Origin of the sequence: Cyanobacterium sp. IPPAS B-1200 (assembly GCF_001747005.2) — a bacterium.
In the GTDB taxonomy this organism is placed as follows: domain Bacteria; phylum Cyanobacteriota; class Cyanobacteriia; order Cyanobacteriales; family Cyanobacteriaceae; genus Cyanobacterium.
Map to the genome: position 1 here is coordinate 692,058 of NZ_CP182899.1, position 922,746 is coordinate 1,614,803.

The following is a 922,746-nucleotide window of genomic DNA, read 5'->3' on the forward strand; positions in this document are numbered from 1 at the left end:
GCCACCCATGCTAAATTTCAACCTGGAGATCCTGCTGACTCTTTCATTCAATTGTCCGATCGCCCCTTAACCCTTACAGACATCAGAGATTTAAATTGGCATAGCCCCCCCGTATCCCTTTTAACCCTAAGTGCCTGTGAGACAGCCATGGGGGATGCCGAGGCTGAATTGGGTTTTGGAGGTTTAGCAGTACAATCTGGGGTGCGATCGGCATTAGGTAGTTACTGGCAGGTAAGTGATGCAGGTACTTTAGCCCTCATGAGTGAATTTTATCAACATCTCAAATCCTATGAAACTAAAACCGATTTGTTACTCAAATCCGATGCCCTAAGAGATACCCAGGTATCTATGATTAATCGTCAAGTATATATAGCTGATGGACAACTCCGAAGCACCAGAGGTAACTTATCTCTACCATCTATATCCACACAATTCGGTGACGAAGACTTATCCCATCCCTTTTATTGGGCTCCTTTTACCATTATCGGTAGTCCTTGGTAATGAATCCTAATCAATCATTTACCTGCTGAGTAATGATAAACTTTTGAATTTTAGAGCGATAAATTTGGGAGTATTTATCAGCCCATTCCTTGCTATCACTATTAGTGTAAATATGAACCAAAGACTCCCCCGCATCAGGAAGAATCAACACCCAATTATCAGAATGAGGTTCAATAATTTTCACCCCATCAATCAACTCCAATGCTTCAGGAGATTCTGTTTCGACCAAATAACGCATTAGCGCTCCCTTAGTTTTGAGAGGGCAACGAAGGGACTGGGATTTGTGACACACCTTTGGTAATTCCGTTCTTACCTGAGTCAAAGAGCGCTCTTGCACCGTCAACATTTCAATGAGTTTGGCAATGGAAAACATCGCATCAAAACCTGGATGAAGATGGGGAAAAATAAAGCCCATATCTCCGCTACCCCCCAATACCACATTAGAATTATTTTGAGTTGCTTCCATGAGAGCAGTGGGATTTACTTTGGTACGAATCACCCTACCATCATGGCGCCTGGCAATTTGTTCTACCGCACTAGATGTATTTACAGGTACTACCACCGTCCCCCTGGGGTTAGCGGTGAGGATAGTATTAACCATCAGGGCGGTTAACTCCTCCCCCCGAATTTGTAAACCTGATTCATCCACCAAAATAAATAATTCCCCATTAGCAGAAACCTGTACCCCAAAATTAGCCTTGAGGGCTTCCACCACATGACCTAATTGCACCAATAAAACTTCCCTTTCTTCGGTAGAAATTGCCCTTTGTCGCAAACTCGCATTTAATACCACCGCATCACAACTAAATTTACCTAATATCTGAGGTAATATCGCCCCTGAGACGGAATAAACATAGTCAATCACAATTTTGGTATTGCTAGTGTGAATAGCTTCTACATCCAACTGTGTCTCGAAGGTTTTGCGGTAGGTTTCAATAATTTGGGAAGGGTAAGACATATCGCCAATGTCAATACTATGGACTCTTCTTAAGTCTTCTTTGAAATAAGCCCCTTCAATTTTTTTTTCTTTGGGTTTGGGAATGTTAATACCTTTTTCATCAAAAAATTCAATTAACATATCCTCATGGCGCTCTGGGTGTAGGCGCACATGGACTCCCCCTTGCACTCCCAATTTGGGTGTCATGGTACGGGAGATGGGAATGGCGGTAGATTCTAGGTTTTGAATGTCAATGCCCACAGACATCAATCCTGCAATCAGAGAGCGACTTACCATCCTTGATACGCTCCTTTGATCCCTTGATACTACCACCGATGAGCCATGTTTAAGGGTTGAACCGTAGGCCGCCCCCAGTTTGACCGCAAATTCTGGGGTAATGTCGATGTTGGCAAGCCCTGTGACTCCCCTTTGACTGAATAGGTTACGGTGGGCTATATTTCCCCATATCAGGTTGATATTGAGGGTTGCCCCTGATTCGATTCTTTTTTGGGGCCAAATTCTGACTCCAATATTGATTTGGGATTCTTCGCCAATGTTGCACAATGCACCCACTACCACCCCTTCAGCGATTTGCACTCGTCTATCCATTCTGGTACCCCTTGCCACCACACAGGCGGAAAGGGAACATTCATCGCCGATGGTGACACCGTTACCGATGATGGGGCGGTTCAATTCTACGTCGTTGCCGATGGTGACGTTATCACCGATTACTGTACTTCCTTCTATTCTGGTACGGGCGCCGATACGGCAGTTGTTACCGATGAGGACGGGGGCTTCGATGATGGCGGTGGGATCGATATAAGTATTTTCTCCCATCCATATACCATACTCGATTTCACGGTAGGCAAAGTCCACTAATACTTTTTTGTCGATCGCATCGTACTGGGATTCACGATAGGCTTCTAGGTGTCCTACATCGCACCAATAACCTTCGGCTACGTATCCATACATGGGGGCGCCGATTTCGAGGAGAAGGGGAAATAAGTCTTGGGAAAAGTCTGATTCTTCGTTTTTGGGGAGATATTTTAAAACTTCTGGTTCGAGGATATAGGTGCCTGTATTGACGGTGTCGGAGAATATTTCACTACTAGAGGGTTTTTCGAGAAATCTTTGAATTCTGTCTTCTTTGTCGGTGATGACTACGCCAAATTCGATGGGATTGGGCACACGGGTTAATACCAGGGTGGCTTTTGATTGTTTTTCACGGTGAAAGGCGATCGCCTTTTGGAGGTCAAAATCTGTGATACTATCTCCGCTAATGACCAAAAATGTCTCTTGTAATAATTCTTCTAAATTTTTCACACATCCAGCGGTGCCAAGGGGTTGCTCTTCTTCCACCGCATAGGTCATTTCTACCCCAAATTCGCTACCATCTTGAAAATAATCTCGCATCACATCAGGAAGATAATGAAGGGTGGCAATCACTTCGGTGATGCTGTTACGCTTAAGTAAATTAAGGATATGCTCGGCAATGGGGCGGTTTAACACTGGTACCATGGGCTTAGGTAAATCACAGGTTAAAGGACGCAATCGAGTGCCTGAGCCTCCCGCCATTAAAACCGCTCGCATAAATTCTCCCTTCTATTTTGTCAAAATGGTATAGTTAGTTTTTAGCCTAACATTTATTAATCCACAATGAACAATTCCATTAACTAATAAGTTAACTTTAATTTATTTTTAATAATAATCACTAATTCAATTTTTTATGAGTAAAACAAAAGCAATTAAAACAAAGTACAAGAAACAATGGGAAAAATCTTTGGATGAGTACATCATGGCCGTGAGTTGGTCTATAAATGGTGACTTGGCGATCGCCTCTGCCCGAGGAGAGGTAATGATAAAAAGGGCAAAAAATGACCCTGTAGAAACCCTTTTGGATGCTTCCCAAACCAATGAACACCCCGTGGGTTGTGTGGCTTTTTCTCCCCAAGGAGAATTACTCGCCGTAGGTACTCTGGATGGAAAATTAAGGGTGTGGCAAGTAAATCCTGAAATAAATTTGGTGGAAATGTTTGAGTTTCCCAAACAGTGGATTGAGAACGTACATTGGCATCCTTCCCAACCTATCCTCGCCTTTAGTTTTGGTCATTATGTTCAAGTATGGGATGCACAAAACCATCAAATAATAGCTACTTTACCTTTTCCTGATTCTTCGGTATTAGATTTACAATGGCATCCTACGGGGGAATATTTGGCCATGGCAGGAAATGGCGGCATTCATATTTGGACGGCTTCTGATTGGGATGAAGATCCTTTCATTGCCGAAATGCAGGGGGCTTGTAGTAAAATTGGTTGGTCTGGGGATGGTAATTATTTGGCTGGAAATTGTTTTGATAATAGTGTTTGGATATGGTGTTGGGAAAATCTGGAAACTTGGCATTTATCAGGATTTGGGGGCAAAATTCGTAATATTACTTGGTCTACTTCCTCAGCCGATTTTGCTCCTTTATTAGCTATTTCTTGTTTTAATGGTGTCATTTTGTGGAAAAAAGCCGAGGATGATAATGATGGTTGGGCTTCTTTACCTTTACAAGCCCATGATGGCATTATCGAGAGTTTAATGTTTCACCCCCAAGATTTTTCCTTTGTTTCGGCGGATGATGAGGGAGTGTTATTCTTTTGGAATGAAAATAGAAGCATACAACAAAGATTTATCATAGAAAATGACGGTTTTAGTGCGATCGCATGGCACCCCGACGGTACAAAACTTGTGGCAGGAAGTCGCCATGGTAAAGTTATCATTTGGCAACAGCAAAAAGAGAAAAAAGGTAAAGGTTTCGCCTAATTAACCATGAGGGATAAGGTGATGAGGAGATAAAATAAACTGAAGTTTAATTATTACACCTAACCCCTAATACCTAGTTAGTAAATATGTATTGCTAACCAGATACAATTAGGGGATGTTTTGATTACTTGGTGGGGGGTTTGGGCTGCAATGAAAAGATAATCTCCAGCCTTTAAATTGATGAAATCATCTCTGATTTTTAATTGGGTTTCCCCTTCAATCAGGATTATCCATTCATGGTGATCTTGATTATATATCTTATGGTAAGGGCGATCGCTACTTACAATCCTCTCTATCACCACATTTTCACACCGTAACAACTCAGAAAAATCTTCCCCATCCACCAAAAAAGGGAGATTATCAAACAAATTTTGAACTTTCGCCATCATAAGCTATCAACCATTATTCCCAACCTCTGAGATAATAGCAAAAATTCCCCCCCCAAAACTTAAACAATGTCATCTTTTAAAAACATCATCCTTGCCATAACCATCCTCATATTCACCTCCGTATTATTCGCCTCCTCCCTCACCTACCAACCAACTCAAGGAAAAAACAACCAATTTTATCAATACAAAGCCCTCCATAACAAAGACGGCATCGGAAAATTTTACCTTGGCAGAGAAATCGCCAAAGTGATGGGGCATCAAGAATTTTTATGGTTAGAGCGCCCCAACAGAGAAAATCAAGAAAAACCCAGCGCCGTCATCTCTGCCCTCCATCTTCAGCCTACCGATAACATTGCCGACATTGGCGCAGGCTCCGGATATTTTAGCTTTCGTCTCGCCCAACAAGTACCCCAAGGCAAAGTTTTCGCCGTAGATGTGCAACCCGAAATGTTAGACATCATCGAATTTTTTAGTCAAGAAAACCCTCAATTGCCAGTGCAACCCGTATTAGGCACAGAAAAATCCCCCAACCTAAAAAAAGAATCCATTAATTTTGCCCTCATGGTAGATGCTTACCACGAATTTACCTACCCTAGAGAAATGATGGAAGGAATTGTAAAAGCCCTCAAGCCCAAGGGTAGAGTTGTATTAGTAGAATATAGAAAAGAAAATCCCTTGATACTTATCAAAGGAGTCCATAAAATGACAGAAAGACAAGTAAAAAAAGAAATGGAAGCCATAGGCTTATCATGGGTAATAACAGAGGAATTTTTACCCCAACAACATTACCTTGTTTTTGAAAAACCCGTTAACTAAAAATCTTCTCCTTTCCATTCAATTGCCAAATACTAATCACCAAAACAGAAGCAACTATCAACCACAGACAAGAAGGGAAAATAAGCCAACCCGCCAAAGGCAAAATTTGCCCATAGACATAAGCAAGAATAAAAGATGATAACAGTGGACCAATTATTACCACGGGTACAGCTAAACCATATCTACCTTCTACCGTAAAAATAGTATTCCAAGTATCTCCTAAAGCCAAATGAATAGTGAAAACTATCAGAGGTAAAGCAAGGAAATTTTGGTTTAACTCTTGCCACACTAGATAAGAAGAAACAACCCTTAAAACTCCTATACTTATCCACACCACAGGAAAAACAAAGGCAGGAGGCGCCCACTTTGGACGTATGACTTGATCATATTGTTTTCGGGAACGAGTATTATCTAAAGGAGAAAAAAGACGAGATCTGATAGTGAAGAAAATCCAGAATAAACTAACAATAATAGTATTAATTTTATCATCAAGATTATACTGAATTAGTTGTTTAAAGCCTAAGTTAATTAACCACAAAGTTAAGGTCATAAAACCAATTTGGGCTAAAGTTCCAAGTACATAAACAAATAAATTCTGTCCATTTAATGGATTATATTCTTGCTTCTTCTCAATGTCTTGTCCTTCTTTGACACCCATTACAGTATCAATAGTATTTAAAATCTTGTTATTAGATGATGTATCTGGATTATTAGTCATAGTTTGTTATCAGAAGAATATAGTTATTAAAAGTTTGGGTTAAATTGTAGAAACCATGAGGATAATAATTAATAAGATATTTACTCCTACTATTAGTTATCAATGCTAAACTGCTTAAATATATCCTTTAAAAGATTGGCAGAGTGTTGTAACATTTCTTTCTCGTGGGGGCTAAGGGCTAAGTTGACCGTTTGTAAAATGCCTTTTTCATTAATAACCCGAGGAATACTCAAGCAAATATCATCAATACCATACATTTCTCTCATTAAACCACTGACCGTTAAAATACGTTCTTGAGAATTAACGATCGCCTTTACAATATCAGTAGTAGCTAAACCAATAGCATAGGAAGTACTACCCTTACGACGGATAATTTCATAGGCAGCATTTTTCACATCATCATAAATTTTGGCTAAAAACTCTTGTTCATCATTACCCAAGTTTTCCCAACCATTAGGCACAATTTTCACCCCTCCTACATTAGCCATACTCCACAAAGGAACTTCACTGTCGCCATGTTCACCGATTATATAAGCATGGACACTACGAGCATCTATGCCCATTTTTTTAGCTAATAAAGAGCGAAAACGAGCGGTATCTAATACAGTACCAGAGCCAATCACCCTTGAGCTAGGAAAACCCGTAATTTTAAGAGTGGCATGGGTCATAATATCCACAGGATTACTCACTACCAAAATAATCGAATCAGGGCAGTATTTCACCACATCAGCGAGAATATTTTTATAAATAGCAATATTGCGCTCAACCAAACTCAAGCGACTCTCTCCTTGTTTTTGGGCAACCCCTGCAGTAATAATGACGATGTCTGCATCTCTACCTTCATGGGCAACCGTACCCGATTTTAAGTCCGTGGGAGAAATAAAGGGCATTCCGTGGGATAAATCCATGATTTCCCCTTCCAATTTTTCCGTGGCAATGTCCTGTAATACCAACTCGTCAAAGCAGTCTTGAATTAATAAGGAATAGGCACAGGCTAAACCCACTTGCCCCAAACCGATAATAACTCCTTTGCGGGGGCGAATAAACGAAGATTCTTGGGCGCTGGGATTAGGAATTAAAATTTTATCAAACATATCAGAAATAATTGAGAATGAATAATTAATGATAGATAATAAAAGTTAAATTAATATTATCTGACCTATTCTCTCTTATACGACTAATAGCGTTCCCTTAACTTTAACCTCTTATTTTGTACCTTGGGAGGAGGAAAATCGGCTCCATCAAAAATAGGAATAGTAAAATGAAACTTGCTACCCTGATTTTTCCCTGAAGATTCTGCCCAAATTTTTCCACCCCAATTATTAACAATTTGACGACAAATAGCCAAGCCCAATCCTGTACCTCCTGCCGAGCGTCTTAGGGCGCCTTCTTCCTGGTAAAAACGATCAAATACTTGATTAAGGCGATCGGGTTCAATACCTCTACCATTATCGGATATAGTAACCTCTAAGTTAGCAAGATCTTTCTCTTTGACGCTAATACGAATATGTCCGTTACCATTGGAAAATTTACAAGCATTATCCAGCAATTTGCTTAATACTTCCACTAACCACTCTCCATCTACTTGCACGAGGGGAATTTGTTGAGGTACTAAATTTTCAATACTAGGAATAATGGATTGATCTTGTCGAGAGCGAATATGGGAGATGGACAACTCTACGCATTCCTCTAGGGACAAAGGTTCTGGGTTCCATTCTACTCTGCCGCTTTCTAGTTGAGAAAGGGTTAAAAAGTCCTGTACCAGTTTACGCATTCTCTCGGCATCTTGAAGGGCAGTGCTAAGCATAATTTGCTTTAATTCCTCTGGCATATCTGGCTCATTAGCAAGGCTCTCAAGGCAGATTTGGATAGTGGATAGGGGAGTACGCAATTCATGACCAGTAATGGCTACAAGGTTGGAACGGGTGCGATCGAGCGCCTCTAGCTGTTCATTGAGGTCTTCTAAATTAGTATAGGATTCAGCTTGAATAAGGGCAACGGCCACCTGCGTTGCGATCGCATTTACCAAAGCAATATCCTCTGGTTTCCAATTAATAGGTTTATCATCACAATGATGTAACTCCATCACCCCCAAAAGACGACCCTGATACAAAATTGGTACAATCAACCAAGAAATAATAGAGCAACTACTAATTAAATTCTTTAAAACCTTTGTTTTACCCTGAGTACGAGGATCCAACTCCACATCATCAATACTAATGGACTCCCGTAAATTTAACACCTCCCGAAACAAAGGATTTTGCTTCAAAGGCCAAGTTTGCCCCTTAATAGACTTTATCCCATCGCTCAAAAACTCATGGTTAATTTCCGCATTATAATCACTCTCCTGACAACGATAAATCAAACAACGACATACCCCTAAACCTTCTCCCAACTTATCCACCGCCATCTGCAAAATCTCCTCTGGATTCAACGAGCGACGAATGGCATCCGTAACAGAATTTAAAAGTCTTTCCTTTTTCTCCTTGGTACTCAAAAAATTGTTTGCCTTGATTAACTTATACTGCCCCGACTGTAAATAAGTAATCAACCGCTGTACAAAAGGATCTGGATTTATAATCGGAGAACTAATTTGCCCCTCTGTGGGGAAAAAATCTACCCCAGTGGATGACATTTTATCCTTACGACAATAACGCTCTTTTGCCTTCTCCACCTTTTCTTGTAACTCAGGACGATAATTGGCAATTCTATCCAAAAGTATCGATGCAGCGGCTAAGGTAACATCAGAATCAAAAGTCCAGATTCCCTCAAAACGACGACTATTATCCATAGACATCTCCGCCGCCTCTGTTTTGGGTAAATGGGTTTTCTCCCGACAAATTAAACAGCTTGTGTAGTTTTCCCCAATTACCACCAAGTGCCATTCTTTGGTTAGGGCATCATCTTCATCAAAAGCTATTTTTTCGTAAACATCCGTGGTATTGGAAAAATCTGTTTCTGGGGCGGCTAAAACATAAACATGGGGCGAAATTTTGCCGATGCGACGATAACGGTGAGCTTCTTGGCGATAAAATCTTTCCTTCTGAAAACTAGCTATAATCAAGGCTTCTTCTGTATTTGCCAAAACTTGATCTTCCATAGCGTGAGATAGTGCTGTTAAGGAAGATTTGAAATAGATTTGAGTTCGCCACGTGGGAAAAACTTGTAGTAAATCTGTGACAACAGAATTAGGGTTGCTCATTGAATCTGTTTAATTTTTGGTCAGCTTTGATTTCTGGTTCGGAAATAACAATAGAAAAGCCGTCATGAATTACGGGTCATCATTACCTAAAAATTTTGGTAAATCTCTCTATCCACTTGAGGTGACAATTAATGGCACTAGATTCTATCCTACTATTACTTGGTGATGGGTTGTTATTGCTTTGTGACTAATTTATGTTAAGTTTTTTTACGAAAAAACCCTGTAGTCAAATTTCATGAAAGGTTTATGTTTGTTCAAAGTATGAAAATAAAGAGGTTAAATATTTTTTTTAGATGCAATGGTTCAGTTTTAATAGTATCTTATGGCAAGTAACATTATCCTTGATTAGCCTTTTTCTTCCTTTACTTTCATTGTTGTAATTACTATTTTATTTCTTGATATTTTATTTTTTTAACATCAATAAAAGACTTTTCATGGGTCTTACTATCTCTCTAAATTTGACGCTCTGTCAAACTTTGCGTATTTTTACTTAACTATACTGAATCTTTGTTAAGGGTGTTTAAAGATACTAAAAAGTTCCCATAAAATTTGCTATTAATTGTAGATATAAAAATCAAAAAAAAGGGTATAATGTTGAACATCTTACTATAAAACATAAAATAACAATTTTAAATTAATCATCAGCGTAATTATTGTTTCCTACTACATTAAAAGCTATGAAAATCAAAACTGGTATTGTTAAAAAACTATTGAGAAGCCAGTCTCTACAGCAAGGTTATACACTGCCAGAGATATTGGTAGCGATAGGTATGGCTTCTATCTTGGGGGCTGTGGCTATAGGTAGCAACCCTTTTGGGCAAACTTCTAAATTAAATGATGCAGGGTATCAGTTAGAAGGTATTTTGCAACAAACTCGCACAAGGGCGATCGCCACTACCTCTGCCATCAGAATAGAACCAGATCCCGACAACCCTAGTACGGCTCTAAAAATAGAATCCGCTACCACCAAAGGATGCGAAGCCATCAGCGCCCTATCGGCGGCGGTAGAGAGTGATGAAACACAAATACCAGTGGTTTCCACAAGAGGTTTTAGTGTGGGGGATAAACTCAAAATTGGTAGTGATGACACCGATAATCAGGTAATTGCCATCGATGATAACTCATCATTGCTTACCCTTGGACAAGCCATTGGCTCTACCCAACCTGAAGATGCAGTGGTGGAATTAGCACAAAACTGGGCGCCCGATGGGGCATTATTGACGGAGGATTTAACCTTTAATGAACCCATGGAAATTGCCTCTAATGTGAGTAATAATGAATGGCGCTTGTGTTTTGATAGTCGAGGTTTTGCTCGTCTTTTTGATGCCCAAGGGGTGGTAGATCAAGATTTAAAACTCACCATTTCCGATACCAGTAATGATGAAGAATTAGATCTTCTTGTGTTGAAGGGCGGTGCAATCACAAAGCCCGAAACCGATGAATTATAAAGGTAAACCATTATGAGTGACTCCTCTATCTAAGAAAAATAGAGTTTTTATATAAAAAAATATTGCTAATTTGTAAGCGCAAAATTAATCCACCCAAGTAAACCAAATCAGATGAATAGATTGCACCATGACAAAAACCTAAAAAAGATTAAATCTGAGGGAGGTTTTACTCTCCTAGAAGCCACGGTATCGATGTTTTTATTATCTTTTGCTATACTTCTCAATTTTCCTTTATTGGTGGTACTACAAAACGAAAATACGACTTCAAAAGTCAGGCTTGGGGCAACGTCCTTGGCTCGGGATTTATTAGATGAAGTTAGGTCGAGAAGGGCGATCGCCCCTGTTGATGGGCAACTACAAACGGGGCTAGATAAACTGGGCTATGAATATGATGCCACCACCTACATTTGTACCACAGAGCCTGATATTGATGAAGATTTTAACGTCACAGGATGTAGCACTAGCGACAACAACACTGATCTTAGACACATTGTAATACAGATAAAAAGAAATGGACAAACAGAACCAATACACACCGTTCAAACAGCCTTTACCCGTGTTATTCCGCCACCTGCTGCGAACTAGTAATTCGGAAAGAGGCATTAGTATTATTGAAATGTTGGCTTCCATTGCCATTTCAGGGTTGGTGGTGGGAGTAGCGTTTTCTGGCTTCGATGTATATCGCCAAAGTTTTGTGCGAGATCAATCCCGTAGTTCTGTTAATCAATCCTTGACAGGAGTTTCTTCCCTCATTGGTCCAGATATTTTACAAATAGGTCAGGGTTTAACGGATGATCCCAACTTTGAAGCGGTAAGCGTTGTTCAAACGAATATACCCGGAACCGATGATAAATCTTCAGTCATAACCATCACAAAAGCTCTTGTTTCAGCATCACTACCTATTTGTGCTGATATTGATGCAGGAACAACAGATGATATTACAGTAATGGATACCACTGATCCAGACTTGGGAGGATGTAGTTTTGTGGATAATTTACCAAGAAATACCCCCGATGGGTGGCCCGATATATTAAAAATATTTCGAGATAACAGGGTTAAGAGTGGTGGCTCTGCAAGGGCTTATATCTACGATGGCTCGGAAAATTATGAGATCTTCGACTATACGGATGAAACCTACGATTCCTCCAAGGCTTTTATGGAAACTGATACCCACACTTGGCAACATGACTACAGCAAAAATGGTACTGGTAGAATTCATATTGTTGAACAGCGCACCTACTTCTTACATCGTAAAGATGGGGAAGACACTGGAGCTCTTAAATTAATAGTTGATCCTCCTCAAGAGATTGTTGATGGTGATTTAAGTAATGTTGATGATTATGACACTCTGACTTTAGCTGAAAATATCGCTAATTTTGAAGTGGTAGTTAGTCTTATTGAGGATGTGACTGAAGATGCAACTTATGAATGTAGGGTAATTCCCCCTGGGGATGATGAATGTTTACCCGATGAAGTGTCATACTCCTGGGCAAATATTCAATACATTGAAATGATAACTACCCTTGCTCCAGAAGAGGAAGAGCTGAGACGTAGTGGTTTGACAGAGGAGGATTTAGTTTTGACGGAAAGATTTTTCCCTCGAAATGTCTTTAGTTTTTAATTTTTGTTGTTATTTTATCTTTATCTAAAATTATGAATAGTAATCATCGCCCTTTTTCTATCCTTTATTTTTTACTCAAACTAAAAACTGTAAAAAATTCCACTGATGCTGGTTATGTGCTAGTTATTGCCGTAGGGACAATTGTTGCCTTAACAGGTTTATTGGCTGTTTATGGACGTTCTAACCGTATCCAAAATGTTTCCACCGACAGCACGGTGGATAGTAGTAGTGGTTTTTTTGCCGCAGAAGCAGCCCTCAATAAAAGGGCTCAGGACATAAGACAAATATTTCTCAACCGTCAAGTACCTTCTGGCACTTCCCCCCAAGACTTAGATGACTGTATTAGTTTAGATGAGAATTTGGAGGATGAGAATGATCATTTTGAGTGTAAAAAAATTACTTTATCTGCCAGCGCGGAAAATAGAACTCCCTATATTGGTGTAACTTATGCTGTTGAAGGACCACAAACTCAGGGGATTGTACCAAGGGGCGATCGCTTCCAAAACCTCACCATGAGCGAAAGTCTTTACTCACTTTATGCTTTAGGATTAAAAGAAAATGCTCCAGCCAACGAAGCCTCCGCAATCCTGCAAATGGACGTAAGGGCAAGGGAAATTCCCATGTTTCAGTTTGCCGCTTTCTATAAAAACGATCTGGAAATTTTACCCGGTCCTACTATGAACCTAAATGGGCCCATCCACACCGATGGCAGTTTATATTTAGGAGGAGATAATAGTTTAAATATCAATGGTCAAGTCACCGTAGCAGGGCAATTATTTAGCAAACGTAAAAATAATAATTCCACCTATAATAATGGAAAAGTAAGAATTAGAAATGCTGCTAATAACGATTGGATTGACTTAATAAAAGCAGGTACAGGCTCAACCTCAGCGACTCGAAATCCCATGGATCCCGTTAAAATTGCCAGTGCATACGGTACACAAGTTCAGGTTGGCACAGATCCCATTTCTATTCCTACTCCTGATATTTTGGATAGTAGAGGAGAATACTACGAGAAAGCAGATATTCGCATCAGGTTTAAACCCGAAAAGACGGGTAACAACATGAATTATCTCAAAAAAATTCCCTTTGAAGTTACCGCCCAAAATGGAGGAAAAATTAACCAAGGAATTGTAAATCTTAATGAAGCAAAATATCAGCGCCGCTTACAAAGTTTAAGACAACCTGTAATGGTAGGAGAAGAATTAGCTAATGTGACCAATGAATTTCGGGTTTGTACTCCAAAACAATTAACGGGGAATTTAGAGGATTGGTGGAAAGATGATTTAACAACAGCTCAAAAAAATAACTTTAGAAAAGAAGCCCAAAAATATCTGTTAGAGCAAATCCATGAACCATCTCAAAATGCCCCCATTCCTTTTTCTCATTTAACTGAACCTTTAGAAGATAGTCCAAAACCTACTAACCTATACAATAATTTTGCTACCAATATTTCTAGTTTAAATAGTGTTCTAAATAGTATTTTTACAAACCCTGCTACTCGTACACAGGCTCTTAATAATTTAAAAAAAATGAGTCCCCAAGAGATTGCGGGATTACCTGAATATGATACTACTACTAACACTCCCATTCCTAATACTGCTCGTTGTTTTATTCCAGCGCCCATAATAGAAGTCGGTAGAGACTCTGACAGCCATAAATCAAGGTTTTTATTTTTTAACAACCGAGAAGATCGCCATATGAGACTGTTACAGTTAAACCTCCAAAGTATGGTGATATGGAATAAAGACGGAGTGTTTATGGATATTGGTGATAGCCTCAAATCTACTGATGATTTTTTATTCGCAAAAGCCGGTGCTGATAGTGATGCCCCTGCTGGTTCATTCCAAAGATTAGGTTATGCTGCCGCAGATGACACCGATGGCGGTATGGTAATCCATGCTATGGTCGGTGATGGTCTTGATAACAATGGTAATCCTATTTCATATCCTGAAGCCTATGGTGATAAAAGTCCTTATGGTTTTGCAGTAGTCGAAGCAGAACAATTAATAGGTTTAGCCAGAACTGAGAATATAGAAGATCCCACTGGGTTAACCATTGCCACTGATCAAGCAATCTATCCCCAAGGAAACTATAATGTTATGTATAAACAAAGGAAAAATAACCTTGATGGTCCACTAACTCTAATTAGGCCAAATGAGCCAATCGGAAGTGAATACAGAATTGTTAATTATCAACCTGCAGGAATTCTAGCGGATTCTTTTAATCCACTATCAAAGGAGTGTTTCTTTGAAGGAGAAGCCATAAATCGTCGTAAAGGTATCAATTGTAATAAAATCGAATTTGATGACGGATCAGCAAAACATAATGCAGGGGGTGAAGAACGTCCTCAGGGTACTACCATATTTAATGCCGCCGTGTTAGGAGGAACAGATATAACTAACGCTTTTGGAAGTGGATATAATGGTGGTTTAGAAAACTATCCTCGCTTTTTAGAGAATTGGTCAGGAAGGACATGGCAGTATGGTGGTTCTTTTGTTAGTATTGCCAGACCTTTGCGAGTAAGTGGTAAATGGGGTCAAGATGGGGTTTACAGCGCACCGAATAGAGATTGGGATTATGACCAAAATTTTAATGATCCTCGTAATCTTCCTCCCCTTACGCCTAATTTTGTTTATCTCAAACAGGATTCTTTCTTCCGTAGCTTCGATCAATAATAATTTATGTTTGGCAAGGGGTTTAAACCCCTTGTTAGGGTAAATTCTGCTAATAGAGAATAAAAGATTATTCTTTGTCTTTTGATTCGGGGGGGCGAGTGGTTTTCCCTTCCATGTTCACGTAGGGGAAAAATTGTATTTTTTCTGGCTCTTTTGTTTTTTTCATTCCCTCTGTAGGTAAATTTACCTCTACTTCCTTACTTTGGGGTAGGGGATTATTGGGGCTGGTTTTTCTGGGGTTTGTATTGGGTAGTTTGAGGTTATGGGAGGGAGAATTGACGGCAAATATTTTGTCTAACTCCTCTCTGACTACTTCTACTAAACTGGGATGGAATTCTAATACTTGTCTGATTTCGTTGGCATCACTCAAAAAACCATGGATTTTTTGCTTTGCTTCGGTGAGAAATTTTTTTTGTTCTAATAATTCCTGTTGTTTTTTCTGTAAGTCTTTGACGCGCTGGGATAAATCCCCTTCTATTTTTTCAAAAATATTTACATATTCCATGGGTTAATTTTCCTAATATATATTTTGACAATTCTAAACCAAATTTAATGAAAATCTATTAATGGTCAGCTGTTTAGAGAAATGATAACCGAGAAGCTAAAGAGATAACCCCAAAACCAAGTAAAATGGCACCGCTGAGGGGATTTATCCACTGGGTAATTATTCGTAAACTAAGTAATTTTTTGAGGGTGCCTGTAAATGTACCAGCTAAAATGAGGGGGGATACATAGCCTATGGCATAACTCAATAGAAAAATAGTGCCTAATAAAATATTTTGAGTGTTGGCAATGTAAGCCAGAAGGGTAATTAGAACAGGGGTACTACAGGGAGAGGCTACTAAACCAAAAGTAAATCCCAGAAGGTATGAGCGTAAACTATCGGGAAAGTTGTCTTTTATCCAGTCGGTGTTACCCCAATTAGGGAGTTTTAGAGGGATAATCTCCAGTAGGTTTAAGCCCATTATAATGGCGATCGCACTTACCAAGATCGGTAAACCAATACCAATTTGTCCATAAATCTTGCCAAAAACTGCCGCCCCTACTCCCAAAACCGCCAGAGTAGTAGCCAAACCAAAAGCAAAATAAATTGATTGGAAAAAACTAGACCATTTACCCCGAGACTCATAACCACCAATATAAGCCACAGTCAAAGGCAACATCGACAACATACAAGGAGTAAGACTGGTTAACAACCCCGTCAACAAAATAATACCTACACTAAAAACCGTCAGATGACTTAGTTGCGAATTAACCAACTCATTGGCAAACTGTTGTAAATAATATAGTTTTTCCGAAATTAACTCAAAATTCATAAAGTTAATAAAAATGTGTGGGGTGGGCAATGCCCACCTTCGTTAATTGATAATAAGAAAATAATTCAGCAAAGCCTAATTATTTCTGAGTCATGCCAAATTGACGGTCATAAACTTCATCTTCCTTACCTGCAATAATCTTTAAATCAGAGCGAGGATAAGCCACACAAAGCAAAGCATAACCCTCTGCCTGTAACTCAGGGGAAACCCCCATCCCCTCTCCTTGTTCAACCTCTCCACTAATAATTTTAGCCGCACAGGTGGTACAAACTCCCGCGTTACAAGAATTGGGTAAAGGTATATTTTCCCTTTCGGCTACCGTTAAAATAACTTCATCTTCCGCTACTTTAAAAGTATAAGTTTCACCTTCATTGGTGACTTCTACATTATAAATATTACTCATAAAAACTTATTATTAAAATAATCAACAAATAACTATTGTAACCCGATTACCCCCTCTAAATCAGCACCAGAAAAATTCGCTCCAGTGGTATTTGCACCCGTTAGAATAGCATCTTCCAAATCTGCTTGAGTGAAGTTGGCATTTTGCAAATTAGCATTATTTAAAATAGCATTATCCAAGTCAGCTACTGTCAAATTAGCACCGCTCAAATTTGCCCCTGTTAAGTTAGCATCTTCTAAATCAGCGCCTGTTAAATCTGCATCCGTTAAATCGACTTCCGTCAAAATTGCTTCATCTAAATCCGCCCGAATTAAAATAGCATTGCGCAGGGTAGCCCCACTCAAATCCGCTTCTTCTAATTTTGCCCCTGTTAAATTAGCATTTTCTAAATTAACGTTACGAAGATCAAGTTTTTCTAAATCTACTCCCTCAAGGTTACAGCCGACACATTCTCTAGTGCTTAATAATTGGGAAAGTGCATTTTCATCCCGACTAACATTCAGTTGCTCACGGGATTCTGGGGAAAGCTGACTATTTTCTGTCAATGGTTGCTCCATGGAATCAGGCTCAGATGATTGTCCTATATTAATAGTAGGGCTACAACCCAAGAAAGTGCCTGACATAATCAACAGAAAAATATTACGAAAAATTCCTTTGGGGTGTTTGAGGGTTGATGATATTTTGTATCCCATATGATTTATTAAAATATGGCAAATTTTCCTATCTAACCTAACTTTTATTAATGATTTTTGACAAATTATTGCTAAAGTGGGTTCATGAAATGCCGCTGTGCGATCATGAAATGGTAGGGTACGCCTAATCGCACCTTAAATTATGAAAAAAATATGATAACTTTGATGTTAAAATAATTTACTGGATCAAGATTATCTAAAATAATGTCAGTAGAACTAGAACAAGAAGTAAAAGAGATAGAAGCCCTCGCCGAGAAAAAAAATATTCAAAAGTGGAGTTTTTGGAAAGTTTTTAGCTCTACTTTTTTAACTATCTTATTTGCTGAAATGGGAGATAAAACCCAGTTGGCTACCTTACTATTATCGGCCCAATCCTCATCTCCTTGGATTGTTTTTATTGGTGCCGCATTAGCACTAATCGCCACGAGTTTAGTAGGAGTTTTATTGGGTTACTGGCTATCGAAAAGACTAACACCAAAAATTCTCGATTTATCCCTTTCTCTATTACTGTTATTGGTAGCAGGATCATTAATTATGGATGTTCTTAGTTATTAACTGACGTTACGCACTCATTTATAAGTTAAGTTTTATCTGTAAATCTTAACAAGGGGCTTAAGCCCCTTGCCCAACTCCTAGCCCCTTGCCCAACTCCTAGCCCCCTAACCAGTACGTGTACAAACACGATATGAACATCCAACGTTTTTACCATCTTAAACTAATTATATTTTTGCGTAACATCAGTTATTAATCTCTTTTTCCTTGTTCATCACCGCTTGGCGAAACCCCAAAACAACTAAAATATTAGATAAAGTAAGAAAAAACTCTGCCCCCCCATGTAACCAATCAACATTTGCTAATGAGGTATCGTAGTGAATTTTGGCGTAAAGCCCTGCAGGAATGGTAATGAAAACAAATATTAATAACACATAAAATCCTCTCAAAGCTAACTTCGGGGCTTTTCCTGATTTAGTCAAAAACCACAAGAAACCAAGATAGGGAAACAAAGAGATGGCAAATAAATTTTCGATACTCATAAATAAATATAATTAAGATGTGGTGAAAAAAATCCTGTGCTAAAAGCCGAGAGTAAAAAGAATTAATCCTAACTGAATTCAAGTCTAATTGTCTATTGTCCATCGTCCATTGTCAATTATCTAAAAGGTTTATGGCAGAAAAACTAGAAAATTTAATAAAACAACTACGCCCAGGGCAAGATATTCTAGGGCGTTGGCAAAAAGGAGAAATGGCGGTTTCTGCGGTGCCGGGCGCTGGAAAATCTCATAGTTTAGCGGTAGCGGCAGCGGCTACCATTGCAAGGGAAAAACTTAATCTGCGTCGTCAATTAATCATTGTCACCTATACTCGCTCTGCTACAGCTAGTATTAAACAAAAAGTGGAACAAAATTTGCATTATCTAGGGTTGCCTCCCGTGGGTTTTTCGGTACAAACTATTCACAGTTTAGCTCTAAATATTGCTAGTCGATACCCTGAGTTATCAGGACTCAATTTAAATCATAGTAACCTAGTTTCTTTTAATCGTAACCATCGTTTAATTAAAAGTACGGTTAATCAATGGATTCAGGAAAATCCTAGTCTTTATCAAACTTTGGTGGAGGGAAGACAGGGTTTTGATGGGGAGGAGTCGGAAAGGATGCGCCGAGAAGGGATTATCCGTGGTGAATTATTGCCCAAATTTGCTACCAATATTATAGGAGAAGCAAAAAGTTCTGGTAAAAGTCCTCACAGTCTTGCCCATTATATTGATTATACCCGTGATGAATACCAAATAATGGCGATCGCCTCTGGACTTTATAAAATATATCAACAATTGATGATTGAAAATAACTTCATCGACTATGATGATATGGTACTAGGGGCGCTGAAAGTTTTACAGAATGACGATGCCAGAAAAGTATGGCAACAGCAAACCCATGCCGTCTTTGAAGACGAAGCCCAAGATTCTAGCCCCCTACAAGTAGAATTATTAGAAATCCTTGCCAAAGATGACCAAAACCCACACCTAGAGCCTAATTTAGTCAGAGTAGGAGATCCCAACCAAGCGATTAACTCCACATTCACATCTGCTGACCCTGTTTATTTTAACTGGTTTTGTGACCTTTGTTCCCAAAAAAATAGCCTTGCTACCATTGCCCAAGCAGGAAGAAGCACCCAAATTATTATTGACGGGGCAAATCAAACTCTGGACTTTATCAACCAAAAATCCATTGATAAAACTCTTAAATTTCAAGACAAAAACCCGAATTATACTCACTCCATAGAGCTACCATTTCGGGAACAATATATTCAACCCGTAACAAAGAAAATAAATCAAACAAATGTTAATCCAGTCCCTTTTGGTAAAGGATTAGAATTATGTAAATTTGATAATATTTATCAAACAGTCAAAGCCCTAGGGAAAAAAATTGAAGTGCTTTTTGCCACTGAAGAAGCCAGAAAAAATCAAAATCTAGCTATTTTAGTGAGGGAAAAAAGTCAAGGTAAATTTATAGAATCTCACCTTGAATATTTAGAAGACAATTTTGGTATAAATGTGAATTTTATTGACGGTAAAAATAACATTTCCGAATTACCCAAAGAAGTTTTAAAATTATTACAATTTATTGATCGTCCCCATTCTCCAGAATATTTTAAAAATGTCCTTGAAATACTGCAAAAAAGACAATTAATAAATATAGCAATATCATCAATTAACATTGACTACCCAGAACGATTTTTGTATCCCACCGAACTAGAAAAACAAGATAATCCAAACTTAGAAAACACAAGAAAAATTATTCTAAATTTACTCACCGCAAAAATAGAATTAGTCCATTATCAACTAATTACTTATCTTGCCATGATCCTTAACTACAATCAAAGAGAATTAGCTACAACCCATAAACTTAGCGAAAAAATTGATAAAGAAACAGTGGGACGCAGTTCCTTAAAAACTATTATTAGTAGCCTTCAAGAATTAATAAATTCTGAAAAATTCGAGGCAGTAGAAACTTTTACGGATGAAGATAATTCTGAAAATATTTATAAAAAATGTGGGCAAGTGACTATTATGACGATGCACAAGTCCAAGGGATTAGACTGGGATTATGTCTTTTTACCATTCATAAATGACAATATTATTCCAGGTAGTTCTTATGTGCCAAAAAATATTCAATTTTTAGGAAATTTTGATTTATCGGAAGTAGCAAAAGGTCAATTAAGATATTTAATTCATCAGGAAAAATTGAGTAATAAAATAACTAAATATTTATCCATTGATGAAGCATGGATAGAAGCACAAAAACTGAAGGAGTATGAAGAATATCGTCTTTTATATGTTGCCATGACAAGAGCCAAACAATTATTATGGATGTCAGCGGAGAAAAAAGCTCCCTTCTCTTGGTCTTTTTTCCAAGATAATAATGATATAGCCAGTTTAAGTGATTCTAATCCTTGTCCTGTTTTTAATCTTTTATATAAAGTGTAATTAGATGCTAATTGAGACTATGCCTACAGTGAGGAAATAGATGATTCCTAATAGAGATTTTTACACTTTTTGACCACAATTAGAACAATTTTGGCTAGTATTACAAGAGTGTATTAATACAGTTGCTTTTCCGTATCTATAACCCAAAAGATTCTAGCCATTGTCTAAAAAAAGTCTATTCACTATCGCTAATTGAATTAGCTAGTTTTCGAGTTTTGACCAAGTCAAGTTATTTTTGGGATAACCGCTTAACCTCTTGCCCCCCTAACAAAGCTTCTGCTTCCGCCAGAAAATGGGGAATATCCTCACCATGGGGGCTTTTTTGTAAACAAGAAGTTAAATCCAAATCCTGTAACTTATCTGCTTTTTGCCCAGGAAACCAATGCCCCCCATTACCCAAAAGGTTATAACGCATTTTGCCGTACTCCACCATATCATAAGCAAGAGCGAGATTACGTAACCATAAAATTGTAGATATATTAATATTCCCAGGGGTTTCCTTATAACTAGGCAAACCTCGGCGCCATGTCTTTAACCACTTTTCCCCTAAAACTTTTTTCGCCTCATTTTCTAATCTTTCAATGATGGAAGGTAACAACTCCCCTGCTTTTTCTAATAAAGGTAAAGTCTTGAGATGCTCATCAAAATCCTCTGGTTTTGCTGCCCCTAAACTAAGGGTATGTACTTGGGGATGAGAAAGACAAAATAAATTATTAAATACTATGGGGCTAAGGGGCTGACACAATTCTACTAATTTGGGGGAGGGTTGATATAGTAAACCACCTTTATTGGAAGGACTAATAATAAATACTCCCATATCGAGTTTATTAGCTTCTACGATGGCTGGCCAATTTTCTTGATTAATCCAATACCAGTGTAAATTTACATAGTCAAACTCATTAGTTTTGATAGTATCGATAATTACTGAGGTATCCCCATGGGTAGAAAATCCCACATACTTTACCTTACCTTCTGCCTGTAGTTTTCGCACCTCGTCAAGGCATCCCCCTTTTTTAATACTCATTTCTAGCAATTCGGGAGTATTAATTCCATGGATACCTAATAAATCTACATAGTCTAGTTGGAGATATGCCAAGGATTTATCAAAATTTTCCCTAAACTTACGGCTATCGCTATGGGGAGAAACTTTGGTTTGAATTATTAATTCTTCTCTGGGAAATTGGGGCAAAATACGCCCTAACTGCATTTCTGATGAGCCATAACCCCTTGCGGTTTCGATATGATTTATCCCAAGGGCTATACTGCGTTTAATAACCGCTTCTAAGTTATCTTGATTGTCTTGGGGTATGTCTTTGAAAGGTACATCTTGCCACTTGTATTGGTAGCGCATTCCTCCGCAGGAGAATACGGGCATTTGTAATTCTGTTCTACCAAATCTACGGTATAGCATAGAGAAAAGCTCGGTTAATGGATAGTCTTCTTAACATAACTTTACCATATTTCTCAGAACCCATGGACTTTTGAGAAAGCACTTAGTTATTGGGCTACTTTAAGTTACTCAACTGAATGATGGCTTTTTGTAGGGCATTTAAAGGATTTTCCCCTCTTTTTAAACCTAATTCTAAATCGAGGAGGATGGGAAGGGATGATTGCAGTTTGTGGGCCGAAATATTACTAACTTCTTTTCTGAGAAAATAAATTCTTTTGGGGTTACTAACATCGGCTTGGGTGGCGATTTTTTTTTCGTCTTTTTCCCCTGATTCGATGACCGTTTTTACCATTGCCCAAGTGCGAAATTGTCCTACTAGGGTAGCAACTATTCTGAGGGCTGGTTCATTTAAATTAATCAATTCTTGGGTTAATTGGAGGGCTTTGCCTGTGTCTTGTTTCAGAATTGCTTGGGCTAGTTGGAGACTGTTTTGGTTACTGACGTTGACAAGGGCAAAAACAGTTTCTTGGGTGATGGGTTGGGGGTTATCTCCTTGATAGAGGGCGAGTTTGTCTAATTCTTGCCACAATAGGCGAGTGTCGTTACCTACACAGGTGGCTAGGGTTTTAATGGCGGAGGGGCTTAGTTTAATATTTTTTTCTTGGGCTGTTTCTTCTACTCTTTTGATGAGAGTATCGGTTTGCCAGATGGGGATAAGAGAAAATTCTTTTATCTGAGTATATTTATTGATTAATTTGGTGCTTTTGATGCGGGCATCGGGTTTTTTGCGACTGGTGAGGAGTAGGTGACTGTTTTCTGGTATCTGTGGCAGGGTGTTTTTGAGTAATGAGAGTAATTCATCGCTACAGCTTTGGCATATGGTTGTATTATTTAGCCATACAAAGCGATCGCCATTACCGAAGGGAGGAGTCATCACTTCCATCAAGGCTTGTCTGATATTGTCTTCTTTGTCACCATTTATTTGTTCATAGTTAAACTGTACCCAGTTTGGATCTATTTTATCTTCTTTTATAAGGGCGATCGCCCGATTCAAGGCAAAATCATCTTCGCCCCAATAATAATAAATTGGCATGGAAAAAGTTAAGGTTAGGAGAAATCGAGAATATAAATAACTAATAGACTATCCCACACGACAGATGATGTGGTATGGACTTGTCAAAAACTAACGTAGTAGTAAATTTTTAAAATCTTTTACTATTATGTCTTACAAATTTAGTGACAGACTTTATGTCCTGTTTTAGAGGGGAGAAAGTTTCTCTGGAAATGGTTTCCAGAGATTGTAAGTAAACTGAGTCAATCTTATTCATTATCCTTAATTTCGGATATTAATTGCCGCATTTGCATCTCTGGCATCAACGAGATAAGACTTAGTTTTGGTGAACTGTCTTCCTAAATAACGTGGGCACAAAGTCTTAACGGTTCTTATTTTTTATGATCTCGCATTAGTTTCACAAACTGCTCAAAAAGATAGTCAGCATCGTGGGGGCCAGGACTGGCTTCGGGGTGGTACTGTACCGAGAAGAAAGGTAAAGTTTTATGTTTCAAACCTGCTACGGTGCGATCGTTTAAATTGAGGTGAGTAATTTCTATATCAGCGCCCAAAGATTCCTCGGTAACGGCAAATCCATGGTTTTGGCTAGTGATTTCTACTTTCTGACTCAATCCTGCGGGTTGATTTAAACCACGATGACCAAATTTTAATTTGAAGGTTTCTGCCCCCAAAGAAAGCCCAAGGATTTGATGCCCCATACAGATACCAAAGGTAGGTTTTTGAGCTTCGAGTAAAGTCTTAGCAGTGGCAATACCTTCGGCAACGGCGGATGGATCTCCTGGACCATTGGACAAGAAGATACCATCGGGATTATATTTTAAAATATCCTCTGGGCTTGTATTGGCAGGAACTACGATTACCTTACACCCGTAACTAGCTAGACGACGCAGAATATTACGTTTTACGCCAAAATCCACCGCCACAACGGTGAATACTTCCCCATCACTTAAATTGGTACGGTGACTAAATTCCCATTCCTTATCTGTGGCTTCTGCCCATTCATAAACTTCTTTGGTAGAAATCTCTTTAACGAGGTTTAAACCAGCCATGGAGGGTACGCTTTGCAGTTCCATTAATAGTTCATCAGGCTCTAGGATTTCTGTGGAGATAGCCCCATTCATCGCCCCAGAGGAACGTAAACGACGGGTTAAGTCACGGGTATCGATGCCGTAAATACCAATTACCTTATGACGAGTTAGATAGTCCTGCAAAGACTCCGTAGAGCGCCAATTACTAGGACGTTTACTGATGTTACGGGCGATCGCACCTTTGACATGGGGTTTATAGGATTCTTCATCCTCTGGATTAACTCCCGTATTACCCAACTCAGGATAAGTAAAACTAACAATTTGTCCAGAGTAACTAGGATCTGTTAATACTTCCTGATAACCAGTCATACCCGTATTAAACACCACTTCCCCAAAGGTAGTTCCCTTTGCTCCAAAAGAATAGCCTGTGTAGGATGTGCCGTCAGCTAAAACTAAAATCGCTTTTGTGGTTTGTAAGATAGACATAAGGAAAGACTTATTTTTGAATATATTTTTTCTCCCAAAAGGGAGACAACTAATTATGACCCAAGAAATATAATATAGTCATGGTTAAAATATTGAAATTATTTAGGTCATTGATGAAAAAGTTATCTCAAATTGATCACTATTAACAGCAAAAATCAGCTATTCTTGACAAACTAGCCATTGATAGGTCAAATTATTAAAGGCAGTGAATTAGAGTAAGTTTTACAAAATACCTAGGGTTGGCATTATGAGTCCCAGAAAACTATCTGAAGGCGATCGCACAGAGATATTAGATTTATATCGTAGCACAGATGCAACATCATCCACCCTTGCAGATCGCTATGGAGTAAGTAATTCTACTGTCAGCCGTTTCCTAAAAATGAGTCTTTCTCAAGAAGAATATGACTCCCTCATTCAACAAAAACGCCTTGCCCGTAGCAACTCCAAAAAGAAAAAAACTCAATCTCAATCTGAGCCATCAGAAAAACCAACCCCCAAAAAATCTAAACCCTCTATCACAGAAGAATTAGAACAAACAGAAGAAAATAAACCCCCAGAAATCTCTATCCCCGTAGCCGAAAATCCTCCCACCGAAACAGTAGAAGAATCAGAAGACATCGAGGAAAATTCACCTCACGAAACCCCTACCCCTGTGGTAAAAAATTCAGCCACCGAAACAGTAGAAGAATCAGAAGACACCGAGGAAAATTCACCTCAAGAAACCCCTACCCCTGTGGCAGAAAATTCCCCTGCCGAAAAAGTCGAAAGACCAATTTTAAAAAGTAAAAAAGTCATTGATACTACCCCCCCAGAACCTGAAAACGAAGACATTGACGACGACGAGGAAGAGGAAAATCAGAAAAACTTAGAATCTGTTAACACCGTCAAAGAAATGTTTGGGGAAGAAATCGTTGAAGATGAAGACGATGACGAAGATGATGATGATGATTTTGATGACGAAGATGATAACAAAGAAATACAAATCGACATTCAAGAATTGATTGTAAGACCTCTTTCCCAAGCTAAATTTAATCGTAACTGTTATTTAGCCATCGATCGCACCGCCGAACTTATGACACGTCCTCTCAAAGATTTTGCCGAACTTGGAAACATCCCCCAAGAGGAAAGTAATCAAAAAACCCTACCCATTTTTGAAAATCATCGAGTAGCCAAAAGATTTTGCGATCGCCGTGGCAAAGTAATCAAACTACCCGATACCAGAATCATTGAAAAAACAGCATCCTGTCTCAAATCCAAAGGTATCACCAGAGTATTAATGAATGGAAAAGTATTTAACCTTAACGGAGATACCTAACAAATATCCATAAAATCATAGACAATATGACCCTTTACAGGATCATTATTAATAACCACATAACCCTTTTCCGACATTATCTGTAAACCCCTTTCCACCTGCTCAAAAGTTAAACCCGTATCAACCACCGCCCTAGTCACTGACAATCTACCATTATGATTACTAGCCGTCTGCGCTAACTTAACCATAATCTCCTCATTAGATAGAGGTTTATTCTTGTCCTGCAATGGTTTTTGTAGATTAACCTCCATCACGGGAGGATGTGTCGAAGGAGTATAAATTTGATTAGGTGCATGAAACCCTCCCGCCAAATATTTTTCTTCAGGACTCATCCCTAATCTTCTTTGCATTTTCCAATTATGCTCCTCCACCATATCAGACATCAAAAAAAGATCTAATATTTGTCCGATGCCAAAAACCCCAAAAGTACATAGCCAAAATAGTCCACTGACGTACTTTTTATTATAAATACGATGTATTCCAGCAAAACCAGCTAACCAAAATAACCAAAATAGATAACTGGTGGGAACATTATTCATCAATCTGCCTCCGAAAAAAATACCGCAATAAAATATTTCTACCCTTCCATTGTGACTTGTCTTTTTCTTTTTTGTGCCGTCATGCAACAAAAAGCAATCCCAAAACCATGCACTGCAGTTAATTTAACTAAAATTTTGACCGAATTTTTTCGATAAAAAAAGCCCCCCACCCAAAAGGAAGAGGGACAGTTACGAACAAGAATTAAGAATAAAAAGACTTACCCTTGACTCATGCCCATAATTTCATAACCAGCATCCACATAGATAACCTGCCCAGTAATACCACTGGATAAATCACTACAAAGGAAAGCGGCCGCATTACCTACCTCCGTTTGAGTAACCGTGCGCTTGAGGGGGGCAGTGGCTTCTACATGGTGAATCATATCGAGGATACCCCCTACCGCAGAAGATGCAAGGGTACGAATAGGCCCGGCGGAAATAGCATTAACTCTCACATTTTGGGAACCTAATTCGGCAGCTAAATAACGCACACTCATTTCTAGGGCAGATTTGGCAATACCCATCACGTTGTAATTAGGGATTACTTTTACACCACCAAGATAGGTAAGGGTAACAATACTTGCCCCATCGGTTAATAATGGCTTGGCAGCTTGGGCAAGACTGGTTAGGGAGTAAGCACTAATATCAAGGGCAGTTTTAAAACCATCACGGGAAGTGTTGCTAAAATCACCCGTTAAGTCATCTTTTTGGGCGAAGGCTAAACAGTGAATGAGAATGTCAATTTTGCCCCATTTCTCTTTGATTGCGTTAAAAGTTTCTTCAATTTGAGCGTCGTCTTGGACATTACAAGGTAAGAAAACACTGGGATTAAGGGGTTCTACTAATTCTCCTACTTTTTTTTGAAAACGTCCTTTTTCATCAGGTAAGTAGGTAACGCCGATGTTTGCCCCTGCTTTGTGTAATTGTTGAGCAATACCCCATGCAATGGAGCGATTGTTGGCAATACCTGTAATGAGGGCGTTTTTTCCTGTTAAATCTAACATAATTAATAAATTTTATTGGTTGAAATAAAAGACAATGGTCTGTTAAAGCGATTAAACGATAAAATGGTTATCTAGTTTACACTTAAGCTATTTTCTTATAGAAAGCGTCATTTGCACGATCAATTATTAAATATTAACTACTGTCTATGCAACCAATACCTACTCAAGAGCAACCCCTCGCCTCGGTATTTCGTCAAATAGGAGGGGGAATGTACACCCCTGTGATGGAAAAGTTTGAACGGGGTAAAACTATTTTTTTTCCTGGAGATCCTGCGGAAAGGGTCTATTTTTTAGTTAAGGGGGCGGTGAAGTTATCTCGTCTCTATGAGGCTGGAGAGGAGATTACTGTGGCTCTTTTGAGGGAAAATAGTGTTTTTGGGGTTTTATCTTTGATTACGGGGCAAAAGAGCGATCGCTTTTACCATGCTGTAGCTTTTACCCCTGTGGAATTATTATCCGCTCCCATTGAGCATTTCCAACGTTCTTTAAAGGAAAATCCTGAGTTATCTCGTCTGATGTTGCAGGGTTTGTCTTCCCGTATTTTGCAAACAGAAATGATGATTGAAACCCTTGCCCACCGTGATATGGCTTCCCGTTTGGTCAGTTTTCTTTTGATTCTCTGTCGTGATTTTGGTATTCCTAGCCTAAATGGTATTACTATTGATCTTAAATTGTCCCATCAGGCGATCGCAGAGGCGATCGGTTCAACCCGTGTAACCGTTACCAGACTATTAGGAGAACTCCGCCAAGATGGCATGATTTCCATTACCAAGAAGAAAATCACCGTCCATAACCCCGTTGCCCTCAGCCAACAATTCGCCTAAAGGAATGTTACAAAAAACGACTTAAATCAAACTCTTGGGTAGGATTTGTATTGTGTCTTTCTTTATTCAAAAGCAGCAAAAGTCTTTCCTGATAATCGATCGCCCCTGTTAACTGTTCTTGTAAATAAGATAAACCGCCATTGGCATATTGTTCAAAAATATTTATCTTATCCTCATGCCCCCCATTCTCCGAAAATACATCTAAATTACCCATGGCGGTGATTGCCAAAACATTAATTAATAAATCATAACCACGGGACATGAAAACATCATAACTAATAGGGGAAGGCTCTTGGGCTATATGTTCAAGGGGTGAACGATAATCATATTTTTTACCCACCGCCGCAGCAAATGCCACAATATCAGCATAGGTTTCAAATATCCCCTCTGGGTTATCACTATTTAAAATTAAACTCTGCACGAAAGATGCTTTATTTTGGTCAATCCTAATCCTACTAGCCATATTTTTATTAATCAAAAATGGATAATTACTTGATAATTAAACTTTAATTTATCCAACATTGTTTGTACCAAAGATTTTAAATAACTGATGTTACGCAAAAATATAATTAATCATTTTGAGGTAGTAAAAGCGTTGGATGTTCACCCTATGTTCATACACGTGTTGGGGCAGGGGCTAGGAGTTGGGCAAGGGGCTTAAGCCCCTTGTTAAAATTTACAGATAAAACCTAACTTATAAATGAGTGCGTAACGTCAGTTAAATAATATGATTTCTGTGTTGATTTTAGCAGGGGGAAAAAGCTCCCGTATGGGCTTCGATAAGGCTTTAATAACTATTGATGGACAATATTTGTTGACTAAAACTTACGAAATCGCTACAGAATTAAGTGATCAAGTATTTATAATTACCTCCTCAGAACATCCATATCAGTCTATTTTTCCGAATACTACTAAATTTATCATTGAATCTTACCCCTACCAAGGGCCTTTAATCGCTTTTTGCCATGGATTATCTTTCATCAAAACTGAATGGGTTTTACTATTACCCTGTGATTTAATTTACCTTCATAGTCAAGAAATAAAATCATGGTTAAAACTATTATCCACAGTATCACCCGAAACAATTGCTTTGTTACCGCCCCATGAAAAAGGGTGGGAGTGTTTATGTGGTTTTTACCGCCATAGTTGTCTTCCATCCTTAAAAAAATCAATTAATGAGGGAAATAAGTCCTTTCAGGGATGGTTAAAACAGGAAAAAGTAAGCCCCCTTAAGGTAAAAGATAAGAGGGTTTTATATAATTGCAACAGTCCAGAAGATTTAGCGAAATGGGCCGAGGACTCTTCTTTCGGTAATGGTTTGGGTTGACTGATTTTCCCCAAAGGTGCGGGTAATTTCTAGTTCAATTTGGATAGAAGTGTCGGCCTGTAGGTGACGAGGATCAATATCTAATTCACCAATATTAACAATAAATCGGTTATTCTGATAATTAACAAATTGTGCTGGTATTTCTCCTTCGTAGCGCAGGGTATAATCGCTTCTTTGTCTCAGATTTATATTACGAGAAGATGAAGATGTGCTATACCTAATTTTAAAGCTGGTGTTCATGATGTCAGAAATTTGGGCTTGGTCAACTATTTCCATTTGTACTCCTAAACCCAATCCTGAAATACCTTCACTTGCTAATCTGGTGGTTTCACTAGCTCGGATGGCATTGAAAACAAATACTTCTGTGACTTGATTTTTTGGTACTACATTGGTTTGTAACCAGATGTCATCGGGAAAATTTATGTTGACAGTACGATCATCTTGTAAATTTAAGGTTACAGTGCGATCGCCAAAATCCTCAAAAGGTTGGGGGGCATTCCAAATCATTACCACGGAATTTTCTACCCTTTCTACCAATTCCAAATATTGATCAGCAATTATAGAACCAGAAGCAAATAAATTTCCTGCCCCTGTACGATTTTCCCAAATGTTTTTTGATAAACTAAAACCTCTATCCTTCAATTCTGCCATGGTTACAGAAGCACTGAGACGATCAGGAGGTAAAGGGGTACTACTATTAATTAAGGTCAAACTACCCTGATTTCCAGTCCTTCCAGCCCTCCCAGAGCGACCATTCTGCCCCGTATCACCATTGGTACAACGAAATTCTTGAGTTCCACAGCTATAACTAGGAGTCCCTGGAGTACCTGTACAACTTTCCACCGTCCAAAATGATTGACTACACTGGCAACCATCCCCCCCACGGCCACCGTCTCCGCCGTCTCCTCCTTGCCCGGGGGAAGCATTTACCGAAATCTGTCTCAAATCTTCTCGATTGGTAGCATAAATAGTGAGATTTCCACCGTTACCGCCATCGCCACCATTACCGCCATCTCCACCATCACCGCCCCTAGCACCCTGTAGGTTTTGACTGGGGTTATTAGGTTGGCTTTCGCATAATGCCCTAGTGCCATTGGTGCCAATTTGCCCTGTGGTGCCGTTTTGTCCTGCCAAATTAAGGTTTAGAGGTGAGCCGTCGGCAAAAATAGTAATGCTCTCGCTGTTTCTACCGTTTGAGCCATCAGCCCCTGTTACGCCGTTATTGCCACGGTTGCCGAAATTACTAGCCTGATTTGCGATCGCCCTTAAACCACAGAAACTATCTTTAACCATAGGAGAGACAATTTCAGGCAAAAACAAAAAAGCGACAGTGAGAGAAGTTTTAGTTAACCAACCCATGATGAATAATTGATAATTAGTGAATATGAAAAAAATTGACAGGAATAGAAAAGCTAAATCAAAATATGAAAAAAATATATTTCCTTGGGTGTTTCTGAGATTAAATCATACTCCAATAAACTTACATCCATTCATAATTTACTGTTCCTAGCCTTACTTTTCAATTTTTTATTTTTAATTATCCATCGAATAACTTGCTATATTAAGTAATGTTAAGTAGTAAATCATCAACTAAAAAATATTTTATGGATACTTTAACAGCTATTAGAGAAAGAAGATCAATCAAAAAGTATGATCCTAGTCATAAAATGACTGACTCTGAAATCAATACCCTAATGGAACAGGCTTTGCTTTCTCCTACCTCCTTTAATATGCAAAATTGGCGTTTTGTAGTTGTTAAAGATCAAGAAATTAAGGACAAATTAAAAGCTGTTTCTTTTAATCAAGCTCAAGTCAGTGATGCTTCCATTGTGGTTGTCATTTGCGGAGATTTAAAGGCTTCTGAAAAAAATCCTCAGAGATATTGGCGTAATACCCCTGAAGCCGTACAAAACCAGATTGTGCCTATGATTGGTGGTTTTTATAATGATAAACCTCAGTTACAAAGAGATGAGGTGATGCGTTCTTCTGGAATGGCTGGACAAAATATCATGTTGGCAGCGAAGGCAATGGGTTATGATACCTGTCCTATGATTGGTTTTGACCCTACGAAGGTGGCAGAAATTATTAACCTACCCGAAGATTATATTCTTTCTTTTATGATTGTGGTTGGAAAGGCTACTCAAGGGGCAAATCCTCGTGCTGGACAGTTAGATTTCTCTGAAGTAGTTAGTTTTGATAGTTTCTAATTGATTTATCTGTGAGAGACTTATCGGCAAGGGGTTTTAATGATTTCCTACTCCACACTGCCATATTTTGCGATCGCCCTCAGGGAGGGATTAACCGAATTTTGTAACCATGCCCACATTTGATCCCCTTGGGAAAAATGCCACCACTCCCCAGGATGACGGAGAAAACCGCCCTCCTCCATGGCTTGTAAAAGTATTTGTCGATGGCGGTGATACCCTTGTTCAAGGGAGTTTGAACTATGTTGATAATGATTAGGGTGCGATCGCCCCGACAACTCATCAATTTCTCCTCCCATATCAACCTCTTGCCCCTTTTCATCCAATAAAGTTAAATCTACCGCAGCCCCCGTACTATGGGGAGGAGGAGTGAGAGGATTATGGCTAGGTATCGCCCAAATTTTATATACCTCCTCATAAACTTCTTTTTCTTGGGTAGAATTTAACTGATGTTGGTTTAAACCCTTCATGTCGCAAACCTGTTTAAAAGTGTAATCCACCATAAACTGTTGTACTAATATGGGGCGATAAGCATCAAAAATTTTTAATCGCCATTGGGGCTTCAACCGTTGTAATTTTTCTTGGGCAACAATTAAACCATCAACAACACTTTGACGTAAATAATAGGGAGACTTGCCCCCATAATCAGCTCCTAATTTTTGGTAAGGTGGAGGACTTTCCACCAGAAATAAATCTTCAGGAATGGCGATTAATGCCTCTCCACACTCTTGAATCGCTATTTTTTGATAAGGTTTTTCCATCGTTTAAGTATTAGGAGTTAGGGTTCAGATATTAAATCATAAAAACTCATTATCAATTATCCATTCTCAATTATCAATTATCTTAACTGTGCAGTTTTAAGATTAAGATCTAAAGTGCGATCGCCCCTAACCACAGAAAAACGGATATTTTTATCAACCCCAGTTTTTTCCACCAAATTTTGCAGCTCTGCCGCATCACCGATGGGGCTATTATTCACTTTTACCACCACATCTCCCCGACGAATTCCCGCTTCCGATGCAGGGGTATTAGACAATACCTGCACCACCAAAATCCCCTCTACTTCAGGAATCATAAAAGCAGAATTAGGATTCTCATTGTTTTCCCGCGCCAAATCAGGGGTAACATTGACCATCTGAATACCCACATAGGGATGAGGTACTTCTCCACCCATGGCAAGGGTATTTTGAATTTCCTTCGCTTTGTTGATGGGGATGGCAAAACCAATTCCCATGGCATCGGCACGAATAGCGGTATTAATGCCGATTACTTCCCCTTGAGCATTCAACAAAGGGCCTCCTGAGTTACCAGGATTGATGGCTGCATCGGTTTGTAAAAAGTCGATTCTTTTATCAGAAATACCCACCTCCGAAGAAGAGCGATGAAGGGTGCTAATAATACCTAGAGTTACTGTATTGTCTAAGCCTACGGGGTTGCCAACGGCGATCGCCCAGTCCCCCACCTTTACCGCTCCAGAATCTCCCAACACCGCGGCGGGTAAAAGTTCTCCCTGAGAATCCACCTTTAACACCGCCAAATCAGTAATTTGATCCGTCCCTGTCACCTCCCCAGAAAACTTGCGCCCATCTTTAAGAGTAATAGTCACCTTATCCGCATCACTGACCACATGAGCATTAGTCAAAATAATACCTGAACTATCGACAATAAATCCTGAACCTTGCCCCGCCACTTTTCTTTCTTGGGGCATTCTTCCTGACAAACCATTACCAAAAAACGGGCTTAACATGGGATCATCCATAAAAGGAGCAAAACCAAAACCACCACTAACCACCTTTTCCGTATCGATGCGCACCACCGCATCTCCCGTTTTTTCTACCGCCTGAGCCACAAAGCTATCGGCGCTGATGTCTGTGGGCAAAGCCATAGAAGGAGAAACAAACAATCCCCAACTTACTATCAGGGATAAAGCTAGGGTAGAAATTAATTTTTTGAGTGAAGAAACAATAGCCATAAAATTAGAAAATATGTAAAGATTTGATACTTTTCTTATCAATCTAGGTGTAGAAATAAGATAATAGTCTCGCTGTTTATGATTCCTATTGTATAGCTAGAAATAGTTTTCCTAGGGAAAGTTATTTGTAGTGTTTTCCCGAAATCTGTTTTTTAAGTCTATTTTTTGGGATAATTTAGCAGATCCCTTGGAAATCGCACTCAGGTTTTGTGACACAGCACCCACAGGGTAAACTTAACCCGAGGGAAAGTATGAAATAATTAGTCTTAATGATGTTGACGAGCCAGTCAGGATCAAGATTAAAATAAAATATAACTCTTTAATAGTTAAAAATTAAAATATTTGTTGGGAGAAAAAAATGTTACTCGATGCCGTAACTAGCTTAATAAAAAACTATGATGTATCAGGGCGTTATCTTGATAGAGATGCCATTGATTCTTTAAAATCTTACTTTCAATCTGGCACTGCTAGAATTCAAATCGCCAATGTTATTAATGCCAACTCCCCTGAGTTAGTTTTAAATGCGGGAAAACAACTATTTGAAGAAGTACCCGAACTTATTCGCGCTGGGGGCAATGCTTATACCACCCGCCGTTATTCGGCTTGTTTACGGGATATGGACTACTACTTACGTTATGTCAGTTATGCCCTCATTGCAGGGGATACCAGTGTATTGGACGAACGTGTATTGCAAGGGTTAAGAGAAACTTATAACTCCCTCGGTGTACCCATTGGTCCTACCGTCAGAGGTATTCAAATCATGAAAGACATGATCAAAGACATGGCTTTTGCTTCTGGCATTGAAGATACTTCTTTGATTGATGCACCTTTTGATCATCTTAGCCGAGAGTTAAGTGAAGTCTCTATCTAATTAGGTGTTAGGTATTAGGTGTTAGGTTTTTCGATGTTTGCTAATGATTGTATCGCCTCCAAAGATTGTGTTAGATTAAAGGTTAAGATCAAAAGCAATCGAAGATGAGCAAAGTATTTTCCAGAATCGCTATCTCTACAGGGTTTTTAGTCGCTGGTATTTCTTTCGGCTTATGGGGAGGCAGACAATTTAACTACTCTTCTCAGGATTATATTAATCCTTCTGTTTCTTCGGAAAATTATTCGATTCCCCTCAGTGACTCTCCAGATAGGGAGCAGGATATAGAGAATCATCGTAATTTTAATTTTATTGCGGCAGCGGTAGAAAAGGTAGGTCCTGCGGTGGTGAGAATTAATGCGTCTCGACAGGTGAGTCAAAATCCATCTCTCGAAGACTTTTTTGGCTCTATGCCAAGCTCTCCGAGGGAGGACAGTGGCACTGGTTCGGGTTTTATTATCCAAGAGGATGGTTTAATTATTACCAATGCCCATGTGATTGAAAATTCTGATGTGGTAACGGTTTCTTTGCGGGATGGTCGATTTTTTGAGGGGGAAGTGTTGGGCATTGACACCATGACGGATGTGGCGGTGATAAAAATTAATGCTTCTGATTTGCCTGTGGTAAAGTTGGGTAGAAGTCAAGATTTAATTACGGGGGAATGGGCGATCGCCATTGGCAACCCCCTAGGACTAGATAACACTGTCACAGCAGGTATTATAAGCGCTACAGGGCGATCGAGCAACGAAGTAGGAGTACCAGATAAAAGAGTTCGTTTCATCCAAACCGATGCCGCCATCAACCCAGGCAACTCAGGGGGACCACTATTAAACATAGAGGGAGAAGTTATCGGTATCAACACAGCCATCAAAGCCAATGCCCAAGGGTTAGGTTTTGCCATCCCCATTGAAACGGCTTCTCGCATTTCTCAACAATTAGCCACCAAAGGAAAAGCAGAACATCCCTACCTAGGGATTCAGATGGTGACACTTAACCCCTACACCTTCAATAATTATGATTTTTCCATTCCTGACATTTATCAAGATAAACAAGGGGTATTAATTTTAAGGGTAATGCCTAACTCCCCCGCGCAACAGGCTGGATTTAAAACAGGAGATTTAATTATCCAAATTCGAGAGCAACCAATCGTCAAAACTACCGATGTTCAAGAACAGGTAGAACAAACTAACATTGGAGAAACCCTTCCTATCACTGTTAACAGAGAAAATGAGACTTTGATAGTACAAGTTATTCCCACAGAATTTCCTCGGTAACTATTAATCATTACTCACCAGAGTTTACATTGAAACCTTCAAATCAGAAAGATTTTAACCGACAATTTAGCCCCTATTTGACTAACTTACTTTTTTATCGAATATTAACCATATTGCCCCTTATGGCTTTAAAATTTACTCTTTACCCACGGGGATCATTTTTATTATTTTTTGACTCTAAAATAAATAGTTATACTTCCCATGAAATATATTCTAATGTCTCGGGCTATTGATTACTTAAGTATTTTTTAATTTTTTGATGGCTAGAGGATCTTATCCATTTTGAAGGTGATTTAACCCTTATTACTTTATTTTGGATAAGCTAGAAATAATATTGATCAGTTTATTTTCCAATTTTGTCTATCAGTATTATCCATTAATGTCAATTTTCTTAATAAAAATTATGATTTTGTAGTTTACAACACCAAAATATAAAAAAAATCTAAAAAGAATCTTATTTTAATAGTCAAAAACGAGTTTTATTAGCTACATTAGGATTTAGACATTTATCCGCTGCCCATTACATGAATTTAGTATTAACCATAACAAAACAAGTAAAAAAAAGATGATTTATTAAATTATGTCCCTAGGCAGGATAAAAAGTGCGTTAAAAAGAGGAGTAACAACATGAACCAATTTACCAGTCCCCTCACTAAGGAAAATGATAAAATCAAAGCCGAAATTGATGGAGAATTAGACGAGGTGATTGCTCAATATTCTGAAGAGACAGAGCAAAACGGAAAAAAGGTAAGGAGTAATCGCAGTAAATCAGAAGACTCCGTCGGGGCATTTTTTAAAGAAATGGCTCGTTACCCTTTGTTAACGGCAACCGAAGAAGTAGAACTCGCCCAGGCTGTCAAGTTTTTAACAGAGTGTGAAGAAAAACAACAAAAATTACATCATCAATTACAAAAAACCCCCAGCAAAATGGAATTAGCCCGTGCCATGGGCTTAGAAACAGAGCGTCAATTGGACAATCGTCTTTATAAGGGCAGGGTTGCCAAACGTAAAATGATTCGTTCTAATTTACGCTTGGTGGTATCTATTGCCAAACGTTATCTAAATAGGGGTGTGCCTTTTTTAGATTTGATTCAGGAAGGGGCTATTGGTTTAAATCGGGCGGCGGAAAAATTTGACCCAGACAAGGGTTATAAGTTTTCTACTTATGCTTATTGGTGGATTCGTCAAGCAATTACTAGAACAATCGCCAATGATTCTCGTACTATCAGACTACCGATTCACATTGTTGAGAAGTTAAATAAACTTAAAAAGGCTCAACGGGAATTAAAACAAAGTTTGCAACGGAATCCGACGGAGATTGAGTTGGCGGAGGAAATGGGTATCAATGAACAGGGGTTGCATCAGTTATTGCAGTTGAAACGTCAATCTTTGTCTCTTAATCATCGTGTGGGTAAGGGGGAGGATACCGAGTTACTCGAATTATTGGAAGACACCAATTTATTGTTGCCTGAAGAGAAGATGAATGAGGCGATGATGAATCAGGAAATTGTCTCTGTGTTGGATGATGTTTTGAGTGGCAGGGAAAAGGAAGTTATAATTCTTCGTTATGGTTTGTCTCATTCTAAGCCTCATACCTTAGAGGAAGTGGGACAAATGTTTGATTTATCGAGGGAAAGGGTCCGTCAAATTCAAACTAAAGCGATGCGTAAGTTAAGAAGACCACAGGTTGCGAGAAGATTAAAGGGTTGGTTAACTTAATTTTTTTTAAGAATATTTGATGATAAAATCAGGGGTCTATGTTATTTAGATTTCCCTGATTTTTTTTTATAAATATTTTTTCTGTTAACAAATTAAAACACAGGTTTGATTTCAGATTCTATATAATTTAGTACAATTGAAGTGTTATCAGCTAAGTGCGATCGATTCCTCGTCCATTGCCATAAAATATTATGACTCAAAGCCCTGTTTCTTCTTCTGGAAAAAAATTAGAAAAGTTAAGTACCGCCCTCGTAAGTCCAGATTATTTTAGTCCTTTCGGAAATAAGTTAATTCAATCTGGATATATTGACAAAGACCAACTTAAAAATGCTTTGGTAGAGGTGAGAAATAGTAAACAGCCTCTGGTGAAAGTGCTTGAGAGTATGACTCATAAGGCATTGTCACCTGATTTGGTTAGACAATACAAAAAACACCATCTTTTTGAGTTAAAAATACTTTATGGGGTTGATTCTGTTGATCCTGATGCGGATGAAATTTCTTCGGATCAGATGACGGAATTGATTGACTCGGTCATTAATATCAAGGTATGTCGTCGTCATAAGTTGTTGCCTGTGCGCCGTATCAATACAGAAGATCCCCCTGTGTTGGTGATTGCCATGGTAGATCCTGACAACTTGGCAGCTTTGGATGAGGTGCGCAAGTTAATTCGTCTTAAGGGATTGGATTTACAAAGGATTGTGATTACGGAGGAGGATTACGATCGCCTCATACAAATATACTATAAGGAAGAAAGCGAAAAACGACAAAAGGAAGAGGCTCTACAGGCAAAGAAAGCCCAAGAAAAATTAGCTAATGTTGATGATGTCATTGATGATTTAAACTATGACAGTTTAGAGGAAGGAAAGGACGAGAGTAATGATGCTGATTTAAGTTCTAATGATGCTAATCAAGCTCCCATCATCAAGCTAGTTAATAAGGTGATGATTAAAGCTCTCCAGGAGAGCGTTTCTGACATTCACATCGAGCCTCAAGAGGAGCTTTTGAGGGTAAGAATGCGTAAGGATGGGGTATTGCAAGAGTTTTTCCGTTTGCCCCGTCACATCACCACAGCAGTGGTGGCAAGGTTCAAAATTATGGCGGAGTTAGACATTGCCGAGCGTCGTTTGCCCCAAGATGGAAAGATCCGTAGGGTATATCAAGGGCGTAATGTGGATTTCAGGGTAAATACTCTTCCTAGCCGTTATGGAGAAAAGGTCTGTTTACGGATTTTGGATAACTCGGCAACTCAGTTGGGGTTAGACTTCTTGATTAGTGATGAGGAAACCCTGTTGAGGGTTCGAGAAATTGCTAGTCGTCCTTTTGGCTTGATTTTGGTAACAGGGCCTACGGGTTCGGGTAAATCTACTACTCTTTATTCTGTTTTGGCAGAAAGAAATAAGCCGGGGGTAAATATTAATACCGCTGAAGATCCCATTGAATATGCGTTACCTGGTATTACTCAGGTGCAGGTAATTCGGGAAAAGGGCATGAACTTTGCTTCCATTTTACGGGCGTTTATGCGTCAAGATCCTGACATTATTCTGGTGGGTGAGACGAGGGACGTGGAAACTGCTAAAACGGCTATTGAGGCGGCCTTGACAGGACACCTTGTTTTAACTACTTTACACACCAATGATGCGGCAGGGGCGATCGCCCGTCTTGATGAAATGGGAGTTGAACCTTTCATGATTTCTGGAGCCCTATTAGGAGTTCTAGCCCAAAGATTGATGCGTCGGGTATGTACCCAATGTAGGGAAGAATATGCCCCTGACAAGGAAGAATTATCTCGTTTTGGTTTAACAGCCTCTGGGGAACAATCTGTAACCTTCTACAAAGCTAGAACTTTGACGGGAGACACTCTCCAAGAAGCGGTGAACAATGGTACTGTCTGTAGTAAATGTGGTGGTTCAGGATATAAAGGAAGGGTTGGGGTATATGAATTTATGGTCATTACCGAAACTCTACAAAAACTAATCAATAAAGGGGCTACCACGGATTTAATTAAAGAAACTGCGGTGGAAGAAGGTATGACTACCATTTTGGCCTACAGTCTTAATTTAGTAAGACAAGGACATACCACCCTAGAGGAAGTAGAAAGGGTTACATTTACTGATTCTGGGTTAGAGTCTGAGTTAAAATCGAAGCGGAAAAGTTCTCTTACCTGTCAAACTTGTGGAGCGGAATTGCAACAGGAGTGGATGGATTGTCCTTACTGCATGACTCCTCGTTTTAGTGATTAGGAATATTTAACAATGAATAATTGAGTTATTGATTATTTATTGTTAACTTTTGTTGAAAATCGGGTTATTTTGTAGCAAATTATACAGAATTTATTTAAAATGCTAAGTGTAAGGAAAAAATCTGTAGAGATTAAAGGAGAGTGCTATGAATACCAAACAACAATCCAGAGCTTTAATGATGCGTCACCAAAAGATGATGAGAAACCGTCAACAATCCATGTTGGGTAGAGTAGCGGCAGAGATTGGTATGGATGTTAGTAATACTGAGTATTACGACACGGTCAAAAATGCTCCTTTGTCTAGTTTTGCTAGTAATTACGATCGCAGTAATAGTTCTCTAAGTTAGTGTTTTTGAGGAGAGAAAATATGTTTAATTAACGGTCTTCCATTATTTGGGGGGCTTTTTTTTATGAAAAATCGATTATTTCCCCATTACAATGGCTGTTTTGGTTACTATTTCCTTAAGGCAAAAATTAATTATTCATTAAGGTTATGACTGAAGCAGAAAATAAAGATTATACAAAAGTTGATTTAGAGCGAGAGGATAAAGGCTCAAAAGCCCGTCAAATGTTGGGCATGAAAGGAGCTAGTCAGGCAAAAAATATTTGGCAGATAAGATTGCAGTTGATGAAGCCCATTACTTGGATTCCTCTTATTTGGGGAGTTGTTTGTGGGGCCGCTTCTTCGGGGGGATATGTGTGGAGTGTGGAACATTTCTTGATTGCCCTTGCTTGTATGTTTATGTCTGGTCCGATGTTGACGGGTTATACCCAGACTATTAATGATTTTTATGATCGAGACATTGACGCTATCAATGAGCCTTATCGTCCTATTCCTTCAGGGGCTATTACCATTCCCCAAGTGGTTACTCAAATTATCGTTTTATTAATAGGGGGAATTGCGATCGCCTATGGTTTGGATGTTTGGGCTGGTCATGATTTTCCTGTACTAACTTGTTTGGCTATAGGAGGCTCGTTTGTATCTTATATTTATTCGGCTCCTCCTCTGAAGTTAAAACAAAATGGCTGGTTAGGTAACTATGCCCTCGGCTCTAGTTATATCGCCCTTCCTTGGTGGGCTGGTCATGCTTTATTTGGGCAGTTAAATTGGACTATTGTGGTTTTAACTCTCATTTATAGCATGGCAGGATTAGGTATTGCCGTGGTTAATGACTTTAAGAGTGTAGAGGGCGATCGCACTTTAGGCTTAAAATCATTACCCGTGATGTTTGGTATTACTACCGCCGCTTGGATATGCGTAATTATGATTGATGTGTTTCAAGCAGGAATGGGATTATATCTAGTAAGCATCCATAAAAACCTTTATGCAGCTATCCTCTTTCTTCTTATCATTCCTCAAATTACCTTTCAAGATATGTACTTCTTGCGAAATCCTCTTGAAAATGATGTCAAATACCAAGCCAGTGCGCAACCCTTCCTCGTCTTAGGAATGCTAGTATTAGGACTTGCCATCGGTAACTCATAATTCATCGAAAAAGGTTAGGCGTTATCAGGGATTAAGTTGAAATACTTGGTTAAACTCCCCTCGCCTTTTGGGAGAGGGGTTGGGGGTGAGGGGCAATCAATTTTGATACCTATTTGGAATCACCCTACCCAGGATTGAAGGATTTAGGGAGTAACTCATAACTGCTCTAAATACTGATAAGCAGAGTAAGCCATAGTTACCACCCCCGTAAAAATAGCAGACTCATCCAACACAAAACGGGGGTGATGCAAAGGATAATTATGTTGTCCTTCTTTTCCTACCCCCAAGCGAAACATAGCACCCGGGGCGTGTTCCAAATAAACCGCAAAATCTTCCGCCCCCAAAGAAGGCTCAGGAATAGACATAACTTTATCCTCCCCAAAAGCTTCTAGGGCAGACTTTTCAAGAATTTTGGTTAAATCAGGGTCATTTTGTACACTGGGCAAACAATACTTATAATTAACCTCCGCTTTTGCCCCATACATCTCACAAACTCCCTTAACTATATTAGTAATCCATTGGGGTAAACCCTCCCTTAATTGGGGATTGAGCGATCGCACCGTACCCACCATTTTTACCTGATCAGCGATAATATTAGCAGCCCTACCCCCCTGAATCTGTCCGATAGTCAAAACCAAAGGATCAAGGGGATTTTGAGTGCGACTAATAGCCTGTTGTAGAGTAGTAATCACCTGCGCCGCAATCCAAATGGCATCAATAGCCTGATGAGGACGCGCCCCATGACCGGCCTCCCCCTGAATCGTAATCTCAATATCATCCATGGCAGAAGTCAGCGCCCCGTATCTAACCCCAATTACTTGGGCAGGAATAGATGGAAACACATGAACCCCAAAAATGGCATCAATGCCCTTCATCGCCCCATCTTCCACCATCATAGAAGCTCCCTGAGCAATTTCTTCGGCAGGTTGGAACAAAAAACGAACTTTCCCTTTCATTTCATCTTTAAGACGAGATAAAATCATCGCCGTACCTAAACCCACCGTAGTATGTAAATCATGCCCACAGGCGTGCATAATTCCCGCATTGCGAGAAGCATATTCCAACTGACTCATTTCATGGATAGGTAAAGCATCCATATCCGTGCGAATAGCAAGATAACCACGGGATTTTTCCTTCCCCTCCAACTCCCCAATTACTCCCGTTTTTCCCACCCCCTCCTTTACTTTCAAACCACAGGAAGACAATACCCCTGCCACATAGGCCGCTGTTTGATATTCCCTGCCACTCAACTCAGGATGGGCGTGAAAATGGCGCCGAATTTCAATTAATCTTGGGCTGATTTCCGTAGCTATTTTTTTGATCTCTGATAACATTGCACTCTTATAAACTCAGCTATTTAGATACATATATCCTACTTTGATCTTTCAAAAATTTTCTTTTTATTGGTTATAGCGCAATAAACCCCAGAAATTGCGATCGCCTGGAAACCGAGCATAAACAATTACTTCTCCCCGAGAAACTGCTACATTACCAGTGAAGAGGTTGCCATAACGGGTTAAAGTAGTCCAATTGTTAGAGGACTGATCAAAAACTCTGACATCGGTGGCATTATCAACCCTTAATTTAAAATAGTTATTTTGATTAGGATTTAATTGACCATTAAAAGGTGATTCTAGGTAGCCATTATTTTCAGAAAAATGAGTAAATATAAAGGGAAATTGTTGATTAATTTGATTATTGGCAACAATATCATAACCTACAATAAAAGGAAAATTATTATCGTCATTTTGCTCTTTTCCAAAAATCTTTAGTTGGTAATTATCTCTATGGGGAAATGAGACTTTTATATTAATAAATTCTCCTTGTCTTTGCACAAATGTATGTTGTCCTTCTACTTCTTGCTCATTCTGTTGTAAAGATGCGATCGCAACTAAATTTCGAGGAGCTTTTAAAATAATATCAACTATATTATTAGTTATAATTTTTTTATTTGTATGACTAATTAATTCAAAATTACCTGTAAAAAATTGATGAGAAATTGTAGGCAAATTATCAAACTTATCCCTAGTGTAAGGTTGATCTAATAACTGCCATTTATTATTTTCAGGAAAGTGAGTATAAATAAAATTAGCAGGATTAATTGAGAAATAAAAATCATTAAAATTCTTCTCAAAACGATTTTCATTAATAGTTCCAGCACCCCAAGTGGAATCTAACAAAAACCATTTTCCCTCAATTTGCACTCCATTCCAAGCATGATTGACATTATTATCATTACCAACAGCATAATCTACACCCTTTGCATAACCAATAATAATAACTGATTTTAAACCCATATTTTTAGCTAACTGTTGATACAAGTTAGCATAACCAGAGCAGATAGTTTGACGGGTATTTAAAACTGTTTTAACACTAACATCTGGATAAATGTTGTAGTTCATAAAAGTATTTAAAGACACTACATCATAAGCAATATTATGGGTAATCCAAGTATAAATTATCCTTGCTTTTTCCTCCTCTGTAGTGGCATATTGACTCAAAAGATTAGCTAATTCTGAGGTAGAATTCCCTGAATATTCAACCTGTAAAGCCTTGGCATCTATTTCCGCAAAACGATTTTTATCAAGACTGTTTACATCCCCCTTAACCACGGGGCCATTAAACTCTGTAATAAATTCTTGGGTTAATGATTTTAAAGATGTGATTCTAAAATTGAAACTATTAATAAAACTAACTATATTTTCATAGGTTAATTTATCTTCAAAGTGCGATCGCCACTGAGGATTTCCATAGTGATTAAAAAGAAGAAAACCCACCAGAGTTAAAAATAGAAAAAAACGATTCTTTTTCTTTCGCTTTTGTTGTCTTATCCTTTGTTTTTTACGAACAGCATTATGCTTACTTCTCATGAAAACCTCAACAATAAAAAAAATAAACTCAGCGAATACGAGGCTCAAAAAACTCAGTTAAGCCCTCTCCTAATAAAGATAACCCCGTTACCATAGTCGTCATTGCCAATCCAGGGAATAAAGTAGTCCACCAAATACCTGTAGATAAACCATCCAGAGCCAATCTTAAGTCATAGCCCCATTCTGGCACATTCTCGGGTAATCCTAACCCCAAAAAACCTAATCCCCCCAAAATTAAAATGGCATCCGCCGCATTAAGAGTAAACAAAACAGGAACACTTTGTACCACATTAAAAAATAAATGTTTCGTCAAAATTCTTTGGGGTGTTGCCCCCATGGCTTGGGCAGCTTCGATAAACAACTCTGTTTTTACACTGGTAGTGTGGTTGCGCACCACCCGATAATATTGTGGAATGTAGGAGATGGATAAAGCAATAGCGGCATTAAAAATTCCTCTGCCCACCACAAAAGCAAGGGTAACAGATAACAACAAACCAGGCAGAGTATAAATAGTATCCATTAAAAATAGTAAAAGTTTATCTAATTTTCCTCCAAAATAACCACTTACTAATCCTAATGGCACTCCAATTACTAAACTTAATCCTGTGGCTAAAGTTACTACTTTAAAAGCTGCCTGAGTACCAAAAATTGTCCTTGAAAATACATCATATCCTTGTCCTGTTGTTCCCCACCAATGCTCATTATTGGGTGGCTGATGTATGGGATTAATTAAAGATTCAAGGGGATTCTGAATTATATTTTGCCCTTGTAAAAATGAAGCACTTAAGGCAAGGATAATAAAAAATAAGGTGATCAATATTCCACACAGAAGAAGAATATTATTGATGCTTAGGAATAGAAATATATTTTTTTTTCTGTTGTTAAAAATCATTTGATTGCATTATGATTATCTAGTTTTACCTTAAACAGTTTTTACCAATCTTTTTTATAAAATTAGGTTTTTCCAATTTATTTAGTTATAGCAATTATCATGGTTACGGGCTACAAAATGATCCCCCTAAATCCCCCGCAAATTCGGGGGACTTGAAAATTATAAATGTATCTCATAATTATAAAAAATGCTATATTTTAATTTTATGGTGAAATACTGTTAAATTTTTTGATTATTTTAAAATATTTTACCTCTTAAATGACATTCTAATATTGAATCAAACAATTATATTTTTTAAAACTACAGTTATGATTTCTTTTATTTAATCATTAATCAGATGGCGAATATAGAGAATCTATAAATATTAATCTAATAAGAAGTAAGTTGATATAATTAAATCTATTTAAGTAAAAGGTTTAAACCCTTTTTTTTGTGGGAGACTTAGTAGAATAAAAGTCATAACTAATTTCGACACCCTACTTATGATGATAAATATTATGAAGTTAAATAAACATAATATATTAAATTATAAAAATAATTAATTAATGTAAAAATTTTAACTATGGATAGAAGATTTATCGTTATTATATATTCATAAAGAAAGAAAAAATATGCTTATCTATTATAAAATATGTTCAAAAAAATTAAAGCTATTTTAACCACAGATATATTTAGCTCTGAAGATAATAGTCCCTCTGATTCTCCCCATAAGCAAAATGTTCCGGAAAGTGCTGTAATATTACACAATCAACTGTTTTCTGAACTTAAAATTTTGACTTCCATTGCCAAAACTTTGGATAGTGATTATTTAAACCAGTCCGATTTTAAATTTTTTCTCGACATTAGAGCGTCTTTTGCAAAAAATACTGGTCAGTACGAGGGATTAGAAAATAGTGCAGAATTACTACGAGTTGCGATCGCAGCTCAGTCCATATTTCTAAAAATTGAGCAAACAGAATTACGTTATCGTAGCTCAAAACAACAGGAATATTACGACTATGTATTAACAATATTAACAGAAATATTTGAAAAAAAAGAGACAGAAGAAGAAAAAGAAAGCGGTATTTTAACTGCCCAGAAAAATCTCTACCTAAACAACTATATTCTTGCGCAGAATTTAAAGAAAAACTAGAAACAAAACGAGAGGAAATTAACGCCACAATCAAAAGTGAAGAAGGAAAAATAGCTATTAATGATTATGCTGAATCCGTCAAACAACTGGCTACTGAGCAAGACTTAGGGCTACGATTATTATACTTATTCAAAAGAACAGATATTAAAGATTTAAGTATTCTAAAAGTATTGTCTGATATGGTAAATTACTTACAATCAAAAGACTTAAGAAAAACCAATGCTGTTATCGACTTAGTCAGGAAAAACCAAGAGATTTTCCTCCAAGTAACTCGCATTATTGGTTTACCAAAAAGCAAAGAAACCTTAGAAAATTATGCTATCATCTTACAATATTTAGCATTAAGTAAAAAGCATGAAAAAAACTCAGGTCAATATTTTCGTTTAATAGAAGTTATGGGGCAATGGGCAAATTTATATAATATGATTGAGGATAATCGAGCTCAATATTCTGCCAAGGAATATAATCTCCCCCCAGAGTATCTAAAAGAAATTCCAGGCATTGATATTTATGTAAAACATGAAGATATGATCAATATTTTTAGTAATAAATCTTAATTTTGCTAATAATAAATACTAATTTTTTTTGTGATACAAATCAGTTAAATACAATAGCTGTTAATTGTTTGTACAATTTCCTGTTGTCGGCTAAATAAATTAATAAGTTGCTGTTGATAAAATATGCCTTTTTCTTGGTCTTTTTTTTCATAGGCATCAACAAAATTTTTGGTATTATCAGCATACTCTTGATATACCTGAGACAACCGCAAAGCATATTCTCTTAAATTATCATCCTCAAAAGATTGATTAGTAATTGTCTGACTGGTTAACTCAAAAGTTTGAGCCGTATCAAGTATCATGTCTAAATTATTGTCCTCTAAATCATTCATTTTTTCCTCTATGGGGGAAATAGAGTTAGTCAATTGACGGCAACTTGATATTCTTTCGTTGGTGCAACCAGCTAAAAATGAATAGAAAAAAATACTGATTAAGACATTGGTTAAAAGGCTAATTTTCACGATTATTTATACCTGTAATAAAATGAGCTAAAGATATTTTTTGCTCTATATCACTACATATGCTATCAATATTACTAATGTTTTTGTTAAGTTCAACAACTTCATAAAATAATCCTTGAGACTCAGCAACAGTTATTAAACTAGCAATTGACCAATAGTCTTTGGGTTTTATTTGTAATGATTTTTGATAGTTAATTTTAGCTAAATCTAATTGATTTAATTTTTGGCGACATTGCCCACAACGATAATAACACCAATAATCATTCGGTCTAATTTTGAGGGCTTGTTGAAAAAAGTCCAAGGCTTTGAGATATTTTTTTTGATAGAAATAGGCTTTTCCTAAGCGATAAGTAGCCCAATAGTCGGAAGGATTATTTTTTAGGGCAACCAGTAAAAAAGGAATTGCTTCTTTGTGATGTCCTATTTTTTCTTGCAATATATAACTAGCACTATACCAAGCCCAATAATTATCTTTTTCGATAGCACAGGCTTCCTGAAAACTTTTTATGGCTTGATTGTATCTCCCCAATTCCTCCAATACTTTACCGTGGTAATACCAAGAAAAATAATCATTGGGATAGTATTCCAACGCCTTCTCATAACAGAATAACGCATCAAGTAAGTTATTGTGCGATCGCAATATATTACCCTGATTGTACCAACCCTGATAATTATCAGGACGACATTCCAAGGTGCGATAAAGACTATTTTGTTCAACCATAACCCATAGGAATAAAATTAAAACACCTTACTACTTTTAGTTTACCCTAGTATAGAAATAATTATTACCAAGAAAAAATGTCCGTCAGTAAAAAAGTTGTTTTTTGTGCCTCAGATTTAGAAGAAAAATATTATCGTGGTATCGGTTTTTATGCCCAATCAGTGATCAAAACAACCAAAAAATTAGGCTATGATAACTATCTTTTAACTAGTGCAAAAAATAATCAAATCAATAACTTACAACAACTAAATATTTTAAGAAACTTTGATGATCCCACCGAACCATCCCTCCAAAGAATAATATTAGATTATATCTCCACATCTATCGGCAAAAAAAAGTCAAAACAAGTCAATCAAGTAGCTTCTAGTTACTATAACAACAATAAACTAAATTATCTATCTGCCGTAGATGGATATGTCAATCAAACCTCTATTTATAAAACTATTAATCTACACGCAGTTTTATCTGATACTCCCTTCAAAATTGACACAAAACAAGCCGACATACTTTTTACCACCGCGCCTTCCCCAGCCAAAAATAACTATAAAAATGGCTTAACCATTCAAACCGTCCACGATTTAATTCCCCTTGTCACCCTATATCATCCCCCAGCCAGTCGCTTTAGCTCCCTTTTTTACAAAAACTTATTAGGTGCACTGAAATATTCTGATTTAGTCCTTACCATTTCTGAATTTTCTAAACAAGAAATATTAAAAACTTTTCCTAACCCCAACTATGAAGATAAAATCAAAGTAATTTATCAGCCCATACCCATTGATGATACAGATAAACAAATTGCTAAAAATGAAATATTTAATGAAGGTATTTTAAGTAAATATAAGCTAGAAAAAAATAACTACATACTATATGTTGGAGCATTAGAAATGAGAAAAAATATTGACCTTCTCATTGATGCTTATAGTGCCATAAAAGATAAAATAAAAATGCCCCTGATTTTAGTCGGTTCACCAGGTTACGGTAGTGAAGTTTTTATTGATAAAATAGACATTAATCCAGATACGAAAAATGTTCGCATAACTAAGCGTAATTACGCCTCTATTAGACACATTGGGTATGTCAACGACCTAGAAAAATTAATATTATTGCGTAATGCTAATTGTTTTGTATTTCCTTCCTTGTATGAAGGGTTTGGCTTACCATCCCTCGAAGCCATGGCCATGGGCTGCCCTGTATTAACCTCCAAAATCTCTGCTATTCCCGAAGCCTGTCAAGATGCTGCTTTATATGTGAATCCTAATAGTATTCCTGAAATTGCAGAAGGTATCTTAGAGATGGTTAATAATAATACCTTACGAGAGGAATTAATTACCAATGGAGAAAAACTAAGTAGTAAATACACTTTTGATAATTATCAATCGCAAATTTCCGACATACTATCTAAACTTTAGAAAAAAAGCAATCATCCCCAGAGGGTGATTGCCAATAATTCAATGGAAATTTTTATTAACGGGTAGGCAAAACTCCAAGGGTGACATTAAGATTTACTTCTTCTGTATTACGTCTTAATCTCAATGCTAAATCATTACCTACACGACTAGAAGCTACCGCTTTTTGTACTGTTTCTGCATCTCTCACGCTATCTTGTCCAATGTTTGTGATAATGTCTCCTGGTTGTAATCCAGCCCTCGCACCCGGGGAGTTGGGGGCTACCTGCACCACTAATACTCCTTCGTCATCAGGGGCCACAGTAAATCCTTGACTTTCAATTCTCTGGCGATTTTGAGGGGTAATAGAAACCATGGAAATACCGATATAAGGATGATCTACTCTACCATCTGCAATTAGTTGTTCGGCAATTTCCGCCGCTCGGTTGACAGGAATTGCAAAACCTAAACCCTGAGCATTACGAATAATAGCGGTGTTGATGGCTATGACTTCCCCTTGGGCGTTGAGTAAGGGGCCTCCTGAGTTCCCAGGGTTTATGGCTGCATCAGTTTGGATGAAGTCAAGGCGTTTGTCTCCTACCCCGATTTGAGCGCTCGATCGCCCCGTAGCACTTATAATACCCGTAGTAACAGTATTATCTAATCCTAAAGGGTTTCCAATGGCGATCGCCCATTCTCCAATAATTAAATCATCGGAATTACCTAATCTCGCCACAGGCAAATTATCCGCTTCCACCTGAATTACGGCCAAATCCGTCAGAGCGTCACTACCCAATACCTTACCTTGTAAAACTCGACCATCTTTAAGGTTAACCGAAACCTCCGAAGCCCCTTCCACCACGTGGGCATTAGTCAAAATTTTACCATCCGCACTGATTATAAAACCAGAGCCAGTTCCTTCCCTAGTCTCCTCTTGAGGCATCTCAGGAATTTGATCCCCGAAAAAACGACGGAAAAAAGGATCATTAAAAACAGGAGGCACCCTAGTGCTGACAGTACGAGAAGCATTAATCCTAACTACTGCCGGCCCCACATCTTGTACCACCTCCGCCACAAAATTAACATTGCCATTACGATTCATTTCTGGAATTCTAGCAATGGATGAAAAAGCATCACTATCACTATTTTCCTCCGTAGAAGTGAAAGAAGGAGTGAAAGCAGACATTTCCGAAATATTTGTTAAAGAGCTTACCCCGATGCCAATACCTAAGCCCACTACCAGCAAAGAAGTACCCGCCGTTAATTTAGAAAATAAAGACTTTTTACTCATAATATATATTCCTATTACTTACTCTTATTAATAATTATAGATTTTTAAAAATATTGTTTGGGGGAGTCAGCTTAAAGTGCGAAGGAGATAAAGAGGAAAACCTTTTTAAGCTGACTAAATCTAATATAAATATTCTCTATGACTTTCCTGTGAACCTGAGATGAATTTTTGATGAACTTTGTTCCTGAAAATAATTCACCAACAATTCTAATAACAAAAAAATTCAATCAATTAACAGTATTCCCATAATACGAGAGTATCTACCTAGAGAAAAAATGTATTGATATACTTAAACGCACAATCTTGTTTCATTACCAATAAAGACCTGAAACCATCAAATGCCTAAAAGATATTAATATGTACAGTAACAAATTATTTGACATGATAACAGATTAGTGTCATCTAAAACTAAGACTCTTCAAATCTTTGCATATCAAGTATTATAACTTATATTTCTCCTAAATCAGGTTTAACAGTCTTTCAAATTAAGTTAACAAATTAAGTGTCGCTTTCCTTAAATATAACAAATTATATGTCGCCTTCCAATTAGGCGATTTTTTTTGTTTGAAAAGTGGTCATTAACAAATTAGATGTCATACAATAAGTATTAATCTACTATGTATTAATAAAATATTTATGTAGGAATTATGGCGATGGATGAACAATTTTCCGATGTGCCAGAATTAATAACTCAACTCTCTCCCGAAGAACAGAAAATCGCTGATGTCATTGAAGACTTACTTCAACCGTGCGATCGTAAAACCTATGGGGAAAAATTAAAACGAGCCTCGATTCGATTGAATAAGTCGGTTCGCACTATCCAAAGATATGTTAAACAATGGGAAAAAGATGGTTTATACCAAATCCTAAACTAAAAGTAAACTAATAACTACTATCAACCCCAGTGATTTCGAGTAAATAGACATACTATCTAAACAGGATTTGGTATTACATGGCATGACCCAAAATAGTCGGGCAGATAAAGGATCTTCTCGAATTGATAAGCAATTACAGGAATTTATTACCCACCTTCCGCATAGTTCAAGAAAAAGCAAGAATACTACAAAAAAAGTGATAAAAAAGATGAAGTGGAATAGAGTAAATTAGTTTTAATAGAGTAATGATAAGTCTAGGAAAATGTATGAATCAATAAACATTGAAATAGAAAATATTGATCATTTAGGTATAATAGCTGGAATAGTAGACGAGGTAGGCATTGTAGAGATTGTAAACCAAAAACTACCATCCTATCCGATTAGACTCCACATCATTTCATGTGGATGGGAAATATGAGAATGAAGAAGAAGAAAATAGAAAAACCATCAAAATATGTCATGGGTATTCAAGAGATAATCGTCCAGATTTAAAACAATGTGTATTAAATTTAATAGTATCAGGGGACGGAGAAATACCATTATGGATGAAATCAGGACAGGGAAATCAAAGTGATAAAAAAGAATTTGTCAAGATAGTAAAAGAGTATAAGAAAAGTATAGAAACAGAGAGTATAACAGTATGTGATAGTGCCTTATATAGTCAAGAGAATATCCAATTACTAGGGGAAATGAAATGGATAACAAGAGTGCCATTAACAGTAAAAAAAGGGAGAGAATTAGTAGAAAACGAAGAAATATTATGGACAGAGATAGAAAATGAGCAAGAACAAGAATTGAAAGAAAGAGGTTATGAATGGAAAGTAATCAAGGAAAACTATGGGGGAATAAACCAGAGATGGTTAGTAGTAGAAAATAAAAAAAGAAAAGAAAGCGATCTAAAAAAAATAAAAAAAGCAATTCCCCTAGAAAAAGAGGAAGTAGAAAAAGAGAAAAAGAAAATATCTAGAAAATTGTGGTGCGATAACAAAGAATGTGAACGAGAAATAAAGAAAAAGAATAAAAGGTTTAAATATTATGAGTTAGAGATAGAAGACATTAGAAAGCAAGAGAAAGGAAAATATGAAGTAAGTGTAGTGGTAAGAGAGAAGGAAGAAGAAATAGAAAAAAAGAAAAATCAAGCAGGAAGATTTATCTTAGCAACCAATGTAATGGAGGAAGAAAGATTAAAACCATGGGAAATACTATGGGAATATAAACAACAACAAAAAGTAGAAAGAGGATTTAGATTTTTAAAGAATCCCTTATTTTTTACCGAGAGTTTTTATGTAAAAAAGGTGGAGAGGTTGGAAGGGATATTATGGTTAATGTCCTTGAGCTTATTGATATATAACCTAGCTCAAAGAGAAATGAGAAAAGAATTAAAAAGAAGAAAAGTAGGATTGAGAAACCAATTAGGAAAAAGAACAGAAAAAGTAACAATGAGATGGATATTCCAATGCTTTCAAGGAATCTATCTGGCAAAAATAAATGAAGAAGAAAGAATCGTAAATATGAATAAAGATAGAGAAGAAATATTAGAATATTTACCAGCAAAATGTCGTGAATATTATCAATAAAAAACCTTGATAGTTAGGAAAACATCAACAAAAATAAGAGCCATTACAACATAAAATAAAAAAATTGATGGCATAGGTTTGTGGTGGGAAAATATAGAAATAGTCCAAGAGTAAAATAGCAGAGAAAAAGACATTAAAGATAATTTTTACTCAAACCATTACAAATAGCTCATCTTCTTTATGTCGTTTTATTTGTGACAAAATGAAGTGCGGAAAGTCAGTAAAAATGAAACAATCTTTGAAGATTATCTTCCACTTTATCAAAAGAAAAACTTAACAATTAATGATATTAAATTATTAAATGATGCTTGGTTTATGTTTGTAAACTCTAAATTAGATCAAGAAATTTTTAAAACAGATTTATATAAATATTTAGGAATTGATCCTATTAGCTATCAAGATTTAGTATTAGAATCTATCAGTGATTTTTACACAAAACTTGAACAAGGACAAGAAATAAAAACAAAAGAAATTGGAGATTTTGGCGAAGGTTTAGTTTTAGGACATGAAAAAATGAGGATTAAATTAGGAAATAGGGAAGATTTACTTCATTTAATACAAAAAATACCGACACAATTTGCAGTTGGATATGATATTCAATCGGTAGAACTTGACGAAACAAAAAGATACATAGAAGTTAAAACAACAATTAGTAATAAAAAAATTAATTTTTTCAGCTTTCATCTAACACCAAATGAATGGAGTACGGCAGAATCTTTAAATGATCGATATTTTGTTTATAGACTTGCTATTTCTAAAATAAATCGAGAATTACATTTAATTCAAGATCCTGTTGGATTATACAAATCAAACAAAATAAAGATGACACCCAAAGATGGTGTGGATATAAAATTTACGGAACAATATTCTCGAAAGGAGGAATTATTATTATGGACAGATTAAAAATATTATCGCTTTTTAGTGGTTGTGGAGGAATGGATTTAGGGATACTAGGTAATTTTAAATATTTAAACAAAACTTATAATCAATTACCAACTGAAATTGTTTATGCCGTTGACAATGATTCTTATGCCGTTGAAATTTATAATGCCAATTTTAGCCATAATTGCCTTGTTGCGGATATTAAAAATATCAATGAAAAAGATTTACCCGACCACGATATTTTAGTAGGAGGATTTCCTTGTCAATCATTCTCTGTGGTTGCTCAAAATCCCCCTAGATTAGGTATTAAAGATGAAAAAGGTCAATTATTTTTTGAAATTTGTAGAATTTTAAAAGAGAAACAACCTAGATTTTTTATAGCTGAAAATGTTAAAGGAATTTTATCCGCTAATAAAAAAAGAGCTTTTCCTTTGATTATCCAAGAATTTCAAAAAGTTGGTTATCATGTAACTTATCAAGTATTGAATGCCTCCGATTACGGTGTACCGCAAAAGAGGGAAAGAGTTTTTATTATCGGATTTAAAAAATTTGAAGATTGTTTTAAATTTCAATTTCCTCAACGGACAACAACGAATGAAAAAATTCCCCTAAAGTTAGTTTTAGAAGATGAAATAGAAGATAAATATTTTTTTAGTCAAAAAGCAATTGAGGGAATGCTGAAGGCAAAAAAAATCATGAATAAAGGAAGAGTTCAAAATATAAATCAACCGTGTAATACTATAAGTTCGCATTTAGCTAAAGTAAGTTTGAATAGCACAGATCCAGTTTTAAAACAAGATGATTCTTATAGACGTTTTACCCCCAGAGAAGCAGCTAGAATACAGTCATTTCCAAATGATTTTATCTTAAATGTTGTTTCAGAAAATCGTCAATATAAGGCTATAGGAAATGCAGTACCACCAGTCCTGATGTGGCATATTTCAGGACAAATAATTAACTTAGTAATAGAAGAAGAAAAACAAAAATACTCTCTTGAGTGTGCTTAAAATGAAATTTATTAACTGCAATTAATCTAAGAATATTAACAGTGATTAATTTTGATTTCTAAAATTTCATGAATTTGATCAATCCATAGGGGAATAATCCCTCTGCCCTTTTCCAGAAGGGCGATCGCCCCTTCCCGCTCATAAGGCAGTAAATTAACAGTACCATCACTAGCAACAACCATAAAACGTTTTTTAAAGCCGATATTGGTAAAATCAGGCTCTCTTGTCCTCAAATCAGCGAGGATTTTTTGTACCATCTCCAGATTTAGCCCCACAGAAAGGAGATACACCATTACCGATACCTCCACCAACCCCACAAAAGAATAGTAGATTGTCTTTCCTGTACCCGAAGCACCAATCAAAGGCATAACAACCTCCTTATCCCTCCAATATTGCAATTGTCGGAGAGAACAGCCCGTAATCCTTGATATATCTTTGCTACTAAAAAATACTTCCTGTTTCATAGCAACAATTATAAAATGATTTGTTATTATACAAATATGTTTTATTAAACATTGTTGTTAATACTATGAGCCTAATTACTATTCAATGTCGTTTGGTTGCTTCTGCTGATACCCGTCAATTTCTTTGGATGTTGATGAGTCAGAAAAACACTCCTTTAATCAATGAAATCTTCATGAGAATAGCAGAACATCCTGATTTTTCCGTGTGGAAAGAAAAGGGAAAACTGCCCAAAAATTTTCTTGCTCAACAAATTGCTGAACTAAAGGAGGATAAACGTTTTCAAGGGCAACCATGTCGTTTTTATGCCTCTGTCCATAAGATGATTGAGTATGTTTATGAGTCTTGGTTTACAATACAAGATAAAAATAAATTCAGACTTCAAGGACATACTCGCTGGTTAGAAATGTTGAAACCTGATACCGAAATTCTCCAGTGTTTTGATGGTTCGTTGGAAAAGTTACAAAATCAAGCCAGAAAGATTCTTGATGAGATTGATAGCACTCTTCCTCACAAGCGTATTATTGATCAGTTATTTAAGGAGTATGAAAGAATTAACGATCCTCGGATTCAAGGGGCGATCGTTTATCTAATTAAAAATGGTGCTAGTATCCCAGATAATAAAGTAGAAACCGAAAAGAAATACAAGAAACTCAAAAGGAAAGTAGAGATTCAGGTTAATAAGTTAAAAGAACAAATAGAGATTTCTGTTCCCACTGGCAGAGAACTAAATGATCAAAAGTGGTTAGACACTCTCATTCTGGCTTCTACTACCATGCCCCTTAATCAAGCTCAGTGCGATCATTGGTTTTCTGTCCTCCAACAAAATTCTCCTTGTGTTCCCTATCCCATTATTTATCAAACAAATGAAGATTTAAGATGGAGTATAAACGATAAAAATCGCCTATGTGTTCAATTTAGTGGTTTAGGGGGTCATCTTTTCACAATCTATTGTGATTCTCGTCAACTTAGTTATTTTAGACGTTTTTATGAAGACCAAGGGTTAAAGAAAAGTCACAAGGATAAGTTTTCTAGTGCGTTATTTACCTTAAGGTCTATCCTACTCTTATGGAAAGAGGATAAGACAAATAAAACTAAAGGTGAGCCATGGCAGATAAATAGATTATACCTTCACTGTACCCTAGAAACCGATTGTTGGACTGTTGAAGGTACACAAGTAGTTGCTCAAAGAAAGCAAAAGGAAGTTTTAAATATTATTGACGGGATGAAAGAAAAAGATGACTTGAGAGATACTCAAAAAAAATTTATCCAAAGCAAACAAACGAGTCTTGCCCGACTTAATAATATTTTTCCTCGTCCTAGCAAACCTATTTATCAAGCTAATCCAGACCTCTATTTGGGAGTAGCAATGGGTTTACAAGAACCTGTTACCATTGCTTTAGTGGATGTTAGTCAAGAAAAAGTTATTTTATATCGCAACATCAAACAATTGTTAGGTGATAATTATCATCTACTTAGGAAGAGAAGAAATGAAAAACAGAAATTGAGCCACCAAAACCATAAGGCAAAGAAAAGAGCTAATTTTCAACAAAAAGGAGAGTCTAATTTAGGGGAATACGTTGATCGTCTCATTGCTAAATCTATTCTCAAAATAGCTCAAGAGTATAAAGTTTCAACTATTATTGTTCCTCGGTTAAAGCAAATGCGATCTATTACTGAAGCAGAAGTACAAGCTAGGGCAGAGGAAAAAATACCTGAGTATAAAGAGGGACAAAGAAAATATGCCAAGGATTATCGTGTGCAAGTACATCAATGGAGCTATGGTCGATTAATTGATAATATCAAAGGGAATTCTTCTAAATTGGGCATCGTGGTAGAAGAAGGCACACAACCCAAGCAAGGAACATTTACGGATAAAGCATTACAGTTAGCCTTGAGTAGCTCAAAAACTAATCATAAAGCCAATCCCACAAAGATAAATTCCTGAGCTACAATGAAGGAAATCGTGCCGTAGATCAAGTTATTGTTAACCTCTGTTTTGCGAAAATGAGGGGTAGTTTACTTAATAATAAGTTTACTTTCTGTCCCTGATAACTACTCAGTCTGATGCTGCGCAATGAATAAAGTGCGGAAACAAGGGGCACTCCCAGCAATAAGACTATGGGTTTACCAATGTAGTGGTTATCAAATCACCTCTGATCAAGGAGGAATACCCGTTTGAGCGTTAGTTAAAATGTACGAGTTACACAAACTCTGATTTTAGCCTTACGCAATCGCTGAGAGCTTTATACATTAAAGAATTTAGCGTTTTAATGAGAATATGAATGCTATTAAAAATCAAAATTTTAGTAGTTTTAAGGGAGGTTTACGCAAACTGCTTTTACAAGCCTTGTTATATAAAGGTTTGAATTGGGGGCAGTTGAAATCGTGAAATACCTTCTTGAGGGATTGAAAGTCAGCTATTTTTGACTATTATTATGTTGATTGGGGTTGAAATCGTGAGACACCTTCTACAGGGCTTATAATATTTATAGTGCCGTAGTTCAAGTTTTAGTTACCTCTGCTCTACGAAAGTTTGGAGTAGTTTACTTTTAATTAAAAGTTTGCTTTCTGCTCCTGTTAACTGATTGTCCCGATGCTGTCTATCTTTGGATAGAGAAAATAAGAGCACTCTCAGCAATAAGGATGCAGGTGTCCTGTTACAGGGGTTAGCGAATCACTTCCGAGCAAGGAAGAGTTCTTTTAGAGAATTGAAAGCAAGTCTCTCCACACCAAATAACACGACATTAAATTGTTATCAGGTCATTTAATTTGTTAAGACGACACTAATTTGTTACTGTGCAACAAGGTAGTTACTAACTTCGTAACTACTTATTTGTTCCTCATATGGGGGTGGAGAGACTTGAACTCTCACGACCGACAAAGGTCAACGGATTTTAAGTCCGCAGCGTCTACCATTCCGCCACACCCCCTCAACCAGTTGAGGTTGTTTTGTGAATCGCTCACAGATAACCATTATAGCAACCCTTTTTAAAAAAAGCAAGGGTAACTTGCAACAATATTGATATGGTGTTTATCAATCCTCCATAAGCCATTCACAAGGAATAATAGAAGAGTGGATATAATAAGGATTATCAAGTTTTGAAAGGTTGTACGGATAAACTTAGTTGATATTGCCTTGGGTAATCAGGAGTTATGGCGAAAAATTATTTTGTACTCAGTAATTATCGAGATTTAGATAAAGTCTATAACGATGTAATGTTGTGGTTTAAGGGTAAACAATACCTTGTGGAGGGGGTTTTAAAAAATGGTGTTTATATTGTCCAAGCAAAAAAGAGTGACACGATTCGTACTATTTTAGGAACTAATATCGCTTTTAAGGTAAAAATTTACCTTTCCCAAGATAGTGGAGGAGAGTTTATCATTGAAACTTCTAGGGGAAAATGGATTCAAAATATAGCAGGGGCTAGTTTTGGGGCTATTTTTACGGGGGGATTGACTTATTTAACGGGCATTGCTGGCGCTAGTTGGACTTTTGTTTTGGAAAATGAATTGATTAGTTATCTTGAGGGTAGTTGTCAGTTAAACAGGGTGCAACCAGTGGCGAAGAAAAATCAAGATTCGGAGGTGTGGTATTCAGATAAATCTACTAGCCCTTTTGATTATAAAACTCCTGAGCAAAAAGAGGTGATTAGTAACCTAGAAGCAGAAATAAGAAAGTTAGAGGATGCTTTTGCCAATGATATATTGACGGAAGGGGAATTTAATAAGAAAAAATCTATCTTGGAGAAGCAAATTGATGATTATGAAGTTAATTTTATTATCGAATATAAGGTAAAACAATTACAAGAGGCTTTTGCCCAAGGGATTTTGAGTCAAGAGGAGTATTCCTGCAAATTGGAGCAGTTAGAGGCACAAACAAGGGATCAAATTTTGCAAGAAAAGTATGCTGAGCGCAATCGGATAAAAATCATTAAGTTAAAAGAAGCCTTAAATAGTGGGATTCTTACTCAGGCAGAATATGAACAAAAAATTGCTTCTCTTTAAAAGGTTATGAAGGTTATTATTTATACTCTTGTATTTCTGATTATTTCTGTTATTTTATTAGAGTTATTTTTAAGAATAAAATGGGGTTTTGGTAATCCTTTAATTTATATTGCAGATCCAGAAATTGGTTATTTACTCGCACCAAATCAGCTTACTAAACGTAATGGTCATTTGATTTATATTAATAATTATTCTATGCGTTCTGGTAATATTAACCAAGACAAGGAAAAGAATACTTTTCGTATTATGTTATTAGGAGATTCTATTGTTAACGGTGGTTGGTGGACTGCTCAAGAAAATACCCTTTCTAATTTATTAGAACAAGCAATAAGTCTAAATAAATCGAATGATAATAAGATAGAAGTTTTAAATGTTTCTGCGAATTCCTGGGGCTCTCGTAATGAATTAGCTTATCTCGAAAAATATGGTACTTTTTCTAGTGATGTTTTAATTTTGGTTCTAAACACTGATGATTTATTTAGTTTTGCACCCTCTAGTATTCAAGTAGGAAAAGCCCTTAATTATCCAGATAAAAAGCCATTACTCGCCCTAGAAGAGTTTTTAAAAAAAGTTTTACCTTTACCCATTCATCCAGACTTGATAAATATTCCTAAAGAAAAAGGTGATGTGGTTGGCTTAAATTTAAATGCTGTTAAAAATATTTGTGAAATAGCAACAAAAAATGATATGGATTTTTTTCTGGCACTAACTCCCCTTAAAAGAGAAGTTTTACCACCTTTTTCTAAAGACTATGAAGTAAAAGCAAGGGAAAGATTAAATAATTTTGTCGAGGAATTAAATATTAAATATACTGATTTTTTACCTCTATTCCAAGATTATTCTAACCCTGAAAATCTCTATCATGATCATATCCACCTTAGTCATGAAGGAAATCAGTTATTGGTAAACTATTGGCAAGAAAATATTTCTGTGGATAATAAATAAAAATCCCCTCAAAAAAGAGGGGAAAAGTAAACTAAAAATATGGTAGTTATTATTCCTAGATTTATTCAGAAACAGAATTTTTAATAATCTTCAATCAGATAGTTAATAATAATTTTTAGGAATTAATGGTTAACTCTTGTTTATTGACTATTGATTTTTCTTTGTCTATGATGGTATTAACTTTTTCAGTCACTTGCTCACTTACAGCAGAATCAAGGAAGGTTAGTCTAAATCGACGGGATAAAATATCTTCTGATTTTTGTGCCATTTCATAACGATAAACGTAGGCAACCTCGGCGGTGATAAAGGGATATTGGGGGGCTAATCTTTCGATGCCATATTCTTCAATAATGGTTTGAATGGCGATCGCCCTTGAACCATAATAATTAATTAGATGATGTCTAATCGCTTCATCTTCAATGGTTGCGGACAATTTTTGATCCAAATCATCAAAATCATAATTTTCACCTCCTGCCACGGGAATTAACTCAGAAGAATGACCAGAAAAACCACTAGGGGAGGATAATTGTTTAATAACTTGGTTGATAGTATCTGCCGCCATTTTGCGGAAAGTAGTCCATTTTCCCCCTGTAATGGTGATTAAACCACTTTTAGATTTAAGGATAGTATGATCTCGGGAAATTTTAGCGGTAGAATTTGCCGTATGGTTAGGAGAAACTAGCGGGCGTAATCCACTCCATGCAGACAATACATCCTCACGGGAAATCGTTTCGGTTAGGTAACGGTTGGCATATGCCATCAAGTATGCAATTTCTTCTTCCGTTGCCACGGGATTATCCGTTACTTGGGCTTCTTCGTCGGTAGTACCAATGAGGGTAAACTGACGCCAAGGCACAATGAAAATAACTCTACCATCATCGGTTTTAGGAATCAATAAAGCACCATCTCCGGGGGCGTAGGCTTTATCGACAACAATGTGTACTCCAGAGCTTACTTTGAGTATTTTTTCAACTTCTGGTTGGTCTAAATGTCTGATACTATCACTATAAGGGCCTGTGGCATTTACCACAACCTCTGCTTTGATAGGGAATGTTTCACCACTTAGGCTATCTCTTACTACTGCCCCTCTACATTTATCATTTTCTTTGATAATTTCAATGACTTCGAGGTAATTTGCGATCGCACATCCTTGCTCAATGGCTTTCATGGCTACTTCTACATTAAGCCTAGCATCATCAAACTGCCCATCATAATACATCACACTGGCAATCATACCTTCAGTGTAGAGGGAAGGAAATAACTCCAAAGTATCCTTAAGACTCAATAGGCGACTGCGCCCCAAACTTTGTTTCCCCGATAACAAATCATACATTAACAACCCTGTGAAAAAATAGGGAATCTGCCAAAATTGATACAAAGGAATTATCAAAGGTAAAGGCTTGGCTAAATGGGGGGCAATTTCAATGACATTTTTTCTTTCTGATAGGGCATCCCTTACCAAATTAAACTGCTCAACGTCCAAACGCTTAAAAGCCTGTTCTAAATATCTTACCCCACCATGCAATAATTTTGTACTACGACTACTGGTACCCGATGCAAAGTCAAATCGCTCTACTAGAGCCACTTTTAACCCTCTCTTATTTGCCTCTAATGCCGAGCCTGTGCCTGTAGCACCTCCTCCGATTATTAAACAGTCAAATTCTTCATTTTTCAGTTTTTCTAATTGTTTTTGCCTTTCAATTAGCTGTGTGGTCATCAAATTAATCCTTGAAACTTCCCTTTCAGTATAGCTGATCCCTTTTTGGGCAGAATCATAAATTATGAATTACTAATGAAATATCTGGGGCTGATAACAAATTTTGTTTCTTTTCATTTTTCCCTTATCTTGCTTTCAACTTGCTAAATGATTTAGGATTAAGATAATTGTTGATTTATTAATTAATGATTTATTTATTCTCAATTTTGTTTTTATTACCTTTGTGAATTATGCGAAAATTATCTATTTTTATAGTTACACTAATTACTATTATTTCTTTTAATTTATTTTATATTCCAAGGGCGATCGCCCAAATAAACTTAACAGAAATTAATCAAAATATTAATGAACCTAGTAAACTTTTTGAGATTAATTGTGCAGGGTGTCATCTTAATGGAGGTAACATCATTCGTAGAGGCAAAAACTTAAAATTAAAAGCCCTTCAAAAAAATGGTTATGATACCACTGAATCCATAGCAACTATAATTACTAATGGCAAAAATAATATGTCGGCTTATGGCGATCGCCTTTCTAATCAACAAATAAATGACCTTTCCAACTATGTTCTAAATCAAGCGAAAAATAACTGGAAATAAAAATATTTTGTTTATTTTAATAATCTATATCTAACACATTTATGATGAACAAATTTTAAAATTATTAAAAAATTAAAACTATCAGGCAACTAAAAAAAACAAAAATTGTTTATAGCACATTGTTACTTATTTTCTTCTTAAATAACAACACAAGTACACCATAGAGGTTATACTAATTTAGTTATATAAACCATGCAAACCATGTTATTAGGACCCAGCATTATTACAGTATTTGCTCTTTTAGTTTATTTTGTCACCATTATTAACGTTGGTAGAGCCAGATTTAAATACAACGTCATGCCCCCTGCCACTAGCGGAGACGAAAATTTTGAAAGAGTCTTGAGAGTACAAGAAAATACCCTCGAACAACTTATCTTCTTTTTACCCCTCCTCTGGATTTTTTCTTACTTTGTCAGTGAGATGTGGGGCATGATACTAGGAGGTACTTGGGTTGTGGGTAGAATTCTTTATGCCTGGGGTTATGCCAAAGAAGCTAAAAAAAGAGCCCCTGGATTCGCCATTAGCACCCTCAGCGGTTTAGCTTTACTCGGTGTATCCTTGGTTAAACTAGTGTTGATGGCTTACGAAGCATATTTATAATTGATTTATCATCGGTTGGGTGGAGGTAACGAAGCCCAACAAATCTCGTAAAATATCATATTTGTTCTTAAAAACTCTATTGTTGAGCATAGAGAAAATTAAGGACTTTTTTTATTGTGGGATGCTCCCTTTCATGATATGCTTATAATATAATGGAAATCTGTGCATTTTTAAAGATAAATAGTCATATTCCCATTATGCTATGAACAATTATATAGTCCCTCAAAATAAGTACAAAGTCAAGAAGAAAAAGAATTTTTGTTACAAATATTATTAATAATCTGATTTTGACCTAGTAATAGCATCGGCAACCCTAGTAATATCGTACATTGGTGCAACATCATGAACCCTCAAAATATCAGCTCCTTGACTGATAGCATGAGAGCAAGTCGCCCCTGTACCCCATACCCTTTTTGCAGGATCATTTTCATTTAATATTTTACCGATAAAACTTTTGCGAGAAGTGCCAATAAGCATGGGAAAACCAAGATTTTTTAACCTTTTAATATTATTTAGAATGTCGATATTTTGCTGATAATTTTTAGCGAAACCAATCCCAGGATCAATGATAATATTAGATTTAGTAATGCCTTTTTGGACACATTGGGCAATTCTATCAAGGAAAAATTCCTCAATTTCTCCGATTAAATCTTGATAATCCGTCATGGTTTGCATGGTTTGAGGATTACCCCGAATGTGCATCAAAATAATCGGCACTTGTAAACGAGCCACAGTATCTAACATATCAGGATCGAATGTTGCCCCTGATATATCATTAATTATATCAGCTCCAGAGGCGATCGCCCTTTGTGCCACCTCTGCCCTTGTGGTATCAATAGAAATAGGAATATCTGTCTTTTCACGAATAGCTTTGATAACGGGAATAACTCGATTTAACTCCTCCTCCAAAGTCACCTCCAGCGCCCCTGGGCGAGTAGATTGCCCCCCAATGTCAATTATATCTGCCCCATCTTTTACCATGACAAGGGCTTGATTTACAGCTTTTTGTAGTTCGTTATATTCACCGCCATCACTAAAACTATCGGGGGTAACATTGAGGATACCCATGATGTAGGTGCGCTGATTCCAGTTAAAATTGTAATCTCTTATTTGCATTGTTTGATTTTTCACAAAGTAGGGCGATGCACTGCCCACCGTTAAAAAAGTTAGTTTTTTTTCCTCTAAATCCCCCAAAATTGGGGGACTTTAATCATAACTGTTTATCAAAACATTAAGTAGATGGGCGAAATTAATTATAGCTCTTATTTTATTAAGACTCTTATGAACAAGGGGTTTAAAGCCCTTGCCTAAATCGATTTAATTATGCCCACTTACTTACACAATCTATCAAATAAATAATTATCAATTCTCCACTATTCCCGCCCAGCTGCCATGCAAACCGTAGGGGATATGCTGCTTGAGGTGTAAAGTTGCCACAGGTTGCGAAATATCTTTGCCGTCAAATATAACTAAATCCGAGCGATGATTTTCAGAGTCATAAATTAGATCAAGTATCCAAGCATCATCTTCACTGGTAGCATTACTTTTTGGCACAAAAACAGGCTCACCAGCAAAACCTTTAGGGGCAAAAGAATATAATTGTTCTTCATTGGTATGTAAATCAAATTTCAATAAACCCTGTAAAGGTGCATTTCTATCAGAGTCATGGGTTGCCCCAATAAACATATAACGATAGTCTCGCCCTACATTTTCAGGGTTGATAAAGGGAAATTCTACACAACGAGTATTGAGTAATTCTTTTTCTACTTTTTGGCTATTTAAATCTAGGGTAAAACGGAATAATTGCCCGGGTGCAAGTTCATCAAAATCTACCTCTTTATAACTTTTATCTGGGTTAATTTGACTTAATTTTGCATAGCATACTGAGTCAATAATTAAAGTTTTTTCATCTTTTTCAAAGGCATTACTATGATGAAAAATAAACCCTGCATTTGTTTCTAAGGTGATAACATCTTTATGGGGGGCATGGCGAGGAATTAAAATAATTTTAGTGGTTTCATTCTCTTTAAAATCTAAACATTCCCCAGCGCCTTTCATCCCAAATACAAAGGGTAAAGGATTATAACTAGTGGGATTTTGGAAGAAAATAATATAGTTGGGAGTAATTAAAAAATCATGGATGAAACAAAATCCGGGGGTAATATGGCTATATTTTTGTAATATTTTCCCTTCTTCGTCAAATTCATACACGTTAATAGTGCTAGATAAACCAGGTTTTATACCAAAGTTAATTAAGGAAGGTTTACCATTATTGAATGGTGAATGAGGATCTATTCTAGGATGGGCAGAAAATACATCACCATCTTTTAATATACCATCTAAGTTATCTATTTTTTTTGTTTCTAAGGTTTCTGGATCTAAACTATGGGGCAGTGCAGCTTCCCACAATGCTAATAATTTTTCCCCTAATTTTACAACATTAGTATTAGCAATATTTTTTACTCTAATATCAAATATATTTCCTAAAATTCCTCCCGGCTTTTGGCTACCAAATACCCCTCGATAAAGCATTTTTTGAGCTTTTTTTTCTTCCAAATATTCTTTGGTTTTTACATAGCTATTACGAAAATAACAGCCCTCATCGGTAAATTTAAACGAGCAAATCATGCCATCTCCATCGAAAGGATGGTTTAAGGGAGTGCCATATACTTCTAATAATCCAGGGCCATTACGATATAGTGTACCTTTTAAGTCAGCAGGTATTTCTCCTTCTATGTCTTCTATCCAGTATTCTTTTTCGTGGGGCTGAGATTCATAACCTTTACGCCAGTCTTCTAAACTATAGGATTTATTTTCTACTGGTTTATTTTCTATTTGTACCATGGGATGTTTTGTTAAAATTGCTTAATATTTATTCATATTTCTTTAGACAATTATAACAACATCATTTTGAGGAATTGATAATTGAGAATGAATAATGGATAATAGCGAGGTTTAGAAGTCCTCTCCCATCACAATTTTAGGTGTTGTTGATTTTGGGCATAAAATATTGTTGAATCACAGCAAATATATAATACTAAAACTATTATTACCATTGCCTATTCCCGAACTAAACTAAAAATCATACCTTAATTCACTAACACCCAATTTTATTTACGGCGATAGAAGGGTTTTTTAACTACTTTGGCAGGGTAAAGTTTACCTCTGATTTCTATATCCACAGTTTGCCCGATTTTAGTTAATTCTATGGGTAAATAGCCAAGGGCGATCGCACTGTTGAGGGTAGGAGAAAGAGTCCCGCTAGTAACTTCACCGATGGTACTATTATTATGTTTAATAGGATAACCATGACGGGCAATATATCTTCCCTCCATTTGCAAAGCAACTAATTTTTTAGTCAAGCCCTCTTGTTTTTGCTTTACTAATACTTCACGCCCCATAAAATCATCCTCACGGTTAAGATTAACTAACCAAACCAATCCAGCCTCCAGGGGAGTAGTAGTTTCATCTATTTCTTGTCCATACAAACTCATGGCAGCTTCTAATCGAAGGGTATCCCTTGCCCCCAAACCGCAGGGGGTTACTCCTTGGGCTAAGTGCGATCGCCACATATCCTGTGCTACATTAGGAGTAGTCATCACCTCAAAACCATCCTCCCCAGTGTAGCCCGTCCGAGCCACAAAAACCTTTTGCCCCGCAAAACTGGTGGTTAAATGCTCAAAAGCCTGTGAATGACTTAAATCGACACCCAAAAAAGATTGTAAATACTCCTCAGCCTTATATCCTTGAATAGCAATTAAAGCCAAATCTTGAGTCTTATCCAATAACTCAACGCCCTTATGTGCTAAATTTTTATTTAACCAAGCCCAATCCTTCTCACAAGTAGAAGCATTAACAATTAATATCCCCGATTCCAACCCATCATCATTGCTACCCTGATAATAAAAAATAATATCGTCAATAATCCCAGCATTCTCATTCAACAATACCGAATATTGAGCCTTACCTTTTGTCATAGTTGACAAATCCGTTGGCACAAGAAACTGTAAACAAGCCCGTAAATTTTTTCCCCGTAAATAAAACTTACCCATGTGGGAAATATCAAACATTCCAGCATCTTCCCTAACCGCCTGATGCTCTTTTTTTAACCCCTCATACTGCACCGCCATTTCCCATCCAGCAAAATCAGTAAATTTGGCTTTAGCATCCACCGACAAAGAATATAAAGGAGTACGTAATAATTCAGGCTTCATAAATAAAAAAATAGGAAAATATATCTATATATTCTCAATTGTCCTAGAGCAATTGTCAATTTTCTAGCAATATCTCCCCATTAGTTACCTTCGTTTGTAACTCACGCCAAAGCCTTATTTTTTCCCTCGTCACCATGCCATCGCTATAAATGGCATTTCTAATTAAATTACTATCTTGACGACTAAGTCGTCTATCAGCAAGGGCATTATCAATCATAGTTTTTATCTTATCGATGTTATCTGTCATTGCAAAGCAAACTAATTTTTATCAACCATAAAGATAACACTAGCCACAAAAAAAATATCAATTAATTGCTTATGGGGAAAGTGACAACATCCCTGAAAATATTGTTAATTACGAATGGTTTAAGGCATAATCGGAAAATTGCAATATTTTTATGTTGAAAAACTAAATGATAATTAATAGACTTTTTAAACAAACTAAAGTTTTTCGTTACCCGCTGATTGTTGGCTCATTAACTGCTATGGTGTTGGGCTGTGGACAACAGCCCATTGCAAATGAAGGGCAGGTAGAATTTTGGACAATGCAACTTCAGCCTAAATTTACTCCTTATTTTGAAGGGATAAATGAAAGTTTCGAGGCAGCAAATGAAGAGGCAAGTATTCTTTGGGTAGACGTGCCTTGGGATGCCATGGAAAGCCGAATTTTAACGGCGGTTTCGGCTAATAATGCCCCTGATGTAGTTAATCTTAATCCTGATTTTGCTTCTCAGTTGGCTTCCCGTAATGCTTGGTTAAATTTGGCGGAGGAAATTCCCGAGGAGGTTAGAGGAGAATATTTATCCAAAATTTGGGAAGCAAATCAAATTGAAATTTGCCCTACGGAAAATGATTGTACTACTTCTACTTTTGGCATTCCTTGGTATTTAACCACTACGGTGTCGGTATATAACAAGGATTTACTGCAACAGGCAGGGGTGGAAAATCCCCCTACAAATTTTGAGGAGTTAGCCCAAGTTGCCCAAAGGGTGAAGGATGAAACGGGTAAGTATGCCTTTTTTGTTACTTTTGTGCCGACGGATTCTAATGAGGTGTTAAATTCTTTGGTGCAGATGGGGGTAACTTTGTTGGATGGGGAAGGTAAGGCGGCGTTTAATACTCCTGAAGGGGAAAGGGCTTTTTCTTATTGGGTTGAGATGTATCAAAGGGGTTTATTACCCCCAGAAGTATTTACTCAGGGGCATCGTCATGGGGTGGAGTTGTACCAAGCTGGGGAGTCGGCAATTCTTGGCACGGGGGCGGAATTTTTGAATACCATTGCTACTAATGCACCGACAATTTATGAGCAGTCGGCGGTTGCCCCTCAAATTACGGGGGAAACGGGTAAGCGTAGTGTTTCTGTCATGAATTTGGTAATTCCTCGTAGTAGTCGTAATCCTGAGAAGGCGATTAATTATGCTTTGTATGTTACTAACAGTGAGAATCAACTTAATTTTGCTCAGGAGGCTAATGTATTACCTTCTCATACAAGTGCGATTGCCTCTTACATCGAAAATTTAGAGCAAGAATCGGAGCAAAACACCCTTTTTGAAGCGAGAAAAATTAGTGCCATGCAATTAGAATCAGCGGAGGTTTTAATTCCCCCATCTCCTAATATTAATCAACTCAAAAGAATCGTCTATGAGAATTTACAATCAGCTATGTTGGGAGAAAAAACAGTACAACAAGCCCTAAATGATGCCCAAGCAGAATGGGATAGTATGTGAATGTTGGGGTAATTAACCTGAATTCGAGTGAAGCAGATTGAAGTAAAAGCCATGCTTAATAAAGAGTAGGTGGGTTTATGTCACTATACAATCAATCGAAAAAAAATTGGCTAATGAGCCATGACTAGACTATTCTATTTGTGGAATATTTTTCAGTTGACCGTTGACACCTTTAATAATAAATCTCTTACAAAAAAATAGGCGTAAAAAGCCATGTCTGAAGCTAGGAGATATAAGCCGAGCGCGTGACCAACGCCCAATTATCAATTATCATATTAATTAGGAGTAAAGTATTTGAGCGATGAACATAAGGGAAAATATTATTATCGGTGGCGGTATCATTGGCTTGGCGATCGCCATTGAGCTAAGATTAAGAAATAAACAAGTTACCATCCTCAGTCGTAACTTTAAAAAGGCAGCTACCCACGCCGCAGCGGGAATGTTAGCCCCTAGGGCAGAAAAATTAACGGGGGTAATGTTAGATTTATCCCTACAATCTCTTGCCCTTTATCCCCAGTGGATTGAGAAATTATCACACCTTGGGGCAGAAGATGTAGATTATAATCCCTGTGGTATCATCGCCCCTGTATATGAAAACCCCAAAGAAATCAATAGTAAAGGGGGATTATGGTTAGACAAGAAAAATTTAGCCCACTATCAGCCCGACTTGGGAGAAGATGTGGTAGGCGGTTGGTGGTATCCCGAAGAAGGACAAGTGGATCCTCGTCGTCTCGGCAATGTATTATTAAATATCGCTCAATCCTTGGGTGTAGAAATATTGGAAGGGATAAGTGCGATCGCATTTAGTCGCAGTCAAGGTAAAATCAAAGATGTCATCACCCAATCAGGTACATTTACTGCCCATAACTATATCCTAGCAGGAGGCTCATGGTCTGGAAAACTGCAACCTCTTCCTGTGCGCCCCATCAAAGGGCAAATGCTCAGTTTAAAAATGCCCTCCGATAAACCCCTAGAAAGGGTAATTTTTGGCGATAATACCTACCTTGTGCCAAAACAAGACGGACGTTTAATTGTCGGCGCCACCGTAGAGGATATTGGCTGGGTAAAAGGCACTACAGCCCAAGGAGTGAACACCCTCCTCAACAACGCCATCAGACTTTATCCCCCCCTTGCCCAATGGAAATTAAAAGAAATTTGGTACGGCTATCGCCCCGGCACCTCCGATGAAATGCCTATCCTTGGTTATGGAGATGCCCAAAACCTTATTCTTGCCACGGGACATCATCGCAACGGCATTTTACTCGCCCCCATCACCGCCAAAATAATTAGTAACCTAGTTGAAGGCAAAACTGATTCCTTTTTACCATCCTTCAGTTACCAGCGCTTTAACCCTTCGGAAAATCCCCCTTTACCTCCCCTCGTGAAAAACACCAACAAAAATCAAATTATGAATTATCCTACTCCCAATCAAAGTAACGGTAATGGCTACCATGCCTATAGCAGTCAAATAGATGATGATGGTTTAGTTATTGCGGGGCGTAAATTTAACTCTCGTTTGATGACAGGCACTGGGAAATATCCCAGCATAGAATCTATGCAACAAAGCGTCATCGCCAGTGGTTGCGAAATCGTCACCGTAGCTGTGAGGAGGGTACAAAATAACGCCCCAGGCCATGAAGGATTAGCCGAAGCCCTCGACTGGTCAAAAATTTGGATGTTGCCTAATACCGCTGGTTGTACCAACGCTGAGGAAGCAATTCGGGTTGCCCGTCTAGGTAGGGAAATGGCGAAACTGCTAGGGCAGGAGGATAATAATTTTGTGAAGTTAGAAGTTATTCCTGATAGTAAATATTTACTACCTGATCCCATCGGTACTTTACAGGCTGCCGAACAGTTGGTAAAAGAAGGGTTTGCGGTGTTGCCCTATGTCAACGCAGATCCTATACTCTGTAAGCGTTTGGAGGAGGTGGGTTGTGCCACGGTAATGCCCCTCGGTTCTCCCATTGGTTCGGGTCAGGGTATCCAAAATGTTGCTAATATTAAGATTATCATTGAGCAATCCAAAGTACCTGTGGTCATTGATGCGGGTATTGGTAGCCCTTCAGAAGCAGCCTATGGTATGGAATTGGGAGCTGATGCTTTACTGGTTAACAGTGCGATCGCCCTTGCCCAAAATCCTGTTATTATGGCTCAATCCATGGGATTGGCAACCCAAGCAGGAAGACTGGCCTATAAAGCTGGAAGAATCCCTATCAAAAATTATGCCAGTGCCAGTTCACCTTTAACGGGAGTTGTTACCAAGTAATTGAGGGAATGGGGAATAGGCAATGGTTTTGATTTAATACATTAACCAGAAAAAGAAACCTATTGAGCATTTTATTGATAAAAAAACCCTCTTTCTCCCCTTGTCAAGGGGAGATGCCAAAGGCACAGGGGTTTGAAGTTAGAGGGGATCAAATTCTGAATTTTAACCCTTCAACTTTTTATTAAGAATTTGGTTCGCCAATTTAGGCTCTGCCCGTCCACCCGTTTTCTTCATCAGTTGACCAACAAAAAAGCCTTGTAACTTGGTTTTTCCAGCTCTAAACTGTTCTAACTTATCAGGATTTTCCGCCAATACCTCATCGATAATTTTAGCCAACTCATCGGGATCTGAAATACTAACTAATCCTTTACTCTCGACAATCTGTTTTGGAGAACCACCTTTTTCCAACAAATCAGGTAAAATTTCCTTAGCAATTTTACCGCTAATAGTACCATTTTCAATGAGGGTGATTAACTCTGCCAACATTTCAGGCTTGAGGGCAATTTTAGTAATATCCAAGTCTAAATTGCTGTTGAGATAGGCGGCAATGTCTTGGGTTATCCAGTTAGCTGCACCCTTGGCACTAGCGCCCCCAGATACCACCGCTTCAAAATAAATAGCCACATCTCTATCGTCACACAATACCCTAGCATCGTAGGCGGATAAAGCATATTCGCTTTCGTAACGAGTGCGTTTTTGGGCGGGAAGTTCGGGTAATGTTTTTTGAAACTCCTCTAATTGGGCATCGGTAATTTCGAGGGGGGGTAAATCTGGCTCAGGGAAATAACGGTAATCGCTAGAGCCTTCTTTTATCCTCATGCTGATGGTGCGCTGACTTCCTTCTTCCCATAGTCGGGTTTCTTGGAGGATAGGTTCACCGTTTTCGACGGCTTCGATTTGTCTTTCAATTTCGTATTCAATGGCTTTTTGAATGGCACTAAAGGAGTTCATATTTTTGATTTCTACCTTTACACCAAATTCTTTTTGCCCCTCTGGACGCACAGAAATGTTAACATCACAACGTAATGAGCCTTCCTGCATATTACCGTCACCAATGCCCAAATAACGAACGATACGACGCAATTCCTGTACATATTCCGAGGCTTCTTGCCCACTGCGTAAATCGGGTTCGGATACAATTTCGAGCAGGGGAACACCCGTACGATTAAAGTCTACCAGAGAATGGGTCGAGCCTGAGAGGCGATCGCTCCCAGCGTGTACCAATTTACCTGCATCTTCTTCCATGTGTAGGCGAGTGATACCAATGGTTTTGCGGGTAGCTTCCTTGGTTTTAGGATCTACCAATTCAATTTCTAACTTACCATGTTCGACGATGGGAAGGTCAAACTGAGAAATTTGGTAATTTTTGGGTAAATCGGGATAAAAATATTGTTTACGATCAAATTTACTATAACGGGCAATTTGTCCTTGTAGGGCTAAACCCATCTTCACCGCCGAAGCCAAAACCTCTTCATTTAACACAGGCAAAACCCCGGGATGTCCGAGGCACACAGGGCAAACGTTGGTATTGGGGGGGCTGTCAAATTCCGTCGAACAACTACAAAAAATTTTGCTCTTAGTATTAAGTTGACAATGGGTTTCTAAACCGATAATCGCTTCATATTTCGTTTTAGTAGCTGTTGCACTCATATATATTTAATAACTAATAATTCTCTCTTGATTGCTTTATTTTATCCTTTTTGGGTCGATACAGATAATTAGGCGGTGCAGAAAAAGTGAAGTCGTGATGGTGAATTGATAATTGATAATTGATAAGTAGGTTGGCAAAACTAATTTTAGCTCTTACTTTACTAAGACTCTTATAAACAAGAGGGGCAAGGGGCTTAAGCCCCTTGTTATTCTTCTATCTCCAAACCATTGCCTATTGGTTATTCCCCACTGCTCATTTTCTATTGCAGGAAAAGAAGAACGATGAGAAAATATATAGTGTGACGATTCCCAAGAAATTTTAATAATGTCAGATTTAAAAACCCAATTACAAGAACAAATTGCCGAAATTGACTGGAAAGATTTAATTCCCCATGCCCAAAGAGATGTCATTATCGTTGTTCATGATAATTTAGATTTAATTGAAGTGGCAAATGCGATCGCCCTTAACGACACTAAAACCATCGAAAACTTAATTAGTGAACAATTGATACAAAAACCTAACACCGAACAACTAAGCCAATGGAATAGTCAACCCACCACCCAATTTCAAACCGTTATCGTACAACCCTTCGTCTTAATTAAAAATTGTCAATAATTAGCGTGTTTTGAAAAAGCACTTCGGTTAAAGTAGAGAATAAGGCGACAAAGAAATGAAGTGATTAAATTTTTATTATCAATAATCCACTGACGTTACGCACTCATTTATAAGTTAAGTTTTAAGTTTTAACAAGGGGCTTAAGCCCCTTGCCCAACTCCTAGCCCCTTGCCCAACTCCTAGCCCCTAGCTCAGCACGTGTACAAACACAATATGAACATCCAACGTCTTTACCATCTTAAATTAATTATATTTTTGCGTAATATCAGTTATCCATTATTAATTATCCATTAATCTACCCTTGTTTCAAACCACCAGAAGACGTTTAGCCCTTTATTACACCATTGTCACCGCCGTATTATTAATAATCTTTGCCATGGGAATTTACGGCTACGTCTATAAAACCCTCATTGATAGAATTGATGATACCCTCAAGCACGTAATGGAAATTGTCGAGCCTTCCCTTGTCATTGATGATGTGAGTTGGGGGGAAGGAAAATATAAATTAAACGTCAATGCCAGTTTTCGCCAACATCCTGATACTACCAACAAAGTAGAAGATGATCACATCGACTTAGAATGGTTTAGCCCCAACGGAGAGTTATTATGGCAAACATTAGAACAGCCATTACCCATACCCCTTTCCTTCCACTCTGGGGGAAAAACTATCCGCATTTCCTCCGATTACCTCTTACGACAAATTACCAAAAGAATCGAAGTAGGGCGTTATGTGTTGGGTTATCTGCGGGTAAGCCATCCCCTTTTTGATGTCATTAAACCCATTCGACAACTCATCACCGATTTAATTATCGGAGTAACCTTGATGATAGCTTCGGTGGCTGCCATTGGTTGGTTTTTATCAGGTATTGCTATTCAACCTGTGAAGGAATCTTATCAAAGTTTAAAACAATTTACTGCCGATGCGTCCCATGAGTTGAGAAATCCCATTGCCACCATCAAAACTAATATTCAAACTCTCTTAGCTTATCCTGAAATAGAACCAGAGCAAAATAAAAAACAGTTGGAAATAGTTGATCGTTTGACGGAAAGATTATCTAATTTAGTTAATGATTTATTGTTTCTAGCTCGTAGTGATAGTGGTATCATTAACCCTACTTTTCAATCTATTCCTTTAGATTCTTTGTTGTTAGAAGTAGTAGAGGAACAAATACTAATTGCTCAAGAAAAATCTATTAACTTATCATTAGAAATAATAGATAATATTTCAGAGTTAAACCTAAAAGAAACTGATAATATTGAAGATTTATTTACTATAGAAGGGGATTGGGGACAGTTGAGCCGTCTTTTTACCAATTTAATTAGTAATGCAATTATTCATGGATTTAAAACTAATGACAATCAAAAATCTACTATTCAAGTGATACTAAAAGTATGTAAAAAAAATAGTAAATTATCTTATAAAATACAAATAAAAGATAATGGAATGGGCATAGAAAAAGAAAATATCCCTCTTCTTTTTGACCGATTTTATCGGGGTGATTCTGCTCGTAGTTATCGGGATAATAATAATTCTAATACAGGGTTAGGACTTGCGATCGCCCGTGCCATTGTGGAAAGTCATCACGGTAATATCAAAGTAGAAAGTAACGCAGGTGAAGGAACTAATTTTATGGTTACTTTACCAAAAAAAATAGGGACGTAGTATTTTACGCCCCCAAGAATGTTAACCCATAATTTTAGGAACTCGGAAAAAGTCATCATCCCGAGAAGGTGCATTTTCCAATAAACTTTCCCTATCTTCGTAGGTAGTTTGGGCGTCAGAGCGCATAATATTGCTAACATCGATCGCCCTTGTAGTGGGTTCTACTTCACTGGTATCTAACTCACTTAACTGGTCAAAATATTCGAGGATGGCATTTAACTGAGTGCCAAATTCCTGCTCCTCTTGTTCACTAATATCTAAACGGGCTAAATTAGCAACCTTTTTTACTTCTTCTTGACTAATACTCATAAAAAATAACTAATAAAAAACAATAAAAATCCCCCCTAATCATAACAGGGAACAGGAAATTTAATTATTATACTTCGTTCCAATGTCAGCCTAATTTTAGACTAAATTTAAAATTAGGCTGACATATACTGTTATTAAGGAGAGTTCAAATAATAACTTGTACAAAAAGAGCAATTTGGATTTATTAAATCCCCCAATTCTGGGGGACTCATATTACTCACAGTAAAATTTATTGACATCTCAACGAGAACGAATTCCACAAAATGCTTCCACACCACCAACTACTCCTCCCCCAGTACCTCCTGAGACAGCAGTTGCACTTGCACCAATCGCAGTCCGAACGCTGGGAGGTAAATTTGTGTAATTTTGACAAGCCCTCAAAATATTTCTTGCCACACGATCAGAAACAGATCTTCCCCTACGCTCAGTGAATTCTAATTGCATACTATGAACATATTTAGCAATATCTGGGCTGATATATTGTGTATTACTTTTAAACCTGATTGATTGACACGTAGGATCGGTAGTCGAACAGGCCGTCGGAATGTCAAAATGTTCAGAGACAAATAATTCTCTACCTACTCGATCCAAACCCACAACAGTTACTGTAGGTCTGGAAGCCCTAGTAATATGTCTTGATCTTGATCTTCCTTCTATATATAGTCGTCCGCCACGATTTAGAGTAACAGTAGCCCCACCAGTCGCTCTTGTCGATAAAGTGACACTCCGTTCCGCTCTCACAGTAGGTGCTGTTTCTGGTTGCATATAGTTTATGGGGTCTGGAGTAGGACTGGGATTTGGGTTAGGAGTTGGTGTGGGAGATTCGTCATTACAAGTCAAACCTTGAGTAAATTGGGTCGCTCCAGAACGAATATTCACCTCTGTCATCTGATATGTTCTCCCTCCAATATTTACAGGATGATCTCCACTCCAAACTCGACCAGAGTTATCTGTTGCTTCTGCATAATAGTAAAAAATTCTATTGTTGGTTACTACGCCCCGTAAACTAGTAGGACCTTCTTGTGGGTCAAAATTATACCAAGAAGCTGTTTCCCAGTCTCCTGTATTATTTCGAAATCGAACCGCTAAACGAATAGGGGTTGATTGACATCTATTAATAAATAGAAGTCTTATATTTCTTGCTTGGGCTATGGTGATAGAATTTGTCGGGGTCTGATTACTTTGAGATAAAGCAGTTGGTACTGTAACGAAAAAGAGACTCAATCCCAAAGATGTTGTGAGTAAACTTAAGGGCAGTGTAAAGCGTTTTTTCATGATAAATCACCTCCAAGTATACCCCTCGCTTAACAGTTCAATCTTTGAGTTTTCATTCAACCTCTGTAAAAGATGTTTCAGCTAATAAATATTTATTCAAAAAAAAAGTAATTTCTTGTTGAAAAATATATTTTTTACTGTTTTTATGCAAGTAGCATACTTTATTTTATTTTCTTATGTTCATAAATATATTGTAGCAATACTAGATAAAGTAGTACTATTAATAAATGTAAATAAATATTTATTAATATTGCTTTTTTTTATTTAATAGCTAATGTTTGAGAACAATATGAGAATCTCACTTAATAGTTTGAGCCTCAATTTTATAAAATATGCTTTCTAAATCTTTAGTTAGACAATTTTCTATTAACTAACCTAGACAAGATAATGACTCTGCTTAATTTGTAGTGTATAAAATAAATTAATATTGATTTATTTTACTTAATAAATATTTCCGATATTAAAAACATATATTCTTGAGACAACAGATCAATATGAAAATAAACAAATAGAGCTTCAGCCGATTAAGAAAATAAAAGTAACGGGGTATAAAGAGCCGTAAGAGCTAAAGTTTTGCTAATTTTACTATTATTCTTCATTGTTTTTCCTCTTCAATTACACTATCTAATTCTAACTATATCGCTTAAATAGAAAATAATATCAAGTGCAAACAATCTATTACACTAAAATACAGTTATGATTCTTAATCTGAAAACAAAGAATTAACAATGGACAATTAAACCTTTCATTATCCATTATCAATTCTCCATTATCAATTATTAAAAGAATACATCCATTTCAGATCTACCAGTGGTTTTGAGCCAGTTTTGAGCCTCTAAATAGCTATTCGGAGAGAGTCTAATGGCTTGTTTCCAATACTCAGCCGCTTTATCGAAGAAATCTTCCGCCTCATCTTCCCTTCCTTCTTGTTTGCATTTGTCTCCCTGAAAGTGGTACAACACCGCAATATTATTAAGGGCAGAAGGTTTACGGGGATTAAGTTCCAAACATTGATCATAATACCCTAGGGCTTCCTCTAGTTTACCGTTACTAGCATGGATTAAACCCATATTATATAGGATTTCGCTGCGATCGCTCGGATCATCCTCTAATCTCAATGCTTCCTCATAGTTTTCAAGGGCTTCGGCATATTCCCCATCGGCTTGGGCAGACATACCATCACGGTAATATACAAAGGCTTCCTTTGCTCTAGCATTAATAGGTAAAACTTTTAAGATAATATCCGCCATGACGGTAAAAGTTTTATCGATAAAATTATCATTTCTCTGAGATCTAGCCATATATTTAATTTATTAAAAATAAAAGATTTTCCTTGATCCTAATACAACAATTAATTATCTTGTGTTTAATTTTATTGCACAATTCCCTTACAAAATTAAGGCATTGGGTTTCAGGCGTAAACTAACGAATAGTAAATCAGGTGTTGCTTATTTTGTTTGAGTATGCAACATCATTAAAATACAGCAAATATACAATACTAGAATTATGATTACTATTGCCCATTGCCTATTCCCTATTGCCTTAATTATCAATTACTTCCAGTTTGCCCAATCTTGGGGCTTGAGGAAGACATCATATAACTCCGCTTCAGGGGTATTCGCTTCAGGGGTGTAACCATATTCCCAGCGCACCAAAGGAGGTAAAGACATCAAAATAGACTCCGTGCGGCCGTTGGTTTGTAAACCAAAAATAGTTCCCCTGTCATACACCAAATTAAACTCTACATACCGTCCACGACGATATAACTGGAAGTTTCTTTGGCGATCGCCATAATCCATATGACGACGTTTTTCGGCAATAGGCACATAAGCAGGTAAAAAAGTGCTACCGCAATCTTGCACAAAAGCAAAAATTTCCTCCCAACTCCGTTGCTTTTGAGGAGGTAACTGATTACTATATTGTGCCGCCGCCTTATCAGGGTGAGGGCCACGATAAATAGGATCATTTCCATCCTGATAATCAAAGAAAAGTCCACCCACTCCACGGGTTTCATCACGGTGTTTTAAATAAAAATACTCATCACACCAACGCTTAAACACATTGTAATATTCTGGATGGTGCTTATCACAAGTATTTTTAAAAGTAGTATGAAAATGTTTTGCATCCTCAGCGAAAGGATAATAAGGGGTTAAATCAGCACCGCCTCCAAACCACCATACAGGCCCCGCCTCAAAATAGCGATAATTTAAATGTACCGTAGGAATATAAGGATTTTTGGGGTGCAATACCATAGAAGTACCCGTGGCATAAAAACGATGTCCCTCAGCTTCAGGACGTTGTTTGAGAATACTAGGGGGAAGATTATCACCCCAAACCTCAGAAAAATTAACTCCCCCTTGCTCAAAGACATCTCCATCAGTCATTACACGAGATCTACCACCGCCACCTTCCTCTCTTTGCCAACTCTCTTCCTTAAATTTTCCCTTACCATCGAGAGCTTCTAAACCTTGGCAAATCTCATCTTGGATAGACTGCATAAACTGACTTACCCTAGTTTTTGCATCTTCAGGAGGAAAAGAAGTAGAATTGATGGGGTTAGTATTTTCTTTGGTCGCCGTATTCATAAAAATTTTTTTTAAAATTGCTAAAAATAACTTACAATCTATCAATCTAAACTGTAAGGGGTCTCTGAACTCGAAAATTTTGCAGTTCTTAATATTATGCAATAAAAAAACGCCTTCAGGGATAATTGGTCAACGCTAACCCTCAATAGTCTATTCCCGAAAGTGAATAAATTATCGGTCAATCATCAATTATCAATTGCTTACCACCATGACTTTTAAATTTTCCTTTAAACTACTTCTTGCAGATGGCGAAAAACTCTTATGCCAATGCTCTCTCTACAAAACTTACCGAGTAACAACAAGCATTCCTGTGGACGTAGTTTGGCATCGTTTGATTAATTTAGCAGATATGTCTTGGCATCCCCTATTTGTCAAAACAAGATTACCCAAAGGGTTGATACCAAAACCAGGGTTAATTTTTGGGGTAGTTACCCGTCTTACTCCCATTCCTATCAGGGTTTTTGTGGAGAATGTACGCCCCAAGGAATTTTTGAGTATTCGTTTATTAGCTATACCTGGTATCGAACAAAGAATTACTTATCAAATGGAATCAACTCTACGGGGCAGTTATATTGCCTATTCCATCACCCTTAAAGGGTGGCTTTCTCCCGTGATTTGGTGGTTTATTAAGCCCTATTCTGCTAGAGTTGCCTCGGAGTTAGTTAATGCAGCAGCTAAGTCTTTGCCTTAAAAAAACTTTGTCTTTCAAAAATTATTCTTGTCTGATTTCTCCATCACAACGGGAGTTGTTGAAAGAAAATCCCCGCTTATCCACAACGGGGGGTATTAATTAATTATTTCTCTGTACGGGAAGAATGACCAAACCATGATCTTTTTTCCTGCTCAACAGTGTATTTTTCTTGTAAAAGTTGAGTAACATCATTGATATTTCCTTCAGGTAATACCCAACCATTGTCAATATCGGGAAAATCTAATTGACAATTTTCGCATTTTTTATCAGAATAAAAGCGAATGGGACACCAAAAGGATTCGACATTACGCAACATTTCACTACCTAATGACCATACCCCCGTCATCCAATCACAATACAAACACCAAATCAAATCGTAGCCGATTAATCCTTCAAATTTTTGGCGAGAAACATTAACCCATTCTTTTGTTTCATATTTAGGTAACTTTACTAACCATGTCAAAGGCGGATACACAACAATTTCAGCAAGACGAACAAACCAAAATAGTGGAATAGCTAGGGCTGTAATCCATACGGCTAAATGATTACGCCATTTGCCTACCATGTGGCTTAATGTTCCGTGAATATTACTTTCGGGTCTTGTATGCAAAGATTCATGAAGTAGAATCCAAATCCAAAGACTGGTAAATTCGGCTAATAAGGAAATCCCTACCCCTTGCCAACGGGCTGTAAGTGAACCGATGAGGATAGGAACTAGCATAAAATATGATAGTGCTAAATCTATACCGGGAGCGTAGCAAAGTTTATCGGAAATTTCTTTTCCTATTACCCCTAACCGCGGCAATAAATACAACATAGATATGCCTAGCAGTAGAAAAATAACTAGGAAAAGGTATAGTTTTATTAACATTTATTTTTATTAATTAAGAGTGTAATAGTTTTCAGTATAAAGACAAAAAATAAGTATTAGTGTATATCAATAAGTTTTATGACATGGTGTTGGATAAGTAGTACTGTATCCCTTTATTTCTTATATTTTTACCGATCGCCCTTACACCCACATTTTGTTTTAGAACTAATTCCCCCTTGCATAATCTCAGAAAGTTTGTTATACTCGTAAGAGTGATGACGCGGGATAGAGCAGTCAGGTAGCTCGTCGGGCTCATAACCCGAAGGTCGGTGGTTCAAATCCGCCTCCCGCCATAAGATAAAGATTAAGGGGCTAGTAAGTTTTTACCTAGTCTCTTTTTCTTATATATTTCTGCCACTTCGGGCATCCATTGCTCAAAGTGATATAGCAATAGGGTTGCTAAGTCTCTAATCTCTGATTGAGCATCTTTGGGTAATCGTAGGTCACAAAAATGTAGTAAGCTACGAGCATTAAAGGACACTACAAAGTGTTGACGGATATTTTGGGTTAATATATCCCTTGCGTGTTCTGGGGCGTAACCATCATTATTGATTTTTTCGGCATAATAGGCGATCGCACTTTGAGTAAAAGCAATATCCTTATTACGAGTATCCTGAGAATAAAAATATTTATTCCCCTCTCGGTCAAAATAATGACCAATGGCACGAAAATAGAATAAGCTCTCAATTTCTTGGGCAATGACATCAAAATCAGCAGATTGGGCTTCTAACTCCTCAATTTTCTGGGCTAAATGTAAAATTCTTTGGCTGGTATAACGTTGAGATTGACAATCAAAACTTACCCCCACTCGATGGGTACGCGCCTGTACCATTACAGAATGGGGAAAATTGATCACATTAAAAGTAATACTAGGATGCTCAATGATGCCCCAGTGCATTTTATTTACACAATTACGGACAATTCTGCGTCCTAATTCCGCCTCAGAATAACTAGCTAACTTTTCATATTCCTCTGCCACAAAACTTTCGCTATAATCTTGGTGCATTGCCAAATAACAAAGCAAATTGGGGCGATCGCTTTTTCCCAAAACTGTCACCGCAAAACGAGGGTCTAATAACTGTAAATTATCGGTCATCTCCATCTCCTTGTAAAGTTTGATTTTCTTTTCTTTTAAGTAGTTTAGAAATATTAGCTTCCATCACTTCTTCAGGGTTTAACCCCAATTCATCACATAATCTTGCCCAATACCAAAGGACATCACCTAATTCCTTAGTTAATTTTTCTTGAGCCTTTTCCATGGGAAAATCCTTTCTAATATACTTTTTTACCACCCCACTAACTTCCCCAGCCTCCGAAGCTAATCCCAAGGTTAAATACTCCAAAAAAGTATCAGGAGGATAGATAGCCGTTTGTTTTGTTAACTCAACATATTCGTTTATATTCATAGAAAAAATTATCTCAACTTAATAAAATAAATACTCATTGTTTTTTCAGACACCACAATTCTGCACAACATTTAATCGGAAATATTTTACAGAATTAACCAAATCCTTTAATGACAAAGAATAAAAGAGATTGATTAATAAAATGGTCACACAAAAAGACAACAGACAAGTAAAGAAGTATCTCATTGTCCATTGCCTATTGTCAATTCTTAACTTTCCGCTAACGGCGAGGAAATCGACGACGTTGCAAAAACTCAGGAATATCCAACCCTGCTAGAGGATTAGTTTCCGACTCCGAATCCACGGGCTTTTCTTCCTCATCCTCATCTTTATTAGAAGAAGCTAGGGGAATACTAGGAGTAGGGGGAGAAATAATATTCTGTAAAGAATCATCAGAGACATTTTCTGCGGAAAATCCCGTGGCAATTACCGTTATGCGAATTTCTCCTTGCATACTCTCATCTATTACAGCCCCAAAAATAATATTAGCATTGGGATCAACAATATCGTAGATGGTTTCAGCCACCGTATTAACTTCATGGAGGGTTAAATCATTACCCCCAGTGATATTTAAAACGACTCCTTTTGCCCCCTGAATAGAAGACTCGATGAGAGGAGAAGAAATAGCCGCCACCGCACTTTCCTTTGCCCGAGATTTTCCAGAGCCAATGCCAATGCCCATTAAAGCCGAACCTGCATCCGCCATAACCGCCCTCACGTCGGCAAAGTCAACGTTAACTAAACCAGGAATAGTGATGATGTCGGAGATGCCTTGTACCCCTTGACGGAGAATATCATCGGCAATGCGGAAGGATTCTTGTAAAGGAGTCTCGGAGGGGATAACCGATAGGAGTTTGTTGTTAGGAATAACAATGAGGGTATCTACCCGACTTTGCAGCGCAGCGATGCCATCATCGGCTTGGGTAGTGCGTCTTCTGCCTTCAAAGGTGAAGGGGCGAGTAACTACGCCAACAGTTAGACAACCCATTTCTTTTGCTACTTCGGCAACGATGGGGGCTGCCCCTGTGCCTGTGCCTCCGCCCATACCTGCGGTAATGAACACAAGATCAGTATTTTCAAGGGCTTTGGCTATTTCTTCCCGAGATTCTTCGGCGGCTTTTTGTCCGATGGAAGGATTACCCCCAGCACCTAATCCTCGGGTGAGTTTTTGTCCGATTTGGAGGCAATAGGTAGCCATGGATTCGGTAAGGGCTTGGGCATCGGTGTTAATTTGCCAAAATTCTACCCCTGAGACGTTGCTTTGAATCATGCGGTTAACGGCATTACAACCACCACCACCGACACCAATCACTTTTATTTGAGCCACATTACTAGGTACTATTTGACGTGAATTCATATTAGTTTCAACGGGGGGAGTTTGAGCCTTGGGTTTTTGAGTTTTGGGGGGGGAGTTATTATTTTGATTCTTTTTGATTCCTGATGACTCGATTAGATATTTGGCAAGGTTGAGATCTGATTCATTCATTTTTATTTTAGGCTTATTTTACTTTGGTGTTAAGAATAAATACTATTTTTTTTAGTAAAAATAAAGGTTACATAAATATTTCAATTTTTAGGTACTAATAGCTTTACCTATGCTCACAAAAATTATAACTTAACCTATGGTATTTATCTTTTGGTGTGATATGTGTGGACAATTTTACTTTTGGGCAAAAAAGTTTACTAATTCTTGTAATTTGTCCCAAGCACTGCCACTTTTAATAATATTTCTGGCTTTTTCAATGGCTGTGGTGTAATCCCCTAGAGGGGTAATTTCTCCTACTTGTAGGGCTAGAGAAGCGTTTAAGACTACAGCATCGGTTTGGGCTTGGGTGCCTTTTCCTTGTAATACTTGGGTTAAAATGCGGGCGTTTTCTAGCACATCTCCTCCTTTTAAATCGGCGAGGGTGGCAGAGGTTAAACCTAATTCTTGGGGATTGATGGTGGTTTTATTTACTGTGGCATTATCAATAACTGTCATGTCGGTAATGTCTCCTAGCCCTGCTTCGTCTAGCTTTTCTCTGCCGTGAAGGGCGATCGCACGTTTCACCCCCAAACTATGAAGAGCCTGTGCCATGGGGTCAATAAATTCGGGAGCATATACCCCAATAATTTGCCCTGTAGGACGCAAAGGATTAACTAGAGGGCCTAATAAATTGAAAATTGTTCTGATTTTTAATTCCCGACGAATAGGGCCCACAGCCTTCATGGCAGGATGCCACCCGGGGGCAAACAAAAAAGTTACTCCTACCTCATCCAATGCCTGTTTATACTCTTCAATATCTCCATTTAACTTGACTCCTAGATGCTCCAAAACATCCGCTGAGCCTACCTTACTAGATGCCGAGCGATTACCATGTTTTGCTACCTTCACCCCTGCCGCTGCTGCCACAAAAGCCACTGCTGTAGAAATATTAAAAGTAGAAGAGCCATCCCCCCCTGTGCCACAGGTATCGATAACGGGTACAGAATGACTAATCAAATCTGATTGTAATGATTGAGATTGCAACACCTGAGCCATCCCTGCCAATTCAGCCCCCGAGACTCCCTTGGCTTGTATTGCCGCCAAAATGGCTCCTGAGAGTGCTGGACTAATTTCTTCTTTTAACCATCCTTCCATCAGGGTTGATGCTTGACTTTGACTCAAGGATTCTTGGGCGAGAAGTTGCTGTAATAATAAAGTCCAGTCTGTCATTTTAATTGATCGGGTAATTGCAATATTGGCTAAATTTTATCACCGACATTACACACTATCAACTTTTTATAAAAATTTTTGGCAAGGGTGTTAGGTATTTGGTATCAAGGGAGGCAAGGGGCTTAAGCCCCTTGTTAAGAAATTAAGAAACTACAAACAATTTATTTAGCTTAATTTCTCGTATTCACTTCCTTGATAGTTTGATAAAGGCTGGTCGTATTTTAAACCGGCAACCTAAAACCTAACACTGATTTACCCATTAATTTAAAGGCGGGTGTTACCATCTATCAAAGAATTCATCCCCTCAAGGGTAGATACAATACTACTAGGATCCATAAACATTACTTTACTACTTTCACTACTACCAATAACCTTACCCGTTTCTAAATATTGTTGGGTGAGTAAAAACTGGAGTGCTTTTTGAGCTAGAGTGTCTCCCCGTAACTGATTGACCACAATTTGCAAAGCCTCGGCGGTGGCTTGGGCTTGGAGGATTTGCTGTTGTTTTTCGGCTTCTGCTTCCAAAATAGCTGCTTTTTTCATGGCTTCGGCTTCTAGCAGTTTAGCTTCTGCCCTACCTTGGGCGGAGTTGATGGCGGAGTCTCTTTCTCCTTCGGAGGTAAGTATGGAAGCTCTTTTTTTCCTTTCTGCGGTCATTTGTTGTTCCATGGACTGTTGTACAGCCACAGAAGGAGTAATATCTTTTAGTTCTACCCGTAATACTTTAACACCCCAAGGGTCGGTGGCGATGTCTAGTTCTCGTAAAAGAATATTGTTAATTTCGGTTCTGGCAACGAAGGTTTCATCTAGTTCTAATTTACCTATTTCTGAGCGAATTTGGGTTAAAACTAGGTTTTGCATGGCGGACTGGAGATTTTCGATTTTGTAATAGGCTTTTTCCATATCCACGATACGCCAATACACCACAGCATCAACACTGATAGAAACGTTATCTTTGGTGATGCAGGATTGGGGTGGTACGTCTAATATTTTGTCTCTGATGGTATCTTTATAGACTACTTTATCGAGGAAGGGGACGACGAAGTTGAGTCCGGGGGACAATTTTTTGTTATAGCTTCCTAAGCGTTCGACTAAATATTCGTTTTTTTCGTTCACAATTTTGACACTACCGAAAATGGCTGAACCTGCTAAGGCTACGATAAAAAATAGTTGTTCCATGGGTCTTTATTTTTGATAGTTATTTTTATTTTAAAGATAAGTCTTTATTACTAAATAGTATTAGTTAGTAAGGTATTTTTTTGTTAAAAAGAAGTTAAGACTTCTGTATTTTTTTTGTGTTTTTATTAGGGTTAAAGTTTTCTGGGTAGTACGGATAGGGTGTTGCCATGACGACTAACTATATACACTTTTTCATCGGGATTTAGTTCGATGGTTTCGTCTGCACATACCGCCTGCCATGAATTTCCTTCATACATGACTCTTCCCATTTGCCCTGGGGCGATCGCAGTTATGGTCACCCCTTCATCGTCTTCTAATAATAAAAGTTCATTTTTTTTAGGAGAAAAATATTTTTTAGCCAAAAAGATTAAAGTGAAAGAGAGAATCATCCAAATGACAATTAGAGCATTATTGTAAGGAAATATAAGGGAAATACCTGCTACAATAAAAGCACTTAAACCCATCATAAATTCTACAAATGCGGTGGGAAATATAAGCTCCATCAAACAAAATAGTGAGCCTACGATAAGCCATAATAGTACGGGTGATGACATAGAAAACTATTTATGATTACTTAATTTTATAAACTGAAATTTAAAAAAGTAAACGTTAGCTATGGTGCATATAATTTATTTTTTTATGGTTATTTTTATTATATTATAAACTTTTTTGTTATTTTTGATGATGACGATCAGGTTCTATCTAAACTGAAAAAATGTTGTACTAAAGTGTTTTGTTTCTCTAAAAGTAAATCAAAATCCGTCATCATATTCCTAAGACCATGGGCTAAATAGTTTACTTGTTATCTCTATGATAATATGCAAAATTTATCTGAACAAAATTCAGAAGAAAGAGCCATATCATTATTACTAGATCTTTAACAAACTTAATATTATGTTAAAAATCTGACAAAAAAGATAGATCACTAATAAATATTCTTATAATATAAAGAACTAAAAATAGAGAGAAAAAGAAAGTTAGACTTAATATTTTCTTTATATTTGCACCAATCAACACCGACAATTTAGGAAGCAATTATGACCGTAAATAATATACCAAAAAAACAGGGATTATATGATCCACAAAATGAACATGATGCCTGTGGTGTAGGCTTTGTAGTGCATAAATACGGGAAAAAATCTCACGACACAATACAACAAGCATTAACCATTTTAATCAACTTAGACCATCGGGGAGGCTGTGGTGCCGAACCGAATACAGGAGATGGTGCAGGGATATTAATGCAATTACCCGATGGCTTCATGCGTCACGAAGCCGAAAAATTAGGTATTACCCTACCCCCCACAGGGGAATATGCCGTAGGGATGATGTTTACTTCTCCCGACGAAGAAAAAAGATTAAAAGCCAGAGCCATATTTGAACAAGTAGTGGCAGAAGAAGGGCAAAAGGTATTGGGTTGGCGAAATGTACCCACAGACAATTCTGATTTAGGCAAAAGTGCTTTAATAAATGAGCCTTTTGTACAACAAGTATTTATCGCTAAGAACCCTGAACTGAATGATAATCTTGATTTTGAGCGCAAATTATTTGTGATTAGGAAGCGATCGCACAATGCCATCAAAGCTCCTCAAATAGATGAACATTGGTATCCTGCCACCATCTCCAGCCGTACCATCGTCTATAAAGGTATGCTCAAGCCCGTGCAGGTAGGCAAATATTACCTCGACTTAAATAACCCTGCCCTAGAAACCGCCCTCGCCCTCGTCCATTCCAGATTTAGCACCAACACCTTCCCCAGTTGGGAAAGGGCGCACCCTTACCGCTACATCACCCATAACGGGGAAATTAACACCCTCAAAGGTAATACCAACTGGATGCGCGCCCGACAAGCCCTCTTTGAGTCCGAATTATTTGGGGAAGACATGGAAAAAATCCAACCTATTATCAACATCGATGGTAGCGACTCCCTAATTTTTGATAACGCCCTCGAAATGTTGGTGTTAAGTGGTCGTAGCCTTCCCCATGCCGTCATGATGATGATTCCCGAACCTTGGACGGGGCATGAGTCCATGAGTCCTGAGAAAAAAGCCTTTTATCAATACCACTCCTGTTTAATGGAGCCTTGGGATGGCCCTGCCTCCATCGCCTTCACTGACGGTAAACAAATCGGAGCTATACTCGATCGCAACGGCTTACGTCCCTCAAGATATATCGTCACCAAAGACGGTTTAGTGATCATGGCATCGGAAGCTGGAGTATTACCCATTGAGCCAGAAAGGGTAGAATCCAAAGGAAGATTACAACCCGGGCAGATGTTTTTGGTGGATATGGAAGCAGGGCGCATCGTAGCGGATGAAGAAGTAAAAAGGGCGATCGTCACCGCAAAACCCTATCAACAATGGCTCGACAAAAACCTCTATACCCTCGACCAAATCTCCCCCCTTCCTAAGGGGGGCTTAAGGGGGGTTAAACCTTCAGAGGATGATGACAATCTCATACCTCTCCAACAAACCTTTGGCTATACCTTTGAAGACTTGCGGATGCTCATTGCCCCCATGGCAACCAACGGCGTAGAGGCGATCGGGGCTATGGGTATTGATACCCCCCTAGCGGTGTTGAGTGATAAACCCAAACTGTTGTACGACTACTTTAAACAACTTTTTGCCCAAGTTACCAACCCCCCTATCGACTCCATCAGAGAAGCCATTATCACCTCCGCCGAAACCACCATCGGCAGGGAAGGAAACTTGCTCAACCCTCAACCCGAAAGCTGTCACCTCATCGCCCTGAAAACTCCTGTTATCACTAACGAGGAATTAGCTAAACTCAAAAGTCTTACTCCTACCGAGGGGGAATCTCACCAATTTAAAGCCCATACCCTCTCAATCCTGTTTGACCCCAAAGATGGCGAAAAAGGTATGGAAAAAGCCTTAGAGGCGATTTTTGCTGAAGCAGATGAAGCGATCAAAGAAGGATGCACCCATATTATTTTGAGTGATAGGGGAGTAGATAAAAATAATGCCCCTATCCCTGCCCTCTTGGCGGTGTCAGGATTACACCATCATCTGATTCGCAACGGTACCCGTACCCTAGTGGGTTTAATTCTCGAATCTGGTGAACCGAAGGAAGTCCATCACTTTGCCCTCCTTCTCGGCTATGGTTGCGGCGCGATTAATCCTTACCTCGCCTATGAAACCATCAACCAGATGATCGAAGAAAAACTAATCACAGAGGTTGACTACGACACCGCCGTATATAACTACATCAAATGTGTCACCAAGGGAGTTATCAAAATTGCTTCTAAAATTGGTATTTCCACTATCCAAAGTTACCGAGGGGCACAAATTTTTGAATCTGTGGGTTTAAATGATACTGTCATCGATAAATATTTCTCCCGTACAGCTTCCCGTTTACAAGGGGTAGGTTTAGATGTAATCGCCGAGGAAACCACCATGCGCCATAACCACGGTTTCCCCCAAAGACAGGTAAATGGACATACCCTCGATGTGGGGGGAGAATATCAATGGCGTAAGGATGGAGAAGCCCATCTTTTCAATCCCCAAACCATTCATACTTTGCAACAGGCAGTCAGGGAAGGAGATTATCAACTATTTAAAGCCTATTCCCAAATGATTAATGATCATGGCAAACACTACTTCCGTTTACGGGATTTATTGGAGTTTAAACCACAAGAATCCATCCCCATCGAAGAAGTTGAGCCCATTGAGAATATCATGAGACGCTTTAAGACAGGGGCGATGAGTTATGGTTCTATTTCTAAAGAAACTCACGAATCCTTGGCGATCGCCATGAACCGAATTGGTGGAAAATCCAACACAGGGGAAGGAGGGGAAGACCCCGAGCGCTACACTTGGACAAATGAACAGGGAGACTCAAAAAATAGTGCCATTAAACAGGTAGCCAGTGGACGCTTTGGGGTAAATAGCCTTTACCTTTCCCAAGCCAAAGAAATCCAAATCAAAATGGCCCAGGGTGCAAAACCGGGAGAAGGAGGGCAGTTACCTGGTAAGAAGGTTTATCCTTGGATTGCTAAGGTGCGCTATTCCACCCCGGGAGTAGGTTTAATTTCTCCTCCCCCTCACCATGACATCTACTCTATCGAGGATTTAGCTGAGTTAATCCATGACTTGAAAAATGCCAATCGCAACGCTCGTATTAACGTTAAATTAGTCTCAGAAGTGGGAGTCGGTACTATCGCCTCTGGGGTGGCTAAAGCGAAGGCTGATGTGGTTCTCGTTTCTGGTTATGATGGTGGTACAGGGGCATCTCCCAAAACTTCTATCAAACACGCTGGATTACCTTGGGAATTAGGTTTGGCGGAAACCCATCAAACCTTGCTATTAAATAATCTCCGTAGTCGTATTGTGGTGGAAACTGACGGACAGATGAAGACAGGAAGGGATGTTATCGTTGCCGCCCTCCTCGGTGCCGAGGAATATGGTTTTTCCACCGCCCCCCTAGTCAGTCTTGGTTGCATTATGATGCGTGTGTGTCATCTCAACACCTGCCCTGTGGGAGTTGCTACCCAAAACCCCGAACTCCGTGCTAAATTTACAGGAGATCCAGCCTATACCGTGAATTTCATGAAGTTTATTGCCCAAGAAATGCGGGAAATTATGGCAGAATTGGGTTTCCGTACTATTGATGAAATGGTAGGACGTACGGATGTTTTAGAGCCGAGAAAAGCCGTTGACCATTGGAAGGCAAAGGGTATCGATATATCTCCTATTCTCTATCAGCCAAAAACAGATCCTAGTATGTCTCGTTACTGTACTATCAAGCAGGATCATGATTTGGATAAATCCCTTGATATGACTACTTTATTGGATATATGCAAACCAGCCATTGAAAAAGGAGAAAAAGTTAAGGCGACTTTACCTATTAAAAATACTAACCGTGTGGTAGGAACCATTTTAGGTAACGAAATCACTAAAAACCATTGGCATGGCTTACCCGAAGATACCGTAAATTTACATTTTGTCGGTAGTGCAGGGCAAAGTTTTGGGGCATTTGTACCCCAGGGCGTTACCCTTGAATTGGAAGGAGATGCCAATGACTATATCGGTAAAGGCTTAAGCGGTGGTAAAATCATCGTTTATCCTGACAAAAAAGCCACCTTCAAAGCAGAGGAAAATATCATCGTTGGTAATGTTGCCTTTTATGGTGCTACCAGTGGAGAAGCCTATATTTCTGGGGTTGCAGGAGAGCGTTTTTGTGTTCGTAACTCCGGGGTAAGCACCGTTGTAGAGGGTATTGGCGATCATGGTTGTGAATACATGACTGGTGGTAAAGTGGTTATCATCGGGGCAACAGGACGTAATTTTGCTGCTGGTATGAGTGGCGGTGTTGCCTATATTCTTGATGAAAAAGGAGATTTTGCTACCCGTTGTAATACGGAAATGGTAGGTTTAGAAACCCTCGATGATGCTTCGGAGATTGCGGAGTTGAAACAGTTAATTACTAATCATCAACAGCTTACTAATAGTAAAAAAGCGGAAAAAGTCCTCGCTAATTGGCAGGAAAATATCGGTAAATTTGTGAAGGTAATGCCCCGTGATTATAAACGGGTTTTAGAGGCTCTAAAAGAGGCTATTGATTCAGGTTTGAGCGGTGATGATGCTCTCAATGCAGCATTTGAAGCTAATTCCCAAGATGTTGCCAGAGTAGGAGGTAGTTAATATTCTGATGAAAATTTAGTCTATTTACAGTGGGTTTATTAACCTACTGTTTAGGCTTTAATTATCCTTTGTCTTGGTGGGCATTGCCCACCATAACCTAAATAATGTGCGTTCGAGTGAGTTAACAAAGCCCTGCAAATAAAGCTTTTCCATCAATAAAACCGAGTCCATCATCACTAGCCCTTTCAGGGTGGGGCATCATTCCTAAAACGTTACCTTTTTTGTTGGTAATACCTGCAATGTTATTACATGAGCCGTTGGGGTTGGATTCTCCGTTAATTTCTCCTTTCTGGTTAGAGTAGCGGAATAAGATTTGATTATTCTCTTCTAATTCCTTGAGGGTATCTTCATCGGCGTAATAATTTCCTTCACCGTGGGCAATGGGTAAACAAATGACTTCTTCTGATGAATAATTTTTTGTCCAGATAGAGTTATTATGTTCTACTTTGACAGGAACTTGATCACAAATAAAATGTAAATCTCGGTTACGAATCAGCGCCCCCGGGAGTAGTCCAGCCTCTGTGAGTACCTGAAAACCGTTGCAAATACCTAATACTAACTTTCCTGCTTCGGCGTGTTTAATGATACTATTCATGATAGGGGAAAAACGGGCGATCGCACCACAGCGCAAATAATCACCATAACTAAACCCCCCAGGCACAACAATGATGTCAAGATCATCAATATCAGTGTCTTGGTGCCACACAAAACGGGTAGGCTGATTCAAAACCCCCTCCGTTACCATGGCTACATCGCGATCGCAATTTGAACCAGGAAAAACAACAATACCAAACTTCATAACCTAAGCCTCCACAGGATTTAACTCAAAACGATAATTTTCAATGACAGGATTACTCAAAAGTTTGTCACACATTTCATGTAAATCCGCCTCGGCCTTTTCCTGACTCTGTGCCGTCACATTCAACTCAATATATTTACCAATGCGCACCCCCTCAACTCCTTCATAGCCCAACTGGTGCAAACCTGACTCCACAGCAGTTCCAGCCGTATCAAGCACAGAAGCCCTTAAAGTTACATACACACGCACAGAATACTTTTTCATAACCAATCAATTAATATAAAAATAAAAATAACTTAACTCAAAGTCCCTTTTTTCCCATCTCAAGAAAACATCCCCACAAGCAAGAGATTTCAGAAGATTTAGGGCAAGGTGAACACCTAAAACCTTCTCAATTGTCCATGGTCAATTGTCCATTGTCAACTATCAATGTCCCTACGCCCTTCCAAAGCCCTAGCCAATGTCACCTCATCCGCATATTCCAAATCACCCCCCATGGGCAAACCAAACGCAATGCGAGTAACCCGAGTAAAAGGCTTTAACAACTGAGCAATATAAAGAGTCGTCGTTTCCCCCTCCACACTAGGATTAATAGCCAAAATCACCTCCTCCGTCTTCTCTCGGCTTACCCTTTCCACCAATGCCGTAATATTAAGCTGCTCTGGCCCTATGCCATCCATGGGCGAAATAACACCCCCCAAAACATGATATTTTCCTTGATATTCCCTAGTCTTCTCTAGGGCAATAACATCCTTAGAATCCCCCACCACACATATAATCGTCTCATCACGATTAGGATTACTACAAATATTACAAATAGGCTCAGCCGAAAGATGAAAACAACGCTGACAGAAACCAACCCTTCTTTTTGCATCCACAATGGCTTGAGCCAAATTTTCTGCATCTTTATCAGGACGTTTTAAGATATGTAAAGCCAATCTTTGAGCGCTTTTAGGGCCCACACCAGGTAACTTTTGTAACTGTTCAATTAAACGAGCAAGGGGCGGGGTATAAATAGTGATTTATCTCCGTAACGAAAATCCACTCTAGTTTATCCTAGATTTTATCCCAATGCACCCTTTCTCAGATTACATCTAAGGCAGGAAATTTAAAACTTGAGATAAGATTAAAGATAAAATTGGAGGTCAAACCATGAGTCAAAAATTGGAAGCCGAGAAAATTATTCGTACCCATGTACTTTGGGCTATGGGAGGAGGTTTAATACCTATACCTTTAGTCGATTTTGCCGCCGTTACCGCCATTCAACTAGAAATGTTGCAACAATTAGCGAATCTCTATGGAGTTAGTTACTCTCAAAACATAGGTAAAACCTTTGTTTCTGCCCTCAGTGGTACTACTTTAGCCAGTTTAGGTTCAAGTTTTATTAAGGCGATTCCAGGTATTGGTAGTATCATTGGCGGTGCTTCTATGTCTGTGACTTCTGGGGCTTCTACCTATGCGGTGGGACAGGTTGCTGTTAATATTTTCTCTGAGTCAGGCTCATTATTAAATTTTGACCTCGAAAACGCTAAAAAGGCTTATGAGTCAGCATACAATCGAGGAAAGTCTTATGTTTCTGATTTGGAAGAAAAGAATAAGGATGAGGCGTTAAATATTTTTGAATCTTTGGAAAAGCTAGGAAAGTTAAAAGAACAAGGTATTTTGTCTGAAGAAGAATTTAATAAAAAAAAGCAAGAATTATTAGATAGACTGTAAGTATTATTGTTATTTGTGTTTTTAAATAGCTAGATAATATAGTTAATTTTTAAATAAAATCTGTTTTCAATATTTGATAATAATAGTTTATTTTTTATCGTAAATGTTTACATCATACTATTTCTAAAATGAAAATATTTTGTACAATATTCATCCGAACATCAAATATGTTGTAATTTTTATCACAAAGTAAGTTACTTACCATATAAAGATGATGTTAAGATCGGGTAAGCAATAATAATTATTAATCATCCCATGAGTAAGAAAAAAACTTTAAAAGAATATCAACAGGAAGAAGAAAAGCTGAGAGAAATTTTAGTTTTGTTAGAACAGTTATTCAAAAGAGAAGAAGCCAGTGCTAAAGCCATTATTGGTTGTCTCTATGACATAGCAACCCTTAATTTAATAAATAAATACTGTCCTTTGTGGGGCATTAACTCTACTTTAAAATATATTAGTCGTTTTCCTCGTCCTGTGGCAAAACATCTGGGCTGTAAATTATATTTACAACCAAAATGCCCTCAGTTGATTACAGATTGGCTTTATACTTTGGTGGAGTTTCCTGAGTCTAAAGGGAAAGAAGTGGAAATTGTGGAAGATTTGGCTTTACCTGCACAGACACAAATTAAGTCTTTACGAGGAAGGGTAAGGGTTTTAACAGGAGCGTTAGTTGCTTCTTTTGCTGTTTTTATTGGTGGCTTTAGTTGGATTGCTTATAATTTACAGGTTACTCCAGCGGAGTTGTTAACTACTACCCAAACACGTTTAAAAAACTGAATAGAAGGTTAGCTTTATTTTATTCAAGTGTAGTTTTTTGACTATGAAATAATACCAGATTCTTTGTTTTATATTCTTGTTATTATAATTCTTGAAATTTTATTGAATAAATATTTTAAGTTTTTTTAAAGCTATATTTTCATCTAAATTACTAGGGGCGATCGCCCCTAAATGTCTTATTTCTCTAAACCAAAATTAATTAAAACCTCGCCAATATAAGCGGTATTTGGTAAACTTAAAACGGTACTAATTACCTTGGCGACATCTTCGGGCTGAGTCATCATTTGAGGATCAAGATTAACTTCTTTTACCATATCTGTATTGACAAAACTAGGACAAATGGCCGTTACTCGAATACCATCATCCCACCCCACATTGCGCATACTCTGACTAAGGGCAAGAAAAGCAAACTTACTGGCGGAATACCCTGCCAAAGTGCCTTTTACCCTTTTTCCCGACATGGACACCAGATTAATGATTCTTCCTTCTCCTGATTGTTTTAGATAGGGAAAAGCCGCCCTAGTAAGTCGCCAAGGGGCTTTAACATTAATTTCCCAAAGACTATCTAACTCTTCCTCGTTGTCATCCTCAAACTGTACTTTTTTCAAAATTCCTGCACAGTTAATTACCCCATCAATGCGTCCAAACTTATCAACGGTAGCTTTTACCCAATCCAGAGGAGATTGTTTCTCGGTAGCTTCGTAGGGATGAATTAGCACCCTTTCATGGTTGACAAAAACACTATTATCCAAATTAGCGGGATTTCTCACCCCAAGACTGAGGCAATAATTTTCCTTTATTAATTGTTCAGCAACTTTTAAACCGATACCTCTACTTGCACCACTAATTAAAATTACTTTCATGGCATTCTTTATTACTATTCTACCGCGGGAGGCTCTAGGGGCAACTCAGGCTCTAATTCGATATTTTCTTCTCTTGGGGGAATAGGCTCAAGATTTGGATCACTAATTTCGTTAGGTACAGGAATGAGGAAAAGGGCGATCGCACTCAGGGCAAACCCAGCTAAACCAAGCACTGCGGGGGTTGACTGCTCTACCAAAGAAACCTCCATCTGACGATAACGACGAGACACAGGGGAAAGACTATCATTCAAATGAGGTAAAGTCGAACTATCCGCCAAAAACTGATCCAAAGTTTCCAATAAATCAAATAACTGTACCGTGCTTAACTCAATCTCCAATTGATTTTCCGTATCCTCTTTTTTTTCCTGCCATACCAAAACATGACGATTTTTTTGAGGAATTTTACGCAAATAAATATAATCATTTTCATCATCCGCTGTCCAAGAATGAGTTAACCCACTCAACAACTCCTGTCCATAAGCACTAACTGCGCGAAGCAAATTAGCCACAAAAGTAACCCCCCCACTCAACACCGTAGGATTACCCAAAATTTGACACTTAGCTTCAGTTAAAACCGTCATTATGGGGACACCATTAGACAGATTACTACTATCATCACTAAAACCATGTAAAGAGAATGTGCAGTTAGGGGAATTGTATTGACGTTGGATGGGGATACTCATGGATAACTATCAAAATGATCAGCTTATAATTATAGCACTGGCTGTTAACCGCCAATATTATCTCCGAAAATTGTTCCCTCTATCAAAGCCTGTGCCAAAGTAGTTTTAGTCAAATTTGCCTTCATTAAATTTGCTCCTGTCAAATCAGCACCAATTAGATTCGCCAAGGCTAAACTCGCTGACTGAAGATTAGAAAACCTTAAGTTTGCCCCCTCCAGATAAGCACCACTCAAATCAGCACCATTCAACTTCGCATAACTAATATTAGCCTCACTCAAATCCACATCCGTCAAATCAGCACCCCGAAGATTAACATATTTAAAATCTGCACTACTGAGTTTTAAACCACTCAAATTTGCCCCTGTCAAATCTCCCCCGGCAAAATCAACCAAGGGATTTAAACCTGCTATCTGCGCCAAATCGTAAAAATCGTCCTTCGGAGTTTGATAAATAATCTGCAAAATCTCTTTCAACTCCTCCAATAAATCTTCTTCTTTTTCCTGATTTATCTGGGATGGTGCTATTTCATCAGAGCTAAAAATAGTTTCACTGACACAAGGTTTTAAATTAGTTTGCCAAATAAATTTAGCTAATTTTCTTTCTAAAACAGCGTGTTTGTTGGGGGTAATATCGTGGCGCCATAAACCCTCTATTTCTGTTAAATAAACATGGGCTAGTTTACTTTTTAAAGTCGTTGTTAATTTATAAGGGGATTCCTTAATTTCAACAGTACCCAAGATAACATTGTCTAAATGTCCTTCCAAAAATTTACTCTGTATTAAATGCCTAATTTCCCAATAAGGCAAACGAGACAAGGGATTATCAATTTTTTTTATTAAAGGAGATTTTATATCCTTCGCTTCTACTAGACGGATATTTTCTAAATTTAAATGTAGTCTAACCACCCTCAGAGCAAATTTAACGTTACCATGAAAAATTTTTTTTTCTTGGGGGGTAAACTCAAGATTGAGACAAATTTGGAACTGATTGGCAGTACCTGTCACAGGGATAAGTTGTAATTTCATGGATAAACAATCACAATATTGACTGTGAGAATTTAAAATTTGATACTCTGCCATGGGTCTCAATCTACTTGCTACTATTTAAACTCACTTTTTAGAATATCACTTCTATGAGTTAAACTCTTGAGAGTTATAAAATTTAACATTGTTTCTCAAAAATCACAGATAAATTATTACTCGGCATTTCGATAATTTCTTTTAAATTTAACTGATTTTTTTTTTGCCACTTCGGCAACGGTTTCTAGGTTTCTCACTCCCCATGCAGGGTTTCTATTTTGCAAAGATTGATCAAATTGTTGGTTACTAGGGGCTGTGTGTTGATTTTGGCGTTTATAGGGGCCATACAGGTACAATTTATCCCCGTTATTTAATATTTCTTTTGCTCCTTCCATTAGCCCTAAACAGGCATCCCATGGGGCAATGTGAATCATGTTAATACAGGCGATCGCCCTTATGTCTTCTTCTTTCAAAGGTTCATACCATCGAGGTTTTGTCACATCGATAATCAAAGGGTGTTGAATATTTTTTTGGTTTGATTCTTCTTTCCATGCACAAATACTGGCGATCGCACCTTCACTAATATCCGAAGGAATCCAAGTACATTGAAGAAAATGAGGAGCAAAATAAACACAATGTTCCCCCGTACCACTAGAAATTTCTAAAATACTACCATCTTGGGGAAAAACTTCCCTTAAAACCTCTAAAATCGGCTCTCTATTTCTAAGAGTAGCAGGAGCATATTGTTTCATGAAAAAACTTGATATATAAATAAAGTGCAAAGTGGGCAATGCCCACCATCATCAATCAACCCTAGTTTCCATCCACCGTTAAAACATCCCTTCTCAGATAAGGACGCAAAACTTCAGGTACAACCACCGAACCATCAGCCCGTTGATAATTCTCCAACACCGCCGCCATAGTACGCCCTACAGCCAAACCAGAACCGTTGAGAGTGTGGACATAACCAGTACCCTTAACCCCCTTCTCCTTAAAGCGAATATCAGCCCGTCTAGCTTGAAAATCTCCACAATTAGAGCAACTAGAAATCTCACGATAAGTATTAGCCGAAGGCAACCAAACCTCCAAATCGTAACACTTATTCGCACTAAAACCCAAATCTCCCGTACAAAGTTCTACCACCCGATAAGGTAACTCCAAAGCCTGTAAAATAGCCTCCGCATCCCCTACCATCTTTTGATGCTCATCTTCGCTAGTTTCAGGGCGCACCACCTTAATTAACTCCACCTTATTAAACTGGTGTAAACGAATCAACCCCTTCACATCCCTACCATAACTACCCGCCTCCCGACGAAAACAAGGAGTATAAGCACAATGATGAATCGGTAAACTATCACTATCGAGGATTTCTTGGCGATAAAAATTAGTAACAGGCACCTCCGCCGTAGGAGTCAACCACAAATTTTCTCCCTCACACTTAAAACTCTCCTCCGCAAACTTAGGCAACTGTCCAGTGCCTTGCAAAGAATCAGTATTAATCAACACAGGGGGCATCACTTCCAAATATCCCGCCTCAATTTGACGGTCTAACATAAAATTAATTAAAGCCCTTTCTAAAGCCGCACCCATACCCATTAGAGCTACAAAACGACTTTGGGCAACCTTTACCGCCCTTTCCGAATTGATAATCCCTAACTTCTCCCCAATCACATCATGGGATAACGCTTTATCAGTAGATACTCTATTTTTAAACTCATCTCCCCATCGTCTTACCTCAACATTTTCCTCCTCACTAGCACCAACAGGGGTAGTTTCACTAGGAAGATTAGGTAATTCTAACAATCTACCCTCAATTTCGGCCTTTAATTCTCTCTCTTGGGGTTCTAAATCCGCCAATTTTGCCTTAACTTCATTACCTTCCTGCTTCAGATTGGCAATTTCTTCTCCTTTTGGATTCGCACCATCACGGATTTTTTGACCAATTAATTTACCAATTTCATTACTTCTAGCTTGTAATTCCGTACGCACTGATTGAATATCTCTTTGTTTGTTATCCAATTCAAGAAGGGAATTTAAATCATAGTCAGAATTTCTTGTTTTTAGTTGTTGTAAAATTTGCTCAGGGTTTTCCCTAATTTTTTTTAAATCTAACATTATTATTTACAATCAAATAGTTATTTAAAATAATTAATTGGCACTTTAAAATAGCTTGAAAAATTAAACTCAGTTTTTTAGCAACCTAGTATTTCTTCCCACAAACTCTTTATAAAAGATCAAAAATTGCTACCGATTAACAAGGGGTTTAAACCCCTTGCCTGATTATCAATAATTGTGTGTTCACAAATTGTTTAAGATTGCTATATTAAGAAGAATTAAATGAAATTTAAAACAATAAACTTTTTATACACTCTAAAAGCTGATGACATTAAGGTAAATTTACTCAAAAAAACCTTAATTAGCCTCTTCTTTTTGTTCAGTTTTTTCCATGTTAATTCTTTTCTTTTTACTAGCTTCGATAGTCTCCGCAATTACAATCAACATTTGATTGATTTTATCTAAATTACTACGATATAAGTCAACATCTTTTTTCAACTTCTCCACTGGTAATTTTAGCTTTTCGGCATAGGGTGCGATTAATTTAGCCAATTTTTCTTCATCTTTGGCTATTTCAGAATCAAGTTTATTAATGATGGTATAGAAACCAATGCCAAATAAACGACTATATTTAAAATCTTCTCGCTCGGTGATAGACTTTAAAGAATTAACGATATTCTCATCCAAACCATTTTCAGAAACAGGATTTAATAACCAGTTAATTAAATCTTCTGCGGATTTACCTTCGATAAAGTTTAAAAAGGTTTCCGATTGATAGCGATAGTCGTCTGGATTTGCCTCAACAGCTTTACATAGAGCATTAAAAATAGAGCTTTTGTCCTCTTCAGGCTTATAACCAGTCATAAACTGATCAAAACTTTCGGATACTCCTACGCAGTATATAGGATCTTGTTTAAAGTTTACATGAACAGAAAGCAAGTGCATTTCTACCATCAACTCTTGGACTACTTGACGATAAATAGAGTTAATGGGGCGAGTATGGTAATGATAAAACGCTCTTCTGGTGTCTGAAACTGTACGAATTTTATCCACGAATTTATAATAACTAAGTTAATATTTTGTTAACAATAGTTAATTATCTCATCAAATTGGACGAGTGAAGCCCCTAATCATCGATTAATTATAAATGCTGAATCGTACATTTTCTCTGTAGAATCTTGTTATCATAGGACAATTCTTGAAGTTTTATCATCGTCAAATGAGTAATTGGTTAGAGCATAGTGTACAAATCGAAGTAAACGCCCCCATTGATTTAGTTTGGAAGTTATGGTCAGACCTTGAAAAGATGCCTTCTTGGATGAAATGGATTGAGTCTGTGGCTATTCTTCCTGAAAATCAGGATTTATCTCGCTGGAAGTTGGCTAGTGGTGGCTTTGAGTTTAGTTGGTTGTCTCGTATTGTTAACCTCGAAAAAAATCAAATTATTCAGTGGGAATCGGTGGATGGTTTACCCAATCGGGGTGCTGTCCGTTTTTATGATCGCCATGAGTCTAGTATTGTACGTTTAAGCATAGCTTATTCTATTCCTGGAGTTCTCGGTCAGCTAATGGATAATCTTTTCTTGGGTAGGATAGTAGAATCTACTATTCAGGCGGACTTGGAAAGGTTTAAAGTTTATATTGAAAATTTGTGATGTTTTCACAACGTAGGGTATGAAAAGGCGTGATTAAAAAATCTAACTAAATTGTTGTTTTGTTGGTTTATGTTTAATTCTTGATAAGAAAAACTAGAAAATGTTATATAGTTTTATTATTTAAAGTAAATTTAATTGTTGTAAAAAAATAAAAGTTCATTATCTCTCATAAAGTCATATTGTCTTCTAGTACAAAATGATATTAAATTTAACTATTATCTATTTTGCAATAATTGTTATCTTAGTTACAGTCTAAACACTTTACTATAGTAAATCATCATTATAAAACCACCATGACACAATACGACCAGCCCATTAATAATAATTTAAAACCAAGACAAAATGAGCAGATAGAGCCTACCATTGATGACATGACCTATCCTGTTAATGAGGCAATCATCAATCTGGATAATTTACTATATCAAAAAATAAATATCCCTTTTACTCGTAAAGTCATCATCGATGAAAAGGAATTGTCTCAACAACTCGATCAAATCAGAAGAAGTCTTCCTGATTGTATTCAAGATTCTATCGAAATTATCGATGAAAGAGACTATATTATCAATGAAGCCCAAGACTATGCGACAAAGTTAGTGGATAACGCCAAAAGGGAAGCGGCTCAAAGATTAGATGAGTCTTTGTTGGTACAACAGGAACAATTTCAGGCGAATCAGCTTAAGAGAAAGATATATCAAGAGTGTGAAGATAAACGTCGTCAGACGGAAAAAGACATTGAAAAAATGCTTGAAAATGCGGAAATACAAGCTCGAAAAATTTTAGAAAGGGCTATTATGGAGGCAGAAAAAGTTCAAACTCAAGCGGATGATTTTGTCGATCAACAATTGTATAGTTTGGAAAAAGAATTAACAAAAGTATTGCAAACTGTTATTACTTTAAGTAACTACAGACAAGGGGAAGTTCAAGCTCAACAAAATGGTCAAGGAAATACTAAGAGTACTAAAACTAAAGCCCCTTTGACTGAGAAAAAAGCATCTTAATAATCATATTTTCCTAGGGCAATTACTGCATTTTGTCCTCCAAAACCGAAACTAAAACACAGAGAATTTGTGAGGGTATAGTTTTCGGTTTTTTTTACCCAATTAAGGTCATATTCTGGCTCTTTTTCTTGATAGTTAATGGGTAGTTTTTGGTGATAAATAGATAATAATGTTAGGATAGAGGCGATCGCACTGCTTCCTCCTAAAGTATGACCGATAGAAGCCTTCGTATGACTTATTTTTGGGCGATGGGTAAATAACTTTTCAATAAAAAGGGCTTCCCGATGATCATTTAATTTTGTTGCTGTGCCATGGGTTTGAATATGATCAATATCATCCAGACTTAAGTTACTATGGGCAAGACATTGTTTGATGGCATAGATAGCCGAGTTTGCGGACTCCTCTGGGGCTGTTATTCCCTCAGCATCACAACTCATGCCCCATCCCTTGATTTCACCGTAAATGGTCGCCCTTCGCTTCAGGGCAGATTCTTCGCTTTCTAAGACTACCATGGCACCTCCTTCCCCTAATACCATACCTTCTCGCTCTTGAGAAAAAGGATAACAAGCATTTTTAGCAAGGGCTTTCATCTTTTCAAAACCCACCATGGTTAAGGGGGTTATGGGTGCTTCCACTGCCCCTGCCATAACTTGCTTACAATAGCCCTGTTTAACAAGTTCGTAACCCTGTGCGATCGCCCCTATCCCCGTAGCACAAGCCCCCATGGGAGCGAACACAGGGGCAAATGAGCCAACATATTGAGCGGTGAGGGTAGAAGGCTGAGAAGGGAAAGTATCTAACCAGTTTTGAGGGGATGATTGATTTTCTAACCATTGACGGGCAAAAGTTTCCCAACTACCCTGACAACCACGACTCGAACCCACTACCACCCCCATATCAACGAGGGGAGGAGATAGTTTTGCTGATGCTAAAGTTTCTTTGATAACCTTTAAAGTTATCTCTTGGATGGTGCTAGGATGCTGATTTATTAATCCCAGAGGATACTTTGGCAAAAAATCAAAAGGTTGAGATAATCTAATACCCGATAACCCCTTGCTCATTTTATCCCAAGTTGCTTCGGTATTCCCCAGACAAGAAACTAAACCAACACCACTAACAACAACCTTCATTTACACAACCTAAAGTTTGTAGTTAACCAAGAGAACAATAATGGATAAAGTGGATAACAAGTTATTTTATTTTTTCCTACAAAACAATTCATTATCAATTATCAACTATTAATTCTCCATTACTATTCCTATCGCTGTAGATTTTCAATACCGCTGATAACTTCAACAGACTCGATGCGATCGCCCTGAGCAATACTTTCAACTACATCCATACCATTAGTAACCCTACCAAACACGGCATAACTACCATCAAGGAAAGGTAAATCAGCTAGGGTGAAATAAAACTGAGAGGAAGCAGAATCAGGCATCTGAGAACGTGCCATGGCGATCGTACCATATTCATGACGCAACTGGGGAGTCATATCCGTCGTCTGACTATAGATAATATCAGGGGGGGTTGCACCCTCCGCAGAATCATCATACTGAGGTCTAATTTCGAGGGGGATATAACGCTGGGCATTGGTATCAGGATCCGTATAACCCCCAGTACCTAAAGCACTAGCAGGAAAATTAGGATCTTTTCCTTGAGGATCTCCCCCTTGTGCTACGAAAGGTTGCGGATCAGTTACAACTCTATGAAAAACTAGACCATCATAAACCCCTTTATCTACTAAATCGAGAAAATTACCAGCGGTAACAGGTGCATTGTCGCCATCTAATTCGATGGTGATAGACTGCCCTTTAACCTTCATTTCAACGATCGCCTTTCCTTCTAATCTTGGTAAACTCATTATAGTATCATTTATATCGGTGGACTCGTTTTCGGCTACATCAGCAACAGGATTTTCAACCTCTTCGTTACTACTACCACCTGTTACGGCGGTGTCTGATGTGGCTTGACATCCTGTTAGGGTAATTAAACTTACTAAGCAGATGGTCAAAAAAATACGCCAGTGATTATTATTGGTCACTAAGTTCATATGTATTTATACTTTGTTATTATTAGTTGATCTTAAACTATTGTCAAGAAAACTATAACTAATTAAGCATTGAAAATTGAGAATGGATAATAGGAAAATTAACTGCTAATCATAAATTAATGTCGCTATTCCCCATTGCCCATTGCTCCAAATTAACCGTTAATTCCTTGTCCGAAGAATTTAGGAGGTTGTGTTATGGTGTAAACCTCTGTTTCATTTTTAATAGCCTGACGGATATATCCAGGGGTTTGTAACATGCCTAACAAGCTGATACCATCAAAAGAGCGAAAATCGTTGGTGGTTTTTTGTTCGAGGAGACGGTCAATTTTTTCAGGGTTGGGCATGGTGTCGAAACTTTGCTCAGATGCGATCGCAAAGCCCCAAGCAGAGCCATAGGTACAGGTAGGAGTAAAATAAGAGTGAACATTACTAAACACAGCTTTGAGGGTATTTACCAACCGTCCATGGATGTGTAAATTGGCAGGGGCAACAGGTCCAGCCTGAATTACCACAATACCATTATCCCGTAAACATCCTTTTAACTGAGCAAAATATTCCTGGGTAAAAAGTTGAAAAGAAGGGCCTTCCTCAATAGGATCAGAAAGATCAGAAATAATTACATCCCACTGAGCCTCACTATTATCCAACACATTAAAAGCATCCCCAATAACCAATTCTAAACGAGGATCATCAAAAGAACCTTGGTGCATTTCGGGTAAATGTTCCTTACAAGCCTCTACCACATCTCCATCAATGTCCACCATCATCGCTTTTTTTACCCCAGTCCAGCGAAATACTTCTCTGGTGGTAGCTCCTTCACCACCTCCAAGAATTAAGACATTTTCGGGATTAGGGTGAGCTATCATGGCAGGATGTACCAACGCTTCATGGTATAAAAACTCATCCCCAGTGCAAGATTGCCATTTACCATCTAATACCAAGGCTTTACCATAAACACCGCTTTCGACGATGGACATATCTTGATAGGGAGTTTTTTTGTGGGCTAAGATGTTGGTGATCCCATGAACATATATATCGTAAGGGGTTATATATTCACTAATCCAAATGTCTGCGTTTACCTGAGATCCTGCCATAATTTGATTATTTTTCTGTTACTGTTGTTACCGTTCGCATCGAAATCGACTAATCTTATATATTAACCTAAAAAAACTTTTAGAGCTATTTTATTAATGACTATTCAGAATAAAATAGGTAATTTCCAACCTTGTACGGACGTAGCCCACTACGTCCTCTACCACCCAAAAACCCCAATTACTGCGATAATAAGGCTTCCACAAACTCAAAACTAGAAAAAGGACGTAAATCTTCCATACCTTCCCCTGCACCGATAAAGCGGATAGGGAGGTTTAATTGTTGGGAAACTGCGATCGCCACTCCCCCTTTTGCAGTACCATCGAGCTTAGTTAAAACCACCCCTGTTAAATCTGCTGCTTCCGAGAATACTTGAGCTTGACGAAGTCCATTTTGCCCTAAGGTAGCATCCAATACCAAGAGAGATTCCACATGGGCATTAACGGCTTTTTTGTCAATAATACGGCGAATTTTAGATAATTCCTCCATTAAATTCTTTTTATTTTGCAGTCTTCCAGCGGTATCTACTAATAATAAATCAGCATTACGGGCGATCGCCGCACTGATGCCATCAAATACCACCGCCGCAGGGTCAGTATTTTTGCCAGGGTTAGCAATGACGGGGGTATCAGTCCTTTCTCCCCATACCTTCACCTGTTCCACAGCTGCCGCCCTAAAGGTATCCGCCGCGGCAATTACACAGCTATATCCCGAAGTTTTGGCAAGGTGAGATAGTTTGCCTATGGTGGTAGTTTTCCCTGCCCCATTTACCCCTGTAAGTAGCCATATATTTAACTTACCCTCTTGGGGTTCAAAGGATTTATCCTCCGCATTTTCCAAGGGTTTGTCTAACAGAGTTTGTAAAATTTGTTTCAAATAGGCGATCGCCTCTTCGGGGGGTAAAGCCTCCTCTCGCAACTTTGCCTGTAAAGTAGAGATAATATAATCCGTCGCCTCCACACCCACATCAGCACTTAATAATAACGCCTCAATTTCTATCACCGCATCATCATTGAGGGGGCCTTGCCCTACCACAGATTTTAATTGATTGATTAGGTTTCGTCTGGTTTTTCCTAACCCCTGCCTCAATTTTTTGAGCCATTCAAACTCCTCTGCACTCACATCATCAGCACTTCTACCCTGAGAAGCCAACACCTGTGCTGACCACATAAAGTCCTCGTCCAACTCCTCCTCTGTAGTATCAATAGCAGTCTCTTTGAGGGTTTCGAGGCGATCGGATTTTTGCATCCAAGCAGGAACATTTTCTTCCATGACAGAAGACTCTTCCTCTGTATCTGTAGTAGTTTCCGCCTCTATTTCCGAGGCAGTTTCTTCCTCCGCCACTACAGGAGTATCATTTTCCGCCACTGCTGAAGACTCTTCCTCAGACTTGGACTCAGCTTCTTTTTCAACCCCAGCCTTTTGTTTTTGAATATTATTAAAAGCAGTTTTTGCCCATTCCAAATATTGCTCATCAGGGGCATCAACCTTCTCTTCTTCCTTCTCCTCAACCGCCTCATCCTGAGTTTCAGGAGTTGGGGTGACATCCTGTTTTACTTGCTCTTGACTATTATCTTTATTGCGACGAAACCAATTAAACATATAAAATATAAGTGCTATTTTAAACTTAATCTTTTACTCTATCTTAATATTTGTAACTCCCTATGTCTAATTTACCCTACCTCAGAATCGGTACAGCCGTAATTGTTGATGATGAAGGGTTGATTCTCATTGACAAAAGAAGAAATAAAGGCAGTATGGCTAATAAATGGGAATTTCCAGGGGGCAAGTTTGAGGAGGGAGAAAATGCCCAAGAATGTATTGTCAGGGAAATCAAGGAGGAGTTGGGTATTGATATTGAGGTGGGAAAACATTTGATAAATGTTAAACATGATTATCCTCATCTTTCCCTTACTCTTATGGTTTATTATGCCCGTATTATTTCAGGAAAACCTCAAACCATTGAATGTGCAGAGATTCGATGGGTAAAACCTGAAGAGTTAGATAATTTTGATTTTCCCGATGCCAATTATCAAATTATTGAAAAAATAAAAGCTGATAGGGGTTTAACAGTAAGGTAGTCTTTGGTGGGCAATACCCACCCCACGGCAATTATTTTTGTTAGGTTTCATTTTTTAACCGAACTAACCTACCCACAAATTAAGGGTATGTTGAGTAGTAAGAGTTTGGGCATACTGTTAAAAAACTATTCCCTTATTACCTATTCCCCATCCCTATGAAAATGTTTTATGGGGCGTACCTTAATAGTTATGGACAATAGAGGGTATCACGGGTATTTCTACCAGTAACGGGATTTGTGCCAGAAGCCACTTCACACAGTATTTCTTCCACATCAGGGCGTAAAAGTACATCGGTAAAATCTGCCCCTTCAATGTTAGCTTTTTCAAATTTGGTATTAGTGGCAAATGCTCCTTCTAATACAGCATTATGTAAGTTTGCCCTCGTCACTCGTGCAGAGTCTAGGACGGCATTGGTTAGGTTTGCCCCTTCTAGGTTGGCGGAGTCAAGGTTGGCACCAAAAAAACTTACATTGGATAGGTTTGCATTGGTGAAATCGCTACTGCGGAGGTTTGTTTTGTTAAAAGTTGAGCCGCTTAAGTCTTGTCCTGAAAAGTCTGATTCTACGAGGTGGGCTTTGGTGTAGTCTAATGCTGCTTCTACAGGATTTATGACACTCAGAAAAAGAATTATTAATGAAAGGGCTAGTTTTATTAGTTTGGATACCATAGGATGATCAATTTTTAGTTAAATTTAGGATGATTATTTTTTCATTGTATCTTTAACTGTTCTTTTGATTTTTCAATTGGGGGAATAAGTCTTGGGGTTTACCTCTTTTTACTACTCGTCCTTTTTCTAGCAAAAAGTAACCGTCGGCGTATGCCAATTCCTCGAGGCGGTGAGTTACCCATAGGGCGGTAATCCCTCTTTGTTTAACGATTTTTTGCACGAGGGCAACCAATTCTATCTGGGTATCTGGATCTAATAATGCGGTAGGTTCATCTAATAATAATACTTTACAGTGACGGGCGATCGCCCCTGCAATGGCAATTCTCTGCTTTTGTCCCCCAGATAGGGCATAAATGGGCCGTCTTTCTAAATCAAGAAGATTAACCGCCATCAAAGCCTCTTTAACCCTTACTTTCACTTCTGGTAAGGTCAACTTCTCTTCTACCAAACCAAAGGCAATATCCGCCGCCACCGTGGGCATTACCAATTGATGATCGGGATTTTGAAACACAAACCCCAAGGGGTTGTCGATGTCAATGATGCCCTCGTCAGGGGATAAAATACTACCAATGAGTCTGAGTAGAGTGGATTTGCCACAACCATTATCCCCCAACAACATCCAAAACTCCCCCTCTGGCACAGCTAAATCACAGCCATTCAACACAGGGGTTTGAGAATTCCAGCCAAAATGAAGCTGTTTTACACTAATACCAAAAGAAGGACTATTCAAAATTAATATTAAAAACGATAACCATACAACCTAACACTATCCACCTTACATTACTTTTCTTGTAAAGCGGCAAAGAATCCAGGTACTTTTGAGCCAGTATTGGCACCATCTCTTTGGGAGATAATCACTCCCGTAATTTGATCGCTCAAGATAGCCATTTTTTTATCTTCTTGCTTATCACAGGTTAACTCAATGATTTCGGGGGTAGAGCTTTTAATTTTTGTCAAAATGTCTTGATAAAGAGCCTGAGCTTCTGTTTCGTCCTTTTTTTGCACCGATATGGGCATGGGAATGTATCTGACAAGTAAATCAATGGTAAACATAGATGATAACTATTTAATCCTTATTTTTAACTTATTTTAACGCACACAGGGCCTTCTTTCATTTAATAAGGGCGATCGCCCTTACTGTTAATTTTTCCTTAAGAAAACTCTCATTTTTTTATAATTTCTTAATAATAAACTTGTCAAAGACGGGGTTTTTCATGTATGATGGTTATACAAAGAAACGTTAAGAAAAGTAAAGTTTTCTGAGAGGGTAGTTAAAGAAACCCTTGGAAAGAAAGCATATATACTTCGTTTTAGAAATTATAAACATTCGGAGATCACTTTATGACAATTGCAGTTGGACGCGCGCCGGCGCAGAGAGGCTGGTTTGAAGCCCTCGACGACTGGCTCAAAAGAGATAGATTTGTATTCGTAGGTTGGTCTGGTATCCTCCTATTCCCTTGTGCTTATATGGCATTAGGCGGTTGGTTAACTGGTACTACCTTCGTAACCTCTTGGTACACCCACGGTTTAGCTAGTTCCTACTTAGAAGGTGCTAACTTCTTGACCGTTGCTGTATCTAGTCCTGCAGACGCTTTTGGTCATTCTATCCTATTCTTATGGGGTCCTGAAGCTCAAGGTGACTTCACCCGCTGGTGTCAAATCGGTGGTTTATGGTCTTTCGTAGCATTACACGGAGCTTTCGGTTTAATCGGCTTCATGTTACGTCAGTTTGAAATTGCTCGTCTGGTTGGTATTCGTCCTTACAATGCGATCGCATTTTCTGGTCCTATCGCCGTATTCGTCAGCGTATTTTTAATGTATCCCCTAGGACAGTCTAGCTGGTTCTTTGCTCCTTCTTTCGGAGTAGCTGGAATCTTCCGCTTTATCTTGTTCTTACAAGGATTCCACAACTGGACTCTAAACCCCTTCCACATGATGGGCGTAGCTGGTATTCTTGGTGGTGCGCTACTTTGTGCCATTCACGGTGCAACCGTAGAAAACACCTTATTCCAAGATGGTGAGCAAGCAAACACCTTCCGTGCATTTGAACCTACCCAAGCAGAAGAAACCTATTCCATGGTTACTGCTAACCGTTACTGGTCTCAAATCTTTGGTATTGCTTTCTCCAACAAACGTTGGTTACACTTCTTCATGTTGTTTGTACCTGTAACTGGTCTATGGATGAGTTCCATCGGTATCGTAGGTTTAGCATTCAACCTTCGTGCTTATGACTTCGTATCTCAGGAATTGAGAGCAGCTGAAGACCCTGAATTTGAAACCTTCTACACCAAAAACATTCTTTTAAATGAAGGTTTACGTGCATGGATGGCTCCTCAGGATCAACCTCACCAAAGATTTGAATTCCCTGAAGAAGTATTACCTCGTGGTAACGCTCTCTAAGGATAGATTGATAATCGTCTAAATTCAAGTAAGTCTCCTTCGGGGGGCTTACTTTTTTTTCTGTTTAATTACGATAAATATTGGCAATGGGCTTAAGCTCATTGTTAGCACGATTAGTTTACTTTGCTGTACAAATTCAGTATTAAACTTTAACTATATTTACCGCACAGGCTTTCAATTCTGGTTGTTTGGATACAGGACAGGCTATGGGATGACTAAGACTATTGGCTTCGGTATTTTCCCCCCACAAAAAGCCCCAGTGCATAGGTACAAAAAGAGTACGAGGGGCGATCGCCCTTGTCACCAAAGCCTTAAAAATTCCCTTACCCCGTAGAGAAGTAATCGCCACCATATCCCCCGACTCGATGCCATATTTACCAGCATCCTTGGGGTGAATCTCCAACAAAGGTTCAGGGTGCATCTTATTAATTTTGGCAATTCTACCCGTCCTCGTCATGGTGTGCCAATGTCCATAAAGTCTGCCGATGGTTAAAACAAAAGGATAATCAGGGTTGGGAGGCTCTGCCAATCCTCTACTATGCACCGCAATAAACTGTGCTTTTTGGTTGGGAGTGTGAAACTTTAAATCAGTGTAAAGCCTTCTGCCATATTTCTCATCAGGATTTGTACCTTCAGGGAAAGGCCATTGGATGGGGGCTTGTTTTAATAAATCATGGCTTAACCCCGACATATCACAGGGGCGATTTTTAGTTAAAGACACAAATTCATCATATACCTGAGCCGAATTTTCAAAAGTAAAATACTGCTCAAAACCTAACCTTTTTCCCACCTCTGCAAAAATTTCCCAGTCCGCTTTTGCTTTCCCCACAGATTCAGTAAATGCAGGACAATAGGTAACTACTCGCTCGGAATTAGTCATCGTTCCCGTTTTTTCACTCCATTGCCCCGCAGGAAGCACTAAATGTGCATAATAAGCGGTTTCTGTGGGAAAATAGGCATCTTGATATACCGTAAAGGGAGAATTGAGCAGGGCTTTTTTTGTCCTTTCCAAATCGGGCATACTCACCACAGGATTAGTGGCTGCCACCCAATAAAATTGCACCTCCCCAGTTTCTAAACCCATGATGGCTTCCCATGCCGTTTTACCGATTTGGGGAGAAATAGAATTTTCAGGAAGATTCCATAATTGTTCTACCTCTGCTCGATGCTGAGGATTATTCACAAGACGATAACCAGGGAGAATATGGGCTAAACCTCCCGCCTCTCTGCCTCCCATGGCGTTGGGTTGCCCTGTGAGAGAAAAGGGACCACATCCTTCTTTCCCAAGGGTGCCTGTCATGAGATGGAGGTTGATGAGGGTGCGAATTTTGGCAGTACCTTCGGAGGATTGATTTAAACCCATAGACCACATAGAGATAACCCGATTTGACTGCGCCCAGTAGGTAGCAGCGGTGATTAAATCTGCTTCGGCAATGCCACAGATATGGGCAACTTTTTCGGGGGGATAGTCTTTGATAATTTCTTGATAGTCGGCAAAATTATCGGTATGTTGGGCGATAAAGTCGGGATCAATTTTGCCCCATTTTTCTAGTAAATAAGCAATACCGTTAAAAAGATCAATATCGGTGCCAGGTTGGATAGCTAAATGGAGATCAGCAGCTTGGCCGGTAGCTGTGGCACGGGGGTCAATTACTACCATTTTTACATGGTCATTTTTCTTGTGATATGCCCTTAAGCGGTTAAATACGATGGGATGACAGTCTGCGGTGTTGGTTCCAACCAAAAAGGCACAGTCGGTGTTTTCTAAGTCAGCATAGTTACAGGGAGGGCCATCAGCACCGAAACTGCCTACATATCCTGAGACGGCGGAAGACATACAGAGACGGGAATTGGCATCAAAGTTGTTTGTGCCTAGGCATCCTTTAAAGAGTTTTTGGGCGATATAATAATCCTCGGTTTGAAATTGCCCTGAGCCATACATACAGATACCATCAACACCAATGGTATCTCTTACTTTGTTGATTTGAGTGACGATTTTTTCAAAGGCTTCTTCCCACGATATGCGTTGAAATTCTTGGTCTAGGCTTTCTCGCCATAAGGGATATTCTAAACGACTTTTTTTGATGGCTTCTCCCACCGTAGCCCCTTTGACACATACTTTTCCTAGGCTGGAGGGGTGAGTGCGATCGCCCATAACTTTACCAACTGTTTCACCATCAGTAGAGGTTATTACTTCTAAACCACAACCAACTCCACAATAAGGACAAACTGTCTTTACTTTCTCACTCATAATCTGACAATGGCAAAGGGACACCCATCTTATATCACCATCATCCTGTCATTTCTTTTGGTACTTAAAAGTATTATTTGATACTTTTTGTCATAAAGTATGTTTTTTTAGTATTTTTACTATACGATTAGTACATTAACTGTACTGCTTTTAGATGGGAAAATTAAGAGATGGGGAGACAAGGGAATAATTAAATTTTTATTATCAATTATCAATTATCAATTATCAATTCCTTTCCTAACTACTGACTGGACGTAATGCCCCTTTCTTCTAGTTGACGGATAAAGTAATCTTCGAGGGAGTCGCGCACAAGATTTATACTGACTAACTCCCCTTGGGTGGTGGCAAGGTGGTTAATAAATTCTTGGGGGTTGCCTTTTAATTCGCCCCGAAAAATATGATTTTCTTGGGTTATATTAGTTAACCAGTCTTCCATGTCCTTTATTTCACCATTTCTGATGGTGGCGTGGTAGGTTTCTTGGGTGCCTAAAATATCGTCCAAAGAGCCTATATTTAATAATTCTCCCCTAGCAAGGATGGCAATGCGATCGCAAATTTTCTCTACATCTGCCAACACATGGGAGTTAAAAAAGATGGTTTTTCCTTGCTCTTTGAGGGATAATATAATTTGTCTTACCTGATAACGTCCCATGGGATCTAATCCAGACATAGGTTCATCAAAAAAGACTATTTCGGGATCATTTATGAGAGCCTGTGCCATGCCTACCCTTTGCATCATCCCTTTAGAATATTGCCTCAGTTGCTTTTTCTGGGCGGTTTGTTTGGCTAAACCTACTAAATCGAGAAGTTCTAAAATACGTTTATTTTGTTCATGTTTAGGAATTTGAAATAAAGAAGCGATAAAGTGCAAAAATTCCCAAGCGGTTAAAAAATCATAGTAATAAGCGTTTTCTGGTAAATACCCTAATCTTTGTTTAACACTATTATCCCCTAGGGGCTTTCCTAGTAACTTTGCCCGGCCAGAAGTGGGTTTAACAATACCCAGAAGGGTTTTAAGAAGGGTGGTTTTTCCTGCACCGTTAGGCCCTAGTAAACCGAAGGTTTCCCCTTTATAAACTTGCAGGGTACAATTTTTGAGGGAGGGTACTTTTTTATTGAGCCAAAATCCTGTAAGGTAAATTTTTGATAGTTCGTAGGTTTCAACCACTACGGTTTTATCGGTGGTTATATCTTCGGTGATGGAATTTGTGGTGGTGGTCATTTTCTGTATGGCAGTTATCAGTTTAAGATGAGAATAGATAAACAGAAACTTGTCAGTAATTATTATAACTCTAAATATTATTTAATATGACTCAAATTCCTCAATCCCTCGAAAGTGCGATCGCACAGGCTCACACCGCCACCCTAACGGCATTAGAAAGCGGTTTTAACCGTCTTCAGGTAGAATTAATTATCCCTGAAATAGCCCTCAAAGGGCAGGAGTTAGCTTTTGCATTTGCCCAGTTATTTAGCGATTATGGGGCCGGTTTAAAGGTATTTTTCCCCGATACTGGGGCAGCGGCATTAGCAAAAAGAGAATGGGGAGAAACAGCTTTTCAGGTGTCGGATTTGGGTAGTAGCAGAAGCCCCGTGGAAAATAAAGTTAGTGACACGGACGAGTTTTATTTAGTCATTTCCCCTTCAGCGGTAGAAGTGGCACAGGTAGAAAAACTATGCAATCTTGCGGGCGATCGCCCTGTAATCCTTATCATCCCTCAATTAGAAGATATTTCTGTGGTCGGAATTGGTTATGCAGCCCGACAACTAAGGGAAAGATTTTTAAGTACCCTCGAATCAAGTTACTATTATCGCCCCCTTGACGAAGCCGTGGTAATCAGAACTTTTCCTGGATTATGGCAGGTATGGAGAGAATTAGAAGGCAATCAATTTGAACTAATTACCGAAGTACCCCAAAAACCCCTAGGAGAAGCATTAGATAGGATTTTAATGGGGAATCAAGAGGAAGAAGAAACCAGTGTTAAATCCGCCTCTTTAGGATTATTTGCCACCATGAAGAATTTTCTCAAAGCATTAAATAACTAATCTTTTAATGAGATAATCATTGATTACACACCTTGAGATATTTCTTTGTTGTTATTGTTTGACCATCGAAACTTACAATTTTACTATTTTATCTATCAGCATTTTTTATCCTTACCATATATAAAAGTCTATCAAAACGTATTAAACTATAAAATACAAACTATAACCACCATTGATTAAACTGTGTTAGAAGCATTCATCTTAATAACAATTCTCTGCGGTTTCTTTGGCACGATTTTCAAAAAAAATTTAGTCATGAAAATTATGTCCATGGACGTTATGAGTACGGGGGTAGTAGCCTATTACGTCTGGGTAGCATCACGAACGGGAGTTTTTACCCCTATTCTAGTAGGGCAGATAGATAACGATACCATAGAATACGCTGATCCTGTACCCCTAGCAGTAATTTTAACCGCCATTGTAATCGGCTTTTCTATCCAAGCCTTAATGTTAGTGGGAGTAATGAAATTAGGCAAAAATAACCCCACTTTAGAAAGTAGTGAAATAGAAAAAAATAACACCCCATGACCAATTTAACTATTATTGCAATTTTTCTTCCTTTATTCTCTGGTTTTTTAATTTATCTCATTCCCAAAATAGATAGATTATTTTGTCTGTTAACCGTTTCTATATCAGCTATTTACTCAATCTATATTATTCTTAATAATGTCAATTTATCCATCCAATTACTGGATAACTTTGGCGTAAAATTATTAGTTAATAATTTAAGTGGTTACTTTATTTTAACCAATGCCCTTGTTACGGGGGCTGTAATTCTTTATTGTTGGCAAACCGAGAAAAAAACATTTTTTTATACCCAAGCTATTATCCTTCACGGTAGTATGAATGCCGTTTTTGTTAGTGCTGATTTTCTCAGTGTTTATGTAGCCTTAGAGGTGGTTGGAATATCCGCTTTTCTATTAGTATCATATCCTCGTACGGATCGTAGTATCTGGGTAGGATTGCGCTACCTTTTTACTAGCAATATTGCCATGTTGTTTTACCTCATGGGAACCATTTTAGTATATAAAAGTAATCAGTCTTTTGCCTTTGAAGGATTGATAAATAGCACCCCAGAAGCCATTGCTTTGATTTTTCTTGGTTTACTAACCAAAGGGGGAATTTTTATATCAGGTTTGTGGTTGCCCCTTACCCATGCAGAGTCTGAAAGCCCCGTATCAGCTATTTTGTCAGGGGTGGTAGTGAAAGCGGGAATTTTTCCTTTATTACGCTGTGCCGTGATAATGGAAGACTTTAATAACTTTATCCATATTGTTGGTATTGCAACGGCATTTTTTGGTATTTTTTATGCTTTCTTTTCCCAAGACACCAAAAGAATCCTCGCCTCTAGTACAGTATCGCAATTAGGATGGATTTTAGTTGCACCACAGGTTGGAGGTTATTACGCCCTTGCCCATGGATTGGCGAAGGCAAATTTATTTATGGTAAGTGGAGTTTTGCCTAGTCGTAATATTCAGGAGTTACAAAATAGAGCCATAAGTACGAGATTATGGTTAACTTTGGTGGTGGGTAGTTTATCTATTTGTGGATTTCCCCTCTTTTATGGTTTTTGTGCCAAAACCCTAGCCCTCAAGAGTCTATCTTCTACGGAGGAGTTATTGATGAATATTAGTGCGGTGGGTACTGCGATGATTTATGCTAAGTTTATTTTCCTGCCTAGTGATGGCATTGACAGGGTTAAATCAAATTTGTGGTGGGGGGTAATACCTTTAATGGGGGCTATTTTTGTGGCTAATTTCTTATATCTTCCTGCTTATACTCCCCTCAATATTCTAAAGGCTTTGGGGCTAAATGCGATCGGTTTTGCACTCCATCTTTTTCTCTTTAGAAAAATGGTTTTTACTTTATCCCGATATTTTGAAGAAGTAGAACAAATTATAGGGATGATGATTTTAATGTTAGTTGTATTATTTTGGATGGTAGTATCATGGTCTTCAGTATCCTTTTTCGCTTAGTACTTTGGTTTTTATTAACTGCTGATTTTGGGATTGCCAATGTCATCATCGGCATATTAGTGGCGATGCTTTTGCCACCTTATAATGTTTTTAGTAAGAGAACATCAAGCACTTCTAAGGAAAAAATAAAAGAGTTATTAACAGTTTTCAAACATATTATTATTGCAATTCCTCAAGCCTATAAAGAATCCATCGATCTAATTTTACATCCCCACCGTCATGAGGAAATTGTGAGGGAAGCAGTAGAGCCTAATCGCTCAAAATTGCTTATTTTCCTTGATACTTATGTGATTACTTTTACTCCCAAAGCGGTGGTAGTTAAATATAATCATCGAGGATGGTATGAGGTACATTATGTAAGAAGAAAAGCGGTGGAGAAAACGATTAATAATGGATAATTCATAGGGGATAATCGCTTTGCTTTATATTTTTTTTATCTAACTCTTATTCTGATACTATCACTTTGATTACATGACTTAATTATCTTTTTCAATATGTTATGAATAAATCTCTTTTGTCTATTCAAAATTTAAAAATTGCGTATAAAAGTAATCGTCAAAATGATGAAAAGGATATCAATTGGGCTGTAAATAATGTTTCTTTTGATTTGGAAAAGGGGGAGATTTTGGCATTGGTGGGGGAGTCGGGCTGTGGTAAGTCCACCATTGGCAAGGCGATTATGGGCTTATTACCTGCCCAGACAAAAATTAGGGGAGATATTTTTTTCCAAGGAGAATCGATTATTTCCTATAACTACCAACAGATGCGCAGGTTTCGAGGAGAAGCAGTAGGGCTGGTATTTCAAGATCCCATGACAAGATTAGATCCTTTGATGACTATTGGGGAACATTGTCGGGAAACTCTCAAAGCCCATCGTCCTGATTTATGTTATGAGGAAATAAAGGAAAGGGTTATAAATACTCTGGAGTTAGTTAAGATACCTGAAAAGCGTGTTAGTCAGTATCCCCATGAGTTTAGCGGCGGTATGCGTCAACGAGTGGCGATCGCCCTTACTCTTGTACTACAACCGAAATTAATCATAGCTGATGAACCAACAACCAGCCTTGACGTTACCATTTCTAACCAAATTTTAAGAGAGTTAACAACCCTTTGTAAAGAACAAGAAATGGGTTTGATTTTGATTTCCCATGACTTAAATATGGTAGGAAAATATGGCGATCACATTGGGGTAATGTACCAAGGAGAAATGGTAGAAACTGGCACAGTAAAAGATGTTATGGGAAAACCTAGCCATGATTATAGTAAAATTTTATTAAATTCCGCTCTACATAATCAAGAAAAAAAAGAGTCTAATTTAGAAATAGAAAAAAGAAAAAAAATATCTATTTTAAAATTAAAAAACCTAGAAAAACACTATAGTTTAGAAGTAAATTTTCTTGAGCAATTATTAGGAAAAAAAACAGAAATAATTAAAGCTGTTGATAATATTAATTTTGAACTATATGAAGGGGAAATTTTTGGTTTAGTAGGAGAGTCAGGATGTGGCAAAAGCACCCTTTCCCGGACAATTTTACAATTAATTAAACCTACGTCGGGGCAGGTCATTTTTCAAGAAAAAGACATTAGTATATTGTCCCCCCAATCAATGCTTAATGTGCGTAGGGAAATCCAGATGATTTTTCAAGATCCCCTCGCCTGTTTAAACCCTCTCATACCCATCGGTAAGGCGATCGCAGAGCCTCTTATTATCCACAAATTGGGCAACAAAACAGAAATCAGGTCAAAAGTGATCCAAATGTTAAATAAAGTGGGGCTATGCCCTCCAAATGATTATTTAGATCGTTATCCCAAAGAACTTTCAGGGGGTCAACAACAGCGAGTGGCGATCGCACGGGCATTAATTACCAATCCTAAATTAGTGATTTGTGATGAGCCTGTGAGTATGCTTGATGCGACAGTACAAGCCCAAGTGCTTCAATTGATGTTGGCATTAAAAGAAGAATTTAAACTCACCTATCTTTTTATTACCCATGATTTGAGTGTGGCGCGGTATATGTGCGATCGTATTGCAGTAATGAATCAAGGGAAAATAGTTGAGTTAGCCATCACCGAGGAAATTTTCACTAATCCTCAACATTCCTACACTGCACAATTAATTAACAGTTAAATTAAATAAAAATACGGCGTTGGTGAATGAGGGTATGAGAAAAAGGGGAAAAAGTGAAGTGAAAAAATATGAAATGTCCAGAATGTGCTTCCAAGGGTATCAATAAAAATGGAAAACAAAATCATATTTGTGTTGATTGTCGCAGACAATTTATTAGTAAAACACACATGACCAGAGTAGAGGGAGAAAATACGAGATTAAGATATTGTCTTGCCCGACTAGATCAAAAACCTTATGTTATTCAAAACCCATGGAGATGTTCAAGTGTTCTGTTTCACTATTGATTCACCATCTCAAATTTTATTTCAAATTTAAAGATGTACTAATTCCTTTTAGTCTTTTTCATACCTAGAATCAGCAACGCCAAATATTATTATAATGTCCAAAATTTTTTATTCTGCTGGTTCAATGGTACTGGTTAAACCACGACTTTTAAGGCTCTCACAGTAAAATTCTGCGTGTTCTAAGGCACAGGTTGTAACTAAACCAACTCCAGTTTGATGGGTTTCCATCATCACACTAACTGCTTGAGGCTCACTAAGGGAGACTGTTTCCATTAATGCCTGAACTACATATTCCATGGTGTTGTAGCTGTCATTATGTAGTAATACTTTGTAACCCGGATCATGTCTGCGTTTCGTGTTAGACTTCGTATCTGGTTTATTGATAACCTGAGTGGACATTAAAAAACCTCCTAACTTTTTGTATTTTTATATAGATGATGTATTTTATTGGGAGCTGGTCTTTTATTTCACAGTTAGCCCTAGGATATATATTATCAAAAAAAATTAGGTATAGAGTTTTTTGGTGTGGTCAAATCCTATTGGAGATGGAGTTTTTTACTCGGTTTCTTAAAAAATTTAATGGGTTTGGTTTATGAAAATACTTTAATGTGACTTTTTTTGATCAAAAATCACTCCTGAGAGGCCATAGCAGAGAAGTTGTCAACTCCGTTAAAATAAAAGGGTTAATCTTAATGTTTCTTCACAAAAATTGATGATGATTGCTCAACAAGAATATGCTCAACGCCGTGAACTTTTGATGTCGAAGATGGGAAAGGGGGTGGCTATTTTTCGTAGTGCGCCTATGGCGGTAATGCATAATGATGTGGAATATGTTTATCGTCAGGATAGTGATTTTTTCTATTTGACGGGGTTTAATGAGTCGGAGGCAGTGGCTATTCTTGCGCCTAACCATGATGAGCATCGTTTTATTTTGTTTGTACAGCCAAAGGATTTGGCGAAGGAAATTTGGACGGGTTATCGTGCTGGGGTGGATGGGGCAAAGGAGCATTACGGGGCTGATGCGGTTTTTCCCATTGAGGAATTGGATGAGAAGTTGTCAGAATATTTGATTACGGGCGATCGCATTTACTACCATTTAGGACGAGATTCTGCTTTTAATGAAAAGGTAATTAACCAGTGGCAGAAGTTAGTGGGTAAATATCCCCGTATGGGTTATGGGCCAAGGGCGATCGAGGATTCTAACTATATTTTGCATCCCCTAAGGATGGTAAAAAGTTCTACGGAAATCGAGATGCTACGCAAAGCCACGGCCATATCAGCCAAAGCCCACATTAAGGCACAAGAATTTGCCGTGCCCGGCCGTTATGAATATGAAGTTCAGGCGGAAATTGAGCATATTTTTAGATCTCTTGGTTGTGAAGGCCCTGCTTATCCTTCCATTGTTGCTTCTGGGGCTAATGCCTGTGTCTTACACTACATCGAAAATAACCGCCGTATGGAAGAAGGAGACTTATTGCTTATTGATGCTGGGGCTAGTTTTGGTTACTATAACGGTGATATTACCCGTACTTTCCCCATTTCGGGAGAATTTTCCCCCGAACAAAAAGCCATCTATGATTTAGTACTAGAAGCACAATTAAAGGCGATCGCACAGGTACAACCAGGAAACACCTACAATCAATACCATGACATAGCCGTGGAAGTTTTAGTAGAAGGATTAAAAGAACTAAAACTACTACAAGGAGACACCGAAGAAATTATTAAAGAGAAAAAATATCAACCCTTCTATATGCACCGCACAGGGCATTGGTTAGGCTTAGATGTCCATGATGTCGGCAACTATAAACAAGACCAAGAAAATTGGCAAACCCTCCAAGTAGGAAACGTTCTCACCGTTGAACCCGGTATTTATATCTCTCCCTATATTACTCCCGCCGAAGGACAACCCGAAATACCAGACCATTGGAAAGGCATTGGGGTAAGAATAGAAGACGATGTGCTTCTCACCAAAACAGGTAACGAAATTTTAACCTCCGCCGTAGGAAAATAATCCCAACTTTTTTGATAAATTAATAACCATTTAAGCATAACGAGGGGTTCAAACCCCTTGCAAAAATCGAAAAAACTAATACAAAAAAATATTGAAAAAAATAAAAAAATAAATTATCGTTTAGAATCCCTAAAAACAAAAAGCATTATCCCCTAAAATAACCTCTTATTAATATTTATTGCTCTAAAAAAAGATCAACATTTTAAGCAATTTATGATTACTTGGTATAAAAAGTTACAAAAAGAAATCAAAAGTAAATTTAGGATAATACCTTTGAGAAGGATATTTCATCGAAAACTATTAGGAGAATTTATTAATGGCTAAAACTGCCCAAGAAGTCTTACAGATGATCAAGGATAACGGGATCAAAATGATTGATCTCAAATTTATTGACTTACCCGGCACATGGCAACATTGTACATTTTACTACGATCAAATAGACGAAACCGCTTTTACCGAAGGTGTACCCTTTGACGGTTCTAGTATTCGTGGCTGGAAAGCCATTAATGACTCCGATATGGCCATGGTACCTGATCCCAACACCGCATGGATCGATCCTTTTTACAAAGAGCCAACCCTCAGCATGATTTGCCGTATCAAAGAGCCTCGCACGGGAGAATGGTACTCCAGAGATCCCCGTAGCATCGCTTACAAAGCCTTAGATTACCTCGCTTCCACTGGTCTTGGTGATACCGCCTATTTTGGTCCTGAAGCCGAATTTTTCCTCTTTGATGACGTTAGATTTGATCAAACCGAAAACAAAGCCTACTATTATGTAGATAGCGTTGAAGGGCGCTGGAACTCTGGTAGAGAAGAAGAAGGGGGTAACTTAGGTTACAAACCAGGTTACAAACAAGGATACTTCCCCGTGGCTCCCACCGACACCATGCAAGACATTCGCACAGAAATGCTATTAACCATGGCTGAGTGTGGTGTACCCATCGAAAAACATCATCATGAGGTAGCTACTGGAGGACAAAATGAACTAGGTTTCAAATTCGGTACTTTGGTAGAAGCGGCAGATGACTTGATGACTTACAAATATGTCATTAAAAACGTAGCCAAAAAATACGGTATGAGTGCCACTTTCATGCCCAAACCTTTATTTAACGATAATGGCTCTGGGATGCACACCCACCAATCTATCTGGAATGAAGGTAAGCCTTTATTTGCTGGGGATAAATATGCGGGTTTGAGTGATATGGCTTTATACTACATCGGTGGTATTCTTAAACATGCACCCGCCCTCCTTGCCTTTACCAACCCCAGCACCAACTCCTATAAGCGTCTTGTACCTGGTTTTGAAGCTCCTGTAAACTTGGCTTATTCTCAGGGTAATCGCTCTGCTTCTGTGCGTATTCCTTTGTGTGGAGATAATCCCAAAGCTAAGCGTTTAGAATTCCGTTGCCCTGATGCCACTTGTAATCCTTACCTTGCTTTTGCGGCCATGCTTTGTGCTGGTATTGATGGTATTAAAAATAAAATTCACCCCGGTGAGCCTTTGGATGTGGATATTTATGACTTATCCCCCGAAGAGTTGAGCAAAATTCCTTCTACTCCTGCATCTTTGGAAGGTGCTTTGGAAGCCTTAGAAAAAGACCATGATTTCTTAATTGATAGTGGTGTATTTTCCATGGAATTTATCGAAAACTGGATTGAGTATAAGTTAGATACTGAGGTTAACCCCTTACGTCTGCGTCCTCATCCCTATGAGTTTGCTTTATATTATGATGTATAAAATTCTTTTGGAAATTTAGGTTTTAAGGGGCGTAATGCAATGTTGCGTCCCTTTTTTTTGCGACTTTTCATCGTTTCACTTTTTCATCAAAACCTAGGGAATAACGATAATAAACTCTCTAATAGTGTTCAAAATCCGTTAAATTAGAAAAAAGAGCATAACAAAACTTAAAACTATGACATCATCTTCTATCGCTGTTAGAGAATTACCATTGTTTCCTCTACCTGAAGTGGTTTTATTCCCGGGGCGCCCATTACCTCTACATATTTTTGAATTTCGTTATCGTATGATGATGAATACCATCTTAGAGTACGATCGCCGTTTTGGCGTACTAATGATTGATCCTACTAGCGGAGAAATTGCTAATATTGGTTGTTGTGCGGAGATTATCCATTTTGAGCGCTTACCAGATGATCGCATGAAAGTCCTTACTTTAGGGCAACAACGGTTTAGAGTATTGGAATATGTGAGAGAAAAACCCTATCGAGTCGGTTTGGTGGAATGGATTGATGATAAACCAACCCAAGAAAGTTTGCAGGGTAAGGCTGATGAGGTGAAAACTTTATTAACGGATGTGGTTACTCTTTCAGCAAAATTAACAGACCAAAAAATTGAGTTGCCCGAAAATCTACCCACTACCCCCATGGAGTTATCCTACTGGGTGGCTAGTAATTTGTATGGCGTAGCAGTGGAGCAACAGGTATTATTAGAAATGCAGGATACTGCCGAGCGTTTACAACGGGAAGCGGATATTTTGGTCACCACAAGAGGGAATTTAGCCGCGCGAACTGCCTTAAAAGATGCTTTTAATTAATTAAATATCTCAATAAAAAATGTTATTTATAAAACTTTGTGCATAGAAAAATTTGACTTTGCGAAGGAAAAAACTACGATAAAATTACTAAAATTGATTTTCTTTTATTTTATTAATAGCTTTAAATTCCTGCAAAGTCAAAAGATAAAATAGCTTATTATGCTTCGTTTTTTCCTGTTTGAATATATAAAATTAAGAGAAAAACAGTAGGCACAAGCACAAATAGTAGAGTGGCAACAAAACCTAAATCGTTAACTTGCATTTTTTTATTTCTCAGATATTAAACTAACGGTAACTAGAATATCATAATTTAGCTTTTTAGATTTAATCAACCGTTACTATATATGGGTTGTAATTGTTAAGAAATATTACGAATTTAGTAAAGAGGCGATCGCCCTTTGATACTGTAAGTCAACATCGGTACCAATTTCAAAATAGTTAATAGGCTCTTGAGAAACAGCCACATCGGGGGAAATGCCCAATTTATTAATATCCTTATGTTTCGGGGTTTCATACTTAGCCACAGTCACCGCTAATCCAGCCCCGTCTGGAAGTTCAAATAAAGATTGAATCAAACCCTTTCCATAGGTTTTTTCTCCCACGAGGGTAGCCCTACCATTATCCTGCAATGCCCCCGCCAAAATCTCACTGGCACTAGCCGTACCTTGGTTAACTAATACCACCAAAGGGGCTTTGGTAATAGGCTCTCCCAGCGCATCATAACTGCCCATAGTACCCTGTCTGTTTACAGTATAGACAATGGTGCTAGGCTCCAACCATAGACGAGCGATTTCTACCCCTGCCTGTAGTAAACCCCCCGGGTTGTTGCGTAAATCTAAAATATAACCCTGAACATTTTGTTGCTCAAACTGTGCGATCGCATGGGCTAAATCCTTAGTAGCACTACCACTGAACTGATTTAACCGTAGATAACCCACAGGAAAATCGGGGTTAGAATCATCCAAACGACTAATAACAGAACTCAACGAAAGGCGATCGCGCTTTAAATGATATACATTAATAGTATCCTTATCTTGGGGCTTAATTTCCAAAGTCACCTTCGTACCAACCTTGCCCCGAATGCGACTAGCCGCCTCATCCAACGAAAGAGTATCAGCCCTTACCCCGTCAATACTAACAACCTCATCCTTGGGGTGAATACCCGCATCCTCCGCAGGAGAATTAGGCAAAGGAGAAACCACCTCAATATGTTTAGTTTCAGGGTTGATGCTGATTTGTAAACCCACCCCCGAAAGTTCCCCAGAAGTAGTGATTTGTAAATCATGATAGCGCTCAGGGGGCAACAAACGAGTATAAGGATCATCCAAAGTTGCCAACATTTCCCGAATTGCCCCATAGGTTTCCTCACGACTGCCCAAAGGTTTTCTTAAAATTTTTTGGCGTAAAGTCCACCAATTTTGACCATTAAAAGAATTATCCACATAGGCTTCATTTACCAACCGCCAACATTGAAGTACCAATTTTTCTTCCTCGCTAAAGGCATAGGCATTAGGCACTCCCACAATTCCCGAAAATAAAATATAAAAAATAACTAAGCAACAAAGAACAAATTTTTTCATGGTAAATATTAACAGTACAAAAGGGAGAAAATAGAATGATTTTATCTTTTAAAACCAAGGCAATTAATGGCTAATGAGTCATGATATAGCGTTTTTTATAATTATGAGATGATACATTTATGATTTTCAAGTCCCCCGAATTTGCGGGGGATTTAGGGGGATCATTTTGTACCCCGTAACCATGATAATTGCTATAAATAGATAAAGTAAACTTAACCGAAAACTTGTATCAACGTCTAATAACCAATACCTGCAATTTATTTATTTACCGTCAGAATTTCTACCCCTTCCTTTGTTACCGCAATGGTATGCTCAAACTGGGCTGATAATTTACGATCTTTTGTTACCGCCGTCCAATTATCATCTAATATATCCGATTCCCATGTACCTTCATTAATCATAGGTTCAATGGTAAATACCATCCCGGGGCGAATCTTTTTCCCAGTACCTTTTTTACCATAATGGGGTACTTGGGGTGCCGTATGAAAAACTCTACCTATACCATGGCCTACAAAATTACGCACCACCGAAAAACCACAACTTTCGGCATATTCCTGAATAGCCGCCCCAATATCACCAATTCTGCCATTAGGTTTAACCGCATTAATACCACGGTACAAACATTCCTCCGTCACTTCTACTAATTTTTTGGTACTAGAGGAAGGATTACCCACAAAAAAAGTTTTGGAAGTATCCCCATGATAACCGTCTAATTTGGGAGTTACATCAATATTGATAATATCTCCATCTTTCAAGATATGGCTTTTACTAGGGATACCATGACAAATTACCTCATTAACACTGGTACAAATAGATGCAGGAAAAGGAGGATTACCATAGTTTAAAGGTGCGCTGACTGCCCCCTTGGCTTTTGTCCATCTTTCCGCCTCTTCGTTAATGTCATAGGTGCTAACCCCTGGTTTAACCATGGTGCCTAAATGTTCTAATAATTGCGCCGCTAATTTTCCTGCTTGACGCATTTTTTCAATTTCCCTAGAGGATAAAAGCACTATATTTTCGTTACCCATTTAATTTATCTCTTTCTAATTGTAAATAAAACTTAACTATATTCTTATTTTACCGAAGAGTTTGATTTTTCAGGAAAGAGGATAATTAATGACGGTGTGATTTAAAAACGGTTTCGTCGGGGTAATTGAGAATTAAGAATAATAATGTCTTACTATCTTAGTGTTATGTTTGCGATTTTATACTTTTAACAGCGTTGTTGCCAAAGAAGGTGTTATTTTCAAGTATTTTTTGTATCTTTCTAAACCCTTTTTCTTTATAACTCTCATTTTATTTAGGGCAACCTATTTTATATTCAAAATATGATTACTATTCTCTACGTCAACTGAAAATTATACCTAACCTCAGTTTATTTCAATGTGTAATATATAGTGTCCTAAGTTAAGGTTATTCGTCCATAATTCATAGTCAATTCTGAGGGATTCTGGAATGTTGCCGCCAATGGTGGTTAAGTTACGGGTATAGTTACGCAAATATATTTTTTGATTATGGAGTTTTTCTTCTTTGGTATTTAACCAATATCTACTAACTCCATAAACGCCTTTTTCCCAAAAGTGTCTGTAGTTTAGTTGGCTTTGATGTTGTTGAGTCATGATTACTCTGTAGGGGGAAATTTCGAGCCAAATTAGGTTTTTGTGATTGGTTTTGGAGGGAATTGATTGTTGATTGTCTCCTGTGTGTTTTTCTACACCATGAAAGTCAACGTTTTTGAGGACTAAATGACAGGTATCTTCTTGGCGTTGATAGATGGTGGCAATGGTGGTAAGTTGTGCCAATAGATTAAGATTAGTGGATAAATAGGAGATGGAGACGGGGCGATGCTGGGTTAACATGGGGTTTGTTGGTTAATGATTCAATTTTTAGCATAAGCTAATTTTTGGCAGTTTGAAGTTGTTTTGAAAAAAAAGATTATTTTCACCCTTGCTTTTTTTTTAGTCACTAGCTATAATAAATAAATGTGAAGAGCAATCCTCGATAGCTCAGTGGTAGAGCGGTCGGCTGTTAACCGATTGGTCGTAGGTTCGAATCCTACTCGGGGAGTTAATAATCAAACCTAAAAGCAAGGGAATACATCTCTTGTCTTTATTGTTTCTACTATCTATTTTACCAAGAATAGACAAAATCCTACGGATTTATTAGTAGGAGAGTTCAAATAGTGGTGTTATCAAAATTGTATATCTAAGAGAGAAATCACAGTTAGATTTAGTAAGGCTTGGGTATTAAAACACCATGGAAGTTTATAATAATCGAAAATTGATTGTTGTAGGTTTTTTTATGATAGTTGTTGGTTTGATGAGTGGTACTTCGGTGGATGGCATCGATGCGGTGGTGGTAGAGATAGAAGGTGAGGGTTTAGATTTGGATGTCCGTTTATTAGCAGGGCAAACTTTCCCTTATCCTGATGATTTACGCTCTCAAATTTTGTCGGTGTGTGAGGGTGCTAGTATTTCCATGGAGGAGTTAGCACGGTTAGACGGCGCGATCGCCTCTTGTTTTGCTGATGCTACTATAAATGTTATCCCAGAAAGTGTGAAAGTTGAGCTTATTGGCTCTCACGGGCAAACAGTATTTCATCAACCCGCCCATAATCATCATCTCGGTTATAGCCTCCAATTAGGTAGAGGAGATTTGATTGCCCATCTCACCAACATAAAAACCGTCAACAATTTTCGTCAAGCAGACATCGCCATGGGAGGCCATGGGGCACCCTTAGTATCTAAAATTGATTTGTGTCTTTTTTCTCACCCCAAACATCATCGCTGTTTACAAAATATTGGGGGTATCGGCAACGTTACCTATCTTCCGCCCACCCATCAACCCCAATGGCAAGATTTCATTATGGGTTGGGATACAGGACCTGGAAATGCTTTAATTGATTTGGCCGTACAAAAGTTTACGAATAATCAAAAAACCTATGATTTTAATGGGGAATGGAGTCGGCAGGGTAAGCCTTGTATGCCCCTAGTTAAAACATGGTTAAAACAAGATTTCTTTGGGCAAAAACCACCAAAATCCACTGGCAGGGAATTATTTGGACATCTTTATCTGGAAAAATGTTGCCATGATGCCCAGTCTTTTGAATTGTCAGAGACTGATTTTTTAGCCACCCTCACGGAGTTAACTGCCGCTTCCATTGCCTATAACTATGAGAAATTTTTACCCCAGTTACCCCATGATTTGATTTTAGGGGGGGGAGGTAGTAGCAACAGTTATTTAAAAGAAAGACTACAGGCAAATTTACCCACAGTTAACCTTTTAACCACTGATGACTTTAACGTTAGCACAGAGTTTAAAGAGGCGATCGCCTTTGCCATCCTAGCCTATTGGCGAGTCAACTCCTTTGCCGGAAACTTACCCGTAGTAACAGGGGCGAAGAAAGAAACCCTTCTCGGAGAGATTCATCACCCCCATTAACAAAACCTAGTCATCCCACGTTTCTACCACTAGAATATCACTAACAGGATCCTGCATAGAAAAACCATAGGAAACTAACTCTGACTTGAAAAATGACCATTTATCACCAAATAAAAGAGCAATCTTGCCGATACTATCATCAGGCTTGATAATCTGAGAATTAACCAATGACACGACTTTTTGTTGCAACTTCACCATGGGATGAATTACTTGCTTCTGGGACATAAAATTCCTAATACTTTACTAATACGATAAAAGTGATTTGATTGTTGAGTAATCTATCGAACCAAAGAAAACTATATATTTTGCTTAGAGAGTAATTTTTAGCCTTCCTACTCCATTATTAGCATATTTCAATCCAATCGGCAACCAAAAAGAATTTTCTTAAATCGATAATTCCTGTAACTGTATCGATTATTACAATATTTTCTTAGATGTTTAAAAGTAAAGATATAACGAGAGATTAGGCATAAAATAAACTAAAAAAAAGTAAACTTATACCTAATCATCATAGTAATAGATCTCGTTTTTACCTGAAGTAAATGCCATAAAAATTTATTAGCTAGATAGTGATTTTTTTTGACATTATCAGGAGAGATTTCTTAGACAATGTTACAAGAAAAGTTTAACCGACAGCCTGTAAATCAGAAACAAGACTTTCGCTGATAGCATCAGTCAATTGTTCATGAATTGGTTGTTCAAAACCCCTGTCGATTTCTCGCATGGTGGCTTTTTTGGCTTCGAGCGCAACTTGTAACACTTTCATAGCTTCCTTTGGTTGCCCAGCACCACAGAAAAATAAATCTGCGGCAAAGTAACCATGTTCTGGCCATGTATGAATAGCAATATGAGATTCCGCGAGGGTAACGGTAGCTGTTACACCATGGGGACTAAATTGGTGTACACACATATCAATCAATGTCGCTTTACCAGCACTGATGGCATCTAATAATGCTTGACGGATTCTTTCAGGACTATTTAAAAGATCCGCCGGTGCTTCCCAAGCGTCTACCACTAAATGTGTACCCACTTTATTCATTCTTGTCAACTCACTCTATACTCTCTTTGATAATTTGCATTGGCAAGAGTTTTAGTTTCTGACACTACAGCATCAACCGCCACCCTTCTATGAAGAAGAAGATTTAGGAAAATATTGGTAATTGGTAAAATCCTTTTTTTAAATTTTCCTGACTGGGAATCCTGACTAGATTCCTCGGGAGGTAACGATCGCAATTTTGAAGTGCTTAAAAAACTAACTAATCTCACGTAAGATACAATATTATATAAAAATGTCTAATTTGTCAAGAAATTTTACCTATTTTTCTTTGTGTCTAGCTTGAATATCAGAAATAGTAAAAATACTCTCAAATTGTAATCCTTGAGACTGATAAAATTCGGCGCCCCCAGCTTGACGGTCCACTAAAGATATAATTTTATCAACTTTGTACCCAGCATCGGTGAGTCTTTCTACCGCTAACATAGCCGATTTTCCCGTAGTGACAACATCTTCTAGGACGGTAACGATCGCCCCTTGTGGTAAACTAGGACCTTCGATATAGGCTTTAGTACCATGGCCCTTTGCTTCTTTGCGGATAATCAAGGCTGGAATAGGGTTATTTTCGTAGGCGGAAACCACACTTACTGCACTCACCATGGGATCAGCCCCAAGGGTAAGCCCTGCCACCGCTTGAGCATCATCAGCAAGCATTTCATGGATTAATTTACCCACCGCTAAAGCCCCTTGCGCCCTAAGAGTAACTTGTTTACCGTTTAAATAAAAATTACTTTTTTGTCCAGAGGATAGGGTAAAATCTCCCTCTTGATAGGCATACTCCACAAACATATCCAGTAACTGTTGTTTGAGAGATAAGCTGTTGTTTTCCATAATATTAAAGATATTTAATTCTAGTTTTCGTTACAATTAGAGCAAACATGATTTTAGCAAACAATTAATTATGTTCCCAAAAATTTCTCGTTTTGTCACCATCGCAGCGTTAACCACTCTTACCTGCGTTCTTAATCCCCCTTCTGATGCTAGGGCATCGGATGTCGAATTGATGGCTCAAAGTAGGTATAACTCCCCAGAAGTAGTTGAGCCTGAGGTTACTCTTACATTTCCTGAATTAGTAGAAAAAACTTTTCATTATCACAGTGGAGATTTCTTTGAAAAGTCCTCTATCAGTGGATTTCTCGATTCTATGTTAGGTTTAAGGGGTAGTCTTGAAGGTTCTTATCCCGAAAATAGCATTGCTAGGGATGGTTTTCTCTTGAATGTTATTATGAGCGATTATTTCAAACAACTTCAAGAAGGCTCTCCTCGGGTACGTACGAGGGACATGGATAGTCCTTTCAGAGACTCCCTGAGAACCAATCCCGACTATCTAATCCCTTAAGGGGAAAAATCCAGGGTACAGGAGTTGAACCTGTCTAGGGCGAATTATGAGTTCGCTGCCTCAACCGCTCGGCCAACCCTGGTCACTTTTACCATTATAAAAGATATTAGTACCCTTTTGTCAAATTTTAAAGGTTATTTTTTTGTGTCAAGATAAGTCGATTCCTCTATAATTGTCCATGGACAGATAATATTTTTAACTATATATTAGTGAGTGAATAAAGGATAAAGTAGAGTTAAAATGCCATGGCTTGTTGGATTTTATTATTAGTGAGTTATTTTTTTTAGGATATTTTTAAAGTTATTAAATATTGTTATAATCGTTGACTATGAATACAGGTGTAATTACTTTTTTGTTTGTTATTTTTGGTAGTATTTCCGCAGGAGTAGCCACAGGGGCGATCGCCCATTATTTGGGTAATGAATCCTTAGCAGGAATCTCGTCACCCCAAGAAAATCCTACGACACAGTACATTGATCGCAAAAATAATGATCCAGATCAAGAGTTTTCTTTGATAAATGAACAAGAACTTTTAAAAGAAATTAACGACATCAAACAAAGACATAAAAATTCTCGAAGATAATTAATAAAATTTTATTTTAAAAGATAGTAAATGAATAATGATTCTGATAAAAACATAGAAAAACCTTGGTGGAATCGTCCGTTATGGGGCGATCGTACCATGGTAGAAAAACTAGAATCAATCATCCATAAAGATCAAGAAAAAATCCCTGATGAGGTGATAAAACATCACGAACAAGTGATGTCAGAACTAAAAATTTTAACTCCCATTGGTAGAGCTTTAGATAACCCTAAATTTATTGAGCCAGAATTCGTTACCTTCTTCAATATTACCAATCTATTTGCCCAAGAAATAGGAGAATATAAAGGACTAAGAAACTATGTCGCCCTTTTCAGAGTCGCTATAGAAGCACAAAGTACCTTCCTAAAAATTGAGCAAATCGAACTTTCCCACCGCAGTAGCAAACAACAAGAGCTTTATCAATTTGTTTTAAATAAATTAGAACAAAAAATAAACGCCGAGGAATTTATCGAAGCATTAAATGCAGAAAAAGAATTAATTTTGACAGGGATAAAAACAGAAGAAGGAAAATTTGCAGTTAATTCCTACGTCGAAACATTAACCGCTGCCGCCCGTCAAGATGAACTAGCCCTAAAATTATTATACCTATTTAAAAAGTATAATTTAGAGGATTTCTCCTTACTAAAAACAGTATCTGACATGATAGATTACCTCCTAACAAAAAATCTACAAAACTTTGAGGAAATAGTTTCATTTGTCAAAATTAACGGAGAAAAATTTATCAAACTCAGTAATATCATTGAAATTCCTGCTGAAAATACCAATGATGAAGATTTTGCCAGAATGTTTCAATACATCGCCCTAAAAAGGAAATATCAAGATCTCTACGTTCAATTTCAAAGACTACTCGAACTATTAACCCTGTGGAATAGCTTTTATGAAACTGCAAAAGACATTAGAAGCCATTATCCCCTTACAGAATTTGATCATCCTGCCGAATTTGAAAAGCCGATTCCGGGAGAAGACCTATACTTTAGGTATAAAAATATTATCAATCAGCTAAAAAAGTAAAGCAAAAATGACCGTAAAAGTTAAATTTTTACCAGATAACGTGATTGCAGAAGCCCAAGTAGGAGAGCCGATACTAGAGGTTGCATCTCGTGCGGGGGTATTCATCCCCACAGGGTGTTTAATGGGTTCTTGTCACGCCTGTGAGGTGGAAATAGGAACCGATGAAGGACAAGAAGATGTGATTTGTGCTTGTATCAGTGCTGTACCCTCTGGAAAAAAAGAGTTAACAATTAATGTATACTCTGATCCTGTTTGGTAAAAGTTTGATTTAGATTATTTATTTATGCCTAAAATTGTTTTAGTCCATCCCCAAATTCCTCCCAATACAGGTAATATTGCCAGAACTTGTGCCGGTACTGCCACAGAGCTTCATTTAGTTGGTCCATTGGGGTTTGAAATTAGCGATCGCTACTTAAAACGAGCCGGGCTAGATTATTGGCCCCATGTTAAATTGTCTTACCATAATGACATCGAAGAATTCTTAGGGGTTGCCAAACAACGGGGAGGGCGCTTAATTGGTTACAGTGTACGGGGAAAAAAAGACTATTTAGATTGTGAATATTTAGAACATGATTGGTTATTATTTGGTAGCGAAACCAACGGATTACCCCCAGAACTTCTGGCACAATGTGATTTGACCAGTTTTATTTCCATGGAGGAAGGCACCGTGCGCAGTTTAAATTTATCGGTTAGTGTTGCGGTTGTTTTATTTGAAACCCGTCGCCAATTACGAAAATTGTGAACCAAAAACCTATTTTCACAGTCACAAATAGACAAGACTAATTAAACCAAAATATCATCATCAATTTTTTTTGACAGTTTTTTGATCTTTTCGATCACAAAGTGTACATTTACTGATAGATTGAGTTAGTATTTAACTTTAAAATATCTTAACAATTTCTTAAGATTTAATGACTTTGATGATGACTTAACAGTAATTTCACTGATTTCTGTTTGTAGTTTTCTGTCTATTATTTTGATTAGTATTAAGTAACAGGAACGAAATAATGAATTTTCAATATACATCTAAGGATATTTATAAAGGAGCATTGGCGATCGCCCTAGGAATTATTGCAATACCAGAATCAGCATCCGCAGTAGTTATCAATGAAACCGCCATTAATAGCCCTACTCTTTTAATCAGTAACTCAGAGCAACTAGCTTCCTTAAGCCCAGATAAAGAAGAAATACAAAATACCGAAGTATTTAACCCAACCCCAGAAGGACTACAGAGACAAAAACTAGACATTGCCAGTAACCGTAGATTGAAACAACTACTTAGTGCCAATGAACAACCTGAATTGTCCGCTGTATTTGAACTAAATAATAACCAAGAAGCACAAAATATCACCAACCCCCAACAAATCAGTAACTATCAGGGCAACACACAACAAAACACCCCTAGATTAAACCTGACTCAAAATCAAGAAACAACCATCGCCCAATCATCTCCAGAAGGCATTCCCATTGCAGTAGAAAATGTTAGCCCCGAATCGACATCTGGGATTCCGATTCCAGTAATAGTTCCTGCATCGGAAAATACACCACAAAACATCTCCCAGAATCAACCCGTTTTGATTCCCACACAAATAGACTTCACCATCAACGATAATAACTCCTCTTCGAGCTTTGAAGTCAATGGTCAAGCAACCCTTACAGAAAACGCCTCTAATCTTCCAGAAGACTTTACCCAAAAATATGAGCCTGAATATAGAGAAACTGCGGTTGTACCCATTCAAGTACAGAGCTTTACCAGCAATAATCAACCTACCCTCATTACCGATCAAGAAACACTTAATTTCAATACTAGAGAATTTAGCAATAATGATCCTACCCAAGTAACACCCCCAACGGAAGTCGCATCAATTCCCGTTCGTATTCAGGTGGACTCCTATAACCCAGCAAATATGCCCCCCGCAGGAGATATTAATTCTCCCGATATTCCTCCTCAACTCAACTCCCCCGAACAATTTTTACCCGAAACCCAAAGACCTTTTAATGGCTATATGTGGCCAGCAAAGGGAGTATTTACCTCTGGATATGGCCCTCGTTGGGGTAGAATGCACCGAGGGATAGATATTGCAGGACCAGTGGGTACTCCTATCGTTGCCTCCGCAGATGGAGAAGTGATTACCTCTGGTTGGAATTCAGGAGGTTATGGCAACTGGGTACGTATTCGGCACGCTGATGGCTCAATCACTCTTTATGCCCACCACAGCCGTAACCATGTTCGTGCAGGACAAAGGGTAAGACAGGGGCAGTTAATTGCCGACATGGGTAGTACTGGATTTAGTACAGGACCTCACCTTCACTTTGAAATTCACCGTGGAGGACGAGCTGTTAATCCCATGGGGCATTTAGCTAGAAGATAATTTGAGTTTAAAAAATAATTATTTGTTAAATCTCAATGAAAGAGATGTTCAAAACAGAGGTGATATAAGTCATCTGGTTGTAAATCTACTTACAAAAATCCCCCCTTGTAGTTAATTGTTGAACTTGGGGGGCATTAGTTTTTAGCTTAATTTTCTGCGTCGCTTTGTTTTTTATCAGCTTTACCGAAAATTTGGCGTAAAGCCCCTGCCTTTAGGCATGGGGATATAAGCCGACAAATAATAAAAACATCCGAAGGATTCCACAAAAACCAACAAAGTAGTATATAATAATCTTATGGTATATAAAGCTCCATAAAATAGATGTTAGTTATTGAAACTAAATTATACGGCAACTCATCTCAATACCAAAAAATAGAAGAAATGATTCGTACAGCTAGTTTTGTGCGTAATTCCTGTATTCGCTATTGGATGGATAATCAAAAGGTTGGGCAGTATGATTTATCAAGACTCTGTAAAGAATTAGCTCAGGAGTTTGAATGGGCAAAAAAGCTCAATTCGATGGCTCGTCAAGCTAGTAGCGAAAGGGCTTGGGTTTCGATAAAACGATTTTATGATAACTGCAAGAATCCATCAGTTAAGAAAAAGGGTTTTCCTAAGTTTAAAAAAGGAAGGTCGGTCGAGTACAAGACTTCTGGGTGGCAACTGTCGGAAGACAGAAAATCTATTAATTTTCGTGATGGTTTTAAGGCAGGGTGGTTTAAGATGCGGGGTGGCTTAGATCTGAACTATTATCAACTCACTCAAATTAAACGGGTAAGAGTTATTCGCAGGGCAGACGGCTACTATGCACAATTCTGTATTGACCAAGAACGAATTGAAGATATTAAGCCCAGTGGTAATGCTATCGGTTTAGATGTTGGTTTATCTCATTTTTATACTAATTCAAACGGTAATAAGATTGATAATCCTAGATATTTAAGAAAGTCCGAGAAGCAACTAAAAAGACTTCAAAGACAACTGAGCAAAAAGAAAAAAGGGAGTAACACTCGTAAGAAAGCTAGTAACAAGTTAGGTAGAAAACATTTAAAAGTATCAAGGCAACGTAAAGACTGGCTCATAAAATTAGCTCGGTGCGTAGTTAAATCTAACGATTTGATAGCCTATGAAAAATTAACTGTTAAAAATATGGTTAAAAACCATTGTTTAGCTAAAAGTATTAATGATGCCAGTTGGGGAACGTTTTTTGATTGGTTAGAATACTACGGCAAGGTAATGGGCAAGGTTGTGTATGCTGTAAGCCCACAATACACTAGCCAAGAATGTCCTAATTGTCAGACTGTGGTTAAGAAAACTTTGTCTCAAAGAACTCATGTTTGTCAATGTGGTTGTATTCTGGATAGGGATGAAGCGGCGGCAATCAATATTTTAGCTAAAGCATTGAGAGAATTAAGTAGGGATGGGCAGTCCCCAACTTCCAGTCTTGAACTGGTAAACGCTAATGGACACATCAACCTCTGTCAGTTAAGCGAGAGCTTGTCTGATAAGTTGGGTGGTTGAATTTAGAATCCCCCGAATTTATTCGTGGGGAGTGTCAATGTAGATACTTTGTTAACTATGCTTTAATTATCTATCTTTAATTGATAGTTGCGAGAAGCTAAACGGGCTTTTCCCGATGATGCCCATTGCTCTAGGAATTCGATTTGTTCTCGGGCAGTACGGGCTAGGGGTATAATTTGACTAGCTGCCATGAGAATGTCATCGGTGATAAAGTCTCGATTTTGACTAAAGCCGAGGTGCATAGCTTCTATGATGGTTTGTTCGATTTCTGCCCCAGAAAATTCGGGGGTTTCGTAGGCAAGTCTTTTCATGTCAAATTTTTCGAGGTTGTGGGGGCGTAGTCGGTTGAGATGCACCGCAAAAATGGCTTCCCTTTCGTCTTGGCTAGGTAAACCCACAAAGAATATTTCGTCAAACCTTCCTTTTCTTAAAACTTCTGCTGGTAAATTTTGAATATTATTGGCTGTAGCCACCACAAAAACAGGGCTTTTTTTCTCCGCTAACCAAGTGATAAATGTGCCGAATACTCGGCTGGTGGTGCCCGAGTCGCCCCTACCGTCGGCACCTGAAAATCCTTTATCAATTTCATCAATCCAGAGAATACAGGGGGAAAGGGCTTCGGCTAGGTTAATCATTTGTCGGGTGCGCGATTCTGATTCCCCTACCAAACCGCCGAAAAGTCTGCCTACGTCTAGCCTGAGGAGGGGTAAATGCCAGTGATGCGCGATCGCCTTTGCCGTGAGAGATTTTCCTGTGCCTTGAATACCAACAAGTAGAAGTCCCCGAGGATAGGGCAATCCGTAAGCCCTGGCGGATTCGGAAAATGAACCTCCCCTCCTAAGTAACCATTCTTTGAGGTTATCTAAACCACCGATGTCCGATATTTGTTCTTGGGCAGGGTAGTAGTCGAGGATTTGGGTTTGACGTATGGTCTGTTTTTTCTCCTGTAGGATTAGTTCTACGTCTTCGGCTTCTAATTTGCCATTTTGGGCGATCGCCCTTGTCAACACCCTTCTGATGCGTTCTAGGGATAGTCCTTGGGCTGCCCTAACTAATTCAGTTAAAAGTTCATCATCCAACGATTGCCCTACCATCAATTGTTCAATTTCTTTTTTGATTTCCGTAGCTTGGGGTAAAGGAAAATCAACCACCGTAAAAACTTCTCTTAATTCGGCAGGGAGGTTGACTTCCGAGGCAATGATAACAATATTTTTTGGTTGGGCTTTGAGTTTTTTGGCAAGGTTACGCAGTTTACGAGAGATGGAAATATCTTCTAAAAATCTTTGAAAATCTCGCAGGATAAATACTCCCCCTGTGTTAGGGGGCAATTTCTCCAAAAATTCGAGGGCTTGGAGAGGATTACGTTTGCCAAAATTGGTATTATTAGGATTATCTTGATAACCGTCCACAAAATCCCAGATATAAGTATGACGATTGCCCATGGTTTCGGTAATAGATGCGATCGCCTTTTCCACCCTTTCCTCTTCACTGCTAGAGACATAAATAAGGGGATAACAGGCTCTTAATAATAAGGAAAATTCTCGGTTAAATTCTTTCATTCCAGATTTTGACCAATGTTGGATTAAATATTTTTCGCACTCTTACTAATTTATCATGACAGAATTATAAATATTATTCATCACCACCTATGACCAAAAAACAATCTATTCTTTATCAACCCTTATTATTAAGAATATTCCATAACTTTCAAGCCATATTTACTATCTTAGCGATGGTGACTGCGTTTTGGACATACAACACCTACGATGGCCGATGGGGAAAAATCAACTTTCTTCCTGATTGGAATGCCATCGAGGGTATCCATGGAACTTTTGGTTTATGGAGTTTATTATTATTCCCTGTTTTTACTGTTTATGTTATTCATCGTGGAAAAACCAAATTAATTCAAAAAAATACCCCTAGTCAACTAAAGTTATTTAATAAACCCATTTGGTGGTATTCTCTCCATAGAATCGTTAATACGTTAAGTCTTTTTAGCTTAGTATTTGCGGTTTTTAGTGGCAAAATGATGGATGAAAAATGGCTACCAGAAGGAGAATTAAATCATATTTGGTACTATTTACATTTGATTTCTTTATTAGTGATAACTTTAACCCTCGCTCTACATTTATTAATGAGTGTAAAAATAGGCGGTTATCCTCTACTTTTATCTATGATTAATTTACAGATAAGGGATAAAGATAGTTGGCGATTATGGAAGGAGAATATTATTAATAATTCCTCTCAATATAAAGAAATAATTATCAAAGAATGGGCAAAGCTATCCCCCCATTTTAAGTTTTTAGAAATGGTAATTTTATTATCTATTCTTGGGGCTTGGTTATTTTCTTTTATTAAATAAATTATTGTCAAATTAAAAATTGTACCTCATGTTAAAATGAAGACCATCATCTTGAATATTATCAGTGCGATCGCCCAAATTTATCAACGGGGGTGCATAATCAAAACGAAAATAAATATTTTGTTTTGGTTGCCAAATCAAGCCCATACCAAGGGATGCAAGGAAATTTTGCGAAGGTAAAAAATTAGGATTACTCGAAACATTCCACACCGCCCCCATATCAAAAAAAGGCACTAACTGTAATACTGATTCCTGTGCCTCATTGCGTGAAACGGTTATTCTATCTTCAATGGAAAAACGAAAACCATTATCTCCCGATCTCGCATTTTGCCGATAACCCCGTAAAGATTGACCCCCACCAATGCTAAACTGTTCCGAGGGTAAAAGGGCATCCCCCGTTAACTGTACATCCCCTTGAATAATCAAAAAATGATCTCGCCCCAATAGTTGCACCCTCTGCACCTGCCCATTCCAAGCAAAAAAGTAACCGTCAGGATTATTCGGCGCTTGGCTGATGGTAACATCAAATAAGCCCATACCAAGCCTAAATTGCGATCGCACCGCCCACGCCCCAAACTGCTCTCTTTTAACATAGTCTTGCCCAAAAGTCAATACATTCGTCCGAGAAATACCATTTTCATCCGGCCCAATGCCAAAAGGGGTAGGCCCTTGAAAAGTGAAAGTTTGCCCCGTGCGATAACTCATCCCCAAAGAAAGGGCAAATTCTGCCAACGGAGTGCGCATCAAAGGTTGACGATAACTCACCTCATAAAACTCACTACTACCACTAATATCCAACACCTCAAACGGGCCACTAACAATGCGATTTCTTTGTAAACTAACCGTTGTATCCAGAGTGCCATTGATGGGATTAAGGGGCGCTGAATAGGTAAAACTCAGATCATAAGTACTCAAAAAATCCTCAAAACGAGGACGAAACGACACCGAAAAAGTATCCCCAAAACCAAACACATTCCCATGGCGTAAATCAATATCTCCCTGCACATCTCCCACCCTTGGGGGAGAATAATTATTAATAGCCACCGAGCCAGAAAAAGGATTCGCCTCCGTCACCCGCACACTGAGAATGCTTTGCCCAACGCCCTCTCCACTCCTTAAACTAGCTTCAACATTATCGATTAAAGGGTCAGATTTTAATAACTTCAATTGGTCTTCTAATTTATCAGAATTAAAAGGCGTTTCAGTACCAAGGGCAATTCTATCCAAAACGTAACCTTCTAACCTGTCTCCTCCCTCAATTTCTACAGCTTGAATTTCCCCTTCTATTACCCTAATTATGGCTACCCCATCACTATCTATATTTGCCACAAAAGCCCTTGTCGTCAGATAAGCATCATTGAGATATAACTGAGTAATATCAGCACTGATTTTTTCTAAATCTTGGTTCGTAAATTCTTGACCATCATAGGAGGTAATAATTTGAGCAATTTCTGCCCCAAAAATAGAATTACCCTCAACCCTGATACTTATCGCCACCCCTTGATCATTTTCTGACTGAGATAACAAAAAAACTTCTTGATTTAATTCCTCAGAAATTTGATTATTTTCTATTCCTTCCAAAGCAAAAACCCACGGACTTAAACCGAAATTATTTAAGCCTAAATACCCACATAAACAAGAAACAATAAAAACCAGTTTAGAATCACCCATAAAATTTGACCAAAAGGATATTTATAGACAGAATTAATTTTAACTAGATTTTATTTTATCGATTAATCTTTTCTGCAATTCGTGCTTGTTTAGAATCTTTACCAAAAAAGAAAAAACCCAATCCTAGCCAGACAATCAATAATAGAGAAGTCAATAAAAGAATGGATAAAGAGCCAAACTCATTAATTAAAATAGGGGCTGCCGCAGTAAATAAACCTCCTCCGACAATGGGTTCAAAAAATAATTGTTTATAGGCAAAACTTTCAAAAGCACCAGATTTATTATCAGGATCAACCATTCTTAAAAGTAAAATTCCCGTAGCTGTAACTCCCATAGATTGACCAAAATCACAGATACCACGCTCAAACCAATAGGAAGGAATGATTTTAGGGGCAATTACTACAAAAGCAAAAATATTCCAAATTATACCAACAATTCCTAGTAATAAAAAAGGGATGATATTGGCTCCCAAAACCTGTAAAGAAATAGAAGCAAGAGCCGTCCCCACCACTATATCAAGGGCTAAACCTGCCAAATTATTCATTAAACGACGATTTATTAATTCCTTCAGACCTATTTTTTCTAAGGTAATTTGAACTATAATACCTCCAATTAAAGCCATGGGAAAAAGGGGAATATAATTCATCAAAGTTAATCCTGTGGCTCCCCATGTCATCGATTCAATGAGTTTTAATCCTTCTAAAATTAACCAACCAATAGCAATAGCTAAACCGACAAAACCAAAGTTTAAGGAAAGAGGATCAATTAATAAATTTTTATAGAGTTGAATTCTTTTTAATTTTATTTTTTCTTCTTTTTCTTTTATTTCTGAGGCAGATAAACCCTCATAGGTAGAAAATTTTTGACCTTCTTTTTTAAAGGTTTTGATATGTCCTTTTTTTCTGCCCCAACTAGCTAATAATGTTCCTGTGATAATCCCTGAAACGATACCCACGGTGGCTAATCCGAGAGCTAAATCTCCCCCTTCAGGAAAATTTAAATCAATAAAAGTTTGTTCCATTCCTGCGGCGGTGCCATGCCCTCCTTCAAAGGCGATTTCGATGAGACTGCCCACAAGGGGATTCATATCAAATACAGGTACAAGGATTAGAAGGGTGAGTAAAATTCCCACCACATATTGCCCCCATGCCAAAGTTTGCCCAAAGATTACTTGGGGGGCTGCTTTTTTCCAAATTTGTTTGGGATTGGGTATGGATTCCCCTAGGAAAAGGGCGGCAAAGACAACGTTGATAAATACCCCTGGGGATTGTTGCCAAACGGTGCGTATGGGCTGACTAAATAAACCCCCTGCAAAAAGGGCATTTTCTCCTCCTAGGTTGGTTATTATGGCACCCAAGACTTCTTGCCCTAGCAACAAGACTAAAAAACCTGCCACCACTGATTCGGGAAGGTATAGTTGTTGAATCCAACGGGCTTTTTGTTTTATCAGTCTAGCTACTAATATGAAGATTGATAAAATTACGAAGGCGAAAAGTGCGTCTCTTAAGCTAAACATAGTTTGATAAGTAAGTAATGGGTAATGGATGATGGATAATTAGTGGTTAATTTTCCATGGGTAAGTCTTTCCAGTCTTCATATGGTCTTTCTACGGAAAATAAGAAACTTTTGGAAAGAAGAAAAACCCCTTCTGACGGGGAAGCCGATTCGGGAAATTTTATTAGGCCATATATTTGGCTATCGTCAAAGTTACTACCTCCAATGTTTATTTCATAGGTTTCTTCGTTGTCTAAGGTTATGATGATTTTAGCTCTAGGAGTTTCTAAACCATATTCTGATAAGGATACTTCACCCATGGGAATTTCTAACTGTCGGGTGGCTTGGGGAAAAAGATTTAATAAAAATGAAATGGAGGCATCGTTGGCTTTAACCGATTCTGGCTCGATCATTTGCCATGGTTGCACTTCTGCTTGGGTTTTTTCAAAAACTAAGGTTTGAGTATCTTCTAGGCTCTGTGGGGGGTCGATGGTGATGGTTTTTATTTGCTCTGTGTCAAAGGGGAAAAGGCGATCGCCAAGTGCCGCTGTGCGATCGCCCTGTGGTACTAAATTTTCGTTGTCATTGTTTGTTACATTAGATTGAGGGCGAATTTCTACAAGATAAATAATGGAGGCAAGGCTAACAGCAAATATACTTAGTAATATGGTACTGCGGTTAAATTTCATATGGACTCATTCAATGGATGATTATTTAATTAATTTTCAACTAATTTATTTTAGTGGTTAAGTAGATTGGATAAATTGATTATAGGTTTTATTTTATTCAAATCTTTTTTAACAAGAAATGTAAGAATATTTATTAAGGTCAATCCATAGGACTAACTTTTTTATCTTTTTCTCCCAATAATCTGCCCTTATGTATATTTATATATAATTAATATTTTCTCTTTTTATTATGGTTAATAAAGTTGTTTTTTTTACTATTTGGATTTTATTTATAGGTTACGGATTTTTATTTGCCCCTCCTGATAATCCTGAGACTATGGATTTAATCATTAATCTTTCTAAGGGGAGTTGGGATGGTATCAACCCCTATATTATCAGCTTGTTTAATCTCATGGGAATCTTACCGATGATTTATGCTTGTTTACTTTTGGTTGATGGTAGGGGGCAAAAATTGATGGCGACTCCTTTTATGGTGGGTAGTTTTTTCCTCGGGGCGTTTTCCCTTTTACCTTATTTTGCTTTGCGGCAATCTAATACTACTTTTGTGGGGGAAAAAACGATATTTATTAAAATTGTCGAAAGTAAGTTAACGGCGATCGCCCTTATAATTGCTACTACTATATTAGTGGTATCTGGAATAAAAGATGGTAATTGGGGAAACTTTGTTTATCAATGGCAAAATAGTAAATTTATCCATGTGATGAGCCTTGATTTTTGTGCTTTATGCTTACTTTTCCCTGTACTTATTAAAGATGATTTGGCAAGACGTAATATTAATAATCCCGTGCTAAGGGTGATCGCCTTTATACCTTTATTTGGTACTTTGATATATATGATATTACGCCCCTCTTTATCCACTGATGAAACTCCTAATAATTCTCAAGTCTTAGCATCATAAATCTATTTATTTAACAAGGGGCTTAAGCCCCTTGCCTGAAACTTTTACCTCTTGCCTGAAACTTTTACCCCTTGCCTCAGACTTTTACCTCTTGCCTAACATAGATTATATTTCTATAAATTTTCTCTACAAAAAAATAACTTTATTTAATCATGATTATCAATTAAAAAACATGGATTTATTTTCCTCCGAAAAACTACTTTTTACCCCGACTTCCAAAAATAATAATCCCATCTCCCTTATCTACGCCTTTCCCAATGAGTATACCGTAGGAATTACCAGCCTAGGTTATCAATTAATTTGGGCAAATTTTAGTACCCGTGAAGATGTAGAAGTTACTCGTTTATTTACTGATATAGAAGAAAAATTACCCCGTCATCCCGAAATAGTAGGCTTCTCCTTTTCTTGGGAATTAGACTATGTACATATCCTTGATTTATTAGAACAATTACAAATTCCTATTTATGCCAAAGATAGAACAGAAAACCATCCTTTAGTATTTGGAGGAGGCCCTGTTTTGACCGCTAATCCCGAACCATTTGCCGAATTTTTTGACGTTATCTTATTAGGAGATGGAGAAAATTTAATTGATAATTTTATTGATAGTTTCCAAGAAATTAGAAACGGTGATAGACAAGAAAAATTAATCCATTTAGCCCAAACCCCCGGTATTTATTGCCCTAATTTATACCATGTGCAATATGAAGATATAACGGGAAAAATTAAATCTATTACCCCCATTAATGAGCGCATTCCTGCGGTGGTGGAAAAACAAACCTATCGAGGAAATGTCTTATCGGCTTCTACCGTTGTCACGGAAAAGGCGGCATGGGAAAATATTTTTATGGTGGAAGTGGTGCGCAGTTGCCCCGAAATGTGTCGTTTTTGTCTGGCAAGTTATCTTACTTTACCATTTCGTACCGCTAGTTTAGAAGGTTCGTTAATTCCTGCTATTGAAAAGGGTTTAAAATATACTAACCGCTTGGGATTATTGGGGGCATCGGTGACGCAACATCCCGAGTTTGAGGAGTTGTTAAACTATATCATGCAACCAAAATATGATGATGTACGCCTCAGTATTGCTTCCGTGCGTACTAATACGGTAACGGAAAAATTAGCCCAAACCCTTACCAAAAGGGATACCAAGTCTATTACCATCGCCATTGAAAGTGGTTCGGCAAAAATTCGCCAAATGATTAATAAAAAGTTGGAAAATGAGGAAATTATCCAAGCGTCTATCAATGCGGAAAAGGGTGGTTTAAGGGCGATTAAGTTTTATGGCATGGTGGGTTTACCCCAAGAGGATAATAGTGATTTGGATGCCACTGTTGAGATGATGAGGGCGGTTAAAAAGGCTTCGCCCCGACTAAAAACTACTCTCGGTTGCAGTACTTTTGTGCCAAAAGCCCATACTCCCTTCCAGTGGTTTGGGGTAAATAAGCAGTCGAAAAAGCGTTTACAGTATTTACAAAAAAATCTGGCAAAAGCAGGGGTAGATTTTCGCCCAGAGAGTTATAATTGGTCTGTAATTCAAGGGTTAATGTCTAGGGGCGATCGCCGCTTAACTAAACTGTTATTATTAACTCGTATTTATGGGGATACTCTGGGTAGTTATAAACGCGCATTTAAGGAATTAAAAGGGCAACTGCCTAGTTTAGATTATTATGTTCATGATAATTGGGAGTTAGAGCAGGTTTTGCCCTGGAGTCACCTCAAAACGGCTTTACCTGATGAGACTCTGGTTAAACATCTACAAATGTCTTTACCCAATGGGATAAGCTGATAGAAAGGTCAACACAAGCAAAACAAAATAAATTAAAATCTCATTAACTATCATCATCCCCAGTAAGAAAAAAAAGTCTAATTGAGTATTTTATTGTCACATTTCGTGGTTATACTTGCTACTCAATTAAACTTTTTGACTGAGTAAATAAATTTGAGGATGTTTATGGGAACAGTTACAATGAGACTATCTTATTTTCGTTTTTTCACTTTTGCTGTTCTTGAATTATGAGCCATATTCACTGCATCAATCCTCAATGTAATGCTACTAATTCGGTGGATGAAAGTATCTGTCAGGAATGCAATACTCCTACGACTCGGCGTTATCTATGGGTGATGGATGGGGAGGCTCAATGTTTCGAGATTCAGACTCTTATTGACGATCGCTTTTATGTGATTAATGATAAGGTTGTTTTAGATACTAAACCTCAAAAAATTCCTACTTTTGGGGATGATATTCCCTCAGAAATAATTCCCTATCAACGTTTATTTACCCAAAAATTGCACCTACCTCAAGTATATAGTGCGATCGCAAATACTTGGTTATTAGAACATCAAAGCACCCCCATAAATGATTCTGGTGAGTTAATTTATCCTCACATTTTCCCCACCCTTAGCAGTAGTTGGGCAGAGGCTTCCCCCCTCAGACAATTAAATTGGCTATGGCAAATAGGACAACTTTGGTATTATCTCAAAAAACAAAAAGTCTTATCTAGTTTCTTGGCCCAAGATAATCTGAGGGTTGATGGTGGCATTATCAAAATAATGGAATTAAGCCCCGACAATCACAATAAACCTAGCTTACAAGACTTGGGCAATTTATTAGAACCCTTAATAAAAAATAGCCAAGAAATAATTCAAGAAGTTTTAACAAATATTATCCTCAGCTTACAGCAGAAACTCATTACCAGTACAGGAGAACTAATTAAAATATTAGATCAAGCCCTGTTTATACTAGGGGAAGAATACTATCAAAGAAAATATCATATTCTGACCACCACAGATCCAGGCAAGAAAAGAGGTAATAATGAAGACGCTTGTTATCCTAGCCCCCTAGAATTAAAAGAAAACGTTTCAGGAATCAATACTTTGACCATTATTTGTGATGGACTAGGGGGGCAAAAAGGCGGGGAAATAGCCTCTAACCTGGCTATAACTACCCTAGAGCAAGAATTAACTCAAATTTATCAAAAACAACTAAAAGATACCCTTTATAGCAAAAATTGGACACCTTTAATTGACAAAGAAAAAATCCTCTCTGCCTTGTCCGAAGCCAATGACCAAATTACAGAGATTAATAATGCGCAAGGAAGTAAAGATCGAGATAGAATGGGTACTACGGTAGTTTTAACCCTAGCCTTAGATCATGAAATATACTTTGGTCATGTGGGAGATTCACGGATTTACCTCATCACTTCTCAGGGCTGTCATCAATTAACAGTGGATGATGATTTGGCATCGAGGGAGGTGCGTTTAGGTTATAGTTTTTATCGAGAAATGACCAGTAATCCCCAAGCGGGGGCTTTAATTCAGGCTTTGGGTACAGATTATGCTAAAAATATTCGTCCTCACATTAAACGAATTATTCCTGATGAGGATTGCGTTTTGTTATTATGTTCTGATGGTTTATCTGATTTTGAAAGGGTTGAACAATATTGGCGTCAGGAGGTTTTACCGATTTTAGGGGAAGAAGTTTCTCTTTCTGAAAGTATTGCCCATTTGTTGGATATTGCTTTAACTAAAAATGGTCATGATAATGTCACCATTGGTTTAGTCCATTGTCAGATTTTGAGAGTAGATGCACAAAAACAGAGGGGATTATCTTGGGCAACTTTAAGAGAGGTTTTGCCTGATTTACCCCAGCCTGATTTGTCGGCGGTGACGGTGATGAAAAAGAATGATTTTTTTGAGCGTTATAAGTATAGCATTGCTTTTTTATTGGTGGTTGTAGGCATTATTTTAGGGATATTGTATCAATCAAAGTCTTCGGATAGTCCTTCTAATCCTTCTTCTCTGGATTTACCATACCATGGCTTATCAGCTTGATTTACTCCGTAGAGAGTTAAAAAATATTTGGGGTTATGATGATTTTCGCTACCCTCAATCACAGGTAATGGAGTCTCTTTTGGCAAAAAAAGATTGTCTGGTGGTGATGCCTACGGGGGGTGGTAAGTCTATTTGTTTCCAGTTACCTGCTTTACTTCAGGATGGTTTAACTTTGGTGGTTTCTCCTCTCATCGCTTTGATGGAAAATCAGGTTAGAGAGTTGAAGGGTAAAGGGTTGGCGGCAGATTTTTTACATGGTGAAATGGCTAGGGGCGATCGCACTGGGGTAATATATAGATTAGAAAAGCAACAATTAAAGTTATTATACCTTTCCCCTGAAACCCTCCTTAGCCCCCCTATATGGCAAATTATTAGTCATCCCGACTTGGTTATCAATAGCCTGATTATCGATGAAGCCCATTGTTTGGTGCAGTGGGGCAAAACTTTTCGCCCTAGCTATACCCGTTTAGGCAGCATTCGCCCTAGTTTACTTTCAGTAAAGCATAATCACCCCCTAATGGCGATCGCCTGTTTTACTGCCACCGCCGACTTACCTACCCAAAAAATTATTACCGACACCCTAGGTTTAATCAATCCCCAAAAATTTATCCTTAGCCCCTACCGTCAAAATCTACAACTGAAAGTAAAACAAATTTGGACACCCAAAGCAAGGAAACAAGAATTAATTAAATTTTTAGATAGTAAAAAAAACCACAGTGGTTTAGTCTATATTAGAACTAGAAAAGAAGCCGAAAATATTTCCCATTATCTTCACCAAAAAGGTTACAATAATTATTCCTACCATGGTGGTTTACCTAGCAACCTAAGAAGAAAAATAGAACAAGATTGGTTAGAAGAAAAAGTAAAATTTGTGGTTTGTACCAATGCTTTCGGGATGGGTATTAACAAAGCAAATTTACGATGGATAATTCATTATCAAGTACCTCTATTATTGTCCGATTATCTTCAAGAAATAGGAAGAGGAGGACGAGATGGAAAACCTAGCCAAGCCCTAAGTATTATCAGCGAATTTACAGGATTATTTGATCCTACTGACAAAAAAACACGGGCTTTTTTCCTTGCCCAAACTTTAAAATATTACCAAGAAACAGAAGTATTAATAACAAAACTATCTAATAAATCTCACCATTCAATAACTGACAAAAATTAATTATATTTAGGCATATTAACCACAGCAAAACAATTAAAATGGTTAAATCCTTTTGAGTATAAACTATGTTTAAATAAGCCTGAAAAGGTAATAAAAAAGATGATTGATTATGAAAAACAGTTAATGATGCAAATGAAAGATTATTTAACCACTAAGCATTGTCGCTGGGCTTTTTTATTGGGAGTCTTTAATAATAATTTGAGTACTTCTTTTCGTTGTGGTGTCTGTGACAATTGCACCAAAAGGTAATTAAGAATTAAGAATAATGAGGTTGTACTATTTTTAAGTTTGTCTTATTAATAGTGGCTTTACTTGACAAGCATTTTGACTTTATCATCAAAACTTATTTAATACTTCTTTCAATTCATCTAAATGAAGAGGCTTAGTAAGATAATCATTCATTCCTGCTTGAAGACAAATATTTTTATCCCCTTCCATGGCATTAGCTGTCATGGCGATAATATGGGGCTGATGGGTGTTATTTTCCCTAATCCAACGAGTTGCCTCTAAACCATTCATTTCTGGCATTTGTATATCCATAAAGATAATATCATAATTTACTTTTTTAATTGCTTCAATTACCTCTAAACCATTAGCAACCATATCACATTGATAGCCTATTTTTTTTAAGCTCAACATGGCGACTTTTTGATTAACTTTATTATCTTCAGCCAACAAAATTTTGTATTTTTTTGATTGATTTAAACCTTGGTTATCTAAGTTGTTATTTATAACATCTTTTGGGTTACTAGACATCGGTAAAACAACGGTAAAGAAAAAAGTTGAGCCGACATTTTCTTGACTTTCAAACCACATTTCCCCGTCCATCATTTCTGCTAGTCTTTTACTGATAACTAATCCTAGCCCTGTACCACCATAATGGCGACTAATGGAATTATCTACCTGAGAAAAGGGTTTAAATAATTTATTTTGTCTATTTTTAGGAATACCAATACCTGTATCTTTTATGGTAAATTTGAGAATACATTTTGTTTCATTAACTGTGTGACTGGTAATGTTAATTGTTACAGTACCTTGTTTGGTAAATTTAATGGCATTGCTAATTAAATTTAATAGAATTTGTCGAAGTCTAGTAACGTCTCCTCTAAAATATTCGCTTTTTAAAGGTTCTTTTTTATATATTAATTTTATATTTTTAGCATGGGCTTGAAATTTCATTAAATCGATGATGCTGTTAACTGATTCTAGTAGATTAAATGGCTCATTTTCTAACTCTAATTTACCTGACTCTATTTTGGAAAAATCTAAAATATCATTGATGATAATTAATAAACTTTCTCCGCTATGACGAATAGTTTTAATAAAGTCTTCTTGTTGAGGATTTAAGGGAGTATCAGCCAACAAATTTGTCATGCCAATTACTCCATTCATGGGAGTGCGAATTTCGTGACTCATCATGGCTAAAAATTCACTTTTGGCACGGTTAGCCGAATCTGCTTCTTTTCTTGCCTGTGACAACTCATGATTTTTAAATGCTAGTTGATTTAGTCGTCTTTTCTCTTGTTTTAAAAGGTTAGATTGTGCGATCGCAATTCCTAACTGTGCCGCCACGGATTCAATCAAATCAAGCTCTTCAGCCGTCCATTCATGGAAAGAATCACAGTGATGAAGGATGATTACCCCATTAATTTTGCCCTGATAAAAAGTACCAATAGTTAAAATTGACTTGAGAAGAATACTGCGACAATAACCGATTATCGGTTGAAAAGAATCATCCTGATAAACATTACTAGAGGCGATCGCCCCTTCTTGGTATAAAATTTTATTAAGATGGACATTCCCTTGAATTGGCACAGGAAAAGACATGATAGAAGGATAATCCCCCGCAGAATATTCCGCCCGTAAAGGCATAGAAAAGAAAGGCTGAAACAAACAATCATGAATCAAACAACGATTCACCTCAAAAGCCATACCAATCTCCTGCGCTGCCGTCGCAAAAATATCATCAGGATTAAGAGTGCGCCTAATCTTATCCGTAATATTGCCCAACAACAAACTCTTATCCAACTCATCCTTCAATTGTTTTTCAGCCCTTTCCCTTTCCGTAATATCCGAAATAATCGCCACAAATACCCTATCATTACCCTCATCCACTAACTGTAAATGTACCTCTACAGGATACAAACTACCATCTTGACGACGATGAATCGTCTTAAACACCACAATATTTTGCTCACCCGTCAACAAAGGATTAACCACTTCCAAAAAACTATCCTTAGTATATTCAGGCTTAACATCTATCGGAGTCATACCTTGTAACTCCTCTAAACTATAACCAATATTATTTAAAGCCCCCTGATTCACATACTCAAACAAAAAAGTATCCGCACGAAAAACATAAATTTCATTCAAACTCACCTCCAAATAATGGGCTAACTTCCTTCTTTCCGCCTCCAAAGCCCTCTTTTGAGTTACATCCCGTAAGATAACCGTAGAAATAGTATCCTCCTGAGTAACCAAACGAGAAATAGAAGCCTCCAAAGGAAACTCCTCACCCCCTTTTCTCTTGCCCATGACAAAATCCTTATCATCATTATCACCACTCATACGACAACAAGAATTTACTTGCCCTGCCCCATCAAAATTTTCCACATGGTGACGATGAGAAGCCACAAACCTATCAGGCAATAAAATATCTAAAGGCTTACCCAAAACCTCCTCAAGAGTATAACCAAAAATCTGACTTGCCCCTTGATTAAACATAATAATTTTTTGCTCATGATTAATAGAGATAATGCCATCTTGGGCAACATTCAAAATACCCGCCAAAGTTGACTTCGTTTTTTCCAACTCCATTTGTATCTCATTAGATTTAATCAACTCTTCATGGTACTCTTGATTAAGATTCGTTAACTCCAAAGTACGCATAGCCACCTTTTTTTCCAATTCCACACTATTTTGTTTCACCTGATTTAACAAACTTGCCTGTTGAATGCCAATAGACAACTGAATCGCTAACTTATCTAAAAACTCAATTTCCTCTGACTTCCAAAGGCGAATATCCTCACAACTATGGGCAATCAACAACCCCCACAAACATTGGTTTACCTCCAAACCAATTACCAAATTACCCCGAATACCAAAACTCGCCAACAAATCCACATGACATTCAGTTAAATCACTGTCATAAATATCCTCAATGGCAACCGTAGGAAAAACATTTTTGGAATTTAACCACAACTCCTCAAAACAAGCATCACGAATTATTCTTCCCTTCAAAGAATATTTTGAATCAATAATCGACTCAATCAAAAAAGGATTTTCCCAATTTTCAGATACCCTGAGAATAACTACCCTTTCCACCGACAATAAATTTCTTACCTCATCCACCGCCCTTTGTAAAATTTCCTTCAAATCCAAAGATGAGCGAATTCGCAACGATATATCTAGTAATAACTTCTCTCTTTTCTCCGCTTCTTTCAAACTTTCCTGTTGTTGTCTAACAACCTGTTTTAATAACTCAGTATTCTTATTTTCTAATAATTCAACTTGTTTCTCTAATACAGTTATAACATCTTGTAATTCACGAGGATCAATTCCTTCTAATACACTACTCTGAGTGATAATCCCTTGAAGATAACCCTCATTATCCACCACTACTAAACGGCGAAAACCTTTTTTTTCCATCAACTTATGGGCATCCCAAAGAGAAGAATTTCCATTAATCACCTTCAGAGGTTTTGTCATAACCTGCTGCGCCTCCAACTCCTCCATATTCAAACGAAGGGCTTGATACCTAACAATGTCTTTTTCTGTAATAATCCCACAGGGTTTAACCTGATTATTTTCTCCTTCCTCAACTACCACCACGCAACTAATGGAATTATTTGCCATTAACTGTACTAAATCCGTCAATTTTTGCCATGGAAAAGCATAAATGATATTACGCCTCATTACTTCTTCTACATGACGATGCTTCAAAAGATCAAGGGGTTGTAAAGTTGCCCTAATGGTTTCTGGGGTGACAATACCCACTACCCTTGATTGTTTATCTACTAAAGGTAAATGTCTAATTTTATGAGTTTTTAAAATATCTACTAACTCTAAAACACTGCCAATTTTTTCCTCCTCAAAAGTAATTACATCCCTCGTCATTATTTGTGCAGCCACCATATTTTCTAGGGAAGAATTTTGAGCCGAAAGTTTAACAATATCTCTCTCTGTAATTAATCCTACTAAACGCTCATTATTGACAACTAAAGCACAACTAAAATGCCTATTTCCACGGGCATATTTAGAAGTAGTATCTTCCTTTAAATTATCTGGTTTTACTTGACTTAGTTGTTCAACAACATCTAATAAACTGGCATCTAGTTTTACCGTTACATAGTTGTTACTTAAGACTTTGTGCTTCATGAGTTGAGGACTTTTATCCGTGGACATTCGTTATTGATTGATAAGGAAAAATGAATGATTAAGAAGAAACTTTATGGGTTAATTTTTTTTGATAGTTAGTAACTATAATAGTTTTAGACTGACATTAGATTATAGTAAGTAAATAAATATTTAAATTAATTATTATGACTACAGGAATTTGGATTTTAGGAGATCAATTAAATAAAAATAATTCTGCTTTATTAAGTTGTTTAGATATTAAAAAAGATACTCCGATTATTTTAGTAGAATCCTTCAATTTAGGCTCTTTAAATACCTATCATTGCCAAAAATTAGTGTTAATTTGGTCTGCAATGCGTCATTTTGCCGAAGAGTTGAAAAAAAACGGTTGGCCAGTAACCTACGCCATTAGTGATAACTTTCAGCAATCTCTCATCGATTGGATAACAACCCATCAAATTACAGAATTAAGATTAATGAGTCCCAGTGACGATCGCACTGTACCTTTTAATAACACTATTGTTTCATCTAATAACCATGATAGATCTTTTTTTAGCTTCCTCAGCGAAGAAAATATAAATTGTCATATCAAACTTTTTCCCAATAGTAACTTTTTATGGCAAAAAGAAGAATTTAACCAGTGGGCAAAAGGAAGAAAAAAATTAATCTTAGAAGACTTTTATAGAGAAAGTCGCAAAAAATTTAATATTTTATTGACCGAAGAAAATAAACCCATCGGTGGAAAATGGAACTTAGATAAAGAAAATCGTCAACCACCAAAAAAGAATCTTCAAACTCCCCCTAGTTTATTTTTTGAACCAGATAAAATAACCTTAGATGTTATCGAAAAAGTTAGGAAAATTAAAGAGAAAACCTATGGTAAACTTGATAACTTTACTTGGGCAGTAACAAGAGAAGATGCTCTCAAAGTATTAGAACATTTTATAAATCATAGATTAAATTTGTTTGGAACATATCAAGATGCCATGGTTACAGGAGAAGAATTTATGTGGCATAGTTTAATTTCTCCCTATGTAAATATTGGCTTATTACAACCATTAGAAGTAATTAAAGCAGTAGAAAATGCCTATCATAAAGGAGATTATCCCCTTAATTCTGTAGAAGGATTTATCAGACAAATACTTGGATGGCGAGAATATATGTATGGACTATATCACCACGTAGATGATGATTATTTTACTAGCAATTGGTTTGATCATCAAAACCCTGTCCCCGATTTTTTTTGGGATAGCCAAAAAGCTGATATGAATTGTTTACATCAAGTGTTACAACAGACGGAAAACACTGGTTATGCCCACCATATTCAACGATTAATGATTTTGAGTAATTATGGTTTGGTGTCAGGAATTTCCCCCCAAGAGTTGAAAAGCTGGTTTCATACTGCCTTCATTGATGCCTATGATTGGGTAATGCAAACCAATGTTTTGGGTATGGGGCAATTTGCTGATGGGGGTATCTTAGCATCAAAGCCCTACGCTTCTTCGGCTAATTACATCAATAAAATGAGTGATTATTGCAAGGGATGTCGTTATAAACCCAAGGAAAAATTAACGGAAGATGCTTGTCCTTTTAATTATTTATATTGGGATTTTTTAGCTAGGCATGAAGAAAAATTACGCACCCAAGGCAGGATGAATTTAGTGTTAAAACATTTGGAAAAAATGTCAGCAAAAGACTTAGAAAAAATTAGATTTTTAGCAAAAAAAAGAATGGTAAATAATTGATAGTTAAGGTAGGCTGGGGTTAAGCAGATTAAGGTACAAGCCAGTCGAAATGAACAGAAGGATTTTCTAGTACATGACAATAAGCAATTAATTCACAAAGAAGATTAGTACAAAAATTAACTGGTGAATGATGACGAGAGTGTTCTATTAAATTAGATATAGGACAATATAGTAATTTAAATTTGTTGTTAGTTTTAGCTTACTATTTGTTCTTTTTCTTATCCTGAAATTAGGTTAAATAACTTTATTTAACCTGATTTACATAGTGAAGGGCGGTGGGATAAGCAAATTTAATTCCAGCCTCTGCAAATGCGAATTTAATAGCAAGATTGACCTCGTGTTGAGCTTGACGATATATCTTTAATTCATTATTGCTATGGACAAAATAAATAACTTCATAATCTAAGCTAAAATCTCCAAACTCAGAGAAATAAGCAATATCAAAAGTAATATTTTCTAAAGGAATTAGGGCTTGTTCAATGATGGTAGGAATTTTAGGTAAAAGACTATTATCAGTTTCATAAATTATGCCCAATTTTATTTTCGCCTGGCGACTTTGCATTCTTTTATAGTTTCTAAGACGAGAGTTAGTCAAGTCGGTATTTGCCAAAACTAACTCCTCCCCCGTTAGGGCTTTTATCCTTGTGGTTTTAATACCAATATGTTGTACATATCCTGTAAATTCATCTACTGAAACAAGGTCCGATATTTCAAAAGGACGATCAAATAAAATAGCGAAATAACTGAACAAATCTTGTAATATGCCTTGGGATGCAAGGGCGATCGCAACACCACCAATCCCAAGTCCTGCAACAATTGCACCAATATCAAATCCAAGATTACTAACTATAAATATTCCCGCTAAAGTCCAGATAACTACTCGAATAGCAGGAAAAAGAGCATCAATATTTTTCTCAACAATAGAATTAGAATAATGATATTTTTTGCTATAAAATTTAATAACAACTCTAGATAAATCAACTAAAAATCGTGACGTACAAAAAGTAATAGCAATACTTAAAAAAGTTCTAGCAAGTCCCAAGATTGTTTCATTTATTTGTATTTCCTTAAAAGTTAGATAACAAATAATAAAATAACCGATGGGTATGATATGTTTATTAACAATTTCAATAATCTGATCATCAAGATCAGTTTCCGTTTTGCGAGTAAATTTTCTAAGCTGTCTAAGTAATAAATTTTTACCAACTTTAAGAATAAAATAACTAATTCCTAAAATAACAATAACAATTGCAATATCAGTTAGTAAACTTCGTAAATTAGGAGAAATGTTAAATAACTCATTTAAAGTAAAATCCATGAAATAATTAATAAATTAAAAATAAGTGAAATAATTAATAGTTATACTGGTAATTTATAAGTATAGTGATTATTTTTAGTCAACTTTAACCCCGTAACTATGGGAAAAGATGATATAACCATTCTTTAACAATTTTTTTTGTAATTTTATAGGTAAAAATTGTTCACAAAAATATTAGTTGTTAAGTTCCCTCTTACCATTAGTATTGCAAATAATACGATAACATGGGAAAAGTAAAAAAAAGATTGATTAAATTTAATGTATGTTTTCTTGGTTATTTAAGGTAGTCAATATCACTCTGGTTTTGCTGATAAGTGTAACTTTTTTGGGAGGCTGTGCAAGAAATGACATGGCAGAGGCTAGAATGCCAGAATCTCAAATAACTCAGGCGATATTAAGTGATCCTAAAACATTTAACGCCGTTTTGTCTCAAGAGTCTCCTAATATTTTTGGTTTAACCTACGATGGATTGGTGGAAGAAAATCCCATGACAGGGGAAATTCAACCTGCATTGGCGGAGTCTTGGACATTTTCGGATGATCAATTAAATATTACTTTTACTCTCAAAGAGAATTTAAAATGGTCTGATGGAGAGCCTTTAACCGTAGATGATGTGGTATTCAGCTATAATCAACTATACCTTAATGAGGAAATTCCTAGTAATGCAAGGGATAGTTTGAGAGTGGGAGAAAGTCGTGCTTTGCCCACGGTGACAAAGGTAAATGATAGACAAGTTAGATTTACCATTAATGAACCTTTTGCACCTTTTTTAGAAAGTACAGGTTTAGCTATTTTACCTAAACATATTTTAGAAGAAAAAGTAATAGAAAAAGACAGAGATGGAAACCCTTTATTTCTTTCTTTTTGGGGTGTGGATACTCCGCCTGATCAATTAATAGTAAATGGTCGTTATAAATTAAAAAGTTATTCTACTTCTCAGCGAGTTATTTTTACTAAAAATCCCTATTATTGGCAAACAGATGAGCAGGGCAATTCCCTCCCTTATATTGAAGATGTGGTGTGGGAAATTGTGGAATCAACGGACACTTCTTTGTTACAATTTCGCTCTGGCAGTTTAGATTCCATTGGGGTTTCTCCTGAATATTTTTCCCTGCTTAAACGGGAGGAAGAAAGGGGGGATTTTACCATCTACAATGGTGGGGCTGCCTATGGTACTACTTTTATGGCTTTTAATCTCAATCAAGGTATGAGGGATGGTAATCCGTTGGTAACGTCTTATAAATCCAAGTGGTTTAATAATGTGGAGTTTAGAAGGGCGATCGCCCATAGCATTGATCGTGATAGAATGATCAATAATATATACAGAGGATTAGGAGAAAAACAAAACTCCCCTATTTCCGTACAATCACCATTTTATGACCCTACCGTCGAAGGCTACGAATACAACACCGAATTAGCCAAAGAAATTTTAACAAAAGAAGGATTTAAATACGATGATAACGGCAACCTTTTCGATGCCGAAAACCACCCCGTCAGATTTACCCTTCTTACCAACGCAGGAAACCGCATCAGAGAATCCCTAGGCTCTCAAATCAAACAAGACTTAGAAAAAATTGGTATCACCGTTGACTTTACCCCCATCGCCTTTAACGTATTAGTCGATAAACTCAGTAACTCCCTCGATTGGGAAGCCCATATTATTGGCTTTACTGGGGGAAACGAACCAAATGGGGGCATCAACCTTTGGAATCCCGACGGAAACTTACACTTGTTTAACCAAAAACCCCAAGCAGGGAGAGAAGACATTGAAGGACGAGTAGTTGCCGACTGGGAAGAAGAAATCGGCAATTTATATGTGCAAGGGGCGAGGGAATTAGATTTTGACCGTAGAAAAGAAATTTATGACCAAACCCAACAACTAGCCATGGAATATTTACCCCTCATCTATTTAGTGAATCCCTATTCCCTATCCGCCGTCAGAAATCGTATTCAAGGAGTAGAATATTCTCCCCTTGGTGGTGCTTTTTGGAACATTGAAGAATTAACCATTGCTGATGAGTAGAAATAGATATACCAGTTATTTTTCTTTTACTAATTGACCTTTGATTGATGTATCGCCAAGCTGTACAGATTAAAAAATAAGCTATTTCTTATATTTTTATTCAATCATTATATGAAGTTCAATTTATTAAAAATTAGTAGTTATCAGTGTAATAAATAGTGCTTCATCATATGAAGAAATGCAACAAATTAAGAATAAATATCACAAAAACATGAAAAAAAAAACATCATCCAAGATAATCAGAATTAGTTAATTTATCAAAAATGAAGAGTACAATGAGCCACTCTCTTTGATAAAAAATATAGGAGCTTTGCCTTATGAATATCATGAAAGTCTTTTCCCAGTCACACCCCAAAAATACAGAGCATCAACAAGCATCTGTGGTGAAAGCGACCAATGGAAAAGAAAACAAAAATAACTCCCAAGAACATTCCCGCTCTACATTTTTATCCCGTATTGCTGATAACCTGAAAGACAACATTCTTGATTTACGCTAAAACTTGGGGAAAAAATTAAAAGGGTGAACCAAAGCTCACCCCCAATACCCCAAAATTAAGGAACAATCATTGAACCAATACCATCGTCAGTAAAAATTTCCAACAATAAAGCATGGGGAATTCTACCATCAATGATATGAGCAGCTTTCACCCCTTGAGCAAGAGAGCGCACACAACAATTCACCTTGGGAATCATTCCCCCAGATACCACCCCTTCATCAATTAAATCTCTGGCATCCTGAATTGATAACTTATAAAGTAAAGTAGAAGGGTCATGATAATCCCTCAAAACTCCAGGAGTATCCGTTAACAAAATTAATTTTTCAGCCCCCAAAGCCGCTGCAATTTCCCCCGCTACAGTATCAGCATTAATATTATGGGCTTGTCCATCAATATCCGCCGCCACACTAGAAATAACAGGCACATAGCCACTTTTTACCAAGGAATCAACTAACGAACTATCAACATTGGTAACTTCCCCCACAAAACCTACTTTTTCACGATTGACAGAACGTGCTTGAATTAAATTACCATCTTTTCCACATATACCAACTGCCTTGCCTCCAGCATTATTGATGAGGGTAACTAACTCCTTGTTTACCCTACCCACCAACACCATTTCCACTACATCCATGGTTTGTGCATCGGTAACTCTCAAACCATCCTTAAATTGAGGTTCGATGCCCAATTTTGTTAACCAAATATTAATTTCCGGGCCTCCTCCATGGACTACCACAGGATTTAAACCCACTGAAGCAAGGAAAACAATATCTCTGATAACTCCTTCTTTTAGAGAACCATCTTTCATGGCAGCACCACCATATTTCACAACAATAGTACGTCCTGCAAATTTTTGGATGTAGGGTAGTGCTTCGCTTAAAACTCTAACTCTGGTTGCTTCTGACTCTTTGTAATATTCGCTTTCCCTGTTCTCTACCATTTTGATGTTTGATTATATTTTGACATGATGAGTATTTACTTTAATAACAAGATACTATCAAAATTGTTCATACAAAACAATTGAGTCGGGTTTCCCCAGAAGGTTGTCTTAAGAATGGACAATTAACTATTTATTTTCTTTCTGATTCAAAGTAAGTAGGCATAATTAAATCGATTTAGGCAAGGGATTTAAACCCCTTGTTCATAAGAGTCTTAATAAAATAAGAGCTATAATTAATTTCGCCAACCTACTTAAGTTTTTATGACCCTAAAAAATACCTAAAATTTTTCACCTTTAAATAAGGTTGTTTTGTTAATATATTTAAATATGATAACAAGCATTTATAGTTATAAACAAAATGAGAGTTGTTAATGATTATGATTTAGATAATGATGTAAAAATGCCTTTTTTGAGAGAACTTTTATCTCCAAAACGGGTTAAAGAACATCTTTCTAAACATTTACCTAATATAATTTCCAATTATCAGTTAGCAGAAATAAAAGTTATTCGTTATAAACCTGAAAAACGTTGCTTAATTGAGTTCACCTTTGATGGCAAAAATTCTTTAGCTTTAATAGGAAAAATACGAGCAAAGGGTACTGATTTTAAAAGTTATAACGTGCAGAAACAGCTATGGAAAAATGGTTTTAATGATGATTGTTTAGATAAAATTTCTGTACCTGAGCCAATAGCAATTATCCCGGAGTGGCAAATGTGGTTACAGAGAAAGGTATCGGGAGAAGTTTTAAGAGATTTATTTACCCCGAATATTGATTTAAATATAGTAAAAAAAATTGCCCATGTTGCCCATAAGCTACATTGTGCAAATATTCCCACTTTTCGTTCCCATGTTATTGCAGATGAATTGGCGATTCTTCATCAAAAATTACCTTTAATTTTAAGAGATTTTCCTGAGTGGGAATGTCGAGTTGCATATATTTTAAATACCTGTGATAAACTCGGTCAACATATTCAAGAGGATGATAGTTTGTGTGGTATCCACCGAGATTTTTATTTTGATCAAATTATTGTCAATAAAGATCATTTTTATTTATTAGATTTAGATTTATATTGTCTAGGTAATCCTGCTCTTGATATAGGTAATTTTATGGGACATATTACAGAATATAGCTTGAGAAAATATGGTGATTTTAGCGTTTTAAAAGGTCAAGAAAAAACTGTAGAAAATGAGTTTATTAAATTGGTAGGAGAGAACAAAAGACAAGCTGTTACAATTTATACCATTTTGACGCTCATAAGACATATATATCTTAGTACCCAGTTTGTTGATCGTCATTGTACTACTCCTTTTTTGTTGGATTATTGTGAGACTCAATTAACTATGTTTGAGAAAAAATATTCAATTTGCTCATAAATATATAGTTTTCATAAAGTATCCGTAATAACAACTAATTTGTGGGGAACAAAGTTAAATACTTTTAGCGTCTTAAACAAATGTTAACCATATTTCGTTACATCATTATCTATGAATAGTAATATTAGTGTCACATCTTTGAGTGATCGGGCAATTTGTAACAAAGAGAAATCCATGGGTAAGAGATGGCGGATAGTGCTTTATTCTCACGATACGATGGGCTTGGGGCATAAGAGGCGTAATATGCTGATTGCTCAAAACTTAGGTATCTCTCTAAAAAATGTTGATATATTACTAATTACGGGTACGAATAAAAGTAATGAGGTTGAAACGGTTGAGGGAATTGATTGTGTGACTCTCCCTGCTTTATATAAGAATAGTGAGGGGGGTTACGAGGCTAGGCGTTGGCAGATGTCTATTGGTGAAATTGTTAAGATGCGATCGCACATTATTTTAGCGACTATTCAAAGTTTTAAACCAGATATATTAATAGTTGACAACGTGCCGAAGGGTGCCATGGGAGAATTAAAACCAACGTTAAAATATCTCAAAAAAGAAACCAAAACTTTCCGCATTCTTGGCTTAAGAGATATATTAGATGATCCAAAAACTGTTGAGGAAGAATGGAAAAAAGCGAAGAATGAAAAAATAATTCGTAACTATTATAATGAGGTTTGGATTTACGGAGATCCTAATATTTATGATGCAGTCAAAGAGTATAAATTTTCAGCAGATATTCTTGATAAGTTTCGTTATACAGGGTATTTAGACCAACGCACAAGATTAGAGTTTACATCAAATAAATCAACTTTTAATCTCAATAATAAATCCTTGGCTTTGTGCATGGTGGGAGGAGGACAAGACGGGGCTAATTTAGCGCTTACTTTTGCTGAAACAACTTTACCAAAAGATGTTCAAGGAATAATTATCACAGGCCCATTTATGCCCTCAGAGGTTCAAAAAAAATTATTTGATTTTGCAAAAACTAGGTCTAATTTATGGGTGTGGAAATATGTGAAAGAGCCTACTTTACTCTTGAAAGAGGCAAAATGGGTAATTTCTATGGGTGGTTACAATAGTACCAGCGAGATTTTATCTTTTGAAAAAAGAGCATTAATCATACCTAGAGTAAATCCCCGGCAAGAACAATTAATTCGCATTCAAAGATTAGAAGAATTAGGATTAGTGGATATGTTACACCCTGATAAGTTAACTCCAGAATCATTAACTCAATGGTTACAAACAGAAAAAATATTTCCCCAAGTGCATAAAAATATTGACTTTCAAGGATTAAAAAAAATTCCTCAATACTTAGGTTATATTTGTGATCAAATAGAGAATAATAATTTTTCTGATAAGAAAATATTGGTCAATATTTAATTATTTTTATAATATTTATTTTTATAATATTTATTCATAAAAAATATATTTATAATAACTTTTTATTACTTTTTTATTTAGTTACTATTACAAAAAAATGAATCAATGTACATCTATAAAAAATCCTCTGAAAGTGGGATATGTCCTCAAGCGTTATCCTCGCTATTCTGAAACTTTTGTGGTTTCAGAAATTCTTGCCCATGAGGCGGCGGGATTAGAAATACAAATTTTTGCCCTTCATCCTCCCCTAGATGGACATTTTCAAGATATTATTGCTAAGGTGCGATCGCCCGTTACTTATTTATTTTCCCATGATCTCAGGGGAAGTACCTTATGGGATGTATTTGACAAAGCAAGTTATGTTATTCCCAATTTTTGGCAGAAACTAGAATTTGCCCAAGGAGAAGACGTACACAGACTACATAAAGCCATTCAACTAGCCTGTATTGCCCGAGAACAAAACTTCACCCACTTACACGCCCACTTTGCCACCTCCGCCACCGTTGTCGCTAGACTAGCCAGTCATTTTGCCGAAATTCCCTACACCTTTACCACCCATGCCAAAGATATTTTTCATGAAAGCGTAGTGCCAACGGAATATGCAAGTAAATTAACCGATGCGGCGGCGGCCGTCACCATCAGTAAGTATAATCTCGATTATCTTCAGCAAACTTATGGTGCGATCGCCCAAAAAGTGCAACTTATTTATAACGGCTTGGACTTACAAAGATATGAGTTTGCATCCCCCCAACATCGTCCTGCGAAAATTGTAGCAGTGGGGCGACTGGTGGAAAAAAAGGGCTTTGCAGTGTTAATTGATGCCTGTCAAATTTTGAGAGAGCGTGGTATTACCTTCACCTGTGAAATCGCAGGGGCAGGAGAGGAAGAACTTAATTTGCGTCAACAGATTGAAAAATTAGGATTACAAGAGCAGGTAAAGTTACTGGGTATTCGCCCCCAAGGGGAAGTAACCAAATTGATGCAGTCGGCATCGTTGATGGCTGCCCCCTGTGTAGTGGGAGGAGACAGTAACAAAGATGGTTTGCCCACGGTTTTATTAGAAGCCATGGCATTGGGTACTCCTTGCATTTCTACCAATTTAACGGGGATTCCAGAGGTGTTAAGGCACCAAGAAACAGGATTAATGGTGGCACAAAACGATCCTGTGGCTTTGGCAGAGGCGATCGCCCAACTGCTAGAAAATGCCGATTTGCGAGTAAAACTGGCAACCCAAGCCAGACAACTCATGGAACAAAAATTTGATATTCATCGTAACGCAGCTAAATTGCGAACAGTATTTAATAACGCTACATCGAAGAAAGAAATAAAAGTTTAGGAGGAAAAAAATGCGAATTGCCTATATATGCACAGATCCGGGGATTCCCGTATTTGGTTATAAAGGATGTTCCATCCATGTCCAAGAAGTTATCCGTAGCCTTATGCAACAGGGCCATGAAGTGGAATTGTTTGCTGTGCGTTGGGGGGGAGAAGCTCCTACGGATTTGGCATCTGTACCACAACATAAACTGCCCAAAGCCCCCAAGGGGGATGATCTTGCTTGGCGAGAGCAAGTATTGTTAGCCCACAACCGAGATTTGTTAAAAACTTTGGAAAAGGCTGGTAAATTTGATCTTGTTTATGAACGTTATGCCCTATGGAGTTTTGCCGCCATGGAATATGCTCAGGCTCAAGGCATCCCGGGGATACTGGAAGTAAATGCACCATTGATTGAGGAACAAGCAACCCACAGGGGTTTAATTGATCGGCACAAAGCAGAAGTGGTGACTCAGTTGGTATTCAAGAAAGCAACGGTATTAATCGCTGTGTCTCAAGGGGTAGCGGATTATCTTCTGAGTTATCCCCAGACTCAGGACAAAGTCCATATTGTGCCTAATGGTGTCAACCCTGATCGTTTTCCTCTCCATCAGCCGCCCACTTTACCTAGTGAAAAATTTACCGTTGGCTTTGTGGGTAGTATGAAACCTTGGCATGGTTTACCCATACTGGTGGATGCTTTTACTCAATTACACCATGGTTATCCTGATTCTCGCTTGTTAATTGTCGGAGATGGCCCGGTGCGATCGCCCTTAGAAGCGCATTTTATGGATCATGCCATGGAAGATGTGGTAAAGTTTACAGGCAAAATCCCCCCATCTCAAATACCTGGATACCTTGCCTCCATGGATGTGGCGGTAGCCCCCTATCCTGCAGAACAAAATTTTTATTTTTCCCCCCTCAAAGTATATGAATATATGGCGGCGGGGTTGCCCGTGGTAGCCAGTGCCATTGGGCAAATTGAATCAGTAATCGAAGATGACTTTAATGGTCTATTGTATGAGCCTGGAAATGGTCAGCAGTTAACCCATTGCTTAGATTTATTACGGCAACAGCCTGAATTGCGCCATCAATTGGGCAAAAATGCGAGGGCGACTATAGTGCGATCGCACACATGGGAACAAGCTGTTCACAAAATTGTGAGCCTTGCAACCACCTATGATCATTGGGAGGTAATAGCCTAATGCCTCGTCCACAAAAATTAAAAGAAACCATACCCAGTCTATGGCGAATATTCCGTCGCTTTTATCCCTATATCCGCAAACAACAAAAACTGGTGATTATGTCCATGACGGCACTATTTTTTGAAATCGGGTTGCGATTATTAGAACCCTTGCCCCTTAAATTCGTTTTTGATGAAATTTTTGCAGAGCAAACCAGCGGAACATTAAATAATTTTCCCTACGTTGAAACCCTTGATACTCGTATCTTACTGATGGCATCGGCGATCGCCCTATTTCTCATTACAGCTTTAAGAGGTTTAGCCGCCTATTGGAATACGGTGGGGTTTGCCTTGGTGGGTAATCGTGTATTAACGGAAGTTCGTAGTGTCCTTTATTGTCATCTACAAACCCTGTCCCTATCCTTTCATAACAGTTCCCGTGGTGGAGATTTAACTTTACGGGTAATCAGTGATGTGGGTTTACTCCAAGAAATAACCGTTACCGCCCTACTACCTTTGTTGGCAAACTGTTTTATTGTAATCGGCATGGTGGGCATAATGTTCTGGCTTAATATTCAATTAGCCCTGCTTACCTTAGCAATGATTCCCCTATTTTGGTTTGTAACTATTCGTCTGAGTAGTCGAATTCGCAAAGTTTCTAAACAACAACGTCGCCGAGAAGGGGCAATGGCATCTACAACCGCTGAATCCATGAATGCTATCAAAATTGTTCAAGCCCTATCATTGGAAGATCAATTTGCTTCCGTCTTTACAGGGCAGAATAAAAAAAATCTTAAGGATGGAGTAAAAGCCAAACGCCTAGCAGCAAATTTGGAACGCACAGTAGATGTCTTAATTGGTCTTGGTACGTCTTTGGTATTATGGCGTGGAGCGGAATTGGTCTTGAATAACGCCTTGACTCCGGGGGATTTATTAATTTTTCTCTCTTATCTTAAAAATGCCTTTAAACCTGTGCGCGATTTCGCTAAATATACAGGACGACTGGCAAAAGCATCAGCGGCGGGCGATCGCATCATAGATTTACTTGATCAAACTCCTGAAGTATATGATCTTCCTGATGCCATGGTAGCTCATCCTTTTGAGGGAATAGTGCAATTTAAGGATGTGGGTTTTGAGTACGATTCTGGACACCCTGCGTTACAAAATATTGATTTTGCCGTACAGCCTGGGCAAAAAGTGGCGATCGTTGGACATTCTGGCAGTGGTAAATCTACCCTTGCTAACTTGATGTTAAGACTTTATGACCCCAGCCAAGGAAGTATTATCATTGACGGTCAAGATATTCGCAGTTATACCCTCCAATCCCTTCGGGCGCAAATTAGTGTTGTTTTACAAGATAGCGTTTTGTTTGCGGCCAGTGTTTGGGATAACATCGCCTATGGTTGCCCTAACAGTACAGAAGTAGAGGCGATCGCAGCGGCAAAATTAGCCAACGCCCATGATTTTATTCTTAACTTACCCCAAGGCTATGACACTGTATTAGGTGAGCGAGGAGTAACCCTTTCTGGGGGACAAAGACAACGCATTGCGATCGCCCGAGCAGCCATTCGTCAAGCACCGATTTTGATATTAGATGAACCCACCACAGGATTGGATAAAGGAAATGAACAAGAAGTCTTAGACGCCCTGCAGAAACTAGCTCAAGGATGCACAACCTTCTTGATTGTCCACGATTTAGAATTGGCTGTCCGTGCAGATTTGGTTCTGTACATGGAAAAAGGACAGTTATTAGAAAGGGGAACCCATGACCAGTTAATGAAACTCAATGGTCGCTATGCAACCCTCTACGGTTTACAAGCAAAGGAAAGTCACCAACTTCAGGGAGGTACTTATTGATGCTATTACCTGCTGATGATTATTTAATTCGCCGTGATGTGGATCTAGTGGGATTAGGTTTACTGTTAGATACCGATGCCTTGGCAACCACCCTGGTGGCTCAATTTCCCCATTTGGATTTGAGTCAAGTAAAAAAAACTTACATTCGTTATAAACCTGCTACCAGTTGTATTGTCAGTTATGAATTGACCATTGCTCAAAAAACTGTATTGGGCTATGCCAAAGCGGTTACTAGCCAAGATAAGCTGGAAAAATATGCTCAACGCCCCGGAGTCATCCAAGATTGTGGCATCGGGCGCACTGTATTCAAACCAGAAAGCGTTATTTTTTCTCTTTTGCCTAATGATAGTTCCCTGAAACGACTACCGAAATTATTCGATGTGCGATCTCGTGAGCAAACATTACAACAACTTTTACTCGACCATGATGATTTATCCTCACTCACCTTAAAAACCCTGCGATATAAGCCTGAACGTCGCTACGTTGCCCAACTTTCAACACAAACAAAACCCCAAGCTATCGTCAAAGCCTACACCCATAAGGAGTATCCCCAAGCCAAAATCAACGCCCATGCTTTTAAGTCCATGGCACCATTACAAATCTTGCCAAAACTAGGACACTCTAATGGCGATCGCCTTTTAGCCTTTCCTTGGATTATGGGGTTAACTTTAGCTGATTTGATTACCATTGCCCCTGATAATACCGAAAAATTTATCTTAACGGGAACGGCGCTAGGGTTACTACACCAACAAGATCCCAAGAATCTAAAACCCTTATCTCGTGGTGATGAAGCCAAAAATTTACTGCTCCTTGCTTCTGATTTAACATGGCTTTGTCCTCAGTGGAAACATCGTATTCAAAATATAGCTGTGGAACTTTCTACCGCTCTATTAAATACACCTATGATCCATCGTCCCATTCACGGTGACTTTAATGGGGAACAGGTTTTATTTAGTAATAGTAATGACATCACTTTTATGGACTTCGATTGTGCTGTGCGTGGTGATCCAGCCATGGATTTAGGTTCATTCATTGCTAAGTTAATCCGAGATGAGTTACGGGGAGTCTTATCCGCCAAACAATGGGAAAAACTGGCCATGGCTCTGGTTGCTGGATACCGCACCACTGCCCCTGAACCAATTTCAGACGAACATATTCAACTTTATATCGCCGTGGGATTATTTCGATTAGTGGCTGAACCATTTCGTCATTGTGAATTTAACTGGTTAGAAAAGATTGACACCATACTTTGTCGCATTGAGCAATTTATAACTACTTTTAAGCCATCATGATTATTAGAAAAATAAGTTTAGGGATCTGTACAATAGCAACTTTGTATTGTGATCCAGCGATCGCCCATAGCCAAACCACCCCATGGGTAGAGTATTCCCAAAACCAAATTAGTCCATCGGTGGCTCAACTATCTGATATTCATCCTGATGATTGGGCTTTTCAGGCATTACAATCCTTAGCCAATGAATATGAATGTATCATAGGATACCCCGATGGCAGTTATAAGGGCGATCGCCCTCTAAGTCGTTATGAATTTGCAGCGGCTTTATCTGCCTGTACAGTTCGGCTCAATGAACATTTCATAAGGGATAATATTAACTCCGATGACTGGGCTACATTGCAACGACTTCAAAAGGACTTTGCCACCGAATTAGCAACTATCAACCAACAGGTAGATGATTTAGAAGCCCGAACAGCTACTCTCACAGCCCAGCAGTTTTCCCCCACCACAAAATTTGAAGGAGAAGTAATTTTTGCTCTGGCGGGAGTAGGTGGTAATAGTAGAGTAGATGACCGTGATAAATCCATTGATAACAACATTATTTTTGGGGAACGAGTTCGACTGGAATTGAACACTAGCTTTAACGGCTCAGATCGCCTAAGGATACGTTTACAATCTCGTGATATTCCTGAGTTTGAAGATGCCACGGGAACTCAAATGGCAAACCTCGGATTTGATGGTACCACGGAAGGAAATATCGAACTTGATCGCCTAGACTACGAAACTCACATTGGTGAACGAGCCTCCGTTGTCCTCAGTCTTGTGGGAGGAGGTTTAGGGGATTATGCCTCTACGGTTAATCCCTTATTTAGTGGTAGCGGAGATGGAGCCATTTCTCTATTTGCCCGTGAGAATCCCATTCGCCGACAAGGTAGCGTTCCGGGTATCGGACTGACCTATGAACTCACCGACGACATTCTACTAGAACTGGGATATATCGCCAGAGGGGCAACAGATCCCGAGGTGGGCATTACCCAAAGTCCATACGCTGCCATCGCTCAAGCAACCATTGAGCCTACGGATTTTGCTCAACTGAGTTTGACCTACGTGCGATCGTTTAATGGTATGGATACAGGCACTAGCAGCGCTTTGGCAAGTGATCCCTTTGATGATGATTCTGATGCCATAATTGCCAATTCCTTTGGTGCAGAAGCCTCGGTAAATGTTAGCCCTAACTTTACCATCGGCGGACGAGTGGGATATATTCAGGCGATCGCCAAAGATTTGAAAGACGATCCCCAAGCTGATCTATTCACTTGGGCTGTGCTACTGGGCTGGAAGGATTTAGCAGGAGAAGGCAATTTATTGGGAGTCGTTGCTGGTCAACCCTTACGGGTAACGCAAAATCAATATGGCGATCGTGAATCTGATGCCACATTACACTTAGAAACTTTTTATCGTTGGCAGATTAACGACAACATTGCCATTACCCCCGGATTTCTTTTATTACTTCATCCAGAAAATAATGCGAGTAATGATCCTATATACGTGGGAACTATTCGCACGACCTTAAGTTTTTAAAATCCCTCAATATTCACCGCAAAAATATCAATTAATAGACTTTTCTTCTTCCTTTAACGGAGGTTTTTGATTAACAAAAGGTTGATTTGGATTAATTAAATCAATATGAATAATATCTTCTCGGCGAATTTGTTGAGTAATAGAAGTAATTTTGCCCAGTTTTTCAAACTGCTGGGGTAGCCTTGAAGTATAGGGTCCTAGGTGAACTTTTCCTAAATCCGTCGTTAGAATTATGTTATTAGGATTTTGCCAATCTATCTCCGTTATAGGTATGGGGGAAACTGCTAACAAACGATATAACTCCTCCCAATAAGATAAATATAACCCTTGATTACCAAATATTTTGAGAGAAGGAATTTTTTCGGGATATTGCTCCAAATTTTCATACATATCCTTTTCCATAAAGACACCATCAGCACTGATAAATCCTAGGTGACTGATGGCAACTTGCCCATTTTCATTGTCTTCTGGCCCGTAAGCCATTGCAACGGGAGGATTTTCTTCTACGGTGATAGTTAGACTGGGGGGAGCTATCTTTTTAGTAATAGTTATATTTTTGAGGGGTGTTTTTTCCCCTAATTCGTCAGCCAGATACTGCCCTGAGAGGGTTAAGATGGGCTGGGGATATTGAACAGGAATTAAGCTACGAATTTCTTTGTCTGATAATAATTCATTACCTTCAATATTAATTTGTTCGCCACTTCTAAGTACCCAACTAGGATGGGTAATAACCCAAAAAACCCCCGTGGTAACACCTACAGCCACAAAAAAGCGACAGACCGCAATACGATTACGCCTTGCTCTCTCCTTTCGTAATTTGTCACGGTGTTGAACAACTTGGGACGGAGGTACGGGGTTTCGGGTAGTTACCATATACTTAAGCAGACTCTGGAGTTGGTAAGGATGATGGATGTAATAATAACTCAGCTGTACTCCGTTTTTCAACCATTTCTTTGGTAATTAAACATTTACTTAAGTCTTTGCGCGAGGGTACCTCATACATTACATCTAACATAATTTCTTCTACTATACCTCGCAAGGCTCTCGCCCCTGTTTTTCGGCGGTGGGCTTCTTGGGAAATGGCTTTGATGGCTTCGGGTTCAAATTCGAGAATAACATCATCCATGCCCAAAAGTTTTTGATATTGTTTAACAAGGGCGTTACGGGGTTGGGTGAGAATAGCCATAAGGGCTTCTTCGTTGAGGGAGTCTAGCACGGCTACTACGGGTAAACGTCCTGCAAATTCGGGAATTAAGCCAAATTTTACTAAGTCGTCAGTTTGCATTTGTCGCGCAGCGTTGGCAACTTTTTCTTCTTTGGTTTGATTTTCGTTGGGGATTTCAAAACCAAGGATTTTTTGTTGATGGTTTTGTTCTATGATTTTGTCTAAACCGCTAAATGCTCCACCGCAGATAAAAAGGATGTTACTGGTATCGATGGTGATACAGTCTTGGTAGGGGTGTTTTCTACCGCCTTGGGGGGGAACATTGGCGACGGTGCCTTCTAACATTTTGAGGAGGGCTTGTTGTACTCCTTCCCCTGATACGTCCCTTGTGATGGAGGGATTTTCACTTTTACGGGCTATTTTATCAATCTCGTCGATGTAAATAATACCTCTTTGGGCTTGATCAATATCTAAGTCTGCTACTTGCAGAAGTCTGAGCAAAATATTTTCTACGTCTTCCCCGACATAACCTGCTTCAGTAAGGGTGGTGGCATCGGCGATCGCAAAGGGTACATCCAAGACTTTCGCTAGGGTTTGAGCTAATAAAGTTTTACCAGATCCTGTGGGACCGACTAATAAAATATTTGACTTTTGTAACTCAATACTATCTTCTTCGGGAGTATTTTGATTGTTATTTTCCTTAACGCTCAACCGTTTATAATGGTTATATACGGCCACGGAAAGAATTTTTTTTGCTTCATCCTGCCCGATTACGTACTCATCTAGCTCGGCTTTTATTTCTTTGGGCTTGGGAAGGTCTTCGAGAGAAAGGGGAGTTAGGGCATTAGACTGTTTACCTGCGGGAACTGGTTTTCCTTTTAGGGCTGGTTTGCCTGGCGGTGGCGGTGCCGACATCAACTCTTCATCCAAGATTTCATTACATAGTTCTACGCATTCATCACAAATATAGACCCCTGGCCCTGCAATTAGTTTGCGTACTTGCTCTTGGGATTTCCCACAAAAAGAACATTTCAAATGGGAGTCGTATTTAGACATAAAACTGCTTTTTTTTACTATTTTAACAATGGACTTCTGAGAAAAATATTTAGGAATGGAAGACTATCAAGTGTTATGTGGGAAGACGGAAAAGGCAACATCCTCCATAGAGGATGGGTTACCGTGGTTTTTTTAGAAAGCTTCGGATAAATCAATATCTTTACGATTTAGAGGTAATTCCACTCCTTCCCGTCGGATAATATCATCAATGATGCCGTATTCTTTGGCTTCGGTGGAAGACATATAAAAGTCTCTTTCGGTGTCTTCGCTAATACGGTCAAAGGGTTGTCCTGTGTGATGGGTAATAATTTCGTTTAATCTTTTTTTGATGTACAAAATCTCTTTGGCCTGAATTTCGATGTCACTGGCTTGGCCTTGAGCGCCCCCTAGGGGTTGGTGAATCATAATGCGGGAGTTGGGTAAACCTAGTCTTTTTCCTTTTGCGCCTCCTGCCAGTAGGAAAGCTCCCATACTAGCGGCGATACCGTAGCAGATGGTGGATACATCTGGCTCTATTTGTTGCATGGTGTCGTAGATGGCAAAACCTGAATAAACGGAGCCTCCGGGGGAGTTGATGTAGATGTAAATATCTTTGGTGGGATCTTCTGCTTCGAGGTAGAGGAGTTGGGCGACGACAGAATCGGCTACTTTGTCATCAATGGCTGTGCCAAGGAAAATAATTCTCTCCCTCAGAAGACGGGAATAAACGTCAAATACTTTTTCCCCCATGCCAGAGGATTCTACCACCATCGGCACGGTGGCGTTGTTGACGATATTTTCGGTTCTGGTAGCGTTGATATGGTGAGGGTGACTACTGTTAATGTTGAGTTTGGGAGATTGCGATTCTAGCATAGCTTGATGACAGTTCCTGTGAAAGCTCTTTTATACGACTTACACCTTAATATTATACTACTTTATGGCTTATTTCGACCTTATGGGGGGTAGAAGTTGGGGTAGGGAAAACCTACCCTTGGGGGTTAAATAATTTGGTCAACGATCGCACTTAAACCGACAGAATTAGAGGCTTTGAATAGGATGCGATCGCCCTTGGTCATTATTTGTTTTACTCGGTTGAGTAGAGCATCATGGTTATCAAAAATTTCGGTGGGAATCCCCTTTGCCCCAGAGGCAATGGTTTCGGTGGCGGGCTCATCGGCTAAAATTAACACCATATCCAACCCCAATTGCTCGGCTTTTTCTCCCACCTGATGATGGAGGGCTGGGGAATATTCCCCTAATTCTTTCATGGTACCAAGAACAGCAATTTTACGCTCTCCTGGGGTATCTTGTAATAGTTCGAGCGAGGCGAGCATGGACTCAAAACCAGCGTTGTAGGTTTCATCGAGAATGACAATGTCGTTATCAAGGTGGTAACGTTTGGCTCTTCCCTTGGGCATTTCTACCTCAATTCCTGCTTTGAGGGGTTCTAAATCCAACTCAAGGACGTGGGCAAGGGCGATCGCCCCTAGATAGTTAAGGGCATTGTGGCGACCCTGCAAAGGGAGAGGGTAGATTTCGCCGTTCACCTCAATTTTGTCATCATCGATAATTTGACCCTGAAAATCTCCATTTTCCAAGCCATAGGAGACGGTTTTTCCCTGCCATACCATCCCCGCTGTTTCCATCAACAGTTCGTTATCCGCATTTAAAATGGCAACCCCATCCGGGTTCATATTTGCCAAAAGTTCACACTTTGCTCTGGCGATGGCTTCCCGAGAGCCTAATCTGCCGATATGGGCAGTACCCACGTTAGTAATTAAGCCGATGGTGGGGTTAACAATATCCGTGAGCAAAGCGATTTCCCCTTCTCCTCTCATGGCCATTTCAATTACGGCGAAATCATCCTCTTTTGTTATTTCTAAAAGGGTCTTAGGAACACCAATTTCATTATTATAATTAGCTCTTGTTTTTAATACTTTTCCCTGAGTATTTAATACCGCACTTATCAATTCTTTTGTGGTAGTTTTACCCACCGAACCTGTTACACCAATAATAGGAATATTTAATTGTTCTCGCCACCAATGGGCTATTTTTTGATAGGCTTCTAAACTGTCTTTAACTCTAAAAATTGGGACGTTTAATTCTTCTTCACCTAAGTGATTTTCCTCTATGATAAGGGCGATCGCTCCTTGAGCCACTGCTTGAGTCAGAAAATCATGACCATCAAAAGTTTCCCCTCGCAAAGCCACAAAAATTTCTCCCGTGCCTAAACTTCTAGTATCAGTGCTTATGCCCCTACATTGTTGTGTTAAGATCGAGCCATTATCCCCTTCACAAACTGAATCAGTAATTTCACCGATAGTAGCAATATTTAAAGAAAAATTCATAAAAAAAATCTAGTAAAATTCAGTATTTTAACTGATACATAGGATAACCTTTTGGGGTAAAAAATGGGTAATTTAACAGAGATAAAAAATAATATTAACGTTTAAAATAGATACATAATTAGATAAATATCCCACCCACAACATACCATGAACTGCCGTGAATATCCCAAAATTGTCAAAAAACAAACAATTTAATAATGGTGGCGGAGAACAATACCTTTTTGATCACTTATTATACTGCGTCAAAACCGAAACCCCTGAACAAGTAATCGAAAGATTCAATAGACTATTCATTCAGGCTCAAGGTTATGATGATCAAAAAGTGTGGGAATGTTTAGCTAATATCATCGGCAATCCCAAATCTTCAGAACAATTTCCCTTAACTCTAAACCGTTGTTGTCATATTCTCGTTAACCGTTGGCAGTTGTCTCCCCAAACCCAAGGCTACATAGTAGATTTAATTAACTGCTTTAAATATGTTCCCCGAAGCCTTCACCGTGGCTATGTACGCAGTTTTACCGAACAGTTGCGCGGATGCGTAAGACAATTTATAGATAGCGATTATTATACTCAGTTAAAACGTCTCGCCAGTGTTATCGGTGAGGGTAAAATTAGGAAAGAAGAGAAAAAAGAAGAAATCCTCGGCAATCTCATCAATCGTTACCCCTACCTTTATGATCATTGTTTACTCGGGGTTGGTAGTAGTATAGAACAACAAGAAACCGTATATAAAGTTAAACATGAATTAGAAAAAAAATTTGATACTAATCTTTCCCGTTTTGTTACCTATCAATTGAGAGTAGCCCAGAAAAGGGAAAATGGAGAACCCATAGATTCTCGTATTATTACCCCTGTGGAGAATCCTACCTTACTAAGTAAAAGAGATTTAGGTCGTAGTTTAAAGGAATATGTCGGGGTAGCCGAAAATGGTTATTCTTATAAGGAATTATCCCGTAGTTTTGTTGCCCATACCGAGGGGGTGCGCAACTATCAGATATTTAAGGATAATCTTTATGAATACATTAGCCAGTCCATTGATGGGAAATATGGCAAAAATAGTTTTAATAAAAGACTTTATGAACAATTTCAAGGATTATACCCTGAGTATAATAATAAAAGACCTGATGAATTTCTAAAAACTCGCACCTATAGTCAGATTTTTAATTATTTAATTGTGGAAAGTCCTCAAAATCCTAATCATTTAGTATTTATGGATATGATTAGCAATATGGGAACAACAAAAACTATTGGTGTCTTTTTGAAATTGGTTTTAACTTGCACTAGATTGAAGCCTTATTTAGAGAAAAGATTTTCGATTCTTTTTAATCACTATGAGTCTTTTTCTAAGGATGGGGCAATGTGGTTGGTAAGGAGTTTGGAAAAGGTTAATGTTGGTTTTAGTGTTAATTTTAGCAATGTTGTTGATATGTCTTTCCTTAAACGCCTTTATTTACCCAGTAGATGAGGCAATAGTTATTCATTCGCAAAATTTTCTTAAAGATTAAAGTACTGGTTGAAAAGGGTTGAAGAATATTCAACCCCCATGGTTTAATAATTATCTTAGTCTGCCTGAGCGTAAAATACTGATTACTAACCATAAACCGAGTAAACTGGCTACGGCAAATAATATATTACTCAATAGCATCAATTGAGCAGTACCTGCCCCTGTGGAAATAATAGCCGCCCCCACAATCAGCGCCCCTACCACGATGCTAAAAGATAGGCGGTTAGCAGAATCATCAAGGCTACGACGTACATTGTCCAATTCCCTAATTTGCAGGTTAAATTGTAGGGTTTCTGAACTTAGTCTATCTAAGATTACATCTAGTTGACGGGGCGATCGCAATCCCACCGATTTTAAATCTAAAACCGTACGAAATACCGTTTGCAAAGGAGTTTCCCCCAACAACTGACGACGAAGTAAATCGATAGTCAAAGGTTTAATTTCATCCAAAAGATTAATTTGTGGATTAAATTGACGAGCAACCCCTTCTAAATTAGCCAAACTTTTTGCATACAAGCCCATATTACCAGGTAGCTTAACCTTATTATCTCTACTTACCTGTAAAATCTCATAAAAAACCTCACTAAAATTAATCTGAGAAAGACTTAAATTATAATATTTTCTCAACATAATATTATAGTCATTTTCTAGCCTAGCAATATTAGTTTTTAGAGAAATATTTTCTGATAATTCTAAAGTTAATTGGGCACATTTTTGGGCATCAATATCAACCACAGCCAATAACATTTCCGTTAATAATTGTTGAGTACGAGGATCTAGTCTTCCTATCATACCGCAGTCAATGAGGGCAAGACGACCATCATCAAGATAAAAAATATTACCAGGATGGGGATCAGCATGAAAGAATCCATCTATATATATTTGTTGGAAAAAAGCCCTAAATAAAACAGTGCTTAACTCAGTCCTAATATTATCATCGGGTTTCTCTTCAAAGGTAGGAATATCAGCCTCTAAAATAGGAGTGCCATCTAACCATTCCATTACCAAAACTTTTTTGGTTGTGTAATCCCAAAAAATTTGAGGAACTACTATTTTTTTTGGGTCAAACCACTTACTTTTAGCTAAATTTTCCCTTAATTTATCAGTAAAAGTTGCCTCTTTTCTAAAATCTAATTCTGCTAAAACAGCATTAGTAAATTCCTCAGCCAATGTCACCACATCATAATCATTGCCAAAATCACTAAGGGCAACCAAATCCGCAATACCCTTAATAATATTAATATCCTGATTAACAATTCTCTCAATGTTCGGACGTTGTACCTTGATAGCCACTTCAACCCCCGATATTAGGGTAGCACGATGTACTTGGGCAATAGAACCTGCAGCAATGGGTTCACGATTAAGAGTAGAAAAAATCTTATCTAAAGGTTGATTATACTGCTCCTCTAAACTTTGTTCTACCTCCCTCCATGATACGGGGGGTACATTGGCTTGTAATGCCGTTAAAGCCTCGATATACTTGGGAGGTAACAAATCAGGACGAGTGCTTAATAACTGACCAAACTTGACGTAAAAAGGGCCTAACTGAACCAAAATACGACTCAAAACTTCTGGGGTAGGCAGTTGGGGTTTATCTGATTTCCCCCCCGTCAAAATGCCCCGCATATAATCCCAGCCATTACCTAAGACAATTTCTATTATTTCTCGTTGGCGGGAACTTGTTTTTGTTTTTGTAATGGATGACATAAATTTGTTATGAAAATAATGGCTCTTTGTTTTCCATTAATATAACAACTATTTAGTGAATAAAATGTCAACTTGTTATTCTGTTTTACTGCCCCATAGTTTTATTAGAAAAAATAAACAGACCAAAAAATAACCAGTGGTAAACATTCCGTTAAGATACATTAAACGAATAGAAAATAAATCATTGGTCAATACACTTCCTAACCATAAACTACTATAAATAGTTAGCCAACCTAATCCTAATCGAAGAGAAACACGACTAATTTTCTTTGTTTTAAATTGATTTTCTGATTTAGAAAGGACGCTAATGAGGGCAAAAAAAATGCCAACTATGGGCATTAAATATAATGACAACCAAAATTTATTTAAATTTTCTTGGCGGTAATTGTCTTTCATTATTTAGAGTGAATAGTTATCAATATTATTGTCTATTTTACTTTTTGCTTTTTTGGTTGTTTGAATAATTAACTAATCTGCCATTATATTAAGTTTTGATTGTATTGTATTTGACAATTTATATAGAAGTAATAGAGAATGGGAGGATAGTCAATACCACTTGTGAGCGTAAAAAAAATTAAGTATTAATGACAAAATTATTAGAGTTTACCGAGTCCGATAATAGATTATCTAACCGTTTCATTGAATTAGACCCTGAAGGATATTTTATCATTTCCATAGACAGAGAGAAGGAATTAATTTGTGCAGAGCATTATAGTAATGCTATTAATGATCAAGGTTTGGCGGTTGATCCAGACACGGGGGAAGTGATAGCCTGTAAGGGGGCAAAACCTCGTCAAGCGGTAACTTTATTTACGGGTAAAACTGCTAAGGAAATTTGTATTAAACTTTTTGAGGAAATTAGCGAACCTCCTGTTAGTATGTTTGATCATGCCGCCTATTTGGGTAGGGAGTTTGTGAGGGCGGAGATTGCCCTGAAGACTGGAGAGGATTATATTCAAGACTAGGGAAATGATTTAGCCACCTAAATCCCCACCCCTCTGCCTTCAGCATCTCCCTGTGGGAGAGCAGAAAAGGACTGTAAGTGACAAAAAAGGGTTTAACCCCCTTGCCTCAAAATTAATAAATATCAATTATTCTTGTGAGTAAGATAAAAATTGCGGGGGAAGAAGTTGCCCCATGTCAGGTGAAGCAGATACAAATTCCTGTGGCGAAGTTAGCTACTCAAACGATGATGTCTTTGCCGGTGACGGTGATTAATGGTAAGGAAGATGGGGCAAAACTGTGGTTGAGTGCGGCGATTCATGGGGATGAGATTAATGGGGTGGAAATTATCCGTCGGGTGGTTTCGTTAATCAATCCTCAAAGGTTGAAGGGTTGTGTGGTTGCAGTACCTATTGTTAATGTGTTTGGTTTTATTGAACAATCACGGTATTTGCCTGATAGAAGGGATTTGAATCGCTCTTTTCCAGGCTCGGAATCTGGCTCACTAGCTTCTCGTTTGGCGGAACTTTTTATGCGGGAAATTGTGGCGAATTGTACCCATGGTATTGATTTACATACGGCGGCGATTCATCGTATTAATTTACCCCAAATTCGGGCTAACCTAGAAGATGAGGAAACTAGACAATGTGCGATCGCCTTTAACACCCCTGTAATGATTCATGCTACCACGAGAGACGGTTCTTTGCGTCAGGCGGCTAGTAAAAAAGGCATTCCTATCCTCTTGTATGAAGGGGGAGAAGCCCTCCGATTTGATGGTAAATCCATTGATATGGGAGTCAGAGGTATCTTGCGGGTAATGAATTACTTGAATATGTACAACATTTATAACCATGACCTCGAAAAAAAATCTATCATAGTCCACAAATCAAAATGGATAAGGGCATCTAGTAGCGGAATCTATCTTTTAGAAACCGAATTGGGTGCAGAAGTACAAAAAAAACAGGTTTTAGGTAAAATCACTGACCCCTTTGGTAACAAAAGCGTTGCCATCAAAGCCCCATTTAACGGTATAGTAATTGGTCATGTACAAAATCCCCTTGTCAATCAAGGTGATGCTATCATTCACTTGGCTTCTTATTAAAATCTGTTATAAATAACAAGGGGCTTAAGCCCCTTGCCTGAAACCCGAAGCCCCTTGCCTGAAACCCGAAGCCCCTTGTCTGAAGCCCGAAGCCCCTTGTCTGAAGCCCGAAGCCCCTTGCCTGAAGCCCAAAGCATTATGGGCCTTCCCCATTTTCCGCCTAAATTGTAAATTATATTTAAATTCAGCATCTTAAAAAATGAAATCGATATTAGTATATGGAATTCCCAACTGTGGTACTTGCAAAAAAGCCATGCAGTGGTTGAAAGACAATGACATCAACTACGAATTTATCAACACCAAAGAAAATGCCCCTAGCAAAGAAATGATTGCTGATTGGGTAAAATCCTTGGGTACTAAATCCATGCGTAACACCTCGGGAATGTCTTACCGTGCTTTGGGAGAGGAGAAAAAAACATGGAGCGATGAACAATGGATCGATGCTTTTTCTGGGGATGCTATGCTATTAAAAAGACCTTTGTTTGTGAAAGATGGGGAGGCAGTTTTAGTGGGATTTCGTGCTAACGATACTGTCAAGCGAGAAAAATTATCATGGACATCAACCTAGAAGAATGTTATCAAGTTTTAGAAGTAGATGATTCGGCGGAAGTAGAGGACATAGAAAAGGCTTATTTCCGCATAGTAGGGGAGTGTTTAAAGCGGGGGGAGAAAGAAAGGATTGAAACCGTCAAAAATGCTTATCAACTACTAATAAATCACCGTAAAAGTCAACAGGAAGAAGAATCGGCTCAGGGGCAGAGGTCTTATGAGCAGGAAGTTACGAACAATGTCGCTAGGGCTTTACGGGGAATGTCTTTGATGATAAAAGTGGAGGCTTTTGTTGATCATCTTGAGATAAAAATTAGGGGTAGTAAGCCCCGTCAAAAAGCAACTATTCTCAATCTTATCTATCAATCTCTCAAGTTGTCAGATATTCTCCAACATACCCTCGTTAAAGTGGTGGCGCAAAAAACTGTTAAAACTCATTTTTGGCAAGAAGATATTAATTTTACTCCTAATAGAAACAATCAAGTTTATTCTAACGATTACCTCCTTTTACAAGAAGCAGAAAAAACTTTAAATACTTATGTATTACCCATAGCAGGGGCGATCGCACTGGCTTTTAGTTTTGCCGAAGTGCTAACATGGTTTATCGGCATGTGGGTACATGAATTTGGTCATGCTACCATAGCTTGGTTTTCAGGGTATAGAGCCATGATTACCTTCGGGGCAACTATTACCACCCTCGAAAAATCAAACTTTGTTTACTTTGGTATTCTTTTCCTATTAGGATTAACCTTCTACACAGGCTGGAAAGAAAAGAAAAACTCCCCCATGATTGTCGCCGTTATCTTGATAATTTTACAATTTATCTTCACATGGATAGTAAGCTACTCCGATTATGTAACCCTCATGGCATTCGGTGGCATTGGAGGAGAATTCTACCTTAGTACCCTCTTGATTATTGCCTTTTATTGGCGTTTACCTGAGAAATTTTACTGGGATTTTTGGCGTTTCGGCTCCGTTGCGATAGGTGCCATAACCTTCTTTAGTAGCTTCACCAAATGGCATAACATCAAAGTCGGTAGAGATAATATCCCATGGGGTACATTGTGGGGCGGGAGGGGTGATTCGGGAGGAGACTTAAATATTTTGAACGATTACTCTGGATGGAGTGCCAATCAAATTATCGGTACTTATGTTAGTTTGAGTAATATTTGTCTTATGGTTATCATTGGCTTTTATCTGTTCCATCTGTTCAAAAGTCGCCCTGAATTATGGGTAAAAATACGCCAATTATTTCGATAAAACTATCAATCATCACCACTCCACTGTTTTATCAAAACATACTGTAGATTGATTTAGCCTTTTTTTACCAAAAAGTCGGCATAAAGCCCCTATGTTCAGTTATGGGGATATAATACTGAATCCGTAGAGAAAAGTATGCTAATAAAACGAACAATGGGCTTAAGCCCATTGCCAAAGACAATAAATAAAATTACAGTTTATAAATCGGACTTAGTATGATTAATCTTTCGCCATGTGCCATCAGATTCCCACCCACGAAAATAAGTGTAAACACTCTGCCACTTTGAAAAATCATGAGGCATCGCTCTCCATTTTCTTCCGTTAGTAACAAAATAAAAGATCCCATTTAGAACTTCTCCGATGTCCAAACTACGATTTCTCCCACCAGTTTTAGCCCGAGGAATTAAAGGTTCTAAAATTTTCCACTGGTCATCAGTGAGGTCAGTATCGTATGATAATCTTGTCATGTTTTTCATTCAGTTATTAACCAAAATATTCTACGTCAAGACTTTTCAAACAGGTTCTAAAGGTGAAAATAAAGTTTATATTATGCGGATAAAAAAGCGATATTTTTTTCTATCTATTTTCCTTGCCATTTTTATTAGTGCTTGTAATTTATTTACCACTGCAACCATTAATAATAACTCCATAAATCTTACTGTTTCTGCCGCATCAAGTCTAAATGAAGCATTTACTGAAATTGGTTTTTTATGGGAAAAAGAAACGGGAAATAAAATTTTATTTAACTTTGGTTCAACGGGAAAATTAGCCCAACAAATTGAGCAGGGAGCTCCTGTGGATTTATTTGCGGCGGCGAATAAGTCATACATAGAGGATTTGGACAGAATGGGGTTGATTGTTTCAGAAACCAAAGCCCTGTACGGGCAGGGAAGGATTACTCTTTGGACTAGGGATGATAGTCCTTTAAATCCTCAAGATATTCGGGAGTTGACTAGGTCAGAATATGGTAGAGTGGCGATCGCAAATCCAGACCACGCCCCCTATGGTATCGCTGCTAGAGAAGCGCTGGAATCGGTAGGTATTTGGCAGGAAATGAAGCCAAAATTGATGTTAGGAGAAAATATTAGTCAAACGAAACAGTATGCGGAAACGGGCAATGTAGATGTGGCCATTGTGGCTTTATCTTTGAGTCTTAATCATCCAGGGAAATGGGAATTAATTCCCGATAATTTACATCAACCCATTGATCAAATGTTGGCGGTAATCAAAAGCAGTAACCATCAAACCGAAGCACGGCATTTTGCAGAATATATTAATGGTATAAAAGGACGAGAATTGATGAAAAAATATGGTTTTGTTTTACCCCAAGAAATGATTGATTAATGAACTTATCCCCTTATATTCTTTCTTTACAGGTTACTGCCCTTGCTACGGTGTTATTGGTTATGTTCGGATTACCATTGGCAATTTTTTTGGCGAAAGTTCGTTTCCCTGGGCAGATAATTATTTCTACTATCCTTAATTTACCCCTTGTGTTGCCCCCTAGCGTGGTGGGTTTTTATCTCCTTTTGGCTTTTGGTAGGGGTGGTTTTATCAAGGAATGGTTGGGCATTGATATTTTATTTACTTGGCAAATAGGGGCGATCGCCAGTACTATAGTTGCGTTACCTATCATTGTGGAAGCATCAAGGGCGGCCATTATCAACGTTAACCACGAACTAGAAGCCGTCGCCCGAACCCTAGGAGATTCAGAAATCGAAGTACTATGGAAAATTACTCTCCCCTTAGCCAAACGGGGAATTTTAGCAGGGTTTATATTAGCCGTAGCCAGAGCATTAGGAGAATTTGGAGCTACTCTGATGGTAGCAGGGAATATACCTGAAAGGACTCAAACTCTACCCCTAGCCATTTATGATGCCGTACAAAACCAACAATATGATAAGGCTAATTTTATGGTAGTCGTCATGACGATTTGGGCATTTTTTCTTTTATTATGGGTTCGCCATTTGGAAGACCAATTTTAATGAAGTCATCTTTTTCTTAGACATTATGAGATGCCATACTTTAACTGTTATTTGTTTAAGTAATGATTGATCTCTCATAGCAAATAGTAAAAAAGAGCCAAAGATATAAAAGTACCCTTCAACCTATTCAGTTAAAGGGGGAATTAGTTATGTTAAAAGATGATTTAGCCAATATTTGTTGACTCTTTGTCCATAGATTTAGAAAGTTTTAGTTTACGTTTGAAAGTTACCCCCACACCAAAAATTCCTAGCAGAAGGAGATTTATGGTTGAGGAAGGTTCGGAAGTCCTTGCAACACCTTCTCCATCACCCCCCAATTCAAAACGCAAATTAACCTCTGATGCAGGAATTATATCAGTAAAGTCATAATCAATATCAAGATTTAGTAACGAGAGTGGAATTGAGGTATTACATTCTTTCCCGACTGTCGGGAAAAAATTAAAAACTCCAGAAAATCTTCCTGAAGCATTAAAAGTCTTGACAAGACCATTTTCACACGCCAAGTCTAATAATCCTGGATTACTAATTGCTTGATCTGTAAGATCAATTTTAAATAAACCATTATTTAGAAAGTTAATATTAAGGTTATCATCGACGCTGGGAGATTCGTTGCCAGAGACTGCTGGATCAGGACTACCTGAAAATCCCCACTCAACACTTGATCCCAAACCATCAAATTCAGCTGAAATGTCCAAAAGACTACCTTCAAGTATTATTTCGTTTGTATTGGGGTCTATAATTGTGTAAGCTATAGGATCTCTTAATCTCGGAGTGCTGGCAAAAGCTGAACCTTGCCCAGAAACATAGTCCCAAAATAAAGGTTGCCAAAAAATTTGTCCATTGGGATTAATTCCTAATTGACCAGCTGTTAACGCAGCTCCACTCCTTGCTCTAGCAAACCCCCCGGGAGGAGAAACGGCAAAGGCATATCCTGTGGCTGAGGTTTGACCTGTTAAAACATTTTCCACTATTGAACCAGTTGCCATTGAACTTGATTGAGCTATTGCCCCATTACAATTAGCACTAGCATTTCCCTGAACTGTAACGGATGGAAATGTGATAGCTGAATCAAAATAATCGTCAAATTTAAAAGGATTAACACATCGAGCATCTCCAAATGCAACAGCACCCAATAAGTTAACATTAGTATTACTTCCAAAATTAATCCTAAAATTGTGTGCAACAGAATAACTGCTATAACCAAAAGCTGTCTGTGCTGAAGCTGAGTTAGTTTGAATGACTATTGTTGTCAGAACTGTAGCTGTTCCTATAATAGTTGTTAAGGTCTTTTTTTTCATGTTTTTTATTTGAATTTTATCCAGAGTATAAGTACCCCATAATTAATTTTCAAGACCTAAAAAGCCTTATAAAACTATGTAAAACAGTGTCAAGAAATGTAACAAAAATCTCAAATAAAATAAGTAAACTGTAAATCTTTTTCTGTCTTATAATGTTGGATAAAAGCCCTATAAATACTCATTCTATGTTTGCCTTATGAGTACTTTTGATGTTCAATGCTTGATATTTAATATAGATGAGCTTATATTCTCTAATACAGGAGAACATTTAGATGACCTTCAATGTCAGATATTAGAAGGAGTTATCAATCATAAAAAGTATCGAGAAATTGGGAAGACACATCATCACTCTGAAAAGTATGTAAGGGATATAGCAGGTAAGTTATGGCAAACTTTATCAGTGATTATCGGAGAAAAAGTTAGTAAATCAAATTTCCAATCAAGTTTTGAAAGATATTACTACCAAAATTTTTCTAACCCCATAAATGTAAAAAATATTATATCTATTAATAATAATTTTTGTGAAGAAAAATTGGAAAATAAGACCATATTATCTTCCCTAGAGAAAGAAATTAAGCAAGAAATTGCAATGGAATTAATGAAAGAAGGGCTAAACATTGAACAGATTGCTAAAATTTTAAAACTTCCCTTAGATTTAGTTCAAAAGTGGCTTAAAAAATTAGATTATTAATACAATGTATCTGCTTCATTATTCTCCACCCACCACCGTCACGACTTCACTTTTCCAGCAATCCCTAATTACAAATGACACTTTCGGTAAACATTTATAAACCCCTAGCTAGTTACCCATTAAATATTAATTTCCAACTAGAAGAAGGAATATTGGGGATATTAGGTGCTTCTGGTTCAGGTAAAACTATGACTCTACGTTGCATTGCAGGGATGGAAACTCCCCAAAAAGGGAAAATTGTCCTCAATGGAAAAGTTTTGTTTGATTCTAGTCAAAAAATTAATCTTCCTATTTCTGCTCGTCGGGTAGGAATGGTATTTCAAAATTATGCTCTATTTCCCCATTTAACCGTAGCGGAAAATATTACCTACGGTATCAGAAAATTACCATGTCCTCAACGGGATTATCTTTTAAATGAATATATCAGTAAATTTCGGCTTTTTGGCTTAGAAAATCGTTATCCTCAACAGTTATCGGGAGGACAACAGCAACGAGTTGCCCTTGCAAGAGCTTTGGCGGTGAAGCCACAGATTTTATTGTTAGATGAGCCTTTCTCTGCCCTTGACAGCTATTTAAGACAACAATTACAGGAACAACTATTGGAAATTCTCAATAATTATGGGGGCATCACTCTTTTTATTACCCACAATTTAGAGGAAGTTTACGCCATTTGTGAGCATTTATTAGTGATTTACCAAGGAAAGACGTGCTGCGAAGCAGATCCCTTCGGGATCGCCCTTAATGATAAAAAATCGATTTTTGATCGTCCTTCTCATGTTCAGGTAGCCCAATTAACAGGATGTAAAAATATATCTAAGGCAAGGATGATTTCTCCTGATGAAATAGAGGCAATAGATTGGCAATGTCGATTAAAAGTATCTGCACCCATACCTTCTTCATTTACCCATGTGGGCATCAGAGGACATCATTTAAAAATAGTTAGTGATGGTTGCGGTGAAAATATTTTCCCTTGTTGGTTAATCAAAAGTCAGGAAACCCCAGAAAAAATGATTCTTTTTCTCCATTTACATACTCCGCCCATGGATGATACTTATGATGTACAGATAGAAGTTTCTCAGGATAAATGGTTAACTTTGAAAAATAGTTCCTTTCCTTGGCACGTCAAGTTTAATCCCATGCAGTTGTTTTTAATGTCTGATTAAAATTTATAAATCTTCCAACACTGGGGGATTTAGGGGCAATCTCCTATTCTGGTTGGGAAAAAATAGCAAATACAGAAGTATAACCATGGACAAAGGTTGAACCGCCCACAGGGCCAATTTCACCGTTGCAGAAGAATCCTGATACGGGAATATCTACAAAGTAATCTAATAGTAATTCCGAGTCAAAATTAGGCTCTCCGTACAATCCTTCTCCCCTACCCATACAAGAAAACATCAGCGCACCTACCGCAGGGAGTTCGTCTTTGAGGTCACAATAATTATCAAGGAGGGTTTCTAAGTCTTCCGCTGAGGCGTTACCATCACGGAGATGAAAACGTATCCTTTGCCCTGCCCTGATGCGATCGCCCACTGCGATCGCACCGTGTTTAGGATCAACCCCCATCAAATTACGAATCAAAAAATCCCCATGATTTAATTCCAACTTAAACTCATCCCTTGCAATACCTATAAATAGGGAGTGTTGAGCCAATTCTTGATCCTCCGTATCCAAATCATTAACCAACTCTCGCAAAAAATTGAGAGGAGAATCCGTATTACCCTGATTATCAGTCAACTCTAAAATAATATTTCTTTCTCCCTTCGTCACCTGATAAATCTTACCGATAGAGCGACATCCTTGAGCCACAATGGACTCCACCACAATCTTACCACTCATAGCCAGACCAATAGTTCCTTGAGTCGCAAAACACCCTTCTGGCTCATCAGGAGTACGATAAAATAAACCACTAGCTACCCCCATAGTGCTAGAACTAGCCAAACCCCCGACTTTAATAGCGCCAGGATAAGCATAATCTAACCCTTCGATTAACTCATTCGTCGCTCCCGAAAAAGGATCAGACAATAAAATAAAATTGGGTTTTTCTTCGGGAGGCACTCCCACCATGTTCCACCACTCTTGGGGCGGACTATCAGAGTCTGGCAAATCATCAGGAAGAATGTGGAATAAATTCAAATCCACATCAGGTAAACAAGCCACAGTCAAACTAAGGGCGGGGCTAGACTCCACCTCCGCAGGTTGCTCCTCATCTTCCATACCCACAATACCTCCACCACCGCAACCAATGAGATAACCAATGGGAAATTTATCTAACAATAAAGGCAATAACCTTGCATAATCACTGGCAAAAGCAGAGGAAATAAATAAAATGCCCAAATCTGGATTGCCAGTCAAACGTTCCTGTAATTTTTCCACCACCTCATCGACTGCTTTTTCTAAAGATGATTGAACAGAAAGGGCATTAATCCACTGAATTTTTTGTGACATAGGCATTTTAAAATGGATGGAATCTAGTCCATTAATATTTGTCTAACTGTCTTATACAACAGCATCAACCTCTAATTATTAACTTTTGCTCGCCTCTTGTCAATTATTTTCATGCCCTTGCTTTTCGTACAAACAAAAACCCCTCACCCTTAGGGAGAGAGGTTAGGACTAAAGGGAAAGTGAAGTTCGATTATTGTATATCACTAACACGATGAATATTAAGTACATCACTAATATTTTTGATTTTTTGTATCACACTGCCTAATTGTTCCGAATCTTTCACATCGAGGGTAAGAAAAATAGAAGCAGGGTTGCCAAGGTCAGTTTTTACAGAAGCATTACTAACATTAATATGGTAGTCACTTAATCTACCGAGAATATCTCGTAAAACACCTACCCTATCGATGGTTTTAACGATTAAATCCACAGGATATGTCAAAGCACGGTTAGATTTTGGTTGACTATTCCATTTTACAGGAATAAAGCGATCGCCTTTAACATTTGCCAAATTAGGACAATCATGATGATGAATCGAAATAGCCCGTTGATGGGTAATCACCCCCACAATAGACTCTCCAGGCACAGGGCGACAACACCCCGCAATATGATATTCTAAACCCTCAATCCCCGCAATAGGATATTTAGTAGCATCAATTTCTTTATAATGCTTATGGTTAATCTGGGCAGAAGTTAAGAGAGTCTCCTCCTCAAGGCTAGTGGGCTTACTAACCGATTGCTCCTTATTTTCTTCCCGCAAACGGTTGATTACCTGAGTAGAAGTAATCTCCCCATAACCCAAAGCCACCAACAAATCATCTACCTTGTGAAAATTACACTTTTGGGCAACCTTCATCATGGTGTCAGACTTAATCAAAGATTCCAAACCATTCTTACCCAACTCTTTTTCCAATAAATCCCTACCCCTCGCAATATTTTCATCACGGTGAGATAACTTATACCATTGACGGATGCGGTTACGGGCAGTAGGAGTTTTAACAAAATTAAGCCAATCAAGACTAGGATGGGCATTATTTGCCGTAATAATTTCTACAATATCCCCATTTTCCAAAATACGATCCATAGGCAGCCAACGACCATTTATCTTTGCCCCCTTCATATGGTTTCCCACTTCTGAGTGAATACGATAGGCAAAATCCACCGCCGTAGAGCCACGATTAAGAGAAATTAAAGCCCCTTGGGGAGTAAATACATACACATCATCATCAAAAAGATTTTCCTTAAGGTTATCAACATACTCCTCCGCATCCTTCAAATCCTTTTGCCAGTCCAAAAGTTGCCTTAACCAAGTAAACTTTTGTTCATCATTAGACAAATTAGTATTCTGAGAATTACCCGCTTCCTTATATTTCCAATGGGCAGCAATCCCATATTCAGCGATATGGTGCATTTCCATGGTGCGGATTTGAACTTCGAGGGGGCGCCCATTTAAACTAACTACGGTGGTATGCAAAGATTGATAAAGGTTAGGTTTCGGTAAGCCGATATAGTCCTTAAACCTACCTGGAATGGGGCGGAAAGCATCATGCACCACCGCAAGGGCTTGATAACATTCTTGTTTGGTGTTAACGATAATACGCAGGGCGGCAATGTCAAAAATTTGGTCAAATTCTTTTTGTTGTCTCTGCATCTTTTCATAGATGCCATAGAGATGTTTAGGGCGCCCTTTTACTTCGATGGGATTAATATTAGACTCTTTTAACCCTTCATTGACAATGTCGATAACTTGATTGATTCTTGTTTCTCTATCGCTTCTTCTCTCAGAAATTAGATTACGAATATTTTGATAATCTTCTGCGTGTAGGTATTTAAAACTTAAGTCTTCTAATTCCCATTTAAACTGCCACATTCCCAGACGATTGGCTAGGGGGGCAAAAATTTCTTTGGTTTCCGTGGCGATTAATTTTTGCTTGTCTGAGGCTAAAAAGTCTAGGGTGCGCATATTGTGCAGTCTATCGGCAAGTTTCACCACAATTACTCTTATATCTTGCGCCATGGCCAGAAACATTCGACGAAAATTCTCGGCCTGTCTTTCGGTTTTGTTGGAAAAGTTAAATTTTGATAGTTTGGTGACAGCTTCTACTAATTGTCTAACACTATGACCAAATAATTCTTCTATGTCGTCAGGGGTAATGTCTTCGTTATCTTCTACTACATCATGGAGAAAACCAGCGGCTATCATCTCTGCGTCTCCGCCCAATTCTCTTAATAATTCGGCAACGGCGATGGGATGGATGATATAAGCCTCCCCTGATTTGCGATACTGCCCTTCGTGGAGTTTGTAGGCATATTCAAAGGCTTTACAAATAAGGTTATTGTGGGGATCATTTTGATCCCCGATCATACATTGGTTTAGCCATTCTGGAAGATGGATTTTTTTTTCTTTATCTTTACTAGGAGTTGCGACAGTCATAGGGTTATATTTTTGGGGTAGTGGTTAAAATATTCCAATTTTTCCCTAATTTTTTTCATTAAATTTAACTCTATAGCCTCTTGATGAGGGAGTTTGTTTTAATGATGTTTGAAATAAGGGAAGATAGATAGTATGTTTTTTAGTTTTAGAAAAACAATGGAGATTTACTTAAATTAAGTAATGTTGATGGTAATGTTTTACTCTACGGGAAACCTTGAGATTGTTTATGTTTTTGACTTTCTCGGTTGCCGAAAAGAGACTTTAATCTAAGTATAATCAAAAACGCTTAATTATATGATTGTAACGCAATATAAAAACAATGTTATCTAAATCACATTTTTCTATGGTGAAGAATTGGGTATTTTTACTTAAAGATTTTCAAAGTCAATGGCTTTTACAAGAAATAAACAATTATTATCAAACTCCTATATGGCAAAAAATTAATGAGTTTTTACACTCACAAATTATGGGGCTTTCTGATGATGATTTTCCCCCAGATAATATTTCTCTATGGCAGTCTTGGCAAACGGAAAGTTATCGTTTTATTCGTCTTCTAAACACGGAGTTGTTATTTTTTGCATCGGCCAAACAACCCCAAACTAAACACCTTAAAGCTAATAGTATCAATGAAAAGTTACAAGGTGCGATCGCCCTTAGCGAACATTTGTTAAATAAGGCAATGGGCAATGGGCAATAGGCAATGGTATAAAGTTGTTTAACTGTCAATTATCCATTAACGTAAAGCCAACATCGCCTGAAAAAGTCAACAAACACAAGAGTTAAATCCGTATTCGCAAACCATCTCAGGCGATGAATGTTTATTATTTCAACCTTGATTTAACAAGGATTTTTGTTAAAGACTCGTTATCATTTCAAAGCTAAAAATTAGCTGAGAGCGTTGATAGCGTAGTCGAGGTAGGAGTTAGCTTCTACAGCAGGATCTCCACTTAAACCGTGGTTAGCTTTGATATATTTTAAAGCCTCGATGTACCAGCTAGGAGATAACTCGAAGCTACGGTTGATTTCATCGATACCAGCGATTAAATACTCATCCATAGGACCAGTTCCACCAGCTACTAAACAGTAGGTAACCATACGTAGGTAGTAACCGATGTCACGAGAACATTTTGCTTTACCTTCAGAGGTAGAAGCGTAGTTAGCACCAGGGGTAGAAGTGGTGTAAGGGAATTTGCTGTAAACAGCGTTAGCAGCGCCATCAACTAAACGTTGAGCGTTTTCAGTTAAAGACTTAGCCGCAGTTAAACTAGCGGTAGCTTGACGGAAACGACCGAAAGCGGTTTGGATTTCGGTGCTGCTGAGGAAACGACCTTGAGAATCTGCTGCGGATACTGCTTCAGTTAAAGGGGTTTTCATTGTCTAATATTCTCCTTAAATTTTTGTATGTGTTAACGAAATGATTTTTTAACTTTTTGGTAGCTATTTAATTACGCTACTGCAGCAGCAGCACGGTCAAAATAGGTAGCAACTTCAGCCATTAATTGGCTACAATCACCAAGGGTGATATTGTTGGTGTCGTTAGCAATTGCTAAAGCAGCGTCTTTCATTTTTTGTACGCCAACAGCAACGGAAGATCCAGGAGTACCTAATGCTAGGTAGGTTTCACGAAGTCCATTTAAACAACGATCTTCTAATACGGAAGCGTCACCAGAGAAAATAGCGTAGGTAACGTAACGTAAGATGATTTCCATGTCACGAAGACAAGCTGCCATACGACGGCTGGTGTAAGCGTTTCCACCAGGAGCGATTAGTTGAGGCTGTTCAGCAAATAAGGAACGAGCTGCGTTGGTAACGATAGCAGAAGCGTTGCTGGTGATACGGTTAACGGTATCCATACGCTTGTTGCTTTCGGCAACCATTTGGCTTAGAGCATCGATTTGAGAGGTAGATAGGAACTCTCCACGAGCGTCAGCTTGAGAAACAACCCTTGTGAATGCGTCGTACATTTTAAGTTAATCTCCTAAATTGAATTAGTTTTGTTAGTGTTTGTTTTATTAAATTTGATTTAACTTTTTTTTTCGTTAAACCTTGGGAGTAAACCCTTGCAAATTAGTTTCCTACATTATGAGCTTAAAACCAAGTTTTTGTTAAGCATTTGTAAAGAAACTTAATTTTTTTACATTTGTTTTTTGTCAATGGGTCTTTTTTTACTTCCCGAATACTGTTATACATCTTTCCCGGTCTTTTTAACGTTACGTCATGTTAATTTTTCCCTCTAACTTCTTTACATTTGTTAATACTAAAATGGGTAAATATTAATAAACCTAGGAATGTACAACTATTAACAAGTCCTTTAATTGATAATTAAGAATGGATGATGGATAATGACAATGAATCAACATTTTCTCGTTGATAAATGTAGAACTAGAATTTATCTTTATTTTATTAACTATTTATTAATTTAACTCTTATGAAACCTCGTCCTAGAAAGAAGCAAGAATCATTTTCTCCAAAAAATTCCTATGGGGATCAAAAAATTCCTCGTAAAAGGGATGATGCCCCTCGTTTAAAGCCCCAAAAAAGTGATGATATGGTTTCAGAAACAGAAGAAAGTCATCAGGATTTGATTTATGGGTGTTATCCTGTATTAGAAGTTTTAAAGGGCGATCGCACCTTAAACCGTATCTATGTAACGGGTAAAATTGCCCATGACAGAAGGTTTGAAGACCTAATCCAAGAAGCAAAAAGTAACGGCGCTGTCATCGATATAGTTGACTCCAAAAGAATCAGTCAAGTAACCAACTTTGCCAACCATCAGGGCATTGCCGTTACCGTTGCCCCTTACGAATATGTAGAATTAGAGCAATTAATTTCCCAAGCAAAAGCCCAAACCCAAAACCCTCTAATCATTATAGCTGATGGGATCAGTGATCCCCATAACCTTGGAGCCATAATTCGTACAGGGGAAGCCCTCGGAATGCAAGGATTAATTATTCCCCAAAGAAGAGCCGCGGGGGTAAACTCCACCGTCATGAAAGTAGCAGCGGGAGCATTAGAACATTTCCCCGTCACCAGAGTAATCAACCTTAACCAAGCCATTTCCCAACTACAAGAAGCAGGATTTTGGATTTATGGCACCGTAGCCGAAAGCGGTAACTATTTACACAATACAAAATTGCAAGGGGCGGTAGGTTTGGTTATAGGTTCTGAGGATAAGGGATTAAGTCAATCCGTGGCTAAATCTTGCGACTTTTTAGTATCTATTCCCATGACAGGGAAAACCCCTAGTTTAAATGCTTCTGTGGCAACGGCTATCTGTCTATATGAAGTGTGTCGTCAAAAATTAGTCCGTGAGGCTAAATAACTGGGTAAATGCCCCCCTTGTCAATCCCAAAATCAAGGACTAAAGTTAAGTAAGAGGGAAAGATTATTTCTCATGCGCTTCAAAAACTTTTGGTTAGCAAGATATAAATAAGATTAAACTTAGACAAATACCACTATCGAGGTGTCATTTATGAAGGAACTTTTAATTCAAATTCTCAACTTTTTGGGATTGGCTTGTTGGATGAAACTAACTACGGAAAATCCTAGGTGTACCTATTATTTTGGACCGTTTTTGACGAAAAAAGAAGCTAGGGAAAACCAACAGGGTTATATTGATGATTTACTGGAAGAAGGGGCAAAGGAAATTAAAATTTCCATGAAAAGATTTAAACCCACAGAATTAACTATTTTTGAAGAGTTAGGGGAATTTAATGAGCCTTCTCAAAGGGTTAAGGTTTCAGGCCAACCTTCTTTAAACTTGTAATTATTATTCATTTATTCTCTATCTTGGGGTATAATCTTATAGCCTTCGGTCACTATCACAAGATTTTACCCCAGTAAAAAATGCCCATTAGACAACAACCCAGAAGAACCGCCAGAGTTTTGGCACTGCTTAGTTTAGCTCAATTCCGTGGCAATGCGGAAAAGATAGAGCAGTTAGAAATTAATGATTTATTGTTAGGGGCAATCCGTAGTTTGACCACAGAGGTAGAAAATGCTTTGGAAACTGCTTCTGATGAGTTGAATCGCAGTAATGAACAGATTTTTAAGAGTGAAACTCGCACCACTAATGTGGGTAGTGCCAAGGAAATGTTAAAAGATGCGATCGCCTTTACCCAAAAAGCTATTAACCGTCTTGGTACTGTGTTAGAGTTACCTGAATTTGTCCAACTTTCTCAACAGGCACAAGTGAGGGAATATGCTATCGAGTTAATTACCACTGTTAATCGTCGTCAGGGGGAAATTAACCAAATGTTGGACGATGTAATGATTGATTGGAAACTTAATCGTTTGTCTCTAATTGACGGTAATATTTTGCGCATTGCGGTTGCGGAAATGGCTTTTTTACAAATTGAGCCAAAGGTGGCTATTAATGAGGCGGTGGAAATGGCAAAAACCTATTCTGATGATGATGGTTTCCGTTTTATTAATGGCGTTTTAAGAAAAATTAGTGATCAACTTACGAAGTAGGTGTTGGGTGGTAGAATTTAAAACTTTTACTATTTAGCAACAATTCCAGACCATTGGATATTTTTTTCGTGGGTGCGACGGTAGGAAAAAAACCGCTCAGGGTTTTGATAGGTGCAATAAGGGGCGATCGCAATTTGTTCTTTTTCGATACCCTTTTGTTGTATTTGAGTATTTATTACTTGGGTTACGTTTAACCTTACCTTACCTTCTTCATTGTCCTCTAAAATAACTTTGTTGAGGGAGTTGTAACCTTGGGTCAAAATTTCTTGGTCTGTGCCTTCAAAAATGGTTGATAATACCTGTAATGCCACAGGAATATCCACTTGATACACTTCTCCATGAATAGCCGGCCCTAGGGCAAAGAGTAAGTCTTCTTTTTTTGAGCCTAACTGGTCGAAAAGTGCGATCGCATCAGGGACGATTTCTGAAGCAGTGCCACGCCACCCAGAATGAATGGCACATACTTTTCCTAAAGTGCGATCGGCCATCAAAACTGGGGTACAATCAGCACTAGCCACCCATACCGACTCTAGGGGTTTTTCCGTAATAATGCCATCTCCCTGAGAATAGATAACATTACCCTTCTCATCCTTCCTCACTTCTACCGCCGAGGTGGAAAAAATAATATTAGTGTGAATTTGTTTGAGACGAAAAGCCTTTGCCGAATCATCCAGATATTGGCTCAAAACCTTGGGTGGTTGCCCTGCAAAATCCACTGAAAAAAAACCATGACACCAATCTTTTAACAATTCACAGGTCAAAAATTCTCCTTGGGAAGTAGATTTCCATTGCCACGGAGAAGCATGAGATGATGAATAGGTCATGGTGGGATGATTTTTGATAATAATCAATAAAAATAAATTTCTTATATTTTAATCAAATTTCTCACTATTTAACCAAAATTATTTTACTAATTATAATCCTCGAAAAAATATTAATTCAATTCCTTGGCAATAATAGAGTTTCTACCATTTTCTTTGGCTAAATAAAGGGCCTTATCAGCTAGTGCAATTAAATCTGAAGATGAATGATTTTGAGTGGGAATTGTGGTTGTAATACCCATACTTAATGTTATTTGATTACTTACATCAGAATATTCGTGTTTTAATTCTAAACTTTTGATATTTTCTTGGATTAACTTCCCCATTGCGATCGCATCTTGGGTGCAAGTATAGGGTAAAATAATAATAAATTCCTCCCCTCCAAATCGTGCCACTAATTCCCCTGGGCGTTTCACTCACCACAGCACTAAGAGAATGGGCAATTTTTCTCAAGCACTTATCCCCCTGTAGATGCCCATAACCGTCATTATAAGCCTTAAAAAAATCCACATCCGCCATAATAACGGATAAATGATTTTCCTGTCTCAGATGTCTTTGCCACTCATTTTTTGGAGAACTATTAATTTGTTTCCACAGGTATCTTTCCATCAAATCAAAGTCTTCATAGTTGAGGATTCCTAAGTCACGGTTGTCCAGATTTCGTAGATTAATGTTTAAGGGTTGGGATAAATAATTATTTAGTTGTTGTGATATTTTACTGTTTATTTCTATGGGTATTTGTAGGGCAATTTCTTCCACAGCTTTACTACTATTCTGGAAGGAAACATAACCCACTAAGCTAACGCTAATAACAAGGGGAGCAACGAAAAGAACAATGATTTTAAAGCGCAGAGAGGTGAATGGTTGCATAAGAGATGAAGAAGTAAAAAATATTTATTATGTAGTTGGTTTAAATGAAAATACTTAATAAAAATAATTGCTATGTAAAACTATTTACCCAGTGATGAGGAGGTAAAATAAGCAGAAAAAATGAATTAAAGTTTAATAGAGTTGTTGCGAAATAGGTTTTTTGAAAGATTCAGTCCTAATTTAACAAGGGTTTCAGATACGCAGATATTTAATTCGCAACAAGTCTAATGGTTTATTATCCATTATCCATTATCCATCATCCAGAGGTGCAGATATAAGTAAAATAGAGAGATTGAAACTCTCGTTAAATATAAAAAATTATGAGTCAATTTGATTATGATTTAGTTATTATTGGTGCTGGTGTGGGTGGCCATGGTGCTGCTTTACACGCCGTTAAGATGGGTTTAAAGACTGCCATCATCGAAGCGGCTGATATGGGTGGTACTTGTGTTAACCGTGGTTGTATTCCTTCTAAGGCTCTTTTGGCAGCTTCTGGCAAGGTTCGGGAATTGGCTGATACTTCCCATCTACAGGAAATGGGTGTAAGTGTTGGTGATATTACTTTTGACCGCAGTGCGATCGCCCATCATGCCAATGATTTAGTAAGTAAAATTAGGGGAGACTTAACCAATAGTTTAAAAAGATTAAAGGTTGAAACCATCAGAGGTTGGGGAAAAGTGGTTGCCCCCCAAAAGATAGCGGTAGAAACTGAATCAGGGGAAAAAACCATTACCGCCAAAGAAATTATGCTCTGCCCAGGCTCAGTGCCTTTTGTGCCAAGGGGTGTAGAGATTGATGGTAAAACTGTATATACCAGCGATGATGCCGTAAGATTGGAGTCTTTGCCCCAATGGATAGCGGTGATTGGTAGTGGTTATATCGGCTTAGAATTTGCTGATGTTTATACTGCCCTTGGCTCAGAAATTACCATGATTGAAGCCATGGATAACTTAATGCCCACTTTTGACCCCGATATTGCTAAAATCGCCCAAAAGGTATTAATCAGCAGTCGTGACATTGAAACCTATACGGGTGTATTCGCCACCAAGGTAATCCCTGGTACCCCTGTAATGATTGAGTTAACCGATGCGAAAACCAAGGAAGTGGTGGAAGTGTTGGAAGTGGATGCCTGTTTGGTAGCCACGGGGCGCATTCCTGCCACCAAAAATCTGGGCTTAGAAAACTTAGGCATCGAAACTGAAAGAGGTTTTGTCCCTGTCAATGACAAAATGCAAGTGTTAAAAGATGGTGAGGTAGTACCCCATCTCTGGGCAGTGGGTGATGCTAATGGCAAAATGATGTTAGCCCATGCGGCTTCTGGGCAAGGAATTGTAGCGGTAGAGAATATGTGTGGCAATGAAAAAACCATCGATTATCGTAGTATTCCGGCCGCTGCTTTTACCCATCCTGAAATTAGCTATGTGGGGCTTAATGAGCCTCAAGCCAAGGAGTTGGGCAAAAATGAAGGTTTTGAAGTGGGAACGGCTAAAACTTACTTTAAGGCGAATTCTAAGGCGTTAGCGGAGAAAGAAACTGATGGTATCGCCAAGGTTATTTACCGTAAGGATACAGGAGAGTTGTTAGGGGTACATATTATTGGTATCCATGCTTCTGATTTGATTCAAGAGGCGGCAAATGCGATCGCATCTCGTCAATCAGTCCACGAATTAGCTTTTAATGTTCATGCCCATCCTACCCTTTCTGAAGTGCTTGATGAGGCTTACAAACGAGCTAGTTAAGCATATCATCTCGGGTTTTTGAACCATACTTGCATTTATCGTTTATTGGCAATGGGCCCCGAGCCCATTGTTCGTTTTATTAGTATATTTTTTTACGGATCTTGTACTATGTAATTCCCTAAACAAATCCCCCAAATTATGGGGGACTTTTATTACAAGTAATTATTTCGAGTGTTGTATTTGATAAAAATTTATTATGAATTATACATTCTCAATTATCAATTACTCTTCTGCCTACATTCTTTCGATAATCTTTTGAACAATTTGCACCCCAGTAAACGCCTGCCAAGCAAAAATACCTAACATGGTCATATTTAAACCCACATGGGATAAACGAGCGACACTATTACCTTTTTGCATGTAAGGTACCAAAGAAGCAGAAGTAGTCACCATGGCCATCATACCTAAACCAGCGAGAAGGTGAGGCCCTACAAACAATTTACCACTGTTAATATAAGTAACAGCCATACCGCCCACAGTACCGAAAACGATTAAAGCCATAAACAAAGAGCCTACTTTGTGATGACGGTTGATAAAATTACCTTTGATTAATTCTTTTCTTTCTTCCTTGTCTGCCTGACGAAGACGCTTTACCTTAATACCTAAATAAAGGGAATAAATTGCCGTACCGAATAACACCCACATTAAAACGGGATGGGCAAACTGTGACCATACTTTAACTGATTCCATTTGTTTTCCTCAATCGATCTAAAAACTAATTATAAAACTTAATATAAGTTAACATAAAAGTAGCAAATCCCGTAAATGCACAGAGTACCGAGATTATGTCACAATCAAAAGGAGATAGTTTAAGCTCAAAGTGAGAAAAAAGAATATGAATTCACCTATTCAAGCAGTACAAGCACCCTACCGAGGTGATGCTTCCTATCGTACACCACCCCCGGACTTACCTTCATTATTGTTGAAGGAGAGAATTGTTTATTTGGGTTTACCCCTTGTTTCTCCTGATGAATATAAGGATCAAATTGGTCTTGACGTGACAGAATTAATCATTGCTCAATTGTTATTTTTACAATTTGATGATCCCGATAAACCTATTTATCTATATATCAATTCCACTGGGACATCTTGGTATGGTGGCGATTCCATTGGTTTTGAAACCGAGGCTTTTGCTATTTGTGACACCATGAGCTACATTAAACCCCCTGTGCATACCATTTGCTTAGGTCAAGCCATGGGTACGGCAGCGATGATTTTGGCTTCTGGCACAAAAGGATGTCGGGCGAGTTTACCTAATGCAACCATCATCTTACACCAATCTCGTCAAGGGGCGCAAGGACAAGCTACGGATATTCAAATTAGAGCCAGAGAAGTTATTACCAATAAAAGGGTAATGATGAATATTTTGGCTGATAAAACTGGGCAACCAGTGGAAAAAGTAGAAAAAGATACCGATCGCATGTTCTACATGAATCCTCAACAGGCAAAGGAATATGGATTAATCGATCGCGTCTTAGAAAGTAGCAAAGACTTACCATCCCCCGCCCTAACTACTATTTAACCCTTAAAATAAGGGGCGATCGCCCATATATCTACTCGCCAGAGCGCCCCTAACCAAACCAAAATAAATTAAAATAACCATAAGAATAAGAGGAAAAAAGATGCCCATTGGAGTACCAAGAGTTCCCTATCAAATGCCCGGTCAAGCCTACAGCGACTGGGTTAATATATACGATCGCCTTTATCGTGAGCGTATCATCTTCCTTGGTAGAGGCGTAAACGATAGTTTAGCAAACCAAATCATTGCCGTCATGTTGTATCTCGACTCAGAAGACAACAACAAACCCATCTACCTGTATATCAACTCCCCTGGAGGGTCTGTCACCGCAGGAATGGCAATTTATGATACCATGCAACATATCAAATCAGAAGTTGTCACCATCTGTGTTGGTTTAGCCGCCTCCATGGGAGCATTCCTACTCGCCTCTGGTGCCAAAGGTAAAAGACTCGCCCTACCCCACTCCCGAATCATGATTCACCAACCCCTAGGAGGCATTCAAGGGCGCCGTCAAGCCACCGACATCGAAATTGAAGCCAAAGAAATTATACGCATCAAAAACGATCTTAACCGCATCATGGCATTCCATACAGGTCAAACTATCGAAAAAATTGAAAAAGATACCGATAGAGATTACTTCATGTCTGCCCACGAAGCCAAAGAGTATGGTCTAATCGATAAAGTTATTGAAGATAGAGTATAGTCTATAGTACACCTGTACATTGACAAATCCTTAACCTATCCTTTACACTAATCATTGTGTGGGGAGAAAATAAGAAAGAGGATCGAGACGAAACAAGGTAAGTCGCCGATTCTCTCTCTTTTTTTTTTACCAAAGAAAACCCCCAAAAACATTTGGAGGAGTTGCTTAAACCATTACTGATTTTTTATTAATTAGTAGTTTGAGAAGTAAACATCTCTTTTAATTTACTTAGCTCATCAGCCCAACGAGGATCAGGTTGTGCAGAATCCGCCACAGAGAAAGACTTGCTACCAGATTTTGAAGAAGTTTTACGACCTTTTTTCGCCTTTTTCGCCCCAGTACGCTTACTAGGTTTTTCAGTTACTTTTGCAACCTCAGCACTAGATTCCACTTCCCCTGCATCACCTTCAGAACCTTCTTTTTCATTTTTGTTACGAGGTAAAGCCTTCTCAATGAATAAAGTAAAATCATTACCTTCTTCATCTTTGAAAGGTTCGCCGTTATAAATCAAAGTTTGGTCATTATACTTTGTAATGAATTCATCGGCCGCTTCATCACTGGGTACAGTTACAAAACCAAACCCACGACATTCATTTTTTTTACGTTCCTTAATAAGTTTAGTAGTGAAGGGAGGTTCAAACTCACTAAACATTTTTTCCAAACTTTCTTTTTCTAATTCTGCTTTGGGTAATTTTACATAAAGACGTACAGACATTTTATATCCTCCAAAGATTAAATATTTACTAAAATTTTCTAACTATATAATTATCACCCCAGAATAACCCACACTCAGACAACAAAAAAGTTAGTATGCTAAAATCAGCCACTAACTGCTTCTTATCAATTTCTATTTTATTATCGGCTCTGTGTGCCTTTACAACCATTTCTTGCTTTAATACCAAGGTTAAATTGAAGAATTTTGAGGAAGTTTTGAACTCGAGTAAGGACGATCTGAAGTTTGACTATTTTTTGTTAATTTAAAATTACCATTACAACTATAATAGTACCAGATTGTTGACACTCCCCACGAATAAATTCAGGGGATTCTAATTTCAACCACCCAACTTATCAGCCAAACTATCGCTTAGCTGACAGAGGTTGATGTGTCCATTTGCGTTTACCAGTTCAAGACTAGAAGTTAGGGGCTGCCCATCCCTACTTAATTCTCTCAATGCTCTAGCTAATACCAAATCCTACATTAAAAGTAGACTAATAACTATCATTAACCTCAATGATTTCAAGTAAATAGATATACTATCTAAATAGGATTTTGTATGAGGTCAGTATCGTATGATAATCTTGTCATGTTTTTCATTCAGTTATTAACCAAAATATTCCACATCAAGACTTTTCAAACAGGTTCTTAGATATTTTTTAAAACCTTTAAAAGAACTTGAGCTTTTAGCTTTATCTCCTCAAATTCTTGATCTTTATCAGAAAGGGCAGTGATTGCACCCCCTACACCAATGGTAGTTTTATCTTTCGTCACGATGGCAGTACGAATGACAATATTGAGATCCAGAGTACCATTAAAGCTCAAAAAGCCGACACTACCTGAATAAATACCCCTCGCTTCCGTTTCCAGTTGATCAATTATTTTGAGGGTACGTTTTTTTGGGGCTCCTGTCATGGAACCCCCGGGGAATATATATCTCAAGCAATCCAGGGTAGTAATTCCTTGTTTGAGTTTACCCCTAACGGTGGATACCATTTGATGGACACTGCTATAACTTTCGATCGCCATTAACTTTGGTACAGATACACTACCGATCTCGCAAATTTTGCCCAAATCATTGCGTAATAAGTCAACTATCATCAAATTTTCGGCTTTTTCTTTTTCACTGAGACTCAATTGCTGTCGTAGTTGCTCATCTTCTTCTTTTGTAATGCCCCTTCTCACCGTGCCTTTTATAGGTTTGGACTCTAGCCAACCTTGTTTGTCAAGGTGTAAAAATCGCTCTGGAGATGAACAGATAATGGTGGCATCTTCCCATTGAATAAAGGCACTATAAGGGGCTGGGTTTTCTTTTCGCAAACGGCAATAGTATTCTAAAGGGTTATCAATGGGAGGTAAATTTATTTGATTTGTTAAACATATTTCATAACTTTCTCCTTGTTTAATTTTCTCGAAACAAATATCGATATTATCAAGATATTGTTGTTTATTTCTAGTTAAATAAATTTCTTTTTTATACTCTATTTTTTCTTTATTTAAAGTTTGCTTAGATACTTTTAATAGCTTTATTTCTATTTTTTTAAACCATTTTTGTGCTTCACTATCTTCTCCTTTTTTACCTATATATAATAAATAAATTTCTTTTTTTTGATGGTCAAAAGCTAAAGTGCGATCGCCCTTAATCAAATAACAATCAGGTAGAGAGGAAGTATACTTATTCTCATATCCTGATAACTGCTTCAATTCATAACCAAAATAGCCTACTAAACCACCACAAAAATTAAAAGGTAAATTGTCATCATCACAGTAATATTTCTTTAATAAACCATCTAAATACTCATAAAAATCTACATTATTTAATATTTCTTGATTACCTTTTTTGTTGATAAATATTTGATTATTGTTAACGTTATACTTGATAGTAAAACTTTTATCTCCTTGAGTATCTCCCATAAAAGAAAAACGAGATAAACCTTCAGCAATCATGCTACTATCAAGCCAAAAAGTATTATGTGATAAGCTGTAAAGATTTTTAAAAACTAATTCTGGGTCTTGCCAATTAGTAATCTTATGATAGTAAATTTTATATATATAGCGTTTTTCGTCTTTTTTAAAATATTTTTGTTGTGATTCTATAAAATATTTAATACTTCTTTTTTTATGATAATCAATAGTTATTTTTTTGAAATTATTTAATAACTTATAGCCATATTGAGAACAGATTGATTCAGGATGAAATTGAACACCCCAAAAAGGTTTATATTTATGGCGAATTGCCATGATTAAATTATCATCAGTATGGGCGATCGCCTCTAAATCATTACCTAAACTATCAATGATCAAAGAATGATAACGTACCACCTCAAAACCAGAAGGAATACTCTCAAAAAGAAGATCATTATCATGATAAATTTTGCTCATTCTCCCGTGCATCGGTATGGGAGCTTTACTAATAGTTGAACCGTAATAATAGCCTAGTCCCTGATGTCCTAAACAAATTCCTAAAATAGGAATATTTGCCTTTGTTAAAACTTCTGCACATACCCCAAAATCTTGTTTTTTAGAAGGATTACCAGGCCCGGGAGAAATAACGATATTATCAAATTTTTCCGCCTTAATTCGTTCCCAAGACCATTGATTGTTAGTAATAACAGTGGGAGATACTTGATTAACTTGGGCTAATAATTGATAGATATTGTGGGTAAAAGAATCGAAATTATCAATTATTAAACTTCTCATTAAAATACAACAGACAGAATATATCTAAATTTCTCTTAAAATTGTAACCTGTATTTATCAGGGGTTGTTACATTTAGCGATGATTTTTAGTGTAGCCAAGGAATCAAGAATCTCAAATACTTTATCAATAATTCATAATTGATCACAAATGCCATTTGCCTATTAAACACCAAGGAACAGTAAAATATAAAGTAAAAAGAACAGCAACTATCTGTATAAATTGATGCAAACTATAGAACAACCGATCGCCCCTAGTGCGGAAGATAAACTATTTGATACCACCATTCACCGTCGCCAAACCCGTGCCGTAAAAGTGGGTGATGTCACCATCGGCGGAAACAATCCCGTGGTTGTACAATCAATGATTAACGAAGACACTTTGGACATAGATGGCTCAGTGGCTGGAATTCGTCGTCTTCATGAGATTGGTTGCGAAATTGTAAGGGTGACAGTGCCTAGTATGGCCCATGCCAGAGCCTTAGCAGAAATTAAGCAAAAATTAGCCCAAACTTATCAACCCGTGCCTTTAGTGGCCGATGTCCATCACAATGGCATGAAAATTGCCCTCGAAGTGGCCAAACACGTTGACAAAGTTAGGATTAACCCCGGTTTATATGTGTTTGAAAAGCCTAAGGGCGATCGCACCGAATACACCGAAACAGAATTTGCAGAAATCGGAGAAAAAATCAAAGAAACTCTCGAACCCTTAGTTATTTCCCTACGGGATCAAGGAAAAGCTATGCGTATTGGTGTAAACCATGGTTCATTAGCCGAAAGAATGCTTTTTACCTATGGGGATACCCCAGAAGGTATGGTAGAATCAGCCCTCGAATTTATCAAAATTTGCGAATCCCTCGATTTTAAAAACTTAGTCATCTCCCTCAAAGCCTCCAGAGTTCCTGTAATGCTTTGTGCTTATCGCTTAATGGTCAAAAAAATGGATGAACTAGGCATGGATTATCCACTCCATCTTGGCGTTACCGAAGCAGGAGACGGCGAATATGGCAGAATTAAATCTACCGCAGGGATTGGAACTCTACTAGCAGACGGCATCGGCGACACCATCAGAGTATCCCTCACCGAAGCCCCAGAAAAAGAAATCCCAGTGTGCTACAGCATCCTCCAAGCCCTTGGATTACGCAAAACCATGGTGGAATATGTTGCCTGTCCCTCTTGCGGTAGAACTTTGTTTAACCTAGAAGAAGTATTGCACAAAGTCAGAGAAGCCACCAAACACCTCACAGGATTAGACATTGCGGTAATGGGTTGTATCGTGAACGGGCCAGGGGAAATGGCCGATGCAGATTATGGCTATGTGGGCAGACAACCCGGTTTTATCTCCCTTTACCGTGGACGGGAAGAAATCAGAAAAGTACCCGAAGCCGAAGGGGTTGAACAACTTATTCAGCTTATTAAAGATGATGGCAGATGGGTTGATCCTTAAATATTACAGGGTGGGCATTGCCCACCAGTTAAAATATGATTTAATTTTCCAAAAGATAAATGACCAAAAATAAAAATCTGATCTTCCATTGTTTTCGTCTCTAAAAAAACCATAAAACCCCCATATATTAACAAAAGTTTACAATAAAGGGCAAAATAAGAACCTATTTTAAGGGAAAATAAGTAACGTATAATCTTTTAAATCCCAAGAAAATACAGAAAAAAAATATTAGTTTGCCAATTATGAAAAGATTTTTTTTAATAATTCTAGCTGGGATGTTTTTAATGTGGCAGTCTTTCACTGGCACTGCAAATGCACTCAGTTTAAGCGAAGAACTTCGCACTGTTCCTTTAAATGATCAAGGGGATTTAATCACCCTTAGTAACCAAGAAGCTCAATTAGGTTCTCAATTATTTGTAGCTAGTTGTACTCAGTGTCATATTCAAGGTAAAACCAAAACTAACCCTAACGTAGGTCTTAGTATTGAAGCACTTTCCAATGCAATTCCTGCAAGGGACAATGTTTTAGCTTTGGTTGACTACATGAAATATCCCACTACTTATGACGGTGAAGATGATCTTTCTTTATTACACATGAACACTGACAGATCCGATATTTGGTCTGAAATGAGAAATTATACTGATGATGACCTAGAGGCGATCGCAGGTTACATCTTAATTCAAACTCAAGCTGATCCCAAATGGGGTAAACGTTCCTTAATCGAACCGTAATCCTTAAGCTAGTTTGTTAGGCTTTCTAGGGGCTAATGTATAGCCCCCTTTTTTTGACAAAAAAAATCCCCTCGCCCATGGGGAGAGGGGTTTGAAGAAAAACTAATTATTTTTTCAACCAGCTAAACATAGCACGTAAATCCTTACCAACTTCCTCAATAGGCTGTTCGGCTTCTTGACGACGCATCGCAGTAAATCCAGGTTTACCAGCCTGATTTTCTAAAACGAACTCACGAGCAAACTGTCCAGATTGAATTTCACTAAGAATTTTCTTCATCTCCGCACGGGTTGCATCAGTAACAACACGAGGGCCACGGGTATAATCTCCGTACTCAGCAGTATTAGAAATACTACTACGCATAGAAGCCAAACCACCTTCAACAATCAAGTCAACAATTAACTTAACTTCGTGTAAGCACTCAAAATAAGCAATTTCAGGTTGATAACCAGCAGAAACCAAAGTTTCAAAACCAGCCTTAATCAACTCAGACAAACCGCCACATAATACAGCCTGTTCACCGAATAAATCAGTTTCAGTTTCCTCTCTAAAGCTAGTTTCTAAAATACCAGCACGGGTACCACCCACACCCTTAGCATAAGCCATGGCTAAATCACGGGCTTTTCCACTAGCATCCTGATATACCGCAAATAAAGCAGGTACACCCTGACCTTGTTCATAGGTCCGTCTTACAAGGTGTCCAGGTCCTTTGGGGGCAATCATTACCACATCCACATCCGCAGGAGGTACTATTTGACCAAAGTGGATATTAAAACCATGGGCAAAAGAAAGAATATTACCAGCACTCAAGTTAGGAGCGATCTCGGTTTCGTAGATGGTGCGCTGAACCTCATCAGGTAAAAGAATCATGATCCAGTCAGCCATAGAAGAAGCCTCAGCAACGCTATAAACCTTTAAGCCTTCCGCTTCTGCCTTGGCAGTGGATTTACTACCTTCATACAAACCAACAATGACATTAACACCACTTTCCTTTAAATTAAGAGCGTGGGCATGACCCTGAGAACCATAACCGATAATAGCAACGGTTTTATTAGTAAATAAATCTAAGTTGGCATCATTATCATAGTACATTTGAGCCATTATATAATTACCTCAATATAAAATTTTCAATTTAGTAAGCAATCTTATATCATAGCCTATTAATTGCTACTTGGTAATTACAGTTTGATGAAAAAGTGCTTAGGTTGAGAGAGGGGATCAAGAATAGTTTTCAATGGTTGAAACCTAACACCTAATCCCTGACACCTAACACCTTATATTTAATATTCCTCCTCATATTCAGGCATTTTTTGCTTTTGGGGAATATTCACTTTTTGAGGACGATATTCATCTTCATCATCCCAAACATCTTCCTCCATCAAATCAGCATTGTAACTATCCACCTCACGGGTCGCAGACTCATAACGAGGAGAGGCTTGTCTTTCAAGGGTATCTTCTCCCCAGTTATCCCCTTCATACTCCTCCTCTTCATATAAAGGAGCAGAACGTTGACGACGGGCAGGGGGAGCCACAGGACGGACTTCTTCCCATTCATCTTCTTCCCAATTATCTCTGGCGATGACAGGAGGTTGAGTTTTAATCGGTGGTGCCACGGGACGAACAGGCATTCCCGTAGGTAACTGATTTTCTGGGGGAGTAGTAGGAGCATAGTACATATCATCATCATCCTTTTCCCAAGGAGGACGACCAATGCCCAAACGTTCTAAAACGCCTACGGTAATTTGAGTTATGCGTTCTTCTGCTCCCTCGAAAACAATTATTCGATTAGGTCCACTACTAACGATTTCATCCACAGATATTTCATAGGTGCTAATTAATTGGTCTGGGATTTGAGGATAACCCAAAGTAGCAATGGTTAGGGAATCAACTTCTCCTGTTTCTTGGTTAAACTGAAAGTCTCTAACCTTTCCTAGAGGTTCACCAGTTTCTGTAACTACTTCACAATTAATTAATGCACTATAAAGTTCTATATTAATATCTTCGATCGCATCTTCACTTTCGACTAAAACCACATCTCCTGTTTGGGAAACACTATCAATATACATATACTTGGGAATGCCCGATAGTGCCAACATATTATCTCGCAAACCAAAAGCGACCACTTCTCGGCGATCAACATCCACCAATACTTCTTTAATTACTCCTAGCCTTTTACCAGTGCTTCGAGTAATTACCTGTGTATTTAAAAACTCATTGCGTAAACGACTTTGTTCACTTGCCATAATAATTTATATATAAAATACGAACTAAATTTATCTAATAACCCTTGTCCACTGCTAGTGCTATGATAATAACTCAAAATCAATAAAAATAGCAGAAAACAAAAGATAAGAGAAACCCAAGGCAGGTTTAGCTATAAATAATTAACCCTTGCGCCTCAAGTTACTTTATCTTCTATCTTAAGAGATTTTAATTAGCTTCTGATTCGACCACCTTTTCTGGTTCATCCTTAAACACAGCCTTAAGTAAAGGAGGAGCAACAAATGTCGTGGCAATTACCATCACAATGATAGCCGCTTCCGTGGCAGGGGATAAAGCACCACTAGCTGAACCTACCCCAGCAAATACTAAACCAACCTCTCCTCGGGGTATCATACCCACCCCAATGGCAAGTTTATTAATCTCAGGTTTGCCCCAGATGGTGAAACCAGTAATTACTTTACCAACGATCGCCACTACAATAAGGAATGAAGCAATAATTAAACCTTCACGATTACTAGGAATAGCAGGGTTCAACACCCCTAAATCAGTTCTTGCCCCCACACACACAAAGAAAATAGGTACAAATAAATCCGCCACGGGAATAATCTGCTCTTCTAATTCCTTTCTTTTCTCCGTTTCAGCTAAAACTAATCCTGCGGCAAAAGCACCCAAAATACCTTCTAACTGAATAATATTTGCTACATAAGCTAGTAAAAAAGCAAAAATGATACCTGTAATTAAAACTTGTCCTCTGGTCTTCATTTGATTAACCAAACTCACCAAAAAAGGAGAGATTAATCGACCAATTAAAATAGTACCAATCAAAAAAGTACCAGCACTAACAATAAGAATCAGAATTTGACTAACTTCCACTTCTCCTGTTTTAACTAAGCTACCCACTACTGCTAAAACAATAATTCCTAAAATATCATCCAATACCGCCGCCCCGATGATAATTTGTCCTTCCGTAGAACTTAATTTACCTAATTCAGCCAATACCTTGGCAGTAATCCCGATACTTGTAGCCGTGAGAGCCGCCCCTGCAAATACAGAAGGAATTACGGGTAAACCAAAGAGAAAGACTAAACCTGCAGTTCCCATCACAAAGGGAGCTACAACCCCCACCACCGCCACAATGGCTGCAGAAGGACCTACCCTGATTAATTCTTTTAAATCTGATTCTAAACCAATTTCAAATAAAAGAATGATTACCCCCAATTCCGCTAGGACAGAGATAACCTCACTCATGCTCTCGAATACTAATTCTGTTCCCCCAGGGCTCAGATTAGCAGTAGATTGGAGCAGTTGAATGATAAGGGAGTCGGTGGCTTCCATTCCTCCTTCGGGAAATACGAGGAATTTGAGGGCAGAAACCCCAATGACTACACCGCCTACTAATTCACCTAATACGGAAGGAAGGTTAATTCTGGAACAAAGTTCTCCCCCTAATTTACTGGCAAAATAGATGATAACTAAACTAAGTAAAACTCCTGCTAAAACCAAGGATGGTTCTGCTGTTTCTGTTTCTGTTGCAAAAATAGGATAAAACCAAGACATAAATTTTTATACTTTCACCCACAAAAATCTGTACTTCATATCTCCCTTAGATTATCACACGGAGTTTCTGTTTATTGTTCATTACAGTTGTTTGGAATTTCTAATGTATGATATATGCTCAGGTTTTTAATGTGATTTTTATAAATTAAATGTATGATTAATTATTATCTTTATTAAATATTGCTATGAAATATTTTACTCTGCTGATTAGTTGGGTGCTATTGATTTTGCCTCTCGATGCGGTCAGGGCTGAAAGTACCACTATCGATGCTGGAGATGTGGGTTATTTGATGGGTGGTTATATGTGTAAGTCTTTGCTGACTACGGGAAGTATGAATGACCCTGATATTTTGGATGAGTTTGCCCAAGAAGCCACAGAAAAATATAGCGATGAAGAATCAGAGCAGTTTTTATCCTTAATGACTGATTTAATATTGACAGAAAACATAGGAGATGATCCAGCTAGTTTGGAACTGATGAGGGGGGCTTTTGATCACATCATTAATGATGATGATTGTTTTAGGGCATTTCTCAATGAATCTCAGGGGATGGGGTCTGATTCTGAATTTACTGATTAATGAGCGTTAATTGAATATCTTATCTATTTCTTGAGCCATATCAAAGTCTTTTTGGGTAATGCCTCCTTCGTCATGGCTAGTTAGGTTGATGGTGACTTTGTTGTAGGATATTGATATATCTGGGTGGTGTCCTGCGGATTCAGCTGGGCTAACTAATTTATTGACAAAGTCGATCGCCTTTATGAAGTCCTCAAATTTAAAGGTTTTAACGAGTTTTTTGCCCTCGATAGTCCATGATTTTATGCTTTCTAATTTCTGATTAATCTGTTGTTGATCTAATAGCATATTATTTATTTTTATTTGTTGTTTGATCTCGATGTTAGCTTATTTCTTGGGTCTTTTTTTTCGGTAATCCCAACAAGATCATTTGTCATGGGGTGAAGGGGGATGTGCTAGGGGGCGATGATGTAATATCATAATTAAACAAAAAAAATTAGGTATTACATTGGCTATGACTACTCATTTTATTACGGCGGAAGTTGATTTAAAAGAAAATCCTTTGAAGTTTAAAAAGGATGTGGAGGCAAGGTTAAATGAAGAGGGTGAGCCTTTACGTTGGGCTGTGACTGATGTGGATAAGGATAATGAAAAGGCTCGTGTTGAGGCCATTGTGACTAAGTAATTGGTTTATATTTTTTTTGGGACATAGTAGTACTGTGTCCCTCTTTTTTTGACTATTTTCTTTTTATCAAAATGCTTTACAAAAAACCTTATTGTGCGGTGTTAATTGTACCGACGGGCGTAGGTGCTTCTATCGGTGGCTATGCAGGGGATGCTTTGCCTGTGGCGAGGGCTATGGGGCAGGTGTGCGATCGCCTCGTAACCCATCCCAATGTGATGAATGGGGCAAGTTTATATTGGTCAGGGGATAATATTGATTATGTGGAAGGTTATGCCCTCGATAAGTTTGCGGGGGGAGCATGGGGTTTAAAATCCGTCCATCAAAACAGAATTGGGGTGATTTTAGATCAAGCCATAGAGCCTGAATTACGCCATCGTCACCTTCAAGCGGTGGATGCGCTTCGAGCCACGGTGGGCATAAATGTGAGGGATTATATTGTCACGGATGCACCTTTGGATGTGGAATTGAGGGTGGCGGATAGTGGGGCAAGTTGGGGTACTATTGGTAATCCTGATAGTCTTTTGAGGGCAGGGGAAAAGTTGATTAGTCAGGGTATAAATGCGATCGCTGTTGTGGCCAGATTTGCTGATGACAGTGATTCCCAAGCCCTTACCGATTATCGTCATGGTAGTGGGGTAGATGCGCTCGCTGGGGCCGAAGCTGTAATTTCCCATTTATTGGTGAGGGAGTTCCAAATTCCTTGTGCCCACGCCCCTGCTTTGTCTCCTTTACCTTTGGATATAGATATTTCCCCTCGCGCAGCGGCCGAAGAATTGGGATATACATTTTTGCCCTGTGTGTTGGTGGGTTTAAATAAAGCCCCCCAGTTTACCCAAGAAAAAAATAGTCCTAGTTTATGGGCTGAGGATATAGACGCTTTGATAATTCCCCATCATGCCTGTGGGGGTAGTGCGACTCTAAGTTTTGCCCATTCCCATACCCAAATAATTGTGGTAGAAGATAACGAAACCATTATTAAAGTACCTCCTGAACCCCTTAGTATCAAGCCTATTCGGGTCAAATCATACCTAGAGGCGATCGGGGTAATGGTAGCCCATAAAGCAGGAATAAATTTCTCAAGTTTAACCTCCGAAACCCCTAAAACAAGAGAGAATTAATTATCCATTATTATCCTGCAGGGGGTAGATAGTCATTGAATTTTTCTTGATCAAAATGGTAAACAGTACGAATAGGATAAGGAATAACAATATCTTGATTATCAAACGCCTGTTTAATGCTTGTGACAACTTTAGTTTGGATGCGACGAACATCCGCTTGGCGAGAATGGGTCCAATACCTTACCACCAAATCAATAGAACTATCATTAAATGCCACCAAATCAATCTCTGGGGTTGGTTCATGCACCACCCCTTCAATGGTGAGAATAATTTTCTCTAGGATAGCTTTGGCTTGGGGTAAAGAAGTATTGTAATCTACTCCCACCATGAAATCAGTACGTCTGTAGGGAAAAGCAGTCCTAACTTTGATAGCACTGGTAAAAACTGTAGAATTGGGAATGAGAATTTTCTCACCCTGATAAGTTTTTATTTCTGTGGTACGAATATTAATGTTTTCAACAGTTCCTTCATAGTCATCCACTTGAATTTGATCTTGAATAACAAAAGGCTCTTCTAGTAATATTAAAATTCCTGCTAAAAAGTTTTTAAATATGTCTTGAAAAGCAAAACCAATAGCCACAGAACCAAGTCCAAGGGTAGCAATAATGTCTCCTAAACTAAGTCCTGGAAAAGCGACAATAGATGCAATTAGTATCCCTACAATCCAAGTAAGAATATAAGTTGATTTTAGAAAAAGTAGTTGTAGGGAATGACTTTTAACAGTTTTTTCAACAATTTTTTTTGCTACTTTGTGGGAGAATTCGGCTCCATATCTAGTTAGGGCTATAATTATTAAGGCGCTGATGAGAGCGGGAAAAATTTTTACCCCATTGCCAATCAGCTCGTTAATACTATTTTGTATAGTGTTAATAATTTCAGTCATTATCTCTCGTAATTTTAACTACAGTTAGTTTAGCATTAAATTTTATTTTTACTAAATTTACTTATAATTATTATATTTTAGAATAAATTTCACATATTTATAACATTATTTAAACTAGCTCAACTAATTAATATTAAGCATTTATTGTTGCGCATTTTAATTGGTTTAATGATGTTTTTATTTTTGTTGAATATGGGTTAATTTATTTATGTGGGATGATGGGTTATTAACGATCTCATATTATTTGCAATGGTCAATTGATAATATAATAATTCGGTGGTAAAGTAAGCAAACAAAAAATATCATGAAGATAGGTATTCCTAAGGAAATTAAAGATCAAGAGTTTCGTGTGGGTTTAACCCCAGCGAGTGTCAAAATTTTATCTGCCCAAAATCATGAAATTTTTGTGGAAAAAGGTGCCGGTTTGGGTTCGGGGTTTACTGATGAGGATTATGAATTAGCAGGGGCGACTATTACCGACCATGAAACGACTTGGAATCAAGAAATGGTGGTAAAAGTTAAAGAGCCTTTACCGCAAGAATATTCATATATTAAACAAGGACAAATTTTATTTACCTATCTTCACTTAGCAGCCGATCGCACTTTAACCGAATCCCTGATCAAAAGCGGGGTAACGGCGATCGCCTATGAAACCGTACAACTACCCGATGGCAGACTTCCCCTGCTCACCCCCATGAGTATCATTGCAGGACGTTTGTCCGTACAAATCGGGGCTAGATACCTTGAAAAACAACAAGGGGGCAAAGGCATCTTACTAGGAGGAATCCCGGGAGTTGCCCAAGGAAATATCGTTATTCTAGGGGGCGGTATTGTTGGCACAGAAGCAGCCAAAATTGCTGTAGGTATGGGAGCCAAAGTAACCATTTTAGACGTGAATATCGACCGCCTAGCCTACCTAGAAAACATTTTTGGTTCACGGGTAGAACTACTTTACAGCAACTCAGAAACCATTGCCAAAAGCGTAATAAAAGCCGACTTACTCATCGGTGCAGTATTAATCACAGGCAAAAAAGCCCCTATCCTAGTACCCAGAGAATTGGTTAAAAAAATGTCCCTCGGTTCAGTTATTATCGATGTAGCAGTGGATCAAGGGGGTTGCATCGAAACATTACACACCACCTCCCACAGCAAACCTAGTTACATAGAAGAAGGAGTAATCCATCTTGGCATCCCCAACCTACCCGGTGCCGTACCTCGCACCGCTACCCAAGCCCTCAATAACAACACTCTATCCTATGTTATGAAACTTGCTAATCAGGGCATTGGAGCATTAAAACAAGATCCTACCCTAGCTCAGGGGTTAAACGTCCATTATAATCGCCTAGTTCATCCCGCCGTGCAACAAGTTTTCCCTGATTTACCCCAATAAGATTAAGTGCCATGGGATAACAAACTTTCAATTTTTTCTATTACCTTTTCTTCATTTACGGGCTTCCCTAAAAATCCAGAAGCCCCCACTAACTTACTCCTTACCCTGTCCACCATACCATCATTGCTAGTTAGGATAATGACGGGGGTATTTTTCAATTGAGATACTCGACGAATCTGAGAGCAAATTTCATAACCATTAATAATGGGCATTATCAAGTCCAAAAAAATTAAATCAGGTTTATTGGTGATAATTTCAGGTAAAGCCTTCAAAGGGTTTTGAATAGACATAAATTGATAGCCTGATTTTGTGACAATATGCTTCATAATTTCACATATTTGGATACTATCATCCACACAGATAATTAACTTTTGTCTAGTGGGTTTGGTAATTTTATAATTGTTATTATTACTAACTCCAATTAAGGGTACATTCAAGGAACTATCACTAACATTTACTAGCTCAATAATACCTCTTTCAAAGTAAGGTTTTAACCAGGTAGTAACTTTGACAATGTTTAATTTTAATTTATCGGCAACTTCTTTTAAAGTTAATTTTCCATTAAAAAGTGAGACTAATTTAGTATAAGTAGGAGTATTGAAATTTTTTCTAAGAATAGCTGGATTTTTTATGATAGGGGCAGTATTGGGGGACCAAGGGGTTAATTTCTCTTTTTGCCATATTAACCATAGGTTTTCTGCTTCTGTTAATACTTCCTGAAAGTTGAATAAATTAAGAGAACTTTTTAACCCTGATTCTTCTGAAAACCCATTTTCTGCTATTATAAAATCGTATAATAATTTTTGCCTTACTTCTGCATATAATATATCAAATAAAATTTCATTAATTCTTATTTTGATGATTAATAATGCCTGTTCCTTGTTGATCAAAAAACGCTTTAATAAATTAACGATAATCTGATAATTCCAACACTCAAAATCCTTCGCCTTTTCTAAATCAATTAAACTTAAGTCTAATTGGGGACAATATTTATGAATTAACCTTTGCCATGAGCGATAAGGATGATAACCTCCATCAGCCCATACAATTCTACCAAGACATAGGTATAGTCGCCAAGTTTTGCCTTGACTTTCGATTATATCTATTCTACCTGTAAACTTTTTTTCGTTGGCAGATTCAAGTTTCTGTCTTAGCGTCATTACTCTTGTTTTTTTGGATCATCTACTCTTATTATCTATTATGAGCATATTTTTTGACGCATAATCTTAAGTGTCTCTTTATTTTATTGTTTCTTCATATCTATATTTTTCCTTATGGGGTAGTGGGTATAGCTAGTTAAAATATTTTGGAGTTGGCGAGAAATAAGATAGTATATAGCACTTATATCTGATAAATATTTCAAAAGAATTTTAAATCCCTTGTGATTAAATAAAATCTTTTTTTATCAAAATTGTTATATTTCAGGAAAAAAATCCAATAAAAATAATCATCATAAAACTTGACCAAATTAAGTTAATTACCATATGAAACATTGTAACTGTAGTTTAGACTAAGAAAAAATTGTAAGAGAATAAGTAAGCTAACAAAGATTAGCTCAAAAACGCTATAAATGAATTTAATAATGGCTTAAAAGTTATTTTTTTGGTCTTTTTTTAGTCTTAGATAAACGCTTTTTAACCGTAGGATAAACTTTAGCTTTGTTTCTTTTTCGACCTTTAGGCCAGCCATGGGATTTTCCCCGACTTTTAGGAGAAAGGGTAGGACTTCCAATGTCCATCAATAATGAAGTCATAGACAGAGCCACTCTTCCGGGGGTTAAATTCTGTTGAGGTTTTTGCCATGGCAGATGATATTCTTTGACTAAATCCTTGGATAACCATAACTGCCAAGTAATATTGACAATTAAATTGCTCCACCTTTGACAACTCTCAGGGGTGCGAAAATGGGGTAACGTCCAATGTAATCTTTGCTTGGCGAAACGATACCAGTGGTCCACACCAAATCGTCGGCTGTATTGAATCCAAATATTGGAAGAAGATAAAAATTGCTCTCCCACCCAGATTAACCACAGTGGGCGATGTAAAGCACCAGTTTTTTTCTGCTTCAATCGTTCAATTTTAAACAGGGTTAGCTTTTGTGAAGGGGCATTGTAGAAATGAAGTTCTTTCCATTTACTCATCCGTATTGTTCCTAGGGATGAGTCTTCCATTTCTAATATTTCATGGGCATGGGGAAAATGGTCACATTGATTTAATTTCAACTTTGCCCCATGTTTTTTCGGTCTGCCTCTACCGCTATAGGCTGGAGGATTACCATAAAGACATAGATTAGAACGTACTCTAATCAACTTACTGATTTCAATATCTGCGGTTTGCTTAATAAATTTGCCATTGCCATACTCACAATCCAACACCACCAATTTCGGTTTATTTTCTGGCAATTTTCTACACACTTGCCTTAGTTGCCATGTTGCTTTACCCAGAGGATTTTCAAAGGATGTGATTCTTTCATGTCTTAAAGGTAATGCCCAACTTCCTTTCTCATTCAATGGTGGTAACCAAGCGATGGTGCTATATCCTTGTCCTATGACCGATGAATTGATGGATGACGAAGAATATTGATAACCTCTATCTTTCATGGTGGGACTATCTTCAAACTTCCACTGAGTATGATCTATACCTAGTAATGTATATTCTAAGGTGTCTATTTCTTGAATATATCGTTTCATCAATTTGTTGCTGTTCGGACGACAATCTTTTATGGCTTCATAGGTACTACACCATTGCCGATGGAAAAAAGGTGATAAAGAAAAATCTGCCAAACTACGAGCATTTTCCGTGGTCATAACACTATCCATCAATTGAAAAGTGGCATCTTTACCTTTGACTAACATTTCATAGGTGTCATGACGGAAATTTTCCAGTCTGCTATATTTGTTCATAGAGAGAAGATTTTATTTTTGCTTATTTATATTTTCTCTCTATTTTTCTTTTATGTCTTGTCCTTCTTTGCTCCACTTTCCATTTAGTCTAAACTACAGTTGTAAAACTACAATGGGGCTTAATGTTCAAAATATGATTAGATTACCATTGTCTATTTGGTATCAAAAGTAAAACAACTAAATTGAACAAAAATAAGTTTTATACCCCTTGTCGTGATGTGTTTGTGTTATGAATCTACTTCAAGCATAACACCACGGGTATAGTTACGGGTTTCTGATTGCTCTGGGCTAAGGAAGATTTTTTCTACAGAATTTTGTTCGAGTACAAAACCGACTCTTTGCCCCAGTTGATTGTCTCTTACGTCAAGGTAAATCACGTCATCGCATACCCTAGCTATTTGTTTGAGGTCATGGGCGCTCATGATGATGGTATAGTCATCTTTTAGCTCATATATCAAGTTTTCTATTTCTAAGGTAGAAATGGGGTCTAATGCTGAACATGGTTCATCTAATAATATCACTTCTGGTTGAAGGGCGATCGCCCTTGCAATACATAATCGTTGCTTTTGCCCTCCCGATAATAGCATGGCATTTTTACGGAGATTGTTTTTCACTTCTTGCCATAATCCCACCCGTTTGAGGGAATCCTCGACAATTTCATCAAGATTTTGACGGAAACCATTGACTTTTAACCCCATGGCAATATTTTCATAAATGGAAGTAGGAAAAGGGGTAGGGCGTTGAAATACCATGCCAATACGGCGTCTAAGCTGAATGGGTTGAATTTGGGAGGTATAAATATTTTGATTCCGAAAATAAACTTTACCCTCAACCCGAATACCTTCCATTAAGTCATTAAGACGATTAAAACATCTTAATAACATACTTTTTCCAGAGCCTGAGCGACCAATAATGCCTGTTACTTTGTTTTCAGCAATTTCTAAATTCACCCCTAATAATAAAGGTATATTTTCATGATAGACAGATAAGTTTTGGACGGTGATAATACTGTTTAAATTTTCCATAAATCCTCTCTTTTGCTATTAATTTAATTAAGATATTAATTACGTTGAATATTGTTAAAATACTCTCGAATAAGTACCGAGAACAAGTTTAAAACAATCAAAATTACTACTAAAACAATGGTGGCTGCAGCGGCTAACTGTTGCACCTCGGCACTAGGATTTTGTAACCAGTTAAAAATTTGTACTGGTAAGGTTGTATAACTACTCTGTAATCCTTCCCAAGATAAGGGGGGTAAAAAACGCACGGAAGCGGCAACCCCAACTCCAATGAGGGCAGCTGTTTCGGCTAATGCTCTGGTTTGAGAAAGGATTACTCCTGTTAAAATTCCGGGGAGGGCAGAAGGAAGAATAAGTTTCCTTAATACCTGTTGTTTGGACATTCCTAGGGCATAACCCCCACTTCTTAGGCGTTTACTACTGCTTTTTATGGCACTACGACTGGCAATGATGAGGGTGGGTAAACTCATTACCGTTAACACCAACGCCCCTGATAGAATGGTGGGGCCTCCTGTGATGGGGCGCATCCAGCGCACAAAAATCTCTAAACCCAATAAGCCATAAAGAATGGAGGGAATGGAGGCAAGGTTGGCGATGCTGATTTCGAGAATGTTATCAATGCGTTTATTTTTACGATATTCTTCTAGGTAAATGGCACTGCCTACCCCCAAGGGAATTACCATCACTAGGGATAAGATAAACAGCCAGAGGCTACCTACTAGGGCGGATAATATTCCTGAGTCTTCCGCACGGCGGGATGCAAAGCTAGTTAAAAATGCCCAGTTGATTTTTTCTAACCCTGTCTGAGATAAATTCCATAAAAAGATGGTGATAAAAACAATACCAAAACTTGCTCCTAAAAATGCCAAAATGGTAAAAATGCGATCGCACCATAGCCGAACATTGGAAATGGGTGCATCTAAATCGGGGTTAACAATGGGTTGCCTTTTTTTACTTTTTTCACTATTGGCAGAAGGATAAAAAGAAGGAATAGAATTTACATCGACGTTGGCATTTGTCAATTCTTCTTGAGCTAATTTAGTAACACTTTTACTAAAAGAAAATAGTTGCTTTTCTGATTTATTTTGTAGCCAATAACTAATGCTATTGAGACTAAAAGTAATTACAAATAAAAGGAAACCTAATGTAAAAATAGTTTTGAATAAAAGTGATTCAAATTGAACCGAACCTAAACTTACTTTAATAATAAATGAAGTAATTGTTTCTATAGATTCTAAGGGATTTAGCGTTAAATTTGGTCTTTGCCCAGATGCGATCGCAACTATCATTGTCTCACCCAGTGCTACAGAAGTCGCCAAAGTAAAAGAAGAAAGAATGGCAGGATAAGCCAAAGGTAACAACACCTTATAAATCATTTCCAAACGAGTGAAACCGAGGGCATAGGCAGAATTGCGTAAATCATCAGAAATTATACTCAAAGCATCTTCGGTGAGAGACGAAATAATCGGAATAATCAAAATCCCCACGCAAATTCCCGCACTCAACGCATTAAAACCCCCCATATTAGGAAACAGAGTATTTCTTAACAAAGGAGTGAGAAAAAGCAACGCAAAATAACCATAAACAACCCCAGGAATACCCCCCAAAGATTCCATCGCTATTTTTAGAAACCTTTTCATATTTTTAGGGGCATACTCCGACAGATAAACAGCACCCAAAATGCCGATGGGAATAGCCACTAACAAAGCAATAACAGTCACCAAAAAAGTTCCTGCAAGTAAAACAATTATGCCAAATTGGGGATTGGAGAAATTAGGAGTCCACTCGGTGCTAGTTAAAAATTCAAAAATAGATACTTCCCTAAAAAACTCCCAAGTTTCAAAAAGAAAAATACCCACAATACCAAAGGTAATCAAAATGGGAATGAAACCCAAAATAGTGATAATAAATTCTGAAATAATACTAGGAAAATTATCAACACTAAAACTTTTTTTATAATCAACTTGTTTAATCATGTTTCCCCTTTTCTATTAAATTTTCGAGAGAGCTTAAAGCTGATTGAGTACCGAGGGAATCACGCTCTAGTTTTTTAACTACAGTTTTATTTTTTTCAGAAATTTTTAGCAAAAATTTGATTTCTGGCTTTAACTGTTGTGCCATACTATTAATAGTAGTATTTGCCTCAGTTATTTGATTTCCTAAAGCCGCAATTTCATCTGCAATGATATTAAAAGAGCTAGAACGACTATTATCAGCAGGTAAACTAGCTGAAATAATGGCAACTTGATGAGATAAATTATCTACTTTTTTACTAATTCTTTCAATTAAGAAAGTACTTTTATCGATACCCTTAAATTTTTCTCGAAAACTATCACAAATCTGAGCAACTTCTGAAGTAAACTCAATAATTGATTTGATACTATTCTCAAGGGAATTAAAAGTAGTTTTACCCTTTTTAGAAAGTAACGAACCTAATTCATTAAAACTCTGATTGAGAAGATTTATCTCTTTACTTTGTTTGGATAACTCCTCCTTTTGTAACTCTAATTTTTGAGTTTGAGTTTTTAAGAGACTATTACTGGTTTTTAGATTAACTTGTTGTTCTTCTAACTGTTGAGAATATTCCTTCACCTTCTCCTTTTCTCGTTCTATTTTTTGAGCATAACGCCTCAAATCTTTTTCTTGAGAAACTAACGTTTCATTAATACTAGAAAACATCTGGGCTTGAGCTAAAATCAAAGAACTTAATTCCAACATTCCCACTTCATTACCATTTTCTGTCACCACAATAGGACTATAAATTTGTTTCGGAGGGCGAGTTAATGCCTTTTGTACGGCCTCATTTATTTCCGTAGAAATATCTATTTTTAAAGATTGATAATCATAGTTGTTTAGAAATAATTTAATGGGGCGCTTAGCATAGATGTCTCTAGCATATTCCCGACTCATGATTTCAAAAAACTTTTGTCTGGGTATAACCCCTAAAATTTCTCTACCCTCTACTACAAAAAATCCTGAAAGAGTAGGATTTGCTAAAAGATGATTCTCAACTAGATTAGTTAAAACGTTTACCTCAACTCGATAATTATCAAGGGGTAACTCGGCTAGAATATTTTTCCTCTCCACAGTATTCGATTTAGGGGGCATATCATTTAGCAGAATTGCTCATTTATTTACATAGGTTTATTGTAAAAAATAAACTACTTTTTTTCAACTTTATTTGTCTTAATCTTTTCTTAACTTAATAACCATAAAAAACCGTTATTCAGTATTTTTACGGAGATAATATAGCTATGATCTTAACCTTCTGTTAATTTATTATGAATGATTTTATGTTTTATTAGAAAGGGGAATTATTAGTTAAATATATATTGACAAATATACAGAATATTATGATTATTAATAACAGTAATAGTTTATTAAGAAGTGGTTTGACCGTCTCTTTAATCTTTGCCGCTGGATTAGCTGGATGTGCCAACGACTCTTCGGTGAGTGGTAGTAGTGGTTTAACGGGTGACATTGCCATTGATGGTTCATCAACGGTTTATCCTATTACCGAGATAGTCAGTGAGGAGTTTGAGGGAGATAATCCTAATGTGCGTATTGCTATCGGTATTTCTGGCAGCGGGGGAGGATTGAGTAAATTTTGCGCAGGAGAAACGGATATTTCTAACGCTTCACGGCCTATCAAAGCAGAAGAAATAGAACAATGTAATCAAAATGGGGTGGAATTTATCGAATTACCCGTTGCCTTTGATGCCCTCTCGGTGGTGGTTAATAAAGAAAATGACTGGGCTGTTTGTCTTACTGCTGATGAATTGCAGACTATATGGAGTCCTGAGTCTCAGGGGGTGATTAATAATTGGAGTCAAGTGAGGGAAGGATTTCCCGATGTACCTTTGAGTTTATATGCTCCTGGTACTGATTCTGGTACTTTTGATTATTTCACTGAAGCTGTCAACGGTGAGGAAGGTTTGAGTAGGGGAGATATTACGGCGACGGAAGATGATAATGTCATTGTGCAAGGGGTGACTAGTGATGTCGGTGGCATCGGTTATTTTGGTTTATCTTACCTAGACGAAAATTTAGATCAACTTAGGGCAGTAGCATTGGATAATGAAGATTCTAATGATGGTGGAGATGGTTGTATTGAGCCTAGTGTTGCCAATGTGGAGGCAGGTATTTATCAACCCCTCGCTCGTCCTCTATTTATTTATGTTAAAACAACTTCCCTTGAACGTCCAGAGGTAAAGGCTTTTGTTGATTTTTACTTAACCCAAGAAAATTCTGAATTAGTTAGGGAAGCGGGACAAATTGAATTATCCGCTTCGGTTTATGATAGGGCAAAAAGTAGATTGCAGAACATGACTACTGGTTCTGTTTTTGAAAAGATTTCTACCATTGGAGTTAAGTTGGATGAGGTACTTTAATTGTTGATACATTTTTTTTCAGAGGATAATAGGCGATCGCCCTTTAACCATTAAAAAATCGTAAAATTCCATATTGGGTAGGTTTTTCCTACCCATAAAACTACTAATTTGGGGACTTATCACGATTTAACTTGAGCATCAGCACACCGAGGGGAGGTAAACATAAATCGAGGGAATGGGGATAATCATGGAAAAACCATTCATCGGTCCATTTTCCGCCTAAATTACCCATATTACTACCGCCATAATCCTTAGAATCACTGTTAAAAATTTCGCTATAAAATCCAGCTTCTGGCACTCCCACACGATAATGGCTATGGGGTTGGGGAGTAAAGTTACAAACCACAAGGATAAAATCAGCAGAATCCTTGGCACGACGAATAAAAGAAACCACACTATGGCGACTATCACTACAATCAATCCACTGGAAACCTTCTTCTTCAAAATCCCTTTCATAAAGTGCGGGTTCAGCCTTATAAATAGCGTTAAGGTTACTAAAAAAACCTTTCAATTGTCCATGGGATTGATAATTGAGGAGGTGCCATTCTAAATCCTTCCAGACATTCCATTCCGTCCATTGCCCAAACTCCATGCTCATAAACATGGTTTTCTTGCCGGGGTGTGCAAACATATAAGTAAACAAACTACGGATGTTAGCAAACTTTTGCCACTCGTCTCCTGGTACCTTACCTATGATATTGCTCTTACCGTGGACAATTTCATCATGGGATAGGGCCAACATATAGTTTTCTGTGTGGTGATACCACATACTGAAGGTGATGCTATTTTGATGAAATTGGCGGAACCAAGGATCCATGGCGAAATAGTCGAGCATATCGTGCATCCAGCCCATGTTCCACTTCATATTGAAGCCCAAACCGCCCATGTAGGGGGGACGGGATACCATAGCCCAAGAGGTTGATTCTTCGGCAATGGAAAGGATACCTGGGAAGTAGTTAAAAATAGTTCCGTTGACCTGTCGTAAAAATTCCACGGCTTCGATGTTTTCCCTACCGCCATAATCATTGGCTACCCATTCACCATTTTCTCGGTCATAGTCGAGGTATAGCATGGAGGCAACCGCATCAACTCTGATTCCGTCAATGTGGTATTTATCAAACCAAAATAAGGCGTTAGCAACGAGGAAGTTACGTACTTCGTTTCGTCCGTAGTCAAATACTAATGTACCCCAGCCTTTATGTTCTCCTTTTCGAGGATCTCCATGTTCAAATAAATGGGTACCATCGAAAAATGCAAGTCCATGACCATCTTTGGGGAAATGTCCAGGTACCCAATCGACAATTACGCCGATGCCGTTGAGGTGACATTGATCGATAAAATACATCAAGTCTTCGGGAGAGCCATAACGGGAGGTGGGGGCGTAGTATCCTGTTACTTGATAACCCCATGAGCCATCGAAGGGATGTTCGGCAATGGGTAGTAATTCGATGTGGGTGTATCCTAATTGTTTGATATAGGGGATGAGGCTTTCGGCTAATTCGTAGTAGGTGAGGAAACGGGCATCGGGTTTGGCATCGGAGGCGGTGACAACTTCGGTTTGTTTGCCGTAGTTTTTGGGAAGTTGTTCTCTGGAGGTGTGTAACCATGAGCCGATATGAAGTTCATAAACGGAGATGGGTTGGGTGAGGGGGTCTGTATTACGGCGCTTTTCGAGCCAGTCTTGGTCATTCCATTGGTAGGAGTCTAAGTCGGCAACGATGGAGGCGGTTTTTGGTCTTACTTCTTGGGCAAAGCCGAAGGGGTCTGATTTTTCGTAAATATGTCCTTCCCAGTTTTTGATTTCGTATTTGTAGTGGGTGCCGAAGTCTAATTCGGGGATAAATAGCTCCCAGACGATATTATTAATTTTACGCATTTGATGTTCTCTACCGTCCCAACTGTTGAAGTCTCCGAGGATGGAAACGTTACGGGCATTGGGTGCCCACACGGCGAAGTAAACACCTTTTACGCCATTTTGTTCCATGACGTGGGCGCCTAGTTTTTCGTAGATGCGATGGTGGTTTCCTTCTTGGAATAGGTATAAGTCGTAGTCGGTGATGGTGCTAGATTTGAATTGATAGGGATCATAGACTACTTTTTCTTGATCTCCTTGTTTAATTTTTAGTTGGTAGTTGTTTAGTTCGTGGGCTTCTATTTCACATTCAAAAAAGTTGGGGTGATGGTGCGATCGCATCTTATACTCTTCCCTAAGCTCTGGGGCGATAACATAGGCTTCGGATGCCTTAGGTAAATAAGCCCTTATCACATAGGTTTTTTTATCTTCCTCCTCGGAAAGAAGGTGAATACCCAATATTTCAAAGGGATCATTATGTAGATTATGAACTATTTGTTCTACTTGCTGACTGGTAATATTGCTAGGCATTTAATCTTATTCAGTTAAAGGGTTTTTTTATATGTTGTCATCATGATACCTAGTTTTTCTGGATTGATTCGATTAAATGAGGGAAATCATTGAGAGTTTGCTCTAATAAATCAATTTCAAAGGAGTTTACTTGTTCTTGTAAATGGTGGCTATAGTCCCATAGAGGCTGATAATTATACTTTTTGGCTTCTTTGGTCAAATTTTGGGCAAATTCCCTGATATAAGCGGTTATTTTGGTCTTCTGGGCTTTTTCCCATAGGGGTAGGTAGTTGTTAATCAGGGTGTTGACCATTTCTGCCCGTTGTCCATGGTCTAGGTTCGGTAGATTTTTGATTTTCGGTTTGGGAATGGCAAAATAGGTACTTTTGAGGGATTTATTTTCATGGAATAATTTTTTGAGAATTTCCACAATATTGCTACGGATAAGGGGTTTAGGGAGTAACGTAAATATTGAGGATGCAATTTCTTTTATACTTTCTGCGTGGGGTGATGCGGTGACGATAATAATGGGAATATTTTCGGTACTAGGGTTATTTTTCAAAAATTTCACCACTTCAATACCATCTAACACAGGCATTTTTAGATCTAAGAGTATTAGTTGAGGTTTATATCGCAGGGTATTGGCGATCGCCTCTTGACCATCCCTTGCAAAAATAAGATGATGGAGAGTACCATGAAAAAATCCTTTAATCAACTCCAAATTAGAAGCCACATCATCCGCCACCAAAATAGTTAAAGGCTCAAACTGTTCCAAATTATCATCAGGAAAAGACACACAAGGAAAAGGAGACACCAGAGCACAACTCACCAAAGGAAAAGTAGCCGTAAAAATACTACCAATGCCCACCGTACTAGACACCTCCATTTTGCCATCAAGCATATTAACCAGCTTTTTGGTAATCGTCAGCCCCAATCCCGTGCCACCATATTTACGATTATTTTGCCCATTTTGTTGAGTAAAAGACTCAAACACCCTCTCTATATCTTCCTCTGGGATACCAATGCCACTATCTTCAATGGAAATATAAAAACCACAATTTCTTAACCCTACCTCAAACCCCTCCCCGTTATAACAACCCGCCGAAACCTTCACAAAACCTTGCTCAGTGAACTTAATAGCATTACCAATTAAATTAAACAAAATCTGTCTTAATCTAATGGGTTCAAATATAATTCCCGTGGGAAAATCTTCCTTAATATCTAAGATTAAATCAAGGTTTTTTATCTCCGATTGATACTTAAAAATATTAATCATTTCTTGTAACAAACTTCTAACATTTAAAGCCTCATAATCCACCTGCATTTTTCCTGCTTCAATTTTGGACAAATCTAAAATATCATTAATTAAAGCGAGTAAAGTTTGCCCACTACTAGAAATAGAATCAAGATAACTCTTTGCTACCTTGTCATCCACAAAATCTTTTAACAAATCAGAAAAACCTAAAATAGCATTCATCGGAGTTCTAATTTCATGGCTAATATTAGCTAAAAATTCACTTTTTGTAAGGTTCGCAATTTCCGCTTCTTCCTTAGCTATTTTTAACTGTGCCGAAGTTTTTTGCACCTCTAAAAAAAGCTCCGCTTGTTCAATAGCAATGCCCAATTGAGTAGCAATTTGTCTTAACAAATTAACCTGTCTTGATACCCAAAAAAAAGACTCACAATGATAAGCCGCCAATAATCCCCATAATCTATCACGGGAAAAAATCGGCACTATACACATCGCCTCCGCTTCAAATTCTTGATACAATTCTCGATGACAGCGGGAAAAATTTGCTTGAGAAATATTATTGATAGTTGTTGTTTCTCCCTGACGATAACGCCCTCCATGGTTTTCTTGTAAGTAGCTGTCATCCCATGTGCGAAGACTATTTTGCTCTACTAAGGATATTAGATTATCTTTTTTACTTTCTGCAATAAATTCCCCTCCCCAATCTTCTTTAAAACCATAGACAGAAACTCGATCGCACTTTAAAATATTTCTAACTTCATCACAGGTAGTATTACAAATTACCTCAAAATTAAGACTATCTCGCATCTTAGTCATTATGGAATTTACCGCCTTTTGAAACAAGGCATTTTCCCGCAGGGCCATTTCCCGTTGTTTATCAATGGTAATATCCGAAATCACCCCATTCCACACCACATAATCGGATTCCACCACGGAAGGAATACAATGTATTTTGAGATATTTTTGTTTACCCTTGGGGGTAATAATCGAAAAACTATAGTTTAAATCTCGTAAATATTGACGGGATAAGTAAATAATTTGCCATAAATCATTCCGTTGTTGAGAGTCTATTAGGTTAAATAAATTTTGGGCATCATCCGTAATTGTTTCTGGGCTTAATCCTAATATTTCTTGACTAACATCACTAACAAAGGAAAAGTAATAATTATTGTCTTTATCCATGACAAATTGGAAAATTATATCAGGAGTTAATGCCGTTATTTCCCTTAAAGCCTGATTTTTAATTACTTCGGTAAATGGAGGATTTTTTTTGTGTTCAATTTTCTTATCTGTATTCATTTTTTATGATTTACATATAATCTTTTATTTCTATTTCTCCTGTTTTATCCATGGTTAAGGAGTAATTATTATCAAATAAAATTAAGTTTTTAAAAAAGTTGTAACGAAAAATATTCTATCTTACAATGATTAGTAATCTATTTTTGTTGATAGATTTTTTTGTGGTTTTGTATTTGTTTTAAAATCAATTTTTTTTGTTACTTTTGTCAGAGAATTACACTTTTTTATTATTTATTATGACAATTATAATACCTCTGATTCCTAAAAAATATTTTGTTAAAAAACATTAATTATCATGAAGTTTTATTTATTTTTCTCAGATATAATCTCCATGATATTTCTTTGCACAAATTTCACGTAAGTCTCTCTCGGTGGTAAAATATACGGTGTACTCTCATGCTGGTTTAATGGCGATCGCAAATTCAGTTCCCCCAGAAGTCTTAGAACAAGTTGCAGAATATTTTAATATATTAAGTAATCCCATGCGTTTGCAGATACTAAACCTACTGGGAGAGGAAGAAAAATGTGTTCAAGAATTGGTGGAAATCACTAAAACCAGTCAAGCTAACGTTTCAAAACATTTAAAAATTATGCTTCAAGGGGGTATTATCAATCGTCGCCCCGAAGGCACATCAGCTTATTACTACATCGAAGATTCCCTTATTTTTGAACTATCCCATCTTGTTTGTAACCACCTTGCCGAGAAAATGGAAAAACAAGCCCTCAAATTCCGTAATATTACCCTAGCTCAACAGAAAAAAAATTAAGAAATTGCCGATTTTCAAGCCTTTTTTTGTGGACGGCAGCGGGATTATATGTTATTATTTAGATAATGGGAGGCTTTGAAAAAATAAATATAAACGGTCAGATTCCTATTATATAAAACACATTTCTATCATCGCCCAATAAAAGATAAAAGTCAATAAAAAAGGCGATTTTTTTAACAAATTGTAATAAAAAAGCAATAATCATTAATCCGAAAAAACTTCGCCATGGGGCATAATAGCATCTGTGAGGATTGCACTATCTAAAATCGCCCCTGTCAAATCAGCATCTCGAAGATTTGCACCCACCAAAATAGCCCCTGTCAAATCGGCATAACTCAAGTCTGCCCCTTGTAAACTGGCATTACTCAAATCTGTAACTAAATTGCTGTGGTTATAATTTCTTTTGCCTAGGTGCGCTCGACATAACTTTGCCCCGTCTAAATTAGCACCATATAAAAGGGCTTGGGATAAAAGACTATAACTTAAATCTGCATTACTCAAATTTGCATTACTTAAATTAGTTCGATAATCAGAAGAAATGCGAAAATCTGCATATATAGCCATAACATTACTCAAATTTGCCCGTTGAAAATCAACGCCGCTAACGATGGCTTTTAAAAAATTTGCCCCTTCTAGGTTACTTTCCATAAAATGGGCATTACTCAAATCAGCATCCCGAAAACGGGCTTCTTTTAAATTACCCTGATTAAAATTTGTCCCCCACAAAATAGCTTCACTCAAATTTGCATGGCTAAAGTTACTCTGGCTAAAGTCTGTTTGCCCTAATCTTGATTGTCGTAAATCACCATGGGAAAAATTACTTCCTGAAAGGTTAGCCTTAATAATTTCTGCATCGATGAGATTGATGTGGGAAAAATCTCTTTCTCCTTGACTATATTTATTAAAAATTCTTTCTATGGATAAATTCATTATTTAGTAATGATTACAGTAAAATAGGGAGGGTTTAAAGGTACTGAGGGGATGGCTTGACAATATTAGTATAACTTGAAAAGGTTGTGAAGAAATTTTGAGAGTATCTAGTTTTGAGGTAGTTTAACAGGTGAATGGGAAGACGAGACAGGTTGAGTTAAGACTGGCAAAAATTCCTTATATTGGTTTTATAGCGGTGCATTATTGGTTTGTAATAGTTCATAATACAACTAAGTGCGATCGTTGGGAAATATGGCAAAATAGGAATAGAGGTGGTGAAAACTGGGGACATTTACATCAAAATTTGATGGGGGCATATAATGGAGTGGGTAATGGTGAGAGTTGTCGAGAATATACGTGGCATGGAAAAACCGCTGAAAAATTAATTAGGGTAATTGAAGAGAGTAAAGATAATTACCCCTATTGTTATGTTTACCGCTATTTTCCAGGCCCTAATAGTAACACTTATGTGGCATGGGTGTTGGATAAAGCTGAGGTTGATTATTCTTTGGGTAGAAAAGGCATCGGCAAAAGATATTGTGAATTACGATGATAGGTAGTTATTTAACCAAACTATTTTTAGATTGCTAGGTAGGGTTGCTTAATGATGCTAAGAAACACTATCAAACATTGTTACTATTGTCCATTCCTAATTCCCCACCTAAACTACAAATCATTTTTAAATTGAGCAATATCCAGAGGTTAATTATTACAACGTTTAGGTTTCTTATGATCAAAAATGATTCATTATATAAGTAGTGATGTTGGAGATGTCGTCGGGATGAATAATTCAGAAAACTTGGGTAAAGAAAAAAGTCTTATCTTAATTGTGGATGATTTGAAAGCAAATTTAAAGTTATTGACTTATATTTTAGAAGCAAAGGGTTATCAAACCAGTTTTGCCATCAGTGGTAGGGATGCCTTGGAAAGATTAACAGTTTTGACTCCTGATTTAATTCTGTTAGATTTAATGATGCCTGATTTGAATGGTTTGGAGGTTTGCCAGAGGGTGAAGTCTAATCCTGATTATCGGGATATTCCCATTATATTTTTAACCGCTAGTCAAGAGGAACATCATTTGATTGAGGCTTTTGAGTTGGGGGCAGATGACTATGTGACAAAGCCTTTTCGGAAGCCTGAGTTGTTGCGTCGGGTGAATACCCAGATTACCATTAGAAAACAACAGCAGAAAATTTTGACTCTTCAAAAGCAGTTGGAGGATATGAAGTCGGCGGTTTGTGCCTAATATCAATGGAGTTGTTATTTAGTTTTTGTTCTTGTCTATAATTAAGTGAATTTGATTGGATAAAGAAAAGAATATTTATGGGTTATTTTGATGCTTTGGTTGAGCGTTTTTCCGAGGATAAGGAGTTAGAAAAGGCTTTTGGGAAACATATCCACTGGGGTTATTGGGAAAATCCTTCCTCGGCGGATGGTAGTTTGGAAGATTTTGCGGTGGCTGCAAATAATTTATCTCGGTTGGTGATTGACACTGCGGGGGTTAAGAATGGAGATAAAATTTTGGATGCTGGATGCGGTTTTGGAGGCACTATCAGTCTTTTAAATGATAGTTTTGATAATTTGCAGTTGCGAGGGGTAAATATTGATGGGGTGCAGGTGAAAAGGGCTTCTGAGGTGATTCAGCCGAGGGGAAATAATGACATTGAGTTTATAGAAGCTAATGCTTGTAATTTACCTAATTTTAACTCTTTGTTTGACGTTGCGATCGCCCTTGAGTGTATTTTTGCCTTTCCGAGTCGAGAAAAATTCTTTGAGGGGGTAAAAAGAAACATCAAAAAGGATGGTCAATTAATAGTGGTGGACTTCATCATTAACCCCACGATTATCCAAACTTGGACTTGGTTTGAAAAAAATATCCTAAGTCGTTTAATTACTGATACCTATGGCTCAAAGGCAACTAGCGAAGTCGCTTTTATTGATGTAAAAACCTATAGAGAAATTGCTGAAAAAACAGGATTTACCCTAGATAAAGTGGTTGATATTAACAAAAACGTACAACCAACTTATCCGGCAATTAACAAAATTATCATTGATGATTTTAATGATTTATTAACAGCAAAAGGACTAGAAATTTTTAGTTTATTTAATCTAATTAGCTATCAAATATTAGTTTTTAAGCCCACTGAATAGTAAAGAAAAAAAGGCTTTATAATCATAACAAAGATATGATAAAGTGTGAACAATTGATTATTAGTTATCCATGGTCAATTGTTGACACCTAACACCTAATACCTAACACCTAATTAGTTTCTGGTGAGCCACTTTTGACCATTCAAACGCTGTAAAGTGTATAAAACCAAAAGGTCTAAATTTACTCGGCGCTCGTCAATCATGAATGATTCAAGGGTGCTAGGCTGTTCACTATCAATGGTACAAGTAAATGCTTTTTGTCCCTTTATATCCTCATCAATAAAGTAAATAGCAAAGGTGCGATTAGACCATTTTCCTTGTAACTGCCAACAATCAGGATTACTTTCTAAACCCAAAACAGGAATTTTTTCCTTTTTGAGGGCTAACTCAATCTCATCAATACCCTTACTAGCAAAAGCATCCTTGAGAGAGGGAGTGAAATGTTGCTCCATAAACTCAGTAAAAGGTTTATCTTCAATGGCGGGGGGTTTTTCCTTTTTTTTAGCGGGGGGTTTTTTCTCGGCGGTATTTACTTTTTCTGGAGTAGAATTTGCCTTATTTTCTTCTGTCATGGATTTATGTTAAATAGCTACAGTTAATAATAAGTATAGTATAGGGCGATCGGCACAAAAAGTTGGGGTAACACCCCACAGATAATTTTCCCGTCGCCAAAATACTAATTAACCGTCACAATCCAAGTACCCACATATAAGCGAATAGGCACTTGCCCCGCTGATAGAGTTTGTCCATGAAAATAAAAAGTACCACCAAAACGGGGATTATAAACATTGGACATGACAATTTCGAGATCTCTAGTTTCCAAAAAAGGCTCTTCTAAGACAATTTCGATAAAACTACTTTCTTTATCCCAAATAACCTCTTGTAAAGGAAGGGCTTGATTATTCAAACGAACTTCAATGGCATCCGTATCAAACTTACCAGTAAAGGATTCGGGGTAGGTGACATATAATCTGGAAACTCCATCGGTTAATCTATCCCCTGGCATTGTCAGACGATACCTTTCCCAATTTCCTGCTCTATTACCAAAATCAAAATTACGTCTTAAGAGATTTTCTCTCTCGATGCCGCTAAACAAGACTAAACCCTGTCCTTGAGCCATTACCATATAAGGTATTCCTAGCAAAAAGGAGGTCGATATTGCTAGGGCGGCCATCAAACGCTTAGTAGTTAATTTAAAAGGTTTCATATATGGTGTAAATTTCTAATTCCATTAATTAATAAAAATCATCTTTACTGTAACAAACTATGTCCTATGACGACAGTATGGGGATAAATAGTTCCATTTTTAATGATAAACTTGACCGTCGGGCATAATAGCCCCTTCAAAGTTAACATTAAGGATGTTGGCACTACTTAAATCAGCCCCAATCAAATTGGCATTAGTCATATCGGACGAGCTTAAATTGGTACGGGCAAAAAATACTTCCATTAGGGAGGCGTTGCGTAAAATTGCTCCATAAAGGTTAGAGCGACTAAAATCAGCCCGATTCATCCTTGCAAAAGTCATGTTTGCCTGAACTAAATTAGTACGAATAAATTTGGCTTCTGGCATGGAGGCACTATCCATGTTAACCATGGTTAATTCAGCATCCGTCATATTTGCCCTTTCCATTTTGGCGTTGGATAAATTAGCGCCGATAAATTTCGCTCCAATACATTGAGCATCGGTTAAAAAAGCTCCGTTAAGGTTAGCTTCTGTGAGGGTTGCCCCTGTTAAATCTGCTCCCCGTAGGTTGGCATCTCGCAAATTAGCACCGATTAAACTTGCTCCTTTGAGGTTTGCCCCTTTTAAGTCTGAGCCTCTTAAGTCTGCTTTATCTAGGTTTGCACCGATAAGATTTACTCCATTACTTCTTTTTTCTTGTCGCAGATTAGCGCCTCGCAAACAAGCCCCCTTGAGGTTGGCGTTATTTAAGTCGGCGTTTCTGAAGTCTGCTTCGATGAGGTTGGCATCGAGGAGGTTGGCAAGGGTTAGTTGACTATTTCTAAAGTCTGCTTTTTGGAGGATGGCGCCATGGAATTCGGCACGGTGAAGGTTTGCTCCTACAAAGTTGGCTTGGTTGAGGTTTGCCCCACTAAAGTTAGTTTCCACTAGGTTGGCATTATGGAAGTTAGCACGGCTGAGATAGCTGAAGGTGAAGTTGGATTTTTGTAGATTGGCGTTTTCGAGGATGATGCCGATTAAGTCGGCGCCTGTTAAGTCAATTCCTGCTAAAAGGGAGTTGGAAAAGTTTATTTCCCCTGATGAAAAGCGGTCAATAAATTCGTTTATTTCCATATAAGTGTTTGAGGGTTTGATTATTGATTTTATCTGATTTGAGGTGGGGTTATTCTTTGATGATGGGTAGTTGGGTAAGGGGTACGGTGAGGGTTACGGTGGATCCTAGGTCTTCTCCCATGCTATAGAATGATATTTTCCCTCCCATGGTTTCGATGAGTTTTTTGGAGATGGCTAGTCCTAATCCTGTACCTCCGTAGGCTTTTGTCCTGGATCCATCTACTTGGTAAAATTTATCGAATAGGTCGTCTTGTTTTTCAAGGGATACGCCTATGCCTGTATCTTCTACGGTAATTTTAACGAATCCGGGTAGTTTTTGCTCTCGAAATTGGATGGGTTTGGAAATGATTTCGGCGTTGATGGATATGTCTCCTTGGTGGGTAAATTTGAGGGAGTTTCCCACTAGGTTAAACAAAATTTGTAGTAGTCTTTGGTCATCGGAGTAGATAAGAATGGGATCGTAAGTTGGGGGAAGGTTTATATTGAAGTTGAGGTTTTTTTTGAGGGCTTGGGGTTGGGCAAATTTAGCTACTTCTTGACATATTTTATTTAGAGAGATGGGTTCAAATTTGAATTCAATTTTATTGGCTTCTATTTTGGCAATGTCGAGGATGTCGTTGATGAGGTTGAGCAGGTGAAGGGCTGAGTTGTAGGCTTGGGTAATAAATTCTTTTTCTTCTTCTTTGTCGTCGGCCATGTCGTCGAGGACTAATTGTAAAAATCCTAACATACCATTGAGGGGAGTTCTTAGTTCGTGGCTGGTACTGGCTAAAAATTCACTTTTTAGTCTTGATGCTTCTTTGGCTTCTTTACTGGCTTGTTCTAATTTTTTGTATATGGTGGCATGGGCGATCGCCGTTCCCACTTGTTCTGCTAATTCTTGGATTAATTCTAATTCCCCTTTACTCCAATGCCTGGGGCGATCGCACTGATGTAATACTAAAATACTATTTAATTCTTTTTGATAAAAGGTACCAACCACAAGGGTAGATTGACACTGAAAATGATTGTAATTGAGGTCATGATAAACACAGGGTTTTTGAGAAGTTAGAGCATCCTGTAAACAACCGTATTGATCAATGGTAAAGGTATAACCTAGCAGGGGGGTAAAGGGGGGAATGCAATATTCTGCTTTTACCACTACGCTATCTTGTTGAGTAGAGGGCAAAAGTAATAAACAACGAGAAACTTGGAGAGACTCCCCTATACTATCAACGGTTTGCTTCCAGATTGTATCTAAATCAAGGGTACTACGAATATTTCGAGCAATATGGGTCAAAACCCGCTGAAAAGGATCAGGATTTGGGGGTAAAGAAGAAGGGGAAGTGAGGGGCAATTCCTCAGACTGTAAGTGATGCCCCATTACTAGTACCTGCTCTACTTCTTGATCTGATTTAATGATAGGACTGATGATTAAATCAAAGGGAAAAATGTTGCCTTTATAACTCAACACGTACTGACAGTGTTCAGGAATACGTCTTGCCATTACCCTTTTGACCCTTTCTAAATAAGGATTAAGAGGTACAGGAGATAAAAAATCGAGGGGAGGATTATTTTCTGGTTTCTCGTAACCGAGTAATGGTTGTTTTTCAGGTTGCCAAAAAAAAGAAACATACTTGCCTTCCCTATCCTGAATAAAGACTAATTCAGCCCCCAATGTCGATAGGTCTTGGCAATTATATTCAATTTTCTCCACTATCATCCTTGGTGATGCCATCAATTTTACATAAAAAATGATTGATTCTCTCCCTAGTAAATAATGGAGGCAAAACTATTTACCTGACGATTATTAATAGTTTCGCTTTATTGATTTATAAATTAATTTAATCAATATATATATACTTACATCAGAGAGATTCATTTCATCATATCAGAGAAATCATTTAAGTGATTACATTTATTTTTTTGATGCAATTAAAACAAATTAATCATTCCATTCTCCCCGAGGAGGTACGGGGGGATTACGTCTGAGACTACGGGTTAGGTCATCATCTTGTCTTCTTTCTCCTTTCAACCACTCTTTGAGAGCCGTTTCCACTATTTTGCTAGGATCGTTACTTAGATGTTTAATTTTTTCTACTAATTCTGAGTCGATATGAAGGGAAAGTTCTATTTTTTCAGAACTACGGGAACTAGACAATATTTCGTTATTCATGGGTAGTAATAGTTTATAAAAAAAGTTTACATATTTATTATATTGTGAACCAATTTTTTCTTTTTGTTTAAATTGGTTAAAAGGTGTTGTCGGATACTTCAGCTTCTAGGGCTAATTTTCCTAGGGTAACTAGCTTGTTTTGTAGATTATTTTACCCTTACTCATCAATCAAGTATAGCATATCCTCTCCATGGACAATGTACGGTTGCAGTCAAAGCAAAGGGTAAGAGAAAACTTTATTATCGACTCTCTATCATTGCATACCTAACCCTTATGAAGATTGGTTTTATTGAAGAGAAGAAAAAAGATAAGGATTATAATAGAATTTAGTTTAATGAAATATTTTTTTAATTATGGTTGCGAGTACAAATAATTCTAATATTCCTGTCACGGTGTTAACAGGTTATCTGGGGGCTGGAAAAACTACTTTACTCAATCGTATCCTCACCCATGAGCATGGGAAAAAGGTAGCGGTAATTGTCAATGAATATGGAGAGGTGGGCATCGATAATCAATTGGTGATTGATGCTGATGAAGAAATTTTCGAGATGAATAATGGTTGCATTTGTTGCACGGTGCGCGGGGATTTAATTCGTATCATCGGTAATTTGATGAAGCGTCGTCACAAGTTTGATCATATTGTCATTGAAACTACGGGTTTGGCTGATCCTGCTCCTGTGATACAAACGTTCTTTGTGGATGAGGATATGCAAGATAAGTTGTTACTTGATGCGGTGGTAACGGTAATTGATGCTAAACATATCCAACAACATTGGGATGCCCATGAGGCGGAGGAACAAATTGCTTTTGCTGATATAATTTTGCTTAATAAGACTGATCTAGTTTCCCCCGAAGAGTTGGAGCAGTTGGAGGCTAAAATCAAGGGTATGAATAGGATTGCTAAAATTTATCATACTCAAAATAGTGCGATCGCAATGGATAATATTTTAGGGGTAAAGGCTTTTGATTTAAAAAATGCTCTGGAAATTGACCCCGAATTTTTGGGAGAGGAAGCCCACGAACATGATGATTCGGTTTATTCTATTGCTATTGTGGAAGATAAGCCCATTGACACCAACAAGTTACAAGAGTGGATAGGGGAAGTGCTACGCACCCAAGGGATTGATATATTTCGTATGAAGGGTATTATCAATGGTCAGGGTATGGATGAGCGTTTAGTGTTTCAGGGGGTACATATGATTTTTGATGGTACCATTGATCGCCCTTGGAAGCCAGAGGAAAAACGCCGTAGTCAGTTGGTATTTATTGGGCGTAATCTGGATGAGGAAAAATTAAGAAAAGGTTTTCAAGGCTGTATTGCTTAGGATAGGGAATTATTTTGAATAATAAACAATTAATAATTTATGAATCTTATTGCCACCAAAGATATTAGTTTTGAAAGTGCGATCGCCCTTACCCAAGAATTTATCAATCAACTACCTACCTTAGAAGAAGATAAACAAGAGGAAATAGTCACCTCCTTAGTGCAATCTGTCAATGGTAGTAGGGGCTTTTTTGTTACTTATCTTACCCACGAAAACCAATTAGTAGATAATCCATCTAACGGTGTTATTAAAGGACTAAAATCTGCCCCAGAAATAGTGAGTGAATTATTAGTAAAAAACATTGCTATGTCAACAGCCATGAAAATTACCCATATGCGTAATAATGATTCAGAAATGGCAGAAAGTTCTCAAAAAGTGACCCAAAGAACAAAAAAAATAGTAGAACTTTGTCAACTTGAGCAAGTAAAAAACAAACTTTCTCACATGAAAAATACCATTATTGATAAAGAAGGAGAATATCAAGAATTTCTTTTACGTTGGGGTTATGACGATGAACAAAAACAAGCTATCCTAGAATCTGTGCAAGGATAAAAACTTGAAAAAAAGTAATCTTCAGCTAAATTTAACTGTTGACGAAAATCAGTCTATTACTCGACAATATTACTAAAACAATTTATTTAAACGAAACGAAATTTATGACAACTTATTATTACATTGCGGCCAGTGAAAAATTTTTAACCAGTGACAACGAAAACCTCCATGAGGTTTTAGACGAAAGACACAGATTTTATAAAGAACAAAATAAAGAGATTGATTTCTGGTTTATCAAACAACCTGCTTTCTTAGAAGCCCCTGAATTAGCACAGGTGAAAGCTAAATGTCCTCAACCTTCCGCTGCCGTGGTTTCTTTGGACAAAGAATGGATTACTTTTCTTAAATTACGTTTAGAGTATGTCCTTTCTGGAGAATTTGAAGCGCCTTCCGATTCTATTCCTCAGCCTACCGCTTCTTTGGTAGCTAGTAATTAGTAGAAAGAAGATATAGCAATTCTCATGGTTACGGAGTACAAGTTGATCCCCCTAAATCCCCCGCAAATTCGGGGGACTTGAGAGTAATAAATGTATTTCATAATTATAAAAAACGCTATATTAACTTTTTCTCAACTTTAATTGTCAATTTTTTTGCCCTCTCCTACAGGAGAGGGTTTTTTTGCTATTCTTAGTCTAGATAGCCCATTAAAAGGAATACATCATCAATTTCATTGGAGGCGACAGGACGATTACCCATAACATTATATTGTTCGCTAATTTGTAAAGTCCCTGCGGTAATTGGTCTTGAACCTGATAATACTAGAGTATTTCTAACATTCAGATGAGATTTGGTAATAGGACGTGTAGAGCCAACAGATTGATAAGTGCTTACCACTTCTAGGCTACTGGGTTTAATAGGTCTATTGTAATGAAATAAAGCGGTTGCTTTATTGGCTACTTCTAAGGCCGAAGTTTCTTGATTTTCTTCTTGGTTATGGTCTTGGTTTTCCCAATTATCGCTCATGGCTTATGCTCCTTTTTTAAATTTTTTTTCTACTATGCCTGAGTTGTAGGCTTTGATCTAATGAATTTAGGTCTGAAAATTAGATTTTCAACGAGTACGTTTATTATACTCCGATGGGGATCATTGACAATTGAGGTTAATTTTGCCTAATTTTAGTTTTTGGGATTTTTTTTCATTTTTCTATAATAAATCTTTCATAATCTTTTCATTATTTGCTATAATGGCACAAAAGATAAATTAAAGTAATGTAGATAATGAGTAACCTAAATCCTGTTTCGGTGGAAAATCTCACCATTAGTTATCGTCAAGTGGAAGCTCTACGAAATATCAATTTGACGATCGCCCCAAGCAGGGTGACAGGAATAATAGGGCCTAACGGAGCGGGAAAAAGTACCTTAATAAAGGGGATGTTGGGGTTAATTTCGGCTCAATTTGGTCGGGTGTCATGGGGGGATAAATCCTTGGCACAACAACGGGATAGGGTCGCCTATGTGCCTCAGAGAAGCCAAATTGATTGGACTTATCCAGCTACGGTGTGGGATGTGGTGATGATGGGCAGGGTAAAGAAAACGGGGTGGTTTCGTCCTTTTTCTCGCGTTAGTCGGGTTAAGGCTCAAAGTTGTCTTGAGAGAGTGGGCATGGGGGATTTGTGCGATCGCCCCATAGGGCAATTATCAGGGGGGCAACAACAAAGGGTATTTTTAGCCCGTTCTTTGGCGCAGGAAGCTGATATATTTTTCTTTGATGAGCCTTTTGTGGGAGTTGATCAAAAAACTGAAGCAATCATTTTCGATATTTTTCGGGAGTTAGCTGATAGTAATAAAATTGTGATGGTGGTTAACCACGACTTGGGGGAATCTATTAATAATTTTGACGATCTAATTTTGCTTAATAAAAGTTTAATTGCCTTTGGTGCAAGGGAGAAGGTTTTACGAGAAGAAAATCTTTCCTTTGCCTATGGTGGTGGGGTTTCTTTCTATGGGCACAGGGCCGCTTAAATAATGAAGAATTGATAATTGAGAATGGATAATTAATATTGATTAAATTTTGATTTGATTCCCTCTTATCTCCAAAGTAAACAGAAAAAATATTTATATTATCAATTGACAATCATAAACCATTGCCTATTCCTCGTTCCCTAACCTTAGTTTTAAATGGATTTTTTAATTGAGCCTTTACAATACGGTTTTATGCAACGCTCGTTAATCGTAGCGATTGTCATCGGCATCATTTGTGCCGTGGTGGGTACATATCTGATGGTGCAAAGGTTAGCAATGTTGGGTGATGCCATTAGTCATTCTGTTTTACCCGGATTGGCGATCGCCTTTATTTTTGATTGGAATATTTTTACAGGGGCTTTTATCGCAGGATTATTAAGCACAATATTAATAAATGTGATCAGAAATAACTCTCAAATCAAGGAAGATGCTGCCATGGGTATTGTTTTTTCAGCCTTTTTTGCCTTGGGAATTACCCTCATTACCATTGTGCAGAAGGATAATAAAATTGACCTCAATCATTTTCTTTTTGGCAATATTTTAAGTGTTAGTTTCGTGGAAGTTAGGGATACCATTGCGATCGCCCTTTTTATCCTTTTTATAGTAATTATGTTCTATAAAGAGCTATTGTTTTATACCTTCGACAAACTGGGAGCAGAATCAGTAGGTTTACCCGTGTATTGGCTTGATTTTAGCCTCATGATACTTATAGGCTTAACCATAGTCGCCAGTTTAAAAGCTGTGGGAGTTATCCTCGTTTTATCTTTGCTTATCACCCCTTCAGCCACCGCTTATTTATTGGTAAAAAGACTCCATGAAGTGATGTTGGTGGGAGTATTTTTTGGCGTAATTTCTAGTATTAGCGGAATGTATATTAGTTTTTATTACAATTTGCCCTCCGGACCTGCCATCGTTTTGGTAGCAACTTTTTTCTTCTTTTTATCCTTTTTATTTAGTCCTTCCCAAGGATTACTTACTAATTTTATAAAGTTAAAAATGATTAATAAATAAACTATATTATTAATAAAATAAAGCATATTATAAAAAGTAGTAACAAAAGTAAAATAAATGTCCCTTAAGTATGATTTGGGAGCAGAGCAAGATAAAAACACTTAACAAAAAAAGTTTTAAAACACCTTAATATTTTGTTATAATTCAGATCCATATACGCCATTATCAAAATATAATTTTTCAATCTATGGTAGCAACCGTACCGAATACTAATAATCAAAGAATGCCCCTAACACCGATTTTTAATCCAGGGGGTGACGACAGAATTGAGAATCGTAGTGTCTGGTTTGGTAATACCACCAACCTAATGCAACTCAACGATGTACGCTATTCTTGGGCTATTGGCTTGTATCAACAAATGAGGGAAAACTTTTGGATTCGTGCGACTCGTTTAGGGTAGGAACTAAAGTACATCAAGCACTCAGCTACTATGTACAATAGCTAAACCCTAACTTGGTTCGGAGTTTACAAAATGGACTGAAATTGCCTAATGTAAACAAAACTTTACAAAACATAATACGGATTACCGTACAAAGAAAGTAGAGATAACCGTACCTTGATAACTTATATTTCATGAAGGTTAAAGTCCTTCCCTCCCAGTCTCGGAGTGAAAGCCCTTCCCTCATTTTTACAAGCTAGTAATTTGCAAGGATGAAGCAGGGATGTAATTCTAAAGTAGTTTAGGCAAAAACAAAACGGAATTAAGTGGCAGGTAACTATGAACAGCGAAAGCAAATTATCATGACAACTGTCGTCAAAGTTGACTAGCGAAAAAGCCTGAAACGCTAGGGTCAAAATAAGACCAAAGGAATATACGTGATAAAGAATGTGTCCTCTTTATCGAGACTCAAACAAAATCCTCGGCAGAGAGATAGGTTCTAAGGTTACAGTCAATGAAATATAGGAACGAGTGAAACTTATGACGGCTCTTCTTTTCTAAGAAGTAGTAACTAGCGTAAGCCCCATAAGTGAAGGATTGAGTTTCAAGCTAATGCTTTGGTGTAATGCCAAAGATATGCCAAAAGACTCACTTGAGAATAGTCTATAAATTCACAAAAAGCAATCAATATGACAAGTATGGAGATCACATCAAAGTTTGAATGGAGTTCAATCGACTGGCATAAAGCCCAGTCGGTAATCTCGAAGTTGCAACGTAGAATTTATAGAGCATCTCAGAATGGAAATTTGGTACTAGCCAGAAAACTCCAGAAGATACTTACTAAATCAATGTCAGCGAAATTAGTAGCTGTTAGGAAAGTCACACAAGATAATCAAGGGAAAAGCACATCAGGAGTGGATGGAGTCAAATCCATTAAACCTAAGCAAAGACTAGAACTCGCCAAAAACTTAGAAATAAATACAAAAGCAGATAAAATTCGCAGAGTATATATTCCGAAGAAAAATGGAGAAAAAAGAGGACTAGGCATCCCAACAATTAGTGACAGAGCCAAACAAGCATTAATGAAAATGGCATTAGAACCAGAATGGGAAGCTAGATTTGAACCCAACTCATACGGATTTAGACCCCAAAGAAGTGCATGGGATGCCGTTGAAGCAATAAAAAAAACCATCATATACAAACCCAAATATGTATTAGATGCGGACATCGAAAAATGCTTCGACAAAATTAGCCATAATAAACTAATCAACAAGGCAACCCAAATTTCAAAATTCCAGAAACAAATAAAAGCATGGCTAAAAAGCGGAATACTGGACAACGGGTTAGAAATAAACCCAAAAGAAGGAACACCACAAGGAGGAGTTATATCCCCTCTTTTAGCCAATATTGCTCTACATGGTATGGAAGAAGAAATAAATAAACACTTCCCACAAACCAAAGAAAGATACATAAAAATGTCCAAACAAAAATATGGATATAAGGTATCAGCCCCTACACTCATAAGATATGCCGATGACTTCGTAATATTATGCGAAGACATTAACATCATCATAAAATGTAAGGAGATTATAGAAAATTGGTTAAAAGACTGGGGATTAAATCTAAAGGAATCCAAAACCAAAATAGTTCACACTAAAGAGGAAGCATTTGGAAATAATGCGGGATTTGATTTCCTAGGATTTAACATTCGACAGTATGAAAAGGGTAAAAAGCACACGAATACTTTTTCTAATGGAAATATAACAAAAAGATTGGAGTACAAAACACTAATCAAACCTTCCAAAGAAAGTATAAAAAGGCATTACAAAAATCTAGCTGATTTAATTACTAAAGGTAACGGAATAAAACAGGAATACCTAATCAATTCTCTACAAAAGAGAATAACAGGGTGGTGTAATTATTACAAATACTGTAATTCCAAAGAAACTTTTACCAAATTAAATCATTTGGTGTGGAAAAGACTTCTCCGATGGGGAGTCAGAAGACACCAAACCAAGGGGACAAACTGGGTAGTAAACAAATACTGGAAAACTATTAATGGTAGAAAATGGGAATTTACTGACGGTAATATTCTCCTAAAAACCCATGACAAGTTTAAATCTGGTGAAAGGTTCATCAAAATAAAAGGGAACAAAAGCCCGTATGACGGAGATGAACAATATTGGAATAAAAGAACCTCCAAGTTGAAATATACCAGTAATACATTAAACCAAAAGCTGTATAAACAACAAAAAGGACTATGTGGTATCTGTCACAGCCTAATTAATAATGAGGATTTAGCAGATATACATCATATTATTTCAATAAAAGATGGTGGTACAGATGAACTAAAGAACTACACTTTAGCTCACAAACACTGTCACCAAAAACTACATGGAGATGTCGCATAAGTAATAGTGCAGCTATTTTCGAGAGGAGCGGTATGAGATGAAAGTCTCACGTACCGTTCTGAAGCCGAGTTTATATTGTGAAATATAGGCTTAGGTTAACCCCAAAAACTTGACATTACCCAAGACGTTACCGATTATTGGAATTTAACCCCAGAAGAAAGACGTGCATTTGAAGGTATTTTATCTTATTTAACCTTCCTCGATTCTGTACAAACTTGTAATATTCCTCATCTAAAAAGTTCCATTACAGCCCCAGAAATTAGCCTTTGTATGGCAGAACAAATTTCTCAGGAAGGAATGCATAATCATGCTTATCAATACATGATTGAAACTATTATTCCTAGTGATAAAAGAGATCAAGTTTATGATTTTTGGCGCACTGACAAAGTGCTTTCTGCCCGTTGTGAATTTATCGCTGGTTATTACCAAAAATATATTGATAATCCCACTAAAGAGAATTATTTTATTGCTCTTTTAAGTGATTATTTATTAGAGGGTTTATATTTCTATAACGGTTTTATTTTCTTCTACAATTTAGCCGCTAGAATGTTAATGCCCGGTTCTGCGGATATTTTCAAAATGATCAACCGTGATGAGTTGAGCCATGTTCGATTATACCAAAGACTGATCCCCGAAGCGATGAAAAGTTTTGATTATTCTTTCGATCAAATTTATGAAATGTTTGATACTGCTGTAAAGCATGAATGTCGTTGGACTAATCACATTGTGGGTAATAATATTTTAGGTATTACTGAGTCTAGCACTGAACGTTATACCAAATATCTTGCTAATATTAGGTTAAGGGCGATCGGTTTAGAGCCTCTTTACACCGATGCGAAATATGCTAAGAGTCCTTATACTCATTTAGAGAAATTTTCTGATACCAAAAAAGAAGGTAGCACCAAAGCAAACTTTTTTGAAGCTAGTGTCACCAGTTACATGATGTCTTCTGGGGTGACAGGCTGGGATGAAATTTAATTTTTGTCCTCAAAGCTAACAAAAAGATATAAGCGAATTTCCCCTTCATTTTATTGAGTAAGTTGAGGGGAAATTTTTGTAGTTTAATTTTTATATATCTTAGTTCAATATTGGTTATGATAAAAGCAGAGCATGAGCATAAATCAATTTAATTAAATTTTTGATGAGTCCCACTGTTTTTAAAGAAGATGGCTATCGCTTCTTTTCCCGTGAGGAAGCTAGAATGCACGTTCATGTTTACTCTGGAGAAGGAGAGGCTACATTTTGGCTTGAACCACAAATTGAATTAGCCCGTAATCACAATTTATCTCGAAAACACCTTAAAGCAATAGAAACGATTATTGAGGAACGACAAAATGAACTTAGAAATGCTTGGACAAAACATTTCTCGGGCTGAAGTGACTAATATTTCTTCCCATGGAATATGGATTCTTGCAAACAATGAGGAAATGTTTCTTTCTTACCAAGATTTTCCTTGGTTTGAGGATGTTCCTGTTAAACAAATTTTAAATATACAAGAACCTTTTCCCAATCATTTTTATTGGCCAGATTTAGATGTGGATTTAAGTAAAGATATTATCAAAAATCCTCAAAGATTCCCTCTTCAGGCTAAATGATGAGTGGGCTTTACGTCACAGATTTTTTGAAGGTTACCCTTAATATAATGTTATTGAGACTATTAACACTACATTAATTTTTAAAGAAGATATTAGAATGATTAAATAACTAATAAATAATTAATTCCCAGAGAATAACTAATAATTGATGCTCATAACCGATGAAACTCTGCTTCAGTATAAAAGATGTAAGCGCAAAGCGTTTCTTAATTTTCATTGTCAAAGGGATGAAAAACCACAGGTAAAGGATTTTGTTAAGAAATTAAAGCAGGAAAGAATTATCCACACAAAACAGGTTATCGAGCATTATAATTGGACGGTGCATTATCCATCATTATCAAACGATTCCCTTGTGGAGTCAACTTTAGATTTGATGAGGAGAGGGGTTGACTGTATCTATGATGGACAACTGAATTATACCAATGAAGATGGAAGTCTTGTTTTTGAAACTAATCCGACTTTATTGATAAAACAAAATATTGCTTCGGCTTTGGGAGATTGGAGTTATTTGTCGGTTAATACTCATTTGGGCAAGAGTCATAAACCAGAATATAAGTTAATTGCGGCATTTCAGGGGTTTATCTTAGCTCAAAATCAAGGTTTAATGCCTAATTCGGCAGATTTTGTGGTGAGGAATTTTCGCAGATATACCATTAATCTAGGGATTTGGTTACCCAAAGTGCAAGAAGCTATTGAGGATTGTCAACGGTTGTTTGGGGCGGAGGATGCCCCAGAAGTGTTTATTTCTCGTCAAAAATGCGGTTTGTGTGAGTGGTATGGTGATTGTCATGGCATAGCGGTGCAAGAAAATCATTTATCTTTAATACCGGGGATTACTCCTCGTAAATATGAGCTTTTGAGGCAGAAGGGGGCGGGGGATTTTGAGGGATTAGTTAGTTTATCTTTACCAGAATTGAACCAAATTCTGAATTATGATGGGGCAGAAGTTCTTTTTAAGCAGGTTCAATCTTTAAGGTTAAATCGTCCTATCCTTAAGGGAGATGTGATCAATTCTATTCCTAGTAGTAGTATTGAGCTTTATTTTGACATAGAAGCTGAACCTGATCGGCAGGTGGATTATTTGTTGGGTATTTTTTTAGTTGATAATGATAATAATACTGAGAAATATTATAGTTTTTTGGCTGAAAATTTAGAACAGGAAAAAGAGGCTTGGTTAAATTTTTTGGAGTTTGTCAATGGTTATCCTGATAGTTTTATTTATCATTTTTCGGGGTATGAGGTGGAAACTATTAAAAGACTTGCTAATGTTTATAAAAGTCCTAATAAGTTGATTCAGCCTTTGTTAAAAAGATTGGTTGATGTTCATAAATTAGTTACTCAAAATTATCTTTTTCCTGTAGAAAGTTATTCTTTAAAGTCTTTGGGTAAATGGTTAGATTTTCAGTGGCGTATTCCCCCTAATCATGATTTTAAAAGCGTGGGTGGCGATCAGTGTGTAGCATGGTATGACAAATGGTTATTAGAGGGCGATCGCACTTATTTAGACTATATATTAATGTATAATGAAGATGATTGTCGGGCAACTTTTGCTGTCAAAAAATATCTTACTTCTTTAAGTTTATTATCTTCGGAAATAGATATTTAATTGGAATATATTTAACCTTTTTTTACTAAGATAAACTAATTAATCATCCTGACGATTATTTTTTAGAAAATATGGAATGTCAATAACTCCCCTTTTATCACTATTTTTATTATTATCTTTTTTAGAGGGCGTTATTTTTGATAATAAATCTATATTCTTTTTTACAAGATTATCCTGATTATCTTTAGATTCTTGGGGAATATTTTCGGGTTGACTCTGTTTTATTTCAGTAGGTTGTGAAGTAGAAGTATCAGCATTGGATGGTTTTTCCTCTTCTATTTTTTTGCCCTCTGGTTTTTGAGCAGCCTTTTCTTCGCTGTGATTGGTAACATTATCATCATGATGTTGTGGTGTTTTTTCCTGAGTTTCGAGGGCGTCAGATGATTTACTAGCTAATTTTTTAGCATTATCCAACAGAGGAATATTGACAAAATTCGGCACAGGGGCGATCGCAAAGTTAGACAATTGAGTTATGGTAGGATTATCAGCATTACCTTTAGGATTACGAACCTCAGACCAAGATTTGATGGTACTTTTTTCCGCATTCTTTACTGGGGGCTTATCCGTAGAAGAAGATTGTAAATACTTATCCAAAGCCGCCTTATACTCTAAAGTTGACCTTTGTTGCCTTTGCAATCTGGCATTTAACTCCTGATTTTCCTTTTCTTTTTCCCTGACTTGATATTGTAATTGATTGTAATTTTCTTGTAAAAACGAACAATCCCTTTCCAAGCGTCCCCTTTGGGTTTGAGAATCCTTTAAATCTTGAGCTAACTTTTCAATTAATAACTGTTGATTTTTGATTCTGCCAGTGTCATCTTCTAGCTTACGATAAAGTTTATTAATAGTCTCTTTATGGGCATCTAAATCTTGATTTTGTTCATTGATAATCGTATCCTTTGCCTTAATTTCTTTCTGATAACCAATCAAGGATTTTTCTAAATTAGTCGCCTTTTCCTTCAACTTCTCATACTTTTCCCTTACCTTACAAGCGATGGCATACCAATCCAGATTACGGAGTTTTTCGGGTAAATTTTGAGGAGTATTCATAATAACTAAATTTTGGGTAATAAAGAAGCAAATTAAGAAGGATAAATAATTGTAAATTTTATTTTACCTTAGCAGTGATTAATCCATGAAACTTGACTGACCAAAGAAAAAATGATAAGGTTTACTAATCATAGCCATATTATAAGCAGGAAACAATGAACTTAAACTCGAATATCCCCCATCCTTCTGCCAAAGAAGATGTAAGTGATTATGTTGCCCATTTACAGCTACACATGAGTCTTCAATCTCGTAATCTTCTCCCCAGTATGAATAAAATTAAAGATAACAATCATAATTTTGTCTATGAAAGTCAGGCAACCATTGAGAAATTTACTTCCCGTGAGTTAGGGTAATTTGCTTCTCAATTTTTTTGCCCATAAATATTTACCATACAAAAGGATTTATCCCCTTGTTGGAAATAAAAAAGCCGTCTCCGAATTAGGGGCGGTTTTTTGTAGGGAAAAGAGACTCCGATTACCGTTTCTATAGAATGAACTAGAATAAGAAGATAGATATAAACAAAAGACATCACAATGAGCCTAACCGCAGTTAAACCTAGCCTCACCAAGACACCCACCATTACTACATTATCTAATGGGTTGACCATTATTGCCGAACAAATGCCCGTAGAAGCCGTTAATTTTAATGTATGGTTTAATGTTGGTTCAGCGGTAGAAAGTAATCAAATTAATGGAATGGCTCACTTTTTAGAACATATGATCTTTAAAGGAAGTCAAAGGTTGCTTTGTGGGGAGTTTGAGAGAGTGGTGGAGGCTAGAGGTGCTGTGACAAATGCGGCCACAAGTCATGAATATACTCATTTTTATGTTACTTCTTCTCCCCAAGATTTTGCAGATTTAGCCCCTTTACAGCTAGATTTGGTTTTAAATTGTAGTTTACCTGAGTCGGAGTTTACCAGAGAGAAGTTAGTTGTTTTAGAGGAAATTCGCAGGGCTAACGATAATCCTCGCCGTTTGGCTTTTGAAAAGGCCATGAAGATTTGTTTTCCCCATTTGCCCTATTCTCGCCCCATTTTAGGCACAGAGGAAATTATTGAGCCTTTGACAAGGCAACAAATGTATGATTTTCACCGCTGTTGGTATCAACCAGCATCCATGACGGTTAATGCGGTGGGGAATCTACCTGTGGAGGATTTAACAGCCATTGTAGCTGAAGCTATGGGGGATTTTGCACTGGGGCAACAGACTTTTAAACCTCAGATTATCCCTGAGTCGCCTTTTACTGACATTGTGAGGGAGGAGTATGGGGATTCTGCCCTACAACAGTCGAGGATGATTATGATGTGGCGTGTGCCTGGGTTAATGAGTTTTCATGATACCCTTGCTTTGGATGTTTTGGCGATGATTTTGGGGCAGGGTAAGTTATCTCGTTTATTCCGTAGTCTCAGGGAGGATAAAAGGTTGGTGAAGGGTATTGGGGCTAGTAATATGAATCATCAGGTGCAGGGAGTTTTTTATATTGCGAGTCAGTTGGATAAGAATAATTTGGATGAGGTGGAGGGAGAGATTCTTAATAATATCAAGGATATTCAGGATAATGGGGTGTCTGAGGTGGAGTTGAAAAGGGTTTGTAATCTGGTGGCGAATCAGTTTATTTTTCATAGTGAAAAACCGAGCGATCGTGCCAATCTTTATGGTTATTATTATTCTCAGTTAGGTAGTTTAGATCTAGCTTTTAGTTATACAGACAATCTACGCTCTTTGACGGTGGATGATATTCAACAAGCCGCCAGAAAATATCTCCATGTTGATGCCTATGGCATTGTTCGGGCAATGAATGAGTAATGGGAGACAAGGTGATAGGGTGATTAATCTTTATTATCCATTGCTTAATTGCTCTAAAGACACAAAAACTGCTATCTTAACGAAAGAAAATAATCAAAAAGAAAAAAGGCACGACTAAACAATGATTTACCAACGGGTTTTACTGAAGTTAAGCGGTGAAGCATTAATGGGTAATTTGGGTTATGGAATTGATCCTAAAGTAGTTGCCGATATTGCTGAAGACATTGCGCAGGTTGTAAAAGAAAATGTAGAGGTTGCCATAGTCGTTGGTGGAGGTAATATTTTTAGGGGTGTAAAAGCATCCGCCGCGGGAATGGATAGGGCAACCGCTGACTATGTCGGTATGATTGCCACTGTAATGAATGCTATGACATTACAAGATGCTTTAGAAAGAATGGATGTTCCGACTAGAGTTCAAACTGCGATCGCCATGCAAGAAGTAGCCGAACCTTATATTCGCAGACGTGCCATTCGTCACCTAGAAGTAGGGAGAGTTGTTATATTCGGTGCAGGTTCAGGAAATCCTTTTTTTACCACTGACACTACGGCCGCATTACGGGCAGCAGAAATTGACGCTCAAGTGATTTTTAAAGCCACTAAAGTAGATGGTGTCTATGATAGCGATCCTGTTACCAATCCTGATGCTCGTCTTTATAAAAGTTTAAACTATAACCATGTTTTAACCCAAGATTTGAGGGTTATGGACGGAACTGCGATCGCCCTTTGCAAAGAAAATAATATCCCCATTGTGGTATTCAACCTTGCCGAACGTGGTAATATCATTCGAGCAATAAAAGGTGAACCCATAGGTACAATTATAGGAGGTTCTTATGACGTTAATTGATGATCTAAAAGCTAATATGCAAAAAAGTGTCGAGAGGACACAACAAGACTTTAATACCATTCGCACAGGTAGGGCAAACGCCAGTTTACTCGACAAAATCATGATCGACTACTATGGTGCTGATACTCCCCTAAAAACTTTGGCAGGTATTAGCACCCCCGATGCTACCACTATCTTAATCCAACCTTTTGACCGTGGCAGTATGAGTCAAATTGAAAAAGCCATTTCCCTCTCCGACATCGGTTTAACCCCTAATAATGATGGGCAAGTAATCCGTCTCAATATTCCCCCTCTCACCGCCGAGCGCCGCCAGGAATTTGTTAAACTAGCGGGGAAATATGCGGAAGATGGTAAGGTTTCTGTGCGTAATCACCGTCGTGATGCCATTGATAAGGTTAGAAAACAGGAAAAAAATAGTGATATTTCTGAGGATGAATCCCGTGATTTACAAGATGAAATTCAAAAGGTAACGGATTTGTTTACTACCAAAATTGATGAACTTTTAGTCGTTAAAGAGAAGGAATTAACTAGTATTTAAACTAGATTTTACAGAATATGTTCGGTTGGGGCAAGGGGGTGAAACCCCTTGTTAATAAGAGTTTTTTCCCCCAAGGGTACAAAAGTTCGTTATTGAGATAAAAAAGGCTAAGAAAATTTTATGATCAATATTGCTATTTTGGGGACGGGACGTTGGGGAAGTCATTTTGTTAAAATTTTTCTTAATCATAGTGATGTTAATTTAAAAGCAGTTTGTGATAGTAGCCAAGAAAGATTAAATTTTGTTCAAGAAAAATATCAAATTCCTCAAACAGTTAAGTTATTAACTAATTGGCAGGAAGTAAGTAATATAAAAGAGTTAGATGCAGTTATAATAACTACTCCAGCCACTTCTCATTATAATTTAATTAAGTATTTTTTAAATAGTAACTATCATATATTAGCAGAAAAACCCCTCACTATTAACTCTAATAATGCTAAAGAATTAACAGATTTAGCTAATAAGAATAACCTAATTTTATTTGTTGATCATACTTATTTATTTAACCCTTTAATTGAACAATTAAATCATAAAATTCAAAAGGGAGATATAGGAGATTTAAAATATGGCTATGCTTCTCGCACCCATGCCGATGCTATCCGAGGGGATGTTAATGTTATTTGGGATTTAGCCATCCATGATATTTCCATTTTTAACTATATTTTGGGGGAAAAACCTTTTCAAGTTAGGGCGGAAGGACAAAATTTTCTCTCTCATAAATTGATAGATGTGGCGTGGTTAAAGTTATTTTATCCTAGTGGCTTTGTGGCAACGATTCATGTTAGTTGGTTAAATGCTGATAAACAAAGAAAGTTAACCATGGTGGGAGAAAAGGGTAGTTTAGTTTTTGATGAGATGATGTCTTCTTCTCCTTTAACTCTTTGTCGGGCAAATATCCATCAAGATGTGTCGCCTATGATGGTTGATGGTTATGACACAGAGAATATCGATTTTACCCCTTTTAATACTTTACAGCTAATGGGCGATCGCTTCCTATCCGCCATCAAAACCAATCATCAACCGAGAATATCCACGGGAGAATTTGCCACCGAATTAATCCAAATTCTCGAAGCCCTAGATATATCCTTAGAAAATAATAGTGCCATGGTTTCCGTTAACTATGGATAAAATGAAAGACGACTCCCACCCTAAGAAAGTATCTCAAAAAAATGGCAAAAGGTGATCAGTTATATGTATGGCGTAAATTTGCTAATCTTGACGGCGTATATCAACACCATGGTATCGACACAGGAGACGGCAACATTATCCATTATCGTAAACCTAGTGAGATAGTAGAAACAACAACTTTTGACACCTTCAGTAAAGGTAATCGGGTTTATATCCGTCAATATCCTCGGGGCTTTTCCTTTATTCCTGATATTGTCATAGAAAGGGCTTTTAGTCGTCTTGGGGAAAAAAAATATAATTTATTGTTTAATAATTGTGAACATTTTGCCACTTGGTGCAAAACAGGAATAAATGAAAGTAAACAAGTACAAGACTTTATTCCTACTATTAATAAGCTAAATACTTTTAATCTTTTTGATCCCCTTAAAACAGCTTTTAAAGATGTTAGTAATAATAATACCGAAAATATTATTGATAGTGCTTTAAATGATATTCGAGTGGCTTGGGATAGGGTACAACCTGAATATAAAGAAGCCCTCAAAGAAGTTGATATATGGCAAAAAGTTGCCTATAAAGCCCTACAAAATAACCGTGAAGATTTAGCAAGGGAGGCTTTGATTAGAAAGAAAACAAATCAAAGTAAAGTTAATGAATTACAAAGGGAACTAGAAAAATTAGCTACCATGACAGAAGGACTAATTCAGAGTAAAAAATAACCAAAAGTTTTAAATGTTAGGGAGTAGGGGTTACGGGGAGATTAACTTTAATGCTTACCTTTCTGCCTCCATTGTTTCCTTTCCTTGTCAAAACCTCTAAATTAAGTTAAACTTGTGTATGATGGCAAAAACTTGCCTAACGAGATGTAGCGCAGCTTGGTAGCGCGCCTGCTTTGGGAGCAGGATGCCGCAGGTTCAAATCCTGTCATCTCGATATATGCTCAAAAAAAAAGGGGGTATTCCCCCCAAGGTAGATTAAAACTCCAAATACCAGAATTCCTCTTTTAATTCCCTCTCCATGAGATTTTCAACGGCTTCCACGGGGGATACTTTACCTTTTAAGAGTAAATACACTTGATAGGAAATCGGTACGGGGATTTTTTCTTTGTGAGCTAATTTTATCAATACATTGGCGGTGTTAACTCCTTCCGCTGTGCCTTCTAAATTCTCTAAAATGTCTTCTAAAGCCTTTCCTTGGGATAAGCCCATGCCCACTTGATAGTTACGGGATAAGGGGCTGTCACAGGTAGCTAGTAAATCTCCTAACCCTGATAAACCGAAAAATGTTTCCACCGATGCACCTAGATGAGTACCTACCCTAATCATTTCTGGTAATGCTCTAGTTAAAAGGGCGGCTTTTGCGTTTGTACCTAAGTTTAACCCATCACACACCCCCGATGCGATCGCCATTACATTTTTTAATGTTCCGCCCAATTCTGTACCAATGGGGTCATTATTAACATATACCCTAAAAATGTCCGAAGCAAACATACTTTGCACCAACTCCGCCGCTTCCGTATCATTACTTGCCAATACCGTGGCTGCAGGTAAACCTTTTTTAATTTCCTTAGAAAGATTAGGCCCTGATAATACTATTACAGCATGGTTAGGAAAAGTCTCCTGCCAAATTTGAGAAGGAGTAAGGGTAGTCTCAAAATCTAAACCCTTAGTAGCAGTAACAATAATAGCCTTATCTTTTAAACCAATTTCCTTAAGTTGTTGACTAACCGCCACAACCCCCTTCATGGAAATAGCAGAAATAATTACATCCGCATCCTTTACCACTTCTTCTAAAGATTTTTCAGCCCGACGACTCCACACCTCACATTCAAATCCCGCACGGTTAAGCAAAAAACATAAACTTGTACCCCATGCCCCTGCACCAATAATAATTGTTTTAAGATTTTCAGTAGTCATAATAATTTAATCCTGTTATTTTCATAGGATGAATAATTTCATCACAAACTAATTTTAAAGGTAGATGGATAAAATAAATGTTATGGAAGATGACTTTTTATTAGTTACCCCATCAACAACTAAAAATTCAAACAACAATGTCCAATATTTATTTTATAATAATATTCTTAATACTTATTCTTTTTTGTGCATTTATTTTAGCCTTTAAAGTAAATAAAAAAAGAAAATTAATTTATTCATCACCTATCAATCAGGAGTGGATTAGTTTCCTTGAAAATAACGTTTATTTATATAAAAAACTTCCTGAACAATATAAACCACAATTACATAATTATATTAAAATATTTATTGCTGAAAAAGAATTTATAGGCAAAGAAGGCATCGAAGTTACTGAACAAATGAAACTAATGATTGCCTCCCAAGCCTGTTTATTATTACTTGATAATAATCCTAACTTTTTACATCCAAACAAAAGTAATTATTTTCCCTATTTAAAATTTATTTATATTTATCCTGACAGAATAGAAAATAAACTTAATAAAAATGCCCCCGAAAGTAGTTTATTATTAGGTCAATCGTCAGTAGGTTATAAATCAGGAAAAGATGGTAATATTCTTTTTTCTTGGTTAGATGTCAAACTAGAATCACAATCTCATAATACAGAAAGTAATGTAGTTTTACATGAATTTAGCCATCAATTAGACCAAGAATTTGGCAATGCGACAGGTACTCCAAAACTAAAAAATTTAGAAGCTACTTTAATTTGGCAAAATATCTTTAAAATAGAGTATCAAAAATTATGTTTATCCATCGAAAAACAAGAATATACTATTATTGATAAATATGGTGCAACTAACCCCGTAGAATTTTTTGCAGTGGCTACGGAAGCCTTTTTTCTTAAAGGAAAATTAATAGCAGTGAATCACCCTTTATTATATGAACAATTGAGGCAATATTATCAAGTAGATCCTGCTTTATGGTAAACTAAATCTTATTTTAATAATTGAGTAATTATGACAGTTAATAAAAAATAAGTAAAAATAAATATTTTTTAAATTGGAAAAATAAGTCAATTACTTGTATTTGTTTAAACAAAATATATTTTTGGTTATGTATATTTTAAAAATTGATAATTTTCTAAAAAAGATATTAGTTATAGCGTTTTTTATAATTATGAGATACATTTATTATTCTTAAGTCCCCCTTATTAAGGGGGATTTAGGGGGATCATCTTGTACTCCGTAACCATGATAATTGCTATATATCATTTATGACAGCGCACCTTAATTAAAAACAAAGATTAAAAAAATTATTAAACATCAAAAAGTTTTTCATGGGTTAAAGCTAATGTTTCTAACTCTTTTCTTTTTTCTAAGGATAGACTAGGAGGATGATTATAAATGGTCAATAAATCATTAAAAATTTGTTCAGGGTTATCAGGAAAAGACTTTAACTCATATCCCTTTATATCTAATTCTTGCATAAGTTGAGATACTTTAGGATCATAGGATAAAGCAAAACAATTACAACCCTCAGAAGCACCCATAATTAAACTGTGTAGTCTCATGCCGATGAGCATTTTTATTTGTTTAAAAATACCTTTTAATTGTCGAGGATTTTCGATGATGATTACCTGACAATTATCTTTGAGTTGTTCTTCTATTTTTTGACATAATGATAGGTCTTGTTTTATTTGAAAAGGAATTAAAATAACGTTAGCTTTAGTTGCTTTTTGTAGTTGTTTTATGGAATCTATTAATAATTGTAATTTTTGATCAGTTAATGTAGAATGTTGACGAACATTAACAGCAATTAAAGGAGCTTTTAAAATATTAATATTAATAGTTTTTTCACTAGATAAAGCCCAAACAGGATCAGGGGCAATAAAATAAGATAAATTCCAGTTATCAAGGATTTTTGCTGAACCTTTATCCCTAACACTAATCCCCTGACAACCCGTTAATACTTGTTTAGTAATCCATTGAGTCAAAGGGAAATTAAGAGGCCCTATCCCTTGGGCATAGGCGATGGTAGTTAAGCCTTTTAACTGTGCTAATTTCATTAAACTAGCATAAAAAAGGGGGCTTTTAATACTGGTGACATCCTGCATTAAACTACCGCCTCCCCAAATAAAATAATCTTGTTTTCCTAAGCTAATAATTTGTTTGGCAATGTCAAGACGAGAATAGCTTTTTATTCCATAATTTTTGGTTGTTAAAGTTGGATTTCCTGATAAAACAATAGGTTCAATATCTTTAGGTAATCTCTCTATTAAAGATAATAATAATGCTTCATCTCCCGCATTTCCCTGTCCATAATAGCCACAAATTATTGCTTTTTTCATTCTTTTTTATTCATTGATAATTACAGTGCGATCGCCTATAATTGTACCTTGATAAATTAAATCTTCATGTAAATTAGTATTGAGAGTTATTTTAATCTCATTTTCACCCTTTGGCAAATCAGAAATATGATACCAATTGCCATAAATACGGGTAATTTTTTCCCCATTAATATATAAATGTCCATGACCTTGATTTATACTACTCTCTTGGTTTACCTCTTGGGGAGCAAAATCAAAATTTTCAGTGACAATTTTTAAATTCCATCCCTCTTTATTATCTTTTATAGCTTCAATATTAACGGCGGGAACCAAATTATGACTAGAAACATCAATGGCTTGATGATGATGACCCATTTGATTGTTATGATGATTATGCTCTTGATTACTATGGGCAAAAGCATTTTCAAGACTAAAACTAGAGGAAGAAATAAAAACGCAACTAAGAGCTAACAAAGACAAATTTATTCGAGATTTCATAAATAATTATGACATGATAAATGATAACCCTTCTATTATTGAATAAAAGCTAAAAATAAAGCAAGTTTTACCACTGGTCAAAGTTACATTTAAAATAAATTTTATTTCTCACAAAAAAAGTTACTATGTTTCGTCTTGCCCTACCTTCAGATATTCAAGCCTTAAAAAGTATCTACCAAAAATCAGTAACAGAATTAGCCCCTAGCCTATATACCAAAGAACAAGTAATTGCATGGTCATCATTTCCTGATGATACCGTAAAATTTACACAATTTATCCTTAAGCCTGATACCTATATCTTAGAAAATAATCAAGAAATAGTAGGCTTTTGTGGACTAGAAAAAAATGGACATATTGCTTCCCTTTATATTCATCCTGCCCACACTCGTCAAGGATATGGCACTAATTTATTAAATTATGTCTTAAATCGAGGTATCCAAGAAAATATTAGTCGATTTTATAGTGAAGCTAGTTTTTTTTCTCAACCACTATTTAAGCGTTGCGGCTTCAAGGTATTAGAAATGGAGACGGTTAAATATGGGGTAGTTTCTTTTGAAAGGTATAAAATGGAGAAAAGAATTACGAGGGAAAAAAATGAGCAGTAATCAGGAGATGAAAGCGTTTATTGCTGAATTAAAAAATCAGTTTAAAATCATAGGATTATTTTTAGTAATTTTTTGGGCGGTGGAAATTATTAATCAATCCTTTTTCGCTAACAATCTTAATTATTTGGGCATCATGCCAAGGAGTGTGGTGGGTTTGAGAGGAATTATATTTGCCCCTTTTCTCCATGTTGATTTTCCTCACCTACTAGCCAACACAGTGCCTTTTGCCATATTGGGTTGGTTTGTGATGTTACAAAATACAAAAGATTTTTATGTAGTTACTCTCATTGCGAGTTTATTTAGTGGGGTGGGAGTATGGTTATTTGCTCAACCTAACTCTATTACCATGGGTGCTAGTGGGGTGATTTTTGGTTATTTGGGATTTTTATTGGCTAGGGGTTATTTTCAAAAAAATGCTCCTTCTATTGCTCTTTCTCTCACGGTAATATTTTTGTATGGTGGTATGATTTGGGGCATTTTGCCAGCTAATCCTAGTGTGTCATGGTTAGGTCATTTATTTGGCTTTTTAGGTGGAATTTATGCGGCTAAATTTATCTCCTCAAAATAAGAAGTATTATGCCGACAAAAACTTTATCTCAAAGGAATTGTTATCTTTAATAAGTAATACTAATTTGAGATTTTTTTTAATAACCAATTAACTGTTGGGCATTATATTATGTATATTATGATGGAATAAAGTATTACTACTAAATTATCATAAATATTATCAATACTGCTCATTTTCTATGATCTATTTTCTTATTAAACTGAAATTATATTTTAGTCATTTTGTGTAGCATTCCTTAGATAAAATACTTTGAAGTTAAAACAATTTTTAATATTAATTAACATAAAATTCAGTATTTTTAGGGATAGATTCATCTTGGAATTAAGGCAAAATTATAAATAATGGTAAAGAATAATATTGAGATTATTGAATAATAAGGTACATTTTCCATTGTGATGGATATGTAATAATTATTAGCAATCAATGTGGCTTATCTATTTTTTCAGTGTTGTTCATGAAAGATAATCAATCACCAAATTCAAAAGATATGGAAACAATCATCCTCAATCAACCTATGGGTTTTAGCACCAAATTTCGTGGGATAATGGATTTGTACGGCGATCAAAAAACCGTGACAGATTATCTAAACAATCATCAAGGGTGGTTTGTCCGTTGTGCATCACCCATGAAAGTAGAGCCTTTTTGTGATAATGGTTACACTCTGACGGTGGGGCGTTATGGGGCTTTTGGTTATGAGGTTGAGCCTCAGATGAGTGTTATTTTAGAGCCTCCCATGGCCGGACACTATACCATGTATTCTGTTACTAATCCTGAGTTGAGTAGCGATGGTTATGAGGTTGATTATTACTCGGTGATGGACATAGAAACTATTTTCCCGAAAGATATTGATATATATCAAAAGTCTAGTGACTTTGACTCCCTCCCCAATGAGATTACTCGCATTAATTGGCAGTTGGATTTACGGGTTAGGGTTAATTTTCCTAAATTTATTTATAAAGTTCCTACAAGTATAATACAAAGTACGGGCGATCGCCTTTTAGGACAGATAGTCAAACAAGTATCACCCAGACTAAGTTTTAAAGTACAAAAAGACTTCCACAGTTGTTTCGATTTACCAATACCTCCTAAAAAATCCCGTACTTGCGAGATAGTCAAACAAAAAAACCAAAATCAATACGCCGCCTAAGACTGAGTGGCACCAGAAGTTAAAAACACCTCCCCATTAGTCAAACGCTTAGCCACATCTAATAATTCATCCTCAATGTAGGGCTTAGTGAAATAAGCCCTAGCCCCTAAATCAGCCGCAATACTACGGTGTTTTTCAGCGCCCCTAGATGTCACCATCGCCACAGGTAATTTAGATAAAACATCATCCTGCTGCATTCTCGCCAACAACTCCAAGCCATTCATACGGGGCATTTCGATGTCACAAAGAACTATTTCACAAGGTAAACCCCCCGAGAGTTTTTCCCAAGCATCCTGTCCATCCCTTGCCACCTCAACCTCATAACCTGCCTTCTTGAAGGACAAAGACAACATCTCCCTCACTACCACAGAATCATCCACAATCAACACCATAGGAGCAGAATTTGTTTTTCTTTTCGATGCCCCAAAAGTAGATTTGTCATCCTCTGGCTGAATATCCGTCATCCTTGCCGTAGAAACCCTTGTGCTACCCTCCAATAAAACTTCCCCATTCATCATTCTTTGGGCAGAATCAATCAACTCTTTATCTACACAAGGCTTAATCAAATATGCACAAGCTCCTAACTCTGCTGCAATTTTCTGATGTTTTTGTGAACCACGGGAAGATAAAATTGCCATGGGAATATGGGATAAATCCTCATCCTCTTGTAAATGCTGTAACAACTCCAAACCATTCATACGGGGCATTTCAATGTCACAGAAAATTAAATTACAGGGCAACCCAGAGCGCAATTTCTGCCACGCCTCTTGTCCATCCCTCGCTTGTTCAACTCGATAACCCTCTTTCGAGAAAGTAATAGATAACATCTCCCTCACGGTAATAGAATCATCCACAATTAGCACCAAAGGAGAGATATTCACCTGAGATTCAGACATTGCTTGTCTTTCTGCCATGGTGGCACTGGGGAACATTTGAGACTTAACTTGATTACTCAAACTACCCTCAGCAATCTTAATTAACTCAATAACATCTGCCACAGGCATAATGGTGCCATCACTGCGCACCGTAGCCCCAGCAATGCCCTTGGGTTTGGGTAAAGGTCCAGAAATTTGTTTAATTACAATTTCCTCCTCTGGTAAGATTTGGTCAACTTCCACCGCCAAAATATCATTACCACCCCGAAGAATAATAACTGAAACGCTATTTTCATCGCTATTCACCGAGTTATACATAAAACTACGGCTCATCTGACGGTTATATTGTAAAAGCTGATTGAGAGAGCGCAGAGGAATTCTCGTATTATTCCAATTAATGTAAGAATTACCATGTCTGTCTTGATCTATATCCTGACGGGGTAATGTCTGGGTGTCTTCAATACCGTCAATGGGGAAAGCAATGCGAACATTGTTGTTAAGACAACAAAGAGCTTTACCGATGGTAAGAGTAAGGGGTAAGCGCATAGTAAAAGTAGTACCCCTACCAGGAATAGAATCAATACTTACAGAGCCACGAATTTCATTTAACTTATTACGAACAATATCTAAACCAACTCCCCTTCCTGCATGGCTATCCGCTTTTTCCTTGGTAGTAAATCCTGCATTAAAAAGAAAATCGTAGATTTCTTGATCTTTAAGATTATTAGCCTCCTCTGGGGTGATGAGATTTTTTTGGATAGCTTTTTGTTTCACTTTATGGGCATCAATACCGCCCCCATCATCAGACACAGAAATAACCGTTTGTGGCCCTTGTAAAAAGGCTCTTACGGTAATGGTACCCATGGCATCTTTGCCGTTAGCCACTCTTTCTTCTGGTTGCTCAATACCGTGAGTTACGGAGTTTTTAGCGATTTGTAATAGGGGATCCCATAAATGTTCGAGAATCATCTTGTCAATTAATACTTCTCTACCCTCTACCTTTAACTGCACCTGTTTATCATAACCTTGGGCAATTTTACGAATGGGCAGGGGAAGGCGATCGGCATTTTGAGCAAAAGGCACCATGCGGGATTTATTAATTTGCTCTTGAAGTTGATCGGTAATATCTCGTATGTTTTTCCCTAGTTGATCTGTTTCATCCACCAAAAATTGAATGTCAGAGGTTGATTCCCGAATCCTAACCACTAGCTCGATCATTTCTTGGGCTAAAAGGTGAAACTCACTAAAACGATCTAATTCGAGGTCATCTAGTTCTATTTCAGGCATAAAGGAATTACCATTTCCCTTAGAGCCATTGTTAGGAGAAGGAGTATTATTGAAGGTGTTGTTCTGCTGATTTTGATTATTTCGGGCAATATTTCCTCGCTCTAATTGTTCTCTAACAGTGGATTGATTGCGCTTACGACTACTAATTAAAGAACCTTGTAAAAGGCTTTTTTCGTACATATCTTGAGTTCTATCTCCCACTTCGCTCAAGTCTTGGGCATGGGAAAGGAGATTTTCTAAAAACTGTCGTAGTTTTTCCTGGTCTTCTTCTAAGCGATTACGACGAATTACCATCTCCCCAATGAGGTTATTAAGATTATCCAGTTGTTTGACAGGTACTCTCATACTCTGTTCAAAGGTTGGTTGTTTCTGGGCAGTGGGGGCGGGAGTAGAGGTTTTTTTCCATTTTTGAGCCGAGGAGGGTTTTTCTGCTTCGGCAAGGAGGCGATCTAGATCACTTAATTCTTGTTCCAGGTCATTTTCAGGGGAAGATAAATCTAATCCTTCATTAATGACATTTTCTAGTTGTTGCCAGTTAACTTGTGGTGTGGATCTGTGACCTCTATTAATGGTTTTTTCTAATTCTTCAAAGGTTTCGTAATAGTGATGATTTACCGTCGGGAATCCGATGTCTAGGGTTGATAGTTCTTCGGTAAGGAGGAGATTTTCTTGGGTGATGGTTTGTTCTAGCTCTTCAAATTGATCGTAGATGATCAATGTATGGTTAGTAATAATGGTATCAGGACTAAGTTCTTCGGGGGTTGAGGATTTTTCGGAGCTAAATTGGGCTATTTCATCCCGTGCATTTTCAATAATAACTGTGCTGCGAGGATTTGAGGCTTCATGGTGGATGGTTAGACTGTCTGAGCCAAAGTCGATCGCACTTTTGACTTCAAATAAATCTTCGAGACTATCGGAAATATCCTCTTCTGATGATTCTGCGCCAGGACTTTCTTCTTCTAAAAAGTCCCAATCATCTTCAATGACTTCTGATTCTGAGTCTTCTAATAATTCTATATCGTCAAAAAGTTCTTCAATAGGATCTTCATCCTCTTCACCGATATTGGTTGATAGGGAAGCAAAAAAATCATTCTCGCTGGTGGCACGTTCATCTACGATGCCTGTATTCGTACTACCGAGAAAATTATTAATAGTTTCTTCATCATCGGTATCAATAAAAACATCATCATCTTCATAGTTAATGTCGTTATCTTCAAGAATAGAAGATATTTCGTCTTGGTCTAATGATAGGTCGTCTTCTTGGTTGGTTTCTTCACTGCCTGTATTGGTGAAAAGTGTTTCTCGCCAAAGATCTCTTTCTAGGGTATTTTTTATGTCTTGTGGTGTTACTACGGGGGGGATAATTTCTTCTTCTGTATCAAGACTGGTGGCGGCGTAGATAGTCTCTACGTCCATAAATCGGGTACGGGCTGAGGGGGCTAGGGCAAGAAGTTGATCGCTGACAGTGATGGCATTGACATCCCCTTGGAGTAGTTGTTCTGATGCCTGTTTGATTTCTTTGATAATTAATTTGGTGGTGCTATGGTAATCGTGGTGTGGCTTGGCGATCGCCCCTTGGGCGGTTTCCATAATAGCTACCCAGCCAAAAAGATTTTGTTTTTTACCTTCTAGGGAAAGAGCTTCACAATGTTTTTGGATGCCATGTCTATGATCAGGCGAATCCCCCTGTTTCAATAACTTCAACATTGCTCCTAAACGAAACAAGGTTTGTTTGTATAATTCTTGAGCTTGACTAGAGGAACTCATAATAACATCCTGACCAATTTATTACAAAGAAAACCTAACGAAAAATGGGACGCAGAAAAGACAACGAAAATAATCCCATAACACCCTTTTAGTATAGCCTAACAAATTGCCCCTGAAAAATTTAAATAGGAACAAAATCTTCTCGGAAAAGTTAATCTTTGAGAGAAAGACTTCGTCTCAAATATCATGGAATGGGTAGTTATTTTTATTTAAAAAACCAATTTGTCTCCTACCATCCCAGTGGGGGCAACCTTAAAAGAGGCAAATGTGACCAAAAATCATATTATTCTAGGGTACTTCACAAACCGCAGCACCGTGCGATCGCACCGATTTCCTCCATTACAGGGGTTAAAAACATCAGAAACAATTGACAATGGACAATGGACAATGGACAATTAAATGGATTTTCGGTGCAAAAAATTAACTCTTAGAAAAAATAACTATTTATAATGACTAATCAATATTCTATAACTCTATTACCTGGTGACGGTATTGGCCCTGAAATTATGGATGTTACCGTAAAGGTATTGGAAGCCATAGGAAAGCAATGTGATATTAATTTTAGTTTTGAAACTGCTTTAATTGGTGGGGCGGCCATTGATGCGACGGGAGTACCCTTACCCCCTGAAACCGTGGAAACTTGTCGTAAAAGTGATTCTGTTCTATTGGCAGCCATTGGGGGTTATAAGTGGGATAATCTTGCCCGTGAGTTGCGGCCTGAGACAGGCTTGTTGGGTATTCGATCGGCTTTAGGATTATTTGCCAATTTACGCCCTGCCACTATCCTTCCTCAATTAATTGATGCTTCTAGCCTAAAAAAAGAAGTGGTGGAAGGGGTTGATATTATGGTGGTTAGGGAGTTGACAGGGGGCATTTATTTTGGTCAACCCAAGGGCATCTTTACCTCAGAAACTGGGGAACAAAGGGGCGTAAATACCATGGCTTATACGGTATCGGAAATTGATCGCATTGCCAAGGTTGCTTTTGAAACTGCCCAAAAACGCCAAAAAAGGCTCTGCTCGGTGGATAAGGCTAATGTGTTGGATGTATCTCAATTATGGCGCGATCGCCTCATAAAAATGTCTGCGGATTATCCTGATGTGGAATTAACCCATATGTACGTGGATAATGCCGCCATGCAGTTGGTGCGCAACCCTAAACAGTTTGATACCATCGTCACGGGCAATCTGTTTGGTGATATTCTTTCCGATGCCGCTGCCATGCTGACAGGTAGTATTGGTATGTTACCCTCTGCTAGTTTAGGGGCAAATCGCCCAGGATTATTTGAACCCGTCCACGGCTCAGCCCCTGACATTGCAGGGCAGGATAAAGCGAATCCTCTGGCACAGGTACTAAGTGCGGCGATGATGTTGCGTTATGGTTTGAATGAACCCGAGGCGGCCACCAAGATTGAGGACGCTGTATTAAAGGTATTAGATTTAGGCTACCGCACTGGGGATATTATGTCTGAGGGTGCAAAAGCTGTGGGTTGTCAGGAAATGGGCAAGGTTTTATTACAAGTTTTGGAAGATAGTTAATTTTAACGTCCAACCCCTCTGCCTTCGGCATCTCCCCTCAAGAAGGGGAGGAAGGGGATTTTTTTTCGACATTAATCAGTTACTATTACCATTCCCTATTCCCCTCGATGATAGTAAAATATGATATGCACCGCACTCCTATAAGCATCAGTGAATTTACCTCAGTTTAACGATATTTGGCAAGAAACTACCAATTGGCAACCAAGTCCTGATCAGCAATTACTATTTGACGAGTTATATAATAAAATTATTGAGACTAATAAGTATCTTAATTTGACTCGTATTACTACCCCAGAAGAGTTTTGGGAAAAAAATCTTTGGGATTCTTTAGCTCCTTTAATGGGTTACGATTTAAATAACAAAAAAATAATTGATATTGGTACAGGAGGCGGTTTTCCCGGTATTCCTGGGGCGATCGCCTTTAACCGTGGTCAATTTACTTTGATGGATTCCACCACAAAAAAAATTAATTTTATTGCTCAATTAGCCCAAGATTTAAACATAACAAATATTACGACTTTAGTAGATAGAGCGGAAACTATAGGACAAGAGAAAGCCTATAGAAAACAGTTTGATTTTGCTTTAATCAGAGCCGTTGCGGAAACGTCAGTATGTTTAGAATATACTTTACCTTTATTAAAAAAGAATGGTACGGCAATTTTATATCGAGGTAATTGGACTCAAGAGGAAGAAGAAAAAAGTAAAAAAATAGCACATTTATTAGGAGGAAATATAGAAAAAATTGTTAATCAAAATACTCCTCTTAATAATAATATTCGTCATTGCATTTATGTTAAAAAAATAGGTAATACTCCGAAACAATATCCTCGAGAAGTAGGTAAACCAGTTAAACAACCTTTATAAAAAGATATGATACTAAATCCGATTTGTAAGGTTTACTATTATCCACCGTGTAACAAAAGATAATAATTTTTTATCTTTTATAGGCAAAAAAAAGCCCCTCTCCCATAGGAGAAGGGTTGAATGAGGGTTAAAATTAATTACCCTAAAGCATTGGCACCAGATACCACCTCAAGAATTTGTTGAGTAATGGAAGCCTGACGAGCTTTGTTGTAAGAAAGAGTCAAAGATTTCATCAAATCACTAGCGTTTTGACTAGCGTTATTCATTGCTGTCATCCGAGCGGCCAATTCACTGGCTGCGGATTCTTGTAATGCTTTGAGCAACTGATTATTGATGTATAAAGGTAAAAGAGAGTCTAAAATTTGAACAGGATCTTGTTCAAAAATCATATCCTGAGGAAAGTCAACTTTAGGAGAACTAACCGCTTCCCTTTCTACTTGAAATGAACCATCACGGACAATGAGACGGAAAATTTCATCATCCTGAACTTCTAACCCCTGAGGAGTAAGAGGTAATAGGGTTTGAATAACGGGTTTAGAACTGATTAAGGAAACAAACTTAGTATAAATCAATTCTACCCTATCAACGGTATCCGAGAAGAATAGAGAAAGTAATTCATCGGCAATTTTGCCTGATTCCTCAGCAGTAGGAATCTGCTCTAAACCAGTATATTTGGCAGAAATAGGTTCATTACGACGTTGGAAGTATTGAATTGCTTTTCTACCAACGATCACAAAGGTATATTTTAAACCTTGTTCTTTTAGTTCCGCTGCTCTTTGTTCAGCTTTTTTGATGATACTAGAATTATAGCTTCCGCATAGACCCCGATCGCCCGTAATCACTAACAAAGCAACGGTGTTAACATCTCTTTGTTTGAGTAAAGGTAAATCAGTTTCTTCCATGCGTAAACGGCTTTGTAAACCGTATAAAACTTGAGCGAGGGCATCAGCAAAAGGACGAGTGGCAGTTACCTGCTCTTGGGCCCGTCTTACCTTAGCCGCCGCTACTAGACGCATTGCTTCAGTAATTTTTTTAGTATTTTTTACCGAGTCGATGCGATCGCGAATCGCTTTTAAGTTGGACATGGTGTTAATTGATAATGGATAATGGATAATTGATAATTAAAAATTACCAATAAACAATCGACAAAAAATGTACTGCTCAGGGTGCAGTAGGGTGGGCAATGCCCACCGCCATTATTTCAATTAAGCAGAGAAAGCCTGTTTTGCTTCGGTGATAGCTTCTTTTAAGAGAGCTTCGGCTTCATCGGTTAATTTTTTCTCAGAGTTGATAATTTCGACGAATTTTGGCTTGCTATTTTTGATGTACTGTCTGAGGCTGACAACAAATTCGGTCACTTTATCTACAGCTACATCATCTAACAAACCATTAATACCGCTATAAACCTGAGCAACTTGTTCCCATACTGCTAAAGGAGAGTTTTCAGACTGTTTTAGTAACTGACGTAAACGTTGACCTTTGGCAAGTTGAGCTTGGGTAGCTGCATCTAAGTCAGAAGCAAACTGAGAGAATGCTTCTAGTTCAGCAAACTGAGCTAGTTCTAATTTTAATTTACCAGCAACCTGTTTCATGGCTTTGGTTTGAGCCGCAGAACCTACACGGGATACGGAGATACCTGCGTTAATGGCAGGGCGGAAACCAGCGTTAAACAAGTCGGAGGATAAGAAGATTTGACCGTCAGTAATGGAAATTACGTTGGTAGGAATATAAGCGGATACGTCCCCTGCTTGGGTTTCGATGATGGGTAAAGCAGTCATGCTTCCGCCACCTAGTTCATCGTTTAACTTAGCAGCTCTTTCTAATAAACGAGAGTGGAGATAGAATACGTCTCCGGGGTACGCTTCCCGTCCGGGGGGACGACGTAGTAACAAGGACATTTGACGGTAAGCCTGAGCTTGTTTGGTCAAGTCATCGTAGATGATAAGGGTAGCTTTACCTTTATACATGAAGTATTCGGCGATCGCAGCTCCCGTGTAGGGTGCGAGATACTGTAAGGTGGCAGGATCGTTGGCATTAGCTGCTACCACTACGGTATAGTCTAAAGCACCTTTTTTCTTGAGGGTATCTACCACGTTAGCAACGGTAGAAGCCTTTTGACCTACAGCTACATACACGCAGATTACGTCTTCTTCTTTTTGGTTAATGATGGTATCAACGGCGATCGCAGTTTTACCAGTTTGACGGTCACCAATGATAAGTTCACGCTGTCCACGACCTACAGGAATCATCGCATCAATAGCGGTAATCCCAGTTTGCATAGGCTCACATACAGACTTACGATCCACAATCCCGGGGGCTGCAGACTCAATCAAGCGAGTTTCGGTGGTTTCAAGATCGCCTTTACCATCAATAGGACGAGCCAAAGCATCTAAAACCCTACCGACTAAAGCATCACCCACGGGAATTTGAGCAATTTTACCAGTAGCTTTTACATTACTACCTTCTTGGATGTCTAAACCATCACCCATCAATACCACCCCAACGTTATCCTGTTCAAGGTTAAGGGCGATACCCACGGTACCATCTTCAAACTCTACCAACTCACCCGCCATGACTTTATCCAAGCCATATACACGAGCAATACCATCCCCTACCTGTAAAACAGTACCAACATTGGAAACTTGAACCTGTTCATCATAGGATTCAATCTGTTGGCGAATAATATTAGCAATTTCGTCTGGTCTAATGTTGATCATATCTTTTTCTTAGAGCTACTTATATGTAACAAATCAATTGTCAGTTATTAATTTTATTTTGATTATGGCTAGGGCATACTAGAAATATGCTCATAACAATTCTTACCACCAAGATAACTTAGTTAGAACCAAGCATCCCTAATGTGATACGGCGTAATTGTCCTCGTAAACTAGCATCATAAACCTGAGAGCCAACTTTGATAATTACACCACCGATAATGTCAGGATCAATCTTTGTTTCCAACTCCACGGCATTAGCACCAGTGAGAGCCTTAACTTTGACTTCCAACTTTTCTGCTTCACCGTCATACAATCTCACAGCGGAAGTGATTTCAGCGAGGACAGTATTGTTCAGTTTGCGTAGAATTTCTAAATATTTGGCTAGAACACCTTCAATGAAGCTAATTCTACCTTTGTCAACTAACAATAATAAAAAATTGAGCAAGAAAGGATTTATCTGCTCACCAGCGATATTTTTAATAACAGATTTTTTTTGCTCTGCCTTAATCATGGGACTAGCAAAGAGGGCTTTTAATTCTGCAGACTCTTTGAGCAATGTTGCTAAAGAGCGTACATCTTCACCGATTTCCTCGGTAACCTTTTTTTCTTTGGCTAGGGACATCAAGGCCTCGGCATAAGGTTCTACTACTTCAGCGGTAATAGCACTTTGCATTTTTAACCTCCTAATTGCTCAACGGCACGACTAATGATTTTTCCTTGAACTTCATCAGTCAGGGTATTTTTTAACTGCTGCTCTGCTTTCTCAAGGGCGAGTACAGCAATGGTTCTTTTTAATTCATTCACTACTTTAGCTCTTTCGGAGTCTAGCTCTTGTACTGCTGTAGCTTTCATTCTTTCTATATCTTTTTGTCCTTGAGCCAAAATTTCTTCTCTAACTTTAGCAGCGGTGCCTTGAGCATCAGAGATAATTTTTTTCGCTCTTTCTTGAGCTTCGTTTAAGTTTTTCTGTCCTTCGGCTAGAGCTTTGGCGGCATCAGCAGCTTTTTGTTCTGCTTCTTGAATTTCTTGGGCAATTTTATTACGTCTTTGTTCGAGTAAATTGCCGACAAATTTACCACCATATACTACTAATAAACCAATTACGATAATTAAGTTAATTAGGTTAGAGCCTAGAATGTCTGAACTTAAACCAAATCCGCCCTCTGTTGATTCAGTGGCTAGATAGAATAAAGTAAACATAATTATTTTTTGTTTAAACTAGGCGTGTTTATTTTATGTTTTTTTGAGGGGGAGAGAATGAGACAAATCTCTTCTCCATGCCCTGATTATGGAGCTACTTAAGCAAATTCTGGTCCTAAAACCTTATCCAAGATTTGTTGGGTGAGGGCTTGAACTTCTTGCTCTAAAGCTGTCATGGCTTCTTTTCTTTCCACTTCAATTTGCTCTGATGCCTTCTGACGCTCGGCAATGACTTCTTGCTGAGTTTGTTGGCTTTGTTCAGAGACTATCTTTTGAGCTTCAGTTTGAGCCTCCGCAATAATTTCTTGGGATTGTTTACGGACTTCCTTTAATTCTTGTTCATATTGTTGAACAAGGGCCAAGGATTTTTGTTTTTGCTCTTTGGCACTGTTTAATTGACCTTGAACATATCCTGCTCTTTCGTCAATTGCTTTTCCTAAAGGTTTATAAAATAGGGCATTTAATATTGTTGCTAAGAGTAAAAACTGGACTGCCATGAGGGGCAGGGTAGCGTCAATATCAAATAAACCCCCTTCTGCGGTTTCCGCCGCAAATAAAATCCATTGTGTCATCATCATTTGACTTTGGGGCAGAATTTACTGGTTCTTTTCCTCAATATGCAATTATCCTTAAAAGTATTACTGCAATTGATATTTTTTGGTTCTTAGGTGTTTAGGCATTCGCTCACACTGAGAGATACCTAAAACCTAAAACCTATTTTTTCCTTTACTTTATTTTTTTAATTTAGAGTAATCTAAATTACTTAAGCGAAAGGATTAGCGAATAATAATACTAATGCTACAACTAGACCGTAGATGGTTAGTGCTTCCATGAATGCTAAACTTAGAAGTAAAGTTCCACGGATTTTGCCTTCTGCTTCAGGCTGACGAGCAATACCTTCTACGGCTTGTCCTGCGGCGTTACCTTGACCTAATCCAGGTCCAATAGCTGCTAAACCTACGGCTAAGGCTGCTGCGATTACTGATGCTGCTTCTACGCTCATAATTTTTCCTTTTTTTCTTTAATTAAATTAGTACAACAAGAATTTTTAGTTTTTCGTGTGGGGAATGGATTTTATAAATCTGTTCCCTATGTTAGTTAATCACACAATGGCAATTTATTTAAGCCCAAAATGTATTTAACTATATTTTGGTTTTTTATGCTAGTGAGTTGGAGGTTTATTTTCCTAAACTCTTAGTCATGTTCTTCGCCATGAACTTCGAGGGCTTCTCCGATGTAGGAACCTGCGAGGGTGGCAAAGATAAGGGCTTGGATAGCGCTGGTAAACAGCCCCAATACCATCAAGGGTAAGGGTACAATGAGGGGTACGAGTAGGACTAATACACCTACTGCCAATTCATCCGCTAGGATGTTCCCGAAAAGACGGAAACTGAGGGATAAAGGACGGGTGAAGTCTTCGATCGCCCTAAAGGGTACCATGATGGGGGAGGGTTGGGCATAGTCAGCGAAATAACCTAAACCTTTTTTGCTAATCCCCGCATAGAAGTATGCAAGGGAGGTTAGAAGGGCAAAGGCGACGGTGGTGTTGATGTCCACGGTGGGCGCTGACAATTCCCCTTCGGGTATTTCGATTAATTTCCAAGGAATCAAGGCACCAGACCAGTTGGATACGAAAATGAATAAAAATAGAGTACCGATGAAGGGAACCCATGGACGATATTCTTTTTCGCCAATTTGATCTTTGGTGAGATTGCGTAAAAAATCGAGGACGTATTCCATAAAGTTTTGGAATCCGCTCGGTATTCGTTGAACGTTTCTGGTAGCGGCGATGGAGGCGATTAGTAGAACACCGATGACGAACCAAGATACCATAAATACTTGTCCGTGGACTTTGTATTTACCGATTTCCCAGTAAAAGTGTTCTCCTACTTCGATGGCCGCTAGTAGCTGATTATTTAGATTGATTATATTTGTAAGTTCCATTAAGCAAGATTTTCCCTGATTGTAGGAATCTCAGACAATTTACCATAAAATTAACCCTTTACTCTGATTTATTTTTGCCACTGAGTAAACTACTGGGCAAAACGGTAAGCAGAATAGAGGCTTTATAAGTCATGAAACCTAAAAAAATAGGTATCACTTCTAGTTGTTGCCTTTGGGTGGCGATGATCATTAGTCCAGCGAAGAGTGCTAGACGGGTTGAGCCGATGCTTCGTTTGCCGTTGCCTACCTTTTCTACTTCTCTGGCTAACAGGTTGATATAGACTAAGCCCACACAAGTTCCCAATAAGTAGTTTAGTCCTGTACTCAGGGAGTAGAACACCCACACGAGGGCGAAGCAGGATAAGCCGATAATGAGAGTAGCGATGAGAATATTATATTTTAGTCGATAATATTCGGCCATGTAGTCGTCTTTTTTTTCTTCTTCTGGTGGTGTTTCTCTTTGGCTGATAAGAGTTTCCAGATTTTCTGTGTTAGCGGAAGTTTCTGAGGTAGTCACTAGGGGCGATCGCATTTGCTTGTGTGTACCGTAGTTATAGCTGTTTTACAACTTACTAAAACCAATGCTAATTCTATCATGGAAAGTAAAGCAATAAACAATTAACAATGCACCATAGACAGTTCAATTTTTATTAATTTATTCTATGTCCTCACTATTTTCCACCTTTTCACCCATCCACCACTGAAACCCAATCCAAAAAGCGATTCCATGCCCACCAAATATCATCATCTTCGTTGAGTTTTTGCCCTTTTTTTGAATTTATGTAGCCCACATGACCTCCATACTGGGTCAACATCAAGTCTAAATAGCGATTATTCCTAACCTCCTGTTGTAAATCAGGGATGATGGTGGGGCAAAACATTGGATCATCTTCCGCATACATGATGAGGGTAGGTTTACTTATTTTTGAGAGGATGCGAAAAGGGCTACTGGCATAGTAATAATCCGCAACGGTTTTATAACCAAGGGTGGGAATGACCAAATATTCATCCACGGTGCGAATGCTATGGATAGAGGACAAAATTTCTAAATCTATCTCCTGGGGATGATATTGATGGAGATTGATGATTAATTCTTTGAGATTTTCAGTGATGGCTTTGTCCAAATATTTTTTGATAGGGTGATTCTCCAGGAAATTTAAAGACTTTTGGGCATCGAGACTAGGACAAATTACCCCACAACCGCCAATGTCTTCCTCGGTTAAACCTGAATCTTTGATTGTCTTGGATAGGGATGAGCCATAAAATATCGCCCATAGTGCCAGTTGCCCTCCCAGAGAATATCCTGTAAACCAAAATTTACCAGGGAAGTTTTCTTTTTTGGCTTGAGCAGCGATGGTTAAAAAGTCTGAGCCTTCAAAGATGCCGTCGGAAGGACGGGCGGGGGATAGGGGTAAACTCTTGCCATGCGCCCTCCAGTCAAAGAGAATGAGGGCATACCCTTGATGATAGGCTTTTCGGGCAAAGACTTCTAAATACCATTGGTTTTCTAGGTTTCCTGTAATGCCATAGGTGGCGATGATTGTGCCTTTAGCTTTGGGAGGGATTGTTGTTAGGGCATAAAGGGGTGTTTTATCGATGCCGTAGTATATGTTTTCTTGGTATGGTACAGGGGCTAGATTTATATTTTGTTGCCATTTTTGGTTCATTATTTTGGCAATATAAAGGGTTTGAATTAGTCCATTTTTTAGATATAAAGGTGGTCGATAGTCATGATTTTTTTTACTCATTTATAACTATGAAGATATTATTTATTTTGTATATTGAAATACTTTTGAAATTTTGTTTGTTAATAATAAAACGTTATTAATAATTTTTGATCGTCTCTGTAGCTATTTATTCTTGATTATATCTATTATAGACTTTTCACTATTTACCTATCTTTGCAAAGTTTTACGGGTTTGGTTGTTGCTTGGCTATCTTCATTTGATTTTTATTAAATCAATTTATCAAAGATTATTTGTAAGGGCGATCGCTCTTAGACAGAAAATAAACCCAAGAAGAAAAAATAGGGTAGGATAAAATAGTATCTTTCTATCTCTTCGATAATTCCTAAATACTATGATAGATCCTCAAGCACCTCCCGAATTATACTTAAGAGAAAATACGCAAAAAAATCAAATATTGTCAGATTACCAAAAATTAATTCTTGATAATATTATTGATGGAGTAGTTTTATTTAAAGACCACCGCTACATATACGTCAATCCAGCATATGCAGAAACTTCAGGCTATGCAGAAAATGAGCTACTAGGAAAAAAGTGGCAAGACTTTTACTCCCCCGAAGAAGCAAAAAACATAGAAATAGTAGTCAATTCCCTTTCCACAGAGAATAGATATTGGCGAGGGGAACAACTTTCCTATCACAAAAATGGAAATGAAATTTGGAAACAAGTTTCTCTCTCACTCATCGAAGACGGAATTTTAATCGGAATTTGTCGAGATATTAGCGAAAACAAAAAAAATCAAACTATGCTCAAAGCCCAAGAATCGGCCATGAGAGCTTTATATACGGTGACAGCTTCATCCCATCTAACCTTTGAAGAAAAATTGGAAGGCATTTTCAACCTTGGCAGAAAATTCTTTAACCTTGAAATGGGCGTATTAACCCAAGGAGAAAAGAAATCTACTAAAATTGTCAAATTTCAGGGGGAAAAAAGAAACGGTGACATAGTGCAATTGCCCCCATATATGAGTCAAGAACAATCATTATGCTTTATCTGCTTACAACATCAAGAGCCTTTAGTAATAGAATCATTAGCTAATTCTTCTTATAAAAATCATCCAGGGCATACCTTTTGGAATATACAAAGCTACATTGGTTCGAGAATAGAAGTATGTGGTAAAACCTATGGCACCCTATGTTTTTTCTCCTTTGATGAACAATCAAACCATAGGATAACGGAAAATTCTCAACAAATATTAAAACTGATGGCCCAATGGATAGGTTATGAAATTGAGCGCCAAGAGTCTCAGAGACTATTAGAAGAAAAATTTCAACAGGAAGTTTTATTAAAAACCATTGTACAGTCCATTCGTCAAACCATTGACTATGAGGAATTATTTCAACGAGCGGCTAAAACTATCGGGGAGGCTCTTAAACTAGATCGTTGTCACCTGTTCACCTACGACCATAGTAAAAATCCTCCCATTACTCCCCTAGGAGAATATCTTAGTGAGGGAATTTCATCCATGGCTGATGCCAACATCACCCCTGAAAATGTTCGTAATATTCACCTAGAAAAGATATTAGAAAAAGATAAAGCCGTTGTCACCAATGATGTTTTTAACGATCCACTCCTAGACGATATGCGATATTTATGTATCGAAGTTAGTCTCAAATCCATGATGGCAGTGCGTACATCTTATTTAGGACAAGCCAATGGTATTATTTGTTTACACACCTGTAAGGATTACAGATATTGGAGTAAGTCAGAAATAGAATTAATTGAAAACGTTGCCTCTCAGTTCGGTATTGCGATCGCACAGGCGAAACTATTACAACAAGAAAAAGAACAAAAAGAGCAACTAGAACTAAAAAACAAAGCCCTAGAAGAAGCCCGAAAAGAAGCAGAAACCGCCAACCGAGCAAAAAGTGCTTTCCTTGCCACCATGAGCCATGAAATTCGTACTCCCATGAATGGCATTATGGGCATGGCAGATTTATTGACATACACTCCCCTCAATCCAGTACAAAAAGATTATGTGAATACCATCAATAAAAGTGGTAGTTTGCTACTAACAATTATTAATGATATTTTAGATTTAGCTAAAATAGAAGCGGATAAAATTGAACTAGAAAATAACCCCTTTAATCTTCATCAATGCATTGAAGAAGTATTAAAATTAATGAGGGGTAATGCACTTAATAAACAAATTAAACTTAGTTACCCAAAAAATGATTTGATGCCTTCCCATTTTATGGGAGATTCTAATAGAATAAAACAAATAATTCTCAACCTAGTTAGTAATGGTATTAAATTTACCCCCGAAGGAGAAGTCCAAGTAACCACAGAAGCACGTCTTTGTCCTGATGGTTTCCATGTCATTCAAATTGCCATCAAAGACACAGGCATCGGCATCGCCGAAGAACACTGTGAGATGCTTTTCAAGCCCTTTTCCCAAGTAGATGGCACTAATACCCGTAAATATGGTGGCACAGGATTGGGATTAGTCATTAGTCAAAAATTAGCCCATTTAATGGGAGGTAAAATCACCTTTAAAACAGAATTAAACCAAGGCTCTATATTTTATCTTACGATCAAACTCCTAGCCTTATCTTCTGAAGAAATCAGCACATCAAACCTGCTTAATCAAGATAAAAATGAAGAAAAACAAACTATTAAAATATCTTCCCTACCTATCAAAATTTTATTAGTAGAAGATACTCCTGTTAACTATAAAGTAGCCCGTTTAATGTTTCAAAAATTAGGCTATTTAGGAGATAAATTAAACATCGTCTATGATGGTTTACAAGCCCTAGAAGCGGTGAGAGAAAATCCATACGACATAGTCTTCATGGACTTACAAATGCCCAATCTGGACGGCTTAAATGCCACTACGAAAATAAGGGCGTTGGGGAATCAAATCAAACAACCATGGATAGTTGCCATGACAGCTTCCGCCCTAGCAGAAGATCGAGAAAAATGTTTTAATGTAGGGATGAATGATTTTGTAAGTAAGCCCATTCGCTCTGGTGATGTGCAACAGGCACTACAAAGATTTGCTAATAGTTTAATATTGTAAAAATCCCTATGAACATTATTATTTTATCCATGATTGCTGCTCTTATAATTCCCATGTATCAATCATGGCGTGATGAAAATGTGTGGCAAAAAATGTTGGCAGTGGCTAGTATTTCCACTAAAACTGCTCTACTGATTCTCGTAATTGCTGTTTTTCGGGATGATTGGATGATGGGGGTTGTGGGTGTCATCATTTTAACCGTAGGTAATGCTGGTTTGATGTTACTTGCCCATTTACTCAAAAGAATGGGAGAAATTTAACCATCTTTTTTTCCAATGGCTAGTATATTCCAAATCTGATGATAGTTGTTCTTTTTCCCTACGTTCAATAATATCGATCGCATTATCTGTTAAGCTAGGATCTCGATAAGGAATAGAAGCACGGGTTTGGAGATGCTCTAATTCTTTTAAAGACAAAGGTTGTAATGGTATATTATTTTTTGTGGCAAGGGTGCCGGGCGCTCGTTTTCCCATGGCATAATTTCTGCCGATGTTTAAACCCACAGAAATCATAGCTTTTCTAACTGCCGCTGAGCAAGAATAAGTGGCTAAAATACCATCATTTTCTAAACATTGAGCTACTAATTCAAAAAATTGTACTGTCCACAATTGAGGACATTTGGGCGGTGAAAAGGGATCAAAAAAAATGGCATCAGCTTTGAAGTTACTTCGTAATAATGTTATTATAGTTTGCCTTGCATCACCTATTAATAGTTCTATATTTAAGTTGTCTTTCTTTAATTTCTGTGTATTAGCAATTATGTTTAAATCTTTTGTGATATTTGGAGAGTAAAAGGATAAAAGATTATTTTTAATAGCTTGTTGAGGGACATTTATGTCTATTTCTAAGGCAATAATTTCAAGAGAACAATCATATATATTTTGTCCATAAACTTCTAATAATGAAGCAGTGTTATAACCTAAGCCATAGCAAAGATCGATCACTTTTAGATGATTTTTTGTGGTTAGTTTTTCCTTAATGTTACACCCTTTAATATAGGTTATTTCTGATTCTTGTTTAGCTCCATATTTACTATGAAATGTTTCGTTAAATTGTTTAGAATAAAAGGTATGTGAACCGTCTTCAGTTAATCTTTTTTCTAAGTCTTCCATAAATAATTAAGGTATGACACAAATTAGTTTAAGTAGGTTGGCGAAATTAATTATAGCTCTTATTTTCTTAGACTCTTATGAACAAGGGGTTTAAACCCCTTGCCTAAATCGATTTAATTATGCCTACTTACTTAGTAGGAGAGTTATTAGGTGTTTTCTATTTAAATTCAATTTTCATAATAGATAAATCATCAGCAAAATAATCACTATTATTATGTGATTTTGCGTGACTTAAAATGTCGTCTAAATCTGACTTTTGTTCTAAAATAGTGATAAAATCATCAATACCCCACATTTGTTGATCTGGCCCTACAATTTCGTAAATACCATCGCTAAAAATATATAGAGTGGATGGAGATTCTATTTCATAACTACTATTATCATAGTTTACGTTGGGAAACATACCAATGGGAAGTCCGGGGGTTTTTAATTTCAATATTTTTGACTGATGGGAGTTGTCTCGGTAAACGTATATACCAGGGGGATGCCCTGCACTAGAAAAGGTTAATTTATTAGTATAAAGGTTATATATCCCATACCAAATAGTTAAATATTTATCATTTTTATTGGTCATTTGAAAGAAGTTATTCAGACTGAATAAAACTTGATTAGGTTCTTTATAATTAACTTTTCCTAGATTACCATAACGCAATAAATTAAAGGTAGAAATAGAGGGTAGGGCAGCACCTAAACCATGACCAGAAACATCTAATAAATAAAAAACTAAATTTTCTTCATCTAAAAAGAAATAGTCAAAAATATCGCCCCCCAGTTGACGGGAGGGAATAAAACGAAAATCAATGTCTATTTTTTCATGGTGCAAACACTCGGGTAACACTACGCTTACGTAGTCGGCTGCTTCTGATAATTCTGTTTCTAATTGGTGTTTTTGCTTTTCTAAAAGTTTTTTTTGTTTTTCTAAAAGTTGCTTTTGCTTCTGTAAGTCTTGGCTGAGTTGATGTAGTCTTAATCCTGCTCTTACTCTGGCTTTCAACTCTTGTAAGTCGATGGGTTTACAGATAAAGTCATCGGCGCCTGCATCCAATCCTTGTACTCTATCGTCCACGGATATTTTAGAGGTGATGAGTATAAAAAAGGTGGTGGCAAGGGCTGGATTTTGTTTTACTTGCCGACAAACATCTAAACCTCCCATGCGAGGCATTAGCCAATCGGATATGATGAGGGCGGGTTTAATTTTTTCAGCTAATTCTAAGCCTGTTATTCCATCGGAGGCGATGCTGACTTCATAACCGCTTTTTTTTAAAGTTCGGGTGAGGAGAATTTGAATTGTTCGATCATCGTCTATGATGAGAATGTGAGCCATTGTGGGATGTTTTACATAATTTTTGTGTAATCTTGATCTTTAGTGACTGAGTCTAAAAACCAAATTTTCTGGTAGATAATCAATAGGATAACCAATTGTTAATTATTAAGAGTAGCGTATATGCTTGTTGATGGATTATGGTTAATCTTGGTTGATCTAAACATTTTTTTATGAGAAAGTACAAGTTATATTTTTTGTTTGCAGGTATCTTTTTTCTATCTGCTGGTATTATTATTAGTTTTTTGTCAGAAACCGCTTCTGTGCTGGGGTTTGTTTTGGCATTGGTAGGGGGTTTGGCATTGGGAGGAGTTTTAATATTTTCTCTCTACCAAAATCAAGGTTTTTGGGGAATGCGCTCGACGGAGGCTGGTACTAATGCTTTGATTTCTACGGGGGCTGTTATATTAATTTTAGCGGTAATTAACTATCTTGGAATTAATTATTCTTGGAGGGTTGATTTGACTGAAAATCAACTTTTTACTTTGTCTCCTCAGTCTCGAGAGTTGGTGAGTAATTTGGATGAGCCTTTGAAGGTATATGTTTTTGATAGTCCTGCTAATCCTAACGATCGCACTTTATTGGAAGATTATCAACGTAATAATAGTTTATTTGAGTATGAATTTGTTAATCCACAGGTAAGATTTAGTTTAGCCCAAGAATTTGGGGTACAAAGACAGGGGGATGTCTATATTGAGAAGGGAGGGCAACGGCAGTTGGTACAGACGGTTTCCCCTAATAGTCGTCTAACGGAAATTGCTCTTACAAATGCGATCGCCATTATTCAACGCACAGAGCAACCCATGGTGTATATTTTACAGGGTCATGGAGAACCCACCCTAGAGGAGGGAGAAAATAGTTTTTCTCAGGCAGTGGCAAGTTTAACGGAAAAGGGTTATGGAGTGCAAGGTTTAAACCTTACCAGTACCCCCCTCGTGCCTCCTAATGCTGATGTGTTGATGGTGAGTAGTGGTACAAGGGAACTATTGGAAGGGGAAGTAAGGGCGATCGAAAGATTTGTCAACAATGGTGGTAGTCTATTAGTCATGTATGATGCCCAAAGCCCGTCAAGTTTAAATCGCTTATTTGCCCAATGGGGAGTAGTCCTCCATGATGGCTTAATCGTAGATGGCTCAGGCACTGGAGACGTATTTGGTTTAGGACCTTCCGTCACCTTCGTGGTAGATTATGGAAATCATCCCATTACCCGCAACTTTGACAACGGTATCAGCATTTTCCCCTTTGCCAGAGCAATTTTAACCACAGAAGAAGAAAATATTACCCCTACCCCCCTCCTACTCACCAACCCCCAAACATGGGCAGAAAATGATTTAACCCAAGATACCATTGAATTTAACCCAGAAGAGGACTTACCCGGCCCCTTAAATGTAGGTGTTGCCCTATTAAGGGAAAATCCTGAAGCCCCATCACAAGGTGACATCCAACCCCCCGATGAAACAATCATCGAAGAAAAAACTCCCGAAGAAGAAAATCCAACCCCCCCCGAAGATTTATCCCAAGGAGATTTACCCCAACCACCTACCATTAACGAGCCAAATCCTGTGCCGATTCAGGAAAATAACATCCCAGAATTACCTCCAGAAACAAGAATGGTAGTGATGGGAAACTCTACTTTTGCCACCAACGGCTGGTTTTCTCAACAGCTAAATAGTGATGTATGGTTTAACTCCATCGCTTGGCTATCTGGTGCTGATGACTCAGCCCTCTCCATTAGCCCTAAATTACCGAGTAATCGACGCTTAAATATCGAAAGTTTCCATGTTATTTTAACTAGTTGGTTAGCCCTGCTAATTATCCCGGGGCTAGGTTTTGCTACAGCCATCTTTATTTGGTGGAAAAGAAGCCGTTAAGACTAGGCAATGGTGCTGTTAGGCGATTTATTTGTGTCTAACAGCATTTTTAAATTTTCTTGAATTGCCTGTTGTAATTTATCACAGTAAATTTCTTTGCTTTGCTTATAATCTTGGGGAGTATCAAGAAAAATAATACTATCTACTTCACGCAGGGTAAACATTTGAAAGAGAATCTCACCAATGCTAATTTCTTGGGCAACTATTTCTAGTTTATCAATGTCACTGTCGGCAAATTGCACTGCATCCTCTACGGTAGGGAAAGCATAGACTACTTTTTTTTCTATATCCGGGTTATCCTGCTTACCCAACACTGTTAATACTAAATTATTTTCTAGGGTTTGTCTGAGATAGTATTTTTTATGGCTTAATTGTTGGGCATATACCTTTAAAACTGGTACAACGCCATATTGCATGATGGGGGCAGGTACACCATATTTTGGAGCTTGATTAATTAAATTGTCAAATTGCTGGTCTAAATTCATGATTTTGATTGGTTTTTCTTTCCCATTCTTATTATACTGACATCTTTTGATCAATCGGAGAAATACAATATCATTCTTCGAAAGCCATTAAAATCAGCACATTATCAAAAATCAAAGAGCATAATATTAATTATGCCAAAGCAAAATAAATAAACTGCGATATAATTTAAGCTAATTTAAAGATTATTGCAGAATAAGACTATTTTTGACTTGTTATTAAATAAAATTCCTAATTATCCCATTTTACCAAGAGTGGGTATTTTTATCCTCGCCTTGTCACTTCTCTGGTTTCCCTTTGCCGCCCCAGTCTATCTCACTCTACAAAACCAAGATGCAAATTTAACAACCATAATTACTATGGCAATGTTATTTATTGCTTTTTTAATATTAGTCAAAGTTTGGGGTAAATATGTATATAAAAATAATCATATCTTTCGCTCCTATGGCTTAGTAAACAGCCGTAGAAATTTTTTAAATTTAGTTGTTGGGTTTTCCATCAGTTTTGCCATCACATGGTCATTATTTGGCATACAAGCATTATTTGGCTGGGTTACTTTCAACCCTCCCACAACCAACATAGTGTATTTATTAATAGAGGGCTTTCTTAGTGCTCTTTTTATCAGTTTTGCCGAAGAATTATTTTTTCGAGGCTGGTTATTATCAGAATTAGAAAAAGATTTTTCTGCCCCTAGCACCACAGCCATAAATGGATTTATATTTGCCCTGCTACACTTCATCAAACCCTTAGACGAAGTAATCCGTACCATTATCACTTTTCCTGCATTATTTGTATTGGGTTTCTCCTTGGTGTGGGCAAAACGGAAACATAAAAACCTCTTGGGTATCTGTATTGGTTTCCATGGAGGATTTGTATGGGGTTATTATGTACTTAATGTGGGAGAAATGCTCACTTATACTGATGTTGTACCCCAATGGATTACTGGTATAAATCAAAATCCCATCGCTGGTTTAATGGGGTTAGGATTTTTAACTGTTTTTGCCTTGTTTAATATGCCAAAACAAAAGCGAGTGGAAAAACATAATGAATAGTTTAATGTTAATTAAATTAACCACAGCCATGATACTTGGGGCGCTTCTTGGCTTGGAAAGGGAGTTACGCCAAAAGCCAGGAGGAGTGAAAACTAATGGTTTAGTTTCTTTGGCTTCTTGTGCTTTTGTTTTAATTGTAGAGGAAGTTGACCCTACAGAAAAAGCAAGGGTAATTACAGGAATTATTCAAGGAGTAGGATTTATTGGTGGTGGTTTAATTCTGAAGGGGGGAAATAACGCTAAAGGATTAACTGGGGCTGCGGAAATATGGATTTCATCAGGGGTTGGTTTGGCTTGTGGAGTTGGTTTATGGCGTTTAGCTATCACAATATTGTTATTGTGTTTAATCTTGTTGAAAATTATGAAAATGTCTTTTCGTAAGTTAAATAATCATAACTAGAAGCTATTCAAAAAGTTATTTACTGAGAAAGGTATTGGTATTTGGAATCGAACAACAAATTAAAATCTTTATGATTGACTAATGGAATTATCCTTTGTACCCAAACAGATCTTTTTTCATACTAATTCCGCTATTATCTAGGTAATAGTGTGCATAATTAAATATCCATGGCAACTTGGAAAAAAGGAAAAAAACTACATAATGGGCAATATGTCATCGAATCCATGTCCTTGAGGGGGGGGCTAGGAATTACCTATAAAGCCATGGATATGGCTAGGGGAAAAACTGTTGCCCTAAAAGCTACCCAAAGGGTATGGCAAAATGTAGAGCAGGGAATACAATTAGAAAAACAGCTTATAAAACAGGCTATTAAAATAGCTCGTTGTAATCATCCTTCTTTGGTGAGAGTATATCCAGAAGTGTTTCAGGAAGATGACTTGGTTTATATGGTGATGGAATATGTTGAAGGAGACGATTTGGCTTCTTCTATAGATCGTTATGGTAAATTAAGTGAAAATGATGCTCTTAGGTTAATTACGAAAGTTGCGTCTGGGGTTAATTTACTCCATCAAAATAGAGTTTTACATCAGCGCATTAAGCCCCAAAATATTATCCTTGATAAAGTTTCTCAGGAGCCTATTTTTGTAGATTATGGTTTGGCCATTAAGTTATTCGCTTTTGAGGGGGATAAAATTAAGAATGCCATGACGGATGCTTTTGCCCCTCCTGAGTTGAGCTTGGAAAATGCCAAAATTGGTGCTTATACTGATATATATTCCCTTGCTGCTATTTTATATGTGTTGGTGACGGGGCAACTTCCCACTCCTTCACAATTTCGTCAGTATAAGGATTTGATTCCACCTCAACAATTATCTCCTAATCTTAGCGATCGCACCAATGACGCTATATTAAAGGGTATGAGTGTTAATCCAGAACAACGTCCCAAGTTTATTAGAGACTGGTTTAACTTTTTCGCCCTCGAAAAATTAACAGAAAATAGGCCCCCAGTGTCATCGCCAGAGCAAAAAAAAGAAGATAATAGCGATGATGCCACTACAAGCCCCACCAACTCAGAAATTAGTATTTCTTTATCCCCAGAAGAAGATTTTATCATCGGAGATGATCAAGTAGTTCCCCTGAAGGGTAATAATACCTTAGTGGAAAATACATTAATCCCCGATAGCCCGAATATAGAGACTTTCGAGTTTGATTCAGTAACTATTCAAGAAAAGAAAAAACTATTTGGATTAGTAGGGGGTATTGATAAACAAGTACTTACTAAGAAAAATAAATTTTTTGTAGAATATTTGGGAGAAGGGGTAAACTTAGAAATGATTTTTATACCTGCAGGAACTTTCTTGATGGGTTCACCCAACACCGACTCAGAAAAGGAAAAAGACGAAACCCCTTCTTATCGGGTCAATATTTTCCCTTTTTATATGAGTAAATATCCCATCACTCAGACTCAATGGCGTTTTGTAAGTTCTCTTCCTAAAGTACAGCGTTTTTTGAAAGATAGTCCTTCAGGTTTTCGGGGCGATAATCTACCGGTGGAAAAAATTTCGTGGTATGATGCCCAAGAATTTTGTTTACGGTTAAAAGAGTACACAAAGCGAAGTTATCGTTTACCCACAGAGGCAGAATGGGAATATGCTTGTCGGGGAGGCAGTCATTCTATATTTTCTTTTGGTGATATTATTAATCCTCAGTTTGCTAATTATGACAATCGCAAAAACGTTAAGGCAAACAGTAATAGTGACGATAAATTTGACCGCAAAACTACCCCAGTAGATAGTTTTTCCCCCAATGGCTTCGGTTTGTATGATTGTCATGGTAATGTATGGGAATGGTGTGAAGATCATTACACCCCCAATTATGCCAATAAAGCCAAGGATGGATCAGCTTTTCGTTCTCAACTTAGCACTACTCCTAGGGTGGTGAGGGGTGGCTCATGGTCATTGGCGAGTAATTATTGTCGCTGTGCCAAACGTAGTAGTTATGTGGCGGATTCTACTTATAATTTTATCGGTTTTCGGGTGGCTTGTATCTTAGATGGTTAAGTTATGGTGGGTTGGTTTTTTGTCTTTATTAATGACTTTGCTTTTGTCTGGGCAGGGGTTAACCATTCCTTGGGCAGTTATCGAAAACAGAGGACGTTTGTTGGTAGGTATTACGGAATATGATCATCGTCCCCTTTCTTTTCGGGATAATGAGGATAATTTACAGGGGTTAGAAATTGACATAATCCACCGTTTAGCCCAAGAGTTGTTGGGGAATGAGTCGGCGGTGGAGTTTATTCCTTTGGCTAATAACGATCGCCTCAGGGCGGTAATTGATGGTAAAGTGGATTTGGCGATCGCCTCTATAACTGTCACTCGCTCTCGGTTGCGGGTTGTGGACTTTAGCCACAGTTATTATCTTTCTGGTACTGCCCTAGTTAGTTTACAAGATTCCTCCATATCTAATAATGATACCATTGCAGTTTTAGAGGGTTCCAGTGCGATCGTTCTCCTCAAACAAAATTTACCCTCCGTACAATTACAAGGAGTAACCTCTTATCAAGAAGGATTATCATTAGTCGCGGAAGGAAAAGTAACGGCATTTGCCGGGGATATAACCCTACTAACAGGATGGACACAGGAAAACCCCCAATATAGTTTATTACCCCAAGTATATGGAGCTTATCCCTTGGCGATCGCCCTTCCTAAAGGCTTACAACATCAGGAATTAAGAGATAAAATTAATCAAATAATGGCTAACCTTGCCCGACAAGGATGGTTACAAGAAAGGATTGAATATTGGGGACTGCGCTAAGGATTTTGTTTAGTTTTATAGAATAAAGTCACGATCTTTTTTAACGATAGTTGCAACTAAATATCAATTAAGCTATACTACTTTATAGTAGTTATTTAGATAAGTTTGCAGTAAATAAAGCAGTCCAAAAGGTTGTTGGCAATTACCACAAACTTGCTTGGCTTTATGGGTGATGGATGAATCACTCATCAAGCTCTAATAGCGAAGGTGAAAATTGTTCTTAATGTGTTAAATTGTTTCCTCAATTTATTTAGGGGCTTCCCTCAGAAAGAAGTCCCTTTTTTTTTCAAAAATTTAAATAATTGCCGTAGTTTTTCTTTTTCCTTTCTCTTTTAGAGGAGGAATTTTTTTTAGGTAAATAAACCCTAATTAACTTGAGTTCGGGATAAAGTTTGATGGATGACAGGCAATGGGCAATAGGCAATGGGCAAAAGAAGGTAATCATTAACCTTCAACCAGAAGCCCGAAACCTAACCATACTTTCAACTATTATGAAGAACTGAGATTAATTATCAACATTAAACCTTGGACTTCTTTCCCCTTGGGGAATAATAAAATTGCTATCTTGATCAAAATTTTCAAAAATATTTGAGCTATCGGGAGGAATAAACATCTCCGCCTCCTCCCTCGTAATCCTTCTCACAGGTACAATATAAAAAACCAACTCAAAATCTCTATTCATCTTAGAGCTAATATAATCCCTTACTAAACTTACCTGTCGGGAAGTGATTTCCTTATCTGTTTGCATCGTTACATTAATCAGAGGAGGATTTTGTGTCCAAATAATTCCCACCTTCACCGCTTCCACATCTTGCCCCACGGTAATAGTTTCATTGGCTAACTGACGGTTAATTTCCTTTTCTATTTCTTGTTGTTGAATCAACTGAAAAAAACTAGCACCCAAAGGAATGAGTAAAAAAGCCGTTGTCACACTAGCCCACCCAAGGGCTTTAGTCGCTTTGGTGTAGCCAGAGAGGATAAAAGCTACCATACAAGCGAGGGTAATGCCCAGTAGGTTTGTGACATAGAGCAAAAAAGCTCCTGTGGCGTAGGCATATAACCCCCCCGCAAGGGAGATTCCCACCACACACAGAGGAGGCATGAGAGCAACGGCGATCGCTGTTCCCGCGAGGGTTTCACTAATTCCCGATCGCACTTTACCAAAGCCACTAATCAATCCAGCACTAATGGCGATACCCAAATCAATGAGAGTGGGCTCAGTTCGAGCCACAATTTCTGAACCCACATCAGGCAAAGCCACCACCACAGCTATAAACCAAGATAGTAGCAAAGAAAGTATGGTCGCCCCTACCAAAGAGAGAATAGACTTCTCAAATAATTTATAATCCCCCTCACAGGCAGAAAAAGCCAAACCCCGCAAAGGTAACATGAGAGGGGCAACAATCATCGCCCCAATAATTACCGCTGTACTGTTACTCAGTAATCCAAAGGACGCAATGAGACAAGAAGCAACGGTGGATAAAAGATAGTCAACCCCCCAGCGAGAATCGCTAGTCAACTCTTGATGTAATTTAGCGATGCGGGTAGCGGAAACGTGGGGCAGAATGCGATTTACTGAAAACTTGAGCCAACGCCAAATGGTTCTTATTTTTTTACGGTTAAACCATTCCACTAGGAAATTTTGTACCTGTTGCCGAAGGTTAGATTGATTCATCTTTTAGAAAGTATTGGTAAAAAAAGATTATAGCTGCAGGGTTGTTTTGGCGGCCATTTGAGTTTTTTTCTTCTCAGACTCCGATAACTGTTGCCCTGTTTGTAAACGGGTAGCGCTGGTTTGTAGTACAGTTGCACCACTTTGATCCCCTAGTTGCAGGGCAGTTTTAGCAGCATTTTGTAGCAGGGTAGCGGCGCCTTTATTGTCTCCCTGTTCGATTTTTTCTTGGGCTAGGCGAGTTTGGCGATATTTGGCAAGGGTAAGTAAGGATTTTTGTATTTCTTCATCATTTTGGGGTTGATACTGGGCTTGGACTTGAATGTTAACGGGTATTTCGTCGGAGGTGAGGGTTTGCCCTTTTATATCGTCATATTGTACCTTAATCTTGGCGATCGCCTGAGTACCTAGGGATAATTTACCGAGATAGAGATTAGTTAAAATAATGCGTTCATTGGTCATTAAATCCCCTAAACGGACGGTATATTTATTAGTGTAATCATCCTCCCTTTGAGGATCTAATTCCACGGTTTCTGGGGCTACCTGAGCCATGGGTTTTAACTCCGCCATGCGTACATCTTCCCCTAACTCCATAATCAAGAAAGCATTGGTTAAGCCCACGGATTCCATGCGGGTGAGTAACTTTTGAAACTCTTCTTTTGCCTGTTCAGCAAATTCGATATGGGTTAAAGTACCATTGGCACAATCACTAATGCCCTCCAATATCTTTTGATTCCAGTTGTTACCAAAACCCATGGCATTGAGGGTAATGTTATATTCCGAAGACATTTTGGCAAGTTTCAGACATTTTTCATTGCTGCCATGCTCATTTTCCCCATCGGTAAGGAGTAAAATTTGCGACACACGATTTTCTTTACCAAGGTTAATTTGTTGGATACCTAGTTTCATACCCTCATCAATGGCGGTGCCTCCATCGGCGCGTAGTTGGTTGATTTGGGTTTTGATGGTTTCTAAATCTGAAATAGGTTGACTGTTGACAACTACCGTTGCTTCATGGTTGAAACCCACTACCGAAACTCGGTCTTCTTGATTCAATTTCTCGATAAGGGCGATCGCCGCTTGTTTTACGTTTTCTAACGGTTTACCCACCATAGAGCCACTATGATCCAAAATAATACATAGATTAATAGGTAAACGATTTAACGAGGAATCTTTTACAGCTTGAACACTGATTTCCAACTGTCTTTGGGTACTGGTGTTTTCTGCAGAAAGATTGGTGTCATTTAGTCTGGCTTTTAGTAAAGGTTTCATAAGTAATTGGGATAATTTTAAAAATTGTCAGTATCATTTTTATTATTACCGAGATTTTTAAATTTGATAGTAAAAGTTAATCTGATTTTAATTAATATTTAATAAACTAATGAAAAAAAGTATAATTATTTTAGACGATTTAGAAGAACAAATAGGTTTTTTTCGAGAATTAATCTCTGAATCAAATCATTCCCTTGTAGATGTGGATAATGAGTCGGACTTGCTGGATTTTGTTCAGCTACAAGCCCCTGATCTAATCTTGATTAGTAGTACCATAAAAGACCTAAATTGTTATTTGATTTGCAAAAAAATTAAACTTTTAGAAAAAGGTAAAAACCTCCCCATAATTATTATCAATCGAGATGACCGTTATTTTAACGTGGAGCAAAACTTCGATGCAGGGGCAGATGACTATATCAATTATCCTTTCATAGAAAGAGAAGTAATTCATCGTCTCAATCAACAGCTACTTATTAAGGATTTAAAAGATAATTTACGGGAAACAACAAACCAATTACATAAAATTATTCCCCATTATCAACGGTTACAAGAATTGGTAGAAAAACATAATTTAACATTAAATCATCATAGTAATGAAGGAAGATTAAACATAATTCCTAATCGTAAGTATTTTGAAGAAATGTTACAAAAAGAATGGTTAAGGGCTTCTCGCCAAAGGACTTCTTTTTCTGATACAGAGGGAACGAATATATCTATCATTTTGGCAAAAATTAATGATTTTCAATCCTACGAAGAAAACCACGAAAAGGAAATTGTTGATAGTTGTCTGCGGATTATTACCGAGGATGTAAAAGAGACAGCCAAACGGGCGGGAGATGTGATAGCAGAATTTGACAAAGATACTTTTGCGGTGTTATTGCCCAGCACTGATTACGTAGGTGTTCAAAAGGTGGCTCAGGTAATAGGAGAGCATATCATGACGTTGCAAATTCCCCATCATTTTTCTGCTGTCAGCGAGTTTATTACTTTTAGTTTTGGACTGGCAACGGGTATTCCTACCCAAGCAATCCATTCTAGTAGTTTAGTGGATGTGGCTCAAGATTGTTTACAAAAGGCGATCGCCTCTAGGGAAGCGAATGCCATGGTAATAGACCAATTTTAAAAGCAAAAAAAGCCTTTTTTTAATGACCTGAGAATAGATTGTTAAATCATTACTCAATTTACGACTCTTTTAAAGTATTTACATAAGACTAAAAAGTATGATGTAATTTTTTATTTATCAGCTAACAAAGGAGAAAAATCTTTTACTATGGGGTTATTCTCTCTTTTTTATCAGTTATTAACCCTTGTTTCCCTGACAAGGTCATTTACTATTTGTTAAAATCTTTAGACAGAGATTTGCATTCATAATATTCCTTAAAACTAGACAATAGTAAACTTAAATATGGTTAAAAGTACGTAAACTTTATCAAAAAAATACATGGGTATTTTAAGTATATTCACTGTTATTAATTTGCTGTTTTTTGGGTAAAATAAAGCCATAGGTAAAAATATATTTACGTATTAGTTTTATTCTGCTCGGTAAAGTGTACAAGAAGCCATAAATCAACCATAGACCATCATACAGGCATCAGTACAGAAGGTTTAACTAATATTCAAAAAATTATCAAAATTAAACTCACTGTTAGTAAAGGGAATGGGTGAATACTATGTTACACAATAATAAAAATTTAAAACAAGATAGCTTTGGAGCAAACTTTAAGTTTAAACTCCTCTCCGTGTTGCAAAACGGCTCCCAAAAAGGCTCTACCCTTGCCGTGGGTGTTGGTCTTGGTGCTTTGATGATTGCAGGAACAACCTTGGCGATCGCCACTTCTAGCCAGAACAAAACTAATGTGATAGCTCAAGAGCAAACCGCACAAGCTGTTGCTCAAGCAGAAGCAGGAATAGCTACAGTTCAAGCAATGCTGGTAGAGAATCCAACTCTAGCACTTTTTAGTAAAGAAGATTGGGAAGATTTAGCCACAGGGCAGACTACCATAGATCAACTAAATCAAAGATTAGCAGAAAGATTTGCATCTGATAGTAACACAGCAAAAAACATAGGTCGTTACAATCTCATTGTTAGTGATGTATCTGTATGGGACTTAGATACCAACGGCAATAGTGTAATGGCAAAACTACCCAATAGTTTTTTAATAGCTGGACCTCCTGCAGGTAAAGGAAATAACAAAGATAAAGAAGAACCTTCCAATAACAACACTCAACAACCTTCTGAATCCAGTACAACAGGGGCTTCTTGTACCCCCTTAGGACAGAATAATACAGACACTGAAAATTCTATTCCACAACTAACAAAATATGATCTATCAATAATTAAAGCATTGATTTCTGTGCCGAATTCAGAGTCTGAAGAAGGTGTTGAGTCCGAGCAATCAAATGAAAAACAAAAACAATTTGAACTAATTAGTTATCAGTTTGATGATAACAAAGAAACTGGAACCTTAACTGTTGAAGGAAAATCAAAAGGCTCTAAAGCTAGAATACAAGTTAAGTTTGCCGTCATACCACCAACACCCGGACAAGTAAATCTTGGAGGATTTCCCTCAAGCGAACTTCCTGACGCACCCGGCCTTTGGGCTCAAAACTTTAGCGTTAGCGGAGGTGGTAATCAAACTATTAACTCAGATATTCTCGACTCTTCTGATTGTGTTAATGGTGTTCCTTGGACTAAACCCCCAAGCGGAGCATTTAAGCATAATGGAGATCACGTAGAATTTAATAAACTTTTTCCGACCTTACCATTAGCATTAAATAACCAAGATGAATTTGATATTCCTGATAGTTTAGATACTATCACAAGTGGAAAATGTACTCTAAATCCTACAGGTTCATCCTCCTATGAATATACTGGTGGTTGTGGTTCCTCTATTTCCGTAGATGTAGGTGGTAATAAAACTGTGATTATTTATTCTGATGTAGCAGTTCCTACAATTCAAGCAACGGGAATGAATGATAATCCAGGCAGGGTAATTGTTTACAGTAATAATGGTTTAAATTTCGGTGGAAGTGCTGCTTTATCCAATGCTGATCAATGGAAACATATTCAATACTATGTTGCTTCTGGGGATGTTGTAACAAGAGGTAATTTAACTTCCTCTGGTTTTATTTTCGCCCCCAGATCTGAATTTAGAATTAACGGCGGTGGCAACGGAACTCATACAGGACCTATTTGGGCTGAAACCATTAACGTTCGTGGTGGCGGTAATAGTACGATGAATCCTTCTTTAGTTGCCGAAAACTTTGAATATTTAGAACTTTTCAAAACAGACCCAACTTCTGTTCGTATCGGCTCTATTCAAGGATATGAAAGGATAGAAGCATCCAATAACTAAATTTAATTTCATTAATCGTCCTTCGGGGCGATTTTTTTTCAATTTACTACTTTTATAATGTTGTTAAATAATCAAGGGGTATTGTCGCAGTAAATATAAAAATCTAATGCGAAGTATATTCTTTGTGTGCTGATGAAATAGCAGAGTACATTCATTTTTAAAAGCTCTACTATGTTGGTTAAAGTTCCCTGAACGACAAGGAAAAATATATAGTTATTTAAGGGGGTTTTGAGACAGTTTCACCAGCTAAAACCGCTGTTTTATAAGTCTTTTATAATTTGGTAGTGTTTCATTTTCATTTGGAGTAACTATAACCCTCTTTTGTCAGTCTCCGATAATCTTTGAAATTGCTAAACTCTAAAAGTCTTTCTCTATATGCGATCTCACGATTATTTGTTACTTTAAAATAAAAGATGACTCAAAATTGAGAAAAGTAAATTGTAGTATATGTAATCTTTTGATTATAAGGAGTTATGAAATTAATTAATAGTAAGAAAAAATGGAAAGTGACAAAAGAGGGATAACCTGTGAAAATTCAAATAGATACTTATACCAAATCCTGCTTAGATAGTATACTTATTTAGAAGGAAACATTGAGCCAGTGATAGTTAGTTAACTTTCTAATTTCTTCTTGCATTTCTTTTCTGAGAAAATTACAGCGTTGAACAAGAATTTCTTCGATTTCTTCTATACTTTCAAAATATTGGTTAACTAAAGGTTCATCTACTAAACTCCATAATCTTTCGGCTGGTTGTAGTTCTGGAGAATATGGTGGTAAATATTCTATTTCAATTCCTTGGGGCACTTTTGATGATTTACTCCGATGCCAACCAGCATTATCTTCTACCAACAAGACTTTTTTATTGTCCACCAGAGCATCCTTGGCAAATGCTTCATAGACTAAATTTAACCATTGTGTACTTACTCTCGGTATCAAATACCATAATGTTTCTCCCGTTTTTGGCTTGACAAAACCGTAAATATATAACCACTCATAACGATGATTGACTATTGCAGTTGGTCTTTCTCCTATTTTTCCCCATACTTTCTTTACAATCGGCTTTAATCCGATTCTATGTTCATCAAAAAACCACACATCTACTTCTTCTCCACTATGCTTGGCTTCAAAAGCTTTTACTTTCTCTCTAAAATTGTGCTTAAATTCTTGTTGTTCCTGGATATCTCCTTTTCTATGTTTTGATCTCGGACTCTGCCAAGAGTACCTGCACTTTTTTAGATAGTCCCACCCCCTTTGATTCCACACTTTTTCTCTTCCTGTTTCTTTTTCTATCCAACGAGCCACTTTTGGCCCTGTCCAAAGTCCCCCATCTTCTGGTTTCGATTCTAATTCTGACTTTAATTTTTGCAATTGCTGGTCTGTTAATAGGCTTTTTTCCAACATTATATTTTTTTCTTGTTTTACGACCATTTAATATTCCTTGTTCTCCCTGATTGTTATACTTTTTAATTATTTGTTTGGCGTAAATATAACTTATTCCTACTGCTAAGGCACTATTTTTTACGCTCCATCCACAAGATATTTTCCACAATAAGTGCCATCGTCTTGATTCCACATTATCTTTATTGGAAAAATATTTTTCTTTTAATTCTTCTCTACTCAAATAATCTGCTAAATATACTTTTCTTGCCATTGATTCTATCTAACATTATTTTTATTATTAATAGTATATTCTATTTCTCGGATTTAGTATAACATTATCATTGATTATGCTTTGATACCAAATCCTAAACTAAAAGTAAACTAATAAATACTATCAACCCCAGTGATTTCGAGTAAATAGACATACTATCTAAACAGGATTTGGTATGATACGTCAGCCATTTTATGATGATGTGGCTCGTTAGTTCAATTCATTGAAAGATAAACTCTTAACCTTGTAATTCATGGCAAGGCGGGTAGTGATATGATCTCCATATGGGATTTGCTGTAAAGGGGCGATTATGAAGTGGTGAAGTGCGATTTTTGAGTGTTATGGTGCGATCGCCCTTACAATTTCAAATAGTCAAGTACCCCTTATTAAGGGGAATTTAGGGGGATCAAACCCGATGTTTCGCTCTATAACGAGGAATTTAAGGGAAGCAAACCTTATAAACGATTTATATCACTATTAGAACCAATTACCACCATGGATAAACCCTTTTGTAAAACAAACTGAGGAGGAGGATTTATCACAAACTTATCATCATTACCCACCGCCAACACATTTAAACCAAAGCGACTACGAATTTTGATCTCCGCTAAGGTTTTACCATCAAACTCCTCAGGAATAGATACCTCCACAATACTATTATCAGGATCCAACTCAAAACGATCTAAAATACCTGGTTTCGTCAAAGTATAGGCCAACTCACATCCTGCCTCATGCTCAGGATATACTACCAAATCAGCCCCAACTTTTTTTAATAACTTCCCATGGGTACTAGAAGAAGCCTTGGCAACCACATATTTAACACCCCCCTCCTTCACATTAAGGGTGGTAATAATACTTTCCTCCAAATAATTACCGATCGCCACTATCACCGTATCTAGTTCAAAAATACCAGCTTCCCGTAATGCACTTACTTCCGTACAGTCAAGCTGAAGGGCGCTCGAAGTGATTTTATCCGTGAGGGCTTGAGCCACTAGCTTTTCATCCACATCCGTACCCAAAACCTCATGACCCATATTATAAAGGGTTTCACACACCGCCCTACCAAACCTACCTAAACCAATCACTGCAAACTGCCGACTCTCCTTCCGTAAATTGCTTAAAAACTTTAAAGAGCTAATATCAAGACTAAAAATGCCCTTGGAGCGATCGCCTTTATTACTGGAATTAGGTTGATTTGATGTCATAGTACTACTAACCGATTAAAAGATTCTCCTCTGGATAATGAATACGAGTGGGACGAGGATCTCCCAAAATAGCTGACATAAACAATAATACTCCAACTCGCCCAATATACATTGTTAAAATAATTAGAATTTGTGCGAGTCCTGACAAATCAGCAGTAATTCCCGTAGAAAGTCCCACCGTGGCAAACGCTGAAACCACTTCAAAGAAAATATTGATAAAGTTAAAATCAGGATGAATAAAAGAAATGCTAAAAGTGATCACCAACACAGTGATAGTAGAGCCAAAAACCACCGCCATGGCCTTTAGAGTAAGAGATGAAGGAACTTCTCTTTCATAGGCAATTACATCTTGTTTTCCTTGTAAAACCGTTTTGGTACTTTCAAAAAGAATCCGTAGAGTAGTTGTTTTTATTCCTCCCGCTGTACCACTAGGACTACCCCCCACAAACATAAAACCAATGGTCAAAAATAAACTAGCAATGGTCATTGCCCCCAAATCAATGGAGTTAAATCCAGCGGTACGAGTAGTAACCGACTGAAACCACGCCAAAAGAATCTTGTCATTCAGAGAAAAATCAGTTAATAGATTATTGTATTCAGTAATGAAAAAGAAAATAGTGCCAGAAATCAGTAAAAAAATAGTGGTACTAATAACGATTCTAAAGTTAAGAGAAAATCTATATTCTCTTTTACTTGATACATTTATTGTTTCCCTTAACCATAAATAAAATTCAATAATTACCTGATAACCAATACCACCAAAAATAATTAAAAAACAGATAATAGCATTTAAAGGAATAGATGTTTGGTATTGAGTTAAACTATCCTCAAATAAACTAAATCCCGCATTATTCCACGCACTGATACTATGAAAAATAGCTAACCAAAGACTTTCCCTATTTCCATAGTCTTGCTGAAATACAAAAAATAAAGTTAAACTTCCCAATGTTTCTAAGGCAATGGTAGTGGCAAATACAGAGGTTAAAAGATTTTTGCTACCGTGGAGAAAAGGACGATCAAAAGATTCTTTGATAGCTAGTTTTTCTCTAAAATCAAATTTCCTACCTATTAATAAGATTAAAAAAGTAGTGGTTGTCATATAACCCAATCCACCAATTTGGATTAAACAGAGAATAAATAATTCTCCCCAAAAAGTATAATAACTGCCCGTATCCACCACAATTAAACCCGTTACACATACCGCAGAAGTAGAAGTAAAAAGAGCAGTGGTAAAGTTTCCCCATCCCGGTTCAACGGTGGAAAAAGGTAATAATAATAATATTGTACCAACGGAAATAACTGCTAAAAATCCAAGGCAAATAGTACGAGCAATGGTCATCAGTTTTTAATTCTCATATTAGGGTTACGGGAATATCAATAATCAACTTCAGTACTATGACAAAAGTTGAACTGTTTTAATTTACCGTAATTATCCATTATTCATTCTCAATTATCAATTAATTCGTCTTGGTATTTCGTAGCTCAGAAAATCATAAGCAAGAATAGTCTCGGGGAAAATAGCCTGAGCCTCCTTAAGTAAATCATTTAACTGAAGGGTATTACCAGGGGCATAGCGGGGGCTAAAGTGAGTCATGATAAGTTTTTTGACCTGAGCAGCAAGAGCCACTTGGGCTGCCATGGTGGTGGTGGAGTGCATTCTTTCAAAGGCCATTTGTGCGTCTTGGTGGGCAAAGGTGGCTTCATGAATTAGTACGTCCGCATCTTCGCTAAGGGCGATCGCACTTTCACAAAAAACAGTATCAGTACAATAAACAAATTTACGCCCAATTTCCGTCGGCCCACACAATTGAGAACCATTGATAGTGCGTCCATCCTCTAGGGTAATGGTTTCACCCTTTTTCAACTTTCCATAAATAGGACCACTGGGAATCCCCATTTTTTTTGCCTTGTCCACATCAAACTTACCAGCCTTATCCTTTTCACTGATGCGATAACCAAAAGCCGTTACACGATGTTTTAACATCTCGGTACTAACTATATATTCATCATCCTCGTAGATAACCCCAGGAGAAACCGTTTTAAAATGAACACCATAGGGAAAATAAGTTTGAGAATACTTCATACAAGCCTTTAAATAGGCATCTAACCCAGGAGGCCCATAAACTTCCACATTTTCTGCATGGGCACCCAACCCACAACTAGCGAGTAAGCCCATCAAACCAAAAATATGATCTCCGTGCATATGGGTAACGAAGATTTTTTTAAGTTGGGAGGTTTTTAATTCACTGCGCAAAATTTGGTGTTGAGTACCTTCTCCGCAATCAAATAACCAAATTTCCCCCCGCTGAGTTAACCTAAGTGCCACACTAGATACATTTCTTGATCGGGTGGGTACTCCTGAGCTAGTACCTAAAAAAGTTACTTCCACAACTATCTATATTATTGATACTTTGTAATTAATCCTAGTTTACCACTCCACCATGGACAATTTATTTTACAAAAATAGACAAGAAAGGATTAAGCACCGATAATAAATTTATTTTCCATCACTATTTACCATGCAAACTAACTCTAAATTTACTAATTCTCTTACCAATCCCACTGGTGTTACCTTACTTATTCTCTTAGTTGTGGGTTTAAGTGCGATCGCCCTTAGCTTTTTAAACATCAATCAAATCAATCCTTTTCTATCTTCTTTTATCATCACAGGTGCTTTGGGTTATGTAATAGTACCTCAACTGCAAAGAATTAAGGCCAGTCAAGTAATTCAAGAAGACGGCCCTTCCACCCACCTCAAAAAAGCTGGAACTCCCACCATGGGAGGAATTTTCTTCATTCCCACCGCCATCATTGTCGGTTTAATTTTTACCAACTTTTCTAATAACGCTATCGCCGTCGCCCTCGTTACCTTCGCCTATGCCTTTATTGGTTGGGTAGATGATTGGCAAATTTTACGAAAAAAAACCAACCTCGGTTTAACTGCCAAGCAAAAGTTAGCACTACAAATTCTATTCGCCGTTATCTTTTGTATTTGGATGGCTCAAACTCAGCCCCCAGAAATTACTAACGTTGTCCTCCCCTTTAATATTATTCTCCCCCTTGGCTTTTTCTTCTGGTTTCTAGCTTCCTTTGTTATCGTTGCCGAAAGTAATGCCACCAACTTAACCGATGGGGTTGACGGTTTAGCAGGGGGAACCAGTGCGATCGCTTTTCTCGGTATAGGTATATTAATAAGTAACACTCACCCAGACTTACTCATTTTTTCCCTCGCCATCAGTGGTGCTTGTCTAGGATTTGTCCTCCACAACCGCAACAAAGCCTCTGTCTTTATGGGTGATACAGGTTCCCTAGCTCTCGGTGCTAGTCTAAGTGCGATCGGTATTTTAAGCCAAAATCTTTGGGCATTATTCATAATCAGTCTGCTTTTCTTCCTCGAATCCATCTCCGTCATAGCCCAAGTCGCCTACTACAAAGCCACCAAAGACGAAAACGGCAAAGGAAAAAGACTACTAAAAATGGCTCCCATCCACCATCACCTCGAACTCAGTGGCTGGACAGAAACCCAAATCGTCGGCATCTTTTATCTAATTAATACCATTCTTATTCTAATCACCATCTATTTATATTAATGGTATAAGGGGTGGGCAATGCCCACCATGAAAGTGTATGGAGAAAGATAAAAAACCTAACATCATCATCTAAAACCCTAAGAAAGTAGGTTGCATAGAAAAGCACAACCCCACATACAAAAAAAGATTAGGAAGCGAAAGCCTTATTCTGTAGTGATTGTGACAGAAGTGAGAAAAAAGATTGAGAAAAAAGTTGCCATTTTAGAAAAGGTTAGTTATATTAGTATATGTGCGATTGAGAGCAATACACTCTCCTGACACACCACGAACCTCGAAAATTCAATAGTTTGAAAGCCATTTTTCAAGTAATACATACATCCTTGTCAAAATAACTTTATTTAAAAAAACAAAAGTCTTAAATTTCGGTTTAAGCATTGCCAAGAAAGAGCAAGTAAAACTACTTCAAATTAAAAGGATTAAGTCATCTTAGGGTGATAGAAACTTTACAATGGAGAGTTTGATCCTGGCTCAGGATGAACGCTGGCGGTATGCCTAACACATGCAAGTCGAACGGTCACCTTAGGGTGATAGTGGCGGACGGGTGAGTAACACGTGAGAATCTGCCCTTAGGTCGGGGACAACAGTTGGAAACGACTGCTAATACCGGATGAGCTGAAAAGTAAAAGATTTATCGCCTAGGGAAGAGCTCGCGGCTGATTAGCTAGTTGGTGGGGTAAAAGCCTACCAAGGCAACGATCAGTAGCTGGTCTGAGAGGATGAGCAGCCACACTGGGACTGAGACACGGCCCAGACTCCTACGGGAGGCAGCAGTGGGGAATTTTCCGCAATGGGCGAAAGCCTGACGGAGCAATACCGCGTGAGGGAGGAAGGCTCTTGGGTTGTAAACCTCAAAACTTAGGGAAGAAGAAAGTGACGGTACCTAATATAAGCATCGGCTAACTCCGTGCCAGCAGCCGCGGTAATACGGAGGATGCAAGCGTTATCCGGAATCATTGGGCGTAAAGAGTCCGTAGGTGGCACTTCAAGTCCGCATTTAAAGACCGAGGCTCAACCTCGGGTAGGGTGTGGAAACTGAAGAGCTAGAGTACAGGAGGGGTAGAGGGAATTCCTAGTGTAGCGGTGAAATGCGTAGAGATTAGGAAGAACACCAGTGGCGAAGGCGCTCTACTGGACATGTACTGACACTGAGGGACGAAAGCTAGGGTAGCGAAAGGGATTAGATACCCCTGTAGTCTTAGCGGTAAACGATGGATACTAAGTGTAGCGGGTATAAACTCCTGCTGTGCTGAAGCAAACGCGTTAAGTATCCCGCCTGGGGAGTACGCACGCAAGTGTGAAACTCAAAGGAATTGACGGGGACCCGCACAAGCGGTGGAGTATGTGGTTTAATTCGATGCAACGCGAAGAACCTTACCAAGACTTGACATCCGATGAATTTTTCTGAAAGGAAAGAGTGCCTTAGGGAACATCGTGACAGGTGGTGCATGGCTGTCGTCAGCTCGTGTCGTGAGATGTTGGGTTAAGTCCCGCAACGAGCGCAACCCTCGTCCTTAGTTGCCAGCATTAAGTTGGGGACTCTAGGGAGACCGCCGGGGAGAACTCGGAGGAAGGTGGGGATGACGTCAAGTCAGCATGCCCCTTACGTCTTGGGCTACACACGTACTACAATGGTTAGGACAAAGGGATGCGAAACCGCAAGGTGAAGCGAAACCCATCAAACCTAGCCCCAGTTCAGATCGTCGGCTGAAACTCGCCGGCGTGAAGGAGGAATCGCTAGTAATCGCAGGTCAGCATACTGCGGTGAATCCGTTCCCGGGTCTTGTACACACCGCCCGTCACACCATGGAAGTTGGTAACATCCGAAGTCGTTACTCCAACCCTTTTGGGGGGAGGACGCCGAAGGTGGGACTAGTGACTGGGGTGAAGTCGTAACAAGGTAGCCGTACCGGAAGGTGTGGCTGGATCACCTCCTTATAAGGGAGACCACATATAGTGGTCAGCAAGGAATGTGATGGAAAATGGTATTTCAAACTAGAGATTGGGTTCATGGGCTATTAGCTCAGGTGGTTAGAGCGCACCCCTGATAAGGGTGAGGTCCCTGGTTCAAGTCCAGGATGGCCCATAGGTGGGGGTATAGCTCAGTTGGTAGAGCGCCTGCTTTGCAAGCAGGATGTCAGCGGTTCGAGTCCGCTTATCTCCAGTGAGAAAACTTAGCACTGTTTTAGCGAACAAATGCTGAGGAAAAAGTCTCAGTAAGAACCTTGAAAACTGCATAGAAAAAAAAGTAAGTAGGAAGTCTGTATTAAACAGATAATTAGGTCAAGCAATCAAGGGCTAATGGTGGATACCTAGGCACACGAAGGCGAAGAAGGACGTAGCAACCTGCGAAAAGTCTCGGGGAGTTGGAAGCAAACATTGAGCCGAGAATGTCCGAATGGGGCAACCCTAAAAACACATCTTTTAGGAGATGATGAGCGAACCCGGTGAACTGAAACATCTTAGTAGCCGGAGGAAGAGAAAACAAAAGTGATTCCCTTAGTAGCGGCGAGCGAAACGGGAGAAGCCTAAACCAGTGTTTACGAATACTGGGGTAGTGGGACATCGATATCAAGAGTGGATGTTAGACGAACTAGCTGAAAACTAGACCGAAGAAGGTGAAAGTCCTGTAGTCGAAAACAGAAGTAATTGTAGGTGAATCCCGAGTAGCACGGTATAAGAGAAATCCCGTGTGAATCAGCCACGACCACGTGGTAAGGCTAAATACAAAGTGTGACCGATAGTGAAAAGTACCGCGAGGGAAAGGTGAAAAGAACCCCGGGAGGGGAGTGAAATAGAACATGAAACCATTAGCTTACAAGCAATGGGAGTCCGATAGAACGGATGACCGTGTGCCTGTTGAAGAATGAGCCGGCGACTTACAGGCAGTGGCAGGTTAAGACGGAAAGTCGAAGCCAAAGAGAAATCGAGTCTGAAAAGGGCGCTAGTCACTGTTTGTAGACCCGAACCCGGGTGATCTAACCATGTCCAGGATGAAACCCCCGTAACAGGTGGTGGAGGTCCGAACCGACCAATGTTGAAAAATTGGCGGATGAGGTGTGGTTAGGGGTGAAATGCCAATCGAACCCGGAGCTAGCTGGTTCTCCCCGAAATGTGTTGAGGCGCAGCGGTGTGGAATGTCATGGGGGGTAAAGCACTGTTTCGTTGCGGGCTGCGAGAGCGGTACCAAGATGAGACAAACTCAGAATACCCATGATTGTAGCACTAGTAAGACGGTGGGGGATAAGCTTCATCGTCGAAAGGGAAACAGCCCAGACCATCAGCTAAGGTCCCCAAGTAAAGACTAAGTGATAAAGGAGGTGGGAGTGCAAAGACAACCAGGAGGTTTGCCTAGAAGCAGCCATCCTTGAAAGAGTGCGTAATAGCTCACTGGTCAAGCGCTCCTGCGCCGAAAATGAACGGGGCTAAGTCTTTCACCGAAGCTATGGACTCATATTGAGTGGTAGGGGAGCGTTCTCTATTGGGAGAAGCATTAGCGGCAAGCAGATGTGGACGATAGAGAAGTGAGAATGTCGGCTTAAGTAGCGAAAATTGAAGTGAGAATCTTCAACCCCGAAAGCATAAGGGTTTCTCCAGAAGGTTCGTCCGTGGAGAGTTAGCCCGGACCTAAGGCGAAGCGAATAGCGTAGTCGATGGCAAGCAGGTAAATATTCCTGCGTGGTTTTACAGGAGCTATTAAAGGGACCCATGAAAGATAAACTCATCCTAAGTGGATTGGAAGCAACCTCGGTTGCGAGAGTGTAAGGATAGTGGCAAGAAAAGCTTTAATAGTGTTGAATGTAGAATCCCGGTACCCGAAACCGACACAGGTATGCAAGTAGAGAATACTAAGGGGAGCGAGTTAACTCTCTCTAAGGAACTCGGCAAAATGACCCCGTAACTTCGGGAGAAGGGGTGCCACCGAGAGGTGGTTGCAGTGAAAAGGCCCAGGCGACTGTTTAGCAAAAACATAGGTCTCTGCAAACTCGAAAGAGGAGGTATAGGGGCTGACGCCTGCCCAGTGCCGGAAGGTTAAAGAAGTTGGTCAGTCTTAGGATGAAGCTAGCGACTGAAGCCCCGGTGAACGGCGGCCGTAACTATAACGGTCCTAAGGTAGCGAAATTCCTTGTCGGGTAAGTTCCGACCCGCACGAAAGGCGTAACGATCTGGGCGCTGTCTCGGAGAGAGGCTCGGCGAAATAGGATTGTCTGTGAAGATACGGACTACCTGCACTTGGACAGAAAGACCCTATGAAGCTTTACTATAGCTTGGAATTGTGTTCGGGCCTGCTGTGCGCAGGATAGGTGGGAGACGATGAGATTATCCTTGTGGGGATAATAGAGTCAATGGTGAGATACCACTCTCAGAAGGCTAGAATTCTAACTCTTAAATGAGGACAGTTTCAGGTGGGTAGTTTGACTGGGGCGGTCGCCTCCAAAAAGGTAACGGAGGCGTACAAAGGTTACCTCAGACTGGTTGGAAATCAGTCGAAGAGTGCAAAGGCAGAAGGTAGCTTGACTGCGAGACATACAGGTCGAGCAGGGTGGAAACACGGTCTTAGTGATCCGACGGTGCTGAGTGGAAGGGCCGTCGCTCAACGGATAAAAGTTACTCTAGGGATAACAGGCTGATCTCCCCCAAGAGTTCACATCGACGGGGAGGTTTGGCACCTCGATGTCGGCTCATCGCAACCTGGGGCGGAAGTACGTCCCAAGGGTTGGGCTGTTCGCCCATTAAAGCGGTACGTGAGCTGGGTTCAGAACGTCGTGAGACAGTTCGGTCCATATCCGGTGCAGGCGTGAGAATATTGAGAGGAGCCTTCCTTAGTACGAGAGGACCGGGAAGGACGTACCGCTGGTGTACCAGTTATTGTGCCAACAGTAAACGCTGGGTAGCCATGTACGGAGTGGATAACCGCTGAAAGCATCTAAGTGGGAAGCCCACCTCAAGATGAGTATTCTGGTGTAAGGTCACGGGAAGAACACCCGTTAATAGGCACAAGGTGGAAGTGCAGTAATGTATGGAGCCGAAGTGTACTAACAGACCGTCAGCTTGACCTATTCCAAACTTACTTATAATTATCTATGCAGTCTTGAGGGTTTTTAACCTCATAATCTTGGCAGGTGTATCTAGCGTTGTGGAACCACTACGACTCCATCCCGAACTCGTGGGTGAAACACAGCAGCAGCGACGATACTACGGGGGTAGCCCCTTGGGACAATAGTTCTATGCCTGCCTTAATAATCACAAAAAAACCGCCCCCATCACATGGCGGCTTTTTTTTATATCTCAAATTTATAGCCTACTCCTCTGACAGTAAGAATAAGGTTAGGATTGTTGCAGTCTTTTTCTATTTTTTTACGAATTTGTCCGATGTGAACATCGACAACTCGGTTATCTCCGATGGGGTTGTTATCCCATACATGAGTTACCAAATCTTCTCTACGCCATACTTTTCCGGGATTATTAGCAAGGAAATATAGTAAATCAAATTCAAGGGTGGTGAGGTTGATTAATTGTTGGTTAACTTTTACTTCTCTGGTTTCGGGGTTAATACTCAAGTTATCAATCGCAATTACATTTTCATGGGATGATTTAACTATTCTCTGTCTTTTTAAAATAGCTTGTACCCTAAATTCTAATTCTTCTAAATCAAAGGGCTTAGTTATGTAATCATCAGCACCTGTAATAAAACCTTTTTTTTTATCTTCCAAATCAGTGCGACTCGTTAACATAAGGACAAAAACATCACTGCTATTTTGCATTTCGGTGCATAAGTTATACCCTAAAGTATCTGGTAAATTAATATCTAGTATTACTAAATCAGGTTTAAATTCACCAAAAATTTCTATTGCAGTTTTGCCATCATTGGCATATTGAACAACATAGTCCTTTTTTTGTAGAAAACGACTAACTAGATTACCGATATTGACATCATCATCAACAATCAAAATTTTTGGACAAGTAACACTCATTTTATATAGTGATTATAGTTAGCTACGGAAAAAGATCTTATTTTTTTGCTTGGCAAATTATAAAAAATAAAAGTTTTATCTAAGAATGATTTTATTAAATTGTACCGTATATTCACTGAATATAAAGTTTCAACAGATAATCTTAACTTAAAGCTAAAATGGAATTCATTTAAATTTTGTTAGAAAAAGCTCAATAAAAATCATTGAGTTATTTTTATGATAATTTTTATGAAAACAGAAATGTAAAAATTCAAACTTCAAGTGATTTCAAGAATGTAAACAGAATATAAGTACAGACTTTTGAAAAAGCAACAAGGAAAAAGGATTAAAAGAATATGCGTAAAATACTCTAGCAGAGAGTATTTGATTGATATGGAGGACCCACAAAAACAGCCATTTTTATTAATCAATTACGGTTAACCGACATAAAACCGAATGTCAACTGGTTGTTACAAAAATTCATATTGTGTTATAGTTATTAGTATAAGCACAAAACAAGAAATTATAACTTTTATGGATAGTCGCACTAATACATACGTAACAGAAGATCAAGGTCGTTTAAATAACTATGCCGTTGAACCCAAAATGTACGTTGATTCTAGCCAACAATTTGGCTTCAATAAATATGCTGAGAAATTAAACGGTCGCTTAGCGATGATTGGTTTTATTTCCTTAATCGGTTTTGAACTATTAACTGGTCAAGGTTTGATTGGTTGGTTAACCAATCTATAGAGGTAATTCCTCTTGACCATAGCTTTCTAGTAAGTCGCAATCATACACAATATTTAAACACTACATTAACGAGAATATGAGGAGCTTGAGAGATGCTCCTTATTTTTTTTAGTTATGGCGATGGTTGTTATCAGAGGGAATCCTCGTACCTGTCCATTGTAGTTTTTCTCTGATAGTTTTGTAAAAAGAGTGAGATTCTCGCAAGATGATAAAGTTAGCGAAACACTCTGCCATGGTAACAGATATCCATTGCCCGGGCCAAATGGTGGTACTTAGGGCGCCATCCATCCACAATTTATTATTCAATTCATAGTCTCCTAATGTCCAGACATTAACCACTGACCCTGCGGGTAATACGAGAGGGCGACTCGAAAGACTTAGAGGGCAAATGGGGGTAACGGCGATCGCACTCATGGCAGGATGAATGATAGGCCCCATAGCTGAAACCGTGTAACAAGTAGAACCTGTAGGAGTAGAAATAATCAAACCATCACCATGGTACTGATCTACTACTTCCCCATCAATTTCCATTTCTAACAGAGAAGTGGGCATTCTATCCAAACAAGCAGGTTTAATACACATTTCATTAAGACAATAAAAATCATCACTCACTGCCTCTTGTTGTCCCCGATTCAACTCAAAAACCCGTGCCTTTAGCATCATTCTTCTTTCCACCGCATACAAATCTTTGGATAACCTATCCCAGATATGCTCAGTATCTTTAAACAAAGAAAAAGGCTCTGTTAAAAAGCCTAGATGCCCTCCTACATTTACCGCCAACATCGGGATGCCTTCTGGGGCGAGGTGTCTTGCTGCCGCTAAAACTGTACCATCTCCCCCTAAAATAATCCCCAAATCAATTTTTCCTGTAGCAGAAGCCAAAAAAACAGGATAGGGATTATCTTTTACTCCACTAGGGCCAAGTAAAACCTTACAACCTTTTGCTTCTAAATCCTGAGAGCATCTTTCAGCCCATTTTTTACTATCTTTATCCCCTGCCTTATACGCAATGATTACCTGTTGTAACTGCACAATTTTTGATTGATCTATTTTTTTTCATTGTACTGATATATGTGAAGAATAAAAATTCTAGTTGGTGACAAATTTTACAATTCATGGAAAGCCAATATCTTGTTAAAGTTTAATTATTGAGAATATATTGTTTAAATTTTTACTCTGGTGATCCAAGACATAGAATAGAAAAAGGACATAAAAGTTAAAGTAATGATGAATACCGAGATAAATAATCCTGTACTATGCCTCAATGGTTGTACTAAAGAAGATATTATTAACTATCTTGATTGGGGATGGTGTCGAGAAGATATTTTATTTAAAAGTATCTTAAACCGTGATACCTATTATCTTAATCCTGATCCCCTTCGTAATCCTCTTATTTTTTATCTCGGACATTCCGCCGTATTTTTTATCAACAAATTAATAATGGTGGGGTTGCTACAAAAAAGGATAAATCCCGATTATGAAAGACTTTTTGAGATGGGAGTTGATCCAGAATTCCCCGATGAGTTACAAAAAACCCTTAATAATATTCGTCAACAATCCTTAGAAGATGTATGGATGTATCGCAACGAAGTTTATCAAACAGTTATCAAAGTAATTAATAACACTCCTTTATCTTTACCTATTGAGATGGATAGCCCATGGTGGGCGATTGTGATGGGTATTGAACATCAAAGAATTCACATTGAAACCTCATCGATGTTGATTAGGCAGTTGCCTCCGCATTTATTACAAAAGCCTGATGACTGGAATTACGCCCCTTCTTTGGGTAAACCTCCTCAAAATGAAATGATTGCAGTAGATGGAGATAAGGTCATTTTAGGTAAAAAAGATGATGACTTTTTGTATGGTTGGGATGTGGATTTTGGTAGTAGGGAGGAGGTAGTTGATAGTTTTTTGGTTAGTAAATATATGATTACTAATCATGAGTTTTTAGATTTTGTGAATGAGGGGGGTTATGAAAATAAAGAATTTTGGGATGAGGAAAGTTGGGAATGGCTACAAGGGGAAAATCGTACTTATCCTAAATTTTGGGTTAGGGATGGAGAAGGTTATCAATATCGGGCAATGTTTGACCAATTTGACTTGCCCTTGGATTATCCTGTGGAGGTTAACCACTATGAGGCGATCGCATTTTGCCGTTATTTAGGTCAAAAAAAAGGTAAAAAATATGGCTTAATGAGTGAATCCCAATGGCATTTAGCATCTAAAGGCAACAATGATATAGATAACTACAACCTCAATCTCCATTATCAATCCCCTACCCCCGTGGGTAGCATCAAAACCGCCCACAGTGATGCAGGAATCTATGACTTAAGGGGTAACCTCTGGGAATGGTTAGGAGATAAATTTACGCCTCTATCTGGATTTAAACCCCATTTTCTCTATCAAGATTATTCCCAACCCTTTTTTGATAATCGCCATTATCTGTTGGTGGGTGGTGCATGGATTACCAACGGCACAGAAGCCGCACCTTATTACCGTAACTGGTTTCGCCCCCATTTTTATCAACACGCAGGATTTAGAGTTGTTGAAAAGTAAAGGTTTATTAGTGCCATGGGAAAAATAAAATTAAAGTAAGGGTTTCTTACTTCCTTGTTATAATTAAAGTCATTTATTATTATCAAGAGGTAAATAATGTTAGCTAAATTAACCAGTAAGAATCAGCTTACTTTACCAAAAAGCATTACAAAAGAAGTGGGAGAAGTGGAATATTTTGATGTCAAATTAGAAAATGGATTGATAGTATTAACCCCTGTAAAAATTCAACGGGCAGATGCTGTGAGAGCAAAATTGGCTGAATTAGAGATTTCTGAGGAGGATATTATTGAGGCGGTAGCATGGGCAAGAAAGGCTTAAGAGTGGTAATTGACACTAATTTCGTATTATCAGCGTTGGTGTTTGGAGGGAAGGTGGCTTCCCTGAGGTATGCTTGGCAAACTGGGGCGTTAATTCCTTTAATTTCCAAGGTAACCGCAACGGAGTTAATACGAGTTTTAGCTTATCCTAAGTTTAATTTGACTGCTGTTGAACAAGAGGACTTACTAAGAGACTATCTACCCTATAGCCAGACGGTAACTATGCCTTATCAATTACCCACTATTCCTAATTGTCGAGATACTTTTGATGAGCCTTTTTTGTTACTCGCTAAGGTAAGCAAAGCAGATTATTTAGTGACAGGGGATAAAGATTTGTTGTCTCTGAAGGAGGATTTTTGTTGTCCAATAATCACCAGAGACTATCTTTTTAATCTTCTTGAGAAGGTTTGAGGAAAAGGGAGAATTTCAATAAAATCTATTATCCATTACTAACTACTCCCCCCCCGAAAATTAAGGGGATTTTGATCTCGACGATGGCGAGCGGGTAAGGGTTCTGGTTGTATTTCACTATCTAAACTGGCGGTATATTCTAGGGCCTGTCGTAATCTTTTTCCTGCATAGATGGACATATCCCGAGGCACATTTATCCTATCGAGTAAATATCTTAATCCAAGGGCAGATTTGGCAGGAGGTTTACAATCTTCCCCTGTCATCATTTGGGTTAAGGCACAGCGCAAGGCTTGGTCAAATAATTGATTATCTGCGGGATTAACTTCAATAATATTTTGACGATGTTTTAAGACTCGGTGGAGGGCTTCTTGGCGGGAATTTTCTGGCTCAGGGTAAGCTACATCGGGTAAGAAAAACCAATCTCCTCGATCTACTTTTTCTTGATTTTGTAAGGTTTGGGATTCACCGTTACTATAACATCCTCCCATTTGGGGAGGTAAGTCGTGGGCATGGGTATGAAAATCGCTTTGGGTACCTCTATAGGTGGGGCGGGTTTCCATGGCATCAAACCAAGCAGAGAGTTGGGGATTTTCTTCCCGTAATGAATAGCCTTTGTAGTAGTAGAGACTGGCATTCATTCTCTCTACATAGGGGGTAAAAATTACATCGGCGGTGCTAAAGTCTTCGAGAAAGTAAGGGCTGGAGGTTTGGGCGATCGCCTTTTCAACTTTTTGTACTACTTGGATAAATTGTTTACGATTATTGGCTTCTTGTTGGGGGAGAATGGTGGGATAACATAGCCATGTACACCATGCCCTAAATAATAGCCTTTCTAATTTACGCATGGGCAGTACGTTTTTATCTTCCATGCCGAACTTTAGTACCCCAAAGGCTTGTTCGAGGGCGATTAAGATGTCATCACTTTCGGTGATAATTTTGCCATCTAATTCGAGGGCTGGAAGCATTCCCGAGGGTACTTTTTGTTTATACCATGATTCTTTTTGACCATAGCAAAACATGGTTACTTTTTTGATGCGGTAGGGGATTTGTTTTTCTTCTAACCACAGCCATATTTTTTGACAATAGGGACACCAAGCATGATTATCTCGATAAAGAGTTACTCTGACTTCTTCTTCTGGTTGGTTAAAAAGTCGAAGGGTGCTTTGGGAGTTAGTTTGTCCATTTACTCTATCGATGTGATAATCTGTTAGTTTTTCTAGTTCTTGCCAAGGTAAAGGTGCGATCGCCATTAGTCTTTTATAAGGTTTTATTTTATTTTGTCCTTACTTACATTTTAAGGCATTACTGAATGGAGAATTGACTTTTGGTTTCCGTAGGCAAAGAAGCATCATCATAATATTTTGGCAGGGAAAAAATACAAAAGTGTTCACGATGAACTATTTAATAATTACATAATCATTATCCTGAGAGATTATCCTTAAAATAAAAGACTATGAGTGGAAATCAATCAAGGGTTCAAGCCATTTATCAAATCACCAACAGAGAGATAAAACCGTTCAACAGCCCCAAAAGATTGGAAGAAATGTGGGCAAAGGATGTGTTTACCCTCAGTAAAATGCAAGAATGCCTACCCAAAGACGTATTTAAATCCCTACAAAAAACTATCCAAACAGGAGAACCCCTCGACCTCTCCATTGCTGATGTAGTGGCTACCGCCATGAGAGATTGGGCAATTTCCAAAAGAGCTTTATACTACGCCCACGTATTCTACCCCCTTACCAACTCCACGGCAGAAAAACATGACGGCTTCGTCTCTGTACAGGGCGATGGCTCCGTCATTTCTGAATTTGCAGGAAAAGTATTAGTAAAAGGAGAACCTGACGGCTCATCCTTCCCCAACGGTGGCATTCGTACCACCTTTGAAGCTAGGGGATATACCGCTTGGGATGTGACTAGCCCCGCCTACGTGATGGAAACTGATAACGGTGTCACCCTTTGTATTCCCACCGTATTCGTTTCTTGGACAGGGGAAGCCCTCGATAAAAAAACTCCTCTCCTTCGCTCCAATGCCGCCCTCAACAAATCTGCCCGTCGAGTGTTGGAATTATTGGGACACAAAGACATTGCTCCTATCAACTCCAGTTGTGGTGCAGAGCAAGAATACTTCTTGGTTGATTCCAATTTCGCCCATAGTCGCCCCGATTTACTTTTGGCAGGTAGAACCTTATTTGGTAAACCATCGGCCAAAGGACAAGAATTTGATGATCACTATTTTGGTGCTATTCCTGAGCGGGTACAAGTCTTTATGCAGGACGTGGAAGAGTCTATGTACCGTCTCGGCATCCCTGCCAAAACTCGCCATAATGAGGTAGCCCCCGGACAGTTTGAATTAGCACCCTTCTTTGAAAGTGCTAACGTAGCAACAGACCATCAACAATTAACCATGACCATTTTAAGAAAAATGGCGAAAAAACATGGTTTTGTCTGTCTTCTCCATGAGAAACCCTTTGCAGGGATTAACGGTTCTGGAAAGCACGTAAACTGGTCTGTAGGTAATGCAACCCAAGGTAATTTATTAGATCCGGGTGATACTCCCCACAGTAATGCTCAATTCCTTCTTTTCTGTGGTGCTATTATCCGAGGAGTTCACAAGTTTGGGCCTTTGATGCGTGCGGTAGTTGCCACTGCTAGTAATGATCATCGCCTTGGTGCTAATGAGGCTCCCCCTGCTATCATGTCCGTATATCTTGGCTCTCAATTAGAGGATGTGTATGAGCAAATTCGTAAAGGGGAAATTACTGGTTCTCAACTGGCTCAAACGATGAATATCGGTATTGACACTTTACCCGTTATTCCTAAAGATCCGGGCGATCGCAATAGAACCTCTCCTTTTGCCTTTACTGGTAACCGTTTCGAGTTCCGTGCGGTGGGTTCTAGTCAATCGGTAGCAGGTCCTTTGGTGGCGATGAATACCATCTTAGCTGACTCTTTACAATGGATTGCCGAAAAATTAGAAGCTGAGTTAAAACAAGGTACTGACCTTAATGATGCTATCCAAAAAGTTCTTCAAGAAATCATGGAAAAACATGGTGCTGTGGTCTTTGGTGGCAACGGTTATTCTGAGGAATGGCATAAAATGGCTGTGGAGGAAAGAGGTTTAGCGAACCTACGTACCACTGCTGATGCTTTACCTAGCCTTAAATACAAGGAAGTAGAAGAACTATTTGACAAAATGGGAGTGCTTTCCCCTGTGGAGTTAGAAAGTCGTTTTGAGGTGTACGCCGAGCAGTATATTCTCTCCCTTGAGGTGGAAGCTAAGTTAGTGGTTAGCATGGCGAAAACGACCATTTATCCTGCTGCTATTAATTATCTATCTAAACTTACCAGTACCATGGCTAGTTTAAATAATATCGGTATAAAACTCGATACCTGTGCGATCGAAAAAATCGCTACTTTGGTTAATCAATTGATCGCAGAAGTGGAAAAACTTAGTGAAGCCCTTCATAAAGAAGACTTTGCAGATACAGAAGCTCATATGAAATATTTTGCTCAAACCATTCTTCCCATAATGAATGAAGTACGCAAATATGCTGATGCCCTTGAGGGTGAAGTTGATGATGAGTTATGGCCTTTACCTACTTATCAGGAAATGTTGTTCATTAAGTAAGTAAACCTACATTGTAGAGGACGTAGCATACTACGTCCGCACAGGTGCTGAGTAAATTAAGATTCACCTGCTTTGTGATCAACCACTTATGAAAACATCATAAATAAGCAAAAAAAGGGTGTACATATACACCCTTAAAAAATTATATTTTTTCGCTAGTGATTAACCGACAAACTCCTTCACAGGTTCACATACACCAGCAGGAGCAGTACCTTTGAGGTGAGCTAACATAGTATCAGCGTCAGACACTTCAAAAGGATCAGCAGGACAATTATCTTCGTAACCAGGTTCCACAAAGATTTTCTCGATCTTACAATCGTTAACAAGCATAGAATAGCGCCAAGATCTTAGACCGAATCCGAGGTTAGATTTATCGACTAACATACCCATTTTACGGGTAAATTCTGCATTACCATCGGGTAATAAGAATACATTTTTAGCACCGATTTCTCTGCCCCATTTGAACATTACGAAAGCATCATTTACAGAGACACAGATTACTTCATCAACTCCTTGGGCTTTAAATTCTTCATATAACTCTTCGTAGCGAGGAAGGTGATTAGAAGAACAGGTAGGGGTGAATGCTCCAGGTAAGGAGAAAATAACTACTTTTTTGCCACCAAAAATCTCTTCGGTGGTTTTGTCTTCCCAACGGTAAGGATTAGGTCCTTCTACAGACTCATCACGGACACGGGTTTTGAATACTACACTAGGTACTTTTTCTATAACGGCCATATTTTACCTCTTCTATAAATGATTAATAAAACTTTACGTTTTTTAAAATAACGTTTGAAGCTGTTTTTTATTTGCTTCTATCTCAGAATAACTCTTATTTAAGAATTTGTCAACAACAATAATTATTCATTTTTGTTAAGGTATAGTTAAGACTAGTTCATTAATGGTTGAAAATTAATTATTAATGGGACTAGAGTTTTGTAATATTTGGACTGAGATTACTTTCACTTTGTCATGGCAAAAAAAGCAGATGAGATTATCAATGTACTAAAGGCAAAAGGCTTGAGGGTAACACCCCAACGCTATGCTGTGTATGCAAATCTATTGAGTAGAAATGATCATCCCACGGCAGAAAATATCTTAACGGATTTGAATAAAGATGCCCCGACTTTGTCTCAGGCGACTATCTATTTATCGTTACAAACCCTGCGAGATGTGGGTTTAATTCGTGAGGTGTTGTTGCAGGAGGGGGTGTGTCGATATGATGCCAATGTTTCTCCCCATCATCATTTTCGCTGTAATTGTTGTGGAAAAATTGAAGATATTCCTTGGGAAACTTTTTCTAATCTTTCCGTTGATAAGTTGCGCTCGGGATTAAAAGTTGATCATTATGAGGTGATTGTACAGGGGGAATGTAATTCCTGTTGTGAAACTTAAATACTTGCTTTGGGGTTTGTTTTTGGGCTACGGTTGAAATAATTTTATTTTGTGGACGTGGTTAAATGAATTCTGAAGTAAGTTCTGCTTTACAGGTTTTGAAAGAATATAGTGGTATTGAGACTAAAATTCCCGCTTCTGAGGAGAAAAAAGTTGAGTTACAAAAGTCTCTTTTGTTGATAGTGGCTAAGGCGGATTATTTTAATTTGGGTGTTTGTGCATCTAGTTATGACGAGGGCTTTTCTGCCTTGAATAGTTATTTAAGAGCTTTTGATTATGTATTGGATTTAAGTCGGGATAAGGTTGATAGTGATGTACCGATTTATATTAAGTTTAATGGGGAAAGGTTATCGAAGATGGTTTCTGATTATTCGGGAGATTATCGTGGAGTGTTGATAACTATTTTTTGTGATACTGATGAGTCTATTTTAGGGACTTACGGACATTTACCTTTGTCTTTGTTTGATTAGTTTTTATTTGGCGTTGGGTTTTATGGTTTAACCCAACCTAATTTTTTATTTTTCGAGGGGGATGGCTTCTACTTCTACGGTTTCTCCTTGATTGTCGTCGTTTTGGACGTTATCTTTGTCTAGTTTTCTCTTTTTCATGGCGCCGAGGAGTAGTTGAGATATTTCGGATAACATGATTGTTACGATGACAAAGTCGTCAATTTGTCCTGCGATGGGTATGATGTCGGGAGAAATATCGATGGGGCTGATGAGATAGACTAATGTGCCTAGAATTACCCAGAGGCGGTATTGGGGATTCCGGATGCCGTTGGTGTACCAAGTGTATAGGGAGCGAAGGTTGAATTTCATGATGTTTGGAAAGTGTTGCTATATTCTTATTTTATTATGGTTGATGGTTTTTTATATGTAGGTTTTCCGTACTTTTTTAGGTAGTGGTGATAAATAGGTTGTGCGGAATGGTGAAGACAGAAGATAATCATTATTAGTTGTTAACACCATTGCCTATTCTTTACCTCAAGTAAAATTTTTTTTAATTAAAGCCTCTAGTTATAAATTGGTGGTGATGGCTTGGACGGGGCAGGTGGGAATACATTGCTCACAGACGATGCAGGTTTGTTGGCGAAATTGTAGTTTATAGCTACTGGGGTTGAGGGTGAGGGATTCGGTGGGGCATACTCCTGTACATAGTCCGCAATGGACGCAGGTTTCTTCGTCGATGATGATTTCTCCTGTGGCGGATGAAACTTTTATTTCTTGGGATTTCATCCAGTCGATGGCGATTTCTAGTTGATCGATATCTCCTAGTAATTCTACAACTAATTTTCCTACTTGGTTGGGGGCTACTTGGGCACGGATAATGTTGGCGGCGATGTTAAATTCTTTGGCGAGGCGATAGGTGACGGGAATTTGTACCATGGTGCGAGGAAAGGTGAGGGTTACTCGTTTTTTCATAGGTTTGAGGGATAATAGGTTTAGAGATAACTATTTATAGTGTAGGGAATTATATTTATGTCTGAAGGTACTTCTTCTAATTTTGGAGTAAATCGACTCAGAAATTTTGTGATTGGGATAGTGGCGATCGCCCTTAGTCTTACTTTGGTGTTAGGATTACAAACAAGTGTTAATTCGGAGTCTTTGGAAGCACAGGCACAGGGGGCTACTCCTCTGGAGGTAGCTCTTAATAATGGTAAGCCGACTCTGATGGAATTTTATGCTAATTGGTGTACTAGCTGTCAAGCTATGGCTGGGGATATGGCTACTTTGAAGCAGGAGTATGGTAATGATGTTAATTTTGTGATGCTCAATGTGGATAATACTAAGTGGCTTCCTGAGGTTTTGAATTATCAGGTGGATGGTATTCCCCATTTTGTTTTCCTTAATGAAGGGGGAAGTGCGATCGCATCTGCCATTGGCGAACAACCTTTATCAATTTTTGAGCAAAATTTAACGGCTTTAGTGAGTAATAATCCTCTCCCTTATGCCAACTCTCAGGGAGTCACTTCTCAAATAGAAACTTCTAATCCTGTGGTTGATGGTAATCAAGATAATCCCCGTGATCATAGCAATTAATTATTTTGTTTTTACTGTCTTTTTTGCGATAAACAATTATCAGTAAACTTGTTTTAAATATAAGTTTTTATACTTAGCTTAATGTCTTAATATTTTTCTTTTAAAAACTTGAGAAAAACCCCTAAAAAACTTGTCATTTAACTTTGACTATGTTATAATAAGGGTATATCAAACATAGCCACCTTTTCTTGACCCTTTGCGGTCGGGGAGGGGTGGCTTGTGCTTTTTTTCCTAGTAAAATTGAGATAACATCAAGTGTTGTTTTGTAAGGGGATAAAAGTAAATAGTTATCATTAAATCAATTTAAGATTAGGGAAGGGGTTTAAACTTCTTATCAATAAAAGTCTTCATCACATCAAAGCTATAATTAATTTTGCCAACTTACTTAACTGAATAACTGTATGAATAATTGGTTAGAAACCAAATCACAGATAAAGACTTTTTGTAGTCAAAATAATTACGAACAATTAAAAATATATTTAGAGTCTTTGTTGGATGTTGATAGTTCTAATCCTTTACTTTTAGCTTATGCTGGGGTTGGTTATATGTTAGTTGGTGAGGGAGAAAAGGCGATCGCCCTTTGGTTAGATTGTTTTCTGATGGCAGAGGAAGAAGAATTGGAAAACATTGCCGAAAGTTTAGCGGAATTGGCTGATTTATATTTTCAAACCCATCAATATTATCAAGCATCTCTCATTTATCAACAGGTATTAGAATTTAATGCTTTTCATTGTCAAAGCTATCTTAATTTAGGTTACTGTTTATTATTTTCTGGTAATTTCGATGATGCTATGGAGGTATGGAAAAATGGTTTAGCTATTAACTCTTCATGGGCAGAATTATCTCTCAATATTGCCAAAGAATATCAATATATTAGAGAATATCATCAAGCTATTAATTACTATTTAGAAGCTCTTAATTTTTATCCTAATAATAGTCACATTTACTATAATTTAGGTCTTTGTTATGCAAGAATTAATGAAGTTGATACAGCTATTGATTATCATCATAAATGTTTAAAACTTAATTCTAATTTGCTTTCCGTTTATGGTGAGTTAGGTTATCTTTATTTACTAAAAGGTGACATAAAAAAAGTTAAGGAATATTGGCAGGTTTTACTTAATCTTAATTTTAATATATTTACAAGTTATCTTAATTGGAGTGATGGTAATAATAGTAAAAATATCTCTTTAAATAAGCAATTAATTTCTAGCTTATTAGAAGATAATAATTTGCTCGAATTAGAAGTAAATATTGCTAACTTACTTTTTGAACAAAAACAATATAGTCTTGCTCTTAAGTATTATCAACTTGTGATAGATTTTTTATTACTACTAAAAACAGAAACAAAATTAAGTATCAATAAAGCAAAGGTTAATCTTTACAACACTTTTAAAAATATAATTATTTGTTTAAAGGATAAAAACTTAGATGATGACATAGAAAGATACTTAAATATATTATCTAGTCTTGACCCAATAAATGCAAAAAAAATAATAAAAGAATTAGAATCAATGTGGACTGTAAATAATTTACAGAAAATTAGTTTTAAGAAAAATAGTGTCAATAATTATTATGAGACAGCCCAAGAATGGGTAGTAAAAATAAATCAAATAGAAAATTATCAATTAATTTACGATAATAATAAGCTGGAATTAAATCCCCCCAAAAGTCTTGATAATATAATCCATCCTAGTTTTTACTTTCCCTCTGATTTTCCCCTACCCCCTAGCTTTGTAACTACCGTTAAAAAAGGTAAATTTTGGCTACGGCAAGACGAGGGTAGTAGTGCCATCATTACCCATGACAATTATTTACTTGGGGATATTTCCCCCGAATCTCCTGCCCTTAGCCCCAATCATCCCGATAAACATCCAAGTTATCATTCCCTTTTAAAAGGTTCTTCTCTCCCTCCTGTAACGATGATAAAAGGCAGAGTGGTTGTTTTGGCTGGTTTATTAAACAATATCTATTTTCATTGGTTATTTGATATTCTACCCCGCATTCATTTACTAGAAAAAGCCTCTATTGATTGGGATGATATTGATTCTGTAGTGGTGGATAATCGTTGTCAATTTCAACGGGAAACCCTTGATATATTTGGTATTCCTGCTTCTAAAATACTTCCTCTTTCCTTTCCTACTCACATTGAGGCAGATGAGTTAATTGTACCTTCTTTTCCCAGTGCGATCGCGTGGATGCCCCCGTGGAGTTGTGAATATTTACGCATAAAAATGATGGGGGATAATCTCAATAAAAAAACACCCCATAAAAGAATTTATATTAGTAGAGCAAAATCTAGTAATAGAAGGTTAATTAATGAAGCAGAAATAATTACTATATTGCAACAATATAACTTTGAAATAGTTAATTTAGAATTACTTTCTGTCAGGCAACAAGCCGAGTTACTAAATCAAGCAGAGGTTGTTATTTCTCCCCACGGCAGTGGTTTAAGTAATCTAGTTTTTTGTCAACCAAATACAAAGGTAATTGAGATGTTTTCCCCTAATTATGTTTACCCTTGTTATTGGTTGGTTAGTAATATTTTAAAATTAGAATATCACTATATTTTAGGGGAAATTTTTGGTAGCAAAAGCGTTGATAATTTTCTATACCCTGATAGTCGCTTTGAAGATATTTACATTAATTCAGATAATTTAAAACTATTATTAAATAATATTTAAGCAAAAGTTTTAATGCGATGGGGCTTAATAAATACAACCTGATCTTTTTTAAGATTTAAAGAGATAAATTGTTGCCTAGTTACGTGGGCAATAATGGGTAAATTATTTTCCAAAGATAACTCTATTTGCACCTCAGCCCCTAAGTGAGTGATTCTTTTAATGGTGGTTTTCGTACTTTCTTTATCATCATCCGTCAATAAAATATCAACCTCATGGGGGCGCACAAACACTTCAGGATGAGAAGAGTATTCATCATGATTAACATTAACAAAAAGAGGAGTATGGCTGGGTAAAATATTCACCTCCCCGATAAATTTCATCACAAAAGGTGAGGCTGGATAATCATAAATTTCCGCAGGAGTGCCGATTTGTTCGATAACTCCATGATTCATTACCACAATTTCATCAGCTACTTCCATGGCTTCTTCTTGGTCATGGGTGACAAATACACTGGTAATATGGACTTCATCGTGTAATCTTCTTAACCATGCTCTCAAATCCTTCCTCACCTTGGCATCTAATGCCCCAAAAGGCTCGTCCAGTAATAATACCTGCGGTTGCACAGCTAAAGCACGGGCAAGGGCGACTCTTTGTCTTTGCCCCCCTGATAACTGGGATGGATAGCGATCGCCCAAACCCTCTAATTGAATCAAATCAAGCAATTCAGCCACTTTATGTTTAACTTGATTTTTAGGTGTTTTACGAATGCGTAAACCAAAGGCAATATTTTCTCGGATGGTGAGATGTTTAAAAAGGGCATAATGTTGGAACACAAAACCAATATTACGTTTACGAATATCAAGGTTAGTGGTATCTTTACCATTGATAATTACCTGACCATTATCAGGATTTTCTAACCCTGCAATTACCCTCAAAAGAGTTGACTTTCCAGAACCAGACGGGCCTAATAAGGCGACTAAAGTATTAGGTTTTACCTCTAAATTAATATCTTTTAGAGCTTGGAAATCACCGAATTTTTTATTGACTTGATTGATAATAATACTCATTTTTTTGTTTTATATATAGGGTGTGATGAAAAGTGTTTTAGTTAAGTTTGGGAATGGGGAATGGTTTTTTAATCCATTACTTAAGAATTTTTAAGATTCATTATTCCCCCTGAAATTTCGGGAAGCTAGGGCAGGGATGATTCAAAGTAGAGATACAAAAATGCCTAACTTTTTTAACAAGGGGCTTAAGCCCCTTGCCTCCTCCTCGCCTTAACTAGGAAATTGTAGAATGAATCACCTCTGGAGGGGCTAGGGGGGATCAAATCTTGGTGAAATGTTCCAAAATTTCTTTAGCGATAAGAGTAACCACCGCCAACAATACCAACACCACCGAAGCCGCAAAAGCCGATTGACTTTGATAATTGCTATAAGCCAGTTCCACAAAAATCGGTAAGGATGCCGTTTTACCGATAATGTTGCCAGAAACAACGGCGATCGCACCATATTCCCCCATAGCCCTAGCATTAGTCAGCAAAACCCCATAGAGTAAACCCCAACGAATACTAGGAAGAGTCACCCGCCAAAAAATCTGTAAATCATTCGCCCCTAGGCTTCTCGCCGCATCCTCCTGCTCACTACCAATCTCCTCCAATACAGGAATTACCTCCCTTGCCACAAAAGGCATGGTCACAAAAATCGTCGCCAACACCATCCCCGGTAAAGCAAAAACAATCCTCACATCAAGATATTCCACCAACCAATTTAACCAACCATTACGCCCATACAAAAGTACCATCATTAATCCAGCCACCACAGGAGAAATAGAAAAAGGTAAATCAACGATACTCATCAAAAACGCCTTACCCCGAAAATTATTCCTCGCAATCACCCACGCCGCACACAAACCAAACACAGTATTTAAAGGCACACTAACAACTGATAAAAGAACAGTTAACCATACCGCCTGAATAAATTCCCGTTGTTGTATCGCCTCCAAAAAAGTTGGAATACCCTCTTTAAAAGCCTCATAAAACACCGAGATAGCAGGAATTAGTAAAATTAGTGCTAAATAAACAAATACAATCAAAATTGACCAATTCTTACCCGTATTCCACCTTCTAATTGTCTGCATAACGTTTGCCCCACTGCTGTAACAGATTAATAATTAATAACAAAACCAAAGAAATAAATAGTAATACTGTGCCGATAACCGTTGCCCCCACGTAGTCGTACTGTTCGAGTTTTTGAAGTACCAGTACAGGGGGAATTAAATCCCGAAAAGGGATGTTAGAAGCAATAATTACAATGGTTCCATAAGAGCCTACAGCCCTCGAAAACCCCAACGCCACCCCCGCGGAAATAGCAGGAAGCAAAGGGGGTAAAATTACAAGGCGAAAAGTTTGCCAATCCGTTGCTCCCAATGACCAGGCAGCCTCTTCAATTTCCGCCCCCATTTCTTGTAATACGGGCTGTAAACTTCTCACCACAAAGGGTAAGGCAATAAACAACATTGCCACAAATACCCCCAAAGGTGAAAAAGTAATCTGAATGCCGAAAGGAGTAAAAAACTGACCAATCCAACCATCCTCGCTATATACCGTTGCCAAGACTAAACCCGCCACTGTGGTAGGTAAAGCAAAGGGTACATCGATGGTGGCATCAATGATTTTTTTGCCCCAAAAGTCGTAACGCACCAATACCCAAGCGGTTAAAGTACCCATAACAGCATTAATCAAAGAGGCGATCAAGGCAGTGGTAAAAGTAAAAATATAGGATGCCACAGCAACCTCCGCCGTTGCCTCTTGCCAAAAGTTTTTCCATCCTAAACTGGCAGATTCTGCCACTAAAGCCGCCATGGGAATGATTAAAATGACCGTAAGAAAAATAATAGTCACTGCCCACGGGATGGAAAATCGACGAAAGATATTTTGAACTATTGCCTTATAGTCAGGAGGTCTTTTTTTTAATTGATTAGAAGAAGAAATCATAATTTCATGGGATATAAATGAGCAATTTACTATATCAAAATTGCGATAAAACTATTGATTGATATGCAATAAACCTAATACCTAACACTTCTCTCAACCGAAACATTTGTTGAGCCTCAATATGGTTAATGGGTGATTTCCCACTCTCCCAAACCCCAAGAATCTTTCACAATTTCTTGACCATTGCCCGTTTGACTCCACACTTCTATACCTAAATCGGATAAATAATTTAAAGCCTGTTGGATAGAATCCTTTTCCCCCGACAAAACAAGATTAAACCAACCATCTTTATCGGCATACTCCCCCAACATGGCAGAGGTGATGTTGACTTCTAAATTATGCTTAGAAGCTAGATCAACAATAATGGGCTTATCGTGATGATGGGGAGGAATGTGAATAGAAATCTTGATAGATTTTTTCTCGCTAATATCTTTTGTTGTCATAATCAATCCTCAATAGGTGTGATGAAATTTTCAATTAATTATCTTCCTGAAATAGCTTGATCAAAAATTGCTCCGTCATCAAAGAAATCTGGTTGTGCTTGAGGCCAACCACCAAAGTCTTCGATGGTAAATAGATTTTCTATTACGGGGAATCTATCGCTAAATTCGGCAAAAACTTCTTGGTTAACAGGACGAAAACCTGCTTCGGCAAAAGCTCTTTGGGCTTCAACGGTATAGAGAAATTCTACAAAGGCTTCAGCGACTTCCCTTGTACCTCTCCTATCTACATATTCATCAACTACTGCGATGGGCCCTTCGATGGAAATGTTGTAATCTGTGGGGATAACGTAGGGTTGTACTCTACCCTGAGACTCTGCCAACAATAACTCATTTTCATAGTTCATCAACACATCCCCTTGATTTCTGCTGTAGAAAACATCGGAGGCTTCTCTAGCATCTCGGGGAAGGGTGGCAACACTACTATAAACTTGACCAACAAATTCTTTTGCTTGTTCTACGGTGCCTCCAGCCTCCACAACGCTACCCCACAGGGCAAGAAAATTCCAACGAGCGCCCCCAGAGGTTTTGGGATTAGCGGTAATGACACTAATATCTGGATCTGCCAAATCTTGCCAGTTTTCAACTGTTTCTCCTCCTTCTCTACCGACAAGGGCAACTACAGAGCGGGTAATAATGCCATTTTGTCCAGATACGTTGTCTTCCCAACCTGGTTCAATTAATCCAGCTTCTTGGATGGCATAGTGATCAGAAGATAAAGCGAGAGCGACTATGTCAGCTTCTAAACCATCTATAACTGCTCTGGCTTGGGAGCCTGAACCACCATAACTTTGGTCGATGGTTACTTTTTGTCCTGTTTCTTGTTCCCAATACTCAACAAATTGAGGCACGATTTTTTCGTAGGCGGACTGGGTTACGGCATAGCTGACTAAGGTTAAGGTTACTTCTTGCTGACTTTGTTCTGCCCCTGTGGCGTTTTCTGTGGTGGTGTTGGGGGAGGCACAACTGGCGATTACTCCGCTAATGGTTAATCCTACTAAAAATTTCCCGAATAATCTTCTTTGTAATTTCATCGCTCATGTTTTGCAAATTTTGTTAGGTACTATCATAATAGATTCTCAAATAAATTTCAATACATTTTAAAAATAAATTTATTGTAAAAAGAAATGATGTTTTTGAGAAACGGTAAAGACAATATAGATAATGGCGGCACCAAAAAGAGTAATTGCACCGCTGAACAAAATAATGATTCTATCGGCGGGTTGGTAGGTATCCTCTTCTATGTAGCGGCGTACGGAAAAGTATTGAATAGTAGAAATTAAGACGGTAATTAAACCCACACTGGCAAAAAGTAGCCCCATTTTCCAACTAATACCAAGGCGAGGAACTTCTGGAGGCTGGAAGGTTGGCAGACGTAAAATAACTACTCCGAAACCCATTAGCCCTACGGCAGTTCGCATCCAAGCCAGATATGTTCGTTCATTAGCTAAATGATCTCTGATGCGCGAGGGATTTAATTTTGATTGTTTTTTCTCTGGCAATCTGTTCATTTTTTTTACGTATTTTTGGTTTGTGACTGATAATTGTAATAGAAATCATATACAATTCATTTACAATATTTTTTTTGTGGGGAGATTTTCAGTTGACAAATGTAGAATTAATTTCTTTAATCATTATTTTTTTCTTTACTAGCGTCATTGGAGTGGTGACGGGCAGTAATTCTCTGATAACTGTACCTGCTATGTTGGAGTTTGATATTGAACCCGCAAGGGCGATCGCAACGAATATGTTTGCCTTAATATTTATGAGTATCGGCGGTACTATCCCTTTCTTAAAAAGTGATGTTTTAAAACGCCCAGACTTACCCCTGCTGTCAGTTTTAACCGTTGCCGGCTCAATTTTGGGGGCTTTACTCGTAATTATCATTCCCTCTGATACCATGCCCTTACTCATCTCCATTTTTATGATTGCCGTTACCGTTTTCTCTGTTATTAACAAAAATAAAGGCATCGAAAAAATAGAAAAACCTAGCCCCACAGCTTTAAAAATCGGCTACGGTTTAACCTTTGGTTTAGGTATCTATGGTGGTTTTTTTAGTGGCGGTTATGTAACTACCTTAACGGCTAGTTTTATCGGCTTTTTTAATATGACATTTATAGAAGCTGTTGCCATAACAAAGGTTTTGAATATCTTTTCCTCCATCATCGCTACCTTAATTTTTATGACTCAGGGATTAGTTGATTATCAATTAGGGATAATTTTGGGCATAACTATGTTTGTTGGAGCCGTTATTGGCGCTAAAGTCGTTACAAAAATGAGTAATTTATGGTTGCGGAGAATTTTTTTGGTGGTAGTAATCTTTTTGGCAGTGCGTAATTTATTGCAGTGGATAAATTAAATTTGCAAAAGGAGAAAACTGCATTTTATTTTGACATTAATTAAAATTCAACCCTGAATAGTCCGTAACTGTGGGACAATATAGTTAGAAGATTAAATCAACTTATCGGGCAACAATGGCAAGGAAAAATTCTAGTGAATCAAACATCATTACTTTTTTAATCAACGACTCCTATTTGTTTAAAGGGTTAGATGAAAAAGAATTAACCTCCTTTTTGCCCCCTGACAGTCTCACTAGGGAAAAATTATTTTCTAATCGCCCTGTGTTTACGGCATTTTCCCCTGATGAAGATTTAGATGGTCTTTACATAGTTTTGGAGGGTGGCCCTATAATACTACGTAGTAATCCCCTCGATCGCATTTTATCCATTACTTATAGTGGTGGGTGTTTTGGGATGCGTAGTTTACCCTTTAGTTACGGTTTGGCTAGTAAAAGTTTTCCCAGTCTAGTGGAGGCTTATAAAACCACCTATGTAACCAAAATTCCCCTTGATGCCCTTAAACAAATTTATGATCATTTTGAAATAGTGGGCGATCGCTATGCTAAACTTTTTGAATTAAGGGAAAAATTTACTTATCATCTCCTCAACTGTAGTAGTTATCCTCCCCAAGCAGTGGCATCGTTATTACGGGCGCTAATCTATCAGGAAAGAGAATTGGAAAATCAACCCAATGAGAAAGATATTTATGTCCTTGACTTGGCAGTGGAGGTGATAGCCAAAGCCTGTCAACTAAACCAGCGCACCGTAGAACAAGTTTTGAAAGGAATGCAGAAAGAAGGATTGATTAAGTTAGATAAAAATAACAGCACCTCTGATGATGTGATACACATTTTAGAACCAGAAGAATTAAAAGAAGTTTATAGTGCTACCAGAGATAAAGTTTCTTGGTGGCCTTTAAAATAGCAGAGAGGTAAAGCAAAGTTAATGTTTGTAAGCAAGGATTTAAAACCCCTTGTTATAGTCATTTAACATAAAAATAAATAATAAAAAAAAGGGTTATACGGGGTAATATATACCTCTACAAAACTATTGTAAATAAGTATAACTTCTCAAATTGTGATCATAATTTTTGAGTAATAATTGTGATTGTTCAATGGTTAATTTATTCTCCATTAAAGCCGACTCAGTCAGACGACGTAATCTTTCCTGTAGCTCATCAGCTTTATATTCTACATATTCCAAAACATTGGCAACATTATCCCCTTTTACAATATATTGTAGCTGATAATTATCATCTTCATTGGCTAGATGAACTACATTTATATCCCCAAAAAGGTTGTGTAAATTACCCATGATTTCTTGATATGAACCTACCAAAAACATTCCTAAATAATAGGGTTTATAATGAGGATTATCTTGGTTATTGTTACTATTTTCTAGCTTATGCAATTCTAAACTTTTTTTAACATCTAATAAGTCAATAAACTTATCTATTTTGCCATCACTATCACAGGTTAAATCTGCTAAAATTGCTTTTTCCGTCGGTTTTTCATCGAGACGGTGGATAGGCATAACGGGAAAAAGTTGGTCAATTGCCCAAGCATCGGGCGCTGATTGGAAGACAGAAAGATTGATATAGTAGGTAGAAATCATCAAATCAGCTAATTCCTCTAAGTCATCACTGACATAACTTTGGCGTTTCATGATGTCATAGATTCTGTGACCACAAGCCCAGTATATTTGTTCTGCTCTGGCTCTTTGGGTAAGGGTAAGATAACCAAAGTTGAATAGGCTGATGACTTCGTCTTTGAATTGCACCGCATCATGGTACATTTCCTGATAGTTTTCTTCGTCAATGGATTCGTAGGTTTCCCACAGATTACGGATGAGGAGATGTTCTTTTTCTTTGACGGGTTCGGGTAATTTATAAGGGGGAGTGTTGCTGTTTACTACATTAAAGATTAACACGGAATGGTGAGAGGCGATCGCCCTTCCACTTTCACTTACCAAAATAGGAGGATGAATATTAGCCTCATCACAACAGTCTTTTATCCCTGCCACGATGTCGTTGGCGTAGTTTTGCATATTATAGTTTTTGGAGGCATAAAAGTTGGTTTTTGAGCCATCATAGTCCACTGCCAAACCTCCCCCTACGTCTAAATATTTCATTCCTGCACCCATTTCACACAGTTGTACATAAATTTGCCCTGCTTCCCTGATAGCGTCTTTGATGACGGCAATGGAGGAAATTTGTGAGCCGATATGGAAATGAAGTAGTTTAAGGCAGTGTAATAAGTCTTTGTCTTTGAGGGTTTTATATACTGTTAAAATTTCAGGAATTGTTAAGCCAAATTTGGCTTTTTCCCCCGTGGAGTTGCCCCAATGTCCACTACCTTTGGTTTTTAATTTTGCTCTTACCCCAATTTGTGGTTTTAGATTTAATTTTTCGCTAATTTCAAGGGTGATAAAAAGCTCTTTTATTTGTTCTACAACGATAATTAAATTGTGTCCTAATTGTTGAGCTAAAAGGGCAGTTTCTAAATATTCTTTGTCTTTATAACCATTACAAATTAATAAGGTTTCCCCTGTTTTATCAATATCAAGGGTAGCTAAAGCAATCATTAATTCTGGTTTTGAGCCTACTTCTAAACCAAAATGATAGGGTTTTCCATAATCAACAAGGGCTTCTACTAATTGCTTATGTTGGTTACATTTAACGGGATATACACCCCGATATATATTAGGATAATTGTAACGGGCGATCGCCTCATCCATACATTGATGTAATCGGGCTAATCTATCTGCTAAAATGTCAGAAAAGCGGATCAATAGGGGTAAATTAATATCTCTTTTTTTGAGATTTTCTACTAACTCAAATAAATCTAATTTTTTCTCGTCTCCTCGGGGGGATACTGTAACATTACCAGCTTCGTTGATGCCAAAATAAGGATGTCCCCATCCTTCTATATGATATAGCTCAGAGCTATGGGCGATCGACCAATTTTCTGTCATTCTTGATATTTTTTTTGTGCAAAAAGCCTATTATCTTAATTTTCAATTGTCCATGGTTAATTGTCAATTTTTCTTGATTTATTACTGCGCAACTGCCCACAGGCGGCATCCGCTTCCAAACCACGGGAATAACGGACACTAACAGCGATTTTGTGTTGCTCTAGTATCTGGGTAAATTCCTTAATTCTTTCGGGGCTAGGGCGCTGATAATCGGCTTCGGAAATAGGGTTATAGGGAATCAGATTCACATGGGTTTGAAACCCTCTTATTTGCCTTGCTAATTCGTGGGCGTTTTCGGGTAAGTCGTTGACTCCTGAGAGTAATATATATTCAAAGGTTACCCTTCTTCCCGTGGTGTTTACATATTCCTTACAATCGGCTAACAGTTGACTGAGGGGATAATGGACAGCACCGGGGATTAAACTTTCCCTTAGTTTTTGGTTGGAAGCGTGGAGACTGACGGCGAAGGTAATTTGCAGTTTATGCTCGGCTAATTCCAAAATTTTGCGGGGTAAACCCACGGTGGAAACCGTCAAGTTACGAGCGCCTATGCCCACATCTTGATTAATAGATTCAATGGCTTTTATCACTTCAGGGAGGTTTAATAATGGCTCACCCATGCCCATAAACACCACATTAGACACCCTTTGCCCAAAGTCTTCTTGGACGGTTAAAATTTGATCGATGATTTCATGGGCTTTAAGGTTGCGGGTAAATCCTTCTTTTCCTGTGGCACAAAAATCACAGGCCATCACACACCCTACCTGAGAGGATACACAGACGGTGAGGCGTTTAGCGGTGGGAATACCTACGGCTTCGATGATTAAGCCATCTTTGAGTTTTAAAAGGTATTTTCTCGTACCGTCAGGAGCTGTATTGTAATAGTCAATGTGCGATCGCCCGATGTCGTGATTTTGATTTTCCTCGCGCCATTGTTTAGGAAAAACAGTAATATCTAAAAGTGACCTTGCCCCTTTTTGGTATAACCACTGATACAATTGTTTTCCACGATAGGATGGTTGTCCCTGTTGTTGTACCCAATCCGTAAGTTCAGGTAAAGATTTTCCCAATAAAACTTCTGTCATCACTTCTGACTATTTAATAACAATCTAAATAATTAGCATTTACCCACCCAGTACGATTATTCACCGCACTATTAGGCCCATTAACTACAGTCACTAAATACCAAGGGCTATTACCCCTGATGTATTGAACCGTATTACCATTGTTTAAACCGGCAAAGGATTCTCCTCCGGGGGAATGTCTTACGGCTAGTTGCCCTGTTCTAATATTAGTAACATAACATAGTCCAGCCCTCACTCCAGATCCCGTGTGGGTATTTTCAAAGCTGATTTGACTACGGTGGATGTAACCTGTTCTACCACAAGCATCTGTTACATACCAACCATTATTTTGCCCATAAATATTGATGGTTCGGACATTTCTGACGCTACAGATAATTCTACCATTCGGGGTGGCTCTAACGTTGGAGGGAGGATCATATACTACAGCTTGGCTATTCTGGGCTACGGCGGGAGCGTTAGGTTTAATGGCATTGGGTAACAACAAACCTGCTAGGGCGGTGGTTGATATTAATGCAGTTTTGATGGTTGCTGAGAGAATTTTATTCATGACCAAAATGTCTCCTGATACGATGGATGGAATATGATGTTTTTTCTACTTATCACCACGGCTAGAAATATATTTTTGGGTCATTTTATTTTGTCAAAAGGGTGTCAAAACTTTTACTAATCATCTTGTCTAAAATGTAGCTTTTCTTTCTTAATGGTGATTGAGATGGTCAATATTTAAATTTTTGCCCCAAAAAACTTTCATTGTAATAATAAATAAAAAGCACAAAATATGTAGTATTCTATTTGTTGAATAAAAACTAACTATACTACTTTTATTAGTATAACATTTGTTCGTTGATAATACTTTGTTATTACAGTATTTTCATAAAAATTTAATTATTTTAACCATAATATTAGTATTCCCATTAATTAAACCTTTACTTAAGAAAATAACAGGATTAAATTGCTTTGATGTTGATTCTCAATCCATGGTAGCGATAAGATAGGAGATGTTCTGTTATCTTAGATAGTCTGCCATAGATAAGATTATCTTTTCAATTTATTGTTATTATTTTTAGAAATTTATGAGTAAAGTAATCGAAATTCAAGATTCTCAGTTTAATGATGAAGTGGTTAAGGCTGATGAGACGGTTTTAGCCTATTTTTGGGCATCTTGGTGTGGTCCTTGTCAGTTGGTTTCTCCCTCCGTCAGTTGGGTGGCTGAAAACTATAGCGATCGCCTTAAGGTGGTAAAATTAGAAGTAGATGCTAGTCCTGATAGTGTAGCAACCTGTAAAGTTGAGGGTGTCCCTGCCCTGAGGATTTTTAAAGAGGGTAATATTGTTAGCTCTTATGAAGGGGCTATTGGTAAGCAGAAGTTACAGGAATTTGTGGACTCTGCAGTCTAATTTTTGTTGATAATCTGTCGCTAACATTTGGAAATATTTAGACAAGGGGTTTAAACCCCTTGTTAGGGTAAAGGTACATAGATAAAGTAACCTAATTTAAATCTTGAAATCATCACAAAATAATGGAATTAGCTAAGAGGATTAAACCATTAAACAGCAATGTTTTTGCTGACATGGATAGGGCGAAAACAGAAGCCATAAAAAATGAAAAAAAATTAATTGATTTGTCTCTTGGTTCGGCGGATTTACCCACTCCTAAACATATCTTAAAGGCGATCGCCTCTTCTCTCGATAATGGTGCTAACCATGGTTATTTATTACACCGAGGAACCCTAGAATTTAGGCAGGTAATAGCCCAATGGTATGAGCAAAGATTTGGGGTAAAAGTGAATGCAGACAACGAAGTGTTACCCCTCATTGGCTCCCAAGAAGGCACAGCCCACTTACCTCTAACGGTATTAAATGAAGGAGATTATGCCCTTGTACTAGATCCTGGTTATCCTTCCCATGCAGGGGGAGTGTATTTGGCTGGAGGGCATATTTATCCCATGCCCCTTTTAGCAGAAAATGATTTTTTACCTCAATTTGATGAGATTCCCGATGATATTTTATCCCGCTCAAAAATGATGATTTTGAGTTATCCTCACAACCCCACAAGTGCGATCGCCCCTAAAAGTTTTTTTGAAAAAGCCGTTAATTTTTGTAAGCAAAATAATCTAGTTTTAGTCCATGATTTTCCCTATTTAGACATTTATTTTGATGATAAAATTCCTCCTTCAATCTTAGAATGTGACCCAGAAAAACAAATTTCTATTGAATTTTTTACCTTTTCAAAATCCTATAATATGGGAGGATTTAGAATTGGTTTTGCCATTGGTAACAGTGAACTAATTACCGCCCTAAGACAAGTAAAATCTGTGGTGGATTTTAACCAATATAAAGGCATCCTCGAAGGCGCCATGGTAGCCCTCACATCATCCCAAGAATGTGTCCAAGAAACTGTTGATATTTACCGCCAGAGGAGAGACTTTCTTGTCAAAGCCCTCCATAAAATTGGTTGGGAAGTAAATAGCCCCAGTGCAACCCTTTATCTGTGGGCAAAATTACCCTCTCTTTACGAAAAAGATTCCATTAAGTTTTGTGTTGATTTAGTGCAACAAACAGGGGTTGCCCTTTCCCCCGGGGCGGGATTTGGGAAGCAAGGGGAAGGTTATGTAAGGTTTGCCCTCGTGCAATCTTTAGAGGTTTTACAAGAAGCGGTGGATAGAATCGGAGTTTTCCTTCACACCATGGACAAAAGCAAATTATTGTGAGATCATGGAGGGAGAATAATTTAAAAATTCGTCTCAATATCACGGGGCGATAATATTGATTTAATACATTTATAACAAAAAACTGGAGAAAGTAAAAATGGACTGGAGAATTGTTGTTGTATTGTTACCTCTAGGAATTGCTGCTGGTTGGGCTGTTTTTAATATTGGTGCTGTGGCTATTAGTCAGTTACAAACTATACTTGCTAAACGTAATGAGCAAGGCTAAGTAGATAATTGAGAGTGGATAATTGAGAATGGATAGTGAAATTTAGTTTTCAGTTTATTCTTAGTTGTCCATATAATTTTTAAACTGTCAATAAATTATTGAAATTAAAAAAGTTTAAAACTGACAAGGGTTATGGGACAAATTTATGACCATTGATAAATATCGCCATTCCCTGTTGCCTATTCCCTATTCCCCTTTTTGTTTGTGAAAAATATAATTCAACAAGATACCATAGTGGCGATCGCCTCGGCGGTAGTACCAAATCAAGGTAGTATTGGTATAGTAAGATTGAGCGGTGTTAGTGCCTTAGACATTGCCCAAAAAATATTTAACCCCCAAGGGAAACCAAAATGGCAATCCCATCAAGTCATTTATGGTTACATAAAAAACCCCATTACCGATAAATTAGTGGACGAAGCATTATTAATTTATATGCAGTCTCCTCGCTCGTTTACTCGGGAAGACGTGATAGAGTTTCATTGTCATGGGGGCATTATCCCCGTGCAACAAGTATTAGAATTATGTTTAGAATATGGGGCAAGGTTAGCCAATGCGGGGGAGTTTAGTTTACGGGCTTTTCTCAATGGTAGAATTGACTTAACCCAAGCCGAAAGTATTGCCGAAATGGTGGGGGCAAAATCTGCCCATGCTTCCCAAGTTGCCCTCGCAGGATTGCAAGGAAAACTCGCCCAACCCATTCGAGATATGCGTCACAATCTTCTCGATATTTTGGCGGAGGTGGAGGCAAGAATTGATTTTGAGGACGATTTACCCCCCCTAGATGAAGGGCAAATTATTAAGGATGTAGAGCAAAATTTAACGAAGATAAAACATATTTTAGCCACCAAAGACCAAGGGGAATTGTTACGTAGTGGTTTAAAGGTTGCCATTGTCGGGCGCCCCAATGTGGGTAAGTCTAGTTTGTTAAATGCTTGGAGTAAGAGCGATCGCGCCATAGTCACCGACCTACCCGGAACCACTAGGGATGTGGTAGAATCTCAGCTAGTGGTAAATGGTATCCCTATCCAAGTATTAGACACCGCAGGGATTCGGGAAACAGAAGACACTGTGGAAAAAATCGGCGTAATGCGCTCTATCAAAGCCGTAAATCAAGCTGACTTGGTACTTTTTACCATCTCCGCCGAAACGGGCTGGGTAGCCGAAGATGAGGAAATCTATCAACAAATAAAACACCTCAATCTCATCCTGATAGTTAATAAAACGGACATCACCATCGAAAACTTACAATATCCTCCCGAAATAAAACAGATAGTCAAAACCGCCGCCACTATCAATCAAGGCATTACTGACTTAGAAAACGCCATCATCAATTCTGTAGAAACAGGAAACACCCAAGCCCAAGATTTAGACATCGCCATCAACCAAAGACAAGCGGCAGCCCTCACCCGTGCAAAAATTGCCCTCTCTCAGGTAGAAGAAACCATCAATAATCAACTACCCCTCGATTTTTGGACTATTGATTTACGCATCGCCATCCAAGCCCTAGGAGAGATTACTGGGCAAGAGGTTACGGAGTCCGTTTTAGACAGAATTTTTAGCCGTTTTTGTATCGGAAAATAAGTAGGGTTGGATAATTAGGAATTAAGAATAATGAGGTTTATTCAGCCTACCCCAGCTACTTAAACCCATTACCTAGCAACCAACACCTATTAAGTTTTGATCACATTATTTTGATCTTCAGTTATGTTAGGTTAAGATTAGGTTAAGGATAGATTAATCCAAAATTAACCTTAAAAGATAGTAAGAAGGTAAAGTCAATTATGAAAAATCTTTCCAAAACTTCTCAAAGTGATTTTCTTTGTCCAAAAACTCCATACCATGGACAAGACTATTTGCAAGGATTTCTTTTTAATAATAACTTGCAAGAATTTACCCACCGAGTAGGGTACATCTCGGCATTACATAGCAATGGTAAACTATCATCTCAACAAGCCTATCGGTATATTGAGCAACTTTGGGAAAAAGTAGAGCTTTCATCCCCAAAGCCCCGACGCTCATCAAAATAGGTGTAATTGCAACCGTTTTCTTTCCAGTAATCTCTTAAGTCATGGTGAGGGGTATGAAGACTTGCTTTGGCTTGATAAAGGATTACTTTGCGATGGTTGCCAATTAATATTCTTTTGCTAGAGTCAACGGTAATGAGTGTGCCTCCTAATACCCTGATGAAGGTTTCAAATCTTTCTATCATGGAGTATTCGACTGTTTCCAGAATAAAAAAACTTCCGCTACAAATCAGATGTTTACTTTTTATCCATGTTTGTAGTTTGCGGATTGCGGTGGATTGACTAATTTTTTTATCCTTATTCGAGACTCTCATTATGATATGTTCAGTTTTTAAATGCTGGGTTGCTAAAATTAACTGGAAAAAAAGCAGGATAATCAATAATCAATAATTATTTATCATCAATTATCAATTATCCTTAAGTTACACAAGGTTAGTTTATAGGGGTGATAGATGCGATCGCGGCACCTTGTTTATGAATTCTTTGATACAATTCAGATAACTGACTATAAGAAACCATGTGAACTTTGTTGGGACGAGAGAATTTAGGAATCCGATTAAAGGTTTTAGCACGGTAGCCAGTCACTTCTACACGGAAAATTCTGCCGTCTTCATCGGCACCCACTCCTTGGCGAGTAGCTGAATCAAGGGGAGTATCTTGGTATGCCCAACCAGCGCCTGCGGCACCCCCAGAAGGAGGAATCACAGAGATGGGGGTTTGGGTTAAAACACTTTTGTGAATGATAGGGGAGGTTAAATTAGTACCATAATCACTACTTGCTACCCCACGATTCATGGCAAAACTGTGGGTAAATTCTACCATGGTACGACTATTGTCGGTTTTGTAGCCACGGAAGTAAGGCACGATGTCATCTCCAAAAGCCTCGGAATATTCTGGACTATCGATATAAGCATCAATATCTGCCTCATACCCATAGTTATCGAGAATATCGCTATGGAATCTCATTTCATCTTGGTTTTCAGGGGTGCGCCCTAAAAGATGTTTGAAGTTTAACTCCGTAAAACGATAGCGGGGGCAGGTTTCGAAGAAACGACGACGATAAGCGTCTGAATTGGCGATCGCCCGTACTAAGTCTCTGACAGTCAATTGGCGATTGCGAAAACGAGACTCGGCATTCACCACTCGCTCACTTTTCATCACATAAGAATTGCCTAAAACCTGACGATAAACGGCATTAATAATTTGTTTAGTGCGCTCATCAGAATCATTAGGCTTTCTTTCTATAATGTTGTCTTCTTCGTAAAAACTTAAGCCTAAGTTAGCACTTCTTTCTAAAGACATTTATCTTTCTCCTGTGTGTGTGGATTAATATGTTTTTAAGTTTTGTTACAAAACTTTACATCTTAGCCACAAGTATCTGTTTAATTAGTTGTTTACTAATCAAAAAAAGACCTTGTAAATGGGTAGATAATAAAAGGTTGTAAGCCTCTATATATAAGGGTAATGGTTGATTTTACCATTCTATATTTTGGCGAATAAAGGTGTTTTTGCTATATGTTCAGTTTTACAAACTGACAAGTCATTTATACAATGAATTGATTCTTTTTATTATCAAGAATTGTAAATAACTTTACAAAAAAAAATCGATTTTTGGTGGTTATCCTCGATACTTTTGGCAAAACTTAACATTCCCTTAGTATTTCTTTACAAAAACTGAGGAATAGAGAGCCATGATGATAATAATTGAGAGTCAAAGTTGTTGATAACTAACTAGGGTGCGCTGAATCATCGTAGATGGTAAAACCTCATTATTCTCAATTTTCAATTCTCAATTACCCTAACCCCTTGGCTAAAAAAGAAGTAGCATCCTTTGCATTCATCGGTTTACCAAAGTAGTAACCCTGCATCGTGGTGCAATTCAAATCAACTAAAAGTTTTAGTTGCCCGGGAGTTTCGATGCCTTCGGCAACCACTTGCAAATTCATTCCCTTACCGAGGGTGACAACCGCAGAAATGATGGCCAAATCTTCTTGTTTATTTTTTAATTCTCGGACAAAACTTTGGTCAATTTTTATTTTAGAAAAAGGAAATTTTTTTAAATATCCTAAAGAAGAATAACCCGTGCCAAAATCGTCCATAGCCACGATAATACCTAATCCATTTAATTGAGTTAGTATAGTTTTCGCTAAATCAGGATTTTGGATAATACTACTTTCTGTGATTTCTACCTCTAAAAATCTAGCAGATAAATTATTTTTTTTGAGGATTGTAGCAATGGTATAAACTAGATCTTGTTGCTGAAATTGTCGAGCTGAAATATTAACAGCAATTTTAAGGTCAGAGTATCCTAAATCATGCCATTTTCGATTTTGCTGACAGGCTTTTTCCATTACCCATTCTCCAATAGGACAAATTAACCCTGTTTGTTCAGCAATGGGTATAAAATTATTAGGGGCAACCCTACCAAGGAGAGGATGATTCCAGCGAATTAGCGCTTCCATGCCCACAATTTTTTTCTTGACAATGTCTATCTGGGGTTGATAATACAATTCAAATTCTTGATTATGGAGAGCGTCATATAAGTAACTTTCTATTTGTAACAACTCGGTGTGTTGTTGATTCATGAAAGGTTGGTAGTATTGATAGCCATTACCTCCTAATTCTTTGGTGCGATAGAGGGCTATATCGGCATTTTTTAATAGGGTATCAGGGTTGTCTCCATCTTGGGGATAAACAGAAATACCAATGCTGAGACTGGCATAAAGTTGAAACTCTAAAATCTGGAAGGGTGTTTTCAGGCTGTCTAAGACTCTTTGGGCTACCCTTGCTACTTCTGCATTAGTTTCTATGTTGGTGATGAGGATTGTAAATTCATCTCCTCCCCATCGGGCAATGGTATCTACGTTTCTCAGACATTTTTGTAATCTTTCGGCTACGTTTTGTAAAAATTGATCTCCAATTTGATGTCCTAGGGTATCATTTATATTCTTGAAACGGTCTAAATCAATAAATAATATCGCTATTTTTTGTTCATAAGTACGGGCATTGGCGATCGCCCTGTATAATTGATCATTAAAGAAATTACGATTGCCCAATCTCGTCAATAAATCATGGGATGCCTGATAACGCAACATCTCTTCAGATATTTTTCTTTCAGTAATATCCCTCACTGCATAACAGATAATCTCTTTGGCACTATAAAAAATCATACTAATGTTGACTTCCACAGGAATCAAATTACCGTCTTGACAACGGTGGAGAGACTCCTGCACCAAATCCAATCGATTATGGTAAATTTTATCGATAATACTATCGGTAACATCCTTGTCAACGGCAATCAAATCATAAATCTTAAGGTTTAAAATTTCTTCACTGAGATAACCCGTTAAACTACAATAGGCACTATTTGCTTCTAAAATCTCCTTTGTGATAGGATCAACTAAAATAATCCCTTCTGATATTTGTCTTACCACCGCCCGATATTTCTCTTCACTTTCCTGTAGAGCTTTTTCTACCTGATTATGATTGGTAAAATCAAATATGTGGCTAACAATATTGTCATTATCACTTACATAAGCTGATTGAGTATATCCATGATTATCATAGTTTACTTCACGAATTAAAATATCTTCTTGAGTTTTGGTGACTTCTTCTAAAAGATTAGTTAAAAAAGGATTATCTTCTGGATTGAGTAAAAGACTGGGAAAAAACTCTTGAAAAAAGCCGTTTGTTTTAGTAATCATTCCCTCCAAATCTATTTCAATAATGGAATGGGATAATCTTTCTTTTTCGTTATGAATTAACTTCAATACTTCCTTGATTAAATATAGTCTTTCTTTTTTAAAATTAGTGGGGGTAGATTCATAATCATTGTCTGTTATTAGGGTATCTTGAGAAGTGATTTCATCGTCATCATCATCATCCTGAGAAGTAGTTACTAAAGGTTGTGTTTCATCCTCATCTTGATTATCATCTAAGTTTATTAATTTATAGGATAGTAGTACTTTTTGCCCCCCAATAGATACTGTATCTCCCGATTGCAATTCATGGGATAAACATTTTTTTCCGTTTATGTATAAACCATTGGCACTTCTGTTTCCCTTCAAGTCTCCGTCAATAATCCAGAATACTTTTTTATCTTTACTTTCCTTGTATTTTACGGGTAATATGGTGCAGTGATACCGAGAAATAGTAGAGTCATGAATTACGATAGCATTGCTAGAATGACGACCAATAGAGTAAACTTCATTTTTTAGAATGATTGATTTTTGTTGATTGTTATATTCTATGGTTACTAGATGTTGAGAGTCTTTACTTAGGGCAATCATAATAAATCTATCGGGGAAGGTTTAGTGGTTGTTTAAACATAAACGATTCGTTAACATGACAAAAAATAATTAAAAATATATTAAATTAATCTTGATGAGATTAACTGACATTAAATACAGTTTAATTGATATTTTGTTTAATAATTTTAGGGTTGTTTTTGATTTAATAATAAAAGGAATATAATTTTATTTTATTTAACTTTTACAAGACAAAATACGATAACTCAAAGATTATTTACAATGCCATAGAAAATGGGGAATGCGTAAAACCTTTGAGGGGGGTTTCTTTTTCTCTGTCACTGAGATTTTTTCCTTGTAATAATATCCCAAAACCTCCTAAACCTTGAGGATTTATTAATTCGTGGAGTTGATTGCGCCGTTGCCACAATTCTGATAATAATATTTTATCATTGGATAACCCATAAAGGCGATCGCCCAGTCCTAACCCCATTAAAAATAATGCCTGTTGGGTAAAGCCTATCTTATCTAAACCAAAAATTTCCCCTACTTTTTCTAGGGCAGTAAAGTTAACATGGCTAGTAATATCTTGACATCCCACGTTGACATAAGGATTATGATGATGGCGATGTTGATAATAACATTTCAAAGTACCCTCATATCTTTGGGGATGATAATATTTGTGGGCATCATAACCATAATCCACCGTTAAAATATAGCCTCGTTGCAGTTTATGGTTAATTTTTTCTAAAATTTCCAGAGATAACAAATTAACTTCTGTTTGATAGTTATTGGGGTAACTATCCTCCGTCAAATCAACCTGATTCATCGTTAAATATTCTTCAATCTTATTACTAGAAAAATTATCATATATTTCCTCTAGTTTCCCATCATTAACAGTTACAAAAATTTCCTTCAACTCATCCCCATGTTTAACGATACGATGAATAGGCAAAGCGTCCATCAATTCATTACTAATAAAACAACCAACAATAGATTCTGATTCAATTTCTTGCCATTTTTTCCACAATACAGGATATTTTTCTGGGTTAATAATTTGTTGTTGTTTTTCTTTCAAGCTATTTGATTTTTCAATAATGAGATATTGAATATTTTGATAAAAACTATTATTTTCTTTTTGTAGATAATCCAAAATAATTTTGCCTAATATCCCTTCTCCTGCACCCATTTCTACCAGTGTAAATGGTTTTGGTTGTCCTAAAACTTGCCAAAACTCCTCTAGTTGTCTAGCTAATAATTCTCCAAAATCCGCAGAAATAGAAGGGGAAGTAAAAAAGTCTCCGTCGGTGCCAATGGCGATCGCCTTTGAGCTATAATAACCATATTGCTTGTCATACAGACACATATTCATATATTCAGCAAAAGTTATTTGTTTGTGTGGGGAAGTATTAATCTGAGCGATAATTTTGTCAAGCAACAAAGAATTATGGGAGTTTTGCAACATAAAACATAGAAACACGGAAGAGTCAACGAAAAACAAGAAAACGTTACTTAACTTACATTCATTGTAAAGATAATTTTACCAAAAAAACCATCATAATTTATTAAATTAATAAGGACTTTATATTTCACCCTAATCTTCAATCGTCCATGGTACATTATCCATGGTTAAACCTTTTACTTCCCATGACACGGAAAATTAAAAACAAGAAAAAAACTTTAAAAATTTATTTCTTTCTTTCCTCTATAACAACCATTTCCCTAATAGGATATTTTTATGTAGAGTCAAAACTGATTGCACAAAATACCGCAGAAGAATTACAACAGGCAAAGATAAAAAAAATAGCTGAATCCGTAACCGTTACCATCTCTCCAGTTAATACTAATATGAATATTGGAGGCTCAGGAGTATTAATAAATCAAGAAAATGATAGCTATTATGTAATTACCAATAACCATGTCGTCGAAGATATAACCATCCCCTACCAAATCAAGACTAATCAGGGCAACACTTATTCCGCACAAATCATCGCCCAAAATAATGAAAATTCTATGGTGGATGATTTAGCCCTACTCAAATTTTCCTCCGCCATCAAGTATCAACCAGTCACCCTGAGTGAAGATGAAGATATTACTAACAATCAATTAATCATTGCCAGTGGATTTCCCTTTAATGAAAAAGGAATTCAATCACCGCAAATAAAACATACCATCGGCACCATAAAAATTATCCTCAATCAACCCCTAAAAGGAGGTTATCAATTTGGTTATACCAATGAGATAAATAATGGCATGAGTGGGGGGGCAATTTTAAATAGTAACGGTGAATTGATAGGCATCAATGGTTTGGGAAAATATCCCGCCATTGGCAATCCCTATATTTATCAAAACGGTGTAGAAATTACTAATATTGCATGGGAAACTATGAGCGAAATGAGTTGGGGTATTCCTATTAAATCTATCAAACTATTCTTCTCTCAAACAAATTAATTTTAATAAGTAAGTCGGCATAATTAACAAGGGGCTTAAGCCCTTGCCCCTACCTTGTGTATTTCAGAGGCTGTAACTTATTATCTCTCTAGCTAATGCCATATAGCTTGATAATTAAAAAGGGAATTAAAAAAGTAAAACAAACCGTTAAAGGTAAACCCACTCGGGTATAATCGAGAAACTTGTAACCTCCAGGGGCGTAAACCATAGTATTAGTTTGATAACCAATGGGGGCAAGATAACTATTAGAAGCCGCAAAGGTTACCGCATACATAAAAGCAAGGGGATTTAAACCTACAATTTCGGCAACCTTAACCGCAATGGGAATCATCAACACCACAGAAGCATTATTGGATAAAACTTCCGTTAGTAAACAAGTAGCCAGATAAAACAATACCAAAATCCAATAACCAGGTAAACTACCCCCAATATTTAATAAATTATCTGCTAACCATTCATTGGTGCCAGAATTATCCATGGCAATACCCAGAGGAATTAAACCTGCCAAAAGAAAAATAATATCCCAACGCACTGCCCCATAAATTTCCCCCGGCTTCAGACAACCAGTGATAACCATTAATACTACCCCCGTTAAACTGGTAACGAGAATAGGTGCTAAGTTTAACCCGGCGATCGCAATTACCCCTACAATAATAGTAAGGGCAATACTAGCCTTATCAGTGCGTAAACCTTCCCTATCTTTTTCCTCCAAAACCAATAACTCCCTAGTGGTTTGTAAGCCGATAAAACTTTCCTTGGGCGCTTGCACTAATAATAAATCACCAAATTTGAGAGGAGTTTTCCCCAATCTTTCCCTAATTAATTCTTGCCCTCTTCTGATAGCCAAAACAGTGCCATTATAACGTTGTCTAAATCTTAAATCCTTTAAAGTAGTACCAATCAAACGAGAATTTGAAAGTATTAAAACTTCAGCAATTTTTTCCTCTTGAATAGAGTCATCATCCTCTAATTTATTAGAGCTAAATTTAAAATCAGCTAAAATTTCTACTCCTCTTTCATCCTTAATATTAAGTAAATTAGTACGACTACTTCTTACCAGTAAAATATCGCCCACCGACAAAACTTTATCCGCCAAAGGAGGGGCAAAATGAGTGTCATTACGGATAATTTCTAACACATCTAAATCAAACTTTCTTTGAATTTGACTACCCCGTAAAGTCTGCCCAATCAAACTAGAATTAGGAGGAATAATCATCTCACTTACATATTCTTTGATTTCATAATCATCACTCAAAGATTCTCCTCCAGGGGGTTTTCGAGCGGGTAAAATTCTAGGGGCAAAAATACTCAAATAAGTTAAACCGATAAAAAACACGGGTAAACCTAATTTTGTAAACTGAAAAATAGTAAATTCAGGATACCCCAATTGTACGGCTACCCCACTGGCTAAAATATTAGTAGAAGTACCAATTAAAGTAATTAATCCTCCTAAAATAGTAGCAAAAGAAAGAGGTATTAATAGTTTTGAAATAGATACTTTTGTTTGTTTACTCCACTGTTCAATTATCGGTAAAAATATCGCAACTACTGCAGTATTATTAATAAAAGCACTAATGGAGCCTACTATGCCACCCATGACAAAAATCTGTCGAGAAGGATGATTTCCTCCCCATTTTATTAACCAATCTCTGACAATATTTAAAATCCCTGTCCTAGTAATTCCTGCACTCAAAATAAACATTGCCATCACCGTAATGGTAGCAGAATTACCAAATCCTGATATTCCTTCATCGGGAGATACTAAGCCGAATAACATTAAAACAATGGCAACGGAAAGGGCTGTTAAGTCCACGGGCAACCACTCACAAATAAATGCTGTAAGGGTTAAAATCAAAATACTAATGGTTAGGAATATCGGTGATATTTCGGGCATTTTATTATTTATTTTTTGTAGGTAATTAGCTATTAAGAATTGAGTTAAAGCGTTTAATAGTGTCTATGAAAGTTTTTTAAGTATTTCATATTAGTAATAATTTAAATTAGTTATCATATATTATTTATAGCAATTATCATGGTTACGGCGTACAAAATAATCCCCCTAAATCCCCCGCAAATTCGGGGGACTTGAAAATCATAAATGTATCTCATAATTATAAAAAACGCTATACTATAACCAATTAGTTGAAATATTCACAAAAAAAGAATTTATGTTATGAGAAAATGTCTTTAAAAAACTTAATTCTTTCCTCTTTTGATTCTGGTCCAAAATTCCATAAACTTTCATAAAAAAAGAAGGAAACCCCCCCATAATTTTCTGCACGGGTACTATTTATTTGTTGTTTTATCATCTCCAATGGCACCTGTCGCCCTTTTAAACCGCTCAAAAGTGCGATCGCACTGGGGATATTATTTTTAGCATTTTGGATGTCTTCTTGGAGAATTTCTCGATTAAAAGCAATCATATTATCCCGATATACCTGCAATAACAACTCATCAATCAAGCCCATTTTTTCCCATGTTGCCCAATCTAATAAATATTGTTCGAGGGAAAACTCTTGGGGATTAGGAGAAATAGACAAAATAATGTCAGGTTTAATCGCCTTAATTTGGCTATGGAGAGTTGTTAAGTATTCCGTTATCTTATCCGCACGCCACTGTATCCATTCAGCATTCAAGGCATTGGGAGGGGGCAACTTGCCATTATGCTCTTGACGGTATAATCTGACGGTATAAGGATCATAACCCAATTCCGAAGGATAGCCAAAATGATCATCAAATTGGATGCCATCAATGTCATAGTTGCGGACAATTTCCAACACTAAATCACTGATAAACCCTTGTACTTCAGGATGGAGAGGATTTAACCACACCCTCTCATGGACACCCCCTTCTAACCATATCTCCGTTTTGTCAATGCGTCGGGTAATCCAATGGGGATGTTTTTGGGCAAGAATAGAGTCGGCAGGTGCCATAAAACCAAATTCAAACCAAGGAATTACCCGTAGTTTCTTCTCATGTCCTTCGGTTATAATTTCCTGTAATACATCCCTATGCTGTAAGCCCTCCGTAGGATCTAATTTTACCCCTGTGGCTTGTTGGTTTACCTCGCTAGGATAGAGGGTGTAGCCCCAATTCCACACGGTGGGATAAACACTGTTAAAGTTGGCATCCGCCAAAAGTGCGATCGCACCTTGGGTATTTTCCGCACTAAATAAAACATCACTATCGATATTAGTTAACCAAACCCCCCGAATTTCATCCTCGGAGATAGACTGAGAATAAACCCCCAAAGGCATTATCACAGATAACCACAACGCACATAAAAACAAGAAAACTGACTTTAGCTTCATAAAAAATACATACTCATTAAGTCAGGGAAACAATCAATAATTCACTTATTTTTACCATTCCCCATTATCCACTCCCAATTTTTAGATAGCATTCACATTGGCTAAAGTTTCAGAGACAACAGAATTTTCATAATGTGCCGAAGCATTAACAGGATAAAAAGGTTGATGGAGACTAATTAAATTAGCAAGGGTTTTTTTCAACTGAGTGCGAGGCACAATGGCATCCACAAAACCATGCTTTAATAAATATTCAGAAGTTTGGAAATCATCAGGTAACTTCTCTCGTAAAGTTTGTTCAATTACCCTTCTTCCAGCAAAACCAATAGTAGCGCCAGGCTCTGCCAAAATCAAATCCCCTAACATGGCAAAACTTGCGGTAACTCCCCCCGTAGTAGGATGGCTGAGAATGGGGATATATAATAATTTCTTTTGTTTATGACGCTCTAGCGCCCCAGAGATTTTCGCCATTTGCATCAAACTTAACATACCCTCTTGCATCCTCGCACCCCCAGAAGCACAAACGATGATTACGGGTAAACCGTTGGCGGTGGCATATTCAATCAAGCGGGTTAATCTTTCCCCTACCACAGAACCCATACTGCCCCCCATGAAGCGAAAATCCATCACCCCTAGGGTAAAGGGTAAACCGTCAATTAAGCCCTTTCCTGTCTGCACAGCATCGCTTAGATTAACCTTTTGTTGTAGTTCCTTGATGCGATCGGCGTATGCTTTGCGATCGACAAAATTTAAAGGGTCAGTAGGTTGTAAATGATGATTCAAAGGTTCCCAAGTATTAGGATCAACCAATTGCTCGATCCTTTCATTACTATTAACCATCATATGATGACCACATTCAGAGCATACCATATTATTGCCCTGTAGATCCTTCGTATAACTTAAAACACCACAACTAGGGCATTTTGTCCATAAACCATCCGCAATCTCTCTTTCCTGCTGGGGTTTTATCTCAGGTTCGGATTTTCTCAAATTATCAAACCAATCGAATAATGACATTTAACAACAAATAATAACAATATATAATAATATAACTCACACTGGAATCATAAAAAAACAAGCCCCAGACACCAACTCTCTCTCATCAACTATAGGCAGGGAATAAGCAATAAGCTATGATCAGAGAATAAGAACAACAACTTTATTCTATTCCACAACACATATGACCATAGTAGAACAAAACAATCAATCTGTATCGGCATTAGATGCCCCCAAAAGAGGCTTACCCGTCACCATCATTACGGGATTTTTGGGGAGTGGAAAAACAACCTTATTAAATTATATTTTAGAAAATCAACAGGGTGTAAAAACTGCTGTTTTAGTCAATGAATTTGGCGAAATTGGCATTGATAATGACTTGATTGTTTCTAGTGATGAAACCATGATCGAGTTAAGTAATGGTTGTATTTGTTGCAATATTAATAATGATTTAGTGGATGCAGTTTATAAAGTTTTAGAAAAGGACGAAAAAATTGATTATTTAGTGGTAGAAACCACAGGAATTGCTGATCCTTTACCCGTTGCCATGACTTTTTTAGGCACAGAATTAAGGGAAATGACAAGGTTAGATTCTATTATTACTTTAATTGATTGTGCTAACTTTAGCCTTGATTTATTTAACAGTGAAGCTGCTTATAGTCAAATTGCCTACGGTGACATTATCATTCTCAATAAAACCGATTTAGTTTCCCCTGATGCGGTAGATAACCTCGAAAATCGACTCAAGGAAATGAAAACTGATGCTAGAATGATGCGCACCACTAACTCAAAAGTGCCTTTACCTTTAATATTGAGTGTTGGTTTGTTCGAGTCTGACAAATATTTTGACACAGAGGAAGAAAAAGGGCATAATCATGATCATCATGACCATGATCACGAACATCACCATCACGATCATGATCACGAGCATCATCACCATGATCATTATTCCCATCACTTAGATAATGATGGCTTTACCTCTGTTTCTTTTGTAAGTGAAAAACCCTTTTATATTCGCAAATTACAATATTTCCTTGATAATCAATTATCTGCCAATGTTTTCCGTGCTAAAGGCATATTATGGTTTCATGAAAGCGCAGATCGTCATATTTTTCACCTTAGCGGTAAAAGATTTACCATTGAGGATGACACATGGAAAGAAGGACAACAAAAAGGTAGTAAGCTCGTTTTTATTGGTCAGGATTTAGATCATGATTTAATTAAACAACAGTTAGAAAACTGTCTGATTAGTGATTAAATCAATGGATTTATAATCGTACTTCATCCTAATCTGTAAAACTTAGAAGGTATATGGTGTATGCAAGGGGTTTAAACCCCTTGTTAAGAATTTAGTTATTGATGAGGATAAGCCATTTTATTTAAATCAATACAATTATCAAACTCCTCTGCACTCAAGTAGCCGAGTTTTAAAGTAGCTTCTTTGAGGGTTAAATTATCATGGTGGGCAAGGTGAGCAATTTCTGAGGCTTTGTCGTAGCCAATGACGGGGCTAAGGGATGTTACTAGCATCAAAGATTGATTAACTAACTCATTAATTCTTTCCCGATTGGGTTGCATATCCTTAACGGTAAAATCAGTAAAGTTGTTGCAACTGTCGGACAAAATTTTGATGGACTGAATGATGTTATAAATCATCATGGGTTTATATACATTCATATCGAGATAACCACTAGCCCCTGCAAAACTAACAGCGGTGTCATAACCCATCACCTGCACTGCCACCATAGCCAAGGCTTCGCACTGGGTGGGGTTTACCTTACCAGGCATTATAGATGAACCTGGTTCGTTGGCGGGTAACTCTAGCTCGTTTAATCCTGCCCTTGGGCCACAAGCAAGAAGACGTATATCATTGGCGATTTTGTAAAGGGAACAAGCAAGGGTTTTGAGGGTACTACTTAACATCACCATAGCATCGTGGGAACCCATAACGGTAAATTTGTTGGGGGCGGTAATGAAGGGTAAGCCTGTTTGTTGGGCGATGTAGTGGGCAGATTTTTCGGCGAAGCCTTTGGGGGCGTTAATTCCTGTGCCTAGGGCGGTGCCTCCGAGGGCTAGTTGATAGATTTCGGGTAGGATGTTGTTAAGGCGTTGTAGGTTATCATCTAGCATTCCTACATACCCTGAAAATTCTTGTCCTAGGCTTAATGGTACAGCGTCTTGGAGGTGGGTTCTACCTATTTTGATAATGTCTTGCCATGCTTGGGCTTTTTGGTGGAGGGCATCCCTTAATTTGGTTACTTTGGGGATTAAGCGGCTATTAATGGCGATCGCACTGGCGATGTGCATGGCAGTGGGAAAGGTATCATTAGAAGACTGGGACATATTAACATCATCGTTGGGATGGATAGGTTTTTTTGACCCCGATTCGCCCCCCACCATTTGAATAGCACGGTTAGCGATAACCTCATTCACATTCATATTTGATTGAGTGCCACTGCCCGTCATCCATACATACAAAGGAAAATGATCATTCCATTTCCCTGCCAAAATTTCTTCACAGGCGATCGCAATTAAATCCGCTTTTTCTTTATCTAAACAACCCAAATCACGGTTAGCTGAGGCAGAGGCTTTTTTTAAGATAGCAAAAGCCTGAATCACTTCCATGGGCATCATATCTTCCCCTATAGAAAAATGGTGCAACGAGCGTTGAGTTTGAGCACCCCAGAGGCGATCGCCCTTCACCTGTACTTCACCCATACTATCTTTTTCAACCCGAAAATTATTACTTGCCTCTGCCATCGTTTTTTAATTGATAATTGATAATTTTCTCAAATAAGTGTAACCATTCCCCATTGCCTATTCCCCATTCCCCACCAACATCGACAATTATGTTTAAACTCAATAACGCCGATTAGATTGTAACCAAGAAGATAAAGGCTCATCATGAATATCTAACCGTAAAACTCCAGCCACAAAACCCCCCACAAAAGCCACAGGTTGCTTAGAGGCTTCCTCACAAACAAAAAATAACTCTTGCAAAAACATAAGATACCCCAAAAATACAAACATCACTCGATATAATTAATTTAAACACATTCCCAGCCAACCACTGTGAAAAAATCATCCATGAATGTAAGCAACCCCTCACAAATTCCCGTCACCAACGACAAAAATTTACCAGGATTTGACTACAAAAACCCCCCATCCCAAGAATTAATCGATCAATGCGTCCATTGTGGCTTCTGCCTTTCCACCTGCCCCAGTTATCGCATCATCGGCAAAGAAATGGACTCCCCGAGGGGCAGAATTTATCTCATGGATGCCATCAACAAGGGGGAAGCCAGTTTAAATGAAGCCACCGCCCAACATTTTGACAGTTGCTTAGGTTGCCTTGCCTGTGTAAGTACCTGCCCATCAGGGGTACAGTATGATCAACTCATTGCCAAAACTCGCCCCCAAGTGGAAAGAAATCAACCCCGCAACCCATGGGAAAAATTTCTGCGTTTCATCATCTTTAACCTTTTCCCCTACCCCAAAAGACTAGGCTTTTTCTTACCCCTATTGTGGCTTTACCAAGTATCAGGATTACAAACCCTCGTCAGGAAAATTAAACTCCTCAAACCCTTTCCCCGCATCGAGGCGATGGAATCTATTTTGCCAAAAATCAACCTAAAAACCATTAATAAAAAATATCCCTATGTCATCCCCAGTCAAACAGAAAAAAAATATCGGGTAGGAGTTATCTTAGGCTGTGTGCAACGACTCTTTTTCGACTCCGTTAATGAAGCCACGGTGAGGGTTTTAACCGCCAATGGCTGTGAGGTAGTTATTCCCCCATCTCAGGGATGTTGCTCTGCCCTTCCAGCGCACCAAGGCCAAGAAAATCAAGCCCAAGCCTTTGCCCGTCAAATGATTGATAGTTTTTCCGATACCGATGTGGACTACATCATTATCAATGCCGCAGGTTGCGGACATACCCTCAAGGAATATGCCCATATCTTAGCTGATGACCCTGAGTATTTACCTAAAGCCCAAGAATTTGTTAGTAAGGTTCGGGATGTGCAGGAGTTCCTCGCAGACATTGATTTTATCGCCCCTCTCGCCCCCATTACGGAGGATAAATTCACCCTCGTATATCAGGATGCCTGTCACCTGTTACATGGTCAAAAAATTAGTTTACAGCCCCGTAAATTACTTAATTTGATCCCTAATATTGAGCTAAAAGAACCCCTAGACGCTGCGCTATGTTGTGGTAGTGCTGGTGTTTATAATATGTTACAGCCTGAGGTTGCAGACGAATTAGGAGAACAAAAAGTGCGCAATTTGCTTGATACGGGGGCAAGGGCGATCGCATCTCCTAACCCTGGTTGTGCTTTACAAATTACTAAACATTTGGCGAAACAAGGGCATAATATCTCTGTTTTTCATCCCATGGAATTGTTAGATAAGTCTATTCGAGGAGAGAAGGTGATGTAATGATCAGCATTAGTGATTATAACTTTTTTGGCAGTACTTAATTGAGGATGAATTACAGCTGCATTATTCAAATAACTTAGTATTTCAAATATTATCTCCATTGCCCATTGCCCATTGCCTATTGCCCATTATTAACGACCATGTACTTCACACGCCGCATAATATTGAGGACAAAGGTATTGGGAGGCATAACATTTCAATTGTTCTGGGGTTAAATTCATTAATATGTCTGGATATTGAAGGGCTAATTTAGCATCTTTTAAAACATGATAATAGCCGTATAATCCTGCTAATTGTTCGGGGGTTTCGGTGGAAAATATATAGTCATGAATTAAAGATTTTTTACAGTTTGCTAGTTCTTTATCTTCCATCGATTTAGTTTGTAAATTATAAATTTCTTGGCGAATAATTTCCTCTACTTTATTGAGATTTTGGGGGTATAAATAAGCAGAAATAGTAAACAAACTAGAGTCTTTTTGTAAGGAAAAATCACAGCTAATATCTAATACTAATTGTTTTTCTTCCCTCAGTTGTCGAACTAAGCGGGATGTTCTACCCCCTGATAAAATCATCGAAATTAGATCAAGGGCGATCGCCCCTTCAAGGTTATCAATACCAGGGCCACTCCAACCCATAATTAATCGAGACTGCTCAAGACGGGGAAAAAATAACTGTTTACGGCGAATATCCACCATGGGCGGCTCACTATCAAAGGTCACTGGAGGGCATTCCGAGCGCACCCCAAAATTACCAAAAGAATCTTCGATAAGGGCGATCGCATCTTTTTCTCGAATATCCCCCACCAACACCACCGACATCCGCTCAGGCTGATAATGGGTTTTATGAAAACAACGCATCTGATTAGGAGTATTTTCTAACAATAAACCCTCCTCCCCCAACACAGAACGACCATAGGGATGACTAGGATAAATCAAATTAGAAAGACATTGAAAAGCCAACCAATCATAATCATCATTACTCGCCCTCAACTCCTCCAACACCACATCCCTTTCCAAATAAAACTCCTCATCAGGAATCTGAGCCTGTAACAAAATCTCTCCCAAATAAGGTAAAGTCGCCCCCACATACTGACTCGCCGTCACCAAAAAGAAATGAGCATAATCATAACTCGTGGCCGCATTAGCAAAACCCCCATTATTCTCCACCACAAAATCAAACTCCCCCGGCAATACATTCAAAGAACCCTTAAAAATCATATGCTCCAAAAAATGAGCCATCCCAAACCAACCCACAGGCTCCTTTGTTACCCCCGCATCTACCCAGACATCCGCCACCACCACCGAACTATGGGGCATATCCTGATGAACCACCCTCAAACCATTAGACAAAGGAATGATATTCACAGGACTATTATTGATTAACTTTAGGGAGTTTGAGTTACTACTTGCAGATAAAACCATGGATGAAGAATTACGTATCTTTATCCCATATTAGCCTTAAGCATCCCTTAACCATCACAATTATCCATAAATCATTACATGACTAATCAATACGGTTAACATTTCCCGCCTTAACCCATGCCTCCTGCCCAGTAGTCACAACCCTTACCCTTTCCCAGTTATTATCATCACTCCTGCCCAAAATAATCAACTCCTGATTATAAGCAACACCCCCAACCCGCTCAGCCGTTTCCATAGGCTCTCCCCTTAAAATTAACCCCGTATTCCAAGTTACCGTGGCACGATAAGCCCCTGCAGGTAAATCATCCTCCTCTTCTTCCTCCTCCGGCTCAGGTTCTGGCTCAGGTTCAGGTTCGGGTTCTGGCTCTGGCTCTTGGGTAATAGTTGCATCATCTTCAGGAGGTTGTTGGCTTTCAAAAGACTCCAGAGGATTATTCGGCTCTCCCGATACCCTTGTCAAAAAATAATAAGCACCTCCGGCAAGTCCTCCACCAAACAAAACCATGCCGATAATAAAGCCCAGAATAAATTGAAAACAGCCCGATATGTTCATAGTAAATTACAAGGTTGGTATGCCAGAATTTGTAGGAATAATTATAACAACCCACGGCTATCAATGGTAATCAATACCAACCCATGGCAAAAGTTATAACCTCAATAACTCTCAACATTTAAGCTCCACAAATTTTGGTAAAATTTAATACAAGCCTAAAAATATCGAGATAAAACTACTTTATAATGTAGTGAAAACTTGACATAGTAAGCAATTTAAGACAAACTTTAGATTACTTTAATAACATCAGGAGTATATTAAAGATATGAGAAATACCAAGGTTGTAAAAACTTTTGCTAAAAATGCTGCCGTTGAAGAGCGTCGCTTTTTGTTTGAAGTTTCTGGGATTTCCCAACAGGGAGATAACAACTTAGAATATGCCATTCGTAAGAGTGGAAATTCTTTTTTAGCAGTTCCCTATTCTCGTATGAATCAGGAAATGAACCGTATCAACCGTCTAGGCGGTAAGATTGTCAATATCTCCCCTATTGGTGTAGTTGCTCCTGTGGCAGGAAATACTGACCCTCAAGAAGCACACCAAGAAACTGATGATTAATAAAGAAGCAAAATCAGCGTAAGGAGTTTAGCAATCGCAATCAATGAAAAAATTTAATACAGTAAAAACCTTTTCCAATAATTCTGTCATCGAAGAACGTCGTTTCCTCTTTGAAGTTGTTGGAATTTCTCAACAAGGAAGTAATAATTTAGACTATCCTATTCGTCAGAGTGGAACAAGTTTTATTACAGTTCCCTATTCTCGGATGAATCAGGAGATGAATCGGATTAATCGCCTTGGAGGGAAAATTGTTAACATTACCCCCATCGGTATTAATACCCCTGTTCAAGCTCAAGGTCTAAGTTCAAGTTCTGAAAAAACTACGAACAATAAACCCATGACTCAAGCTCAAGAAAAAAAAGAAAAAAAAGAGGTAAAAGTACCCGTCAATATATATCGTCCTAAAAATCCTTTTGTGGGCAAGTGTATTGAAAATTACGAACTTGTTGCCGAAGGCGGTAGTGGTACTGTACGCCATTTAACTTTTGATCTTTCTGATGGTGATTTACATTATTTGGAAGGTCAAAGTATTGGTATCATTCCCCCCGGAGAAGATGAAAGAGGAAAACCCCATAAGTTACGCCTTTATTCCATTGCTTCGACTCGTCACGGTGACAAGTTAGACGACAAAACAGTTTCTTTATGTGTTCGTCAATTAGAATATCAAAACGAAGAGGGAGAAACCGTACAAGGTGTATGTTCTACCTATCTTTGTAACCTAGAAGAAAACGCTGACGTAGCTATTACTGGCCCTGTAGGTAAAGAGATGCTCTTACCTGATGATGAAGATGCAACCATCGTTATGTTAGCTACTGGTACTGGTATTGCTCCTTTCCGTGCGTTTTTATGGCGTATGTTCAAAGAAAGAGAGTTAAACCCTGATTATCAGTTTAAAGGTTTAGCTTGGTTAGTTTTCGGCATTCCTTACACTCAAAACATTCTTTATAAAGAAGAGTTGGAGAAAATGGCCAAGGAATATTCTGATAATTTCCGTTTAACCTATGCCATCAGCCGTGAGCAAAAAACCGATGACGGTGGAAAAATGTATGTTCAAAGCCGTGTAAGCGAGTATGCTGACGAGTTATTTGAATTAATCCAAAAACCTAATACCCATGTTTATATGTGTGGTTTGAAAGGTATGGAGCCTCCTATTTCTGATACCTTTACCGCTGAGGCGGAGAAAAGAGGTATGAATTGGGATGAGATGCGCAAACAGATGAAAAAAGAACATCGTTGGCACGTTGAGGTTTATTAGGTGGTAAAGGACGTATCATACTACGTCCTTATAGGTGTTAGGTTATGGGTGACAGTGGTTTAAGGGCTTCTGTTACCTTTTTTATTGTTTATGGAGGATTTATAGTTATGATTATTTTACCTGGTTCTGTGGTTAAGGTGAATAGCCCTGATGATATTTACCATGATTTTCAAGGTTTGGTGCAAAGGGTTTCTGATGGTAAAGCGGCGGTTTTATTTGAGGGGGGTAATTGGGATAAGTTAATTACTTTTAGGTTATCTGAGTTAGATATTTTTGACCCCAAGGCTAGTAAGTAATATTATTTTGGTGGCAAGGGACTAGAAATTATTTATTTTGCTGGCAAGGGGTTTAAACCCCTTGTTTTAAATTGTTTTTAGGGAGTAGGTGGAATTATTTTTAGGTTAGCCTTTTAACAAATTGAGCAAATTTATCTAATCCTTTATTGATAGATGTCATGTCGGTGGCGTAGGAAAAACGAATACATCTATCTTCACCGAAGGCTATACCGGGGATGGTGGCAACGTTTTCTTCTTGGAGCAGTTTTTTGCAAAAGTCGAGGGAGGTTAATCCTGTGGCGCTAATATCGACAAATAGATAAAATGCTCCTTGGGGCATGGGGGCGCTGATGTGGGAAATACTAGCAATGGCTTGGGACATGGTTTTTCTTCTTTGGGTGAAGGCTTCTAACATGGTAGCTACACAGTCTTGGGATGAGTTTAAGGCGGCGATCGCCCCATATTGAGCAAAGGTACACACGTTCGATGTACTATGGCCCTGAACTTTTACCATGGCTTTAATAATTTCGGTGGGGGCGGCTACATAACCAACCCGCCATCCTGTCATGGAATAGGCTTTGGCAAACCCATTACTGGTGATGGTACGTTTAAATATTTCTTCATTCACTGCCCCAATGCTTAGATGGGTTGCACCATCATAAAGAATTTTCTCATAAATTTCATCGGACACCACCAAAATATCATGGTCGATAATTATTTGAGCAATGGTCTTGATTTCTTCTGGGCTATACACTGCCCCTGTGGGGTTAGAAGGGCTGTTGAGGACAAATAACTTAGTTTTTGGGGTAATAGCTTGTTTTAACTGATCTGGGGTGATTTTGTAATTATTTTCAGCGGTGGTAGGAACAATAACGGGTTTTCCCCCTGCCAGAGTGACCATTTCGGGATAGCTCAACCAATAGGGGGCAGGAATAATAACCTCGTCTCCTGCTTCAATTAATACCATCATTAGGTTGTATAAGGAGTGTTTGCCTCCGTTGGTGACGATAATGTTTTCTGGTTGATAATTTAGATTATTGTCTTTTTGGAGTTTATGGGCGATCGCCTCTCGTAACGCCAACTCACCAACCGCCGCTCCATACTTCGTTTTGCCCTCATCCAGAGCCTTTTTTGCTGCCTCCTTAATGTGCGCTGGAGTATCAAAATCAGGTTCCCCCGCACTAAAACTACAAACATCCAAACCCTGAGCTTTCATCGCCTTAGCTTCCGCCGTGATTGTTAAAGTAATAGAGGGATTAACCTGAGCAATTCTTTGAGCTAATTTAATCATCTTTTATTATAAAAATTTATCTTTTCACCATTTTAAATATTAAATAGTGTGCAGGGGTTAAAAAAATAACAAACTTCAGCTTTGTTACAAAACGTAAATAATATCAATAATTAAGGTGCGCTGGAAAACTGGATTTAGGAAACAGGTATCCACACAGAAATTGAACCAGCAGGGCAAGGAAAATCAGCCCAACCATCATCATCCGTAGTAACTCGCTCCTCGATATGTTCTGTCACATCCATATATTCACGGTTAGCCTGTCCAATTTCCATCCGTTTAAAACCCTCCTCCCCATTGGTTAACACCACCGCAACGCCGCCTTGATTTTCCTGATTACCTACCCTAGTCCAACCCAACGTATTAGGATGGTCAAAATAATCATACTGTTCTCCATGGGCGTATTTTTGCCGTACCCACAAAAATTTATCAATTAACCATTTATGACTATCTAACCAAATCTCATATTCTTCCCCATCATCCCCATTATCCTTATAATTTGCTCCATAGTAATCTCCATAGAAAATGCACGGATAACCCTGACTTCGGAGTAAAATGAGCGCGTAAGCATGGGGCTTAAACCAGCCTTCCACCACCGATTCTAAAGCCTGTAGGGGTTGAGAGTCATGGTTATCTACGATAGTAACCGCCAAAGTAGGCTCATTTTGCACCAAGGAATTATCAAAAATTTTCCTTAAATCATAATCACTGCCCTGCTTACTAGCCGCTGCAAAATTGTAATGTAAAGGTGCATCAAATAAAGCCACATTACCACCAGTCATGGTAATAAAATGATGTAATGCTTCCACTTCATAGGACCAATATTCCCCCACGGCAAATAAATTCTGCTCAGTGTATTCCCGTAAATGATTTAACCACTCTGCAAAAAACTCCGCCTCAACGTGTTTTACCGCATCAAAACGAAAACCATCAACTCCAGTGGTATCCATGTACCATTTTCCCCACTGTTTAATATAATCCCTCGCTTCTTGGGAACTAAAATCAACATTGCAACCCATCAAATAATCATAATTACCATACTCTAAATCAACTCCTTGGTTAAAAGATTTACCCTCAAAGACATAAATGGCATCTCCTTCTTCTTCGTAGGCATTATAATCCACCGAATCAAAATACCACCAATGTAATTCAGTATCAGAATATTTTCCGTTGCGCCCAGCAAAGGTAAAATGAGTCCATGCTTGAATGTTTCTTTGCTCTCCCATGGCTTCATAACGATTTTGGGGATTATAAGGGATTGCGTTTACTTCCTCGGCTTTGTCAGCCCCTAGACGGTGATTGAACACCATATCTGCATAAATATGAATACCTGCAGATTGAGCTTTTTTGATGGCATTAAGATATTCTTCCCTTGTGCCATATTTTGTTCTGATAGAACCTTTTTGGTCAAATTCTCCTAAATCGTATAAATCATAGATTCCATAACCCACGTCGTAACCTCCTGCAACTCCTTTGTAGGCAGGGGGTAGCCATAGGGCTGTAATACCTACGTCTGCTAATTCTTGAGCTTTTTCGGCTACTTCTTTCCACAAATTTCCATCAGGCTCTGTGTACCAGTGGAAATATTGCATCATTACGCCATTAGTTTCACTCATAATTTTTTTTATCTTAAAGATAGGTTTCTACATTATGAGTTAATTTTTTTTATTTTGTGTGTATTTTTTATTAAGAAAAAATTAGATGTTGTTATTATGCTCTGCCAAAATTCTTTCTACCTTAGCTTCTTCTAGTTTAGAGATTATTCTGGTGGATTCATGAATGTCTCTTTGGGTTTTTGTCAGACTAACGGTGGAACCTACGGAAAATAAAAGTCCCATGCCCATGAAGGCTTTTATCCAAGAATCCACGGGCATATAAAAAATTCCCACAGAGGTTACACCTACGGAAATTATAAATGATAACCATGTTTGAATTACCCAAGCAGAACTATGGCTTTGTGTTACTTGTTCTTTCATTTTTTACCTTATTTCTTTATGATTAATGAAATTTTTTTTATTTTAGAAAAAGGTTATTTAATTTTTTTTTATGGTGTGACAGTATTTAAATTGTCTTAGGTTATAACTCTTGAAAAACGCAAAAAATTAGTTTTATCGAGCTTTATCAAAGGATATTGGCGATCGCCCCTAAGTATTTCATCTAAAAAAATCAATTGTTACCACAACAGGTATCAATGCCCAAACTCTTGAGAATTAAATCACTGACAGCATTGGCGATCGCAAATTCACTGTAAAAACTTTTTTGAAAATCAAAAGACTGCATCTCTGTAACAATAGCAATTACCAAAGAACCTAAATCATTTTCCCCCTCAAGGCGATGACGAATAAAAATCTGAGAAGCACGATAAGCAATAGTTTCATTAATAGTCTCAGGCAAAAATTCCTCATTTAACCATTGATGAAGATTATGCCGTAACCAATTGGCTTCTACTTCAACATTTTCGATAGGGGGTAAAACAATGGGAGGAATAGGTTGAGACATGATTAAATATTACAATAGATAAGTTGTCTTAATAATGATTATATAAATATTTTCCATCCTATGATAGATATTAGCTCCATTATTCAAGGCTATGCCCATGGTAATTTTTTGATGGCTGATGATTACGATAATTTGGGGTGGTATTCTAGCAATGAACGCACCCTAATCCCCCTAGATGAACGCTTTCGCTATCCAAAGTCCCTCAAACGAGTTTTAAACCAAAATAAGTTTTCCGTGGCCATAAATAAGGATTTCAAGGGAGTATGTCTAGGATGTGCTAATCGAGAAACTACTTGGATTTCTAAGGATTTAATGGAAATATATCTTAAACTCAATCACGCTGGGTGGGCGCACAGTTTCGAGACTTGGCAGGGGGATAAACTGGCTGGGGGAATCCTTGGCATCGTTATCAAAGGGGCTTTTATTGGGGAATCGATGTTTTTTAACATTCCCGATGCTTCTAAGGTGGCCATGGTTAAATTAGTGGAGCATTTACGTTCTCGTCATTTTGTTTTATTTGATGCCCAAATGCAGAATCCTCACCTTGCCCGATTTGGTTCTTATATTATCGAAAATCACGAGTATATTAGGTTATTAAATCAGGCTTTAGATCGTCCTTGTCAATTTGATTAAACCAAATTTTAAGTATTCAATTTTAAATTTAGCACCACTAAAATATGATTAATTTCTCTTTTCAATTCAGGTAAATTTTCTTCTACAACAATCCAAACTTCTTCTAAATCTACCCTCAAATAGTCATGAATTAAAATATCCCTCAAACCCGCAATTTGTTTCCCTGGTACTTGATTATATTTAATTCTTAATTCGGAAGATAATCTTTTGGTGGCTTCTCCTATGATTTCTAAATTACGAATAACTGCATCCTGCATCATTTTATTATCGTAAAAATCTTGTTTACCTTGACTCGTATATTGTTCAATATTTTCTATACATTCTTTTATGTTGTTGAGGTAGAGCAAGTCTTTATTCATAAAAAAATAGCTTCTTCTAAAACTTGATTTTTAATAGTTTCATGGAGGTTATTCGGTTTCACTACATCCACTTTTATTCTTAAATAGTCTTCTAATTCTTGCTTTAATGCAATCCTATTTAAGAGGCTTTTTCCTTTTTCTATATCCATTAATAGGTCTAAATCGCTTTTTGCCGTGGCTTCACCTCTAGCATAAGAGCCAAAAATTCTGACATTATACCCTCCATACTTAGCACAAATAGCTAGGATTTTCTGCTTTTTTTTAACTTCTAATATTTGTTCTAACTTACTCATTGATATGTTAAGGGTAGATTATTTTTTTAGTTAGTCTTCAAAGACTAATTAATATGGTGGGCAATGCCCACCCTACGGGGTTATTTAATGGCTTGTTTTAATTCTGCACAAAAATCAGCGATCGCCTTTAAACCCTCTTCAGGCTCTTGGTTTGCCAATCGTTTCACAAAAGCACTACCCACAATCACCCCATCAGCACCCCATTCCCTTATCTGGGTAGCCTGAGAAGGTTCAGAAATACCAAAACCAACCCCAATGGGTTTATCCGTAGCACTATTTAACTGGGCAATTAAATCTTTTACCCTCGTTTGAATTTCGTTTCTCATGCCCGTAACCCCCGTCACACTGACAAGATAGATAAATCCTTGGGACTTAAGGGCGATCGCCTTTATCCTTTCCATGGGGCTTGTGGGGGCTACCAATAGAGTCACTTCAATACCATTCGCCTGGGCTAACTGCAAGAAACTTTCTGCTTCCTCTAGGGGTAAATCAGGCACTACCAAACCCTTAACTCCCGCTTCGGCAATCTGACTTAAAAAATTTCCTGCCCCACGATAAAAAATAGGATTGTAATAGGTAAACAAAATAATGGGCGTAGATACCTTCGTTACCACCCTTTTGACCAATTCCAACACCTGATCCAAATTAACCCCTTTTTGCAACGCACGGGTAGCCGCAGCTTGAATAACAGGGCCATCAGCCAAAGGGTCAGAATAAGGCACTCCCAACTCAATCATATCAGCTCCATTTTCCGCCAAAAGGGCGATCGCCTTTTCCGTAGTAGCCAAATCAGGATCACCCGCCGTAATAAAAGGAATTAAAGCACATTCACCCCGTTGCTTGAGGTTTGCAAAACATTGAGAAACAGAACTCATTTAAACTATTAATATAAAAATTTTCTTAGCATTAAAATCATACATTAAGCTGAGTTGCCTATGGATATTTATTGCTTGTCACTCATCAACTTTTCAATCTCTTCAGGAGTCATCTTTTCTAGCTGTTTAGCAAAAAAAGCATCGTCATAATCCTTTACCTGCTTATGATAGGTCATATCATTGGTAAACACTCGAATCACATAAGTTGATACCCAACCAATTAAACCCAACACCAAAATCACCTGACTCCAGATACCAGCATCCGCCGCATCCAAACCCAGTACCTTAAAAGCAACATAGATGATACCCCCAGTCAAAAAGAATCCAAGGGCGATTAAAATAGCATCAATCCTTCTCATAGTAATAAAAAATTTTAGTTAATTTAACTCTCGACGACGGGGACGGAAATTAAGGAAAGGACTAAATAACAACATTCCGGGGAAAGAGAAGAACACAAGAAAATACATAAATGCTCTCTCAAAAGAACTAGCTACATACCAGCGTTTATTAAGATAAAAATAAACCCCCGCAGGAAGAATCAACAAGTATAAGCCACTTAGACTAAGATATAAAGCTGCTGTGATAATTGTTTCTAGGTCAATGTTTTCAATACTTAACAGATTTTCCATCACTAAATTTAGATACTAGATAAAATTACTTACCGTGTGCTACGGCTCACCTCATTATAAAACAAACAGACCATAACATAACTCAATTGACAATTAACAATGGACAATGGACAATTAAAGTTAATATGAAAAAAAGTTAACAAACTAGGAGATAAAAATGATTGAACCCTTATTATTAGGCATCGTAATCGGACTAATTCCCGTCACTTTAATGGGATTATTTTTTGCTGCATATCGTCAATACAAACGTACCAATGAAATTGGGGTTGAATAATTAGGCAAAGGGTTTTAAGTGTTAGGTTTCAGACAATTAAAAAATAATTTGGCATAGGTGCAAAGATTGTGTCACAATCACCCTAGTCAATAAAGAAAGCACATCTAGTCTGAATCACTATGCGAATTTTATTTGTGGCAGCGGAAGCGTCACCCATAGCTAAGGTTGGGGGTATGGGGGATGTTGTGGGAGCATTACCCAAGATACTAAGAAAATTAGGTCATGATGTCAGGATAATTATGCCTTATTATGGCTTTTTACCTGATAAGGTTGATATTCCCATTGAGCCTGTGTGGTGGGGCGATGCCATGTTTCAAAAGTTCGCTGTATATGAAACCCTTTTGCCTGAAACCGATGTCCCTCTCTACTTATTTGGACATCCTTGTTTTTCTGGCCGTAATGTTTATGGTGGTGATGATGAATATTGGCGTTTTACTTTCTTTGCCAACGGCGCCGCAGAGTTTGCTTGGAATTATTGGAAACCTCAAATTATCCATTGTCATGATTGGCATACGGGGATGATACCTGTGTGGATGAGTAATTCCCCAGACATTAGCACTGTTTTCACTATTCATAATTTAGCTTATCAGGGCCCTGGTCGTGAGATGTTGGAAAAAATTACATGGTGTCCTTGGCATATGCAGGGGGATAATGCCATGGCAGCGGGATTACAGTTTGCGGATGTGGTAAATACGGTTTCTCCTACCTATGCGGCACAAATTAAGACTCCTGAGTACGGGGAAAATCTCCATGGTTTGTTGTCTTGGATTAGTGGTAAGACAAGGGGAATTATTAATGGTATTGATACGGAAAAATATAACCCTGCCACAGATAGATTAATTGCTCAAAACTTTACCCCTGAAACTATCGAAAAACGTCGTTTAAATAAGGTTAGGTTACAAGAAGAATCGGGGTTAGAAATTAATCGTAATGCTTTTCTAATTGGTATGGTTACTCGTTTGGTAGAGCAAAAGGGTATTGATCTTGTTTTACAAACTTTAGAGCGATTTTTGGCTTATACTGATGCTCAGTTAATTATACTGGGTACGGGCGATCGCTTTTACGAAACCCAATTATGGGAAATTTCTGCCCGTTATCGAGGGAGAATTTCGGTACAGTTACTCCACAACGAAACTATCTCCCGTCGGGTATATAGTGGCATCGATGCCTTTTTGATGCCTTCTCGTTTTGAGCCTTGCGGTATCAGTCAGATGTTGGCAATGCGCTATGGTGCCATTCCTATTGTGCGTAAAACAGGGGGCTTAGTGGACACTGTGCCATTTTTCAAACCCACCGAAAATGAGGGGTTAGGGTACTGTTTCGATCGTTATGAGCCTCTGGATTTATATACTTGTATGATTAGGGCTTATGAAGGTTTCCGCTTCAAGGATGCTTGGCAGAAGTTACAGGTTAGGGCTATGAGTCAAGACTTTAGCTGGTATCGCTCCTCGGAAGATTATATTAAAATGTATCGTGAGGTTATCGGTGAAGCCCCTGAGTTGACGGCTAAGGAACAAAAAATTATTGCTCAAAAAGTAAAGTAATTTTTCTTCATCCCCAAGGGGTTAAAACCCCTTGCCTTACCAAATAATTTCATTCTTTATTCTCAATTACTTTCCCATGGCTCTTGTTTCCCAATCTGATTTAGTACAAAGTGTGATCGCCCATTATGTGGTCAGTTTTCCTACGGATACGGTGCCAGCTTTGGCAGTTGCCCCCCATCGGGCAGAGTTAATTTTTGAACTTAAGCAACGCTCGCAAGAAAAACCCCTCATCTTAATGACAGGGGAAATTGAAGATATATGGGAATATGTGCAGGGTAGCCATGGAGAGTTGAAAATTTGGCAAAAAATGGCTCAGAAATATCTCCCTGGGGCGCTGACGATGGTTTTACCAGCCTCGGTGAAAGTGCCTTCTACCATGAATCCCCTTAACCCCACCAGTATTGGGGTAAGAGTGCCAAATCATGCCATTGCCAGGGATATTTTACGGCAAACAGGGCCTTTAGCTACCACCAGTGCCAATTTATCAGGGGAAGATGCTTTAACGGATATGAGTGCGATCGCCCTTAAATTCCCATCTGTAGCAGTATTAGATCATCAAAATAATATCACTGAAGCAGTCCCCTCTACTGTTATCAAATGGACAGGAAAAGACTGGCAAATTTTGCGCCAAGGAAAGATAGTAATTAATAATTAATAATTTAACTTCTGGCTTATCCCTTATAAAATAAAGACTTGATGAAAAAATGGGGTAATACCATCATCCTCTTCCAGCGCCAAGGCTCTTGATAAAGACGATATAACCACTCTAAATTATTATCACAGAAAAACTTCGGCGCCCTTTCCTTTACTCCTCCCCAAATATCAAAACTACCACCCACCCCAATCCAAACTGCATTAGGGGCAAGATAACGATGTTTGGCAATCCATTCCTCCTGACGGGGTACCCCTAAACCCACTAAAATCAATTTTGGTTGTACTTCCTTAATTTTTTCATACCATGCTGATAAATCTGCACCCTTTAAAAAACCGTGGTTATTGATGATATGTATATTTGGCACCATAGCCCGAAACTTTTTTACCGCCTCATCAGTAACCCCTGGAGAAGCACCATAAAAACAGATAGGACAGTCTTTTACTTGTTGCCCCAACCGTTTTACCAAAGATTCTGCCAACTCAATTCCCGCTACCCTTTCTTGTTTTTGTCCTCTTTGTTTTAAATATAGAACAACTCCAGAGCCGTCAGGTACCACCAAATCAGCATTTTGAATGTGTTGTTTTAGATCATCATTTTTCTGTGCCATCATTGCCATTTCCGAATTCATGGTGACAACATGGGTTCCTATATTATTATAAATGCGATCGCACAGCCATCCCTCATAATCATCACTCAAATGAATCGGTAAATCAAAAACAGAAAAAGTTTTCATCACATTAAAAAAAATAGATAACCAAACCCAAAAATATTATCGCAAAATTAGACCCTAGAAGATAAAGATCAATAAATATTTTTTTCACATCACGCAAAGCAAAATAACCTAAGTAAAAATTTTAGTTAACGGTAGTACAAGAATAAGAGGTTAAGATGAAATCGTAAATTCCAATAGTAAATAGATTATGACCTCGACTCAAACCGAAATAAATATTCCAGAACATAGCCTAGACAGAGACTGTACTACCCTATCCCGCCATGTATTACAACAACTACAAAGTTTTTCCCCCGATGCCCAAGATTTAAGCTCTATCATGAATCGCATCGCCCTAGCAGGAAAACTCATTGCCCGTCGCCTCAGTCGTGCAGGATTAATGACAGGGGCGCTAGGTTTAACAGGAGACACCAACGTACAAGGCGAATCCGTCAAAAAAATGGACATCTACGCCAACGAAGTATTCATTTCCGTCTTCAAGCAAAGTGGTTTAGTGTGTCGTCTTGCCTCCGAAGAAATGGAAAAACCCTATTACATCCCCGAAAACTGTCCTGTAGGACGATACACACTATTATATGACCCCATCGACGGTTCTTCTAACGTTGATATAAACTTAAATGTGGGTTCAATTTTTGCCATTCGTCAACAACAAGGGGAAGACTTGGACGGAGAAGCCAAAGACTTATTAACCGATGGCTCAAAACAAATTGCCGCAGGTTATATTCTCTATGGTCCTGCCACCGTATTAGTATATACCATGGGTAAAGGAGTTCATTCCTTTTTCCTCGATCCTAGTTTAGGGGAATTTATCCTTGCCCAAGAAAATATCCAAATGCCCGACCATGGTTCAGTATATAGTGCCAACGAAGGTAACTTTTGGCAATGGGAAGACCAAATTAGGGACTATATTCGTTATGTTCACCGCCATGAAGGGTACACAGGGCGCTACAGTGGTGCTTTAGTGGGTGATCTTCACCGCATATTGATGCAAGGGGGAGTTTTCCTCTATCCAGGTAGCGTGGACAATCCCGATGGTAAACTAAGACTATTATATGAAACTGCCCCCCTAGCAATGATTATGGAACAAGCCGGGGGCAAGGGTTCTACGGGACAACAAAGAATTATGGATTATATTCCTTCTAAATTACACCAGCGTACCCCAGCCATTTTAGGCAGTAAAAAAGATGTGGATTTGGTGTTATCTTTTATCAACGATAAAGGTGATAAATAGTTTATTTTGTGCTGTTTTTTCAAAATTAAGTAGAACAATAATATTTTGCTCAAGTTTGTTTACTCATAAAAGAATGTAAGGACATTTTTGTTCAATTTATTAAACCTAATACCCTTAGCCGTGTAATTTATTACACGGTGAGTCAATGACCAAAACTAATAATATTATGATCTCAATTATGTTAAACAGAAAAAATCAAGATTAAAATAAACGAATAAAAAATTTATTTAATCAAAAGTTATCCTACGATGACCAATAGTATCGCTCTAATAGCCCATGACAACAAAAAAAATGATTTAGTTAGTTTTGTTCAACAACATAGAGATTTTTTTTCTCGCTATCATCTCATTGCCACAGGCACTACGGGAGAAAGAATTGAACAAGAAACTCAGTTACAGGTAGAAAAAATGGCATCAGGGGCGCTCGGCGGAGATGTACAAATTTCTGCAAAAATAGTGGAAGATGACATTGGCGCCGTTATCTTTTTAATTGATCCACTTTATGCCCAACCCCATGAGCCAGATATAAAGGCACTCTTACGAATTTGCGAAGTTTATAATGTTCCCCTTGCCACTAATTTAGCGACAGCTAAAGCCATTATTCAATCTCTTAATAAAGTAAGGGTTGGTCACCTAATTTTTAATCCCGTGGCGGGGCAAGGCAACTCAGAGCAAGAATTGGATCAAATCAAAAATTTATTACAGTCTGAAGTACATCTAAATATTACTTTTACTAAAGCTGATATTAGTGTTACAAAGCAAACCAAAGAAATAGTCAAAAAAATAAAAGAGCAAATTGAAATGGACGATCATTTTATCATTGCTTCTGGGGGTGATGGTACTGTTTCTGAGGTGGCAGCGGCTATGATTGATACGGGAATTCCTTTGGGGATAATCCCCCGAGGTACCGCTAACGCTTTTTGTGGGGCCCTTGGTATTCCTTCGGATATTGTGGGGGCTTGTAATATTATCTGTCGGGGGGTGTCTCAGGTGGTTGATACTGCTTTATGTAATGATATTCCTATGCTGTTGTTGGCGGGGGTTGGTTTTGAGGCGGAAACTGTGGCTAAAGCAGATCGAGAAATGAAAAACCGTTTAGGGGTAATGGCATATATTTTTGCAGGTATTCAACAGGCAAAAGAGCAAAAGTTATTTGAAGCGGAGATAGAAATTGATGGGGAGGTTAACACCATTGAAGCTAGTGCTATTACCATAGCGAATGCTGCCCCTCCCACTTCTGTGTTGGCACAGGGGGCTGGGGATGTTGATTTTAGTGATGGGTTATTGGATATTACTATTGCTAGTAATCAAAGTGCTTTACAGGGCATTGGAGTAATCACCAGTTTATTTGCTTCTGGATTGGTAAAAAATCCTAGTAATAATGATAATGTGGCTCATTTTCGAGCAAAAAGTATTAAGGTAAAAACTGAACCTGAGCAAAGGGTGGTAGTTGATGGGGAGATTGTTGGTGGTACTCCCATTGAGATAAGGTGTGTCCCCAATAGTTTAAATTTACTGGTACCTATCGAAAATCCTTAGTTTCCAATTGATTACAGTTTTGATAATGGGGGTGTGGTGGGCGATCGCCCACTATACTATTAAGAAGATACGATGGCTTGATCTAATAAATCCTGACACTCTTCTACGGATTTTCGTTGGCGCATAAATTCAACTAATTCTAAATAAGCCTCTGAGTGGGTTTCAATCATCGTTGTTGCTTGTAAAATTGCTAATCTTTTACGCATTTCTAAGTTTGAATTAGTCAGGGTAATAGGAGCATGAATTTCTGTAAATTTTACTAAGTCTTCTTGTCCTCCTTCACTATTTTTATATTTGAATTTTTCGGCCGCAATTCCTCCCATTAAAACCACCCCAAAACGATCAATCATCAAATTAAATTCTCTTATATCTTTAGTTTTATCTTCTAAAAAATTAGTTTCAAAAATAACTCCTCCAGTTCCCCCACTTCTTTTTTTTAAGGTTTCCCATGCCGTTAGGGTATAGTCTTTTATGGGAATATTGAATAGGTGAGCGGTTAAAAAATGCCCCGCTTCATGATAGATTACTCGCTCTTTTTGTTCAGCAGAAGCAAAGATATTAATTAATAGATTAACTCCTTTATTTTGCCAATTTAAGGTATCAACAGTAATCAAACTTAAAATGATAAATGTTCCCCCTGCGGGGATATAAGGAGAGATATTTAAAAGAGGTCCTAATAAAACCGATAATGTTATGGTAAAAATGCTAATTGCTAATATATTTAGTCCTGTTTGTTGCATAGAAAATAAAAAACTCTATTTATTATTAGTTTAACAGTATTATCAACAATTTTTAAATCACTATAATATTTTAAAATTATATAAAGGTTTATGGGGATTAGAATGTTATAATAGTATGATAATTATTCTATTTTTTATAGAAATTTCTTTAATTAAAATTTAAGAATAAAATTAACTTTATCTTTGTTTTAAATAAAACATTAATGCTTTCTTCAAATATTAATCAATCGGCAAAAAAGTTAACTGAACAATCCTCTATCGAGCTTTTTAATAAAATTAAATTTGTTAACTTACCTTCTAATTTATCTACCCAAAAAATTGCTAGTAGTTACGCCACCGAAGGAGAAAGTGATACTCCCATGGTATTACTTCATGGCTTTGATAGTTCTTTGCTCGAATATCGTCGTCTTTTTCCCCTTTTGACAGACAAATATCAAGTGTGGGCATTAGATTTGTTTGGTTTTGGATTTAGCGATCGCACCGTAGAACAATCTTTTTCCCCTGAAGGCATTAAAACACATCTATACAATTTTTGGTCAAAAATGATCAACAAACCGATGATTTTGGTGGGGGCTTCCATGGGAGGGGCTACTGCTATCGATTTTTGCCTGACTTACCCCGAAGCGGTGGATAAATTAATTCTTCTTGATAGTGGTGGCTTGACTAAAAAACCGATTATGAGCAAATTTTTGTTTCCTCCCCTTGGTTTTTTGGCTACGGAATTTTTGCGTAATTTGAAAGTGAGACAGAGTATTAGTGAAACGGCCTATTGCGATCGCACCTATGCCAACCCCGATGCCCTCATTTGTGCCGCCCTGCATCTAGAATGTGAAAATTGGAATAAAGCATTAATATCCTTCACCAAAAGCGGTGGATATGGCTCCTTTGCCTCTAATCTTCCTGACATAAAAGCTGAAACCCTAGTAATTTGGGGAAAAAATGACAAAATTTTGGGAACCAAACCAGCCCATAAATTTGCCCAGATGATCCCCCATAGTAAACTTATCTGGATAGATAACTGTGGTCATGTCCCCCACCTAGAAAAAGCAGCCATCACAGCCCAACATATTTTAGACTTTCTGGAATGATCCTAATTACTGATGCGATTGAGCAAAAATAAAGAAGTAGCAATACCAGCAAAATGAGCGCCAATGGTATTTGTATTAGCTTGAATAATTAACATATCAAGGGAATTAACAAATTGCTCAGGATTAGGACCAATTAATTGAGGAGCGAGAGTTAATAACTTTGCCAAGCTAATGCCGACCAAAGCCTGTGCTCCCACGATAGCAAACATCATCCCCACCAAATTTAAAACCAATCCTACCCGAATTAAATTTAACGTATCCGACTTTTTCGGACGCATGGCAGGATCTTTATTTTCCACCCTTTTACCGATTTTCCCGTAACGATAGGCAATAACAAGGGCTGCCGTTAACAACACAAGAGCCACAAAGGCAGAAAAAACGCCAAACTGCTCAGCTTGTAAAGAGCGATCGCCCTGAAAAATAGCAGGAGTCGCAAACAAAAGAGTTACCGTAGAAATAACACCAAATACTAACTGAGTCCAAAAACCCCAAAAACCCCATCTTTTGAGGTTAGTTGACACTTTCTGAACCACAGGGGGCAAAGGTTCGCTTAATTGACTGTTTCTGGTCATACTTTCACAGGGGATAAAAAAACTGGTGGAGAATATTTTTGCTTGGGGAAAATTTTAACAATCATATCTAGTATAACTTACACCATAGGATCATTTTTTCATCAAAACCCCGAATATTATTCAGAAAATGACATTACTTAATCATGGCATGAAATATAATTGAGTAGCCGTTAACTACCACACACCAAAATATTATGACTGTTCTCTGTTCTCCGTTCCCCGTTCCCTAATTAATGATAAACTTGTCAGGTTGAGTACAAGTTGCATATAGTAACCGAATATACTTATCATTGTTAGAGCGAATCTATAGAGAATAACAACATTAATTTTTATGAAAATTACTCAGGAAAAACTTCCTGCTAGTCAAATCGGTTTAGAAATCGAAATCCCAGCAGAAACCTCCAAAAAAACCTATGAGAAAGTAATTACACAAATTGCCAGAACTACCAATATCCCCGGTTTCCGTCAAGGGAAAGTTCCCCGTCCTATATTGTTACAACGTTTAGGTCACGATAGAATTAAGGCGGCGGTATTGGAGGAGTTAATTCAGGATAGCCTAAAAACAGCCATTGAACAAGAGTCCATCGAGTCTTTGGGTAACTATTCTTTACGCTCTGAATTTGAGGAGTTAGTTAATAATTATCAACCTGGAAATGCCTTTGTATTCAAAGCCGCCGTTGATGTTCCCCCCGAGGTTACTTTAGGTCAATATCAGGGCTTAAAGGTTCAAGCAGAAGAAATAAAGTATGATCCTGAAGCGGTTAATGGTCTAATTGAGGAGCAAAGACAGCGTTTAGCTACCCTTGTACCTGTGGAAGACAGAGCGGCTCAAATGGGCGACACTGCCATCGTTGATTTTGAAGGTCGTAAACCTGCTGAAAATGAAGGGGAAGAAGGTGAATTGATTGAAGGGACTAAGGCTGAGGAGTTCCAAGTTGAGTTAGCCGAAGGCAAGTTTATCCCCGGTTTTGTAGAAGGCATCGTGGGAATGAATATTGATGAGAGCAAAAAACTTGATCTAACTTTCCCTGAAGATTATCCTCAAAAAGAATTGGCTAATCAACCTGTAATTTTTTCCATTACTCTCAAGGATTTGAAGGAGAAGGAATTACCTGAAGTGGATGACGAGTTTGTGAAAGAGGTTAGCGAATTTGAAACCGTTGCCGAGTTACGGGAATCTTTGGAAAAGCAGTATCAGGAAAAGGCTGAAAATGATACTAAGCTAAATATTCAAGGGGCTTTGGTGGATGAGCTTTTAAAACACACTACCATCGAAATTCCTGAGACAATGATGGAGGAGGAAGTACAAAACCTCTTGATGCAAACTGCTAACGAAATTCAGCGTATGGGGGTTGATGTTAATCAATTCTTTACCAGAGAAATGGTGGGTAAAATGCGTGAAACTGCCCGTCCTGAAGCGAGTAAGAATCTTCATACTAATCTCATCATTGAAAAGATTGCGGAGCAAGAATCTATTACTCTGACTGAGGAAGAAATTAGCGAGAAAATCGCTGAGGTTACTAAAGAGATGAACCCCAGTGAAATTGACCAAAACAAGTTACAGAAGTTTGTGAAAAATGATCTTTTATCCGACAAGGTTTTGACTTTTTTACAGGAAAAAAATGAGGTTGAGTTAGTGCCTGAAGGTAGTTTGACTCCCGAGGAAGCGGAAGCAACCTCAGAAGGTGAAGTTGAGCAAGTGAGCGCTGAATAATTCTCTAAGATTATTTTTCGTTTTTACCCCAAACCCTTTTTATATGAGGGGGAGGGGCATCTTTTTTATTAAAATTGTTATTGTTGTTTTATTAGGTTAAGGTTATGGCTGAAGACAAAAAAGAAATGATGTATGGGGAAAGGGCGATCGCCGAGGGATCCTTGATTACATTTCCCAATCCTCGTCCTGGTAGGGTTTACAACGTCAGCGTGACGTTACCAGAGTTTACTTGTAAATGTCCTTTTTCTGGTTATCCAGATTTTGCCACTATTTACATTAACTATTCCCCCGATCAAAAAGTGGTGGAATTAAAAGCGATTAAACTTTATATTAACAACTATCGCGATCGCTACATATCCCACGAGGAATGTATTAACCAAATTTTAGATGATTTTGTAGAAGCCTGTGAACCCCTTTATATGTCCGTTAAAGGTGACTTTTACCCCAGAGGTAATGTCCATACAGTCATTGAAGTAGAACACAAAAAAAACCCCCAATAACCCCAAAAGCGATGGCAAAAATAGAGTTACCTCACAGTGAAATATATTACTATCCCGACTTTTTTGACTCTGCCACCAGTGATGTTTTATTTACTGAATTACATAGAGAAATTGAGTGGCGACAGGATAATATTACAGTGTACGGGAAAACTCATTTACAGCCTCGCCTAACGGCTTGGTATGCCGACGAAGGCTTAACCTATACCTATTCTAATCTCACCATGTATCCCCATCCTTGGATTGATTGTTTGGCGCAGATAAAGGATAAGATAGAATCTTTGTTGAATGTAAAATTTAACAGTGTCTTACTCAATTATTATCGCCATGGCAAAGATAGTATGGGATGGCACAGTGATAATGAACCAGAATTAGGACAAAATCCCCTCATCGCTTCGGTTAGCCTTGGGGGAGAAAGACGTTTTATGTTGAAGACAAGAGACAAAAAAAATCCCATTAAATCAGAAATATCCCTTACCCATGGCAGTTTGTTGGTAATGGCAGGAGAAACTCAACATTATTGGCTACATCAAATCCCTAAAACATCCAAGTCCGTTAAACCAAGAATTAACCTCACTTTTCGACTAATTAACCAAGAATTACAGTGAGTCCGATAAATGGAAGTTGTGACAGTGGATAAGAGACAAAGGGAAATAATCACCCCAATTTTTACTTTTTGCGATAAAAACGCTTAATAGATTCAATAATAGCCGTCACAGCCTGTAAATTTTCGTCTTGCTCTAACCCTTCAATGGGTGAGTTTGCCACATATTGTAATTTTTTTGCGATTACTTCTATATTTTTATCGTAATGCTCAAACATTCTAATAAGAAGATCATCAAAACTACAAGTTCTCACAATAGACCAATGTTGTTCTAGGGTATCAATATCATATACTGCATAGAATAAAAGAATCTTAGCACGGAGAGGATTAGTATATTGCATTATTTCCTGTTTAAGTTCAAATAGATTTTCTATTTTTAGCCAAGGAATAATCTGCCCTTCTGGCACACTGCTAGGGGTTACATCTCTTTTTACCTCTTCTGTCGGTTGCGATATTTCTTGGGGTTGTGATGGAGTAGAGGTTTGGGACTTTTCTGTTTCCTGAGTTGGTTTCTTCGATTGTGCTTTAATTAGCTGGGTTTCTTCGTCTCCAGAATTAGTATCTTTATCTATATCTCTCACTTCGTAGGGGTATAAATGATTAAAGTTATCCATGATGGTATCGGCGATGAATGTATAAAAATTCTGGCGATTGATGCTTGATACCACCATATCAAGGGCTTTTTTTAGTCTTTTACTACTGGGATAAAGTTCTTTTATTTCACGGATTAAGTCTCTCATGTCATACATATCGATGACATTTATATCTGCTTCCCAGTATTGCTTACACACAGCAAAAATTACTTTTTTCATTCTTGCTGATTCTTCATGATTTTGAATCGCTTCTGTAATGGCCTCGACTATTTCTGTGTCGGAAGTCTCATTTTCTTCGATATAGTCTTCTTCAACGGGAATAATTTGGTATAAATCAGACATACGTCTCAAAACATAAGTGGCAATTTTTTTATAAATAGTTTTGCGATTTAATGTTTCTACCGCATGATGAAGTAGGGCTTTAAGATCTTCTAAGGTGGGGTTTGTTTGATGTAAATTTTCTAATAAATCAAAAAAGGAATAGTCATTGATGACGTTGGTGTCGGTTTCCCAGTATCTTTGACTAACATAAAATACTAACTTTTTTGCCCTGAGTGCTTCCTTAGAGTTGCTTAAATCTTGTGCTATACTTTCAATTATATCTGACGATAAGACCATTTAATTTCGTCGGGAATGATTTGTTCTTTTTCTTGAAATTATAACTGATTCATACACTCCATCGATTTATTCCCTAAACCATTTGTGATGGCATTAGCCAAAAATAGAGATCATGGGGAGTAAAAGACTACGGATTGGCTATTTCTCGCAAAACTATGGAAATAGTAATGATGAAATTTCAAAAAAATTTAAACAATCATTTTTAATATTTTGTACCTTGAGAAAAAATCATTTGCGCAAATGAGAGGGCAATTCAATGTGAGGAAGAATTAACCGTAATTCATCATAGGAAATTAAACCAAAGTTCATGATGGTGGGTAAGGGTAAGTGACAATCGATTAAAGTTGTCCTGATGCGCTCTTTGGATTCACCACCATTAATGATTAAAGCTACGTCATTACCAAATAATTGCTCGGCAACCTTGGCATTATTTGCCCTATAATCTCCCCCTAAACTGGCTGTACCTGCAACGATGGGAAATGGAGATTGATTGACTAATTGATAGATGAAATCATCAGGACAGGAAACAAAGATGGTGTTATGCCCTGCGGTGACGGTATCGGATAGGTTGTTACGATGGGGAATGATGATACTGATAGGAAGGGGAAATTGATTAACTAAGACTTGAGCATCATTGTCTAAAAGGGCATAGTCGGGGAGTTTTTGTTGGTGGGATAATAATGTTAAGGGTTTACGGGGATTCCATTTTTTGAGTTCATGAATTTTGTTACAGGCATTGGAGTTTAAACCGTTGGCTAGAAGGAGATAAACCATATCGGTGTGTAAAATTACTATTTGCCCTTTGTCTAGGTAATCAATAATTTTTGGAATAATATTAATGGATTTAGGCTGAATTTTGCTCATGGGATAATTGCTCAATATTTCTGTTAAATATTATACATTATGCTATTTTTACATTATGCTGTTTACGCATAGACAATATTCATTAAGGCCATAGAACAAAAGTTATTTTCCCGTTAAAAAAGTAAGAATGCTGGTGGCGGTGTCCAGAGGGCAATTTCAAATAAATCCCTTGCCCCTGTCATGGCTTGTCCTAAAAATAAAAGTAGGGCGATACAATTAACGATGATGTGAATGTTGCGCCATTTATGAGTTTTATCTTTGTATATTTCGTTAATGATGGCAATGGAAAATATCATTAATAGGGTGACGGTGACTCCGTAGTAGTAGTGGGAGATATACCATTCATTGCCTCTACGAAATACACCGTCTTGGCAACCAAGGATAACTACTGCCATACCGCTAAGGGTGGCAAATGTTCCTCGCCATAGTTTGGTTTTGGCAATATAAAGTAATATATAAGTGGCGATCGCCCCTAAAAACATTAAAATAATAAAACTAAACTGAAAAAAATCTGTTTCCCAAAGTCTATTCTCAATAATATTTTTAGCCATAATAGGACGAAACAAACCCACAAGACTAACGATTACCACGGCGGTAGAGAGTTTTTTCCCTATGTCCACATGGCTTTTTCCCACTGAGGGTGGAATAAAACTTTTATCCCCTGCCTTGATGGCAAGTCGCCTTTGGCGGGTATCCCAAGCAAAATAGGATACTATACCGATGAGAGGAAACACACCTATAACCGCTAAAATGGGATGTACGATAATGGAAAATTGCTCGGCATTCATGATAATAACTAGGTAGTGCAACAAAAAATAATTTATTGGGGACGGTGGTAGCTATTAGCAGTTAGGCATTAGGTTAAAATGCCATTAATTAAAAACTTGCACCACACACAAAATTATGGAAACTGATATAAGGCTATAGTAACCCATAATATTTTAGTCTCCTCCCATGGCTAATTAGTTCACAATGGCTGAATCTAATGATGAATTTCTTTGCCACCGATGAAACATTAATTGACTATCAAACATACTAGATGAACATTTCCCCTGCCCTTGCTCAAAAACTAGCTACGCCCTTAAAAATTGGTTCTATGGAGGTTAACAGCCGTGTGTTACAGTCTCCTTTGTCGGGGGTGACTGATTTGGTGTTCCGTCGTTTGGTGAGGCGTTATGCCCCCGAATCCATGACCTATACAGAGATGGTGAATGCGACGGAATTGAGTCATATGAAGGAGTTACCTCGCCTAATGGAAATTGACCCTGATGAGCAACCTATTAGTATTCAGTTATTCGATTGTCGTCCCGATTTTATGGCTCAGGCAGCCGTTAAGGCGGTGCAGGAGGGGGCGCAAACGGTGGATATAAATATGGGTTGCCCTGTGAATAAGATTACTAAAAGAGGGGGCGGTTCAAGATTATTGAGGGAGCCAGAAGTGGCGATCGCACTGGTACGGGAAGTAAAAGGGGCGGTGGATGTACCCGTAACGGTTAAAACCCGCTTGGGATGGAATGATCAAGAAATTAATATTATCGAATTTGCTCAAAAAATGGAGGAGGCTGGGGCAGATATGATTACCATTCATGGACGCACCAGAGAGCAAGGTTACACGGGCAATGCAAGATGGGAGTTTATCGCCCAGGTGAAGAAAAAGTTAACTATTCCCGTCATTGCCAATGGAGATATATTTTCCCTCGAAGATGCCCTCCGTTGTCTGGAAATGACTCAGGCAGATGGGGTGATGTGTTCCCGTGGTACTTTGGGTTATCCTTTTTTGGTGGGGGAAATTGACCATTTTTTGAAAACAGGAATTAACCCCGTTTATCCTACCATCAGGCAAAGGTTGGAATGCGCCAAGGAGCATTTACAGGGCTTATGGGAATATAAGGGCTATAAAGGCATTTTGCAATCCCGTAAACATCTGGCTTGGTATTGTAAGGGTTTTGAGGGGGCTTCAGAATTGAGGGATAAATGTTCTCGCATTGAATCGGTGACGGAAGGTTTTGATTTGTTAGATGGTGCGATCGCCCTAATACCGTGATAGGGAGTCATCCACATACACCGCATAGGCATCTATACCTCCAGAGACATTTTTGACATTTTGGAACCCTTGATGAACCAACCACTGGCACATCTGAGCGGATCTGATACCGTGGTGACACATGACGATGGTTTCTTTTTCTGGGTCTAATTCCGTCATAATTTTAGATGACCATTGCTCATATTCACTGAGGGGCAAAATGATAAAATGGGGTAAAGAGGCGATCGCTACTTCTTGCAACTCTCTCACATCAAGTAATTGCACCATGTCAGGACTATCAGCCAAAATAAAAGCCAAATCCTGTACCGTTAGGCTAGACATCTGATTCATTATCAATACTATCCAATATGTGATTATTGAAAAACTTAAGTTGAATTCCTCCCATGATTAACAACTAGGAGGAATCATCCTTTTATGATGAAGGGCGTAAATTACGGTTCAAAACCCATTACCCTTGCAACCTCTTGTAAATCCGCCTTGATGCCACCTTTGATACCACCTTCACTATTAGTCATAGCACTATCAGGATCCTTCAAACCGTTTCCAGTCAAAACACATACCACCGTACCATTATCAGGCACCTGATCCTTTAACTTCAACACCCCAGCCACAGAAGCAGCGCTCGCAGGTTCACAGAAAATACCTTCTTCCCTGCCCAAAATTTTGTAAGCCTCCAAGATTTCGCGATCTGTAACAGCATTAAACTCCCCATTAGAAGCCTCCCGCACAGACAAAGCCTTATCCCAGTTTGCAGGGTTACCGATGCGGATAGCGGTAGCAATGGTATCAGGTTTCATAATTTGATGTCCGTGGATTAAAGGAGCCGAACCTGCCGCCTGAAAGCCCATCATGCGAGGAAGACTATTACATCTACCTTCCCCTTGATACTGACAAAAACCCATCCAATAAGCGGTAATATTCCCTGCATTACCCACAGGAATACATACCCAATCAGGGGCATAACCCAAAGTATCTACTACCTCAAAAGCAGCAGTTTTTTGTCCTTCTAAACGATAAGGATTAAGGGAATTAACCAAAGTAACGGGGTAGTTATCAGCAATTTCTCTTACAATGGTCAAAGCATCATCAAAATTACCATCAATGGCAAGAACTTCCGCTCCATAAATCAAAGCCTGAGCCAATTTTCCTAGGGCTACATAGCCATCAGGGACAATTACAAAAGCTCTCAAACCAGCTCTCGTGGCATAAGCCGCCGCCGCTGCTGATGTGTTTCCCGTACTAGCACAAATTACAGCCTTTGCCCCTGCCTCCTTGGCTTTGGTAATGGCCATAGTCATTCCCCTATCTTTAAAAGAGCCTGTCGGGTTCAAACCATCATACTTGACAAATACTTTGACGTTGCGCCCAATTAAATTAGAAATGTAGGGAACAGGAATTAAAGGAGTGTTTCCTTCTCTAAGGGTGACAACTGGGGTGGTTTCCGTCACGGGCAAGTAGGCTCGATACTCTTCAATCAAACCTCTCCATCCGCTTCTAGGTAAACTATTAAGTGTGTTTGGGGAAATTTTCGTCGCTACCACAGGTGTTAATTTTGAATAGATGACTGTCGCAATTATAACATATAGTGTTACTCACTGGTAGGGCTGGTTTATGGTCAATTTTCTTTTGGGGGTAGGTTATGGTGATAGTGGTAGAAAATGTCTAACTAAGTCTAAAATTGTCTAAAATTTATTTATCAACAAGTTGCCCATAACCTTTTCTTAAAAAATAGATTTATCACTCTTTTTATATAGCAGTTGTTCTTTTGTAATGAAAATAAAGTATATTCTAAAACCGAAAAATATAACCCAACATTTCGACACATTTCAATGTATTGTATTTATTTTTGCTGTTATATTTTTTCTAATTCTTTCGGGGCTGGTAGTAAGCGATAGATTAAGTTCCGCGGATGTATATTTCCAAAACTTCCTTCAAGATAGTTTACCTAGTTGGTTTGAATATATTGCCAGATTTTTTTATTTTGTAGGTGAGGCAGAAGTTGCTGTTTTTGTAGTTGTATTTAGTTTGATTTTTTTGGTGCGGAAAAGGTTATGGATTGAAGCTCAAGTGATGGCTTTATCTTCTTTATCTATTCTATTATTAGTCGATAAAGTATTTAAACCATTATTTGCTATTCCTCGCCCTATAAATCGTATGGTTGACCATGTTAACGGTTATAGTTATCCTAGTGGTCATGGTTCGGGAAATTTAATTTTATATCTACTCATTGCTTATTTTGTTTCCCAATATTTTCCCCGCCGAAGGGTTGCTTTATTTAGCTTTGTTGTTATTTTTATGATTTTGATGGGCATCAGTAGTGTTTATTTGGGTGTACATTGGATGACGGACTTTTTGGCTTCTTACTCTGTTGGTTATATTATTTTTAGTATTTCTATACTATTGTACAAAAGTTCTAAGTAGCTTTGAGGATGAGTAAGGGGGATTTTGGTTAAGATTAAGAAATGTAACAATCTTTGAGTAATCAATGGAAGCACAAAAAAATCCTCGTCCTAATTTTTTCAATCCCATAGTATATGTTGCCCCTTTTTTTTTGTGGGGTACGGCAATGGTTGCTATGAAGGGTACTATATTGGAAACTACTCCGATATTTTTGGGGGCATTAAGAATTTTTCCTGCGGGTATTTTGGTTTTAATATTCGTGAGTCGGGGAAAAAGTTTACAACCCCAATCATGGAAAGCATGGGGCTGGATTGTATTGTTTGCTTTGGTGGATGGCGCTATGTTTCAGGGTTTTTTGGCGGAGGGATTGTTGCGCACGGGGGCTGGCTTAGGCTCGGTTATGATTGATTCTCAGCCTTTGGCGGTGGCTATTTTATGCCGTTGGTTATTTAAGGATATGATTGGTTTTTGGGGTTGGTTAGGGTTAGGTGTGGGGATTATCGGCATTAGTTTAATTGGTTTGCCTGATGAGTGGATTGTTAATTTGTTTCAGGGTAATTGGGGGGAGTTTTATTTTAGTTGGGAAGGGCTTTTTGATAATGGGGAGTGGTTGATGCTGTTGGCTTCTTTGTCTATGGCGTTGGGTACTGTTATGATTCCCTATATCTCCCGTCATGTGGATACGGTGTTGGCTACGGGATGGCACATGATTATTGGGGGTTTGATGTTATTTTGTCTTAGTGGGGTGACGGAGACTAATCAGTGGGTAAATATTAGTTTGTCTGGTTGGTTGTCTATTGCTTATGCAACTATTTTTGGCAGTGCGATCGCCTATGGTGTATTCTTTTATTTAGCATCGAAGGGCAATATTACCAGTTTAAGTGCGCTGACTTTTTTAACCCCTGTATTTGCCCTTAGTTTTGGTAATTTGGTATTAGGTGAACAACTTTCTTCGTTGCAATGGGGGGGAGTGTGTCTCACTTTAGTCAGTATTTATTTGATTAATCAGCGCAAAATGATTAATAATAAATGGCAAAATTTTAAGCTCAATTTTCCTTGGTTGAATATTCGAGAAAAGATAAATTAATGAGGTAGTGCTGAAAAAGTCTTTAGATTTAGTGTAGGTGTCAGGTAAAAATTTTCATATTTTGATATTTATACAAAAATACTTGACAAAAAAAAATATATTCGCCATAATAATATATGTGCTGATTGCGGGTATAGCTCAGTGGTAGAGCGTCACCTTGCCAAGGTGAATGTCGCGCGTTCGAATCGCGTTACCCGCTTGAACGATTAATGAAACTTAAAAGCCGAGATCACTCTTGGCTTTTTTTGCTTCTATACGTAATGTATCATCATCCATGGTTTGCCAGTCTGGCTCTCCTACCTCTGCATAAAACTGTTGATCATAGGCTCTAGTCCTTACTACTACGGGCATAGGCACCGCATGACCTAAAACTAACGCCTGTTGTTTGGAGTCTAATTTTGCTAATACCGAGCGCAACCCACTTGCTCCCGAAACCCCTGTAAAGATAGCATCTATGTCTTTCTCGTCGTTCAATAAACAAGTAATCCTCGTACCTACTTGGGACATCACTTCATTATCTATACCAGAAGGACGTTGATCGACAACTAACAGGGTTACAAAGTATTTTCTCATCTCACGGGCGATGGTGCCAAAAATCGTTTGATGGACAATTTTAGAATCCAAAAAGCGGTGTGCCTCCTCAATGGTAATCACCAAAGGACGAGGCTTATCCATGGTATTTTTAGTTTGCAAGAAAGTTTCTGCCTTTTTTACATACGCGCGGTGAATGCGACGGGTAATCATATTCGTCACCAACATATAAGAAAGCATACTACCCTGAGAGCCAAATTCCACTACCACGTGTTTTCCACCGTCAAGAAGGGCAAGAATTTCATTAATATAATTGTGAGGACATACAGACTTCATATACTTCAGGCTTTCTAGCCTTTTTAACTTCCGTTGCAAAGCCATAATTGAGCCTTTATGCCCCTGCTTCTCATTACAGAAAATTTCTATATCCTCATTAGTCATATTAATGAGTTTATAAATCCAATCTCTGCCCAACTCTCCAGCCAAGATATTGGCATTGTCCAAACTCGCCTCCGACAAACCCAACTCCCGACTAATTAACCGTAAATCCTCAATCTCGATTTGGTCATAACTTAAAAATAAATCCCTCGAATTGGGTACCCCTCGGCGTTTGGTAGATTTTGGATCCAAAGTATAAATTTCTACTTCCTTGGGAAACAATTGCCGTAAGCCCTTGACCATGTTTAACTGTTTACCCTCACTCACCGCTTCCCAGCCATATTCCGAGTGCATATCAAACATTAAATTAACAGCCGCCTGTTTGCGGATAATGCCCGAAATAAGAAGCCTTGTTAAAAAAGATTTACCTGTACCTGATTTACCAAAAATACCATTGCTACGTTCTACAAAACGGTCTAAATCGAGACAGATAGGCACCTCCATATCTAGGGGTTTACCGATCGCAAAGTTCTTCTTATAGGGATCATCTTCCCAACCAAATACCGAGCGAAAATCCTGCTCCGTGGATTCATATACCTGACTAAAATGGCTAGGAATAGTTTTAACGGGCAGTAATTTTAATTTACTTTCAAATTCTCCAAAGGCATTTTTGAGGGTGACAGTATTCGGGCTATCTTCTTCTATGCTGTTATCAATGCTCAACATGAGCATGGGGGCGATTTCAATAGTGCCGTAGGTGTCGCTCCCTGCCAATACTTCGCGCCAAAAATCATCTTCAGGATCGGGGGGATGGGTAAAAATTCTGGGGGTGGATGTGCCGAGGGAAACGTCGGTGAGGAGACAGAAAAATTTTGACCTGCTTCCCTGTACTACTAAAAATTTACCTACTCGCATCTCTTCTACGGATATATCAGGATGTAAGCGCACTTCTAATCCTTCGCTTAATGATCCTTCAATAACTGATCCTAAAGGTTGATTCAACTGTCAAATTCTCCCAAAAGTCAATCTTATCCACTATATTAGCTTGTTATTGGTAAATCTGATCTTATTTTGGCTTAACGGTTTTTATCTCCCAAAGAAGCGCAAATTCATAATTATTAGGAAGAAATCATCAACAAGTCCAAGCCCTGCTCAAAAATTTGGTCAATGGGTAACATTTTATGGTCAGAAGTCATCATTTTATGATCCTTTGTCGCTTTGATAGTGGCACCGTTTTCCAACTCATACTCAAAAACCTCTTGCTCTCCTCTATCATGCCACTGGGCGATCGCCTGAGTATATACAAAACCATTTTGATCTACACTATAAACGGAACATTGGATATGCTCCTCCACAATTTTGCCAATGGGTAAAACCCCATATTCCACCGTCAAAATCTCCGTATCATAACTCAAACAATACTCCGCAAACTTAACCATCTGGTCAAATAAACTCTCCGCAATATCCTTCGAGACACCATTTTTCATGGAACCATCAATAAACTTTTCTTGGTGTTTTGCCATTTCCGATGCCTTTTTCTTACCCATCGCCCGACGCAACAAATCTGCCTCCCCAAGAGAATAACCAGCCAAATCCTGAGCCATTTTCATAATTTGCTCTTGATATACCAACACCGCATAGGTTTCTTTCAAAATGGGCTGTAATAGCTCATGCTCATAGGTAATCGCTTCTCTACCATGCTTACGATTAATGAAAATAGGGATTAAACCAGCATCAAGGGGGCCCGGGCGATAAAGTGCCAAAATAGAAGAAATATCCTCAATACCAGACGGTTTTAAATCCCTCACAATTTGTTTCATGCCATCGGATTCGAGCTGAAATATTCCTTGTAAATCGCCCCTTTCCAAAAGATTATGGGTAAGGGCGACATCTTTGGGTAACTTTTTACTCGTACCCTTTTCCAAAATTTGTAAAGCCTTCCTTTCCCCCAAGGGTAAGTCATCTACATCTATGTCAATATTACGATTGAGCTTAATTAGTTCCGCTGTTTTTTGGATTGTGGTTAGGTTTCTCAGACCCAAAAAGTCCATTTTTAACAGTCCCAAAGACTCCAAATCCTCCATGAAATATTGAGTAATTACTGAGCCTTCGTTGTTTTTTTGCAAAGGTACAATTTCGTCTAAAGGTTCACTGGAAATCACTACCCCCGCTGCATGGACACCAAACGTTTTATTCATGCCCTCGATGCGCATGGCCATGTCTAACCATTTTTTTACCCGTGGCTCGTTATCATACCTTTCCTTAAATTCGGGGGTGGGAGTATCATCGGATACCATTACCTTTAATTTCGCTGGTTTTCCACGGGATACGGGAATCATTTTTGCCATTTCATCGGCTTCGGCGTAGGGGACATCCAAAACCCTTGCTACGTCCTTTAAAACAGCCTTGGAGGTCATTCTGTTGAAGGTGATAATTTGGGCAACTTTATCTTCTCCATATTTGGCGGTAACATAGCGAATCATTTGATCCCTTCTATCAATGCAAAAGTCGGTATCAATATCAGGCATGGATTTACGTTCGGGGTTCAAAAAACGCTCGAATAATAGTCCATGGTGAACAGGGTCAATGTTAGTAATACCAAGGGCGTAGGCCACTAATGAACCAGCGGCGGAACCGCGCCCCGGGCCCACAGGAATGTCATTATCTCTGGCATATTTGATATAGTCCCACACTACGAGGAAATAGGTACAAAAACCCATGGTTTCCATCATGCGCAATTCATATTCCAGTCTTTCTTTGTAAATAGGGCTGATTTCGCTTTTTTGCCGACAGTTGAATCTATCCATCAATCCATCCCAGGTGACGGCTTCGAGGTAGCTTTCGGGGGTGTGTCCGCTAGGGATGTCAAAGTTGGGGATTCTTGGCTCTCCGAGGACGTTGTAGGGTTTTATTTTATCAGCTATTTCGAGGGTATTGGCGATCGCCCTTTCTACAATTTCAGGTTCAAGATGATCCCTAAATAGCAGTTTCATTTCTGCTTCTGATTTGAGGTATTCTGTGCCTGAATAACGGAGTCTTTTTACTTCGTCGATGCTTTTCTTGGTGTTGATGCAAAGGAGGGCATCGTGGGCTTCTACGTCATAGCAGGAGAGAAAGTGGGAGTCGTTGGTGGCGATGATTTTGATGTCTAATTCTTGACTAATTTTCGCCAATTCTACGTTAACAATACGGTCTTCTTTTGAGCCGTGATCTTGTATTTCGAGGTAAAAGTCATCTTTGAATACTCTTTTGTACCATTTGGCTACGTCTCTGGCTCGTTTATAGTCTCCTTTGAGAATAGCTTGGGGCATTTCCCCCCCTAAACAGGCGCTGGTGACGATTAAGCCTTCGTGGTATTGCTCTAATAATTCTTTGTTAACACAGGGGCGGGAAAATATGCCTTTACCCTGCATTCCCTGTAGGTGAGAGATGGTGGTAAGTTTGACGAGGTTTTTGTATCCTTGTTTGTCTTTAGCGAGGACGATTTGATGAAATTTTTTGATGCCTTTGTGGTATTGGGTAATGTCGTCGTTGATGACGTACATTTCGTTACCAATGATAGGTTTGATGGGTTTATTGAGGCAGTTTTTGATCAGTTGAATGGCACCATACATGACTCCGTGATCGGTAATGGCGATCGCAGGCATCTCTAATTCTACTGCTTTTTCTACGAGGGAAGGAATCTGGGATGCACCATCTAGTAAGCTATAGTCGGTGTGTATGTGTAAGCCAACAAAGGACATTTCAGTAATTAAGAATGAAGAATTGAGAATTAAAGGAATTGAGAACAGTTTTTAGTGTAGCATTGCTTAATTATTTACGGCAGTTGTTTTTCTCTCTGCCTAATATTTCCCCACTTTTCACTTTTAAAACTTTTCTTTTTGGAAAAAGGGGTACTTAGGCTTTGATAACAAAATGTTTTGAGAGTGCAGTTTCACTGTCAATTATTTTTTCTGGAGAGAGATGTTGATGTCTAGTTGACTGGTGTTGGGGTTATTACTAGAGCTAGTAATGGCAATTCCTTTGAGAGCATTAATAATTGGTTGGCTCTCAGGGGGGGCATTTTCAAAAAAATCGGGGGCAAATTCATTGAGAATATTAACCGTTTTTTCTATGTCAAAAAAGACGTAACCAAAGTTATCTTGGGGGAGAGTTTGGGTGGTGAGGGTAAAATTTTCATTGCTTTGTAATGATGTATTACTATTAGTAATAGTATCAATATTTTCCTCTTGACTTAAGTTTACAAATAAGAGGTTATCTTCTAGCCAACCGTAAGATAATAGTTGTCCTTCTATGGTAGTCCATTTAGTAGATGAAACACCATTATTTTCCTCTTTTTCTATCCGTATAAATTGATCTGAACCTGTTAATCTTTCTATTTGGTTGAGGGTGTTTTCTGCTAAAGTGCGATCGCCCGTTTCCATCAAAAATAGACCTTTCATGCCAGTATCAGCAAAGGAATTATTTTCATCAACGGATAAGCCAAAGGCAAATTCTCCGTCTAACCAAGCAAAAATATCGTCCTGTAAATTGAGATTTAAGGCATTTCCAGTAAAAGATTCTAGTAACACAATAAACTGATCTAATTCAGGTATTAATTGACGATTTACCTCTACTTGTTCCCAAATAGTTTTTAAAGCTACACCATCTATCATAAAAATAACATCATCAGAAATTTTATTGATTAATTTATGGGTAGTAGTACTACTAATTTCTGAATATAAAGGATTTGATAAATTAACAATAGTACTAAGATTAATACCATGATCTTGAATATCAAAAGTAGTCACCGCAGTTTCAATCATGGGAATTTCTGCTGTATCGGGTAAATCAAAAGATTCTGTAATAATATCGCCGATGAAATAATTGTAATCAGTAATATATGTCTGAAATAAGGGATTTTTTTGATTCAGTTTTTCCCTAGTTGTCTCATGGGCTTCTTTCACCGAAACAATAGAATCAGCCCCCCGATAAGTATCTATAAATTGTTCTATCACCGTTTGGGCATCACCCATGACGGCTTGATTATCAAAGAAACTAAACCACACACCTTCAGGGTTTTCGGTGGAAGTAACTTGATAAACTGTAATATTTTGATATTCACTTTCTATTACTTCGGTGTCAGGATTATCTTTAATTTTGTTTAAAAAATTCCTTGCTTTTAATTTATTTTTTACCCCGGCAATTACTCCAACATTAGGTTCAGAAGTATCATCAATATTAGGAAGAAAAGCCATCATCAAATTTCCTAACCAAGGCTCAATATCTTCTTGGTAATTAACCTCAATATTTTCCGAGCCTAATTCATTTTGCCATTGTTGCCAATTTTCTTCAACGGATTCCCTTGCTCCAAAAGTGTCAAATTGTTCTAATTCTTGCCAGTCATTTATATCTGTGGAAATAAAACCAGTGGCAACGGCATCGGCGGGAATGATTTGTGAGCCTTGTAAGGGGGTTAATTCTTCTCCTAATAATAATCTACGACCAAAATAGTATCCTAATCCTGCGGCTACTATCACTATTAGGGAAACCCCAAAACAACCAATTCCTAGTTTATTTTTTTTCTGTGCGCTCATTACTTTTAGCCCATTTTATTAATGATTTTATCAAGGTTTTTTAGATACAGACCTAAAAACTTAGAATAGTTTTACATTTGTCCATCACCTACGACGATTTGTTTGAGGGTGGTAAAGGTTTCTAGGCTGATTAATCCTCGGCGATGCCCTTTTTGATTGGATACCCCCAAAAATACTGAGTTGCTTCCCTGTAAATAGCGATAAAAACGGGGGGATGAGTTGATATACACTAGGGCGCTATCGGCTTCCATGGCAAAGGTGCGCCCTTCTTGATAGGAATCCGTAACTAGACAGTTGGCATGACCACTGCTATATTCGTTGATATGGGCGATCGCACTTTGTAGATCATCTGTACGCCTAAAGGCGATGGTTTTAGTCAAAAAAGGTTCATGCCATGAAGACTCTTTGGCGGGAATTAGATAATCAGGAAACTCCTCCACTAAGGCATCATCCCCTTTTAAAACAAAGTCATTTTCCTGAAGATAGTTAAATAAACGAGTAATAGAAGTGGACTTTTGTTGACTATTAATCAAAACCTTTTCGATGGCATTCACAGGATCTGGTAAACTACCATGACTATCCACAATAACAGATTTAACTATATCAAGATCACTAGATAGAGACCAGTATAAATAACAATTACCCATGGCAGACTTCAACACTGGTGCCGTTGCCATTTCCGTTACCTGTTGAATTAAACTAGGGCGCCCGTAAGGAATAATTAAATTTAAATATTGATCCTGAGTGATCAAATCTTGGATAGAATAACCTTGTTCGGAGGGTAAAAATTCAATGCAACTAGGGGGAAAATCTGCTTCCTCTAGGGCTACTTGCAGTATTTGGGAAATAATGGTGTTAGTATTACTCGATTCACTACCGCCCCTCAAAATTAAACTGTTACCCGTTTTGATGGTTAATCCTGCGGCGATAATAGCCAAATCTGGTAAAGCCTCATATACCATGGCAATTACCCCAAGGGGCATCAACTGGGAATAATTTTGACAATAGGTTACTTGGTAGGGGGCATTGATTACTTTTTGAAAAGGATCAGGTAATTCTGCTAAAGTTTTTAATATCTCTACGGCTGCTTCTAGTCTTTGGGGTGTTAATTTTAGCCAATCCAAAATTAAATCTGGCACAGACATTTCCCGACTAATTTCTAAATCCAGGGTGTTTGCCTGAAGAATATCATCAAAACAATCTTCTAGTTTACTTGCCATTAATGATACCGCTAAGGAACGCTCTATCCCTTTTATTTTACTCATTTCGAGAAATGCTTGATGGGCTTTTTTTACCCTTTTATCGATGGATTCTGTCATAGAATTTGCGGTTATAACCTGAACAATTTTAATATCTGTATGGCAACAGAAGAATTATCAATACAGAAGAGATAATCATAATACTTCCCACTAGCCAAGGAATAGGACTCACTAATGAAAAGACTAATAATATGGAAATCATACCAATGGTAAACCATAGCAGGAAAAATAAGTAGTTTTTTGAAATTTCCTGACGGTGTAATACCCATTTTTTGCCATTCCAAGACCATTTTTTTTTGTATGGTGATAGATTAACCACAGGTTTTAAATACTGATGTTCTTCATCGGTGACAAATATTTGTTGACATTTGTGACAACCCAAGGCTTCGGTTAGGGTGATTGGTTGTAGTCTTCCCTCTTGACGACAAGGGCAGGGATATTCACATTTTAGGTCTATTGGCTGATCTTTAAACACTCAAGCCCCTCTTTGTTTTTGCTCTTTATTTATTTTTTTTGTTTATTTTAATTCAGAATTTGGTCTGATGATTTACTTCGACAACAAGACACTATAATATCTATTTTAAAAGTAATTTTTTAAGAGCGATCGCCCATGACTGATTTTTTTCAATTTGAAGCAGATTTTGTAGAGTCTTTACGTTGTATTCCCCTCGTCGTAAGACTAAAATTAGACACCTGCGGAGTAAAATTAAAACTTAATCATTGGCATCAATTTACGTTAGAAGAAAGAGAAATATTAGTTAAAAAACCTTGTGTAACTTCCCTTGAAGCTGAAGATTATGCTACTTTTTTGCAAGAATTAGTACATAAACAAACGGGAAAATATGCAAAGACTTTAGAAATTGAGTCTAATCCATCATGGCAGCAAAAAGAGAAAATACCACTACAAATCATTGAAAAAGCCCAAGAATTTGATATTAAATTAAGTATTAATCAATGGCAAAATTTAACAGATTTACAAAGATTTGCTCTAATTAAATTAAGTCGCCCCAGCCACGAAAATAATAACTTTCTCCCCGCCCTCAAGGAATTTGATTTAATTTAGGTTTATGAGAAGACGAAAAAAGTCCACTCCCCATTGCCTATTGCCTATTGCCTATTCCCCATTCCCCACCCCGACTAACAATATATTCATCAAACTGAGGTACAATAGTAAGATTGCAGACAAAATGAAACTCGTTTATGGTAGAAAAAAAACCAATTAAAGTTATAAGTGATAATCGTCAAGCCAGATACCTATATGAGATTTTAGATACCTATGAGGCAGGGATTCAGCTAGGCGGCACAGAAGTAAAATCCGTTAGGGCTGGAAAGGTGAATTTGAGAGATGGATATTGTTTGATTCGTAATGGGGAAGCATGGTTGATGAATGTTCACATTGCCCCCCACCAAACCGCAGGGCAGTATTTTAACCATGAGCCGAAGCGCGATCGCAAATTACTTTTACACAAAAAAGAAATCAGTAAATTAATCGGCTTATTAGAGCAAAAAGGATTAAGTTTAGTTCCCCTAAAAATGTACATCAAAGGGGATTGGATTAAAATTAATCTTGGTTTAGGTAAAGGTAAGAAACTTCACGACAAACGGGAAACCATTAAACGCCGTGACGATGAGCGACAAATGGCGAGAGTAATGAAACAGTATTAAAAATTGACAATTGACAATGGACAATTGACAATGAATTATACTTAAAGCGTTACTTTGAGTCATAAATAATGAGTTAATTTCTTAATCCAAAAGACTAACTATTCATTATCAATTATCAATTATCAATTATCAATTATTAATTATCAATTACTATCCATGGCTTCCATTTCCCAATTACACAAACAGCTTATCAATAAAGAACGTTCAGCGGTAGAAATTACCCAAGAATATCTCCATACCATCGAAAAATTAGAACCCCAAATTAAAAGCTATCTTCATATCACCAAGGATTTAGCCCTAGAGAGCGCCCAAAAAGTGGATCAAAAAATTGCTAGGGGAGAGGAAATTGGAACCCTTGAAGGTATCCCCATCGCCGTTAAAGATAATATGTCCACTAAAGGGATTCCTACCACCTGCGGTTCAAAAATTCTCGAAGGTTTTATCCCTAGCTATGAATCCACCGTTACCCAAAAACTCCATGACCAAGGGGCGGTAATTTTAGGTAAAACTAACTTAGATGAGTTTGCCATGGGAAGTTCTACAGAAAACTCTGGTTATCAAGTAACCGCTAACCCTTGGGATACCACCCGAGTGCCAGGGGGGTCTTCTGGAGGCTCTGCGGCGGCCGTGGCTGCCGATGAATGTGTGGTTTCCTTGGGATCTGATACTGGGGGTTCTATCCGTCAACCTGCCTCACTGTGTGGGGTTGTGGGCTTGAAGCCTACCTATGGTTTAGTGTCTCGTTTTGGTTTAGTGGCCTATGCTTCCTCCCTTGATCAAATTGGACCTTTTGCCCACACCGTGGAGGATGCAGCTGTTTTGTTAAAGGCGATCGCCGGTTACGACTCCAAAGACTCCACTAGCTTAAAAGTCGAAATCCCTGACTATACAACATCCTTTACCACCGACTTAAAAGGCTTGAAAGTGGGCATCATCCGGGAAACCTTTGGAGATGGATTAGATGGAGTAGTGGCAGAAGCCGTTAACCAAGGTATCAAAGAATTAGAAAAACTAGGCGCCCAAGTAAAAGAAATTTCCTGCCCTCGTTTCCGCTATGGTTTGCCCGTTTACTACATCATCGCCCCCAGTGAAGCCTCCGCCAACCTTGCCCGTTACGATGCAGTAAAATATGGTATCAGAAGCCAAGCGGATAACCTTATGGATATGTACACCCAAACCAGAGCGCAAGGCTTTGGTAAGGAAGTAAAACGCCGTATTATGTTAGGTACTTATGCTTTATCCGCAGGTTACTATGACGCTTATTACCTCAAAGCGCAAAAAGTGAGAACTTTAATTAAACAAGACTTTGACAACGCTTTTGCTGATGTGGATGTATTAATTTCCCCTACCTCCCCCACCACTGCCTTTAAAGCAGGGGAAAAAACCGATGATCCCCTTACCATGTATTTATCGGATTTAATGACTATCCCTGTTAACCTTGCTGGTTTACCCGGTATGAGTATCCCTTGCGGTTTTGATGGTCAAAATTTACCCATCGGAATGCAGTTAATTGGTAACGTCTTACGGGAAGACATTTTGTTTAAAGTGGGTTATGCCTTCCAACAAGCCACCGACTGGCACACCAAATCCCCAAATTTGGGTTAATTTCCCCTAAATCCCCCTATTTTGGGGGACTTGGAAAACATAAATTTAATCATAAATTCTGTATTCAGGGTAATCCACTATTGCCCATTGCCCGTTGCCTATTGCCCATGAGTCAGTTGACCCTTAAACGCCAATTAGGTTATGGTAAAAAGAAAAATATTAATATAAAAAATAGATATAAAATGGACGGATTAACCTTTTTCCAAAATAGTGCTGGTAAATGGCGATCGCAACGTACCACCCATCACTTACCCTTCCGCCGTGCCGAAAGTGGTGGCTCAGAAATTAGGGTTGAAAGCCTCGACAAAAATAACCCTAAAATCAAAGAAATATGCGAAATGCACAAATTTGATCCTGAAAACTCCGTAGGAGGTTCCTATGTTGCTTGGGATGGCTCTATGGCGTGGGATAAAGAAAATGAAAGCCACAAAGGAGAGACTGTTTTTGCCCTCATTCCTGAGCCTAATAACCCCCGTGAAGGAAAACTATTAAGAGAAAGAGGCTACGCCGAAATAGTACCTGTGGCAGGGGAATATTACCTTGATCATGATGATGCTCTCGTTTTAACCACCGAATATGAAACCATGACAATCCATGAGCGTTTTTGGTTTGTTAGCGATGATGTTCGTTTGCGCACCAGCACAGTGCAAAGATTTGGAGGTTTTAACACCGCTACTTTTTGTATCGAAGTAAGGGAAAAATCTGAAGACGAAAAAACCACTCAACCTAATCTTGATTCCTTATTAGACTCCCCCGCCATCACTGGTTGGTAATACTAAAAAAAAGAGTTTTATTCCCCCCTTATTAAGGCAGTAGGGGGGATCAAATGTTTACAATTCCCTAAAAAACTATATAAAAAAAGACTGTTTCTATTATTAATAAAATATTTTAAAAAATGAGTAATTCCACAGATGTAAAAGCCCTTGCTAAATTAATGGCAGGTGATTTTAGCAATGAACAACAAGCATTAGATAATCCTCCCTTCTTTGCTCACATTCGGGTATGTATGCGCCCTTTACCCCATTTCCTTTTTGGAGAAGTAAGTTTTTTCCTCGAACAAGCCTACGATTTTTTACTCTCTCAACCCTATCGCTTAAGGGTATTTACCATTACAGTAGTAGGTGATCATCTTGAGTTGGAACATTATAAACTCAAAGAAGAAAAAGAATTTTATGGAGCTTCTCGTAACCCCGAAAAACTGAAAGGATTAACCCTTGACCATCTGGATAAAATGGATGGTTGTGATATGATTGCTCACTGGACAGGAACCCATTTTAAAGGTCACGTCAAACCGGGTAAGGCTTGTATTGTGGAACGCAAGGGCAAAAAATCTTATCTTGATAATAGCTTTGAAATCGATGAAAATAAGCTAATCAGTTTTGACCGTGGTAGAGACTTAGAAACTGATGAGTTGTTATGGGGTTCGGTGGCAGGGCCATTTCATTTTAGCCCAACCCAACGCTTTACCGATGAACTATAATCTCCAAAATATTCTCAACTCTCATCTCCAGTATCATTAGAAAACCTAATGCCTAAGAGCTAATACATAACACCTGCCTTATAGTTCGGAAACCCGTACAATAAAACCCATTGCTATGGTACGCCGATTTCGGTTAAATTAGCACTCGTAAGGTGAGAGTGCTAAAAGCATTTTCTCCGAGCGATTAAAAAAATTAACTATAGAGAAATAAGGAGAAAACCATAGATGGCTGCAATTACCATTAATGTATCAACTGTTAAGCCTTTGGGCGATCGCGTTTTCGTCAAAGTAAGTGAAGCTGAAGAAAAAACTGCTGGTGGTATCTACTTACCTGACAATGCCAAAGAAAAACCCCAAATTGGTGAAGTTGTCACCGTGGGTGATGGCAAAGTAAATGACCAAGGTACTCGTACCGCTGTGGAAGTAAAAGTAGGTGATAAAGTGCTTTATTCCAAATATGCAGGTACCGACATCAAACTTGGTAACGATGACTATGTCTTACTCTCCGAAAAAGACATCCTCGCTGTAGTTTCCTAATTTTATATTGAAACCCCTGAAGGTAGCTCAAATTTATTGAGCAAATAAAAACCTTTCAACTCATCAAATTATTTCAACTTTTACAGTAAATAAGAAAAAAATAACTATGTCCAAGTCTATCATTTATAACGAAGAAGCTCGTCGCGCCCTAGAGCGTGGTATTGATTTATTAGCTGAAGCCGTTGCCGTTACCTTAGGGCCTAAAGGTCGTAACGTTGTACTAGAAAAGAAATTTGGTGCTCCTCAAATCGTTAACGATGGTGTAACCATTGCCAAGGAAATCGAATTAGAAGACCACATTGAAAATACTGGGGTTGCTTTGATTCGTCAAGCGGCTTCTAAAACCAATGATGTAGCTGGTGACGGTACTACTACCGCTACTGTACTCGCCCACGCCATTGTTAAAGAGGGTTTACGCAACGTAGCTGCCGGTGCAAACCCCATCGCCCTCAAGCGTGGTATCGACAAAGCTACTGACCATTTAGTTGCCAAAATCGCTTCCCATGCTAGAAAAATCGAAGACAGCAAGGCGATCGCCCAAGTAGGTGCTATCTCTGCGGGTAATGATACCGAAGTAGGTGAAATGATTGCCCAAGCCATGGATAAAGTAGGTAAAGAAGGCGTTATCTCCCTCGAAGAAGGTAAATCCATGGAAACTGAACTCGAAATTACCGAAGGTATGCGTTTCGAGAAAGGTTATATCTCCCCTTACTTCGTAACCGATGCCGAGCGCATGGAAGCTGTATTTGAAGAGCCTTTCATCCTCATCACCGATAAGAAAATCACCTTAGTCCAAGACTTAGTTCCCGTTTTAGAACAAGTTGCCCGTCAAGGTAAACCTTTAATCATCATTGCTGAGGACATCGAGAAAGAAGCCCTCGCCACCTTAGTGGTTAACCGCATCCGTGGTGTGTTAAACGTTGCAGCAGTTAAAGCTCCTGGTTTTGGCGATCGCCGTAAGCAAATGCTTGAAGATCTCGCCATCCTAACTGGTGGAAAAATGATCAGTGAAGACGCAGGATTAAAATTAGACACTACCACCGTAGATCAACTTGGTACTGCCCGTCGTATGACCATCACCAAAGATACTACCACCATCGTTGCTGAAGGTAACGAAAAAGAAGTTAAAACCCGTTGTGATCAAATTCGTCGTCAAATCGAAGAATCTGATTCTTCCTACGACAAAGAAAAATTACAAGAGCGCCTCGCAAAATTAAGCGGTGGTGTAGCGGTAATCAAAGTAGGTGCGGCTACCGAAACCGAAATGAAAGATCGTAAGCTACGCTTAGAAGATGCCATCAACGCCACCAAAGCGGCGGTAGAAGAAGGTATCGTCCCTGGTGGTGGTACTACCCTCGCTCACCTCGCCCCTGGATTGGAAGAGTGGGCAAAAGCTAACTTAACCGCTGAACAGTTAACTGGTGCTTTAATCGTTGCCCGTGCCTTAACCGCACCCCTAAAACGTATCGCTGAAAATGCTGGTCAAAATGGCGCTGTAGTAGCTGAAAGAGTTAAGGAAAAAGACTTTAACACTGGTTATGATGCTGCTAACAATGAGTATGTTGATATGTTTGATGCAGGTATTGTTGACCCTGCCAAAGTAACTCGCTCTGGTATTCAAAACGCCGCTTCCATCGCTGGAATGGTATTAACCACCGAGTGTATCATCGTTGACAAACCTGAAAAAGATAAAGGTGCTGCCCCTGCTGGTGGCGGAGATTTCGACTACTAAGTTGAAACTTTATAAATAACTTTGGGGTGGGCAATATGTCCACCCTTTTTTTTGTTAAAATTAATCCTCATCTCCAATCTTTTTCAAATGCTATGGCTTCTATTCCCACTGAAATTAGTAATCGAGTTCAACAGTTAAAAGTTAAATTGCAAGAGGCAAGTTATGCTTATTATGTGTTGGATAATCCTATTATGGAAGATTCAGTTTATGATCAACTTTATCGGGAATTACAAACCCTAGAAATAGATTATCCCCAATTAATTACTATAGATAGTCCCACTCAAAGAATAGGAGATAAATTAGATGGTCAGTTTAATTCTGTTAAGCATAATATTCCTCTTTATAGTTTGGATAATGCTTTTAACTTCGAGGAGTTAAAACAGTGGGAAAATAGATGGCAAAAACAGTTATCTAAAACCGTTGATTTTGATTATATTTGTGAGCTAAAAATAGATGGCAGTGCGATCGCCCTTACCTACGAGAATGGAATATTAACAAGGGGTTTAACAAGGGGTGACGGTATTACGGGGGAAGACATTACCCATAATTTGCGCACCATTCGCTCTATTCCCCTCAAGCTAAATTTAGATAATCCACCCCCCATATTAGAAGTAAGGGGAGAAGCCCTATTACCCCTCAAAGAATTTGAAAGAATTAATCAACAAAGGGCAAAAAACCAAGAAAATTTATTTGCTAATCCTCGCAACGCCACCGCAGGAACATTAAGGCAATTAGACCCTAATATTGTTAGTCAAAGAAAACTACAATTTTTTGCCTATAACTTACACATAAATAGCGAAAATATTTCTATTAATAGTCAAAAAGAGTCGCTAGATTTTTTACAACAAAATGGCTTTTTAGTCAATCCTAACCATCAAATTTGTAAATCCTTAGAAGACGTAATTAATTATTGTAATTACTGGGAAAATAATCGCCAACAATTACCCTACATGACCGATGGTATTGTTATCAAAATAAACTCCCTAACCCTTCAAAGTCAACTCGGTTTTACTCAAAAATTCCCCCGATGGGCGATCGCCCTTAAATACCCTGCCGATGAAACCCCCACCATCGTCGAAAAAATCACCGTCAACGTAGGACGTACTGGGGCAGTGACTCCCATGGCAATCATGAAACCCGTGCTATTGGCAGGAACAACCGTTCAAAGAGCCACTTTACATAACTACGACTTTTTGCAACAATTAGACATTAGAGTGGGAGATACCGTAGTAATTCGCAAAGCAGGGGAAATAATCCCCGAAGTCGTCAGAGTTATCCCCGAATTACGCCCCGAAAATACTCAACCCTTCGAGTTTCCCACCCATTGCCCCGAATGTGGCTCAGAATTAGTACGGCCCGAAAACGAAGCCGTTACCCGTTGTGTAAATAATTCCTGCCCTGCCATTTTGCGGGGTAGCCTAATCCATTGGGCATCCCGTGGCGCCATGGATATTAGGGGGCTAGGAGAAAAAGTAGTGGCTTTGTTAATGGAACATAAATTAATTAAATCCATTGCTGATATATACGAATTAAAAGCCTTTGAAATTGCCGAATTAGAACGCATGGGGGAAAAGTCGGCTCAAAACTTAATTACTGCCATTGAAGGGAGCAAAAAACAACCTTTTGCCAAAGTTTTATACGGTTTAGGAATTCGTTATGTGGGAGCAGTAAATGCTCAAATTTTAGCGGATAATTTTCAAGATATAGACAGTTTAGCCAATGCCAGTATTATGGATTTGGAAGCAATCAATGGCATAGGAAAAGAAATTGCTAATTCCGTGGTGGAATGGTTTAGTATTGAGCAAAATAAACAACTAATTAATCTTTTAAAAAGTCATAGTCTTACCTTACAAAATGATAATACTCAAAAAGATGACCAACAATTAATACTAGAAGGCAAAATCTTTGTAGTTACAGGAACATTAAATCAATTAACCAGAAATGAAGCTAAAGATTTAATTCAAAAATATGGAGGAAAAGTAACAGGCTCGGTAAGTAGTAAAACAGACTATTTATTGGCAGGAGAAAAAGCAGGTTCAAAGTTAACTAAAGCTCAAGAATTAGGCATTAAAATTATTTCTGAATCAGAATTATTAACCATGATTAATTAAGATAAATATTAAATATTTAGGAGTTCAAAATGATAGTTATAAATATAAATACAAGCTCTTCTCTTGTCAAATGAGACCAGGAAAATTATACGATCTATATGCTATTGAAAAAGTTAATTTTTTCCCAACCACTTCCATAAGAAGTGTTTTTCTCCCTTTGCCCTAATCTTTTTTACTTCTTGGGCAAAATAATATTTTTCCTTGTCTGATAATCCCCCTCTAATGATATAGGCACTATGCCAGAGCAAAACAGAGGTTAAAAAACCAATGGAAAAAGTAACCGCCAAAGTGCCAAGGGGGTTAAATTCCATTCCCGCCCTTACCGCTGACCATGTACAATGTTCTTGACAAAGGGAAAAAGTTTCTCTAAACTGCCACAAGCCCCAAGGCATAACGGTTAACCATGATAAAAGCACCAGTAGCCATCGGCCATATATTCTGCTCAGGTGCAATCTTTCAATGTCATCGTCTTCAATTATAGATTCTTCTTGATTTTCGTTCATTTTCCTTTGGTTAACAAATCTTGGTTAAAACTTAAACTATTCATTACCTTCCATTAACTTTCATACCCTAGCATAGGTAGTAATTCGATGTATCCTAGCAAACATTGGCTATCACAACTTATGTTAATTACTTCTCCCTCCAAACATCATTTAAGCACTAAAATTCAATCTAGTGAAAGAAGATTACATTTTTATGGCAAGGGTGAAGAAATCCCCCTTTTAGAACAAGGAATTTGGAGCATTAGTAGTGGTTTTGTACAATTAGTTGGGGTGAATAATCAGGGGGATGAAACTTGGCTAGGATGGGCTTCTCAGGGTCATTTTTTTGGTTTATGGTTAACTTCTTTAGATTCTTTTAAAGCAAGGGCTTTGTCCGATGTATATTTGCAGTGGTATAACTTGCAAGAAATTGAAAAATCACCCCAAATTGCCCAGACTGTCTTGGCCCAAACAGTAGTCAGAGTTAAGCAAACTGAACAGTTATTGGCGATCGCAGGATTAAAGAGAGTTGAAGAGAAACTGATTGAGTTATTACGTTTGCTATCTAACTGTATCGGTGAAAATCTTAACGATGATTATACCCGTTTAACAGTGCGTTTTACTCATCAAAATTTAGCCAGTGCGATCGGGACTACACGGGTAACAGTAACCCGTTTATTAGGAGATTTGCAAAAAGATGGTTTAATTTCCTTTGACAAAAGTCGTCATATTATTGTTAAAAAATAATGCTCTATGGTTTATTCCCCATTCCTCCATCTAAATCATCAAATCGAAATTGAGTTTGATTATAGACGAGGTTAAAAAAGTTTTTGATAGTAGGAATTTCTAACCTATCCCGAGTAGTAACCAAAACCACGTCTCTGGTGAGGGGTAAGCCCGAATTTAGGGCGATGGACACCACCTCTAGGGTAGGATCTAACACGGCCTCTTGGAGAGCAGATTGGGGCAACAGGGCTATTAAATTGCCCTGACGAATCACCCCCCGAAAAGCGTCTAGGGTGTTTAATTCCATGGCAACACTTAACTCAAAACCATGACTAGCGAATAAATCTTGGACAATGCGCTGCATTCCGTAGCCGTCTTTGAAAATGACTTGGGGAAAACTTACTAAGTCTTTGATGGTCAGAGTTTTGTAGGAGGCAAGGGGATGATCTTTTGCTACTAAAACCTGTATCACTTCTTCATATAGAGGTCTTACAAACATTTCCCCCGTGGCAGTCAAATATTTGTTATTCATGACCACTGCAACGTCCACAAGTCCGTCTCGTAAAACTTTTAAGGCGCGATCGCTCCCTAAAGCTGTTACCCTTAATTGTACTTGGGGAAACGTACTACAAAATTGTTGCAAAATAGGGGGCAAAAAATAGGCACACACCGAGTGAATCGCCGCCACACATAGCTCTGGTTGTTCCCCCTGCAAAAGTTCCTTCATTTTTTCCTCAACCTTTTCCCACTCCTGACAGATGCGCCTTGCGTGGGGTAATAATCGCTCTCCTCCCACCGTTAACTTTGCCTGGGCGTGACGATGAAATAAAGAAGTGCCTAAATGAGCTTCTAAGGCTTGAACTTGACGGCTTACCGTGGACTGGGTAACACCACACTTTTTGGCTGCTTGTCCAAAACTCCCTGTATCATTCACCGCTAAAAATGCCTTAATTTGCTCAATTCTCATTAATTTACCAATCCTCTACCTCGGGTGTTACATCCATTAATACCGTACGATTAGATAACCTTTTCAATCTGTAACAATTCATACTATATTTATGGAATATCTCTGGGTTTGAAAAACCGAGATTAATGAAGGTATAATTCACAACTTCCCAGAAAAGGTGATAATTAACCTACCACGACTTTTAAGTAACTATTATGTATTGAAATCTTAGTGATTTTACTATAGCATTACCTAGGAGTAGTTTTTCCTCTTGTTTTGATGGTTTACGGTTGGTCAAAAAAACTCTATTTTTTATCAAAAAATTATCAATAAAATTTAATATCTAACTTTTAGAATTTATATCATGGCACAGCGTTATGTAAGGGTTAAAACCAAAAAAGGACAAACATATTATGGCAAATTACAACTTGACCGTAGTGTGTTAGTTTTAGATGCTCCACCATGGCTAGATGGCGGTGAAACGGATTTGGTTTTGGAAGTGGACGAATATCTCTTACTTGCGCCCTGTGCGCCTTCTAAGATTATTGCTGTGGGTAAAAATTACGCTTCCCATGCAGCAGAAATGGGTTCAGAAGTACCCAAAGAGCCTCTTATTTTCTTGAAACCTCCTTCTTCTATCATTGCCCACGAACAAACTATTTATTATCCCAAACAGTCTCAAAGGGTTGATTTTGAAGGAGAATTGGCGGTTATAATAGGCGATCGCACTAAAAACTGCACCCTAGAAGAAGCTACAACCAAAATATGGGGCTACACCATTGCCAACGACGTTACCGCCAGAGATTTACAAAAAAAAGATGGACAATGGACAAGGGCGAAAGGATTTGATACATTTTGCCCCCTAGGCCCTTGGATTGTCAGAGAATTAACCTCAGGAGCAAAACTCGAAACCATCATCAACGAAGAAGAAAAACCAAAACAATCTGCATTACTAGAAGACATGGTATTTTCTCCCGCCGAAATAGTCGCCTATGTCTCCCAAATTATGACCCTTTTACCTGGGGATGTCATATTGACAGGTACTCCTGAAGGTATCGCCCCCATGCAGATAGGAGACACCGTTAGCATAGAAATTGAAAGCATTGGGGTATTAACTAACACCATTGAAGCCATACCCGACTAAAAAGGCACTTGAGAATAAGCCGCTTCAGAAATACCGGGTAATTCTGCATATTTACCAGTGGCAGATTGATAAATACTATAGCCACAGGCGGCTAAAGTACCCAAGAAAATAACGTTATAGAGGGTTTCAATAAATAATCCTCCTATGCCCCCAGCGAGTAGGCCAATAATTAGATTTACTAAGATTAACAAAATATCAATTAAAATCGCCTGCATGGCATTGTATCGAAGGAAATGGCTAAACTTAGAATTCCTAATGACAAAAGAAAATAAAGCGATAAAAATAATAAAACGAGCAAAAGGAATGATGCTATAAAGATAAATGAGAGGGATTAACGGGATAGTTATTAATTGCAGAATGGGAAATTGATTGAACAAAAACCCCCCAAATTCTAAAACATAATAAAGGGGTATGAGATAGACTAAAGAAGCAAATAGTCTATCCTTCCAATCATTTGAGCCTAGGCGAGTCATAAAGTTAATAGTTTATTTTGTTATTTCACTTATTCGATATTAACAAGATGAAACCCCATCTGACACTGATATACTATGGGTTGATTTTGCCCTACCTTGCCCAAACATTGCCCACAGCCAAGTTTACCCTTTTGCCAACGGGGTGTCCCTCCATGATTCGCCATCAGGCAACCGTTACAAACTTTTTCGGTGGATAATAGTTGTTCATTTTGGAGAATTACTAACATTGTCTAGCCCTCCCTTACGCTTAACTCCCATAGCTCTATTTTACTCTTTTGCCCAGAAAAACTGTATTATCGGATGCTTTACTTAACAATTAATGTGGTTTGATGGAAAAATTTGTTAGGTGTCAGGTAAGAGAAGGTATTAGGCTTAAATATTTGTACATTAAAAGTTTTATTATCAATTCTCCATTATCAATTCTCCTCCTGCCCTAGCCAATTTATGGTAATTTTAGGGTAGGACATTAACCGTGAAAATAATCACGATACTCCCTGTAAGATTCTCTATGTCGAATGTTAACGATTTTGTTTCTAGTATTATTCCCATTGCCCCAGAAAATTTTAAATCTGGTTTCATAGCAATTATCGGGCGCCCTAATGTGGGCAAGTCCACTTTGATGAATCAATTGATTGGACAAAAGGTTGCTATTACTTCCCCCGTTGCCCAAACCACTCGTAATCGTTTGCGGGGTATTTTAACCACCGATGAGGCTCAAATTATTTTTGTTGATACTCCGGGGATTCATAAGCCACACCATGAGTTAGGGCGAGTTTTGGTACAAAATGCTACTTCTGCTATTAATAATGTGGATGTGGTTTTGTTTGTGGTAGATTGTGCGCAAAGGGCTGGTGGGGGCGATCGCTTCATAGCCGATTTATTGCATGATAGTTCTACCCCTGTAATTCTGGGTTTAAATAAGGCAGATTTACAAAGGGGTAATAGTGAAGAAATTGACGCTAGTTATCAAGAAATTTGTGAGGAAAATTGGCAACAAGTTAAGTTTTCAGCGACCAATGGTACAGGGTTAGAAAATTTACAGGAAAAGTTAATTAATAATCTTGATTTAGGCCCTTATTATTATCCCCCAGATTTAGTAACGGATCAGCCAGAAAGATTTATCATGGGAGAGTTAATTCGGGAACAAATTTTGTTATTAACAAGGGAAGAAGTTCCCCATTCTGTGGCTGTTACCATCGAAAAAATGGTAGAAACTCCTAAAATAACTAAAATATATGCTGCCATTAGTGTAGAAAGAAAGTCCCAAAAAGGCATCATAATTGGCGACAAAGGTAGTATGTTGAAGGAGATTGGTACTGCTTCCCGTCAACAAATGCAAAAAATATTGAGCGGAAAAGTATATTTAGAATTGTTTGTAAAAGTTGAACCAAAATGGAGACAATCACGGTTAAGATTAGCTGAATTTGGTTATCAAGTCGATAAAAATTAATGGATAATTGATAATCCTCTTTTGTAATATTTTTATACCTTTATTTAACAAAGTTTTATATCTTTTTAATAATTAATATTTTATTTATTCTATTTTTTTATAATGTTAAATCTTATTACACACCCTGAGCCAAATGTAATTTTTTTATTAGCTTTATTACATTGTTTTATCGGTTTGTCAGCGGGAATTGTTGCTGATACTAAGGGTTATTCCTTTGCTCTTTGGTTGTTGATAGGTGCGATCGCAGGTACTTTTGGACTAATCGCTTCCCTACGACTCAAACCCTTGACAAAAGAGAGTTAGAGCAAAATCAAACAACAAAAAACTCTCTTGATTCCATCATCCGAACAGGAATATCCCCCATGGCATTTTTAAATCGAAAGGCAGTCAACTCCAAATCTTCGGGGGGAATAGCCTTCCATAACTCCCTAGAAGCCCAACGAATCACAAAAATAATCTCATTTCCATTATCTGGACTCATCCAAACCTGCTTATCAATAAATCCCTCATATTTTTCTAAGGCATCAGTCCAAATTAATCTATCTTGCTCCAAAAAAAAGTTGTGATACTCAGAACAAACCTCAAACTTTAACCATTCAATAACCATCCCTTAAGTCCTAATAATAAATAATATGGAGAGTTTCAATAATACGATTAAAACACCTATATAATTATAAGATTGACTAAAATTTATTGATCCAAATTATGCCTGATTTTTTACCCATCGCCTATTTTGAAGGTAACTTCGTACCCTTTAAAGAAGCTAATATTTCCATTGCTACCCACGCCCTACACTACGGTACAGGAGCTTTTGGTGGTTTAAGAGGTACCATTAACCCTCAAAATCCCAAACAAGTGCTATTATTTCGCTTGGATCGTCACTGTAAAAGATTAAGCAATAGTGCCAAGTATCTTCACTACGATTTACCCGCCACCAAAATTTATGATGTCATCAAAGATTTTGTAAGTAAAAACGCTCCTACCAACCCTTTTTATATTCGTCCTTTTGTTTACACCTCCGATTTAGGAGTTGCCCCTAGATTACATAACATTGAAAAAAACTTTTTTGTCTATGGTTTAGAAATGGGTGATTATTTATCCCCCGATGGTATTAGTTGCCGCATTAGCTCTTGGTATCGCCAAGAAGACCGTAGTTTACCCCTCAGAGGTAAGATTAGTGGTGCTTACATTACTTCGGCCCTAGCCAAGACTGAGGCGGTGGATTCTGGCTTTGATGAAGCAATTTTGATGAACTCTCAGGGCAAGGTATGCGAAGCTACGGGAATGAATATTTTTATGGTGAGAAATGGTAAGTTAATTACTCCTAGTTTTGATCAAGATATTCTTGAGGGTATTACCCGAGATAGTGTCATTACCATCGCCAAAAATTTGGGCATGGAAGTTGAGCAAAGGGAAATCGATAAGACTGAATTATTCATTGCTGATGAGTTATTTTTATGTGGTACAGCCGCCAAGGTGACTCCTGTTAAGAGAGTGGAAAATTATCATCTAGCCCAAGAAAGACCTATTACAACTAAAATCAAAGAAACTTTGACTGCTATTACTGAAAATAGGGATTCTAATTATCAAGATTGGATTACTACTATTGATCTTTAGGGAATAATTTATTATTAGTTATTACTATATTTTAAGTTTTTATGATGTGATGTAAACAAACCCCACTGGTTAAAATTGGTGGGGCTTATGACGAAAAATATAATGGAATTTTTAATTAGTACCTTTACAATTTTTACTGCGTTGATGTCGTCGGGAGGGTTTATCATTGATAGTGCATTTACCAATGCCATCAAACAAAATTCTGAGTCGGTGGAGGAAATTGAGGTAAGGGTTGAAAATGTTCCTACCCATAACATTGTTAAGGGAGAAGTTGATAGTATTAAATTAGCTGTGCGAGGTTGGGGTTTAAGGGAAAATTTTCGCCTTGATGTATTTGAATTGGAAACTGATCCTCTCAAGTTTGATTTTAGTCGTATTCGGGAAATTAATAGGGAAACTTGGCGCGAAATTGTTCAGAGTGATATTAATGTAGGTATTCGTACCGTTATGACAGAGGATGATCTCAATGCTATAGTGCGATCGCCCCGAGCCTTGGAAATAATATCCTCATCCATCCCCCCATCCTCCCCTGAAGGCTTTGAATTAGAAGATGTGAGCCTTGACTTACGACCCAATCAAAGAATCAGGCTAAACACCATTGCTAGATCTCAAACTCCTGGAGTAAGAGTAGATTTTAGTATAGAGTTTGGCATAGAATTAATTGGGGGACAACGGTTAAAAATTGTTGAACCTCAAGGAACATTTAACGGTCGTCCCATATCACAGGAACTATTACAAGGCTTTACCCAAAACCTTAATATGCGCTTAGATCTTAATGCTTTGCAACGCTTCGGGGTGATTGCAAGACTACTACAATTAGACATAGCAGATGAAAATATAGGTATGAGTGCATTAATTCATGTTCCTAATCGTTAAAATTAGTTCAACAATAACTATTTAATACTTATTTTTTATAATTATGGCAGACAATAATCCTAATCCTTTCTCCTCCCTCAGAAATACAATCATTACAGGTGGTGTAGTTTTAGTCTTAGGAACTGTGGGAGCGCTGATTGCTTACAACTCCGTCAATAGACAAATAACCCAAATTCCTGACAATCCCGATATTATTGAACCAGGGGATCCTGTTGATCCTGAGCAACCCGTTCAAACCGAAGGGCAAAGAGTAAATCTTTATTGGTTAAACGAAAACCTTGAAATCACCCCTCGCACCACAGATTTACCCAAGGCAGAAACTCAAGAGGAAGTATTAACCAATGCCTTTAATATGCTCTTACAAGGCTCTCAAACCGAAGATTTTAGTGCTATTCCCGAAGAAACTCAGTTACTCGATTTAGAAGTAAGAGAGGATGGAGTTCATGTTAATTTATCCTTTGACTACACCACTGGAGGCGGTAGTGCTTCTATGATAGGACGTTTAGGGCAAGTGATTTATACAGCCAGTAGCCTAGAGCCGAATACCCCTGTATGGCTTAGTGTTGATGGGGAACCTTTAGAACTTTTGGGGGGGGAAGGTTTGGAGGTACAGCAACCTATGACGAGAGATTTATATCAAGAACAGTATCAATTTTAATTAAAGTTTGCCAAAAAAAGTGTTTTTATGGGGCGAGAAATAATTTTTTTCGTTTTATCCAGGGCACCTTATTTCACTATACTTTTTTTGATCAAATAGCCTAAATAAAAACTGGTAAGGGCAGTAATCGTAATATCCCAAAACTGAGGCAACATCAAAGAGTATCTCTGGGCGATCGCCCCTAGCACAATAAAAATCCCCAAAAACACCGCATATCTATCTTTTTCTTTCATAATATCAAAAGCTAAAAGTAGGGTGGGCATTGCCCACCGAGCAATTATTGTAACCAAATCATAGTTATTGAAAATTGCTTCATTTCCTTCTCAAACAACTACAATTTTTTCTAAACTACCCCTTAGAAGCCAAAACAGCCTCCGCCGCCTGTCTTCCCGAAATAGTAGCTCCCTCCATACTATCAATATAATCCTGTTGAGTATAACTACCCGCAAGGAAAAAATTATCAATAGGAGTCTTTTGGGCAGGGCGATAGGCATCCATCCCAGGAGCCTCACGATACAAAGATTGAGCCAACTTCACCACACTATACCAAGTCATATTCAAATTCTTAGAAGAAGGAAATAACTTATGTACCTGATCTAGTACATGGTGAGCAATCTTTTCATTATTTTCCTTAATAAAAGGATCTCCCGGAGTTAAAACCAACTGTAACAAAGAGCCTTCCCCTTCCCGATAAAAATTTCCAGGACTAGATAAAGCCAAATCAGAAAAACAAGAGAAATCTGCATCAGCAGTATAAAGTAAATTATCAATGCCTTCCGCCTTCTCCAACTGAGTGCGTTTTTGTGGGTCATTTAATTCCGTTACCCAACCATCAAAACGCAATTGCACCGTAGCCACAGGCACCGCATCCAGCTTATAAATATTATCAAACTCAGACCACTTGCGCCACCCTTGGGGCAACAACCTTTGAATCCCTGGAATATCACAAGCGCACACATATCTATCGGCCGTTATCAACTCCTCTGTTTCACCATCAGCAATTAATAACCCCGTAACCTGAGCCTTTCCATTTTCCTCGTACTGAATTTCCCTTACCCGTCGGCGAGTATGAATTTTTACCCCTTTTTCTTCCAAATAATTAACGATAGGGCCATGTAAATATTCGTGGGGAGAGCCTTCCAACATTCTCAATACAGAAGCCTCAGTTTTGGCCGCAAAAAATTGAAAAATAGTTAACATACAACGGGCAGAAATATTTTCTGTATCAATAAAACCCAAAGCATAAGCGATGGGATTCCACATTTTATCCAAACTGCCCTGATTGCCCCCATGGCTTCTAAACCAATCAGCAAAACTCACCTTATCTAACTTACGAATATCTCGCATAGCACCTTCAAAATCCACCAACCCTCTAACGATGGGGCTAGTACCAAGGGCCAAAGAATTGGCAATTTTATCCACCGCTGAAAGCTGAGACGTAGTAAAAAATGCCTTTAAACCATTGAAAGGAGCGCCTGTGATAAAGCGAAAATCAAGCTCTCCTACCCTACCACCCTCATTAATAAAAGTGTGAGTGTGTTGTTTTAAACGTAAATTATCGATCGCCCCTACCTTTTCCATCAAGGCAAAAAGATTATAGTAACAACCAAAAAAGACGTGCAACCCCATTTCAATGTGATTACCATCCTTATCAACCCAACTACCAACCTTCCCCCCCACAAAAGGACGAGATTCAAAAATTTCTACTTCACAACCAGCATCAACTAAATCAATGGCTGTGGCTAATCCTGCTAATCCAGCACCGACGATGGCAACTCGCATTCTTTTTTATCATACTCTTAACTTTTCTTTACATATTATAAACAATAAAAGTCCCCTTTATAATGTCGCCCTTTCCAACCATCGACACAATTATGGTGGGGGTTAACAATGTTGAACCCCTTATCAACCTTAAAATTAAATCTCCATCTTAATTATTAAAGAGGCTTTGCTGATAGGATACAGCCTGATGTAAAAACTTCTCGTTTACCAAAACCCTAAAGGTATCCAAATTTTCTTGCCAAGAATTAATTTTGCTCATCAAAACCTTTGATTTATTCTCCGCCCCTTGAATACTATCAAACTTATAAGTAAAATTCCCCGCAAAAAGGATCGCAGGCATTGCTGTATTATTAGACTGTTGTAACCTAGCAGGGTTAATGTTGACCGCCAAGCTATATCCTTGCAAATTATAAAATAAATTTAAAGCCGCTTGAGGTTCGACACCTTCAAATTGTGACCAACTGCCCCGTTTTAAAAATTCTTCATTAATCAATTTTTTCCCTGCGGTTTCATCTCCAGATAAAGGAGCGATAATTTTCGGAGAAATACTTAAACCCTGATACTCGGCACTAGATAACTTTTCGATATATTTAGTAGCTACCTTAGCAAAATTTAAGTCTTTCATCTTTTTGTTACCCAAACCCTCAATAAAATTAATTATCCCTGGTTGAGCAATGATTTTTAAACCATTTTTATACATAATCTGAGTGCCATTGGGGCTGACCATAGGTTTTTGAGCCACTTCCCAATTCGAGGGAATAATGCCCCCCATTTGCAAAAACTCAGCACTTACCATGGTGGGGTTAAAATTTTTGATAGCAATTCCGAGGGTTACTTCTTCAATTTGTTGAGGAATTTTGACGGATACAGGATTATTAAATTGACCTTGTAAATTCATAATGTTAAATATTTAGAATAATCTTTTGTTCTACTCTAAGACTATCTCAATTTAAGGTTATATACTTTTTTGAGGGTCATGAAGAATAAAGAACACTCTTTGGTGTTTTTTGTATCTTTACGGGATAAAGTCTAATCTTAATTAACCTATGGGAAATCTTTAATTCTTCCCTAGTTTGAACTATAATGTCACAGCGATACTGTTATAAAAAGTGTATATAAAATGACAAAAATCGCATGGGTATTTCCAGGGCAAGGCTCACAGGCTCAGGGCATGGGTTTATCTTTGAAAGAGACAGAAATAGGTCAGCAAAAGTTTGCACAGGCTCAAGAAATCCTTGGTTGGTCAGTGTTGGAGGTATGTGAGGCTGGAGATGAGAGACTTTCTCAAACTATTTATACTCAGCCTTGTTTATACACTGTGGAGTGTATTTTGGTTGATTTACAAAAGCAGGAGGGAAAACAGCCTGATTTAGTAGCAGGACATAGTTTAGGGGAATATGTGGCTCTTTATGCGGCGGGGGTTTATGATTTTGCCGAGGGGTTAAAGTTAGTGAAGCGTCGTGCTGAGTTGATGAGTACCGCAGAGGGTGGGAAAATGGTGGCATTGATGAAGTTTGATCGTGAGGTGTTGGAAAGTGCGATCGCCTCTAACCCTGATGTGGTCATTGCCAATGATAATAGTGAAGGACAAGTGGTAATTTCAGGAAAACCAGAAGCCATTGATGAGGTTTTAGAAAAAGTACAAGCAAAAAAAGCTGTGGAGTTAAACGTTTCGGGAGCATTTCATTCTCCTTTCATGGCATCGGCGGCTACAGAATTTACTAAAGTATTAGACACCATCACCTTTAGAGATGCCGCAACCCCCATTATGTCTAATGTGGATCCCCTTCCTAGTACATCCGCCCTAGAAATAAAACAAAGACTAATTCAACAAATGACGGGGGGAGTGCGCTGGCGAGAAATTATGTTAGATTTTGCCAACCATGGCATCACCGAAGTGGTGGAAGTAGGACCAGGTAAAGTTCTCACAGGGTTAATCAAACGTACCAATAAGACCATTGGTTTAAATAATATATCGGGATAAGTATCGGTTAAGTGTTAGGTACAAATAGGGTCTGCTGAATAAATCAAAAACTGAAAATATGGGGAGTTTGTGCATATCACAACGGTCAAAACATACACAAAAATTGCCATTATTCATTCTCCGTTATCCATTAAACACCAAATACCGAACCCACCATAAAACTATTTTTTGTTTCCATTGATTATTCATCAACTCTCAAGCTACCATAGAGATAAATCATTATAATTACTAATCCGTTTACCCCTTATAACCCTTTGTCTTCTCGTCTATATATTTGTATTTTTGCCCCAGATACCTCTATCAGTCAGTCATTAATCACATGGCTGAAAGATGAAGGTGTAAAAGAATCGAGCGATCGCCATTATCTGCATATCATAGAATCAAACACAGAATTTCAACACTTTATTATTGAAAATAAAGAAAAAATTGACTGTCTGATCATACTCTACAACAGCACTAGCCAAGAAATTATCACCAACCTTTATGACGAAGGATTAATTTTACCCACCGTAATCATCGAAACCCCCGACTACCCCATCAACCAAGGACAATACCAAGCCGACTTAACCCAAGAAAATCCTCCCGAAGAAAACCCATCCATCATTTACCATGTCGGGGAAATCAAAATTAAACCAGAACAAATCAAAAATATCACCACCCATGTAGATAAAGCTATCACCCAATTTCTCTATCTAGCCCCTAGTTGCTCTGTCTCAGAAAAAGAAAAAACTATTCCTCCCCAAAACGAAGAAAGACAAAACTTTTTGCTCCTACAACAAAGAAGATTAGCTTCAAAATTAAAAGAAAGACTAGGATATTTAGGAGTATATTATAATAGAAATCCAGACTATTTTTATCGTAACTTATCCCTAGAAGAACGCCAAGAATATCTTGGACAATTAGCTGCACAATATAGAGAAGTGATAATACTCTATTTTGGAGAAGAAAACGAAGTAAATCAACTGATAGATCAATTTGTTAATCAATGTTTTTTTGCTGATTTATCCGTATCACAAATTCTCGAAATTCATATGGAATTAATGGATGAATTCGCACAACAACTGAAGCTAGAAGGACGCAACGAAGAAATATTACTAGATTATCGTTTAGCCCTCATTGACATAATTGCTCACCTTTGCGAGATGTATCGTCGTTCAATTCCTAGGGAGGATTTACCCTTTGAAGTCTTGTTTCCAGCTGATTAAAATAGTAAAATAAAGTTTAGTTAAAAGCTATAAAAAATAATTATATGAGTCCCCTAAGAAAAACCTATGTCCTGAAATTATATGTAGCAGGAAATACCCCAAACTCCGTAAGAGCATTAAAAACTTTAAAGACCATTTTAGAAGAAGAATTTAAAGGGGTTTATGCCCTCAAAGTAATTGACGTTCTTAAAAATCCTCAACTAGCAGAAGAAGACAAAATCTTGGCCACTCCTACCCTTTCCAAAGTTTTACCGCCCCCCGTGCGAAAAATTATCGGCGATCTTTCCGACCGAGAAAAAGTCCTCATTGGTTTGGACTTACTCTATGAAGAAATCAAAGACCGAGAATAGGTTATGATCTCCCATAATTAGATAAATAATAACTTTAAATAACAAATTTTTTTTAATATTTTTTTTAAATCGACTCAATATCAACAATGTCTAAAGATTTTATTAGTAAGGAAAGGAAAGAAGAATTAAGGGCAAAAGGTGTCAAAAAAAGACGCACCATGATCGAAGGTTTTGACGAGATCAGTCATGGTGGTTTACCCGTTGCCAGAACAACCCTTGTCAGTGGTACATCTGGTACAGGAAAAACCCTCTTAGCTATTCAATTTCTTTACAACGGTATCAAACACTTTGACTGCCCTGGTTTATTTGTCACCTTTGAAGAATCCCCCAATGACATTATCCAAAACGCCTATAGTTTTGGTTGGGATTTACAAACCCTTATTGATCAAGGAAAACTTTTTATTTTAGACGCTTCCCCAGATCCCGAAGGACAAGAAGTGGTAGGAAATTTTGACTTATCAGCCCTCATTGAAAGAATCCAATATGCGGTTAATAAATACAAAGCTAAATTAGTATCTATCGATTCTGTCACCGCCGTTTTTCAGCAGTATGACGCAGCGTCAGTGGTACGCCGTGAGATTTTTCGCTTAGTGGCAAGATTAAAACACCTTGAAGTTACATCTATTATGACCACCGAAAGGATCGAAGAATATGGTCCTGTGGCACGGTTTGGGGTAGAAGAATTTGTGTCGGATAATGTAGTTATTGCCCGTAATGTATTGGAAGGGGAAAGAAGAAGGCGTACCATTGAAATCCTGAAGTTACGCGGTACTACTCACATGAAGGGAGAATATCCTTTTACCATTACAGGGGATGGTATCAATATCTTTCCTTTGGGTGCGATGCAACTTACCCAGCGCTCGTCTAATGCCCGTAGTTCGTCTGGTATCAAAACCCTCGATGAGATGTGCGGGGGTGGATTCTTCAAAGATTCTATTATCCTCGCCACAGGGGCAACGGGTACGGGTAAAACTCTGTTAGTTAGTAAGTTTTTGGAAGAAGGTTGTCGTCAGGGAGAAAGGGCAATTTTGTTTGCGTATGAGGAGTCTAGGGCGCAGTTGTCCCGTAATGCTTCTTCTTGGGGTATTGATTTTGAAGATATGGAGCGTAAGGGCTTGTTGAAACTGTTATGTTCTTATCCTGAGTCCGCTGGTTTAGAAGATCATTTACAGATGATCAAGTCAGAGATTGCGGAGTTTAAACCTAGTCGCATTGCCATTGATTCTTTGTCGGCTTTGGCTAGGGGAGTTACTAATAATGCTTTTCGTCAATTTGTCATTGGGGTGACGGGATATGCGAAACAGGAGGAGATTACTGGTTTCTTTACTAATACCACGGATCAGTTTATGGGAGCGCACTCTATCACTGAATCCCACATTTCTACTATTACGGATACGATTTTAATGTTGCAGTATGTAGAAATTAGGGGGGAAATGTCTAGGGCGATTAATGTGTTCAAGATGCGCGGTTCTTGGCATGATAAGGGTATTAGGGAATATAGCATCAGTAAGGAAGGTCCTAATATTAAGGATTCGTTCCGCAATTATGAAAGGATTATCAGTGGTTCCCCTAGTCGCATTAGTGTGGATGAGAAAAGTGAGTTATCCCGCATTGTTAAAGGGGTAAGGGATAAAACTCAAGATACTCTGTAATGGTAAAAAGCATTCTCCTTGATGGTATGGCGGTTTTTAAGTTTTTGTAATCATGGCAATAATTAACTTTTGTTACGAAAATTTAAGTTATCATGGGGGGTGATGAGTCTTTATCGTGAAATTTAAGGAATGGAAGAAAAACTGCCCACCCACAGAATGGAGATTACTGACGATCTCGATAAACTTTTACACATTTTACCGTTAAATATCCAAAGTGCGATCGCCTCTCATCCCCAGAAAAAAAACCTGATTGAAATAGTTTTAGACTTAGGCAGAAAACCAGAAGCAAGATTTATCGATCATACCTGCTACCTAAGCGAAGACGTAGTGAGTCGGGAAGACTTGGAGCATTGTATTCCCAGAGTCGGACACTTCAGCGCCGACAACCGAGCAGGTATAGAAGGAACATTGCACCGCATTAGCGCCATCCGTAACCGCCAAGACAAAATTATTGGCTTAACCTGTCGTATTGGTAGGGCCGTATTCGGCACTATCTTAATGATCAGAGAATTGGTGGAAAGTGGGCAATCCATTCTTTTATTAGGTCGTCCGGGGGTAGGTAAAACCACAGCGCTGAGGGAAATCGCCAGAGTTTTGGCCGATGAACTAGAAAAAAGAGTGGTCATCATTGACACCTCCAACGAAATTGCAGGGGATGGGGATATACCTCACCCCGCCATCGGTAGGGCAAGGAGAATGCAGGTAGCCCACCCCGAATTGCAACATCAGGTGATGATTGAGGCGGTGGAAAACCATATGCCAGAGGTAATTATCATTGATGAAATTGGTACAGAATTAGAGGCGCTCGCCGCCCGTACTATCGCCGAGAGGGGGGTTCAATTGGTGGGTACTGCCCACGGTAACTACTTAGAAAATTTAATCAAAAACCCCACCCTTTCTGATCTAATTGGGGGTATTCAATCCGTTACCCTAGGGGATGATGAAGCCCGTCGTCGTGGTTCTCAGAAAACGGTCTTAGAAAGAAAAGCCCCCCCTACTTTCGAGATTGCCGTGGAGATGTGGGAGCGCCAAAAATGGGTCGTCCATGAGGAAGTGGCTCAGACGGTGGACAATATTTTGCGCGGTAGGCAGATTATTCCTCAGTTACGGCAGGTGGATGATGCAGGGCAGGTTTCCATTACCAGAGATCCTAATTTGGCTCCTAGTAACAGCGAAATTTCTAAGGTATCCGAACCTCAGTGGGAAACTATGATGAATAGCCCCCCTAAGCCTTCGGGGTTGAGGGCATCGGGAAAAATGTACCCTCTCAAAACTGAAACTCCTGCTCAGGTGGAATTTAACCAGTTGTTGGATAAGTCTTGGTATCAGGCGGATGAGGTGAATAAAATTCGTACTCCGGGCCCTAATGGGGAGGATTGGCCAGTTTATCTTTATCCTTACGGTGTGGGCCGATCGCAATTAGAACAGGTCATAAACGTTCTTAAAATGCCCATTTCCCTTACCAAAGACCTCGATTCTGCCGATGCAGTGTTAGCTTTGCGATCGCAAGTTAAGCACCACGGTAAACTGCTTCAGTTAGCTAAAAATAGCGAAGTCCCCATCTATAGCATCAAATCCAACAGTATCCCCCAAATAACCAGAGCCTTGCGCAAACTGGTTCATATGGACAGCCCAGATACTCCAGAATCCGCTGATTTGCGTCTTTTTACCAAAGCAGGAAATGATGATGAAATAGAAGCCCTAGAAGAAGCTAGACTCGCCGTCGAGCAGATTGTTATCCCCCAAGGGCAACCCGTGGAGTTATTACCACGAAATGCCAAGGTGCGCAAAATGCAACATGAGCTTATCGAACATTATCGCTTACGCTCCGATAGTTTTGGCAATGAGCCCAATCGTCGCCTCAGAATTTATCCAGCTTAGGGGATAGGGAATATTACAAAAAAAAGGGGGTTGTACCCCCTTAATCTTTATCTATTTAAAGCTCTTTAAAACTGCCTATAATACCTAGGAATTGAGTTGACGGCGTAATTCTTCCAAATCATCATCTACGGCACTACTAGAAGCCCCAGAAGCCACATGACTATCTTGGGGTTGACCTTCAGGAAGAGCCGCCGTGGGCTCAGAACCCCCAGACATTTCTAATCTCATTTGAGCTAACTCATCATCCACATCAGAACCACCCTCCAGGGCTGCCCAGCGAGATTCTTCCCCAGCCCCTGCCAATTCCCCAGCAGACTCAGAAACCGCTTCCATTTGTAATACCTTGTCTTCCATGCGCTCGAAAGCTGCACTAGCAGAGCTAGTATTAATATTGCTGATGGTGCTTTGTAATTGTTGATTTGCCTTGGCCGCACTGTAACGGGCTTTAAGCATATCTTTTTTAGTTTTTGCCTCGGAAATTTTGCTTTCCAAGGTAACGAGGTTTCTTCTTAACCCGTCTACCTGAGTGCTTTGAGAATCCAACTGAGTTTTGAGGGTGGTTGCTACATCGGCAAAGGACTTTTTACGCACAAGGGCTTCTCTGGCTAAACCTTCATCCCCTTTACTAAGAGCTAATTGAGCGCGTTGTTGCCATTTATTTGCTTCCGCTTGATTTTTTTGGTACTGTTGTTCTGTCCTTTTCTGAGATGCGATCGCCTGTGCCACTGCCTGACGCATTTTGATCAAGTCTTCGCTCATTTCCCGAATGCTTTGTTCCAGGACTTTTTCAGGATCTTCGGCTTTATCGATTAGATCATTGACATTGGCTTTTACAACTCTTCCAAGGCGCTCAAATATTCCCATAATCTCTTTAACCTTTTACTATACTGGTGAACTTTTGAATAACTGTAACTTAATCTATCTTATCTTTAATAATATAGTAGCCTTAAGGAAAGTTGTAGCAAAAAAGTAAAACAACATTAATATCCTATAATAATAGTAAAGGCTCTAACCCTTATTAATCAAATCAAAAATAAAATTTCTTTACTTTCCACCATGGAAATTCCTCAGAAATTTTGAGACTAAAAATGCAAAAACGGGAAATGCTGAATGATTGTAAGCTATTGTGTGAATCCTTCCTGTCCTGAACCTGAGAATCATCCCAACCTCAAACAGTGTCGGGCTTGTGGTAGTGATTTAATCTTACATAATCGTTATCGTGCCTTAAGGAAAATCGGTAAGGGTGGTTTTGGTTCGACTTTTTTAGGAATGGATTTACGTTTGCCTGGTAATCCTTATTGTGTCATTAAACAACTGCGTCCTAATGCTGAAGATCCTGATACTTTTAGTATGGCATTAGATTTATTTGAAAGGGAAGCAAAAACTTTAGGAAAAATAGATCATCCTCAAATCCCTCGCCTTCTTGATTATTTTGAAGATCAAAAAAAGTTTTATCTCGTCCAAACCTTAGCCAAAGGTATTACTTTACAAAAAGAAGTACAAAAGTATGGAGTATTGAGCGAAAACGCCACCAAACGCTTTTTAGTGGAGATGCTACCCATACTAAAATATATCCACTCCATCAAGATGATTCACCGAGACATAAAACCTGCTAATATCATCCGTAGGGAACAGGATAAAAAGTTGGTTCTCATCGATTTTGGTGCAGTAAAAGACCAAGTCAACACCCAACTGGCCGCCAGTAATTATGGTCAAACAGCCTTTACTCAGTTTGCAGTAGGTACTATGGGTTTTGCCCCCCCCGAACAACTTGCCATGCGCCCTGTATATTCTAGCGATATTTATGCCTTGGGTTCTACTTGTTTATATTTACTCACAGGTAAAGCCCCCAAGGATTTATTGTGTGATGAGGTAACGGGGGAGTTATTGTGGGAGCAGGAAGTGAAGGTAAGTCCCAACTTTGCCAAAATCCTCGGTAAAATGTTGGAGGTAGATTTGCGAAACCGCTACCGAATGGTAGATGAAGTGATTAATGATTTGGATATGATGCCCTATGATATAGAGTTGCAACAGGGTTTAATCTCCAGTCCTAAAAAGGTTGAATCAAAACCCAAGGAGGCGCAAGAGTCAGAGGATAATGTAGATAGTGAAAATCGTTCTAGTACCAGTGCATCTCGCTTGGCGGAAGCTATTAGGGCGAGAAAAGCTCGTCAGGGTAAATCTAAGTCTTTATCACCCACTAAAATTACCCCTGAAACCTTGTTAAGTTCCTATGCCATGGGCCGTGATGATTTTAGTAATCAATGTTTTAATAGTTTTAATTTGAGTGGTGCTAATCTGCCTCGGGTAAATTTTAATCATGGTAAGTTCATCAAGACGAATTTTGAGGATGCTAATTTGGAGAGTGCTAATTTTTACCATGCTGATTTTAGTCGGGCAAGATTAGGCAGGGCAAATTTAACCAAGGCTCATCTTCTGAAAGCGGAGTTACAGTATGCGGATTTGCGCAATGCTGATTTGACGGGGGCTAATTTGGACGGGGCGAATCTTTATAAGGCGAATTTGTGTGGTGCTAATTTGACGGATGCCCATGTGGATGAGTTTCAGTTGCAGGAGGCTGAGACTAATTGGGCAACAATTTTTCCTGATGGTAAGAAGCGTTTGTGGTAGAAATAAGATATGTTTTTTTTTGATGGTCAATTGATTGAAGGGGATTCGATTTGTTTGCCTGTAAATGACCCTGGTTTTTTGTATGGGGCAACGATTTTTACTACTTTGAGGGTTTATAACCAGTCTTTGGAACATCCTTTAACGAATTGGGAGGCTCATTGCGATCGCACTTATAACAGCATAAAAACTTTTGGTTGGGTAATGCCAGACTGGCAGAGAATTGAAGAGGAAGCTCAATATTTAACAAATCATTATCCTGTGTTGCGGGTTACCGTTTTTCCTGATGGAAAAGAGTTAATTTTAGGAAGGCAATTACCTGCTGATTTAGAGCAAAAACAACGGTCAGGAATTGCAGGTAAAATAATAATAAACAATCAAAATATACGCTCTTTACCGTTACATAAAACAGGAAATTATTTAACTCCTTTCTTATGTTTAAATCAAGCCAAAAAAGACGGTTTTCAAGAAGCTATTTTGACCGATAAAAATGGTAGTTGGTTAGAAACTAGCACAGGTAATCTGTGGGCTTATGCCGATGAATGCTGGTTTACACCGTTGTTATCCGAGGGAATATTACCCGGTATTGCTAGAAATGTAATTATAAAAAATGCTAATTTTTCTATTAAACAAAATGTTTGGACAGCAGATTTTATTCCGCAAATAGAGGCGATCGCCCATAGTAACAGCGTGATAGAAATTATGCCTTTTCACACTATTAGCACCCAAGAAAAAATCTTAAACTTTGACCCCTTACACCCAGCCATTCAAATATTAAAAAATATATTTGCTGATTTTTACATTGATAATTAATAGCGAAAAAAAGTATTAACTATCCATCCTAAAGCATCGATGATTATTAACGTGGCTTATTCGTCATTCTCTTTTTTTAGTTGCCTCATTTTATAACCAACAAATTCCCTAAACTTCAATAAATTAAAAGAATGTCCCAACTTCAGAGGCAACAAAGAAATGCCCTCTAGGCTAGACTGCACCCAACCATCACCCCAACACCACTCCTGATAACCATCAATACCCCCACTCAAGAGGAAGCGGATACAATTATTCTCAATACACTGCACCTCATGGTTAACCTCTACCAAACCAATATAGGCTTTAAACTTAGCCCCCGTAGTCAACTTAGAAGACAACTTTTTATCTAATTGAAAAGGGAAAAACCACTTACTAACGTTATCCACCTCTAAAATAGATTCACGAAGAATATTCTCCTCGGCTTCAACCTCAATCCGTAATTGACTACTTTGGAACTTCCCTAACATAAGAATTACTCAGCAATAACAAGGTCATCTTCTATATTGACATATTTTTCAGGATGAAACACTTACTCAATTTACCATAACTACTTTATTCCTATGGAAACTTAAAATATTTCATTCTTTGGCTATCCCAAAATTAAAAACCTAAAAAAAAATTAAATTTCCCTTGACAATATATGGGTGGGATTCGCTATAATTGTTTATGTGCCCAAGCGATGGGATGTCGCCAAGCGGTAAGGCAGCGGGTTTTGGTCTCGCCATTCCTAGGTTCGAATCCTAGCATCCCAGCTCAATGATAAAGCAAGGTCAATTTTCCGACCTTGTTTTTTTTGCTTTTATGATAAACCATTTTGCTGATACCCTCGAAAATTTTATCTCTCCTGAGTCACTGAATGGGGATAATAAAGTTACTTATTGGTATGAAGGATATTGTCCAAAAACTAATCAACTTCTTAGATTACCTCGTACAACACTAGCGGAAAAAGTTGCTTGTCTGTTGATGGATTACCTAAGACAAGATGGCAGTTTTGATGAGGAGGGGAAAATGTATGGAATATTGTTGTGTGAAGATACCAAGGGGCAGTTAAAGGTTATCAAGGCTTTTTCTGGGTTGTGGAAGGGAAGGGATAATGTGGAGGGATGGGTAAATCAGATTCCGGGGCGTAAAAAGTTTGCTATGGCGGAAAAGATTACTCTCAGGGAGTTGGATAGGATAAAAAATCAAATTATTGCGTTAAAGACTTTAGGGGTAAGAGAAGAATATAGTAATTTACTAGATAAACATAGTCATGATTATCAGGTTTTAAAAAACACTCATCGCCAAAGGAAAAGATTAAGGGATGAGAAAAGGATATATTATCAAGAAAATTTGCAAGGAGATTTATTAAATGAGGGCTTGAAAAGTTTAGCCCAAGAGAGTAGAAAGGATGACTGGGAAAGGAGAAGTTTTAAAAAAGAATGGCAAGATAAATTATCGTCTTTTAAGCAACAAGTAGAGAATGCTGATAGACAAATTCAAGAGTTAAAAAAAGAACGTAAAAGTCTTTCTCGTCAATTACAAAGTCAAATGCAAGGAGCTTATTCTTTGACTAATTTTGCGGGAGAAACTTTTAGTTTGTCGGAGTTAGTAAATAAGTCTTTTATTCCTACTGGTACGGGGGATTGTTGCTCTCCGAAGTTGCTACATTATGCGGCGGTTAATAATCTTCAACCTTTGGCAATGGCTGAGTTTTGGTGGGGAATTTCTTCTCCTAATGGGGAAAGAGTATCAGGAAAATTTTATCCTGCTTGTGTGGAACGTTGTCAGCCTATTATGGGTTTTTTGCTGTCGGGTTTACAGAATAATGCTGTTAAAAATAATGACTATCAAATTGAAGTTGTTTATGAAGATAGTTATTTTTTAGTGGTTAATAAACCTAGTGGTTTGTTGTCGGTGCCTGGAAGGGGAAGTGATAATTTTGATAGTGTGGAATCTCGTTTAAGAGTTAATAATAAAGATAATATTTTTTTTAAGGCAGTTCATCGTTTGGATCAAGATACTTCTGGTATATTAGTTATTGCTAAAAGTGCGGATGTTCATCGTAATTTATCTAGTCAGTTTGCGAGTAGGCAGGTGAGTAAGGTATATGAGGCGGTGTTGGAGGGAGTGATAACAGAAAGTGAGGGCAAGATTGATTTACCTTTATGGGCTAATCCTGATAATCGCCCTCTACAGGAGGTTAATTCTGCTTTTGGGAAGGATGCTTTGACTATTTTTCGGGTAATGGCTTGTGATGGTATTACTACTAGGGTGGAGTTTTTTCCTGTGACGGGGCGCACTCATCAGTTACGGGTACATTCTTTGATGGGTTTGGGTTTTCCCATTAAGGGCGATCGCCTTTACGGCTTTATAGGGGATAATAGAGATAGACTCCATCTCCATGCCCGTGAGATTAGCTTTTATCATCCCCATAGTGAAGAAAAAGTATCTTTTACAATTCCTTGTCCTTTTTAGGACTAAAAAGAGTTTTAAGGGCAAACTAAAGATTATTCTTTGATAGTGACAGTAAACCTCTTTAAAAAAACCATTGCCCATTCCCTAATATGAGATTTTTAACGTATCGAATTAGTAAACACAAAAAACCCCTATTCATCTATCTACCAGGCATGGATGGCAGCGGCAAACTATTGGAAACTCAAAGGGATTTATTCCGAAATTTTGAGGTGCGTTGTCTCGATTTTACCCACGATAGGGCGTCAAACTGGCAAGAGTTAATTAAGCCTCTAATGTTGTTATTAGAGAAGGAAGTTGATAAAAATAATTATCCCCAGATATATCTTTGCGGAGAGTCTTTTGGGGCTTGTATCGCTTTGAAGTTGATGGAGATGATTCCTGATTTTTTCGATAAAGTAATTCTGATTAATTCTGCATCTAGTTTTTATCGTCGTAGTTGGTTAAATGTTGGCACTTATATCACTTCTTTGATGCCTAATAATATTTATAATGGCGCTACTTTCATTTTGTTTCCTTTTTTGGTGAAAATAAGTGCGATCGCACATTCTCAACGGGTAGCCCTCCTTGAAACCCTGCAATCCATACATCCCCTCACCGTATCCAATCGCATCAAACTTCTTAATCAATTTCGTCTCAACCTGCACAAAATTAAACAGTTTTCCCAACCAGTATTAATCATCGCCTCAGAAGAAGATAATCTTTTGCCCTCCGTAGAAGAAGCCCAACGATTACAACAATTTTTTAGTCAAAGTTTTGTGAACATTTTGCCCTATAGTGGTCACTGTTGTCTATTAGAAAAAGAGATAAATTTACTTACAATTATGTATAAATACTCATTTTTGAATTGATAAGAATAGATGTAAAGTTTTGTAAAAACCCATAGCATTGGAGGAAAAAGGTTGTTATATTATATATATAGAAGGAAAAAGATCCTTCTCCCGTCAGACTAAACAACGATAGAAACCCATTGAAAAAGTGAGGTAACTTAACTGAATAAGATACGTTGTATTATCCGTCTTTCGAGTGCCGAAACAGCTTTTCGTTTTCTGTTTCATTTTTCCTAAAGTGCTACAAATGAGAGCAAGGGAACTGGATCAATTAATAAATTGAATAGTAGATTGGTTTTCAGTGCAACTCTATTAAATATCAATGTAGGTAAGGAAAACAATTAAATCAAAATAGTGAACACAAGGAGGTTAAACAAGCTGTTAACGGTTAGTTTCATTCTCAAAGGTCAAAAAAAAGTAGCAGTGGTCATTACCTCCGCTCTAATTTCCTAAAATGTGCAGACTCAGGAAGCAAAGGAACTATTGATATATAATTATCTCAGTGGTGTAACTTCGAGTATTATCAACAAGCATAGGAAGTGATTGAGCGAGTAAAATTCGGACCACTGTTATTTTTTTGTATATTATTATGATTAAAGTTTCTGGAAAAGTTGAATATCGAGCCATTGCTGTTGGTGCATGGGCTTTAGTGACAAAAGAGGGCAAAACCTACGAATTATATAACCCTCCCCAAGATTTGAAGCAGGATGGCATTACCATCGAGGTAGAAGGAGTCATTCGAGATGATGTGATGACTATTTCTATGATAGGTAAAATACTTGAGGTGCGATCGTTTGAGATAAAGTCGTAGTTTTTTTCTTGTGAAAATACCAAGCAACAGACACGAAGAAAGAGTAGGGATTAAGAATTTTTGGCATTGCTTAATAATGACCTAGAATATTATCATCCCATATCCCCATAAACTAGCTTTTTCATTAAATCAGATTACGTTTGAGGCAAGACATCCGTTAAACCATAACCATCTTTTCCTGTTTCCCCAGAATTCTCCGCCACAAAACTGTAATAGTCTTGTACCAGCTGAGACATCAATCTTTGTTTAATACGCATTAAAACGCCCCTTAATAAACCATTCCCTGTGCTTCTTAGTAATGATTGGGGGGTTAACCATAATGGAGGGGGTAAATCTACCTTTACTTGTAAATCTACCTTACCTGTTAGGTAAACATTTCCATCCACTTCTTCAGGGGTTAGATTTCCTTTTAGGTATAAAGAAAAACGACGGTTAATATATTCGATGCCTTTTATCTCGCAGGATTCGGAATTTACATAGACACGTCCAGAAGCCCCAGCCCACACTTTTAACACTACTATGGGTTGAAAATGATAAATGTCTAAAAAATTGAGAGGGTGCATTCTCAACTTATAGCAATCATTGGCTAAGGGAGTCATTAATTTTTCATCGGCAATGGCTTTAACAAGTCGTTGCGGTTGCCTTAGATAATGCTGAATAGGAGTCGATTTTTGCTCTACTTTTAACCTAACTCCCTCTGTTGCCTCAAAACAAATATTCATATTGTTAAACAATGATTGATGTCCTTTTCTAATCTTACTTTACATTTCTTCATATTCATGTTCGGTATTCCCTCATCCTACATTTAATCTGTACTTTTTTAGTATCCTTTCTTAGAAGTTTGTAATATTAGTTGAGGTTTCAGGGATGATTTAACCATCCCTTTTTAGATAACGACTGATGATTTGTTATTCTCCCCAAATTTCATTTAAGCGCCGATCGCGCCCGCACCGACTACGATAAAATTTGTAGAGAAGGGTACTAGTCTGGTAATAATTTTGGTGATAATCTTCCGCAGGATAAAACTCACTGGCAGGATTTATTTCGGTATAGATATTAGTATCTAATTCTTGGGCAACCTTTTCCTTCGAAGTCTGGGCAAGGGCTTTTTGTTGCTCATCATGGTAAAACACCGCACTACGATATTGGTTACCGACATCGCAAAACTGTTTATTTCTGACGGTGGGGTCAATGTTATGCCAAAATACATCCAATAGTTGCTCATAACTGACCTTGTCGGCATTATATTCTATTTCCACGGATTCGGCGTGTCCTGTCCTACCTGCGCTAACTTGTTTGTAGTTGGGGTTAGCAACATTCCCTCCCGTATAACCAGAAGTGGTGGAGATAACTCCGTCGAGTTCGTCAAAAGGCTCTTCCATGCACCAAAAACATCCCCCTGCAAAAGTTGCTTTGGCAATGTTGTCGGCTTGGGCTATGGGGGCTAGGGTAAACCAGCAGAGGAGAATGATTAATAATAGCTTTTTCATCAAAAAATTAAGTTTCAGGTACAAAATTAAGGGCTAAACCGTTGTTACAGTAACGTTTGCCAGTGGGTGCAGGGCCGTCATTAAACACATGACCTTGGTGTCCGCCACATCTTCGGCAATGGTACTCGGTACGGGGTATGATTAGTTTAAAGTCTGTTTTTGTTTCAACGTTAAGGGCGATCGTATCATAAAAACTAGGCCAACCAGTACCACTATCATATTTCATACTAGACTTGAATAGGGGTAAATCACATCCAGCACAAACAAAAGTACCTTCACGTTTTTCATCATTTAACTCACTAGAAAAAGGTCTTTCTGTACCTTCTTCCCTTAATATATGATATTGGTCAGGGGTTAATTTTTCTTGCCATTGAGCATCAGAAAGGGCAATTTTATCTTTACCATCACTCTCTGATTTTGGTTGAGGTTTTATTAATGCCATCAAGAATGTGGGGGCAAAACTTGCCTGGAAAATTGCACCTATGCTTAAACCAAAAAATGTTTTACGATTCATAACAAGTAAATATTTAATAATAGCCCAGTGTATGAAACTTATTGTTACATATAACCATAATATTTTGTTAAAATATTAATGTAAAGTCTAATTTTAAATTATATTTAAAGCATAAATACAATTATTTTTCTTTTATTAACTAATTCTAAATAAAAATAATGTGTAGATGATTTTACTCTGTAAAATTCGTTTTTTTTAAAAGGTTTTTAGAATATTGTAGAGCAAATATTTTTATTTAATAATCGGGGATTACAGTGACGATAAATAGACAATATTAGTCAAAACTTATATTCAATGCTCGACACCCCGATAACCCAACACCTAAACTTCCTAATACCTTTTTTATGCTCCCTCTCTGAGTTTATCTAAGACGCTACGATCTTCTAAGGTAGAGGTATCCCCTGCAATCTCTTGTCCAGAAGCAAGACTACGTAAAAGGCGACGCATGATTTTACCAGATCTGGTTTTGGGCATTCCCTCAGTAAATCTGATTTCTGCAGGACGGGCGATCGCCCCTATCTCTTGTACTACGTGGGCTTTCAGCTGATTAGCCAAATCATCACTAGGTTCAAAATCCCCTTCAAGGGTAACAAAAGCGCATATATCCTCACCCTTCACCTCATCAGGTTTACCAACCACCGCAGCCTCAGCTACTGCAGGATGGGACACCAGGGCAGATTCTACCTCCATAGTACCAAGACGATGACCAGAAACATTGATTACATCATCCACACGACCCATTACCCAAAAATAGCCATCTTCATCCCTTCTCGCACCATCACCTGCAAAATAGAGGTAATTACCATCTTTGGGGGGAATATGCTCCCAGTAGGTATTGCGGAAGCGATCTGGATCACCATATACCGTCCTCATCATTCCGGGCCAAGGGTGTTTTACCACTAGATAACCCCCCTCATTATCACCCACGGGATTACCTTCTAAATCCACAATATCCGCCATAATGCCAGGGAAAGGATGGGTAGCCGAACCCGGTTTGGTAGGAGTCGCCCCTGGTAAAGCCGTAATCATCACTCCCCCTGTTTCCGTTTGCCACCAAGTATCCACGATAGGACATTTTTCCTTACCGATTACCTTGTGATACCACATCCATGCTTCAGGGTTAATAGGTTCGCCTACAGTGCCAAGAAGACGGAGAGAAGACAAGTCACGGGCATTGGGATGGTGTTCCCCCATTTTAATAAAGGCACGGATGGCGGTGGGGGCAGTATAAAAGATATTTACCCCATATTTTTCCACCACATCCCAGAAGCAGCCAAGATTAGAAGGTCGTGGCACTCCCTCATACATTACCGTAGTGGCACCATTGGAAAGAGGCCCATAAACGATGTAACTATGCCCCGTAATCCAACCCACATCAGCGGTACACCAGTAAACATCATCCTCCTTGAGGTCAAAAATCCATTTGCTGGTAATGTGGGCATAGAGGTTATATCCCCCCGTGGTGTGGACGACTCCCTTGGGTTTGCCCGTGCTACCACTGGTATAGAGAACAAATAACATATCTTCACTGTCCATGGGTTCGGCGGGACAATGGGCGCTAACCCCTGCCTGTAAGTCATGCCACCAATGATCTCTTCCTGCTTCCATATGGACTTTTTCTTTGGTGCGTTGTACTACCAAAACGTTATCCACACTGGGTGCTTTGTTGTCTTCGAGGGCTAAATCAACCTGTTCCTTGAGGGCGATCGCCTTGTCTTTGCGGAAACCACCATCAGCAGTGATAACCAGTTTTGCCTCGGCGGCGTTGAGTCTATCTCGTAGGGCTTCGGCACTAAATCCCCCAAATACGACGCTATGGACTGCCCCAATTCTGGCACAGGCCAACATTGCGATCGCACTTTCAGGAATCATAGGCATATAAATCCCGATGCGATCGCCCTTTTTTACTCCTAACTGCTTCATCACATTGGCCATCTGGCACACTTCACGATGCAACTGAGCATAGGTAAGGGTGCGACTATCCCCCGGTTCTCCTTCCCATATAATAGCCGCCTTATTGCGTCTCCAAGTAATCAGATGACGATCTAAACAGTTATGGGAAATATTAATTTTGCCATTAACAAACCATTTCGCAAAAGGAGGGTTACTCCAATCCAACACCTCGTCCCATTTTTCAAACCATTCCAACTCCGACTCTGCCAACTCACCCCAAAATTGCGTAGGATTTTCTGAGGCTTTTTGATATAATTCCTGATATTTTTCCCAACTATCGATAGTTGCCTTACTAGCAAACTCCGCAGAGGGTTTAAAAGTTCTTTTTTCCTTTAGGATTGATTCTATAGTAGGTTGTGACATAGATAATATGATCTTAAAAAATAGTCTCAACCCTTTACTCTACGATATTTATAGGTTTTTAATTATTAAATTTTGTTGATCAACGAACTGCCTTAAAACTTGTACGTTTATTTCTAAAAGATAGCGAATGGGCGATCATATTTGTATTTTTAGTTTTCTTGAGTGTCTATTTCTGACAAAACAGACAAGTATTTCAACTTACCAAATGATGAAAATAACCATAAATTATTAGAAAAAAAACAAACACTATAAAGACTTTAAAAAACGGTTGGTATTTTGCTATTATAAATATCTTAAGTATTATTACGTAGTATTTATATAGCATTTATACTTTAATTATAAAGTACCTAGTGGTACTCAAAAGTACTAGTTTATATTGTCTTAGTTCCTTCGCAGGAAAGAAAAGTATGTACTTAAATACCCATAAATTTGGCAAGTTATTGTAACCAAAAATACTTGACAAATAAAAATTAGTAAATTATATTTAGTGAGTCAAGTACTATAAGGTATTCTCAGTATTTATTACTTTAAAAATAAAGTAATAAAATGCCGAATTTAATATAGTTGACCGTGTAAGCTATGGGTATAAAATATAATCTCTCGACACTATACAATGAACAAAATTATAATTAGACAAACAACGAAAAACTCTTTTTGTTTTCTATTGGGTGTATGCTTAATCTTATTGCCTAGTCAGAAGTCCTTTGCCGCCAGACTTGATGTTAAGTCCATTACCACAGGCCCTCTCATCGATAATCCTAATACTACAGTTAATGACATAACCTATCTAAATCAAAGCCTACCTATTGTATCCGTCAATGATGGTACCGATGATTGGAGGGTGGGAGTTAACACTTTTGGTGCCGAACTTAGGGTAAGGAGAAGCGGTGTCACTACAGGTACTAATAGAGGTATTCCAGGTGCTAGTATAACTTGGTCGGAGAGACTAGTTGGAGATCCAGACACCACGGTTAGAGGTTCTCTACCCACCTCCACAGAAGCTACTCTCGGAGGTAATAACCTTTTTGAAGGAACCGATAACACTTTTTCTAACAATGCAAACACCAATGCGACAGATATTGAACGTCTTGATTTCATCGTTGAAGCTGGAATTGCAGCCCTTAGTAGTCGTGCCGTAATTGTGGCTGAGAGAGGAAGTAACAATGTTCACGATGGCTTTAAGATTGCTGCTATCACGAGCTTAGGGCAAGGCATAGACAGTCCTCTAACTTGGACATTTGGTACTCTCGTATCAGTAGGTGGAAGTACTTGGGGAAAGACAGAGTTAAGAACCTCTTCTCAGACTCCTGCTGGTGCTAGTGATAATCCTTATACAGTCCTCAATAATCAGGGTACTGCAAATTTTACCGACACAGCAACCCCCGATAATCAGAATTTTGGTGCTGTGCTCATCACCCTTGACGAGTTGGTTAGTCCTAATACTACTATTTTTGGTTACTCCCTTTTTGGGTTTGATGTTAAAGCAAACACTAGCGGTAACGCCGTGGCAGATTGGAAAAATGATTCGTTTTACCCCACTAACACCGAATCTTCTGGACAAAACCTAAATGGAGGAATAGATTTAGTTGCTCTTAATGCGGGGATAGCCAGAAATAACACTACAGAGAAGGAAATTCCTGAAAATACTTCGGTTTTACCTATCATTGCCATTGGTTTACTGGGGCTAAAAGGAAAAAGTCTGTTGAAAGATAGAAAATAAAAATATTACTTATTCGATCAAGGCAGTTTAACTTTTTTTAAGCGCTCTTAATTGTTCATTATTCATCATTCCCCTTGGCTAAAAGGGCAACCCCATAACAGGCTTCCGTGTGCGGAGATTTTGCTACAGGCACATTTAACTTTAATTCCCTTATCTGTCGCCATGGTTCATTTATCGCACCTCCCCCAGCGGTATATACTTTAGTGAGAGGATTTGCTCCTAGTTGTTGTAATAATTGATAACCTTGTTGTTCAATATCCGCAATCCCTTCTAAAATTCCCTGTAAAAAAAGAAGAGGATTATCAGGTTTTGGTTCTAATTTTGGGCTTAATTCAGGATTATTAATAGGAAAACGATCGCCCTTATTTATTAAGGGATAATACTGGTAATTAAGTAAGGTATTAGGATCAATTTTTTGACTTAACTGTATCAAATCATCAGAAGAAAAGAAATGTTTTAAAACCGCCCCCCCAGTATTAGAAGCGCCCCCAGTTAACCACAAATTACCCAAGCGATGGCTATAAATCCCATAACGATTATCATCAATTTTAGTATCACTAAGGAGTTTTAACACAAGAGTTGAACCAAGGGAAGTTACCCCCTGCCCCGTGGTTTTTACACCACTAGCCAAAAAAGCGGCGATACTGTCTGTGGTACCTGTTTTAATGACACATTGAGGATTGATATTAAATTTTTTACTGAGGTTTTCCATAATGGGGACAACAATTTCCCCTGGGGCTTTTACAGTGGGTAAAAGATGGGAAAAAGGTTTATTTTTTAACCATGAAGGATAAGTTAATTTTTCTACGTCATAGCCTAATTTAAGGGCGTTGTGATAATCACTTATACCTAATTTGCCATGTAATAAAAAACCGAGATAGTCAGCTTGATGGAGAAAATAATGGGCTTGACTGAAAATGGGTTGTTGATAGCACCAATAAAGTTTAGCAAGGCTAGAAGTGGCGCTAAGGGTAAGATGATTTTCGGGTACAAACTCTTGAAGTTGGGGGAGGATGCTTTTTCCTCGACTGTCTTTATACCAAAGGGGATTGGTGAGGGGTTTTCCTTTTTCGTCACACAATAAAACGGTGCTGGATGTGCCTGAAACTGCGATCGCCCTTAAATTTTGTTTTATATTGAGGGGTAGTTGAGAAAAAACCTCTTCAAAAATTTCTTGCCACTGGGAAAAATGGTCATAGTTTTGGCATGGTACCTTGATAATATCACTACATTGATAATTTTGATCAAGGGCGATCGCCCTTACCCCCGAAGTACCAAAATCAAAACCTAAATAAAAATTTTCCACCATAACCTTCCCCTCTTACCTGTTGTCGTAACCGTTATTGTCCATGGTCAATTACTCTCTGTGTTAGAATAGGCATTATTCTTGACCTGCAATGGCTACTCCCAATATATAAGAATATAACCCTGTTATGACTGTAACTCAAGTAAGTGCGATCGATTCCAACATAAGAAAAGACTTTCCCATTCTTCACCAAGAAATCAACGGAAATCCCCTAGTTTACTTTGACAACGCCGCCACCTCCCAGAAACCCAGCGCTGTTATCAATGCCCTCAGAAACTACTACGAGTTAAACAACGCCAACGTCCATCGGGGCGCCCATAGCCTCAGCGGTAGAGCAACCGATGACTATGAAGGGGCAAGGGATAAAGTAGCAAAATTTATTAACGCCCGTAGCCGTAACGAAATCGTCTATACTCGCAACGCCAGTGAAGCCATTAACATCGTTGCCTATACATGGGGCTTAACCAACCTCAAAAAAGATGACGAAATCATCTTAAGTGTAATGGAACATCATAGTAACATAGTTCCTTGGCAAATTATCGCCCAAAAAACAGGGGCAAAAATTCGTTTTGTTGAACTTACTGACACCGAAGAATTTAACCTCCAACAATACAAAACCTTCCTTAACGAAAAGACAAAATTAGTATCCATTGTCCATGTTTCTAATACCCTAGGTTGCATTAACCCCGTAGAAGAAATCATTGATTTAGCCCATAAACAAGGGGCAAAGGTTTTAATCGATGCCTGTCAGAGTCTTCCTCATCTCCCCATGGATGTCCAAGCCATGGATTGTGATTGGTTAGTGGGCTCAGGACATAAAATGTGTGCTACCACAGGCATAGGATTTTTATATGGTAAAGAAGAATTATTATTAGAAATGCCTCCTTTTCTGGGGGGAGGAGAGATGATAGGAGAAGTATATCTTGACCATTTTACCTGCGGTGATTTACCCCACAAATTTGAAGCAGGTACCCCCGCCATCGGTGAAGCCATTGCCCTCGGTGCGGCGGTGGATTATTTAACTAACATTGGCATGGACAAAATACACCAATATGAAGAGGAATTAACCGCTTATTTGTTTGAAAAATTAAACAAAATTCCTAACCTTAAAATTTACGGAAATCAACCCACCCCAGAGGGTAAAGGAAGGGCTTGTTTAGCGGCTTTTAATGTTCAGGGTATCCATGCTAGTGATTTAGCTACACTCCTTGATAATGAAGGGGTTGCCATTCGCTCTGGGCATCATTGCACCCAACCTTTACACCGTTATTTAGAAATTTCTGGTAGTGCGAGGGCTAGTCTTTATTTTTACAATACTTTTGAGGAAATAGATGTGTTTATTAAAGCCCTTCAAGAAACCATTGATTTTTTTACACAAATGATGTAAGGAAATAATTGATAATGGAGAATGGATAATTGATAATACAATTTTTTAATGGATAATACAGCTTTAATTTCTCAGTTTAGGGTGATTAACTTTATTGTTTTAATTTTGTAAAGATTGATAGGTAAAAACTCAATTCAAATAGTATTATTCACTTTATTTAGAAGGGATTTGGTTGGGCAAAAAACCCAACCGAGAAATTTTAACGGGATGGTTACTTACCCATGGCGCTATCTTCATCCTCTACCCAAAGGGAAAAGTCCATGTCTTCATCTTCTTCCATCGTAGAAGATTCTTGAACATCATTATTTTGAGTTAATTCTGGAGAGTCTTCGAGGGCTTCCATGGTTTTATTTTCGGGGTTAAAATCAGCTTGAGTGTAATCATTTTGGGTACCATTATTGGTATTTAATAAGCCTTTTATTTGCCCTAATAAACTGCCTAATTTTCCTTCATCCATGAGGGTATTTATCAAGGATAAACCACTGGTGGAAAACAATAATTTATTGATGTCATTTCCGTTGCTTTGCCCATTGCCGTTACTATTGGCACCGGGGAAGGAATAGATACGGGCATCTCCTAAAATGCCAGGTTGAGGGGCGATCGCCTTTAACAATTCGGGCAATTGGGGGGCTATTTCGGGGAAAATGAATTTTATGATCTCAGCTGTGCGGTTTGCGTCACTGAGACTATTTTCTGCGTTTATAAGAGCCTTTTTACCCTCCGCTTCAGCTATCAATTTATACTTTTGAGCATCTGCTAGGGTACGGATAGATTCGGCTTCCAATTCTGCTGCCTGACGGGCAATTTCCGCTTGACGACGACGACGGAAAACATCAATTTCCACCACGTTTTGATCGGTAATACGTTTTTCTGCCGCTTCCCTTTCTGCCACAATTAAGGACAATTGTTTTTGTCTTTCAGCGTTTTCTACCTCTCGGGCAGTTTTTACCCCTTCTTCTGCTTCTGCCCGTTGGGCTTCGGCGGCAAATCTTTCTTTTTCCTTATGGGCGATGGCAATGGAGGCTTGTTGTTGGGCAATTTGGGACTCTTGCTCTGCTTCAGCAATAGCAATTTGAGCGAATAACCTGGTGGCTTCTACGGTGCGCTGACGGTCAATTTGAGCCACTTCCGCCTCTTGCTCTTGCAAAGTCTGAGCTACACGGAACTTTTTATTTTGCTCCTCTAGGGTAATATTAGCTTGGATTTGGCTTTGTTGTACCGCCAACTGTTGCTTAATTCTTTCCTCTTCAATGGCCTGTTGTTGTAAAATTTTATTACGCTCAACCTTTGCTTGTTCTTGATCCCGTGATTCTTGAACTTCCCTCTCCCGTTGGGCTTTGAGAAATTCAATCTCCTTCATCTTGGTTAATTTCGCCTCCTCCTTCTCCTTGCCGATAGATAAACTTTGTTTCTCCGCTGCCAATTCCTGTTGCTCGATGGCTACCCTTGTATCTAACTCAATTTCGCTCTTTTCCCGACTCATTTCCAATTCCACATCCAATTTTTGCTTAATGGATTTTTGAATGGTTTCGGTACGTAACCTTACCCCTTGAGCATCAAAATAGTTATTTTCATCATAGGTATCGCTTTCCTCAATTTCCGAGATGGCAATGTTATTGAGGGTTAAACCCACCTTCCGTAAATCCTGCTGAATCAGGTTTAAAACCTCCTCCGCAAAACCGAGTTTATCCGAGTCAATTTCGGCAATACTTTTCTTTTTCGCCGCCGCCCGAATGGCATCATCTGCCCGTTTTTCGAGGGCATCTTTTATATCAATTTCCGAGATTTTACCCTGTTTTGATAATCGTTGGGCTGCCGTCAACACCGAATCCTTATCCGCACTAATGCACACATAGAAAGTAACCCGCATATTTGCCCGTAAATAGTCTCGGGTGCGCACTGCCAAGTTACCCTGTCTCACCACATCAATGGAAATCTCCCGCAATGGTACTCTGGTTAACTCGTGGAAACCGGGGATAACCATACAACCACCATTGAGGATAACTTTTTTATCCTTGGTGAAAATGCCCCCCGTGCGCACAAAGGCTTCATTGTTGGGGGTGATGGTATAAACTCTGGTGTAACCCCAAATGGCAATTACACCCAAGACGACTAAAGCTGCAATTAAGCCCCCAAAAAAGGTAATATTTCCTATGTTTAATTGTCCCATGACAGGGTTACTATTAATAGGTATTGTGGCAGTGGTTTCGTTCAAATTTCTCTGCTGAATTGGTAGAGATTGAGTGTTATTTTCTAATTGATCGACATTAATGGTGGGTAATTGTTGGATAAAATTAAGCCAAAAGTTGTTCATCTTTTTTTCCTCTTTTGTTATTAAATAAAATACGATTAATTATTACTTGCATTAAGCCATTTATCTTCGTCGGAGGTATCTTTGGCGATCGCAATGTAGCAATGTTGTTGACGGTCAATAATTAAAATTTCTTGTCCTCGATGGGGAATAACTTTCGCCCAGTCAGGGAGGGCAACTTCAATGGTGACAAGGTTTCGGGCGTTATCTAATACATCGGCTTGGGCTACCTTTCCATCCACGAGATAAGGTAATTTGATAGAGGTTACATTGCCCGTACAACCAATTAAACGCTCTCCGTCGATTTCTTCTCCAAAATTGGCGAAAATTTTACCGATGGGGTTGGATAAAATGCGCCCTATCCAGAGGCTACAAGCTAAGGATACCAAAAAGATGATAAGGGCGATCGCCCCTTGAGGTATTTCCCCTATCACCCCACCAATCATCACATTGAGAAACCAACCAATCACCCCCCAACTACAAAAATCAATGGCAAGGAGAATTAATAAAGGACTTTTGCCAACCCCAAACCACGACAAAAATAAGAGAAAATTACCCTCAAAACTCTCATCAGCCTCCATGTCTGCATCAAAATTACTTTCCGCATCGGCATCGGCATCCATATCGAAATCAGCGTCAGCATCCACATCAAAATCCGCATCAGTGTCAATATCTTGGTCATCACCTCCCCCAGAAACAATCACCAGCAAAAACAAAAATACCCCAATTCCTAAAAATATCCAATAGGTAAGATTATTGATGTCAAATAGCAACATTGAGCCTGATTCCTTCTTATGAGCAAATAAAAACTGGTTTTTCAGGTAATAAGAAATATTTTTATTACACCTATCAGCATAACTCCAAACCTCACAAAGGTTATCAACGTTAACTTTTTCGTAACAAAAACCTGTAACCCAAGGACTAATTAGTAAAAATAATCTAGAAGTTTTCAGACATTCTATCGACACAATAAAACCTTATAACCATCCATCCCCAAAAACCTAACCCTCAAATCCTTTCTATCTTCTGGAAAAGCCTATTATGCAATAAACCTATTTAAAGAATGTAATAAATACATTAGTTTTCAAAATTTAGTAGTAAAACTGACAAAATAAAAAGGATGTGATTGATACTCTATGGTCACGACTAAATAAAAAATATATATAAATGGAGTAACCATGACGGTGACGACAGAAAAAAAAATAAAACTAAATAAAATAGAAAAAGTAAAAGCCGCCAAACATGGCCTAGATGTCAAACAAGAAATCGAACATTTTGCCCAGATTGGCTGGGAAGCCCTTAGCGAAGATGATTTAATTGTCCGACTGAAATGGTTAGGAATCTTTTTTCGCCCTGTAACCCCCGGCAAATTTATGTTGCGCCTGAGAATACCCAACGGCATTTTAAATAGTCAACAATTAACCACCCTTGCTCAAATCATTCAACGATACGGAGATGATGGCAGCGCAGACATTACCACCCGTCAAAATCTTCAACTCAGGGGCGTACTACTCGAAGACATCCCCACTATTTTTAGTCAGCTGGAGGCGGTGGGCTTAACTTCTATCCAATCAGGGATGGATAATGTACGTAACCTTACGGGTTCTCCTACCGCTGGAATTGATCCCCATGAGTTGTATGATACTAGGGAGGTTAACTATAAGTTACAGGCGATGATTACCAATAATGGACAAGGTAATTATGATTTAAGTAACCTACCCCGTAAGTTTAACATTGCCGTGGAAGGGGCGAAGGATAACTCTATCCATGCGGAAATTAATGATGTGGCTTTTATTCCAGCTTATAAGGAGGGGGAATTGGGTTTTAATGTGTTAATTGGGGGTTATTTGTCTGCCCAAAGGTGTGCTGAGGCGATTCCGATGGATGTGTGGGTAAAGGCGGATGATGATGAAATTGTGGAACTTTGTCGGGCTATTTTGACGGTATATACGGTTAATGGTTTGGATGAAAGGTTAAGGGAAAACCGTGGTAAAGCCCGTTTAATGTGGTTGATTGATAGATGGACGATGAATCGTTTTCGTATTGAGGTAGAGAAGGAGTTGGGTAAATCTTTGGAATTTGCTGCCCCTACCGATGAGATTACCATGGAAAAACGGGATCATTTGGGGGTACATCCTCAAAAACAGAAGGGGTATAATTATATAGGTATTCATATTCCCGTGGGGCGCTTAGATGCGGAAGGGATGTTTGAAATTGCCCGTCTGGCGGATGTTTATGGTAATGGAGAAATTCGGGCCACGGTAGAACAAAATTTTATTATCCCCTATGTGGCGGATGATAAGGTAGAAGCGTTTTTGAGTGAGCCTATTTTACAGCGTTATCCTCTTAATCCTAGCACGTTGGTGCGATCGCTCATATCCTGTACCGGGGCAAGATATTGTAATTTTGCCTTGGTAGAAACTAAAGCAAGGGGCTTAAAACTGGCTCAGGAATTGGATGAGGAGTTAAATATCCCCCAAAGGGTGCGTATTCACTGGACAGGTTGCCCTAACTCCTGCGGACAAGCCCAAGCGGGAGATATTGGCTTGATGGGTACAAAAGCGAAAAAAGATGGCTCTGTGGTGGAAGGGGTTAATCTTTTCCTTGGTGGTAAGGTTGGTAAGGATGCGAAGTTAGGGGAGTTATCACAAAAAAGTATTGCCTGTGATGATCTTAAACCTATTCTCAAGGATTTGTTAATCAATCAATTTGGCGCAACGGTTAAATAAGGAATTAGGTGTTAGGGGGATGAGGAGATAAAAAACTAATGATCGTTCATTATCTATTATTTTTCGTTTCTTTCCTTGCATATCTATGATAAAAGGCTGGTTTCCCAGCCTTTTATGGTGAATATTAAGCTGAAAGTAGTTCGAGACTGTCTTCTTGGGAGTCAGGGTTTTGGTCAATTTTTTCACTCTGACTTGCTTCTTCATTATCCCCTGTTGTTTCTTGCTGAATGGATAAAGTGCCACAGGGAATGGTGTCTGATAAAATGGAACTTGCCATCATCCCCGAATGAATTTCTAGTAAGGCTTCAGGTAGTGCTTCAAATATAAGTCTTTGTCCTGGAAATACAACTCTTTCAAAATACCAATTTGCTACGTTTGTAATTCTTGCTACTTGAATTTGACTGGTAGCATTGACATAGCAACACATCATTTTATTACTATCATCGTTGGGAATTGCATCTAATATCTGAGCCATAATAATTATGATATTTTGTATTTATATTTATCTTTACGTCTTCTAAGTTAACACTCCTTGATCCCAACTAGCTGTAAAGATAATTACCAATTTGATTAAATTTATTATTTTTCTTAGACATAAAAAATTGTTAAAAAAATATTAAGTGTTTTTTCTTATTAAAAAATAGATTTAATTTTGAGAAAAAAGAACTAAGTTTCCTTGTAAATGGATAAAATGTTGATTGGAAGAAGTAATAGTTAATTTTTATCAATCATTGATAAAGATGGTTTGCAGATCTCACGGAGTATGCAAAAATAATATGGTTGCCTCTTAAGGGATTAGATTTTTTTAATTCTGGTCTTGTTAAATGAGGTTTTTTTGCTCTTATCTAAGGCTTGTTAGCTAAAACACACTAAAAGAGTTAATTTATTCAAATCATTATATCTAAATTATGAACGTAGGCGATCGCATTAAGGTAACTGAATCAGTAATTGTATATCATCACCCTGAGCATAAAAAGACTGCTTTTGATATTAAGGGCATGGAAGGAGAGTTAATAGAAATTGTAACAGAATGGCAGGGAAGACCTGTAAGCGCTAATTTCCCTTATTTAGTTAAATTTAGCAAAAAGTTTAAGGCTCATTTTCGGGAAGATGAGATTTCTAAAATTGATAGTTAAAGTTTAGGTTTTGCCCCTCAATCCCCCGATTTTGGGCAGGGGTGATTCATTCTACAATTTTCCCATAAGGGCAGGAAACAGGAAACGGGGAATAAAGAGCAGTTTTCGATGGTTTATTATTGCAAATTGATCATCTAAACATTTTTAACTACTTTTTAATCTTGAAGTTTACAAAACGCAGTATTATTTTACTGGCAAAGATTTAAATGTTTTGCTATTCCTACGTTGAATCACTCCTGCCAATTTTGGAGGACTTTGTTTTAGACAATAGAGCGAATTTGTTTAACCAGACTTTCAATTTCTGATTCGAGGGTGAAGTAATGTACACAAGCCCTAACACAGGAAGGATAAGCAAGGGTGCGTAGATAATATCCTTTTGATTCTAAGCTAGACACTAATTGACTAGGGTTTTCGGTGTAGAAGGAAACTAACCCTGATTGGGGAGGGGTATTTTTTAAGCATTTTATTCCTTCTATTTTGTTTAATTCTTCCCAGAGGTAGGCACTTAGTTGGCAAATTCTTTGGTAACGTTTTTCTGGGTTACCCCATGTTTGGTGAAGGGCGATCGCCCTTGTCAATCCAGTATATAATGGGTATGCTGAGGTGGCCACTTCGTATCTACTACCATCTTGGGCAAAGGGTAATCCAGATTTACTAAAATCAAGGCTACGCCAACCAATGAAGGTGGGATGGAGAGGAGTTTCTAAATTTTCCTTGACGTATAAAAAACCTACCCCCGTGGGACCACACAACCATTTATGCCCTGTGCATCCATAAAAATCAACTTCTGTATCAGGAAGATTGAGGGGAATTAACCCAGCGGATTGGGCGCCATCCACCAGAATTTGAATAGATTTATCACTGGGATATTGATGACATACTTGGCTGATTTCTTTGAGGGGTAATACCTGCCCTGTATTCCACAAAACATGGCTAATGACAACTAGGCGAGTTTGGGGGGTGAGGTGATTTTTTATGACTTCAACGGGATTTCCTTGGTTTAGGGTATCCACAATGGGAAAAGTAGTAACTTTGACACCAAATCTTCTTTTAATTTCATTAATACTAGCAATGATTCCGGGGTGTTCGGCATCGCTGAGTAATATTTCATCGTCGGGCTTCCACTCGATGCCCCAAAGGGCGATATTGCAACTATCGGTGACGTTTTCACTCAGGGTAATAGTTTCTATTTTACTATTCGTTTCAAGGGCGATCGCACTTTTGGTATTAGCAACATTTTCGTTAATCCAACTATTTATTTGTAACCCAAAAGGCCCTACTTTTTCTACATATCTATAAGTATCAATAATAGTTTCTAATACAGAATTGGCAAGTATTCCTTGACCACCAAAATTAAAATATTGTTTATCTTCTAAGCCTTTAAAATCTTTTCTTAATTCTTTAATGTCCATAAAATTAGGGGTTGAACATTGTCCAACCCTTTGAGAGTTTAATTGTCAATTTTCCATTGTACATTGTCAATTTTAGAAGCCCTAATCATTCTCCCATTCTTCGGCCCCTAAAAGATCACAAATGCGATCGCGCAATAGAAAATCTCGCTGTTCGAGATTTTTTTCAACTCCCATCCATTCCCTAGGAGGAATAAATTGAGCTAGGCTATAGATTGGTTGATGACGACTTAGTACACCTTTTTCAACTAAGGCTCGAATTTCATCTCTGATAAAATCGAAGGTATATCCATAGGAGGATACGTTGGGAAACATTTGAATACTCATAATAATATAATTACTGATGTTTAAGTTGCTACTAAAAAGTAATAACTTTCTGTTAAATTCTATACTTTTCGTCTTAAAAGTCGCAACTCTTTCCTCCTTTTTATTCTATTAATGGAAATACTTTTATTTGAGTGTTATAATTGTTAACTATTTTTCTTATAATTCTTTTTTATGGATTTATTGCGATCGCTCCCTATTGGCCTATATGTAGAAAAACCCTTTTCTTGGCTTCATCGATTAGATTCGAGGGTAAAATTAGGATGGTTAATGAGTTTAATTTTATCTCCCCTATTAGCTAATGGGCCATGGCGTATTTTTTTAGTAGTTTTTCTATTATTAATAACTTGGTTATCGTTCATTCCTTGGAGAGTACAAAAAAAACAAATTACATGGTTATTATTAATAGGAATACTAAGTTTTATTTTAACGGCGATCGCCCCTGATGGACTAAGTCTTACTTATCAACCACGCCTACCAGAAAGCGAAATTACCATTAATCAACCCACAGATTACCAATACATATTATACAGTTTTGGGAATGTAAATATTACGAGAAGATCCTTTGATTTAGCCATTAGAGTAAGTACCTTATTTTTTACCTTAATTTATAGTAGTAACCTGTTTTTATTAACCACTGCCCCTGAAGAAATCACCGCAGGAATTGAAGATTTATTATCTCCCTTAAACCGCTTTAAATTCCCCGTTACCGAGATGATTTTAACCCTTACTCTTTCCCTTCGTTTTATTCCTTTAGTATTAGAAGAAATCCAAAATTTAATTAGATCCATTAGAACCAGAGCTATAAAATGGCGTAAATTAGGCATTAAAAAAAGTATTCAAATTTGGGTAATTGTCATGGAAAAATTACTAGAAAATATCTTATTAAGAGCCGAACAAATTGCGATCGCCATGGAAGCAAGAGGTTTTACAACTCCGCAAACCCATCAAGTAAAATGGCACGAATCGAGAATAAAAACCAATGACATTGTAGCTCTGTTTTTCTTAGTTATTTTTTGGGTATTTCGGATAACAGTTGGGCAAATGGCAATTTAAGTAATTTTCCTCAAATTAAGTAAGTGGGCATAATTAAATCGATTTAGGCAAGAGGTTTAAACTCCTTGTTCATAAGAGTCTTAATAAAATAAGAGCTATAATTAATTTCGCCAACCTACTTAACTATATTTATCATCAAAAATTATTAGGTTTTAAATAAAAAATTAATAGTAAATAACAAAAAATATTCTCATTTATTATTGATCTCTTATTTTAACCTTGGAGCATAAATTATTAGGAAAATAGATTTTAAAAAATACTCGAACTTGTCATTTCTAATTTATACTATAATCATATAAAATAATTCTAATATTTTGTGTTTTTACAGCGACTGAAAGAAGATAAAAACTCTAATTTGTTTTCCATTGGCATCAACTTAATGACGCTAATACTCTACGTTGCGGGTATTAATGCCAGTCACACATTTACCACCCTTCATTCAGAAGTTGCTTCACTGTGGTTTCCCTCCGCCATTACTTTACCCTTAGTGTTGAAATATGGTATTCAAGTTTTTCCAGGTATAACTCTAGCTTCTATTATTGGCCTTACCCCTTCCCTCCAAAGGATTAGCCCCCATTTATCCTTTATCGGTTTTGCTTTTATCCAAATCAGTTGTGCCTCAGCAAACTGTTTTCAACCCATGATTGCTAAATATGTCATTCAAAGGTTTGCCAAAAGCAAAGATATTTTTATCAACATTCAATCTGTATGTATTTTTATTGGGGCGGCTATATTTTCTCCGATTATTTCAGCTTTTATGGGAGTTTCAGCCTTACTGAGTTTGAATGTTATTAATACAGAAGAATACTTTTATTCCTTAGTCACTTGGTGGTTGGGTAGCGCCTTAGCCCATCTAATTTTTTCTCCCACTATTATGCAATGGAAGAGAAAAGATTTTATTTCTCAAGGTGCCAGTGTTGGGGAAGTTGTCATTATTGCTTTGACTGTTTTAATCATTTGTAGTTTTACTTTTATTTTGATTTACCCAGTGGAATATTTGCTTTTTCCTCCTCTCATCTGGGCTGTTTTTAGACTTAAGCGTTTTCAGGCTAGTTTATTGGTAAGTATTATTGCTTTGATTGCCATTGTATCTACCAGTTTAGGATACGGAACTTTTGCCAAAGATTCGGTTAATTTATCTTTAATTTTATTACAGTCATTTACTGCAGTAATTTCGGTTATAACTCTCATTCTTTCTGCTGTTTTAGCAGAGAAACAAATCACTAAAAATCAATTATATGAAACCTTAGAACATTTAGAAGAAAAGGTTTTAGAACGAACTAAAGAGCTAGAAAACATACAAGTTGATTTACAAAATGCCAACAAAGTTCTTGAAAAAATGGCATATATTGACAGTCTTACTCAAGTAGCTAATAGAGGTTGTTTTGATAAAATTTTAGAACAACAATGGGATTCTTTAATGAGGCAAAAAGAATGTTTATCTTTATTGTTATTGGATGTGGATTATTTTAAAAAATATAATGATTTTTATGGTCATCCCCTTGGGGATGAATGTTTAATCACCATTGCTCAGTGTTTACAGTCTGTCGTGCGTAATTCTTCTGATACAGTTGCTCGATATGGTGGAGAAGAATTTGTCATTATATTACCCTATACCAACCTTGAACAAGCCACAGTGGTTGCTGAAAAAATCCAAAGTGCGATCGCACTTTTAGCCATTCCCCATGAGGTTTCAAAGGTATCGAAACATATCACTTTCAGCATTGGTATTGCCACCACCATTCCCAACTATAACCATATCCCCGATGACTTAATAAAAAAAGCGGATCAGGCTTTATACTTAGCAAAACAGCAAGGTAGAAACAGATTGAAAACTTTTGATGAAAACTGTTAAAAAAAACTAAATTTAGTTTATACGTACTATATTTTTGACAGTATGAAATTTGGAACTGGGTTAAAATAATAAATAGCCATAGCAACAAAACCGTTTTACAAATATCATGAAAAGTCATTCCCCCAGTACAACTCACTCAAAAAATGAACTAATCCCCTGCTCACCCCATGAAGTGGATAATCACGTGTGTGAAGTGTTTGAGGGAAAAATTTTAAGCCATGAAAAATCCCAGAAAATGGCTGACTTTTTCGGGTTATTAGGAGATGCTAATCGTCTCAGAATTTTGTCCGTATTAGCCCAAGAAGAATTATGTGTTTGCGACTTAGCTAATATGTTGCAGATGAGTGAATCGGCAGTTTCTCATCAATTAAGAACTTTAAAATCAATACGTCTAGTTGCTTACCAAAAAAGAGGCAGAAGAGTGTACTATCGTCTTTTAGATCACCACGTTTTTGAATTATATCGTGCCGTAGCAGAACATTTAGACGAGATTGATTAAAAACTAAATAGTTGAAACCCTACCCAAAATCAGAGATTATGGTGTAGGATAACTTTGCTTAGAATTAATTGCTTAGGGAGAGGGCAGGATTTATGACGGCACTTTTAACCTGAGGTTTGATAGTACGAAGACTGGGGAAAAGAAAATGATTTTCCTCCACATACTGGGCGCCAAACAAACCCTTTTCTGCCCAAAAATAACGATCTGTTGTATGCTCGTTTCTTTTTACCACTAATAAGGCAGGAGGGGTGATACCATTAGCCCGAATATGTTTTCTGGCGGCTGTTACGGGTTTGTCTTCGCCACTTTCAATATGATAATGGGGTACTAACTCTAATATTTTTCTTCCCTCAAGACGGCGACGGCTTTTGCGCTTTCTCTTTCTAGCCAAGTTTATTTCCTCCTTGTTATTTTTGTATCAAATGTCTTACAGGTCACATTTGATTGCATGGAGTGATTATATAATTTTTATCCGAATCTGTCAATGGGTAAAGTTATTTTGTCAACTACCCTTTTCCCCAAGGGCGATCGCACTTTCAAACCACAAAAATAGAATAATATAAAGTCATCATTTCAAGACATAGTGAGCATTATAGACATCAAAGGGGAAACGTGATGGAGGTATAATAATATTTTGGTTAAAAGTCAAAAAGAAAGCAAAAATTGACCAACCAAATTTATTTTGAGCCTAGAGAGTATAAAGAATTTTTATGAGTGACAATATCCGTATTTTAATGTGCGCTCCAGACCATTATGACGTTGACTATGTGATTAACCCTTGGATGGAAGGAAACATTCACAAATCCAGTCAAGAAAAAGCCGTTGAGCAATGGCAAAACCTCCACAATATTATTAAAGAATATGCCATTGTTGACCTAGTAAAACCTGAGAAAGGTGTACCTGACATGGTATTCACTGCCAACGCTGGATTAGTATTAGGAGACAACGTTGTTCTCAGTCGCTTTTTTCACCCAGAAAGACAAGGAGAAGAACCCTTTTTTAAAGCATGGTTTGAGCAAAACGGCTTTACCGTCCATGAATTGCCCCAAGATTTACCCTTTGAAGGAGCAGGAGATGCCCTGTTTGACAGAGAAGGACGCTGGTTATGGGCTGGTTATGGTTTTCGTTCAGAGTTAGATTCTCACCCCTACATAGCCCGATGGTTAGACACCGAAGTTTTATCCCTCAGATTAATTGACAATCGCTTTTATCATCTCGATACCTGTTTTTGTCCCTTAGCCGATGGCTACTTACTTTACTACCCCGATGCCTTTGATAGTTACTCCAATCGCTTGATCGAAATGCGAGTACCAGAGGAAAAGCGTATCGTAGTAGAAGAACCTGATGCGGTTACTTTTGCTTGTAATACTGTTAATATTAATGACGTGGTCATCATGAATAATATTAGCAAAGACCTTGAGCAACGCATCACAGCAAAAGGTTTTAAAGTTCGTCAAACTTCCCTCACCGAGTTTCTCAAAGCAGGGGGTGCAGCCAAATGTTTAACCCTAAGAGTAACAGAGCCTATTTTAGAGGATGTTCACGCTAGTAACTATGTCGAAAGTCGAGTTATTAAAATGGAAGGACATCTACTCGATACAGGTATGATGAATCGTGCCTTAGATTTAATCGTGTATGAAGGCGGTAGTTTCAAGGTTCTTAATTTTAATTTAGGTGTAGAACGTCAAAGTCCTTCTTGTGCGGAGGTGCGTATTTCGGCACCCTCTAAGGATGTCATGGAAGATATTATCAGTCAGTTGATTGATTTGGGGGCAGTGTCAACTCCCGAAAAAGAGTCTGATGTGACTTTGGCAACTGTGGTTAAAGCAGGGGTTTCCCCCGATGATTTCTATGTAACGACTATCTATCCTACAGAAGTACGCCTCAATGGAAATTGGATTAGGGTAACTGATCAAAGAATGGACGGTGCGATCGCCCTTAGGGAAAAAAATGGTACTTTTACAGCAACCTGTAAACTATTGCGTGATTTAGAAGTAGGAGAGCAAGTGGTAGTGGGAGTAGATGGTATTCGTACCATTAGAGCTACCCAATCCCGTGAGCAACGTAACAAACCCCAAGAATTTAGCTTTATGAGTGGTGGGGTATCTAGTGAGCGCCGAGTAGAGCTATTAGTCGAGCAAATTGCTTGGGAAATGCGCCATATTAGAGATCAAGGGGGTAAAGTTACTGTGGTAGCTGGTCCTGTGGTCATTCACACAGGCGGTGCAGAGCATCTTTCCAAATTGATTAGAGATGGTTATGTTCAATGTCTGTTGGGGGGAAATGCGATCGCCGTTCACGACATGGAACAAGCTATGATGGGAACTTCTTTAGGGGTTGATATGTACAAAGGTGTACCCGTAAGCGGAGGACACCGCCACCACCTCAAAGTTATCAACATGGTACGCCGTGCAGGGAGCATTGCCAATGCCGTAGAGCAAGGATTGGTAACAAGGGGAGTCATGTATCAGTGTGTTAAAAATAACGTCCCCTTCTGCCTAGCGGGTTCAATCCGTGATGATGGGCCTTTACCTGATACCGAAATGGACTTAATCAAAGCTCAAACCGAATATTCCCGTCTGGTACAGGGTTCAAACATGATTTTGATGCTCTCTACCATGCTACATTCCATCGGAGTAGGTAATATGACCGCTGCAGGGGTAAAAATGGTCTGTGTGGACATTAACCCTGCTGTAGTAACCAAACTGAGCGATCGAGGTTCTGTGGAATCTGTGGGCATTGTCACCGATGTAGGTTTATTCCTCAGTCTTTTAGTTCAACAGTTAGACAAACTAACTAATCGTTATGAACTAGCAGAAACTGTTTAAACAACACAGGGTGGGCATTGCCCACCTTTATAAAAAAAAGTCAAAATTCATCATAGGTTTTCTTTATCAACGCCACAGATACTGTACAACCATTAGACTAATACTAATAATAACCACCGCATAACAGCTTAACCAATGAAGAAAATTAATTTTATTTGTAGAATTTTTGTGGTTAATTTTTGCTCCATAGCCTCTTAAAATCATCGCTTGATATACTAATTTGGAGTCTTCATAACTTCTGATTAATAAATTGGCGATTAAGTTAGCAATTATTTTTAAGTTTCTACGGTTAAATTTTTTACTATTAAATCCCTTTAGTTGTAATGCCCTTTCCATGGTTAAAAGGCGATCGCCCATTTGCTCCAGATAGCGATAAGTCAACAACATCATATCGTTAATGATGGGAGATATACCAAGGGATTGAAAAGTTTTTAAAGTAGTAGTAAAAGGTGCGCTGCCAAATAGGATTAAACTAATAGTAAGAATACAAAAAAAACGAACTACAATTAAAATTACCGTTAAAATTCCCTCTAGTTTTAAACTGAGGAAACCCCAATTAAATATAATAGTTTCCCCTGCCAAAAAAGGCAATATAATTACAACTCCTAAAATAAATATCCCTGGATAACGTAACCTAGAAACAAGGAAATGTAAAGGTAAGTTAGATAAGCAGAAAAAAATAGAAGTAATAATAATTAAAATAGGCAGTAAAAATAAACTTTCCGTAAAAGCGAACGCAAAAATTAAGCTCATCAGAGCGATAAACTTAGGCTTTTGTTCCCAACTATGAATAGGAGAATTTAAACTGGCATATTTATCTAAAAATAATTTCATTAATTATTAATTATTTCTGGCTTAACCTTTTCAAAAAAAGTAATAATCATCACAGTAAGAATCGCTTCCACAATAGATTGAATACCATAAGTAATAAGAGATGTAAAAATTGCGGCTCTTTCTAAATCAATGTCTAAATCAGGGGAGATAGTGCTAAGAATTACCCCTATAAATAACAAAGCCGAAAGAAATATACCTAAACCACCACAAAGAAAAATTAAGAAATTTTTACCCCTTACCGATTGAAAAATATTAATTTCTTTTAAATTCCATAAATAATAACTAATCAAAGCAGGAAAACCCATAATAACCGCATTGATTCCCAAGGTAGATAACCCCCCATGCTGGAAAAATACAGCTTGAAAAAATAAACCAATTAAAATACCAATAAACGAAAAATAACCTAACACAATACCCATTAGTCCATTTAAAATCAAGTGAATATTAAAAGGAGGTATAGGAATATGAATCAAAGATGAAACAAAAAAAGCCGCCGTTAATAAAGATGCTTTAGGTATTTGCTCTTGATAGTTATCAATTTTGTTAATTTGTTTGAGAGAAAACCATGTTAATCCCCCCGTTATGGCATAGCCAGAGATAGATACAGCGGGAGGTAATAAACCGTCGGGAATGTGCATTGCAACTGAATAATTAGTATCGTTAAATTGTTATGTTTTAGGACGAGAGAAAAATAATGCTGTACCAACAAATCCCCATACTCCAGATACTGCCATTAATAATCTTTGGGCTGTATTGGGGGATGATTGTCCTTGGTTTTGACGAGAATTTTGGCTTGAGTTAGTATTTCCATTGCTATTTATAGAGGTATCTCCAGACATCATTGTTTGGCTAGTAGATTCCATAGGAATGTTAATAATACTACCATGACCCGCAGTTGTTACCCTTACTGTCCAATTTCCTGCAATATTTTCATCAGGGGTAAAAGAAAAATTACCATTTTCGTCTGCTACTCCTCGTAAATAAGGCTTATCAGTATTGTTGGGGGCGTGTACAATTACTTGGGCATTGCTCATGGGTTCTCCTGTATCATATTGTGCGACAACAGAAATGGTTTTTAATTTTTCATATTCTACAACTACTCCATGGGCAAAGGTTTTTAAGGGGGTAGTTGTCATACAGAGAATCAAAGCAGAACTAAACCATAATAGTTTTTTTAACATTAGAGAATGCAGAGGAATAATATGCCATTCCTATGGTTTAACATTATCTTTATTTTTTCAATACCCCTGTAGGGCATATGAAAGAATGGTATTGCTTAATAATTGAATGACGCTAGAAATCGAGATATTCAAATATAATCACCATTACCTGCTCCCTGTTCCCTATTCCCTGCTTAAAATAGATAATATTGATCTATAAAATAAATTATTAATTATGTCTGCATTAAAAATAGGCGATCGCATTCCTAACTTTACCTTACCCTCTGCTAGTGGTGAAAACGTTAATATAGAAGACTTTATCGGTAACAAATCCCTCGTTATTTATTTCTATCCCAAAGACGATACCCCCGGATGTACTGCAGAATCCTGTGCCTTTAGAGACAGCTACGAAGTATTTACCGATGCAGGGGCGGAAGTAATCGGCATTAGTGGAGATAGCCCCCAATCTCACCAACAATTTGCCAAGAAATATGACCTTCCTTTCATCTTACTCAGTGATCAAGGAAACAAAGTAAGGAAATTATTTGGAGTACCTTCAACCCTATTTATTCTTCCTGGTAGAGTTACCTACGTCATCGACAAAGAAGGTATCGTCAAACATATTTTTGACTCCATGCTAGACTTCAAAGCTCACGTTGACGAAGCCATAAAAACCATCAAATCCATGTAACAGTAAACAAGGGGTTTAAACCCCTTGCCAAAAAACCTTGTCAATACTTGATATGTTACCCACCTAACACCTAACCCCACATCTATTGAGCCTTAATATTATCAATTACTTCCCGTAAATGGTCAGGACTAGCATGGTAAACCTCATTGCAAAAATGACAAGTAGCCTCAGCGCCGCCATCGGTGACAATCATATCCTCTAACTCATCCACCCCCAACATTCTTAAAGCCCCTAACATACGGTCAAAAGAGCAACTACAATCAAACCTAACCATTTGTACTTCGGGGAAAATATGTAAACCAAAATCTCCCAACAAATCATTAAAAATATCAGTCAAACCTTTACCCTGTCTAAGTAGAGGAGTAAAACCTTTTAATTGCCCTACTCGCTCTTCCAAAGTAGCAATTAAATCCTCATCATGGGAAGCCTTGGGTAATACCTGCAATAACATTCCCCCAGAAGCCGTTACTCCATCTTTGCCCACAAATACGCCCACCAGTAAAGCCGAGGCGGTTTGCTCAGAATTGACTAAATAACTGGCGATGTCTTCCCCTACTTCCCCAGATACAAGCTCAACGGTACTAGAATAGGGATAACCATACCCCACGTCTTTGATTACATACAAAAAACCTTCATTACCTACCGCCTTGCCAACATCTAATTTTCCCATGGCATTGGGGGGTAATTCTACTGAAGGATTAGCCACATAACCTCTCACTGTGCCATCCATCCCTGCATCAACTAAAATGCCTCCTAGAGGGCCATTTCCCTTGATTTTTATATTAACCCTTGAGCCTTCTTGTTTCATACTAGAAGCCAGTAACAACCCTGAAGACATTGCCCTTCCTAGGGCTGCGGTGGCAACATAGGAAAGGTTGTGTCTATCTTTGGCTACTTGCACACTTTTGGTGGTGATTACTCCTACTGCACGAATACCACCATCGGCGGCGGTTGCTCTAATTAATTGATCTGCCATTTGTTTACATTTCTCAACATTTACTCATTTTATTATCGATTATTGACGGGAAAATCGCCAAAAAGATTAAGCTGAAAATAGTTCAAAAATTAGCAGTTGGTTTATTTTTTGATAAAAGTATATTAGTAATCATCTTTTTTTTTAATTTATTTCGTTTTATTTTAGCAGTTATTATTTTTATTGAAATACTATATCAAAACTTTTTTTAGTTTATGTAATCAAAGTGTTAATAACTTATTATAAAAGCATATTTTAATCAAATTACGTCAATTATGCTACCAAAGCTATCGTTATCTTGTTATAAATAAATAAGCTATGATGGCTATTTTGAATCTATTTTTTTGTTTTTTATTAATTTTTAAATCGTTAAAATGAGTGATAATCAGAGCAATTTAGAGTCTTTAAGTCGTATTCAAATTTTAGTTTTTATGGGGGTAACGGCGGTTATTTTTCTTTTAATCGCCCAAATTTGGCATCGGGCAGGATCGATCGCCCTTATCCCTGTACAATTCACTGTATCAGCTATAATCACGGGGATATTGTTAGGAATAGGAGTTTTGTTAGCCAGTGCGGTGTTGAGCAAATTTTGGACTCCCTACCGTGTCAGTGCAGAAAAATATATGAATCTGATTGTATCTCCTCTCATTATCCCTGATTTGATTTGGGTAGGTTTGTTACCAGGGTTGAGTGAAGAATTATTATTTAGGGGAGTGATGATTCCAGCCTTTGGTTATGGTTATGGTGCGATCGCCATTTCGAGTATTCTTTTCGGTGTTTTGCACCTCAGCGATGCCCAAAACTGGCATTATGTCCTTTGGGCGACTATCATTGGCTCTATTTTCGGATATAGCGCCTATGCCACCGATAATCTTTTAGTACCCATCATAGCCCATATCTTAGTTAATTTTAGCTCTAGTTTAATCTGGAAATTGAACCAAAATCGACAGTTACAATAAAGAATAGAATAACAATCATAAATTGAGAATGCAACTACATCAATCCACCTGGCAAGAAGTCGAAACATATTTATCTCACTCTAAAGGTATTATCATCCCCATCGGCTCCACCGAGCAACACGGGCCCACAGGATTAATAGGCACCGATGCCATTTGTGCGGAAAAAATAGCTGATGGAGTAAGCAAAGAAACCTCCGCCATGGTAGCGCCCACCATCAATGTAGGCATGGCATTACACCATACCGCCTTCCCCGGCACCATTAGCCTACGCCCTAGCACTCTTATTTTATACGTCAAAGACTATCTAACATCCCTTGCAAGGGCAGGATTTCAGCGTTTCTTTTTTATAAATGGCCATGGGGGTAATATTGCCACCCTAAAAGCAACTTTTTCTGAGTGTTACGATCATTTTGCCACCCTCGGTATTCCAGACCATGAAAATATCAAATGTACCGTGGCTAATTGGTTCATGGTTCGGAATGTGTATATGTTAGCAAAAGAATTGTATGGCGATCAAGAAGGCTCTCACGCTACCCCCTCAGAAGTTGCCCTAACTCAGTTTGTTTACCCCGATATGATAAAGACAGCCCCCCTAGAAAAAGACGTGGCAAAAGGGCATCCTATTTATGGAGCGAGTAATTTTCGCAGGTGCTACCCTGATGGTAGAATGGGATCAAATCCTAGTTTAGCAACACCAGAACATGGTCAAAGATTTTATGAGTTAGCGGTTAAAAGTTTAAATCAAAGTTATCTCGAATTTATTAGTTAAACAGGTTTGGGTAGGTTAATTTTTTAGATTTAAGTATAAATGAAATCATATTTGGCGGCGGCAGTTTGCATGACAAGCACTCCTGATGTGGAGGCAAATCTCAATCAGGCGGAAGAGTTAATCGAGTTGGCAGTTAATCAGGGGGCGAAGTTGATTGGCTTGCCTGAAAATTTCTCTTTTTTAGGTAGAGATGAGGAAAAAATTGCCCAAGTGGAAACTATTGCCACCAAAAGCGAAAAGTTTTTGATTCGTATGGCCCAGCGTTTTCAGGTTACTATCCTTGGGGGTGGTTTTCCTACTCCCCTTGAGGGCGATCGCACTAAGGCGTATAATACAGCTATGCTAGTGGATGCTAACGGTACGGCATTGGGCTGTTATCACAAGACACACCTATTCGATGTCAATGTACCTGATGGTAATAATTATCAAGAATCAAAAACCGTCATGGCAGGGGATGATTTACCCCCCGTATGTGGCACTGAAGACTTAGGAAAAATAGGGCTTTCTATCTGTTATGATGTGCGTTTTCCTGAGGTGTTTCGTCACCTTTCCCGTCAAGGGGCAGAAGTTATGTTTATTCCTGCGGCCTTTACTGCCTATACTGGAAAAGACCATTGGCAGGTATTATTACAAGCAAGGGCCATCGAAAATACTTGTTATGTGGTAGCCCCAGCCCAAACAGGAAATCATTATGCCCGTCGTTGTAGCCATGGTCATGCGGTAATAGTAGATCCTTGGGGTAGTATAATCGCTAGTACAGGCTCTCAAATTGGGGTTGCCATCGGTGAGATTAATCCTCAGCGTTTACAACAGGTGCGTTTACAGATGCCTAGTTTACAACATCGGGTTTTTAGTTAATCTCAGTATGTTATAACCTTTTTTGGAATATCTCATATTTATGGTGAGTGTGACTTAACCTTACCTTTTTACAAGGGTTTTAAACCCCTTGTTTTGAATTTTTGACAGCAACCTTACCATGTCCGTAAAAATTTTAGAAGGAATTAATCTAGGACAAAAAATAAATACCCGTTGGCTATGGCGTAATCTTTCTTTTTCCCTCCATGCTGGGGAAAGTTTGGGATTAGTGGGGGCAACGGGTACTGGTAAAAGTGTACTATTAAGGGCGATCGCCCATTTAAATTTGCCATTAGAGGGAGAAATAATTTATCAAAATAAAAGTCTTTCATCGTGGCATATACCTTCCTATCGTTCTCAGGTGATATATTTGCATCAACGTTCAGTGATGTTTGAAGGCACGGTGGAAGATAATTTAAAATTAGTTTATGGTTTAGGTATTCATAAACAACATAGTTATGATGTTACGAAAATTGATCATCTTTTGGATTTATTCGAGCGCCCTTCTTCCTTTTTAGGACAATCTGCTTCTAATTTATCGGGGGGTGAAACTCAAATAGTAGCTTTAATTAGAGCATTACAATTAGAACCAACTGTATTACTTTTAGATGAATGTAGCGCTTCCTTAGATGGCAAAAGTACCAATCAAGTAGAACAGGCGATCGCCCTTTGGCGACGAGAAAATCCGCAACGGGCTTGTATCTGGACGAGTCATGATAATAATCAAATTACCCGTGTGACAGAAAAACAGTTGATAATTGAGAATGGAAAATAACTATATAATCCTAAATTATTTTCAGTTAGGGGGGGCAGTCTTACTAATCCTCATCAACATAATTCTATCCCTTTGGCTAAGGCTAGGGTTAGAAAAATCCCTGCTTACCGCATCGGTACGTATGGTAATACAATTACTACTCGTGGGGTATGTGTTGGAATGGTTGTTTAACCTATCGAATCCTTGGGTTGTAATGGCGATCGCACTTTTAATGGCAGGAATAGCAGGGGTTTCCGCCGTCAACCGCACCTCCCGAAGGTTTCCCAGTGTTTATTGGCGCAGTTTAATTTCCGTCTTAGTATCCTCATTTTTGATTACTAATTTATCCGTAGCAGGGATTATCAGAGTTGAACCATGGTACGATCCTCAATATCTCATTCCCTTGCTTGGCATGATATTAGGAAATACCCTCACAGGCATATCCCTTGGTTTAGATAGATTTATGGATAACCTAGTAAAAAATCGTCACCATGTGGAAACCCTTTTATCCTTGGGGGCAACCCGTTGGGAAGCCACTCACCAAGAAGTAACCTCCGCCATTGCCACAGGGATGATTCCCATTATTAATTCCATGATGGTGATGGGAGTAGTCAGTTTACCAGGTATGATGACAGGTCAAATTTTAGCAGGGGCAAGTCCTCTTAGTGCCGTTCGTTATCAAATTGTCATAACCTTTGCGATCGCCTCTGCTAGTGCATTAGGTACATTAGGAGTAGTATTATTAACATGGATAGCCCTTACCACCCCCAACCATCAACTAAAAATAGAGATTATCAATAATCACCGCAAAAAATAAAATTAACTACTTTCCAAGCCAATTTTTCTCGATTAACAACTCCGCAATTTGCACCGCATTAAGGGCAGCCCCTTTACGAATTTGGTCACCACATAACCATAACTCAATATTATTAGAGCTAGATATATCTTGACGGATTCTGCCCACCAACACATCATCCTTACCCGTAGCATCTATGGGCATAGGAAAATAATTATTTGCCCAATCATCCACCACCGTTACCCCCTCAGCCTCACTGATAGCCTTTTTAGCTTTATCCACCGCAAAAGGTTGTTCAAATTCTAAGTTAATAGCCTCCGAGTGCGCTCGTAAAACAGGTACACGAATACAAGTAGCACTAATGCGAATATCCTTATCTCCAAAAATCTTTCTGGTTTCATTAACCATCTTCATCTCCTCCTCACAGTAGTGATTGTCGAGGATAGGGGAATTGTGGGGAAATAAATTAAAAGCGAGAGGATAGGGTAATATTTCAGGTTTAGGAGTATCACCATCAAGAATCGCTTGGGCTTGGGTTTTTACCTCTTCCATCGCCCTTGCCCCTGCCCCACTAGCAGACTGATAAGTAGAAACAATGATGCGTTTAATGGGTTGCATTAGATGTAAAGGATAAATAGCAACCCCCATCAAAATAGTTGTACAGTTAGGGTTTGCAATAATTCCTTGATGTTTTTGGGCATCATGGGGATTAATTTCGGGTACTACCAAAGGCACATTGTCATCCATACGAAAAGCGCTGGAATTATCGATCATCACCGCCCCCGCATCAACGATCGCCCTTACCCATTTTTTAGAAGTAGAACCACCCGCAGAAGCCAAGACAATATCCACGTCATCAAAGGAATTTTCCGTCACCTCTTCTATGGTTAAAGATTGATCTTTAAATTGAATAGTTTTTCCCGCAGAACGACTAGAAGCAAGGAGTTTCAACCCAGATAAAGGGAAATTACGCTCAATTAATAGATTGATAATTTCTGTTCCCACTGCCCCTGTGGCTCCTAAAATGGCGACTCGAATATTGTTAGACAACTATTTTTCCTCCTTGATGATGATAATTTTTTGTTCTTGACCAAAAAAAGTATGTTATTTTTAATAATATTACAGTTATGGTGGATAGTTATGTCTAAATTTTCTTAGTTATTAGCTAAATAATCTGAAAAATTATTAGGGTGCGCTCTCATAAATGTTAATCCCTAAGAGTTAAGGTACATTGCAAATATCAAAAAATATACGACGTTGCTTAATCATGGTATGAAATATTATTAAATTGCAATAAACATTCAACATCTAAAATATTGTTACTATTGCCCATTCCCTGTTCCCCACCTTCACAACTTCACTTTTAGCACACCCTAGTTACAAAGAATCAATAATAGTAAAAATTTCTCGCTCAAAAGTCACTTGGGCGCGATTAGTTTTCCCCCCAATGAAAGTAGAATCATCTTTTTCCAACACCCACACCTGAGAGAAAGAAACATAACTCATTACTACTCCCACCATCAAAAGAGCAAAACCAAAGTAAACTATAGGTACTCCAGGATCAGCTTTTATTTGTAAACCCGTAGAGCCAATTAAGTCCAACACCTTCAGATTAACGCCGTTTACCTCCACAGGCATCCCTGGGCGAGTCGCCCCCACCAGTTGCCCTGACATATCATAAATAAACATAGTACCCTGTAAGTCTTTGGTAATCAGAGATACTCCATTGCTCATATCAGGGCTAGTAGGTATCCATGTACCCCAGATGCGTCCTGTGCCTTTGGTGTCTAATTCTGCCATGGGTAGTTGAAAAATAGGGCTATTATTTAATTGTACTTTTACTCCCGAAATGCCCCAACTGGTTTGATAAAAAGTAACTCCCTTATACCTTAAAGGCTCATTAACAAAGATAGTTTTTTTGTCTAATTCTTTGCCTTCTTTATCTACAATAGAAAGATCAGAATAAAATTGATCTACTGCTCCTTGGGGGGTATAATCAATCCTAAAATCATTTACTTTTACTGAAAAATCTTGAGGTTTTTTAAGATTAGTCAATGCCCCTGCTTCGATAAAATTTTTGATGGTAAAGGTTTGTCCTTCGGCGATCATTTCTTGGGCAAAAAATCCTGTAAATGCGCCCCAAATTGCCCCGAGTAAAATAAATATCATACCTACATGAACTATGATAGGACCTACTCTACCGATAATTCCTTTTTGGGCATATAAACTATTACTATCTTGATTAATTTTATATCCTTTTTTGGTTAAACTTTCTTTGATTTCTGTTAAGCCATTAACTGATAATTCCGCACTCAGAGTTAGTTTATTAAATTCCCTTGGTTGACGATAATATTTCCAAATTTTAGCAGCCTTTAACGCTGGTAACTGACGGCGAAAGGTACAGGCAATAAGGCTAGTTCCAAAAAGTACCAAGATAGACACATACCACCATGTCGTATAAACATGATCAAAACCTAAATTGAGTAATAATTTCCATGTAAAAAAGCCCCATAATGCAGGATTTTCTGGGTAGTTTTCTTGATAGTAAGATAAGCCTTGATTTTGCTCGATGACGGTACCACTAATGCTAAAAAGTGCGATCGCCAATAACAGTATAATAGCTAATCTTAGGTCAGCCACTACCGCTAGGAGTTTACGGGAAAATTTACCAATTTGACTACTAAGGGATAAGGACGAAGAAATGCTCATAAATCAATAGCTTCAAGACTCTCTTAAACATCTAGGATACCACGGGAAGCCATTGCTTTGGGTGAAAACTCTGTGGGTAAATTTAACAAAATGATGAACAAACAAATACAGACCCTACTATAATCAGATTAGCTAAAAAAATGACATTATTAAGTATTAGTAAAAAAAATATGCCTTTATTAACTACAGGAAAAACATTTATTCGTGATTTAGAAAAAACAGGGGCATTAGCGGTGTATGCTCCCCTAGAAGGTGGTTTTGAAGGACGTTATCAAAGAAGATTACGCACCAATGGCTATAATACCATGAACTTTTCTGCCCGAGGATTAGGAGATTTAAGTGCATATTTAATGGGTGTCCATGGGGTACGTCCTGCCCATTTAGGCAAGAAAAACATCGGGCAAGAAGGCTCTGTAGGGCCTACTTATTTTGTACCACCCATGGCGCTGTCTCAGGTAGAAAATTTACCACCCAAGTCCAAGGGTTTGGTTTTATGGATTATTGAAGGGTTTGTTTTATCCCGTCAGGAGAAAGAATATTTAGCGAATTTGAGTAAAATAGAGCCTAAAATTAAAGTAATTTTGGAATTAGGAGGAGAGCGTTATTTCCGTTGGCAGCCTCTTTCTGATGTCATTTCCACTGTTGCTTAATCTTTTTTTCAGATAGAGGCAAGGGGTTTAAACCCCTTGTTAGATAGATAGAGTTTGACCACAAAATGTAGTCGTGAAGGTGTGCCAAAGGCAATAATTAATTGTTGAGACTATTCCCCATTCCCCGCCCTAACCACAGCACTTTTTCACCATAGTCTAATTGCTTATATGTTCAAGATATGGCAAAATCAACACAAAGAGAAAAGATTAATAAATAAGTGCGATCGCACCTAGCAAAGAGAAGAAATCAATGACTGGCATAGACATTAACTTACCCCCAAAGTATGAAGCCCAACAAACAGAAGCAAAATGGCAAAAATATTGGGAAGAAAATGAAACCTTCAAAGCAAATCCAGAAAAAAAAGGCGAACCCTATGCCATAGTGATTCCCCCTCCCAACGTCACAGGGAGATTACACATGGGCCATGCTTTTAACACCTCATTGATTGACACTCTCATCCGTTACCACCGCATGAAGGGCAAAAATACCCTTTGTTTGCCTGGTACCGATCATGCTAGTATTGCGGTACAGACTATTATTGAAAAACAACTCAAAGCCAAAGGTAAAACCAGAGACGATTTAGGCAGAGAGAAATTTTTACAGATGGCATGGGCATGGCGAGAGAAATCTGGCGGTGCTATTTATAATCAACTCAAAAGAATGGGTTTGTCTGCCGATTGGAGTCGTCAAAGATTTACCCTTGATGAAAAACTCTGTGATTCTGTTAAAACTGCCTTTGTAAAACTCTACGAAGAAGGCTTGATTTACCGTGGTAAATACATGGTGAATTGGTGTCCAGAATCCCAGTCAGCAGTATCAGATTTAGAGGTGGAAAATAAAGAGGTTAATGGTAGTCTTTGGCATTTCCGTTACCCCCTCACCGATGGCAGTGGTTTTGTGGAAGTAGCTACCACTCGCCCCGAAACCATGTTAGGAGATACGGCTGTTGCGGTTAACCCTAACGATGAGCGCTACCAAGACATTATCGGTAAAACCCTTACCCTGCCCCTTGTGGGGCGAGAAATCCCCATCATTGCCGATGAATATGTAGATCCCACCTTTGGCACGGGATGTGTTAAAGTGACACCAGCCCATGACCCTAATGATTTTGCCATGGGAAAACGTCATGATCTCCCTTTCATAAATATTCTTAACAAAGATGGTTCCATTAATGAAAATGGGGGAGAATATCAGGGGCAAGATAGATTTGTGGCTAGAAAAAATGTCGTTAAGGCTATGGATGAGGCAGATTGTTTAGTAAAAGTGGAAGCCTATAGTCATAGTGTACCCTATAGTGATCGCGGTAAAGTACCCGTTGAGCCGTTGTTATCTACTCAATGGTATGTAAAAATTAAACCCCTTGCCCAAGATGCCCTCAAGGAATTAGATGATGATAAATCTCCCTTCTTTGTACCTGAAAGGTGGGAAAAGGTATATCGTGATTGGTTAGTAAAAATTGAGGATTGGTGTATCTCCCGTCAGCTGTGGTGGGGGCATCAAATTCCTGCTTGGTATGTGGTGAGTGAAAGTAATGGGGAAATTAGTGATGATACTCCCTTTGTCGTTGCCCATAACGAGGATGAAGCCCAACTAAAGGCGATCGCCCTTTACGGGGAAGATGTTAAAATAATTCAAGATCCCGACGTACTCGATACATGGTTTTCCTCGGGATTATGGCCATTTTCAACCATGGGTTGGCCCGAAGAAACCCCCGATTTAGCCACCTATTACCCCAACGCTACCATGGTGACAGGGTTTGATATTATCTTCTTCTGGGTAGCCCGTATGACGATGATGTCAAAACACTTTACTGGGGAAATTCCTTTTAAAGATGTCTATATCCATGGTTTAGTAAGGGATGAAAACGGCAAAAAAATGTCCAAATCCGCCAACAATGGCATCGATCCTTTATTATTAAGTGATAGATATGGCACCGATGCCCTCCGTTATACCCTCATCCGTGAAGTGGCAGGGGCTGGGCAAGACATCAGCTTACAATATAACCGTGATACTGACGAATCAGAATCAGTGGAAGCATCCCGCAATTTTGCCAACAAACTTTGGAATGCAGCCCGATTTGTCTTAATGAATTTGGATGGTAAAACCCCTCAAGACTTGGGTTATCCTTCCCTAACTCAACTAGAAATGAGTGACAGATGGATTCTCTCTCGTTTTAATCAAGTAATTAAACAAACTGACGAATATTTAGACAATTACGGTTTAGGGGAAGCGGCTAAGGGATTATATGAATTTATTTGGGGTGATTTTTGTGACTGGTATATTGAGTTAGTTAAAACTCGCCTCAGACAAGATGCTGATTCTCCTTCCCGTATAGTTGCCCAACAAACCCTCGGCTATGTGCTAGAAGGTATATTGAAATTATTACATCCTTTCATGCCCCATATTACCGAAGAAATTTGGCATACTCTCACCCAAACCGAAGAAGGTAGTCTCGCCTTACAGTCTTACCCTGTGGTAGATGAGTTATTAAATCTATCCTCTGTGGTAGTGGTAAATAGCGATACAGAAGAATTGATTATTGATTTGAGTGATTCTAGTCATTTTTCTACCGATAATCCTACCATCGTCAAAGTAGGTAACCAGTTAATTAATTTATTAGACCAATTACCAGAGCAATTTAGTTCTATCATAAAAAGGTATAAGCAACCCCTGACTCTGTTGTTAGTTATCTTTTTAACTTTGGTAGTTTTACAGTTAGTGGTTTCCGTTTCCAATGCTATCTACGAGTTTCCCCTTCTTGCCCCTGTGTTGAGGTTAGTGGGTTTAAGTTATTCTGGTTGGTTTATCTATCGTAACTTGGTGTTTGTGGAAACCAGAAAGGATACTTTTAGACGTTTGAATGCTTTAAAACAAGAGATTTTTGGCTCTAAAAATGTTGCTGCTTCTTTGCAACAACCTAATCAAGAAAAATCCATTGCCCCTGTTGCTATGAATAGTCTCATTTCTGAAGATTTAGAAACAAGTTTTACTTTACTTTTTGAAACCATCCGCGCCATTCGCAATTTACGGGCAGAGGCAGAAATCAAACCAGGCGCACAAGTTTCTGTGATTCTTCAATCGGATAGTGAGGAGGAAAGAAAGATTTTGGAAAATACTCGCCCCTACATTGAGGGTTTAGCTAAGGTGGAAAATCTCTCTATTATAGATAGTTTAACCCAAGAAGTGCCAAAGGCGATCGCCTCGGTGGTTGGTACAATCCAAGTCTTGATTCCCCTAGAAGGAGTAATTGATGTAGATAAATTAACCGCCAAATTAACTAAAAAAATGAGTAAAATCGAAGGGGAGGTTAAATCCCTAGAGGGGCGTTTAAACAATCCTAAATTTACTCAAAAAGCCCCCCCTGAAATTATCAAAAATGCCCAAGATAATCTGGATGAGGCTAAAACTCAATTACAAATTTTACAAAATAGACTAGCTTTACTTCAGTAATTTTAGTTTTTTGAGCTAACATTTTAGGGGCTGAGGATAAAAAGAAGTAGCAAAATTTATGGTAATAGTCCTAATTTTGATTATTGATTTTCTATGATAAAAAACCTTTGTTTATAATTTATTGATGTCAATTTATTAATCGGGTGTTACTGATAAAGTGGAGTAATAAAAATGGAAAATGGGAATTAGTAATAGGCAATAGTTTTTTAGAGTTGAAATACCCTAATATATTATGTTCAGTTTTACTTAATATTTTTATACAAAAAAACATTATGTCTTGTGTTTTTTTGATATTGATAATATGCCCAAATCTTCTATATTTTTACACTCTATTTTATTAAGTAAATCCTAATTACTGATTCTGACTTTCTATATATTTAAGCATCTATTTTAAAATAATTTTATCCTCTTTATTTCACTCCTGAAAATTACTCTTTTTATTCAAAATGTTGTACTTAGCTCAAGTAGTCGAAAATAATATCTCTCAAAAGTTAGAACTACATCTCTTGGCGAAGGAAGAGTCTAGCAATCAATGGTTTTTTTGTAATGAAGAATATGCTTTAATTCCTGATGATAATAAGTTGTGCAAATGGCTATTATTGCTGGTGGAAATAAATGAAAAAGGAGAAATAGTTCGTTATCGCCATGCAAAGGATTGGGTATTAAATATAATCAGAGACTTTATAAATAATGGAGGGGGAAAAAGCTCAGATTTTTTATTAGAAGAGCAGGTAAGAATTGAAAAATGGCGACAAGAATTAACTTTAGAAAGTCAAGATTTGACTCGTCTAAAATTAGAGATGGAAACCCGTCGAGAAGAATTGCAACAATTAGAGCATAATTTAAGTTTGGAAAGGAAAAAATTAAATGACTAAATGTTTATCCCCCCTTCTCAAACAAAAAGAAAGAGGGGATGGAGAATTATTTATATAATTCGGTAGATAAACGGAAAGCAAGAATAGCAGGTACTAAAGCAATTGCTAAAGCTACAAAAACTTGGGTATCGGAAATAGCCATAAAAAAACTCCTTTTGTACAATAAAAATTGATAAAATTAAGCTAAATTATTATTTAATTTGCCCTAATATAGGCACGGTGGCACATTTTCGTAATAATTTGCAACAAAATAATGACTAAATTAGACTGGCGGGAAAGGGCGATCGCCCGTAAAATAGAACAAAATCCTTATTATCGTTTCCAAAATCTGTCTGAAATTAGAGTAGGGGCAAAATTAGGCATTTCCATAGACGTAAATCAAGCTAGTGTGGATGATTGGTTAAGACTGCCGGGCATCTCTATCACCCAAGCCCGTACCCTTGTAGAAATGAATAATTCGGGCATCCAAATCCTTTGTATGGAAGATTTGGCGGCAGCCCTAGGTATTTCGGTGACGAAGATAGCTTTTTGGCAACCTGTGTTAAATTTTTCCTATTATGATCAAAATAGCTTCCATGCACCCCCCAAAATAAATCCCAATACTGCCACCCTAGAGCAACTAGAAGCCATCCCAAACCTTAATTACAATATGGCTCTCAATATCATCGAAAACCGAGAGCTAGGGGGCAAATATCGCAATCTTCCCCACCTACAACAAAGATTATCTTTAGCCCCCGACTTTGTTTATCATTTAATGTATTATTTTCAATTTGATTAATGGGGGAATAGGCAAAGGGCAAGAGATTGTTGTTAACGTCTATTTTTGAAAATATTGCCAAAGGGATGAACTACCAATTATTGCCCCAAAGAGGATAGAAGCAGATAAACATCCAGCAATAATACAAACTATCAAACCCAAAAGACAAATAAAACCGTCATCCTCCTGTAATCCAAAAGCAGTAATAAAAATACCCACCGCAGGGGCGGTATTGGTGCCAGGAATCGGAATCATCATAGAAATTGCCATAAGGGCGATCGCACTTCCTAGTACAATTTTACCTATTTTTGTATTACAGATAGAAGTCAAACGGGGCTTGGTAATAGTTTCCAGACGTTTTAACCAAGGTAAACCCTTTTGTACAAATTGCTTTGCCTTAGAAGTTTTCATTTTGCCTTTTTTGACTCTATCAGGCAACCAAGGTATTTGATAACCCACCATAAACTGTATTGCCAACAAAAAAATTACCACCCCAAAAGGAATAGAATAGCCCGGGGCAGGAATAGGCAAAGCAGAAGGTAAAGACAAAATTACTAATAGAAAGCCAAAAATGCGATCGCCCGCCAAAAGAAGAATATCATCAAAACAAACAATCTCCTCCCTTTCCTCAAGCAAAAAATAACGCTCTAACTCAACTGATAACTTTGCCATACATTTTTATCACCCACCAAAAAAATTAAATAACTTCAATTCTTGGAGTGCCATCCACCCCAATCCAAGCCAAATGCTTAATACCTTCATCCTCAGCATAAAGCCTAATTTGCTTTGCTGAGCGATATTGTAACTCCAATTCTACCCTGACAGTGGTTTCACCATTACGTAATTTTTGAGCATAATCAAAAGCCATTTTAGCCGCCCCAACATTTTCAGGAATCACCAGCCAATCACTAGGGGGAGTCGTCTTCGGTAAATCAGCCCCCAACAACAAACAACTATGTAAATCCTCAATATTAAAAGAAAAACCAATACCTGGATAATTTTGCTTCTGAGGATGGTATAAACCCAATAATTGGTCATATCTACCCCCCTGCCCCAACACACGGGGTTGACTCTCACTAAAGCCCACCACCTCAAACACTATACCCGTATAGTAATCAAAGGTTTGTACCAAACTTAAATCCAGCACAATGGGCAAAGGTTTACCATAACTATGATTTACCAACTCCAACAAACCCTTAAGATGCTCAACAGCCTTCTTTGTATCTTCATCAATATCAAGGGTACTAACTTGACTTAAAACCTGCTCAGGATTTCCTCTCAACTCGAACAACTGTAAAGCCTTAACTTTCAAATCCTCATCTAATTCTAAATTAGAAAGGGCAATACGATCCAAATTAGCTAAACAATTAAGAATATCTCCCCGCACAGAAGACGGAAATTGACTTAAAAGCCCCTTAGTTAAACCCGCATCCCCTAACAACAACTGCCATTGCCCAATACCTAATTTTTCCAGACAATTAGCCACCAGTAAAAGGGTTTCGGCATCAGCCAAAAGCCCATCAGTAAAAAGTAACTCTACTCCAGCTTGATAAAATTCTAACTGCTTACCATGATGCCCCTCCGCACTATTACGAAACACATTGGCACGATAACAAAGTCTTTGCACTGTGTCACCCTGCATTCTCGTCACTGCCGCCCGGGCAATGGATGCGGTTAATTCTGGGCGTAGGGCAAGATTACCTTGACCAATATTTTGTAAAGGTATAACCGTAGAAGGCTTGATTGCACCTCCTGCCATTAGGGTATCTAACCATTGAATAGTAGAAGTGACAATTCTTTTATAACCCCAATTTTGGAATACTTCTTGAAGACAATCATTAATCCAACTTTTTTGGGCAACCTCTAGGGGTAGTAAATCTCTAGCGCCTGCAGGGGCTTGGTGAAGCATAGTCTGATTTTCGTTTTATTACTTGACAAGGGCAAATTCACCGTTTATCCTACCACAAACGAATACCAAAAACCGTCGGTCCTTCTTTTTTACCATCTTTTGTATCTTTACCTTTACTTGTTCTGCCTTTCGTCGTTTTACCTTTTTGGGATTTTTCTTCTAAAAATTCTTTTTTAATTTCTTTAACTATGGGTTCGTTAGGATTAAGGGAAAATGCCTTATTGTAGTGGATTTTGCCATAGGTTTTATTTCCTTGTTTATAATAATAAAAAGAGATTAAACCATGAACTTTACTATTAGCATTATCAATTTTTAGGGCTTCACGAAGATCTAAAACAGCTTGTTCCAGATTACCAATTTTAGCCGCTTCCTCTGCATTGTATATCAATCTATCTAATCTGTTGACAGTGGGTTCAGATTGGGCATTAACTTCCGTTTCATTTTGTGATTGAGTGGTACCCCTCACCATAGTTTCTTCTTCTGGTTGTTGGGTTATAATGGCTTCGCTGGTTTGAATTTGACTAGAATTTGCTGAACTGCGGGAAACGTTTTGGCGACGTTGGGTTTCATTTTGGGACATCAGATAAACCATGTTCAATTCACTAACAAGTGCTATCTTTGTCATAACAGTGTTGATGTCTTGATATTGATCAACTGCTATTTTTTGCACTAATTCATGATATAGTTTATCCCTATTTTTTTCCTCTTGATAGAGGGTTTTGGCAATTTCTGTACTAATAGTAATGTCATTAGTTTGAGAGGCAAGTCTTCTACTCATCTCAGCAAAAACTAATTGGCATTCTTTCCTTAGCTTATCCTTATAAAGATTTTCATAGGCTGGATTGACTAATCTTGAGAGAATTTGACTTGCTTTTTCTTTTCCTTCAGGGGTATCGGCTTTACAGGTATCGGGATGTAGTTGATAGGCAATTTTGAGATACCGTAAGCGAATCTCTTTGGGAGTAGCATCAATGGGTACACCTAAAATGGAGTAGTAGTCTTTTACTTCGTATTTGAATAGTCCATACTTGACATTGATGTTCATCATATAATTGTGCTGTTTTATGGGTTGCCTATATTTGAATTATATATAAGTATTTACTGTTTATTTTGTGCTTAATTATATTCTGTCGTAGTTTTATTTTGCTAGGGTAAATTTACTAGGAGTTTGTTTAGTTTTCCCCCTGAGCAAAATATAATAGAATGTAAGACTGAAATTATTTGTAATATGCCCGATGTAAATGTTTAACAACTCTTTGATTATAGCAGGTGCGATCGCGCTTATATCCATTTTAGTAGTGGAAATAGTGCGAGATATATATCATTTTCTTGCCCATGTATGGCAACCCTTGTATCGTCTTCATGGTTGGCACCATCGTATTTTTAAACCTGATTTATCGGTAAAAAGTGAAGAAATCTATCGTCAAGCCAACTGGTACAATGATTTACCAGAATCCCTCGTTATGCTTTTTTTTGGGGTGATTTTTGCCCAACTAATTATCATTAATGGTTTAATTACTGACAATTATCAATGGTTGGTATGGACAGGGTGTATTTATACTATAACCTATAGTTTAGGGGCGATCACACGGGGTTTGGGCATACCTTACGCCGATGCCATTACCGATGTTACCCACCGTCAAGGGGAATTTCAAAGTTTACCAGGTAACCTATTCGTAAATCGTACCTACCATTGGCGCCACCATTTCGATGATCAAGATGCTTATTTTTGTGGCACACTCACCTTAGTAGATAGAATTATGGGCACTGCACTTTCACTTAAAGGCAAAAAAATTGCCGTCACGGGGGCTAGTGGTACTCTTGGGGAGGCTTTGATGACTCAATTACATCAAAAAGGGGCAAAGGTAACCGCCCTCACCTCCAAACCTCAAGAATTATCTATCATGATAGAGAATCAAACTATCCCCGTTAATACCGTTACTTGGGCAGTGGATAAAGAAGAAGAGTTAAAAGAACTTTTCCAGAAAATTGATATACTCATTATTAACCATGGTATCAATGTTCATGGTGATAAAAGCCCCAGTGCGATCGCCACTTCCTACCAAGTTAATGCCTTTTCAGGTATTAAAATGATGGAATTATTCCTTGAAACAGTCCAAACCAATCGCCAAAAAGCCACCAAAGAAATCTGGGTAAACACCTCCGAAGCCGAAGTCAATCCAGCCTTTAGCCCCCTCTACGAATTAAGTAAACGCACCATGGGCGACATCGTCACCCTAAGACGCACCAACGCCCCCTGCGTCATCAGAAAGCTAATTTTAGGCCCCTTTAAAAGTAACCTTAATCCCATAGGTGTAATGTCTGCCCCTTGGGTAGCCAAGCAAATTGTTAGCCTTGCCCAAAGAGACTTCCGAGACATCATCGTCACCATCAACCCCATCACCTATATTTTCTTCCCCATCAAAGAATTTACTCAAACCATTTACTTCAAACTATTTACCAAATAATTAATCATGGGCATCGACTACTTACCATCCCTACGGGAAAATTACCTCAAAGGAGGATTACTAGAAAAAGACATTCTCCCCAATCCCTTCCAGCAATTTCATATCTGGCTAGAAGAAGCCATCAACGCTCAACAAAAAGAGCCTAACGCCATGACTCTTGCTACCATCAACCAAGATGGAAAACCCAGCGCCAGAATAGTCTTACTCAAAAATCTCGATGAGCGTGGTTTTGTATTTTTCACCAACTATGACAGCCAAAAAGGGCAAGATTTAACCGCCAACCCTTCTGCCTCTCTCGTTTTTTGGTGGGGAGAATTGGAAAGACAAGTAAGGGTAGAAGGTGACGTAGAAAAAATTACCCCTGCCGAATCCGATGAATACTTTAACGTGCGCCCCCAAGGCTCAAAACTAGGCGCATGGGCATCTCCCCAAAGTCAAGTAATTCCCAATCGTGACGTATTAGACAACAACCTAAAAAACCTCGAGGAAGAATACCAAGAAAAAACCGTGTCACGCCCAAGCCATTGGGGAGGATTTCGAGTTATTCCCCATAAAATTGAATTTTGGCAGGGTAGAGCTAACCGTTTACACGATCGCCTCTGCTATACTTTTAGGGATAACCAGTGGATTATTGAGCGTTTAGCACCTTAAATAATTAATAATGGACAATTGAGAATGGATAATAATTTCAATTTGTAGTTAATTAGTTTTGATTAGTAACAATGGGCTTAAGCCCATTGCCCAAAATTTGAACCCGTTGCTCAAAATTAAGAAATATTGCGAGGGGAGTTTAATAACCTAAAAGAAGAGGTGATAATGAAACAGAGAACAATTAACCATTATCATATTTGCCATCATGCTTCGCTATGCTTATTTTCCAGGTTGTGTTGCCCAAGGGGCTTGTCGAGAATTAGACACCTCCACCAAAGCTATCAGTGAGGCTTTAGGAATAGAATTAATAGAATTAAAAAAGGCTTCTTGTTGTGGCTCTGGTACTTTTAAAGAAGACTCTCAACTATTAGAAGATTCCGTTAATGCCCGTAATATTGCCTTAGCAGAATCTCTTAATTTACCCATGCTTACTCACTGTAGCACCTGTCAGGGGGTAATTGGTCATGTGGATGAAAGGTTAAAGGATGCCAAGGAAAATAACCCCGCTTATTTTGAGGAAGTAAATGGCTTTTTGGCAAAGGAAAATTGTTCGCCCTATCAAGGTACTACAGAAGTAAAACATATTCTTTGGGCTTTGATTAGTGATTATGGTTTAGAGGCTTTACAGGAAAAAGTTACTAAATCTTTGAAGGGTTTAAAGTGCGCTGCTTTTTATGGTTGTTATCTGTTGAGGGTACAAAAAAATCTCCCTTTTGATAATCCTTTTAATCCTCAATCTATGGAGAATGTGTTTCGTACTTTGGGGGCGACTCCTGTTTATTATGATGGTAGGATAAAATGTTGTGGTTGGCCTCTTTCTAGTTATGCCACGGAAAAATCTTTTAAGATGGCAGGAAATAACCTACTCGATGCCATGGATAAGGGCGCTGATTGTATTGTTACTCCTTGCCCCCTGTGCCATCTCAATTTGGACTCTCGACAGCCTGAAGTAGCTAAAGTGGTAGGACAAAAGTTAGATATTCCTGTTTTACATTTACCTCAATTAATTGGTTTAGCCTTGGGTATTCCTCCTAAAAAATTAGGGCTTAATAATCATGTTGTTTCTACTAAAAAAGTATTGGAAATTATTAATACTTAATTTACAGTTTCCATTGGGGAATTGCTTAATTATGGTATGAACTATTGATAAATATCCAATATTATTATTAATATTGCCCATTCTCTATTCCCCATCTAAACTAAAAATCATATCTAAATTTAGCAATACCAAAAAGTATTTTATTTAAAAATAAGGCTGTTTATTTTTCTGCATATTATATTGTAAAAACAAAAGTATCATAATACCAATAAAAACACTTGCTGAAGAGAATAACCAAAAATTGTGCGCATAATTTTCTCCTTTATCTAAGACAAAACCCCCTAGAGGTGGCCCAATTAAATTGCCAATGGCCCAACATTGAGAATTAATAGCAAAATAAATTCCTCGTAATGAGGGGGGGGCTAATTTGACTATAAATCCAGAGGCAGGAGGATTATAAGTAGCAAGGGCGATCGCACTTACTAATACTGCTAAAATAGCGGTTAAAAAGGCATACTGTGTCAAGTTTCCAGCCAACCAGATTAGAATAAAACCTACAGCCCAAAAAAGAAAAGATAAAATTAACCCCTGAATGTGGGTAAGACGGTTAAGAATTTTGACAATAGGTAATTGAAACAACGCCGCAAAAGCGATATGAAGACTAAATAAACCACTGATACGAGTAATGGAAAAATCATCAGGGTTAACCGCAAAATTGGTTAAATAAAGGGGTAAAGTGGATTGCAACTGCATGATGTAGGTAGTAAATATAACATTTACCACACAAAAAATCCAAAGATTGTAATCCTTTAACGTTTTTCTCCATCCCTGCCAAAAAGATTGGGCTATTCTTTCTTTTTCCCCTGATTCTTTTATAGCCCAAAAAATTACCCCATAAAACACCACAAAAGAAATACCATCAATGATAAATAACAGTCGATAACTACCCGTTAAGGCAATTAAAGCCCCGCCAATAGCCACCCCAAAACCTAAACCCACACTATCTCCTAAGCGATTGAGAGCAAAAGCAAAATTTCTTTGGTCTGAAGTCGTCAAATCCGCTATCATGGCTTCAGCAGGAGGCCAATAAAAACCAATACCCAAGCCCATTAACAAATTACCAATTAACAAGGACGGATAGTCGGAAGTAGAAGCCAGAAAAACATCAGCAAAAGCAGAGATTAAAGCTGATAGTAATAGGGTTTTTTTCCTTCCCCAAGTGGGGGAGTCACTCCAACTCCCCCCCAAAAAACGTCCTATAATCCCTGATACGGAAGCACTACCCAGGGCAACACCCACTGATGTAGGAGAAAATCCCAATTGATTAACAAAGAAAAGGGGAGCATAAAAAAGAGTAAAACCTGTGCCAAATTGTAATAACGTCCTACCCCCTGCGAGTATCCATACTTGTCTGTCTAGGGGAGTTTTATTTGTCATTAGAATTTTTGAAAATATTGTGTGCGGAGGTTTTGTCCGTATTATAGGGCACTCCGCTATCTTTGATTCCCTATTGCTAACTAAATCACTTTTTTATCAAACCCTAATTAGTAATTTTCAAGACGGCCATAAAAGCCTCTTGAGGCACATCTACCGTACCAAGAGATTTCATGCGCTTCTTACCTTTTGCTTGTTTTTGGAGGAGTTTTTTCTTACGACTAATATCACCGCCATAACATTTTGCTAAAACGTCTTTTCTAAGGGCTGGAATATGTTCACTAGCAATAACTTTTGCACCGATCGCCGCTTGAATAGGCACTTTAAATTGATGGCGAGGAATCAATTCTTTGAGTTTTTCTGTCAAAGCTCGTCCAACCTGATAGGCTTTATCTCTATGGACAATCATGGCTAAAGCATCTACTGGCTCTTTATTTACCATAATATCTAAGCGAATTAAGTTATTTTCTCGATAACCAATTAACTGATATTCCATACTAGCGTAACCACGAGAGCGGGATTTTAATTGGTCAAAGAAGTCCGTTACCACTTCAGCCAAGGGTAATTCATAAATTAAATTAGTACGGTTGAGGGTAAAGTATTTCATATCGATGAATACTCCCCTTCGGGTTTGACACAAGTCCATCAAAGTACCCACATAGGTTTCAGGGGTAATCATTTCAATTTTGATGTAGGGTTCTTCTATTTTTTGCCTTTTTTGAGGATCTGGCAATAAACTAGGATTATCAACCTTGATTATTTCCCCGTCGTTAGTGGTAACACGATAAATTACCGAAGGGGCTGTGGTAATTAAGTCTAAATTATATTCCCTTTCTAATCTTTCTTGGACGATTTCCATGTGTAGTAGTCCGAGGAAACCGCAACGGAAACCAAACCCCATGGCGCTAGACGTTTCAGGCTCATAGGAAAGGGAAGCATCGTTCAATTTTAGTTTTTCGAGGGCATCTTTGAGATCAGAATATTGATCCGCATCGATGGGGAAAAGCCCACAGAATACCATAGGTTTGGCTTCGGTGTAGCCTGGTAATGGCTCTTTGGCGGGGTTGTTGACGAGGGTGATGGTATCCCCTACCCTTGCATCTTCTACGGCTTTGATGGAGGCGGCAAGATAGCCCACTTCCCCTGCATGGAGTTCATCCACGGGAATTTGGTTGGGAGATAAAATACCAATGTCATCTAAATCATACTGTTTTCCTGATGCCATCAATAAGATGCGATCGTTCTTTTTGAGAGAGCCATCGGTGACACGGAAATACACGATTACCCCCCGATAAGGGTCATAATAACTATCAAAAATTAACGCTCGAAAAGGCTTATGTACGGTGTCAGCTGGAGGGGGAACACGATCAATGATAGCCTGTAAAATATCATTAACACCAATGCCATTCTTTGCGGAAGCATGAATAATATTGGTACAGTCTAAACCGACTACTTCTTCTATCTCTTCAATGACTCGCTCAGGCTCTGCTCCTGGCAAATCAATTTTATTTAATACTGGAATAATTTCTAAATTATTCTCTAGGGCTAAATATACGTTGGCGAGGGTTTGAGCCTCTACCCCTTGGGAAGCATCCACCACCAACAAAGCCCCTTCACAGGCCGCCAGCGAGCGAGAAACTTCGTAGGAAAAGTCCACATGGCCAGGGGTATCAATTAAGTTTAAAACATATTCTTCGCCGTCCTTGCCTTTGTAGTTCATACGGGCGGCTTGGAGTTTGATGGTAATGCCTCTTTCCCTTTCTAAATCCATGTTATCGAGAAATTGCTCTTTCATCTCCCGATCTCCTACCGTGTCGGTAGTTTGTAACATGCGGTCTGCCAATGTTGATTTACCATGGTCAATATGGGCAATGATGGAAAAGTTGCGCAGTCGTTTTACGGGAGCATCTGTCATAGCTATTATTTCTTTCGATGTTTGTTTTAGAAGGATTTGGTTTTAATATTTCTTCATTTATTTTAATATCATTTTGCTCAGACTGGTTGAGGAATTAAGAATTAGGCTCATCCCACTAAATTATTCGTCTAGTAATTCAGTTAAAATGTTAACCAACTCTGGTATATCTTTTTTCAGGGTTTGCCACAATATTTTTTTGTTGATGTCAAAATATGCGTGAACTAAACGGTTACGCATACTTATCATTGCCGTCCACGATATTTCAGGATGATTAATTTGATATTCTTTGGAGACTTTCCCCGCTGCTTCTCCCACAATTTCAATGGCTTTTACTAAGGCGAAAACCAATAAATCATATCTAAATCTGAGTTTGTTTTTCCCTCGATAAAGGAAGTTGCTTTAAGACTTGCATCTAACATATGCCTTAATCTGATGCGATCATTTTTTGCTAACATACTGCACTAATGCTAAATCCAGAACTTCTTGGCGAAAATATTTACTCAAATCTTCGGCGGTTCGTAAATCCACTGGACGCTTTAATATTGACGATAACTCTAATTCCATTTTGGCGAGGGAAATTAAACCAGGGATATATTTTGGATCAAATTCAACCAATACATCTATATCACTCTCTTTATTAAAATCCGCTGTGAGAATTGAACCGAATAAAGAGAGTTTTTGTATGTGATATTTTTGACAAAAGTCATCGATCGCACTTTGGGAAATAATTTGATTAATTCGCTTAGTATGGGTATCAGTGTTCATCTTAGAATCATTGACCATTTACAACTAATTCTATTATCCCTTAACGGCAATACATTCAATTTCTACTAAAACATCCTTGGGAAGACGAGCTACTTCTACACAGGCACGGGCGGGGGGATTTTCAGGGAAATATTGAGCATAAATTTCGTTCATGGGAACAAAATTATTTAAGTCACTGAGGAAAACACTGGTTTTAACTACCGCGGAAAAGTCAACCCCGGCTTCTTTTAAAATGGCTGCTAAATTTGCCATTACCTGTGTGGTTTGGGCTTGTATATCTCCGTCTCCTACTATTTCACCTTGGGCATTGAGGGGAATTTGCCCGGCTACAAAGATTAATTCTCCTGTAACTGCGATCGCCTGATTATAAGGGCCCACTGGGGCAGGGGCTTTATCCGTATAAATAACTTTTTTGCTGGTCATGGTATGGAAATAAAATGAGCAAAAGTAATTATACCAGTTATTGAGGGGTTATTAACTTCTGTGTGGGACTGATTGGGTTTTGGGTTAAATTTTTCTCACTTGAGTTTAGACTAAATCTAATTTTAAACGCTGAAACCCTTATATGACGTATATTTTATATTTTTTACATTAAACGGATAAGAATAGTCAAAATTCTTGCTATATAAGGATCATAGCTTCTTACAGTTCAAATTAGTCTAAAGTACAGTTCTCAATTACTTAGATGAAAAACAATTATTGTTTACATCTTTACAATCAAAAACCATTGCCCATTGCCCATTCCCTTGAGATACCTAACACTTTTACCACTAACCCCAGAAAGTAAAATAATAATATATTATTAGTACGCTAAACCCATACTACGGGTAGTTTCAGCACCTAAGTAAACACGGATGCTAAGAAAGTCCGTAGGACAAGCGGTTTCACAACGTTTACAACCAACACAATCCTCAGTACGAGGGGAGGATGCAATTTGTCCTGCTTTACAACCATCCCAAGGTACCATTTCTAGTACATCGAGGGGACAAGCACGAACACATTGGGTACAGCCAATACAGGTATCGTAAATTTTTACACTATGAGACATAAAAAAAGATGCTCCTTACCGAGTTTTGTTTTTTATTAATGATTTCTCAATTTCAGCTTTACTTTATCGCAGTATAGGCTCTAGGCTACCTTTTCTGATATATAACTTTAAACTCTGTAACAATTTTTATTTTTTCTTTTCATTATTCTCCATTCAGGCTACTATGATCTTTGGCGAAGCATACGCCACAAATTCCCCATCTATCTAATTCTCCAGAGGGTGTAGGGCTATGACAACTAGGGCAGTGGGGTAAGGAGTGCGATCGCACTTTAATCTTATCCAACCACTGTTGTAGGGCTTGTTGGGGAGTAATGGGAAAAGATTCTTCGGGGGTTTGGGTATCAATACCCAGAATAGTCGGATTAACTAAGTTTGTTTCTTCTTCGGGTTCAACTAAACTTTTTTGATACCATTTAGCGGTGGTAAACCGTATATCCTTCACAGACTCATTTAAACGACGATTAATTTTCTTTAGTAAAGTATATCTTTGGAGAGATAAATTTTGAGCATAGGCACTACTCGAAGTTGATACCCATAAAATGTCGTCTTTAAGGGCGATCGGTTTAGTATGTTGTGCTACCCTATGATTAACCACAGTAAACCAACACTTTACCAATAGCTGGTATCTTCTTTGGGTTTCCCACTGAGGTTGAGCTAAAATGGCATCTAATAACTTATCAATTGATTCAAAAGTCATGAGTTTATGAGTGAGAAAGAAACATCCATACATCCCCTTGTTCAACTTACCTTAAAAAACATCGATTTCGATCTAAGTTTTGAACTTCAGCAATTTGAAGAATCCCAAAAGCAGCCAGTGGAATCTTTGGCGGTAATGGAATCATCCCCCATACCTCGTGACTTACCAAAACAACCCATCGATTATCATTTTGTTTCTTCCCCCCCAGAAGAGGATGATGATAATATTCCCGTTGCCTCCCGTATCATTACCGATAAATATAGTCTCAAGGAGATTCTTTTTACCCCTTGGGCAATATTTGGCTTAATTATTTTTATCGCCACCAACGCCCTAATTTTTATCACTTGGGATTTAAATTCTTCTCAAAGACAACTAGCAGAAAATAATAATTCTGTGGCACAAGAGTTAGAAAATAATGAGACTATCGAAGAAAGTTTATCGGCAAATAACGGTGAAGAAATATCACCTCCTGCCACACCAGAGGAAGAAGTTAGCTTTGAGTTACCTTCCCCCCCTAATTTACCTTCTCCCTTACCCACAGATAATGGGGCAAATGTTGATAATAATAATCAAGGTGATAATAGTAATCTTTATCCTGATTTAAAAACCGCCCTCCTCAGTGAAGCGGTGATGTATTTAGCCCAAACAGATAGTCAAAATCCGCCGACAGTTAACCCAGAGCAAGGTAATGTGGTTAATAGTGCTAATTCTCCCCAATATCATCTGATTACTGATTATAGAAGTGCTGAACATTTTGCTAAAGTGCGGGAAATGATTCCTAGTGCTGTGGTAACAAATATCAATCAGGAGATAAAAATTCAGTTAGGGGTTTTTAGCGATAATACGGAGGCACAGCAACAGGCACAACGGTTGCAACAAAATCAGCAGTTGCCTGTAAGTGTTATTGCTACTAGATAATTGAGGATAAATAAAGGAAATATTAACTATGCAGATTAGTGAAAAAATTACAATTCAAGTTACTCCCCAAATAGCAAAAGCCTATCAGTCAGCCACCGAAAAAGAAAAGCAGCATTTAAGTGCAATCGCTTCTCTATTTTTTGATGAAGATGTAAAAGAGGACATTGACTTTTTTGGTAAGATAATGGATGAAATTAGTGATAGGGCTATTTCTCGGGGCTTAACTCCTGAAATTTTGGCAGAGATTCTTAATGACTAACCTACCGAAATATGTATTGGATACAAACGTTATAGTCAGTGCCTTATTGTTTAAAAACAGTCCGCCACGTCAACTATTAGACAGAGTAAGAAAATCAGGAATAATTTTAATGTCTGAAGAGATTTGGGCGGAAGTGGAAGAGGTTTTAAATAGACCAAAATTTAAGAAATATATTACTTCAGGTGAAAAAAAGTTATTTTTAATTGAATTATTTAATATTGTTGACTTTATCAAAGTTACTGAAAAAATTACAGCGTGTAGAGATGCCAAGGATAACAAGTTTTTGGAATTAGCAGTCAGTGGTTTAGCTACTGCAATTATTAGTGGGGATAATGACTTGCTCATATTACATCCCTTTCAAGGTATTTCTATTCTTAGTGTAAAAACATTTTTGGAATCAAACTATTTGACTGAATAGTTAATGTCAATAAAGAATATTTTTCTTTTCTACTTTGTCTTAAAATACTTGAACAATTCAAAAATAAATTAGTGAAGGTTAAATAATAGAATTAAGCTAATATATTTACCCCAGAAAAGAATAAATATAAAGTATTCATTTTGTTTATTAATAAGTATAAATGCTGTAAAAAAACAAATAAAATAAGAAGTTAAAATAGAAAATAAAGAGCTATGCCAATGGTTAAATTGGAGAAGATAAAATATGGCAATACCTAAAGTAATAAAGCTCAAGATACAAAAGAAATAACCCCAAGATTTTGGGTAGGGTATCCATGGAGGTTGTCTGACAATTTCCCCTAATACATATCCTGAGGCGATCGCCATGGGAATGTATAATGAAACTAGACTAATATAATTGTGAGATGGATTTAAAAATAAAGTTATAACAAAAGATAAAAAAAACCAAATTAAGCATAATTTTCCCCAACTATAGTTTTTATTTTTGAGAGCAGAAATAAAACCAAAACAACCAATTACAATCCAAGAAGAAAATTTACTCAACACATTAACAATCGAATATTGAGAGTAATATAATGTGTCCAAAGTAGGTAACTCCATGTCCATTAACGGGTAATTATCTTCCCTAGTGTGTAGATATTCCCCCCCATACCACAACATCGCTGGTATGATGCCCAAAATTATTCCTAACCAAAAATAACCAGAGTTTAATAAACGTGGAGTATCCCACCATAAAAAAATAAGTGCGATCGCACCTAATAATATCGCAATATCCCACCCCAAAGCAAGAGAAATTAAAGAAAGACTAATACCCACCCCCAAAGCCCAACGTAAATCCCGACGAGAGATGAGAATAGATAGAAAGAAAAAAATCTCACAAGATAACCTTACCCCATCAAACATTGCCAAACGACCATAAAAAATGACAGGAGTAGTCGTAAGATAAACCAAAGCCGCAAACAAAGCATAGAAGCGGATAGGAAACAACTCCCTACCCAAACAATAAAGCAGAGGCACAGATAACGCCGTTAAAGTCGCCCCCACAATACGAGTAGCAAATTCATTGAAACCCCACACATCATAAGCAACCGCCGTCAAAATGTGCATTAAAGGAGGTTTTGTACCATAAAAACTCTCTGTATAATGGGGAAATAACCAATTTAAATTATTAGAAAAAGACTGATAAATTTCCGTTGTTATCTCTGCAAAAAAATATTCTCTGCCATCATAAAACGGTAAATTACCAAGGTTAACGGTACATAAAAAAAAAGCTCCTAAAAATAAAAAAGAAATTATTACTAACTCTTGTTTATAGTAAATAGAGCCGAACTTGTAGCGAAATATTCCGCCTAAAAACATCGAAAAATATAATTATAATTACTATTAATAAAATTATAGAATAATTAAAAACAAGTTCTTTGTCTTTAACAAAATATTCTTAATACTCTCTAGCCTAACACAAATTCAAATATTATTTCATTTCAACATTTATACATCAACCAATAAAACAAGGGGTTTAACCCCCTTGCCTTTAAAATTTTCATAGTTATTCTGCTACTAATTAATTATAAATTATTACTAAAAATTTACAAAAAAACAAAAGTTTCAGTTATAGCAAAAAAACCTTAAATTATTCATTATCAATTATTAAATCTACATTCTTTCTAATACAGAAATTCCTAACAAAGATAAACCTAATTTAATTACCTTAGCAGTCAAATCAGCCAAAATTAGACGAGATAACTTAATCTCATCCTCAGCTTGTAAAATAGGACATTGGTCATAAAATTGATTGAACTTTTGACTCAATTCAAACAAATATAAACAAAGTCGATTCGGCAATAAATCTCGCTCAACTTCCTTAATAATAAAATCTAACTGTAAAAGATGTTTTGCTAAAACTAATTCACTTTCTTCTTTAATAATCAAAGATTTATTAATTTCCAGATTTTCTAAATCAATATTACCTTTACGACTAATTCCCTGTACTCTCACATAAGCATACAAAAGATAAGGGGCGGTATTACCCTGTAAAGCCAACATCTTATCAAAGCTAAATTTGTAATCAGTGGTGCGATTTTGACTTAAATCAGCATATTTTACAGCACTTAAGCCAACTACTTTACTAACATGATTAATAAAGGTTTCATCCTCATTTCTTTCCTCATTTTCAAGGCGATTTTCTAAATCTTTTTTAGCTCGATTAATGGCTTCATCTAACAAATCTTTTAATCTAATAGTTTCCCCAGATCTGGTCTTGATTTTTTTACCATCTTCTGCTAAAACTAACCCAAAAGGAACATGGATTAATTCAACATTTTCGGGAATAAAATTAGCTTTTTTAGCTACTTGGAAAACTTGGGTAAAATGATTACTTTGTCCTGCATCGGTTACATAAACAATTTTAGTGGCTTTATCTTCTTCGATGCGGTATTTTAGACAAGCTAAATCAGTGGTTGCATAGTTGTAACCGCCATCAGATTTTTGTACAATTAGCGGTAAAGGATCACCTTGTTTATTAACAAAATTATCAAGGAAAACGCACTTAGCCCCTTGATCTTCTACTAATAAATTTTCTTCTTCTAGGGCATTAATAACTTCAGGTAAAAAGGGATTATAAAAAGATTCTCCTCTTTCGGTTAATTCTATGTCTAAAAGATTATAAATAACTTCAAATTCTTTTCTTGATTGTTCACACAAAAGTTGCCATGCTTTGATGCTTTCAGGATCTTTACTTTGTAATTTTACTACCTCTTGACGGGCTTCTTCTTTAAATTCAGAATCTTGGTCAAATTTTAATTTTGCCTGTTTATATAAAGTGACTAAATCACCAATATCAACGGCATTGGCGGTGGTTAATACTTCAGGTTTTTCTTGTCGCAGAAAAGCAATTAACATCCCAAATTGGGTACCCCAATCACCTACATGGTTTAGTCTTAGGACATCATGCCCTCTAAATTCTAAAATTCGGGCGATGCTATCACCAATAATTGTTGAGCGTAAATGCCCCACGTGCATTTCTTTGGCGATGTTGGGGCTAGAAAAGTCGATGATGGTTTTTCCCTGAGACTCAATTTTGCTTACCCCTAAACGCTCATCCTGATAGGCTGAGGTGATTTGTTGGGCAATATATTCGGGTTTGATGGTGATGTTGATAAATCCGGGGCCTGCGATTTGCAAAGGTTGACAAAATTCGTCTAAGTTTATATTATCAACGATACGCTGGGCGATCGCCCTTGGATTATCTTTCAACTCTTTGGCAAGGGGAAGAGCCACATTACACTGATAATCCCCAAATCGAGGATTAGTAGCAGGCAACACTAAAGGCTCGATAAGGGTAACATCATCCCCAAAGGTTTGTTTAAGAGTAGTGGCAAAAATTTGTCTAAGGTTATCAATCATCGGAAATAAAAATAATTTATATTGGAGCAGATTCAATGGCTAGTGCATTGTTAATTGTTAATGGTCGATGGTCAATTGTCAATTCTCAACCTAGCCCCAAAATAAAAGCCCTAAAATTTAGTTTCCAGCCCTAAACTCGTCGTGGCCAGAAGGATTACGGGTTTGGGTAATAAACTCTTTACTTAGACAGGCTTCCAAAAACTTGATTTTGTAAAGATACCAAAAGCGACTGGGTTTCCATACCGACTGCTGTACATCACGACAAAACAAGGGTTGATTAAGATATTGCCACAAAGCAACGCTCATATTTTTAAAACGGTACACCATATAAACCTCCGTTAGACAACAGTTAGGGAAATATTTACACAAGACCAAAATAACTAATTAACTTTTGACGGCAGATAGATAATTAAACATTACTTTCACCCCATGGGTTACTCTTAATTCAACCGTTACCCTCAATATTTATCGTACTCAAAATATTTTGTCTGGTTACGATTGTCTTCAAAAAAATTAACTCATTATCAATAGTCAAAAAAATAGCCTTCTAGCTTACTTATTAATTTGACCCAATTTTCTTGACTTTCGTTCACTTAGAAAATAAGAGTGAAATCAAGCTAGAAGATGTAAGAAAGAGCTAGAGGGCGATCAAGCCTAAATATGACCTATGAAAATTGTAGTAATAGTTGACAAATAGGTTAATTTTTGCAAACACTATTGACTTCTCGTAATGTCTATAGTAATACTTCCACTAAAATCGGGGATAGGGGGCGCTGGTTTTCGTAATCTTACTCTAACTTTGGTCACTAAATCGATTTTTAAAACATCTTCGGCAATTACATCCGCTAATTTTTCTACCAAGGCAAATTTAGCAGTTTTGATAATATGTTTAACCATGGTAATAGCCTGACGATAATCAACGGTTTTTTCGATGTCATCACTTTTTGCTGATGGCTCTAAATCTAACCACATGGTTAAATCTACCTCAAACCACTGTCCTAAAGTTCTTTCCTCTTGGAATAATCCCGTGTAACCATAGGCACAAATGCCATTTACTTCGATGGAGTCCATTATTTTTTATCTTACTCAATTCAATTTTCTGTTATCCATGATACAAGTTAAGTAAAAAGAGTGAGCCACGCCAATTAAAAATAGGCTTCATTCTCAATTCTTAAACTACCTCATTGCCATGGTAATAATGCCCTGCTGCCCCAACAAAACTTCCCGCAGAAGGGTAATAATACCTAACCAAACAATGGGGGTAATATCAATACCACCGAGGGGAGGAATAACCTTACGAGTGGGAACTAAAAAAGGCTCTGTGGGTATATAGGCGATTTTGTAGGGAAATTTACTAACATCGATGTTGGGATACCATGTCATGACGATGCGAAATATAAACAAAAGGGTCATGACCAATAATAATATACCTAAAACAATTGTACTAATTATTGCTAAATTCATGAGTTAAGATACTTTATGTTTGCTTAAATTCATATCTATTGTAAGGTAAAATGGATAAGACCATATTTTAGAAAATACACAGTATAAAAAGTTTATGACTCCTTCTTTATCTAATTTTCTCTGGAGCTTGTTATGGGGTGGTGCAATTGTTGTAATCCCTGCAACTGTTGGTTTAATCCTCGTTAGCCAAGCTGACAAAATTCGCCGTTAACTAAGGCTATGGGGGGTTGAGTTTCAACCCCTCTTTTGGTAAAGAGTTAGTTTTTTATGGCAGGTTAAAAAATATTTTGGGCGGTTTATTTTTTAACTGATGTTACGCAAAAATATAATTAGTTTGAGATGGTAAAAACGTTGGATGTTCATATTGTGTTTGTACACGTGCTGGGTAGGGGGCTAGGAGTTGGGCAAGGGCTAGGAGTTGGGCAAGGGCTAGGAGTTGGGCAAGGGCTAGGAGTTGGGCAAGGGGCTTAAGCCCCTTGTTAAAACTTACAGATAAAACTTAACTTATAAATGAGTGCGTAACGTCAGTTTTTAATATAAATTGGAAGTTATTTAATCTGATGGGTGAATCTGGTTAAGATAGGAAAAAGATAGCAAAGCAATTTTTTAGTGATGGTTAATTTTATTTTTACATCCCCGAATATTTTGGGAATGGTCAATTTTGGTCTTAATTCTGCGAGTATCTTAGGAATATTCTTAGCAGTGGCGGGTGGTGGCTTGTATTTGATGCGATCGCTCCGTCCCGAAATTTCGAGGGATCATGATATTTTCTTCGCCGCTGTGGGTTTGTTGTGTGGCGGTATTTTGTTGTGGCACGGATGGCGTTTAGATCCTATCCTTCAGTTTAGCCAATTATTGTTGGCGGGTTCGGCGGTATTTTTTGCCATCGAGACAATTCGCCTTCGGGGGGCTACCAATGACCAAGCAAAGCGTACTGGTTCCTATGTAGAGGAAGATCGCCCCGTGAGCCGAGTATATCGGGCAGAGTTGGATCAGTATGATTCCTATGGGGAAGAAGAGGAGGAAAGAGAAGTTATTCCCCGTCGTCGCCTGGAAGGTAGCGCCGATAGAACTCCTAGTCGTCGCAGTAGTTATGTAGAAGAGCCTCCTCGCACTCGTAAACCCCGTCGTAGTAGTCCTGATGGGGGAAATATGCCCCGCTCCCGTCGTCCTTCTGCTCCCCCTAGTAGAGGTTATGAGGCGGATTGGGATGAAGCACCAGATCATTGGGATGATAATCCTCCCCGTCGCAGTACAAGGGGTTCTAGGGGCGATCGCCCTGCGCCCTCCACTCGCACAGAATCAAGTGGTCGTCCCACCAGAAGACCTCCTTCCCGTCGCCCTCGCTCTCCCGAGGACATGGTGGCATCCATGGGCAGTGAATATGTAGATTATCAACCCATTGATGATGATAATAATGACTATGGCAATGCACCAGACAATGATTCTCGTCCCCCAGTCAACAATCGCCCTTCTGGCTCCCCTGAGTTTGACTATTAACTAATAATTGCGTTTTGATTAGTCCTTTGAAACTAATTTCTATCTCTCTATTGCTAGGCTCTGCTTTGATTTTGGTGGGTTGCGGCTCTAATAATGTATCCGTTACCTCCAACGCCCTCAACAGTCGTTATAACGATGAACAACCTGCCATTAGTGGGGATGGTCGTTGGTTGACCATGGTATCTAACCGTTATGGTCGTAGGGAAATACTTTTGTTTGATTTACAACAAGGCTCCCTCGTTGATTTACCAGGATTAAATAGGGAAGGTGCGATCGCCGATAGCCCTAGTATTAGTCGTACAGGTCGTTATCTTGTATATCTTTCCAGCATTCAAGGACGACCAGACATTTTTTTATATGACCGCGCCACCCGTCAAAACAAACTAATGACCCAAGGTTATCGCAGTTGGTTAAGAAACCCCCGTATTAGTCCAGATGGTCGTTACATCATCTTTGAAACCGCCAAACGAGGACAATGGGATATAGAAGTTATTGACTTAGGCCCCACCATCGAATTAGACCAACCCGATGGCTTAATTCGTCCCCCTGATACTAAGTCCGATTTATAAACTGTAATTTTATTTATTATCTTTGGCAATGGGCTTAAGCCCATTGTTCGTTGTATTAGCATACTTTTCTCTACGGATTCCATATGATTAGGCTCATTTTTACTTTTACCACCCAATAAAATACCCTCCCAAAAAATGGAAGGGTGATAGTGTTTTAGTTCGTTTGATAACGAGTAAATTAACCGTTAATAATAGGTGCAGATACAGGCTCAGCACTAGCTAAATCTAAGGGGAAGTTATGAACATTGCGTTCGTGCATTACTTCAATACCAATGTTGGCACGGTTAATCACATCAGCCCAAGTGTTGATGGCTTCTCCCTCACTGTTAAGGATAGAGTGGTTAAAATTAAAACCATTGAGGTTGAAGGCAAAACAGGATACGGCAAGGGCGGCGAACCAGATGCCCACCACAGGCCAAGCACCTAAGAGGAAATGTAAAGCACGACTGTTATTGAAAGAAGCGTATTGGAATATTAGGCGACCAAAATAACCATGGGCAGCTACGATATTATAGGTTTCTTCTTCTTGTCCGAATTTATAACCTAAACTTTGAGATTCGGTTTCGGTGGTTTCCCGAATTAAAGAAGATGTAACCAAAGAACCGTGCATGGCGGAGAATAAAGCCCCTCCAAATACACCAGCCACACCTATCATATGGAAAGGGTGCATTAGTACATTATGTTCGGCTTGAAGAACAAACATAAAGTTAAAAGTACCGCTAATACCGAGGGGTAAACCATCGGAAAAGGAACCCTGTCCAATGGAGTAAATTAATAGAACGGCTGTAGCGGCGGACACAGGAGCACTGTAGGCAACGCAAATCCAAGGACGCATACCAAGGCGGTAAGATAATTCCCACTGTCTGCCCATATAGCAAAAGATACCTATGAGGAAATGGAAAATGATTAATTGGTAAGGGCCTCCGTTATATAACCATTCATCGAGGGTGGCTGCTTCCCAAATGGGATAGAAGTGTAGGCCGATGGCATTGGAACTGGGTACAACGGCGGCAGTAATTATATTATTACCATAAAGTAATGCACCCGATACAGGCTCTCGAATTCCATCAATATCCACGGGGGGAGCGGCGATGAAGGCAATGATAAAACAGATGGTTGCTGTTAATAATGTAGGGATCATCAATACTCCAAACCAGCCTATGTATAAGCGGTTGTTGGTAGAGGTGATCCACTGACAAAACTGTTCCCAGCTTGAAACTTTCTCTTGCTGTAGTATTGTTGTCATGGTTTTTATAATTTCATTCTTTGTGGACTTCATAGCTTTTTTATTGCTATATTCTTATATTACTTTATAGCGATATAACTGTCAAGGATGATAATGATAATTTTTTCTTATGAAAAATTGATGATGTGAAAGCCAAAATACAGATAAGAACAAAGAATGATGATAATATGACAAAGGCGATCAGTTCATGATCTATTAGGTAAGGAGTTTGGGTGATACCGAACCCTGGGGCGATCGCCCTTAGTACAATTAAGATTATTTATATATTTAGTATGGCAAAAGTTCTAGTATCAGATTCTGTCGATGAGGCAGGTATTAAAATTCTCACTCAAGTTGCCCAAGTTGACATCAAAACAGGATTATCTGAAGACGAATTAGTGGCCATCATTCCCCAATATGATGCTTTAATGATTCGCTCAGGCACGAAGGTGACAGAAAAAGTAATCCAAGCCGCCGATAACCTTAAAATTATTGGTAGAGCGGGGGTTGGGGTTGATAACGTCCATGTACCATCAGCCACCCGTAAAGGGATTGTGGTGGTAAACTCCCCCGAAGGAAATACCATCGCAGCGGCTGAACACGCTTTGGCCATGATGTTGTCTCTCTCCCGTCACATTCCCGATGCTAATCAGTCGGTAAAAGAAGGAAAATGGGATCGTAAAAGCTATATCGGTTCTGAGGTTTACAAAAAAACCCTTGGGGTCGTAGGTTTAGGAAAAATCGGCTCCCATGTAGCAAAAGTGGGTAAAGCCATGGGTATGAAAATTTTAGCCTATGATCCTTTCATTTCCCAAGAAAGAGCTAATCAATTGGGTTGTACCCTAGTAGATTTAGATATTCTTTTCAGCGAATCCGATTATATTACCCTCCACATTCCCAAAACTAAAGAAACAGCTAATCTCATCAACGCTGAATCCCTTTCCAAAATGAAGCCCCACGCCAGAATTATCAACTGTGCTAGGGGTGGTATCATCGATGAAGATGCTCTCTATGAAACCCTCAAAGAAGGGAAAATTGGCGGTGCAGCCCTTGATGTGTTTGCCTCTGAGCCTTTAGGGGAATCAAAATTAAGGGAATTGGGTAGTAATATGATCTTAACCCCTCACCTTGGCGCATCCACCGCTGAAGCTCAAGTAAACGTTGCCATTGATGTAGCCGAGCAAATTAGAGATGTATTACTCGGACTTCCTGCCCGTAGTGCGGTAAACATCCCCGGATTAAGCCCCGATGTGATGGAAAAATTACGTCCTTATATGCGTTTAGCTGAAACCCTCGGTAATTTAGTGGGGCAGTTAGCGGGCGATCGCGTGGAGAGCTTAAATGTTAAACTACAAGGAGACTTAGCTGATAATAGCAGTCAACCTTTAGTAACAGCCTCTCTCAAAGGTTTGTTATCCAAAGCCCTCCGAGAAAGAGTTAACTACGTTAACGCCGCCATCGAAGCCAAAGAAAGAGGCATCCACCTCATCGAAACCAGAGACGCAACCATCAAGGATTACAGTAACTCTATCTACCTCGAAGCCGTTGGCACCAAAGGCACCCATGCGGTTACAGGCGCATTATTAAACGATGGAGAAATTCGCATCACCAGCATTAATGGTTTTCCTGTGAATGTTCCCCCTAATAGCTATATGCTTTTTACCCTCCACCGTGATGTACCCGGTATTATTGGTAAAATTGGCTCTTTGTTGGGTAACTTCAACGTTAACATTGCCAGTATGCAAGTAGGACGCAAAATCGTCCGTGGTGATGCTGTGATGGTACTTAGTATTGATGATCCTTTACCTGAAGGTGTTTTACCTGAAATCCTCAAGGTAAGCGGTGTTACCGATGCTTATACCGTAAGTTTATAGATCATTGTCATCATTCAAAGCAAGGGGTTTAAACCCCTTGTTAAAAAATATGGTTTTTATTTGATCACTTTCAAATATGTGGAAAACTGTTTAACACTAATAACTAATATATGAATTCTTCTTGGTGGGAAATTAAAATAAGAAATGTGCCTGATTTAGAGGATACTATTTTCTGGCATCTACAGGAGTTTGGTTGTAAGGGTTCGGCTCTGATTCAGGATGATGGTATCTGGTATATTAAGGGATATATGCCTAAGATCGATGTTAATGAGGCTCAGTTAGATATTTTAAGTAATACCATTAGGAATGATTTTGATGGTCAAGAATTTGATTTTTCCTATGAATCCATGGATGATCAAGATTGGAGTAGTAGTTGGAAAGACCATTGGCAACCCATGGAAATCGGCCAGAAAATGGTTGTCTATCCCGCTTGGATTGATGTCCCCCCTGAGTGCGATCGCCACGTAATCCGCCTAGATCCTGGCTCTGCCTTTGGCACAGGGGTTCATCCCACTACACAATTATGTATGGAAGCCTTAGAAAGACAATTAGAGAATAAAAATCAGCCTCTTACCATGGCAGATATTGGTTGTGGTACAGGAATTTTGTCCTTAACTGCTCGTTTATTAGGTGTGGAAAAAATAATCGCTACAGATATTGATTCCCTTGCGGTGAGGGCTACTCACGAAAATATGGAATTTAATAATATTGATAATATTGAAGTTTTCCAAGGTAGTATTGATAAAGTCAAAGAAGTAAACTCAGAGAAATTTGACGGTATTGTGTGTAATATTCTCGCCGAAATTATTAAAACTATGATTTCTGATATGGGAACGATTATTAAACCCCAAGGATGGGTAATTTTGAGTGGTATTTTAGTTACCCAAGCCGAGGATGTAAAACAAATTTTGCAGAATAATAGTTGGCATATTACAGCTTATAATTCTAAAGAAAATTGGTGTTCCATTGAAGCTCAAAAAATTTAACAAAATCAATCAATGAACTCTCTGAGAATTAACAGGAGTTATTCAACTTAGGTATTAAAATTGACTCTCCATAACCTCACCCTCTCTCACAAAAGAAAAAGCAAGAGGAGAATTACCTACTATTTATTATTAATCCATAATCTTTGCCAAGCCTAAATATTTAACTCCCTCTGGGGATACATCAAAACGACAGGGTAAAATTTTCACCCCTTTCTCCCTCGCCTCATCAAACAATGCCCCGTATTTGGGATCAAACTCTCTGCCGGGGGCAAACAAATCACAATCACTGCGATTGATAAAATAAAGCATCACAGGGATAGCTTCATCAGAAAGGGCGATTAACTCTCTTAGATGTTTCTGTCCTCTGGTGGTTTCTGTGTCGGGAAATAGAGCAAGATTGTTATGGGTAAGAGTCGTATTTTTAACCTCCAGATAAATAGGTTTTTGGTTTTCATCCCCTTTCAAAACAAAGTCAATACGACTTTTGTTATCCTGCCCAAATTTAACCTCGCTTTTTACGGTGTCATACTTTCCTGCTAATTCAGGAATTAAATTATTTTCGAGGGCAATTTTAATAATTTTGTTGGGCAACCCTGTATTAATTCCTACCCAAACTTTCTGTTTTTCTCCTAACTCAATCATTTCCCAACTATGAGCCAATTTCCTCTTGGGATTATCGCTATGGGATACCTGTACCCTTCTTCCTGCCTCACATACTCCAATCATTGGCCCTGTGTTGGCACAATGGGCGGTGATAACTTCCCCTGAGTCTAGTTGAATGTTAGCTAAAAATCTTTTGTATCGTTTTAGGAGTATTCCTGAGGTTAGGGGAGGGTATTGATATAAGTAGGAGTTATTCACAGAAATTTTTGTTTAATGATCAAGAAAATATTAATTTACTATAATTGTCTATGGTCTATTCTTAATGGTTTAGGGTTCGTTAATCATATCCAATAAGGATTGACCCAGAGTAATATCGAGGGCTTCTTCATCCGCATTAACGGGTAAATCAATCAAAGGCTCGTTGAGGGCAATCATTAAACTTTCATTTTCCCCTGTTGGTTGTTCTGCCATTTGCCAAATGGGGTTACGATTTCCTGTGAATAATCCGCCGATGGTGGCTAAAAGGGTAACGGCGATCGCACTTCCCCCTATTACTAAACGTTTTTTATGTTTCTCTTCTTTGTCTAACTGAGCAAAGACACCATTACATACTTGACTAGGAGTATATTGAGGCTGAGGGATGGGTAAACTATTAATTTCTTGTCTGAGGGCGAGTAAACGACGATAAAGCCCTTGTGCTTCGGGGTCTTGGGCTAATAATTCTTGAACTTCTTTTCTTTGTGTAGGAGTTACCTCCCCATCTAAATAGGCGCTGAGGAGTTCAAAAGTACATTTATCGATGGGGTAAGAATGATTAGACATAATATTTACAGTATATAAGTTTGAGGAGTTCGGATAAAATTAATTTTGATTCTCTAAATATGGTTTTAACAAAAGTTGTAATCTATTTCTAGCCCTTGCTATTCTTGATTTTACCGTTCCTAAAGAAACTTTGGTAATATCGGCGATTTCTTCATAGCTTAGACCTTGAATTTCTCTAAGAATGATGGTTACTCGGAATGTTTCGGGTAAATCGGCGATCGCACTATTCAACAAATCATAAAATTCAACAGTACTTAAATTATCTTCAGGTAGAGGAACATCAGAGGGAATCTCCCACTTTAAATCATCATCATCCCCGCGAGTAATAGAAGCATCCAAAGACAATGGGGGAGCATGGCGTTTTCTTTTGCGTAACTGATCATAAAACAAATTAGTAGTAATTCTGCTCAACCAGCCCTTAAACTTCTGGGGTTCGTTTAAACGATTAATATTTTTATAAACCCGAATCCATACCTCCTGAGCCAAATCCGCCCGATCATGCCAATCAGGGGCTAAATTATAGAGGATTTTATCAACATAGGGTTGATAGCGGTTAAGGAGTTCTGAAAACGCTACCCGGTCAGGTTTATTGCCCTCTTGGCAACGCAATATTAGGTCTGTGTTTGAGAGTTGGTCGATTTTCACTCTTTGTTTTGATAAAGCAATTGATAAACTAGACCATGATAACGAAATAGAAGATACCATAACTTATTTTGTACCCATGTTAATGCTAAGTGCTTCTAAATAACAAGACTACACAATGGGTTTTTATGTTCCAGACAAATTAGGTGTTAGGTGGTAGGGGTTAGATTTTGGAGAGATAAAAGTTTCATTATTAATTATCAATTACTCTCCTACTCGTTCATCAAACCCTATTCAATCTTATAAATCGGCAAAACCACGTTTTTTCTTTTTCTTCTTGGGTTTACCGCCCCCTTTACCACGAGAGCCAGCCATGGGAGCATTTCCCCCCAAAAGTCCTCCTAAACCGCCCATCCCGGGCATTCCTCCCATACCGGGCATACTTGGCATTCCGCCCCCCGTGGTCATTTGTTGCATCATCGATCGCATCCTAGTAAAATCACTGATGAGACGAGAAACTTCTTTTTCCTGATGACCAGAGCCTTTGGCGATACGACGACGACGGTTAGGGGATTTTGCCAAAATTTCGGGGTTTTCCCTTTCGTCCTTGGTCATAGAGTTAATAATAGACTCAGTGATTTTTAATTGGGCTTCCCCTTGCTCTATGGCCCCAGCACCGATTTTATTCATGCCAGGAATAAGTTTCATTACCCCCGCAAAAGAACCCATATTTTTGAGCAGACGCATTTGTTTGAGGAAGTCGTTAAAATCAAATTTCGCCTCCATCATTTTGCGTTGCATTTTTTCCACATCGCCGATGTCAAGCTCCTCTTGGGCTTTTTCTACTAAGCTGACAATGTCACCCATATTGAGAATACGGGATGCCATGCGATCGGGATAAAAAGGTTCTAGGGCTTCTACTTTTTCCCCAACCCCAATAAACTTAATAGGTTGCCCCGAAATCGTTCTCACAGAAAGAGCAGCACCTCCTCGGCTATCCCCATCCATTTTGGTAAGAATCGCCCCTGTAATGCCGATTTCTTCATGGAAAGTTCTGGTTAAATTAGCAGCCTCTTGCCCCGTCATGGCATCCACCACCAAGAGGGTTTCATGGGGATTAACGGTAGATTTGATTTGGGATAATTCCCCCATCATGTCTTTATCAATTTGTAATCGCCCAGCGGTATCTATGATCACCGTATCGATACCTTGTTCTTGGGCTTGGGCTACTCCCTGACGGGCAATTTCGATGGGGTTAGCGTCGCTTCCAAGCTGGAATACAGGAATCTTTATCTGCTCCCCTAGGGTAATCAACTGATCGATCGCCGCGGGGCGATATACGTCCGTAGCTACCATTAAGCAGGAGCGTTTTTGTTTTTGTAAATAAAGGGCGAGTTTGGCGGTGGCGGTGGTTTTACCTGTACCCTGTAACCCCGCCATAAGAATAACTGTGGGGGCTTTGTCGGCTTTGGCAAGGGGAACATTACTTTCTCCCATCACCTTAACCAATTCATCGTAAACAATTTTGACGAATTGCTGTTGGGGGTTAACTCCTGAAATTACTTCGGCACCGAGGGCATTTTTTTCTACCTCTGCCACAAAACTTTTGACGACCTGAAAATTAACGTCTGCTTCTAGTAATGCTCTTCTAACTTCTTGTAGTGCGTCTTGGATATTTGACTGCGAGATTTTTCCTTGACCACGCAATTTTTTCCATGTATCTTCTAAACGCTCTGCTAGTGCATCAAACATAATTGAATTTATTAATAGTGATTAATATTTCGAGAGAAAGTTATGAATTAACTATTATAACAATTTCGGTCTCAAGTTTCTGCGGAGTCCTTAGCTTTCATTGTTCAATCACTGAATTAGGGCCAAGGGGTTAAAACCCCTTGTTGAAATATATGTCTCAAAACTTAATTCATGCCTTGGAGAAACATGGGGATAAATTTATCCATAAAGTCTTGGGGGCTTCTTTTCCATGCTCTTTGGGCTAAATCAATGCGGGTGAGTTGCAATTGAGGATCAAATAATGTTTGGGGTAATTTTTCCATCAGGTAGGTGGTTTGTTCCCAAACGGTCATGGTTTTGGTAATCTCAAGGAGGTTATTTAAACGGCGTAATTCTGCCCCTGCCAAAACGTCCATACCACACTCATAGGCAGCGTGTTCGATGGCGATATATTTACGCTTGGCTTGTTCTACTTTGGCTCTTTTTTCGGGGCTTTGGGCGGCAATTTTCGCTAACCAACGATTTCCCCATCTTACATGACCTGCTTCTTCGGGAAAAATCTTTTCTATGGTGGTTCTTATTTTGATGTTTTCCTCGGTTTGGGGGGCTTGTTTGAGGGCATGGATATGGGCGGAGAAAAATTCACATCCTCTTTTTTCAGTGACATTGATAGCTGCGATCGCATCTATGATCCCATCTTCAATATTATTAGGTTCGTCAATTAACCGCTCAAATTCATTGATGTAGGACATTCCGGGGGGAGTGTCGATGTCGGCATCCAATTCTACTAATAAATCCGTTAACCAATAGGCGTGACGGGCTTCGTCGGCGACATGGTGAGATAAATCCTGTACTAATTCTTTTGGTTTCCCGTTGAGGCTTTCGATGAGGTTGGTTAAGTCTTTACAGCTTCTTTGTTCGTTGTAACGGTAACGATTGAGGGTAATAAGGTGAATTTGGCGATCGCCCACAACCCTTGTAAGAATGTCTCGGGCAGACATTTTATTGCGCAATTTACGAGGATAAGCTACGGTCATATTTTTTTATGATTTCAGATTGAAGTATATGTATCCTCATTGTATCTTTTTCATTTAGGTATTAGGTGTTGCTTTAGGTATCAATGCAATTAGTTTTTATTTCCCCATCTCTATTATTTAAATTGATTCGATGGCTTGTCTTTCTTGGGGGGTTAATTCCCTGATTTGTCCGACATCTAAGTTATCGATGGTAAGCTGAATTTGAGAGTTAATGGCGATCGCCTTTCGTACTAACCTAAGAGTAGGATGGTTAATGGAAGCTGTCATTTTCCTTACTTGACGATTTCTGCCCTCGGTAAGGGTTAATTCTATCCAACTGGTGGGGATATTTTTTCGGTAACGAATGGGGGGATTTCTGGGGGGTAATTTTGGTTCATTTTCTAGTTTAAGGGCGATCGCTTTTTTTGTTTTTTTGCCTTTAATTATTACCCCATTTTCTAGCTGTTTTAAAGAGTCTGAAGAAGGGATATTTTCCACCTGTACCCAATAAATTCGGGGATGGGCAAAGGAAGGATCACAAAGACTATGTTTTACCCTCGGATTATCAGTTAATAATAACAATCCTTCACTATCTAAATCCAGTCTTCCCACGGAATAAATATCGGGTATATCAATATACTTTTTTAGGGTTTCTCGCTCAGAAGCGTGGGGGCTATCATCGGTGAATTGACAAAGAACGTTATAGGGTTTATAAAATAAGATATAGGTGTATTTTTTCATTTTCAATAATCTATAAAAACTGTTTGATAATTTCTAAAGTTTCTTTTCCTGTTTTATCCCAACTGAATTTTTTTACCCTTTTTAATCCCTCAGTTATTAAGTGCGATCGCACATTATCCTTAACAATTTCATTCATCGCTTCTGCAATGTCATCCACATCATAAGGATTAACTAATAAAGCCCCATCTCCAGCCACTTCAGGTAAAGAAGAAACATTAGAAGTAATCACAGGAGTACCACAAGCCATCGCCTCTAGTACAGGAAAACCAAACCCTTCCCAAAGAGTAGGAAAAACTAAAGCCTCTGCATGATTTAATACTTTAACCAATTCTTGGTCATCAAGATAATTTAAAAACTTTACCCGTTCAAAAACTCCTAAATCACGGGCTAATTGTTTAAGTAAAGGAGTATAACGTTTATCTTCTCCTCCCACTAACCATAATTGATAATTTTTATTATTTTTAAACTTAGCAAAAGCAGAAAGAATATTAACTAAATTTTTATGAGGATCATGTCTTCCTAGATAAATGAAATAAGGTTTTTTATTAATATCTTTTGCATCATCAATTACTTTAAATTTATTAGAGTTATAGCCTAAATAAATAGGAGTAATTTTTTTCGCAGAAATACCATAATAATTAATTATGTCGTTAGCTGTACTTTCCGAATTACAAATAATATGAGTAGCTTGTTCACATACTTGGGGTACATAATAACGAAAATAAGCACTTAGAGCCGATTTTTTTTGAGGAAATCTGAGGGGAATTAAATCATGTACCATTACCACCTTAGAAAGTTTTGGCTTAAATAAGGGCAACTCAGGCACAGGGGAAAATAATAAATTTCCGTCTAATTTTCCATATATTTTAGGCAATTTAAACTGAGTCCATAATAACCTTAAAAAATGTCCTTTACTTCCATAGTCTGGACTAAATTTATCAGAAATATTATAATTATATTCAGCACTATTAATTAAATTGTTGTTTGCTAGACTAATATAATTAAAATCTTTTAAATAAGGAAAAATGTGATTAATATAATTACTAATTCCCGTTGGTTTTTCGATCAGCATCGAAAAATTTAAAATTAATTTAGATTGATTATTTCTCACTCAATAAAAAGTATATAAAAACGTGTTTTTCAACATAAAAATAACATAATACTAAATCCGATTTATAAAATTTATTACTGCCTACCATTGACACTATAAATATTTATAAAAGGTTTTTATTCTTAAATTAAAATAATTATCAATTATCCATTCTCAATTATCAATTACTTATTGTACTCCCACAGAACGACCACCAGAGCCAAAAACGAGAATATTATTTTGGGCAAAAGGCTCCCAACCTACCTGAAACCCATTACTAAGGGCTTTTTCCCTAGCTGCCCGAAAAGTAGAGAAACTGTCAGGGCGAACTATAAAAGCCACATATTGCTCATTGGGATTAAGGGTTTGTAGAATCTGGGCAAATTGTGAATTTTCTGCCCCTATTTGCTGATTTTCTTCCCCTTGGGCGTTGGAAATGGGTTCATATCGTAACGAAGCATCAGCGGTGAAACTGACTCTATATTGACCATTATCTACGGAAAAGTTTTGAACACGACGAGCAATATTGCTGGTACAGCTGTTATAAATATTGATTTCATTGAGATAGGTTTGATAAGCAAATTGACTACGACTACGAGGAGGCTCAGGAATACTACAAGTAGGTAAACTAGAGTATATATCCTCAATTTGTGTCTCAATTTCTGGATCACTAATATAAAATAATTGGTTGTTTCTTAGTTCAAAAAAAACACCTTTTTTATCAGTTTCTGCCCTTAAAGGAGTTTTAATTATTCTATCGGCTTCTACGGTTAATAAGCTAACAAATAAACCAATAAACATGAGGACTCCTACGGTATTCGTTAATACGTCTAAAAAGGAGTCTAAATTTTGACCAGGATGATTTTTTTTCCTAATAGTACGTTGTCTAGGCATAATATTTATTTAGGTTAATTTATTCTGCAAATTTTAGGGTTAAACCTTCGTCAATGGGTTCGTAACCTATGTCAATATTTCGAGCTTCTATTAAGTCTCTAACTTCATAAAATGTTTCTAGTCCAGTAGGTCTTAAAATCACGATAACATATTCATTATTACGGTTATTTTCTACCTCTTCAATGAGAGTTAGTAGGGGAGAATTACTACGACTTAATCGATTTCTAGGGACAAATTCTTCACTAGGATGAAGAATAATACCATCTTCTCTACATTCTATGTAGCGGGGAGTCTTTGCACTGTTTTGTCCTTCTTCCGTTTGTCCAATGATGGTTACCTCAGAACTACTTTCTATGCTTTCGGTGCTAATAACAATTATCAATAAAATTAATGTTCCAATGGTACAAGCAAGGACGGATAGAAAGGGAAACAACTCCATTTCTATTTTGTTAGCACGGGATCTTCTACGCATAGTTAATTGTATAATATTTATTCGTCAATTTGTTCTATGAGGCGAACTATTCTTGGCTTACTTAAGTCTTTTATGACGGGTTGTAGGAGGGTAATTTGTTCTTTTATCATGGCTAAAGAATCTTCCATTTTACTAGCATTTTCTAGGGCTTTTACTATACCTGTAAAACTATCTTCTAAGGTTGATAATTTGGCAATTTGTTCGCTAGATTGTTGGAGAGAGCCAATTTTTTCGTCTAAGATTGAACCTATATTTTCTAGTCTAAGGGCGATCGCACTTACTTGATTATCTAAGGTATCTTGACTAAGCTGATTTTGTTCTTTTATTAGTTCAACCATACCCTTTATATCATTAACTAAATTAGCATTAAAACTATGTTGTTCTTGATAGGATTGGATAATTTTTTCCCTGTCAGTGAGAATAATACGATTAACCTCTTTTATGCCCTCTACCAATTCCGATTCTTGGGTTTGAATTTGGTTAAACTGATGGAGAAATTCTTTAAGTAAATTTTGAGCCGCTTCCCTTGCATATACTTCCGCTGGTTGAATCAATTCCTCGGAGGTAGGCAACGATTCTTTAATGGCTTGGTGGATAGTTTTGTTGATACTATCGTTATCAAAGGAAGAAGAGGGTAATTCCTTCTCGGAGAATCGGGGCAAAAGTCTGTCATTGATAAATATATCTATCTGTAACAGCAACTGTGATTCCATTCTTTCAATTAAAACAAGGGGAATCATTACCACCACACTCAACAATAAAGCCAGTAAAGTAGTATCAAAAGCCACCGCCAAACCACCCGTTACCGTGCCGATACCTTCCCGAATTTGGTCAACTTCTGAGGCACTATCGAGGAAACCAGAAAAGCCATTTACCGCCTGACTAATACCCAATACTGTACCCACAAAACCGAGTAGAGGTATAGCCCAAACCAAAATACGAGGAAAGGTGTAGGATGATTCCGAAGCACTGAGATAGAAGGAGGAATCGTCAAGGGCTAATTCACCCGATGCTTTTCTACTACCTGAATGAATATAAGCACTTAAGACTCTGGACAATCTATTATCAACCACATTCCCTGATTCTGAAAAGTATTCGCACATTTGCCTAACTTTTACTGACTGATGATTTTCGAGGGGAATATGAATGGGAATGTCTAATTTTCTAAGGCTTTTTAATTCTGCTCTAATTTTAAAAAACTTATCGAGACTGCTAGTAATAACAAAACAGGAGAGAAATACTACTAAATATTGAGTTATGCCCCTATCTATTAACAATATTCCCAAATAGGTATCCCTAAAAGGTAATAGTAACGTATATATAGCAATGGTCAAGAGACTAGAAAATAATAATACTAGGGGTAAATTAATATCTAATTCTTGACGATTGTTAGTAATTGAATTGGGCATTTGTAAGCAGATAATGGTTTGTAAAATTATAGCTTACGAGATTTAAATTTTGAATGATGAATTATCTTAACTTATGATTGTAAATACAACTCACCGACTCTTTCAATGCTCATCCTTGATGATACTTCAATGTTAAGGGGCGATCGCCCTTGATTGTTAAAATGTTCCGCCGCTGCACAACCAATCATCGCCGCATTATCGGTGCAATACTTGAGGGGTGGGAAATATACCGTCAAATTATTTTCTTGACAAGCCGATTGCAGACAATCCCTTAACCCACTATTGGCAGCCACTCCACCCCCCACGGCAATGGTATCCAAGCCCAAATCTAAACAAGCCCTCACCGCCCTTTTCGTCAAAGCCTTGGCAACGGTAACCTGAAAACTCGCACACAAATCAGCGATGGGCAAATTTTCTTCCCCCATGTCCTCCTTCAACTTGGTGACTAAACGCAAAACCGCCGTTTTTAGCCCACTAAAACTCGAATCGTAGGGGTGAAAACCTTGGTTATTAGGTAAAGAAACTCGCCCTTCTGGCAACTTGAAGGCGTGGGAATTTCCTTCTCTTGCTAGTTTATCAATGACAGGCCCCCCAGGGTAGCCCAAATTTAACAGCCTTGCCACCTTATCAAAAGCCTCCCCCGCCGCATCGTCACGGGTTGAGCCGATATTTTCATAGTTACCGCAACCTTTGACATGGATAAGGCTAGTATGTCCCCCTGAAACTAATAGACAGAGGAAAGGGGGTTTTAAATGGGGTTGAGCAAGGTAAGAGGCAAAAACATGACCTTCGAGGTGATGAACCCCCAAAAAGGGTTTGTTATGTACCATAGCGAGAGTTTTTCCTGCCATTACCCCCACCATCAACGAACCCACTAACCCAGGGGTTACCGTAGAGGCGATCGCATCTATACCATCCCACCCTAAACCCGAATCCTCCAAAGCTTTGGTAATGCAAGGATTGACCATTTCCATATGTTGCCGAGATGCCAATTCTGGTACTACTCCCCCATAGGTTTCGTGTAATTTTATCTGAGATGCCACCACATTACTTAGTACAGTGCGATCGCGCACCACTGCCACACCGGTATCATCACAACTACTTTCAATGGCCAGAATAGTTCCCATAATTAAATTAATTTGTTAAGAATAATAAACTTTCCTGTTATTACTGTACTGCATTTCCCCAATCGCTGTAAGATCGCATTTGAAGTAAATTTTTTAGCTTCATTTTTTGTAACAATAATTTGTTGTTTCGTAACAAAAGGAAACAATTTTATGGGTAAAATATTCAGTCTCGTATTAGCATTTACACTTTCACTAACCGTATGGGGCAACTTCAGCGCTCCCGCTCATGCAGATTTATCTCACCTTACTCCCTGTAGTGAATCTGCCGCTTATCAAGCAAAAGCCAAAAACTTCCGTAATACCACCAATGACCCCCAATCTGGTCAAAAACGTGCAGCAAGATACGCCGAAGCCCTCTGTGGCCCCGAAGGCTATCCTCGCTTAGTGGTAGATGGCAGATTAGACCATGCTGGTGACTTTATCATCCCTGGCTTACTCTTTCTCTATATAGCAGGTTGGATTGGTTGGGTAGGTCGTGCCTATCTTATCGCCGTTAGAGGAGAAAAAGATGCCGAAATGAAAGAAATTATCATCGATGTACCCCTAGCAATCAACAAAATGTTATTAGGCTTTAGCTGGCCTCTTCAAGCATTAGGGGAACTAAAATCTGGAGCATTAACCGCTAAAGATTCTGAAATTTCTGTTTCACCTCGCTAATATTCATTGATTTTTAATTATTTTTTTGGGAGATTTTTTTGATGAAAGGTTTACCTACTTTTTTATCTACAGCACCCGTTTTAATTACCGCATTGTTGGTATTTACTGCTGGTCTATTAATTGAATTTAACCGCTTTTTTCCAGACCTTTTATTCCATCCTATGGGATAGTATTTATAAAAAAAAAGATTAACATCTTTAGGGTATAGCCTCCCATTTTTTCGGGGCTATGCCCTTTTTATTAACCCAGATGTATTACGCTACGCTACAGAAAAAAAATCAAAAAAGGGGTTTGAACAATACAGTCTTTACGATATGATTAGGGTCATTACAAAAATTTATTGTACTTAATTAAAATACCAGAGGAAATAAAAACAGTGGTTAGAGTAGCTATTAATGGTTTTGGAAGAATCGGACGTAACTTCTTACGTTGTCTATTAACCAGAGAAAACAGCGATTTAGAATTAGTCGGTATCAACGATACTTCCGATCCCCATACTAACGCGCATCTTCTAAAATATGACTCCATGTTAGGAAGATTAGATGCAGACATTCAAGCCGATGAAAATTCCCTAATTGTTAACGGCAAAACTATTAAATGTGTTTCAGATCGTAATCCTTTAAATTTACCTTGGGCTGACTGGGGTGTTGACCTTGTAGTTGAATCTACTGGGGTATTTGTCACCGAAGAAGGTGCATCAAAGCACATCCAAGCGGGAGCTAAAAAAGTATTAATCACCGCTCCTGGTAAAGGTGGAAACATTGGTACTTTCGTAATGGGTGTTAACCACGAAGATTATGACCATGATAAATATAATATCGTTAGTAACGCCAGTTGTACCACCAACTGTTTAGCTCCTGTTGCTAAAGTATTACACGAAAACTTTGGTATCATCAAAGGTACCATGACCACCACCCACAGTTACACTGGGGATCAGCGTTTACTAGATGCTAGTCATAGAGACTTAAGACGCGCTCGTGCGGCGGCCATCAATATCGTACCCACCAGCACAGGAGCAGCTAAAGCTGTAGCCCTTGTATTACCTGATCTTAAAGGTAAATTGAATGGTATCGCCCTTAGAGTTCCTACCCCTAACGTTTCCATTGTTGATTTAGTGGTACAAGTAGAAAAAAGCACCATTGCAGAGCAAGTAAATGATGTTGTTAAAGAAGCCTCTGAAGGCTCTTTAAAAGGAATTTTGGGTTACAACGAATTGCCTTTAGTGTCCTGTGATTACCGTGGTAGCGATGTATCTTCTATTGTAGATGCTAGTTTAACCATGGTAATGGCTGGAGATATGGTAAAAGTTGTTGCTTGGTATGATAATGAATGGGGTTATTCTCAAAGGGTTGTGGATTTAGCTGAGTTAGTAGCTAATAAGTGGAAGTAGATAAGTAAGTAGGCATAATTAAATCGATTTAGGCAAGGGGTTTAAACCCCTTGTTCATAAGAGTCTTAATAAAATAAGAACTATAATTAATTTCGCCAACCTACTTAAATATCTAAGTTTTTTATTTGTATTAGTATTAATTTCCCAGTCTGATATTTAATAGGGGAAGGATGTGTTTCTATACGTTCTTCCTTTTTTATTTTCAATTCTTTATTTTCTATTAAAAGTTACTAAACTAAGTGAGAAATATTTTAGTTAAAATAGTATTGCATATTAAAATCTCTAGTAAGGTAATATTGCCATGGTGCAGACTTTAGAGAAACGAAGAAAAAGATGGTTGTCGAAACCCATCGGCGAAAAATTGGAAGAGGCGGGGTTAATTTCAAAATATCAAATTGAGGTTGCTCTTATAGATCAGGTGTCCTACATTGAGAGTAAATTTGGAGAAATTTTAGCTCTCAGGGGATGGTTGAAGCAACAAACCATCGATTTTTTTGTTAAGGATTTACCCGATTTAATCAACAACCCCCAAAAAATTCGTATTGGTAATTATTTTAAGGCGGCGGGTTTGTTGGATGATGGGCAAGTGCAGGAAATTTTGGACGAACAGACAAACTCAGAGATAAAGTTTGGCTACATTGCTGTTTTAAAAGGTTATGTGAAACAGGAAACTTTAGATTTTTTCTTGCGACACTTTGTCTATGATGGATTTGAAAGAAAAACGATTCATCAAAGTAAGGAAACTTTTATTCAATATGATACGAATATAAGTGTTAATAGTGATTTTGATTTAGATTCTCTTTGGGATTAATATTGTTTAATTTGAGGGATGAATTTGATCTGGTTGCCCCATGGTTTAAAATAATTCTGATACCTTGTAGAGATAAAGAAAACCATTGTCGAAAGAAAGATTAGATACGTTGTTAACCAGTCAGGGATTGTGTAATTCCCGTGCTTTGGCACAAAAGTTGATTCGGGCAGGAAAGGTTAGGGTTAAGGGGCAAATCGTTGATAAGCCTGGCACTTTGATAAGTATTGATAGCCCCATTGAGGTAAAATCTGAGCCTCCTTTTGTGTCGAGGGGTGGAGAAAAGTTGGTTAAGGCTTTGGAATATTTTGCCATTGATGTGGACGATAGAATTTGTCTTGATGGGGGTATTTCTACGGGGGGTTTTACGGATTGTCTGTTTCAAAGGGGGGCGAAAAAGGTTTATGGCATTGATGTAGGTTATGGGCAGGTGGCTTGGAAAATAAGGCAGGATGAGCGTTTGGTGTTGAGGGAGAGGACAAATTTTCGCTATCTAACCTATGATGATTTGTACCAAGATGGTGAGCCTCCTAATTTGGGGGTGATGGATTTATCTTTTATTTCTTTGACTAAGGTTTTGCCGACTCTTTGGGAGTTGTTGGTTAATCCGAAGGAGGTGGTTTTGTTGGTGAAGCCTCAGTTTGAGGTGGGTAAGGGCAAGGTTGGGAAAAAAGGGGTGGTGAGGGATTATCGTTTGCAATCAGAGGCGATCGCCTCTATCCTTAATTGTGCTATAAATATAGGATGGAAGTATAAGGGTTTAATAGCTTCTCCTATCCAAGGACCAGCGGGAAATGTAGAATATTTATTATGGTTGGGAGTATCTGGGGAGGATTTGATGCCCTCACAGAAAGATTTAGATGAGATAACTCAAAAAGCCATGGATAAATAAGTTAGTGATTATGTATTTAATGAAACCTTTACCATAGGACTATTTCTACCTAAAGTCTAACTCCTAATACCAAAGCCTTAATTAATAACTGTTTCCTTGGAAATGTCTTTGCTACTGATGGGTTTGGCAGAAACATTTTTGCCATGACTAGCACTAGAATCATCATCATCAGAACCTAACTGAATTAATATTTTAGGCCCTGAACTAGCTAAACGGATAATCATTCCGTCTTTTACTAAAACTTTATTAATTTTTCTTCCATTTACAAATGTTCCATTAGAGCCTAGGCTAACTAAAGCCCAGTCATCATTACGAGGACGAATTTCCAGATGGTGACGGGAAACCACGGCACTGTATAGTACGACATCATTATCATTCGCCCTGCCGATTCTTATCACCTTATGGGGTTCAAAATTCCATTTTTGGACAGGGGTAGATTTGAGGGGGTGCAAAAGAGTTAAGGTAATCACCAACATTCCATCTGGATAGATATTTTGTATAGTTATAAGTCAATAACAACTATTTTAACAAGTTTATTTTAGCTGAAAAATGGTCTTTTGTCTGAATTTTGCCTAACACTTAACCTTAAGAATGGCTAACTATAGCAATCCTGCGTTGGATAAGCCGAGAATAAATCCTGCTCCTAGTATATGTCCTAAACTAGCGGTGGCTAGTAATTCGGGTACTCCAAAATTTTTCCAAATTGCTGGTTTGGCTAAGGGTAAATCAGGTCCTGCCCCTGCTTTTTGGATGGCGAAACGTCCGATAAAAATTGCCACGAGATTAGCAGAAATCATTATCAAAGCTACTTGATAATTCCATTCTACGGTTTGAGGTACTTGGGCTATTAAATTAGAAAAGGCAATTAAATTCATTTTTATGATAAATTTGTTATGTTAACTATTTTGGTTATTTTACTCTTTCCAATAGTTTTTTGCTGATTTACTTAACTTTAATTAATCTTTTTTTATTAACTTTTACTATTTATATTATTCACCAGAATCATGCGCATAAAAATCTGTGGTTTAACTAATGTTGAGGAGGCAAGGGCGATCGCATCTATGGGAGTTGATACCATTGGTTTTATATGTGTCCAAGAATCTCCCCGTTATATCTCTCCTTCTAGTATAAGGGCGATCGTTGAAAAACTTCCTCCTCAAGTTAGCACCATCGGCGTATTTGTCAATGCCCCTCTTTCAGAAATAATTAAAATAGTTGAGGACGCAAAACTAACAGGGGTACAACTCCATGGAGAAGAAGATACTGCTTTCTGTCAGCAATTACGAGAAAAATTACCAGATATTGAAATAATCAAAGCCATTAGATACAAAAATCCTCAATCTCAACAGGAAGCGGAGGAGTACATCCCCGTAGTTGATACCCTATTAATAGACACCTATCAAAAGGGAATCCATGGCGGCACGGGAAAAACTTTTAACTGGCAAGAATTACGAGATTATAGGCCCTCTCGCCCTTGGCTAGTGGCGGGGGGAGTTAGCCCTGATAATGTTATCACAGCTTTTAATACTCTTCAATGTGATGGAATAGATCTTTCTAGTAAAGTTGAAATTAGTCCAGGTAAAAAAGATTTAGAAAAAATAAGACAACTAATTGTTAGTTTAGAGTCCATTAAAAATAAATTACCTAATTAATTAGTTTTTACTATTTAACAAAGACTTTAATAGTTATTATTAAAAACATAAGTAGGTTGACGAAATTAATTATAGCTCTTATTTTATTAAGACTCTTTATGAACAAGGGGTTTAAACCCCTTGCCTAAATGGATTTAATTATGCCTACTTATCAAAAGTTACATTATCATAAATAATTGAGTTTTTTATAGATTACAATAAATATATTTAATAAAAAATAATGATTAATACTGTTAACAAAAAAGAAGTTAAAAAAACATTAAATAATAATTTATTATACGAATATCCCATTGTCGAAACCTTCCATTCTGTCCAAGGAGAAGGCTTTTTTGCGGGAGTTAACGCCTTTTTTATTCGCTTAGCTGGTTGCGATGTGTTTTGCCCTTGGTGTGATCAAAAAGAAACTTGGTCAATGAAAAAATATCCCTTATATACAGTAGAAAAAATAGTTAGAGAAGTTGAACAAATTAACACTAATACTATTATTATTACTGGTGGAGAACCTTTATTACATGACTTAAACCCTTTGACCATAGAGTTAAAAAAAACAGGTAAAAATATTCACTTAGAAACATCAGGAGCTCACCCTTTTTCGGGAGTTTTTGATTGGGTAACATTTTCCCCTAAACCTTACAAAATACCCCATGAAACTATTTATAATAACGCTAGTGAATTAAAAGTAGTAGTCGCCGAAGAAAAAGATTTTATGTGGGCTTTATCTGAAGGAGAAAAGGTTTCTTCCCATACTATTAAATATTTACAACCAGAATGGAATAGCCCCCATACTCAGGAGTTAATTTTTAATTATATAAAAGACAATCCTTCATGGCGTTTAAGTTTACAAACTCATAAATATTTAGGAGTCAGATAAAATTATTTGAGCGATTTTTTAGTGGACAAAATCATGATGCGATAGGAATAAATAAGGAAAAAGTAGTGCCATTTAGTTGTTGATTTTTTATCCAAAAAGAAGGACTAAAAATTTCTATGTCAACGGACATTTTATCGCATAATTCTTTGACAATGGCTAATCCTAAACCTGTGCCATCAATATCACCTTCTTCCTGTACTCCTCGATAATGACGTTCAAATATATGTTTTTGGTCTTCTGGGGGGATACCATAGCCAGTATCGCTAATTTCTACGACTATTTTTTCTCCTTCGGGAGTAGATTTTTGTTTGACTATTTCTAGGCAAATTTTACCGCCTTCGGGGGTATATTTAACAGCATTATCTAATAAATTATTCAATACTTCGGTTAGGGCTTTGGGGTTACTAGAAATGAGGGGTAAATCATCATCAATATCACTCATAAAAGTAATATTTTTATCTTGGGCGATGGAATCAATTCCCATAATTAGAGGTTTAATTAATTGTTTTAAATCTACTTTTTCTAACTTTTGAATATTCTCAGTTAAAAAGAAGCTAGTTGATTGACCTTGTTCTAAGCTAAGGTTAGAAGTATTACTAACAACTTTCCAATCTTCGCTAAAATCTTGGATAAGGTCCCGAAGGCGATCGCCCTCTCGCACAATGCCTTGGGCTATGGTATAATTTTGATCATCCCCCTTCAGACGTTTAATCAATAACTTGCCAAAAGTACGAATAGCCGTCAAAGGATTACGTAATTGATGGAAAAAATCATCAAGATGATCATTTTGTAACTTCTGTAGCTGTTGATAACGCTTTAATTGTTGTTCAGAAATTTGTTGTTTTTGATCCAAAAGTCTTGCAAAAGTAATTGTATGTGCCACTTCTTGTACTTGCAAAACCTCCTGTTTACGCCAAGGTTTTGTACTCCGATTAGTAGCTAGTAAACCTACCATACAATCATTATGTATCAAAGGTAAAAGTAACTGATAAGGAGAAGCAGACTCAGGAATATAATTAATAATTTTATTTAAATTAGTATCCCTTTCCTCCATCAAATTAAATTCAAAATCTGCCCCCTCTTCCGACTCAGGTAATAATAATAAATTACCATTATTATCTCCGCTAGAAAAAGGATAAACTATGACAGGAATCAACTTTGGCTCATCACCTTTAACCCTTTCCGTCAAATAAATAGCACTTTCTTGTACCGCTAAATTTTGAGCCAACAAAATCAGCTGAGATTGACATAAACTAATAAACTCTTTGCTGACAAAAACCTCTTCATATTCAGCCATAATTATTTAATCATATAAAATCTAAAATCCCTAACAAAATTATCAATAAAACCTTTAACCTACAGAAATACTACATTAACCAAAAAACTCTAAAAAATTAATAAATAATTAAAAATGAATAATCGATTAAAAAAAACATTTTCCATTTTTACCACCTGATTCTTATTTTATAAACCCTTCACCTTATGATGATTAATGACTACTTCCCCATAAATAACATCTTAACCTGATTAGGGGTTGATCACAGAATCTAAACTAAACCATAATTATAATTAAAAGCCAAAAATATCCTCGCCTTTTCCCCCTCTCCTATCTACCATGAATTTTTTTTACTCCACCATCAAAAAATATGACTTTAACCCCCTTCATGTGCCATGGTGGAAACAAGTTGTCGTGGCGATTAGTTATTTTATTACAGCCCTAATATCTATTTCTTTTACCACGTACCCTAACACAGGCTCAACCCCCATCTGGATACCAGGGGGAATTGCCGTTGGGTTAATCTTTATTTGGGGATACTCTCTCTGGTTAGGCGTTTTTCTTGGAATATTAATAACTCAAATCATTATCTTTCAAGGATGGGAAAATTTCGGTAGTTTTACCCTTGTTATGCTAATCACCGTAGTGACATCACTGGGCAAAATACTAGCCAGTCTATGTAGTGAATCCCAAAATAACAATATTTTTCCTCAATCTGATAATCGCTATTTTCTTCATAGTGTTAAAAATACCGCTCAATTTATCCTTTTTGGTTGTTTTATTAGTCATTTACCCATCGCAATTATTTGCGCTTGTTTAGTGTGTGGATTTGGCAGGGCGCCATGGAATTTATTTATAGAAATTGCGGTTACATGGTGGTTAAGTGATAGTTTTGGGATTTTGATTTTTACCCCTTTAATTGTGGCATGGCAAAAACAAGTTTTTAATTTTATAAAGTGTATTAAGAAACAATGGTTAAATACACTTGTTACTGTATTTTTAGTTTTTATTATTAATCAATCGATTATTAACACTTCTTACGATACACAGTTTTTATATATTCCCTTGGTGGTATGGGTAGTATTTAAGTTTGAAGAATTGGGTGCAAGTTTAATTGTGTTAGTTATTACCATTAATTTAATGTTAGCCACCATCGCACAAACTACTTCTTTTGCTATGGAATCGACGAGGGATTCTCTACTTTTATTACAGTCTTTTATTGCTTGTATTTCTATGACAACCTTGCTTTTAGGAGCAGTTTTAAGCGAAAATAATTATCGTAAGCAAGAATTAATAAAATTAAATAAAGATTTATCCGCAAAAAATAAATTATTAGAAGAATTAAATCGTCAGAAAGATTTACAAAGTGAAGCAAAGGAGAAAATATTAACAGAATATAATAGGTTACTTCAAAAACAGTTGTCTTTAGTTAAAGCGAAAGAAAAAGCTGAAAATTTAACTAAACGGAAAAGCCTGTTTTTTGCAAGTCTGAGCAATGATTTTCTTAACCCTATTAATGCTTTAGTAAAGATAATAGAAAGTTTAGCTAACACTCAATTAAATGATCAACAAAGGGAATATACTGAAATAATTCAGCAGACAATCTCAACGCTATTAAAAGCTGTTAATGATATTTTTAATTTTTCTTCCATTGAAATTGGGGATTTTGAGTTACAAGAGAAGAAATTGAGTATCAAAGACATTCTTGAATCTATTAATATTTTATTCTCGAAACAGAATCAAGAAAAGGAGGTTAATATTTCCTATTCTATTCAGAAAGAATTACCCAATTTTATCGGAGATGCTTCTCGTATTCGTCAAGTATTATTTAATATTTTAGGAAGCTCTTTTTATAATCAAAATAGTTCTGTTTTCATTTATGTAAAGGAAGCAAATTTATTAAATAAAAATAAAGGTTTAGATAATAGCAAAACACTTTTACTTTTTACTATTAAAAGCACTATACATGATCAAAATGAAGTGAGAGAAGATGGGGAAGCGATACAATATGATGGTGAAGTGGCGCTATGCGATGGTGAAACGGCGCTATGCGATCGCACTGAAAATGATAAGATAATAGATACTTATGATATTTTTAATACATTTGAAACCACCACAGAATTTCCAGAAAATAATAGAGAATTAGAGCTATTTATTGCCCAAAAACTAATTAACGCCATGGGAGGTACTATCTGGATAGAAAATGACGGTAAAATAAAAGGAAATCCCCCGGCACAATGGAGTTTGCCATCCCCATCATCCCCAACCTCAATTATTTACTTTACTCTACAACTATGCCCTATATCTAGTGAAGAAAATAAATCAACATCTTCCCATATTTTCAAAGAATTATCCCCATTAAACATTTTGATAGCAGAAGATAATCGTATTAATCAGAAAATAATGCTTTATCATCTAAAACAACTAGGATATGAAGGGGAATTTGTAGCCGATGGTGCAGCACTTTTAGAACAAGTAAAACAAAAAAAATATGATATTATTTTTATAGATATAAAAATGCCTATTATGGATGGTATTCAAGCCACTAAAATTTTAAGAAAAAACTACAATAAAGCTCACTATATAATTGCTATTAACCACTTGATTGAAAACAAAAAAGAAGAGTTTATTTCTCTAGGTTTTGATGACGGCATTAATAAACCCATTCAACTGGAAGAATTAAAAGTGGTTTTACAAAAAATATTGTTGATACATAATCTGTAAAATTTCTATGGACTTAATCCAAACAAAACAACATATCCAATGAATTATTAATTACACCAAATTCTTCTTAAGATAATATACCTATTCGTTAGCTTGAAATAGAGATGATTAGTTTATTGATCCACAATTATGAACTGTTCCCCACCATAATTAGTACGTTATCAAAGATCTACTATTAGTATATTTTTAATTAACTTCCAAATCGTATTATTCCCAAATCAAAAACCCCTGTTTCATTTGCTGGAATTGTAAACTCCGTACTTAAACGAGGATTGGTAAATAAATTGAGGCGATAACTTCCTGGAGTTAAACCCATGAGGGCAAAACGCCCCACCTGATTGGTAAATAAGGTTAAAGGTTCAAAATCAGGATTAGAAAGGGAAATCACTTCCCCTGCTTGAAGGGCAATGGGATTTCCTTCCCCATCTTGTAAAGTACCCCTGACAAACACAGTAGCATCAGTACCCACCACAATAACGCTACCACTTCTGTAGGTAGGGTAAAGGGTAAAAGCTGATTCGCCCAAATCAAAACCGAGGGGTAAATCAAGGGCATCAATGCGAATATTGCTCAGAGAATAGGAACTTAAAGTTGGCACCACCGCCGGCCCAAAAATTCCCGCCTCGGCAATGTGTCCCCTTGTGCTAGGGTTAACCACAATAGATTGATTAGAAAAATTATCATTACGGGCAATGATAACAAAACTATCAGTCACAGGACGAGTCCAACCAACGCGCCCCCCTGCAAAAACAAAAGCAGTATCAAAGTTAAGATTACTTCTTTGTTGGCTTTGATTATAATCATGGGCAAAATTGAGACTACCAAAAAAGGTACGATAATCCAAGCCCAAACGAGAGCCAAAACTGCGGGGCTGGGGATTAAGATTGAGGGTGAGATTACTATTGATACTGTTAAAAGTATTGGGATTACGGCGATTCCACCTTACTTCCGTGGTGCCTTCTCCTTCGGTGGTTAGGGTATTTCTAGCACTGATAGACTGGTTTCTACCGCTTTGTAATAGGTTTATTCTCAACTGAGTATCATCTTCTCCCGACTGTTGACGACGATGGCTAAGGCTAACGTTTAAAGACATATTACTACTTAATCTGGTATTAAGGGCGATCGCCCCTCGATAACCATCAGGATTGTCTAAACTTCCGATTTGATAACCGACATTGAAATTAACACCTAAATTATCGGTTAATCTTTGTCCATAATTAACACCTAAATTCCACGCCACCATATTAACAGAATCACTAAAAACATTGTCAGGGTTACCAATGCTCAAGTTACCAAACCGCTGAAAAAAAGGCCCTTGATATTCCACATTAAAACCAAAATTAGGAGCCCTACGCCCTGCCGTGGTGAGGGGTAAATATTGATACCTGAGACGAAAGCTATGGTCAACCCCCACAGGATTGTTACTCAGTGCCATATCCCAGCCAAAATTTCCCAAATTGGTTGCCAAAACCCCCTCCGAGCCGAATAATTGTTGTACATTCGCCCCCTGAAAATAAGCTCCTAGGGTAAGGTTAGGGGCAATACCTTGGCGATAAAAGCCCGTGGCAATGGGGCGAGACATATCATAATTTCGGGTACCTTCTTCACTAAAAGATGGTACACCCACTCCCACCCCAAATTGACTTAAACCCACAGCCAGTAAGTCAGAGGCGAGGGGGGCAGAAAAAGAAAGGTTACGCACCTGTCCCACATCATCAGTAATTTGCAGGGTAATATTATTGTGTCCTGTATTGAGGGCGAAATTACGAATATCTTGGGTTCCTGCGGGGAGTTGTAGGGTTTGTCGCAATAAGCCGTTAACAAATATTTCCACCGTGGAGGGGCGATCGAGGAAAAATTCAAATTGTCCTGTGGGTACGGTGACAAGGTATGGTTGCAAAGAAAAATTACGTACCATGGCGATGCCTCCCATGGGGACAAAACTTTGATAACCCCTTGTGAAGCTGAATAAATCTCCCATGACGTAACGGATACCGTTGTTGGGGTCATCCCTTACTAGGCGAATATCAGATCTGATAAAAGAGGGGGTTGCCCCTTCGCTATAGGTGCCACTGCCTTCTAGTACCCAGCCTCGATAATTGATTGCTCCATCTATGCCCAAGCCAAAGGCTTCTCGTCCGAGGTTACCACTACCACTCCAAAGGTAGGATTGTCTGCCCCTGAGATTCACAAAACCGCTTAGAGAAGCTGGTCTGATGGCATTTTCTGCCCCTGGGGGCAAATTTTGGTTTCCTGAGCCGTAAACAATGGTTCTACGTAAATTGGGCGGAATTTGTAGTCTTAGCTGTAACTGTTGCCCATCAAAAAATCCATCAATGCCTGTGGATTGGATGCCGTTGATGGTAAGGTTACCACTATCGCCCACCAATTGTTCTAGGGCTTCTTGGACATCGGGGCGTACATATTCTCTGATGCGGCTGAGTAGGGTGGTAGCAACTATTTCCAGATTATCTTCATCTCCTAGGGCGACAAAAACAACTATTTCCCCTTGGGGTTGATCGTTGATGAATAGTGGTACAATAATTCTTTGTAGTCCTGTAGGTCTAGGTCTATTAAATATTCTCTCAAATAGCTCGTCGGTATTTTGGTTGAGGTCGTTGGGGCGATCGCCATTAATTTCTGTTTCTTGAACTAAAAAAATATCTACGGGAGTAGTGGCAATGTAATGGGGTTGGGGGTTTACAAACATCAATTTTCAAAGACCTATTTTCAAGCTAAAATCGAGCTATTCTGTCGGGGATGGTTTGGTCATGAAATTACTGTTTAAGTATATTACTTTTTCTCTAGGGTCGTTATCGATTTTCGCCTTAATGATGTTAACTTCTGTTAAGCCCGTTCGGGGAGAAGTTGATATGGTCCCAGAGGTTTTATTTGAGCAGGGAGTTAATCTAGGAGAATCGGGAAACTATCAATCTGCCATCGAGGTTTTTTCCCAAGTTATCATTCTTTCTCCTTTTGTGCCAGAGCCTTATTATAATCGTGGTTTATCCTTTGAGCGTCTCAATCAATTTCAAAGGGCGATCGCAGATTACAACCAAACTTTACAATTAGATCCTGACTATATTCCTGCCTATCTCAACCGAGGCAACCTTTTCAGTCTTCAAGATGACCACCAACGGGCGATCGATGACTTTAACCGAGCCATCAATCTTGATCCTAATTATTTCCGTGCTTATTATAATCGTGCCAATAGTTACTTTTATATCGGTGAATATCAAAAGGCGATCGCCGATTACAACCAAACCCTCATCCTCAATCCCCATTACTACGACGCTATCTACAATCGAGGACTAACCCATTATCAAATGGGCAACCTAGACTCCGCCCAAAAAGACCTCTTTCAAGCCGCCAGAGCATATCTAAACCAAAACGATAAAGACAGCTACCTAGAAGCCCTAGAAAGAATCCAAGAACTAGAATTATCTACCAACACCACAAGTCACATTCCCTCCTTATTAAGAGGGGCTAGGGGGGATCAAACCCTACAATGAAAAACCATACCAAACTCTCCAAACAACAAAATTCCCCCTTAATAAAGGGGGACTAGGGGAGATCATCTTCTATCAAAAAATACTGTATCAACCCTATCATTGAAGAAAAAAATCGAGAGAGGATCTAAAAATATATCCATCTCCCGAAAAGTCTCAAAGGGAGGCAAAATTATAATCGTGGTATGAGTGTTTGCTTCTACCACGGGAGGTTCACGCATAGTTTGCGCATAACCTTCGGTGGCATTAGGTTTAAGCTCAATTCTTCGTGGCGAAGATGACACTAAGTTCTTCTCAACATTAGTCGCTCCAACCTCAACGCAACTAAATACACTAAAAACCAACACAAATCCCCACTTGATTAATAAACTCATAACGAGCCTCCTATCATATCAAGGTATTTTCCCAAGCCCATGACAGCCTCAAAAAACCATGATTAATTAGCTTCCAAAGTAGCCACCAACTCCCCAACAGGTAAACCATCAGGCAAAGGCAAAATGAATTGACGTTTACTGCCAGCCAACACAAAAGCCCCTTTATCATCTTTAATTTCAGTACCTGCAACGGTGATACTATTTTCAGGATTAGTTGGTGAAGAAATAGCCAGACTTAAATTATTAAATAACCCTCGTCTGTTGCCCTGATTTTCAAAAGTAACTGCCAATTGCTCTTTACCATCCGCCCCTGTTTGACGGGTAATGCTATCCACCACAATATTCGCACTAGCTCCATCAGGAGTCACATAAATTAGGGGGATATAGGTAACAGTAACATTTAAATTGACCACAATACCTGTAGGATTAGAGTTTTCTACCTGCCGTAAATTGATAGGTAACTGCTCAAAAACCGCCTTATAAATCAATTCGTGGTCAGGTTCAGGATCTCCTAACCATGTCACCCTCACTGCTTGCCGTTGTCCGGGGTTGATAATCATTTGAGGGGGATAAACCAAGAAATCTTCTTCCTCTTCCTCCTGAGTCTCGGTACCATCAAGGGCAACACCCCATTTCATCATCTTTACCTGTACCGCCACAGGCTCAGTGCCAGTGCTGGTAACATAAAAATTTCTCATAATACCCCTACCAGAAGGGCGTAACTCTACAGATGAGGGGGTTAGTTGAAAGTTAGATCCAGCCCAAGTGCGGGGAATATTGACTAGATTTGCACTAACCATAAAGGCTAATAAAATAGCCCATTTATTTTTTATTTTTAGCATTTATTTGCCTCCCTTTTTGTCTTGTGAGGCAGAAAGGATTTTGTTGATTTCACTTTCTACCTAGAGATTAAATTATGTAATTATAATTTTCGATTTTGAACTTTTAAGGAGTTACAGGGGTTACAAGTTTTAAAGTTATAGTGTCCGTGTAATTCTGTGCAATTACTTTTATGTCCGCATTGGCATCAAGTTCAATTTCTAGAGGTGTAATTACATTATCAATAGGAACACCATCAACAGTACCACTATCTAGGGTTGTCGGTGTGGTTGAGTTGGGTGTTTGGTATGCACCTACTCCAAGTCTTACTTGATAAGGAATGCTCACAGTAGTATTTGTTACTCCTAGCAACGATCCATTATTAGTACTTGCTGCTGTAATTGACCATGCGCCATCCACATTATTGGTGTAGTTCACATCTGCAATTTTTAGATGCTGTACTTTCGCACCAAAGTCAAAATCAAAGTTTTCTAGTCCCCCTCCACTAATTGTAAGCACTACTTTTTGGTTTGCTGTTCCAGTTACCCCTAAGCTATCACTAGGACTTATTTCATCTGCGGCAAAAACAGCAGCAGGGGCGATCGCACTTACACCAAATACCAAGCTAGAAATCAAACCTAAACGGCTAAAGCTCTTAATACTCATAATTTTATCTCCGTCCAATGACTTGTTAAGTGTGTTTGTAGGGCATCGCTTGTCAGTCACTAGAGTTATTTTTTTGTTTGTACTTCTATGTTATCTATTTTACCAATCAATAGCCTGCGTTTAAACACTCATCTTTCGTCAAAAACAAATAAGCTATTTTCTATGTATTTTCTGCATATAAGTCCAGTGTTAATACTTACTTTATTACTTTTCTGCATAAATAACTTCAGTGTATATATTTTTTACACATAGCTATGTAACAATCAACAGACTTTGATGAAAAAGCATTTTAGTGGGAGTAGGTGTTGAGTATTGGACACTATTAGAGATTTAGTCAAACCCTAAAAATAAAGCCCCCCGATAAAAAATAAATGCCATCCCCCAAGCATAAGCAAGAGAAAAAATAAGGGAAAATATAGTAAACCCCCATGACTTCGACTCAGCCTTTACCGTGGCGACGGTAGTTAAACAAGGAGTATAAAGTAAACAAAAAACACAAAAACTAATGGCGCTACTAGGGGCAATAGTTAGAGCAAACTGAGCAGTTAACGCCGATGTACCCATACCGTAGATAGTAGCAAAAGAACCCACCACAATCTCCTTAGCAATAAACCCAAAAATCAAAGACAAAGTCAAAAAAGGATTGATGCCGATGGGTTCCATTATTGGTGCTAAAAATACCCCCAACTGTCCGCCCCAAGTATCCAAACCCGTTGCATTTTCAGGGAAATAAGTTAAAAACCACACCGCCACACAACCGATGATAATAAAATTTGTCGCACGGCGTAAAAACTCTTTTACCTCTCCCCATCCTCTCAATAAAACTTGTTTTGCAGTGGGTAATCTGTAGGGAGGTAACTCAATGACAAAAGGTTCTTTACTTTTAAATTGTTCCGTTTTACTAAAGATAAAAGCCACCAAAAAACTAGCAACAAAACTAAGAATATAAAGAAAAAATAAGACAAAAGGACCTAAATTGATTGGAAAAATTGCCCCAATTATAAAGACAAAAACTGCTAACCTTGCCGAACATAAAGCAAAAGGAATAATTAACATGGATAACATCCGCATAGGGCGAGAGCGAATAATTCTCGTACCCATCAAAGCAGGTACATTACACCCAAATCCCATCATTTGCATCACAAACGCCCTACCATCAAGCCCCATTTTTGCCATGAAAGCGTCCATCAAATAAGCCGAGCGAGATAAATAACCACTATCCTCCACCGCCGCCATCACAAAAAAGAAAATCACGATTAAAGGTACAAAAGAAGCTACCGTTGCCACCCCTAACCACACTCCATTGAGAAGAAAACTTTGGATAATATCGGGGAATGGGAAGATAATAGGCTCGATAATTTGTTCACTCATCCAAGTAGTAGCCATGTCGATGACATCTTGGGATGGTAAACCTACATACCAAATCAGGAAAAATACCCCCAACATAGAGGCAAAAAAGATAGGAATGCCAAAAATAGGGTGGAGTAAAATATTGTCTAGGGTTTCGGTAAAGGTTTTAACTTCCTCCGAGGGCATTCTTACTGCTTCTTGGAAAATATCTATTTTTTCTTGACTATTGATAGGATTATTTTTGAAAAAATCACTAATATTTTCTAATTGAAAAGATTCTTGTTTATCTAGGATTGTATTATTTATCTCGTCTAAAACTTGGTTAATTCCTTTGTTATATTTCGCACTGATTAAAAAAACAGAAAGTTCTAACTTTTTAGCCAGTTTTTCCTGATCAATTTCAATACCATAACGCTTTGCTTCGTCTGCCATGTTTAACACCACCATACAGGGCAAACCAAGGGCTTTGAGTTGCAAAATAAGGTTTAATTGTCGATCTATCTGGGAAGCGTTAATAATCAACAATACTAAATCAATGGGAAAATCCGTTAAAAACCTTTGCACAATGGATTCATCTTCAGAGAAACCCTCTAAGTCATAGATACCAGGTAAATCGACAATTTCCACCGTTTGCCCTTGAATATCTATCTCTGCTTGTAACAAATCAACGGTAATACCTGGCCAGTTGCCCACATAGGCATTCATCCCCGTAAGACGATTAAAAAAAGTGGATTTACCAGTGTTGGGTTGTCCGATGAGGATAATTCTTTTTTGGGCATTACCAGAAACAGTTTTTATGGCGGAGTGACAGGTTTGCATAGGTGTTTTTTTATCAAGGGTTTAAATGTTGGAGTTGAGTAACCACCCTTATTAAAGGGGGCAGGGGGCATCATGTTATTTTAACCATGATTAAATCTGCTTCTATTCTACGAATAGCGATAACTGTAGTGATTCCCACTTGTACCTGTAATGGCCCTTTAAACCAAAATTTGCGTAATATTTTAACGGACGTACCCGCCACCAAACCCATGGCTTGAAGTCTATTTACGAGCAATTTACCGTGATTTCCTGTAACGATATGATCAACGATCGCCCTTTGCTGGTAATTTAGAGAGGATAAAGGAACAAGATTCATAGAGAAGGAATAGGGATAAAAAAAGAGAGATGGAAAACCACCCCTCTATATTATTCTACAAATTACTTAAACTTGGGTTACCATTTCTTGTAAGGTAAGAACTTACCACACATAACCACCTGGACGCGATCGCCCTTAGGATCTTCAACTTTTTCCACATCAAGAGTAAAATCGATCGCACTCATGATACCATCCCCAAATTTTTCATGGATTACCTCCTTCATAGGCATCCCATACACCTGCATGATTTCATAAAAACGATAAATCAGAGGATCAGAAGGAATCACAGGATCTAAAGAACCCTTGAGAGGGGGAACAGTCAACTCCTCCGCCAACTCCACAGGTAAACCCAAAGCCTCCACCAACTTTTTAGCCTCAGCCTCATCGGCGCTCGCCTGACGATAAATCACCGACGCAATCCAAACCTCATCTCGTCCCAAAAGTTTTTCTAACTCAGTAAAACTAACGCCTTTTGCCTTTTTAGCCGCCAATAATTTTTCAGTAATAGGTGCAGTCATTTTATTTTCTCCTTATTTGTTGATTTGTAAATAAATTGTTTTATTCGTACTCCCCCCTTATTAAGGGGGGCTGGGGGGGATCTAACCCCTAATATTTGCGGTGAGGAGGGAAATCTAACCCCTTTCCCAAAGGAACTTACGATCCGATTCACCAATAACAAGATCATTGATACTAGCAAATCGATATTGCATTAAGCCATTTTCCGCAAATTCCCACATCTCATTACCATAGGCACGATACCACTGGTTAGATTGATCATGCCATTCATACTCAAACCGCACCCCAATGCGATCGCCCGTAAAAGCCCATAACTCCTTGCGTAAACGATAATCCAACTCCTTCGCCCATTTACGGTACAAAAAAGCCTTAATCTCCTCCCTACCAGACACAAACTCATCACGATTACGCCATTGAGAATCAACAGTGTAAGCCAAAACAACCTTTTCAGGATCCCTCGTATTCCAAGCATCCTCAGCCATCTTGACCTTTTGCTTCGCTGTTTCTAGGGTAAAAGGAGGAAAAGGGGGTTTCGATTCCGTTGACATGATTATCTTTATATATTTGTTCAAATGATTTTCGTTTACACCCCTCACTTTCTGGGAGAGGGGGAGGGGGTGATAACAAGACTAACCCACCGCCCTTGCTTCCTCCACAGCACGGGTTTCTCTGTATAAATGTTCCTCCATAGCCACCTTCAAATCATGGTAGGCAGGATGATCTTCCACCTCAAAACGATTACGGGGACGGGGAAAAGGCACATCCAACACCTGAGCAATACCCGCAGCGGGCCCCTTAGTCATCATGATAATTTTGTCCGATAGTAACAAAGCCTCATCAATACTGTGAGTAATCATTACTACCGTTTTACGATGTTCTTCCCAAATTCTCTCGATTTCTTCCTGCAAAAAACCACGGGTAAGAGCATCTAATGCCCCAAAAGGTTCATCCATCAACAAAATCTCAGGATTAATCGCCAAAGCTCTAGCAATCCCTACCCTTTGCCTCATACCTCCCGATAGCTCATGGGGATGTTTTTTCGCTGCCCCCTCAAGGCTTACCAACTGCAAATGCTCCTTAACAATTCTCTTCAAATTAATCGCAGACATCTTCGGGTAAACCGTCTCCAGAGCAAAGCGGATATTTTCTTCCACCGTCATCCACGGCATGAGGGCATAATTTTGGAATACCATACCACGGTCAGGTCCTGGCCCCTCGATGGGTTCTTTGTTCATCATTACCGAGCCTGTGGTGGCAGAAGTCAAACCCGCGATAATACTCAAAAGGGTTGACTTACCACAACCCGAAGGGCCAATAATACTAACAAAAGTATTATATTCAATATCGAGATTGATATTTTCTAGGGCGACAAAGGTTTTTTTCTTGGTGCCAAATAGTCCTGTTTTGGTAGAGAATACCTTGGATACTCCCCTTAAACATAATTGGACGCTTTCTGGTGCTTCAAGACAAGTTAAATATTCTGGTTGAGTTGATACAGTCATTATTATTGTTTACCGAAAGAAACGAGTTTTTCAAGGAAAATAAAAATTTGGTCAAGGATTAAACCCACGAAGCCGATAATGATAATGGCAACGATAATGTTGGGTAAATAGAGATTATTCCATTCACTCCAGATAAAGTAACCTAAGCCAGTACCTAAGAGCATTTCCGCTGCTACGATTACTAGCCAAGAAATACCCATACTGATTCTTAATCCCGAAATAATATTAGGTAAAGCAGCAGGAATAATCACTTTAAAAATAGTTCGCCAACGGGAAGCCCCCAAAGTTCTAGCCACATCAAGATAATCGGAGTTAACGTTAGTTACTCCAAAGGCTGTATTTACAAGGGTGGGCCAAATACTACTGATTAAGATAATAAAGATACCTGTTTTTTCGGAATCTCGGAATAGATATAAACCCAAAGGCAACCAAGCCAAAGGAGATACAGGTTTTAGTAACTGTACATAAGGATTAAAGGCTTTAGCAGCAATTTTGGAAATACCAATTAAAATACCCAAAGGTACAGCAATAATAGAAGCCATGGTATAACCGATCGCAACTCGTCGTAAACTGGTCAATAAGTTCCAACCAATACCCATATCATTAGGGCCATTGTTAAAAAAAGGATTGGTAATCCACCACCATAACTCTTTTAGGGTTAAAGAAGCCGTGGGCATTCCTTGGGAAAAAAGCTCCATATTTGCTCCAATTTCCCACAATGAGAGAAAAATTCCGAGGGAAATCATAAATATCCCCAGCGCCCTTATATTCTCACTTTCCAATAATTGTTTAAATTTATTTTCTTGGACTATAGTCATTTTTTTACAAATTTTGTTGTATTTCTCGTCAAACCAAAAGGAAAAATCTGAATTAGTTTTACTCCCCCCTTATTAAGGGGGGCTAGGGGGGTTCAACTCCTAGAATCCATACTCATCAATTTGAGCCTGTATGTATTCCTCTGGATTTTGAGGATCAAATTCATCAAAGGCAAGGGTTTCATTGCGGTAAATATCATCAGGGGGAGTTTGTCCCAACTCTTCCGCCAATTCCCTCGCCAAATCGGTCAAAAATACATCTTGTCCAATTTGATCATAGTTACCATCAGCTACCAATTCAGCGGCTTTACCATCCCCAGAAATATCCCAACGAACTAACTGAGAAGTGATCCAATTAGCGAAACTCTGCCAAGGATAGGGATCGAAGTCGATGCGATCGGGTATATTAAAAGTATTGCCCAAACCATCCTCAAAGTTGCCTGTCAATACCGCTTCGACCACTTCTACGGGTTGATTGAGGAAGGCTCTACCAGAGATTGCTTCAGCAATTTGTACTCTATTTTCCTGTACCCTAGCGTAGTCTGTGGCTTCGATAATGGCTTTGTTTAAAGCTCGGAAGGTATTAGGATTATCACTGATCCAAGTGTCACTAGCGGCAAAAGCACAACAGGGATGACCATCCCAAATATCCTTGGTAAGTTTATAGATAAACCCAGCCCCTTCAAAGACGGCTCTTTGGTTAAAAGGATCAGGCATCAAAAAGCCATCAATATCCCCTGCCACCAACTGAGCAATACTGTCTGGGGGTGGTACAGGGCGAATGGTAACATCGGTATCAGGATTAATCCCCCCCGTAGCTAGATAATATCTAAGTAATAGGTTGTGCATGGAGTAGGGGAAGGGTACACCCAATACAAATCCCCTAAAGTCTGCTGGCCCATTGACATTGCCTCTATGTTTTTCGGCGATGGTGATGGCTTGACCATTAATATTTTCAATACTGGCTAGTTTTACTCCGAAGGTTGCCGAACCTAATCCCAAAGTCATAGCGATGGGCATGGGGGCTAACATATGATAGGCATCTAGTTCCCCTGCGATCGCAGAGTCCCTTACCGCACCCCAACTAGGCATTTTTACAACCTGAGTATTTAGACCATATTTTTCATAGAAGCCTAAAGGCTCAGACATAATGATAGGGGTAGCACAGGTAATGGGAATAAAACCCACTTTCAAATCAGTTTTCTCCAAGCCTGACACATCCACAGGAGGTGCATCAGGATCAACCGCTGTATCCCCACCACCATTCCCACAAGCATTTACAAGGGTGACAAGGGCGGCACCAATAGCCACATTTTGTAAAAATTTACGACGACTTACTTCGCCATTACGAATGGCATCTCCGAAAAACTGTCCAGCCTTGGGCCCAAAAGCCGCTGAGAAGGCATTATCTAAACCTCCAGCTTGTTTTGCCAATTCCAAAATCAATTTTTCACGCTTGGGGCTACCTTTCCCCGCCATTTTCAAAAATAACTCTTTTCTTAATTCTGCTGAACTAAGAGCATCTGCAATATCAAACGTTTGGGGTTTGTATACCCCCATCTTCGTCAAGTCACTAATCATGTCCAAAGGGTCACTGGGCATACTTTCCATAAATTGCCAATGATCTTGACTGGCATGGAATTTACCACATTTGATACAAAGATTTTCTACTCCTCTCCATTCGTCTCGCTGAGATAAAACCGTCTTTGTTAATCCCATGTCTTTTTGTATGAATATATGAACTGAATATGTGCATTAAACGGTTTTTTATTTGACGTCACTGTATTCTTTGATACCTTTATCCCCTTTTTTTACACAATTAATTGCAATTAAAGGATAATTTATACGCAATATTAAAATAAACAAATATGTTTATTCCCTACTAAATCTTGGGCAAGGGGTCAACATTCCCTTGTTATAATGTATGTCTATGTGTCTGTTTTTTATAGTTCAATGACCACCAATAACTTATCTTTTATTCGCCCAGATTTATTGAGTCTTAAGGCTTATCACCCTACACCCGTTGATGAGAGCCAAAATTTAGTTCGTTTAGATGCCAATGAAAGTCCTTTAAATTTGCCGTCAGAAATTAAAGCAAAGTTAGCTTCTATTTATGATCAAAAAGTAACGACGAATCGTTACCCTGATGGAGGTCATTTTAAACTTAAAAAATTGATTGCTGAATATGTGAATGAGTCAGCAAATTTGGCAGGGGAGATTAAAACCAGTCATGTATCGGTGGGAAATGGCTCGGATGAAATTATCCGCTCTATTTTAATCGCTACTTGTTTGAATGGACGGGGTTCTATTTTGGTGGCAAATCCTACTTTTTCTATGTATGCTATTTTGGCAGAAACTCTGGGGATTCCTGTGGTAGCGGTTAACCGTCATGAATCAGATTTTAGTATTAATTTAACGGAAGCTAATGAGGCGATTAATAATCCAACCTCTGCTCCTGTCAAGGTGGTTTTTGTGGTACATCCCAATTCACCGACGGCAAACTGTTTAACTCAGGGCGAGATTGATTGGTTGAAGGGTTTACCTAATGATATTTTGGTGGTTATTGATGAGGCTTATTATGAGTTTGCTGGGCAAACTTTAGTGTCAGAAATTCTTGCCCATGATAATTGGATAATTACTCGTACTTTCTCTAAGGCTTTTCGCTTAGCGGCTCATCGGGTGGGATATGCGATCGCCCCTAGTCCTATTATTGAAGTATTAGAAAAAATCAGATTACCTTACAATCTCCCTACCTTCGCTCAACTCGCGGCTGAAGTTGCGATAGAAAATAGAGATTTAATCTTACCTTCTGTTAAACAGATAATGAGAGAAAAAGAGAGGGTTTATCAACAGTTGAAAACTAACGAAAAATTAAAAGTGTGGCATAGTGACTCAAATTTTATATACTTAAGGTCAAATATTAACCCCTCCTCAGAAAATCATAATCATATTATGAGCCAGTTAAAAGCAAAAAATATTTTAATTAGACATACGGGCGGAGGATTAAGAATTTCCATTGGTACCGAAGAAGAAAACGATCAATTATTATCTGCAATAAACGGAATAAGTATGTAGAAATAATTTACTCTCCTTATGCTTCAAAAGTTAACATTAAGTCTCTAGGGGTAGATAACTGTTTTATAAGGTGCAAAAGTCTCTATTAATTGAAATTCTAAATGAATTGTATATAAATTATGCCGAAATGCTAAAATCGAATTTTAGCCCCATGGTTGAGCGATGAGTAAGTGCTTTAATCCTGACTGCCTAACGGAAAATTATCCTAAGGATGATACTTGTAAAAATTGCGGATCTAAATTATTACTTAAAAATCGTTATCGTGCCGTCAGAATTATTGGGGAAGGGGGATTTGGTCGAACCTTTTATGGTATTGATGACCAGAAAACAGCGGGATCTAGGTGTATAATTAAGCAGTTTTTGCCCCAAGCCCAAGGCACGAGTAATAAGAAAAAGGCAAAGACTCTTTTTGCCCAAGAAGCAAGGCAATTAGAAAAATTAGGCACTCATCCACAGATACCGAAGTTTTTTGATTACTTTACCCAAGATGGTCGTCAATATCTATTACAAGAGTTTGTTGATGGAGATAATCTAGCTCAGGAGTTGGCTTTGGAGGGGGTTTTTGATGAGGGAAAAATCCGAGATTTATTACTTAATCTTTTACCTGTATTAAAGTTTGTCCATGAAAATAAAGTTATTCACCGAGATATAAAACCAGAAAATATTATCCGTCGTCGCAGTGATAATCAGTTATTTTTGGTGGATTTTGGAGCGTCAAAGGTGGTGCAAAATGTTGATTTGGCGATAACAAGTACGGTAATTGGTTCTGCTCAATATTCGGCACCAGAACAAACCTTCGGTAAGACAAATTACTATAGTGATTTGTACAGTTTGGGGGTGACTTGTCTTCATTTGATGACTGGGGTTGAACCTTTTGATTTGTTTGATACGAGGGAAGGGGAGTGGATATGGCGAGATTATTTACTTAATAACCCCATTCAAAATGATTTGGCGAGGGTGTTGAATAAGTTGGTAGAAGGAGCTAGTAATAAACGTTATCAATGGGTGGATGAGGTATTGGATGCTTTGAAACAAAAAGAGGCTGAAACGTTAATTTCTCTGGAGGCTAAATCATCGGCTAATTTATATTTTGAACGGGGTAATCATTATTTGGAGTTGCAGGATTATAAAAATGCGCTAGATTGTTTTGAGAATGTGATACGCATTGATCCTAACTATGGTTTTGCTTATCAAAGAAGGGATTTTACTTCGATGCAGTTGGCTAAAATAAGTCGTAAAAATAATTTATCTTTGAGGGTACAAAAAATGTTGCAGTTATCTCCTTTGGTGGTTTCTGGGGCGATCGCCTTTTATGCTTTTTTACCAACTTCTGGGGGGGTGGTTGATTATATCAATCCCATGGAAGCTGAGTCGGTGGAAGTTCCTTCCTCTAATTCCTCGGTAGGTTTAGAACCTTCACGATATTATGAGTTGGGCAATAGAGCTTATGATGAGCAACGTTACAATGTGGCTATTATTCATTATAATTCGGCTCTTCGAGGAGATCCCAATTTTGTGGATGCTTATAATAACCGTGGTATTTCCCATCATGCCTTGGGAGAATATCAAGAGGCGATCGCCGATTATGAACGTATTATGGAATTAGATCCTAGTTACATGAGGGCTTACTACAATCGTGGTAATGCTTATAAATCCCTAGGAGAAGATCAAAAAGCGATCGCCAACTATCTTCAAGCCATAGAGTTAGATCCCACCTATACCAATGCCCATTACAATTTAGGCAATATTTACCGAGAGATAGGAGAAGCACAAAAGGCGATCGCCCAATACGATAAAGTCATTGAAATTGATCCTAACTACAAAAATGCTTACTACAATCGAGGTATTGCTAACTATAGCTTAGAGAATCATGAACAAGCCATAAAAGATAATACCGAAACTTTACGCATTGATAACACCGATACCAACGCTCTGATTAATAGAGGAAATTCCCACTTCGCCCTCGCCAATTATCCCCAAGCTATGGCAGACTACAACAGAGCCATAGAATTAAAACCAGATTATCAAATTGCCTACTATAACCGAGGTAACGTTTATCGAGTTTTAGAAAATTATGATTTAGCTATCCAAGACTATCAAAAATCTATCGAATTAAATCCTAATCATCTCGACTCCTATAATAATATGGCTTTGTCCTACGAAAAAATGGGTAATATTGATAGAGCAATAGAAGAGTATCAAAAAGCGATCGCCATTAACCCCAACTATCAACTAGCCATAGACAATCTCAACCGCTTACAAAACAACAACCCTTAAAATTCTTAGCCCTTGTTTCTCCCCTTGATGAGGGGAGATGTCCATCAGCACAAAATTTCAGAGATATTCAGACTGCTACTTACCCACATACTGCACACGATAAATAACATCATTTGCCTCCTCCGTAAATAACAAACTACCGTCATCCAAAACCAAAACTCCCACAGGGCGCCCCCACGTCGAAGGATTTGAGGAATCCGTTAAAAATCCCGTCAAGAAATCTTCATAGTAGCCCCTAGGCTCATTATTCTCATCAAAAGGAATAAATGCCAATTTATATCCCGTTGCCTCCCTGCGATTCCAAGAACCCCGAAAAGCCACAAAAGCCCCATTTTGATATTTCTCAGGAAAAGTATCTCCATCATAAAACGCCATTCCCAATGCCGCAGAATGAGATTGAATTAACACCTCTGGCATAATCGTACGACTCACTAAGTCTGGATTAATGCTTTCTCCACTGTTATCAGTATGACGAGGATCTAATAATTCGGGAGTAAAATAACTATAGGGCCAACCATAAAAACCCCCCTCCTGCACACTGGTAAAATAATCAGGTACTAAATTATCTCCCAAACCATCCCTCTCATTAACCGTAGTATATAAACGATTAGTCAAAGGGTGAAAATCTAACCCCACAGGATTTCGTAAACCAGAAGCAAAGGTTTCTTGATTATCACCATCAAAATCCATCGTTTGAATAGAAGCCCTCGGCAACTCCTCCACATCATTATTAGAACGAGAGCCAATGGAAACATATAATTTATCTTCCGTGGGAGATACCATCACATTTCTTGTCCAATGTTGGTTATAACCACCCCCTGGCAAAAGGGCTATTAATTCTCCTTGTCCTTCTAACTGATTTTGCCCATTAGTATAACCGTAACGTCTAACTCCATTATGATTTCCTAGAAAAAAATAATCATCAGTAAAAGCCATACCAAAAGGAATATCTAAACCATTACCCGAATCGGCAAATACAGATTTTTGATCCGCCACTCCATCATTATTAGTATCCTGTAAGCGAGTAATGCGATTATCCCTTGTTTCTGTTACCAAAACATCCCCTTCTGGGGTTAAATGCAACCAACGAGGATTATTTATGCCTTCCGCATAAACGTTCACCTCAAAACCTTCTGGCACATTAAAAACACGCTCCGAGGGAATGGGTAAAATTTTAGCCGGTGCAGAGACACTGTTTGTTTCAAAAGGCTCTGGTAATTTTTCTATATCAATGATTATGGGTTCAGGATTGAAGTTGTTGGTAGAAAGTACAGGAATATCATTAGTGTTATTGCTATTATTCGAGGACTGTAAGGCAACTTGTTCTCCTTCTTCAAGGTTACAAGCTCCTAGGGTAAGTAAAATTAAAGGTAACAAGTATTTTAGTTTCATCATGAATAAAAATATCTCAACTTTTACCCACGATAACTTATCGCCATTTCGCAACGTGTAACCACAAGCCTACAAAAGTAATTCCTAACCTTAATGGATCTTGGTAGTATTTTTTTTAGGATTGAGGAGGATTTGCTTGGAAAACTTGACCATTTTGATTATTGCCATTCATTAATGGTGATGGCTCACTATCAGGTAGAGAAACAGAAAAGTTTTCTAAATAAAATTTAACCTGATTTTGAATTTCCTTATTAAGCCAATTATTGAATAACTCCTCCATCAACCTTCTCGCTATGTTCATATCTAATTGAGCTGGAATATATCTTTCTAGCCTCAAAATAACCACCCATTCACCAATTCTTACGGGAGCTAAAACTTTCCCTTGTTGGGCAGTCATCAAAAGTTGGGCAATTTGGGGATGGGGTGTCGTTAATTCTACTGGGCCAACTATCCCTCCAGTCTCTGCTTCACTCCCTTGGGAAAACTCCTTGGCAAGGACTGCAAAATCCTGTCCGTCATCTTGGATTCTGAAAAATAACTCTTGGGCTTGTCCTACATTTTTAGTTCTAATGAGAGAATATATAACCTTATCTAATTCTCTTTTCCTTCTTAGGTAATAGGATTCTAATTGAGGTGCAAAAGTTTTTTCTTTGAACTTATCTAATTTTATACCCCTTAAAATTCTTTTTTCTAATTGTTCAAAAGTTAGATAGTTTCTTTCTAGCCATACTTTTAATTGTTGCTTATCGTTAGGAGGAATTTTCATTTGGTTAAAAAACTGTTGATAAGCCATGTTTTTTTCCTCTGGGGTACATTCAATATCGGCGATCGCACTGTCTAAAATAATCTCAGTGGCTAAAGGAATAATAATTTGTTTCTGAGCCAAAATAGAAAATACATTTTCTTCAGTTACTTTGTAATCACCAATTTCGATATAAGAACCCATAACCATTTTTAAAACTAATTTACCCTTATCAATACTACAATAACTTGACCTTTTCTCTTGATGGGTTATCATCGCAAAATTTTAGGGTCAAAAAATCAGCACAATTCCTTAACCTAAAGTTAATAATTGTAATTTCTTAACCTAAAATTAATATAGGTTCGATTATCCACACCACGAAATGACAAAAACTCTCACCATTGATAATGGGGAAATTTTCGCTCTTTGCAGTTTATTTTTATTGGCGTTAATATTTTCTTTTATCTTTGACTATCTCCATTTTCCCGTAGCTTGGTTTTTAGTACCCTTATTAGTAGCCATTATTTTTTCCATTGTCAAAGGCAAAATAGAATCGTTTCCCCATTCTGTGGGAGTCGTAGGGCAAGGAATGATTGCGGTGGTAACGGCGAGTCATTTTTCCTTAGATAGTTTAATCAACGCCCAAAACTATTTATTTCCGCTCTTAGGAGCAATTTTTATCACAGGAATATTTAGTTTATTAAACGGCTTTTTACTGTGCAAAATCGCCAAAATAGATCCTTGCTCTAGCTTTTTGGGTTCAATTCCAGGGGCAGGCTCAAGTTTGGTGGCCATGAGTGAAGAAATGGGAGCAGATGCGATCGCCGTTACCGTATTACAATATGTCAGGATTCTATTAGTATCGTTGATAGTACCCAATATTGTCGCCTTTTACTTTTCTACCCCGATTTTAGCTACCCCCATCGTAGAATCATGCAACCCCGAACTTTGTTTTACCCCTACCAATAATTTACTTATCACCGCCGACTTACCAACCTCCCTTCTAACCGCTATTCTCAAAACCCTACTAATTATTGGCACCGTCACCATCGCCATTCAAGTCGGCAAACTTATCAAACTGCCATCCAACCTTTTTCTTGCTCCCTTTTTTAGTTGTCTCCTCCTATTTTGGTTTATCCCCACCACCATTCCCCCCACAATATTTAGTATCGGCTTATTTTTCCTTGGCTTATCTACGGGGGTAAAATTTGACCTAAAAATAATCAACAAACTACTAAAAGCAGTGTTAGTTGAGACAGTGTTAGTAATTTTATTAATTATAATCTGTTTTCTTATTGGTTACGAATTCCATCAAATCACGGGACTAGACTTGATGAGTTGCTTATTAGGCACTACCCCAGGGGGTTTGAATACCATGACAGCCACTGCCCTAGAGTTAGGAGGAGATTCGGGGATGGTTTTGACTATGCAAATGATTCGGATGTTTTTTATTCTTACTCTTTCCCCTTTCTTTGCGGGAACTATTTTACAAATGGATTACCCCCACCATGAAGGTAATTGATACTAAATCATAGCTCTTATTCTATTAAGACTCTTATGAACAAGGGGTTTAAACCCCTTGCCTAAATCGATTTAATTATGCCCACTTACTTAATTGTTTATTGTCAATTGTTACATGGTGAACAATACTAAACTTTACTAATAATCCGATTTGGTACGATACAACCTTTGTTAATTTTGGTTGAACGGCGATGAACTTAAGTTAAATTTTGAGTATAAGAAGAAATTTAATACTAAAATAATCGATGAAATACTTTTTTTTAACAGAAGGTTGGAGTTATAATCGAGTGTGGCAAACTGGAGGTTTATGGGATGCTATCACTTGGCGTCGCCCTCCCCATATTAGTTGTCTAAGAATTGGTATCGAAGAAAATGGAGAGGTTTTGTGGCTTTATGAAGTGGAGGATGCTGTTTTGATGATTGAAGTCAAACCTTCTACTCCTGCTGCTAAAAAAAATAGTAGTGTTGGTCAAGTGGTGTTAAAAAGATTAATTGATTCTACTCAGGTAATTGATGCCCTTGTAGGTGCCAAAAAAGTTGTCAATGAAAATAGTTAAGGTGCGCTGAGAAACCTGTTTCGTAAAGGTTAGGAATGGGGAATGGACAATTATTGTTTTGATTATCCATTCTCAATTATTATTTATTTTTTATTACCAGGAATAGGGCCTCTGCGGGATGAGTCGGTGCTAGAAGTAACCATAAAATCATAGAGGGTTTTGATTTTTTCATTAACTGCTATGGATGATAATTTTTCTAGGGCATGGGCAAGGGTTAATCCTGAGCGATACAGAATGCGATAAGCCTCTTTTAGTTCTTTAATTTCTTCTGGAGTGAAATTATTTCTCTTGAGGGCGACACTATTTAAGGCTCTCACCCTTGAGGGATTTCCTTCTACTAACATAAATGGTGGTACGTCCCTTTCAATGCGACTCATACCCCCCAACATTGCCATGGTGCCGATGTGGACAAACTGATGGACTCCTAACATACCACCAATTACGGCCTTAGAATCAACCTGTACATGACCAGCTAAACTGACGGAGTTGGCAATGACAACCCTATCTTTGATGATGCAATTATGGGCAACATGAACGTAAGCCATCAATAAATTATCGTTACCGATTATGGTGTATTCTCCTTCGGCGGTGGCTCGGTTTAGGGTAACAAATTCACGGATTAAGTTGCGATCGCCTATTTTTAACCCTGTCTTCGCTCCTTTATACTTCAAATCTTGGGGATCTAAACCAATGGCGGCCCCTGGGTAAATTTTATTGTCAGCACCAATTTCCGTATCACCTTGGATAACGACATTAGCACCGATAATGGTATTTGCTCCAATTTTTACCCCCGCCCCAATCACGGCATTAGGTTCAACGGTGACGGTAGAATCTAATTCTGCCTTTTTATCAATAATCGCTGTAGGATGTATCACGGTTATTTAAAATTGTATTAACGATTAAATTAGTCGAGCAAAGAAAATAACATTTCAGCCCTCACGGCTAGTTGTCCATCAACCAAACCTTGCCCTTGCATTTTAGCAATACGATTACGTTTGAAAGATAATAGTTCCACGGTCATAATTAATTGATCTCCTGGTACTACGGGGCGACGAAAACGTACTTTATCAATGCCCCCAAAGGCGAAAAATTTGCCTTTCATTCCGGGTAACAGGGTAAGAATGACTCCCCCCACCTGAGCCATGGCTTCTATTTGTAATACTCCTGGCATTAGGGGTTTACTGGGTATATGTCCGGGAAAGTAGGGTTCATTGATGGTCACATTTTTTAGACCTACGGCTTTTTCACCCGGTACATAGTCTATGATGCGATCGACTAGCGCAAAGGGATAACGGTGGGGTAATAGCTCTTGGATTTCTTCAACGGTGAAGGTTGTTTGTATTTCTTGTGCTGGATTGGTTTCTGGGGTAGCGGTATTTTCCATCAACTTTTTTTGTCTATTTTCATCAACAATACTTTTTTATCAGGGATGTATCCTAATAAACCCACATAAGAATATCACGATTTTGTCTTTAATTAACAGGTGTTGTGTTCTATGGGGAAAGATTTTGGATTAGGATGGTTTTTCGGTTAATTTACTTCTTGTTTACCAAAGATAATATCTTCTAACTGGGCGATCGCACTTTCTAACTGATCATTAACAATTTTATAATCAAATTCATCTTGGGCAGCAATTTCTTCTTTTGCCCGTGCCAAACGCTTTTTAATGGCTTCCTCGGCATCGTTACCTCTACCCCGTAATCTCCTTTCTAACTCTTCTTCTGAGGGGGGTAAAATGAAGATTAATTGGGACTGCGCAAAATTTTCTTTTACCTGTCTTGCCCCTAATAGCTCGATTTCAAGGATGACGGTTTTACCTTGATTAATCTGTTCTAGGACGGCTTGTTTGGGAGTACCATAATAATTTCCTGCATACTGCGCCCATTCGAGTAAGTTTTCCTCCTCAATCATGGATTCAAATTGAGCCGTGGTCAAAAAATAGTAATCTTTGCCATCTACTTCCCCCGTACGAGGTTGGCGAGTGGTGGCTGAAATAGACACAAATAGCTGTGAATGGGCGCTTAGGAGCGATCGCACCAAGGTTCCCTTACCTACCCCACTAGGCCCTGTAATTACAAATAATTTTCCCTGATTTTTTGACATAAATAAAAATAACTAAGAATTTAGAATTTAAAATTTGTTTTACTGATTTTTGATTGACTATGAGAATTTTTTTGTTCTTTGTCACCCGATTTAAAACAAAAATTCATTTTATATGAATAACCTACCTTGAGGAAATAAACTTGCAGATTTAATCAACATCCTAGTACAATTAAAGGTTGCTGACTAAATTTTAGAATAATTATATATAGGAGATAAACTTATGGCTCGTGTATGTCAATTGACAGGAAGAAGAGCAAACAACGGCTTCTCAATTTCCCACTCCCACCGTCGTACCAAAAGATTACAACACGTTAACTTACAAGACAAAAGAATTTGGTGGGCAGAAGGCGAGAGCTTTGTAAAACTACGTCTTTCTACCAAGGCAATCAAAACCTTAGACACCAAAAGTGTTGGTCAAATGGCTAGGGAAGCAGGAATCGATCTTAATAAGTATAAATGTTCCTAGTTCTTCTTGTTCCTAAGAGTTGAACTATGGTTGGTAAGTGTTGTTTTATTCGGCAAAATTGCGATCGACACTGCCAAAAAATACTGGTTCAACTCTTATTCCTACCACCTCAGAAGGACGAATCACCATATATTCTCCCTGAATGTTTTTGATGGGTACGTTAATAAAATCCTGTGAAGCTGATTTGGGTACTAACTCTCCACTGTACCACTTCTGAAAATCTTGTATGGTGTTAAACTTTACTTCTTCCCTGTGTCCGCTACTGAGCAATAGATGAACACTATATTCGTCGGGTTTTCTTGCCATAATCTAGCCTTCCTGAATAAATTTGAGGTGAACTACACCTGATAATAATATTTTCTTTCCATCCCTCATTTTCAAGGCTTAGGCAGTAATTGTCAATTAGTTTTTATCTTGTTAGGGTAAAAGGTAATAACCATGGCTGAATTTTAAATATCTGACGTTATGTACTCATTTATAAGTTAAGTTTTATCTGTAAATTTTAACAAGGGGCTTAAGCCCCTTGCCAACTCCTAGCCCTTTGCCAACTCCTAGCCCCATTCCCTATTTCCTTTTCCAGCCATAATTAGATTGTCTATGGACGGGAAATAGCATTGTGTCTTATAATGAAAGATGCTGTTTTTTTTACAAAAGATTACAAGGAGGAAAAATTGAGTAAGCATACTTTAAACGGAACTAGACGTAAACAAAAAAGAACTTCAGGTTTTCGTGCCCGTATGAGAACCAAAGATGGACGTAAAGTGATTCAAGCACGTCGTAGTAAAGGAAGACAAAGATTAGCTGTATAAGACAATTGATTCTTTTTTTACCCGTCCAATTTATTTATCCTCTAAATTCAAGTGGGATTATCGTCACGACATCGACTTAAAAAGCGGTCGGATTTTCAAACTGTTTATCAGCATGGTATTCGCCGCTATAGTCGTCATCTGATTATTCGGGCTTTGCCCATCATGGTTTCAGACTCATTGGTATGTCCTATTTCTACAAAGCTAGGGATTTCCATTAGTCGTAAAGTTAGTAAAAAAGCCGTAGTGCGCAACCGCATCAAAAGACAGATAAAATCTGCTTTCAGGTCTTTACTTCCCGAGATTTCTTCTAACTGGCTAATCGTGATTACAGTTAAATCTGATGCCAGAGAATGCAATTATGAGCATTTTTTGAGAGAATTGAAAGAGTTACTAATTAAAACAGATATTATCTATGGGAATTAAAGAGGAAGTTTATTATGAAGGTGGCCCCCATGTAGGGGATCTGGTTTTTAATGTGTTATTGGCTTTTACGGTCATTTGTTTACCTTTGACTGTGGGAGCGATCGCCCGGGCTATATGGTTACGTTATCGTATTACTGACCGTCGTATTTCTGTTACTGGGGGATGGCAAGGGCGCGATCGCACCGATATTATTTATTCTGAAGTGATCAAAGTAGTAAAAATCCCTAGAGGTTTAGGTCTTTGGGGTGATATTGTCGTAACTATTAAAGATGGAAGTCGTTTAGAATTACGGGCTATGCCTGATTTCAGAAACGTTTCTGATTATATCGCTCAAAAAGCGGCCGATAAAACTGGTAGATCCTTAGAGGCGATCGCACCTTAGATAATTGAAAATGGATAATTGAGAATGGATAATATTATTCTTTATTTATGGGATGACTTACCGATGCGACGCAAAAGTTTAGATTAATTTTAATAATCAATTATTAACCATCAATTATCCATTAAATTTGTCAATGGTTCATCGTACACTGTAAATTATTAGCATATAGTAAGGAAATAAAATAAAAATGGATTTTGGTATAGGTTTTATATCAACAAACATCATGTTGCCAATCCTAGATTTTTTCTACGGGATTGTGCCAAGCTATGGTTTTGGAATCATCGCTCTTACCCTTGTGGTACGTTTAGGAGTATATCCCCTCAGTGCAGGACAAATCCGCAACATGAGAAAAATGCGCATCACCCAACCCTTGATGAAGCAAAAACAAGACGAAGTTAGAAAAAAATATAAAGATAATCCCCAAAAACAACAGGAAGAAATGGGGAAAATTATGCAAGAGTTTGGTAACCCCCTCGCTGGATGTTTACCTCTTTTGTTACAAATGCCCATCCTATTTGCCCTTTTTGCCACCCTCAGAGGATCACCTTTTGCCAATATCAACTACAATGTCGATGTGCAGATTTTTCCCCAAGAGCAAGTAGAGCGCATTGTACCCCAGTATTATAGCACCAAAGCCCAAAACGTTTTTGTCAGTGATGGAGTACATAACAAAATTGCCGCTATCATTCCCACGGGTAATAAATTAGTAGTGGGTGAAACCGAGAAAGTAGAATTTCAAACCCCCGAAGGTAAATCTCTCCAAGAATTACTAACTCAATATCCTAACGGTGAAGACATTTCACCCCATTGGGAAGTTACCAAAGGACAAGAAAGAGTTTCTATCGATGAAAATGGAAATATTACAGCCCTAGCCACAGGAGATGCCACCATTCAGGTAAGTTTACCAGGTATCGCTGCGGACAAGGGCTTTTTGTTCATTGAAGCCTTGGGACGCATTGGAGTTACGGGAGAGGACGGAAAAATCCACTGGGATATTTTGGGAATGATTATCTTTTTTGGGGTGAGTATTTACCTCAACCAAGAGTTGTCTGGTGCAGCGCAGCCTAACACTGGAAATGATCAACAAAAAAATATTAACAAGATTACTCCCGTTATTTTCTCTGGGATGTTTTTATTCTTCCCTCTTCCTGCGGGGGTATTGATGTATATTGTTTTGGCTAACGTATTTCAAACGATCCAAACTTTGATTTTGATGCGTGAACCTTTGCCAGAGAATATTCAAAAAATTCTCGATGATCAAATTAAGGCAACCAAAGGCAGGGAAGCAATTCCTTTTGAGAAAAAAAGTAAAAAGAAAGAGAAAACTTCAGGTTAAATAATACAGATTATGGATGAACAAGTCCAACGGGGCAAACAGTGGTTAGAAACTCTACTCAAGTTAATGAATATTCCTGCGGATGTGCAATTGGGTAGGGTGGAAGAAAATGACAAACAGGGGGTTTCCTGTTGGTTAACTATTGATGAGGCTAATCTTGATCAAAGTCAGATTAATGCTTTAATTGGCAAGAAAGGGGATACTATCGATGCGGTTCAATATTTGGCTAATTCTTTATTAAATATTGGTTTGGGTGATTCTGCTCCTTGTTTTTTTACTGTGGAGTTGAATGGTTATCGCATTCGTCGTCAAGCGGAATTAGTGGCGATCGCCCAAAGTGCAGCCGCTAGAGTCAGGGACACTGGCATTCCAGAGGAAATTAAATATTTATCCTCCGTAGAAAGGCGACAAATCCACAGTATCCTCGAATCTTCTGATGATTTAACCACCGAAAGTCAGGGAAATGAACCCGAACGGCGATTAATTGTCAAATTACGTTAGATTGTTTTAAGACGGGCTTTTTGCCCGTTTTTTTATTGATCAAAAATAAAAGTTTTTAGAGGGCGAACTTTTTTGATAGTTTCAAAATCCTTATCATTGTGGATTAAAATTAGGTCATGACGAAGAGCTAATTGAGCAATACAACAGTCAATAATACTTCTTACGGTGAGTCCTTTTCGTCTTAATTCATAAAAAATTCGAGCGGAATGAACAAAGTTATCCGGATTTTCCAAAATATAGTCTTGTTGACAAAGATAAAGTTTTAATAGTTGCCATTCTTGTTCGTTTTTTGCTCCCTGTAATAATTCTATTTGCGTAAAATGGGTTAAAAAAATCGCCTCATCTTGGATATGATTTTCTAATTTCGTCTTTAATATATTACTTTTATCTCTAAAAATATTTACTAATGTAGAAGTATCAATTAAATACATTTTTATCTAAATTCTTTATAGTTATAATCCTCCGCAAAATCAATTTTTCCACTAAGATCTAATAAATTTAACTTTTTTTTATTCCGAATTAATTCCTTTAAAGCCAAATTCACTAACTCTTTTTTTGTTCTAACATTGGTTAAACTAAACGCTTCTTCAATTAATTTATCATCGAGATCAATGTTTGTTCTCATGGTTTTTATAGATTATGTGTAATTATATGTGTATTATACACTGTTTATTACACTAACAAACCATAAAATAAAGTGACAATAGCTCTTTAACTGTAAAGAATTAACCCAAATCTGCTAAATTAATGATTGATGAATCAATGACGGTTAAAAGGATGGAAAGAATATATATTCCCCAATTGCTAAAAATGCCCCAGCAAATGGATAGGTTCACCTTCAAGGAAAATATCAAGGGTTTTCAAACCTTAACCCCTATCAAGGGTACTTTTGCTATACATCATCGGGGAGGTTTTTTAGAGGTAGAGTTGACCGCTGATACTATTTTGACCCTAAAGTGCGATCGCTGCCTAAAAACCTTTAACCATCGCCTCGAAGTAGATACATCAGAAATTATCTGGCTCAGTGATCAATTTGAAGATCCCGATAACTTACCCCTAGAAAGGGAAATATCAGGAGATGATTTATGTGAAAGTCTGCCCCCAGATGGCTATTTTGAGGTGCAAGAATGGGTTTATGAGCAACTATCCTTAGCTTTACCCCTAAGACAAGTCTGTAACAACGAAGATTGTGAACCCCCAACCATTGATGAGAGTGCCACCATTACCGATAGTCGCTGGGCCGCCCTTACTGCTCTTAAGTCATTAGGTCAATAAAATAGTCTATGGGAGTAGGTTAGCTGGAGGTCTAAAATCCACCATTAATCAAAATTGTAGTTAGAGGTTGTTTTATTGATGATACAAAACATTGTTCAACTACCATCAGCATTTAATTTTTAAAATAGGCTTACCTATTCCCTATTTTCCTTCTTGTCATAAGACTTTTTGGCAACATCTTATAATGAAAGTAGTTATTTTAATTTACCAGCGCACTGAGCCTTATATATAAAAAATAGAAATGTTAAATAATAATTCCCGTAAAAGAAAAAAATCTAATCGAGTCCTTACCCTAATCATTAGTAGTCTTTTGTGGGGGCAAACCCTCGTCACAGGGGCAGGAGTTGCTGTGGCACAAAATCGAGAGGAAAATCAACAGTTTAGTTATAGTGAACTACTCACAAGAATTGATGCAGGAGAGGTTGAGAGAATCCAAATAGATCCAGAAACCAATGTGGCAAGGGTGTTTTTAGCAGGGGGAGAGGAAGATAACCCTGAAATTGTTTATTTATTCAATGATAATCGTGAGTTAATTAGTCTTATTAGAGATAAAGATATTGATTTTGCCGTGCAATCTTCAGGTGCTTCTGCTTCGGCGGTTATCGGCAGTGTGCAGTTGGCATTATTGTTATTTTTAATCATTGGTTTATTCGTCTTGATTCGGAAATCTGCTAATTCTGCGGCGGGAGCCATGAGTTTTGGTAAGTCCAAGGCAAAATTTCAGATGGAATCCGAGACAGGGGTACAGTTTCAGGATGTGGCTGGGGTCGAAGAAGCTAAAGAAGAATTACAAGAGGTGGTAACTTTTCTTAAAACTCCTGATAAATTTACGGCTATTGGGGCAAGGATTCCGAGGGGTTTATTATTGGTAGGGCCTCCCGGGACGGGTAAAACTTTGTTGGCAAAGGCGATCGCAGGGGAGGCAGAAGTTCCATTTTTTAGCATTTCTGGCTCAGAATTTGTGGAGATGTTTGTGGGAGTTGGGGCTTCACGGGTAAGAGATTTATTCCGTAAAGCCAAGGAAAATGCTCCTTGTTTGGTATTTATCGATGAAATTGATGCGGTGGGCCGACAGCGTGGTAGTGGCATTGGTGGAGGGAATGATGAACGGGAGCAAACCCTTAATCAATTGTTGACGGAAATGGATGGTTTTGAGGGCAATTCAGGGATTATCGTTATCGCTGCTACTAACCGCCCTGATGTCCTTGATAGCGCTTTGTTGCGTCCAGGACGTTTTGATCGTCAGGTAATTGTGGATTATCCTGATTTAGAAGGACGTTTAGGTATTTTAGATGTCCACGCCGCTGATAAGAAAGTTAATGAAGAAGTGGATTTAAAGGCGATCGCCCAGCGCACCCCCGGATTTTCTGGGGCAGATCTTGCGAACCTGCTCAATGAAGCGGCCATCCTTACCGCCCGTAAACGAAAAGACTCCATTACCATGGCAGAAGTAGATCAAGCCATCGACCGAGTTATCGCAGGGATGGAAGGCACTCCCCTCGTGGATAGCAAAAGTAAACGATTAATCGCTTACCATGAAGTAGGACACGCCGTAGTCGCCACCCTCACTCCCGGCCATGATCCCGTAGAAAAAATCACCCTCATTCCCCGAGGACAAGCCCGAGGCTTAACTTGGTTTACTCCCGATGAAGAGCAGGGCTTGGTATCCCGTAGTCAATTATTTGCTCGTATTACAGGTTTATTGGGGGGTAGAGCTGCCGAAGAAATGATCTTTGGGGAAGATGAAGTAACCACAGGAGCGAGTAATGATATTGAACGTGTCACCAGTTTAGCCCGTCAAATTGTCACTAAATTTGGGATGTCCGATTTAGGACCCATTGCCCTTGAAGGGGATGAACAACCCGTTTTCCTCGGCAATGACTCCATGAGTCGTACGGAATATTCTCAGGACATAGCCCAAAAAATTGACTTACAAATTAGAGCGATTGTGAATCAGTGTCATGAAAATGCTAAAACCATTATTAATGAATATCGCCCCGCCATTGATTATTTAGTAGATCTTTTGATTGAGAATGAAACCCTTGACCGTCAAACCTTTGAAAAGGCTTTAGGGGTTCACGGGAAATAATTAACTTTCCAATCCTGACAATATGAGTTAGATTTGAGATCAATAATAAATATAAATAATATCTAACCCCATATAAAATGAAAGCTCTTTTAGTTTATCCAATTTTTCCGCCAACTTTTTGGTCTTACGAGAAAATCTTAGAATTAGTTAATCGCAAGGTTTTATTGCCTCCTTTGGGCTTAGTGACCGTGGCAGGCATACTACCTCAAGAATGGGAATTTAAGCTGGTAGATCGCAATATTAGAGCGGTTACAGAAGAAGAGTGGGCATGGGCTGATGTGGTCATCATGTCAGCGATGATTGTTCAAAAAGAGGATTTAATTGACCAAATTAAGGAAGCAAAAAGTCGGGGTAAATTAGTGGCGGTAGGGGGGCCTTATCCTACCTCCGTCCCCCATGAGCTAGAGGAAGCGGGAGCAGACTTTTTTGTTTTGGATGAAGGGGAAATCACTTTACCGATGTTTGTAGAGGCGATCGAGAGGGGAGAAACCTCTGGGGTATTCCGTACCACAGAAAAACCTGATGTGTCTTATACCCCGATTCCTCGTTTCGATTTGTTGGAATTGGATGCCTATGATTCCATGTCGGTGCAATTTTCGAGGGGTTGTCCTTTCCAGTGTGAATTTTGCGATATTATCGTTCTTTATGGTCGTAAGCCACGGACAAAAACCCCTGAGCAGTTATTAAAAGAGTTGGACTATCTCTATGAGTTGGGCTGGCGCCGCAGTGTGTTTATGGTGGATGATAATTTCATCGGCAATAAGCGTAATGTGAAGTTGTTGTTAAAAGCTCTCAAGGAATGGCAACAGGAGCATCAATATCCTTTCCGCTTCAATACGGAGGCTTCTGTGGATTTAGCTGATGATACTGAATTGATGGAGTTGATGGTGGACTGTTATTTTGATGCGGTATTCTTAGGCATTGAAACTCCCGATGAGGATAGTTTGGCTATGACTAAGAAGTTTCAAAATACCCGTAGTTCATTGACTGATGCGGTAGATAAAATTATTCGCACTGGATTACGTCCTATGGCTGGTTTTATTATTGGTTTTGATGGGGAAGAAAAGGGTGCGGGCGATCGCATTGTGCGCTTTGCTGAGCAAGTCGGCATTCCCACCACCACCTTCGCCATGTTACAAGCATTACCCAACACAGCTTTATGGCATCGTTTGGAGAAAGAAGGACGCTTAGGGGCAGGAAAATATGGCAACATTAACCAGACTACCCTAATGAATTTTGTACCCACTCGCCCCGTAGAGGACATTGCCAATGAATATGTAGATGCTTTTTGGCGACTTTATGATCCCCATGCTTACTTAGATAGGACTTATCGTTGTTTCCTCAAGTTAGGCGCCCCCAAAGCTCATCCCCCTGCTAAACTACCTAGCCTCGTCGATCTAAAGGCTTTGGCGATCGTCATATGGCGCCAAGGAATAAAAAGAGATACCCGTTGGAAGTTTTGGCACCATCTCTTTAGCATTATCAAAAATAACCCAGGAGTATGGGAACATTATCTAACTCTGTGCGCTCACAATGAGCATTTCTTGGAATATAGAGAAATCGTGAAAAATGATATTAATGTCCAGTTAGAAGAATATTTAGGTAATTATCCTTCCTCTGATGATGTTGTCAATGATAAAGAACAATTGGTAGCCTAATTAAATATAAAAAAAGTGTTCCGAAGCCTTATTAGAGCTAAAGAACACTTTATTCCATTACCATAAAACAAATCTAGGCTTGAAGAGCTAATTCTACTACCTTTTTAAATGCGTCCATATCTTGAACCGCTAAAAGAGCTAACATTTTACGGTTAAGAGAGATATTAGCTTTATCTAATTTATAAATTAATTGACTGTAGCTAATACCGTTCATTCTAGCCGCTGCATTTACACGGGTAATCCACAGACGACGAAAATCTCTTTTTTTCTTACGACGGTCACGATAAGCATTACGTAACGCTTTCATAACCTGTTGATTAGCAATACGGAATAGCTTAGAGTGAGAACCTCTATAACCTTTTGCTAGTTTTAAAATTTTATTACGTCTTTTACGGGCGACGTTACCTCTTTTAACTCTACTCATTTTTTTACAATTAAATTAATATTACAAAGTTTAATGGGGAGAAATTTGTTCCTACTTAGTACCGTAAGGAAGCATTAAACGTACTTCTTTTTCATCACTTTCATGAACTAAAGCCATGTTGCTAAGACGACGACGTTTTTGCTCTGCACTTTTATGTTCTAGTAAGTGATTTTTGTTTGCTTTACGGCGCATGATTTTTTTCCCGCTTCCAGTAATGCGAAAACGTTTAGCAGCGGATTTTTTAGTTTTTACTTTAGGCATAGTTTTTTCTAAATTAGCACAATTTACTATTATACGATTTTTTGTGGTCATCCTGAAAAGATGCACCCTAATTAACAGAAAAAAGTTATTTTTTCCAAAATTATAGTTTTACTTCGATGTCAACTCCAGCAGGTAAATCTAATTTCATCAAAGCATCAATGGTTTTTGAAGAGGGTTGATAAATATCGATAACACGACGGTGAGTACGGGTTTCAAAGTGTTCTCTGGAATCTTTGTCAACGTGGGGAGATCTGAGTACACAGTAGATTTTACGTTTTGTGGGGAGAGGAATAGGACCTACTGGTTGAGCATTGGTACGATTAGCAGTCTCAACAATTTTTGTACAAGAAGTATCAAGTAAGCGACGGTCAAATGCTTTTAAGCGAATACGAATTTTTTGTTGTTGTAAGGTTGCCATGATTTTTATTATTTTACTGGGATTAATTTTTCAAGGTACTAATTAATTGAGGATTGATAATTAAGAGTTGATAATGTACAAAAGTTTTTATCAGTCCGAATTATCTCGTTAGTAGGGATAAAATTAGGGCGTACAGAGAACTTAATCTGAGTAACGCCCCAATCATTATTTAATTCTTCCTACTTTAAAATTTTGGCTACAGCACCCGCACCGATGGTACGACCACCTTCACGAATAGCAAAACGCATTCCTTGTTCGATCGCAATGGGGTTGATTAAATCAACGGTCATTTTGATGCGATCGCCAGGCATTACCATTTCAGCAGCACTACCATCATCGGCGGTGAAGTCACTGATGGTTCCGGTTACGTCGGTAGTACGAACGTAGAACTGAGGACGGTATCCAGGGAAGAAAGGAGTATGACGACCACCTTCTTCTTTCTTGAGTACATAAACCTCAGCTTCAAAAGTGGTGTGAGGAGTGATAGAAGAGGGTTTAGCCAATACCATACCACGCTCAATATCTTCTTTTTGAACACCACGAAGTAATAAACCTACGTTGTCTCCAGCCATACCTTCGTCCAAAGTTTTTTGGAACATTTCCACACCAGTTACAGTGGTGTTGCGAGTGTCACGAATACCTACTAATTCTACGGTTTCGCCAACTTTAACTCTACCACGTTCGATACGACCAGTTGCAACGGTACCACGACCAGTGATGGAGAATACGTCTTCTACAGCCATCAAGAAAGGCTTGTCAACGTCACGCTCAGGGGTGGGGATGTAGTTATCTACTTCATCCATGAGAGTCCAGATTTTGTCAGTCCACTCATTTTCGCCTTTTTGAGTTTTAGCGTTAGAAGTCATCTGTTCTACAGCTTTTAAAGCAGAACCAGAAACGATGGGAATATTGTCACCATCAAAACCGTATTCGCTTAAAAGTTCACGAACTTCTAACTCAACCAATTCCAATAACTCTTCATCATCTACTTGGTCTTGTTTGTTTAAGAACACAGCAAGGTTAGGTACACCAACCTGTCTAGCCAAGAGGATATGCTCACGAGTTTGAGGCATAGGGCCATCAGCTGCAGATACAACCAAGATAGCTCCGTCCATTTGAGCCGCACCAGTGATCATGTTTTTTACATAGTCAGCGTGTCCAGGGCAGTCAACGTGAGCGTAGTGACGACTAGGAGTTTCGTATTCAACGTGAGCGGTGTTAATGGTGATACCCCGTGCTTTTTCTTCAGGGGCTGCGTCGATTTCATCGTATTTACGAGCTTTTGCCTGACCAGCAGCAGAGAGAGTTAGGGTAATAGCTGCAGTGAGGGTAGTTTTACCATGGTCAACGTGACCGATGGTGCCGATGTTAACGTGAGGTTTATTTCTTTCAAATTTTTCCCGTGCCATTTTCTTTGTCTTTTCCTAATTTAATTAATAAATTTATACGTATCCTGTATTTTTGGTAATAATACCTTTAGCTACATTTTCGGGAACTTCAGAGTATTTACTGAATTCCATGCTAAATATACCACGTCCTTGGGTCTTAGAACGAATATCTGTGGCATAACCGAACATAGTTTCTAGGGGAACTTTTGCTGACACCTTAGCAAGGGAGCTTTCTGTTTCCATTCCTTCGATAATGCCTCGACGAGAATTGAGATCTCCGATAATGTCACCAACATAATTGTCGGGTACTTCCACCTCAACCTTCATCGTGGGTTCTAGTAAGACTGGTTGTGCTTTCTTCACTGCATCTCTAATTGCGATGGACCCAGCAATTTTAAACGCCATTTCGGAAGAATCCACGTCATGGTAAGAACCATCAATCAAAGCGACTTTTACATCGATGAGGGGATAACCAGCTATGATACCAGATTCACAGGCCTCTTTGATACCCTGTTGCACAGAAGGAATGTACTCTTTAGGAATCGCACCCCCAGTAATCTTGGAGACAAATTCAAAACCACTTCCTTCCTCTCCTGGCTCAATTTCGATCACCACATGACCATATTGCCCTTTACCACCACTCTGACGAATAAATTTACCCTCTGTTTGCACGGCTTTACGGATTGTTTCTCTGTAGGCTACTTGAGGTTGTCCCACGTTAGCTCCCACTTTAAATTCCCGTAACATCCGATCCACCAGAATTTCTAAATGTAACTCTCCCATTCCTGCGATTACCGTTTGGTTAGTTTCGGGATTGATACTAACTTTGAAGGTGGGATCTTCGTCAGAAAGAGATTGCAAGGCTTTGGACAATTTATCCATATCTTGCTGAGTTTTTGGTTCTACCGCCACTGAGATTACAGGCTCAGGCACATAGAGAGATTCGAGAATAATCGACTCACTATCATCACATAGTGTATCACCTGTGGTGGTATTTTTCAAGCCGATCGCCGCGCCTAGATCTCCTGCCCTTAGTTCTTCTACCTCTATCCTGTCGTTGGATTTGAGAATAATTAACCTAGAAATACGCTCTTTGGTGTCCTTAGTAGAATTGTAAATATAGCTACCTTTTGTCAAAACCCCAGAGTATATCCTGAGAAAAGTTAATCGACCAAAAGGGTCAGAGGCTACTTTAAAAGCAAGGGCGGAGAAAGGTTCCTCATCTCCTGCGTGACGTTCTCCTTCTTCCCCACTGGGCAAAATCCCTTTAATGGCAGGGACTTCGTTGGGGGCAGGAAGGTAATCTACCACAGCATCTAATAACAGCTGGACTCCTTTATTTTTGAAGGCAGAACCACAGAGCATGGGCATTAAGGTACCTTTGATAGTACCTTGGCGAATTGCTTGTTTTATTTCGGCTTCGCTGATCTCTTCTTCTGCTAGGTATTTTTCTAGTAAGGCTTCGTTTGACTCGGCGATCGCCTCTATGAGATAACCTCGGTATTCTTCGGCTAACTCTTTGACCTCATCGGGAACATCAATTTCCTTGATTTGTTGACCCAAATCATCTTCATAAATTTTGGCTTTCATTCTGACCAAATCTACGATGCCCGAAAATCTATCTTCACTGCCAATGGGAATTTGAATAGGAATAGCAGGAGCTTGAAGTCTATCTTTTACCTGTTCATAAACACGGAAAAAATTAGCCCCTGTGCGATCCATCTTATTCACAAAAGCAATACGAGGCACATGATAACGATTTGCTTGGCGCCAAACGGTTTCCGACTGAGGTTGAACCCCACCCACAGAACAAAATACCGCAATTACCCCATCTAGTACCCGCATAGAGCGCTCTACTTCGATGGTAAAATCCACGTGACCAGGAGTATCAATGATATTGATATGATGTCCTTGCCAATCGGTACTAATGGCCGCAGCGGTGATGGTGATTCCTCTTTCCCGTTCTTGTTCCATCCAGTCGGTAACAGCGTTACCATCGTGGACTTCTCCTATTTTATGAACGATACCAGAGTAGAATAAAATTCTCTCTGTTGTGGTAGTCTTTCCCGCATCAATATGGGCAGCTATGCCTATATTGCGAATCTTTTCTAGGGGAATGGAACGGGTCACAGTTACCTCCTGCTGTCGAAATCTTTACTAGAATTTTGAGCTTAAATAAAAACTATTTACAATTTTACACTTTTCTTAACATAACTTTTTATTTTTTGACAATAAAGCTAGTTATGGGGTTAAAAATAGCGAATAAATTGTGCTTAGTATCTGTAGTGAGCAAATGCTTTGTTTGCTTCTGCCATTTTGTGGGTTTCTTCTCTTTTCTTGATAGCTCCCCCAGTTTCGTTGGCAGCATCCATGATCTCGTTAGCAAGTTTCATGGACATAGTTCTACCGCTTCTCTTACGGGAGAATTGAATCAACCAACGGAGGGCAAGACTACTACCACGGGAAGGTCTTACTTCCATGGGTACTTGGTAGGTTGCACCACCAACTCTTCTAGCCTTAACTTCCACGAGGGGAGTTAGGTTTTTGATGGCTTGTTCAAAAGTTTCCATGGGTTCAGCACCAGTTCTTTCACCGATGATTGCCATGGCATCATATAAAATGCTGGCAGCTAAGGATTTTTTGCCATCTTTCATGATGCGACGAATAGTCATGCTGACTAAACGACTGTTATATACTGCATCTGGTGGAACTTCCACCACTTTAGCTTTACTTCTACGAGACATTTTCTATATCCTAAAATTTATTTACTTCATTTATGCTTTAGGACGTTTTGCTCCATATTTAGAGCGTCCTTGTTTTCTGTCCTTTACACCAGTAGCATCTAGTGTTCCTCTAACGATGTGGTATCTTACACCAGGTAAATCTTTTACCCTTCCGCCTCTGATTAATACTACAGAGTGTTCTTGAAGGTTATGACCAATACCAGGAATATAAGCTGTAACTTCAAACCCAGATGTTAAACGAACCCTTGCTACCTTTCTGAGGGCAGAGTTAGGTTTTTTGGGGGTGGTGGTATATACCCTTGTACAAACACCACGACGCTGAGGACATTCTTTTAATGCTGGAGATTTTGTCTTTTTCTGGATGGAGGATCTTTCACTCCGGATTAATTGTTGAATAGTTGGCATGAGGTATGCTTTTTATACACTATTTTATGTATATATAAATATAGTTCGCCCTAGGATAATTTCTAGTGACAATCTCTGATCATACCCCACTTTTTCTTCTTTTGTCAATTCTGGTCAATTTCTGATTAATTACGGTAGCCATTAACGATAAATGAGACTCTTTGGGCTATATTGGTGGAATGATCCGCCATTCTCTCTAAGTAACGAATGACAAGGATTAGAAGCACTATTGGTTCAACTATGCCTGGGACGTTTTCTTGGTAGGCTAATTTGGCGTAAAGGTTATCGTAAGCGTCGTCAATGGTATCGTCGAGAAATTTAATTTTTTCTCCAGCTTCAGCGTCTAATTCAGTAAGAGCAACTATGCTTTTGGCTAACATTAGTTGAGCGTGTTGGGACATGGTGGCGATTTCTTTCATGCAGGGATGTGGAGAGTAGAGAATGAGTTTTTGGGATATTTCTCCTAAGTCTTGGGCATAATCACCGATGCGCTCTAAGTCTCTTACTAATTGCATGAAGGCACTAAGGATACGCAAATTTTTGGGGGAGGGGCTTTGGCTGGTTAGAATATTGGAGCAGTCTAGTTCGATTTGGCGATAATATTTATCTATTTCTTGGTCTTGGATGATAATTTTTTGAACGGCTTCTAAGTCTTGTTCAAATAAGGCTCGATGGCTATAGCGAAATGATTCTTCTACTAATGCTCCCATTCTGAGGACATCTTGGGCTACTTGACTGGTTTTTTTTTGTAGCCTGATGTTGTCTCCTACTTTGATTTGTTCTGATAATGCTATTTGTTGTTGTAATGATACCACTTTCTCTATGCTCCAATATTTCAAGCCCTATTACCATTAATAGCAGCAAAAAGTTAAAGTGATATTAAGGTTATATGTTTATTTTATTTTAAGGGCGATCGCACTGGCACTCAAAAAAGCACCTTCGACCTTACCAGATAAACACCAATCACCACAAACCCCTAATCCTGTCTCGACATCATAATAATATCCCTCTTGACTAGGCTGTTGAGGTAGAGCATAACGCCACAGATGCAAGGAAAAATAATGGAAAGGAGAAAACTTGAAATCAAAAACCTTCTCCGTTTGTGTCAACAAATCTTGACTAATTTTTTCTCGGTCATCATTCACATGATCCATAGCATAGGTAAAATTGGACTGAATCACTATCGCACCACCATCCCCTCGATTAGGCTTCGTATCATTGGCACTTACCCAACCCAACACAGGATGGCTAAACTTTACCCCCTCGAAAGGTAAATTGACTTTCTTTTCAGGAATAACCATCAAAGTAAAACAAGGAAGCATCTTTATCTTGGCAATGTCTGGCTTAAAAGTACAATCATCAGGTAACAAATTCGCCGTTTGACTAGGAGGGGCAGTAATAACCACCGCATCATAATCTCCGTAACGGTGATTATGGTCATCTAGCAATGTCCAAGAATCATTATCTTTTGTGAGAGAGACTATTCTAGTTTCTAGCTTAACGGTGGTATCACCACTCAAATACTTACAAAGTCGATTCATTGCCTCATTAGGCACATATCTAACTTTTGAGGACTTATCTTCATGGAATATACCATTTTCCCAAGAAGCAAATTTCCCCTGCCAAGGTTGCATTACTTCCCCGTAGATACTTATAAAATCTTGAAATTCATTGTTACTAAGACCAAAATATTGGGTACCATGGTCAATATAACCCCAGTCGGTACGACGGCTCGACATTCTACCTCCTACACCACGTCCTTTATCAAATACTTGAACATCTACCCCTTTTTCTTGAAGTTTTGTGGCTAGGGTTAAACCTGATATTCCCGCACCGATGATGGCTATTTTGTTGGTCATAGTTTTAAGTTAGGAGTAAACAATTTATGTCTGTTACTTAATTCTACAATCTCCATTGGTTCTAATAAACCTTTTGCGTACCTAATTTTTGTTCTTATTTTTGCTTTTTTCTATGGTTGTTTATGGATATTTATGTTATTATCTAAATAATGGGAGGTTCTGGATTTTTTTTGAGTAAACAGTCAGATTTCTATTATTTTAAAGATACTTATTATCATCCCCTGTTAATAGCCAAAAGTCAAGAAAAAGACAGTTGTTTTAACAATTGTTAACAGAAAAAAAAGTTAGAAAATAATTAGCAAAAAATAGAAAAGAAGAGAGATAAGTTGCTTAGTAATTGTGGTACTGATTAGAGCAAAAGAAAGTACTATGTGAAGTAATGCGAATAAAGTCAAATAAATATTACAAATATCTCAGAATTTGGGCTTTGTAAATGATAATAAAGATATAGGAATGAGAGAAAAATTAAAACTTGACTCTTAATCCTGATTTTGAACTTAGGAGGAATCGTCCTATGAATATTTTTCAAATACTAGAAGCAATTAGCAACTATTTAACAGAAGGTTTTGCGATGATTTTTAGTGCTGAGAAAGATGAACTGCCAGAGATAGGAGTCCAACCTTTTGAATGTATGCCTTATGCACAGCAGAAGTAAATATCGGTTTAATTGAAAGGGGTTTTAACCCCTAATTTTTTTATTTTTTTTCGACGAAAAAGATGGGTCGCAAATTAGGATCAACTTTGTAGGTATTATCTTTCATAACTCTTCTGGAAGATTTAGGGTCAAAGGTTGTGGAAAAATTTTCTTCTAGTCTTTGAACTCTGGGGGATACTTTATTAATTTCTTCTTGGATTTGGCTAATTTGAGATTGCTGAATGTCGTTGTAGGGTAAAAGATTTTTGACGCTAGTAACGGAGAAAGCGACAATACCTAAATTAAAACCTATTTTTAATATATTTTCTAGGCTACGGTTAAGACAATATTGTTTGAGTCTTTTTTTTTCTTCTTTTTTTTGTCTTTCTAAGAAGACGGTATCGATGTTGTTGTGAGGATATTTATTTTTTTTAAATGGTTTAATGTTGTTCATAGGGATAATACTTTAAATGATGTTTTAATTTTTAATTTTAGTGTTGATTTTTAAAAATGGTCGTTGATTAATGAAAAAAATTTAAGATAAGATGGGATTAGACAAAAAGTAATTATCTATGAGGTGATTGGTAATTTTGTTGGTCTAATTTTTTTAAAGAGAAATGGCAGAAAGGTTTTAGGTTGTATTTGTCTTAATAGTTATGATGATTTTGAGGGTTTAGGATTTTTATGGTTAACTGTTAAGCTAATATCTAATGACCATCACTATTGTTAAATTAACTACTTTATTCGAGGTTGGTGAGAATGTTGTAATTTTTGAGAGTTGCTTTTTGTCTCTCACTTTGAAGTTTTTTTGTTCTCAATATATTTAATTTAAAAAGATAATACTATGAATACATCTACATTACCAAAATCTAGTTTAAAGATTCGAGGGGTACAATATCGAGATTTAGGGGCGATCGCCTCTTTGCTCCAAGAAAGATTATCATTAGAAAATAACTATCGTTTTGCTTCTCTTTTAGAACAGGTACAAAAGTACCAAAGCTGTTACGGTTTATTGCAGATGGCAAAAATGTTGCCCTCTAGTTGGAATCGAGATTTTTATGTGTATGTAGCGGAAAAAGATGGACAGATTCAAGGGTTAATTCAAGTTGCCCCTTTTAACCAAAATCGCAGTACATGGAAAGTTGAGCTAGTAATAATCAATTACAACACTTCATTGAGTCATTTATTAATCGGTAATTGTAGCATTGGCTCTCAATTATTACGTTACTGTTTTGAGAAAATTTGGGAAGCTAGAACATGGATACTAGAAGTAAATATAAATGAAAAAAGTACCCTCGGATTGTATCGAGAAAATGGTTTTCAACCCCTAGCCCAAATTACTAATTGGGAGTGTAATGCCGAGATTTTAGCAAAATTAGCGGAAAAAGAACCTAGTTTACCTAATCTTTTACCTGTAAGTAATGCGGATTCTCGTTTACTGTATCAGTTAGATTGTGTTTCCTTGCCTCCTACTATTCGGCAGGTTTTTGATTTGCATTTAGAGGATTTTAAAACGGGCTTTTTTACTTATGTATCGAAGACGATTAAGTCTTTTTGGAGTCAGGAAGAAACCATCAGGGCTTATGTATTTGAGCCTCAGAGAAAGGCTGCCATTGGCTATTTTAAGCTCATTGTGTCTCAAAATGGTGCGAAACCCCATGAAGCAGATTTAACGGTGCATCCTGCTTATACATGGTTATATCCGAAACTTTTAACTCAGATGGCGGCGGTTATCCAGAAGTTTCCTCCTCAGTCTTTGTTACTTTCTTCTGGGGATTATCAACCAGAAAGGGAGGAGTATTTAGAAAAAATTGGGGCGCAACGGATGGAGCAAAATTTGCTCATGTCTCGCTCGGTTTGGCACAAGTTAAGGGAGGCAAAGCCTTTGGAATCGTTAAATTTACAGGAAGTTTTGCAGGGGTTGAAGCCTTCTCGTCCTGCTATTCCTACCCATTGGCAACCTTCCCCCATTGAAAATCCTATTTATCCTTCTTCTCCTTTACATCATCAAAATGATGAGCAAAAAAAGGGGGAAAAGTAAGGGTAATTATACGCTATCGTCTTTTTCTGTGTAACTCATTACACGACTAATAATTTATCGATAAGCTGAATTGTTACTTTGATTTACGGATTGAATGTGATAAGAGGTTTAAGGATATTAAAAACATAAAAAATGGTCAATAATCACCATTATCAATCCTTTATCATCCATTAACACCATGAATCCAGTTTTTCGGCAACCGCTAATTAGTTTTAGTGCTATTTTCCCAGTTTAGTTTGTAGTTTAGCCAAAAATTCCAAAAGGTGGTAAGGGCGATCGCACTTAAATTGGCAATGTAGGGGTTAGGAAAGATAAAGTTAACAATAAGATTAAGAATAACAACGTTAATAAATAACCCTACTAAACAGATAAGATTAAATTTAAGGAATCGTTTGAGGGTGTGAAGTTTCCCTTGCCTAAATTGGGAAAAGTCTTTGAATGTCCAACGGTCATTCCAGATAAAATTATTAATGATGGCGAATTCAGCCGCAATAATTTTGCTGAGGGTTAGGTTCCATTGCAGGGTGCTAGGGTCACTGAGGAGATATAATATGGTCATATCTACAAATACCCCCGTAAAGCCCACCATACCAAAGCGAATAAAACGACTAAATGGCCATAAAGCGAGTCTCAATCGCAATAAGTGATGGATGTAGTCTCGGTATTGTTTCCAAGTAACTTTGCTTTGCCCTTCGATTCTTTCTTGGAAGACATAACCCACTTCGGCAATATTACGAAAATATCCTCTGGCTACTACTTCTATTAAAATTTTATAGCCCACAGGAGCTAAGGTACAATGGGCGATCGCCTTTCTTTGTAGTACAAAATAACCACTCATGGGGTCAGATATTCTGCCGATGGTATTGGGTAAAATCAATAAGCCCATAATTTGAGCCCCCCTAGACAAACAACGGCGTAAAAAACTCCAATCACTCACTCCACCATTGCTAGTGTGACGACTTGCCACCGCTAAATCAGCCCCATCACAGATACGCCCCAAAAGTTCTAATAAAATATCGGGTGGGTGTTGTAAATCCGCATCTATTACCCCCAAAATTTCTCCCCTTGCCCCTTGCCATCCCCTGATTACCGCCGTAGATAACGAGCGCTCGTTTTGCCGACGCATTACCCGCAATGGAGGATAATCCTTGGTTAATTTTAATGCTTTTTCCCAAGTGCGATCGGGGCTGTCATCATCCACTATAATCAATTCATAATGGGAAGGAATGACACCATCAAGGATATGACAAATTTTACTAACAATTTCCTCGATATTATTCGCTTCTTGATAGGTAGGTAACACAAGGGAAAACCATACCTCATAGGTAGAAGTCGAAGCGATATGATAAAGTTTTTCCGTCAAAGATAAATAACCATGGGGCGCTGATTCTAAAGAATCAACTTTTAACAAACCTGATGGCACAGGCAATAATTTACTATTATCTCTTAACAAGTTTTGCTCATGGGGCAAAGGACTATTCATCATTATTAATCAATAAATCATAAATTATTTTGCTTTTTTTGGATCTTTTTCCATTAATATTACTGGGCAGTTATGAAAAGGTTGAATTAAATTCATTTTTGCTTTAATGGGATCAAAATTATCTGGTAATGTAGTAAAAATATCATAACAGCTATTTGTTAAATCAGCATTTGTTAGATTAGCTTTTTCTAAAAATGCTCCTGATAAATCAGCATTTATCAAACTGCTTTCCGTTAAATCAGCTTTGGTGAAATTAACTTTATAAAAATTGCCATAGTTTAAATTTGCCTTGGTTAAATTACTATTTTCAAAATTAGTAAAAGATAGATTTAAATTACTTAATTGTGCCTCTTGTAAGTCAGCATTTTCTAATATATCCGTTACCCTTGTATTGTTGTTGAAAGTGAGCAAATGATTATCCTCTAAGAACATTATGATATAACGTTTTCTTTCCCCATCAAGTTCCTTGAGAGCTGCTTGAGTGTTTGCCCGAAGAAGATTATAGTTTTGTTGTAATTTCCAGAGGGGATAGTTTAGAGTTAATTCTGTGGTCTGAGTAAGGTAATTATTAAGAATATTTTGACGGTAACTTTCTAATTGTAAATTTAAATTGGCATTACTATCTTGAATCTGTAAAGGACGATATAAGAATTGTTCACTAAATATATTAGAGATAGTTAAAAATCCAATAACTAAAGTAGTTGCTGAAGTAATTAAAGAACCAATAATCGGTCCAATAGCTATTTCAGGGATGTGAACAGAAGTAGTAATGGCCTCTGCGATCGCATTTACAAATGAAGATAAAGTTTTTTGAAAACGTTTAAAAATTTTGGGAAAAACTGAAGATTTTTTATCAGAATTTGACATGAATAAATATCAAAAATAAAAAGAGCAATTTATTAATATTTTTAGCTATTCAGATAATAACAAACAAACCGAACCAAACAAAACCGATAATACCCTCAAAATATTGAATGAGAATAATAAAAAATAAATTAACCTGTTCATCACAAAAATTTATTTTTTTTTCATAAAACATTTTAAGTCTATTTTATCATTTTAACCATGCTTATATTGCATACAGGTTCATTATTGGTATTAACCAATACAAAACCCCCCTCAAAAGAATAGCTAAACTTTAATCGTCTTTCTTAACCAATTCTTAATACTTGTTGTGAGGTTTAAATGTCCAAAAAATCGGCTTGTTTTTCATTAAAGAGTGTAGCAAATTACAAATTAATGATTGCTCTTACCACCCTAATAAGCGCTAGCCCAGCCCAAGCACAAATTAATGTCATGGATATTGACAACCAAGAATCCATGGGGCAAGTTACCTCCGTAAACCAACTAAGCGACGTATCTCCCACTGATTGGGCTTATGAAGCCTTAAGAAGCCTAGTAGAGCGCTATGGCTGTATTGTCGGTTATCCCGATCGCACATTTAGGGGAAATAGAGCGTTAAGCCGTTATGAATTTGCGGCGGGTTTAAATGTCTGTATGCAATCCATCGAACGCCTAATCGGCACAGGAGGAGTAGGAGAAGAAGATATTACAGCCCTCAGAAGACTAATTGCTGAATTTGAAACCGAACTCGCCACCCTCGGCGCCAGAGTTGATAACCTAGAGGGTAGAGTCGGCTTTTTAGAGGAGAATCAATTTTCTACCACCACAAAACTAGCTGGAGAAGTGGCTTTCACCCTCGCTGACGCCTTTGGAGGAGATGTTACGAACCCCCTCACAGGAGTCAGGGAAGACTTTAACGCCCAAGCCACCCTTACTTCCAGAGTAAGGCTACAAATGTCCACCAGTTTTACTGGTAACGATGTTTTATTCACTCGTCTAACCGCAGGTAATCTGGGTAACTCCTTTGGTAGTCAAACCTTTACCGATGAAGGGCGATTTGCCTATGATGGACAAGCAGACAATAATGTAACCTTAGATCGTCTTCACTATTACTTTTCCCTCACTCCCAAAACAAGGGTATTTACCATGGCTAGTTTAGGAGGACACCATTTTTATGCTGATACCTTCAACTCTGGACTAGAGTCTGGAGGCGGCGCTGGTGGTGCTTTATCCAGATTTGGGGAAAGAAACCCTATCTATCGTCTAGGTTTAGGGGGACAAGGTATCGGATTAAGACAACAATTAGGGGATAGTTTTGAACTTTCTGCTGGTTACTTGGCAAGGGGTGGCAATAATCCGGCTGACGGCAGAGGTTTATTCAATGGTAACTATTCTGCCATGGGGCAATTAGTCTTTAAACCCAGTGACAAATTTAAACTCGGCTTTACCTACATTAACGGTTATGACCCTAATGGTGCAGGTTCAGCGTTTAACTTTGGTGGTACAGGTACTAGATTTGGTAATTTACAAGGATTAGGATTAAACGGAATCCCCGTCTCTAGTAACTCCTATGGTGTTCAAGGTCAATTGGATATTAGCCCCAAATTTAGCCTTCGTGCTTGGGGGGGTTATACCAATGCTCGTTTAATCGACACGGGAAGTGCAGAAATTTGGAACTATGCCGCCGCTCTTGTATTTCCTGACTTGGGCAAGGAAGGCAGTCTCGGAGCTATTATTGTGGGTGCTGAACCCTATTTAACAGGATTGACTCTTGGGGGGGTTGATCAAACTTTTACCAAGGATACTCCTTTACATGTGGAGGTTTCCTATAAGTACCCCATCAATAATCGTATTAGTCTCACCCCCGGATTAATTGTGTTAACCGCACCTAATCAGGATAGTGGTGCTAATGACCCTATTTATATTGGTACTCTTAGAACTACTTTTAGTTTCTAATTATTAAAGGTAACGACAAGTTATTATGGGCAAGGGGTTTAAATCCCTTGCTTTTTTATTAATCAATTAACGCACGGCGTTTCTGCTCAAATTCGTATTCCGAGATTAACCCCTCTTGGCGCAAGGTTTCCAACTCTCTGATGGCTGATACTACATCCACGGTGTTTTGTGCCACCAAAGATTTTTGCTGTAAATTTGCCGTCTGCACGTCACCGTTGTTAGAATTGAAAGAGAGTATATCCTGAGACTGCAACAAGTACAACACTACATCCACCGCACAGGCGATTTTTACCAAAGAAGGGTTATTCCAGCCCAAGGCAAGATATAGTACCCCCCAAATGGGTTGTCCTAAATAAAATTTGTGTAAACCACCAAAAGGGGCGATCGTACCAAGGAAAGCAAGAATAATACTGATAACCTTTTTCTTGGAAAAATTATTAGTAGAATCGGTGGAAAATTGCATAATAACGGTGTAATACGGAAATCCGTATTCAAAAACTTATGTATCTAATCATATAATTAAACTTAGCAGACCGCAGAACTTTATTCACCATAACTGATACAGTATTGCACTTGAGAGGAAGAAAGATGAGTTTTTTTGATTCAGAAGTAGTACAACAAGAAGCCAAACAACTATTTGAAGATTATCAATCCCTTAGTCAATTGGGGAGCGAATTCGGTAAATTTGACCGAGAAGGAAAAAAAATCTTTATTGAAAGAATGGAAAATATGATGGATCGTTATCGTATTTTTATGAAAAGATTTGAACTATCGGAAGACTTTATGGCAAAAATGACCATAGAGCAATTAAAAACTCAACTAAGTCAATTTGGCACCACTCCTGAACAAATGTTCATGCAGATGAATCAAACCCTCGAAAGGATGAAAAAAGAGATTTAATTTTTATAGGGTAATATTTATACTCTTTTAGTTCGGTTCTACTCAACCTAAAAATAGTTATTTAAAGATAAATTAATTATAGTAAACACTTTTTCTAAAAGGAACATAATTCTGATCAAAAGCAGAGTTTTTTATAGTAATTGAGAAGAAAAAAATGAGTCAATCATTCCATCGCCAATCAAACTATTTCAATAACAATGATGAGGATAATAATTTATTAAAATATCTTCAGTCTCTAAGCCCAGAAACCATTGCTAATTTATCTCAGCCCAAGACTTCTGAAGTTTTCCAAGTGATGGAAAGAAACATTGGTGGTTTATTGGGAAATTTACCCGCAGAGGGTTTTGGGGTGATGGTGAGTACGAGTCGAGAAAACCTTGGTAAATTATTGGCATCGGCAATGATGAGTGGTTATCTGTTGCGTAATGCGGAGCAAAGAATGGATTTTGAAAAGGCTTTGGCTGGTTCAAATGACGCTCAGAATAATTAGTATCTATTTGATAAAACTTTAAATATTTCTTTTTTACTAACTGATGTTACGCAAAAATATAATTAGTTTAAGATGGTAAAAACGTTGGATGTTCATATTGTGTTTGTACACGTGCTGGTTAGGGGGCTAGGAGTTGGGCAAGGGGCTTAAGCCCCTTGTTAAAACTTAACTTATAAATGAGTGCGTAACGTCAGTTACTAACTACTATTTTTTATAAAATAAGATATTAAAGTTGTGAATAAGGAGTTTATTTTTTATTGATAAAAGTATTAATTACTTTTGTTTAATGCTGTAAAAACTTCAAATATAAATTAGATAATACCTAGTGCTAAAAGATTTATAGAACAGCGATCTTATATAGCAATTATCGTGGTTACGGAGTACAAGATGATCCCCCTAAATCCCCCTTAATAAGGGGGACTTGAGAATAATGAATGTATCTCATAATTATAAAAAACGCTATAGATTAAATCTGTCTCAAAATTCACTAAAGTAACTACATAAATTAGAATTTAGTTAAAACTATACTTTGATTGTATTCTTAGAGTTACAATTGGTTTAATGTATTTACTGAAATAATATTTGTGAAAATTAAAAATAATTTTATTACTTTTATAACAGTTTTAATCTTACTCGTTCCTTTGTTGACAGGTTGTCAAAATTCTATGGAGGGAACTTCTGCTGATGGTGTTACTAGAATTACTTTTTGGCATGGTATTAACCCCCCTGAAAATAGAGAAATTTTTAATGAATTATTAGCCCAATTTAATGAAAATAATCCTGATATAGAAGTACAAGGATTGTATGTGGGGCAACCTGATGAGCAGTTGCCAAAAATTATTGCTTCAGTGGTGGGAAATCAGCCCCCTGATGTGCTGTGGTATGTTCCTCAGCTGACGGGAAAATTGGTAGATTTAGGGGCTATTAAGCCTCTGACAGAATGGTTTGATGGTTCTACCTTAAAGGAGGAAATTGAACCTGCGATGCTTTCTACCATGAGGCTAGGGAATGAAATTTGGTCTGTACCTTTTGCTACTAATAACACGGCGATGTTTTATCGTCCTAGTTTGTTTGAGGAGGCTGGAATTACTGAGTTGCCTTCTAGTTGGGATGAGTTTGTGACAGTTGCAGGACAATTGACGAAGGGTAATGAGCAACATGGGGTGTTACTCTCTTCGGGGAAGGGGGAGTTTACGGTGTTTGTGTGGTTGCCTTTTATTTATGGGGCTGATGGCTTTATTGTGGAAAATGATCAGCCTAATTTAATTAATGAGGGGACACAAAAGGCGTTAAGTTTGGGGGCGGAGTTGGTTAATAGTAATTATGCAATATTATCAGCGCCCGATCGCGGTTATGAGTTAGATGATTTTATTAGTGGTAGGGTAGCGATGCAAATTACTGGGCCCTGGACTTTGGCACAGTTGAAACAAAGTGGCATTGATTATGGTGTTTTTCCTTTGCCTGTGGTGGATAAACCTGCGACGGTATTAGGGGGGGAAAGTTTGTTTGTGTTTAGGACTAATCCTGAGAGGGAGAAGGCTTCTTTACGATTTTTGGAGTATATTTTGGGAGAGGAGTTTCAGCAACAATGGGCTTTACAAACGGGTTATTTGCCTATTAATCGGTTGGTGAAGGATAGTGTTGAGTATCAGCAGTTTGTGGCGGAAAATCCTGTGTTGGAGGTGTTTCTGGAGCAGATGGACAATGCTTATACTCGTCCTATTCTCTCTGATTATCCTACAATTTCAGAAAATTTAGGAAGGGCGATCGAATCTACTCTTTTGGGGCAAAAGTCTGCGGAGGATGCCCTAGGGGAGTCTCAAAAGCGAATTAATTTATCGATAGGAAATTAACAAGTTGAGAGGGACTTTTAATACAAAGTCCCTTTTCTCATGGCAAAATTATAATGCACCGAGGTTTGCTAATCCTAAGATTACCCCTACACCAATAAGATGACCGAGGCTAGTGGTAGCTAGTAAGGCGGGGAAACCCATGCCTCCAAAGAGGGCAGGAGAGGGTAACTGAGGGCCTACACTGGGATATTTGATGGTGAATTTACCAATGGCGATCGCAACTATATTGCAAACAATCATGGTAAGAGCAACATTAGAATTCCACTCAATGGTGGTAGGAATTGCAGTGGCAATGATAGAAGTAAATTGAAACATTTAATACTTTTCCTAAAATATGTAAAACAGTTTTCAAAGTCTTTATTTTAAATGCCAAAAGAAAAAAACGATCTTTTTTGTTGCAATACTTTGCAATTAACTAACAATTATTTACGATTCCTCTTTTTTAGCCTGATGATTTGCCCATCTTTCCTCAGCATTTTCCATCACCAACTCACGCTTTTCCAAAAATTCCCCTGGATAAGTTTCCAAAACCTTAGTAGAAAGAGAAATACGATTTTTCACAGTATCAATTTCCATTACCACTACCTTAACCTCATCTCCCACCTTAAAAATATGACTAACCGAGTCAATGTGTCCGCCACTAATTTGTTTGACGTGTAACAATCCTGCCACACCACCAAAATCCACAAATACACCATAAGGCTGAAGTTTAACAACCTTACCCTGTACCACTTCATTTTCCTGTAACTGAGCCATGGCCGAAGATTTTGCGATATTTCTTTGACTCAAAACAATCTTATTTTGCGCCCTATCCAACTGTAAAACATTAGCAGGAAGAGTTTGATCCATCAAATCATCAAAATTTTCCTTCTCGATTAAATGAGATTTAGGGATAAAAGCCCGTAAACCGTCAATTTGCCCCGTTACTCCCCCACGATTTACCCCAGTAACTAATACTTGGACTAATTTTCCTTTTTCTTGAATTTCCGTTAAATTATCCCAAGCCTGATCAATATATAATTGACGACGAGACAACTTTACTTGTCCTTCCGAATCCTGTTCCTTTATAATTAAAAACTCAAACTCTTCATCTAGGGGTAAAACTTCACTTACATCCGTAAAAGATTGCCATGCAGCTTCACTAAGAGGCACAAAACCGGGAGATTTACCGCCAATATCTACATAAACACCACTAGAATCATGTTGAAATACTTTTCCCTTTACCACTTCTCCCTTATTAAAATGATAGTCGTATTGTTCTTGCTCTAAGGCTTTAGCGAAGTCATCCATAGAGAAATCAGTGGTGTTTTGCCCTTGAGAAGGATTAGAATTAGCGGTCATAATCAAAAATTAATTCAGTTATCAAACAAATACCTTTAATTATAAAGGTTTCTGCCCCTGAGTGAAGTACCTTTTTTTTAAGTATCTTTAGATACATCTAGTAACTCATCTTCTAAAACAATTCTATTTCTGCCATTATTTTTTGCTCGATACAAAGCCTTATCTGCCCTTGATACAATTTGATCTAAATTTTGGTCTGTATCTTGATATTGTGCAATACCAACACTAACAGTAATTTGAAACTTATCATTATCAACAGGTAAAGATATTTCCGCTATTTTTTCCCGAATGCGATTTGCCACGTGTTTAGCTTTATCAATCAGGGCATCATAAACCACCACAATAAATTCTTCTCCCCCCCATCTTGCACACAAATCTTCTCCTCTAATGGATTGCTGACATTTTTGAGCCACCAATTTAATAGCTATATCTCCCACAGGATGCCCATAGTTATCATTAATGCGTTTAAAATAATCTATATCGAGGATAATCATGGAAAAAAACGTTTTTTGCCTTTTGGCACGATTAAATTCTCGATTGGCTAAATTAAGGAAATGACGACGGTTAGCTATTTGGGTTAACTCATCGGTAGTAGCTAATTTTTCTAAATCAACGAGGGCTTTTTTTAGTTGATCTCTAGTAAACTTTAATTCTATATGGGTTTGAATTCGTGCTAATAATTCTTCATTATTAAAGGGTTTAGTTACATAATCTACCGCCCCTGAGCGAAAAGCCTCTATCACATTCTCTTTTGCGTCATTAGCGGTTAAAAATATGATGGGAATCTCTTTATAATGATTTTTCGCTTTAATTAACCGACATAGTTCTAAGCCATCAATTTTTGGCATCATTAAGTCTAGCAACATCAAATCTGGCTTAATGTTATTAATCAAATTCAAAAATTCTTCACTATCTCCAAGCACCTTGATTTGATACCCCGCTTTAGTGAGTATTTTTTCTAGCATGATACGATTAATTGAGTTATCATCCACTGCTAGAATTAGAAAATTTTGTGGATTATATTCAGCCATTAAAGATAATTAGAGCTAAACTATTATTATTTTTTATTTTAATTACCGTCTTTTATCTTATCTGATTATTTTGGTGAGTACAGGATTCAGAAAAAAGTTACATTTTTATCTTCATGTTGACCTAAAAATATAATTTCCCTCCTTGAACTTTAATAATCTGAGCCTGATTTAATAAATTAGTTTCAAAATAGTTTAAGTGTGTTGTTGTTATTATAGTTTGAAAGCGATCGCCTAGAGAATCTAATAACTGCTGCTGTCTTTTTAAATCCAATTCTGCCATTACATCGTCTAACAATAGTAATGGTGGCTCTCCTACCACTTGCTCTATTAGCTGTAATTCAGCTAACTTAAGGGCTAAAACTAAAGTTCTCTGTTGTCCTTGAGATCCATAATTTCTTGCTACGCTATCATTTATTATAAACTCTATTTCGTCCCGATGAGGTCCTACGAGGGTATTTCCTAAGTTTATTTCTGCTATTTTTTTTTGTTCTATTTCGAGTTTTATGGCGTTTTGTACACTTTCTGGAGTGTCATTTTCTCCATAGACATTAGGGGCATAATTAATTAATAATTTTTCTGTTTTATTACTAATTTCGTTGTGCCAAAATTTGGCAAGAGGTTCTATTTTTTGCAAGACTCTTGCTCTTCTTCTACTAACTCTTGAACCTGCTTCGGCTAATTTATCATCCCATAATTTTAATTCGATCGCCTTTACGTCTTGTTTTAACTTTTCTAGGGAATTAATGCCCATTTTTTTGATTTGTTTTAAGAGAGCATTTCTTTGTTTTAAAACATGGTAATAATTTTTTATTAATTGATAATAAATAGGTTCTAATTGAATTAATAAACTATCTACCCAATTACGTCTATATTCAGGGCTTCCTCTGACTAAATCTATGTCTAAGCTAGAAAAAAGAACGGTATTTAATAAGCCTAGAAATTCAAAATTACGACTAACTTTTTCTTGATTTATTTTTAGTTCTTTTTTGCCTTTAGCGGGGATAGTAATGCTTAAATCATAGTCTGCGTATTTATTTTTGACGGTTGCTTTTATTTGTCCATAAAGACGATCATGATAAACTAATTCTAGGTCTTTAGTACTACGATGACTTTTGAGGGTGGACAGTAGTTCTACTGATTCAAGAATATTAGATTTTCCTTGGGCATTATCTCCTAATAGTATTATTTTATTATTAGTAAATTTTATTTCTTCTTGAATATAGTTTCTAAAATGTTGGAGATATAACTGCTCTAAAAACATGAAAAGCCTATTTTTATTAAATTATTTTTACAAATATTTTCCACAAATAATTCTGACAATAATTAATCATTGTATCTTTGAACAAAATGTTTCCTAAATCCTTTAGTGTGATTCCTCTAGCCTCTATCAGTAAGACAGCAGTAATATATCGTGAAAACTTAATTTTAAAAAATATAATATGAAACAAAGGGATGAGGAGATAAAGACAAAATCTGTTAGGAATAAATTAAACTATCTATTTTCCATGATTTATTGTCAATTGTCCACGGTTAAGGGCAATCATATTTTGTCCAAACATTATTCCCTGTTGAGGTACGTTACGGAAACTACTAAGAGTTTTTAAAGGTTCATTTTGAGGATTGATTTTTCCTGTTATTTGATCTGTGGTAGTTATATTACAACGACTACATGGTTTGGCTATCTTAAATTTTATTTCCCCGAGGGTAATATTTTCCCATGTGTCTTCGATGAATGGGGTATCGGTTTCAATGACAATGTTGGGGCGAAATCTATCCATGGGTATTTGTTGATGTTGTTGAGGATAATTTGCTTCTAATTTTTGGTTGAGGTAAGCAAGGGAGGCGGTATTGGTGAGGAGGTAGGGGAAGCCATCAGCGAAGCTGACGGGTTGGTTTTTTTTGGTGCTATATTGGGGATTAATGGCTCTAATATTTTGGTTATTTTGTTTGACGAGATGACATCCTTTCATTTCAAGAATTTCCTGAAACCATTGGGCTACTTCTTTTCCTTGATTGATGGCTGAAGTGCGATCGCCCCATACGTGTACTTCAATTGTATTACCCTGATTTTGGGGAATAAAGGTAATAGACTCCATGGAGGAGTCATCAAAACTGAGGGTAATTTTTTTCCCTTCGATGGTGACGATAACTCTGGCTAGTTGGGGATATTGCCTTTGGGTGATAAATTTGCCTGATTCATCAACGATCATGAAGGTGCGATCGTAATATAAACTATTATCACTATCTGATAGCCCTTTTTCGTCGATTTGAGCAGAGGAAAGGTTAATCCCTCGACAGGATTTGATGGGATAAAAAATAAGTTCTTTTATCTTCATTTAACCTCCTCTTTTCATATTTAAAAACTGGGTTAATTCGGGACGAAATAGGAGTTTTATTAAGCCTGTGGGCCCATTACGATGTTTTGCCACAATTATCTCAGCTACTCCTTGATCAACACTATCAGGGTGATAATATTCGTCACGATATAACATTAACACTAAATCTGCATCTTGTTCTATGGATCCCGATTCTCTCAAATCCGACAACATGGGGCGTTTATTGGTGCGTTGCTCAACTGCTCTACTCAACTGGGATAGGGCAATGACAGGGGCATTAATTTCCCTTGCTAAACCTTTTAGCGCCCTTGTCATTTTTGATAATTCCTGTACACGGTTGTCACCGCCTCCCTGCATCAATTGAAGATAGTCTAATAATACCAATCCTAATTTACCCTTACTTTCTGCTTGTAAACGTCTAACTTGCGATCGCATTTGCATCACCGTTAAATTAGCAGTATCATCAATATAAAGGGGCAACTCCGACAAAGTACCCATGGCACTCATCAACGGCTCCATTTCTTGCTCCGTAATCCGTCCAGACTTCAAGCGATTACTTTCCACCCGTGCCTCCGAAGACAATAAACGCATAGCCAATTGTTCCCTCGACATCTCCAAACTGAAAATTGCCACCGCCAAATTAGAATGTTTTGCTATGTTAGAAGCTATATTGAGAGCAAAGCTGGTCTTCCCCATCGAAGGCCTGGCAGCAATAATGACTAAATCGGAGCGCTGAAAGCCCCCTGTCATGCCATCTAAGTCATAAAATTCTGAACTAATACCGGGTAAGGCTGTTTTTTCTTGGAAGGCTTGAATCTCAGTAAAAGTGTTAATTAAAGTGCTAGAAATAGGTACTAAACCCTCTTGAACTCTTGCTTGGGTTAAACTGAATATTTTTTGCTCAGATTCATCTAAAACGTTATCTAAATCTTTGGTGGTATCAAACCCTAATTCGCCGATTTCTTTGGCAGTAGAAATTAATAAACGTCTGATATATTTTTCAGTAATTAAAGGTACATATCGTGCAATATTTGCGGCGGAAACTGTACGATCTAATAAGCTAATTATCTTTGTATTTCCGCCCACTTTTTCCAGTAAACCTTGGTCACTTAACCAAGTAGCAACGGTCATCAAATCAACGGGTTGCCCTTGAAAATAGAGATGTCTTGATGCTTCGTAAATATGACGATGAGCTTGTACGTAAAAGGCTTCTGGTTGCAATATATCAACGACTTTACCCATAGCATTGGGATCAAATAATATGCCTCCTAAAATTATTTCTTCTGCTTCTATATTTTGAGGGGGTAATGATGATCCTGCTAAATCTGGGGTAAAATCGTCCATTATATCTATACTTTTTTAAATTTAATTACTATATTTTTTATTACTAATAACAATATTTAATTCAAGGAAAATTGAATCTCCTTAGTCTCCCTTGATAAGGGAGAATTTATTTTTAATTGTGCATTGTTAACACAGTTTTCCATTATCTATTCCCTATTCCCCAACGAAACTAAACAAATCGGGTTAAAGCGATACGATAACGTTCTTTTTTAGTAATACTAATATCACCTATTTCTAATCTTCCTTTGCCTCGAAAAGAGACTAAATCACCACTTTTAAGATTGTGGCTAGATTGTGTAACTTCTTTCCAATTTACCCTCACATCACCGTTATTTATAGCATCTGCCATTTTTGAGCGGGACAAACCAAAGCCATAAGAGGCGATCGCATCTAAGCGTAAAGAAGCCTCTACGGTAGTCATTTCTTTCTTTTTGGGTTCCCTTACTCTCAAATCTGAAAGCTCAATTCTCTTGGTTTTTACAGGCACAGAGCGCACCTGTACTAAAGAAGACTCAAAAAAATCAACCATTTCAGGAGTCACAACCACCTGCGCCCCCCTTTCCCCCAAAACGATAATATCACCAACCTTTTCCCTAACTACCCCCGCACCTAAAATTGCCCCCAAAAAATCTCGATGGGTAGCCGTATCAAACAAAAAATTACCAGCAATATCTAAGGCAACTACGGGCATCTGGGAAACATCACAGGGAATTTCCTCCCGATGAATACCCACTCTCTTTCTTTCAGCTTGAGGAAAACCACCCCAAGGGATAATTTGTACCTCCGTTAATTGACCAAAAATTTGATTCACTTCTGCTAATACAGGAGGAGACAAAAAATCTGTCACTACCAACTCCCATGTCTTTAATGCTTGTTCAGCCTTATCTAAAACTTTAGCAATTTCGGCTCTATTTTCAACCCTATTTAAAAAATCTTCTCTCGGTAACATCGAATAATGAATAATTAATAATGGATAATTGATAATGATTAAACTTAGGTAAAAACTTGAATTTATACCAGTAAAATTAATTGCTTTTAATTCTGAATATTTCTGTCAATCTCAACAATAATTTAACGGAATAATGTTTATGTAGAATAAATCAGACAAATTGAGTATAGGTCTAATTGTCAATTCTCTACATAGCCCTGTAAATTTTCAGGTTTAAGGGGTTGTAAAACAAGGGTGGCTTTATTTTTGATAAAATCATTCCCCTGCACCACGACTAAATATTTTCCAGCATTTAAGCGATTACGATAGGGTAAATCATCACTTGCCCCCTGTAATAAAGTACCACTACCACCAACAAAAAAACTACCCATGGCACCACCGATCGCCCCTAAAAAACCACCTATAATATGGTTAAAAGGGGTACCAGCCCATGCAAAAGTATCTAAGCCAGTAATAGCATCAAAAGTATAACCGCCAAAGAAACCGAAAGGAATCAACCAGTATGCCATTCTAATAGAATTTTTGCGCCCTTCACGACTAGGATCAAGAAATCCAAACTCATCGGCGGTTTTGTAACCCTTTCCCAAAATCGATACTTGTTGAAGGGGAATATTTGCTTTTTCCAAAGCAGTGTAAGCCTCCTCCGCTTTAATCCTATCGGATAATACTGCGATTAAATAGTTCATTTATTTTATATTAAAAATTATACAAAAAAAGATATAAAAAAGAGCCTAACACTCCCAATATTTCTCGTATTTACTAACAATTACTTAAACCCATCACCTAAATTTAAGAAAACCCTAACTTAGTACAATAAAAGTAGAAAAGGAATTGCCTAAAATCAAACTTTTTGTAAACAAGTACAATAACTTGTTGATGATAAATTGCAATTTCAAACCTCGTTATTATCCATTATTAATTATCAATTGTTAATTAACGTGCCACCAACCAAATCCAGGCCCTACAAAACGAATAATAACCCAAGTAATGCCTAGAGAGATAATTCCTACCCATGCCCCTTGAGTGGTTAACTTATAAGCATCAGAGGCTTGAGTTTTCGTAAGAGGAAACCAAGAAACAATTCTGTCCTCTTTGCTATATCCTTCTTCCAAAGATTTTTGTCTGCGTTTAGCTTCTCCCATAATAAAACTCTCCTAAAATAAAAAACTTTATTCACTTCAACCTAACACTTACCTACCCCTCTTAAAACTACTCCTCAAAGACTTGTAACAAAAACCCTATTTTATTGGTGTCTTTGGGAAAAAAAATAATTTTACTGTGAAACCCAATTAACAAGGGTGCGTACGGCAAATCCTGTACCCCCTTCATTATTGATGTTATTAGGTTTTTCTGCCCAAACTGGCCCAGCTACATCCAGATGCACCCAAGGGGTGTTTTCCACAAACTGTTCGAGGAAAAGGGCTGCAGTAATTGAGCCTCCCGCGCGACTACCTGTATTTTTGATATCTGCGATCGCACTTTTCATAATATCAAAATAATCGGTTTCCATGGGCATCTGCCAAAATTTTTCTCCAGCGCCCTCAGAAGCCACCTGCAAATCTTGGGCTAGTTTATCATCCCTAGTCCATAACCCTGCAATGTCATTGCCCAAAGCCACGATACAAGCGCCCGTGAGGGTAGCCAAATCCACCATGGCATCTACTCCCAGCTTATCAGTATATACGAGGGCATCAGCGAGGGTTAAACGTCCTTCCGCATCGGTATTATTAACCTCGATGGTTTTGCCATTAGAAGCGGTGAGAATGTCCCCTGGGTGCATGGCTTTCCCACTAATCATATTTTCAGTGATGGCACTAATAAAATGTACTTCCACATCGGGCTTTAGTTGGGCGATGGCTTTTGCCGCCCCAAAGGTAGCCGCTGCACCGCCCATATCCATCTTCATGGTTTCGATACCACTACCAGCGCCTTTGATGTTTAAACCACCAGAATCAAAAGTTAAACCCTTGCCGATGATGGCTAATTTACGTTTTGCTGTGCCTTGGGGTTTGTAGGTGAGATGAACAAATTTGGGGGGAATATCGGAGGCTTGGGCAACTCCTAAAAATGCTCCCATACCTAGGCTTTCGCATTCTTCTTTTTCTAAAATTTTTAATTCTAGGTTGTATTCCTTGGCTAAATCTTGGGCTACTTTGGTTAAGGTAATGGGGTTGATGTCGTTGGGGGGAGAATTGACTAATTCCCTAGCTAAAATTACTCCATCGCTGATTTGTTTACCTTTGGTGATGGCGTTATCAGAAGCCTGTAAACCTAGTAAATCGATATTAGTTAGTTTAACCTCATCCTTAGCATCAGACTTGAAACGGTTATCTTTGTGTAAAGCAAGAATTACCCCTTCGGTTATCATTTGGGCAACGGTATCTCCTTCGTAATCTTCGATGCCTAAAGCGATGCCTAGGGTTTTACCATTTTCCTTTGCGGTACTACGGGCGATCGCCCCTGCTGCCAATCTGATACCATTAGAAGTACAATCTTCCTGTTTGCCTAAGCCCACCAACATAATTTTACGAATGGGGTTTTTAGCACCTACCCTTGCCACTACCGTAGAATTAGCTTTACCTTTAAAATCATTTTCTTCGATTAACTCGGTAATAACTCCATCTAACTTGTCATTTAAACTAGCTAAATCTCCCGTTAACTCAGTTTTCTCCTCAAAAAATCCTAAAGCGAGAATATCCCCACTCCAATCTAAAAACGAACTAGAATTAACTTTAAAATCCATTGTTTAACAATATAAGAATTAATCACAAAATAACATCTTCCATTGTATTATCCCCGTTCTCACCTTTCAACAAAGAAATAAAATCTAGCAATTTTTCCCCCTCGATAGGGTGACTAAATAAATAGCCTTGCCCAGCGATGCAGTTTTCTGATTCTAAAAAATCAAGTTGACTGAGGGTTTCAATACCTTCGGCAATGATAGAGAGATTCATATTATGAGCCATGGAAATAATAGTTTTAATTAAGGTTTTATTTCTTTCACTTTCTTCTATCTCTAAAATAAAACTGCGGTCAATTTTTATTAATTGAAAAGGATATTTTCTTAAATAACTTAGGGATGAATACCCCGTACCAAAATCATCTAAATAAAGTTCAAACCCAAGGGAATTAAGATGAAATAATAAATCTTTTACGGTGGGAATGTCCTCTAGTAAAACTTGTTCAGTTATTTCTAATTTTAGATATTCTGGTTTTATCTGATATTTTTTAGTAGTATCTAAAATAATATCCACCAAATCGCTATCTCTAAATTGTCGAGGAGATAAATTAATAGAAGCATAGATATAAATACCTTTTTTTTGCCATATAGATAACTGTTTACATACTGTTTCTAATAACCATTTTCCTAAATCAATAATTAATCCAGTTTCTTCGGCAATATTAATAAACTCCACGGGAGAAACATCTCCCAAAATATTGTTGTGCCAACGGCTTAAAGATTCTACCCCAATAATTTTGTTTGTTTTTAGCTCCAGAATAGGTTGATAAACTAAAAATAGTTCATTATTTTGTAATGCTTTACGTAAATAAGTTTCCTGTAGCATTTTCTTTTGGGCTACCTGATTCATTTGGGCATCAAAAAATTTAAAATTATTCCTACCTTTTTTCTTGGCTTCATACATGGCTAAGTCAGCATTTTTTATTAAATTTTGGATATTATCTCCATCTTGAGGATAAAAAGTAACACCAATACTGGCAGAAACAAATCTTTTTTCCCCTGCAATGGTAAACGGCTTTCTCATGGCATAAAGTAGTTTTGAGGCGATTATTTCCCCTTGGGCGGGAGAAGAAAGGGAAGAAACTATAATTAAAAATTCATCCCCCCCAAGTCTGGCAACGGTATCACTCTCCCTCAGACAGCCTCGAAGCCTTTGGGCTACCACTACTAATAATTCATCTCCATATTGATGCCCTAGGGTATCGTTTATATTTTTAAAGTTATCTAAATCTAGGAAGATAAGGGCGATTGATAATTTATCACGGTAGGCTTTACTTATTTCTTGCTTTAGTCTTTCCATACCCAAAAGACGATTGGGTAATTCGGTGAGATAGTCATAGTTGGCTTGATGGGATAGTAATTCTTCTTGGTGTTTTTTTTCGGTGATGTCTTCTTTGACTGCTACATAGTGGGTGATGATACCGTATTCATCTTTGATGGGTGAAATAGAAGCTATTTCCCAAAAAAGTTCGCCATTTTTTTTTCGATTATGAAATTCTCCATGCCATTCTTTCCCGCTGGAGATGGTTTGCCATATTTTTTGATATTCCTGTTTACTGGTTTCCCCTGATTTAAGGATACGAGGATTTTTGCCGATGACTTCTTCTCGGGAATAGCCTGTTACTCTTTCAAATTTTGAGTTGGCATATTGAATTTTGCCTGTGTTATCGGTAATAATGATGGATGCTGGGCTTTGTTCTGATGCTTGATGTAAAAAGGTTAATTGTTCTTCTATTTTTTTTGTGTGGGTAACATCCACAAAGGTGATTAGATAGGCTTTTTTGTCTTCCCACTGAATAGGTTTTACGTCCATATTTACCATCAACATTTGCCCTTGTTTACGGGGAATGATAATTTCTGTGGATTTTTGGGAGGTAAGGGGAATGCCGAATAATTCACCAAATATTTTATTGGCTTTTCCTTCAAACATTTCTTTGCAAATGTCATTGATAAATAATACTTTTCCTTCTTGATCTGTCACCATTAATCCGTTAGTATGATGATGGGCGATCGCCTTTAGCTTTTCTTCAGTGTAAATTAACTTAGTTATATCTCTACAGATAACTAAAATAAAGAACGATAATTTAGGAGAATTAGCAATTTTTATTAATTTAATATTTAGCCAAATTAACCCAACATTAGTATGGGCTTGTTTTTTATACTGAAATTCTTTTTTATCTTGCTCAATAAATTGATTTAAGGATTCCTTTAACCATTCAATTTTTAATGATTTAAAATTATAGCTATCCTCAAAACAATCGTCTTCTTGATAATTTGAAAAGAATAACTTTTTCCCTATGGAGTTAACATTTATTTTCTGAGCAATAGGCTCAAATAATATGATTGCATCGCTATTATATTCAATAATAGCCAGATATTTCTTTATTTCCTCATAATTTAAGGACACAGAAGGGGACATATTTTTACAATGGTTATTTATCTAATGATTAATAGACTTTTTAGCAACTAAAATAAAACCATTATCATTAGCATAGTTAAATTTTTTATAATATTTTTAGGTTGATGAGATTCCTAAATAATCTATTAACAGATAATGTTAAATAGCTTATTACAAAATAATATTCAGTAACTTAAGATAAATATTATGCCTATATGAAAGACAATATTTATGTTTTTTTTGATAACTTTGTAAATATTTCAAAAACTAAATATTTTGGATAATACAGTGAATAAAGAATGTCTAGTTGAGAAATAATTAATAATTGCTATTTTGCTACTTAAAAATATTATTTTAAGAAAAATTTTATAGATGTTGAGAAAAAGATAAACTAATTATTTTCAGTTTCTAATTCTGAATTTTTAATAAGGGTAACCCGCACATCATCAATAGCATGGTTTAATTGATTAATTTTTTCCTCTAAACTTAATCGTGCAGTTTCTACATTTTCTCTATTATTTAAAAATCCTTTATCCTCAGAATTTAATGTGGAATCATTATTATGTTTTCCCATGTCATTTACTTTTTTAGATGCGATCGCACCTAAAACACCACCCACAACACCACCGATAATTGTACCCAAAAGAAAACCACTTCCAAAATTATCTTTTTCACCCATAATAAAATTAACTGCTAATAGTAATACTTACTCATTTTCTTCTTCTATTATCCGATATTTCAAGCTCTGCTGACTATCATCATTAACAAAAATTAAGCAACTGATACCAAATCAGAATGTAACAACATCAATTGATGAATTTTTAAAGTTTCCATGGCATAGGTTTCCCCATGGTTATTACTAAATTCTACCTCAAAAACAAAACCATCATATTCCATTACCACGGTACCAATTTGTCCTTGATAAAGGATAATTTTTTCTCCTGTTTCGTAATGTGTCGTAGTCATATCCTCCAACAGTGCCACTAAATCTAAATCCTTGATTTTTTTCATAGCTTTTTGTTATCTCTTAACGGGGTAACAGTTGGTTAATCTGGGAAATTTTTCTCCCTTTTTGATAATCCAACCTGCGAGAATTTAATGACTCACCCACGTCTGTTTGTAAATTAAATTTCATATTGTAATGGGTGCCATATTCGTTTTCTTTGACTATTTTCACTCTTTCACTGACAGCTGCTTTTTTTAATGCTTTCTTCAGAATATGAGCGTTATTTATTGTTATACCTAATTTTGCCTCAAATAAAACTGCTTTATGTTTACCCTTTTCATGGTGAGGGTTTAAACAATAACTTTCAATTTTATTGCCTAATATCGCAAAATTTCCGTTTGGTAAATGCACCTACTTATATTTATTTTACAAAATAGTATCAATCAATTATTAAAAGCGCGATCGCCCGCATCCCCCAAACCAGGTACAATAAAACCAGAGTCATTAACCTCCTCATCAATCATGGCGCTGTAGATAGTTAGAGTAGGGTATGCAGTGCCTAACTCCTTTAGGGCAGGGGGCGCCCCCACCACACAGATAATGCGGGTTAAATCAATGTTTCCGCCCCGCTTAACCACTTCTTCGAGGGCATACATCATGGAGCCGCCAGTGGCCAACATAGGATCTAAAATGAGGATACGGGTATCAGGGGCAAACTTTTCGGGTAATTTGTTGAGATAACAAGAAGGCTTGAGGGTATTTTCATCTCTCACTAAACCCAAATGGTACGTAGAAGCAAGAGGAAGAATGGTTTGAGCGCCTTCGGCAAGGGTTAAACCAGCCCGAAGAATGGGGATAGTGGCGATCGCACCTTGAGGATTAATAAAAGTAGCATCAGCCACCCCTACAGGGGTTTCCACCTGAGTATCGATAGTAGGCAACCAATCCCGAATCGCCTCATAGGTAAGCCAACGCCCCAACTCAACCATGGCACTTTTAAACAAAGTAGAAGGAGTATTTTTATCCCGTGCCACTCCTAACCAATGCTTAACCAAAGGATGGGGAGGTACATATATTTTCATTTGCATCGCCATAAAACTACTTCCTTCTTTTGTAAACTGACCAAAATTTAATTGTCCATCGTCCATCGTTCATTGTCAATTGTTTATGCCTCTTAATAAAACTTAAAACGAAAAATAGTGCGATCAGGGCTAACAAGTAGTAATCTGTTATTTAAAGATAATATTTTTGAAAAAATAATTTAATTATGGCAATTGAACGTGGAGCAAAAGTAAGAATCTTACGCAAAGAATCCTACTGGTATAGAGACGTAGGCACTGTGGCAACGGTAGATAAAAGCGGCATTATTTATCCCGTAATTGTCCGTTTTGACAAAGTTAACTATAGCGGTTTTAGTGGTAGCCCTGGTGGTATCAACACCAATAACTTCGCCGAAAGCGAATTAGAAGTTGTCACCCCTGCCCCTGCCAAGAAAAAATAAACACTGAGGAATATCGGCAAAGTACAATTGATCAAGGATAATCAATGAGCTATTATCTTGTTTATCAATTATTAAACTAAACCATGCCAGAATTACCCGAAGTAGAAACAGTGTGTCGAGGTCTAAATAAAAAGACTTCGGCACTTACTATTGAATCTGCTAAAGTACTATTACCCCGCACCTTGGCTTATCCTGATTCTGTCGCTTCTTTTGAACAGGGTATTGCCGAGAAAAAAATTATTCAATGGCATCGTCGAGGTAAATATTTATTAGCGCAACTGTCAGAGGGATGGTTAGGAGTACATCTACGGATGACAGGGCAGTTATTATGGGTAAATCAGGATAGTGACTTACAAAAACATACAAGGGTAAGGTTATTTTTTGATGAGGGCAAAGAGTTACGTTTTGTGGATACTCGCACCTTTGGCAAGTTTTGGTGGTTAGCAGAGAATAAACCCCCAGAAACAGCAATTACGGGCTTACAGAAGTTGGGAGTTGAACCCTTTTCTCCTCAATTTACGGTGGCATATTTTCAAGAAAAACTATCAAAAAGCCGTCGCAATATCAAAACCCTACTTTTAGATCAAGGTGTGGTGGCTGGAGTTGGTAATATATATGCTGATGAGGCTTTATTCAAAAGTGGCATAATGCCTAATACTATCAGTTGTAACCTGACACTACCACAAATTGAAAAATTAAGAACCGCCATCATCGAGGTATTAGACGATTCTATCAAGGTAGGGGGAACAAGTTTTAGTGATTTTCTCCACATCACAGGGGTTAATGGTAATTATGGGGGCAAGGCTTGGGTATATGGCAGAAAAGGAGAACCCTGTAGAATTTGTAATACACCTATAGACAAGATGAAGTTAGGAGGGCGATCGACCCATTTTTGTCCAAAATGTCAAAGTTGAGATGGGGAATGGGCAATAGGGAATTTTGGTAAATCAATATTTTCTTTTATGTGTCATAAACTGTTTTCCATCTTCACGATAAAATTTGCTTAATAACTAACAATTATTAACTTATTTGAAAGAGATAAGGGCGATCGGGGTAAGATAAATAAAAAGCATCTCAGGAGAAAGAGTCTATGGAAATGATGATAGAAGACTTGATGGAGCAGTTGGTGGAAATGGGTGGCTCAGATATGCACATCCAAGCAGGCGCTCCCGTTTACTTTCGTATCAGTGGTAAACTAACCCCCATCGGAGATGAGCCTCTTAGCCCCCAAGAATGTCAAAAGCTCATTTTTACCATGTTAAACAATACCCAGCGTAAAACCCTCGAACAAAACTGGGAATTAGATTGTTCTTATGGGGTGAAAGGTTTAGCTCGTTTTCGGGTAAATGTGTACAAGGAAAGAGGATGTTATGCGGCTTGTTTAAGGGCATTATCTTCTAAAATTCCTAACTTTGATCAATTAGGACTTCCTGACATTGTCAAGGAAATGACCGATCGCCCCAGGGGTTTAATATTAGTAACAGGGCAAACAGGTTCAGGAAAAACTACCACCCTAGCGGCCATGCTAGACTTAATCAACCGTACTAGGGCAGAACACATTTTAACCGTAGAAGACCCCATCGAGTACGTTTTTCCTAACGTTAACAGTCTTTTTCACCAGAGACAAAAAGGGGAAGATACCAAGAGTTTTGCCAATGCCCTAAAAGCGGCTTTACGGGAAGATCCTGATATTATCCTCGTGGGTGAGATGCGAGATTTAGAAACCATCTCCCTTGCCATTAGTGCAGCGGAAACAGGACACCTCGTCTTTGGTACATTGCACACCAGTTCTGCGGCTGGTACCATTGACCGTATTATTGATGTATTCCCTGCCGCCGAACAAGCTCAAATTCGAGCCATGTTGTCCAACTCTTTATTGGCAGTATTTGCCCAGTGTTTAGCCAAAAAACACAATCCTAAACCAGGGGAATTTGGTCGGGCTATGGCTCAGGAGATTATGATTGTCACCCCTGCGATCGCCAATTTAATCCGAGAAGCAAAAGCACCTCAAATTTATTCCTCCATTCAAACAGGAGTAAAACTGGGTATGCAAACCATGGAACAAGCCCTTGCCAACCTCGTTAAAACAGGGGTAATCAGCATGGAAGAAGGCCTGGCGAAAAGTAGCCGCCCCGACGAATTGCAACGTTTGTTAGCAGGTTCTAATGTCTCTGGTGCCATGAAAACTGCTAGAAAACGCTAGGTTTCCATAATTAATAATTAACAAGTAAAGTTCTCCCGTGGAGGAAAATGTGGGGGGCAGAATAAAAAATCTTGCCCACCATAAAACAAATAATTCATAATTCCACAAAATCCTTCAAGCTACCATTTCTTAAGGGTCAAAAATAGGCTATAGTATTAATTTAAGAATAAAAATAGCATTGTGGACATCATTAGCATCAACCATAATCATTAATAAAACCGTTGTTTAAAGAAAATAACTTAGTCTTTTCGCACTATGGTTAATGTGATGTGAATGTTTCGTCAATCAAAGTTAGTTTATCGAAGGAGTTTTATTTCAGAAAAAAAGCCCAGCGACTTCTATGTTTTATATCTAAATTGATTAACAGTATTTTAGTTAAGAAATATTCCTCATGGCTCAAACTTTTTTAACTGTAAAATCATCAATAAAGATAAATTTTTCTGGATGAATATGCTACACCAAAGATATAACTTTGATTTTTATATCTTAGTAAATACGTTACTTTGATTAAGTAAAACCTTTAATTTTCAAGGGTTAAGCTAATTTTATTCCTCTAGGATGTGTCAAACTGTTTTTAATTTTCTTATCTATTCTTATGAGTTAAAAATAGTTTTCAAAAGACACTATTAACCTAGTTAAATTGACTGTAAAAGAACACTATTTAGACATTGACAGGATTATAATAAATGGAATTTTCAATCGCTACAATTCTTTCTCACCTAAGTCAAGATAAGCTGGTGGCAGGGAAAGTATTAGAAAAAAAACTGGGTTGTGAAGAACCTGAAGAACTAGAAAAACTACAAATTGCCCTCGATGTCCTAGAAAAAGTTGGCGTAGTAACCAAGGAGTTTGGCAAGTATCGCCGAGTGTCGGAAGCCGATGTAGTAGAAGCAAAGCTACGTTGTTCGAGTAAGGGTTTTTGCTTTGCTATCCAAGATGAAGAGGATGCCGATGATATTTATATTAGAGAAAGTCACCTCAGTAATGCGTGGAATAGCGATCGCGTTTTAGTCAAGATTATCAAAGAAGGTACGAGAAGAAGATCCCCTGAAGGAGAAGTAAAATTAATCACTGAAAGAGCCAATCCTTCAGTATTAGCGAGGGTTGTGGAAGATAACTCAGAATATCATGCTGTGCCGTTAGACGATCGCCTTTTATTCGAGGTAAAACTGAAAGACGAACCAGAATCCATCTCTGAAGCCATCAATCACCTTGTCCATGTGAACGTTTTAAGGTACCCCATCGGACAAAATCCCCCTATGGGTAAAGTAATGCGGGTGTTGGGAAGTGACGCAGAAGAAGCGGCAGACACCGACATTGTTTCCTCCAAGCATGATTTACCCCACGAATTTTCCGAGAAAATTTTTAGAAAAGCCGATGAAATTTCCCCAGATTTTGGTGAAGAAGAATTAGCAAAACGCATGGATTTACGGGATAAATTAACCATCACCCTAGAGCAAGATAACGTCGGGGAGTTGGATTTGTTGGTGGAAAATGCCTTCACCCTAGAACAAAATGAGGATGGAAACTGGTGTTTAGGGGTGCATATGGCGGATGTCACTCACTTCGTGCAGCCTGATACCCACATCGATAGGGAAGCTCGTAAAAGAGCCACCACGGTACATTTAGGAGATAAAATTATTCCCATGTTACCGCCCAAGGTGGAAAAATGTTGTTCCCTAGTACCCAATGAAGATCGTTTAACGGTGTCTATATTCATCACCTTTGACGATAAAGGGCAGGTGGTAGAGTACAATATTCATCCTAGTGTGATTAGGGTTGACCATAGATTAACCTATAAAGAAGTACAAAGTATCATTGGTTTGGGTAGTGCCAAGGCAGAATTGAAGGATGTTTTTCCCCTTCTCAATGAGATGTTTTTCACCCTTAGCCCCCTCGTCAAGGCGCAACGGTTACAAAGGGGTGGTTTTGATATTGCCCTAGATGATATTACCTCCTATTTCAAAGATGAAGGTAGAATAGGGGCGATCGCATCTTATTCCCAACTACCCGTACTATCATTAATGACAGAGTTAATGGTATTAGTAGGAAAATTAGTTGCCGAACATCTCCACGAATTAGGCTTACCCGCCATCTACTGCACCCAAGCCAAACCCGATTGGGATGAATTGGAAGACTTACTAAAACTCGTAGCCAACCTCAAACTAGACTTCAAGCTAGAATCCGAAGAAGACTTATTTCCCCTCGACTACTACCACCTTACCCAAGAGTTTAGTAAATCCGACTACGAAAAAGTCCTCAACTACCTCCTCCTTTGCTCCCTAAAATCTGATAAATATATCCAACATCCAGCCCCCCATTTTGGGTTGGCTTACCCCATCTATACCCACTGTGTATCCCCCGGACAACGCTATATTGACTTACATATTCAAAGAGTCTTAAAGGCATTATTTGAAAATGGGCGCGACAGAAGACACAGCAACGCCAAAAAAGGAGTAAACCTACATAGCAACTCTTGCCACGGAGATATTAACTGGAATGTCTTACCCCCTGCCATCCAAAGCAACCTGGAAGCAGATTTACACTCCCTTGTTACCCACCTTAACGAGCGCGAAAAAATCGCCCATGATGCTGAAAAAGACTTGGCAGGGTTAAAGAAAGCCGAAAAAATGAAAGATTGCACAGGTAAGGTATTCAGTGGCTTAATTACGGGGGTGCAATCCTACGGCTTCTTTGTACAAATCGAAGACTCCTTAGTAGAAGGATTAGTCCATGTTAGCTCCCTCAAGGATGATTGGTACGAATATCGAGCCCGTCACACCTGCCTCGTGGGCAGAAAAAACCGCACTGCTTACCGTCTGGGCGATAGAGTAGAAGTAGAAATTAAGAGCGTTGACTATTATCGCCAACAAATTGACCTCGTTACCGTGCGCGGTGGTAGTGATGCCGTAGATGCCGACTTTGAGGAGTAAAAATCAGTTATTTCCCCTTATTCAAAGCAATAGGGGGGATCTTTTTTTGATTTTTACTATCTTGTTATTAACCAAAATATAAAACTTTATATATTGACAAAAAAAAGGATGCTCCGAAGAACATCCTAATTATTAACTATAAAATCAATTAAACTTCGCTGAGTTTAAGATCTCTGAGGGAGTTAATATCAACCTCAATGGAAGGACCCATGGAAGAAGATACAAACACACTACGCCAGTAGCGACCTTTGGCACCAGAAGGACGGTTACGATCAACGGTTTCCTGTAATGCTTTGAGGTTAGCCAGTAAATCTTCTGCACTAAAGGAAGACTTACCAAATAGAATGTGAACAATCCCCGTGCGATCGGCTCTGAATTCTAATTTACCAGCCTTAAATTCATTGATAGCCGAAGGTAAATCCGTAGTAACAGTACCACCTTTAGGAGAGGGCATTAAACCCTTAGGACCTAGGACACGACCTAATTTAGCGATTTTAGGCATCATGTCAGGGGTAGCGATTAATACATCAAAATCCATCATTCCTTTTTGGATTTCTTCGATCAAATCTTCTTCACCGTAAATGTCAGCCCCTGCTTCACTGGCTTCTTTTACCTTTTCCCCTCTGGTAATAACGGCAACCTTAACGGTTAAACCTGTACCTTTGGGAAGACTTACGGTGGTTCTTAGTTGTTGGTCAGTATATTTAGGGTCAATACCTAAACGAATGTGAACTTCCGCACTCTCATCAAATTTTGCGGTGGCGGTTTCTTTTAATAAATTTAGGGCTTCTAAAGGTTCATAAGCTCTAGGCTCAACCTTTGCCAATGCCTCTTTGTATCTACGACTTAATTTTTTACTCATTTATGTGTCTCCTTTGGGTCAATTAACGAAGTTAGCACTTCTCCCCTTAATAATTTTTCTTAGTTTTGAGGACTCAATAGTTAACAAAGGTCTTCAAAATAGTTAGTTTATAGGTTGGGATAATTTGCTTAAATAATTTACTGGGTAAAAACAATAATTACTCAGCTACGGTAACACCCATATTACGGGCAGTTCCTGCAATAATTTTCATAGCTGCTTCAATGTCATTAGCATTCAAGTCAGGCATTTTAGTTTGAGCAATTTCTCTCAATTGATCTTCAGTAATTTGAGCTACTTTTTCACGGTTAGGCTCCTTAGAACCTTTATCAATACCTACTGCTTTTTTGATTAATACAGAGGCAGGAGGTGTTTTGAGAATGAAAGTAAAACTACGATCTTCATAAACAGAAATCTCCACAGGAATAATCATCCCTGCTTGGTTAGAGGTTTGGGCATTATATTCTTTACAAAATGCCATGATATTTACCCCATGCTGACCGAGGGCAGGACCTACGGGGGGAGCGGGGTTTGCCTTACCTGCGGGTAAAGCGAGTTTGATTAGTGCAACGACTTTTTTTGCCATCGTTTATTCCTTTTATTTTTATCCTTGTTTTTCTACTTGATTAAATTCGAGTTCTACGGGGGTATCTCTACCGAAGATTGACAGTAGGGCTTTAAGTTTGTTCTTATCACCGCTCACTTCGATAACTTCCCCCGCAAAGTCTTTGAATGGTCCACTGAGTACCAAAATTTGATCACCAATTTCCATATCAATTTTGACCACGGGTTCAGCATCATCCATTTGTTTAAAGATGCGATTTACCTCGGAGAGTGATAGGGGCAAGGGCTTTACATGACCTCGACCTCTGCCGACAGCCCGTCTTTGTTCTGCACCGACAAAGTTGATGACGTTGGGAGTATTTTTGACCATCTGCCAAGCATGATCATCTAAGACCATATTTACGAGGACATAGCCAGGTAAAACTTTTTCTTCACTTTGGTAGCGGCTTCCATCCTTACGGACTTTAACACTAGGGCTTTGGGGAATTCTCACCTCAAGAACTCTATCAGCTAGATCGAAGCCGTGGATTCTTTGTTCAATGTCGGTTTTAACTTTTTTTTCACAACCTGCGGAAACTTGTACTACGTACCAGCGGGGTTTACCCACTGCCACAGTTTTTTTCTGCTCGGTATCGTTTTCCGAGTATAAACCCATTAAAACACCTTCCCAGCTGACCAGCTAAATATATTATCAACTAAATAGATTACCGTAGCTACCACTGTCACCATTAAGATTACGGCTACAGATTCACTAACGAGTTGTTGACGGGAGGGCCAAACAACTTTGGTTAATTCTTGTTTAGTTTCTTCGATGAAGGTTGCTCTATCGCTTTTAGAGCCTTCAGCTTCTTTGCCTTTTTGCTTAATAGTTTCTTTGTTGGTCATGATGACTCCTTATATTTACCTACGACGATTACTTGAGCGATTTTATCTCACCCTTGAATCTTTATTATAAGGTCACTTAAGCACAACATTATTAACCTTTCTTACCAACACGTCCTAGAGGACTTGAACCCCTGACATTCGGTTTTGGAGACCGACGTTCTACCAACTGAACTAAGGACGTATATTTAGATACTATAACTAACTTTAGTTTTATTTGTCAAGTATCAAAGCTCCTGAAATGGTTTCAGTCACTGTTGGTGTTTTTGGTTAACTCTGGTGTTTAAGATGACAAGGTGAAACTATTTAGCTTTAGTTTTGGTTTTAGTTTTAGCTACCTTTTCTATAGGGCGATCGAAACGTTGTTTGATTCTGGTGGCCTTACCAACTCTATCTCTGAGATAGTATAGTTTAGCTCTTCTAACCTTACCTCTACGGATTACTTGGATGTCCGCAATTTTGGGAGAGTGTAAAAGGAATACCCTTTCTACTCCTACTCCTTGGAAGATTTTTCTGACGGTAATGGTTTCGTTAATTCCACCATTACGCATGGCAATTATAGTTCCCTCAAAGGGCTGTACTCTTTCTTTACCACCTTCTTGAATACGAACACCTACTTTAATGGTGTCGCCGACGTTAAGGGATGGTAATGAGCCTTTCTCTTTCATATAATCCGCCTCGATAGACTGGATTATGGCTTTTGCATTTATAGACATCGATTTTTTATTTGTCCAAAACTCACAATTTATCATCATAGCTTTTTTCTGGACTTGTTGTCAATATCTTGTGGCTGTAATTTTGTAAGTCTAAATTGAACAAGATATTTGCTCCTCATTCTCAAAATTTTCACTTAAATTTCAAATGAAAAAAAATTATCTTCAATAATTTGAGATTGTATTGGTTTAAATGTTATTTTTTCAAATACAATCATAAACAGAACTGATCATATTGATCATAAATCCAAAAATTTTGACAGAAAATGTAAAATGACTACTTCAGGAACGGTATTACGCGGTGAATTTGACCAAAACGATTTTTTTAGAACTTTCAATACGGTTACTAATACAAGATTTCTGGCAAGGGCAGTAGATGAATTTGAGTTTAAAATAAATGAAATTGCTGATGTTGAGGTTTTAACAACGAGGATTGTCAGTTTTAACGCTACCAGCACCATTAACAAAAAATTAGTTTTAGTGGATCCTAGTAATAATTCTGTACTAAACTTAAATATTAACGATAAAAACGTCTCACTGCTAGATAATAAACTAAAAGTAGGACAAAACTATCGGTTATTGATCGTTGGTCGAGGCGGTAATGATCAAGAATTTGATTTTTCAGAGCCTATCAGTTACAACATGGGTGTCACTTTCGATGTTGGATCTCAGAACGAGCCTTTACCATTTACATTTAACTCCAAGAGCAGCAAGTTTCAAACTATTGGAGATTCTAGCACAGCAAGTGTCAGTACCAATGGTGTTTTAGAAAGTTCCGACAAGCTTTTCATTGCTCAAAATGCATTGAATGGGTTTGAAGATAGTCAGCCTCAAAACCCGCCAAGAGTGGGTTACGCTGACGAATTTCGGTTAGTTACTTCTGGAGGTAGAGATTCTTTCTCCATTACTGTTACTGGTAATAATAATGACAGCAGTACACCTTGGGGAACAAAGAATAATGAACAAAGGGGTTATTTAAGTATTGCTAGACAGAGTAGTAACGGCAGTGTAGTTACTACAATTGACAGAACAGTTAAAGTTAATCTTCCTGGCCAACGTGTGTTTACGATCCCTGAAAACAGTTATGAGGAAGGAGATACTTTCAGAATTAAAATTGCAGGATTCGATGTAGATGAAGATAATAATCTAGGGTCGATCGCACCAGATGCAAGATTGGGCTATAAAATCGAGATCGAAAATAAGAATGCCAATCCAACAACGAAGTTTGAGCTACAGGAAAGAGTTTTCGTTCTCAATGATAATGGCGGTGGCACTGGTGGCGGTGGCACTGGTGGCGGTGGTACTGGTGGCGGTGGTACTGGTGGCGGTGGTACTGGTGGTACTGGTGGCGGTGATATTGTTGGCAGTACCCAAAATACCACTTTTACCTCAACTAATAATCCATTGGCATTAGAATCTGGAACAGTCCAGTTAGCTTATGTTGGTTATTATGGAAGACCCGCAGATCCTGCAGGACGTAATTTCTGGAATCAGGTTTTAAGAGACAACAACATATTTTATTCTCCACGGGGCGGAGTGACGCTAAATTCTTTGTCAGAAACTCAGAGGGCATTATACCAAGAGTTTATCGATGATTTTGGTAACTCTAGCGAGAGCGATCGTCTTTTTGGCGCATTGACTATAGATAGTCGAATCAATTTGGTTTATCGTAATGCTTTTAATCGTGATGTCGATACTGCAGGATTATCTTTCTGGCGCAATGCCATCAATCAGGAGGACGTGAGTTTACCTGCGATCGCATTAGAAATTGTATTAGGAGCAAGAGATACCGATACGATAAGAGTCAGAAATAAAATTACCAGTGCAGACTTATTTACAGATGCTCTTTTTGGCGGTTTAGAGAATCGCTACATTGGTTCAAATGCTGAAACCATAGGACGTAATTTCTTAGCAAACATTGATACCTCGGTAGCAACCACGAATCAAGTGTCTGCAGGGGTTAATAGCTTACCAATATTAGTGTAGGAGTTAGAGAGGGGGCAAGCCCCCTTTTTTTTCAGCGCACCTTAAATGGAAAAAAGAGAGGATGTATCATTACAAAAATTAACTGGGAATAATTATTTAATTCAGGAAAAAGAGAACTATAATTGGTTTAATTATTTAGCAATGATTGTATCTCAATCCCGATGAGATTTGCAAAAAAGGGGAGAATAACTGTCTTTTTCCAGTTAACGCAAATTCTCTCAAAAATATTTATCAGGGTTTAAATATTTTTTTACTGACGTAATCACTACTCAATTTAATTCAACTTTTACCATGACAAGACATACTATCAGAGGAAATAATAGATCCAAACTTCGCTCTCACAATCTTGAGGTATCTCGCACTAAATCGGCTCGTACAAGTTCATCCCCTCAAACAAAAAGGTACGCAGTTAAGAGTATGAGTAAAGAGACACAAACTCAGCAGATGAGGAAACAGCAATCTAATCATCAGGTAAAAAAATCTCAGAATTTGAAAAAGGTTTCCCCTAACTCAAAAGAGAAAAGTGACAATGGAGTTTTTAAATATTTAATCGTTATTACTTGTACCATCTTTACTTTCGGTAGTTTAGGCTTTGGTTATACTCTCAGATACGCCCACAAGTGGCAAAAGTTAATGATTAATAATTCTGATTTACACAACGCCATGACGAGAGGGCAAGAGGTTATTAAACAGGATATGATGAGAGAATTAAGAATCAATAATTAGGCTTTGATGAAAAAGTTTATTTGTTAAGGTTGGGAATATTTGAGGTAGGGAAAAATAACAACTCTAATGGAGAATATCCTTGGTTTCAATTTCAATTAATTTCCACTCTTTAGAGGAAAGAGGTTGATGGATAAATTCGGCGTTAAAATATTCTTGGGCAGCATTAAGGAGAGTTTCAATAATAGTGTCGATATTAGGAAAATTCTCTAACACAGCTTGGGGAGGCAAGGTATTAAAAACTTTCTTAAATAGCTCTGGGGTAGGATTTAAGAGCATTGAACCATGTTGAAGACTAAATTTACCCTTTTTTAGCTGGGCGCTGCCAATAAACTTATTTCCCTGACTATCTATTAAATCGGCGTTGGTAGAAAGGGCGAAGCAGTTGGATGATTTTAAATATTGTCGATGGGGTGCACCAAAAGAAAGGTTAACCCCTAATTTTTGCCAACCCATGATGAGAAACTGAGAAATCTGACGATAAACTTCATCTAAGTTACCCTCAAACTGAGAAGAAATTACTGCGTAGGTTAAATCTCCTTGGTGTAATACTCCTCTACCTCCGCTGGGGCGTTGGACTATATCTATTGATTTTCCGTGCCATTGCAGGTTATTCCAGTGGGGAGGATATTTTTTTTTCTGGCTAAATCCGAGGGAAATGGTGGGCTGATTCCACGTATAAAAACGCAGGGTGGGGGGATGATTATATTTTTGATGTTGGGTTAATAGCCATTTATCGATCGCCATTTGTTCCTTTCCTGAAAGGTTAAGCAAGGGGATAAAACGCCATTGGTGTGGTTGTTTCATGGCAATATTAGGAACGAAAAATAACTAAATGCGTCATATTTTAATTAATTAGGGTATGCTTAAATTGTTACCCAAAATATTAATCTTTGCATTTTTGAATCAAGATAACATATAATAAATTTGGCAAATCTTAAATTATTGTTAAGAATGTAAAGTAAGTTTACCCATAGGAGGTACTAAATGTTTATAAGACTTGCACAAGAGTATAGAGAATTTGTGAAGGATTTGGTGATGAATCTCCAAGCCTTAGCCATTGTTTTAGAGAAAAGAGGTTATATTGCATCCTGCTATACCTGTGGTACTCAGTTGACGAGCGCTTCTTTTATGGTTAGTTTGGGTGATAATCATCTAATCCGCTTTCTAGTTTCTGATTATGGTATTACATGGACTGAAATGCAAGATGACCGAGAATTGATGAAGCTAGAAGGGGCAGAGGCTATCAGTCAGTTAGAGGAGTTGGCGAATCTTGTTAAGTATCAAGTAAAATCCTCGGAGAGTAAAGCACCTCGTTATGATCATAGTTTGCTAGTGGGTTAATTTATAGTTGATTTTGGTTAATTTTTTCTTGAGGGAATAGATTTAGAGGTCATTCTCTTGTGCAATAATTAAAAGTATGAATTGCCCATGGTAAATATGTTTGTGTCTGGGATAAATCCAGTTAACAGCTAACTATCACTATTAATTATCCATTCTCAATTATCAATTACCTTATCTATATTTGCTTTGATTGAACAAGAAACTTTCCGACTTTTAGAATGGCAAAGATTATGCCATCATCTTTCTAAATTTGCCGCTACAAAGTTAGGTGCGATCGCATCTAGCCACTTGACTGTACCCAAAACCCTGTCGGAAACCAAAAAGTTATTAGAGCAAACCAGAGAAGTATATCGCATCGAAACCAGTTTGAACCCTAACTGGTCATTTTCAGGTATCCACGACATTGGCGATGCCTTAGAGAGAGCAAAACTAGGGGGGATGCTTAAGGGGGATGAATTACTAAATCTTGCAACTACCTTGGCAGGAATTAGGAAATTAAGAAGGGTAATTGAAGAATTAGAAGACGCTCCTACCCTCAAAGAATTAGTCGAGACATTAAGAACTTTCCCCGAATTAGAGAAAGAAATTCACTATTGCATAGATGATCGTGGGGAAATCACAGAAAGAGCATCTCCCCAATTAGGAGAAATTAGGCAAAAAATTAAAGGTTTAAGAAGTAAAATACAACAAACCTTACAAAGTATTATCCAGCGCAACGGTAACGCCCTCCAAGAGCCTGTAGTTACCCAAAGGGGCGATCGCTTCGTATTACCTCTCAAGGCCTCCCATAGTGGGCAAATAACAGGCATTGTACACGATACCTCCACCACAGGATCAACCCTATACCTAGAGCCTAGAGCTATTGTGGACTTAGGCAACCGTCTGCAAACTAGCAGGGGGCAGGAAAAAAGGGAAGAAGAAAAAATATTACGGACATTAACCGAAAAAGTAGCCGAAGTATGGGAAGAATTAGAAGAGTTATTGGCGATCGCCACTGCCCTTGATTTAGCTACCGCCAAAGCCAGATATAGCCTTTGGTTAGAAGGAAATCCCCCCGAATTTGTTGATTTTTCCTCCCAAGAAAATATTGTCCTGCGTCAACTACGCCATCCCCTCTTGGTGTGGCAAGAGAAAAAAGAAGAAGGGGGAGCAGTAGTACCCATCGATGTTTTGATTAAACCAGACACAAGGGTAGTAGCCATCACAGGCCCCAACACTGGGGGAAAAACCGTCACCCTAAAAACCATTGGCATTACCGCCCTCATGGCAAAAGTTGGGCTATATATCCCCGCCAAAGATCCCGTGCAGATACCTTGGTTTGAGCAGGTTTTAGCCGATATTGGGGATGAACAATCCCTCGAACAAAATTTATCCACCTTTTCTGGACATATCCGCCGTATTATTCGCATTGTGGATGCTCTCAGAGCTTCTCAGCAGCCCGAAAATCCCGAAGATGAATCCCCCTCCCCCGAGCAAAAAGAGACAGTTAATAAGCTCTCAAAATCCCTTGTTTTACTGGATGAAGTGGGGGCGGGGACAGATCCCACCGAGGGGACGGCGATCGCCATTGCCATCTTAAAACACCTTGCCGAGCATAATTTATTAACCATTGCCACTACCCATTACGGGGAATTGAAAACCCTAAAATATAACGATAGTCGCTTTGAAAACGCCTCTGTGGAATTTGATGATGTGAGCCTGCAACCTACTTATAGAGTATTGTGGGGCATTCCAGGGCGCTCCAATGCCATCATTATCGCCCAAAGATTAGGTTTGCCCTCGGAGGTGATTGAGGATTCCCAAGAGTTGGCGGGGGGCTTTTCCCAAGATGTTAACCAATTAATTGGGGAGTTGGAAAACCAAAGAAGGGAGCAAGAGGACAAGCATAAACAGGCAGAAGAGTTGTTAATTAAAACCGAGCGTTTTTATCAGGAAGTAGAAGCCAAAGCCACCTCTTTACAGGATAGAGAAAGGGATTTAAAATCTCAACAGGAACAAGCGGTGCAAAAAATGCTCCTCGATGCCAAAAGCCAGATTGCTCAGGTGATTAAGGAGTTACAGAAAAAAGGTAATCCCACCGCCCAAGGGGCGCAACAGGCAAGGGAAAATCTGGAGAAAATTGGCGATCGCTTTTTAACCCCCATTAATAAATCCAAGAAAAAAGCTAGTTATAAACCCAAGGTAGGGGAGAGAGTAAGAATATTGAGTATCGGGCAAACTGCCGAAGTGCTTGATGTGGATGAAACAGGGGAACAGTTAACAGCTCGTTTTGGCTTTATGAAAATGGTACTACCGTTCACAGATATTGAATCTTTGGACGGTAAGAGGTTTGAGAAGGAAAAACCCCCTAAAACTGAGGTGAAACAAAAAGCCCCCAAGGTGCAAAATAATAATAAAGCTACTAAAACCACCGCAAGGATAAGGGTAGAAAAAAATACTGTGGATATTCGGGGGCAAAGGGTACACTTAGCTGAACCTGTGCTGGAAAAGGCGATCGCCTCTGCCACAGAATTAGGACTGTTATGGATAGTCCATGGTAAAGGTACAGGGAGTTTACGCACCGGGGTTCACGACTTTTTGCAACGGCATCCCCAAGTGAGTAAGTATGAAACAGCCCCCCGTAATGAAGGGGGTACAGGGGTTACTATTGCTTATTTGAAGTAGTTTTTTTCTCTTGGAAAGATTCTTGGATATAAAATATTTGTTTCGTTCCTAATATTTCTTTTTTTCGTAGCCAATTTTTACTATTTTCGATTGATTTTTTATTAATTAAATCGACTTTTCTACCTAATATAAGTTCTAATTCTCTTTGCATTTTTACTCGATCAAATAAGTTCCAATCAGCTTCGTTAGAAAATTTTACCAAACAATCAATATCGCTGTTTATATTAAAATCCTCCCTTAAAATAGAACCAAAAAAAGCAAACTCCACTATTTTCCATTTTTGACAAAAAAGAGCTATCTTTTTCCTAGGAATATAAATACTTTTGTTTATAGGTTTCCTCATTTATACATATAAAAAAAATGCCACTACTTAATTATGATGTGAAATATAGCTCAATGATTAAACTAGCTTAGTATTCAAGATAGTATCACCATTCCCTATTCCCTGCCCTAAATTACCCCACTTGTTCATTATGGACAGATAAATTTGACAGGGTGTCTTTTGACATAAAAACCTTTGGTATATATATTTTGGTCATCCTGATATTATACGTTTTACCCTCCATGAGACTAACCTTAAAAAACAAAAAACTAATTCAAATCGGTATTGCCCCCCACGATGGCATATTGTGCATTGGTATTTCCCCCCATGGTTTAATTTCCATCGGTGCTATTCCCCATGGCGTAATTTCCATTGGCTTAGTACCCATGGGAGTATTTTCCATTGGTTTGGTTTCTATGGGAATTTTTGCCCTCGGACAAGTTACCATGGGCGTTATGAGCTATGGAAGACAGGATATGAGTTTGATTAGATTAAACGTTGAACAACAAGAATCTGCTCCTATGAATCATGACCATCATGATCATCATTAAATAAAAATTGTTCATGGTTAGGGCTTAATTATTAATTTTACATTGTCAATTGTTCACAGTCCATCGATAATAGGTCAAGTCATAATATTCTTTTCTAGGCGTGAACAAAGGTAAAACAAGATCCATTGGCAATATTGCAGGAATTGTCGGCGTTGCAACTTTTATCAGTAAAGTAGTGGGGCTGGTAAGGGAGCAGGTAGTGGCAGCGGCTTTTGGGGTGGGAGCTGTGGCGAACGCTTACGCTTATTCCTATGTGATACCCGGGTTTTTATTAATCCTTTTGGGGGGGATAAATGGGCCATTCCACAGCGCTTTGGTAAGCGTATTGGCAAAACGAGATCAAAAAGAAGCAGCGCCCCTCATTGAAACAGTTACTACTTTGGTGACGGGTATTTTATTTATTGTCACTATTATTTTAGTGGTTTATGCTAGTCGTTTTATTGATTTAATCGCCCCTGGTTTAGATTCTGAGGTAAGGGCGATCGCCATTACCCAATTTCAAATCATGGCACCCCTCGCCATTTTTGCGGGTTTGGTGGGCATCGGCTTTGGTAGCCTCAACGCTTCAGATCAATACTGGCTACCGAGTTTAAGCCCCCTTTTCTCTAGCTTAACCACCATCATCGGGGTGGGGGGTTTACTCTGGTTTTTGGGGGGAGAAATAAACGATCCTGAATATTTGAGACTAGGGGGAATCGTTTTAGCATCAACAACCCTGTTAGGGGGTATATGGCAATGGTTAGCCCAACAAATAGCCCTGACGAAATCGGGCTTGAGTCGTTTTCGTTTACGGTTCGAGTTTGGTAGGGAAGGGGTAAAGGATGTGATGAAGGTAATGGTACCTGCTACCCTCTCATCGGGAATGTTACATATCAACGTCTATACAGACCTGTTTTTTGCGTCCTATTTGCCCAATGCGGCGGCGGCCATGCGTTACGCCAATTTTGTGGTTTTAACCCCTGTGGGCATCATTTCTAACGTGATTCTTGTACCTTTTTTACCCGTCTTCTCCCGTCTCACAGAGCCTGAAAACTGGGGAGAATTAAAACTAAAAATTCGTCAAAGTCTTGTATTAACGGGTTTAACCATGTTCCCTTTTAGTGCCATTTTTGTGGCATTATCACAGCCCATTGTCAGAATTATCTACGAAAGGGGAGTATTCCGTGCTGATGCTTCCTCCATTGTTGCCCCTGTATTACTTGCCTACGGTTTGGGGATGTTTTTCTATTTGGCGAGGGATGTTTTAGTGCGGGTTTTTTATGCCTTGGGGGATGGAAACACTCCTTTTCAGATTAGCATTTTTAATATTTTTCTTAATGCTTTCCTCGATTATGTGTTGGTGAGAAGTTTTGAGGTGCAGGGTTTGGTATTTGCCACCATTGGGGTTAATGTTATTTCCTTACTCATTTTCCTTGCTCTTTTACATCGTCGTCTCAATGGTTTGCCTTTATGGGAATGGGCTGGGGTGTTTGTCATCCTCGTGGTTGCTAGTATTATTTCTGGCTTTGCTTGTTGGGGTATCCATCAGGGTTTAGCTTCTTTTTGGGGTGACGAAAGTTTTATTTTACAATTTATCAATCTCTCTGTGGCTAGTGTAGGGGCGATCGCACTTTTCCTACTGATTGGCAAACTGTTAAAATTACCAGAGTTAGAACTTTTATTAAATAAAGTCTTAGAAAAAATAAAACGTAGTAAATAGAATTTATAACAAGGGGCTTAAGCCCCTTGCCCCCACACTTAAAATAATCTATCTAAATAGTAAATAAATCATGAAAAATATAATCTATAACAACAAGGGAATTAAGCCTCTTGTCCCATACTTGAAATCATATATCCTATTCATGAAATCATCTGCTTCAGTCCTAAAAAGAATATTTAATCTATTATTAGTAACTTTATTAATTTGGAATTTTAACCTTAATTCTGCCTTTGCTCAAGCTCAGGAAAATCGGTCAATTACTCCTTATTTAGAACAGGTAAAAAATAATGTCACTGAATTTACCCTTAACAATGGTTTAAAATTTATTATCCTTGAAAACCATCAAGCCCCCATTGTTTCCTTTGTTACGTATGTAGATGTAGGGGCAGTGGATGAACCAGAAGGACAAACAGGAGTAGCCCATTATTTAGAACATTTAGCCTTTAAAGGAACATCGGAAATTGGCACTATTAATTATGAAGAAGAAAAGCCTCTTTTAGAAAAATTAGACAGTCTTTTTGATCAAATTCAGAAAGCAAGGGCAGAAAATGATCCAGAAAAATTAGCTCAGTTAGAAGCTCAATTTAGGGAAGTAAATCAACAAGCCAGTGAGTATGTAAACCAAAATGAGTTTGGGCAAATTGTAGAAATTGAGGGGGGCGTTGGCTTAAATGCTGCTACTTCCGCCGACTATACGGCTTATTTTTATAATTTTCCTTCCAATAAACTAGAGTTGTGGATGTATCTTGAATCCAATCGATTTTTAGATCCTGTATTTAGGGAATATTACGAAGAAAAAGATGTAATTTTGGAGGAAAGGAGACTACGCACGGATAACTCTGCCATCGGTAAAATGGTGGAGGAATTTTTGTTAACTGCCTTTGTTTCCCACCCTTATCGTCGCCCTGTCATTGGTTTTGAGGAAGATATTCGTAATTTGACTACGGCGAATGTACAAGACTTTTTTGATACTCACTACGGGGGCAGTAATATTACCATTGCTATGGTAGGTGATGTTAACCCTGATGAAGCTAGAAGCATGGCGCAAGAATATTTTGGACGTTTTCCCGACAGTGTTAAACCTTCTTCCCTTACTATAAACGAGCCTGAGCAACGGGAAACCAGAAACGTGGTGGTGGAATATCCTTCTCAGCCTTTATATTTCGAGGGTTATCACATTCCTAGCTTAAACGATCCTGATTATGTGGTTTATGAGATTATGGGCTCGATTTTAAGTGATGGGCGCACTTCTCGTCTATATAAGTCTTTGGTAGAGGAGGAAAAGGTTGCCCTCAGTGTATCTGGCTTTAGTGGTTTTCCTGGTAACAAGTACGAAAATTTGATGTTGTTTTATGGAGTTTCTGCCCCAGGGCGATCGCTCGATGAATTAGCCATAGAATTGGATAAGGAGATAGAAAAGCTAAAAACAGAGTTGGTATCAACGGAAGAGTTAGAAAGGGTGAAAACCCAAGCCACGGCAAATTTATTGCGCTCAGTAAATTCTAATTCGGGCATGGCAAATCTTTTGGCACAATATCAAGCAAAAACAGGGGATTGGCGTAATGTCTTTACTCGCCTAGAGGCGATTAATGCTGTTAGTGCCGAGGATATACAAAGGTTAGCCCAACAAACTTTTACCGACGAACATAAAACCATCGGTAAGTTAGAAACGGTTAGTTAGTTATTGGGGGTTAGGTTTTAGGGGAAATAATTGAGAATGGATAATTATTGCCTCCTGCCTAGCCTCATAATTCCACTTTTTCATCTTTTAAAGACAGGACACTGGTATATGACAATAAATAAATTAATGTTTCCAATTCATCAAAAATAGTCATAATGTAGTTGAATATATATCAAAAACATTTTTTATCCCCATGCCAAGTATTCACCCCCAATGTCAAGATTTAGCGTCTCAAGTAAATCAAATCATTGAACTATTACAAAAAAATGCCGAGTTAAGGGTACATCATGATACCTCATCCCTTGAAACTTCGCTACAAAAGGCGATCGATCGCCCCTAAATTTGAAATCGTCTTTGCAGGGGCATTCAGTGCGGGAAAATCCATGTTAATTAACGCCCTTCTCGAAAGAGAATTATTAGAGTTGTTGCGAAATAGGAGATAATAGAGAAAACTGACTAAGTAAAAAGAAGTAGAATGTTAAATATTGACAAAATACTTAATCAAGATCGACTCCTCAGAGCCACCACAGGATTGAATCGCAAGGCATTTGATGATTTATTAGTCAGTTTTGAGTCGGTTTATCTTTCATTATCACAAAAAAGTGACTCTTCTCGTCAGAGACGCTTTGGCGGAGGTCGAAAATCTCATCTCAAAACCATTGAGCAGAAACTTTTCTATATTCTATTTTATTTAAAATGTTATCCAACATTTGATTTAGCTGCTATTCTCTTTGATTGTGACCGAAGTCAAGCTTATCGATGGAGTCATAAACTACAAGAGGTTTTAGAAAAAACATTAAATGAAAAACAGGTATTGCCAAAAAGGAAAATTAGCACAATTCAAGAGTTCAGGGAATATTTTCCCGATGTGGAAAGAGTGATGATTGACGGGGTGGAAAGACCGATTAATCGACCACAAGACAAGAAAAAACAAAAAGAAAATTACTCAGGAAAAAAGAAAAGACACACCCGTAAAAATCTAGCGGTAGTAAGCCCAGAAAAAAAGATATTACAGTTAACACCCACCTGTAATGGCAAAATTCATGATAAAAAAATCCATGATCAATTTGACTTGATTGGGGGAATACCAGATATGGTGAAAGTACAAGCAGATTCGGGATTTCAAGGAGTGCAAAAAATGTATGATAATGTCTTTTTACCTCAAAAAAAACCGAGAGGGGGAGAGTTGACGGTGGAACAAAAAGAGGAAAATAGAGAATTATCAAGGGAAAGAGTAGGATGTGAGAACGCTTTTGCAGGGGTAAAAAGATACTATGCTGTATCATCAGTTTATAGAAATAGAACGCCAGAATTTGATGACAAACTAATGGTAACAGCTTGTGGATTATGGAATTTATATTTGGAAGTAGCATAAAATAAAATCAGGAATAAGAAAAATCCCATTAACTTTATTTAATATTCAACATTAAAGCTATCTCCTACTATTTCGCAACAACTCTATTATATAGTGCCGAAGGACACGCCACAGGTACAGAGTGTTATATAGAATACGCCCCACCCCAAGAAGAAAGGGTAGTTTTAACCTTCCTCAGTGAAGCAGAAATCAGGAGTCAGGCTTCTATCCTTGCCCAAATTCTCAACATTGATTTAACCGATGTCAATATCAATCAAACCGTTATTGTTGATGAATTAAAAGTCATTTGTGATGATCTCATTCGTCAGGAAGGAGGGCATAATAAATCAGAATTGGGAAAACAGGCTAATGCCCTCAAACTATTACTATCAGGATTTGAAGCCAACCGAGAAAAAATCCGCACCATTGAAAATGCCACCTATTCCATGGAGCAATTTAATTTTAGTAATCTCAGTGAGGCAGCTAGTTATGCCCGACGGGGAAAAAATTCAGCGGTATTAAAACGTCTTGACTACTACTGTTATCATCCTCTCCTCGAAGACGGTAACGTGTTGGTGGATTTGCCTGGCATTGATGCCCCCATCAAAAAGGATGCTGAATTAGCTTACCGCAAAATTGAAGATGCTAATACTTCCGCTGTGGTATGTGTACTAAAACCCGCCTCAGCAGGGGATTTAACCCAAGCAGAAACAGATTTATTAGAGAGACTAAAGACTAATCCTGCCATTCGAGATCGAGTTTTTTATGTGTTTAATCGTATTGATCAAACTTGGTACAATGGACAGTTGAGACAGCGTTTAGATAGTTTAATAAATAGTGAATTTAACCATACCAATCGTATTTATAAAACCAGTGGTTTATTAGGTTTTTAATCTCTATCGTTTACTGGGTGATGATGGCGGTATTGAAAAAGAGTTGCAAAATTTACAAACTAAGTTACTGTATGCGCTACAATCTGAAGCTAGTACAGAGTGCGATCGCTACGTAAGGGAAAGTCCTCAATTTTACAGCGAAGGTACATTTTCCATCTACCAATTTCGGGAAACCCTGAAGCAAACTTCCCAAGCCTATGATTCATCTGCTATGGTAGAATCTGAACCTGCCATCCGTCAACTATTGCGCCTTGATTTTGAGCCGAAAATCGATCGCACCATACGCCAAGTTTTTCGTCAAACCATCAACCAAACCATCAAAACTAATTTGATACCCATGGCGAAGCAGATGGCGGACAATATTTTGCAAAAATATGATGTTGCAAGGGAAAACCTCAAGCAAACCCTCGAACAAGAAGCGAAGGAAAAAATTGCCTATAATCAACAGTTGACACAAAAATTAAAATCTGACGGCATAATTTATAACCAAGCTGTTACTAATATAAATAGTTGCTTGGAAGCTATGGAGATTAATGGTCATGATTTACCTTTAGTTAATATTATCGATTAACTAGGCTTTTGTAAAAAAGTGCTTTGGTTAGGATGGGGAATGAAAAATTAATTTATTTAACCTCATCCCTCGCTATCCGTTTCTGGGGTTTGATTATCTTTCTCAGATTCCATCGTATCATCAGCGTTAATTTCCTCTTCCATATCATTTTCAGAAAGATTAGTTTCCTCTTCAACTATTTCTTTGAGATAAAAACTACTCATATCCTCTTCCCCAATGATAATCTCCTCCCGTTTAACCATTGCTTGGGAGGAAATTGTTTGACCTATTTCTGGCTTTTTGCCCGTTGTCATTACCCAGATAGAGCCTGTATTATCTTCTATTTCATAAGCATATCCATTGACTAAGGGGATAACGTTTTTGACTGTACCCTCTACTTTAACCTGAACATCATTATCCTGCTCTAATGTTGATATGGTTTCTATATTCACTTGATTTTCTCCCGCAAAACCCCCATTAATAAGGTAGGCACAGCTAGAAGTGAGGAGGGAAGTAACGATTAAAACAGAACGCCAAGAGTAAAAAAATCGATTCATAAGTAAATAATTACAATAAAATGACCATAAAGGAAAGTATGCTTATATAATCATCAAAAGTTAAAGTTCAAGTATCATAATAACTCAGATAATTATTACTAACATGGTTGCTAAAATCTTAGACGGTAAAAGTTTAGCCCAGAAAATACAAACCAAGCTACAAACCCAAATTAGTGAGCAGGTAGCCCAAGGAAAAAGAGCGCCCGGATTAGCAGTGTTGATGGTGGGAGATAACCCCGCTAGTGCCGTTTATGTACGCAACAAGGAAAAATCCTGTCAAAAAGTCGGCATGGAGTCTTTTAGCCGTCATTTTCCCGCCAATGCTACCCAAGAAGAGTTAGAAAGTGCGATCGCACAGTTAAACCAAGACGAGCGGGTAGATGGAATTTTAGTACAACTCCCCCTACCTTCTCACCTAGATTCCGTTGGTTTACTCCTCAAAATTCTCCCCGAAAAAGATGCCGATGGACTTCACCCATACAACCTCGGAAAATTAGTTAGACAAGAAAAAGGATTACGCAGTTGCACCCCCGCAGGAGTCATGGAAATCCTCAAAGAATACAACATCGACATCGCAGGAAAAAAAGCCGTCGTCGTGGGTAGGAGTATCCTTGTGGGTAAACCCCTCGCCCTCATGTTATTAGAAGAAAACGCCACCATCACCATCGCCCATTCTCGCACCCCTAACCTAGCCGAAGTCACCAAAGATGCTGATATACTCGTCGCAGCGGTGGGCAAACCAGAAATGATTACCGCTGACATGGTAAAACCAGGTGCCGTAGTCATTGACGTGGGTATCAATCGCATCGAAACAGCAGAAGGAAAAGGAAAATTGGTAGGAGATGTTGACTACGAAGCCATTAAAGATATTACTTCTTATATTACCCCAGTACCAGGGGGAGTTGGCCCCATGACGGTGGCAATGTTATTACAAAATACCTACCTTAGTTATTTAATGAAAAACCAATGATAGTAAAGGAAAGCGTTGTCAATTTTAGATATGATTTCTAATTATTGACAATCATGATAATATCTTTATATCTCAGTGGTGAGCATTACTAACTGATGTTACGCAAAAATATAATTAGTTTGAGATGGTAAAAACGTTGGATGTTCATATTGTGTTTGTACACGTGCTGGTTAGGGGGCTAGGAGTTAGGCAAGGGGCTTAAGCCCCTTGTTAAAACTTAACTTATAAATGAGTGCGTAACGTCAGTTACTAAATTATATTCCATATTACAACCCAAGGAACCCCTAAAAGGGAAGAGAAATAATGTAGGATAAACTTATTTTCTTAAGGTGTAATGGCTAAATTACCGAAAAATGGTAAAATCGGTTAAAATAATATAAAATCAACAACAAACTTTAGAAAAACTATCAATAGTTCCCACAAAGTTTGTCCTATGAAAATAAACTGTTTTTCATTGTTCCATAGGAAAAAAGATGAAACCTGATACTAGGAGTCTTTTTCTTCCCTCTCTTCTTCTACCCAACAAAAATTTTTACCATCTGAATACTATAGCCTTAGCTCCAGTAAATATTAAAACCATTGAATATCATTCAGAAGATTTATATGTTTTATCTGATAGAAAGTCGATTTCAGTATTCTATAAAAAAAAGGTTTTAGGTGTTGGAGTAATAAATAATTCCTAAGATAATTGGATTTATCTTAAATAACCTCCAGACTAGAACAAAAAAATTCGGTTTTGATGAGATTGCGGTTAAGTTAAGCTAATCAGTTTTGTTTAACTTGTGTAAATTTGTATAGCAGTCTAGGGATGGTGAAGATGGAATGTTTTTTAGGAAATGACTATTGTTTTAGTGATTTAGGTAGGAGATATATAACCATAATTAATGGCATAAGATTTATATGAAAAAAAGGAAGTGATCTTGAAATATTAATTTATAAATACCACCCACTTAAATTTTATTACTATATATTATAGTTGACAAAAAAGTATTAATTTTAATATAGTCAAAACTTCTTTTGTACTTTAATAACTCATTTTGTTTTTTAAAACTACCAATAATAGTATTTGTAAGGAAACTGTGGTGGTAATCCTGTTTCGATTATGAGGTTTTAATTCCCCTAGCTATTATGGCTTGATGGTGCTACCTCTCTACAAAGGGAGAAAATTAAGTTAAAATTTGGATAAATTATTTAGGGGAACTATATCCACATTTTTAGTCTGTTTAAAAGTAATTTTTCATATTGATAAAGATTTAAAAATTTCGAGGAATATTGAATGTCAAAACAAATAATAATTGCTGAAAAAAATCATATTGCGGCGGTTTTTGCAGAAGATCAAATTCAAGAGTTGGTAGTCGCTACAGGAAATCAACAGGTAGGAGATATTTATTTAGGAACGGTAGAAAACGTAATTTCTGGTATTGATGCGGCTTTTGTCAATATTGGTGATGCGGAAAAAAATGGTTTTATCCATGTAACCGATTTAGGTCCCCTTCGGTTACGGAGAAATGCAGCGGCTATTACGGAATTATTAAGCCCCCATCAAAAGGTTTTAGTTCAGGTAATGAAAGAGCCTACGGGCAATAAAGGCCCTCGTTTAACGGGTAATATTAGTTTACCAGGGCGTTATCTCGTATTGATGCCCAATGGTAAGGGGGTAAGTTTATCCCGTCGCATCAAGAATGAAAATGAAAGAAATCGTCTCAGGGCATTGTCTATTCTTTCTAAACCGGCGGGAATGGGTTTATTGGTGCGTACGGAAGCGGAGGGGAAAGCGGAAGAGACTATCATCGAGGATTTAGAGTTTTTACAGAAACAGTGGGAAAAAATTAAACAGGAAGCAAATACCGTAAAAGCTCCAGCGTTGTTAAATCGTGACGATGATTTTATTCAAAGGGTATTACGGGATATGTACACAGACGAGGTTAATCGCATTGTGGTTGACTCGGATAATAGTGTTAAGCGAGTGAAAAAACAGCTTAATGATTGGAGTGCAAGTCGTCATCCTAGCGGAGTGGTGATTGAATGTCATCAAGGTTATACTTCCATTTTGGATTATTTCCGAGTAAATGCAGCCATTAAAGAAGCTCTGAAACCTAGGGTTGATCTACCTTCTGGAGGTTATATTATCATTGAGCCAACGGAAGCATTGACAGTGATTGATGTCAACTCTGGTTCGTTTACTAACTCGGCTACTTCTCGCCAGACGGTTTCTTGGACAAATAGGGAAGCGGCGGTAGAAATTGCTCGACAGTTGAAGTTGCGTAACATTGGTGGGGTAATTATTGTCGATTTTATCGATATGGATTCCCGTCAGGATAAGTTGGACTTAATTCAAGATTTTGAGAAGGCGTTGAAGTCGGATAAGGCAGCACCGCAAATTGCTCAGTTGACGGAGTTGGGATTAGTGGAGTTGACGAGGAAGCGTCAGGGTAAAAATATTTATGAGTTGTTTGCCCAGACTTGTTCTCAGTGCGGGGGTTTGGGTGTTATGGCTCATCTACCAGGACATCAAGACATTGAAACGGTGACGAATTTTAGTCAGCCTGTGGTGATTACTAAGGGGGTTGAGAAGCCAACTATTGATGATAGTAAACCGATTATCAATGTCAGTAATGATGGGGCTATTTCCCCAGATGAGAAGGATAGTGCCTCGGTGAATGGTGCTAGGGAAACGGAAAGTAGTCGCCGTCGCCGTCGTCGTGATGGGCTAGATAAGGATGATACGACGAATAATAATGGTACAAGCAATAAGAATGGTAATGAGGGGGATTCTCCGAAACCTGAGCGTAAGGAGCGCACTTATTTATCCAGAAGCGCCCGTCGAGATGAGACTACGTTGGAGAAAGTGGTGGTAACGATGTCGGAGGCACAACAGGATATTTATGCGATGATGGGGGTTTCTCCTTTGTTACATTTGGATCGGGAAATTAAGGATCCTAAGTCGGTGTTGGTTTATGTGAAGTCTCCTGATGAGTCTTTGTCTCAAGAGGATGATAATTTATCGGATAAAACGGTAGAGAAGGATTCGGAGGTTATTTTTAGTTCTTCTTCGGTGGATATGGGCGATGATTCTCATAATGAGCAGGAGAAGGATGTTAAGGTTGAGATGTCTCTGCCTTTGAGACTTGAGGAGAGTTATGAGGGTGATGTTGAAGTGGTTGAGGAGGATGATGATAATAGTTTACCTGTGGAGTCTGAGGAAGAGGTAATGACAAAGGTGTCTGAGCCTGAAACCATAGCGGAAGCGGTGGTTAAGGAGGCTTTAAATGGCGATCGCCCTGTGGTGCGTACCCGTCGTCGTCGTTCTAAAACTGGCAAGTCTGAGGAGTAATGGTGATGGATGATGGCTTTGCCCTTGATTCTCTTTCCCCCACTGCTTTGGTTGCGGGGGTTGATGAGGTGGGGCGAGGTTGTCTATTTGGGGAGGTAGTAGCGGTGGCGGTGGTGATGCCTGTAAGTGCGATCGCCCTTTTGGCTGATTTAGGAGTAAAAGACAGTAAAAAGTTAAGCCCGAAGAAACGAGAAGCCCTAGTACCTCAAATTCAATCCTTGGTGACGGATTATGCTGTGGGGGTGGTAGATGTGGCAACCATCGACAAAATTAACATCCTTCAGGCTTCTTTGTCGGCAATGTATGACGCACTGACTCAGTTAAAACATACCCCTGAGCTTTGTTTGGTGGATGGTAATCAGGCTATTTCTCGGCTACCATATCCCCAGATTACTATGGTACAGGGTGATGGGCGATCGCCCCTAATTGCCGCTGCCAGTATTTTAGCCAAGGTATGGCGAGACGAAAAAATGGTGGAGTATAGCCAACAATACCCCCATTATGACCTTGAGCATAATAAAGGTTATGGTAGCAAAAAACATATTCGGGCGATCGGGCAATATGGCATCACCCCCCATCATCGTCGCTCCTTTGCCCCTGTTTCCCGACAACTTAACCTATTTTGACCACGAAATCATCATCATAAGGTTAATTCCTTTTTCTTCCCATGAAAATCATTAAAACTTTTTATCAATTATATAGTCAATATTTATCAAAAAATCTAAGGTAAATCAAATATAAAAATAATTTAATTTTTTATTTAGAATTGCCTTAAACAGTCTATATATAATGGTTATTATTTGTTTTTAAAACTTATAAAGTAATCTAAACCTGTTTATATAAACATTAATCCTGTATATCAAATGCTATGCAATGGATATGATTGACAAGACTTTGAATGAGTAATCATTATCTGATCAATAAATTTTAGAACTAGGGTCATAGACCTATGGATTAACAGAGATAATAATTTCTTGAAAATCAAGTATATTTTGTGTTTTTTTTAGTGAGAATAAATAATTTTCTCAACCTCCAAAGTAAGATAGCATAAGGCTTTTTAAGATTTGCGGATAACTCTTTACGGTTAATTGTTCCCTGTTCACTCTTTCAATGTTATTATCGAATTGCAGCTAATTAGACAATTTTAGAAGACTAGGAATAAGTATTATGAGTCAGGCGGCAATTTCTCCAGTGGTGCTAGTAATATTAGATGGATGGGGTTTTCGTGAGGATGATCGGGGAAATGCGATCGCCCTTGCCAATACTCCTATAATGGATACATTAACCCAAGTCTATCCCCATACCCTTATCAGTGCTTCAGGGAAGGCGGTGGGACTCCCCCATGGACAGATGGGAAATTCAGAAGTAGGACATTTAAACATCGGGGCTGGTAGGGTTGTACCCCAAGAATTGGTTAGAATTTCCGATGCCGTAGAAGATGGCTCAATATTTAATAACTCTGCCCTTGAATCCGTATGTCAGGATGTCATCAAATCTGAAAGCAAATTACACTTAATCGGCTTATGCTCTGATGGGGGAGTACACTCCCATTTAGACCATTTAATCGGTTTACTAGACTTAGCCAAGTTACAGGGAATTAGTGACGTTTGTGTCCATGTTATTACCGATGGACGAGATACCAACCCTAGTGACGCTATCAACTATGTTAAGGCGATTCAAGAACATATCGACAAAATTGGTGTGGGTAAAATTGTAACTGTTTGTGGACGTTATTTTGCCATGGATAGAGATCGTCGTTGGGACAGAACCAAAAAAGCCTATGATTTATATACCCAAGATGATAACATCATCCAAAAAAGTGCCGAAACTCTTATCCAAGAATCGTATAATCAAGACATAAACGACGAATTCATCGAACCCACTCGCCTCGCCCCCGGTGCCATCGAAGCACAAGATGGAGTAATATTTTATAACTTCCGTCCTGATAGGGCTCGTCAACTATGCTACGCCCTTACTATGGAAAAGTTTGATGGTTTTGAAAGAGAATTAATAAAACCTCTGAGCTTTGCTACTTTCACTCAATACGATCCCAATTTACCAGTAAAAGTAGCCTTTGAACCAGAACAACTTACCAACCTTCTAGGGGAAGTCATTGCCAACGCAGGATTAAAACAATTTCGTACTTCTGAAACCGAAAAATATCCCCATGTCACTTACTTTTTCAACGGTGGATTAGAGCAACCCTTCGAGGGGGAAGACAGAGAATTAGTGCAAAGCCCCATGGTATCCACTTATGATAAAGCCCCCGCTATGTCCGCCGAAAAGTTAACTCAAGTAGCCTGTCAAGCCATCACCAAGGGGGAATATGCCTTTGTGGTGTTAAACTATGCTAACCCTGATATGGTAGGACATACGGGAATGTTAGATAAGGCAGTGGAAGCCATTGAGGCGGTGGATAGATGTTTAGGAAAACTATTAGAAGCCATTAACCAAGTTAGTGGTACAGTGATAATTACCGCAGACCATGGTAATGCGGAATATATGAGTGATGAGGAAAATAATCCTTGGACTGCTCACACCACCAATAAAGTACCTTTTATTCTCATCGAAGGGGAAAAACGCAAAATCCCCGGTCATGGTGGTGATGTAAATCTTCGGGATGATGGTAAACTGGCGGATATTGCCCCTACTATCCTCGAAATTTTACAACTACCTCAACCTGCGGAGATGACGGGGCGATCGATGATCGTTAAAGCAGGGTATGATGTTAAGCAAAGTCGCACCCCTGTTAGTATTTCGGTGTAGATTATCGCACCTTCTCCCTATCGATGCTTTTCTTCTATTCCATAATCAGCCATAATAGGGAAGGCATCCATAGTAAAATTATTCATATATTAACTACATGACAGCTTATCAAATTGTACAAATCGTATGGGCAGTATCAGCCCTATTACTAATCGTGGTAGTCTTACTCCATTCTCCCAAAGGAGATGGTCTAGGAGGCATTGGCGGACAAGCACAATTATTTACCAGTGTGAAAACCGCAGAGGCTACTCTTAACCGTATCACATGGGCCTTGAGTATTACCTTCGTTGCCCTCACTGTGGTTTTGAGTGCGGGTTGGGTAGTTAGCTAATACGACCACTGATTGAGGATAGATAGTGACTAAGTTAGGTGGGTATTGCCCACCACTTTTTTTAGGCTATTTTTTCCCCATTCTCTTCAGGGTTAACTGCAACGGGTAAATTTTCTCCTTGCCATTTATCCAAAATATCTTTAAACAACAACTCCTCAGCCCAAGTTTTAACCACGACTGTCAAAGGAAGCGCTAGTAATAAACCAATTATTCCGAAAGACTGGGCAAAAAATATTTGAGCAAAAAGAGTGATGGCGGGAAGTAAAGAAACCTTATCTGCCATTACCTTTGGGGTTAGCCAATAGCTTTCGATGGTTTGAATGATAAAATACCAAATTAAAATTGCTACAATTTTCCACGGGGAATCGAGTAGTGCAATCATAACAGGAAAGACAACGCTAATGGTAGGACCAATATTGGGAATAAAATTCAAAAGTCCAGCCAAAAGGGCATGAACTAAAACTAATCTTACTTGAAATATTAACAAACCAGCACCACTTAAAGTGCCAATAAATAGACAATTAACTAAAATTCCACTCAGCCAACTAACAATGGCAATTTCACTTTTATCAAATATTTCTGAGGCACGACGGCGATAAAAAGAGGGAAAGAGTTTGAGGCAATAACGACGATAACGGGAAGGATTTAGTAAAAAAACAACAGTCAGAAATAAAACAAAGACAATTTGTAATGTTACGGCGACAACATTAGAAAATACGACTAAAAAGTTATTAACTAAATTACTGCTAAGACTGGAATAATTACCGATAACATCATTAAAACTAGGTACGGCAAAATTACCCTCTAAATAGTTTGAGTAAAACTCTTCTAAACTAGGGTTTATCTCTTCCCAAACTTTGGGTAAAGTATTAATCAATAGTTGAAACTGTTCAATAAAGGGCGGTAAAATAACCACTACTAATATATTAAAAACAAGTAAACTGATAAGTCCGATAACTAGGGTGGCGTATTTACGACTAACATTGAAATTTAAAAATATCCTGACTAAACGATTCAATGCCACGGCAAATATTGTTGCCATGAAAATTAATAAAATTAATTGTTTAATTTTCCACAGTACATAAAGTGAAATTAAAAATACTAAAAATCCTATCGATTGTCCAAAGTTCATAAAATTAATTAGTACAATGTAAATTTAGTAATTGGTTACCATACTTAGTAATATAAAAATTATTTTGCTTTTATTTTTTATATTTTTTTACCAAAAGTTGTTATTTTTTATAATTAGCAATATAGTTGTTTCGATGAATTAAGTTATTCTTATTAAAATACTATTTACTAAATGAAAGAACCAAATGAATTAATTCTTTTAATTTAATTGATAAAAACCAATAAAGAAAGTATTTTTTATAGTAAAATCATTTTAAAGCCCTGTGAGCATAAAAATATTAATATGGATAATCAAAATAATCATAATCCCTTTGTCCTAGAATTAGGTATTAGTATTCTAACCCCTCCAATTCTTTTGGGATTAAGGATTAGTCGTGAAATGGGAGGTATGATGGATAGCCTAGGGAAAGCTAGTGAAGAAATTTTCCGAGGGCAACATTTACCCATACTCAAAAGTCAACCAAAAACTTAATTAACATCTCAGCCCAAAATGTGATAACTTTTTGACAAGATTATTTTTCACTGGGAGTTAATGGCACAAAAAACCTTCTCCTTGCGTAGAAAGTAAAATGTACGGCATCCCTCGTCAATATAATCTTTGATTTAGTGATGGGAGAATGTCCAAAGCAAAAAAACCATAGTCAAGGAAAAAGTTACCGTGGCTTCCCACTATCAGCATTCCGACAAAAAAATAATATCTTCCTCCCAGTCCCACAAGAATCGCTATAAAATTTTAGCAGGTAATGGGTGTCATCAGGCGATCGCCGAGGTTCATGGTATATTAGTACCCCCCACTGAAGAAAATAGTTGTCATAACCTAATATTGCCCGATGGTTGCGTCTTGGAAGCCACCTTTAAAGATGCAAGGCTAAAATGGTTAGCCCACAATAGAGAAGGAGTTTTAGGGGCCCATTGGTTTCGAGGCTATCCCAAAATGAAAAATAACAAATTGGTGGGATTACAAATTATTGCTTGGGATATGAATATGCCTACCAATGAAAGAGGTTGGGAAACATGGGAATTTATAGGAGTGTGGACAGTACAAAAAAATCTCACTGTACAGCGCTCTATGGGCTTAAAAGAAGTACGACAACAAGCCAGAGAAACGGGTTTTATTAAAAAATTTAAATACACTTTTAATAATACCTATGATTGGTTAAAAAATAAAAAGTTGTGGAGTGGCTATGTTTACAAAATACTTTGTCGTCGAGAAGGAGATTCCCTTAAAATACAAAAAGTAATCCCTTATGCTTGTCCTCGTACAAAACCCTTACCTCGAAATAAAAATCATAACCATCGAGAATTGTCTCATACTAAACCCAAATTAGATTCCAATACCACTTACCATAAACCAGTGAAATAAAAATAATTGATAATAACTAGCTAGTTGTTAAATTTTCTGGAATAAGTAAGTATGATAGAGGATATTGATTAAGGGCTAATAATATTATTTAAATGGACGCTATTTTTGATCTTGATTTGATTAACACCGTAAAAGTCCTTAAACTAAATAGACTTTCCATTATACGGTTTAAATACGATCATATTACTCAATCCTATCAAAAAAATAAACCTATACCTTCGGCTACCCTAGAAAAGGTTTTTGATTGTTGTGAGTCTCAAAATTATGATGCGGATAAAGAAATAAAATATTATGAATTATCTAAATCTTCTCTTATATCCCATGGATGGAAAACTGCCCCAGATGTATTAATACTAGATACTTTACAAGACATTAATAAATACGTCGAAGGGGGAGACTGGACAGAAGTTTTTGACCTTCATTTAATCAATTCATTATTATTTATTCCTCTTTATTTAGAAAGACAAAAAACTAAATATCAACCTAATATTTTGGGTAGTTTAATTTTACAAAGCTACAGCCCAAAAATATGGAGTAATGCTGAAATAGAGGCTTTTAAATGGATTGGCAAAAAAGTAACTTCTGATATTATTAATCAACAAACTGTTAAGAAAGTTCAATCTCTGGTAAACGAGCGCACCAGTCAACTAAGATTTAGCCTCGATGTACAGGCAAAATTATCTAATAAACTAAGATTTCATTTAGAGGAATTAAGAGAATCTAATAAGGTAAAGGATGAGTTTATTGCTAGTATGAGTGATGCTCTAAAAACTCCTTTATCTAACTTAAAAACAGGAATAAAAATGCTTAAGTTACGTAATGTCAATGAATCTTTAGAACTTTACATAGATATTTTAGAACAGGAATGCGACAAGGAAATTAACTTGGTTGATAATCTTTTGACTATTCAAAAGTTAAGAGTAAAAGAGATGGAAATTAGCCCTCAAAAAGTACATATTTCATCTTTTTTACAAGATATTCGTCAGAAGTTTATGGAGAAATTAACGGAATCTCAACTTAGTTTAAATGTTAATGCTCAGTTAGATTTTTTATTAACAGACTTGAACAGTTTTGATTTAATTATTAAGGAGTTAATTTTTAATGCCATCAAGTTTTCTACCGCTCAAACAGTGATATATTTAATCATTGAAAAACATCTGAATAATTTTATCATTGAAATATCTAATATTGGAGCAGAAATTGCGGCAGAGGAACAAGAAAATATTTTTCAACCTTTTTATCAGGGTAATAACGTTGAAAATGTAACTAATGGGGGTACTGGATTAGGACTTGCTTTAGTTAAGTCCTTGGTAGAGAATTTAAATGGTACTATTGAAGTTTCTAGTATTTTATCTCCTAATTCTAAGGACTATATTAACACTTTTACCATAACTTTACCGCAAGAAGTGCATGAAGTTTACTGAGCCGAATATATCATGGGAGCGTAGTAGTTATTCCCCCCTCAAACGTCAATGGCAGATTTTTAATATCGCCTTCCGATTTACATTTTATCTTTTACAAGATTTTTGTTTCAGAAAAAATAGTTCTTTTCAACGACATAAAAGAGCTAAATGGTTAGTTGATAAGTTAATAGAATTAGGTCCTACTTTTATTAAAATTGGTCAGGCATTATCTACTCGTCCTGATTTAATTCCTGTAGAATATATTACCGAACTTAGTAAGTTACAAGATCGAGTTCCTGCTTTTGCATCGGAAGAGGCGATCGCCCTTATCGAAGCAGAATTAAACACATCTATATATAGTATCTATCAAGAATTTGAACCCATCCCCATCGCCGCAGCTAGTTTAGGACAGGTACATTGGGCAAGATTAAGAACAGGGGAAGAAGTAGTAATTAAAGTACAAAGAAAAGGATTAGATAAATTATTTAACCTCGATTTTCAAGTATTAAAACAAATTATTAATCTAGGTAATCGTATTTTGCCAGGGTTTAAAAAGTATGAATTAAAATTAGTTTATCAAGAATTTTTTGAACTTTTATTTTCTGAAATAGATTACATAAACGAAGGAAAAAATGCCGAGCGTTTTCGTAATAATTTTCATAACTATCCCAAAGTAGTTGCCCCGAAAGTATATTGGCAATATACCACCGCCACCATTTTAACCCTCGAATATCTTCCTGGTATCAAAATTAACGATAAAGAAGCCCTCCAAAAAAAAGCTATTGCCCTCAAACCCCTTATCGAAACTGGTATTTGTAGTTACCTAAAACAACTATTAGAAGACGGATTTTTCCAAACAGACCCCCATCCTGGTAATATGGCAGTAAGGGATGATGGTGCGATTATTTTCTACGACTTTGGCACCATGGCAGAAGTGAAAGGATTAGCCCAAGAACAAATGGTTCAAACTTTTTTTGCTATCCTACGGAAAGATACAGATAAAGTGCTAGATATGCTTATTTACATGGGTTTAATCGAGCGTATGACAGATATGAGTGCAGTGAAAAGATTGATTAGTTTTCTCCTTGAAAAATTTAGAGATAAACCCATAGATGTCAACGCATTTCAAGAAATAAGCACCGAGATTTATGTCATGTTTGAGCAACAACCTTTCCGTTTACCACCCCAAATGACATTTATCGTCAAGGCTTTAACTACCCTCGATGGCATAGCCCGAAATTTAGATCCAGAATACAACTTAATGGCCGCTAGTCAACCATTTATCAAAAATATTATTCGCTCAGGAAATCAAGGAAATCTATTAGTAACTGTTTTTAATCAGACAAAAATATTTATCAAGGAAAAAATCAATAAACCCTCCTCCCTTGAAAGTTTTATGCAAGAATTTCAAGCCAAACTAGACGGCGGAGAATTACAGTTGAGGGTGCGCTCTTTAGAAAATGAAAGGATGTTTAAAAATATTTATTTAGCCCTAAAAAGCATTCTTTATGGCTCTTTAATGGGTTTTTCTTTACTAAATGCCATTTTACTGGTTTCAACTATTTATAGTCAATGGGCAGTAATTTTATTTGGTTTAACAGGATTATTCTCCCTCTTTTTTATCCGTTCAATTATTACTTTAACTCTACAAGAAAGATTTTTAAAATAATTTAACGAAATAGGTACTTGTCATAATATTAAAAATATTGAAAGTTTATGGTAATTTGATAGTGTTTCATATCACAATTAAGCGATGCTGTTTCTCGTTTACTCCCATAAATAACTAAGAATAAAAAAGACAAATTAAAAACAACTTTAATTATCCATTCTCAACTATCAATTATTTAATTCTGCTTAAAAGATAATCAGTCAATTCCATCAAAGCCTGAGTAGAAGGGGAAGGGGATAAACAATCTAACTCCTGTAAAGCTAACTTACTGTGATGTTCAGCCATTGCCCTAGATTTTTCTATACCCTGACTATCATAAACTAATTTGAGGGCTTGATCTAAATCTCCCTCCTCACTAAATTCCCTCTCAATAAGCATAGTAAGGGAAGGATTTTCCTCCATAGCAAATATAACAGGGGCCGTTAAATTTCCACTAGCTAAATCTGAGCCTCCTGGCTTCCCTAAAACCTCTGTCGGGGAGGTAAAATCTAAAATATCATCCACAATTTGGAAAGCTAATCCGAGATTTTTACCATAGTTATAAATTTTTTGTGCCGTTTCCTCACTGGTATCACTCAATACGGCGGCAGCCTTGGCACTATTAGCCATCAAAGAAGCGGTTTTAAAATAACTCTTTTGTAAATACTTTTCTAAAGATACATCCGTGTCAAAGCAACTCAAACCCTGCTGAATTTCCCCTTCCGCAAAATCCCTAATTACCTCAGATAATAACTTGACTACCTGTAAATTATCTAGGTTTGCCAAATACCATGACGACTGGGCAAAGAGAAAATCCCCTGCTAAAACAGCAATGCGATTACCAAATAAACTATTCACCGTGGGAACTTGTCTTCTTAATTCTGCATCATCAACTACATCATCATGAACCAAACTAGCAGTATGAATCATCTCTGTGATTTCTGCTAGGCGCCGATGGCGAGAGGTTATGTCTTCTTTTTCCATGGTGGCACGAGACACGAGTAATACAATCGCTGGGCGAATTCTTTTTCCCCCTGCACTGAATAAATGCTCTGCTGCCGCTCCTAGAATGGGATGTTGGGCGCCTACTAATTTGGTTAAATTGTCGATTAGGAGGTGCAAATCTTGGTCAACGGGCTGAAATAGTGAGGTTACAGTTGTCATTGATGAGTTGTATTAGCAAAAATAGTTTACGAAAGTTCACATATCTTATTACTATTTTAAGCTATGGTTTGCTTACTGACACGGCAACTCTTCATCTTCCCATACTTTGAAACAAAACAAAAGCATCCAATTCTATATTTGACAAGGGTTATGGCTTGAGAAAAAAAATAAAAAAAATTCTAATTTTTGAAAATCTATGCTATCATATACTCAGGGAATAAATAACTTTCTCTTAAGTTTAAAAAAACTCTCACGCTAAAATCTGTCGTGAATATTTGTGGCTTTAGGCGTAGCTTGATTAGAGTTGAAAGCCTCGACTTTTAGTGAACAGGGTTTTATCAGTAATATGTGAGTGTGAGGATAGATGGTTTGACCTTGTTTGGGGTTAAGTCTGGTTTCTTTTTCATCTCCCATCTCCTTTGTGCTACCTATGGATTTTTAATAGCCCCGTAGATAAATAATTATTGAGGAGTTTTTGAAAATAGTAACGGTTATTTTTGGTTACTAATGGGGTAGTGAGACAAAGTTAATATGCCTGTTAAAGATTCAAGCTGAATTTACGACAAAAGCGGACGTAATTTTTATTCATAATATATATCGGTGCAACTACAGTGATGGATTGCAATGCTTTGCGGTGCAAATTTGAAGCTGTTTGCTTAGATATACTCTATAGCCAATGCTATTTTATTCCTGAACATTTTGATCCTCGTTGGTTAAAAGTGTTTGATTTTTGGTTTGTTGTTACCCTTATTTGCGGAGGTTTTTCCATGCTCATTCCTTTTCTCGCCCTCATTTATGTATTACTGGTTTATATTTTATTGTTAATTGCTCAAAGGTTTAAAAAACTTAATGATAAGTCCACAACGGACATAAATAGTTGACAGTTTGCCAAGGACGGTTGAAAATCGATAAATGGTTTTATAACAACTGTCCTCAGCATGCCTACATATACAGACAATTATCCTTTAGCTGGACAAACTATTTTAGTTACCCGTGCTATCTCTTCTTCTAGTCAGTTTCGGAAAATGCTGGAGGAAAAAGGGGCAACGGTGTTTGAGTTGCCAGCGCTGGAGATTACCCCCCCTTCTAGTTGGGATGGGTTGGATAGTGCGATCGCACATATAAATGATTTTGAGTGGATAATTCTTACCAGTGCCAATGGGGTAAACTATTTTTGGCAGAGATTAGAAAAAGCTGGAAAAAACCAAACAGACTTAAAAGGAATCAAAATTGCGGTGGTGGGAAAAAAAACCGCCCAAGTTTTGCAGGAGTATCATCTACAAGCAGACTTTATTCCCCCTGATTTTATCGCCGACTCCATGGCGGAGAATTTTCCAGAGTCATTGGGGGGAAAACAAATTCTCTTCCCTCGGGTAGAAACTGGGGGGAGGGAAATTCTGGTGCAAGATTTAACCCAAAAGGGGGCGCACATAACGGAGGTATCGGCTTATCAGTCGGGTTGCCCCAAGGAAATGGATGAGACGATATTAGATGCTCTACAAAATGGCATTATCGATATGATTACTTTTGCTAGCTCTAAAACTGTGCGTAATTTTTATACCATGGTAAAGGCACAATGTCCCCATAATACCCTTTCTTTATTTAATCACATTGCGATCGCCTCTATCGGACCCCAAACTTCTGCTACTTGTCAAGAAATCTTTGGCAAGGTTGACATTGAAGCCCAAGAATATACCCTCGATGGATTGGTAAGGGCTATAGTGGAGAAAGTGAGAGGATAATTGACCATTAAAATATATTTTTTACCTATCCGATTCCCCGAACTTTATTTATTAACTGACGTTACGCACTCATTTATAAGTTAAGTTTTATCTGTAAATTTTAACAAGGGGCTTAAGCCCCTTGCCCAACTCCTAGCCCCTTACCCAGCACGTGTACAAACACAATATGAACATCCAACGTTTTTACCATCTTAAACTAATTATATTTTTGCGTAACATCAGTTATGAAAATTTAATTTTCTATCAACTCCATCAACCTTTTATCTAACACCTGTAAACTAAACTTTTTAACAGTCTCTTCCCGTAACCATTCCCCATGACAACGGGGGTCTTTTCCTTGTAAAATTTCTATACAGGCACTAGCCACCCCATCAGCATCTCGATGGGGTACTCTCCAGCCCAAACGTCCATCCTGTAAAGGATCTGCCGATCCGTCATTATCTCCACTTAATACGGGCTTACCACAAGCCATCGCCTCTAAGTAAACAATGCCAAAACCTTCTTGAGAGGGCATAATATAAGCGTTACAGACTTGATAATGGCTGACTAATTCGGAGGTAGGAATAAAACCTGCAAAGATGACTTTATTTTCTATACCTAAATCTTGGGTCAATTTTTTGAGTCTGGCTTTATCATCTCCTCTACCCACTACCAAATATTTTACATCAGGATAGGTTTCTAATATTTTCGGTAATGCCCTGATGGTGACATCTACCCCTTTATAAATATCCCCTGACCATAATCTAGCTACGGTCAATAATACCCTACTATTTCCTAAGTTATATTTTTCGATTAATTCTTTGGGTTTTGGGGCGATGGTAAATCTATCCGCATCTACCACACAGGGCAGGATGTCTATTTTATCCTTCTCAATTTTATTCGATTCATAAATGCGATCGCAACTATAACGGCTAATGGTCAAAATTTGATTAGCATCATCCAAAACCTGTCTTTCTTTGGGGGGTAAAGTATCCCATACCTCCTTACCATAAGTTAAAACCGTATAGGGAATATTAAACAAACCACAAAACAACCTCGTAATGCCCCCTAACTTAATATGTCCACAAAAAACCCGCTGAGGACGATTTATGAGCAAAAATAGAAAAAAACTAACTATAAACCTAATTCTGCCCACCATGGGCGAAGCATGAAAAAAACCCTCAAATCCCAAATTACCCTCCATTAAATCATCATCCACAGGGTATTTATCCCGCAAAACAAAAACCTGCCCCCGATAATCTAACTTTTGATACCCCCTCAAAACATCCTTCACATAGGATTGGATACCCCCCTCTTGGATAAACACTTCTAAAAATAGAAATAAATGGTCTGGCTTTTTATGTTCCACTATCATCAACCGCACTAAACTTTGGCAACATTCTACCTTAACAGTAGTTTAAATTTTTGATAACTTTCTACTAACTCTTTCCCTAAAAAGTGGTTTGTGTGTAGTATGATTAAAACAAGACTAAACAACAAAGTTCCAAAGCATATCAATCTTTAAAAAAGATCTCAGAAAAACTTGCATCTTTAAAAAAACTTCGTTAGTATAGTTAATGTCGCTAAATTAAGTTGAAGCGATGAGGGTCGCTAGCTCAGCGGTAGAGCACTCGGCTTTTAACCGATTGGTCCTGAGTTCGAATCTCAGGCGACCCATAAATTCTGAGAAGTAAAGTTAAACGTTACTAACTTTGATTTCAAAATACCCCTCACAGCTTGTATTAGGTTCAAGGTTAGTTATCTTTTCTCCTGTGTTTAAACCATTCCTGGGGGCGCTCCAAGGTTCAAGACAAATGTAATTTTTACCTTTGAGAGTCCAAAAAACTAGGGTAGAAAAAAGCTCAGAATACTTTAATGATACCTTGATATTTCTTGTATGATTAACAAAAGAAGCAGTATCTGCAGTAATCTTTTTAAAGGCAATATCAATCTCATCTTGATTGTAGTCTAGTTCTCCAGAAAAAGGAAAAGTTTTGTCCCCTGCCTTATTGGTATATTCAGAAGCAGGAATATCTAAATCTAAACTATTCTTATCTTGGCACCAAAAATAAGGATGAAATCCCGCCGAAAAAGGCATTACTTGGTTTGACTTGTTATGGTATTGCTGTTTAATTATCAATCTATTTCCTACTAACTGATAAGTAAAACTCAACTCAAACTCAAAGGGATAAACTGATAAAGTCTCCTCATTGCTAGTCAATGTTAAGACTATTTCTGCCGCTTCATCCGTGGATTGAGAAGCAACCTCCCAAGGCAAATCCCTCGCAAAGCCATGTTGCTTTAATTGGTATTCCTTTCCCCCATAGGCAAATATATCATCGGGCAAATTTCCACAGATAGGAAACAAAATAGGATTACCTCCCCTGACACTTAATTGAGGATTTTTAAACCTTTCCTTGTCTAAATAAAATATATCCTGCCCATTCAATTTCCATGCCGTAATAATACCTCCTTTTTCTGGTACAACCTCCAAGCGAGAATTATTTTCCCTATCTTCTAAAATATAAGTTAAATAATCATCTTGTTTTATAGATATATGGAACATAAAATTAATCCTCTTTTTAAATAAAAAAATGTAATGAATAGTAGCAAAAAATTGCACTCAAAACGGGTACAGTTAAATTATCGATACCAACAATGGAAAAACTTTCTAAAATGGTAGCTATTAAAGCAGTTAACAAAGCAACTATTACAAAATAATACTGCCAAGGATAAACAAAAAATAAAATGATCAAAATAACGATCGCACTTACTACAAACATAGTAAACGAACCTTCCCAGCTTTTTGTACTCCTAAGAAACTGATACTTATTTTTGCCCCATTTTTGTCCGATAAGAGCCGCCGAAGCATCTCCCCATGTCATGATTAAAATACCGATAGCGGTAAATTGCGGTAAAGATTTATCCCAAAATAAAAAGGTTAAAATGCCAATACTTAAAGCATAAAATAAAGTACCTAAACTCTTTCTACCCACCCCATTAACACTAGGTAAAATTGGTAAAAAATAAGAAAGAATTGCCACAATACTCGCCCCGATAGATGCCAGTAAAATTAGATGACTAGGAATATTTAACCACCATGCTAACAGGATAACTTGACCTGCCCCGATGTGAACAATTTTTCTAGTTATTTCTGAATTCGCCTGATAATAACGCCGTAGGATTTCGGAGACAAGAATAAGAATGCCTAAATACAAACCAACTAATAAGATAGATAGGTTTTGATGAAACGGTAAAGTCATGAAGGTGGGGAATAGTTTACTTTAAAAGTTTTATGTATTAGTGCTTTTTGCCTAATGATAGTTATTGAAAAACTTCTACATTCCATTAAACATCGTTCATGGATAAAGAAAAAATATTGTTGTTTTGACTTCAAAATACTATTCCAAATTTAGCAATGCCAGAATAACCCTAATTGTCCATGGTCTATGGTTAATTGTCAATTTTTCTGTTGTCCATTGCCTTGAGAGGATAAGCGGCAATAATCCCAATTAATAACCACCATAGAGTATTGATTTGAGGGCGAAACCAGACGGTATCAAATACCCCTTGGGTGGCTAAACCTACCAAAGCGGCAAGACTGGCAATTATCCAAATGCCCATGGTATTATTTGCTTCCTTAAATATTTTGATTTCTGCCATTGCCCTTTTTAACACAGATACAAGGATACCCATAAAAAAAGTAATGCCAATAATTCCTGTTTCGAGGGGAATTTCTAAAAAGATAGAATAGGAACTTAGGGCGGTAAAATTAGTTTTCATATACAAAGGATAAATCTGGTTAAAAACTTGATTACCCAAACCTATGCCTGTGATGGGGTAATCTCGCATCATTTGAAATACTGCATACCAAACATTGATACGGAAGTTGTTACTACTGTCTCCCCGCCACGAAAACATACTCAAAATTCTTAACCTCAAAGGTTCAACTAAAATAATGGCAGTAATAATAAAAAGAGAAAATATACCCAAAATTATCGGCACTAACCATTTACGCCAAAAAGGAGAAAGATACTCCGCCCACCAATAATTTAACCCTAGTAAAAAGGTAAATAATAGGGCAATTAATGCTAACCATGCTCCTCTACTTCCTGTAAAGTAAATACAAGTGATATTGGTAACGACTATCACTAAGGCAAGGGCTTTTTGGGGTAAAGTTTTCCACATGATTAATGCCCCTAAACCAAGGGCAACGGCAGGAAGTAAATAACCTCCTAAAAGGTTGGGGTTGCCTAGATAGCTATAAACCCTTGTCAAATCAGCGGTTTGCAATGTTGTATCCGTCCATGTAGCAAGGGGGGTTACACCAATTATTTTTTGTCTAATACCGTAACCACTGACAATAAGGGAAATGAGGAGATAAGTGGTGGCTATCCATTCTAAAAGTTTTTTATGTTTAAATATCCTTGCACATAGGGCAAAAAATACGAGATAAAGACTAAATTTTACTAATCCTGAAAAGGAGGCTGTTTTGAGGGGGGAAAAGGCGGTGGAAATAATAGAGGCTAACCAGTAAAAGAATATCCACAGGTGAATGCTGGTAATTTGATTGGGGTTGGTTTCGGCGATGGTAAGCAGTAGCCAAAAGCTGCTAATGGCGAGTAACATTACCCCAATGAAGGTAGTGCTGGAAAAGGGGGCTAATATTAATAATATACATACCAGCATAGAGGCGATCGCATCTGAATATTGCAATAAATAACTGGTGTGATGCCAATTACTTAGTAAACCTACGCTTTTACCGATGAGGCTTGTTTTTCGCCATTGGCTGAGGGGATTTGATACGCTAGGATTCATTTTTCGTGGGTGGTGAAAGTTTTATTTTATATTCAAACGGTTTTCTCTCGCAAAACCCTATGGGTTATTTTTTGCTTGGTTGTCGATAAGGTTATTTATTTTCTTGGTAGAGAGAAGAAAAGACATGGGGTAAATTCATGGGGGGATTCATGTGTATTGTTTGTAAGCCTAACTTTTTGGCACTATTCACGTTATGGATATTATCATCTATGAATAGGGTGCGATGGGGTATTAGGTTATGGGCTTTGATTATATATTCAAATATTTTTTGGTCTGGTTTATGTAATCCTATTTCATAGGAGTAGTAAATTTTATCGAATAATGTTTCTAGGGGATATTCTGGAATGGATTGTTTAAATCTTTTTTCTACTTCTTCTATATGGATAGGGTTTGTATTGCTTAAAATAAAGGTTTTTTTCTCTTGTTTGATTTTATGTAATAATTTCCCTAATTTTGATGGTACTTGCCCTAACATCCCATTCCAAATTATTTTTATGTCTTCGTCAGTTTTATTTAATTTGGTAGTTTCTTTTACTTGATTAATAAATTCTTCATCTCCTATTTTTCCTATTTCATAGCTAAGAGCGATCGCCCTTAAATCTTCAATTAAAATATCTTTATCCCCAGAAGTATGTTGAGCAAAATAATCATAGGGATAACCCATCTCTACCTCGATAATAACTCCCCCCAAATCGAAAATAATTGCCTCTAATTCCTCGTATTTTATCTCCAAAGACATCATCTATGCTAAATATTGTTTTAATAATAATATACTAATTAAAAGGCGACATTAATAAAGAAATTATATTCTTAACAAGGGGCTTAAGCCCCTTGCCTATTACTTGTTGCCTCTTGCCTATTACCTGTTGCCCTTTGCCTGTTACCTGTTACCCCTTGCCTATTACCTGTTGCCCCTTGCCTATTACCTGTTATCCCTTGTCTGTTACCTTTTACCCGTTGCCTATTCCCCGCTCCCTGTTCCTTACTCTGATTAAATGATAAACTGAAGAGTTAGAAAAATAGATATAAAAATAAATAAAAGTATAATGAAAATAGTAGAAAATAAAAGAAAAGTAGGTAATGTAGAATGGTTTTTTCGTTCTTGTTTTCCCGTTCAAGAAACAGATAAAAGCCCCGTTTTTTTTCTCCATGGTTTACCATCCCAGAGTTTTTGTTGGACGGAAATCATGCCCTTTGTAGCTGAATCTGGCTACAGTGCGATCGCCCCTGATTGGTTAGGATGGGCGAACTCTGATAAACCAGACAAAAGAGATTTTGCCTACACTCCCGAAGCCTACATTGAGGCTTTAAAAGAATTTATTGATGCTTTTAAAGTAGAAAAAATTAGCTTAGTAATCCAAGGATTTTTAGCTACTATTGGCATTCAATATGCCCTCCAAAATCCAGACAAAATTGATAAATTAATTATTCTAAATAGTCCTATTTCTACCAGTGCAAAAGTACCTTGGTTAATCAAACAATGTGGCGTTCCTTTCCTTGGTGATATGATAACCCAAGATCCTTTATTTGTAGATCGTACCCTCGAAAAAGGTGCAGGATATGTCATTTCTGATGAAAATTTAGCCTACTATCGTAAACCCATTATAACTTCTTCTTTGGCTGGTAGAACTATGGTTACAATGGTTAGAAGAATGCAGTTTCTTGATAGTATGAAAGAAATTGAAGCGGGGTTAAAAACATGGGAAAAACCTTGTCTAATTTTTTGGGGAATAGATGATCCTTGGCTTAATATTGAGCCAGTAGAAGCCATTGCCAAAGCAAATCCTAATATTACATTAAAGAAAATATCAGAAGCAAAACACTATCCCCAAGAGCATTTTTCTAAAAAAATAAGTCCCATTTTAGTTAGCTTTTTGTAAGTCCAGTCAATAGGGAAGGGTTTAAGTTTATGCTTGTCTTTTGTTACAAATTATTAACAAATTTCCTTTTTTTATTGACTTTTGCCCTTTTTTGGGCGAAGATAAAAGTATCTTTTATATAATAGAAATCTGACTATTTATACTTATTTTTACAAAGCTTTCCATTATATTATAAGCATATCACAACCTGAGTAAAATAACCACGAAAAGTCGGAAAAAACGGCAATTTTTTTATTCTAATCAAGAGACAAAATGCTTAAGAGCAATTAGTATAAAGTGCAGTCATTATTTCCGTGCTAGTGAGCAGGACAATCTTCTGGAAGTTCTATATTATGACCGTTACTTTGATCAATCATGATTTGAGTACATAATTTTTGTTTGAAGTAATTTTCCATTTCATGCAGCATTGCGGGATCAAAATCAACAGAATCAGATTTATTATAAGTTTGAGACCAAAGAATTGATAAAAAAGGGATCACACCAGAAACAATTGCAATAGTAGTATAGAATTTCATAATTTTCTCAGGTAGGGTGGGCATTGCCCACCATGGTAAAAAAACGATTACCTACCTAACTCAATAACTTCTAATACGCTCTATTTATTCTTGCGACGATTACCAGAAGATAAAACCACTTCGGGCATTATATCATTAGAGGCGATCGCCCCAGGGCTATGATGTTCATAAACTTCCGCCATGGGTAGATTAACAGAAGGTACATCTTGAGGATCATAATCAGGTAAAAAATTGATCAAAAATAGAGGTAATAGACTAGATAAATTAGTAATCAAAAGCAACAAAGCCAGATTAGAAAAATCAGTTTCTGTCACTCCCAGCCAATTTGTTAACAACGCCCCCAACTCATGGGAAATCAACCCACCCAAATTCCAAATCGACATCAATAACGCAAAGAAACTCGCCTCGATACCTTCAGGGCAAAGACGGGCAGACAATACCAACACAGGCATAAAAGCAATTTGTCCCATCACCGTCAACACCAAACTATCACCCAAACTAAACCAATGGTCATCAATACCCAAAGTACGGTTAAAATGAGTAACCAAAATTAAACTCGTCATCCCCAACAAAGAAGACAACACCACACTCCATCCCAACATTAACCGAAAAGAAATTTGTTTGAGCCATTTTTGATAACAAAGTACCCCTATCAAAGAAGCAACACTGGTAACAAGGCGCACCCTACCCAAAAACTCCGCCTGAAATCCTAACTCGTTAGTAGTAAAAAAGAAAAAAGCAGAGTCAGCACTAGGGGTGCTTTGCCAAAGGGCGATAAAAATTACAGGGGCTAAAATAGTTTTTTGCTTTAAAGTCTGCCATAGTTGCTTGGTTTGCCCCCAAGCGGTGGGAGTTTCTTCCTTTTCAGTGACAGGTTTTTCGATGATAAACCATGCTACCCCTACCACAATAAGAGGAAAACAAGCCGTAACCATAAACACCTGAGAAGCGCTGAAATATTCCAATAATAAACCACTAAAATAAGCAGTGATAATACCCCCCAATGCCGAACAACCCCAAGTCACCGATTGTAGTGAACCAGCGGTTTCCAGAGATTCATTCCTCGCCCTTTCTACCACCACAGAATCCACGATTACATCACTCATGGCAACGGATAAAGAAGTCATTAAAATGGCAACCGTAGCGCCCCAGGCACTGCTTACAATGGTAGCTAAACTCAACCAGGCGATCGCCCCTAGAAAACCTGATAAAATCAGATAACTACGACGACGATAGGAAAACAAAGGCTTACTATCACTAAAAAAGCCAATAATGGGCTTAGTAATCCAAGGAATAGCTGCCACCCCCATCAAAGCCGATACTTGGGCAGGGGATAACATTAATTCATCCTTCAGGAAAAAACTAACCGCCAACCTCGCCAAACCTAAAATACCTTGAACAAAATATACAGTTAAAATAGCTGCCAATTCAGGGGTAAGCTCATTGCCGAATAAAATCTTATCCTCAACAAACTTTTTCACCTTGTCTGGTTGATAAATATTAATAAACATAAATAAAGTTTAAGTTTTATTACTCCATACTATCTTAGGCTGTGATCAAAAAGTCCACCCGTGGGGGTGGGCAATAGGGAGACAAAATGAATTAAATTTCTATTTACCTAGTTTTCGATAACCATTGAGCAACTCCATCGGCAACCCCATCAGCCAATTCCTCTTGGGCTTGGGGGTTAATTATCCATTCAAATTCTTCGGGGTTAATCATAAAGCCTAACTCTAATAAAAGACTAGGGGCGGTGTGAGGACGAGTGAGGGCGAGATTGTTCCAAAAAACTCCGTAGGAAGGACGATTTAAATTAGTAGTTAAGTAATCCTGCAAAAAGATGGCTAAATCATGGGCTTGGGGATGATACCAAAACATTCCTATACCCTTGGTATTAATGGCATCTCCTGCATCGGGTAGGGCGTTGTAATGGATGGATAAAGCAAGGGTGGGTTTAACCCTATCAATCGTCGCCATGCGATCGCCCAGAGACACAAAACTATCATCCTCCCTAGTAAAAACCACCTCCGCCCCCTTTGCCCTCAACCGTTGAGCGATTAACTTAGAAATAACAAGGTTAATTTCCTTTTCTGGATAACCATTAAGCCCCACTGCCCCCAACTCATCACCCCCATGGCCTGGATCTAATAATATGGTCGCTCCCCGTAGGTTTTCTGGCGATGAAATGGTGGGAGGGTGGTTTAGGGTCAAAATTAAATTATTGCCCTGATAACGGACATCGTAGCCCCACTGCTGAGAGGTTTTCAGGCGAAAAATATAGTCAATTTGGGTGGGGTTTACTTGGTGCCAGTCGAGGCGACGAATGAGGGGATTATCATCGAAGCGGATAGTGTCGGTTTGGGCTATGGTGTTATGAAGAGAAAGGGTAAAGGTATCATCAGCTTGGGTGATGGTGATGGGTACAGGATTTTGTAACGGGAAGATAATTTCTGTACCTTGGGAGGTAGTGCGGGAGTTGACACTGCGAATGTTACTGATGGGGGGGGCTTGGGTGCTTAGGGTACGGGTTTCATTTTCCCTAATCCATGCGCCATAATCAAGTCTGAGCCATTCTCCTTCTGTGCCTGTTACTTGGGCTTGGGTGCCTTGGGGTAGGGGGGTAAGGCGAGAATGATTGGTACTAGGGCCTGTGCGGGATACTCCTTGATTGGCGGTAACTTCTATAACTCTCAGGTTTTGGGGGGAGAGGGTTGTAATTTTTCCCACTTGGTTTTGGGTAATAGTCTGCCCTTGATATTCCATGACAAAGACGGGATTTTCTACCCTACCAACGGTGTCGAGTTGTTGACATCCTTTCATGGCTGTCCATGGGCGATCGCCCATTACTTCTGGGGTATTATCTGCTATTAAAACAGCGTAATTAGGTGGGAGATTTACGACAGTTTCACTGGGTTGTAAATTAATAGTATTTTGGCTTAATCTGACCGATACTTGGGCATTTTTAGGGGCGATCGCCTCGAAGCACACCAATTCATCGGGTAATCGGGCTATGTCAACGGCGGGATAAAGTAAATTAGGGGCTAAACTGTTTAAATCTTCCTGACTGGGTTCGCCAGAATTTCTCGTAATTACTTTCCTGATTTCTTGATTTTGAGAACGAATTACAAAGGTATTTTCTCCCATCTGTAACGGGAAACTAGGGGCAAAAAATCCTTGGGCTGATGTATCGATATTCTGCCCATTTACTGATACGGTGGCATTTTGGGGGGCTGAACCGATTAAAAAGATTGATGGAGCAAGGGTTTGATGGTTATTGGGAGGATAAACAATTTTTAGGGGTTGGTTTTGAGCCTGAACGAATTTTGTTGTACTATTGGAGTAGTTAGGGGCGATCGCCCATACGGCACTGCTCACAATAATTCCACACAATTTAGTTGTTTTAAACATAGTTAATGTAAATAAATATTAATAATATTTCTTCAAAATATCAGGGAAAACTCTTTTTTTCAAACTTTCATCACTTATGACCGGATCCATTACTCATTGTCTGTGGTTTATTCCAGAGCTTTTAAACCGTTAATTCTTTCTCTTATTTTCTGGAGAATAGAGACAATTTGTTACAACAGAGAGCTTTTGTAATCAAACTTTACACAAAAAGAGTAAACCTAAAAATAAGTTAAAAATAGGTGCTTTTTAGATCATAAAAGTGTTATGGTATTAGTATAGAGAAAAAAGGAGGAATTATTAACTAATAAACAATTGTTTAATAGTTATATCTAAGCCTTAAAACATACATGATCAAGAAAAAAAATAGTCAAGAAAAAAAGTCTTATATAGCTAAAAGCCATGTAGATTAGATACGATAAAGACAAAACTAGCTAACTTCTTTTAGTTTTTGTTAAAAGAAAAAATGAAAAAATATCCAACAAAATACTTAAGTTGAGATATTAATATTGCGCGTAAAATGGAGTATAAATTATGAAACTATTAATTCAAGGAAACAATATCGAAGTCACTGATTCTATCCATGATTATGTGGAGGAAAAATTAGAAAAAGCAGTTAAACATTTCCAAAATTTAGCTAGTAAAGTTGACGTTCACTTATCTGTAGCCCGTAACGCTCGTATCAGTAATAAACACAAAGCCGAAGTCACTGTTTATGCTAACGGTACCATCATCAGAGCGCAAGAAGATAGTGAAAGTTTGTATGCCAGTATTGATTTAGTTTCCGACAAAATTACTCGTCAATTGCGCAAATATAAAGAAAGAAATCTCGACAAGAAAATTCACCCCGTGGAAAAAACCGTGGAGGCCATCGAAGATAAACCAGTGGAAGGTAGTTTAATAGGCGATCGCCACGCGGAACTACCAGAAGAAGTAGTCAGAATGAAATACTTTGCCATGGAGTCCATGAGCATTGATGAAGCCAAAGAGCAACTACAATTAGTTGACCATGACTTTTATATGTTCCGTAACAAAGAAAGCAATGAGATTAACGTAATCTATATTAGAAATCATGGTGGTTTTGGAGTCATTCAACCCCGTGCCAACAAATAATTGACTTAATTTATGCCCCTGCGGGGGCTTTTTTGATCTATTTTCTCTATATACTCTTTCATAATATACCATTACAAGATATGCCCATGCTATTAACAAACAATGAATTTACCACCGTCCTACATTCAAAAAAATGTTGTCATTGTTGCATCTGATGTAAAACTTATTAAAGTTATTGAAAAGATAAACCAGAAAAACAGTGTGGATGATGAGAGCAAAAAAGCAACTCCACAATCAAGCTGTGCGTTTGTAGAAGAGAATAATTGTCTAGTAGGATTAATTTATCCAGAAGATATAATTTCATGGTTGGCTCAAAAATTACCTTTGGAATCCGTTTCAGTTTCCCAAGTAATGACCAAAAAATTTGTCTCTCGTCAAAGTAATGAATTAGAGGATATTGATGATTTAATTACTCTGTTTTCCCAAGAGAAAATCAAGATTTTACCCATTGTGGATGACGACGGCAAGGGAATTGGTATTATTACTCCCAATAGTCTGTTAGAAACCATTAATACCAGAAAAACTCGATCTTTTAATCCTCCATTAGTTGCTTCTGATAAGCAAGACTTGATCGTAGATGTGACAGAAAATAAAAATATTCAAGCTCAAAATAATCGTTTAGCTTACTTTTTAGAATCAAGCCTGAATGAAGTTATAGTTTTTTCTGCCGATACCTTACGCATTTTATATGCCAATCGAAAAGCTATGGATAACTTGGGGTACGATATGGAAACCCTAGAGAGAATAGTTATGGTGGATATTAAACCAGAGCTTGATTGGGGGCAATTTCAAAAAAAAATAGAACCTCTACGCACTGGGGAAAAAGATTCATTAATATATCAAACCATTCATCAAAGAGCCGATCGCACTTTTTATCCCGTAGAAGTTCATTTGCAGTTAATCAAAGAAGAAAATCAGGAAGTATTTTTAGCAACGATTCTCGATATTACCGAGCGCAAAAAAACAGAACAGGCTTTGAGGGAAAGTGAAGCCCGTTGGCAATTAGCGGTAGAAGGCTCTGGGGATGGTACTTGGGATTGGAATCCTCAAACCAATGAAGTACATTTTTCTAAGCAGTGGAAACGAATGTTGGGTTTTGAAGATGAGGAAATAGGCGATCGCCTCGAGGAATGGAGCGATAGAGTACACCCTGACGACATAGACTCTTGCTATGGGGATATTGAAAAATATTTGAAAGGTGAAACCTACATCTATCAAAATGAGCATCGGATGCTCTGTAAAAATGGTCAGTATAAATGGATTTTAGATCGAGGGCAAGTCATAGAAAAAGATTCAGAGGGCAAACCAGTAAGATTTATTGGAACCCATAGTGATATTGATTACCGAAAAATTATTGAAACGGCTCTCAAGGAAAGTGAGGAAAAGTTCAGAATTTTAGTGAATAATGCTCCTGTGGGAATTTTTCAAACCGATGAGCAGGGATTATGTCACTATGTTAATCCTCAATGGCTCAAAATGACCAGCATGGAATATGAAGATGCCATGGGTACAGGTTGGGCAAAGGCATTACATCCAGAGGATAAAGATAGAGTTTTTGAAGAGTGGCATCAGTCAATTATTAATGATGTTCTTTTCATCTCTGACTATCGTTTTGTGAATCAAAAAACTCAAGAAATTTTCTGGGTTTCTGGTCATGGAGTCAGTATAAAAAATGAAGAAGGAAACATAACTGGTTATTTTGGTACCATTATTGACATTACCCAGCGCAAAAATAGTGAAGAAAAATATCGCCGTATCGTAGAAACCACCACCGAAGGGATTTGGATGATTGATAAGGAGGGTAAAACCAACTTTGTGAATGCTCAAATGGCACAGATGTTGGGTTATAGTCCAGAGGAGATGTTGGGTAAGCCTTTATTTTATTTTATGGATGCAGAAGCCCAACAATTAGCTCAAAAGTATTTAAAACAAAGAGCTCAGGGTATTAAAGAACAACATGATTTCCGATTTAGTCGCAAAGATGGCTCTGATTCATGGGCGATCGTTTCTAGTACTCCCAATCTTAATGAAAGGGGAGAATATCTCGGAGCTTTGGCTATGATAACGGATATAAGCGATCGCCGTCAAACGGAACTAGCACTGATAGAATTTAAGCAAAGATTAGATCAAATTGCCTTGCACATTCCTGGGTTAATTTATCAATATCGCCTTAACCCCGATGGTACTTCTTGCCTTCCCTATGCCAGTAATGCCATTCAAGAAATATACGGATTGAAGCCAGAGGATGTAGTAGAAGATGCCAGTCCTATGCTTAACTTAATTCATCCCGAAGATTTAGAATTGGTTAATCAATCTACGCAAGAATCCGCCACAAAATTAACTCCTTGGTATTGTGAGTATCGAATTTGTCGCCAAGATGGTAGTATTATTTGGATTTCGGCACAGGCAACCCCCACCAAACAGCCCGATGGTAGTATTGTTTGGCACGGCTTTATTTGTGATATATGCGATCGCATCAAAATCCAGCAAGAGTTAGTCCAAGCGAAAGAAACTGCCGAAAGTGCCACCAAATCTAAAAGTGCATTTTTCGCCATGATGAGCCACGAAATTCGTACTCCCATGAATGGGGTAATTGGTATGACAGGCTTATTATTAGATACAGAATTAACCCCAGAACAAAGAAATTTTGTCGAGATAATTCGCAGTAGTAGCGATAGTTTGTTAACTATTATCAATGATATTCTTGACTTTTCTAAAATAGAATCAGGAAAAATAAATTTAGAAATCCAAGCCTTTAATCTTCAACAATGTATTGAAAGTGTATTTGATTTATTAAAGTTTCAAGCTCAAAAGAAAAACTTAGATTTTAATTATTTTTATGCCTCTGAAATTCCTAAAATATTCTTGGGAGATGTAACCCGTATCCGTCAAATTTTGGTTAATCTTTTGGGAAATGCCCTAAAATTTACTGAAAAAGGAAAAGTAAGTTTAATAGTTAACGGTCTTAAAATTAATCACACCAAGGATAGTGAGAATAATTATCTCGATAGTGAGTATAAAATTCAATTTGCTGTTGAAGACACTGGCATTGGTATTCCCAAAGAAAGACAACATTCTTTATTTGAATCTTTTACTCAGGTAGATTCTTCTATTAATAGGAAATATGGCGGTACGGGGCTAGGTTTAACTATTAGTAAGTTATTAACCGAAACCATGGGAGGGGAAATGTGGGTAGAAAGTGAAATGGGTATGGGGACAACTTTTTACTTCACCATTAATCTTCCCAATACCACTGAAGTTCCTCAAGTAGATAAAGTCATCCCATCTAGTTTTAACTTGCAATGGTCAAAAACTAAAACTTTAAAAATACTTTTAGCAGAAGATAATACCATTAATCAAAAGGTAGCCGTACTAAACCTCAAGAAAATAGGCTACTCAGCAGATGTGGCATCCGATGGATTAGAAGTTATCGAAGCAATACAGCGTCAAGACTATGACGTTATCTTGATGGATGTGCAAATGCCAAAGATGGATGGTTTAGAAGCGACCCGCTGGATTAGGAAAAATCATCCTCCCAACAAACAACCCCATATTATCGCGATGACTGCAGGGGCTATGGAGGACGATTACTTAAATGCGGGAATGAATGGTTATATTTCTAAACCTATTGATATGGAGAGTTTAAAACAAGTTTTACGGTTTGACTAGAGGGTAGAGACGTAGAATGCTACGTCCATACAGAAGTTAGACTTTTCCACCTTCCACCATTAGAGGGCTTGAGCCCTTAACCATGCCACAGGTAAATAAAGCATTTTATTGGCGGTAGGTACAAAGGCACGACGGTTAAAAACATCGTAATTATTTTTCTCAATTACATCGAGAATACCTTGATACAACATTAATGCTGACCATACAGGCCAACGACCATCAGGGTTTAAAGCTCTAATGCCCCTTTCTGCATCCACATAGTATTTTCTGGCCCGTTGGATTTCAAACTTCATTAAGCCACGCCAACGGTCATCGATTACTTTGTTAAATAAATCTTCTTCGGTATAGTCAAACATTGCTAAGTCTTCTAGGGGTAGGTAAATACGATCTCGACCAATATCTTCTCCCACATCCCTGAGAATATTAGTTAGTTGATTGGCAATGCCAAGGGCGATCGCCTCTTCTTCGGGTACAATGATAGACTGACGATTCCAAGGGACGCTGACATTGCGATCATCAACCCCCAACACCGACGAAGACATCAAGCCCACCGTACCAGCCACACGGTAACAATATAAATCTAATTCCTCAAAAGTATCATAGCGGTTGCGGTACAAGTCCATTCTCTGACCAGCTATCATATCCCGAAAGGGTTGAATATCCATAGGAAAACGGGCAAGGGTATCCACCAGAGCCACATCAGGATCATCAATGGGTTGTCCATCAAATACCGACTCTAGTTGAGTCTCCCACAAATCAAGGGTTTCAGGGGTGGTAAATTTAGCTTGAGGTCCATCTACTAATTCATCGGTGCGACGACACCAGACATAGATAGCCCAGATTGCCTTTCTTTTTGGTTTGGGCATCAACAAAGTACCAAGATAAAAGGTCTTGGAATACTTCGCCGTTACCTGACGACAATATTCATAGGACTCCTCGACGGAAGCTAGGGGGTGTTTTGGTTTTAATTTTTTAGGCAGTTGCAGCATTCATCCCTGCTGAAATAATTACTAGATTAATTTTAAAAATGAAAATAATGAAAACAATGACAATTTTCTAGTATTGTCTCACTTTCTGACAAATTTTAACTATTTATTTCTTTAGGAGTCTAACAAAGTTATGAAAAATCCACAAAAGTTACACCTCCTGAGAAATAAATAATGTCCTTTGATTAGCCTACAAAAGTAGGTTCACCTTTTGCCATACTGGGTTTTCTGACGGGTATTTTTTTATTGGCGATCGCCTGAGCGGTCAATTTACCAGATAATACAGCCCCTTCCATACTTCCCAAATACTCCTGCATGGTATAACTACCAGAAAGGAAGAAATTAGAAATAGGAGTGGCTTGGCTAGGACGATAAGCCTGACGGCCTGGAATGGCTTTATATACCGAGCGAGGGGTTTTTAATACTTTCGCCTTGCGCACCTTCGCAACGTTAGGAATTTGGTCAGGAAATAGTTTTGCTAACTCCTCCATGGTGGCTTCGATAATAGCCTCATCGGATTTACCAATCCAATCTTGGGCAGGGGCAAGAACTAACTCCAACATGGAGCGATCGGGGTCATAATATTCTTTAGTAGTAACACTCATGTCCGCATAAACACTGAGCAAAGGAGAGCGGGAGAATAAAAGTTGATCTACATCGGTTAATTTGCGATCGAACCAAATTTGCACATTAATTACAGGTACACCCTCAAGCCCTTCTAATTTTTGGAAAAAAGGCTCCTCTTTCCAAGGCTCAGGCATCAATAACTTCATGGCATCCACGGACATAGCCGACACATAAGCATCCGCCTCGATAATCTCATCCTCTGCCCCATTCAAACCTCTAATTAAAAGATGTTTTACCGAACCATCCTCATTTAAGACAATTTTTTTCAAAGGTGAACTAGTGCGTACCTCTCCACCCTTTTCGGTGACATAATCCACAATGGGTGCGCATAAACGCTCTGGGGGCGCTCCATCCAAGAAAGCAATCTTTGAGCCATAACGCTCCTGCAAAAACTTATTTAACGCCGTGAGGATAATGGTAGCGGATACCTCATCGGGGTTGATAAAAGTAAGAGCCTTAGAAGCCGCAATAAAAATATCAGTATTGACTTTTTCATCAATGCCCTGAATCCTTAACCACTCAATAAGGCTATATTTATCCATATCCTCCACATATTTTTGACCACGGATAATGGCAGGAAATAAACCAATGGCAAAACGAATCTTCTGACTCCAAGTCAACATATCATTGTTGCGCAGAATAGAAGTAATTACATTAAAAGGGGAAGGAATATCAGGCACATCAAAGCGGGAGAGAGTGCCAGGTTTTTCGGGTTGGTTAAAAATGAGGGTGTGTTGTTTCCACTGTAGGCGGTCTAAAATGCCTAATTCTCCCATGAGTTGTAACATATTGGGATAAGCACCAAAAAAGGCGTGTAAACCAGTTTCTAACCAGTCTCCGTCCTCATCCTTCCAAGCGGCTACTAAACCCCCTAATACATCTCTACTTTCTAATAAAATAGGTTGATGTCCTAAATCGGTTAAATATTTGGCACAGGATAAACCTGCTAGCCCTCCTCCTGCAATTGCTACTCGCATCTCTTTTTTTGTTACTACTACTATTTCTCTATCCTATTTTAGTAGCATTTCTTGACATTTCGTAATATTTTTTTAAGATTATTACTTATTATTCATGGTGGAGGAAAAAAAAACAGCCTCATTAATGTCTCGGTTATCTCTGCATTTTTGGGCTGTAATGGTTATCTGATGGACATTTTCCTTTCAAAAAAACTTTTTTAATTTTTGTTTACATCTGAGGACATTTTCAAAAGAATTATCTTGATTTATGATAAATAAATTTTTGCTGGGATTTTTGTTTGTTTTCCATCTAGTGGGGTGTCGTCACTCCGATGAGCTTGTGGTAGAGGTTGTTTCTGATACTGTAACCCAAAAAGAGGAGGGTGAAGGGGATATGGTAGAGCAAAAATGGTTTCCTCTTCCTGAGCCTACAACCCCTGTAGTTGCCATTAATATTAAAAATAAGCCTAATCAAACTAATTTTTATGACACCCTAGGGGCGATCGCCCTTGACTACGAAAAAGCAACGGATTTTATTGATATTCGAGGGGTAGGGGATGCCGGTATGGCTCACACCCATAGGCAACCCATGGCTTTAACCGATGCTGTTTTCCCTAGAGTACAAGCAAATTTTGGTAAATTATTAGATGCTTTTGATGGCACGGGGAAATCCTATCGGGGGGATTTATCTTTTCTGAATTGGGAAAGCACTTTGGGCTTATCTTGTCATCGGTTTTGGGCGCCTTTGGGCCCTCGCTCTTTTGCTTTTGTGTCTCATCCTGACAATATGAGGGGGATTTATGAGAGGGGGTTTAATTTGATTGGTTTGGCGAATAATCATACCCGTGATTGCGATCGCGCTGAGGAAGGGGTTGACGGAGTATTTGCTACCACTAGGCACATGGAAAGGTTAACTTCGGAATTAAATGCCAATTGGTTATGGCATGGGGCTGGGGAAAATAAGGAAGCGGTAGTTAAAACCATGATGATAAAAGATACACCCGTCAAGGTTGCTTTTGCTAGTCTCTATCTTGCTTACGGCGACTGTACCTACACCGCTTGTTTAAAGGATGAACTAACCATATTGCGATCACTTCGTGACTCCGAGGCTGATATTCGTATCCTCTCCATTCACAGTTGGACAGCGGAAACCCAAAAACAATTAGTGGATATTGGCGTTAATTTTGTGCAAAATTTTGAAGGGGATATAGTTTTTGGTCACGGGCCTCATCGCCTTGCACCCATAAGGGTTGTAGAGTCTCCTAGGGGCAAAAGAGGTGTTATTTTTGAGAGCCTAGGAAATTTCATTCATCCTTCTCTCTTACCCATTCGTGAAAATGTCATCGGACGGGTTTTATTTGACAAGGAAACCTTGCAACTGAGACAGGTACAAATTATCCCTATTGCCACAGATAGGGTTTATGCTTCTTTGAATAATAATTTTGACCCCACAAGGGTAGTTAGTAATCTTTCTTGGCAACCTATTAATGATGACGCTTGGCGTGCAGGGGTAAACTCTAATGCCCGTGGTGCTTATGCCAATATTTTGCAATCTCAAGAGTAGTTTATATTTTTAAGAAAGATTCTTTAGTACAAAAAACACTTAGGGTAATGGTTTGGGCTTCTTGGCGATCTCCTTTATTTAGGTCATAGGCAGGGAAGCCGCTACCACTTATACTCAAACGAAGTGCTGTATTTTGCTCAAGGGCGATCGCACTAGGTTGGAGATTGAATATAATTGGTTTATTCTCTTGATGCTCTTTTACCCTGATATAACCCTGACTAAAATTATATACCCTCCCATCAGGATAAACCTGAGAAAGTACCGCACTTATATCAAAAGTAGAATGATTACAAGCCACTTTTAACTGTAAAGAAATATCCCCAATTATAGTTAGCTTTTCCGTCAAAAAATCTGAAGTATAAGTAATAATATCAGTGCGTTGCTCTAACTCTCCTCTTTCAAAACTTCCAGCATTTACGCTATTATGTCCTCCTAAACTAGGAGGCGATCGCCAAAAATCAGTTACTATTATATCTTCTGAATTTTTCTTATTTTTATTTAGTAGTTTTCCATCATCATCTTTAATATTAGCTAATCCTGTACTATTTAAGTAAAATGTAGTGTGTTTTTTCTTTTGTAAAGTTTTCCTTTTTAGCCACTTATTTTCTCCCATGAGAAATAGTTTTATATTTTTTGTCGAGCTTTTATCTGTTTCTATTCCTTTGAGATAATAATTAAACCAATTTATTTGAGCTTCATTGATATTATTATTTGCTTTATTAAAATAGGTGCGATCGCCCTTACTATTACCCCAAGGAATATGACACCAAGGCCCAATAATTAAAGATTGTTGAAAGGCACTTTTAGCCGTCATTTGTTCATAAAAATTCCAAGTACCCCGCAAATAACCATCAAACCAACCCCCAATATGAAGCATCGGTAAATCAATCCTATCAAGATAACTTTGAGGCGATAACCTACGCCAATAATCATCATCAGGGGGAGTATTTAACCAAAGATAATAAAAAGGAGCATACTTTCTCAAAGACTCCTCCACATTAGAAGGAATAGCCCACACAGGCAAATTGCGAGAAGCCAAATAAAGCACATTATAAGCAGAAAAATCCTGCTTTAACCTTGCCGTTTCCGCCCCCAATTGTATTGCCCAAGCCAAATTTAACTCATAACAAAAAGCCCCATTTTCATAAGCCCAATCGGCATATAAATCAGAAGCAATCATGGCAGGGCAAATAGTTTTCAGGGTAGGATGTTGACTAATCGCACCATATATCTGAGTCATTCCCTGATAGGAAAAACCATACATTCCCACTTTCCCTGTGCTATCTTCGAGGGTACTAAGCCAGTTAAGAGTATCCTCTCCATCATCAATTTCCGTTTCAAATAAATCAAACTCTCCTTCCGAATCACCCCTCCCTCTCACATCTTGGATAACCACCATATATCCTTGGGAAGCATACCATTTAGGATGGGCATATACCACCGTAGAAGCAATTTCCCTTCCATAGGGTTGACGCATCAACAGAATCGGTAATTTTTTCTCAGTTTTGGGGCGATAAATATCCGCCACCAATGTTATCCCATCACGGGTTTTCGTGGTAGCAACTTCTTTACTAACTGGGTACATCAATTATTAAGAAACTTGACGAAATGCTTTTAGTTGGTTATTGTAACGGAACACAATGGATTTTCCTAAATACAATTGTTGAGCCGCACTGATTAAAATATCTGCTTTTTCTTTAACAATTTCTAGTTGATAAGGACAAAGGCTAAAATCAAAACATAGTATTGTTGATGAGTCCCAAGGTTCACGAAATATTTTGCAATCTGAGGGTAGTATGGCAACAATGGAGCGAAATCTACCCAAGATTTCTAATTCTAAGTCTTGAGCGCAGAAATCTTGGGTGGTGCTGGGTTTATACATGGATTAAACTCCATTAACTGATTGTATCTATACTTATACGGTAGCACTGTTTTTTGTGGTCAAAAGATTATTTGTAGCAAAAGTTTGCATTCTTGAGAATTTAATAGAAAAGTCATAAATTTGTGGGATGATAATATCCTCTAAAAGAGTAAAAAAACGCCAAGAAATAAGTAGGTTGGCGAAATTAATTATAGCTCTTATTTTCTTAAGACTCTTATGAACAAGGGGTTTAAACCCCTTGCCTAAATCGATTTAATTATGCCTACTTACTTACTATCATCATTCCCTATTCCCCAGTTTTAAATGAATCCAAAAATTTCTCCCCGTCAACTAGCCTTTTTTGCCCTACAGGATGTTTATGGAAACAAGGCTTATACTGATATTGCTTTAGAAAGAATTTTGAGCAAAAATCAAAACCTCAATCCTATGGATAAGGGCTTGGTGTCGGAGTTGGTGTATGGAATAGTCAGAAGAAAAAGGACTCTCGATAGTTTAGTAAATCAACTTGGTACAAAAAAAGCCAGTCAGCAACCTTTACCGTTGCGGGTTATTTTACACTTGGGTTTATATCAACTAAGGTATCTTGATAAAATTCCCCCATCTGCAGCTGTAAATACTAGCGTAGAATTGGCAAAACAAAACGGCTTAACAAAGTTGTCAGGGGTAGTTAATGGTATTTTGAGATCTTATCTTAGAAAAGCTGAAATAGAAGATCCTTTAATTTTGCCTTTGGAATTGATACCAAAATTAGGGGTAAAGTATAGTTTTCCTGATTGGATTGTGGAAGTTTTTTTGAAACAGTTAAATGTTAAGGAAACTAAAAAGTTATTGCAGTGGTACAACGAATCTCCTTCTTTTGATATAAGGGTAAATAGTTTAAAGACAACCGCCGAAGAGGTAAAAAATTCTTTGAAAGCCGATGGCATCGAAAGTGAATTGTTGCCCCATTTACCCCAAGGGTTGAGGTTATCATCGGTGGGTAATGTACGCAATTTAAAAGGTTTTGCGGAGGGTTTATTTTCGGTGCAGGATAGTAGCGCCCAGTTAGTTGGTCATTTTTTAGAGCCTAGGGTGGGGGAGACTGTTTTTGATGCTTGTGCGGCCCCAGGGGGCAAAACTACTCACCTAGCTGAGTTAATGGGGGATGAGGGGGTTGTCATTGCTTGTGATAATAGGTCTTCTCGTTTACAAAAAATTAGGGAAAATGTGCAGCGTTTGGGTTTAAAATCCATTGAGATAAAAGAGGGGGATAGTAGTAGTTTTGAGTTTTTAGCAAGGATAAATGCTGATGGTGAAGGGGTAAAGGGCGATCGCACCGTACAACTTTATGATAAAATTCTGATTGATGCCCCTTGCTCTGGATTAGGCACATTACATAAACGTCCAGACATTCGTTGGCAACAAAAACCAGAAAAAATCCAAGAATTAGCCAAAAAACAACTAGCCATCCTGAGTAATATGTCAAAGGGGGTAAAAGATAATGGTTGTCTGGTATATGCCACTTGTACCCTAAACCCTATGGAAAATGAAGAAGTAATCGAGGCTTTTCTTGCATCTCACCCTGACTGGCACATTGTTACAGAAAGAAACAATATAACCGCAAATTTTCCGATAACATCAAAGGGGGCAATAAAAATTTTCCCTCACCGTCATAATATGGATGGTTTTTTTATGATCAAACTAGCCAAGGGAGAAATTTAATGAATACAGCCAATAAAACAAAACTATTAATGAAAATTGTTATAGGTGCCGCATGGATTGATGGCATTATTCATCAGGAAGAAAGAGACTATTTAAAAAAAATGGCTCGGGAAACTGAGTTAATAGATGATCCAGAAATTAAAAGTTTATTATCAGAAGTTAAGCCTATTTCCACGAAGCAGTGTTACCAATGGTTAGAACTTTATCTAGGTAAAACTCATAACATAAATGATTACCAAAAACTATTAGAGTCTATTAGTGGTTTGGTTTATAGCGATGGTGATATTGATGTTGAAGAAGCAAAACTATTACACTATCTACAAGATTTGAATCCTCAAAATCAAACTTCTCAATCTATCTTCAAAAGTCTTTTGGGTTCAGTGAAAAAGATGTATAGTCAGGCCGTTAATAGTTAATTTTTATTCATTGTGTTGGTAAAATAAGGGCTACAGCCCTTACCATAAAATTTTATTAATATCCATCACGATTTTTTTTACTAAATAATGCGAACTACCAAAAATCAAACACTCATTTTAGCTTTACTCAAGAAAATAAAAGAAGAAATTAGCGCCCAACAAATACATTTTAAACTCCGTGAGCAGGGTTCTAGTACAGGACTAGCAACGGTTTATCGTAGTCTCAAGGCATTGCATCAAGAAGGATTAATTCAAGAGCGAGTTTCCCCCAGCGGTGAGGCTTTTTACAGTATCATCAAACATGAGCATCATCCCCATCATCTCAACTGTGTTTCTTGTGGTGAGTCTATTCCTCTCAGGGATTGTCCCATTGATGAGCAATTGCATCAGTGGTGTGAGTCGAAAAATTTTACCGTCTATTACCACACCTTAGAATTTTTTGGCGTTTGTGATTACTGTCAACAGAAATCTTCTAAAAAATAAAGCCATTGTTAATTTTTTGTTACTTATACATGAATTACTGTTCAGGTGTTATGATGTTGGTATAAATCAATTTCTAAATCTATTAGGAGAAAAATTATGACTACAGTTACTCAAATGAAATGTGCTTGTCCTTCTTGTTTATGTATCGTTAATTTAAGCGATGCCATTCAAAAAAATGAGCAGTATTATTGTTGTCAGGCTTGTGCTGACGGACATCCTAGTGGTAGCGGTTGCGGACACACTGGGTGTGGATGTAATAAATAATTGAGAATGGATAATTGTCTGTAATGTTCTCAATATTCTTGACTTTTATCCAAAAACTACGGTTTTGTTGCCATATACTAATACCCTTTGTTGGAGGTGTAGTCTGACGGCCCGAGAAAGGACTATTTTTTCAAGGTCTTTTCCTTTTCTGATTAAGTCGGCAACGGTATCACGGTGACTAATTCTGACTACATCCTGATCAATAATAGGCCCTGCATCTAAGTCTTGGGTGACATAATGCCCTGTTGCCCCAATGATTTTTACTCCCCTAGAGTAGGCTTGATGGTAGGGTTTTGCCCCCACAAAGGCGGGTAAGAAGGAGTGGTGAATATTAATTATGTTGGGAATTTGCTGGATAAATTGAGGGCTTAGTACTTGCATATATTTAGCGAGTATTACTAAGTCGATATGGGCTTTTTTTAGTATTTCTATTTGTTTGGCTTCTTGTTCGGCTTTATTTTCTTTGGTAATGGGGATATAATGATATTCGATGCCAAATTGTTGGGCTACGGGGGCTAAGTCTTGATGATTACTGATAATTAAAACTGCTTCGGCTTTTAGCTCTTTGGCACGGATACGCCATAATAGGTCATAGAGACAGTGATCTTGTTTGCTTACCCAGATGGCAAGGCGAGGAATAGTGTCAGAAAAGTGTAGTTGCCATGTGGCTTTGAGGGGAAGGGCGATCGCACCGAAGGCCGCATCAATCAAATCTTTAGGTAAATTAAACCCTTCTAACTGCCATTCAATACGAGAAAGAAATAAACCTGCTTCTAAGTCGGTATGATGATCTGCATGAATGATGTTACCTCCATTAGAATAGATAAAGTTAGCTATCTTTGCCACTAAACCCTGTTGATCTGGGCAAGATACAAGTAAGGTAGCGGTTTCTTTGCTCCGAGTTTTCCCCATAGTCAATAGTTTCTTATCGATTTATTAAGTATTAAGATGGTAATTGTTAAACAAGTTTATATGTCTTTACACTAAAACTATTTTTATGTCAAGATATTTAATCTTATTTTAAGATTCTTGTCAAATTAGTGAAATTTCTAGTTTAAGGACGTAACCTAAAAATAGTAATTTAAACAGCAATAATTTTACTATTGTAAATTATCAATTAACCATTCACTGACTCCATGAGGAGTAACAAATTATGAATATGTGGTTATCCTTCTTTTTCTCCCTAATATTAACCAGTTTAGTGAGTTTTGCAACCCCTATCATTGTATGCGTCCTAATTTTAGTGTCCTTTTACTTAATGGCTTATGTACCTGCCCTCGGATTTTTGGCAGAAAAAGGATATGAACATACTTGGAACTTTTTTACTGTTTTTGGCGACGGCTCTGGTAGTATGGGCATTATTACCATCGGTGCTGCCTGTGCGGTAGTAGGATTTTTATTTGAAGCCCTCAATTTTTACCGTTATCAAACTTTGGTACATCAACCCCTCCCTTCATGGTTGTTACCTCACAATGTTCCTGATTTTCTTTCCCATAAGGGTATTAAAGGGAGACGTTAAAGAATGGACAATGGATAATTGACAATTGATAATGAAACTTCAATCTACTTAGTCTTGTTTACTTTAGTTCCTCATCTCCTTGTCTTTTCAATATTAGAGTTGTTGCGAAATAGGAGATAATAGAGAAAACTGACTAAGTAAAAAGAAGTAGAATGTTAAATATTGACAAAATACTTAATCAAGATCGACTCCTCAGAGCCACCACAGGATTGAATCGCAAGGCATTTGATGATTTATTAGTCAGTTTTGAGTCGGTTTATCTTTCATTATCACAAAAAAGTGACTCTTCTCGTCAGAGACGCTTTGGCGGAGGTCGAAAATCTCATCTCAAAACCATTGAGCAGAAACTTTTCTATATTCTATTTTATTTAAAATGTTATCCAACATTTGATTTAGCTGCTATTCTCTTTGATTGTGACCGAAGTCAAGCTTATCGATGGAGTCATAAACTACAAGAGGTTTTAGAAAAAACATTAAATGAAAAACAGGTATTGCCAAAAAGGAAAATTAGCACAATTCAAGAGTTCAGGGAATATTTTCCCGATGTGGAAAGAGTGATGATTGACGGGGTGGAAAGACCGATTAATCGACCACAAGACAAGAAAAAACAAAAAGAAAATTACTCAGGAAAAAAGAAAAGACACACCCGTAAAAATCTAGCGGTAGTAAGCCCAGAAAAAAAGATATTACAGTTAACACCCACCTGTAATGGCAAAATTCATGATAAAAAAATCCATGATCAATTTGACTTGATTGGGGGAATACCAGATATGGTGAAAGTACAAGCAGATTCGGGATTTCAAGGAGTGCAAAAAATGTATGATAATGTCTTTTTACCTCAAAAAAAACCGAGAGGGGGAGAGTTGACGGTGGAACAAAAAGAGGAAAATAGAGAATTATCAAGGGAAAGAGTAGGATGTGAGAACGCTTTTGCAGGGGTAAAAAGATACTATGCTGTATCATCAGTTTATAGAAATAGAACGCCAGAATTTGATGACAAACTAATGGTAACAGCTTGTGGATTATGGAATTTATATTTGGAAGTAGCATAAAATAAAATCAGGAATAAGAAAAATCCCATTAACTTTATTTAATATTCAACATTAAAGCTATCTCCTACTATTTCGCAACAACTCTATTGTTTACTATTTCATAAATCATCATTATCCATTATCTAACACCTAATACTCCGTCTTCTAGTTCGATAATTCTTTCGGCTACGTCTAAGATGCGATCGTCATGGGTTACTATTAGAATTGTACAACCCTGTTCTTTGGCTAATTTTTGCATTATTTCCACTACATCACGGCCTGATTTACTGTCAAGGGCTGCGGTAGGTTCGTCGGCTAATACCATTTTGGGGTGAGATACCAATGCCCTAGCGATAGCAACCCTTTGTTTTTGTCCCCCAGATAGGTTTTCGGGATAATAATCGATGTGAGTACCTAAACCTACAGCCTCTAACATTTCGATAGATTTTTTTTTGCCTTCTTCTGAGGAAAATTGAGGGTGCAAATCCATGGACATTTGAACATTTTGCCTAGCGGTTAAGGATTTGAGTAGGTTATGAGCTTGGAAAATATAACCAATATTTGTTCTTGTTTGAATTAAGAGATTATTATCTGCATTTACTAATTGTTTTCCAAATACTTTGAGACTGCCATGGGTAGCACTACGTAAAGCCCCCATTAAGGTTAGAAGGGTTGTTTTTCCTGAGCCAGAAGGCCCTTTCATGATGACAACTTCCCCTTTTTCTAGGGTTAAATTAATGTCAAAAAGAATCTGTTTTGTTAGTTTATTATTGGTGTAATAAAAATCTAAATTTTCAATTTCAACAACTTTTTTATCTTCTGGATTATCTTCTTTTTTTTGTGTATCTAATTCTGCCTTGGAAGTTAACATATTTACCCCTTTTTTTCACCATAAAAAATAAAATTTTACCTTATTTTATCTTAAAATATATCTGCAGGATCTGCTGATTTTAACTTATTAACGGCGATCGCCCCTGAAACAAAACACATTCCCAATGTTAAGATATATACTTGGGATGCAAGGGAAATGGTCATATAAATAGGTAATCCTGTAGCCCCTGCTGCCGCATCATAGAGAAGCATAGAAACCCCAATACCTGGAATAAAACCCACACAAGCGAGGATAAAAGCCTGTTGAAAAACCAAACGCAATAAATAATTATTGGTATAACCCATTGCCTTGAGGGTAGCATATTCAGGAAGGTGATCCGCCACATCAGTGTATAAAATTTGATAGACAATGACCACCCCCACAATCAAACCCATGAGCGCCCCTAGGTTAAAAATAAAGCCAATGGCGGTGCTATTTTCCCAATATTCCCTTTCATAGGCAACAAATTCTTCACGGGATAAAACTACCACGTCTCCTTGGTCAAATCTTTGTCTTAAGGTGTTAATAACCGCCTCATAATTTACCCCTTCTTCTAGGCGAATTACCCCCATATCAATCAAATTGCTATCTCGATTAGGAAAAATTCTTAAAAAATTTAAATCACTGGTAATTAAGTTACCATCCGCCCCGAAACTAGAACCAATGGAAAATAATCCCCTTACAGAAACTTCCCTTTCATTTATTTCTGCCTGAACACTTTTTCCACTATTAAACCACTCAGGAATCGGTCCGAATTCTGGTCTTGATTTATCATCAAATAATACCACATCAGATAGTCTTAGTTGGGCTAAATTTTCTTGTACTTCTGGTAGTTTAAAAAGTTGTTCTTTAGGATTAAAACCAATGACCATTATCTGTCTAGTAGATTGATTTTCGGGATTTTTCCAGATAGCAAAACCGATGTTTATATAGTTAATAGATGCTACTCCTTCTACCCCTAAACTCTGTTGTAACCGACGGGCGGAAAAACTTTTCATGGAAATAAGGGCATCTGATTGGGGACTTAATAAGAACACATCCCCTTCTATTTGTTCATGGACTGTCACCGCACTTTTGAGCAATGCAGTTTTAAATCCTAGTTGCATAAACATCAAAAGATCAGCAAAACTAATACCTGCGATCGCCACTAACAATTTAATTTTTTCTCTACTTAATTGTAACCAAGCTAGAGGTATTTTCATAATAAAATTTGTACAAATACTTGTGAATAAATAAGGCGATTTATAACATCATTATACTCAGGATTAACAGCAATTTTTACTTCCACAACCCTAGCATCAATACTGGCGGCGGGGTCAGTTTCTAAGACATCTTTTTTGCCAATTTTACTACTAATTTGAATAACATTTCCCCGAATTTGCTCACTAAAAGTATTATTCTCACTTTCAATGGTAGCTTCTTGTCCTACTTCCACCCTACCAATATCAGTTTCATAAACTTCTGCCACCACCAACATTTGGTCAATATTTGCCATTTCTACCACCCCTTGGGCATTATCAATATTTTCCCCCTCACGGGCTATTACCTCAATAATCTGTCCATTGATGGGGGCTTTTATTTGGGTTAATTCCAACTCCACTTGGGCTTGGTTTACCCCTGCCATGGCACGACTAACCTCGGCTTCGGAAGCATCGACATCCACCCCCCTAACCTCTCTGATTTCTTCTAATCTTCCTTGGGCTTCATTGATTTGTTGAGTGAGGGTGCGGACATTTTGCTGGGTAATGGCTTCTACTTCAGCGATTTCGGCATTGAGGGTATTAATGGTTTTTTGATAGGTAGCTTCTGATTCTTGAAAACGTTTTTGGGCGGCTTGAAAGGTTAACTCCCTCGTTTCAAATTCCGATTGAGAAACTACCCCATCCCTAACCAAGTCTTGATAACGGCGTAATTCATTTTGGGCGTTGTCCAATTCTGCCTGTAATCTGTCCACGGTGGCTTGTCTTTCTATTGTCTCGGAGGTAATTTGCGCCCTCAAACGACTGAGTCGAGCGCTATCTACTTCCCTTTGGGTAGCAATTTGGGCTTGTAACCTCTCTACGGTAGCCTGTTGGGCATTGATTTGCCCTTCCTTTGCCCCTGCCCTGACGATGGCGAGATTTGCTTGGGCTACTTCTAAATCTCTTCTTGCCCTTTCCAATTCTGCTTGTTTGGTGTCGTAATCGGTAGTGATAGCGATAATTTCTCCCCTTGCCACAAAATCCCCTTGAGATACCAATAGGCTTCTAACCTTTGCCCCAGCCATGGCAGGAGAGGCTGCCACCACCACCACATCCCCTTCAGGTTCGATGCGCCCTAATGCGCTTACTGCCTCAATGGTGGCAACGGTAGGGGTGTTAGATTCCTCGGTTTGACTCTGGGTATTTGTCCTTTGGATGACATAGATGGCACTACCGATAAGGGTGATTAGCCCAAGGATGGTAGACAGGATTATCCACTTTTTACCATTATCGGCGAAGACTGAGGTGCGATCGCTCATTATTTTTAGTCAGTGATGATTAATTTATGTAACATATTCTAATCTTAACAGCTTTCTTCGATCATAAAATCAGGACAATCCTTTGCCAATTCTGTATTCGCAATATTGGGTTGGATAGTACATTTGAGACGATAATCATTAGTAAAATATTGGCAATTAGTACAGGGAATTTCGTGCATTGCCTGACTACGCTTCACCGCATCTCTAACACCTCGCAAAATACTAGCTACCAATAAAAATAACAGTAACCAAGCCCCCACAAAATAAAAGGGCTTCAGATAAACATAATAATCTTCCAAAAAACGAGTAATAATTGGTAACATAAGCTCAACTAGGAATGAAAAAGATTAACAATCAAATAAACATTATTTTTAATTGTTTTTCTAGCTTACTCTAATTATTTAAGTTACTGTTTGTAATGAAAAACACTTTTTTATCAAACTCTAGGTAGTTGTTTGTAGTAAATTAACCAGACGGGAAATTTGTTCCCTATTAAATACTTGAGATAGAGTATCAGCAGCGGTTTCAGGATCTAATGTTAACAAAATTTGAGGCATTTTTGATTGTGCTAACTGCTCTAAACCTTGAGAAGGAGCAATTTCTGAACCCTTACCTACTTCCAAACAATCCCCCGCCAACTTGATTTCCTTAATGACAACAGGAGCTAGTAAACGATAGGAATGTTTTGGATTCGCAACGGCTTTTTGAGCAGACTTTAACAGGTTTTTCCAACCATTTTCATCGGGGGCAAGTTGAATTAACTTATCACAAATTCCCTCTAACTGTTGACGATTATCAGGGGTTGAATCCTGCTTAAAAATCACCAACATTCTTTGTAACAACTGTCTAACTTCTGCCACCACATCATCTTTCGGCACAGCTATTAGTGAAGGAGAAGAAGCCCTGACAGATTCGGAAGTAACTTTTGGTGCTTTGGGAATATCTCCATCCACCAATTGCAACAAATAATTTTGTAATTCTGTAAAATGAGGCTCAGCCGCTTGAAGTATTCCTTCCCCCTCTTCTTCTTTTAAACCAAAAGGACCTTGTAAACGTTCCAATAAATCTTGTAAAATATCGTAGGCCTTAAGGAAAAGACTTTCTAGGGTTTGATCAGGTTCGATGGTTTGATCTTTTATTACCTTAAAAGCATCCTCAAGACGGTGTGCTGTGGTTTGAATGCTGGTAAAACCTAGCATAGCAGCGCCTCCTTTGATGGAGTGGGCAGCCCTAAATAATTCGTTAACACTCTCCTCATCTTCGATAACAGAGGATAAGTCTAAAATCCCTTTTTCAATGGTTTCTAAATGCTCTTTAGCTTCTTCAATGAAGTAGCCTACAATTTTGTCGTTGTTACCACCATCCATGATTTTCCACCTCACACATCAATTAGGATCTTCATTAATAATGATAGCTGATTCTTGGTTTTTTTCCACACTTGGTAGTTTGAGTAAAATACCGAAAGTCAACCAATAATAAACATTTACAGGATCTACTATCAGGGGATAATAATATGGATTATAACTAATAAAAACAACAAAAATCCATAAACATAGAGCAACTTTTTTGATGGCTTTATCTTCTACTGTTTTATAAGCCTTGTAACCGAATATCACTAAAATTGTGGCAAAGGTATAAAAAGAAATTACCCCAACGAATCCCATTTCATAAATTAATTGAGCAGGAAAAATTTCGATTAAACGAACATTCCCAAATCTTCTGGCGGCACTAAGGGTTACTCCTATTCCATTACCAAAAATACTGCTTTGATTATCTAACACTGTGGAAAGGGTATTAATAAAAAATTCCGTAGGGGGTGACACATTCCAACGCCCTAAAAAATTGTTAATGGCACTTTGTACGAAACCAAAATTTAGACTAATTATTGTAATTAAAACTATTCCACCTATTTTAAAGGCTATCTTTTTGATTTTATTCTCGGTAATTAATTCAAGAATTATCAAAAATAGTGGTACTAATAATAGTGCTATTCTTTGGCCTGAAATAATACTACAAATTACCAATAAAAAACAAGCTAACCAACTAAGATATTTCCATATTTTTTCTTCTAAAAGAATAGTCCCAATAACTGCGAAAAAGATGCTAGAAATCAAGAACCACCCCCACTGCCAAGGGGCAACAAATGTTCCTGGTAAACGAATTAAATCCCAGTCAGGATAGTATAGTAATGAGCCTCCGATTAAACATCTAGCTTGTAGAGTTGTACGATTAAAGGCAGGGGCTGGTAAGTCAACACTACCGATACATAGTCCTGCTTTGAGGGCATAATATTGGAATAGGGTTAACACACAACAGATTAGGATGAGGACTATTTGTAGTTGGATTATTCTATTAAGATGTTTTTTGCTTTTAGTAAGATAATATCCACATAAAATTAACGGGATATATCCTAACCATATTTTTAGACCTATAATACCTACTAATATTTGGTTTCCTTGCTCACCTTCAAAATAATTGGGTATGTTAACAAACAGGAAGTGTAGTAATGCAATGACAAAAAAAGCTATTGTACTCCAAATTATTGCTCGATATTTTTGATAATTTTCTTGATAGTCTTGTTTTTTGTAACTTAGGATGATGGCAATTACTGGGGGAATATAAAATACATCTATGATGATTTGGAGGATAGCGTATTGAGAAGTAAAGCTGATGTATGGTCCATCAATAGTATAAGTACTGGGGATTAAGTAAGTTATGGTACCACCAAAACATAGATATATGAGCAACATATATAAGCTGGTTTGGGGATATTTATACAGGTATGCTCCTGCTATTACCAATAGTATTCCCACAATAAAACCTTTTATTCCTGATAATCCATATAATAACAGGGGAAAGGCGATCGCACTTAGTCCTAAAATAAAAAAAGGCAGATATTTTTTCATAAAAATTACTAAAGTTTAACGGACATCGAAAGATAAAAAATCTGTATTATTCTAACGAATCATCAAGAAACTAACTATTATTAGTTAAGCAAAAACTTTTTTATCAACTATTTAAGACTGCTATAAGTAGGTAGGCGATGAAAAATCGAGTTAAATGAAGAAATATAAATAGGAAGACAAGGGAGGAAAATAGATGGGAGCAAGATTAAGAGTATTTCTGCTCAAAGAAGAAGAAAGAACTCTCAAAGAAATACAACAAGCACAAAATCTAAACAAATAAACAAACAGGCAGACTTAGAAATGTTAAACATAAGTGCTGCGACAGGAGAGATAGACCTTTTATATGGAGATGAATCAGGATTTTGTCAGTGGAGCGAACAAGGATATAGTTATTATTTTCAGGGAGAGCAGAAACGACAAGAGCAAACAAAAAGAAGAGGAAAAAGATTGAGCATCATAGGATTGTGGCAACCGTTAGTTCAATTCTTCTATAGTCTGGTGATAGGAAGTTTTAAGAGTGATGACTTTATCAATTTAATGGACGAACAATCAAAAATAGCTTCAGAATCAGGGCGAATGCGTGTAATAGTACTTGATAACGGCTCAATTCATACAAGTAAAATAGCCAAAGAAAAATACTCACAGTGGGAGGAAAAAGGACTATTTTTGTTTTTCTTGCCACCCTATTGTTCCGAGATGAATAATATCGAGTTGGAATGGCAGCATTTAAAGCGAGACCAATTAGCTGGTCAAATGTTCGAGACAGAAAAAGAATTAGCTTGTCATGTAATATGGGGGTTAGAACATAGAGGAGAAAAAGGACAATATTCTGTTGATTTTGTCAATGTTCGTCCTCATTTACATTCTTTTACATAGCTTGGTTTTCTTTCGCCTACCTACTTATAACTTGAGTTTAGACTAAATCTAATTTTAAACGCTGAAACCCTTATATGACGTATATTTTATATTTTTTACATTAAACGGATAAGAATAGTCAAAATTCTTGCTATATAAGGATCATAGCTTCTTACAGTTCAAATTAGTCTAAAGTACAGATATAATGTAAAAAAAAGTATTATAAACCTAATAAGATGGTCAATACTAGCCTTATCAACTTAGATGAAATCAATGAACCAATTCAAAATGCAAAACCAGAAGTTAAAAGCATTATTGAACAGGTTTTAACATTAGAAAAAGAACGACTATACAATAATAACCTCCGTCATATTAATGATGATGTCTTAAAAATAATTAAACAAAACATTCAATGAAACTAATCTCTTTACAAGCTAATAATTTTAGGCAGTTTTATGGAGAAACTCCTGTTATTTCTTTTGCTGGAGGAGAAAAACACACGACTATTATTCACGGTAATAATGGTGCGGGAAAAACTACTTTATTAAATGCTTTTACTTGGGTATTGTATGAAAAGTTTACTCCTGCTTTTTCGTCTCCCCATTTGTTAATCAATAAAAAGGCAATTAATGAAGCTGAAATAGGGGTAAATATTGAATGTTCAGTAATGGTAGTATTTGATCATAATTACTTTCGTTATCAGGTAAAAAGAAGGTTTTTTGTCAGTCGAAATGCTCAGAATAAACTAGAAAATAGTCAATCTACTTTAACCATGATGGTGACAGCCGATGATGGCACTACCAAATATCCCCATGAAAAACCAGAGGACATTATTGAAAGAATTTTACCTAGTAGCTTACACCAATATTTCTTTTTTGATGGAGAACAAATTGAGCAAATTTTTCGTTCTGGAGAAAGGAAAAAAATAGCGGAAGATACTAAGGAGTTAATAGGGGTTAAATTTATTGAAAGGGCTGTAATTCATCTAAAAAATGCTAAAAAAACTTTACAAGATGAGTTGTCAGTATTAGGGGATATAGAGATAAAAAAAACTATTAGACAAAAAAGAGATTTAGAGCAAGAAAAAGAAGATAAAGAAGAGCAAAACAAATTAATTATTTCTCGATTGGGTAAGTTAGCAGAAGATAAACAAAATATTTCCAATCAACTGTTAGAAATGAGTGGAGTTAAAAATTTAGAAACTTTACGAAATAAGTTATTACAAGATGTAAAAAATTATCGTAGTCAATTAGGTAATCATCGTCAAAAAATAAAAAAAATAATTTCTCGTCAAGGTTATTTAATTTATCTTGTAGGGGCGATCGCCCAGTTCCATAGTATAGTAGATAAACTGAGAGAAAAAGGACAACTTCCCAGCGGTATAAAAAAAGAATTTGTTAACCATTTACTAGAAAAAAATCGCTGTATTTGTGGCACAGAATTAAGAGAAGGAAACCAACCCTACGAAGAAGTAAAACAGTGGATGAATAAAGCAGGGGTTGCCAAAATGGAAGAAGAAGCCATACGTTTGGATGTGCAAGTAAAAACTATTGAATCCTATCCTGAAAATATATATCAAGAAATTGACCAATATCAATACCAAATTGGTGAATATCGAGAAAAACTAAGCCAAATAGAAAATGAAATCGATAAAATAAATGACCAACTAAGAGTATATCCCGACAAAAATATTCAATCCGCCCAAAAAGAATTAGATAATATTGAACAACATATCCGCAAATTAACCCTAAATCAAGGAGAAACAAACCTACAAATAGAAACCATTACTGAAAATATAAAAAACCTTGAAAAAACCATCAAAAAACAAGAAATAAAAGCCGAAAAATATCAACTAACCCAAAAAAGAATAAACGCCACCGAAGAATCGATAAAGTGTCTCCAAGAAGTAAAAATAAGACTAGAAAATCAATTTCGCCTCGCCCTCGAAAAAAGACTACAAGAAATATTTAGCTCAATTTCCTTCACCCCCTATCAACCACAACTCAACGAAAACTATGAATTAAACCTCATTGAAAACACCTCTGGAATCCCCCTCGACGTTGCCGCCTCCACAGGAGAAAATCAAATTCTTAGCCTTTCCTTTATCGGTGCTATCATCGACATGGTAAAAAAATGGTCAACAGAAGATAGTATCCTCAAACCCTCCGCCCATCAATTCCCCATCATCATGGATTCCCCCTTCGGCAGTTTGGACGAAATTTACCGCACCCAAGTAGCCAAAGCCATTCCCCAACTAGCTAATCAACTGGTGGTATTAGTTACCAAAACCCAATGGAGAATGGAAGTAGAAAGAGAAATGGATAACTATATTCATCGTCAATATGTCTTAGTTTATCGCTCACCAAAACAAGACTGTCAAGAAGACTACATCACTTTATATGGAAAGGAATATCCCCTCGTCAAAAAAAGTGATAACCAGTTTGAATATACTGAAATTATGGAAGTATCACAACCAGTGACAACCTCAGAGGAATTCTGGTAAATTAAGAGATTGTATCCGCAATTATGACAACTGCCACAGAAATAGTTAAAAACCTCAGTAATTACCATGACAACCACAATAAAAAACAAGATTGATGATAAAAGTGTCGTCAAAGAATATTTTAATGCCACAGGATTTGAGCGTTGGCGTAATATTTATGGCAACGGTACAGTAAATAAAGTACAACTAGATATTAGACAAGGACATCAACAAACCATTGAAAAAGTAGTGAAGTGGTTGCAAGATGACGGTAATCTTTCTCAACTATCCATTTGTGATGCTGGTTGTGGAGTGGGTAGTTTAACCATTCCCCTCGCCCAAGAAGGGGCAACAATTTTCGCCAGTGATATATCTGCCAAAATGGTAGGAGAAGCCGCCGAAAAAATCAAACAAGTAATGACAAATCCCCGTAACATCAGATTAGGGGTACAGGATTTAGAGTCTATTAGGGGAGAATATGACACCGTTATATGTTTGGATGTATTAATTCATTATCCCACCGAAGATGCCGCCCAAATGATTAGCCATCTTGCTTCCTTGGCAAAATCTCGACTAATTCTGAGTTTTGCACCTAAGACTCCCTTTTTAACTATTTTAAAGAAAATTGGTGAATTTTTTCCAGGTCCTAGTAAAACTACTAGGGCTTATCAGCATAAAGAAGAAGATATTGTTAGAATCCTTGTCGATAATGGCTTTAAAATCAAACGTAAAGATATGACTAGCACTAATTTTTACTATTCTCGTCTTTTAGAAGCCGTAAGATAGTTTAGGTGTTAACAGTTAACAACTAATATTTTAGGGATTGTTGAATTTAGATATAAGTTTCAGTTTAGGTGAGGAATTAGTAACAAAGAATAGGTAATGGTAATAATAAAAATGGGATGTTTATTAATAATATTTCATACATAATTAAGCAATTCCCTATTTTTTGCCTATCATTTCTCAGCGCACTTTAATTAGTGGGGGCTAACTACAACTCCCCCATTAATATCTTCTAAGTTAACAGAGAAATCTTGCCAAACTTTACCGTCAAGGGCTAACTGCTCAATATAACTAGCTAAACGCAACGCTTTAAGGGCTTGTTCGCCTCCGACAGAGGGTTGATTACCCCCCCTAACACAACTGGCAAAATGTTCTAATTCTGCATGGAGAGGCTCAATATTGCTAGTATAAACTTTTTCGATTAAACCATCTTGGCGATAAAGAATTTGTCCGTAATCGGTGGTGTAGTTGGCGGTGGTTTGACGGTGGATTAAAATTTCGTTGTTGAGAAAATCAGCCTCGGTTAAACTTTTGCGACAGTGGGCAGTAATACGGCGAATTTTACGGTGGGTTACTTTACTGGCGGTGACGGTGGCAACAATGCCATTAGCAAAGTTTAGGGTAGCGGTGACATAGTCTAAATATTGGGATTCAGCAGCGCGGCTACCTGTGGCGCTTAATTTGGTTACGGGCGCCCCTGCTAATTCGAGAAATAAATCTAAGTCATGAATCATCAAGTCAAGTACCACAGAAACATCATTTGCCCTATCAGAATAAGGGCTCATGCGATGGGCTTCGAGGGCGAGGAGATTTTCTGTTTTCAGAATTTTACTCAATTCCTGAAAAGCGGGGTTAAAACGTTCGATATGCCCTACTTGGAGGATACAATTAGCTTCAGCGGCAGCATTAACCAGGGATTCTGCTTCTTCGATACTAGCAGCGATGGGTTTTTCCATCAATACATGAACTCCTGCCCTAAAGCAGTCTAAACCTACTTGGTGATGTAATCTGGTGGGGGCAGCGATACATACTGCATCTACATGGGGTAACATTTCGAGGTAGTTGTCAAAAAAACGGGCTCGATATTTACTGGCAATATCTAAACCTCTTTCTACGTTGACATCAGCAATGCCGACTAATTCTACATCTTTGAGGAGACTTAAGACACGGGTATGATGTTGCCCCATATTACCTACCCCAATCACGCCAATTCTCAAGGGATTGTTATGTTGGCGAGGGCTAGGAATATTTTCTAGTCTTTGATATTTCATTTTGTTACTCCTCAACACCAGATTTTTTTACTTTATTTCTTTTTAAATTTACCTCAGATACTATCACAGTTACCTTTGTTTTTTGGAATATTTTTTTGATGAAGGCTAAAGTGTAGGCTTTTAACTCGGGTATTTTTCTATCATTAATTGTAAGGGTTGCCACTGGATGATGTCTTGATATATTGATTGATAACCTTGTACATTAGGATGCAATCCGTCTTCACAAAGATGGTTTTTTATCCAGTTTTCTCCTCTACTTGTCCATAAGTCAAAGGTATCGAGATATGGAATATTAAGAGCTTCACAGGCTTGTTTAGTGGCTTCTTTGTAGCGATATTGATCTCGACGATTATAATAAAAGCAGTCTGAGAAGGGCATTTTTTCTTCGTTGACGGGTATCATGCCAATGAAGAAAACTGGGCAAAGTTGTTGGGCTTGGTTTAACAATTCTTCAATGTCTTGGCAGAATTTATCGTAATCGGTGAGGTTTTTTCCTGCTTTGCGTCCTAGTCTGGGGGAGTCGTTGACACCTACGGAGATGATTATTCTATCGGGGTAACGGTTTCTTAATTCCCCACGATATTTATATTCTAGGGCGAGTCTTTCTTTTACTTGGGAAGTGCGATCGCCCCTAATACCCAAATTATATAATACATGTTCTTTTTCACCATATATCCAACGACGCTTTAAACGCTCAACCCATCCTCCCCCTTCCCTATCACCATAACCATAAATCAAACTATCACCAATGGCAATGACTTTTAGAGGTTGGGGTTTAAATTGAATTGTTTGACGAGTACCGAATGTTTGCATTGATAATCTGATTTTTTTTTAGTTACCATGATTTTACTACCAATTTACAAATCTTAATAAGATTATCTAGCCATGTCAAATAATAATTCTTCCTACGAAATCAAACTTCTTTACGATGGAGAATGCCCTTTTTGTGTCAAAGAAGTAAATTTTCTCAAGAAAAAAGACAATGGTAGGGGAAAAGTTGCTTTTGTCGATATTTCCTCCCCTGACTATTCCCCCGAAGCAAATCAAAATATAGACTACGCTACGGCTATGGGAAAAATTCACGCCATCCTAGCCGATGGCACCATCATCACCAATGTAGAAGTATTTCGTAGAGTTTATGAAATATTGGGCATGGGGTGGATATACGCCATTACCAAAATACCAGTTATCGGTTGGTTAGCTGATCAAATTTACGGCATCTGGGCAAAATATCGTCTCCAGTTATCTGGGCGCCCTAACCTCGCAAAAGTAATCAGAGAAAAAGATAAAGCATTTTGTAGTGTTAACAAATAATCTATTTAAAGTTTGGTGAATGAGCAAGGGAAAATAAAATTTCCACCGCAAATGACAAACTGCTATTTTTAGAGATTATTTTCGATTTTCCATGGAGAAATTTAGATGAATTAATTAAAGTTTTAATTCTCCTGTGGCTAAATGTAATAATTGAAGGATAACAAAATTAAATTTTACTGTAAATAAATTATGGATAATAACGATTGGCTAAAACAATTATTAATGATTGGTGTCGGCACCACTTCTCTGGCTGCAGAAAAAATTAAGGAAGTAAGCGATCAATGGGTCAAGGATGGTAAGATAAACCCAGATCAGGCTAAGGGCATTGTGGATGATATGATGCAACAAATGCAGTCAGAATCTGGTAATTTTCAAGCTCAAATGGAGCGTCAATTGCGTAATATGTTACAAGATTTAGGAGTACCTAGACAGTCTGAAATGGATGAGTTAAGGGGAAGAATTGATCGTCTTGAGCGTCAAATTCGAGATTTAGAAAATAAATATTGGCGCTAAATAACATTAAGTAATGGAAGAGTGATAATAAAATTTGAATTGATATTTTCTTTATCATTTTGTAGGAACATCCCATTTTTAACTTCTAAAATTTTAGAGGCAAGGGGTGGAAACCCCTTGTTGAGTAATAAAAAATTATTAATTTGACGTCTTTGTCTGTAATTGTTTAGTTATAGAGAGGTTTGGATTTATTCAGGAGATTTTGCTCCTGATGTTATTTCTGAATCAATTTGCTCCTACTTAAACTCATTTAAGTCCTTTGTGTCAGAGAATTTAGAAGTATAGAGATATTTTCTATTTTTTGGAATGTTAATTTATACTACATAATTAACAAATAAATTGTTATTTTTATTTATTAGCTATTATTATAAAAAGTGAGCTAGTTTATATAAACTTATCGCCACAAATGAAGTGGGATAAAAGTTATGGTTAAATCTAAGTATCACCCCCATCCCATAAGAACATTATTAACGATCGCCTTTTTACTCCCTTTTTTTCCTGTAAAAGCAAATGTAGAACATGAAGCTCAAGTAGTTAGTCAGGAATATTTAGAGGTAGGAAAATCTAACGATAATTTAATAGCTCAAAGACAAGAGAGACAAAAAAAAGTAGCCTTAATCATTGGCAATGCGCAATATGAACACGCTGCAGTATTACGTAACCCTCTCAATGATGCCCATGACATGGCACAGAAGTTGGAAGATTTAGGTTTTGAGGTGATTCTAGTAACTGATAGTAGTCTTAGGGCTATGAATGAAGCTCTGGAAAGATTTTATAATCAGCTAAGTGAAGGCGCCACAGCATTATTTTATTTTGCAGGTCATGGCATCCAATATAATGGGGAAAATTACCTCATTCCTGTAAATGCCCAGCTGACTAGAACCAGTGAAATTGACTATGAAACCCTTGCCCTAGGAAGGGTTTTAGGAACGATGCAAGAGGCGGGTAGTGATGTAAATATAGTAATTTTAGATGCTTGTCGTGATAACCCTTTTGCCCGTAATTTTCGCTCTATTATTCCCCGTGGTTTGGCACCCATCCAAATCAGCCCCGCTGGACTTTTTATTGCTTTTGCCACAGGCCCTGGAAATGTAGCGGAGGATGGCGTTGGGCGTAATGGCACTTTTACCGCCGCAGTTCTCAATAACTTGGATAATGAGAATCAAAATTTAGACACCATGTTTAGTCAGGTAAGATTGGAAGTTTCTCAAGAAACAAACAGCCGTCAAATACCTTGGACTACTTCTTCTGTGGTGGGTGATTTTTACTTGAATGATAATAATGGTAATGTTTCTACTGTGGCAACAACCAATAACCTTTCGACAGCCAATAATCGGGTAGAAAGTCAAAATAGCCAAAGTCGAGATGGAAGTTTGCCCCCAGAAAATGATTTTTCTACTCAGATTCAGACTTTAAGGGCGACAAGTAATGGTTTTACACAATCTCCCCCTAGTTTAATAGATTTTAGTACCCCCCATAACACTATCCGCCATCCTAGTCCTACTTACTATGTCACTTTGGATATTCCTGAGCAGTCTTCTCCTCCTTTGGGTAAAGTAACCATCGAGCAACAGCAGGGAGTGGAAAATATTAATTTTGATTTAGCAAAAACTGAGGTATTCTTGGGTAGTAGAGGCGATCGCCAAGAGTCTGTACCCGTTAAAGTGTTCAAAGAAGAAAATTCCAATTTAATCGAAATTCAGTTTGAATCTCCCATAAGAGCAAACAATCAAGTAACTATAGCCCTAAAACCCTACCGAAATCCTAGTTTTACGGGAATATTCCAATTTAGAACCCATGCCTTCCCTGTGGGTAATGATGCCATAGGGTTAAGTTTGGGCATCGGACGATTGCACTTTTATCGCCGTAATTAAAGTTATTCCATAGACATTTGCTCGTTAATCATAGACAATTAAAAATGACTTCAAAGACATTTAATAAAAAATGAAACCGATTGTCATTAGCTTAGGCATTATTTTCGTATGTGCTGGAATGTTAATTTTCTCTGTGATTTTTAACAATAACCCCAGTGCGGTGGCATCAACTACCACCCAAGAAATTCAGGCAGAGTCAGCCACTTTGGTGGCCGATGCAAGTAAACTTATGAAAACAGGAAATATGGAAATCGATTTATCTAACGCACAAACTTCTTCTACGGGTTTAATCTCCGTACAAACCGAGGCAGGGGAAGGAGAATCTCCCACTAGGGGGCAAAAAGTAACCGTCCATTACACTGGTTATTTATCAGAGGAAGGTTACAAAAGAGGTAAAAAATTTGATAGCTCAAAAGATAGAAACCAACCTTTTACCTTTACCATAGGAGTAGGGCAGGTAATTAAAGGATGGGATGAAGGAGTTGCTAATATGAAAATTGGTGACAAAACTACTCTTATTATTCCCCCAGATTTAGGTTATGGGGCTAGGGGCGCTGGTGGTGTCATTCCTCCTAATGCTACTCTTATTTTTGATGTGGAATTATTAGGAATTAATTAAGTAACTATACTTATTTATTTAACAAGGGGTTTAAACCCCTTGCCTCGAAAGTACGAATACCATAGACAAATAAAAAATAAATATTTAATTGTCCATTAACGTGAGTATTAATAGTAATAAAGAGCAAAAATGGGGCTGGTGGTTTTTATTACCTCTCTATCCTTATAATCGCAGGGCAACCATCAGAAAGGAAGTATTAAAGGATAAAATTTGGATATTTGAGCAACCCCATGGGTTATTGTATGCGGTGGTGCCTATTCGCATGACAGTAGTTAAGTTGGAGGAGGGAGGTTTATTAGTATATTGCCCCATCGCCCCTACCCAAGAATGTGTAAGATTGGTCAAAGAATTAGAATCTATCCATGGCAATATTAAATATATTATCCACTCTACGAGTTCAGGATTAGAACATAAAATATTTGTACCACCCTTTGCCCGTCGCTTCCCCTACGCCGAGATTTATTGTGTGCCAAGTCAATGGACTTTCCCTTTTCGTTTACCATTATCTTGGGTGGGTTTTCCTATTAATAGAACAAAATTTTTACCCCTCGATTGGCGAGAATCTCCCTTTGCCAAGGAGTTTGAATATCATATCCTTGATATTGATTTAACTCAAGGCTCTTTTTCTGAGGTTGCCATGTATCATAAATCATCTCGTACCCTATTGGTGACGGATACGGTTATATCTATTCCCGAAAAACCTCCCGAAATTGTCCAATTAAACCCCTTCCCTTTGTTGTTTCATGCCCGTGAAACGGCCCTTGATGATTTGCCTGACAATGAATTTAACCGTCTTAAGGGGTGGCAAAGAGTTTGTCTATTTGCCCTTTATTTTCGCCCTAGCATGATTGATACGGTGGGTTTAAAAGAGTTAATTATCAATGCTATAAATGCGCCTAATCGTAGTCGTCGTAATTATTTTGGTATTTTTCCTTTCCGTTGGTTATCGGGGTGGCAAATTTCTTTCCTTGCCATTCGGAATCGTCTCCTTGTTGCCCCTATCCTTGAAAGTTTAATCTTACCCCAAGCCTCAAAAAAGGTTTTAAATTGGGCAAATTTGGTATCTTTATGGAATTTTGAGCAGATTATTCCAGCGCACTTTGATGCGCCCATAAAGTCTAATTCCCTTGAGTTTAAAAAGGCTTTTACTTTTATTGATAAAGATAGCACTAACCCTTATTTATTATATCCTAGTGGCGATCGCCAAATATACCTCAAAGACGCTAACTTTATTCAAATTTTAGAAAAAAATCTCGTTAAACTAGGCATCGCTAAACACCCCAAGGATGATTAGTAAAAAATAGATATAGACAATGGACAATTGTTTAAAATGATCATTAATCAAATTAAACCACTGCCTATTGCCCACCCTAATGACAAATCATACCTAAAATTAGCAACGACTTATTGATAATTAACCAATCGGGCAAAACTATCCGCCTTGAGACTAGCGCCACCCACTAAAGCCCCATCAATGTCAGATTGTGCCATAATTTCATCAACATTTCCAGGATTTACCGAGCCCCCATACTGAATAGTTACATCCTTATTGGTTAACTGCCCACGAATCAAACCGATAACCCGATTGGCTTCCGTTGCCTCGCAAGTATCCCCAGTACCGATCGCCCATATAGGCTCATATGCTATAACTAAATTATCCTGATCAACATCTACTAAACCTTTTTTAAGTTGGTCAAAAATTACTTGCTCGGTTTCCCCCGCATCTCTCTGGGCTTTACTTTCACCCACACAAAGAATAGGAGTTAAACCGTGACTTTGTGCCGCCAATAATCTTTTATTGACAGTGTCATCAGTTTCTCCAAAATATTGGCGACGCTCACTATGACCTACAATAACGTAATTTAAACCAATTTCTGTTAACATAGCTCCAGAAACTTCCCCTGTGAAAGCCCCTTCCTCTGCCCAGTGGATATTTTGCGCCCCCAGTTTAACTCGGCTACCATGTAAATTTTTTGACATAAAATTTAAACTGGTGAAAGGTACACATAAAACTACCTCTCTTTTTTCGGGGGTATCTTCTAAGTGAGGTAAAAAACCTTGTAAAAACTCTAAAGATTCTCTCTGAGTTTTGTGCATTTTCCAGTTACCAGCAATAATAATTCTACGCACTTTTTCTCCTATACTTTTATACTTTAATTCAGTTAGTTAATTAAAATTATTAATCTTTTTTTGGCGAAAATTTTTAATAATCCATGGGTGAAAAAACCTCTGGATTATATGAGACAAGATAAATAACAACGGTTAGTTATAGTTTTGCACACAAAAACATTAACCAACTGTATCGTAGTACAATATATCGATTGTTTACCCTCTGTCAATGGCAGAATTGATTCATTATTCAATTTTCTGGTTAGGGCGGGGAATCGGAAATGGTGAATAGGCAATAGTTATGGTTATTGTTGGGTTTTGTAACCAACTCGATTATCTTCCACAGCCAGTTACCTAACACCTAATACCTCAAATATTTATTCTGCGGTAACTTTGCCACGGAAAACAAAGTAATTATAAACATTATAAAACAACATAATTGGTATTAAAAAGCCGATGAATATTAGCATAAATACCAATGAGCTAGGGGAGGCAGCTGCTTGATATATGGTAATACTTGGAGGGATAATGTAGGGAAATACAACTAATGCTAAACCTACAAAGGTTAATAAAAAGATTAAAATAGTGAGAATAAAAGGTGTTCTTTCCTGTTTTTTATTCAGGCTGATAAACAAGAGAATCACTAAACCTAATCCGATAATAGGGATAGCACTAAAGATGTAAATAAATGGTTCTTCAAATAGTCTATTTCGTGCAAAAATAGAGAAAATGGGAGTTACTGTGGTAATGGCGATCGCACCGAGTAACGTAGTAATAGAAGCAAGTTTAGCGGTTTTATAATGGGTTTCTTGTAGAGTATCAGAAGTTTTCATAATAAGATAACAAGAGCCAATTAAAACATAACCCTGAATCAAAGTTAAGGCAATTATAATACTACGCCAGTTAAACCAATCCCAAGTTGAGCCAATAAAATGCCCCGTTTCGTCCACATGAATTCCTTCAATTACCCCTGCTAGGGCAAAACCTTGTCCGATAGTAGCCACCAAACTACCAACCCCAAAGGCTACATTCCAAAAAAACTTGTTGTCAGAATTTTCCCTAAATTCAAACGCCACCGTGCGAAAAACCAACCCGATTACCATAATCATAATCGGGATATAAAGAGAGCTTAAAATGGTGGCATAGGCAAGGGGAAAAGCACCAAATAAGCTACCCCCCATCAAAATCAACCAAGTGGCATTGGCATCCCATACATTACTTAAACTCGTCATTAATATACCCCTCCTCTCCTCCGTAGAAGAAGTCAGGGAAAGGATACCCACCCCCAAATCAAAGCCATCCAACATCACATACATAAATAGAAATAACGCCAAAATGGCAAACCACACTAGGGGCAATAAATAATCTAATGATTCCATTACAAAACTTCCTCTTAATTGACAATAAATAGTTAATTACCTAACACCCAAAACCTTTACGGACGTAACATAGTACGTCCGCACCACCTAATTAATGGGGCGACTGTTGGGAATATGGGTAGCAGGATTAACTTCCAAAGGAGTTTCTTCTTCTTTTTTCCCGGGTAATGGTAAATCAAAATTAGGTCCTTTTCTAATGATGCGACTGCCAAAATAAAGGGCAGAAAAGAAAAGTAAGGTATAGATAATTAAAAAGATGCTTAGGGAAGTTAAAACATTACTTGATGGTATATTAGAAACCGCATCCGCCGTGCGAATTTGTCCATAAACAACCCAAGGTTGCCTACCCACACAGCGCACTATCCACCCCGACTCTACCGCCAGATAACCCGTGGGGGCGCTGAATATCCATGCCCACAGGAGTAGTTTTTGGTTTGCCAAATTTTCGGGGGTAAATTTGCCCCTCAGCCATTGAATAACGGATACTCCCATGATGCCCACAAACACAAAGGCAATACCGCTCATGAGACGAAAGGCATAATATACTAAACCTACCATGGAGGGACGATCTTCTGGTTTCCATTCTTTTAAGCCCAATACAGGCTCACTGAGACGGGGCTTAAATTCAAGGATATAACTCAGAGCATTAGGCACTTTGATTTCCCAGTTATTACTTTCCATTTTATTATTAGGGGAAGCCAATAGACTCCAATCCGCTTTTTCTCCTGCGGGTACGGTATCCCACAACGCTTCCATGGCGGCTAATTTGGTGGGTTGGTAGTGATATACTTGCTCGGCGCTTAGATGCCCTACATAGACTTGTAAGGGGGTAATGGCGATCGCCAGTAGCAACACAATTTTAAGGGAGCGAGTGAAAAAAGCCTGATGACGTTTTTTGAGTAAATACCAAGCACTAATACCGCCAATCACAAACAAAGAAGTTTCGAGGGTAGCCAAAAACATATGGGAAACACTCTTTACCATAAAAGGATTTAACATCCCCTCAAAATAATTGCTTACTACAAATTTCCCCTCCACAAATTCCCCTCCTGCGGGGGTTTGCATCCAAGAGTTAGCAATCAAAATCCAAAAAGTAGAAAGGTTTGCCCCAAAAGCCACCAAAATAGTAGCCATGTAGTGAATAACAGGGTTTACCCTTTCCCAACCAAATAGCATGATGCCCAAGAAACCAGCCTCCAACATAAATGCCATGGTGGCTTCAAAACCGAGAATACTACCAAAAAAATCTCCCACCGACTCCGAAAAAGGCGCCCAGTTAGTGCCGAATTGAAAAGCCATAGGTGAGCCAGAAGCTACGCCAATACCGAAGTTTAGCACATATAACTTAGCCCAAAAACGAGCATGATAGTAGTAGTCTGGATTTTTAGTTTTTAGCCATAATCCTTCCACAATTACAAGATAGATAGCCATGCCCGTGGTTAATACAGGCCATAACATATGAAATATTGCCGTAAATGCAAATTGCATTCTTGATAAAACTAGGGTGTCTGAAAGAAAATCCATGATAAAAAATAAGGAGGAATTAAATTTCTTTTCATTCTAATCATTATTTTCCTTTGACTAACTGTCTTTTTTACTTCAAACGCAATACATTTTTTTGTTAATCTTTTCTTAATTTATTGATTGTCAAATATATGTTAGTTATTTTTCAATCTACCCATATCCTAGATAGACTGTTATTGTAAATTGTGATAATAGTTAATATTAATCTTACCTTTGATTGAAGGACAACTTAAAATAACATGGTAGAAACTTTTTTAAAAGCAGATCCAGCCCTACAAATAGGGGTAATAGTTACAGTTATCGTAGCAATATTTGCTATTACTATTTATTTACAAAAATTAGGCAACTTCATTAGTGGCAAATTTATTAGTTCTGATGATCATAGTTTTTACGCAGATGTCATTAAACCAGATTTAAATTTAGTTATACTGCTATGGTTCTTAGGATTATTAGATATATATATATTGGTAAATGAAGAGCCTAAAATAATTGAAGTTAGTGAAATTTTCCTTAGTTTAGCAATATCTTTTTTAACCATTGGCTTAATCACTAGATGGTTTAGAATTTTATTTGATAAATATCTCCTTACTGCCGCCCTGAAAACTGACAAAAAAATTAATAGTGAATTTTTAATAGTTGGTAAATTTGTTGCTAATGCCGTCATTATCTTACTAATAATTTTTATTTTTTCTCAAGTTCATAGTATTAATTTATTTGGTCTTTTAGCTAGTTTAGGTATTGGAGGATTAGCGATCGCCTTTGCGGCACAAAAAACCCTAGAGCAAGTATTAGGAGGCATCGTAATCTACTTAGATAGACCATTTAGCATCGACGATTATATCGGATTACCTGACGGGGTATTTGGTAAAGTAGAGTCCATAGGACTAAGATCCACTAAAATAAGACTATCAGGAAAAGGAACATTAATGATTATTCCCAATAGTTCATTAACCCAAGCAAATATAGAAAATTATACAGGGGCAAAGAAAATTATTTCTCTAGTTTATTTCACATTTAATACATCTTTAGACGAAGATGAAAGGGCATTAATTAGACAAATAATTATTGAGAGTACAAAGGATGTTTTCGGCATCGATCCTAGAAATACAGGAGTTAAATTTGAAGAAGTAAATCAAGGCAAAAATAAATTTTTGACCCAAGCCCAAGTGAGTTTTTTCCTGCTTGGCTCAGAAAGAGTTTCTATGGATTTACGCAGTCAATTATTAGATATTGCCAAAGAAAATATTACCATACAACTAAAAAATTATGGTATTGACTTTACCATCGAAGACGAAACCATCAATGTAGATTCTCCCATTACTATTTAGTCACAATTTTAAGAATGGAAAATATTATTAACACTATCGAATTTTTACAACAACAAGAAGGTTATCAAATTTTTGCAAACTTTATTTACGAATTTGGTTTTTTTCTTTTTTTCTTATTAATATCCTTTTTTGTGGGTAGATACACCCCATTTTATGTAAAGCTAATTATTTCTAAATTTTCTCAAAAACCATTAAACGAATTTTATCAGGGCATCATCGATCCTCTGCAAAATATTTTTCGCTTAGCAGGAACATTAATTTTATGGTCATTATCTCTCAATTTTATTCGTAATTACGAAGGATTATATAATTTACTAGAATTTATCATTGATTTAAGTTTAATTATAATTATCGCTTGGTTAGCATCCCGTTTATTTCGGCAAATAATCATTATCTATGGCATCAACCTAATTCAAAAATTGGGTAAAGAAGTTGATGAGTTATTGTTAGTAATGGAAACCATTGTTAACGTCTTAATCGGTTTTATCGCCGCCCTTGCCTTTGCCCGAAGATTGGACATTAATCTTGTGGGTTTGTTAGCCAGTGTGGGTTTGGGGGGTGTTGCGATCGCATTTGCCGCCCAAAAAACCCTTGAACAACTTTTGGGTACTTGTGTAATATATTTAGACCGTCCTTTTATCGTCGGAGAATATATCAGGCTTAATAGTGGATTATATGGCAGAGTAGAATCCATCGGCTTAAGGTCAACAAAAATTAGGCTACCAGGTAAAGGTACCCTAATGATACTACCTAATTCTATGATGGCGAATATTGAAATCGAAAACGTCACAAGGGGCAAAAAAGTAATGGTATTACTCTATCTCGACTTTGTCAAAACCCTCGAAGATAGCGAAGAAGCCCTAGTACAAGATGTGGTCAAAAAATGTACTAATGCTCTATTTGGAATCGATCCTGATAGTACCAGAGTATCGTTATTTATTCCAGAAAATCAACAACAAACTAGAGCTAGGGTAACATTTTTTATTCTCGGTTCCAATGAAAGTTCCATTAAACTCAGAAAAAGATTATTAGAATTAGCCAACGATAATATCTCTCAACAACTTACTACCCATGGTATAAATTTCGCCATGCAAGAGCCTACCATTTATGTTGATTCTCCCGTTACTTTATAAATTAGTTATTTTTTCAATCTCATGAACAAAATCTAGGTAAATGGTAAAAGGTGCAATCTTTTTTAAATAATAAAACCTGTAAAGTTCACAGGATTATCAATGATTAATATTTTCATAATATATAACTTTATGGCATAGGTTATAAGCATAAATATTATGAAGAAAGCATCTATTTTATTGATAGTATATTTTGCAATCAAATAACTAAAATAAAATAGCTATTTACTAATATAAATTAGCCTATAAAAAATTAAATTAGATATTTTTGTACTAGATTGTCAAGGATTAAAAAAGATGTATAATGTAATGCCCGGCTATAAAATGTATTAGGGGCTTACCGTTAATACAAATTCACTAATCAATTCACCAATGAATCAGATCACCGACCGAAAGGCGATCCCGATAAGCTCTGCCATAGTGAGCAAACCTAAGGGAAGTCGTCCGAATTCCTTCTGCAAAAAAAACAATCTAAATTATATACAAGAATCTGCGATCGCCCTGCTTTATAGTTGTGGAGAAGAAGATAAAAATGAGTTATTTTGGGAGAATATATCAGAGCCTTATCGATCAATTTTAGAAGATTGTTACCTAGTAGCAGAAGATAGAAAATTTACAAAATTAAATAAAATTACTAATAATATTAAATATGACAAATTAAACTATATTAAATTAGGAGTTCAACTATATCAGGTCAAATATTATCACCTATATAAAGAAGCCTACCAATCCTTCAAACAATACTGTGAGCAAGAGATTCATTATCCTGTGTGGAGAGCTAATAAAATTATCAAAGCCTCCAAAGTTGCCATTCAGCTAATTAAATATGGATTCAGGATCATACCACAAAATGAAGCCCAAGCACGTCCTTTAGTAAAGCTAACAGAAGAAGAATTATACGAAAAATGGCAGGAAGTTTTAGATACTTACCCATTCCATAATATTACTGCAAACAAAATTAAAAAAATAATTTATGGAGATAACACTCCTGAAAAAGGAACTTTAAAATTACCATTATCAATATTAGAAGAAATTGAAGGTAAAGCCCTAGAAAACGGAATGTCCGTAGGAGAGTTATTAACCAAAGTAATTAGAGGAGAAGTAACCATTAATAACGATGGAAGTATCTATAGCCCCCTCAAAGAAGAAGAAAAAATAGAAAAAATTCACCCCCAAATTATGGAAAAATGGGAAGAAGATTTAGAAAATATATCCCTCAAAGAAGATAAGATTGATCATTTTGCAGAAGACTTAGCAGAAGAAATTGACAACACCGCCAAAGACTTTAAATCCGTAATTAAGAAATGCTTTTTTAGAGCTTTTTTACAACCCTTATTAGGGCAATAAAATTTATTAGTAAAAATAGGAAAATGTCACAAAAAAAGATCCCTTGCTCAGCATAGAGAGCAGGGGATTTTTAGATTATGATTCAGTATAAGAACTCAACTTATAAAACAGATCAAATCTTTTGAGTATGCCAAGGGAAATTTAACTGATTATTTAATTTATTTATCCCTTAGCAATAACAGAAATTAGGTAGAAAAAGACTTACCACAACCACAAGTTTGGTTAGCATTGGGGTTGGTAAATTGGAAACCGCCCCCAATCATCGCATCGCTATAATCTAACATCATTCCATAAAGGTATAAAAGACTTTTGCGATCGCACACTATTTTAAAACCTTCATAATCAAACACATCATCATGTTCAGTAACATTATTAATATTTTCAAAATCCATCATGTAGGACATGCCAGAACAGCCACCCTGTCTAACTCCTACCCTCAAACATAAATCCTCATTACCCTGTTGCTGTTTCAGTTTTAAGACGTGTTCGAGAGCCTTGTGGCTCAATTGGATACCTTGATTAGAAATAGTTGATGTTGCCATAAACTCTTGATCCCTTAGCTCTTTGTTATACACTCTATTCTACATGGTGTCCCCAATAAGCAACAATTTCCTATCACAAAAAATTATCAATTTGCTACCCCAAAGCAATACCAACTAAAGAGCGATAAAAGAAAAGAAGATAACCCGTGACGATCAAATATTTTGCCCCATGAAGACGAGTTTAAGTTAAAATTTTAGTATAGCTCTTAAGCAATGTAACCCTAGGCAAAAAATGGCAAAAACTAAGCCAAATTCAAAGATAAGTCTATGGTGTTAGGTGGTAGGGTATTTCCCCCACAGTGTCACAGAGAAATTAAACCTAGTAAAAAGTTTACTTTGGAAAAGTTTTCCCTCCGTGAAAAAAAGTCCCTAGCATCGGTGCCAAGGGAATTGTTAAAATATTTGCTTTCATAAAATTAAAATCTCGATGAATATTAATAAAATTGTTGAACAAGCCCTCGAAAGTGGCTATCTAACCCCCACCATGGAAGCAGAAGTAGGAAGATTGTGCGAAACCTCTGCGGAATTATCCAACGATGAATATTTAGCCCTAGATAAACTCATGGGGGCATTATTGACAGGGGAAGTAGTAGCAATGCCTAGAAAACAATTTATTAACGTCATGGAAGAGTTGGTAGTAAGTGAGGTAATTTCGAGGGTAGCCGAAATAGAAACCACCAGTAACCGCCTCCTAGATGTGGGAGACATTGCCGCCTATGCCCTCAACCGTCTTCCTCCCCTTTATGCCACCACCGAAGAGGGCGCCAGTTTTCAACGGGATAGAGCAAAAACAGAATTAACAGCTATTATCAATAATCAAGTAGAACAAGCAATCTCATTATACCTAGAGCGCCCCAACTTCCATCCCGAAAGACAAGCCCTCAACAAAGGCTCTCAATCTAATAATGTATTTGAGCAAGTTACGAAATTATTACAATCTCAAGCACCTAATTACGAATCATAATTAATGATAACCGTTGCCTCCCCCCAAACCACCGAAGAATATAAAACCCCTAGGGATACCCTTACCCTTGATGTACAAGGTATGAAGTGCGCTGGTTGTGTCAAGGCAGTGGAAAGACAAATTAACCAATATCCAGGGGTAGTTTCTGCCACGGTAAATTTAATTACTGCCGTTGCCCTAGTAGAGTATAACCAAGGGCAAATTGAGCCAAATAATCTGGCCCAAAAACTTACTTTAGGGGGTTTTCCCAGTGAGGTGAGGACATCCATTGATGAGCAAGATTGGCAACAGATAAAGGAAAAACAACAGCAAACAGAAGAAAGACTACAAATATTTCAGTTGGCTAGTGCGGTAATTCTGTTAATTTTTTCTACCATCGGACATCTACATCATTTTGGTATCAGTTATCTACATCCCCTCACTAATATTTGGTTTCACTGGGGTTTAGCCACCCTCGCATTGATGATTCCGGGCAGGGAAATTATTTTAAACGGTTGGCAAGGGTTGTGGCATCGTCAACCCAACATGAATAGTTTAATCGGTATCGGCACGGTGTCGGCTTATCTGGCTAGTTGTGTGGCTTTGGTTTTTCCCAATCTAGGCTGGGAGTGCTTTTTTGATGAGCCTGTGATGTTACTTGGTTTTATTTTCTTGGGGCGGGTGTTGGAAAGTAGAGCAAGAAATAAAGCCTCGGAAGCCCTTTCGGGGTTACTCAGTTTACGTCCCCCATGGGCAAGGATTATCGGTAAGAGGCAAGATAATCAGGATGAGGGGTTAAAGATTCCTTCGAGTCAGGTGAAGCCCCAAGAGTGGGTAAGGGTATTGGAAGGGGAACAATTTCCTGTGGATGGTTACATGGTAAGGGGTGAAACCACCGTGGATGAGTCTATGTTGACGGGGGAATCGGTGCCTGTGTATAAGTCGCAGGGGGATGGTATCTGTGCAGGGACGATTAATTTGGGGGGCATGGTGGTGGTGGAAACTACCCAGTCAGGCTCAAAAACTATTCTTAGCCAAATTATTTCTATGGTGGAGGAAGCCCAAACCAGAAAAGCCCCTGTACAAAAATTGGCGGATACGGTGTCAGGGTACTTTGCCTATGGTATCATGGCGATCGCCCTTACAACTTTTAGTTTTTGGTATGGTTGGGGTACAAAAAATTGGTCTTATCTGTTAGAGGATTTAGACACCTCCGCCCTGATTCTCAGCCTCAAACTAGCCATTGATGTGCTGGTGATAGCCTGTCCTTGCGCCCTTGGTTTAGCCACCCCCACGGCGATTTTAGTGGGTACTGGGGTAGGCGCCCAGCAGGGGTTATTGATTAAGGGGGGAGATGTGCTAGAACAAGCCCAAAACCTTGATATGATTGTCTTTGATAAAACAGGCACCCTCACCGAAGGGCATCTACAGCTTACGGACATCATCAATTTTAGCGAAGGGAAATTTTCTGACTCCCAACTGTTACAAATGGCTTCTAGTTTAGAAATTGCCTCCAATCATCCCCTCGCCCAAGCCCTTTTACGGGAAGCAAAAAAACAAGAGTTGGAATTTTTAACCACTAACAACATTCATAATTATCCCAGTCGAGGCATTCAGGGAAGGGTTGATGGACAAAAAGAATTTTATTGTGGTAGTGAATCATGGTTAGAGGAGGAAGGTATTTATTTAGATACCACCATCAAACAGCAGTCTATCCAACTGCAGGATGAGGGTAAAACCGTCATTTATTTGGCACAGGAAAACGCCCCCCTTGCCCTTTTTGCCCTGGCGGATACCCTACGCCCCCTCGCCCAACAAACCATTGCCGAAATTAAAGCCATGGGTTTAGATGTAATTTTACTCAGTGGCGACCAAAAAAATGTGGTCAGGGCGATCGCCTCTAGCCTAAGCATAAATACTTATTATGGTGGAGTACGTCCCCAAGAAAAAGGACAATTAATTAGGGAATTAAAAGAAAAATACCCCCACAAAACCATCGCCATGGTAGGAGATGGGGTTAACGATGCCCCCGCCATGACAGAAGCCGATTTTGCGATCGCCATGCCCCAAGGCTCAGAAATAGCCATCAAAACAGCCTCCGTAGTCTTAACCAGAAACAAACTCACCGATATTATCACCGCCATCAAACTGAGTAAAAAAACCCTCAGTAAAATCAAACAAAATCTTTTTTGGGCATTAAGTTATAATTTAATTACCATACCCATTGCCGCTGGAGTACTTTTACCAACCTATAAAGTATTACTCAATCCAGCCACCGCAGGGGCATTCATGGCCTTAAGTTCCATTATCGTAGTCACCAACTCCCTACAGCTCAAAAAATGGACAGTTGATAGCAAATAAAGGATAATATAAGTGGCTATGGATTACACAACGCTTTTTTTATCAATAGGTTAATGTTTATCCTTCCCACAAAGCATTTTATTGTATGCCCATTGGCGTTAAATCACACACAAATCAATGATTGAATATCATTAGCACAATAATCACTAAAAAATCAGAAATGACAGCCCAACCCCATACAGCACATATATTAGTTGTAGAAGACGATAAAGGTAGAAGAGAAATATTGCTCAAAAAAAATAAATACTCCATCGGTAGAGGAAGAAACTGCGATATTGTCATCCAATCCCCCTTTGTATCCCGTCATCATGCCACTATCATGCGTATTTTTGATGAGGAAGGGTTTGCTCACTACCACATCGTTGATGGTAATGGAGAAGAATTGAGCGCTAATGGCATTATCATCAATGGTAAAAAAATAAACAATACCCAGCTAAAAACTGGAGATAAAGTAGTATTTGGGCCCCAAGTTTTCGCCATTTATCACCAATCTAGTCGGGATGTATTTCCCCCCCTTCCCCCCGATGATCCTTTTGACATTACTTTGATCGATCCTGCTATGATGGGAACAGATTTTGAATCTCCTTAATCCAGTTTGGATAAAAAGGAAAAAACAGGACGTATCATCCTACGTCCATACAGGTTTTATTTCAGGGTGATAAATCTTTAAGAGCTTTACATGACCAAGATTTTAAGCACATAAAATACATCCTAAATAATAACATCCGCTAAACTCAAAGGGTTTTCTAAGTGTAAATTATGCCCCCCAACCATGGTAAAAATTTGAGCATTTGCCATGGCTGTTTTTTGTGCCTCCAAATCTTGAGGACGATTAAAAGAACTATTGTCACCATATACTAGAGTAATGGGTGCTTGAATGCCAGATAATAGCTTTAGGTATTGATTACGGGGAATGCTGTTAAAACCTACCCCAATCCTAGTGGCTAAGAGAGGAGAATAGGTAAATGTCACCCCACCTTCCACGGGTTTTGTCATCCTTTTAGCAAGTTTGAGGGCAAAGCCATCCTCTATGCGGGGGGCAGTTTTTTGTAACCTTTGGGCAACTATTTCCACCGTCTCAAATACAGGGAGAGGAGACACATTCAGTAGGTTATTCAATTGACTACTGATATTTTCTATGTCTTTATCATCTTTGTTTTTCACGGGTAAAATAGGTTCAATCAAATATAATTTTTCTACTTTGTCAGGACGCATACCAGCATATATTCCTGTAATCATAGAGCCAAAAGAATGACCAACTAAAGTGATTGTTTGCCCATTATTTAACTCATCAATTAAACAGTCTAAATCTGCTACAAAATCAAGTAAATTATAAGCACACCCTAGGCTGTTATGGTCAGATTTACCATGTCCTCTCATATCAGGAGCAATCACATAGTATCCTTTTTGAACTAAGTTTTGAGCTACTTTTTCCCATGCAAAACCTTGATCTAATATTCCATGGACAATAAACAGAGGAGGATTGTTTTCATCTCCCCAAGTAGAAACACATATATTTAAACCTCTAATATCAAGATATTTTTCTTTGGTTTCTACGGTGTTTAATTCATGGGGTAATTCATAGTTAAATGTTTCAGATAATTGTCTAGTGATAGGGTTTAATAGTATGGGTAATTGAACTTTTTTCCAGTGATTTGCTAAATTTGGATCGATTTTTTTACGACTATTAAAATTAGGATCTCCTACGGACATGGATTGTTTATATAACCCTGCGGTCATTCTTTCCCCTTCATAGGGATTTAGTAGAGATTTATTAAACTCAATTCCTAGAAAATTACTTATTTTTTCCATCTCTTGTTGAGGAGACGTCACTAAATTTTCATAATAAATGGTTAAAATTTTATTACTATCTATTTGCTTACTAAAATTAATAACATTTTGATTACTTTGATACCAGATATTTTCCCCAATTTCATAAGGGTTTGCCTCTTTTATATCTAGTAATTTATCCATTCTCATCCGTGCAAATGATTCTATGACAGAATAAGGGTGACGAACTAAATGAATATATTTTGCTTGAGAAAAGATATTTTCTGCATTATAAAGAGTTTTTTTACTACTTGCATAAGTGGGCGATTTATCGATTAAAAGACGATTTTTGCCGAAAGACTGCAAGATTTCATACACTTGGGCGATGGTTAAGTTTTCCTCAACCCATTGATTAATTAATGCTTCGCTTTCTTCGGCACTAATTTGTTTTAAATCCATGACGGTGCGAATCAACCCTTCCCCAAGGTGAGAGGATTCTAATTCCCGTTGTCTTTCCTCCATGGTAGCAAAGGGTAATAGGTGCAATTCGGGGGGAGAAACCAAGGCGGGATGCCCAGCCAACATTACCCGCAGGAGGGTTGAACCTGAGCGCGGACTTGATAAGATGAAGGCAATAGGTTGGTGATTGGTGGGATTAAAGGTGGGCTTTTCTTCCTCTTCTTCGGGGGATGGAGAAACTATCATCCCTTTTTGGCTGGGAGAAGTGATTTTACTACTATTACTATCATGGCTAGTGGCAAATTCTTGGGCTAAATACTGCGCTAGGGTAGAAATCTGGGGGCGCTCATAAATTTCCCTAGGGTATAACATTAATTGTAAGTCGGTTTTTAAGTGGTTAATGGCTTCCATCACCATTAATGAATCCATACCCAAATCTATGAGACTATCTTCAGGGGTAATTTTTTCCTTGTCTATATGAAGGATAAGGGCGATCGCACTTATGAGATAATCTATCAATAGGGATATTCTGCCACTATCATCGGCTTTTAGTAATTGGTTAAATAATTGAGTTTGAGTATCATCTTGTTTATTCTCCTCCCCATCAGAAGAAGAAATTATATTTTGTAGATAAGGAGATTGAGATAGTTGAGGAAACTTACGGGCAACAGTATCCCAGTTAAACTTGATTACCCCTACCCCAGAGTTAGGATAATTCATCAAATCCCCCACCATGGAGATACCCTTATCAGGAGAGATAGTTTCAATACCCACCGCCTTTAAACCCTCTTGGGTTGCCTTCGCCATACCCACAGAAAAAGCACCCCAGTTAATACTCAAACATGTTAAACCAAGGGATTGTCGATAGGAGGCAAAAGTATCTAGGTAACTATTCGCCATGGCATAATTACCCTGTCCCATAGAGCCTAACATAGAAGCCACAGAAGAATACAAGATAAAAAAGTCAAGGCTGTTATCGAGGGTAAGTAGATGTAAATTATTTACTCCCACCACCTTAGCTTCCATTACCTTAGTCAATTTTTCAGGGGAAAGAGTTGCCAAGATACCATCATCCAATACCCCTGCGGTATGAATAATCCCTTTGAGGGGAGGAAAAGACTTATCAATATCATCAATAATTTTTGTCAAGGATTCTTTTTGAGTTACATCCCCTTGTTTGATAACTACATTAATACCCTCCTCTTGCCATTGACTAATTTTTTGAGAAGCCAAGGAAGAAGGTTGACTACGGGAAACAAGAATAAGATTTTTTGCCCCCTGACTAATTAAATAATTAGCAGTTTCTAAACCTAATGCCCCTAATCCCCCTGTAATGAGATAACTACCAGAGGATTTGACACTAACTTTTTTTGCTTCCTTGGGGGTATCAAGATTTTTATTTTGTAAACGACAATAGAAAACAGCATTATCCCTGATTGCTGTCATAGTTTCTTCTGGCTTGTGGTTAACGAGGTAACCAAGAAGAGGAAGGGCAAGTTTACTATTATCTATATCAATCATACCCCCCCAGTATTCACTATGTTCGAGGGCAATGACTTTTCCTAATCCCCAGATACTGCCACCGTAGGGATTAATTTTTTCTTGGTGTGTAATAAACTGACTGTTTTGGCTGATTAACCATATTTTTACTTGATGCTTACTGTTAACTAAATTTTGAATTAGATAGATAACGGGTAAACAGTCTAAATAATTATTGGCAGTTAATTGATTAATATTCTCTAAATCATCATCTTGATTGATTGCCCAACCATAGATAATTTTTTCTACCTTACCACCAAGACTATCTAACAATAATTGGTAGTCTTTTTTCTCTTGAGGATTAATATAATAGGTGTCTTCTTCCTGACGATAACTTTCTCCTTGATAGACTAAATAAACTCGACTACCTTGGGAAGTTAATTCCTCTGCCCATTTTTCTCCTAGTTTTTTCTCATCCACAAAGATTAAATAACTACTAGGGAGATTTATACGAAAAGAGTCTTCCTCATTCTCGATATGAATAGAAGAGTCTTTTTCCCATACCACTTCATATAACCACTGTTGACTATCATCAACGGTATTACTTAAACTATCTCCATGCCAGTATCTTTGGTTTTGCCAAGGATAGTTAGGTAAAGAAACCCTTTCTAAATAAGGATAGTCTTGATGGAAACCATGCCAGTCAATTTTTAATCCTTGCTGGTAAAGAATACCTAGACTAGAAAGTAAATTTTGCCAGTCGGATTCTCCTTTGCGTAAACTAGGCAACCAAAGACAATCATCGGGATTAGTTTTGTTTTCTACTATCATCCTTGCCATACCAAGGAGGGTTGGCTTACTGCCAATTTCCAAAAAGATTTGATAGTTTTGTTGTTGTAAATACTCCACACTTTGGGCAAAGTTAACGGGATTGATAATGTGTTTTACCCAGTAGTCTGGGGAGGCAATTTCTTCGCCGATGGTTTTTCCTGTGAGATTAGAGACTATTTCCCCTTGGGGTGAATTATAGGTAATTTCTTGGGCAATTTTTTCAAAGTCTGCCAAGATGGGTTGCATCAATCGGGAATGGAAACCATGGGAGACTTTTAATGGACGACATTTTACTTTACTAGCTTTGGCGGTAGTTTGTAATTGTTGTAAGTCTTCTTTTTTCCCTGAGATAACAATATTACTATTACCATTGATGGCGGCGATGTCGAGGGGTAATTCTGTTTTCGTAATTAACTTTTTGGCGGTGTCAAGGTTGGTAAATAGACACACCATGCCCCCATCGAGGGGAAGTTGTTGCATGAGTTTACCACGGTGGGCAACTAATTTGAGGGCATCTTCTAAACTAAAAACTCCTGCAAGGGTAGCGGCAACGTATTCGCCCACACTATGCCCCATCATTATAGATGGTTTTACTCCCCATGATAGCCACAGTTGCGCAAGGGCATATTCCATGACGAAGATGGCGGGTTGGGTATAGATGGTTTGGTTAAGGGTTTCTTTTTCCTCGGGGTTAAAGATTATCTCGGTGAGGGGTTTCTCTAAATATTGACTAAGAATCTCACTACAGTAATCAATGGTGTCTTTGAAAAGGGGGGCAGTTTGATATAATTCTTTGCCCATATTATGATACTGTGAGCCTTGCCCTGTAAATAGAAAGGCTATTTGATTATTATTAATCTGGTTTTCTGGGAAAATTGTCACTGAAGACAGTTTTTCTGTTAATTCTGTCTTGTCTTTTGCACTAATGGCTAGACGATGGTTAAAGTGCGATCGCCCTTGGTTTGTGCTATAACAAATATGACTAATATCATCTTCCTGTGTTTTGCCTAGATAACCTTCATAACGATTAACTAACTCTTGAAGGGCTTTTTCTGTTGTCGCACTAAGGGTTAAAAGATGATAGGGGCGTTTGACTTTTTCTGTCTTAACTTCTTTTTCTTCTATAGTTACAGGAGAATCAATCATATCTCCCACTATAACATGGGCATTTGTTCCTCCAAAACCAAAGGAACTTACCCCAGCAAAACGAGGTTGATTCGATTTTTTCCACTCCACTGATTTGGTGGCAATTTGTAAGCGACTTTTTTCTAAATTGATATAGGGATTTAATTCTTTAAAGTTAACGATGGAGGGTATCTCTTCATGGTTTAACATCAACACAGTTTTTATTAACCCCGCAATACCTGCGGCAGCTTCTAAATGCCCGATGTTTGTTTTCGCACTACCTAACCAACAAATAGGGTAGTCTTTTTCTCTTTCTTCTTTTATCTTCTGTGCAGAGGAATCATCGACAGTAACAGAAGACTCTTTTCCTTTTCCATTAGCTACACTCTGAGGGGAAGTCTTTTCCTCTTTGCTATTAACTACACTATCAAAGGAAGTCTTTTCCTCATTGTCATCCATAACAGAAGAAGAATTAACAGTCTGTTGCTCATCCACCAAAGGTAATAAACCAGCCAAAGAATTAACCTCGATAGGATCTCCTAGAGGTGTACCAGTTCCATGAGCTTCGATATAATTAATTTTATCAGGAGTAATAGACGCATTTTTCCACGCCGATTGAATTACCCTCTGTTGCGCTTTACCTGAAGGCGCTGTTAAGCCATTACTACGCCCATCCTGATTAATGGCGCTACCATGAATTACCGCCAAAACATTGTCACCATCAGCTAAGGCTTTAGTTAAAGGTTTGAGGATAACTACCCCGCAACCTTCCCCGCGCCCATAACCGTCGGCATCTTCAGAGAAAGTTTTACACTTGCCATCCTCTGCCATCATCCCTGCTTTTTGGAAAGTTTCTGTCAATTCAGGGGCAAGAATTAAATTTACTCCCCCTACAATGGCACAGTCACACTCACCATTTTTGAGGCTATTTACGGCTAAGTGTACCGCAACCAAAGAAGATGAACAAGCGGTATCCACACTCAAGGAAGGGCCAGTTAAATTAAAATTATAGGATATACGGTTAGAGGCGATCGCACTAGAATTTCCTGTGCCAGAATAAACATTAACATCCCAACCATGTTTCATCTGCAAATGGGCATAATCTTGGCTACTAATACCCATAAAAACTCCCGTGGCACTACCCGACAATTTCTCTGTTGTCAAATGGGCATTTTCCAGCGCTTCATAGGTTACTTCTAATAAAATACGTTGTTGTGGGTCAATATTTATCGCCTCACGGGTGGAAATTCCAAAAAACTGTGGGTCAAATTGGTCATAATCTTTTATATAACCCCCAAAACTATCGATGTTCGGGCGCAGATAAGTTTTACTGATGCTATTCTGATTATTGGATAACAATTGCCAATACTGCTTAGGGCTATCCGCCCCAGGAAAACGACAAGCCATGGCAACAATAGCAATTTGTTCTACTTTTTGCTCGTTTTTTTCTTCAACTTCTAAGCCTAAAATACTATCATTTTTTAATTCAGACAAATAAAAAGATAAACTTCTTATATTTGGATAATCATAAGCCAAAGTGGGAGACAATTTACAACCCAAATAATCTTCAAGATCGGCGGTGAGTTGCACAGCTTGGACGGAATCTAGTCCATAATTGATAAAAGGTTGTTCTATATCGATGGAATTAGGATTTACTTGTAAGCGATTAGCAACGTTATTTACTAACCATTGTCGTATCTTTAAAGTTTTTTTATTAATATTTTTATTATCAAAAAGACTATTGCTTTTTAATCTATTTATAGTTTTTATATTATTACTTTCTAAAGATGTAATAGAGTGTAAATCCCACTGGGCGACTATAGGTAAATTTCCCTCTAAAAATTCTTTCCGAGAGGCATAACGAGCAATCTTACCACTAGAGGTTTTAGGAATACTACCAGTGCGAATTAAAACTATAGAATGAGCTTGTAATTCGTGATTTTCAGCCACAACTTTACGAATGGCATCAAATATTTCTTGCTTTAAACTATTACTCTGTCTTACCTTTTGTAAAAAAGTTCTTTTAAGTTCAAAAACTACTATCAATTGCTCATCATTATCCTTCTCAATGGCAAAAGCAGCACCACTTTCCGAGTTAATAGCCTCATGAATATTACCTACACTTTCTTCTATATCTTGGGGGTAATGATTTCTACCCCTAATAATAATTAAATCCTTTAATCTTCCCGTAACAAATAACTCTCCATCGCTGAGAAAACCTAAATCCCCAGTGCGTAGAAAACCCTTTTTTTTTCCGTTTTTAGTAGTGCCATTAAAGGTTTTTTCGGTTAATTCTTCTTTCAACCAATAACCTTGAGTTACACTTTCCCCTTTTACCCATATTTCCCCTACGTTATTATCAGGGCATTGTACGAGGGTATCAGGATTGACAATATTTACCTCTAATTGGGGAGATATGGTGCCACTGCTGACAACTTTTTGTATATCGCCTTCATCTTCAGGATTAAAAACAATTTGATTTTCTTGTAGTTTAGTGGCAGAGATATTTTTAACAGTGGGAGACTCATCGGGATTTGCCCCCGACACAATGAGGGTTGTTTCTGCCATACCATAGCAGGGGTAGAAACTTTCTTTTTTAAAGCCACAATCGGCGAAATATTGGCTAAATTTGGTAATAGTTTCTGCCCTCACAGGCTCAGCACCACTAAACGCCAGTTTCCAATGGCTTAAGTCTAAATCCTTTTTTTGCTGTGGTGTAACGGAGTTGACACACATCTCATAGGCAAAATTTGGGCCTCCTGCGGTGGTTACTTTATACTTACTAATAGCCCGTAACCAGCGAATGGGGCGCTGTAGGAAGGTAACGGGAGGTAACATGATAGAGTGAAAACGAGAGTAAATTGGTTGTAAAATACCTCCAATTAAGCCCATATCGTGGTAAGGGGGAAGCCAAAATGAGCCTACACAATGTTCGTCGTTATGAAAATAATCTTTGATTAGCTGGGAATTGTGGACCAAGTTACCATGACTTACTATAACTCCCTTGGGTGTGCCTGTAGAGCCGCTGGTATATTGCAAAAAAGCAGTTTCTTCTGGTTTGATGGGGTGTGGTTGCCAGTCTTGGGCTACACTTAGGGGGATGTCATCGGTGGTAATACAGGTTATATCATCGTTTTTGGTTAATTTTTGCTCAATTTTCTCTTTGAGTGCTTGAGTTGTCAGGGCAAATAATGCTCCAGCATCTTTGATGATAGCTGATAAGCGGGTATAGGAACGATTGGCACGGGGAGGATAGGCGGGGGTGGCGATGACTCCTGCATAGAGACAACCGAGGAAGGCGGTGACGAATTCTAGCCCCGGTTGATATAGTAATAATGCTCTTTCTCCTTTTGCTTTTCTGCTTTGGAGTTTATGGGCGATCGCCCTTGCTTGTTGATCCAATTGATGATAAGTTAGATAATCAGACTCGTTCTCACCATCCCCTAAGAAGGTGAAGATAACTTGATTTGGGTGCAAGACTGCACGCTCTTGAAGAAGACTGACGAAACTAGAGTATCTAACGTATCCCATGTATATCGAATCAACCTGATTATTAAGTGTTTTTATAATTATGAAACAATCTTTAACAATTCACAATTATGAATTGTCAGATCATACCATAATAACAATTGAGAATTGATAATTGATAATTGATAATTAATTTTTCCTTACCATGGTATTTCCATAAGACCATTACTTAATGATCCAATGAAGTATTATTGAACCATGAAAGACATTTAATCTTCAAGATATAACCACCATTGCCGATTCCCCACTATACAACGTCAAAAAAGTTAAGATAAAAAAAAGGAGAGTATGCACTCTCCTTCTAACCTTATGGGCAATTTGTTTAAACGATTAATGAAACGAAAGTTAGAACTACATTAAGCCTAACTGAGAGAGAATACCTTGACCAGTTAATAACTCGGTTAAAATACCGATTACGAAACCTAACATTGCTAAACGACCATTCCAGTTTTCAGCAAATGCGGTGAAACCTAATTTTCCTTTATCTTCCATGATGTATCTCCTATATATCTATAATTGCAGTCTTAGTCAACTACTTGATAATTAATTTAACATACATTTTCAAACTTGGCAACATTTTGTTACATTCTTTTTTGAAAAAGACCGTAAGGTAAGTCATTGAGCCACCAAGAAAACTATTTTAAGTGTTTGTTCCCTAACTGATTCATTTTCAATTGTTAATGTTTGAGCTTCACTGTTTATGAAATAATGGCATTAAACAGTTTTAAAAAAAATTAGTAATTATGAAACTTAATTGGTGGCAACGTGTAAGTAAAGTAATCGTTGCAACGATATTAATATTTACCATGGCGATCGCCTTTACCCCCACAAAGATGCAAAATGCCCACGCATTTTTAGCCCAAGGGGATGCAATTACAGATCCAGAGGCGATTTTAAGATATGCCCTACCCATTGATAACAAAGAAATCAGAGAAGTTCAAAGTAACATCGAAAAAATAGAAAGAGATTTAAGATCAAAACGTTGGAAAAGAGTAGAAAAAGAAGTTAGAAACGCTGCTTTTGCCCTCCAACTCCATGGAGATGACATTGCCAAGGACGTACCTGCCGAATTTTCTGCAAGAAGCAGAGAATTAGTAGATAGTATCATCGAAGATGTAGAAGCCCTGCAAGAATTAGTAGCAGGACAAAAAAGAGATAAAATTCTCGCCACAAGGGAAAGAATCCTTGAAAACGTCACCGAAATAGAAGAAGCTATGGTGAGAGCATATCCCTTTGAAGTACCCCAAGAATATGCCAACCTCCCCCAACTCAAAGGTAGAGCGAAAGTAAAAATCACCAGCACCCAAGGGGACTTAATGGTGGAAGTAGATGGTTATAGCGCTCCTGTTACGGGGGGTAACTTTGTGGATTTGGTACAAAGAAAATTTTACGATAACCTTCCCTTTATTCGTGCCGAAGACTTCTACGTCATACAAACAGGAGATCCTGAAGGAGAAGAAGTGGGCTTTATCGATCCTAAAACTAACAAATATCGCTCTATTCCCTTAGAAATTTTGGTTAAGGGCGAATCTGAGCCTATTTACGGCTTCACCACCGAGGATGTGGGAATGTACCTAGCGGAACCCGTACTGCCCTTTAATGCTTACGGTGCGGTGGCTTTAGCCCGTCCTAGTAGTGATCCTAACGGTGGTTCATCTCAATTTTTCTTCTTCAAGTTTGACACGGAAGTCACCCCCCCCGGTTATAACCTCATGGACGGCAGATTTGCCGTGTTTGCTTATGTCACCGATGGCGCCGAAGTGTTAGAAAAACTTACCCCAGAGGATAAGATTATTTCTGCTGAAGTGATAGAAGGTGCTGAGAATTTAGTTCAACCCCAAGCATAGATGATAGGGGCGCACCATGGTGCGTTCCCAAAGATTTAGGGTAACTGATGTCAGCTATCAGAGGGGCAAGGGGTTTAAACCCCTTGTTAAGAACTCATAAAAAATATATGTCCATTATCAACTATCAATTCTCCATTATCAATTAACTACCCCACCTTAAACTGAGCCACGTTAGACTCCAACTCTTGGGCAACTTGTAGCAATTGACGGAAAGATTCAGAGAGCTTGGTTACAGATACCGTGGTTTTCTGAGCAACCCTTGCCACATCAGTCATTTTTATCCCTACATCCTCAGAGTTTTCCGACTGTTCAAAGGCCGCCTCGGCGATCGCCTCTACCAACTCATTAATCTGAGAAGTAGCGGCCGTAATTTGGTTGAGACTTTGGCGGGTTTCTTCCACCAGTTTACTTCCTTCTACCACCTGCTCGTTACCCTGTTCCATCGCTGTTACAACCACCTTCGTTTCCGAAAGAATTTCTGTAACCAGTTTATCAATGTCCGCCGTTGCCGAAGCCGATTGACTAGCCAAAGTTCTGACCTCCTCAGCAATTACCGCAAACCCTGTTCCTTGTTCTCCTGCACGGGCGGCCTCGATGGATGCCTTGAGAGCCAAAAGGTGAGTTTGAGCAGCAAAACGACCGATCAGACCGACCACTGTAGAAATATTTTGGGTGGTATCCCCTAATTTTTTCATCTGTTTCGTGGCCTGTTGCACCGTAGTCCGAATTTCCATAATAGATTTAACAGTACGGTTCATGGCGACTTCTCCCATTTCCACGCTTTCTTGCGCCCTTTGTAGCACTTCTTCTGCCTGTTCTGCATTTTCCGCCACTAGGGTACTAGAATTACTCATGGCTTCAATGGTTTGTAAAGCCTGAGTGATATTCAATACCTGCTCTTTGATTTCCGCTTGTAAAACGTTAACATCATTTTCGTTCACGGTGGTGGTTTTGGTTACGGAGGTAGCGGCAGTTTGTACCTGAGATACAATTTTCCGTAAACTTTCGATGGTGGCATTGTAAGAGTCAGCAATGGTACCGATTTCGTCTTCTGTCACCGTGGCTCGAATGGTCAAGTCTCCTTCGGATACTGGATCTACCTGCATCAAGAGGTCTAAGGCTCGTTTTTGTAATAACTCTTTTGCCTCTCTTTGCTCTTGTTCCGATATTTGTTGAGCTTGTAAAAGGTTTACCCTTTCTAAACCTAAGCCCACTTGGGTGGAAAGTTGGCTAAATAGTTCAATTTCCCCTGCTTCCCAGTCACGGGGGCCAGAACATTGGTGACAGATTAATAGTCCTAATAATTTTTGATCTACGATGATGGGGGAGACAAGGTTGGCAATGACTCCAAAGGGTTTTAGTTGTTGTAGGTGACAGTCTGTTAAACCCGCTTTATAAATATTGGGGGTGGCTTGAACTCTACCCTGTTGATATTTTTCCACATAGCGATCTGCAAAACAAGGGTCAGCAATAACCGCTCCTATGGCTTTGGGATATTCTTCTCCAACGGATTCGGCGATGATGGTTCCCTGCCAGTTTTCGTCAAATTCATAGACGATGGTGCGATCGCACTGTAGGGCATAACGAACATCAGAAACCACTTGATTTAAAAGTTCTTGTCGGCTAGTTTTTGAAGCAATGGCGAGGGTAATTTCCTTAAGTTGTTCTGCACTACGGGCAGCAATCATCTGGGTTTTGAGCAAACCTACCCTGTCCAAAATTACCCCAAAACGGAGGGCAATTTGACCCATAAAGCTAATTTCTTTTTCTCCCCAAGTATGTTGATTTTCACAATGGTGGGCAATAAAAAGGGCAAATAATTTTCCTTGACTGATAATGGGCACTACTAAGTTAGATTTAATTTGTAGGCGGTACATGAGGGCTTCATGTTCAGGAGCAAACCCTGCATTATAAACATCAGTGGTGGGAACTATTCGACCATTTATATAGGCTTGTCTTAGTTCCAGGGGAATACAAGGATCATTAATATCTTCTTCTAGGGCGCTAGGAAATCTCGGATCTCCTGCTTCGTTGGAAATATAACCACTCCAATCGGATTTAAAGCGATAGATAACGAGGCGATCTACCCGAAGAATTCTTTTTGCTCTTCTGAGGGCTTTATCAAATACTTGGTTTACATCATCTTCATCAAGGGTGCGAGAACCTGTAATTTCTTGTAGTAGTCCACCTTTTTCGTTGTCAAGTAGTAGCATCCCTTCGTTTTGGACAATGTTGGTAGCTAGTTCGTTAAAGGTTCTGGCTAGTTTACCAATTTCATCATCCCCTAATATTTGGGCTTGGGTATTGTAATCCCCCGCCATAAATTTTTCGGTGGTGCCTTGTAGTGCTTCTACTCTCTGGGCAATGGTTTTGCCGAGAATGATGATTAATAAGAGACTGAATAAAATTACCCCAATGGCCACCTGAATTTGGAAAGTAACGCTGTTCCTTAAAATGGAGTTTAGCTCTCTTTCTGGGGTACCACGAACGATAATAGCGATGGAATCTCCTAAACTGTTACGCAGAACTTCGGCGGTAACGGTATGAATTTCTCCGTCAATGGAAGTACGACCAGATGCGATTTGATCTGGATCTCTGAGGGCTTGTTGGAGAACGGCATTATCCTCCATGGAAACATCTTGTTCCCTCGTGTCTTCTCTACCCAATAGAGAACTGGCCACACGAAATTCCCCTTCCCCAAGGAGTTTATAAATACTGGCATAACCGCCACTGAATAAGTTTACAGTGTCTTCTACTACGGTATATTTACCATTGATAACATCCCCTGACACCAGTACACCAACCACTTGATCGCTGTTGAGGGCAAACACGGGGGTGAAGGTATAACGAACCAAGGCGGGGCTGTTAGGCTCGAATAGTCCTAAGTTGGGAGGATTTTCCCTTTCAAGGTCTTCCCATGATACTAATTCACTGATTTTAATTTGTTCTGGGTTTTCGATAACTCTACTGACCAATCCATTGGGATCGAATACTTCCCCTGTACGATCGCTATTAGCATTGACGATGATACGCCGATCTACCCCTACTAGGGTTGCATACTCAATGTTACGGGCGGTAATTTCGTTGGCAAGAATTTGTCGAACGATGGCTTTATTTTCTGGGCTAATATTGCTCCCTGCGATCGCCCCTTGAATAACCGCCGTATTATCAGATTGTCCCCGAAAACCAAAACCCATTTGATTAACTTTAATGTTGTAGTTAATTTTCGATGCTTCTAGCTCCGAGATGGATTGGTTAACTAATTGCGCCCGTCCCCCCGTAATAACTTGGGTTACACTGACCCCCACCAAAGAGGCGATCGCCACGGTTTGGGCGCTCAACAATACTAATAATTGTTTGCGACGCAAAGGAAGGTCATAAAACCACTGCACCAAAGGGGAAGATTCTTTTTTAACTGTTTTTGCCTCTTGACGGGGTTCAGGAGGAACATTCATTACCAAACGAGTTTTATGGTTCGGTGCAAAATTATCAATGTTGATTTGTGGTCTTTGGGGTGTTTGAGTCATGGTTAATAAGAAAGTAGGGGATAAATCAATAAAAGAGAATTAGGGAAGGGAAAGAGAAAAACTTTCCCCCAAGAAGCCATTAGTCAACTTTGAACTTACTGACACTCATCTGTAAGTTTTCAGATACCTTAAGAAGTTTACGGAACTTACGGGATACATCATCCACCGCCATAGAAGTTTCCGAAGCAATAGAAGCCACATCCGCCATGGTTTCTGTAATTTCCTCCGAAGTCTGAGACTGTTCCGCCGCTGCCGCTGAAATAGCCGTTACCAACTGGTTAATCTGAGCAGAAGCCGCCGTAATCTGAGTCAAAGAAGAACGAGTTTCCTCTACCAACCTTGTACCCTCTACCACCTGCTCCGTACCAGTTTCCATGGCTTTTACCACCTCATTGGTTTCCTGTTGAATCTCAGCCACCACCTTTTCAATATCTGCCGTTGCTTCTGCCGACTGACGAGCCAAAGAACGTACCTCTTCCGCAACCACCGCAAAACCTCGTCCTTCTTCCCCCGCGTGGGCTGCCTCAATGGAAGCATTAAGAGCCAGTAGGTTAGTTTGATCCGCAAAACTACTAATCAAGTTAACAACCTTAGAAATTTTCTGAGTTGATTCCCCTAATCGTTTCACCTTCTTAGCGGTTTCCGCCACGGTTTCTCGGATGGCGAGGATACCATCTACCGTACGATTCATCGCCATTTCCCCTTCTTCTACACTGCGGTTAGACTGTTGTACAGCCTGTTCTGCTTGTTCCGCACTATCTAGTACCAAACGAGCCGACATAGAAAAAGACTGAATCCGCTCAAGAGCCGTATTAATATCATCTGACTGACGGATAATTTCTGTGGCAAGGTTACCAATAAACTCCTCTTGTTCGGTTACAATTTCCGTCACCGCATGGGAGCCTCCTTGTACCTGAGTTACCAGTTTTCTCAAACTTTCGATGGTGGCGTTGTACGAGTCGGCAATGGTACCAATTTCATCCTCTGTCACCGTGGCTCGAATAGTCAAATCCCCCTGAGAAACGGGATCTACCTGCATCAACAATTCTAAAGCCCGTTGTTGGATAGTTTCTTTTTGCTGTCTTTGGGTACTTTCTGCCAATTTCTGACGATCTAAAAGTTGTACCCTTTCAAGGGCAGGACCAATTTGAGTAGCTAACTGAGAAATAAAGCTAGATTCTGACTCTGTCCAATTTCTAGGGGCAGAACATTGGTGAGCAATTAATAGTCCTAACAATTCCCCTTCCACAACGATGGGAGTAACAAGATTGGCTTTCACCTCAAAGGGTTCTAACTGTTCGATGTGACATTTTGTTAACCCTGCGGTGTAAATATTGGGGGTCGCTTGAACCCTGCCCTGTTTATATTTATCAACGTATTTATCCGCAAAACAAGGATCTTTGATCATCGCCCCGAGAGCCTTGGGAAATTCAGCATCAACGGATTCAGCGATAATAGTACCTTTCCAGTCTTGATCAAAGGTATAAATGATAACTCGGTCCGCCCTCAACGCCGCACGAGTTTCAGTGGTAGCTACATCAAATACTTTATCTTTGGTCAAAGACTCAGCAATTTTGAAACTAATATCTTTTAACTGCATGGAAAGGTAACTATCTAACTGTTGATTTTCCAGTAGCATTACCCTCTCAAGGGCCGGACCTACTTGAGTTGCTGTTTGGGTAAGGAAGTCGATTTCGTAGGAGCGCCAATTTCTGGGGGCAGAACATTGGTGGGCGATGAGGAGTCCTAATAGTTTTCCTTGAACCACAATGGGAGCCACAAGGTTGGCTTTAACCGAAAAGGGTTCTAACTGTTTAAGGTGACAATCGGTAAGTCCTGCTTTATAAATATCATTGGTGGCTTGAACCCTGCCATTAAGATATTTATCGATATATTTTTCTTCAAAACAAGGGTCATGGATTCTTGCTCCAAAGGCGGTGGGATATTGGGGGTCAACTGATTCTGATACAATGGTTCCTGCCCAAGTTTCATCAAAACTATAAACAATTACCCTGTCGGCAGAGAGGGCTTTACGAATTTCACTAACGGCAATGGAGAATACTTCATTAACCTCGAAGGCTTTGGTCATTTCAAAGGTAATGTTTTTGAGGAGGTTAGATTGATTGGCAAAAATTTGTTGATCTTGAACTAATTCTCTCAATTGGGAGGTCATTACGTTGAAATTTCCTGCTAACAAACCAATTTCATCTTCACTACGTATGGGTATTTCTTGATTTAAGTCTCCTTCCCCAATTTGTTTCACTGCATCGGAAATTTCTTTGATGGGGCTTGTGGCTTTTTTAGCAAGGTATAGGGCGGCAATACTTACCCCTGCCCCTGTGATTACTACCCCTGCGAATAACCAACCTAGTAAGGCACTTTTATGGGCGAAAGCTGTTCTACTATCGAGGGTGACAAGGGTTTTCCAGATCTGATCTTGTTGTTGCCAAGTTTGAAAACCTACTAAAACTTCTTCCCCGTTTCTCATACCGTCTGTGACGGGAATATTCTCAGGGTTTTCTGTTTGTGTAAGGACGGTTTGGGCTTGGGGTATCACATCCCCAATGGATTGCCCTAGGGTAGTGGAGTCTTCAGAAAATACGATATTATTTTCTTCGTCAACGATAAAAAATTCTTGTCCACTTTCGGCGATATAGCTAAATTTTTCTTTGATATTTTCAACAGAAATACCCCCTACTACCACCCCTACCATTTCATTGGTTTGGTCAAAAATTGGTGAACCTATTAAGATGTAATTCTGACCGTCAATTTCTTTGACACGACTAATATTACCTTGTTGGGTTGTGATTATCTGCTCAAAATAGGATTCTGTAAACTGGTTGGGCAGGTTCACTTGTCCACTACCTAAACTGGATGTGCCATTTACTTCCACTACATTTACAAAACTGTAGTCAGGATAGATTTCCAGATAACGATTTAAAAATGCTTGTTTGTCTGCTTCGGTGACGGGTACACCTCTTAATTCTTCGACGGTAAGTACATCTGATTCACTAATACTTCTGATGTTGTCGTAGCGATTGGTTAAGTATGTTTGAATCTCTCTGCTGACACTTTGGGCGCTTTGTTGGATTTGGGTGTCAATTTCATTTCTAAATTGAGTGTTGGTAGAAACATATCCCACTGCACCTACTACGATGGATGGTATTACTCCCATCAAAATTGCGGTAATGGTGGCTTTATTTTTGAGATTTTGCTTGTACCACCAGTTTGCTAAACCATTCTCTGATTTGGTGATTACTGTTTTCGATGGGTTCGTCTCTGGGGAGTTATTACCGTTGCCTAGACTGTTGGGGACGTTGTCATCTGTGGGGGTATGAGTTGGTTTAGGGGTAATCTGAGTCATTTAATCTGCCTCTTGTTCTGCTCTTGGAATTTTTTATAGATATATTTGCTTATTAATTCTGTGATGATTAATAAGAATGGGGAATGTTATTGTTAATGGATTGGGTCACAGTGTTATAACTTTGACTATTTTCAGAAATCATAGGTGAGATTTTCATTTCACATAAATTCTGATTCATTAACTAAATCATTTTTATAAATACCGTTACAGTTACTATTATGAGCTATTATTTTCACATTGTGACAATATTTCTGTGGTCTCTAGGAAATTAATAAACATTTACAATAATTTTATTAAAATTCTAGGCTGGCTAATCTTGCTTGTAACATTCCGGGGAATAATCGATAATAACGTTGATTAAGAGGGGAGGGATGGGGCAGAGGGGAAATGAGAGTTTTTTTATGAACAGTATTTCTTTGGTTATCTATGGATGTTAAATTAACTTCGATGCTCTGGTGATAACGATTGTCTTTGTCTGCCCAAAATTGATTAAATGTTTCTTTATCGGTGTAGGGTTCAAACCATTTAAATGCTTCTGTGCCGAGGGTGATAATATGATTTCCTTGCCAATGGATAGTCAGTAGTTGTTCTACAAATGGACGAAATCTTTTTTTGACTCTCACTCCGTAGGCTTTGTTTTCAGGGGGCTTGTAGGGTACTGTGTTAGTCAATAAGAGGCGATCGCACACAGCCATTAATTTATCCCTATCACTGGTATTTTCTTTGTATATGGCTTGATAAAAGCCTTGGCGAACTAATGTACCAGAAGCCCCGATTAATGGTTGTCCTGCCATGACTTCATCACGCCCTAAATCCCGTCCAAAAAAGCAAACATTACTTTTAAGATTTCCGTAATAGAGAATGGGTTTTGTGGGGTCTTTTTTTGCGGATTCATATACGGGTATATCCAAGGGAAAATCTGCATTTTGGGCTTCTGTCTGAATGGCGTTGATTAGTTCTTCCAAATTTGACATGGGATATTAATTGATAATTGACAATGGATAATGGATAATTACCTTCAAGAAAAAAGTAAGTAGGTTGGCGAAATTAATTATAGCTCTTATTTTATTAAGACTCTTATGAACAAGGGGTTTAAACCCCTTGCCTAAATCGATTTAATTATGCCTACTTACTTATCACCAATACGCAAAAAAGTCGAAAATATTGAGGATTGAGGGCAAAAACATAAAAGATTAATCTTTCTGTTATCTCATCCTCTCATGGTTTCTTGGCATTTTAACGAAGGAAAATTAAGCCAAAGTAGGAAACTTCGGAATAGAGGCAATCAACTTTTTAGTGTAATCCCGTTGAGGATGATTAATAATTTGTTCTGTGGTGGCAATTTCCTCAATTTTACCCCTATTCATGACCATGATGCGATCGCTCATAAACTTAACCACACTCAAATCATGGGAAATAAAAATATAGGTTAGACCAAAATCCCGTTGCAACTCCTTCAGCAAATTTAGCACCTGTGCCTGAATAGAAACATCCAAAGCCGACACCGACTCATCACAGATAATTAACTGAGGATTAAGCGCCAACGCCTTAGCAATACAGACCCTTTGCCTTTGCCCCCCCGACAACTCATGGGGATAACGATTAAACCAATCAGGGGATAAACCAACCCTTTCGAGTAAATAAGAAACCCTTTCCTTGCGTTTACGACTATTGCCCCCCATTTTATGGATTTCCATGGGTTCAATAATGGTTTTACCAATACTCATGCGAGGGTTAAGGGAATTATAGGGATTTTGGAAGACAATTTGTAATTCTCGGCGTAACTTGCGTAAACGAGGATCATTTTTCTTGTATTTGGCTAAATCCTGCCCCAAAAAGTCAATTTTGCCCGAAATAGGATTAATTAACCGTAACAAAGTTCTTGCCAAGGTGGACTTCCCACAACCAGATTCCCCGACTAAACCCAATGTTTCTCCTGCAAAAACTTGAAAACTCACATCATCCACCGCCCAAAAATAATCCGCTGGTTTAATGCCCCAAGAAAAAATACCAGGTTTACGAAAACCAACTATTAAATTTTCCACCGCAATCAGAGGTTGATCCAATTTCACCTTTTTTGGAGGTAAATCGACTTCGGAAATATGACCATCATTGACCATCAAAGAAGCCACCGTGGGTAAATACTCCCTATGGTCATCCAAACGAGGGCGACAGGCCAGTAAACCTTTTGTGTAGGAGCTTTGGGGATTTAATAACACCTCTTGGGCTTCGCCATATTCCAAAATCTTACCATGGTACATCACCGCCAAAAAATCAGCTATGTTTGCCACCACTGATAAGTCATGGGTGATGAAAATGACTGACATCTGACGGCTTCGCGCTAATTCTTTCAAAAGTTCTAAAATGGTGGCCTGTACGGTGACATCAAGGGCTGTGGTAGGCTCATCGGCAATGAGGAGACGAGGATTACAGGAAATTGCCATGGCAATCATTACCCTTTGCAGTTGTCCTCCGCTCATTTCGTGGGGGTAGCGTTTGAGAATTTCTCTTTTTCGCTCGTTGATGTATTTAGTTACTTCTTTCTCATTGGGATTAGGGCTTTTTGTTTCTTTATAAAAATCTTGGGTAAGGATGTCATCATTCGGCAATAATTTTACTTCTTGTAAAACGCTGATGGCTTGTCTTCGGGCTTCACTTTCTGATATTTTCTGATGTTGTAATATGGCTTCGGTAATCTGAAAACCAATGTTATATAAGGGATTTAGGGAACTCATGGGTTCTTGGAAAATCATGGCTATTTTGCCCCCTCGATATTCTCTTCTTTCTTCTTCGTTGAGGCTTTGTAAGTCGATGGGGGATGATTCGATATTGTCTTGATACCAAATTTGTCCTTGGGTTTTACCGTTACCTGCCATTAAGCCCATGATAGCCAGGGAGGTGACGGATTTTCCTGAGCCTGACTCCCCTACTATGCCTAGGGTTTTTCCTGCTTCTAGCTCAAAGTTTATTCCGTTGACGGCGGTGGAGGGGTTATGGTTATCGTCAAAAAATGTTACTTCTAAATCTTGTACGTTTAATATTTTCATGGCGTTATAGGGTGATTAGTCATCAGAAATTATGCTCAAGCTGACATTTTGCCCATCTTGGAGGGGTTGACTACTTCTTACCACTAGGCGATCGGATTCTGTTAAACCTTGAGTGACTTCGATTCTACCATTACGGTTGCTACCTACAACTATGGAACGAGCTATCACGGAGGGTTCACCATTATTTTCGTTGAGGATAAAAACGGTTTGATTGTTGGAGTTGTCGTTATTACCAACGTTGAGGGCGTTTTGGGGAATGATAATGGGGGGAGTTCGATTATCGGCAAGGGTGACTCGGGCTAGTAAACCACCGCTAATGGATTGGTTGTTGGTGTCGAGGGTTATTTCGAGGGGAATTTGCCTAACGTTGGCATCGGCAGCGGGGGAAATGGTGGAAACTACGCCACTAAAGGTTTGGTTTGGATATGCGTCTAGGCGGACATTGACGGGGCTACCAATGGAAAAGTCGCTTAAGTCTAATTCGGAGACGGAGATTTGTACTTTTACTTGGCTAAAGTCGCCAATACGCAATATTTCGCCCCCGGGCTGTACGAGGTTGCCTGGTTGGGTAAGTCTTTCGAGGACTCGTCCTGCATTACTGGCACTGATTTGGGTGTAGTTTAGTCTTTGTCTGGCTTCGGCAATGATGGCCTGTTGACTCTGGATTCTGCCGTCGATAGCACTTACGGCGGATTCCCTTACTCTGACTTGGGATTGGGCGGAGGATACTTCTTGCAGGGCTGTTCTTTCTTCGGTTTGGGCGACTTCTAATTCTCTACGGGCGATCGCACCTTCTCTATTTAATTCTTCAAATCGGTTAACGTCGGCTTGGGTTTGTTGTAGTCTGATACGGGCTGATTCTACCTGAGATTGAGCGTCATTGATTTCGGCTACGGCTCTTAATCTCTCGGCACGGAGGCTTGATAGTTCTCCTAGCGCCCTGGTGAGGGCTGAACTTAAAATGGTGTCGTCTAATCTGGCAATGGTTTGTCCTGTGCTGAGGGTATCCCCAACATCTACCGCTAAACTCAGTAATTGTCCTTCTACTTGCGATCGCACTATAACTTCTCTTACGGGTTGGGTGGTACCAATATATTCTTGGGCTTCTTCAAGGTTCTCTCTATTGACCCTTACCGCATCTACAGAAGGGGCTGATGGTCTTTCTTGTCCCCCCCTTTCCTCTTGGGCTTGGCTGTGGTTTTCCGCCATACAACCCCCTAAAAATGCACAACAAAGGGCGATCGTACACAGTTTACCAAATCTATTTACTACCATGGGATTTCTGAGCTAGTTAGATAATCAAAATTATTGCCGTTGACGAAGTCTTAAGTTTTGTAAATTTAAAGACGGCTTTATTCTATCACAGGGATTTTGTTTTGGCAGTTAAACAAAAATTATCAAGCAAAACATTGTCATAAAAGTCTTTTTTACAAAGTATCAATGAAACGGAAAACTTAATGTAATAAATGCTTTTTAGATTTAATAAACAACAAAAGTCATTCATTGCTATTCATTTTATCCCATCAAAAATTAACAGTTCTTTCCTCAAGTTAAATTCTCCGTTAATATGCCTGTTAAAGTGTTCCAAATTGGTAACTAGCTTCCTTGGTAGGTTATTTTATAGTGGGGAGTGGCAAGAAAAAGCCTAAACCAATATCTTCGGAACTGATAAACTAAAGAGATATAAAAGTTATTCTTAATTTCTACAACCTAAAGAAAATTGCTTGGTGTTAGTAGGTTTCGAGATTATAGTTAGTTAAATTATTATAGAGAAAAGATGGCAGAATCGTATTTAATAGATAAATTAAATTCCGTTGAAACAACCTTTCACGAGTTGACCAGACGACTAGGAGATCCAGATATAGCAACGAATCCCAGTGAACTACAGAAGATTGCTAAAATGCGTTCTTCCTTAGAAGAAACGGTAATTACTTACACGGAATGGAAACAAGCCCAGGACGAATTGAAGGGGGCAAAAGAGATTTATAAAGAATCAAATGCAGATCCTGAAATGAAGGAAATGGCCGGGATGGAAATTGAGGAATTACAAGAGCAAATTGAGCGGTTAGAAGGAAAGCTAAAGGTATTGTTATTGCCCCGAGATCCTAACGACGATAAAAACATTATGCTAGAAATTAGGGCTGGTACAGGGGGCGATGAGGCTAGTATTTGGGCGGGAGATTTAGTACGGATGTATTCTCGCTATGCGGAATTGGTGAACTGGAATGTGAAGTTGTTGAGCGAATCTCCTGCGGAGATGGGGGGTTTTAAGGAAGCTATCTTGGAAATTACTGGGGATAATGTGTATAGTCAACTCAAGTTTGAGGCGGGGGTACATCGGGTACAAAGAGTACCTTTGACCGAGGGGGGGGGAAGAGTTCACACATCCACCGCTACTGTCGCCATTATGCCCGAAGTTGATGATGTGGAGGTGCAAATTGACCCCAAAGATATTGAGATGACTACGGCTCGTTCTGGGGGTGCTGGGGGACAAAACGTCAACAAGGTAGAAACGGCGGTGGATTTGATGCACAAACCCACGGGAATTCGTATTTTCTGTACTGAGGAGCGATCGCAACTTAAAAACCGTGAAAGGGCGATGCAGATTTTACGGGCAAAACTTTACGAGATGAAACTGAAGGAGCAACAGGATTCTGTAAGTTCTATGCGTAAATCTCAAGTGGGTACAGGGGCAAGATCTGAAAAAATTCGCACCTATAACTATAAAGATAATCGAGCTACTGATCACCGTTTAAATCGTAACTTTGATCTTAATTCTGTTTTAGAAGGTAAAATTGTTGATGTGATTCAGGCTTGTATTGCCCAAGATCAACAAGAAAGGTTAGAGGAAATGGCCGCTTCCCCTGACACTGCCCAAGCATTGTTGGGATAATTAAAGTCGATTTTTTGTAATCATTAGACATCTTCAAAAAAATATTAATATATGCTCTGAGGGATTACTTTTTCCCTTGTCCAAAAGTTATTGGAGATGTCTATTATCTTATGCTATTTTTTGTTAATTTTTAGTCATAAATTAATTATCTACCATGGAAAATTTATACATATATATTATTACCGCCTTAATGCCTATTTCCGCATTGTTGTTGATATTACAACCAAATCCTTATTATGCCCTTGTGATTAGGGGAATTTTGGGGGCAGTTGCTGTATTGGTTTATGTTATTTTGGGCGGTGCAGATGTTGCTCTTACAGAAGCGTTGGTGGGTACTTTATTAACCATAGCTCTTTATGTGATTGCTATTCGTTCATCCATGATAGTAAAAATAGGTGTTTTGACAGAAAATGAAACCTCTACGGAACTAACAGAAATTAGTGATAAGTTAAAAGGGGTTATTTCTCAACATTATTTGAGGTTGGAATTGTTAACCTATGACACTGAGAAACAGTTAAATTACGCCCTTGAAAATCAAGATATTCACGGCATAATTAATTGTTCTACATCCATAGAGAATAATTCTATTTCTCCTTATAAAACTATTGTGAGAATACCAAGAATTTATGAAATTATTGAACCAGAAATTAATTATGTTTTTATGGATAAAAAGTTAGAGGGAACTATTAAACACTAATTTTGTTGAGAGCAAAAAGTGAGTTAATGAGAGAAATTTGAGAATTTTAAAATCAGTAATAAGGTTTTAATATTTTAGAGTTATATCTTTGATATTTTTGTTATTTCAACTATATTTATATCAAGAAAATTATTATTATTATTAGATGCTTAAAGATATTTATTTAGACCTAGTAAATTGTATTTGATTATATTTTTATTTGCACAATATTCTTATTTTTCAAAAGGTAAGTTTTTAACTGTACTTTAGACTAATTTAAACTATAAGAAGCTATGATCCTTGTAAAGCAAGATTTTTACTATTCTTATCCGTTTAATATAAAAAATATAAAACATACATCATATAAGGATTTCAGCGTTTAAAATTAGATTTAGTCTAAACTCAAGTTTTAAAATTAGTTACAGATATTATAGCAATTATCATGGTTACGGAGTACAAGACGATCCCCCTAAATCCTCCTTAATAAGGGGGACTTGAGAATAATGAATGTATCTCATAATTATAAAAAACGCTATATTTTACTAAGACTATTATCAACTAAAGTGCTTAAGTGCTTTTTTATTCCTTGGTTAAATTAGTTTAATTATGCCTACTAACTTACTCATTGTCTTTTTCTTTGCTTTACTTTAAACTTAATTATTTTACTCAGATTAGACTTTTTACTATTCCACTAATATTATTTTATTTCTTATTAATTTAACTCATAGTATATGAAGCAATAAATCAAATTGAAAGAAAAAATTGGACATTTTATGTAATGATAAATTATTAATTATTTCACGAATGAAAGTTACTATTCAAAAATTGTGTCAGTGGAAACAGGAAAAAAAACCCATTGTATGTCTTACCGCTTGGGATTATGCCATTGCATCTTTGCTTGATGATGCGGAGATTGACTTAATTTTGGTGGGGGATTCCCTTGCCATGGTGGCATTGGGCCATAATAATACTTTACCTATTACCCTTGAGGAGATGATACACCATACCAAAGCGGTGTGTCGGGGGGTAAAACGTTCATTTGTGGTGTGCGATTTACCTTTTCTTACTTATCAAACCAGTGTGACTCATGCCATTGAGTCGGCGGGTAAAATTATTAAGGAAACTAATGCTGATGCGGTAAAACTGGAGGGGGGTTATCCTGCCATGGTAGAAACGGTTAGTAGATTAACGGAAATTGGTATTCCTGTGATGGGTCATGTGGGCTTAACTCCTCAATCTGTCAGGGTTCTAGGCTATAAGCAACAGGGGAAAAGTGCGATCGCACAGGAGACTATTTTTAATCAGGCGATAGCCCTTGAAAAAGCAGGGGCTTTTGCTATTGTATTAGAACATATGACCATGGAATTAGCCCAAAAAATTACCGATAGTCTTTCTATTCCTACCATTGGCATTGGGGCTGGAAAGGGTTGTGATGGGCAGGTATTGGTAACGGCAGATTTGTTGGGTTTATCGGCAAAATCTCCTCCTTTTGCTAAGGCTTATGCCGATTTAAAAACCATTATTTCTGACTCAGTCACTCAATTTGCTGATGATGTGCGATCGCACAATTTTCCCCATTAGGCATTAAGTTAGAACGTTTTAGTTGCACATCGCGTTAATTACAAAAAAAATTGACTATTTATCACCATTGACAATTTTCAAATATTGATTAGTGACACTTTCCATAGAAAATTGTTTCAGCCATTGTGAATCAAAGGTTTTGCCATTGCCATTTAAAACACGGATAATTGCATATGCCATAGTTTCAGGGTCTCCAACGGGTACAATTTCGCCAAACTTACCATTATCCAAGACCTCTAAAACGCCTCCTCTGGAATTGGTTGAAACAATGGGGAGATTACAAGTCATGGCTTCTATCAATACATTTGATAAGCCCTCTCGTATAGAAGAAAGCACAAATACAGAGGCTTTCACCATATACGCTGGAGCATTAATAACGAATCCGGGCATCAAAACACTATCCTCTAAACCTAATTCTTTAATTAAGTTTTCCAATTTTTTTCGTTCTACACCTTCACCTAAAATCATTAATCGCACTGTATGATGTTTTCTAACTAAAGCAATAGAGCGAATTAAAGTAGCAAAATCTTTTTCTTTGGATAGTCTACCGACTCCCATCACGACCGGCGGTTGTTCAGACTCAAACCAAGGATGATTGATAGATTCTTTGATTGTTTCTCGTAGTTTATTGTTGATAATCGGATTATAAACTGTTTTAACTGAACCATTTTCAAAATTAAACTCTTCTTCTAAGTCTCTTGCTAAGGCTTTTGACACGGCTATTATCTTATTGGCAAAAGGATAAAAAATCCTCACCAGTAAAGGTAAAAATTTTGTGAGTAGAGGTTTGCTGAAAAATTTTGATTTAGGAGATTTAGTTAAACCAAGTAATAAATGATCATGTTCAATTATTGTTAAATTAGTTGAGGTATTCGCCAAAATTTTAGCAATAATAACTAAAATATTGTAAAGCCAGATATTAGAAAATAAAAAATCTGGTTTTTCTTCTCTTAAGTATTGAAAAACTGGCTTAATTACTTGAAAAGGATTTTTAAGATTACCTCCAGATATGGGTGTTTTAAGATCAATAACTCTTACTTTCGATGACACTTGTGATAGATAAGGACTATCGTTGGCGTTTAGAATCACTAAATCAACAAAGAGGTCATATTCAATTAGTGAATTGATTAAATTAAGAACTACAATACTAATTCCACTAGGTTGTAAATGACGTATCAAAAAACTAATATGTTTAGGTTTGTTCATTTTTATGAAATTAAAAATTTTCTTAAGCTTTAATGATTTATAGTTCTTTCACAGTCGTGTCAAACCTCGTCGAAATGACTATATCAGGACTTACGCAATTTAACTAAAAATAAGGGGTTTTAAGATTCCTCGACAAGCTTGATTACTGTAATTTAGACTAAATGGAGAGAGAAAGAAGGAAGGGCAAGACAGAAAAGAAAAATAGAGAGAAAATATAAATAAGTAAAAATATAATCTTCTCTCTATGAACAAATATAGCAGACTAGAAAAATTCCGTGAAGATAGTTACTCAATGTTGGTCAAAAGTAAAGATGCAACTTTTGAGTTAATGGACAGTATGATGACCACGGAAAAAGTAGGAAGTGTAGCTCAACTATCCTTTAAGGCAAGTGTGTAGAAAATTGCCAGAAAATAAACCGAAATAGGTCGTGTTGGATTGTGAGTATGGCAATGGCAAATTTATTAAACAGACCGAAAAAACATGGGGCAAAGTTGAAATTAAATGAATGTGATCATTTTCCCCATACCCATGAGATATTGGAAATGGATGATTCATCCCTAGGAACAATACGTATGAGTAAATGGAAAGAACTTCATTTCTACAATGCCCCTTCACAAAAGCGAACTCTGTTTAAAATTGAACGATTAAAGCCGAAAAAAACTGGTGCTTTACATCGCCCACTGTGGTTAATCTGGGTGGGAGAGCAATTTTTATCTTCTTTTTGAGCTAATCTTTGTTAGCTTACTTATTCTCTTACAATTTTTTCTTAGTCTAAACTACAGTGATTAGAACAGCTTATCATTTAATGTGCGTAAGTCGGTTTAATCAGATAAAATACCGTATTACTCTTCAAGGGAAAACGGTGAAAGGGAACGTGAAATACCCATGGATTATCAACTTCCCTTATCTTTAATAACCTGAGTTCGGGTTAGGTTAGAATATTTTAAACTCAATATTTATGCCATCATATTTACAACCTCCTGCCTCTTACCCTATTTCTCTTTAATTCCTGTCAAGACTCCTGCGGCTTGTTTCCATCTACCAGTGCGACGTAGTAAATTAGCCGCCTTGAGTTTATTCCCCGCATTTAACCATGCCTCAATAGCTAAATCTATTTTTTCATCACCCTGTTTTTCACAACAAAGAGCGATTTTATCCCAACGGGGTATTCTCCGCCAACATTCCTCTGCTAACTCCCATTTTTGGGCTAACTCATAATTAAGCCCTGCTTTTTCCTCTTTTTCTTTGATGTCAGTTTTTAACCATATTTCCGCTGCCTCATAGTACATTTGACCTTGTTCAAGGGCGATCGCACCTTTTACCCAATTACCTGCATTTTCCCAAGCCTCAAAAGCCTTTAGCCAATGCTTTCCCCTCTCATAAGCCTGAGCAGAAGACTGCCAATTTTTAGCCATACTCCAAGCCTCTCCAGCCCTTATCCATTGCGACTGTTGCTCACAAGTATAAGCAACCCGTTGCCAATCCTTCAACTCCCGCCAACATTTTTCCGCCTCTGCATATGCCGAAATTTGTTCATAGATTTGCCCTGCTTTCATCCATTCTTGGGCTTGTTGATAGGCAAACCCTACTTTTTGCCATTTTTGCTGCTTTTCACAGGTATATGCTAATTTGTCCCATTTTTCCAACTTTTCCCAGAGACTTTCCGCCCTTTCCCAAAAACCGCCATTTTCGTAGCAAATAGCCGACTTTTCCATCTCTCCTGCCTGTAACCAAGCCTTAGCCGCATTTTGCCAATTTTGCAAAGACTCCCAAGTTTGCGCCCCTTGTGCCCACATATCCAACTTTTGCAAACAGATAGCTACCTTATTATAATTACCCAACTTTTGCCAACAATCTTGGGCATTTTGCCAACTTCTTCCTTGCTGAAAACATAAAGCAGCCTTTTCTATTTCCTCAGCTTTTAACCAAGCCTCCCCAGCATTTTGCCAAGCCTTTTGCTTCTCACAACAAATTGCCACATTATGATAACTTTGTAACCTTAACCAACAATCTTGGGCATCTTGCCAATGGTTTCCCCGTTGAAAACATAAAGCAGCTTTTTCTATTTCCTCAGCTTTTAACCAAGCCTCCCCAGCATTTTGCCAAGCCTTTTGTTTCTCACAACAGATTGCCACATTATGATAATTTTGTAACCTTAACCAACAACCTTGGGCATCCTGCCAAAATTCCCCCTGCTGAAAACATAAAGCCGCTTTTTCTACTTCCCCCACCTTTAACCAAGCCTCTCCAGCATTTTGCCAAGCCTTTTGTTTTTCACAACAAATTGCTACCTGACGAAAATCCTTCAATGTTTGCCAACAACTCCTCGCCTCTTGCCAACTACTATCCTCCTGATAACAAAAAGCCGCTTTTTTTATTTCCCCAGCTTTTTCCCAAGCCACTCCCGCATTAAACCAACTATTTTCCTGTTGCCAAATTTCGGCTGCTTTTTGCCAATCTTGCTGAGACTCTGCCATACGGGCTAGGTTTTCGATGTTACCCACCTCTTGCCAACAATACTCGGCTTCTTGCCACAACTGCGCTTTTTCATAACAGGGGGCAGCCAATTCTAGCTGATTAATTTTAGCCCAAACTTTTGCAGATCTTTCCCATTCTTCCAAATCTTGCCAAATTTGAGCGGCTTCTGCCCATTTTTCTTGGGCTTCACAAGCCTTTGCGACTTTTATCCAATTAGATTCCTTTCTCCAAAGGGCTTCTGCTTTTTCCCAGTCTTCCACCTTCTCATAACAAAGGGCAGATTTTATGAAGGGATTTACCTCCTCCCAAGCCTTGGCAGCTTCCAACCATTTACCCTGTCTTTCACAACAAACTGCTACACAAGCCCATTGTTTTAATTGTCGCCATCCTTTCTCGGCTTTTGCCCAATCTCTAGCTAACTCATAACAACGGGAAGCATTGGGAATTTGTGCTAACTTTTGCCAAATATCTCCTGCATCTATCCATTTTCCTTGCTTTTCACAGGCGACGGCAACTTTTGCCCATTTTTGTAACTGACGATAAATTCTTTCAATTTCCTGCCAATGATTACCTTTTTCATAGGCAAAAATAGCTTTATCTATTTCCTCTAATTTTTCCCATGCTTCCCCTGCTAGTTGCCACTGCCCTAGGGTTTGCCAAATTTGAGCAGCTGTTTCATATTTTCCTAATTGATAACAGGTGAAAGCTACTTTTTGGGGATTGTGAAGTTGTTGCCATAATTCTAAGGCTTGTTGCCATGCTTCTACCTTTTCATAGGCAAGGGCGGCTTTTTCTTTTTCTCCCACTTTTGCCCAAATTTTTCCTGCTTCTAACCACTTATCTTGATTTTCACAGGCAAGGGCAACTTTTTCCCCTTGGTTTAATTGTCGCCAACAAACTTCGGCTTTTTGCCACTGTTGACATTTTTCATAAGCGAGGGCAGCTTTGTAAGTTTCTGTTTCCATTTCCCAAGCAAATCCAGCCCTTAACCATTCTCCTAATTCTTGCCAAATTTCGGCGGCGTTTTGCCATTTGTTTTGACATTCACAGGTGATGGCGATTTGGGGAAGTTGGTTTAGTTGGCGCCAACAGATTTCTGCTTTTGCCCACTCCATGGCGTTTTGATAACAATGGGCAGCGGATTCTATTTCTTGGGCTTGGGTAAAACAATGGGCGGCTTTTTCCCATTCTTTTAATTGTTGCCAAATTTCTCCTGCTTGTAACCATTTTTCTTGTTTTTCACAACTTAGGGCCATTTTTTCTGGTTGCTTTAATTTTCGCCAGTAGTTTTCTGCTTTTTGCCACTGATGACATTTTTCGTAGCATAGGGCAGTTTTTCTTAGGTTGTTTTCTTTTAGCCAATTTTCGGCGGCGGTTTCCCATGCACCTAGTTTTTCCCAGATGAGGGCTGCTTTTTCCCACATACCTAGTTTTTCCCACATTCTTCCTGCGGGGGCAAGGTTTTTTTGTTGGAGGTAGTGTTTTTCGGCGAGGAGATAGTTTTGTTGGGCTTTTTCTAAAAGGTTTTTTTCTTTATAAATATCGGCGATGGTTTCCCATTGTCTATTTTTTTGGAGACAACGGATATATCCTTCTATGTCTTGACATTTTTGGTAACAGATTCCTGCTAGGGTGTATTGATGTTTTTGGGCAAGGTAGTTGGCTTTTTCTTGCCATTGGTTGGGGGTTAATTCTGCCCATTTTTCTAGCCATAGATGGGGATGTATTTCTTGCCAAGCTAATATGGCTTTATCCCATTCTTCCCATTGATTCCATAATTCCCCTGCTACATCCCAGTTTCCCTCTAGTTGGGCGATGGGGGTATCAAGATATTTGATTTGTTGATGATTACCTAGGGTTGTGTAACATTGTTGGGCTATCTTCCATGCGCCTTGTTGGCTATAGCTATGGGCTAATTTTTCGATTTCTTCTCTATTTTTTTGATTGAGTATAGGGGCGATCGCCTTTAGACCTGATTTATGAATATAATTATTGAGGATGGGATAATGTTCAAAAATATCATAGTCGCTTTCATAGAAAAAGACTTTATCTTTAACGGCGTTAAGACAAGGGTATAGGTATCGTTGAATGAGTTGACTAAGAGAATGGGGATTAACTTGATTAAAATAACTAAAGAAATTCCAAATTATAACTCGGTTAAATTCATAGTTATTTATTTGGTGAATGGTTAAGATTTGGGCTGTTTTTTTCTCTAAGGTTGCTACGTCTTTTAAAAGGGTTTGTTTTTCTTCTAAACTAGGTACAATAATGACAGTGTCAGGTTGTAATTCCTCTAGGGCAGAAATGATATTATCATGGGATGATACTAACCAATGGCAATTTTCAATGGAATTGATAACATGATTAATCTTGGGTTGATATTCTATCTTTTGGGCTAAATTGACAACAATTTTTTCTAATTCGATTAATTCATGATTATCTGTTTGGGCAACGGTTAAGGTTAACGGTGGTTGAAAATAAGGTGTTTCTCCATCTAAGTTTAAGTCCTTTAAAATAGTTGCAAAAATTTGCTCTAGTTTTTCGTCAACAGCAGTTTGGTTTTGATGTAATAGGGCTTCATCATAAGTAAATACAACCTTAGGTTTTTTTTGCTCTGGATTTATTTTTACTAATCGCAAAAGTAGTTGTAAAGATAAGTCGCTTAAATTATGAATATCATCCACAAAAATGGTGTCATATTCCCCTCTAAAATAAGAAGGTAATTTATTTAATACTATTTGGGTTAAATCCCCTATATCCCAGTATTGATTTTCTTCTAACCAGTCTTGATATTTTTCGGCAATACGATAGATATTATCTGCTTCTAGGTTCGATACTATTTTATCTTTCTTCTCATTTTCTTGGTAATAATCATAGAGAGAAATTATTCCTTTTTCCTTATAAGAATAACTATAACTTCCCTTGATAATATACTGAATTTCTTCCCACAAATAAAGGATTTCAATTTCTGGTAAATCCCAATCACCAACAAACAATTCCCTAAATTTATTATAGTCAATTAAGTGCGATCGCCTATAACTATTTTCAGAAATTAAACCTAAACGATAAGCCGTATTTCTAACTAAATTAATATAATTATTAATCCGCAGATTATGAGTAAAATTTTCCGTTAATTGTTGATAATTATTTTCTAAACGATACTGACTAACATTATCGGTGCTTACCACTACTAAATCTTTGTATTTATCCTGTAAACTAGCATTAAACGCCTTTAACAGTAAATTTTTAGTCTTACCCATTTTACCATTACCCTTCAATAACAAAGGTAATGGGGCTTCGGTAATGGTTATTTGTTCCTCAGAAAGTAAAAAAGATAAACTAATGTCATCATCCTTACTTGTCATTAGATGAGGATAAAAATCATTAGACTTAATTTCAAAATCTTTTTCGCTAATTTTAACGCTACCTTTTCCCTGAAACATTTTTAGATGCTCAGGTTTTAAGGAAATATTATTTTGTTCAGTATTAATATCAATATCAACAATTTGATGGGCAAAATTATTACTTACGACAATAGCTTGTTTTAATTTAGTTTTATCAGAAATACTTAGGAATTTAATAATTTTTTGTTCCCCTTTAACCACAGAAAGAGCAATTAATTCCAGACGATAATTATAATTAATACGGTGAATAATGTTTGAGTTATCCTTAGCTTTTCTGTTAATCCCTTTTGTAAAAGAAGGATTTTCAATAATTGCCTCAAAATATCCTAGTAAATCTGCCCGTATGGGAGTAGGCAAACTATTCATTTTTTGATAAAGTTTAAAATTGATACTGAATAAATAGTTATTACTAGGATTCATGATATTGACAGTAAATAATTATATTTTATTATAGATAGGGTTATGTAAGAATATGCTGGACTAAAAAAGTAAGAGATTAAATGTGAAAACTCGTGAACAATAAATAGTTAAATAAATGCCTATGGTTCATAGTTGACGGGAGCAGTTATAGATTTGAGAATTAAGTTTAACACAATTCATGAACCTTTATTCTTATTATTGATGAGAGCATAAACAAATATATTATGGCCATTTCATAGAAAAAAGATTTAAAGTAAAAAATATTGTACTGATTGTTTTTTCAAAATAAGTAAGTGAGCATAATTAAATCGATGTAGGCAAGGGGTTTAAACCCCTTGTTCATAAGACTCTTAATAAAATAAGAGCTATAATTAATTTCGCCAACCTACTTAATAAGCCCTCTCCTTGAAAACTAGAGAGAGTTATTCTGTGATAAATCATTGATTATTACTATAAATATTAGGATACACAACAAATTATATATTTACTAATTTTATGATTAAAAAAAGTCTCTTATAAAAGAATAATGATCGCTTTTCCATAAGTGTTTATAGTAAAAATATATAGAAAAGCTATGTTTTTTAAGAGTAAAAAATCTGTGTTGACAAATATATTTATTTTTAAAAATATGAATATATGTAATATGATAAAATTTGACAAAACCAGAGAATATTTATGAACAATTTAATTTTATTATGGCATCGAAAAGACTTAAGAATAAATGACAATTTAGCCCTGTATGAAGCTAATAAAAAAAGTAAAAAGATAGTTGGAGTATTTTGTTTAGATATAAATATATTAAACAGAGATGATATAGCACCAGCAAAAATAGAATATATGCTTGGTTGTTTAGATGAATTGAGAAAAAACTACCAAGAAAGGGGAGGAACTTTTTTAATATTTAAAGGCAGTCCTCAAAATATTATTCCTGAACTAGCCAAAAAGTTAAAAGCTGAATCAATTTTTTGGAATAAAGATGTAGAGCCTTATAGTAGAAATAGAGATAGAGAAATTGCTGGTATTTTAAAAGAAAACAACATAAATTATAATGTCTTTTGGGATCAGTTAATGCACCCTCCCGGAGATGTTTTAACCAAAGGTAATAATACCCCTTATACCGTGTATGGGCCTTTTTGGCGTAGCTGGGAAAAACTAGAAAAGCAGTTACCTTTTACTGCCCCTTCATCATTAATTAGTTTAGATGAAAAAGAGCAAGAAATTGTTAATAAGATGGATGTAATAAATTTACCTAATGCCAAGGAATTAGGATATGACTGGGACGGTGATTTAATGTTAGCACCAGGGGAAAATTCTGCTTTAGAAAGACTCGATTATTTTTGTTCTGATTTACTGGTAAACTATGATGAGAATCGTAATTTTCCTGCGGTTGATGGTACTTCTTTATTAAGTGCTGCTCTTAAGTTTGGTGCGATCGCACCTAGGACTATTTGGCAAAAAACCGTCGCAGAATGGGAAAACACCCAGAGTGATGAAGCAAGGGAAAACATCACCGCCTGGCGGAAAGAATTAGCATGGCGAGAATTTTATCAACATTGCCTATACTTCTTTCCCGAATTAGCCCAAGGGCCTTACAGAGAGCATTTCAAAAACTTTCCGTGGGAAAACGATGAGCAAAAATTTCAAGCATGGTGTGAAGGCAAAACAGGTTATCCCATCGTAGATGCCGCCATGCGTCAACTAAACGAAACAGGCTGGATGCACAATCGCTGTCGCATGATAGTCGCCAGTTTTCTTACCAAAGACTTAATTATTGATTGGCGTTGGGGGGAAAAATACTTTATGCAAAAACTCTATGACGGTGACTTGGCTGCTAATAATGGCGGTTGGCAGTGGAGTGCATCCAGTGGAATGGATCCCAAACCCCTGCGAATTTTCAACCCCGCTTCCCAAGCCCAAAAATTCGACCCAGAAGCCCAGTATATTCGCCAATGGTTGCCCGAAATTAGCTCTTTAGATACGGGGGAGCTGGTAACAGGTAAGATACTGCCTATGGATGCGAGAAGCTACGGATATGTAACCCCCATAGTTGATCATAAAGAGCAACAACGGAAATTTAAGGCTTTATACGCTCAAGTCAAGTCATAGTTTTATTGTGTCTAATAAAGAGTGCAAAAAATCATTTTAAGCTAGTTATTTGATAAGGGGTTTAAACTCTTTGCTAGAGAATAAATGCCTTACAAATAATGGAAGATTAATATAAACTAGAGACAAGTTTCCCGTTACCATAATTAAGAATGACCATTTTAACTGTTCAATCCCTCAAGAAAGACTTTGGCATCAAAGAAATCATCAAAGATGCTAGTTTCAGTATCGAAGATAACGATAAAGTCGGTTTAATTGGGGTAAATGGTGCGGGAAAATCTACCCTCCTCAAAATGTTGGCAGGAATTGAGCCGACGGATGGGGGAGAAATGGTAACAAAGTCGGGGGGCAGAATTATTTATTTACCCCAACAACCAGACATTAATCCAGATCATACTGTATTAGAACAAGTGTTCGCTGATTGTGGTGAGCAGATGGAGTGGATAAAAGAATATGAGGATTTATCGCACCGTATCGCCCAAGCTGATGTAGCCACCCAAGAGCAATTAATGGGGCAGTTGGCAAGGGTTACGGAAAAAATTGACAGTCATAATGCTTGGAATCTGGAAGCGGAAGCCAAAATTATCCTTGATAAGTTGGGGATTCAGGATTTTGAGGCAAAAATGGGTAGTTTGTCGGGGGGTTATCGTAAACGGGTTGCCCTTGCTTCGGTTTTAATGGCTGAACCTGATTTATTATTGATGGATGAACCTACTAACCATCTCGATGCGGAGTCGGTGGAGTGGTTGCAGGAGTATTTACAAAAGTTTTCGGGGGCGATTTTCCTCATTACCCACGATCGCTACTTTCTCGATCAGGTAACTACCCGTATATTAGAGGTAGATAGGGGAGAAGTGTTTAGTTATGCGGGGAATTATAGTTATTACCTTGAGAAAAAAGCCCTAGCAGAGGAATCTGACGCTAGTAGTCAGCGCAAACACCAAGGGGTATTAAGGAGAGAATTGGAGTGGCTAAAACGTGGCCCTAAAGCCCGTAGCACGAAGCAAAAGGCAAGGATAGACCGCATTTCAGACATGAAAAATAAGCAGTTTCGGAAGGCTCAAGGAAAGGTGGAAATTGATACCCCCAGTCGTCGTATCGGTAAAAAGGTAATTGAGTTACACGGTATTGGGAAGAGTTATGGCGATCGCACTTTAATTAATGATTTTACCTATATATTTGAGCCCGATGACAGGGTGGGCATTATCGGCGGTAATGGAGTAGGAAAGTCAACGCTGATGAATATGATTATGGGTAAAATTGAGCCAGATGATGGTCATGTGGACATCGGAGGTACTATTAAAATTGGTTACTTTGACCAACATTCCGATGATTTAATTACCGCCAAAGAACAACAATTAAGGGCGATCGAATATATTAAAGAAGTAGCCACCTACATCGAAACTTCCGACGGTAGTCAAATCAGTGCCACCCAACTTCTCGAAAGATTTTTGTTTACCCCCAATCAACAGTATGCCCCCATCGAAAAACTATCAGGGGGGGAAAAAAGACGATTATTTTTACTCAGGATGCTCATTAGTAATCCTAACGTCTTAATCCTCGATGAACCTACCAACGATTTAGACGTGCAAACCCTCGCTGTTTTAGAGGAATATATCGAGTCTTTCAAAGGTTGTGTCATAGTAGTATCCCATGATCGTTACTTTTTAGATCGCACCGTTGAAACAATTTTCGCTTTTCAACAAGATGGCACTCTCAAACAATATCCTGGCAATTATTCCATTTATTTAGAATATAAAAGAAGACAAGAAGCCAGAGAAAAGGAAGAATATGAACAAAATAAAATAGTAGAAAAGGCTAAAAATAAAAAAGAAAATAGTAATAAAAAAGAGACTAAAAATAAAAAATCAAACAAAAAAATATCTAATTTTGAATTGAGAGAATTAGATAAATTAGAAACTAAAGTTATCCCCAATTTAGAAGAACAAAAAGTGGAATTAGAAAAACAACTATATAAAAGTCAAGAATTAGACTACGAAGATCTACAGAATCTTACCCAAAAATTAGCCACTATTAACCAACAATTAGACACCGCCACTGAAAAATGGATGGAACTATCAGAAATGGTAGAACAATGAACTATAAAAAACTATTAATATCTATTTATTTTATAACGAAGCAAAACAAGGAAATTGTTACAAAGCAGAATTAAATAAAAAAATATTGAGTAAGTAAGTAGGCATAATTAAATCGATTTAGGCAAGGGGTTTAAACCCCTTGTTCATAAGAGTCTTAATAAAATAAGAGCTATCATTAATTTCGCCAACCTACTTAAGATAAATATTATTGCTGAGAAATGTTTTAGTCAAATAAGTAGTCAAATAAGTAATAAAAAAGTTAAACAAGCATTTTCAACAATACCTGCTCAATTAGAGAACGAACCCACAACCTAAAAAAAACCTAAAGAATCGTCACACAAACATAACAAAACCGTAACAGATCAAGAAAATTATCTTATCCTAGAGACTAGATGATTAAATTATCGAACAAGATTAGGATAAATAATTGTGAATATTCCAGGTAATATTATCACGCTGATAGCAGGAATCGCTCTAACCCTGATCAGTTTGTGGTACGGACAAAATCATGGTCTGATGCCCATAGAAGCATCTCAAGGAGCGCAAGATGTTGACGAATTATTTAACCTAATGATGACCATTGGCACAGGCTTATTCCTCATTGTAGAGGGAGTAATCGTCTATTGTATGATTAAATTTAGGCGAAAAAAAGGAGATCAAACCGACGGGCCTGGCATTGAAGGAAATGTACCCCTAGAAATTGTCTGGACGGCTATTCCGACGGTAGTTGTTTTTATTCTGGCATTATATAGTTTTGAAGTATATAACGGTTTAGGTGGTTTAGATCCTGAAACTTCAAGGGATTTTCCCCAAGAGGAAATGCAGATGGCAGAGGGTAGCAATCAAGGAAAAATGGTTGCCTACAATCCTCACCAAGGCCATTTATCTCTAGGTATCGGTAATGCTAATGCTGATATGGAGGTGGATGTGAATGGTATTCAGTATGCTTGGATTTTTACTGGACAGGATAATGGTATTGTTTCTGGTGAGCTTCATGTGCCCGTGAATAAAAGGGTTAAGTTAAACATGAAGGCAGGAGATGTTATCCATGCTTTTTGGGTTCCTCAGCTTAGGTTAAAGCAAGATGTTTTACCCGGTAGAGACTCTAATTTGAGTTTTATCGCCAATAGAGAAGGTAAGTATCCCATTATTTGTGCGGAATTGTGTGGCCCTTATCATGGTGGTATGAAAACTTTTCTTTATGTCCACAGTGAGGAGGAATATGAGCAATGGGTACAAGATAATACCTTTGCTAATGCTCAAGAGAAAGCTGATACTATGGCAAGTTTATCTCAACCTATGACCGATGAGACTCGTTTACAAATGCACTCCCATCATTTAGGTATTGATGAGGATGTTTTGGCACAGTTACAGTAGGGAATGGGGAATAGGCAATGGGCAATGGTGTTATTAATTTGGATAATCATCTCGTGTTTTTAACTATCCATTCTCAATGATCAATGATTTTCTAGTTTCTTGATTAATAATTTTTTTGTAGTTTCTCAAAATTTTTCATAGCAATATTTTTTTATGACGACAAACAGTATTTCGGAAAATACGCACCATAAGGAGCGTAAATTAATTGATTACTTTACCTTTAACACTGATCATAAGGTAATCGGTATTCAATATCTCGTTACTTCATTTTTGTTTTATTTCATCGGCGGGGCTTTTGCGGAGGTGGTACGCACGGAGTTGGCTACCCCTGACCCTGATTTTGTCTCCCCTGAGTTGTATAATCAGATTTTTACTCTTCACGGTACGATTATGATCTTTTTGTGGATTGTACCTGCGGGGGCGGCGTTTGCTAATTATCTGATTCCGTTGATGATTGGTACGGATGATATGGCTTTTCCTCGCTTAAATGCGATCGCCTTTTGGATGATTCCTCCAGGGGGTATTTTATTATTAAGTAGCTTCCTTGTGGGGGCGCCCCAATCGGGTTGGACATCTTACCCTCCCCTCAGTTTGATGACGGGGAAATGGGGAGAGGAGTTTTGGATTTTAAGCCTATTAATCTTGGGTACATCGTCTATTTTAGGGGGCATAAACTTCGCCACTACTATCCTTAAAATGCGCATGAAGGATATGGACTTGCACAGTATGCCCTTATTTTGTTGGGCTATGTTGGCAACTTCTGCCCTCATTTTACTTTCTACCCCCGTATTAGCAGGAGCGTTGATTCTCCTTTCTTTTGACTTGATGGCAGGGACAAATTTCTTCAATCCCTCTGGTGGTGGTGATCCGGTGGTGTATCAACACCTATTCTGGTTCTACTCCCATCCTGCTGTGTACATCATGATTTTGCCCTTCTTTGGCATTGTCTCCGAGGTTATTCCTGTCCATTCGAGAAAACCTATTTTTGGCTACCGTGCGATCGCCTATTCTAGTTTAGCCATCAGCTTCCTAGGATTAATCGTTTGGGCGCATCATATGTTTACCAGTGGTACTCCTGGATGGTTAAGGATGTTTTTCATGGCAACCACCATGTTAATCGCTGTACCCACGGGCATTAAAGTATTTAGCTGGTGTGCCACCATGTGGGGCGGTAAAATCGAACTTAATAGCCCCATGCTATTCTCCATCGGCTTTTTATCCTCCTTCCTCATCGGCGGTATCACAGGAGTAATGGTAGCATCTGTACCCTTCGATATTCATGTCCATGATACCTATTTCATCGTAGGACACTTCCACTATGTATTGTTTGGAGGTTCAGCCCTAGCCCTATTTTCTGGTTTTTACCACTGGTTTCCCAAAATGACAGGGAAAAACTACAACGAAGGTTTAGGACAACTACACTTTATCCTTACTTTCATCGGTTTAAACCTTACCTTTATGCCCATGCACCAGTTAGGTTTAATGGGAATGAATCGCCGTATTGCCTTATACGACATAGAATTTCAACCCCTAAACCTTCTTAGCACCGCAGGGGCTTATACTATGGCCATCTCTACCCTTCCTTTTGTCATCAATGTGGCTTGGAGTTTATTTAAAGGTACTCAAGCCGAGCGTAATCCTTGGCGCGCCCTTACCCTTGAATGGCAAACTGCTTCTCCTCCTATCATTGAAAACTTTGAAGAAGAGCCTGTTTTATGGAGTGGCCCTTATGATTATGGTATTGACGAGGAGGCTGGTTATGAGGAGGAAACTATCTCTGATATGTTGGCAGATGTGGCAGTGAAATAATTGAGAATTGATAGTTGATAATTGAATTTAACTTGATTTTATCTTGCTACTTATCAATTATTTGAGTAATTCATCATTAGACATCTCTAAAAATTAATATTTTTGCAGCGTATTTCGGGCTTCTAGCCCGATTTATGGACAGATATATTAACAAAAATAAACCTCATAGAAAAAATTATGCACATTCTAAGAAAATAAGTAATTATGCAAAGTACAGAAATAGATTCACAAGTTACCGTTGGCTACGAAAAAGAAGCCGAAAACGGACATCACGGACATCCAGATTTGAGGATGTTTGGTTTGGTGATGTTTTTGATTGCTGAGAGTATGATCTTTTTTGGTCTTTTCAGCGCCTACATGATTTATTATGCCACCATGCCAGAATGGCCTACTGGGGGAATTGAGTTAGAATTACTCTTGCCTGGTATTAACAGCGTCATTTTGATTTCTAGTAGTTTTGTCATGCACAAAGGGCAAAGCTGTATTAAAAATAATGATGAGAAGGGTTTAAAACTCTGGTTTGGCATTACTGCACTCATGGGGGCTATCTTCCTCGCAGGGCAAGGTTACGAATATGCTACCACTGGTTTTGGTCTAACGGATAGTCTGTTTGCTAGTTGTTTTTATGTTTTAACTGGTTTCCACGGTTTGCACGTTGCCGCTGGTTTATCGTTTATTTTGGCGGTCTTGTGGCGATCGCGCGAAGCAGGTCATTATTCAGCAGAAAGCCATTTCGGCGTGGAAGCAGCGGAGTTATACTGGCACTTTGTGGATGTGGTTTGGATAATCCTTTTCGGTTTAGTATATCTTTTACCCCTGACTTAGAGTTTGTGGAATTTAGAATTTAGAATGTGGAATTTAGAATTTAAGATCAAAGTGTAAAAAAATGCACAAATTTTGTTGAAAAAATAATTAAAAGTGCAAAATTAGAACAGTAAATCATTTATTCTCCATTCTTAATTCTTCATTCTCCATTAATGCTCAAGTCCTGATTTATGGTAAGATGTAGGTTGATATATTTCTTACACGCTATTTGGTAATAGATGATTTACCCTGATTTCGATGAATTTTGCTCATTAACCAACCAAGGAAATTTTGTTCCTGTCTATCAAGAATTAGTGGCGGATTTAGAAACCCCCGTTTCAGCTTGGTATAAGGTATGCGCAGATCAACCCTACAGTTTTTTATTGGAATCAGTGGAAGGTGGCGAAAAACTAGGACGCTATAGTTTCCTAGGTTGTGATCCTGTTTGGACACTAGAAGCAAAAGGACATCACACCACAAAAACCCATCGTCAGGGTAAAGTAGAAGTTTTTACAGGGAATCCCTTCGATATTCTCTCTAGTTGTCTCGAATCTATCAAGCCCGTCCATTTGCCCCAGCTTCCTCCTGATATTGGCGGTTTGTTTGGTTATTGGGGTTATGAGTTAATTTCTTGGATTGAACCTAAGGTTAAGGTATATCCTCCCAAGGAAGGGGATTTGCCCGATGGCATTTGGATGCAAGTTGATAATCTCTTGATTTTTGATCAGGTAAAGCGTAAAATATGGGCGATCGCCTATGCAGACTTAAGACAAAAACATCTTACCCTAGAAGAAATCTACGAACAAGCCTGTGACAAACTAAATAAATTAGTATTTAAACTACAACTCCCCCTGCCCACCAGCGCCAAACCCCTCGAATTCAACCCCCATAAACCCTCCAGTATTACGAGTAATAGCGAAAACTATCAGAGTAATACTACCAAAGAACAATTTAGTGCCAGTGTCAAAAAAGGACAGGAATATATTAAGGCAGGAGATATTTTCCAAGTGGTTATCTCCCAAAGATTACAAACGCACTACGATGGAGATCCCTTTGAGTTATATCGCTCCCTTCGATTAATTAATCCTTCTCCCTACATGGCTTTTTATAACTTTGATGGATGGCAATTAATAGGCTCATCCCCTGAAGTGATGGTAAAAGCCGAAAAAGACGAACAGGGTAAAACCAAAGCCACCCTACGCCCCATTGCGGGTACACGCCCGAGGGGGAAAACCTTTCAAGAAGATCAAGCCTTTGCCGAAGATTTACTCAAAGATCCTAAAGAAATCGCAGAGCATGTTATGCTGGTTGACCTAGGAAGAAATGACCTCGGTAGGGTATGTAACAAAGGTACTGTTACCGTTGATGAGTTGATGGTAATCGAGCGCTATTCCCATGTTATGCACATTGTGAGTAATGTAACAGGAGAATTAGAAGAAAAATATACCCCTTGGGATTTACTCAGAGCCGCGTTTCCTGCTGGTACCGTTAGCGGCGCGCCCAAAATCCGAGCTATGGAAATTATTAATGAGTTAGAGCCAGAAAGAAGGGGGCCTTATTCTGGGGTGTATGGATATTATGATTTTGAAGGTCAATTAAATACCGCCATCACCATCCGCACCATGATTGTGGAAAAAGGGGACGGTGCAGAAAATCACCGAGTATTTCTTCAGGCGGGGGCTGGATTAGTGGCAGATTCTGATCCTGATAAGGAGTATCAAGAAACTATTAATAAAGCGAGGGGTTTATTGGAAGCTATTCGGAGTTTGGGTTAGATTGTCACAAATAATCAATAAGTAAAGTAATAATCAATAAGTAAAGTCAAAGTAATGGCTCACAGTGTCTAAAAATATATTATTGTGTCTGAAAAATTTTTGTAACTATAGAAAGACCAACTGTGGGGAACTTTTATAATTGGTGAAAATAGGAATTATGTATTAAAAAAGAGTAACTATGGTTTGGAGTGAAGGTTATGTTTCCGAAATCAATTATACCAACGGCTTTTATGGAGAATTAAGCCCTCTAAAATTGTCCTTAGCAACGGCATTAAAATCCATTCATCCTCCCAACACCACAAAACCATTTACCTATTGTGAGTTGGCTTGTGGTAGAGGGTACACAACAAATCTTTTGGCTTCAACTTATCCTGAAGCCCAATTTTATGCTAACGACTTTAATCCGAATCACATCTTTGAAGCCCAAACCTTGGCAGAATCAGCAGGAACAAAAAATGTTCAGTTTTTTGATGATAGCTTTGCAGAATTTATCCATCAAGACTTGCCTTCTTTTGATTTTATAGTCTTACATGGAATTTATAGCTGGATTACCCCAGAAAATCGTCGTCTGATTGTTGATTTTATCCGTCAAAAATTGAAGGTAGGAGGCATCGTTTATATTTCTTATAATACTTTGCCCGGTTGGTCGGCGGCTATGCCCATGCAAGGGTTGATGTTGAAACATCGTCACCACTCATCAGCCCCTATCTTAGAAAGTATTGAGGGGGCATTGAGTTTTACGGAAAGGTTAATGAATGCTAATGCTGGTTATTTTGTCCAAAATCCTTCTCTTAAATCAAGATTTGATAATTTAAAGTCCCAAAATCGTAACTATTTAGTCCATGAATATTTTAATGAACAATGGAATAGTTTTTATTTTGATCAAGTAGCGCAAGAACTAGAAGACGCAAAGTTGAGTTATGTAGCTTCGGCACAGGTTATGGATAATATTGATGTGTTAAATTTTTCTGCTGAGGCGCAAAAGATTTTGGCGGAGATAAAAGATTCTAGCTATAAGGAAGTTGTTAAGGACTTTTGTTTGAATACTCAGTTTCGTCGGGATATTTTTGCTAAGGGTAAGTTAGCTATGATGGCGGGGGAGCAGGTGAATATTATGAGCAATTTTCGCTATGCTTTGATAGTGCCTATAGACAGTATTAAGTTAAAGCATAATTTTGCTGTGGGGGAGGTTTCGTTGCAGGAGGAAATTTATGTCCCCATTGTCAGTGCTTTGAGCCAGTCTCCTTTAACCATGGGGGAATTACAAACTGATGTCAATGTCAAAAAAATTGCGGTCAATAATATTTATCAGGCTTTGATTGTTTTGACGGGGTTGGGCTATATTCATCCTGCGGTAGATGATGAGACTTGTAAGAGGAGGAAGCAGTCAACGGATGCTTTTAATAAAATGCTTCAAAAGAGGGCTTTTATTACCGATGAGATGACTTCTTTGGCTTCTCCGTTGATTGGCTCAGGGGTTGGGGTAAATTCTTTGGAACAACTTTTGTTATACGCTAAGTCGAGGGATGAGAATCCTGTGAAGTTTTTGTGGGATATTTTTTCGAAACAGGGTAAAAGATTGGTTAAGGATAATAAGGTTTTGCAAACGCCACAGGAAAATATTACTTATATTGAAAGTGTGGCGAAGACTTTTTATGGAAGTCGTCTCGACACTCTCAAAAGATTAGGTATTGATTAATTTTTTCTACGGGGAGATTTATATTTTCTAGGGGGTTTCTTTTTGAGTTGGGGTTTTTTTTGAGCAGTTTTTTTTGCGCTGGAAGATTTTCTGTTACTCTTTTTAGTTCTCTTTTTTAACCATGAGCCAATGCCATCAGCCATATAATGGCTCATAGCCCCTAATTCTAAGCCGATAAACAGGGCGATGATTTCTTTTAGATATATTTCTCTTATTCGCTGTAGGTTACCTATGGTTTGTTGCCATTGCCATATCTGAGGGAAGGCGTAATGGGCGATCGCCCCTACTATAAAGCCAAGTAATAGTATAATCAAAGAAAAATATAGACTGCGAATTACCGTGCCAATCATAAACCCGTGGGAAAAAAAAGATCGATGGGGCAAATATTTTTGATAGGGTAGCCAGATAAACTTAAAATAACCCCATCTTTTGAACTGTACGGAATAAATATCCAAATCAGGACCAAACATCATTCCACTAAATAAAAATCCAGAAGCGACTACAAACCCCGTCAATAGGTCTTTTAAGATGATGATAGTACCGATAAAAATCCATGGTAAACAAAGCCATGTAATTCGATCATGATTTTTTCCTGAAGGCATGTTGCATTTTTAAAAAAGACTTGCTATAATTATAAAGGTGAACGCAACAAGGGCGATTAGCTCAGTGGTAGAGCGCCTGCCTTACAAGCAGGACGTCACTGGTTCAAATCCAGTATCGCCCATTATAATCAAAAAAGTCTCCTAATTATTAGGAGATTTTTTTGTGCTAAATCAAGTCTCTGATGGAAAATTGGGCTTGTTGGGTTAATCGAGGATTAAGACTTGCTCCCGTACGACCACTAAATACCCATAAAAAAGATCGAGCCACATCCCTAAGAACTCGAGAGGTTTCTTCCCTTGGTTGTCCAGAGGAAACAGAAACAGGAGTTACAATAATTCCTCGACTACCAAACACCACTGTGGCGATCGCACGAGAACGTCTCATGTGAAAATCTGAGGTAATGAGATAGACATGATGAATATTATTTTCCAGTAAAGCATTTACCGTGGTGGTAAAGTTCGTAACCGTATCCGTGGCACGGTTATCTAAATGGACACGCTGAGAATCTATATCCGCCTGAATCAAGACTTGTCTCTCCGAAGGTGAACCACCAGAAACCCAAATAGGTAAGTTAGGGTGTTTCTGTGCAAACTCCAAAGCAAAACGTTCTCTACCTGTACCACCACCTAATACTAATATAGCTTGGGGTTGGGGCGATCGCACTTTTGTTAATAGAATTTGGGTAGGCACATTTGCCACCACCAATAAAAAGATAGTGGTTAGGGTAATGAAACTTAAGCTGAATATTTTGGCAGTAAATTTTTTCATGGTTAACAAGATACCAAATGTGGCTCTAATCTATCATAACAATTCGAGATCAAGGGCTATCATTACAATGGGGGGCAAGGGGTTTGAACCCCTTGTTAAATGATGGGTTTTTTATTGAGTAATATGATCGGTTAAAAGGATGATTTCTCGATGGGCTTTAGTAATCGTTAATGCTTCTGAGCTAACCTGTTCTAACATATAACAAACATGGTCAGGAGTTAATAAAGAACCATCATTTTTGGCACTGCCTGTATATTTAATAGTAATAGTTTCCGACTCCTCAAAATCAACATTACTTAAAGATAAACTTAATAAATTAGCCTTTAAATTGACCATTTTTTTCTTACGTTTTTTAGAAGTTTTTTCCATAAGTATTTCAGAGGAATTATTAATCTCATTAATCCAATGTTGCCACTGATGAAGACTAATATTTTTATCAGCTGATAGGGTTACTAAATATTCCGCCATATCTAATATTTGGGTTGCCTTGGCAGATTTTATGGGTAATTCTTCTACTCTAATTAAAGGTAATTCGGCAGGGAGTTGAGCCTGTAATTTTTCCACAAACTCATCAATATCTATCCTCGTATGGTTTTCAAAATCAACAATTTCACCATTACTTGTCATGCCCAATGAAAGGGCGAGGGCGATGGAAATTTTAGGGCCAGGGTGAAAACCTCCTGTGTAGGAAATGGGAAGACTTGCCCTTCTCACGGCGCGATCAAACAGGCGTACTAAGTCCAAATGGCTTAATAATGCCATATCCCCTTGTTTACCAAACCAGACTCGAATCCGTTGGGCTTTTTCTTGATTAGGCTTGAAGTTGCCCACATAGTCGGGGATGGGGGGAGGGGTGACAACGATATTATGACCAAAATCGGGGCTACAAACACCGCAACTACTGCAACCATCAAAGGCACAGTCTGGCACGGTGGCTTCTGCCAAGGCTTTTTCTAGGTCTTCTTTGAGCCATGTTTTATCAATACCTGTATCTAAATGATCCCATGGCAAGGGTGCATAATAGTTGATGGTATCATGGTTTTCTTCTGGGCTTTGAGCATCAAAAATGTTCCATTCACCACTTTCGACTTTACGATATTTCCAGATTAACCCAGCTTCTTCGATGGCAGTTTCCCATGCCTGATAAGCCTTATCGATGCTTTCCCACCAAGAATCCATCCCGGCGCCTAATTCCCATGCCCGACGTACCACAGGGGCTAAAGTGCGATCGCCCCTACCCACAAAATCTTCAATGGCAGAGATACGCACATCGGTATAGTTTACCTTTACTCCCCTGACAGGATAAAAAGCATCCTTGAGTAAATCCCGTTTGCGCAAAAATTCTGAGGTAGAAACAGAGTGCCACTGGAAAGGGGTATGGGGTTTGGGGGTAAAGTTGGAGATGGTGATATTAAAATTAAGACGTTTATTGCTGAGGTGATGGCATTCTTGACGCAACCATTTAACGGTTTCCACAATACCCAACACATCCTCATCGGTTTCCCCTGGCAAACCAATCATAAAATAAAGTTTTACCTGATTCCAGCCTTCCCTCACGGCTGTTTGAATTCCCCGCAATAATTCCTCGTTGGTTAAACCCTTATTAATAATATCTCGCATTCGTTGGGTACCTGCTTCGGGGGCGAAGGTTAAACCCGTTTTGCGAGTACCACCAATAATATTAGCAATGTTTTCATCAAAACGATCCACCCTCTGACTAGGTAAAGAGAGGGAAATATTTTCATCCTTGAGACGGTTTTTGATTTCGATACCCACGGAAGGCAAAGAGAGATAATCGGAACAACTGAGAGATAATAAAGAAAACTCATTAAACCCCGTGGCCTTCATACCATCTACAATACTATCAACCACCGCTTCAGGTTCTACATCTCTAGCAGGGCGGGTTAACATCCCAGGCTGACAAAAGCGACATCCTCGGGTGCATCCCCTACGAATTTCCACAGTAAGACGATCATGGACAGTTTCCACATAGGGTACTAAACCGATAGAATAGGCTGGAATGGGGGTGGCTACCCTACGCAAAATTCTCTCAGGCACATCGTCACGGTTGGGCTTAACACTGCCATCGGGTTGCATATCATAAAATTGCGGTACATATACCCCCGGCACTTGGGCAAGATCTAGTAGTAATTCTGTTCTAGTTAAGCCGTCTTTTTTGCCTTCCTCCATAACTAAACCAATTTCGGGTAATAATTCTTCTCCGTCACCCAATGCCACAAAGTCAAAGAAATCGGCATAGGGTTCGGGATTTGAGGTGGCTGTTTGCCCCCCTGCAAAGATAAGAGGGTAATCAGTATCTTTTCTTTCTTCCCAAGTGAGGGGAATATCAGCTAAACTGAGCATCTCTAGGATATTTGTGGCGCCTAGTTCATAGCTTAAACTAAAGCCTAGTATGTCGTATTCTTTTACGTCTCTTTTGGTTTCTAGCCCAAAAAGGGGAGTATGGGTATCCCTCATTTTTTGGGATAAGTCGGGGGCAGGAAGGTAAGCGCGATCGCACATTTGCCGTGGTTGAGCATTAATAATATTGTAGAGAATGATATGCCCAAGGTTTGACGCTCCAACTTCGTAAATTTCGGGATATGTCAACACCCAGCGCACTGAGGCGCTTTCCCAATCTTTATGTTTTGAGCCTAATTCATTACCTAAATAACGGGCTGGTTTAAAGATGTCTGGGGTAATTAAATTTTCTGGTTTAATACTGGTACTAGGTGCGATTGGCATTACTATATAATATTGTGATTAAAACTATTTCCTCATTCAATTATAAACGTTATGTTGGTGATGATGATTTGAATTGGGGTCATCGCCATTAATCAAGTTTGTTAACTTTAAAAAGTATTTATTTCTGTATTTTTTGATAAAAGAAGTAGTTCTTAAATTATTGATATTTATAGCTAAATAGAGTTAGTTAAACAAGCAAAAACTTTATAGGCTATTAACAATTAGTTTGCTTATGCTCGGTAAATCAAAAATGTTTATTCACAAGGATTGGAGCATAAACAATCAATAATTATTACCTCCTGCTTAAGTAGGTAGGCGAAAGAAAACCAAGCTATGTAAAAGAATGTAAATGAGGACGAACATTGACAAAATCAACAGAATATTGTCCTTTTTCTCCTCTATGTTCTAACCCCCATATTACATGACAAGCTAATTCTTTTTCTGTCTCGAACATTTGACCAGCTAATTGGTCTCGCTTTAAATGCTGCCATTCCAACTCGATATTATTCATCTCGGAACAATAGGGTGGCAAGAAAAACAAAAATAGTCCTTTTTCCTCCCACTGTGAGTATTTTTCTTTGGCTATTTTACTTGTATGAATTGAGCCGTTATCAAGTACTATTACACGCATTCGCCCTGATTCTGAAGCTATTTTTGATTGTTCGTCCATTAAATTGATAAAGTCATCACTCTTAAAACTTCCTATCACCAGACTATAGAAGAATTGAACTAACGGTTGCCACAATCCTATGATGCTCAATCTTTTTCCTCTTCTTTTTGTTTGCTCTTGTCGTTTCTGCTCTCCCTGAAAATAATAACTATATCCTTGTTCGCTCCACTGACAAAATCCTGATTCATCTCCATATAAAAGGTCTATCTCTCCTGTCGCAGCACTTATGTTTAACATTTCTAAGTCTGCCTGTTTGTTTATTTGTTTAGATTTTGTGCTTGTTGTATTTCTTTGAGAGTTCTTTCTTCTTCTTTGAGCAGAAATACTCTTAATCTTGCTCCCATCTATTTTCCTCCCTTGTCTTCCTATTTATATTTCTTCATTTAACTCGATTTTTCATCGCCTACCTACTTATCACTTAATCAATTGGTTATGAGCTTTTTCCATTCCTTGATAACGGCAGAGGGAACAGATAAACTGATGGATTCTCCATTGGTAGTTGATAGAGTTAAATTAACGGGAATTTCTGCCTGTAGTTGTGATAAAACTGAATTAAAATCATATTCTCCAACACTTCCTAGGGGTGGTTTATCTTTAGAAATTGTGCTGGAAATGTCCTTGGCACTAAGAGTTTTTCCCAACGAAGTGGTCAAGATTAACGGTTGATTATGGTCTAAATCTACTTCACTAAACAAGCTGATAAGTCGTAAAGAAACAGTGGCACTACGTTCAGGATAGGTGCGTTTGAATGCAATGGTTTGCCAAGAATTTCCCATGTCATCTAATAAATTTTGCCTTGATTGATAAAGCATTTGACTGGGGGATTCTTCTATTTGTCTGATGGTAGCAAAAGCTGGTGAAGCGCTTCCCAAAATTAGTGAAACACACATAATACAAACCATTAATAGAGATTTTATCCACTTGATTTGAGATTTATTCAAGGAAATTGAGTTCATAAAAAAATCCTCATAAATTTATCAATTTTGTTTTTTTCTATTTTAAGGCGATCGCCTCTTGGGCATTTTTCCAAGCTCTGAAGCTAGGGGGAAAACCTTTCACATTTTCATAGTTGAGCAGATGCAAAGTCATCACTCCCATAGAAGAACGATAACCCGTTGAACAATATAATACTACGGGGCGATCGCAAGGAATTTTATCTAAATTTTGAGATAATCTACGCAAAGGAATATTGATGGCGTTAGGAATATGACCAGATTTATATTCAGATGGCTCTCTAACGTCAACTAATAATGCTTGACTATTTACCATCAAATCTTTTAATTCTTGGACACTGGAGACTTTATAGTAATCTGATGGTATGAATTTAAGATACTGTTCTACGGCTGTTTCTAATGTGGGATAATCTTCGACACTAGACACGACGGAAGATTCAATCATTGAATTTGATGGGATAAAATTTTCTGATGCCATTAAGTCTGATTCAATGGTGAAAAAAAGACAGAATGACAAAATTACCTCGAATAGCAAAATTTTGATTGATTGTTTTAATTTCATAACTGCAGTTTAGGTTAAATAAAAAAATTGGCAAAAATTATTTAAATAACCGCAAATATATTCTTGGTTATATGAATGAATATAACAAACTTATTAAATTTTATGGTGAGGCTTTTACTAATTTTTTTGTAAGTTACTTTTTTTATCATTAATAAAAAATACTATGACCTAATTATAATTAAATAGTTAATTTATACTCTTTCATACCATAAAAAATTAGATCAGAATCAAAGATAATTTTATATGCTAAAGATGGATAAATTTTAGCAAAATATTGTTTTAATAAGATGGTATCTCCCCCCGTTAAAATGATGGAAGAGGAGGGATATTTATCTAACCAGTCATCGATAAATCCTTTGATACCGCCGAGAATGCTGTAAATAACTCCGCTTTGGATGGCATTGGGGGTATTTTTTGCCCAACGAGGGATAAATTCTTCTAATATTTCCACTTCTGGCAGGGCAGCGGTATTAAAAAAAAGGGTTTCCATTTGTAGCTTTACCCCTGGCAAGATTGCACCGCCGATTAATTCCATATGCTCATTTGCCCCTGTAAAGGTAAGGGCTGTGCCGCTGTCGATAACAAGAGAAGGAAATCCATATTTGCAACCGCCCCCCCAAAGGGCTAAAGTGCGATCGCACCCCATGGTTTTATAGATACCTTGAATGGGAATTGATCGAACATCGATGATGATAGTTTGGGGCAATTGGAGATATAAACGAGTAGCAGAAGGCACCACAGAAGCCACATAAAGGGGAATTGCTCTTTTTAAATAGTCATTAATTTCTGGAGGGAGTATATCTTCTAATTCTCGTAAAGAATCCCCCTTAATGGTATTCCAAGTTTGTTGTAATTGATTATCGGCAAAATAAGCCCAGTGTAAACGGGAATTGCCAATCATTAAACCTAACCAATTTTCCTGACTCAATGCCTTTTTTCCCTAACGAATGCCTACAATAATACCCAATAATAAAATAAAGCCGATGGTCACATTTTGCCCAAAAATACCACCATAGTTAATGGTATCGGGGTTAGGTTTTCTTAACTCTATATACTGTCCAACCCAAAGAATAACGGCGATCGCCCATGACACCCCAAAAATAAAGGAAAAACCATTTATAGTACCAAGATAAGCAAATAAACCAGCCGTCAGAGCAAAAAACAAACCCACTGCATCCGCCACAAAATCCCCAAAAAAGATGGCACTAGAATTAATCCCTACCTGTAAATCATCCTTTTTATCGGACATGGCATAAACCGTATCGAAGCCCAAAGTCCATAACACCGTTGCCCCCCACAAAATCCAAGCATTATCGCTCAAATCCCCTGTTACCGCACTCCAACTAATTAACACAGCAAAACCCCAAGCAATGGATAACACCAACTGAGGCACAGGAAAAACCCTTTTCGCCAAAGGATAACAAATAATCACAGGCACAGAAGCCACACACAACCAAAAACTGAGAGGATTAAGGAAAAAAGCCAATCCTGCCGCACAACCAAGGGAAATAATAAAAACAGCAATACCTACCCTTACAGATAACGCCCTAGAAGCGAGGGGGCGTTTTTTAGTTCTTTCTACCTTATCATCAATATTACGATCCCATAAATCATTGACAACACACCCCGCGGCGCTGGTGGCAAGACTACCTAAAATCACGATAAATACTAAACTAACGGGCGGTTTTCCTTCCCCTGCCAAAAATATTGCCCAAAGGGCTGGAATCATTAAAATCAGTCGCCCCGTTGGTTTATCCCACCGTAATAATTTAATTATGCTTTGTAAGGTATTAGGGTTATTAACTTCTGCAGAAGTCATGATAGTTTATTTATATGGTTGCCTTTAGCTTATTTTATCCTAACTTTAATACTGCAATAAACACAAAAAATCCCTCTTTCCCTCCTTATAAAGGAGAGATGCCAAAGGCAGAGGGGTTTAGTGGCAAAATTTTATATTTCTTGCCTTGATTTTATTGGGATAAAAATGGTAAAGGAATGGAGTTACCAGAATCTGATTTATTGGCAAGATTGACAAAAATTACTAGGGGTAATATTCCTGTGAAAATTCCTAATAGTACGGGGATATAAAAGTTTGCTCCGATGCTCATTACCATGGCAAAGGTAAAGTTACCAATATAAACTCCGATGGGAATGGTTAGGGGAATTTGGTTAAAGTCCATGGGTTTTAGGCGCCAAATTAGGGTAGACACACTCATAAAGACTACTCCTGTACCAAACCAACCAACAAAGTTTTGGTAAGGCATTCCGAAAAAGGCTCCTGGTTGATCCCATAGCCAGAATGGTACAGAGGTTTGACTCATGGCTGGATCTAGTACAAAATCCCATGAGGTAAGCAATAACGAGCCAAAAATGATCGCCCCTAAATCTTTTACAAACACGGGTAGTGATAATTTTTCTAAACCTACCCTAGTGATGAGATAACCACAAAAACCAAGATAAAACCAAGAAAGGGGAATGGTGAAGGGTACTAATCCAGAAATTTTGTATCCCAACCCAGAAAGGTAATGATAATCACCGAAGGGAAAACCTGTGCTAGTTCCTAACAATTCGCTTGTCAATGAAATGCCCAAAGCGGGAATCATGAACCCTAACCAGTGCCATAACCCTAGTTTACGATAAGCGAAAATGGCGATCGTAGCCCATCCTAAAATCATATATACCACACCCCCTCCAATCATTGACCAACTAAAGGCAGATTGTCCGATAGGGGGTAAACTGGCAACAAATTCAGGATGGGGCAACACTAACAATAATCCTGCCAAACCAAAAAACATCGCTAATATATGCCCGATGAAAAAATAACCTTCTTTTTCTCTAATTATTTGTCTAATCAATTTTCTTTACCCTCTTTATTTTCTGTAATTTGATGACATTCTTACTTTCCCTTACAGGGCAAATTTATATCTATGATCCCTATTTTATTAAATTTTTCCAAAAATATTAAGAAAAGTTAAGAGAATAATTGAGAATTGAAAATTGATAATAGAGAATAAAAGTTTAATTCACCTTATTTGTGGTTATTTCACGCGCTCGAACGACTATCCCTGAAAGGGAGAAAAAGAACCCTCCAACCCTTCCACAACAGTCTGAGTATTGAGCATTAATTTTTGTTGATAAGTTTCTGCTCCCGAACCAGATTCCCCTAAACCATCAGCAAACAAGGGATTATCCGCTACCTGCACCCCTGCCTCGTTAGCAACCGTATTGATTAAAGTTGGATTAACAGAGCTTTCCACAAAAATCGTCGGCACGTTGGTGTTTTGAATTTTTCTCACCAATTCCCCCACCCTTCCTGCCGTAGGGGCTTCCTCTGTGCTAACCCCTTGTAAAGCAGTATTAGACTGTAAACCATAGGCATTAACAAAATAACCAAGGGCATCATGGTTACTAACCAAAATTCTTTGATCTGTGGGTATAGTTTCTATCTGGGCTTTAATCCATCCATCCATGGCTTCTAAGTCATTGTTGATCATACTGGCTTGATTTTGGTATAGTTGAGCCTGACTAGGTTGCAATAGGGCTAACTGTTCCGAAATTACGTTAACTATGGACATACCATTACTAGCATCATGCCACACATGGGGATCTGGAAATTCATCACCATCACCATGGCTATGTCCGTGATCATGTCCATCGTCCTCCGTCATCATGAGAGGATTTGCCACCGCCTTTTCATATACGGCAATTTTAGGAGCATTATTATCAGTGGCATCCACCAAATTAATTAAATTTGGCTCAAAACCATAACCCCCATACAAAATCACATCTGCTTGATCGATCGCCCTTCGATCATCGGGAGTCGCTTGATATACATGGGGATCAATTCCTGCACTTACTAAACAATTTAAGTCAATGGTTTCCTGGGCAATTTGGCGGGTTAAATCACAAATAACATCCGTAGTTGCCACCACAAGAGGCAAATCTACTACTTCTGTTTCCGTTTCCAAATCTTCCGTTACTTGATTATTGGTAGTGGTAGGAGAATCACATCCTAGTAAACCGAATAAGACTAAAGAAGGCAAAACAAACTTACTGTAGCGGTGAAAACTTAACATTGTTACTTTAATCTTTTATTATAGTGATGGTGCAAACTATCATGAGAATGATAATCATTTATTCATAAAATCTATGTTAGAGGTTGATCAAGTTGCTGTCAACTATCGAGGCATCATCGCTGTAGAAAATATTAGTTTTTGTCTAACGTCAGGGCAGATAGTCGGAATTATTGGCCCCAATGGAGCAGGTAAAAGTTCTTTGATCAAGTCAATTTTGGGCTTAATCCCCTTGGCACAAGGAAAAATAACTTTTCGTTCCCAAGCCTTGTCAAAACAGTTGGATCAAGTAGCATACATCCCTCAGAGGGCGCAAATTGATTGGGATTACCCCATTACTGTAGAAAAAGTTGTGATGATGGCAAGGATTCGTCATCGTCCTTTATTTCGTCCTCCTTCTCGACAATCCAAGGAAATAGTTAAAACAGCCCTAGAAAGGGTGGGAATGTGGGATTTACGGCAACGTCCCATCGGGCAGTTGTCTGGGGGGCAACAACAGAGGGTATTTTTAGCCCAAGCCTTGGCTCAGGAAGCGGAGTTATTTTTATTTGATGAGCCTTTTTCGGGGGTGGATAAAAAAACAGAGGGGATGATTTTTAATGTGTTGGATGAGTTGAAAAATCAGGGCAAAATTTTGTTGGTGGTAGGTCATGAATTGAAGGAAACTTCGAGGGAATATGATCGGTTTTTATTAATAAATAAAAAGTTAATTGCTAATGGTTCTCGCTCAGAGGTTATTACTCCAGAAAATTTACAAAAAGCCTATGGAGATAATGTAATTTTATTGACGAATAATTAAAAATGAGGAATAAAATAACCCCTAGCCCCCTTGATAAGAGGGGAAATCAGTTTCAATATATTACAAATAATTTAGACCTACTAAGTAAGTAGGCATAATTAAATCGATTTAGGCAAGGGGTTTAAAACCCTTGTTCATAAGAGTCTTAATAAAATAAGAGCTATAATTAATTTCGCCAACCTACTTATAGTTTTTATTTTCATGTAAATTTATTGAATAAATTAAGTTGTTTTTTTGAGGATAAGATGTTGGATTTTTTGCTTGAACCTTTATCATTTGGTTTTATTCGTAATTCCATGATAATGATTATTTTGTTAGGAGTTTTATGTTCCGTTACAGGTAGTTTTTTGATTGTGCAAAGGATGGGTTTTTTAGGGGAAGTCATTGCCCATGCTGTGTTACCCGGATTGGCGATCGCCTTTTACATTGGCATAGACATCTTTTTAGGGGCATTCATATCAGGGATGCTGAGTAGTTTAATAATTGCCTGGATTCAATCCCAATCAAGGGTAAAAGTGGATGTAGCAATGTCCTTAGTATTTTCTGGTTTTTTTGCTTTGGGTATCCTGTTAATTACCCTTTTACAAAGTAGAATTGACTTACACAGTTTTCTTTTTGGAGACATTTTAGGAGTCACAGGAAATGACTTATGGAGAACATTTTTTATAACCATTTCCGTGCTAATTTTTGTTAAATTATTTTATCCCCATTTACTTTTTTATACCTTCAATCCCCTTGGCGCTCAGGCGATCGGTTTACCAGTACAATTAATTAATCTGGGCTTAGTTTCCGCCATTACGCTAACCATCATCGCTAGTATGCAAGCCGTAGGAGTGGTATTAGTCGTATCTTTGCTTGTTGGCCCTAGTATTACCGCCTATTTATTAGTAAAAGAATTGCATCACATGATGATGTTAGGGGGAATTTTAGGAGGCATTAGTGGCGTTGTCGGCATCTATATCAGTTATTATTTCAATGCCCCTTCTGGTGCTGCCATTGTATTGGTAGTAACAGTGATGTTTTTGTTAGCCTTTTTATTTAGCCCCAAAGAAGGAATTTTAACCCGTCCTCAATTTTTTACCAAACAAAATAAGTTAATTAAGTAAGTGGACATAATCAAATCAATTTAGGCAAGGGGTTTAAACCCCTTGTTCATAAGAGTCTTAATAAAATAAGAGCTATAATTAATTTCGCCAACCTACTTAGCCATCTAGTAAAGATTAAAAAATGATTTATGCTTATTTACTGATGATAAAAACTATTTTTTATTAAGATAAATATTATTATGATAATTTTTTACATTTCCTGATTAAAATAAAAGTACCAGCGCCCTTAACCCTAGTTTTTTATGCTTAGGAAAAAAAGAATTATCAGTTTTCTTTGTATTTCATCCCTCATAGGTCTTATCAGTTGTGAGTCTATGCCCGATGAAGTCAACAACAATCAGGGTATTCCCATCAGATTTTTAGCAGGAAGCGACTTAAAACAATTTTGCGAAGCATCCGCCGAAAAACTTAACGCCACCAAACCCCAGTTGAGTAGCGGAGAAAGATATTATCTAGTGTGCGACATCAAAGGAAGCGGAGATGTATTTCAAGAAGTAGCATCACTTTCTCAACAACTAGCCAACGGCTCTATTTCCAGTGATGATGAGAGATTTCCTAGCCTTATCTCCTTCGACGGTCCCATTTATCAAAATCAACTAATTTACGAAATCGATAAAATATTTCCAGGACAAAACTACATTCCCCCCATTACCGATTCTCCCCTGTTGGTGTATAGCCCCATGGTGTTTATGACCACAACCGAATTAGCACCCGCTTTGGCTAAAGCCCCAAATTTATATACCGTATTACAACAATATGACAATTATCAGCAACTAGACTCGAGCGCCCTTCCCCTACCCATACACTTTGTACAAACAGCACCCACCCGCTCTAATTCAGGACTGCAAACCCTTGTGGCACAATTTGCTTCCGTTGCCAACAAACTCCCCGAAGATTTAACCATCGCCGACATAGAAGCCCATCAAGAGGAAGTGAGGGAGATTCAGCAAAAAGTCACCCGTTACGGAATTTCCACTGGCACCCTCGCCCAATCCATGGTAGAAAATGGGGTATTTTGGGCTTCCGTTGGTTCGGTGTACGAGTCTTTGGTTATTTCCGCCAACAGTCAAGGGGATAACAGCCAAAAATATCAAGCGGTATATCCCCAATCCACCTTCAGTTCTGATATTCGCTCTATTTTACCCAACGCCCCTTGGATTACGCCCCAAGAAAAAGAAGCTAGTGAAGCCATCATCGAATTTATGCGTCAACCAGACATTCAGGCGATCGCCGTTAGCCTAGGATTACGCCCTGGGGTGCCTGGAGTACCATTGGGAAACAAATTTAGTGCCGAATTTGGGGTAAATCCAAACCCCACCTACGAATCCTATCGTCCTCCTCAGCCCGAAGTGGTAGAAGTGATGTTAGAAAGTTGGCAAAACTATGCCAAAAAACCCTCCCTCGTGGCGGTGGTGGTAGATATTTCTGGCTCCATGCAAGGAACTAAATTTAGTTCTGTTCAAAATACCTTACTTAGTTATATCAACAAGCTGGGTAGCAAAGAAGAAATCGTGGTCATCCCCTTTAATAATGAAATAGGGCAACCCTTACGAGTTAGTAGCTCACCAGAAGATAAAGACAGAGCCATTCGTTATATTTCTTCCTTACAAGCAGGGGGAGGCACAAGGCTCTATGACAGCGCCCTTTTTGCCCGTAATTGGTTAAGGGAAAATCTTAAAGATGAAGCCATTAATGCAGTATTAATTTTGACCGATGGGGAAGATTCAGGCTCACAGGTGAACCTATCACAATTAGAGCAAGAATTACAAACCAGTGGGTTTAATAGTGATGAAAGGATTGCTTTTTTTACCATTGGTTATGGTAATGAAGGAGATTTTAACCCCGATATTTTACAAGAAATTGCTCAGATAAATGGGGGTTATTATCGCAAAGGAGATCCCGAAACCATTGCCCAAGTTATGGAAAATTTACAAGTAGAATTTTAATACTTTTATCTATCTAAAAATCCATGAAAATAGTTAATCCTCTTAATTATCCTTTAGCGGTTTTATTTGCTTGTATTTGTTTAGTTTTTGGGGCAAGGGCGATTAAACTTTCTCCTTGGTTAATGTTGCCCATTACAGGGGCTATTTCTTTTGTCGGGGCTGGTTATCTAGCAAAAAAAGAACCTCCCAAAGTTAACTTAAATAACCCTATTTTAGAACAAGAATTAAACAATGCCAAAATCCAAGCAAAATTATTAATTAGTAAAGCAGAACATTTAAGAATTGAAGCCCAAAAACTATTACAAAATGCTTCCCAAATGGAATTATTAACCGCCGTAGAATACACCTGCCAGCGCACCTTAGAACTACCAGAAAAAATAAATCATTTAACCCAAAAATTAGCGGGGGGAGATTCCTTGTTATCTAGGGAAGAATTAAACAAACAATTACAACAAGTAAAAAGCCAACAAAAAAATAGTAAAGGAAGGGCTTTAATACAATTACAACAATTAGAAAATACCCTAAAAAATAATTTACAGTTGGTAGAAGAAGGACAAGACGCAAGGGAAGCTCAAGTTTTTTCTATCGTCACTATTATTACTGAATTTGCAGGGGTTTTACAGCAATTACAAAATAAATTAAGGTCTGCTAATTTAGATAATTCGGAAGAAATACAAGAATTAAAAGATTTAAATAATGAATTAAATAATTTTCAAGAAAGTATGGATGTATTGGTATAAGTAAGTAGACATAATTAAATCGATTTAGGCAAGGGGTTTAAACCCCTTGTTCATAAGAGTCTTAATAAAATAAGAGCTATAATTAATTTCCCCAACCTACTTAAATTTTTTTGATTAAATTTTGAGTCATGAAAATACGATCGCCCTTAGCTCCCTTTAATAAGGGAGAACTCAATTTAAAAATCTGACAAATAATTCAGGACTGCTATATATAATTAAGTAAAAAGTTATGAATAAAAAGATTATTTCCAGCGCCCTTATAACCATATCTACTATTATCGCCTATGCACCATTACCCAATCAAAATAGAACCTTAAATGTGGTCATTGGTTCAGAATTACAAGAACCGTTAGCAGAAATAGAACAAACTTTTGAGCAAAATTATCCTAATATTCAAATAAACTTAAAAATACAAGGATCTCAAGATATTGTTAATAATATTGTTAATCAAAAAAATGATTTTCAACCAGCTATTGTTATCCCCGCCAGTGATGAATTAATTAGTGAATTAGAGACTCGATTAAGGGCGATCGGGCAAGAAAAACCATTTTATAATAATCCTCAACCCATTGCTAAAACTCTCCTAGTGGCGATCGCATGGCAAGAAAGAGGAAACATTTTATTTCCTAATAATCAATTTAATTGGGAGCAATTAGAACAAGCATTAATAAGCAAAAATTGGCAAGATATAGGAGGTAATAATAACTGGGGAAGCTTTGATCTTCTTATGACAGATCCAACCCGTTCTAATAGTGGACAATTAACCCTTAATTTGTGGGCAGAAAATAAACTAAATCAAAATAACCTAGCTATTAATAATCTTGCTAATACCGAAGTAGAACAACTTTTTTCTCTACTCAAAAACTCCGTATATCAACCACCAAGATCCACTGACATTTTACTACAAGAATTTATTGTACGAGGAGAAAATGATGCTGATGTCGGTTTAGTTTATGAAAGCATTGCCTTATATCGCTGGTCACAAACAAATCAAAATAAAGTGTATCAAATTTATTATCCAAATCCAACCACCGAGACTTTTTCCACCGCCGTAATTATGAATAATAATTTAAGCAAATCTGAACAACAATCAGCAGAAAAATTTATCGATTATTTATTAGCAGAAAATCAACAAATTACCCTAGCGAAATATGGCTTTAGACCCATAAATAATAACATTAATTTAACAATCATTAATGACACCCCTTGGAGTAACAATATTCTAGGGATGGAAATAAATCCTCCCGTAGAAATTAAACCTTCCCCTTCCCCTGAAATTATTAATGAAATTCAAAAAGTATGGCTAAGAAACTAAAACAAACTCATTATTAACTGACGTTACGCACTCATTTATAAGTTAAGTTTTATCTGTAAATTTTAACAAGGGGCGCGAGGCCCCTTGCCCAACTCCTAGCCCCTTACCCAGCAGGTGTACAAACACAATATGAACATCCAACGTTTTTACCATCTTAAACTAATTATATTTTTGCGTAACATCAGTTATTAATATAGCTGTTTGAATCACCACAAAAATCCTTAAGTACGCTACCGTACAGACAAGAAAATTATTTTATATAATAATCATTAGGACTCTGTTTGTGCAAAATACCTTGATTAACAAAAATTCCATTTCTCTTAATAAACTACTCCGTACATTGACAGAGTCTGAATTTGAGAGATTATCTCCTTACTTCCAAGAAGTAAACTTAACATCAGGAGCAATTCTTCATGAAGCCTATGAACCAATTGAAGTGGTTTATTTTCCTTTGACAGCAATGATTTCCCTTGTTTCCATCATGGAAGATGGTTCCACTACAGAAATCGGTTTGGTTGGTAACGAAGGAATGATAGGGCTACCCGTATTTTTAGGGGGAGAATATACCATTAGTCGTGCCATTGTCCAAATGAAAGGTAAAAGTCTTAAAATGCGATCAGATGTATTAGTTAGAGAATTTAAAGAAGCTGGTGCGCTGCAAAAAATATTACTGCTTCATACTCAAGCTAGACTCACTCAAATAGCCCAAAGTGCCGCCTGTAACAGACAACACAAAATAGAAGCCCGATTGGCACGGTGGTTATTGTCAGTGTACGACTGCGTATTACAAGATGAACTAGATCTCACTCAGGAATTTATATCTAATATGTTAGGGGTACGTAGGGCAGGAGTTACCATTGCAGCAAAAGCCCTTCAAGATAAAGGCATTATTCGCTATAACCGAGGAAAAATATTAATTCTTGATCACAAAAAATTAGAACAGACATCCTGTGAGTGTTATAGAATCGTACAAAATGAGTTTATCCGCTTACTCGGTTCTTGTCGAGGGTAAACATTTCGTACGTTATCGTACGGTCAAACTGTTTAATAAAGATTATGATTAGATCATATAGTTAGTACGAAATACTTAAATAAAATAACTTAAGTATCTAAGGAGAAAGACCCTCGGAAAAAGAAAAATTTACCCATGTAATTTGACTGCGGGTTCAAAAAAACAATTATGGTTTCAGTATAGGAATAAACATTAAATATAAGGTTTAATGCTGAAAACTTTTACATATTTTGACTATCGTTAGTATTTGGACTCAGGATGACATTAATTAAATTTTTCACTATTTTTTACTTAAAGAAGGAGAAAGATTATGTCTTATAGAGTATTTAATTCCACTTTGTCCATTGTCCAAACAGAAATTGATCGTTTTTCGGAAAATTCTGCCGTTGAAGATTTTTATCAACAAGCATTATCCCTGCCCTATTTTCGCAATAAATTGGTCACAAAAATACTTAATAATATTCCTAATCATCATGTTTTGGTACATGATCAAACTAATTATGTAGATGATAATACTTTCTGTATTGGCGTAACAGAAGAAATATTATTAATCAGGAAAAAAATTAGTGAATATATCCGAGAAGTTGTGACAGAATACCAAGTTCTTAGTGTTGTAGATAAAAAAGTTATTCCTAAAAATAATTTAGTCCCATTTTCAGAAGTGTTTTGGTGGATTAGAATTGATACAATTAAACCTGCCATGACTTATTATTTTGGGCCTTTTGATAGTTTACGAGAAGCGGAGGAAAATTGTAATGGTTATGTTGAAGATTTAATAGAAGAAAAGGCAGAAGGAATTACTTTTGATTATCAATATTTTGAGCCTGATTCCCTAACTATAAATAGGGATGTAAAAGATTTACAGTTGGAAAATGAGAAGTTATGGGATGACTTGAAATATGCAAAATTTGAAAAAAATTATTATGAAAGTTTATTTTTGTTTTCTCCTGATAGTTGTTTAATTATTGATAATAATGGAATAATTAGACTGGCTAATGATAATGCTCAAGAAATGCTCAAAACTTCCAAAGAGAAGTTAATGAATAGTTCTGTAAATTTATTTACGGAGAATGGTGATTTTCAACAATCGTTACATTTGATGTGCGAGACAAATCATGGAAAAAATTTAGATCAAAAAAATCATTTTTTTACTATTAAGTTATCCTTGCTCCATGGTGAAATGATTTGTGTTAGTGTCAAGGCAAATATTATCTGGGATTGTGATCATAAAATGATTGGGTGGCATCTGTCTCTCCACGACATTACCAACCTACAAGAAACCCATGATGATCTTTTTCGTCAGTCTCGCTATGATTCTCTTACCAATTTACCCAACCGCCGCTCATTGTTAGAGTTTTTAGAGAAGATTTTAGATCAAGAGCAAAAAGGAAATAATAATCAATTTGCGGTGCTTTTTCTTGATATAAATAAATTTAAGGATATTAATGATACTTTTGGGCATTCTACTGGGGATGAAGTCTTAGTTATTTTGGCAAAAAGGTTAATGACTTGTGTGAGAAGTTTTGACCATGTTTCTCGACTAGGGGGAGATGAGTTTATGATAGTTTTAACCCATCTTCGTTCTCCCCATGAAGCTAAGGAATGTGCTTATCGTATTCAAGAGTCTTTGTCTAGTTCTTTTCATGTTAGCCAAAAGGAAATTATGGTTGCAGTTAGTATTGGTATCGTCATAGGTGATATGGATAGTTCCAATTTGCCCAAAATTTTATCCCACGCAGACATGGCGATGTATAAGGCAAAAAAAGATAAACAATTATTTTCTATACATGATTATTAGTTAAGTAGGTTGGCGAAATTAATTATAGCTCTTATTTTATTAAGACTCTTATGAACAAGGGGTTTAAACCCCTTGCCTAAATCGATTTAATTATGCCTACTTACTCAATATCTAATGTTACGCAAAAATATAATTAATTAGTTTGAAGTGGTAAAAACGTTGGATGTTCATGGTATGTTTGTACACGTGTTGGGCAATGAGCTTAGGAGTTGGGCAAGGGGCTTAAGCCCCTTGTTAGAATTTACAGATAAAACCTAACTTATAAATGAGTGCGTAACGTCAGTTAATATCTTGTATTTTTTTTCTATTTAAGGTAAAGTAATTTTATTTTATTTAGGGAAAAATTAGCTATAAAGATTAAGAGAATTAGTAAATATAGAAATATATAAATTTATTAAGCTATTATGATAATATAACGGCTTAAATTTATAGTGATAAATAATAAAACTTCAGATAATCAAATATTAGCTTCTATCTCTCAGGATGAATATAAAATACTTTTTTCCAATTTAGAGTATGTTTCTTTAATATCTGGACAGATTATTTATAAACAAGATCAAAAAATTGATTATGTATATTTTCCTCTTCATTCGATGATTTCTTTGGTATCAACTTTGTTAAATAAAGCAACAATTGAGGTGGGTTTAATTGGCAATGAAGGATTAATTGGACTTCCTGTTTTTTTGGGAGGAAATTATGCCACTAATGATACTATTGTGCAGATTCCTGATAGTGCCATGAGATTAGATGCGGATATTTTTTTGGCGGAGTCGAGACGACCGGGAGAACTTCAGCGAATCCTATTATTATATACTCAGGCTCGATTGTCACAAATATCTCAAAATGCTGTGTGCAAGTGTCATCATTCTATCAATCAACAGTTGGCGAATTGGTTACTTTTTGCCCATACTTCGGTGGATCAAGATGAGTTACCATTAACTCAAAAGTTTATTTCTCAAATGTTGGGGGTAAGACGAGCTAGTGTAACGGAAGTGGCTCAAAAGTTTCAAAAGGCTGGTATTATTCGCTATACGAGGGGAAGCATAACCATTTTAAGCAGGGATCTTCTTCGCTCTGTGTCCTGCGAATGTTATGACGTTGTTAAGGGGGAGTTTAAAAGACTTCTTAACTTTACTTAGAAGGATGTGATCATGGGGAGTTGTCGATATACGTCTTAGGATGCGATCGCCCTTATATCAATTTCTATATAATTATTACAAAATATAAATTTTTCTAAGATTTGTCAGCAAATAAAGACAATTAATGATCTTTTTTACCTAAATAGTATCGAAAAATACTAAAGTATCAACTTATCAATATACTTCTAACACTCCATATTGAAGGATTGTACGTTATATTAATAAATGTAAAGCAAAAATTAAGTTTTCCAAATCAATCAAACTTAATAAAAGCAATTATTGAGTAATAACAATGAAATTCTATTCAATTATTAGTAGGGCATTGCAACCCAACTGCGATATTCGCTGGGCAGAGCAAACTACTTGGACTGTATTACGAGCCGTTATTGGTATCATGATGATTCATAATGGCTTAGACAAATTAGGTAATATCGAAAGTTTTGCCGAGGCTTATGTGTCCTATATCGGCTTACCTTTCCCTATCTTCTTTAGCTATGTAGCGGCTTACACCGAGTTAATTGGGGCGCCTTTGGTTGCCATTGGTTTATTTACTAGACCTGCTTCTTTGGGCTTGTTTGCTACTATGTGTGTGGCGATGTATCATCACATTTTAGTGGCGGGTTTAAGTCTTCCTTATCTGGAGTTATCTGCTATCTATGCGGGTTGTTTCCTCCTTTTCTTGGTTAATGGCGGAGGTTTATTCTCTGTGGATGCTTTATTGTTCAATATGATGGACAAAAGTCTTGTTAATCAAAAGGTTGAACAGGCGAAGTTACTAGAAAAAGTTTACCAAGATTCTAATTCTGAGCAACAAAAATCACTGTCTTAAGAATTAATACAATCTTTTAGTTTTATCCCCTCTTGGTAGGGGATTTTTTTTTGAGAATAGTAATAGTGAAGCAAAAAAACCCTCTCATAGTAGAGAGGGTTAAATACAAAAATTAGTTTGCACAGGCGGTGCATTCATCCTTGAAGTTATCTTTTTGGACTATACGGACGTAATAGACTGCTTTACAACCTTCCTCCCATGCCATGATGAGAGTATTAAATATATCTTTGGCTTTTAAGGCTCTTTCAGGCTCATGGGGGTGATATACTCCCTCATTGAGGTTAAATAACAACTCCATAGAAATACCTGTATCTATCCATTGTTGTATTACTCCTGTGGCTTTAACCACCATGGTTTGGTCTAGGTTTTTATTTTCTTGGTAAAACCAGATTTTATCGCTGATATAGGGGGGGGCAATGGGTACAGTACCTTTTGCCCATTTGTCATAAAAGAAACGGCTATAAACGGGTAAAATACTGGCAGTACAACCTTGTACCAAACTAGATGAGGTATTAGGGGCGATCGCCGTTACGTGGGAATTACGGATACCATACTTTTGAATGTCATCGGCTAAAGTCTGCCAACGCTCAGGTTTATAGGCATTTTCCTTGAACCATGCCACAGGTTTTGAGCCAATTAATAAACCCTTACTCCAATCACTACCATCAAAAGCATCAAAAGCACCCCTTTCTTGGGCGAGTTTCATGGATGCTTGGGTACAGTAGAAACCCATATCCTCAAATAGGTTACTAATTTCTTGAAGGTTGTTGTAACGTAATTCTTTTTTGGCTAACCAATCCGCTAAACCCATGGCGCCTACCCCAATGGTGCGATAACGGTTATTGTGCTTTTTGGCATCGGCAAAGGGAGGGTTAGTAATATCGATGGTATTGTCAAGAATTCTAACCGCCAGGGTGCAAACTTCGTCTAATTCTTCTTGCTCAAGGTTAGCAAGGTTAAGGGATACGAGGTTACAACAGTGAGCGTATTCCCCAGATGTTACATTGCTGAAGCTCTCGGTGCATTGCCCTGTTAGGATACCGTTAAACATCCCTAGATGGCGTAAAGGCTCGTTAAAACAATAAGTATCATCATAACGACAGGTTAATTCTATTTTTTCCACACGGATAAACTGAGTTGCTTCCCTTTGAGGCTCTCTTAATGTCCATTGTAAACGATTAGTTTTTAACCCCAATTGTCCTAACTGGAATAAACCGTTAGAGGAAATCAATAAACGATATTTTGCTTGACAAAGATAGTCCCGATATTCTCCTTTTCCATCAGGAAGAGATTGAAAACCCATGTCCGCCATTTTGACTATTTTAGAATCAACCCCTAAGGTTTGTAGCATTAGGCGAATATCTAGGAGGAATTTTTTATGAGTAGAAGCAATCTGTAAGGATTCATTGTCACCATTTCTGGCTACTGTACCATCAGCATCTAATAACCCAGCTAACCATTCTAAACGGGATTTGATGGTATAACCATTGACAGGGACACTAAACTTCTGAGGAATATCTAAGGGAAGTTTACAGACGATTCTATCGTGATTAACGTCATCATAGATGGCTAATTGATCTCGTTCAACTCGCCAATTTCCGTTTTTAGAACTACCTCCATAATATTTATTACGAACATTAATAAAAGGTAATAATTCTTTTTTGTTTCCGTATAAATCTATTTCTGGTTTGCCCATGCCATCGTGGCTACCATCACCACTAAAAAATCCAGAGGTGTAGGCATAGGGAAATTCTACATCGTATGCTGACTGTACCAAAGGAAGACGATATTTAATAAGTTTGTCTCCTTCTTGTAAGTCTTTTGCATCAACAATTTTGACTTTTCCTTTGTAGTTTTCTTGAATGTGGAATTTATGGTAATAAGTACATTCGAGGGATTCACCGTTGGAAAAATTAACTTTTAATAAAGGCTGATTTTCCCCTGTTTTCTTTATTAAAACGTTTGACCATTCCGAGCCATTCCAAATATTAACTTTTTCGCCTACCAAGTCGGCGATCGCCATTTGCCCCATATCGGTTAATATTTTTGTTTCTCCTGCCACACAAAGGTTTACACCTGGAATATAGCCATCATGTTTGTTAGGATTGGCTTTATTTATAGTATCTTTGAAGGCAAGATAGGGCATCCCTGTTTCCACTTGCGATCGCATGATATGCTTAAATAATTCCCTAGCATTTATCTGCTTATGCAGTTTAATAACGGTATCAAGATTGGCTTCAATGTCTTGATAGGCTTTTTCAAACTCTTGACCCCACATTACAGGTAAATCATAGCCTAATTTTTCCCTAACTTCGAGGGGATCAACCAATGTCCATGACTCCTTGGCTTTCACCCGACGCATAAATTCATCGGTGATTACTAATTGGGGAAATACATCATAGGCTTTACGGCGTTGATCTCCATTTTCTGTCTGCATTTCAAGGAATTCGGGTACATCCAAATGCCAAATGTCTAAACCAACGGTAACAGCCCCTGCTCTTCTACCCCCTTGGTTGACGGCGATGGCAGTATCATTCAAAAGTTTTACCCAAGGAATAACCCCCCCAGAGGCATTTTTTTTGCCCATGACGGCGCTGCCTGTGGCTCTAATGCGGGATACATTTACCCCCACACCACCGCCATTTTTGGAAATACGGGCGGTATTGGTGATTTCTCGATAAATGCTTTCGAGGTTGTCTTCCATGCTGATAATAAAACAGCTGGTGAGGGAGCCGTTGGGGACTCTCAAATTAGCTAAAATCGGTGTAGCAAGGGAAATACGGCGAGAGGCGATCGCCTCATAAAACTTTTTGGCATAGGTTAAGCGATTCTCTGGTGCTTCTTGACTTGCTAGTAATAAAGAACAAGTTAAAAAGGCTTCTTGGGGTAATTCATCGGGTAACAAATAACGGGAAGTGAGTAATACTGTACCTGCATAGTCATAGTCCAAATCCCAATCGGGGTTAATCCAACCGTTAGCGGTTTCTAATTCTTCCGCTGAATAGACTAAGATGCGATCGTCATATTTCCCAGCATCCACAAAAGATTGGACAGTTTTGGCATAGTTTCCATAATTGTAGCCACGACTTACAAGAATCTCTTTCCATAGACTCCACATCGATAAACGCCCAGCAACATAACGCCAATCAGGTTCATCAATATTACACATTTCTAGGGCGCAGTTGACCAAATTATCTTGGATTTCCCTCGTGCTGATGCCGTAACGGATACGGGTTTTCAATCCAGCCTCAAGGGCGATCGCATTTACATCTTTATCAGCACAAGCCCAGTTAACTACATTCCTGATTTTGCTTATATCTAAATCTGCTAAACGGCCACTTCTTTTGACCACCTTGATGGTACTAGATTGATTTTCTACATGATTACTTGATTTATTGCTGTCACTAATTGACGTTTCGATTGCCTGTTCTTGAGTATCGAATAACATTTGTGTCGTTTACCTAAAAGATTCCTTCTATAAGGATCTTATTATAGCATATACTGTGTACTACAAACATAAAACAATTCACAATTTAAGTTTCGATACTACCCTTTGAAATGGTTAGGGTGAGGAATAAAAAACAGGCAATGGGCATGGACAATTAACGAGTAAATTTTAATGGTCAATTGTCCTTGGATTATCTACACATAACGATTGAGTAAGGCTTGTAAACCACCCTGATAACCAGCGCCAACGGCATTCATACGCCACTCTCCATCTTTGCGATACAACTCCGCCATAATAAGTGCTGTTTCCACAGAAAAATCTTCTTCCAAGTCGTAACGTAAAACTTCTTCCTTGGTAGCCACATCTACCAGTCTTACAAAAGCATTACGCACCTGTCCAAAATTTTGTCCTCTTTTATCGGCTTCATGGATGGTAACAGTGACAACAATTCTTTGCACATCTTCAGGTACTTTCCTTAAATCAACGATGATTACCTCGTCATCTCCTTCTCCTTCTCCCGTGAGGTTATCTCCCATATGTTTGACAGATTTAGCAGGATCTGGACTGGTCAAATTATTATAAAAGATAAAGTGATTATCGGATATTAATTTTTCTTGATCATTGAGTAAAAATACGGAAGCATCTAGGTCAAAATCTTTGCCCGTATCGGTTACATTGGTATCCCACCCCAAGCCAATAAATCCTGCTGTTAATCCTGGGGCTACTTTATCGAGGGAAACTCTTTGTCCTTTTTGTAGTGATATTGCCATAATTTTCTTTGTTCGGTTTTTTTCTACTACCCTATCAATCATAAATGCTAATTCTGCTTAATCAGCATCTTTTTTTGTGTTACAGACGTTATGGGCGTACTACAACGTCTGTTGAAATAGGTTAAGGGTTTCTTGCCATGCTTCTCGTGCTACAGTTTCATTTTGACATACTGTTAAACTAAGCCAGAATGTCACCATTCTGACTCGTCTTCAGAACGGAGCGTGAAAGTTTCCCTTCACTCCGCTCCTCTCTAATAACCTCCTTGTCATGGACACAACTCAGACTTCCATCTCTGGTTGTCTTTTTATCATGGCAATGTTTATGAAGTAACTGTAGGTTTTTATATTCATCCTTTCCGCCAAGGGCTTTGGGAGTAATATGGTCAACTTCTAGTTTGTCTCCATCTTTAAAATTAAGTCCGCATACTGTACATATACCTTTTTGCTTATTAAGTAAGTTAGTCACTCTAGTCGAGACCTCTGGGTGTTTGCCTACTCTTGTTGTCCAATAAATCCAGTCTCCATCGTAGGGTGATTTGTCACCTTTGACTTTGACATGGCGTTTGATTTCAATCTCGCTATGATTTAGAAGTTTGAATCCATCTCCATCTCTGGTCGAAAACACCCAGTTTTTATTGCCATAAGTGTGCCAATATCTATTAGCTACCCATGACTTGGACTTATTCGGGTGTCTTCTTTCAGCCCATCTTTTTAACTGTTTATACATAAGGTGGTCACATTTGTCATAAGTTTCCTTACTACATACCGAGCGATAATAGTTTGCCCAACCTCTAATGATGGGATTAAGCTCTTTGATTAGCGCTACTTGTGGTGATGCTTTATGTTTCCTAATGACATCTCCAATCTTTTGGATGTGCTTTTTGATTTTATCTTTTGATGGTTTTATGATGGTTTTGAATCCAAGAGGGAGACTCTGACCGTTTTTTCCAGTGTGAGTTTTACCTACTTCGTATTGACGGATATTAAATCCGAGGAAGTCAAATCCCGTGTTTCCTTCATACTCGCAATATGTGTGGGAGATGCGGGTTTTGCTTGGTTTTAATTCTAAATCCAGTGGTTTTAACCAATTTTCAATGATTTCCTTACATTTGAGAATAACCTCTTCATCTTTGTGTAGGATTACGAAGTCATCGGCATATCTTATTAGAGATATACTTCTCGCATTCTTCTCTTTGATTCCTTTCCATGTTCTGGCGTAGGTTTTCACTTCTTCTTCCATACCGTGCAAGGCTATGTTTGCTAACAATGGGGAAATTACACCTCCCTGTGGTGTGCCTTTGTTAGCTGGTAGTAAAAATCCTTCGTCCAAAACTCCACTTTTCAGCCATGCTTTTATTTCACGTCTTAATAGTGGGTGGGTTTGGATTCTATTCAGTAATTCATCATGATTTATTTGGTCAAAACATTTTGCTATGTCAGCGTCCAATACAAATTTCGGCTGGTTTCTAATAGATAGAAATATCGCCTCTATTGCATCGTGTGCCGATTTTGCTGGTCTGAAACCATAACTATTTGGTTCAAATTTGGCTTCCCATTGCGGTTCAAGTGCTAGTTTAACTAACCCTTGTTTAACTCTCTCTGCCATACACGGAATCCCAAGAGGTCTTTGTTCTCCATTGGCTTTAGGTATCCATACCCTACGAGTAGGTTTTGATTTACCTTTCAGCTTCAGGTTATTGACCATCTCCAGACGTTGCTTTGGTGTTAAGGATTTGATTCCATCCACTCCAGCAGTCTTTTTGCCTGAATTGTCTTGAGTTATCTTTCTGATGCCTAAGAGTTTCGCATAATAAGAGTTGGTTAACAACTTTTGCAATTTGCGGACTAACTTAACATTACCATTTTGACTTGCTTTGAATATTCTTTTTTGCAAACGGAAAACCTCTCTCTCTACTTTTCGCCAGTCGATAGAGTTCCAATTTTCAGTTTTATCAATCGTGTTACACGTTGTCATAATTTAAGCTACTTGAGACTATTCATTGGTTATCAAAGTCGCTACGTCAGCCTATCCCTACCATTACAGTTGGGCATTTGCTTCTTAGCGAATCCTACTCCTCATTACCTTGCGCTGGTTACTACTCCCGAAGGAGAGATAATGAGGGTTTCCTCGTTCCTTATACTCATATTTACAGACTTTAGACTTCTTCTATCCACCGACTCTTTGCTGTTGATTCCAGTTCAGGATGGGGAGCCTGCTGGTGCATTAGGTAACACTTTTTAGTCTAGCCTGTCAGCCTTATTTGGCTAATTTTCATTCACGACGGTTCAAACGAAGATTACTTGCGTAGTCATGGTCTTTTTGCTCGATGGGATTCCCGTTTAGGCTTCGAGTTACCATCTTTTAATCCAGCTTCAGCGTGTGGTTTACCAAACACCAGGTCGCTGTGGACTATGCTTTCACTCCATCAACTAGAGGGGAGAACTTACATCTCCATGAGTATAAAGTTGTCAAGGTACATAATGTAAACCTTGCCTAGCTTACGTTTCGGTTATTTACCTAAACTTTGACTAGAACGAGTCGCACCCCCATGTCTAAAGCCAGGGGCTTTACGCCGACTTTTTGGTAAGATGAACGGCGATCGCAATTAAATCCATGCTCTGCCCCTTGATAACGAAATACTTTATGGGTTATGTCGTACTTTTGTAATTCTTTTTCGATTTGATCTACCTGTTCGGGAGGAATGCTAGTATCATCCATGCCAAAATAGCAGTTTATAGCCCCTTTTATGTCCTTGGTGCGGGTAATAGTCGGATCACACTCCCCCGGACACCAATTCGCAATTCCAGCCCCATAATAAGATGCAGTGGCTTTTATATCTTCAAGGGTGGCGGTTAAATATGTGACATGACCCCCAAAACAAAAACCCATGGCGCCGACTCCCGTTTTTTTCACATTGGGCAGGGTATAAAGATAGTTAATGGCGGTTTGAATGTCTTTTAGTAATTCCGATGCTTTGGTCTGATTTTTGTATTCCCTACCAATTTTCACATCTTCAGGGGTGTAACCCGTTTCAAAATCGGGGGCAATGCGTTGATAGATGCTAGGGGCGATCACGAAGTGGCAGGCTACGCCTGATCGCCACATAACCCTCCGCCGCTATTCTTGAAGTAACATCCCGAATGTGATCATTTACCCCAAAAATTTCTTGTACTACTATCACCCCAGGATAAATTCCCTCATCTTCGGGAGTAGCCAAAAAAGCAGGAATATTAATATCTTCACCACCAAGAGTAACAGACTGAGTTGTAATATCCATAATCTATATTGTGTTGTTAATGGAACTTAAATGAAACTAGCTCAACAATCATAAAAAATCAAGGGTATTTATCAGTGGCCTAAGTTTCTTGCAATGTTTAGTTTACTATCGTTAGTAATCAGCACTACCCATTAAGCGCGATCGCAAATTATCAAAACCAATACGTTCTTTTGCCGAGATAAAAACAGCGGTGGGATACTCTTGTTTAGCTAATTCTAAATGTTCAATATCCGCTTGATCAATTTTATTAAAAGCAATCAATTCCTCCGCAGGGGCAAGGGGCATCTCTCCCAAGATATTTTTTACCGATTCAATATGACTTTGCCAAGCAGGGTGAGATAAATCGACCACATGGAGGAGAGCATCCGCTTCGGTAACTTCTTCTAGAGTTGCCCGAAAGGAATCAACCAAGGAGGGGGGTAACTCATGGATGAAGCCCACGGTATCGGTTAATAAAATAATATTGGATTCCCCTGTATTTTGGTTTGTGATGGTTAATCGGCGGGTGGTGGGGTCAAGAGTTGCAAAAAGTTGATCAGCGGTATATACTTCAGCGTTAGTAAGGGCATTTATCAGGGTTGATTTCCCTGCATTGGTATAACCCACGATGGCCACGGTGGGTATTTCTTCATGTTGTCTTTGTTGGCGCATACGGGCGCGATGGCTTTGGAGTTGATTAACTTCCTGTTGGAGGCGAGTAATACGTTTCTGAATTGCCCTTCTTTCTGTCTCTAGCTTGGTTTCCCCCGGCCCCCTTGTACCGATACCGCCCCCTAACCTTGACATAGCCCTTCCTCTTCCTTTAAGACGGGGTAGCATATACTCTAGTTGGGCTAGTTCTACTTGTAATTTCCCTGCCCGTGATTGCGCTCTCTGGGCAAATATATCTAATATTACCTCAGTGCGATCGACTACTTTTACCCCAAATTGGGTTTCGAGGTTCCGGGCTTGGGAGGGGGATAAATCTCGATCAAAGGCGACTAAATTGGCTCCCATACTCTGCACTTGCAGGGCAATTTCTTCCACTTTACCCGCTCCCACCAAGGTTTGAGGGTGGGGTTGACTTCTTTTTTGTTCGAGGGTAGCCAATACTTTTCCCCCTGCACTTTCCACCAGTCTTTGTAATTCTTGCAAACTGTCGTCAAATTTTTGGGGTGTTATGCGCTCTGTCATTAGCCCTACTAATAATACTCGTTCTTGGGAGTCATCCACTTCTTGGGCAACAAATTCCCTGCTAAACTCTTCTTCTAAACCGTCCACTAGGGTAAGAAAGTCCTGCTGGGCGATCGCCTCTATCTCTTGAGCAGGGGACACTTCCCAATAGGTTTGAGTATCTTGGGCTGGAATGAGGTGGGCTAAATAAGCATCTTTGATAAATCCTGATGCACCGCCCCCTTTTCTTTGTACCCCTTGCCCCGTGAGGGTAAACACCAAAAGAGCATCTAACCTTTGTCTTGCCATGGCGGTTAAACTAGCTTCACTGGGGGGAATGGGCTTGATGGAGGTACTCAGACACCGAATGCCTGATAGTCTCTGCGCCCCATAACGGGGTAATTCTAGGGGGGGAATTTGGGTTTGACGGGGGGTTCCGACACCTACCCTGATCACCTGTCCACGGCGATTTAAATAGACACATACCGCTTGTTTGAGATCACTGCTTATGGAGGCAATTCTTTCGGCAAATTCGGAGGTTGTGAGGCGATCGCTCCTGATCCTTTGTTGGTATAATCTTTGTAATTGTTTGAGTTGATTGGGCTTGATTCCTTGTAGATTTCCGTAAATAGGTGCGATCGACATTCAGCAAAGATTATTTAATAGTGATACCTCTTTTATCTTAACCAAAAACCACAGTTAAATAATTGATAGTCTTGCTTAATTTAAGGTGTTGCTGATTTTAGATATAATTTCTCATTTAGGCAGGGAACAGAGAGCGGTGATAATATTTTGGTGTCTTAATTTTTAGCGTCATTCAATTATGCTTCATACCATGATTAAGCAATGCCAATAATTCTATTAATAGTCTTTTTGCTTAATAGCTTTTACTGTCTAAGAACAGTAATTTGGGGTTTTATAACCTAATACTCTCGCCCCTCTCCCTAAGGGAGAGGGAAAAAACTATTTAATCGTTAAGGATAGTTTGAACTACATCCTCGATGGCAATGTCTTGGGCTTCTTTGGTGGCACGTTTCACAAATTCTACTTTACCGTCTTTGAGAGAGCGCCCTGTAACAACCCGATAGGGAATACCCACTAAATCAGCATCTTTGAATTTTACCCCCGCCCTTTCGTTACGGTCATCTAAAAGGGTATCAATACCAGCTTGGTTAAGGTCGTTATATATTTGCTCTGCCGCTTTTACTTGTTGTTCGTCACTGACGTTGGGAATGATAACAATGGCTTGATAAGGTGCGATCGCCCTTGGCCAGATGATACCATCTTTATCATAGGATTGCTCTACCGCTGCCTGAGCAAGACGAGATACCCCAATACCATAACATCCCATCACAAAAGGTTCTTCTTTTCCTGCCTCACTGGTGTAGGTGGCGCCCATGGCTTCAGAATATTTTGTCCCCAGTTGGAAGATATGCCCTACCTCGATACCTCTGGCGGTTTGTAGCACTTGGGTAGGATCATGTAAGGTGCGATCGCCTACCATAGCTTTACGCACATCCACCACCAATTTAGGTAAAGTAAACTCCTTGCCCCAATTAGCACCCACTACGTGATAACCCGTTTCATTACTACCCGTGACGAAGTTTTCTAAATCCTTCACGGTTTCATCGGCTAAACGCAAGAAACTACCTTCTACCTGTGCCGATTTCGCAATATAATCATCACTTAAATCAGGGGCAATATAACCCAAGGGTAAAGGTTTACTAGCCCATTTTTGTTGGGCATTTTGATCAGGAACCGTTAAACTAATGATGGTTTTAGCATCATAATAAGGGGCTAACTTTACCAATTCATTATTTAACTTAACTTCATTAACATCTTGATCCCCTCTTATATTCACTAAAATTAAAATTGTTTTTCCTGAATCATAAACAGCTTGATAAAGAACATTTTTAACAATGTTAGTAGGAGAACATTTTAGAAACTCACTTACCTTGGCGATGGTTTCCGTATTAGGAGTTTCCTTTTTTTCAAAACTACTAAAAGGAGAAGCTACCACATCCGCAGGTAAAGAAACCGCCTTTTCCACGTTAGCCGCATATGTACCATCTTCGGTGTATAAAATCTCATCTTCCCCTGCATCCGCCAAAACCATAAATTCTTGAGAGCCTGAACCCCCAATGGCACCAGAATCAGCCTCCACAGGTCTAAAACTGAGTCCGCAACGGGTTAAAATATTACGGTAAGCCTTATCCATGTCTGCATAGGTTTTCTTCAAAGATTCAGGGCTAGTATGGAAAGAATAACCATCTTTCATAATAAACTCCCTACCACGCATTAACCCAAAACGGGGGCGGATTTCATCCCTAAACTTAGTTTGAATTTGGTATAGGTGTTGGGGTAACTGACGATAAGACTTGATCATATCACGGGCGATCGCCGTTATCACCTCTTCATGGGTAGGACCTAAACCCAACTCCCTTTTTTGCCTATCTACTAAAGAAAACATAATACCTTCAGCCTTGGTGTAGGTATCCCAACGCCCCGACTCCTGCCACAACTCTGCTGGTTGAATCTGGGGCAACAAACACTCTAGCGCCCCTGTAGCGTTCATTTCTTCTCGGACTATCTGGGAAACTTTTTGTAATACACGCCACATTAAAGGCATATAAGCATAAACACCGCTACCGATACGGCGGATAAAACCAGCCCTCAATAATAACTTATGACTAGGGATTTCAGCTTCTGCAGGGTCTTCTCGTAAAGTAACCCATAACATCTGAGATAAACGCATATTCTAAATTGACCATCCATTGACAATGTCTGATTATATCAGAATCAACTCAGTTCAGGATAAAATCTTCAGTGTCATCGATTTTTGTTCGTTTTTAACTATTTTGAGAATTAAATAGGAATTTTGAGGTTATTTTTTCAGGACTTACATAATTAATTTTCATTTATCCTCTTTTTTGTTAACTTTTGTTAATCAAAATTTTAATAATTCGCAACAATAATTGTCTGTTCGTCGTTCATTCTAGTATGCTAAAAAAAAGTGGGGATCAATGCTAAATTAGAGCCTTTAAGGTTTTCCAGTTACAAGCTATTCTGGAAACATTAGAACCATCAATAAAGATCATATTAGTTAACATAACTAAAAAAAATAACAATCAAAATTAAAACAGCATCGACCGAAGAAAATTATGTTAAAAGTCATAGTTTTTATCAATTTGTGGTGATTTTTCTGGTCAAATTCTCCTATAGAAATTAAAACTTGAGAAATGTAAAACAAATTAATAAGAATAATTGTTTTTAAACGTTTTCCAAAGGGATAGTTGTAGAATCAGCATATTTTTTAGTTAAAAATAACTGATATAAATAGTTAGTTTTTATTTTTCTATATCCAGTATTAGCTAATAACAATAGTTGCTTTATTTATTTTTAAAGTTAATAATTTAATTAGCCATTGATCTCTGTTTTGATAATTAATTAAAGTTGTTATGTAATCAGGAGAAAAGCAATGTCTCGGAGAAAGAAAAAATTTGCTTGTGGCCATGTAGGATACGGTAGTAAATGTCATAGATGCGCCCAGCAAGAGTCTATATGGGAAGAAAAAAGAAGGGCAAAAAATGCTTGGCGACAGAGCTTTCACCATGATCCCATTGACCTAACTTCTTTGCCGAAAAATGTTGTTTTAAAAGCTAGAGATATTATCAAAAAACTACAAAATAAAACCAGTTACACTCACTTTAGGGGAAAAAGATTAAGACATAATAGATTCATTATTAGTATTCCCGTAACTAGGCATTACCGTTTAATTTGTCGAGACTGTGGGAGTTTTGTAGCCCCCGAAGCAGTGGTATCCCATGAAGATTACAATGTTTGTAAACCTGGCATTTAGCTCTTTTTTATAAAAAATTACAATTGAGACAGCAAATCTTGATAATAGTCTTGTCGGTGGTTAATTTCTTGGGCGATTTGTAAAGCCCTCGTAAAAGAGTTTCTCGCCTCGGCAATATTTTGTTTTTGTTGATGAATTATCCCTATTTGCTCATGGGTTCCCATTAATCCAAAATAATCATAAGCCTGTTGTTGCAATTTTATTAGTTCATTATAAACAACTAAGGCCGAATCTAATTGTTCATATTCTTGATATAGATTTCCTAATCTTTTGAGGGCTTCACTGGCGATCGCAAATTGTCCTTGCGCCCATGCCGTATTAAAAGCCTCCTGATAAAAATTTGCCGCCTCCTCTGGATTATCCAACAACCGGTAATTATCCCCCGTGGAAATTTCAACTAACGCTACAGCCCTCAAATTATTATTGCGGACATGATTCGCAATCAACTGCTTATTATATTCCACAGTATTTTCAGGGAGTAACATCGCCCCATTAATTTGAGATAACCTTCTCAGGTAATTAGACTCCGCCAAAAAATTTCTATCTTCCTGAGCAAAAACCAACAACTCCTCATAAATAGGCTGTGCATTTAAATAATCAAACTTGCTTAAATATAAACTACCCAAAGCCTCCAAATTACTTATTATTTCCTCCCGATTATTTTGCTCTCGGGCAACTTCCAATAACTGTTTTCTCAACAATGCCGACTTATCAACATCCCTCAAACCTTCATAGGCTTCCAAAAAATAAGATAAAAGCTGAGGATTAACCCGATTATTAGTAGTATTTTGAGACTGTAAAGCAGATAATCTCTCACTCAAAAAATTAACATCATCACCCCTACCCCTCTGCCAAGCTAACGCACCAACCTCAGCAATGATTTCAACTTCTTCCCTTACCCCCAAAAAGCGACTTAGCCTAATTTGACGATACCAAATCTCAAACGCCTCATCCTCATTACCCAATTCCCATTGACTTTGTGCCGACTGATTCAACTCCTCCAAGGCGATGGTGAGGGCTTGTCTCTCCTCCTGAGTTAAATTATTTCTTCTTGGCAACAATTCATCCCTGACATTGTTATTGATGGGATTAGCCCTCCTGCTTTGGGCAAAAACAGGGCTAGAAACGGAAGATATAGTTAACAATAATAGTAACCAAGAATAGATAACAAAACCTTTTTTAAGGAACATGGTATATGTAGGAAAATTTAAACCGTTACCTATTATAGTCTTTTGCAAAAATCTTCTAAGTTGAAAAATAAAAAACCCTATCTGGTGTCATAGATAGGGTCATAGATTTTATAATAATTTTAAAGCACGGAAACCATAATATAAACCAACCGCAGCCACGGTGAAACCACCGATGATGCCAACATAAGCAATTACACCAGACATATATAAAACTCCTTTAGTAAAATGGATAACCCATATATTGTACAATGAACTGTTAAGTCAATCATAAGTTATGGTAGCTCAGTCTCTTTATTATTAACGATGCACTCAATCATCCCTGTAAAATTACCCCAAAATGCCTACGAAATCCACATCGCTACTGACGGATTAAGAGAAATTGGGCAGAAAGCAAAGTCTTTAAATATTGGTAAGAAAATTTTAGTCATTTCTAACCCTGAAATTTTTGACTATTATGGGCAAACTGTGATAGATGCTTTTACGAAACAAGGATATGAGGTTAATTATCATCTAATTCCCGCCGGAGAAAGTTATAAAACCCTTGATTCTATTGCTCAGGTTTATGATAAAGCCTTAAGTTTACGCTTAGAAAGAAATTCAACCATGGTAGCTTTGGGGGGCGGTGTCATTGGAGATATGACGGGGTTTGCTGCTTCTACTTGGTTGAGAGGTATTAATTTTATTCAAATTCCCACTTCTTTACTGGCCATGGTGGATGCTTCGGTGGGGGGCAAAACGGGGGTAAATCATCCCCAAGGAAAAAATTTAATAGGGGCTTTTTATCAACCTAAGTTGGTTTTAATTGATCCTACGGTTTTAAAAACATTGCCAGAACGAGAGTTTAGGGCTGGTATGGCGGAGGTGATTAAATATGGAGTGATTTGGGATAAAGAGCTATTTTCTCGCTTAGAATTGGCAGAAACCCTTGAATCTATGGATGTTTTAAGCCCTGAATTACTTAGTTATATCTTAGAACGTTCTTGTCTTGCAAAAGCTGAGGTGGTGCGACAGGATGAAAGGGAAGGAGGAGTAAGGGCTATTCTTAATTATGGTCATACGGTGGGCCATGGGGTAGAAAGTTTGACGAATTATAATACTTTTGTTCATGGGGAAGCGGTAGCCATTGGTATGGCAGTGGCTGGAAAAATTGCTTTTCGGGCGGGTTTATGGACGCAGGATGAGTTAATCAGACAAAATGATTTGATTAAAAAGGCTGGTTTACCTCTGAATATTCCTGCAACGGTGGATAAGGAAGATTTATTGGATAGTTTGCAGTTGGATAAGAAGGTGAAGGCTGGAAAGGTACGTTTTATTTTACCCACGGAAATTGGCAAAGTAGTGATTACGGACGAAATTAAGACCGATTTATTGAGGGATTGTTTTAGGTAATGTGTTACGTTGTGGAAATGTAATATTTAATATTGGGTGTTATTTTATAATGTTTAACTCCTCGCCCTACACTAATTTTTAGGAATAAAAAAAGATGGTTGCATCAACGAATAAGACGGAAAAGTTAGCATTTACCACCAAATTGGCATTTGGGGCGGGGGATGTTGGCACTGCTTTATCTGCTAATTTATTAATTTTTTTCTTGTTACCTTTTTTTACCAATGTGGCTGGTTTAAGCCCTAGTGTGGCTGGTAGTATTTTGATGATTGGCAAGATTAGTGATGCTATTAATGATCCTATTATAGGGGTATCAAGCGATCGCACTTCAACCCCCTGGGGCCGTCGTATTCCTTGGATGATATTAGGGGCAGTGCCTTTTGTAATTTTCTTTTTTCTGATGTGGGTAGTACCTAGTTTTAGTGATAACCCTCGCACTAACAGCATTTACCTATTTATATATTATATGGTAGTGGCGATCGCCTTTCATATCTGCTATACTTCCGTTAATTTACCCTATCAAGCCCTCACCCCAGAATTAACAAAAGACTATAACGAGCGCACCAATTTAAATAGTTTTCGCTTCAGTTTTTCCATTGGTGCTAGTATTTTCTCTCTAATTTTAGCAGGAATAATATTTGATATTTATGATGGACAAGACCAAGAAAAATATCTGATTTTAGGTTTTATATCGAGCCTTATTGCCCTAGTGGCTTTGTTATGGTGTCCCTTACAACTACAAGAAAGAGGGAAAAAACCATTATTAACTAGAGATAAACGCAAAAACCTAGGATTTTTATTAATTATAATCGCCACAGTTTTAGCTATATTTGCTATTCTAAATTTTGTCAATAATAATACCCCTCAAGATATTTTTGAAGGAATAATATTTTTATTTTTTACCATTATATTAAGCGCCATGGCGTGGACATTTATCACAGGTAAAACCGAAGAACATTTACTCATCAGTGATGAAAATATAGGGAATCAAAACCAAGAGCAAATCCCCTTTTTCCGTCAACTAAAAATAGTCTTTAGCAACAAACCATTTCTGTTTGTTATCGGTATCTATCTTTGTTCATGGTTAGCCGTACAACTCACCGCATCCATATTACTTTTCTTCGTAGTCAATTGGATGGAATTACCCGAAGCAAGTTTTCCCCAAGTTGCGATCGCAGTTCAGGGTACAGCCTTAGTCATGTTATTTGGGTGGCAAATAGTCAGTAAAAAACTAGATAAAAAGATCGTTTATTTCCTTGGATCAGCCATTTGGATTATAGCCCAAATAGGGTTATTTCTCATCCAACCCGGGCAAACAGCCCTATTATATTTCCTCGCCATCCTAGCGGGTTTTGGAGTATCTGTAGCTTATCTTATCCCTTGGTCAATGATACCTGATGTAATAGATCTTGACGAACTAAACACAGGAAAAAGACGAGAAGGTATTTTTTATGGCTTCATGGTATTGTTACAAAAATTTGGACTAGCCTTGGGCTTATTCCTCGTGGGTATAGCCTTAGACGCATCAGGATTTATCCGCACCATTCCAGGAGAAGCAATTCCCACCCAACCCTCTTCTGCCCTTCTTGCCATCCGTCTAGTGGTTTCTGTGTTACCCGCCATCGTATTAGTTATGGGGGTAATTCTTGCCTATTTTTATCCCATTACTAGAGAATATCACAGTGAAATAAGACTAAAGTTAGATCAAAGAAACTCATAATAATATATTTTCGTTGAAACTTTTTATTTCTATTTACCGTCTAAAAATATTAGCTGATGATTTTTAGAATATTTTATTATTATGTTTAACTTTTCTTCCCAAAACTCAAGCAGAAAAAAAGTTTTTTCCTTGGGTAACTCTAAATCTATCATTGCCCTGATTCTTTGTGCTGGGATGATTTCTAGTACAGGAATTAGCTCAGTGGCTGCCCAAAGTAGAAACTCGAGACATTTTCGCCATGACTCTTTCCCCGGCAGAGGCATTACCCCTGTTCAAAACAATCGTAACAACAATATATCTCAGAATAGTAGATCAACCCTACCCGCAGGAACTAATGTTCCTACCATCTACGCAGAAGATAGAAACGCCACCAGAATTTATGTCACTAAAGAAGAAACTTTACCCCTTACCTTAACAGTAGATAGAGATATTAGAAATAACAATAACAATATCGTTATTCCCGTCAACAGTCGCATCAGAGGTGAAATTCGCCCCGCAAGAAACCGTAGAGGTTCTTTATTTGTGGGTAGAACTATTATTTATCCTAATGGTACCGAAATGCCCATTGACATTGAGTCTAATGTGGTAACCCGTACCGAAGTCATCGAGAGAGGAGGTAATAGTGATTCTGTGTGGCAAGGGGCTTTAGCGGGTGCTGCTGCTGCCACCTTAATCTCTGGGGTGACTGGTAACAGAGTTATTTCCACCGAGAAAATTTTAGGTGGTGCTGGTTTAGGTGCTTTGGCTGGTTTATTTCTCCGTCAAGGGCCTTCTTCTGCTGAGGTGATTTCTTTTGATACTAGAAGAGATTTAAATCTAACTCTGCGCTCTAGTTTAAGTTATTAATTGAACAATAAAGAATCGGTAATGGTTTAATTATTTCAAATGACTAATTATTCATTATCAATTCTCAATTATCCATTGTTTTTTTGTATTTCATCCCTGGCAACTGGGTAATTAGTCCATCTAATTCTAGTTGTAATAAAATCCCTGATACTTGGGCGGTGGGCATTTGAGTTTTTGTAACAATAATATCTAAGGATGTGGGTTCAGGGGCGATCGCACCATATACTATACTCAAAGGAGGAGTTAAATTAGGTTGTATGGGTGAAGGTGTAGGGCTAGAAACCAAAACATCCAAAGACTTCTCCAAACTTTGCTCAAATAACGATAACTGTTGCGGTTGGTCTAAACTAGGAATGCTCCCCAAACTAGATAATAATTCCTCCGCCGTGACAATTATTTCTGCCCCCTTATGAATCAACCTTAAACAACCCCTCGCCTGAAAATTATCAGGGGTATTAGGCAAAGTATAAACATCCCGATTAAACTCTGTCGCATAACTAGCTGTAATCAAAGCCCCCGACTTTTCTGGGGCTTCCATCACCAACACCGCTCGACACAACCCCGCCACAATACGATTACGAGCAGGAAAATTTCCCCTTTCAGGGCGACTACCATAGGCATATTCTGTCATAATTAAACCCTTTTGGGCAATCTCCCTCATCAAGTCACGATTACTAGGGGGATAAACTCGATCTAATCCATTACCCAACACCGCAATAGTTCTTCCTCCTGCATCCAAACAAGCACGATGGGCCACCGCATCGATACCCTCAGCCAACCCTGACACGATGATAAAACCATTTTGAGCCAATGCCTTACTAATATTATAAGTCCAGCGACGACCGTGTTCGGTGGGTTTACGAGTGCCGACAATACCTATCATCGGTATAGTGCCATTATTTTCTTTTTCAATTACCTTCCCTTGGTAATAAAGAATAGTAGGAGGACTAGGAATTTCTAATAATAAATGGGGGTATAAATTGTCGCTAGGACTCCAAAAAAAAGGATTCTTTTCAATGTGTTGTTGAAAAAGGGTATCAGGGTCAATTTTTCTTCTTTGTTGATCGATAGTTTCACTAAGTTTTTTACCGATGCCATCCACCCTTAATAATTCTTGAGAAGAAACTTGCCAAGCTGTTTCTAAACTATCAAAAGTTTGATCTATTTTTCTAATAGATGTTGCTCCTAATCCTTTAATATTTGACCATGCCAACCAATACTTTTTTTCTCGGTTATTAATCATTTTTCGTCCTATACGATAAAATTATTTTCTTCTCCTTGAGAAGCTTGACGACTACGCGCATCATAATACAAATCTGCTAAAGTTATACTATAAATTGCCTGTTTTATTTTTTGGTTTAATTTACGCCATAAAGCCACCGTAACCCAGTCTGTAGAGGTGTTTTGGTTATTAATACCTAAAGGCATTGATTCTAAATTTTCCCCCACTGCTTCTAGTATTTGTCCGAGGGATATTTGGTTAGTTTCATAGGCTAATTGATAGCCTCCTTGAGATCCTCGTACCGAATTTATTAGTCCTGCGTGACGAATTTTTATTAATATCTTTTCTAAATAAGGCGCTGGTATATCTTGGCGAAGGGCGATCGCCCTTACAGAAGTAGGTTTAAAATTAGGTTGTAAACTAAGATCTAATAAAGCCTTAACCGCATAATGTCCCTTAGTAGTTAACTTCATATAAAGAAAAAATATCAAAAAAACAGAGATAACATATCAAACAACAATAAGTTTAGAAATAAAATTAAAAATTGCTATTTTAGTATATTATAGATCAGAAACAAAAAGAGTTATTAGTCTTTTGTAAATCAAAAAAAAATAGCTAGTCAAAAAATAGTAAAATCAAAGTAAATGTCAAAAAAACCAAAAGCATTAACCGGAAAAGAGCTACTAAAAAAAGTAAAAAAGATGGGTGACGCATCCCGGGAAGAAAAAGCCATTGAATGCGGTTATTACACTCTATCAGGCAAACAAAAAAGAGTAAGTATGGTGAAATTTCTTAATGCTCTCATCGAAGCAGAAGGCATTAGCCTCGATAACGATGTTACCGCCGAAGCAAAAAAAAGAGGCAGAAGTGCGAACTATCGCATTAATGTACAATCCAACGGTAACTTATCCATCGGTAAAGCCTACACCGAAAAAATGGGATTAAAGCCAGGAGATGAATTTGAAGTAGTATTGGGGCGTAAAAATATTCACCTCAAACAGGTAGAGGAAGAATAAACTCCCTCCACTCACCCTTTCCCATCACCTTCCTTAGCTTAATTGGTTTTGTGTTCTTCTTGTCCTGGTAAAAAACGACTAACCTTGGCTTTAATCAAAACCTTATCCTGTTGGGCATAGCCGACAAAACGTATATAAACCAAATCCCCCTCCCTAATATCATCAGCATCTGGTTGGTGTAAATTAGGGTCAAAATTTACCCGTCGCCATGGTTGCCCAACGGGAGTTATTTCCCATCCTGCCAACAACTCCTCTAGGGGTTTTAAGAGACAAACAACACTTTTTGCGGGTAAATCTGGCTTAAACTTAACCATAATTTTAGCGGTGGGATAATTGGTAAGTAAAGACTGCAATTGCTCAAAATATTGTGTCTGTAAGTTTTGTCTTACCTCCTCTGGTAAACTTTGGCACTGTTGTGATAACACAGAATTTTGTTGCTCTAATTCCAATATTTTATTCGTCACCTGCGCCACCTTCCGAGTAAACTCTTTCTGGAGTGCTTCATATTTATCTTGGGTAGATTCTAATTCCTCACAAGAATCATTCAAATCTGACTGTAATTCAACAATATCCGTTTGGGCTTGTTTTAACTCCTCTACTTTGATAGCTAACTGCCCTTGTAAATTACTAATAATTAGCTTTTGTTGCTCAGAAATTTGTAATAACTTTTTGCGCCGAGGAGTAGAAATAGACTTATTTTCGGATGAGGTTTGACTACTCAAAAAAACCATCAAAAAAGTTGAACTTCCTAACCATAAAAATAAACCCAGAAAAAAATCCTTCACATCTAGCATCTCCTACTCCACTGACTGTTAAACATTAATTTAAACCATCTTTTAAGGTTTGTTTTTTTTCTCATCCTTTAAAATGATAATTAATGTAAATACTTTTAGGCAATAAATATTATGACCAGTGATCAATTTTTAATGTTAGTCGTACTATTAGTACCTGGTTTATCTTTATCTTTGATTGTTATGGCAGCCTTTGCAAAGGGAGGCTGACAAGTAATGGATAATTTATAATTAAACCTTGATTATATGTTATTTTCTTCGTCTAACAAGGGGTTTAAACCCCTTGCCACCAAATTAAATCAATGACAACATTGACTATTCTACAGAATCGGTATCAGAGAGATTTTCTTCTAAGGCTTTTCTTTTTTCCATCTGACAAAGAAAATAACCTGTCATCATGGCAGAAGCTAGTAAATTCGCCATATGTTGTTTATCTGTGACAATTTGCACGTTAAACCCTTCTGTGGGCAACATCCCCAATAACCCTTGTACATTGTGGGTAATAATTTCTTTTATTTCTGGGGTTGCTGATTGTGCAATTCTTTCAAGAGTTTCTGGTTTTTGTCTTTGTAAGTAATCTATTAAATTGTTGTCTAGGGTTGCATCTGATTCTCCGCCAAAGAAATTTGCGTTAAATGCCATGTACTTTTTTCCTCTATAGTAGTTCTTCTTTTGCTCAGTTCCTCTTTACCTGTTATTAATATAAACGTTTTTTAGGTTGGTAGTTGGTCAATTTCAAAATATTGATGGAATTTGTCAGTGATTTCTAACCAATATGAGCGTCCTTCTGTTTGAGGACGTTTACGAACAAAACCTAATTCTAGCAGTTCTTGGACGTGTTGATAAGCCCCGCTACCGCGGACGGTAATTAGGTCACTTTGTAGGATAGGATTGGTAAGGGCGATCGCAGCTAAAGTCCTCAGAGTGGCGGTATTGAGATCAGCAGGGACGAGGTTTTCGAGCAAATTTTGGCAACAGTTACGCAGTTGTAGGGCATATCCTGCGGGGGTTTCTACCACTTCTAAGGCACTGTCAGGGCGGTGGGCATAGTCGGACATTAATTTGATGAGGGCGGATTCTATGGCTTCTTCCTCGGCTTGGGTTAATTCTCCTATTTCTTCACAGGTGGTTGGTTTACCTTTAAGATAGAGTATCGCTTCTATTTGAGTTACTAAATTAGAATTGTTATATTCTGTTCCCATGCACAAAAGTATTTTTAGAGTTTAGCTTAATATCATACAAGCCCATGAGAGAAATTTTACAAATTGGTAGTCCTATTTTGCGAGAAGTGGCTTCCCCTGTCAAAAATATTCATGCTCCTGACATACAAGATTTAGTAGATTTGATGTTGGCAATGGTATTTGAGAGGAATGGGGTGGGGTTGGCGGCGCCTCAAATTGGCTATTCTTGTCGGCTGATAGTGGTGGCTTCCCATCCTAATGCCCGTTATCCCCATGCACCGTTGATGAAACCCATCGCCATGATTAATCCTGAGATTGTGTCTCATTCTGAGGATTTGGTGGAGGAGGAAGAAGGGTGTTTGAGTGTGCGGGGTAAAAGGGGGAATGTATTACGCTATGGGGCGATCGCCCTTAAATACTACAATAGAGATGGAGAAGAACAAAAAAAAGAATTTGATGGTTTTATTGCTAGAATCATACAACACGAAATAGATCACCTCAACGGAATCCTGTTTGTAGATCACGTCCAAGAAGCCCTTTAAACCGTCACCGTTTAACCCAAGATGTACCGAAAAATAATTCTTCTTCTTACCATTCTCTTTATCAGCGGCTGTCAAAATCAAAATCAATCCCTCGACAACAACGCCGAAAATAGTAATCAAGAAGTGCAATCAGGCATTGTCTTAAGCGATGCCACCATCGAACAATCCAACAACGACGGGGAAAACTTTTGGCGATTAAAAGTAGGCAAGGTTACTTACTCCGAAGATAACAAAAATGCCATTATCGAAGACATTACCGCCAATCTTTTACAAAATGGAGAAATCGTCCTCAAAATTAGTGCTGAAAATGGAGAAGTGCTGAATGACGGCGAAGAAATAAACCTCATGGGGGAAATCATCGGCTTTGATACCCGTAATGACATGGAAGTCCGAGGAGAAAAATTGAATTGGAAACCAGAACAAAATTACTTTACCCTCCAAGAAAATATCGAAATAATCCACGAACAAATTAGGCTCGTTACCAAAGAAGCGGAATACAACACAGCCACCCAAGTATTACAACTAAACCAAGAAATTACCGCCAATACCTCTGAACCCCAATTAAAAATCCTCGCCGATGCTCTTGTTTGGCAAGTTGAAGAAGGAATAATTAGTACAGATTTACCATTCACCATTACTCGTTATGAAGATGAGCAGGTGACGGACACCCTCAGCGCCAGTGTGGCAGAAATGGATCTCAATAACAGTATTTTGATAGTAGAAAATAACATCGAATATCAATCCCTAAATCCCCCCCTACAGGGTGCCACCAGTGCCATGCGTTGGGATTATGACCAAAGAATTATCGAAACCGATAAAATGATTCGCCTAGTGGAAGTGGATGAGGACATCACCATGACAGCAAATCAAGGCAGGATTGACTTAACGGAAAATAAGGTTTATCTGAGTCGGCAAATTTTTGGAGAATCCGTGAGTAATCAAGGGAAGTTATATGCTGATAGTGTGATATGGAATTTGGATGACCAAAATATTGATGCTCAAGGCAATGTGGTTTATCAACAGGTTAATCCCGTGGTCAATTTTCGGGGAAATAGGGCGCAGGGGAGACTACAAGATAATCAAGTGGTGGTTACTGGGCAGGGAGATAATAGGGTTGTTACAACTATTTATCCTTAAGACAATCTTTTTTTTTTGATAACCGTGAAACTTTTTCCATCAAATTTCGTCTATGCAATTAATGTCATCAGTGAAATGTTGTTTAAAAGTGGCTGCGATGACAGTGTAGTAAAGTAAAAACTAAAAATGTCTCAATTCAACCTTAATAACCAAGGTAAAACAGCGATTATTATTGCCTCCATTACAGGATTAGCTGTTGTAGGAAACAATGGTTTGGTTAATCAGTTGGCAGGTTTTCTCGATAATGCTATGGTTTCATCGGCTCAAGCCCAGATGATGCCTTCTATTACCCCTGATATTCGCTCACGGGCTATGGCGGTGGATATGTTTTTAAAACAGTCTGGGGCAAACAGTATCGCCATTGAAGGACAAAAGGCGATCGCCCTTTTTGATGGTGGCAAACAAATGCCCCTCCCCGATGGAGCCTATCGCCATGATAGCCTAATATTCACCGTACAAAATGGCATTGTCAACAGTTGTGATAGTTGTGGCAACGGCGGAGATGATGAACCTATGTGGCTTCAATATTGCCCAGGGGGAAAATGTCCTGATGAGCCTGAAGGAGAAATAATACCCCAAAGAGGTATGGAAAGAGAAAGGGATGTGCGAGGTACTTTTGAACAAATTAGTCCTGGTAATTTAAATAACCGTACTCAACCCCGTATCACCCCCAATATGACTCCTAATCGTATCCAACCTAGAATCACCCCTAATAGGACTCCAAACCGCACTCAGCCTGACAGTCCTTCTAACCAATTCCCCGGAGATCATTTTTAATCCCTAAAACTTGTAGGGTGGGCATTGCCCACCATCAGCCCATAGATTTTAGTCCCATCATTAACCCGCATTTTCCCTACAGCACTTTTTCATTGAACCCTATTTATGTATTTTGTCATTAAGCTAAGTAAACTGTGCAATCTTCGCTGTCACTATTGTTATGAGTATGACGAATTGGGAAACAAAGAAAGAATGTCCATCGGTGAATTAGAATCTTTTTTTCGTCATGTAGCTAATTATTTTGAGCATCAATCTCCCTCCGTGGTACCAGAGTTTGTTTTTCATGGAGGTGAGCCATTATTGTTACCCCATGATTATTTTCGGACTTTTTGTGACCTACAAAAAAAATATTTAGACAGTAAAGGTATTAAGTATCGCAACAGCTTACAAACTAATTTGTTTCAAGTGGGCGATCGCACCTTAGACTTATTACAAGAATTAGACATATCCCTAGGAGTATCCTTTGATGTATTTGGAGAGCAAAGGGTGGATATAAAAGGAAAAGACTCAAGGGATAACGTCATGGACAACCTGCAAAAATTGATTGACCGTAGAATGTCTTTCGGTGTTATCAATGTTTTACACGCCCAAAACATAGACTACGTTATCAATACTTTCCATTTCTTTAATAACCTTGCCATTGACTATCGTATTCTACCCATATCTAGTATGGTTGAGCCATCCCCCAGAATGCAACCGCTGATGGTTAACCATCAGCAAATAGTTCAAGCCTATCAAGCCATTGCCCTAGAACAATTTAGCACCCAAAGTAATATCAAAATATATCCTCTGCGGGATTATTTCTTGGCTGCCATGCGTTACCTCACCGAGAAAAAAGTACGTCGATTTGAACCAGCAAAAAAAGAATGGGTAGCCATCGTCAATGTTAACGGAGATATTTATAACTATGGTGAGGCTTATTTACCCCAAGGATATATGGGTAATATTTTTAGACAAAGTTTATCAGAAATTTTAAATTCCCCAGAACATCAACAAACCGTAATCATGAGGGAAAAAAGGATGGAAACCTGTCGCCGTTGTGCTTTTGATCAAAAATGTCATCAAATTCCCATAGCTGAATCTCAAAAGAGCGATCGCACCTATAATCAAAAAGGAGAGCTAGAATGTACCATCGCCAAACCCATGATTCAATTCATGATTCAACAAATTGAACAATCGCCCCAAGCCCAACTATTACTAAAATCCTATGGTATTTCCCCAGAGTTAGCCACAGAATACCAATTCTAAGTTATGAATTATTAACTTATGGTGCCAAAAAAAGTAATAGATATTATGGTGAGGTTAAGACTAAAATAACTTATTTTTTCGTAAGTAGATGGGCGAAATTAGTTATGACTTTTATTATACTAAAACGTTTATGAACAAAGAGGGGGCTTAAGCCCCTTCTTATCCTTTGACTAAATCAATTTGATCATATCTACTCACTTAACTAACTTTTGATTATCACTATTCCTTAATCCATGTTAAATACCCTTGACTTGAGCCTATCCCTCGACAAAAAAAGCTACCATGACCAGATAGAAGCCTTAATGGTTGAATTGCGATCGCTTCAAAACACCTGCTGGCAAGAAAAAATACCCATCATAGTAGTGCTAGAAGGCTGGGCAGCCGCAGGAAAAGGGAAAATAGTTCAAAAAATAACTAACTATATGGATCCTCGAGGATTTGACGTATATCCCATACTACCACCAACTCCCCAAGAAGAAAAATATCCTTTTTTGTGGCGTTTTTGGCAAAATCTTCCCCCCCAAGGTAGCTTCGCCATTTTTTACCATAGTTGGTACATTCATGTATTAGAAGATCGACTATTTGACAGACTTTCAGAAAATCAAGTCCCCCTCGTCATGAGAGACATCAACGCCTTTGAACGTCAATTAATTGATGATGGCGCCATTATGGCTAAATTTTGGTTACATTTAAGCAAAAAAGAACTAAAAAGCCGACTAAAAGACTATCAAGAAGATGAACTAGATTCATGGAGAGTGCGCCCCGAAGACTGGCACCAGCAGAAAAATTATAAGCAATACTCTGCCCTCGCGGAAGAAATGCTCATCTATACCAGCACAGGTTTTGCCCCATGGACATTAGTAGAAGCAGACTGCAAACGGTGGGCAAGGGTAAAGGTATTAACTCAATTAGTATCCACCATTAGAGGGGCGCTCGCCCAACGCAAAATATTATCTGAAACTCCTTCCCTTCCTCCCCAAGCCGAATTATTACCCACGGAGCCTGATTATTTAGATAGAGTAGATTTAACCGTACATTTACCCAAAGATGAATATAAAACTAGGCTCAAATCTGCCCAAGTAGAATTGAGAAAATTACAGCGAGAAATTTTTGAGAAAAAACTGGGGGTATTGCTCTTATTTGAAGGGTGGGATGCTGCTGGAAAAGGAGGAGCCATAAAAAGAGTTACCGACATTTTAGATCCTCGTAACTATAAAGTCCATGCCTTTGCTGCCCCCACCGAAGAGGAGAAAAACCATCATTATCTCTGGCGTTTTTGGCGTAAGTTACCCCAGTTAGGTAATATCGGCATTTTCGATCGCACTTGGTACGGTAGAGTACTGGTAGAAAGAATTGAAAACTTTGCCACAGAAGTAGAATGGCGCAGGGCATTCCGAGAAATTAATGAATTTGAAGCCCAATTGGCAACGGATAATTATCTGATTATTAAATTTTGGATTCACATTAGCCAAGAAGAACAATTAAATCGTTTTGAAGCAAGAAAAAATGATCCTTTCAAAAGTTATAAATTAACTGAAGAAGATTGGCGTAACCGTGAAAAATGGGATTTGTATGATGTGGCAGTTAATCAGGCGATCGCTCGTACTAGCACTCCCCTCGCCCCATGGAAAATAGTTCCAGGAGACGACAAATATTACGCCAGAGTGTACGTCATAGAAACCATCGTTAATGCTATTAAGCAAAAACTACACCATGGGTAACTTTTATAAAAGTTATTCAAAAAGTAATAAAAAAGCAATAATAGTCACTGCCACAGAAACAATAAAGGCATTTTTTGTGGTGGATTGAATGGTAAAATTCTCTTTTTCTTCTGGTGATTCAACCTTAAGAGATTGATAAAAACGGATAATAAAAAAACTTATTTGGGAAAATATTAGTAAAAGTAATGGAAAAATAACCCATTTTTGAGCTAAAAATAAACCGATACCACTTACTAAGGTTTCAATACCACAAAGAAAAATAAAAATAGTATCGCTTTGATCTTCTTTTTTTAGGGTAATCTGGGCGATCGCACTGTTAAAGAACTTATTATTAAAAGACTCTTTGATCGTAACGATACCACCCAAAATCCAAATAATACCAAATAATCTTAGGCAATTAATAAGAAAAGAAATAACCATTTTATGTCATCACGAAAACTAAAAAAGTGATAGGAAATACTCCTACTATAAATGATTAGAGAATAAAATGGACATGAAAAAATCCCTCAAAATTGAGGGATATAAGGAGGAAAACTTTTAATTATTTTAATTACCCCAAAGGTTCATAAAACTTTATATTCCTACCTAAACTTTTTATGTCTTCTACCAAAAAAAATCTTATCTTAATTGGATAGTTTGAGGCTTATCAAACATATGAACAGTATCCACAAAACGAGCGGTACTAGACTGACTAGAAATAACTAAACTTTGGGTTCTGGCGCCACCATGGAAGAAACGAACACCATTCATCAAAGTACCAGGGGTAATACCACAGGCCGCAAATAAAACGGTTTCTCCAGAAGCTAATTCTTCAGCAGTATAAACCTTATCAGGATCAGTAATACCCATTTCGGTGAGACGAGCGAGGTTGCCTTCTCTGCTTTCACCGATTAAACCAGTTTTCACCACCGCAGGATCATAAATTAACTGTCCTTGGAAGTGACCACCCAAACAACGCATGGCAGCAGCAGAAATAACCCCTTCAGGAGCCGCACCGATACCCATGAGGGCATGAATGTTGGTACCAGAGAAAGCACAGGATAAAGCGGCGCTTACGTCACCATCACTGATAAGACGAACCCTTGCACCAGCCGCACGAATTTCTTTAATCAAATCTTCGTGGCGAGATCTGTCCATTACGACGACTACCAATTCTTCGGGGGTGCGATTTAGACACTCGGAAAGAATTTTGATGTTTTCGGTAGCAGATTTGTTGATGTCCACATGACCTTTGGCCGCTGGGGGCGCCGCTAATTTTTTCATGTAGAAGTCAGGGGCTGCAAATAGACCACCTTTTTCGGAGATGGCGAGTACAGCCATGGAGCCGTTTTGACCATAGGCGACGAGGTTAGTACCTTCGCAGGGGTCAACGGCGATGTCAATTTCGATTAATTCGTCAGGATTACAGAAGTCTTTGGCGTTTTCTTGGGTACATACGCCCACTTCTTCGCCGATGTAAAGCATGGGAGCGTCATCTCTTTCTCCTTCACCGATTACGATTCGGCCGCGCATATTGATTTTATTCATTCTTTCGCGCATGGCTTCTACTGCTACTTCATCAGCAATATCTTTTTCGCCTTTACCCATCCATTTGGATGAGGCGATCGCCGCCTGTTCTACTACTTCAATAATCTCTAGTCCGATAGTAGTTTCTATCATCGTGTATCCTCCGAGGATTTTTAAATTTAATTTTCTATAATGATTTGAGTAAATCTCATCAAGATTAAAGTCTATCAGAGTGAGGGATTTCCCACAAAAAAAGTTTTTCTAGGGAACAGGGAATAGTTTTAAGATGGTAAACGGATTAAGATAACGGTGGTGTCAAGTTTTGAGGCGATCGCATCGGGGATATTACCCTGAATAGTTTGTTTTAGTAAACTATCCCGAGAAGCCCCGATAATCACCAGTTCTGCTCTTTGGTTGTGGGCTACTAAGCGAATACCATCCACCACGGAATGGGAAGCGATAGAAAGGGGTTTGACCATGGTTTCTACGTGGGGCTGTAACTCCTCCACAGCAAAATATAAATCCGAGGAATCTACTTTTTTCTCGCTGGGGGGAGAAACTTTAGCTAACCATACAGGGGGTAAACTTCCTTTGTGATAAACATTGAGAAAAGCGGGTAAAAGTTTTAACCCCTCTCTGGCATTGGGACCTCCTGCCATGGGAACTAAACAACTACCCCTGGCCATCAAATTGTGAGGATAACTATGGTTGTTACCTAGTTTAATTAAAATTAATTCGCAGGGGGCTTGGGTAATTAAATTATCTACTAAATGGGAAAATATAAACTCTTGAGAACTGGAATTTTTACCCCATCCCATTACTAATAAATCAATATATTCTCGCTTAATAATTTCTAATAATAATCCTGTGCGGTGATGGGTTATAACTATTCTGGTATGGGTGGGAATATTAGCTTTTCTTCCTATTTCTTCTAAGGTTAACATCAATTCCCTTGCATTTTCTGTGTCCACATAGGTACTATGAGGATCTAAATGTTTGGCAATTTTTAATACTTTTATAAATTCAATTTCATAATCATTATAAAGGGCGATCGCCACGGCAATTTTTGCTAAACTTTCATAATCATCCTCAGAAGTTACAGGAACTAAAATAGAACCTCTACCCGTAGCAGGGGAGCGACTTTGATACACCGTGTAAGCCACCTGAGCCTTAATGGCTACATCCGCTTTCAACTCATCTACCTCCACCCGAATAATATCCGTACGGGTAATAATGCCCACCAAGCGCCCTTCTTGCACCACAGGTAAACGGGAGAGGGTATAACGGTTTAACAGGTACAAAACATCACTCAAATAAGCATCAGGAGGCACACTGATGGGGTTAGGAGTCATAATTTCTTTTGTCAGTAACAAAGAGGAAGGATTGCGCACCTTAACTAAATCCGACTGAGTTACGATTCCCACCAACTTGCCATTATCCACCACAGGGAAGCCCCGATGAGATGATAAGGACATTAAATCTAACAAGTCAATCACCTTGAGACGGGGAGAAACCGTTTCTACATTGGTTTGCATTACTGTCCCTGCCTTCAATTCCCGCAAAAAATCTTTTTGACGACTACTATCATTATGATTTTCATCGTTTAAATCGTAGCCCATGTGATGTAATAATAATTGATCCATGGAGCCTTTTTGCACCGCCTCCGCACTGATATAAGACACCGCACAGGTAATCATGAGGGGTAATACCAAGTTAAAATTGGCATTCAGTTCAAAAATCATCACGATGGCGGTTACAGGCACTCGCACAACCCCCGTAAAAAATGCCCCCATCCCAGCCAGTGCAAAGGTTGCCCTTGCATCTATATTTATCCAAATACTACCCATGTCTGCAACGAGATAGCCTAAGGAAGAACCCATAATCAGGGCTGGGGCAAATAATCCTCCCGGAGCACCAGAACCTGCGGCAATAATGGTTAAGATAAAATGGGCTGCCAATACCAGTGCTATTTGTTCCCAAGGTAGTTCACCTTTGACCAAAAATTCCCTTAATCCTGCATTATCACGGAAATAGGGGGGTAAAAGGGCGATCGCACTGCCACATACCAACCCCGTTAAGCCAATTTTTTGCCATAGGGGCATTTTCAACTGTTGATTGAACTTGACACTTTTTAGAACTCCCTTATTAAACAAAGCCCCCAGTAATCCCCCCATAATACCTAATATCAAATAAAGGGGAATATCTTGAGGAGAAAAACTAATACTATCAGCGGGTAATAAACTAGAAGGAAGATTTAAGTCTGGACTCTGTAAAATAATCGATACTACCGCCCCTGTAAAAGATGCGACGATGGCAGTTTCTAGGGTGAGGTTAGATACATCCCTCATCAATTCTTCTATGACAAACATCACCCCTGCAATGGGGGTATTAAATCCTGCGGCAAGTCCTGCGGCAGCCCCGGCGGCGATAATCTGACGACGATGTTCGGGGGATGTGGGTACTAAACGGGTTAATTCGGCGGCTAAGGCTGCCCCTATATGCACCGTCGGGCTTCTTCTGCCAAGGGTTAACCCTCCCCCCAAAACTAAGATTGTACCGATAATTTTTACCAAGGCTATCTTTAGGGATAATGGCACCGCATAACGGGCAAGGGAGGCTTTTACTTGGGCTACCCCTCCTCCCCCGGCCGTGGGAGCCACATATTCTAGTAATAATCCTGCTAGGGCGCCGAAAAATAGTCCAGAAAGGGGTAAAACGGCGATCGCCCCCCATTGATTAACGAGATTAATCCTCATACCCCCTAACCACCCAATACCCTGTTTAAGTAACAAAGCGGCTAAAGCCCCAAAAACTCCAATTAAGGCGGCTTCAACGAGGGCATAACGGGGAGAAATCGAGTTTCTCGCCCAATGACGAGATTTTAGCCAAGCTAAACCTTTTTGGAGCAATTTCTGGGGTAAAAAACTATCCACAGCAATAATATGTGAATTTTAGGGGTTAAATTTTACATGGGGGGAATGAGGAATATTTTATGGTAAAACGGGGATAACTAGATAGAAAGTCCTAGTTTTAATCCTAAAATTGCATGGATAACCATTACAGTTACGGCAATACTACCAAGGTAAGCATGGGCAGTGCGTAAACTATCTTTGTTACCTACAAAGCCAGTGGCAGAGATTAAACCATTTACACTTAATAAACCGATTACCAATGAACCAGTCCAAAAGTGAGGACTAGATAAAATAGGCTCTCCTTGCATGATCAAGGATAATAAACCACCACTGTAACCCATAATGATAAATAAGGTCATCAAAGGAGCAATTTTGCGATGATTCATTTTATTTTCTGCCACTTCTCCTTCCGTAGTTAAAAGACGACTACGCCAACCAGTAACAGCTACGGCACTACCCATAAAGAAAATTACAATGCCCATGAAAAAGGGATGTCCCCAATGTACCACGACTTCAGGGGTATTAAACCCAGAAAAAATGTCCGCCACTGGTTGCAATATCTCTCTAATTGTTTCCTTCATATTTTTTAGTAGTTCTTTATAGTTCTTAACTTACTATGAAGTATAGCGGTAAATAATTGAGAATTGATAATTCTAAATGGCTTTGTTGCATGAATAAACAAATAGATAGCTAACTTCCATGAAAAACAATGTAGCTTACAATTAATTAACTATAAGGAAGGTGGTGAACTACTACCCGAGCGCTTTAGCTCTCGTCGGGAGCTTCATCATTCAACAGCTCATGCCTCAAGACAGATTTACGTCTGCCTTTTGGTCTTACTGTGCCTCCTGATGCAGAAACGGCTATATTATGGATAATTGATTAATTAATCCTTGCAACCCAAACTGTCTCTGGTAGATATACCCGTTATAGGGTTAACTCCTTCGGCTCTTTCACACATCAAGGAAACTTGATAACGATCAATTACCGCATCGGTAAAATCTGCCCCTGTGATGTCGGTGTCATAAAATCTGGTTCTAGTGGCGATCGCACCTGTAAGAATAGCATCACTAAGATCAGAAAAATCAAAAGTAACTCTGTCAATTAACGCCCCAGAAAAATTAACCCCATGTAAATCAGCGTCTAATAATACGCTCTCCGTCATCATGGCGTTAGTCAAATCAGAATTACGCATGGATACCCTTCTCATGCTAGAGGCAGCAAACACAGCCCCCACCAATTCCTGATTAGAAAAATCTTGATCATCTAAATCTGCATAGGTTAAATTAACCATTTCCTGAGCATAGGCAGGAGTAGCACTGCCAAGGATAAAGCCAATGGCAAGAAATAAAATTATCACTACTTTTAATAAACGATTCATAAAAATAAAAATTGCAAACTATCCTTTATATAATAAGCTGCGTTGTTTAATGATGGAATGAAATATTATTAAATTACAACAAATATCTCATATTATCTACCGAATCATTACAGCTGATCCAACGAACGAACATCCCCTTGATAACCGAAGCGGTTGAGAGTAATAGCCGCCTCCTCTGTGGTGACGGTTTTTTGTGGTTGAAATAGGGTAGTAAATCCAAAAGTACGGCGTACATTGGCGTTATCACCGTTTTGCCAGTCGATATAAAGTTTTTGCCATAATTCAGGATTCATCTGATTTGCATCTTGAAAACCCCAGGTTTCTCGGATATTATCAAGGGTGGTAGTAGGAAAACTTTGACGAAAATCAAAAGGCACTTTCCAAGCGATTAAATGTTCTCTGGTTAATGGTTCATCAGGGTTAAATGCGATCGCATCAGGATTATTAGTAAGACGAGAAGGAATCAACCCCGCATTGGCCAAACCCTGAATATAAGGAAAATCAGGATCATTATTCGGTACATCCCGAAAAACTGCCTCACTATTGGCACTAGCCAAACGAATCAACTTACCATTATCGCTACCAAATATAACATTATTCGTTTTCACTAACCAACGGGCATATTGACGACGAGTAATCATCTCCTCTTCATTGATAGACTCCTTACCCTCCTCGATAACTCCCACTTGTGCCAATTGTTGCAAAGGTTCAGACGTTGTCACCCGTGGGGGAGAATCCTCCTCCGAAACCGTAGTTTCCTCTTCCTGACTATTATCTTCTGATACCATACGGCTATCAGTCAAACTAAATTGCGTTTCATCTGCACTGACTTCAAAATTCATCATCACAGTGGTATCCTCATCGGCTTTTGTTGCCACCAAAGAATCATCTTCCCCCCTTTCCACCTGCCACTCAAAACCCATTAAACCTTGCTCATAAGCATCTATAATCAAATTGATAGGATCTGAAGAAGTCCACACAAAGGTATTTCCCTCAATTCTAATCAACTCCGCCCCCTCATAAATAGGAATATCTTGGGGAAAATCCTCAGGTAACTCCAACTCCTCAGTAGTAACATTTCCTTCCCCTTGGGTATTTACTTCCTCCTCCGTTGTCAAACTCTCGTCAGGAGTAAGTCTTGATTCAAGAGTTTGATTACCACTACAACCATAAATAAATATAGCTAGAACTAAAAATGAAAAATAACGAAGTATAGCCATGTATATGTACAATAACGATTTGTTACATTATATTATTTATGAAATTGTATAAACCTATCTCACTAACAAGATTTTATTAATTCACATATGAATCATGGCAATCACAAAATCTTCAATTTTTTATTCTTCCATTCCCTTTTCAGAAATTTTGCCATAATTTCTCTGCTTATTAATTTTTTATGTCCGATAAGAATAGTCAACAAATAATTAAATACCACATCATAGGAAACAATCGAATTATCTTCATGATCAATTTATCTATGTATTTCAAATTTATAAAACCTTTAGGAAAATAAAATCGTATCAAAAAATGAGATAAATAGCACTTAATATATAATAGAAATAAAGGGTAAATTAAATTAAAAAGATGATTAACCATAAACTACTACACATATTAACCATCACTAGCCTTGCTACTATTACAGCCCAAGGGGTTTTTGCCATGCCAGAATGCTACTTTACCGACACCAGAGGAAAAGTAGTGAATCTAGGATTCCTTTGTAATATAGAAATAATCTCTACCGAATCTTCTCCTCCCCAAGAAACTCAAAATTCTCCCACAAATCAAACTACCACCCCTGAAGTAACAACACCAAATCAAACCAATCAACCAGTAAATACGAATATTCAAAATCTCCCTAATAATACCCCACCCCCATCCAATAGAAACACTTTACCAACCTTCTAAAATAACCTAAACATCTTTAATTCATCACAAAATAATCATCATCATGAGCAAAATTGAACTTTTTGTCTCCGTAATTATTCCGATATATAATGGCGAAAAAGATCTTCCAGAATTAATAGAATGTTTAAAGAATCAAACCTATAATAATGAAAAAACAGAATTTATTTTAGTTGACAATAATAGTTCTGACGATACATTTAAATTAATAGAAGAAAAGGCTATAATTCTCAAAAATATCAATATTAAATGTATTCAAGAAAATAAAATTCAAAGCTCCTATGCTGCTCGTAACAGAGGAATAAAAGAAGCTCAAGGAGAAATTTTTGCTTTTACCGATGTAGATTGTCGTCCTCAAAAAGATTGGTTAGAAAAACTAATACAACCATTTAATGATACTAAAACTATGATTGTGGCAGGGGAAATAAAAGCAATTAAAGGAGATAATATATTGGAAAAATATGCCGACAAAAGAGATATATTATCCCAAAAATATACCCTAGCCAATGAGTTTTTTCCCTATGGACAAACCGCAAATCTGGCTGTGCGAAGGGAAGCCCTTAAAGTAGTGGGGTTATTTCGCCCCTATTTGACGACTGGCGGAGATGCGGATATTTGTTGGCGCATTCTCAAAGAAATTGAATCAGAAATAAAATTTGTTCCTGATGCTTTAGTGTTACATCGTCATAGAGATAACTTGAAAGATTTTAAAAGTCAATGGAGGCGTTATGGTAAATCCTCCAAATACCTTCATCAACTCCATGGCTCAAAATTAATGCCAGAATACTCTACTTCAAAATATGGTTATCGTTTATTAGTTTGGTTGATTAAGGAGTTTCCTAAAAACATTTTAAAATTATTAATCGGCAAGGGAAATTTTGTTGATTTAATTCAAACTCCCTTAGATATGATGGTAGGTAAACTCAGAAGTAATGGTCAAAAAAATGCTGATTTACCTGATAAAGCAAAAGAAATTGATCATTTATAAAAGATTATCATTATTACAATTCATTAAGAAAAGCATAGAGTATTAATAGTATTTTGGTTAACATACAAATATAGACATTCACATATAGATATTTGCAACAATTGTTTTCCTAAACTTATTAAAAATTTGATTGATACTTTATGAATATTTCCATATAGTTTTCCCTAACTTTATTGATAAAAAAATCTTAAAAAAACACTACATAAAAGAAGAAAGTAAGCAAAATTTAGGATTATAATTTTGTCAATATTATCAATAATTTTATTACCATGGCAGAAAAAATGATAAAAACAACATCAAGTGATTCTCAAAATCTCGTAAACGAAAACCCCTCTCTTAAGTCTGAAGGCTTTTTATTCCAATTATTAGGGGTTACTAATTTTTTAGAAAAAAATAGCAATGTTGAAACAGGTTTAAAAGACTTGGCGTATATGACGGCTCAAATTTTAGAGTCAAAAAAATGTTCTATTATGCTCTTACAAACCAGAGTAATAGATAGTCAAGGTAATAAAAAACAAGAGCCTTATTTAAGGGTGTTTACCCATTATGGGGATTTACCCAAGGAAGCCTATGAGGAAGTTACCCATCTAAATGATGGCATTGCGGGGTATGTGGCTTCTACGGGAGAGTGTTTGCTAGTGGAGGATATTAATAAATCTCCATTTGTGCAAGTGGCGAGACAAAAAGAGCATGATTATAAAAGTTTAATTTCTGCACCTATTTTCATTGGTAATCAGGTGATTGGGGTTATTAATGTTAGTGAACAAAATAATGATAAACCTTTTAATAATAAGGATTTAGAAATTTTAAAAATATTTGCTCTTTTTATTGGTAAATCAATTCAAATTATCGAGTTGCAAAATATGTTGCAATCAAGATTTCTTGAAATTGCGGTATCTAAGGAGGTAGAAGAAAAAGGAAATAAAATTTCAAATATTACTCCAGATCCTGCTAAGATTTCGGATATTGTAGCAAAGGCTATTTTTAAGGAACTTGATAAGGGGGGTTTTGGTCCTAATCAAATTATTAATATTACTGGGGAAATACTTGATTTATTAAGGGAAAAAATTCATAAAGATGAAAGTTAATTTTTAGATAAAAATTCGGCAATAACTTGATTAAATGGTTCTGGTTCTACTAAAAAAGCCCAATGATTTCCTCGTACTGTTTTGATGGTTAAATTAGGGAGATATTTTTCAAAGGGTTTAATTTGCCATGGACTTTTGTTTAGCCCTTTTTCGGGTTTAATAAAAAGAGTCGGAATGGTTAATTTTTCTGTTAATCCTGCTTGTAGCATGACATCGATAAAAATTTCATCTTTGGCGTGGGATGCAAATTTACTAGACCATTGTTGATTTTCGTTTTGGGTAATGCTGTATTCAAATACTTTTTGTTGTAATTCTGACCAACCTTGATATTGTTTGAGGGATTTGGCGGTCTTTTCTGCGGATTGATAGTCAGGAAAAGTGCCTGTCATTTTGAGAAAGGGCAAGACTTTGTATAAAAAAGGGAATGTGATTTTGCTCCAACGAGGAATTTTGTTGATATAAAAGGGATCAACTAGGGTCATTGTCTGAAAAAGTTGGGGGTTTTGGGTTGCCCAAATGGGAACTAATTTGGCACTCCAAGAATGGGCGATGACATGAATTTTATCCCATTGTAGGTGACGGAGGAGGGCTTCTAGGTCATGGATAATATCATCGTTGAAATAACCTTTTTCTGGTTTACTGCTGTTGCCGTGTCCTCTCAGGTCGGGGGCGATGATATGATATTTTTGTTGTAAATATTCCCCTAAATTGTCCCATACTAAGCTATGGTCTGCCATGCCGTGTAATAGTAGTAGGGGGGTTTTTCCTTGATGCCATTCTAGGTAGGATATTTCGATGTTATGGTTTGTTATAAATGTTTTTCTGGTGACCATTTTTAGTTATTGACGGCTTGACGTAGGTTGCCTTGATGTTTTTCTAGGAGGGTTTGGGCTTGGGTTTTACTAAGGTTTTTCCAGTGCATTAATAGGGCTAATTTTACTTTTGAGCCACTGGCGGTTAATAATTCTTGGGCTTTGTCTCGCTCTAAGTCGGTTAAGTCGGTGATAATTCTTAAGGCTCTGTCTAATAGTTTACTGTTGGTGACGGATACGTCGATCATTCTGTTGCCGTAAACTTTGCCTAGTTTTACCATTACCCCTGTGGAAATGATGTTTAATGCCATTTTGGTTACTGTACCTGCTTTGAGACGGGTTGAACCTGCTAGGACTTCAGGGCCTGTGAGTAGTCTAATATCGACATCTACTTCTATTTTTAGTTGCTCTTGGGGGATACAACTAATAAAAACAGTTTTGGCTTTTCTTTTTCGGGCTTCTTCTAAGGCTCCATGGACGTAAGGAGTGGTACCTCCTGCGGTGATGCCTATTACTACATCAATTTCGGTAATGTCGTTAAGGGCGATCGCCTTTGCCCCATCTTCGGGTAAGTCTTCGAGGGCTTCGGAACTTTTGAACATAGCCCCTTCTCCCCCCGCTAGAATGCCTTGTACGAGGGTGGGATCTGTGCAGAAGGTGGGGGGACATTCCGCCGCATCAAGCACCCCTAAACGTCCGCTAGTACCTGCTCCGATGTAAAATAACCGCCCCCCTTTACCAAGGAATTGGGCGGTAATGTCAATGGCTTGGGCTAAGGATTCCCGGGCAAGGGCGATCGCATCTACGGTTTTTTGATCTTCCTGATTAAAAACATCAACAATTTCCAAACAAGAAAGCTGATCCAAATTAGTACTAAGAGGATTAATCTGTTCAGTTAAAAGATGTCCCCTAGTGATTTCATTATTCATGATTAAAAACCAAAATTATCAACGTTGTTTATTGACCATTAAAACTTTAATTAACAGTCAAACAACATTATCCATTATCCATTCTCAATTATCAATTAATTATAGTAGCCCCTCCAATTGGCGACGAATGCGCTCTAATTCAAAAGCAGACATTTCCGCTTCCGAAGAATTTTCCGTAATGGGTGCTTGAGGAGTACCATCAATATCCCAGTCCATATGCTCAACATTATTCTCAGGGGGGACTTCTAACATCCCATCAGAGATAAATTTGTAGTCATACCCCGCACTGGCACAAAAATCCTCAATTTCCTCTATTTCGATACCCTCCGCCGAGGGCAAAGGAAAATCCTGAGCCTCCAAAAGCAAAGCATAGCGCACCGCATCATCCTCAGACTCAAACATTAACACACAATCGCGATCGCCTATCTGTAAGGTATGAATACCCTCATTACTGGTTCCCGAATTATATAATAATACATAAACAATCATAGACCATACTCCCAAACTGTAAATATAGATTACCTCCCCCACCACCAAAAACCATCACGGATAGGGCTAATAAACTATATTTTCATGGTTAAATGCCTATGTCAATTTTGTTACAAATTCTTTAAGAATCACAAGGCCCAGCCATGTTAATACGAATTAACATTTGATCGATGGCCCCTACTAAATTAGTACCCACATTAGTAGGATGATTGGCCATAATACTAAATATTAAAGTACCATGCTCCCGATGATCTAAATAACCAGATAAAGCCCTTACACCCCTGAGAGTACCAGTTTTTGCTCTCACGATGCCCTGTACAGGGGTTTGTCTCATGCGATTAGTCAGAGTACCACTCACCCCCGCCGTCGGTAAAGAGGCTAAAAATACATCCCGGTGACGGTCATTATACATTACTCTTAAAGTCTCAACGATCGCCCTTGGGGTAGCAACATTATTACGAGATAATCCAGAGCCATCGGCAAAATGAAAAGCACTAGGATTCACCCCCATTTGTGCCAAAATTTGTTTAGCCGTAGCCGAACCGCCCACACGGCGCAATAATGTATCAGCATAATAATTATTACTTCTCAAATTAGTGACATTAATCCATTCTCTCAATGAAGTGCTACCGCTAAAGGTAGCATTAGGATCCATTCTTTGTAAAGCCGCCGCTGTGGTTAATATCTTTGTATTAGAAGCAGGAATAAAACCTCGATCCGCATTGTAATGATAAATAGTTTCCCCTGTCTCCAGACTTTGCACCAAAATTCCCCAACCTCCACCATAGGCATCAATAACCTGTTGAATAGATGCGTTTAATTCAGGGGTACAGATATTAGGGGCGACACTTCTAGTTTCTGGAGGAGTAACAGGAATGGGAATAGATTGCCCTTCAGAGGAAGGATTAAACTCAAGGATAGAAGCATTGGTTTGGGCGGATACAGCCCCAGCGGAGGCAAAAGAAAGAATTGATAGCCAAGTGATAAAATGTTGCTTTTTAATCATATGATAATGAACGGAGTTAAATGTATTGTTTTTATGGTGTGTTAGAAGTAATTAATTATTTTAAGTTTCAAAAATTGGTTATGGTTTTTAAAAACTAAAAATGGGGGTTTATAAGTTATTCATACTACTTATATGTTTTGAGTAATAATTAATTGTTGGTGGTTGATCATACACCTTTGTGGGATGGGTATGTTACCGCCATGGAAGTTGTAAAAAAAAATCGAATGATCAATTATTTTTGTTCTATTTGCTAAAGTATAAAATTCTCATTCCTTTTAGGCAGTCTCTGCTTCCCTCAGGTTTATTGACTTAAAGTATCTTAACAGAAGAATTAGAAAATGACTAAGGATTCAAAATTATCCGTTAAAAAGACTAATCCAGCAATTTATTATTTAGCAAGGTTTCTGGTAGTATCTCCTTTTTTTCATCTCTATTTTCGGGGCAAAGTGGAAAATGTGGAAAATGTACCCCGTGAGGGAAAGTTGATGATTGTCAGTAATCATGCCAGTATTTTTGATCCTCCTATCCTTGCTTCGGCAATTCCTCGCAGAATTTCTTTTATGGCAAAGCAAGAGTTATTTAATTCTCGTCTTTTTGGTCAGTTAATTTCTTTCTTGGGTGCTTATCCTGTTAGTCGGGGTGAGGGCGATCGCAACGCTATCCGTCAGGCATTAGCTAGAATAGAGCAAGAATGGGCTACCTGTGTCTTTATCGAAGGTACTCGCACCGCTGATGGTAGGGTTTACAACCCCAAATTAGGAGCCGCTCTAATTGCCGCTAAATCTCAGGCTTCTATATTACCTGTTTGTCTTTGTGGTACCGAAAACATTTTAGTGGATAGCAAAAAGTTACCTCAACCTGCATCTGTGACTATCAAAATAGGGGATGTTATTGCCCCTCCAGCTTCCACCAAGAAAAAAGATTTAGAGTTAGTTACGCAAAAGTGCGCTGATGAAATTAATAAACTTCATGATCAGGTTTAACTATAAAATGTTTTAGCAGAGGCAAGTGTTAGATAGTACTAGCATCTTATAAACATAAAGGTTTTCACGTTAAAAAAGACGAGTTTTTTTGGGCTTTTGTTGTGGTTGTTTGTCCGAGTTTATGTTATTATTTAGATAATGGGAGGCCTGACAAAAATAAATACAAACGGTCAGATTTCCATTATATTATAGACATTCTTATAATCCCGTGTAAAAGGACAAAAGTCAAGAAAAAAAGCGATTTTTTAACATTTTGTAATATTCCATCGACCCTCGTTAATCATATCTCGCAAATATACGAAGGACACAAAGAAACATTTAAGGAATTTGTTTTGACTTGAGAGTATTTTAAAAGAAAAGTTTGTTTTTTGTAATTCAAAATACGGCTTTGTAAGGGCTGTAGTACGAAATATAATCTAGTTATGCTCAAAATTGGAATATAAAAATACTATCATCATTCCCTATTTCCCTCATAAATGAGAAATCATATCTAAAATCAGCAATGCCCAAAATATAATAAGAAGATTGACTTTCTAGGAAATAGTCTAAAATTATGTCAATTAGTAGATAGCATCTTGGCTGAAGACAATGCCGAATAGAGATAGTTCTAAAATATATTTGCTTATCATATCCTATGTGATCGGCTTATTCTTAACAGGGTTAAGCATCTTTGAAAATAATGAGATATTACTGATATTAGGAGTTATTGTTGTCAGTGTAACTCTCGCTTTTATTATTCCCTTAAAATGGCATTTTGCCCCAAAAAAGATATGGTGGTTAATAGCAGGTTTAACTATTGTCAGTGGTTACTATTACTATCAATGGCGCTTACCGACTCCCTCAAATATTGATATAAGTCATCAACTCAACCAGATAGAAAACAACTTTGATAACACTTTACAAGTCAAAGGAAAAATTATTACCCCCCTACAAGTAAATCGTAACCAAAGGGCAAGATTTACCCTTGAAGCTAAGGAATTTGAAGGAAAAAAGGTAAACGGTAAACTATATGTAACAGCGCCCTTATTAGAAACCATTGATTTATTTCCCTCCATGGAAGTAACTTTAACAGGGAGATTGTATCAACCACCCATGGCAAGTCAACCAGGGGGTTTTGATTTTGCTAGTTTTTTATCACGACAAGGAATTTGGGCTGGTTTTACTGCAGAAAAAGTTGAGTTAAATCAATTTGGTAACGTTTATCAACAGTCAGTATATTGGTTGAGAAAAAGAGTTATTCAAACCCATGTACGATATCTTAATATTCCCCGTGGTACTCTGGTTAGTGCCATGGTAATTGGTAGTCGGGGGGTTGATTTATCTTTCGAGATTCAAGATTCTTTTCGGGATGCTGGATTAGCCCATATTTTGGCGGCTTCTGGTTTCCATGTGTCTCTTTTATTGGGCTTTGTTTTGTGGCTAACAAAAAAACTTTCTTCTGGGTGGCGTTTAAGTCTTGGGATAATTAGTCTTTTGTTTTACCTGACTCTTACGGGATTTTATCCTTCGGTATTGAGGGCTAGTTTTATGGGGTTGGGGGTATTGATTGCCCTTTTGGATGATAATCGTCGGGTGAATATTTTTGCTAGTTTATTTTTAACGGGATTTATTTTACTGTTAATCAATCCTCTGTGGATTTGGGATTTAGGTTTTCAGCTTAGTTTTTTGGCTACTTTTGGCTTAATTGTTACTCTTCCTGCTATTGTCTCCCGCTTAGATTTTTTACCGATTAATGTTGCGGGGTTAATTGCGGTGCCTTTGTCGGCTACTATTTGGATTTTACCTTTACAGGGTTATATTTTTAATCGTCTTCCTCTTTACAGTATTTTGACGAATATTATTGTTTCTCCGTTGGTGTTAATTGTCAGTTTGGGGGGCATCATAACTGGTTTTATCGGTTTATTTTTTCCTATTATAGCAAGTGCGATCACCCTTATTTTATATCCTTTCATTTGGTTGATGATTGAGATTGTAAAAATTAGTAATAATTTACCGTTTTCATCCTTAGCGATGGGTAACATATCCCTAATAACCATACTAATTGCCTATTCCATTTATATCGCCATTTACTTTAATAAAAGACTACAAAAAAGATGGAGAGAATTAAGCATCTTTATAGTTTGTTTAATGATTATTCCCATTGCTTACCAAAAAATAAACTTAACTCAAATTACGATGATGAGGAGTAATCAACAGGCAATTATAGTTATAGAGAATAACCTTCGTAACTATGTTATTAATCTACCAGAAAAAAATAACATTAACTATGCTCTTACTAACTTTCTTAACCATCAAGGAATAAATAACATTGACTTAATTCTAGTCAAAGCAAATAACGAAAACAACTTATCTCTCAATTACCTCAACCGAAAAACTAACATAAAAAACATTTATCAAAATCAAAATAACCCTATTAACTTACACCCTATTTCCAATGACTTAAATATTATCACATGGGAAATAGCAGAAAAAAAATGGATGCTAGTAAATGCAGACAAAAGCATTAACTTAGATACATCTAGTATAGGTAAAATTGATAACTTAATATGGTCTGGAAATAACCTATCAATATCAGACATTGAACAACTAAACCCATCTATTGCCATTAACTATAACTATTTTAATCAACAAGAAGTATTAGAAACCAAAAATATCAAAACCTATTCCCTCAACCAAATAGGCACAATTCAATGGCAACCAGAGAAAGGCTTTTTACCATACCAAGAAATTTTATACTAATCTTTCTTATCAAACTCCTCCAAGATGTCATCAATGTTTTCACCCTTATCAGCCGAAGAATCATCCTCTTGTTTTTTTTCCTCCTCATCATCCAAAAAATCCCAGTTATCAGACTCCACAACATTCTCGGAGTTTAATTTATTCGTTACATCATCAAAAGAATTAATAGTATCTTCTGAGGGTATTTCCGCTGGATTCTTATCTATGAAACTACTATCTTCTTCCATCACTTCTGAAACCAGAGAATTTTCCTCACCAGTATCTTTAGAAACATCAGAAATATCCTCACTATCCATATCTTGATTAAAAGAGATATTCTCTTCTTCATTAAAGCTGTCATCCTCTAATAAAGTTTCATCATCCGCAGATGCTTCTAACAAATCGTTTTGTGCTTCATCCGTAGAGGTTTTTTCTAAAACAGTTTCATCATCAGAGGAAGTTTCTAAGTCATCTATATAATTATCATCTTCTAACACAGTCTCATCATCCGCCGAGGCTTCTAAATCGGTGATGTCATCATTATCAGAAACAGTTTGTTCATCAGGGGAAAATTCTGCTAAAGTTTCCTCATCAATGGGTAAATCAGAGGTGTTTTCTTCTGCGTCTTGAGAGGCTTGTTTATTTTCTTCTTCTTCCTCATCAAAAAATCCATCTTTATTATTCTCATCTTCGGGATTATCAATAAAATTATCTCCTATGTCATCTTCTTCTTTACTGATACTTTCTTCTTGTTTAATTGATTTCTTTTTCCTACTAAAAATACTAAAGATTCCACCGAGGAAACTTTTTTTCTGGGGTAATTCTGTTGATTTTTCTTCCTCATCTACCATTGAAGAATTTTCTTGTTTATCCTCTTTTTGGTTTATCATCAAAGAATCTTCTTCTTTACTCACCATCAAAGATTCATCTTCTTGTGGATAAGGTTGAGCATTTTCTTCCAACTCTTGGGCTAAATCATTAGTTACTACCTCTTGTGGAGTGTCTAAATTGTTTTCCTCCGTTTCCTTGACAGTTTCAGAGGTGGTTATTTCTGAAAACTGAGTAATTTCTTCTTCCTCAACTTTTTCTAGGGCTTCTTTTATTTCTGGGGTAATTTCGGGGAAATTTTCTTCCTCAGATGGTGCAGTTTTTTCCTCTTTTACCTGTTGAGAAATAACTTCTTTTTTCTTTTTAGGTTTAGAAAATTTACCTAAAGTATTTAAAACAAAACTTAGTATCGAAAAACCTTCTAAAGTATTTTTTTCCTCAGCTATCCATGCCTTGCGTAAACTTATATTTTCCCACATAAAGGCGATCGCAACGGTTACAATAGCCAATTGAGATAGTAAAATAGCCCCACTCACTCTTCCTGCGCAAACCCATAAAGTCAAACCATAAAATAACCCTAACCCACTCCAGAGAAAATCATCTCGACGGTGAATTTTGGGACGAATAAAAGCGCTTAAATATAAATTTAAACTGGCAATGACAATAATAATTGCGAGAAAGTAGCTTAACATCACGAGTTTCCCTTATGGCTATGCTGTGCTGTACCATTTTATTATAATGGAAGGAGTAACGCTAGTTTTCCTCTAAATATATATTAAGAGCTTCCTTCATTTCCTCAATAGAAGTAGTTGCCGTGCCAAATACCCTTACCACAATACTAGCAGCCAAATTGCCCAAAACCGCTGCCTCCCAAGGAGTCGCCCCACTACATAAAGCCAAAGAAAGTGCCGCCACCACTGTATCTCCTGCCCCCGTCACATCAAAAACATCGGTACGATTAAAAGCAGGAATATGCTCTACTTGTAATAGATTATCTTGGTAAGAAAACAAACTCATTCCCTCCTCACCCCTAGTAATCAAAATATATTTAGCCTGAGTTTTAGCCAATAAATCCTTTCCTGCCGACAACACACTAGCATCATCACTGATAGCATAACCCACCGCCAATTCAGCCTCGGGTAAATTAGGAGTAAAAAGCGTTGCCCCCGAAAACCGTTGTAAATCCTTTTGAGTATCCACCACCACCAAATGATGATTTAAAGAAGACTTAATAATAGGTTGAGTAAATACCCCATCACCATAATCCGAACAAACTACCCCATCCACATGATACAATTGACCATCAATATAATCCGATAATTCTGACTGTAACTCCTCAGAAGGTAAAGTATCAGACTTTCTATCAACCCTAACGATTTGTTGAGTAACAGACTGCCTCGCATGACCAGCAATGCGAGTTTTTGTCACCGTAGGGCGACTATAATCTTTTATGATGCCCCTCGTGTCAATATTTGCTGATTCAAAAATTTTTAAGAGGGCATCCCCCTGAATGTCATCCCCCACATATCCAGCCACTCGAATATTAGCCCCTAGTTTAGCCAAATTATAAACAGCATTGGCACCGCCCCCAGGAATTTGATTAGTGTCTTCATGACGTAATATTAAGACAGGGGCTTCCCTCGAAAGTCGCTCAACTTCTCCTGTCAAAAACTCATCGAGGGTTAAATCTCCTATCACCAGTAAATTAAGGTTTTTAAAACTATCTAAAACTTCATTTAATCGATATTTTTTTTGTCTTAATTTAAGGATAAATTCCTGCTCATCAATCATGATAAATAAACGGGGTAAATTAAATTAATTCGAGAGAAAATTCATATTTTTCTTTCGCTCTTTTGTCACAAAAAGCCACTAACTGTGCCAGGGCTTCTGGTTGTTTTGTGTCAACAATTTTAGCACCAATTTGATCATATTCATCATTGGTAGATTTACGCCACATTTTCTCCACGGTAATGGGGACATTAGACAACTGAGTATCAGAATCAAAATGATAATTAAGAATTAAATCAAAGGTGGATGAAGGGTTAAACGATTTTTCCACAATCAAATGGATACCATCCTTAGTAATGTCGAGGGTAAAACCCACAAAATGCCCGTCATTATCTAATGCCTTACATACAGCCAAAACCCGACGGCTACTTCTTTTATTATTTATTTCCGCCATAAAAAAAATACCTTTTTTATTAGTTTTATTATGATACTATTTTATCTTTTTTTACATTGTTATAACCTTCTTTTTTAATGAAAATTAATCTATAAATTCTAATTCTAAATCTTTGTTTTCTGGAGTAATAGGTTCGCTTCCCAGGGAATTAGCACCATTTTCTATATCTAACTCCTCATCGTTAGAGTTTTGTTGAGACTGATTTTCCGAGCTATTATTACTATTCTGAGATTGAGTATTAGAAAGAATATCTCTCACCGATTCGGGAGTTTTAGGAGGATTAGCTGGAGGATTAATATTAAGTTGGGCTGGAGTTACCCCTGAAGAATTTATTTCTGGGGCATTGTTTCTCGCCCTTGGGGGGTTATTATCCACCGGATTTTGACTGTTATTGGCGGGGGTGTTAGTGGGAGGATTAACGGTGGGAGTTTGATTGTTATTAGGCGAGTTATTAACTGGACTTGGGGAATTATTATTGGTAGTAGAAGCACTAGATGCACATACCTCATTAGTGGGCTTAAATTCCACATAAACATGGAAAGGTTTGTTTGCCCCTGTGCCATTTTCAAAACTTCTTGCTTTAATTTGTTCAAGGGCTTGACTATTAAGTAAAGGATAACCCGAACTTTTAATAAGTTGAGTATTAATTACACCTCCCTGACTATTAACACTGACTCCATAGGTTGCTATTCCTTCAATGTTGTTAGCACAAGCCTCTGAGGGATAAATACCTGTGATAGTAATTTCTTGGGGAGTAGGATTTTCTACATCTTGAAGCCAAGCGATGTAATTTTTTCTCGCTTCTTCATCACTAACATTTTCATCCCTTGGGGCTATTCTGGGGGTTAAATTTTCCGTTTGGGTATTATTATTGGGATTATTAGAGACAATATTAACTAAAGGCTCATCATTTTCATTAGTTTCATTTCTCGCGATAGAAGAGTTGCGATTATTAAAAACATCTCGAGGATTGGCAATATCTTGCTCATCTCTACCCTGAAAAATAGCACGGCGAATTTCCGCTTCTTCTTCAGGAGATTTTGGCACTATATCAATAACTCTTCCTTCTAAGTTGTCAAAATTATTATTGGTAATAGGGGTATCGTTGAAACTAGGGGGCGCTGGAATATTAGCGTTAAAACTGAGGGGAGGGGGCGCTGGTAAATTTATGGGTGCTGGAATGTCAATAATATTACCGCCATAGTTAGAGTTAAATCCCCCTGAAATAGGTGGTAAAGGTGGGGGAGCAGGTAAAGAAGAAAAGGAGTTGTCATAGGAGGAAAATGGTAAACCATCAAAATTGGGCATAGGAATGCTATCAATGCCATTTTCTGTGCCGTTGGGAAGGTTCAAATTATTGAAATTAGCAAACCTTTGGGGGCTAGAAAAATTAGGTAGTCTTGTTTGTTCAAGGGCATTTAATTCAATTACGTTAGTTTCCCCCGATATGTCAGCGTTTTCTGACTGAGAATTTAAGTTTAGTTCTGGTAAAATAAGACCAAAGAATGCTCCATGAAATGCAATGGATGCCAGTAATGACCAGTTAATTTTTTGTAATGGTTTCTTAAATTTACCGAGGGAGGATGCCTTACGATTTGCGGTGACTACCATATTATGTAAGCCTAAAAATTTAACTGTAATATTCCTTCAGTATTTTAACAAGTTTATTGGCAACTGGTGAATGGTTACTTTTCGGATAAATAAGATTAAGTTTAAAAGCATTGCTTCAGAATAGTTAAATGACTTTTCTGGAGTGATACGAGGCTAGTATATATTGTATTATCCTCGTAAAAAGTTTTATGAATGTAATTTTGTCGGCGGTTTTACCTGTCGGGTTAATAATTATTATTGGTTACATTGCAGGGCAAAAGCTAAATTTAGATCAATCTAGTCTTTGTCAGTTGAGTATTTATATTCTTGCCCCTGCTATTGTGGCAGATAGCCTCTATCGTAATACGGTTTCGGGAAGAAGTGTCGTACTCATTATCTTAAGTTATGGGCTAATTTCTCTAGTTATTTATGGTGTAATTTGGTTATTTGCATTCATTCTCAAGGTTGATAAGGATAACCGACAAAGTATTTTTGCAGTGATTCTTTGCCCGAATAATGGCAATATGGGCTTACCGATAACTACTTTTGCATTAGGAGATGAGGGTTTAGATAGAGCTATTATTTATATGATTGGTTCTAGTATTTTTTTATTTGGAATGCTTCCTGCTATTTTGAGTAACAGAGGAATCAAAAAGGGAATTATTTTAACTTTAAGACTTCCTTTGATTTGGGCGATGGTTTTTGGGGCTATGCTCAATATTAGTGGGGTTGAGTTGCCGTTTAATTTAGGCAGAAGTATGGAGTTATTGGGAATTTCGGCAATTCCTATTGCTTTGATTATTTTGGGAATGCAGTTGGCACAAAGCAAATTTATTTTGACGCTGGGGGAGTGTTTATTGGCTTTGGCTAAGTTAATTGTCGCCCCTTTGATAGCGGTGGGAGTAGGCAGAATGACGGGATTGGAGGGGATAGATTTACAGGTGTTGGTATTACAAACGGCTATGCCTACGGCGGTTAATACTCTTGTGATGGTGAAGGAGTTTGGGGGGAATGGGACTATTGTAGCTCAAACTATTATCATTTCTACGGTAATGAGTTTTATTACTTTACCTGTGGTGATTTGGTTAATATAATGGCTTTTGAATTTGTTAAGCTAGGACAGGAATATTAAATTAATTTTTAGATAAATAATTATGACTAATTCTCGTCCTGAGTCTGTGGACACGAAGCCTGAAAATAATGTAGAGGAAAAACCTAGTTATGTAAAATTAGCCATGCGTAATATGGTTAATAAGGGGGGACTTTCGTTAAAGCATTTCTTTTTAACTACTGTTGGTTTATTGGCTTTTTTGGTAGGAGTTTCTTATTTAACTAGATAGTTAGTCATCGAGATAATTTTGTGGTGACGGAGGATTGTAAATAGGTAAAGGATTGCGTCTAATCATCACCGCCAAACTCAGAAAACCGACAATAACCACCAGAAGGGCTGTCATAAACACCATAAAACGATTAGGTTGATACTCAGCCCTTTCAATTTGCCAAAAAGCTCGATTATAGTTATGAAGGGCAACTCCAATGACTAATATTCCTAAAACCACTAGGACAACACCTAAATTTTCCGAGTTGAGTAAGCCATTTTGACTAAGTCTTTCCCTTGTTAAAGATATTTCTAACTGTTTAAGGAAAATACCAAAACGGGTGAGGGCAAAACCAAAACCGATAAGAGCAATGGAAGTACGCAACCATGCCAAGAAGGTGCGTTCGTTGGCTTGATGTTCTCTTTGGCGGTCTATTTTTGGTAATTTAGACATGGGAAAAATTAACCATCCGAAAGTCTTTTTAGATAAGCAACATTATGACGGGCTAAGGCTTTTTTTGCCCGACGAATTAAATCTGTTTGATAGGGAAACTCATCCCTTGCATCCATGGGATAACAACGTAGTTTAAATTTTGTTCCCCATTCTTCCTCTTTCATCAACACAGCAATAGGTAATTTTAATTGAGTATATTTACTGCTATAGGCCGCCTGATAAAGAATATTAATAATCATTTCATCATCCGCATCATGCTCAAAGAAAAACTCTGTGGCAACTTGAGCTTCTAAATTACCGCCATTGGAGTTTGAGATAGCTTCTGTCCATGCTTTATTATGGGGTATGGTGACAGTATTATCATCGGGGGTTTGAATTTGAATACCCCGTAAGCCATAGCTGACAACCTCTCCATAGTGATCGCCTATCTGAACGCGATCGCCCACACGATAAGGACTTTCAAATAAGGCAACCACCCCAGCAATAATAGAACTAATATAATCTTTAAAAGCAAAACCCACGGCTACGGCGATACTACCAGTCAACGCTAACAAATTAGATTCAGATAGATTAAAAAATAACCTTACCAAATAAGTAATAGTGCTAATTAAAATTAATCCCTTCCAAAAAGGTAAAGATTGCTTTGTTAATAAGCGATAACGGCGAGGTACTCTTTCCGCAATCCAATTAGTAATTTTTTGGATGAAAAAAACAGCCCCATAGGCAAGAAATAAGGCTAAAAGAGCATAAAGTACTTTCTCAAGAGTAAAATCTGTCGCCAACTTCTGCGAGACATCTTCTGCCATGTCTGCCTGAGCAAAAACCAAATATTTTCCTATTTCCTTACCCATAAATTTATGCTTTTATATCTAAATTATCTAAACTTATTATTCCTACTAATGATAGCCCCTACTATTAAAATTAATTACGAAGAAAAAAAGAAACTACGGGAGCATCATCAGAATGTAACAAATAATTATAAATATATAACCAAAAAGTTGAATTTAAATATCATCGTAAAAGATTAAACTATTCATAAAATGGGAAAAATCTTGATGTTTTTATCATCGTTTACCAACCTTATCAATAATTCCGACTTCGTCAAAACGATCGCACTTTCAGCCATGATGGTTAATTTGCTTCAACTCCCTGTCTTAGGCTGTACCAGAGCAGTATATCTTGGAAACGAAAATCTAGTCATCACTGGTCGTACCATGGATTGGCTAACCCAGATGGACAGCAACCTGTGGGCATTTCCCAAGGGCATAGAAAGAAGTGGACTAGCGGGAGAAAAATCCATGGCTTGGACATCAAAATATGGTAGCGTGGGGGTTAGTGTTTGGGATATTGGCATCGCCGATGGCATGAATGAAATGGGGTTAGTGGCTAATATGCTTTATCTCACTGAAACAGAATTTCCCACCCCCAGTGCGGATGATTCTCGTAAAGCAATATCATTATCCCTATGGGTACAGTATATGCTCGACAACTTCGCCACCGTAGAAGAAGCAGTGGCGGCCATGGAGAAAGACGAATTTTATGTTATTCCCATGAAATCCCCAGACGGAAAAGAAGGAACAGTTCACCTGTCTGTCTCTGATGCCACAGGGGATTCCGCCATTTTTGAATACATTGATGGGAAGTTGCAAATTCACCATAGCCGAGACTATCAAGTGATGACCAACTCGCCCCCCTTTGAGCAACAAATGGCATTGAATGGTTATTGGCAGAATATTGGTGGTACAACCATGTTACCCGGTACTAATCGAGCGAGCGATCGCTTTGTAAGAGCTTCTTTTTATATTAATGCGGTTCCTAAAACCGCCGATGCGGTGCAAGGAATTGCCAATGTTTTCTCTGTAATGCGTAATACTTCTGTTCCCCTAGGTATTGCAACCCCCGAGCGACCAGAAATTTCCTCAACTATTTGGCGTACCGTGGCAGATCAAAAAAATCGACGCTATTTCTTTGAGTCAACTCGTCAGCCCAATGTTTTTTGGGTTGACATGGCTAACTTAGACTTATCAGCGGGGAGTCCAAGCCGAAAATTAACCCTCACCGACGGTACAATTTTTTCTGGGGATACTTCAGAACTATTTGAAACCACCGAAACAATGCAGTTTCTTCCAGCATCGGATTAGATTTTAGACAGCAACTCTACATAAATGTAATATATTTTCTGCCACTCAAATCAGAGACTATTTTTTAGATATAAAGGATAAACTTAATTTGGGTGGTAGATAAGGGATTGAAACAAGAACATATACTTAAAGAAAGATAATTAGACCTTGTGATAGTATAAGAATCAGATCAAAAAGGAAACTTTTTTCAATCCAGTACATCAAAAGTATTAATATTGATTAGTAATTTTACCAACAATTTCCAGATGACCCAGTCTGTACCCTTAACTCCTAATCCGAATAATGATTCTAGTGGAGGTAATCCACTTCCCGTGATTCTCGACACATTACCAGATATTTCCTCTCCCCCCACCAGAGGAATGTTAAGAGTACAACAACAATTAGATCTGTTACTATTGGCGATCGAAGCTTTGAGATTAGGAGCATCAGAAGAAATGTTGGCAACTTCTCACCATTTGGGACTTCAGGGCATTATCAATAACCGAGTTGATTTGTGGCGCTTACGTTGTACGAACCCTTGGCGCAAATGTTATAACCGAGAAATATTAAGCCCCGAACAATTAAAAACATTAATTCTTTTGACCCACACTTGTGCAAAACAGTTGCTTGTGCCAATGACTCAGTTACTATTGGCAGTACAGCAGATGAGGGATAAGGATATACCCTTAGAGAACAATTTTCGATTATCAGAATATTTCACCCGTTTTAAGTCTCACTTTATTTCGAGGATGAACCCCAAAAGAGCTAAAGTTTCTGTATATTTAGCATCTCCCCAAGAGTTGAATCAGTTAGCCCTTTCTTTGTTAGAGGAACTTTTGTTTTACAGCGGTACAAGGGGAATGGAAAGATTATGGGTTCGTTTATTCGATGGAGAGGTAGATTAAAATCATGGGGTATAAATCGTTAACGTCCTTGGTGTGCCGTAATCTCTTGGCTAACCCATGGTCTATTCTTTTCTCCTCTATGCTCGTTTTTGGGGTTAATATCCCTTATTCTGTGGCTCAAGGGGTAGAGTTGAGGGTTGGTGTGGTACAAAGATTTGGGGAAGAAGGAGATGATAAGTTAATTATCAGTAGTACGGAGGGGGATAGTCTTAACCTCAGATTTCGTGAGCGGGGAGAGGATGGTAATAACCCTGTGCGTAATCTTGCCACAAATCAAGTTACTTTGACCATTGCCCCCAAAGCCCTGGTAGAACGAAAAATTCAGGAAACCGTTATTTTGGGAGATCATGCTACCTTTGAAACAGCGGAGGATGATGCTAACCGTTGGCGAAATTTGGGCATTGAGGTGGAAATTACTCAGCCAGGACGCTGGCAGGTATGGGCAAAGAGGGATGTTTACAATACTCCTTTACTCAGAAGGTTGTTGTTAAATAGCATTAAAGCCTCGGATATGGAGGGGGTTTATATTGAAACGGAGGTTTTATTAGAAATTCCTGAAGTGGCTTTTTCTGTGGGGGACAATAGCTATACCGTTGATTACCTTGATATTTTGACCAATAAAAATTTGGTGAGGGTAAGGGAAGGAAATGATGGCCCTGTGCGTTTGTATGGTGGTCGTTTAAATATCCAACCCAATGCCTACGGTAACTATACCCTTGTGAATCGGGTTGATATAGAAACTTATTTACGGGGGGTTGTACCCCATGAAATTGGGGCTAATGCACCCCAAGCGGCTGCGGAAGCACAAACGATTATTGCCCGTACCTATGCCCTGCGTAATACCCGTCGCTTTGAGGCTGATAATTATGAAATGTGTGCTACAACCCATTGTCAGGTATATTACGGATTAGGACAAACTTCTAATCTGTCGGATCGGGCGATCGCCTCTACCCGTGGTTTAGTATTAACCTATGATGATGAGTTGGTGGATGCTCTCTATTTTTCCACCTCTGGGGGCATCACATCAGCCTTTAGCGACACTTGGAATGGGGAAGATAGATCTTACCTTCAACCAGTGATCGATGCCCCTACCCCCATTTGGAATTTAGAACAAAATCCCCTCAGCGTTGAGGCAAACTTTAGACGTTTTATCTCCCTTGATAGGGGGTTTAACGAGGTGGGGCGCCGTCTATTTCGCTGGAATCGTCCCCGCGCCCTTGATGATCTTAACAACGATTTACGTAAGTATTTGGAGCGAATCCGTCATCCCTTGGCAGAATTTACAACCATCAAAAAAATGGAAGTTACTCAACGCTCCATATCAGGTAGAATCTTGGTCATGGAAGTGGAAACGGATTTAGGTATGGTAAAACTAGAAAAAAATGAGGTAAGAAGCGCTTTTGAGCCTCCTGTGAGTACCTTATTTTACCTTGAGCCAATATATACAAATGGTAATCAATTAGATGGTTATCGTTTTGTGGGAGGTGGTTTTGGTCATGGGGTGGGTTTAAGTCAATTTGGTAGTTATAGTCTGGCTAGTCGTGGTTATTCTGCCCAACAAATCCTCGAATTTTATTATCCAGAAGCAACAATTCAGCCCCTTAATACTTCCATTGTTTGGTGGCAAGGGGCAAATAATTGATAGTTGATAATTGATAATTGATAATAAATAACCCAAAATTGACAATTCTTTTAAATTACTGAGGTTCATTGACCAAAAAAGTTATAGAATTTTAAAATACAATCAACACTAACTCCCCAGTCGGATGCTGACACCCCTATTTTGTCATTGGCATAATGAATCTCCAGAGGAGAGAAAGAATCGTCACCAAGAGGCGATCGCACGGTTAGAGCTGAATAAAAATAAAGTCATTCCCATGTTTGACGAAGCCACCCAAATATCAGCCCGTGTGCTTAATGCCCCCATATGTATCTTAGGCATTCTCCATGGGGAAGAATATAACTTTAAATCAGGATTCGGGGTTGCCAACTTTGGCTTCAATAGTGAATTAATCCGCTCTCGTAAAATCCCCAAAGAAGATTCTTTCGCCACCTACGTAATTGATAGTAAAAAACCCCTCAAAATTGAGAATACCCTAAAAGATTCTTTTTTTTTCCAAAATGTCTTGGTGCAACATCATCAAATAAAAGCCTACTTAGGTGTACCTCTCATTACCGCCGAGGGAGAATGTATTGGTTGTTTAGAAATTTTTGACCTAGAATCTCGTCCATTTTCCGATGAACAAATCGAATATTTTTCCCTTACCGCCCGTTGGTGCATCGCAGAATATGAAAGAGACTTTTTAATAAATAACGCTCAACCACCCCAAAACATAAGCTATGAGAGCAATATAAATCAACTCTCCTCTTCCCTTCAAACAGTATCTGACCATAACCTAGACTATCAAAGTACTTATTCAATTAATCTGAGGATAAAATTAGTTAATCAATTAATTCAAAAAATATCCCTCCCCTTAACCTCCGTTATAGGTATGTCTAGCGTCCTAAAACAAGGTATCTATGGCAAAATAAATGAAAAACAACTGGAATACCTAAACATTATCTATGATAGTGGTCAAGAAATCACCGCCTTATTAGATGAAATTACTAGCCTTGGAGTCATAGAAAATAACAAAAACTTAGAACTAAGCCTAGTTGATATTGAAATAATAGCAGGACAAATTACTCAGTCCTTACAAATTTCTGCTCAAAATAAACAATGTTCCCTACGCATATCCCTCGAACCAGGAGAAAAACTTTGGTATTTGGATAGAGAAAAAATTAAGCAAACCATTTATTATCTTGTCACAACTATTATAGAAACCGCTAGACCGGGAGGCAATATTCAAGTCCATTTTTCCCACCAGCAATCCGAGATTAAAATAACTACTATCATCAAACATCCATGGCTAGGAGATGGTATTCCCTACGAAAAAACAGAAAGCTATCTCAAAGCAATTCAACGGTATTATGACACAGATAAAAAAAATAAATCTGAAGAGCAAATAAAATCTTATTTGGATGAGATTAAAACCTATAGCTACGATATGATAACCCTATTATTTAGTTGTTATCTAGCAAAATTGCAACAAGGCAATATCAAACTAAAAGGAACCCCAGAATTGGGCTATCGCTTTGAGGTGAATATTCCCACAACCCCTCATCACCTTGAATCCCACTAAATTGATATACTATCTCCGTAGCTTCATCATTATATTATTCTCTAATCTTTAGAAAAGATTACAGTTTTATCAAAATAGCTAAATAAGATTCATCATAGTAATATAAGCGAATTAATTTTAGCCAACTCATTTAAATAAAATATATCTAATGGCTAACTATAATCTCTCTCTCCATAACAAAATTATCTCTCAGCAGATGTTAGATAAACTTTATCATCTCTGGGAAGAAACTGCTAAAAAACAGGAGGATGACTTCATTTTTCTGAGTCAGAGTGACTTTAGTAAAACGAAAAAAACAGCTATAAAAAATATTTATTATCATAATTTTAAGTTAATTATTAATCCTGAATTTCAAGCACTTCTTTTGATAGAAAAAGAAATTAATGATTTTTATTCTCAGGTAACTATTAGCTTTTGTCTTCAAGAAATTAAAAAGTTTTATGACAAAATTAAACCTTTTTTTAGTTTACAACATAATAAAAAAATAGAAAAAAATCTTGATCATATTTCTATAGGAAATAATAGTTATGGTCAACAATTTATTGTTGACGTTTTAGAAATTTTTAGTAATCCTCTTGATCTAAAAGAGAAAGCGGAGAATAACGCTCTTACAGAGACTTATTCCATTGAAACTATTTTAGAAAATAGAATTAAGCAAGAAGAAATCTTGCATACATTAACTCAAAAAATTCAAGATAATATAAATTTAGAATCTATTATTCAAACTACTTTGGATCAGGTTCAAAGTTTATTAAAAATAGATCGTCTGTTTATCTATCAAATCAACGTCCCTTTTGAAAAGGATGATGAAAAAAGGTGTATTGATATTGTCACCTATGAAACTAAGGCATCAAAAAACATCGACTCTTTACTAAGTTTGAGTAATGATGATTACTTTAAGGGCATTGATTGTGAAGGTAAGTATGCGGAAGATTTTATCCTCATTGTTGATGATGTTGGTAACAGTAGTTTAGATGATTATTTAGTTGAAGTAATGGGGAAATTAAAGGTAAAAGCCAAAATAATTATTCCCATTGTAGTTAAGCACCGAACATGGGCTTTACTCGTTGCTCATCAGTGCGAAAGTGTCAGGGTTTGGCATGATAATGAGATTAAGTTTCTAAAGCATATTAGCGAGTATTTAGCAGTGGCAGTGTATCAATATGATTATTATCAACAGTTACAGGAACAAAAAAAAGCCCTAGAGAAGCAGGTAGAAAAGAAGGCAAAACAATTACAGGATGCTTTAATTTTGGCAGAGGTAGCCCAACAGTCTAAGAGTGAGTTTTTGGGTAGTATTAGTCACGAATTGAGAACTCCTTTGACTTGTATTATTGGTTTATCGGGAACTTTGTTACATTGGTCGAAGGATGGTAGCGATCGCATTTTAACCCCAGAAAAGCAAACTAGATATTTAAAAATAATTCAAGATAATGGACGAAAGTTATTACAGTTAATTAATAATATTCTTGATTTTACAGAAATTGAGTCGGGTAAGTATTTATTAAATATAGAGGCGATCGCCCTTAAAAGTATCGCTCAGATGGTCTTGCTTTATGGTTTGGAAATTGCCCGTAATAAAGGGGTGATGGTACAAATGGATTATCGAGTGGAAGAGAATGAAGATTTATTTTATGCTGATGGAGAAAGACTTTATCAAATACTGCTTAATTTGATTGACAATGCCATCAAGTTTACAGGGGCAGGAGGAGAGGTAATTTTAAGGGTATGGAGAGAAGGAAATCAAGGGGTTTTTCAGGTGGAGGATACAGGTATTGGAATTTGTGAAGAGCAACTTCCTTTGTTGTTTACTAAATTTCAACAACTAGAAAATTATCGTACTCGTACTAATCCAGGGACAGGGTTGGGATTGGCTCTAACTAAGCATTTGGTGGAACTTCATGGGGGGATAATCGAGGTAGAGTCTTTGGTTGATAAGGGTTCTAGCTTTACGGTTTATTTGCCCAATTCTGATTCTAGTCCTTTGATTCGACAGCCAGAAAAATCTACTTCTTTGCCTAATGGCGAGGTGAATAAGACTGTGGTGGTTATTTGTGAAGATGACGAAATTGGTACTTTTTTGTGTGAGTTGCTAACAGCGGCCGATTATCAGGTGATTTGGTTATTTGATGTTACAGATGCCGTTAGTAAGATTGATTTAATAAATCCTCGGGTGATTGTTTTAGAACAAAATCAATCGGTTTCTTTAACTCTAGCCATGGAAATTAAGGCTTTGAGTAATCCTGATGTTTATTTGATGATTATTCGGGATGAAATTAGTGGTCAAGATTGGGAGGAGCTATCTAACTTTGGGGTGGATGAATATTTATTGAAGCCTTTGCAACCTCGCATTTTGCTTAAAAAGATTAATAAGGTGATGGAAAGAGCTAGTTAGGGTTTAGAAATTTACTTGAAATTTTTATATTTCAAAGATTTAAAAAACCAATGGAAGACATTAATGGCAACAGCTACTGATACAGGAAAAATATGCACAGATTTTGGCGAAAAATAACCATTATTTGTGCATTTTTTATTAGTTGTAGTTGGGGTGGGCATTACCCACCTTCGGAACGTAATACCAAATCCGATTTATCAGGTTTACTATTATCCACCGTGTAACAATTGATAATAAACAATTATTATCTTTTGTCTGTTGCCTATTCCTCATTATCCACCCTAATTAGTATATTATTGAAACAGGATTTATACCAAATCCTAAACTAAAAGTAAACTAATAACTACTATCAACCCCAGTGATTTTGAGTAAATAGACATACTATCTAAACAGGATTTGGTATTAGTATAATTTTGAAGTTTAATGATAGAAAGAGTTGAAACTACTTTTTACTATAAACTTTAATTATTGAGGATTTCGACGGTTACTAGATCTTCTTTCGTTCATGATTTGGCTTAGTTGCTCCCTTTGTTGGGGAGTCAAAACTTCGCGCATTTCGAGCATGGTTTCAAAACCTAGTTCTCGCATTTGTTGAGTTAGATTCGAGATGGTTTGATTTTTGGCACGGATAGCATCAGCAGATTGATTGTTATTCATCATAGTTCGCAGGGCTTGGCGCTCGGTGCGAATTTCTTCTCGGAGGTTGGTCATTTGAGGTTCATATTTATTTTTTATTTCAACCATCTGTTGTTGTTGTTCTGAGGTAAGGTTTAATTCTTCAATTAAACGGCTTTGTCCTGGTTTATTTGCCCCCCATCTTTTGCCTCCTTCTCTGGCTTGGGCTAGTTCGATGGTTTGGTTTAGGCTGGTTTCAAGGTTGATGGTATCAACATCAAGGGCGATCGCCCTTGTGCCACCAGTGAGGGTTAAAATAGTAGTAAAAGCTAATAATCGGCTAATATTGTTCTTCATAATCTTTTTTTCCTAATGAATGGTGTAATGTTGAGTTGTGAGTTCTAAAAAACTCTTTAGTAGTCGTTAGTAAAAGTAACGTAGTCAGAGTCAGGGTTAAATTCTGCATTCTGACTGGTAGAGGAGTAAGACCAAACTTCAAACATAAAGGCTTCTAATTCTGTTGTTTCTTGGGCTACTTGAGGGCTAAATTGTTGAGTGGTGGATGCGCCCCACACAATTAATAAACCCGTCACCAAACTGGTGGGAATGGCCCAACGCCAACGGAACATTTTTTGATGACTAGATTTTCCCTCTTGTGCGATCGCCCTAAATAATAATTGTTCATGGTTAGAAGGTTCTAAAGGAGTATCAGGACAATAGTTTTTGAGGAAATCGACAAGTTCTTCATCCTCAGAAGAATGGTGATGGAAAAATTTGCTCATATTTTAACCCCCTGATGTTCTAAAAATTTACGCATGGCTTTACGAGCATTAAACAATCTTGATTTTACTGTACCCACGGGAATAGATAGTATTTCAGCAATCTCCTTTTGGGGTAAGTCTTCTAGGTCATGTAAAACTAAAACCACACGATGATCCATTTTGAGATTTTGTAACCCTTGTTGTACTATTTCCTGATAGTGCATTTGTAATAACTGTCCTTGGTCAAGGACTACTTCAGGAGCATATTGATAAAGGGTTTTTTTGTCTCTACGAATTTTGGCTAATTGTTTACGGCGATCGCACGCAACATTCCAACAAATGCGGTATAGCCAAGTTGAAAAATATCTCGATTCCCTAAGTTTTGGCAACGCCTTCCACGCTTTTAAGAAAACTTCTTGGGTTAAATCATCAAGTATTTCTTGACCGCATAGCTTGAACAAAGTTGCTCTTACCTTGTGTCGGTAACGTTGATATACTAAACGAAAGGAACTCTCGTCGCCAAGTTGACACCTCTGAATTAATTCAGAATCGGTCATTTTGGTGTGATCATCCGCTAACACTGTCATAAATCTTTGTTTTTTAATTGACTCACCATTTTAGACATGGAAGATTTTTAAAAGGTTCAATAAATAATTGATAATTGATAATGAATAATGGATAATTAATAGGTCGTTATTTTTGTATTGGATTAATATATAAAGGCTGTCATCTTATGCTTCCTGCCCATTCCTTTATTCATTCAACTAATTATTATGTTTCGAGTAAATAAAATTAGTGCCATTGCCCTCAGTGCGATCGCAACGTTAACCACCATCGGCATTGCTGAAATTATTAACACCCAAGAGGCGATCGCCCGTAACATATCATTCATCTATAGTCCCCTTAGTTTAACCCTCAAAGTAGAATCCCTACAACTATTTGCCGAAACAGGTACCGTTAACCGTAACCTACAAACCTATCTAAACCTCGCAGGGGTAAACGAAGAACAAAAACAACAATTTAGAGAAGCCCTCATAACCCCCGTAGAAGTAGATCCTATCTTAATATCTCGTTCCCTCAACACAGAAGAAGCCGAAAGACTCCTCAACTACTTCGGTAGCGTCATCAACATCAAAGGAGGAAGTAACGGCAAATATTTAATTCGTGGAGCATTAATAACATCAGCCCTCCAACCCGAAGGACTAACCCTCATCAACATCCTCAAAAACCTTGCCGTAGATGTTGAAATAGACATTCAGCGCATCCTACGCTATACCCAACAAGTCGAAACAGTCCTCCAAGCCAGTGCTATCTACGAACAAGAAGTTATCAAACAAGCAGAAATACAAAGCCGTGAATCTAGGGGAATCAACTACGCCAACCTGCCTGATATTCGCCAACAAGGAAACATCCCCTTTCGCCAGGAAACCATTAACTTACTAGATGAATCCCGTAACAGAGGATACTACGCCGAAATATATTACCCCACCCAAACCGTAGAAAATACCCCCGTAGTTATCATTTCCCATGGACTTAGTTCCCGTCCCGAAGACTTTCACGCCAGAGCAGAACACCTAGCTTCCTATGGCTACTTCGTAATTATGCCCCAACATATTGGCAGTGACATCAAACAAACCGAAGACTTTATCAAAGGATTTACAGGAGAACTATTTGTCAGAGAAGAATTTATCAACCGTCCCCTCGATATTACTCACACTCTTGATGAATTAGAACTTTTGAATCAATCTCGATGGCAAGGCAGACTAGATACCCAAAACGTAGGTATTTTCGGACATTCCTTTGGAGGATATACCGCTCTAGCCGTGGGAGGCGCAACCTTTGATTGGGACAGACTCAATGAACGTTGCAACCTAGATATAGGCAACCTCAATACCGCCCTTATTTTGCAATGTAGAGCCTTACAACTGCCCCAAGAAGACTATCAATTTAGGGATGAGAGGATAAAAGCTATTTTTGCCATGAATCCCGTTAACGGTGGCATTTTTGGACCAGAGGGAGTTAACTCTTTAGAAGTTCCCCTTTTTATCGCAGCGGGTAGTTATGATCCTGCAACGCCTTTTGTGTTTGAGTTGGCTCAAACTCATCCTCTATTAGAAATTCCTGATGTATATTTGCAACTACAAGAAGGACAAGCTCATGTGGATTTTTCTCAGCTAGATGCAGGGATTAGTGATTTAATCAGCACGGTTACAAATTTAACTCTTCCTTCTCCCGTACTTTTGAATGAATACACCCATTCGATGATGTTGGCATTTTTTGAAGTGCATCAGAGGAATAATGAAAACTATAAACCCTACCTTCAAGCTGGATATGCTGAATATTTGAGCGAAGGTCAAGAGTTTAAAACCTATGTGGTAAATGAGCAATCTATCCCTCCTTTACGAGAGGTTTATCAACGATTTGTTGACCAAAATTTCAACATTATTTTTACTAATAATTAATTAGAATGTGATGAAAAAAGTGGGGTCATGATGTTAATTTATAATGGCGATTTTTGTGTATTTTTTTGACAGCTATAAGTATGCCCAAATTCTTTATATTTCCAGCTTTTGATTTATTCAGCAATGGGAAATAAGTTTTATTATCCATTATCTTCAAAGGCGGGGCAAAATCCATCTTCTGGTACTTCAAAACCATTGAGGGGGGATTTTTCGTTGTGACAGCAATCTTCGTCATAATAAGCACAGTTATGACATGATTCGGCATTTAGTTGACGACGAATAGAGCTATTTTGCTGTAATAATTCCCGTTGAGATAAACCCCTTAACACTAATTCTTCCCCTTGCCAACGGGCTTCTATTAGCCCTGTATCCGCAAAATTTTGCCAACGAGAATCTTTGTTTAGTTGCTCTGGTAAGGTGATGGTAATATATGCTCCTGTTTCGTTTAATTCTCCTTCGTAATTTTGTTGGGGGGTGATTTTTGGTTGAATAAATTGTTCTCCGATGGGTAAGTCAACTTTGATGTTGACTTCGGGGCAGTGGAGTTGGTAGCGATTTTGTAATTCTTCTAGGGCGGTTAAGTCGGCGAGATAGTTGGGTGCCCCATGGACAAAGATAACGTGTTGAGGGCGAAGGTTGTGGATTAGTTGGGTGGTGTTTCTACCGTCACTATGTTCTGCTAAAAGGTAATTTTCGACGATTACTTTTTCAGTATTTAGCTTGTTTATAATTCGGTTAAAAGTTTTACTTTTATTAATTTTTGAATGTTCTGGGGTCAATATTAACCATTTATAGTCATTATTTTGACAATATTCGTCTATTTTTGATAGGTCATCGGTCAAGATAATGGATGTTTCTTCCCCTATTTTTTTTCTATTAATGTTAGGGGTTAATCTTCTCATTCTTGGCTTAATTTTTTCATCCCAAAAGAGGGGTTGATGTTTGGCAAAGTTTTGGACATTAGCAGGAAAATAATCTATTAATTCTAAGTATAGATCACAGGCGATCGCCACGTTACCATCTACCCATATATCAATGTTTGCCCCTGTAAATTGATGGTGCGATCTCAATAATTTTAATAATTCTTGTCCTAAACCAAAGGTAGGTACTGGTAGAATAACATTGATGTTAGATGCGATCGCCTCTCGAATTTTAGTCATCAAATGTTTTTCCTGTTGACGACGATGGGGGTGTCTTGCGGTGCCATAGGTACCCTCAATAATCAACACATCAGGGCTTAAACCACGCATATTATCTAGGGATAAACCCTCCACCAACTGAAGATTAGAAAGACAAAAATCCCCTGTATAGAAGATTTTATAAACCCTATCCCCGTGATGATAACGAAATAAAATAGCGGCTGCCCCCGGCAGATGTCCAGCAGGGTATAATTCTACACTTAAATTCTTTTCTAATTGTAAAGGCGATCGCCACGGAATACTATCACAAAAAGGCTCCACCATGGAGCCATCAGCCCTCAACCAATTGAGAGGTAAAAGTTTTTTTGTCACCTCACTACAATAAATAGGAAGATGAGGATATACTTCATGTAAAGAAAGCAAACCCCTCCCATGATCATGGTGAGCATGGGTACAAAAAACCCAATGGGGCGGTAAAGATTGATCAACCAGAAGAGACTTTATATTCTCCAAACCACAATCAAGTAAAATGCGGTACTCCCCCACATTTAACATAATAGCCAATCCTTCAGTATCATGACCCACTGCCAAAGGAGAGCAAGACAAATGAAAAGATGGAGAAGAAGAACATTCCTGCTGTTGAATCATAACCGCCATAAATTAGTGAGCAGAGCCATTCCCGTCATAATTATCGGAATCATAAAAACCATTTCTAGTACCGAAAAACGGAGCCGCTACGATAAATAAACCAGTCAAAATCAATAATAATAGTTTAACATCCATAATTGCTTAAATCTCTAATAACTACTTAACTACTAATCTAATCCATTACCCAACCATAGGACAAAAACTTTTAATAAAATTAATAAACCAAAATCGAATCCCCAAGCCGTATTTCTGATATAAATGTTATTAGAGAACAAAACATAGAGAGTTTTTATGCTTACTCTGGATTTACCACCCATTGCCTCCAGTACCAAAAGACAACTTCCCAGCCGTATTCTCGTCATTGAAGACGAAGACTTAATCCGAAACATGATTAGTCTCAACCTTGAAGAAGAAGGATACCAAGTAACCAATACCCACAACGGCAGAGAAGCACTAAATTTACTAGAACGTCAAACCAGCCAAATCACTGAAAAACAAGGTTTTGACATGATAATCTTAGACCTAATGTTACCAGAAGTAAACGGCTTAGATATATGTCGCTTACTCAGACACCGAGGAAATAATATTCCCATCCTTATTCTAAGTGCCAAAGCCGCCGAAACCGATAGAGTATTAGGACTAGAAGTGGGTGCCGACGACTACCTAACCAAACCCTTCAGTATGAAAGAATTAGTCGCCCGTTGTCGTGCCTTAATTCGTCGCAACAGCATCAACAACGCCCCTCCAGAAAACGTAAAACAATATAAAGAAATTACCCTTTTCCCCGATGAATGTAGAGTAACCGTCAGAAACCAACCCGTAAGTCTATCTCCCAAAGAATTTAAACTCTTAGAGCTATTCATGACCTATCCTAAAAGAGTATGGGATAGAGATCAATTAATCAACAACATTTGGGGAGCAGACTTTCTCGGAGACACAAAAACCGTTGATGTTCATATCCGTTGGCTAAGAGAAAAATTAGAATTAGATCCTAGCCATCCAGAATATATCATTACCGTAAGAGGTTTTGGTTATCGTTTTGGTTAAATCGAATGTATCTCACAAAAAGGTGAATTATCGATTAAATATTCACAACAAATAATTCACCCAACATAACTTGAGTCAAATAAATTCATTTGTTGGTTATTGGCAAAAACAGTGTCATTAAACTCCCTATGCTGTAACTCAACCTTATCCTCTATTTGATTCAACACAGCTATCAAACAATTACCCAAAGCCCAAGCCAAATTAACAGGCACAGCATTACCTATCTGCCTATACTGACTACTGATTGAACCGATAAAACTCCAATCATCAGGAAATGTTTGAATCCTAGCATACTCCCGAATATTTAGAGGTCTAGTTTCTTCGGGGTGACATCTTTCCGTTTGTTTTTGAGCAGGAGAACAAGTTAACTGTAGTTCTGTAGTTTAGACTAAGAAAAAATTGTAAGAGAATAAGTAAGCTAACAAAGATTAGCTCAAAAACGCTATAAATGAATTTAATAATGGCTTAAAAGTTATTTTTTTGGTCTTTTTTTAGTCTTAGATAAACGCTTTTTAACCGTAGGATAAACTTTAGCTTTGTTTCTTTTTCGACCTTTAGGCCAGCCATGGGATTTTCCTCGACTTTTAGGAGAAAGGGTAGGACTTCCAATGTCCATCAATAATGAAGTCATAGACAGAGCCACTCTTCCGGGGTTAAATTCTGTTGAGGTTTTTGCCATGGCAGATGATATTCTTTGACTAAATCCTTGGATAACCATAACTGCCAAGTAATATTGACAATTAAATTGCTCCACCTTTGACAACTCTCAGGGGTGCGAAAATGGGGTAACGTCCAATGTAATCTTTGCTTGGCGAAACGATACCAGTGGTCCACCAAATCGTCGGCTGTATTGAATCCAAATATTGGAAGAAGATAAAAATTGCTCTCCCACCCAGATTAACCACAGTGGGCGATGTAAAGCACCAGTTTTTTTCTGCTTCAATCGTTCAATTTTAAACAGGGTTAGCTTTTGTGAAGGGGCATTGTAGAAATGAAGTTCTTTCCATTTACTCATCCGTATTGTTCCTAGGGATGAGTCTTCCATTTCTAATATTTCATGGGCATGGGGAAAATGGTCACATTGATTTAATTTCAACTTTGCCCCATGTTTTTTCGGTCTGCCTCTACCGCTATAGGCTGGAGGATTACCATAAAGACATAGATTAGAACGTACTCTAATCAACTTACTGATTTCAATATCTGCGGTTTGCTTAATAAATTTGCCATTGCCATACTCACAATCCAACACCACCAATTTCGGTTTATTTTCTGGCAATTTTCTACACACTTGCCTTAGTTGCCATGTTGCTTTACCCAGAGGATTTTCAAAGGATGTGATTCTTTCATGTCTTAAAGGTAATGCCCAACTTCCTTTCTCATTCAATGGTGGTAACCAAGCGATGGTGCTATATCCTTGTCCTATGACCGATGAATTGATGGATGACGAAGAATATTGATAACCTCTATCTTTCATGGTGGGACTATCTTCAAACTTCCACTGAGTATGATCTATACCTAGTAATGTATATTCTAAGGTGTCTATTTCTTGAATATATCGTTTCATCAATTTGTTGCTGTTCGGACGACAATCTTTTATGGCTTCATAGGTACTACACCATTGCCGATGGAAAAAAGGTGATAAAGAAAAATCTGCCAAACTACGAGCATTTTCCGTGGTCATAACACTATCCATCAATTGAAAAGTGGCATCTTTACCTTTGACTAACATTTCATAGGTGTCATGACGGAAATTTTCCAGTCTGCTATATTTGTTCATAGAGAGAAGATTTTATTTTTGCTTATTTATATTTTCTCTCTATTTTTCTTTTATGTCTTGTCCTTCTTTGCTCCACTTTCCATTTAGTCTAAACTACAGAGTTAAAGTTAAGCTAGGAAGTTCAAATGATAACCTTCTAGCTATACCCGTTTTTCCTCCTCCCAGAAAATAACTTTTGCCCATATATTCTTGTTTAATATCTTCAGGTAAATTTATCCAAAAACCCCCTGGGGGAATCATTTCCCGACCTTCCGCATAGTTCAAGAAAAAGCAAGAATACTACAAAAGAAGTGATGAAAAAGATGAAGTGGAATAGAGTAAATTAGTTTTAATAGAGTAATGATAAGTCTAGGAAAATGTATGAATCAATAAACATTGAAATAGAAAATATTGATCATTTAGGTATAATAGCTGGAATAGTAGACGAGGTAGGCATTGTAGAGATTGTAAACCAAAAACTACCATCCTATGCTACAGAAAAAATTAGTAAAGGATTAGTAGTCAAGGCAATGATTCTCAATGCCTTGGGTTTTGTGTCTCAGCCATTGTACCTATTTTCAGAGTTTTTTAACGACAAAGCAATAGAAAAATTACTAGGAAAAGAAGTAAAAAAAGAATACTTAAATGATGACAAATTAGGGAGAAGTTTAGATGAACTATACGAATATGGACTAAGTAATTTGTTCATAGAAATAGTCATAGAAGTAATAAAAAAATATCAAATAAAAAGTAATTATCACCACTTAGACTCCACATCATTTCATGTGGATGGTAAATATGAAAATGAGGAAGAAGAAAATAGAAAAACCATCAAAATATGTCATGGGTATTCAAAAGATAATCGTCCAGATTTAAAACAATGTGTATTAAATTTAATAGTATCAGGGGACGGAGAAATACCATTATGGATGAAATCAGGACAGGGAAATCAAAGTGATAAAAAAGAATTTGTCAAGATAGTAAAAGAGTATAAGAAAAGTATAGAAACAGAGAGTATAACAGTATGTGATAGTGCCTTATATAGTCAAGAGAATATCCAATTACTAGGGGAAATGAAATGGATAACAAGAGTGCCATTAACAGTAAAAAAAGGGAGAGAATTAGTAGAAAACGAAGAAATATTATGGACAGAGATAGAAAATGAGCAAGAACAAGAATTGAAAGAAAGAGGTTATGAATGGAAAGTAATCAAGGAAAACTATGGGGGAATAAACCAGAGATGGTTAGTAGTAGAAAATAAAAAAAGAAAAGAAAGCGATCTAAAAAAAATAAAAAAAGCAATTCCCCTAGAAAAAGAGGAAGTAGAAAAAGAGAAAAAGAAAATATCTAGAAAATTGTGGTGCGATAACAAAGAATGTGAACGAGAAATAAAGAAAAAGAATAAAAGGTTTAAATATTATGAGTTAGAGATAGAAGACATTAGAAAGCAAGAGAAAGGAAAATATGAAGTAAGTGTAGTGGTAAGAGAGAAGGAAGAAGAAATAGAAAAAAAGAAAAATCAAGCAGGAAGATTTATCTTAGCAACCAATGTAATGGAGGAAGAAAGATTAAAACCATGGGAAATACTATGGGAATATAAACAACAACAAAAAGTAGAAAGAGGATTTAGATTTTTAAAGAATCCCTTATTTTTTACCGAGAGTTTTTATGTAAAAAAGGTGGAGAGGTTGGAAGGGATATTATGGTTAATGTCCTTGAGCTTATTGATATATAACCTAGCTCAAAGAGAAATGAGAAAAGAATTAAAAAGAAGAAAAGTAGGATTGAGAAACCAAGTAGGAAAAAGAACAGAAAAAGTAACAATGAGATGGATATTCCAATGCTTTCAAGGAATCTATCTGGCAAAAATAAATGAAGAAGAAAGAATCGTAAATATGAATAAAGATAGAGAAGAAATATTAGAATATTTACCAGCAAAATGTCGTGAATATTATCAATAAAAAACCTTGATAGTTAGGAAAACATCAACAAAAATAAGAGCCATTACAACATAAAATAAAAAAATTGATGGCATAGGTTTGTGGTGGGAAAATATAGAAATAGTCCAAGAGTAAAATAGCAGAGAAAAAGACATTAAAGATAATTTTTACTCAAACCATTACAAATAGCTCATCTTCTTTATGTCGTTTTATTTGTGACAAAATGAAGTGCGGAAAGTCGGATTTCCATTACTTTTTGTTTTTTAGGAGGATAGTTTTGACCAGAAGATGGAGGACAATAACTATTATATAATTCTCCTTTTTTTAAAGCATCTTTTAAAGTCATAACTCTGCAAAAAGGATCAGGCCATATAAAATTTGTGTATGGAAATAAATCCTTTCTAATACCTATTAAAAATAGTCTTTCTCGCTTTTGAGGTACACGATAAAAAATCGCTTTTAAAACCCTTGGCTCAATTAAAACATATCCTAATTCAGAAATTACTGACTTAATTGCATTTAAAGTTTTACCCTTTTCATGGTTTAGTAAACCTCTGACATTTTCCCCAATAAAAACTTTTGGTTGTAACTCTTTAATAGCCCTAGCAAATTCAAAAAATAAAGTTCCCCTAGTATCTTCAAATCCTAATTTATTTCCAGCATAGGAAAAAGCCTGACAAGGAAAACCTCCTGATAATAAATCAATATCATATTGACTATAATCAAAAAAATTAATCTTGCTAATATCTCCTTCAATTACATTCCAATGAGGACGATTATGTCTTAAAGTTTTGCAAGAATCTTTATCAATTTCATTTAAAGCAATAGTATCAAAACCAGCCTTTTCTAAACCAATAGCTAAACCACCAGCACCCGCAAAAAGTTCGATGGATTGATATTTTCTCTTAGGAGTTACATTTTGTTGTTCTTTCCATCGAGAATTTATCATTGATTTAATAGAAGGAAAATATTGTAAATCTTCTAAGCAATATTGACCATTTTTAGAGGGTGTAATTTTACGGCTGATTTTCCATTTTTCTATGGTGGATCGAGACACTGACAAAATATCAGCTAGTAGAGCTTCTGTGACAAATTCTTTAGACATTAAACTGATCAAATCCTTGATATTTACGAAGAGATAGTAAATAAATACTTTTTAATAAATTAGGCGATATTTTTAATAATTCTGAAATGACAGTATTTTGTTTTTCATTTAATTCTGTTCTACTTATAATATCATCAATTACCGATGATAAAATTTCACACAGTTGTTTAAAAGCAGTTTTTTCTCCTGTCACCAATTCATAGAATTTATCTATCGATACTCTTCTGATTTGACCATTAGAAACAGTATTACTATCTAAACTAATATTCCACACTATATTCTGACTCTTTTTTGCCACTACTTCAACCAGCATACAGGTTGCTTCAGGGTTATTTAATAACGTATTTTGCATCCTCATATATGTTTTTTGTGATGATGAAAAGTTTATTGTATTATGTTTATTTTTCATTTCAACATAGTAATTTAATTTTTTATTTATTACGTCATAACCCCGTTTTGGCACTTCCCATCCATTACCCATATATTGAAAAATATTTTGATGAAAATAGCCAATGTGATTAGTATTTGACTTATTCATCTGTCTAATTATTTCATTTTCAATGACATCAACAATATTTTTGTTATAAACTTTAGAATCAAATGTTAATTTAATCGGATCAATTAAATTCTTACTAAAGGTTTTTAAGTTTATTTTAAATGTATATTTTTCAACGGTTTCTTTGGTGTGATTATATAAATCTGTATCGTTGATAAAACTGAGATTGTATTTTGCCATGATTGAATCGATGAGTTTTAGGGAGATTATTGATTAGTTTCCTCATCCTAGTTAATAATAGAATAAGAAAATCCCTAAAATAAATAGGACAAAATGACAGAAATTGTTACCACCAAAGCCACTAGAAACGCTCCCCACGAAGATTATCGATTGATAAATATCAAAGATTTAACTCCCATGTATCATCATTATGTGGAGGTGAAGGAACAATATCCCAATTGTCTTTTACTATATAGGGTGGGTGACTTTTTCGAGTGCTTTTTTCAGGATGCGGTAACCATTGCCCAAGAATTGGAGTTAGTCATTACCAGCAAGGATGCGGGGCAAAATGTGGGTAGAATTGCCATGACTGGGGTACCCCATCACGCCCTTGATCGTTATGCGAGACAATTGGTAGAAAAGGGTTATGGGGTGGTAATCTGTGATCAGGTGGAGGATGCTTCTAAGGCGACGGCGGAGAAAAGGTTAGTTAAACGGGCGATTACTAAGTTATTAACCCCCGGCACGGTGACGGAAGATGAGATGTTACCCTCTCGGCAAAACAATTTTTTAGCGGCGGTGGTGGTAGCAAAAGAGCATTGGGGTTTGGCTTATGCAGATATTTCTACGGGGGAATTTTTTACTACCCAGAGCAAAGATTTAACCAGTTTGGCGACGGAATTGTTGAGGTTGCAACCTGCGGAAATTTTGTTTCCTATCAATGCTCCTGATATTAATAGTTTATTGCGTCCGGGGCAAAAGTCGGAGCATCTGCCTGAGTTTCTTCCTGATTGTTTTTGTTATACGTTGCGATCGCAAAAAACCTTTGATATTAACGAAGCTAAACCCAAATTATTATTAGAATTTAAACTAAAATCCTTAGAGGGAGTAGGTTGTGAACATTTACCCCTCGCCATTCGGGCGGCAGGAGGTTTACTCGACTATGTGCAGGATACCCAAAAGGCGAATCAAGTACCATTGCAACTTATTAGCACTTACAGTGTTGCGGATTATTTGATGCTAGATGCCACCTCACGGCGAAACCTCGAAATCACTACTACGGTGCGAGATAATACCTTTCATGGCTCTTTGCTTTGGGCTTTGGATAAGACTTGTACAGCCATGGGGGCAAGGGCTTTGAGGCGTTGGTTATTGCAACCTTTACTCAGTAAGCGGGGAATCATTGCCCGTCAAGATACCATTGCGGAGTTAATTGATAATTTGCCTTTGCGGGAGGAGATGAGGAGTTTATTTAAAAGTATCTATGATTTGGAAAGAATTACAGGGAGAGTGAGTGCTGGTACGGCAAACCCGAAGGAGTTGCTTAATTTGGGGGATTCTTTATTAAAATTGAGTTATTTGGCGGAGTTGGCAAAGGAGGGTAAATCGCCCTATTTTCAGGCTCTGCAAAATGTGCCTCCTGAGTTGGAAGAGTTGGGGGAAAAGGTGGTAGATTCTTTGGTGGAGTCTCCCCCGCAACATGTGAAGGAGGGGGGAATGATTCGAGATGGTGTCAATGAGCAATTGGACGAGATGCGTAAACTTATCGAGGGGGATAAGGAATGGTTAGCAAATCTGGAGGTGACGGAAAGGGAGCGCACGGGCATTAGTAATGTAAAGGTGGGTTATAACAAAACCTTTGGTTATTATATCAGTATGCCCCGTTCTAAGGCGGAATTTGCTCCCGAAAATTATCAGCGTAAACAAACTTTGTTGAATGAAGAAAGATACATTACTGCTGAGTTGAAAGAGAAGGAAAATCGCATTTTAAATGCGAAAGATGATCTGGCAAAGTTTGAGTATCAAATTTTTGTAGATTTACGCTCTACGGTAGCTCAAAAAACCGATGAAATCAGAAAGGTGGCAAGGGCGATCGCAGCTATGGATGTATTGAGCGGACTGGCGGAGTTGGCAGTATATCAAGATTATAACCGTCCAGAGATGACGGAAGACCGTACCATCAAAATAAAAAATGGTCGTCATCCTGTGGTGGAAAAAATATTAGGTTTTGGAATGTTTGTACCTAATTCTACTTCTTTGGGTGCAGAAAAAATACCTGATTTAATAGTATTAACTGGACCTAATGCTAGTGGAAAAAGTTGTTATCTGCGTCAGGTGGGATTAATTCAATTAATGACTCAAATAGGTAGTTTTATTCCTGCAGAAAGTGCCAAAATAAGTATATGCGATCGCATTTTTACTCGTGTAGGTGCAGTGGATGACATAGCCACAGGGCAATCTACTTTTATGGTAGAAATGAATGAAACCGCCAATATTCTTAACCATGCCACCGATAAATCTTTGGTGTTACTAGATGAAATCGGTAGAGGTACAGCCACCTTTGACGGTTTATCCATTGCTTGGGCGGTTGCCGAATACCTTGCCATTGAAATCCAAAGTCGTACTATTTTTGCTACCCATTATCACGAGTTAAACGAATTGGCTTCTATTTTGGATAATGTGGCTAACTATCAGGTAACGGTGAAGGAGTTAGAAAACGAAATAATTTTCCTCCATGAAGTCAAACCTGGGGGCGCTGATAAATCCTACGGTATCGAAGCGGGAAGATTGGCAGGTTTGCCGAAAGTAGTTATTAGCCGTGCGAAACAGGTTATGACTCAAATCGAAAAGCACAGTAAAATTGCCATGGGTTTGAGGAAAAATATTAAAAAGTTAACCCCTTCTAATCAAGATAATACCGAGGAAATTATGAATCAGTTAGATATTTTTGAATAATTAGGCTTTGATGAAAAAGTTCTGTAGTGAAGACTGAAACAGTTTTCTAATTTTGATTTATTTCTGTACTATTTATCATGAGGTGTAAAAGCTAGTAATGTTCTTACTTTTTCTTTTGGAAAGTGGCAAAAGAGAAATAATCGATATTATTACTTTCTCCCCTAAGTATTAGTGTCTATTACTCTCAGCCAATCAAATAAAATTTGGTGAAATAAATCGGGTTTTTCGTCGTGGAGACAATGCCCCAAATCATCCAATAAATTTAAGGTAATTAAGGGGTTAACCGTAGCTAATTGGGGGGCTATGGTAGGGGGTATGAAGCGATCGCCCTTACCCCAAAGTAGTAACATAGGAATGTTAACCTGCCCTAATAATTCCCTTGCAGATAAAGAAAAATCAGATTGATTAACGGACTTACTCAGGGCGATTAAAGTGCGCGCTGCCCCCTTATCTTGGGGAGGGGTGGCAATAATATCCACCAATTCATCATCCACAGAAGTTTTATCCACATAGGCAACCCCCAACCATTTACGAATTACCCCCGGGCGACGGGCAACTAAAAATATCATCCTGATAAGTAAAGGAGAAGCCACAATCGTTTCAAGGGTTTTAACTAGAGGTAAAACAAACTTGGGTAACATCTTCTGCCTTGCCGATAAATCAGGTAAACTCAACATCACCAATCTATGCACCATGGCAGGATGTTGTGCGGTGGCATAAAGAGCAATTAATGAGCCGATAGAATTACCTATGATAATTACGGGTACATTGATAAATTCTCGCCAAAAATCATACACTAACTCAGACCATAAAGTAACATCATAATTGGTGTACGCTTTACGGGATGCCCCAAAACCAAGTAAATCGAGGGCATAAACAGTGTGATTTTTTTTAAATACAGGAATATTGTGGCGCCAATGTCCGATAGAAGCCCCAAAACCATGTAATAAAATTACGGGAATATCGTTGTTTTTATTTTCAGGGTTAACTCTGCTGTAGCTATAGCGAATTTTCCACCCTCGCCAATGCCAATCCCTTTGATTTCCTGTTTTTTCTTTCCAAGTCATATTAAGTTCAAGTAATCAGTTGTGAAAAGCATTACCGTTTTGCCCCCTAAATCCCTACTCCTCTGTCTTCGACATCTCCCGTTGAAAGGGCAGGGGGGATTCATTCTAAAGATTTATCCACGTTAAGTATCAGATTTTTTCTGTCAAAGAACAGTAGAGGCGTGAGAATTGGTAAAAATTAATTATCCATTATCCATTAATCACTGCTTATTCAAAGGAAAAACCGATCGCCTTTAACTCTTGTTCTAATTGTAGGGCAAAATTCGGATTTTGTTGACGATGAAGCATTACGGCTTGTTGTAAGGCTTGTTGACTTTCTTCGTATTGTGCTTGTCTGTATAACAATAGCCCTAGATTTTGATAGGAATAAGCATCGGTGGGATTTAGTTTAATGGCGGTTTGATAGGCACTTATGGCTTTAAAATTGCGCCCTAGGGCTTTGTAACATAACCCCAGATTGTAATAAACCATGGCAAAATTAGGTTGTATTTTCAGACATTCTTGGTACAACTCGATCGCCTTTAAATATTCTTTCCGTTGATAAGCTAAACTAGCATAGTTATGATATGCCCCTAATTTTATGATAGGTAAAAGGGGAAGGGCGATCGCCTTTTCATAGTGTTTTATGGCCGAGTCAAACTGATTATCTTTCACTGAGGCATTAGCAAGATGATAGTGCAACTCAAACGTAACCGCAGGGCTACTACCATGCAACTTCAAACCCTTAGTTAATAACTTTAAACCCTTTTTTCTTTCCCCTAACTGAAGATATAAAGCCCCTAACTTACTACAGGCATAACTATCATTAGGATTGTCCTGTAAATAAGACTCCATGGCAACCCTTGCCCGTTTAGCCTTATCCTGTGTCTCAATAATAGCAGGTTGATAACCATAATGGGCGATCGCCACTTCAGGCAAATCCACCACTCGCCAATGACTCTCCTCCGCCAACAAATCCACCACCGCATCATCAATCAAAGCATGATAAGGACGAGAAAACCTAATTTTAGGATGACGACGAAATAAACGAGACAACAACGAATAAGGAGAAGAATTAGCCCCCACCTCATGGCGTACCAAATTGACTACCAAATTGTCATCCACCCTAGTCGCCTTCTCCACCGCCGAAATTAACTGAGTATTAAAAACCTCATCCGCATCCAACACCAACACCCAATCCGACTCCACAAACCCCAAACCAAAATTTCTCGCCTCAGCAAAATTATCATTCCACCCATAATCCACCACCTTCGCCCCAAAACCCCCAGCAACTTCCCTAGTATCATCCGTCGAACCCGTATCCACAACTATCATCTCTGAAACCAAGTCCTTCACACTACTAAGACAATTCGGCAAAGACTTCGCCTCATTCCGGACAATCATACATAGGGAAATATTACTCATCGTATTTTCAAATTTGTTAATTTTGTCTTAACTTACAACCGCTACACTCAGACTATAATTACTGTAAATTTGTTTTTTATTATTCAACTTTCATCCGAGCCTTACAATAGTTTAGTCTAACCTTATCCAGACAAAAAGGTTTAGCCCCATATTTTAAATTACTAAAAATAATCATGAGTCCAGAATTAGATAAAAATATAGCACAAGAACCCGTAGTCCAGATCGAAAACGTAGATGTTTATTATGGTACTCATAAAGCCGTAGCAGGGGTAAACATAGACATTCCTAAAAATAACGCCGTTGCTTTTATTGGTCCTTCTGGTTGTGGTAAAAGTACCATCCTTCGATGTATTAACCGCATGAATGACTTAGTCGCCAGTGCTAGAGTTAAAGGGAGAATTACCTTTAAAGGCAAAGACATCTACGCCAAAGGAGTAGATCCTGTGGGATTAAGATCTAGAATAGGTATGGTATTTCAAAAAGCTAACCCCTTTCCCAAATCTATCTACGAAAATATTGCTTGGGGGGCAAGGCTCAATGGTTATCAAGGAAATATGGATGACTTAGTGGAAGACTCCCTACGCAAAGCCGCCGTATGGGATGAAGTAAAAGACAAACTTAAACAAAGTGGTTTAGCCCTTTCTGGGGGGCAGCAACAAAGGTTATGTATTGCTCGTACCATTGCCATTAAACCTGACGTTATTTTAATGGATGAACCTTGTTCTGCGCTAGATCCCATTTCCACCCTAAAGGTAGAAGAATCTATCCATGAGTTGAAACGAGACTATACCATTGTCATTGTTACTCACAATATGCAACAGGCTTCTAGGGTATCAGATTTAACCGCCTTTTTTAATGCCCGTAGCGTTGAAGGAGGAGGAGGAAAATTAGGTTATTTGGTGGAATATGATAAAACCGAAAATATTTTCCAAAATCCAGCCGAAGAAGCCACCCAACAATATGTAAGCGGACGTTTCGGTTAAAGAAATAGGGCGACACATCGCCCACTATTAAATCAAAGATGAGAGCGTCAATATTCCACTTCTAACACTGCAAAATCCAATCTACCGCTTCACTCAAATCTGAGGCAATGTAATCAGGGTGAGTTTTGTGCTGATACTGCCCCCCCATAACCTTAGTACCATAACCAGTAGTAACCAGAATACCTGTTAACCCTGCATTGTGTGCTAAATCTACATCTGTGGCTTTATCTCCCACCATAAAACTACCTTTTAGGTCTAAATTATGCTCCCATGCGGCCGCCACCAGCATTCCCGTATTAGGTTTTCTCCATGTACCCCAGTAGGTAAATTCAGGGTTTACTCCCCCTGCCTGGGGGCTGAGATAGGGGCAGTAATAAAGGGCATCTAGTTTGGCTTGGGCTTCTTGCCATAATAAATGTTCTAATCTTTGGTGTAATGCTTTAACATGACTATCAGGATAATAACCCCTCGCAGGGCCTGATTGATTGGAAACTAGACAACAAAAAAAGCCACTATCGTTAATCTTTTTAACCGCTTTGGCAACATTGGGTATTAGTTGTAAATCTTCTACATCATGTATATATCCTGCCTCAACATTTAAAACACCATCACGATCTAAAAAAACTGCTTTTTTCGCCACGACTATAACCTTTATTTTTGCTGAAAAGTAATTTTAACTAATTTTATTTAACTTGATATTTTTGATTTTCAACCTATCTTTTGACCTTTTATTAGTGGAATCTAATATTAATAATATTGGTGGGCAATGCCCACCTTACATAAAGGATAAGGTTTTAAACCTATAATATTAATTGACAACTATTGTTAACCTTGCCACATTTTTTCTAAAATTTTGTCTGTGGATATGTCGGCAATGTTTTTACTAAGGGATTGAAGACCAATAAATTTATCGCTGTGGGGCGGTAATAGTTTATCGGCTTGAGTAGGACCAAATAGGGCTATGGTATAAGTACCTACCGCTACGGATAAGTGCATGGGGGCGCTGTCTGTACATAACATTAGGTTAGCACCGGCGATGAAGGCGGATAGTTTGCCAATATCTGGGGGACTAATTACTTTAAGGTTGTTACATAGCTGCAACATTTCTGCTATCCATTCTTGATCATCGGGTCCGTTTAGTAAAACGATGGGAAGATTGGGTTGTTTTCTTTGGACATCTTCAACAATTCTTTGCCATTTTGGCACAGGGTAAATTTTATCGATGCCTTTGGTTTTGGCGAGCGCACTGGAACCCCCATGAATGAGGATATAACCAGATTCTTTGATGTCGAGACGTTTTTGTTCTACCTCTGCCCATTCAATGTCTTCTTTGGGTACGTTAATAGACACAGGGGGGCAAGATTGAGTGATGTTTAACCCATGGACTAAGTCATGGTACATATAGGCGGCATATTGCTCGGTTTTTAGTTCGACAGGGTTATTGATAAACCAAGATTTAGAACTTTTGTAACCTACACGGGTAGGAATGCCATCAAGCCATAATAAGAAGCCTACTGCCCAATTTTGTCCGAGGGTTACGGCAACTTCATATTCTCTATCTCTGATGATGCCAAGGAGGTTTAGGTAGTCGGCTAGTCCGTTTTTATCTTTATAGTCAAATACTAGAACTTCTTTGACGTGAGGACAGACACGGTAGGCATTTTTTGACCTAGGTTCTACTAATACGTCAATAATTGCCTTGGGGTATTGATCTTTAATACTTTTTAGGGTGGGAAAAAATAAAATTTGATCTCCGATACCACCCGGGATAAGAGCTAAAATACGCATTGTAATAAAATAAATTAACTATCTATATGAGCTTAATTTTAAGGTATCCGTTGACCATAGCTGTTATGTTTTGTAAAAAATCTTAGATTACTTTTGTAATGCTTTGTAAATATCAAGGGCGATCGCCCCTGGTACCAGATGATCAATTTTACCGCCAAATCGAGCAATTTCTTTCACCACACTACTACTAACAAAGCTATGCTCTGTATTAGTTGCCAAAAAAACTGTTTCTACATTATTCGCCAGAGTTTTATTAATATGAGCCATTTGTAACTCCTGCTCAAAGTCTGATAATACCCTCAAACCTCTTAATAATACCCCTGCTTGTTTTAACTTGGCATATTCCACCGTCAACCCCGAAAAAGTATCTACTTCTACATTAGGAATCTCTTGGGTACAAAGACGAATCTGTTTTACCCTAGTTTCTAAACTAAATAAAGGTTTTTTATTAGGATTTTTTAATACCGCCACTATTATCTGTTCAAATAAAACACTACCCCGTTGTATTAAGTCCAAATGTCCGAGGGTAATAGGATCAAAACTACCGGGGTATATTGCAATCATGAATTTAAAGAAAATGGAGAATAAATTAATTATATTTAAGCAGTGGTTTGGTGCAATAGATGCAACATCACATCATTAACAGTTTTATATAAATGTTCTCTATTATGGAAACTTTCTAAACGCTCAATAATTTCCCCTCGGTGCATCAAAATCAGGGTGGGCAGACTACTAAGACTATAGTTATTAGCTAAACGTAAATTTTGGTCAGCGTTAACACTAACTATTTTTAACTCCGTTTCCCACTCCGACTCAAGACGATTGAGGATAGGTTGCAGCATGGTACACAAACCACACCAAGGCGCCCAAAAATTGATTAAAACCATGTGAGAAGATTGTAAAACTTCTCTATCAAAAGATTCTTGAGTGACAGAAATCATATTAATTTATTTCTAATAGTTTAAAAATTTATAAAATAGCGATGTCGAATCAGATAATAGCCTAAGAAGGTAACTTAAAATAAGTCTTTTAAATAATTTTTCTTAGTGCCATTATTGATCCCCTAGCTATATTGTGCAAGATAGAAAGAGGAATTATCCAATCAAATTACCAATTGACACGACTTGTTACAGTCATTAACCAAGGGTGAATAAACCAAAACAAAAGAGTAAATGCAGTTACTCCCACATAGGCAGGTTTCAAAAATTCTTTACCTTGTAGGGTTTGTCTGCCATCAAAAATGGCCAACCCAGGTAAGATAGAGGTTCTTTCTTTGACTTTCAAAAATGCTTCTCCATAACGTTTAGTCAGTCTTTTATCTCCATGCCAAACGGCAAAAAGATGATGAGCAATTAAACCCAAGGAGGTGACAATGGTAAAAGTAGTGCCTAGCCAGATGGTATGAGCAATACACCAGATTACTTGTCCTACCATTTGAGGATGTCGGGTAATGCGGATAATGCCTGATTCGTATAAGTGTACTTGGGGTTTCTGGATAGCGGCAATTTCCAATAAGTTAAAGGTAGCAGGATAAAGGAATATAAAGGAAATGGCGGATAATATCCAAACGGTGGTTTTTACCCCTGACACGTCTTGGATTTGCCATAATACGGCTCCATCATAACGATGGTTAAAAAAGTAAATAATTAATACGGTGGCAAAGGGGATGCTAACAAGGGCAAATAGTACCCGATATAGTCTTGCTCCTATTTTACTCTCTCCCCATGGACGCAGGGCGGCTAAACCGCTATGGGCGATCGCAAAGCCCACCAATAAACCCACCATGATTAAATGACTGGGGGTTAACCATGGAGGAAGATTGACAACGGCCAATAGGGGGGGGGAATATTGAGGAAAAAAGTTAATTATTTCTACCGCAAAGGGGATCATAAAGTTTATACTTATGGGATAAATATATAATAAATACTTATTTTACTGATTACCTAGATCTTATCAATAAATAGGGTCAAAACTGATCCCAATCTATTTAATATCTAGTTTTGGTCATTATTTTCAGAAAATAAATTAAAATTCTAAATAACGAAATCTAATTTTACTATGGCTGAGATTCCTTTTTCCCTTGATCAATTACGGATTTTGAAGGCAATTGCCGATGAGGGTAGTTTTAAACGAGCGGCAGATAGTCTCTATGTCTCTCAACCCGCTATCAGTTTACAAATACAAAATTTGGAAAAACAATTAACAGTACCTTTATTCGACAGGGGAGGAAGAAAAGCTCAACTGACTGAAGCGGGAAACCTTTTACTTGCCTATGGTGAAAAAATTATTACCCTTTGTCAAGAAACCTGCCGTGCCATTGAAGATTTACAAAATTTGCAGGGGGGAACCCTGATTGTGGGGGCTTCTCAAACCACAGGAACATATTTACTACCCCGCATGATCGGTTTATTTCATCAAAAATATCCTTACGTTTCCGTACAGTTACAGGTACACTCCACCCGTCGTACCTCTTGGGCAGTGGCAAACGGACAAGTGGATTTAGCCATCATTGGCGGCGAAGTGCCTTCTGAATTACAGGATGTATTAGAAATTATCCCCTACGCCGAGGATGAATTGGCGTTAATAATCCCCTCAAATCATCCCTTTGCCGAACAAGAAACCATTGCCAAGGATGACTTATACCACCTCAATTACATTACCCTCGACTCCCAATCTACCATTCGCAAAGTTATTGATCAGGTTTTAACCCGTAGCGGTATTAATACTAATGATCTAAAAGTAGAAATGGAATTAAACTCCATAGAAGCCATAAAAAATGCCGTTTTATCAGGGTTAGGAGCTTCCTTTGTGTCCATAACGGCGATCGAAAAAGAACTAAAAATGGGAGTATTGCACCGTGCCCCCATCGAAGGAGTAGAAATTAGGCGCACTCTTTCGGTTATTGTCAACTCCAACCGCTATCGCTCCAAAGCTGCCGAAGCATTTATCAAAGAAATATTACCCCAGTTTTCCACCGAAAATTATAATCAATCCCTCGAAAAACTATCCCAAGAGAATCAAGTATTTTTGGAGAAAACAGAAGTAGAAATTGCAGAAGATGTTTAATTATTATCACCATACCTAAATTCCCCAAGGGTAATTGTTAATTGTGTTATCACTTATTCACCTTTTCAACAACTAAGATTAACAAACAAAACAATTAGATATAGAATAGTGTGCAATTGACTGATAAGATAACAATCAATAGCAAGATTACTTATATAAAGTATATTAGTTTCACATATAGAGGAAAAAATGACTCAAGATAAAGTAGTAATTATTGGAGTAGCCGGAGACTCTGGCTGCGGTAAATCAACCTTTTTACGTCGTTTAGAAGATTTATTCGGTAAAGAATTTATGACCGTTATCTGTCTTGATGACTATCATAGTTTAGACCGTAAAGGTAGAAAAGCAGCAGGTGTTACCGCTTTGAATCCTAAAGCCAACAACTTCGACTTAATGGCAGAACAAATTAAAGCCTTAAAAAATGGTCAAGCTATTGATAAACCTATTTATAACCACGAAACTGGAGAATTAGACCCTCCCGAAAAAATTGAACCCAATAAAGTAATTGTAATCGAGGGTTTACATCCTCTTTATGATGCTAGAGTAAGAGAATTAGTTGACTTCAGCGTTTACCTCGACATCAGCGAAGAAGTAAAAATTCAGTGGAAAATTCAGCGTGATATGGCCGAAAGAGGTCACAGTTATGATGATGTTGTAGCTTCTATCAATGCCAGAAAACCTGACTTCACCGCTTATATTGAGCCTCAAAAACAACACGCAGATATTGTTATTCAAGTATTACCTACTCAATTAATTGAAGAAAAAGAAGGTAAAATCTTGAGAGTTCGTTTAATTGAAAAAGAAGGTATCGAACATTTCAATCCTACCTATTTATTCGATGAAGGTTCTACCATTGATTGGCGCCCCTGTGGACGTAAATTAACCTGTTCTTTCCCTGGTCTAAAAATGTATTATGGACCTGATAACTACATGGGTAATGAAGTTTCTATCCTCGAAATTGATGGTCAGTTCGACAATTTAGAAGAAATGATCTATGTTGAAAGTCACCTCAGCCGTACTGGTACTAAGTACTATGGTGAAATGACCGAATTGTTGTTAAAACATAAGGACTACCCTGGTTCTAATAATGGTACTGGTTTATTCCAAGTTTTAGTAGGTCTAAAAATGCGTGAAACCTACGAACAAATTACTGGTACCGTAGCCAATAGTGAAGCCCAAGAGGTTGCTAAGGTTTAATTTTTTTTTAGGTGGTGGGCTTTTAAGTGTTAGGAAATTTTTAGGCTCGTGTTATTAATAATTCCGCTCTTAACTTAGTGTTGTAGGTTACTGTTATGGGTTTTCAAGCTAATCCAATTAAGTTTGGTACTGATGGGTGGCGTGGAGTAATTGCCGCTGACTTTACCATGGAAAGGGTGGCGAAGTTGGCTCCCCTGTGTGCGAAGGTGTTACAAGAAGATAACCCCCATGGTAAGTTGATGGTGGTGGGTTTTGATCGTCGTTTTTTGGCAGAAGATTTTGCGTTGGTAGCTTCTCAAGCGTTACAGGAGTATGGCTACGATATATTGTTGGCGGATAGTTATGCTCCCACCCCTGCTTTTAGCTGGGCGGCTTATAGTCAAAATGCTTTGGGGGCTTTGGTGTTGACGGCTAGTCATAATCCCGCTCAATATTTGGGTTTGAAGGTTAAGGGTGCTTTTGGGGGTTCGGTTTCTGGGGATGTCACCAGTAGGATTGAGGCTTTATTGGATACGGATTTGCCGAAACCGACTGAGGTGGGTACCATTACAAAGTTTGATCCTTGGGATAGTTATACTAAGCAGTTGGCTAGTTTGGTGGATGTGTCTGCCATTGTGGAGGGGATTTCGGTAGGTAAATTAGATGTAATTGTGGATGTGATGCACGGGGCGGCATCTACTGGGTTGGGTCGTATTCTTGGATGTAATATTAATGAAATAAATAGTCAAAGAGATCCTTTGTTTGGGGGTAATGCTCCTGAGCCTTTGGCTCGTTATATCCCTGAGTTGTTTCGTGAGGTTAAGGAAAGAGGTAAAAATGATTCTGATGCCCTTAGAGTCGGTTTAGTGTTTGATGGAGATTGCGATCGCATTGCGGCGGTGGATAGTGAGGGTAATTATTGTAGTACACAAATTTTAATTCCTATTTTTATCGAACATTTATCCCAGAGAAGAGGATTGAAGGGTGAAATTGTTAAAACGGTCAGCGGTTCAGATTTAATCCCCAAAGTGGCAGATTTATTTAATATTCCCCTGTCGGAAACTCCTATCGGTTATAAATACATCGCTGAGAAGATGTTGAAGACTCAAGTTTTGGTGGGGGGAGAAGAATCTGGGGGAGTGGGCTATAGTACCCATATTCCCGAACGGGATGCCCTCTTGTCAGCTTTATATGTCCTTGAAGCCATGGTGAAGTCAGGGAAAGGTATTGGGGAGTTGTACGGGGATTTACAGAAAAAAACTAATTTTATATCTCAATATGATCGTATTGATTTAACCCTTGGGAGTATGGAGCAAAAAAATCAGTTACAAGCTACCCTCGCTAGTAAACCTTTAGAGGAAATTGCCGGGAAAAAGGTCATTGATTGTCTTGCCATTGATGGTTATAAATATCGTCTTGAGGATGAGAGTTGGTTATTAATTCGTTTTAGTGGTACTGAACCTTTACTACGGTTATATTCCGAGGGAAATTCCTTGAAAACCGTCCATGAAAATCTTAATTGGGCAAAGGCTGAATTTAGTTAGTTTATAGTTTCACAATATTTAATGTCAACTGTGCAAATAATCTCGTCTCATATACAATGCTTACAGTGATTTTTTCTCGGATTAGATCATTTTAGAGGATTTGATTCTCTTTATTTTTGGTCTTTTGGTTGGAAAACTGCGTAAATTAAAAATAGCTAACTGATCGTACATTTTTATGTCAAAATCTCTTTTATTGCAACCTGATTTAGTTTTGGGCGATGTTGTGACAAAATTAAGTCCTTCTATTATCCAAAAATACGATTTAAAAGGTTTAGTTTTGGATGTGGATGAAACCCTTGTGCCTTTTAAACAAAGTACCATTTCCCCTGAATTAATGGACTGGATTACACAGGTTCGTCCTCTAGTAGATTTATGGTTAGTTAGTAATAATCTCAGTAAAAGTCGCATAAGTGCGATCGCATCTAGCCTTGATGTTCCTTTTATTTTTGGTGCTAGAAAGCCATCCCGTAAAAAACTCCGTCAGGCAGTTGATGCCATGAATCACCCCGTAGATAAGGTTGCCATGGTAGGAGATAGATTATTTACTGACGTATTAGCAGGAAATCGCTTGGGTATGTTTACAATTTTTGTTGAACCCATGGAAAGTACCGAAATATCAAAAAGTCCTCTATTTTCTATTCGTAATTTTGAAGTTTGGTTTTCCCAAAAAATAGGTGTTTCTGTTTATAAAAGTTAACATTTGTAACATTTCTTATAATTTGTTTATCTTGTGCAAATAAACATTAAATAAATCTTAAGAAAATTAAGAAAACTTTAGATATATGTCATTATAGTTCTCGAAGATAAATTGAGGTCAGCTTATATAAAGACCTTAAGTATATATAACTCCATATAAAACAACGGGACATTTTGCTACGGCAGAATGTCCTTTATACTAGGTAGATATTTTGAATAATCATAATAATAAAAAAAGCAATTATTAATGAATAAAATTATCAATGCTTCCCACAGCAAAGATTTTATTACCTATGCAAATTCGGCTCTAGTGAACAATCGCTACATTGTTGATATTACTTATTATGCTGGTAGCTATGGTATGGGAGGTTATGGTTTTTTTGGCTTAAGGTTGAGTGAAACCAAAGAAAGAAAACAAGAGTGGTTGGTGTGTACCATTTTTAGTGCTAATGACTGGTTAACGGTTAACGGTAGATGGTTAAGCTGCCATCCTACCCAGTATTCTCAACAAAAACCCCTCACAGGTACAATATATAGTCAGGATAAAGAGGGGAGATATTTGTCACCATTGGAAACATGGGATGATTTTCAACCGTTAATTTTAGATAAAAAAATCAATGATTTTGACTGTAAGAAAAATAGTTGTCAAATAATCATTGAAGAAAATATTATTATTGCCATAACTGCCGATAGTTCATCTCGCCCTTGGTTTTATGGCACAAAAAAACCCCGTGAATTAGGAAAAGATGATGATTTACGTAGAGGTTGGATTTTAGCGAGGAATATTAATTTATTTTTGTAAGTTTCTAGTTTGTTTATATTTTTGGTTTATTTTTTAACCAATAGAGTGCGCTGAGTCACATTCAACTTTTGCCTATTTCCTGCCCTCACGAATCCATTTTTTGGGGCAACCCCCAATTAACACAACAGAAAAATTACTTTAAGCTAATTCGAGGTTTTCTTCGGTGTCTCCTTCATGGACAGTTTTAACCCATTTGAGGCGTTTTTGGCGTACAGACATTCGGGCAGTAGTAACAGGCATGACGATAAACCAGTGAACCATATAAACCAAGCCAAGGAAACTTTGTCCTATCATAATGATATGTTGAGTCATGGTAAATGACTTTTTGTTCTGACTGCGTTTTAAACCAGTGTACATACCCCAAAAGGCGAGAAATAGAGTAATACTGCTGAGGGGTGCCACAAGGGGAAAGCGATGACGGGTTAACACCATTACTAAGTCGGGAATGGCGGCGGTAGGGAAAATATACTGCACCATAAAAAAGAAAATCAGGTCAAATTTTTTGTGCCACCCGAGGCGATTACTGAGGATAAAACGCCAATAGTCGAAATAACGTTGATAACCACCTTCTGCCCAACGGCTTCTCTGATGCCAGAGTGCGATCGCACTTTTAACCCCTTCTTCACCCACCGCAGGATGTTCTAAAATATCGATGTCCCAGTGATCAAGATGTAAACGAATGGTAAGATCAAGGTCATCGGTGATAGTTTCCTCGTTCCAACCACCACAACTATTAAGGGCATCACGACGCACAAATTGCCCATTACCCCTCAACTCTCCGATGCCACCGCAGTTAATTCTCTGCCTTTGAAAATAACTATCGAGGGACATTTCTACCCATTGCCCCCTCGTCCAAAAATTTTCGGCAGGATTAGAAATCGCTTTTCTCACTTGCACTGCCCCAATGTTTTCCCTCACAAACAGAGGTACAACCTTTTGTAATAAGTTCTCAGGAATGATGGCATCAGCATCAAATACTCCGATAACCTCACCCTTGCACTTAGAAAAGGCAAAGTTTAACGCCCCTGATTTACCACCCTTTGCCAAACCGTCTCGGTGGATGACATTTAATTGGGAATATTCTTGGGTTAATTCATCTAATATTTTACCAGTGCGATCGCCACTATTATCATTCACAATCCATAACTCATATAAATGACTAGGATAGTCGATATTTAATAACATCTTTACCAATTTCTTGATCACAGCCTCCTCATTTTTTGCCGAAACCAACAAAGAAACAAAAGGTAAACTGTCCATCTGCTCAAACTCAGGTAGATTCGCATTTTTAGACGTGCTAAAAATTAATCTCACCATTTCAACAAAAATCAATAACCCTAAAAATATGATGAGGGCAAAATTCCAAGGAAAAAGATGTAAACCAATGGTCCCTCCCCAAATAAGAGTTAAAGCAAAAGCGGCCTTTTTTCTTCTGCCCGACAACCCCTGAAAGAAATCATTTCTAAACTCTTCCTCCTCCATTTCAGGATCCGAAAATTCCGCTAATAACGAGGGAATAGGGTCAATTTCTGGGTTTTTTTTGTCTGGCATAGTTAAATATCAGCTCCTTTTCTTCCATTTACCTAAAATCTTCTTTATTCTAACGTGACTTATGCACAAAATTATTTTTAGCCACAAATTAAGAATCTTTTTTTGAACTAATTTATCCAGTTTTTTTAATTCTTTTTCGACTATCAAATTAAAACTAGTTTTCTTAGTCAAGACTTTCCTCCAGTTCATCAAAAGTCAGATATGATTCAGCTTTATACGACTCTGTATGCTACAAGATATATTAACGCTCACCATAAGCGTCTCATATGTCTAACTTCAATAATCCCACAAAAAATTGTTTCTTTGGAATACCGCAAACAAGGGGATTTAACCCCTTGTCCTAAAATATCCTTAAAAAGGACTGCCTGGAATATTAACACCACGATTTCTGAGAATCTGCCCCGTTTCAGCACTGGGGGTGTATTGGTATCCCATACCGCTGTAGCCTTCCGAGTCATTTAAAATCTGAGGAGTTAACATGACAATAACCTCAGATCTGGTTTTGTCACTAAAGGTAGAGCGGAATAAACTTCCAATGAGAGGCAAATCTCCGAGAATAGGAATCTTAGAAACCTGAACTCGTTCCGCATCCTGAATAATACCAGAAAGAATGAGAGTTTGACCATCTCTAATGCGGATTAAACCAGAAGAAATACTTCTTCTTAATAAAGGAGTAATAACGTTACTAGCACCGCCACCACTATCAAACACTTGAGGGCTGCCAGGAGCACTAATTTCTGGATTGACAATTAGATTTATAAAACCATTATCATCGATACCCTCAACTTCTACCGTTAAATTAAGACCTGCGGCTTCAATGACTGGGGTAACAGTTCTCACGCCACTTTCTGTATCTACTTCTGTGAGAACACTGGTGACAACATTTTCAACCAAAGACACACTTCCTGTTTGTCTTTCCTGTACTACAAGAGTGGGATCTGTCAAGATTTTGGCGTTACCTGAGCTAATACTAGAGCGAATTTGAGCAAGGAAGGCTTGGGGAAGATTAAAGTTTCTTCCGGGAATACTCCTTGCTGCTACTCCCGGTTGAGCGGGGTTAAAGTCAGTTTCAAAAGGAGAAATACGACCAGAGCGAGGAGTGCCAATAGGTAATCCTTGAAGTGTTCTGACTACGTTACGGCTAATATTATCGGTGATGTTGGTAGTATCGTTACTAAGATTGGATTCGGTAATGGTTCTGGCAAGGTTATTAACCAAATTTCTTTGTAAATCCTCTGCTTGATCTCTGTTAAAAGCCGTGTTATTACCAAATTGCCCAAGGGTTCTATCGATAGTATCTTGGAAGGTGCGGTTTAAATCATCATTATTAGTTGAAGTCAGATCATTAGCTAAAGATTCTGTTAAAGTTTGGGCTAAATCTCTGGTAAATCCTTCTGTAATGATAATCGACTCATCAAAGCCAGGAATTAAGTTGCCATCAGGACCTACACGGAAATCCTCAGAACTTACATTTTGATCTCTCGTTCCAAAGTTGATTACTCCTGTTCCTCCATCTTGTACGATACCTGTGTTATCAACCCCAAAAGAAAAACTAGAGCCAAAGCTACTGCCATCGGCTAGTTGTACATCAACTATACGAACATTTACCGCTACTTGTCGCAAACGGGTATCGGCTTGAACAATTAAATTTGTAGCCACTCTTATTTGTTCTGGAGTACCCGTCAGAGTGATAGAGTTTGTTCTTTCATCAGCCGTAACGTTTAATCTTCTTAGGGGTAAAGGGGTTCTGAAGTTCTGATCATTATCAGCTGTAAGAGGTCTGATAGCTCTTCCATCAAACCTTCTAGCTATGACAATTCCATCCTCATTTCTTTCATTAATAAAAATTTCAACAACTTCTTGAACCGTTGCTCCTGCCAAAGCTAACTGAGCGGCTACAGTACCTGCATTGGATTGATTGAGTCTTAGGGTTCTGCTGATACTATTATTAACAGAGAAGGATAAATTTCTCCCAACGAATATGGTGCTACCGTCTCTACTAGCTTCGAGTCTGTGTAATCTTAAAAGATTGTTAAATATATCCTGTACTCTTTCTCCTTCTAGGTCAATCGTAATAGTTTTTTTGAGGGGGGGGATATAATCTTCTCCTCTTGTCTCTTCTTCTTCTTGATCTCCCATGGTGGTGTAGTCAAACATAATACTAAGACCAGCGGCACGAGCAAGAATCTTTAACACCTCATCAAGGGGCGCATCCCGAAGAACTAAGCGAGGAACGACAGCATCTGTACCAAGACTAATGCTTTGAGTATTGAGAGTTGTATTAGAAACGGATATATCACCGATGGGGGGGGCTACTGCTCTTTGTTGAAAAGGAGGGGCTGATTCGATGCGACTGGGGCGTACGGGTTGCCCGTCGATGCGTACGTCAGGGTTGGGAAATAATACTTCGTTATTTTGGGCTAGTAGTAGCGGTACAAGGTCATTAGGAGGGGTATTATGGCGGTTAGGAGAGGCGATCGCCCATGACTGATAACCAAGAAGAATTGCAACGGTGCTACTAACAAACCGAACTTGACGGGAAGACAATAAACTCATGAAATTAAACTCCTACACACAATGGGGTTAAAAAATAATTATAAAAAAATGCTCAGACAGTAAACCTAAAAAAATTATTCGGTAGTTTCCTCCGTGGCTCCTTCTGTAGCTTCTCCTTCTTCTGCTGGGGGAGCAATATCTTGAACATCAGAAAATAAAGCACTAATAGTAATAGTGGTACTGAGTTCGGGAGAACCAAAAGGAAAAACCTGATTATTTTCCAACAAATACTGCTGGGGGGTAGAAACCGTGGCATTAAAATTTTGCACCACCAAAAAAGGTTGCAATCTTTCCAAATCTTGCACAAAAGATATTAAATTAGAAAAACTACCTTCTAGGTTGAGATTATAACTTTTAACTTGAATATTATTAATAGCAATCTGTCCAAAACTATCATCACTTACCGCAGCCCTATCCCCGGAAGGAGTATAACTGGTCATAGTGACATTAGAACTATTAACAAATTGATTCAAGTCCAATAAAACAGTCTCTAAGGTGCGCTCTTGGGCAAACAAACTTTCCACCTGAACTTTTAGATTTTCTGCCTGTTCTAATTCCCCTCGCTTCATAGTGATTCTTTGTTCTAAATCACTCTCACTCAATTGATTGAGCTGTCCTTCTTTCTCACTTTTTTCTGCCCGTAAGGTAGATAATTCCTCACTCACAGGGCGTAATTGTGTCCAGCCCAAAAAAGCCGCAATGATAAAGCCCACTACGCCAATACTAATCCCCGTTACCTTCGGGGTAAAAATTATACCAAATAGTTCTGGATAGTTCGACTCCGGGCCAAAACCCTCTGCCTCATCGCCAAAATCTTCGGTAGTGGTGAAAGATGTCGTCATAATACCTCCTTTGTTATTACTTATTGAGTAGTTTCTTCTTCTGTGGGTTGTTCTTGTACAATGGGTTCAATATCTAAAGCCCCCAATTGTCTTAAAGCCTCAATACGGCTCACCAAACCGATCGCCCCTCGAGTATCCAGTAAATTAACCAATTCCGTAGATGGAACATCATTAATTTCTGTGGTGATATTGAAAGATACAACCTGACCCAAGGAAATGATCAAACTATCATCAGCGGCTACAGGTTCATCCCCATCAGCAGCCTCCAGTTGCGCTCGGCTAGTGGCTACGGTACTGGGGTTTTCGGTTAAACTGGTGCTAGTCAGGCGAGTTTCATTACCATTAAGAAAATCAGAAGCCTTGAGAGTCAACATAAAATCGTTTACATCATTATAGGAATCAGCAAAACCAGCAATGGTCAGTCCCCGACTCCCTGATTGAGTGATCGATTGAATTTGGACATTGGGGGGTGTTAAAAACGAAATCTCCCGCAACATAGCGGACCAAGGTTTAATCTCATCAAAAACACTGACCAAAATCCCCACCTGCCCATTAATATTGTCAATCTCCTGTTGAATTTGATTAACTTCGGCGTTTTGTCCCTGTAGTCTTTGAATTTCTGACTCTAATTGACCAATACTGGCTTCGGTGGATGTTTTTTGATTATTGAGCAACAAAGAAGCTCCCCCCACAGCTGCGATGAGGAACACCGCAACCCCCGAACCAATAAAGATGGGGATTCGCTCCGCCATGGTGGTTTCTTTCTTAAAACCAGCGGTTTTACCTACCTGAGTGATGGCATCTTGTTTTCTTTCTTTAAGAAAGTTAATGTCAATATTGTGCATAATCTAATTCATCCTCATGGCTAAACCCAACACTGTTCCTAAACCGTATCTTTCCATACCTGATAATTCCTCTTTCATTGTAATTCCTAATGATGTTACGGGATCAAAGAGGGTGGCTGGAATATTAAGTTTTTTGGTGAAAAATTCGTCAATTTGAGCCAGTCCAGCCCCGGGGCCTGCGATCAAAATTTGCACAACTTCTACATCTCCGCTTTGGTTGATATAAAAGTTAACCGATCGCCTTAATTCGTCCACCAACTCCCCTAATACTCTCAACAATGAATCCATACCGGGGTTAATCCAAGTTTGGCTACTGGTGCTGCTAGTGGAGGTTTGGTCAGGATTGTTAGGAATGGTAATATCTTGGAGAATTTCGGTATTTTTAGAGGTGGGCAGATTCATGGCTTGAGCTAGGGCAATCTGCATTTGATAAGTGCCTATGGGTACGGTACGAGAAAACTGGGGTACTCCTTCGACAATGATGGCGATTTCGGTACTGTCAAATTCAATGTCCACTAATACAACGGCTTCACTGGCGCTAAACTGCTGTAGTTGTGGTTTGAGGGTTCTAATGAGGGAGAAACTATTTATTTCTAGGACTTTAATATCCATTCCCGCTTGTTGGAATGTTTCTAGGTAAAGATCGGTGTTTTCTTTACGGGTAGCCACCAGTAAAACTTGGACTTTTTCGATGCCATCACTATCATCTACGAAGTAACCTAGTTTTTGATAGTCAAGATCTACTTCTTCTTTGGGATAGGGTAGATATAAACTAGCTTCATGGTTTAAAACTGTGTCTTTGAGTTCTTGATCATTTAATTCTGCGGGAATGGGCAAAATTCTGATGATCGATTCTCTCATGGGCACTGATGTGGCCACTTGTTTGGGTTTGATTTTTGCTTCTTTGAGCAGTTGTTCGATCAATTCGGCAAGGGCTTCGGAGTCTTTTATTTGTCCTTCTTCAAATATTTCTTCGGGTACTTCCAGAGATTGATATTTGAGAAGTTTATATTGTTGCCCTTTTTTGCTTACTTGTGCCAAGGAAATGCGATCGGGATTAATTTCTATCCCTACTCCTTTTCCTTGTCCTCCCAGTAAATTGCTTAAAAAACCTACCATTTTATTTTGATTTTTACGTATTTTTACTTAATAAGGGATTTTTTTTAATAATTTATTTTATTTTAAGTTTTTTCTGCGATTCTTTCCAAGTTTTTTTATTTAGCTTATCCAAGATTATATAAACATTGAGAAAAAAGTCCTATTAATTTTTTTAACTGGAAAATGATTTGATACTAATATGTACATATAACTTGTTTGGTAAGCTATCTTCAACAATTTTTTATGGCTACTGTTTTACGTCCTTGGATTTGTGATGGTATGGCGAAAAATAATCAGGATTATCCCCTTTGTCTTGGAAATCATCAAGTCGTGGAAAATTTCACTGATATTTGTCCTATTTGTTTTTTGCCTAGGGAGGCGGGAAAATCTGTTTTTAGTGGGGCTGATGAGACGAGGGTGGGAGAATTTGAGTTGAATAAAAAAGAGATTGATGATTCTGAAAATATTTTTTCTTTGGTTGCTTTTTTGTTGAGAGATAAAAGTGTTGGTGTTGGTTGGAGATTTTTAATTTTAGGAACGATTTTGGGAATAATTTTAACTAATTTATCGATGGTTATTTTAAATCAAAGAATTTTGGGAGAAAGTAGCAATAATTTGTCTGTGGGTTTGGTTTCTGAAGATGGAAATAATTTTATTAGTCAGGGGGAAAAAATGTTTTTTGAGGTTAATCCTCTTAAACGTTCGGGCGCTGATGCTTTTGGGCGGGGGCATTGGCAAAGGGCGATCGCCCTTTATGGGGAATATATAGAGGATAATGGGGATGATTATGAGGCTCAAATATACCAACAAAATGCGATCGCCCATAGTCGTGGAAATCCCCTCACCTTCGCTATTACTATCACAGGCAACATGGAAAAAGATATAAATTTACTCTCTGGGGTAGCCCGTTATCAAAAAGAGTTTAACCAACAACCCAGTAATGATGACCAAAGATTATTAGAAGTGGTAATAGTTAATTATCAGGGTGCAGACATAGAAACCTTGAGCCAAAATATCCTTAATGCTAATAACATTCTAGGAATAATAGATTATCGTCTGGATGCTGATAGTTATTTAGCTTTATCGATCTATCAAGAGCAGGGTTTGGGGGTCATTTCTCCCATGAATATTCAATGGAAGCAACAAGAAGAAGAGTTACAAATCATTGAGCCAGAAAATCGGCAGGATATTTACTTAACCATGGCAACTCAGGCTTTATTGAATTATGGTAACAGTCTCAATTCTCCTCCTAACGGGATTATATTTTACGACTCTCAGGATGATGATAGTATCAAGTTTAAGTCAGCCATCATCGAAAACTTACCTCTGTGGCAGGGTAATGTAATAGTAGAAGTAGATGTCAGCCAAAATGATACCCCCGAAGAAACATTACAAACCGTTACGGGGGCGAATACCATCGTGATGGCATTGGGGCAAAATCGACTTTCTGAAGCCATCAAAATTGCCAAGGAAAACAATTATTTTTTACCCATTTTAAGTAGTGAAAATTTATTTAATAATAACACCCTAACCGAAGGAGCCGAAGCGGTGGATCAAATGGTTATGGCTTTACCTTGGGGATTTTCTTCTGATGTTGTTGTCCATGGGCAGATGATGGAGGGATGGAATGAGGAGTTAGTTTATACTATTTTTCAAGAAGTTGTCAGTGCCACGACTCTTAATCCCCATCGAGGAAATTTAAATAAACTATTACAAGAGGGCATCAAACTATCGGATTATGGAAAAGAAAAAGATAGTTTGTTACAAATCCCCCTGGTGCAAATAGTTCCAGACTTTGAGGGTTTAAGTGAAAATGGTTATAAGTTTGAATTTAAAACCATCGTAAATAATTAATTATTGACCACAACCCTCATCACTAACCTTAGTGTAAGTGGGCTTCGATAAACCAAAGGCGCATATCGATGGTACGAGAAATTTCGGTGTATAAGTCCGCAGTATCAGCATCCCCTAATCCATCGGTTATATCAATGGCTTTTCTTAAGTGGGCGCCATAGGCGGCATATCTATCGGCTAAAGCCTTTAAATGTTCTTCCCCTGTCACTGCGGTTAGAGGGTATTCTTCTAAGACAGAATTGGTGGCGGCTACTTTTGCAGTACCAAGAGCTACGGATGCTAAGGCAGTTACTCTTTCGGCTACCATGTCCACATACCCTTCTAATTCTCCTGCCATTTCATCGAAAAAGTTATGAAGTTGGTAAAAATCTTTACCTTTTACGTTCCAATGGGCTTGTTTGGTGTGGGTTTTAAGGTCTAGGGTGGTGGCTAAGGTTTGGTTTAATAAGGTTGCGACTTTGTCACGGACTTCTTCGTTTAAGTCTAAACGGGTACTATATAAATGGGTTCCCATATATGTATTATTCTCCTAGTAAATTATTGCTATTTCTTATGGTGTATAGCTTACAATTAGCTACTTACCTTTTTCACCTTAACAAATATTTACCCCAAACCGCAAATTCTACAGGTTTCTTTTAGTTTTGAACCATTGTTGTAATAATATTTTACAGTCTTTTTCTTTGATTCCTGCTATCACTTCTAAGGAATGGTTGGAGCAGTAACTATCTGGCAAATTCATGACGGTGCGCACGGTGCCTGTTTTATAGTCATCGACTCCATATACGAGGGTAGATATGCGACTATGAATGATGGCTCCTGTACACATGGGGCATGGCTCAAGGGTGACGTATAGGGTACACCCATCCAATCGCCAATTTTTTTTGATGTTTGATGCTTGACGGATGGCAAGGATTTCGGCGTGGGCGGTGGCATCAAAATCTCTTTCTTTTCGGTTATGGGCGATCGCAATTAACTGCTCATTTTCATCGACAATGACAGCCCCCACGGGGATTTCTCCCTGTTTTCCTGCTTCTTGGGCTTGTTTGTAGGCCTCATTCATCCATTTTAAATGGGTTTGATAGGTGGAATTAATCATCTTTTGGGAGGGGCGTAAACGACCAACCACGGGAAGATATGGCACCGTTGGGAGTCATGGCACCATATTCTGCCCAGCGTCCATGTAAAATGGCCCCAGGATGTAATAAATTTTTTCCTTGGTTCACCTGTGACATGGGCACGTTAGTATTACCAATGGCTCGAAGACAAGAGCGTCTATCCATTTCTACCGAGCCATCTCCTCCCCTAAAACGCTTTGGGGTAATGCGCACATGGGTGGCGGAAACTTGGTTAATTTTCACCTCAAAATTACATTCCAACCAGTGGGAGGCATGACTATGGGTACTCGTAAAAAATAATGGCGAGATAAAAGTACCCAAGGCTATGATCCATTTAAATTTAATTTTTATCATGATGGCATTATCTTACAAAAATTTTGCTAGGAAAACATAACCCTGAAATATAATGTCATGAAAGTTTGACAATAATGATCCCCAAACCCTTAATATTTCGTCATGAAAAGAAAACTAATCCCTAAAGCCCTTGACAAATAAAGGGTTTATTGTGTTAGATAGGGCTAAATAAGTGATCCCCGATCTTGTTAAAAGAGAGAAAATCACTAAATATATCGCTTAAAAACAGGTTCTAATATGGCCAAAAACATATTAACTTACCAATCCCACGGAGATTTGATCTCATGTCAAAATCACGACCACCTATTGAGGAAATGACTTTAAGGCAACTGCGCAAGGTAGCGAGTGAGCTTAATATTCCTCGCTATAGTCGCATGAGGAAAGCACAATTATTGAGTGCAATCCAAGTCAAGCAAAAAGAACTTACACCCACCAACGCAATAAATACTGTTAATACCAATAATTTATCAAAATCAAGTCCAGTTAATAATCAGAGAGAACCGAAAATGGAAGTGTCAAAATTTGATGTCGGACAAGGGCAAGAAGATCTCTCCATGGCAACCCTAGCCTCCGTTGATGATGGCATCGGAGAGCTTCCTGGAGGTTATGGAGAAAGTAGAATTGTATTATTACCCCGGGATCCTCAGTGGGCTTATGCTTATTGGGATGTACCCCACGAAGAAAAAGAGAGTTTTAGAATGCAAGGGGGGCAACAGTTAGCCCTACGATTATATGATGTTACTGACATTAACATTGAATATCAAAGCCCCCACAATATCCAAGAATATCTTTGTGATGAGTTGGCCAGAGAGTGGTATTTACCTATCCCTGTGAGCGATCGCGATTATTTGATCGACATCGGTTATCGTTGTGTAGATGGACGTTGGTTAGTGTTGGCTCGTTCTGCCCCCGTACGTGTTCCCCCCGTTTATCCTAGCGATTGGGTAGAAGATGTATTTATTACTGTTAATTGGGAAGAAGACTTGAACGGTAAAACTGTTCATCAATTAACCCCTCCTGCCAAAAAAGCTGCGATCGCCGCTGCTCATGCTCAACAAGCCCAAGAAGCCACCAAACAAAACAGCGAAATTTACGACGAAATATTTGGCATGGCACAAGGTACCGAAGCCCAGAGGGTAGCAGGTTCACTGTATGGCAGTATGCAACAAGCCCCTAGCTCCATGATCCCCGAAAATGCCCTTAGTTCTTATGTATTCCCTTCAGGGATCGGTATGTGGGCTGTACCCACCGCCTCTGGTGCTGGAATGGGCATGGTAGGCTACGCAGGAGGCTCAGGAGTAGGCATGGCTAGTGGTTCTGGTGCCGGGTTACTAGCCAGTGGCTCAGGGGCTGGATTAGGCATGACCGCCCAACCTCGTAAATTCTGGTTAGTAGCAGACGCTGAATTAATCGTTTATGGTGCTACCGAACCCGATGCCACCGTTACCATTGGTGGAAGACCTATCAAACTCAACCCTGATGGTACTTTCCGCTTCCAGATGTCCTTCCAAGACGGTCTAATTGACTATCCCATCATTGCCGTAGCTGCCGATGGTGAGCAAACCCGCTCTATTCACATGGAATTTACCCGTGAAACCCCTTCCCGCAATACCAACACCAAAGAAGAAGCCATCCTTGAATGGTTTCCCCCCGTCAAAAAGCAATAAATAAGGGTTAGGGTGCGCTCTATGAGATATTTTCTAAATCACCCTAAATAACTAAGTAAGTAGGCATAATTAAATCGATTTAGGCAAGGGGTTTAAACCCCTTGTTCATAAGAGTCTTAAAAAAATAAGAGCTATAATTAATTTCGCCAACCTACTTATCCATTATTTCCCCCTCTTTCCTACCATGGAGAGAGGGGTTTTTACTTTTACCTAATACCTCTTATTTATTTAACCCCAATAGACAAGCCATCAAGGCCTTTTGGGCGTGCATCCTATTCTCCGCTTGATCCCAAATACGAGATTGAGAGCCTTCCATCACCTCATTAGTAATTTCTTTTTCTCGATAAGCAGGAAGACAATGCAATACAATGGCATCCTTATCAGCCACATTGAGTAATTCCTTATTAATTTGATAGGGCATAAAAATGGGAATTCGTTGCTCAGTTTCCTCCTCCTGCCCCATACTTGCCCATACATCCGTATATAAAACATGGGCATTCTCCACCGCCCCCTGAATGTCTTGGGTAATAACCACCTGCTCTGGTTTAGTGGCTAAGGCTTGGGCTTGTGCCACAATGTCAGGGGAGGGAAGATAACCCTCTGGACAAGCCAAACGCACATTCATCCCCATCAGCACACCACCCAAAAGCAAAGAATTGGCCACATTGTTACCATCTCCAAGATAAGTCATGGTTAAACCATCTAATGTTCCAAATTTTTCTTGGATAGTTTGTAAATCCGCCAAAATTTGACAGGGATGTTCTAAATCCGTAAGAGCATTAATAATAGGAATATCACAGTAATCAGCAAAAGTTTTGATGTCTTCTTGGGCAAAAGTACGAATGGCAAGTATATCTAAATAACGATTTAATACCCTTGCCGTGTCTTGGATTGGCTCTCCTCTACCCACTTGGGTGCGACTGGGGTTTAAATCAATAACATTGCCCCCCAATTGATACATGGCAACGCTGAAGGATACACGGGTACGGGTGGAAGCCTTGTAAAACAATAGCCCAAGAGTTTTATTACAGTTAAACTCTTTTTTGCCATTTTTTAAGTCAATGGCTAAGTCAAGAATGGTTTTTATTTCTGTTGCGTTTAAGTCTATGATATTTAATAAGTCTCTTCCTGTCAAATTGCTCATAAATTAAGTTGTTTTAGACTAATTTTAATAATCCCTTATTTTAACGAACAATTCCTATGGTGTTGATTTTTTTTATGAAAATCTTATTAAGGGTTTCATGAAAAAGTGGAGTTAGGAAAACAATGAAAAACAAAAAATCAATTTTTTATTATTAACTCTTCATTAATTTACTTACTTTGTTTCCATCCAGTTTTTTCCTGTGTGAATATCCACAATTAAAGGGATAGATAAACTAACCACATTTTCCATAATATCTTTAATTTTAATAGTTAATTCTTCTACTTCACAGGGGGGGATTTCAAAAACTAATTCGTCATGAACTTGTAACAATAATCTACTCTCATAGGATGATAATAATTCATTAATTTTTACCATAGCCATTTTAATAATATCAGCACTAGAACCCTGAATGGGTGCATTAGCCGCCGCCCTCAAGGCTTGGGCATCATAATTATTTAGTTTTAATTTATCTAAATCAATAGATTCTGGGGCTTTTCCTCGTAATGAAGCTAAGGCACTATTTCCAAAATTAAAATATCTTCTCCTTCCTAAAATTGTTGTTACAAAACCATTGCCAAGGGCTTCTCTTTTCATTCTTTCTAGGTAATTAAAAATCCCTGCATATTTTTCTTGATAAATCTGGATAAATTGTTGAGCTTCCTTGACACTTACCCCTGTTTTTCGGGCAAATTTTTGAGCCCCCATGCCATAAATGACGCCAAAATTAATGGTTTTTCCGAGATTTCTTTCATAGGAATCTATCTCTGTTTTATCTAATAATAATTGAGCGGTGACGGTGTGAATATCTTGATTATTTTGGTAGGCTTCAATTAAAATAGGTTCTTGGCTAAGATGGGCTAAAATTCTCAGTTCAATTTGGGAATAGTCTGCCCCTAAAAATAACCAATTTTCTTGGGGAATAAATGCCCTTCTAATTTGTTTAGAAAATTCGGAGCGAATAGGAATATTTTGTAAGTTAGGATTGGATGATGAGAGTCTGCCTGTGGCTGTGACTGTTTGATTGTAGTTAGTATGGATTCTTTGGGTATGGGAATTAATTAAGGTTGGTAGGCTATCTACATAGGTAGATTTTAGTTTAGAAAGGGTGCGATGTTGTAGGATTTCGGGAATGATGGGATGGTCTTTTTCTAGTTTTTCTAGTATTACTTGATTGGTGGAATATCCTGTTTTAGTTTTCTTGGTTTTTCGGGTATCAAGTCCTAGTTTTTCAAATAATAATTCGCTTAATTGTTTGGGAGAAGCTAGGTTAAGTTTTTCCCCTGCTAATTCATAAGCTTTTTGTTCAATTTGTTCTAAATTTTGACCGATTTTTTGGGATAATGGCTCTAAATATTCTTTGTCCACGGCGATGCCATCCCTTTCCATTTGTGCCAAAATTGGTTCGAGTTTTATTTCAAGGTTAAATACTTCTTGTAATTCGGGAATTTTATTTAATTCTTCTTCTAAGATTATAGTTAATTTATAAGTGGCGATCGCATCTAAGGCACAGTAGGAAGCAGCGGTTTCAATGTCTAAATTAACAATGGTTTCCCCTTTCTTTAGCCCTAAATCATCATAATCTTGGGATACGGTATCAGTGAGATATTGCAAACAAAGACTACTTAACTTATGACTTTGTTCGGGCTGTAATACATAACTAGCTAACATGGTATCAAAGACAACCCCTTTTAATTCGATACCTTGACGGGCAAAAACTAAACGATCAAATTTAGCATTTTGCAAGGTTTTAGGATATGTTTCCCTTTCAAGGATGGGCTTTAATTTTTCCAATACCATGGCTGAGGCTAACTGTTGCCCTTGGGCATGTTTGAGGGGAATATAAGCACTTTCTTTTTCTCTTTCACCCCAACAACAACCTATGCCCACCAAGTCAGCTTCTTGGGTATCTAGGGAGTTGGTTTCTGTATCCCATGCGGTTGGTTTTTTACTATCAGTTTGTTGTTTTAAAGTAGTAATTAAATCGGTTAATTTTTCTTCGGTATCAACAATAATAGGATTGATAGTTGCCTGTTTACTAGGAGTATTAAATAAAGATAATTGCTCACTTTCTTGGACTTCATTGGGGGATGTGAGTTTAAATTCTTCTCCTCCCAACTTGCTTTGAATTTTGTTGATTTGAGTTATAAAACTTTTTAATTCTAATTGTTCTAATAAGGTGACGACTTGTTCTTGATTTATCCCTGTTAATTGATAATCATTTAAATCATTTTCTAATGCTATATCAGTGATTATTTGAGCTAAATATTGAGAATGAAGGGCATCTTTTTCTCCATTTATTAATTTCTTTTGAGTTGCCCCTTTTATCTGGTCAATATTAGTGTAAACATTGGCTAAATTATCATATTCTTCTAATAATTTAACGGCGGTTTTTTCTCCGATACCTAACACCCCTGGTATGCTATCTGATTTGTCTCCACAGAGGGCTTTAAAATCGACTATTTGCTTGGTTTTTACCTGCATTTTATCAAAAACTTCCTTTTCGGTAAATTCGTTGTATTTACCAAAGTTTTTATCGGGATAAAGAACGCTAATTTTTCCCTCATCATCAACCAATTGAAATAAATCTCGATCGCCACTTACTATTTTTACGGCATAATTTTCTTGGGATGCTTGAAGGGCAAGAGTACCTAAAACGTCATCGGCTTCATAGCCAGAGGCGGTGACAATGTTGATATTGAGAGCTTGTAATAACTGTTGGAGGTTATATAAATCTTCTATAAAATCATCAGGGGTTTCCTTACGATCTGCCTTATAATTAGCGTCAGCAGTATGGCGAAAAGTTGCTTCTCTGAGGTCAAATGCGATCGCCATTAGCTGTGGTTGATAACTGTCAATCAACTGAAACAAGGAATTTAGGAAGCCATAACAAACGCTGGTAGGAATACCCGTAGAGGTGCGTAACGGTCCTTTTCTTGCCTTTGCAAAGGCATAGTAAGCACGGTAAGCGAGGGAATGTCCATCAATGAGGAGAAATAATGAATCCATGAAGAATGATGTTTGTATGGTATGAATCAGAAGATTTTAGCTTACCGTAATTGTCCATCGTCCATCGTCCATTGTCAATTGTTTATGGTCGATGTTTACTAATCATATTCAAAACCTCATCGGGCTGTATGGGTTTCGAGAGAAAATCCGTTGCCCCAACAATTTTGGTGCGCATCCTTTCCACCATGCCATCATTAGAAGTGAGGATAACAATGGGAGTATTGCGGAAAAAAGAAAGTTTACGAATACTGGCACAGATTTCATAACCATTGGCATTGGGCATTACCAAATCAAGGAATATTATGTCTGGTTTTGATGCTAGAATAGTGGCGATCGCCTTTATGGGGTCAGTAATAGCTAGAAAACGATAACCCGCAGGTTTAACAATACTTTGGAGAGTTTGACAGATAGCTGGACTATCATCAATACAAGCCACCAAAATATTTCTCTCCTCTTGAACAATGGTAGTAGCAGAAACTGGGGGAGGCAAATCAGCAATGGAATTAAGACTAATATAACCCTCCTCAATGTAAGGCAAAAGTAACTTGCCCACTTGGTACAACTCCCTTTTTAGTTGCCATGCCAAATCCCGAATGGTATTGCGCCCGTTGATTAATTTAGTAAAAACTTGATATACCTTGGGAGGACATTTTAACTTTAATTCCTCGGAATATTTAATGCCCAAAGCCTTATTGGGAGAACGATCTGCCATTTTTGCCCCCAACCACTGTTGCCAAGCCTTCCACGCGGGGGTAATAATCTTATTACTATCAATCAAAAAGATTTGTTCAGATAAAGGAATTTCAAAATCAGAATCAAGACGAAAAATAATTTCAGGGACTTGATTAAGGTCAAAAAATATCTCCATCAACATCGCATTAATCATCTCTAATACTTGATTACGAGAAATTTTTCCCAAAGACAACCAGCGCTTTAATAAATCATAATCCCAACAAATTTTTATTTCCTTTTGCTCCGCAATCCACTGTAACTCCTTTTCCAAAAAACTTTGGTCAGTGGCGATTTCTGGTAAATAAGCGGTCAAATTACGGCGCCATCGCCTTACGGAATGCTCTCCCCCAGTGCCGTACACAATTCTGCCCAAATTTAAATAAAACTTCCATTCAGTATTACCCGGATAACTCAGGGTTAACTCTCCTGTGAATTGATGTTTTTTCAGGGTATTGAATAAATAAGTTTGCTTTGAAGCTACAAACTCCTTGATGGGGACACTGTAGTTTTCAGTTGGGGGCGTATCCATTAGTGATAAATTATATGTATGCTTGAGCAAAATTTAACTGATTTCTAAGTATAGTCTCATACTTGTTGATTCAGTTTAGTAAATTAAGAAATTTTTATTTTAATAATTATTATTGTAATTCATGACTATTAACTTTCAAAATATTATCGCTAGTTTAAATGATTTTTGGAGTGCAAGGGGCTGTATGATAGCTCAATCCTACGATACAGAAAAAGGTGCTGGTACCATGAATCATCATACCTTCCTAAGGGCGATCGGCCCTGAACCTTGGTCGGTGGCTTATATAGAGCCTTGTCGGCGCCCCACCGATGGTCGTTATGGGGAAAATCCTAACCGGGTACAACACTATTATCAATACCAAGTCATTATCAAACCCTCCCCCGACAATATCCAAGAAATTTACCTTGAATCCCTCAAAGCCCTTGGTATTCATCCAGAAGATCATGATATTCGTTTTGTCGAAGATAACTGGGAATCTCCCACCCTCGGTGCTTGGGGTGTGGGTTGGGAAGTATGGTTAGATGGTATGGAAATTACTCAGTTTACTTATTTTCAACAGTGTGGCGGTATTGATTGTAAGCCCGTGGCGATCGAAATTACCTACGGTTTAGAGCGTTTGGCTATGTATCTCCAAGACGTTGACAGCATTTACGACATCCAATGGAATGACAAACTTAAATACGGAGATATATTTTTGCAAGGGGAAATTGAACAATGTACCTACAACTTTGAAGCATCTAACCCCGACTTACTCTTCAAACTTTTTAATTTGTACGAAGAAGAGGCAAAACAACTTATTGACAAAAATCTAGTCTTACCCTCCCTTGATTACGTCCTCAAATGCTCCCACTGTTTCAATCTCCTCGATGCTAGAGGGGTAATTGCTGTGGCAGAAAGAACCCGTTATATAGGTAGAATAAGGAATTTAGCCCGTGAAGTCGCCCATCAATACCTAGCCCAAAGGGAAAGTCTGGGATTTCCTCTCATAGCAAAGTAGAATCATCAAAATTCCCCCTTATTCTTTGTTGCATACTAACTATCCATCAAAACTGTTTTGAAAGGGATCTGCTTATGATACACTGCATTATTTAACATTTCCGATGTTAATGGTTTCTTATTGTGATATGATTTTCCTCTTTGAGAATCACGGGGAAGTTGTTATATGGATGTTAATGGGAAGCCTTTTCGTACTATTTGGTTAAAGGCTGATGAGCCTACGGTAATACAGATAATTGATCAACGGCATTTGCCCCATCGGTTTGTGATTGAGGATTTAAGGACGGTGCAAGACGTGGCGATCGCCCTTAAGGAAATGCACGTGAGGGGTGCAGGGGTAATCGGTGCTTCTGCGGGGTATGGAATGTACCTAGCTTCCCTTGAAGCTAAGGCTCAAGAAAAATTTGAGGTGCAAGGGTTTTTGAGGGCAATGGGGGCGAAACTGTGTGCTACTAGACCAACCGCAGTTAATTTAGAGTGGGCGGTAAATCGTCAATTGGAAGCCGTTGCACCCTTGGGGAATAACATCGAAGCAATCATTAAAAAAACTTTGGCAGTGGCAGGGGCGATCGCCCTTGAGGATATACAATTATGTAAGAGTATCGGGGAACATGGCTTTGAGTTGATACAAGCCCTTAGCGAGAAAAAACAGGGCGATACCGTAAACATTCTTACCCACTGTAACGCAGGATGGCTTGGTTGTGTGGATAATGGCACCGCAACCTCCCCCATTTATGAAGCCCATCGCAAAGGATTAAAAGTCCATGTGTGGGTGGATGAAACTCGCCCCCGTAACCAAGGGGCAAGGCTGACAGCTTGGGAGTTGGGGCAACAGGGCGTACCTCATACCGTCATCCCTGATAATGTGGGTGGTCATCTCATGCAACATGGTATGGTGGATATAGTTATAGTAGGGAGCGATCGCACCAGCTATACTGGAGATGTAGCTAATAAAATCGGCACCTATCTTAAGGCATTGGCAGCCAAGGATAACAACATCCCCTTTTACGTTGCCCTCACCTATTCAGCCTTTGATTGGACAATTAGCGACGGTGTGAAACAAATTCCCATTGAGCAACGAGACGCTACGGAAGTAAAATATATTAAAGGATTAAAAGATGGGGAAATTACCGAAGTATTATTAACTCCCAAAAATAGCCCTGCGGTTAACTATGGTTTTGATGTAACCCCCGCCCGTCTAATTACTGGTTTAATTACCGATAGGGGTGTATGCTCTGCTAGTGCTGAGGGTATAGCTAATCTTTATCCAGATTTAAGTCCAGTTGTCTTGTAATATGAGGTTTTGATAAAGTTAGTTAAGTGTCTGTGAACCAAGAATCACCCCCATCACAATCTTTGATTTGATATGGTGTAAGTGTTAATTGTCAATAGAAATAGGACTGTAGGCAACACCACCATAGTAAAAGCATTTCGCTTCTGTATTAGAGATAATAATTATTTCTTGGGGAGTAATTATTATATCCTCTTCTTCTGTGATAGGTGCTATGTGTGTCTCGGCACTATGAAAATCATCCCCATTAGTATCCTTCATTATTCTTGTCACCTTAATATTTTTACCATTGGTAATATCTTTTTCTTCAGTTCGTAAAATAGTATCATCGCAATCTATATCATCATCATTATTATGATAATCTTGTCCATCTTTGGAGAGAAAATCGAGAAAAAATTCCGCAGTTTGCTGTTTTAAATAGCCTTTGAGTATCGCTGTCTCACAAAATTTTATGCCTAGTTTTTTTTGCTCCACAAGAATATTATCAATTTGTTCATGGGATAGTAAACCAGCTTTTTTAAAATAGTATCCGATAGGATATTCTTTTTTATAAACTTTTGCCGATTTCTTATTTTCTATTTCCACTAAAAAATCAGCGGTTTGCGATTTTAACCAGCCTCTAAGGGCTAAAATTTCCCCTATTTTTAATTTAAAAAACTGACTTTGATCTGCCAATGCTACTTCTAATTGAGATGGAGTTATTAATCCAGCCTCTAACAGTATTTCTCCTATTAGTTTTTTTTCAGAAGTATTAATATTTTCTTTCATCGCTATATCACCTTTCATTATTTGCCCCATTTTAATAATGAATTTTTTATCGAAGAAATTTTCTAAAATAGTTTATTTCCATAAAAAACGTCTTTTAAAATTAAGTTTGCTAAATTTGCTCTGCTCACTAACTTTTTTGTATTTTGTGATACCGTTTTTTAGAAAATATAACGCTGTCATGCAATTTGTAATTTTTTAAAAAATAGTAAAAAATCTTGATCCTATTTGTAAACAAAGGTTTTAACCCATTTACTTTACTTTTTTAAGGTTACTTTTTTACTAAATTACTCAAAAGTGCTACTACAATTTTACTTTATTCTTGTTAGTTATGATTATAACTTATAACGATTAAATATAAAGAAAATCTAAAATTAATTTTGATAGAATTCAATATGTTGAAAATTAATCAGTGGTACTTAATCCTAATCAACTTTTTCTCATCTTGAGAAACTTTGATAGTCTTAGGACTATATATTATTGATGGTTTTATAAAGGCGATCGCCCTTATGCTTTTTTAGCATATTAATAAACAAAAAAAAAGGGGCTAATGCCCCTTAAAAGTAAATCAGAGAAAAATGATATTTTGATTAGAAATACATCCCTGCTTCTTGTACTTTTTCGATTTGTTTCTTCTTCAATACAAGAAGAATTTGAGCTAACATAATACCGCCAATAAATACGAGTAACCAAGCAATACGAGCGGGGCTTTGTAATACTACTTCCGTATCTTTTTGTCCAAAACCACCCACATTAGGATCATTGGTTAACAACTCTCCAGTGGCAACCTCTTGACCATTACTAACGATCAATTCAGGACCTACAGGAATATTAACGGTATTGGTATCACCTTCAGCGGTGGTGATAGTTACCAAATATCCACCCGCTTCTTCTTCGGTAATGTCGCTAACTACCCCAGCAACGGGAGCTTTGAAAGCGTTGTTATTACTTAATTGACCAGTAGGATATAATTGTCCTCTACCTCTGTTGGCGCCCAAGTGAACGGAATATTTACCAAAATGAATGTTAGGATTGGTGGCAGGGTCAGGGGATAGTACAGGGAAGACGATTTCTTCATATTCATCTCCGGGCATGGGTCCGACTAATACCCAGTTTTCTTGACCTTCACGGTAAGATTGGTAATAAACACCACCGATTTTTTCCTTCATTTCTTCGGGAATGCGGTCATCAGGAGCGATTTGGAAGCCATCGGGTAACATTAATACGGCACCGACATTTAATCCACCTTTAGAGCCATCTCCTAATACCTGTTGTTGGGAATGATCATAGGGAATTTTGACCACTGCTTCAAATACGGTATCGGGTAGTACTGCTTGGGGAATTTCCACTTCGGCAGGTTTGGCAGCGAGATGACAGTTGGCACATACAATGCGACCAGTGGCTTCTCTGGGGGTCATAGGAGCGGTTTCTTGCGCCCAGAAGGGGTAAGCGTTGGCTGCTTGGGGTAGGAAGATGTCGTTGACGAGGAAGAAACAAGTAGAGGCGATCGCCACTAACAACAACCTACTAATATTTTTGACTATACTGTCTAAAGGAAAATGATTTCTCATCGATATTTTACAATTACTTAATTTTTGTTAAATTGTTTACCGTTAAAGGTTTATAAGGAAAATTGACTAAGCCCACCAAGGTTTGGAGCCATCACGGAAATCAGTTTCTTCCCAATCGGTTAAGATAACTTTATCATCGTTAACGTCGGCATGGACAAGGGCCAGGGAAAGGGGAGCAGGTCCACGAACCATTTTTCCTTCGTTGTTATACTGGGAGCCGTGACAAGGACAGATAAACTTATTTTCTGAGGCATTCCAAGGTACTACACAACCAAGGTGAGTACATACGGCGTTCAATCCATAGGATGCAATTTGTTGATCTTCACTCACAATAAGATAAGTGGGATCTCCCTTCAATCCTTGGGCTAAACTGCGATCGCCTGGTTGACGGTTAGCAGTGAACTTACTAGCAGAAAGATCATTCCCTAGTTTATCCTTTGCCGTGATACCACCACCAGCACCACCAGCAGATTTAGGGATAAAATAACTAACTACGGGGTATAAAGCACCCGCAGCAATACCAGTAATTGTTCCAAAGGTCAGTAAATTCATGAACTGACGGCGCCCCATATCGGGTACATCAGAGTTAGCAGGAATCTGTGTCATATTTAAATTTATCTAATTTATTATGTTTAACTTTGGTTTGACCAATAATAATGCAAATAGGCTTTTTTTGGGAGGTAAATCCAAGTTATTATTTAATTATTACAAAAAATGAACCTTTTTGAGTATTGTTATTCCCTGTTTTCTGGGGAAAAACCTTAATTTACGGTGTTAAGGATCAAACCCTTGTATGAATTATTATAAACTACATATCATTTTTTCTGATTTTTGCTATAAGCAAATTCAATAAATGAGCATGATTTACCTTAAAATGTCCAGGATAAAACAGTGTAACTATGACAGGAAAAGAATTACAAGCATTAATTTTCAATAAATGGGGTTGTTCCTATGATGTACAAATTTTACGGATCAAGGATCGTATATATTTTCAGGTAATGTGGAAATATTTAGAACAAAGCTCTTTCCCTTTGTCCATAGAAGAATATGATGCCCATTTAGAACAAATTGCCACCTACCTTAGTGGTTGGGGAGTGGTAAGTCAAGTGCAGGTTGGTATTCTGGAAGCTAAAAACCGTCCTCGTTTGGGCAAAGCGGTTAGTATTTTCTTGGATTTGGGCGATCGCGCCTCGGAATGGATTGTTTAAAAAACTTAAGCCAAAAAATATTGAACAATTGATAACGTTAACAGTAATATAAATATCCCTGCCACACTGCCCAAAGGTCTTTCCTTACATCCCCATAGCCAAGGATTAGCATCGGTATTATATTCGTACAAATCAAGGGTATCGAGGGTAGCAAGGGTTACTACCCATCCCCCGTGGATGCCCATGGCCATAGACAAATTACCGTTGAGGAGATAAACAGAATAAAACAAGACCATTCCCATTAAAAATAATCCAGGTAACTGAGGAATAGTGTTTTTTCTCTCCCAAATAAGATGAAGCACCGCAAATATAGCACTAGAAATGATTGCTGTTAGCCAAATATTATAGTCTTGGCTCAAAAAATCTTTGAATACCCCCCGAAAAATCAATTCTTCCACCGAAGCGATGAGGAGACTAACCAATAATAATAGGGGTAAAGTTTTAACCACAGACATTAAAAACTGGGAAGGTTTTTTCCATACAGCCCACCCGAACGCAAATGTCATCAGATTTGTAAATATGATAGTAACAATTCCTATTACATAACCCCATAAGATACAATTGAAGTTGCTAAGACTGAAAGTCAAACTTATTTGATGCAAATCTATGCCCATTACTCCCCATGCCAATAAGGGAGCAATGAGATAAAGAGATGCGATTAGTGTTAGCTTTTGAGAGTTTGAAATTGGGGTGGCGGGGTGCCAGTTAATTAACCTTGTAAGGGGAAATGCAATTGGCAACCAAACAACCCCCCATATTATCAAGAACAAAATAACTTTGATAATGCCATTGCCATTGATTAGGGTTGAGGTTATGAAATTGCTTTCCCAGTCAATCATTATTTATTTACAAGGTTCAATAAAAGGAAATTATTAGATTTTTTTTTAAACGATAAAATCTCGGTAGATTTAAGGATAATTTATTCATCATCATCCATATCAAAATCGTCTCCTTCTCCCACTTGTTTAAGGTGAATATGTTTGTAACCTAGCTTAATTTCAAATTCATCACCTGATTGTAAACCCATTTTTTTAGTGTAGCTAGAACCAATAACGATTTGACCGTTTTTGTGAACACTGACACGGAAAGTTGCTTCTCTTCCTCTTCCATCTTTAGTTCTTTCTGGATCTAAAGGAACGCCTTTTGCAGATAAAACAGCATCATAAAAATCAGTTAAATTTACCCTAACTTTACCGTTTTTTGATTCGGTATAGTAGCCACAACGTCTTGCCCTTTCACGGCGGGGAACATCAGATAATTCTTTTACTTTTTGTAACAGCTCTTTCCCTGACAAAGGTGTAGTTGCTACTTCTGTCATATATTTTTTCCTCATTTGTTATTTGTTCTTTACACTATTTATCATAACAAAAATATGTCATTAAATCACTATTATTGACTCTTTTTTTATGGACTTATTAATATTTTCTCTGCCTAAGTTCCGTTTTTCTTGAGGTAAGCTAAGGCTAAAATACTTATTAATTCTTCTTTGTGGCTTTTAGATTATCTAAAGAAGTAAAATAAAAAAATATGGATAATTATTGAACTTTTAACAAAAATTAAGATCATTTCCCTTGTAGGTTATAAAATAAGATCGGAGAATATAAATAGTGATACTAATAATTATAGGCAAAAATGAAAGTTACTTTTAAAATTCTCCGTCAAAACAATAATTTATCGCCCCATTTTCAAGACTATACCCTAGAGGTAAATCCCAAGAATACTATTCTTGAATGTTTAAATCGAATTAAGTGGGAAATCGATGGTAGCCTTGCCTTTCGCAAAAATTGTCGCAACACAATTTGCGGTAGTTGTGGCATGAAAATTAATGGTCGTTCGGCCCTAGCTTGTAAAGAAAATGTGGGAGAAGAATTAAGTAAAATTTCTTTTGGGGAAAAAGAAAAAAATCCTGAAATAATTATTTCTCCTTTAGGAAATATGCCCGTATTGAAGGACTTAGTGGTTGATATGGGGAACTTTTGGAATGATTTAGAAAAAGTTGAACCCTACGTAAGTAGCAACGCCCGAAATATTCCAGAAAAAGAGTTTTTACAAAGTCCAGAAGAAAGAAAATTATTAGAACAAACGGGAAATTGTATTCTTTGTGGTGCTTGTTACTCTGAGTGTAATGCAAAGGAGGTTAATGATAGTTTTGTAGGCCCCCATGCTTTGGCAAAAGCCTATCGAATGGTGGATGATTCGAGGGATGATTTTGGGGATGATAGGTTGACTAAATATAATAATATTGAGTCGGGGGCTTGGGGTTGTACTCGTTGTTATATGTGTAATGAGGTATGCCCCATGGATGTGGCACCTTTAGACCAAATTACGAAAATAAAGGGTAAGATTTTGGATCGTGAGTCTCGCAAAAGTAGTACTCCTGTTCGTCATCGTAAGGTGTTGGTGGATTTGGTGAAAGATGGGGGCTGGGTGGATGAGCGCAAGTTTGCGGTGATGGTGGTAGGTAATTATTTTCGGGATGTACGGGGATTGTTGAGTCTTGCCCCTGTGGGTTTGAAGGTGTTGGCGGCTGGAAAGTTACCTTTTTCTTTTGAGGCTTCTGAGGGAGTTTTGGAAGTGCGATCGCTCATAAATGCTGTTCAATCTGCTACAAAAGATAATGTTCCCTTACAAACAGATATTAACAAATAATATAAATAAATGGATCCAAATTTAAAGTTATCTAGTTACGATTATTTTTTACCCCAAGAATTAATTGCCCAGAATCCTGTTATCCCTCGGGATTCGTCTCGGCTGTTGGTGGTAAAACCAGAGGAAGGAATTGACCATAAAATTTTTTCTAGTCTGCCTGATTTACTCTTACCAGGGGATTTGTTGGTGTTGAATAACACTAGGGTAATTCCTGCTCGTTTGTATGGCAAAAAGTCCACGGGGGCTATGGTGGAGGTGTTGTTGGTGGAGGAAAAGTATCCCCTTTGTTGGTTGGCTTTGGTGAAACCTGGAAAACGATTTAGTATGGGGGCGGAAATTGTTTTTGAGGATGAAGCTACGGGGGCTTATTTGAAGGCAACGGTGGTTGATAAGGATGAGGCTACGGGGGGACGAATTGTAGAGTTTACGGTGGGTAATAGAGTTTCTTTTTGGGATGTTTTGGATAAGTTGGGTAATATTCCCTTTCCTCCCTATGTGACACAGTCGGAGGCACTACCATCCCAGTATCAAACTATTTACGCCCAAAAGCAAGGGGCGATCGCAGCGCCAACAGCAGGACTACATTTTACTGAGGATGTATTTAATAGGTTAGCGGAGAAACAAGTGGCGATCGCCCATATCACCCTCCATGTGGGTATCGGCACATTTCGCCCTGTGGAGGTGGAGGATATTCTTAACCATGAAATGCACCAAGAGTGGATAGAAGTAAATCAAGAAACCATCGATAAAATTAAGGAAACCAAAAGCCGTGGGGGGAGGGTAATAAGTGTCGGTACTACGGTAGTTAGGGCTTTGGAGGGGACTTTTGCCCATCATAATGCCCTGATGCCCTACCGTGGTAAAACTAATCTTTTTATCTACCCTGGTTATGAATTTAAGGTTATTGATGGATTAATTACTAATTTTCATTTACCAAAATCTAGTCTGTTGATGCTTGTAGGGGCGCTCATTGGTAGGGAAAGATTACTTAGTATATATCAAAGGGCGATCGAGGAAAAATATCGTTTTTATTCCTTTGGCGATGCCATGTTTATTGCACCAAAACGATAAAGCCTAATTATTAACTATTATTATCAATAATATCTGTACAGATATTTGAAGTTTATTCTCAATTAGAGCCAAGTAGTTGCAAATAGCCATCAAAGAGAAGTATTATTAATAAAGAAAGAATTGTCAGGAATCTTTATGGCTTTAGACACCACCGCATCAATCAAAAAAAAGCTCAACTCTAGGGGATGGCGTATGACTCCCCAAAGGGAGAAAATCTTGGATGTTTTTTATAACCTTCCCCAAGGCAATCATTTGAGTGCTGAGGAGTTACACAATCTCTTGGATGAGCAAGGGGAGAACATTAGTTTATCGACTATTTATCGTAGTGTTAAATTAATGACTAAAATGAGGGTGTTACGGGAGCTAGAATTGGCAGAGGGTCATAAACATTATGAGTTAAACCATCCTTATCCCCATCACCATCATCATATTGTCTGCATTCAGTGTAATAAAACCATTGAATTTCAAGACGATTCTATTCTCAAGCACAGTTTAAAACAGTGTCAGAAGGAAGATTTTCAGCTAATTGACTGTCAATTGACTGTGATGACTATTTGTCAGGAAGCCTTGGAAATGGGTTGGCCTTCTACTTTACCTAGTGAGTGGTGTTGCAGTCGTGCGATCGCAGAGGGACACCATAAGTAATTGATAATGGATAATTGAGAATTGATAATGAAGGTTTTTTGGATCAAAATATAGTTAAAAGTTAAAAATACTAAACTAAAGCGTCGAAATCAAAAAAACTATTGCCTATTCCCCATTCCCCTAATCGAACAATTTCACACCCAACTCTTTTATACAAAAAGGGGAGCCAGAGCAAAGGGGTTTCGCTCTGGCTATTAGGTGTGGTTTAAGTGTTAGGTAGTTACATTATAACTGAAGGGTTTTAATTTTGGCAAGAAAATCCGAAAATTTTTGCGTAAAAGTTGAACTCTCCATCGAGGGCTTTTTTGATATTTTCTGCTTTCCGAAAACCGTGTCCTTCATCGGCAAAGGTAACGTAGGTGGTGGTAATTCCTTTTTGTGTGAGGGCGTTAACCATCATCTCTGCTTGGTTGGGAGGTACTACTTTATCTTCTAATCCTTGGAAGAAGGCGACGGGGCAGGATAGCTTTTCTATATGATATAAGGGCGATCGCACTTTATAAACTTCTTTTTCTTCGGGATATTTACCAATGAGGTTATCAAGATAACGGGATTCAAACTTATGGGTGTCGGTGGCTAATACTTCTAAATCTCCGATGCCATAATAACTCGCCCCTGCCTTAAATACATCATGGAAAGTAAGAGCGGCTAAAGTAGTATAACCCCCTGCACTACCCCCCGAAATTGCTAATTTTTCTTGATTAACTTTTTTGGCTTCTACCAAATATTTAGCAACATTAATACAATCCTCCACATCAACGATGCCCCAGTTTTTAGCTAACCTTTGGCGATAATCACGGCCATATCCCGTACTACCACCATAATTTACATCCACAAAGGCAAAACCTCGACTTGTCCAGTATTGAATACGCAGATTATAACTAGCGGTAGTCATGGCAGTGGGGCCGCCGTGGCTTTTTACCAACAAAGGAGGTAATTCCCCTTCTGGGGCTTGATAATCTTTATTTTGGGGGGGATAATACCAAGCGTAAGCGGTGTTACCGTTACTGGTAGGAAATTCGATTTGTTCGGGTTGAGTAAGATAACCTACGTCTAAGTCAAGGTTACTAGCCTGTTGTAATATGTCAGTTTCTTGGGTGACGGTATCTCCCAAAACCACGGCGGTGGGCTGACTAGGAGAACCAGCGGTGAATAAAATTTGGCTACCGTTTACCTGTAAATAGGCAATGTTGGTATAGGCAATATTGAGATTAGTAAGGTTTTTTCTCTCAGTGTCTAAACTAGCTAAATGCCAAATTCCGTTTTGGGTGTAGGTACAAACGATGGTATCTTCCTTGGCAAAACCGTAAACAGATTCCCCAAATACCCAATGGGGATAACCAAATTCTGCGTTAAGGGGATATACCGATTCGATTTTGCCATCTTGGTTGCGACGATATAAATTCCACCAATCTGTGCGATCGCTACTAAAATATAAAAGACCATTAGGACTGAATTCAGGTTGACAGATGGATTCGGTGTCGCTTCCTGCCACTGTTTCATCATCCTTGATTTTCCCTTCCTCATCAAAGGTGCCTAGATGTAAAAAGGTACTTTCCCAAGGCATATAGGGATGATGCCAACAAAGCCAAGCCAACTGCGATTTATCAGGGCTTAGGCGAGGGGAGGTGTAAAAGTCTGCCCCTTGTACCAAATTTTCTACTTTCCCTGTGTTTAAATCGATGGTGACAAGTTTATTTTCTGGCTCTTTTTCTGGGTTACTATGATCTTCAGCGACACAAATTAAACGATTACGGTTTTTATCAAGACAAAAATCGGTATATCGTACTTTTGATTCGGCGGTAAGAGGTTGGGGTTGTTGTCCAATTTTGTGCACATATACCCTTTGATCTGCATAGTTACTAAAATAAATGGTACCGTTATCAATCAAAAAAGCTCCCCCTCCATACTCATGGACTCGGCTACGGACGTTAAAAGGGGCAGGGGTGACATCTTCTTTTTGTCCATTGGTATAGCGAACTATAACCGCTCTACCTCCTTCTGAGGGACGATTTTCGAGCCAATAAACGTCTTTTTGGTCAAATTTAACGGAACTTAAGCCAATGCTCCCTGAGACGATTAAATCTGAGGTTATGGGCGATCGCCATTCACCGTAACTAGCTATTTTCGATGGTGTCATAGGATTAATTTTATAATTTCTTTACAGTTATCTTGACACACAAATTGATCGTGATACACAAGAATCATCAAACCAAACAGAGGGGGTAAAAGGAGTAACGACAAGAAGTAATAACCGATAAATTACAGTTTGACAAATAAATGGTCATAGTGGGAATTAGACTAACATAATAATCAATATCAAAACGCAAAAATATTTCTAGTTTCTTTTATGTTTAAATCTCTTGGATTCATCGAAAATATAGCTAATACTAGCTTGGGAGATATGGTTTATTACTCCTCCGACAGTTTTTTTTGGCAATCAGTACAAAATTTAGGTCAATCTTCCTCATCAGAAGAAAAAAAACCTAATTTAGTGTTTTTACATGGTTTTGGCGGAGGTTCATCCGCTTACGAGTGGTCACAGGTTTATCCTGCTTTTGCAGGAGAATATCGCATCATTGCCCCTGATTTAATTGGTTGGGGAAAATCTGCCCACCCTGAGAAAGAATACACCATAGAAGATTACCTCACTACCATTACAGAATTTTTAGAACAGGTATGTCAAGAGCCTACCACCGTCATTGCTTCCTCCCTTACCGCTGCCTTTCTCGTCCAAGTGGCGATCGCACAGCCCCACCTTTTCAAACAACTAATTCTCTTCACCCCCGCAGGATTATCAGACTTTGAAGAAAACTACACCAAAAGCCTATTTGCTCAAATAATCAGTACCCCCATAGTAGATAAATTCTTTTACAATGTCGGCGTTGCCAGTGAATCAGGCATTAAAAGTTTTTTAGAAAAAAGACAATTTGCCAATCCTCAACGAATTTTCCCCGAATTAGTCGCCTCCTATCTCAAAAGTGCTTCCCAACCCAACGGCGAATATGCGGCCCTATCCTTTGTCAGAGGAGACTTATGTTTTGACTTATCCAAACATATCGAGCAACTAACCATCCCCACTGCCATAGTCTGGGGTAGAGAATCTCAATTTACTAGTCCCGAAATAGGCAAACGCCTTGCGCAAATGAATCCCAATGCCATTAAATATTTTCAAGTCATCGAAGAAGTAGGATTAACTCCCCATCTCGAACTTCCCGCCGTTGCCATTAGTCTTATTCGTAAATATATTGAGCTACTTTAAACTTTATTTAAATATATCTCACGATCATAATAAAATCCATTTAGTCTCTCAAGAAGTAACTAATCTTTTCAATATCAATAAGGTAAAAAATAAATCTACCTTTTGTGTAGAATTAAATCTTTTGTTTGAAAATTTGTAACTTAATTCTTATTTTTTTAATTCATATATTTGACCTTTGATTTTTGTTGTTGTATCTTAAATTTTCTTGAAAATTATTAAGATTATTATTTCTAAATAAATTTTTCGATTGAGTGAAATAAAAAAATAGTTATATTACCACGATTTCTCATAAAATATTTCCCATTGATAATATGGGTTGTAAAATTATAAGCAAATATCTCCAAAATTATATACCCATAGGGAGATGAGAGTTTTTTTGCTCTATTTATGACTAACAACTTACACAACTTTATTGACGAGGAGGAATAATGGCAATACAGCCAATGATAATAGCACATCGAGGTTTACCAAAAGAAAGCCCTGAAAACACCCTTGCAGCTTTTCGATTGGCTATAGCCCAAGGGGCTGATGGCATAGAAGGAGATTTTCACTTAACCAAAGATAAGCACATTGTTTGTATTCATGACTCACACACGGCTAGAGTTGCTAATAAAAAGTTAATTGTTAAGGATTCTACCTTGGCAGAATTACAAAAATTAGATGTCGGATATTGGTTTAATTCTGCTTTTAAAAATGAAAAAATTCCTACCCTAGAGGAAGTTTTAGCAATATTACCTTCAGAGACAAAGCTGTTTTTAGAAATAAAATCAGATCCTGAGATTGTCCCCTATTTATTGCGTATTCTAAAAAATAATAGAATCAATTTAAATCAGTTGGTAATTATCTCTTTTAATAGTAAGACTTTGAAAAATGTAAAACAGCAAATGCCAGAGTTAAAAACATTATTATTATTAAGTCTAAAAACTTTTAATAGCATTAAACTCTCAAGTTTATCAGCCCATAAATTATTAAAAAAACTAGATGATATTGATGCAGATGGTATCAGTACATCTGTATCTCAATTTCTTAATAAAAATTATATTTATCAGTTTATTGCCAGAGGATATGAATATCATTTATGGACTGTTGATAATAAAAAAATAGCTGAAAAATTTATGAAAATAGGGATAAACTCGATCACAACAAATAACCTTAACACTATCAAACAAATACAATATTCTCCCACCACAAATTAATAATTATTTTTTTATCGATTAACAACCTTGAGGGTGAAAGGATGCTGGTTTCCCCTTGTCTCTCCTACATAGATAGAGTATTGCCCTGGCGCCCAGACTCCACCCATTTGTGGTAATTTTCCAGCCCCTGCATCTCCTAAGATACAAGTGCGATCGCCCCTATTTGGTCCTATAATTAATAAGGTAGGTTGCCCTTGACTAGCTTCAACCCGAAGATGGAGGGAATAATTTTGTTCACTGAGGTTGATAACATGGTGGGGACTAGCACCAATATAACCACAATCGCCACTATTTACACTTCCCCCCATATTGCCATTAATTTCCCTACTCAAACCCTGTGCCATAGCAAGAGGAGCGATAAAAGAACCTAAAAAGAGTAAAATTGAAACAGCCTGTAAAGTAACAAAATTACCTTTCTTACACCTAGAGATAAATAGAAAAATTGTGTGATTCATTTTAAGTCCGCCTTTTTTTTCCCGTTTTCTATCCTAGACTAGAAAGTACAGTTAAATGTTCTCCATATTTACAATTCGATAAAATGACTTCTAATTCCACCACAAGACCTGAAAAATTAGATAAGATTGTTCAGAAATTTAAACGTAGGGAAAATCCTAAGCAAAAATATGAGCAGTTGCTATGGTATGCCAAAAAGTTAGAAACATTACCCGAAACTGCTAAAACTTCAGAAAATAAGGTTTCTGGTTGTGTATCCCAAGTTTATATTATTTCAAATATAGAAGATGGTCAAATTTTTTATCAGGGAGATTCCGATGCTCAATTGGTAAAAGGATTAGTGGCTTTTTTAATTGATTCTTTGAATGGTTTAACTCCCCAAGAAATTGTTACCATTGAACCTGATTTTATCGAGGAAACTGGTTTACAAGCTAGTTTGACTCCTTCCCGTGCCAATGGTTTTCTCAATATTTTTAAGAAGATGCAACAGTTAGCCCTTGTGTCTATGGCTTAACTATAGGGCAATGGAGGTTTAAATCGTTAATTATCATAAAACTGCTGAGCGTGAAAACGGGCATAACGTCCATTTTGTTCTAATAATTGCTCATGATTACCTGATTCTATAATTTTACCTTTATCTAATACCAAGATGCGGTCAGCCCTTCTGACGGTGGCTAGACGGTGGGCAATGACGAATACGGTGCGCTCTTGCATAATCCTTTCGAGGGCTTCTTGTACAAGGGCTTCGGACTCTGAGTCGAGGGCGGAAGTGGCTTCATCTAAGATGAGAATGGGGGGATCTAAAAACATCGCCCGTGCGATCGCAATTCGCTGTCTTTGTCCACCTGATAAACTAACACCCCTTTCCCCTACATAACTATAGTAACCTTGGGTTAAATCCTTCACAAAATGATCTGCATTGGCAATTATAGCCGCTCTTTCTACTAATTGAATATCAAAATCTGTTTGACCAAAAGCAATATTATCCGCAATAGTTCCTGAAAATAAATTAGTTTCTTGAGGTACAATTCCGATCTGTTTTCTCAGGCTTTTAATGGTTAAATCTTTGATATTAATACCATCAATTAAAATCTCTCCTGCGGTTACATCATAGAAACGAGGTAACAGGTTCACCATGGTACTTTTTCCCGCTCCAGAAGTACCCACAAGGGCGATCGTTTCCCCTTTTTTGACCGATAAATCAATATTATTTAAAACATATTTCTCTTCATTATAAGCAAAACTAACATTACGATATTCTACCAAACCTGTAGCTTTTTCGAGAATAATAGGCTCTGCTTTTTCTACTACCAAAGGTTGTAAACTTAACAACTCAAAAACCCGCTCTACCGAAGCCTCCCCCTGCTTAAACTCATTATAATTATTAGTAGTAATAGAAATAGGATCAATTAACAAAGCCACCGCCGCAATGTAGCTAACAAAATCAGTACCCGTCATATTACCCTGAGAAATTTGCCAACCTCCAAGGAAGAATAACAAAATAACACTCATAGCCTCAAGAAAACCCACCACCACAAATTGCAGAGCTTTAATTCTTTCCGCCGCAAACTTACTTCTTCTATTATTTTCCGCTTCAATGCCAAAGCGATTTATTTCATATTCTTCCGCCGCAAAAGCCTGTACTAATCTAATACCACCAAAAACCTCCGTAATCAATGCTGATAAATTAGAGATACGATTTTGGCTTTTTCTAGTCAAATCCAACAACCTTGAACCAAAAGCTCCAATTAATACAGCCATCAAAGGAGCGATAATTAAAGTAGAAATAGTTAACTGCCAATTGACATAAATCATGTACCCTAAAACCGCAATTAATTGCAAAATACTAGGTAGAAATTGCTGAAATATTTTATTAATTACCTCTCCTATTTTGTCCACATCTTCCGTCAAACGATAGGATAAATCCCCAGTTTTTGCAGACTCAAAATAACTAAGACTTAATTTTTGTAAATGTCCATAAACCAATTTGCGTACATCGAGGGCAATGTATAACGCAGCCTTTGCCATAAGGGTATCTTGCCCGTATTGTACGATGCCGCGAATGAAAAATATTATGGCCGCAAACCCTGCCAAGGAAACAATAGAAGCTAAATCACCCTGCCCAACATATTCTGCCATTTCTCCTGCTAACCAAGCCAATATAGGCCAGAAAATAGTAAATCCAATGGTGCAGAGGAATGCTCCCACAATAGTTTTTAGCTGAGGGCGAACATAAGGGGTTAGTTGCCAATAAATCGATTTTGCTTTTTTTTCCAAGATTGGTAGATTGAAATGGACTTTATGAAGTTTACCTGAAAATGAGCCTTTTTGATGGCTTACAAAATGAGAAAAAGTATTTTAAATCTATTGGTGTGTTGTTTTTTTTCCTGATTCTGTGTTTCCATTCCAAAGGTAAGTTAGAATAAAGGTTAATATTTGTAACAAACCTTAAAAACCCTTATCAAAAAGTAATCTTTCGTTAGAAACTATGCACAGTCGTCTTCTTACTAAAATCTTTTTATCCCTAACCATTTGTCTCCTAACGTTAACAACATGGTTATTTACTCCTCAACCGGCCCAAGCGGTAAACAATCCACAATTGTTACCCAGTGAAGTTACCCCCGTACTAGATTTGGCGAATTATTTGCCAGATTTGCAGGAACAAAATTTGATTGAAGAGTTTGACAAATTTGAACAGGAGACGGGATGGAAGTTAAGAATATTGACTCAGTATGATCAATCTCCTGGAAGAGCGGTAATTAAGTTTTGGAATTTGGATGAGCAGAGTATTCTATTGGTAGCTGACGGCAGGGGTGGAAATTTACTTGCTTTTAGTGTAGGAGATGATGTTTACCCTTTGTTGCCTCGTACTTTTTGGATTGAGTTACAAACTCGCTTCGGTAATATGTATTATGTCAGGGAAAATGGGGAGAATAATTCTATTGTTACAGCCATGGACACTGTAGAAACTTGTTTGAAGGATGGGGGTTGTTTGGTGGTGCCTGGTTTACCTCAAGAGCAATGGATTTTAACTTTGATTACTTCTGTGGTGGGGGGAGTTATTTTTGGTTTGGCTGCTTTACCTCGTAAGGAGGGGCAGGTTTTTGCTTGGCAGTGGGTGTTAATTATTTCTCCTTTGTGGGGAATTCTATTTATTGCTTTTGGGATGGGGCCTGTGGTAACTCGTACCAATGAATGGTTACCTTTATTCCGTAATGTAATAGGTTTTGTTTTGGGTGCTTTGGTGGCATATTTTTCTCCTTTACTCAATCAGCAGTCCGCGTCGGAAACTTAATTTTTTTGTAAATTTATTAAAAAATGATACTCAGTTTTTCTTCTTTCTCCTCTGTGGAGAGGGAAGATTTTTTATTTTGTATATTCTCGAAGAATAAAAATTGGTTTTGCTGATTTTGGCTGATTGTGCATTAAGACACGAATTAGTTTATTTTCCCAACTGTCTTGTTTTTTTGTTATGAATTCATGGATAACTAAAACTTGTTGTCTATAGTTACGATTCGCCTTACAGATTATGATACCCTTATGATTCATTGTGCTGTGGTGAAGATTGATAAAGTCATCACGATTCATGGTAATAACAATTCGTTGATTGGCACTTGCGTAAGTCAATACTAGGTCGTCAGGTATTCCCTGATTTGCATTTCCTGCCTCATAAGAGGTTAAAACATCATGGTTTAATTCTCTCAAATCATTAACCATTGATGAGGGTAGGTTTTCGTTAGCATAAAATCTCACGATTCAATCTCCTGAAAATATTTCTAATTCATCTTGTTTATCATATTGAGCAATTACTGTATCAATTTCTTGTTTATTTTGCTTGTAATAGTCTTTGACAGCGATTAAATCAAATGGAGTCAAACTGGGATAATTCTCTAAGATTTCAATGTCATCGGCTCCTTGTTGAATAAGAGATGTTATTGTCCATACGGTAATACGAGTATTTCTAATTCTTGCTTGTTGTCCGCATACTCCTTTTGTTTTCTGAATACTCCTTATGCTTAATTGCTCTTGAAAAAGTGCATAGTCATCGTAGGGCAATGATTCTATAACTTGTACTAATGATTCAACTAATTTATTATTCATTGAATTGATTGTGATTTTTTAATTATGAGTGTTGACCAAAAATTAATTTAGGTGGGTATATTTTTTGTTGTTATTTATAAAGTGATTTTTTCTCAATTTTAGCTAGTATCATGGTACGTTGTGGGCAGTTGTGAGGAGTTAATTGATAATGAAAGCTTGGTTAGTTTTATTTGTTCTGTTGTTTGTTTTGGCTCAGTTTGGGTTGTGGGTAAAAAATTTTATTGCTCCTTTGCCGTGGTATATTTTTGGGGGGATTTTATTGGCGATCGCCTCTAATTATGAAAAAGCAATCACGGATTTTATGAATAGCCAGATAAATAGAGTATTTAAGGGGAATAGCCATGAGTAAACAGGAATTACAACAGGTAGAAATTTATACTGATGGCTCTTGTCTGCACAACCCAGGGGCAGGGGGTTACGGGGTAGTATTGTTGTATGGTGACCATCGCAAGGAGTTGTCGGGGGGATTTAGTTTAACCACTAATAACCGTATGGAAATGTTTGCGGCGATCGTAGGTTTGCGCACATTAAAAAAAAGGTGTCAGGTAAAATTATATACCGACTCCCAATATGTGGTAAATGCCATCACAAAAGGATGGGCGCAGAAGTGGGAAAAAAACGGCTGGAAACGTAATGCCAAAGAAAAGGCAAAAAACCCCGATTTATGGGCAGATTTATTGGCTCTGTGTCGGCAGCATGACATAGAATTTATTTGGGTAAAAGGTCATGCAGGGAATAAAGAAAATGAAAGGTGCGATCGCCTTGCCTTTGAGGCTGCCCATGGGGATAATTTGTCCCCCGACGAAAATTATAATTAACCGAGGGAAAATTATAGTAAGATATTAGTACAGTATCAGAGCATAGGCAAAAACATGAGTCTAAACATGGTTAATTTAGTAGGTCGTACGGGCGCAGATCCAGAAATTCGTTACTTTGATTCTGGAAGTGTCAAATGTCGTCTTACCCTAGCGGTAAATCGTCGTAGCAAAAGAGATGAAGGCCCAGACTGGTTTGAGTTAGAAATTTGGGGAAAAACCGCTGAAATCGCCGCTAACTATACGAAAAAAGGTAGTTTAATTGGTATTCAAGGATCCCTCAAAATTGATACCTGGAGCGATCGCAACACAGGAGTAAATCGTTCAAAACCTGTAATCAAAGTAGATCGCCTTGATTTATTAGGCTCGAAACGAGATAATGAAAGCTACAATTCCGATAATGATGAATTTTAAGTTTTCATGAAAACAGCGTTAGTCCATGAATGGTTAACCCCCAAGGCAACGGGAGGCTCTGAGCTAGTGGTCAAAGAGATTTTAGAGCTAATAGACGCTCAACTATATGCTTTGATCGATTTCGAGTCTTCCAACCCCCAAAGTTATCTTTATGGACGAAAAATAGGTACTTCTTTTCTCCAACATTTTCCCCTCAGCAAAAACGGAGTACAAAAGTATTTACCCTTACTACCCATCGCCATTGAGCAACTTAATCTGACGGAATATGACTTGGTGCTGTCCTCTTCCCATGCCGTGGCAAAAGGCATTATCACCAGACCAGATCAACTGCATATATGTTATTGTCATACTCCCATGCGTTACGCGTGGGATTTAACCTTTGATTATCTTGATCGCACTTCAGCCCTAAAAGGATTTTTTGCCCGTTATATCTTGCACCAACTCAGGCAATGGGATGTAATTTCTGCTAACCGAGTCGATTATTTTATCGCCAACTCCCACCACACAGCCCGAAGGATATGGCGTTGTTATCGTCGGGAAGCCGAGGTGATTTATCCCCCCGTCCAAGTAGATGAATTTCCCTTTGAGGCTCAAAAATCCGATTTTTATGTAATAGTATCTCGTTTAGTCAGTTATAAAAAGGTTTCCCTCATTGTGGAAGCCTTTAACAAATTGGGAAAACCCCTCGTAGTTATTGGGGATGGACCAGAATTTAAGTCCATAGAAGCCATTGCCAAGCCCAATATTACCCTTTTAGGGTCGGTGGATGATATAACTCTCAAAAAATATTTATCATCCGCTAAAGCGTTTATATACGGTGCTTGTGAAGATTTTGGCATTGCGATCGTCGAAGCTCAGGCCTGTGGCACTCCCGTAATAGCTTATAAAGGAGGAGGTGCATTAGAAACCGTCATTGACATGGAAACCAACCCCGACACAGGTACAGGGGTATTTTTTCCATCTCAAACCGTAGATTCATTAATAGATGCCGTCAACACCTTTGAAAATTTAGCGCCCCACTTCAGAGCGGAAAATTGTCTTATCAACGCTCAAAAATTTAGTCTCAAAATATTCCAAGACTCTTATCAAGGATTTGTGGATCAATGTTTAAATCGATTTAGTTCAAAATAAACCATTCATTGATAACAATTTTGAGTAATAATAAAATCAACTTAATAAATTAACTATTTTCCCTCAATTATCGGGATATAAAGCATTTTATTCTCGATGATAACTAATCAGGTGTGACTAGAGGAGTAACAATGACCATCAATACCCAATTTGTGTCTCGCAAACGTTCGTCTCGCGTAGCAAATCCCAGTGCGATCGCAAGGCAAAACATTTCGGACAGCTATCGTTATAAAAGAACATTTGATATTATTTTTTCCGCTACGGTGTTAATCGTTTGTTTTCCCCTGTACTTTACCATCGCCCTACTGATTTTAATTAGCTCTCCCGGACCTATTTTTTATTATCAAGAAAGGGTAGGAAAAAACTTTAAAACTTTTAAATGTATAAAATTTAGAACAATGGTCAAAAATGCTGACCGAATTTTAGATCAGATTTTAGCAGAATGTCCCGAAAAAAGAGCGGAATTTGAACATAATTTTAAACTTAAAAAAGACCCTCGTATCACTTGGATTGGTAGATTTTTAAGGGCTAGTAGTTTGGATGAATTTCCCCAATTTTGGAATGTCTTAAAGGGTGACATGAGTATCGTAGGGCCTCGCCCCCTTGTGCCTGATGAGCTTTATATGTATGGCAACAAAATTGATAAGGTGTTGACCATCAAACCAGGTATCACTGGATTATGGCAGGTATCAGGCAGAAATGATATTCCCTACCACCGTAGAGTATTAATGGATGTTTATTATGTCATTAATAATAGTTTTTTCTTTGATGTTTGGATTATTCTTAAAACTATTGTCGTCATGTTTTTTACCAAAAGTAATGGTGCGTATTAGATGAATAATAAAAGTAAACCCAAACAATATATATAATAAGCAACTCTGTTACTTTTAATTTTGAGGTATCAGAATCGGATTAAAACCAACATTAATCAAAGTTTGTTCTGCTTGTATTGCATTCTGACGAATACGAAATACTCCTACTTGCCAGACCATCTGTCCTTGATAGTTGGAACGAAAAGCATCAGGATAAAGTTGTTTAATTATAATTTCGTCAGCAGGATTATTTGTCATAACTATAACTCGGATCAGTTGATTATTAATATTATCAATAGGGGGGTTATTATTAATAGGGGGATCGGGAGAATCAAACTCTATATTTTCCCCTTGACTGTTTTGTTCTTCAATTAGTTTTTGTTCTTCTTCTGCTTTTTCTTGCTCAATGCCGTCTAATTTAGCTTGATTTTGTCTCATTTGTTCCATAGCAAAAAAGCCCCCAGAAACACCAAGAGCCACAAGAATAGCGGTTAACAAAATTACGATAATATTGTTATTGTTTCCTTGATTGGCGGGTTGATAATAACCTTGACTAATATTTTGTCCTGAAGGAGATACTACCACAGTGGGATTGTAACTAGAAGAATTCATCCCCCCTGTATTATTGGCGGGGGCAACTAAAACAGTATCTTGGGTATTGGTTTGACTTTGGCTTTGATGGAGGGCTAAATACATATCTTGGGCGGTGCTGTATCTTTGCCCTACTTCCATTTTGATGGCTTTTTGTAATACAGTTTTAAGGTGCGCTGGAATGTTTGGTAATGAGCTATCCCAATCTAGTTCCCCTGTGGCGGGGTTATTTGTAAATTCCATGGGATATTTTCCTGTGAGTCCATAAATCATAGTTAACCCAAGGGCATACAAATCACTACTAAATAGGGTTCTTCCTGCACTTTGCTCGGGTGCCATAAAGCCCCTTGTACCAATCACCACAGAGCTTACCGTTGAGCCGTTACTCCTTGTCATGGCGCCCATGGTTTCTTTGACTGCCTCAAAGTCGATTAATACTGGTAAACCGTCCCTTTTACGGATGATGATATTTTCGGGTTTAATGTCACGGTGGATAATAGAGTTGTTGCGAAATAGGTTTTTTGAAAGATTCAGTCCTAATTTAACAAGGGTTTCAGATACGCAGATATTTAATTCGCAACAAGTCTAATATTTTGACTATGGATATATTTGAGGGTATTGAGCAGGGATGAGAGAATGGCTTCACACCGAGCAAAGTTAATGATACCTATATCTGCAAGGCTTTCTCCTTCGATATGTTCTTGAATTAGGTAAAACTGACCATCTTCTATAAAAGAGGCGTAGAGGGTGGGGATTTGGGTGCAATGTTGCCCTAGCTGTTCTAATACTTGGGCTTCTTTTTGAAATAATTTTTGTAAAAAATCGAGGTTATCAGTTTGATCATGTAGCGGTTTCAATTTTTTGATAACAACAAATTTCTTCGAGGGCATCTGGGTATCTTTGGCGAGAAATGTTTCTCCAAATCCTCCTTTGCCGAGGGTGTCAATCACTTCATAACGGTTAATTAAAAGACTATTCATTATGCCTTTATTTAGTTGATTCAATCATTTTACGGTAGTTTACTTACTCATTAATCCATATTTCCATTTGATTACTGGGAGTTTGAAAACCTCTTGCTGATAAATCAATCATTTCGAGATTTTTATTAATACCTCTACTTCTATAAAATGATTCTATTTCATTTTTTACAGCCCTTGCTAAAGGTAGAGCGGAAGAGTTTGAGTAACGTATGTCATTTTCTCTTATGCCGTTTATTTGATCTATATCATCTGCAATGTTTACTCCCCTCGAAAATAGATAATCTTGTAAAGAACGAGCGCTAGACTCATTTGACTGATAATGAATATAAACGGTAGCTTCAGAAATATCTACAGTGTTGACATCAGGATTATTTATTGAGGTAGGTTGATTATTTACTGGGATAACTCTGTTTCTGGCTTCTTGTTCAGCCCTTCTCTTATCCTCTTCTGCCCTTAGCCTAGCATCGTTAGCTTCGGAGGCTAATCTTTCTGAATCCAATCGTCTCACTTCCTCATCCTCTCTTCTTTTCTGTTCCTCAATTAGTTTTTGTTCTGTTTCCGCTTTTTCTTGCTCAATGCGGTCTAATTTAGCTTGATTTTCTCTCATTTGTTCCATGGCAAAAAAGCCACCAGAAACACCAAGAGCCACAAGAATAGCGGTTAACAAAATAACGATAATATTGTTGTTATTACTATTTCCTTGATTAGAGGGTTGATAATAACCTTGACTATAGTTTGCACCACTAACAGGCTGCGGAGGGTTACCTTGACTATAGTTTTGTCCTGAAGGAAAAACCGCTATGGTGGGATCATTACTGATAGTATGTAATTCGATGGGATGCTTATTTGGATTTTCTAAAATAGAACTAGGTTGGCTTTGATGGAGGGCTAAATACATATCTTGGGCGGTGCTGTATCTTTGCCCCACTTCCATTTTGATGGCTTTTTGTAAGGTGGTTTTAAGGGGCGCTGGAATGTTGGGTAATGAGCTATCCCAATCTAGTTCTCCCGTAAGGGGATTGTTGGCAAATTCAATGGGATATTTGCCTGTGAGTCCATAAATCATGGTTAACCCTAGGGCATACAAATCACTACTAAATAGGGTTCTTCCTGCGCTTTGTTCGGGTGCCATAAAGCCCCTTGTACCCACCACCACAGAGCTTACCGTTGAGCCGTTACTCCTTGTCATGGCGCCCATGGTTTCTTTTACTGCTCCAAAGTCGATTAATACTGGTAAACCGTCGCTTTTGCGAATGATGATGTTTTCGGGTTTAATGTCACGGTGGATAATATTTTGACTATGGATATATTTGAGGGTATTGAGCAGGGATGAGAGAATGGCTTCACACCGAGCAAAGTTAATGATGCCTATGTCCGCAAGGCTTTCTCCTTCGATATGTTCTTGAATTAGGTAAAATTCCCCGTCTTCGATGAGGTAGGCGTAGAGGGTGGGGATTTGGGTGCAATTTTGCCCTAGTTGTTCTAATACTTGGGCTTCTTTGGCGAATAGGTTTTGAACCAATTCGAGGTTGGTATTTTGACTATCGAGGGGTTTTAGTTTTTTGATAACTACTAATTTGGCTGAGGGCATCTGGGTATCTTTGGCGATAAATGTTTCTCCAAAACCTCCTTTGCCAAGGGTGTTGATTATCTCGTAGCGACCGTTAATTATTTCTGCCATAACATTTGCTCGATTGAGGGTATATTTTAAATTTTGGGGTATAAAGGCGATCGCACAGTGCTATTTCATAATCAGCCGTAGGCTGCCACTTCGTGAGCGCCCTTAACCTTTTTTATGTTTAAATTAGGGTAAAAAAAATATTTTCACACTACTATAAGGATACCCTTTTTTTGCTTTTAAAATAACACTATTAAAAGATTATTAGTATTAATAAAAAAACTAATTTTGGGCAAGTTGACGAGCCAGATTAAAAATTTCATTAGCACGGGGTGAAGCCACAAAACGCCAGTGCCAAGGCTCATAACTAACCCCCTGACGATTATTACGAGGAAAAGACATCTCAAAACCATAACGATGAGCATTTCTAAATAACCATTGTCCAGCATTGCTAGACTCAAACTCTGGTTTAAAATCAAAATTTGGTTGTTTACCATCCCCTATATCCACGGCATATCCTGTGTGATGTTCACTATAAGCAGGGGGCGCGCTCAGTTTTGCGGCGGCTTCCGCTGAACCTCTTTTACTCACCTGATTATAAAAAAGGGTCGTTTGATAAGCCACTGAGCGAAAGCCTGAAATCAATACTAAATCTACCCCTTCAGCCTTAGCCCCCTCCTTCATGGCATTAAATGCGATCGCCCCTTCTTGATCCAAATATTCTGTACGGTGATAATATTTACCCATATTTACCAATCGCTCTGGGGGAGTTTCCGCATAGGGAAAATGCCCAAAACTTGCCACCGATAACAAAGAATTAGTCATATTTTCAGAGGGTGATTGAGGAGTTGACGATGGTAAAGGGGGCGGTAAATCTGGAGTAATACTAAAATCCTGCGATTCAGACTCGGGCGAATTATCCCCATCATCAGAAGGAGGAGGAGAAATGATATTTTCCATAGGTTGAGTTTCATCAGTGGGCATTTCTTCCATAACAATTTCTACTTCAGCATCACCATTCGTCACCACCTCATCATCTACCGAATCACTAGATAAATGAATCCAGCCAAAAAGTAACACGACTACCAAAGAAGCGATGAAAAAATTAATAAATTGAACATTAGAAAATAAAGAGCGAAAAAATTTCATCATAAAAATCAACCCCAAATTAATTAACCAACTGTGCCGCCATCCATCCCGTCACCCCCGAAGCAGGATGATATACCTGATACCACAAATAACCTCCCGAATCATAACCACTATCTAAAATATCGATGCCCTCTCCTGTCACTCCACTACCCACCACTCCATAAGCCGTACCCGGTCCCGAACGAATATTTTTAACTCCCATAGAGCCTCCAATTCGGGCATTTGTAGCAACATTTACCGAAGGGGGAGGGGAGTTGTTTACAGGAGGATTTGGTGCAGGAGTTTGCACCTCGTTAACCTCCACTGGGGTTTCCGTTTCTTCTATGAATTCTTGGGAAATTTCGACTTCCCTTTCTCCTTGGGTAGCGGTAAATTCACCTTGGGAATCTCTCATGGTTTGGGCAATAAAAAATCCCCCAGAAACCCCTATGGCGACAAGGATAGCCGTTAACAAAATTATGATAATGTTATTGTTATTACCTTGATTGGGCGGTTGATAATAACCTTGGCTATAATTGACACCACTGACAGGATGGGGATAATTTTCTTTGGTAAATTTTTGCCCTGAAGGGGATACTACCACAGTGGGATTATAACTAGAAGTATTCATTTCCCTTGGATTATTGGGGGCGACTAAAACGGTATCTTGGGTGATGGTTTGGGGTTGGCTTTGATGGAGGGCTAAATACATCTCTTGGGCTGTATGGTATCTTTGCCCCGCTTCTATTTTGATGGCTTTTTGTAAGGTGGTTTTAAGGGGCGCTGGAATGTTGGGCAATGAGTTATCCCAATCTAATTCTCCCGTGAGGGGATTATTGGCAAATTCGAGGGGATATTTCCCTGTGAGGGCATAAATCATGGTTAACCCAAGGGCATACAAATCACTACTAAATATAATTCTCCCTGCGCTTTGCTCTGGAGCTACAAAACCTGTGGTAGCATTTATTTTAGGGCTTTCTGCGGAAAGGTTATCAACCGCCCCCATGGTTTCTTTTATTGCCCCAAAGTCGGTTAATACGGGTAAACCATCTTTTTGACGAATAATTATATTTTCTGGCTTAATGTCACGGTGAATAATATTCTGACTATGGATATATTTGAGGGTATTCAGGAGGGATGAGAGGATGACTTCACACCGTGCAAAATTGATAATACCTATGTCTGCAAGGGTTTTTCCTTCGATATATTCTTGAATGAGATAAAACTGCTCATCTTCTGTAAAATAGTCGTAAAGGGTAGGGATTTGAGTAGAGTTTTGCCCTATTTGTTCTAATATTTGAGCTTGTTTAGCAAATAAATTTTGGACTAATTCGAGGTTATTGTTTTGACTATCAAGGGGTTTTAGTTTTTTGATAACCACCAATTTTTCGGAGGGCATTTGAGTATCTTTGGCGAGAAATGTTTCCCTTATGTCTCCTTTGGCGAGGTTATCTACTATTTCATATCTACCATTAATTATTTTGCCCATCAGGATTTTCCCCACGGATTTGACGTGATAAATCTTATTTTATGATAGCTATTTTTGGGATCATAAAAACATTTTGATAGGAAATAAATTAGGGTGGGCAATGCCCACCATCGACAAAAAAAACTATAGTTTAACAGGCATAATTAAATATTTCATTTGTAAACCACTAAGGGGAGTAACAATTACTGGTTGAATTGCCCCGTTAAAATGGAAGGTAATCTCGTTAGAAGATAATGCTTTTAAACCATCCATTAAATAACGAATATTAAAACCAATCTCGAAATCATCCCCTGTAATTTCGGCGACAATACTTTCTTTTGCGTTTCCTAATTCGTTGGCTTCTACGGATAAAAATAGTTGGTCATTTTTGCCATCAAGGGTGAATTTAACCATGTTATTTTTTTGGTCTAATAATACCGATACCCTCTCTAAACTCTCAATAATTCTTTTTCTTTCTACTACCATGGTGCGATCGAAAGAAGTGGGAATTAACTGGTTATAATTAGGATAAGCGCCATCTAGTTTGCGACTGGTTAAATTTTGCGCCCCCAACTCAAAAACCACCTGCCCATCATCCACATAGAGGGCAACGTTATCTTCTTCCTTTGCCATGGTTAAAATTCTCTCCAATTCCCGTAAAGCCCGGGCTGGAATTGTCATGGTAAAATTTTGCTCTTCGCTGATGGAAATATCCTCATCGGTGGTTTCTTCTCCATCCTCCGATACTTCTTTATCATCGGTAGTTTTTACCACTGCCAAACGGTGTCCATCGGTGGCGGCAAATTCGAGGGTGTCGAGGTTACGGGTAAGGTGTATTCCTGTTAAAATTTGTTTGGCTTCGTCACCACTAGCGGCAAATAGAGAGCCTTTTAAGCCTTCACTCAATGCTGTTACGGGCAACATTAAGGCTTCTTCCTTTTCTACGGCTGGTAATTCTGGAAATTCGTCCGCTGATACTCCCCTAAGTTGAAATTTACCATACATAGAGGCGATCGCAACTAAGGGGTTATCATCAATATCATCATAATCAAAACTAACGGTAATTTCCCCTTCGGGTAAACGACTGACTATATCATTAAATAATTTAGCAGGGATGGTAATACTACCTTCTTCCTCAACCTCCGCCGCAAAACTGGTACGCATTCCCAAACTTAAATCAAACCCAGTGAGGGTAACAGTATTTTTTTCACTATCCGCCACCAATAACACATTAGCTAAGATAGGATGGGTAGGACGCCCTGGTACGGCACGACTTACTAAGGATAAGTTATTTTTTAGCTCACTTTGAGAACAGATAATCTTCACGGTTTTTTATGTTGAATATAAATAAATATACTGAATTAGTAACTAACGCTGGAGATGGTTAGTTTTGCACAGACTCAATATTTTAACTCAGAATCTGATTTTAATTTTTAATGATTTTTTTGAGTAATAAGGTTATCAAAGAATCTTCGTCCAAGATTTCAGGTAATAAAGAAAAAGATTTTGCTAAATCTAATTCTAAATCTTTCTCTTGAATCTGAATAATTAATTGATAAACCAACTCGAAGTTAATACGGCTAGTTTCATCGAGAATAATAAATTGACCGTTTTTTGTATTATTTAATTTTTCTATTTCTAACTTACCAACTTTACCTTTTATCTGAGGCTCTCTTTCATCTCTATATAATAAAAATGTGGCTTTATTATTGGCAACAACTAATTGATTCATGTTACGAATTCTAGTGGTAAAACTTGTGCCACTTAAGTTAAGAAAGCCTATAACTATTTCTTCTTTATTAGTGTTAATACCAATGTGCTCAGGTATTTTTTTATTTCCCAATCTTAATTGATTCAGTTCTATATCGTTTGAGTAATTATTAATAGTTTCTATAATAGTAAGTAATTTACCAATATCATCAGAATCAGTAATAATTTGCGGTTGACCATATTCTGTTGTAATATCTTTTTTAAGTTTATCAAGAGATTGTCTTAATTTATCCACAAAAAACTCATCATCTTTTGTACTATTATTCTCTTCCTTTACTGCTAATTCTGGGAACATATCAGATAAAGAAATACCATCCTTATTATCATCCTTTTCTGTTAAAAAGCCATTAGTTAATTTAGCTATTTGTTCTAAAATGTTTTCAAGTTGTTCTACCCTTTTTTCTAGGGTGTTGGAAGTATGAGTAACAAGAATTTTACTTGGGGAAAGGTAAGGAAGGGGAACATTTTCAGCCTTATAACGGTAATAATCTGATGCTCGATTAATAATACTTCTGATGGACGATTGAGATAAAATATCTGTTAATTCTGCTTCCGTGCAAAAGTCTGTAACTGATAAACCAACGGCTTGGGTTTTTAGATTTAAAATTTCTTTTATTTGTTGATCCTTCGGACGAGATAAAGTAATACAATTTTGGGATAATCTATCCACCACAGAGTTATCGAAATAGTCTTTAAACTGTTGCCAACGGTCAGGAAAAAGGTTTAAGATAATAAGGCTATTAGGTACATGGGTTAATATCTCTTTAATAGCTAAACCAAAGTTTTCCAATATATGTTGATTTTGTTTTAATCCTAGTCCTTCTAGTTGATCAAATACAATAATTAATGGTTCATCTAGGGTTGATAATTTACCGAAAACGGCGATCGCATCCAAGGCAAATTCTTCTCTACTAATGTCATCATTCCAGTTTTTTAAACCTATTTTATTCGCTTCCTCGTCACTTAATTCTTTCCCAGATAACCAACGTCTAATTATATCTTTAAAGTCAGAGCGACTATAACGACAAAATTTGATCATCCCTTTTAAAATTTCTAACCCATAACCGCCAATAGAAAAATTTTCTGACCACCAATTAATAATATTACGTTCAATAAAATTCCAATTATCTTGATATTTTTTACTGTCTTCCTTACCTAGCACTTCATATATATTTAAACTATCATCACGAAAATTATCAATAACTTTTTTTCCTTGAGGACTATTATAAACTTTATCAATTTTTGATAAAATACTTACAAAACTATGGGCAATCAAAAGCTCTAATTGAGTTCTATTTGTCCCCTCTACAGACTCATTAAAAGACTCTAAAATACGATTGTAAATATGATAAAAAATATAGTCTGGATTATTAGGTTGTCTGATAAATAAAACACGATTTCTCACCAACAATTCCTTAGCAATTCTCATAATTAAATGAGTTTTACCTGTTCCTGCCTCCCCAATAACGACAGCACCTTTACTCTGATTATTATTATCTACTTTAACAGCCTTTAAAATCGACTTTAAACTTTCATATTCTGCCTGATAAACCTGCTCAAAATCTAGGTGTGTTTGAAAAGGATTATCAACTCTACTGCTAGTAAAAGGATTAGGATAATGACTTAATTCAGAATTGGAAATCATTGTTTTGGTCATAGTTTCTATACTAAGTAAATGTAAATATAATTGATGGGTAAATTTTGCATCATATACCGCACTATGGGCTAAATTATCGTTAAAAAAGCGATTTTTAACCTTCCGTCTCAGTTGTTTACTAAGATACCCAAGAGAATAGTTAGGATAGTGGGGATAATGCCTTTTTGCAAGTTGAAAAGTACAAATAAATTTACAAATAGGAAACTTTTTTGTAGTGGCTTGAAAACTATTTTTTAATATCTTCTTATCATGGATAGCAGAATGACAGATGATATTTTTTTCCTGTAATAAATCACCTAAATCATCAATAATTTGTATTAAAGATTTACATTTAATTTTTTGTGATTCATTATTATAATGTCCTTCTACAAAGGCTTCATAGACTAATTTTCCTTGACTATCGATAATCGCAATTTCCCTAAGAATATCTTGCCCTTCTGTATCAACAACTATATAATCATGGTCATTTTTAAGCGGGTTAAAATACAATGAAGACTGAATTTTATCAGAATTATTAGTAGAGTTCAAAGGACAAATAAAAACAATTAGATTTATTACTTATGATAATATTTTACTATACTATATAAATATTTTTAAAACTTTTATGTCAAGTATTCGTATGAGTAACTATCATCTTAAATGTTTGTTTCAATTAAACCTATTTAAAAAATAAAATATTTTAAAAAGAAATTAATGATCAAAATAGAGGATTAATTGTTTATTCTGAAGGTAGATGCTCAGGTAACGTACAACAATTAACTTCATCAAGACAAATTTTGCCCCACTGCAAAGCCCAACGAACTAACTCGACTCTATTATCAGTCTTCGTTTTAGTTAAGATATTACTAATATGGTTATCTACTGTTCTTTTGCTGATTTCCAATTTTTCCGCAATATCATTATTGGTTAAGCCAGTAGCTACCAGCTCCAAAATTTCTAATTCTCTCTGGGATAAACTATTATTGTCGGGGTTTTTACCACTCGCCATGTTCTTTTGCTTTACCTAATTGATACATAAATATTTACCTATGGTTATTGTAACGAAAACTTATACATATAAAAATTTGACACTCCCTCCGACAAATCAAAGATTATGTCGGGGGATTCTAGCTTCACAGATTCGTGGCCAGACGAGTAAACTCGCCCCCGGTGCGACCATCTCCACTCGCTTTTTCTTGGACGGGCTGCCCGACCGCCACTAAATCTAAACCACGATTCCTGATTACTAAAGCAGAAGCATGATCTCGCCCAGTGGTGTAGCCACACTCAGGACATTCATGTACTCGTTCCTTTAAGTCCTTCTTCCCTGTTCTAGCCCCACATTCAGGACACTCCTGACTTGTATAACGGTGATCTACTTTGGAGAAGTAAGTAATAGATAATTAAGCCAACCTTCCGCACTTAATATTGTGACCAATTATATTTTTTCTTGAAGTAACAATAAGGAAAGTATTTTTAACGAACAAAAACTCAAAACTTTAATCTTAGTCAAGTAAGTTAATATTTAACATAAAATTTAATAAAAGCACACAAAAATTCGTAGAAATATCCGAATATTAAGTACGGGAACCACCACAGACAACAAGGATAGTTTATTAACTAGGATTGAGAGACGAATACTTACGTATGAACGATCGCTTTACTTAAGTATCTTTAATGAATTCATAATTACAATATTTTTAATATTTTAATCTCAAAATAATAAAGGAGGTTACATATGCGTATCGCTCAAGTTGCGCCATTGTGGGAAACAGTTCCTCCCACAGGCTACGGCGGAATTGAATTAGTGGTAGCTTTGTTGACTGATGAACTGGTAAAACGAGGTCATGAAGTTACCTTGTTCGCTTCGGGAGATTCTGGCACCCTAGCCAAACTGAACTCTGTTTATCCCCGTGCTATCCGTACTGATAGTACAGTGAAAGATTACAATGTTTATCTCAATTTGGAGTTACAAGAAGTATATAAACGTGCTGATGAGTTTGACATAATTCATTCCCATGTGGATTATGCAGCATTGCCCTATGCTAATTTTACGAAAACACCTACTGTTCACACTTTACATGGCCCTTTATCCGCAGAAAATAGATTTTTGTTTGGTCAATGTAAACGTCAAAATTATGTGAGTATTTCCTATTCTCAACGGGAACCATTACCCAATTTAAACTATGTAGGAAATGTGTATAATGGCATCGATATTAATGATTATGAATTTCATAGTCACCCAGATAAAGAACCATATTTAGCTTTTTTGGGGCGGGTATCTCCAGAAAAAGGTGCGCACCGCGCCATTGAAGTAGCACAGCGTACGGGTTATAAATTAAAAATGGCCTGTAAGGTAGATGAAGTTGATCGAGAATTTTTTGAAAGGGAAATTCTAGTTCATGTGGATGGTAAACAAATTCAGTTGATGGGAGAAATTAGTTCTAAAGAAAAAAGTGAATTGACAGGAGGCGCGATCGCCACTTTATTCCCCATTAATTGGCGCGAACCTTTTGGGTTAGTGATGACAGAGTCCATGGCAACAGGTACTCCCGTAATTGCGATCGCCATGGGGGCTGCCCCCGAAGTTATCGCCCATGGAAAAACAGGTTTTCTATGCCAAAACCTAGATGAGATGATTAGTGCCATAGATAAAATAGGTAATATAAATCGCCTGGCCTGTCGAGATCATGTTGTGCAAAAATTTAGTGCAAGACACATGACTGAAGGTTACGAGGAGGTTTACACGAAACTAATAGAACAACGCTTTGCTTCTACCAATGGTCGTCCCAAAGGAGTTATTTTACCCAAAGTTAGTTAACCTGAGAATGGTGGGCAATACCCACCTTATTTCCCGTTGGTATTATAAAAAACAAAATTGAATCAAGTTTAATTCTCAATTCTCAACTATTAATTGTCTATTAAATAACTATGGCTCAAAAAACATATCAATTATATGGTAAAAACTTTTTACCCGCTTTAGATAATGAATTATCAGAGCTACCCTATGCCGTAGATTTTCAAAGTCAACCCACTCTCGTTATTAAAGACAATGACTTATTTCTGATTACAGATACATTGGGAAACACAGTTGCCTATGCTGATACTCAAAAGTACACCGTGACAGGGTTATTTTGTCGAGATACCCGTTTTTTGAGTCGTTCAGAGTTACAGATAGAAGGGGTTTCCCCTGTGTTGTTGGGTAGTTGTGCCGAAACAGGTTACTCTATCATTGTTGATAGTACGAATCCTACCATTAAGGGAGTTTTAAAACCGGGGGCAGTGGGTATCAAAAGGAAAATTGCCTTGCGCGGTGCTTTGTGGGAAGAAATCGAGCTGCGCAACTATAGTACGTCACCTTTGGAGTTTGAGGTAAGTTTAAGTTTTCAGGCTGATTTTAAAGATTTATTTAAAATTAGAAATTATGATCGTCGCAGTCACAGAGGACGACATTTAAAACAGTTATCGATAGAAGATAATTATTTGAGTTTTGCTTATCAAGGTTTAGATAATTCTTTGGCAGAGTCTTTAATTAATTTTTGTCATCATCCGCCCGATTATATTAAGGGTAATACAGTCGTCTGGCACGTAAAGATTGACAGTCAAGAGGTTTTTCAGTTCGGTTACTATTTACAGACGAAAATGAATGATCAACCTAGCTCCTATGTTGCATTACCTGAAAGTTATCAAGGGGCAATCAAGGAGGCAAAAAGGGAGGAGGAGGAATGGTATCAGGGAATTACTAAAATTCGTACTGATTCCACGGTGATAAATAATATTATTGAACAGGCTCAGGAGGATATTTATTTATTACTACAATCTTTTGGATTTGGTAAGGTTTTAGTGGCGGGGATTCCTTGGTTTTCAACTTTGTTTGGACGAGATTCTTTGATTGCGGCAAGACAAACTTTGATGTTTGATTCTCGCATTGCTAGGGATACTCTTCTGACGTTGGCACATTTTCAAGGTTCGGAGAATAACGATTGGCGAGATGAATCCCCCGGGAAAATTCTCCATGAGTTAAGGTTGGGGGAGTTGGCAAGGTGTGATGAGATTCCCCATACCCCCTACTATGGTTCGGTGGATGCTACTCCCCTATGGTTGATTTTGTTGGCAGATTATTTTCATCGCACTGGAGATCGAGATATTCTTGATAAGTTATGGTCAAATGCGATCGCCGCTATGAACTGGATTGATGACCAATCAAAAAAAACAGGCTATTTAACCTATTTATGTCGCTCTTCGAGGGGTATTCAGAATCAGGGTTGGAAGGATTCTGGTGATTGTATTGTTAACAGTCGGGGGGAATTGGTAGAAGGTGCGATCGCCCTTTGCGAGGTACAGGGTTATGTGTATGGTGCAAAAATCAGGATGAGCGAAATGGCCTCAATCATAGGAGACTTATCCCTTGCTCAAAAATGGAAAACTGAAGCGGAGGAGTTAAAAGAAAGGTTCAACCGTGATTTTTGGCTAGAGTCAGAAAATTATTGTGCTTTGGGCTTAGATGAAACGGGCAATCCCATCGATAGTATTACTTCTAATCCTGGTCACTGTTTACTATGGGATATTTTTACCCATGAAAAAGCTAGGGCTGTGGGCGATCGCCTCTGTAAGCCCGATTTGTTCAGCGGTTGGGGCATTCGTACCCTTAGCAGTCTATCCCCTGCCTATAACCCCATGGGCTATCATCTAGGCTCTGTGTGGCCCCATGATAGTGCCATCATTGCCCAAGGATTACATCACATCGGTATGGTAGATCAAGCCCTAATAGTGACAGAAGGATTAATTGCCATGACTAGCTTACAACCGAACAATCGCCCCTCAGAGCTATTCTGTGGTTTTTCTCGCCAAGAAAACCATACCCCCGTAAAATATCCAGTGGCTTGTTTACCCCAAGCATGGGCAACGGGAGTAATTTTTCAATTACTAGAAATAATAGATAATGGACAATTAAATATTTCTGTCCCTTACTGAGCCTAAATTCAAGAGAGTTAATCAACTAACTCAGGTTACTTAACCCTCTTTTTTCACTTTCCATTTTTACTTACTATTAATTGATTACATCTGTAGTTTAGACTAAATGGAAAGTGGAGCAAGGAAGGACAAGACATAAAAGAAAAATAGAGAGAAAATATAAATAATACCAAATCCTAAACTAAAAGTAAACTAATAAATACTATCAACCCCAGTGATTTCGAGTAAATAGACATACTATCTAAACAGGATTTGGTATAAGCAAAAATAAAATCTTCTCTCTATGAACAAATATAGCAGACTGGAAAATTTCCGTCATGACACCTATGAAATGTTAGTCAAAGGTAAAGATGCCACTTTTCAATTGATGGATAGTGTTATGACCACGGAAAATGCTCGTAGTTTGGCAGATTTTTCTTTATCACCTTTTTTCCATCGGCAATGGTGTAGTACCTATGAAGCCATAAAAGATTGTCGTCCGAACAGCAACAAATTGATGAAACGATATATTCAAGAAATAGACACCTTAGAATATACATTACTAGGTATAGATCATACTCAGTGGAAGTTTGAAGATAGTCCCACCATGAAAGATAGAGGTTATCAATATTCTTCGTCATCCATCAATTCATCGGTCATAGGACAAGGATATAGCACCATCGCTTGGTTACCACCATTGAATGAGAAAGGAAGTTGGGCATTACCTTTAAGACATGAAAGAATCACATCCTTTGAAAATCCTCTGGGTAAAGCAACATGGCAACTAAGGCAAGTGTGTAGAAAATTGCCAGAAAATAAACCGAAATTGGTGGTGTTGGATTGTGAGTATGGCAATGGCAAATTTATTAAGCAAACCGCAGATATTGAAATCAGTAAGTTGATTAGAGTACGTTCTAATCTATGTCTTTATGGTAATCCTCCAGCCTATAGCGGTAGAGGCAGACCGAAAAAACATGGGGCAAAGTTGAAATTAAATCAATGTGACCATTTTCCCCATGCCCATGAAATATTAGAAATGGAAGACTCATCCCTAGGAACAATACGGATGAGTAAATGGAAAGAACTTCATTTCTACAATGCCCCTTCACAAAAGCTAACCCTGTTTAAAATTGAACGATTGAAGCAGAAAAAAACTGGTGCTTTACATCGCCCACTGTGGTTAATCTGGGTGGGAGAGCAATTTTTATCTTCTTCCAATATTTGGATTCAATACAGCCGACGATTTGGTGTGGACCACTGGTATCGTTTCGCCAAGCAAAGATTACATTGGACGTTACCCCATTTTCGCACCCCTGAGAGTTGTCAAAGGTGGAGCAATTTAATTGTCAATATTACTTGGCAGTTATGGTTATCCAAGGATTTAGTCAAAGAATATCATCTGCCATGGCAAAAACCTCAACAGAATTTAACCCCCGGAAGAGTGGCTCTGTCTATGACTTCATTATTGATGGACATTGGAAGTCCTACCCTTTCTCCTAAAAGTCGGGGAAAATCCCATGGCTGGCCTAAAGGTCGAAAAAGAAACAAAGCTAAAGTTTATCCTACGGTTAAAAAGCGTTTATCTAAGACTAAAAAAAGACCAAAAAAATAACTTTTAAGCCATTATTAAATTCATTTATAGCGTTTTTGAGCTAATCTTTGTTAGCTTACTTATTCTCTTACAATTTTTTCTTAGTCTAAACTACAGTTACATAACTCTTGAGAATTCAAAACTTACATATACTACAATTTATTTTTCTCAATCTTTAGTTAAGTAAGTAGGCATAATTAAATGGATTTAGGCAAGGGGTTTAAACCCCTTGTTTATAAGAGTCTTAATAAAATAACAGCTATAATTAATTTCGCAAACCTACTATTTTATATAAATAAATAATACCAAATCCTGTTTAGATAGTATGTCTATTTACTCGAAATCACTGGGGTTGATAGTAGTTATTAGTTTACTTTTAGTTTAGGATTTGGTATAATCAGGCGATCGCATAAAGAATAAGGAATTAAAAGGTTTTTATTTGCTGATCGAAATTGTGGAGTAAACCTCCGCAGAGAACAGGCAATGCTGATAATATTTTAATGTCTCAATTTCTAGCGTCATTCAATCATATTTCATAACATGACTAAGCAATGCTGGAAATTTTTGTCTTATATGAGAATTCTATTGTGTAAACTAAGATAGAGTTTTTCTAATTTGGTTACGTTATCGTGAAGGGTGTATTTTTCCAAAATTCTTGCTCTGGCTTTTTTCCCTAACAAGGAGGATAATTCTGGGTGATGAGAAAACATGGGCAATACGGTTTTTAGTTGGGTGGTGACTCCTTGGGTACTAAGAATAATTCCCGCATTGGCTAATACTTCTCCGTCGGCACCTGCATCGGTGGCGACACAGGCTAAACCACAGGCCATGGCCTCTAGGAGTGAAAGGGATAATCCTTCTACTAAGGATGGTAAGATAAATACGTCTGCTCCCCTTAGTATATCGATACGTTTAGTTTCATCGGCGATCGCCCCCAACCATATAATGCCATCATCTTGGTTATAATTACCTTTAAGATTGGGGGTAAGGTGTCCATCACCAACGATTAATAAACGACTATCATTTTTGAGAGAAGATAATTTCCAAGCCTTCAAAAGAGATTCTACATTTTTTTCTACGGCTACCCTACCTTGATACACATAAAGATGATGGTCTGGAAATTGTTGTTTAAAATAAGACTGTCCTGGTTTATATTTGTCCGTATCGACTCCATTGGGAATAATCGCCAGTTTTTGTGGAGCAACTCCTAACTTAATCAATAAATCCCGTTGTAATTGAGAAAAGACAATGGTCTTATTATAACGAGCTAAACTGGGGGCGTATAGTTGATAGGTTAGATATTGGGTACTAGATTTGATGTTGCGCCAATGGCTATCGAAGGGGGGATGAAAGGTAGCAACGAGGGGAATATTGAGTTGTTGACAAATTTCGGGTAGCTTAAAATCTAGGGGAGAAAGGGTTAGGGAGGCGTGGACTAAATCGGGTTGCAATTCCTGAAGCGATCTTAATAAAATTTGACTAGATTTAGGAGTGGGAATGGTATATATTTGAGATTTATAAATAAAAGGTAAATTAACCTCTGCATTGTAAGGATCATCAATAGAATCATCATTTTCTTGACCAAAATGGAGAAAACTAACCTTGTAGCCCCTAGACATCAAAGCATTAGTAATTTCTCTGCTGTATGTCACGTTTCCACAGAAAGGTGTTTTTTTCCCTAGCCAAGCAATGTGCATTCAATTAAATGTTAACTTTTACTATACTTTATAAACGTTAACTAACAATTATCCCCCTTATTGGTCAAATTAAGACAGCCATTCTTGATTATCAGAGAAAATGGGTAAATGAGTTGTGACCATAAAATTAATGGATAATTCCCTAGGAGTTACTTGGCTATTTTAGGGCAAGGGGAGATATTTTTACTTAAGGAGGAAGTTACGGCAGTATCACATACCTCTCTGAGACAGGGTTGACGAGACGCATCTTCTTCATGGAAAGGAGGGGGATTTTGTCCAAATACCATTTCACAACTAAAGTCTTCAAAATTGGGAGTTAAGGTGACAGGAATGCCGAAAGACTCGGTAAAAAACTTTTGAGTGGGTAACTTGCACATATTAATACACATGGCTGCACAGCCACTTTGTTCGAGATAGCGACATTTTTTGATATGTACTCCACTATTTTGTACTATTGTTTGGTTATTTTGGTCTTCAATTTCTACTTCTCGTAACTCACAAACCCCTACTAACCATGGAAATAAAATTTTGGCAAACTTGGCATTGGCTTCACATACCCATTTATTGGCAGGAACAAAAGTACGGGTAAAGTATAGCACAGGAGATGGTATCAAGGATTTTAGGACTATTTCAACTAAGTCTTGTTGCTCTTGAGGATTTCGCCCTTGAACCATTTTTTGAGATAAATCCACAAAGGCATCATAGCCTTTTAGGGTTGTTGTTGTCCCCAGTGCGATCGCCATTTTACGGCAAAAGAAGGCGATAAATAAACGATCAATAAAATTATCATGGTAAACGGTTTTAGCAGTAGTGCTTTTTTCCCCTAGGTTCATAAATGCTTTTTACTCACTAAATGTTGTGAAAACTTTTAAAGTTTCTTCTTTGAATTTAACATATATGTCAATTTCAAATTATTGACAGCAAAATAACCCTCAACAATAAAAAATTTTTGAACGGGTTTTGGATTACTGTTGTTTGTTTTTGCCTAAATGAGATACTCCCTCCCTGTGTTTGTCTCCCTGGTAAATTAAACAGTTTTTCATTTTATATATAACTAACCTTTTTTCCTACTCATTCATGCAACAAAGCCATAGATAAAACCCCTTTTTTCATGGGGATTAAGATGAGGGTGAACCAAGACAAGAATGAAACAATGTACAATAGACCATTAGGAGTTAATTAAGTTTCCCTCGGTTTTTTACTGATAAATCTTCCATTATTAACTATCAATTACCCATTATCAATTAATATGAAACCTGCCCGTATTAGTAAGATACTTGCCCAATCCATTGCCGAAGAAATAGGCTTTGAAATAGGAGACTCCATCGTTAGCATCAACGGAATACAACCCAGAGACTTAATCGATTATCAATTTCTCTGTAGCGATGAATATCTCGAACTAGAAGTTATCGATAAATACGGCAAAAATCACCTACTAGAAATCGAGAAAGACTACGACGAAAACTTAGGTTTAGAATTTGAAGATGCCCTCTTTGATGGGCTAATCCAGTGTAACAATAAATGCCCCTTTTGCTTCATCGATCAACAACCTGACGGCAAAAGAGAAAGCCTTTACCTCAAAGACGATGATTATCGCCTCAGTTTTCTTTATGGTAGTTATCTCACCCTAACAAACTTAACCACCAGAGAATGGAATCGCATCGAACAAATGCGCCTCTCTCCCCTTTATGTTTCCGTCCATGCCACCGAGCCAGATATTAGAATTAGACTACTAAAAAATCAACGGGCAGGGGAAATCAAGCAAAATTTAGCATGGTTTCAAGAAAAACGTTTACAAGTCCATGCCCAAGTGGTAGTATGCCCCAATATTAATGACGGTAAGCACCTAGAAACCACCCTCAACGATTTATTTTCCTTCCATCAAGGGGAAATTCCTGCGGTAATTAGTGCCGCGATTGTGCCAGTGGGTTTAACCAAATTTCGCCCCCAAGAAGATGAATTGATTCCCGTTAGCCGAGAAAAAGCCAAGGAAGTTATTAAACAAGTTCAAGCCTTACAGGATAAATTTAGGGAAAAATGTGGCTCTACTTTCGCATGGCTAGCCGATGAATGGTTTTTAATTGCTCAAGAAGATTTACCCTCAGAATCCCATTATGAAGATTATCCCCAAATTGGCAATGGTGTAGGCTCAATTCGACAGTTTTTAAAGGAATTTGGCACCATTGCCGATGAAAACTTACCGGCCAAAATCGCCCAACCACAGGAATATACTTGGATTGTGGGTAATGCGGTGGAAACAGCCTTTCAACCCCTCGTAGCAAGATTAAATCAAGTAGAAAATTTAAATGTTAATTTAGTGGCTTTAAATAGTGACTATTGGGGGCAAGAAATTACAGTAACAGGGTTAATTACAGGGCAAGATTTATTGGCTAAATTACCAGAAAAAAAACTAACGAAAAAGATTCTTTTGCCTTCGGTAATGTTAAAACATGATGAGGCGAAATTTTTAGATGATGTCACCATCGCAGAGTTGGAAGAAAAACTTCATGTTAAAGTAATTCCTGTCAATGGTATTAAGGAATTAATGGAAGTAGTTTCAGAACCTGTTTGAAAAGTTACTCATAAAGAGATTTAAATATTTTAAGGTTGAGGTTCTAATGGTCTGATACTGAATCCGTAGAGAAAAGTATGCTAATAAAACGAACAATGGGCTTAAGCCCATTGCCAAAGACAATAAATAAAATTACAGTTTATAAATCGGACTTAGTATGACCATAAGATGAATCATACAACCAAAAATCATCATTTCACTAGTAGTGGGCAAAAATTCATAGTCTTTACTCAATCTTCGGTAGTGACTAAGCCAAGAATAAGTTCTCTTTACGATCCATTTTTGGGAACTACACTAAAACAGGATTTGGTATGAATACCAAATTACTTTGCTCCTGAAAAAAAATAACTAAAAAGTGACCAACAACTGTAAGATATTTTATTATTAGAAATAAAAAGCGCAAGTGGCGGAATTGGTAGACGCGCTAGATTCAGATTCTAGTGTTCTTAAGGACTTCCGGGTTCAAGTCCCGGTTTGCGCATCTTTTTTACACCATAAACTAGATTAAGGTAACATAATGTTAAGGCAATCTAGTAGAATGTTAAATAATAGTGTAAAAAAGCAGACCAATCACGAAAATAGAACCAAGCAATATGTCAGGCGATTATTACCAAATCCTCGGAGTCTCCCGTGATGCAACCAAACAAGAAATAAAAAGAGCTTATCGACAACAAGCGCGGAAATATCATCCCGACGTAAACAAAGAGCCGGGGGCAGAAGATAAATTTAAAGAGATAAATAAGGCCTATGAAGTGCTTTCAGAGCCAGAAACCAAAGCCCGTTATGATCGTTTCGGAGAAGCTGGAGTAAGTGGTGCTGGTGCAGGGGCATCAGGCTTTGATCCTAATGATATGGGCGGTTTTGCCGATATATTTGAAACTTTCTTTGGCGGTGGTTTTGGTGGCGGTGGTGGTGCGACTACGGGCGCTCGTCGTCGTGGTCCTGCCAGAGGAGATGATCTCAGGTTAGATTTAAGATTAAAATTCCGTGAAGCGGTTTTTGGTGGTGAAAAAGAAATCAAAATCCCTCACCTAGAAACCTGTGAGGTGTGTGACGGCACGGGGGCGAAAAAAGGTAGTGGAGTAAAAACCTGTCCTACTTGTAATGGGGCGGGGCAGGTGCGCCGTGCTACTCGTACTCCTTTTGGTAGTTTTGCTCAGGTAACGGTATGTCCTACTTGTAACGGAGAGGGGCAAATTATTGAGGAAAAATGCGAGTCTTGCGGTGGGCAAGGTAGAAAACAACAAAACAAAAAGTTAAAAATTACTATCCCTGCAGGGGTAGATAATGGCACTCGTCTTAGGGTGACAGGGGAAGGGGATGCCGGTACCCGTGGAGGCCCTGCGGGAGACTTGTATGTTTATCTCTCGGTGGAAACTGATAGTCAATTTAAACGCGATGGTAATAATATTTACTCGGAGATTACTATTAGTTATTTACAAGCGATTTTGGGTTGCCGTCTCAAGGTTGCTACCATCGATGGGGATGAGGAAATTACCATTCCCGCTGGTTTACAGCCTGATACTGTGACCACTCTCCGTGATAAGGGGGTACCAAAGTTAGGAAATGCGGTCAGTAGAGGGGATCATTTAATAACTGTTCACGTGGAAATTCCAACAAAAATTAGTTCTGAGGAAAGAGATCTACTAGAAAAACTAGCTCAAATCAAAGGAGATCATACTTCTAAGGGAGGTTTTGAGGGTTTCTTGGAAAGTATTTTCCATAAGAAATAATTCGGTTAATCTACTCTTTTATTGCCCCCTGTCAATTCGGGGGGACTAAATTGTAATTTTTTTTATCGGCATTTACGTAATAATTCGATGGGTAATCCGTCATCGTCGGCAATGAAGGCTACTTCAAAAACTTTATCTTCTATCATTTGTTGTTGGGGGTGTAACAAAATTTTGAGGGGCTTTATTTGTTGGGGGTTGGCTTTGTTTTCTTCTACAAATGTTTCTGTGAGGTTGTTTAACCATTGGGGTAAGCTATCGGTATAGTTACCCACGTCAAAGGATAAATGATAATAACCTACATAATGTTCATCTCCGAAGGCATCGAGGGCTGGTTTTGGTTCGGGGATTTCTATTAATTCGATGCGACTGTTTAACCCTTCCATCCAACAGGCAAGGGTATATCCTGTGGTAAATCTTTCTTTTACCGAAAATCCTAATAATTGGTAAAATGCGATCGCCCTTAAAATATTAGCAGTGCGAATAGATACGTGATGTAACATAAATCAGGGAATGGGGAATAGGGAATAAGCAATGGTAAGAAAACCAAATTTCTCAATGATTTTATTATTCAAAAAGGCGAAAATAAGGATAACGGGAGGGGCTTCCCTTTTCTTTTTCAAGGCTAAAATTAATAATTTCCCAGCGCTCGGAATCATCATCATCGGGACTAAATTCTACAGGTAAACCATAAAGTTTATAAATCTTTGTGCCATCTCCTATCCAATTATTACCCTTCTCCAGATAAGAGCTAATTAAGCGATAATACCGTTGAGCAATAATTACTTTAGTAGCCCGATAACCCTCTGTATATAATCTGTCAAGGGCTTCATGAATCTCAAAACGAATACCATCAGGATGGGTATGTTGCCGATACCACTTTTCCTCCCACAATCGCCAATGGCGCCCTGATTGTAAATGTACTAATACTTTTGTTTCAGGATTGGCCTCAAAAGCGCCATGACGGGAGCATAAATAACTATCAGTTAGAGTTAAGGCTTCTATCTGTTGACGACAATGGGGGCATTGAATATGGGGGCCAAAAACAGGATATTGTAAACTTAGGTTCATCGAATAATTACTGTACTTAATTTCCTCTATCCAAAATCTAACATTTTCTTTCAAAAACAGGGCAGGTGTTAATAATTGAGAATTGAGAATTGAGAATTGATAATTAATTTTCAAATAGTGTTTTCAGGCTTTTTTCTGATTCAGAATATCAAGCTCAAGTAATTATTCCTGTTTTGGGGACAAAAGAGGGATATAGTTAATTAATTGTAAGCTACATTATTGTTCCTAGAAGTTAGCTATCTATTTTTTTATTCATTTTGTCTTGCTCATAGCTAGCGTTTTTACAGTTATGAAGTATATACATTTTTTATTACCTATTGCCTTTGAGCTAAAATTTTTGTACCACAGCAATATATTTTGGGAATCAAGTAGTGACTTATTATGGGAGTTTTGTTATAATTGTTATCGGTAAATTTGTGTGCTACCTTGGCTCAATTGGTAGAGCGAATCATTCGTAATGATTAGGTTGTGGGTTCGAGTCCCATAGGTAGCTTGGAATAATGGACAATAGACAATGTACAATGGAAAATTAACGTTGTCGGGGAATAGGCAATGGTAAAACAATAAAATTCAATGATCCATTATCAATTCTCAATTATTTTTTATGTTTAAATCTTTTCAGTTGACAGGGGTAGGACTTCATTCAGGTAAAGTTAGTACGGTGAAACTGGTTCCCGAGGAGAAGGGAAAAGGAAGATATTTTGTGCGGGTAGATTTGCCTGATAGTCCTTCTATTCCTGCAACTATCGATTCTGTGGATACTACTTTGTTATCGACGGAGTTGGCGGTGGGAGAGGCTAAGGTGCGCACGGTGGAGCATTTGCTATCAAGTTTGTGTGCCTGTGGTATTGATGATGTGCGTATGGAGATTGATGGGGCGGAAGTACCTCTGATGGACGGCTCTGGGCAGTTATGGTGCGATCGCCTTTACCAACCTAATTACAATTTTAGTGAGAGTAAATACACTATTAAAGAGCCTATTTGGATACGCCATAAAGATGCTTTTGTGGCGGCCCTACCTTCGGATAAAATGGTGTTTACCTATGGTGTTGATTTTCCTTACAAAGCTATTCAAAATCAATGGTTTACATGGTATCCTGAGCGAGAAACTTTCCCCAGTGCGATCGCCCCTGCCCGTACTTTTGGATTTGCCGAACAAATTGAACACTTACAAAGCCAAGGATTAATCAAAGGGGGTAACCTCAGTAACGCCCTTGTATGTAGCCATGATGGCTGGGTAAACCCTCCCCTACGGTTTGATAATGAGCCAGTGCGCCATAAAATCCTCGATTTAGTGGGTGACTTGAGTTTATTAGGCACTATTCCCACCGCCCATTATCTCGCCTACAAAGCCAGTCATCAACTACACACCCAACTAGCCCGACAAATTCAAGTCCATAACAGGTAATTGATTACCCAACAATTAAGCCCAACCGTGCGATCGCACCACCGCATCAGCCCAACGACTGGTTAGGGCATCTCTTTGGGATTGGGATATTTTTGGCTTAAAAGTAGTGGTAGTGGTTTCCAACTGCTGAATCTCCTGTAAATCCTTCCAGTAGCCCGTTGCTAACCCAGCAAAATAGGCGACACCCCTAGCTGTAAGCTCAACCCCCGCAGGACGCTCTACAGGTACCCCTAACAAATCTGCTTGGAATTGTAACAGGAAATCACTACGGGCTGCCCCCCCATCAACCTTCAATAGTTCGAGGGGAATATTTGATTCTGTTTCCAAACTGCGTACCACATCATACACTTGAAAAGCAATGCCCTCTAAAGTAGCCCGTGCGATGTGAGCCTTGGTAGTAGCACGGCTAATACCTACAATAGTACCTCTGGCATATTGATCCCAATAGGGAGAGCCTAACCCCGCTAAAGCCGGAACAAAAAACACATCCCCCGTATCGGGTACAGACTCCGCCAACTCGGTGATTTCTGAGGCTGACTTGATTAAACCTAAGCCATCTCTAAGCCACGTAATAGCCGATCCTGCTGCCAATATACTCCCCTCCAAGCCGTAGGTAATCTCCCCATTGAGACTCCAGCAGATGGTGGATAAGAGACTTTTTTCTGAGGGGACTAACTCTTTTCCTGTGGGAGAAATCAAAAAACATCCCGTGCCATAGGTATTTTTGGCGATACCAGGATGAAAGCCCGTATGTCCGAAAGTAGCCGCCTGTTGATCTCCTGCGATACCTGCGATCGCAATTTCTTCCCCAAAGATGCTAGGATCAGTATATGCCACAATACCGCTAGAGTCGCACAACTCTGGAAGCATATTCATGGGTACATCAAACAATTCACACAAAAGCACATCCCATTGTACCTTGTTAACATTGAGTAAAAGAGTGCGAGAAGCATTACCCACATCAGTAATATGGGTTTTTCCCCCAGTCAAATTCCAAATTAACCAACTATCAATGGTACCAAAAGCGAGTTTTCCTGCATTAGCAAGTTTTCTTGCCCCTTTGACATTGTCCAAAATCCACTCTATTTTACTACCAGAAAAGTAAGCATCGAGCAAAAGTCCAGATCTACTTTTTACCTCTTTTTGTAACTCTCTCCCCTTCAAATCATCGATGGTGGCGGAGGTGCGTCTATCTTGCCAAACAATGGCATTATAAATGGGTTTTCCTGTTTCTTTATTCCAAACTACTGTAGTCTCCCGCTGATTGGTAACCCCAATGGCTTCTATTTGTTTTTTTTCCACATTGGCTTTATTACAAACCCCTTCTACCACGGATAAAACTGATTGCCAAATTTCTTGAGGATCATGTTCTACCTCCCCTGGGTTAGGATAATATTGAGTGAATTCTTCTTGGGCTGTGGCCAAAACATGACCGTTTTTTTGAAAAAGAATTGCCCTCGTGCTTGTTGTTCCTTGATCTATGGCTAAAATGTATTTATTCATGAATGTATTTTATAGTTACTAAAAATTTTTTGGTTAAAACCTTTTTTGATAACGTACCCTAAATTCGTTAAAGATATAATCGTAGGATACAGAAATATTAGAACGATTTTCGAGAGGATAAACCCCTTCAACCAGAGGAAAAACCCTTAAATCACTCATCCCCAAAGGACTTCCCCAACTACTAACCCTTTCATTGATACCAAAAGTGACATCTCCAAGCAAGGGTACAACAATAAATTGTAATAATCCGCTCTCAATTAAATCAATTTCCCCAGCACCTTCTAATTGATTGAGTAAGCCCAAAAACTGTCCCCCAACGATTAAGTTAACTAATTCTCCTTGACCACGCCCTGGAATACTTGTTAATCTGACTAGGGGAGAATTGAGGATTTCGAGATTGGAATTTTCGGGATTAAATCTACCTGCTATGGTAGTACATCTGGCTACTGAGTCCAGTTTTTCTTGAGTCCAGCCCTCTTGTTGTTCGTCGACTATGACGGTATCATCGGAGGAGGTATCGCAAGAGTTGTTAGCGGTTTGCCCCGTGATTAGAGGGGTGAGAGATTGCAAATTTCCTGTGATGGCTAATTCTACCCTAACAGCTTCTCCCCTACCTCCTCGGACAATGGGATCTAAAATTTCGTTATTTCTGGTGGCGTTAAGCTGGCGGGAATAGTCCACGACATCCCCTTCTACTAATATATCAACTTCTGGATTTAATATACTTTGATCAGGTCGAAAAATAACTCTGTTTTCGTTGGTGCGTGAGAGGTAGAAGGTATTTTGTTCATTGATACTACTGCTTAAAATTCCAGTTCCCGATGAAGCCCCTATGTTAATGCGTCCTCTACGGAGGTTTAATTGACCTTGGGCGGTGATATTATCAGGATTTAGCCCCCTACCGTTAACTACTAAATCGCCGTCAAATAAGAATCGATAAACCCCAAATTGGGAAATATCTAAATCTTTTAAACTAACTTCAAAGTCGTTGATTTGTGGTTGAAAAACACTTTCGGCGGTGAGGCCATTTTCCCCTAGCCATTGACTGGCGATGTTGATTTCTTCGGGGGTGAGAGGTTGCCCGTTATTGTTGAGGTTAGGTATGCTGACTCTACCCCTTGCTAGTTGGAAAAATCCGCCGACAAGGGGGTTTAAAACTGTGCCATCGATGCGAATTTCGGCGTTGACTCCCCCTCGGTAGAGGTTGGTTAAATCAAGGGTTTGGTTAGGGATGGAAATGGTGAGGGGGTTTTCGTTGTCAGGTTGGGCAGTGGTGAGAGGTAAACTACCTTCCAGATTAATCTCAGTATCCTTTATTTTAGCTTGTACTTGGTTAAGGGCGATCGCACTTCCATCCACATCCACCTCCCCAGACACAATTACAGAATCCTCAATACTAGAAGACTCTAACTGGGCATTATCCAGATTAACCCTTCCCGTAAGTTGCACCTGATTCAAATCAGGATTTTCAATAAAACGATTGAGAGAAGCAATTTCCACCTCAAATTGTGCATTGGCATCTCCCCCCGTCAAAGCCAACTGCCCCTGAGTTAAAATTCCCAATACCTCCAAAGCCTCCTTGGCAAGAGAGACATTCAAAGTCGCAGGAAAAGGAGTAGCAAATAAAGGATGATAAGGCAAAGTAGAAGTTATCTGGATTTCCTCCGGTGCCGTAGAAACGAAATTAAACAAATAATTTTCATACAAAAAATCACCCCTGACTTCTTGGGCTAAAATTGCCCCATCAAAACTACTATCCCTCACCACCACATTACCCTCAATGACAGGATTTAATAAATTACCAGCCAAACTTCCCTCAATATCCATAATTCCTCCAAAATCAGAATCAGGAATAAAGGCGCTGAAAGTATCTAAAGATAAATTAGAAACCCTAAAATCTCCTTCCTGCCTACTTAAAGATAAATTACCAGCAAAAGCCACCTCACTATCATTTATCCCCAACACAAAAGGTTGTATCTCCAAATTATTATCCCGAAACTCTGCCTGTAAAGTTACTTGAGGAATTATGACTGGTTGACTTTGTTGAATAATTAAACCCAAACCATCCACAATATCAGGATAAGCAGGTTGGGGCAACCATTGCCAATTACGCCCCTCAAAATCTACATTTACAACGGGATTACTCACATTACCACCGATGAGAATTTCCCCTTGATAACCCCCCATCACATCCAAATTAGAAGGAATACCCCCTTCCTGAATTTGTCTTGCAACCTCCTTAATTTGCCTATCAATATTTGCCAACAAATTAACTTGACTACCAATGGTATCATTACCATCCCCCACCGATTGAGAAGGAATACTATCCGCTGGCGCAAAAACATCCTGAGTTTGAATCTGTTGCACAATAGAAGCTAACGTTTCCACATCACTAATCTGTAGAGTCGTGAAAATATCTCTCACATCACCATCCACATTTAACCTACCCTCAATATCCTGAGTTGCAAAATTAAAACTACCCTGCAAAGCATAGACACTATCACCAAAACGTAAAGAAGCATCCTGCAACTGCGCCACATCATCTCTTAAAACAAAATCCGCACTAATTTCATTAGCGATAATATTACCAATACCAATCTCCCTTAAACGAATATTTCCCCTACTGCTAAAATCCCTTAAATTAACCGTCGTTTGTTGCTCTACCCTACCCTGTAAATTACCCACGATACCAAAATTCGCCACAGGGCTAATCCTTAAACTAGCCAAATTAAAATTATTAACCGTAGCCGTAAACTCTTCTCCCCTCCTTTCCCCTTGCACCAAAAAACCATTCTCTCCCCCCTGAGAAATTAACACTTGATCAGGAATAAAAGCAATATAATTATCAGAAGTAACAGGGGTAATATTATTAGGAATTAACCTTGCATAGATAACATCCTCCTCACCTCGTAAATCGAGAATAATTCCCTCACTACCATTCACATTTAAGCTACCAGACAATAAAGGTTCAAATCGAATATCATTAAAAATTAAATTAGCTACCTCCACATCTCCTCCCAAGCGAAGATTATTTTCTCCGAGGGGATTCGTTAAAAGATTGTTGCCTGTCAATCTACCCACAAAATTACCAATACCAGATAAATTTGCCTCATCAGGTAATAACCTAATACCTTCCTCTTGGGGAAATTGTGCCAAAATAGCATTAGCAGGAATAGTCTCTAAATCTGCTTGGGTTTCTATATCCAAAGCCAGATTATTTATATCGATATTCGAGAATAAATTAACAACATCAAATCTTCCCCTAGCATTAAGGTTATTGTCACCCAAATTAACCAAGGCTTGGGTAACTTCCACCATGGCAGTGGGATTATTAGTTAATAACGGGGCAAGACTACCCCTCAAATTTACTTGACTATTAAGGGGAGAATTAGCCAACAATTGATTATCTAAATTTAAGTCTAATTGTTGGGTTAGATTATCAACATTAATATCTTCCGTATTTAAGTTTATTCCCCATTGATTGTTACTGATATTGGTAACGGCAACTCCTTCTCCTTGGGCAACATTAAAGTTACTATTGGCATTTACTACCAAACTGTTTAGGGGTGAGATAGTTTGATTGTCAAGATAATTAATAGCATTGGTGACAACTTCCCCAAGGGATACCCTAAGATTAATCTGACTATTAACTTGATTGACATCTAGGGGAAAATCAGCAATTAATTGTTGGGCATTGATATTTTGGGCATTGGCGTTAACTCTTACTAAGCCATTACTAATATTTGTCTGACTGTTAACAATACCTCCTCCTCCACGAAGGCGATTATCGGCATTAACTATCAAACTAGGTAAAGAAGCGATGACACTATCAATGGATGTGAAGTTAGTTTGATTATTAATTAATTCGGCAGTAAGGAGGGATAAATTTACCCGACTGGTTTCGATGGTAATGGGAGAAATCGGATTGAGATTATTTAAGTTAATTCCTGAAGCAGTGGCAAGAAAAGCGGTATTTTGAGGATTAACACTCCCTGAAAGATTAACCAATCCTCCATTGACTAATACTTCACTACTTAGATTGAGATTTAGGGTTGTAAGGTTTTGTTGCCCGAAGGTAATTAATTCTTGGATACTACTTTCTAGCTGTAAGTTACTGGTAACAATATTAGTATCTACCGAAAAATCTGTTATCAGATTATTGAGACTAATTTCTTGGGCATCAGCATTGGCAAGGATAACACCGTTTTCCAGACGGCTATCAACTTCTATGCTTCCCCTATCTACGGATAATTGTAGATTGGTAATAGCGTCAATGTTATCTAAATCAAGATTGTTAAAATTACCCCTTGCCTGAATATTCCCTTGATTAGCTGTGATGAGGGTGGCGGTGTTAATATTTTCTGGGCAGTTACCCATGGTTAAACAGTATTGACGCACAAAGGGAGTAAGGGTAATGGCATTAATGGCTAAGTCTGCATTCCAATTTCTTGTCTCTAAATCCGTTAGGGCATTAATATCTATAGTGCCATCATTGACTATTAATTGGGTGTTGTTTGCCCTCAATTGATTATTGTTGTAGGTTAATTCTCCTCTACCAGCAATGTTGCCTAATTCTTGGCTACCATCATCAGGGATATTAAAGTTAACTAAAGCCGAGGGATTACCAAGATTTCCCGTAACATTTCCTGTGGCTTGTAATCTATTAACCCTAATATCAGGAGGTAAGAGGTTATAGACGTTAATTAATTCTTGGGTAGGTAAGTCGGCATTAAGATTTATTTGTAGGGGCAAATCATTGATATTTATTTCTTCTTCATTAGCTATTTTTTCTTTCAAATTAGTATTAATTAATCCTGAAATAAAAATTTCTCCCCCTGAAATGGGGTTTATTTGTAGTCTGTTTAAACGAATTTCATCTAAATTACTATCTAATGAAACAACAGTCTGCCCCAATTCTAATTTATCAACTATGGTATTTTCAATGGCAATATTAGTGTTAATTTGGGGGTTATCAATTTCCCCTGTGACGGCTAAATCTCCTTGAAGAATACCGTTAATACCAATGGGAGAAAGAAGGGCAACGGAAGCTAGGGCATCATTAACATTAATAGGGCTAAGATTCCCTTGAATGTCATAACCTTCGTTTAAGTCGATATTACCTGTGAGATTTCCTGCTAGGTTGCCAAGACTGGCATTAATTTCTTGAAGGTTGATAATTTGCCCGTTAACGGTTATGTAGGCTTCACTGCGTAGAGGTTGGATGATGGATGTATTGTTATCATTGAGAAAAATATAATCTCCTTCTACTTCGGTGATGGCAATACTTCCCCTGCTTTGAGTTTGACGATAATTATCAAAGGAGGGAATATTAATTTCAAGGTTGGTATTTACTAATCCTTGGGTGAGGTTGAGGGGAAGGGTGGAGAGAATGGGATTAATTTGGGTTAAGTCAAAGTTTGTTATTTGAATTTGATTATTGCTTTCGGTGGTGGTGAGGATAGTTTTCCCTGTAATGTTGATATTACTATCATCGATTTGGGATTGGATGTTGTAACTGAGGGGGTTGGTGTCGTTGTCATAGAGAAGGTTAAGGTTGATTTGGTTTTCTATGTCAACGGCTTGGGTTAATTGGTTAGGGGTGATGGCAAGGATAGCGTTTTCAACGGTGAGATTGATGTCGGCGGTGATGGGTAATTCTGGTAAGTCGATACTCTCGGGGATGTCGGTTTCTTCTTCATCATCAACGGTTATGAGGGTATCTAGTTGCCCAAAGGCGGTAATTTCTTCGATGGTAATATCGAGGGGAAGATGGCTTTGGAAAAGGATATGGAGGGGGTTGAATCGGGCGTTAATATTTTTGATTTCTACGAAACTGTTATCTTCGCTGGTGGGGGGAAGAGTTACATCATCGATGGTGAGGTGAGAGAAGCCAAAACTGCTTATTTCGCCGATATTTACTTCTCTTTCTAGGGCTTTTTCTAATTCTTCTTCGATGGTGGTGGGTATGACTTCGGTAATAATATATTTTGCACCTAAATAGGCCCCCGAGGCGATCGCACCTCCACCTACTACTACAATAATAATAGTTCTTGGGGAAGTGACTACTCGTTTGACTTTATGGAAAAAAGTATTTGAATTGTCTTCGGGTTGGGGGGATTGTGGATTTGTCATTTGCCTCACTCACACCGTTAGGGTTGCTAATCATAAGTTACCTTAACTTCCGATTTTTTTCATCTTTCTTCATACTTTCTCTTTCCTTGATAATGGTTATTTTTTAAAACTTCGCCTTTTCTTGCTTATCTAACCTCAAACTTTCTTTATTCTCATGATGGAAAAATAATAGATTAATTTTTTCCTGTTATTCGTAATCCTACAGTTTTTGTATAATTAATTTGTCTTATTCATTTTTATTTAGTATTTTATGTTAGAAACCCATACCCCTAAGATTACCATTAATGAAATTAGCCAGAAAATTAAACTCAATCCTCAAAAAGTAACTTCATCAACATTTAATAATATAGAGATAAAAAGCACTGAATTAAATCAAATTCAAATCGAACCTATTAATGAACAAGAATTTCAACATCAAGTTAATGAATTTGAACATTTTACTAAACTTGCCTTAGAAAGAGGTAAAGTAAGAAATAGTTTACCTAAATCATTTAATAATTTTCCTCGTTTAATATTTAAACCTTTTGCTAGTTTATTATTAAAGTGTTTATCATATGTTTTTAAAGATCAAAGAGAAGTCAATAGTAATTTATTTCAAACCTTAGACACTCTAAAAAAACAAGATAAAAACTTATTAATATATATTAAAAGTAACTATACGAAGATATACTCTATTTTTGATAAAAATGCACATTTTCTTAATGAAATCAAGAATAAGGTTAACCAATTAATAGAAGAAGTAAGACAAGAAAAAGATAAAAATATAGTAAATATTGAAAGTAATAATCGTATATTGCAGAAACAAATTAATGAAAACTTTAAGAAAAATCAATGGGAAATAGAACAAATTAAATTATTTATTGGGCAATTAAAAACAAATAATAACGATTTAATAGAAAAAAATATTTATTTACACAAAACATTAAATCAGCAAGAAGAAATAATTAAATCTTTAGTAAAAATAATCAATAATGAAGATACAGATAAAAAATTATCTAGAATTGAAAATATTAATAAAAAAATAAATAATCACAGGTTAGATAGTTTTTATTTAGCCTTTGAAAATAAATTCAGAGGAGATAGAGAAGATATTAAAACGGTATTGAAAAAAGACTATAGTTATTTAATTGAAAATTTAAATATTAACAAAGCAGACTCTCTTTTTATCGATGTTGGTTGTGGTAGAGGAGAATGGTTAGAAATAGTTCAAGAATTGGGTTATCAAGGAATAGGAGTTGATCTAAATCAAGTAATGAGTCAAGATTGTAATGATCATGGCTTAAACGTAATTATCAGTGACTGTGTCGAATATTTACAATCTCTCGAAGATAACTCCGTAGATGTAGTGACGGGATTTCATATAGTCGAACATTTACCCCTTGAAGTTATTCTCAATCTATTTCGTCAGTGTTTACGAGTCTTGAAAACCCAAGGTATGGTTATATTTGAGACACCAAACCCTGATAATGTTTTAGTAGGTAGTCGCAACTTTTATAATGATCCTACTCACCGTAATCCTATTCCTAGTTCAACTTTAGCATTTATGTTAGAGTGTGCAGGTTTTCCGAAGGTTGAAGTGTTAAACCTACATCCCATCCCTAATCATAGTCTAACAGGGGATGAATTAGCGTTGAGGTTTAGTGAATACTTTTATGGTTGTCAAGATTATGCCGTCATCGGCTTTTTACACTAAAAATAGTGGTGGGCAATGCCCACCCTAAACCGATTTAATCAATCAAAGCGTTTAGAAGTACCTGAGAAAGAGGCATTTGTTGCATATCTTCTAGGGTGATAGTATCTACAATGTCGAATTTTGCCCCAGCTTCTTCTAACAAATCATCCAATGCCTTAAAGTATTCCGTTGCTTTTTTATCTTTGCCGATTTGAATAAAAGAAATTCCTAATTCTTCATCTTTATCTATTTTGTGGGTAGCATCAATGATCAATTTTATAATTTCTTTTGGCTCATCAGGAATACCATCAGTCATAATCAACATGGTTTCTCCATTAGCTTTGGCTTTACCTTCTGCTTTTCTTTGAAAGTAGTTATCAAGGGCATCTTGAAGTACACTTTTCAAGTCAGATTTGCCCATAGGCTCATTTACTGCATAAATTTGTTTTATTTTGTCAGCAGTAACGTTATCATAACGACGGAAGCGCCCTGAATAAAGATAAATAGTGATGCCATCATAGTCTAACTCATCACATTTTTGGGCGAGGGCAAAAGTTGATTCTTGGGCAATTTGCCAGCGAGTTTTGCCCATGCCGTCATCAGTGTTTAAGCTACTACTTTTATCAATAATTAAGGTGTAGTCCCTATTATCAACCAATTCATTTATATCCATAATATAATTCCTTAAAATCTCTTCTATAAGGAATCATAGCTAAAATTTTTAACTGAATTATGAAAAAAATATCCTAATATTGATAGTCACTCATTTTTTCAGGAAATCTTAATTTTTTCTAAAGAAAAAAACAATGTAAATTGTTATTGCAAATCTGGTAAAAATCTTAAAATTTGAGCTAAAACGGACTTACAGGTTTAGTTTAACTATAGTAATTTTTTATTAGCACTATGAATAACGAAAATAAATATCGCATGATTTGTACTTTATCCTTTGGGGATATTTATGCCCAAATTATTATTTGGTTGATTGTAATTTTTATTAGTCTGGCAAGTACCCTTGCCCTTTGGAGTAGTACAAGACAAATTTATGCTTTTGCTACAGTGGGTATTGTCTTGGTTTTATCTTTACCTTTCCTACTATTTGCCTTCGTAACTACTTTATTTAATCATATCGAGTTTGTACCATTTGACCAAGAGGAAGAAGAAAAGAAATCAAAGGCTAGGGCTAAATTTCAAAGCAGAAAAGCAGCAGAAGCAGTTTAAAAGTTTTGACAAGATACTTGGGAGAAATTATTACTGATAATAATCTAATAAATCTTGACGGGGATTAAAAGTTTCTATTTCCCTAATTTGTTTATATAGTTCTTTTTCTTTGTCGGAAACCTGATTAGGGGGTACAATGCGTAAAATAACCATTTGGTCACCCCTTTCTCCTCGGATGTTGGGATAACCTTTGTCGGCTAATTTCAACCTTTGTCCAGATTTAACTCCTGAAGGGACGTTCATTTTGACTAAGCCATCAATGGTGGGAATTTCAATAGCACCGCCCACGATAGCTTCTGCAGGGGTGAGGGGAATTTCACAGGAAATGTCTGTTTTTTGTAACTTGAAAAAGGGATGCTCTTCAATGAGGATTTTGAGGTATAAATCACCTCCTCGAATACCTTGCCCTTTGAGTCTGATTTTTTGTCCATGATACATCGCTGGGGGCATATCAATCTCTAAAGAGCGTCCATCTTCTAAGCGAATGCGCTCTCTACCACCTAAATATGCCTTTTCTAGGGGTAGAGATAACTTTGCCTCAATGTCCTTTGATTTGGGGCGAGGAGGTACAGATTTAATGCGTTTAGCGGTGCTAGATTGATAGTCTTCTGTACGGGTGGGGCGGGTGCGATTATAGTTGGAGGGAGAATTATCGGAAACATTTCCCCGAGGGCTATTGGCTTTTGTATTATTGCGTAGATCATCCCATACCGTATTGATATTGGTAAAAGGAAAACCAGAGCTATTGTTACTTTTGGGGCGAACAACACGACGACGGGAATTACCAATTAACAAATCGTATTGAGAACGTTTAGTATCATCGGAAAGGGTGTCATAGGCTTCGTTAATTTTCTTGAACATTTCTTCGGCACTTTTATCACCCGGGTTTAAGTCTGGGTGGTAGCGCCTGGCAAGGGTACGAAATTCTTTTTTTATGTCTGTTAGTGTTGCTGAGGGTTCAACCCCTAAAATTTGATAATAATTATTCACAGTAGTGCGCAAATTTCCCGTGTCAAAACTCATAACAATATTGACATCTTCCCATGAGTAAATCAAATTTAGAGATTTGTGAGGAAGAATTTACTTTAACAGTATAACATTTACCTCAGTATAGGATGAGACGGAGATAAACAAGACTGAATAACTTACAATTTAATTACCTTTTTTTCGTGACTTTCCAAAAGAGTTAATTTAACGACACGTGAAAAATGAGTTATTGAACTAATTATGATAGGAAATAGTAAGAAGCTATCTGTGATAAATCCCTTATTGATAATGGGTAATTTGTTGACTTCTGGTCATTACCCACTATTCTATTTTCTAGCCTTTAATAAAGTCTGTCACTCTGGTTAAAACCTGTTGAGCTCCTGCATCGAGCATTTTTTGACTATAATCATTGATTAAATTTTCTTGCTGATGGATGTGAGGGGGTAAAATGGCGATCGCCCTTAAATCATCATTTGGTTTAATAGATTTAGCTCGAGAAATAGTCATCATATCTGCTACAGTATCCCCCAAATAAATAATCGGCAAAGACTCCTGAATATTATCCCTCTCCCTAATAGAGTTTACCGCCAAAAATAAACCTGTGGGATCAGGCTTTCCGGGGGCATCCTCCATGGCAACCAAAACAGGATCTTTTAAACCTAAACGACGGGTTAAAATGTATTCTGCCGAACCTTTTGTTGCCCCACTAAAAAAACCCCAGTGATAGCCCCTATCACTTAAACTCTCAAAAAAATCGGTATCCACCAACAAAGGCTCTTGGGTAATGTAACCATCCCAAGTATCGGCATTTTCAGGATCTCTACCACGGTAACGACACTGAAAAAAGTGTACAATTTCCTCATAAGAATAACTCACATCAGCGCGAGATTTTCCCACCCCCTCATAGTAACGGTAAATCAACTCCTGAGAGCCTTCCCAATCATTATTCCATACCCCTTCCCCTTTCAAACTGTCAATGTCCGCCATGCCCGGGCGATAATTCCCTTGGGTAAAATGCTCTACCGTATCCGCCAAAGCCCGACGATAGGAATTAGTTACATCCCGAAGTACACCATCAATATCAAATATAATAATTGCCGTCATAAAAAATAATTACCCTAAAACTAGACTTTGTCACTATGCAATTTAAGCTATAATATAGTATTGTCCAAAATTGTTACTATATATAAAATTATTATTTGGAGGTTTAATTGGAAGCCACAGTAGAAACCTTAGAAACTAAGATTGACGGTCGCTTTGTATTAAAAGTAGTTTGGTTAGATAAAGACGTTGCCTTAGCGGTGGATTATGTTATCAGCAAGGGTACAAGCCCCCTAACTCCTTACTATTTCTGGCCTCGTAGTGATGCTTGGCAAGACTTGAAAGACGAGTTAGACAAAAAAAATTGGATTACTGAGACTGAAAAAATTGAATTACTAAACCAAGCCACCGAAATCATCAATTTCTGGCAAGAAAAAGGTAAAGTGACCTCTATGGTACAGGCTCAACAAAAGTTTCCTGGAGTTGTTTTCTCAGGTACAAACTAATTCTTTTTTCATCGGAGGGGTAAAATTTATCCCTTCAGAAACTATTATATTTGATAAATGATTGATAGAGAAGAAAATCGCCCTTCATGGGACGAATATTTTATGCTAATGGCTAAGTTGGCAGCTACTCGCTCCACTTGTTTAGCTTTTCCCGTGGGTGCAGTCATCGTCAAAAATCGTCAGGTGTTGGCGACGGGTTATAATGGGCCCCCTTCTGGCTCGGTACATTGCACAGCCCAAGGTTTTTGTTATGAGGGTTTAAGTAGTTGTGATGCTAGTAAGGATTTACCCTCTAGGGCGGTTCATGCCGAGGCAAATGCGATCGCACGGGCAGCCCGTCATGGCATTTCTACGCAGGGGGCAACGATTTATGTTACTCTTGAGCCTTGTATTTCCTGTTTAAAATTAATTATTTCCGCTGGTATTAGGGAAGTTTTTTACGAAACGAATTTTAATAAGGGCGATCGTCTGACAGTAAGAGATTATTATATACAAGATGGACTAATCAGACTTCACAAAATGTCCATTCCCCATGGAATATCCATCAAAGCCAGTGAATTTTTAAACGACTGTGTTTCACTGAAAAAAGATAGCATCGGGAAATAAGGAGAAAAATATTCCATCAAGATTAAATTTCTCCAGAATAGGTAGGTGTTTTAGGAGCAAAACAACAACTTTTTTTTACCATTGCCCGTTGCCTATTCCCCATTCCCCTCATCTACAATTGTGACAAAAGATTTTGAGTCATAATCATGGGATTTTCCGCTTCCATGATAGCCCTCACCACCGCCGTACGAGTTGCCCCCGCCTTTGCTACATCAGAGATATTAGTTTCATCAATTCCCCCAATGGCAAACCAAGGTACCGTAGCATTCGCTTTGGCGTAGCGCACATATTCCAATCCCGATGCTTTTTTACCTGCTTTCGTGGGGGTTTCATACACTGGCCCTACCCCGATATAGTCAACCCCTTCTCCCAAAGCCTTCGCCATTTCTTGAGGGTTGGTGGTAGATTTACCAATAATTTTATTTTGTCCTAATATTTGTCGGGCTAAACCCACGGGCATATCCGTTTGCCCCAGATGTACCCCATCTGCATTTACTGCCAAGGCGATGTCGGGGCGATCGTTTACAATAAATAAAGCACCATACTGATGGCATAATTGTTTTAACTTGTACGCCTCCTTCAGTTTAATCAAATCATCTTGATCCTTATGGCGATATTGAACAATTTTTAAACCCCCCTTCAAAGCCGACTCCACAACCCCAAAAAAGTTATCCACAGGCATCGTCACCAAATACAAACTAACCTTACTCAACAACTGTTGCCGAGATTTACCAATCAACTTACTCTCCAAACTATAAACTTGGTATCGTAACTGCTTCATCCCCGAAGCAAACTCCCCGTTATATAACTTGGCATATTCTTCCAATACCCTCAAAGCCTCCTGCACACGGCAAAAATTCGCCTGTAACAAAGCCTCTAAACTCTCCCTTCCCTCCTCTTGGGGATGGCTTAACTGCGTCCCGGGGTCATTGGGAGTATCCCTAGAGGTGCGTAAATCGTCACTGTGCCAGCTAGCTAAGTCTTGACGCATTTCCTTACACACCGAAGCAGTATCGCCGTCATTTAGCCCAAAACGACACCATTCCTCAATGATTCTGAGTCCTTCCCTTGCCCTGTCCAAATTAGCATCTAAAATTCGATATATGGCTGTTTTTTGATTAATCATATTTATTAGTTTAATTTTTAAAATTTTATCCCTAGAGTTATCCCTTAAAGACTTTTTGGAAAGTTTATTTTATGGGGTTGACTTTCAATCCCTCTTTTCAACCTTCACTACTCCACTTTTTCGGCATAGTCCGCTTATATAGCAATTATCATGGTTACGGGGTACAAAATGATCCCCCTAAATTCTCCGCAAATTCGGGGGACTTGAGAATAATAAATGTATCTCATAATTATAAAAAAAACGCTATATAGTTTATTCACACACTTTTATTTGAGCAACAGTGTTAATAATATTATCGGTAGTTTGCCTTAAAGTGACGGCATGTTCTGTCGATTTATTAACCATTACACTTACTACTAAATCAGGATAATTTTCCACCTCCAAATAACCTGAAAGAGCAGTTACCCCCGTCAAAGTTCCTGTTTTACCTACAAAATTTCCTTGGGCGAGGCTATCTTGAAAACGATTTCTGAGGGTACCATCAACCCCCGCAATGGGCAAAGATTGACGAAAAAGATTACTATAGTCAGTGTTAGCCATTCCCTGTAGGGTAGCAGTTACCGCAGAAGGAGTAATTAAATTTTGGCGAGAAAGTCCTGAACCATCCCGAAGATTATGGGTTTGAGGATCAACATTTATCATGTTCAAAAGCTCTTTTTGTTGCTCAGTTTGACTACTATTTTCCTCTCTTAATTGTCTTAATAAAATTTCTGCAAAAAGGTTATTACTATCTTTATTAGTGACATTAACAATGTCTGACAAAAGCTCTGATTTTATTTCCATTAACTGATTTTCAGAAGTTAAATTATCTAAGCTATTATCTGTAATAATTTGGGTAGATGAAACCGAAATATTTTGATCTCCGAGCGCCCCTTGTAAACTATCTAAAAAGTATTGATGGGGATTAGGAATTGATAACCACCACTGACGAGATTCTTGATTTACGCCTAATTCTCCTGTAATCTCCACCGTTGACTCTCGCCAATTAGGAATTAATCTAATACTATTATCATCAGGATTGTTGGTAGTAATAACGTTATTGATAACACGCCATTGTCTTCCCCCAAGATTATCTGACCATTGAATGGTGGCAGGTTGATTAACTCGTTGCCCCAAAAGACTTAGGGTGACGGTGTTTTCATTAAGAATAATATTACCAACAGGGGGGGCATAATAATAGGGTAAGTCAGAGTTTTCCCATGTACCGTTAATAATGTCGCTAAAAGGGGCATCATCTTTGATAATCAGTTGGTTAATACTGGTAACGCCTTTTTCTGCTAGTGTTTGGGTTATTTCATCTAGCTTGGCGGTGGTAATGGTCGGATCTCCGTTACCTACTATGATTAAACTATCTATATCAGGCATTTCCCCTGTGTAATAGACGGGGGTAGAGATTTGATGATTTGCTCCAAATTTGAGAAGGGCGGCGGCGGTGGTTAATAATTTGGCGTTGGAGGCTGGTATAAAGTATTGTTCGCTGTTGCGCTTATAAATGGTATCTCCTGAGTTAAGTTGCTTAACCAAAATGCCCCAAGTGTCTCTTTGGTGGGCTGGATTGTTTAAAATGGCATCTATTTCTCTACCTAAATCCTGTTCGCATATTCTGGGGCTATCTTCTGCTTTGACTTCATATCCATAAAGGGGATTAAGGGCAAAGACAAGGGAAAAAACAACTTTTAAACTGGTTTTTAACATGATTTTTTTATGATGACAACAAAATCATTTTAATGGTTAACTAACAGAAACCATGGCTAAGTCTGAGATTACCACATCGGCGGTATTGAGGTGATGGGCTTGGGGGTTATGCCAACAAATGCCAATTACCCCTGCTGCCCCTGCATTTTTTGCCATGGCAATGTCTCCTTGGGAGTCTCCTATCATGAGGGTTTTTTGGGGGGAGATTTGCATTTTTTCACAGGCTTGAAGAAATAAACGGGGGTCGGGTTTCGATAATCCGCTATCTACGCCCATGATAAGGTCTATGTAGGGAGTTAGTTGATGATTTTTGACAAATTCGGCTACTCCTTGGGTACTGTCGGCGGAGAGGATGCCAAGGGGTAATCCTGCGGAGGAGAGGGTTTCTAATACTTCTAAACTTCCTGCAAATAGGGGGGAGGTGTTACCCCGATTGGGTAGGGATTTATCGGCTTCTTCAAAACTTTTTCGGGCGATGGTGAGGGATTCAAACCAGCTTCTACCTGTTTCGGCGATATATCCTGCGGAGACAATCAAGTTTTCGTGGTGGCTACCGACGGCCATTAATCCTGTGGGGTTGAGGTAGTCTCTTTCTACTCCATAGGCCATTAGTAGGGGTTCGCTGGTGCCTGGTATTTGAGCGTCAATGAGTCTGGCACGTTTGAAGGCTAATTCTCGTAAGAAGCTCTCGGAGTCGGCTAGGGTGCCATCTTTGTCGAAGATGATGGCTTCTATGTTTTCAAATTTTTTCCCTTGGCAGGTGATTGTTTTCATGGTGATAAGTTTTGGCAGGATATGGGATGTTAATTTATTCTAATTTACTCATGTTTAAGGGGCGATCGCCCTTTTTTGTTTATCTATCCTTTGATGGGGGGCGAGATATGAGATAATTTCAGATGAGGAATAACACAGATAAGACAATTATTGATTATGACTAGAGATGTAAATTGTAAGGTGGAGTGTGTCAACGGTTGTATTTTGGGGGATGACTGTCCCCATAAGGAATATGCTCAGGAAACCAAAAAGTTTTTGAATGATACTTCTTTAGATAAGATGCTAGAAATGGCGGAGGCCGCCCGGTTGAAGAAGTTGAGTGAGCCTCCTAAATGGGTTATTCCTGATGAGATTTAACGATGTTTTTTACCCTATTTTCTAAGAGTGAGGAAATAGGGTTTTTTCATTTAGGGGCTTGAATATGACCATGGAATTTAGTTAATGAGATTGGGGTTTAGGTAGCAACCCAAAGGAGGGTTTGTCCATATTCTACGGGTTCGCCATTTTCCACGGCAATCTCCATCACCTGCCCAGTAATTTCGGACTCAATTTCGTTCATCAGTTTCATAGCTTCGATGATACATACCACGCTACCCACACTAATTTTATCTCCTATTTCAACGAAGGAACTTTCTCCTGGGGCTGATGCTCGGTAAAATGTACCTACCATGGGGGAGGTGATTTCTTTCCAGTTATCTCGTTTTTTGTTGTGATCTTCCGCTGGTTTTTCTGTACTATTGCTAGGAGGTGCGATAGCCTCTGGGGCTGGGTTTTCTACTGTCGGGGTGACAGGCATAGGGGCTGGAGTAATGGTATAGTTGGGCATGGCCACCTCAGGTTTACTTTTATTAACCGTTAACTCGAAGTCTCCTTCTTTGATGGTTAATTTGGTAATGTCTGTAGTGGCGATCGCCTCTATAAATTCTTGTAGTTGCTTAAAATCTATTGGCACTGTTAAATTTTATGATCTAAAGGGTTTATATTAACAAAGTCAAGGTTAATCTTAGCTTAGTTTTCTCTACCTAAATAAGTATCGGTACGGGTATCAATTTTAATCTTCTCACCGATAGAGATAAATAAAGGCACCATAACTTGAGCGCCTGTTTCCACGATGGCAGGTTTTGTGCCTCCTGTGGCAGTATCTCCTTTCACCCCTGGATCAGTTTCAGTAATTTCTAATACCACAGAAGTAGGTAATTCCACATCTAAAACTTCATCATTCCAGAAAAGAATATTGACCTCCATTTCCTCTTTCAGGTACTTGAAGCGATCGCCCATTTGTTCCTCAGATAGTCTCGCCTCTTCAAAGGTTTCCATATCCATAAACACATATTGATCCCCTTCCTTGTAGGTATGTTGCATGGTGCGCTTCTCAAGGTTCGCTTGGGGTACAGTTTCCCCAGCCCTAAAGGTTTTTTCCATGGTGTTACCAGTTCGGGCATTTTTGAGCTTAGTACGGACAAAAGCCGCACCTTTACCCGGCTTCACATGGAGAAACTCAACAACTTTCCATACACTGCCATCTAATTCGATGCTGACACCCGTGCGAAAATCATTACTAGAAATCATACAGTTTATTAATACAAATCAAAATCTTATACAATAGCGATAAAAACGCCTAAACTATATTCCCTCAAAATGGAACAATTGACAACGCAAAAGTCAATGAACAATGCACAACCCGACTTTCCGCACTTCATTTTGTCACAAATAAAGCGACATAAAGAAGATGAGCTATTTGTAATGGTTTGAGTAAAAATTATCTTTAATACTAAATCCGAGAAATAGAATATACTATTAATAATAAAAATAATGTTAGATAGAATCAATGGCAAGAAAAGTATATTTAGCAGATTATTTGAGTAGAGAAGAATTAAAAGAAAAATATTTTTCCAATAAAGATAATGTGGAATCAAGACGATGGCACTTATTGTGGAAAATATCTTGTGGATGGAGCGTAAAAAATAGTGCCTTAGCAGTAGGAATAAGTTATATTTACGCCAAACAAATAATTAAAAAGTATAACAATCAGGGAGAACAAGGAATATTAAATGGTCGTAAAACAAGAAAAAAATATAATGTTGGAAAAAAAAGCCTATTAACAGACCAGCAATTGCAAAAATTAAAGTCAGAATTAGAATCGAAACCAGAAGATGGGGGACTTTGGACAGGGCCAAAAGTGGCTCGTTGGATAGAAAAAGAAACAGGAAGAGAAAAAGTGTGGAATCAAAGGGGGTGGGACTATCTAAAAAAGTGCAGGTACTCTTGGCAGAGTCCGAGACCAAAACATAGAAAAGGAGATATCCAGGAACAACAAGAATTTAAGCACAATTTTAGAGAGAAAGTAAAAGCTTTTGAAGCCAAGCATAGTGGAGAAGAAGTAGATGTGTGGTTTTTTGATGAACATAGAATCGGATTAAAGCCGATTGTAAAGAAAGTATGGGGAAAAATAGGAGAAAGACCAACTGCAATAGTCAATCATCGTTATGAGTGGTTATATATTTACGGTTTTGTCAAGCCAAAAACGGGAGAAACATTATGGTATTTGATACCGAGAGTAAGTACACAATGGTTAAATTTAGTCTATGAAGCATTTGCCAAGGATGCTCTGGTGGACAATAAAAAAGTCTTGTTGGTAGAAGATAATGCTGGTTGGCATCGGAGTAAATCATCAAAAGTGCCCCAAGGAATTGAAATAGAATATTTACCACCATATTCTCCAGAACTACAACCAGCCGAAAGATTATGGAGTTTAGTAGATGAACCTTTAGTTAACCAATATTTTGAAACCGACTTTCCGCACTTCATTTTGTCACAAATAAAACGACATAAAGAAGATGAGCTATTTGTAATGGTTTGAGTAAAAATTATCTTTAATGTCTTTTTCTCTGCTATTTTACTCTTGGACTATTTCTATATTTTCCCACCACAAACCTATGCCATCAATTTTTTTATTTTATGTTGTAATGGCTCTTATTTTTGTTGATGTTTTCCTAACTATCAAGGTTTTTTATTGATAATATTCACGACATTTTGCTGGTAAATATTCTAATATTTCTTCTCTATCTTTATTCATATTTACGATTCTTTCTTCTTCATTTATTTTTGCCAGATAGATTCCTTGAAAGCATTGGAATATCCATCTCATTGTTACTTTTTCTGTTCTTTTTCCTACTTGGTTTCTCAATCCTACTTTTCTTCTTTTTAATTCTTTTCTCATTTCTCTTTGAGCTAGGTTATATATCAATAAGCTCAAGGACATTAACCATAATATCCCTTCCAACCTCTCCACCTTTTTTACATAAAAACTCTCGGTAAAAAATAAGGGATTCTTTAAAAATCTAAATCCTCTTTCTACTTTTTGTTGTTGTTTATATTCCCATAGTATTTCCCATGGTTTTAATCTTTCTTCCTCCATTACATTGGTTGCTAAGATAAATCTTCCTGCTTGATTTTTCTTTTTTTCTATTTCTTCTTCCTTCTCTCTTACCACTACACTTACTTCATATTTTCCTTTCTCTTGCTTTCTAATGTCTTCTATCTCTAACTCATAATATTTAAACCTTTTATTCTTTTTCTTTATTTCTCGTTCACATTCTTTGTTATCGCACCACAATTTTCTAGATATTTTCTTTTTCTCTTTTTCTACTTCCTCTTTTTCTAGGGGAATTGCTTTTTTTATTTTTTTTAGATCGCTTTCTTTTCTTTTTTTATTTTCTACTACTAACCATCTCTGGTTTATTCCCCCATAGTTTTCCTTGATTACTTTCCATTCATAACCTCTTTCTTTCAATTCTTGTTCTTGCTCATTTTCTATCTCTGTCCATAATATTTCTTCGTTTTCTACTAATTCTCTCCCTTTTTTTACTGTTAATGGCACTCTTGTTATCCATTTCATTTCCCCTAGTAATTGGATATTCTCTTGACTATATAAGGCACTATCACATACTGTTATACTCTCTGTTTCTATACTTTTCTTATACTCTTTTACTATCTTGACAAATTCTTTTTTATCACTTTGATTTCCCTGTCCTGATTTCATCCATAATGGTATTTCTCCGTCCCCTGATACTATTAAATTTAATACACATTGTTTTAAATCTGGACGATTATCTTTTGAATACCCATGACATATTTTGATGGTTTTTCTATTTTCTTCTTCCTCATTTTCATATTTACCATCCACATGAAATGATGTGGAGTCTAAGTGGTGATAATTACTTTTTATTTGATATTTTTTTATTACTTCTATGACTATTTCTATGAACAAATTACTTAGTCCATATTCGTATAGTTCATCTAAACTTCTCCCTAATTTGTCATCATTTAAGTATTCTTTTTTTACTTCTTTTCCTAGTAATTTTTCTATTGCTTTGTCGTTAAAAAACTCTGAAAATAGGTACAATGGCTGAGACACAAAACCCAAGGCATTGAGAATCATTGCCTTGACTACTAATCCTTTACTAATTTTTTCTGTAGCATAGGATGGTAGTTTTTGGTTTACAATCTCTACAATGCCTACCTCGTCTACTATTCCAGCTATTATACCTAAATGATCAATATTTTCTATTTCAATGTTTATTGATTCATACATTTTCCTAGACTTATCATTACTCTATTAAAACTAATTTACTCTATTCCACTTCATCTTTTTTATCACTTTTTTTGTAGTATTCTTGCTTTTTCTTGAACTATGCGGAAGGTCGGTTGATCATGAGTCAGATAACTTTGAGGTTATTGAGACATTTTTAAGCTCAGAAGATTATCAAGTAAGAATAGATAATCAACTTACTTGAGCTTTTATTTATTATCCATTCTCAATTATCCATTAATCTACTCCATCTTGACTGCCATCAGTGCCAAGATAAACTAAGCCCTGTTCGATTTTCATGGTTACAAAACTAGCATCACGGATAACAGTAGTTGCATCTTTAACCCCTACAATGACGGGAATACCAAGGCGCATTCCGATCTGGGCTGCGTGCGATCGCACTCCACCCTCCTCGGTAATAATACCACTGGCCAAACGCATGGCATCTACATAATTATTATCAGTGCCTTTGGCTACCAAAATATCCCCCTGATTAAAATTAGTAAGGTTATTTACATCATGAATCACCTTCGTGCGTCCTGTAATCACCCCTTGCCCAATGCCAAGGCCCTCGCTAAGTAAACCCTTTACAATCTCCACCTTAATCAAATCCGTGGAACCTGCTACCCCCTGTAAAGTTCCCGCCGTCATTACTACCAAATTACCATCTTCCAATAAATCCTCTTCCCTTGCCAACTCAATAGCCGAACTGAAAACCTGTTTTAAACCTGGCATATCTAACAATAGTAAAGGTTTTACTCCCCAAACAAGCTGTAATTGACGGGAAATGCTCACGTGGGGGGTAATTGCCAAAATTGGTGTTTTCGGGCGAAATTTGGATACGTTACGAGCCGTTGCACCTGTTTTTGTAAGGGTCATAATGGCACTAGCTTTAAGTTGTTTAGCAATTTGCCCGACTGCCCCAGAAATGGCATTGGGAATATTTTGACTATCCATTTGGGTGAGCATATGGGGGGCAATGGAATCCCTTTCTTCCTCGGTGCGTCTAGCAATTTTTGCCATGGTAGCGACCGCTTGAACAGGATATTTACCCACCGCCGTTTCATTGGAAAGCATTACTGCATCAGTACCATCCAAAATGGCATTAGCAACATCAGAAACCTCTGCCCTAGTGGGGCTAGGACTATTTGCCATACTGTCTAACATTTGAGTGGCGGTAATGATGGGAATACCCAAACGATTAGCTGTACGAATCAGGCGTTTTTGTAAAATGGGAACATCCTCAGCGGGTAACTCAACCCCTAAATCTCCCCTTGCTACCATCACCCCATCACAGAGGGAAAGAATTTCCTCCATTTGTTCAATGGCTTCGTGTTTCTCTATTTTGGCAATGACGGGGGTAGATTTTCCGGCACTGGCAATTAAATCTTTGATTTCTAAGACATCTTGGGGATTTCTCACGAAGCTAAGGGCTACCCAGTCCACCCTTTGATCTAACCCAAACATTAAATCTTTTTTATCTTTTTCCGTTAGGGCTTTGACGGATAAATAAACGTTGGGGAAGTTAACTCCTTTGTTGCTGGAGAGTACACCCCCTACCACTACCTGACAATGAAGATCTTGATTTTCTTTATCAATTTCTTTTACCACCATTTCCACCCTACCATCATCAAGAAGGATTCTGGCATTGAGGGGAACTTCTTCTGCTAGATGTTCGTAACTAATACAGGCAATTTTATCATCACATTTTACATCCCTACTGGTGAGTACATAGCGATCGCCCTCATGTAATTCAATAGAACCACATTCATATTTACCTAACCTAATTTTAGGGCCTTGTAAATCTTGTAAAATACCAATGGGACGATTAAGCTCATTTTCCACTTGGCGAATCATCCGAATACTACTTTGATGGACTTCATGGGTACCATGGGAAAAGTTGAGACGAAAAGTATTGGCGCCAGCAAGGATCATTTTGCGCAATGTTTCGGGATTCGCACAACCAGGACCGACGGTTGCTACAATTTTAGTACGGCGGGAAAATTTCTCAGACATCACCTAATATTTACAGATCGAATGTGATTGAATATTATACCCTAGGGACGTTCAAATTTGATAACGATGAGGTTTTATTCTCTTTGGATTTTATCTTTAATTTTTTATTTCTAACTTGTTCTTGACTAAAATTCATCTCATGACGGATGAGACTCTAACGAATCGATATAAAAAAACTATCCTTCCCTAATTACAACACGTTATAAAGTCCACCCTAATTGTTACTGATTTCCGTATTTTGAAATCAGGATTCATTGTATAGAATTAGAGGTAGTTTAGATTTTCTATCTGTCATCATGAATACAAATAACAATAGTTCGGCGGTTGTCACTAGTGAGATACAAAAATTAGACGATCGCACCATAACCGCTTGGCTAAGGGGGTTGTTAACGGTTGCCTATGCAGATGGTCATTTTGACCCCGAAGAGCAGGATTTAATCGCTAGTTTAACCCAAGATGAATTGATGCCCAACACCAATCTAGGTGATTTAGAACCTATTTCTCCCCAAGATTTAGCTACAGAATTGGGTGAAGATACAGACATCAGAGAAAACTTTTTGCGTACAGCGGTAATGATGGCGATCGCCAATGGGGTATATTCCCAAGCCGAAGCCGATGCTGTCCATAGTTTTCACAAAGCCCTAGACTTGGACATAGAAGCCCTTAAGTCCTTAGAAGCCACCCTTTGGAATCCCACAAACAAAGATGATAACACCATTGCCCAAGGAAAAGGCGAAGGTGCGATCGATGTTCTCAACCCCGTCAAAAAATGGCTGGATGGCATGGATATAAATGATCCTAGAGTCGCTCGTTTCCTTTGTAAAATGATCCCTCCCCAATGCCCCTTTGAAAGAGATATTAAACTATTTGGCAAGAAAATAGTCCATATTCCCCCCATGTGTAAGCTAAATCCCCTCTACGAACAATTGGTGGGCTTAAGATTTCGCTCCCTTTCGTATCTTGCCGATGATTGCAACGAAGATATTTCTAATTATATTTAGAAGAATAGAGAGACTGATTTACGAGGCAGGTTGAACTTAAAAAACTCTCCTTGTTTATGCAAGATCCAATATGTTATCTTAGATACATACCGTCGGGCGGACGGGAATTTAACGCTTGAGGAGTAGGTTGCAAAGCCTAGCCATGAACTCGTAAGACTCGTGAGTAGCGTTAGTGAAAGGAGCTAGTTCAGCCCAAGAATCCTTCATCTTTGATGATTGGAACGTCACTCGATTTTTTATCAAAAATAAAGGGCTAGTTTTCTAGCCCTTTCAAATTTCAGACTTTAAAAATAATAGAAATTTTATCCCTCACTCCAGTTAATTAGTTCTTAATTTTGCCCTTAAATTTTTAATTTTATCTCTCATTTCTGCTGCTTTTTCAAATTCTAATTCCTTAGCGTAAGTTTTCATTTGCTCTTCAAATTGTTTAATTAAATCGGGAATTTTATCTAGGGTTACTTCTTCAATATGATTATAAACCGTTTCTAATTGTTCACTGTTTAAACGACGGGTTATATCTAAAAATTCTAAAATAGAACTACTAGATTTTTTACTAATTGACCGAGGAATAATATTATTTTTTTTGTTATAAGCTAACTGTAATTTTCTTCTTCTTTCTGTCTCATTTAAAGCTCTTTCCATGCTATCGGTTAAGTTATCTGCATACAAAATGGCTTCTCCGTTAACATGACGAGCAGCACGTCCTATGGTTTGAATTAAAGATTTTTCTGATCGTAAAAAACCCTCCTTATCAGCATCCATAATGACTACTAAAGATACTTCAGGCAAGTCTAAACCCTCCCTGAGTAGGTTAACCCCGATGAGAATATCAAATTCTCCTGCCCTCAAACCTTGTATGATTTCTATTCTTTCAATGGACTGGATTTCGGAGTGTAAATATCGAACTTTTATATCTCTTTCTTGAAGATAATTGGTTAAATCTTCTGCCATTCTTTTGGTAAGGGTAGTAATCAATACCCGCTCTTTTTTAGCTATTCTTTTCTTGACTTCTCCTAATAAGTCATCAATTTGATTTTCGGTAGGTCTAATAAATATTTCTGGGTCTAAAATACCTGTAGGACGAATTATTTGTTGGGAAATATTACTTTCTGATTGGTCAATTTCCCACTGGCTAGGGGTAGCCGAAACAAAGATACATTGATGAACTTTGTGCCAAAATTCCTCTGCTTTCAGGGGGCGATTATCTGCCGCGCTAGGGAGTCGAAAACCATGATCAATTAAGACTCTTTTTCTGGCTTGATCTCCGTTATACATTCCCCTAATTTGTGGTACGGTAACATGGGATTCATCTACTACTAATAACCAGTCTTTGGGGAAATAATCTACTAAGCATTCGGGAGATTCTCCTGGTTGTCTTCCTGCTAGGTGACGGGAATAGTTTTCTACGCCGTTGCAGTAGCCGACTTCTTGCAACATTTCTAAGTCGTAGCGAGTTTTTTGTTTTAGCCGTTGGGCTTCTACTAATTTTCCTTGTTTTTCTAGTTCGATTAGTCTAATTTCTAATTCTGTTTTGATAGAGGCGATCGCACTTTCTAACTGATCTTGAGGGGTAACAAAGTGTCTTGCAGGGTAGATATTAATCCTTTCCAATTGCTGGATAAATGAGCCATCTACGGGGTCTAAAAGGGAAATTGAGTCGATTTCATCTCCAAAAAAATCAAGGCGAATCACTCGATCTTCGTAGGCAGGAACGATTTCTAAAACATCGCCTTTGAGTCGGAAACTACCCCGCGCCAGTTCGATGTCATTGCGGGTATATTGAATGGTTACTAAATCTCGTAATAGTTGGCGGGTGTCATATTCTTGTCCTACGGATAGTTTAACCGAGGCTTTTAAATATTCTGAGGGGATACCCAAACCATAAATGCAACTGATAGAAGCCACCACAATTACATCTTGACGCTCAAATAATGAACGGGTGGCGGAGTGGCGCAACATATCGATTTCATCATTGATGGATGAGGTTTTTTCGATGTAGGTATCGGTAACGGGGATGTAGGCTTCTGGTTGATAATAGTCGTAATAACTAACGAAATATTCCACGGCATTGTGGGGGAAAAATTGCCTTAATTCTTCACATAATTGGGCGGCGAGGGTTTTGTTATGGGCTAAAACTAGGGTGGGTTTTTGGTGATGGGCGATGGCATTTGCCACTGTATAAGTTTTGCCTGTACCCGTTGCCCCTAAAAGGGTATGAAAGCGATCGCCATTTTCCAAGGCTTCGATGATGGATTTGATGGCGGTGGGTTGGTCTCCTGTGGGTTTAAAGGGCGCTCGTAGTTGAAACATCAAATCAAAAGGATTTTAGGGCAATTATTTATTGTACATGGTGAGCGGTTCATTGGTATTACCCACAATGAATTGAGTGACTAAATAAAAATTATTTTAAAACTTGTTAACTATCAAAAATAAAGATAGCAATTATAAATAAATTGATAATAAAGTACCACCAATAATTTGAAAGAAAAAAGCTTTATGTCTTGAAAAAATATCATTAATCATTAATGATTATGACTATGCAACCATCGTACAAAAATGCCTAAAATCAATTCTTCATAATTGATAAGTAATAGAGTGTGAGGCTTGTTTCATAAATAGATTTACCTTTTCCTGTGATTTGGCATATCTTATAAGTGCAGTTAGACTACCATAGCGATATAAACATGATATAGTGGTATTAAATATAACAAAATAAAAGAATCTTTAGTCATAAGTTATAAAACTTAATAAATATTTGTAAAGTGTCCGTAAAAATAGCTAAGTATTGCATTTTTTAAAGTAAACAAAAACAGTAAAAATACGGTTGTGTAAATAGATAAAAGTAACATATGATGTAAACGTGTCTTGAAAGATTCGTTAGCCTAACTAAGTTATTACCGAGACAGCCATCGGATAATTTGGATAAGAATTTCATAAGCAGAGATAAGAAAATGCCCATAAAATCTACCACTCAGTACAAAACAGCCAACGAGGAATTATTTGCACTCTACGCCGAAAACAAGGATCAAAGAGTTCGCAATCGTATTGTAGAGTTAAATTTAGGTTTGGTAAAAAAAGAGGCATCCCATTGGACAAATCAATGTCAAGAAAATTTTGATGATTTGTTACAGGTTGGTAGTCTCGGTTTGCTAAGGGCGATCGAAAGATTTGACATAGAAAAGGGTTTTGCTTTTAGTTCTTTTGCCCTTCCCTACATTCGGGGAGAAATTCAACATTATCTCAGAGATAAAGGTTATTCTGTCAGGATTCCCCGTCGTTGTTTAGAATTAAAAAATAAAGCGAATCGTGTGGTCAGAGAGTTAAGAGAAGAGTTAAAACGTCAGCCTAATGATCACGAAATTGCCAGAAAATTAGGAGTATCCTTAGGGGAATGGCAAGAGGTAAAACTAGCTTATAAAAATAGAGAGCCTCTGAGCCTTGATGCGAAAACCAGTCAGGATGAGGATAGATCTACTCTTGGGGAAATGCTCCCAGATTCTCAGTACCATAGCTTTCAGTTAGTAGAAGAAGATAAGATCAGAATTCAAGGTGCTTTATCTCAATTAGAAGATACTACCCGCAAAGTATTAGAATTTGTTTTTTTACAAGATTTAACCCAAAAAGAAACCGCAGAGCGTTTGGGGGTTAGTGTTATTACTGTGTCCCGTCGCATCAAAAAAGGTATTAGTAGCATGAGAGGAATGATCCAACAAGATGAATTTGAGTAAAATATATTTAAGGATTATTGTTAAAATAGTCTATCAAAATTCACTTTTTTTCTATGAATAAAATATCTATTTTATTGCTCTCTAGTTTGTTATTTTTGGGGGGATGTACCATTGGTAATAATGAGGATGATTTTTCCCAAGATATTCCTCCTATTCCCCCAGCCCAAGAACCCCAAGACGATGGGGAAGATTTTGATGTTCCTGTGGCGGTGGGTACTGTTGGGGATATAATTCCTTCTACGGATCCTGAGACTAGATTAAGACAAATCGAAGATGGCAGAAGTGATCCTTTTGCATTGCCAACCGGACCCCGGGTAACTATTCAAACAGTTCCTCAAGAAATAGAAAATGGTGCCACTACACAACCTGATGGAACTGCCCCTGGAACAGTTCCCCCCGGTGGAACTCCTCCCGGCGCTATGGCACCTGATGGAGCCCCTCTTCCTCCAGGGACAACATTACCCGATGGAACTATCGTAGGACCTGGTGGAATTCCTTTACCTCCAGGAAGCACCATAGGCCCTGATGGCACCATTATTGGACCAGATGGAGTTCCTATTGCACCTGGGGAAGTTGCTCCTCCTCCCCCACCACCACCGACTTTTGCAGAAAGAATTTTGATTTCTGGGGTGATGGATGTGAATGGACAGAATGTTGCGATCATTTCTACTCCTGAGGGAGGTTCTACTCGCACGGTAAGGGTGGGAGAGTCTCTTATGGGTACTGATGGTATGGTAATGGTTAGGGCTATTAATATTAACCCTGCCGAAGGTCAGTCGGTGCGGTTGAAGGAGGGATTATATTTCGTAGAAAGAAATTTAGGTGCTTTAGAAGGTACTGTGATTTTTGAGGAAATGGGTAAGAGGGTTACTCGTCAAGTGGGGCAACCTGCTCCCGTGACTGAGGCGCAGTCTTAATACTTAGTTTTGATGATCATTTTATTGTGTGCAGGAGTAATACATGGAAAGAGTACAAAGAAAGATAAGGTGCGATCGCCTTCCGTTGGCTATATATAGGGAAGTGGCGGCTCATCTAAGACAGATACAGGGCATTGAGGTGAGTTTATTAGAACAAACCTCCCAAGAATTTGAATATTTACAAAGTCAGGTGGGGGGCTTACTGATAGAGTATGATGGGGATCTCCCTACCAAGGAAAACGAACAACTAGAATCGATTTTAGCTTACTATGCAAGTAAGTATAATTCATGGTCGAACCTTACTTAGAGAATGGAAAACAAAGATTCTAGTTTAGATAATTGTTTAATCAAGTTAGAAAATATCTATAAAATTTATGGCAGTGGTAACATAGAAGTGGTTGCCCTGTCCGATGTAAATTTAACCATTGAGCCGGGGGAATACTGTTCTATTATGGGAACTTCTGGCTCTGGTAAATCTACGATGATGAATATTTTAGGTTGTTTAGATAGACCTACCAAGGGGGAATATTATCTTAATGGGGATAATGTGGCTTCCTTATCATCTCGGCAACTAGCCATAATTCGGAATCAAAGAATTGGCTTTGTGTTTCAGCAATTCCATCTTTTAGCCCAATTAAGTGCTTTGGAAAATGTAATTTTACCCATGAAATATGCAGGGGTATCCCCCGAAGAACAAAAAGCCAGAGCAGTGGAAGCCCTGACAAAAGTAGGTTTAGAAAATCGTCTCCATAACCGTCCTAATCAGCTGTCGGGAGGACAACAACAGCGGGTTGCCATCGCCCGGGCGATCGTCAATAGACCCCTAATCCTCCTCGCCGACGAGCCCACAGGAGCCTTAGATTCAGAAACAACCAAAGAAGTAATGAAAATTTTTGAGGACTTAAACCAAGAAGGAATGACCATAATCTTAGTTACCCACGAACACGAAGTTGCCCAACTCACCAACCGAGCCATCCAATTTTCAGACGGCAAAATCATTCACAATAACTATAAAATCCCTTCCCTAACCCATCAATCAGTTTAACTTCTGTAACTGCTCCTTCATCAAATCCTCCACATGGTCATATTCCGCCAAAATCAAGGGCAATAACTCCCCCATTGCCTTCATGTTGCCATCGGAGGTGTGGGCTTCCACTTGACGACACAAGTCGGATAAATAGGTAGCTCCCAAAGTAACACTACTAGACTTAAGAGTGTGAGAACTAATTTTAATTTGTGCTAGGTCTTGTTTTTCTACCCCTAATTTAAGACCTTCCATTAACTTAGGACTATCTTCTAAATAGGAATTGATTAAATCTTGGAAAACCTCTTCAAAATCTTCCTCCCCTATCATGTCCTTTAATTCAGCAATTATATTTTGATCTAGTTCAGTCATTGAGCGCTTGATAACAGGTTTTTCTTTCTGATAACTATTATTAAATATAACGGCAGAATCAGATCGTTTCACCGTTTTTAACTTTTCAATGAGAGCTTCCACCCTTACAGGTTTCGATAAATAATCATTCATTCCTGCCTCAATACACCTCTCTCTATCCCCTTCCATGGCATTAGCTGTCATGGCAATAATTTGAGGGGGTTGTCCGTAAAAATCATTACTCGCACTATTCCAGAGAGTCCGTATTTGACGAGTAGCGGTTAAACCATCCATTTCTGGCATTTGTACATCCATTAAAATGAGGTCATAGGATTGGCGGCGGAGGGTATCTAATACCTCCAAACCATTGGCTACCACATCAGCACGATACCCCAAACGTTTAAGAATATTAGTAATTACCTTTTGATTGATAATATTATCTTCGGCAATGAGTATCTTTAAAGGAGTTGTAATGGCCAATTCTTGTCCTCCCATGGAATCGGTTAAGGAAATAGGAGAAAGTTGATCTGGCTTTGCTTTGAGGGCAGGATTTTGGATAATTTTGGACAAGATATAATAAAGTCTTGATTGTTTTATGGGTTTAATGAGGGTTGCCGCCCAATTGACTTGCTCGAGGGCTTTTTCGATTTCAGCGTGTCCGATGGAACTCAATAATATTAAAGGAGTTGAGTGATATTTTTCCGTGGCACTAATAGCTTTAGCAAGGGTTACCCCATCCATTTTTGGCATTTGCATATCAAGAATGGCTAAGTCGATGTCTGGTTGCTCTTGATCAATGAGGGTGAGGGTTTCTTCCCCTGAAGCGGTAACGAATACTTCTAGTCCAAATTTATTACACTGACTGAGCAACATACGACGGTTAATTTCATTATCATCCACCACTAAAACTTTTTTGCCCCTGAGCAATGAATTGTTCATTTCCATAGAGCTAGGGATGTCACTGGAAAATCTGGTTTTGATAGTGAAACAGAATTTTGAACCTTTTGTATCGCTATGGGAAGTAATTTGCCACTGAGGAGGGCAATCTCCTGCCACATGACCTTGACTTTCTACCCACATTCTACCCCCCATTAGGTTAACTAATTTTTGGCAGATGGCTAAACCTAATCCTGTGCCGCCATAGTTACGAGTGGTGGAGGCATCTACTTGGGAAAAGGCTTTAAATAATTTGTCCATGCGGTTACTGGGAACACCAATACCCGTGTCTTCTACCACAAACAATAAGTAACCCTGTTGACTATCAGAAAGATGGGGGGAGTCGATGTTGACGGATAAAATAACTTCTCCTTTGGGGGTAAATTTGACGGCATTACTGAGCAGGTTTACTAATACTTGTCGCAAACGAGTGACATCACCAATGATGGATGGGGAAATATCTGGATCAAGGAAGTAAACTAATTCGATATTTTTTTGGGATGCTTTGGGGGCTAACAAGTCCAGGGATTCTTCTACTACTTGATAGAGGGAAAAGGGTTGTTTTTCTAGTTCTAGTTTTCCTGATTCAATTTTGGAGAAGTCTAGTATGTCGTTGATGATACTGAGCAAACTATCGCTACTGGTGCGGATAATCTCGGTAAATTCTTGTTGCTCTGGGGTTAATTCGGTGTCGAGGAGTAAGCCTGTCATACCGATGACGGCATTCATGGGAGTGCGGATTTCGTGGCTCATGGTGGCTAAGAATTGACTTTTGGCGAGGTTAGCTGCCTCTGCTTGTTCTTTGGCAATTCTTAATTCCTGTTCTACTTTTACTTTGTCGGTGATGTCGGTAATGGTACCGACTAGGCGATAGGGTTTCCCGTTACTGTCGAAGTCTCTTTTTCCTTTGGCTTGTACCCATACATAATCACCGTTACGATGTTTGAGGCGGTGAATGTTTTGATATAGTTCTTTTTTGCTGTTTAAGTAGAGGTATATTTCTTGGAGATTATTTTCTTTATCTTCTTGATAAATGCGTTCAAACCAAGTATCGAGGATACTAGGAAGGGGGTTTTCTTCGTAGCCGATAATGCGCATCCATGCGGGGGAATAATAAACTTCGTTGGTGTTTAAGTTCCAATCCCAGATACCGTCATTGGTACCTGAAACGGCTAGTTCATAACGTTCGTCTTTTTCCCTTAGTCTTTGTTCTATTTCTTGTTTTTTTTCTATCTGTAATTCTAGTTTTTCGGTGTTTAGTTGTAGTTCTCTGGTGCGCTCTGCTATCCTGATGGCAAGGTTTTCTTTTGATTCTCTGAGTTGGGTAAATTTTTCTCTTAAGACTATTATCATTGATTGATAATTGCTGCTGAGAATTTCTATTTCTTGGATGGTGGTTTTTTCCCATTCTAGGGATTGGTCGCTGGTAATTTTTTCTGGTAAGTCTGTGGTGATTTTTGTTAAACTTTTGATTGGTTTAACTATGTTTTGACTGATTTTGTACGCTAGGAAAAAGGTAATTAAAACTATTACCATCATGATGGTAAGGAGTCTTACATAATATCTTTGCAGACTATCTACATAAGGACGGGTGGGAACGCTACTGATAATGTCTAGGGGGAGGTTTTCGGGGATGGGTATTTGTTTAAAATAGCTTGATTCTCTCCATCGAGACATGATGGGCATTCCTCGCACTATGGGTAAAGATTGATAGATGCCTTCGTCTGGATATTGGTTGTTGTAACGGGGCGATCGCACTTCATGATTATCATCAGTTTCTAAGCTAAAAAACTGATTTGTTGTGTGGTGAGAACTAGCACTAAAAAGAATTTTATTTTGTTCCCCTAAAAGGTACATATCAGTTTGAAAAACTGTAGCATTTTCATTAAGAAATGTTTGAAGAGAGTTAATATTAATGGCTCCATAAACAAGACCAGACCATTGACTATTTTTGGTAATAGAACTAACAAAACCGATGTGTTGATTTTCATTTCCTACATCGCTGTGAAGTTCGGTAATTAAATTTTGTCCATTAAATTTTGAAATAATAAAATGATCTGTATTACTTATATCTACTCCGATTAATTCTGTTCTTCTAACTTGATATTTAGAAACAGCATCGATAATAATTCCTTGTTCATCAGTAACGTAAATTGTGTCAAAATAGGGTAATATATTTACTATTAAAGAAAGGTTATTTTCTCTATTATCATCTCCATTACTGGACTCTTTTTCGGCTAACAGGGCGATCGCCCTTTGATTATCCTCTTGCCATAAATTAATTTTATTAGTAAAACTCTCCGATACTTGATTTAACCTAGAAATTATCTGACCTTCTATTTCTTGTAACTGATGATTACTCGCTATAATGCTAAATAATAGCAGAGGAATAAAAGTGCAAATAATTAATAAATTAAATAGGGTTTGCTCAAAAGGTAAAACTAACTTTTTAGTACGAACTTTTAATATCTTATTTAAAGGGAAATAGTAAATAAATATACTGGCTATAATCGCATTTAAAATGCCATTTATAGTCTGCTTAAGAATAATTAAAAGCACCCCTAGTAACGATACTTTTAAAATGTACAAATAAGATATGATAATTAGAGGAGTTGCAATAATTAACCAAAATAAAGTAGTTAATAGAACTAAACTTTTAGATTTTTTTTGCCAAAAAAAGTTAACCGTAAAGGCTTCAAGAGTGTAAAGAATAACAGAGTAAATATGTCCCCATAAAAAGTAGGTATGTACCCCTGCAATAAAACCTGCGACAGTACCCCAAAACTTACCATAATAGTAAGAAATTAACCATACAAAAATAGTCCCAAAAATAAAATCTATACCAAAAAATAATCTTAGGTTAAGGTAGTTACCCAAATAAGCAAAAATTATCAGGGCAACTAAACCAACATTAATTTGTTTAACCTTATTTTTCATAGTAGAAAATAGAGAAGAAAAGAACAGGTATAAGGTAAGGGGGAGGTATCATAATCTATTATACCTGTCCTACATTCCAACACTTTTAATTATTGTTTCAGCGATGCCATTTTGTCACACCTCCAGCCCCGTCAATGAGGGTGATTCCTTGTTCTTTTAATATATCCCGAATGCGATCGCCCTGAGCAAAATCTTTATTTTTACGGGCAGTAATTCTTTCCTGCACAAGATTTTCTATCTCCTCATCACTCATGTGGCTTGAAGTAGTATCAGATTGTACTGCATCTAGCTTTAACCCTAACACATCAGCCAAAGTCGTTAAAGTATGCCATTTATCCCCCAACTCTTGAGATGATATGGTGGTTTTACCCTCATGAACCATAATATTTGACTCTCGACGCAAATCCTTTGCTAAATCAAATAAAATGGCTACCCCTGCCGCAAAATTAAAATCTCGATCCACCTCTTGACAAAAACGCTCTTGAACAGATTTAATCATGGTATGCTGGGTTTTTTCTGTCCAATTTAAGGCTCCACCATGCTTCAAACCAAACTGTAAACCTTCCCCTAGGGTATGCCAACCATTAGTAGCCGACTCCATGGCATCCTTAGTAAAATCGATGGGTTTACGATAATTAGCCTGTAAGACAAATAACCGCACTGCCATAGGCTCGTATTGTTCTAAAAGCTCTCGGATAGTAATAAAATTACCCAAAGACTTGGACATCTTTTCCCCTTCAACCTTTACCATGCCATTGTGCATCCAATAGTTTGCTAAGGATTTCCCTGTAACCGCCTCCGATTGGGCGATTTCGTTTTCATGGTGAGGAAAAATAAGGTCATTACCACCCGCATGAATATCAATGGTTTCCCCCAACATATCCCTTACCATGGCAGAACATTCGATGTGCCAACCAGGGCGCCCTTTACCCCAAGGGGAATCAAAACTAGGCTCCCCTGCTTTCGCAGATTTCCAGAGGGCAAAATCAGAGGAATGTTCTTTTTCTACCCCCGACTGATTTACTCTACCCCCTGCCCCTGCTTGTAAGTCTTCTAGTTTACGCCCTGATAATTTGCCATAGTCAGCAAACTTATGAACAGAATAATAAACATCCCCTCCTTTTTCGTAGGCATAGCCTTTTTGTTCTAATTCCCACACTAATTTTTTGATCCCGTCAAGGGCATGGGTAGCACGGGGATAAGCGTTGGCAGGGGTGACATTTAGCTTTTCCATGTCTTCAAAGTAGGCTTTGATAAAACGCTCTGATACTTCTTCCATGGAGCTATTTTCTTTTTTAGCACGGTTTAAAATTTTATCGTCTATGTCAGTAAAGTTTTGGATATAAGTAACTTTGTAGCCGCGCCATTGTAAATATTTTCTCACCACATCCCACACAATACAAGTACGAGCATGACCTAAATGACAGTAATCATAAACAGTAATACCACAACAATACATTTTTACTTCATTTTCGCAGACGGTTTTAAATTCTTCTTCTCGATTGGAAAGACTGTTGTATAAGGTAATTTTACTGTTGATCATTTTCCCGTTATTTCGTAAAGGCAATATTTAGTATTTTACAGTAGTTTACCAAGAGCTACCCATTACACATTTTACAAAAAAAACAGAGACGCAGAATACTACGCCCCTAGAGTAAATTAACCATCATGAATTGGAAATTAATAACAATGAAAAATAATTAATCAATATATTTTTTTCTAGCTAAAAGAAGCACCGCTGCGATCGTAGGTGACACGAAAGCTAGAATTAGGTTTACCCTGAGTACCCTGGCAATGTTGAGAAGCATCAATATCCATACCGATTTCTGATGCAACTCTTCCTAACATGGATTGTTGACGATTTTTTATAGCGTGGTGATGACGCATCATGAGACGACGGGCTTGGTTTTCGGTATTCATATTTTTTCTCCTATCTATCAATTTCGTTAAAATTTTTTCTTAATTGATCCTATTTAAACATTATTTCTGTATAAAATGTTACATTTTACTGTTTTGTTTACAAAAATTAATTTTGAAGAGGAGGAGATTTGAACGTAAAATGGTAAGTCGGACAAGGAAGAGAAAAAAGATTTTCTGCTCCCTCATAAGTAAAAGTGTTAATGACGGTGAAACCTAACTCTCGAATTTATCGACAGGTGAGAATATTAGATCCTGTTTGTGCAGTGGATAATGTTACTGATGTTTTGGTGATAGATGGCAAGATTGAGCAAGTGGGCAATAATCTTGGCTATGATGCCGAGTCGGTAGGGGTGATGGAGGGGGATAATTTAATTCTTGGGCCGGGGTTGGTGGATATATATAGTAGTAGTGGGGAGCCTGGTTATGAGGAAAGGGAGACTTTAGAAAGTCTTGCGGGTGCCATGGAAGCGGGGGGATTTAGTCGCACTGCTATTTTGCCTAATACGATTCCTGTGATGGATAATCCTGCTACCTGTGCTTTTTTGGAGGCAAGGGTGAGGGATTTATCTCCTCGGTTTTATCTGTGGGGGGCGCTAACTAATGGCTTGAAAGGGGAGGTGATTGCGGAGTTGGCTTCTTTGGCGGAGGCTGGAGTGGTGGGTTTTACGGATAATATGCCCTGTGACAATCTTTTGTTGTTACGAAGGATGTTGGAATATGCTCACCCTTTCGATTTACCTGTGGCTCTTTCTCCTAGTAATGTGCAGTTGCGGGGGGCTGGGGTGATACGAGAAAATAGTACTTCTGTTCGCCTAGGTTTGATGGGTTGTCCTGCGGAGAGTGAAACCATTGCGATCGCCTCTATCGTTGAATTGGTAGCTCTGACTAAAACAAAGGTTCATTTAATGAGAGTTTCCACCGAGCGAGGGGTAAAGTTGATTGAACGGGCAAAGGAGGAAGGTTTACCCATTACTGCCAGTGTTAATTGGCATCATCTTTTGCTCAATAGTGAGGCGGTAGAGAGTTACGACCCAAATTTGAAGTTAGAACCCCCTTTAGGGGCAGAAAATGACCGTCTAGCCCTGATTGAAGGCATAAAAAATGGAGTCATAGATGCCATCGCCGTTGACCATACCCCTTATACCTATGAAGAAAATACTGTCGCTTTTGCTCAATCACCCCCCGGGGCGATCGGTTATGAGCTAATATTGCCTTTATTATGGGAAAATCTTGTGGATACGGGGCAAATCAGCGCCCTTAAACTCTGGGAAGCCCTCAGCGTTAATCCTCTCCGTTGTCTCAATCAAAAGCCCATCAGTTTACAACAAGGGGAAAAGGCAGAGTTAATTTTATTCTCTCCCGGGCAGTGTTGGCAAGTTACCCCCCATAGCTTACAATCCCTATCTAGTAATACCTATTGGTTGAATCAAGAAATTAGGGGAAAAATCAAGGTGAGGCAATAGGCAATGATAAATAAAGATTTCTTCTTTTCCTCATGTTCTACCTTTGAAAGGGGAGATATTCAAAGCAGAGGGTTAGGGGATTGAGGGGGCTAAATTAAACTTATTGGTATTATCAATTATCAACTATCAATTATCAATTAATCATCATGACGACAAAAGAAAAATTATATGAAGGTAAAGCGAAAATTATTTACCCTACCGATGATGAGCAGGTTTATTTAACCTATTATAAAGATTCGGCTACCGCCTTTAATGCTCAAAAGAAAGGTACTATCACCGATAAAGGGAAAGTGAACTGTGCGATCGCATCTGCCCTTTTAGCATACCTCGAAAAAAAAGGCATTCCTACCCACTTTATCGAAAAAACCTCCGAGCGAGAAATGCTTGTCAAAGCAGTAAAAATAATTCCCCTAGAAGTTGTGGTGAGAAACATCGCCGCTGGTAGCCTTTGCCGAGAAACAGGCTTACCCGAAGGAGAAATACTACCCAATCCCCTAGTAGAATTTTACCTCAAAGATGATGCTCTCCAAGATCCTTTGCTCACCCCCGACAGATTAGCATTGTTAAACCTTGCCACTGACGAGCAAATTAAACAACTACAAACCCTTGCTAAAACCATTAATCAACACCTCATCGAATTTTTTAATAGTTGTCAAATTACCCTAGTTGACTTTAAACTCGAATTTGGCACAGATACTCAAGGAGCAATATTACTCGCCGATGAAATCAGCCCAGATACCTGTCGTCTATGGGATAATCAGGAACAAGATAAAGAAAAAAGAGTCATGGACAAAGATAGATTTAGGAAAGACTTGGGAGAGGTAGAATCTGCCTATCAAAAAGTACAAACTAGAGTCCTAACTCAAATTGAAAAACTAGAAAATAGCTAGTATATTAAAGACAATTATTTTTATTACTAAAAAACTTGGTGTGTGGCTGTGAGCAACAACAAAATGAGAAAAAAAAAGCAAAATTCTACCTCTGTAGTGCAAAAAAAGAAAACCGCCCAAAAAGCAGAAAAAATGACCTTAAACTTAAAAGCTACTAACCATAATCATCATGATGTATTTCACCCCAAAACATCCATGGCAAAGCTAGTAGTCAAGTTTCCCATTCTCTCTGCTCTTCTGTTTCTAACCACCTTTATAGTTAGTCAACCCTTAAAAGCTAATGCAGAGGTAGAAATCGAAGATACTCCATCCCTCACCAACCATGTAGATTTTAGCCTTAGCACTATCCCTCACCAGCCCCAAGAGTTTGCTAGTCAAAACATTGAGATAAATAAAGCCCCTCGTCCAGAAGATTTTGTGGGAGAAGATACCTCTCAAGAAATTATAGTTAAAGATAACGAAGAATTATCTCCTAATTTAGAAATAAGCTCATCTAACCTAGAAGAATTATCCCCTAACCTAGAAATAAACCCCCAATCTTTATCATCCCAAACCCTCTTAGCTCAAAATAATCAACCCCAAAGCGAAGAAGAAGCGAGGGTATTAGTGGCAGAAGTGCTAGTGGAAGGGGTAGAAGGAGAATTAGAAGACCTAGTTTATAACGTCATTAGAACAGCTCCAGGGCGTACCACCACCAGAACCCAACTACAGGAAGATATTAACGCTATTTTCGCCACAGGTTTTTTTAGTAATGCCAATGTAGTGCCTAGTGATACTCCTTTGGGGGTCAGAATTACCTATACCGTAGCACCCAACCCCGTGTTGCAAAGGGTAGAAATACAAACGGTATCGGGCGATCGCCCCGATGCTCAAATTCCCCCAGAAGTCATTGACGAAGCCTTTGGGGATCAATATGGAGCGATTATTAACCTCCGAGATTTACAAGAGGGCATCACCACCATCAATACTTGGTATAGCGACAATGGTTTCGATTTAGCTCAGGTGGTAAGCTCTCCTCAAGTGTCCTCCGATGGGGTTGTTACCCTTGCCATTGCAGAAGGAGAAATCGAAGATATACAAGTAAAATATTTTAGTGAAGATAACGAAGAAGTTGACGGCAAAACCAGAGAATTTATTATCACCAGAGAAGTACAACTCAAACCAGGGGATATTTTTAATCGTAATACAGCCCAAAGAGACTTACAAAGGGTATTTGGTTTAGGTATTTTCCAAGATGTACGTCTTTCTTTTAGTGAAGCCGAAGATCCCTCTAAGGTCATCATGAACATAGAAGTAGTACAAGCCAATACGGGTTCCATCGCCGCTGGTGCCGGTATTAGTTCCAATAGTGGATTTTTTGGAACCTTGAGTTATCAACAACAAAACCTAGGGGGTAATAATCAAAACCTAGGGGCGGAATTTCAGTTAGGAGAAAGAGAACTATTATTTGACCTTAGTTTAAGAGATCCTTGGATTGCCACCACCCCCGATCGCACCTCCTACACCGCCAATATTTTCCGTCGTCGCTCTATCTCCCTTGTTTTTGATGGTACAGATACCGACAGCATCAGAACCGAAATAGGAGATACTCGCCCTCGGGTAGTGCGCTCAGGTACAGGGGTAACATTTTCTCGTCCCATTGCCGAAGATCCTTTCACTCGCCCTGATTGGGTATTGAGTGCAGGATTCCAATACCAAAGGGTAGAAATTAAAAACACCGAAGGAGATCTCAGCCCTCGCTCCTCCGCTGAATTTGGCAATGAATTACTATCCCTCAGTGAATCAGGACAGGATGATCTTTTCCTTTTACGGTTCAATGCTTCGCGCGATCGCCGTAATAACCGTTTACAACCCACAGAAGGCAACTTCCTCTTGGTGGGCATGGAACAAACTGTTCCCCTGGGTTCGGGAAATATTCTCTTTAACCGTATTCGGGCAAACTATAGCCATTATATTCCCGTCAACTTCCTCGATTTCGACTTTGCTGAAGGCCCCCAAGCCCTCGCATTTAACGTCCAAGCAGGGACAATATTGGGAGACTTGCCCCCCTACGAAGCCTTTGTTTTAGGGGGTAGTAACTCCGTCAGAGGTTACGGAGAAGGCGATCTTGGTAATGGTCGAACCTTCCTCCAAGCTAGCGCTGAATATCGCTTCCCTATCTTTTCCGTGGTGGGTGGTGCCTTATTCCTCGACTTTGGAACCGATTTGGGTTCTGGTTCATCAGTACCCGGGCAACCTGCCGAAGTACGAGGGTTGAGCGGTAGTGGGTTTGGTTATGGTTTAGGGGTCAGGATTCAATCCCCTGTGGGCCCTATCCGCATCGACTATGGTATCAATGATGAGGGTGACAACCGCATTCACTTTGGTATCGGCGAAAGGTTTTAAACAATTGACAATAGACAATGGACAATGGAAAATAAAAGTTACATTGATCTTGTCTTACTTGTTTATTTTATAGATAATTTCTCGTCAACACCTCATTGATAATTCATGACTAACCTATTAGAAGTAAAAGATGTTTATGCCGGATATATCAAAGACTTAAACATTTTACAGGGCATTAATTTTCGAGTTGAACCAGGGGAATTAATCACCGTAATAGGTCCTAATGGGGCGGGAAAATCGACCCTTGCCAAAACTATTTTTGGGCTTTTGACTCCCAATCAAGGGGAAATAATTTTTAAAGACCGTAATATTGCGGGGTTAAAGTCCAATGAGATTGTTAAGTTAGGGATGTGTTATGTTCCCCAAATTTCTAATGTTTTTGCTACTTTGACGGTGGAGGAAAATTTGGAAATGGGAGCTTATACCCTTTCTGGCTCTTGCAAAAAGCAAAAAGAGATCATTTATTCTATGTTTCCTAAGTTAAAGGAGCGTTTTCGCCAAAAAGCTGGTACTTTGTCGGGAGGGGAAAGGCAGATGTTGGCCATGGGTAAGGCGCTGATGTTGGATCCTGATTTGCTCTTGTTGGATGAACCTTCGGCGGCACTGTCTCCCATTTTGGTTAATGATGTTTTTGAACAAATTAAGGCGATAAATGCCACGGGAAAGGCGATCGTTTTGGTGGAACAAAATGCCAAAAAAGCCCTGATGATGGCGGATAGGGGTTATGTTTTAGAAAGCGGTAAAGATGCGATCGAGGGTAAAGGTTCTGATTTGTTAGATAATCCTTTGGTGGGTGAATTATATCTTGGTACTCGCCATGAATAATTTACTCCCCTCTTTTCTAAGAGGGGCTAGGAAAGGTATTTATTTTTGTTTTGCTAAAATTTTAATATAGCGTTTTTTATAATTATGAGATACATTCATTATTCTCAAGTCCCCCTTATTAAGGCAGGGGTGATTCATTCTAAGAGAAAAAAAAGAGACTCAAGTCTGGAGTAGAGCCATCTCTGGGCTTTTGTCACCGAAGGAAAATCAAGTAAGCGTAAAAGATTTAACGCTATAGTTTTGAGAATAGAGATATTAATAACGGCATTAAGGTTTTTGATAGGAGATTGATCCTCTTTTAAAATTACATCCTTAATCCAGTGTAAATTATTTTCAATACTCCAATGTTCTCTAATTTTTTGAGCAAAAACCATAGCATCTTTTTTGAGACTACTCATATAATAGAGTGTTTGTTGATATGGTTTTGAACCTCGAAATCCCTCTCGTTGAACTTCAATAACGGATTTAATACTGATCCAACGAGGGTCAATGTTTTCTGGTGGATTATATACAGATATTTTTCTTGTAATATGACGACCATGACTAAAATCAGTATCATAAAAACTACTACGAGAACATTGATATTTAACGACATCATCAATGGATTGATATAGTTTTTTCTGGTTCTTTTTTACAGTGATTAAATAATCATTATCAGATTCAATAATTTTGCGAGTAGTCTCTTTTTGACAGTGTAAAGCATCGAGAGTAAATACAGCGTTGGTAACAGTGCTATTAGTTATCAAATCTTGACTATAGGGAATTTCAGATCCTTTTTTATTCTGAAATGTTCTTAAACCATAAACCCTTTTATTTTGGTGATTAAATAAAGAGATAAATACAATGAAATCTTGTTGATTTCCATACTTATCTGTGACAGTATTTCTTAAACTTTTACCATCGATAGAAAAATATTCTTGCTCTTGTTGTACTGAAATTAATTCTTGAGACCATTGATTAAAAAGAGATTCTAATAAATGATGGTCAAAACTAGAAATAACCCTTCTAATAGTAGAGTAAGAAGGAAGGTTATTACTTTTTATCTTCAGCATTTTAGATAGTGCTTTTTCATTATATTGACAAAAATCTCCTATGGCTCTGTAGCCGATAAACCCAGAGATTGTTCCTAGTATAAAAACTGTTAAAATTACCCATAATTGATGTCTTTTCCCTTTTGGGTTACGATAATCCTCGATTTGTTGAAGTTTTTCTACTAGACTTTTAAGCATTATTGAATGTAAAACAATTAGGTGAGCATTTTCTAATTTACTAGAAAACATTCACCCTTTCTTTTATTTTACTCCCTACTTTGAATCACCCCTGCCTTATTAAGGGGGATTTAGGGGGATCATCTTGTACTCCGTAACCACGATAATTGCTATAAATTTATATTATTTCTACTGGAAAGTGCGCTGGTAAATCTCATTTAACTGCTTATAAGCATTCCAATCCCCATTACTCCTCAAACCCCTCAACTTACTTTCCATCAACAACCTCGCCTCCGAGCGCGTCAGGGGTTCAAAAAAAGTCTCCCGTTGTTCAACCTTCACCCGAAAAAAGAGCCTTTGAGCATAAAGAGTAGTAAACAACTCTTCCTGTTTTTCAATAAGGCACAATCGATAAAGTAGTCCAAACGTGGGATGGTTAATATATGTTTCAGTAGTCATTAAACTTACAAATGGTGATGCCAAATTGTTTTTTACTTAGCATGGTGATACTTGATTGTATCCTTTATTTATCCACAATTCGAGTTTTCTGTAAAGGGATTTTTTTTCTTAAAATTTCCCTTTCTCCATTAAAATAAAAACGTCATCCGATTAATCAGACAACGTTTTTAAATTCTATAATCACTACGGAATAATTTGTTGTGTCTAGTTTTGTTCTGCTTTATGAGATCTCTTTTTAGCACCAGCAACCCCTAGTAAACCAAGCACTAATAAGCCACCAACTGTGCTAGGTTCAGGTACAGCTTGGAAGCCTATAGAACTCAAAGTAATATCAGCATCATTTCCAGCATCAAAAGTTAGCTCAATGTTAGTCACACTACTTAAAATACTGGAGCTAAAACTAGATAAATCCAAGCTAAAAATTCCAGTATTATTGATAGAATTTGATACAGATTCAAAGGTAGATCCGTCACTACTCAATCTAAGTATCGCAGTCACGTTGTTTAGATCCACTGAATCAATGTTAAGAGCAAAAAATCCGAACTCAGAAAAATCTGTCGCAGTGCCATTATAAGAGATGGTAGCATCAGCGCTAGAACCAGTAGCATTACTGAATGCTAACTGACCGCTATCGTTTACCCCAAATTGACTACCTGATCCTGAAACTGGAACTAGATTTAGTGTTCTTGATCCTCCAAAAACGTTTGTTTCATTTGGATCATCAGGAAAGCTTTGAGTATTCGATAGTTTGGCTGGATTACCTGGAAAGTTATTGGAATAGGTACAC

Annotated in this window: 830 protein-coding genes, 14 tRNA genes, 3 rRNA genes and 16 pseudogenes (2 of these 863 running past the window's edge); 413 read left to right on the top strand and 450 right to left on the bottom strand. The window is 38.0% G+C overall.

From position 1 onward, the window contains the following. Positions 1–501, top strand: the end of a protein-coding gene (locus tag A5482_RS03095) for a CHAT domain-containing protein (protein WP_083260469.1). 864 nt of this gene lie to the left of the window's left edge; only the last 501 of its 1,365 coding nucleotides appear in the window; the start codon falls outside the window, past its left edge; its stop codon occupies positions 499–501. 10 nt (positions 502–511) lie between these two features. On the opposite strand, the gene A5482_RS03100 is transcribed toward A5482_RS03095, so the two are convergent. Further along, entirely contained in the window at positions 512–3,028 is a 2,517-nt protein-coding gene (locus A5482_RS03100) for a sugar phosphate nucleotidyltransferase (protein ID WP_446684803.1), read from the bottom strand. A gap of 136 nt (positions 3,029–3,164) precedes the next feature. Here A5482_RS03100 and A5482_RS03105 point away from each other — a divergent pair, with 136 nt between their 5' ends. Beyond that, entirely contained in the window at positions 3,165–4,244 is a 1,080-nt protein-coding gene (locus A5482_RS03105; RefSeq protein WP_069791445.1) for a WD40 repeat domain-containing protein, read from the top strand. 77 nt (positions 4,245–4,321) lie between these two features. Here the strand turns inward: A5482_RS03105 and A5482_RS03110 are convergent, their stop codons facing one another. Beyond that, the gene (locus tag A5482_RS03110) at positions 4,322–4,633 is read right to left on the bottom strand and encodes a cupin domain-containing protein (RefSeq protein ID WP_242412002.1); all 312 of its coding nucleotides are present in this window, start codon (positions 4,631–4,633) and stop codon (positions 4,322–4,324) included. Positions 4,634–4,699: 66 nt separating this feature from the next. Between A5482_RS03110 and A5482_RS03115 the strand changes: the two genes are divergently transcribed. Beyond that, on the top strand, positions 4,700–5,449 hold the full coding sequence (locus A5482_RS03115; RefSeq protein WP_069791446.1) for a class I SAM-dependent methyltransferase: 750 nt from the start codon (positions 4,700–4,702) through the stop codon (positions 5,447–5,449). On the opposite strand, the gene A5482_RS03120 is transcribed toward A5482_RS03115, so the two are convergent. The 3 genes from A5482_RS03120 to A5482_RS03130 all read right to left on the bottom strand — a co-directional run bounded on the left by A5482_RS03120 (position 5,442) and on the right by A5482_RS03130 (position 9,369). After that, a complete protein-coding gene (locus tag A5482_RS03120; protein WP_069791447.1) occupies positions 5,442–6,167 on the bottom strand; it encodes a TspO/MBR family protein in 726 nt (241 codons plus the stop codon). The genes A5482_RS03115 and A5482_RS03120 overlap by 8 nt on opposite strands. A gap of 92 nt (positions 6,168–6,259) precedes the next feature. Next, positions 6,260–7,261, bottom strand: coding sequence for an L-lactate dehydrogenase (locus tag A5482_RS03125; protein WP_069791448.1), 1,002 nt, complete (start codon positions 7,259–7,261; stop codon positions 6,260–6,262). Between the two features lie 83 nt (positions 7,262–7,344). Then, entirely contained in the window at positions 7,345–9,369 is a 2,025-nt protein-coding gene (locus A5482_RS03130) for a DICT sensory domain-containing protein (RefSeq protein WP_069791449.1), read from the bottom strand. Between the two features lie 677 nt (positions 9,370–10,046). Here A5482_RS03130 and A5482_RS03135 point away from each other — a divergent pair. The 4 genes from A5482_RS03135 (at position 10,047) to A5482_RS03150 (ending at position 15,116) form a co-directional block, all read left to right on the top strand. Continuing rightward, positions 10,047–10,817 carry a pilus assembly FimT family protein gene (locus tag A5482_RS03135; protein ID WP_083260470.1) on the top strand — a complete coding sequence of 257 codons (771 nt, stop codon included), beginning with the start codon at positions 10,047–10,049 and terminating at the stop codon, positions 10,815–10,817. Positions 10,818–10,928: 111 nt separating this feature from the next. Then, positions 10,929–11,402 (top strand): type IV pilus modification PilV family protein, encoded by a 474-nt coding sequence (locus tag A5482_RS03140; RefSeq protein ID WP_069791450.1) that lies wholly within the window; start codon positions 10,929–10,931, stop codon positions 11,400–11,402. Next, positions 11,329–12,438, top strand: coding sequence for a PulJ/GspJ family protein (locus A5482_RS03145; RefSeq protein WP_141712701.1), 1,110 nt, complete (start codon positions 11,329–11,331; stop codon positions 12,436–12,438). Before A5482_RS03140 ends, A5482_RS03145 begins: the two co-directional genes overlap by 74 nt. Positions 12,439–12,470: 32 nt before the next feature. Next, positions 12,471–15,116 (top strand): hypothetical protein, encoded by a 2,646-nt coding sequence (locus A5482_RS03150; protein ID WP_069791452.1) that lies wholly within the window; start codon positions 12,471–12,473, stop codon positions 15,114–15,116. Positions 15,117–15,183: 67 nt separating this feature from the next. Here the strand turns inward: A5482_RS03150 and A5482_RS03155 are convergent, their stop codons facing one another. The 4 genes from A5482_RS03155 to A5482_RS03170 form a co-directional block, all read right to left on the bottom strand. Next, on the bottom strand, positions 15,184–15,621 hold the full coding sequence (locus A5482_RS03155; RefSeq protein WP_069791453.1) for a hypothetical protein: 438 nt from the start codon (positions 15,619–15,621) through the stop codon (positions 15,184–15,186). 73 nt (positions 15,622–15,694) lie between these two features. After that, entirely contained in the window at positions 15,695–16,432 is a 738-nt protein-coding gene (locus A5482_RS03160; RefSeq protein WP_069791454.1) for a cytochrome c biogenesis protein CcdA, read from the bottom strand. Between the two features lie 79 nt (positions 16,433–16,511). Beyond that, the gene (locus tag A5482_RS03165; RefSeq protein ID WP_069791455.1) at positions 16,512–16,835 is read right to left on the bottom strand and encodes a 2Fe-2S iron-sulfur cluster-binding protein; all 324 of its coding nucleotides are present in this window, start codon (positions 16,833–16,835) and stop codon (positions 16,512–16,514) included. Between the two features lie 32 nt (positions 16,836–16,867). After that, the gene (locus tag A5482_RS03170; RefSeq protein ID WP_069791456.1) at positions 16,868–17,527 is read right to left on the bottom strand and encodes a pentapeptide repeat-containing protein; all 660 of its coding nucleotides are present in this window, start codon (positions 17,525–17,527) and stop codon (positions 16,868–16,870) included. A gap of 204 nt (positions 17,528–17,731) precedes the next feature. Between A5482_RS03170 and A5482_RS03175 the strand changes: the two genes are divergently transcribed. Further along, a complete protein-coding gene (locus A5482_RS03175) occupies positions 17,732–18,082 on the top strand; it encodes a TMEM165/GDT1 family protein (protein WP_069791457.1) in 351 nt (116 codons plus the stop codon). 182 nt (positions 18,083–18,264) lie between these two features. On the opposite strand, the gene A5482_RS03180 is transcribed toward A5482_RS03175, so the two are convergent. Then, a complete protein-coding gene (locus A5482_RS03180; protein ID WP_069791458.1) occupies positions 18,265–18,561 on the bottom strand; it encodes a DUF3593 domain-containing protein in 297 nt (98 codons plus the stop codon). Positions 18,562–18,692: 131 nt separating this feature from the next. Here A5482_RS03180 and A5482_RS03185 point away from each other — a divergent pair, with 131 nt between their 5' ends. Next, positions 18,693–21,011, top strand: a complete 2,319-nt coding sequence (locus A5482_RS03185; protein WP_069791459.1) for an ATP-dependent helicase — start codon at positions 18,693–18,695, stop codon at positions 21,009–21,011. Between the two features lie 25 nt (positions 21,012–21,036). Here A5482_RS03185 and A5482_RS03190 read toward each other — a convergent pair. The 4 genes and pseudogenes from A5482_RS03190 to carA all read right to left on the bottom strand — a co-directional run. After that, a pseudogene (locus A5482_RS03190) lies at positions 21,037–21,234 on the bottom strand (zinc ribbon domain-containing protein); the annotation flags it as partial. Positions 21,235–21,240: 6 nt separating this feature from the next. Next, positions 21,241–22,422, bottom strand: a complete 1,182-nt coding sequence (locus A5482_RS03195) for an aldo/keto reductase (protein ID WP_069791460.1) — start codon at positions 22,420–22,422, stop codon at positions 21,241–21,243. A 94-nt stretch (positions 22,423–22,516) separates the two neighbouring features. Then, positions 22,517–23,494 (bottom strand): DNA polymerase III subunit delta, encoded by a 978-nt coding sequence (gene holA, locus A5482_RS03200; protein WP_069791461.1) that lies wholly within the window; start codon positions 23,492–23,494, stop codon positions 22,517–22,519. A 350-nt stretch (positions 23,495–23,844) separates the two neighbouring features. Further along, the gene (gene carA / locus A5482_RS03205) at positions 23,845–24,987 is read right to left on the bottom strand and encodes a glutamine-hydrolyzing carbamoyl-phosphate synthase small subunit (protein ID WP_069791462.1); all 1,143 of its coding nucleotides are present in this window, start codon (positions 24,985–24,987) and stop codon (positions 23,845–23,847) included. Positions 24,988–25,234: 247 nt separating this feature from the next. Here carA and A5482_RS03210 point away from each other — a divergent pair, with 247 nt between their 5' ends. Continuing rightward, positions 25,235–26,302: a hypothetical protein gene (locus A5482_RS03210; protein WP_446684804.1), complete on the top strand. Its 1,068-nt coding sequence runs from the start codon at positions 25,235–25,237 to the stop codon at positions 26,300–26,302. Here the strand turns inward: A5482_RS03210 and A5482_RS03215 are convergent. Next, positions 26,299–26,841 (bottom strand): TM2 domain-containing protein, encoded by a 543-nt coding sequence (locus tag A5482_RS03215; RefSeq protein WP_069791465.1) that lies wholly within the window; start codon positions 26,839–26,841, stop codon positions 26,299–26,301. The genes A5482_RS03210 and A5482_RS03215 overlap by 4 nt on opposite strands. Positions 26,842–27,059: 218 nt before the next feature. Next, positions 27,060–27,845 (bottom strand): enoyl-ACP reductase FabI, encoded by a 786-nt coding sequence (fabI, locus tag A5482_RS03220; protein WP_069791466.1) that lies wholly within the window; start codon positions 27,843–27,845, stop codon positions 27,060–27,062. 146 nt (positions 27,846–27,991) lie between these two features. Here fabI and ntcA point away from each other — a divergent pair, with 146 nt between their 5' ends. After that, on the top strand, positions 27,992–28,669 hold the full coding sequence (ntcA, locus tag A5482_RS03225) for a global nitrogen regulator NtcA (protein ID WP_069791467.1): 678 nt from the start codon (positions 27,992–27,994) through the stop codon (positions 28,667–28,669). 7 nt (positions 28,670–28,676) lie between these two features. On the opposite strand, the gene A5482_RS03230 is transcribed toward ntcA, so the two are convergent. After that, positions 28,677–29,132, bottom strand: coding sequence for a DNA phosphorothioation-associated protein 4 (locus tag A5482_RS03230; RefSeq protein WP_069791468.1), 456 nt, complete (start codon positions 29,130–29,132; stop codon positions 28,677–28,679). Positions 29,133–29,396: 264 nt separating this feature from the next. On the opposite strand from A5482_RS03230, the gene A5482_RS03235 reads away from it, so the two are divergent. Next, complete coding sequence (locus tag A5482_RS03235) at positions 29,397–29,996, top strand: molybdenum cofactor guanylyltransferase (protein ID WP_069791469.1); 600 nt, start codon at positions 29,397–29,399, stop codon at positions 29,994–29,996. Here the strand turns inward: A5482_RS03235 and A5482_RS03240 are convergent. Next, a complete protein-coding gene (locus A5482_RS03240) occupies positions 29,949–31,355 on the bottom strand; it encodes a hypothetical protein (protein WP_069791470.1) in 1,407 nt (468 codons plus the stop codon). The genes A5482_RS03235 and A5482_RS03240 overlap by 48 nt on opposite strands. Positions 31,356–31,600: 245 nt before the next feature. On the opposite strand from A5482_RS03240, the gene A5482_RS03245 reads away from it, so the two are divergent. Then, positions 31,601–32,203: a nitroreductase family protein gene (locus A5482_RS03245; protein WP_069791471.1), complete on the top strand. Its 603-nt coding sequence runs from the start codon at positions 31,601–31,603 to the stop codon at positions 32,201–32,203. 47 nt (positions 32,204–32,250) lie between these two features. Here the strand turns inward: A5482_RS03245 and A5482_RS03250 are convergent, their stop codons facing one another. Continuing rightward, the gene (locus tag A5482_RS03250) at positions 32,251–32,961 is read right to left on the bottom strand and encodes a M15 family metallopeptidase (protein WP_069791472.1); all 711 of its coding nucleotides are present in this window, start codon (positions 32,959–32,961) and stop codon (positions 32,251–32,253) included. 77 nt (positions 32,962–33,038) lie between these two features. After that, a complete protein-coding gene (locus A5482_RS03255; RefSeq protein ID WP_069791473.1) occupies positions 33,039–34,172 on the bottom strand; it encodes an HhoA/HhoB/HtrA family serine endopeptidase in 1,134 nt (377 codons plus the stop codon). A gap of 358 nt (positions 34,173–34,530) precedes the next feature. On the opposite strand from A5482_RS03255, the gene apcB reads away from it, so the two are divergent. From apcB to chlG, 6 genes are all read left to right on the top strand, one after another. After that, complete coding sequence (gene apcB / locus A5482_RS03260; RefSeq protein ID WP_069791474.1) at positions 34,531–35,043, top strand: allophycocyanin subunit beta; 513 nt, start codon at positions 34,531–34,533, stop codon at positions 35,041–35,043. Positions 35,044–35,147: 104 nt separating this feature from the next. Beyond that, on the top strand, positions 35,148–36,314 hold the full coding sequence (locus tag A5482_RS03265) for an HhoA/HhoB/HtrA family serine endopeptidase (RefSeq protein ID WP_069791475.1): 1,167 nt from the start codon (positions 35,148–35,150) through the stop codon (positions 36,312–36,314). Between the two features lie 627 nt (positions 36,315–36,941). Next, positions 36,942–38,033: an RNA polymerase sigma factor, RpoD/SigA family gene (locus A5482_RS03270; protein ID WP_069791476.1), complete on the top strand. Its 1,092-nt coding sequence runs from the start codon at positions 36,942–36,944 to the stop codon at positions 38,031–38,033. A 191-nt stretch (positions 38,034–38,224) separates the two neighbouring features. Beyond that, positions 38,225–40,273, top strand: coding sequence for a GspE/PulE family protein (locus tag A5482_RS03275; protein ID WP_069791477.1), 2,049 nt, complete (start codon positions 38,225–38,227; stop codon positions 40,271–40,273). A gap of 145 nt (positions 40,274–40,418) precedes the next feature. Further along, positions 40,419–40,619, top strand: a complete 201-nt coding sequence (locus A5482_RS03280) for a hypothetical protein (RefSeq protein WP_069791478.1) — start codon at positions 40,419–40,421, stop codon at positions 40,617–40,619. 146 nt (positions 40,620–40,765) lie between these two features. Then, a complete protein-coding gene (gene chlG, locus A5482_RS03285) occupies positions 40,766–41,758 on the top strand; it encodes a chlorophyll synthase ChlG (RefSeq protein WP_069791479.1) in 993 nt (330 codons plus the stop codon). 155 nt (positions 41,759–41,913) lie between these two features. Here chlG and A5482_RS03290 read toward each other — a convergent pair whose 3' ends face one another. The 3 genes from A5482_RS03290 to A5482_RS03300 all read right to left on the bottom strand — a co-directional run bounded on the left by A5482_RS03290 (position 41,914) and on the right by A5482_RS03300 (position 45,520). Next, positions 41,914–43,092: a M20 family metallopeptidase gene (locus tag A5482_RS03290; protein ID WP_069791480.1), complete on the bottom strand. Its 1,179-nt coding sequence runs from the start codon at positions 43,090–43,092 to the stop codon at positions 41,914–41,916. Positions 43,093–43,158: 66 nt separating this feature from the next. Then, a complete protein-coding gene (locus A5482_RS03295) occupies positions 43,159–44,628 on the bottom strand; it encodes a transglutaminase domain-containing protein (protein WP_069791481.1) in 1,470 nt (489 codons plus the stop codon). Positions 44,629–44,656: 28 nt separating this feature from the next. Next, the gene (locus tag A5482_RS03300; RefSeq protein WP_069791482.1) at positions 44,657–45,520 is read right to left on the bottom strand and encodes an ABC transporter permease; all 864 of its coding nucleotides are present in this window, start codon (positions 45,518–45,520) and stop codon (positions 44,657–44,659) included. Positions 45,521–46,151: 631 nt separating this feature from the next. Between A5482_RS03300 and A5482_RS03305 the strand changes: the two genes are divergently transcribed. Together A5482_RS03305 and A5482_RS03310 are read left to right on the top strand one after the other, a co-directional pair. Further along, positions 46,152–46,652, top strand: a complete 501-nt coding sequence (locus A5482_RS03305) for a hypothetical protein (protein WP_069791483.1) — start codon at positions 46,152–46,154, stop codon at positions 46,650–46,652. Positions 46,653–46,831: 179 nt separating this feature from the next. After that, positions 46,832–47,209: a hypothetical protein gene (locus tag A5482_RS03310; RefSeq protein ID WP_069791484.1), complete on the top strand. Its 378-nt coding sequence runs from the start codon at positions 46,832–46,834 to the stop codon at positions 47,207–47,209. Between the two features lie 44 nt (positions 47,210–47,253). On the opposite strand, the gene A5482_RS03315 is transcribed toward A5482_RS03310, so the two are convergent. Then, entirely contained in the window at positions 47,254–47,670 is a 417-nt protein-coding gene (locus tag A5482_RS03315; RefSeq protein WP_069791485.1) for a hypothetical protein, read from the bottom strand. After that, the gene (locus A5482_RS03320; protein WP_069791486.1) at positions 47,660–48,391 is read right to left on the bottom strand and encodes a tetratricopeptide repeat protein; all 732 of its coding nucleotides are present in this window, start codon (positions 48,389–48,391) and stop codon (positions 47,660–47,662) included. Before A5482_RS03320 ends, A5482_RS03315 begins: the two co-directional genes overlap by 11 nt. A 77-nt stretch (positions 48,392–48,468) precedes the next feature. Between A5482_RS03320 and A5482_RS03325 the strand changes: the two genes are divergently transcribed. Continuing rightward, positions 48,469–49,800: a glycosyltransferase family 4 protein gene (locus tag A5482_RS03325; protein WP_069791487.1), complete on the top strand. Its 1,332-nt coding sequence runs from the start codon at positions 48,469–48,471 to the stop codon at positions 49,798–49,800. A gap of 55 nt (positions 49,801–49,855) precedes the next feature. On the opposite strand, the gene A5482_RS03330 is transcribed toward A5482_RS03325, so the two are convergent. Then, entirely contained in the window at positions 49,856–51,067 is a 1,212-nt protein-coding gene (locus tag A5482_RS03330; protein ID WP_069791488.1) for an HhoA/HhoB/HtrA family serine endopeptidase, read from the bottom strand. A gap of 653 nt (positions 51,068–51,720) precedes the next feature. On the opposite strand from A5482_RS03330, the gene A5482_RS03335 reads away from it, so the two are divergent. From A5482_RS03335 to dcm, 5 genes and pseudogenes are all read left to right on the top strand, one after another. Next, entirely contained in the window at positions 51,721–51,942 is a 222-nt protein-coding gene (locus tag A5482_RS03335; protein WP_242412003.1) for a helix-turn-helix domain-containing protein, read from the top strand. A gap of 262 nt (positions 51,943–52,204) precedes the next feature. Then, on the top strand, positions 52,205–52,360 hold the full coding sequence (locus A5482_RS03340) for a DUF4277 domain-containing protein (protein WP_083260471.1): 156 nt from the start codon (positions 52,205–52,207) through the stop codon (positions 52,358–52,360). Beyond that, positions 52,323–53,519, top strand: a pseudogene (locus A5482_RS03345) (IS1634 family transposase); the annotation flags it as partial. The gene A5482_RS03340 and the pseudogene A5482_RS03345, both read left to right, overlap by 38 nt. A gap of 207 nt (positions 53,520–53,726) precedes the next feature. Next, entirely contained in the window at positions 53,727–54,422 is a 696-nt protein-coding gene (locus A5482_RS03350) for a DUF3883 domain-containing protein (protein ID WP_069791079.1), read from the top strand. Further along, positions 54,410–55,408 (top strand): DNA (cytosine-5-)-methyltransferase, encoded by a 999-nt coding sequence (dcm, locus tag A5482_RS03355; RefSeq protein ID WP_069791080.1) that lies wholly within the window; start codon positions 54,410–54,412, stop codon positions 55,406–55,408. Before A5482_RS03350 ends, dcm begins: the two co-directional genes overlap by 13 nt. Positions 55,409–55,443: 35 nt before the next feature. On the opposite strand, the gene A5482_RS03360 is transcribed toward dcm, so the two are convergent. Next, entirely contained in the window at positions 55,444–55,872 is a 429-nt protein-coding gene (locus A5482_RS03360; RefSeq protein ID WP_069791081.1) for a MerR family transcriptional regulator, read from the bottom strand. 65 nt (positions 55,873–55,937) lie between these two features. On the opposite strand from A5482_RS03360, the gene cas12k reads away from it, so the two are divergent. Further along, positions 55,938–57,818 (top strand): type V CRISPR-associated protein Cas12k, encoded by a 1,881-nt coding sequence (gene cas12k, locus A5482_RS03365; protein ID WP_069791082.1) that lies wholly within the window; start codon positions 55,938–55,940, stop codon positions 57,816–57,818. 900 nt (positions 57,819–58,718) lie between these two features. Here cas12k and A5482_RS03370 read toward each other — a convergent pair. Then, a tRNA-Leu gene (locus tag A5482_RS03370) sits at positions 58,719–58,803 on the bottom strand. 223 nt (positions 58,804–59,026) lie between these two features. Here A5482_RS03370 and A5482_RS03375 point away from each other — a divergent pair. Both A5482_RS03375 and A5482_RS03380 read left to right on the top strand, forming a co-directional pair. After that, complete coding sequence (locus A5482_RS03375; protein ID WP_069791083.1) at positions 59,027–59,878, top strand: SHOCT domain-containing protein; 852 nt, start codon at positions 59,027–59,029, stop codon at positions 59,876–59,878. A 6-nt stretch (positions 59,879–59,884) separates the two neighbouring features. Next, a complete protein-coding gene (locus A5482_RS03380; RefSeq protein WP_069791084.1) occupies positions 59,885–60,823 on the top strand; it encodes an SGNH/GDSL hydrolase family protein in 939 nt (312 codons plus the stop codon). Positions 60,824–60,938: 115 nt separating this feature from the next. Here A5482_RS03380 and A5482_RS03385 read toward each other — a convergent pair whose 3' ends face one another. After that, positions 60,939–62,540 carry a glycerol-3-phosphate dehydrogenase/oxidase gene (locus A5482_RS03385; RefSeq protein WP_069791085.1) on the bottom strand — a complete coding sequence of 534 codons (1,602 nt, stop codon included), beginning with the start codon at positions 62,538–62,540 and terminating at the stop codon, positions 60,939–60,941. Positions 62,541–62,770: 230 nt separating this feature from the next. Between A5482_RS03385 and A5482_RS03390 the strand changes: the two genes are divergently transcribed. Together A5482_RS03390 and A5482_RS03395 are read left to right on the top strand one after the other, a co-directional pair. Beyond that, positions 62,771–63,136 (top strand): c-type cytochrome, encoded by a 366-nt coding sequence (locus A5482_RS03390; RefSeq protein ID WP_069791086.1) that lies wholly within the window; start codon positions 62,771–62,773, stop codon positions 63,134–63,136. 201 nt (positions 63,137–63,337) lie between these two features. Beyond that, positions 63,338–63,736, top strand: a complete 399-nt coding sequence (locus A5482_RS03395) for an MAPEG family protein (protein ID WP_069791212.1) — start codon at positions 63,338–63,340, stop codon at positions 63,734–63,736. Between the two features lie 273 nt (positions 63,737–64,009). On the opposite strand, the gene folP is transcribed toward A5482_RS03395, so the two are convergent. From folP to A5482_RS03415, 4 genes are all read right to left on the bottom strand, one after another. Continuing rightward, on the bottom strand, positions 64,010–64,852 hold the full coding sequence (folP, locus tag A5482_RS03400; RefSeq protein WP_069791213.1) for a dihydropteroate synthase: 843 nt from the start codon (positions 64,850–64,852) through the stop codon (positions 64,010–64,012). A 246-nt stretch (positions 64,853–65,098) separates the two neighbouring features. Further along, complete coding sequence (locus tag A5482_RS03405; protein ID WP_069791087.1) at positions 65,099–66,580, bottom strand: carotenoid oxygenase family protein; 1,482 nt, start codon at positions 66,578–66,580, stop codon at positions 65,099–65,101. Positions 66,581–66,846: 266 nt separating this feature from the next. Continuing rightward, the gene (gene gcvT, locus A5482_RS03410) at positions 66,847–67,950 is read right to left on the bottom strand and encodes a glycine cleavage system aminomethyltransferase GcvT (RefSeq protein WP_069791088.1); all 1,104 of its coding nucleotides are present in this window, start codon (positions 67,948–67,950) and stop codon (positions 66,847–66,849) included. A gap of 55 nt (positions 67,951–68,005) precedes the next feature. Further along, complete coding sequence (locus A5482_RS03415) at positions 68,006–68,197, bottom strand: hypothetical protein (protein WP_069791089.1); 192 nt, start codon at positions 68,195–68,197, stop codon at positions 68,006–68,008. 166 nt (positions 68,198–68,363) lie between these two features. On the opposite strand from A5482_RS03415, the gene A5482_RS03420 reads away from it, so the two are divergent. Both A5482_RS03420 and thiO read left to right on the top strand, forming a co-directional pair. Beyond that, positions 68,364–69,677: an ABC transporter substrate-binding protein gene (locus A5482_RS03420; RefSeq protein WP_069791090.1), complete on the top strand. Its 1,314-nt coding sequence runs from the start codon at positions 68,364–68,366 to the stop codon at positions 69,675–69,677. A 301-nt stretch (positions 69,678–69,978) separates the two neighbouring features. After that, the gene (gene thiO, locus A5482_RS03425) at positions 69,979–71,943 is read left to right on the top strand and encodes a glycine oxidase ThiO (RefSeq protein WP_069791091.1); all 1,965 of its coding nucleotides are present in this window, start codon (positions 69,979–69,981) and stop codon (positions 71,941–71,943) included. 162 nt (positions 71,944–72,105) lie between these two features. Here the strand turns inward: thiO and gatB are convergent, their stop codons facing one another. After that, positions 72,106–73,593: an Asp-tRNA(Asn)/Glu-tRNA(Gln) amidotransferase subunit GatB gene (gene gatB, locus A5482_RS03430; protein ID WP_069791092.1), complete on the bottom strand. Its 1,488-nt coding sequence runs from the start codon at positions 73,591–73,593 to the stop codon at positions 72,106–72,108. A gap of 325 nt (positions 73,594–73,918) precedes the next feature. Here gatB and A5482_RS03435 point away from each other — a divergent pair, with 325 nt between their 5' ends. Together A5482_RS03435 and A5482_RS03440 are read left to right on the top strand one after the other, a co-directional pair. Continuing rightward, positions 73,919–74,209, top strand: a complete 291-nt coding sequence (locus tag A5482_RS03435; RefSeq protein WP_069791093.1) for a DUF2288 domain-containing protein — start codon at positions 73,919–73,921, stop codon at positions 74,207–74,209. 301 nt (positions 74,210–74,510) lie between these two features. Beyond that, a complete protein-coding gene (locus A5482_RS03440; RefSeq protein WP_069791094.1) occupies positions 74,511–75,872 on the top strand; it encodes a sensor histidine kinase in 1,362 nt (453 codons plus the stop codon). A 21-nt stretch (positions 75,873–75,893) separates the two neighbouring features. On the opposite strand, the gene gatC is transcribed toward A5482_RS03440, so the two are convergent. The 4 genes from gatC to hemF form a co-directional block, all read right to left on the bottom strand. After that, positions 75,894–76,181: an Asp-tRNA(Asn)/Glu-tRNA(Gln) amidotransferase subunit GatC gene (gene gatC, locus A5482_RS03445; RefSeq protein ID WP_069791095.1), complete on the bottom strand. Its 288-nt coding sequence runs from the start codon at positions 76,179–76,181 to the stop codon at positions 75,894–75,896. Between the two features lie 240 nt (positions 76,182–76,421). Beyond that, on the bottom strand, positions 76,422–77,405 hold the full coding sequence (locus A5482_RS03450; RefSeq protein WP_161486832.1) for a DUF1036 domain-containing protein: 984 nt from the start codon (positions 77,403–77,405) through the stop codon (positions 76,422–76,424). An 830-nt stretch (positions 77,406–78,235) separates the two neighbouring features. Beyond that, positions 78,236–78,757, bottom strand: a complete 522-nt coding sequence (locus tag A5482_RS03455) for a photosystem I assembly protein Ycf3 (RefSeq protein WP_069791097.1) — start codon at positions 78,755–78,757, stop codon at positions 78,236–78,238. Between the two features lie 252 nt (positions 78,758–79,009). Next, on the bottom strand, positions 79,010–80,041 hold the full coding sequence (gene hemF / locus A5482_RS03460) for an oxygen-dependent coproporphyrinogen oxidase (protein WP_069791098.1): 1,032 nt from the start codon (positions 80,039–80,041) through the stop codon (positions 79,010–79,012). 208 nt (positions 80,042–80,249) lie between these two features. Between hemF and A5482_RS03465 the strand changes: the two genes are divergently transcribed. After that, positions 80,250–80,732, top strand: a complete 483-nt coding sequence (locus A5482_RS03465) for a polyketide cyclase / dehydrase and lipid transport (protein WP_069791099.1) — start codon at positions 80,250–80,252, stop codon at positions 80,730–80,732. Positions 80,733–80,835: 103 nt separating this feature from the next. Here A5482_RS03465 and A5482_RS03470 read toward each other — a convergent pair whose 3' ends face one another. Further along, a complete protein-coding gene (locus A5482_RS03470) occupies positions 80,836–81,549 on the bottom strand; it encodes a hypothetical protein (protein ID WP_446684805.1) in 714 nt (237 codons plus the stop codon). Between the two features lie 273 nt (positions 81,550–81,822). On the opposite strand from A5482_RS03470, the gene A5482_RS03475 reads away from it, so the two are divergent. Further along, positions 81,823–81,896, top strand: a tRNA-Met gene (locus A5482_RS03475). A gap of 11 nt (positions 81,897–81,907) precedes the next feature. Here the strand turns inward: A5482_RS03475 and thyX are convergent. The 6 genes from thyX to A5482_RS03505 form a co-directional block, all read right to left on the bottom strand. Then, on the bottom strand, positions 81,908–82,699 hold the full coding sequence (gene thyX / locus A5482_RS03480) for an FAD-dependent thymidylate synthase (protein ID WP_069791101.1): 792 nt from the start codon (positions 82,697–82,699) through the stop codon (positions 81,908–81,910). Beyond that, positions 82,689–83,009: a nucleoside triphosphate pyrophosphohydrolase family protein gene (locus tag A5482_RS03485; protein WP_069791102.1), complete on the bottom strand. Its 321-nt coding sequence runs from the start codon at positions 83,007–83,009 to the stop codon at positions 82,689–82,691. Before A5482_RS03485 ends, thyX begins: the two co-directional genes overlap by 11 nt. A 220-nt stretch (positions 83,010–83,229) precedes the next feature. Further along, entirely contained in the window at positions 83,230–84,366 is a 1,137-nt protein-coding gene (ftsZ, locus tag A5482_RS03490; protein WP_369816742.1) for a cell division protein FtsZ, read from the bottom strand. Positions 84,367–84,669: 303 nt separating this feature from the next. After that, positions 84,670–85,704 carry an anthranilate phosphoribosyltransferase gene (gene trpD / locus A5482_RS03495; RefSeq protein ID WP_069791104.1) on the bottom strand — a complete coding sequence of 345 codons (1,035 nt, stop codon included), beginning with the start codon at positions 85,702–85,704 and terminating at the stop codon, positions 84,670–84,672. A 264-nt stretch (positions 85,705–85,968) separates the two neighbouring features. Beyond that, complete coding sequence (locus A5482_RS03500; RefSeq protein WP_069791105.1) at positions 85,969–86,883, bottom strand: SPFH domain-containing protein; 915 nt, start codon at positions 86,881–86,883, stop codon at positions 85,969–85,971. 131 nt (positions 86,884–87,014) lie between these two features. Then, positions 87,015–87,437, bottom strand: coding sequence for an NfeD family protein (locus A5482_RS03505; RefSeq protein ID WP_069791106.1), 423 nt, complete (start codon positions 87,435–87,437; stop codon positions 87,015–87,017). A gap of 483 nt (positions 87,438–87,920) precedes the next feature. Between A5482_RS03505 and gltB the strand changes: the two genes are divergently transcribed. Next, positions 87,921–92,543 carry a glutamate synthase large subunit gene (gene gltB / locus A5482_RS03510; protein WP_069791107.1) on the top strand — a complete coding sequence of 1,541 codons (4,623 nt, stop codon included), beginning with the start codon at positions 87,921–87,923 and terminating at the stop codon, positions 92,541–92,543. A gap of 121 nt (positions 92,544–92,664) precedes the next feature. Here gltB and purQ read toward each other — a convergent pair whose 3' ends face one another. The 3 genes from purQ to recR form a co-directional block, all read right to left on the bottom strand. Continuing rightward, entirely contained in the window at positions 92,665–93,342 is a 678-nt protein-coding gene (purQ, locus tag A5482_RS03515; RefSeq protein ID WP_069791108.1) for a phosphoribosylformylglycinamidine synthase subunit PurQ, read from the bottom strand. A 3-nt stretch (positions 93,343–93,345) separates the two neighbouring features. Next, positions 93,346–93,606, bottom strand: a complete 261-nt coding sequence (gene purS / locus A5482_RS03520; RefSeq protein ID WP_069791109.1) for a phosphoribosylformylglycinamidine synthase subunit PurS — start codon at positions 93,604–93,606, stop codon at positions 93,346–93,348. A 155-nt stretch (positions 93,607–93,761) separates the two neighbouring features. Beyond that, complete coding sequence (gene recR / locus A5482_RS03525; protein ID WP_069791110.1) at positions 93,762–94,358, bottom strand: recombination mediator RecR; 597 nt, start codon at positions 94,356–94,358, stop codon at positions 93,762–93,764. Positions 94,359–94,494: 136 nt separating this feature from the next. On the opposite strand from recR, the gene A5482_RS03530 reads away from it, so the two are divergent. Both A5482_RS03530 and A5482_RS03535 read left to right on the top strand, forming a co-directional pair. Next, complete coding sequence (locus A5482_RS03530) at positions 94,495–95,058, top strand: DUF697 domain-containing protein (RefSeq protein WP_069791111.1); 564 nt, start codon at positions 94,495–94,497, stop codon at positions 95,056–95,058. Positions 95,059–95,313: 255 nt separating this feature from the next. After that, the gene (locus A5482_RS03535; protein WP_069791112.1) at positions 95,314–95,835 is read left to right on the top strand and encodes a hypothetical protein; all 522 of its coding nucleotides are present in this window, start codon (positions 95,314–95,316) and stop codon (positions 95,833–95,835) included. Between the two features lie 176 nt (positions 95,836–96,011). On the opposite strand, the gene A5482_RS03540 is transcribed toward A5482_RS03535, so the two are convergent. The 6 genes and pseudogenes from A5482_RS03540 to psb29 form a co-directional block, all read right to left on the bottom strand. Further along, positions 96,012–96,698 carry an SDR family NAD(P)-dependent oxidoreductase gene (locus A5482_RS03540; protein ID WP_069791113.1) on the bottom strand — a complete coding sequence of 229 codons (687 nt, stop codon included), beginning with the start codon at positions 96,696–96,698 and terminating at the stop codon, positions 96,012–96,014. Between the two features lie 14 nt (positions 96,699–96,712). After that, positions 96,713–97,381, bottom strand: a complete 669-nt coding sequence (locus A5482_RS03545) for a DUF4335 domain-containing protein (protein ID WP_446684806.1) — start codon at positions 97,379–97,381, stop codon at positions 96,713–96,715. Positions 97,382–97,425: 44 nt separating this feature from the next. Beyond that, entirely contained in the window at positions 97,426–98,460 is a 1,035-nt protein-coding gene (locus A5482_RS03550) for a pentapeptide repeat-containing protein (protein WP_069791114.1), read from the bottom strand. An 82-nt stretch (positions 98,461–98,542) separates the two neighbouring features. Continuing rightward, positions 98,543–99,152: pseudogene (locus A5482_RS03555) on the bottom strand (DUF938 domain-containing protein). A 61-nt stretch (positions 99,153–99,213) separates the two neighbouring features. Then, positions 99,214–100,515: a serine--tRNA ligase gene (gene serS, locus A5482_RS03560; RefSeq protein ID WP_069791116.1), complete on the bottom strand. Its 1,302-nt coding sequence runs from the start codon at positions 100,513–100,515 to the stop codon at positions 99,214–99,216. A gap of 297 nt (positions 100,516–100,812) precedes the next feature. Further along, the gene (psb29, locus tag A5482_RS03565) at positions 100,813–101,508 is read right to left on the bottom strand and encodes a photosystem II biogenesis protein Psp29 (RefSeq protein ID WP_069791117.1); all 696 of its coding nucleotides are present in this window, start codon (positions 101,506–101,508) and stop codon (positions 100,813–100,815) included. A gap of 166 nt (positions 101,509–101,674) precedes the next feature. Between psb29 and A5482_RS03570 the strand changes: the two genes are divergently transcribed. Continuing rightward, positions 101,675–102,109, top strand: coding sequence for an SRPBCC family protein (locus tag A5482_RS03570; RefSeq protein ID WP_069791118.1), 435 nt, complete (start codon positions 101,675–101,677; stop codon positions 102,107–102,109). 293 nt (positions 102,110–102,402) lie between these two features. Beyond that, positions 102,403–103,107 (top strand): hypothetical protein, encoded by a 705-nt coding sequence (locus A5482_RS03575; RefSeq protein WP_069791119.1) that lies wholly within the window; start codon positions 102,403–102,405, stop codon positions 103,105–103,107. Here A5482_RS03575 and A5482_RS03580 read toward each other — a convergent pair. The 4 genes from A5482_RS03580 to ftsY all read right to left on the bottom strand — a co-directional run bounded on the left by A5482_RS03580 (position 103,104) and on the right by ftsY (position 107,851). Next, positions 103,104–104,237 (bottom strand): beta-ketoacyl-ACP synthase, encoded by a 1,134-nt coding sequence (locus A5482_RS03580; RefSeq protein ID WP_069791120.1) that lies wholly within the window; start codon positions 104,235–104,237, stop codon positions 103,104–103,106. The genes A5482_RS03575 and A5482_RS03580 overlap by 4 nt on opposite strands. A gap of 128 nt (positions 104,238–104,365) precedes the next feature. Further along, entirely contained in the window at positions 104,366–105,157 is a 792-nt protein-coding gene (locus A5482_RS03585) for a peptidylprolyl isomerase (RefSeq protein ID WP_069791121.1), read from the bottom strand. A 152-nt stretch (positions 105,158–105,309) separates the two neighbouring features. After that, positions 105,310–106,251: a spermine/spermidine synthase domain-containing protein gene (locus A5482_RS03590; protein ID WP_069791122.1), complete on the bottom strand. Its 942-nt coding sequence runs from the start codon at positions 106,249–106,251 to the stop codon at positions 105,310–105,312. Between the two features lie 178 nt (positions 106,252–106,429). Continuing rightward, positions 106,430–107,851 carry a signal recognition particle-docking protein FtsY gene (gene ftsY / locus A5482_RS03595; RefSeq protein WP_069791123.1) on the bottom strand — a complete coding sequence of 474 codons (1,422 nt, stop codon included), beginning with the start codon at positions 107,849–107,851 and terminating at the stop codon, positions 106,430–106,432. 62 nt (positions 107,852–107,913) lie between these two features. Between ftsY and mutT the strand changes: the two genes are divergently transcribed. Further along, entirely contained in the window at positions 107,914–108,330 is a 417-nt protein-coding gene (gene mutT / locus A5482_RS03600) for an 8-oxo-dGTP diphosphatase MutT (protein WP_069791124.1), read from the top strand. Positions 108,331–108,517: 187 nt separating this feature from the next. Here mutT and A5482_RS03605 read toward each other — a convergent pair whose 3' ends face one another. Genes A5482_RS03605 through A5482_RS03615 form a run of 3 tightly spaced genes read right to left on the bottom strand, consistent with a single transcriptional unit; the run spans position 108,518 to position 110,050 of the window. Then, positions 108,518–108,997 (bottom strand): pentapeptide repeat-containing protein, encoded by a 480-nt coding sequence (locus A5482_RS03605; RefSeq protein WP_069791125.1) that lies wholly within the window; start codon positions 108,995–108,997, stop codon positions 108,518–108,520. Positions 108,998–109,049: 52 nt separating this feature from the next. Continuing rightward, entirely contained in the window at positions 109,050–109,727 is a 678-nt protein-coding gene (locus A5482_RS03610) for an energy-coupling factor ABC transporter ATP-binding protein (RefSeq protein ID WP_069791126.1), read from the bottom strand. Between the two features lie 50 nt (positions 109,728–109,777). Continuing rightward, positions 109,778–110,050 carry a hypothetical protein gene (locus A5482_RS03615; protein ID WP_069791127.1) on the bottom strand — a complete coding sequence of 91 codons (273 nt, stop codon included), beginning with the start codon at positions 110,048–110,050 and terminating at the stop codon, positions 109,778–109,780. Between the two features lie 288 nt (positions 110,051–110,338). Here A5482_RS03615 and psbD point away from each other — a divergent pair, with 288 nt between their 5' ends. After that, positions 110,339–111,397: a photosystem II D2 protein (photosystem q(a) protein) gene (gene psbD, locus A5482_RS03620; RefSeq protein WP_069791128.1), complete on the top strand. Its 1,059-nt coding sequence runs from the start codon at positions 110,339–110,341 to the stop codon at positions 111,395–111,397. A gap of 142 nt (positions 111,398–111,539) precedes the next feature. On the opposite strand, the gene A5482_RS03625 is transcribed toward psbD, so the two are convergent. Both A5482_RS03625 and A5482_RS03630 read right to left on the bottom strand, forming a co-directional pair. After that, positions 111,540–113,648, bottom strand: coding sequence for a molybdopterin oxidoreductase family protein (locus A5482_RS03625; protein WP_069791129.1), 2,109 nt, complete (start codon positions 113,646–113,648; stop codon positions 111,540–111,542). A 241-nt stretch (positions 113,649–113,889) separates the two neighbouring features. After that, on the bottom strand, positions 113,890–114,870 hold the full coding sequence (locus tag A5482_RS03630; RefSeq protein WP_069791130.1) for an ABC transporter ATP-binding protein: 981 nt from the start codon (positions 114,868–114,870) through the stop codon (positions 113,890–113,892). 86 nt (positions 114,871–114,956) lie between these two features. On the opposite strand from A5482_RS03630, the gene A5482_RS03635 reads away from it, so the two are divergent. The 7 genes and pseudogenes from A5482_RS03635 to A5482_RS03665 form a co-directional block, all read left to right on the top strand. Further along, positions 114,957–115,691 carry a DUF1995 family protein gene (locus A5482_RS03635; protein WP_069791131.1) on the top strand — a complete coding sequence of 245 codons (735 nt, stop codon included), beginning with the start codon at positions 114,957–114,959 and terminating at the stop codon, positions 115,689–115,691. A gap of 183 nt (positions 115,692–115,874) precedes the next feature. Further along, positions 115,875–116,219: a cation:proton antiporter subunit C gene (locus A5482_RS03640; protein WP_069791132.1), complete on the top strand. Its 345-nt coding sequence runs from the start codon at positions 115,875–115,877 to the stop codon at positions 116,217–116,219. Beyond that, positions 116,216–117,667 carry a cation:proton antiporter gene (locus A5482_RS03645; RefSeq protein ID WP_069791133.1) on the top strand — a complete coding sequence of 484 codons (1,452 nt, stop codon included), beginning with the start codon at positions 116,216–116,218 and terminating at the stop codon, positions 117,665–117,667. Before A5482_RS03640 ends, A5482_RS03645 begins: the two co-directional genes overlap by 4 nt. Next, positions 117,640–118,065 (top strand): Na+/H+ antiporter subunit E, encoded by a 426-nt coding sequence (locus A5482_RS03650; RefSeq protein WP_201150073.1) that lies wholly within the window; start codon positions 117,640–117,642, stop codon positions 118,063–118,065. Before A5482_RS03645 ends, A5482_RS03650 begins: the two co-directional genes overlap by 28 nt. 101 nt (positions 118,066–118,166) lie before the next feature. Then, complete coding sequence (locus A5482_RS03655; RefSeq protein ID WP_069791135.1) at positions 118,167–119,795, top strand: dipeptide ABC transporter ATP-binding protein; 1,629 nt, start codon at positions 118,167–118,169, stop codon at positions 119,793–119,795. A gap of 68 nt (positions 119,796–119,863) precedes the next feature. Continuing rightward, positions 119,864–119,914 (top strand): annotated as a pseudogene (locus A5482_RS03660) (hypothetical protein); the annotation flags it as partial. 27 nt (positions 119,915–119,941) lie between these two features. Next, a pseudogene (locus A5482_RS03665) lies at positions 119,942–120,147 on the top strand (IS1 family transposase); the annotation flags it as partial. A gap of 40 nt (positions 120,148–120,187) precedes the next feature. Here the strand turns inward: A5482_RS03665 and clpS are convergent. Continuing rightward, complete coding sequence (clpS, locus tag A5482_RS03670) at positions 120,188–120,478, bottom strand: ATP-dependent Clp protease adapter ClpS (protein WP_069791136.1); 291 nt, start codon at positions 120,476–120,478, stop codon at positions 120,188–120,190. Between the two features lie 313 nt (positions 120,479–120,791). Here clpS and A5482_RS03675 point away from each other — a divergent pair, with 313 nt between their 5' ends. The 3 genes from A5482_RS03675 (at position 120,792) to A5482_RS03685 (ending at position 124,642) form a co-directional block, all read left to right on the top strand. After that, positions 120,792–122,090, top strand: coding sequence for an aminopeptidase P N-terminal domain-containing protein (locus A5482_RS03675; protein ID WP_069791137.1), 1,299 nt, complete (start codon positions 120,792–120,794; stop codon positions 122,088–122,090). Between the two features lie 316 nt (positions 122,091–122,406). Beyond that, complete coding sequence (gene glnA / locus A5482_RS03680; RefSeq protein WP_069791138.1) at positions 122,407–123,828, top strand: type I glutamate--ammonia ligase; 1,422 nt, start codon at positions 122,407–122,409, stop codon at positions 123,826–123,828. 175 nt (positions 123,829–124,003) lie between these two features. Continuing rightward, a complete protein-coding gene (locus A5482_RS03685) occupies positions 124,004–124,642 on the top strand; it encodes an LON peptidase substrate-binding domain-containing protein (RefSeq protein ID WP_069791139.1) in 639 nt (212 codons plus the stop codon). 157 nt (positions 124,643–124,799) lie between these two features. Here the strand turns inward: A5482_RS03685 and psbM are convergent, their stop codons facing one another. The 4 genes from psbM to A5482_RS03705 form a co-directional block, all read right to left on the bottom strand. After that, positions 124,800–124,904: a photosystem II reaction center protein PsbM gene (psbM, locus tag A5482_RS03690; RefSeq protein WP_015221999.1), complete on the bottom strand. Its 105-nt coding sequence runs from the start codon at positions 124,902–124,904 to the stop codon at positions 124,800–124,802. Positions 124,905–125,010: 106 nt separating this feature from the next. Next, positions 125,011–126,222 carry a carboxyl-terminal processing protease CtpA gene (ctpA, locus tag A5482_RS03695; RefSeq protein WP_069791140.1) on the bottom strand — a complete coding sequence of 404 codons (1,212 nt, stop codon included), beginning with the start codon at positions 126,220–126,222 and terminating at the stop codon, positions 125,011–125,013. A gap of 257 nt (positions 126,223–126,479) precedes the next feature. Further along, positions 126,480–127,250, bottom strand: a complete 771-nt coding sequence (gene map, locus A5482_RS03700; RefSeq protein WP_069791141.1) for a type I methionyl aminopeptidase — start codon at positions 127,248–127,250, stop codon at positions 126,480–126,482. 342 nt (positions 127,251–127,592) lie between these two features. Beyond that, positions 127,593–128,081, bottom strand: coding sequence for a hypothetical protein (locus A5482_RS03705; RefSeq protein WP_069791142.1), 489 nt, complete (start codon positions 128,079–128,081; stop codon positions 127,593–127,595). 136 nt (positions 128,082–128,217) lie between these two features. On the opposite strand from A5482_RS03705, the gene A5482_RS03710 reads away from it, so the two are divergent. Continuing rightward, positions 128,218–128,289, top strand: a tRNA-Asn gene (locus A5482_RS03710). Positions 128,290–128,523: 234 nt separating this feature from the next. Beyond that, on the top strand, positions 128,524–129,663 hold the full coding sequence (locus A5482_RS03715) for an anhydro-N-acetylmuramic acid kinase (RefSeq protein ID WP_446684807.1): 1,140 nt from the start codon (positions 128,524–128,526) through the stop codon (positions 129,661–129,663). 6 nt (positions 129,664–129,669) lie between these two features. Here the strand turns inward: A5482_RS03715 and A5482_RS03720 are convergent, their stop codons facing one another. The 4 genes from A5482_RS03720 to pyrE all read right to left on the bottom strand — a co-directional run bounded on the left by A5482_RS03720 (position 129,670) and on the right by pyrE (position 131,548). Continuing rightward, complete coding sequence (locus A5482_RS03720) at positions 129,670–129,888, bottom strand: DUF4327 family protein (protein WP_069791143.1); 219 nt, start codon at positions 129,886–129,888, stop codon at positions 129,670–129,672. A gap of 400 nt (positions 129,889–130,288) precedes the next feature. Next, positions 130,289–130,702 (bottom strand): adenosylmethionine decarboxylase, encoded by a 414-nt coding sequence (gene speD, locus A5482_RS03725; RefSeq protein WP_069791144.1) that lies wholly within the window; start codon positions 130,700–130,702, stop codon positions 130,289–130,291. Positions 130,703–130,707: 5 nt separating this feature from the next. Beyond that, positions 130,708–130,929: a hypothetical protein gene (locus A5482_RS03730; RefSeq protein ID WP_069791145.1), complete on the bottom strand. Its 222-nt coding sequence runs from the start codon at positions 130,927–130,929 to the stop codon at positions 130,708–130,710. A 49-nt stretch (positions 130,930–130,978) separates the two neighbouring features. Then, complete coding sequence (pyrE, locus tag A5482_RS03735) at positions 130,979–131,548, bottom strand: orotate phosphoribosyltransferase (protein WP_069791146.1); 570 nt, start codon at positions 131,546–131,548, stop codon at positions 130,979–130,981. Between the two features lie 70 nt (positions 131,549–131,618). Here pyrE and A5482_RS03740 point away from each other — a divergent pair, with 70 nt between their 5' ends. Then, complete coding sequence (locus tag A5482_RS03740; RefSeq protein ID WP_069791147.1) at positions 131,619–132,056, top strand: hypothetical protein; 438 nt, start codon at positions 131,619–131,621, stop codon at positions 132,054–132,056. Between the two features lie 9 nt (positions 132,057–132,065). Here A5482_RS03740 and A5482_RS03745 read toward each other — a convergent pair. Further along, positions 132,066–132,138: transfer RNA gene (locus A5482_RS03745), tRNA-Ile, on the bottom strand. Positions 132,139–132,384: 246 nt separating this feature from the next. On the opposite strand from A5482_RS03745, the gene A5482_RS03750 reads away from it, so the two are divergent. The 6 genes and pseudogenes from A5482_RS03750 to A5482_RS03775 all read left to right on the top strand — a co-directional run bounded on the left by A5482_RS03750 (position 132,385) and on the right by A5482_RS03775 (position 137,561). Beyond that, positions 132,385–132,639, top strand: a complete 255-nt coding sequence (locus A5482_RS03750; RefSeq protein WP_069791148.1) for a hypothetical protein — start codon at positions 132,385–132,387, stop codon at positions 132,637–132,639. A gap of 30 nt (positions 132,640–132,669) precedes the next feature. After that, on the top strand, positions 132,670–133,671 hold the full coding sequence (locus tag A5482_RS03755) for a hypothetical protein (protein ID WP_069791149.1): 1,002 nt from the start codon (positions 132,670–132,672) through the stop codon (positions 133,669–133,671). Positions 133,672–133,678: 7 nt separating this feature from the next. After that, positions 133,679–133,930, top strand: coding sequence for a 2Fe-2S iron-sulfur cluster-binding protein (locus A5482_RS03760; RefSeq protein WP_069791150.1), 252 nt, complete (start codon positions 133,679–133,681; stop codon positions 133,928–133,930). A 24-nt stretch (positions 133,931–133,954) separates the two neighbouring features. After that, positions 133,955–134,413 (top strand): tRNA (cytidine(34)-2'-O)-methyltransferase, encoded by a 459-nt coding sequence (locus tag A5482_RS03765; RefSeq protein ID WP_069791151.1) that lies wholly within the window; start codon positions 133,955–133,957, stop codon positions 134,411–134,413. Positions 134,414–135,557: 1,144 nt separating this feature from the next. Beyond that, positions 135,558–136,043: pseudogene (locus A5482_RS03770) on the top strand (M23 family metallopeptidase); the annotation flags it as partial. A 321-nt stretch (positions 136,044–136,364) separates the two neighbouring features. Next, positions 136,365–137,561 carry an RNA-guided endonuclease InsQ/TnpB family protein gene (locus A5482_RS03775; RefSeq protein ID WP_069791153.1) on the top strand — a complete coding sequence of 399 codons (1,197 nt, stop codon included), beginning with the start codon at positions 136,365–136,367 and terminating at the stop codon, positions 137,559–137,561. A 62-nt stretch (positions 137,562–137,623) separates the two neighbouring features. On the opposite strand, the gene A5482_RS03780 is transcribed toward A5482_RS03775, so the two are convergent. After that, on the bottom strand, positions 137,624–139,120 hold the full coding sequence (locus A5482_RS03780; RefSeq protein ID WP_069791154.1) for an AAA family ATPase: 1,497 nt from the start codon (positions 139,118–139,120) through the stop codon (positions 137,624–137,626). Between the two features lie 89 nt (positions 139,121–139,209). Between A5482_RS03780 and A5482_RS03785 the strand changes: the two genes are divergently transcribed. Next, positions 139,210–139,923, top strand: coding sequence for a cytochrome b/b6 domain-containing protein (locus A5482_RS03785; protein WP_069791155.1), 714 nt, complete (start codon positions 139,210–139,212; stop codon positions 139,921–139,923). A 12-nt stretch (positions 139,924–139,935) separates the two neighbouring features. Here the strand turns inward: A5482_RS03785 and A5482_RS03790 are convergent, their stop codons facing one another. Genes A5482_RS03790 through A5482_RS03800 form a run of 3 tightly spaced genes read right to left on the bottom strand, consistent with a single transcriptional unit; the run spans position 139,936 to position 143,777 of the window. Further along, a complete protein-coding gene (locus A5482_RS03790; protein ID WP_069791156.1) occupies positions 139,936–141,594 on the bottom strand; it encodes a ShlB/FhaC/HecB family hemolysin secretion/activation protein in 1,659 nt (552 codons plus the stop codon). A gap of 55 nt (positions 141,595–141,649) precedes the next feature. Continuing rightward, positions 141,650–143,110, bottom strand: coding sequence for a sodium/glutamate symporter (locus A5482_RS03795; RefSeq protein WP_069791157.1), 1,461 nt, complete (start codon positions 143,108–143,110; stop codon positions 141,650–141,652). 46 nt (positions 143,111–143,156) lie between these two features. Beyond that, complete coding sequence (locus A5482_RS03800; protein ID WP_069791158.1) at positions 143,157–143,777, bottom strand: DUF4340 domain-containing protein; 621 nt, start codon at positions 143,775–143,777, stop codon at positions 143,157–143,159. A gap of 229 nt (positions 143,778–144,006) precedes the next feature. Here A5482_RS03800 and A5482_RS03805 point away from each other — a divergent pair, with 229 nt between their 5' ends. The 5 genes from A5482_RS03805 (at position 144,007) to A5482_RS03825 (ending at position 149,923) form a co-directional block, all read left to right on the top strand. After that, positions 144,007–144,675 (top strand): DUF2834 domain-containing protein, encoded by a 669-nt coding sequence (locus A5482_RS03805; RefSeq protein ID WP_069791159.1) that lies wholly within the window; start codon positions 144,007–144,009, stop codon positions 144,673–144,675. A 172-nt stretch (positions 144,676–144,847) separates the two neighbouring features. After that, positions 144,848–146,458 carry a B12-binding domain-containing radical SAM protein gene (locus A5482_RS03810; protein WP_069791214.1) on the top strand — a complete coding sequence of 537 codons (1,611 nt, stop codon included), beginning with the start codon at positions 144,848–144,850 and terminating at the stop codon, positions 146,456–146,458. Positions 146,459–146,685: 227 nt separating this feature from the next. Beyond that, positions 146,686–148,503 (top strand): PP2C family protein-serine/threonine phosphatase, encoded by a 1,818-nt coding sequence (locus A5482_RS03815; protein WP_069791160.1) that lies wholly within the window; start codon positions 146,686–146,688, stop codon positions 148,501–148,503. Then, positions 148,487–149,674, top strand: coding sequence for a RecQ family ATP-dependent DNA helicase (locus A5482_RS03820; RefSeq protein WP_369816740.1), 1,188 nt, complete (start codon positions 148,487–148,489; stop codon positions 149,672–149,674). The genes A5482_RS03815 and A5482_RS03820 overlap by 17 nt, the downstream gene beginning before the upstream one ends. A 99-nt stretch (positions 149,675–149,773) precedes the next feature. Then, positions 149,774–149,923 carry a RecQ family zinc-binding domain-containing protein gene (locus A5482_RS03825; protein WP_369816741.1) on the top strand — a complete coding sequence of 50 codons (150 nt, stop codon included), beginning with the start codon at positions 149,774–149,776 and terminating at the stop codon, positions 149,921–149,923. A gap of 87 nt (positions 149,924–150,010) precedes the next feature. On the opposite strand, the gene A5482_RS03830 is transcribed toward A5482_RS03825, so the two are convergent. Next, entirely contained in the window at positions 150,011–154,078 is a 4,068-nt protein-coding gene (locus tag A5482_RS03830) for a CBS domain-containing protein (RefSeq protein WP_069791161.1), read from the bottom strand. Between the two features lie 137 nt (positions 154,079–154,215). Here A5482_RS03830 and A5482_RS03835 point away from each other — a divergent pair, with 137 nt between their 5' ends. Further along, positions 154,216–155,775 (top strand): cryptochrome/photolyase family protein, encoded by a 1,560-nt coding sequence (locus A5482_RS03835; protein WP_069791162.1) that lies wholly within the window; start codon positions 154,216–154,218, stop codon positions 155,773–155,775. A 28-nt stretch (positions 155,776–155,803) separates the two neighbouring features. Here the strand turns inward: A5482_RS03835 and A5482_RS03840 are convergent. Together A5482_RS03840 and A5482_RS03845 are read right to left on the bottom strand one after the other, a co-directional pair. Then, positions 155,804–155,923: pseudogene (locus A5482_RS03840) on the bottom strand (IS982 family transposase); the annotation flags it as partial. 96 nt (positions 155,924–156,019) lie between these two features. Further along, the gene (locus A5482_RS03845; RefSeq protein ID WP_069791163.1) at positions 156,020–157,093 is read right to left on the bottom strand and encodes a mechanosensitive ion channel family protein; all 1,074 of its coding nucleotides are present in this window, start codon (positions 157,091–157,093) and stop codon (positions 156,020–156,022) included. Positions 157,094–157,355: 262 nt separating this feature from the next. Here A5482_RS03845 and A5482_RS03850 point away from each other — a divergent pair, with 262 nt between their 5' ends. Then, positions 157,356–159,116, top strand: a complete 1,761-nt coding sequence (locus A5482_RS03850; RefSeq protein ID WP_069791164.1) for an ABC transporter substrate-binding protein — start codon at positions 157,356–157,358, stop codon at positions 159,114–159,116. A gap of 317 nt (positions 159,117–159,433) precedes the next feature. Then, positions 159,434–159,613, top strand: a complete 180-nt coding sequence (locus tag A5482_RS03855) for a hypothetical protein (protein ID WP_141712686.1) — start codon at positions 159,434–159,436, stop codon at positions 159,611–159,613. A 55-nt stretch (positions 159,614–159,668) separates the two neighbouring features. Here the strand turns inward: A5482_RS03855 and argB are convergent, their stop codons facing one another. Then, positions 159,669–160,553 carry an acetylglutamate kinase gene (gene argB, locus A5482_RS03860; protein ID WP_069791165.1) on the bottom strand — a complete coding sequence of 295 codons (885 nt, stop codon included), beginning with the start codon at positions 160,551–160,553 and terminating at the stop codon, positions 159,669–159,671. Between the two features lie 358 nt (positions 160,554–160,911). Here argB and A5482_RS03865 point away from each other — a divergent pair, with 358 nt between their 5' ends. From A5482_RS03865 to A5482_RS03895, 7 genes are all read left to right on the top strand, one after another. Next, positions 160,912–161,928 (top strand): phosphotransferase, encoded by a 1,017-nt coding sequence (locus tag A5482_RS03865; RefSeq protein WP_069791166.1) that lies wholly within the window; start codon positions 160,912–160,914, stop codon positions 161,926–161,928. A 111-nt stretch (positions 161,929–162,039) separates the two neighbouring features. Continuing rightward, a complete protein-coding gene (locus tag A5482_RS03870) occupies positions 162,040–163,308 on the top strand; it encodes a glycosyltransferase family protein (RefSeq protein WP_069791167.1) in 1,269 nt (422 codons plus the stop codon). A gap of 97 nt (positions 163,309–163,405) precedes the next feature. Continuing rightward, on the top strand, positions 163,406–164,644 hold the full coding sequence (locus tag A5482_RS03875; RefSeq protein WP_069791168.1) for a glycosyltransferase: 1,239 nt from the start codon (positions 163,406–163,408) through the stop codon (positions 164,642–164,644). 10 nt (positions 164,645–164,654) lie between these two features. Then, on the top strand, positions 164,655–165,827 hold the full coding sequence (locus tag A5482_RS03880; RefSeq protein WP_069791169.1) for a glycosyltransferase family 4 protein: 1,173 nt from the start codon (positions 164,655–164,657) through the stop codon (positions 165,825–165,827). Next, entirely contained in the window at positions 165,827–167,662 is a 1,836-nt protein-coding gene (locus A5482_RS03885; RefSeq protein WP_069791170.1) for an ABC transporter ATP-binding protein, read from the top strand. The genes A5482_RS03880 and A5482_RS03885 overlap by 1 nt, the downstream gene beginning before the upstream one ends. After that, positions 167,662–168,954 (top strand): phosphotransferase family protein, encoded by a 1,293-nt coding sequence (locus A5482_RS03890; RefSeq protein WP_069791171.1) that lies wholly within the window; start codon positions 167,662–167,664, stop codon positions 168,952–168,954. The genes A5482_RS03885 and A5482_RS03890 overlap by 1 nt, the downstream gene beginning before the upstream one ends. Positions 168,955–168,995: 41 nt before the next feature. Next, positions 168,996–170,477 (top strand): iron uptake porin, encoded by a 1,482-nt coding sequence (locus A5482_RS03895; protein WP_161486833.1) that lies wholly within the window; start codon positions 168,996–168,998, stop codon positions 170,475–170,477. A 27-nt stretch (positions 170,478–170,504) separates the two neighbouring features. Here A5482_RS03895 and A5482_RS03900 read toward each other — a convergent pair whose 3' ends face one another. The 4 genes from A5482_RS03900 to A5482_RS03915 form a co-directional block, all read right to left on the bottom strand. Continuing rightward, positions 170,505–171,350, bottom strand: coding sequence for a cell division protein FtsQ/DivIB (locus tag A5482_RS03900; RefSeq protein WP_069791173.1), 846 nt, complete (start codon positions 171,348–171,350; stop codon positions 170,505–170,507). A 4-nt stretch (positions 171,351–171,354) separates the two neighbouring features. Continuing rightward, complete coding sequence (clpX, locus tag A5482_RS03905) at positions 171,355–172,698, bottom strand: ATP-dependent protease ATP-binding subunit ClpX (RefSeq protein WP_069791174.1); 1,344 nt, start codon at positions 172,696–172,698, stop codon at positions 171,355–171,357. A gap of 132 nt (positions 172,699–172,830) precedes the next feature. Next, positions 172,831–173,550, bottom strand: coding sequence for an ATP-dependent Clp endopeptidase proteolytic subunit ClpP (clpP, locus tag A5482_RS03910; RefSeq protein ID WP_069791175.1), 720 nt, complete (start codon positions 173,548–173,550; stop codon positions 172,831–172,833). Between the two features lie 125 nt (positions 173,551–173,675). Then, complete coding sequence (locus A5482_RS03915) at positions 173,676–175,025, bottom strand: UDP-N-acetylmuramoyl-tripeptide--D-alanyl-D-alanine ligase (RefSeq protein WP_069791176.1); 1,350 nt, start codon at positions 175,023–175,025, stop codon at positions 173,676–173,678. A gap of 172 nt (positions 175,026–175,197) precedes the next feature. Here A5482_RS03915 and A5482_RS03920 point away from each other — a divergent pair, with 172 nt between their 5' ends. After that, a complete protein-coding gene (locus tag A5482_RS03920; protein WP_242411987.1) occupies positions 175,198–176,490 on the top strand; it encodes a hypothetical protein in 1,293 nt (430 codons plus the stop codon). A 90-nt stretch (positions 176,491–176,580) separates the two neighbouring features. On the opposite strand, the gene A5482_RS03925 is transcribed toward A5482_RS03920, so the two are convergent. Further along, on the bottom strand, positions 176,581–178,236 hold the full coding sequence (locus A5482_RS03925) for an ABC1 kinase family protein (protein WP_069791177.1): 1,656 nt from the start codon (positions 178,234–178,236) through the stop codon (positions 176,581–176,583). A gap of 75 nt (positions 178,237–178,311) precedes the next feature. Then, positions 178,312–178,632 carry a hypothetical protein gene (locus tag A5482_RS03930; protein ID WP_069791178.1) on the bottom strand — a complete coding sequence of 107 codons (321 nt, stop codon included), beginning with the start codon at positions 178,630–178,632 and terminating at the stop codon, positions 178,312–178,314. Positions 178,633–178,820: 188 nt separating this feature from the next. On the opposite strand from A5482_RS03930, the gene A5482_RS03935 reads away from it, so the two are divergent. After that, complete coding sequence (locus A5482_RS03935; RefSeq protein ID WP_069791179.1) at positions 178,821–179,201, top strand: DUF4346 domain-containing protein; 381 nt, start codon at positions 178,821–178,823, stop codon at positions 179,199–179,201. A 134-nt stretch (positions 179,202–179,335) separates the two neighbouring features. After that, complete coding sequence (locus A5482_RS03940) at positions 179,336–180,280, top strand: succinylglutamate desuccinylase/aspartoacylase family protein (protein WP_069791180.1); 945 nt, start codon at positions 179,336–179,338, stop codon at positions 180,278–180,280. 24 nt (positions 180,281–180,304) lie between these two features. On the opposite strand, the gene A5482_RS03945 is transcribed toward A5482_RS03940, so the two are convergent. Continuing rightward, complete coding sequence (locus A5482_RS03945; RefSeq protein WP_255365550.1) at positions 180,305–180,433, bottom strand: hypothetical protein; 129 nt, start codon at positions 180,431–180,433, stop codon at positions 180,305–180,307. Positions 180,434–180,479: 46 nt separating this feature from the next. On the opposite strand from A5482_RS03945, the gene A5482_RS03950 reads away from it, so the two are divergent. Together A5482_RS03950 and A5482_RS03955 are read left to right on the top strand one after the other, a co-directional pair. Then, positions 180,480–180,848: a Spx/MgsR family RNA polymerase-binding regulatory protein gene (locus tag A5482_RS03950; protein WP_069791182.1), complete on the top strand. Its 369-nt coding sequence runs from the start codon at positions 180,480–180,482 to the stop codon at positions 180,846–180,848. Further along, a complete protein-coding gene (locus A5482_RS03955; protein WP_069791183.1) occupies positions 180,833–182,089 on the top strand; it encodes a J domain-containing protein in 1,257 nt (418 codons plus the stop codon). The genes A5482_RS03950 and A5482_RS03955 overlap by 16 nt, the downstream gene beginning before the upstream one ends. 197 nt (positions 182,090–182,286) lie before the next feature. Here the strand turns inward: A5482_RS03955 and A5482_RS03960 are convergent, their stop codons facing one another. Continuing rightward, positions 182,287–182,556 (bottom strand): transposase, encoded by a 270-nt coding sequence (locus tag A5482_RS03960; RefSeq protein ID WP_161486834.1) that lies wholly within the window; start codon positions 182,554–182,556, stop codon positions 182,287–182,289. 82 nt (positions 182,557–182,638) lie between these two features. Between A5482_RS03960 and modA the strand changes: the two genes are divergently transcribed. Both modA and modB read left to right on the top strand, forming a co-directional pair. Further along, a complete protein-coding gene (gene modA / locus A5482_RS03965) occupies positions 182,639–183,433 on the top strand; it encodes a molybdate ABC transporter substrate-binding protein (RefSeq protein WP_069791216.1) in 795 nt (264 codons plus the stop codon). Further along, positions 183,433–184,074: a molybdate ABC transporter permease subunit gene (gene modB / locus A5482_RS03970; RefSeq protein ID WP_069791184.1), complete on the top strand. Its 642-nt coding sequence runs from the start codon at positions 183,433–183,435 to the stop codon at positions 184,072–184,074. The genes modA and modB overlap by 1 nt, the downstream gene beginning before the upstream one ends. Positions 184,075–184,238: 164 nt before the next feature. On the opposite strand, the gene A5482_RS03975 is transcribed toward modB, so the two are convergent. Continuing rightward, positions 184,239–185,372: a hypothetical protein gene (locus tag A5482_RS03975; protein ID WP_069791185.1), complete on the bottom strand. Its 1,134-nt coding sequence runs from the start codon at positions 185,370–185,372 to the stop codon at positions 184,239–184,241. Positions 185,373–185,568: 196 nt separating this feature from the next. Between A5482_RS03975 and A5482_RS03980 the strand changes: the two genes are divergently transcribed. Then, on the top strand, positions 185,569–186,063 hold the full coding sequence (locus A5482_RS03980) for an ATPase (protein WP_069791186.1): 495 nt from the start codon (positions 185,569–185,571) through the stop codon (positions 186,061–186,063). A gap of 74 nt (positions 186,064–186,137) precedes the next feature. Then, the gene (locus tag A5482_RS03985) at positions 186,138–187,226 is read left to right on the top strand and encodes a sulfate/molybdate ABC transporter ATP-binding protein (protein ID WP_069791187.1); all 1,089 of its coding nucleotides are present in this window, start codon (positions 186,138–186,140) and stop codon (positions 187,224–187,226) included. A 43-nt stretch (positions 187,227–187,269) separates the two neighbouring features. On the opposite strand, the gene A5482_RS03990 is transcribed toward A5482_RS03985, so the two are convergent. Beyond that, positions 187,270–188,511 (bottom strand): FIST signal transduction protein, encoded by a 1,242-nt coding sequence (locus A5482_RS03990; RefSeq protein WP_069791188.1) that lies wholly within the window; start codon positions 188,509–188,511, stop codon positions 187,270–187,272. A 190-nt stretch (positions 188,512–188,701) separates the two neighbouring features. Further along, positions 188,702–190,942 carry a RelA/SpoT family protein gene (locus A5482_RS03995; RefSeq protein WP_069791189.1) on the bottom strand — a complete coding sequence of 747 codons (2,241 nt, stop codon included), beginning with the start codon at positions 190,940–190,942 and terminating at the stop codon, positions 188,702–188,704. A 319-nt stretch (positions 190,943–191,261) separates the two neighbouring features. Between A5482_RS03995 and patD the strand changes: the two genes are divergently transcribed. Next, positions 191,262–191,639 carry a heterocyst frequency control protein PatD gene (gene patD, locus A5482_RS04000; protein WP_141712687.1) on the top strand — a complete coding sequence of 126 codons (378 nt, stop codon included), beginning with the start codon at positions 191,262–191,264 and terminating at the stop codon, positions 191,637–191,639. A gap of 188 nt (positions 191,640–191,827) precedes the next feature. Here patD and cpcA read toward each other — a convergent pair whose 3' ends face one another. After that, positions 191,828–192,316 (bottom strand): phycocyanin subunit alpha, encoded by a 489-nt coding sequence (gene cpcA, locus A5482_RS04005; RefSeq protein WP_069791191.1) that lies wholly within the window; start codon positions 192,314–192,316, stop codon positions 191,828–191,830. A 71-nt stretch (positions 192,317–192,387) separates the two neighbouring features. Then, positions 192,388–192,906, bottom strand: a complete 519-nt coding sequence (locus A5482_RS04010; RefSeq protein WP_069791192.1) for a phycocyanin subunit beta — start codon at positions 192,904–192,906, stop codon at positions 192,388–192,390. A 464-nt stretch (positions 192,907–193,370) separates the two neighbouring features. On the opposite strand from A5482_RS04010, the gene rlmB reads away from it, so the two are divergent. The 3 genes from rlmB to nusB all read left to right on the top strand — a co-directional run bounded on the left by rlmB (position 193,371) and on the right by nusB (position 195,415). Continuing rightward, positions 193,371–194,264, top strand: coding sequence for a 23S rRNA (guanosine(2251)-2'-O)-methyltransferase RlmB (rlmB, locus tag A5482_RS04015; RefSeq protein ID WP_069791193.1), 894 nt, complete (start codon positions 193,371–193,373; stop codon positions 194,262–194,264). Positions 194,265–194,414: 150 nt separating this feature from the next. Then, complete coding sequence (locus tag A5482_RS04020) at positions 194,415–194,708, top strand: DUF1816 domain-containing protein (RefSeq protein ID WP_069791194.1); 294 nt, start codon at positions 194,415–194,417, stop codon at positions 194,706–194,708. Between the two features lie 80 nt (positions 194,709–194,788). Then, positions 194,789–195,415, top strand: coding sequence for a transcription antitermination factor NusB (gene nusB / locus A5482_RS04025; protein ID WP_069791195.1), 627 nt, complete (start codon positions 194,789–194,791; stop codon positions 195,413–195,415). Positions 195,416–195,444: 29 nt separating this feature from the next. Here the strand turns inward: nusB and pgeF are convergent, their stop codons facing one another. The 3 genes from pgeF to A5482_RS04040 form a co-directional block, all read right to left on the bottom strand. Further along, a complete protein-coding gene (gene pgeF / locus A5482_RS04030; protein WP_446684808.1) occupies positions 195,445–196,239 on the bottom strand; it encodes a peptidoglycan editing factor PgeF in 795 nt (264 codons plus the stop codon). Positions 196,240–196,349: 110 nt separating this feature from the next. Then, positions 196,350–196,604 (bottom strand): diguanylate cyclase domain-containing protein, encoded by a 255-nt coding sequence (locus tag A5482_RS04035; RefSeq protein ID WP_255365553.1) that lies wholly within the window; start codon positions 196,602–196,604, stop codon positions 196,350–196,352. Further along, complete coding sequence (locus tag A5482_RS04040; protein ID WP_071891720.1) at positions 196,504–197,106, bottom strand: diguanylate cyclase domain-containing protein; 603 nt, start codon at positions 197,104–197,106, stop codon at positions 196,504–196,506. The genes A5482_RS04035 and A5482_RS04040 overlap by 101 nt, the downstream gene beginning before the upstream one ends. 320 nt (positions 197,107–197,426) lie before the next feature. Between A5482_RS04040 and lpdA the strand changes: the two genes are divergently transcribed. Further along, on the top strand, positions 197,427–198,845 hold the full coding sequence (gene lpdA, locus A5482_RS04045; protein ID WP_069791197.1) for a dihydrolipoyl dehydrogenase: 1,419 nt from the start codon (positions 197,427–197,429) through the stop codon (positions 198,843–198,845). A 234-nt stretch (positions 198,846–199,079) separates the two neighbouring features. On the opposite strand, the gene A5482_RS04050 is transcribed toward lpdA, so the two are convergent. Continuing rightward, on the bottom strand, positions 199,080–199,535 hold the full coding sequence (locus tag A5482_RS04050) for a DUF4079 domain-containing protein (RefSeq protein ID WP_069791198.1): 456 nt from the start codon (positions 199,533–199,535) through the stop codon (positions 199,080–199,082). 145 nt (positions 199,536–199,680) lie between these two features. On the opposite strand from A5482_RS04050, the gene A5482_RS04055 reads away from it, so the two are divergent. Together A5482_RS04055 and A5482_RS04060 are read left to right on the top strand one after the other, a co-directional pair. Continuing rightward, positions 199,681–200,367 (top strand): ATP-dependent Clp protease proteolytic subunit, encoded by a 687-nt coding sequence (locus tag A5482_RS04055; RefSeq protein WP_069791199.1) that lies wholly within the window; start codon positions 199,681–199,683, stop codon positions 200,365–200,367. 100 nt (positions 200,368–200,467) lie between these two features. Then, on the top strand, positions 200,468–201,067 hold the full coding sequence (locus A5482_RS04060; protein WP_069791200.1) for an ATP-dependent Clp protease proteolytic subunit: 600 nt from the start codon (positions 200,468–200,470) through the stop codon (positions 201,065–201,067). Between the two features lie 187 nt (positions 201,068–201,254). Here the strand turns inward: A5482_RS04060 and A5482_RS04065 are convergent, their stop codons facing one another. Both A5482_RS04065 and pabB read right to left on the bottom strand, forming a co-directional pair. After that, positions 201,255–201,782, bottom strand: coding sequence for an RNA recognition motif domain-containing protein (locus A5482_RS04065; RefSeq protein WP_069791201.1), 528 nt, complete (start codon positions 201,780–201,782; stop codon positions 201,255–201,257). A gap of 648 nt (positions 201,783–202,430) precedes the next feature. Next, positions 202,431–204,482, bottom strand: a complete 2,052-nt coding sequence (gene pabB / locus A5482_RS04070) for an aminodeoxychorismate synthase (RefSeq protein ID WP_069791202.1) — start codon at positions 204,480–204,482, stop codon at positions 202,431–202,433. 223 nt (positions 204,483–204,705) lie between these two features. Here pabB and ispG point away from each other — a divergent pair, with 223 nt between their 5' ends. Both ispG and psbV read left to right on the top strand, forming a co-directional pair. Next, positions 204,706–205,926, top strand: a complete 1,221-nt coding sequence (gene ispG, locus A5482_RS04075; RefSeq protein WP_069791203.1) for a (E)-4-hydroxy-3-methylbut-2-enyl-diphosphate synthase — start codon at positions 204,706–204,708, stop codon at positions 205,924–205,926. A 242-nt stretch (positions 205,927–206,168) separates the two neighbouring features. Next, positions 206,169–206,657: a photosystem II cytochrome c-550 gene (gene psbV, locus A5482_RS04080; protein ID WP_201150074.1), complete on the top strand. Its 489-nt coding sequence runs from the start codon at positions 206,169–206,171 to the stop codon at positions 206,655–206,657. A 106-nt stretch (positions 206,658–206,763) separates the two neighbouring features. Here the strand turns inward: psbV and ilvC are convergent, their stop codons facing one another. The 3 genes from ilvC to A5482_RS04095 all read right to left on the bottom strand — a co-directional run bounded on the left by ilvC (position 206,764) and on the right by A5482_RS04095 (position 210,435). Next, complete coding sequence (gene ilvC / locus A5482_RS04085; RefSeq protein WP_069791204.1) at positions 206,764–207,756, bottom strand: ketol-acid reductoisomerase; 993 nt, start codon at positions 207,754–207,756, stop codon at positions 206,764–206,766. A 179-nt stretch (positions 207,757–207,935) separates the two neighbouring features. Further along, complete coding sequence (locus A5482_RS04090; RefSeq protein WP_069791205.1) at positions 207,936–208,898, bottom strand: PRC-barrel domain-containing protein; 963 nt, start codon at positions 208,896–208,898, stop codon at positions 207,936–207,938. Between the two features lie 187 nt (positions 208,899–209,085). Beyond that, positions 209,086–210,435 carry a cation:proton antiporter gene (locus A5482_RS04095; protein WP_069791206.1) on the bottom strand — a complete coding sequence of 450 codons (1,350 nt, stop codon included), beginning with the start codon at positions 210,433–210,435 and terminating at the stop codon, positions 209,086–209,088. A gap of 185 nt (positions 210,436–210,620) precedes the next feature. Between A5482_RS04095 and A5482_RS04100 the strand changes: the two genes are divergently transcribed. Beyond that, positions 210,621–211,013 (top strand): hypothetical protein, encoded by a 393-nt coding sequence (locus A5482_RS04100; RefSeq protein ID WP_069791207.1) that lies wholly within the window; start codon positions 210,621–210,623, stop codon positions 211,011–211,013. 6 nt (positions 211,014–211,019) lie between these two features. Here the strand turns inward: A5482_RS04100 and A5482_RS04105 are convergent, their stop codons facing one another. Beyond that, complete coding sequence (locus A5482_RS04105; protein WP_069791208.1) at positions 211,020–211,298, bottom strand: 4a-hydroxytetrahydrobiopterin dehydratase; 279 nt, start codon at positions 211,296–211,298, stop codon at positions 211,020–211,022. Positions 211,299–211,464: 166 nt separating this feature from the next. Here A5482_RS04105 and A5482_RS04110 point away from each other — a divergent pair, with 166 nt between their 5' ends. Both A5482_RS04110 and A5482_RS04115 read left to right on the top strand, forming a co-directional pair. Further along, on the top strand, positions 211,465–211,635 hold the full coding sequence (locus A5482_RS04110) for a hypothetical protein (RefSeq protein WP_201150075.1): 171 nt from the start codon (positions 211,465–211,467) through the stop codon (positions 211,633–211,635). A gap of 71 nt (positions 211,636–211,706) precedes the next feature. Beyond that, positions 211,707–212,753: a DUF3326 domain-containing protein gene (locus A5482_RS04115; RefSeq protein WP_069791218.1), complete on the top strand. Its 1,047-nt coding sequence runs from the start codon at positions 211,707–211,709 to the stop codon at positions 212,751–212,753. A 10-nt stretch (positions 212,754–212,763) separates the two neighbouring features. Here A5482_RS04115 and A5482_RS04120 read toward each other — a convergent pair whose 3' ends face one another. Beyond that, positions 212,764–213,636 carry a mechanosensitive ion channel family protein gene (locus tag A5482_RS04120; protein WP_069791209.1) on the bottom strand — a complete coding sequence of 291 codons (873 nt, stop codon included), beginning with the start codon at positions 213,634–213,636 and terminating at the stop codon, positions 212,764–212,766. A 304-nt stretch (positions 213,637–213,940) separates the two neighbouring features. On the opposite strand from A5482_RS04120, the gene ald reads away from it, so the two are divergent. Continuing rightward, positions 213,941–215,026 carry an alanine dehydrogenase gene (ald, locus tag A5482_RS04125; RefSeq protein ID WP_069791210.1) on the top strand — a complete coding sequence of 362 codons (1,086 nt, stop codon included), beginning with the start codon at positions 213,941–213,943 and terminating at the stop codon, positions 215,024–215,026. A gap of 2 nt (positions 215,027–215,028) precedes the next feature. Here the strand turns inward: ald and A5482_RS04130 are convergent, their stop codons facing one another. From A5482_RS04130 to A5482_RS04150, 5 genes are all read right to left on the bottom strand, one after another. After that, a complete protein-coding gene (locus A5482_RS04130; RefSeq protein ID WP_069791211.1) occupies positions 215,029–216,186 on the bottom strand; it encodes a response regulator in 1,158 nt (385 codons plus the stop codon). Between the two features lie 434 nt (positions 216,187–216,620). Then, positions 216,621–217,928: an NF041680 family putative transposase gene (locus A5482_RS04135; RefSeq protein WP_446684748.1), complete on the bottom strand. Its 1,308-nt coding sequence runs from the start codon at positions 217,926–217,928 to the stop codon at positions 216,621–216,623. A gap of 227 nt (positions 217,929–218,155) precedes the next feature. Further along, on the bottom strand, positions 218,156–218,953 hold the full coding sequence (locus A5482_RS04140) for a phosphate ABC transporter ATP-binding protein (protein ID WP_069789528.1): 798 nt from the start codon (positions 218,951–218,953) through the stop codon (positions 218,156–218,158). 35 nt (positions 218,954–218,988) lie between these two features. Next, positions 218,989–220,926, bottom strand: coding sequence for a phosphate ABC transporter permease subunit PstC (gene pstC / locus A5482_RS04145; protein ID WP_069789529.1), 1,938 nt, complete (start codon positions 220,924–220,926; stop codon positions 218,989–218,991). Further along, positions 220,919–222,058 carry a hypothetical protein gene (locus A5482_RS04150; RefSeq protein ID WP_069789530.1) on the bottom strand — a complete coding sequence of 380 codons (1,140 nt, stop codon included), beginning with the start codon at positions 222,056–222,058 and terminating at the stop codon, positions 220,919–220,921. The genes pstC and A5482_RS04150 overlap by 8 nt, the downstream gene beginning before the upstream one ends. Before the next feature lie 245 nt (positions 222,059–222,303). Between A5482_RS04150 and A5482_RS04155 the strand changes: the two genes are divergently transcribed. Next, the gene (locus tag A5482_RS04155; protein WP_069789531.1) at positions 222,304–223,341 is read left to right on the top strand and encodes a PstS family phosphate ABC transporter substrate-binding protein; all 1,038 of its coding nucleotides are present in this window, start codon (positions 222,304–222,306) and stop codon (positions 223,339–223,341) included. A gap of 103 nt (positions 223,342–223,444) precedes the next feature. On the opposite strand, the gene glgB is transcribed toward A5482_RS04155, so the two are convergent. Together glgB and A5482_RS04165 are read right to left on the bottom strand one after the other, a co-directional pair. Beyond that, positions 223,445–225,724 carry a 1,4-alpha-glucan branching enzyme gene (glgB, locus tag A5482_RS04160; RefSeq protein WP_069789532.1) on the bottom strand — a complete coding sequence of 760 codons (2,280 nt, stop codon included), beginning with the start codon at positions 225,722–225,724 and terminating at the stop codon, positions 223,445–223,447. Between the two features lie 49 nt (positions 225,725–225,773). Next, on the bottom strand, positions 225,774–228,254 hold the full coding sequence (locus A5482_RS04165; protein ID WP_069789533.1) for an ATP-binding protein: 2,481 nt from the start codon (positions 228,252–228,254) through the stop codon (positions 225,774–225,776). Positions 228,255–228,625: 371 nt separating this feature from the next. Here A5482_RS04165 and A5482_RS04170 point away from each other — a divergent pair, with 371 nt between their 5' ends. Then, a complete protein-coding gene (locus A5482_RS04170; RefSeq protein WP_446684809.1) occupies positions 228,626–229,021 on the top strand; it encodes an ArsR/SmtB family transcription factor in 396 nt (131 codons plus the stop codon). A 204-nt stretch (positions 229,022–229,225) separates the two neighbouring features. Here A5482_RS04170 and hetL read toward each other — a convergent pair whose 3' ends face one another. Continuing rightward, a complete protein-coding gene (gene hetL / locus A5482_RS04175; RefSeq protein ID WP_069789535.1) occupies positions 229,226–229,951 on the bottom strand; it encodes a heterocyst differentiation pentapeptide repeat protein HetL in 726 nt (241 codons plus the stop codon). 130 nt (positions 229,952–230,081) lie between these two features. On the opposite strand from hetL, the gene A5482_RS04180 reads away from it, so the two are divergent. From A5482_RS04180 to A5482_RS04190, 3 genes are all read left to right on the top strand, one after another. Next, positions 230,082–230,504 carry a DUF3750 domain-containing protein gene (locus A5482_RS04180; protein WP_069789536.1) on the top strand — a complete coding sequence of 141 codons (423 nt, stop codon included), beginning with the start codon at positions 230,082–230,084 and terminating at the stop codon, positions 230,502–230,504. Between the two features lie 186 nt (positions 230,505–230,690). Then, positions 230,691–231,197: a response regulator gene (locus A5482_RS04185; protein WP_242411878.1), complete on the top strand. Its 507-nt coding sequence runs from the start codon at positions 230,691–230,693 to the stop codon at positions 231,195–231,197. A 77-nt stretch (positions 231,198–231,274) separates the two neighbouring features. Next, positions 231,275–232,102 (top strand): SAM-dependent methyltransferase, encoded by an 828-nt coding sequence (locus A5482_RS04190; RefSeq protein ID WP_069789537.1) that lies wholly within the window; start codon positions 231,275–231,277, stop codon positions 232,100–232,102. 113 nt (positions 232,103–232,215) lie between these two features. Here the strand turns inward: A5482_RS04190 and A5482_RS04195 are convergent, their stop codons facing one another. From A5482_RS04195 to A5482_RS04215, 5 genes are all read right to left on the bottom strand, one after another. Continuing rightward, positions 232,216–232,674 (bottom strand): DUF2996 domain-containing protein, encoded by a 459-nt coding sequence (locus tag A5482_RS04195; RefSeq protein WP_069789538.1) that lies wholly within the window; start codon positions 232,672–232,674, stop codon positions 232,216–232,218. A gap of 104 nt (positions 232,675–232,778) precedes the next feature. Next, positions 232,779–233,309, bottom strand: a complete 531-nt coding sequence (locus tag A5482_RS04200) for a DUF2808 domain-containing protein (RefSeq protein WP_069789539.1) — start codon at positions 233,307–233,309, stop codon at positions 232,779–232,781. A 99-nt stretch (positions 233,310–233,408) separates the two neighbouring features. Next, entirely contained in the window at positions 233,409–234,401 is a 993-nt protein-coding gene (locus A5482_RS04205; protein WP_069789540.1) for a pentapeptide repeat-containing protein, read from the bottom strand. A 49-nt stretch (positions 234,402–234,450) separates the two neighbouring features. Then, positions 234,451–236,118 carry a sensor histidine kinase gene (locus A5482_RS04210; protein WP_242411879.1) on the bottom strand — a complete coding sequence of 556 codons (1,668 nt, stop codon included), beginning with the start codon at positions 236,116–236,118 and terminating at the stop codon, positions 234,451–234,453. A gap of 207 nt (positions 236,119–236,325) precedes the next feature. Beyond that, positions 236,326–236,556, bottom strand: coding sequence for a type II toxin-antitoxin system CcdA family antitoxin (locus A5482_RS04215; protein ID WP_069789542.1), 231 nt, complete (start codon positions 236,554–236,556; stop codon positions 236,326–236,328). Between the two features lie 353 nt (positions 236,557–236,909). Between A5482_RS04215 and A5482_RS04220 the strand changes: the two genes are divergently transcribed. The 3 genes from A5482_RS04220 to A5482_RS04230 all read left to right on the top strand — a co-directional run bounded on the left by A5482_RS04220 (position 236,910) and on the right by A5482_RS04230 (position 238,870). Next, the gene (locus A5482_RS04220; RefSeq protein ID WP_069789543.1) at positions 236,910–237,881 is read left to right on the top strand and encodes a CobW family GTP-binding protein; all 972 of its coding nucleotides are present in this window, start codon (positions 236,910–236,912) and stop codon (positions 237,879–237,881) included. A 39-nt stretch (positions 237,882–237,920) separates the two neighbouring features. After that, positions 237,921–238,433: a hypothetical protein gene (locus tag A5482_RS04225; RefSeq protein WP_069789544.1), complete on the top strand. Its 513-nt coding sequence runs from the start codon at positions 237,921–237,923 to the stop codon at positions 238,431–238,433. A gap of 104 nt (positions 238,434–238,537) precedes the next feature. Continuing rightward, positions 238,538–238,870, top strand: coding sequence for an MgPME-cyclase complex family protein (locus tag A5482_RS04230; RefSeq protein ID WP_069789545.1), 333 nt, complete (start codon positions 238,538–238,540; stop codon positions 238,868–238,870). Between the two features lie 190 nt (positions 238,871–239,060). Here the strand turns inward: A5482_RS04230 and A5482_RS04235 are convergent, their stop codons facing one another. Next, positions 239,061–239,396 (bottom strand): hypothetical protein, encoded by a 336-nt coding sequence (locus A5482_RS04235; RefSeq protein WP_069789546.1) that lies wholly within the window; start codon positions 239,394–239,396, stop codon positions 239,061–239,063. 254 nt (positions 239,397–239,650) lie between these two features. On the opposite strand from A5482_RS04235, the gene A5482_RS04240 reads away from it, so the two are divergent. From A5482_RS04240 to A5482_RS04275, 8 genes and pseudogenes are all read left to right on the top strand, one after another. Next, positions 239,651–240,394, top strand: a complete 744-nt coding sequence (locus A5482_RS04240) for a metal ABC transporter ATP-binding protein (protein ID WP_069789547.1) — start codon at positions 239,651–239,653, stop codon at positions 240,392–240,394. 156 nt (positions 240,395–240,550) lie between these two features. Then, the gene (locus A5482_RS04245) at positions 240,551–241,405 is read left to right on the top strand and encodes a metal ABC transporter permease (RefSeq protein WP_069789548.1); all 855 of its coding nucleotides are present in this window, start codon (positions 240,551–240,553) and stop codon (positions 241,403–241,405) included. A gap of 223 nt (positions 241,406–241,628) precedes the next feature. Further along, positions 241,629–241,784 (top strand): annotated as a pseudogene (locus tag A5482_RS04250) (ribonucleotide-diphosphate reductase subunit beta); the annotation flags it as partial. 698 nt (positions 241,785–242,482) lie between these two features. After that, on the top strand, positions 242,483–244,195 hold the full coding sequence (ltrA, locus tag A5482_RS04255; protein ID WP_069789589.1) for a group II intron reverse transcriptase/maturase: 1,713 nt from the start codon (positions 242,483–242,485) through the stop codon (positions 244,193–244,195). Between the two features lie 99 nt (positions 244,196–244,294). Continuing rightward, a pseudogene (locus tag A5482_RS04260) lies at positions 244,295–245,173 on the top strand (ribonucleotide-diphosphate reductase subunit beta); the annotation flags it as partial. Positions 245,174–245,336: 163 nt separating this feature from the next. Further along, positions 245,337–245,570 (top strand): DUF4160 domain-containing protein, encoded by a 234-nt coding sequence (locus A5482_RS04265; RefSeq protein WP_069789550.1) that lies wholly within the window; start codon positions 245,337–245,339, stop codon positions 245,568–245,570. After that, entirely contained in the window at positions 245,530–245,790 is a 261-nt protein-coding gene (locus tag A5482_RS04270) for a DUF2442 domain-containing protein (protein ID WP_069789551.1), read from the top strand. The genes A5482_RS04265 and A5482_RS04270 overlap by 41 nt, the downstream gene beginning before the upstream one ends. A 148-nt stretch (positions 245,791–245,938) precedes the next feature. Continuing rightward, a complete protein-coding gene (locus A5482_RS04275) occupies positions 245,939–247,396 on the top strand; it encodes a TM0106 family RecB-like putative nuclease (RefSeq protein WP_069789552.1) in 1,458 nt (485 codons plus the stop codon). A gap of 39 nt (positions 247,397–247,435) precedes the next feature. Here A5482_RS04275 and A5482_RS04280 read toward each other — a convergent pair whose 3' ends face one another. Further along, positions 247,436–248,446: a hypothetical protein gene (locus tag A5482_RS04280; protein ID WP_069789553.1), complete on the bottom strand. Its 1,011-nt coding sequence runs from the start codon at positions 248,444–248,446 to the stop codon at positions 247,436–247,438. Positions 248,447–248,601: 155 nt separating this feature from the next. Between A5482_RS04280 and A5482_RS04285 the strand changes: the two genes are divergently transcribed. The 7 genes from A5482_RS04285 to A5482_RS04315 all read left to right on the top strand — a co-directional run bounded on the left by A5482_RS04285 (position 248,602) and on the right by A5482_RS04315 (position 253,691). Then, positions 248,602–248,799, top strand: a complete 198-nt coding sequence (locus A5482_RS04285; protein ID WP_069789554.1) for a hypothetical protein — start codon at positions 248,602–248,604, stop codon at positions 248,797–248,799. A gap of 180 nt (positions 248,800–248,979) precedes the next feature. Then, positions 248,980–250,251 (top strand): M16 family metallopeptidase, encoded by a 1,272-nt coding sequence (locus A5482_RS04290; protein ID WP_069789555.1) that lies wholly within the window; start codon positions 248,980–248,982, stop codon positions 250,249–250,251. A gap of 121 nt (positions 250,252–250,372) precedes the next feature. After that, a complete protein-coding gene (gene pyrH / locus A5482_RS04295) occupies positions 250,373–251,095 on the top strand; it encodes a UMP kinase (RefSeq protein WP_069789556.1) in 723 nt (240 codons plus the stop codon). Then, positions 251,082–251,633, top strand: a complete 552-nt coding sequence (gene frr / locus A5482_RS04300) for a ribosome recycling factor (protein ID WP_069789557.1) — start codon at positions 251,082–251,084, stop codon at positions 251,631–251,633. The genes pyrH and frr overlap by 14 nt, the downstream gene beginning before the upstream one ends. A 120-nt stretch (positions 251,634–251,753) precedes the next feature. Further along, positions 251,754–252,761 (top strand): Gfo/Idh/MocA family protein, encoded by a 1,008-nt coding sequence (locus tag A5482_RS04305; RefSeq protein WP_069789558.1) that lies wholly within the window; start codon positions 251,754–251,756, stop codon positions 252,759–252,761. A 41-nt stretch (positions 252,762–252,802) separates the two neighbouring features. After that, positions 252,803–253,477 carry a lecithin retinol acyltransferase family protein gene (locus A5482_RS04310; RefSeq protein WP_069789559.1) on the top strand — a complete coding sequence of 225 codons (675 nt, stop codon included), beginning with the start codon at positions 252,803–252,805 and terminating at the stop codon, positions 253,475–253,477. Between the two features lie 140 nt (positions 253,478–253,617). Next, positions 253,618–253,691 (top strand) — tRNA-Pro (locus tag A5482_RS04315). A gap of 41 nt (positions 253,692–253,732) precedes the next feature. Here A5482_RS04315 and A5482_RS04320 read toward each other — a convergent pair. Continuing rightward, positions 253,733–254,674, bottom strand: a complete 942-nt coding sequence (locus A5482_RS04320; RefSeq protein ID WP_069789560.1) for an NAD(P)H-dependent glycerol-3-phosphate dehydrogenase — start codon at positions 254,672–254,674, stop codon at positions 253,733–253,735. A gap of 137 nt (positions 254,675–254,811) precedes the next feature. On the opposite strand from A5482_RS04320, the gene A5482_RS04325 reads away from it, so the two are divergent. After that, positions 254,812–255,657, top strand: a complete 846-nt coding sequence (locus tag A5482_RS04325; RefSeq protein ID WP_069789561.1) for a M90 family metallopeptidase — start codon at positions 254,812–254,814, stop codon at positions 255,655–255,657. 329 nt (positions 255,658–255,986) lie between these two features. Here the strand turns inward: A5482_RS04325 and csaB are convergent, their stop codons facing one another. Both csaB and A5482_RS04335 read right to left on the bottom strand, forming a co-directional pair. Continuing rightward, entirely contained in the window at positions 255,987–257,018 is a 1,032-nt protein-coding gene (gene csaB / locus A5482_RS04330) for a polysaccharide pyruvyl transferase CsaB (protein ID WP_069789562.1), read from the bottom strand. Between the two features lie 6 nt (positions 257,019–257,024). Then, positions 257,025–257,495 carry a hypothetical protein gene (locus A5482_RS04335; RefSeq protein WP_069789563.1) on the bottom strand — a complete coding sequence of 157 codons (471 nt, stop codon included), beginning with the start codon at positions 257,493–257,495 and terminating at the stop codon, positions 257,025–257,027. Positions 257,496–257,620: 125 nt separating this feature from the next. On the opposite strand from A5482_RS04335, the gene A5482_RS04340 reads away from it, so the two are divergent. The 3 genes from A5482_RS04340 (at position 257,621) to A5482_RS04350 (ending at position 259,815) form a co-directional block, all read left to right on the top strand. After that, entirely contained in the window at positions 257,621–258,100 is a 480-nt protein-coding gene (locus tag A5482_RS04340; RefSeq protein ID WP_069789564.1) for a GNAT family N-acetyltransferase, read from the top strand. Further along, complete coding sequence (locus A5482_RS04345) at positions 258,090–258,668, top strand: rhomboid family intramembrane serine protease (RefSeq protein WP_069789565.1); 579 nt, start codon at positions 258,090–258,092, stop codon at positions 258,666–258,668. The genes A5482_RS04340 and A5482_RS04345 overlap by 11 nt, the downstream gene beginning before the upstream one ends. 487 nt (positions 258,669–259,155) lie before the next feature. Continuing rightward, the gene (locus tag A5482_RS04350; protein ID WP_083260361.1) at positions 259,156–259,815 is read left to right on the top strand and encodes a DUF1997 domain-containing protein; all 660 of its coding nucleotides are present in this window, start codon (positions 259,156–259,158) and stop codon (positions 259,813–259,815) included. Here the strand turns inward: A5482_RS04350 and A5482_RS04355 are convergent. Next, entirely contained in the window at positions 259,812–262,694 is a 2,883-nt protein-coding gene (locus A5482_RS04355; RefSeq protein ID WP_446684835.1) for a hybrid sensor histidine kinase/response regulator, read from the bottom strand. The genes A5482_RS04350 and A5482_RS04355 overlap by 4 nt on opposite strands. Before the next feature lie 1,272 nt (positions 262,695–263,966). Here A5482_RS04355 and A5482_RS04360 point away from each other — a divergent pair. From A5482_RS04360 to rsmG, 3 genes are all read left to right on the top strand, one after another. Then, entirely contained in the window at positions 263,967–264,143 is a 177-nt protein-coding gene (locus A5482_RS04360) for a hypothetical protein (protein ID WP_161486818.1), read from the top strand. A 50-nt stretch (positions 264,144–264,193) separates the two neighbouring features. Beyond that, positions 264,194–265,282 carry a 3-isopropylmalate dehydrogenase gene (gene leuB, locus A5482_RS04365; protein WP_069789568.1) on the top strand — a complete coding sequence of 363 codons (1,089 nt, stop codon included), beginning with the start codon at positions 264,194–264,196 and terminating at the stop codon, positions 265,280–265,282. 150 nt (positions 265,283–265,432) lie between these two features. Then, positions 265,433–266,146 carry a 16S rRNA (guanine(527)-N(7))-methyltransferase RsmG gene (rsmG, locus tag A5482_RS04370; RefSeq protein WP_069789569.1) on the top strand — a complete coding sequence of 238 codons (714 nt, stop codon included), beginning with the start codon at positions 265,433–265,435 and terminating at the stop codon, positions 266,144–266,146. 137 nt (positions 266,147–266,283) lie between these two features. Here rsmG and A5482_RS04375 read toward each other — a convergent pair whose 3' ends face one another. The 9 genes from A5482_RS04375 to A5482_RS04415 form a co-directional block, all read right to left on the bottom strand. Beyond that, positions 266,284–267,231 (bottom strand): F0F1 ATP synthase subunit gamma, encoded by a 948-nt coding sequence (locus A5482_RS04375; protein WP_069789570.1) that lies wholly within the window; start codon positions 267,229–267,231, stop codon positions 266,284–266,286. A 120-nt stretch (positions 267,232–267,351) separates the two neighbouring features. Continuing rightward, on the bottom strand, positions 267,352–268,863 hold the full coding sequence (atpA, locus tag A5482_RS04380) for a F0F1 ATP synthase subunit alpha (protein ID WP_069789571.1): 1,512 nt from the start codon (positions 268,861–268,863) through the stop codon (positions 267,352–267,354). 118 nt (positions 268,864–268,981) lie between these two features. Then, positions 268,982–269,536 carry an ATP synthase F1 subunit delta gene (gene atpH, locus A5482_RS04385; RefSeq protein WP_069789572.1) on the bottom strand — a complete coding sequence of 185 codons (555 nt, stop codon included), beginning with the start codon at positions 269,534–269,536 and terminating at the stop codon, positions 268,982–268,984. Between the two features lie 2 nt (positions 269,537–269,538). Continuing rightward, the gene (locus A5482_RS04390; protein ID WP_069789573.1) at positions 269,539–270,063 is read right to left on the bottom strand and encodes a F0F1 ATP synthase subunit B; all 525 of its coding nucleotides are present in this window, start codon (positions 270,061–270,063) and stop codon (positions 269,539–269,541) included. A 98-nt stretch (positions 270,064–270,161) separates the two neighbouring features. Continuing rightward, complete coding sequence (locus A5482_RS04395; RefSeq protein ID WP_069789590.1) at positions 270,162–270,635, bottom strand: F0F1 ATP synthase subunit B'; 474 nt, start codon at positions 270,633–270,635, stop codon at positions 270,162–270,164. 191 nt (positions 270,636–270,826) lie between these two features. Further along, complete coding sequence (gene atpE, locus A5482_RS04400; RefSeq protein WP_069789574.1) at positions 270,827–271,066, bottom strand: ATP synthase F0 subunit C; 240 nt, start codon at positions 271,064–271,066, stop codon at positions 270,827–270,829. A gap of 191 nt (positions 271,067–271,257) precedes the next feature. After that, entirely contained in the window at positions 271,258–272,007 is a 750-nt protein-coding gene (gene atpB, locus A5482_RS04405; RefSeq protein ID WP_069789575.1) for a F0F1 ATP synthase subunit A, read from the bottom strand. 58 nt (positions 272,008–272,065) lie between these two features. Continuing rightward, positions 272,066–272,539 carry an ATP synthase subunit I gene (locus A5482_RS04410; protein ID WP_071891666.1) on the bottom strand — a complete coding sequence of 158 codons (474 nt, stop codon included), beginning with the start codon at positions 272,537–272,539 and terminating at the stop codon, positions 272,066–272,068. Between the two features lie 154 nt (positions 272,540–272,693). Beyond that, the gene (locus A5482_RS04415; protein WP_069789576.1) at positions 272,694–273,755 is read right to left on the bottom strand and encodes a YheT family hydrolase; all 1,062 of its coding nucleotides are present in this window, start codon (positions 273,753–273,755) and stop codon (positions 272,694–272,696) included. 331 nt (positions 273,756–274,086) lie between these two features. Between A5482_RS04415 and A5482_RS04420 the strand changes: the two genes are divergently transcribed. Next, positions 274,087–276,771: an ATP-binding protein gene (locus tag A5482_RS04420; RefSeq protein WP_069789577.1), complete on the top strand. Its 2,685-nt coding sequence runs from the start codon at positions 274,087–274,089 to the stop codon at positions 276,769–276,771. 8 nt (positions 276,772–276,779) lie between these two features. Next, positions 276,780–277,031, top strand: a complete 252-nt coding sequence (locus tag A5482_RS04425) for a hypothetical protein (protein ID WP_015221391.1) — start codon at positions 276,780–276,782, stop codon at positions 277,029–277,031. On the opposite strand, the gene A5482_RS04430 is transcribed toward A5482_RS04425, so the two are convergent. After that, complete coding sequence (locus tag A5482_RS04430; RefSeq protein ID WP_069789578.1) at positions 277,005–277,883, bottom strand: tRNA (5-methylaminomethyl-2-thiouridine)(34)-methyltransferase MnmD; 879 nt, start codon at positions 277,881–277,883, stop codon at positions 277,005–277,007. The two genes, A5482_RS04425 and A5482_RS04430, sit on opposite strands and share 27 nt — an antisense overlap. Positions 277,884–278,040: 157 nt before the next feature. Then, complete coding sequence (locus tag A5482_RS04435) at positions 278,041–279,207, bottom strand: PP2C family protein-serine/threonine phosphatase (protein ID WP_069789579.1); 1,167 nt, start codon at positions 279,205–279,207, stop codon at positions 278,041–278,043. Positions 279,208–279,377: 170 nt separating this feature from the next. Between A5482_RS04435 and A5482_RS04440 the strand changes: the two genes are divergently transcribed. Further along, positions 279,378–281,075, top strand: coding sequence for a GldG family protein (locus A5482_RS04440; RefSeq protein ID WP_069789580.1), 1,698 nt, complete (start codon positions 279,378–279,380; stop codon positions 281,073–281,075). A 2-nt stretch (positions 281,076–281,077) separates the two neighbouring features. Here the strand turns inward: A5482_RS04440 and A5482_RS04445 are convergent, their stop codons facing one another. After that, positions 281,078–281,560, bottom strand: coding sequence for a hypothetical protein (locus A5482_RS04445; protein WP_069789581.1), 483 nt, complete (start codon positions 281,558–281,560; stop codon positions 281,078–281,080). Between the two features lie 186 nt (positions 281,561–281,746). Here A5482_RS04445 and A5482_RS04450 point away from each other — a divergent pair, with 186 nt between their 5' ends. The 4 genes from A5482_RS04450 (at position 281,747) to A5482_RS04465 (ending at position 285,824) form a co-directional block, all read left to right on the top strand. Then, a complete protein-coding gene (locus tag A5482_RS04450; RefSeq protein ID WP_242411880.1) occupies positions 281,747–282,610 on the top strand; it encodes a CPBP family intramembrane glutamic endopeptidase in 864 nt (287 codons plus the stop codon). Further along, entirely contained in the window at positions 282,603–283,010 is a 408-nt protein-coding gene (locus tag A5482_RS04455) for an MgtC/SapB family protein (protein ID WP_069789582.1), read from the top strand. Before A5482_RS04450 ends, A5482_RS04455 begins: the two co-directional genes overlap by 8 nt. Before the next feature lie 167 nt (positions 283,011–283,177). Further along, positions 283,178–285,070 (top strand): bifunctional serine/threonine-protein kinase/formylglycine-generating enzyme family protein, encoded by a 1,893-nt coding sequence (locus tag A5482_RS04460; RefSeq protein WP_446684810.1) that lies wholly within the window; start codon positions 283,178–283,180, stop codon positions 285,068–285,070. Further along, positions 285,063–285,824, top strand: coding sequence for a transporter substrate-binding domain-containing protein (locus tag A5482_RS04465; RefSeq protein WP_069789583.1), 762 nt, complete (start codon positions 285,063–285,065; stop codon positions 285,822–285,824). Before A5482_RS04460 ends, A5482_RS04465 begins: the two co-directional genes overlap by 8 nt. 505 nt (positions 285,825–286,329) lie before the next feature. Here A5482_RS04465 and A5482_RS04470 read toward each other — a convergent pair. Together A5482_RS04470 and A5482_RS04475 are read right to left on the bottom strand one after the other, a co-directional pair. Next, positions 286,330–287,499 (bottom strand): DUF389 domain-containing protein, encoded by a 1,170-nt coding sequence (locus A5482_RS04470; protein WP_069789584.1) that lies wholly within the window; start codon positions 287,497–287,499, stop codon positions 286,330–286,332. 27 nt (positions 287,500–287,526) lie between these two features. Continuing rightward, the gene (locus tag A5482_RS04475) at positions 287,527–288,768 is read right to left on the bottom strand and encodes a vWA domain-containing protein (protein ID WP_069789585.1); all 1,242 of its coding nucleotides are present in this window, start codon (positions 288,766–288,768) and stop codon (positions 287,527–287,529) included. 109 nt (positions 288,769–288,877) lie between these two features. Here A5482_RS04475 and A5482_RS04480 point away from each other — a divergent pair, with 109 nt between their 5' ends. Together A5482_RS04480 and A5482_RS04485 are read left to right on the top strand one after the other, a co-directional pair. Next, positions 288,878–289,891, top strand: a complete 1,014-nt coding sequence (locus A5482_RS04480; RefSeq protein WP_069789586.1) for a diguanylate cyclase domain-containing protein — start codon at positions 288,878–288,880, stop codon at positions 289,889–289,891. 547 nt (positions 289,892–290,438) lie between these two features. Further along, positions 290,439–292,124, top strand: coding sequence for a DUF7305 domain-containing protein (locus tag A5482_RS04485; RefSeq protein WP_069789587.1), 1,686 nt, complete (start codon positions 290,439–290,441; stop codon positions 292,122–292,124). A gap of 580 nt (positions 292,125–292,704) precedes the next feature. Here the strand turns inward: A5482_RS04485 and A5482_RS04490 are convergent. From A5482_RS04490 to A5482_RS04510, 5 genes and pseudogenes are all read right to left on the bottom strand, one after another. Then, a complete protein-coding gene (locus A5482_RS04490) occupies positions 292,705–293,553 on the bottom strand; it encodes an IS630 family transposase (protein ID WP_446684811.1) in 849 nt (282 codons plus the stop codon). 67 nt (positions 293,554–293,620) lie between these two features. After that, a pseudogene (locus A5482_RS04495) lies at positions 293,621–293,776 on the bottom strand (hypothetical protein); the annotation flags it as partial. Between the two features lie 455 nt (positions 293,777–294,231). Further along, on the bottom strand, positions 294,232–294,915 hold the full coding sequence (locus tag A5482_RS04500) for a potassium channel family protein (protein ID WP_069791706.1): 684 nt from the start codon (positions 294,913–294,915) through the stop codon (positions 294,232–294,234). Between the two features lie 73 nt (positions 294,916–294,988). Then, a complete protein-coding gene (locus tag A5482_RS04505; RefSeq protein WP_069791704.1) occupies positions 294,989–296,320 on the bottom strand; it encodes a TrkH family potassium uptake protein in 1,332 nt (443 codons plus the stop codon). Positions 296,321–296,434: 114 nt separating this feature from the next. Beyond that, positions 296,435–297,370 carry a ribonuclease Z gene (locus A5482_RS04510; RefSeq protein WP_446684812.1) on the bottom strand — a complete coding sequence of 312 codons (936 nt, stop codon included), beginning with the start codon at positions 297,368–297,370 and terminating at the stop codon, positions 296,435–296,437. A gap of 130 nt (positions 297,371–297,500) precedes the next feature. Here A5482_RS04510 and mraY point away from each other — a divergent pair, with 130 nt between their 5' ends. The 6 genes from mraY (at position 297,501) to rrf (ending at position 303,805) form a co-directional block, all read left to right on the top strand. Beyond that, positions 297,501–298,571 (top strand): phospho-N-acetylmuramoyl-pentapeptide-transferase, encoded by a 1,071-nt coding sequence (gene mraY / locus A5482_RS04515; RefSeq protein ID WP_069791705.1) that lies wholly within the window; start codon positions 297,501–297,503, stop codon positions 298,569–298,571. A gap of 445 nt (positions 298,572–299,016) precedes the next feature. After that, positions 299,017–300,506, top strand: a 16S ribosomal RNA gene (locus A5482_RS04520). A gap of 74 nt (positions 300,507–300,580) precedes the next feature. Next, a tRNA-Ile gene (locus tag A5482_RS04525) sits at positions 300,581–300,654 on the top strand. A 5-nt stretch (positions 300,655–300,659) separates the two neighbouring features. Further along, positions 300,660–300,732 (top strand) — tRNA-Ala (locus A5482_RS04530). Positions 300,733–300,849: 117 nt separating this feature from the next. Next, positions 300,850–303,628: ribosomal RNA gene (locus A5482_RS04535) — 23S ribosomal RNA — on the top strand. A 59-nt stretch (positions 303,629–303,687) separates the two neighbouring features. Next, positions 303,688–303,805 (top strand): 5S ribosomal RNA (rrf, locus tag A5482_RS04540). Together the 16S, 23S and 5S rRNA genes with 2 tRNA genes alongside form the textbook arrangement of a ribosomal RNA operon. A gap of 45 nt (positions 303,806–303,850) precedes the next feature. Here rrf and A5482_RS04545 read toward each other — a convergent pair. Further along, positions 303,851–304,543, bottom strand: coding sequence for a response regulator transcription factor (locus tag A5482_RS04545; protein ID WP_069790581.1), 693 nt, complete (start codon positions 304,541–304,543; stop codon positions 303,851–303,853). Positions 304,544–305,056: 513 nt separating this feature from the next. On the opposite strand from A5482_RS04545, the gene A5482_RS04550 reads away from it, so the two are divergent. Further along, positions 305,057–305,275: a chlorophyll a/b-binding protein gene (locus A5482_RS04550; protein WP_069790582.1), complete on the top strand. Its 219-nt coding sequence runs from the start codon at positions 305,057–305,059 to the stop codon at positions 305,273–305,275. 108 nt (positions 305,276–305,383) lie between these two features. On the opposite strand, the gene A5482_RS04555 is transcribed toward A5482_RS04550, so the two are convergent. Further along, positions 305,384–306,307: an NAD(+) kinase gene (locus A5482_RS04555; RefSeq protein ID WP_069790583.1), complete on the bottom strand. Its 924-nt coding sequence runs from the start codon at positions 306,305–306,307 to the stop codon at positions 305,384–305,386. A 192-nt stretch (positions 306,308–306,499) separates the two neighbouring features. Here A5482_RS04555 and ovoA point away from each other — a divergent pair, with 192 nt between their 5' ends. The 3 genes from ovoA to A5482_RS04570 all read left to right on the top strand — a co-directional run bounded on the left by ovoA (position 306,500) and on the right by A5482_RS04570 (position 308,562). Continuing rightward, positions 306,500–307,834 (top strand): 5-histidylcysteine sulfoxide synthase, encoded by a 1,335-nt coding sequence (ovoA, locus tag A5482_RS04560; protein ID WP_069790584.1) that lies wholly within the window; start codon positions 306,500–306,502, stop codon positions 307,832–307,834. Positions 307,835–307,930: 96 nt separating this feature from the next. After that, positions 307,931–308,152: an AbrB family transcriptional regulator gene (locus A5482_RS04565; protein ID WP_069790585.1), complete on the top strand. Its 222-nt coding sequence runs from the start codon at positions 307,931–307,933 to the stop codon at positions 308,150–308,152. Further along, a complete protein-coding gene (locus A5482_RS04570; RefSeq protein ID WP_069790586.1) occupies positions 308,134–308,562 on the top strand; it encodes a putative toxin-antitoxin system toxin component, PIN family in 429 nt (142 codons plus the stop codon). The genes A5482_RS04565 and A5482_RS04570 overlap by 19 nt, the downstream gene beginning before the upstream one ends. A gap of 38 nt (positions 308,563–308,600) precedes the next feature. Here the strand turns inward: A5482_RS04570 and A5482_RS04575 are convergent, their stop codons facing one another. Then, positions 308,601–309,812, bottom strand: coding sequence for a glutathione S-transferase family protein (locus A5482_RS04575; protein WP_069790587.1), 1,212 nt, complete (start codon positions 309,810–309,812; stop codon positions 308,601–308,603). A 203-nt stretch (positions 309,813–310,015) separates the two neighbouring features. Here A5482_RS04575 and A5482_RS04580 point away from each other — a divergent pair, with 203 nt between their 5' ends. Next, positions 310,016–312,190, top strand: a complete 2,175-nt coding sequence (locus tag A5482_RS04580; protein ID WP_069790588.1) for a glutamine synthetase III family protein — start codon at positions 310,016–310,018, stop codon at positions 312,188–312,190. Positions 312,191–312,352: 162 nt separating this feature from the next. On the opposite strand, the gene A5482_RS04585 is transcribed toward A5482_RS04580, so the two are convergent. Next, on the bottom strand, positions 312,353–312,925 hold the full coding sequence (locus A5482_RS04585) for a peroxiredoxin (protein ID WP_069790589.1): 573 nt from the start codon (positions 312,923–312,925) through the stop codon (positions 312,353–312,355). Between the two features lie 234 nt (positions 312,926–313,159). Here A5482_RS04585 and A5482_RS04590 point away from each other — a divergent pair, with 234 nt between their 5' ends. Further along, positions 313,160–313,582, top strand: coding sequence for a Fur family transcriptional regulator (locus tag A5482_RS04590; RefSeq protein ID WP_446684813.1), 423 nt, complete (start codon positions 313,160–313,162; stop codon positions 313,580–313,582). 65 nt (positions 313,583–313,647) lie between these two features. Further along, on the top strand, positions 313,648–314,052 hold the full coding sequence (locus tag A5482_RS04595; RefSeq protein ID WP_069790591.1) for a DUF1824 family protein: 405 nt from the start codon (positions 313,648–313,650) through the stop codon (positions 314,050–314,052). 45 nt (positions 314,053–314,097) lie between these two features. Here A5482_RS04595 and A5482_RS04600 read toward each other — a convergent pair whose 3' ends face one another. Then, the gene (locus tag A5482_RS04600) at positions 314,098–314,400 is read right to left on the bottom strand and encodes a DUF1232 domain-containing protein (RefSeq protein ID WP_069790592.1); all 303 of its coding nucleotides are present in this window, start codon (positions 314,398–314,400) and stop codon (positions 314,098–314,100) included. Positions 314,401–314,598: 198 nt separating this feature from the next. After that, complete coding sequence (locus A5482_RS04605; protein WP_069790593.1) at positions 314,599–315,003, bottom strand: NIL domain-containing protein; 405 nt, start codon at positions 315,001–315,003, stop codon at positions 314,599–314,601. A gap of 57 nt (positions 315,004–315,060) precedes the next feature. Between A5482_RS04605 and A5482_RS04610 the strand changes: the two genes are divergently transcribed. After that, the gene (locus tag A5482_RS04610) at positions 315,061–315,621 is read left to right on the top strand and encodes a thioredoxin family protein (RefSeq protein ID WP_069790594.1); all 561 of its coding nucleotides are present in this window, start codon (positions 315,061–315,063) and stop codon (positions 315,619–315,621) included. Positions 315,622–316,022: 401 nt separating this feature from the next. Further along, positions 316,023–318,305, top strand: a complete 2,283-nt coding sequence (locus tag A5482_RS04615) for a glycosyltransferase 61 family protein (RefSeq protein WP_069790595.1) — start codon at positions 316,023–316,025, stop codon at positions 318,303–318,305. Here A5482_RS04615 and A5482_RS04620 read toward each other — a convergent pair. The 6 genes from A5482_RS04620 to A5482_RS04645 form a co-directional block, all read right to left on the bottom strand. Then, a complete protein-coding gene (locus A5482_RS04620; RefSeq protein ID WP_069790596.1) occupies positions 318,302–319,312 on the bottom strand; it encodes a sulfate/molybdate ABC transporter ATP-binding protein in 1,011 nt (336 codons plus the stop codon). The two genes, A5482_RS04615 and A5482_RS04620, sit on opposite strands and share 4 nt — an antisense overlap. A gap of 259 nt (positions 319,313–319,571) precedes the next feature. After that, positions 319,572–320,384 carry a sulfate ABC transporter permease subunit CysW gene (gene cysW, locus A5482_RS04625; RefSeq protein ID WP_069790597.1) on the bottom strand — a complete coding sequence of 271 codons (813 nt, stop codon included), beginning with the start codon at positions 320,382–320,384 and terminating at the stop codon, positions 319,572–319,574. After that, a complete protein-coding gene (cysT, locus tag A5482_RS04630; protein ID WP_242411935.1) occupies positions 320,371–321,240 on the bottom strand; it encodes a sulfate ABC transporter permease subunit CysT in 870 nt (289 codons plus the stop codon). The genes cysW and cysT overlap by 14 nt, the downstream gene beginning before the upstream one ends. A 125-nt stretch (positions 321,241–321,365) precedes the next feature. Then, complete coding sequence (locus A5482_RS04635; RefSeq protein WP_069790598.1) at positions 321,366–321,683, bottom strand: NIL domain-containing protein; 318 nt, start codon at positions 321,681–321,683, stop codon at positions 321,366–321,368. A gap of 38 nt (positions 321,684–321,721) precedes the next feature. Continuing rightward, a complete protein-coding gene (locus A5482_RS04640) occupies positions 321,722–322,774 on the bottom strand; it encodes a sulfate ABC transporter substrate-binding protein (RefSeq protein WP_069790599.1) in 1,053 nt (350 codons plus the stop codon). 78 nt (positions 322,775–322,852) lie between these two features. After that, a complete protein-coding gene (locus A5482_RS04645; protein ID WP_069790600.1) occupies positions 322,853–323,251 on the bottom strand; it encodes a YidH family protein in 399 nt (132 codons plus the stop codon). Positions 323,252–323,343: 92 nt separating this feature from the next. Here A5482_RS04645 and A5482_RS04650 point away from each other — a divergent pair, with 92 nt between their 5' ends. Beyond that, a complete protein-coding gene (locus tag A5482_RS04650) occupies positions 323,344–324,099 on the top strand; it encodes a sulfite exporter TauE/SafE family protein (RefSeq protein ID WP_069790831.1) in 756 nt (251 codons plus the stop codon). Positions 324,100–324,214: 115 nt separating this feature from the next. Further along, complete coding sequence (locus A5482_RS04655) at positions 324,215–325,003, top strand: Crp/Fnr family transcriptional regulator (RefSeq protein WP_069790601.1); 789 nt, start codon at positions 324,215–324,217, stop codon at positions 325,001–325,003. A 123-nt stretch (positions 325,004–325,126) separates the two neighbouring features. Here A5482_RS04655 and speA read toward each other — a convergent pair whose 3' ends face one another. Genes speA through A5482_RS04670 form a run of 3 tightly spaced genes read right to left on the bottom strand, consistent with a single transcriptional unit; the run spans position 325,127 to position 328,684 of the window. Then, positions 325,127–327,052, bottom strand: coding sequence for a biosynthetic arginine decarboxylase (gene speA, locus A5482_RS04660; protein WP_069790602.1), 1,926 nt, complete (start codon positions 327,050–327,052; stop codon positions 325,127–325,129). A gap of 56 nt (positions 327,053–327,108) precedes the next feature. After that, on the bottom strand, positions 327,109–328,137 hold the full coding sequence (gene rlmN, locus A5482_RS04665; RefSeq protein ID WP_069790603.1) for a 23S rRNA (adenine(2503)-C(2))-methyltransferase RlmN: 1,029 nt from the start codon (positions 328,135–328,137) through the stop codon (positions 327,109–327,111). Positions 328,138–328,150: 13 nt separating this feature from the next. Continuing rightward, positions 328,151–328,684 carry an SH3 domain-containing protein gene (locus A5482_RS04670; RefSeq protein ID WP_069790604.1) on the bottom strand — a complete coding sequence of 178 codons (534 nt, stop codon included), beginning with the start codon at positions 328,682–328,684 and terminating at the stop codon, positions 328,151–328,153. Between the two features lie 526 nt (positions 328,685–329,210). Here A5482_RS04670 and A5482_RS04675 point away from each other — a divergent pair. The 5 genes from A5482_RS04675 (at position 329,211) to A5482_RS04695 (ending at position 333,100) form a co-directional block, all read left to right on the top strand. Then, positions 329,211–329,534 carry a thioredoxin family protein gene (locus A5482_RS04675; protein ID WP_069790605.1) on the top strand — a complete coding sequence of 108 codons (324 nt, stop codon included), beginning with the start codon at positions 329,211–329,213 and terminating at the stop codon, positions 329,532–329,534. Between the two features lie 122 nt (positions 329,535–329,656). Beyond that, complete coding sequence (locus A5482_RS04680) at positions 329,657–330,847, top strand: LL-diaminopimelate aminotransferase (RefSeq protein WP_069790606.1); 1,191 nt, start codon at positions 329,657–329,659, stop codon at positions 330,845–330,847. Between the two features lie 97 nt (positions 330,848–330,944). Next, positions 330,945–331,073, top strand: a complete 129-nt coding sequence (locus A5482_RS04685) for a photosystem II protein Y (protein WP_069790607.1) — start codon at positions 330,945–330,947, stop codon at positions 331,071–331,073. 204 nt (positions 331,074–331,277) lie between these two features. After that, complete coding sequence (gene mnmE / locus A5482_RS04690) at positions 331,278–332,654, top strand: tRNA uridine-5-carboxymethylaminomethyl(34) synthesis GTPase MnmE (RefSeq protein ID WP_069790608.1); 1,377 nt, start codon at positions 331,278–331,280, stop codon at positions 332,652–332,654. Positions 332,655–332,854: 200 nt separating this feature from the next. Further along, entirely contained in the window at positions 332,855–333,100 is a 246-nt protein-coding gene (locus tag A5482_RS04695) for a DUF7219 family protein (protein ID WP_071891700.1), read from the top strand. Here the strand turns inward: A5482_RS04695 and A5482_RS04700 are convergent. From A5482_RS04700 to A5482_RS04715, 4 genes are all read right to left on the bottom strand, one after another. Then, on the bottom strand, positions 333,028–333,411 hold the full coding sequence (locus A5482_RS04700; protein ID WP_069790609.1) for a hypothetical protein: 384 nt from the start codon (positions 333,409–333,411) through the stop codon (positions 333,028–333,030). The two genes, A5482_RS04695 and A5482_RS04700, sit on opposite strands and share 73 nt — an antisense overlap. A 118-nt stretch (positions 333,412–333,529) precedes the next feature. Beyond that, complete coding sequence (locus tag A5482_RS04705; RefSeq protein WP_069790610.1) at positions 333,530–334,399, bottom strand: phycobilisome linker polypeptide; 870 nt, start codon at positions 334,397–334,399, stop codon at positions 333,530–333,532. Positions 334,400–334,890: 491 nt separating this feature from the next. Continuing rightward, entirely contained in the window at positions 334,891–337,386 is a 2,496-nt protein-coding gene (locus tag A5482_RS04710; RefSeq protein ID WP_069790611.1) for an EAL domain-containing protein, read from the bottom strand. A gap of 235 nt (positions 337,387–337,621) precedes the next feature. Next, positions 337,622–338,716, bottom strand: coding sequence for a class I SAM-dependent methyltransferase (locus A5482_RS04715; RefSeq protein ID WP_446684814.1), 1,095 nt, complete (start codon positions 338,714–338,716; stop codon positions 337,622–337,624). Positions 338,717–338,991: 275 nt separating this feature from the next. Between A5482_RS04715 and A5482_RS04720 the strand changes: the two genes are divergently transcribed. After that, entirely contained in the window at positions 338,992–339,795 is an 804-nt protein-coding gene (locus tag A5482_RS04720; protein ID WP_446684815.1) for a S1 family peptidase, read from the top strand. Between the two features lie 88 nt (positions 339,796–339,883). Here the strand turns inward: A5482_RS04720 and A5482_RS04725 are convergent, their stop codons facing one another. The 3 genes from A5482_RS04725 to accD all read right to left on the bottom strand — a co-directional run bounded on the left by A5482_RS04725 (position 339,884) and on the right by accD (position 344,120). After that, positions 339,884–341,689 (bottom strand): SLC13 family permease, encoded by a 1,806-nt coding sequence (locus A5482_RS04725; protein ID WP_069790614.1) that lies wholly within the window; start codon positions 341,687–341,689, stop codon positions 339,884–339,886. A gap of 277 nt (positions 341,690–341,966) precedes the next feature. Then, positions 341,967–343,106, bottom strand: coding sequence for a glycoside hydrolase family 10 protein (locus A5482_RS04730; protein ID WP_069790615.1), 1,140 nt, complete (start codon positions 343,104–343,106; stop codon positions 341,967–341,969). Between the two features lie 81 nt (positions 343,107–343,187). Further along, the gene (gene accD, locus A5482_RS04735) at positions 343,188–344,120 is read right to left on the bottom strand and encodes an acetyl-CoA carboxylase, carboxyltransferase subunit beta (protein ID WP_446684330.1); all 933 of its coding nucleotides are present in this window, start codon (positions 344,118–344,120) and stop codon (positions 343,188–343,190) included. Between the two features lie 163 nt (positions 344,121–344,283). Between accD and A5482_RS04740 the strand changes: the two genes are divergently transcribed. Continuing rightward, positions 344,284–345,357: a CobW family GTP-binding protein gene (locus A5482_RS04740; RefSeq protein WP_069790616.1), complete on the top strand. Its 1,074-nt coding sequence runs from the start codon at positions 344,284–344,286 to the stop codon at positions 345,355–345,357. 95 nt (positions 345,358–345,452) lie between these two features. Here A5482_RS04740 and fumC read toward each other — a convergent pair whose 3' ends face one another. Both fumC and A5482_RS04750 read right to left on the bottom strand, forming a co-directional pair. Continuing rightward, on the bottom strand, positions 345,453–346,859 hold the full coding sequence (gene fumC, locus A5482_RS04745; RefSeq protein WP_069790617.1) for a class II fumarate hydratase: 1,407 nt from the start codon (positions 346,857–346,859) through the stop codon (positions 345,453–345,455). 99 nt (positions 346,860–346,958) lie between these two features. Beyond that, positions 346,959–347,129, bottom strand: coding sequence for a hypothetical protein (locus tag A5482_RS04750; RefSeq protein WP_161486831.1), 171 nt, complete (start codon positions 347,127–347,129; stop codon positions 346,959–346,961). 57 nt (positions 347,130–347,186) lie between these two features. Here A5482_RS04750 and A5482_RS04755 point away from each other — a divergent pair, with 57 nt between their 5' ends. After that, a complete protein-coding gene (locus tag A5482_RS04755) occupies positions 347,187–348,536 on the top strand; it encodes a (Fe-S)-binding protein (protein WP_446684816.1) in 1,350 nt (449 codons plus the stop codon). 131 nt (positions 348,537–348,667) lie between these two features. On the opposite strand, the gene A5482_RS04760 is transcribed toward A5482_RS04755, so the two are convergent. Next, positions 348,668–349,957 carry a M16 family metallopeptidase gene (locus A5482_RS04760; protein ID WP_069790618.1) on the bottom strand — a complete coding sequence of 430 codons (1,290 nt, stop codon included), beginning with the start codon at positions 349,955–349,957 and terminating at the stop codon, positions 348,668–348,670. Between the two features lie 82 nt (positions 349,958–350,039). Then, positions 350,040–350,510: an SH3 domain-containing protein gene (locus A5482_RS04765; RefSeq protein WP_069790619.1), complete on the bottom strand. Its 471-nt coding sequence runs from the start codon at positions 350,508–350,510 to the stop codon at positions 350,040–350,042. A 265-nt stretch (positions 350,511–350,775) separates the two neighbouring features. Between A5482_RS04765 and A5482_RS04770 the strand changes: the two genes are divergently transcribed. From A5482_RS04770 to A5482_RS04780, 3 genes are all read left to right on the top strand, one after another. Continuing rightward, the gene (locus tag A5482_RS04770) at positions 350,776–351,066 is read left to right on the top strand and encodes a phycobilisome linker polypeptide (RefSeq protein ID WP_069790620.1); all 291 of its coding nucleotides are present in this window, start codon (positions 350,776–350,778) and stop codon (positions 351,064–351,066) included. Between the two features lie 43 nt (positions 351,067–351,109). Next, the gene (petH, locus tag A5482_RS04775) at positions 351,110–352,321 is read left to right on the top strand and encodes a ferredoxin--NADP reductase (RefSeq protein ID WP_069790621.1); all 1,212 of its coding nucleotides are present in this window, start codon (positions 351,110–351,112) and stop codon (positions 352,319–352,321) included. 107 nt (positions 352,322–352,428) lie between these two features. Then, positions 352,429–352,617: an NAD(P)H dehydrogenase subunit NdhS gene (locus tag A5482_RS04780; RefSeq protein ID WP_069790832.1), complete on the top strand. Its 189-nt coding sequence runs from the start codon at positions 352,429–352,431 to the stop codon at positions 352,615–352,617. A gap of 100 nt (positions 352,618–352,717) precedes the next feature. Here the strand turns inward: A5482_RS04780 and A5482_RS04785 are convergent, their stop codons facing one another. The 4 genes from A5482_RS04785 to A5482_RS04800 form a co-directional block, all read right to left on the bottom strand. Next, on the bottom strand, positions 352,718–353,887 hold the full coding sequence (locus tag A5482_RS04785; RefSeq protein ID WP_069790622.1) for a pyridoxal phosphate-dependent aminotransferase: 1,170 nt from the start codon (positions 353,885–353,887) through the stop codon (positions 352,718–352,720). 134 nt (positions 353,888–354,021) lie between these two features. Then, positions 354,022–355,500, bottom strand: coding sequence for an alpha-amylase (locus tag A5482_RS04790; protein WP_069790623.1), 1,479 nt, complete (start codon positions 355,498–355,500; stop codon positions 354,022–354,024). Positions 355,501–355,581: 81 nt separating this feature from the next. After that, positions 355,582–355,860, bottom strand: a complete 279-nt coding sequence (locus A5482_RS04795) for a YiaA/YiaB family inner membrane protein (protein ID WP_069790624.1) — start codon at positions 355,858–355,860, stop codon at positions 355,582–355,584. Between the two features lie 190 nt (positions 355,861–356,050). After that, complete coding sequence (locus tag A5482_RS04800) at positions 356,051–356,383, bottom strand: hypothetical protein (protein ID WP_069790625.1); 333 nt, start codon at positions 356,381–356,383, stop codon at positions 356,051–356,053. Between the two features lie 60 nt (positions 356,384–356,443). Here A5482_RS04800 and aat point away from each other — a divergent pair, with 60 nt between their 5' ends. Then, complete coding sequence (gene aat, locus A5482_RS04805) at positions 356,444–357,016, top strand: leucyl/phenylalanyl-tRNA--protein transferase (protein ID WP_069790626.1); 573 nt, start codon at positions 356,444–356,446, stop codon at positions 357,014–357,016. Positions 357,017–357,024: 8 nt separating this feature from the next. Here the strand turns inward: aat and A5482_RS04810 are convergent, their stop codons facing one another. From A5482_RS04810 to ndhL, 5 genes are all read right to left on the bottom strand, one after another. Then, on the bottom strand, positions 357,025–357,375 hold the full coding sequence (locus A5482_RS04810; protein ID WP_069790627.1) for a HepT-like ribonuclease domain-containing protein: 351 nt from the start codon (positions 357,373–357,375) through the stop codon (positions 357,025–357,027). Beyond that, positions 357,372–357,668 (bottom strand): nucleotidyltransferase family protein, encoded by a 297-nt coding sequence (locus A5482_RS04815; protein ID WP_069790628.1) that lies wholly within the window; start codon positions 357,666–357,668, stop codon positions 357,372–357,374. The genes A5482_RS04810 and A5482_RS04815 overlap by 4 nt, the downstream gene beginning before the upstream one ends. Positions 357,669–357,748: 80 nt before the next feature. Then, on the bottom strand, positions 357,749–358,543 hold the full coding sequence (trpA, locus tag A5482_RS04820) for a tryptophan synthase subunit alpha (protein ID WP_069790629.1): 795 nt from the start codon (positions 358,541–358,543) through the stop codon (positions 357,749–357,751). Between the two features lie 68 nt (positions 358,544–358,611). Beyond that, entirely contained in the window at positions 358,612–358,902 is a 291-nt protein-coding gene (locus A5482_RS04825) for a DUF3007 family protein (RefSeq protein ID WP_069790630.1), read from the bottom strand. Between the two features lie 18 nt (positions 358,903–358,920). After that, positions 358,921–359,172, bottom strand: a complete 252-nt coding sequence (gene ndhL / locus A5482_RS04830) for an NAD(P)H-quinone oxidoreductase subunit L (protein ID WP_069790631.1) — start codon at positions 359,170–359,172, stop codon at positions 358,921–358,923. A gap of 157 nt (positions 359,173–359,329) precedes the next feature. On the opposite strand from ndhL, the gene petG reads away from it, so the two are divergent. The 3 genes from petG (at position 359,330) to A5482_RS04845 (ending at position 361,645) form a co-directional block, all read left to right on the top strand. Then, positions 359,330–359,446: a cytochrome b6-f complex subunit V gene (gene petG / locus A5482_RS04835; RefSeq protein ID WP_069790632.1), complete on the top strand. Its 117-nt coding sequence runs from the start codon at positions 359,330–359,332 to the stop codon at positions 359,444–359,446. A gap of 119 nt (positions 359,447–359,565) precedes the next feature. Then, the gene (gene glgA / locus A5482_RS04840; protein WP_069790633.1) at positions 359,566–360,990 is read left to right on the top strand and encodes a glycogen synthase GlgA; all 1,425 of its coding nucleotides are present in this window, start codon (positions 359,566–359,568) and stop codon (positions 360,988–360,990) included. Between the two features lie 76 nt (positions 360,991–361,066). Beyond that, complete coding sequence (locus tag A5482_RS04845) at positions 361,067–361,645, top strand: L-threonylcarbamoyladenylate synthase (RefSeq protein ID WP_069790634.1); 579 nt, start codon at positions 361,067–361,069, stop codon at positions 361,643–361,645. A gap of 16 nt (positions 361,646–361,661) precedes the next feature. On the opposite strand, the gene A5482_RS04850 is transcribed toward A5482_RS04845, so the two are convergent. Beyond that, on the bottom strand, positions 361,662–362,378 hold the full coding sequence (locus tag A5482_RS04850; protein WP_069790635.1) for a WecB/TagA/CpsF family glycosyltransferase: 717 nt from the start codon (positions 362,376–362,378) through the stop codon (positions 361,662–361,664). Between the two features lie 187 nt (positions 362,379–362,565). Here A5482_RS04850 and fbp point away from each other — a divergent pair, with 187 nt between their 5' ends. Then, positions 362,566–363,606: a class 1 fructose-bisphosphatase gene (fbp, locus tag A5482_RS04855; RefSeq protein ID WP_069790636.1), complete on the top strand. Its 1,041-nt coding sequence runs from the start codon at positions 362,566–362,568 to the stop codon at positions 363,604–363,606. Between the two features lie 248 nt (positions 363,607–363,854). Continuing rightward, a complete protein-coding gene (mgsA, locus tag A5482_RS04860) occupies positions 363,855–365,144 on the top strand; it encodes a methylglyoxal synthase (RefSeq protein ID WP_069790637.1) in 1,290 nt (429 codons plus the stop codon). Positions 365,145–365,203: 59 nt separating this feature from the next. On the opposite strand, the gene A5482_RS04865 is transcribed toward mgsA, so the two are convergent. Beyond that, on the bottom strand, positions 365,204–365,884 hold the full coding sequence (locus A5482_RS04865; RefSeq protein WP_069790638.1) for an ATP-dependent Zn protease: 681 nt from the start codon (positions 365,882–365,884) through the stop codon (positions 365,204–365,206). A 203-nt stretch (positions 365,885–366,087) separates the two neighbouring features. On the opposite strand from A5482_RS04865, the gene A5482_RS04870 reads away from it, so the two are divergent. Continuing rightward, positions 366,088–366,972, top strand: coding sequence for an alpha/beta fold hydrolase (locus A5482_RS04870; RefSeq protein WP_069790639.1), 885 nt, complete (start codon positions 366,088–366,090; stop codon positions 366,970–366,972). Between the two features lie 2 nt (positions 366,973–366,974). On the opposite strand, the gene A5482_RS04875 is transcribed toward A5482_RS04870, so the two are convergent. Next, a complete protein-coding gene (locus tag A5482_RS04875; protein WP_069790640.1) occupies positions 366,975–367,544 on the bottom strand; it encodes a DUF3611 family protein in 570 nt (189 codons plus the stop codon). Positions 367,545–367,875: 331 nt separating this feature from the next. On the opposite strand from A5482_RS04875, the gene tig reads away from it, so the two are divergent. From tig to A5482_RS04890, 3 genes are all read left to right on the top strand, one after another. Beyond that, positions 367,876–369,258: a trigger factor gene (tig, locus tag A5482_RS04880; protein WP_069790641.1), complete on the top strand. Its 1,383-nt coding sequence runs from the start codon at positions 367,876–367,878 to the stop codon at positions 369,256–369,258. Between the two features lie 104 nt (positions 369,259–369,362). Continuing rightward, the gene (queF, locus tag A5482_RS04885; RefSeq protein ID WP_069790642.1) at positions 369,363–369,758 is read left to right on the top strand and encodes a preQ(1) synthase; all 396 of its coding nucleotides are present in this window, start codon (positions 369,363–369,365) and stop codon (positions 369,756–369,758) included. An 11-nt stretch (positions 369,759–369,769) separates the two neighbouring features. After that, positions 369,770–370,363 carry an alpha-ketoglutarate-dependent dioxygenase AlkB family protein gene (locus A5482_RS04890; protein WP_069790643.1) on the top strand — a complete coding sequence of 198 codons (594 nt, stop codon included), beginning with the start codon at positions 369,770–369,772 and terminating at the stop codon, positions 370,361–370,363. Between the two features lie 61 nt (positions 370,364–370,424). Here A5482_RS04890 and A5482_RS04895 read toward each other — a convergent pair whose 3' ends face one another. The 3 genes from A5482_RS04895 to A5482_RS04905 all read right to left on the bottom strand — a co-directional run bounded on the left by A5482_RS04895 (position 370,425) and on the right by A5482_RS04905 (position 373,222). Further along, on the bottom strand, positions 370,425–371,570 hold the full coding sequence (locus A5482_RS04895) for a hypothetical protein (protein WP_069790644.1): 1,146 nt from the start codon (positions 371,568–371,570) through the stop codon (positions 370,425–370,427). A 228-nt stretch (positions 371,571–371,798) separates the two neighbouring features. Then, on the bottom strand, positions 371,799–372,434 hold the full coding sequence (locus A5482_RS04900; protein ID WP_069790645.1) for an L-threonylcarbamoyladenylate synthase: 636 nt from the start codon (positions 372,432–372,434) through the stop codon (positions 371,799–371,801). 113 nt (positions 372,435–372,547) lie between these two features. Further along, entirely contained in the window at positions 372,548–373,222 is a 675-nt protein-coding gene (locus A5482_RS04905) for a DUF4079 domain-containing protein (protein WP_069790646.1), read from the bottom strand. Between the two features lie 251 nt (positions 373,223–373,473). On the opposite strand from A5482_RS04905, the gene dusB reads away from it, so the two are divergent. Next, positions 373,474–374,478 carry a tRNA dihydrouridine synthase DusB gene (gene dusB / locus A5482_RS04910; protein WP_069790647.1) on the top strand — a complete coding sequence of 335 codons (1,005 nt, stop codon included), beginning with the start codon at positions 373,474–373,476 and terminating at the stop codon, positions 374,476–374,478. Here dusB and A5482_RS04915 read toward each other — a convergent pair. Together A5482_RS04915 and thrC are read right to left on the bottom strand one after the other, a co-directional pair. Beyond that, entirely contained in the window at positions 374,467–374,808 is a 342-nt protein-coding gene (locus A5482_RS04915) for a rhodanese-like domain-containing protein (RefSeq protein ID WP_069790648.1), read from the bottom strand. The genes dusB and A5482_RS04915 overlap by 12 nt on opposite strands. Positions 374,809–374,909: 101 nt before the next feature. Then, positions 374,910–376,019, bottom strand: coding sequence for a threonine synthase (gene thrC / locus A5482_RS04920; protein WP_201150054.1), 1,110 nt, complete (start codon positions 376,017–376,019; stop codon positions 374,910–374,912). 229 nt (positions 376,020–376,248) lie between these two features. Here thrC and A5482_RS04925 point away from each other — a divergent pair, with 229 nt between their 5' ends. The 3 genes from A5482_RS04925 to A5482_RS04935 all read left to right on the top strand — a co-directional run bounded on the left by A5482_RS04925 (position 376,249) and on the right by A5482_RS04935 (position 378,164). After that, a complete protein-coding gene (locus A5482_RS04925; protein ID WP_083260417.1) occupies positions 376,249–376,899 on the top strand; it encodes a phosphatase PAP2 family protein in 651 nt (216 codons plus the stop codon). Between the two features lie 64 nt (positions 376,900–376,963). Continuing rightward, entirely contained in the window at positions 376,964–377,965 is a 1,002-nt protein-coding gene (locus A5482_RS04930; protein WP_069790650.1) for a DMT family transporter, read from the top strand. Positions 377,966–378,092: 127 nt separating this feature from the next. Beyond that, positions 378,093–378,164 (top strand) — tRNA-Gly (locus A5482_RS04935). A 17-nt stretch (positions 378,165–378,181) separates the two neighbouring features. Here A5482_RS04935 and A5482_RS04940 read toward each other — a convergent pair. The 5 genes from A5482_RS04940 to A5482_RS04960 form a co-directional block, all read right to left on the bottom strand. Next, a complete protein-coding gene (locus tag A5482_RS04940) occupies positions 378,182–379,876 on the bottom strand; it encodes a helicase HerA domain-containing protein (protein WP_069790651.1) in 1,695 nt (564 codons plus the stop codon). Positions 379,877–379,992: 116 nt separating this feature from the next. Then, the gene (locus A5482_RS04945; protein WP_069790652.1) at positions 379,993–382,617 is read right to left on the bottom strand and encodes a trans-splicing intein-formed DNA polymerase III subunit alpha N-terminal partner DnaE-N; all 2,625 of its coding nucleotides are present in this window, start codon (positions 382,615–382,617) and stop codon (positions 379,993–379,995) included. A 201-nt stretch (positions 382,618–382,818) separates the two neighbouring features. After that, on the bottom strand, positions 382,819–384,450 hold the full coding sequence (locus A5482_RS04950; RefSeq protein WP_069790653.1) for a DUF3352 domain-containing protein: 1,632 nt from the start codon (positions 384,448–384,450) through the stop codon (positions 382,819–382,821). A 71-nt stretch (positions 384,451–384,521) separates the two neighbouring features. After that, complete coding sequence (locus A5482_RS04955; protein WP_069790654.1) at positions 384,522–385,769, bottom strand: glutamate-5-semialdehyde dehydrogenase; 1,248 nt, start codon at positions 385,767–385,769, stop codon at positions 384,522–384,524. Between the two features lie 28 nt (positions 385,770–385,797). Further along, positions 385,798–386,184: an NfeD family protein gene (locus tag A5482_RS04960; RefSeq protein ID WP_069790655.1), complete on the bottom strand. Its 387-nt coding sequence runs from the start codon at positions 386,182–386,184 to the stop codon at positions 385,798–385,800. A gap of 135 nt (positions 386,185–386,319) precedes the next feature. Between A5482_RS04960 and A5482_RS04965 the strand changes: the two genes are divergently transcribed. From A5482_RS04965 to ligA, 8 genes are all read left to right on the top strand, one after another. Next, positions 386,320–386,772, top strand: a complete 453-nt coding sequence (locus tag A5482_RS04965) for a nitrate reductase associated protein (RefSeq protein WP_069790656.1) — start codon at positions 386,320–386,322, stop codon at positions 386,770–386,772. A gap of 137 nt (positions 386,773–386,909) precedes the next feature. After that, positions 386,910–387,374, top strand: coding sequence for an SsrA-binding protein SmpB (smpB, locus tag A5482_RS04970; RefSeq protein ID WP_069790657.1), 465 nt, complete (start codon positions 386,910–386,912; stop codon positions 387,372–387,374). 156 nt (positions 387,375–387,530) lie between these two features. Continuing rightward, positions 387,531–388,979 (top strand): Asp-tRNA(Asn)/Glu-tRNA(Gln) amidotransferase subunit GatA, encoded by a 1,449-nt coding sequence (gene gatA, locus A5482_RS04975; RefSeq protein WP_069790658.1) that lies wholly within the window; start codon positions 387,531–387,533, stop codon positions 388,977–388,979. Positions 388,980–389,161: 182 nt separating this feature from the next. Beyond that, the gene (locus tag A5482_RS04980) at positions 389,162–389,752 is read left to right on the top strand and encodes a phycobiliprotein lyase (protein WP_069790834.1); all 591 of its coding nucleotides are present in this window, start codon (positions 389,162–389,164) and stop codon (positions 389,750–389,752) included. A 122-nt stretch (positions 389,753–389,874) separates the two neighbouring features. Beyond that, positions 389,875–390,459, top strand: a complete 585-nt coding sequence (locus A5482_RS04985; protein WP_069790659.1) for a chromophore lyase CpcT/CpeT — start codon at positions 389,875–389,877, stop codon at positions 390,457–390,459. A 225-nt stretch (positions 390,460–390,684) separates the two neighbouring features. After that, a complete protein-coding gene (gene groES / locus A5482_RS04990) occupies positions 390,685–390,996 on the top strand; it encodes a co-chaperone GroES (protein WP_069790660.1) in 312 nt (103 codons plus the stop codon). A gap of 106 nt (positions 390,997–391,102) precedes the next feature. Continuing rightward, positions 391,103–392,728, top strand: coding sequence for a chaperonin GroEL (groL, locus tag A5482_RS04995; protein ID WP_069790661.1), 1,626 nt, complete (start codon positions 391,103–391,105; stop codon positions 392,726–392,728). Between the two features lie 92 nt (positions 392,729–392,820). Then, complete coding sequence (gene ligA / locus A5482_RS05000) at positions 392,821–394,839, top strand: NAD-dependent DNA ligase LigA (RefSeq protein WP_069790835.1); 2,019 nt, start codon at positions 392,821–392,823, stop codon at positions 394,837–394,839. A gap of 113 nt (positions 394,840–394,952) precedes the next feature. Here ligA and A5482_RS05005 read toward each other — a convergent pair whose 3' ends face one another. Further along, positions 394,953–395,342 (bottom strand): hypothetical protein, encoded by a 390-nt coding sequence (locus A5482_RS05005; protein WP_069790662.1) that lies wholly within the window; start codon positions 395,340–395,342, stop codon positions 394,953–394,955. A 120-nt stretch (positions 395,343–395,462) separates the two neighbouring features. Here A5482_RS05005 and A5482_RS05010 point away from each other — a divergent pair, with 120 nt between their 5' ends. Continuing rightward, positions 395,463–396,068, top strand: coding sequence for a Crp/Fnr family transcriptional regulator (locus A5482_RS05010; protein WP_069790663.1), 606 nt, complete (start codon positions 395,463–395,465; stop codon positions 396,066–396,068). A gap of 4 nt (positions 396,069–396,072) precedes the next feature. Here A5482_RS05010 and A5482_RS05015 read toward each other — a convergent pair whose 3' ends face one another. Next, positions 396,073–397,014, bottom strand: coding sequence for a LysR family transcriptional regulator (locus A5482_RS05015; RefSeq protein WP_069790664.1), 942 nt, complete (start codon positions 397,012–397,014; stop codon positions 396,073–396,075). Positions 397,015–397,357: 343 nt separating this feature from the next. Here A5482_RS05015 and A5482_RS05020 point away from each other — a divergent pair, with 343 nt between their 5' ends. Next, complete coding sequence (locus A5482_RS05020) at positions 397,358–398,137, top strand: fumarylacetoacetate hydrolase family protein (RefSeq protein WP_069790665.1); 780 nt, start codon at positions 397,358–397,360, stop codon at positions 398,135–398,137. On the opposite strand, the gene A5482_RS05025 is transcribed toward A5482_RS05020, so the two are convergent. Then, on the bottom strand, positions 398,134–398,610 hold the full coding sequence (locus A5482_RS05025) for a Tic20 family protein (RefSeq protein WP_069790666.1): 477 nt from the start codon (positions 398,608–398,610) through the stop codon (positions 398,134–398,136). The two genes, A5482_RS05020 and A5482_RS05025, sit on opposite strands and share 4 nt — an antisense overlap. Before the next feature lie 29 nt (positions 398,611–398,639). Then, on the bottom strand, positions 398,640–398,837 hold the full coding sequence (locus A5482_RS05030) for a hypothetical protein (RefSeq protein ID WP_069790667.1): 198 nt from the start codon (positions 398,835–398,837) through the stop codon (positions 398,640–398,642). Between the two features lie 281 nt (positions 398,838–399,118). Here A5482_RS05030 and era point away from each other — a divergent pair, with 281 nt between their 5' ends. Together era and A5482_RS05040 are read left to right on the top strand one after the other, a co-directional pair. Next, positions 399,119–400,060 (top strand): GTPase Era, encoded by a 942-nt coding sequence (era, locus tag A5482_RS05035; protein ID WP_069790668.1) that lies wholly within the window; start codon positions 399,119–399,121, stop codon positions 400,058–400,060. A 102-nt stretch (positions 400,061–400,162) separates the two neighbouring features. Next, a complete protein-coding gene (locus A5482_RS05040) occupies positions 400,163–400,363 on the top strand; it encodes a hypothetical protein (protein WP_069790669.1) in 201 nt (66 codons plus the stop codon). A gap of 7 nt (positions 400,364–400,370) precedes the next feature. Here the strand turns inward: A5482_RS05040 and A5482_RS05045 are convergent, their stop codons facing one another. Further along, positions 400,371–400,667 (bottom strand): TIGR03792 family protein, encoded by a 297-nt coding sequence (locus A5482_RS05045; protein WP_069790670.1) that lies wholly within the window; start codon positions 400,665–400,667, stop codon positions 400,371–400,373. Positions 400,668–400,765: 98 nt separating this feature from the next. On the opposite strand from A5482_RS05045, the gene A5482_RS05050 reads away from it, so the two are divergent. The 3 genes from A5482_RS05050 to A5482_RS05060 all read left to right on the top strand — a co-directional run bounded on the left by A5482_RS05050 (position 400,766) and on the right by A5482_RS05060 (position 403,211). After that, on the top strand, positions 400,766–401,677 hold the full coding sequence (locus A5482_RS05050) for a branched-chain amino acid transaminase (RefSeq protein ID WP_069790671.1): 912 nt from the start codon (positions 400,766–400,768) through the stop codon (positions 401,675–401,677). 87 nt (positions 401,678–401,764) lie between these two features. Beyond that, on the top strand, positions 401,765–402,553 hold the full coding sequence (locus A5482_RS05055) for an LmeA family phospholipid-binding protein (protein WP_083260418.1): 789 nt from the start codon (positions 401,765–401,767) through the stop codon (positions 402,551–402,553). A 43-nt stretch (positions 402,554–402,596) separates the two neighbouring features. Then, on the top strand, positions 402,597–403,211 hold the full coding sequence (locus tag A5482_RS05060) for a GerMN domain-containing protein (RefSeq protein WP_069790673.1): 615 nt from the start codon (positions 402,597–402,599) through the stop codon (positions 403,209–403,211). Between the two features lie 68 nt (positions 403,212–403,279). Here A5482_RS05060 and A5482_RS05065 read toward each other — a convergent pair whose 3' ends face one another. From A5482_RS05065 to A5482_RS05075, 3 genes are all read right to left on the bottom strand, one after another. Continuing rightward, positions 403,280–403,474, bottom strand: coding sequence for a hypothetical protein (locus A5482_RS05065; protein WP_069790674.1), 195 nt, complete (start codon positions 403,472–403,474; stop codon positions 403,280–403,282). Between the two features lie 85 nt (positions 403,475–403,559). After that, positions 403,560–404,993 (bottom strand): 9,9'-di-cis-zeta-carotene desaturase, encoded by a 1,434-nt coding sequence (zds, locus tag A5482_RS05070; RefSeq protein ID WP_069790675.1) that lies wholly within the window; start codon positions 404,991–404,993, stop codon positions 403,560–403,562. A 148-nt stretch (positions 404,994–405,141) separates the two neighbouring features. Beyond that, the gene (locus tag A5482_RS05075; RefSeq protein WP_069790676.1) at positions 405,142–405,891 is read right to left on the bottom strand and encodes a hypothetical protein; all 750 of its coding nucleotides are present in this window, start codon (positions 405,889–405,891) and stop codon (positions 405,142–405,144) included. A gap of 222 nt (positions 405,892–406,113) precedes the next feature. Here A5482_RS05075 and fabD point away from each other — a divergent pair, with 222 nt between their 5' ends. From fabD to A5482_RS05100, 5 genes are all read left to right on the top strand, one after another. After that, complete coding sequence (gene fabD, locus A5482_RS05080) at positions 406,114–406,977, top strand: ACP S-malonyltransferase (RefSeq protein ID WP_069790677.1); 864 nt, start codon at positions 406,114–406,116, stop codon at positions 406,975–406,977. 254 nt (positions 406,978–407,231) lie between these two features. Further along, positions 407,232–408,182 carry a circadian clock protein KaiA gene (locus A5482_RS05085; RefSeq protein ID WP_069790678.1) on the top strand — a complete coding sequence of 317 codons (951 nt, stop codon included), beginning with the start codon at positions 407,232–407,234 and terminating at the stop codon, positions 408,180–408,182. Positions 408,183–408,226: 44 nt separating this feature from the next. Continuing rightward, complete coding sequence (kaiB, locus tag A5482_RS05090) at positions 408,227–408,532, top strand: circadian clock protein KaiB (RefSeq protein WP_069790679.1); 306 nt, start codon at positions 408,227–408,229, stop codon at positions 408,530–408,532. Positions 408,533–408,618: 86 nt separating this feature from the next. Continuing rightward, complete coding sequence (kaiC, locus tag A5482_RS05095; RefSeq protein WP_069790680.1) at positions 408,619–410,184, top strand: circadian clock protein KaiC; 1,566 nt, start codon at positions 408,619–408,621, stop codon at positions 410,182–410,184. Positions 410,185–410,313: 129 nt separating this feature from the next. Beyond that, positions 410,314–412,065: a R3H domain-containing nucleic acid-binding protein gene (locus tag A5482_RS05100; protein WP_446684817.1), complete on the top strand. Its 1,752-nt coding sequence runs from the start codon at positions 410,314–410,316 to the stop codon at positions 412,063–412,065. Positions 412,066–412,149: 84 nt separating this feature from the next. Here the strand turns inward: A5482_RS05100 and A5482_RS05105 are convergent, their stop codons facing one another. Beyond that, positions 412,150–412,929 carry a PspA/IM30 family protein gene (locus tag A5482_RS05105; RefSeq protein WP_069790681.1) on the bottom strand — a complete coding sequence of 260 codons (780 nt, stop codon included), beginning with the start codon at positions 412,927–412,929 and terminating at the stop codon, positions 412,150–412,152. Between the two features lie 246 nt (positions 412,930–413,175). Here A5482_RS05105 and A5482_RS05110 point away from each other — a divergent pair, with 246 nt between their 5' ends. Together A5482_RS05110 and A5482_RS05115 are read left to right on the top strand one after the other, a co-directional pair. Beyond that, the gene (locus A5482_RS05110) at positions 413,176–414,696 is read left to right on the top strand and encodes a serine/threonine-protein kinase (protein WP_069790682.1); all 1,521 of its coding nucleotides are present in this window, start codon (positions 413,176–413,178) and stop codon (positions 414,694–414,696) included. A gap of 9 nt (positions 414,697–414,705) precedes the next feature. Further along, the gene (locus A5482_RS05115) at positions 414,706–415,506 is read left to right on the top strand and encodes an aminotransferase class IV (RefSeq protein ID WP_069790683.1); all 801 of its coding nucleotides are present in this window, start codon (positions 414,706–414,708) and stop codon (positions 415,504–415,506) included. Positions 415,507–415,562: 56 nt separating this feature from the next. On the opposite strand, the gene A5482_RS05120 is transcribed toward A5482_RS05115, so the two are convergent. Continuing rightward, on the bottom strand, positions 415,563–415,973 hold the full coding sequence (locus A5482_RS05120; RefSeq protein ID WP_069790684.1) for a hypothetical protein: 411 nt from the start codon (positions 415,971–415,973) through the stop codon (positions 415,563–415,565). A gap of 213 nt (positions 415,974–416,186) precedes the next feature. Here A5482_RS05120 and A5482_RS05125 point away from each other — a divergent pair. The 4 genes from A5482_RS05125 to A5482_RS05140 all read left to right on the top strand — a co-directional run bounded on the left by A5482_RS05125 (position 416,187) and on the right by A5482_RS05140 (position 419,601). Next, a tRNA-Gln gene (locus tag A5482_RS05125) sits at positions 416,187–416,258 on the top strand. A 49-nt stretch (positions 416,259–416,307) separates the two neighbouring features. Then, positions 416,308–417,963: an RluA family pseudouridine synthase gene (locus A5482_RS05130; RefSeq protein ID WP_069790836.1), complete on the top strand. Its 1,656-nt coding sequence runs from the start codon at positions 416,308–416,310 to the stop codon at positions 417,961–417,963. Positions 417,964–418,115: 152 nt separating this feature from the next. Beyond that, positions 418,116–418,811, top strand: a complete 696-nt coding sequence (locus A5482_RS05135) for an alpha/beta fold hydrolase (protein WP_242411937.1) — start codon at positions 418,116–418,118, stop codon at positions 418,809–418,811. A gap of 568 nt (positions 418,812–419,379) precedes the next feature. Next, the gene (locus tag A5482_RS05140; protein WP_069790686.1) at positions 419,380–419,601 is read left to right on the top strand and encodes a hypothetical protein; all 222 of its coding nucleotides are present in this window, start codon (positions 419,380–419,382) and stop codon (positions 419,599–419,601) included. Positions 419,602–419,735: 134 nt separating this feature from the next. On the opposite strand, the gene A5482_RS05145 is transcribed toward A5482_RS05140, so the two are convergent. The 4 genes from A5482_RS05145 to acs all read right to left on the bottom strand — a co-directional run bounded on the left by A5482_RS05145 (position 419,736) and on the right by acs (position 423,921). Beyond that, positions 419,736–420,323 (bottom strand): DUF1997 domain-containing protein, encoded by a 588-nt coding sequence (locus tag A5482_RS05145; protein WP_069790687.1) that lies wholly within the window; start codon positions 420,321–420,323, stop codon positions 419,736–419,738. Between the two features lie 186 nt (positions 420,324–420,509). Continuing rightward, a complete protein-coding gene (gene msrA / locus A5482_RS05150; protein ID WP_069790688.1) occupies positions 420,510–421,091 on the bottom strand; it encodes a peptide-methionine (S)-S-oxide reductase MsrA in 582 nt (193 codons plus the stop codon). 7 nt (positions 421,092–421,098) lie between these two features. Further along, positions 421,099–421,605: a peptide-methionine (R)-S-oxide reductase MsrB gene (gene msrB / locus A5482_RS05155; RefSeq protein WP_069790689.1), complete on the bottom strand. Its 507-nt coding sequence runs from the start codon at positions 421,603–421,605 to the stop codon at positions 421,099–421,101. 342 nt (positions 421,606–421,947) lie between these two features. Next, entirely contained in the window at positions 421,948–423,921 is a 1,974-nt protein-coding gene (gene acs, locus A5482_RS05160; protein WP_446684818.1) for an acetate--CoA ligase, read from the bottom strand. Positions 423,922–424,534: 613 nt separating this feature from the next. Here acs and A5482_RS05165 point away from each other — a divergent pair. Beyond that, on the top strand, positions 424,535–425,641 hold the full coding sequence (locus A5482_RS05165; RefSeq protein WP_069790690.1) for a hypothetical protein: 1,107 nt from the start codon (positions 424,535–424,537) through the stop codon (positions 425,639–425,641). Positions 425,642–425,699: 58 nt separating this feature from the next. Here A5482_RS05165 and A5482_RS05170 read toward each other — a convergent pair whose 3' ends face one another. Further along, positions 425,700–426,950: an FGGY-family carbohydrate kinase gene (locus A5482_RS05170; RefSeq protein ID WP_069790691.1), complete on the bottom strand. Its 1,251-nt coding sequence runs from the start codon at positions 426,948–426,950 to the stop codon at positions 425,700–425,702. Between the two features lie 124 nt (positions 426,951–427,074). On the opposite strand from A5482_RS05170, the gene A5482_RS05175 reads away from it, so the two are divergent. Beyond that, complete coding sequence (locus A5482_RS05175) at positions 427,075–428,334, top strand: SufS family cysteine desulfurase (RefSeq protein WP_069790692.1); 1,260 nt, start codon at positions 427,075–427,077, stop codon at positions 428,332–428,334. A 211-nt stretch (positions 428,335–428,545) separates the two neighbouring features. On the opposite strand, the gene A5482_RS05180 is transcribed toward A5482_RS05175, so the two are convergent. Continuing rightward, entirely contained in the window at positions 428,546–430,648 is a 2,103-nt protein-coding gene (locus tag A5482_RS05180) for a flotillin family protein (RefSeq protein ID WP_069790693.1), read from the bottom strand. A 35-nt stretch (positions 430,649–430,683) separates the two neighbouring features. After that, the gene (locus tag A5482_RS05185; protein ID WP_069790694.1) at positions 430,684–431,421 is read right to left on the bottom strand and encodes an OB-fold-containig protein; all 738 of its coding nucleotides are present in this window, start codon (positions 431,419–431,421) and stop codon (positions 430,684–430,686) included. Positions 431,422–431,823: 402 nt separating this feature from the next. On the opposite strand from A5482_RS05185, the gene A5482_RS05190 reads away from it, so the two are divergent. After that, complete coding sequence (locus tag A5482_RS05190; RefSeq protein WP_069790695.1) at positions 431,824–433,374, top strand: ferredoxin--nitrite reductase; 1,551 nt, start codon at positions 431,824–431,826, stop codon at positions 433,372–433,374. A gap of 124 nt (positions 433,375–433,498) precedes the next feature. Here the strand turns inward: A5482_RS05190 and A5482_RS05195 are convergent, their stop codons facing one another. Continuing rightward, on the bottom strand, positions 433,499–433,849 hold the full coding sequence (locus A5482_RS05195; RefSeq protein WP_069790696.1) for a DUF1830 domain-containing protein: 351 nt from the start codon (positions 433,847–433,849) through the stop codon (positions 433,499–433,501). Positions 433,850–434,282: 433 nt separating this feature from the next. Between A5482_RS05195 and A5482_RS05200 the strand changes: the two genes are divergently transcribed. Further along, complete coding sequence (locus A5482_RS05200) at positions 434,283–434,510, top strand: ferredoxin-thioredoxin reductase variable chain (protein ID WP_069790697.1); 228 nt, start codon at positions 434,283–434,285, stop codon at positions 434,508–434,510. A 260-nt stretch (positions 434,511–434,770) separates the two neighbouring features. On the opposite strand, the gene A5482_RS05205 is transcribed toward A5482_RS05200, so the two are convergent. Both A5482_RS05205 and A5482_RS05210 read right to left on the bottom strand, forming a co-directional pair. Next, complete coding sequence (locus tag A5482_RS05205; protein ID WP_069790698.1) at positions 434,771–435,922, bottom strand: aminotransferase class V-fold PLP-dependent enzyme; 1,152 nt, start codon at positions 435,920–435,922, stop codon at positions 434,771–434,773. An 81-nt stretch (positions 435,923–436,003) separates the two neighbouring features. Continuing rightward, the gene (locus tag A5482_RS05210) at positions 436,004–436,246 is read right to left on the bottom strand and encodes a DUF4327 family protein (RefSeq protein WP_446684819.1); all 243 of its coding nucleotides are present in this window, start codon (positions 436,244–436,246) and stop codon (positions 436,004–436,006) included. 171 nt (positions 436,247–436,417) lie between these two features. Here A5482_RS05210 and A5482_RS05215 point away from each other — a divergent pair, with 171 nt between their 5' ends. The 3 genes from A5482_RS05215 (at position 436,418) to A5482_RS05225 (ending at position 439,653) form a co-directional block, all read left to right on the top strand. Continuing rightward, positions 436,418–437,299, top strand: a complete 882-nt coding sequence (locus tag A5482_RS05215) for an energy-coupling factor transporter transmembrane component T family protein (protein WP_069790699.1) — start codon at positions 436,418–436,420, stop codon at positions 437,297–437,299. A gap of 316 nt (positions 437,300–437,615) precedes the next feature. Beyond that, on the top strand, positions 437,616–439,154 hold the full coding sequence (locus A5482_RS05220) for a sensor domain-containing diguanylate cyclase (protein ID WP_069790700.1): 1,539 nt from the start codon (positions 437,616–437,618) through the stop codon (positions 439,152–439,154). 106 nt (positions 439,155–439,260) lie between these two features. Then, positions 439,261–439,653, top strand: a complete 393-nt coding sequence (locus A5482_RS05225; RefSeq protein ID WP_069790701.1) for an ArsR/SmtB family transcription factor — start codon at positions 439,261–439,263, stop codon at positions 439,651–439,653. 64 nt (positions 439,654–439,717) lie between these two features. Here A5482_RS05225 and A5482_RS05230 read toward each other — a convergent pair whose 3' ends face one another. Continuing rightward, complete coding sequence (locus A5482_RS05230; RefSeq protein WP_069790702.1) at positions 439,718–440,044, bottom strand: DUF3155 domain-containing protein; 327 nt, start codon at positions 440,042–440,044, stop codon at positions 439,718–439,720. Positions 440,045–440,363: 319 nt separating this feature from the next. Between A5482_RS05230 and argZ the strand changes: the two genes are divergently transcribed. After that, positions 440,364–442,481 (top strand): bifunctional arginine dihydrolase/ornithine cyclodeaminase, encoded by a 2,118-nt coding sequence (gene argZ, locus A5482_RS05235; protein ID WP_069790703.1) that lies wholly within the window; start codon positions 440,364–440,366, stop codon positions 442,479–442,481. 66 nt (positions 442,482–442,547) lie between these two features. On the opposite strand, the gene cbiQ is transcribed toward argZ, so the two are convergent. Genes cbiQ through A5482_RS05250 form a run of 3 tightly spaced genes read right to left on the bottom strand, consistent with a single transcriptional unit; the run spans position 442,548 to position 444,496 of the window. Beyond that, a complete protein-coding gene (gene cbiQ, locus A5482_RS05240; RefSeq protein WP_069790704.1) occupies positions 442,548–443,315 on the bottom strand; it encodes a cobalt ECF transporter T component CbiQ in 768 nt (255 codons plus the stop codon). Continuing rightward, positions 443,315–443,953: a cobalt transporter CbiM gene (gene cbiM, locus A5482_RS05245; protein WP_069790705.1), complete on the bottom strand. Its 639-nt coding sequence runs from the start codon at positions 443,951–443,953 to the stop codon at positions 443,315–443,317. Before cbiM ends, cbiQ begins: the two co-directional genes overlap by 1 nt. Positions 443,954–443,983: 30 nt before the next feature. After that, positions 443,984–444,496 carry a hypothetical protein gene (locus A5482_RS05250; protein ID WP_069790706.1) on the bottom strand — a complete coding sequence of 171 codons (513 nt, stop codon included), beginning with the start codon at positions 444,494–444,496 and terminating at the stop codon, positions 443,984–443,986. A gap of 214 nt (positions 444,497–444,710) precedes the next feature. Between A5482_RS05250 and A5482_RS05255 the strand changes: the two genes are divergently transcribed. Further along, positions 444,711–445,166, top strand: a complete 456-nt coding sequence (locus tag A5482_RS05255; protein ID WP_069790707.1) for a peroxiredoxin — start codon at positions 444,711–444,713, stop codon at positions 445,164–445,166. Between the two features lie 82 nt (positions 445,167–445,248). Here A5482_RS05255 and hslO read toward each other — a convergent pair whose 3' ends face one another. Continuing rightward, positions 445,249–446,142 (bottom strand): Hsp33 family molecular chaperone HslO, encoded by an 894-nt coding sequence (gene hslO, locus A5482_RS05260; RefSeq protein ID WP_069790708.1) that lies wholly within the window; start codon positions 446,140–446,142, stop codon positions 445,249–445,251. Positions 446,143–446,513: 371 nt separating this feature from the next. On the opposite strand from hslO, the gene A5482_RS05265 reads away from it, so the two are divergent. From A5482_RS05265 to A5482_RS05285, 5 genes are all read left to right on the top strand, one after another. Next, on the top strand, positions 446,514–447,098 hold the full coding sequence (locus tag A5482_RS05265) for a CPBP family intramembrane glutamic endopeptidase (RefSeq protein ID WP_069790709.1): 585 nt from the start codon (positions 446,514–446,516) through the stop codon (positions 447,096–447,098). Between the two features lie 28 nt (positions 447,099–447,126). After that, positions 447,127–447,867 carry a creatininase family protein gene (locus A5482_RS05270; RefSeq protein WP_069790710.1) on the top strand — a complete coding sequence of 247 codons (741 nt, stop codon included), beginning with the start codon at positions 447,127–447,129 and terminating at the stop codon, positions 447,865–447,867. 39 nt (positions 447,868–447,906) lie between these two features. Next, positions 447,907–448,725 carry a carbon-nitrogen hydrolase family protein gene (locus A5482_RS05275; RefSeq protein ID WP_069790711.1) on the top strand — a complete coding sequence of 273 codons (819 nt, stop codon included), beginning with the start codon at positions 447,907–447,909 and terminating at the stop codon, positions 448,723–448,725. Positions 448,726–448,843: 118 nt separating this feature from the next. Then, the gene (locus A5482_RS05280) at positions 448,844–449,497 is read left to right on the top strand and encodes an ABC transporter ATP-binding protein (protein WP_069790712.1); all 654 of its coding nucleotides are present in this window, start codon (positions 448,844–448,846) and stop codon (positions 449,495–449,497) included. Further along, entirely contained in the window at positions 449,487–450,293 is an 807-nt protein-coding gene (locus tag A5482_RS05285; RefSeq protein WP_446684820.1) for an ABC transporter permease, read from the top strand. Before A5482_RS05280 ends, A5482_RS05285 begins: the two co-directional genes overlap by 11 nt. A 6-nt stretch (positions 450,294–450,299) precedes the next feature. On the opposite strand, the gene A5482_RS05290 is transcribed toward A5482_RS05285, so the two are convergent. Beyond that, positions 450,300–451,322, bottom strand: coding sequence for an aspartate-semialdehyde dehydrogenase (locus A5482_RS05290; RefSeq protein WP_069790713.1), 1,023 nt, complete (start codon positions 451,320–451,322; stop codon positions 450,300–450,302). A gap of 327 nt (positions 451,323–451,649) precedes the next feature. Beyond that, positions 451,650–452,981, bottom strand: a complete 1,332-nt coding sequence (locus A5482_RS05295) for a cytochrome c biogenesis protein (RefSeq protein WP_069790714.1) — start codon at positions 452,979–452,981, stop codon at positions 451,650–451,652. Positions 452,982–453,151: 170 nt separating this feature from the next. Here A5482_RS05295 and ndhN point away from each other — a divergent pair, with 170 nt between their 5' ends. From ndhN to A5482_RS05310, 3 genes are all read left to right on the top strand, one after another. Beyond that, positions 453,152–453,631 (top strand): NAD(P)H-quinone oxidoreductase subunit N, encoded by a 480-nt coding sequence (ndhN, locus tag A5482_RS05300; RefSeq protein WP_069790715.1) that lies wholly within the window; start codon positions 453,152–453,154, stop codon positions 453,629–453,631. A 250-nt stretch (positions 453,632–453,881) separates the two neighbouring features. Further along, entirely contained in the window at positions 453,882–457,082 is a 3,201-nt protein-coding gene (locus tag A5482_RS05305; protein WP_069790716.1) for a valine--tRNA ligase, read from the top strand. A gap of 446 nt (positions 457,083–457,528) precedes the next feature. Next, complete coding sequence (locus A5482_RS05310; RefSeq protein ID WP_069790717.1) at positions 457,529–457,957, top strand: hypothetical protein; 429 nt, start codon at positions 457,529–457,531, stop codon at positions 457,955–457,957. Positions 457,958–458,003: 46 nt separating this feature from the next. On the opposite strand, the gene psaM is transcribed toward A5482_RS05310, so the two are convergent. Continuing rightward, a complete protein-coding gene (psaM, locus tag A5482_RS05315; protein WP_069790718.1) occupies positions 458,004–458,099 on the bottom strand; it encodes a photosystem I reaction center subunit XII in 96 nt (31 codons plus the stop codon). A 111-nt stretch (positions 458,100–458,210) separates the two neighbouring features. Here psaM and A5482_RS05320 point away from each other — a divergent pair, with 111 nt between their 5' ends. Further along, positions 458,211–458,735, top strand: coding sequence for a ComEA family DNA-binding protein (locus tag A5482_RS05320; RefSeq protein WP_069790719.1), 525 nt, complete (start codon positions 458,211–458,213; stop codon positions 458,733–458,735). A gap of 39 nt (positions 458,736–458,774) precedes the next feature. Here the strand turns inward: A5482_RS05320 and A5482_RS05325 are convergent, their stop codons facing one another. The 3 genes from A5482_RS05325 to A5482_RS05335 are packed head-to-tail and all read right to left on the bottom strand — an operon-like array spanning position 458,775 to position 461,671. Next, entirely contained in the window at positions 458,775–459,386 is a 612-nt protein-coding gene (locus A5482_RS05325; RefSeq protein WP_069790720.1) for an exopolysaccharide biosynthesis protein, read from the bottom strand. Positions 459,387–459,411: 25 nt separating this feature from the next. Then, complete coding sequence (locus A5482_RS05330) at positions 459,412–460,623, bottom strand: ATP phosphoribosyltransferase regulatory subunit (RefSeq protein WP_069790721.1); 1,212 nt, start codon at positions 460,621–460,623, stop codon at positions 459,412–459,414. A gap of 49 nt (positions 460,624–460,672) precedes the next feature. Further along, a complete protein-coding gene (locus A5482_RS05335; protein WP_069790722.1) occupies positions 460,673–461,671 on the bottom strand; it encodes a J domain-containing protein in 999 nt (332 codons plus the stop codon). A 193-nt stretch (positions 461,672–461,864) separates the two neighbouring features. Here A5482_RS05335 and A5482_RS05340 point away from each other — a divergent pair, with 193 nt between their 5' ends. The 3 genes from A5482_RS05340 to A5482_RS05350 all read left to right on the top strand — a co-directional run bounded on the left by A5482_RS05340 (position 461,865) and on the right by A5482_RS05350 (position 464,841). Beyond that, positions 461,865–463,091: a bifunctional sterol desaturase/short chain dehydrogenase gene (locus A5482_RS05340; RefSeq protein ID WP_069790723.1), complete on the top strand. Its 1,227-nt coding sequence runs from the start codon at positions 461,865–461,867 to the stop codon at positions 463,089–463,091. 6 nt (positions 463,092–463,097) lie between these two features. Then, complete coding sequence (gene pdxH / locus A5482_RS05345; RefSeq protein ID WP_069790724.1) at positions 463,098–463,742, top strand: pyridoxamine 5'-phosphate oxidase; 645 nt, start codon at positions 463,098–463,100, stop codon at positions 463,740–463,742. Between the two features lie 205 nt (positions 463,743–463,947). Beyond that, positions 463,948–464,841: a CoB--CoM heterodisulfide reductase iron-sulfur subunit B family protein gene (locus tag A5482_RS05350; protein WP_069790725.1), complete on the top strand. Its 894-nt coding sequence runs from the start codon at positions 463,948–463,950 to the stop codon at positions 464,839–464,841. A gap of 144 nt (positions 464,842–464,985) precedes the next feature. Here A5482_RS05350 and A5482_RS05355 read toward each other — a convergent pair whose 3' ends face one another. The 7 genes from A5482_RS05355 to A5482_RS05385 all read right to left on the bottom strand — a co-directional run bounded on the left by A5482_RS05355 (position 464,986) and on the right by A5482_RS05385 (position 470,640). Beyond that, positions 464,986–466,218, bottom strand: coding sequence for an MFS transporter (locus A5482_RS05355; protein ID WP_446684821.1), 1,233 nt, complete (start codon positions 466,216–466,218; stop codon positions 464,986–464,988). 103 nt (positions 466,219–466,321) lie between these two features. After that, positions 466,322–468,130: a translation elongation factor 4 gene (gene lepA, locus A5482_RS05360; protein ID WP_069790726.1), complete on the bottom strand. Its 1,809-nt coding sequence runs from the start codon at positions 468,128–468,130 to the stop codon at positions 466,322–466,324. A 120-nt stretch (positions 468,131–468,250) separates the two neighbouring features. Continuing rightward, positions 468,251–468,478, bottom strand: coding sequence for a HepT-like ribonuclease domain-containing protein (locus tag A5482_RS05365; protein ID WP_201150055.1), 228 nt, complete (start codon positions 468,476–468,478; stop codon positions 468,251–468,253). A 90-nt stretch (positions 468,479–468,568) separates the two neighbouring features. After that, on the bottom strand, positions 468,569–468,895 hold the full coding sequence (locus A5482_RS05370) for a nucleotidyltransferase family protein (protein ID WP_069790727.1): 327 nt from the start codon (positions 468,893–468,895) through the stop codon (positions 468,569–468,571). 33 nt (positions 468,896–468,928) lie between these two features. Beyond that, positions 468,929–469,318, bottom strand: a complete 390-nt coding sequence (locus A5482_RS05375; RefSeq protein ID WP_069790728.1) for a RidA family protein — start codon at positions 469,316–469,318, stop codon at positions 468,929–468,931. Positions 469,319–469,697: 379 nt separating this feature from the next. After that, on the bottom strand, positions 469,698–469,943 hold the full coding sequence (gene psaC / locus A5482_RS05380; protein ID WP_012307203.1) for a photosystem I iron-sulfur center protein PsaC: 246 nt from the start codon (positions 469,941–469,943) through the stop codon (positions 469,698–469,700). 142 nt (positions 469,944–470,085) lie between these two features. After that, entirely contained in the window at positions 470,086–470,640 is a 555-nt protein-coding gene (locus tag A5482_RS05385) for a DUF721 domain-containing protein (protein ID WP_069790729.1), read from the bottom strand. A 6-nt stretch (positions 470,641–470,646) separates the two neighbouring features. Between A5482_RS05385 and A5482_RS05390 the strand changes: the two genes are divergently transcribed. The 3 genes from A5482_RS05390 to A5482_RS05400 are packed head-to-tail and all read left to right on the top strand — an operon-like array spanning position 470,647 to position 472,235. Further along, positions 470,647–471,558, top strand: a complete 912-nt coding sequence (locus A5482_RS05390; RefSeq protein ID WP_069790730.1) for a hypothetical protein — start codon at positions 470,647–470,649, stop codon at positions 471,556–471,558. Positions 471,559–471,586: 28 nt separating this feature from the next. Continuing rightward, positions 471,587–471,817, top strand: a complete 231-nt coding sequence (locus tag A5482_RS05395) for a hypothetical protein (RefSeq protein ID WP_069790731.1) — start codon at positions 471,587–471,589, stop codon at positions 471,815–471,817. Beyond that, the gene (locus tag A5482_RS05400; RefSeq protein WP_069790732.1) at positions 471,810–472,235 is read left to right on the top strand and encodes a putative toxin-antitoxin system toxin component, PIN family; all 426 of its coding nucleotides are present in this window, start codon (positions 471,810–471,812) and stop codon (positions 472,233–472,235) included. Before A5482_RS05395 ends, A5482_RS05400 begins: the two co-directional genes overlap by 8 nt. 68 nt (positions 472,236–472,303) lie before the next feature. Here A5482_RS05400 and A5482_RS05405 read toward each other — a convergent pair whose 3' ends face one another. The 5 genes from A5482_RS05405 to A5482_RS05425 all read right to left on the bottom strand — a co-directional run bounded on the left by A5482_RS05405 (position 472,304) and on the right by A5482_RS05425 (position 477,100). Continuing rightward, entirely contained in the window at positions 472,304–473,593 is a 1,290-nt protein-coding gene (locus tag A5482_RS05405) for an ArnT family glycosyltransferase (protein ID WP_069790733.1), read from the bottom strand. A gap of 294 nt (positions 473,594–473,887) precedes the next feature. Then, complete coding sequence (gene argS, locus A5482_RS05410) at positions 473,888–475,636, bottom strand: arginine--tRNA ligase (protein WP_069790734.1); 1,749 nt, start codon at positions 475,634–475,636, stop codon at positions 473,888–473,890. Positions 475,637–475,753: 117 nt separating this feature from the next. Then, positions 475,754–475,942: a hypothetical protein gene (locus A5482_RS05415; protein ID WP_242411941.1), complete on the bottom strand. Its 189-nt coding sequence runs from the start codon at positions 475,940–475,942 to the stop codon at positions 475,754–475,756. 408 nt (positions 475,943–476,350) lie between these two features. After that, entirely contained in the window at positions 476,351–476,707 is a 357-nt protein-coding gene (gene folB / locus A5482_RS05420) for a dihydroneopterin aldolase (protein WP_069790736.1), read from the bottom strand. Positions 476,708–476,812: 105 nt separating this feature from the next. Next, positions 476,813–477,100: a YggT family protein gene (locus tag A5482_RS05425; protein WP_069790737.1), complete on the bottom strand. Its 288-nt coding sequence runs from the start codon at positions 477,098–477,100 to the stop codon at positions 476,813–476,815. Positions 477,101–477,194: 94 nt separating this feature from the next. Between A5482_RS05425 and psbX the strand changes: the two genes are divergently transcribed. The 4 genes from psbX to A5482_RS05445 all read left to right on the top strand — a co-directional run bounded on the left by psbX (position 477,195) and on the right by A5482_RS05445 (position 479,169). Further along, positions 477,195–477,311 carry a photosystem II reaction center X protein gene (psbX, locus tag A5482_RS05430; protein WP_069790738.1) on the top strand — a complete coding sequence of 39 codons (117 nt, stop codon included), beginning with the start codon at positions 477,195–477,197 and terminating at the stop codon, positions 477,309–477,311. Positions 477,312–477,439: 128 nt separating this feature from the next. Beyond that, positions 477,440–477,571 carry a hypothetical protein gene (locus A5482_RS05435; RefSeq protein WP_255365536.1) on the top strand — a complete coding sequence of 44 codons (132 nt, stop codon included), beginning with the start codon at positions 477,440–477,442 and terminating at the stop codon, positions 477,569–477,571. A 180-nt stretch (positions 477,572–477,751) separates the two neighbouring features. Next, positions 477,752–478,600 (top strand): Ycf66 family protein, encoded by an 849-nt coding sequence (locus A5482_RS05440; RefSeq protein ID WP_069790837.1) that lies wholly within the window; start codon positions 477,752–477,754, stop codon positions 478,598–478,600. A 50-nt stretch (positions 478,601–478,650) separates the two neighbouring features. Continuing rightward, entirely contained in the window at positions 478,651–479,169 is a 519-nt protein-coding gene (locus A5482_RS05445) for a TolB family protein (protein ID WP_369816733.1), read from the top strand. A 178-nt stretch (positions 479,170–479,347) separates the two neighbouring features. On the opposite strand, the gene psbA is transcribed toward A5482_RS05445, so the two are convergent. Further along, entirely contained in the window at positions 479,348–480,415 is a 1,068-nt protein-coding gene (psbA, locus tag A5482_RS05450) for a photosystem II q(b) protein (protein WP_069790838.1), read from the bottom strand. Between the two features lie 272 nt (positions 480,416–480,687). On the opposite strand from psbA, the gene serA reads away from it, so the two are divergent. Continuing rightward, positions 480,688–482,268, top strand: coding sequence for a phosphoglycerate dehydrogenase (serA, locus tag A5482_RS05455; protein ID WP_069790839.1), 1,581 nt, complete (start codon positions 480,688–480,690; stop codon positions 482,266–482,268). 110 nt (positions 482,269–482,378) lie between these two features. Beyond that, positions 482,379–483,254: a 50S ribosomal protein L11 methyltransferase gene (gene prmA, locus A5482_RS05460; RefSeq protein WP_446684822.1), complete on the top strand. Its 876-nt coding sequence runs from the start codon at positions 482,379–482,381 to the stop codon at positions 483,252–483,254. Between the two features lie 129 nt (positions 483,255–483,383). Here prmA and sfsA read toward each other — a convergent pair whose 3' ends face one another. The 11 genes from sfsA to tsaD all read right to left on the bottom strand — a co-directional run bounded on the left by sfsA (position 483,384) and on the right by tsaD (position 493,741). After that, the gene (sfsA, locus tag A5482_RS05465; RefSeq protein WP_069790740.1) at positions 483,384–484,115 is read right to left on the bottom strand and encodes a DNA/RNA nuclease SfsA; all 732 of its coding nucleotides are present in this window, start codon (positions 484,113–484,115) and stop codon (positions 483,384–483,386) included. 69 nt (positions 484,116–484,184) lie between these two features. Then, positions 484,185–484,679 (bottom strand): anti-sigma factor family protein, encoded by a 495-nt coding sequence (locus tag A5482_RS05470; RefSeq protein ID WP_069790741.1) that lies wholly within the window; start codon positions 484,677–484,679, stop codon positions 484,185–484,187. A 39-nt stretch (positions 484,680–484,718) separates the two neighbouring features. Continuing rightward, on the bottom strand, positions 484,719–485,384 hold the full coding sequence (locus A5482_RS05475; protein WP_069790742.1) for a sigma-70 family RNA polymerase sigma factor: 666 nt from the start codon (positions 485,382–485,384) through the stop codon (positions 484,719–484,721). 177 nt (positions 485,385–485,561) lie between these two features. Continuing rightward, entirely contained in the window at positions 485,562–487,013 is a 1,452-nt protein-coding gene (ffh, locus tag A5482_RS05480) for a signal recognition particle protein (protein ID WP_069790743.1), read from the bottom strand. Positions 487,014–487,177: 164 nt separating this feature from the next. Continuing rightward, on the bottom strand, positions 487,178–488,029 hold the full coding sequence (locus A5482_RS05485; protein WP_069790744.1) for a ferritin-like domain-containing protein: 852 nt from the start codon (positions 488,027–488,029) through the stop codon (positions 487,178–487,180). Positions 488,030–488,146: 117 nt separating this feature from the next. Next, positions 488,147–488,749, bottom strand: coding sequence for a pseudouridine synthase (locus tag A5482_RS05490; RefSeq protein ID WP_069790745.1), 603 nt, complete (start codon positions 488,747–488,749; stop codon positions 488,147–488,149). A gap of 10 nt (positions 488,750–488,759) precedes the next feature. Continuing rightward, a complete protein-coding gene (locus A5482_RS05495) occupies positions 488,760–489,821 on the bottom strand; it encodes a glycosyltransferase family 4 protein (RefSeq protein ID WP_069790746.1) in 1,062 nt (353 codons plus the stop codon). A 207-nt stretch (positions 489,822–490,028) separates the two neighbouring features. Further along, a complete protein-coding gene (locus A5482_RS05500) occupies positions 490,029–490,733 on the bottom strand; it encodes a hypothetical protein (RefSeq protein ID WP_069790747.1) in 705 nt (234 codons plus the stop codon). A 19-nt stretch (positions 490,734–490,752) separates the two neighbouring features. Then, on the bottom strand, positions 490,753–491,205 hold the full coding sequence (locus A5482_RS05505; RefSeq protein ID WP_069790748.1) for a hypothetical protein: 453 nt from the start codon (positions 491,203–491,205) through the stop codon (positions 490,753–490,755). Positions 491,206–491,222: 17 nt separating this feature from the next. Further along, positions 491,223–492,614, bottom strand: a complete 1,392-nt coding sequence (locus A5482_RS05510) for a MotA/TolQ/ExbB proton channel family protein (RefSeq protein WP_069790749.1) — start codon at positions 492,612–492,614, stop codon at positions 491,223–491,225. Between the two features lie 71 nt (positions 492,615–492,685). Beyond that, positions 492,686–493,741 (bottom strand): tRNA (adenosine(37)-N6)-threonylcarbamoyltransferase complex transferase subunit TsaD, encoded by a 1,056-nt coding sequence (gene tsaD / locus A5482_RS05515; RefSeq protein WP_069790750.1) that lies wholly within the window; start codon positions 493,739–493,741, stop codon positions 492,686–492,688. A 150-nt stretch (positions 493,742–493,891) separates the two neighbouring features. Here tsaD and A5482_RS05520 point away from each other — a divergent pair, with 150 nt between their 5' ends. The 5 genes from A5482_RS05520 to A5482_RS05540 all read left to right on the top strand — a co-directional run bounded on the left by A5482_RS05520 (position 493,892) and on the right by A5482_RS05540 (position 497,488). After that, positions 493,892–494,398: a Photosystem I reaction center subunit III gene (locus A5482_RS05520; protein WP_069790751.1), complete on the top strand. Its 507-nt coding sequence runs from the start codon at positions 493,892–493,894 to the stop codon at positions 494,396–494,398. A 41-nt stretch (positions 494,399–494,439) separates the two neighbouring features. After that, positions 494,440–494,568 carry a photosystem I reaction center subunit IX gene (gene psaJ, locus A5482_RS05525; protein WP_069790752.1) on the top strand — a complete coding sequence of 43 codons (129 nt, stop codon included), beginning with the start codon at positions 494,440–494,442 and terminating at the stop codon, positions 494,566–494,568. Positions 494,569–494,774: 206 nt separating this feature from the next. Next, positions 494,775–495,788 (top strand): type I glyceraldehyde-3-phosphate dehydrogenase, encoded by a 1,014-nt coding sequence (locus A5482_RS05530; RefSeq protein ID WP_069790753.1) that lies wholly within the window; start codon positions 494,775–494,777, stop codon positions 495,786–495,788. 301 nt (positions 495,789–496,089) lie between these two features. Then, complete coding sequence (locus tag A5482_RS05535) at positions 496,090–496,599, top strand: hypothetical protein (RefSeq protein ID WP_069790754.1); 510 nt, start codon at positions 496,090–496,092, stop codon at positions 496,597–496,599. Between the two features lie 85 nt (positions 496,600–496,684). Then, the gene (locus A5482_RS05540; protein ID WP_069790755.1) at positions 496,685–497,488 is read left to right on the top strand and encodes a TlyA family RNA methyltransferase; all 804 of its coding nucleotides are present in this window, start codon (positions 496,685–496,687) and stop codon (positions 497,486–497,488) included. 77 nt (positions 497,489–497,565) lie between these two features. Here the strand turns inward: A5482_RS05540 and A5482_RS05545 are convergent, their stop codons facing one another. Then, positions 497,566–497,964, bottom strand: a complete 399-nt coding sequence (locus A5482_RS05545) for an FHA domain-containing protein (RefSeq protein WP_069790756.1) — start codon at positions 497,962–497,964, stop codon at positions 497,566–497,568. A 123-nt stretch (positions 497,965–498,087) separates the two neighbouring features. Next, positions 498,088–498,363 (bottom strand): photosystem I reaction center subunit PsaK, encoded by a 276-nt coding sequence (gene psaK / locus A5482_RS05550; protein WP_069790757.1) that lies wholly within the window; start codon positions 498,361–498,363, stop codon positions 498,088–498,090. 129 nt (positions 498,364–498,492) lie between these two features. Between psaK (A5482_RS05550) and A5482_RS05555 the strand changes: the two genes are divergently transcribed. Continuing rightward, positions 498,493–499,140 (top strand): phosphoribosylanthranilate isomerase, encoded by a 648-nt coding sequence (locus A5482_RS05555; RefSeq protein WP_069790758.1) that lies wholly within the window; start codon positions 498,493–498,495, stop codon positions 499,138–499,140. 220 nt (positions 499,141–499,360) lie between these two features. Beyond that, the gene (locus tag A5482_RS05560) at positions 499,361–500,011 is read left to right on the top strand and encodes a 7-carboxy-7-deazaguanine synthase QueE (RefSeq protein WP_083260419.1); all 651 of its coding nucleotides are present in this window, start codon (positions 499,361–499,363) and stop codon (positions 500,009–500,011) included. Positions 500,012–500,042: 31 nt separating this feature from the next. On the opposite strand, the gene A5482_RS05565 is transcribed toward A5482_RS05560, so the two are convergent. After that, positions 500,043–501,308, bottom strand: coding sequence for a sensor histidine kinase (locus A5482_RS05565; protein ID WP_069790759.1), 1,266 nt, complete (start codon positions 501,306–501,308; stop codon positions 500,043–500,045). Positions 501,309–501,626: 318 nt separating this feature from the next. Between A5482_RS05565 and A5482_RS05570 the strand changes: the two genes are divergently transcribed. Further along, complete coding sequence (locus A5482_RS05570) at positions 501,627–504,011, top strand: MASE1 domain-containing protein (protein ID WP_069790760.1); 2,385 nt, start codon at positions 501,627–501,629, stop codon at positions 504,009–504,011. Between the two features lie 190 nt (positions 504,012–504,201). On the opposite strand, the gene A5482_RS05575 is transcribed toward A5482_RS05570, so the two are convergent. Beyond that, on the bottom strand, positions 504,202–506,721 hold the full coding sequence (locus tag A5482_RS05575) for a fimbria/pilus outer membrane usher protein (protein ID WP_069790761.1): 2,520 nt from the start codon (positions 506,719–506,721) through the stop codon (positions 504,202–504,204). 121 nt (positions 506,722–506,842) lie between these two features. Here A5482_RS05575 and A5482_RS05580 point away from each other — a divergent pair, with 121 nt between their 5' ends. Then, positions 506,843–507,523, top strand: a complete 681-nt coding sequence (locus tag A5482_RS05580) for a tetratricopeptide repeat protein (RefSeq protein ID WP_083260420.1) — start codon at positions 506,843–506,845, stop codon at positions 507,521–507,523. 62 nt (positions 507,524–507,585) lie between these two features. Here A5482_RS05580 and A5482_RS05585 read toward each other — a convergent pair whose 3' ends face one another. The 10 genes from A5482_RS05585 to A5482_RS05630 all read right to left on the bottom strand — a co-directional run bounded on the left by A5482_RS05585 (position 507,586) and on the right by A5482_RS05630 (position 516,416). Beyond that, positions 507,586–507,894: a hypothetical protein gene (locus A5482_RS05585; RefSeq protein WP_069790763.1), complete on the bottom strand. Its 309-nt coding sequence runs from the start codon at positions 507,892–507,894 to the stop codon at positions 507,586–507,588. Positions 507,895–507,956: 62 nt separating this feature from the next. Continuing rightward, entirely contained in the window at positions 507,957–508,736 is a 780-nt protein-coding gene (locus A5482_RS05590; protein WP_083260421.1) for a fimbrial biogenesis chaperone, read from the bottom strand. 103 nt (positions 508,737–508,839) lie between these two features. Next, positions 508,840–509,379 carry a hypothetical protein gene (locus tag A5482_RS05595; protein ID WP_069790764.1) on the bottom strand — a complete coding sequence of 180 codons (540 nt, stop codon included), beginning with the start codon at positions 509,377–509,379 and terminating at the stop codon, positions 508,840–508,842. A gap of 330 nt (positions 509,380–509,709) precedes the next feature. Then, entirely contained in the window at positions 509,710–511,548 is a 1,839-nt protein-coding gene (gene feoB, locus A5482_RS05600; protein ID WP_069790765.1) for a ferrous iron transport protein B, read from the bottom strand. Between the two features lie 70 nt (positions 511,549–511,618). Continuing rightward, positions 511,619–511,864, bottom strand: a complete 246-nt coding sequence (locus tag A5482_RS05605; RefSeq protein WP_069790766.1) for a FeoA family protein — start codon at positions 511,862–511,864, stop codon at positions 511,619–511,621. A 77-nt stretch (positions 511,865–511,941) separates the two neighbouring features. Next, complete coding sequence (gene cynS / locus A5482_RS05610) at positions 511,942–512,382, bottom strand: cyanase (protein WP_069790767.1); 441 nt, start codon at positions 512,380–512,382, stop codon at positions 511,942–511,944. 114 nt (positions 512,383–512,496) lie between these two features. Beyond that, the gene (locus tag A5482_RS05615) at positions 512,497–512,928 is read right to left on the bottom strand and encodes a nuclear transport factor 2 family protein (RefSeq protein WP_069790768.1); all 432 of its coding nucleotides are present in this window, start codon (positions 512,926–512,928) and stop codon (positions 512,497–512,499) included. Positions 512,929–513,009: 81 nt separating this feature from the next. Further along, complete coding sequence (locus A5482_RS05620; protein ID WP_069790769.1) at positions 513,010–513,882, bottom strand: ABC transporter ATP-binding protein; 873 nt, start codon at positions 513,880–513,882, stop codon at positions 513,010–513,012. A gap of 2 nt (positions 513,883–513,884) precedes the next feature. Beyond that, on the bottom strand, positions 513,885–514,700 hold the full coding sequence (ntrB, locus tag A5482_RS05625) for a nitrate ABC transporter permease (RefSeq protein ID WP_069790770.1): 816 nt from the start codon (positions 514,698–514,700) through the stop codon (positions 513,885–513,887). Positions 514,701–514,799: 99 nt separating this feature from the next. After that, the gene (locus A5482_RS05630) at positions 514,800–516,416 is read right to left on the bottom strand and encodes a CmpA/NrtA family ABC transporter substrate-binding protein (RefSeq protein WP_069790771.1); all 1,617 of its coding nucleotides are present in this window, start codon (positions 516,414–516,416) and stop codon (positions 514,800–514,802) included. A 234-nt stretch (positions 516,417–516,650) separates the two neighbouring features. On the opposite strand from A5482_RS05630, the gene A5482_RS05635 reads away from it, so the two are divergent. After that, the gene (locus A5482_RS05635; RefSeq protein ID WP_069790842.1) at positions 516,651–517,772 is read left to right on the top strand and encodes a histidinol-phosphate transaminase; all 1,122 of its coding nucleotides are present in this window, start codon (positions 516,651–516,653) and stop codon (positions 517,770–517,772) included. A 162-nt stretch (positions 517,773–517,934) separates the two neighbouring features. Then, positions 517,935–520,049 (top strand): tetratricopeptide repeat protein, encoded by a 2,115-nt coding sequence (locus A5482_RS05640; protein ID WP_069790772.1) that lies wholly within the window; start codon positions 517,935–517,937, stop codon positions 520,047–520,049. Between the two features lie 75 nt (positions 520,050–520,124). Here A5482_RS05640 and A5482_RS05645 read toward each other — a convergent pair whose 3' ends face one another. After that, entirely contained in the window at positions 520,125–521,444 is a 1,320-nt protein-coding gene (locus A5482_RS05645; RefSeq protein ID WP_069790773.1) for a PQQ-dependent sugar dehydrogenase, read from the bottom strand. A 112-nt stretch (positions 521,445–521,556) separates the two neighbouring features. Further along, positions 521,557–522,387: a peptidylprolyl isomerase gene (locus A5482_RS05650; RefSeq protein WP_069790843.1), complete on the bottom strand. Its 831-nt coding sequence runs from the start codon at positions 522,385–522,387 to the stop codon at positions 521,557–521,559. Between the two features lie 178 nt (positions 522,388–522,565). On the opposite strand from A5482_RS05650, the gene A5482_RS05655 reads away from it, so the two are divergent. Then, the gene (locus A5482_RS05655) at positions 522,566–523,705 is read left to right on the top strand and encodes an AbrB family transcriptional regulator (RefSeq protein WP_069790774.1); all 1,140 of its coding nucleotides are present in this window, start codon (positions 522,566–522,568) and stop codon (positions 523,703–523,705) included. A gap of 244 nt (positions 523,706–523,949) precedes the next feature. Continuing rightward, positions 523,950–524,261, top strand: a complete 312-nt coding sequence (locus A5482_RS05660; protein WP_069790775.1) for a hypothetical protein — start codon at positions 523,950–523,952, stop codon at positions 524,259–524,261. Positions 524,262–524,344: 83 nt separating this feature from the next. Here A5482_RS05660 and lpxA read toward each other — a convergent pair whose 3' ends face one another. From lpxA to gmk, 3 genes are all read right to left on the bottom strand, one after another. Next, on the bottom strand, positions 524,345–525,142 hold the full coding sequence (gene lpxA / locus A5482_RS05665) for an acyl-ACP--UDP-N-acetylglucosamine O-acyltransferase (RefSeq protein ID WP_069790776.1): 798 nt from the start codon (positions 525,140–525,142) through the stop codon (positions 524,345–524,347). A gap of 23 nt (positions 525,143–525,165) precedes the next feature. Further along, positions 525,166–525,645, bottom strand: coding sequence for a 3-hydroxyacyl-ACP dehydratase FabZ (gene fabZ, locus A5482_RS05670; protein WP_141712674.1), 480 nt, complete (start codon positions 525,643–525,645; stop codon positions 525,166–525,168). Positions 525,646–525,791: 146 nt separating this feature from the next. Continuing rightward, positions 525,792–526,364 (bottom strand): guanylate kinase, encoded by a 573-nt coding sequence (gmk, locus tag A5482_RS05675; protein ID WP_069790778.1) that lies wholly within the window; start codon positions 526,362–526,364, stop codon positions 525,792–525,794. A gap of 220 nt (positions 526,365–526,584) precedes the next feature. Between gmk and rpmB the strand changes: the two genes are divergently transcribed. Continuing rightward, positions 526,585–526,830, top strand: a complete 246-nt coding sequence (gene rpmB, locus A5482_RS05680; RefSeq protein WP_069790779.1) for a 50S ribosomal protein L28 — start codon at positions 526,585–526,587, stop codon at positions 526,828–526,830. Between the two features lie 45 nt (positions 526,831–526,875). On the opposite strand, the gene A5482_RS05685 is transcribed toward rpmB, so the two are convergent. Further along, positions 526,876–527,136, bottom strand: coding sequence for a hypothetical protein (locus A5482_RS05685; RefSeq protein ID WP_069790780.1), 261 nt, complete (start codon positions 527,134–527,136; stop codon positions 526,876–526,878). A 365-nt stretch (positions 527,137–527,501) separates the two neighbouring features. Here A5482_RS05685 and rpmH point away from each other — a divergent pair, with 365 nt between their 5' ends. The 5 genes from rpmH to A5482_RS05710 all read left to right on the top strand — a co-directional run bounded on the left by rpmH (position 527,502) and on the right by A5482_RS05710 (position 530,281). Next, positions 527,502–527,639 carry a 50S ribosomal protein L34 gene (gene rpmH, locus A5482_RS05690; RefSeq protein ID WP_069790844.1) on the top strand — a complete coding sequence of 46 codons (138 nt, stop codon included), beginning with the start codon at positions 527,502–527,504 and terminating at the stop codon, positions 527,637–527,639. Between the two features lie 51 nt (positions 527,640–527,690). Continuing rightward, positions 527,691–528,062: a ribonuclease P protein component gene (rnpA, locus tag A5482_RS05695; protein ID WP_069790781.1), complete on the top strand. Its 372-nt coding sequence runs from the start codon at positions 527,691–527,693 to the stop codon at positions 528,060–528,062. Continuing rightward, a complete protein-coding gene (locus tag A5482_RS05700) occupies positions 528,052–528,444 on the top strand; it encodes a PH domain-containing protein (RefSeq protein WP_069790782.1) in 393 nt (130 codons plus the stop codon). The genes rnpA and A5482_RS05700 overlap by 11 nt, the downstream gene beginning before the upstream one ends. A gap of 187 nt (positions 528,445–528,631) precedes the next feature. After that, a complete protein-coding gene (gene yidC, locus A5482_RS05705) occupies positions 528,632–529,780 on the top strand; it encodes a membrane protein insertase YidC (protein ID WP_069790783.1) in 1,149 nt (382 codons plus the stop codon). Positions 529,781–529,792: 12 nt separating this feature from the next. After that, positions 529,793–530,281 carry a Jag family protein gene (locus A5482_RS05710; RefSeq protein WP_083260424.1) on the top strand — a complete coding sequence of 163 codons (489 nt, stop codon included), beginning with the start codon at positions 529,793–529,795 and terminating at the stop codon, positions 530,279–530,281. 32 nt (positions 530,282–530,313) lie between these two features. On the opposite strand, the gene vapC is transcribed toward A5482_RS05710, so the two are convergent. After that, positions 530,314–530,712, bottom strand: coding sequence for a type II toxin-antitoxin system VapC family toxin (gene vapC, locus A5482_RS05715; protein ID WP_069790785.1), 399 nt, complete (start codon positions 530,710–530,712; stop codon positions 530,314–530,316). A 2-nt stretch (positions 530,713–530,714) separates the two neighbouring features. Continuing rightward, a complete protein-coding gene (locus A5482_RS05720; RefSeq protein ID WP_069790786.1) occupies positions 530,715–530,906 on the bottom strand; it encodes a type II toxin-antitoxin system VapB family antitoxin in 192 nt (63 codons plus the stop codon). A gap of 122 nt (positions 530,907–531,028) precedes the next feature. Between A5482_RS05720 and A5482_RS05725 the strand changes: the two genes are divergently transcribed. The 3 genes from A5482_RS05725 to A5482_RS05735 all read left to right on the top strand — a co-directional run bounded on the left by A5482_RS05725 (position 531,029) and on the right by A5482_RS05735 (position 535,303). Beyond that, on the top strand, positions 531,029–531,556 hold the full coding sequence (locus A5482_RS05725; protein ID WP_369816731.1) for a YceD family protein: 528 nt from the start codon (positions 531,029–531,031) through the stop codon (positions 531,554–531,556). 241 nt (positions 531,557–531,797) lie between these two features. After that, complete coding sequence (ftsH, locus tag A5482_RS05730) at positions 531,798–533,645, top strand: ATP-dependent zinc metalloprotease FtsH (protein ID WP_069790787.1); 1,848 nt, start codon at positions 531,798–531,800, stop codon at positions 533,643–533,645. A 77-nt stretch (positions 533,646–533,722) separates the two neighbouring features. Next, positions 533,723–535,303 carry a B12-binding domain-containing radical SAM protein gene (locus tag A5482_RS05735; RefSeq protein WP_069790788.1) on the top strand — a complete coding sequence of 527 codons (1,581 nt, stop codon included), beginning with the start codon at positions 533,723–533,725 and terminating at the stop codon, positions 535,301–535,303. A 73-nt stretch (positions 535,304–535,376) separates the two neighbouring features. Here the strand turns inward: A5482_RS05735 and rplT are convergent, their stop codons facing one another. The 9 genes from rplT to A5482_RS05780 form a co-directional block, all read right to left on the bottom strand. Continuing rightward, a complete protein-coding gene (gene rplT, locus A5482_RS05740; RefSeq protein WP_069790789.1) occupies positions 535,377–535,727 on the bottom strand; it encodes a 50S ribosomal protein L20 in 351 nt (116 codons plus the stop codon). A gap of 51 nt (positions 535,728–535,778) precedes the next feature. Further along, positions 535,779–535,988: a 50S ribosomal protein L35 gene (gene rpmI, locus A5482_RS05745; protein ID WP_069790846.1), complete on the bottom strand. Its 210-nt coding sequence runs from the start codon at positions 535,986–535,988 to the stop codon at positions 535,779–535,781. Between the two features lie 100 nt (positions 535,989–536,088). Continuing rightward, complete coding sequence (rpsJ, locus tag A5482_RS05750; protein WP_015223309.1) at positions 536,089–536,406, bottom strand: 30S ribosomal protein S10; 318 nt, start codon at positions 536,404–536,406, stop codon at positions 536,089–536,091. Between the two features lie 179 nt (positions 536,407–536,585). After that, on the bottom strand, positions 536,586–537,815 hold the full coding sequence (gene tuf / locus A5482_RS05755; protein WP_069790790.1) for an elongation factor Tu: 1,230 nt from the start codon (positions 537,813–537,815) through the stop codon (positions 536,586–536,588). Positions 537,816–537,848: 33 nt separating this feature from the next. Then, the gene (gene fusA / locus A5482_RS05760; protein ID WP_069790791.1) at positions 537,849–539,924 is read right to left on the bottom strand and encodes an elongation factor G; all 2,076 of its coding nucleotides are present in this window, start codon (positions 539,922–539,924) and stop codon (positions 537,849–537,851) included. Between the two features lie 143 nt (positions 539,925–540,067). Next, the gene (gene rpsG / locus A5482_RS05765) at positions 540,068–540,538 is read right to left on the bottom strand and encodes a 30S ribosomal protein S7 (RefSeq protein ID WP_069790792.1); all 471 of its coding nucleotides are present in this window, start codon (positions 540,536–540,538) and stop codon (positions 540,068–540,070) included. A gap of 30 nt (positions 540,539–540,568) precedes the next feature. Then, the gene (gene rpsL / locus A5482_RS05770; RefSeq protein ID WP_015223305.1) at positions 540,569–540,943 is read right to left on the bottom strand and encodes a 30S ribosomal protein S12; all 375 of its coding nucleotides are present in this window, start codon (positions 540,941–540,943) and stop codon (positions 540,569–540,571) included. A 125-nt stretch (positions 540,944–541,068) separates the two neighbouring features. Continuing rightward, a complete protein-coding gene (gene phoU, locus A5482_RS05775) occupies positions 541,069–541,737 on the bottom strand; it encodes a phosphate signaling complex protein PhoU (RefSeq protein WP_069790847.1) in 669 nt (222 codons plus the stop codon). A 99-nt stretch (positions 541,738–541,836) separates the two neighbouring features. Then, a complete protein-coding gene (locus tag A5482_RS05780; protein WP_069790793.1) occupies positions 541,837–542,802 on the bottom strand; it encodes an NAD(P)/FAD-dependent oxidoreductase in 966 nt (321 codons plus the stop codon). Positions 542,803–543,316: 514 nt separating this feature from the next. On the opposite strand from A5482_RS05780, the gene A5482_RS05785 reads away from it, so the two are divergent. Then, a complete protein-coding gene (locus A5482_RS05785) occupies positions 543,317–543,457 on the top strand; it encodes a hypothetical protein (protein WP_201150056.1) in 141 nt (46 codons plus the stop codon). A 40-nt stretch (positions 543,458–543,497) separates the two neighbouring features. Here the strand turns inward: A5482_RS05785 and A5482_RS05790 are convergent, their stop codons facing one another. Next, positions 543,498–543,890: a slr1601 family putative cell division protein gene (locus tag A5482_RS05790; protein WP_069790794.1), complete on the bottom strand. Its 393-nt coding sequence runs from the start codon at positions 543,888–543,890 to the stop codon at positions 543,498–543,500. A gap of 390 nt (positions 543,891–544,280) precedes the next feature. Here A5482_RS05790 and A5482_RS05795 point away from each other — a divergent pair, with 390 nt between their 5' ends. Further along, positions 544,281–545,477, top strand: coding sequence for a GNAT family N-acetyltransferase (locus A5482_RS05795; protein ID WP_069790795.1), 1,197 nt, complete (start codon positions 544,281–544,283; stop codon positions 545,475–545,477). 202 nt (positions 545,478–545,679) lie between these two features. Here A5482_RS05795 and A5482_RS05800 read toward each other — a convergent pair whose 3' ends face one another. Beyond that, positions 545,680–546,963: a glycosyltransferase gene (locus A5482_RS05800; protein WP_069790796.1), complete on the bottom strand. Its 1,284-nt coding sequence runs from the start codon at positions 546,961–546,963 to the stop codon at positions 545,680–545,682. 21 nt (positions 546,964–546,984) lie between these two features. After that, the gene (locus A5482_RS05805) at positions 546,985–547,827 is read right to left on the bottom strand and encodes a pentapeptide repeat-containing protein (RefSeq protein WP_069790797.1); all 843 of its coding nucleotides are present in this window, start codon (positions 547,825–547,827) and stop codon (positions 546,985–546,987) included. A gap of 318 nt (positions 547,828–548,145) precedes the next feature. Here A5482_RS05805 and A5482_RS05810 point away from each other — a divergent pair, with 318 nt between their 5' ends. Next, positions 548,146–549,759 carry an iron uptake porin gene (locus A5482_RS05810; protein WP_069790798.1) on the top strand — a complete coding sequence of 538 codons (1,614 nt, stop codon included), beginning with the start codon at positions 548,146–548,148 and terminating at the stop codon, positions 549,757–549,759. 58 nt (positions 549,760–549,817) lie between these two features. On the opposite strand, the gene A5482_RS05815 is transcribed toward A5482_RS05810, so the two are convergent. Next, entirely contained in the window at positions 549,818–550,222 is a 405-nt protein-coding gene (locus A5482_RS05815) for an NINE protein (protein WP_069790799.1), read from the bottom strand. 125 nt (positions 550,223–550,347) lie between these two features. Here A5482_RS05815 and A5482_RS05820 point away from each other — a divergent pair, with 125 nt between their 5' ends. The 3 genes from A5482_RS05820 (at position 550,348) to A5482_RS05830 (ending at position 553,002) form a co-directional block, all read left to right on the top strand. Then, on the top strand, positions 550,348–550,659 hold the full coding sequence (locus tag A5482_RS05820) for a DUF1825 family protein (protein ID WP_069790800.1): 312 nt from the start codon (positions 550,348–550,350) through the stop codon (positions 550,657–550,659). A gap of 154 nt (positions 550,660–550,813) precedes the next feature. Next, the gene (locus tag A5482_RS05825; protein WP_069790801.1) at positions 550,814–551,149 is read left to right on the top strand and encodes a DUF760 domain-containing protein; all 336 of its coding nucleotides are present in this window, start codon (positions 550,814–550,816) and stop codon (positions 551,147–551,149) included. Between the two features lie 584 nt (positions 551,150–551,733). Further along, positions 551,734–553,002 carry an ABC transporter substrate-binding protein gene (locus tag A5482_RS05830; RefSeq protein ID WP_083260425.1) on the top strand — a complete coding sequence of 423 codons (1,269 nt, stop codon included), beginning with the start codon at positions 551,734–551,736 and terminating at the stop codon, positions 553,000–553,002. Between the two features lie 48 nt (positions 553,003–553,050). On the opposite strand, the gene psaK (A5482_RS05835) is transcribed toward A5482_RS05830, so the two are convergent. The 15 genes from psaK (A5482_RS05835) to upp all read right to left on the bottom strand — a co-directional run bounded on the left by psaK (A5482_RS05835) (position 553,051) and on the right by upp (position 567,181). After that, on the bottom strand, positions 553,051–553,317 hold the full coding sequence (psaK, locus tag A5482_RS05835) for a photosystem I reaction center subunit PsaK (RefSeq protein WP_069790803.1): 267 nt from the start codon (positions 553,315–553,317) through the stop codon (positions 553,051–553,053). Positions 553,318–553,428: 111 nt separating this feature from the next. Beyond that, a complete protein-coding gene (locus A5482_RS05840) occupies positions 553,429–554,343 on the bottom strand; it encodes a S1 RNA-binding domain-containing protein (protein ID WP_069790804.1) in 915 nt (304 codons plus the stop codon). Positions 554,344–554,420: 77 nt separating this feature from the next. Then, positions 554,421–555,374 carry a diguanylate cyclase gene (locus A5482_RS05845; RefSeq protein WP_069790805.1) on the bottom strand — a complete coding sequence of 318 codons (954 nt, stop codon included), beginning with the start codon at positions 555,372–555,374 and terminating at the stop codon, positions 554,421–554,423. A 121-nt stretch (positions 555,375–555,495) separates the two neighbouring features. Next, positions 555,496–556,635, bottom strand: a complete 1,140-nt coding sequence (gene recF / locus A5482_RS05850; RefSeq protein ID WP_069790806.1) for a DNA replication/repair protein RecF — start codon at positions 556,633–556,635, stop codon at positions 555,496–555,498. Between the two features lie 235 nt (positions 556,636–556,870). Next, complete coding sequence (locus tag A5482_RS05855) at positions 556,871–557,710, bottom strand: MOSC domain-containing protein (RefSeq protein ID WP_069790807.1); 840 nt, start codon at positions 557,708–557,710, stop codon at positions 556,871–556,873. Further along, positions 557,711–559,054, bottom strand: coding sequence for a replicative DNA helicase (dnaB, locus tag A5482_RS05860; RefSeq protein WP_069790808.1), 1,344 nt, complete (start codon positions 559,052–559,054; stop codon positions 557,711–557,713). Between the two features lie 169 nt (positions 559,055–559,223). After that, positions 559,224–560,003 carry a photosystem II S4 domain protein gene (locus A5482_RS05865; RefSeq protein WP_069790809.1) on the bottom strand — a complete coding sequence of 260 codons (780 nt, stop codon included), beginning with the start codon at positions 560,001–560,003 and terminating at the stop codon, positions 559,224–559,226. Between the two features lie 179 nt (positions 560,004–560,182). Further along, complete coding sequence (locus tag A5482_RS05870; RefSeq protein WP_069790810.1) at positions 560,183–560,689, bottom strand: hypothetical protein; 507 nt, start codon at positions 560,687–560,689, stop codon at positions 560,183–560,185. A 243-nt stretch (positions 560,690–560,932) separates the two neighbouring features. Further along, a complete protein-coding gene (locus tag A5482_RS05875) occupies positions 560,933–561,145 on the bottom strand; it encodes a DUF2839 domain-containing protein (protein WP_069790811.1) in 213 nt (70 codons plus the stop codon). 131 nt (positions 561,146–561,276) lie between these two features. After that, complete coding sequence (locus A5482_RS05880) at positions 561,277–562,746, bottom strand: leucyl aminopeptidase (RefSeq protein ID WP_069790812.1); 1,470 nt, start codon at positions 562,744–562,746, stop codon at positions 561,277–561,279. Between the two features lie 22 nt (positions 562,747–562,768). Beyond that, positions 562,769–565,162, bottom strand: coding sequence for a GGDEF and EAL domain-containing protein (locus A5482_RS05885; protein ID WP_069790813.1), 2,394 nt, complete (start codon positions 565,160–565,162; stop codon positions 562,769–562,771). A gap of 370 nt (positions 565,163–565,532) precedes the next feature. Then, positions 565,533–565,820 carry a hypothetical protein gene (locus tag A5482_RS05890; RefSeq protein ID WP_069790814.1) on the bottom strand — a complete coding sequence of 96 codons (288 nt, stop codon included), beginning with the start codon at positions 565,818–565,820 and terminating at the stop codon, positions 565,533–565,535. 92 nt (positions 565,821–565,912) lie between these two features. Beyond that, positions 565,913–566,152, bottom strand: a complete 240-nt coding sequence (locus A5482_RS05895; protein WP_069790815.1) for a DUF4926 domain-containing protein — start codon at positions 566,150–566,152, stop codon at positions 565,913–565,915. A gap of 16 nt (positions 566,153–566,168) precedes the next feature. Further along, complete coding sequence (locus A5482_RS05900; RefSeq protein WP_242411942.1) at positions 566,169–566,498, bottom strand: DUF6883 domain-containing protein; 330 nt, start codon at positions 566,496–566,498, stop codon at positions 566,169–566,171. 32 nt (positions 566,499–566,530) lie between these two features. Next, a complete protein-coding gene (gene upp / locus A5482_RS05905; RefSeq protein ID WP_069790848.1) occupies positions 566,531–567,181 on the bottom strand; it encodes a uracil phosphoribosyltransferase in 651 nt (216 codons plus the stop codon). 170 nt (positions 567,182–567,351) lie between these two features. On the opposite strand from upp, the gene A5482_RS05910 reads away from it, so the two are divergent. The 4 genes and pseudogenes from A5482_RS05910 to A5482_RS05925 all read left to right on the top strand — a co-directional run bounded on the left by A5482_RS05910 (position 567,352) and on the right by A5482_RS05925 (position 572,724). Next, positions 567,352–567,588: a photosystem I reaction center subunit IV gene (locus A5482_RS05910; protein WP_201150059.1), complete on the top strand. Its 237-nt coding sequence runs from the start codon at positions 567,352–567,354 to the stop codon at positions 567,586–567,588. 83 nt (positions 567,589–567,671) lie between these two features. Next, the gene (locus tag A5482_RS05915; RefSeq protein ID WP_069790817.1) at positions 567,672–568,502 is read left to right on the top strand and encodes a DNA-formamidopyrimidine glycosylase; all 831 of its coding nucleotides are present in this window, start codon (positions 567,672–567,674) and stop codon (positions 568,500–568,502) included. A gap of 173 nt (positions 568,503–568,675) precedes the next feature. Continuing rightward, positions 568,676–569,791: pseudogene (locus tag A5482_RS05920) on the top strand (type IV pilus twitching motility protein PilT); the annotation flags it as partial. A gap of 686 nt (positions 569,792–570,477) precedes the next feature. Further along, positions 570,478–572,724: a ribonuclease R family protein gene (locus A5482_RS05925; protein WP_069790819.1), complete on the top strand. Its 2,247-nt coding sequence runs from the start codon at positions 570,478–570,480 to the stop codon at positions 572,722–572,724. Between the two features lie 148 nt (positions 572,725–572,872). Here A5482_RS05925 and rplA read toward each other — a convergent pair whose 3' ends face one another. From rplA to rplS, 6 genes are all read right to left on the bottom strand, one after another. Beyond that, entirely contained in the window at positions 572,873–573,586 is a 714-nt protein-coding gene (gene rplA / locus A5482_RS05930; protein ID WP_069790820.1) for a 50S ribosomal protein L1, read from the bottom strand. A 157-nt stretch (positions 573,587–573,743) separates the two neighbouring features. Further along, positions 573,744–574,169 carry a 50S ribosomal protein L11 gene (rplK, locus tag A5482_RS05935; RefSeq protein WP_015223542.1) on the bottom strand — a complete coding sequence of 142 codons (426 nt, stop codon included), beginning with the start codon at positions 574,167–574,169 and terminating at the stop codon, positions 573,744–573,746. A gap of 18 nt (positions 574,170–574,187) precedes the next feature. Further along, positions 574,188–574,802 carry a transcription termination/antitermination protein NusG gene (gene nusG, locus A5482_RS05940; protein WP_069790821.1) on the bottom strand — a complete coding sequence of 205 codons (615 nt, stop codon included), beginning with the start codon at positions 574,800–574,802 and terminating at the stop codon, positions 574,188–574,190. Beyond that, positions 574,802–575,032 carry a preprotein translocase subunit SecE gene (secE, locus tag A5482_RS05945; protein WP_069790822.1) on the bottom strand — a complete coding sequence of 77 codons (231 nt, stop codon included), beginning with the start codon at positions 575,030–575,032 and terminating at the stop codon, positions 574,802–574,804. The genes nusG and secE overlap by 1 nt, the downstream gene beginning before the upstream one ends. Positions 575,033–575,140: 108 nt before the next feature. Continuing rightward, positions 575,141–575,213: transfer RNA gene (locus tag A5482_RS05950), tRNA-Trp, on the bottom strand. A 118-nt stretch (positions 575,214–575,331) separates the two neighbouring features. Further along, positions 575,332–575,739: a 50S ribosomal protein L19 gene (gene rplS, locus A5482_RS05955; protein WP_069790849.1), complete on the bottom strand. Its 408-nt coding sequence runs from the start codon at positions 575,737–575,739 to the stop codon at positions 575,332–575,334. An 807-nt stretch (positions 575,740–576,546) separates the two neighbouring features. Here rplS and A5482_RS05960 point away from each other — a divergent pair. Next, complete coding sequence (locus tag A5482_RS05960; protein ID WP_141712675.1) at positions 576,547–577,728, top strand: DUF4214 domain-containing protein; 1,182 nt, start codon at positions 576,547–576,549, stop codon at positions 577,726–577,728. 291 nt (positions 577,729–578,019) lie between these two features. Then, on the top strand, positions 578,020–578,454 hold the full coding sequence (locus tag A5482_RS05965; RefSeq protein ID WP_141712676.1) for a hypothetical protein: 435 nt from the start codon (positions 578,020–578,022) through the stop codon (positions 578,452–578,454). 63 nt (positions 578,455–578,517) lie between these two features. Here A5482_RS05965 and A5482_RS05970 read toward each other — a convergent pair whose 3' ends face one another. Further along, positions 578,518–579,258, bottom strand: coding sequence for a lipoyl protein ligase domain-containing protein (locus A5482_RS05970; protein WP_069790825.1), 741 nt, complete (start codon positions 579,256–579,258; stop codon positions 578,518–578,520). A 180-nt stretch (positions 579,259–579,438) separates the two neighbouring features. Between A5482_RS05970 and A5482_RS05975 the strand changes: the two genes are divergently transcribed. After that, positions 579,439–579,795, top strand: coding sequence for a DUF1815 family protein (locus A5482_RS05975; protein ID WP_069790826.1), 357 nt, complete (start codon positions 579,439–579,441; stop codon positions 579,793–579,795). Positions 579,796–579,981: 186 nt separating this feature from the next. Then, positions 579,982–582,459 (top strand): endonuclease MutS2, encoded by a 2,478-nt coding sequence (locus A5482_RS05980; RefSeq protein WP_069790827.1) that lies wholly within the window; start codon positions 579,982–579,984, stop codon positions 582,457–582,459. On the opposite strand, the gene A5482_RS05985 is transcribed toward A5482_RS05980, so the two are convergent. Beyond that, positions 582,440–582,802, bottom strand: a complete 363-nt coding sequence (locus A5482_RS05985; protein WP_069790828.1) for a nucleotidyltransferase family protein — start codon at positions 582,800–582,802, stop codon at positions 582,440–582,442. The two genes, A5482_RS05980 and A5482_RS05985, sit on opposite strands and share 20 nt — an antisense overlap. A 221-nt stretch (positions 582,803–583,023) precedes the next feature. On the opposite strand from A5482_RS05985, the gene A5482_RS05990 reads away from it, so the two are divergent. The 6 genes and pseudogenes from A5482_RS05990 to A5482_RS06015 all read left to right on the top strand — a co-directional run. Further along, on the top strand, positions 583,024–583,332 hold the full coding sequence (locus A5482_RS05990) for a hypothetical protein (protein WP_069790829.1): 309 nt from the start codon (positions 583,024–583,026) through the stop codon (positions 583,330–583,332). Positions 583,333–583,432: 100 nt separating this feature from the next. Then, complete coding sequence (murJ, locus tag A5482_RS05995) at positions 583,433–585,031, top strand: murein biosynthesis integral membrane protein MurJ (RefSeq protein WP_446684823.1); 1,599 nt, start codon at positions 583,433–583,435, stop codon at positions 585,029–585,031. Between the two features lie 142 nt (positions 585,032–585,173). Next, positions 585,174–586,712, top strand: coding sequence for a M16 family metallopeptidase (locus A5482_RS06000; protein ID WP_141712677.1), 1,539 nt, complete (start codon positions 585,174–585,176; stop codon positions 586,710–586,712). 193 nt (positions 586,713–586,905) lie between these two features. Further along, positions 586,906–587,131 (top strand): annotated as a pseudogene (locus A5482_RS06005) (hypothetical protein); the annotation flags it as partial. A gap of 56 nt (positions 587,132–587,187) precedes the next feature. After that, positions 587,188–588,087, top strand: coding sequence for an IS5/IS1182 family transposase (locus A5482_RS06010; protein ID WP_069790049.1), 900 nt, complete (start codon positions 587,188–587,190; stop codon positions 588,085–588,087). An 83-nt stretch (positions 588,088–588,170) separates the two neighbouring features. Next, a pseudogene (locus A5482_RS06015) lies at positions 588,171–589,530 on the top strand (dynamin family protein); the annotation flags it as partial. A gap of 62 nt (positions 589,531–589,592) precedes the next feature. Here the strand turns inward: A5482_RS06015 and A5482_RS06020 are convergent. Further along, entirely contained in the window at positions 589,593–590,066 is a 474-nt protein-coding gene (locus A5482_RS06020) for a hypothetical protein (protein ID WP_069790439.1), read from the bottom strand. A 103-nt stretch (positions 590,067–590,169) separates the two neighbouring features. Here A5482_RS06020 and folD point away from each other — a divergent pair, with 103 nt between their 5' ends. The 5 genes from folD to secG all read left to right on the top strand — a co-directional run bounded on the left by folD (position 590,170) and on the right by secG (position 597,467). After that, positions 590,170–591,036, top strand: coding sequence for a bifunctional methylenetetrahydrofolate dehydrogenase/methenyltetrahydrofolate cyclohydrolase FolD (folD, locus tag A5482_RS06025; RefSeq protein ID WP_069790438.1), 867 nt, complete (start codon positions 590,170–590,172; stop codon positions 591,034–591,036). 1,276 nt (positions 591,037–592,312) lie between these two features. Then, positions 592,313–594,370 (top strand): Rne/Rng family ribonuclease, encoded by a 2,058-nt coding sequence (locus A5482_RS06030; RefSeq protein ID WP_069790436.1) that lies wholly within the window; start codon positions 592,313–592,315, stop codon positions 594,368–594,370. Positions 594,371–594,375: 5 nt separating this feature from the next. Further along, positions 594,376–594,996, top strand: coding sequence for a ribonuclease HII (locus tag A5482_RS06035; RefSeq protein WP_242411925.1), 621 nt, complete (start codon positions 594,376–594,378; stop codon positions 594,994–594,996). Between the two features lie 541 nt (positions 594,997–595,537). Continuing rightward, positions 595,538–597,136: a 2,3-bisphosphoglycerate-independent phosphoglycerate mutase gene (gpmI, locus tag A5482_RS06040; RefSeq protein ID WP_069790434.1), complete on the top strand. Its 1,599-nt coding sequence runs from the start codon at positions 595,538–595,540 to the stop codon at positions 597,134–597,136. Between the two features lie 97 nt (positions 597,137–597,233). Beyond that, the gene (gene secG / locus A5482_RS06045; protein ID WP_069790433.1) at positions 597,234–597,467 is read left to right on the top strand and encodes a preprotein translocase subunit SecG; all 234 of its coding nucleotides are present in this window, start codon (positions 597,234–597,236) and stop codon (positions 597,465–597,467) included. A gap of 61 nt (positions 597,468–597,528) precedes the next feature. Here the strand turns inward: secG and A5482_RS06050 are convergent, their stop codons facing one another. Continuing rightward, positions 597,529–598,599 carry an AI-2E family transporter gene (locus tag A5482_RS06050; protein ID WP_069790432.1) on the bottom strand — a complete coding sequence of 357 codons (1,071 nt, stop codon included), beginning with the start codon at positions 598,597–598,599 and terminating at the stop codon, positions 597,529–597,531. A 282-nt stretch (positions 598,600–598,881) separates the two neighbouring features. On the opposite strand from A5482_RS06050, the gene A5482_RS06055 reads away from it, so the two are divergent. The 4 genes from A5482_RS06055 to A5482_RS06070 all read left to right on the top strand — a co-directional run bounded on the left by A5482_RS06055 (position 598,882) and on the right by A5482_RS06070 (position 603,033). Further along, positions 598,882–599,070, top strand: coding sequence for a hypothetical protein (locus A5482_RS06055; RefSeq protein ID WP_069790443.1), 189 nt, complete (start codon positions 598,882–598,884; stop codon positions 599,068–599,070). A gap of 186 nt (positions 599,071–599,256) precedes the next feature. After that, the gene (locus tag A5482_RS06060; protein ID WP_242411924.1) at positions 599,257–599,961 is read left to right on the top strand and encodes a hypothetical protein; all 705 of its coding nucleotides are present in this window, start codon (positions 599,257–599,259) and stop codon (positions 599,959–599,961) included. Between the two features lie 92 nt (positions 599,962–600,053). Then, entirely contained in the window at positions 600,054–601,385 is a 1,332-nt protein-coding gene (locus tag A5482_RS06065) for a sensor histidine kinase (RefSeq protein WP_069790431.1), read from the top strand. Further along, positions 601,372–603,033, top strand: coding sequence for an ABC1 kinase family protein (locus A5482_RS06070; protein WP_069790430.1), 1,662 nt, complete (start codon positions 601,372–601,374; stop codon positions 603,031–603,033). The genes A5482_RS06065 and A5482_RS06070 overlap by 14 nt, the downstream gene beginning before the upstream one ends. Positions 603,034–603,204: 171 nt before the next feature. Here A5482_RS06070 and sds read toward each other — a convergent pair whose 3' ends face one another. After that, positions 603,205–604,176: a solanesyl diphosphate synthase gene (gene sds / locus A5482_RS06075; protein WP_069790429.1), complete on the bottom strand. Its 972-nt coding sequence runs from the start codon at positions 604,174–604,176 to the stop codon at positions 603,205–603,207. Between the two features lie 614 nt (positions 604,177–604,790). Between sds and A5482_RS06080 the strand changes: the two genes are divergently transcribed. Continuing rightward, positions 604,791–605,057, top strand: a complete 267-nt coding sequence (locus A5482_RS06080; RefSeq protein ID WP_069790428.1) for a hypothetical protein — start codon at positions 604,791–604,793, stop codon at positions 605,055–605,057. Between the two features lie 57 nt (positions 605,058–605,114). After that, complete coding sequence (locus A5482_RS06085) at positions 605,115–605,918, top strand: uroporphyrinogen-III synthase (RefSeq protein ID WP_069790427.1); 804 nt, start codon at positions 605,115–605,117, stop codon at positions 605,916–605,918. 232 nt (positions 605,919–606,150) lie between these two features. On the opposite strand, the gene A5482_RS06090 is transcribed toward A5482_RS06085, so the two are convergent. Beyond that, complete coding sequence (locus A5482_RS06090) at positions 606,151–607,266, bottom strand: glycosyltransferase family 4 protein (protein WP_446684824.1); 1,116 nt, start codon at positions 607,264–607,266, stop codon at positions 606,151–606,153. Between the two features lie 236 nt (positions 607,267–607,502). Here A5482_RS06090 and A5482_RS06095 point away from each other — a divergent pair. Beyond that, a tRNA-Lys gene (locus tag A5482_RS06095) sits at positions 607,503–607,574 on the top strand. Between the two features lie 19 nt (positions 607,575–607,593). On the opposite strand, the gene A5482_RS06100 is transcribed toward A5482_RS06095, so the two are convergent. From A5482_RS06100 to A5482_RS06115, 4 genes are all read right to left on the bottom strand, one after another. Continuing rightward, positions 607,594–608,463 carry an aldose epimerase family protein gene (locus A5482_RS06100; protein WP_069790442.1) on the bottom strand — a complete coding sequence of 290 codons (870 nt, stop codon included), beginning with the start codon at positions 608,461–608,463 and terminating at the stop codon, positions 607,594–607,596. Between the two features lie 16 nt (positions 608,464–608,479). Continuing rightward, positions 608,480–609,160, bottom strand: a complete 681-nt coding sequence (locus tag A5482_RS06105) for a diacylglycerol/polyprenol kinase family protein (RefSeq protein WP_069790425.1) — start codon at positions 609,158–609,160, stop codon at positions 608,480–608,482. 190 nt (positions 609,161–609,350) lie between these two features. Beyond that, positions 609,351–610,715, bottom strand: coding sequence for an IctB family putative bicarbonate transporter (locus tag A5482_RS06110; RefSeq protein WP_069790424.1), 1,365 nt, complete (start codon positions 610,713–610,715; stop codon positions 609,351–609,353). 91 nt (positions 610,716–610,806) lie between these two features. Continuing rightward, positions 610,807–611,457 carry an HAD family hydrolase gene (locus A5482_RS06115; protein ID WP_242411923.1) on the bottom strand — a complete coding sequence of 217 codons (651 nt, stop codon included), beginning with the start codon at positions 611,455–611,457 and terminating at the stop codon, positions 610,807–610,809. 304 nt (positions 611,458–611,761) lie between these two features. Between A5482_RS06115 and A5482_RS06120 the strand changes: the two genes are divergently transcribed. Next, positions 611,762–612,595 (top strand): alpha/beta fold hydrolase, encoded by an 834-nt coding sequence (locus A5482_RS06120; RefSeq protein ID WP_069790422.1) that lies wholly within the window; start codon positions 611,762–611,764, stop codon positions 612,593–612,595. 296 nt (positions 612,596–612,891) lie between these two features. Here A5482_RS06120 and A5482_RS06125 read toward each other — a convergent pair whose 3' ends face one another. The 3 genes from A5482_RS06125 to A5482_RS06135 all read right to left on the bottom strand — a co-directional run bounded on the left by A5482_RS06125 (position 612,892) and on the right by A5482_RS06135 (position 616,518). Then, positions 612,892–613,134, bottom strand: coding sequence for a hypothetical protein (locus A5482_RS06125; protein ID WP_069790421.1), 243 nt, complete (start codon positions 613,132–613,134; stop codon positions 612,892–612,894). A 56-nt stretch (positions 613,135–613,190) separates the two neighbouring features. After that, the gene (locus tag A5482_RS06130; protein WP_069790420.1) at positions 613,191–614,621 is read right to left on the bottom strand and encodes a folate/biopterin family MFS transporter; all 1,431 of its coding nucleotides are present in this window, start codon (positions 614,619–614,621) and stop codon (positions 613,191–613,193) included. A 103-nt stretch (positions 614,622–614,724) separates the two neighbouring features. Further along, entirely contained in the window at positions 614,725–616,518 is a 1,794-nt protein-coding gene (locus A5482_RS06135; RefSeq protein ID WP_446684825.1) for an N-acetylmuramoyl-L-alanine amidase, read from the bottom strand. Positions 616,519–617,049: 531 nt separating this feature from the next. Between A5482_RS06135 and hpf the strand changes: the two genes are divergently transcribed. Beyond that, positions 617,050–617,628: a ribosome hibernation-promoting factor, HPF/YfiA family gene (hpf, locus tag A5482_RS06140; protein WP_069790419.1), complete on the top strand. Its 579-nt coding sequence runs from the start codon at positions 617,050–617,052 to the stop codon at positions 617,626–617,628. A gap of 102 nt (positions 617,629–617,730) precedes the next feature. Beyond that, on the top strand, positions 617,731–621,297 hold the full coding sequence (locus A5482_RS06145; protein ID WP_069790418.1) for a PAS domain S-box protein: 3,567 nt from the start codon (positions 617,731–617,733) through the stop codon (positions 621,295–621,297). Between the two features lie 59 nt (positions 621,298–621,356). On the opposite strand, the gene crtB is transcribed toward A5482_RS06145, so the two are convergent. Next, entirely contained in the window at positions 621,357–622,286 is a 930-nt protein-coding gene (gene crtB / locus A5482_RS06150; protein ID WP_069790417.1) for a 15-cis-phytoene synthase CrtB, read from the bottom strand. A 182-nt stretch (positions 622,287–622,468) separates the two neighbouring features. Next, positions 622,469–623,887, bottom strand: a complete 1,419-nt coding sequence (gene pds / locus A5482_RS06155) for a 15-cis-phytoene desaturase (protein WP_069790416.1) — start codon at positions 623,885–623,887, stop codon at positions 622,469–622,471. Positions 623,888–624,134: 247 nt separating this feature from the next. Between pds and A5482_RS06160 the strand changes: the two genes are divergently transcribed. Beyond that, positions 624,135–625,430: a CapA family protein gene (locus tag A5482_RS06160; protein ID WP_069790415.1), complete on the top strand. Its 1,296-nt coding sequence runs from the start codon at positions 624,135–624,137 to the stop codon at positions 625,428–625,430. 1 nt (position 625,431) lies between these two features. Here the strand turns inward: A5482_RS06160 and A5482_RS06165 are convergent, their stop codons facing one another. Then, positions 625,432–627,015, bottom strand: a complete 1,584-nt coding sequence (locus A5482_RS06165) for a CocE/NonD family hydrolase (protein WP_069790414.1) — start codon at positions 627,013–627,015, stop codon at positions 625,432–625,434. A gap of 6 nt (positions 627,016–627,021) precedes the next feature. Continuing rightward, on the bottom strand, positions 627,022–627,312 hold the full coding sequence (locus tag A5482_RS06170) for a hypothetical protein (RefSeq protein WP_069790413.1): 291 nt from the start codon (positions 627,310–627,312) through the stop codon (positions 627,022–627,024). A gap of 303 nt (positions 627,313–627,615) precedes the next feature. Here A5482_RS06170 and A5482_RS06175 point away from each other — a divergent pair, with 303 nt between their 5' ends. The 4 genes from A5482_RS06175 to A5482_RS06190 all read left to right on the top strand — a co-directional run bounded on the left by A5482_RS06175 (position 627,616) and on the right by A5482_RS06190 (position 630,176). Then, entirely contained in the window at positions 627,616–629,013 is a 1,398-nt protein-coding gene (locus A5482_RS06175) for a 16S rRNA (cytosine(967)-C(5))-methyltransferase (protein WP_069790412.1), read from the top strand. Beyond that, complete coding sequence (locus A5482_RS06180; protein ID WP_069790411.1) at positions 629,013–629,429, top strand: tellurite resistance TerB family protein; 417 nt, start codon at positions 629,013–629,015, stop codon at positions 629,427–629,429. The genes A5482_RS06175 and A5482_RS06180 overlap by 1 nt, the downstream gene beginning before the upstream one ends. 87 nt (positions 629,430–629,516) lie before the next feature. Further along, a complete protein-coding gene (locus A5482_RS06185) occupies positions 629,517–629,912 on the top strand; it encodes a Fur family transcriptional regulator (protein WP_069790410.1) in 396 nt (131 codons plus the stop codon). A 96-nt stretch (positions 629,913–630,008) separates the two neighbouring features. Further along, complete coding sequence (locus tag A5482_RS06190) at positions 630,009–630,176, top strand: metallothionein (RefSeq protein WP_071891688.1); 168 nt, start codon at positions 630,009–630,011, stop codon at positions 630,174–630,176. Between the two features lie 45 nt (positions 630,177–630,221). Here A5482_RS06190 and purU read toward each other — a convergent pair whose 3' ends face one another. Continuing rightward, on the bottom strand, positions 630,222–631,088 hold the full coding sequence (purU, locus tag A5482_RS06195) for a formyltetrahydrofolate deformylase (protein WP_069790409.1): 867 nt from the start codon (positions 631,086–631,088) through the stop codon (positions 630,222–630,224). A 241-nt stretch (positions 631,089–631,329) separates the two neighbouring features. Here purU and A5482_RS06200 point away from each other — a divergent pair, with 241 nt between their 5' ends. Together A5482_RS06200 and A5482_RS06205 are read left to right on the top strand one after the other, a co-directional pair. Beyond that, positions 631,330–631,695 carry a hypothetical protein gene (locus tag A5482_RS06200; protein WP_069790408.1) on the top strand — a complete coding sequence of 122 codons (366 nt, stop codon included), beginning with the start codon at positions 631,330–631,332 and terminating at the stop codon, positions 631,693–631,695. Positions 631,696–631,847: 152 nt separating this feature from the next. Next, a complete protein-coding gene (locus A5482_RS06205) occupies positions 631,848–632,747 on the top strand; it encodes an IS5/IS1182 family transposase (RefSeq protein WP_069790049.1) in 900 nt (299 codons plus the stop codon). 118 nt (positions 632,748–632,865) lie between these two features. Here the strand turns inward: A5482_RS06205 and A5482_RS06210 are convergent, their stop codons facing one another. From A5482_RS06210 to A5482_RS06235, 6 genes are all read right to left on the bottom strand, one after another. Further along, positions 632,866–633,597, bottom strand: a complete 732-nt coding sequence (locus A5482_RS06210) for a DevA family ABC transporter ATP-binding protein (RefSeq protein ID WP_069791687.1) — start codon at positions 633,595–633,597, stop codon at positions 632,866–632,868. Between the two features lie 50 nt (positions 633,598–633,647). Further along, on the bottom strand, positions 633,648–634,799 hold the full coding sequence (devC, locus tag A5482_RS06215) for an ABC transporter permease DevC (protein WP_069791686.1): 1,152 nt from the start codon (positions 634,797–634,799) through the stop codon (positions 633,648–633,650). After that, positions 634,796–636,097 carry an HlyD family efflux transporter periplasmic adaptor subunit gene (locus A5482_RS06220; protein ID WP_069791685.1) on the bottom strand — a complete coding sequence of 434 codons (1,302 nt, stop codon included), beginning with the start codon at positions 636,095–636,097 and terminating at the stop codon, positions 634,796–634,798. Before A5482_RS06220 ends, devC begins: the two co-directional genes overlap by 4 nt. A 44-nt stretch (positions 636,098–636,141) precedes the next feature. Beyond that, entirely contained in the window at positions 636,142–636,420 is a 279-nt protein-coding gene (locus A5482_RS06225; RefSeq protein WP_069791684.1) for a hypothetical protein, read from the bottom strand. A 120-nt stretch (positions 636,421–636,540) separates the two neighbouring features. Further along, positions 636,541–637,464, bottom strand: a complete 924-nt coding sequence (locus tag A5482_RS06230) for an Hpt domain-containing protein (protein WP_069791683.1) — start codon at positions 637,462–637,464, stop codon at positions 636,541–636,543. 18 nt (positions 637,465–637,482) lie between these two features. Continuing rightward, positions 637,483–639,003 (bottom strand): hypothetical protein, encoded by a 1,521-nt coding sequence (locus tag A5482_RS06235; RefSeq protein ID WP_069791682.1) that lies wholly within the window; start codon positions 639,001–639,003, stop codon positions 637,483–637,485. Positions 639,004–639,216: 213 nt separating this feature from the next. On the opposite strand from A5482_RS06235, the gene A5482_RS06240 reads away from it, so the two are divergent. The 4 genes from A5482_RS06240 (at position 639,217) to bchM (ending at position 643,126) form a co-directional block, all read left to right on the top strand. Further along, on the top strand, positions 639,217–639,879 hold the full coding sequence (locus A5482_RS06240) for an IS630 family transposase (RefSeq protein WP_446684836.1): 663 nt from the start codon (positions 639,217–639,219) through the stop codon (positions 639,877–639,879). A 215-nt stretch (positions 639,880–640,094) separates the two neighbouring features. Next, the gene (locus A5482_RS06245; RefSeq protein ID WP_069791594.1) at positions 640,095–640,274 is read left to right on the top strand and encodes a hypothetical protein; all 180 of its coding nucleotides are present in this window, start codon (positions 640,095–640,097) and stop codon (positions 640,272–640,274) included. Then, positions 640,271–642,361 carry an AAA family ATPase gene (locus A5482_RS06250; protein WP_069791595.1) on the top strand — a complete coding sequence of 697 codons (2,091 nt, stop codon included), beginning with the start codon at positions 640,271–640,273 and terminating at the stop codon, positions 642,359–642,361. Before A5482_RS06245 ends, A5482_RS06250 begins: the two co-directional genes overlap by 4 nt. 66 nt (positions 642,362–642,427) lie before the next feature. Next, positions 642,428–643,126 carry a magnesium protoporphyrin IX methyltransferase gene (gene bchM / locus A5482_RS06255; RefSeq protein WP_069791596.1) on the top strand — a complete coding sequence of 233 codons (699 nt, stop codon included), beginning with the start codon at positions 642,428–642,430 and terminating at the stop codon, positions 643,124–643,126. A gap of 191 nt (positions 643,127–643,317) precedes the next feature. Here bchM and A5482_RS06260 read toward each other — a convergent pair whose 3' ends face one another. Further along, positions 643,318–644,394, bottom strand: coding sequence for a Gfo/Idh/MocA family protein (locus A5482_RS06260; RefSeq protein ID WP_069791597.1), 1,077 nt, complete (start codon positions 644,392–644,394; stop codon positions 643,318–643,320). Positions 644,395–644,514: 120 nt separating this feature from the next. Continuing rightward, a complete protein-coding gene (locus tag A5482_RS06265; protein WP_069791598.1) occupies positions 644,515–645,207 on the bottom strand; it encodes a GDSL-type esterase/lipase family protein in 693 nt (230 codons plus the stop codon). 72 nt (positions 645,208–645,279) lie between these two features. On the opposite strand from A5482_RS06265, the gene A5482_RS06270 reads away from it, so the two are divergent. The 5 genes from A5482_RS06270 to A5482_RS06290 all read left to right on the top strand — a co-directional run bounded on the left by A5482_RS06270 (position 645,280) and on the right by A5482_RS06290 (position 650,008). Beyond that, positions 645,280–645,708, top strand: coding sequence for a thiol-disulfide oxidoreductase DCC family protein (locus A5482_RS06270; protein ID WP_069791599.1), 429 nt, complete (start codon positions 645,280–645,282; stop codon positions 645,706–645,708). Between the two features lie 189 nt (positions 645,709–645,897). Continuing rightward, a complete protein-coding gene (locus tag A5482_RS06275) occupies positions 645,898–646,221 on the top strand; it encodes a phasin family protein (protein WP_069791600.1) in 324 nt (107 codons plus the stop codon). Positions 646,222–646,646: 425 nt separating this feature from the next. Next, positions 646,647–648,095, top strand: coding sequence for a DUF2808 domain-containing protein (locus A5482_RS06280; protein WP_069791601.1), 1,449 nt, complete (start codon positions 646,647–646,649; stop codon positions 648,093–648,095). Positions 648,096–648,165: 70 nt separating this feature from the next. Continuing rightward, positions 648,166–648,714, top strand: coding sequence for an FKBP-type peptidyl-prolyl cis-trans isomerase (locus A5482_RS06285; RefSeq protein WP_069791602.1), 549 nt, complete (start codon positions 648,166–648,168; stop codon positions 648,712–648,714). A gap of 100 nt (positions 648,715–648,814) precedes the next feature. Beyond that, on the top strand, positions 648,815–650,008 hold the full coding sequence (locus A5482_RS06290; RefSeq protein WP_201150097.1) for a DUF4336 domain-containing protein: 1,194 nt from the start codon (positions 648,815–648,817) through the stop codon (positions 650,006–650,008). Between the two features lie 110 nt (positions 650,009–650,118). Here the strand turns inward: A5482_RS06290 and tpiA are convergent, their stop codons facing one another. The 3 genes from tpiA to A5482_RS06305 all read right to left on the bottom strand — a co-directional run bounded on the left by tpiA (position 650,119) and on the right by A5482_RS06305 (position 653,726). Next, positions 650,119–650,844 carry a triose-phosphate isomerase gene (gene tpiA, locus A5482_RS06295; protein ID WP_069791604.1) on the bottom strand — a complete coding sequence of 242 codons (726 nt, stop codon included), beginning with the start codon at positions 650,842–650,844 and terminating at the stop codon, positions 650,119–650,121. 356 nt (positions 650,845–651,200) lie between these two features. Beyond that, positions 651,201–652,202, bottom strand: a complete 1,002-nt coding sequence (cydB, locus tag A5482_RS06300; RefSeq protein ID WP_069791605.1) for a cytochrome d ubiquinol oxidase subunit II — start codon at positions 652,200–652,202, stop codon at positions 651,201–651,203. An 87-nt stretch (positions 652,203–652,289) separates the two neighbouring features. After that, a complete protein-coding gene (locus tag A5482_RS06305) occupies positions 652,290–653,726 on the bottom strand; it encodes a cytochrome ubiquinol oxidase subunit I (protein WP_069791606.1) in 1,437 nt (478 codons plus the stop codon). Positions 653,727–653,965: 239 nt separating this feature from the next. Here A5482_RS06305 and A5482_RS06310 point away from each other — a divergent pair, with 239 nt between their 5' ends. The 3 genes from A5482_RS06310 (at position 653,966) to A5482_RS06320 (ending at position 657,531) form a co-directional block, all read left to right on the top strand. Continuing rightward, positions 653,966–655,054 (top strand): mechanosensitive ion channel family protein, encoded by a 1,089-nt coding sequence (locus A5482_RS06310; protein ID WP_069791607.1) that lies wholly within the window; start codon positions 653,966–653,968, stop codon positions 655,052–655,054. Between the two features lie 14 nt (positions 655,055–655,068). Further along, positions 655,069–656,187: a mechanosensitive ion channel family protein gene (locus A5482_RS06315; RefSeq protein ID WP_069791608.1), complete on the top strand. Its 1,119-nt coding sequence runs from the start codon at positions 655,069–655,071 to the stop codon at positions 656,185–656,187. A 369-nt stretch (positions 656,188–656,556) separates the two neighbouring features. Further along, positions 656,557–657,531, top strand: coding sequence for a hypothetical protein (locus tag A5482_RS06320; protein ID WP_242412010.1), 975 nt, complete (start codon positions 656,557–656,559; stop codon positions 657,529–657,531). A gap of 185 nt (positions 657,532–657,716) precedes the next feature. Here the strand turns inward: A5482_RS06320 and A5482_RS06325 are convergent, their stop codons facing one another. Next, positions 657,717–658,073 (bottom strand): iron-sulfur cluster assembly accessory protein, encoded by a 357-nt coding sequence (locus A5482_RS06325; protein WP_069791672.1) that lies wholly within the window; start codon positions 658,071–658,073, stop codon positions 657,717–657,719. A gap of 427 nt (positions 658,074–658,500) precedes the next feature. On the opposite strand from A5482_RS06325, the gene A5482_RS06330 reads away from it, so the two are divergent. From A5482_RS06330 to A5482_RS06340, 3 genes are all read left to right on the top strand, one after another. Then, on the top strand, positions 658,501–659,037 hold the full coding sequence (locus tag A5482_RS06330) for a late competence development ComFB family protein (protein ID WP_069791609.1): 537 nt from the start codon (positions 658,501–658,503) through the stop codon (positions 659,035–659,037). 3 nt (positions 659,038–659,040) lie between these two features. Beyond that, positions 659,041–661,377 carry a heavy metal translocating P-type ATPase gene (locus A5482_RS06335; protein WP_069791610.1) on the top strand — a complete coding sequence of 779 codons (2,337 nt, stop codon included), beginning with the start codon at positions 659,041–659,043 and terminating at the stop codon, positions 661,375–661,377. A 160-nt stretch (positions 661,378–661,537) separates the two neighbouring features. Continuing rightward, positions 661,538–661,966, top strand: coding sequence for an FHA domain-containing protein (locus tag A5482_RS06340; RefSeq protein WP_069791611.1), 429 nt, complete (start codon positions 661,538–661,540; stop codon positions 661,964–661,966). A gap of 122 nt (positions 661,967–662,088) precedes the next feature. Here A5482_RS06340 and A5482_RS06345 read toward each other — a convergent pair whose 3' ends face one another. Both A5482_RS06345 and A5482_RS06350 read right to left on the bottom strand, forming a co-directional pair. Further along, the gene (locus A5482_RS06345) at positions 662,089–670,572 is read right to left on the bottom strand and encodes a type I polyketide synthase (protein WP_071891741.1); all 8,484 of its coding nucleotides are present in this window, start codon (positions 670,570–670,572) and stop codon (positions 662,089–662,091) included. A gap of 348 nt (positions 670,573–670,920) precedes the next feature. After that, a complete protein-coding gene (locus A5482_RS06350) occupies positions 670,921–671,061 on the bottom strand; it encodes a high light inducible protein (protein WP_069791612.1) in 141 nt (46 codons plus the stop codon). A 251-nt stretch (positions 671,062–671,312) separates the two neighbouring features. Here A5482_RS06350 and A5482_RS06355 point away from each other — a divergent pair, with 251 nt between their 5' ends. Continuing rightward, positions 671,313–672,416 (top strand): peptidylprolyl isomerase, encoded by a 1,104-nt coding sequence (locus A5482_RS06355; protein WP_446684826.1) that lies wholly within the window; start codon positions 671,313–671,315, stop codon positions 672,414–672,416. A 146-nt stretch (positions 672,417–672,562) separates the two neighbouring features. On the opposite strand, the gene A5482_RS06360 is transcribed toward A5482_RS06355, so the two are convergent. The 5 genes from A5482_RS06360 to A5482_RS06380 all read right to left on the bottom strand — a co-directional run bounded on the left by A5482_RS06360 (position 672,563) and on the right by A5482_RS06380 (position 683,629). Continuing rightward, on the bottom strand, positions 672,563–675,943 hold the full coding sequence (locus A5482_RS06360) for a methyl-accepting chemotaxis protein (protein WP_069791613.1): 3,381 nt from the start codon (positions 675,941–675,943) through the stop codon (positions 672,563–672,565). A gap of 79 nt (positions 675,944–676,022) precedes the next feature. Then, on the bottom strand, positions 676,023–679,307 hold the full coding sequence (locus A5482_RS06365) for a methyl-accepting chemotaxis protein (protein ID WP_069791614.1): 3,285 nt from the start codon (positions 679,305–679,307) through the stop codon (positions 676,023–676,025). A gap of 293 nt (positions 679,308–679,600) precedes the next feature. Then, positions 679,601–680,281 (bottom strand): uracil-DNA glycosylase family protein, encoded by a 681-nt coding sequence (locus tag A5482_RS06370; protein WP_069791615.1) that lies wholly within the window; start codon positions 680,279–680,281, stop codon positions 679,601–679,603. 276 nt (positions 680,282–680,557) lie between these two features. Next, positions 680,558–682,354: an ABC transporter ATP-binding protein gene (locus A5482_RS06375; protein ID WP_069791616.1), complete on the bottom strand. Its 1,797-nt coding sequence runs from the start codon at positions 682,352–682,354 to the stop codon at positions 680,558–680,560. A 15-nt stretch (positions 682,355–682,369) separates the two neighbouring features. Beyond that, complete coding sequence (locus A5482_RS06380) at positions 682,370–683,629, bottom strand: efflux RND transporter periplasmic adaptor subunit (RefSeq protein ID WP_069791617.1); 1,260 nt, start codon at positions 683,627–683,629, stop codon at positions 682,370–682,372. A 502-nt stretch (positions 683,630–684,131) separates the two neighbouring features. Here A5482_RS06380 and prfA point away from each other — a divergent pair. The 3 genes from prfA to panB all read left to right on the top strand — a co-directional run bounded on the left by prfA (position 684,132) and on the right by panB (position 687,504). Next, positions 684,132–685,247, top strand: a complete 1,116-nt coding sequence (gene prfA / locus A5482_RS06385) for a peptide chain release factor 1 (protein ID WP_446684827.1) — start codon at positions 684,132–684,134, stop codon at positions 685,245–685,247. 154 nt (positions 685,248–685,401) lie between these two features. Continuing rightward, a complete protein-coding gene (locus A5482_RS06390; RefSeq protein ID WP_069791618.1) occupies positions 685,402–685,944 on the top strand; it encodes a hydrogenase subunit MbhD domain-containing protein in 543 nt (180 codons plus the stop codon). 783 nt (positions 685,945–686,727) lie between these two features. Next, positions 686,728–687,504 carry a 3-methyl-2-oxobutanoate hydroxymethyltransferase gene (gene panB / locus A5482_RS06395; protein WP_069791619.1) on the top strand — a complete coding sequence of 259 codons (777 nt, stop codon included), beginning with the start codon at positions 686,728–686,730 and terminating at the stop codon, positions 687,502–687,504. 54 nt (positions 687,505–687,558) lie between these two features. On the opposite strand, the gene A5482_RS06400 is transcribed toward panB, so the two are convergent. Continuing rightward, positions 687,559–688,710 carry a glycosyltransferase gene (locus tag A5482_RS06400; protein WP_069791620.1) on the bottom strand — a complete coding sequence of 384 codons (1,152 nt, stop codon included), beginning with the start codon at positions 688,708–688,710 and terminating at the stop codon, positions 687,559–687,561. A gap of 244 nt (positions 688,711–688,954) precedes the next feature. Between A5482_RS06400 and A5482_RS06405 the strand changes: the two genes are divergently transcribed. Then, positions 688,955–689,107 carry a hypothetical protein gene (locus A5482_RS06405; RefSeq protein WP_242412011.1) on the top strand — a complete coding sequence of 51 codons (153 nt, stop codon included), beginning with the start codon at positions 688,955–688,957 and terminating at the stop codon, positions 689,105–689,107. A gap of 53 nt (positions 689,108–689,160) precedes the next feature. After that, entirely contained in the window at positions 689,161–689,436 is a 276-nt protein-coding gene (locus A5482_RS06410; protein WP_242412012.1) for a hypothetical protein, read from the top strand. Between the two features lie 267 nt (positions 689,437–689,703). Here A5482_RS06410 and A5482_RS06415 read toward each other — a convergent pair whose 3' ends face one another. Then, on the bottom strand, positions 689,704–694,959 hold the full coding sequence (locus A5482_RS06415) for a tetratricopeptide repeat protein (RefSeq protein WP_141712710.1): 5,256 nt from the start codon (positions 694,957–694,959) through the stop codon (positions 689,704–689,706). A gap of 729 nt (positions 694,960–695,688) precedes the next feature. Between A5482_RS06415 and A5482_RS06420 the strand changes: the two genes are divergently transcribed. The 7 genes from A5482_RS06420 to A5482_RS06450 all read left to right on the top strand — a co-directional run bounded on the left by A5482_RS06420 (position 695,689) and on the right by A5482_RS06450 (position 706,679). After that, a complete protein-coding gene (locus A5482_RS06420; RefSeq protein WP_069791623.1) occupies positions 695,689–697,119 on the top strand; it encodes an FAD-binding domain-containing protein in 1,431 nt (476 codons plus the stop codon). 149 nt (positions 697,120–697,268) lie between these two features. Beyond that, the gene (locus A5482_RS06425; protein ID WP_069791624.1) at positions 697,269–699,215 is read left to right on the top strand and encodes an ABC-F family ATP-binding cassette domain-containing protein; all 1,947 of its coding nucleotides are present in this window, start codon (positions 697,269–697,271) and stop codon (positions 699,213–699,215) included. Between the two features lie 429 nt (positions 699,216–699,644). After that, a complete protein-coding gene (locus A5482_RS06430) occupies positions 699,645–700,592 on the top strand; it encodes a cytochrome c oxidase subunit II (protein ID WP_069791625.1) in 948 nt (315 codons plus the stop codon). A gap of 153 nt (positions 700,593–700,745) precedes the next feature. Then, positions 700,746–702,401: a cytochrome c oxidase subunit I gene (gene ctaD, locus A5482_RS06435; protein ID WP_069791626.1), complete on the top strand. Its 1,656-nt coding sequence runs from the start codon at positions 700,746–700,748 to the stop codon at positions 702,399–702,401. Positions 702,402–702,605: 204 nt separating this feature from the next. Continuing rightward, positions 702,606–703,226: a cytochrome c oxidase subunit 3 gene (locus A5482_RS06440; protein WP_069791627.1), complete on the top strand. Its 621-nt coding sequence runs from the start codon at positions 702,606–702,608 to the stop codon at positions 703,224–703,226. A 218-nt stretch (positions 703,227–703,444) separates the two neighbouring features. After that, entirely contained in the window at positions 703,445–704,980 is a 1,536-nt protein-coding gene (gene trpE / locus A5482_RS06445) for an anthranilate synthase component I (protein ID WP_069791628.1), read from the top strand. Between the two features lie 178 nt (positions 704,981–705,158). Beyond that, a complete protein-coding gene (locus A5482_RS06450; protein ID WP_069791629.1) occupies positions 705,159–706,679 on the top strand; it encodes a class I SAM-dependent methyltransferase in 1,521 nt (506 codons plus the stop codon). On the opposite strand, the gene A5482_RS06455 is transcribed toward A5482_RS06450, so the two are convergent. Further along, a complete protein-coding gene (locus A5482_RS06455; protein ID WP_069791630.1) occupies positions 706,676–707,281 on the bottom strand; it encodes a metal-binding protein in 606 nt (201 codons plus the stop codon). The two genes, A5482_RS06450 and A5482_RS06455, sit on opposite strands and share 4 nt — an antisense overlap. A gap of 50 nt (positions 707,282–707,331) precedes the next feature. Between A5482_RS06455 and A5482_RS06460 the strand changes: the two genes are divergently transcribed. Further along, a tRNA-Val gene (locus tag A5482_RS06460) sits at positions 707,332–707,403 on the top strand. A 44-nt stretch (positions 707,404–707,447) separates the two neighbouring features. Here the strand turns inward: A5482_RS06460 and A5482_RS06465 are convergent. The 9 genes from A5482_RS06465 to A5482_RS06505 form a co-directional block, all read right to left on the bottom strand. Beyond that, complete coding sequence (locus A5482_RS06465; RefSeq protein WP_069791631.1) at positions 707,448–708,050, bottom strand: YdcF family protein; 603 nt, start codon at positions 708,048–708,050, stop codon at positions 707,448–707,450. A gap of 111 nt (positions 708,051–708,161) precedes the next feature. Next, a complete protein-coding gene (locus A5482_RS06470) occupies positions 708,162–710,795 on the bottom strand; it encodes a TIGR03960 family B12-binding radical SAM protein (RefSeq protein WP_069791632.1) in 2,634 nt (877 codons plus the stop codon). A gap of 331 nt (positions 710,796–711,126) precedes the next feature. After that, entirely contained in the window at positions 711,127–711,834 is a 708-nt protein-coding gene (locus A5482_RS06475) for an IS630 family transposase (protein WP_446684837.1), read from the bottom strand. A gap of 53 nt (positions 711,835–711,887) precedes the next feature. Beyond that, positions 711,888–712,355: a DUF3122 domain-containing protein gene (locus A5482_RS06480; RefSeq protein WP_201150104.1), complete on the bottom strand. Its 468-nt coding sequence runs from the start codon at positions 712,353–712,355 to the stop codon at positions 711,888–711,890. A gap of 103 nt (positions 712,356–712,458) precedes the next feature. Continuing rightward, positions 712,459–712,863, bottom strand: a complete 405-nt coding sequence (locus A5482_RS06485) for a rhodanese-like domain-containing protein (protein ID WP_446683927.1) — start codon at positions 712,861–712,863, stop codon at positions 712,459–712,461. 295 nt (positions 712,864–713,158) lie between these two features. Beyond that, positions 713,159–713,908, bottom strand: coding sequence for a pantothenate kinase (locus A5482_RS06490; RefSeq protein ID WP_071891760.1), 750 nt, complete (start codon positions 713,906–713,908; stop codon positions 713,159–713,161). A gap of 12 nt (positions 713,909–713,920) precedes the next feature. Beyond that, positions 713,921–714,799 carry a 4-hydroxybenzoate solanesyltransferase gene (locus tag A5482_RS06495; RefSeq protein WP_069791847.1) on the bottom strand — a complete coding sequence of 293 codons (879 nt, stop codon included), beginning with the start codon at positions 714,797–714,799 and terminating at the stop codon, positions 713,921–713,923. A gap of 151 nt (positions 714,800–714,950) precedes the next feature. Next, positions 714,951–715,832, bottom strand: coding sequence for a gamma-carotene 1'-hydroxylase CruF (gene cruF, locus A5482_RS06500; RefSeq protein ID WP_242412028.1), 882 nt, complete (start codon positions 715,830–715,832; stop codon positions 714,951–714,953). A 207-nt stretch (positions 715,833–716,039) separates the two neighbouring features. After that, positions 716,040–717,056 carry a metal ABC transporter solute-binding protein, Zn/Mn family gene (locus tag A5482_RS06505; RefSeq protein ID WP_069791848.1) on the bottom strand — a complete coding sequence of 339 codons (1,017 nt, stop codon included), beginning with the start codon at positions 717,054–717,056 and terminating at the stop codon, positions 716,040–716,042. 73 nt (positions 717,057–717,129) lie between these two features. Here A5482_RS06505 and A5482_RS06510 point away from each other — a divergent pair, with 73 nt between their 5' ends. The 9 genes from A5482_RS06510 to A5482_RS06550 all read left to right on the top strand — a co-directional run bounded on the left by A5482_RS06510 (position 717,130) and on the right by A5482_RS06550 (position 727,737). Then, positions 717,130–717,852: a metal ABC transporter ATP-binding protein gene (locus A5482_RS06510; protein ID WP_069791849.1), complete on the top strand. Its 723-nt coding sequence runs from the start codon at positions 717,130–717,132 to the stop codon at positions 717,850–717,852. 245 nt (positions 717,853–718,097) lie between these two features. Further along, the gene (locus A5482_RS06515; RefSeq protein WP_069791850.1) at positions 718,098–718,958 is read left to right on the top strand and encodes a metal ABC transporter permease; all 861 of its coding nucleotides are present in this window, start codon (positions 718,098–718,100) and stop codon (positions 718,956–718,958) included. Between the two features lie 242 nt (positions 718,959–719,200). Continuing rightward, positions 719,201–720,904 (top strand): VWA domain-containing protein, encoded by a 1,704-nt coding sequence (locus A5482_RS06520; protein WP_069791851.1) that lies wholly within the window; start codon positions 719,201–719,203, stop codon positions 720,902–720,904. Between the two features lie 23 nt (positions 720,905–720,927). Beyond that, on the top strand, positions 720,928–721,644 hold the full coding sequence (locus A5482_RS06525; protein WP_069791852.1) for a hypothetical protein: 717 nt from the start codon (positions 720,928–720,930) through the stop codon (positions 721,642–721,644). Between the two features lie 229 nt (positions 721,645–721,873). Next, positions 721,874–722,959, top strand: a complete 1,086-nt coding sequence (locus A5482_RS06530; RefSeq protein WP_069791853.1) for a substrate-binding domain-containing protein — start codon at positions 721,874–721,876, stop codon at positions 722,957–722,959. 295 nt (positions 722,960–723,254) lie between these two features. Next, a complete protein-coding gene (locus A5482_RS06535) occupies positions 723,255–723,971 on the top strand; it encodes a Crp/Fnr family transcriptional regulator (protein WP_069791922.1) in 717 nt (238 codons plus the stop codon). Between the two features lie 310 nt (positions 723,972–724,281). Further along, complete coding sequence (locus A5482_RS06540; RefSeq protein WP_069791854.1) at positions 724,282–725,769, top strand: diguanylate cyclase domain-containing protein; 1,488 nt, start codon at positions 724,282–724,284, stop codon at positions 725,767–725,769. Between the two features lie 431 nt (positions 725,770–726,200). After that, positions 726,201–726,908, top strand: coding sequence for a Crp/Fnr family transcriptional regulator (locus A5482_RS06545; protein WP_141712719.1), 708 nt, complete (start codon positions 726,201–726,203; stop codon positions 726,906–726,908). Positions 726,909–727,200: 292 nt separating this feature from the next. Next, positions 727,201–727,737: a DoxX family protein gene (locus tag A5482_RS06550; RefSeq protein WP_069791856.1), complete on the top strand. Its 537-nt coding sequence runs from the start codon at positions 727,201–727,203 to the stop codon at positions 727,735–727,737. A gap of 112 nt (positions 727,738–727,849) precedes the next feature. On the opposite strand, the gene A5482_RS06555 is transcribed toward A5482_RS06550, so the two are convergent. From A5482_RS06555 to proS, 6 genes and pseudogenes are all read right to left on the bottom strand, one after another. Beyond that, a complete protein-coding gene (locus A5482_RS06555; protein ID WP_446684828.1) occupies positions 727,850–731,185 on the bottom strand; it encodes a ribonucleotide reductase N-terminal alpha domain-containing protein in 3,336 nt (1,111 codons plus the stop codon). Positions 731,186–731,379: 194 nt separating this feature from the next. Further along, positions 731,380–731,955, bottom strand: a complete 576-nt coding sequence (locus A5482_RS06560) for a TerD family protein (protein WP_069791923.1) — start codon at positions 731,953–731,955, stop codon at positions 731,380–731,382. A gap of 178 nt (positions 731,956–732,133) precedes the next feature. After that, the gene (gene ltrA, locus A5482_RS06565; RefSeq protein WP_069791837.1) at positions 732,134–733,930 is read right to left on the bottom strand and encodes a group II intron reverse transcriptase/maturase; all 1,797 of its coding nucleotides are present in this window, start codon (positions 733,928–733,930) and stop codon (positions 732,134–732,136) included. Between the two features lie 543 nt (positions 733,931–734,473). Further along, positions 734,474–735,233 (bottom strand): annotated as a pseudogene (locus tag A5482_RS06570) (dienelactone hydrolase family protein). A gap of 111 nt (positions 735,234–735,344) precedes the next feature. Beyond that, entirely contained in the window at positions 735,345–737,030 is a 1,686-nt protein-coding gene (gene hflX / locus A5482_RS06575) for a GTPase HflX (protein WP_069790157.1), read from the bottom strand. A 322-nt stretch (positions 737,031–737,352) separates the two neighbouring features. Beyond that, positions 737,353–739,140 (bottom strand): proline--tRNA ligase, encoded by a 1,788-nt coding sequence (proS, locus tag A5482_RS06580; protein ID WP_069790158.1) that lies wholly within the window; start codon positions 739,138–739,140, stop codon positions 737,353–737,355. Between the two features lie 723 nt (positions 739,141–739,863). Between proS and A5482_RS06585 the strand changes: the two genes are divergently transcribed. Continuing rightward, positions 739,864–740,244 (top strand): DUF7682 family zinc-binding protein, encoded by a 381-nt coding sequence (locus A5482_RS06585; protein WP_069790159.1) that lies wholly within the window; start codon positions 739,864–739,866, stop codon positions 740,242–740,244. A gap of 17 nt (positions 740,245–740,261) precedes the next feature. Here the strand turns inward: A5482_RS06585 and A5482_RS06590 are convergent, their stop codons facing one another. Together A5482_RS06590 and petL are read right to left on the bottom strand one after the other, a co-directional pair. Further along, positions 740,262–741,434, bottom strand: a complete 1,173-nt coding sequence (locus tag A5482_RS06590) for a hypothetical protein (RefSeq protein ID WP_069790160.1) — start codon at positions 741,432–741,434, stop codon at positions 740,262–740,264. A gap of 108 nt (positions 741,435–741,542) precedes the next feature. Then, positions 741,543–741,638: a cytochrome b6-f complex subunit PetL gene (petL, locus tag A5482_RS06595; protein WP_069790161.1), complete on the bottom strand. Its 96-nt coding sequence runs from the start codon at positions 741,636–741,638 to the stop codon at positions 741,543–741,545. Positions 741,639–741,737: 99 nt separating this feature from the next. On the opposite strand from petL, the gene aroB reads away from it, so the two are divergent. From aroB to A5482_RS06610, 3 genes are all read left to right on the top strand, one after another. Then, a complete protein-coding gene (gene aroB, locus A5482_RS06600; protein WP_069790162.1) occupies positions 741,738–742,823 on the top strand; it encodes a 3-dehydroquinate synthase in 1,086 nt (361 codons plus the stop codon). A 94-nt stretch (positions 742,824–742,917) separates the two neighbouring features. Beyond that, positions 742,918–744,540 (top strand): MFS transporter, encoded by a 1,623-nt coding sequence (locus tag A5482_RS06605; RefSeq protein ID WP_069790163.1) that lies wholly within the window; start codon positions 742,918–742,920, stop codon positions 744,538–744,540. A gap of 81 nt (positions 744,541–744,621) precedes the next feature. Then, a complete protein-coding gene (locus tag A5482_RS06610) occupies positions 744,622–745,386 on the top strand; it encodes a hypothetical protein (protein WP_069790164.1) in 765 nt (254 codons plus the stop codon). 64 nt (positions 745,387–745,450) lie between these two features. Here A5482_RS06610 and dprA read toward each other — a convergent pair whose 3' ends face one another. Continuing rightward, complete coding sequence (dprA, locus tag A5482_RS06615; RefSeq protein ID WP_069790165.1) at positions 745,451–746,629, bottom strand: DNA-processing protein DprA; 1,179 nt, start codon at positions 746,627–746,629, stop codon at positions 745,451–745,453. 8 nt (positions 746,630–746,637) lie between these two features. Next, the gene (locus A5482_RS06620; protein WP_069790166.1) at positions 746,638–747,081 is read right to left on the bottom strand and encodes an Rrf2 family transcriptional regulator; all 444 of its coding nucleotides are present in this window, start codon (positions 747,079–747,081) and stop codon (positions 746,638–746,640) included. A gap of 171 nt (positions 747,082–747,252) precedes the next feature. Between A5482_RS06620 and A5482_RS06625 the strand changes: the two genes are divergently transcribed. After that, positions 747,253–747,624: an AbrB family transcriptional regulator gene (locus A5482_RS06625; protein WP_069790167.1), complete on the top strand. Its 372-nt coding sequence runs from the start codon at positions 747,253–747,255 to the stop codon at positions 747,622–747,624. A 38-nt stretch (positions 747,625–747,662) separates the two neighbouring features. On the opposite strand, the gene A5482_RS06630 is transcribed toward A5482_RS06625, so the two are convergent. From A5482_RS06630 to scpB, 3 genes are all read right to left on the bottom strand, one after another. After that, entirely contained in the window at positions 747,663–748,418 is a 756-nt protein-coding gene (locus A5482_RS06630) for a hypothetical protein (RefSeq protein WP_069790168.1), read from the bottom strand. A 312-nt stretch (positions 748,419–748,730) separates the two neighbouring features. Beyond that, positions 748,731–749,057 (bottom strand): DUF760 domain-containing protein, encoded by a 327-nt coding sequence (locus tag A5482_RS06635; protein WP_069790169.1) that lies wholly within the window; start codon positions 749,055–749,057, stop codon positions 748,731–748,733. A 71-nt stretch (positions 749,058–749,128) separates the two neighbouring features. Then, a complete protein-coding gene (gene scpB / locus A5482_RS06640) occupies positions 749,129–749,617 on the bottom strand; it encodes an SMC-Scp complex subunit ScpB (protein ID WP_069790170.1) in 489 nt (162 codons plus the stop codon). A gap of 44 nt (positions 749,618–749,661) precedes the next feature. On the opposite strand from scpB, the gene def reads away from it, so the two are divergent. The 5 genes from def (at position 749,662) to pap (ending at position 755,021) form a co-directional block, all read left to right on the top strand. Further along, positions 749,662–750,138, top strand: coding sequence for a peptide deformylase (gene def, locus A5482_RS06645; RefSeq protein ID WP_069790171.1), 477 nt, complete (start codon positions 749,662–749,664; stop codon positions 750,136–750,138). A 21-nt stretch (positions 750,139–750,159) separates the two neighbouring features. Then, positions 750,160–751,275, top strand: a complete 1,116-nt coding sequence (gene lptC, locus A5482_RS06650; protein ID WP_069790172.1) for an LPS export ABC transporter periplasmic protein LptC — start codon at positions 750,160–750,162, stop codon at positions 751,273–751,275. Between the two features lie 126 nt (positions 751,276–751,401). Continuing rightward, positions 751,402–752,052 carry a hypothetical protein gene (locus A5482_RS06655; RefSeq protein WP_069790173.1) on the top strand — a complete coding sequence of 217 codons (651 nt, stop codon included), beginning with the start codon at positions 751,402–751,404 and terminating at the stop codon, positions 752,050–752,052. Positions 752,053–752,157: 105 nt separating this feature from the next. Further along, positions 752,158–753,300, top strand: a complete 1,143-nt coding sequence (locus A5482_RS06660) for a radical SAM protein (RefSeq protein ID WP_069790174.1) — start codon at positions 752,158–752,160, stop codon at positions 753,298–753,300. Positions 753,301–753,533: 233 nt separating this feature from the next. Continuing rightward, positions 753,534–755,021 (top strand): polyphosphate:AMP phosphotransferase, encoded by a 1,488-nt coding sequence (pap, locus tag A5482_RS06665; RefSeq protein WP_069790175.1) that lies wholly within the window; start codon positions 753,534–753,536, stop codon positions 755,019–755,021. Positions 755,022–755,033: 12 nt separating this feature from the next. Here pap and A5482_RS06670 read toward each other — a convergent pair whose 3' ends face one another. The 6 genes from A5482_RS06670 to A5482_RS06695 all read right to left on the bottom strand — a co-directional run bounded on the left by A5482_RS06670 (position 755,034) and on the right by A5482_RS06695 (position 762,040). After that, positions 755,034–755,441, bottom strand: a complete 408-nt coding sequence (locus A5482_RS06670) for a hypothetical protein (protein WP_069790176.1) — start codon at positions 755,439–755,441, stop codon at positions 755,034–755,036. 198 nt (positions 755,442–755,639) lie between these two features. After that, on the bottom strand, positions 755,640–756,677 hold the full coding sequence (gene glpX, locus A5482_RS06675; RefSeq protein WP_069790205.1) for a class II fructose-bisphosphatase: 1,038 nt from the start codon (positions 756,675–756,677) through the stop codon (positions 755,640–755,642). Between the two features lie 131 nt (positions 756,678–756,808). Continuing rightward, entirely contained in the window at positions 756,809–759,460 is a 2,652-nt protein-coding gene (locus tag A5482_RS06680) for a chloride channel protein (RefSeq protein ID WP_069790177.1), read from the bottom strand. Positions 759,461–759,537: 77 nt separating this feature from the next. Continuing rightward, positions 759,538–760,020, bottom strand: coding sequence for a DUF4079 domain-containing protein (locus A5482_RS06685; protein WP_069790178.1), 483 nt, complete (start codon positions 760,018–760,020; stop codon positions 759,538–759,540). A gap of 305 nt (positions 760,021–760,325) precedes the next feature. After that, positions 760,326–760,820, bottom strand: a complete 495-nt coding sequence (locus tag A5482_RS06690; RefSeq protein ID WP_069790179.1) for a pentapeptide repeat-containing protein — start codon at positions 760,818–760,820, stop codon at positions 760,326–760,328. Between the two features lie 107 nt (positions 760,821–760,927). After that, entirely contained in the window at positions 760,928–762,040 is a 1,113-nt protein-coding gene (locus A5482_RS06695; protein ID WP_069790180.1) for an S-layer homology domain-containing protein, read from the bottom strand. Between the two features lie 367 nt (positions 762,041–762,407). Here A5482_RS06695 and A5482_RS06700 point away from each other — a divergent pair, with 367 nt between their 5' ends. From A5482_RS06700 to A5482_RS06710, 3 genes are all read left to right on the top strand, one after another. Then, positions 762,408–762,728, top strand: a complete 321-nt coding sequence (locus A5482_RS06700) for a hypothetical protein (RefSeq protein ID WP_069790181.1) — start codon at positions 762,408–762,410, stop codon at positions 762,726–762,728. Positions 762,729–762,771: 43 nt separating this feature from the next. Beyond that, on the top strand, positions 762,772–763,713 hold the full coding sequence (locus A5482_RS06705; protein ID WP_069790182.1) for a glycosyltransferase: 942 nt from the start codon (positions 762,772–762,774) through the stop codon (positions 763,711–763,713). Between the two features lie 269 nt (positions 763,714–763,982). Then, on the top strand, positions 763,983–764,801 hold the full coding sequence (locus tag A5482_RS06710; protein ID WP_242411911.1) for a GAF domain-containing protein: 819 nt from the start codon (positions 763,983–763,985) through the stop codon (positions 764,799–764,801). Here A5482_RS06710 and A5482_RS06715 read toward each other — a convergent pair. From A5482_RS06715 to A5482_RS06730, 4 genes are all read right to left on the bottom strand, one after another. Further along, positions 764,798–765,634 carry an alpha/beta fold hydrolase gene (locus A5482_RS06715; protein WP_069790183.1) on the bottom strand — a complete coding sequence of 279 codons (837 nt, stop codon included), beginning with the start codon at positions 765,632–765,634 and terminating at the stop codon, positions 764,798–764,800. The genes A5482_RS06710 and A5482_RS06715 overlap by 4 nt on opposite strands. Before the next feature lie 2 nt (positions 765,635–765,636). Continuing rightward, on the bottom strand, positions 765,637–766,542 hold the full coding sequence (gene murQ / locus A5482_RS06720) for an N-acetylmuramic acid 6-phosphate etherase (protein WP_069790184.1): 906 nt from the start codon (positions 766,540–766,542) through the stop codon (positions 765,637–765,639). A 99-nt stretch (positions 766,543–766,641) separates the two neighbouring features. Then, the gene (locus A5482_RS06725) at positions 766,642–767,031 is read right to left on the bottom strand and encodes a DUF3110 domain-containing protein (RefSeq protein WP_069790185.1); all 390 of its coding nucleotides are present in this window, start codon (positions 767,029–767,031) and stop codon (positions 766,642–766,644) included. A gap of 121 nt (positions 767,032–767,152) precedes the next feature. Continuing rightward, on the bottom strand, positions 767,153–768,037 hold the full coding sequence (locus A5482_RS06730; RefSeq protein ID WP_069790186.1) for a D-alanyl-D-alanine carboxypeptidase: 885 nt from the start codon (positions 768,035–768,037) through the stop codon (positions 767,153–767,155). A 338-nt stretch (positions 768,038–768,375) separates the two neighbouring features. Between A5482_RS06730 and A5482_RS06735 the strand changes: the two genes are divergently transcribed. Next, positions 768,376–769,020 (top strand): lysophospholipid acyltransferase family protein, encoded by a 645-nt coding sequence (locus A5482_RS06735; RefSeq protein WP_069790187.1) that lies wholly within the window; start codon positions 768,376–768,378, stop codon positions 769,018–769,020. 588 nt (positions 769,021–769,608) lie between these two features. Next, a complete protein-coding gene (locus tag A5482_RS06740; protein ID WP_069790188.1) occupies positions 769,609–771,759 on the top strand; it encodes a ComEC/Rec2 family competence protein in 2,151 nt (716 codons plus the stop codon). Here the strand turns inward: A5482_RS06740 and A5482_RS06745 are convergent. The 4 genes from A5482_RS06745 to A5482_RS06760 all read right to left on the bottom strand — a co-directional run bounded on the left by A5482_RS06745 (position 771,756) and on the right by A5482_RS06760 (position 776,359). Next, positions 771,756–773,258, bottom strand: coding sequence for a Ycf66 family protein (locus A5482_RS06745; protein ID WP_069790189.1), 1,503 nt, complete (start codon positions 773,256–773,258; stop codon positions 771,756–771,758). The genes A5482_RS06740 and A5482_RS06745 overlap by 4 nt on opposite strands. A gap of 61 nt (positions 773,259–773,319) precedes the next feature. After that, positions 773,320–774,357: a bifunctional heptose 7-phosphate kinase/heptose 1-phosphate adenyltransferase gene (locus A5482_RS06750; protein WP_069790190.1), complete on the bottom strand. Its 1,038-nt coding sequence runs from the start codon at positions 774,355–774,357 to the stop codon at positions 773,320–773,322. A 19-nt stretch (positions 774,358–774,376) separates the two neighbouring features. Continuing rightward, entirely contained in the window at positions 774,377–774,748 is a 372-nt protein-coding gene (locus A5482_RS06755; RefSeq protein WP_069790191.1) for a PilZ domain-containing protein, read from the bottom strand. 84 nt (positions 774,749–774,832) lie between these two features. After that, complete coding sequence (locus A5482_RS06760) at positions 774,833–776,359, bottom strand: energy transducer TonB (RefSeq protein WP_069790192.1); 1,527 nt, start codon at positions 776,357–776,359, stop codon at positions 774,833–774,835. 188 nt (positions 776,360–776,547) lie between these two features. Here A5482_RS06760 and A5482_RS06765 point away from each other — a divergent pair, with 188 nt between their 5' ends. Next, positions 776,548–777,432 (top strand): AEC family transporter, encoded by an 885-nt coding sequence (locus A5482_RS06765; protein ID WP_069790193.1) that lies wholly within the window; start codon positions 776,548–776,550, stop codon positions 777,430–777,432. 60 nt (positions 777,433–777,492) lie between these two features. Next, positions 777,493–777,678, top strand: a complete 186-nt coding sequence (locus A5482_RS06770) for a DUF3285 domain-containing protein (protein WP_069790194.1) — start codon at positions 777,493–777,495, stop codon at positions 777,676–777,678. Here the strand turns inward: A5482_RS06770 and A5482_RS06775 are convergent, their stop codons facing one another. Further along, positions 777,679–778,110, bottom strand: coding sequence for a YidH family protein (locus A5482_RS06775; RefSeq protein WP_069790195.1), 432 nt, complete (start codon positions 778,108–778,110; stop codon positions 777,679–777,681). It abuts the gene before it with no gap. An 8-nt stretch (positions 778,111–778,118) separates the two neighbouring features. Continuing rightward, a complete protein-coding gene (locus tag A5482_RS06780) occupies positions 778,119–778,961 on the bottom strand; it encodes a mechanosensitive ion channel family protein (protein WP_069790196.1) in 843 nt (280 codons plus the stop codon). 204 nt (positions 778,962–779,165) lie between these two features. Between A5482_RS06780 and A5482_RS06785 the strand changes: the two genes are divergently transcribed. From A5482_RS06785 to A5482_RS06805, 5 genes are all read left to right on the top strand, one after another. Beyond that, complete coding sequence (locus A5482_RS06785; RefSeq protein WP_069790207.1) at positions 779,166–780,251, top strand: linear amide C-N hydrolase; 1,086 nt, start codon at positions 779,166–779,168, stop codon at positions 780,249–780,251. Positions 780,252–780,496: 245 nt separating this feature from the next. Further along, positions 780,497–781,135, top strand: coding sequence for a DUF3038 domain-containing protein (locus A5482_RS06790; protein WP_069790197.1), 639 nt, complete (start codon positions 780,497–780,499; stop codon positions 781,133–781,135). Between the two features lie 4 nt (positions 781,136–781,139). Then, positions 781,140–782,777 carry a SpoIID/LytB domain-containing protein gene (locus A5482_RS06795; protein WP_069790198.1) on the top strand — a complete coding sequence of 546 codons (1,638 nt, stop codon included), beginning with the start codon at positions 781,140–781,142 and terminating at the stop codon, positions 782,775–782,777. A gap of 124 nt (positions 782,778–782,901) precedes the next feature. After that, entirely contained in the window at positions 782,902–784,317 is a 1,416-nt protein-coding gene (locus A5482_RS06800) for a GAF domain-containing sensor histidine kinase (protein ID WP_446684829.1), read from the top strand. A gap of 148 nt (positions 784,318–784,465) precedes the next feature. After that, positions 784,466–786,712 (top strand): ATP-binding protein, encoded by a 2,247-nt coding sequence (locus A5482_RS06805; RefSeq protein WP_069790200.1) that lies wholly within the window; start codon positions 784,466–784,468, stop codon positions 786,710–786,712. A 465-nt stretch (positions 786,713–787,177) separates the two neighbouring features. Here A5482_RS06805 and A5482_RS06810 read toward each other — a convergent pair whose 3' ends face one another. From A5482_RS06810 to A5482_RS06820, 3 genes are read right to left on the bottom strand one after another with little or no spacing between them, the layout of a single operon-like run. Then, on the bottom strand, positions 787,178–787,684 hold the full coding sequence (locus A5482_RS06810; protein WP_069790201.1) for a Spy/CpxP family protein refolding chaperone: 507 nt from the start codon (positions 787,682–787,684) through the stop codon (positions 787,178–787,180). Between the two features lie 56 nt (positions 787,685–787,740). Then, on the bottom strand, positions 787,741–788,109 hold the full coding sequence (locus A5482_RS06815; protein ID WP_069790202.1) for a hypothetical protein: 369 nt from the start codon (positions 788,107–788,109) through the stop codon (positions 787,741–787,743). Then, positions 788,106–788,675: a sigma-70 family RNA polymerase sigma factor gene (locus A5482_RS06820; protein WP_201150047.1), complete on the bottom strand. Its 570-nt coding sequence runs from the start codon at positions 788,673–788,675 to the stop codon at positions 788,106–788,108. Before A5482_RS06820 ends, A5482_RS06815 begins: the two co-directional genes overlap by 4 nt. A 186-nt stretch (positions 788,676–788,861) precedes the next feature. On the opposite strand from A5482_RS06820, the gene A5482_RS06825 reads away from it, so the two are divergent. After that, on the top strand, positions 788,862–790,550 hold the full coding sequence (locus A5482_RS06825) for an alpha/beta hydrolase (protein ID WP_069790203.1): 1,689 nt from the start codon (positions 788,862–788,864) through the stop codon (positions 790,548–790,550). 140 nt (positions 790,551–790,690) lie between these two features. Here the strand turns inward: A5482_RS06825 and A5482_RS06830 are convergent, their stop codons facing one another. Together A5482_RS06830 and A5482_RS06835 are read right to left on the bottom strand one after the other, a co-directional pair. Continuing rightward, positions 790,691–792,337 (bottom strand): MBL fold metallo-hydrolase, encoded by a 1,647-nt coding sequence (locus A5482_RS06830; RefSeq protein ID WP_069790209.1) that lies wholly within the window; start codon positions 792,335–792,337, stop codon positions 790,691–790,693. Between the two features lie 12 nt (positions 792,338–792,349). Continuing rightward, a complete protein-coding gene (locus tag A5482_RS06835) occupies positions 792,350–792,472 on the bottom strand; it encodes a hypothetical protein (RefSeq protein WP_255365533.1) in 123 nt (40 codons plus the stop codon). A gap of 156 nt (positions 792,473–792,628) precedes the next feature. Here A5482_RS06835 and A5482_RS06840 point away from each other — a divergent pair, with 156 nt between their 5' ends. Beyond that, entirely contained in the window at positions 792,629–793,384 is a 756-nt protein-coding gene (locus tag A5482_RS06840) for a winged helix-turn-helix domain-containing protein (RefSeq protein WP_069790204.1), read from the top strand. A gap of 56 nt (positions 793,385–793,440) precedes the next feature. Here the strand turns inward: A5482_RS06840 and A5482_RS06845 are convergent. The 3 genes and pseudogenes from A5482_RS06845 to A5482_RS06855 form a co-directional block, all read right to left on the bottom strand. Continuing rightward, positions 793,441–793,758 (bottom strand): annotated as a pseudogene (locus A5482_RS06845) (DNA cytosine methyltransferase); the annotation flags it as partial. A gap of 98 nt (positions 793,759–793,856) precedes the next feature. Further along, positions 793,857–795,161: pseudogene (locus A5482_RS06850) on the bottom strand (NF041680 family putative transposase). A gap of 93 nt (positions 795,162–795,254) precedes the next feature. Further along, complete coding sequence (locus A5482_RS06855) at positions 795,255–795,425, bottom strand: hypothetical protein (protein WP_201150113.1); 171 nt, start codon at positions 795,423–795,425, stop codon at positions 795,255–795,257. 92 nt (positions 795,426–795,517) lie between these two features. Between A5482_RS06855 and A5482_RS06860 the strand changes: the two genes are divergently transcribed. Beyond that, the gene (locus A5482_RS06860; RefSeq protein ID WP_069791669.1) at positions 795,518–797,101 is read left to right on the top strand and encodes an IS1634 family transposase; all 1,584 of its coding nucleotides are present in this window, start codon (positions 795,518–795,520) and stop codon (positions 797,099–797,101) included. A 178-nt stretch (positions 797,102–797,279) separates the two neighbouring features. On the opposite strand, the gene A5482_RS06865 is transcribed toward A5482_RS06860, so the two are convergent. Continuing rightward, on the bottom strand, positions 797,280–798,185 hold the full coding sequence (locus A5482_RS06865; RefSeq protein ID WP_242411891.1) for a DNA cytosine methyltransferase: 906 nt from the start codon (positions 798,183–798,185) through the stop codon (positions 797,280–797,282). Beyond that, a complete protein-coding gene (locus tag A5482_RS06870; protein ID WP_069789762.1) occupies positions 798,178–798,921 on the bottom strand; it encodes an Eco47II family restriction endonuclease in 744 nt (247 codons plus the stop codon). The genes A5482_RS06865 and A5482_RS06870 overlap by 8 nt, the downstream gene beginning before the upstream one ends. 93 nt (positions 798,922–799,014) lie before the next feature. Between A5482_RS06870 and mutS the strand changes: the two genes are divergently transcribed. Next, complete coding sequence (gene mutS, locus A5482_RS06875) at positions 799,015–801,636, top strand: DNA mismatch repair protein MutS (RefSeq protein ID WP_069789761.1); 2,622 nt, start codon at positions 799,015–799,017, stop codon at positions 801,634–801,636. Positions 801,637–801,797: 161 nt separating this feature from the next. Here the strand turns inward: mutS and A5482_RS06880 are convergent, their stop codons facing one another. Both A5482_RS06880 and A5482_RS06885 read right to left on the bottom strand, forming a co-directional pair. Continuing rightward, positions 801,798–802,703, bottom strand: a complete 906-nt coding sequence (locus A5482_RS06880; protein ID WP_069789760.1) for an alpha/beta fold hydrolase — start codon at positions 802,701–802,703, stop codon at positions 801,798–801,800. A gap of 207 nt (positions 802,704–802,910) precedes the next feature. Further along, positions 802,911–804,107 carry a tetratricopeptide repeat protein gene (locus A5482_RS06885; protein ID WP_083260374.1) on the bottom strand — a complete coding sequence of 399 codons (1,197 nt, stop codon included), beginning with the start codon at positions 804,105–804,107 and terminating at the stop codon, positions 802,911–802,913. A 173-nt stretch (positions 804,108–804,280) separates the two neighbouring features. Here A5482_RS06885 and pstB point away from each other — a divergent pair, with 173 nt between their 5' ends. Further along, positions 804,281–805,090, top strand: coding sequence for a phosphate ABC transporter ATP-binding protein PstB (gene pstB, locus A5482_RS06890; RefSeq protein ID WP_069789758.1), 810 nt, complete (start codon positions 804,281–804,283; stop codon positions 805,088–805,090). A 61-nt stretch (positions 805,091–805,151) separates the two neighbouring features. On the opposite strand, the gene A5482_RS06895 is transcribed toward pstB, so the two are convergent. From A5482_RS06895 to A5482_RS06915, 5 genes are all read right to left on the bottom strand, one after another. Further along, on the bottom strand, positions 805,152–805,730 hold the full coding sequence (locus A5482_RS06895; RefSeq protein ID WP_069789757.1) for a D-glycero-alpha-D-manno-heptose-1,7-bisphosphate 7-phosphatase: 579 nt from the start codon (positions 805,728–805,730) through the stop codon (positions 805,152–805,154). 185 nt (positions 805,731–805,915) lie between these two features. Beyond that, positions 805,916–806,878, bottom strand: a complete 963-nt coding sequence (locus tag A5482_RS06900; protein ID WP_069789756.1) for a glycosyltransferase family 9 protein — start codon at positions 806,876–806,878, stop codon at positions 805,916–805,918. Positions 806,879–806,965: 87 nt separating this feature from the next. Continuing rightward, positions 806,966–807,442 (bottom strand): pantetheine-phosphate adenylyltransferase, encoded by a 477-nt coding sequence (gene coaD, locus A5482_RS06905; protein WP_069789755.1) that lies wholly within the window; start codon positions 807,440–807,442, stop codon positions 806,966–806,968. Positions 807,443–807,477: 35 nt separating this feature from the next. Then, positions 807,478–807,819, bottom strand: coding sequence for a thioredoxin family protein (locus tag A5482_RS06910; protein ID WP_069789754.1), 342 nt, complete (start codon positions 807,817–807,819; stop codon positions 807,478–807,480). 166 nt (positions 807,820–807,985) lie between these two features. After that, a complete protein-coding gene (locus tag A5482_RS06915) occupies positions 807,986–808,663 on the bottom strand; it encodes an NnrU family protein (RefSeq protein WP_069789765.1) in 678 nt (225 codons plus the stop codon). Positions 808,664–808,936: 273 nt separating this feature from the next. On the opposite strand from A5482_RS06915, the gene A5482_RS06920 reads away from it, so the two are divergent. The 5 genes from A5482_RS06920 to A5482_RS06940 all read left to right on the top strand — a co-directional run bounded on the left by A5482_RS06920 (position 808,937) and on the right by A5482_RS06940 (position 814,162). Further along, complete coding sequence (locus tag A5482_RS06920) at positions 808,937–809,944, top strand: LysR family transcriptional regulator (protein WP_069789753.1); 1,008 nt, start codon at positions 808,937–808,939, stop codon at positions 809,942–809,944. A gap of 189 nt (positions 809,945–810,133) precedes the next feature. Further along, the gene (locus A5482_RS06925) at positions 810,134–811,141 is read left to right on the top strand and encodes a phosphoribulokinase (protein ID WP_069789752.1); all 1,008 of its coding nucleotides are present in this window, start codon (positions 810,134–810,136) and stop codon (positions 811,139–811,141) included. A gap of 95 nt (positions 811,142–811,236) precedes the next feature. Next, positions 811,237–812,664 carry a phosphoglucomutase/phosphomannomutase family protein gene (locus tag A5482_RS06930; protein WP_069789751.1) on the top strand — a complete coding sequence of 476 codons (1,428 nt, stop codon included), beginning with the start codon at positions 811,237–811,239 and terminating at the stop codon, positions 812,662–812,664. A 175-nt stretch (positions 812,665–812,839) separates the two neighbouring features. Further along, a complete protein-coding gene (locus tag A5482_RS06935) occupies positions 812,840–813,361 on the top strand; it encodes a YqeG family HAD IIIA-type phosphatase (protein ID WP_069789750.1) in 522 nt (173 codons plus the stop codon). Between the two features lie 246 nt (positions 813,362–813,607). Then, entirely contained in the window at positions 813,608–814,162 is a 555-nt protein-coding gene (locus A5482_RS06940; protein ID WP_069789749.1) for a hypothetical protein, read from the top strand. A 138-nt stretch (positions 814,163–814,300) separates the two neighbouring features. Here the strand turns inward: A5482_RS06940 and A5482_RS06945 are convergent, their stop codons facing one another. From A5482_RS06945 to pilM, 5 genes are all read right to left on the bottom strand, one after another. Next, positions 814,301–815,713 carry a glycosyltransferase gene (locus A5482_RS06945; RefSeq protein ID WP_069789748.1) on the bottom strand — a complete coding sequence of 471 codons (1,413 nt, stop codon included), beginning with the start codon at positions 815,711–815,713 and terminating at the stop codon, positions 814,301–814,303. Positions 815,714–816,064: 351 nt separating this feature from the next. Beyond that, positions 816,065–818,269: a secretin N-terminal domain-containing protein gene (locus A5482_RS06950; RefSeq protein ID WP_446684830.1), complete on the bottom strand. Its 2,205-nt coding sequence runs from the start codon at positions 818,267–818,269 to the stop codon at positions 816,065–816,067. Between the two features lie 74 nt (positions 818,270–818,343). Beyond that, a complete protein-coding gene (locus A5482_RS06955; RefSeq protein ID WP_069789746.1) occupies positions 818,344–819,111 on the bottom strand; it encodes a type II and III secretion system protein in 768 nt (255 codons plus the stop codon). A gap of 20 nt (positions 819,112–819,131) precedes the next feature. Then, positions 819,132–819,956: a PilN domain-containing protein gene (locus A5482_RS06960; RefSeq protein WP_069789745.1), complete on the bottom strand. Its 825-nt coding sequence runs from the start codon at positions 819,954–819,956 to the stop codon at positions 819,132–819,134. A gap of 3 nt (positions 819,957–819,959) precedes the next feature. Next, positions 819,960–821,075: a type IV pilus assembly protein PilM gene (gene pilM, locus A5482_RS06965; protein WP_069789744.1), complete on the bottom strand. Its 1,116-nt coding sequence runs from the start codon at positions 821,073–821,075 to the stop codon at positions 819,960–819,962. Positions 821,076–821,297: 222 nt separating this feature from the next. Between pilM and A5482_RS06970 the strand changes: the two genes are divergently transcribed. After that, on the top strand, positions 821,298–822,908 hold the full coding sequence (locus A5482_RS06970; RefSeq protein WP_069789743.1) for an ABC transporter substrate-binding protein: 1,611 nt from the start codon (positions 821,298–821,300) through the stop codon (positions 822,906–822,908). A 28-nt stretch (positions 822,909–822,936) separates the two neighbouring features. On the opposite strand, the gene dps is transcribed toward A5482_RS06970, so the two are convergent. The 3 genes from dps to A5482_RS06985 form a co-directional block, all read right to left on the bottom strand. Then, the gene (dps, locus tag A5482_RS06975) at positions 822,937–823,422 is read right to left on the bottom strand and encodes a DNA starvation/stationary phase protection protein Dps (protein ID WP_069789742.1); all 486 of its coding nucleotides are present in this window, start codon (positions 823,420–823,422) and stop codon (positions 822,937–822,939) included. Positions 823,423–823,530: 108 nt separating this feature from the next. After that, the gene (tadA, locus tag A5482_RS06980) at positions 823,531–824,004 is read right to left on the bottom strand and encodes a tRNA adenosine(34) deaminase TadA (protein WP_069789741.1); all 474 of its coding nucleotides are present in this window, start codon (positions 824,002–824,004) and stop codon (positions 823,531–823,533) included. Further along, positions 823,997–824,377, bottom strand: coding sequence for a hypothetical protein (locus tag A5482_RS06985; protein ID WP_083260372.1), 381 nt, complete (start codon positions 824,375–824,377; stop codon positions 823,997–823,999). Before A5482_RS06985 ends, tadA begins: the two co-directional genes overlap by 8 nt. A gap of 284 nt (positions 824,378–824,661) precedes the next feature. On the opposite strand from A5482_RS06985, the gene A5482_RS06990 reads away from it, so the two are divergent. Beyond that, positions 824,662–826,044, top strand: a complete 1,383-nt coding sequence (locus tag A5482_RS06990; protein ID WP_069789740.1) for a DUF4912 domain-containing protein — start codon at positions 824,662–824,664, stop codon at positions 826,042–826,044. A gap of 220 nt (positions 826,045–826,264) precedes the next feature. Here A5482_RS06990 and argF read toward each other — a convergent pair whose 3' ends face one another. The 3 genes from argF to A5482_RS07005 all read right to left on the bottom strand — a co-directional run bounded on the left by argF (position 826,265) and on the right by A5482_RS07005 (position 831,455). Then, positions 826,265–827,188, bottom strand: a complete 924-nt coding sequence (gene argF / locus A5482_RS06995; protein ID WP_069789739.1) for an ornithine carbamoyltransferase — start codon at positions 827,186–827,188, stop codon at positions 826,265–826,267. A 171-nt stretch (positions 827,189–827,359) separates the two neighbouring features. Next, complete coding sequence (gene polA, locus A5482_RS07000; protein WP_069789738.1) at positions 827,360–830,194, bottom strand: DNA polymerase I; 2,835 nt, start codon at positions 830,192–830,194, stop codon at positions 827,360–827,362. 82 nt (positions 830,195–830,276) lie between these two features. Further along, on the bottom strand, positions 830,277–831,455 hold the full coding sequence (locus A5482_RS07005) for a response regulator (protein ID WP_069789737.1): 1,179 nt from the start codon (positions 831,453–831,455) through the stop codon (positions 830,277–830,279). 121 nt (positions 831,456–831,576) lie between these two features. Between A5482_RS07005 and glyQ the strand changes: the two genes are divergently transcribed. Continuing rightward, positions 831,577–832,452: a glycine--tRNA ligase subunit alpha gene (gene glyQ / locus A5482_RS07010; protein ID WP_069789736.1), complete on the top strand. Its 876-nt coding sequence runs from the start codon at positions 831,577–831,579 to the stop codon at positions 832,450–832,452. A 165-nt stretch (positions 832,453–832,617) separates the two neighbouring features. Next, positions 832,618–833,745: an S-methyl-5-thioribose-1-phosphate isomerase gene (mtnA, locus tag A5482_RS07015; protein ID WP_069789735.1), complete on the top strand. Its 1,128-nt coding sequence runs from the start codon at positions 832,618–832,620 to the stop codon at positions 833,743–833,745. Between the two features lie 84 nt (positions 833,746–833,829). Here the strand turns inward: mtnA and A5482_RS07020 are convergent, their stop codons facing one another. The 3 genes from A5482_RS07020 to petC form a co-directional block, all read right to left on the bottom strand. Next, positions 833,830–834,528 carry a hypothetical protein gene (locus A5482_RS07020; protein ID WP_069789734.1) on the bottom strand — a complete coding sequence of 233 codons (699 nt, stop codon included), beginning with the start codon at positions 834,526–834,528 and terminating at the stop codon, positions 833,830–833,832. A 569-nt stretch (positions 834,529–835,097) separates the two neighbouring features. Further along, positions 835,098–836,078, bottom strand: a complete 981-nt coding sequence (petA, locus tag A5482_RS07025) for a cytochrome f (protein WP_069789733.1) — start codon at positions 836,076–836,078, stop codon at positions 835,098–835,100. Positions 836,079–836,144: 66 nt separating this feature from the next. Further along, on the bottom strand, positions 836,145–836,684 hold the full coding sequence (gene petC / locus A5482_RS07030; protein ID WP_069789732.1) for a cytochrome b6-f complex iron-sulfur subunit: 540 nt from the start codon (positions 836,682–836,684) through the stop codon (positions 836,145–836,147). A gap of 293 nt (positions 836,685–836,977) precedes the next feature. On the opposite strand from petC, the gene A5482_RS07035 reads away from it, so the two are divergent. Next, entirely contained in the window at positions 836,978–837,286 is a 309-nt protein-coding gene (locus tag A5482_RS07035; protein ID WP_069789731.1) for a DUF3067 family protein, read from the top strand. Positions 837,287–837,291: 5 nt separating this feature from the next. On the opposite strand, the gene A5482_RS07040 is transcribed toward A5482_RS07035, so the two are convergent. Further along, positions 837,292–837,792, bottom strand: a complete 501-nt coding sequence (locus A5482_RS07040) for a CPBP family intramembrane glutamic endopeptidase (protein WP_161486821.1) — start codon at positions 837,790–837,792, stop codon at positions 837,292–837,294. A 413-nt stretch (positions 837,793–838,205) separates the two neighbouring features. Beyond that, the gene (locus A5482_RS07045; protein ID WP_069789729.1) at positions 838,206–838,604 is read right to left on the bottom strand and encodes an AbrB family transcriptional regulator; all 399 of its coding nucleotides are present in this window, start codon (positions 838,602–838,604) and stop codon (positions 838,206–838,208) included. 314 nt (positions 838,605–838,918) lie between these two features. Here A5482_RS07045 and A5482_RS07050 point away from each other — a divergent pair, with 314 nt between their 5' ends. From A5482_RS07050 to A5482_RS07060, 3 genes are all read left to right on the top strand, one after another. After that, complete coding sequence (locus A5482_RS07050; RefSeq protein ID WP_069789728.1) at positions 838,919–839,935, top strand: succinate dehydrogenase/fumarate reductase iron-sulfur subunit; 1,017 nt, start codon at positions 838,919–838,921, stop codon at positions 839,933–839,935. Positions 839,936–839,944: 9 nt separating this feature from the next. Beyond that, on the top strand, positions 839,945–841,006 hold the full coding sequence (gene queA / locus A5482_RS07055) for a tRNA preQ1(34) S-adenosylmethionine ribosyltransferase-isomerase QueA (protein WP_069789727.1): 1,062 nt from the start codon (positions 839,945–839,947) through the stop codon (positions 841,004–841,006). A gap of 135 nt (positions 841,007–841,141) precedes the next feature. Further along, positions 841,142–841,651, top strand: a complete 510-nt coding sequence (locus A5482_RS07060; protein WP_069789726.1) for a transcriptional repressor — start codon at positions 841,142–841,144, stop codon at positions 841,649–841,651. Between the two features lie 241 nt (positions 841,652–841,892). Here the strand turns inward: A5482_RS07060 and A5482_RS07065 are convergent, their stop codons facing one another. Next, positions 841,893–843,791, bottom strand: a complete 1,899-nt coding sequence (locus tag A5482_RS07065) for a S9 family peptidase (RefSeq protein WP_069789725.1) — start codon at positions 843,789–843,791, stop codon at positions 841,893–841,895. Positions 843,792–844,001: 210 nt separating this feature from the next. On the opposite strand from A5482_RS07065, the gene A5482_RS07070 reads away from it, so the two are divergent. Next, the gene (locus A5482_RS07070; RefSeq protein ID WP_069789724.1) at positions 844,002–844,913 is read left to right on the top strand and encodes an alpha/beta fold hydrolase; all 912 of its coding nucleotides are present in this window, start codon (positions 844,002–844,004) and stop codon (positions 844,911–844,913) included. A gap of 428 nt (positions 844,914–845,341) precedes the next feature. Next, a complete protein-coding gene (locus A5482_RS07075; RefSeq protein ID WP_069789723.1) occupies positions 845,342–846,109 on the top strand; it encodes a glycerophosphodiester phosphodiesterase in 768 nt (255 codons plus the stop codon). A gap of 11 nt (positions 846,110–846,120) precedes the next feature. On the opposite strand, the gene A5482_RS07080 is transcribed toward A5482_RS07075, so the two are convergent. Then, on the bottom strand, positions 846,121–846,564 hold the full coding sequence (locus A5482_RS07080) for a hypothetical protein (protein ID WP_069789722.1): 444 nt from the start codon (positions 846,562–846,564) through the stop codon (positions 846,121–846,123). Positions 846,565–846,647: 83 nt separating this feature from the next. Between A5482_RS07080 and A5482_RS07085 the strand changes: the two genes are divergently transcribed. Beyond that, a complete protein-coding gene (locus tag A5482_RS07085; protein ID WP_069789721.1) occupies positions 846,648–847,076 on the top strand; it encodes a SufE family protein in 429 nt (142 codons plus the stop codon). Between the two features lie 26 nt (positions 847,077–847,102). On the opposite strand, the gene A5482_RS07090 is transcribed toward A5482_RS07085, so the two are convergent. Continuing rightward, positions 847,103–848,839, bottom strand: coding sequence for an ABC transporter ATP-binding protein (locus tag A5482_RS07090; protein ID WP_069789720.1), 1,737 nt, complete (start codon positions 848,837–848,839; stop codon positions 847,103–847,105). Between the two features lie 211 nt (positions 848,840–849,050). Here A5482_RS07090 and A5482_RS07095 point away from each other — a divergent pair, with 211 nt between their 5' ends. Further along, the gene (locus A5482_RS07095) at positions 849,051–849,857 is read left to right on the top strand and encodes a TPM domain-containing protein (protein ID WP_069789719.1); all 807 of its coding nucleotides are present in this window, start codon (positions 849,051–849,053) and stop codon (positions 849,855–849,857) included. Positions 849,858–849,928: 71 nt separating this feature from the next. Here A5482_RS07095 and A5482_RS07100 read toward each other — a convergent pair whose 3' ends face one another. Together A5482_RS07100 and A5482_RS07105 are read right to left on the bottom strand one after the other, a co-directional pair. Then, complete coding sequence (locus A5482_RS07100) at positions 849,929–850,315, bottom strand: DUF5615 family PIN-like protein (protein WP_242411888.1); 387 nt, start codon at positions 850,313–850,315, stop codon at positions 849,929–849,931. 3 nt (positions 850,316–850,318) lie between these two features. Further along, the gene (locus tag A5482_RS07105) at positions 850,319–850,663 is read right to left on the bottom strand and encodes a DUF433 domain-containing protein (RefSeq protein ID WP_069789717.1); all 345 of its coding nucleotides are present in this window, start codon (positions 850,661–850,663) and stop codon (positions 850,319–850,321) included. Positions 850,664–850,811: 148 nt separating this feature from the next. Between A5482_RS07105 and A5482_RS07110 the strand changes: the two genes are divergently transcribed. The 5 genes from A5482_RS07110 (at position 850,812) to A5482_RS07130 (ending at position 853,856) form a co-directional block, all read left to right on the top strand. Next, positions 850,812–851,012 (top strand): hypothetical protein, encoded by a 201-nt coding sequence (locus A5482_RS07110; RefSeq protein WP_069789716.1) that lies wholly within the window; start codon positions 850,812–850,814, stop codon positions 851,010–851,012. Next, positions 851,005–851,481 (top strand): ribonuclease HI, encoded by a 477-nt coding sequence (rnhA, locus tag A5482_RS07115; RefSeq protein WP_069789715.1) that lies wholly within the window; start codon positions 851,005–851,007, stop codon positions 851,479–851,481. Before A5482_RS07110 ends, rnhA begins: the two co-directional genes overlap by 8 nt. A 54-nt stretch (positions 851,482–851,535) precedes the next feature. Further along, positions 851,536–851,892, top strand: a complete 357-nt coding sequence (locus A5482_RS07120) for a single-stranded DNA-binding protein (protein ID WP_069789714.1) — start codon at positions 851,536–851,538, stop codon at positions 851,890–851,892. 6 nt (positions 851,893–851,898) lie between these two features. Next, entirely contained in the window at positions 851,899–853,023 is a 1,125-nt protein-coding gene (locus A5482_RS07125) for a glycosyltransferase (RefSeq protein ID WP_069789713.1), read from the top strand. 131 nt (positions 853,024–853,154) lie between these two features. Beyond that, positions 853,155–853,856, top strand: coding sequence for a sugar transferase (locus tag A5482_RS07130; protein ID WP_069789712.1), 702 nt, complete (start codon positions 853,155–853,157; stop codon positions 853,854–853,856). Positions 853,857–853,910: 54 nt separating this feature from the next. On the opposite strand, the gene A5482_RS07135 is transcribed toward A5482_RS07130, so the two are convergent. From A5482_RS07135 to A5482_RS07175, 9 genes are all read right to left on the bottom strand, one after another. After that, the gene (locus tag A5482_RS07135; RefSeq protein WP_446684838.1) at positions 853,911–854,993 is read right to left on the bottom strand and encodes a serine/threonine protein kinase; all 1,083 of its coding nucleotides are present in this window, start codon (positions 854,991–854,993) and stop codon (positions 853,911–853,913) included. Positions 854,994–854,995: 2 nt separating this feature from the next. Then, positions 854,996–855,406, bottom strand: a complete 411-nt coding sequence (locus A5482_RS07140) for a serine/threonine protein kinase (RefSeq protein ID WP_069789710.1) — start codon at positions 855,404–855,406, stop codon at positions 854,996–854,998. Between the two features lie 43 nt (positions 855,407–855,449). Continuing rightward, positions 855,450–857,087, bottom strand: a complete 1,638-nt coding sequence (locus A5482_RS07145) for a protein kinase domain-containing protein (protein ID WP_069789709.1) — start codon at positions 857,085–857,087, stop codon at positions 855,450–855,452. A gap of 219 nt (positions 857,088–857,306) precedes the next feature. Next, positions 857,307–858,176 carry a M15 family metallopeptidase gene (locus tag A5482_RS07150; protein ID WP_201150034.1) on the bottom strand — a complete coding sequence of 290 codons (870 nt, stop codon included), beginning with the start codon at positions 858,174–858,176 and terminating at the stop codon, positions 857,307–857,309. 16 nt (positions 858,177–858,192) lie between these two features. Further along, the gene (locus A5482_RS07155; RefSeq protein WP_446684831.1) at positions 858,193–859,641 is read right to left on the bottom strand and encodes a protein kinase domain-containing protein; all 1,449 of its coding nucleotides are present in this window, start codon (positions 859,639–859,641) and stop codon (positions 858,193–858,195) included. 123 nt (positions 859,642–859,764) lie between these two features. Further along, positions 859,765–860,946 (bottom strand): DNA polymerase III subunit beta, encoded by a 1,182-nt coding sequence (gene dnaN, locus A5482_RS07160; protein ID WP_069789707.1) that lies wholly within the window; start codon positions 860,944–860,946, stop codon positions 859,765–859,767. A gap of 100 nt (positions 860,947–861,046) precedes the next feature. After that, positions 861,047–863,575 (bottom strand): exonuclease domain-containing protein, encoded by a 2,529-nt coding sequence (locus A5482_RS07165; RefSeq protein ID WP_201150033.1) that lies wholly within the window; start codon positions 863,573–863,575, stop codon positions 861,047–861,049. Positions 863,576–863,765: 190 nt separating this feature from the next. Further along, a complete protein-coding gene (pedR, locus tag A5482_RS07170) occupies positions 863,766–864,035 on the bottom strand; it encodes a photosynthetic electron transport-dependent transcriptional regulator PedR (protein ID WP_069789706.1) in 270 nt (89 codons plus the stop codon). A 124-nt stretch (positions 864,036–864,159) separates the two neighbouring features. Beyond that, positions 864,160–864,423 carry a zinc ribbon domain-containing protein gene (locus tag A5482_RS07175; RefSeq protein ID WP_369816711.1) on the bottom strand — a complete coding sequence of 88 codons (264 nt, stop codon included), beginning with the start codon at positions 864,421–864,423 and terminating at the stop codon, positions 864,160–864,162. Positions 864,424–864,764: 341 nt separating this feature from the next. On the opposite strand from A5482_RS07175, the gene A5482_RS07180 reads away from it, so the two are divergent. The 3 genes from A5482_RS07180 to A5482_RS07190 all read left to right on the top strand — a co-directional run bounded on the left by A5482_RS07180 (position 864,765) and on the right by A5482_RS07190 (position 869,591). After that, entirely contained in the window at positions 864,765–865,847 is a 1,083-nt protein-coding gene (locus A5482_RS07180) for a glycosyltransferase family 4 protein (RefSeq protein WP_069789705.1), read from the top strand. A 110-nt stretch (positions 865,848–865,957) separates the two neighbouring features. Beyond that, positions 865,958–868,000, top strand: coding sequence for an amylo-alpha-1,6-glucosidase (locus A5482_RS07185; RefSeq protein WP_069789704.1), 2,043 nt, complete (start codon positions 865,958–865,960; stop codon positions 867,998–868,000). 283 nt (positions 868,001–868,283) lie between these two features. Next, a complete protein-coding gene (locus A5482_RS07190) occupies positions 868,284–869,591 on the top strand; it encodes an NF041680 family putative transposase (RefSeq protein ID WP_446684748.1) in 1,308 nt (435 codons plus the stop codon). Between the two features lie 548 nt (positions 869,592–870,139). On the opposite strand, the gene A5482_RS07195 is transcribed toward A5482_RS07190, so the two are convergent. Then, a complete protein-coding gene (locus tag A5482_RS07195; RefSeq protein WP_069790972.1) occupies positions 870,140–871,267 on the bottom strand; it encodes a glycosyltransferase family 4 protein in 1,128 nt (375 codons plus the stop codon). A 149-nt stretch (positions 871,268–871,416) separates the two neighbouring features. Next, on the bottom strand, positions 871,417–872,100 hold the full coding sequence (locus A5482_RS07200; protein WP_069790971.1) for a DUF4033 domain-containing protein: 684 nt from the start codon (positions 872,098–872,100) through the stop codon (positions 871,417–871,419). 416 nt (positions 872,101–872,516) lie between these two features. Between A5482_RS07200 and A5482_RS07205 the strand changes: the two genes are divergently transcribed. The 3 genes from A5482_RS07205 to dnaJ all read left to right on the top strand — a co-directional run bounded on the left by A5482_RS07205 (position 872,517) and on the right by dnaJ (position 875,572). Then, on the top strand, positions 872,517–873,839 hold the full coding sequence (locus tag A5482_RS07205; RefSeq protein WP_069790970.1) for a TIGR03279 family radical SAM protein: 1,323 nt from the start codon (positions 872,517–872,519) through the stop codon (positions 873,837–873,839). 397 nt (positions 873,840–874,236) lie between these two features. After that, positions 874,237–874,320, top strand: a tRNA-Leu gene (locus tag A5482_RS07210). Positions 874,321–874,432: 112 nt separating this feature from the next. Continuing rightward, positions 874,433–875,572 (top strand): molecular chaperone DnaJ, encoded by a 1,140-nt coding sequence (gene dnaJ, locus A5482_RS07215; RefSeq protein WP_069790969.1) that lies wholly within the window; start codon positions 874,433–874,435, stop codon positions 875,570–875,572. A 62-nt stretch (positions 875,573–875,634) separates the two neighbouring features. Here the strand turns inward: dnaJ and A5482_RS07220 are convergent, their stop codons facing one another. Both A5482_RS07220 and A5482_RS07225 read right to left on the bottom strand, forming a co-directional pair. Then, positions 875,635–876,072, bottom strand: coding sequence for a VOC family protein (locus tag A5482_RS07220; protein ID WP_069790968.1), 438 nt, complete (start codon positions 876,070–876,072; stop codon positions 875,635–875,637). Positions 876,073–876,136: 64 nt separating this feature from the next. Continuing rightward, a complete protein-coding gene (locus A5482_RS07225) occupies positions 876,137–876,640 on the bottom strand; it encodes a TIGR02652 family protein (RefSeq protein WP_069790967.1) in 504 nt (167 codons plus the stop codon). Between the two features lie 420 nt (positions 876,641–877,060). Here A5482_RS07225 and A5482_RS07230 point away from each other — a divergent pair. Both A5482_RS07230 and lpxC read left to right on the top strand, forming a co-directional pair. Further along, positions 877,061–877,133: transfer RNA gene (locus A5482_RS07230), tRNA-Thr, on the top strand. A 111-nt stretch (positions 877,134–877,244) separates the two neighbouring features. After that, a complete protein-coding gene (lpxC, locus tag A5482_RS07235) occupies positions 877,245–878,048 on the top strand; it encodes a UDP-3-O-acyl-N-acetylglucosamine deacetylase (RefSeq protein ID WP_069790966.1) in 804 nt (267 codons plus the stop codon). Positions 878,049–878,063: 15 nt separating this feature from the next. On the opposite strand, the gene glpK is transcribed toward lpxC, so the two are convergent. Then, on the bottom strand, positions 878,064–879,551 hold the full coding sequence (gene glpK, locus A5482_RS07240) for a glycerol kinase GlpK (RefSeq protein ID WP_069790965.1): 1,488 nt from the start codon (positions 879,549–879,551) through the stop codon (positions 878,064–878,066). Between the two features lie 33 nt (positions 879,552–879,584). Continuing rightward, positions 879,585–885,683 (bottom strand): translocation/assembly module TamB domain-containing protein, encoded by a 6,099-nt coding sequence (locus tag A5482_RS07245; protein WP_069790964.1) that lies wholly within the window; start codon positions 885,681–885,683, stop codon positions 879,585–879,587. Positions 885,684–885,933: 250 nt separating this feature from the next. Here A5482_RS07245 and A5482_RS07250 point away from each other — a divergent pair, with 250 nt between their 5' ends. After that, positions 885,934–887,376 (top strand): class I SAM-dependent methyltransferase, encoded by a 1,443-nt coding sequence (locus A5482_RS07250; RefSeq protein WP_069790963.1) that lies wholly within the window; start codon positions 885,934–885,936, stop codon positions 887,374–887,376. Positions 887,377–887,410: 34 nt separating this feature from the next. Here the strand turns inward: A5482_RS07250 and A5482_RS07255 are convergent, their stop codons facing one another. Continuing rightward, a complete protein-coding gene (locus tag A5482_RS07255; RefSeq protein WP_069790962.1) occupies positions 887,411–888,028 on the bottom strand; it encodes a hypothetical protein in 618 nt (205 codons plus the stop codon). A 230-nt stretch (positions 888,029–888,258) separates the two neighbouring features. On the opposite strand from A5482_RS07255, the gene A5482_RS07260 reads away from it, so the two are divergent. Further along, positions 888,259–888,573 carry a hypothetical protein gene (locus tag A5482_RS07260; RefSeq protein WP_069790961.1) on the top strand — a complete coding sequence of 105 codons (315 nt, stop codon included), beginning with the start codon at positions 888,259–888,261 and terminating at the stop codon, positions 888,571–888,573. A 30-nt stretch (positions 888,574–888,603) separates the two neighbouring features. Here A5482_RS07260 and A5482_RS07265 read toward each other — a convergent pair whose 3' ends face one another. Next, a complete protein-coding gene (locus A5482_RS07265; protein ID WP_069790960.1) occupies positions 888,604–889,596 on the bottom strand; it encodes a DnaJ C-terminal domain-containing protein in 993 nt (330 codons plus the stop codon). Between the two features lie 297 nt (positions 889,597–889,893). Further along, entirely contained in the window at positions 889,894–890,664 is a 771-nt protein-coding gene (locus tag A5482_RS07270) for a TIGR01548 family HAD-type hydrolase (RefSeq protein ID WP_069790959.1), read from the bottom strand. A 140-nt stretch (positions 890,665–890,804) separates the two neighbouring features. Here A5482_RS07270 and A5482_RS07275 point away from each other — a divergent pair, with 140 nt between their 5' ends. Further along, on the top strand, positions 890,805–891,107 hold the full coding sequence (locus A5482_RS07275) for a 30S ribosomal protein PSRP-3 (protein ID WP_201150064.1): 303 nt from the start codon (positions 890,805–890,807) through the stop codon (positions 891,105–891,107). A gap of 57 nt (positions 891,108–891,164) precedes the next feature. Beyond that, positions 891,165–891,713 carry a deoxycytidylate deaminase gene (locus A5482_RS07280; RefSeq protein ID WP_069790957.1) on the top strand — a complete coding sequence of 183 codons (549 nt, stop codon included), beginning with the start codon at positions 891,165–891,167 and terminating at the stop codon, positions 891,711–891,713. A 112-nt stretch (positions 891,714–891,825) separates the two neighbouring features. Here the strand turns inward: A5482_RS07280 and A5482_RS07285 are convergent, their stop codons facing one another. The 3 genes from A5482_RS07285 to A5482_RS07295 form a co-directional block, all read right to left on the bottom strand. After that, complete coding sequence (locus A5482_RS07285) at positions 891,826–892,839, bottom strand: thiamine phosphate synthase (protein WP_069790956.1); 1,014 nt, start codon at positions 892,837–892,839, stop codon at positions 891,826–891,828. Between the two features lie 252 nt (positions 892,840–893,091). Beyond that, a complete protein-coding gene (gene dacB, locus A5482_RS07290; RefSeq protein ID WP_069790955.1) occupies positions 893,092–894,534 on the bottom strand; it encodes a D-alanyl-D-alanine carboxypeptidase/D-alanyl-D-alanine endopeptidase in 1,443 nt (480 codons plus the stop codon). 36 nt (positions 894,535–894,570) lie between these two features. Continuing rightward, entirely contained in the window at positions 894,571–895,308 is a 738-nt protein-coding gene (locus A5482_RS07295) for an HAD family hydrolase (protein ID WP_069790954.1), read from the bottom strand. A gap of 156 nt (positions 895,309–895,464) precedes the next feature. Between A5482_RS07295 and A5482_RS07300 the strand changes: the two genes are divergently transcribed. Beyond that, the gene (locus tag A5482_RS07300; protein ID WP_069790953.1) at positions 895,465–895,665 is read left to right on the top strand and encodes a hypothetical protein; all 201 of its coding nucleotides are present in this window, start codon (positions 895,465–895,467) and stop codon (positions 895,663–895,665) included. 97 nt (positions 895,666–895,762) lie between these two features. Here A5482_RS07300 and accB read toward each other — a convergent pair whose 3' ends face one another. Then, complete coding sequence (gene accB, locus A5482_RS07305; RefSeq protein ID WP_069790952.1) at positions 895,763–896,260, bottom strand: acetyl-CoA carboxylase biotin carboxyl carrier protein; 498 nt, start codon at positions 896,258–896,260, stop codon at positions 895,763–895,765. Between the two features lie 56 nt (positions 896,261–896,316). Further along, the gene (gene efp, locus A5482_RS07310) at positions 896,317–896,877 is read right to left on the bottom strand and encodes an elongation factor P (RefSeq protein ID WP_069790951.1); all 561 of its coding nucleotides are present in this window, start codon (positions 896,875–896,877) and stop codon (positions 896,317–896,319) included. Positions 896,878–897,136: 259 nt separating this feature from the next. Here efp and A5482_RS07315 point away from each other — a divergent pair, with 259 nt between their 5' ends. After that, on the top strand, positions 897,137–898,168 hold the full coding sequence (locus A5482_RS07315) for an IS630 family transposase (RefSeq protein ID WP_446684740.1): 1,032 nt from the start codon (positions 897,137–897,139) through the stop codon (positions 898,166–898,168). A 150-nt stretch (positions 898,169–898,318) separates the two neighbouring features. Here A5482_RS07315 and A5482_RS07320 read toward each other — a convergent pair whose 3' ends face one another. Both A5482_RS07320 and pyk read right to left on the bottom strand, forming a co-directional pair. Then, positions 898,319–899,902 carry an IS1634 family transposase gene (locus tag A5482_RS07320; protein WP_069791669.1) on the bottom strand — a complete coding sequence of 528 codons (1,584 nt, stop codon included), beginning with the start codon at positions 899,900–899,902 and terminating at the stop codon, positions 898,319–898,321. 234 nt (positions 899,903–900,136) lie between these two features. Beyond that, positions 900,137–901,918: a pyruvate kinase gene (gene pyk / locus A5482_RS07325; protein ID WP_201150082.1), complete on the bottom strand. Its 1,782-nt coding sequence runs from the start codon at positions 901,916–901,918 to the stop codon at positions 900,137–900,139. A gap of 293 nt (positions 901,919–902,211) precedes the next feature. On the opposite strand from pyk, the gene A5482_RS07330 reads away from it, so the two are divergent. After that, positions 902,212–902,916: a Mo-dependent nitrogenase C-terminal domain-containing protein gene (locus A5482_RS07330; RefSeq protein ID WP_069791302.1), complete on the top strand. Its 705-nt coding sequence runs from the start codon at positions 902,212–902,214 to the stop codon at positions 902,914–902,916. Positions 902,917–903,234: 318 nt separating this feature from the next. Here the strand turns inward: A5482_RS07330 and uvrB are convergent, their stop codons facing one another. Next, positions 903,235–905,226, bottom strand: coding sequence for an excinuclease ABC subunit UvrB (gene uvrB, locus A5482_RS07335; RefSeq protein ID WP_069791301.1), 1,992 nt, complete (start codon positions 905,224–905,226; stop codon positions 903,235–903,237). 641 nt (positions 905,227–905,867) lie between these two features. On the opposite strand from uvrB, the gene A5482_RS07340 reads away from it, so the two are divergent. Genes A5482_RS07340 through A5482_RS07355 form a run of 4 tightly spaced genes read left to right on the top strand, consistent with a single transcriptional unit; the run spans position 905,868 to position 908,606 of the window. Further along, positions 905,868–906,644, top strand: a complete 777-nt coding sequence (locus A5482_RS07340; RefSeq protein ID WP_069791300.1) for an RNA polymerase sigma factor SigF — start codon at positions 905,868–905,870, stop codon at positions 906,642–906,644. 53 nt (positions 906,645–906,697) lie between these two features. Further along, positions 906,698–907,561 carry a hypothetical protein gene (locus A5482_RS07345; RefSeq protein ID WP_069791299.1) on the top strand — a complete coding sequence of 288 codons (864 nt, stop codon included), beginning with the start codon at positions 906,698–906,700 and terminating at the stop codon, positions 907,559–907,561. Between the two features lie 43 nt (positions 907,562–907,604). Further along, on the top strand, positions 907,605–907,868 hold the full coding sequence (locus A5482_RS07350) for a hypothetical protein (protein ID WP_069791298.1): 264 nt from the start codon (positions 907,605–907,607) through the stop codon (positions 907,866–907,868). Positions 907,869–907,871: 3 nt separating this feature from the next. Next, positions 907,872–908,606, top strand: coding sequence for an ABC transporter ATP-binding protein (locus A5482_RS07355; RefSeq protein ID WP_069791297.1), 735 nt, complete (start codon positions 907,872–907,874; stop codon positions 908,604–908,606). Here the strand turns inward: A5482_RS07355 and A5482_RS07360 are convergent. The 3 genes from A5482_RS07360 to A5482_RS07370 form a co-directional block, all read right to left on the bottom strand. After that, the gene (locus tag A5482_RS07360; protein ID WP_069791296.1) at positions 908,598–912,809 is read right to left on the bottom strand and encodes a response regulator; all 4,212 of its coding nucleotides are present in this window, start codon (positions 912,807–912,809) and stop codon (positions 908,598–908,600) included. The two genes, A5482_RS07355 and A5482_RS07360, sit on opposite strands and share 9 nt — an antisense overlap. Before the next feature lie 97 nt (positions 912,810–912,906). Next, positions 912,907–914,352 (bottom strand): cysteine--tRNA ligase, encoded by a 1,446-nt coding sequence (gene cysS / locus A5482_RS07365; RefSeq protein WP_069791295.1) that lies wholly within the window; start codon positions 914,350–914,352, stop codon positions 912,907–912,909. Between the two features lie 176 nt (positions 914,353–914,528). Next, a complete protein-coding gene (locus tag A5482_RS07370; protein ID WP_069791294.1) occupies positions 914,529–914,729 on the bottom strand; it encodes a hypothetical protein in 201 nt (66 codons plus the stop codon). A 200-nt stretch (positions 914,730–914,929) separates the two neighbouring features. On the opposite strand from A5482_RS07370, the gene A5482_RS07375 reads away from it, so the two are divergent. From A5482_RS07375 to A5482_RS07390, 4 genes are all read left to right on the top strand, one after another. Then, positions 914,930–916,192: a dihydroorotase gene (locus A5482_RS07375; RefSeq protein WP_069791293.1), complete on the top strand. Its 1,263-nt coding sequence runs from the start codon at positions 914,930–914,932 to the stop codon at positions 916,190–916,192. 146 nt (positions 916,193–916,338) lie between these two features. Then, positions 916,339–917,082 (top strand): phosphoribosylaminoimidazolesuccinocarboxamide synthase, encoded by a 744-nt coding sequence (gene purC, locus A5482_RS07380; protein WP_069791292.1) that lies wholly within the window; start codon positions 916,339–916,341, stop codon positions 917,080–917,082. Positions 917,083–917,145: 63 nt separating this feature from the next. Next, positions 917,146–919,467, top strand: a complete 2,322-nt coding sequence (locus A5482_RS07385; protein WP_242411999.1) for a BamA/TamA family outer membrane protein — start codon at positions 917,146–917,148, stop codon at positions 919,465–919,467. Positions 919,468–919,572: 105 nt separating this feature from the next. Next, a complete protein-coding gene (locus A5482_RS07390; RefSeq protein ID WP_069791290.1) occupies positions 919,573–920,292 on the top strand; it encodes an ABC transporter ATP-binding protein in 720 nt (239 codons plus the stop codon). Positions 920,293–920,426: 134 nt separating this feature from the next. Here A5482_RS07390 and A5482_RS07395 read toward each other — a convergent pair whose 3' ends face one another. The 3 genes from A5482_RS07395 to A5482_RS07405 form a co-directional block, all read right to left on the bottom strand. After that, positions 920,427–921,521 carry an ISAs1 family transposase gene (locus A5482_RS07395; RefSeq protein WP_069791932.1) on the bottom strand — a complete coding sequence of 365 codons (1,095 nt, stop codon included), beginning with the start codon at positions 921,519–921,521 and terminating at the stop codon, positions 920,427–920,429. 168 nt (positions 921,522–921,689) lie between these two features. After that, a complete protein-coding gene (pipX, locus tag A5482_RS07400; RefSeq protein WP_069791573.1) occupies positions 921,690–921,959 on the bottom strand; it encodes a transcriptional coactivator PipX in 270 nt (89 codons plus the stop codon). Between the two features lie 204 nt (positions 921,960–922,163). Beyond that, positions 922,164–922,746, bottom strand: partial view of a PEP-CTERM sorting domain-containing protein gene (locus tag A5482_RS07405; RefSeq protein WP_069791572.1) — the 3' portion only. The gene runs 167 nt beyond the window's last position; 583 of the gene's 750 nt are visible here — the last part of the coding sequence; its start codon lies beyond the right edge, outside the window — the gene reads right to left on this strand; the stop codon is at positions 922,164–922,166.

Bases quoted from the DNA above. Each gene is read 5' to 3' on its own strand.
- A5482_RS05700 (WP_069790782.1), top strand. From the start codon at position 528,052: ATGGGAATTAAAGAGGAAGTTTATTATGAAGGTGGCCCCCATGTAGGG.
- hflX (WP_069790157.1), bottom strand. From the start codon at position 737,030: ATGTCGATCGCACCTATTTACGGAAATCTACAAGGAATCAAGCCCAAT.
- A5482_RS04890 (WP_069790643.1), top strand. From the start codon at position 369,770: ATGGCAAAAATAGAGTTACCTCACAGTGAAATATATTACTATCCCGAC.
- upp (WP_069790848.1), bottom strand. From the start codon at position 567,181: ATGGCGATGCAAATGAAAATATATGTACCTCCCCATCCTTTGGTTAAG.
- A5482_RS05400 (WP_069790732.1), top strand. From the start codon at position 471,810: ATGACTAACCTACCGAAATATGTATTGGATACAAACGTTATAGTCAGT.
- A5482_RS04800 (WP_069790625.1), bottom strand. From the start codon at position 356,383: ATGTCTCAACCTATTCCTCCCATTGTTTTACCCCCTATCGAAAATGTT.
- patD (WP_141712687.1), top strand. From the start codon at position 191,262: ATGTTATCTAAATCACATTTTTCTATGGTGAAGAATTGGGTATTTTTA.
- A5482_RS07295 (WP_069790954.1), bottom strand. From the start codon at position 895,308: ATGAAAACAATCACCTGCCAAGGGAAAAAATTTGAAAACATAGAAGCC.
- tsaD (WP_069790750.1), bottom strand. From the start codon at position 493,741: ATGGGAACTATTCTGGCCATTGAAAGTAGTTGTGATGATACCGGTGTG.
- A5482_RS03215 (WP_069791465.1), bottom strand. From the start codon at position 26,841: ATGAATAATGTTCCCACCAGTTATCTATTTTGGTTATTTTGGTTAGCT.
- A5482_RS06055 (WP_069790443.1), top strand. From the start codon at position 598,882: ATGGATAATCAAAATAATCATAATCCCTTTGTCCTAGAATTAGGTATT.
- A5482_RS03760 (WP_069791150.1), top strand. From the start codon at position 133,679: ATGACCGTAAAAGTTAAATTTTTACCAGATAACGTGATTGCAGAAGCC.
- A5482_RS06950 (WP_446684830.1), bottom strand. From the start codon at position 818,269: ATGAGTTTATTGTCTTCCCGTCAAGTTCGGTTTGTTAGTAGCACCGTT.
- A5482_RS04390 (WP_069789573.1), bottom strand. From the start codon at position 270,063: ATGTTTACTTTATTCTATCTAGCCACTGAATCAACAGAGGGCGGATTT.
- A5482_RS03870 (WP_069791167.1), top strand. From the start codon at position 162,040: ATGAATAGTAATATTAGTGTCACATCTTTGAGTGATCGGGCAATTTGT.
- A5482_RS04685 (WP_069790607.1), top strand. From the start codon at position 330,945: ATGGACTGGAGAATTGTTGTTGTATTGTTACCTCTAGGAATTGCTGCT.
- folB (WP_069790736.1), bottom strand. From the start codon at position 476,707: ATGGACTCCATCGAAGTAAATGGCATTTGTGCCTATGGTTACACGGGA.
- A5482_RS03750 (WP_069791148.1), top strand. From the start codon at position 132,385: ATGAATACAGGTGTAATTACTTTTTTGTTTGTTATTTTTGGTAGTATT.
- A5482_RS07110 (WP_069789716.1), top strand. From the start codon at position 850,812: ATGAAAGCTTGGTTAGTTTTATTTGTTCTGTTGTTTGTTTTGGCTCAG.
- A5482_RS06205 (WP_069790049.1), top strand. From the start codon at position 631,848: ATGTTAAATATTGACAAAATACTTAATCAAGATCGACTCCTCAGAGCC.
- A5482_RS03325 (WP_069791487.1), top strand. From the start codon at position 48,469: ATGTCCGTCAGTAAAAAAGTTGTTTTTTGTGCCTCAGATTTAGAAGAA.
- A5482_RS04670 (WP_069790604.1), bottom strand. From the start codon at position 328,684: ATGAATAAAATTCTCTCAGCAACCATCAAAACTGCATTAATATCAACC.
- A5482_RS03625 (WP_069791129.1), bottom strand. From the start codon at position 113,648: ATGAGTGAGAAAGTAAAGACAGTTTGTCCTTATTGTGGAGTTGGTTGT.
- A5482_RS06725 (WP_069790185.1), bottom strand. From the start codon at position 767,031: ATGATTGTTTATGTATTATTATATAATTCGGGAACCAGTAATGAGGGT.
- cas12k (WP_069791082.1), top strand. From the start codon at position 55,938: ATGAGCCTAATTACTATTCAATGTCGTTTGGTTGCTTCTGCTGATACC.
- clpS (WP_069791136.1), bottom strand. From the start codon at position 120,478: ATGTCCACTCAGGTTATCAATAAACCAGATACGAAGTCTAACACGAAA.
- A5482_RS06795 (WP_069790198.1), top strand. From the start codon at position 781,140: ATGGGGTATAAATCGTTAACGTCCTTGGTGTGCCGTAATCTCTTGGCT.
- A5482_RS07020 (WP_069789734.1), bottom strand. From the start codon at position 834,528: ATGAAAGGTGATATAGCGATGAAAGAAAATATTAATACTTCTGAAAAA.
- serS (WP_069791116.1), bottom strand. From the start codon at position 100,515: ATGTTAGATTTAAAAAAAATTAGGGAAAACCCTGAGCAAATTTTACAA.
- A5482_RS06935 (WP_069789750.1), top strand. From the start codon at position 812,840: ATGTCAAAATCTCTTTTATTGCAACCTGATTTAGTTTTGGGCGATGTT.
- A5482_RS07355 (WP_069791297.1), top strand. From the start codon at position 907,872: ATGGAAAACAAAGATTCTAGTTTAGATAATTGTTTAATCAAGTTAGAA.
- A5482_RS06110 (WP_069790424.1), bottom strand. From the start codon at position 610,715: ATGAATCCTAGCGTATCAAATCCCCTCAGCCAATGGCGAAAAACAAGC.
- ftsH (WP_069790787.1), top strand. From the start codon at position 531,798: ATGTTAAATAATAATTCCCGTAAAAGAAAAAAATCTAATCGAGTCCTT.
- A5482_RS04345 (WP_069789565.1), top strand. From the start codon at position 258,090: ATGAGCAGTAATCAGGAGATGAAAGCGTTTATTGCTGAATTAAAAAAT.
- cynS (WP_069790767.1), bottom strand. From the start codon at position 512,382: ATGACTGCACCTATTACTGAAAAATTATTGGCGGCTAAAAAGGCAAAA.
- queA (WP_069789727.1), top strand. From the start codon at position 839,945: ATGGATCCAAATTTAAAGTTATCTAGTTACGATTATTTTTTACCCCAA.
- A5482_RS06185 (WP_069790410.1), top strand. From the start codon at position 629,517: ATGCGAACTACCAAAAATCAAACACTCATTTTAGCTTTACTCAAGAAA.
- A5482_RS07070 (WP_069789724.1), top strand. From the start codon at position 844,002: ATGTTTAAATCTCTTGGATTCATCGAAAATATAGCTAATACTAGCTTG.
- A5482_RS03530 (WP_069791111.1), top strand. From the start codon at position 94,495: ATGAGTCAAAAATTGGAAGCCGAGAAAATTATTCGTACCCATGTACTT.
- A5482_RS06250 (WP_069791595.1), top strand. From the start codon at position 640,271: ATGAAACTAATCTCTTTACAAGCTAATAATTTTAGGCAGTTTTATGGA.
- A5482_RS04110 (WP_201150075.1), top strand. From the start codon at position 211,465: ATGACTACTCATTTTATTACGGCGGAAGTTGATTTAAAAGAAAATCCT.
- A5482_RS06695 (WP_069790180.1), bottom strand. From the start codon at position 762,040: ATGGCTATACTTCGTTATTTTTCATTTTTAGTTCTAGCTATATTTATT.
- A5482_RS07320 (WP_069791669.1), bottom strand. From the start codon at position 899,902: ATGTATGAATCAATAAACATTGAAATAGAAAATATTGATCATTTAGGT.
- A5482_RS03185 (WP_069791459.1), top strand. From the start codon at position 18,693: ATGGCAGAAAAACTAGAAAATTTAATAAAACAACTACGCCCAGGGCAA.
- pyrH (WP_069789556.1), top strand. From the start codon at position 250,373: ATGATTTACCAACGGGTTTTACTGAAGTTAAGCGGTGAAGCATTAATG.
- A5482_RS04430 (WP_069789578.1), bottom strand. From the start codon at position 277,883: ATGGAAGACTTAGAAAAAAGATTAACTGAAGACGGTTCACATACCTTT.
- A5482_RS05325 (WP_069790720.1), bottom strand. From the start codon at position 459,386: ATGGCAAAGTTATCAGTTGAGTTAGAGCGTTATTTTTTGCTTGAGGAA.
- argF (WP_069789739.1), bottom strand. From the start codon at position 827,188: ATGAGCAATTTGACAGGAAGAGACTTATTAAATATCATAGACTTAAAC.
- A5482_RS06315 (WP_069791608.1), top strand. From the start codon at position 655,069: ATGGAAAATATTATTAACACTATCGAATTTTTACAACAACAAGAAGGT.
- A5482_RS04825 (WP_069790630.1), bottom strand. From the start codon at position 358,902: ATGAGAAGGATTGATGCTATTTTAATCGCCCTTGGATTCTTTTTGACT.
- cysS (WP_069791295.1), bottom strand. From the start codon at position 914,352: ATGATCAACAGTAAAATTACCTTATACAACAGTCTTTCCAATCGAGAA.
- rnhA (WP_069789715.1), top strand. From the start codon at position 851,005: ATGAGTAAACAGGAATTACAACAGGTAGAAATTTATACTGATGGCTCT.
- A5482_RS03175 (WP_069791457.1), top strand. From the start codon at position 17,732: ATGTCAGTAGAACTAGAACAAGAAGTAAAAGAGATAGAAGCCCTCGCC.
- A5482_RS05075 (WP_069790676.1), bottom strand. From the start codon at position 405,891: ATGAATTTACAAGGTCAATTTAATAATCCTGTATCCGTCAAAATTCCT.
- A5482_RS06780 (WP_069790196.1), bottom strand. From the start codon at position 778,961: ATGGGTAAGGAAATAGGAAAATATTTGGTTTTTGCTCAGGCAGACATG.
- A5482_RS04620 (WP_069790596.1), bottom strand. From the start codon at position 319,312: ATGAGTATTATTATCAATCAAGTCAATAAAAAATTCGGTGATTTCCAA.
- A5482_RS05060 (WP_069790673.1), top strand. From the start codon at position 402,597: ATGGCAGACAATAATCCTAATCCTTTCTCCTCCCTCAGAAATACAATC.
- modA (WP_069791216.1), top strand. From the start codon at position 182,639: ATGCGGATAAAAAAGCGATATTTTTTTCTATCTATTTTCCTTGCCATT.
- dnaB (WP_069790808.1), bottom strand. From the start codon at position 559,054: ATGGACGATTTTACCCCAGATTTAGCAGGATCATCATTACCCCCTCAA.
- A5482_RS06715 (WP_069790183.1), bottom strand. From the start codon at position 765,634: ATGGTCACCAGAAAAACATTTATAACAAACCATAACATCGAAATATCC.
- fabI (WP_069791466.1), bottom strand. From the start codon at position 27,845: ATGTTAGATTTAACAGGAAAAAACGCCCTCATTACAGGTATTGCCAAC.
- A5482_RS07315 (WP_446684740.1), top strand. From the start codon at position 897,137: ATGGCAAGAAAAGTATATTTAGCAGATTATTTGAGTAGAGAAGAATTA.
- folD (WP_069790438.1), top strand. From the start codon at position 590,170: ATGGTTGCTAAAATCTTAGACGGTAAAAGTTTAGCCCAGAAAATACAA.
- A5482_RS07155 (WP_446684831.1), bottom strand. From the start codon at position 859,641: ATGGGCAAAATAATTAATGGTAGATATGAAATAGTAGATAACCTCGCC.
- A5482_RS04200 (WP_069789539.1), bottom strand. From the start codon at position 233,309: ATGAAACCTTTTAAATTAACTACTAAGCGTTTGATGGCCGCCCTAGCA.
- A5482_RS05520 (WP_069790751.1), top strand. From the start codon at position 493,892: ATGGGTAAAATATTCAGTCTCGTATTAGCATTTACACTTTCACTAACC.
- A5482_RS05785 (WP_201150056.1), top strand. From the start codon at position 543,317: ATGAATATTTTTCAAATACTAGAAGCAATTAGCAACTATTTAACAGAA.
- ilvC (WP_069791204.1), bottom strand. From the start codon at position 207,756: ATGGCTCAAATGTACTATGATAATGATGCCAACTTAGATTTATTTACT.
- A5482_RS06465 (WP_069791631.1), bottom strand. From the start codon at position 708,050: ATGAAAAAATTTACTGCCAAAATATTCAGCTTAAGTTTCATTACCCTA.
- purS (WP_069791109.1), bottom strand. From the start codon at position 93,606: ATGAAAAAGTATTCTGTGCGTGTGTATGTAACTTTAAGGGCTTCTGTG.
- A5482_RS06380 (WP_069791617.1), bottom strand. From the start codon at position 683,629: ATGGTAGTAAATAGATTTGGTAAACTGTGTACGATCGCCCTTTGTTGT.
- A5482_RS06325 (WP_069791672.1), bottom strand. From the start codon at position 658,073: ATGGCAACATCAACTATTTCTAATCAAGGTATCCAATTGAGCCACAAG.
- A5482_RS05635 (WP_069790842.1), top strand. From the start codon at position 516,651: ATGACCACCAATAACTTATCTTTTATTCGCCCAGATTTATTGAGTCTT.
- A5482_RS05645 (WP_069790773.1), bottom strand. From the start codon at position 521,444: ATGATGAAACTAAAATACTTGTTACCTTTAATTTTACTTACCCTAGGA.
- A5482_RS05725 (WP_369816731.1), top strand. From the start codon at position 531,029: ATGATTGATGAATCAATGACGGTTAAAAGGATGGAAAGAATATATATT.
- hemF (WP_069791098.1), bottom strand. From the start codon at position 80,041: ATGAATACGGCGACCAAAGAAAATACTAACCCCATCAATTCTACTTCT.
- argS (WP_069790734.1), bottom strand. From the start codon at position 475,636: ATGATTGATAACCTTAGACAAATTTTTGCCACTACTCTTAAACAAACC.
- carA (WP_069791462.1), bottom strand. From the start codon at position 24,987: ATGTCTATCTTACAAACCACAAAAGCGATTTTAGTTTTAGCTGACGGC.
- msrA (WP_069790688.1), bottom strand. From the start codon at position 421,091: ATGAAAAAGCTATTATTAATCATTCTCCTCTGCTGGTTTACCCTAGCC.
- psbD (WP_069791128.1), top strand. From the start codon at position 110,339: ATGACAATTGCAGTTGGACGCGCGCCGGCGCAGAGAGGCTGGTTTGAA.
- A5482_RS07105 (WP_069789717.1), bottom strand. From the start codon at position 850,663: ATGAATAATAAATTAGTTGAATCATTAGTACAAGTTATAGAATCATTG.
- vapC (WP_069790785.1), bottom strand. From the start codon at position 530,712: ATGTATTTAATTGATACTTCTACATTAGTAAATATTTTTAGAGATAAA.
- A5482_RS06260 (WP_069791597.1), bottom strand. From the start codon at position 644,394: ATGAAATATCAAAGACTAGAAAATATTCCTAGCCCTCGCCAACATAAC.
- A5482_RS06790 (WP_069790197.1), top strand. From the start codon at position 780,497: ATGACCCAGTCTGTACCCTTAACTCCTAATCCGAATAATGATTCTAGT.
- psaC (WP_012307203.1), bottom strand. From the start codon at position 469,943: ATGTCTCATAGTGTAAAAATTTACGATACCTGTATTGGCTGTACCCAA.
- kaiC (WP_069790680.1), top strand. From the start codon at position 408,619: ATGTCTAAAGATTTTATTAGTAAGGAAAGGAAAGAAGAATTAAGGGCA.
- A5482_RS05990 (WP_069790829.1), top strand. From the start codon at position 583,024: ATGAGACTAACCTTAAAAAACAAAAAACTAATTCAAATCGGTATTGCC.
- fbp (WP_069790636.1), top strand. From the start codon at position 362,566: ATGACCTCGACTCAAACCGAAATAAATATTCCAGAACATAGCCTAGAC.
- cpcA (WP_069791191.1), bottom strand. From the start codon at position 192,316: ATGAAAACCCCTTTAACTGAAGCAGTATCCGCAGCAGATTCTCAAGGT.
- A5482_RS05205 (WP_069790698.1), bottom strand. From the start codon at position 435,922: ATGGACATTAAAGAATTAAGAAAAGATTTTAAAGGCTTAGAAGATAAA.
- A5482_RS06635 (WP_069790169.1), bottom strand. From the start codon at position 749,057: ATGGCATTTAACGCAAATTTCTTTGGCGGAGAATCAGATGCAACCCTA.
- A5482_RS04635 (WP_069790598.1), bottom strand. From the start codon at position 321,683: ATGACAACAAAAGATATTAGCGAGAAAAAATCTATCAAGATTTCTATT.
- A5482_RS05585 (WP_069790763.1), bottom strand. From the start codon at position 507,894: ATGAGTTTATTAATCAAGTGGGGATTTGTGTTGGTTTTTAGTGTATTT.
- ispG (WP_069791203.1), top strand. From the start codon at position 204,706: ATGCAAACTATAGAACAACCGATCGCCCCTAGTGCGGAAGATAAACTA.
- A5482_RS04285 (WP_069789554.1), top strand. From the start codon at position 248,602: ATGAACTTAAACTCGAATATCCCCCATCCTTCTGCCAAAGAAGATGTA.
- A5482_RS03605 (WP_069791125.1), bottom strand. From the start codon at position 108,997: ATGGTATCCAAACTAATAAAACTAGCCCTTTCATTAATAATTCTTTTT.
- A5482_RS03110 (WP_242412002.1), bottom strand. From the start codon at position 4,633: ATGATGGCGAAAGTTCAAAATTTGTTTGATAATCTCCCTTTTTTGGTG.
- speA (WP_069790602.1), bottom strand. From the start codon at position 327,052: ATGACAGAAAATTGGTCGATCGCCCATAGCTCTGAGCTATATCATATA.
- A5482_RS04740 (WP_069790616.1), top strand. From the start codon at position 344,284: ATGACCATAGTAGAACAAAACAATCAATCTGTATCGGCATTAGATGCC.
- A5482_RS05810 (WP_069790798.1), top strand. From the start codon at position 548,146: ATGTCCAAAAAATCGGCTTGTTTTTCATTAAAGAGTGTAGCAAATTAC.
- A5482_RS03415 (WP_069791089.1), bottom strand. From the start codon at position 68,197: ATGACAGATAACATCGATAAGATAAAAACTATGATTGATAATGCCCTT.
- A5482_RS03500 (WP_069791105.1), bottom strand. From the start codon at position 86,883: ATGGAACAACTATTTTTTATCGTAGCCTTAGCAGGTTCAGCCATTTTC.
- secE (WP_069790822.1), bottom strand. From the start codon at position 575,032: ATGACCAACAAAGAAACTATTAAGCAAAAAGGCAAAGAAGCTGAAGGC.
- A5482_RS04845 (WP_069790634.1), top strand. From the start codon at position 361,067: ATGGCTCTTGTTTCCCAATCTGATTTAGTACAAAGTGTGATCGCCCAT.
- A5482_RS06730 (WP_069790186.1), bottom strand. From the start codon at position 768,037: ATGATTAAAAAGCAACATTTTATCACTTGGCTATCAATTCTTTCTTTT.
- A5482_RS04060 (WP_069791200.1), top strand. From the start codon at position 200,468: ATGCCCATTGGAGTACCAAGAGTTCCCTATCAAATGCCCGGTCAAGCC.
- A5482_RS03550 (WP_069791114.1), bottom strand. From the start codon at position 98,460: ATGGCAGAGTATCAAATTTTAAATTCTCACAGTCAATATTGTGATTGT.
- A5482_RS06225 (WP_069791684.1), bottom strand. From the start codon at position 636,420: ATGTTACCAATTATTACTCGTTTTTTGGAAGATTATTATGTTTATCTG.
- A5482_RS04760 (WP_069790618.1), bottom strand. From the start codon at position 349,957: ATGGTTTTATCTGCAAGTAGTAACTCAAACTCCCTAAAGTTAATCAAT.
- A5482_RS07245 (WP_069790964.1), bottom strand. From the start codon at position 885,683: ATGACAAATCCACAATCCCCCCAACCCGAAGACAATTCAAATACTTTT.
- A5482_RS05640 (WP_069790772.1), top strand. From the start codon at position 517,935: ATGAGTAAGTGCTTTAATCCTGACTGCCTAACGGAAAATTATCCTAAG.
- A5482_RS07280 (WP_069790957.1), top strand. From the start codon at position 891,165: ATGATTGATAGAGAAGAAAATCGCCCTTCATGGGACGAATATTTTATG.
- A5482_RS04725 (WP_069790614.1), bottom strand. From the start codon at position 341,689: ATGCCCGAAATATCACCGATATTCCTAACCATTAGTATTTTGATTTTA.
- ovoA (WP_069790584.1), top strand. From the start codon at position 306,500: ATGATGAATACCGAGATAAATAATCCTGTACTATGCCTCAATGGTTGT.
- A5482_RS06480 (WP_201150104.1), bottom strand. From the start codon at position 712,355: ATGTGTGTTTCACTAATTTTGGGAAGCGCTTCACCAGCTTTTGCTACC.
- csaB (WP_069789562.1), bottom strand. From the start codon at position 257,018: ATGAAAAAAGCAATAATTTGTGGCTATTATGGACAGGGAAATGCGGGA.
- A5482_RS05120 (WP_069790684.1), bottom strand. From the start codon at position 415,973: ATGTTAGGGAAGTTCCAAAGTAGTCAATTACGGATTGAGGTTGAAGCC.
- petH (WP_069790621.1), top strand. From the start codon at position 351,110: ATGAAAAAATTTAATACAGTAAAAACCTTTTCCAATAATTCTGTCATC.
- A5482_RS03290 (WP_069791480.1), bottom strand. From the start codon at position 43,092: ATGTTATCAGAGATCAAAAAAATAGCTACGGAAATCAGCCCAAGATTA.
- A5482_RS05630 (WP_069790771.1), bottom strand. From the start codon at position 516,416: ATGGGATTAACAAAGACGGTTTTATCTCAGCGAGACGAATGGAGAGGA.
- A5482_RS04590 (WP_446684813.1), top strand. From the start codon at position 313,160: ATGGCAAAAAAAGCAGATGAGATTATCAATGTACTAAAGGCAAAAGGC.
- A5482_RS03360 (WP_069791081.1), bottom strand. From the start codon at position 55,872: ATGAAACAGGAAGTATTTTTTAGTAGCAAAGATATATCAAGGATTACG.
- A5482_RS06930 (WP_069789751.1), top strand. From the start codon at position 811,237: ATGGGTTTTCAAGCTAATCCAATTAAGTTTGGTACTGATGGGTGGCGT.
- A5482_RS04950 (WP_069790653.1), bottom strand. From the start codon at position 384,450: ATGAGCGCACAGAAAAAAAATAAACTAGGAATTGGTTGTTTTGGGGTT.
- A5482_RS06145 (WP_069790418.1), top strand. From the start codon at position 617,731: ATGAATTTACCACCGTCCTACATTCAAAAAAATGTTGTCATTGTTGCA.
- A5482_RS06470 (WP_069791632.1), bottom strand. From the start codon at position 710,795: ATGCCAATCGCACCTAGTACCAGTATTAAACCAGAAAATTTAATTACC.
- era (WP_069790668.1), top strand. From the start codon at position 399,119: ATGTCGAATGTTAACGATTTTGTTTCTAGTATTATTCCCATTGCCCCA.
- A5482_RS04305 (WP_069789558.1), top strand. From the start codon at position 251,754: ATGATCAATATTGCTATTTTGGGGACGGGACGTTGGGGAAGTCATTTT.
- A5482_RS07220 (WP_069790968.1), bottom strand. From the start codon at position 876,072: ATGTTACATCACGTATCTATTCGCACTGCTAATATTTTAAGGGCGATC.
- A5482_RS04565 (WP_069790585.1), top strand. From the start codon at position 307,931: ATGTTAGCTAAATTAACCAGTAAGAATCAGCTTACTTTACCAAAAAGC.
- A5482_RS03245 (WP_069791471.1), top strand. From the start codon at position 31,601: ATGGATACTTTAACAGCTATTAGAGAAAGAAGATCAATCAAAAAGTAT.
- prfA (WP_446684827.1), top strand. From the start codon at position 684,132: ATGGCAGAATCGTATTTAATAGATAAATTAAATTCCGTTGAAACAACC.
- A5482_RS04600 (WP_069790592.1), bottom strand. From the start codon at position 314,400: ATGAAATTCAACCTTCGCTCCCTATACACTTGGTACACCAACGGCATC.
- murQ (WP_069790184.1), bottom strand. From the start codon at position 766,542: ATGAATAATGAAATCACTAGGGGACATCTTTTAACTGAACAGATTAAT.
- A5482_RS05880 (WP_069790812.1), bottom strand. From the start codon at position 562,746: ATGGATTTTAAAGTTAATTCTAGTTCGTTTTTAGATTGGAGTGGGGAT.
- A5482_RS06940 (WP_069789749.1), top strand. From the start codon at position 813,608: ATGAATAAAATTATCAATGCTTCCCACAGCAAAGATTTTATTACCTAT.
- A5482_RS05215 (WP_069790699.1), top strand. From the start codon at position 436,418: ATGGATTTATTGCGATCGCTCCCTATTGGCCTATATGTAGAAAAACCC.
- A5482_RS04680 (WP_069790606.1), top strand. From the start codon at position 329,657: ATGGAATTAGCTAAGAGGATTAAACCATTAAACAGCAATGTTTTTGCT.
- acs (WP_446684818.1), bottom strand. From the start codon at position 423,921: ATGTCACAACCTACTATAGAATCAATCCTAAAGGAAAAAAGAACTTTT.
- A5482_RS03945 (WP_255365550.1), bottom strand. From the start codon at position 180,433: ATGGGGAAGGCCCATAATGCTTTGGGCTTCAGGCAAGGGGCTTCGGGC.
- A5482_RS06705 (WP_069790182.1), top strand. From the start codon at position 762,772: ATGAGCAAAATTGAACTTTTTGTCTCCGTAATTATTCCGATATATAAT.
- A5482_RS06220 (WP_069791685.1), bottom strand. From the start codon at position 636,097: ATGAGCGATCGCACCTCAGTCTTCGCCGATAATGGTAAAAAGTGGATA.
- cbiQ (WP_069790704.1), bottom strand. From the start codon at position 443,315: ATGAAATTATTTTTAGATAAATATGCCAGTTTAAATTCTCCTATTCAT.
- A5482_RS05265 (WP_069790709.1), top strand. From the start codon at position 446,514: ATGAGTGATAATCAGAGCAATTTAGAGTCTTTAAGTCGTATTCAAATT.
- A5482_RS06800 (WP_446684829.1), top strand. From the start codon at position 782,902: ATGCTGACACCCCTATTTTGTCATTGGCATAATGAATCTCCAGAGGAG.
- lpdA (WP_069791197.1), top strand. From the start codon at position 197,427: ATGAGTCAATTTGATTATGATTTAGTTATTATTGGTGCTGGTGTGGGT.
- A5482_RS06320 (WP_242412010.1), top strand. From the start codon at position 656,557: ATGAATCAGATCACCGACCGAAAGGCGATCCCGATAAGCTCTGCCATA.
- A5482_RS03295 (WP_069791481.1), bottom strand. From the start codon at position 44,628: ATGAGAAGTAAGCATAATGCTGTTCGTAAAAAACAAAGGATAAGACAA.
- nusG (WP_069790821.1), bottom strand. From the start codon at position 574,802: ATGGGTTTATACTCGGAAAACGATACCGAGCAGAAAAAAACTGTGGCA.
- A5482_RS06455 (WP_069791630.1), bottom strand. From the start codon at position 707,281: ATGCCTTCAGGAAAAAATCATGATCGAATTACATGGCTTTGTTTACCA.
- A5482_RS06560 (WP_069791923.1), bottom strand. From the start codon at position 731,955: ATGGCAATATCACTACAAAAAGGACAAAGAGTTTCCCTCGATAAAGTA.
- mgsA (WP_069790637.1), top strand. From the start codon at position 363,855: ATGACCAATAGTATCGCTCTAATAGCCCATGACAACAAAAAAAATGAT.
- A5482_RS03775 (WP_069791153.1), top strand. From the start codon at position 136,365: ATGTTAGTTATTGAAACTAAATTATACGGCAACTCATCTCAATACCAA.
- A5482_RS04865 (WP_069790638.1), bottom strand. From the start codon at position 365,884: ATGCAACAAACAGGACTAAATATATTAGCAATTAGCATTTTTACCATA.
- A5482_RS07095 (WP_069789719.1), top strand. From the start codon at position 849,051: ATGCACAGTCGTCTTCTTACTAAAATCTTTTTATCCCTAACCATTTGT.
- A5482_RS03900 (WP_069791173.1), bottom strand. From the start codon at position 171,350: ATGGTAACTACCCGAAACCCCGTACCTCCGTCCCAAGTTGTTCAACAC.
- A5482_RS03955 (WP_069791183.1), top strand. From the start codon at position 180,833: ATGGACATCAACCTAGAAGAATGTTATCAAGTTTTAGAAGTAGATGAT.
- A5482_RS05595 (WP_069790764.1), bottom strand. From the start codon at position 509,379: ATGAGTATTAAGAGCTTTAGCCGTTTAGGTTTGATTTCTAGCTTGGTA.
- A5482_RS07150 (WP_201150034.1), bottom strand. From the start codon at position 858,176: ATGATGAAATTTTTTCGCTCTTTATTTTCTAATGTTCAATTTATTAAT.
- A5482_RS05435 (WP_255365536.1), top strand. From the start codon at position 477,440: ATGGTAAAAACGTTGGATGTTCATATTGTGTTTGTACACGTGCTGGGT.
- petC (WP_069789732.1), bottom strand. From the start codon at position 836,684: ATGACACAGATTCCTGCTAACTCTGATGTACCCGATATGGGGCGCCGT.
- A5482_RS05475 (WP_069790742.1), bottom strand. From the start codon at position 485,384: ATGGTATCTTCTATTTCGTTATCATGGTCTAGTTTATCAATTGCTTTA.
- A5482_RS05890 (WP_069790814.1), bottom strand. From the start codon at position 565,820: ATGGGTGAAAAAGATAATTTTGGAAGTGGTTTTCTTTTGGGTACAATT.
- A5482_RS04240 (WP_069789547.1), top strand. From the start codon at position 239,651: ATGAGTAACCTAAATCCTGTTTCGGTGGAAAATCTCACCATTAGTTAT.
- A5482_RS03435 (WP_069791093.1), top strand. From the start codon at position 73,919: ATGTCAGATTTAAAAACCCAATTACAAGAACAAATTGCCGAAATTGAC.
- A5482_RS04925 (WP_083260417.1), top strand. From the start codon at position 376,249: ATGAAAATAAAGTATATTCTAAAACCGAAAAATATAACCCAACATTTC.
- A5482_RS06820 (WP_201150047.1), bottom strand. From the start codon at position 788,675: ATGACAGTGTTAGCGGATGATCACACCAAAATGACCGATTCTGAATTA.
- A5482_RS03925 (WP_069791177.1), bottom strand. From the start codon at position 178,236: ATGTCATCCATTACAAAAACAAAAACAAGTTCCCGCCAACGAGAAATA.
- hslO (WP_069790708.1), bottom strand. From the start codon at position 446,142: ATGGCAGATCAATTAATTAGAGCAACCGCCGCCGATGGTGGTATTCGT.
- A5482_RS03715 (WP_446684807.1), top strand. From the start codon at position 128,524: ATGATAGTTGTTGGTTTGATGAGTGGTACTTCGGTGGATGGCATCGAT.
- A5482_RS05175 (WP_069790692.1), top strand. From the start codon at position 427,075: ATGACTGTAACTCAAGTAAGTGCGATCGATTCCAACATAAGAAAAGAC.
- A5482_RS03795 (WP_069791157.1), bottom strand. From the start codon at position 143,110: ATGTTTAGCTTAAGAGACGCACTTTTCGCCTTCGTAATTTTATCAATC.
- A5482_RS06735 (WP_069790187.1), top strand. From the start codon at position 768,376: ATGACTAAGGATTCAAAATTATCCGTTAAAAAGACTAATCCAGCAATT.
- lpxC (WP_069790966.1), top strand. From the start codon at position 877,245: ATGTTTAAATCTTTTCAGTTGACAGGGGTAGGACTTCATTCAGGTAAA.
- A5482_RS07045 (WP_069789729.1), bottom strand. From the start codon at position 838,604: ATGACAGAAGTAGCAACTACACCTTTGTCAGGGAAAGAGCTGTTACAA.
- A5482_RS03805 (WP_069791159.1), top strand. From the start codon at position 144,007: ATGGTTAATAAAGTTGTTTTTTTTACTATTTGGATTTTATTTATAGGT.
- A5482_RS06070 (WP_069790430.1), top strand. From the start codon at position 601,372: ATGAAGTTTACTGAGCCGAATATATCATGGGAGCGTAGTAGTTATTCC.
- A5482_RS03390 (WP_069791086.1), top strand. From the start codon at position 62,771: ATGCGAAAATTATCTATTTTTATAGTTACACTAATTACTATTATTTCT.
- A5482_RS04605 (WP_069790593.1), bottom strand. From the start codon at position 315,003: ATGAAAAAACGAGTAACCCTCACCTTTCCTCGCACCATGGTACAAATT.
- A5482_RS04425 (WP_015221391.1), top strand. From the start codon at position 276,780: ATGAACATTATTATTTTATCCATGATTGCTGCTCTTATAATTCCCATG.
- devC (WP_069791686.1), bottom strand. From the start codon at position 634,799: ATGAAAATACCTCTAGCTTGGTTACAATTAAGTAGAGAAAAAATTAAA.
- A5482_RS07140 (WP_069789710.1), bottom strand. From the start codon at position 855,406: ATGAATAGTCTTTTAATTAACCGTTATGAAGTGATTGACACCCTCGGC.
- A5482_RS05330 (WP_069790721.1), bottom strand. From the start codon at position 460,623: ATGCTTCACCAAGCCCCTGCAGGCGCTAGAGATTTACTACCCCTAGAG.
- A5482_RS03340 (WP_083260471.1), top strand. From the start codon at position 52,205: ATGTATGAATCAATAAACATTGAAATAGAAAATATTGATCATTTAGGT.
- A5482_RS06115 (WP_242411923.1), bottom strand. From the start codon at position 611,457: ATGATGTCTTTGGAGATAAAATACGAGGAATTAGAGGCAATTATTTTC.
- A5482_RS07265 (WP_069790960.1), bottom strand. From the start codon at position 889,596: ATGAGTTTTGACACGGGAAATTTGCGCACTACTGTGAATAATTATTAT.
- atpA (WP_069789571.1), bottom strand. From the start codon at position 268,863: ATGATCAACATTAGACCAGACGAAATTGCTAATATTATTCGCCAACAG.
- A5482_RS05335 (WP_069790722.1), bottom strand. From the start codon at position 461,671: ATGATGAACATCAATGTCAAGTATGGACTATTCAAATACGAAGTAAAA.
- A5482_RS04695 (WP_071891700.1), top strand. From the start codon at position 332,855: ATGAAAAATCTTTCCAAAACTTCTCAAAGTGATTTTCTTTGTCCAAAA.
- A5482_RS03980 (WP_069791186.1), top strand. From the start codon at position 185,569: ATGAGTACTTTTGATGTTCAATGCTTGATATTTAATATAGATGAGCTT.
- A5482_RS06415 (WP_141712710.1), bottom strand. From the start codon at position 694,959: ATGAATAGTTTGCCTACTCCCATACGGGCAGATTTACTAGGATATTTT.
- A5482_RS06970 (WP_069789743.1), top strand. From the start codon at position 821,298: ATGGCTACTGTTTTACGTCCTTGGATTTGTGATGGTATGGCGAAAAAT.
- A5482_RS04480 (WP_069789586.1), top strand. From the start codon at position 288,878: ATGAAAAAAAGTATAATTATTTTAGACGATTTAGAAGAACAAATAGGT.
- A5482_RS07250 (WP_069790963.1), top strand. From the start codon at position 885,934: ATGTTAGAAACCCATACCCCTAAGATTACCATTAATGAAATTAGCCAG.
- A5482_RS03810 (WP_069791214.1), top strand. From the start codon at position 144,848: ATGGATTTATTTTCCTCCGAAAAACTACTTTTTACCCCGACTTCCAAA.
- A5482_RS06945 (WP_069789748.1), bottom strand. From the start codon at position 815,713: ATGCCAGACAAAAAAAACCCAGAAATTGACCCTATTCCCTCGTTATTA.
- A5482_RS07080 (WP_069789722.1), bottom strand. From the start codon at position 846,564: ATGAATCACACAATTTTTCTATTTATCTCTAGGTGTAAGAAAGGTAAT.
- A5482_RS04915 (WP_069790648.1), bottom strand. From the start codon at position 374,808: ATGAATCAGATGTCTAGCCTAACGGTACAGGATTTGGCTTTTATTTTG.
- A5482_RS03150 (WP_069791452.1), top strand. From the start codon at position 12,471: ATGAATAGTAATCATCGCCCTTTTTCTATCCTTTATTTTTTACTCAAA.
- bchM (WP_069791596.1), top strand. From the start codon at position 642,428: ATGACAACCACAATAAAAAACAAGATTGATGATAAAAGTGTCGTCAAA.
- atpH (WP_069789572.1), bottom strand. From the start codon at position 269,536: ATGCAAAGTGCTATTACCGCTGAAGTAGTAGAACCTTATGCCGAGGCC.
- A5482_RS05870 (WP_069790810.1), bottom strand. From the start codon at position 560,689: ATGAACTATTTAATCGCAGTATTATCCGATAGGATTAAAGCGGAGGAG.
- A5482_RS03505 (WP_069791106.1), bottom strand. From the start codon at position 87,437: ATGTCATCACCCGTACTATTATGGCTTATCGTAGGCTCACTATTTTGT.
- A5482_RS05370 (WP_069790727.1), bottom strand. From the start codon at position 468,895: ATGAACACTGATACCCATACTAAGCGAATTAATCAAATTATTTCCCAA.
- A5482_RS06390 (WP_069791618.1), top strand. From the start codon at position 685,402: ATGGAAAATTTATACATATATATTATTACCGCCTTAATGCCTATTTCC.
- A5482_RS07005 (WP_069789737.1), bottom strand. From the start codon at position 831,455: ATGGATACGCCCCCAACTGAAAACTACAGTGTCCCCATCAAGGAGTTT.
- A5482_RS05685 (WP_069790780.1), bottom strand. From the start codon at position 527,136: ATGGCAAGAAAACCCGACGAATATAGTGTTCATCTATTGCTCAGTAGC.
- A5482_RS05660 (WP_069790775.1), top strand. From the start codon at position 523,950: ATGAAATACTTTTTTTTAACAGAAGGTTGGAGTTATAATCGAGTGTGG.
- A5482_RS03380 (WP_069791084.1), top strand. From the start codon at position 59,885: ATGAAGGTTATTATTTATACTCTTGTATTTCTGATTATTTCTGTTATT.
- lptC (WP_069790172.1), top strand. From the start codon at position 750,160: ATGTACCGAAAAATAATTCTTCTTCTTACCATTCTCTTTATCAGCGGC.
- A5482_RS04715 (WP_446684814.1), bottom strand. From the start codon at position 338,716: ATGAATATGTGTCTGTATGACAAGCAATATGGTTATTATAGCTCAAAG.
- A5482_RS07050 (WP_069789728.1), top strand. From the start codon at position 838,919: ATGAAAGTTACTTTTAAAATTCTCCGTCAAAACAATAATTTATCGCCC.
- A5482_RS03570 (WP_069791118.1), top strand. From the start codon at position 101,675: ATGAGTAATTGGTTAGAGCATAGTGTACAAATCGAAGTAAACGCCCCC.
- pyrE (WP_069791146.1), bottom strand. From the start codon at position 131,548: ATGGAAAACAACAGCTTATCTCTCAAACAACAGTTACTGGATATGTTT.
- A5482_RS05825 (WP_069790801.1), top strand. From the start codon at position 550,814: ATGAGTCAATCATTCCATCGCCAATCAAACTATTTCAATAACAATGAT.
- A5482_RS05285 (WP_446684820.1), top strand. From the start codon at position 449,487: ATGGAAAATAACTATATAATCCTAAATTATTTTCAGTTAGGGGGGGCA.
- A5482_RS05015 (WP_069790664.1), bottom strand. From the start codon at position 397,014: ATGAGAATTGAGCAAATTAAGGCATTTTTAGCGGTGAATGATACAGGG.
- efp (WP_069790951.1), bottom strand. From the start codon at position 896,877: ATGATTTCTAGTAATGATTTTCGCACGGGTGTCAGCATCGAATTAGAT.
- A5482_RS04705 (WP_069790610.1), bottom strand. From the start codon at position 334,399: ATGTCTTTAGAAAGAAGTGCTAACTTAGGCTTAAGTTTTTACGAAGAA.
- A5482_RS05545 (WP_069790756.1), bottom strand. From the start codon at position 497,964: ATGTTGGTGATTACCTTAACTCTTTTGCACCCCCTCAAATCTACCCCT.
- A5482_RS04720 (WP_446684815.1), top strand. From the start codon at position 338,992: ATGACACGGAAAATTAAAAACAAGAAAAAAACTTTAAAAATTTATTTC.
- A5482_RS06630 (WP_069790168.1), bottom strand. From the start codon at position 748,418: ATGCTAGATGTGAAGGATTTTTTTCTGGGTTTATTTTTATGGTTAGGA.
- A5482_RS05500 (WP_069790747.1), bottom strand. From the start codon at position 490,733: ATGCCTAGACAACGTACTATTAGGAAAAAAAATCATCCTGGTCAAAAT.
- A5482_RS03915 (WP_069791176.1), bottom strand. From the start codon at position 175,025: ATGAATTTTTCTTTAAATATTGCTACTATCGGTGAAATTACTGATTCA.
- chlG (WP_069791479.1), top strand. From the start codon at position 40,766: ATGACTGAAGCAGAAAATAAAGATTATACAAAAGTTGATTTAGAGCGA.
- A5482_RS06365 (WP_069791614.1), bottom strand. From the start codon at position 679,307: ATGACTCAGATTACCCCTAAACCAACTCATACCCCCACAGATGACAAC.
- A5482_RS04905 (WP_069790646.1), bottom strand. From the start codon at position 373,222: ATGAATGCCGAGCAATTTTCCATTATCGTACATCCCATTTTAGCGGTT.
- A5482_RS05340 (WP_069790723.1), top strand. From the start codon at position 461,865: ATGTTTAACAACTCTTTGATTATAGCAGGTGCGATCGCGCTTATATCC.
- A5482_RS03230 (WP_069791468.1), bottom strand. From the start codon at position 29,132: ATGGCTAGTAGGATTAGGATTGACCAAAATAAAGCATCTTTCGTGCAG.
- gmk (WP_069790778.1), bottom strand. From the start codon at position 526,364: ATGTCAAAAAATCAGGGAAAATTATTTGTAATTACAGGGCCTAGTGGG.
- A5482_RS06885 (WP_083260374.1), bottom strand. From the start codon at position 804,107: ATGAGTAATATTTCCCTATGTATGATTGTCCGGAATGAGGCGAAGTCT.
- gltB (WP_069791107.1), top strand. From the start codon at position 87,921: ATGACCGTAAATAATATACCAAAAAAACAGGGATTATATGATCCACAA.
- psbM (WP_015221999.1), bottom strand. From the start codon at position 124,904: ATGCAAGTTAACGATTTAGGTTTTGTTGCCACTCTACTATTTGTGCTT.
- fabD (WP_069790677.1), top strand. From the start codon at position 406,114: ATGACAAAAATCGCATGGGTATTTCCAGGGCAAGGCTCACAGGCTCAG.
- rplK (WP_015223542.1), bottom strand. From the start codon at position 574,169: ATGGCAAAAAAAGTCGTTGCACTAATCAAACTCGCTTTACCCGCAGGT.
- A5482_RS06050 (WP_069790432.1), bottom strand. From the start codon at position 598,599: ATGAACTTTGGACAATCGATAGGATTTTTAGTATTTTTAATTTCACTT.
- A5482_RS04900 (WP_069790645.1), bottom strand. From the start codon at position 372,434: ATGAGCAAAATTCAGCCTAAATCCATTAATATTATTCCAAAAATTATT.
- A5482_RS04615 (WP_069790595.1), top strand. From the start codon at position 316,023: ATGAATAATTGGTTAGAAACCAAATCACAGATAAAGACTTTTTGTAGT.
- hpf (WP_069790419.1), top strand. From the start codon at position 617,050: ATGAAACTATTAATTCAAGGAAACAATATCGAAGTCACTGATTCTATC.
- pabB (WP_069791202.1), bottom strand. From the start codon at position 204,482: ATGAGAAGTTTAATAATTGATAATTTCGATTCTTTTACCCACAATATC.
- pstC (WP_069789529.1), bottom strand. From the start codon at position 220,926: ATGATTAAACAAGTTGATTATAAAAAAAGTTTTAGTGTTGATAATTTT.
- A5482_RS05535 (WP_069790754.1), top strand. From the start codon at position 496,090: ATGGTGCAGACTTTAGAGAAACGAAGAAAAAGATGGTTGTCGAAACCC.
- cysW (WP_069790597.1), bottom strand. From the start codon at position 320,384: ATGCAGACAATTAGAAGGTGGAATACGGGTAAGAATTGGTCAATTTTG.
- A5482_RS04105 (WP_069791208.1), bottom strand. From the start codon at position 211,298: ATGCTATTAGATCAACAACAGATTAATCAGAAATTAGAAAGCATAAAA.
- A5482_RS03250 (WP_069791472.1), bottom strand. From the start codon at position 32,961: ATGGAAAAACCTTATCAAAAAATAGCGATTCAAGAGTGTGGAGAGGCA.
- A5482_RS05390 (WP_069790730.1), top strand. From the start codon at position 470,647: ATGAGTGAGAAAGAAACATCCATACATCCCCTTGTTCAACTTACCTTA.
- A5482_RS06865 (WP_242411891.1), bottom strand. From the start codon at position 798,185: ATGTCTAAAGAATTTGTCACAGAAGCTCTACTAGCTGATATTTTGTCA.
- A5482_RS05605 (WP_069790766.1), bottom strand. From the start codon at position 511,864: ATGAATCTTGTTCCTTTATCCTCTCTAAATTACCAGCAAAGGGCGATC.
- A5482_RS07040 (WP_161486821.1), bottom strand. From the start codon at position 837,792: ATGACATTTGCGTTCGGGTGGGCTGTATGGAAAAAACCTTCCCAGTTT.
- A5482_RS07350 (WP_069791298.1), top strand. From the start codon at position 907,605: ATGGAAAGAGTACAAAGAAAGATAAGGTGCGATCGCCTTCCGTTGGCT.
- A5482_RS05615 (WP_069790768.1), bottom strand. From the start codon at position 512,928: ATGTCAACGGAATCGAAACCCCCTTTTCCTCCTTTTACCCTAGAAACA.
- A5482_RS06405 (WP_242412011.1), top strand. From the start codon at position 688,955: ATGAACAAATATAGCAGACTAGAAAAATTCCGTGAAGATAGTTACTCA.
- pedR (WP_069789706.1), bottom strand. From the start codon at position 864,035: ATGGCGAGTGGTAAAAACCCCGACAATAATAGTTTATCCCAGAGAGAA.
- A5482_RS03935 (WP_069791179.1), top strand. From the start codon at position 178,821: ATGACAAAATTATTAGAGTTTACCGAGTCCGATAATAGATTATCTAAC.
- A5482_RS04700 (WP_069790609.1), bottom strand. From the start codon at position 333,411: ATGAGAGTCTCGAATAAGGATAAAAAAATTAGTCAATCCACCGCAATC.
- A5482_RS03800 (WP_069791158.1), bottom strand. From the start codon at position 143,777: ATGAAATTTAACCGCAGTACCATATTACTAAGTATATTTGCTGTTAGC.
- trpD (WP_069791104.1), bottom strand. From the start codon at position 85,704: ATGACAGACTGGACTTTATTATTACAGCAACTTCTCGCCCAAGAATCC.
- dnaJ (WP_069790969.1), top strand. From the start codon at position 874,433: ATGTCAGGCGATTATTACCAAATCCTCGGAGTCTCCCGTGATGCAACC.
- A5482_RS04465 (WP_069789583.1), top strand. From the start codon at position 285,063: ATGGTTAAGTTATGGTGGGTTGGTTTTTTGTCTTTATTAATGACTTTG.
- A5482_RS03155 (WP_069791453.1), bottom strand. From the start codon at position 15,621: ATGGAATATGTAAATATTTTTGAAAAAATAGAAGGGGATTTATCCCAG.
- A5482_RS04595 (WP_069790591.1), top strand. From the start codon at position 313,648: ATGAATTCTGAAGTAAGTTCTGCTTTACAGGTTTTGAAAGAATATAGT.
- uvrB (WP_069791301.1), bottom strand. From the start codon at position 905,226: ATGTTTCAACTACGAGCGCCCTTTAAACCCACAGGAGACCAACCCACC.
- A5482_RS06910 (WP_069789754.1), bottom strand. From the start codon at position 807,819: ATGATTTCTGTCACTCAAGAATCTTTTGATAGAGAAGTTTTACAATCT.
- A5482_RS05310 (WP_069790717.1), top strand. From the start codon at position 457,529: ATGTTGTACTTAGCTCAAGTAGTCGAAAATAATATCTCTCAAAAGTTA.
- hetL (WP_069789535.1), bottom strand. From the start codon at position 229,951: ATGAATTTATCCATAGAAAGAATTTTTAATAAATATAGTCAAGGAGAA.
- A5482_RS06020 (WP_069790439.1), bottom strand. From the start codon at position 590,066: ATGAATCGATTTTTTTACTCTTGGCGTTCTGTTTTAATCGTTACTTCC.
- A5482_RS04310 (WP_069789559.1), top strand. From the start codon at position 252,803: ATGGCAAAAGGTGATCAGTTATATGTATGGCGTAAATTTGCTAATCTT.
- A5482_RS03820 (WP_369816740.1), top strand. From the start codon at position 148,487: ATGGCTTATCAGCTTGATTTACTCCGTAGAGAGTTAAAAAATATTTGG.
- A5482_RS03135 (WP_083260470.1), top strand. From the start codon at position 10,047: ATGAAAATCAAAACTGGTATTGTTAAAAAACTATTGAGAAGCCAGTCT.
- A5482_RS06190 (WP_071891688.1), top strand. From the start codon at position 630,009: ATGACTACAGTTACTCAAATGAAATGTGCTTGTCCTTCTTGTTTATGT.
- A5482_RS05800 (WP_069790796.1), bottom strand. From the start codon at position 546,963: ATGATGAATAGTCCTTTGCCCCATGAGCAAAACTTGTTAAGAGATAAT.
- A5482_RS07065 (WP_069789725.1), bottom strand. From the start codon at position 843,791: ATGACACCATCGAAAATAGCTAGTTACGGTGAATGGCGATCGCCCATA.
- A5482_RS04485 (WP_069789587.1), top strand. From the start codon at position 290,439: ATGTTACACAATAATAAAAATTTAAAACAAGATAGCTTTGGAGCAAAC.
- A5482_RS04215 (WP_069789542.1), bottom strand. From the start codon at position 236,556: ATGAATAACGAAATATTGTCTAGTTCCCGTAGTTCTGAAAAAATAGAA.
- A5482_RS04610 (WP_069790594.1), top strand. From the start codon at position 315,061: ATGTCTGAAGGTACTTCTTCTAATTTTGGAGTAAATCGACTCAGAAAT.
- ndhN (WP_069790715.1), top strand. From the start codon at position 453,152: ATGCCTTTATTAACTACAGGAAAAACATTTATTCGTGATTTAGAAAAA.
- A5482_RS04205 (WP_069789540.1), bottom strand. From the start codon at position 234,401: ATGGAAATAAACGAATTTATTGACCGCTTTTCATCAGGGGAAATAAAC.
- A5482_RS03755 (WP_069791149.1), top strand. From the start codon at position 132,670: ATGAATAATGATTCTGATAAAAACATAGAAAAACCTTGGTGGAATCGT.
- A5482_RS06310 (WP_069791607.1), top strand. From the start codon at position 653,966: ATGGTAGAAACTTTTTTAAAAGCAGATCCAGCCCTACAAATAGGGGTA.
- A5482_RS03125 (WP_069791448.1), bottom strand. From the start codon at position 7,261: ATGTTTGATAAAATTTTAATTCCTAATCCCAGCGCCCAAGAATCTTCG.
- A5482_RS03825 (WP_369816741.1), top strand. From the start codon at position 149,774: ATGATTGATTATGAAAAACAGTTAATGATGCAAATGAAAGATTATTTA.
- A5482_RS06425 (WP_069791624.1), top strand. From the start codon at position 697,269: ATGACCATTTTAACTGTTCAATCCCTCAAGAAAGACTTTGGCATCAAA.
- A5482_RS04410 (WP_071891666.1), bottom strand. From the start codon at position 272,539: ATGCGATCGCCCCTAGTGACTACCTCAGAAACTTCCGCTAACACAGAA.
- dprA (WP_069790165.1), bottom strand. From the start codon at position 746,629: ATGATTAATAACCGAGAAAAAAAGTATTGGTTGGCATGGTCAAATATT.
- A5482_RS06860 (WP_069791669.1), top strand. From the start codon at position 795,518: ATGTATGAATCAATAAACATTGAAATAGAAAATATTGATCATTTAGGT.
- A5482_RS06265 (WP_069791598.1), bottom strand. From the start codon at position 645,207: ATGCAAACATTCGGTACTCGTCAAACAATTCAATTTAAACCCCAACCT.
- A5482_RS04955 (WP_069790654.1), bottom strand. From the start codon at position 385,769: ATGACAGAATCCATCGATAAAAGGGTAAAAAAAGCCCATCAAGCATTT.
- pilM (WP_069789744.1), bottom strand. From the start codon at position 821,075: ATGGTAGGTTTTTTAAGCAATTTACTGGGAGGACAAGGAAAAGGAGTA.
- A5482_RS03650 (WP_201150073.1), top strand. From the start codon at position 117,640: ATGGTCTTCAGTATCCTTTTTCGCTTAGTACTTTGGTTTTTATTAACT.
- A5482_RS04155 (WP_069789531.1), top strand. From the start codon at position 222,304: ATGATTATTAATAACAGTAATAGTTTATTAAGAAGTGGTTTGACCGTC.
- A5482_RS04350 (WP_083260361.1), top strand. From the start codon at position 259,156: ATGGAAACAATCATCCTCAATCAACCTATGGGTTTTAGCACCAAATTT.
- A5482_RS04545 (WP_069790581.1), bottom strand. From the start codon at position 304,543: ATGAGTGTTACTTGTCCAAAAATTTTGATTGTTGATGATGATGTCAAT.
- A5482_RS04490 (WP_446684811.1), bottom strand. From the start codon at position 293,553: ATGGTCGTAAAACAAGAAAAAAATATAATGTTGGAAAAAAGCCTATTA.
- A5482_RS05395 (WP_069790731.1), top strand. From the start codon at position 471,587: ATGCAGATTAGTGAAAAAATTACAATTCAAGTTACTCCCCAAATAGCA.
- A5482_RS06170 (WP_069790413.1), bottom strand. From the start codon at position 627,312: ATGTATAAACCCAGCACCACCCAAGATTTCTGCGCTCAAGACTTAGAA.
- A5482_RS04815 (WP_069790628.1), bottom strand. From the start codon at position 357,668: ATGAGTAAGTTAGAACAAATATTAGAAGTTAAAAAAAAGCAGAAAATC.
- A5482_RS04065 (WP_069791201.1), bottom strand. From the start codon at position 201,782: ATGTCTGTACGTCTTTATGTAAAATTACCCAAAGCAGAATTAGAAAAA.
- A5482_RS03655 (WP_069791135.1), top strand. From the start codon at position 118,167: ATGAATAAATCTCTTTTGTCTATTCAAAATTTAAAAATTGCGTATAAA.
- A5482_RS04770 (WP_069790620.1), top strand. From the start codon at position 350,776: ATGAGAAATACCAAGGTTGTAAAAACTTTTGCTAAAAATGCTGCCGTT.
- A5482_RS06745 (WP_069790189.1), bottom strand. From the start codon at position 773,258: ATGTTAAGCTACTTTCTCGCAATTATTATTGTCATTGCCAGTTTAAAT.
- A5482_RS06360 (WP_069791613.1), bottom strand. From the start codon at position 675,943: ATGACTCAAACACCCCAAAGACCACAAATCAACATTGATAATTTTGCA.
- A5482_RS03740 (WP_069791147.1), top strand. From the start codon at position 131,619: ATGTTCCCAAAAATTTCTCGTTTTGTCACCATCGCAGCGTTAACCACT.
- A5482_RS05250 (WP_069790706.1), bottom strand. From the start codon at position 444,496: ATGTTAAAAAAACTATTATGGTTTAGTTCTGCTTTGATTCTCTGTATG.
- smpB (WP_069790657.1), top strand. From the start codon at position 386,910: ATGGTAGAAAAAAAACCAATTAAAGTTATAAGTGATAATCGTCAAGCC.
- A5482_RS03580 (WP_069791120.1), bottom strand. From the start codon at position 104,237: ATGAAGGTTGTTGTTAGTGGTGTTGGTTTAGTTTCTTGTCTGGGGAAT.
- cydB (WP_069791605.1), bottom strand. From the start codon at position 652,202: ATGGAATCATTAGATTATTTATTGCCCCTAGTGTGGTTTGCCATTTTG.
- pds (WP_069790416.1), bottom strand. From the start codon at position 623,887: ATGCGAGTAGCAATTGCAGGAGGAGGGCTAGCAGGTTTATCCTGTGCC.
- A5482_RS05790 (WP_069790794.1), bottom strand. From the start codon at position 543,890: ATGAACAACATTAAACCATTTAAAAAAAATAAATATCCTCACAACAAC.
- A5482_RS06085 (WP_069790427.1), top strand. From the start codon at position 605,115: ATGCCTACATATACAGACAATTATCCTTTAGCTGGACAAACTATTTTA.
- A5482_RS05200 (WP_069790697.1), top strand. From the start codon at position 434,283: ATGAACGTAGGCGATCGCATTAAGGTAACTGAATCAGTAATTGTATAT.
- A5482_RS03335 (WP_242412003.1), top strand. From the start codon at position 51,721: ATGGATGAACAATTTTCCGATGTGCCAGAATTAATAACTCAACTCTCT.
- A5482_RS05820 (WP_069790800.1), top strand. From the start codon at position 550,348: ATGAGTTTTTTTGATTCAGAAGTAGTACAACAAGAAGCCAAACAACTA.
- A5482_RS07255 (WP_069790962.1), bottom strand. From the start codon at position 888,028: ATGGATATAAATGAATTGGTTGATAATAGGGACTACACCTTAATTATT.
- A5482_RS05275 (WP_069790711.1), top strand. From the start codon at position 447,907: ATGAAATCATATTTGGCGGCGGCAGTTTGCATGACAAGCACTCCTGAT.
- purU (WP_069790409.1), bottom strand. From the start codon at position 631,088: ATGGGGAAAACTCGGAGCAAAGAAACCGCTACCTTACTTGTATCTTGC.
- A5482_RS05295 (WP_069790714.1), bottom strand. From the start codon at position 452,981: ATGAGCATTTCTTCGTCCTTATCCCTTAGTAGTCAAATTGGTAAATTT.
- A5482_RS04945 (WP_069790652.1), bottom strand. From the start codon at position 382,617: ATGTCCTTTGTTGGCTTACACATACACACCGACTATAGCTTACTAGAT.
- A5482_RS07375 (WP_069791293.1), top strand. From the start codon at position 914,930: ATGACGGTGAAACCTAACTCTCGAATTTATCGACAGGTGAGAATATTA.
- A5482_RS03890 (WP_069791171.1), top strand. From the start codon at position 167,662: ATGCTATTACCTGCTGATGATTATTTAATTCGCCGTGATGTGGATCTA.
- A5482_RS06335 (WP_069791610.1), top strand. From the start codon at position 659,041: ATGATAACCGTTGCCTCCCCCCAAACCACCGAAGAATATAAAACCCCT.
- prmA (WP_446684822.1), top strand. From the start codon at position 482,379: ATGAATTCTTCTTGGTGGGAAATTAAAATAAGAAATGTGCCTGATTTA.
- A5482_RS03485 (WP_069791102.1), bottom strand. From the start codon at position 83,009: ATGAATATAAACGAATATGTTGAGTTAACAAAACAAACGGCTATCTAT.
- A5482_RS04325 (WP_069789561.1), top strand. From the start codon at position 254,812: ATGTCCAATATTTATTTTATAATAATATTCTTAATACTTATTCTTTTT.
- pipX (WP_069791573.1), bottom strand. From the start codon at position 921,959: ATGACTACTGAAACATATATTAACCATCCCACGTTTGGACTACTTTAT.
- aat (WP_069790626.1), top strand. From the start codon at position 356,444: ATGATAGATATTAGCTCCATTATTCAAGGCTATGCCCATGGTAATTTT.
- A5482_RS04445 (WP_069789581.1), bottom strand. From the start codon at position 281,560: ATGAATTTAGACCAGCAATTTGACAATTTAATTAATCAAGCTCCAAAA.
- A5482_RS04765 (WP_069790619.1), bottom strand. From the start codon at position 350,510: ATGAACATATCGGGCTGTTTTCAATTTATTCTGGGCTTTATTATCGGC.
- A5482_RS04020 (WP_069791194.1), top strand. From the start codon at position 194,415: ATGAAGGAACTTTTAATTCAAATTCTCAACTTTTTGGGATTGGCTTGT.
- pstB (WP_069789758.1), top strand. From the start codon at position 804,281: ATGAGTCCAGAATTAGATAAAAATATAGCACAAGAACCCGTAGTCCAG.
- A5482_RS04415 (WP_069789576.1), bottom strand. From the start codon at position 273,755: ATGAGTAAAAAAAATCATGACTATCGACCACCTTTATATCTAAAAAAT.
- A5482_RS06000 (WP_141712677.1), top strand. From the start codon at position 585,174: ATGAAATCATCTGCTTCAGTCCTAAAAAGAATATTTAATCTATTATTA.
- A5482_RS04010 (WP_069791192.1), bottom strand. From the start codon at position 192,906: ATGTACGACGCATTCACAAGGGTTGTTTCTCAAGCTGACGCTCGTGGA.
- queF (WP_069790642.1), top strand. From the start codon at position 369,363: ATGGCTGAAGACAAAAAAGAAATGATGTATGGGGAAAGGGCGATCGCC.
- A5482_RS05415 (WP_242411941.1), bottom strand. From the start codon at position 475,942: ATGAGCGTTGCTTTGTGGCAATATCTTAATCAACCCTTGTTTTGTCGT.
- A5482_RS04100 (WP_069791207.1), top strand. From the start codon at position 210,621: ATGAAATATTTTACTCTGCTGATTAGTTGGGTGCTATTGATTTTGCCT.
- A5482_RS06080 (WP_069790428.1), top strand. From the start codon at position 604,791: ATGGATTGCAATGCTTTGCGGTGCAAATTTGAAGCTGTTTGCTTAGAT.
- A5482_RS03815 (WP_069791160.1), top strand. From the start codon at position 146,686: ATGAGCCATATTCACTGCATCAATCCTCAATGTAATGCTACTAATTCG.
- serA (WP_069790839.1), top strand. From the start codon at position 480,688: ATGGCAAAAGTTCTAGTATCAGATTCTGTCGATGAGGCAGGTATTAAA.
- A5482_RS05580 (WP_083260420.1), top strand. From the start codon at position 506,843: ATGATGTTAACTTCTGTTAAGCCCGTTCGGGGAGAAGTTGATATGGTC.
- A5482_RS04440 (WP_069789580.1), top strand. From the start codon at position 279,378: ATGAGAAAGTACAAGTTATATTTTTTGTTTGCAGGTATCTTTTTTCTA.
- A5482_RS06915 (WP_069789765.1), bottom strand. From the start codon at position 808,663: ATGGTGGGTTTATTGGTGGGCTTTGCGATCGCCCATAGCGGTTTAGCC.
- A5482_RS03130 (WP_069791449.1), bottom strand. From the start codon at position 9,369: ATGAGCAACCCTAATTCTGTTGTCACAGATTTACTACAAGTTTTTCCC.
- tig (WP_069790641.1), top strand. From the start codon at position 367,876: ATGAAAATTACTCAGGAAAAACTTCCTGCTAGTCAAATCGGTTTAGAA.
- ftsZ (WP_369816742.1), bottom strand. From the start codon at position 84,366: ATGAATTCACGTCAAATAGTACCTAGTAATGTGGCTCAAATAAAAGTG.
- A5482_RS03170 (WP_069791456.1), bottom strand. From the start codon at position 17,527: ATGGGATACAAAATATCATCAACCCTCAAACACCCCAAAGGAATTTTT.
- A5482_RS03265 (WP_069791475.1), top strand. From the start codon at position 35,148: ATGAGCAAAGTATTTTCCAGAATCGCTATCTCTACAGGGTTTTTAGTC.
- A5482_RS03140 (WP_069791450.1), top strand. From the start codon at position 10,929: ATGAATAGATTGCACCATGACAAAAACCTAAAAAAGATTAAATCTGAG.
- A5482_RS05100 (WP_446684817.1), top strand. From the start codon at position 410,314: ATGGAAGAAAAACTGCCCACCCACAGAATGGAGATTACTGACGATCTC.
- A5482_RS06330 (WP_069791609.1), top strand. From the start codon at position 658,501: ATGAATATTAATAAAATTGTTGAACAAGCCCTCGAAAGTGGCTATCTA.
- A5482_RS05195 (WP_069790696.1), bottom strand. From the start codon at position 433,849: ATGGCTCAGATATTAGATGCAATTCCCAACGATGATAGTAATAAAATG.
- A5482_RS06345 (WP_071891741.1), bottom strand. From the start codon at position 670,572: ATGGGATACGTTAGATACTCTAGTTTCGTCAGTCTTCTTCAAGAGCGT.
- A5482_RS06760 (WP_069790192.1), bottom strand. From the start codon at position 776,359: ATGGTAGTCACCGCAAATCGTAAGGCATCCTCCCTCGGTAAATTTAAG.
- A5482_RS03120 (WP_069791447.1), bottom strand. From the start codon at position 6,167: ATGACTAATAATCCAGATACATCATCTAATAACAAGATTTTAAATACT.
- A5482_RS06670 (WP_069790176.1), bottom strand. From the start codon at position 755,441: ATGGTTATTTCTTTTCTTATTAATTGCCTAAGATTATTTGGTATTATT.
- A5482_RS06835 (WP_255365533.1), bottom strand. From the start codon at position 792,472: ATGGATGTTAAACTATTATTATTGATTTTGACTGGTTTATTTATCGTA.
- A5482_RS05565 (WP_069790759.1), bottom strand. From the start codon at position 501,308: ATGGCTGAATATGAAGAGGTTTTTGTCAGCAAAGAGTTTATTAGTTTA.
- dusB (WP_069790647.1), top strand. From the start codon at position 373,474: ATGAACATTTCCCCTGCCCTTGCTCAAAAACTAGCTACGCCCTTAAAA.
- coaD (WP_069789755.1), bottom strand. From the start codon at position 807,442: ATGATTGCAATATACCCCGGTAGTTTTGATCCTATTACCCTCGGACAT.
- A5482_RS06805 (WP_069790200.1), top strand. From the start codon at position 784,466: ATGGCTAACTATAATCTCTCTCTCCATAACAAAATTATCTCTCAGCAG.
- speD (WP_069791144.1), bottom strand. From the start codon at position 130,702: ATGAATAAAGTGGGTACACATTTAGTGGTAGACGCTTGGGAAGCACCG.
- polA (WP_069789738.1), bottom strand. From the start codon at position 830,194: ATGGATTCATTATTTCTCCTCATTGATGGACATTCCCTCGCTTACCGT.
- crtB (WP_069790417.1), bottom strand. From the start codon at position 622,286: ATGCTGCAACTGCCTAAAAAATTAAAACCAAAACACCCCCTAGCTTCC.
- A5482_RS05005 (WP_069790662.1), bottom strand. From the start codon at position 395,342: ATGAACGAAAATCAAGAAGAATCTATAATTGAAGACGATGACATTGAA.
- A5482_RS05815 (WP_069790799.1), bottom strand. From the start codon at position 550,222: ATGCAATTTTCCACCGATTCTACTAATAATTTTTCCAAGAAAAAGGTT.
- tadA (WP_069789741.1), bottom strand. From the start codon at position 824,004: ATGATTAATTCCACCTATCAAACCCATTTAAAATGGATGAATGAGGCC.
- A5482_RS05510 (WP_069790749.1), bottom strand. From the start codon at position 492,614: ATGCCCAATTCAATTACTAACAATCGTCAAGAATTAGATATTAATTTA.
- A5482_RS04245 (WP_069789548.1), top strand. From the start codon at position 240,551: ATGGATTTTTTAATTGAGCCTTTACAATACGGTTTTATGCAACGCTCG.
- A5482_RS03575 (WP_069791119.1), top strand. From the start codon at position 102,403: ATGACACAATACGACCAGCCCATTAATAATAATTTAAAACCAAGACAA.
- A5482_RS07370 (WP_069791294.1), bottom strand. From the start codon at position 914,729: ATGAATACCGAAAACCAAGCCCGTCGTCTCATGATGCGTCATCACCAC.
- secG (WP_069790433.1), top strand. From the start codon at position 597,234: ATGACAGCTTATCAAATTGTACAAATCGTATGGGCAGTATCAGCCCTA.
- ftsY (WP_069791123.1), bottom strand. From the start codon at position 107,851: ATGTTTAATTGGTTTCGTCGCAATAAAGATAATAGTCAAGAGCAAGTA.
- A5482_RS05320 (WP_069790719.1), top strand. From the start codon at position 458,211: ATGACTAAATTAGACTGGCGGGAAAGGGCGATCGCCCGTAAAATAGAA.
- A5482_RS03420 (WP_069791090.1), top strand. From the start codon at position 68,364: ATGATAATTAATAGACTTTTTAAACAAACTAAAGTTTTTCGTTACCCG.
- A5482_RS03930 (WP_069791178.1), bottom strand. From the start codon at position 178,632: ATGAAAGACAATTACCGCCAAGAAAATTTAAATAAATTTTGGTTGTCA.
- argB (WP_069791165.1), bottom strand. From the start codon at position 160,553: ATGGTAGAGAACAGGGAAAGCGAATATTACAAAGAGTCAGAAGCAACC.
- A5482_RS06810 (WP_069790201.1), bottom strand. From the start codon at position 787,684: ATGAAGAACAATATTAGCCGATTATTAGCTTTTACTACTATTTTAACC.
- A5482_RS03645 (WP_069791133.1), top strand. From the start codon at position 116,216: ATGACCAATTTAACTATTATTGCAATTTTTCTTCCTTTATTCTCTGGT.
- A5482_RS06960 (WP_069789745.1), bottom strand. From the start codon at position 819,956: ATGCACAATATTGACATTAACTTTCTTAAAGAAAGAAAACAAGATGCC.
- A5482_RS06655 (WP_069790173.1), top strand. From the start codon at position 751,402: ATGTCTCAATTCAACCTTAATAACCAAGGTAAAACAGCGATTATTATT.
- A5482_RS06840 (WP_069790204.1), top strand. From the start codon at position 792,629: ATGCTTACTCTGGATTTACCACCCATTGCCTCCAGTACCAAAAGACAA.
- A5482_RS04985 (WP_069790659.1), top strand. From the start codon at position 389,875: ATGAGTAATTCCACAGATGTAAAAGCCCTTGCTAAATTAATGGCAGGT.
- A5482_RS06130 (WP_069790420.1), bottom strand. From the start codon at position 614,621: ATGTTTATTAATATTTATCAACCAGACAAGGTGAAAAAGTTTGTTGAG.
- A5482_RS03240 (WP_069791470.1), bottom strand. From the start codon at position 31,355: ATGGGTTGGTTAACTAAAACTTCTCTCACTGTCGCTTTTTTGTTTTTG.
- A5482_RS05795 (WP_069790795.1), top strand. From the start codon at position 544,281: ATGAATACATCTACATTACCAAAATCTAGTTTAAAGATTCGAGGGGTA.
- A5482_RS03330 (WP_069791488.1), bottom strand. From the start codon at position 51,067: ATGAGTAAAAAGTCTTTATTTTCTAAATTAACGGCGGGTACTTCTTTG.
- A5482_RS05650 (WP_069790843.1), bottom strand. From the start codon at position 522,387: ATGGGTTCTTATATCGAAATTGGTGATTACAAAGTAACTGAAGAAAAT.
- A5482_RS05965 (WP_141712676.1), top strand. From the start codon at position 578,020: ATGACAAGACATACTATCAGAGGAAATAATAGATCCAAACTTCGCTCT.
- folP (WP_069791213.1), bottom strand. From the start codon at position 64,852: ATGCAAATAAGAGATTACAATTTTAACTGGAATCAGCGCACCTACATC.
- A5482_RS04930 (WP_069790650.1), top strand. From the start codon at position 376,964: ATGGAAGCACAAAAAAATCCTCGTCCTAATTTTTTCAATCCCATAGTA.
- A5482_RS06620 (WP_069790166.1), bottom strand. From the start codon at position 747,081: ATGAAGTTAACTACTAAGGGACATTATGCGGTTAAGGCTTTATTAGAT.
- A5482_RS07190 (WP_446684748.1), top strand. From the start codon at position 868,284: ATGAACAAATATAGCAGACTGGAAAATTTCCGTCATGACACCTATGAA.
- A5482_RS04090 (WP_069791205.1), bottom strand. From the start codon at position 208,898: ATGGCAAGTGAACAAAGTCGTTTACGCAATGAGTTTTTAAATACACAG.
- atpB (WP_069789575.1), bottom strand. From the start codon at position 272,007: ATGGAACTTACAAATATAATCAATCTAAATAATCAGCTACTAGCGGCC.
- A5482_RS05115 (WP_069790683.1), top strand. From the start codon at position 414,706: ATGTTTTTTTTTGATGGTCAATTGATTGAAGGGGATTCGATTTGTTTG.
- frr (WP_069789557.1), top strand. From the start codon at position 251,082: ATGACGTTAATTGATGATCTAAAAGCTAATATGCAAAAAAGTGTCGAG.
- A5482_RS06605 (WP_069790163.1), top strand. From the start codon at position 742,918: ATGGTTGCATCAACGAATAAGACGGAAAAGTTAGCATTTACCACCAAA.
- A5482_RS04195 (WP_069789538.1), bottom strand. From the start codon at position 232,674: ATGACAGAAGAAAATAAGGCAAATTCTACTCCAGAAAAAGTAAATACC.
- mtnA (WP_069789735.1), top strand. From the start codon at position 832,618: ATGGATGTTAATGGGAAGCCTTTTCGTACTATTTGGTTAAAGGCTGAT.
- A5482_RS03675 (WP_069791137.1), top strand. From the start codon at position 120,792: ATGATGATTGCTCAACAAGAATATGCTCAACGCCGTGAACTTTTGATG.
- ald (WP_069791210.1), top strand. From the start codon at position 213,941: ATGAAGATAGGTATTCCTAAGGAAATTAAAGATCAAGAGTTTCGTGTG.
- panB (WP_069791619.1), top strand. From the start codon at position 686,728: ATGAAAGTTACTATTCAAAAATTGTGTCAGTGGAAACAGGAAAAAAAA.
- A5482_RS03845 (WP_069791163.1), bottom strand. From the start codon at position 157,093: ATGGATTTTACTTTAAATGAGTTATTTAACATTTCTCCTAATTTACGA.
- A5482_RS03160 (WP_069791454.1), bottom strand. From the start codon at position 16,432: ATGAATTTTGAGTTAATTTCGGAAAAACTATATTATTTACAACAGTTT.
- A5482_RS05710 (WP_083260424.1), top strand. From the start codon at position 529,793: ATGGATGAACAAGTCCAACGGGGCAAACAGTGGTTAGAAACTCTACTC.
- A5482_RS04810 (WP_069790627.1), bottom strand. From the start codon at position 357,375: ATGAATAAAGACTTGCTCTACCTCAACAACATAAAAGAATGTATAGAA.
- A5482_RS06275 (WP_069791600.1), top strand. From the start codon at position 645,898: ATGGATAATAACGATTGGCTAAAACAATTATTAATGATTGGTGTCGGC.
- A5482_RS06515 (WP_069791850.1), top strand. From the start codon at position 718,098: ATGTTGGATTTTTTGCTTGAACCTTTATCATTTGGTTTTATTCGTAAT.
- recF (WP_069790806.1), bottom strand. From the start codon at position 556,635: ATGTTTTTAGAGCAGTTATATCTCCAACATTTTAGAAACTATATTCAA.
- holA (WP_069791461.1), bottom strand. From the start codon at position 23,494: ATGCCAATTTATTATTATTGGGGCGAAGATGATTTTGCCTTGAATCGG.
- argZ (WP_069790703.1), top strand. From the start codon at position 440,364: ATGAGTGACAATATCCGTATTTTAATGTGCGCTCCAGACCATTATGAC.
- A5482_RS05405 (WP_069790733.1), bottom strand. From the start codon at position 473,593: ATGTTTTTAGGCGGAATATTTCGCTACAAGTTCGGCTCTATTTACTAT.
- ntrB (WP_069790770.1), bottom strand. From the start codon at position 514,700: ATGACTATAGTCCAAGAAAATAAATTTAAACAATTATTGGAAAGTGAG.
- A5482_RS03975 (WP_069791185.1), bottom strand. From the start codon at position 185,372: ATGAAAAAAAAGACCTTAACAACTATTATAGGAACAGCTACAGTTCTG.
- A5482_RS03320 (WP_069791486.1), bottom strand. From the start codon at position 48,391: ATGGTTGAACAAAATAGTCTTTATCGCACCTTGGAATGTCGTCCTGAT.
- A5482_RS05975 (WP_069790826.1), top strand. From the start codon at position 579,439: ATGTTTATAAGACTTGCACAAGAGTATAGAGAATTTGTGAAGGATTTG.
- glyQ (WP_069789736.1), top strand. From the start codon at position 831,577: ATGACTATTAACTTTCAAAATATTATCGCTAGTTTAAATGATTTTTGG.
- A5482_RS06610 (WP_069790164.1), top strand. From the start codon at position 744,622: ATGTTTAACTTTTCTTCCCAAAACTCAAGCAGAAAAAAAGTTTTTTCC.
- A5482_RS03855 (WP_141712686.1), top strand. From the start codon at position 159,434: ATGAATATCATGAAAGTCTTTTCCCAGTCACACCCCAAAAATACAGAG.
- A5482_RS05025 (WP_069790666.1), bottom strand. From the start codon at position 398,610: ATGACTCGCCTAGGCTCAAATGATTGGAAGGATAGACTATTTGCTTCT.
- A5482_RS05560 (WP_083260419.1), top strand. From the start codon at position 499,361: ATGATTAATACTGTTAACAAAAAAGAAGTTAAAAAAACATTAAATAAT.
- A5482_RS05280 (WP_069790712.1), top strand. From the start codon at position 448,844: ATGTCCGTAAAAATTTTAGAAGGAATTAATCTAGGACAAAAAATAAAT.
- A5482_RS06505 (WP_069791848.1), bottom strand. From the start codon at position 717,056: ATGTTAAGTTTTCACCGCTACAGTAAGTTTGTTTTGCCTTCTTTAGTC.
- psbV (WP_201150074.1), top strand. From the start codon at position 206,169: ATGAAAAGATTTTTTTTAATAATTCTAGCTGGGATGTTTTTAATGTGG.
- A5482_RS06355 (WP_446684826.1), top strand. From the start codon at position 671,313: ATGAAACTTAATTGGTGGCAACGTGTAAGTAAAGTAATCGTTGCAACG.
- A5482_RS03630 (WP_069791130.1), bottom strand. From the start codon at position 114,870: ATGACCACCACCACAAATTCCATCACCGAAGATATAACCACCGATAAA.
- A5482_RS06375 (WP_069791616.1), bottom strand. From the start codon at position 682,354: ATGAAAATATTAAACGTACAAGATTTAGAAGTAACATTTTTTGACGAT.
- gcvT (WP_069791088.1), bottom strand. From the start codon at position 67,950: ATGAAGCCTGAATTATTACGTACTCCTTTATATTCTTTGTCGGTGGAT.
- A5482_RS06340 (WP_069791611.1), top strand. From the start codon at position 661,538: ATGACAGCCCAACCCCATACAGCACATATATTAGTTGTAGAAGACGAT.
- aroB (WP_069790162.1), top strand. From the start codon at position 741,738: ATGCACTCAATCATCCCTGTAAAATTACCCCAAAATGCCTACGAAATC.
- rpsG (WP_069790792.1), bottom strand. From the start codon at position 540,538: ATGTCTCGTAGAAGTAAAGCTAAAGTGGTGGAAGTTCCACCAGATGCA.
- A5482_RS06530 (WP_069791853.1), top strand. From the start codon at position 721,874: ATGAATAAAAAGATTATTTCCAGCGCCCTTATAACCATATCTACTATT.
- A5482_RS03300 (WP_069791482.1), bottom strand. From the start codon at position 45,520: ATGATTTTTAACAACAGAAAAAAAAATATATTTCTATTCCTAAGCATC.
- rpmI (WP_069790846.1), bottom strand. From the start codon at position 535,988: ATGCCTAAAGTAAAAACTAAAAAATCCGCTGCTAAACGTTTTCGCATT.
- A5482_RS05805 (WP_069790797.1), bottom strand. From the start codon at position 547,827: ATGTCAAATTCTGATAAAAAATCTTCAGTTTTTCCCAAAATTTTTAAA.
- A5482_RS06485 (WP_446683927.1), bottom strand. From the start codon at position 712,863: ATGATTGAATCTTCCGTCGTGTCTAGTGTCGAAGATTATCCCACATTA.
- mraY (WP_069791705.1), top strand. From the start codon at position 297,501: ATGCAAACTAACTCTAAATTTACTAATTCTCTTACCAATCCCACTGGT.
- A5482_RS03865 (WP_069791166.1), top strand. From the start codon at position 160,912: ATGAGAGTTGTTAATGATTATGATTTAGATAATGATGTAAAAATGCCT.
- A5482_RS03235 (WP_069791469.1), top strand. From the start codon at position 29,397: ATGATTTCTGTGTTGATTTTAGCAGGGGGAAAAAGCTCCCGTATGGGC.
- A5482_RS05485 (WP_069790744.1), bottom strand. From the start codon at position 488,029: ATGACCGTAGCTTATCCTCGTAAATTGCGCAATAAAATGTCTGCCCGA.
- A5482_RS07270 (WP_069790959.1), bottom strand. From the start codon at position 890,664: ATGACGGCAATTATTATATTTGATATTGATGGTGTACTTCGGGATGTA.
- ligA (WP_069790835.1), top strand. From the start codon at position 392,821: ATGGCTTCTATTCCCACTGAAATTAGTAATCGAGTTCAACAGTTAAAA.
- A5482_RS05225 (WP_069790701.1), top strand. From the start codon at position 439,261: ATGAAAAGTCATTCCCCCAGTACAACTCACTCAAAAAATGAACTAATC.
- A5482_RS05210 (WP_446684819.1), bottom strand. From the start codon at position 436,246: ATGAGTATTCAAATGTTTCCCAACGTATCCTCCTATGGATATACCTTC.
- A5482_RS07060 (WP_069789726.1), top strand. From the start codon at position 841,142: ATGGCTTTAGACACCACCGCATCAATCAAAAAAAAGCTCAACTCTAGG.
- pgeF (WP_446684808.1), bottom strand. From the start codon at position 196,239: ATGACCTATTCATCATCTCATGCTTCTCCGTGGCAATGGAAATCTACT.
- gatB (WP_069791092.1), bottom strand. From the start codon at position 73,593: ATGAGTGCAACAGCTACTAAAACGAAATATGAAGCGATTATCGGTTTA.
- A5482_RS04210 (WP_242411879.1), bottom strand. From the start codon at position 236,118: ATGGCATCACCAAGGATGATAGTGGAGAAAATTGAATATAATTGCCAA.
- A5482_RS05270 (WP_069790710.1), top strand. From the start codon at position 447,127: ATGCAACTACATCAATCCACCTGGCAAGAAGTCGAAACATATTTATCT.
- glnA (WP_069791138.1), top strand. From the start codon at position 122,407: ATGGCTAAAACTGCCCAAGAAGTCTTACAGATGATCAAGGATAACGGG.
- dps (WP_069789742.1), bottom strand. From the start codon at position 823,422: ATGGGAACCCATTTATATAGTACCCGTTTAGACTTAAACGAAGAAGTC.
- A5482_RS04710 (WP_069790611.1), bottom strand. From the start codon at position 337,386: ATGATTGCCCTAAGTAAAGACTCTCAACATCTAGTAACCATAGAATAT.
- dcm (WP_069791080.1), top strand. From the start codon at position 54,410: ATGGACAGATTAAAAATATTATCGCTTTTTAGTGGTTGTGGAGGAATG.
- scpB (WP_069790170.1), bottom strand. From the start codon at position 749,617: ATGGGAACAGAATATAACAATTCTAATTTAGTAACTCAAATAGAAGCG.
- psaM (WP_069790718.1), bottom strand. From the start codon at position 458,099: ATGGCTATTTCCGATACCCAAGTTTTTGTAGCTTTAGCAATTGCTTTA.
- A5482_RS03310 (WP_069791484.1), top strand. From the start codon at position 46,832: ATGGTAAATTACTTACAATCAAAAGACTTAAGAAAAACCAATGCTGTT.
- A5482_RS03305 (WP_069791483.1), top strand. From the start codon at position 46,152: ATGTTCAAAAAAATTAAAGCTATTTTAACCACAGATATATTTAGCTCT.
- A5482_RS06540 (WP_069791854.1), top strand. From the start codon at position 724,282: ATGTCTTATAGAGTATTTAATTCCACTTTGTCCATTGTCCAAACAGAA.
- lepA (WP_069790726.1), bottom strand. From the start codon at position 468,130: ATGACAGATGCTCCCGTAAAACGACTGCGCAACTTTTCCATCATTGCC.
- A5482_RS07395 (WP_069791932.1), bottom strand. From the start codon at position 921,521: ATGCTTAAAAGTCTAGTAGAAAAACTTCAACAAATCGAGGATTATCGT.
- A5482_RS07185 (WP_069789704.1), top strand. From the start codon at position 865,958: ATGGCTCAAAAAACATATCAATTATATGGTAAAAACTTTTTACCCGCT.
- nusB (WP_069791195.1), top strand. From the start codon at position 194,789: ATGCCCATTAGACAACAACCCAGAAGAACCGCCAGAGTTTTGGCACTG.
- A5482_RS04470 (WP_069789584.1), bottom strand. From the start codon at position 287,499: ATGAATCAATCTAACCTTCGGCAACAGGTACAAAATTTCCTAGTGGAA.
- A5482_RS03850 (WP_069791164.1), top strand. From the start codon at position 157,356: ATGTTTTCTTGGTTATTTAAGGTAGTCAATATCACTCTGGTTTTGCTG.
- A5482_RS05885 (WP_069790813.1), bottom strand. From the start codon at position 565,162: ATGTCCCCTTCTGTGTCCTTAAATTATGAGGAAATAAAGAAATATCTG.
- A5482_RS07225 (WP_069790967.1), bottom strand. From the start codon at position 876,640: ATGAACCTAAGTTTACAATATCCTGTTTTTGGCCCCCATATTCAATGC.
- psbX (WP_069790738.1), top strand. From the start codon at position 477,195: ATGACTCCTTCTTTATCTAATTTTCTCTGGAGCTTGTTATGGGGTGGT.
- thyX (WP_069791101.1), bottom strand. From the start codon at position 82,699: ATGACCGATAATTTACAGTTATTAGACCCTCGTTTTGCGGTGACAGTT.
- A5482_RS04570 (WP_069790586.1), top strand. From the start codon at position 308,134: ATGGGCAAGAAAGGCTTAAGAGTGGTAATTGACACTAATTTCGTATTA.
- A5482_RS05620 (WP_069790769.1), bottom strand. From the start codon at position 513,882: ATGACTGTATCAACTCAACCAGAATATTTAACTTGTCTTGAAGCACCA.
- A5482_RS04795 (WP_069790624.1), bottom strand. From the start codon at position 355,860: ATGAAAGAACAAGTAACACAAAGCCATAGTTCTGCTTGGGTAATTCAA.
- A5482_RS05915 (WP_069790817.1), top strand. From the start codon at position 567,672: ATGCCAGAATTACCCGAAGTAGAAACAGTGTGTCGAGGTCTAAATAAA.
- glgA (WP_069790633.1), top strand. From the start codon at position 359,566: ATGCGAATTTTATTTGTGGCAGCGGAAGCGTCACCCATAGCTAAGGTT.
- A5482_RS06740 (WP_069790188.1), top strand. From the start codon at position 769,609: ATGCCGAATAGAGATAGTTCTAAAATATATTTGCTTATCATATCCTAT.
- mutT (WP_069791124.1), top strand. From the start codon at position 107,914: ATGTCTAATTTACCCTACCTCAGAATCGGTACAGCCGTAATTGTTGAT.
- ctaD (WP_069791626.1), top strand. From the start codon at position 700,746: ATGACGACAAACAGTATTTCGGAAAATACGCACCATAAGGAGCGTAAA.
- A5482_RS07285 (WP_069790956.1), bottom strand. From the start codon at position 892,839: ATGATTAATCAAAAAACAGCCATATATCGAATTTTAGATGCTAATTTG.
- A5482_RS06100 (WP_069790442.1), bottom strand. From the start codon at position 608,463: ATGTTCCATATATCTATAAAACAAGATGATTATTTAACTTATATTTTA.
- msrB (WP_069790689.1), bottom strand. From the start codon at position 421,605: ATGAATCGTAAAACATTTTTTGGTTTAAGCATAGGTGCAATTTTCCAG.
- A5482_RS06440 (WP_069791627.1), top strand. From the start codon at position 702,606: ATGCAAAGTACAGAAATAGATTCACAAGTTACCGTTGGCTACGAAAAA.
- rpmB (WP_069790779.1), top strand. From the start codon at position 526,585: ATGGCTCGTGTATGTCAATTGACAGGAAGAAGAGCAAACAACGGCTTC.
- A5482_RS04675 (WP_069790605.1), top strand. From the start codon at position 329,211: ATGAGTAAAGTAATCGAAATTCAAGATTCTCAGTTTAATGATGAAGTG.
- A5482_RS07330 (WP_069791302.1), top strand. From the start codon at position 902,212: ATGAATACAAATAACAATAGTTCGGCGGTTGTCACTAGTGAGATACAA.
- A5482_RS04730 (WP_069790615.1), bottom strand. From the start codon at position 343,106: ATGAAGCTAAAGTCAGTTTTCTTGTTTTTATGTGCGTTGTGGTTATCT.
- gpmI (WP_069790434.1), top strand. From the start codon at position 595,538: ATGAGTCAGGCGGCAATTTCTCCAGTGGTGCTAGTAATATTAGATGGA.
- A5482_RS07120 (WP_069789714.1), top strand. From the start codon at position 851,536: ATGAGTCTAAACATGGTTAATTTAGTAGGTCGTACGGGCGCAGATCCA.
- A5482_RS03270 (WP_069791476.1), top strand. From the start codon at position 36,942: ATGAACCAATTTACCAGTCCCCTCACTAAGGAAAATGATAAAATCAAA.
- A5482_RS06230 (WP_069791683.1), bottom strand. From the start codon at position 637,464: ATGGATGGTGGTAACAACGACAAAATTGTAGGCTACTTCATTGAAGAA.
- A5482_RS07260 (WP_069790961.1), top strand. From the start codon at position 888,259: ATGAATAACGAAAATAAATATCGCATGATTTGTACTTTATCCTTTGGG.
- A5482_RS04165 (WP_069789533.1), bottom strand. From the start codon at position 228,254: ATGAATACAGATAAGAAAATTGAACACAAAAAAAATCCTCCATTTACC.
- accD (WP_446684330.1), bottom strand. From the start codon at position 344,120: ATGTCATTATTCGATTGGTTTGATAATTTGAGAAAATCCGAACCTGAG.
- A5482_RS03375 (WP_069791083.1), top strand. From the start codon at position 59,027: ATGGCGAAAAATTATTTTGTACTCAGTAATTATCGAGATTTAGATAAA.
- A5482_RS06555 (WP_446684828.1), bottom strand. From the start codon at position 731,185: ATGTTATTCGATACTCAAGAACAGGCAATCGAAACGTCAATTAGTGAC.
- A5482_RS03990 (WP_069791188.1), bottom strand. From the start codon at position 188,511: ATGTCACAAAAAATTCAGTGGATTAATGCCCTTTCTGTTCAATCATCT.
- A5482_RS06825 (WP_069790203.1), top strand. From the start codon at position 788,862: ATGTTTCGAGTAAATAAAATTAGTGCCATTGCCCTCAGTGCGATCGCA.
- A5482_RS05425 (WP_069790737.1), bottom strand. From the start codon at position 477,100: ATGAATTTAGCAATAATTAGTACAATTGTTTTAGGTATATTATTATTG.
- A5482_RS04505 (WP_069791704.1), bottom strand. From the start codon at position 296,320: ATGACCATTGCTCGTACTATTTGCCTTGGATTTTTAGCAGTTATTTCC.
- A5482_RS03780 (WP_069791154.1), bottom strand. From the start codon at position 139,120: ATGAAAGAATTTAACCGAGAATTTTCCTTATTATTAAGAGCCTGTTAT.
- A5482_RS04645 (WP_069790600.1), bottom strand. From the start codon at position 323,251: ATGAACAGATTGCCAGAGAAAAAACAATCAAAATTAAATCCCTCGCGC.
- A5482_RS03705 (WP_069791142.1), bottom strand. From the start codon at position 128,081: ATGTTAACCCAGCATCGCCCCGTCTCCATCTCCTATTTATCCACTAAT.
- A5482_RS05735 (WP_069790788.1), top strand. From the start codon at position 533,723: ATGAAAGCTCTTTTAGTTTATCCAATTTTTCCGCCAACTTTTTGGTCT.
- A5482_RS05355 (WP_446684821.1), bottom strand. From the start codon at position 466,218: ATGACAAATAAAACTCCCCTAGACAGACAAGTATGGATACTCGCAGGG.
- A5482_RS04790 (WP_069790623.1), bottom strand. From the start codon at position 355,500: ATGAGTGAAACTAATGGCGTAATGATGCAATATTTCCACTGGTACACA.
- A5482_RS04965 (WP_069790656.1), top strand. From the start codon at position 386,320: ATGACTGATTTTTTTCAATTTGAAGCAGATTTTGTAGAGTCTTTACGT.
- A5482_RS05570 (WP_069790760.1), top strand. From the start codon at position 501,627: ATGAATTTTTTTTACTCCACCATCAAAAAATATGACTTTAACCCCCTT.
- A5482_RS06525 (WP_069791852.1), top strand. From the start codon at position 720,928: ATGAAAATAGTTAATCCTCTTAATTATCCTTTAGCGGTTTTATTTGCT.
- A5482_RS05305 (WP_069790716.1), top strand. From the start codon at position 453,882: ATGACTGGCATAGACATTAACTTACCCCCAAAGTATGAAGCCCAACAA.
- modB (WP_069791184.1), top strand. From the start codon at position 183,433: ATGAACTTATCCCCTTATATTCTTTCTTTACAGGTTACTGCCCTTGCT.
- A5482_RS03385 (WP_069791085.1), bottom strand. From the start codon at position 62,540: ATGACCACACAGCTAATTGAAAGGCAAAAACAATTAGAAAAACTGAAA.
- A5482_RS04755 (WP_446684816.1), top strand. From the start codon at position 347,187: ATGAATGTAAGCAACCCCTCACAAATTCCCGTCACCAACGACAAAAAT.
- A5482_RS06235 (WP_069791682.1), bottom strand. From the start codon at position 639,003: ATGAAAAAATATCTGCCTTTTTTTATTTTAGGACTAAGTGCGATCGCC.
- A5482_RS06035 (WP_242411925.1), top strand. From the start codon at position 594,376: ATGGATGATGGCTTTGCCCTTGATTCTCTTTCCCCCACTGCTTTGGTT.
- A5482_RS04780 (WP_069790832.1), top strand. From the start codon at position 352,429: ATGATTATTTTACCTGGTTCTGTGGTTAAGGTGAATAGCCCTGATGAT.
- trpA (WP_069790629.1), bottom strand. From the start codon at position 358,543: ATGAGTTCTGTTTCTCAATGTTTTGCAAACCTCAAGCAACGGGGTGAA.
- atpE (WP_069789574.1), bottom strand. From the start codon at position 271,066: ATGAGCGTAGAAGCAGCATCAGTAATCGCAGCAGCCTTAGCCGTAGGT.
- tuf (WP_069790790.1), bottom strand. From the start codon at position 537,815: ATGGCACGGGAAAAATTTGAAAGAAATAAACCTCACGTTAACATCGGC.
- A5482_RS04375 (WP_069789570.1), bottom strand. From the start codon at position 267,231: ATGTCCAACTTAAAAGCGATTCGCGATCGCATCGACTCGGTAAAAAAT.
- ffh (WP_069790743.1), bottom strand. From the start codon at position 487,013: ATGTTTGATGCACTAGCAGAGCGTTTAGAAGATACATGGAAAAAATTG.
- apcB (WP_069791474.1), top strand. From the start codon at position 34,531: ATGTTACTCGATGCCGTAACTAGCTTAATAAAAAACTATGATGTATCA.
- A5482_RS04850 (WP_069790635.1), bottom strand. From the start codon at position 362,378: ATGAAAACTTTTTCTGTTTTTGATTTACCGATTCATTTGAGTGATGAT.
- A5482_RS06285 (WP_069791602.1), top strand. From the start codon at position 648,166: ATGAAACCGATTGTCATTAGCTTAGGCATTATTTTCGTATGTGCTGGA.
- gatA (WP_069790658.1), top strand. From the start codon at position 387,531: ATGGCTTCCATTTCCCAATTACACAAACAGCTTATCAATAAAGAACGT.
- A5482_RS06550 (WP_069791856.1), top strand. From the start codon at position 727,201: ATGAAATTCTATTCAATTATTAGTAGGGCATTGCAACCCAACTGCGAT.
- clpX (WP_069791174.1), bottom strand. From the start codon at position 172,698: ATGTCTAAATACGACTCCCATTTGAAATGTTCTTTTTGTGGGAAATCC.
- A5482_RS04460 (WP_446684810.1), top strand. From the start codon at position 283,178: ATGGCAACTTGGAAAAAAGGAAAAAAACTACATAATGGGCAATATGTC.
- A5482_RS04140 (WP_069789528.1), bottom strand. From the start codon at position 218,953: ATGGAAAATTTAAACAGTATTATCACCGTCCAAAACTTATCTGTCTAT.
- A5482_RS06925 (WP_069789752.1), top strand. From the start codon at position 810,134: ATGACTCAAGATAAAGTAGTAATTATTGGAGTAGCCGGAGACTCTGGC.
- rpsJ (WP_015223309.1), bottom strand. From the start codon at position 536,406: ATGGCAACCTTACAACAACAAAAAATTCGTATTCGCTTAAAAGCATTT.
- A5482_RS07340 (WP_069791300.1), top strand. From the start codon at position 905,868: ATGCCCATAAAATCTACCACTCAGTACAAAACAGCCAACGAGGAATTA.
- psaJ (WP_069790752.1), top strand. From the start codon at position 494,440: ATGAAAGGTTTACCTACTTTTTTATCTACAGCACCCGTTTTAATTACC.
- A5482_RS06370 (WP_069791615.1), bottom strand. From the start codon at position 680,281: ATGTCAAATTTGGAAGAACTAATCAACGCCATTCAGACAGAAGCCCAA.
- A5482_RS05865 (WP_069790809.1), bottom strand. From the start codon at position 560,003: ATGTTACCGAGAGAAGATTTTTTAAATAGGGTTGAAAATAGAGCCGAA.
- A5482_RS07085 (WP_069789721.1), top strand. From the start codon at position 846,648: ATGACTTCTAATTCCACCACAAGACCTGAAAAATTAGATAAGATTGTT.
- A5482_RS05505 (WP_069790748.1), bottom strand. From the start codon at position 491,205: ATGCGTAGAAGATCCCGTGCTAACAAAATAGAAATGGAGTTGTTTCCC.
- A5482_RS03790 (WP_069791156.1), bottom strand. From the start codon at position 141,594: ATGGGTGATTCTAAACTGGTTTTTATTGTTTCTTGTTTATGTGGGTAT.
- yidC (WP_069790783.1), top strand. From the start codon at position 528,632: ATGGATTTTGGTATAGGTTTTATATCAACAAACATCATGTTGCCAATC.
- A5482_RS05495 (WP_069790746.1), bottom strand. From the start codon at position 489,821: ATGCTGATCGAAAAACCAACGGGAATTAGTAATTATATTAATCACATT.
- A5482_RS04420 (WP_069789577.1), top strand. From the start codon at position 274,087: ATGATAGATCCTCAAGCACCTCCCGAATTATACTTAAGAGAAAATACG.
- A5482_RS06900 (WP_069789756.1), bottom strand. From the start codon at position 806,878: ATGCGTATTTTAGCTCTTATCCCGGGTGGTATCGGAGATCAAATTTTA.
- A5482_RS04340 (WP_069789564.1), top strand. From the start codon at position 257,621: ATGTTTCGTCTTGCCCTACCTTCAGATATTCAAGCCTTAAAAAGTATC.
- A5482_RS03685 (WP_069791139.1), top strand. From the start codon at position 124,004: ATGACATCATCTTCTATCGCTGTTAGAGAATTACCATTGTTTCCTCTA.
- A5482_RS05875 (WP_069790811.1), bottom strand. From the start codon at position 561,145: ATGGGAGAAGCTAAACGCAGACAAAAATCTTTGGAAGAAGGATATAGC.
- dacB (WP_069790955.1), bottom strand. From the start codon at position 894,534: ATGTTAAAAACCAGTTTAAAAGTTGTTTTTTCCCTTGTCTTTGCCCTT.
- A5482_RS06105 (WP_069790425.1), bottom strand. From the start codon at position 609,160: ATGACTTTACCGTTTCATCAAAACCTATCTATCTTATTAGTTGGTTTG.
- A5482_RS05040 (WP_069790669.1), top strand. From the start codon at position 400,163: ATGTTAAATCTTATTACACACCCTGAGCCAAATGTAATTTTTTTATTA.
- A5482_RS03255 (WP_069791473.1), bottom strand. From the start codon at position 34,172: ATGGCTATTGTTTCTTCACTCAAAAAATTAATTTCTACCCTAGCTTTA.
- A5482_RS05895 (WP_069790815.1), bottom strand. From the start codon at position 566,152: ATGAAAAAAATCAAGGATTTAGATTTAGTGGCACTGTTGGAGGATATG.
- A5482_RS05055 (WP_083260418.1), top strand. From the start codon at position 401,765: ATGACGAAAAATATAATGGAATTTTTAATTAGTACCTTTACAATTTTT.
- A5482_RS07385 (WP_242411999.1), top strand. From the start codon at position 917,146: ATGAGAAAAAAAAAGCAAAATTCTACCTCTGTAGTGCAAAAAAAGAAA.
- A5482_RS04135 (WP_446684748.1), bottom strand. From the start codon at position 217,928: ATGAACAAATATAGCAGACTGGAAAATTTCCGTCATGACACCTATGAA.
- A5482_RS06210 (WP_069791687.1), bottom strand. From the start codon at position 633,597: ATGTTAACTTCCAAGGCAGAATTAGATACACAAAAAAAAGAAGATAAT.
- zds (WP_069790675.1), bottom strand. From the start codon at position 404,993: ATGCGAGTTGCCATCGTCGGTGCTGGATTAGCAGGATTAGCCACAGCC.
- A5482_RS04225 (WP_069789544.1), top strand. From the start codon at position 237,921: ATGAATCTTATTGCCACCAAAGATATTAGTTTTGAAAGTGCGATCGCC.
- A5482_RS06175 (WP_069790412.1), top strand. From the start codon at position 627,616: ATGAATCCAAAAATTTCTCCCCGTCAACTAGCCTTTTTTGCCCTACAG.
- A5482_RS07125 (WP_069789713.1), top strand. From the start codon at position 851,899: ATGAAAACAGCGTTAGTCCATGAATGGTTAACCCCCAAGGCAACGGGA.
- A5482_RS05845 (WP_069790805.1), bottom strand. From the start codon at position 555,374: ATGGCTGAATATAATCCACAAAATTTTCTAATTCTAGCAGTGGATGAT.
- A5482_RS03455 (WP_069791097.1), bottom strand. From the start codon at position 78,757: ATGGCTAGATCTCAGAGAAATGATAATTTTATCGATAAAACTTTTACC.
- A5482_RS05575 (WP_069790761.1), bottom strand. From the start codon at position 506,721: ATGTTTGTAAACCCCCAACCCCATTACATTGCCACTACTCCCGTAGAT.
- A5482_RS05780 (WP_069790793.1), bottom strand. From the start codon at position 542,802: ATGACCAACAAAATAGCCATCATCGGTGCGGGAATATCAGGTTTAACC.
- A5482_RS07205 (WP_069790970.1), top strand. From the start codon at position 872,517: ATGAAACCTGCCCGTATTAGTAAGATACTTGCCCAATCCATTGCCGAA.
- A5482_RS07200 (WP_069790971.1), bottom strand. From the start codon at position 872,100: ATGAACCTAGGGGAAAAAAGCACTACTGCTAAAACCGTTTACCATGAT.
- A5482_RS03590 (WP_069791122.1), bottom strand. From the start codon at position 106,251: ATGGCAGGATCTCAGGTAAACGCAGACATTTGGATTAGTGAATATATA.
- A5482_RS05855 (WP_069790807.1), bottom strand. From the start codon at position 557,710: ATGAAGATAAAAGAACTTATTTTTTATCCCATCAAATCCTGTCGAGGG.
- ltrA (WP_069791837.1), bottom strand. From the start codon at position 733,930: ATGACAACGTGTAACACGATTGATAAAACTGAAAATTGGAACTCTATC.
- A5482_RS06120 (WP_069790422.1), top strand. From the start codon at position 611,762: ATGAAAATAGTAGAAAATAAAAGAAAAGTAGGTAATGTAGAATGGTTT.
- A5482_RS06660 (WP_069790174.1), top strand. From the start codon at position 752,158: ATGTATTTTGTCATTAAGCTAAGTAAACTGTGCAATCTTCGCTGTCAC.
- A5482_RS07195 (WP_069790972.1), bottom strand. From the start codon at position 871,267: ATGCACATTGCTTGGCTAGGGAAAAAAACACCTTTCTGTGGAAACGTG.
- A5482_RS05010 (WP_069790663.1), top strand. From the start codon at position 395,463: ATGTTAATTACTTCTCCCTCCAAACATCATTTAAGCACTAAAATTCAA.
- A5482_RS06520 (WP_069791851.1), top strand. From the start codon at position 719,201: ATGCTTAGGAAAAAAAGAATTATCAGTTTTCTTTGTATTTCATCCCTC.
- A5482_RS06775 (WP_069790195.1), bottom strand. From the start codon at position 778,110: ATGTCTAAATTACCAAAAATAGACCGCCAAAGAGAACATCAAGCCAAC.
- sds (WP_069790429.1), bottom strand. From the start codon at position 604,176: ATGACAACTGTAACCTCACTATTTCAGCCCGTTGACCAAGATTTGCAC.
- pdxH (WP_069790724.1), top strand. From the start codon at position 463,098: ATGGGCATCGACTACTTACCATCCCTACGGGAAAATTACCTCAAAGGA.
- A5482_RS06350 (WP_069791612.1), bottom strand. From the start codon at position 671,061: ATGGAAGATAAAGGAAAATTAGGTTTCACCGCATTTGCTGAAAACTGG.
- A5482_RS03535 (WP_069791112.1), top strand. From the start codon at position 95,314: ATGAGTAAGAAAAAAACTTTAAAAGAATATCAACAGGAAGAAGAAAAG.
- A5482_RS03195 (WP_069791460.1), bottom strand. From the start codon at position 22,422: ATGCTATACCGTAGATTTGGTAGAACAGAATTACAAATGCCCGTATTC.
- glpK (WP_069790965.1), bottom strand. From the start codon at position 879,551: ATGAATAAATACATTTTAGCCATAGATCAAGGAACAACAAGCACGAGG.
- A5482_RS05030 (WP_069790667.1), bottom strand. From the start codon at position 398,837: ATGTTAGTAATTCTCCAAAATGAACAACTATTATCCACCGAAAAAGTT.
- A5482_RS04585 (WP_069790589.1), bottom strand. From the start codon at position 312,925: ATGGCCGTTATAGAAAAAGTACCTAGTGTAGTATTCAAAACCCGTGTC.
- A5482_RS06305 (WP_069791606.1), bottom strand. From the start codon at position 653,726: ATGGATTTTCTTTCAGACACCCTAGTTTTATCAAGAATGCAATTTGCA.
- A5482_RS06065 (WP_069790431.1), top strand. From the start codon at position 600,054: ATGGACGCTATTTTTGATCTTGATTTGATTAACACCGTAAAAGTCCTT.
- A5482_RS05135 (WP_242411937.1), top strand. From the start codon at position 418,116: ATGGATGGCAGCGGCAAACTATTGGAAACTCAAAGGGATTTATTCCGA.
- A5482_RS06985 (WP_083260372.1), bottom strand. From the start codon at position 824,377: ATGATAAAAATTAAATTTAAATGGATCATAGCCTTGGGTACTTTTATC.
- A5482_RS04395 (WP_069789590.1), bottom strand. From the start codon at position 270,635: ATGACACAATGGATTTTATTTGCGGCGGAAACCGCAGAAGGGGGTTTA.
- A5482_RS05350 (WP_069790725.1), top strand. From the start codon at position 463,948: ATGCTTCGCTATGCTTATTTTCCAGGTTGTGTTGCCCAAGGGGCTTGT.
- A5482_RS06165 (WP_069790414.1), bottom strand. From the start codon at position 627,015: ATGTACCCAGTTAGTAAAGAAGTTGCTACCACGAAAACCCGTGATGGG.
- A5482_RS03545 (WP_446684806.1), bottom strand. From the start codon at position 97,381: ATGAGTATCCCCATCCAACGTCAATACAATTCCCCTAACTGCACATTC.
- petA (WP_069789733.1), bottom strand. From the start codon at position 836,078: ATGAGAAATCATTTTCCTTTAGACAGTATAGTCAAAAATATTAGTAGG.
- A5482_RS05985 (WP_069790828.1), bottom strand. From the start codon at position 582,802: ATGAGGAAACCTATAAACAAAAGTATTTATATTCCTAGGAAAAAGATA.
- A5482_RS04235 (WP_069789546.1), bottom strand. From the start codon at position 239,396: ATGAGCGATAATTGGGAAAACCAAGACCATAACCAAGAAGAAAATCAA.
- psbA (WP_069790838.1), bottom strand. From the start codon at position 480,415: ATGACAACAATACTACAGCAAGAGAAAGTTTCAAGCTGGGAACAGTTT.
- rplA (WP_069790820.1), bottom strand. From the start codon at position 573,586: ATGAGTAAAAAATTAAGTCGTAGATACAAAGAGGCATTGGCAAAGGTT.
- pap (WP_069790175.1), top strand. From the start codon at position 753,534: ATGTTAAATACCCTTGACTTGAGCCTATCCCTCGACAAAAAAAGCTAC.
- A5482_RS06830 (WP_069790209.1), bottom strand. From the start codon at position 792,337: ATGATTCAACAGCAGGAATGTTCTTCTTCTCCATCTTTTCATTTGTCT.
- A5482_RS05165 (WP_069790690.1), top strand. From the start codon at position 424,535: ATGAACAAAATTATAATTAGACAAACAACGAAAAACTCTTTTTGTTTT.
- A5482_RS04185 (WP_242411878.1), top strand. From the start codon at position 230,691: ATGATTCATTATATAAGTAGTGATGTTGGAGATGTCGTCGGGATGAAT.
- A5482_RS03765 (WP_069791151.1), top strand. From the start codon at position 133,955: ATGCCTAAAATTGTTTTAGTCCATCCCCAAATTCCTCCCAATACAGGT.
- A5482_RS04875 (WP_069790640.1), bottom strand. From the start codon at position 367,544: ATGACCAGAAACAGTCAATTAAGCGAACCTTTGCCCCCTGTGGTTCAG.
- A5482_RS06410 (WP_242412012.1), top strand. From the start codon at position 689,161: ATGGCAAATTTATTAAACAGACCGAAAAAACATGGGGCAAAGTTGAAA.
- cbiM (WP_069790705.1), bottom strand. From the start codon at position 443,953: ATGCACATTCCCGACGGTTTATTACCTCCCGCTGTATCTATCTCTGGC.
- gatC (WP_069791095.1), bottom strand. From the start codon at position 76,181: ATGAGTATTAGTCAAGAAGAAGTAAAAAAGGTTGCTAATTTAGCCCGT.
- A5482_RS05170 (WP_069790691.1), bottom strand. From the start codon at position 426,950: ATGGTGGAAAATTTTTATTTAGGTTTTGATTTTGGTACTTCGGGGGTA.
- A5482_RS04335 (WP_069789563.1), bottom strand. From the start codon at position 257,495: ATGAAATCTCGAATAAATTTGTCTTTGTTAGCTCTTAGTTGCGTTTTT.
- feoB (WP_069790765.1), bottom strand. From the start codon at position 511,548: ATGCAAACCTGTCACTCCGCCATAAAAACTGTTTCTGGTAATGCCCAA.
- A5482_RS04475 (WP_069789585.1), bottom strand. From the start codon at position 288,768: ATGAAACCTTTACTAAAAGCCAGACTAAATGACACCAATCTTTCTGCA.
- A5482_RS05050 (WP_069790671.1), top strand. From the start codon at position 400,766: ATGCCTGATTTTTTACCCATCGCCTATTTTGAAGGTAACTTCGTACCC.
- A5482_RS06400 (WP_069791620.1), bottom strand. From the start codon at position 688,710: ATGAACAAACCTAAACATATTAGTTTTTTGATACGTCATTTACAACCT.
- A5482_RS07130 (WP_069789712.1), top strand. From the start codon at position 853,155: ATGACCATCAATACCCAATTTGTGTCTCGCAAACGTTCGTCTCGCGTA.
- A5482_RS06180 (WP_069790411.1), top strand. From the start codon at position 629,013: ATGAATACAGCCAATAAAACAAAACTATTAATGAAAATTGTTATAGGT.
- A5482_RS05555 (WP_069790758.1), top strand. From the start codon at position 498,493: ATGCGCATAAAAATCTGTGGTTTAACTAATGTTGAGGAGGCAAGGGCG.
- A5482_RS07035 (WP_069789731.1), top strand. From the start codon at position 836,978: ATGACAGGAAAAGAATTACAAGCATTAATTTTCAATAAATGGGGTTGT.
- A5482_RS04230 (WP_069789545.1), top strand. From the start codon at position 238,538: ATGACAACTTATTATTACATTGCGGCCAGTGAAAAATTTTTAACCAGT.
- mutS (WP_069789761.1), top strand. From the start codon at position 799,015: ATGACAGAAATTGTTACCACCAAAGCCACTAGAAACGCTCCCCACGAA.
- A5482_RS06125 (WP_069790421.1), bottom strand. From the start codon at position 613,134: ATGCCCACCCTACCTGAGAAAATTATGAAATTCTATACTACTATTGCA.
- A5482_RS03465 (WP_069791099.1), top strand. From the start codon at position 80,250: ATGACTTTTAAATTTTCCTTTAAACTACTTCTTGCAGATGGCGAAAAA.
- A5482_RS06785 (WP_069790207.1), top strand. From the start codon at position 779,166: ATGTTTTTATCATCGTTTACCAACCTTATCAATAATTCCGACTTCGTC.
- proS (WP_069790158.1), bottom strand. From the start codon at position 739,140: ATGCGTTTATCTCAGATGTTATGGGTTACTTTACGAGAAGACCCTGCA.
- leuB (WP_069789568.1), top strand. From the start codon at position 264,194: ATGACTAATCAATATTCTATAACTCTATTACCTGGTGACGGTATTGGC.
- psaK (WP_069790757.1), bottom strand. From the start codon at position 498,363: ATGAATTTAATTGCCTTTTCTAATTTAATAGCCCAAGTACCTCAAACC.
- A5482_RS04150 (WP_069789530.1), bottom strand. From the start codon at position 222,058: ATGCCCCCTAAATCGAATACTGTGGAGAGGAAAAATATTCTAGCCGAG.
- A5482_RS03950 (WP_069791182.1), top strand. From the start codon at position 180,480: ATGAAATCGATATTAGTATATGGAATTCCCAACTGTGGTACTTGCAAA.
- A5482_RS05255 (WP_069790707.1), top strand. From the start codon at position 444,711: ATGTCTGCATTAAAAATAGGCGATCGCATTCCTAACTTTACCTTACCC.
- A5482_RS04120 (WP_069791209.1), bottom strand. From the start codon at position 213,636: ATGACTGAAATTATTAACACTATACAAAATAGTATTAACGAGCTGATT.
- A5482_RS06870 (WP_069789762.1), bottom strand. From the start codon at position 798,921: ATGGCAAAATACAATCTCAGTTTTATCAACGATACAGATTTATATAAT.
- A5482_RS04270 (WP_069789551.1), top strand. From the start codon at position 245,530: ATGAACTTAGAAATGCTTGGACAAAACATTTCTCGGGCTGAAGTGACT.
- A5482_RS04280 (WP_069789553.1), bottom strand. From the start codon at position 248,446: ATGAATACTCCTCAAAATTTACCCGAAAAACTCCGTAATCTGGATTGG.
- A5482_RS06920 (WP_069789753.1), top strand. From the start codon at position 808,937: ATGGCTGAGATTCCTTTTTCCCTTGATCAATTACGGATTTTGAAGGCA.
- A5482_RS06200 (WP_069790408.1), top strand. From the start codon at position 631,330: ATGAATATGTGGTTATCCTTCTTTTTCTCCCTAATATTAACCAGTTTA.
- A5482_RS05065 (WP_069790674.1), bottom strand. From the start codon at position 403,474: ATGCCCACCCTACTTTTAGCTTTTGATATTATGAAAGAAAAAGATAGA.
- A5482_RS03405 (WP_069791087.1), bottom strand. From the start codon at position 66,580: ATGGTACAAATAGAAAATAAACCAGTAGAAAATAAATCCTATAGTTTA.
- A5482_RS03165 (WP_069791455.1), bottom strand. From the start codon at position 16,835: ATGAGTAATATTTATAATGTAGAAGTCACCAATGAAGGTGAAACTTAT.
- A5482_RS05440 (WP_069790837.1), top strand. From the start codon at position 477,752: ATGGTCAATTTTGGTCTTAATTCTGCGAGTATCTTAGGAATATTCTTA.
- A5482_RS04040 (WP_071891720.1), bottom strand. From the start codon at position 197,106: ATGCAACCATTCACCTCTCTGCGCTTTAAAATCATTGTTCTTTTCGTT.
- A5482_RS06270 (WP_069791599.1), top strand. From the start codon at position 645,280: ATGTCAAATAATAATTCTTCCTACGAAATCAAACTTCTTTACGATGGA.
- A5482_RS06765 (WP_069790193.1), top strand. From the start codon at position 776,548: ATGAATGTAATTTTGTCGGCGGTTTTACCTGTCGGGTTAATAATTATT.
- groL (WP_069790661.1), top strand. From the start codon at position 391,103: ATGTCCAAGTCTATCATTTATAACGAAGAAGCTCGTCGCGCCCTAGAG.
- A5482_RS04980 (WP_069790834.1), top strand. From the start codon at position 389,162: ATGGACGGATTAACCTTTTTCCAAAATAGTGCTGGTAAATGGCGATCG.
- A5482_RS03470 (WP_446684805.1), bottom strand. From the start codon at position 81,549: ATGTTGTATTTATTGCCGCGGTTAGGGGTAATAGGAAAAGAAATTTCC.
- A5482_RS05970 (WP_069790825.1), bottom strand. From the start codon at position 579,258: ATGAAACAACCACACCAATGGCGTTTTATCCCCTTGCTTAACCTTTCA.
- A5482_RS04785 (WP_069790622.1), bottom strand. From the start codon at position 353,887: ATGATTAAATTAGCTCAAAGAATTGCTCAGGTTAATCCCTCTATTACT.
- A5482_RS07075 (WP_069789723.1), top strand. From the start codon at position 845,342: ATGGCAATACAGCCAATGATAATAGCACATCGAGGTTTACCAAAAGAA.
- A5482_RS03145 (WP_141712701.1), top strand. From the start codon at position 11,329: ATGGACAAACAGAACCAATACACACCGTTCAAACAGCCTTTACCCGTG.
- A5482_RS04055 (WP_069791199.1), top strand. From the start codon at position 199,681: ATGAATTCACCTATTCAAGCAGTACAAGCACCCTACCGAGGTGATGCT.
- map (WP_069791141.1), bottom strand. From the start codon at position 127,250: ATGGGTAACGAAAATATAGTGCTTTTATCCTCTAGGGAAATTGAAAAA.
- A5482_RS06690 (WP_069790179.1), bottom strand. From the start codon at position 760,820: ATGAATCGTTTATTAAAAGTAGTGATAATTTTATTTCTTGCCATTGGC.
- A5482_RS05020 (WP_069790665.1), top strand. From the start codon at position 397,358: ATGGCACAGCGTTATGTAAGGGTTAAAACCAAAAAAGGACAAACATAT.
- A5482_RS06585 (WP_069790159.1), top strand. From the start codon at position 739,864: ATGTCTCGGAGAAAGAAAAAATTTGCTTGTGGCCATGTAGGATACGGT.
- A5482_RS04130 (WP_069791211.1), bottom strand. From the start codon at position 216,186: ATGACGCTAAGACAGAAACTTGAATCTGCCAACGAAAAAAAGTTTACA.
- A5482_RS07300 (WP_069790953.1), top strand. From the start codon at position 895,465: ATGACTAGAGATGTAAATTGTAAGGTGGAGTGTGTCAACGGTTGTATT.
- A5482_RS03960 (WP_161486834.1), bottom strand. From the start codon at position 182,556: ATGACAAGATTATCATACGATACTGACCTCACTGATGACCAGTGGAAA.
- A5482_RS03830 (WP_069791161.1), bottom strand. From the start codon at position 154,078: ATGTCCACGGATAAAAGTCCTCAACTCATGAAGCACAAAGTCTTAAGT.
- rplT (WP_069790789.1), bottom strand. From the start codon at position 535,727: ATGAGTAGAGTTAAAAGAGGTAACGTCGCCCGTAAAAGACGTAATAAA.
- A5482_RS06160 (WP_069790415.1), top strand. From the start codon at position 624,135: ATGATAAATAAATTTTTGCTGGGATTTTTGTTTGTTTTCCATCTAGTG.
- trpE (WP_069791628.1), top strand. From the start codon at position 703,445: ATGATTTACCCTGATTTCGATGAATTTTGCTCATTAACCAACCAAGGA.
- A5482_RS03395 (WP_069791212.1), top strand. From the start codon at position 63,338: ATGTTATTAGGACCCAGCATTATTACAGTATTTGCTCTTTTAGTTTAT.
- A5482_RS05105 (WP_069790681.1), bottom strand. From the start codon at position 412,929: ATGGGAATATTTGAGCGCCTTGGAAGAGTTGTAAAAGCCAATGTCAAT.
- A5482_RS06955 (WP_069789746.1), bottom strand. From the start codon at position 819,111: ATGACGACATCTTTCACCACTACCGAAGATTTTGGCGATGAGGCAGAG.
- A5482_RS04115 (WP_069791218.1), top strand. From the start codon at position 211,707: ATGCTTTACAAAAAACCTTATTGTGCGGTGTTAATTGTACCGACGGGC.
- A5482_RS04455 (WP_069789582.1), top strand. From the start codon at position 282,603: ATGAATAGTTTAATGTTAATTAAATTAACCACAGCCATGATACTTGGG.
- petG (WP_069790632.1), top strand. From the start codon at position 359,330: ATGATTGAACCCTTATTATTAGGCATCGTAATCGGACTAATTCCCGTC.
- A5482_RS06755 (WP_069790191.1), bottom strand. From the start codon at position 774,748: ATGGCGGAAATAAATAATAAAAGAAGTAGCCGTCGGGTTTTGGCTGTA.
- A5482_RS05110 (WP_069790682.1), top strand. From the start codon at position 413,176: ATGATTGTAAGCTATTGTGTGAATCCTTCCTGTCCTGAACCTGAGAAT.
- A5482_RS03280 (WP_069791478.1), top strand. From the start codon at position 40,419: ATGAATACCAAACAACAATCCAGAGCTTTAATGATGCGTCACCAAAAG.
- A5482_RS06815 (WP_069790202.1), bottom strand. From the start codon at position 788,109: ATGAGCAAATTTTTCCATCACCATTCTTCTGAGGATGAAGAACTTGTC.
- A5482_RS05180 (WP_069790693.1), bottom strand. From the start codon at position 430,648: ATGAACAACTTTTGGCTTAATTTTATCCAACAATTACCCACCATTAAT.
- A5482_RS03875 (WP_069791168.1), top strand. From the start codon at position 163,406: ATGAATCAATGTACATCTATAAAAAATCCTCTGAAAGTGGGATATGTC.
- purQ (WP_069791108.1), bottom strand. From the start codon at position 93,342: ATGAAGTTTGGTATTGTTGTTTTTCCTGGTTCAAATTGCGATCGCGAT.
- A5482_RS04655 (WP_069790601.1), top strand. From the start codon at position 324,215: ATGGCAAGGAAAAATTCTAGTGAATCAAACATCATTACTTTTTTAATC.
- A5482_RS05190 (WP_069790695.1), top strand. From the start codon at position 431,824: ATGACGGTGACGACAGAAAAAAAAATAAAACTAAATAAAATAGAAAAA.
- A5482_RS06590 (WP_069790160.1), bottom strand. From the start codon at position 741,434: ATGTTCCTTAAAAAAGGTTTTGTTATCTATTCTTGGTTACTATTATTG.
- A5482_RS04095 (WP_069791206.1), bottom strand. From the start codon at position 210,435: ATGTCTTGGTTTTATCCTATTTTTGCAACAGAAACAGAAACAGCAGAA.
- clpP (WP_069791175.1), bottom strand. From the start codon at position 173,550: ATGCTAGAATCGCAATCTCCCAAACTCAACATTAACAGTAGTCACCCT.
- A5482_RS06135 (WP_446684825.1), bottom strand. From the start codon at position 616,518: ATGTTTAAAACAACTAAATTGTGTGGAATTATTGTGAGCAGTGCCGTA.
- A5482_RS06510 (WP_069791849.1), top strand. From the start codon at position 717,130: ATGTTAGAGGTTGATCAAGTTGCTGTCAACTATCGAGGCATCATCGCT.
- ctpA (WP_069791140.1), bottom strand. From the start codon at position 126,222: ATGAAAAAATTTGTTCTTTGTTGCTTAGTTATTTTTTATATTTTATTT.
- A5482_RS05045 (WP_069790670.1), bottom strand. From the start codon at position 400,667: ATGGTTATTGAATGGTTAAAGTTTGAGGTTTGTTCTGAGTATCACAAC.
- A5482_RS03885 (WP_069791170.1), top strand. From the start codon at position 165,827: ATGCCTCGTCCACAAAAATTAAAAGAAACCATACCCAGTCTATGGCGA.
- A5482_RS04265 (WP_069789550.1), top strand. From the start codon at position 245,337: ATGAGTCCCACTGTTTTTAAAGAAGATGGCTATCGCTTCTTTTCCCGT.
- thiO (WP_069791091.1), top strand. From the start codon at position 69,979: ATGAACATAAGGGAAAATATTATTATCGGTGGCGGTATCATTGGCTTG.
- A5482_RS03615 (WP_069791127.1), bottom strand. From the start codon at position 110,050: ATGTTTACCATTGATTTACTTGTCAGATACATTCCCATGCCCATATCG.
- A5482_RS05720 (WP_069790786.1), bottom strand. From the start codon at position 530,906: ATGAGAACAAACATTGATCTCGATGATAAATTAATTGAAGAAGCGTTT.
- A5482_RS04640 (WP_069790599.1), bottom strand. From the start codon at position 322,774: ATGAAATTACAAAGAAGATTATTCGGGAAATTTTTAGTAGGATTAACC.
- A5482_RS04320 (WP_069789560.1), bottom strand. From the start codon at position 254,674: ATGACTACTGAAAATCTTAAAACAATTATTATTGGTGCAGGGGCATGG.
- A5482_RS06700 (WP_069790181.1), top strand. From the start codon at position 762,408: ATGATTAACCATAAACTACTACACATATTAACCATCACTAGCCTTGCT.
- A5482_RS06880 (WP_069789760.1), bottom strand. From the start codon at position 802,703: ATGACTTGGAAAGAAAAAACAGGAAATCAAAGGGATTGGCATTGGCGA.
- A5482_RS06245 (WP_069791594.1), top strand. From the start codon at position 640,095: ATGGTCAATACTAGCCTTATCAACTTAGATGAAATCAATGAACCAATT.
- fabZ (WP_141712674.1), bottom strand. From the start codon at position 525,645: ATGGAAAATACCGCTACCCCAGAAACCAATCCAGCACAAGAAATACAA.
- A5482_RS06625 (WP_069790167.1), top strand. From the start codon at position 747,253: ATGTCAAAAAAACCAAAAGCATTAACCGGAAAAGAGCTACTAAAAAAA.
- groES (WP_069790660.1), top strand. From the start codon at position 390,685: ATGGCTGCAATTACCATTAATGTATCAACTGTTAAGCCTTTGGGCGAT.
- A5482_RS05145 (WP_069790687.1), bottom strand. From the start codon at position 420,323: ATGAATATTTGTTTTGAGGCAACAGAGGGAGTTAGGTTAAAAGTAGAG.
- A5482_RS07145 (WP_069789709.1), bottom strand. From the start codon at position 857,087: ATGGCAGAAATAATTAACGGTCGCTACGAGATAATCAACACCCTTGGC.
- A5482_RS04895 (WP_069790644.1), bottom strand. From the start codon at position 371,570: ATGGTCTTATCGTCAGATATAATTGAAAGTATAGCACAAGATTTAAGC.
- A5482_RS05185 (WP_069790694.1), bottom strand. From the start codon at position 431,421: ATGTTGCTATTTGACATCAATAATCTTACCTATTGGATATTTTTAGGA.
- A5482_RS06030 (WP_069790436.1), top strand. From the start codon at position 592,313: ATGTCAAAACAAATAATAATTGCTGAAAAAAATCATATTGCGGCGGTT.
- A5482_RS04275 (WP_069789552.1), top strand. From the start codon at position 245,939: ATGCTCATAACCGATGAAACTCTGCTTCAGTATAAAAGATGTAAGCGC.
- A5482_RS07390 (WP_069791290.1), top strand. From the start codon at position 919,573: ATGACTAACCTATTAGAAGTAAAAGATGTTTATGCCGGATATATCAAA.
- petL (WP_069790161.1), bottom strand. From the start codon at position 741,638: ATGTCTGGTGTAATTGCTTATGTTGGCATCATCGGTGGTTTCACCGTG.
- A5482_RS03275 (WP_069791477.1), top strand. From the start codon at position 38,225: ATGACTCAAAGCCCTGTTTCTTCTTCTGGAAAAAAATTAGAAAAGTTA.
- A5482_RS07360 (WP_069791296.1), bottom strand. From the start codon at position 912,809: ATGAAAAATAAGGTTAAACAAATTAATGTTGGTTTAGTTGCCCTGATA.
- A5482_RS06710 (WP_242411911.1), top strand. From the start codon at position 763,983: ATGGCAGAAAAAATGATAAAAACAACATCAAGTGATTCTCAAAATCTC.
- A5482_RS05130 (WP_069790836.1), top strand. From the start codon at position 416,308: ATGATAAACCATTTTGCTGATACCCTCGAAAATTTTATCTCTCCTGAG.
- A5482_RS05470 (WP_069790741.1), bottom strand. From the start codon at position 484,679: ATGTCTAATCATTCTTACCCCATCGATAAATGTACTTTTGAACTCCTC.
- A5482_RS03585 (WP_069791121.1), bottom strand. From the start codon at position 105,157: ATGAACTTAGTGACCAATAATAATCACTGGCGTATTTTTTTGACCATC.
- psaK (WP_069790803.1), bottom strand. From the start codon at position 553,317: ATGTTTCAATTTACTTCTATCATTGCCACTGCAATTCCTACCACCATT.
- ltrA (WP_069789589.1), top strand. From the start codon at position 242,483: ATGGAGATCACATCAAAGTTTGAATGGAGTTCAATCGACTGGCATAAA.
- A5482_RS04580 (WP_069790588.1), top strand. From the start codon at position 310,016: ATGAGTGGAAATCAATCAAGGGTTCAAGCCATTTATCAAATCACCAAC.
- A5482_RS05140 (WP_069790686.1), top strand. From the start codon at position 419,380: ATGATTAAAGTTTCTGGAAAAGTTGAATATCGAGCCATTGCTGTTGGT.
- A5482_RS04550 (WP_069790582.1), top strand. From the start codon at position 305,057: ATGGATAGTCGCACTAATACATACGTAACAGAAGATCAAGGTCGTTTA.
- A5482_RS03100 (WP_446684803.1), bottom strand. From the start codon at position 3,028: ATGCGAGCGGTTTTAATGGCGGGAGGCTCAGGCACTCGATTGCGTCCT.
- kaiB (WP_069790679.1), top strand. From the start codon at position 408,227: ATGAGTCCCCTAAGAAAAACCTATGTCCTGAAATTATATGTAGCAGGA.
- A5482_RS07345 (WP_069791299.1), top strand. From the start codon at position 906,698: ATGAATAAAATATCTATTTTATTGCTCTCTAGTTTGTTATTTTTGGGG.
- A5482_RS03115 (WP_069791446.1), top strand. From the start codon at position 4,700: ATGTCATCTTTTAAAAACATCATCCTTGCCATAACCATCCTCATATTC.
- A5482_RS03880 (WP_069791169.1), top strand. From the start codon at position 164,655: ATGCGAATTGCCTATATATGCACAGATCCGGGGATTCCCGTATTTGGT.
- A5482_RS03105 (WP_069791445.1), top strand. From the start codon at position 3,165: ATGAGTAAAACAAAAGCAATTAAAACAAAGTACAAGAAACAATGGGAA.
- def (WP_069790171.1), top strand. From the start codon at position 749,662: ATGAGAGAAATTTTACAAATTGGTAGTCCTATTTTGCGAGAAGTGGCT.
- A5482_RS05655 (WP_069790774.1), top strand. From the start codon at position 522,566: ATGACAAAAACTCTCACCATTGATAATGGGGAAATTTTCGCTCTTTGC.
- A5482_RS06750 (WP_069790190.1), bottom strand. From the start codon at position 774,357: ATGATTGATGAGCAGGAATTTATCCTTAAATTAAGACAAAAAAAATAT.
- ndhL (WP_069790631.1), bottom strand. From the start codon at position 359,172: ATGGAAAATCTGTTAAGTATTGAAAACATTGACCTAGAAACAATTATC.
- A5482_RS04575 (WP_069790587.1), bottom strand. From the start codon at position 309,812: ATGGCGATCGCACCTTTACCTTGGCAAGAACTAGAAAAACTAACAGAT.
- A5482_RS03785 (WP_069791155.1), top strand. From the start codon at position 139,210: ATGACCAAAAAACAATCTATTCTTTATCAACCCTTATTATTAAGAATA.
- A5482_RS03210 (WP_446684804.1), top strand. From the start codon at position 25,235: ATGAGTCCCAGAAAACTATCTGAAGGCGATCGCACAGAGATATTAGAT.
- A5482_RS07180 (WP_069789705.1), top strand. From the start codon at position 864,765: ATGCGTATCGCTCAAGTTGCGCCATTGTGGGAAACAGTTCCTCCCACA.
- rlmB (WP_069791193.1), top strand. From the start codon at position 193,371: ATGAAACCTCGTCCTAGAAAGAAGCAAGAATCATTTTCTCCAAAAAAT.
- rpsL (WP_015223305.1), bottom strand. From the start codon at position 540,943: ATGCCAACTATTCAACAATTAATCCGGAGTGAAAGATCCTCCATCCAG.
- glgB (WP_069789532.1), bottom strand. From the start codon at position 225,724: ATGCCTAGCAATATTACCAGTCAGCAAGTAGAACAAATAGTTCATAAT.
- A5482_RS06280 (WP_069791601.1), top strand. From the start codon at position 646,647: ATGGTTAAATCTAAGTATCACCCCCATCCCATAAGAACATTATTAACG.
- A5482_RS04220 (WP_069789543.1), top strand. From the start codon at position 236,910: ATGGTTGCGAGTACAAATAATTCTAATATTCCTGTCACGGTGTTAACA.
- A5482_RS04435 (WP_069789579.1), bottom strand. From the start codon at position 279,207: ATGGCTCACATTCTCATCATAGACGATGATCGAACAATTCAAATTCTC.
- A5482_RS04290 (WP_069789555.1), top strand. From the start codon at position 248,980: ATGAGCCTAACCGCAGTTAAACCTAGCCTCACCAAGACACCCACCATT.
- A5482_RS05590 (WP_083260421.1), bottom strand. From the start codon at position 508,736: ATGCTAAAAATAAAAAATAAATGGGCTATTTTATTAGCCTTTATGGTT.
- A5482_RS06770 (WP_069790194.1), top strand. From the start codon at position 777,493: ATGACTAATTCTCGTCCTGAGTCTGTGGACACGAAGCCTGAAAATAAT.
- A5482_RS05490 (WP_069790745.1), bottom strand. From the start codon at position 488,749: ATGAAAAAATACACCTATATCTTATTTTATAAACCCTATAACGTTCTT.
- A5482_RS05375 (WP_069790728.1), bottom strand. From the start codon at position 469,318: ATGACCAGCAAAAAAGTTATTTATACGGATAAAGCCCCTGCCCCAGTG.
- A5482_RS03835 (WP_069791162.1), top strand. From the start codon at position 154,216: ATGACTACAGGAATTTGGATTTTAGGAGATCAATTAAATAAAAATAAT.
- cysT (WP_242411935.1), bottom strand. From the start codon at position 321,240: ATGATTTCTTCTTCTAATCAATTAAAAAAAAGACCTCCTGACTATAAG.
- A5482_RS03180 (WP_069791458.1), bottom strand. From the start codon at position 18,561: ATGAGTATCGAAAATTTATTTGCCATCTCTTTGTTTCCCTATCTTGGT.
- fumC (WP_069790617.1), bottom strand. From the start codon at position 346,859: ATGGCAGAGGCAAGTAATAATTTTCGGGTTGAAAAAGATAGTATGGGT.
- A5482_RS05925 (WP_069790819.1), top strand. From the start codon at position 570,478: ATGGAATTTTCAATCGCTACAATTCTTTCTCACCTAAGTCAAGATAAG.
- ntcA (WP_069791467.1), top strand. From the start codon at position 27,992: ATGCAACCAATACCTACTCAAGAGCAACCCCTCGCCTCGGTATTTCGT.
- A5482_RS06010 (WP_069790049.1), top strand. From the start codon at position 587,188: ATGTTAAATATTGACAAAATACTTAATCAAGATCGACTCCTCAGAGCC.
- rlmN (WP_069790603.1), bottom strand. From the start codon at position 328,137: ATGACAGAAGTTTTATTGGGAAAATCTTTACCTGAACTTACGGATTGG.
- A5482_RS03720 (WP_069791143.1), bottom strand. From the start codon at position 129,888: ATGTCCCAGAAGCAAGTAATTCATCCCATGGTGAAGTTGCAACAAAAA.
- A5482_RS06685 (WP_069790178.1), bottom strand. From the start codon at position 760,020: ATGAAGGAAACAATTAGAGAGATATTGCAACCAGTGGCGGACATTTTT.
- A5482_RS03540 (WP_069791113.1), bottom strand. From the start codon at position 96,698: ATGAAAGTAATTTTAATTAGTGGTGCAAGTAGAGGTATCGGTTTAAAA.
- purC (WP_069791292.1), top strand. From the start codon at position 916,339: ATGACGACAAAAGAAAAATTATATGAAGGTAAAGCGAAAATTATTTAC.
- A5482_RS06990 (WP_069789740.1), top strand. From the start codon at position 824,662: ATGTCAAAATCACGACCACCTATTGAGGAAATGACTTTAAGGCAACTG.
- A5482_RS06420 (WP_069791623.1), top strand. From the start codon at position 695,689: ATGAACAATTTAATTTTATTATGGCATCGAAAAGACTTAAGAATAAAT.
- A5482_RS05840 (WP_069790804.1), bottom strand. From the start codon at position 554,343: ATGACCGCTAATTCTAATCCTTCTCAAGGGCAAAACACCACTGATTTC.
- A5482_RS06450 (WP_069791629.1), top strand. From the start codon at position 705,159: ATGGTTTGGAGTGAAGGTTATGTTTCCGAAATCAATTATACCAACGGC.
- A5482_RS04190 (WP_069789537.1), top strand. From the start codon at position 231,275: ATGGGTTATTTTGATGCTTTGGTTGAGCGTTTTTCCGAGGATAAGGAG.
- A5482_RS03995 (WP_069791189.1), bottom strand. From the start codon at position 190,942: ATGACTGTCGCAACTCCTAGTAAAGATAAAGAAAAAAAAATCCATCTT.
- A5482_RS04750 (WP_161486831.1), bottom strand. From the start codon at position 347,129: ATGTTTGTATTTTTGGGGTATCTTATGTTTTTGCAAGAGTTATTTTTT.
- A5482_RS03985 (WP_069791187.1), top strand. From the start codon at position 186,138: ATGACACTTTCGGTAAACATTTATAAACCCCTAGCTAGTTACCCATTA.
- A5482_RS06495 (WP_069791847.1), bottom strand. From the start codon at position 714,799: ATGACTTCTGCAGAAGTTAATAACCCTAATACCTTACAAAGCATAATT.
- A5482_RS05385 (WP_069790729.1), bottom strand. From the start codon at position 470,640: ATGACTTTTGAATCAATTGATAAGTTATTAGATGCCATTTTAGCTCAA.
- A5482_RS03635 (WP_069791131.1), top strand. From the start codon at position 114,957: ATGACTCAAATTCCTCAATCCCTCGAAAGTGCGATCGCACAGGCTCAC.
- A5482_RS04050 (WP_069791198.1), bottom strand. From the start codon at position 199,535: ATGGAATCAGTTAAAGTATGGTCACAGTTTGCCCATCCCGTTTTAATG.
- A5482_RS04870 (WP_069790639.1), top strand. From the start codon at position 366,088: ATGCTTTCTTCAAATATTAATCAATCGGCAAAAAAGTTAACTGAACAA.